Consider the following 922746-nt stretch of genomic DNA (forward strand, 5'->3'; position numbering starts at 1 on the left):
ATCCTGTTCGAGGTGCCGTTGCTGGCGATCATCAACGAGGTGTGGTTCCGCAACACCTCCGAGCCGGATTACGAAGAAGGCCGTCGCCGCCTGCGCGAGAAGGTGAGCAGCCTGCGCAGCATGCCGGCCGGCTGCAAGATCGCCGATTACGGCACCCGGCGGCGCTATTCGCGGCACTGGCACGGCGAGTTGCTGCCGTTGCTGCGCGATGGCCTGGGCGAGCAGTTCGTCGGCACCAGCAATGTGTATTTCGCCAAGCATTACGGCCTGACCCCGCTGGGCACGATGGCGCACGAGTACCTGCAGGCGTTCCAGGCGTTGGGGCCGCGGCTGCGCGACTCGCAGGTGGCCGCGCTGGAATCGTGGGCGCGCGAGTACCGTGGCGATCTGGGCATCGCCCTGTCCGATGTGGTGGGGCTGGACGCCTTCCTGCGCGATTTCGATCTGTACTTCTGCAAGCTGTTCGACGGCATGCGCCATGATTCGGGCGACCCGTTCGAATGGGGCGAGCGGGTCATCGCCCACCTGCAGGCACACCGCATCGATCCCGCGACCAAGGTGCTGGTGTTCAGCGACGGCCTCAATATCGACAAGGTGATGCGGCTGTACGCGCACTTCCACACGCGCTGCCGGCTGGCATTTGGCGTAGGCACGAGCCTCACCAACGACCTGGGGCCAATGCCGCTGCAGATCGTGATCAAGATGGTCCGCTGCAATGGGCAGCCGGTGGCGAAACTGAGCGACTCGCCCGGCAAGAGCATGTGCGAGGACGCCGGTTACCTGCGCTATCTGCGCGATGTGTTCGGCTTGCTGCCGATGCCGGAAGCGGGCGAATCCGCGCGGCAATGACTGGGACGACTGCGCGCCGGGCCCGGTAAGGCGTTGTGCGTCATCGCTGCTGGTGCGGCCCCGCTTGAGCGGCATGAGGGGGTGAGCGAACGGCGCCTTTGGGGCGCCGTTCGCATTCCACCAACTGCCTGCAGGCCGCGCCCGTCGCTTACGGGCGCACCTTGGTGGCGCAGACAAACACCGCTGCCTGTTGAATGCGGCTGATTGCACCCTGGTTCTGCAATTCGCGTGCGTGCTCGTCCATGCAGGTCAGGTACCCCAGACGGTTACCGGCGTTCTGCGTCTTGCACAGGCTGTTTTCGGCCGAGATGTTCGCGCCGGGAATCAGCCCGCCGGTTTCCAGCGTCGGCACCAGCGTATTGCAGTTGCCCAGCTTGGCCAGCCCGCGATTGAGCGTCCAGCCGATATCGGCAAACAGCGCCGGGGTCAGGTCGATGTTCAGATGCGCCTGCACTTCCGGCGTATCGAACGGTTCCATCAACGCGTTCGGCTGCAGGTCGGTATCGAAGTGCGAGAACGTCGAACCGCCGGCCACCACGCTGGGCGCGTACAAGCGCGTGCGGCCCGCGGTGTCGGTGCCCTGCAACAGCTCGGGGTCTTCGTACAGCGCCGCCACCACCCCGGTGCTGCCCTTCAGCCGCGCGCCATCGGCCTGCGACACCATGATCGCCGGGATGGCGATGTCGGTGATCGGCGGGGCGGCATTGCCCATCGTCTGCACGCCGGCCGCGTTGTTGGCCACGATCACGCCCACCGCACCGTTGAGCTGTGCGTTTTTGACCTTGACCGCGAACGCGCAGGTGCCGCGGTCGATCAGCGCCACCCTGCCGGCCACCTCGGCCGCATTGACGAACGGCGTTTCGCAGCCATCGCTGGCCGATGCGGCAGCCACCCCGTCATTGACCGTCACCACCGCGCGCGCCGGGAAATTGGCCGCCGTGGCCAGTGGCCCGAAGCTGGCAAAGCCCACCTCGAACTTGCCCGCCGCGCTGGCCGGTGCGCTCACCTGCAACAGGGTGCGCGGATCCAGGATCAGCGCGGCTTCGCGGTTGACCCGCGTGCCGGCCCACACCGTACGGCCGGGCGTGCGCATCGCTTCTGCACGCAGCGCATTGGTCATGGCCGGGTCGTCGAAGCGCTTGTTCTGCACATTGTCGAAGGCCTGCGCGGTGTAGACATCGGTCAGGCCGCTGCCCGAGCCGAGCACACCGGTGGTCTTGTTGAGGAAGCCGGCCGCACCCAGGCCGTGGCCGATCTCGTGCATCACCACGTTGAGGAAGTTGATCTTGCCCTCGGGCGTCTTGCCGTCCAGGCCCAGGTACCAGCCCGAGCCGGCCAGGCAGTCGGGCTTGCCCAGATCGCCGTTGAATTGCGAGAACACGTCGGCCGGATCGCTGGGGTCGGGGACCAGATCCTGCCCGGCGATTGCATCGCCCAGCGCAGACGGATACAGCGTATTGGGCTTGGAACCGGGGAAGTCGTTGACGATCCAGTTCGGGCCGGCCTGGCCCAGCGTGCCGCCGGTGGCGGTACAGGTCAGCCGCGCGAACGAGGCATACACCTTGATCTCGACATTGCTCTGCAGCACCGCGCCCCACAGGTCCATCGCGTACTGGTAGGCGATGCGGCGCTGCTCGCCGACCGAGCGCCCCGGGTTGCCGCCCAAGGGCGCTGCGGTGGTGGGGTCGTTCAAGCCGACGCTGGTGCCGGCGTCGCCGTTGATCAACGTGACGTTGGCGGCGCTTGCATGCAGCGGCGCGATGGCCGCAGCCACGGCCAGAGACAACAGCAACGAGGGCTTATTCATGCGGCAGCGCTCCGTGCTCGGCGTGGGCGGGTTGGGTGTCGGCGTCTTCGCTGTGCTCGATGACGATGCGGCCATCGGCCTGACGCGTCGCCATCAACGAGCTCATCTGCGTGGCCGGCAACTTGCGCACCACGGTGCCGTTGGGCAGGCGTCGCTCGGTCGCGCGTGCGGCAGATTCGGTCTGCGGAACCGCAGCGCGGGCAGCGCTGCTGCGGGCAGCCGACGCAGCCTGCTGATCCAGCGCGGCGCTCTCGGCGTCGGTCAGCGGGCGTAGCTTGCCGGTGACGGGATCGATACCGACCTTGGAACTGGTGGTTGCAGTCTCCTGCGCCAAGGCCATGGCCGGCAGGCAGACGACACACAACACTCCGGACAGCATCCATCCGGGCTTACGGAAGCTCATCATCGTTGGGGTTTCCTTGAGTCCAACAGGGGAAAGGAACGCCATGCAGGCACCGGCGTCGGGGGAATCCTTCCGTTTCAGTCTGTTCATGACTGAAGCATGAATCCGTGATGCGTGTCAATCTTTTGACATATAAGGCGCTGAATGCGAAGCGCTCGCCTGAGACAGTTACCGGTGCACTTGCGTCGAAGGAATTGCAGGGTGCTGCATCGGCGGCACGCATCCGGGGTCGGCCGGATTTTTGACGCGACCAACCGGGGCCGGCGATTTTCTCCTTCCCGGAGAAGCTGCCCCGAATGGGCGGACGCGGGGACGTGCGAAGCCTGGCGGAGATGCGAACCGCCAAGCAGCGCCAACCAATGCCCAGCTACCAATCCCGAATCCCCGTACCCCAATCCCGAAGCTCACCTACGCCTACCGCACAGGTCTTAAAATCACCGCAACGTTTCCCGGGAGCAGCCAGATGATTCGCGAGATTATCCGCATGGGCGACAAGCGCCTGCTGCGCGTGGCGCCACCGGTGACCAACCTGGGCAGCGCCGAGCTGCGCGCGCTGGTGGCCGACATGTTCGAGACCATGGACGATGCGCGCGGCGTTGGCCTGGCCGCACCGCAGATCGCGGTGGATCTGCAGCTGATGGTGTTCGGCTTCGACGCCAGCGAACGCTATCCCGACGCGCCGGCGGTGCCGCGCACCGCGTTGGCGAATGCGCAGATCGAACCGTTGTCGGAGGAAATGGAAAACGGCTGGGAAGGATGCCTGTCCATTCCCGGCCTGCGTGCCGTCATCCCGCGCTATCGCCACATTCGCTACCGCGGCTTCGCACCCGACGGCAGCCCGATCGAACGCGAGGCCGAAGGCTTCCACGCACGCGTGGTGCAGCACGAATACGACCATCTGGTCGGCCGCCTGTATCCCTCGCGGATCGAGAACTTCGCCACCTTCGGCTTCGAAGACGTGCTGTCCTACGACCTTTAATTTCGTCGGATGCCGCAGCTGCACCCGCATATGACAAGGGCGCCTTGCGGCGCCCTCGTCGTGCTTACTTCAGCGCCTTGAAGCGCAAACGCTTGGGGCCTGCGTCATCGCCCATGCGGCGGCGCTTGTCTTCTTCGTACTCGCGGTAGTTGCCCTGGAAGAACTCCACGTGCGAGTCGCCTTCGAACGCCAGGATATGCGTGGCGATGCGATCCAGGAACCAGCGGTCATGCGAGATCACGAAGGTGTTGCCCGGGAACTCCAGCAGCGCATCTTCCAGCGCACGCAGGGTCTCGATGTCCAGGTCGTTGGAGGGTTCGTCGAGCAGCAGCACGTTGCCGCCCTGCAGCAGGGTCTTGGCCATATGCAGACGGCCGCGCTCACCACCGGACAGCGAGCCGACCATCTTCTGCTGGTCCTGCCCCTTGAAGTTGAAGCGGCCGATGTAGGCGCGCGACTGGATCTCCACACCGTTGATGTTGAGGATGTCCAGGCCGCCTGCGATCTCCTGGAACACGTTGTGGTTGCCTTCCAGCTTGTCGCGGCTCTGGTCTACGTACGACAGCTGCACGGTCGGGCCGACCACGATCTCGCCGGAATCGGGCTTCTCCGCGCCGGTGATCATCTTGAACAGGGTGGACTTACCGGCACCGTTGGGGCCGATGATGCCGACGATGGCGCCGGGCGGCACGATCATCGACAGATTGTCGATCAGCAGGCGGTCGCCGAACTTCTTGGAGACGTTCTTGAACTCCATCACCGCATTGCCCAGGCGCTCGCCCGGCGGGATGAAGATCTCGTTGGTCTCGTTGCGCTTCTGGTAATCCACCGACTGCAGTTCTTCCAGGCGGGCCAGACGCGCCTTGCCCTTGGTACGGCCGCCCTTGGCATTCTGGCGCGACCATTCCAGTTCCTTCTGGATCGCCTTCTGGCGCGACTTTTCCTGGTTGTCTTCCTGCTTGAGGCGCTCGTCCTTCTGGGTCAGCCAGTCGGTGTAGTTGCCCTTCCACGGAATGCCGCGGCCGCGGTCCAGTTCCAGGATCCACTCGGCGGCGTTGTCGAGGAAGTAGCGATCATGCGTGACCGCCACCACGGTGCCGGTGTAGCGCGCCAGGAACTGCTCCAGCCACTCCACCGATTCGGCGTCCAGGTGGTTGGTCGGCTCGTCGAGCAGCAGCATGTCCGGCTTCTGCAGCAGCAGGCGGCACAGCGCCACGCGGCGCTTCTCGCCACCGGACAGCTTGCCGACCACCGCATCCCACGGCGGCAGGCGCAGCGCATCGGCGGCCACGTCCAGCTGGTTTTCCAGGGTGTGCGCATCGCCGGCGGCCAGGATCGCTTCCAGGCGTTCCTGTTCCTTGGCCAGGGCGTCGAAATCGGCGCCTTCCTCGGCATAGGCCAGGTACACCGCATCCAGCGCGGCCTGGGCCTGCAGCACGTCGCCCACGCCTTCCTCGACCGCTTCGCGCACGGTGTGCTCGGGGTTGAGCTGCGGTTCCTGGGCCAGGTAGCCGACCTTGATGCCGGCCTGCGGACGGGCTTCGCCCTCGAAGTCGGTATCCACGCCGGCCATGATCTTCAGCACCGTGGACTTGCCGGCGCCGTTCAGGCCCAGCAGGCCGATCTTGGCGCCCGGGAAAAAGCTAAGCGAGATGTCCTTGATGATCTGCCGCTTGGGCGGGACCACCTTGCTGACGCGGTTCATGGTGTAGATGTATTGCGACATGGGTGCTCCGTGGACGCAGGCAGCCCGCCGGCCGGGGCCGGAGGCAGCGGAAAAGGGATTGCGGCGATTATACGGGCAACCGGACTGACTCGCGGCGGCGATGCGGCAGCTAAACGGCAGCTTACCTCGCACCTGAATGGGCGGTTTCGTAATCGATTCCAGCAGGAATGCGTTAAGGCGGTTAGCGCCTTAATGAAATTGCGACATCGCAGACAGGAGCAATCCCATGAACCGCAAACGCATCGTGACTGTTGTGCTTTCCTCCATCCTGGCGCTGGGTTCCGTGGCCCCGGCAGCGTTTGCCGACGACTGGGGCCACGGCCACGATCGTCGTGGGCATGACCGCGACGATCGCCGCGACCGCGACCGCGATCAGCATGGCAATTGGCGCAACGATCGCCGCGACTGGCAGGACGAGCGCCGGGCCGACCGTCGCGATGACCGCCGCTACTACAGCAACGGCTACCGCGAGGGCTATCGCGATGCCCGTTATCAGGACCGTCGCTACGACCGCAACCGGGTCTATGTCTACGATCGCCCCAGCTATTACCGCGCCGGCCCGCCGCCGCGCCCGTACTGGGCCCGCGGCCAGCGCTACCACGGCCCGGTCTACGTGATCAACGACTACGACCGCTACAACCTGCGCCGCCCGCCGTATGGCTACCGTTGGCAGCGCGACAACACCGGCAATCTGCTGCTGGTGGCCATCGCCACCGGTGTGATCGCCGATCTGGTGCTCAACAACTAGGCCACGGCACTGGCCCGGCCCGGCAAGCGGCCAGGGCATCCTGCAAAGGCGCACTCCGGTGCGCCTTTGTCGTTCAAGGGCGGAACGGGCCATTGCGTGCGCGGCCCGCGCCAGCGTCGCAATTGGTCACCTGTCCGCGCGGGGGCTTACAATCTGCGCCCCTACTGGCAACAGCTGCCCCGGAGCTCTGCATGTTCTCGCGCGACGTCCGACTGGAAACCTACGACCCCGAACTGGCCAAGGCCATCGCTGCTGAAGCCGGCCGCCAGGAGGATCACGTCGAGCTGATCGCCAGCGAGAACTACTGCAGCCCGCTGGTGATGGAAGCCCAGGGCAGCCAGCTGACCAACAAGTACGCCGAAGGCTATCCGGGCAAGCGCTACTACGGTGGTTGCGAATTCGTCGACATTGCCGAGCAGCTGGCGATCGAGCGCATCAAGCAGGTGTTCGGCGCCGACTATGCGAACGTGCAGCCGCATAGCGGCTCGCAGGCCAACCAGGCGGTGTATCTGGCGCTGCTGCAGCCCGGCGACACCATCCTGGGCATGAGTCTGGCCCATGGCGGCCACCTGACCCACGGCGCCAAGGTCAACGTTTCCGGCAAGCTGTTCAATGCCGTGCAGTACGGCGTCAACGCGCAGGGCCTGATCGACTATGACGAAGTCCAGCGTCTGGCCACCGAGCACAAGCCGAAGATGGTCGTGGCCGGCTTCTCTGCGTATTCGCAGAAGATCGACTGGGCGCGCTTCCGCGCCATCGCCGACAGCGTCGGTGCGTATCTGTTCGTGGACATGGCGCACGTGGCCGGGCTGGTCGCCGCCGGCGTGTATCCGAGCCCGCTGGAGCATGCGCACGTGGTCACCTCGACTACCCACAAGACCCTGCGCGGCCCGCGCGGCGGCATCATCGTGGCCAAGGGCGCGAGCGAAGAGCTGCAGAAGAAGCTGCAGTCGATCGTGTTCCCCGGCATCCAGGGCGGCCCGCTGATGCACGTGATCGCGGCCAAGGCGGTGGCATTCAAGGAAGCGCTGGAGCCGGAATTCAAGACCTACCAGCAGCAGGTGGTCAAGAACGCGCAGGCGATGGCCAACACGCTGATCGCGCGCGGCTACAAGATCGTGTCCGGCGGCACCGAGAATCACCTGATGCTGGTGGACATGATCGGCCGCGACGTCTCGGGCAAGGACGCCGAAGCCGCGCTCGGCAAGGCCCACATCACCGTCAACAAGAACGCGGTGCCCAACGACCCACGCTCGCCGTTCGTCACCTCCGGCCTGCGTCTGGGCACCCCGGCGATCACCACCCGCGGTTACCTGGAGCAGGACAGTGTCGACCTGGCCAACTGGATCGCCGACGTGCTCGACGCCCCCGGCGACGAAGCCGTGCTGGCCAAGGTCCGCGACGCAGTGACTGCGCAGTGCAAGAAGTATCCGGTGTATGGCTGAGGTAGGAATGGGGAATAGGGAGACGAGAATGGTAGAAGCAACGCTGCGATAGCTGTGCCGTTCCGATTCCCTATTCCCCTCTCCCTATTCCTGGACGCCTGATGCACTGCCCTTTCTGCCAGCACAACGACACCCGCGTGATCGATTCGCGGGTGTCCGAAGACGGGACGACGATTCGTCGTCGCCGCGAGTGCGAGGCGTGCGGCGAGCGTTTCAGTACCCTGGAAACGATCGAACTCAAGCTGCCGACCGTGGTCAAGAGCGATGGCGGGCGCGAGGCGTTCGACGCGCGCAAGCTGCGCACCAGTTTCGACCGCGCGCTGCAAAAGCGCCCGGTGTCCGAAGAGCAGATCGAAGCGGCGGTGCGCGCGGTGGTGCATCAGTTGCGCATGTCCGGCGAGCGCGAGGTTGGCTCGCTGCGTGTCGGCGAATACGTCATGGTCGAGCTGCGCAAGCTCGATCACGTGGGCTATGTGCGCTTCGCCTCGGTGTACCGCAGCTTTCAGGACGTGGCCGATTTCCGCGAGGAAATCGAAAAGCTCGAGCGCGAGCTACCGGTCGGCATCGAGCAATTGCCGTTGCTGGAAGCGGCCCTGGAGCGTGCCGGCAAGCCCGGCAAGCGGTGAGCGCGATGCGCATCGCCTGCGTGGCCGACACGCCGCAGCTGCTGCCCGCGATCGCGCAGGCGCATCTGCAGGCCTTCGGCAGTCTGTTGCCGGACTGGAACTTCGACGCGGCCTTGAGCGAGTTGCGCAGCCACACCCGCGACGGGGTGATCCCGATCACGTGGGTGGCGCTCGATCAGGCGCAGTGGCTCGGGTCGGTCAGCCTGCTGGACAACGACGATGCGCGTATTCGCCAATGGTCGCCATGGCTGGCGTCGCTGTACGTGCAGCCGCAGGCGCGCGGGCAGGGCATCGGCGAGGCGCTGGTGACGCACTGCGTGCAGGCCGCCGCGCGCATGGGCGTGCCGGCGTTGTATCTGTATTGCCAACCAGTGCTGTTGCCGTTTTATCAGCGGCTGGGCTGGCATACGCATGCAGAATTACTGCTGGGGCCGATGCAGATCGTGGTGATGTGTATCGAACCGCAAGCGGCGCCGCAATGAGCGCAACGGCCGACGATCACCGCTGGATGGCGCAGGCATTGCGCCTGGCCGAGCGCGGCGCCTGCACCACCCGCCCCAATCCGATGGTTGGCTGCGTGATCGTGCGCGATGGCGTGTGCGTGGGCGAAGGCTTTCATCAACGTGCCGGTGGCCCGCATGCGGAAGTGTTCGCGCTGCGCGCGGCCGGCGCGCAGGCGCGCGGCGCCACCGCTTACGTGACGCTGGAGCCGTGTGCGCACTACGGACGCACGCCGCCCTGTGCGCTGGCCCTGATCGATGCAGGCGTGGCGCGTGTGGTCGCGGCGATGGCCGACCCGTTTCCGCAGGTCAACGGCGGCGGGTTTGCGCTGCTGCGCGCGGCCGGGATCGAGGTGCTCAGCGGCGTCCTGCAAACACAGGCGCGCGCGCTCAACCAGGGATTTCTGTCGCGGGTGGAGCGGGGCAGGCCATGGCTGCGGGTCAAGCTCGGCGCCAGCATGGATGGACGTACTGCGCTGGCCAGCGGTGAGTCCAAATGGATCACCGGAAGTGACGCGCGCGCGGATGTGCAGCGCTGGCGTGCGCGTGCGGGCGCGATCCTCACGGGTGCGGGCACGGTGCTGGCCGACGACCCCTCCATGACGGTGCGGTTGGGCGAGGACACGCCGTTCGTGCCGCCGCTGCGCGTGGTGCTCGATGCCGGGCTGCGAACGTTGGCGTGCAGGAACATGCGTCAGGGCGATGCGCCAACGCTGTATCTGCATGGCGAGGATGTGGCCGCGCCGGCACTGGACGATGCGCAGTTCCTTGCGATGCCGTTACATGCCGGCCGCTTCGACCTGGCGGCGGTGTTGGCCCTGCTTGGCGAGCGCGGCATCAACGAGGTGCATGTGGAAGCCGGCGCAACGCTGGGCGGTGCGCTGCTGCAGGCCAGGCTGGTCGACGAACTGTTGGTCTACATGGCACCGGTACTGCTGGGCGACACCGCCAGGCCGCTGCTGGCGGGGCTTGGCATCGAGACGATGGCGCAGCGCGCTGCGTTGCAGCTGCTGGATGTGCGCCAGCTGGGTCAGGATCTGCGTCTGCGCTATGCGCCGGTCGCTGCCGGGTGAGCGCTGCATGGCGTGCGCGATGCCGCGCGGCTGTGCTGTTGCGCGCATGAAAAAGGCCCCGCATGCGGGGCCTTGGTATCTCTGCGCGACGCGTCGATCAGAAGCTTGCGCGCACGCCGACCTTGTACTGGTTGGCGTTGTCGACGAACTGCGCTTCGGCAACCAGGCCCCAGGTGCGGGTGAAGTTGACCTGACCACCCAGGGTGCCGACAAACTCGCCTTCGTCCACGTCGCTGCCGTCGATGTAGCCGGCCTTGATCCAGGCTTCGGTCCGTGGCGAGGGCTTGCCGCGCAGGCCCAGGTTGGCGAAGCCCAGGTTGGTCGAGTCGGACGCGTTGTCGATCGAACGGCCGCGCAGGCGCAGATCGGATTCGACCTTGGTGCGCAGCACGCTGATGTCGGCGGTGAACTCCACGCGCTCGGTCATTTCCTGGCGGTAACCGATACCCACGGTCGCCTGCTGCAGGGTGCCGTCGATCACGAAGCCGCTGCCGAGGTTGTAGTCCTTGGTGGCACGCTCGTAGCTGGCCAGCAGGTACACCGGCTGGGCAATCTGCCATGAGCCGCGGATGTAGCCGCCGTCGATGTCGTCCGATTCGTCGTTGACGTTGATTTCGGTCCGGTTCCAGCCGCCTTCGACATAGGAATAGCTCAGGCCTTCGGCCGAGGCGGCAAACGGTGCGGCGGCCAGCAGGGCAGCCAGAATCAGGGTGTTACGCATTGGATGTCTCTCTCCGAATTGATGTCCGTGTCTCCGTCCCGTTGCGGGATGGAAAAAGCGACGTCTCCCGTCGCGGCGCGTAAATTAACAGATCCTTCACAATCCTGGCTATGGGGGATTTCCCGACATGACGCAGTGTCCTGCCAGCCTGCGCTCACCCTTGGCCATCGCGCCGATGTGCCCTGTTAGACTTTGCACGCCGGTTCGCCGGTACTCACAAACGTCTTCAGGGCGGGGTGCGATTCCCCACCGGCGGTAGGCATGCGCAAGCATGCGAGCCCGCGAGCGCTTGCACTCCAGGGTTGAGCGGACCAACGCGACACCCCCGCTGGGCAAGGTCAGCAGATCCGGTGCGATGCCGGGGCCGACGGTATAGTCCGGATGAAAGAAGACGGCCAACGCGTAGCCTTGCGGCTGCGCGCGCGCCTGTTTGCCTTGTGGCGTTTTTCGCTCAACTCCTGCGAGAAACGACTATGTCCATGCGTCACCCGTCGCGCTGCGTCGCGATCTTCCACCGCACTCCGTCCGCGCTGTCGTCATCAACGACGGAGGTGCGCTGATGTTTACAGGAATCATCGAAGGCGTCGGCCGTCTGGCGGCGCGCCAGCCGCAAGGCGGCGATGTGCTTTTCACCTTCGCCACCGGCAGCCTGCCGTTCGAAGCGGTGCAACTGGGCGAGAGCATCGCGGTCAACGGCGTGTGCCTGACCGTGGTCGCCTTCGATGCCGGCAGCTTCCAGGCCGATGCCTCCACCGAAACCCTGTCGCTGACCACGTTGGGCGCCTTGCCGGAAGGCGCGGTGCTCAATCTGGAGCGCGCGATGCGCCCGACCGACCGCCTCGGCGGGCATCTGGTCAGCGGGCATGTCGACGGTCTGGGCCAGGTGCAGTCGGTGCATGGCGATGCGCGTGCGCAGCGTTGGCGGTTTGCCGCCCCGCCGGCGGTGTTGCGCTATGTCGCCAAGAAGGGCTCGATCTGCGTGGACGGGGTCAGCCTGACCGTCAACGACGTGGACGAGGACGGCTTCGAAGTCGCATTGATTCCGCACACGGTGGCCAACACCGCGTTTGCGCAGACCGCGGTTGGCGCGGCGGTGAATCTGGAGATCGATCTGGTGGCGCGTTATGTCGAACGCCTGCTCGGCACGCGGGGTGCGGCATGAATTTCGCACCCGTTCCGGAATTGATCGAGGAACTGCGCGCCGGCCGCATGGTGGTGATCGTCGATGACGAGGACCGCGAGAACGAAGGCGATCTGATCATGGCCGCCGAGCTGGTCAAGCCGTCGGACATCAATTTCATGGTGACCCACGCGCGCGGGCTGGTGTGTCTGTCGCTGACCCGCGAGCGCTGCGCGCAGCTCGGCCTGGCGCCGATGGTGCGCAACAACACTGCGCAGTTCCAGACCAACTTCACCGTCAGCATCGAGGCGGCCGAAGGCGTGACCACCGGCATCTCCGCCTACGACCGCGCGCACACCGTGCGCACCGCGGTGCGGCCGGATGCCAAGCCGCAGGATCTGAGCCAGCCGGGGCATATCTTCCCGCTGATCTCGCAGCCCGGCGGCGTGCTCACCCGCGCCGGCCACACCGAGGCGGCCAGCGACCTGCCGATGCTGGCCGGGCTGGAACCGGCCGGCGTGCTGGTGGAAGTGCTCAACCCGGATGGCAGCATGGCGCGGCGTCCGCAGCTGGAAGTGTTCGCGCGCGAGCACGGGCTGAAGATGGGGTCGATCGCCGACCTGATCGCCTATCGCCTGGCCAACGAGCACACCGTCGAGCGCGTTGACGAACGTGAGATCAGTACCGAGTTCGGCCCGTTCACGCTGGTGACCTACCGCGACCGCATCGCGCACGATCTGCATTTTGCGCTGGTGCGCGGCACTGCCGATCCGCACACACCGACGCTAGTGCGCGTGCAGGTGGAAAACCCGCTGGCCGACCTGCTGCATTGGCAGCGCGATGACTTCGGTGTGCCGGCCACCGATGCCTTGCGTGCGATCGCCGCCGAAGGGCAGGGCGTGATGGTGGTGCTGTCGGCACCGCGCGACAGCGAATCCTTGCTGGCGCGGCTGCGCCAGCAACCGGAAGCGGCCACCAACGCCAAGGACGTCAGCCAGTGGCGGCGCAACGGGGCCGGCGCGCAGATCCTGGCCGAACTGGGCCTGGGCAAGCTGCGCGTGCTGGGCACGCCGCGGCGTCAGGTGGGCCTGGCCGGGTTCGGGCTGGAGGTGGTGGAGTACCTGGAATGCCACCCCGGCGCAGGCGTGCGCTCGGTGCTGGCGGCCGCGCTGCCCTGAGACACGCTGGCGGCCTGGAGTCGCCGCTGTCCGGTGATTGGCGGACGCGCCGCAAGAACCGCGCTGGTCGAGCGGTTCTTATGGTTGTCGCGCATCGACCACGCCAGCTGCCCGCCGCACCAGCCTGTACTGCGCGCTCCCGAATCGTTTCCTGACGACATGGCCGGGGCTGCTTCGGCAGCCCGGCCGGCACGCACCGGCCGGGCCAGGCCCCGGCAGCTGTTAAACTTGCCGCCCCCTCGAGTTGCCGACCCGCATGACCCACTACGAAGGCGATCTCCGCCCCACTACCGCGCGCTTTGCGATCGTCGCCAGCCGCTGGAATGCCCGCATCACCGACGCGCTGGTCACCGGTGCGCGTCAGAGCCTGGCCGGCAACGGCATCGGCGAGGACGCCATCGACGTGGTCCGCGTGCCGGGCGCCTGGGAAATTCCGATCGCCGCCAACCGCCTGGGGCAATCCGGCCAGCATGCGGCGATCATCGCGCTGGGCTGCGTGATCCGCGGCGACACCCGCCACTACGAACACGTTGCCGACCTGTGCGCCGAAGGCCTGATGAGCGTGCAGTTGCAGACCGGCGTCCCGGTGCTCAACGGCGTGCTGGCGGTCGAGCGTGTGGAAGATGCCGAGGCGCGTGCCGGCGGCAGCCATGGCAACAAGGGCGAAGAATGCGCGCTTGCGGCATTGGAACTGGTCAATTTGATGGAGTTGTTGCCATGAGCAAGTCCGGTGGACACGCCCGCCACGTCCGTCGCGACGGCATCGACCCGGTGCTGCGTTCGCGCGCGCGCCGGCGTGCCTTGCAGGCGGTATATGCCTGGCAGATTTCCGGCGGGTTCGCCAAGCAGGTGATCTCCCAGTTTGCGCACGAGCAGGCGCACGAAGTGGCCGATCTGGCCTATTTCGAAAACCTGGTCGAAGGCGTGCTGAGCAACCGTGCCGAGCTCGACACCGCGCTGACGCCGTATCTGGATCGCGGCGTGGAAGAGGTCGACGCGATCGAACGCGCGGTGCTGCGCCTGGCCGCCTACGAACTGCTGTATCGCCAGGACGTGCCGTACCGCGTGGTGATCAACGAAGCGATCGAAACCGCCAAGCGCTTCGGCTCCGAGCATGGCCACACCTACGTCAATGGCGTGCTGGATCGCGCCTCTGTCGAGTGGCGCAAGCTGGAGTCGGGCGCCAGCGGCGCCTGAGGCGCCTGAGGCGCCGCGGGAATGGAGAGTCGGGAATGGGGAATTGTAAGAGCACCATCTCCGATATCTCCTGATGTGCTTTTGCGATTCCCGATTCCCGATTCCCTTCTCCCGATTCCCGTCCCCATGCCCGAATTCGATCTGATTGCCCGCTTGCGCGCGCGCATTGCGGCGCGTGCGGATGTGCCGTTGGGGATTGGCGACGATGCGGCATTGCTGCAGCCGCCGCCAGGCGAGCAGCTGGCGATCACTGCCGATACGCTCAATGCGGGCGTGCATTTCCCGCACGAGACGCGTGCCGAGGATCTGGGCTGGAAGACGCTGGCGGTCAATCTGTCCGATCTGGCCGCGATGGGTGCGCAACCGCGCTGGTGCACCTTGTCGCTGTCGTTGCCGCACGACGATGTCGAGTGGGTCGATGCGTTCGCCGATGGATTCCTTGCACTGGCCGATGCGCATGCCATTGCGCTGGTCGGTGGCGACACCACGCGCGGGCCGTTGGCGTGTGCGGTGACTGCGATCGGTAGCCTGCCGCCGGGTGCGGCGCTGCGTCGCGATGGTGCACGTGTGGGCGACGATGTGTGGGTGACCGGCGCGCCGGGCGAGGCGGCGGCGGCGTTGTCGCTGTGGCAAGCCGGCCAGCTGGACGTGACCTGTGCGGCGGCCGACCCCTTGCACGAACTTTGGCGCGGTCGCCTGTTGCGCCCGCAGCCGCGTGTGCAGGCCGGGCTGCACTTGCGTGGGCTTGCGCATGCCTGTGTGGACGTCTCCGACGGCTTGCTGGCCGATCTGGGCCATCTGTGCGAACGCAGCGGCGTGGGCGCGCAGCTGGCGCTGGCGGCACTGCCGGCGATGCCGTGCAGCACCGGGATCAGCGCGCTGCAATGCATAGGCTGGCAACTCGGCGGCGGCGACGACTACGAGCTGTGCTTCACCGCTGCCGTGCACCACCGCGACGCGGTGGTGCAGGCGATGGACTTCGCCGGCGTCGCGGCGACGCGCATCGGCCAGATCGTCGCCACGCCGGGGGTGGTGGTCCACGACGCCAACGGCAACCCGTGGCAGCCGCCGCGGCGCGGGTATCAGCACTTCGTCGGCTGAGCTGAGCGCGCGGGAGGCGTTGCACAAGCGTGCTGCATCGCAGCCAACGTGTGCGGGTCTGGAGCGGCCAGGCGATAAGCGCACGCTGTTTCCAGTTGCGAGCCGGCGATTGCGGTGCGCACGCACCCGATTCCCGCCTCCCGCCTCCCGATTCCCGATTCCCGATTCCCGATTCCCGATTCCCGATTCCCGATTCCCGCCCCTTGAGCCATACCGTACCGTCTGGTACGTTCGCGACGTTCTCCCCCGAACCACGGATGCATGGCAGTTGCCGCTGGGCCATCCCGGCCTGGCCTTGCGTGGGAGAGATCCGCATGAACAAGCATTGGATCGGAGGCATCGCCGCCTTGGCGTTGCTGGTGGCATCGGCGTCGGCGGTGGCGGGCGCCTTCAGCAAGACCTACGAACGGATTCCCGGCTGGGATGGTGCACCGATGGGCGCGCTGGTGCTGGTGCCGCAGGGGCAGGGCAGCGGGCCGTTTCCGTTGATCGTGATGCCGGCCAGCTGGTCGTTGCCGAATCTGGAATACCTTGGACGCGCGACCCAGCTGGCCAGCGATGGCTACGTGGTCGTCAGCTACACCTCGCGCGGGTTCTGGGATTCGGCCGGGCAGATCGATATTGCCGGCGCCGACACGGTGGAAGACGTCAGCGCGGTGATCGACTGGGCGCTGGCACATACGCCGGCCAATGCGAATGCGATCGGTGCATCGGGCATCTCCTACGGGGCGGGCATCAGCCTGTTGGCGGCCGAGCGCGATCCGCGCATCAAGGCCGTGGCTGCGCTCAGCGGCTGGGCCGATCTGGAAGCGTCGCTGTATTCCAATCGCACCGTCAGCCAGCAAGGCGTCGGGCTGTTGGTCGGTGCAGGCGCGTTGACCGGACGTCCCGGCCCGGATCTGGCGCAGATCAGCACCCGGGTTGCAGTTGGCGACTACGACGGTGCAGTGCAGGGCTTTCTGCCGCAGGCCGCGTCGCGCAGCCCGTCAAGCGATGTGGCCGCGCTCAATGCGCGTGGTACCGCGGTGCTGCTGGGCAATGCCTTCAACGACGGCCTGTTTCCGCCGAACCAGACGATCGCGTTCTTCGACCAGCTGCGCGGACCCAAGCAGTTGCTGCTCAGCCAGGGCGACCACGCCACCGCAGAACTGCCGGGCGCGCTAGGCCTGCCCAACGAGGTCTATACGGCGGCCACGCGCTGGTTCGATCGTCATCTCAAGCAGCTGCGTAACGGCGTCGACAGCGAAGCGCCGGTGCGGTTGTCGCCGCGTGCCGGGCAATGGCTGGAGTACGCGGACTGGGCGTCGGTGCAACAGGGAAGCACGCGGCTGGGGTTATCCGCACCGGCCGGGTTGCTCAGCCCCACCGGCGGCTTGATCGGTGGCACCGCCAGCGGATGGCAGTCGCGCATTGCCACCGATGTGCCGACGTTGGCCGATTCGGGCGTGGTACTGGTCAGTGGTCTGTTGCAGGGCATCGGTGTGCCGGTCACCACGTCGATTCCGTTGGTCAATCGCATCGGCGCGGCAGTGTGGGTGGGTGCGCCGTCGAGCACGCCACGGCGGCTGGCCGGCAGTCCATCGTTGCGCGTGACCGTGGTACCCAGCCAATCGGAAGTGAGCCTGTTCGCGTATCTCTATCGCATGGATGCGCTAGGCGTGGCGCAACTGATCACGCATGCACCGTACACGCTACGCGGCACCACGGCAGGCCGCGCAGTGACGCTGGATTGGCCACTGCAAGCGGCTGCTGCGGAGATTCCGGCAGGGCAGCGTCTGGTGCTGGTGATCGACACGCGCGATGTGCGCTACACCGATGCCAGCGATGGCGGCGGCACGGTGACGTTTACGTCGCCGACGGCAACGCCGTCGGTATTGAACGTGCCGCTGCGATAACGCTGCACTGAGCTGACGATGCGGTGAGGTGTGGGCCGCATGCATCAGGGCTGCGGCTTGGCTGCGGGGTCCTTGCCTGCCCACCATCGCGGGAGACGCCGCAAGTCCGTCCTTGTCGGCGCTTGCGCGGCATCCATGCCGCGTCAGGTCCCGCGACGGCGGGCGGGCAAGGACCGGTCGAGATGATCGGCGTGCGTGGTTGCAAGCAGTGCATGATGTGTCCCGCGAGCGGTAAGGACACCGCGCCCTCGATCGACCGGGCGTTTGACCGCCTTGCGTAAACGACGCCACGACTAGGAGGCCCGGTTGTCTTTATGTCTCGGTGTCTGCGCTTGGTGTCCGCTTTCGGCCACATGCGCCTGCAGGCAGCGTCGCTTCCTCATCGCGGTGATCGGCCAGCCCCCTTTCGCCGATGCGCACGCCGATCGGCAATACGCTGACGTTGTTGCGTTGAATGAACATCGCGCGATGGGAGCCTGGCGCACTGCCACCAGGCAAGCTCGACGCATCCGAATAGGGCCTGGAGCAAGCAGCCGCAGGTGCGGCAGAGACACAGACCGCAGCCATGTGGCTCTGCACCATTTGCGTCCACCGTACCGTCATGCAGATGACCGATACATCCTGTCACGCTGCCGGTTGGGTCGCGAACTGAGGATCTGCGCACGCTTCGGTTGGCGGATGGCGCCCGCTATCGCAGATGACGAGCGAGGCCTGTCGCAATTGCTATAGCTCCCGATACAAGGCCGCTGCTAGGGTCCAACGCGACCGCTGCAAAGCGGCTCTCGACGCTGCCGCACCGGCATCGCCGCGCTGAACCCATATGGAGAGAGTCACCATGCAAAACAGCCAATCCCGCACCCTCACCCAGACCGGCACACCGGCGCCGCCGACACGGCGGCGCGCATCGCGCTGGTGGAAGGCTGCACTGGCCGTGGGTCTGGTCGCCCTGGCGCCAGCGGCGCTGGCCGGTCCCTACAAGGTCTTCGGCAACCACTATGCGTGGGTCAATAATTTCAACGATCCCAACAACATCATCCAGGGCACGTTCGGCACCGGCAGCACCCCCGAGCTGACCGTCACCTTCAACTTCGCCGACTACAACCTCTACGGCTATCCGGCGATCGTGCGCGGCTGGCACTACGACTGGAACCCGACCAGCGATACGCTGTTTCCGCGGCAGATTTCCTCCTTGAGCAAAATCCCGCTCAAGTTCACCTACAGCGCGGGCGGAACCAATCTCGCGGGCGATTTTGCCTATGACATCTTCTTCCGCTGGGATACCGCCAAGGGCAACCCGCAGCTGGAAGTCATGATCTGGGGCGACCACAACTCCTGGCCGATCGGCACGCTGACTGCCAGCAAGGTGATCACCGCAGGCGGGCGCACCTTCGACCTGTGGGAAGGCTTCAACTCCGGTGCCGGCTACTACGTCTACACCTTCATCCCGACCGGCACTGCCGGGCAGGCCACGCTGAAGACCAGCGGCAGCCTCAACGTGGACGCCAAGCCCTTCCTCAACTGGTTGCAGACCAACCGGTCCAAGGATGGGCGCTACAACAACAGCATGTATCTGCATGCAGCCGAAGCCGGTTTCGAAGTGGTACGCGGCAGCGGCTGGGCCAAGGTGAGCGCGACGTTGGACGCGCAGTAAGCGCAGCGCCAATCGGCCGCATGGCTGAGCGTGCGCGGTTGGCATCGGAGACCGGCGTGCAGCACGCCACACGCCGGTACCGCTTCGCCTGCGATGGCCGAAAATCGTCGAAGATCGCACGACGACTCTGGCCACCGACGGCTACGTTTCGCATCAGGTGTCCAAGATCGCCTGCTTGAGCATTCACCACTGCCATGACTTCTGCCATGCGCGTGAGGCGATTCTGAAACACAGCGCAGGGCACGCTTCGTCTGCGCTGCGATGTATCCGGAAAACAGCCAGGGCATTGCGACAGGTCAGTCGGGCACTGCGGTCTTATCGATCAGCGCGACTGCGGGTGTCGGGGCAGCGTCAGCGCAGGGCATCGCGCGCCGAGGCGATGGCGGCCATCCACTGGTCGCGTTTGCCGATCACGAACCGGTGTTCGCCGCCCTCGTGCAGCTGCACCGCCAGCGATGTCGGCGCCACCGGCAGCAGGCCGAACAGGCGCGTCCAGCGTGGTTGCACCGTCGCGACCTGGGTCAGGTGCACGGTCAGCGACCGGGTCTGCAGGTTGTAGGGATGCGGCTGGAAGTGCAGCGCATCGGCGGTCAGGATCAGCCGCCCGCCGACCGCCTCGAGGCCGCGCAGCAGATTGGCCGGCGCCTGGCGCAACACGACCCGATCGATCGAGCGCAAGCCGCTTCCTTGAAACAGCGAAGTCACTGCGATGCAGGGTGGGCGCGGGCACGCCATTGCTGCCATTGCCCAGACAGGGCGCCAACGCTGTCGATCAGTGCCGATGAGCAGACGGAAAACATGCGGTAGGCCCGAAGGAGTGCATCAATGCGGCGTTTGCCGCCGGGAAGACGCAGCGACACGGCATGACGCCACATCACCGATGTACGCCACGCCGCCGCCGACCAGATACATCAGCAGATCGTGCAGGGTAGCGGTGTTGCCGAGCGCGATGTAGGCCGCGCTGCCCGGGCGCAGCCCGAGCCGGTCGGCCAGATGCAGCGCCTGCAGGCCTTCGATCAGGCACCCGGTCGCGACCGCCAGTACGCACGCCCAGCGTGGCGATAACGCAAACACCCCGCGCAACCCGCAATACACCAGGATCACCGCTAGCATATCGCCCAGGCTGCCGCGCACCCAGGGCCCGCCGAGTGTGCCAGCACCGATCGCCACTTCGATGACAAACACGGCGAGTGCGGTCAGCAGGTAGACGCTACGTACGCCCAACGCCATGCGTGTCATTGCGCTGGCACGCGCGCGCCCGCCGCCCCGATCACTTCAGATAGGCCCGCGGCAACGCGCCGGCCGGTTGCATGTAACGCTCGCGCAGCTCGGTCTGGCGCGAGCGCATCGGCATGTCGCGGCCGCCCAGCCACACCTGCTCGGCGTAGTGGGCGACATCCAGCGGGTCGCCTTCCCACAGCACCAGGTCGGCCTGCTTGCCGACTGCAATGCTGCCGATGCGATCGCCCACGCCGAAGATCTCTGCCGGCACCCGGGTCAGGCCGGCCAGGCCGGCTTCCCACGGCAATCCATTGGCGACCGCGTTGCCGGCCAGCTGGCGCTGCTTGCGCGCGTTATGCGAGGCATCCCCGCTCTGGGCAAAGCTGACTTCCACGCCGGCCGCACGCAGACGTGCGGCATTTTCCAGCGTCGCACCGATCTGGTCGAAGGTGGACGGCAGATCCGCCAGCGCGTCCACCAGCACCGGCACCCTGGCCTGCGCCAGTTGCGGCGCGAGCTTCCAGGCCTCCGCGCCACCGGCAATGGCGATGCGCACCTTTTCGCGCTGCGCCCAACGCAACAACTGGCGGATGTCTGCGGCGCGCTCCACCTGCACCACGATGCGGCCCTGCCCGGCCAGATATTTGGCCAGCACGTTGCGGCCGACCGGGGTCAGCAGCGCGTGCGGCGAGTCGGCCGGCACGCGTCCGCGCGCCTCGGCCACCAGTTGGTCGAGCAGCATCCATTGCGCGGCGCGCGAGCTGCCGGTGAGATCGGACGCCGCCGCGCCGATGCGGATGAACAGGGCATGCGGGCCAACCGGGTCCGGGCTGCCGTCCAGCCGCACCACGCCACCTTGTCCGGCGATGAAGGCACCGCTGGTGGTCGCGCCCAACGCGGTGAAGCCGATGCCTTCCACGCGCGCCACCGGCACCAGCACCGAATCGGGGTTGTAAGCCAGGGTGACATCGAATTCCGGACGCATCGGCTGGTCGCTGAGTTTGACGCCGCTGTCCACGGTGCTGTCTTCGCCGGAGACTTCTTCGATGCCGATCTCGGTGATGCCGCCGAACAGGGCCGGCGTCAGCGGGCGGCCCCCGGCCTCGACCACGCGGCCATCGGCCGGCACGGCCAGGTTGCTGCCGATCGCGCGGATCACGCCACCCTGCACCAGTACATCGGTATTGCGCAGCGTGCCTTGCGCGGTGGCGGTATGCACGGTCGCGCCACGGATCAGCACCTGCTGGCCGACTGCGGGCAATGCAAGCACTGCCAGGACCACAGCAGCGACCGCGCGTAGACGCGGGCCAACGAAGGTTGCGCGGCTCATCGCGCCACCTCCTGGCCGAGCATGAAGTCCGACACCGGCTGCAGGTGGCGATCGTGGCGGTCGTAGACCTGCGCGCCGTCGATATAGACCTGTTCCGCCAGCGCGTAGGAGCTGAAGGGATTGCCGTTCCACACCACCATATCGCCCATCTTGCCCGGCTCCAGTGCGCCGGTCTGCTGCTCGATGCCGAGCGCCTTGGCGGCATTGCTGGTGAGCCAGCGGATCGCACGCTCGGGCGGAATCTCCATTCCGCTGCGGCGCGCGTTGGCGAGCACCTTGGCCGCTTCCTGATTCAGGCGCTGGATGCCTTCTTCCGAATCCGAATGCACGATGGCGCAGCTGTTGGCCGGTCTGTCGACCAGCGCGATGTTTTCCTGGATGCCATCGAAGGCCTCCATCTTGAAGCCCCACCAGTCGGCCCACAGCGCGCCGCAGACGTTGTCCTGCGCCAGCCGGTCGGCCAGCTTGTAGGCCTCCACGCCATGATGGAAGGCGGCGATGTGGAAGCCGAATTCCTTGGACAGGTCCAGCATGGTCGCCATCTCGTCGGCGCGGTAGCAGTGGATATGTACGCGGATGTCGCCGTTGATCGCCCCGGCCAGCGTGTCGAGCTTGAGATCGCGCTTGCCGCCGGCATCGCCGCTGCTGTCGTTGTCGCCGCCGCGGCTCCACCAATGGCGCTTTTTCGCGGTCTTTTTCTTCGGCGCAGTCTTCTGCAGATACTCGGCCGCATCGATGAAGGCGGCGCGGTAACCGGCCACGTTGCCCATGCGCGTGCCGGGGCCGCCCTTCTGGCCGTACACGCGCTTGGGGTTCTCGCCGCAGGCCATCTTCAGGCCCCAGGGGGCACCGGGGAACTTCATGCCCTGGTAGGTGGTGGAGGCGACATTCTTGAGGGTGACGCCGCGCCCGCCGATCAGATTGGCCGAGCCCGGCAGTACCTGCAGCGAGGTCACGCCGCCGGCCAGGGCGGTGCCGAAGCCGGGGTCCTGCGGCCAGATCGAATGCTCGGCCCACACGTTCGGCGTCACCGGGGCGGTCATCTCGTTGCCATCGCTGTGTGCGCTGACGCCGGGGCTGGGATACACGCCCAGATGCGAGTGCACGTCGATGATGCCGGGGGTGACCCATTTGCCGGTGCCGTCGATGCGGCGCACATCGGCCGGCGCCTGCAGCGCGCGCCCGACCGCGGCCACCTTGCCGTCGCGCAGCAGCACGTCGGCGTCGTCCAGCCGCTGGCCGGTGCCGGTGAGCACGGTGGCGTGCTGGATCAATACCGGAGCGGACGCGAGCGCGCGATAGGTGCTGGGGTAGGGGTCTTGCACGAAACGCGATGCCGCAGACGCAGGACCGCACAGCACGGCCGCGCCGAGCGCGGCGAACAGGATGGAACGCATGGATTTCCCCGGTGCAACGAAAACGTCAGCCGCAAACCTAGCGGCCGGCGGCGCGCTTGCCAAGTGCTGCAGCGCCGGCGGCGGCGGGCTCATCACATGGGCCGGTGCATGCTGTGCCGCATTCGTCAGGGGACACGTCGATGATCGTCAAATCAGAACGCAACAAACAGGCCGATGTGGTGCTGGCTTTCTGGGAACTGGCCGGCTCGGCACGCTGGTTCACGCACAACGATGCCTTCGATGCCAACTTCCGCCAGCATTTCAGCGAGCAGCACTTCGCAGCGGCGCGCGGCGAGTATGCGCACTGGATGGAACGTGCCGAAGATGCACTGGCCTTGCTGATCTTGCTCGACCAGTTCCCGCGCAACGCGTTCCGCGGCAGCGCGCATGCCTACGCCACCGATGGCCTGGCGCTGGCCTACGCCAAGCAGGCGCTTGCCAGCGGTTTCGACCAACAGGTCTCCGCGCAGTTGCGGCTGTTTTTCTATCTGCCGTTGGAGCATGCCGAAGATCTGCAGGAGCAGGGACGTTCGGTGCAGCTGATCACCGCGTTGGACGATGCAGAAACCACGCGCTGGGCAGTGGAGCATCAGCAGATCATCCAGCGCTTCGGTCGCTTCCCGCATCGCAATGCGGTACTGGGGCGCGAGACCACCGTGGAAGAACGGCAGTTTCTCGATGACGGTGGATTTACCGGCTGAGGGATGGCAGCGGTTGTGGCCTGCCGCGGTTGCGTGCCGCGACGGCTTTCCCGCACCGCCTACTTGCGTTGGGCATGCGCATCGCGTGGGACGATCGATGCGATCGGTAGATGATGCACATGCGCATGACGTCGAGCGTTGATCGACATCATGCAGGTGCGCAACTGCATCAATGGCCCCGCACCGGCGATGTGTGGATCGCTTGCGCGGCGACGAGCCGCGCTGTTCTGGATCCCGCCCGTGGTGCAACGCAACGCCGATACCGATGCGCGCATCGGCCATCGCGCTGCGACCGATCAACAGCCGCCCATCAAGCCTTCCGAGCGCCAGTTCGCGCCCTCGCCGAGCAGCAGATAGAAGCCGTAGCTCTCGTAGCCGCTTTCCGACAGCACGAAGTCGAGTGTGCCGTTGCCGTCGATATCACCGAACTGCAGCAGATGCGTGCGCAAAGGCAGGTCTTCGCAATCGTCACAGCCGCTGGCCGCGCTGCCCTTGCGGAACTGCCAGCGGCTGCCGTCGTGTTCGAGGATGGCAAGCACGACGAGGACGCCGGTCGGGTTGTCCGGGTTGCCGGTGCTGGTCGGGTGATTGGAGGTCAGCACGGCCACACGGCGCTGCGGCTGCCGGGTATCGGTAAAGATCTGCAGCGCCGCCAGATCCCGCGCACGATCGGCCGTGAATGCCGTCAATGCCTGGGCCAGCGCCGCAGGCTTGACGCGCTTGCGCAGCTGCGCGGTTTCGCCGACCTGTCGCAACAGCTCGGCCTGTTCGGCAGCTGTGGCGTCACGGCTTGCAAAGCGCTTGCCGGGATTGAGATCCACCGTCGATAGCAGCGGCGAACTGGACAGCGTGCTCGTGCCCTTCAAACGCAGTTTTGCCGTGCCGCCGCACATGCTGTTGTCGTCGACGCTCAGCGACGCAAGCCGCACGGTGCCGGTGGGCACGCCCGCATTGAAGACCTGCAGCGGTTGGCTCAGCAGCGACCTGGGCATGCTGGACTCCTTCGCTACGCCGCTGCCCAGCCACACCGGAATGTATTCCAGCGGGTCTTCGGTCGGCTGGCTGTCGTAGGTCTGTACCAGCATGACCGCACGTGCAGGTTCGGCAGCCTGTGCGGCCAGCGGCAACAGCGCGGCCAGTGCAAGACAGAGCAGGTGAGTGTGCATTGCAGCGAAGTCCTTGTGCGTGTCGATCCATGAAGAAACGGACGCTCCGTGGAGCGCCCGTTTCGGGTGTGCAATGTAGCAAACGCGGCTTGAAACCTGGCGGGTGGTTCCAGCGGACCGTTATCCGTGCCGATGGCGCAGGAACCGCAGTGCCTGCGCGCCGGAGATAGATCCCGATACCGGCCGCACCGCCTGTCTTGCTCAGTACTTGGCTACGCCGTTGTCCACCTCGTCCGACCATGCGTCGATGCCGCCGGTGACGTTGTGGACGTTGCTGAAACCCAGGCTGCGGAAGTGCTCGGCCGCCTGCAGGCTGCGCCCGCCACGGTGGCACAGGAACGCCAGCGGGGTGTCCTTGGGCAACTGCTCGATGGCGGCGCGCTCATGCGCATCCAGCGTACGGAACGGCGCGGCAACGCTGGCCAGGGCACGTTCGTCGGCCGGGCGCACGTCCACCAGGGTCAGCGTACCGGCCTTGAGGCGGTCGTCGGCATCGCGCACCGACAACTCCTGTACCGGCTTGGGCGCGTTGGGGTTGTCGATGGCCAGGCCCCGGCCGCGGATGTCGTCCACCCAGTCGATGGTGATGCCGTCGGCGCGGCGGGCGCTGGCCAGGTCGAACTGCACGCGCAGGCCGTTGGACTCGGCCGCGATGGCGTTCGGGTTGGTCGGTGCCAGCTGGAAGTTCGGCTGGAAGTCGGCATCGATGGCCAGCGTCAGCGAGGCATCCGGCGCATCGGCCAGCGCGCCCTTGAGCATCTCGACCGCGGCCGGGGTGATGGTGATCCTGGGCGGAGTCCGGTCTGGCGCCTGCAGGCCGAGCATGCTGCTCAATTCGCCGCTGTCTGCCATCTGCACGATGATGTCGCTGCCGCCGATCAACTCGCCGTCCACATACAGCTGGGGAATGGTCGGCCAGTCGCCGTAGGCCTTGATGCCCTCGCGGATCTCCTGGTCGGCGAGCACGTTGACGTGGGCATAGTCGATGCCAAGACCGTCCAGCACGCCGACCGCCTTGGCCGAAAAGCCGCACTGCGGCATGCCGGGCTGGCCTTTCATGAAGAGCACCACGCGGCTGGATTGCAGCAGCGTATCGATGCGGGAACGCAGGGCGGGATCGAGGGACATGGCAGCGCTTCGGTCAGATCGTGGAGTCCGGGCATTCTACGCTGCATGGCATCATGCGGCATGACCACGCTTCAAACGCTGTATCGCATCCCCTCGCACCCGTACCGCTGGATAGGCCTGCTGGCCCTGTCGCAGGCAGCGGTGGCGCTGCTGTGGTGGCATCTGGGCTGGGTATGGGGTGTGCCTGCGTTGCTGATGTCGCATGCCTTGTTCGTGGTGCCGGTGTTCCTGCCGCGCGCGCGCCTGTATGGCCCGGTGCTGGCGCGTCTGCCGGGCCGCGCCCCGCAGGTGTGGCTGACCATCGACGATGGCCCCTCCGACGACACCCCGGCGATGCTGGATCTGCTGGACGCCTTCGATGCCAAGGCCACCTTCTTCGTGGTCGGCGCACGCGCCGAGCAGCGGCCTGAACTGGTGCGCGAGATGGTGCGGCGCGGGCATAGCATCGGCAATCACAGCCATACCCATCCGCAGGCCTGGTTCTGGGCGCTGGGACCGCATCGCATGGCGCAGGAAATCGGCCAGGCACAGCGCGTGCTGGCCACCATCACCGGGCAGGCGCCGCGGCTGTACCGCTCGGTGGTGGGCATGACCAACCCCTTCGTCGCTTCGCCGCTGCGTGCGCACGGGCTGACCCGCGTGGCCTGGAGCGCGCGCGGTTTCGACGGGGTGCGTTGCGAGCCGGAGGCCACCGTGGCCCGCATCGTGCGCGACCTGAATCCCGGCGCCATTGTGCTGCTGCACGAAGGCGCCGCGCACGGCCACAACCTCACCATCCTGCGTGGCGTGCTGGAGGCAATGCATGCGCGCGGCCTGGCGGGGCGGCGTCCGCTCTGAGGTCCTGCGCACAGCGCGGCCGACGGCGTGGAACCAGGTCGTGCGTTGCCGGATCCATCGTCCTTGTCGGTGGGAATGCTTCGCTGCGACGCGTCGTTTTCCGTTGATCGGACTGCACGCAGCGATCAGCGCTTGGCGCAACGTCGATCCGCGCATGTATTGACAGCGATTTAACGCGGATCGAACATGCGCCCCCAGCCAGCAAACGGTGCGCGCCTTCCGACGGCGCTGCCGGCGCCAGCCTCAATCGCCGTCATCGACGGCCATACTCGCTCTTGAGGCTGACCCCATGTCCCATCGCACCGTCCCTGCGCGCGCGCTCACGCGTGCGGATCTCCGTTCGCCGCAGCGGCCGCTGGCGTACTCCCTGCTGGCGCTGGCCTGCGCGTGGCCGTTGGCGGCTGCGGCGCAATCGAACACACGCGATCCGGTCGATCTGGACCGCCTGCAGATCGAGGCGCACCGCGGCGCCGCAACCGAAGGCAGCGACTCCTACACCGCCGATGTCGCGCGCAGTTCGACCAAGCTGGAGCTGTCGCTGCGCGAGACGCCGCAGTCGGTGGTGGTGGTGACCCGACAGCAGATCGTCGACCGCAACCTGCAATCGCTGCAGGACGTCACCGACACCGTGGCCGGCTTCAACTCGCCCACCTGGGACACCGAGCGCACTTACATCAACGCGCGCGGCTTCGAAGTGGACTACTACCGCATCGACGGCATTCCCACCGACTACACCGGCGATGTGCAGCAGAACATGGCGATCTACGACCGGGTGGAAATCATCCGCGGCGCCAACGGCCTGACCACCGGGGCGGGCAGCCCGGCCGCGTCGATCGACCTGGTGCGCAAACATGCCGACAGCGATGTGTTCACCGGTCGGGTCGATCTGTCGGCAGGGCGTTGGGATCGCTACCGCGGCACCGTCGACCTGCAATCGCCCTTGAACGCGGCCGGCAACGTGCGTGGACGGGTGGTTGCCAGTTACGAGGACAAGCAGTCGTTCCGCGATTACTACAGCAAGCAATCGTCGCTGTTCTACGGCATCGTCGATGCGGATTTCAGCGATGCCACGCGCGGCTACATCGGCGTCAACAAGCAGCGCAACGACGGCCGCGGCACTACCTGGGGCGGGGTGCCGGCGTACTTCAGCGACGGCAGCCGCACCGATTTTGCACGCTCGGATTCGTTCACGCCGCGCTGGGCGCGCGGTGTGGCAGACACCACCAATGCGTTCGCCGGCCTGACCCATCGCTTCGACAACGGTGCGCAGCTGCACGTGGAGTACTCGCATCAGCGGTTCGAAGCCGATTGGAAGTCGGTGCTGTTCGGCTATCTCGATTACCCGGACCGCGAGACCGGCCTGGGCCTTGCCAGCAATTTTGGCGGGCGCTATCCCGCACTCACTGCGCAAAACAGCCTGGATGCCTACCTCAGCGTGCCGCTGACCTGGTGGGGCCGCAACCACGAACTGGTTGCCGGGGCCACCTGGATGAACCGCAACGTGCGCAGTTGGTCCAACGGGCCGCAGCCGCCGCAGATACTGGCGGCCGAAAGCGTCTACGCCTGGACCGGCAGCATGGCGCAGCCGCAATGGACGCCGCTGGTAAAGGGCGAAGAACGCGACGTGCGCCAGGTGGCCGCCTACGCTGCCGGTCGTTTCAGCCTGACCGACGCGCTCACGGCCATCGTCGGCGCACGCGTCACCGACTGGAAAAACACCGATCAGCTGGTGCCGGCCAACACCTACGAGCGCCGTGGCCGCACCACGCCGTACGCCGGCCTGATCCTGGACGTGGACGACCACCATTCGCTCTACGCCAGCTACACCGGCATCTTCAAGCCGCAAAACAATCGCGACCGCAGCGGGCGCTATCTCGCCCCGCTGGAGGGCAACAGCTACGAGGTCGGCGCCAAGGGCGAATACCTCGGTGGCCAGCTCAACGCGGCGCTGGCGTTGTTCCGTATCGAGCAGGACAACCTGGCGGTCAACGACCCCGGACAATTGGTGCCCGGCACCACCAATCAGGCCTTCCTGGCGGCGAAGGGCACGGTCAGCCAGGGCGTGGAGTTCCAGCTCGACGGGCAGCTGTCCGAGCAGTGGCGGATCGCGTTCGGCTTCGCCCAATTCGATGCCAACGATGCCAGCGGCGTCGACGTCAATCCGACCAGCCCGCGTCGCGAGGCCACCCTGTTCACCAGTTGGCAGACCGGCCCATGGCGCGTGGGCGGTGGCCTGAGCTGGCAGTCGGCCATCCACGAATTGATGTCCGGGCCACAGGGCAGCACGCAGCGGCTGACCCAGGGCAGCGTTGTGCTGGCCAACGCGATGGCGCGCTACGACATCAACCAGGCATGGTCGGCACAGCTCAACGTGCGCAATCTGTTCGACCGCAAGTACTACGCCAACATCGTCTATCAAAGCCAGTTGATCTACGGCGATCCGCGCGATGTGGAGCTGACGCTGTCCTGGAAGTTCTGACCTTGCTCAAGACGACAGGCTTTGGCGGTATCGATGCCGCCAAAGGTCATGCGACGGTGGGCTAACCAAGTCTTTGCCTGCATTCAAACGGCGCGGCGACTCAATGACTTGGTTGTCCCGAAGTGATTGGTAAGCGCGGATGGATCAGTTGTAGAGCGGCTGCTCTGCGACTTCGCTGCAGGGCCCTTGCCCGCCCACCATCGCAGGACACGCCGCAAGTACGTCCGTGTAGGCGCTTACGCGGCATCCATGCCGCGTAAGGTCCCGCGACGGTGGGCAGCCAAGGACCCGTCGAGATGGTCGGTGTGCATGGCTCAGTAAAACAATCAGCACACTGTCTGGTGCGGTGTCCTCGCCGATTGCGGGACCGTGTGGCGGCATGGATGCCGCCACCGAGCCCCCAGGGACGGGTTCACGGCGTGTCCCGCGAGCGGTGAGGGCACCGCGCACTCGGCGAACCAGGCCTTTGCCTGCATCTGGACAAAGCGGCGGCTCGATGAGTTGGTTGTCCCGAAGTGATTGGTCAGCGCGGATGGATCAGTTGTAGAGCGGCTGCTCTGCGACTTCGCTGCAGTGCCCTTGCCCGCTCACCCTCGCGGGACACGCCGCAAGTACCTCCGTGTAGGCTCTTACGCGGCATCCATGCCGCGTAAGGTCCCGCGACGGTGAGCGGGCAAGGACCCGTCGAGATGGTCGGTGTGCATGGCTTTCAACAAAGCAACCTACAAACTCTCTGGCGCGGTGCCCTTACCGATTGCGGGACCGTGTGGCGGCAAGGATGCCGCCACCGAGCCTCCACGGACGGATTCACGGCGTGTCCCGCGAGCGGTAAGGGCACCGCGCACTCGGCGAACCAGGCCTTTGCCTGCATCTAGACAAAGCGGCGGCTCGATGAGTTGGTCGCCCCGAAGTGATTGGTCAGCGCGGATGGATCAGTTGTAGAGCGGCTGCTCTGCGACTTCGCTGCAGGGCCCTTGCCCGCTCACCCTCGCAGGACACGCCGCAAGTACGTCCGCGAGCCAGGCACGTTGTGCACGGCCTCAGCGCGGCTCGGCCACGATCAACCAGTTGTTGAAGGGCGTGTTGCCATACAACGGGGCAAATGTCGCGCGCAGACCGGCAGCGTCCAGCTGCGCTTGCAGGCTGTCGCGGGTGGGATAGCTGCGCGGCATGCGCTGCATCCAGCCGCTCAGATGCGCCAGCACGTCGGTCACGCGGCTGGTGCGGCCACGGCTGCTGGCATCGCCCAATGCGCTGCGGATCACCAGCTTCGCGCCCGGCGTCAGCATCTGCGCCACGCTGCGCAGCAGGCTGGCCTGCATGTCGGCCTGCAGATACTGCAGCACGTCCAGAATGGTCACGCTGCCGCGGTGTTGCGGCCAGGCCACGCTCAGATCGACCACGGCGAACTGCGTATTGCCCAACGCCGAGCGTTGCGCGATGTGTTGCGCGCGGCGGATTTTGGACGCGTCCACATCCACCCCGTGATACGTCAATGCCTGGCCATCGGCACGCAATGCATGCGCGAGCAGGCCCAGCCCGCAGCCCAGATCCAGCACGGGCGCGGTGGTGCTGCGCAACTCGGCCAGCACGCCCGGATACAGCGGGTCGGTGCGCAGCTTGGCCTGGGTGTAGTAGTAGTCGTAGCGATTGCCCAGCGGATGCGGCGGCAAAAACGCGCGCGCGATCGCCAGCGCCTGCGCGCGGCTCATGGGTTGGGTGGCGGTGCTGTGCAATGTCGTTCCTTGGCAATGAGGCTTGGTGCGCGGCTGGCTTGGGGCCTGCTAACGCGATTGGGGCTGCCCACGCGTGGCGTGGTCTATCCCGATCGCGTTGGCAGCCGCTATCGCATCGCGCGCCGCTGGCAGTGCCAATGCGGTCCAGCGCGCATACATGGCACCGGAGGGATGCAGGCCATCGTCGACCAGCATGTCGGCAGCGTCGCCGCCATCGCGGCTGGTGGCGGCGATGTCGACAAAGCGCACCGAGCGCGCGGCGCAGCGTTCGGCGGCTACGCTGTTGAAGGCATCGATCTGTGCGCCAATCAGTGCCGCATCGCCGCCTTGCGCATGCGCAAACGGGGTCAGCCCCCAATCGGGAATCGACAGCACGAACACGCGTGCCGCAAGCCCGCCGGCGAACCCGATCGCACGCTGCAGCAACGCATCGAACTGGCTGCGGTACGCGTCCAGCGAACGCCCGCGGTATTGGTTGTTGACACCGATCAGCAGGCTCACCAGCTCGAACGGCCCCTGCGGCGCGGCGGCATCCAGACCGGCCTGCAGCTCGTCGGTGGTCCAGCCGGTGGTGGCGATGATCTGCGGCGGCGCCACGTTCCAGCCGTAGCCACGCAAACCGTCGACCAGTTGCACCGGCCAGCGCTGCTCGGGGGCAACGCCTTCGCCGATGGTGTAGGAATCGCCGAGCGCTAGATAGCGCAGCGGCGTGCCGGCCGCCGCCATCACGCCACGCTGCGCGACTTGAGCGGCACGACCTTGGTGACCGCCTCGGCGCGGCGCGCCAGGGCACGGTCGATGCGTGCGAACACATCGCGCATCACCGGCGCTTCCGGCATCAGGGTCACGCGGAAGTGGTGGCGGTAGGGCACGTTGAAGCTGGAACCCGGCACCACTAGCACGCCTTCGGCGTTCATCAGGTCGAGCGCGAATTCGTGATCGTCGAAGTTGCGCGCGGCCGGGCCGACCACCGCCGGGAACGCATACAGCGCACCGGCCGGCGCCACCAGCGACAGGTGCTCGCTGGCCGCGCAGGCCTCGATCACCGCACGGCGGGTTTCGTACAGGCGGCCACCCGGCGCGCACAGCGCCGAGATGGTGTCCGGCCCGTTGACTGCCGCGTCGATGGCGTACTGGCCCGGCACGTTGGCGCACAGGCGCAAGGCGCCGAGCAGGTCCATCGCGTTGCGCAGGTCGTTGATGCGCGACTGCTCGCCCGACAGCAGCGCCCAGCCGACGCGCCAGCCGCAGGCGCGGTGCACCTTGCTCAGGCCGCCGAAGGTGATGCACGGATGCGCACCGGCTAGCGGCGCCACCGGCACGAAGGCGGCGGCGTCGTAGAGCACCTGGTCGTAGATCTCATCGACCATCAGCAGCAGGTTGTGCTTGCTGGCGATGGCCACGATGCGCTCCAGCAGTTCGCGCGAATAACTGGCGCCGCTGGGATTGTTCGGATTGATCAGCACGATGGCGCGGGTGCGCGAGGACACCAGCGTCTCGATTTCCACCGGGTCCGGCTGGAAGCCGTTTTCCGGCGCGCAGCGGTAATACACCGGGCGGCCATCGTTGAGGATGGTGGCGGCCGACCACAGCGGATAGTCGGGCGAGGGCACCAGCACTTCGTCGCCGGGATTGAGCAGCGCACGCAGCGACAGGTCGATCAGCTCGCTGACGCCGTTGCCGACGAAGATGCGGTCCGGATGCGCATCCGGATGCTGGCGCCGCGCATACGCGGTGGCAATCGCCTCGCGCGCTTCCGGCAGGCCTTGCTGATGGGTGTACGGATCGGTGCGGCCCATGTCGTCGGCGATCGCGCGCTGCAGATGCTCCGGCGCACGAAACCCGAATGCGCCCGGGTTACCGATATTGAGCTTGATCAGCTTGCGGCCCTGCGCCTCCAGTTCCCGCGCTCGTCGCGCCAGCTCGCCCCGGATTTCGTAGCGGACTTCGGACAGACGCTCGCGGATGGCGAGCGGCTTTTGCGGGGCAGTGGACATGCGACGGGCCGGTTGTAGGCGTGAGGCTTGGCATGGTAGCGGAAATAGGACAGGCGGACATGCTTGCATCGGCAACGATGTCAAGGGGCGCTTCAGTCCAGGCGCAGGGCCCGATTGCACAAGCCGCTGCGGCCAGCCAGCTAGAATCGCCCCATGAGCAACGCGCCCCCCGATTACCCCACCCTCCAATCCATTGGCTGGCCATGGCCTGGCCCTGCCGAGGATCCGGCCTGGCAGGCGCTCTTCGCTGCGCATCCGCAGGCGCTGCCGGCGCGGGTGGTGCAGCAGCACCGCACCGGCTATGTAGTGGCCGATACGCCGGAGGCCGGTCTCAAGGCCGAGTCGTTGCCGGAGTGGCAGCGGCCGCGGTTTCCCAGCCACGAGCGGGCGTCGGTGGGCGATTGGGTGCTGATGGAGGGCAAGCGCATCGTGGCCTTGCTGCCGCGGCGCACCTCGATCAAGCGCGGCGCGGCCGGCGAGCATTACCACCAGCAGGTGATCGCGGCCAACATCGATACGGTGTTCATCGTGTGCGGGCTGGATGCGGACTTCAATCCGCGCCGCATCGAGCGCTATCTGCTGCTGGTCGGCGGCGGCGGTGCCGAGCCGGTGGTGGTGCTGACCAAGGCCGATCAGACCGAATACGCCGAGGACGCATTGGCGGTGCTGGAGGAACTGGAAGCGCAGAACATCCCGCTGCGCGCAGTCAATGCCAAGGATCCGCACAGCGTGGCAGCGTTGCGGCCGTGGCTGGGCGATGGCCGCACCGCAGTGCTGGTGGGCTCGTCGGGCGCGGGCAAGTCGACGCTGACCAATACCTTGCTCGGGTCGCAGAAGATGAAGACCAATGCGGTGCGCGAGAACGATTCGCGTGGCCGGCATACCACCACCCACCGTGCGCTGATTCCGTTGCCGTCCGGTGCCTGCCTGATCGATACGCCCGGCATGCGCGAGCTCAAGCCCACCGGCGAAGAGGATCTGGCCGAGGGCGGCTTCTCGGATGTGGAAGCGCTGGCGGCGCAGTGCCGCTTCAACGATTGCGCGCATATCGCCGAGCCAGGCTGCGCGGTGCGTGCGGCGATCGAGGCCGATACGCTGGATCCGGAGCGGGTAGCCAATTACATGAAGCTGCGCGTGGAAGTGGCCGCAGCGGCCGAAAAGCTCGCCACACGCCTGGCTCAGAACAACCGGGGCAAGGGATCGGGCCGGCGGCCTGCCAGCGTCGACCGCAACGGACGCCGCTGATGCCATCGCGCAAGGGGCCGCCGGACATCGTCCATCATGCGGCGCTGGATGCGCGCCTGGTCAAGGCCGTGCGCGGCGTGCGCCTGCTCGCGCTGGCCAGCTGGCCGCGCTCGCTGCAGGAGCCGTTCCTGCAGAGCGTGGCGCGTGGCCAGCCGGAGCTGCCGCAGGTGGAGTATCCGGCACTGGATTTCGGCGATACCCGCCGCGAGCTGGCGGCCATTGCAAAAGCTGCCGATCCGCATCATCCGCTGGGCGCCTACCTGATCGACTCGACCCATAGCTGGGGCCTGGCCGCCGGCCTGCTGGAATCATTGGGCACCCCCGCAGTCAGCGATTACTCGGCGCAGCTGTTCGGCGTGCCCGACGACCCGATGCCGGGCAACGGCCCGAGCACGCGCGAGGCAGCGCGGCACTTCATCCAGATCGCGCAGGAACTGGACCGCGAACTGCTGGCGCCGGAAGAGCAGGTGCCGGTGTCGGCAACCGCCTTGCGCATGCAGTTGCAGAACGATCTGGACGCGTTCTTCGAAGGGCGCGTCATCACCGTCACCCTGGATCCGGATCTGCTCGCCAAGGCGGCGGCCGGCGCGCATCGCATCCGCCTGCGCAGCGGTGCCACCTTCAGCGATTACGACCGCGCGCAGTTGTTCCATCACGAGGCGCTGGTGCATTCGCTGACCGCACTCAACGGGCGCGCGCAGGTGCATCTGCCCAGCCTGGGCATTTCCTCGCCGCGGACCACCGCAACCCAGGAAGGCCTGGCGACGTTTGCCGAGCAGATCACCGGCAGCATCGATATCGAACGCATGAAGCGCATCAGCCTGCGTATCGAGGCGATCGCGATGGCGCGCTCGGGCGCGGACTTCATCGAGGTGTTCCGCTATTTCACCGCAGGCGGGCAGAGCGCGGCGGAGAGTTTTTCCTCGGCGCAGCGCGTATTCCGCGGCGTGCCGACCTCCGGCGGCGGCGCCTTCACCAAGGACACGGTGTACCTGCGCGGACTGGTGGCAGTGCACACCTTCTTCCGGCATGCGCTGCAGCGCGATCAGCTGCAGCTATGCCGTTACCTGTTCGCCGGCAAGATGGCACTGGGCGATGTGACGCGGCTTGCGCCCTTGTTCGACAGCGGCGTGCTGGTCGCCCCGCGCTGGCTACCACCGTGGGTGAGCCGGGTCAGCGGCCTGGCCGGCATGCTGGCGTTTTCATTGTTCGCCAATCGCATCCGCATGGATCAGCTGCAGCCACCGGCGATGAACGTCTGACCCTTGCCGGGCAACTTGCGCGCAGTTGCCGCGTAAACGCGGTGGCGCGGCGAAGCTGCCGCGGGCGTGGGTCGGGCAACACCGCGCAGCGCCTGACACGTGCCTAGCAGTGCATTGCTACCACTGCAAGGCGCTGAACCGTAAGCATCGTGCCGACGCGTTCTACACGATGCTGCAACGGGCTGCACCGGACACTGCTCGCCTTGCCCGAGATGGGCCATGACACGAGGCAATGCGATGAAGATCCTGATGGTACTCACTTCCCACGACCAACTCGGCGATACCGGCAAGAAGACCGGCTTCTGGCTGGAGGAATTCGCAGCGCCGTATTACGTGTTCAAGGATGCTGGTGTAGACATCACCCTGGTCTCGCCCAAGGGTGGCCAGCCGCCGCTGGACCCGAAGAGCGACGAGCCCGACGCACAGACCGAGGCCACCAAGCGCTTCAAGCAGGACACCGACGCGAAGCAGGCGCTGGCCAGCACGCAGCGCCTGGCGGACGTCAAGGCCGATGACTTCGATGCGGTATTCTACCCGGGTGGCCATGGTCCGTTGTGGGATCTGGCCGAAGACGCAGATTCGATCGCGCTGATCGAAGCATTCGCCGCGGCCAACAAGCCGCATGGCCTGGTGTGCCACGCACCGGGCGCGCTGCGCCGGGTCAAGGGCAGCGATGGCAAGCCGTTGGTCGACGGCCGCCGCGTCACCGGCTTCACTAATAGCGAAGAAGAGGGCGTAGGTCTGGCCAAGATCGTGCCGTTCCTGGTCGAGGACGTGCTGACCGAACTTGGCGGCCGCTACGAGAAGGGCGCCGACTGGGGCGTGCATGTGGTCACCGATGGCTTGCTGGTCACCGGCCAGAACCCGGCTTCCTCGGAGAAGGCTGCCGAGGCCTTGCTCGAGTTGTCGAAGCGCTGATTCTGCGGCCTTCGTGTGGGGCGGATGGACGGCCACCGGAAGACATCGTGACGTTTGATTCGGGGCGGCTAGCAAAACGGAGCGAGTAGTCGTCAGGTGCGGTGCGGACGTTGCGGAGCAACCGGCGTGTGCGAGTGGTACATGCCGGTGCCGAGCGGTGGCCGCACCTGTCTGACGGTGAGTGTAGTTTCTAGCGTCCTTCGTCGTACGCCTTCGGAATGTCGCAGCATCCGACAGCCCGACCCAGTCTCACGCTTGCAACCAGGCGCACCGACCATCCCGACTGGCACTTGTCCGTCTATCGTCGCGGGACCTTACGCGGCATGGATGCCGCGTAAGAGCCTACACGGACGTACTTGCGGCGTGTCCCGCGACGGTGGACGGGCAAAGGCCCTGCTGCCAGGCCGCAGATCGTCCGCATTAGCGCAGATCGTCTGCCCTGCAAGAGCGCTACAAAGCTGCACAAAATCGTTCAGGCAATACGCTCAAGCCAGCGCACTGCATACGCCGGCAGTACCAGCCGCATGTCATCGCCCAGCGATTCGGCAGCCGTCTCGCCGCCATCTGCCAACACCTTCCATCGGCCATCTCCGATCGCGGCAAGCGCCACCGTCAGCGGTTGGTCGCCGAAGTTGTGCACAGCCAAGAAACCATCGCCACGCGTCAATGCAAACAGGCGCGCATCGCCCAGCGCAACGCTACCAAGCGCCTGATCGGCAGCCAGTGCGGGCAGCGCAGCACGTTGCCGGATCAGTCCACGTAGCCGGCGATACACCGTGCCGCTCGGGCTGCTCGCATCCTCGCGCTGCGCCGCAAGCGGCCAATCCATCGCCGGGCGATGCAACCAGCGACCTTCGTGCCGACGCTGCGGATCGTCGCAGTAGCTGCCGTCGTTGGGCAGGGCGAGCTCGTCGCCCATGTAGATCAATGGCACGCCCGGCATCGCCAGCGCGATGGCATAGAGCAACACCAGCCGATCCACCGCCATGCTCAACGCCGCCGCATCGCCCGACGCCTGTGCGGCCTGAATCCCGGCCAGTGCCGCGGCCATGCCGTTGGTGCCGTGCACGCCGTCGCCACTGCTCTGGAAGCTCTCGCCACGCGCGTAACTGCCCGGCACCTCATTTGCAAAGAAGCGCGCGACATTGCGCAGCGCGAACGGCGGCTGCGCGGCATTGCCGGCGGCCTCGTGTTGCAGCACGTTCCAGCCGATGTCGTCGTGGCAGCGCACATAGCTCAGCCACGCGCAATTGGCCGGCAATGGCGGGCTATGTGCGATGACGTTGTGCAGGATGTCGCCGCGTTGCAGCGCCAGCGCCGACCAGCCGGCCGCCATCAGCGTGCTGTGATAGGCCAGGTGGCATTCGTGGCCCTGGTCCGCAGCGCTGCCGAAGTAGGGCGGCAATTGCGTCATCGGCACGATGGCTTCGGCCTTCATCACCACCGACGGCGCAACGATATCGGTGACCGCGCGCAGCGCCACCAGCAAGGTATGCGCCTCGGGTTGATTCATGCAGTCGGTGCCGGTGCGCTTCCACAGATACGCGGTGGAATCCAGGCGGAACGCTTCCACGCCCAGATTGGCCAGCTGCAGCATCGCCAGCGCCATCTCGCCGAACACCGCCGGGTTGCTCCAGTTCAGATCCCACTGATAGGGATAGAACGTGGTCCACATCCACTGGCCGGTGTCGTCCACCCAGGTGAAGTTGCCGGGTGCAGTGTGCGGAAAGACCTGTCCCAATGTGGCTTCGTACTGGTCGGGCAGGGTGCGATCGGCGAAGTGGTGGTAGTAATCGAGATAGCGCGCATCGCCGGCCCGCGCCGCCTGCGCCCAGGCGTGATCGTCGGCGGTATGGTTGAGCACGAAATCCGCGCACAGGCTGATGCCGGCTTCGCGCAGGCGCGTGGTCAGCGCGACGAGATCGTCGTTGCTGCCCAGGCCCGGTTCGACCTGGCCGTAATCGCTGACCGCAAAGCCGCCATCGTTATCGCCGGCGCGTGCCCGCAGAAACGGCAGCAGGTGCAGATAGCGCACGCCCAGTTCCTGCAGATACGGCACGCGTTCGGCCACGCCTTGCAGGGTGCCGGCAAAGCGGTCTACGTACGCGCTGTAGCCCAGCATGTGCTGCTCGCCGAACCAGCCGGGCTGGCGCGTGAGGTCCAGCTGTTGCAGCGCCTGCGGGCGCTGCTGGGCGTGGTTGCCCAACGCAGCCAGCCACTGCGTCAACCAGGACGCAGCGTCGGGGCGTGCGCCGTACAAGGCGTGCAACGCATCCAGCAGACGCGGTGCATGCCGGTCGAAGCGCGGCAGCAGCGCGCTCGCACGCTGGGCATCCAGGGGCGCGGCAAAGGCTGCGCGCAAAGCAGTGAAATCGGTGGGGGAGGTGCTCATTGGCAAGCGCCGGGACGAACCCGGCGAGGGGTCCTTAGAAGTCGTAACGCAGGCTGATGCTGGTGGTGCGGCCGGCAATCGAGCGTGCACGGATGATGCCGTTGGCCGGGATGCTGGCTTCCTCGGCCTCGGTCAGGCCGAAGGTGTTGAACAGGTTGTTGACGTTGAGCGCGACGGTGAGTGCGTCGGTCACGCGGTAGTCGCCGAACAGGTTCACCTGCGTGTAGCCCGGCATCTTCAGCTGATTGGAATCCTGGGTGTAGGCATCGGTGGTGCCGATCAAGTTGATGCCGAACTGGTAGCCGTCGCCGCGATAGCTGGGCGTTAACTGCCACACCACATCGGCCTGGCGACGCGGCACGTTGCCGGTGTTTTGCGGCGTGATCTGGTCCTTGGAAATCTCCGCATCGGTCCAGGTCAAGCCGCCGTTGACGGTGAAGCCTTCGTAGCGATAGCTGGCTTCCAGCTCCACGCCGTGCGCCTCGTAGCTGCGGTTGAAGAAGCGCTGGCTGGTGACTTCGAAATTCTGTTCCTCGGTGCGCGCCGAGAACGCGGTGGCGAACAGGCTCAGGCCGTCGCGGCGCCACTTCAGGCCGGCTTCGGCCTGGCGGACCACGTTGACGCCTTCATCGGAGGAGACCGAGCCGTCGTCGCGGATCACGCCGAACAGCAGGCGGTCGGCATTGGCGCGTGCGCCGCGGCTGATGCGCGCAAACGCGCCCAGGTCGTCGTTGATCAGGTAATTGCTGCCCAACGAATACGACAGGTAGTTCCAGTCGTAATCCACCGGCCGCGCGTTGGCGGTATCGACCGTGGCCACGCGCTGTTCCACCGGCTGGATCACGCCATCGCCGTTGACGTCCAGGTTCTGTGCGATCGCGGTGCCGGCATAGCTGCCGCGTGCATCGCCCATGTCGTAACGCAGGCTGCCGTCGATGCTGAACTTGCCGCTGTCGAAGGTCATTGCGACATAGGGCGCATTGACGTCGTAGCGCACGTCGTAGCTACGGGTGATGCAGCAATCACCCCAGAACGGGGTGCCGTACGCATACAAACCGTTTTGCGAACGCGACACGCCGCCGGCGTCGACCACGTTGAGCAGGCGCGAATCGCGGCCCAGGCTCTGCACGTAGGAGTTCCAGGTCCAGTCCATGTCGATGGTCTGGCGCGAGCTGTAATAGCCCATGCGCAGGTTGAGCGTGCGGCCGTCACCGCCGAACCCGCGCGAGACGCTGAGGTCGTTGGTGACGTTGCCCAGGTCGTTGATCGCCACGTTGAACAGATGCGTGCGGATCGCGTTGCCGGTGTAGGCCTGACCGGCGTCCGGGCCACTGGCCTGCACCAGTTGCGCACCGGCGCCACCGATGGATGCGGCGAGCGTGGCGGCATCGGTGACCTCGGCCGGGAATGGGCTGACGAAGCGGCCGCTGTTGTCGGCGATGCGGAACTTCTCGCTCAGATTCCAGCCGTTGCCCAGGTCGAACCAGGCCTCGGCGCCGATGGTGCGCGAGATCGGGTGCATGCCGTCGCCCAGGTCGGTGCGGCGCGGCTGGTTGTTGCCGTCCAGGCCGACATCGGTGCGGAAATTGCGGCTGTACAAGGTGTCGTTGCCCGGATCGAAACCGGCAAAGCCGCCCAGGTCCGGCGAGCCGTCGCGGCCACGCACGGAGGTCGGCACCGGCAGATAACCGGCGGCGCGATCGTTGAGGTATTTGCCGTAGACGCGCACATAACCATTCTCGAACAGCCGGGTCAGGTTGGCCTTGAGCTGGCCGCCCTTGTCGGTGGTGTAACCGGCATCGCGCACGCCATCGCCCTGGCGGAAGAAGCCGCCGATGTTGAACTGCCAGTTTTCCGCGAACGGCGCGCCGTAGTCGAAGTCCACGCGGGTGTTGTCGTAATCCAGGCCGCGGCTCACGCCGACGCTGCCGCCTGCGGTGTCGCCGGTCTTGCTGATGAAGTTGATGATGCCGCCGGGCGCATTGCTGGTGAACGTCGATGCCGAGCCGCCGCGGATGGCTTCGATGCGGTCCAGGGTGAAATCCGAGCGCAGGAAGATGTCCGAGTTGCCGAAGGCGATATCGCCGAACTCCATCACCGGCAGGCCGTCTTCCTGCAGCTGCAGGAACTTGGCGCCGCCGGAAGCGACCGGCAGGCCGCGCACGGCGATGTTGGCGTTGCCTTCGCCACCGCTGGATTCGGAGCGGATGCCGGGGATGTTGCGGAAGATTTCCGCAGTGCTGCGCGGCGCCGATTGTTCGATCGCCTCGGCGCCGACGGTGCTCACCGACACGCTGGACTTCAGCTTGGTGGTGGCGGTGGAGGTGCCGGTGACGAACACCGAATCCAGATTGACCGCGGCGCTGTCGGCGGCCGGCGGCGTGACGGGTGCGGCCGTGGTCGCGTCCTGCGCCAGCGCGGCAGGCGCACACAGGCAGGAGGCGACCGCGCAGGCCAGGGCATGCAGGCGCAGGGTGTGCAAGGTGGACATCGCGGTTCTCTCTCTCACGGATGGTGGTATGCCGACGCCTGCATCGTCCCCTCCCAGGGAGCGGCCGTGTGGCCTGCAGTGCGAGCGCAGTAATACGCCGCAATACAATCGATTGCAATCTTGCGATGCAGCATAATTTTCGGGTTCAAGAGCTGATGTAATTGCGCGCGAAAGCGTGCTGCAGCGCAGCGTTACAATCGATTGCAGAGGCGGCAGGGTACAGTGCGCTGCGGCCACTGGGAGCCGCACCGATGCCCAGGGCTTTGCATGTCGTCGACCGCCGCTCCGTTCTCCTTCGCGCGCATCCTGGCGCTCAACGCCGGCTTCTTCGGCGTGCAATACAGTTTCGGCCTGCAGCAGAGCAACATGAGCCCGATCTACAACTATCTGGGCGCCGATCACGCGAGCCTGCCGTACCTGTGGCTGGCCGGGCCGATCACCGGGCTGGTGCTGCAGCCGTTCGTCGGCGCGTGGAGCGACCGCTCGGTGACCCGTTGGGGCCGGCGCATGCCCTACATGGTGCTGGGCGCGCTGGTGTGCAGCCTGTGCCTGCTGGCGATGCCGTTCAGCACTGCGCTATGGATGGCGGTGTGCCTGCTGTGGATCCTGGATGCGGCCAACAACGTCGCGATGGAGCCTTACCGTGCGCTGGTCAGCGATGTGCTGGCGCCACCGCAGCGGCCGCTGGGCTACCTCACCCAAAGTGCGTTCACCGGGCTTGCGCAGACGCTGGCCTATCTCACCCCGCCGTTGCTGGTGTGGATGGGCATGAACCAGGACGCCGCCAATGCGCACCACATTCCCTACGTCACCATCGCCGCCTTCGTGATCGGTGCGGGGTTTTCTGCGGCCTCGATCCTGCTCACCGCGCGCAGCGTGCGCGAGCCGGCGCTTGCGCCGGCAGAGATCGCGCGGATGCGCCAGACCGGTGCCGGCCTGGGCGCCACAGTGCGCGAAATCCATGGTGCCCTGCGCGCGATGCCGCCGACCATGCGCCAGCTTGCGCCGGTCATGCTGTTCCAGTGGTACGCGATCTTCTGCTACTGGCAGTACATCGTGCTGTCGCTATCGACCAGCTTGTTCGGCACCACCGAAGCCGACTCGCATGGCTTCCGCCAGGCCGGCCTGGTCAATGGGCAGATCGGCGGGTTCTATAATTTCGTCGCGTTTATGGCCGCGTTTGCAATGGTGCCGGTGGTGCGCCGCTTCGGCCCGAAATACACGCATGCGGCCTGCCTGGTCGCGGCCGGGATCGGCATGTGGGTGTTGCCGGGCATCCAGGACCGCTGGCTGATGCTGCTGCCGATGATCGGCATCGGGCTGGCCTGGGCCAGCATGATGGGCAACCCGTATCTGATGCTGGCCGACAGCATTCCGCCCGAGCGCACCGGCGTGTACATGGGCCTGTTCAATCTGTTCATCGTGTTGCCGATGCTGATCCAGATCGTCACCTTGCCGCTGTACTACGAGTGGCTGTTGCACGGCGACCCGCGTAACGTGATCCGCCTGGCCGGCGCACTGATGTTGGCCGCCGCAGTGGCGATGCTATGCGTACGCGTCCGCAAGCCCAAGACAGCAGTGGTGTAGCCGCGACGCGTTACATCTGTGTCGCTGCGTACCGAAGCAACCGACCGCGACCACGCCGGCGCCAGTGCGCAGTTGCGCAACGCACGCCATCGCGCACGCTCTTACGATTCCCGATTCCCGATTCCCGATTCCCGATTCCCCAATCCCGGCCTCACGCCGACTCACGCACCACCAGCTTCACCGGCATCTCCACCGACTCCACCGCTTCGCCGCCGATCAACGCCAGCAGACGATCCACCAGCAGGCGCGCCGCCAGCCCCAGGTCCTGCCGCACCGTGGTCAACGGCGGTTGGCTGTAGGCGGCCATCGGAATATCGTCGAAGCCCACCAGCGAGATGTCCTGCGGCACGCGATGCCCGGCCTCGACCAGGGCGCGGATCGCACCGACCGCGATCACATCGGAGGCGGCGAACAGCCCGTCCGGCGGATCGGTCTTCTTGAGCATGGCGCGGGTCAGGCGGTAGGCGTCTTCGCTGAGGAAGTGGCTGCGCGCATGCAGGCGCGTATCGAACTCCAGCCCGTGCCGCTGCAGCGCATGGCGATAGCCGGCAAAGCGCGGTGCGACCTCGGGCAACTGGTCGTCGCCGAGGAAGGCGATGCGGCGACGGCCGCTGGCGATCAGATGTTCGGTGGCCAGCGCACCGCCCTGGAAATTGTCGCTGCCCACGCTGATGTACGACTGCCCGTCGATGCGGCTGCCCCATACCGCCATCGGCAGACCATCGCGCGCGGCCTCGTCCAGCGCGGCATGTTCGGAACTTTGCCCCAGCACGATCACGCCATCGGAGCGGCTGCCGCGCGCAAGTTGTTCCACCCATCCGTCCTGATGCCGGTCGAGCTTGGACAGCAGCATACTGTAGCCACGCCCGGTCAGTTCTTCGGCCAGCAGCGCCAGCATCGTCATCATGAAAGGATCCGACAGCGGCTGGTCCAGCGCATGCATCATCGGCACCGCCACGCTCACGGTGTTGGAGCGTTTGGCGCGCAGGCTGCGCGCGATCGGATCGACCTGGTAGCCGGCATCGGCGGCAATCTGCTTGATGTAGGCACGCGTCCGCTCGGCCACCACCGGGCTGCCGGCCAGGGCGCGCGACACGGTGGATTCGGACACGCCCGCCATGCGGGCGATGTCGGCCATCTGCGGGCGGGCACCCGGCGTGGCGCGTTCTGGAGGTTTGGCCATGTCAACGCAGTGCGGAAAAACCCGAGTGTAATCAGTTCACGCTGGAGGCGGGTTGATCGACGCAGTGGCGGCCGCTTGTGCGCGCCGGTCAGACGCAGTCGCGCACATGCATGCAAGTGCCGGGTGCGCGTGGCGTGCATGACAGCGGCCACGACTAGCGTGGCGCTTTAGCGCGGTGAGGCTGCACGGCAGTGGGGCTTCAGAGCAGTCAAGCATCAGAGCAGTGAGGCATCAGAGCGGTGAAGCTTCACCGCGGCTATCGAGGACTGCGCTCACGCCAGGCTGGCGCGCTCGCAGTGCGGAGCCAGCAAGTATCGTTCGCGCAGCAAGACACCGGCGTGCCGTCCGCACCGATATGACGCCCGCGTGCCACATGCTGTCAGCGGCTCTCAGCCCATGTACAGACCGCCGTTGACCGCATAGTCGGCGCCGGTCACATAGGCGGCCTCGTCGGAGGCGAGCCAGGCGCACAGCCCGGCGACTTCGGCCGGTTTGCCGAGCCGACGAATCGGCACCGAGGTGGCCAGGCGGTCGAGCACGTCGGGCGGAAAACTGCTGATCGAGGCGCTGGCGATGTAGCCCGGGGAGATGGTGTTGACGGTGACCCCGCGCGAGGCGACTTCCTGCGCCAGGGCGCGGCTGAAGCCATGCATCGCCGCCTTGGCGGTGGCGAAATTGATCTGCCCGATCTGGCCCTTGTGCGCACTGACCGAGCCGATGTTGACGATGCGCCCCCAACCGCGCGCCGTCATGCCGTCGACCACCTGCTTGGTGATGTTGAACAGGGAATGCAGGTTGCTGGCGATCACCACGTTCCAGTCGTCGCGGCTCATCTGCCGGAACAAGGTATCGCGGCTGCCGCCGGCGTTGTTGACCAGCACATCGATCTCGCCGACCTCGGCCTTGACCTTGGCGAACGCGGCCACGGTGGAATCCCAATCGGCGGCATTGCCTTCGGAGGCGACGAACTCGAAGCCCTGCTCGCGCTGCTCGCGCAGCCAGGAGGTCTTGCGCGGCGAATTTGGCCCGCAACCGGCGACCACGGTATGCCCGCTGCGCGCCAGTTTCTGGCAGATCGCGGTACCCACGCTGCCCATGCCACTGGTGACGTATGCGATGCGAAGTGTCATTGCTTGAACTCCTTCGGAGTTTGGGAATGGGGAATCGGGAGTGGGGAATCGGTAGAGCAGGAGCCGCTTTTGCGGTTTCTGTTCGCCATGTGGAACTCAGGAATCGACATGACAGCACAGCGCCGCCCTTACGATTCCCCACTCCCGATTCCCCATTCCCGGCGCGCGATCAGCGCGCCAACGGAAACAGGCCAAACAACAACCCGCCCGCCAACATCAACAGGGAAATCAGTACCGCCCACTTCAGCGTGAAGCGTTGATGGTCGGCGAAGTCGACCTTGGCCAGGCCGACCAGCAGATAGGTCGATGGCACCAGCGGGCTGAGCAGATGCACCGGTTGCCCGGCCAGCGAGGCGCGCGCCATTTCCACCGGGGTGATGCCGTAGTGGCCGGCGGCTTCGGACAGGATGGGCAGCACGCCGAAGTAGAACGCGTCGTTGGACATGAAAAACGTAAACGGCATGCTGACGATCGCGGTGATCACCGCCAGATACGGGCCCCAGCTGTCCGGGATCACCGCCAGAAAGCTGCGCGACATCGCTTCGACCATGCCGGTATTGGACAGGATGCCGGTGAAGATGCCGGCGGCGAAGATCAGCGACACCACCGACAGCACGTTGCCGGCGTGATTGACCAGGCGACGGCGCTGCTCGGCCAGGTTGGGATAGTTGATCATCAGCGCCAGCGCAAAGCCGATCATGAACAGCACCGGCATCGGCAGCACGCCGACCACCAGCGCGGCCATCAGCGCCAGGGTCAGCAGCAGGTTCACCCACAGCAGCTTGGGCCGCTTCATGTCTTCGGTGTCTTCCACGCGTGGCAGCGCATCGCTTTCCTCAGGGATGCTGGTGTCCAGCCAGTTGCCGTCGGCGGGCAGGCGCACCACGCCCAGGCGGCGCCGTTCGCGCATGCCCAGATACCAGGCCAGCGCGAGGATGCCGGCGATCGCCATCGCCATCGCCGGCACCAGCGGCACGAACACGTCGGCCGGATCCACATGCAGGGCGGTGGCGGCGCGTGCAGTGGGGCCGCCCCACGGGGTCAGGTTCATCACGCCGCTGGCCAGGATGGTCACGCAGGTGAGGTTGAGCGCGTTCATGCCCAGGCGCTGATACAGCGGCAGCATCGCCGACACGGTGATCATGTAGGTGGTGGAGCCATCGCCGTCGAGCGAGATCAGCATTGCCAGGATCGCCGTGCCCATGACGATCTTCAGCGGATCGCCCTTGACCAGGCGCAGGATGCGGCCGACCAGCGGATCGAACAGGCCGGCATCGATCATCACCCCGAAGTAGAGGATGGCGAACATCAGCATCACACCGGTGGGCGCGATCTTCTTGATGCCGTCGAGCATCATCTCGTTGATGCCGGTGCCGAAGCCGCCCAGCAACGCGAACACGATCGGCACCGTGATCAGAGCCACCAGCGGCGACAGCCGCTTGCTCATGATCAGGTACATGAAGGTGATCACCATTCCGAAACCGAGCGCGGTCAGCATGCGGGCAAATCCTTTGAGGCGTACAGCAGGGGAAGAGTGGAGCGCGCGGCGGCGGGTGCACTGCAGCAGCGGTGACGCGTCATGCGAAGGTCAGGCAAACCGGTCAGAAGTCGTACTGGAACCGGCCGGTCACCGCCAGCGTGTGATCGACCACCGCATCGACCATGCGGTCGCGGTTGCGGCTGTCGATCACGTTGAGCATCACGCGCAGGTTCGGCTTGAAGTACCAGTTGCCGCCCAGCGTCCACGACTGCGTGCTGGCATCGATGAAATCGGGTTGGCCATCCAGATGCTGATCGCCGCGCATGTAGTCGTAGCGCAGGGCCAACTCGAACGCGCCGGAGGGACGGTTGGGGGTCTTGATCCGGCTGAAACGCCCGGTCTTGCGGTCGTAGCCGCGCGATTCGCCGGTGACGAACCAGCTGACCAGGCCGTAGCCGGCCAACACCTTGGCATGCTGGGAACCGTCGTCGAGCAGGCCGCCGCTGAATTCGCTCTGCCACGACCATGGGCCCAGCACTTCGGCGTATTCCAGCGACCATTTGTCGAAATCGGTATCGCGGCCATCGGCAAAGCGCGCCAGGGTGATGCGGCTGTTGTTGGCCAGATCGTTTTCCGGGCGTGGCCGGATCAGCAGGGACGCCGCGCCGCCGCTGCCCGGATGCGAATAGCGCTCGTGCGCCAGCGACACGCCCAGGTGGCGCAGCCGCGCCTGGCCCATCTCCGGCGCGAAGGTCAGCCGCGTGCCGAGCGCGCCGCCCTTGGTCGAGGAATTGTCGATGCTTTCCAGGCTGTAGGCCGCGGTGGACCAGGTCGCATCGGGGCGATTGGCCTGCCAGGAGATCGCCTTGCGATAGATCGGCGCCAGCGTGGTGGAGGCATAGCCGCGTTCCAGGAACGGGCCGTAGTTGGAGCCGGTGCGATCGTCCAGCGAGAAGTACTGCTTGAACTGGCCCACGGTCAGCGTACCGGCGGAAAACTTCTTGGCGATGTACACATCGCGCGCCAGGATGCCGCGGCTGCCGGATTCGTATTGCAGGCCGGCAAATTCGGCCTCGGCCTTGTAGGTGAAGCCGTAGAACTTGCCCGCCACATCCAGCCACACGCGGCGGAACTGGGTGTCGTTGCGCTCGGGCGTGCCGCGTTCGTCGTTGTCGAACACGGTGAAGTCCCAGTGCACGCGCCCACCCACCTCGGCGGTGACCGGGCCGTCGCCCTCGGCCGCATGCGCCGCCGGTGCCAGGCACAGCGCAGCGCAGGTGGTGAAGACGCGCAGACGCAAGGTGTCGTTGCTCACAGACCCTCCCAGGTACATGTGTGAATCACGTTCAGCGATGCACCGCACAAGCACGCTGCGGCGCGTTGGCAGCAGCCTAGTCCGGTGAAGCTGTCATGGACCTGTCAGGGCGGGCGAATCGGGAATCGGGAATGGGGAATCGCAAAAGCCCAAGAGCTTTTGTCCGCGTTGCCTGTTACCTTCCGGCCGCGGCCAACTGCTGTTCCGATTCCCCATTCCCCATTCTCGATTCTCGATTCCCCGCCTCATGCGCCTGCTGCTAGTCGAAGACAACGCCGACCTCGCCGATGCCATCGTGCGGCGCATGCGCCGTAGCGGGCATGCGGTGGATTGGCAGTCCGATGGCCTGGCGGCGGCGAGTGTGCTGCGCTATCAGAGCTTCGACCTGGTGGTGCTGGATATCGGCCTGCCCAAGCTGGATGGGTTGCGCGTGCTGGCCGGGATGCGCGAGCGTGGCGATACCACGCCGGTGCTGATGCTGACCGCGCGCGACGGCATCGAAGACCGCGTGCAGGCACTGGATGTCGGCGCCGACGACTACCTTGGCAAGCCGTTCGATTTCCGCGAGTTCGAGGCGCGTTGCCGGGTGTTGCTGCGGCGCAACCGCGGGCAGGCCAGCGAGGTGGTGCAGATCTGCGGGTTCGTGTTCGACAACGCCGCGCATACGCTGGTGCTGGACGGCGTGCCGATCGAGTTGCCCAATCGCGAATACCGCCTGTTCGAGATCCTGATCGGACGTCTGGGCCATGTGGTGGGCAAGGACGAGATCGGCAATGGCTTGTTCGGTTTCGACGACGATGCCGGGCCGAATGCGATCGAGCTGTATGTCGGCCGCCTGCGTCGCAAGCTGGCGGGCGCGCCGTTGCGCATCGTCACCGTGCGTGGGGCTGGCTACAAGCTCGAAGAAGCCGATCCGCATGCGCCGGTGGAGCCGGGCGTCGATGGCTGAGCCGCGGATGGTGGCACCGTCGATCCGGCGCACCTTGCTGCTGTACCTGGGCAGCCTGTCGGTGCTGGGCGCAGTGGTGCTGTTCTTTGCCGCACGCGACTACGGCGAGCGGGCCGCCAACCGCTCCTACGACCACCTGCTGGTGTCCTCGGCCCTGTCCATCGTCGACAGCGTGGCGCTGGTCGGCGGCGACTGGCAGGTGGATCTGCCGTATGCCTCGCTGGACCTGCTCGGCATGGCACCGGAAGACCGCGTGTTCTACCGCGTGTTCGATGCGCAAGGCCGCACCATCACCGGCGAAGAGAGCTTGCCGTTGCCGGCGCGCGCGCCCGGCGACGAGCGCCCGGTGCTGTTCGATGCCGACTACAGCGGCGAGCCGGTGCGCTTTGCGGTGGTGATGCATCGGGTGGCATCAGCCTCCGGGCAGGGCGAGGTGCGCGTGCAGGTCGGTCAGACCCGGCGCGCGCGCGATGCGGTGGCACGCGATGTGGTGCTCAACGCGCTGGTGGCGATCGGCGTGCTGTCGCTGCTCGCCCTGGGCCTGGTGTGGCTGGGCGTGTATCGCGCGCTGCGCCCGTTGCAGCGTATCGAGCGCGACCTGTCGCGGCGCGAGCCCTCCGACCTGAAACCGCTGAGCGCGCCGGCGCCGCAGGAGATGCAGTTGATGGTGACCGCGCTCAACCGCTTCATGGCGCGGCTGTCGTCCAGCAACGAAACCCTGCGCGCCTTCATGGCCGAAGCCGCGCACCAGATGCGTACGCCGTTGGCCGCCTTGCGCGCGCAGGCGCAGCTGGCGATGGACGACGACGACCCGCGCGAGATGCAACGCAGCCTGGTGGCGATCGAGCGCAATGCCAGCCATATGAGCCGGCTGCTCAATCAATTGCTCAGCGACGCCAGCGTGATCCACCGTGCCAACCTTCAGCGCTTTGCCACGGTGGATCTGGCCGAGGTGCTGCACCAGGCCCTGCACGAGGCCTTGCCGCGCAGCGACGGCGCCCCGCGTGTGCACCTGGCGATCGACCCGCAACCGGCACTGTTGCGCGGCGATGCATTGCTGCTGCGCGAGGCGCTGAAGAACCTGATCGACAACGCCTGCAAATACGGTGCCGGGGCGCCATTGCAGGTGGCGCTCACCAGCGACGGCAGCCATCACGTGCTGACCATCGCCGATCATGGCCCCGGCATTCCCGCTGCCGAAGCCGAGCGTGTGTTCGAGCGTTTCGTCCGCGGGCCAGATGCACCGGTTGGTGGCGCGGGGCTGGGGCTGGCCATCGTCAAGCGGGTGGTCGAAGCGCACGGCGGGCGCATCGATCTGAGCAACCGCGTCGGCGGCGGGCTGATCGCCTCGTTGCATTTTCCTGGAGGAGCGCGGTGATGCGCGTGCTGTTGCTGATGGTGGCGTTGCTGGCGCCGGTTATTGCGCGTGCCGCGCCCGGCGATGTGCGGGTGTTTCCCGCGCATGGCCCGATGCAGGCGCAGTTACGTGTGCAAGGCTCCACCGACCTGGAAGTGTTCGGCGCGGTCATCCAGGACTACCAGCGCCTGCATCCGGGCACCGAGGTGATCTACGAGGACGTGATCGCCTGGGACATCTACGAGCGCTATCTGCATCCGGGCAAGGCCACGGCTGCCGCCGACATGCTGATCAGCGCCAGCATGGACCTGCAGACCAAGCTGGTGAACGACGGCCACGCGCTCGCGCATCGCTCCGCGCAGACCGAAGCGTTGCCGGCGTGGGCGCAGTGGCGGCACGAAGTGTTCGGCATCAGCTACGAGCCGGTGGCGATCGTCTACAACACGCGCAAGCTGGCGGCCGCGCGGGTGCCGCGCACGCGCCGGCAACTGCTGGCCCTGCTGCGCGCGCCCGACGCGCCGCTGCGCGGCCGGGTCGGCACCTACGATGTCGCGCGCAGCGGCGTGGGCTATCTGTTCGCCACCCAGGACGGGCAGGTCGGCAGCATCGCCGGCGCATTGCTGGCCGCGTTGGGGGCCAACCAGGTCAGGCTGGAAGAACGCACCGGCACCTTGCTCGACCGCGTCAGCCGTGGCGAGCTGCTGCTGGCCTACAACGTGCTGGGTTCCTATGCGCAGACGCGCATCGATGCCGGCGCGCCGCTGGGCATCGTGCAGCCGCAGGACTACACGCTGGTGGCCTTGCGCACTGCGGTAATCCCCAAGACCGCACCGCATGCGCCGGAGGCGCGCAGGTTCCTGGATTACCTGCTCTCGCCACGCGGTCAGCAGGTGCTCTCGCGCGAGGCGCGGCTGATGCCGATCCTGCCGGCCGCCGGAGGCCGCGGCGGCTCGGCGCAACCGCCATTTCGCCCGATCCCGCTTGGCCCCGGCCTGCTGGTGTACCTGGACAGACTCAAGCGCCGGCAGTTTCTGGACGCCTGGCGGGCCAGCACGCAGCCACCGCGCTAGGGCGAGCGCTGACGGCCTGCGCGAACGGCTACGCATCGGCGCGGCGTGGGCTGCAGGCCTTGCGTGTACGAGGCGTTGGGCGCGGCGATTTTCCACGCACATGCTGGCTGCCCGACAGACCCGATACCTGCGCAACGGGGTGGAGGCGGACGCCCGGGCGCGGGAAACCGACACGGCCATGTGCCAGACTTGGCGCATGGCCGATCTCACCATCCTCGTCGCCGACGACCACCCGCTGTTCCGCGCCGCCGTGATCCATGTGCTGCAGCAGACCCTGCCGCAGGCCGAGGTGGTGGAGGCCTCCAGCGCCGCCACGCTGAGCGCGATGCTGCGCTCGCACCCCCAGGCCGAGCTGGTACTGCTGGACCTGGCGATGCCGGGCGCACGCGGCTTCTCGGCGCTGTTGCACGTGCGTGGCGAGCATCCGGACATCCCGGTGGTGGTGATCTCCTCCAACGATCACCCACGCGTGATCCGGCGCGCGCAGCAGTTCGGCGCGGCCGGTTTCATTCCCAAATCCACCCCAGCCGAATCGATCGGCACCGCGGTGGCCAGCGTGCTGGAGGGCGGCACCTGGTTCCCGCCGATGACCGCCGAGCGCTCGGAGGCCGACGCGCAACTGGCCTCCAAGCTCGCCCAGCTCACCCCGCAACAGTTCCGCGTGCTGCTGAGCCTGGCCGACGGCCTGCTCAACAAGCAGATCGCACACGAGCTGGGGCTGGCCGAGAACACCGTCAAGGTGCACGTCACCGCCATCCTGAAGAAGCTGGACTGCTACAGCCGCACGCAGGCGGCAGTGCTGGTCAAGGCGCTGGAGCCGGAAGGCGAGGGCTGATCGCTCCTGGTGATCGTCTGCTGCATCGTGTTTTGCGATGACGATGACGTGCTGGGACGCAGCGCCGTGCAGAACGGCGATGCAAACGCGCGATGACGCGACGGATTGATCGGTCGTGCCGTTGTCGGTGAAAGATCATTGCACGTGAGGCAGTGCATCGCTGCCGACAGATCGTCCGTCGGCGATGCATCCATCAACTGCGTAACTGCACCTTGTAGGTGCCGTAGATGAGTTGCTGCGCCATCGGCCGGCCGATAAAGCGTTCCGGAAAGATCGGCGCCAGCGCGCTGATCCGATCCAGCCGAGCCAGGTGTTCATCGCTCAAGACGATTTCCAGCGCACCGAAGTTATCCTCGGCCTGCTGCAGCGTGCGCGCGCCCATCACCGGCGAGACCACGGCCGGATTGCGCAAGGTCCAGGCCAGTGCCACCTGCGAGCGCGAGGCACCCAGTTCCTCGGCGACCGCACCGACCGCATCGGCGATCTCCAGCGAGCGTGCATTGAGATGCCCGGTCGAGGCGATCACGCCCTTGCGGCTGGTCGAGACCTCGGCCGCGTTGTCGGCGGAGAGATCGGCGCGGCTGTACTTGCCGGTCAGGATGCCACCGCCCAGCGGCGACCAGGGCAACACGCCCAGGCCCAGCTCGCGTGCCATCGGCAGCAACTCGTGTTCGACGCTGCGCTCGACCAGGCTGTATTCGATCTGCAGCGCCACCAGCGGCGACCAGCCCCGCAGGTCGGCCAGTGTCTGCAACTGCGCCACCCGCCAGGCCGGCGTGTTGCAGATGCCGAGATAGAGCACCTTGCCCGATTGCACCAGATGCTCCAGCCCGCGCATCACTTCCTCCGGCGAGGTGGTGAAATCCCAGGCATGCAGGTACAGCAGGTCGATGCGGTCTGTGTCCAGCTGGCGCAGGCTGGTCTCGACCGAGCGGATCAGGTTGAGGCGATGGTTGCCGCCGGCATTGATGTTGTCCGGATCGCGCGCCATGGTGAACTTGGTGGCCAGCACGAAGCGCTCGCGGCGGTCCTTGAGCAGCGTGCCGAGGATGCGCTCGGAGCCGCCGTTGGTGTAGTTGACCGAGGTGTCGATGAAATTGCCGCCGCGGTCGGCATACGCATCGAAGATGCGCCTGGCTTCGTCCGCGTCCGCACCCCAGCCCCAGTCTTCGCCGAAGGTCATGGTGCCCAGCGACAGCGGCGAGACGCGCAGGCCGGAGCGGCCAAGCAGGCGATAGTGGTCCAGCGACAGTGTCTGACTCATGCGGTGTGTCTCCCGGTAGTGGCGGTGTGCGTCTTGCGATGCACTGTGCCGCGGGCCGCAGGGTCGGCGTGAGCCTGGTGATCCGGCATCCTTGCCCGATCGTCCGGATCGTCCGGATCGTCCGGATCGTCAAATCGGCATCGTCACGCAGCCGCAGTGGATTGCATGCATTGCAGCGTTCGGTTCGATGTGCGTGGTGCGTTGCAGCGCCGATTGCAGGACGCCAACGAATACGCACGCAGCGGGCGCATGGGTGCGAGTATCAGAGACACGCAGGCATGCGCCCTTCTGGGGCACGATTGAGCGACCAAGACGCTGATGTCTGCGACTTCGTTGCAGGGCCCTTGCCCGCCCACCATCGCGGGACACGCCGCAAGTACGTCCATGTAGGCTCTCACGCGGCATCCATGCCGCGTAAGGTCCCGCGACGGTGGGCGGGCAAGGACCTGTCGGGATAGTCGGTGTGCATGTTGCAAACAATGCACGATGCATGTTGTTCGGGTGATCTGTGGGTGGCTGCAGGGTGGGCGAGCAAGGACCCATCGAGCTGGTCGGCGTGTATGGTTTTCAGCGAAGCAACCGACAAGCTCTCTGCTGCGGTGTCTTGCCGCTTGCGGGACCGTGTGGCGGCATGGATGCCACCACCGAGCCTTATCTGTTCGGATTCTGTCAGTGTGGGTGTCGAGAGCCGACATGGCCACCGTGAGAGCCTCCACGGACGGATTCACGGCGTGTCCCGCGGGCGGCGAGGGCACCGTGCCTTCGATCGACTAGGCTGTTGATTGCATCTAAACGACGCTGCGACTCCACACCCATGCGCAGCGGCATGCTTGCGCAGGCGTATCGTGCGCAAGCTGCTGGCAACCACGCTACGCCATCAGAAATCCAGCGAATAACCCAGCGTGATGGTGCGGCCGCGCCCGGCGAAGTAGCGCAGCGGTTCGACCAGGGCCGATTGCGAGTAGTAGGTGATGTACTGCTTGTCGAACAGGTTGGACACACCCAGGCGCACTGCGCCACGCGGCAACGCGTAGTTGAACGTCGCATCCACCAGCGTGTAGCCGCTGAAGCGCTTGTCGGCCTCGTCGAAGGATTGGCTGAAGGCATGCTGGGCCTGCACGAACGAGGAGAGTTTCGGCGTCCACTGCGCCGACCACGAGGCGATCACCCGGTTGGGCGCCACGTTGAGCCCATCCAGGCGCGCGTCCAGTTGCCCATCGTTATCGCTGTCGTAGCGGCCATGGGTGTAGGCGTAGGACAGGCGCAGGCGATGCGCGGAATCCAGGCGATAGCCCAGGCTGGCGTCCACGCCCTGCACGCGGGTCTTTTCGCGACTCATCATGAAGGCGCCGTTGATCGGCACCACGCGCGTGCCCAGGTCCGAGTTGGACTGGAAGTAGCTCAGGTCCGCGTCGAAGGCGCCGCGCGTAAGGCGGGTGCCCGCTTCCACGCTCTTGGTCAGGATCGGTTCCAGCGTGCTCAGGCTGGCCACGCGCGTGCCTGGCGTGTTGATCGCGCGCAGCACGCGGCCCACGTCCGGCATGCCGAAGCCTTCGGAATAGCTGGTGAAAAAGCTCACCCCTTCGACCGGCGTGTAGACCAGGCCGGTGTTGTAGAGGGTCTGGTTGAAATCGAGCGTGCCGCCTTCGACAGCGACCCGGTTGTAGCGCCACAGCGTCTGGTAGCTGTCGATCTTCAGCTCGGCTTCTTCGCGACGCACGCCGGCATGCAGGGTCAGCTCGGGCAGCAGCTTGTATTCGCCCTGCACGAACAGCGACAGATTGCGGTAGTCCGATTCGGGCACATAGGTGCGCCCGGTGCCGTAGAGATCCTGCTTGCCGGTGTCGGCCAGCAGGTCGACGCCGCCGGTGAGCTTGAGCCGGCCGTCGAGCAGGTCGTCCTTGGTCAGGCTGATCTTGCTGCCCCACTTGGAAGCGACCGACCGCGATTGGTCGTACAGGCTGCCGACCGGGGCGATGCGTGGATCCTGAAACGTGGACGAGTTGTCGGCGCCGAACAGCCCTTCGAATTCCTGGTTGAACACCATCGCGCTCAGCTGCATGCCGGCCAGATCGTCGTGGGTATACGACAGGCTGGACGTCAGCACATCGTTCCAGGGCGCGGTGCCTTGCGGGGTGCCGCGCACCGAGCTGGTGGGGAGGCCCTGCGCACGGTTGCCGGCGACGCCGATGTAGTCGTTGTCGTTCTTGATGCGGTAGCGGTTGACGCTGACGCTCAGACGCTGCGCGTCGGTGAGCGCGTAGCCGAGCTTGGCAAGCACGTCGTAGCTCTTGGACGTCATCAGGTCGCCCTGGGTGTTGTCGGCGCCGATCGGACGGCCTTGTCCGTCCACATACAGGCCCTGGTCGCTGTAGCTGGCCGAGAACAGGTAGTCGAGCCTGTCCGAGCGGCCGTCCACGCGGTAACGGGTTTCAACGCTGGTGGTTTCCGCGCGCGTTTCGGAGCTGGGCGCGGTGGCCTGCACGTCGATGTGCTGGTTCAGCGAGCCGTCCTGCGGCCGTCGGGTGATGATGTTGATGGTGCCGCCGGTGGCGCCCAGCCCGTTGATGGCATTGGCGCCCTGGATGACTTCGATGCGCTCGACCATCGCATAGTCGATGGTGTGCGCTTCGCGCCCGGTGGGGCGGATCGGATTGGACTGCGGCACGCCGTCGATCAGGATCAGCGGCGTGCGCCCGCGCAGCGTTTCGCCGCTGCCATTCATCTTGCCGCGGCTGGGCGTGTACGAAGGAATCAGGTTGGCGAGCACGTCGGAGGAGTTGCTGGAGATCGTCAACTGCTGCTGGATCTGCGCCTTGTCGATGATCAACACCGTCTGCGGCGATTCGGCCACGGTCATGTTGGAGCGCGAGGCGGCCACCACCACGGTGTCCAGCGTATCGGTGACGTCCGATTGTGCGGAAGCGGTGGCGGAGGCGAGCAGGCAGAAGCTGACAACGAACGGCATGCTGGCCGATCCGGAGACGGGAGATTTCATCGGGCAAGGAACTCCAAGGCGTGGCCGGCACAGGGGCAAGGCCTGCACGGCACCACGAAAGCGACGGTCAAATGCGAATCATTCGCGCTATTGTAGCAGGCGCGAGCGTCTTGGCGTCGGGGCAGACAGGCGCGGGCATGCGTCAGCTGCGGCCAGCGATCTTGTCAGGTATGGGCGCTTGTCGATCGACGCTGTAGCGGCAAGCGTTGCATCGATCCACCGATGCGCCAGTCGGTCCCGACCGGCGCGCGCTGCCGGTTCGATCAACTGCGATGCAGCAGTGCTGGCAGCCGGGCAACTACTGGCGCCGCAACAACATCTGGGTGACCAACGCGCGCAGCGCGGGCGGGCGCACCGGCTTGGTCAAGAATCCCCAGCCCAGGTCGAGCGCATGCTCGCGCAGCGCCGGGTCGGGTTCGGCAGTGACTAGGATGACGCGCGGTTCGCGTTGCCAGCGTTCCACCAGCTGCGGCAACACCCTGGGGCCATAGTGCTCGCCCATGCGCACGTCCAGCAACAGCAGTTCCGGCACCTCGTCGGCGTTGGCAGCGGCCAATGCCTCATTGGGGCCGCCGGCAAAGTCCACACGGCATTCCCAGCGCTCCAGCAGGGCGCGGCTGGCCTCGCACACGCGCGGGTCATCGTCCACGCACCACACGCGGCACCCGTGCAGGATCGGGTCGTTGGCATGTTCTGCGGTTGTGGTGGGCGGCGGCAATCGCCTGACAATCGCGGCACGTTCGCCCAGCGGCACGGTCACCGAAAACACGCTGCCGCTGCCCAGTGCGGAACGCAGGCCGATCCGGTGACCGAGCAGACGTCCGATGCGCTCGACGATGGCCAGGCCCAGACCGGCGCCGCGATCATTGGCCACGCCGTCGTCCAGGCGCCTGAATTCTTCGAAGATCTCTTCCTGCAGGGCTTCGGGAATGCCAGGTCCCTGGTCGTGCACTTCGATGCGCAGCCAGCCGCCGCGACGACGGCAGCCGATCAGTACGCGCCCACGCGGGGTGTAGCGGATGGCGTTGGACAGGAAGTTCTGCAGGATGCGCCGCAGCAGGTTCTCGTCGCTCAACACCACGGCGGACGTTGGCACCCAATCAAGCACCAAGCCGCGGTCTTCGGCAAGGATGCCGAACTCGCGGGCCAGGGTTTCCAGCAGCGGGGCGATGGCGAAATCGCGCACCTGGGTCTTCAGGCTGCCTGCCTCCAGGCGCGAGATGTCCAGCAGGCTGTTGAGGATGGCGTCCTGCGCGGCGAGTGCGCCTTCGATGTTGTCGACCACGCGCGCGCCGCCGGCCTGGCGCACCTGCCCGCGCAGGACCGAGACGAACATGCGCGCGGCATTGAGCGGTTGCAGCAGGTCGTGCACGGCCGAAGCGACGAAACGGGTCTTGTAGCGGTTGGCGCTCTCGGCCTCGCGTTTGGCCGCAGCCAGATCGCGGGTCCGTTCGGCCACGCGGTGTTCCAATGCGTCGGCCAGCGAACGCAGTTCGCGCGCGGCGTTCTTGTAACTGGTGATGTCGGCATAGCTGGTGACGAATCCGCCATCGGGCAGCGGATTGCCGCGGATTTCCAGCACGGTGCCATCTTCCTTCTCGCTCTCGCGCATATGCGGTTTACCACTGCGCAAATGATTGAGGCGGCGTTCGATCGCCGCTTCGATCGGCCCGGGTCCGAGCAGGCCGCGGCGTGCGTTGAAGCGAAACAGGTCTTCGATCGGCCTGCCGATCTTCAGCAGTTCGGGCGGGAAGCGGAACAGTTCCACGTAGCGCGAATTCCACGCCACCAGATCGAGCGCTTCGTCGATCACCACCACGCCCTGCGGCAGGTGTTCCAGGCTGCGGCTCAAACCGGCATTGGCCTGTTGCGCGGCGGTCACCACGCCATCCTGCGCGGTACGCAATTCTTCGGCGTGTTGTTGCAGCAGCGTTTCCAGCTCGTGCCGGCTGCGCTGGCGCAGGGCGGACAGGCGCCGCCGCTGCTGCACGAACAACCACAGCAAGGCCAGCGCCAGCCACGCACCGGCTGCGGCGATCGCAGCGGCGCGGCCGGCCGCCGCGCTGGCGCGGGTGTCGTGCAGCAAATGCAGGCGCCAGCCGCTTTCGGGCACCTGCAGGGTCTGCCACAGCACCGGGCCGGCGAGCGGTGGGTCGTTGACCTCGGCCAGCACGCCACCGTTGCCGGTCTGCTCGATCAACCGGCGGCGCAGCGGCAACAAGTCCTGGTCGGCATACTGGCGGGTGCTGCGCAATTCGCTGCGGTCGCGCAGGCTCAGCGGTGCCAGCATGCGGTAGCGCCACTGCGGGCGGCTGGCCAGAAAGACCACCGCGTGGGCGTCGGAGGCCAGCACGATGTCCGGGGTCTGCAGCCACTCGCGTTCCAGCGCGGCCAGTGCGATCTTGATCACCACCACGCCCTGCACCTGGCCGCCGGCATCGACGATGGCCTGCGACAGGAAATAGCCCGGCTCGCTGGTGGTCATGCCGATGCCATAGAAACTTCCGCTGCCGTTGGACAGTGCCTGCTGGTAATACGGGCGGAATGCGTAATCCACGCCCACGTTGCTGCGCGCCGCGCGCCAGTTGCTGGCAGCCAGTGCAATGCCGTCGCGGTTGATGAGCGTCAGCGTGGAGGACCGGGTGACGTTGTTGGCGCGCTCCAGTTTGTGGTTGAGCTGATCCACCTGCGCGGGGGACAACGGGCCGGAAACGGCGGCGCGCAGTTCCGGGTCCAGCGCCAGAATCTGCGGCAGGGTGCGATAGCGATCGATACGTTGCTGCAACGCCTGCGCGTACAGGCGCAGCTGACGCCGCACGGTGGCGCTTTCCTCGTGCAGGGCGTTCTGCTCGACGAAGTGCCCGGCGGCGAACATGGCAACCAACATGCCGCCCAGCACGATGGACAGCGTGGACAGCAGGCGGCGGCGTTGTGAGGCGTACATGGCGACAAGTATGGCGGTGTGCCGATGCATCGTGCAGTCATCGGTGCGGTGGCCTGCCCCCATCGCCGCCACGGTGCCCCCAAAAACGACTGCGGCCGCATCCCTCGAAGGATGCGGCCGCAGCGACCCGCACACTGGCGTGCGTTGCCGGGTTACGCGTCGAAGCGGTCAACCGACGCCAACTCGCGGCCGACGAGTCCCGCGTCACCGCTGCGCGATAACGCCTAGAACTGTACCTGCGCGCGCAGTTCCATCACGTGCGGGGTTTCATGCACGCCGTTGCGCGTGGCATCCACCCAGCTGTAGTTGGCCTGCATCTTGAAGTGGCTGGTGAGGTACCAGTTGGCGCCGATGGTGGTGTCGTGCTGGCGGCCGCCGCTGACGCGGTTGTCTTCCAGATCCAGGCGGCTGTAGCGGGCGGTCAGCTCGACCGCGCCGTAGTCGTGCGCCGGCTTGATGTTGCCCGGTACGCCGCCGGCATAGCTGCGCGACTCGCCGGTCAGCGTCCAGGTGCCGTAGAGGTACTGGCCCTGCGCGATGTAATGCGGCAGGTTGTCGTTACGCGCCACTTCGGCGCGCAGCGCTTCGCTCTGCAGCGAGAACGGGCCGTGGATCCAGACCGCTTCCACGCCGGCGCGGATCACGTGGTCCACATCGAGAATGGTACCGGTGTCGATCAGGCGCACGTCGGTCAGGCCGGCTTCCGGGCGGGCACGCAGGCGCACGCGCGGGCTGAACGACACGCCACGGCCGTCGCTGAAGCCGCGCGGGTTTTCCACCGAACCGGCCAGGCCCAGATGCAGCACATTGCCTTCGGCCTTGAACGGGGTCCAGGCAGCATGCACGGCCTGGGTGGTGCCCGGGTTGTCGCCCTGCAGATCCTTGCCGCCATAGGCGCCGGCCTGGAGCAGATACTGCTGGCGTTCCAGCGTCCATTCCACGCCGGTGCGGCGGCCCTGGAACACCGCCTGGATCGGCAGGCCCAGTTCCATGAAACTGCCCGCACGCGAGCTCTGTACCGCTTCCAGACCCACCGGCACCTTCATGTAGCCCAGCCGCACGCGACCGTAGTCCTGACCGAACAGGGCCTTGGTCTCGACGCGGAAGAACACGTCCAGCCACAGCTTGGCTTCGAAGTCGAAATACACCATGGCGTCGTAGACGCCCTTCTTCTTGAGGGTGGCGCCGAATTCCTTGCGGCGGAAGTCGGTGCGGTCTTCCAGGCGGTCGTCGCCGGAGAAGTTGTTGTCGTCGTAGGCGTAGTTGCCGGTCAGGCCGAGCTCGGTGCCATCACCGAAGGTGTACTTGGTGGGCCAGTTTTCCAGCGAGGTGGCCGCATTGGCGGCAGCGGGCGCGGCGGCGATGGCCAACGCGAGAACGAGCGGATTGAGGCGCATAGGTGTGGTCTTCGGCAATGAGAAGGGGCCGGGCGTCCTGCCATGGCGGTCGCACTGAACAGCTTCAGCAAGCGCGCAGGTTCCGGACGGCCAACAACACGGGAATCGGTGTCTGCGTTAAACGGATTTAACGGCCGGGGGGGGCGCGGCTGAAGTGTAAGGCGACGTTCAGCCCGGGGACAGTGGGTAGTACCAATGGGCTATCGGCTCGAGCTGTGACGTACGGCCAGAATGCCGCACCGGGTACCGCTCAGGCACCCTCTATGTTCCCTCGGAGTGGCGTCATGCACATCAGCAAGCCTGCCGGCCCTTTGCCGGCGCCCGTTCCCTTTTACCGTCAGCTGTATTTCCAGGTGGTGGTGGCGATCGTCCTGGGCGCCCTGCTGGGCCACTTCGAGCCGGCGTTTGCCGAAAGCCTCAAGCCGCTGGGCGATGCCTTCATCAAGCTGGTGAAGATGATCATCGCCCCGGTGATCTTCCTGACCATCGTCACCGGCATCGCCGGCATGACCCACCTCAAGACGGTGGGCCGGGTCTTCGCCAAGTCGATGACCTACTTCCTATTCTTCTCCACGCTGGCATTGATCGTGGGCATGATCGTGGCGCACGTGGTGCAGCCCGGCGCCGGCATGAACATCAACCCGGCCGAGCTGGATCAGAGCGCGGTCAACACCTACGTACAGAAATCGCACGAGCTGAGCCTGGTCGGCTTCCTGATGGACATCATCCCGGCCACGCTGATCAGCGCGTTCGTCGATGGCAACATTCTGCAGGTGCTGTTCGTGGCGGTGCTGTTCGGGATCGCGCTGGCCCTGGTCGGCGAACGCGGCCGCCCGGTGCTGAGCTTTCTGGAGGCGCTGACGGCGCCGGTGTTCCGCCTGGTGCACATGCTGATGAAGGCCGCGCCGATCGGCGCGTTCGGTGCGATCGCCTTCACCATCGGCAAGTACGGGGTGGACTCGCTGGTCAATCTGGCCTGGCTGGTGGGTTCGTTTTACCTGACCTCGCTGTTCTTCGTGCTGGTGATCCTGGGCATCGTCTGCCGTCTGTGCGGCTTTTCGGTACTCAAGCTGATCCGCTATCTCAAGGCCGAGTTGCTGCTGGTACTGGGCACTTCGTCGTCGGAGTCGGCGCTGCCGTCGCTGATGGAGAAGATGGAAAAGGCCGGCTGCGAGAAGTCGGTGGTGGGCCTGGTGGTGCCGACCGGCTACTCGTTCAATCTGGATGGCACCAACATCTACATGACCCTGGCCGCATTGTTCATCGCCCAGGCCACCAACGTGGACCTGAGCCTGGGCCAGCAGATCACCCTGCTGGCGGTGGCGATGCTCAGCTCCAAGGGCGCGGCCGGCGTGACCGGCGCCGGCTTCATCACCCTGGCGGCCACGCTGTCGGTGGTGCCGGACGTGCCGGTGGCCGGCATGGCGCTGATCCTGGGCGTGGACCGCTTCATGAGCGAGTGCCGCTCGCTGACCAACTTCATCGGCAACGCGGTGGCCACCGTGGTGGTGTCGCGCTGGGAAAATGCGCTGGACCGCGATCAGCTCAAGCTGGTGCTGGATGGCGGCTCGCCGCCGCTGCAGGCGCCGGTGGCCTCGACCGACGTCGTCGCCCCGATCAGCGCACGCTGATGCTTCCTACGGCCCTGTATTCCGTCGGCGTTGCCGGCGGGGTACAGGGCCGTTTTCGCTTCTAGCCAAAACTGGCCGCGACGCACGACGCGTTGCAGCATGCGATCTTCCTGCCGCGCCGACAGCTGCGCGACAGGCCCTTGTTCAGGCAGGAGGGTAGAATTCAGACCTCCTGCGCCTTCGAGACCCACACAGCCGATGTCTAACGACGACTTCAAACAGGCCGCCCTCGACTACCACCGCCAGCAGCCGGCCGGCAAGATCAAGGTCACCGCGACCAAGCCGATGCTGACCCAGCGCGATCTGTCGCTGGCGTATTCGCCCGGCGTGGCCTTCGCGTGCGAGGCGATCGTCGAGGAACCCACCCAGGCCAGCGAGCTCACCGCGCGCGGCAATCTGGTGGCGGTGATCACCAACGGCACCGCGGTGCTGGGCCTGGGCAACATCGGCCCGCTGGCCTCCAAGCCGGTGATGGAAGGCAAGGGCGTGCTGTTCCAGAAGTTCGCCGGCATCGACGTGTTCGACATCGAGATCAACGAGAACGACCCGGACAAGCTGGTCGACATCATTGCCAGCCTGGAGCCGACCTTCGGCGGCATCAATCTGGAAGACATCAAGGCGCCGGAGTGCTTCATCGTCGAGCGCAAGCTGCGCGAGCGCATGAACATCCCGGTGTTCCATGACGACCAGCACGGCACCGCGATCATCGTCGGCGCCGCGGTGCTCAACGCGCTGGTGGTCACCGGCAAGAAGATCGAAGAGGTCAAGCTGGCCACCACCGGCATGGGCGCGGCCGGCATCTCCTGCGTCAACATGCTGGTCTCGCTGGGCCTGAAGCCGGAGAACATCCTGGCGCTGGACCGCGATGGGGTGATTCACACCGGCCGTACCGACCTGGACCCAGACAAGCAGCGCTACGCGCGCGACACCGACAAGCGCACCCTGGCCGAAATCGTCGAGGGGGCGGACATCTTCCTGGGCCTGTCGGCGGCCGGCATCCTCAAGCCGGAGATGGTTGCCAGCATGGCGCGCCAGCCGGTGATCTTCGCGCTGGCCAATCCCAACCCGGAAATCACCCCGGAAGCGGCCAAGGCGGTGCGTCCGGATTGCATCATCGGCACCGGCCGTTCGGACTACCCGAACCAGATCAACAACGTGCTGTGCTTCCCGTATCTGTTCCGCGGCGCGCTGGACGTGGGCGCCACCGGAATCAACGAAGACATGAAGATCGCCTGCGTCAAGGCGATCGCGGCGATGGCGCGGCGCGAGGCCTCCGACCTGGGCGCGGCCTACGGCGGCGAAACCCCGAGTTTCGGCCCGGAATACCTGATTCCGCGTCCGCTGGACCCGCGCCTGCTGGTGGAGCTGTCGTCCGCCGTCGCGCAGGCGGCGATGGATTCGGGCGTGGCCACGCGCCCGATCACCGACATGGAGGCCTATCGCGACAAGCTCGGCCAGTTCGTCTACCGCACCAGCCTGATGATGAAGCCGGTCTATGACCGCGCGCGCGCCGACAAGCAGCGCGTGGTCTATGCCGAGGGCGAAGAGGAAGTGGTGCTGCGCGCGGTGCAGAACGTGGTCGACGAAGGCCTGGCGTTTCCGATCCTGATCGGCCGCCCGGATGTCATCGAGGCGCGCATCGAGCGCATGGGTCTGCGCCTGACCGCCGGTGTGGACTTCGAGATCACCAATATCCTCGACGATCCCCGCTTCAACGAATACTGGCAGTACTACCACGCGCTCACCGAGCGTCGCGGCGTGACCGACACCGCCGCCAAGGAACTGATGCGCTCGCGTCCGACCCTGATCGCGGCGGTGATGGTGGCGCGTGGCGAAGCCGATGCGATGCTGTCCGGTGTGGTCGGCCGCTTCCACAAGAAGCTGGGCTACGCACGCAGCGTGATTCCGCTGGAACCGCGGGTGAGCTCCACCTCGGCGATGACCGGCGTGATCAACCAGCTGGGCGTGTTCTTCTTCCTGGACACGCATGTGCAGGAAGACCCGACCGTGGAGCAGGTGGTCGAAGCGACGCTGCAGGCCGCGTATCGCCTCAAGCTGTTCGGCATCGAGCCCAACATCGCGCTGCTGTCGCACTCCAACTTCGGCAGCCACGACTCGCGCGATGCGCTGAAGATGCGCCAGGTGCGCGAGGCCCTGCTCAAGCGCAAGCCCGAGCTCAACATCGACGGCGAGATGCAGGGCGACACCGCCTGGGACGAGGCGCTGCGCAAGCAGATCATGCCCAACAGCACGCTCAAGGGCCGCGCCAACCTGTTCGTGCTGCCGAACCTGGAGGCCGCCAACATCGCCTACAACCTGGTGCGCGTGTTCACCGACGGCGTGGCGATCGGCCCGATCCTGATGGGCATCTCCAAGCCGGTGCATATCCTCACCACCAGCGCCACCTCGCGCAGGGTGATGAACATGACCGCGATCGCCGCGGTGGATGCGCAGATCCGCCGGCAGCGCGATGCCGAGAAGGGCGCCAGCGAAAAATAATAGCGGTTGAGATTCTGCCACCGGCAAAACCCCGAAACCCTGCCCGCCAGCGGCACCAGACACACCGCTGCAACGCCCCTCTCCCCCCGGGGCGACAAGGCACTGCTTGCGCGCGACTGGCGCGCGTGCCTTGAAGCGCCCGCGCCGCAAGCGCGGGCCGGGGCGCGGAGCGGGGGGGGGGGTGAGGGTACGGCTTACCAGCGCTGCTGACGTTGCAGTGAAACCCTACTCCGGCAGCAGTCGCGAATCCGCCGATTGCGTGAGCCAGTGCCTGCATCCTGCAGTCACCTGCCTCCAGACAAGCAGCGCCATCAGCGATGCGAGACCTCCGCTTCAACGCACCGCAGGCTCCGCCGCCAACAATTCGATCTCCGCCAGCTGCAGTTTGGCAGGCGCGCTGAATCGCAACCGATACTCCGCATACGCACCAGGGGAGGCAATGCGAAACGGCCGCGTCTGCAACGGCCAGTCAAACGTTTCCTCATGGCGCTGATCGACGACCTCCCACGCACCACCGGCCGCACGCGCTTCCAAGGTCCATCCACTCGCCGCAATCGCCGCATTGCCGCTAGTCAGGGTGTAGAGGATCGGCGTGCCGCGCGCCATGCCGCTGAACGTCAGCGCCGATGCCGGTGCGACTGAAGCGACCGTCCCCGCATCGTCGTCATGCAGTGCGGCGACATCGCCACCATCGGCCGGCGTGATGCGCGCCGTGTCTCCGAGTACATCGTGCAACGGGGCAGGGCGTTCCCCTGCAGGCGTCAGCGACGGCGGCGCATCGTCCGGCCCGGTGCCCCAGCGCGAGGGTGCCGGCCCCATCACGAAGTCCAGCGTCGCACCCTTGGCGATGTCTGCATGCGGCAACCAGGTCTTGCGCCAGGGCTTGCCGTTGAGCCTGAGCGATTGCACGTACACGTTCTGCGGCGAATTCTGTGGCGCGTTGACCGTCAGCGTCCGGCCACCGGGTAGACGCACGCTGGCATGCTTGAACAGCGGAGAGCCGATCACATAGTCCGGCGTGCCCATGCGCAACGGATACAACCCCATTGCTGCGAACAGATACCACGCCGACATTTCGCCGTTGTCCTCATCGCCGGGATAGCCCTGGCCGATCTCGCTGCCCAGGTACAGGCGCGCCAGGATCTCGCGGGTCAGGCGTTGCGTCTTCCATGGCTGCCCGGCGTACAGATACATCCACGGAATGTGGTGCGCGGTCTGGTTGCTGTGCGCATACATGCCCATGCGCACATCGCGCGCTTCGGTCATCTCGTGAATGGTGGTGCCGTAAGAGCCGGCGAAGCTGGCCTCGGCGGTCTCGGGGGTAGCGAAGAACGTATCCAGTTTGGCTGCCAGACCCGCGCGCCCTCCATACAGCGCGGCCAGGCCTTGCCCATCGTGCGGTGCGGTGAACGCAAACGTCCAGCCGCTGGATTCGGTGTAATCGTGGCCCCAGACGCGCGGATCGTACCGTGCCGCGTCCACGCGCCAGGTGCCGTCCGGTGTACGGCCCTGGAAGAACCCGATCGCCGGATCGAACAGTGCCGAATAGCCCGCCGCGCGGTGACGAAAATACAAAGCCTCGGTCGCGTAACGCTCGCGCGCCGCGGCTGTTTTCGCCTGCGTGGCCAGCGCATCGGCCATGTTGGCGATACCGAAGTCGTTGAGCGCGCCTTCCATCGACCACGACATGCCTTCGTGCGTGTCGGTATCGGCGTAACCGCGAAAGGTCGAACGCGCCATGCCCTTGCGGCCGACATGCCTGTCGGGCGCCACCACGGTGGCGTTCTTGCGTGCGGCAATATACGCCTCGACCGGATCGAAGCCCTGCACGCCCTTGAGCCAGGCATCGGCGAAGGCCACGTCGGAACTGGTGCCGACCATCAGATCGGCATAGCCGGGCGACGACCAGCGCGCCACCCAGCCGCCCGCGCGCGACTGCTCCAGAAAGCCCTGCACCAGCGCACCGGTATCGTCGGGCGCGAACAAGGCGTACGCCGGCCACGCAGTGCGAAAGGTGTCCCACAATCCGTTATTGACGTAGACCCGGCCATCGCGGATGGGCGCAAAGCTGCGCACCGCGCTGCCATCGATGTTGTCGTCCGACCAGCTGCTCTGGCTGGCGTAACGCCAGTCCGGTGCGCCGGCGCTGCCGACATTCTCATGGCCGGAGTTGGGATACAGGTGCAGTCGGTATAGGTTGGAATACAGCGTGGTCTTCTGATCGGCCGTGGCGTCGGGCACGTCCAGGCGCCCCAGCAACGCATCCCAGGCCTGCTGCACCCACGCGGCGACCTGCTCGAATGTTGCCTGGGGCGCGATTTCCAGTGCCAGGTTGTGCCTGGCCTGATCGAGCGAGATCAGCGAGGTGGCAATACGCATCTGCACCTGCCGGGTGCTGCCTGCATCGAACTTGATCCAGCCGGTGGGCCGGCCGGTGTCGCTCAGGCCGCTGGTTTTCCACGGCGTGTCGAAGCTGGCATAGACATACATGCGCGTGGCCCCGGTCGATAGCCCGCTACGCACGTCGGTGTAGCCGCAGAGCGTCTGCGTTGCCGCATCCAGGCGCAGCCCGCCGCGCGCGTCCACGTTGTCGAACACCAGATTGGCATCGCCCTGCGCCGGGAAGCGAAAGCGGAACAGCGCGGCATGGTCGGTCGGTGCGATCTCGGCGTGGATCCCGTTGTCCAACTGCACCGCGTAGCGATAGGGGCGTGCAGTTTCGTTGGCATGCGAAAACGCCAGCGCACGCTGTTTGCGATCGGCTGGCGGCACGCCGGCGGCCAGCGACGGCATCACCTGAAAGGTCTGGCGGTCGCCCATCCACGGGCTGGGCTGATGGCTGAGCGACAACGCCTGCAGGCGCGGGTGATTGTCCGTGTCGTTATGTTCGTTCCAGCGATACAGCCAGGTCAGCGTGCCCGCATCGGTCACCGGCGTCCAGAAGTTGAAGCCATGCGGCACGGCCGTTGCAGGAAAATTATTGCCGCGCGAGAACGTGCCATTGGACTGCGTGCCGCGCGTGGTCAGCACCCAATCCGACGGATGCGTTGCCGGCGTCAGCGGTACATCGGCAAGCGCGATATCGTCGATCCAACCGGTACTGGCCGCGCCTGCGGGCGGCGCAACGTCCAGCTCGATCGCACGCACATGGCGCCCACGCAGACCGGGCACCTCGCCCAGCCGCACCGCCTTGCGCGCCCATTGCTGCGGATACAGCGTCTTCGACTCGCCCTGCGCGCGTGCGCCGAGCGTGACGCCGTGTTGATCCCGCGCGGGGCTGGCAGACACGCGCGTGCCGTCGTCCAGCAGCAGATCCAGGGACACATAGGTCGAGGCCACATGCTCGCTGCCCACGCTCTCCGGCAATACCAGCCATGACAGCGTCGTATCGGCACCGATCCGGACATCGGCGGTAAACAGGGTGCGCCGCCCCCCCGCAGCACGACTGTCATACCGCAGCGCATGTGCACCGCTGTAGCCGGTGTGCGGCTTGGCCGCATAGGGCGCGGCCGGACCGGTGCCGATGGCAATCTGCACATCGCCTGCAGCGGCGCCTACCGGTAACGGCTGACCAGCTTCGAACGAACTCGAAAACCCGGTCGCCGCGCTCACCGACAGCGGCGCAGCGCAGCCCAGGGCAACCGCCAGCCGAAGCCACAGGTCACGCGGATGCAGCAAGACGACAGACGAGATCACGTGGCGATGTCTCCTTAGGGTGCGATGCCGCAGGGCAGGTCCGGCCGAGTGCTGCGGGCGATCCGGACACGGGGAGCAGGCGCGGGGCGGTGCGCCATGGTGAGGCGATGATAAGCGCGATGTCCGGGTGTGGTGGCCCGGCGCGCTCGCGCCAGCAGGGGCAAGGCGATGCCGGACCTGCCGTAGCGTCCCGGGGTTGGCGCCGAGACCATCCCACCCGAACCGGTGTCGCCCGGTCGATGGGCCGATCCCCACGCAGGCTGCTAGAATCCGCGCTCTGCCTTTGCCTCTACGATCGTGCCGCCATGAGCCAGACCGCCACCGCGCCCGCCAATGCCGAATCGCGCTACACCGTGCATCGCGGCGATCTGCCGCTGAGCTGCCCGACGCCGCAGATGGCATTGTGGAACTCGCATCCGCGCGTGTATCTGCCGATCGAAGACGAACCCAACTGCGAAGCCAAGTGCCCGTACTGCGGCGCGCTGTTCGTGCTTGCAGACTGATCCTGGCCGGATGCACCGCCTGACCGTGGTGCAACTGCTGCCGGCGCTGCAGTCCGGCGGCGTCGAGCGCTCCACCCTGGAAATCGCCGCTGCGCTGGTGCGCGCCGGCCACCGCGCGGTGGTGGTGTCGGCCGGCGGCCGCCTGGTCCAGCCGCTGCTGGAGGCGGGTGGCGAACATCTCGCCCTGGACATCGGGCGCAAGTCGCTGCTGACCTTGCGCCATGTGGTCGGCCTGCGCCGGCTGTTCGCCGAACTGGGCGCCGACATCGTGCATGCACGTTCGCGCCTGCCGGCTTGGCTGGGGTGGTACGCGCTGCGCGGCATGCCGCAGGCCACACGGCCGCGCTTTGTCACCACCGTGCATGGGCTCAACTCGCCCAGCCGCTACAGCGCGGTGATGACCTACGGCGAGCGGGTGATCTGCGTTTCGCAGACGGTGCGCGAGTACGTCTGCACGCACTATCCGCAGACCGACAGCGCGCGCTTGCGGACGATCCCGCGCGGTGTCGATGTTGCCCAGTTTCCGCGACGCCCGCATCCGGATCGCCGCGCGCGCACCTGGGCACAGACCGTGCTGCCCGGCTTGCCGGCCGATGCGCCACTGCTGCTGCTGCCCGGGCGCGGCACCCGCCTGAAGGGGCACACCGACGGTCTGCAACTGCTCGCCGATGTGCGCGCTGCCGGCGTGCCGGCCTGGCTGTGGCTGCCGGGCGCGCGCGCGCCCGGCCGCGAAGCCTACCTGCGCGAGCTGGAGGCCGAGGCCGCCAGACTGGGCGTGGCCGAGGCGGTCGTCTTCACCGGACCCACCGCACGCATTGCCGAGGCTTATGCCGCCAGCGATCTGGTGCTGCAGCTGTCGCGCAAACCCGAGGCCTTCGGCCGCACCGTGGTGGAGGCCTTGTCGGTGGGCCGGCCAGTGCTGGGTTGGGCACATGGTGGCGTGGGCGAGTTGCTGGCCGAGTTGCAACCCGGCGGCGCGGTGCCGGCCTTCGATGCCGACGTCTTGCGCACCCAGGCGCTCCATGTGCTGCAGCAGGCGCCGACACCGCCCGCCGTGCTTCCCTACACGTTGCAGGCCATGCAAGCGGCCACCCTGAAGGTCTATGACGAACTCCGCCGCTGAGGCCATCCCGCCCGCGTCCGTACTGACGCCCGATGCCGGTCGCTGGGCGCCGCTGTGGGTGATCCTGTTCGTGGCGCTGTGGCCCACGCCCGGGCTGGCCGAAACGGTGTTGTCGCTGGGCGCCCTGTTTGCGGCGTATCGCCTGCTGCATGCGCGGTTCCGTGGCGGCACCCGGCTGCTCAGCGGTGCCGCCTGGGCGCTGACCAGTGTGTTGTTCTTTGCGTACTGGTTGCCGCAGATGCTGTCGGCGTTCGATGCGGTGGACGTGGGCCGCGCGCTGCGCAAGTCGGCCACCGATCTGCGCTATCTGCCTTTCATGTGGTTGTGTGCGATCGCGGTGGCCAACGCGCAGCGGCGTCGGCGCACCTTCACCGGCCTGGCGGTGATCGGCGCGGTATGGACGCTGGATGCGCTGCTGCAGGCCGCGTTCGGCAACAGCCCGTTGTTCTTCGGCCTGGATCAGATCAAGCAGCTGATCAGCGGGCATGGCCTGTGCACACCGCAGGAGCTGGCCCTGGTCGACCGCCTCAGTGGCGTGCTGGGGCCGTGCAACCTCAAGTTCGGTCAGACCCTGGCCAGCCTGTCGCCCTTCCTGTTGCTGGCGCTGGGGCGGCGCCATGCCTGGGCCTGGGCAGGCGCTGCGGCGGCGGTCGGGGTGGTGTTGGTGCTGGCCGGTTCGCGGGCGTCGTGGATCACCTACGGCGTGATCGTGCTGCTGTCCGGCTGGCAGTTGCTGGGTGGCCGCCGCCTGCTGGGAGTGGCGCTGGTCGGCGCGCTGCTGGCGGCCGGTGTGGTCACCGTGGCGCCGCAGGCGCGCGAGCGGATCCAGCGCACCGCCCTGGCCTTTAGCGATGGCGAGCAGGGTATGGATCAGGCATTGTCCGGGCGTGCGCAGATCTGGGGCGCGGCGCTGTGCATGATCCGCGCGCATCCGCTCAATGGCGTGGGCGCACGCGGATTTCGTCAGGCCTACCCGGCCTGCAATCCAGCACCTGCGCAGGCGCCGGCCTGGGGCGACGGGCCGGCCTTCCATGCGCACCAGATCGTGCTGGAAATCCTGGCCGAAACCGGGGTGGTCGGTTTGCTGCTGTGGCTGGCCGGTGCGGCGCAGGCCTGGCGCGCGTGGCGCTATTCCAGCCTGGCCGCGCGCGCGCAGGCACGCCCGGCGATGATCGCGCTGGTGGCAACCGTGTTCCCGCTCAACACGCATCTGGCGTTCTACTCCAGCTTCTGGGGCGGGCTGAGCCTGATGCTGGCCGGCCTGTATGCCGGTGCCTTGCTCAACGACGACGCAGATCAGCCGCCGCCGCGCTGACTCGCCGCACATCCTTGCGCTGCTGCGGCTGCACGCAGCGCAGGCGTGAGACCCGCCGACATCAGCGATAGAACGCGCTGCGCCCACCCGGCTGGCGTTTGAAGCGCCGATGGATCCACAGGTACTGGTCCGGCGCCTCGCGCACCATGTCCTCGATCGCCGCATTGACCTGCGCGGTATCGGCGATCACATCGTCGGAGGGGATGTCTGCCAGCGGCGGTGCGATCTTGAGGATATAGCGGCCACCTTCGCGCCGATGGAAATACGGCACCACCGCGCAACCGGTCAGCCGCGCCAGCTGATGGGTGGCGGTGATGGTGGAGGCCGGATGCCCGAAAAACGGCACGAACACAGTGTCCTTGCCGCGCATGTCCTGATCCGGCGCGTACCACAGGAAACCGCCGCGCTTGAGATGCTTGATGGTGGCGCGCAGATCCTCGTTGGCGAACATGTGGGTGGCATAGCGCAGCCGCCCGCGTTTGACCGCCCACTCGAACACCGGGTTGCGATGCCTGCGGTACATGCCGGCCAGCGGCACGTAATCGCATAGCAGCCGCCCGCACATTTCCAGCGTCATGAAGTGGCCGGACACCAGCAATACGCCGCGTTTTTGCTCCTGCAGACGCTGCAGATGTTCCAGGCCTTCGACCTGCACGCCCGGCCGGATGGTATCGATGCTGCCCCACCAGGCGCGCGCGAATTCGAACAGGCCCACGCCCAGCGCATCGAAACTGTCGCGCAACAGCCGCGCCCGCCAGGCATCGTCCTGTTCGGGAAAACACAGCTTGAGGTTGACCTGGGCAGCGCGCCGACGCGTGCCGGCCAGGCGCATTGCGATCCAGCCCACGCCACGCCCGAGCGCACGCTGCAGCGTCCAGGGCAGGCGGCCGGCCATTACCATGACGGCAAGGCCCAGATACATCGGCCAGTGCCTGGGGTTACGCAGGGAAGGGCGGACAGCGACGTTGGCGGGCTCGGACATGCGCCAATTCTAAGGGATCATGCGCGCGCGGCAGCGTGCACATGCGCACGCCGCAACGCTCCCGTATCCTGCACCGATGCGGAAAGACCCGATTGAATGGCTGTTGCGCGGACTTTACTCGGCGCTGTTGTACCTGTTGCTGCCGGTGACGGTGTACCACCTGGTGTGGCGCGGTTTTCGCGTGCGCGAATACTTCAACCGCTGGAACGAGCGCTATGCCTCCTATACGCATGCCTGCGGTCGTCCGCGGGTGTGGGTGCATGCGGTGTCGGTGGGCGAGGTGAATGCCGCCGCGCCGCTGGTCAACGCCCTGCGCGCGCAGCGTCCGGACATCCGTTGGGTCATCACCACCATCACCCCCACCGGGTCCGAGCGCGTGCGCGCGGTCTGGGGCGATGCGGTGGACCACGTGTACCTACCCTACGACGTACCCGGCAGCGTCGGCCGGTTCCTGGAGCATTTCCGCCCGCGCTTGGCGTTGATCCTGGAAACCGAGCTGTGGCCGAACATGTTGTTCGGTTGCCGCGACCGCAAGATTCCGGTGTACATCCTCAATGCGCGCCTGTCGGCGCGCTCGCTGCGTGGCTATCGCCTGCTGGCACCGTTGATCAGCCGCGCGCTGCGCAGCGTCACCTGCGTGGCGGCGCAGTCGCACGACGATGCCGAACGCTTCATCACGCTGGGTGCGCGCTCCGACCAGGTGATCGCACTGGGCAATCTCAAATTCGATATCGCCGCGCCTGCGCAGTTGCAGGCCCTGGTCGCGCAGTTCCATACGCACGTGCCGGCAACGCGGCCGGTGTGGATTGCCGCCAGCACGCACGAAGGCGAGGAGGCGGCCGTGGCCGACATCCATGCGCGCCTGCTGCTGCAGTTTCCTGATCTGCTGATGTTATGGGCGCCGCGCCACCCGGAGCGCTTTCCCAAGGCCGAGGCAATGGCGCGCGAGCGTGGCTGGGCCGTGTCCACGCGCAAGACCCGGCAATGGCCACAGGCGCGCGACAAGGTGTTCGTCATCGATACCCTGGGCGAACTGATGAGTTTCTACGCCTGCGCGCAGGTCGCCTTCGTCGGCGGCAGCCTGCAGCCGATCGGCGGGCACAATCTGCTCGAACCGGCAGCGGTCGGCACGCCGGCAGTCACCGGCCCGCATCTGCATAATTTCGCGGAGATTTCGCGGCGCATGCGCGAGGCCGCTGCGGTGACCATCTGCGAAGATGCCGACGGCGTGTATCACGAGCTCGCGCGCCTGCTCGGCGACCCTGCCCAGCGCGAGACGATAGCCGCAGCAGGGCTGGCATTGGTCGCCAATGGCAAGGGCGCGGTAGCGCGGACGCTGGTGCAGATCGCGCCGGACCTGCCGCCGGTGGTGAGTGAGGGCGTGGCGTCCTGAGGACGTCGCTGCGCCGACCGCGCTGCAGCGTGCAGTGCAGCCAACCACAGATATTCGGCTGCAACCGACGCACTCATGGCGTCCGGGCCTCTACGCAGCCGTTATGTCACTGGCTTGAAATGGGTGACGCAACGTTGCAAACAATCGACAGGTGCGCGTGGCCGGCGCTCCGGAAACACGTACAAAAAAGGCGGGCATGCGCCCGCCTTTTCAGCCACAGCTAAGATCGCCTTACTGCAGCGAGCCGCTACCCTGCAGCTTGGACTCGGCATCCTGCGACAGCAGGCGGTTCACATCCTGCAGGTCGGTGATGTCGAGCTTGCCGATCGCCTGGCCCAGCAGCAGACGGTTCTGCAGGAAGTTGTAGCGCGACTGCGCATAGTTCAGCTGCGCCTGGAACAGGGTGCGCTGGTTCTGCACCACGTCCAGCACGGTGCGCGTACCGACTTCCAGCCCCACCTGCGAGGCGTCGTACGCGGCCTGCGCGGAGACCACGGCCAGGCGGCGTGCTTCCACTTCGCTGATGCCGGCGACCACGGTCTGGTAGGCATTGCGCGTATTGCGATCCAGCGCGCGCTTCTGCTGCTCGTAGGTGTCCTGCTGGATGTCGCGCTGCGACAGTGCCTGGCGGACTGCCGACTGCGTTGCGCCACCGGCGAAGATCGGAATCGACAGCGTGATGCCGATCGAATCGGTATCGATATCGCGGCCGCTGGTGGTGAAGTTGCCGGCCGCCTGATCGACGGTGCCTGCGCCTCCCCAGCTGTTGGTGCGGCCGATGTTGGCGCCCAGGTTCAAGGTCGGGTAATGGCCAGCACGCGCGGCATTGACCTGTGCCTCGGCAGCACTGACCTGCAACTGCTGCGCCTTCAACGCCGGGTTGTCGGCGATGGCGGTGGACACCAGTTGATCGACGTTGGCATAGGCGGCCGGCACTTCCGGACGGAACTCTTCGGGCAGTGCACGCAGGCCGACCACCGGTTGGCCGGTCAGTTCGGTCAACGCCTGGTAGTAATCCTTCAACGTGTTGCGCGCATTGATCGTGTCGGCACGCGCCTGGTCGTACTGGGCGCGGGCTTCGTGCACGTCGGTGATCGGCGCCAGGCCCACTTCCAGCCGCTTGTCGGCGTAGTCGAACTGCTTCTTGGCCGCCGCTTCGTTGGTTTCTGCCGCTGCCAGCGACTCGATGCCCACCAGGACCTGGAAATACGCCGCCGAGGTGCGGGTGATCAGGTCGTTGTTGGCCGATTCCAGTGTGAAGTCTGCCGCTTTGGCCACTTCGCGCTGTGCACGCAGGTTGGCGAACTGGGCCCAGTTGAAGATGGTCTGGTTGCCCTGGATCGCATACTGGCGCTGTTTGGTGGTCGAGCGGCCGTCCACGCCTTCCAACTCGCGGTGCGACTGCGTGTACCCGGCGGTGCCGTCCAGCTGCGGCAACAACGCCGCACGCGCCTGCACCTGACCTTCCCGGTTGACCAGGCGGGTGGACTCGGCCACTGCCAGCTGCGGATCGCCGTTGCGGGCCATTTCGTAGACCTGCAGCAGATCGGTGGCATTCGCAGCCATCGGAGACAGGGCGGCGGCCAGCGCCAGGACGAGGGATCGGCGGATCATCGGGGAAGCTTCCTTGGGAATCAGAATTGGAATCGGGGCGTCGGTGCGGCGCCCTGGAGATAGGCGAGGTCGGTTTCGAACAACGATTCGATGCGCGGAGCGTTGACGTCGCCACGGACCAGGACTGCTTCCATCACCGGATCGTGACCGCGGACCACGAACAGACGCCCGTTCGGACGCAGCCACTGCAGCCACTGCGTCGGCAGCGACTCGACCGCGCCGGTCACGCAGATCGCATCGAAGCGGCGCTCGCTCTGCCAGCCGAATACATCGGCGGTTTCGATACGCACGTTGCTGCCCAGGCCGCTGCTGTCCAGACTGGCGCGCGCGGCGGCGGCCAGTGCCGGGTCGATCTCCAGGCTCAGCACCTCGCGGGCAAGCGCAGCCAGGCAGGCGGTGGAAAATCCGCTGCCGGTGCCGATTTCCAGCACGTCCTCGCCCGGCTGCAGATCCAGCGCCTGCAACATGCGGCCTTCCACCACCGGCTTCATCATCTTGTGGCCTGCCGACAGCGGGATTTCCACATCGACATAGGCCAGGGTCTTGTAGGCCTCGGGCACGAAGGCTTCGCGCGGCAGGCGCGCCAGCACCGCGAGCACGCGCAGGTCCAGCACGTCCCACGGCCGGATCTGCTGTTCGACCATCTTTTCGCGGGCCTGGGAGAAATCGATCGTCATGGTGCGGTTATCCAACGCGGTGGGGCAGGCATTTTACCGGTGCACGGGGCCACTGGCGCATCTAGCATCGCTGCGCGCCGCCAAACGGCGCAGTGCCGGAAGTCATCGCCACCAAAGGCCGGGGGCGTTCAACGCGGTGCATACGCCCTCAAAAAGAAATCCACGCTGGCTTGCAGGTGTTCGTCCACCTGCGCGCGGGTGGGGTGGCCATGCAGGCCGCACATCATCAGCGCATACAGCTCGCCCTTGAGCAGGCAGAAGAACTGCGAGGCCGCACGTGCCACATCGTCGATCTTCAGCTGACCATCGGCCACGCGCGCAGACAGGAAATCCGCCAGCGCCTGCTGGGTTCGCTTGGGGCCGGCAGTCCAGAACATCTCGCGCACATGCACATCGCCGGTGCCGGGCGCCATCATCATGCGGTGGGTGGCAATGGCCGAGTCGGTACTGACCATGGCGAAGAAGGCACTGGCGATTTCGATCAGCTGATCGCGCAACGCGCCCTTGGGGGCATGATCGAACAGGTCGTCCGGCATCATCTGCTGGCATTGCGCACGGATCGCTTCGGAGAACAGGCTCTCCTTGTCGCCAAAATGGCTGTAGACGGTGAGCTTGGATACACCCGCCTGCGCGGCGATGCCATCCATGCTGACACCGGCATACCCCTGCTCCATGAACATGGCGCGGGCAGCGCCGAGGATGGCGGCGCGTTTCCCAAGATCCTTGGGCCGTCCGGGGCCGTTGCTTTTGGCCTTGGACTTGAGGGGGGGCGGGCTGGACATGCCGTCAATACTAGACCATCGGGTTCTATATTTATACTCGCCGCCCGTGGAGCGCCTTGAAGCGCTCAGGAACGGTCGTGCCTACACGCCAGCTGCGTGCCAACTTCGTTATGGGCGTTAATTGTTTCAACTGAATGCCTCCCGGTGTCATGGTGCGTCCCATCCTTGTGGGGAATCCACCTAGGGCGTTGCAAAACCCCCGGTGATAGATTGGCTAACGGTCTGCCGACGCACGTCGGCAGCACTCTTGGCCAGCACAACGAGGGGGGCGAAGCGTGGACAGGGTCGGGGCGCATGCGCATGCAGGCTGCGTCCGCAGCACATGCGTGCGGCGGATCGGACCGCTGTGGCGATGGGCGTTGCTGGCCTGCGTGCTGCTCGGCGTCTGGCCGGCCCACGCCCAGCCGCCGACCCATACGACGTATCACACCGTCACGCGCTGGAGCATGGACGACGGCCTGCCGCACAATCTGGTCCATGCGGTGGCGCAGGGCGCCGATGGCCTGATCTGGCTGGGCACCTGGGAAGGCGTGGCGCGCTTCAACGGCCGCGGCTTCACCGTGTATGACCGCCAGAACACACCGGGTGTCGAGCTGGGGGGCGTGTTCGTTGTGGCACGCGACAGCAGCGGCGGAATGTTGTTCGGCACCGCCTTCGATGGGGTGTACCACTACCAGGACGGTCACTGGCAGCAACTGGGCGACGCTTCGGCGCGCCACCTGGCGGTCAGTGCATTGCTGCGACGCGCCGATGGTGCATTGTGGGTCGGCACGCCGCAGACGCTGTACCGCATCGAGCCGGACGGGCGGGTGGTGGACGTCGGTCGCCAGGCCGGCCTGCCGCGCGCACGCATCACTGCGCTGGCGGCCGAGGGCGACGGTGAGGGCGACTTGTGGGTGGGTACCGAAGTCGGGCTCTATCGTCTGCCGCGCGACGGCAGCGCGGCCGAGGCTTGGGGCAAGGCCCATGGCATGCGCGCCGCTCCGGTACGACGGCTGGCCAGCGATCGTCAGGGCGGCCTGCTGGTCGCCGGTGACGACGGAGTGTGGTGGTGGAGCCGCGGTGGCGGGCTACAGCGTTTCCGCCAAGGCCAGCGTGTGGATGCATTGCTGCTGGATCGGCGCGGCCATCTATGGATGAGCATGCCGTCGGGCACGCTGGTGGTGCACAGTGGCGCGGATGCACCGGACGAACAGATCGCCATTTCAGGAGTCGCCAGCCCGGCGCTGCTGGAAGATGCCGAGGGCCTGATCTGGGTCGGCAGCACACATGGCCTGTTCCGCATTGCCGAAGGCGCCGCGCACGGCGTCACCCACGAAGACGGGCTGGCCTCGGACTACGTACGCACGGTATTGCAGACCGGCGACGGCACCGTATGGGTGGGCAGCGCGGTGGGCCTGGACCGCTGGCGCGCCAATCAGATCAGCCGCGTATCGGTGGTGCCCAACCAGGGCGGACGCGTGCTGGAGCAATCTGTACTGGCCCTGGCCGATGCCGGCGATGGCGGCGTCTGGGCGGGCACGTACAGCCAGGGGGTGGTGCGTCTGGACGCGCAAGGTCATGTGCTGGCGCGCATTGGCGCGGCCGACGGCCTGCCGTCACTGTCGGTGCGCGCGGTGTTGCCCGATGGCGAGGCGCTATGGATCGGTACCACGGCCGGATTGGTGCGCTGGCGTGATGGCAAGGCACGTCGCTACACCGCCGCCGACGGCGTACCCGATGGCTCGGTGCAGGTGCTGTATCGCGATACGCAGGGCAATGTGTGGATTGGCACCGATCGCGGTATGACCGCGCTGTCGGCAAACGGCAGCACGCGCGCATGGCTGGGCGAGCAGGATTTTCCCGGGCAGAACGCATTCGACTTCCTGCGCGATCCCAACGGCGATCTGTGGATCGCCAGCGATCGCGGCTTGCTGCGCCTGCGGGGAGAGACCTTCCGCGTCTACGACCATCGGGTGGGGCTGCCGCGCGACAAGGTGTTCCGGGTAATCGACGATGGGCGCGGTTATTTCTGGTTGTCGAGCAACCATGGCGTGTTCCGCATCGCGCGCAGTGATTTCGATCAGCTCGACGCCGGTACTCGCGAGCAGTTGAGTGTGGAGGTGGTGGATCGCAGCGACGGCATGCCCGGCAATCAGGGCAACGGCAGCAGTGCGCCAGCCGGCTGGATGACGCAGTCCGGGCAGCTGCTGTTTCCCACCGCTGCGGGCCTGGGCGTGATCGACCCGTCGCGCGTGGGCACCCTGCAAGGCCATCGCGTCCCGATCGTATTCGAGCGCCTGCTGGTCGACGGCATGGTGCAACCGCTCAATGGTCTGCATCGCTTCGGTGCGGAGACCCGGCGCATCGCCATTGGCTATGCGGGGCTGAACTTTCGTGGTCCGGACAAGGTGCGCTACCGCTACCGGCTGGAAGGCTTCGACCCGGACTGGGTGGACGCCGACAGCGCCAGCGAGGCGGTCTACACCAATCTGCCGCCGGGCCGTTTCCGTTTCCGCGTCCAGGCGATGTCGCTGCCGGTGGACTGGCGGCGGACCGCGCTGTTGGGCGAATCCAGCCTGGTGATCGCACTGGCGCCGCCGTGGTGGCGGCGTGGCGAAGTGATCGCCTTGGGCATCCTCGGGCTGGGCAGCCTGATCTACGTGTTTTATCTGTGGCGCACCGCCAGTTATCGCCGTCGTCAGCGCCAGCTCAATACGGTGATCGACGCACGCACGCGCGAGCTGAGCGACAAGAACCTCGCGCTGCAGCAGGCCAGCCAGGAGCGCGAAGCCCTGATGCGCCAGCTCGAATACCGCGCCAGCCACGACGTGCTGACCGCCTTGCCGAATCGGCGTGAGGCCGAGCGTGTCCTGCAGCAATGGTTCGACGACGCGCGCGCCGGTGGTGCCCCCTTGGCGCTGGTGCTGATGGACATCGATCACTTCAAGCGCATCAATGACGAGTACGGCCATGAGGTCGGCGATGCGGTGCTGCGCGCAATCGGCGAAGCACTCAGCGAGCAGGATCACGCGCAGTGCTTTGCTGCACGTCACGGTGGGGAAGAGTTTCTGCTCGCGGCAGTCGGCGTGGATGCGGCACAGGCGCGCGCGCTGTTCGAGCGCATGCGCCAACGGCTCGCCGCGATCGGTGTCCAGACGCAGGGCACCACGGTGCGCTGCACTGCCAGCATGGGCATGGCGATGAGCGATGAAGCACCGAGCCGGCGCGAATTGCTGGCACTGGCAGACCGCCGTCTGTACCAGGCCAAGCGGCTGGGGCGTGATCGATTGGTGGATCAATAAGGCTGACGCGTTGCCGGGTGCGTGGAGCTGCCGGGCTCACTTCTGCAACTGGTCCGCCTGCGCATGCAACAACGCGACAAACGCCTGCGCGGCGCGCGACAGGGTGCGCCCGCCATGGGTCACGCAGCCCAGCTCGCGTGACAGCGTCACATCGCGCAGCGGCAGCGCCACGATCTGATGATCGATCATGCGCTCCGGCAACACGCTCCACGCAAGGCCCACCGACACCAGCATCTTGATCGTTTCCAGATAGTTGGTGGTCATGCGCAGGCGCGGCACCAGTGCGCGCCCGGCGAACAGGCCGGCGACGATGCGATGGGTGAACGTGCCCGGATCAGGCAGCACCGCCGGATGCGCCACCACATCTTCCAGCGCCACCGCGCGCAATGCGGCCAACGGATGGTCCGGCGCCACCACGAACTGCAGGCGGTCGTGCCAGATCGGTTGCGCGCGCAGCGGCGCACGCGTGTCCGGCGCCAGCGTGGTGACCGCCAGCTCCACCTCGCCGCGCAGCACGGCGGCATAGGCCAGCTCCGAATCCAGAAACCGGATGTCCAGCGCGGCCTGCGGGTGCTGTGCAGCGAAGCCGCGCAGCAGGGCCGGCAGGCGGTGCAGGCCGACATGATGGCTGGTGGCCAGGCTCAGGCGCCCGCCGACCGCCGCGCCAAGATGCTCCAGCACGCGGCGGGTGTCCTGCAGCTCGGCCAGGATGCGTTGCGCGCGCGGCAGCAAGGCCTGGCCGGCCTCGGTCAGCACCACCTGGCGGCCGAGTCGGTCAAACAGCCGCGCCGACAGTTGCCCTTCCAGCAAGGCGATCCGTTTGCTGACCGCCGGCTGGGTGAGGTGCAAGGCCTCGCCGGCTGCCGAAAAGCTGCCGCTCTCGGCGATCGCCACGAAGGCGCTGAGGCTTGCCAGATCCATTGCCATTCCCGAATTTCATTTGTTGAATAAACAATATGAATTTGTGTTATCCAAGGCAAGCTCCTAGCATCGACTTCAGCCAGGTGGATTCTCCCACCACCCGCCAACCGGATCGCCGCAATGACTGCCAAGACGCTGTACGACAAGCTGTGGGACCTGCACGAGGTCACGCGCCGCGACGATGGCTCGTCGCTGATCTACATCGACCGCCACATCCTGCATGAAGTGACCTCGCCGCAGGCGTTCGAAGGCCTGCGCCTGGCCGGGCGCAAGCCGTGGCGCATCGACGCCAATATCGCCACGCCCGACCACAACGTGCCGACCACGCGCGCCGAGCGCCAGGGCGGGCTGGAGTCGATTTCCGACGAAGTCTCGCGCCTGCAGGTGCAGACCCTGGACGAGAACTGCGACGATTTCGGCATCCTCGAGTTCAAGATGAACGACGCGCGCCAGGGCATCGTGCATGTGGTCGGCCCCGAGCAAGGCGCCACCTTGCCGGGCATGACCGTGGTCTGCGGCGATTCGCATACCTCCACGCATGGCGCGTTCGGCGCGCTGGCGCACGGCATCGGCACCTCCGAAGTCGAGCACGTGCTGGCCACGCAATGCCTGATCGCCAAGAAGATGAAGAACATGCAGGTGCGCGTGGAAGGCACGCTGCCGTTCGGCGTGACCGCCAAGGACATCGTGCTGGCGGTGATCGGCAGGATGGGCACCGCCGGCGGCAACGGCCACGCGCTGGAATTTGCCGGCAGCGCGATCCGCGCGCTGTCGATGGAAGGCCGCATGACCATCTGCAACATGTCCATCGAAGCCGGCGCGCGCGTAGGCATGGTGGCGGTGGACGAACAAACCATTGCCTACGTCGAAGGTCGCCCGTTCGCGCCCAAGGGCGCCGACTGGGAGGCAGCCGTCGCGCTGTGGCGCACGCTGGTCTCCGATGCGGATGCGCACTTCGACACCGTGGTGGAGCTGCGCGCCGAAGACATCAAGCCGCAGGTCAGCTGGGGCACCTCGCCGGAAATGGTCCTGGCGGTGGACCGGCAGGTGCCGGACCCGGCAACCGAACAGGATCCGACCAAGCGCGATTCGATCGAGCGCGCGCTGAAGTACATGGGCCTGCGCGCAAATCAGCCGATTACCGAGATCCGCTTGGACCGCGTGTTCATCGGCTCGTGCACCAACTCGCGCATCGAAGATCTGCGCGCGGCCGCTGCGGTGGCCAAGGGTCGCAAGGTCGCTTCCACCATCAAGCAGGCGCTGGTGGTGCCGGGCTCGGGTCTGGTCAAGGCGCAGGCCGAAGCCGAAGGCCTGGACAAGGTGTTTCTGGATGCCGGTTTCGAATGGCGCGAGCCGGGCTGCTCGATGTGTCTGGCGATGAACCCGGACAAGCTGGGCAGCGGCGAACACTGCGCCTCCACCTCCAACCGCAACTTCGAAGGCCGCCAGGGCGCCGGTGGGCGCACCCATCTGGTCAGCCCAGCAATGGCGGCAGCGGCGGCGGTCAGCGGGCATTTTGTCGATGTGCGTGCGTTGCAGGGAATCGAGAATCGGGAATAGAGAATCGCAACGTTCGTCCCGTCTCCGCTCTGCCAATTCCCCATTCTCCACTCCCAATTCCCGGCATCCCGATGACCCCTTTCACCCAACACACCGGACTGGTGGCGCCGCTGGATCGCGCCAATGTCGATACCGACCAGATCATTCCCAAGCAATTCCTCAAGTCGATCAAGCGCACCGGCTTCGGGCCGAACCTGTTCGACGAATGGCGGTATCTGGATATCGGCGAGCCCGGCCGTGACAATAGCCAGCGCCCGCTCAATCCGGAGTTCGTGCTCAATTTCCCGCGCTATCAGGGCGCCAGCGTGTTGTTGGCACGCGAGAACTTCGGCTGCGGCTCCTCGCGCGAGCACGCGCCGTGGGCGCTGGACGAATACGGCTTCCGCACGGTAGTCGCGCCCAGTTTCGCCGACATCTTCTTCAACAACAGTTTCAAGAACGGCCTGCTACCGATCGTGCTGGCCGAAGCAGAAGTCGATGCCTTGTTCGAGCAGTGCATTGCCACCGAAGGCTACCAACTCACCGTGGATCTGGCCGCGCAGCGCGTGCGCCGCCCCGATGGCGTGGAATACGGCTTCGACGTCGATGCATTCCGCAAGCACTGCCTGCTCAATGGGCTGGACGACATCGGCCTGACCCTGCAGGACGCCGATGCGATCGGTCGCTTCGAGCAAGGCCATCGCGCGCGTCAACCGTGGCTGTTCGGCGCGCTGCAGTGAGGTCGGTTACCACCGCTGATGCGGGTGCGTTGAGCGAGCATGTCGCTGCGCAGTTCGGGCCGCAGGCGCAGGCCTATCTGCATAGCGACGTGCATGCGCAAGGCGCCGAGTTCGCCGAGCTCCGCGCTGGTCTGCAGGATCGTCGCAACGGGCGACTGCTCGACCTGGGCTGCGGTGCCGGGCATGTGAGTTTCCAGCTGGCGCCGCTGATGGCCGAGGTGGTGGCCTATGATCTGTCTGCCGACATGCTCGAGGTCCTGGCGGCCACCGCCGCAGACCGCGGGCTGACCCAAGTGTGCACGGTGCAAGGTGCCGCCGAACGCTTGCCGTTCGAGACCGGCAGCATGGATGCAGTGGTCAGCCGCTACTCGGCGCACCATTGGAGCGACCTGGGGCAGGCACTGCGCGAAGTGCGGCGCGTGCTGCGTCCGGGCGGGATTGCGGCCTTCATCGACGTAGTGGCGCCTGGCCTGCCGCTGCTGGATACGCACCTGCAGGCGATCGAGTTGCTGCGCGATACCAGCCATGTGCGTGACTACAGTGTTGCGCAGTGGTTGCAGACGCTCGGTGATGCCGGCTTGCAGGTGCAGCGGCATCATTGCCAACGGCTGCAGCTGGACTATCTGAGCTGGGTAGACCGCATGCGCACGCCGGAGGTGTTGCGCGCGGCCATTCGCGCATTGCAGGGCGCAGCGGTAGACGAGGTGCGCGACTACTTTCAGATTGCGGCCGATGGCTCCTTCAGCACAGATGTGCTGGTGGTATGGGCGACACGTTGATTTTCAGGGCGCTACGGCGCCAACTCACGAGGATTGCATGAGCAAGCAGATTCTGATTCTTCCTGGCGACGGCATTGGCCCGGAGATCATGGCCGAAGCGGTCAAGGTGCTGACGCGCATCGATGCGCAGCATGGCCTGGGTTTCACCCTGGTGTACGATGAACTCGGTGGCGCAGCCTACGACAAGTACGGCAGCCCGCTGGCCGACGAAACGCTGGAGCGCGCACGCGCTGCCGACGCGGTGCTGCTGGGCGCGGTCGGTGGGCCGCAATGGGACACCATCGACCCATCGTTGCGCCCGGAGCGGGGCCTGCTCAAGATCCGCTCGCAGCTTGGGTTGTTCGCCAACCTGCGTCCGGCACTGCTGTATCCGCAGTTGGCCGACGCTTCCACGCTCAAGCCGGAGGTGGTGTCCGGGTTGGATCTGTTGATCCTGCGCGAGCTCACCGGCGGCATTTACTTCGGTCAGCCGCGTGGCACGCGCACGCTGGAAAATGGCGAGCGTCAGGCCTACGACACGCTGCCATACAGTGAGGGCGAGATCCGCCGCATCGCCAAGGCCAGCTTCGAGATGGCACGTTTGCGCGGCAAAAAGCTGTGCTCGGTGGACAAGGCCAATGTGTTGGCGTCGAGCCAGTTGTGGCGTGCCGTCGTCGAAGAAGTGGCCAAGGATTATCCGGACATCGCGCTGTCGCACATGTACGTGGACAACGCGGCGATGCAGCTGGTGCGCGCGCCCAAGCAGTTCGACGTGATCGTGACCGACAACATGTTCGGCGACATCCTGTCCGACCAGGCGTCGATGCTCACCGGTTCGATCGGCATGCTGCCTTCGGCTTCGCTGGATGCCAATAGCAAGGGCATGTACGAGCCATGTCATGGCTCGGCGCCGGACATCGCAGGCAAAGGGATCGCCAATCCGTTGGCCACCATCCTGTCGGTGGCAATGATGTTGCGCTATACGTTTGCGCAATCTGCTGCAGCAGATGCGATCGAACAAGCGGTCGGCAAGGTACTCGACCAAGGCCTGCGCACTGCCGACATCTGGTCGGAAGGCACGACCAAGGTTGGCACCATGGCAATGGGTGATGCAGTGGTGGCCGCGCTGTAACAGCGCTCGCATCTCCTCTGCTGTCATGTCACCAGCGACGGTGACACTCCGAAAGACCTAGCAGGCCCCAGCATTTCTTTCCGCAACCGACAACAACCGGTGGTGCTTGCGCGGGTGCCGGTGTGGGACCTTGAGCGGCATGGATGCCGCGCCAGAGCCTACACGGACGTACTTGCGGCGTGTCCCACGCCGGCACGCGTGCAAGCGCCCGCAGCAGACCGAAGCATTCACATGAAAACGCCAGATGTCGTGCGCAAGATCGATCGGTGTGCGGAGTCGGTGGGCGGCGCGGCGCAGCATCCGGTGTCGGGACACGCCGTGAATCCGTCCGTGGAGGCTCGGTGGCGGCATCCATGCCGCCACACGGTCCCGCCCCCGGACGCGGCACCACGCTCCCAAGATTGCTACCGCTGATCGGCAAGCAATGCTTTCAAGCACGTGTGGATGCCTGCGGATGCCATGGCTAACGTAATCGGTAAGCCATCTATCTGCTCTCACGGCGCCAGGATGGACGCTACGAAGGACCTACAGGTCCGCAAACCCTCGGCATTTCCGCAACCGACAACAACCGGTGGTGCTTGCGCGGGTGCCGGCGTGGGACCTTGAGCGGCATGGATGCCGCGCCAGAGCCTACACGGACGTACTTGCGGCGTGTCCCACGCCGGCACGCGTGCAAGCGCCCGCAGCAGACCGGAGCATTCGCACAAAGCCGGCAGACCTCGTGTGCGAGGCTGTTCTGTGTCGGTACGAGTGCAAGCGCCTGCAGCAACCCGACGCATTCGTACAGAACCCGCAGATGTCGCCCGCAAGGTCGGTCACCGGCGCAGCACCGTTTTCAGTGCCGGTATCCCACAGGCGCGGTGAGCAAACCGACGCACTTGCAAAGAAGTTGAAACACCAAGCACCAAAACGGCCGGCAGATCACTCTGCCGGCCGTCAGGTTTGCTTCGTCCAGCGAATGACCGGCGTTACGCCACCGCAGCGGTCTTGCCGGCGACCACGCCGCGCTCGCGCTGACGCAGCAGGCGGTTGGCTACATCCAGCCATGCCAGGGCGCTGGCTTCGATGATGTCCTTGCTGGTGCCGGTGCCTTCGTATTCCACGCCATCGTGGCGCACGCTCAGGCTGGCTTCGCCGCGCGCGTCCGCGCCGATGCCCACGCTGTGCACCTGGTAGCTGTCCAGCTCCAGCTTCACGCCGGTGGCCGAGGCCAGCGCGCCAAAGAGCGCATCCACCGGGCCATTGCCCTGCGCGGTTTCGGCCACGCGATTGCCGTCCGGATCGGACAATTCCACCAGCGCATTGGCACGGCTGCCGACATCGCTGATGGTCATCGACGCCAGGCGATAGCCTTCCTGCACGGTGGCGTCCTGCATCAAGGCCTGCAGGTCCGCGTCGGTGACCACGCGCTGTTTTTCGCACAATGCCTTGAACTGCTCGAAGACCAATTTGACCTCTTCCTCCTCCAGCAGGTACCCCAAGGCGCGCAGACGCTGTTCCACTGCCGCACGGCCGCTATGGCGGCCCAGCACCATCTGCGAGGACTCCCAGCCCACGTCTTCCGGGCGCATGATTTCGTAGGTGCCGCGATGGCGCAGCATGCCATGCTGGTGGATGCCCGACTCGTGCGCGAACGCGTTGCCGCCGACCACCGCCTTGTTGCGCTGCACCGGCATACCGACCAGGCGCTGCAGCAACTGCGAGGTGGAGACGATGCGTGGGGTGTTGATGTCGGTATCGATGTTGTAGAACGCACCGCGCACCTTCAGTGCCATGGTGATTTCCTCCAACGCGCAGTTGCCGGCGCGCTCACCGATGCCGTTGATGGTGCATTCGACCTGCCGTGCGCCGCCTTCGATGGCCGCCAGCGAATTGGCCACCGCCAGGCCCAGATCGTTGTGGCAGTGCGCACTGAAGATCACGGTGTCGGCACCTTCCACGCTGGCGATCAGGCGCGAGAACATGCCGCGGATTTCTTCCGGCGTGGTGAAGCCCACCGTGTCCGGCAGATTGATCGTGGTGGCACCGGCGGCGATCGCCACGCGCGCCACCTCGGCCAGGAAATCCTCTTCGGTGCGGGTGGCGTCCTCTGCGGAGAACTCGACATCGTCGATGTAGCCGCGCGCCAGCGTCACATGCTTGTGCACCGACTCCAGCACCTGCTCGCGGCTCATGCGCAGCTTGTGCTCGCGGTGCAGCGGGCTGGTGGACAGGAAGACATGCAGGCGCGGATTGGCGGCCGCCTCCAGTGCACGTGCGGAGGTCTCGATGTCGGCCTGCAGGCAGCGCGACAGCACCGCCAGCGTGGGGCGGCGCAGCTCGCGGCCGATCATCGCGACGGCCTCGCGGTCGGAATGCGAACTGGCCGGGAAACCGGTTTCGATGATGTCCACGCCGAGTTCGTCCAGCGCGCGCGCCATCACCAGCTTTTGCTGGGGCGTCATGCTGCAGCCGGGGGATTGCTCGCCGTCGCGCAGGGTGGTGTCGAAAATTCGGATACGCGGGGTCTGGTTGGATACGGTCGTGTTCACCAGGAAGACTCCTCTACGGCGATGGCGGTGACAGGCGTTGAAGCGACTGCGGATGGGCGGGAAAGAACGGGTATTTCGGGAAGTGACTTGGCGCTGCGTTCGTTGCGAAGTCGCTCGGTATTGCGACGACGCGGCTTGCGTGGCGGCCGCGGCCGCACCTCGGACAAGAGTGTGGCCAGAACAGTTGCGTCGATATTACCGCCAGAGACCACCGCACACTTGCGTTTCCCTGAAACGCGGCGACCGGCGGCCAGTGCCAGCGCACCGGCGCCCTCGGCGATGACGTGTTCTTCCAGCGCCAGGCGCACCAGCGTCTCGCGCAGTTCAGCCTCGCGCACGATCACCACATCGTCGAGCAGGCTCGAGCACAGGCGGCGGGTCAGAAAGCCGGGAATCTTGACCTTCACGCCATCGGCCAGCGTGGGGACGGGAGTGATTTCGCGCAGATCGCCGCGCACGGCGCGGGCCATCGAATCCACCCCTTCCACCTGCGCGCCGACGATGCGCACGCCTTGCGATTTCAGCGCCAGCGCCACCCCGGAGGCCAGCCCGCCGCCGCCGATCGGCACGATCACCACGTCCGGCGCATGCGCGGCCAGTTCGATGCCAACCGTGCCTTGCCCGGCGATCACATCCGGGTCGTCGAAGGCGGACAGAAAGCGATAGCCGTTCTGGTCGGCCAGCTCGCGCGCGAACGCGAACGCCTCGTCGTAGCTGTTGCCATGCTGGCGGACGGTGGCGCCCCAGTGTGCGACGCCGGCGATCTTGGTCTGCGGAGCACCGTGGGGCATCACCGTGATGGCCTGCACGCCCAGCCGGTATGCCGACCACGCCACACCTTGCGCATGATTGCCGGCCGAGGCGCAGATCACCGGGCGCTCATCGCCGCGTTCCAGCCCCGCCAGCAATGCGTTCAATGCACCGCGCACCTTGTAGGAGCCGGTGCGCTGCAGATTTTCCAGCTTTAGCCACACACCGAAGCGCTCGGCGTAATGCAGCGGCGTGGGCGACAGGTACTTGCGCAGGCGGGCCTGTGCGGCCAGCACGTCGGCCACGCTGACTGCCACGTCGCCTACGTCTGGCTCCTGCGGGGAGGGGCGGCCGGAATCAGGCATTGCGGCACGCGCACGGCCGATCCGGGAGAAGACACCTCCGGACAGCGGTTTCATGGTCGCGTGAGGTCTGGGCGTTCATGCCGCGACCTCGACCGAGTCCAGCGCGGTGATCACCACCGACTCGCAGTCGTACACCTTCTCCAACTGCAGGCGCAGCGTTTCCGGCGGGCGGGCGCTGTCCACCTCCAGTTGCATATGCCAGCGGCCGGCATCGTCCGGGGCGCTGGCGCCCTGGATGGCGCAGGGGCGGAAGCCGCGTCGCTCGGTCATGCCGAGCACGCGCACCAATGCGCCTTCGGCCGGCTTCAGCACCAGATCAAGCCGGTAACGCATGCGATGTCTCCTTGGCCGCATGTGCGGGATTGCTGTCCAGCATGGTGCTGTTGGCGTTGTTGGGCGGCACCAGCGGCCACACGTTGGCACGCGCGTCGATGGCCACATGCAGCAGGCCGGGGCCGGGCTGTGCCAGCAGTTCGGCCAGCGCGGCATCGACATCGCCGCGCGCGATGATGCGCTTGGCCGGGATGCCGAAGACCTGCGCCAGGGCCGCAAAATCCGGGTTGTCGGACAGATCGATTTCGCTGTAACGCTCGGCGAAGAACAGCTCCTGCCACTGCCGCACCATGCCCAGCGAGCTGTTGTCCAGCAGCACGATCTTCACCGGCAGCTTGCAGCGCGCGATCGTCACCAGCTCCTGCACGTTCATCATGAAACTGCCGTCGCCGGAAACCAGCACCACGGTGCGGTCGGGACAGGCGAACTGCGCGCCCATCGCCGCCGGCAGGCCGAAGCCCATCGTGCCGAGCGCGCCGCTGGTGAGGTGGTTGCGCGGATCGTTGAAGCGGCAATGCTGGGCGACCCACATCTGATGCTGACCCACATCGCAGGCGATGATGGTGTCGGCCGGGGCCACTTCGCTCAGGCGCTTGAGCAGCGCCGGTGCGTAGATATCGGTACCGGGCGCATCGTAACGCGCGCCGAACTTCTCGCGGTTGGCAAAGCAACGCGTGCGCCACGCCTGGCAATTGCCGCGTGCCGCACTCAATGCCTTCAGACTGACCGCCACATCGCCGGGCACTGCGATGTCGGCCGTGCGCAGCTTGGAGATTTCATACGCATCGGCATCCAGATGGATGACGCGCGCGAATGGCGCAAATTCGCTCAACTTGCCGGTGGCACGGTCGTCGAAGCGTGCACCGACAACCACCAACAGATCGCATTCCTGGATCGCCATATTGGCCGCACGGGTGCCGTGCATGCCCAGCATGCCCAGATAGTCCGGATGCGCATGCGGCAACGCGCCCAGGCCGCGCAAGGTCAGCGCGGTGGGAATGCCGGTGACTTCGACAAAGCGCCGGAATGCCTCCACCGCCCCGGCCAAGGCGATGCCGCCACCGCCGTACACGACCGGGCGTTCGGCACTGGCGATGGCCGCCAGGGCCTGCGCCAATTTCGCATCGTCCGGGGCCGGAGGCGGCAGCACTGCCGCCGGCACATGATCGGGCAGGTGCGAGGCGTCGGCGATCTGCACGTCCTTGGGCAGGTCGATCAACACCGGCCCGGGACGTCCCTCGCGCGCGATGCGGAACGCCTCGCGCACCATCTCCGGAAGCTCCTCCACGCACCGCACCAAAAAGCTGTGCTTGACGATCGGCATGGTCATGCCGAACACGTCCAGTTCCTGGAACGCGTCGGTGCCCAGCAGGGGCGTGGCGACCTGGCCGGTCAGGCACACCATCGGCACCGAATCGAGCATCGCATCGGCGATGCCGGTGACCAGATTGGACGCGCCCGGGCCGGAAGTGGCCACGCATACGCCGACCCGGCCGCTGGCACGGGCGTAGCCGTTGGCGGCGAGCGCGGCGCCCTGTTCGTGACGGACCAGGATGTGCTTGAGCCTGGAATCCACCAGGGCGTCGTAGAACGGCATGATGGTGCCGCCCGGATAACCGAACAGCGTTTCCACGCCTTCGGCTTCCAGGGCCTGCGTCAGCCAGCGCGCGCCGTTGCGGGGCGTGCTGTGTGCGGAGGTGTTCATGCGTTGCGGACCTTCGGTGTTAGCGGTGGGGGTGCGGCGGCATTACGCCGCTTGTTGATTCGCAGGTGCGGCGGCGGCTTGCTGCTGACCGTTGAGCCACACCATCTTGGCGCGCAGCTTCTTGCCCACTTCCTCGATCGGGTGCTCCAGATCGGCCTGCTTGAACTTGTTGTAGTTCGGCAGGCCGGCTTCGTATTCGGCCACCCAGTTCTTGGTGAAGGTGCCGTTCTGGATATCGGTCAGCACGTCCTTCATGCGCGCCTTGGTGCTGGCGTCGATCACGCGCGGGCCGCTGACATAATCGCCGTACTGCGCGGTTTCGGACACGAATTCCAGCATGCGGGTGATGCCGCCTTCGTAAAACAGGTCCACGATCAACTTCAGTTCGTGCAGCACTTCGTAGTACGCGATTTCCGGCTGATAGCCGGCTTCCACCAGCACTTCGAACCCGGCCTGCACCAGCGACGAGGCGCCGCCGCACAGCACGGCCTGCTCGCCGAACAGATCGGTCTCGGTCTCTTCCTTGAAGGTGGTCTTGATGATGTTGGCGCGCGCGCCGCCCAGGCCACCGGCATAGGTCAGCGCGAACTGCTCGGCCTTGCCGCTGGTGTCCTGGTGGACCGCATAGATGCATGGCACGCCACGCCCGATCTCGTATTCGCGACGCACCAGCGCGCCCGGGCCCTTCGGCGCGACCAGCACCACATCCAGATCGGCACGCGGGGTGATCATGTCGAAATGCACGTTCAGGCCATGCGCGAACAGCAGGCCGGCGCCTTGCTTCATGTTCGGGGCGATGACCTCTTCGTAGAGCTTCTTCTGCACCATGTCCGGGGTCAGGATCGCGACCAGGTCGGCACTCTTGACCGCCTCGGCCGGCGCCACCACGGTGAAGCCGTCGGCCTGGGCCTTGGACTCGGTCGGGCCACCGGCACGCAGGCCGACGGTGACGTCGAAGCCGGAATCGCGCAGGTTCAGCGCATGTGCGCGGCCCTGGCTGCCGTAGCCGATGATCGCGATTTTCGGTTGGGTGTCATTGCTCATGGAGTAGTCCTTGCGGGGTTGGCAGTGGGAAATGAATCAGCAGGCAGCGTCGAAGGCTGGCCGGCCGAGCAAAGCGGGGATGGACGACGGCACCGGCCATGCAGGCATTGCACCAGCGCAGTGGTCGGCGCGGGTGGGATAGATGGTGGCGATGTCGGTGATGTCGTTCATGTCATTCGAAACTTTTGGTGGTCCCTGAAACGCGAAACCCCGCGCCGTTGCCGGTGCGGGGTCTGATCGAAGCCTTGTGTGTCTGTTGCCTACACGAAGTCCCGTCCCGCACCGGTTGGCGAGGTAATAAGTACGAGCACGAGAAGCGACGCTGCCGACGCGCCGAAGGGCGCGGACACTGGGGCGTTCGAGGTGGTGTGGCGGTGCGACATGTGACTGAGATAACCATCGCAGCAGGTGGGGTGTCAACCCTTGCGCCTGAAACGGCCGCATCAATGGGTGTTATGTCGCGCGAAACCGCGTGGCAGCAGCATGGTTGCTGTTGAAACCGGATCGACGCGGGCCAGTGTTGGAGGATATGGGCACCTAAATGCGCGGCATTTGTGCTGACACGCAGTGCTCACCGAGCGACACCGCCCGACCCGCTGGTATGGTTGGCAACTCACATGTGCTGTCCGGGGATCTCCTGTCATGCGTCGCGTACCTGTGTTGTTGGTGTCTGCCTTGGCGCTGCTCGCGCCGCCCCTCAGTGCTGCCGACCGGATCACCGGGCAGCCGTTCGCCACCCGCTCGGAAGTCATCGCCCCGCATGCGATGGCGGCGACCTCGCAGCCGTTGGCCACCCAGATCGCGCTAGATGTCATGAAGGACGGCGGCTCGGCAGTGGATGCGGCGATTGCCGCCAATGCCGCACTGGGCCTGATGGAGCCGACCGGCAATGGCGTCGGCGGGGATCTGTTCGCCATCGTCTGGGACCCCAAGACCAGCAAGCTCTACGGCTACAACGGCTCGGGCCGCTCGCCCAGGTCGCTGACCCTGGCCGAGTTCCAGCGCCGTGGGTTGAAGGACATTCCGCCGACCGGCCCGTTGCCGGTATCGGTGCCGGGCGCGGTGGATGGCTGGTTCGCGCTGCACGGGCGCTTCGGGCGCAAGCCGATGGCGCAGAACCTGGCCCCGGCGATCCGCTACGCCCGCGAAGGCCATCCGGTGGCCGAGACCATCGCCTATTACTGGGACCGCTCGGTGCCGCGCCTGTCGCAGTACCCCGGCTTCAAGGAGCAGTTCACCATCGACGGCCATGCCCCGCGCAAGGGCGAGCTGTGGAAGAACCCGAACCTTGCCAACACCCTGCAGCAGATTGCCGACGGCGGCCGCGATGCGTTCTACAAGGGCGACATCGCCCGCACCATCGGCGCCTATTTCAAGGCCAATGGCGGCTACCTGAGTTACGAGGATCTGGCCAGCCACACCGGCGAATGGGTGGAGCCGGTGTCCACCAACTACCGTGGCTTTGATGTCTGGGAGTTGCCGCCCAACAGTCAGGGCATCGCCGCGCTGCAGATGCTCAATATCCTGGAGGGCTACGATTTCTCCAAGATCCCGTATGGCTCGGCCGAGCACGTGCACCTGTTCACCGAAGCCAAGAAGCTGGCCTTCGCCGACCGCGCGCGCTTCTATGCCGACCCGGCGTTCCAGCCGGCGCCGCTGGCCAAACTGATTTCCAAGGACTACGCCGCCAAGCGTCGCGCGCTGATCTCCATGGACAAGGCGCTCAAGGAAGTGCAGCCGGGCACGCCAAAGCAGCTGGAAGAAGGCGACACCATCTACATGACCGTGGCCGATGCCGACGGCATGATGGTGTCGTTGATCCAGTCCAACTACCGCGGCATGGGCAGCGGCATGGCCCCGCCGGGGCTGGGCTTCATCCTGCAGGACCGCGGCGAGATGTTCGTGCTGAAAAAGGATCACCCCAACGGCTACGCGCCGGGCAAGCGGCCGTTCCAGACCATCATTCCCGCCTTCGTCACCAAAGACGGCAAGCCGTGGCTGAGCTTCGGGGTGATGGGCGGGGCGATGCAGCCGCAGGGGCACGTGCAGATCCTGATGAACCTGGTGGACTTCCATATGAATCTGCAGGAGGCTGGCGACGCGCCACGCATCCAGCATGAAGGATCCACCGAACCGACCGGCCAGGCCACCGCGATGAGTGATGGTGGCGAGGTCAACCTGGAAACCGGCTTCTCCTACGACACCATCCGCGCGCTGATGCGCAAAGGCCACCGGGTGATCTTTGCCGATGGCCCGTATGGCGGGTACCAGGCGATCGCGCGCGACCCGGCCAGCGGGGTGTATTACGGCGCTTCGGAAAGCCGCAAGGACGGTCAGGCCGCCGGTTACTGATGACTGAGCAATCGCTTGTGGATGCGTGGTGCGGCTCAATTGCAGTCGCAGCGCGCCGCTAATGATGGTGATGGATTAGGAATTGCCATGAACTCGATGCAACAGCCCGATCGGCCGTCGCAAACGCATGCGGCGCTGCTCCCCGATGCACCAGTCGCCCTGCTGCGGCTATCGGCCGAGGCCTGCGTGGTGGCCTGCAACCGCGCAGGCCTGGACGTCCTGGGCAAGACCGCTGGCGAGCTGCAAGGCGCGTCGGCATCGGTGTTGTGGGGATTGAGTGCAGCCGATCTGGTCGGCGAAGATGGCGTATGGGCCGCCGCAGGGGACGACCCGGCCCGGCGCGTGCGCTATGTGCGCGACCGCGAGCACGGTGGCTGGATGCTGTCGCTGCCGCATGTGGAAACCGCGATCCTGCTGCGTGAGGCCACCCGTCTGGCCGAAGACAGCCGGCCGGTGCCGATCTCGCCGCTGCTGCAGCCGCTGGTGGCGCGCCTGCAGGCCGAACACGAGGACCGCACCGTGCTGGAGCGCACTGCCCAGGCGCTGGCCGGTTGCGAGCTGGAACTGTTGCTGCCGCCCGGTCTGGCGGAGACCGGCATGGGGCGCCGGCTGCAGTCGGGCTTCGGCAACCTGGCCGAGGCGATCCGGCAGGCAGTGGCGTTGTCGGTGCAGATCGCCGCCGAAGTGCCGCCGCTTGTGGCCGAGAACGACGAGATGGTGCGCCAGTCGCAGGCGCAGACCGACGCGCTGGATGGCGCCCGCACGGCGGTGGAGCGGCTCTCTTCGAGCTTGCAGGACGTCAATGCCGACCTGGCTCAGGTGATTGCGCTGGCCGCCAGTGCCGACGAAAGCGCACGTCAGGGCGTCGCCGCCGCACATGCGCTGGGCCAGGCCATGCACGAAGTGGAGCGCCGCGCCGCGCGCGCCGGCGAGGTCATCGAAGTCATCGACTCGGTGGCGTTCCAGACCAACATCCTGTCGATCAACGCCAGCATCGAAGCTGCGCATGCCGGCGATGCCGGGCGCGGATTTGCGGTGGTCGCCACCGAGATCCGCCGCCTGGCCGAACGGGCGGCCGCGGCAGCGCGCGACGTGCGCACGATCCTGGCCGAAACCAGCGCCGCGGTGGGCGAGGGCGCGGCCTCCGCGCGCGGCACCGAGGTGGTGCTCGATGGCATCACCCGCGTGCTCGGCCAGGCCAGCAGCGCCATGACCACGGTGGCCGGACGTATCCAGGCGCAGGACGGCGAGATTCGCGGCATCGAAAGTGCCGTCGATGGCGTGGTGGCGCTGGGCCGCAGCAACCTGCAGCATGCTGCGCATGTGGCCGAACGTAGCGAAGCGCTGGAGCGCGGCACCGAGACGCTGCGCGATTGCGTGGGCCTGTTCCGTCTGCCGGCCGACCCGCTGAAAGTGCCCAGGCACGCGCGCGTCAAGGAACTCGCCGTGGCGACCGCCGCTCGCATCGGCACTGCCCTGGCGCAGGCCATCGCACGCGGCCAGATCGACGAAGCGGCGCTGTTCGCGCGCAGCTACACGCCGATTGCCGGCGTGGAGCCTGCCAAGTTCAGCACCGACTTCGATGCGCTTTGCGACGAGGTGTTGCCGGCCTTGCAGGAGCCGCTGCTGGATGCGCATCCGTGGATCGTGTTCGCCATCTGCGCCAATCCCGACGGCTATGTGCCCACGCATAACCTGCGTTTCAGCCAGCCGCTGACCGGCGATCCCAAGCGCGATCTGGTCGGCAACCGCACCAAGCGCAAGTTTACCGACCGCGTCGGCCGTAGCGTGGGCGCGCATACCGACCCGTATCGCCTGCAGGTCTACCGCCGCGATACCGGGCAGATCATGTTCGACCTGTCGGCCCCGATCTACGTCGGTGGCAAGCACTGGGGCGGTTTGCGAGTGGGCTATACGCTGGAGTAGCTTGCGTCGTTAATGCGGCGTCGCTGCGGAGACGGCACTGGGCGCCGCCGCCGCAGTGGTGCCCCCCAACTGCTCGGCAAGAAAGCGTTCGAGGGTGCGATAGAACGTCACTTGATTGGCTTCCTTGTAGAAGCCGTGTCCTTCCTTGGGAACGGCCATCCACTGCGGCGCGTTGCCGCTGCGCGTCAATGCCGCACGCAGACTCTTGGCCTGGGCAAACGGGGCTCGTTCGTCCTCTTCGCCGTGCACGAGCAGCACCGGCACCTTGATGCGGTCGGCCAACATCACCGGGGAATGCGCGGCCAGTTCGGCGGTATCGCGGCCGATGGCGCGCTCCAGATAATTCAGGCCGTAGTCGCTGCGATTGATGTCGCCCTTGCTGTACATCATCTGCAGATCGTAGATGCCGGCTACGCCGACCGTGCAGCGGAACAATTCCGGCGCCTTGACCTGCACCATCATGGCGGCATACGCGCCGAAGCTGGCGCCATAGCTGCAGATGCGCGTCTGATCGGCGAGTCCCTGGTCCACCGCCCAGCGAACGCCGTCGATCAGATCCTCCTGGATACGCTCGCCCCACTGGCGATACCCGGCGCGTTCGAACCGGTTGCCACGACCCAGTCCGCCGCGATAGTTGACCTGCAGTACCAGATACCCGCGGCTGGCCAGGAACTGGGCGTCGGTATCGAAGGCCCAGCCATCCCCATCTGCATGCGGGCCGCCGTGCGGCAGCAGAATCATCGGCAACCGCATCCCGTTTGCAGCGGTGCCGGGGACGGTGAGCACACCGTCCAGGATCAACCCGTCGCTGGCCTGAAAGGTCACCATGCGACGCTCGCTCATCTGCGCCGCCTGCAATGCACTGCGTGCCTTGATGACAAGTTTCAGCGTATTGCTCGGCCGGTCGAAGATGTACCAGGCCCCGGCATCGCGGTCGCTGTAGGCCCTGAGCAGCAGGCTGTTGCCGTCCTCGGTGAAATTGATGAAGTCCACGTACTGGCCGGCCAGGGTCTGGCTCAAGCTCCGGTGCAGTTGCGCTTCGGCAGTGTCCTGCTCGACATAGCGCAGTGTCGGCCGCCCCGGTCCAAGTCGCGCAGCAAATGGCGTTTGCTGCGCCGTGCCCCACTGCAGATCGTCCACGCTGTAGAACGGGTCGGACGCGAGCACGCTGCGCTGCTGGCCGTCGGGATCGGTGGCCACCAGGACTGCAGGGCCGCCCGCCTCGCTGTACCAGCCATACAGGCGACCTGGCTGGCGTGCAAATGCGATCGGTCGCCAGCTGGCCTGGACCTGGGTCATCGACGACCAGCCGTTGCCCGATCGGCGGAACAGCAACGGGTTATCGTTGTCGTCGCTGCCGTATGCGTATTGCGCCACGCCATCGTGGTCCAGTACGAACCGCAGATCGGGGACGTCGATGTCGGCCATCAGGCGATGGGTGGTGGTGTTGGCGTCGACGTCGTAGAGCATCGAGTGGCGCGAATCCAGCGACAGACGCCGCATGTAGAAATGGCCGTTGCGGCGACTCGGCAGGCCCTCGATATAGCCGAATCCGCGCTCCAGCCCCGCATTGCGGGTGCTTTGCAGGTAGCCATACACATAGCGCTGATTGCTGCCATCCAGGTCGGTGGCGATGATCTCGCCCATCGGCATGGGCTCTTCCAGCGAGCCGAGTTTGCGCCCCTTGCCGATCACCAGCCGGCGGTCGCTGACCCAGGCGATGCGCACCGGCAACTCATAGCGCGGCAAGCGCAGCATCGTGGTGGATTGCATGCCGGCGATGCGGTAAACCACCAGCGCGTAGTTGCCATCGCCCAGATCCGCACTGACCGCCAGATGCTTTCCATCGGGTGACATCGCCGGCGAGGAGATCGGACCGGACTCGACGAAGGCCTCTGCAGGCGGCGTGGAGGCGGCCTGTGCGGTCCCTGAAAACAACCCCATCATCAGCAGCACTGCTGTCCAACCAAACCGGTGCATCCCCTGCATCTGCATCGTCCATCCCCTGTTTCACAGAAAGATAACGAAGTGGCAATGGATGTGGCAAGTGGGTTTACCAAAAAAAAAGCCGCCGAAGATCGGCGGCAGGGAGAGAGAGCAGGTTTCTTGTTGTAGTGACTGCAGGCTAGCGCTGCGATGTGCCGTGGAAATGTCCCCGCATGGCGCCGCTGGCGTGCTGCGTGCCAGCCGACCGGTTGCGTGTCAGCCCTGGCACATGCACAACGACCTCCCGAAGGAGGTCGTTGTGACAACCGGCGTGTCCAGGCAGCGGACCGGCGATTCAGGGGCCGCGATCAGAAGCGCTGGGTGTACTGCAGGTAGCTGTAGCGTCCCGGGATGGCATAGGCCGAATCGAACGAGTTGGCAGAGGCGCTGAGGGCCACCGGCGGGTCGCGGTCGAAGACGTTGTTCAGACCCACGCGCACGGTCGCCTTCCACGGCAGCTGGTAAGACACCTGCATATCGTTGAACGCAGTCGCCGCGACGTGGCGATAGTTGCCGGTGTCGTCCAGCTCCGAGTCGTAGTCCTTCATGCCCGAGTAGTAGCGCACGGCCCAGTTGGCGGCCAGGTTGCCGTAGCTCCAGTCCAGGGTGAACGTGCCGCGCGTGCGCCAGTTCGGGTTATTGGTGTGGTAGATGCCGTTGTAGCTTTCCCACGCCGAATTGTCGTCCTGCTTCTGTTCGTTGACGGCCACGTAGGTCGAATCCAGCGTCAGCATGAACTGGCCGATCGCGGTCTGCGGCAGCTTGTAACGCGCGGTGAAATCGTAGCCCTGCATGCGTTGCTCGCCGACGTTCACTGGCTGGATCACCAGGCCGGTGATGGTGCCGGTGGCATCGCGCGTGACCAGGTCGCAGAACGCCGAGACATTGAACTGGTAACACTGCGACAGGATCTGGTTGGCGCTGAATTCAGTGATCGCGTCGGTGATCTTGATCTTCCACCAGTCCAGCGACACGTCCAGGCCTTGCACCGAGGCGGGGCTATAAACGAAACCGAGCGTGGCGTTCTTGGATTTTTCCGGTTGCAGATTGGCGTTGCTGGTGTAGGTGAACGGATAGATGGTCTGGCCGGAGTTGCCGCTGGCGCTGTTGTACTCGGCCACGTAATTGGCCGGCACGCCGCCGGCTGCGCATGCCGCGGCAATCGCGCTGGTGTAGGAGGTGCTGTTGGTCGAGCAGGGGTCGGAGTAGGTATCGAAGCTGTCCGATGCGCCCAGGTACAGGTCTTCGATCGATGGCGCGCGGAAGCCGGTGGCGTAGTTGCCACGGATCAACAGATCGGCGACCGGCTTCCACTTGAAGCCGAACTTGCTGTTGGTGGTGCTGCCGAAGGTGTTGTAGTCCGAGTAACGCACTGCTGCGCTCAATTCCAGCAACTGCGCACCGGCCACATCCTTCAGCAGCGGAATCGCCACCTCGGTGTAGTAGTCGTTGAGCGTGTACGAGCCGGAGGTCGGGGTGAACGAATTGCCCGAGGTGTAACCGGCCGAAATCAAGGCATCCGGCGAAGAGAAGCCGCTTTCTTCGCGATGTTCGACACCGGCGGCAAAGCTCATCCAGCCGGCGGGAAGCTCGAACAGATCGCCGGTGAGGTTGGCGGTGAAACTGCTGTTCTTGTACTGGTAGGTGTTGTGCGCGGTGAACAGGATGTAGTCCAGCATTTCCTGGGTCACGCCACCGGCCGGCGACAGAGGATTGAACGGCACGCAGCCGGCAATGACGGCGCCGCCGCTGTCCAGGCACGACAGGGTGCCATTGACGATGGCGGATGCACCGAGCGCATTGCCCAGGTTGAGCAAGTTGACATCGCCGTACTGGGTTTCGGTCTGGTCGGTCTGATTGTGCGCAAAGCCCACATCCCAACTGAACTGCCTGTCCGCAAACTGGAAGTCGCCTTCCAGCCCGGTGTACACGTGCGAGGTCTTGACGTCCTGCTGGTAGGTGCGCGCGAATTCGGTCAACCGATGCGACCAACCCACATCGCGCCCGTCGCCGCCGTAGGCGCTGTTGTACGGGTTGTAGTAGCTGTCCCCGCTCATCAGGATGCCGGTGTTGACCGAGGCCAGTGGAAAGCCGGCCAGTTGCTGCGACGATTGGCGGCGGTTGTACAGCCCGTCGAACTTGAAGCGCACGTTGTCGGTGAGTGCGTAGTTGCCTTGCACGTACAAGGCATCGCGCTTTTGCGGCGTGACCAGGTAATTGTCCTTGGCGTAGTTGTAGCCGTATTCGGAGGTATTGAAGGCGGTGTACTGGTCCAGGCCGTAGCGCGGATAATTGCTGTCGCCGCTGGCCGTTGCGCTCCCGGGCAACACGGTCCAGGCACCGCTGTTGCCATTTGCACGCAGACGGCCGCTCGCCGAGTAGCTGCTGTAGGCCGACGACCCTGCGCCATATACCGGCTCGGCCGAGATCTCGCGGTCGCCTGCCATCACCGCATCTTCCTTGACGCTGGACAGCCCGATCACCAGGTTGCCGCGTTCGCTGGTGGCGCCCACGGTGGCATCGAACGAGGTGCGTTGACCGTCGCCCTGGCCGTACTGGCCGACGTAGGCGTTGACCTCGGCACCATCGAAATCGGAACGGGTGATGATGTTGACCACACCGGCAATGGCATCGGAGCCATAGATCGACGAGGCGCCGTCCTTGAGCACTTCCACGCGCTCCACGATGGCCGACGGAATGGTGTTGAGATCCACCGAGCCGGACAGGCCCGACACCCAGCGCCGCCCATTGACCAGCACCAGGGTGCGTGAGGCGCCCAGGTTGCGCAGGCTCACCGTGGCCGAGCCGTCGCCGCCGTTGTTGACGGTGGAGTTCATCGTTGCGCCGTTGGAGGGGATGCGCTTGAGCACATCGGCCACCGAGGTCAGGCCCTGCTTTTCGATGTCCTGGCGCGTGAGCACCAGCACCGGTTGCGAATTTTCCACATCGACCGAGCGGATGCGTGAGCCGGTGACTTCGATCTTGTCCAGATTGGTCGGACTCTTGTCGGTCTGTTCCTGAGCGACAGCACTGGTGGTGATGCACAGGCCGATGGCGATCGCGAGCGAGCCCCGACGCAGGGTCGGGTGGAGCGGGGGCATAGTCATGTGTACGGCGATTCCCGGTAGAGGAGGAGCGACAGCGCGATCCCCGTTGGATGGCACCTGCATGCATGCAATTTCATCGGCACGACACGTAGGCTTAGCGGGAATTTAACGAGCGGATTTCGCCGCGGTTTTTCGCCAGACGGCGTCCTGTCGCGGTGTGACGCGCGCAGTGCGTGGACGCGCCATGCAATGCCGGCGCGACGTTGCGCGTGTGCGGTCCTGACCTGCGATGCCATGCACGGACATATGTCGCCGTCGGGCGCCACAACACCGCTGTGCCTGCAGCCAGGCAGGCGCGGCGAATGTCCGGCACGGAATGGGCCACTGACGCAGCTCGGCGCCGAGCGCGTTGCCGACGCCCCGCAACATTTTTTAGCCGCGCAAGGGCGATGTGGTTTAATCGCCGCCGAAGTGGGGGTACCGCAGTGCGCTGCGGTTGAGATAGTCCCTTCGAACCTGATCCGGCTGATACCGGCGTAGGGAAGCTTCGTTAGATGCGATGGTCCGTGCCTGCGCGGGCGCATCGCCATTGAGCGCCGCCGCTTCGTCCGCCTGCGAATCCTTCGCAGAGCCAGCGCCGTGGGTGCTGGTCTTCCAGCACACAGGACGAACGCCATGCATGCCGCGCCTACCGTTTTGCAGCAACAAGCCCAGTCGCTGTCCGGGGCTGTGACCCAGCCGATTCCAGGCTCCCGCAAGATTTTCGTGCAGGGCTCGCGCGCCGATCTGCAGGTGCCGATGCGCGAGATCGCATTGACCCGCACACCGACCCTGTTCGGTGGCGAAGACAATGCCCCGCTCAGCGTCTACGACACCTCCGGGCCGTATACGGACCCGCATGCCCAGATCGATCTCGTCGCGGGTCTGGCGCCGCTGCGCGCGCGCTGGATCGACGAGCGTGGCGATACCGTGGCCCTGGAAGGCCTGAGTTCCAGCTTCGGCCGCGGCCGCGAGCGCGATGCGCGCCTGGATGCGGTGCGTTTTCCTGCACGGCGTCTTCCACGCGCGGCGCGCGCCGGTGCCAACGTCACCCAGATGCATTACGCACGGCGCGGCATCATCACTCCGGAAATGGAATTCGTGGCGATTCGCGAAAACCAGCGCCTGGAAGCGGTGACCGATGCGATCCTGCGCAAGCAGCATCCGGGCGAAGCCTTCGGCGCCGCGATCCAGCAACGCATCACGCCGGAATTCGTGCGTGATGAAATCGCACGCGGTCGCGCGATCCTGCCCAACAACATCAATCACCCTGAAAGCGAACCGATGATCATCGGTCGCAATTTCCTGACCAAGATCAATGCCAACATCGGCAACAGCGCCGTGTCGTCCGGTATTGCAGAAGAGGTCGAAAAGCTGGTGTGGGCGATCCGCTGGGGCGGCGACACGGTCATGGACCTGTCCACCGGCAGGCATATCCACGAAACGCGCGAATGGATCATCCGCAATTCGCCGGTGCCGATCGGCACGGTGCCGATCTATCAGGCGCTGGAAAAGGTCGACGGGCGTGCGGAAGAGCTCACCTGGGACATCTTCCGCGATACCTTGATCGAACAGGCAGAGCAGGGCGTGGATTACGTCACCATCCACGCCGGTGTGCTGCTGCGCTACGTGCCGCTCACGGCCAAGCGGGTCACCGGCATCGTCTCGCGCGGCGGCTCGATCCTGGCCAAATGGTGCCTGGCCCATCACAAGGAAAATTTCCTCTACACGCACTTTGAGGATATCTGCGACATCATGAAGGCTTATGACGTCGCGTTTTCGCTGGGAGATGGCTTGCGCCCGGGCTGCATTGCCGATGCCAATGACGCAGCCCAGTTCGGCGAGCTGGAAACGCTGGGCGAATTGACCAGGATCGCCTGGAAGCACGATGTGCAGACCATGATCGAAGGTCCGGGGCACGTGCCGATGCAGCTGATCAAGGAAAACATGGACAAGCAGCTGCGCGAATGCGGCGAGGCGCCGTTCTACACCTTGGGGCCGCTAACCACCGATATTGCGCCCGGTTACGACCACATCACCAGCGCGATCGGTGCGGCCATGATCGGCTGGTTCGGCACCGCGATGCTTTGCTATGTCACGCCCAAGGAACATCTGGGCCTGCCCAACCGGCAGGACGTACGCGACGGCATCATGGCCTACAAGATCGCCGCGCATGCGGCGGACCTGGCCAAGGGGCATCCCGGTGCGCAGGTGCGCGATAACGCCTTGAGCAAGGCGCGCTTCGAATTCCGTTGGGACGACCAGTTCCATCTCGGACTGGATCCGGAAAAGGCCAAGGAGTTCCACGACGAAACCCTGCCAAAGGACGCGCACAAGCTGGCGCACTTCTGCTCGATGTGCGGGCCGCATTTCTGTTCGATGAAGATCACCCAGGACGTGCGCGATTACGCGGCCGAGCACGGCATGGGCGAGGCGCATGCCTTGTCGGCGGGAATGGAAGAAAAATCGGCGCAGTTTCGGGCGCAAGGCGCGCAGGTGTATCGCGCCACCTGACATGCAGCATCGTCGTTGCGTGCAGCAGACTGATTGGCTGCTTAGGAAAAATTCAGCTTCGGCTTAGGCAGATCGCGGCGCGGCACGCAAGTGCCGTGCTGCGACTGCAATGCAAGCGGTTACAGCCCGCAAGCATTTCGCGGCATTTTTATGAATCGCAGATAAAAAAATCGCGCCAGAGGCGCGAAGGGGACATCGTAATTATTTGAATTCGTCGGCGAGAGAGAGAGAGCCTGACGTCGCCACCTGTCGTAGGGAAGCAACGAGGCATAGAGTAAAATTTGCACCAAATGGATGCATGACACAGTTGGTCGTGGTCCTTTGCTGAATTTGGCGTTTCGTGCGAACTGCGTGATGCGTTCTTTGTGGTCCTTGCATGCCGATGCGTGTCTTTGCCGATGAGTGTTCCTCCCGCTAATGCGATGCCATCTGGCCGGTTATGTGTCGGCCAGTGTGTGGTCGACGTCGCCTCACGCGAAGTGCATGCGCCGGGCGCCAGGCGCGCCGCACGGCTGGCACCGAAATCCCTGGCAGTACTGCTGACGCTGGCGCGGCAGCCGGGCCAGGTGGTGACGCGCGATCAGCTACTGGCCGAGGTCTGGCCCGACACCCTGCCGACCAACGACGTGGTGACCCAGGCGGTCACGCAACTGCGCAAGGCATTGGCCAGCAACGACAGCCAGCGCTTCGCACATATCGAGACCATCGCCAAGACCGGCTATCGTCTGCTGGCCCCGGTTGCGTGGGAACAGCAGGCCGACAGTTCGGCCGATGCTGCCGTGCGTGCAACGGCTGCAACCGCGTCGAATAGCGTGCCTGGCGAGCGCGATCGCACAGTCGGCGTCACGGCCACTGCCGCATTGGAGCGCAGCCCGGCAACCCCGCAGATTCCACCATCGGCTCGGCCCGCGCCGGCTGCAGTGCAGCAGCGCCGTTGGATGGCCCTGGCGGTGGCCGGCGTGGCCCTGCTGGTGGTGCTGGGGCTGGCGGCGCGGACGCTGTGGATGCGCGCGCCAGCCCGCGACGCGGCGACCTCGGCAGTGCTCGGCAGCCCCAAGCGCCCCTATCAGATCATCACCGCAGGTGGCAGTTTCGACCTTACGCCCAGCCTGTCGCCGGACGGAGCGATGGTGGCGTACGCCTCGCTGACCAGCGATCGTGCGGGCACCTCGATCCTGGTCAAGACCACCAACAACGCCTATCCGCGCGTGCTGGAGACGCCGGCGGCCGGCGTTTCCGATCGGCTGCCGGCCTGGTCGCCGGACGGACGCGAGATCGCCTTCTCGCGGCAAATGCCCGATGGCACCTGCCGCATCATGATTGCCGCCGCCGCCGGCCCGGCGTCCGCACGCGAGGTGGCGCGCTGCGACGGCGCGGACATGCTCAGTTTCAGTTGGTCGCCGAACGGCCGCGGCTTGCTGTTCGGCAGCATGACGGGTGCATACGGAGCGTCGCGCATGCGTCGGCTGGATCTGGAAACCGGCCAGTGGCAGCCGCTGAGCTATAGCGCGCAGCCGACCGACTTCGACTACACGCCGCGCTATTCGCCCGACGGGCGCTGGATCGTGTTCGTGCGCAATCCGCAGCTTGGCGATCTGTGGCGCGTTCCGGCAAGCGGCGGAACCGCCGAACGACTGACCCACGACAACGCCGATATCCGCGGCTGGAGCTGGCTGCCCGACGGCAGCGGCCTGATCTTCGGGCGCCGTGTGGACAGCGAAGCGCGGCTCTACCGGCTCGATCTGGTCGACCGCAGCCTGCATGACTTCGGGGTGGACGATGCGCAGGCACCGGATGTGGCGCATGGGCATCTGGTGTTCGTGCAGCGCAAACCGCAATTCGGCGTGTATCAGGTCATTCACGACCCCATGAACGGCGGCTACATCCGCCGCCGGCTGTTTCCCTCCAGCGGGCGCGACGACCAACCGATGATCGCGCCGGACGGGCGCCAGCTGATCTTCGCCTCCAACCGCTCCGGTGCGTACGGCCTGTGGTGGGGCGATGTCGGCAAACCTGGCTCGGTGCGGCTGATCGAAGGCCTGCGGCCGGATGCGCGCCAGGCCGCCGATTGGTCGGCCGACTCGCAACGCGTGCTGGTCAGCGGCAGCGACGCGCAGGGGCATGCGGCACTGTTCGAAGTGACCCCGAGCACCGGCAAGGCGCTGCGGCTACCGGTGCCGCAGCCGCGACCGTTGCAGGCGATCCATGTTCCCGATCCCGATCGGTTGTTGGTGGTGGCTGCCGCCGATGACGGGCACACCTTCGCCACGCTCTACGACAGACGAAGCGCTCCATGGCGCGCGCTGGCGTCGCTGCAGGACGTCTCGCAGCTGCGGCTGGACCGCGTCAGCGGCCAGGTATTGCTGACGCGTCTGACCGGCGGCGGGCTATGGCAGATCGCCCCGTCGCTGGCGGCCGACACCTTGCAGCCGGTCGATCCGCAGCAACCCTCGCGCTGGCGCTATCGCAGCTGGGCGCCCGGCGCGCGTGGTCAGGTGCATTACCTGTCGTCCACCGACACCTGCGCCACCCATGACAGTGAGCTGCGCGGTGGTGACGGGCGCTGCCTGGACGTGGCCAAGTACACCACCATCAACGGCTTCAGCGTGGATCAGCGCAGCGGTGCGCTGTATGTGGCACTGGCAGAGGAAGATGGCAGCGCGATCGCCTTCATGCCATTGCCGGAACGCCTGGCAACGCCCCTGGGCGTGATGCCCAACCTGTTGATCTTTCTAAGGAACATCGCCTCGTAAGTTCTTCGGAAAGACTTCGTGGCAATTTCGGCAGACTTTCGTCGGAACTTCCTGACTGACGCCAGATTCGGCAAAACACTACGCCTTCTTTTGTACAGGGGGCTGCCACCATGCAACAGGTCATCACCGCAGATCGCGGGCTCGCACTTTCATTGGACGGTGCCAGCGAGCCGACGTCGACGACCTGTCTGGCGGTCTCGCGCCTGGGCAGCATCCGGACCGCCGCCGCCACCTTTACGCTATGGGTGCAGTTGCGCGGCCGCGCCTGGGTAGAGTCCAAGGAAGGGCGCTTCCGTCTGCGCGCCGGCGACTGGATCGCCTTCGACAAGGAATCGCATCCCACCGTGCAGGCCGACCGCAGCGCGCTCTGTGTCGGCGTCAGTCTCGATGGCGACAGCCTGCAATCCCTGGCCGAGTTGACCGACGCCACGCTATATCCGGGACGCAGCCAGCTGTCGCGTGGCGATCTGCGCATTGCACTGCGCTTGTGGCGCAACGCGGCTGCGCAGAGCGGGGGGGCATCGGCACGCCCCCTGCTGTTGCACCTGGCTGCGATGCAACGCGACTTCATCGCGCAGGAGCAGCGCTGCCCGGGTCGTTCGCGCAGCCGTCGCCGTCAGGTCTTCGGCCGCATGCAACGCGCCCGGCTGTATCTGGAAGGCAACAGCGACCGGGTGGTGCGCATCGCCGAACTGGCGCAGCTGACCAACTTCTCCAGCTGGTATGTCTCCAAGACGTTCCAGAGCCTGTACGAAGAAAGCCCGCAGGCCCTGTCGGCACGCCTGCGGCTGGAGCGCGCCTCCGATCTGCTGCGCGACACCTCAATGATGATCGGTGAGGTTGCCGCCGCAAGCGGCTTCGACAATTGCTGCAGCTTTGCGCGTGCGTTTCGTGCGCGCTTCGGTGTCTCCGCGTCGCATTACCGCGACCAAACGACAAATCCGCCAGATTCGGCAAAGCCACGGAACGTGACGCGCAAAGCGACGATGTTCACGCAATCGTAATTTGCACAGGGGCGCTTAACGCGCCACTAACGAACCTTGGAGAGATTGATGAACCTTCGCACTTCCGCAGTGCGGCTGGGCCTGTTGCCCGCCGGTATTGCGATCGCGTTGACGCCGGCATTTGCCGCCAATGCACAAGAGCAGTCCGCACCGTCGACCACGACGCTGGACCGCATCGAAATTACCGGCTCGCGCATCCGCTCGGTCGATGTCGAAACTGCACAGCCGGTGTTCACCGTCTCCCAGCAGGACATTCAGAAGTCGGGTCTGGTCAGCGTCGGTGACATCCTCCAGAACCTGTCGATTGCCGGTACGCAGACCTACAGCAAGGCTGCAGTGCTGACCTCCGATCCGGAACAGGGCGGCCAGTACGTCAACCTCTACAACCTGGGCGAGAACCGTACCCTGGTGTTGGTGAACGGCAAGCGTTGGACCAGCAGCCTGAACGGCCTGACCGACATGTCCACCATCCCCAGCTCGCTGATCGAGCGCATCGAGGTGCTGAAAGACGGCGCTTCGGCGATCTACGGTTCCGATGCGGTGGCAGGTGTGGTCAACATCATCCTGCGTCAGAACTACGACGGTGCGGAAGCCTCGGCGTACTTCGGTCAGAACGGTCGTGGCGATGGTTCCAAGGAGCAGTACTCCTTCACCGCCGGCACCACCACCGACCGCGCTTCGCTGGTATTCGGCGCCAACTACACCAACGAAGATCCGGTGTGGGCCAAGGACCGCGCGTTGACCCGTTACTCGGCGGGTCCGAACCACATCGAAGATGGCCTGAGTGCGACCGGCCCGTGGGGTCGTTTCACCTCCAACGGCGAGACCTACATTCTCAACCACACAGGTTCGTTCGACGGCCGTGGCGTGGGTGCGGATTCACGCAATCTCGCGAACTACCACAACGACATCACCACGGACGACTATTTCAATTCTGTCGACCAGATGATGTTGCAGCAGTCCAGCCGCAACAAGTCGATCTTTACGACCGGCAGCTATAACCTGACCGACAGCCTGACCTTCAAGTCGACCGCGATGTACTCGGAGCGCGACTCGAACCGTCAGATCGCCGGCTATCCGCTGCAGGCTTCTTCGCAGCCGCAGTTTCCGGTGGCGATCAGCGGCAGCAGCTATTACAACCCGGTCGGCCAGGACATCACCAGCTGGTTTCGCCGTACGGTCGAACTGCCGCGCACTACCGAAAGCAACGTCAAGACCCTGCATTTCGATGCGGCGTTGGAAGGCGTGTTCGACGTCGGCAGCCATGGCTGGAACTGGGATGTGGGCTTCAACTACAACAAGTACGATGTGACGCAGGTTTCGCGCGGTAACATCAACTTGCTGGCACTGCAAAAGGCATTGGGCCCATCGTTCCTCAATGCACAGGGTCAGGTGCAGTGCGGTACCGCGACCAGCCCGCTGCCGCTGGGTACCAGCAACGCGCTGGGCCAGTGCACCCCGTTCAACATCCTGGGCGGCCCGTCGGCCTCCACGCCGAACGCGCTGCAGTACATCAATGCATTGGGTCAGGCCACGCAGCAGAGCCTGAGCAAGCAGTGGACCGCCAACGTCACCGGTGGCCTGTTCGATCTGCCGGCCGGTGAGCTGGGCTTCGCTGCAGGCGTCGAGCATCGCGAAATTAGCGGTTACGACTATCCGGATCAGCTGTCCAGCGCCGGTTACACCACCGACCTGGCCGCACAGGCAACCGAAGGTCGCTACCAGACCAACGAAGCCTACCTGGAGCTGTTGATTCCGGTGCTGAAAGATCTGCCGGGCGCAAAGGAACTGTCGTTCGACGTGGCTGCGCGTTACAGCAACTACAGCCGCTTCGGCGACACCACCAACAGCAAGTTCAGCTTCACCTGGAAGCCGATCGACGACTTGCTCGTGCGCGGCACCTACGGCACCGGTTTCCGTGCGCCGACGCTGTCCGACACCTTCGGTGGCGGCTCGCAGACGTTCGATACCTTCACCGACCCGTGCGATGCCACCTTTGGTTCGCTGGGTAATGCCGGCGTGGCAGCACGTTGCGCTGGCGAAGGTCTGCCGGCCGGTTACCGTCAGACCGATACCGCGGGCAACCCCGTGACCCGCCGCGACGTGCAGGGCAACGCGCCCTTCAATTCGGGCGTGGGCAACGCAGAGCTCGAGCCGGAATACAGCATCACCCGGACCGTGGGCATGGTGTACAGCCCGCATTGGGTGCAGGGCCTGGACTTCTCGCTGGATTGGTACCGCATTTCGATCTCCAACATCATTACGTCGCTGACGGCCAATGATGTGCTGAACAACTGCTACCTCAACAATCTGGCCAGCTACTGCGCCGACTACGGTCGCGATGCAGTGACCGGTCAGGTTACGACGCTGAGCCGCGGCAACGTCAACCTGGGTCGTCTGGAAACCGAAGGCTATAACTTCGGCGTGCGTTACCGCATGCCGGAAACCGCCTACGGCAAGTTCGCAGTCAACCTGGATACCAACTACCTGGCAACCTACAAGTCGCAGGCCGAAGCTGGCGCCGAATGGGCAAACTCGGCTGGCTACTGGAACTTCCCGCGCGTGCGTGCCACCTTGGGTCTGGACTGGTCGCTGGGTGCGTTGTCGGCCAACTGGAACCTGCGTTACTACGGCGGCTTCCGCGACTATTGCTGGGATGCGCAAGCTGGAATCGAGTGCAATGACCCGACCTACCAGACGCCGAATCCGGCGTGGGGTGGCGGTACCGGCTCCAACAAGAAGGGTTCGATCTCCTACCAGGACGTTTCGGTCACCTGGCAGGCGCCGTGGGATGGTAGCGTGACCGTTGGTGCCCGCAATATCTGGAACAAGCAGCCGCCGATCACCTACTCGATCACCAACAGCAGCACCGCTGCGATCGATCCGATGCTCGACTACGACCGCTTCCTGTTTGTGCAGTACAACCAGCGCTTCTGATCATCGAAGTGTCGTAAAGATAAGAAAAACGGGCCGAAAGGCCCGTTTTTTTGTCTCTGGATGTGCAGTCGGCAGGCAAGTCCTGCCAATGCCATCGCTGCCATGTGCGTTGTGTCTGTGCTCGCCGACCTTGCGTTATGTCGTTGGTCTGACAAGCGTTGCGTTGCATGTTGAGGTTCCCGGCACGTCACCAAGCGAGGGATATCGCGATATCTGTGCAAATCGCGAGCGTAACGATGCATGCGCAGATAAGTAGCATTGCGCAATTTCTGCATTCGCGCAGGCGCAGACAGCCAAACAAAAAGGCGCGACCGAGTCGCGCCTTTTTGTTTGCATCAACCTGGTGCCGCGCTCAAGCCTCAGCAAGCCCCAGCAAGGTATCGGCCTGTTCGCGCCAGGTCGGCAAGCGTGTGAGCACGCCGACCTTGGACAGGTACTCCTCGTCCACGGTTTCGCCGCTGGCCAATGCAGTCGCCACATGCACCGCGCCGGTCACCCAGAAACTGCGCAGGCTGGAGCGCTGCGGGTGGCGATGGAAGGCCACCGCTTCGATGATCGGCATCGGCAGGCCCCACAAGCCGAGCAGGTACGCGCCGGCTTCGGTATGGCCCAGACGATCGTCGCCGCCTTCCAATGGCGGTTCGCGCTCGTCGCGCACGCCAGGGAGCAACAGGCCGATATCGGCCAGCAGTGCGGCGGTGGAGCCGAGTTCTGCGCTGGTGGGCGGCAACACCTTGGCTGCCAGCCGCGAGGAGAGCAGGGCGCGGCGCTGCATCGCATTGCGCTCGGCCGGGGTCAGGGTCTGCACCGAGAACACTTCGCTGGCCAGCACCAGATCGCGCAGCGTGGCCACGCCCAGGCGGGTCACTGCCGTGCGCAGATCGGTGATGCTGCGTCCGCCGGAGAAGAACGCGGAATTGCACAGCTGCAGCACCTTGGCTGCAATTGCCGGATCGCCGGCAATCAGCTTGGCGATATCGGCCGCGTCGGCGCCCTCGTCTTCTTCCAGCGCATGCATCAGGCTCAGATACAGATGCGGCGGCGACGGCAGTTTTTCGATCCGGCCGATCGCAGCGCGCAAGCGCGGATCGCTGAGCAGATCACGCAGTTCTTCCAGGCTGGTGATGGCTTCGAGCAGGACTTCCGGGGCCAGCGGCATCGGCAGGAAGCGGTGCGCCACGCCAATGATGCGCGCCGGCGGCGTGCGCTGACCATCCTGGGCATCGATCAAGGCGATGCGGATGGTGTCCGGGCGCAGCGTACGGATCTGTCCCAGCAACGTGGCGGACGTGAGATCGGGCAGGACGGGGGCGACGATGACCGCATCGAACGGCGACAACGCGGCCGCCTCGATCGCCGAGTTGCCGTCGGCCACCTGCTGCACTTGCCACTGATCACCCAGATCGGCGACATAGTCGCCCAGTTCGGACGGAAGACTGGCTTCGTCCCCAACAAACAGAATACGCAAGACACTTCCCCAAGAGTCACCAGTGACAGACACCGGCCAAACGCTGTCGGCAATGTACCCAATCCGCCGCCGACAGTCATCGGGATCACGCCGAAAGCGTGATCCCGATCGCCCCGCGATCACGGGGCTGCATCATGGTCGTTGGATCAGGGTGCGTCGGAATTATAGCGTTCCACCGACTCCACCAGGATGCGCTTGGCCTCGGCCGCGCCGCCCCAGCCATCCAGCTTGACCCACTTGCCCTTCTCCAAGTCCTTGTAATGCTCGAAGAAATGGCCGATGCGCTCCATCCAGTGGCTGGACACCTGGTTGATATCCTCGATATGCGCGTAGCCGGAGAAGATCTTCTCGATCGGCACCGCCAGGATCTTCTCGTCGCTGCCGGCCTCGTCGCTCATGCGCAGCACGCCGACCGGACGGCAACGCACCACCGAGCCGGGTACCAACGGCAGCGGCAGCACCACCAGCACGTCGGCCGGGTCGCCGTCGCCGCACAGGGTGTTGGGCACATAGCCATAGTTGCAGGGGTAACGCATCGGCGTGGACAGGATGCGGTCGACGAAGATCGCGCCGCTGGCCTTGTCCACTTCGTACTTGACCGGCTCCGAATCCTTCGGAATTTCGATGACGACATTGATTTCTTCCGGCAGATTCTTGCCGGAGGTGACCAGTTCAAGACCCATGCGCGTAACTCCCGAGGCGTCATCCAGTGTGGAGCGCGATTCTACGCGTTCGGCTGTTGCGGTGCAGCGACACTGAATGGGCAATGTTCTGACCGCCGTGTGCGGCATAGCCCGCATTCATCCAAGGGAGTTGCCCGATCGTCGCAGCCCAGGGCACGGAGCACGCTGCAGACTCATCCACTGCTCGGGAACTGCCATGTTCAAGCCTGTGCGTTTGCTCGTTGTGCTGCTGCTCTCCGGTGTCGCCCAGCTCGCCACTGCGGCGACACCGGCATCCTTGCCGACTTTCGTCGATGCGGTGGACTGGCCCTCCAACGGCGAAGGCTGGGAAGCCTTTGTTGATCTGGAGCAGCGGCTGGAGCACGACTTCGACCAGATCTGCGGCGACACCTTCTGCGGCGGCGAGTTCAGCGACTACCAGCCGCTGCGCTTCCGCTGCTCGGTGCACCGGGTGAGCGGCGTAGTGCGCAGCTGCATCTGGACCTTCGGTGCCAGCGAAGTCAGCGTCGATCCCGGCAGCGGGTACCTGCGCTCGGACAGTCGGGTCTGGCGCTGCACGGCACCCCTGAAGGCTGGGACGCATCTGGACGAGATGTACCGCACCCTGGCGGTGACCAACCCGCTGTTCGAGCCGCTGCCCGGTGGCGCGCCTCCGATCTATGACGGCTTGATCGGCTGCCTCTGAGCGGCCCGATAAGCGCTGCAAGCAATCGCAGGACCTGGCACGGCGCCTGTGACCCGGAGCGCGGGTTGGCACGTGCCGGGTCCCGGCTTCCATCACCTTCGATCGGCCCGCAGCTTGCGGCACGTGGTCCTCAAAGCAGCGGCACCAGTAGCAGGGCCACGATATTGATGATCTTGATCAATGGGTTGATCGCCGGCCCGGCGGTGTCTTTGTACGGATCGCCTACCGTATCGCCGGTGATGGCGGCCTTGTGCGCCTCGCTGCCCTTGCCGCCGAAGTGGCCGTCTTCGATGTACTTCTTGGCGTTGTCCCAGGCCCCGCCGCCGGTGGTCATCGAAATCGCCAGGAACAGGCCGGTCACGATCGTGCCGATCAACAATCCGCCCAGTGCACGCGGGCCGAGCAGCAGCCCGACCACCACCGGCACCACCACCGGCAGCAGCGAGGGCAGGATCATTTCGCGAATTGCCGAGCGGGTCAGCATGTCGACTGCGCGGTCGTATTGCGGTTTGGCAGTGCCGGCCATGATCCCCGGGATCTCACGGAACTGGCGACGCACTTCTTCGACCACCGCGCCTGCCGCTCGCCCAACCGCCTCCATCGCCAACGCGCCGAACAGATACGGGATCAAGCCGCCGATCAACAAGCCGATGATCACGCTGTGGTCGGACAGGTCGAAGGCGAAGACCTGGCCGGGATTGGCCGCCTGCAGGTTGTGCGTGTAGTCGGCAAACAGCACCAGCGCGGCCAGCGCGGCCGAGCCGATCGCATAGCCCTTGGTAACTGCCTTGGTGGTGTTGCCTACCGCATCCAGTGGATCGGTGATGTTGCGCACCTCCGGCGGCAGTTCGGCCATTTCGGCGATGCCGCCGGCGTTGTCGGTGATCGGCCCGTACGCATCCAGCGCCACGATCATACCGGCCATCGACAGCATTGCAGTGGCTGCGGTCGCAATGCCGTACAAACCACCGAAATGAAACGCGCCCCAGATTGCCGCGCACACCGCGATGACCGGCAGCGCGGTGGATTTCATCGAGACGCCCAGCCCGGCAATGATGTTGGTGCCGTGGCCGGTGGTGCTTGCGGCGGCCACGTGCTGTACCGGCTTGTACTGGGTGCCGGTGTAGTACTCGGTGATCCAGACGATCAGGCCGGTGAGCACCAGGCCGATCAATGCGCAGGCGTACAAGGCCATGGCGCCATGCGTGTTGTCGCGCATCAGCGACTGGGTGATCGGCCAGTAGGCGAGTGCGGCCAAGAGGCCGGAGACGATCACGCCTCGATAGAGCGCGCCCATGATCGAGCCGCCCGCGTTGACCTTGACGAACGAGGCGCCCACGATCGAAGCGATGATGGAGACACCGCCCAGCACCAACGGATAAAGCACCGCATGCGGCCCGGTTTCGGTCAGCGTCAGACTGCCGAGCAGCATCGTGGCGATCACGGTGACCGCATAGGTTTCGAACAGATCCGCTGCCATGCCTGCGCAGTCGCCGACGTTGTCGCCGACATTGTCTGCGATCACCGCCGGATTGCGCGGGTCGTCCTCGGGGATGCCGGCTTCCACCTTGCCGACCAGATCCGCGCCCACATCCGCACCCTTGGTGAAAATGCCGCCACCCAGGCGCGCGAAAATCGAAATCAGCGACGAGCCGAATGCCAGCCCCACCAGCGCATGCAGGTTGCGCTCCAGCGGCAGGCCCATCGCCTGCAGCACCGCGTAGTAACCGGCTACCCCGAGCAATCCCAGCCCCACCACCAGCATGCCGGTGATGGCGCCGCCACGGAACGCCACGTCCATCGCACGGCCGATGCCATGGCGTGCGGCCTCGGCCGTGCGCACGTTGGCGCGTACCGATACGTTCATGCCGATGTAGCCGGCCAACCCGGACAGCACCGCACCGATCGCAAACCCGATGGCGGTGTACCAACTCAGAAACAGCCCGACCAGGACGAACAGCACGCCGCCGGCAATCGAAACGGTGAGGTATTGCCGGTTGAGATACGCGCGTGCGCCTTCCTGGATCGCGGCGGCGATCTCCTGCATGGGTGCGTTGCCGCTCGGCTGCGCGACCACCCAGCGTGCCGACACACCGCCATAGACGATTGCCAGGACCGCACAGCCCAGCGCAAGTGGTAACCCGTAGTGTTCCAGCATGACCCCTCCCAGAGAATGGATGTCGTCCGGTCGGGACGAACCAAGGGCGATGCACGCAGCGAGTGGAGTGGCGAATACGGACTCGACGGCCATGGCAGCCGTAATGCGCGTCGCGATGTTCGGGTGGCCGGATTGCGGGCGAGTATGCGCCGGCGCTGGCGCCGCTGCCAGCACCGCGGCTTTGGCGCGTCGTTCAGTCGCGGCATGACAGCCTGCGGCCAACGTGATCGAGCCGATCCAGGAGTGACTATGTCGAACCATGCCGCGTCAAAATATGCCGTGACGATCGCTGCAGTACTGCTCAGCGCCCATGCGCTCGCTGCCGAACCGACACCGGAACTGAAACAACGCCCAGCCGGCACCGCCCAAGCGGTCGGCGCCGTGCACACCCTGCGCCAGATCCCCGAAGCCTGTGCGCGCCTGGAAGGCGTGTTCACCGGCAATGCTGCGCAGCCGTATACGTTGTCGATTGTACGCAGCAGTCCCACCTGTCAACCGCGCGCGCGCTTCGTGGATTTCGCCAAGGCCACCCCCAGTGTCGCGTCGGGCTGGATCTTCAACGACGTGATCCGCGTCCCCAGCGCTGCCTGCCCTGCGCAGCAAGCAGTGGTGCGCGTCTGGCGCAAGCCGGTGGATGCCAAGCCGCAGCTCGATGGCCAAGGCCAATCGCGCATCTACCTGGAAGATGCAAAGCAACAGGCTGCCGCCGGAAAGATCCCGCAGGTGCCGATGTTCGCTGCGCAGATGACGGTGGAAGGCAAGGCCTGTCGGTAACCCGGGCGTTCGCGTCAGTCACTCTATTGACAACAAACCCCGGCCAGGCCGGGGTTGTTTGCATGACGCTTCATAAAACGCATGCATCGTCGCAGCGGCGTATCCGTCAATCAGCGTCGTCAAACACCTGGACCACGACGGTAAGCGCTGTATCGATGGCCCGCATCCCGTGTCGCGGTGCATGAGCACTGAGACAGATGTGCGAGCGGGTGTATGGTTTTGCAGTGTCCACCACCCCTTCCGATCGCCCACGCCGACGTTTATCCCTCCCACTTCGGCAATTTCTTCGCCACTGCCGCATTCTTCAACGTCACATATTTCGGCAGGCCATCGCTGCCGTAGGCCAGTGGGGCCTGGCCCTTGATCAACGGGGCGAAATAGCGACGGGCGCGTTCGGTGATGCCGAAGCCGTCCTTGCGCAGGAAGCTGGGCGGCATCTTCTTTTCGTGATTGGCCACCTTGTGCAGCGGGGCCGGCACGATCTTCCAACGGTACGGCACGTCGCTGACGCGTTCGATCACCGGGATCACCGCGTTCATGCCCTTGAGTGCGTACTGCACCGCGGCCTTGCCGACGGCCTGCGCCTGTTCCCAATCGGTCCCGGATGCGAGGTGGCGTGCGGAACGCTGCAGGTAATCGGGCAGCGTCCAGTGCACCTTGTAGCCGAGTTCCTGCTTGACCTGCGCAGCGAGAAACGATGCAACGCCGCCCAGTTGCGCATGGCCGAACGAATCGGTCGCGCCGCCGGCATCGGCGACGAAGCTGCCGTCTGCGTCCTGGATGCCTTCGCTGGCCACGACCACGCACCAGCCGACCTTTTCCACCACCTGCTTGACCTTGGCCAGAAACCGGGCCTGGTCGTAGGCACGCTCGGGCAGCAGGATGATCTGCGGCGCATCGTCCGGGCCCTGGCCGGCCAGGCCTGCGGCGGCGGCGAGCCAGCCGGCGTGGCGGCCCATCGCCTCGTAAATGAAGACCTTGGTCGAGGTGTCGGCCATGGCGGCGACATCCAGAGCGGCCTCGCGCACCGACACCGCGGTGTATTTGGCCGCAGAGCCGAAGCCGGGGCAGGTATCGGTCACCGCCAGATCATTGTCGATGGTCTTGGGCACGCCGATGCAGTGCAGCGGGTAGCCATAGGCCTTGGCCAGCTGCGAGACCTTCCAGGCGGTGTCGGCCGAGTCGTTGCCGCCGTTGTAGAGGAACCAGCGCACGTCGTGCGCACGCAGCACATCGAGCAGGCGCTCGTATTTGGCGTTGTCTTCCTCCAGCGATTTGAGCTTGTAGCGGCACGAGCCGAACGCGCCACCGGGGGTCTGCGCCAGTGCGGCGATCGCGGCGGCAGACTCCTTCGAGGTATCGATCAGCTCCTCGCGCAATGCGCCCAGGATGCCGTTGCGTGCGGCCAGTACCTTGATCCTGCGCGCGCGCGCCTCGGTGATCACCCCGGCGGCGGTGGCGTTGATGACGGCAGTGACGCCGCCGGATTGGGCATACAACAAGTTGCCAGTAGACATAGGGGGCGGACTCCTCACACGGGACATGGCGCAGGGGACAGTGCCGGGACATTCCCCGGATGCGGTAAGCTGCAGGACCATACGGTCAGCGCTGGCGAAGACCTGAGTCTAACGCCGCCTACCGCAACGCGTTTTTATTCGAAAGTGGAGTCCACTGATGCGATTGGTTCTGTTGGGACCGCCCGGTTCGGGCAAGGGCACCCAGGCGACACGTCTCAAAGACAAGTTTGAGATCCCGCATATTTCCACCGGCGATCTGCTGCGCGCCGAAGTGGCCGCCGGCTCACCGCTTGGCCTGAAGGCCAAGGAAGTGATGGCGCGCGGTGATCTGGTCTCCGACGAGATTCTGCTTGGCATGCTGGAGGCGCGGCTCGGTCAGGCCGATGTCGCCAACGGTTTCATCCTCGACGGCTATCCGCGCAACGTGGCGCAGGCCAATGCGCTGGATGACCTGCTCGGCAAGATCGGCCAGCCGCTGGATGCAGTGGTGCAGCTGGACGTGGCCAGCGAGTTGCTGGTCGAGCGCATCGCCGGCCGCGCCAAGGCCGAGGGCCGCGAGGACGACAATCCCGAGTCGGTGCGCAAGCGCCTGCAGGTCTATACCGACTCCACGGCGCCGGTAATCGGTTTCTACGAACAGCGCGGCAAGCTGGCACGCGTGGACGGCGTGGGCTCGCTGGATGACGTGCTGGAGCGTATCGGCACCGCGCTCGGTCGCTGAGTCGGTTCGGGCCGGGCAGTGTGCCCGGTCCGCCGAGCCGCGCGCTGGCAGCTGGTGCGGCTCGCGCGACGTTGCAAAACAAACGCCCCTGGCGTATGGGACGACCGGGGCAGAACAACGCCGGTAACGAGCTTGCTCAGCGCTCCACAGCATGAGTTGCCTTGGAAATTTGGCCTGTCGGGGAGAGTAGGACTAAAGGGGTCGCGACTGGCGTTCAGCATGGTGATGAAGGTGACGCAGTTCGCACATCGGGACATTTATGACGATGTGGCATGGGCTTGCCGATACCGCGCTCGGCAGTGAGCGGAATGGCCCGCACCTCCGGCGATCGGCGACAATGCGCTCCATGACCAAACTCCACATCCTCGGCATCGCCGGGACCTTCATGGGCGGTGTCGCCGCCCTTGCGCGCGAGCTGGGCTGGCAGGTAGAGGGCAGCGACCAGGCCATCTATCCGCCGATGTCCACCCAACTGGAAACCCTCGGCATCGCGCTGGCACAAGGCTACGCGCCGTCCAGTATCTCGGCAGATGCCAGCGATGTCGTCATCGGCAATGCCTTGTCGCGCGGCAACCCGGCGGTGGAAGCGGTGCTCGATGCCGGCCGTCGCTACACCTCCGGTGCGCAGTGGCTGGCCGAGCAGGTGCTGCCGGGCCGCGACACTCTGGCTGTCGCCGGCACGCATGGCAAGACCACCACCACCACCATCCTGAGCTACCTGCTGGAAGCCGCCGGGCGCGCGCCGGGTTTTCTGATCGGTGGCGTGGCCGAAGACTTCGGCGTGTCTGCGCGGCTGGGCCAGGGACGCGAATTCGTGGTGGAAGCAGACGAATACGACACCGCGTTCTTCGACAAGCGCAGCAAGTTCGTGCACTACCGGCCGCTGGTGGCGATCCTCAACAACCTCGAGTACGACCACGCCGACATCTTTCCGGACGTGGCCGCGATCCAGCGCCAGTTCCATCATCTGGTGCGCACGGTGCCGGCGCGCGGGCGGCTGATCGTCAACGGCGAGGATGCGCGCCTGGCCGAGGTGCTTGCGATGGGCTGCTGGACGCCGGTGGAGCGCTTCGGTTTCGATGCCTCCCTCGACTGGAGCGCGCGCTTGATCGCCGCCGACGGCAGCGCGTTCGCGGTGTTGCGGCATGGGGTGGAGATCGGCCAGGTGCAGTGGCCGCTGGTCGGTCGGCACAACGTGCTCAATGGATTGGCGGCACTGGCGGCCGTGCATGCGGTGGGCGTGGATCCGGCGACGGTAATGCCGGCGCTGGCGCGCTTTCAAAGCGTCAAACGGCGGTTGGAGCTGTTGGGGCAGGCACGCGACATCACCGTGTACGACGACTTTGCCCATCACCCCACCGCGATTGCGACCACCTTGCAAGGCTTGCGTGCGAAGGTCGGCGCGGCGCGCGTACTGGTGGCGATGGAGCCGCGCAGCAATTCGATGCGGCTGGGCGCGCATGCGCAGGCATTGGCGCCGTCGTTGCGCGATGCCGATGCGGTGGTGTTTCTGCATCGGCCCGAGTTGGCCTGGGATGCCGCACCGATCATCGCGCAGGTGCGCGGTGAAGCGCATGTGGCGCATGACGTGGAGGCATTGCTGCAGACGCTGGGCGAGATCGCGCAGCCGGGCGACCATGTGGTGTTCATGTCCAATGGCGGTTTCGATGGCGCGCCGCGGCGCTTCCTGGCGCAATTGCCCCCATGACCGACCTCACAAGCACCACCGACACCAGCGCCTTGCCGCTGTTTCCGCTGCACAGCGTGTTGTTGCCGGGCGCGGCAATCGGTTTGCGCGTGTTCGAGCGCCGCTATCTGGATCTGGTGCGCGAGAGCGGCCGCACCGGCAGCAGCTTCGGCGTGTGCCTGATCCTGGATGGCACTGAAGTCGGCGTGCCGGCGACACCGGCTGCGTTCGGCACCGAAGTGCGTATCGAGGATTTCGATGTCGGTGCCGACGGTGTGCTGGTGTTGCGCCTGCGCGGCACGCGTCGCTTTCATGTGCAGCGCTCGCGCGTCCGCGACAACGGGTTGGTGGTCGGCGAGGTGAGTTGGTGCGAACCCGACAGCGATGACGAACTGCGGCCCGAGCACAGCTTGCTGGCAACCGTGCTCGAGCGGATGCTCGAACAGGTCGGCGGTGAATTCGCCTCTGCCGGGCCGCAGCTGCTGGACCAGGCGGCATGGGTAGGCTGGCGGCTGGCCGAGCTGCTGCCGTTGACCGAACAGCAGCGTCTGTCGCTGTTGCAGCAGGACGATCCGCATCGGCGTCTGGACCAGTTGCTCGCCTGGATGCCGTGACGCGGTAAGACAAGCGCGACCCATCACCGCGCTTGCACCCTCGCAACGGCACACTCGCCACGCTTGAGTGCGCTCACGATGGCATCCATGCAGTGGATGTGTGCATCGGCGTCATTCGTTATCGCTCCATGGGGTGTGCCTTGATCGTCGATGTCAAACCGCGTGTGGCGGATGTGTTCAGTCAGGTCTGGCGGACCCTGGCGGTGTTGTTCGTCTGGGACGTGCTGATCACGATCATCTACTACGTGCTGCCGTTCCGCGCGCCTGCGTTACCGTTGACCATCTTCGGTTCGGCTTTGGCGTTGTTCCTGGGCTTTCGTGCCAACTCGACCTATCAGCGCTGGTGGGAAGGGCGTGTGCTATGGGGCCAGATGATCAATGCCTCGCGCAATCTGGTGCGCCTGAGCATCAGCATCCTGTCCGCGCCGGACGCAGCAGCGCTGGGGCGCACCATTGCGCTGCGCCAGATCGCCTACGTCAATGCGTTGCGGTGCCAGCTACGTCGGCTTCCGGTGGCGATGGCACTGGAACCGCGTCTGCATGCCGACGAAGTGGCTGCGGTGATCGCGCGCACCAATGTCGCCAATGGCCTGCTCGACACCACCGGGCGCAGTATCGAACAGGCGCGTCGCGATGGCTGGATCGACAGCATCCAGCAGGCCAGTATCGAACGCATCCTGGTGGATATCGCCAACGCACAGGGCGGCATGGAACGGCTGAAAAATACGCCGTTGCCCTATCAGTACCGCTTCTACCCGAACCTGTTCACGCGGCTGTTCTGCGTCCTGTTGCCGATCGGCCTGGTGGAGACGCTGCAATACGCAACGCCCGTGGGCTCGACCGTGGCCGGTCTGATGTTCCTGGCGGTGCTCAAGATCGGCGACGAGTTGGTCGACCCGTTTGCCAACACCATCCACGACCTGCCGCTGGACAGCATGTGCCGCACGGTGGAAATCGATGTGCTGCAGGCGATCGGCGAACAGGCGCCCGAGCCGATGCAGCCAGTGGATGGCGTGTTGTGGTGAGTGCATCGTGCCTCGACCAATGCGGCTTGTGCGTAGCCACACGGCCCTGAAGCGCAAGCTTCCGGTCACCTTGAGAGGTAAACGAACGGTGCGGATGCGTCGGTTGTAGAGCAGCTGATCTGCGGCTTGGCTGCAGGGCCCTTTGCCCGCCTACCATCGCGGGACACGCTGCAAGTACGTCCCTGTAAGCGCTTACGCGACATCACTGCCGCGTAAGGTCCCGCGACGGTAGGCGGGCAAGGATCCGTCGAGATGGTCGGCGTGCATGGTGCAAGCGATGCTTCTACTTCGCTAGCTCACATGTAATTCTGCTACCCGCATCAGCAGGCCAATGCAACTCGCGAGACGGCCAGCTTTTTACGCAGCGGCCGACCAACGTCCTGGGGCGGTGTCCTTGCCGCTTGCGGGACCGTGTGGCGGCATGGATGCCGCCACCGAGCCTCCAGGGACGGATTCACGGCGTGTCCCGCAAGCGGTGAGGGCGCCGCGCCCTCGACTCACCAGGGCTTTTGGCCTAATCATTCGGCCGCATCCAAGCGACGCGAACGCGTTGCCGTCATCGCTACAGCGTTCAAGGGTTTTGCTAGCAGCTCTTATTTACAGTACTGCGCGCGGTCGCCGGCCGACCGGCGCTGTAGCCCGATCGATCAACGGCGCTGTTGTGACGGACCCGATGCAGCCGGATCGGATCCGGCGGGTTCCGTCTGCGGTGCAGCGCTGTCCTTGTCCTCTCGCCGCATCGCATTTCCCGCCGTGCTGTCGATCAGGATCACCGGTACCTGCGAGCGTCGACGCTGTTCCAGGCGATACGGCAACGGGTCCAGTGCCTGGCGCAATGCACTCAGTGCCGGGTCGACCCCACGCAGCGGATACCACAGGCCGATCAGGCTGAAGTGCCGGCTGTAGCGCAGCGTCTGCGTGCTGCCCACCCACAACGGCTGCGCGCCGGGCTGCAGGCGTGCGGCCGCTGGCCACAGGCGCAACACATGCACATGGCCGGGCGCAGCGTGACGCACCATCAGCAGGGCTTCCACCTGCGTGTCTAGCGTGGCCGGCAGGATTGGTACCTCGTCCGGGCGGCCGCTGACATCGAGCAGATGCAGCGCCTGTTCCCAGCCAGCCTGCGGTTGCACCCGCCAACCGCGTGCTTCTAGCTGACGCTGCAGCGGTGCCAGCGGGCCGGCCAGTTGCACGTCCAGCGGCCAGCGCTGGTCGTCGTCGAATTCGTTGCGGCGTGCGGGCAGCAGGCGCCACTGGCCATTCCACCAGTCGTTGGCAGGCAATTCCATCAGTGACGGCGGCGGCGGTTCGAACTTGGCCAGCTTGGCATGCAGATCGCGCGGCGCGAACACGACCGCGCAGGTCAGGAACACGCCGTAGAAGATCCACGAGACCGGCTTGACCCAGAACGCGCGGGTGGCACGACGGCGGTAGGCGATGCCCAGCACCAGCAGCCAGAAGATGCCGAACAGCATGCCGCCGACCACGTCGCTGAGCCAGTGCGCGCCCAGATACAGGCGCGCAAAGCCGATCAGCGACACGATCGCACCACTGACCAGATACGGCCACACCCGGCGCCGGCCCGGCAGCTCGCGCGCGATCAGCAGCGCGAAGAAACCAAAGCCGATCGTGGCCATGGTGACCGCCACCGACGGAAACCCGAAGCCGCTGCTGGCTGCCGGCGGGCGTACCACCTGCACGGTGGCACCCAGCAACTGTGTCAACGCAAGGCCGAAGGCCAGCGCGATCACCCAGTGCGTCACTGCCATCCAGCGGCGCCGCCAGGCCAGGTAGCCCATCGCCGCCGCGATCGCCGGCAGCAGCACCTGCCAGTCGCCCAGCGACGCCAGCGCCACCATCGGGTAGTCGGCCAGCGGATTGCGCAGCGCCAGCATCAGATCGTGCACGGCCAGGTCCACGCGCAGCGGCTCGCCATGCGCCAGCACCACCATCAGCAACACGAACCAGCCCCAGCCCAGCAGCAACAGCATCAGCGCCATCATCGCCAGCGGTACCGACTCGCGACGGCGCGGGTCGAACACGCTCACCGACCAGTTGCCCAGCACCGGATGTCGATGCGACCACTCCAGCAGCCGCGCCAGCAAGGCATCCAGATGGCCGGCCGACCAGCGGTACGAGTACAGCACCATCGCCCAGGCCAGGCCGATCACTGCGGCCAGCAAGGTGACCACCACGAACAGACGGCCGGCGACCGCGGCCACCGCGTCGTAGGCAGTGCCCAGCACCCAGCCGGGCACCAGGAACAGCAGCGCCCACGAGATGCAGGCCAGGCCGCTGGCGACCAGATAGCGCTTGAACGGCATGTGCGCCATGCCGGCGATGGCCGGCACGAACGGCCGCACCGCGCCCACGTAGCGCGCGATCAGGATGCTCTTGAACGCATTGCGCCGAAACAGCAGCTCGCCACGCTCCAGTAGCTGCGGGTAGCGGCGAAACGGCCAATAGGTGTGCAACTGGTGGCCCCAACGATGGCCGACCCAAAAACTCAGCGCATCGCCGACGAAGGCGCCCAGGGTGGCGCAGGCCACCGCGTACGGCCCGTTGATCTGACCCAACCCGATCAGCACACCGATGGCGAACAGCAACGGCAGCGCCGGCACGATGGCACCGAGTACGATCACCGCATCGCAAAATGCGATGGCAAAGATCGCCACGCCAGCCAGGGTGGGGTGGTGTCCGATCCACTCCAGCGTGGCGTCGATCCATGAATTCATCCCGCGATTATAGGTGGGCATGGCGACGGGTGACTTGCGCCGTCCTCACATCGGCCTGTCCGCTTCACCTGAGGTTGCGAGCGGACGACGCAGCACCGGTGCGTGGCGTGCTGGCAGCGCGTGCTGTAGCGATGCAGGCGCCCCGCCTACAATGGGGGATGAGTGACGATCCTGCCGGCAATCTGCCGCTGAAGTCCGATACCTTCGGGCGCATCCTGTTGATTCGCGACGCCGACCGCCTGTTTGTGCGGCGCGACCTGAGCGTGGCGCCGTGGCTGCTGCGCGGCGTGGCCTGGTGGCTGGCGCGGCGCGAGGCATTGGCCCTGCGCCAGCTGGACGGCCTGGCGCGGACGCCGCGTCTGTTGCGCTGGGACGGACGCCATCTGGATCGCAGCTACCTGGCCGGCGATGCGATGTATCAGCGCCCGCCGCGCGGCGATCTGGCCTACTTCCGCAGCGCGCGCAAGTTGTTGCAGCAGCTGCACCGCCGCGGGGTGGCGCACAACGATCTGGCCAAGGAAGCCAACTGGCTGGTGCAGGACGACGGCTGCCCGGCGGTCATCGATTTCCAGCTGGCGGTACGCGGCCATCCCCGAGCGCCCTGGATGCGTCTGCTTGCACGCGAAGACCTGCGTCACCTGCTCAAGCACAAGCGCATGTATTGCCCGGCCGCGATCACCCCGGTGGAACGCCGCGTGCTCAAGCGCACCTCCTGGGTCCGCAAGCTGTGGTTCGCCACCGGCAAGCCGGTCTACCGCTTCGTGACCCGCCGCGTGCTGCATTGGGAAGACAACGAGGGGCAGGGGCCGAAGCCTTGAGGGGCGGGGAATCAGGAATCGGGAGTAGGGAATCGGTAGTGCGCATCGCGGCGGCTGATCGTTCATAGGCTGCTGAACATTCAAGGCGCTAAGCTTTTGCGATTCCCCATTCTCGATTCCCCAATCCCATGACCTTGAAAGGCAAAACCCTCTTCATCACCGGTGCCTCGCGCGGGATCGGGCTGGCGATTGCGTTGCGGGCGGCGCGGGATGGGGCCAATGTGGCGATCGCGGCCAAATCGGCAGTGGCCAATCCCAAGTTGCCCGGCACCATCCATAGCGCGGCCGCGGCGGTGACCGCGGCCGGTGGGCAGGCGCTGGCGCTCAGGTGCGATATCCGCGACGAAGACCAGGTGCGTGCGGCCGTTGCCGCGACGATCGATGCATTTGGCGGCATCGATATCCTGGTCAACAACGCCAGTGCGATCTGGTTGCGTGGTGCGTTGGACACCCCGATGAAGCGCTTCGACCTGATGCAGCAAGTCAACGCGCGGGGCAGTTTTCTGTGCGCACAAGCGTGCCTGCCGCATCTGCTGCAGGCGCCCAATCCACACATCCTCACGCTGGCTCCGCCACCGTCCTTGAACCCGGCGTGGTGGGGCGCGCATACCGGCTACACGCTGGCGAAGATGGGCATGAGCCTGGTGACCCTGGGGCTGGCAGCCGAGTTCGGCCCGCAGGGCGTGGCGATCAATGCGCTGTGGCCGCGCACCGTCATCGCCACCGATGCGATCAACATGATCGATGGCGTGGATGCGGCCGCGTGTCGCAGGCCGGAGATCATGGCCGACGCGGCACATGCGGTGCTGACGCGCCAGGCGGCCGGATTTCATGGCCAGTTCCTGATCGACGACCAGGTGCTGGTCCGGGCCGGCATCACCGACCTGAGTGGCTATGCAGTCGACCCGTCGCGTGCGTTGTCGCCGGATCTGTTTCTCGACTGAGCGCGGAGAGCATCACGGCCCGCGCTCGTGGGCGGGAGACGCAGCGCGAGCGCCATCGGCGCGCGCAGCTGCCGCGATTCAGAGCGTGAGTGCGGCCGAGCGACGGCCGCGCCGCGGAAGCCCCGCTGTCGTCGGACCTGGAGCGGGCACGCGCAGTTCACAGTCGGGTTTGCTATCGTGCGCGGCTGAAAACGTTTCCAACAAGGATGTACCGCGCGTGTTTCCGAAGTTCCATGTACTTGTTCTGGCGGCTTGTGTGTCCGTCCTGGTGGCCGCCTGTGGCGGCAAGTCGCAGCAGCCTGCAACCGGTGCCGACGGTGCCGATACCAAGACAACCGCAAGACAGCTGGATTCCCTGCAAGGCGTGACCGCCAAGCTCGGCGCCTATATCGACTGCTTCAACCGCGTCAACGCGAAGGTGCACGCTGGCGCCAGGTACTACACCGGCTGGATGCAGGACCCGTTCGCCGGCCCGACCGGTAACGAGTCCGGCATGACCGGCCCGTACGATATCGACAATAACGATATGCAGCCGTGCGACGCGCCGGTCAGCGCGGCCGCTGCGGCGAAGCCAGCGCTGCCGGCGCTGGACAAGGCAGCAGGCGACTATCGCGCGGCATTGAAGGCACTGCAGCCGATCAGTCACGCAGTGGCCGATTACTACACCCGTCAGGATTACGAGGACGACCAGTTCGCCAAGGGCAAGCAGTTGCACCCGCAGCTGATGGAGGCACTGTCCACCTACGCCGATGCCAGTACCGCCTTCAGCGCCGAACTGGACCTGCAAAACGACGCGGCGCAACGTCAGAAACTCAGGACGCTGGAGCAGGGCGAAGGCCGCACGCGCGAGTATTACCGGCTGGCGATGATGCTCGACGCCAAGGAGATCGCCGATGCGCTGGAAGAGGAGCAGTTCGACGTGCCGCGTGCCAACGCGCTGGTGGACGGCTTCAACCGCCTCTCCGATGAAGCGCACGCCAAGGTGGCCGACCAGGAGCCGGGCAAGCTGGACTGGAACAGCTTCGAAACCGCTGCAGAAACCTTCCGCAGACAAGCCAAGGCGCGGGTGAAGCGCGTGGCCGAAAAAACGCCTTACAGCAAGATGGAGCAGGGCTGGCTGGATAGCCCCTCGCTGGCGCCCGAAGGCTCGCCGCGCAAGTTACTCAACACCTACAACGCGCTGGTGTTCCAAAGCAATCGTCAGTAATCACTGCTGTTTCCAGCCACTGCGCGCGTGCCGGGCGTCCGGCTGCGCCGGATGCCTTTCGGCCGCACGCTGCGGCGCCAGCTTCTTCAACCTATCAATGGAACGCAAGATGACCCATCAACTCCGTTATGCGCCGCTCGCCGCGGCGATCGCGTTCGCCGCACTGCTTGCCGGCTGCCAGAAAAACGCGCCCGCCGCCGCGGTGGACGGCGCCGACAAGATCAATGCCTACATCACGTGCTTCAACGGTGTCGAGCAGCCGATCCATGAGAGCTACCAGCAATACATCGGCTGGATGCAGGACCCCGAGGCCGGCCCGACCGGCAAGGAAAGCGGTATCCATGCACCGGGCACGGTGCTGTCGCATCACGTGGACGAATGCGGGGCGCCGATGACCGCGGCACTGGCGCAAACGCCCGCCAACCCCCAGCTCGATCCGGTGGCCAAGACCTATCAGGAACGCTTCACCACGCTCAACGAGCGTATCGGCGAAGCGGTGCGCTACTACGATCGCGAGGATTATCTGCGCGACGACGGCAAGGGCATGAAGGCGCTGCACGCGCCGTTGATGCAGGCCTATCACGCATTCTTCGAAGCCGGCGAAGCCATGAATAGCGCACTCGAACACAATGAAGACACGCGTCGTCAGGCGCAGATCGATGCGATCGAAAAGGAAGAAGGCCGCAGCGCCTCCTGGTATCACCTGAAGATCATCGGCGAGGGCAAGCAGCTGGTGCAGGTGCTCGACAGCGACACGCCGGATCTTGCCGCAGCGCAGTCCCAGCTCGCGCGCTACCAAGGCATTCTGGAAGAGGCGCAAAAGGCCAAGGTCGGCCAGGGCGATGCGATGTGGGGCCACATGGAACGTTCCGCCGACAAGCTCGCGCGCGAGTCCGGACGACTGGTCGAGCGTATCCGTACCAAGACACCATTGAACAAGAGCGAGCAGATGCTGCTGGAAAGCGGCTCGCTCCCACCGGGCGGCACGCGCCAGGCTGTGCTGGCCAGCTACAACGATCTGATCGACATGAGCAATCGCATGTCGCATTGATGCTGTGCATGCATCTGTATCGCATTGAGTAAGCGCATCGAGCAGGTGATTGTGCAATCCTCCAAGACGCTGATCTTGACCTTCAGCGTCGTTAGATGGTCTCAAGCAGAACTGGTCGAGGGCGCGGTGCCCTCACCGCTCGCGGGACACGCCGCGAATCCGTCCCCGGAGGCTCGGTGGCGCCATCCAGGCCGCCAAGGGCTCCACAAGCGGCGAGGGCACTGCACCTGCCGGCTTGGTCGTGTGCTGATGGGAACCGCAAAGCCGACTGCGGGCAATGATCGGTGGCCGCAGTCGTCGCTTCAGCCCGTAGCACCGGGTCAGCCGTTGGAGATCTCCGGCAGCGGCTCGGCACACTGCCGGCAATAGCGTGCATCGGGCGCATGGCCTTCCAGCCCGCAACGCGGACAATTGCGGGTGTCGCGCTTGCCGGCGTGGCCGCCTTCGCGCAACGTGCTGGCCAGTTCGGCGGTGTAGATGCCGGTGGGCACGGCGATGATGCTGTAGCCGATCAGGATCAAGGCCGAGGTGAGGAAACGGCCCAGCGTGGTCTGCGGCACCAGGTCGCCGAAGCCCACCGTGGCCATCGTCACGATGGCCCAGTACATGCTGGTCGGGATGCTGGTGAACCCGTGTTGCGGGCCTTCGATCACATACATCGTTGCGCCAGCGATCACGGTGATGGTGAGCACGCTGAACAGGAACACCAGCACCTTGCGCCGGCTGCGCCAGAGCGCGTCCACCAGTTGTCCGCTTTCTTCGACGTAGCGGGTGAGCTTGAGGATGCGGAACAGGCGCAGGATGCGCAGTACGCGCACCACCAGCAGCGTCTGCGCGCCCGGCACGAAGAACGACAGATAGCTGGGCAGAATCGAGAACAGGTCGATCACGCCCCATACGCTGAGTGCGTAATGCAGCGGGCGCCGCACCACCGCCAGGCGCAACGCGTATTCGATGGTGAACAGTGCCGTGAACGCCCATTCCAGCGGCACCAGCCAGTGCGCCGAATGCGAATGGATGCGCGGCACGCTGTCGATCATGATCACCACCACGCTGGTGAGGATCGCCACCACCAGCATCAGGTCGAAATTGCGCGACGGACGGGTGTCGTGCCGGTAGATGATGTCGAACCATTGCCGGCGCCAGCCGTGGTCGGTGGCAGGAGTGAGCTGAGGATCGGAGAAGGGGCGCATCCGTGCATTGTGCCGCAGGCCGGCGAATGCGCGAGAATGCGCGTTCTCCCTCCGCTTCTGCGACCCACCATCATGAGCACCGCTGCCGATTCGCCCCTGTCCCTCGCGCATTACTACCTGCCGGTGTACCGCCCGCGCCAGGTGGTGCTGGAGCGTGGTCAGGGCAGTCGCGTGTGGGACGACCAGGGCCGCGAGTATGTGGATCTGTCCGCCGGCATTGCGGTCAACGGGCTGGGCCACAACGATCCGGATTTGATGGCCGCGCTGACCGAACAGGCCGGCAAGCTGTGGCACACCAGCAATGTGTTCTTCAGCGCACCACCGCTGAAACTGGCCCAAGAGCTGGTGGCCGCTTCGCGCTTCGCGCACAAGGTGTTCCTGTGCAATTCGGGTACCGAGGCCAACGAAGCGGCGATCAAGCTGGTGCGCAAGTGGGCCAGCAGTCAGGGCCGCCCGGCCGACCAGCGCGTCATCGTGACCTTCCGCGGCAGCTTCCACGGGCGCACCCTGGCTGCGGTCACCGCGACCGCGCAGCCCAAGTACCAGGAAGGCTACGAGCCGCTGCCTGGCGGGTTTCGCTATGTGGACTTCAACGATGTGGCGGCGCTGGAGGCGGCCATGGCCTCGGGCGATGTGGCTGCGGTGATGGTCGAGCCGATCCAGGGCGAGGGTGGGGTGATGCCGGCCGCGCCGGGTTTCCTGAGCCGCGTGCGTGCGCTGTGCGACCGGCACGATGCGCTGCTGGTGCTGGACGAGATCCAGTGCGGCATGGGCCGCACCGGCACGCTGTTCGCGCATTGGCAGGAGCAGGTGACGCCGGACATCGTGACGCTGGCCAAGGCGCTGGGGGGCGGTTTCCCGATCGGCGCGATGCTGGCCGGCCCGAAGGTGGCCGAGATCATGCAGTTCGGCGCGCACGGCACCACCTTCGGCGGTAATCCGCTGGCCGCGGCGGTGGCGCGCGTGGCGCTGCGCAAGCTGGCTTCGCCGCAGATCGCCGAGAATGTAGAGCGTCAGTCGGCGGCGCTGCGCACCGGTCTGGAGGCGCTCAATGCCGAGTTCGGCCTGTTCGCACAGCTCCGCGGGCGCGGCCTGATGCTGGGCGCGGTGCTGGCGCCGGCGCATGCCGGGCAGGCCGGTGCGATCCTGGATTTCGCCGCCAGCCATGGCGTGTTGCTGTTGCAGGCGGGGCCGGATGTGCTGCGCTTCGTGCCGGCACTCAATCTGACCGATGCCGAGTTGGCCGATGGCCTGGCGCGTCTGCGGCTGGCCGTTGCCGAGTACGCCGCGCAGCGGTGATCGCCGGCTGCGCTTTCGTGCGCCATCGCGGCCAGCGCTGTGCCGGTGAGCGCGGTGGGGGCAGGAGGCGCGGATCGTTGTTTTTCGCGATCCGCGCCAGGCCTGTCAGGGCACGTGGCATTGCTGCCGCACGTACTTGCGCGGCAGCTGCAGGATCTGCATGAAGACAGCGCTGCGTAGCTGATGCGGATTGCGTATCGCGCGATGCAGCCCTCTTGCAGCAGCGATTGGATCACGGCGGGGTCATGGAGGTTTGAGTTTTATCGCTCTACCGTACCCTCACCCCAACCCCTCTCCCGACGGGAGAGGGGCTCGCTTCTGCGTTCGTCATTAACCCGACACCGACTCAAGGCGCCAACGCTGTCCATGATCGTGGACGCCGACGCGTTCAATGCTGCGAGCAGCGTCTTGCGTGATCCGTGCGGGTAATCGGTGTTCCGCGATGCTCAACGATTCCCGATTCCCGATTCCCGATTCCCCAATCCCGGCCCTTCACCCCAGCCCATACCGCTTCAACACCCGCCGCAAGCCGCGCGCATCGCGTACCGTGTCCGCATGCAGGCCGGCCGCACGCGCGCCGCGCACGTTGACGAACAGGTCGTCGACAAACAAGGTGCGCGACGCGGTCGCACCGAGCTGGGCGAGCGCGCGTTGATATACCGGCAGCTCCGGCTTGCGGCCGCCGAGCGCGCCGCTGCATAGCACGCGGTCCCGCAGTAGCGGAAACAGCGGCGATACGATCCGCTCGATCGCTTCGGCCATCAACGGCCCGTTGTTGGTGAGCACCGCCACTGGGGTCGTTGCCGACACCGCCAGTACCTGCGCCACTATCGCTGGCTCGGCGCGGCATGCCGCCACGCGCGCGTCGATCCACGCGGCGCGATCGATCACGCCGCCAAGCCCCTCGCTGAGCTGGGCCAGATAGGCCGACGTCTCGATCATGCCGGCATCGTAGGCGCGCTCCAGACCTTGCTCGAACAATATTTGTTGCACGCGTTCGGGCGTGCACCCCGCCGCGTCGGCAAGCGCGGCCAAACGACGCGGCCGCGAGTAGCTGGCCAGCACACCGTCGAAATCGAGCAGTAGCAGGGACGGTGCTGCAGACGGCATGGGCGGACTCGGGATGCGGCTGCGTAGCGTTGTCGATTCGCCGCGGCATTGGCAAGCGTGCAAGACCGGGTATGTCCGCAGGCAAACAGGTGGGTGGGCATGGCGCCCATTCAGATCGTTGAATTCGGCCGCAACCTACCCGCCCGCGCCGCCCCTACCCTCCGCGCGGCGCTCGCGGCGGAACTGCGCTGGGTATGGTCGATGCATGCCGCATCCGCGGCGTCAGCCGGTCTTGGGGAGCGGGCCCGGTCACTCAGCACGTCACACCATCCAGGGGTCGATTGCATGCGCAAGCGCTTGAACACCGATCAGTTGGCGGCGTCGGTCGCCACCATTCTCACCACCGCCACGCGTGGTCGCACGCTGGCTTCGATGACCTTGGTGCTGGCTGGCGCACACAGCCTGCCCGTTCTGGCACAGGAAGCGCGCACGCTGGACGCGGTCAGCGTGGTCGGCACCGGTTCCACGCGCACCACTGCCTCCATCTCCGTCGACGAAATCCAGGCGCAGGTGCCCGGCGTGGCACCGCAGCAGCTACTGGCGAGCCTGCCGGGCGTGAACGTGCAGACCACCGATCCGTTCGGGCTGTACGAGTTCGGCGACTCGATGACCATCCGCGGCTTTTCCGCCAACCAGATCGGCGTGACCCTGGACGGCATTCCGATCGAAACCTTCGACACCCGCGAAGGCGGCCCGATCACCCGTTACGTGTCCAGCGAGAACCTGCTCGACGTCACCGTGTCGGCCGGCTCCGGCGATGTAACCCAGCCCTCGTATCACGCACTCGGCGGTGCGATCCGTTACACCAGCCTGCCGCCGAAGGGCGGCGACAGCTGGAGCGGCAAGCTCACCCAGACCGTCGGCTCGGACGATCTGGTGCGCAGCTTCGTGCGCCTGGATACGCCGGATTGGTGGGACGGCGGTCCCAGTGCGTATCTGTCTGCCTCGCGCACGCAGGGCGGGGTGTGGGACATGGAGCCGGCCACGCAGAAGAGCGATCACTTCGAAGCCAAGATCCGCCAGGCCTGGGACGTGGGCAACCTGACCCTGGGCTGGATCTACAACAACCGCAAGGACTACGACGTGCAGTCGTACAACTCCGACGGTTCGGTGGCGTGGGATCTGCACGAACGCATCACCGGCAATCCGGAAGTGGATGCCGAGCATTACAGCGAATGGCAGAACGGCCGTCGCGATTCGCTGCTCAGCCTGCACGGCGATTTCCTGTTCAACGATGCGATCGGTTTCACCTTCACCGGCTACTACGAAAACAAGCATGGATACGGCGTCGGCGGCACGCCGCCGAGCACGGCCACCGGCCTGTACAACGACGCCATCGCCGGCACGCCGGGGCGCACCGATATCGCCATCAACGACCCGCAAATCGTCGATGCCAACGGAAATGTCACCAATGTCGGCGCGATGACCCGGCGCGAAGAGATCATGGGTGGCGATCGTTATGGTGTGACCACCGCAGTATCGTGGGAGACCGAGCACAACAAGCTCGAAGTCGGTGCGTGGTACGAGAACTACGACTTCGACCAGGTGCGCCCGCTGTACAACCTGGACCCCGCCACCGGCGCGCTGCTGAAGGGCGCGCTGCCGATCGTCATCTACTACGACAATCACTTCTCCACCGAGGTGAAGCAGCTCTACATCAAGGACACGCTGCGCCTGCTCGACGACCGGCTCACCATGGAGTTCGGCGCCAAGGGGCTGGATGTCAAACGCGATTACAACGGCATCGCCAACCTCGACGACTTCAATGTCGGTGTGCGCCGCGATGTCACCATCAAGAACAGCGACTGGTTCCAGCCCCAGGTCGGCGCCAGCTTCCAGCTTGCCGAGGGCGTGCAGGTGTTCGCCAACTACGCGGAAAACTTCAGCTCGGCGCCACGGCTGGCGCTGACCTCGGGCGCCTTCAATCCGGATATCGCGCCGGAGGAGTCCACCAATATCGATATCGGCATCCGCGCCGAATCCAGCCAGTGGAGCGGCTACATCGCCGCCTACAAGATCGATTACGAGAACCGCATCATCGCGCTGACCGACCCGGACCCGCTGGTGGTCGCACCCACCATCTACGCCAACGTCGGCGATGTGCAGACCTATGGTGCGGAGGTGTCCGGCATGTGGAAGCCGGCACCGGGCTGGCGGTTGAGTGCGTCGTTGACCTGGAACAAATCCGAATTCCAGGACAACTACTTCGGTCCGGTCAGCGGCAACCTGGTGCAGGTGGAAGGCAACGAAGTGCCGGATTCGCCCAAGGTGATGTTCAGCGTCAACGGCAGTTGGGAAGGCGAGCATTTCTTCGCCAACCTCGACACCAAGTACACCGGCAAGCGCTACGGCGACACGCTCAATACCGACCGGGTGGATTCCACCTTCATCGTCAACGGCAGCGTCGGCTATCAGGGCGAGGATGCGGGATTTCTGTCCGGTGGGCGACTGCAGTTGTCGGTCTACAACCTGTTCGACAAGGACGATGCGATCGGTGCGGTGTTCCCGAACGAAAGTTCCGGCTCCTACCAGCTGATCGCACCGCGCCAGCTGTTTGCCAGTCTGTCCTACACATTCTGAGGTGATGGCGGGGGCGGCATCGCTGCCGCCCCCGCCATCGGTGGTGTCAGTCCTACTCGATCCATGACATGCAAGGACTACGCGTTGATGCAAGGCAATCACTCCGGGGCGATGACGCGGCGGCAACTGCTGGCGCGCATCGGCATGACCGCTGGCGGCGCGATGATGTATCAGGCGATGAGCAGCCTGGGCATGGCGGCCGAATCCGATTACACAGGACCGTTGCAGCTGGATGGCGACCCGAAGGGCGCCTCGGTGCTGATTCTGGGGGCGGGGCTGGCCGGCATGGCGGCGGCGTTCGAACTGCGCAAGGCGGGGTACCGCGTGCAGTTGCTGGAATACAACGACCGCCCGGGCGGACGTAACTGGACGCTGCGCGGCGGCGACCGTTACACCGAACTGGGTGGCGCGACCCAGCACTGTCAGTTCGACGACGGGCTGTACCTCAACCCAGGACCGTGGCGCATTCCGCATCATCACAAGGCGGTGCTGGGTTACTGCAAGCAATTCGGTGTGGCGTTGGAGGCGTTCAACCAGGTCAACTACAACGCGCTGTTGCACAGCCAACAAGGCTTTGGCGGCAAGCCGCAGCGTTTTCGCGCCATCGATGCCGATTACAAGGGCCACGTTTCCGAGTTGCTGGCCAAGTGCACGCAGCAGCAGGGCCTGGACAAGAGCGTCAGCCGCGAAGATCAGGAAATATTGTTGGAGTCCTTACGGACATGGGGCGCGCTCGACCAGAAGTTCGGCTACGTCAAAGGCAAGGAGAGCAGCGAGCGGCGCGGTTTTGCGCGTTATCCCGGGGGCGGCCTGTCGGGCAAGCCGGAGTTCTCCGATCCTTTCAGCGTGCAGGACGTGTTGCGTTCGCGCCTGTGGACCACGCTGGCGGCCGGCAACAACTACGAAATGCAGACCACCATGTTCCAGCCGGTGGGCGGCATGGACCAGATCGGCAAGGCGTTCGCGTCCCGGCTCGGCGATGCCATCACCTACAACGCCAAGGTCACCAAGATCGATCAGGATGGCAACGGTGTGCGGGTGTCCTGGCAGGATGCCGCGCGCGGCGGCGAAGAACGCATCGCCAGTGCCGATTGGTGCATCTGCACGATTCCGTTATCGGTGCTCAGCCGTCTTCCGGTCACCGCCAGCGACGCGATGACCACCGCGATCGGCCAGGTGCCATATGCGGCATCGGTGAAAGTGGGGCTGCAATTCAAGCGCCGCTTCTGGGAAGAGGACGAAGCCATCTACGGCGGCATCAGCTACACCGATCTGCCGATCAGCATGATCAGCTATCCCAGCACCAACTATCACAGCCCCGGCAAGGGCGTGCTGCTCGGTGCGTATGTATGGGGATTGGACGCCTATCAGTTCACCTCGATGCCCCCCGAACAGCGCGTGCGCAAGGTGGTCGAATACGGCACGCAGCTGCATCCGCAGTATCCGCGCGAGTTCGAGAACGGCATTTCGGTCGGCTGGCACCGCGTGCCGTTCACGCATGGCTGTTTCGGCATGTGGAGCGAGCAGGCGCGTGCGCAACACTACACGCCGCTGTGCCAGATCGATGGGCGCCTGGCGCTGGCCGGTGAACACGTCTCCTATATCCCGGCCTGGCAGGAAGGCGCGATCCTGTCCGCGCACGATGTCGTGGGCCGTCTGCATCGCAAAGTGCTGGCCGGAGGAGGTCGCGCATGAGCCTGTTACCACGATTGGCTGCTGCCACGTTCGTCATTGCGATGGCTGCGTTGTTGTTGCCACCGGGCGCGTACGACGCCCGGGCGCAGAGTTCCGATGCCACCCAGCTCTTCCCGCAACAGGGCTTTGCCAAGGCCTCCGGTCAGGATGTCTACCAGGCAATCTGTCAGGGCTGCCACATGCCGGCCGGGCGTGGCGCGCAAGGTGCGGGCGAGTATCCCGCGCTTGCCGGCAATCCCAAGCTGGCCGCCGGCCCCTACGTCACCATGATGGTGCTCGACGGCCACGCCGGCATGCCCGGCTTCGGCGAGATGCTCAACGACCGCCAGGTGGCCGAGGTGGTGAGTTATGTGCGCACGCACTTCGGCAATGATCATGCCGAGCGCGTCACCATCGACGACGTCAAGTTGCTGCGCCACTGATTCTCCCTCTTTCTCTCATGCAAGGAATTGCCATGTCCCGTCCAGTGACTGCCGTTCTCACCGCCGCCATGTTGTGGTCTGCGGGTTTGGCCGCGGCGCATGCCGCCGAAGTGATCCGCCACAAGATCCCCAACAGCGATTTCCCCATCGCCGCCGCCGTGGAAATTCCCGCCGGCAAGGCCACCGTCTATGTCAGCGGCAAGGTGCCGGCGGTGGTGGATGCCAGTGCGCCCAAGGACTCGGCTACCGCATATGGCGACACCAAGGCGCAGACGGTGAGCGTGTTGAATCAGATCAAGCAGCAACTTGCAGCGCTCGGCTTGGGGATGGGCGATGTGGTGAAGATGCAGGTGTTTCTGGTCGGCGATCCGGCAATGGGCGGCAAGATGGATTTCAACGGTTTCATGGAGGGTTACCGCCAGTTCTTCGGCACCAAGGAGCAGCCTAATCTGCCGGCGCGATCGGCCTTCCAGATCGCCGCGCTCGGCAATCCGTTGTATCGGGTGGAAATCGAAGTGGTCGCCGTTCGTCCTTGAATCCGTGCTGTCGTCCTGCTGGAGGTTGTCATGAAAACTGCTCTATCGCGCCGCACGTTCCTGCGTGACTCCGCGCTGTTTGCCGGCGCTGCCGGTGCGAGTGCGCTGCCGCTGCTGGCCGGCGCCGCCGAACGCTCCGCCGCCATCGTGCCGACACCGGCGAGTGCGCTGTCGCCGGTGATGATCGGCTCCAACGAGTTTCCCGACGGCCCGTCGGCTGCTGCGGTCAAGGCCATCGCGCAGATCGCGCCGCAAGGCGGACGCTACCTGCGCGATGTGCAGATGGAACTGATGGAGACCCTGGCCGCCGAGCTGAAACTGCCGGTCACTCACCTGATGGCCTACGCCGGGTCCACCGAGCCGCTGGACTACACGATGCTGGCGTTCACCTCGCCCAGCGCAGCGCTCGTCACTGCCGATCCCACCTACGAATCCGGTTGGCGCGCCGCCACCCGCAATGGCGCAAAGCTGATCAAGGTGCCGCTGCGCAGGGACTTCTCGCATGATGTGCAGGCGATGTGCGCCGCCGACGCCAGCCCCGGCGTGATCTACATCTGCAATCCCAACAATCCCACCGGCTCGGTCACCGCGCGCAAGGATCTGGATTACGCACTGGCGCACAAGCCCAAGGGCAGCGTGCTGGTGGTCGACGAGGCCTACATCCACTTTGCGCAGAGCACCAGTAGCGTGGTCGACATGGTCGCCGCGGGCGAGGACGTGGTGGTGTTGCGTACCTTCTCCAAACTCTACGGCATGGCCGGCATTCGCCTGGGCTATGCGGCCGCGCGCCCGGACCTGCTGGCCAAGCTGATGTTCTACAGCGTCAACAGCCTGCCGGTGACCGCCGCCGCCGCAGGCCTGGCCAGCCTACGCGATCCCGCACTGGTGCCGCAGCGGCGCGCACGCACCGCGGCCACACGCAAGGACGTGATGGAATTTCTCGCCAGGCAGGGTTACGCCTGCACCGCTTCGGAGAGTAACTGCTTCATGGTCGACGTGAAGCGCCCTGCCGCCGGCTTCAAGGACGACATGGCCACCCATGGCGTGTTCATCGGGCGCAGCTGGCCGGTGTGGCCGACCTGGTCGCGCATCACCGTCGGCACCGACGCGGAAATGGCGCGCTTCAAGCAGGCCTTCGTGCAGGTGATCGCCGGCAAGCGCGGCCCATTGCCACTGCCGGACGCCACGGCCGCTGTGCATGACCCGATGGATACTTTTTTCCGGTATGCATGAGGCGTTACTCTGGCACTACCGGCGCATGCGAATGCGCTGGCGTGGACAGACGCAGCGTGCGTCGCGCATCCTTCAACGCAGGAGTGTTCCCTTGAAAGTGTTTTCGACAATTGCCGTGCTCGGCCTGGTGCTGCTGGCGCCTTCGGCATGGGCGCGCACCTGCGCCGTCACCATCACCGGCAACGATCAGATGAAGTTCGACCAGAGCGCGATCACGCTGGCGCCCGACTGCACGCAGGTGGACCTCACGCTCAAGCACTCCGGCAAGATGGCCGCCACGGTGATGGGGCACAACTGGGTGCTGACCAAGTCCGCCGACTTCCAGGCAGTGGCCAATGCCGGCATACGCTCCACCATTGCCGACAGCTATCTGCCCAAGGCCGACGCGCGCGTGATCGCACACACCAAGGTGATCGGCGGCGGCGACAGCACCACGGTGAGCTTTCCCACCAGCAAGTTGAGCAAGGGCGGCGACTACACCTTCTTCTGCTCGTTCCCCGGCCACTGGGCGATGATGAAGGGTACGCTGCATTTCGGATGAGGTGTCACGTGCCGCAGGTGCGTGCTATCGGCTACGCGAGTGACGTGGTGGAATGGAGGCGCGCTGTCGCGCCACGCTCACCTGTTCTCGTAGCCGGGCAGCTTCTGGATCACGAGCTAGACTCCCAGCTTGCTGTCGCATGCAGGGTTTACCACTGCTCCCGGCCGCCAAGCCCGTTGTATCGACGCGCGAAGGCGCGGTCGCTGGCGATCTGCGGGATGCTGAAGGCGGCAATCGTCAGCTCCATCCAGCACCGCCGATTCTCTGCGTGGAAGGCCAGCTCCCTGGTGTGCGAGCCAACGCCTTCGGCCATCACCACAGGCGCATAGCGCCGGCACCGGCGGTCAACCCGGCGCCGTCTCCGACCCGCCTGGCGGTGCCATTGCGCGCAGCAGTCCGCGTTGCGAGGCCTGCGCCAACGCGCCTTCGCGGCTGCGTGCATCGAGCTTGCGATAGAGGTTCTTCAAATGGAACTTGACCGTGTTTTCCGACAGGTGCAGACAGCGGGCGATCTGTTTGTTGGAGTACCCACGCGCCAGTTGCGCGAGCACTTCCAGCTCGCGCTCGCTGAAGATGTCGCCAGCCGGGTCCTCGTCACCGCTGAGGCGTTCGAGCAGGGCCTGGATGGTGAGTGCGCGGGTGGTGCCGCCGACGGTATGCGGGTCGTGTTGACGCAGCGAGCGCAGCATCGCCTTGGCCGGCAGGCCGAGTTCGACGATCGCCTGCCAGCTCTGCGTCAGGGCAACATGATCGAGCGCGCTGTACAGATGCGGTAGCGCTGCAGCCAGTTCGCCGCGCTGCTGCAGCACCAGGGCGATGCGTGCGCGGGTGCGCGCAAGATGGCACAGGTTGTCGTTGGACAGGCAGGCCTGTTCGATCTGGCCCAGGATGGTCAGCGCGGCGCTGCTGCGTCCGGCCAGCCGATGCCAGCGTGCCAGCGCAAAGCCCATCGCCGCGCGATCGCGCCAGCGGTGGGGCGAGCGCAGCGTATGCGCCAGTCCGGATTCGCCGCCGGTACGTGCGATCAGCACATCGATTGCGGCATTGCCCGGATGTTCCAGCAACAGCATCAAGCGCCACGCTGCGGCCAGCTCCGACAGCCGCGTAAGCTTGCGCCCGTGGGCAATCTGCTCGATGTGTTCGAGCAGCGGCAATGCGCTGCGCCCGCTGTGGTCGCGTACGCGCTCCAGTCCCAGCGCGGTGTCGTAGGCGGCGGCCAGCACATCCATGCTGCCGTCGTGCTGTTCCAGCAATTCCAGCGCCGGATGCAGCAGGTCGGCCGCTTCGTCGTGGTGGCCGCGTTCGTAATGCAGTTGTGCGAGCAGGCATTGGCCGGCCGCCTCCAGGACGCGATCCAGCTGCGGGGCGTGGGCGCAGCAGTTCAGGGCCTGTCGGTAACAGGCTTCGGCGTCGCTGAGCTGTCCGCGATAGAAAAAACTCTGGCCCAGCGCCAATAGCGCCTGGTTCGCGCCCGGTCCGCTGCCACCGCGCTGCATCGCATCGCGTGCGTTGAGAGCGTAGCGTTCGGCCACTGCAAAGGCGCCCTGCGCAATGGCAATGGTGGCACAGATGCACAGCAACATGCCACGGCCCAGATGGTCGTCCTCGTCCAGCGCGGCGGCTTGCGCGGCGATCTGGGTCAGGCCATGCGGATTGCCGCAGATCTCGTCGAGGCGGTCGCGCAACAGTGCCACCACCACCGTGTAGTCGCGCTGCAAGGGCTCGCGCAGCGCAGCCGGGAAGTCGCGGAAACGTTCCAGCAGCAGGCGCGCATGGCTGAACTCGCCAAGCTTTGCGTGCAGATGCGCCTGGGTGAGATTCAGCGCCGGGGTGTCGCGGATGGTGCGGTGTTCGAAATGCCGCAGCAGCGCGCGCACCGCGTGCGTGCCGTGAGTCAGCAACAATTGCCAGGTGCCGGCGCGCGCGATGTAGCTGGCTGCCAGATCGCCGCACTCGGCACGCGATGCGTGCCGCACCGCTTCGGCCAGGTGCTGACGATCGCCAAACCAGCGTGCGGCCCGTTGATGCAGTTGCGTGGCCTGACCGGGATGTTCGCGATCGAGCAGCTGCTGCAGGAAGTCGGCAAACAAGGGGTGATAGCGGAACCATTCGCGCTCGCCATCCATGGGTACCAGCAGGCCGTGGAAGTGTTCCAGCCGCGCCAGCAGGCGGCCGCTGTCGTCGCGCTGGCGCACCGCATCGGCCAGCGCTGCGTTGACGCGCTCCAATGGACTGGTCCGCAACAGCAGATCGCGCGTGTCTGCATCCAGATCGTTGATCACCTGTTCGGTCAGATATGCGGCAATCTGCGCACTGCGGCCGGAGAAACGCGCGGCCACTTCCTGTTGACGTTGCGCGCCGCCTTCCAGCCACAAGCGCGCCAGATGCAGCGCCACCGGCCAGCCTTCGGTGTAGCGCAGCAATTCGTCCACGACCGGTGCCGGTACCTGAGGACCCAGCAATGCCTGCGCTTCGGACTCATCCAGTGCCAGCTGCGCACTGCCGAGACGGCTGAGCTGCGCCTGCAGGTCCAGCCGCGCCAGCGGCAGTGCCGGCACGCGCCGGGTGGCCAGCAACAGGTGCAGACGTCCGCCGCCGTGTTCGACCAGGCGCAGCACCAGCTCGTCGACGATGCCGCTGCCGAGCCGGTCGTAATCGTCGAGAATCACGCTGATGCGCCGGGGCGCAGCGCTTAACGCGCGGATCAGCAAGGTCACCGCTTCGCGCGGATCCTGGTCGCGGTTGTGCAGCACCGCCGCACACAGTGCCGGATCCGCACCGGCGTACTGGATCGCCAACGCCAGATGGCCAAGGAAGCGCGCGGCATCGGCGTCCTCTTCGTCCAGCGACAGCCAGGACACCGCAATGTGGTCGTGCGCGCGCAGCTGCGCATGCCACTGCGCCAGCAGCGTGGTCTTGCCGAATCCGGGCGGTGCCAGCAGCAGGGTGAGTGGCCGGGCCTGGGCGTGATCCAGCGCAGCCAGCAAGGCGCCGCGCACCACAGCCCCGGCACGCGGCAGCGGTGGCTCCAGCTTGCTGGCAAGCAGCCAATCGGGAAGGGCGGAATCGCGCGACGGTGAGGGGCGCGGTGTGAGCAACGCAACAGGCTTGAGCATGAGGCGAGGGCGGCCCTGGCAAGCGTCGGCAGCGCGCCGGCTCGACACGCTGCAGATCGTGATGAAACAGCGGCGATGCAGATGGCGTCACCGTGACCGGCGACGACGGCAGATCGGCTGCTTCGAGGGTCCCCACCCATGCCCATCCGTGGACACCTTTCAGAAAGGTATGACAGCCACAAGACAAAAGCAAAGCGTGTCGCCGCGCCGCCGCCTGAATGCAGCAAGCGATGGCGCAGGGTGTGCGCAAGCGCCGGGCAGCAACCTAGTCCGTCCAGACGCATGAAGCCGGACGCGATGCCGGCGCCGTGCCTGTTCAGCGTCGGCGCGGACCTGGAAAATCACGTCAGGCATCGCCGATGGCGCGTGCCTCGCGGACCACCGCGAAGCACGCCTCGCTTTCACGCAACACCAGGTCTGCGTGCCCGAGCCACTTTGCAGGCAGCGCGACGTCTGAAGACGCCTCAGTGCGCCACTTCCGTAAATGCCTCGCGCGCGGCGGCCAGCGTGGCGTCGATCACCGCCGCATCGTGCGCGCTGGACATGAAGCCGGCCTCGTACGCCGACGGCGCCAGATACACGCCCCGCTGCAGCATCGCGTGGAAGAAACGGTTGAAGGTGGTGATGTCGCAGGCGGTGGCTTGCGCGTAGCTCTCCACGATGTCGTCGGTGAAGAACAAGCCGAACATGCCGCCGACCTGGTTGGTGGTGACGGCAACGCCGGCGGCGCGCGCGGCATCTTCCAGCCCCTCGCACAGCACGCTGGTGGCTTCGCTCAGGCGGTCGTGGAAGCCCGGCTCCTGCACCAGCTCCAGCATCGCCAGGCCAGCCGCCATCGCCACCGGGTTACCGGACAAGGTGCCGGCCTGATAGATCGGGCCGGCGGGAGCGATCTGCTCCATCAAGTCGCGCCGGCCGCCGTACGCGCCCACCGGCATGCCACCGCCGATGATCTTGCCGAAGGTGCTCAGGTCCGGGGTCACTCCGTAATGCGCCTGCGCGCCACCGAGCGCGACGCGGAAACCGGTCATCACCTCGTCGAAGATCAGCAGCGCGCCATGCCGGGTGCACAGCGTGCGCAGGTGCTGCAGATAACCGGCCTGCGGCGGAATGCAGTTGGCGTTGCCGACCACCGGTTCGATGATCACCGCTGCCACGTCGGCGCCGATCTCGTCGAACATGGCGGTGGCGCCTTCGAAGTCGTTGAAGGAGAGGGTGGCGGTCAGCTCGCTCAGGCCGGACGGCACGCCCGGCGAGGTCGGCACGCCCAGGGTCAGCATGCCGCTGCCGGCCTTGACCAGGAACGAGTCGCCGTGGCCGTGGTAACAGCCTTCGAACTTGATGATGCGGTTGCGACCGGTGGCGCCGCGCGCCAGGCGCACCGCCGACAGCGTGGCTTCGGTACCGGAATTGACCATGCGCACCATCTCGCAGGACGGCACCAGCCGACGGATTGTCTCGGCCATGGTGACTTCGGCCGCGCATGGCGCACCGAACGACAGGCCGTCGCGGATCGCGCGCTCCACCGCTTCGCGTACCGCGGGGTGATTGTGGCCGGCAATCATCGGCCCCCACGAACCCACGTAGTCGATATAGCGGTTGTCGTCCACGTCGTACAGATACGGGCCGTCGGCGCGCGCCACGAAGAACGGCTCGCCGCCGACCGACTTGAATGCACGCACCGGTGAGTTGACGCCGCCGGGCAGCAGCGTCTGTGCCTGGGCGAACAGGGCGTGGGAGCGGGTGTGGTTCATGCGCGCAGATCCTTGAATGGTACCGATTGGGGGCGGCGCTGCCCGACTGCAGGCGGCGCACCCGCCATTGTCAGGCTTGCGGCCCCCGTCCGCCTACCCACCAGGTGCCTGCCTACCCGTCGGAGCTGACGGGTAGGGCGATACGGCTGCCTATGATCGAACGGGAGGGTATCGACGGTTTGGCATGAGCAAATGACCCGCAGTCATTGGTCTCCTGCGGCAGATGTTCAGAGAGTGTGATTCCGGTAGCCATTGGCGCCGTTCATTTTTGTCGCGTTGCCGACAGTTCCAGACTTGGGGAGACAGCATGAACCGTAGTATCCAGAAGCGTGCGTTGGCGTTGGCGCTGGTCGTGGCCATGGGGAGCGTCCACGCGCAGTCCACCAGCGGCAGCATCGTCGGCAGCGTGGGGCAGAGCAGCGGCACCAGCGTGCTGGTGGAAAACAACAGCGGGTTCAGCCGCGAAGTGCCGGTGGATGCGCGCGGCCGGTACACCGCCGGCAATCTGCCACTGGGCACCTACAAGGTCACGGTCAAGCGCGATGGCGCGGTGGTGGAAACCCGCGAGAACGTCGCGATCACCGTCGGCGCCAACACCGACGTCTCGTTCGCGGCCGCCTCGGGGAGCAGCATGCAGACCCTGGACAGCGTCACCGTCACCGCCGCAGGCCTGACCACCATCGATGTCAGTAGCGTGGACACCCGCACCGTGGTCACCGCCGAGCAGCTGCAGCAACTGCCGCTGGGCCGCACTGCCGAAGCGATCGCGCTGCTGGCACCGGGCGTGGTGGTCAACAGCGGCGGCTTCGACAATGGCCCGCTCGGCGGCTCGCTGCCCAGCTTCGGTGGCTCGGCCGCCAGCGAAAACGCCTATTACCTCAACGGTTTCAACACCACCACCATCAGCAACAACCTGGGCGGTCTGACCTTGCCGTATGGCGCCATCGACCAGCAGGAAATCTTCACCGGGGGCTACGGCGCGCAGTACGGCCGCGCCAATGGCGGTGTGATCAACCAGATCGGCAAGCGCGGTACCAACGAGTGGAAGTTCGGCGCGGCGGTGATCTGGGAGCCGAACGGCCTCAAGGCCAACCAGCGCGACATCTACTGGCGCCCGGACAGCCAGGGCAGCACGACCAACAACGCTGCCTACCGCTACGCGCGCTCGGCCAACGGCCTGTATCAGCCGGCCAGCGAGGCCGAAGCCAACCAGACCACCTACAGCGCCTACGTGGGCGGGCCGATCATCCAGGACAAGCTGTTCTTCTTCCTGGCCGCCGAACAGGTGGATTCGGACGGCGTACGCGTCGGCACCAATCGCGACACCGACAACGGCCGCACCGGCGGCCTCACCGATTACGACTACAAGCAGAAACGCTGGTACGCCAAGGTGGACTGGAACATCACCGACAACCACCTGATCGAGCTGACCGGCGCCAGCGACGAGGCGGAGACCAACGGGTCGATCTACCGCTACGACTACGTCAATCGCCAGCGCGGCAGCTATTTCACTGACGAATCCACCTGGAAGACCGGCCCGACCCTGTTTACCGGCAAGTACACCGGCTACCTCAGCGACAACCTCACCGTGACCGCGCTGTACGGCAAGATGAAAACGCCCGACGAGTTGACCCCCTTCAACTACGACGCGGCCGGCGGCCCCGTCATCAACAGCGCCGCGCTGCAGAATCCGGCCTACACCGGCGGCACACCGCGCATCGGCAATCAACTGGTCACCTCGGTCAGTTCACCGGATCGCGCATACAAGAAAGACAATCAGCGCCTGAATCTGGAATGGCGCCTCGGCCACCACACCCTCAACTTCGGTATCGACAACCAGAAGTCCGAAGGCATCGACGTGGGCTCGGTGCTGTCCGGCCCCGGCTTTGCGTGGACCTACGGCCAGACCAACGATCCCTACGGGCTGGAAAACAATGGCCTGATCAGTCAATCTGCCAACGAAGCCGGCGGCATTGGCGCGCCGAGCCCCGGTTTGGTCGATCCCGTCAACGGGGCGAGCGGCTATTACGTGGTACGCAATATCAATACCAGCCTGTACTCCTACGAGGCCAAGCAACGCGCGTACTACATCGAAGACAAGTGGCAGGTCACCGACAACCTGCTGTTGAGCATCGGCCTGCGCAAGGACGAGTTCACCAACTACACCCCGTTCGGCGACCCCTATATCGAAGTGGATAACGCCTGGGCGCCGCGTCTGGGCTTCAGTTGGGACGTCAACGGCGATTCCAGTCTGAAGGTGTTCGGCAACGTCGGCCGTTACTATCTCGGCCTGCCGCTGTCGGCAGTGAGTCTGTTCACTCCGGCCACCACCACCGATACCTACTTCACCTACAGCGGCATCAACGCCGATGGCACGCCGATTCTCGCGCAGCAGCTGGGGTCGGCCGTGTCGGCCAACTCGCGCTTCGGCCGCATCGCCGATGTGCGCACTGCAGTGGTCAAGGACATCGAGGGCGAGAACCAGGACGAAGTCATCCTCGGTTTCACCAAGCAGCTGGAGACCGGCTGGGTGCTGGGCGTGCGCGGCACGCATCGCCGCCTCAATGCGGGTATCGACGATCAGAACTACGACGTCTCCAATACCGCATTGATCGCCGCGGCGGCCGCGCAGGGCGTGACCATCGACTTCTCGCAGGTCGCCGGTGCATCGTTGATCAATCCGGGCCAGACGAACACCTGGGGCGTGATCGGCACCGATGGCCAGTTCCATGAAGTGTCGGTGAGCCGCGAGGCTGCGGGTTTTCCGAAGTTCAAGCGCAATTACTCGGCAGTCGAGTTCAACCTGGAACGCCCGTTCGACGGCAAGTGGTATGCCAAGGTCAACTACGTCTGGTCGCATAGCTACGGCACCACCGAAGGTCAGGTGCGTTCGGACCTGTGGCGCAGCGGCGGCGCATTGGGCAGCTATCAGGGCCAGGCCTCGGTCTCCACCACGCAGAGCTGGGATCACGCGGCGCTGATGGAACACTTCAACGGCGATCAATCCAACGATCACCGCCATCAGCTCAAGTTGTTCGGTTTCTACCAGTTCACTCCGCAATGGGGTGCGTCGGCCAACTTCAGCCTGATCTCGGGCGCGCCGCACAATTGCCTGGGCAACTACTACGGCGACAACTACACCGGCACCGACCCGGCTGGCTACGGTGGCAGCGCGATCACCGGCGGTCCCTACCACTACTGCTACAACCCGGAGACCGGCACCGGCGTGGCGTCGCCTCCCGGCTCGCAGGGGCGGCTGGGCTGGATCGCGCAGCTCGACATGGGCGTGACCTACAAGCCGGCATTCGCCGCAGGCAAGCTGGCACTGCGCTTTGACGTGTTCAACATCACCAACGAGCAGACCGCAACCAACATCTACCCGTTCTCGCAGCTGCCCGACAACACCACCAACCCGCTCTGGGATCAGGTGGTGGCCTACCAGGCGCCGCGCTCGGGCCGGGTGACATTGAGCTACGACTTCTGATCGCGCCAGATAACAAGGGCGGTCCCGGCAGCGACGCGTGATGGCACGCGTCGCTGCCGGGTTGTCTGTATGTCACGCCGCCCTTCGTGCGCGCTATTTGAGGGTTGGTTGCGCGAATGGATTGGTTTTAGAGCGGTTGATCTGCAGCTTGGCTGCGGGGCCCTTGCCCGCCCTCCATCGCGGGACACGCCGCAAGTACGTCCCTGTAGGCTCTTACGCGGCATCCATGCCGCGTAAGGTCCCGCGACGGTGGGCGGGCAAGGACCAGTCGAGATAGTGGGTGTGCATGGTTTTGGATAAAGCAACCGACTGACTTTCTGGTGGGGGTCCTCGCCGCGCCCTCTACGCTGTGAGTTTGCTGCGGGGTCCTTGCCCGCCCACCATCGCGGGACACGCCGCAAGTACGTCCTTGTAGGCTCTTACGCGGCATCCATGCCGCGTAAGGTCCCGCGACGGTCGCCGGGCAAGGACCAGTCGAGATGGTCGGTGTGCGTGGTTGCAAGCAGGGCATGGCGTGCGCTGGTCGAATCACTATGCGTCAACCAGCTTCCCGTCACCTTCCTATCGCAAGCCGGGCAGTGGACAGGCTTTCAACACGCGACCTGCAAACGTCTCATCTGCCACCGTAAGCCGAGCAACAAGCTCTCAAGAAAACAGCCGGCAAATTTCCTGGTGCGGTGTCCTTGCCGATTGCGAGCCTCTTGGCGGCATGGATGCCGCCAAGGGCCCTCCACGGACGGATTCACGGCGTGTCCTGCGAGCGGTGAGGGCACTGCGCCCTCGACCCACCTAGCTTTTGACTGCATCCAATAAACAACGCTTCGACTCGAGTCACGGTGTCTTGTGTCTTCGCTTGCGCGTGTCGCCGGTAACTTCTGTCGTCGGTCGTCGGTCGTCTGCCAGCTACGCTATCGTGCAAACCCGGCCCGATATGCCTGTACTGCTGCGAGCGGGTCCGGCGCGGCGTACACGCCGCTGACCACCGCAATCAACTCGGCACCTGCACTCACCAACTCGGGCACCTTTGCAGCCGCGATGCCACCGATCGCCACGCGCGGCACTCCCAGCGCTGCAGCTTGTTGCAGCAACGCAGGCGTTGCGCGACGTGTCGTTACCTTGGTGGTGGTCGGGAAGAACGCACCGAAGGCCACATAGCTGGCACCGGCCGCGACCGCTGCGCGCGCGCGAGCGATCTCGTCGTAGCACGACACCCCGATGATGGCCTGCTCGCCCAACAGTGCGCGCGCGGCGGCCGCCTCGCCATCGTCTTCGCCCAGGTGCACGCCCTGCGCGTCGACCTGTCGTGCCAGCTGCGCATCGTCGTTGATGATCAACGGCACGGCGTGCGCAGCGCAGGCCTGGCGCAGCGCGCTGGCCTGCTCCAGGCGCAGCGCCGCGGTGGCCTGCTTGTTGCGGTACTGCAGCCAGGTGACAGCGGGCAGCAGCGGCAAGGTGCGCGCGAGCAGACGCGCGGTGTCGGGTTCGTCGGGCGTGATGAGGTAGACGCCGCGGGCGTTGTGCAGGTCGGGCATGGCAGCGCTTCCGGAAGCGGTGGGTGGGATGGGACAATGCAGCCCCACCGTTGCGTAACCGCGATTATCCGATGAGCGACACATCCACGACCACCTACCGCACCTGGATGTGCGTCGTCTGCGGGTTTCTCTACCACGAGGCCGACGGCATCCCCGAAGAAGGCATCGCCCCGGGCACCGCCTGGCAAGACGTTCCCGACACCTGGACCTGCCCGGATTGCGGCGTGACCAAGGACGACTTCGAGATGGTCGAGATCGACTAAGAGCGGCTAACAAAACTACTGCGCCGCCGTCAGGGGCGGGCGCTGCAGTGCTCGGGATCGGCATGTACCACTCGTACACTCCGGTTCTGAGCGCGCTGTCCGCACTAACCTGACGACCGCTCGCTACGTTTTATTAGCCGCTCTAGTGCCTTGGCTGCTCAGTTGGGTCGCTGCGTTTTTCGCACCACAACATCGCCGGCACACGTTCGCATGGCGCCGGCGAGGGCCTCGAACGCTGTGTTTTCAGTGCGCGCGCGCGCGCTGACTGTTCAGCTCGACCAGATGCTCGTGCAGATTGGCCGCGTCCTGCGAACCGGGATTGAGCTGCAGATAGCGCGACAGATCGTGGCGTGCGCCGTTGCGGTGGCCCAGGTGCAGATAGGCCATGCCGCGGTCGCGTAGCGCCTCGGGCTGGTCCGGTACCAGCTTCAGGATGCGGTCGGCACTGCGCGCGGCGCGGTCCCAGTGTTCGGCATCGGCATAGACGCCGTGCAGATTGCGCAGGATGCGGATCAGGATCGCGCGGTGCGGCGCGGGGTCGAGGATCTGTGCCAGGGCGCGGTCGTCGGGAATCTCGCCACCCAGGTGCGGGCGCGCACGCTCGCGCAGCTCGTCCACGCCCAGCGGGCGGCCGCCGTTGAACGGGTCCATGACCAGCACGCCGTCGTCCACCGGCAAACGCACGAGGAAATGCCCGGGAAACGACACGCCCGCCAGCGGAATGCCCAGCCGGCGCGCGACTTCGATCTGCACCATCGCCAGCGAGATCGGGTTGCCCAGGCGGCGCTCGAAGACCTGGTTGAGGTAGCTGTTGCGCGGGTCGTAGTACTCGTCGTGATTGCCCGAGTAGCCCAGCTCGTCGAACAGATACCGATTGACCGCGGCCATCTTCAGCGGCCACAGGTCGATCGCCTCCACCTCGCGGCGCAGATGCTCGACGTGGCTTTGCACCAGCGTGTCGTACAGCTCGGCGTCCAGCTGCGGATACTCGTCACGCGCGATCAGCAGCGCGGTGGACATCAACGGCACTGCGTCGTCGTCCAGGCTGGCGAGCGCGGTCCAATGGGGAAGTGGGAGCATGTCGACCATGCTGCCAAGAGTGTCGGCAAGCGGCGCGTGGTTCAAGTCCGGTACTTCCTGACAGGAAAGGCCTGTCGCGTGAGATTCACTTGAGCTTTGGGATGTCCGGGCTCAGGGTCAGGCTGGCGCCGTCCTGCAGGCTGAGTTTGGCGGCCTGGCCGGCGTTGAGTTCCAGCACGTAACGGGCCGGGCGCTTGCTGGGGTAGGGCGGGCAGGCGTCGCCGGCCGAACACGGCGGCACGTCGCGCTGCTGCGACACCAGCCGGCGCTCATTGTCGAAGTACAGGATATCCAGCGCGATCTTGGTGTTCTTCATCCAGTACGCCAGCGGTTCCTGGCGGTCGTGGACGAACAGCATGCCGTGATCGTCCGCCATGGCATCGCGAAACATCAGGCCTTTGGCGCGGTCGGCATCGTTCTGCGCCAGCTCCACCTGGTAGCGCGTGCCGGCCAGTTCCACCCAGGTGCCGCCGCTGCTGGCGCAACCGCTGAGCAGGATCAACAACGCAAGGGTGAGGAGACAAAGACGGCGCATGCGGCATACCAGTGGACGGGGATGCCGCACCATCTGCCAAGCGGCTGCGTGCGTCAAGCTGCTGTGGTGCGTCGTCCCGGTCATCGCAGGTGACAGGCGTTCGGCCCGCTGTCGCTTCGCAACGCGGGCCGCAACGGCGCATGCGCGTGCACGCGCGCGGTCGCTCAGATCACCTGCGGCGGCTCGCCACCGACGATCACCACATCGGCCGGGCGACGCGCGAACAGGCCCACGCAGACCACGCCGGGAATCTGGTTCAGGCTGCGCTCCAGCGCCACCGGGTCGGTGATCTGCAGGTTGTGTACGTCCAGCACCACGTTGCCGTTGTCGGTGACCACACCATCGCGCCATACCGGCTGACCGCCGGTGAGCGCCAGGATCTGGCGGGCCACCAGGCTGCGCGCCATCGGAATCACTTCCACCGGCAGCGGAAATTTGCCCAGCACCGGCACCTGCTTGCTCGGGTCGACGATGCAGATGAAACGCTCGCTGGCCTCGGCGATGATCTTCTCGCGCGTCAACGCCGCGCCGCCACCCTTGATCAGGCAACGGTTCGGGTCGCACTCGTCGGCGCCATCCACGTACAGCGACAGATTGCCGGTGTGGTTGAGATCCAGCACCTCGATGCCATGGCGCCTGAGCTGCGCGCTGCTCTGCTCGGAGCTGGACACCGCCCCCTTGATGCGATGGCTGATGCGGCCCAAGGCATCGATGAAGTAGGCCACCGTCGAACCGGTACCGACCCCGACGATCATGCCGTCTTCCACGTAATCGATCGCTTTTTCGGCAGCCAGGCGTTTTGCTTCGGACATTTGGGGGCTCGGGATTGGGGAATCGGGATTGGGGAATCGCAAGAGCGGCTGGGCTGAGCCGGGATTTGCAAATCGCAAATCCCGAATCTCTACTCCCGGCTACTCCATCGCCAGCAACAGTTTCCATTGCGCGGCGGTGACCGGCAGGATCGACAGGCGGTTGCCGCGGGCGATCAGCGAGAAGCCTTCGCCCAGTGCGTCGGCCTGCTGCTTGATTTCGTCCAGTGCGATCGTGCGCTTGAGTTTGCGCTCGAAGGCCACGTCCACCAGTATCCAGCGCGGATCTTCGCGGGTGGCCTTGGGGTCGTGGTAGTCGGATCTGGGATCGAACTGGGTGTCGTCCGGGTACGCTGCGCTGGCGACCTTGGCGATGCCGACAATGCCCGGCACCTTGCAGTTGGAGTGGTAGAACAACACCCCGTCGCCGACATGCATGCCGTCGCGCATGAAGTTGCGCGCCTGGTAGTTGCGCACGCCGTTCCACGGCTCGGTGCCGACGCGCTCCAGATCATCGATGGAAAACGTGTCCGGCTCGGACTTCATCAACCAGTAGCGCTTGCGGGCAGTCATACGGGAACGGCGTCGTCTTTCAGGAAGGTGGCGTGTTCGGTGCAGATCGCATCCACTGCCACGTCCCACGACTTGGCGGGCAAGGCGGGCAGTTGCTGCGCGGCAAAGCCGACGCCGACCAGCCAGGGCGGCGGCGTGTGGCGGTGCCGGAACGCGAAGCTGCGATCATACCAGCCGCCCCCCATGCCCAGCCGCCGGCACTGCGCGTCGAAGCCGGTCAACGGCGTCACCACCAGCGCCATCTCCTCTGGTGCGAGCAGCTCGGTGCGTGCCACGTCCGGCTCGGGGATGCCGTAGCGGTTGCTGACCAGCCCCTGGCCCGGCCGCCACGGCGCAAAGCGCAAGACGCGCCCGTCCAGCACCGGCAGGCAATACCGTACGCCGGCCGGCAGGCTCAGTTGCCAACGGTGCAGCGCGATTTCGCCATCCATCGCCCAGTACCCGGCCACCGCACCGGTCTGCGGCGCGAACGGCAGCGCCAGCAGGCGCTCGGCCAGCGCATCGGCGGCGGCCAGTCGCTGCGCTGCCGGCAGGCTACGGCGCAGTGCGCGCAACTGCTGGCGCAAGGCGTCTCTGTCGTCGGTCATGGTGTCTCGCAGCGATAGGCAGAGGGATATTGTCGATGGCGTGGACGCCCCTGCCTAGCGGCGCGTGTGCCGACGGATCGCCCGCTCCGGCAAATCTCCCGCCGGTCGCTGAGCGCATGCGCATGCAGCGCTGGCGACGCTGTGCTTTGCGCACGCATGCATGAGGTCTTGTTGGCGCAGTCGTTGCAGCAATGGCGCGACCGGGCTGTGCGTGCGCGTGCCGTGCGCTGCAGACACACAAAAAGAAACGGCGCCCGAAGGCGCCGTTTCAGATTTGCATTCTCCGCCGTGAACGATGCGGGCGAAACGACCTTGAACCCGGGGTTCAAGTGGGGACGTTGTGAGGCCATCGGGCTTCCCGCTACAAGGCGGACTTGCACTCCCGGCTTCGTCGCGCCCCCGTGGTCGTAATTAAGGGACAAGGCGAATGTTTTGCACGCTGTCGTTTACAGCAGAGAACGCAGGTGAAGTATAGACCTCTGCTGCGCGATGGCTAGCCCATTCGTCGGCCGGCGCAATTGAAAGTTCATATTTGCGACGACAGTGCGAACTGCACCTCAACGCGGTGTGTCGGACACGCTGTCCAGGCGACGATTCAAGCTATCCAGCGTGTTGGCCAATTCACGGTCGTACAGCGCTTGCTGATCGCGCAACTGCTGCAATTCGTGCGCCAGATTGAGTGCGGCCAGCACCGCGACGCGATCCACCGCTGCCATGCGATTGCTGCCGCGGATCTCGCGCATGCGCAGGTCCAGCAGGCGCGCCGCAGCGGTGAGGCTCTCGCGTTCGTCGGCGGTGACGCCAACCGTATATTCACGATCCAGAATACGCACGCTGACCGGCTCGTTGTTGCTCACGTGTGCTGCTCCAGGGATTTCAACCGCACGATCATCGCCTCCACGCGCGAGCGCGCCTGTTCGTTCTTGGTCAACAGTTGCGCGCGCTCGCCGATCAACTGCTCCTGCTGGTGACGCAGGCTGCGGTTCTCGTCGGTCAGCCGCTGGCTGCGTTCGACCAGGGCCTCCACACGGGCGGCAAGTGCGCGGATCTGGGCGAGGGCAGCAGCATTGTCCATCCCCCCACGATAGGGGCGCGTGCGCGCGGCGGTCAAGCGCCCCAACGCAGCCTGCGTACCCGCCGTCGGGCCAATTCCGACAAGGCCTTGCGCGATGCCTTATCCCGCAGGCGTCATGCGCGTGGAACGCTGCATGGAACGCGCCGCTAGCGGCCGACGCCGGGTGCCTTGATACACTGGGAAGTCGAATCGCCGGCCCATGCGCCGGCATCTCCTGTTCCCAGCCTGGAAGACCCGATGGACCTGCCCGATGTAACCGCTGTGCAAAACGAAAGTCGCCAGCTGGAGTTGGCTTCCTCCGCAGCGGAGTTGCACGGCGGCCTGTGCGGGTGGCTCTCCGGTGGGGGTGCCGACAGCGGCGACTGGCTGGCGCGCATTCTGGCCGACACCGCGCAGGTGGCACCCAGGCAGGGCGGGGCGCTGGACCGGATGCGTCAGGCCACGGTGGCGCAACTGGAAGACCGCGATTTCGCCTTCGAACTGCTGCTGATCGACGACGGCGCACCGCTGGCGGCGCGTACCGATGCCTTGTTCGACTGGTGTCGCGCCTTTCTGGGCGGCTTCGGCCTGGCGGCGCAGCAGCGCCCGGCGCTGACCGAAGAAGGCGAAGAGGCGCTGCAGGACCTGGCGCGGCTGGCGCAGGCGTCCAGCGACGATTTCGATGCGGCCGACGAAGACGACACCGCCCTGGCGGAGATCGAGGAGTTCGTGCGCGTGGCGGTGCTGTTGCTGCATGGCGACTGCGTGATGGGGCCGCGCTTCCGCCAACGTCTGAACTGACCGCACGACCGCCATGAAAAAGCTCACCGGGATCGGCGCGGCCGAGTACGCGCGGCGGCGCAGGCAGCTGATGCAGATGGCCGGCGATCAGGCCATCCTGATCCTGCCGGCCGCGCCCGAGCGGGTGCGCAGCCACGACACCCACTACCCGTACCGGCAGGATTCGGATGTCTGGTATCTGAGCGGCTTCCCCGAGCCGGAAGCGGTGCTGGTGCTGGTACCCGGACGCAAGCATGGCGAGGCGATCCTGTTCTGCCGCGAACGCGACGCCGAGCGCGAAGCCTGGGATGGCCCGCGCGAGGGCCAGGATGGCGCGGTGGAGCGCTACGGCATGGACGATGCGTATCCCATCGACGATGTCGACGAGATCCTGCCGGGCCTGCTGGAAGGGCGCAGCCGCGTCTATTACCACTTCGGGCGCGATGTCGACTTCGACCTCAAGCTGATCGGCTGGCTCAAGCGCGTGCGCGAGCAGGTGCGCCACGGCGCGCAGCCGCCGCACGAATTCCTCGAGCTCGGGCATCTGCTGCACGAGCAGCGGCTGTTCAAGTCGCGCGACGAGGTCGCGTTGATGCAGCACGCCGCCGACATCAGCGTCCGCGCGCATCGCGCCGCCATGCGGCTGGCGCGGCCGGGGGTGCACGAGTACGAACTGCAGGCTGAGGTGGAGTGCGCGTTCCGCGCCGCCGATGCGTGGCCGGCGTACGGCAGCATCGTCGGCACCGGCAGCAATGCCTGCGTGCTGCACTACCGCGCCAACAACGCGCGCAGCCGCGATGGCGAGCTGGTGCTGATCGATGCCGGCGCCGAGTACCGCGGGTATGCGGCCGATATCACCCGCACCTTTCCGGTCAACGGCCGTTTCACCCAGGCGCAGCGCGCGCTGCACGATCTGGTCGGCGCTGCGCAGGCCGCCGCGCTGGCGCAGGCGCGCCCCGGCGCGGCCTACGAAGCCGGCCATCTGGCCGCGGTGCAGACCCTGACCGAAGGGCTGCTGCAGCTGGGTCTGCTCAAGGGCAAGCTGGAGCGCAATATCGCCGACGGCCATTACAAGCGCTTCTACCGGCACAAGACCGGCCATTGGCTGGGGCTGGATGTGCACGATGTGGGCGACTATCGATTGGCGGGCGACTCGCGTCTGCTCGAGCCCGGCATGGTGTTCACCATCGAGCCGGGGCTCTACATCTCCGCCGACGACACCACGGTGGAGGCCAGATGGCGCGGCATCGGCATCCGCACCGAAGACAATGTGCTGATCACTGCCGAAGGCCATCGGGTGCTGACCGATGCCTTGGCGCGCAGCGCCGACGAGATCGAAGCGGAGATGGCCAACCGCGACGCAGTGCACACATAACGCGGTAATGCCGTTGTGAGCGGTCGTGAGGTAGGTCGGAGCACTGCCCTGCAAGCAACCCGCGCGCTGCGGGTGTGGTTCCGGATGCCCGGCGCATCTGGCTGAGGCCGGTGGCATCGTTCGGGCTGCGCTCTGCTGGGCGCCTCGCGGGCAAGAGGCGCCCGGCCGTTTTTGCTGCGAGCCGTTCTACTGACCGAGTTGTGGCGCCTGGGTGCGCTCGGGCTGCTGGATCTGTTCGCCTGGCGCAGCCAGTTGCTGCGCACGCGCGAACGATTGCGCTTCCGGCGTGCTCAATGCCTGTTCGGTCTTCATGTGCGCGCGCAGATGCGCCGGATTGGCCGGGTCGCCCTGCACCACGAACACGTGTTCGCCGCCGTGCACGCCGCGATTATTAGCCTCGCTCATCAGCACATGATCTACGCGCGACAGGCCGCCTTCCTTGGCCAGCGGCAACAGGGCCGCGCTGAGCCGGTCGCTGGTCTGGTCGGGTGTGCGTCCATGTGCCGCATCGATTGCATGCACGCCGCGCTGGATCTGTTGGTACATCGGATGGTCGGGGTGCGAGGACTGGCGTGGATCGTTCATGGCAGTGCTCCGTGCTGTGCGGAATGATTCAAGGGGCGGCAAACACCGGGCGGGTCAGGTTTTCGGGGGCGCCATCGGTGCACACCACCTCGTCTTCGATGCGGATGCCGCCGTAAGGTTTGAACTGCGCAACGCGCGCCCAGTCGACGCTGGCGGCGTAGCCGTTCTTCTTCACGTCGTCCAGCAACATGTCGATGAAGTACACCCCCGGTTCGATGGTGACAACCATGCCCGCTTCCAGCACGCGGGTCAGGCGCAGATACGGGTGGCCGGCGGGGCGTTCGATGCGGCCGCCGCGGTCGCTGGCCGCAAAGCCCGCCACGTCGTGTACCTGCAGGCCGATCAGATGGCCCAGCCCGTGCGGGAAGAATGCGGCGCTGACGCCGGTGGCGAGCGCAGCTTCCGGCGATACGGTGAGGATGCCGAAGTCCTTGAGGATGCCCATCAAGGCCAGATGCGCATCCACGTGCAACTGCTTGTAATCCACACCGCTGCGCACGCCCTGGCCCATGCGGATCTGTGCGGCATCCACCGCATCGATCAGGGCCTGGAATTCGCTGCCTGGGTCGGCGGCGTAGGTGCGGGTTATGTCGCTGGCATAGCCGTAGGCCGAAGCGCCGGCATCGATCAGGAAGCTGCGCAGCGGTTGTGGCGGCCGCTGGCCGAGTTCGGTGTAGTGCAGCACCGCGCCGTGCTCGTTGAGCGCGATGATGTTGCCGTAGGGCAGTTCGTTGGCGTCCTGACCGACAGCGGCGCAATAGGCCATATGGATGCCGAACTCGCTCTGGCCGGCGCGAAAGGCCGCTTCGGCGGCGCGATGGCCGCGCACTGCCAACTGCTGGGCGATGCGCAGCAATGCCAGTTCGTATGGCGTCTTGAAGGCGCGCTGGTAGTCCAGGTAATCGAGCACCGGCTGCGGATTGTTGGGCACATACGCACCGAGCGCGCTCTGCGCCTCGCCCAGGATGGCGCAACGGTCGATCTGCCTGGGCAGCAACGCCAAGGCCTGGTCCGGGGTGCGGATGATGTGGATGTCGCAGTGCTCCACCCACCAGCCGCTCGGTGCGTCGGGCACGACATGCCAATAGTCGAACGGCTGGCAGAAGATCACCGTCGGGCGCTTGCCGGGGGTGTAGACCAGCCAGCTGTTGGGCACCCGCGTCAGTGGCACCCAGGCCTTGAAGTGCGGATTGACCGCATAGGGATAGTCGCGGTCGTCGAATACCTGGTAATGCAAGCTGCCGCTTGGCACCACCAGGTGGTCGAAGCCGCCGCGCTGCAGCGCCTCGTCTGCGCGCGCGATCAGCGTGCGCAGGTGATCGGAATACAAAGGGCTCAAGGACGGCTGGGGCATGCGGGGGCTCGATCGGCAATGCTAAAGGCAGGACGTGATTTTGCCGCAATCGTGGTGATGCTGTCCTTCAGCCCAGCATGTGTTCTTCGGCAATCCAGGCGCGCAGGCGCTGGCGATGCGGCCCGGACATGGTCAGGAAGCGGAAGCCGGCCCAGGCCTGCCCGGGTGCGTGCGCGGCTTCGGTCCACAACAGATGCACGCCGACATCGATCTCGGTGGCACGGCCGCTGCGCTCGGGCAGGTTGAAGCGCAATTGATACAAGGCATCCTCATGCAGCGGAACCGAGGCCAGCAGCAGCATGCCGGTTTCCGAGATGTTGCCGACCCGGCCGATCTGCGCCTCGCTGAGCATGTCGGTGACCGGCACCAGGTCCGAAGGCTGGCGGCGCGGTGCGCGGCGGGTGTCCTGGATCATGGGTTGACCTCTGCAGCGGGCGCCTGGCCGGCCAGGCTGCGCAGCGTGCGCACGGTGGCATGCCAGGCACGGTCGATCAGGCGCGATTTCTCTTCGACCAGCAGGCGCGCCTGGCCGCCGGCCATCAGCCGCGACAGTCCATCCAGCGAGTGCTCGGCAACCTTTTGCCCACGCTGATTGACGAACAGCGCGTTGCCGGTCATCGGGCTGTACCAGGACAGCCGTTGCCGACGCAGGTCGCCCTGTTGGTTGATCACGAACTCGAACCAGCTGCCGAACGGCAGGCTGCGCAGCTGCGTGTACCACGCCTCTTCGGCCGGCGAACGCGGGGTGTTTGTTTCTTGGTGCGATGCGCTGTCGCCCTGGTCTCCCAGCCGTGTGCGCGCCCTGAGCCTGGCGGTGAGCTCGGTGCGCGAGGTCGTCTCGTCCTCGCCGCCCGGCGTGGACAGGCGCCGCGCGATCGCTGCGGCTTCATCCTGGTGATAGCCGACCTGCAGCAGCGCGGTTTCGATATCGGCGCCGAGCGCGATGTCGGTAGGTTGCTCCTTGCTGCGGCAGGTGACTTCGGCGATGCGCGCGGTCAGTGCCTGGCGCTCGTCCCATTCGGGCGATTGCTCGCCCTGGCGCAGCAGCGTCAGCGTCAGTACGTCCGACCACGCCTGACGCAGCAGCGACTGCACGAAACGCGGCGGGGCGCTCTGCTCGCACAGCTGCTCGATGCGCGCCTCGGACTGCTGCTTGGCCGACTCCAGCCGCTCCTTGCCACGCGCCGCATCCACATGGCGCCGCTCGGCGAGGTCGGCCTTGCGCGCCAATGCGCGCAGATGCGCCTGGATATCGTCGTTGGCCGCGGCGAACACGGCCTCGTCGCCCTGGTAGTCGTTGAGGATCCTGTCGACTGCGCTTCCCAGCTTGTGCAGCAGCTGCGGGTCGACGTCGTCGTCGCCCAGCCATACCGCGCCGGACTCGGCCACGGTGTTGAGCAATTCGCGCACCGGGTGCTGGTCGCGCACGAAGAAATGCGTATCGGCCAAGGCCGCCCGCACCACCGGGACCTGCAATTTGGCGAGCAGGGCCTGCGCCGGGGTCTGCTCGCGCACTTCGCGCTGCATCTGCGCGTAGAGCAGGCCGAGCAGATCGAAGGTGTCGGTGTCCTGCGGCGACAGCGTGGCGTCGGAGCCGTGTTGCGTCCGCAGCAACGCCAGTACCTGGCGCTGCACCGCATCGATGCCGGTGGGCCGCGCCGCCGCTACCTGTTCCGCCAGCGTGCCCTGCAGGCTGGCCAGCGCGTCGCTGAGCGCGGCTTTGGGCACGGCCGTGGAGGCAAGCTGGGGAGGTGATCTTTCAGGTGTTGCCTGCGCGCCTGTCGCAGGCGCTGCGCCGTGATTTGCAGAACGGTGATGCGCAGCTGTGCTTCCCTCGCCGGCCGCCTGCGACTGACGCGCCGACGACATCAGGCCGCCGAGCGCCTGCACTGCATCGCTCAGGGCAGGTGCTGCCTGCTCACCGTATGTCGCCCCTGCCAGTGTCATCGGCATAGCGGGCGGATCCAGCAGGGCGCTCTGCCATGGTGTCGGCGCCGATTGCCCGCTCCAGCCGGTTGCAGGTCGCCCGTTGCGCGGCGGCAGCGCGCGCGCGCGGCCGGCCGCAGCATCCTTCGGTGCGGTGGCTGGTGCAGACGGTGCGCGTCGCGTCTGCTCCTGTGTGGGTTTGACCAGGTACGGGTGATAGATCAGCCCCGGCAGGATGCCTTCCTGCGCGAGCGTGCCGTTGGCGCGCTCGTACAGATCGTTCAAACGCTCGATCACCTGACGCTCGAACACGCGGTAGAGCGTCAGCTGCCCATCCAGGCTCAGTCCCAGCGTCTGGCCGCACTGGCGCAGCACGCGGCACAGGGCGTAAGGCCCCAGCGGCAATGCTTCCAGTTCGAATTCGGCCACCGCGCCGATCACCGCCACTCGCTGCGCCAGCAATTGCAGCGCAGCGGCCCTGCGGGAAGTCTCGCGACGCGCAATCTCGCTGAGCACGATATCGCGATCGATATCGGTGTCTTCCACCAGGGTGAGCATCTGCGGATGCGCTGAAGCATCGGCTGCTGGCATCAGCGACGGGCGATCGCGCAGCGTGGCCAGGTCCTGCGCCAGCTGCTGCAGAAATGCCTGCGGAAACCGATCGATATGATCGCGCAGGCCGCGCATCTGTGCGTAGGTTTCGGCCTGGATCTGGCTGTTGCGTGCATGCTCGGCCTGATGCAGCAGCTCGCGTTCCAGTTCGACGATGGTCAGCCGCAGCGGCCCGTCGAGCGCCTGCACGCAGTGCGCGTGCAGCGCGGCGAGCAGGCGCCGCCCGCGCACGGAAACCGGCGCATCGGCGATCGGGCCGCTGATCGGGTGCTGCAGGGAAGAGGCGGGAGTGGACATCCGGGGAGGCGGGCTTGGTGCGAGGCGTGAGCTATGTAGCATGTTTTTCCATTGGTCAGCGACCGCGAGGGCGCACGACGCGCCCTGCCAGATACGGTCGCCGCCCTGGTGCGGAAGGCGCACGTGGCGCGAAGTCGGTGGATCTGTGCGCCGGTGCCGTCGCGTGCGCTACCGACCACGGTGCGGTGTGATGGCTGTGTAGTGCCGCCACGCAATCGCCGCGGTCAGGCAAGAAACAGCTCGACCACGTCATTGGTGAAGCGGCGGCCCAGCTCGGTCGGCACCACGCGTCCGTGCTGCGCGGTCATCCAGCCTTGCGCAATCGCACGGGCCACAGGCAACTCGATGACCGAGGCGGCCAGGCCGGTGGAGACTTCGAAATCGCGCAGGGCGAAGCCCTCGTGCAGGCGCAGCAGGTTGAGCATGTATTCGAACGGCAGCCGCTCACGCGGCACGATCTCGTCGCCGCCGATCGACGCCGCGCTACCGGCGCTGGCCAGGTAACTCTGCGGGTGCTTGTGCTTCCAGCGTCGCAGCACATGCTGTTCGGCGCCGGAACTGATCTTGCCGTGCGCCCCGGCGCCAATGCCGAGGTAATCGCCGAAGCGCCAGTAATTGAGGTTGTGCGCGCATTGCCGCCCGGGCCTGGCGTAGGCGCTCACTTCGTACTGCGCGTAGCCGGCCTCGGCCAGCATACGCTGGCAATGTTCCTGCATGTCCCAGGCCGCATCGTCGTCGGGAATGCCCTTGGGCGGCCGCGCGAAGAACACCGTGTTTGGCTCCAGCGTGAGCTGGTAATGCGACAGGTGGGTGGGCTGCAACGCAAAGGCGCGTTCGAGATCGCGCTCGGCCTGCGCCAGGGTCTGCTCGGGCAGCGCGTACATCAGGTCGATGTTGAAATTGTCGTAGCCGGCATCCTGCGCCAGCTTGATCGCACGCTCGGCCTCGGCACTGTCGTGGATGCGACCCAGCCGCTGCAGCGCCACATCGTCGAAGGTCTGCACACCGAAGCTCAGCCGGTTCACGCCGGCGGCGCGATAGCCGTCGAAGCGGCCATGCTCGGCGGTGCCTGGATTGGTTTCCAGGGTGATCTCCAGATTCGGTGCAAAGCGCAGCCGGGCGGCCGCCGCCTGCAGAAACCGGTCGATCGCCTGTGGCGGAAACAGGCTCGGCGTGCCGCCGCCGAAGAACACCGAATGCACCACGCGTCCCCACACCAGCGGCAGGTCCGCATCTAGGTCGCGGATCAACGCATCCACGTAGTCCTCGAACGGCAGCACGCCCTTGGCCGCATGCGAGTTGAAATCGCAGTACGGGCATTTGCGCACGCACCAGGGCAGGTGCACGTAAAGCGACAGCGGCGGTGGAATCAGGTCGGGCACTGCGTCAGGCCATGGTTCACAGCGACAGGGCGTGCAGCTTGTGCTGCAGCGTGGCCAGCGCCACCGCACGGTGACTCAGCCGGTTCTTCAGCGCGCTATCCATCTGCGCAGCGGTCAGGCCATGCACCGGGTCCAGAAACACCGGGTTGTAGCCGAAGCCGCCATCGCCACGCGGTTCGGTGGTGATCACCCCTTCCCAGCTGCCTTCGGCGATCAGCGGCTGCGGATCTTCCGGGTGACGCAGCAGCACGATCACCGCGTAGAACCGCGCGCTTCGGCGCTCGGCCGGCACGGCGCGCATGGCATCGAGCAGTTTGGCGTTGTTGGCGTTCGCATCGGTTGGGCTGCCGGCGTAGCGGGCGCTGTACAGGCCAGGTGCGCCGCCGAGGGCATCGACGATCAGGCCGGAGTCGTCGGCCAGTGCCGGCAGGCCGGTGACCGCGCTGGCATGGCGCGCCTTGATCAAGGCGTTCTCGACGAAGGTCAGGCCGGTTTCCGGCACATCGTCCACGCCGAGCTCGCCTTGCGCCACGATGCGCAGCGGCAGGCCGGCGAGCATGGCGCGCAGTTCTTCCAGCTTGCCGGCGTTGCCGCTGGCCAGGACCAGTTGTTTCATTGCTTGGGCTCCAGCAGGTCCCACTTGGTGCCGTACAGATCGCGGAACACCACGACCGTGCCGTACGGCTCCTCGCGCGGGGTTTCCAGAAATTCCACGCCGAACGCCTGCATCGCCGCATGGTCGCGCCAGAAGTCGTCGGTGTAGAGAAAATGATCCACCCGCCCACCGGTCTGGTCGCCGATGCGCGCGCGCTGGGCGTCGTCGGCCGGCTGCGCGAGCAGCAAGGCGGCCTCCTGCGCGCCGCCTGGGCCGATCACGACCCAACGCTTGCCGTCGCCAAGTGCGCGATCCTCCAGCACCTGGAAACCCAGCGCGCCGGTATACCAGGCGACTGCCGCGTCGTAATCGGCGACCAGCAGGGTGGTCAGTGCGATGCGCCGGCTCATCCGGCCAGCGCAGCGCGTTGCAGGGCGAACAATTCGCTCATGCCTTGTTCGGCAAGTGCGAGCAGCGCGTTGAGTTCGTCGCGACGGAAGGCGTGGCCTTCGGCGGTGCCCTGCAGTTCGATGAAGCCACCGCCATCATTCATCACCACATTCATGTCGGTGTCGCAGTCGCTGTCTTCGGGGTAGTCCAGATCCAGCACCGGCTCGCCGCGATAGATGCCCACCGACACCGCGGCCACGGCGCCGATCAGCGGGTGCTTCTTGATGTCGCCGCGCTTGAGCAGCAGGTTCACTGCATCGGCCAGCGCCACGTAGGCACCGGTGATCGCGGCGGTGCGGGTGCCGCCATCGGCCTGCAGCACGTCGCAGTCCAGGGTGATGGTGCGCTCGCCCAGGGCATTGCGATCCACACAGGCGCGCAGTGCGCGGCCGATCAGGCGCTGGATTTCCAGCGTGCGCCCGCCTTGCTTGCCACGCGCGGCTTCGCGATCGGAACGGGTGTGGGTGGAGCGCGGCAGCATGCCGTATTCGGCGGTCACCCAGCCTTCGCCCTTGCCGCGCAGGAACCCCGGCACGCGGTTTTCCACGCTGGCGGTGCACAGCACGCGGGTGTCGCCGAAGCTGACCAGCACCGAGCCTTCGGCGTGACGGGTGAAGGCGCGTTCGATGCGCACCGGGCGCAGCTGGTCGGCCGTGCGGCCGCTGGGACGGGAAAAGGTCATGCGATGAGTCCGGAAGTCGGGAGGTGGGTCTGAGTCGGCGCGTGGCGGGGCGGTCAGCCAGCGCGGGCCGCTAGGGTACCATTCGCGCTTTGAAGGCACGGGACTGACGATGATTCGAAGCATGACCGCGTTTGCTGGTGGCGAACGCATCACGCCCTGGGGCACGCTCGGTTGCGAGCTGCGCTCGGTCAACCATCGGTTTCTGGAAGTGGGCGTGCGCCTGCCCGAAGAACTGCGTGCGCTGGAGCCGCTGCTGCGCGAGCGCGTGGCGGCGAAAAACAGCCGCGGCAAGCTGGATCTGGCGCTGCGCCTGCGCGCGCCGGACAACGCGCAGACCCTGGCGGTGAACGAATCGCTGCTGCAGGAACTGGGTGCATTGGCCACGCGCCTGGACGGCATGTTCCCCAGGCTGCAGGTCGGCTTCACCGATCTGCTGCAACTGCCCGGCGTGCTGCAGGTGCAGGACGTGGACGCACCGGCCTTGCAGGCGCAGGCTCTGGCATTGCTCGACGAGGTGGTGGACAGTTTCGTTGCCGCGCGCGAGCGCGAAGGCGGCAAGCTGGCCGATGCGATCAGCGAACGGGTCGATGCGATCGAACGCATCGCCGCCGAGGTGCGCACGCTGATTCCCGTCATCCGCGAAGGTCAGCGCGCCAAGCTGGCCGCCCGCCTGGCCGATCTGCCGCATCCAGTGGACCCGGGGCGCGCCGAGCAGGAACTGGTGCTGTGGCTGCAGAAGCTGGACGTGGACGAAGAGCTCGACCGCCTGTCCAGCCACATCGCCGAGATCCGCCGCGTGCTCAGGCAGCGCGAGCCGGTCGGCCGCCGCCTGGACTTCCTGCTGCAGGAGTTCAACCGTGAAGCCAACACGCTCGGCTCCAAGTCGGTGGACAGCCGCACCTCCAATGCTGCGGTGGATCTGAAGGTGCTGATCGACCAGATCCGCGAGCAGGTGCAGAACATCGAATAGCCGGGAATAGGCAATCGGGAATGGGGAATCGTCAAAGCAGGTACGATTCACCCTTGGCCTGCTTGCTTTGCGCGGTGCCCCATTCCCCATTCCCGACTCTCTATTCCCTAAAATGCGCGGCACCCTCTATATCGTTGCGGCCCCTTCCGGTGCCGGCAAGAGCAGCATCGTCAACGCCACCCTGGCGCGTGATCCCAAGATCGCCTTGTCGATCTCGTTCACCTCGCGCGCGCCACGGCCGGGCGAACGGCATGCCGAGCACTACCATTTCGTCTCCGCCGACGAGTTCCAGGGCATGATCGAAGCGGGCGACTTCTTCGAATATGCGCTGGTGCACGGCGACTGGAAGGGCACTGCGCGGCAGTCGGTGGAGCCGCAGCTGGCGGCCGGTCACGACGTGCTGCTGGAGATCGACTGGCAGGGCGCGCGCCAGGTGCGCCAGAAGGTGCCCGATGCGGTCAGCGTGTTCATCCTGCCGCCGTCGCGCCAGGCGCTGGACGAGCGCATGCGCAAGCGCGGCCAGGACAGCGAGGACGTGATGGCGCAGCGTCTGGCTGCCGCCCGCGAAGAGATGCTGCATTTCGAGGAGTTCGATTACGTGATCATCAACGAGACCTTCGACACCGCTGTCTCGGAGATGTGTGCGATCTTCACCGCCAGCCGGCTGCGCCGGCAGGCGCAACAGCAGCGGCATGCCGGCTTGATCCAGGCACTGCTGGACTGATCGACTCAAATCCCTGATTCCAAAGGAAACTGAATAGGCCAGGTTGCCGTGACGGCGGCTCGGGCGTACACTCCGCCCCCTTTCCCTCATTCGATGCGCGGCCATTGCCGGTCGCCGGGAGCCCGCATGGCCCGCATTACCGTAGAAGATTGCCTGGAAGTCGTGAACAACCGTTTCGAGCTGGTCATGATGGCGTCCAAGCGCGCCCGTCAGCTCGCCAACGGCGTGCAGCCGTTGATCGAAAATGCCGACGCCAGCGACAAGCCCACCGTGATGGCGCTGCGCGAAATCGCCGCACGCCGGATCGACAATGCGCTGATCGACGAAGTCGAGAAGGCCGAGCGCGAGCGCGCCGAGCGCGAAGCGCTGGAATGGGCCGCTGCCGAAGTCGTCGCCGACGAAGACATGTCCAAGAACGACGATTGATCGTTCGCATCGCTGCGATCGATCTGAACAGCCCGCCATGTGCGGGCTGTTTTCGTTTCAGGCCCGCTTCGGCGTGTGCAGTGTGCAAACGTTTGCCGTGACTGCGTTGCTGGCATAGTCTTCCGGCATGAACCCAGGCCCCACTGCCCAGGCGACCGTCGTGACGTCTCCGTCTTCCGACCAGGCCATCCCCGACTACGTCCTGCACCTCGAACGCGCGGCCAGCTACCTTCCCAAGGAGCAGCTGCCGATCCTGCGGCGTGCCTGGGAAGTGGGCGCCACCGCGCATGCCGGCCAGACCCGCAAGTCGGGCGAGCCTTACATCACCCATCCGGTCGCGGTGGCCGGCGTGCTCGCCGAGCTCGGCCTGGACATGGAATCGCTGATCGCCGCGATCCTGCACGACACCATCGAAGACACCCCGCTGACCCGCGAAGAGCTGGCGTCGGAATTCGGCGAAGCGGTGGCCGAGCTGGTCGATGGCGTCACCAAGCTGGACAAGCTCAAGTTCCGAGACCGCCAGGAAGCGGCGGCGGAGAGCTTCCGCAAGATGCTGCTGGCGATGTCGCGCGACCTGCGCGTGATCATGATCAAGCTGGCTGACCGCCTGCACAACATGCGCACCCTGGGCGCGCAGAGCAGCGAGGCGCGCAGCCGCATTGCGCGCGAAACGCTGGAAATCTACGCGCCGATCGCCCAGCGCCTGGGCATGAGCCTGATCAAGTCCGAGCTGCAGAACCTGGGGTTCCGCGCGCTGTATCCCTGGCGTCACGCCATCATCGAAAAACATATCCGCAGCCAGCCGGTCGTGCGGCGCGAATCGATGGCGCAGGTGGAGGTGCAGCTGTCGCAGCGGCTGGCCAAGGAAGGGCTGGAGCATCGTCTGGTCAGCCGCATCAAGACGCCCTGGAGCATCTATTCCAAGATGCACGAAGAGAACAAGACCTTCGACCAGGTGATGGACGTGTTCGGCTTCCGCCTGGTGGTGCGCTCGGTCGCCGATTGCTATCACGCGCTGGGCGCGGTGCATGCCACCTTCAAGCCGCTGGACGGGCGCTTCCGCGATTTCATCGCGATCCCCAAGGCCAACGGCTACCAATCGCTGCACACCGTGCTGTTCGGCCCGTACGGCTCGCCGATCGAGGTGCAGATCCGCACCGAAGAGATGGACCTGATCGCCGAACGTGGCGTGGCCGCGCACTGGACCTACAAGGTCGGCTCGGCCTCGCCCAACAGCGCGCAGAGCCGTGCGCACGACTGGATCGTGGAGCTGATCGATTCGCAGCGCGCGGCAGGCTCGTCGCTGGAGTTCCTGGACAACGTCAAGGTCGACCTGTTCCCGGACGAGGTTTATCTGTTCACGCCCAAGGGCAAGATCCTGGCGCTGCCGCGCAACTCCACCGCGCTGGATTTCGCCTATGCGGTGCATACCGACGTGGGCAACCGCGCGGTCGCCTCGCGGGTGGACAAGAAGCTGGTGCCGCTGCGCACCAAGCTGGCCAGCGGCCAGGCGGTGGAAATCATCACCGCGCGCTCGGCCACGCCCAAGCCGCAGTGGCTGGAGTTCGTGGTCAGCAGCAAGGCGCGTACCGCGATCCGTCACCAGCTCAAGCAGCTCGAACACGAGGATGCCGTGCAGCTCGGCCACCGCATGCTCGATCGCGCGCTGGAAGCGATGGACAGCTCGCTGGAGCGGCTGCCCAAGGGGCGCCTGGACGCCTTCCTCACCGAGCATCGCTATCCACGCCTGGAAGCCTTGCTGGCCGATGTGGCGCTGGGTAACTGGATGCCGACCCAGGCTGCGCAGGCGCTGATGGCCTACGCCGAACTGCGCGGTGGCGGCCATTCCAAGCATTCGCACGAAAAGATCCTGATCGACGGCAGCGAACGCGGCGTGATCAGCTTCGCCAACTGTTGCCAGCCGATTCCCGGCGACGAAATCATGGGTTACCACACCGCCGGCAAGGGCATCGTGGTGCACCGTCTGGACTGCCCAAACCTGGCCGAGCTGCGCAAATCGCCCGAACGCTGGGTGCCGATCGACTGGGACTCGGGCGTGACCGGCGATTACGACACCGCACTGGTGGTCGAGGTGGAAAACCGCACCGGCGTGCTGGCCCAGCTGGCCGCGGCGATCGCGCAGAGCCAGTCCAATATCGAACGCGTGGATTACCTGGACCGCGATTTCAATGCGGCGGTGCTGCGCTTCAACATCCAGGTCCGCGACCGCCGCCATCTGGCCGAGGTGATGCGCCGGCTGCGGCGGCTGCATGTGGTGCAGAGCGTGGGGCGGCAGTAGCGGCCAGGTCCTGTCGAGAGGCGGCGCTGAGGCCGCCTGCGCAATAGCGTGCATTGATGCGGCGACGCCGGGTTTCAGGTCTGCCGCGGCGACAGGTAGCGAGCGCCGCGCGCGTGCTCGGTCAGGCTCCACGCCGCCCGTGCAGCGCGATCTGTCCGGTACGCCAGCACGGTGCCTGGCGATCTTCGCAAGATGCGTGGCAACAAGATCGTGCGCAACAGTCGAGCAAATCCGCACAAACGCCTAAACTGCAGCACACATCTTTGCAGTGGAGCTTCCATGTCCCAGATCATCCATACCGACCAGGCGCCTGCCGCCATTGGCCCGTATTCGCAGGCCGTGCGTGCCGGCAACACGGTGTATTTCTCCGGGCAGATCCCGCTGGATCCGGCCACCGGTGAGATCGTGCCGGGCGATGTCGGCGTGCAGGCACGCCGCGCGTTCGACAACCTCAAGGCGGTGGCCGAAGCCGCCGGTGGCTCGCTCGACAAGATCGTGCGGCTGGGCCTGTACCTCACCGATCTCGGCCAGTTCGCTGCCGTCAACGCGGTAATGCAGGAGTATTTTCAGGCGCCGTTCCCGGCGCGTTCGACCATCGAGGTTTCCGGCCTGCCCAAGGGTGCCGGCTTCGAGGTCGATGCGGTGATGGTGCTCGACTGATCCAGCTCGGCTGACCCGAGCGCCCTGCCGTGCCGCGTGCCGTGACCGTCACCCCGCGCCTGGCCGTCGCAGGCCAGGCCTCGCTTGCCAGCCTGCCCGGCGTCGGCCCCAAGGTGGCCGAGAAATTCGCTGCGCGCGGCATCTTGACGCTGCAGGATCTGTGGCTGCATCTGCCGTTGCGCTACGAAGACCGCACCCGGCTGACCACGATCGCGCAGTTGCAGAGCGGCGTGCCGGCGCAGATCGAAGGGCGTGTGGATGCGGTGGAGCGCGGCTTCCGTTACCGGCCGGTGTTGCGGGTGGCGGTCTCGGACGAGTCGCATGGCAGCGTGGTGCTGCGCTTCTTCCATTTCCGCGCGGCGCAGGTCGCGCAGTTCGCACCGGGCACGCGGCTGCGGGTGTTCGGCACGCCCAAGCCGGGACAGAACGGCTGGGAAATCGTACACCCCAGTTACCGCGTGCTGGCACCGGGCGAGGATGCCGGGCTGGGCGACAGCCTGGATCCGGTCTATCCGGTGCTGGAAGGCGTGGGCCCGGCCACGTTGCGCAAACTCATCGGCCAGGCGCTGGAGCGCTTGCCGGCCGAGGCCGCGCTGGAACTGCTGCCGCCGCATTGGCTGCAGGACGCACAACTGCCGTCGCTGCGCAGCGCGCTGCTGACCATGCATCGCCCGCCGGTGAACACCGACCCGCAGCAACTGCTCGCAGGCGGTCATCCGGCCCAGCAACGCCTGGCGATCGAAGAACTGCTGGCACATCAGCTCAGCCTGCGTCGCCAGCGTATCGCCCTGCAGCGCTTCCGCGCACCGCTGCTGCCTGGCAACGGCACCCTGGTGCAGCAGCTGCGTGCGGCATTGCCATTCCAGCTTACCGGTGCGCAGCAGCGCGTGTTCGCGCAGATTGCCCGCGACCTGGCAAAACCGTCGCCGATGCTGCGGCTGGTGCAGGGCGATGTCGGCAGCGGCAAGACCGTGGTCGCCGCATTGGCCGCGATGCTGGCGGTGGAGCAGGGCAAGCAGGTCGCACTGGCCGCGCCGACCGAGCTGCTGGCCGAGCAGCACCTGACGAATCTGCGTGGCTGGCTGGAGCCGCTGGGCGTGCGCATCGTCTGGCTGGCCGGCAAGGTCACCGGCAAGGCGCGCGCCGCGGCAATGGCCGAGGTGGCCTCCGGCCAGGCGCAGGTGGTGGTCGGCACGCACGCCCTGATGCAGGACGCGGTGGTCTTCCACGATCTGGCACTGGCCATCATCGACGAGCAGCACCGCTTCGGCGTGCATCAGCGCCTGGCCTTGCGCGACAAGGGTGCGGCCGCCGGCAGCGTGCCGCATCAGTTGGTGATGACCGCCACGCCGATCCCGCGCACCCTGGCGATGTCCACCTATGCGGATCTGGATGTCTCGGCCATCGACGAGCTGCCGCCCGGGCGCACGCCGGTGCAGACCATCGTGCTCAGTGCCGAGCGTCGGCCGGACCTGGTCGAGCGCATCCGCGCCGCCTGCGCCGAGGGGCGCCAGGCGTATTGGGTCTGCACCTTGATCGAAGAAAGCGAAGAGCCCGGCAAGGGCGCGCCCAGTGGCCCGCCAAGGATTGAAGCCCAGGCGGCGGAGGCTACCTTCGAAGCCCTGTCCGCACAATTGCCCGGCGTGCGCGTGGCGCTGGTGCACGGGCGCATGAAAGCGGCGGAAAAACAGAAGGCCATGCTGGATTTCAAGCAGGGCCATACCGATCTGCTGGTCGCCACCACGGTGATCGAGGTGGGTGTGGACGTGCCCAATGCCTCGCTGATGATCATCGAGAATGCCGAGCGCCTGGGTCTGGCGCAGTTGCACCAGTTGCGCGGCCGGGTCGGGCGCGGCGCGGCCGCGTCCAGCTGCGTGTTGCTGTATCAGGCCCCGTTGTCGATGATGGCGCGGCAACGCCTGGAAACCATGCGCCAGACCAGCGACGGCTTCGTGATTGCGGAAAAGGATCTGGAGCTGCGCGGCCCCGGCGAATTGCTGGGTACGCGGCAGACCGGCCTGGCCAGTTTCCGCATCGCCGATCTCACCCGCGATGCCGGACTGTTGCCGCGCGTGCAGGTGCTCGCCGAGCGGCTGTTGGCCGAAGCGCCGGAGATTGCCGACCGCGTGGTCGCGCGCTGGATCGGCAGCGCGGTGCGTTACGCCGCCGCGTGAGCGGCGGGGATTGGGATTCGGGATTGGTCAGAGCTAGCTGCTGCGGCCTATAGGTTCGCGTGACCGGCCGATCCTTGCGAAGATGCGGCAACGAATCCCGAATGACCAATCTCCAATCCCATGACAAACAAGATACCGCTGCTGATCGACACCGACCCGGGCGTGGACGACGCGCTGGCCTTGCTGATGGCCTTCAACGATACCCGGCATGACGTCGTTGGCCTGACCATCGCCGCCGGCAACGTGGGCCTGGAGCACACCGTGCGCAATGCCTTGAAGGTCTGTGAGATTGCCGGGCGTGAGGATGTGCCGGTCTATGCGGGCTGCCCGCAGCCGTTGTTGCACCCCTCGGTGGACGCGGCGCATGTGCATGGCATCGACGGCTTCGGCGATGTCGGCCTGGCGCCGGCCAAACGCACTGCCGAGACCGAGCACGCCGCGCTGGCCATCCTGCGCCTGTCGCACGAATACGCCGGCGAGCTGTTGCTGGTCGCGCTCGGCCCGCTGACCAATCTGGCCCTGGCCCTGACGCTGGATCCGACCCTGCCGCAGCGCGTGGCGCGGCTGGTGGTAATGGGCGGTGCGCTGACCGGGCACGGCAACATCACCGCCGCGGCCGAATTCAATATCGGCTTCGACCCGGAAGCGGCGCATATCGTGTTCCGCGGCTTTCCGCAGTTCGACGTCGCCGACTGGGAAGCCACCGTCGCGCACGGTCTGCTGCATCGCGATGTCGAGCAATGGCTGACGGCCGACTCCGCGCAGGCGCGTTTCTATGAGGAGATCTCGCGCAAGACCCGCCTGTGGTCCGAAGACAGCCGCGGCGAGTACTGGTACGCCGCCGACGCGCTGGCGATGGCGTTCGCGCTGCACCCGGAGGGCGCGCAGCGGCTGGAGCAGCGGCCGGTGCATATCGAGCTGACCGGCACCCACACCCGCGGCATGACCCTGGTGGACTGGGATCGCCGGGATGGCACCCCCGACAACGCCAACCTGTTGCTGGACTACGATCGCCAGCGATTCTTCGGCCTGGTCGCAGGGGCCCTGGCGGCAAGCTAGGGCGATCTTGCGCCGGGCGCCTGGTGGCCGCTATAATGCCCGGCTTATCCAGGCAGCCCGGCGCCAAGTCCATGAAAGATAACGTTCATCCCAGCTACAACGACGTCGTCTTCCACGACGTGACGTCCGATTTCAAGATTCTGACCCGTTCCACCATGAGCTCGAAAGAGACCGTGAAGTGGGAAGACGGCCAGGAATACCCGCTGATCAAGGTGGATATCTCCTCGGCCTCGCACCCGTTCTATACCGGCAAGCACAAGGTGATCGACACCGGCGGCCGGATCGACAAGTTCCAGAAGCGCTACGCGCGCTGAGCTTGCAGGACGGGCTGTACCGGCAGCGGCCGCGCATTGCGCGGCCGTTGTTTTTTGGGGCGTTGGCAACTTCGCTTTCACGCCTTCGACGGGGGCGTCTACGACTTCTGTCCAAGCGACGGCCAAAATGTTGCTGTGCGATAATGACGTGATCCGGGGCGATGCCCTGGACTTCCATCACGTGCCTGCCCGCTTGGTGACAGGTGCCTTCCACTGAAGGAGCGTACACAGTGTCCGATCTTGATCAGGTCACGCTCAACGCCGGCGACAAGTCGGTCGTTCTGCCGGTTCTCAAGCCCACGCTTGGCAATGATTGCGTCGATATTTCAAAGCTGACCAAAGAAACCGGTCTGTTTACCTACGACTCGGGCTTTACCGCCACCGCCAGCTGCAAGTCGGCCATCACCTATATCGATGGCGACAACGGCGTGTTGCTGTATCGCGGCTACCCGATCGAACAGTTGGCCGAGAAGTCCAGCTTCCTCGAAGTCTCGTACCTGCTGATGAACGGCGAGCTGCCGACCGCGGACGAATTCAAGAAGTTCGACCACGAAGTCACGCATCACACGATGATGCACGAGTCGCTGAAGAACTTCCTCGGTGGCTTCCGTCATGACGCCCACCCGATGGCCATGCTGGCCGGTTCGGTTGCCTCCCTGTCGGCGTTCTACCACGACACGCTGGACCTCAACGATCCGGAGCAGCGCCGCCAGGCCGCCATCCGTCTGATCGCCAAGGTGCCGACCCTGGCTGCTGCCGCGTACCGTTATTCGATCGGCTGGCCGATCCGCTACCCGCGCAACAACCTCAACTACGTCGACCGCTTCCTGCACATGATGTTCGAAGTGCCGAGCGAGCCGCTGGAGATCAATCCGGTGGTGGCCAAGGCGCTGGATCTGCTGTTCATCCTGCACGCCGATCACGAGCAGAATGCCTCGACCTCGACCGTGCGTCTGGTCGGTTCGACCGGTGCCAATCCGTACGCTTCGGTCGCAGCGGGCATCACCGCGCTGTGGGGCCCGGCACACGGTGGCGCCAACGAAGCGGTGCTGAAGATGCTGGAAGAGATCGGCACCGCCGACAACGTCGAGTCCGCCGTGGCCAAGGCCAAGGACAAGAACTCCTCGTTCCGCCTGATGGGCTTCGGTCACCGCGTCTACAAGAACTTCGACCCGCGCGCCAAGATCATCCGCGAGATGACCCACAAGGTGCTGGGCGAGTTGGGTGTCAACGATCCGCTGCTGGAAGTGGCGCTGAAGCTGGAAGAAGCGGCGCTGAAGGACGACTACTTCGTGCAGCGCAAGCTGTACCCGAACGTCGACTTCTACTCGGGCCTGATCTACAAGGCGCTGAACATTCCGGTGGAAATGTTCACCGTGATGTTCGCCATCGCACGCACCGCCGGCTGGGTGTCGCATTGGCTGGAGCAGCAGGTCGATCCGGAAATGAAGATCGGCCGTCCGCGCCAGATCTACACCGGCTACGACAAGCGCGACTACACCGACGCCGGTCAGCGCTAAGCGCTTGCGGTTGTCTGCTTGAACGAACGCCCCGCATCGCGGGGCGTTTTTGCTTTTACGGGGTAGCGATGTGGTCGGTGCGCGCGCGTGATGACGCGCTGCGATCAGCGCGCGCGCGGCAGGGCGTCGCCGCTGTCGTCTTCTGCCAAGAGCTGACGCAGCTGGGCGGCGGAGGCGCGCTGCATCGGTTTTTCGTCCAGCGGCGACAACGGCGCCTGGCGCAGGGCGTCATACGGCAGCACGGTCAGGTCGAAGGTCAGCTCTTCGGCGCTGAACAACCACACCGGAAACTCGGCAGTGCGCTCGCGGTCCAGCCGTAGCCGGCGCGTACGCAGTTCGGCCGGAATGCGATGTTCTTCCAAAAATCGCTGCACGGCGTCGGCATCGTCGCTGTGCAGCTGCAGCTGTACCGGCGCATTGGCGTCGGCCGTGCCATCGAGCACCGGGCCGGCCAGGCGCGGCTGGAACGGGCTGAGGAACTCCAGCGCGCGCAATGCGGCCTCGCGGCGTTGGCGCAGCCGCACCCCGTGCCCAGGCCCGGCGAACAGGCGTTGGTGCTCGCGCAATGCATCTTCGATCTCGCGATTGCGGGGCAGCGATGCGTCGTCGTGGATGCCCAACCGGCTGGCCGCCTTGAGCTTGGCCTGATGAAAATCGCGGATGCCGCCTTCGGCCATCAACCGGGCCGCTTCGTGCGCCAGACGGTGGCGCCGTTCTCGGGTTCGCGTATCGGCGTGTTCGCGCGCGTGATGCATGACCGGGCTCCCCTAATGAACCTGGTTCGACTCTACAACAGCGGCATGAAGAGGTGGCGAACGCGTCGCGCTTACCCCGAAAGGGCAATCACGCAACGGTGATTGCCCAGTGCCTTCTACTGAACCTGAAGACCGTCAATGCCGCAAAACCGATCAGGGAATCGAGCGGACGAAGCCGTTCCGATTCCCCAATCCCGATTCCCGATTCCCGATTCCCCAATCCCAGCCCTCAAAAGATATCGAACGCCTTCTCGTCCTGCTGTTCCCGCAGGCCGTAGTCATAGTCCTGCAGACGATCCAGATCCTCGTTCTTCACCCATTCCACCGCGCCATTGATGGTGGCCTGGGTCATGCCGTCTGGCGGATCGTTGGCGGCGATCGGCTTGTCCTTCAGCGCCACGCGCATGTAGTCGATCCAGATCGGCAGTGCCGCCTTGCCGCCGTACTCGCGATAACCGAGCGAACGGAAATCGTCGCGACCCACCCACACCGTGGTGGCATAGGGACCGCCGAAACCGGAGAACCAGGCGTCGCGGTGATCGTTGGTCGAGCCGGTCTTGCCGCCGACGTCCTCGCGCCCGAGCACCTTGGCCGCAGTGCCGGTGCCGCGCTGGACCACGTCGCGCATCATCGACACCAGCTGGTAGGCGGTACGCTCGTCGATGGCACGCGGCGCGATCTTGGTTTCGGTGGTGGCAGCCGGGGCGGTCTCCGCCGGCGTGGCCGGCGTCGCCGTGGTCGGCTCGATCGACTTGGGCAGCGCGGGGGCCCCGAAGTTGAAGCCGTCCACCACCTGGCTCACCGGCGCGACATTGCCGCCCTGCAATGCGCAGGTACGGCAGGCCACCGCCGGCACTTCCTTGAAGACGACATTGCCGTCGCGGTCCTTGACCTCGTCCACGATCCAGGTCTCCACCCGCGAGCCGCCATTGGCGAACACCGCATAGCCACGCGCCACCGACAACGGCGTCAGCGACGCGGTGCCCAGCGACATCGACAGGTTGGGCGGCAGCTCGGCTTCCTGGAAGCCGAATTGGCTAATGTATTTACGTGCAAAATCGACGCTGATCGCGTCCAGCAAGCGGACCGACACCAGATTGCGCGATTGCACCAACGCCTCGCGCAAGCGCATCGGGCCGCGGAAGCCGCCGCCGTCGTTCTGCGGCGACCAGGTCTTGCCGCGGCGGTCGCGGAACACCACCGGTGCATCGAGCACGATCGAGGCCGGGTTAAAGCCCTTCTCGAACGCTGCCGCATACACGAATGGCTTGAAGCTGGAGCCGGGCTGGCGGCGCGCCTGGGTGGCGCGATTGAACTTGTTGCCGGCGAAGCTGAAACCGCCGACCAGCGCACGCAGCGCACCGCTGTTGGCATCCAGCGACACCAGCGCGGCCTGGCCGCGCGGCAGCTGGTCGATGATCCATTCACCGTCTTTTTCACCCGCACGGATGCGGGTCAGGTCGCCACGCGTCAGCAGCTTGGCCGGCGTCTTGCTGGTCCAGCGGCTGGCGCTGGCCGGCAGGGTCAGCTCGGTCTTGTCGCTCTGCACGACGGTCACGCCGCCATCGGCATTAGTGCGTGCCACGATCACCGCGCGCAGGCCGCCCTGGGTAAACACGCCCGACAGATGCTTGGCCAATGCCGGCGCATCCGCATCGGCGGCGACATCGAAATGCTGCTCCACCCCATGCCAGCCATGCCGGTGGTCGTACAGGCGCAGGCCTTCGGCAACCGCCGCATCGGCGCCGGTCTGCAGCGTGGCATCGATGGTGGTGGTGACGTGGTAACCCTTGTTGAGCACATCGCCGCCGTACTTGGCGATCATTTCCTGACGCACCAGTTCGGCCACGTAGGGGGCGTAGACCTCGACCGGCGGCTCGTGCGGCTTGGCATGCATCGGCACCGCCTTGGCGGCGTCGGCTTCGGCCTGGCTGACAAAGCCCAGGTCGGCCATGCGTTGCAACACGTAGTAATCGCGACGTTCCTGCGCGCGCTCCGGGTTGCTGATCGGGTTGCCGCTGGACGGGAACTTGGGGATGCCGGCCAGCGAGGCCATCTCGTCCAGGCTCAACTCGCTCATCTTCTTGCCGTAGTAGTACTCGGCCGCAGCACCCACGCCGTAGGCGCGATTGCCGAAGAAGCTCTTGTTGAGATACAGCTCGAAGATCTCGTCCTTGCTCAGCTCACTCTCGATCTTGCGCGCCAGCAGGATCTCGGCGAGCTTGCGGGTATAGCTGTATTCGGAACTGAGGAAGAACTGCCGTGCCACCTGCTGGGTGATGGTCGAGCCACCCGGCACGCGCTTGGCGTCGGTGCTGGCCAGCAGCCATACCGCGCGGGCGATGCCCTTGTAATCCACGCCGCCGTGCTCGTAGAAGCGCGCATCCTCGGTCGCCAGGAAGGCCTGCTTCAGGCGCAGCGGCACGTCCTTCATCTGGATGGGGTAGCGCCGGGTCTCGCCATAGACGGCCATCAGGCGGCCATCGTTGGAATAGACGTACATCGGCTCCTGCAACTGGACCTGCTTGAGTGACTGCACATCCGGCAACTTGGAGGAAATGGCGTAATACAGGCCGCCGGCAGCAATAGCGCCAAGCAAAGCGAGCACCACGAACGCGGCCAGGATCCAGCCCAGCCAACGGCGAATACGGGGCATGTTGAGAGAGATTCCGATTGCAGATTTCTTGGTCACAGAGTATAGATGACGCCGGGTTTGGCTGGGGCCGAACTCTGGGGATCGCAGAAGACAGCACTGGGGGTCACGGCGCGTGGGCCATCGCCTTGCTCGTGAAGGGCTTGTCAACTGTTAAAATTTGATTATTAATACGAGGGCGCAGACAAGCGTCCAAGTGCCCATCGGCAGGGGAGTTTCCGTGGGGCTTCTACCCAAGAGTCAATCGCCACTGATTGGTGTCGATATCAGTTCCACCGCGGTCAAGCTCTTGCAGCTGTCGCGCAGCGGGAACCGCTTTCGCGTGGAACATTACGCGGTAGAACCGTTGCCGCCCAATGCGGTCGTGGAAAAGAACATCGTCGAGGTCGAGGCGGTGGGCGAAGCCATTCGCCGCGCCATCAACCGTTCCGGCAGCAAGGCCAAAAGCGCGGCGGCTGCGGTGGCCGGGTCGGCAGTGATCACCAAGCTGATTCCGATGCCGGCCGATCTGGACGAGAGCGATCTGGAAGCGCAGGTCGAGCTGGAAGCCACCAACTACATTCCGTACCCGATCGAGGAAGTGAATCTCGACTTCGAGGTGCTCGGCCCGATGCCCAACAGCCCGGACATGGTCCAGGTGCTGCTGGCCGCCTCGCGTTCGGAGAATGTGGAACTGCGCCAGTCCGCGCTGGAACTCGGCGGTCTGACTGCCAAGGTGATGGACGTGGAGGCCTTCGCGGTCGAGAACGCCTTTGCCCTGGTCGCCAGCGAGTTGCCGGTGGCTGCCGATGCGGTGGTTGCGCTGGTGGACATCGGCGCGACCATGACCACGCTGAGCGTGCTGCGCTCCGGTCGCAGCCTGTATAGCCGCGAGCAGGTCTTCGGCGGCAAGCAGCTCACCGACGAGGTGATGCGCCGTTACGGGCTGACCTACGAAGAGGCTGGCCTGGCCAAGCGTCAGGGCGGTTTGCCGGAGAGCTACGAGGTCGAGGTGCTGGAGCCGTTCAAGGAGGCGACGGTGCAGCAGATCAGCCGCTTGCTGCAGTTCTTCTACGCGGGCAGCGAATTCAATCGCGTCGACTGCATCGTGCTGGCCGGCGGCTGCGCTGCGCTGTCGCGCCTGCCGGAGATGGTGGAAGAGCAGCTCGGCGTGACCACCGTGGTCGCCAACCCGCTCGCGCAGATGACGCTGGGCCCGAAGGTCCAGGCGCATGCGCTGGCGCTGGATGCACCTGCATTGATGATCGCCACCGGCCTGGCCCTGAGGAGCTTTGACTGATGGCAAGAATCAATCTTTTGCCCTGGCGCGCCGAGCGCCGGAAGGCGCGCGAGCGTGAGTTCTATTCGATGCTGGGCTTCGCCGCGTTGGGCGGCGTGCTGCTGTCGGTCCTGATCTGGTTCTACTACGACGCGCAGATCAGCGGCCAGGCCGAGCGCAATGCGTTCCTGACCGCCGAAATCGACAAGGTCAAGGCGCAGAACGAAGAGATCAAGGAGCTCGACAAGAAGAAGGACCGCCTGCTTGCCCGCAAGAAGGTGATCGAGGAGCTGCAGGCCAATCGCTCGCAGATGGTGCATCTGTTCGATTCGCTGGTGCGGACCATTCCCGATGGCGTGGCCCTGACCAACATCAAGCAGGACGGCGACATCCTGACCCTGGAAGGGCGTTCGCAGTCCAACGCGCGCGTCAGTACCTATATGCGCAACCTGGAAGGATCGGGCTGGATGACCAACCCGGACCTGTCGATCATCGAGGCCAAGAGCCAGGACAAGGCCGGGCAGCCTGCGGGATCGTCGATGGACACCAAGACGCTGCCGTACGTGTTCACACTCAAGGTCAAGCTGGCCAATCCGAACGAGGCCGACAAGGACGGCACCGCACCGGCCGATGCGCAAGCGCCGGGTGCAGCGCCGGCCGGTACGCCAGCGGCGACACCTGCAGTACCTGCGCCTGCCGCGTCGCCGGCCGCTGCTCCTGCACCCGTGCAGCCAGCGCCGGCGTCAGCCACTCGGCCGCAGGAGGGGGCGGCGTCATGAGTAAGAAATCATTCAAACTCAGCGATCTGGATTTCAACAACATCGGCGGTTGGCCGCAGCAGGCACGCATCGTGTTCTGCGTGGTGGTCGGTCTGTTCATCCTGGTGCTGGCCTGGTTCCTGTTGATCAGCGGCAAGCGCGATGAACTCGAAGGCCTGGAAGGCGCCGAAACGCAGCTGCGTACCGAGTTCGAGACCCAGCAGGGCCGCGCGGTGAATCTGGAGCCGCTCAAGCAGCAGCTCGCGCAGATGGAGCAGGTGCTGCAGCAGATGCTGCGCCAGCTGCCCAGCAAGACCGAAATGCCGGATCTGATCATCGACATCTCGCAGACTGCGCTGTCCAGCGGCTTGTCCAACGAGTTGTTCCAGCCGGGCCCTGAGTCGCCGAAGGAGTTCTACGCCGAGAAGCCGATCGCCTTGCGCATGGTGGGCAGCTACCACCAGTTCGGTGCCTTCGTCAGCGGTGTCGCGTCGCTGCCGCGCGTGGTGATCCTGACCATGCACGACATCAACCTCAAGCCGAAGGATCCCAAGGCCGGTATCACCCCGCGCGGGGCGCTGGAACTGTCCGGCACGGTCAAGACCTATCGTTATCTGGACGATGAGGAAATGGCCGAGCAGGAGAAGGCTGCGGCCGACGCTGCGAAGAAGGGCGGCCAATGACCATGAAACTGCTCAAGATCCTGTCCTGCGTGGCGCTAATTGCTGTATTGCCGGCGTGTACACGCGGTGTCACCAGCACACCGGGCGATGCGCCGAATCTGGAAGCCTGGGTCGCCGAAGTGCGTGCACGTCCGGCACCGCCGTTGGAGCCATTGCCGGTGATGCAGCAGTTCGAGACGTTCGAATATGCGGCGCAGTCGATGCGCGACCCGTTCAGCGATGCCTGGGTCAGTGCGGAAGGCGGCAACGGCACGCGTCCGGATCCGAACCGGCGCAAGGAGCCGTTGGAGGCCTACCCGCTCGACGCCCTCGACATGGTGGGGACCATTGGCGGCGGCTCGGGCCTGATCGCCCTGGTCATGGCACCTGACAAGGTGACTTACCGGGTGCGGCCGGGCGTGTATCTGGGACAGAGCGATGGCCGGGTTACCGGGGTCTACGAAGACCGCATCGAGCTGATTGAACTTGTGCCGGACGGTGCGGGTGGATGGCTTGAACGGCCGGCCGCGCTCGCATTGGATGATCAATAAAGTGATAGGGGATAGCACGATGACGTTTTCCAATGCCCAGCGGCTGCGTCCGGTTCGGCGCCACGCGGTACTCCAGGCCTGCGCGTTGGGGTTCGCGCTGGCGTTGGCGAGTGGCGGCGCGTTCGCGGCGGCGGCACTGAAGCAACCTGTGCAGGATCCGGCCAAGACCGCTCCGGCGAGCCTGGCGGTGTCCAAGATCGATTTCAAACGTGGCGAGGATGGCGCTGGCCGTCTGATCCTGCAGTTCGATGGCCAGGGTGCCAGTCCGGATCTGCGCACGCAGGGCGATAACGTGCTGGTCGACATCAGCAACGCACGGTTGCCTGCCGAACTGCAGCGTCCGCTCAACGTCACCGACTTCGCAACGCCGGTGCAGCGTGTCGAGGTCAAGCCGTCCGGCTCGGGTTCGCAGCTGGTGCTGTCGACCAAGGGCGCGTTCGATTCGCTGGCCTACCAAACCGGCAACGAGTACGTGGTCGAAATCACGCCGCGCAAGGGACAGCCTGCGGTCGGCGGCGTCAGCGCCGCGGCAGTCACCCAGGCCGCCGCGCAGATCGCTGCGCGCGGGTACAGCGGCCGTCCGGTGACGTTCAACTTTCAGGACGTGCCGGTACGCACCGTGCTGCAGCTGATCGCCGAGGAATCCAACCTCAATATCGTCGCCTCCGACACCGTGCAGGGCAATGTCACGCTGCGACTGATGAATGTGCCGTGGGACCAGGCGCTGGACATCGTGCTGCGCGCCAAGGGCCTGGACAAGCGCCGCGACGGCGGTGTGGTGTGGGTCGCCCCGCAGCCGGAGCTGGCCAAGTTCGAGCAGGACAAGGAAGACGCCCGCATCGCGATCGAGAACCGCGAGGATCTGATCACCGATTACGTGCAGATCAATTACCATAACGCGGCCGTGATCTTTAAAGCGCTGACGGAGGCCAAGGGCATTGGTGGCGGTGGTCAGGGCGGCGGTCAAGGTGGACAAGGCGGCGCAGGGCAGCAGGACAACGGGTTTTTGTCGCCGCGTGGCCGTCTGGTTGCCGACGAACGCACCAACACCCTGATGATCAGCGATATTCCGAAGAAGGTCGCGCAGATGCGCGAGCTGATTTCGCATATCGATCGGCCGGTTGATCAGGTGTTGATCGAAAGCCGTATCGTGATCGCAACCGATACGTTTGCGCGTGACCTCGGTGCGCGGTTTGGCATTACTGGTTCAACCGGTCGCGGTATTTTGAGTGGCTCATTGGATAGTAATGTCAATTTCCAGAATACCTCCGCTCAGCGTGCCAATGAACTTGCTAACACAGGCACAAGCACAACGTTACCTTCGCACCTATTCCCATCTGGGTTGAACGTGGACCTTGGTGCAAGCGGGTTTACCAACAGCAGGGCGGCAGGTCTTGCATATACGCTGCTTGGTTCCAATTTCAATCTCGACATCGAGCTCTCGGCGATGCAGGAGGAAGGGCGTGGCGAGGTCGTTTCAAATCCCAGAATTGTCACTGCCAATCAGCGTGAGGGTGTCATCAAGCAGGGACGGGAAATTGGTTATGTAACCATCAGCGGTGGCGGTGCTGCAGGTTCGGCCGCGCAAGCCAACGTGCAATTCAAGGAAGTGCTGCTTGAGCTGAAAGTCACTCCGACCATTACGAATGACAATCGCGTTTTTCTGAACATGAATGTTAAGAAAGACGAAGTCGCGCGGTTTATCATTCTGCAAGGCTATGGCACTGTGCCGGAAATCAATCGTCGTGAAGTCAATACCGCTGTGTTGGTGGGTGATGGCGAGACGGTGGTAATCGGTGGCGTTTATGAATTTACGGACCGTGAGAGCGTCTCCAAGGTTCCCTTCCTAGGCGACATCCCCTTTCTCGGAAATTTGTTCAAGAAACGTGGACGCAGCAAGGAAAAAGCCGAGTTGCTTGTCTTCGTTACCCCAAAGGTGTTACGCGTTGCAAGTGCCACTCCGTAAGGAGAAGGCATATCAAAGAGAGGCCGCGAAAGCGGCCTTTCTTTCATGGTGAAGCGTGTGATTAACGCAGACCGGCTGTTGGCCCTACGGCGCGACCGCAAGCAGTTGTCTGTGTCTTGTTGTCAGCGACTGCTAGAACTTCCGGAGCCGTTGCCCGTCTTGGCTTTGATCGGATTAGCCTGATCGGGTTGCCAAAACGCGATGGATACAAAGGTTCCTGCTTGTGTGACGCGCTTCATGCCGGGAGTCACTGACTGAATGCTCTAGAGCCATCGAGTGAACCAATCGTGCTCGAATCGGTCACACTGGGCCTATGAACGCACCGCCGCTGTTGCCCCCAGAAGCCGCTGCCGCGCCCGCCGAGGACCGGTTGCACCGTCAATTCACCTTGCTGCGCGAGTCACTGGCGCAGCGCATCGTGGGCCAGTCTGCGCTGGTCGAGCGGTTGCTGATCGCCCTGCTGGCCGATGGTCATCTGTTGGTCGAAGGCGCGCCCGGGCTGGCCAAGACCACCGCGATCCGCGCACTGGCCTCGCGCCTGGAAGCGGATTTCGCGCGGGTGCAGTTCACCCCTGACCTGTTGCCCTCCGATCTGACCGGCACCGAGATCTGGCGGCCGCAGGACAGCCGGTTCGAGTTCATGCCCGGGCCGATCTTCCATCCGATCCTGCTGGCCGACGAGATCAACCGCGCGCCGGCCAAGGTGCAGTCGGCGCTGCTGGAAGCCATGGGCGAGCGCCAGGTCACCGTCGGGCGGCACACCTATGCGCTGCCGCAGCTGTTCCTGGTGATGGCCACGCAGAACCCGATCGAGCAGGAAGGTACGTTCCCGTTGCCCGAGGCGCAGCTGGACCGCTTCCTGATGCACGTGCGCATCGGTTATCCGCAGGCCGACGCCGAGGCGGAGATCCTGCGTCTGGCACGTGACGCCGCACGCGATACCCTGGAAAAGCACGAGACGGTGCCCGACAAGATTCCGCTGGAAGATGTCTTTGCCGCGCGTCGGTTGGTCCTGGACGTGCATCTGGCGCCGCAACTGGAACGCTATCTGATCGAGATCGTGCTCGCGTCGCGCGATGCCCAGCGCTACGACCCGGCATTGGCGCGGCGGATTGCCTGGGGCGCGAGCCCGCGTGGGTCGATCGCGCTGGAGCGCTGCGCACGTGCGCGTGCATGGCTGGCCGGGCGCGACTACGTGACCCCGGACGATATTCGCACGATTGCCCCGGACGTGCTGCGCCATCGCGTGCTGCCCAGCTACGAAGCCACTGCCGAAGGCTGGGATGGCGAACGTCTGGTCGCCGCCTTGCTGGAAAAGATTCCGCTGCCCTGATCGGGTAGCGTGTTGCTGAGGTATGCCGTCCTCTGACCAGAATCCGATGTCTTCGATGCCGTCTTCTTCTCCTGTCACCGCTCCTGCGTCGATCGCCGGCGATGGACTGCGGCCGACGCTGACGGAGCTGATCGCGCTGCGCGGCACCACGGCCCACCGCGGGCAGTCGGGTCGTGGTCGCCATGGGCTGGTCGGGCCGGTGCCGGCGGCGACGCGCGGGCGCGGAATGGAATACGCCGAGTCGCGCGAGTACGTGGCCGGCGACGATGCGCGGCATATCGACTGGCGCGTCACCGCGCGTACCGGACGTGCGCACACCAAATTGTTTCAGGCCGAGCGCGAACGCTTGAGTCTGATTGTGGCCGATACCTCGCCGGCGCTCTTCTTCGGCACGCGGATGCGCTACAAATCGGTGCAGGCCGCACGTGCCGGCGCCGTTGCGGCGTGGCTGGCGCAGCGGCAGGGCGACCGGATCGCTGCGCTGCGTGGCACTGCCAGCGAAGCGCCGATTGCGCCGCGCTCGGGTCAACGCGGGGTATTGCCGGTGTTGGATGCGTTGGCGCGCTGGTATGCGCAGCCGCCGTCCGGCGATGCGGGCCTGGAGGTGGCACTGGACCATGCCGCACGGCTGTTGCGCCCGGGTGCGCGGCTGACCGTGCTGGCCGATGCGCGCAGCGCCAGCAGGATTTCTGCCACACGCTGGTCGGGTCTGGCCTTGCATCACGAGGTGGTGGTGATCGTGCTGGTCGACCCCCTGGAGCTGGCGCCACCGGCCCGCGCACTCAGCTTCGATGTACGGGGTGAGCGCATTGCGATCGACCTGTCCACGCAGGCCGGACGTGCGCGTTGGCAGGCCGAGTTCGTGGCGCCGCTGGAACAATTGACCGCGGTCCTGCAGGCACGCGGTGTGCGCCTGCATCGCCTGTCCACCGACGATGCCAGCGATGCCTGGTTGGGCGGCAGCGCCGCGGTGCGGAGCCGATGACGGTGTCGCCGCAAACGCTGCCGTTGCGCGATGTCCATCTGCCGCCGTCGCCGTCGTGGTGGCCGCTGGCGCTGGGCTGGTGGCTGGTGATCGCGGCAGTGGTCCTGGTGCTGGGCACCGCAGGATGGGTGTGGTGGCGTCGCCGTCGTCAGCAGCGGCGCTGGCTGGCGGCATTCGATGCCGAGTTGCAGCGCGCAACGACCCCCGCGCAGCGCCTGGCTGCGTTGTCGGTGTTGTTGCGGCGCGCAGCGCGCAGCGTCGATGTGCAGGCCGACCGACTGCAGGGCGAGGCATGGCTGCAGTTTCTGGACGGGCGCAAGAGCAAGACGCAGGCCTTTTCGCAGGGACCGGGGCGCCCGCTGCTGGACGGCGGCTTTCAACGCGCGCCGGCGGTGTCCGACCTGGATGCGGTGCAGGCATTGGCGCGGCAGCGGTTTCTGAGTTTGATGCGAGGCTGGCGATGAACTGGCTGCAGTGGTCGCAATGGCAGGATGCGCTGGCGCACTGCGCATGGCCGTGGGCATGGTGGTTGATGCCGCTGCCGTTGCTGATGTGGTTCTGGCCGCAGCGCCGCGCCGATACGGCCGCGCTGCGCGTGCCCTACGCCGACCAACTGCATGCGGTTGCGCAGGCGAAGAGCGCGCCGGTACTGCGGGTGCCGCGCTGGCTTGCCTGGTTGGGCTGGTTCTTCCTGTGCGCGGCGCTTGCGCGCCCGCAGCAATTGGGCGATGTGATCCAGCCGCCGCGTGAGGCGCGACAGATGATGCTGGCGGTGGATCTGTCCGGCAGCATGAGCGAGCCGGACATGGTGCTCGGCGGCAATGTGGTGGATCGCCTGACCGCCGCCAAGGCGGTGTTGTCGGACTTTCTGGATCGTCGCGACGGTGATCGGGTCGGCCTGCTGGTATTCGGTCAGCGCGCCTACGCATTGACGCCGTTGACCGCCGACCTGACCTCCGTGCGCGACCAGCTGGCCGACAGTGTGGTGGGACTGGCCGGGCGAGAAACGGCGATCGGCGATGCGATCGCGTTGTCGGTCAAACGGCTGCGCGAGCAGAAGCAGGGCCAGCGCGTGGTGGTGTTGCTCACCGATGGCGTCAATACCGCAGGCGTGCTCAATCCGCTCAAGGCCGCCGAACTTGCCAAGTCCGAAGGCGTGCGCGTGCATACGATCGCCTTCGGCGGCAATGGCGGTTATTCGTTGTTCGGCGTGCCGATTCCTGCCGCGGGCAATGACGATATCGACGAAGACGGCTTGCGCAAGATCGCCGCGCAAACCGGTGGGCGCTTTTTCCGCGCCCGCGATACGGAAGAACTGGCCGGCATCTATGCCGAGCTGGATCGACTGGAGCCGGTCAAGGCGCCCGGCCCGTCGATGCAGCCGCGCGTGGAACGCTACTACTGGCCGTTGGGCGCTGCCATCGTGATTGCGCTGCTGACCTGTGTGTTGCCGCGGAGATGGCGATGAACGCGCTGACCGAACTGGCAGGCTGGCTGCAGTCGCTGCATCTGCTGCGTCCGGGTTTGCTCTGGGCCCTGCTGGCGATCGTGCCGGCGGCAGTGCTGTGGCAGTTGCGTCGACGCGATGCGGAGGTGTGGCGGCAAAGCGTGGATGCGCATCTGTTGCCGACCTTGCTGGTGTCCGGCAGTCGGCGTGGATGGCTGGGATTCGTGCTGGCTGCGCTGGCCTATGCGCTGGCGGTGGTGGCGATGACCGGTCCGAGCTGGCGGCAGACCGAGCGGCCGGTGTATCACTCCAGCATGCCGCTGGTGGTGGCGCTGGACCTGTCCTCCAGCATCATGGCCAACGATCTGCCGCCATCGCGTCTGCTGCAGGCGCGGGCCAAGTTGGTCACGTTGTTGCGCAAGCGCGCCGGTGGCGAAGTTGCACTGCTGGTCTATGCGGGCGAGAGTTTCACGGTTGCCCCATTGACCGAAGACACCGCCAATGTGGCGTTGTTCCTGGATGCGCTGTCGCCATCGGTGATGCCGGTGGAGGGTAAGCGCGCCGATGCAGCGATCGACGCGGCTACGCAGTTGCTGCTGCAGGCAGGTTTCAAGCAAGGCGACATCCTGCTGGTCAGCGACAGCGCCGATCGTGCGGCCGGGAGTTCCGCACGGCTGGCGCGCTCGCGTGGATTCAGCGTGTCCGCGCTCGGCGTGGGGAGCGCGCGCGGCGCGGCGTATCGCACCACGACCGGTGAGATCGCGCAGACACGGCTGGATGAAGGCAGCCTGCGCGATCTTGCCGGGCAGGGTGGTGGTCGCTATGCGCGCATCACCGCCGACGATGCGGACCTGCGTGCGCTGGGCATGCTCGATCCGGCGCAACAGCCGCTGGCCGATGAAACCGCCGAGTCCAGCGGTGGCAAGACCTGGCTAGACGAGGGCTACTGGCTGCTGCTGCCGGTGATGCTGTTGGCGCTGCTGGCGTTCCGGCGGCGTGCGGTTGTGGCGGTATTGGCCCTGGTGTGCGTGTTGCCGTTGGCCCAGCCTGCGCATGCTGCCGAGGACACCTTGTGGCAACGCGCCGACCAGGTGCAGCAGCAACGCCTGGATGCCGGCGTGCAGGCGTATCGCAAGGGCGATTTTGCCGCGGCACAAAAAGCCTTCGAAAATGTGCCCACCGATGAGGGGTTGTACAACCTCGGCAACGCGCTGGCCAGACAGGGCCAGTACGATCAAGCGATTGCGGCCTACGACCGGGCGCTCAAGCACCATCCGGATCAGCCCGACGCCATCGCCAATCGTGCGGCAGTGGATGCGGCGCGCAAGCGTCAGCAGCAGAACAACAAAGACGGTAAGGGCCAGGACGGCAAAGGCCAGTCCGACGAGCAGAAGCGATCCGGGCAGAACAGCCCCGGCCAGAATCAGTCCGGGCAGAACAAGCAGAGCGCTCCAAACGCTGGCCAGGACGGGCAAGGCAAGCAGGATTCGCGAGGCAAACAGGACGGCAAGGATCAGTCGTCTGCGCAGACGCCGCAGGACGCAGCCTCGCAGGACCAGCAGTCCAAAACCGGCCAGGGCGAGCAGAGCAAGCAGGACGCAGCGCCGCAGTCGGCCGACGCCAAGGCGCAGCGGCAGGCCGATGCCGCGCAGCGGCAAAAGATGCAGCAGGCGATGGCGCAGGCTGGCGACAGGAGCGCCGATGCAAACGGCAAGCAGGCCGCCGCGGCGACGGCGAACGAAACGCCGGAGCAACGCGAGCAGCGTCAGGCGGTGGATGCCTGGCTGCGGCGGGTGCCGGACGATCCGGGCAGCCTGCTGCGCACCAAATTCAGGCTGGAACACGAACGCAGGCAACGGGACGGACGATGATCGGCACACACCATTTGCGCCGCGCGGCGATCGGCATGTTGACCGGCGTGATGCTGCTCACCTGTGCACCGGCGGGCGCCGTCACGCGCGCGTGGCTGGACCGCGACAGCGCCGATGCCGGCGACGTGGTGATGCTGAATATCGAAACCGATCAACGTGGTGTCGATCCGGATTACACGCCGTTGCGCAACGACTTCGCGCTGGGGGCCAAGAGTGCCAACCAGCAGATGCAGGTGAGCAATGGGTCGGTGGCGATGCGCGCGTTGTTCGGTGTGGTGCTGACGCCGCGCAGGAGCGGCGAGCTGATCGTGCCGGCGATCCGCGTGGGTAACGAGCGCACCGAGCCGTTGCGGCTGCAGGTGGGGGCTTCGGCAAACGATGCCGGCAGCAGCGCGCCCAGCGCAACAGCGGCGGCGCAAGGCAACGAGGATGCCTTTGTCCAGACGCAGGTGGACGATCCGCAGCCCTATGTGCAGCAAAGTGTGGGCGTGGTGGTGCGGTTGTATTTCGCCACGCAACTGGCGTCCGGCGAGTTGGACCTGGAAGCGCCCGACGGTGCATCGCTGCAGCGCATCGGCGACGACATCAGCTCGGTCAAGGTACTCAATAACCGTCAATACAATGTGGTCGAACGGCGCTATCTGCTGGTGCCCGAGCGCAGCGGCCGCCTGGTGTTGCCGTCGGCGCGTTTCAATGGTCGGTCGGTCGGCGGCTTCTTCGACGACTACTTCGGTCGCGGCAATGGCGAACTGAGCGCACGCAGCGCCAGCATCCCGCTGCAGGTGCGCGCGCAACCGGCCAACGCGCCGCAGCCGTGGCTGCCGTTGCGCAGCCTGCAGTTGCGGTATACGACCACGCCGCAGCGTGCCACCGCCGGTGAAGCGGCGCAACTGGTGGTGGAAGCCAGCGCACGCGGCGCCACCCAGGCGCAATTCCCGGAATTGCCGACCCCGAGCGTGCCCGACGCGCAAGTGTTCGCCGAGCCGGCGCAGTACGAAGAGCGCTTTGTGGATGGTTCGCCGCAGTTGCGGCTGACCCGCCGCTATTCGATCGTGCCCAACCGCGCCGGTCCGTTGGTGGTGCCCGGCTTGCAGGTGGCGTGGTGGGATGTGGGCGCGGCGGCGGCCAAGACCGCGGCATTGCCGGACCTGACGCTGGATGTGGCGGCAGGCAGCGGCGCGTTTGCGGCGCCTGCGCCGGCGCCAGCATCCAATCCGACACCGGATAACGCTGCGACAACTGCTGCGGGCGGCACGCTGAGCCTGCAGCAACCCGCGGCCACGCAACGGCCATGGGGCTGGATCGCCGCGGCGATCGGGTTTGCGCTGCTGTGGATTGCCACCCTGGTGTGGGCCTTGTTACGGCGTCGCGGCGGTTCGCACGGCGCGTCGGTGATCGACGCCAGCGATGCAGCTGCGCCCGGTCGGCGTGTGACGCATGGTGTAGCCGAGCTGCGACGCGCGCTCGATACCGGCGGCATGGACGACGTGGCTGCAGTGCTGTGCGGCATGGCCGGCGTTGCCGATATCGACAGCGTGCTGGCAGCGTTGAGCGACCCGGCGCAGCGGGCAGCGGTGGCACAGATGCAGCGTGCCCGCTGGGGCGGCGATGGCGACGTGACCAGTGCACGCTCGGCCTTGCGCGAGGCCTTTGCCAAGGGCCCGCGTTGGCGGCATGCCACGGCGGCGGAGCCGGAAGTATTGGCGCCGCTGTATCCGCCGGCGCCTTGATCGGTTTCGCTGCATCGGAAGTTGCTGACTGGGTCTAGATGGTCACCATGTCCAGTCCCGCTCTGACGCATTGATTCCGGTTGCACCTGGTTCTTCACCTGTGCTGCTTAAAACAAGGCGTTGGGTCTGCGACCTGGCTGCAGGGCCCTTGCCCGCCCACCATCGCGGGACACGCCGCAAGTACGTCCATGTAGGCGCTTACGCGGCATCCATGCCGCGTAAGCGCCCGCGACGGTGAGCGGGCAAGGACCCGTCGGGATGGTCGGCGTGCATGTTTGCAAGCAAGAGCTCATGGCCGGATCCCACCGCGTCCCAAAAGCGATTGGGCATCGCGGCCCGGTACACGCAGTTCCAAGTAGCGGCTGTGCATGCCCCACGGTGGGCGCGCCAGGTTTGTCGAACGCTCCAGCGCCCGTATCGGCTGACGTGGGGAGCTGCACCTACCCTCGGGCAGGCGCACCGCGGGAGGCCGGGTAGGTGGCCGCGTCGATGGCGTTTGTTAAGCTCCGGGGCTTGTGTCCAGATCAAGGCCCGACCAGATGACTGCATCCCCCGCCGCACGCCGCCCGGGCCTGCCCCTGCATTGGAAGATGGGCATTGGCTTCGCCGTCGGTCTGCTGCTGGGTCTGGCTGTCTACTATCTGGCCGGCAGCGATGCCGACTGGGTGCGCGTGGTCACCAGGTACGTCACCACCCCGTTCTCGCAGATCTTCCTCAACCTGATCTTCATGCTGATCGTGCCGTTGCTGTTTTCGGCATTGGTGATGGGCATTTCCGAGATGGGCGACATCCGTGCGCTCGGGCGCGTGGGGTGGCGCACCCTGGGCTACACCGTCGTGCTGTCCGGCGTGGCGGTGTTGCTGGGGCTGGTGCTGGTGAATGTGCTCAAGCCCGGTGCCGGCGTGGACCCGCAACTGGCCAACCAGTTGATCCAGCAGAACGCCGAGCGCACCCGCGAGATCATCTCCAGCTCCGGCACCCAGCCGCAGGGCATGGACATGCTGCTGTCGATCGTGCCCAGCAACGTCATCGCGGCAGCGTCCAGCAACGGCGCGATCCTGTCGCTGATGTTCTTTGCGGTGATGTTCGGCGTGGGCATGGTGCTCACCGCCGACGAAAAAGTGGCCACGCTCAAGCGCGGCATCGAAGGCATCTTCGAAATCTCGATGACCCTGATCGGCTTGGTGATCCGCCTGGCGCCGTACGCGGTGGCCTGTTTCATGTTCAATCTGGCCGCGCTGTTCGGCTTCGATCTGTTGATCCGCCTGGGCGCTTACGTGGGCGTGGTGGTGCTGGCGCTGGGCCTGCACATGGTGGTGAGTTACGGGCTGGCGGTGAAGTTCGCCGGGCGCTCGCCGGTCGGCTTCTTCCGGCAGACCCAGGAGGCCACGATGATGGCGTTCTCCACCGCGTCCAGTAACGCCACCCTGCCGACCGCCCTGCGCGTGGCCGACGAGATGGGCCTGCCGCCGCGGGTGTCGCGCTTCGTGCTGACCGTGGGCGCTACCGCCAATCAGAACGGCACCGCCTTGTTCGAAGGGGTGACGGTGATCTTCCTGGCGCAGTTCTTCAACGTCGACCTGAGCATCGGCCAGCAGTTCATGGTGATGCTGGTCTGCATCCTGGGCGGTATCGGCACCGCCGGCGTGCCGTCCGGCTCGCTGCCGGTGGTGGCGCTGATCTGCGCGATGGTTGGGGTCAACCCGGTCGGCATCGGCATGATCCTGGGCGTCAATCACTTCCTGGACATGTGCCGGACAGCGCTGAATGTGACCGGCGATCTGGCGCTGACGACCTTGGTTGCCAAGGGCGAGGAATAGGGAGTCGGGAATCGGGAATGGGTAAGAGCGGGCTGTAGCGATCGGTACGGGTGATGTGAGGTCCGCTGTACCGCAGCGGTAGCCTTGGCGAGAGCTGCGTCAGCGACCAACCTGCAGCATTGCACCCGATTCCCAATTCCCGATTCTCCATTCCCGATTCTCCATTCCCGACTCCCCAATCCCGACTCCCCAATCCCAGCCCCCTAACGCGCTCTGTGGGAGAATAAGCGGCTCCGCTTCCAGCGGTGTTCCCTCCGCTTCCATAGACGCTCATGACCCAGCCCACCCGCCGCCAGCTGGCCAACGCCATCCGTTTTCTCGCCGCCGATGCGGTCGAAGCCGCCAAATCCGGCCATCCCGGCATGCCGATGGGCATGGCCGATATCGCCGAAGTGCTGTGGAACGATTTCTTCCGGCACAACCCGAACAACCCGCAGTGGTTCAACCGCGACCGTTTCGTGCTGTCCAACGGCCACGGCTCGATGCTGCAGTACGCGCTGCTGCACCTGTCCGGCTACGACCTGCCGATCGAGCAGCTCAAGCAGTTCCGTCAGCTGCACAGCAAGACCGCCGGTCACCCCGAGCGCAGCGAAACCCCCGGCGTGGAGACCACCACCGGCCCGCTCGGGCAGGGTTTCGCCAATGCGGTCGGGTTCGCGCTGGCCGAGAAGCTGCTGGCGCAGCGCTACAATCGCCCGGAGCTGGAAATCGTCGACCACCGTACCTGGGTGTTCATGGGCGATGGCTGCATGATGGAAGGCATTTCCCATGAAGCCGCCTCGTTGGCCGGCACCTGGGGCCTGGGCAAGCTGGTCGCGTTCTGGGACAACAACCAGATTTCCATCGACGGCAACACCGCCGGCTGGTTCAGCGACAACACCCCGGAGCGCTTCGAGGCCTATGGCTGGCATGTGATCCGCGATGTGGACGGACACGACGCCGAAAAGATCAAGGCCGCCATCGAGACCGCGCTGGACAACACCGACAAGCCCACGCTGATCTGCTGCCGCACCAAGATCGGCTTCGGCGCGCCCAGCAAGGCCGGCAAGGAATCCTCGCACGGCGCCCCGCTGGGCAAGGAAGAACTCGAAGGCGCCCGCAAGGCGCTGGAGTGGCCGTACGGCCCGTTCGAAATCCCCGAAGAGATCTACGCCGGCTGGCGCGCAGGTGGCACCGGCACCTTGCGTCAGGCCGAGTGGGAGCAGCTGTTCGACAAGTACGGCAAGCAGTATTCGGCCGAAGCCGCCGAGCTGACCCGCCGCTCGCACGCCGAGCTGCCGGCCGACTTCATCGCCCAGGCCGATGCCTACATCGCCAAGGCGCAGCAGGACGGCCAGACCATCGCCTCGCGCAAGGCCTCGCAGCTGGCGATCGAAGCGTTCGCGCCGCTGCTGCCGGAACTGATCGGCGGTTCGGCCGACCTGGCGCATTCCAACCTGACCTTGTGGAAGGCCAGCAAGTCGGTCGCCACCGATGACCCGAACGCCAACTACGTCTATTACGGCGTGCGCGAGTTCGGCATGACCGCCATCGCCAACGGCCTGGCGCTGCATGGCGGCTTCATTCCGTTCGACGCCACCTTCCTGGTGTTCAGCGATTACGCGCGCAACGGCGTGCGCATGAGCGCGTTGAATCCGGCCCACGCCATCCACGTGTACACGCACGACTCTATCGGCCTGGGCGAAGACGGCCCGACCCATCAGCCGGTGGAACACCTGGCCTCGCTGCGCTACATCCCCAACAACGATGTGTGGCGCCCGGGCGATGCGGTGGAATCGGCGGTGAGCTGGAAGGCCGCCATCACCCGCAAGGATGGCCCCAGCTGCCTGGTGTTCAGTCGCCAAAACCTGCAACACCAGCCGCGCAGCGACGAGCAGCTCAAGCTGATCGAACGCGGCGGCTATGTGCTGGCCGATGCCGAAGGCGGCGTGCCCGACGTGATCCTGATCGCCACCGGTTCGGAAGTCGGGCTGGCGGTGGAAGCCAAGCAGACCCTGGACGCGGCCGGCCTGAAGACACGCGTGGTGTCGATGCCGTCGACCGACGTGTTCGATCGCCAGGATGCGGCCTATCGCGAGTCGGTGCTGCCGAATGCGGTGCGCAAGCGCGTGGCGGTGGAAGCGGGCGTGACCGGCTTCTGGCGCAAATACGTGGGCCTGGATGGCGATGTGGTCGGCATCGATACCTTCGGCGCCTCGGCACCGGCCGACCAGCTGTATGCGTACTTCAAGATCACCGCCGAGCATGTGGTTGCTGCGGCCAAGGCGTTGTAACGCCTGACGCGTTACCTGGAAGAAAAAGCCGGCGAAAGCCGGCTTTTTTTGTGGGACCTCGTGCGCGCTGCGCGATGCGGCGCCGTGCAACGGGGGCATTGCACGTGTCAGTGCGCGTCGTTGAGCAGCGCCGATGCACGGATCCTGGTCAGCAACTGGCGCGGCCGTGTGGTGCGCCAAGCCCTGCGGCGGTTAGGTTAAACCGGGCTGATCCTCTCGATACGCCGGCTACCCAATGCGCCCGCCGGCAGCATGCGGCGGCATGTCTGTAGCGTTCGCCTGGATTGAACGGATGCTAAAAATTTGTCAATCCACTATTTAAAATGTGAATCATTCCCATTAAAATGGTGCGCTGCCGGTGGTAAGGCACACGCTTCCTCCCCTTGTTGCCGGCGCGGCGTCTTCGCAGCGCGTGGTCTGATCCGTCTGCGTTGGAGTCTCCGATGATCCGTAGTACCGAATTGCGTCTTGCTTCCGTGGGCGCGCGTCGCCATGTCCTGCCGCGTGCGCTGTGTGCCGCGCTGTGCACCATGGCCGCCGGCCAGGTGCTGGCCGAGACGCCCGTGGCCGCCGCCGATGCCCAGGTCACCACCCTGGACCGGTTGATCGTGCAGGGCGAACAGGCCAAGGGCTATACGGTGGAGAAGACCACCGCCGGCACGCGCATGGACCTGTCGTTGCGGGAGATTCCGCAATCGGTCACCGTGATCACCCGCGACCGCATGGACGACCAGAACCTGCAGAGCATCACCGACGTGCTCAACAACGTCACCGGCATCTCGGTGGCGCAGAGCGACAGCGAGCGGCTGGAATTCTTCGCACGCGGTTTCTACATCGACAACTACCAGTTCGACGGCATCCCGGCTTACATGGAGCAGGCCTGGAGCTATGGCGATTCGGCGCTGGACGTGGCGCTGTACGACCGTGTCGAAGTGGTGCGTGGCGCCACCGGTCTGCTGACCGGCTCGGGCAATCCGTCGGCCTCGATCAACCTGGTGCGCAAGCATGCGCTCAGCCGCGACTTCACCGGCACCGTGTCGGTGGGCGGTGGCGATTTCAACAAAACCCGCAGCGTGGCCGATGTCACCGTGCCGCTGAGCCCCGAAGGTACCGTCCGTGCGCGCGTGATCGGCGTCTACCAGGATGGCGAATCGGACATGGACCGCTACGGCCTGCGCAAGAAGATCGGCTCGGCGATCATCGATGCCGACCTCACCGACAGCACCTTGCTGAGCGTGGGTTACGAGTACCAGAAGAAGGAATCGAACGACGTCACCTGGGGCGGCTTCCCTCTGTTCTTCAGCGATGGTACCCGTACGAACTATGACCGTTCGTTCAATCCGGCGGCCGACTGGACCTTCTGGGACACGCGCCTGCAGCGCACCTTCGCCAGCCTGCAGCAGAGTTTCGACAACGGTTGGAATCTCAAGGCCAATCTGAGCCACGAGAAGACCGAAGCGGCCAATCACCTGTTCTATCCGTACTACACGATCTTCGGACTCGATCGCACCACCGGTGGTGGCGTGGTGCCGTATTCGGGCAACTACCAGACCGAGCGCAAGGCCGATGGCGCCGACGTCTATGCGGAAGGCCCGTTCCAGCTGTTTGGCCGCGAGCATCATTTGGTCGCCGGCGCCAGCTACAACCGCCGCGAGTACGTCAATAACGGCACCTTCGATTTCCCGGCGCCGCTGGATAGCTACCTCGGCTGGAACGGCGCGTATCCGGAGCCCAACTGGAGTCCGCTGCTGGTGCAGAGCGACGGCACGATCAAGCAGAAGGCCGCTTATGTGGCTGCGCGTTTCTCGCTGGCCGAGCCGCTGACGCTGCTGGTGGGCGCACGCTATACCGACTGGCAGATCGACGGCCGCAACCTAGACTTCACCACGCAGCAATTGCTGCCGTTTTCTGACACCCAGAACGAAGTCACGCCGTACGCCGGTCTGGTCTACGACATCAACGACGTGTGGTCGGCATACGCCAGCTACACCGAAATCTTCAACCCGCAGACCCTGCGCGATGCCAATGGCGGCTACCTGGATCCGTTGAGCGGCAAGGGCTACGAAGCCGGCGTCAAGGCAGCTTGGTTCGACGACAGGCTCAACGCCTCGCTTGCGGTGTTCCGCATCGAGCAGGACAACCTGGGCGTGGCCACCGGCGGCTTCGTCCCCGGTAGCACCGAGTCGGCGTATGAGGCCGCCAGCGGCGTGGTCAGCGAAGGCTTCGATTTCGAGGTGTCCGGGCGGGTGACCGAGAGCTGGAGCACCACCTTCGGCGCTTCGCATTACACTGCCCGCGATGACAACGGCTCCTCGATCAATACGCATCTGCCGCGCACCACCCTCAAACTGTTCAACAGCTACACCCCGCAAGGCGCGTGGAGCGATCTGACCGTGGGTGGTGGCGTCAACTGGCAGAACCGCTCGTACTATGTGGACCCGGTCTACGGCGCCTTTCAGCAGAGCGCTTACGCACTGGTCAGCGCGTTTGCGCGCTATCGGTTGTCGCCGCAGTTCTCGGTGCAGCTCAATGTCGACAACCTGCTCGACAAGCGCTACTACTCGCAGTTCAATGGTGGCTATGGCGCGTGGGGCGCATCGCGCAACGGCATGCTGACCTTCAACTACACGTTCTGATCGCAGACCGGGCTGGGCGCGATTTCAGCGCCCGGTCTGTTGCCGCTACATGCACAGGCACCTTGCAACAGGTGCCTGTTTTTTTGTGTCTGCATCCGCGGGGCAGAGCGTAGATCTGCTGCGCTTACCGCAATGCCGTAGCTGCGTGCTGGTATCGCTTTGCTTGAGTGGTGTCGACGTGGCGCGCAAGCAGATGCCTCCCGCCAATGGCGCCAAGCGATAGAGACACTTCCTGCGTACGCATGCGTGCTGACGTGCCATCAGTCGCATCGAGGCGGCCCCGGGCTACAGTGGTTCCAGATGCGGCGCCATCACCTCTGCAACCCAGTCCATGAACGCTCGCACGCGTTGCGGCAGATGGCGACGCTGCGCGTAGAGCAGCGTAACCGGCATCGGTTCCGGCGCGATGGCGGGCAGCAGCTCGATCAAGGCACCGCTGTCCAGGTGCTGGCGTAGCGGGCTGGCCGGCGCCTGGATGATGCCCAGGCCTGCCAATGCCGCAGCAAGATAGGCATCGCCGTTGTTGACCGTCACCGGGCCGTGCATGGGCAGTAGCTGGTACGCGTGTCCGTCGCGGTACTCGAAGCCGGGCGATCGCTGGCCCAGCGTCGGCACGTAATGCACCAGGTCGTGGTGTGCCAGATCGTCCAGGCGCTGCGGCCTGCCCCGTCGTGCGAGGTAGTCGGCACTGGCGCAATTGATGATGCGAAACGCGCCGAGCGGTCGCGCGACCAGGTTGGTGTCTTCGAGCGTGCCCACGCGCAACACGCAGTCGAAGCCTTCGCGCACCACATCGACGCGGCGGTCGGTGCCGCTGATCTCCACTTCCAGCTGAGGGTGCTGTGCCAGGAACCCGGGCAGTGCGGGAATCACGAAGTTGCGCGCGATGCCGGAGGACATGTCCACCCGCAAGCGCCCGCGTAACTGGCTGCGTTCGCGTTGAAACATGCTCTGCAACTCGTCCATGTCGTCGAGCAGATCGCGGCTGCGCTGATAGAACGCGGCGCCGTCGCCGGTGAGTTGTACGCGACGCGTCGTGCGATGCAAAAGCTGCGTACCCAGCGAAGCCTCGAGTCGCTGCACGGCGGTAGAGACGCTGGCTTTGGGCAGCCCCAGCGTCTCGGCGGCGCGGGTGAAGCTGCCGAGCTCGGCGACGCGCAGGAAGGCGCGCAGCGATTGCAGGGTGTCCATCGATTGGTCGACGTTCTTGAACGGTGCTATCAGGTTGGACCGATTTATGCGGCGCGGCAAGCGCAATAGTCTTGGCACCGGCAGGCACTGTTAGGCCCGCCCAGCGGTCACGCGCCAGCGGTGTTGATCGCTTCAAATCGCATCCCACCACACAACGGAGTCCATCCATGTCGACCACCACACCGATCACCCTGATTACTGGCGGCAGCCGTGGCCTGGGCCGCAACGCCGCGCTTGCGCTCGCTGCCGACGGCAGCGACATCGTGCTGACGTATCGCAGCCAGGCAGAGCAGGCGGCCTCGGTGGTCGCTGAGATCCACGCGCTCGGCCGCCGCGCGCACTCCCTGCCGCTGGATGTCGCCGACGCCGAGTCGTTCGCGGCATTCGCCGCGCAGTTGAAGCAGGTGCTGGCCGGTTGGGACCGCACGCATGTCGATGCGCTGGTCAACAACGCCGGTAGCGGGCTGCATGCGGCCATCGCCGACACCACGCCGGCGCAGTTCGACGCCCTGGTCAACATTCATCTCAAGGGGCCGTATTTCCTGACCCAGGCGTTGCTGCCGCTGATCGCAGACGGCGGACGCATCCTCAACGTGTCCAGTGGCCTGGCACGCTTCGCGCTGCCCGGTGCATCGGCTTACGCGATGATGAAAGGCGGGGTGGAGGTGTTCACCCGCTATCTGGCCAAGGAACTTGGCGCGCGCGGCATTCGTGCCAACACGCTGGCACCGGGTGCGATCGAAACGGATTTCAACGGCGGCAGCGTGCGCGATAACGCACAGGTCAATGCGATGGTGTCGTCGGTCACGGCGCTGGGACGCCCAGGACTGCCGGACGATATCGGGCCGGTAGTTGCCGCGTTACTCGCGCCGGGGACGGGGTGGATCAATGCGCAGCGCATCGAAGTATCGGGCGGGATGTTGATCTGAATGCACAGGCCTGCGCATCACGCGCAGGCCTGTGCGTGCATCGCTGCTCGGTGCATCACTGCAGGGTTTGATCGCCATGCAATACCGGGTAAGGATTCAAGACCTCGCCCTTCCACCATTGTTTTTCCGGCCCCAGGCGATGGATCTCGAAGTGCAGATGCGGTGCGGCAGGATCGGCATTGCCGGTACTGCCGACGTAGCCGATGATCTGGCCGCGCTTGATTGACTGCTTTTCTACCAGGCCGTCGGCATAGCGCTCCAGGTGGGCGTAGTAGTAGCAGTACGTCCCGTTCGGGTCGAACTGGTACACGGTCAGGCCACCGCGCTCGCTGTTGAACAGTTTCTCGACCGTGCCATCTGCAACTGCAAGCACCGGTGTGCCGGTCGGTGCAAGGATGTCGATGGCATCGTGTACGCGGCCTTCGCTGCGTGCGTCGGTAAAGGTGTCCTGCAGCTGGCCGCTGCCGATGCCTTGTACCGGAATCAGCAGGCCGCTGCCTGAAATTGCAGCCCCAGGAGAGGGTGCGGATACCGGTGCGGTTGGCGTGTCTGCAGCAGGCGTCATCTGGCTGGATGGCGCCGACGCGGCAATGGGCGGCGCAGCGGCGGAAGAGGCTGCCATTCCAGCCCCTGCCGCGTCGGGTTGCGCTGTTACAGCGGGTGCAGCGTTGGACGCTGCGGCCACCGTTGCCTGCGGCGCCTGGCGTTCCAGCCACCAATAGCCGGCCGCACCCAGCAACACACCGACCACCAGCATCATCAGCAGTTTCATGCTTACTCCTGCATCACCACCGGCATGGATGGGCCGACCACGCCTGCCAGATTGACCACGTCCCAGTTGGTCAGACGCACGCAACCATGCGATTCGGTCTTGCCGACATGACCCGGCTCCGGCGTGCCGTGCAGGCCGTAATGCGGCTTGGACAGATCGATCCACACGCGTCCGACCGGATTGTTCGGGCCGGAGGGCAGGGTGGCCTTCTGATCGCCCTTCTTGGCGTCCCAGAACAGCTTGGGGTTGTACTTGAACACCGGGTCGCGCGCCACGCCCAGCACCTTCCAGCGGCCGATCGGCAGCGGATCGTGCTTGCTGCCGGAAGAGACCGGGAACTGCGCATACACCTTGCCGTCGGCATCGAACAGGCGCAGCGTCGACTCGGACTTGTCGACCACCAGCTTGGCCGGCTTGGCCAAGGGGGAGGCGCCGTCGATGTTCGGTACCTGGATCACGCCGCCGGCATTGCTCAAATCCACGCCGGGGTTGAGTTGGCGCAGCAGTTCCGGATCGGCATGGAAACGCTCGCCCAGCGCCTCGTCCACCGAGGTATAGCCCAGCGACGTCAGCTTGGCTTGTTCGGCCGGTCCTTTCGGAATCGGCTGGAACGGCCCGGCCACATCGGCATCGGTGAGCGTGTACTGCACCAACGCCGGCGTGGCGTCGGCCTGCAAGGCCTGCCAGGTGGCGTCATCCAGCTCACCGGTCACCTTGATCTTGTGCGCTGCCTGAAACCCCGACACCGCACGCTTCTGATTGGAACCACGCTCGCCGTCGATCTGCCCCGGCGAGAAATGCGCGCGATCCAGCAGCACCTGTGCATGCAGGTCCGAACGCGGGCCGGTCGGCACGACCGTCGCAGCGGGAGCTGCTGCAGGTGCCGGCGCAGGTGCGGCGGCGGGCAGCGGCGCTTGCGCCAGTGCGGACAGGGAGGTGCCCAGGGCAAGGGAGAGCAAGCAAACGCGAGCGTAAATACGTGATGGCATGAGCAGGTCCGGAGGAGACATGCGCGCACCTTGCCCGAGCCGCCTGCGTGGTCTGCGTGAAATGGCTGCACCGAGACTGACTGAGGATGCTGTAGCGATACGAGTCGGGAGTGGGTATCTGCGATCTCGTCGCCGCCCAGTTGCCGATCGCCTGCTGCTGATGCTTCTACCCGGGCGGCGGCGCAGGGTGTAGATGCGCTGCAGCAAGTTCTTTCTCAGTCGATCGCGCTGCGTGTGCTGTCCACTGCGCTGTGTTGAGCGTGAGGTTGGCGGTAACGTCTAACGCTAAAGGCGCTTCACGGCCCCGGCAATCCTTGCAAGCGCTTGCTCGCTGCCGGCTCCGATCCGCGCTGGGCCATCCTGCACATGCATGCCTTTGCAGTGCAGATCGGTGAGGCGAGGAGCGGCATGCGCGGTCATGCCGGTCATCACAACGGGCCAAAGACTGCGGCACCCCGTGGGTTGTTCGCTTCGCGCACCCCGGCATCGCTTCTTGCGGTACGGATGTTTCAATGCACTCCGGTTTTCCGCAAGGCGTACGCCAGCAGCCGGGCCTGCACGTGTTCGGCGATGCTGCGCGGCGCATCCAATGCCATCCGTTGCAGACAGGCGCCGTGGCTTGCATCGCCGGTATCGCGTGACAGCAGTGCGCGCCAGACGGTCGTCAGCTTCGCGCTGTTGCCGGCAGTCGCGCGTTTGAGCCAGGTCAGGGCACGCAGCACACGTTGCTCGACCTCGGTGAAGTCGCTACCGAGTGGGTAGTCGGGCAGGCTGCCATCGCGACGGAACGGCGCCAGCGCCTGTTCCAGCGCCTGCGGCGTGTTGCGTTGTGCACGCGCGGGCAGTGCAGGGTCGCCACGCAACTTGCGCGATGCCTTGGCGGCCGCCAGCAATGCGTTCTGGAAGCGTGCATCGCAGATGCCGGCCATCGCCAGTACGCAGTCCTGATCGGTCTGGTGGCGCAGGTCGGCGATGCCGTACTCGGTGATGTACAGATCGCGCAGATGGCGCGGGATGGTGGTGTGCCCGTAGTTCCAGCGCACATTGCTCGCTGCGTGTGCACCGGCGTCACGCGTGGCCCGCAGCATCAACGCGCTGCGGGCCTGCGGCAAGGCATGTGCCATCGCCACGAAGTTGTATTGGCCGCCGACACCAGAAACCACACGGCCGTCTTCCAGCCCATCGGACACCGCCGCGCCGAGTGCAGTGGCCATCATGCAGGAGTTGAAGAAGCGCGCATCGCGGCGTTGCAGGCGCTCCAGTGCTTCGTTGCCGCCGTACAGCTGGTTGATCTCGCTGATGCGGCGCATGCCGATGGCATCGCGCGTGCCCGCATCCAGATCGCGTAGCCATCGGTAGAAGTCCGGCGAGCCGAGATAGAACGCGCCATGCAGAAACTCGCCTTCGCGTGCCAGGCGCGCATGATCGGCCGCGTCGGCACTGCTGTCGGCGATGCGCTGCATCAGCGGCAGATCGTCGTGCACCTTGCGGCGGATCACACCGCTGTCCACCAACTGCTTGAACCCTTCGTTGAGCATTTCGCTGCAGCCGTACAGGCCAATCTGGAACGGCGCCAGGCCACCGCTGGCGCGCACGGCAGGATGCTGTTCCAGTTCCGGGTCCAGCGCCTGCAGCACGCGTCGATAAGTCGTGTTGTCGGTATGTCGCAACACCAGCGCATGGCTCAGCGCATCGGCCAGGGTGCCAATGCCGATCTGCAAGGTGCCGCCATCGCGGACCAGCGCGCTGGCATACAGACCGATAGCGTAGTCGACGGTGTTCACCGGTTGCCTGGGCAACCCGAACAGGCGCGGCGACTGGCCTGGCAGGTCGATCACCAGGTCGAAGAAGGTTTCCTCCACTGCCGCGGTTCCGCCGATCCACGGCAGTTGCGTGTCGACTTCCGCCACCAGCATGGGGCGCGGCAGGCCCAGTGCCTGCACCGCATCCAGCGTGTCCTGGGTGATGTCGTTGTTGCACGACAACGACAAGCGGGTGCCGCCGGGCTCGCGTGCCACCTTCTGCACGATCAGGTTCGGCGCGCGTTGCGCCACGGCTGCGGCAGCGTGGGTGTAGTTGAGACTGGTGTAGTCGGCCTGCGCCTGGGTGGAGTGCAGCAGCCCGCCGGACTGCATGTAGAACTCTTCCACCTGCACATGCGCCGGTAGCGCATCGCGCAACATGTCATCGACGTAGGCAAGACGCGGGAAATCCGCACCGAAATGGCGCGCAAGGAAGGGTGCGGCAAAGCGCGCTTGCAGTCCCGCGCCGGGCTTGGGCGGATTGAGCGACAACGCGGTGTACAAGGCCAGCGGCCGCGACGGCGTGGGCTTGAGCTGCGCATACAAGGCGTTCAACAACCGGTGCGGCTTGCCGATACCCAACGGCGCGCCGACGCGCAGCGGGCCATCGAGACGTTGCAGGATGTGCGCAACTGCGCTGGGCAGGTCGGTGAGGTGTTCAGTCATCGGTGCAGGGTAGCCGAGGCGATGGTGGGGCAGGTATCTGGATCGCCGGACAAGGCCGGGTCGATGCATGTATTTCCTGCAAGGCAAGCGGGAACGGCTTGACAGACGTAAGTTTTACATGCGTAATCGATAAAAATTACGGATGTAATCGCATGCCGATCAGTGACGCCGAAGCGGTGGTGATGCAGGTGCTCTGGGATGCGGCGCCGCGCAGCGCAGACGACGTGGTCGCCGCGCTGGCAGGGCACAGCGACTGGGCCGAGCCCACCGTCAAGACCTTGCTCAACCGCCTGCTCGGCAAGGGCGCAATCCGCGCGGTCAAACAAGGGCGACGTTATCTCTATTCGCCGGTGCTGGCGCGCGAGCAGTGGGTGCAGCAACAGAGCGAGGGGTTGCTGCAGCGCCTGTTCGGTGGGCGGGTGGCGCCACTGGTGGCGCATTTCAGCGAGCGCGGAAAACTCAGCGCGTCCGATATCGCGGAACTGAAACAACTGATCAAGGAGTTGGACGATGAACCCTGAGGCCTGGGTCCTGTTGTCGCGCGCAACGCTGTACATCACCGCTGCGTTGCTGGTCTGCCTGCTCCTGCGTCGCCCATTGCGCCAGTTGTCGGGTGCCGCCGCGGCGTATGCGATCTGGCCCTGCGTCCCGCTGGCCCTGGTGGCGGCCTTGTTGCCCGGCCCGTCTTTCGGCATCACAGTGCCGGGACTGCCGGCGCCGATTGCCATGCCAGCGCCCTCCGGCGTGCATGGCGAAGGTCAGGCGTGGGCAACATGGCTGGTAGCAGCGTGGCTGGGCGGCGCGGTAGTGATGGCGATCGGTTTGTGGATGCGGCAACGGGGTTTCATGCGCAGCCTGGGGCCGTTGCAGCGGCTCGACGACCGGCTCTGGTCGGCCACGCGCGATGTCGGTCTTCCTGCATCGTTGGGACTCTGGCGTCTGCGCATCGTGGTGCCGGCGGATTTCGGCGAGCGCTACAACGTCGATGAGCGCGCCCTGATCTTGGCGCACGAGCGCCTGCATCTGCGCCGTGGCGACCTGCATGCCAATCTGCTGGCGGCATTGATGCTCTGCATCGGCTGGTTCAACCCGCTGATGCATCTGGCCTGGCGTGCGTTCCGGCTGGATCAGGAACTGGCCTGCGATGCGGCCGTGCTGGCGCAACATCCGGGCAAGCGCCGCAGTTACGCCACCGCCATGCTCAAGACCCAGCTTGGTGCCGGCTTTACGCCGCTCGCCTGTCATTGGGCTGCATCGCATCCGTTGACGCAACGGATCGCGGCGCTGCGTGCTTCGCCAGTAGCTGCCGGACAGGCGCGCTGGCGCGTGGCGATGGTACTGCTGCTCGCGGCGACGATCAGTACCACGGCCTGGGCCCTGCAGCCGGCGCGCATTGTGTTAGCGGCACAACCGACGCTGGCGGCCGGCAATGCGGTGGATTTCGCCACGATGCAACCGCCGAGGTATCCGGCAGCCGCGTTCGACGGCGGTATCGAGGGCTTTGTCGAACTGCAGATTGAGGTCGACCCTGGCGGCGTACCGCAGCACATCGCTGTCGTGCGGAGCGCGCCGGCCGGCGTGTTCGATCAAGCCGTGCTGGAGGCAGCGCGCCAGTGGCGGCTGAAGCCTGCCTATGCACATGGCAGGGCGATTGCTTCAACGGTACGCGTGCCGGTGAAGTTCGCACTGGATGCGCCGGAGCAAACGTCAACCGTTGCGGATGCAGGCGCTGCGCTATCGGATCCGGCAGCGTCCAGCCGCCTTGCCGGTTGTGCTTCAGTGGGCTGCGCGATACAGGAGGGGCCGTGATGCGATTCAGAGCGACCGGCCAGACGGCAGCACAACTGTCAGGTAGGCGCGGCCGGTGCCTGGAATCGGCAGATATCACTCTTACAGTCCGGTTCCTGCGCGCCGGCCACGCCTACCTGACGACTGCTCGCCACATGTTGTCAGTCGTTCCTAATTCGATCTGCGCCGCAATCATGGCGCTGTCGCTTGGCGCATGTGCAACGCAAGGCGTGCAGGAACAGCAGCGCAGCCAGCGCGAAGATTCGGTGGACCAGCGCATGCTGAGCGCGCAGTCGGGCGGCGACGGCGGCGGCTCCATCCAGCCTTACACACTGGCGCCGGCGCAGCGCTTCCGGATGCCGCGCGCGCTGCGCAGCGACGCGCCGGTGCTGCCGGCCGATTCGCCACGGCAGAGTTTGTCGCCGACCACTGTGTGCGCGCATGTGATCCTGACCGCTGAAGGTGCGGTACAGCGCGTCGACCCCATGTCCAATCGCGACGAATGCGCGGCCGGTCTGCTGCCGGACAACGCCGATCTGGTGCAGTCGGTGCGTACCACGGTGCAGCAATGGCAGTTCGTTCCGGCCGCGCTGTGCACGTTTGCCGCAGGTGTGGCGCAGCCGGCCGCGCTGGACGATTGCAGCGGCGCCATCAGCCAGGTACCGGTACCGGTGACGCTGTCGTTCGCGTTCACCTTCGAAGTGTGGCAGGGCAAGGTCAGCGTGCGCACCGGCAAGGCGGCGCATTGAACGCGCACATCGCTGCGATCAGAGCATGTCGGGTGCGAACAGGCGCCGCCGCGAGACTTCGTCGCCGGACAGCATGAAGCGGCCATCGCCGCGGTAATGCACCGTCCTGGGAAGCGCAGGCCGCCTGGCCACCTGCGCGTTCACCACTTCCCAGACAAAGAGGGCATGGCGGTTGATCTGCCGGCCGTCGTGCAGGCGGCATTCGAAACTGGCGTAGCACTCGGCGATGGCTGGCGCTGCGACCCGTTGGCCGGGGACGGCAGTCAGTCCGAAGTGGTCGAACTTGTCGATCTGTGCACCGCTGCTGTTGCCGATGCCGATCACGGTGTCGAGCAGCTCGGCTGTCGGCAGGTTGATCACGCATTGCTTGCTGCGCCGGACCAGTTCGAAGCTGTGGTTGCCGCGAGCGATGCAGCATGCGATCAGCGAGGGCGAAAACTCCAGCACCATATGCCAGCCCATGGTCATGATGTCGCGCTGGCCCTTGTGGGCCGAGCTCACCAGTACCACCGGCCCGGGTTCGAGGAAGCGGCGCGCCTGCTCCACCGGGAATGCATGCTTTCGGTACTGTTTCATGGACACACCAGTAGATTGGATGCGGTGGTGGACTGTGCCGATGCGCTCATTCCAGCACATGCACGCTATCTGCGATGCGCTGTACTTCATCGGGATTGTGGCTGACATACAACATCGGCAGGCGGATCTCGTCGCGCACGCGTTGCAGGTAGGGAATCAGTTCTTCGCGGCGCGCCTGATCCAGTGCCGACAAGGGCTCGTCGAACAGCAGGATCGCCGGTTGCGACAACAAGGCGCGGCCGATCGCCACCCGCTGCGCCTCTCCCCCGGACAGATTGCGCGGCCGGCGTTGCAGCAACGGCGCGATACCCAGCAGCGTCACCACGTCGTCGAAGCCGAATGGCGCCGTGCCCCCGGCGTGCCGGCCGTAACGCAGATTGCGACGCACATCCAGATGCGGAAACAGCCGCGCATCCTGAAACACGTAGCCGATCCTGCGTTTGTGCGTGGGCAGGTTGACGCCTTGCCGGGCGTCGTACAGGCAGCGCCCGTCGATGCGGATATGCCCGGCCTGCGGCCGCACCAGCCCGGCGATCGCATTGAGCACCGTGGTCTTGCCCGCGCCGGAAGGCCCGACCAGGGCCACCACGCGCGCCTGGTCCTGGATATGGAGATGCCGTTGAAAATTGCCGCGCTGCAGCTGCAGATCGATATCGAGCATCAGCTGTCCTCGCGCGGATGCGGTCTGCGCACCAGCCACTCGGACAGCAGCAGCGCCGCCAGCGAGATCGCCAGCGCAACGCCGGCCAGTCGCCACACGCCCGATTCCATGCCCGGCACCTGCATCAGCCCGTAGATGGCCGACGACAGGGTCTGGGTTTCGCCAGGGATATTGGATACGAAGGTAATGGTCGCACCGAATTCGCCCAGGGCCTTGGCAAACGCCAGCACCATGCCGGCCACCAGGCCCGGCCAGGCCAGCGGCAAGGTGATGCTGAAGAACACCCGCAGCGGACCCGCACCAAGCGTGGCGGCAGCCGCTTCCAGGCGACGGTCGGTCGCTTCGATGGACAAGCGGATCGCGCGCACCATCAACGGAAATCCCATCACCGCGCACGCCAGCGCTGCCCCGGTCCAGCGGAACGCGAACTGGATGCCGAGATGTTCCAGCAACCAGCGACCGACCGGCCCCTGCGTGCCCAGCACCACCAGCAGCGCGTAGCCGGTCACCACCGGCGGCATCACCAGCGGCAGATGCAGCAAGGCATCCAGCAGCGCCTTGCCCGGAAAGCGCCGACGCGCCAGCAGCCAGCCGCAGGCGATGCCCGGTGGCAGGCTGGCGATGGCCGCAACGATGGCGACCTTGAGACTCAGGCCGATCGCGGTCAGCTCCTGCGGGGTGAACATCGACAACGGTGCGCCTCAATCCTTCAGCGAAAAACCACGGCGGACGAAGATCGCCTTGGCCGGTTTGCTGCCCAGCCATTGCACGAACGCGGTCGTGCCGGCATTGCTGCTGTTCTTCAATGCAGCAACCGGATACACGATGGCATCGTGGCTATCGTCGGGGAAGGTCGCGACCACGCGCACCTTGGGTTCGGCGCGTGCATCCGAGCCGTACACGATGCCCAGCGGCGCCTCGCCGCGCGAGACCAGCATCAATGCGGCACGCACGCTTTCCGACTCGGCCAGGCGATTGCTCACGCCATCCCACTGGCCGAGCTTGCGCAGCGCTGCGGCGGCATACTTTCCGGCCGGCACGCTGTTGGTCTGGCCGACCGCCAGCCGGCCGCTGTCGCCGAGCGCCTTGACGATCGCGCCCGGCTGGCGCGGATCCACGCGCAGCTTGCTGGTGGCCGGAGCGACCAGTACCAGGGTATTGCCGAGCAGGTTGTGACGCTGCGCCGGCACGACCAGGCCACGCTGCTGCAGATAGTCCATCCATTCCAGGTCGGCCGAAAAGAATACGTCAGCCGGTGCGCCTTGCTCGATCTGGCGTGCCAGTGCAGAGCTGGCAGCGTAGGAGACGCGCACGGGCGTGCCGGTCGCCTTCTCGTAAGCGGCCGCGGCCTCGTCCATGGATTCCTTCAGGCTGGCTGCAGCAAACACCGTCACCGGCGCGGTCTGCGCAATGGCCAGGGCGGGCAGGGCAAGCATCAGCACGCAGAACGCGCGCTGCCAGAAACCGATCGTGCGCATAGGGAAGCTCCAACGGGATAAGGCGCCGATCATAGCGGCTGTGCCATGCATCCCGCGTAGCGAGCACAACCAACGCTACGCAGATACTCCGCCACAGCGGCCGGCCTGCAGATTGGCCTGCAATGCGGGCCGGATCAGCTTGGGCTCGGGCAGCGTGGCATCGCGTGCCTGACGCTGCGCCACGAATGCATCGATCTCCACCCCATCGCGCACGTGGATATTGCTGCGCCGCTGCTCGCCGATACTGGTCTGGTACGCCACCTCACGGCCGCCCGGGCCGTAGTCGTGGCAGACGAACACGCGCGTGTCCTCGGGGAGCGCGTACATGCGCTGTATCGAGGCGAACAGTTGCCGTGCATCGCCACCGGGGAAATCGCAGCGCGCAGTGCCGGCGTCCGGCATGAACAACGAATCACCGGGGAACAGCGCATCGCCGATCAGGTACGCGATGCTGTCACTGGTATGTCCAGGCACCGCGATGACACGCACCTGCAGCTTGCCGAGTTCCAAGCGCTCGTCATCGGCAAACAGGTGATCGAACTGCGAGCCGTCGGCACAGAAGTCATCCGGCAACGCATAGCGTGGCGCGAGCGTCTGCTGCACATCCCGGATGCCGTCGCCGATGCCGATGCGCGCCTGTGGCCAGTGCCGTTTCAGCCATTGCGCGGCAGACAGGTGATCGGCATGCGCATGGGTTTCCAGCAGCCACTGCACCTGCCAGCCATGCTGGGCGATGGCATCGACGATGGCTTGCGCGGCGTGCGTGCCGACCTCGCCGGTGTCTGCCGCATAGTCCAGCGCCGGGTCGATCACCGCTGCCGCCCCGGTTGCCGCGTCGGCGACCACATAGGTGAAGGTGTTGCTGTCGGCGTGAAAGAACGCAAGCACCTCGGGCTGCATCGGCGTCTCCATCTCAGGGCGCGGCCAGCGCCGCGTTGAGCACGGCGGCCAGTCGGTCGCCGGCCTCGCGCAATTGGGTCTCGGCGAGCGGACGATAGGTCGCGATATAGTCGTCCGGCAACACATGTTTGTCTGGATAGACGCCAGGCGTGATTGCGATCTTGCAGGAAGCCTGCGCCCATGCCGCGGCCGGCGGTGGCAGCACCGACGATGTCGCAGCGGTCGCCGGCAACGCCAGCAGGCGTTGCAGATACGCATCGTCACCAAGATGACGGTCGTTGAGCATGCCGCTGTCCCACAGCGCATGCAGGTTGCTGCCCTTGCCAGCGACCTGCAGCTGGAATTCATTGCCGCCCTTGTCGTGCGCGTAGCCGGCATGCATCGGCTGATGGATGTCGCCGACAAAATGCACCACGAACTTCAGGGCCTGCCGGCGCACCTCCAGGGGCTGGCTGCGGTCGGCAAGCAGCGCGGTCTGTCGGTCGAGGGCGGCGATCACGCAGTTGCCGTCCGGGCAGTCGCGCGGCGGCGCATACGTACAGTCGTGTTCGCCAAGATTGACGTAATGCCAGGGCCCGGAGCGCTTGCCCAGCTCGGGGTCGTGTTCGCGCAGCTCGTCGGCCCAGCTGGCGACACCGGCCAAGGTCGGATTGGCTTCGCCCTTGAGCAATTGCGCCACCTGCGCTTGCGCCTGCGGGCTCAGTTCGGTCTCGGCAATGCGCGCCACCAGACGGTGGCCTTGCGGCCCCCAGGCGAAGGCGCTGATGGGTTGCAGTGCCGCGACAACGGTCGCGGCAAGAACGATGATGCGAGGGGAGAAGGTCTTCATCCGGCAATTGTACGCATCGGCCCGGGACGGTTTGATGGCCGTTTCCTGTCGAAGCACAGCCTCGGCTCAGCGTGGCGTCTGCGGCATGCTCAGAAGTACACCAGGTACGACACGCCGTAGGTCAATGGATCGATCCGCGCCTTGCCCAGCCGGCTGCCATTGAAGTCGACGTTGCTGCGCGAATCGGTCCAGCGCGCATCCACACGCAGGCCGCTGCGATCGTTGAAGATGAAGTCCACACCGACATGCGCGGTGGCACCCACCGAATCGTCGAAGCGCAGATCGCCATTGCCGAAGGCGTCATCGACGTCTTCACCGACAAACGTGGTGTAGTTGATGCCGACGCCTACGAACGGCGACACCGTGCCGTAGCCGTTGATGTGGTACTGCAACAGCACGCTCGGCGGCACCGACCAGTAGCTGCCCACCTTGCCGACGCCTTCAAGCTGCAGATCGTGCTTGCCCGACACCGCGGCATGCACCTCGATGCCGAGATTGTTGCGCAGGAAGTATTCGTAGGTGAACGAGAGCGTCGGTGCGCCCTTGATCTCCGCACGCGTGCCGCCGAAGCTGCCGCTGTCGGACTTGGGCGCGACATAGCCGGCGCCGTAGCCCGTGGTCCAGTGGCCGGCCGATTGTGCAAGGGCGGGCGCGGCCGAGGCGGCCAGTGCGATGGCGAGGGCGGTACGGATCAGCATGCTCATGGAATCCCCGGATAGGTCGGACAGGCGGTCGACGTGACCAACCTGTCCGCAGCTCCGGCGGTGGATTCACGTCCCTGGACGCCAAGTGTGCCAGAGATGCATCGCGCACGCTGGCTGGGTCAGAACCGGTGCACGTAGGCCACGCCGTAGACCAGCGGGTCGATGTTGACCGTGCCGATGCGGTTGCCGTCGAGGCGCGCTTCGGTGTCGATGTCGATCCAGCGCAGGTTCACCCGCAGCGCGCCGCGGTCACTGAGCTTGTAGTCCAGGCCCGCGTGCAGCGCCAGGCCCCAGGAATCGTCCAGTTCCAGCTCGCTGCCGGCCAGCGCGCCGCGCGTGTCGGTACTGAAGAAACGGGTGTAGTTGATGCCCGCGCCAACGAACGGCGAGAGCCTGCCCTGGCTGTTGAAGTGGTACTGCAGCGAAATCACCGGCGGCAGATGCTTGGTGCTGCCGACACGCCCCACGCCGCGCAGCGCGATGTCGTGCTCGAACGGCAGCGCAGCCAGTACTTCGATGCCCAGGTTGTCGGCGATGAAGTATTCCGCGGTGAAGGTCGGCTTGATGTCCTTGCCGACGTCCGCCTCCAGCGTGCCGCCGACCAGACGGCCGTTATCGGACTTGGGGGCGACCTGGTGGGCACCGACGGCAACGGTCCAGTCGCCTTTGGATTGAGCCAGTGCGGGAACGCTGGCGAAGGTGGCGGCCAGGCCGGCGAGCAGAAGGGTAGAGCGCATGCGCATGGAAACTCTCGTTGTGTGCAGAGGATGGAGGAAGTCTTGGGGCTTTGCCCGATGGATGCCTTGATCCTGATCAATCCGTCGGCGCAACGACGCTGCAGGTCATGCGTGGATGCGAGCAAGGGGCCGGCACCGACACCAGCAATCCGCGCCGTGCCGGTGATCGCACCGGTGCATTGCGTCGGATCTGTCATGCCATGCGCCTGGCGCGAGGGGCACCCGAGGAGTAACGCGATGCCTGCATGCGCGGTGGAACAGTGAGGGTGCGCCGCGTGGAGAATCTCGGTTGTGATCGATGGGTGCCTCGGCAGGCAGGGCCAGCAGCGACATTCGCGGCACGCCGACATGCCGCGGTTCGGCAGATGCATGAATACGCCTTTCAGCGTATCGGCGTAAATATCAAGTTGTTGAAATAACTGGATATATCGAAAATCAGTCGCTGTGCCGATCGTCGCTTCCATGCGGTGGGCCAGATCGTCATGGGTCGCCGAATCAGAAAACATATCGGCGCGCAGTGCCGCGCCTGCGCTGCCGCGCGCATTGCATCGCCGGTTGACGGCACAGCCACGCAGGTTTGTGCAGTTTCCGATTTCCCACCACGCATGCACCGTGGCACAACGTCCTCGCGCCACATGCTGCAACGCCGGCTGCAGCACGGCCGTGCGAGTGCGACGCTGCTAGAATGGGCGTCCCTTTCCATCCGCCGCGCCATCGCGGCCGCAGGAGCTAGTGAACATGGCAATCAAGGTTGGCATCAACGGGTTCGGTCGCATCGGCCGCAACGTGCTGCGCTCTGCGGTGCAGAACTTCGCCAATGACATCGAGATCGTGGCCATCAATGACCTGCTCGAGCCCGATTACCTCGCCTACATGCTGCAGTACGACTCGGTGCATGGCCGCTTCAAGGCCGATGTGTCGGTCGAAGGCAACACGTTGATCGTCAACGGCAACAAGATCCGCCTCACGCAGGAACGCGACCCGGCCAACCTCAAGTGGGACGCGGTCGGCGCCGACGTGGTGATCGAGTCCACCGGCCTGTTCCTGACCAAGGAAACCGCGCAGAAGCACCTCGACGCGGGTGCCAGGAAGGTGATCCTGTCGGCACCGTCCAAGGACGACACGCCGATGTTCGTGTTCGGCGTCAACGACAACACCTACAAGGGCGAAGCGATCGTCTCCAACGCCTCGTGCACCACCAACTGCCTGGCGCCGTTGGCCAAGGTGATCAACGACAAGTGGGGCATCAAGCGCGGCCTGATGACCACCGTGCACGCGGCCACTGCGACGCAGAAGACCGTGGACGGCCCGTCGAACAAGGATTGGCGCGGTGGGCGCGGCATCCTGGAGAACATCATTCCCTCCTCCACCGGTGCCGCCAAGGCCGTGGGCGTGGTGATCCCCGAGCTCAACAAGAAGCTGACCGGCATGAGCTTCCGCGTGCCGACCTCGGACGTGTCGGTGGTCGACCTCACCGTCGAACTGGAAAAGCCGGCCACCTACGCCGAGATCTGCGCCGAAGTGAAGGCGCAGAGCGAAGGCGCCTTGAAGGGCGTGCTGGGTTACACCGAAGACAAGGTCGTGGCCACCGACTTCCGCGGCGAAACCTGCACTTCGGTGTTCGACGCCGACGCCGGCATCGCGCTGGACTCGACCTTCGTCAAGCTGGTGTCCTGGTACGACAACGAGTGGGGCTATTCCAACAAGTGCCTGGAAATGGTGCGGGTTGTCGCGAAGTAAACCTCGCGCTCAGGCGATGCGTAGAGGCCCCGGCATGCCGGGGCCTTTTGTTTTGTGTCTGCCGGAATGTGATGTGTGCATCTACCGTCGCCGCGTCGTCGTCAGTACGGGAAGTGGACTTTGGGAGGCCTACGTGCGCTAATTTGCGGGCACGGCGGTCGTTCCCGTGTCGTGTACGAAGGATCGGGGAACTCCATGGATCGAGAGAACAAAACTCATGAGTAAATTTCTGGCGGGCGTACTGGCGCTCGGTGTGGTGTTTGCGGTGTCGGCTCCGTCGACCAGTTGGGCGGCGAAGAAGCAAGCCGGTACGCCGGCCTGGATGAACGCCGATGGCGAGGTGATCAAGTCGTCCGACGTCGAGGCGGGCTACGGCGAAACGGTCAAGGGCGTCAACGATTACGAAGGCGAGATCACCGGCAAGCCGGCGCCTGACAGCAAGTTCACCCAGCTGAAGATCGGCATGCCGATGAAGCAGGTCACCGACCTGATTGGTCAACCGAACGACCAGGGTTCTTACGTGACCGGCAAGGCGTTCATCCCGTTCTTCTTCGGTGGCGACCGCTACCGTTATGAGATGGCCTACAAGGGCCAGGGGCGCCTGGTGTTTGCCGGCAAGTCGATGGACACCGGCGGCAACCTGATCTGGATCATCCATAACAAGAACGACAGCGGCTACCGCGAATAAGTGTCAGACGCCCGGTTGTTCCGGGCGTTTTTTTTGGGTGGATGTGCGTGCATGTGGCCAGCATGTGCGGGTGCCGCTAACGGCATCGCGTCGCTGCGCTTCAGGCAGTGATTGGCTGCCAGATGCGTCCTGAGCCTGTATGGTTCGCGCATTCGGCCGGATGCCGACCCAGGGGTTGTGCGTTGGAAACGATGATTGTGTTGGTGGTGCTGTTGCTGCTTGCGGTGCCGGTAGGGTTGGTGATCGCCCTGGTGTGGATCGCCGGGCTGCGGCGGCGCGTGGATGCGCTGGAACAGCGGCTTGCGCAATGGCAGGCCAGCGACACCGGAGGCGCGGACGCGGCGGCGGTGCACAGGTCAGCGCCCACGCCACCGCCTGCCGGGGCGTGGGAGCCGCACGCGACGTCCGACGTCGGCATGTCTGCGTCTGGCGAGCCTGAGCTGCCTCGCGCAGCAGATCTGCAAGCCGCGCCGACGCCGGCCTCGGTCGCACCACTGCCAGTGCCGCCATCATTGCCGGCAGAAGCTCCCGTATCGTCGCCGGCGCGCAGCGCAGCCCAAGCACCGCCGCTGACCGCTGCGCCTGCCGAGTTCGCACAGCCAGCGCATGCCGTCCCATCCGGGCCAGGCCCGCTGACGCGCGTGGCCAGCGCAGTGAAGCGCTGGTTCACCGAAGGCAATGTGCCGGTCAAGGTCGGCATGCTGGTGTTGCTGGCCGGTGTGGCATCGTTGTTGAAATACGCCAGCGACCAGGGCTGGATGCGCATGCCGATCGAGCTGCGGCTGGCCGGCATCAGTGTGATGGCGCTCGCCGGCCTGGTCTTCGGCTGGAAGCAACGGCTGCAGCGGCCGGGCTTCGCGTTGGCGTTGCAGGGCGGGGCCATCGGCGGCTTGCTGCTGACGGTGTTTGCCGCGTTCAAGTTGTACGGGCTGCTCGGCGCGGGTCTGGCGATGGGCATCAGCGTGGTGCTGATTGCCGGCATGTGCGTGCTGGCGGTGATGCAGGATTCGCGCACGCTGGCGGTACTGGGTGTGCTGGCCGGCTTCCTTGCGCCGATCTGGCTGTCCACCGGCAGCGGCAATCATGTTGCGCTGTTTTCGTACTACGCAGTGCTCAATGCCGGCATCGTGGCGATCGCCTGGACACGTCCGTGGCGGGTGCTGAACCTGCTCGGATTCGCCTTCACTTTCGGCATCGGCACGCTATGGGGCGCGCTGCAGTACACCCCGGCGAAATTCGCCACGACCGAACCTTTCCTGCTGTTGTTCTTCGTCATGTATGTGGCGATTCCGGTACTGCACGCGCGTCGCGGCGATGGCAGTGCGGGCAAGCTCATCGACGGTAGCCTGGTGTTCGGCACCCCGCTGGTGGCCTTCGCATTGCAGGCGCGCCTGCTGGATGGCGAGCGCTTGCCGTTGGCGCTGTGTGCGCTGGCGGTGGCTGCGCTGTACGCAGGCCTGGCCAGCTGGTTGCTGCGGCGTGCCTCCACGCGCCTGCTGGGTCAGGCGCACGCGATGCTGGCGGTCGGTTTTGCGACCCTGGCGGTGCCGCTGGCATTGTCGGCGCGCGCCACTGCCAGCGTCTTCGCGCTCGAAGGCGCCGGCTTGTTGTGGCTGGGGCTGCGGCAGCAGCGTCGGATCTCGCAGTTCAGCGGGGTGGCGTTGCAGTTGCTGGCGGCCGTCGGCGTCGCATTCGGCGTGGATGCATGGCGCTACGACGCGGTGGCCGTTGCCAACGCCACCTGCATGAGCACCTTGCTGCTTGCGCTGGCCGGCTGGGCCAGTGCCTGGTTCCTGCGCACTGCGGGGCAGCCGCGCCGCGCGCTGGTGGCGTATCTGTGGGGGCTGGGCTGGTGGGCGCTGTGCGGTGTGCACGAGATCCTGCGCTTTGCCGGCGATCTGCGCAGCGAGCCGGATCTGCTGCTGGGCTTTGTCGCGCTCAGCGTGTGGCTGGCAGCGGAGGTGCATCGGCGTCGCCCGGCAACGGCGCTGGTGTGGACGGCGATGTCCGGGCTGGCGCTGGCCGCGCCGTTGGCGCTGTGGCAGAGCCATGCGCATACGCAACCGTTCGCGCATTGGGGGGCGCTGGCCTGGCTGGCGTTCGCCGTGGCAGGCACGCGCGCGCTGTGGTGCCTGCGCAGGCAGCACGGTGCCGGCGCGGTGGCCGCACAGTTCGTCTGGTGGCTGCTGTGGCCGCTGGTGGCCTCGTTGGGCGTGGCCTGGCTGGCCGATACGTTCATGCTGGCAAATGGCTGGCGGTGCGCCTTGCTGGCCGCGCCCTGGCTGATCGTGGCGGCAGTGGGTCTGTTGCGCTGGCCGTGGCTGGCGTGGCCGCAGGGTGCGGGTTTCGATCGGGCACGCAATGCCTTGCTGGGCTGTGTGTTCGCGGTGCTGGGCATCGGCTGGTTGATCGTGCTGCTGGACCCGGTGAGTGCGGCGCCATTGCCATGGCTGCCCGTGCTCAACCCGGCCGAGCTGGCGCAGCTGGCGGTGCTGGCCTTGCTGGCGCGTTGGGCCTGGTCTGCGCAGGCGCCGTTGGCCGTGCAACGGTGGCGGGTGACTGCGCTGGGCGTGTCGGGCTGGGCCTTGATCACCGGCAGCACCTTGCACAGCGTGCATCACTGGGGTGGCGTGGCGTGGGATGCCGGGTTGATCGGCGCGACCCTGTCGCAGACCAGCCTGACCATCGTCTGGAGCGTGCTGGGCGTGCTGGGCTGGGTGATCGGCTCGCGGCGCGGTCAGCGTGGACTGTGGCTGGGTGGTGCGTTGTTGATGGGCCTGGTGCTGGCCAAGCTGGTGCTGGTCGACCGCCAGCATCTGGGCGATCTGCTCGGCATCGGCTCGTTCGTGGCCTATGGCCTGTTGTGCACCGTGGTGGGCTATCTGGCACCGGCGCCGCCGCGCCAGCCGGTGGCCGAAGAGCAGGCTGGCGGAGACGATGGCGTGGACAAGGATCAGGCATGAAATCGAGGCAATGGGGATGGCTGCTGCTGGTGCCGCTGCTGGCGCAGGCGGCCGATGTGCGCCAGGACTATCGTCAACAGTGGCCGCTGCAGGTAACCGGCGCGGACGCCGGCATGTATCAGCTGCGCTTGAACGCGGCGATCTATCGCAGCGCCCATGACGCGGGGCTGGGCGATGTCACCGTGATCGATGCGCGTGGCGAGGAGATGCCGGCCGCGCTCTTGCCGGTGGATGCCGCGCCGGCTGCCGCGCCGCGTCGGCAACGCCTGCCCTTGTTCGCGCTGCCGGCCGGTGCGGCCCCTGCCAACGGCGATCTGCAACTGATCGCCGAACGCGATGCCAGTGGCGCGGTGCGTCGGCTGGAAGGCCGCTTCGCCACCGGCACCGCTGCCGTTGCGGGCGCCGGTGGCAGCTGGCTGATCGATGCCAGTGCATTGCGCGATCGTCCGCGTGCGCTGTGGCTGGACTGGGACGGCAACATGCCGGTACAGGCCCGGCTGCGCGTGGAAGGCAGCGACGATCTGCGCGACTGGCACCTGCTCGCCGCAGATGCCACCGTGATGGCGCTGGACAACCAGGCGCAGCGTCTGCAGCAGCGCCGCATCGCGTTGGACGCGGGCGCGCGCTATCTGCGCATCGTGCCGGTGTCCGGCGAACTGCCGGCCTTGCGCGTGGTCGATGCGGAACTGGATGGCGTCTCGGCGCCACTGCAATCGCAGTGGCTGGAATTGCCGGGCACTGCGCAGGACAAGGCAGTGGTGTATGCCTTGCCTGGGCGCTTTCCGATCACCCAGGTCGATGTCAGCGGCGGCCAGGCCGAGGCCGTCGAATGGATCGTGGCAAGCCGCGATGCCGATGACGCGCCGTGGCTGCAACGTGCCGGGCCGTGGCTGGCGTATCGCCTGGGGACTGGCGCCGCCGCCGCGTCGTCGCCGCAGCAGCTGTCGGCCCCGGTGCGTGATCGCCAGTGGCGATTGCTCGCCGCACAGGGGCGCAGCACTGCGCTGCCGACGCTGCGTCTGGGCTACCAGCCGGAGCGGATGATGTTCCTCGCACAGGGGCAGCCGCCGTATGCCGTGGTCGCCGGCAGCGCGCGGCTGTACCGTGGCGCCGCGCCGCTGGCCTCGATGCTGCAGGCACTGCGCCGCGAACGCGGAGCGCAATGGCAACCGGCGCAGGCCAGCGTCGCCGCGCAGGCACAGCCGCTGGCCGGCGACGCCGCACTGCAGCCGGCCGCTTCGCCGCGCGACTGGAAGCGCTGGTTGCTATGGGCGCTGCTGATCGGTGGCGCCCTGCTGGTCGGTGGTTTCGCAGCGAGCCTGCTGCGCAGCTCGGCGACCGATCGCAGCCCCTGACGCGCGCGCGCCGCACCGCGGTTTGCCGCTGCGGCGCGAAGGTCCGACAATGGGCATCCCCCGTCGCCAAGGCAGCCGCATTGCCCGTCGTCTTCGACCGACCATCTCCCGCATCGCCAGCCGCGCAGCCAGCGACATGCGCGACAGGCAAGCTGCAATCTCCGCGACCTGCATGCGGGCGCAACGCCAGCGTGCCACGGCTGCTCCCAAGCCATCCATCCGCGCAGCGCCCAGACACTGGCGCCACGTGTACCGGCTGCTTTTTTCGATTCCCCAATCCCCAATCCCCAGACCTAGCGAGCTGACCCCATGTCCATCATCCGCATGACCGACCTCGATCTCTCCGGCAAGCGCGTGCTGATCCGCCAGGATCTCAACGTGCCGATCGACAACGGCCAGATCACCTCCGAGCAGCGCATCACCGCCTCGGTGCCCACCATCAAGCTGGCGCTGGAAAAGGGCGCTGCGGTCATGGTCACCTCGCACCTGGGCCGCCCCAAGGAAGGCAGCTGGACCGAAGCAGATTCGCTGGCGCCGGTGGCCGCGCGCCTGACTGCGCTGCTGGGCGTGGACGTGCCGCTGGTGCGCGACTGGGTCGACGGCGTGGAGGTGGCGCCGGGCCAGGTGGTGCTGCTGGAGAACTGCCGCATGAATGTCGGCGAGGGCAAGGACGACGAGGCACTGGCGCGCAAGTACGCTGCGCTGTGCGATGTGTTCGTCATGGATGCCTTCGGCACCGCGCATCGCGCGCAGGCCTCCACGCATGGCGTGATCCGCTTCGCCCCGGTGGCGGCCGGTGGTCCGTTATTGATGGCCGAACTCGATGCGCTGGCCAAGGCGCTGGACAACCCGGCCAAGCCGCTGCTGGCGATCGTGGCCGGCAGCAAGGTGTCCACCAAGCTGGAGCTGCTGTCCAACCTGGTCAACAAGGTCGACCAGCTGATCGTCGGCGGTGGTATCGCCAACACCTTCATTGCCGCGGCCGGGCATGACGTCGGCAAGTCCCTGAGCGAGCCGGATCTGATTCCCACCGCCAACCAGATCGTCGCCGATGCGAAGGTGCGCGGTGCGGAGATTCCGTTGCCGACCGATGTCGTCGTCGCCAAGCAGTTCCTGCCCGATGCCGAGGCGACGGTGAAGTCGCTCGAGGCCGTGGAGGCCGACGACCTGATTCTGGACATCGGCCCGCAGACCGCCGCGCGCTACGCCGAGCTGATCGCCAGCGCCGGCACCGTGGTGTGGAACGGGCCGGTCGGCGTGTTCGAGTTCGAGCCCTTCAGTCACGGCACCGAGACGCTGGCGCGTGCGATCGCCGGCTCCAAGGCGTTCTCGATCGCCGGTGGCGGCGACACCCTGGCGGCCGTGGACAAGTACCACATCGCCAAGGACGTCACCTACATCTCCACCGGCGGCGGCGCCTTCCTGGAATTCCTGGAAGGCAAGACCTTGCCGGCGGTGGCAGCGCTGCAGGCGCGCGGCAAGTGAGTGCAGCCACGCTGTTCTTCGATCTGGACGGCACCCTGGTCGATTCGGAGCCGGGCATCGTCGCCAGCATCGTGCATGCCTTCGACGCGGTCGGCCAGCCGCGTCCGTCGCCGCAGACCCTGCGCGCGTGGATCGGCCCGCCGCTGCGCGACAGCTTCACCGACTGTTTTCCCGAAGATCCGGAGCTGGTGCAGCGCGCACTGGCGGCGTACCGCGGGCGGTACGACGCGGTGGGCTGGACCGAACTGAGCGTGTTCGACGGTATCGGCGAGGTCGTCACCAACCTGCACCGCGCCGGCCATCGCCTGGCGGTGGTGACCTCGAAGAACGAGCGCTACGCGCGCCGTATCGTCGAGCATCTGCCGTTCGGTGCGTGCTTCGAGGACGTGATCGGGGCCAGCGAAGACGGCGAGCGCCGCTTCAAGCCGGACCTGATCGCCGAAGCGCTGCGGCGCCTGGACATCGCCAAGACCGGCTGCGTGATGATCGGCGACCGTCGGATGGATATCGATGGTGCCAACCACCACGGCATTCATAGCATCGGCGTGTTGTGGGGCTTCGGGGACGAAGCCGAGCTGCGTGCCGCAGGTGCCGGTGCGATCGCACGGACGCCTGCCGGGTTGCGCGCCTTGATCGATGCATAGGACTGACGGACAACGCAGTTGCGCCCATCGCCAGGCGAGCGCGGCCGGCGCTCGTCGGTGAATAGCGCTACACGCACATTGCGAAAGTGGTGCAGCATCCGCGCCACGCTGGCCGCTTGCCGCCGTCCAATCGGCGCTGCGCCCCGTGCGACCTTCACCGCTGCCGCGTTAGGGTGGCAGCCCACCCATCACATCCCGCCGCGTGCCCAAGCGCTGCGGAAGGCGTACGTACTGTCCCGCACTGTCTACAGGACATGCCGGAATACGAGGATGGCTATGCCGCAATGCCATCATTGGTAGGTGACGCATGTGTTAAGTTTCGCGGCTTTTACAGGGAGGCCCTCATGAAAGAACGTCAACGCCGCACCAAGATCCTCGCCACGCTCGGACCGGCGACGGATCCGCCTGGTGTGCTGGAAGCCTTGTTCAAGGCGGGCGTCAACGTGGTGCGCCTCAACTTCAGCCATGGCGACCCGTCCGGCCAGGCCAAGCGCGCTGCCGAAGTGCGCGCCGCGGCCGTGCGCGTCGGTGCCGAAGTCGGCATCCTGGCCGACCTGCCGGGTCCGAAGATCCGCGTCGAGCGCTTTGCCGAAGGCAAGATCAAGCTGACCACCGGCGAGCGTTTCGACCTGGTGGCCGACCCCAACGCGCCTGCGGGCGACCAGCACCAGGTCGGCGTTAGCTACCTCGGCCTGCCGCAGGACGTAGCCCCCGGCGACGTGTTGCTGCTGGACGATGGTCTGGTGCAGTTGCAGGTAACCGAAGTGCAGGGTCAACGCATCGTCACCACCGTGCTCAACGATGGCGTGCTGTCCGATCGCAAGGGCCTGAACAAGCAGGGCGGCGGCCTGTCGCTGGGCGCGCTGACCGAGCGCGACAAGGAACTGATCGGCATCGTCGCAAAGATCGGTGTGGACTTCATCGCGGTGTCGTTCTGCCGTAACGCCGAAGACATGAACGACGCGCGCCGTATCGCCCGTCAGCACGGCTGCGATGCCGCGCTGGTATCCAAGATCGAGCGCACCGAAGCGATCGAGAACCTGGTCGAGATCGTCGAAGCGTCCGACGTGGTGATGGTGGCGCGTGGCGATCTGGGCGTGGAAATCGGCGATGCCGAATTGCCGGGCCTGCAGAAGAAGATCATCCGCGAATCGCTGGCGCAGAACAAAGTGGTGATCACCGCCACGCAGATGCTGCAGTCGATGGTGGAAAGTCCGATCCCGACCCGCGCCGAAGTGCTCGACGTGGCCAATGCGGTCATCGATGGCACCGATGCAGTGATGCTCTCGGCCGAAACCGCTGCTGGCGCCTATCCGGTGCGTGCGGTGGAAGCGATGGCACGCATCTGTCTGGGGGCCGAGCGCCAGTTCGAGTTCGACACCGATTTCGAAGCGGCGCAACGCAACCTGCAGCGCGCCGACCAGGCGATCGCGATGGCGACCATGTTCCTGTCCGAGCACATCGGTCTGGCTGGTGTCGTTGCACTGACCGAGTCCGGCGGCACGCCGCGGTATCTGTCGCGCTTCCGTTCCAACATGCCGATCTACGCCTTCACCCGTCACGATGGCGCACGCCGCCACATGGCGATGATGCGTGGCGTGTTCCCGATCAGCTTCGACAGCCGCGGCCTGACCCCGCGCGAAGCCGCACGTGCGGCGATCCGTCTGCTGGTGGAGAACGAGCGCATGGGACCGGGCGACCGCGTGGTGTTCACCAGCGGCGAGCATATGGAAACCCATGGCGCCACCAACACGCTGCGTCTGCTGGAAGTGGGCGAAGACGGCCGCGCCAGCGGCCTGGGCGAGCTGTAACGCCTGGCCTGAGCAGCCCGTGCGTCGCAGGTCGACGCACGCGGTGAATCAAATCGTTGAGTGCAAGCACAGCGGCGGCCTGCGGGTCGCCGTTGTGCTGTGCGGCGGATGGTCTGTCGTGCGAATGCGCCTGCAGGAGCACGCAGCGCGCAGCGTGTACGTCACGCTGCGCGCCGCGCCACGCATCCTGTCATGCAGGACAGGTGTAATCGGTTGCAGACATTCCGTGAAGGAATGTCTGCGACTTTCGTCGCTATACTTTCGTTCTCCCCCGCAGCTGCCACAGGAACCACATGAGCATCGAACAGCTTGCCGAAACCGCCCAGGCCATGGTCGCCCCGGGCAAGGGCATCATCGCCATCGACGAATCGACCAGCACGATCGCCAAGCGTTTTGCCAGCGTCGGCATCGAGAACATCGAAGAAAACCGACGCGCCTACCGCGAACTGCTGCTGACCACGCCCAAGCTGAGCGACTACATCTCCGGCGCGATCCTGTTCGACGAGACCATCCGTCAGAAGACCAAGGACGGCGTGCCGTTCGCCGAGTACATGACTGCCCACGGCATCATCCCGGGCATCAAGGTCGACAAGGGCGCGCAGCCGCTGGCTGGCATGCCGGGCGAGCTGGTGACCGAAGGTCTGGACGGTCTTCGCGCGCGGTTGGAGGAGTACTACACGCTGGGCGCCCGCTTCGCCAAGTGGCGTGCGGTCATCAACATCGGCGAAGACATCCCGTCCGGCACCTGCATCGAGGCCAACTCGCATGCGCTGGCGCGTTATGCCGCGCTGTGTCAGGAGCAGGGCCTGGTGCCGATGGTCGAGCCGGAAGTGATCATGGACGGCAACCACGACATCGAGACCTGCTACGAGGTCACCGAAGCCACGCTGCGTTCGCTGTTCGGTGCGCTGTACGAGCAGAATGTCGTGCTCGAAGGCACCATCCTGAAGGCCTCGATGGTCATTTCCGGCAAGGGCTGCGATGAACAGGCCGGCGTCGAGGAAGTGGCCGAGTCGACCGTGATGTGCCTGAAGTCGACCGTACCGGCGATTCTGCCGGGCATCGTGTTCCTGTCCGGTGGCCAGACCGACGAGCAGTCCACCGCGCATCTCAACGAGATGCACCAGCTCGGCAATCTGCCGTGGCCGCTGAGCTTCTCGTATGGCCGCGCGATGCAGCAGGCGGCATTGAAGCTGTGGGCCAAGGACATGACCGGCAACTTCGCCAAGGCGCAGCAGATCATCTATGAGCGCGCCAAGGAAAACGGCCTGGCCGCGCTGGGCAAGTGGAAGGGTTGATCGGCGTGCCGGCCGTTCTAGGGCCGCATCACACCTAGCAAAAAAACGCCGGCAGCGATGCCGGCGTTTTTGTCTGTGTGGATTGCCCTGCACCCGAACGACTTCCCAAACGCAACGAGCGCCTTGCGGCGCTCGTCATCTCAACCTCCACCTCGCACAGGTGTCAGGCGGCAGCGGTTTCCTGCGCCGCCAGCGCTTGTTGGTAGGCCTTGTACGTTGCCTCGTTGTAGGCCACCAGCACGATGTGCTTGGGCACCTTGTGCGAGCGCTGCCAATCGCGGGTTTCGGTTACGGCGATGCGCGCGGCCTGATACAGCGGATAGCCGTAGATGCCACAGCTGATCGCCGGGAAGGCGATCGAATGCAGCATCATCCGCTCGGCCAGTTTCAACGACTGCCAGTAGCAGTTGGCCAGTTGTTCCGGCTCGTTGTGCTTGCCGTCGCGCCAGACCGGGCCGACGGTATGAAAGACATGGCGTGCCTTGAGATCGAAACCGTCGGTGATGCGGATTTCGCCGGTGGGGCAGCGCACACCCGGACGCACTTGCGGCAACGCCTCGCAGGCCTGCAGCAGGCGCGGGCCGGCAGCGCGGTGGATGGCGCCATCGACACCGCCACCGCCCAGCAACGATTCGTTGGCGGCATTGACAATGACGTCAACGTCGAGTTCGGTGATGTCGCCTTGCCAGACTTCGATCTTCATGGCGCGATAATTAGGGGATTTGCATGAGGAACGCGTGATGGGGCGCGCGTTGCGGAATGGGCACGCTATCGCCCATTCATCTCATCGGCTGAGATTGCCAAAAATGGCTACAGCGGTGGCGATACGGCAAGCGCCTAACCCGCAGATGCGATTGATCGGCTCAATCGCCGCTCCGCGATCTTCCGAGGTCGGGCGCTTACAACCAGCGTCGCACGCGCGCGCAGTAGGCGCTGTATTGGCGGCCGAATTCGTTGCGCAGACGCGCTTCTTCGAACGGAATCACGTACAGCTGCAGGGCCAGCCATGGCAGCGGCAACAAGGCGACTGCCCACAGCAGGCCGAGCTGCAGGCACAGGCCGACATAGCTGAGCACCAGCGCCACGTACATCGGGTTGCGGGTGAAGCGATACGGGCCATCCAGCACCAGCAGCGAGGGATGGCCGCTGGGCATGATGGTGGTGCGCCGACGCGCGAACAGGATGAAGCAGCGCACCGCCAGCGCCAGCCCGAGACAGGCGATCACGCCGCCGACAAGTTCGATCCACGCCAACGGCGTTGGCGCAGGCAATGGCAGCTCCAGTGCGCTCTGCAGCCAGGCGCCCAGGCCCATGGCCAACGCGAAGTGCGCAGGCGAGGTGATCTTGACCAGCCATGGCGCCCGCCAAACGCGGGTGTCGCTGTGTCCATACGGCTGGTTGCTCACGACGGTTCTCCTTGCATCCGCCGTTATCTTAACGTTTCCTTGACATGGGCGGGAGTGCACACTGCACTGCATACGCAGATCTGAAAATACGAACTGCCATCGGGCGTGTGTGCGGCAATAGGCGGTTACGCGTCGAGGAGGCCGGGGCAATGGCTGGATCGACCATAGGCACACAGGCTGCGCCGTGGGCGCGGTCTGTGTGTGCAAGCAAACGATGCACGAGCGTCAGGGCAGACCGGCCAACCAATCGTCGTCGGAGCCTTCGTTGATGTCGGCAAACAGCGGCGTGGAGAAATAGCGCTCGCCGGTATCGGGCAGCATCGCCAGCACCACCGCGCCGGGCACCGCGCTTTCGGCCACGCGCAATGCGGTGGCGACGGTGGCGCCGCCGGAGATGCCGGTGAAGATGCCTTCTTCGGCGGCCAGACGGCGCGCCACGCTGATCGCGTCGGTGTCTTCCACGCTCAGCACTTCGTGGGCGACCTCGCGGTTGAGCACCTCCGGCACGAAGTCCGGGGTCCAGCCCTGGATCTTGTGCGGCTTCCAGTCCTGGCCTTGCAACAGGGCAGCGCCGGCCGGCTCGGTGGCGGTGATGCGTACGTCCGGGCGGGCCACGCGCAGCACTTCGCCCACGCCGGTGAGCGTGCCGCCGGTGCCCCAGCCGGTGACGAAATGGTCCAGCCGGTGGCCGGCGAAGTCGCGCAGGATTTCGGCTGCAGTGGTGTTGCGGTGGTAGGCCGGATTGGCCGGGTTGGCGAACTGGCTGGCCAGGAACCAGCCATGCTGCTCGGCCAGCTCCTTGGCCTTGCGCACCATGCCGCTGCCGCGTTCGGCCGCCGGGGTCAGGATGACCTTGGCGCCATAGGCGCGCATCAGCTTGCGGCGCTCGATGGAGAAGGTTTCCACCATGGTGGCGACGAACTTGTAGCCGCGCGCGGCGGCCACCATCGCCAGCGCCACGCCGGTATTGCCGGAGGTGGCTTCGACAATGGTGTCGCCGGGCTTGAGCAGGCCGCGCTGTTCGGCATCGAGGATGATGGCCAGCGCCAGACGGTCCTTGACCGAGCCGCCGGGATTGAACGACTCGACCTTGACATACAAGGTCACGTGATCCGGCGCAAGCCGGTGGAGTTTGACCACCGGAGTGCGGCCGATGGTGTCGAGGATGTTGTCGTACAGGGCCATGGGGTCTCCGTCGGAATCAGGCTGCGTGGGCGAGTGTGGGCGTGTCGGGCGTTGCGATGGGTGAGCGCGCAGGCGACTGCCCGGTCAACGGCGCCGCCCCGAACCAGTGCAGGCTGGCGGCCAGCCCGGCGACCTCGCCCAGGAGCAGCAGGGCCGGGGCGCGCACGGCATGCCGCTGCGCGGTGGCGGCCAGGCTGGCGAGGGAGCCGGTGATCACGCGTTGCTGCGGGCGCGAGCCGTTTTCCACCAGCGCGAACGGGGTGGCGGGCGCGCGGCCGGCCTGCAGCAGGCGTTGCTGGATGCCGTCCAGGCCGGCCACGCCCATGTAGAACGCCAGGGTCTGGCGTTCCTGGCCGAGCGCCTGCCAGTCCAGCGTGTCCAATGAATCCTTGCAGTGCGCGGTGATCAGCCGCAGCGATTGCGCATGGTCGCGATGGGTCAGCGGTATGCCGGCATAGGCGGCGCAGGCGATCGCGGCGGTGATGCCGGGAATGACCTGGAAGCCGATGCCGTGCGCGCGCAGGAATTCCAGCTCTTCGCCGCCGCGGCCGAACACGAACGGGTCGCCGCCCTTGAGCCGCACCACGCGGCGACCGGCGCGCGCGTGCTCGCGCATCAGTGCGTGGATCTGCTCCTGGCGCGTGCTGTGGCCCTGGGCGGCCTTGCCGACTTCCACGCGCAGCGCGTCGCGACGTGCCAGTTGCAGGATCTGCGGGCTGACCAGGCGATCGTAGAGCAGCACATCGGCCTGACGCAGCGCGCGCAAGGCATGCCGGGTGAGCAGACCGGGATCGCCGGGACCGGCACCGACCAGGGCCACGCTGCCGGGAGAGAGCCGGCCGACCGTGGTGCGGGGCGCCGCGGGCGGTGCAGGTGTCGCCGCCGAAATGGCGGGCGTGGCGTCGTGGGTGAGCAGGCGGCGCGCGCTGGCCGCGGCACGCAGGGCGTCGTTGAGGTCAGGCGCAGTGCTGGCGGCGATGGTGAGCCAGACCGGTTGATCGGGTAGTTCCAGCCATGCCGGCTCGAACTGCCCCACCAGCCAACGCAGCTGCCCGGTCTGCGCCCAGTCGCGCAGTTGCGGGCTGAGTTCCGGCGCACCCACCAATGGCAGTGCGCCGGCTTGCAGCAGGGCGGCAGTGGCGCGCTCGGCCGCGGCGTCGCCGCCGATCACCAGGACGGCACGGCCACGCAGGTCGGCAAGAAGCGGGAACACAGAGGGCACGGCCAGCGCATCGAGAGGGGAGGGCAGACCGTAACGCCGGCATATAGCCGTCGGAAATGACTTCATACACCCTGAAAATAGCGTTCGGTTATAAGCTCGCACGCAGAACTCCTCTACAGTCGAGTCCTTCGTGGCGCCTCGCGCTTTTTTGGATATAAGCCCATGACGCTGACCCAACTTCGCTATCTGGTCGCCATCGCCGATGCCGAGCTCAACATCACGCTCGCCGCCGCGCGTGTGCATGCGACCCAGCCCGGTCTGTCCAAACAGCTCAAGCAGCTGGAGGACGAACTGGGCTTTCTGCTGTTCGTGCGCAAGGGGCGCAGCCTGGATGCGGTGACGCCGGCCGGGGTGGAAGTGATCGAGCGCGCGCGCTCGGTGCTGTCGGAAGCCAACAACATCCGCACCTACGCGGCCAACCAGCGCCGCGAGAGCCAGGGCCAGCTGACCCTGACCACCACCCACACTCAGGCGCGCTTCGTGCTGCCGCCAGCGGTGGCGCAGATCAAGCACGCCTATCCGCAGGTCAGCGTGCATCTGCAGCAGGCGGCCGAAAGTGCGGCGCTGGATCTGCTCAGCCAGGGCGATGCGGACATTGCGGTGGTCAGCACTGCCGGTGGCGAACCGAGCGCCGGCATCGCAGTGCCGCTGTATCGCTGGCGCCGGCTGGTGATCGTGCCGCGCGACCATCCGCTGGATCAGGCACGCACCGCGCCGGACATGCAGGCCTTGTCGCAGCACCCGTTGATCAGCTACGAATCCTCCACGCGGCCGGGCTCGTCGCTGCAGCGCGCGTTCGCCCAGGTCGGGCTGGAGCCGAGCATTGCGCTGACCGCGCTGGATGCGGACCTGATCAAGACCTATGTGCGTGCCGGGCTGGGCGTCGGGCTGGTGGCGGAGATGGCGGTCAGCGCCAGCGACGAGGACCTGCGCGCCTGGCCGGCACCGGCGCCGATCGCCGAGTGCATCGCCTGGGCGGTGCTGCCGCGCGACCGCGTGCTGCGCGACTACGCCCTGGATCTGGTGCACGTGCTGGCGCCGCAGATCGACAAGCGCGACCTGCGCCGCGTGCTGGACGGCAACCAGGCCCCGGCCTGGCCACTGCCGCCGACCTGGGAATCGCTGACCCAGACCATTACCAGCTGAGCTGCCTGTCGAAGCCTGCCGCGCGCCTGGCCCCACACCTGCTAACGACGTCTGCGGTGCCTGTGAGAGCGCTCCGGTCTGCTGAGGGCTGCTTGCCCGCGTACCGATGGCGACTGTGATTACACTGCGGTCTGCGCGGTGTACCGATTCGGTTGACTGCACGCGCGCCCCCGTTCGCCACTGCGAGGTGCTGCAAGCGATGACCGAGCCACTGCGTCCGCCCTCAGCCGGCTGTGGTCGCCCGACCAGGACGGCGGCATGTCGTTGCAATTGTCGGCCAGTGTCGAGGGACATGAGCACGCAGTGCTGACGGTGTTGGCCGATCCCCAGGACGAATCGTTGTGGGTAGAACTGCTGGCCGACGGTACCCAGGTGCAGATTCCGCTGGCGGTGCTGCACCAGCTGCTGGAGGTTGCGGCGGAAGAGGTGCATTCGGCGGACTGGTTCGCACGCCAGGATGCGGGCGATCCACAGGTCTGAGACGGTCGATGATGGTCTGCGACGGCCTATCAAATGCTGTGCTGCATTGTCCGCTTTACCGAAAATCGTCGGGTACCAATGGCCTGCGCGGCCGCCCGCGCTGGCCCGAGCGCGCGCTGTCAGTGATTCTCCCTGCTGCTGCCGGGGCGGCGGGGGGGTGGTCCGCCCGCATCCAGTGGCACGCTGCGCTGTCGTAAATCCTTGGCGCAACCGCACCTTGACGCGGCGCCGTAGAGCCATCGTCAGGCCAGCGGGATGCGTACCGAAAAGCAGGTGCCGCCGCCCGGGCGTGGGCGCACATTCACTTCGCAGCCCAGGGTCTCGGCGGTGCGGCGCACGATCCACAGACCGATGCCCAACCCGTCGCTGCGCGGGTCGGCCTGGCGGAAGGCCTGGAATACCTGTTCGGGGTGATCCAGGTTCAGGCCGATGCCGCTGTCGATGATTTCCACCACCGCATGGCCGGGGCGACGCCGGACGCCGACCAGCACGCGCCCGCGTTCGGTGTACTTGACCGCATTGCCGATCAGATTGCCGAGCAAGGTGGTCAGCAGCGTGGGATGGCTGCGCACGCGTAACGAGGTGGCCACATGGCGCAAGGCCAGACACTTGTCGATCGCCGGTTGCCGCCACACGCCCAGCACCGCATGCAGCACGTCTTCCAGCGCCAGCGGCTGCAGGTCCGGCGTGGCGGTCTCGCTGGCGGCGGCCAGGGTGGCCAGCTCGTCGAGGTTGCGCGCCACCAGATTGATCGCATCGCGCGCGGTGACTAGGGTCGGGATGGAATCGACATTGGCATGCCGGCGCATCTTGTCGATGGCGTAGGCGGCGGTGCGCAGCGGCGTCTTCAGGTCGTGCCCGGCGATGGCCATCAGGCGACTGCGGTAGCGGTCGGATTCCTCGGCCACCTGCAGTGCGCGGCGCAGTTCCAGCTGCGTCATGGTCTGGCGCGCAAGTGCGCGCAGGGCATCGACCTGTTCGGCGCTGAGCTGGCGCGGCTGGCGGTCGAGCACACAGACCGTGCCCAGCGGCAGGCCTTCGCTGGTCTTGAGTACGGCACCGGCATAGAAATGCAGCGGCGTCTCGCCGGTCACCAGCGGATTGCGTGCGAAGCGGACGTCCTTGCGTGTGTCCGGAACCACCAGCACGTCGCTGTCGAGCAGCGCGTGCGCGCACATCGACTTGAACAGCGGCGTTTCGCGCTCGCCCATGCCGAGTTCGCTCTTGAACCACTGACGATCGGCATCCACCAGGCTGATCAGCGCGATCGGGGTCTGGCAGATGATCGAGGCCAACCTGGTGATGTCTTCAAAAGCGGCCTCGCGCGGCGTATCGAGAATGCCGTAACTGCGCAACGCCTGAAGGCGCAATGCCTCGCTTGGCGGCTTGGCAGCGCAGGGAAGGGGCTCGGCCGCTGGATCGGACAGGACGGTGCTCATGCGCGCGCAGTGAATGGGATGACGTATAAGCATAGGGCATGCCAGGGGCCGCCATGTGCGCGCCGTCACGCCCACTGCCGGAACCGTGACTACCGGAACCGTGACTACCGACCTCGGCAGTGAGGTGCATTGACCGCGCAGGGCGGCACCTGTGCGTCGGCGGGGTTCGGATCGTGTCGGCAAATTCCGCCGCCCGCTGTCGCGGCTGGCGAGGGCCGCTGTTGACGGGTGCGACATGCGGTCGCGCACCGGCCGCCATCGTCGCTCCTGCGGCATGTGGCGGCTTACACTCGCGCGATGCGTTCGCTCCGCTGCCACCCTTGCCTGCACCTGCTTGCCTGCCTGGCGGTGCTGTTGATGCTGGTGGCGCCACTGATCAGTCGTTGGAGCCAGGCACAGGCGGTCGAGCCGATGTGCACGAGCGTGCCGGCGCCGGACGCGGGCGGTTCGCTGCATGCGGGCCACCCGGGCCTTATGACGCAGACCGCCGCCTACCAGCACGACGTCGCTGTATCGCCGCTCAAGCCGCACACCGGCGACCACGCAGGCGCGCATGGCGAGGCCTGCGACTACTGCGTGCTGGCCGCACGCCTGCTGCCATGGCTGGCGCTGCTGGTGCTGTGCCTGCTGCAATGGCAGCCGGCGCTGGCGCTGCTGCACAGGCAGGTGCGCGCAGCATCGATGGTGCGCTGGGCCGCACTCGGGGCGCGTGGGCCGCCGCTGCACGCGTGAGTCTGGCCCCATCGCGGGCGTCCGCTGCGTCGTAGCGATTGCGTGCCGATCTTCCGGCGCGCCTGCACGCAGCTGCATGGACGACCCGTTTTTCTGAAGTGATGCCTGTGCCCGCTGTGTTGCCGCGGCGCACGGCGGTGCTGCCGTGCCGGCACGGCGAAGGGTTGGTCATGCGGTTGCGATTATTGAAAACGCTGTGGTACGCGCCATCGTTGGCGCTGGTGTGGGGACCTGCCTGCAATGTACAGGCGCAGGATGCGGCATTGACCCTGGGCAAGGTGCAGGTGAACGCGCAGCCCCGGCGCAGCCCGAGCACCGCACGCGTGCTGAGTTCGGTGGATGTGATCGGTGGCGAGCTGCTGCACGATCAACACGTGGACTACAGCTGGGAGCTGCTGATGCGCGCGCCGGGGGTGCAGGTCACCCAGTTCCGCATGGGCACCGACGCGGGGCGGTTTTCGTTCCGTGGTTTCAATGGCGAGGGGCGCATCAATGCGGTGAAGCTGCTGATCGACGGCGTCCCCAGCAACGACAACGCCGGCGGCATGCCGTATCTGGATGCGGTGTTTGCGCAGGACATCAGCGCGATTGAGATCGTGCGCGGCACCAACGATGCGCGCTACGGTCTGCATGCGATCGCCGGCAGCGTGGATGTGCTGACCCGCACCGGCGGCAACGATGGCCGCCTGAGCGTGACGGCTGGCAGCTTCGGTGCGCGCGAGGTGCAGTTGGGCAAGGGGTTCGAACATGGCGCATGGAGCCAGAACTATGTGCTGGCCTGGCGCGATTCCGATGGTTATCGCGAGCACGCCGACGCGCGCAAACGCAGCGTGGCCGGCAAGTGGTTCTATACCGACCCCGATGGCGGCTTGCGTGCCGGGCTCACCACGCGTTACTACGACAATCACGCACTGGAAGCCGGTTATCTGGATGCGGCGAGCGCACGCGCGGCGCCACGCAGTTCGCCGGCTTATGCGCAGGACGATCGCAGCGAACGCCAGTTGCGGCAGACCGCATTGCATGCGGACGGCACGCTGGGCGCCGCCGCGCAGTGGAGCGCCAAGGCCTACCAGAACGACTACCGCAATCGGCGCTGGGTGCGCTTTTCCGCAGCCGGCCTGCAGCAGGAACGCGATACCGACGAGACCCATCGCGGCATGCTGTTGCGCGGCAACTGGCAGCTGGATTGGGGCGCGCTGGCGGCCAATCTGGAAGCCGGCGTGGATGCGCAGTGGCAGGACAATCAGTCGCAGCGTTACCGCACGGTGGTACGGGTGCGCGGCGCGCAATTGCGCGATTGGGATTACGACCTGCGCACGCGCGGGGCCTACGTGCAGGCGGTGCTGACTCCGATCGAGCGGCTGCAGCTGGTGCCGGGCTATCGCATCGACCGTGTCGATGGGCAGCTGCACGATGTGCGTGCCGGCATCCACGCACCCGCTTACGAGTATGGCACCATCAAGCAGCCCAAGTTCAGTGGCAGCTATCGGCTGGCCGGGCAAAGCAGCGTGTACGCGAACTGGGGGCGCAGCTTCCAGATCGGCAGCGGCGACGGTACGTACCGTCGCCAGCCGGCAAATCTCGGCCCGTCGATCAATGACGGCTGGGAGGCCGGTTTCAAGTTTGCGCCATCGGCGGTGATGGACGGCCGCCTGGCGTATTGGGAGCAACGCGCTTCCGGGGAAGTTGCCACCATCCTGGGCGTCAATGGCGTGGCCGGTGTCGGCGATGTGGCCAATGTCGGGCGCACGCTGCGGCGCGGCTGGGATGCGCAACTGAATCTGCAGCCGGCCGAACACTGGCGGGCCTGGATGGCGTATTCGCGGCAAAAGGCCAGCATCGCCACGCCCGACCCGAGTGCGCCGGCCACGCGCGGCAAGGAGATCGAGAACGTGCCGCACTGGCTTGCCACGTCCGGGCTGGAATGGCAGCTCACTGCGGCCGTGCAGCTGAGCGCCTGGGGCAATGCGCAAGGTGATTACTATCTGGAGCGCAGCAATACGCTGGGCCGCACCGGTGGTTACGCCCTGCTCAATCTGGGCGCGCGCTGGAACATGGATGCACGCAATGCGCTCAGCCTGCAGCTGCGCAATGTCACCGATCGCGCGTATGTGTATGCGTGGTACGACACCGGCAGTTCCGGCTATTCGCCGGGCGATGGACGTGCGTTGTCGCTGTCGTGGGACTGGAGTTTCTGATGCGCACAATCATGGGCGATGGCCGCGTCACCGATCCGCACCGCGACGGCCGCTGGCACTTCTATCGCGCGGTGTGGCGCTGGCATTTCTATGCCGGGTTGCTGGTGCTGCCCTTCGTCGCCTGGCTGGCGCTGACCGGTGCGGCGTTCCTGTATCAGGACGCGATCGACCGCAGCGTGCACCATGGGTTGAAGGTCGTGCCGGTGGGCGAGGTGCGGGTGTCTGCGCAACGCCTGGTCGATGCGGCGCAGCGCAGGTACGGCGGCAGCTTGTTTCGTTACACCACGCCGGCACGCGCCGATGCCAGTGCCGAGATCGGGCTGGTCGACACGCACGCTGTGCGGCAGGTGGTGTATGTCGACCCGTATCGCGCACGCGTGCTCGGCGCGCTTGCCGAGCACGGCACCCTGGCCTGGACGATTCGCCGGCTGCACAGTCTCGCGTTGATCGGGCCGTTTGCGCGCGGCTTGATCGAAATGGCGGCGGGCTGGGCGATCGTGCTGGTGTTGACCGGCGTGTATCTGTGGTGGCCGCGCGGGCGCCGCGGCGGGGTGGTCAGCGTGCGCGGCAAGCCGGGGCAGCGGCTGTTCTGGCGCGACCTGCATGCGCTCACCGGTGCCAGCGTCGGTGCGGTGTTGCTGTTCCTGGCGCTGACCGGGATGCCGTGGTCGTGGCTGTGGGGCGCGCAGGTCAACCGCTGGGTCAATGGGCAGGATTTCGGGTATCCGGCCGGGCTGCGGGTACAGCAGCCGATGTCGCAACAGCGCTTGTCCGAGACGACCGATCCGGCGTGGTCGTTGCGGCAGGCGCGTGTGCCGGCGTCTGTGGTGCCTGGGCGTGGAGCCGCGGGGGTGGATGAGGGTCTGCATGACGGGCGGGTGGGGGTGACGCTGGCGGATGCGGAACATGCGGAACATGCGGAACATGCGGAACACGCGGAACACGCGGAACATGCGGAACACGCGGAACACGCGGAACATGCAGTCCATTCGGAACATGCCGCCCACGGCGACACCGGCAGTGGCGCTGCGCCCGGGCACGGTGCGATCGGGCTGGATGCGGCGATGGCGCGGTTCGAGGCGCTCGGCATCGTGCCGGGCTACAGCGTCTCGCCACCGCGTGGCGCTACCGGGGTGTACACCGCCTCGGTCTATCCGGCCGACCTGCAGCGCCAGCGCGTGATCCATCTGGACCAGTACAGCGGCGCGGTGCTGCTGGACATGCGTTATCGGGATTACGGGCCAGTGGGACGCGCGCTGGAATGGGGCATCAACGTCCATCTGGGCCAGCAATACGGTACTGCCAACCAGGTGATCCTGTTGCTGGCGTGTGTGGCGATCGTGCTGCTGTGCGTGAGCGCGGCGGTGATGTGGTGGAAGCGTCGCCCGGTCGGCGGCCTGGGGGTGCCGCCGTTGCCGGCCGATCCGCGCACGCTGCGCGGTCTGCTGGCGCTGCTGGTGATCTGCGGGCTGATCTTCCCGCTGGTCGGGGTGTCGTTGTTGCTGATGTGGCTGTTTGACCGCTACTGGATGCAGCGCAGTCAGGCACGCGTTCTCGCGCCATGAATACGTGCGCGTCACCTCAATGCGCTGCAGACCCGCCGAGTCAGGGACGCGCTCGGCGGTGTGCCTACCGGCAAACTCGACGCGTCGTGGTGCATGCCAGCTTCGTAACGAGCGCGCACTGCGCCGCGCTCAGATGTCCTCGTGGATGCCGCACTCGCGCTTCAACCCGAAGAAGCGGGTGTCCTCTTCGCGCATGCCAGGTTCCCAGCGCCGCGTGGTGTGAAAGTCGCCGATGGACACGTAGCCTTGCTCCCACAGCGGGTGATAGGGCAGGTCGTGCGCCTGCAGGTATTGCCACACGTCGCGATCGGTCCAGTCGGCGATCGGGCTGACCTTGTAGCGCTCGCCGCGCTTTTGCACGATCGGCGTCTGCGCGCGGCCGCCAGACTGGCTGCGGCGCAGGCCGGTGAACCAGGTGCCCACGTTGAGCTCGTTCAATGCGCGCCGCATCGGCTCGACCTTGCGCAGGTTGTTGTACTGGTCGATGCCCACCATGCCCTGTTCCCACAGGCGGCCGTGGCGCGCCTCCATCCAGGCACGGCTGACCAGCGGGCGGTAGACCCTGAGGTTGAGCTTGAGCCGGTCGGCCAGCGCGTCGGCGAACCGGTAGGTTTCCGGAAACAGGTAGCCGGTATCGATCAGGATCACCGGAATGTCCGGGCGCTGCTGGGTGAGCAGGTGCAACGTGACCGCCGACTGCGCGCCGAAACTGGACGACAGCGCCGCCTCCTGCGGGCCGTGTTGCAGTGCCCAGGCCACGCGCTCGTCGGCGCGCAGTCCCTCCAGTTGCGCGTTGAGCGCCTCCAGATCGTCCGGCGCCGAAGCGGTGATCGGTGTTGCGGGCAGCGCGGTCATGCGAGCAATTCCAGGTCGAGGCGACGGTGTGTGGGGTAGGGCGGCAGGGCGATCAGGCCGCTGCGATGCAGGAAATCGCCAAAGCCTTCGTCGCCGGCCTGATCGCGTTCGGCCGCATAGCGCGCCAGCAGCGGTTCCAATGCGGCGAGGATGTCCGCTTCGGTGATGTTTTCGCGGTACAGCGTGTTCAGACGCTGGCCGCGGCGGTCGCCGCCCAGCATCAAGTTGTAGCGGCCGGGCGCCTTGCCGACCAGCGCAATCTCGGCCAGATACGGGCGCGAGCAGCCATTCGGGCAGCCGGACAGACGCAGCACGATCGGGGTGTCGGCCAGCCCGTGTTGCTCCAGCACCGGCTGCAGGGCCGTGCTGAAATCGGGTAGGTAGCGTTCGGCCTCGGCCATCGCCAGCCCGCAGGTCGGCAACGACACGCAGGCCATTGCGCCACGTGCCAACGCGGTGGGCGCGTGGTTGCCGGCATCCAGGCCGTACTGCGCGACCAGGGCATCGACGCGCGCGCGCTCGCTGGCCGGCACGCCGGCGATGACCAGGTTCTGATTGGGCGTCATGCGGAACTGGCCGACGTTCAATTGCGCGATCGCCCGCAGGCCGCTCAGGTGCGCAGCGGTGTCGGTATCGGCGATGCGTCCGGCAGGCAGGGCCAGGGTCAGATGCGACAGCCCGTCGTCGCCCTCGACCCAGCCGTAGCGGTCGCCGTTGTGCTCGAACGCAAACTGCCTGGCAGGTTGCAGCGCAAAGCCGGCACGCCGCTCGATCTCGGCCACGATGGTGTCCAGGCCGTGATCGTCGATGGTGTACTTGAAGCGCGCGCGCTTGCGCACCGTACGGTTGCCGAAGTCGCGCTGCGTGGTGACCACGGCGGTGGCCACCTCCAGTAACTGATCGCGGGTGACAAATCCGACCACATTGGCCACGCGCGGCCAGGTTTCCGCATCGCCATGGCTGGCGCCCATGCCGCCGCCGATGCTGACGTTGTAGCCGCGCAATTCGCCCTCGTGCAGGATCGCGATGAAGCCCAGATCGTTGGCGAACACGTCCACATCGTTGAGCGGCGGCGCGGCAAAGCCGATCTTGAACTTGCGCGGCAGGTAACGGTCGCCGTAGATCGGCTCCTCTTCGTTGCCGGAGCCGGACACGCGCTCTTCGTCCAGCCAGATCTCGTAATACGCACGGGTGTTGGGCAACAGATGCTCGGACACCCGCGCGGCATCGGCATACAGCGTGGCATGCGCCTGCGACAGCAGCGGATTGGCGGCGACCTGCACGTTGCGATTCACATCGCCGCAGGCGGCGAGCGTATCGATCAGGGTGGCATTGATCGCCTGCATGGTCGCCTTGAGTTCGCGCTTGATCACGCCATGAAACTGGAACGCCTGGCGCGTGGTGATGCGCAGCGAATGATTGGCGTACCGCGTGGCGATGCCATCCAGCGCCAGCCACTGCGTGGGCGAGATCACTCCGCCCGGCGTACGGGTGCGGATCATGAACTGATACGCCGGTTCGAGCTTCTGCCGACGCCGCTCATCGCGGATATCGCGATCGTCCTGCTGGTAGCTGCCGTGGTACTTGATCAGGGTCTGATCGTCCTCGCGCAGCGCACCGGTCACCGCATCGGCCAGGCTCTGTTGCAGCGACCCGCGCAGACGGCGACTTTCGGATTTGATGTCTTCGACGGAGTGGCTCATGGGAATCGGGAATGGGGAATAGGGAAACGTAAAAAGCTGCTTGGTCTGCCAGGTGAGGTCAGTTGCGGGCTGTACCGATTCCCGATTCCCCAATCCCGATTCCCAGCACTAATAGACATCGCGCGCATACCGCCCCTCCACCTGCAGCTGGGTGAGATACGCCGCGGCGGCTTCCGCATCCAGGGCGCCGTGGGTGGCGACGATGTCGAGCAGGGCGGCATGCACGTCCTTGCCCATGCCGATGGCGCCGCACACGTACAGATGCGCACCGCCCTGCAGCCAGGCGTAGACCTCGGCGCCGCGCGCGCGCAGGCGATGCTGCACGTAGATCTTTTCGGCCTGGTCGCGCGAGAACGCCAGCTCCAGCGCGTGCAGTTCGCCGCGCTGCAAGGCCTGTTGCCATTCGGCCTGGTACAGGAAATCGGTGTTGAAATGCTGGGCGCCGAAGAACAGCCAGTTGCGGCCTTTGGCGCCGGTTTCGGCACGTTCCTGCACGAAGCCGCGGAATGGCGCCACGCCGGTGCCCGGGCCGATCATCAGGATGTCGCGGTCGGTATCGGCCGGCACCCGGAAGCGTTCGTTCGGCTCGATGTAGACCGGTGCGGTATCACCCTCGTGCAGGGCGGCAAGAAACCCGCTGGCCGAGCCCAGGTGCGCATGCCCGTGCGCCTGGTAGGTGAGTTCGTCCACCACCAGATGCACTTCCTCGCCCACGCGCTTGCGGCTGGAGGCGATCGAGTACAGGCGCGGGGTGAGCGGACGCAGCGCGGCCAGCAGGCCGGCATGGTCCCAATCCGCCGGCCAGCGCCGCAGCACGTCGATCAGCTGGTGATCGGTGAGCAACGACGCCAGGCCGGCGGTCTGGGTGGGGGTGAGCAGCGCTTGCAGCTCGTCGGCGCGCGCACGCTCTGCATGGGCGGCCAGCAGCGGCCGCGACAGCTTGGTCAGTTCGCGCCGGGTGGCCAACCACTCGTGCAGGGCCAGCGTCTCGGCGCCGACGGTGACCGCGGCACGACCATCCAGGCGCAGCGTCTCCAGCACCGCATCCACCAGCGCGGGCGGATTGCGATGGCGGATGCCCAGCGCATCGCCGGGCTCGTAGCTCAGCCCGCTGCCTTCCAGCGAAAGTTCCAGATGGCGCACGCGCTTGCTCGGCAATGCGTACACGCGGAACCGCGGGCCCTTAAAGTCGCGCCCGCTGACGATCTGGTTGGCCAGCAGTTCGGCAGGGAAGGGCTGCTGATGCGACCACGCCGGTGCGGCTGCACTGCTGCGCAACGGCGTGATGGTGGCCGATGGCGGGCCGCTGCTGAGCTGCTCGCGTGCGTGCTTGAGCGCCTGCGCGCGCCAGGGCGCAGCGACGCTGTCGATCTCCAGGTCGGCTTCGCCGCGCGGCTGCACGCGGCTGCCGCCAAGTTCGGCCAGGCGGTCGTCGATGCGGCGTGCGATGCCGCAGAAATCCGCGTAACTGGAATCGCCCAGGCCGAGCACCGCGTACTTGAGCTCGGGCAGCTTGGGCGCGCGGCGGCCGGCCAGAAATTCCACCAGACCGATCGCATCGTCCGGCGGGTCGCCCTCGCCCTGGGTGCTGATGACCACGTAGAGCAACCGCTCGCTGGCCAGTTCGCGGGTGGCGTACTGGTCGGCGCGCAGCAGACGCACGCTCAGGCCGGCGGCCCCGGCCTCGGCTGCCAGCTGCTCGGCTTCCCGACGTGCGTTGCCGGTCTGGCTGCCGTACAGCACGGTCAGGCGCCGGCTTTCCTGCGACTGCACATGCGGCTGGCCGCCCGGCAACACCGCCAGCGGCCGCGGCGGTTGGCCTTGTGCCAGGCCGGCGGTGTAACCGGACAGCCACCACAGTGACGCGGCATCCAGGCCGTCGACCAACCGTTCCAGCAGCGCCTTGCGCTCGTCGGGCAAGGGGCTGGGCGGTAGCGCGGAACTGGCGGCGGTCATTCGGATCCAGGGCGGTTGATGAGACCAGTGAGGTTATGGAAGCGCCGCCGCGTCCAGAAAGGATGAGCCGTTATCGCGTTATGCCGGCCGCTTATTTGGGTGCGGGCTGCCCGCGCCACACACTGCGGCGCCTTGCCCTACCATCGGCTGGTCTGCCCGCCGACGCCCACGAACCCCGATGACCCTGCTGCCCCTGTCACACCTGGATCGGCTCGAGGCCGAAAGCATCCACATCCTGCGCGAGGTCGCCGCCGAATTCCGGGTCCCGGTGATGCTGTATTCGGTGGGCAAGGACAGCTCGGTGCTGCTGCATCTGCTGCTCAAGGCATTCGCGCCGTCGCCGCCACCGATCCCGCTGCTGCACGTGGACACGCGCTGGAAGTTCGGCGAGATGATCGCCTTCCGCGACCGCCGCGCGGCCGAAACCGGCGTGGACCTGCGCGTGCACATCAACCCCGATGGCATCGCCCAGGACGTCGGCCCGATCAGCCATGGCGCGGCGGTGCATACCGACATCATGAAGACCCAGGGCCTGAAGCAGGCGCTGGAGCAGGGCGGCTTCGATGCGGCGATCGGCGGGGCGCGCCGCGACGAGGAGAAGTCGCGCGCCAAGGAGCGCGTGTTCTCGTTCCGCAACGCGCGTCATCGCTGGGACCCCAAGAACCAGCGCCCGGAACTGTGGAATCTCTACAACGCGCGCACCAAACCCGGCGAAAGCGTGCGCGTGTTTCCGCTGTCCAACTGGACCGAGCTGGATATCTGGCTGTACATCTACCGCGAGCGGATACCGGTGGTGCCGCTGTATTTCGCCGCGCCGCGCCCGGTGGTGCAGCGCGACGGCGCCTGGATCATGGTCGACGACGACCGCCTGCCATTGCACGACGGCGAGACGCCGCAACTGCGCTCGGTGCGCTTCCGCACGCTGGGCTGCTATCCGCTGACCGGCGCGATCGAATCGACCGCAGACACGCTGGAAGCGGTGATCGCCGAAATGCTGGTCAGCACCAGCTCCGAACGCCAGGGCCGCATGATCGATCATGCGCCAGGTGCGTCGATGGAGCAGAAGAAGCTTGAGGGGTATTTCTGATGGGCAGGGAATCGGGATTCGGGATTGGGGATTCGCAACGGCGGTTCGCCGTGGACGGAACGGAGGAAGCAGCTGCCTTTGCCAATTCCCAATCCCCACTCCCCAATCCCGGCGCCATCAGCGCTTACCTGCATCAACACGAAGCCAAACCGCTGCTGCGCTTCATCACCTGCGGCAGCGTGGACGATGGCAAGAGCACCTTGATCGGGCGCCTGCTGTACGACAGCAAGCGCCTGTTCGACGATCAGCTTGCCGCGCTGGAGGGCGATAGCCGTCGGCATGGCACGCAGGGCGAGGGTATCGACTATGCGTTGTTGATGGATGGGCTGGCCGCCGAGCGCGAGCAGGGCATCACCATCGATGTGGCGTACCGCTATTTCGATACCGAGCGGCGCAAGTTCATCGTCGCCGACTGCCCCGGGCATGAGCAGTACACGCGCAACATGGCCACCGGTGCATCCACTGCCGATGTCGCGGTGGTGCTGGTGGATGCGCGCAAGGGGTTGCTGGCGCAGACGCGCCGGCACAGTTACATCGTGTCGTTGCTGGGCATCGGCCACGTGGTGCTGGCGGTCAACAAGATGGACCTGGTGGACTACGACGCGCAGGTCTTCGCCGACATCGCCGAGGGCTATCGCGCGTTGGCCGCGCAGCTGGGCATTGCCGATGTGCAGTGCATTCCGCTGTCGGCACTGGCTGGCGAAAATCTGTCCAGCCCATCGACGCGGATGCCGTGGTACCGCGGCCCGCATCTGCTGCAGCATCTCGACACCGTGCACGTGGAGACGCCGGAAGCCGGCAGCGGCTTCCGGTTGCCGGTGCAGTGGGTCAATCGCCCCCATCAGCACTTCCGTGGCTACGCCGGCACCATCGCGGCCGGGCAGGTGCGCGTGGGCGATGCCGTGGTGGTGGTGCCGTCCGGGCGGCGCACACAGGTGGCATCGGTGCTGAATGCCGACGGCGAGGTGGACAGCGCACGTGTCGGCCAGGCGGTCACGCTGACCTTGCGCGACGAGATCGATATCAGCCGCGGCGACATCATCGCCGCCGTCGACGACCCGCCGGAAGTGGCCGACCAGTTCGCCGCGCATCTGCTGTGGATGGACGATGCCGCCTTGCTGCCGGGCCGCCCGTACTGGCTCAAGATCGGCACGCGTACGGTCACCGCGAGCATCAGCGAGATCAAGCACAAGGTCGATGTGAACACGCAGGAGCGGCTGGCCGCCAAGCGGCTGGAGCTCAACGAGGTGGGCTACTGCAATCTGGCGCTGGACGAGCCGATCGCGTTCTCGCCGTATGCGCGCAACCGCGTGTTGGGCGGCTTTATCCTGATCGACCGGCAAAGCAATGCCACGGTGGCCGCAGGCACGCTGGAGTTTGCGTTGAGGCGCGCCGGCAACGTGCACTGGCAGCATCTGGACGTGGATCGCGCCGCGCGCGCGCGCATCAAGGGCCAGGCCCCGCGCGTGCTGTGGTTCACCGGCTTGTCGGGTGCGGGCAAGTCCACTGTCGCCAATCTGGTCGACAAGCGGTTGCATGCGCTGGGCTATCACACCTTCATCCTGGACGGCGACAACGTGCGCCATGGGCTCAACCGCGATCTGGGCTTCACCGACGAAGACCGCGTGGAAAACATCCGCCGCGTGGCCGAGGTGGCGCGGCTGATGGCCGATGCCGGCCTGATCGTGCTGGTGAGCTTCATTTCGCCGTTCCGCGCCGAGCGGCAGCTGGCGCGCGAGCGCTTCGACGCCGGAGACTTCGTCGAGGTGTTCGTGGATGTGCCGCTGGCGGTCGCCGAGGCGCGCGATGTGAAGGGGCTGTACCGCAAGGCGCGGGCCGGGCAGATTCCCAACTTCACCGGCATCGATTCGCCCTACGAGGCCCCGGAGGCGCCGGAGGTCCATCTTCACGCCGATGGTGAGAACGTAGAGGCGCTGGCGCGTCATGTGCTCGCGTTTCTCGGCCTGGAACGCTGAGCGTGGCTGACAGGACATAGCGGCAGGGGTCAGGTGGGTGTGGGCAACGCAAAGCTCACGCATGAATGCGTGCATGCAGCGCCGAAGCGGCGGCCACACCCCGTCCGGCACCACGCCGCCATGTTTGTGGCTGCGCTGGCCAGCGCATCGCGCCGACGACAGCAAGGGTCTTTGGTCATGGTGCAAAGCACGCCCTTTCTGTCAACTCCATGGCGGCTAGGTCGTTAAACTTTCGACGTACCCCGCCAGGATGTTCCGATGCTTGTTCGACCCAGCGCGCGTTTCGGCGCAGCGCTCTTGTTGGCCGTCGCGCTGGCCGGTTGCAGCCGTCAGGCCGCCGCGCCGGCCGCCGCAAAACCCATCCCGGTCTCTGTGCAGGCGGTGACCACCCAGCCCTGGAACTCGACCGTGCAGTCGATCGCCACCGTGCGTGCGCGCGAATCGGTGGCGCTGACCGCGGCGGTGAGCGATGTGGTGGAGCAGGTCAATTTCGACAGCGGCGACGAGGTCAAGGCCGGGCAGTTGCTGCTGCGGCTGCGCGGCAATTCGCAGCAGGCGGCGCTGACGGCCGCCCAGGCCACCTTCGAAGAAACCGATCAGCTGTACCGGCGCCAGTTGAGTCTGGTTGGCCAGCAGCTGGTGGCCAAATCCACCGTGGATACGCAACGCGCGCTGCGCGATGCGGCGCAGGCACGCGTGCAGCAGATGCGCGCGGAGATCACCGACCGCGAGGTGCGTGCGCCGTTCTCCGGCGTGCTCGGCATCCGTCAGATCAGCCCGGGCTCGTTGATCACCTCCAGCACGGTGATCGCCACGCTGGACGATGTGGCGCGCATGTACGTGGACTTCCAGGTGCCGGAGTCGCAGTTCGGCCTGGTGCAGCTCGGCAACCCCGTCAATGGCACCGCGGCGGCGTATCCGGGCCAGCAGTTCGAAGGCGTGGTGGCGGCGATCGATTCGCGCATCGACGAGACCACCCGCTCGGTGACGGTGCGCGCGGATTTCCCCAACGGCGATCGCCGCCTGCGCCCGGGCATGCTGCTGGATGTGCGCCTGTTCCAGCCGGCGCGGCAGGCGGTGGTGATCCCGGAAATTGCGGTGGTGCAGGTAGGGCGCGAGTCCTACGTGTTCCGGGTCAAGCCCGACAGCAGCGTGGAGCGCGCCGACGTGCGCCTGGGCGAGCGCCGCGACGGCAAGGTGGAGATTCTCGACGGGGTCAAGGCCGGTGAGCGCATCGTGGTGGACGGCACCGGCAAGCTGCGTCCGGGCCTGAAGGTGGTCGATCAGGCCGCCCCCGCATCTGCAGCGGCGCACCCGCAGGCAGCACGATGAAGCTCTCCGACCTGTCCATTACCCGCCCGGTGATGGCGGTGGTGATGAGCCTGCTGCTGATCGTGCTGGGGGTGATGTCGTTCACCCGGCTGACCTTGCGCGAGTTGCCGGCGATCGACCCGCCGATCGTGTCGGTGGATGTGGAATACACCGGCGCCTCGGCGGCGGTGGTGGAAAGCCGCATCACCCAGGTGCTGGAAGACGCACTGGCCGGCATCGAAGGCATCGAGACCATCGAGGCGCGCAGCCGCAATGGCGCTTCCGATATCAGTATCGAATTCGTGCAGTCGCGCGATGTGGAAGCCGCCGCCAACGATGTGCGCGATGCGGTCAGCCGCGTCTCCGACCGCATGCCCGACCAGGCGCGTCCGCCGGAGATTTCCAAGGTCGAGGCCGACGCCGACCCCATCCTGTGGCTCAACATGAGCTCCAGCACGATGGATACGCTGCAGCTGTCCGACTACGCCGAGCGCTACGTGGTGGACCGCTTCTCCAGCCTGGACGGCGTGGCGCAGGTGCGTATCGGCGGGCGCCAGCGTTATGCGATGCGGATCTGGCTGGACCGCGATCAACTGGCCGCGCGCGAACTCACCGTGGCCGACGTGGAAGCGGCGCTGCAGAACGAGAACGTGGAGCTGCCGGCCGGCAGCATCGAATCGGCACAGCGCGATTTCACCTTGCGCGTGGAGCGCAGTTATCTCAAGCCCGAGGATTTTGCCAAGCTGCCGCTCAGCAAGGGCGAGGGCGGCTATGTGGTGCGTCTGGGCGACGTGGCCAGGGTCGAGCTGACCTCGGCCGAGCGACGCGCCTACTTCCAGAGCAACGGCGTGCCCAATGTGGGCCTGGGCATCGTGCGCAACTCCACTGCCAACGCGCTGGACGTTGCACGCGAGGCGCGCACGCAGGCCGAGGAGGTGCAGAAATCGCTGCCGCAGGGCACCAACATCTTCGTCGCCTTCGACACCACGACCTTCATCGATGCGGCGGTGGAGCGCGTCTATCACACGCTGATCGAAGCGGTGGTGCTGGTGCTGGTGGTGATCTGGGTGTTTCTGGGCAGCGCACGTGCGGCGCTGATTCCTGCAGTGACGGTGCCGGTGTGTCTGATCGCCGCGTTCATCGCGCTGTACGCGTTCGATTTTTCGATCAACCTGCTGACCTTGCTTGCGCTGGTGCTGTGTATCGGTCTGGTGGTGGACGATGCCATCGTGGTGGTAGAAAACATCCAGCGCCGCATCGACCTGGGCGAGCCGCCCCTGGTGGCGGCCAAGCGCGGTACCGGCCAGGTCGCCTTCGCGGTGATCGCCACCACCGCGGTGCTGGTGGCGGTGTTCCTGCCGGTGGGCTTTCTGGAAGGCAACACCGGGCGCCTGTTCCGCGAGCTGGCGGTGGCACTGGCGGCAGCGGTGGCGATCTCCGCCTTCGTGGCGCTGACGCTGACGCCGATGATGTCGTCCAAGCTGTTGCGCTCGCATAGGCAGGCCAGGCCCAATCGCTTCCATCGCTGGTTCGATGGCCGCATGCAGGCGGTGTCCGGTGCGTACGGTCGCTCGCTGGAGCGGCACGTGCATCGCACCTGGATCTTCGCGCTGTTGATGCTGTTGGCACTGGGTGCCAGCGCATGGTTGATGAGCCGGATTCCCTCCGAGCTGGCACCGGCCGAAGACCGCGGTAATTTCCAGATCATGATCGACGGGCCCGAAGGCGCCGGTTTCGATTACACCGTGGGGCAGATGCATCAGGTCGAGGCGATCCTCGGCCCCTATGTGGGCCCGGACAAGCCCATCGTGCGCGCCAACCCGCGCGTGCCGGGCGGCTTCGGCAGCAGCGAGGAAATGCACACCGGCCGGGTCAGCGTGTTCCTGCAGGACTGGGAGAAACGCACCCGCCCGACCACCGAGGTGGCCGACGAACTGCAGCAAAAGCTCAACGTGCTCAGCGGCGTGCGCGCACGCACGCAGGTGAGCGGCGGGCTGGTGCGCAGCCGCGGGCAGCCGTTCCAGCTGGTACTGGGCGGGCCGGATTATGCGGAGATCGCACATTGGCGTGACCGCATCCTGCAGCGCATGGAAGCCAATCCCGGCCTGGTCGGCCCGGACTCGGACTACAAGGAAACCCGCCCGCAGATGCGCGTCAACATCGACCGCCTGCGTGCGGCCGATCTGGGCGTGCCGGTGACCGCGATCGGTGGCGCGCTGGAGGCGATGATGGGCTCGCGCCGCGTGACCACGTTCGTGGACAACGGCGAGGAGTACGACGTGATGCTGCAGGCCGGCCGCGAAGGCCGCATGGCGCCGGAAGACCTCACCGCCATCCGCGTGCGTTCCACGCGTGGCGAGCTGATTCCGCTGTCCAACCTGGTCACGCTCAGCGAAGTGGCCGAGGCCGGCACCCTGAATCGCTTCAACCGCCTGCGTGCGATCACCATCAGTGCCGGCCTGGCGCCTGGCTACCCGCTCGGCGAGGCGATCGACTGGGCGCAGCAGACCGCACGCGAGGAATTGCCCGAGTATGCGCAGGTGGACTGGAAGGGCGAATCACGCGAATACCAGCAATCCGGCAGCGCGGTGCTGCTGACCTTCGGCATGGCGCTGCTGGTGGTGTATCTGGTGCTGGCCGCGCAGTTCGAAAGCTTCGCCCATCCGTTGGTGATCATGCTCACGGTGCCGTTGGCAGTGCTGGGTGCACTGGTCGGGTTATGGGTCACCGGCGGTACGCTCAACCTGTTCAGTCAGATCGGCATCGTGATGCTGGTGGGGCTGGCGGCCAAGAACGGCATCCTGATCGTGGAGTTCGCCAATCAGTTGCGCGACGAAGGGCGCAGCGTGCATGAGGCGATCGTGGAATCGGCATCGGTGCGCCTGCGTCCGATCCTGATGACCTCGATCGCCACCGTGGTCGGCGCGATTCCGCTGGTGGTGGCCGGCGGGCCCGGCTCGGCCAGTCGCGCCACGATCGGCGTGGTGGTGATCTTCGGCGTGTCGCTGTCCACGTTGCTGTCGCTGTACGTGGTGCCTGCGTTCTACAGCCTGATCGCGCCATTCACCAAGTCGCCCGAAGCGGTGGCGCGCGAACTGGAGAGCCTGGAGGCGCAGACGCCGTCGGTAGGTGGGCACGCCTGAGTGATACCGGCAGCGGTGCGCTGCTGCCGGTTGTCGCCGACGCGGGATGCTGCGGCCGGCCTTGATCGCGGCGTTTGCATGCGGCTGCATCGCGAACAAAACCCAACAGCGGGGCGCAGGCTGTGCCCAGCGGGCGCGGCAGCGCCAGGCCAGCGCGATTGATGCGACGCCGCAGCGCGGCCGGTTGCCTTTGCGGGCGGCGCGCCCACCGCGTCTGCAGCGCAATGACTAAGGTCACATGACAGTCATGCCCGGCTGTGGTCGACTTCCGCGGTTACCCTGCCCGGAATCGCCAATGCGTCGTCTCGCCTGCCTGCTTGCACCCTCTCTCCTTGCGCTGTGCTGCGGCACCGCGCTGGCGCAGTCCTCCGGCGAGCCGGTGCCCAATGGCCGCCTGCCGACCTGGGCGGTGCCCGAGCGCTACAGCCTGTCGTTCAAGATCGATCCGGACCAGAGCGAGTTCAGCGGGCGCACCAGCATCCGCGTGCAGCTCAAGCAGGCCTCCGATCACCTCTGGCTGCACGGCAAGGAGCTGAAGGTCAGCAAGGTCACGGTCAAGCCGGTCAAGGGCAAGGCGCTGATCGCCCGCTATGTGGAAGCCGATGCGCAGGCCGGTGTGGTGCGCCTGGATTTCGGCCGTACGCTGCAGCCGCAGACGCTCACCGTGGACATCGTCTACAGCGCGCCGCTCAACCAGCAGCTGCAGGGTCTGTATCAGGTGAAGTACCAGGGCCAGGCCTATGCGATGACGCAGATGGAGCCGATCAGCGCGCGCTATGCGTTCCCCGGTTTCGACGAGCCCGCATTCAAGACCCCGTTCGACCTCAGCCTGACCGTGCCCACCGACGACCAGGCGCTGGCCAACACCATCGCCACCTCGAGCAAGCCGGCCGGCAAGGGCTGGAAGACGGTGACCTTCGCCCCGACCGTGCCGCTGCCGACCTATCTGGTCGCCTACGCCGCCGGACCCTGGGATGTGGTGGACGTGCCGGCCATGCCGGCCACCCCGCAGCGCCCCAACCCGACCCCGTTGCGCGGCATTGCCGCCAAGGGCCAGGGCCCGCGCATCACCCCGGCGCTGGACCAGACCCCGGCGATCATCGCCGCGCTGGAGGACTATTACGCTTTCGGTTATCCGTTCGACAAGCTCGATCTGGTCGCCGCCCCGGACTTCAGCGCCGGTGCGATGGAAAACCCGGGGTTTGTCACCTTCCGCGACTGGCTGCTGTTGCTGGACAAGGACTCGCCGGCCGAGAACGTGCAGCGCTCCTTCAACACCAACGCACATGAGCTGGCCCACCAGTGGACCGGCGACGCCGTCACCATGGAGTGGTGGGACGACCTGTGGTTGAACGAGGCGTTCGCCACCTGGATGCAGCAGAAGATCACCATGCAGCTGCACCCGGAATACCGCGCCAATCTGGACCGCATCGGCGGCGCGCAGCATGCGATGGACAACGACAGCCTGGTCAGCGCGCGCAAGATCCGCCAGCCGATCACCGGCAACGGCGATATCGAGACCGCCTTCGACGGCATCACCTACCAGAAGGGTGCGGCGGTGCTGGCGATGTTCGAAGCCTTCGTCGGCGAAGACGTGTTCCGCCAAGGCATGCGCGCCTATATCGCCAAGCACACCTTCGGCAGCGCCACTGCCGACGATCTGGTCGATGCGATCGCCGATGCCGCCGGTAAGGGCGAGGAATTCAAGGCCGCATTCCGCAGCTTCCTCAATCAGCCGGGCGTACCGTATCTGCAGACCCAGCTCGCCCGCGAAGGCGGCAAGACCGTGGTCAAGCTGCAGCAGCAACGCTACCTGCCGCTGGGCTCCACCGGTTCCACTGCGCAGCAATGGGGTGTGCCGGTGTGCGTCAAGTACGGCAAGGGCAAGAACCAGGTCGGCACCGCCTGCCAGATGCTTGCCGACGGCAGCGGCAGCATCGTGCTGGACGGCGCCGGCAAGAACACCTGGGTGTTCCCGAACGCGCGTGGCGCCGGCTACTACCGTTTCAGCCTGCCCAAGAAGCAGCTGGCTGAACTGGGCAAGCAGGTCGGCCAGCTCGACGACAACGAACGGCTGGCCTACGCCGATGCGATCGATGCGGCCTACCGCCACGGCGATACCGACGGCGACGCCGTGCTGGCAGCGCTCCAGCAGTTGGCGCCGTCCGAATCTTCAGATGTGTCCACGGCGCTGCTGGGCCGCTTCGTGTGGATCTGGCGCTACCAGGCCACCAGCGAGGCCCAGCGCGGCGCGCTGCGCAAGGCCGCCGAACAGGCGTATCTGCCGCGTCTGCGTCAGCTGGGTTACACGCGGCGTAGCGGCGAGTCGATCGACGACACCAGCTTGCGCTCGGCGCTGGCCGGGCTGTTCGCGCTGCGTCTGCAGAATGCGGAAGTGCGCAAGGCCCTGCTGGCCCAGGGCGATGCGGTGCTGGCCGGCGGCAACGGCGCACTGGACTTCTCCAAAGCCAATCCGGATCTGCTCGGCACCGCACTGGCAGTGACCGCGCAAGAGCGCGGCGCACCGGCGGTGCAGAGCCTGATCGGTGCACTGCGCACGCATGCCGACCCGGCGCAGCGCAACGCCATGATCGCCGCCTTGGGCACACTGCAGGACCCGGCGCTGCTCAAGCAGGTGCGTGATTTCGCGCTGACCGATGCGATCAAGGTGGGCGAGATGAAGAGCCTGCTGATGCGCGGTCATAGTGACGAGGCCTCGCATGCGTCGATGTGGCCGTGGTTCACCGCCAACTTCGACCGTATCGTGCAGCGCAGCGGCTCGTTCGACGGCGGCGGATTGCCGGCGCTGGGTGCGTCCGGCGGCTGCAGCGTGGAAGAAGCCGACCGCCTGGATGCGTTCTTCAAGCCGCGCCTGGCCACGCTCAGCGGCGCCGACCGCGGCATGGCGCAGACCGGCGAGACCATCCGCCTGTGCGCCGCGCTCAAGCAGGCGCAAACCGCCAGGCGCTGAGCTGCGGCCTGCGGCCCGGGTGCGCGGTAACGGCAGTGTCGATACCGCGCACATCACATCAAGAACGGCGACAAGCACCTGCATGTTCCGCCAGCGGGCGCGGCGGGACCATCCGGCATCGGCCAAGGTGCTGCTGCGCAACGGCTTCGTCGAGGAAGGCTGCAGCCGCTGCGCGATCATGCGGCCGGATGGGCTGCACGATTTGCGCGTGTTCGCGCGGGTGGGGGTGCCGGACGATCTGGACTGATCCCGGCCATGTGCGCTGGCGAACGCGTCGACCAGGCGCGTTTGCGCGCTGCAGGCTGTCGCAGATCCGTCACCGGCATCGGCGTCGATCCCGCGTGTCCTGCATGGCGTCAACGTCAAACCGAGTCACCCGTGCTGCAGGGCCTCGAAAGCAGCGCCTCGGCTACCCCGTATACGGCGCGTTGCGCCAGTGGCTTACCATCGTCGCCAATGCGTCTGCACCGCCGGCTGCGCCGGCCCGCAGGATGACGAACACCGCTGGTGGCAGAAGGGGCGATACCGTCCCCGCAGAGCCGGCAAGCAACACGAACCTTGGATACGACGATGACACAGCATGATGGACGGGGCGGACGACCGCCGCGCGATGGCGGCAGCTCCGGCGCCTCGCACAATCCCTGGGGTCGCGCCGCGCCGCGCACACCGGCAGCGCGGCCGCCGGCACAGCAGGCGCCAACGGCTTACACGCCTGCTGCTGCGCAGGCCGCGGCGTCATCGTCCGGCGGCAACGCGCGCGAACTGCGGCTGTACGGCATCAACGCCGTGCAGGCCGTGTTCAAGGCGCGCCCGGAGGCAGTGCGCAAGCTGTACTTGAGCCAGGCGCGCATTCCGCAGTTCAAGGCCTTGCTGGCCTGGTGCGTGGCCCAGCGCATCGGTTACCGCGTGGTCGAGGAAGCCGATCTCAGCAAGCTCGCCGCCAGCACGCACCATGAGGGTGTGGTGGCCGATGTGCTGCGCGTCGCCCCACAGCCGTTGCAGGACTGGCTGGCCGCGTTGCCGCAGGGGCCGGTGCTGGCGCTGTGGCTGGATGGCGTGGGCAACCCGCACAACTTCGGCGCGATCCTGCGCTCGTCCGCGCACTTCGGGGTGGCCGGCCTGCTGCTGCCTGCCGGCGCCACGCTGGGTCTGTCCGGCGCAGCCGCGCGCGTGGCCGAAGGTGGCGCCGAAGCGGTGCCGCTGGTGCAACTGCCCGAGACCGCAACGGCGATGGCGCAGCTGCGTCAGGCCGGTTTCGCGGTGGCGGCCACTCTGGTGGAGGGCGGTCAGGACGTGTTCGCCGCCGCGCTGCCGCAACGGCTGGTGTATGTGATGGGCGCGGAGAGCGAGGGCATGGACCGCCAGTTCGCGCGCGATTGCGACCTGCAGTTGTCGATCCGCGGCAGCGGCAAGGTCGAAAGCCTCAATGTGGCCTCGGCCACCGCCGTGTTCCAGGCCGCCTGGGGTGCCCGCGCGCTGAGTGGAGAAGCCTGATGCGCCTGTATGCCGGTCTGCTTGCCGCCGCTTGCGCGTTGAGCGCCAGCGCGCATGCTGCAGCGGCATCCACGCCCGCGGCACCGCCACAGGTGCGCACCGATCACGGTCTCGTGCGCGGGCAGTGGCAGGACGACGGCAGTGCGGTGTTCCGCGCGATTCCGTTTGCCGCACCACCGCTGGGCGCGTTGCGTTGGCAGCCGCCGCAACCGGCTGCCGCCTGGTCGGACGTGCGCGATGCCACCCAGGCCGCCACCCCGTGCGTGCAACCGGCGCTGGGCTGGAACAACGCCATGGCCAGGCGCGGCAGCGAAGACTGTCTTTACGTCGAAGTGCAGACGCCAACGCTGCAGCCGGCCAAGCCGCTGCCGGTGTTCGTCTGGATCCACGGCGGCGCCAATGTGGCCGGCGGCGCCGATGGTCATCTGCCGACCAACCTGGTCGCACAGGGCGTGCTGGTGGTGACGCTGCAGTACCGGCTCGGCGCGCTCGGCTTCCTGTCGCTGCCGGAACTGCGCGATGGCGACCATCAGGCCGCCGGCAACTACGCCTTGCTCGATCAGATCGCTGCGCTGCGGTGGGTGCGCGACAACATCGCGCAGTTCGGTGGCGACCCTGCGCGGGTCACCATCGCCGGGCAGTCGGCCGGTGGCCAGGATGTGGGCTTGCTGATGCTCAGCCCGCTGGCACGCGGCCTGTTTTCGGCGGCGATCGAGCAGAGCGGCACCGCCGGGTTCGGATTGCCGGCGCGTTCGCTGGAGGACAATCGCGCGCTGGGTGTGGAGATCGCCAAGCGTGCAGGTATCGACGACCCCGCCACGCGTCTGGCGCAGCTGCGCGCGCTGCCGGTGGAGCAGCTGATCGAGGCCGGGCAGGATGTCGACGTGCCGGCACTGGATGACGATGGCTACATCTGGCTACAGGCCATCGTCGATGGGCGCGTGCTGCCGCGTGCGCCGGCCGCGTTGCTGGCCGACGGTGCACAGGCCAAGGTGCCGCTGTTGATCGGCTATGTGGTACAGGAGCTGGAATACGGCGGCAAACAGGGCGCGCAGGTGCGGCTGCGTCGCGACTATCCCGCGCAGGCCGACGCCGTGCTGCAGACGCTACGTACGCATGCGACGCAGCGTGCCGCACGGCAGGGCGACGCGCCGATGCAGCTATCCACCGATCTGACCTTCCGTTGCCCGGCAGTGACCGTTGCCCAGCACCAGGCCGCGCTCGGCGTGCCGGTGTGGCAGTACGTGTTCGATACCGCCGCACCGGGCGGGCAGGTGACGCATAGCGCCGAGCTGCCGTTCCTGTTCAAGGGCTTGCCGATCGGCCAGCCGCCGGTGAGTCTGCAGCGCTACTGGGCCGCCTTCGTACAGCGTGGCAATCCCAACACCAGCGGCTTGCCGGACTGGCCGGCATTTGCGCCCAAGCATGCGGCATTGCAGTTCGACGCCAGCGGCGTGCGCCAACTCAAGGATGCGCGCCCGGCCGTGTGCGCAGGCATGGACTTGCCCTGACGGATCGCACTGCGCGCGCGGTCAACGCACTTCAACGTGCGCAGCCCCGCCCGCCGACGCAGAAGCCGCCGTTGCGCATTTCCGGCGGCACGCTGATGCGGGCGACAACCGCACCCGGGGCAGACGGATAGCTGTAACCGGCTATTGCCAGCGTGCAGCAGGGCGGCTGCTCCACTCTCAGTGACGGCCGGCGTTGCATGGGAGGGGTGGCCACCGCTGCATCGCACTCCACCATACACATGGCTGGTGTTACCTTTTTTGCAGCCGCACGGCGGCACCGCCGTTTGCAGCCAATGGCAGCTGCAAGCTGTCGTTGGAGGTGAGCTTGCGCGTGTCGATGTGCACGTCCGTCGGGGCTGCGCCATCGGCGTAGATGGTAGCGGTCCAGCTGCCCTTGCCCAGGAATGCCAACGGCAAGGTCAGCGTGCGTGCCTGCTCGTTGGTCATCGCGCCTACGTACCAATCCTGGCCGCTGCGCCGCGCCAGCGCGATGTGCTCGCCGATGGCGCCATCCAGTGCGCGCGTCTCATCCCAGCTCGCCGGCACATCGCGCAGGAACTGCGCTGCCGGCACGTTTTCGTACTGCTCCGGGCTGTCGGCGACCACCGCGAACGGGCTTTCGTAGACCACATACATCGCCAGTTGCTGCGCACGCGTGGTCATCACCTGCGGCGCGATGTGCTGCATCTTGAACTCGGCCGGACGCACGTTGCGGAAGCCGCCCGGTGTGTAATCCATCGGCCCGAGCAACATGCGCGTAAACGGCAGCGTGAGGTTGTGGGTGGCGGTGATGCGCGTGGTCCACTTGTTGTACTCGGCGCCGAGGACGCCTTCCTGGGTGAGGTAGTTGGGATAGGTGCGGGTCAGGCCGGTCGGGTGATAGGCGCCATGCAGGTCCACCAGCAGTCTGTGCTCGGCGGCCTTGGCTAGCAGACGGTGATAGAAATCCACCATCTGCTGATCATCGCGGTCCATGAAGTCGACCTTGATGCCCTTGATGCCGAGTTGCTGATACCAGGCGAGTGCTTGGTCCATGTGCGCATCCAGCGCGCGCCAATGCGCCCACAGCCACAGCCCGACATCGCGCTGCCGTGCGTAGGTCACCAGGCCGGGCAGGTCGAGCTGCTCCACCGGCCGGCGGATGTCGGCATCGACGTTGTACTGGCCATCGCCGGTGCTGCCGAAATACCAGCCGTCGTCGATCAGCATGTATTGCAGTTTCAATTGCTGCGCGTGATCGATGTAGCGCTCAATCGTGGCGGTGTTCATGCCCGGCTGCGCCACGCCGCTGGCCAGTGCGCCGGACCACCAATCCCATGCCGATTTGCCGGCGCGCACCCAGCTGGCATCGAAGGCCGGCGGCGGGTTGAGCGCAGAAATCAGATTGGATTCGATCAGGCTGGCCGGGCTGTCACCCAGCATGATCACCCGCCACGGCGTGGCGAAATCGCGGCCTTTGGCATCGAAGCGCACGGCCAGCTTGGGGTTGTCCAGACGTGGCGACAATTTCGCCGACACGCCCAGGCCGCCATCCTCGCGGCCGGTGAGATACAGGCCGGCATAATCGCGCAGGTTCGCCTCGGCAATCGCCAGCGTGGTGCCGCCGGCATCGGTCTGGCACACCAGCGGCAACTCGAGCAGGTTGTGCGGGCGCAATCTGGATGCGGCGATCGCATCGTATTCGCCCTCGTGGCTGGTGCCGAAGCGTCCCAGGTTCAAGCTCCAGCATGCGTAGTCGCTGGGGAATGCAAAGCCGGTGAGTTCATTGCGAATCCGCACCTCGCCGGCGTCGGGCAGCACGTAACGCAGCGCAACACCGTCGTCGTAGGCACGCAGTTCCACGGTCAGGCGGCGTTGCTTCGGGTCTGCCAACTGCACGCGCAGTGCGCGGTAGTGATCGCGCGCCTGGCGCGTCTTGCCCACGGGCAGGGCGAACCGGCTGTCATGCGTTTCGGTCGTGCTGCCCTGCAGCGTCATCGCCTTGCCGAGCGTATTTGCGCGGCCCAGATCCAGTCCGAGCGGGGCATCGTCGAGCACGACTTTGTTGCGATACAGCACGCGATAGGTCGGCACGCCGCCCTCGCGCAGCGAGAATTCCACCTGCGTACGTGCGTCGGGCGACTGCACCTGCAAACGCTGCGCAGCTGCAGGCAGCGCGATCGAACACAGCAGCGCGCACGCCGCCGGTAATGCCGAATGGATCAGGTTTGGCATGAGTCCCTCCTCCTGGAAGCGCCAACCCTAGCGCAGAACGGTTGTCGTCGATATCCACCTGGGGTAACGTTACCTCGCACCATGGCCGCTGAAACAGGGGCGGCAGCCACGGGCGGCATCACGACAGATGCAATGACAGGGCGACGACGCGTCGCTCTGGCGGCTGTGTCGACGCGATGTACACCGTTGCTTGGCAGTAGAGCTTGGGAGAGGCCTCTAATGCTGATGGTTCGCAAGGCGTTCCGCCGTGGAGCGCTATGGCTGTTGTGTGCCTGCATCGCGTGGAGTGCAGTGCAGGCTGCACCCGCAGATGCCGATCCGCCCGGTCCTTACGACGTGCGCGTGCTCGCCGGCGGTGGCGGGCTGAGCAAGAAGCTCGCCGCCGGGACACCGCTGCTGGCCGCCGATGCGGATTGGAGCGTGTCCGGTTGGGTGCGGCCGTCCAGCGGGACCACCGGCCCGGCGTTGATTGCCGGCCTTGGCGATCCGCAGGCGGCCGGCCGTTTCTTCGTCATCGACAACGGCCTGCTGGGCTTTGCCCAGGGCGCCGAGCATGTGCTGCGCAGCAAGCAGCCACTGCGCGCCGGGGTCTGGACGCAGGTCGCCGCGATTGCGCAGGGCACGCGCTTGAGCCTGTATGCCAATGGCCGCCAGGTCGCCAGCGGCAGCGTGCAGCAAAGCGCGGTCGCGCCCACGCTGGTGTTCGGTCCGCGCCAGCAACCGGCGGCGTACACGCAGCATTTCGGCGGCCAGATCGCAGGCTTCACCGCGCAGGCCGGTGCACTGGATGCGGCGGCCATCGCACGGCTTGCCAGACAGACGCCGGATCCTGCGCTGCAGCGCTTCGAAGACGCATCGCCCGGCTGGCCTGTGCAGATCAAACAGATGGCGGGTCAACTCGCACCGCAAGCGGCGGCGACCCTGCCGCGCAGTGCGGCGCCATTCTCGGCGCCGGTCGCCAGGCCGGTGTCGGATGCGCCTGCGTTGCAGGCGCTGGATGCCGCGTCATGGCGGGTCGGCGCATGGCAACTCGCTGCGGCGCCAGAGCTCGGCCAAGCCAGCGGTGCGACGCTGTCGCGCAGCGATGACGCGTCCGGCAAGACCCGCTGGCATGCCGCGACCGTGCCGGGCACGGTGCTCACCACGCTGGTCGATCGTGGCGTGTATCCGGATCCGGATATCGGCCTCAACAACATGGCGATTCCCGAATCGCTGAGCCGGCAGGACTGGTGGTACCGCAGCAGTTTCGATCTGCCTGCAGCGTTGCAAGGCAAGCGACTGGAGCTGCTGTTCAACGGCATCAACTACGCCGGCGAGATCTGGGTCAATGGCACTCAGGTCGGCCGCACCCGCGGCGCATTCGCACGCGGCCGCTTCGATGTCAGCAAGCAGCTCAAGCCGGGCAGGAATGTCATTGCGGTGCGGGTGTCGCCGCCACCGCATCCCGGCATCGCGCACGAACAGTCGATGACGGCAGGCGTCGGCGAAAATGGCGGCATGCAGGCGCTGGACGGGCCGGCCTTCATCGCCAGCGAGGGCTGGGACTGGATTCCGGCGGTGCGCGATCGCAATGCCGGTCTGTGGCAGGACGTGCAACTGCATGCGACGGGTCCGGTGGCACTCGGCGACACGCAGGTCGTCACCGCACGGCTGGCACCCGATCACCGCCGCGCGGAACTCGAAATCAACGTGCCGCTGCGTAACGACACCGTCGCAGCGGTGCGGGGCACATTGCAGCTGGCCTTCGGTGATGTGCGCATCCGGCGCGAGGTCAACGTGCCGGCCGGTGGCAGCACGCTCAAGCTCACCGCCGCCGATACGCCGCAGCTGGTCATTACCAATCCGCGCCTGTGGTGGCCCAACGGCTATGGCGAGCCGGCGCTGTACACCTTGCAGGCCAGCGTCGAGGTGGCCGGTGCGCCATCGGATGCGCAGCAGCTGCGCTTTGGCATTCGTCAGGTGACCTACGAACTGTCGTTGTTCGACGACGATGGCGCGTTGCGCCGCGTCTTGGTCGATCTCAATCAGGCCCGGCAACGCGGCGAGCGCATCGTCGACGTGCGGCATGCGGCGATCCGGCCGGTAGCGGGCGGCAATGCACAATCGTTGTATCCCGGCGCGTTGTCTTCGCCGGCCGTGCAGCAGCTCGACGACACCAGTCTGGCCCCGCATCTGGCGCTGCGCATCAACGGTGTGCGCATTGCGGTGAAGGGCGGCAACTGGGGCATGGACGACTGGCGCAAGCGGGTCTCGCGCGAGCGGCTGGAGCCCTACTTCCGCCTGCAGCGCGATGCGCATTTCAATGTGGTGCGCAACTGGGTGGGACAGAACACCGAAGCCAGCTTCTTCGAGCTGGCCGACGAGTACGGCATGCTGGTGTTCAACGACTTCTGGCAGTCCACCCAGAACTACAACATGGAGCCGGCCGACGCGGCGCTGTTCCTGGACAATGCCGCCGAGGTGATCAAGCGCTTCCGCAATCATCCTTCCATCGTGCTGTGGTTCGGGCGCAACGAAGGCGTGCCGGCGCCGATCCTCAACGAGGGCCTGGACACCCTGGTTGCCGAACTCGATGGCACGCGCTGGTACACCGGCAGTTCCAACGAGATCAATCTGCAGGTCAGCGGCCCGTACAACTACCGCGAGCCGGTGGCGTACTTCAATAAACTGGCGCAGGGCTTTTCGGTGGAAGTGGGCACGCCTTCGTTCTCCACCCTGGAGTCGTTCAAGGCTTCGGTACCGGCGGTGCAGGACCAGTGGCCGATCGGCGATGCCTGGGCGTACCACGACTGGCACCAGTCCGGTAATGGCGACACTGCCAGTTTCATGCGCTCGCTGACCGACAAGCTCGGTGCGCCGACCAGCCTGGCCGACTTCGAACGCAAGGCGCAGCTGCTCAACTACGAAACGCATCGCGCCATCTTCGAAGGTTTCAACGCGCAGCTGTGGAGCAAAAACAGCGGGCGGCTGCTATGGATGAGCCACCCGGCCTGGCCCAGCAACATGTGGCAGATCTACAGCCACGACTACGATACCCATGCGGCCTACTACGGTGTACGCAACGCGGCAGAGATGCTGCATGTGCAGATGAACCTGCCCGGGCACGAGGTGGTGGTGGTCAACAACGCGGCCGAGCCGGTGAGCGGCCTGCGTGTACGCGCGGACGTCTATGCTGCGGACGGGAGGCTGCTGCAGCAGCGCGAGCAGGCGCTGGAGGCTGCGGCGGTTTCGGTCTCGGCACCGGTGCTGCAACTGGCGCCGTTGCTCAAGGAGACCAATGGCCTGGGCTTTGTGCGGCTGCAATTGCTCGATCGTAATGCGGCCGTGCGTTCGCGCAATTTCTACTGGGTGGCGCGCGATGCGGCCGCGATGCGCGGCCTGGATGCGCTGGCGGCAGTGCCGGTGCAGCTCAGCACGCAGCTGCAGGAGGGTGCGGAACCGGTGCTGCGCGCCAGCGTGCGCAATGCCTCGCAACAGGTTGTGCTCAACACCAAGCTGACCCTGGTGGACGCGCAAGGCCAACGCATCCTGCCGGCGTACTACAGCGACAACTACCTCAGCCTGGTGCCGGGCGAGCAGCGCGAGGTCGAGATCCGCGGCCCGTCCGCGGCGAGCTTGCGCAATGCCACGCTGCAGGTGCGCGGCTGGAATGTCGAACCATCAACAGGCGTTGCCAACGGGCTTCCGTAGCGGCGCCAGCGAGCTGCCACGCCGTGCCTGCACACGGCGTCCGCACTGACGCGCCGATTGCGCGTCAGCCAATACCGCATTGCCGTTGCTGCAATGCCATTCGAAACGGTCGTGGATTGTCGTCATCCCTGGGAGGGGACCATGAACAAGCTGCATTCGAACACCCGCCACACCCCACTGGCCGCCGCGCTCGCGGCTGCACTCACCCTGCTTGCCGGCAGCGCAGGCGCACAGGACGCCGGCACCGCCGCCGAAGTCACCGACCTGGACAAGGTCATGGTCAAGGGCGTGCGCGGCGCGCAGGCCGAGGCCATCGAGAACAAGCGCACCGCCGCGCAAATCATCGACTCGATCTCTGCCGAAGACATCGGCAAGTTGCCCGATGTCACCATCACCGATTCGCTGCAACGCGTGCCCGGCGTGCAGATCCGACGTTCGGCCGGCGAGGGCTCGCAACTTAATATCCGCGGCATGCCGCAGGTGCAGACCACCATGAACGGCGAGTTGTACCTGAGCGCCGGTGGCGGCGACCAATACGGCCAGCCGAACATCGGCCGCGCGCAGCCGGATTTCGTCGACATCCCACCGACGCTGTTCAGCGGCGTGGACGTGATCAAATCGCCGACCGCCGCCGATCTGGATGGCGGCATCAGCGGTACCGTCTCGCTGAAGACGCGGCGCCCGTTCGATTTGCCTGAAGGCTGGACCTTCAGCGGCCAGGCCGAAGGCTCCTACGGCGACCGCGTGCAGGAACTCAACGAGCTGTACTCGGGCCTGGCCAGCTTCCGCACCGAGCGCTGGGGCGCGTTGCTGGCCGTGTCATACTCCGATGCCACGCTGGAGAACAAGCATCCCAGCGTATATTCCAATGGCGCGCAGAAATCCACCGAGCAGAATGTGGGCTTCGATTTCAACGGCGACGGGCGCATCGGCAGCAACACCGACCCCAGCAATCTGCCGCGCGATTATTTCTACAACTGGGTCGCCACCGAACTGGATAACCGCAGCACTGATCGCCAGCGCACCGGCATCAACGGCTCGTTCCAGTTCAACATCAACGATTCGTGGACGGTGTTGGCCGATGCGGCCTACACCAAGCTCGAAGACCAGGACACCTCGGTCGCCGCGCAGCTGCACACCGGTTGGGCCACCAACCAGTTGCAGCCCGGGTCGGTGGTTGATTCCAACGGCGTGCTGGAATACGGCCAATTCCGCTACAACCGCTTTCAGGCCCACTCGATGGCCGGCGTTGCCGACTCGGACGCGCTCAACACCAATCTGGAGCTGCGCTTCGATGATGGCGGCCCCTTGCGTGCCTCGCTGCGCTGGGTGCATGGCGATGCACAGCGCACCTACGACGAAGCGCGTGCCGATGCGGTGGTGACGCGTGGCGATCAGATTACGCGCGCCGGCGGCGTCACGCAGTGGGCGAACGCCAACGGCTTGCCGACAGTGGATGCCGCGGTGGATTTCCGCGGCACCTATCCGGCAATCGACCTCGGTACCGACGTGTCCAACCCGGACAACTGGCAGCTGATGTCGACCTGGGCGCAGGGCAACAAGATCGAGGCGACGATGGACGCGTTCCGCGCCGATGGCACCTTCGAGTTCGACGAGGGCGTGGTACGCGGCTTCCAGTTCGGCATCCGTTACGGCGAGCGCGAGGTCAAGCTGGACACCTATCGCTATCTGTCGCCGGTGTCGACCAGCTGCGCCGACCCGAACCGCTCGCTGTATTACTTCAAGGATCCGCTGATCGTGGACACCTGCAGCGGCGTCTCCGAAGCGCGCCTGCTGCCGTTCAATTCGATTCCCGGTTACTGGGCGTATTTCAACGACTTCGATCCGCTCAAGGTCACCGGCCTGGGCAGCCAGGGCCTGCCGGCGATCAACCCGCAGGTCATGAAGAACCCGGTGGGCTATCTCAACAGCCTGTACCCCGGCAACGTGGCCTACCAGCAGGCCGCCGATTCGTACAAGGTCACCGAGAAGAGCACCGCAGCGTACTTTTTGGCCAACCTGGAAGGCGGTACCGGCAGCGCGGTCCCGTGGACGGCCAACATCGGCGCGCGCATCGTGCAGACCAAGCTGGCGATCGACCAGTACCTGAGCAGCGGCAACGTGTTCATCGGCAACGTCGAATGGAATGGCGTCAGCCCGGCGATCGGTACCAATCGCCTGAACCGCCAATACACCGACGTGCTGCCCACCGCCAACCTGTCGCTGGACATCACCGACGCGCAGAAGCTGCGCTTTGCCTACAACAAGGCCGTGGCGCGCCAGGACCTGCCCGATCTCGGGCGTGGGCTGGTGAGCTTCTATGCGGTCAACGGCACGCCGCCGCGTAACCCTTCCTTGCCCTCGGATGCGGTGTTGTTCCTCAATGGCCGCTCCGGCAATCCGGATCTCGATCCGTATCGCGCCACCAACTACAACGCTTCGTGGGAATGGTATTTCTCCGATGCGTCGTTGGTCAGCGTGGGTGCGTTCCTGATCGATGTGAAGTCGTTCCCCACCACGGTGACCAATATCGAGCTGTTGCCCGACGCCGATGGCGTGGCGCGGCTGGGCGGCCCGGTGGAGCGCATCGTCAACGGCGGTGGCGGCAAGATCAAGGGCTTTGAAGTCGGCTACCAGCAAGCCTTCGACTTCCTGCCCGGCTGGTTGAGCGGCCTCGGTACCAACATCAACTACACCTTCTCCGACGCCGATACCGACAACACCGATATCGAAGGCAACACCTTGCCGATCGGCGACAACTCCAAGCACCAGGCCAACGCAGTGCTGTGGTACCAGAAGGACAAGCTGCAGGCGCGCGTGGCCTACAACTGGCGCAGCAAGCGCTTCAGCCAGGTCAACAGCGGTGCGTGGGGCGACGAGCTGGCGATCTGGAACGACGACGTGGGCTATCTCGATGCGTCCTTCAGCTACGACGTCAACGATCACCTGACCCTGTACGCCCAGGCGACCAATCTGACCGGCGAGAGCGAGCGGCGCTACGCGCAGTGGACCAACCACTACTACGACCAGAACATCTTCGAGCGTCGTTATTACGCCGGCTTGCGTCTGCGTTTCTGATCCGGCCGCACCGTCGTGCGACACGGCGCACCCCCGCGCCGTGTCGCGCATGTTCCGCTGTCGTCACTCTCCAAGCGGTCATTGCGTGTTCTTCCCGTCGCCGTTGATTGCGGCGCTGCAGTACGCCTGACGGCAGCGTCAGGCACCCTCCCATTCGGCCGCATCGTCGGGAAGCGATGCGGCCGTTTTTTTGTGTGTCAGGGCGCAGGCGTCACACGATGCGGATCGACGCACCGCTTACCGCGCCGGCGGAGCCGCCGTCGAGCCGCGCTTGACCACGGTGTACTTCATCACCTGGTGCACGCCCTGCGCGGGATCGCCCCTACGTCGCTGGCGGATCGCATCGGCTAGCAGCGACACCGCCGCGCGGCCCATCGCGGTGACCGGTTGATGCACGGTGGTGAGCTCGGGCCAGATGGTGGTGGCAACCGGGGTGTCGTCGAAGCCGGCGACCGACACGTCCTCGGGCACGCGCAAGCCCAGGCCGTGTGCGACCGCAACGGCCGCAGCCGCCATATCGTCGTTGCTGCAGAACAGGGCGGTAGGCGGTTGGGCCTGTGCGAGCAGGCTGCGCGCGGCGAGCAGGCCGGAGCGATAGGTGAACAGACCGTCTGCCATCAACTCTTCGGCCACAGGCAGGCCGGCAGCCTGCAGGCTGTCGAGATAGCCATTGGCACGCAACGCGCTTGGCGTGTGCTTGGGGTCGCCCTTGATCAAGGCGATGCGGCGATGGCCCAGTTCGATCAGGTGGTCGACGATGGCGCGCGCGGCCTGGTAATCGTCGATGCGCACCGAGCTGATTTGCGCCATCGGTGCGCCGCTCGCCACCGCCACGACCGGGATGCCGCGTGCATCGAGCTCGGCGATGGTCTGGCGCGAATCGCATAACGGTGGCGGCAGGATCACGCCGTCCACGCCGGCCGCCAGCAAACGTTCGGTGGCGGCGCGCTGGCTGCGGATGGCGCCGCATTTTTCCACCAGCACCTGGCTGCCATTGAGGCTGCTCTGCTCGAGCAGGCCGAGCATGAACTGATTGAGATACGCCGCGCTGGGATTGCTGTACAACACCCCGATGCGCAACAGGCCGCTGGTGCGCAACGAACGGCCCGCCAGGTTGGGGCGGTACCCCAATGCCTGGACCGACGCCTCCACGCGCCCACGCATCTCCTTGCCGACATGCGGGTGGCGGTTGATGACGCGCGACGCCGTCATCGGCGAGACGCCGGCGTGCTTGGCGACATCCAGCAAGGTCGCTGCGGTGTTCGCACTGCGTTGGCGCTTGGCCGCCATTGTGTGTGCTCGTCCTGGAGGGGAAGCGAAGGGCGGGGGTGTGCTTGGGCCCGCGGCGTACCAGACATGCCCTGCCGCTGGCAATCGTCACTGCCGATGTCGGGTCTCGGCACAGACAACGCGCACCCTGCGCCCCCTGTGCCGCGCGCACTCAACCGAGGTGCGCCCGCGGCGTCGTCAAATGCAGTTACTCGCTCGGCGGCTGCACGCCCTTCGCGCGGCTGCCGAAATCGCCATCGGCTTCGGCCGCCAGGTACGCAAACACCGTGTAGGCCGCGACATTTTGCGCGAGCGCCTTGGGGTCGATCTTGTCCAACGTGTCGTCGGCGGTATGGTGCAGATCGAAGTAGTCGGTGCCGTCCTGCGCCAGCCATGCCCAGGCGCCACCCTTGGCGGAAATCGGCCCGACGTCCGGGCCAGGGCCGCCCTTGCTCGGCTCATACGCGATGCCCAACGGCGCGAGGACCTCGGCAATCTGTCTGGTCGCTGCGCGCGACTCGTCCGGTGCCGCCGAGCCGGTGTTGAACGCATAGATGCGCCCGGCACCGAAGTCGCTCTCTGCACCGATCTGATGCAGCGCCATGTCCTTGGCGTCCTTGCCGTGCGCGGCCGCATACGCCTTGCCGCCGTACAGGCCCTGCTCCTCGTTGGCGAAGGCCACTACGCGGATGCTGCGCTTGGGCGCCTGCTTGAGTTGGCCGATCAGGTGGCCTGCGGCCATGGTGATCGCCACGCCGGCGCCGTCGTCGATCGCGCCGGTGCCCAGATCCCACGAATCCAGATGCCCGCCGATCACCACCACTTCCTTCGGCTTGCTGCGCCCGGTGATTTCGCCGATGACGTTGTACGAGGTCGCCGTGCCATCCCAGCCGCAATCCAGTGCCAGCCGCACACGCGTGCTGCCCAGCGCGGTCAGGCGCGCAAGCTGGTTGGCATCGGGTACCGACAACGCCGCTGCCGGCACCGGCGTCACGCCTTCATCGAAACGGGTGATGCCGGTATGCGGCACACGGTGCGAGTCGGTGCCGGCCGAGCGCATCACGAAGCCGATCGCACCCTTGCGGATCGCTTCCGACGGGCCTTTGCTGCGCACTGCGCCGCCATTGCCGTAATCCTTGCCGTCGCGCGCCTTGGTCATCTGGTAATCGACGAATGCGATCTTGCCGGCCAGCGAGCCGGCCGGTGCGGCCTGCAGTGCGGCCAGGCTTTCGAAGCGCACCACCTCGCCTTCGACGGTGCCGCCCGGGCTGCCACCCAGTGCGGTGATGTGCAGGGGCTGCGCATGCGCGCCGATCACCGCGGCCTGTTCGCTGCGCCGCTGCCACTTCGGAAAGCTCACCGGCTCGGTCCACACCTTGTCAAAGCCCAGCGACTGGAACTTGGCCTTGGCCCAGGCCACCGCGCGCGGGTCGGCCTCGCCACCGGCAATGCGTGGGCCCACTTCGGTGGTCAACGATTCCACCACCGCAAAGCCGGTGGTGTCGGCCAGGGCCTGCTCGCGCAGCTGCGCGGCGGTGCGCAATGCGCCATCGGCGATGGAGGTCTGTGCGGCAAGTGCGGGCGCGCAGGCGAGGAGGGCAGAGATGGCAACAGCGAGGCGACGCATGCAGGGCGGCTCCAACGACAAGGGGACCCCGAGCTTATCAGCGCGAGGTCCCCCGTCTGCGTGCGAAAGGTCATCCTCCTGCACGAAGTCGCGCAGCGGACGTGTCCGCTTACGGCACGCCAGGTGTCTTGAGCGTGTCGTTCTTCAACGCATCGCGGATCTCGCGCAACAGCAGCACTTCTTCGCTCGGGCCCTTGGGGGCATCAGGCTTGCGGTGGGTCAGGCGGTTGATCAGCTTGACCACCATGAAGATCGCGAAGGCGATGATCACGAACTGCACGACGGTGTTGATGAAATCGCCGTAGCCGATCGCCACCGCCGGAATTTCCTTGCCGGTGGCATCGACGCCGGCTGGCTTGAGCACCCATGCCAGGCGCGAAAAATCCACATTGCCGACGGCCCAGCCGATCGGCGGCATGATGATCTTTTCCACCAGCGCAGTGACGATCTTGCCGAACGCTGCACCGATGACGACACCGACCGCCAGGTCGATGACATTGCCACGCATCGCGAATTGCTTGAATTCGCTGACCATTCCCATAGCGCACTCCAGATGCGGTCGCGGACCAACTGCCGCGGCGTGATCGTAGCGGGCTGGGTGTCAGCCCGCGATGATGCCGTGGCGCTCGGCGACGTTTTCCAGGCGTGCGCTGAACTGATCGCCCGGCAGCAGCGGGCCGACACCGGCCGGCGTGCCCATGAAGATCAGGTCGCCCGCGCGCAATGCGTAGAGCTTGGAGAGCTCATGCAGGATCTCGGGCACGTTCCAGATCATCTGATCCAGCAACGACTGCTGACGTACCTGGCCGTTGACCTCCAGCGACAGGTTCAAGGCTTCCAGCGCGCCTACTTCGCCGGCATGCACCAACTCGCTGATCGGCGCGGAGTGGTCGAATCCCTTGGCGATGTCCCACGGCAGGCCCTTGGCCTTGGCGGCCGCCTGCAGATCGCGTCGGGTCAGGTCCAGGCCCACGCCATAGCCGTAGATCAGCGCTTCTGCCTGCTCCACCGGCAATTCACCGGCCGGCGCATCGCTGCCCAGTGCCACCACCAGCTCCACTTCGTGGTGCAGTTCCCTGGTGCCGGGCGGATAAGGAATGTGGTCGCCATGACCGACCACGATCGCATCGGCAGGCTTCATGAAAAACGTCGGCTGGCCACGCTCTGCCTTGGAGGCTGGCGCAGTGGCGCCCATTTCGCGCGCGTGATCGGCAAAGTTGCGGCCGACGCAGTAGATGCGGTGCACCGGAAAGTTGCCGCCACCAACCACCGGAATGCGCGGAACATCGGCGGCGGGAATCACATCGTGGGTCATGCACGCATCCTTGGGGAACAGGGCACGTGAGTCTAGCCGTTTGGCTGTGCATGACGGAACCGCCGCGCTGCAGCGTGCAGTGCGGCACAACGTCTGGCTGGCAGGTCTGCTATCACGGCTTGCATCGGCGCACGCAAACTCGCGCAGACCGGTCAATACCTGCGCGACTGATTCGGGATTGGATGTTCACCGCGCTGGAGGCGGTGGAATGACGCCTCAGTGCGACAACGGCAGCGCGGGCTTGCGCACCACACGGTACTCGGCCTCGACCACACGTGCCTGCTGCGGCGTGCGACGGTTCGACTTGCTCAACAGCTTCCAGGCGATGCCGCCCAGGATCATCGCCGCGCCCACGAACACGCTGAAGAAGATCAGTACCGCAAGGATGACCAGACCCGCCAGGCCGGCGGCAACCCGCACCAGCGGGTGACGCGGCTTGCGCGGGGCAAACAGATGGTGGAGGTTGCCGAATTGGAAGAGACGTGCAGGCATGGCGGTGGGCTGCCGGGCAGGAAACAGGCAGGCAGTATCGTTGCGGTTGCATGTCATTGAGTGAAAACTTCGTTAAGTTCAGGGTCGTTTTGTTAAATCCATCACATCCGATGTGGTGGGGCACGCCGCCTTACAGGCCCGTAGCAGCGCCCGTGGGCCAGCAACAGCGCGGGCGGTAGCCACCACGTCAGAGCGATGCAGACGCGTGCCACAATCGCAGTCCGTTTTCGCACAGCTGACCGCATGTCCTCGTCATCGTCTACCACGCTTGCCGAACTGGCGCAGATTCCCGATGCCGGATTTCTGGAAGTCGAGGCGGTCTGGGACGGCGGCCCGGAGTCGCTGGTGCTGTATCGCGATGGCGCCCAGGTACGGGCCTGGTTGAACGTCTGCCCGCATGCGGGCCGCCGCCTGGATTGGGCGCCTGGCCAGTTCCTCAAGACCAAGGATGGCCATCTGGTGTGCGCAGCGCACGGCGCAGCGTTCGAGCTAAGTGGCGGCGAATGCATCAGCGGCCCGTGCCGTGGTCAGTCGCTGCTGGCGGTGCCGGTGCGCATCGAGGGCGAGCGGGTGGTGCTTGGGTGACTGCTGAAGGTGGTGCGGCTCAGCGCGCTGCCCACCAGAACATCAGGTTGATCATCGACACCATCACCACGATGTAGATCAGCGACAGCGGTGCGCCCACGCGCCACAGCTCGCGCGGTTGATAGTTGGCCGGGCCGGCTACCATCGAGATCACGGGGTTGGATGCGGTCATCAGATTGTTGGATGCCGACAACGCCACGATCAGTGCGAACGCGGTGGGGTTGCCGTTGGCTGCCAATGCCAGATTGACCGCGATCGGCACCATCACGATGGTGGCGCCGACATGGCTGATCACCAGCGAGAACGCGGTGGTCAGCAGCGCCAGACTGATTTCCAGTGCCCACACCGGAATGCCCTCGGGCAGGCGGTCGATGGTGTGGCCTGCAACCCAGGCCGCAGTGCCGCTGCTGTCCATCGCCCAGCCCAGTGGAATCAGGCCGGCCATCATGAAGATGGTCTTCCAGTTGATCGAGGCGTATGCCTCGTCCATGCGCAGCACGCCGCTGACCAGCATGCAGGCCACGCCAGTCATCAACGTCAGCGCCACCGGCAGCCGCGAGGTCAGCGCGATCAGGATGGTGAAGGCGAAGATCGCCATGGCGATCTTGAACTTGTGCGGGCGCTGCTCGCCCTTGGGGAAGTCGGTCACCGGCACGAAATCGCGGCTTTCCGCTGCCTGCGCCAGATCCTGCCAGATGCTGTGGAACACCAGCATGTCGCCGCCGCGCAGCGCCACATTCCGCACGTCCTCGCGGATCACCTGCTTGTCGCGGTTGATCGCCAGCAGGCTGATGCCGCTCTGCTTGCGCAGACGCAACTCGGCGGCGGTCTTGCCGATCAGCCGCGAGTTGGGCGGAATCAACGCTTCGGAAATGCCGGCCAGGCTGGGATTGAACAGGTCGCCCAGGTTGCGCAGGCGCGAGGACATGCGCAGGAACTGGTTCTGCGCAAAGTCGGCCACTTCCTGGCGCGGGCCCATCGCGCCGAGCACGCTGCCGACCCAGATGCGCATGTCGGCAGGCGGCGCCAGGCGGGTGTCGTTGCCGGTCTTCAGGGCCAGCAACAACGGCGCGTCGTGCAGCGCTTCGGCTTCGCCCAGGGTCATGCCAACCAGCGGGCTTTCGGCGCTGACGGTGAGCTCGAATACATCGCCGTCGATGCCATAAGTCTTGGCGAAATAGCTCTCGGTGCGTGAGGGCGTGACGCCTTCGTTGATCAGGCGCTCTTCTTCGATCAGCTTGCGGTCGCCGTAGAAACGGAAATACAGCAGTGCGGCGATCAGCAGGGCCACGCCGATCGGCAGCGGCGCGAACATCGTCAACGGCTCGATGCTGGCCATGCCCGAAGGTAGGTTGTTGTTGGCGGAAACCAATAGATCGTTGAGCAGGATCAACGGCGAATTGCCCACCATGGTCAGCGCGCCACCCATCACGATGGCCGCGGCGATCGGCAGCAGCATGCGTTGCAAGGTCAGCCCGGTGCGCGCAGCCAGACGCGAGGCGACCGGCAGGTACAAGGCCATCACCGACGGGTTCTGCATGAAGGACGAATTCAGGCCGGAGATGGCCAGCGTCATCATCATCAAGCGTTGTTCGCTGCCGTGCGAGCGCCGCAGCAACCAGGTCGCCAGCCGATTCAACGCACCGGTGCGCTCCAGCCCCGCACCGAGGATGGTGGTGGCGATGATGCTCATCACCGCGTTACCGGAAAAGCCACCGAACAGTTCTTCCGGCGCCACCAGCCCGGTGACGCCCAGCACCACCAGCACGATCAACGCCACCACGTCGGCGCGGATGCGCTCGAACAAAAACATCGCCATCGTGAAACCGACCAGCCCGAGGACGAGCTTCATATCGTTGGTCAGTGTCAGCGCGGTGTCCATCGGGTGCCGGGAATGGGGAGTCGGGAATGGAGAATGGTGAAAGCGGGATAGGCCGACGCAAGGCGACGCTATCCGGATGCCGCAGGCAGTTGCCTTTGCGATTCCCGATTCCCGATTCCCGAATCCCGGTCGTACAGCAGATCCCACACGCCGTGACCGAGCTTCTGGCCGCGGGTCTCGAAGTGGGTCTGCGGACGCCAGGCCGGGCGTTCGACGTGGCCGCGCGGGCCGGCGCGATTGACCAGGCCCGGTGTGGCGTCGAGCACGTCCCACATCTGTTCGGCGTAATCGGCCCAGTCGGTGGCCGCGTGCAGGCGGCCGCCATCGCGCAGCTTGCGCACCACCAGCTGTGCGAACGCCGGCTGGATCAGGCGACGCTTGTTGTGGCGCTTCTTGTGCCATGGATCGGGGAAGTAGATGCGCACCTCGTCAAGCGCGCCATCGGCGATCTCGTGTTCGAGCACTTCCACCGCATCGTGGTGGTACAGGCGCACATGCGTGCTGCCGTCATCGTCCAGCGCATTGAGCAGGCGACCGACGCCGGGCGCGTGCACCTCGATGCCGATGTAGTCGCGGCTGGGGTCCTGCTGTGCGGCGAAACGCAATGCCGCCCCATTGCCAAACCCGATCTCCAGCACCTTGGGTGCAGGACGGCCGAAGGCCGCATCGAGATCGCGCAGCGCACCGCTGTAGTCCAGGCCGAAGCGCGGCCACAACTCGTCGAACGCCCGCTGCTGCGCCGGGGTAAAGCGGCCCTGGCGCAGCACAAAGCTGCGCACCTGCCGGCGGCCCTCTTCGATGGTGAAGGGCTTGGGCGGCATCTTGGCGCCGTCGCTGGTGAAAGGATCAGTCATGAGGAAGTCACATCAAAAAACAAAAGCCCCTCTACCTTGGGGAGAGGGGGTGGGGTGAGGCTACGGCGTGAGGGAGCACTTGCAGCAACGCGCGATCCAGCAACGGCCACATCCGCCACGTCACACGGCCAAGCATTGCGCATCGACTGCAATGTCAACGCAGCACACCCGCTCATCCAATCACGCCATCCACCGGACTCGATGCCGAGGCATACCGCTTGCGCGGAATCCGCCCGGCCAGAAATGCCTCGCGTCCGGCCTCGATCGCCTTGCGCATCGCGCTTGCCATCAGGATCGGATCGCGCGCACCGGCGATGGCGGTATTCATCAGCACGCCGTCGCAACCCAGCTCCATCGCGATCGCCGCATCCGACGCCGTGCCCACGCCGGCATCGACGATGATCGGCACCTTGGCGTTCTCGATGATTTCCAGCAGGTTGTACTTGTTCTGGATGCCCAGCCCGGAGCCGATCGGCGCGGCCAGCGGCATCACCGCCACGCAGCCGATCTCTTCCAGGCGCTTGGCCAGGATCGGATCGTCGGAGGTATAGACCATGACGTCGAAGCCGTCGGCGACCAGCTGCTCGGCGGCCTTGAGCGTCTGCACCACGTCCGGATACAGCGTGCGCTCGTCGCCGAGCACCTCCAGCTTGGTCAGGTTGTGGCCGTCCAGCAGCTCGCGTGCCAGCCGGCAGGTGCGGACCGCATCGTCGGCGGTATAGCAGCCGGCGGTGTTGGGCAGAAGCGTATAGCGATCCGGCGGCAGCACATCGAGCAGGCTGGGCGCGTTCGGGTCCTGGCCGATGTTCACCCGGCGGATCGCCACGGTGACGATCTGCGCGGCGGCCGCTTCGGTGGCCAGGCGGGTTTCGTCCAGGTCCTTGAACTTGCCGGTGCCGGTCAGCAGGCGCGAACGGTAGGGCTTGCCGGCGATGATCAGCGCATCGGAGGGGGCGGTATTGGTCATCAGGCAATTATCACCGATCGCGCGCAGCTGCGCCGGCCTGCGCGCCACATCAACCGCCGCCCAGCGCGTGCACGATCTCCACCACATCGCCGGCACGCAACCGGTGCGTGGCATGCTGCCCGCGCGACACGATTTCGCCATTGACCTCCACCGCCACGCGCCGCTGTGCAAGGCCTTCCTGCTCCAGCAGGGTTGCCAGTGGCACGTCGTCGGATACCTCGCGCGGGGTGCCGTTGAGTTGAATGTTCATGTCATCATTGTGGCACCGCGTGCCGCCAGGGCGCGCGTTTTTGCGTTATGCGGCAATGCAGCGTGAGCGCGGGCGGCGAGGGTGAAACCATGTGCCATTCGCCGGCGTACGTCAGCAGGTCCGGTCCAGTTCCACCCTACTTTGAGCAGGCACTCCCATGGCTTCAACCTTTCGCCCGATCCGTTCCCTGATGGCCGTGGCCATCGCCATTGCAGCCACCCCGGCCATGGCCGCGTCTGCGTTCGACCAGACCGTGTTCTTCGGTGACAGCCTCACCGACAGCGGCTACTACAACCCGTTGCTGCCGGCCGCCTCGCGTGCAGTCACCGGCAAGTTCACCACCAACCCGGGCTGGGTCTGGGCCGAGTACGTCGCCGACCATTACGGCACCAACGCCGCCCCCAACGGCAACGGCCAGACCGGCGACAACTACGCTGCAGGCGGCGCCCGCATCCAGGCTAGCTCGACCAGCGTGCTCGGTGCCGCGCCCTCGGTGACCAGCCAGATCAACACCTACCTGAGCGCCAACGGCGGCCAGGCCAACCCGAATGCGCTCTATACCGTGTGGGGCGGCGCCAACGATCTGCTCGCCGCTGCAGCCGCGCCGGCCCAGGCGCAGGCCATCATCGGCAACGCGGTCACCGCGCAGGTCGGTGCGGTCGGTGCCTTGCAGGCCGCCGGCGCGCGCTATGTGATGGTGCCGACCATTCCGGACGTGGGCATCACCCCGCGCTTCCGTGCCGGCGGTGCCGCCGCGATGGCGCAGGGCACTGCTGCGGCAACCGCCTACAACACCGCATTGTTCAATGGCCTGCGGTCGGCCGGCCTGCGCGTGATCCCGGTCGACACCTTCCACATCCTGCAGGAAGTGGTCGCCGATCCAGGCACCTACGGCTTCAGCAACGTCACCAGCACCGCCTGCAACCCGGCCGTGCCGCTGCCGGCCTGCAACCCGACCAGCCTGGTCGCCGCCAATGCGCCGAACACCTATGTGTTCGCCGACGGCATCCACCCCACCACTGCCACCCACCAGATCCTGGGCCAGTACGCCATCTCGCTGCTGGAAGCGCCACGTCTGCAGCAGGTGCTGACGCATTCGGCGCAGGCGATCGGCCGTGCGCGCGCCGACCAGGTGGCCTGGCATCTGGACGGCAAGCCGGACGCCGATGGCCTGCGTTGGTGGGGCAGCGTGCGTGGCGACATGCAGCGTTACGACCACGCCGATCTGTACGACGGCATGGCTCCGGCCGGCCTGTTCGGTGTGGACTGGACTGCGGGCGACCTGGTGTTCGGCGGCTTCGCCGGATTCGGCAGCATGGACGCCGACTTCGGCAACCGTAACGGCAGCTTCAAGCAGGACGACACCACGCTGGGCGGCTTCTTTGGCTGGTACACCGGCCCGGTCTGGGTCAATGCGCAGGTCAGCTACAGCTGGCTGAGCTACGACGTCGACCGTGAAGTGCAGCTCGGGCCGGCCACCCGCGTGCACAGCGGCTCGCCGGACGGCAGCAACCTTACCGCCGCGATCAACGCCGGCTATTCGCTGGGCGAAGGCAACGTCAAGTACGGCCCGGTGGTCGGCCTGACCTGGCAGAAGCTCAAGCTCGACGGCTATACCGAGAGCAACGAAAGTTCCACCGCATTGGGCTACGCCGATCAGGACATCGACTCGATGGTCGGCCGCATCGGCTTCCAGGTGCGCCTGGACGGTGCTGCGGTCAAGCCGTATCTGCAGGCGACCTACGACCACGAGTTCAAGGACGGCACCGAAGCCAGCGCCTGGCTGCAGTCGATGCCGGAAGTGGGCATGTACACCGTCCCGGGCCAGAACTTCGATCGCAACTACGCGACCGTCGTGCTGGGTGCCCGCACCGGCCTGTGGGGCCTGCAGAGCAATGTCGGCCTGAGCACCACCACCGCCCAACGCAGCGCCCGCGATGCAACGCTGTTCGTGAATTTCAGCGGCAACTTCTGATCCACCCACCACGCGCGTTGCAAACGAGGGCCGGGCAACCGGCCCTCGTTACGTCTGCGCATTGCGCCTGACACCGCACCCGCCTAAACTCTCGCAACGCCGCGCGGGCGTAGCTCAATGGTAGAGCTGTAGCTTCCCAAGCTACTGACGTGGGTTCGATTCCCATCGCCCGCTCCAGAGCTTCTACTCAGTCCGTAACTGCTTGATTGAATTGGATATTCAGGCCGATTGATGATTCCGAGCGATGCCCTCCGAGGTATCAATCGAGGTATCAATCTTGCCCAAGCCTCTGATGATGTCGCGCCCGGCCGGCCTGCTGGTGAAACTTCCGAAACAAGTGCCCGAGTATCCGCATCGCTGGTTTGGCCCGATCCTGGGCCTCTATCCGGGCGCTCGCATCAATCCAATCGCCCAGCTCCGACTGGAGGACATCGAGACCATCGGTGCCTGGCTTCTTCGTACGCCAGGGTGCAAAGGGTCAAAACGTCAATCACCAAAACGGCCGGCGCTTCACTGCGTCGGCCCCGGCGGGGTGATCTTCCCTCTGGTTCTTGGACTGCGTAGAAGAGGCAAGCTCGGTAGAACCGCTCTCGCCAAACTTGTCGGTCTCGCTTTCCACTTATAGTCGCGGAAAATTGAAGGGCTCTCGGCAGTAACCAGGTGGCGGACAAATGATGGTCGGATTAATGACCAAGGCCCTGATTCTCCTGCAGGACACAAACCAGTGATGTGTCCTGCTGTTTGGCCACTTGACAACTCTGACAGTTAGTTCAACGCCGTTGACGCGCAGAGGTTTCGCCGCAAGGACAACGTTCTGGCCCTAAGCCAATGGCGGAACGACATCGATATACGTGCTTTGTTGGATTCCCGGAAAATGTTGAGTGGCCTGTCTGGCCGCATCTCGTGCGGAATGCCAAGGTGTTACTCCACCATGGCAAATACTCCGTTGTGAGGCGCAGCGCCACGCGCCGTGTCCGTGGGCCTATTTACCAGAAGCCAAGGATTTTCCACCACATGCTTCCGACGAGCCCGAAGATGAGGAGCTCAAGCAGGCACATGACGAGTCCGATCTTCCACCAAGTGCCCAAGCTGACGTAGCCGCTGCCGAAGACGATGGGCGAGGTGCCGGTGGCGTAGTGAGTCAGTGTCATCATGATCGCCGAAGACGCAGTCATCATGAGCATGAAGGGAATGACGTAGTCCGGGGGGATGAGCAGTGCCCCCACGCCTAAGAACGCAAGCAGCATCGCACTGATGTGGGCGGTCGTGCTTGCGAACAGGTAGTGGGAAAAGACAAAGGCTAAGACGAGCACGCCGGCAATCGCTTTCCATCCCATTCCACTCGCGATGATGGCGCCCTTCATTGCCTCGGTAAACCAGCCAACCACGCCCAGCTTGTTGAGCTGCTCGGCCATCATCACCAGTGCGCCAAACCACACCAGCGTATCCCAGGCACTTTTTTCGGAAAGCACATCGTCCCAGTCCAATGTGCCGGTGATGATCAGCGCAAACAAGCCGACGAATGCGACAACGGTGGGATCCAAGGTCCACCAGGCACCGAAAATCATCGCGGGCACGTTGGCCCAAAGGACCAACAGCAAGCCAAAGGTCCCGATCATCACTTTTTCTTTCGCCGTCAGCGCGCCCATCTGCCTTAATTGGCCCTTGGCGAAATCGACTGCGTTGGGAGTGACTTTCAGTTCCGGAGGAGAGAGCAGATAAATGGCCAGAGGCATGATGATCAAACAGGCCAACCCGGGTAGAAACATGCAGAGTGCCCAAGTCGTCCAGGACAGGTGCAGCTGTTGGTTGGTCGCTTTGGCGACATAGTCGACCACCAGCGGGTTGGGTGCTGTGGCGGTGAGGAACATTGCCGATGTGATGGGATTGGCATGGTAATTCACCAACGCCAAGTAGGTTCCGACCTTGCCCTGCGTGCCTTTCGCCGGGTCAGAATCGAACGAGTTGGCAATCGACCTCATGATCGGGTGAACAATGCCCCCGCCACGCGCGGTATTGCTGGGTGTAAAGGGGGCGAGCAAGAGTTCGCAGATCGTCAGGCCGTATCCGATGCCCAGGGTCCGCTTGCCCAGCAACGCAATGAACAACATTCCGATGCGGTTTCCCAAGCCCGTCTTCTTCAGACCACGCGAAATCAAGATCGCAACCACGATCAGCCAGATGAGCGGGCTCGAGAAACTAGAAAGCGCGTCAGTGATCGCACCCTTCGAGTTGGTTGAGGTGACTTGGGACAGTGCGACGATGACAAGGGCCATCATCGCCATAACCCCAATGGGCATTACCTTGAGGATGATTGCGATGATCGTGGTCAGGAAAATGGCGACCAACCCCCAAGCCTTGGGCGTCAGTCCTTCAGGACATGGAAGCAATAGCAATGCGATAAGCACCGCCGTTGTCACCAAGGCCTGAGGCAGCTTGAACGGAACCGCTTGATTGAAATACGTAAATGCTGCTTTGAAGCGACTTGGCATGACCGGCCCTCTTTTGACTGTCCAACAAGCGGAGAACGCTTGAAGCGATATGCGCAGTGGTTCCAGTCATCAAGGCTTGGCGCGTGGGCTTGCCCCGAAGCGATGCATAAGCTCGGTATGCGTTTGAGCATAAGCGTCATCCGTGAAAGATGTCGCCATGGGAGAGTTCGCAGCATTTCTGGCGACTTCGGCCCTCGCCTTGTCCTGGTCTTCGCTTCTCAGCGCCAAGTCAGCCAGAACGGTGACGTGAGTCGGTTGGACCTCGACGAAGCCCCCTGATACATACAGCTGGAAAGGCGGCTCGCTCGTTTCCGGATAGATGAGGATCATGCCCTCGCGCAGCGTGCTCAGCATTGGCGTATGTTTTGCCATCACGCCAAATCGACCCTGTTCCCCAGGAAGACTGACCTCCCGAACGTTCCCCTCCCACTGGGCTCCCGTCAGACTCACTACGGTCAGCGCGAACGTCTGCTGTGCGTTGGTGATGAAGTCGGGTCTGGGGTGAGCTGAGGTGCGCGAGTGCATGTCGTACTCGTCAGAGGCCTTAACCGAAGAGGCTTCGCCGCTCTGGGCAGCACCTGCAACGAGTGATAGGTTTCCACCAAGCTTCATTTCAAAACTCCTTGAACGGTCTGGCACTGTTGTTTCACAACAGCCTTTCTTTCTTGCTGCGGCACGACTGGGCACTGCAGGGAACGCCCAACGATGTCCATCTCATGTTCTATGGTGCAGTGCACCATACACTTCTGCCTTGATCTCGATCAACTCAGCTTGGAAGATGGAATGTGCGGGAAACCAGGTGAGCTTGCTTGCAAGAGAGAACGTGAGCGATGCGGGTCTAGTTATATGAGTTACGTAATACTTGCCATTCGAAGAACTGACATCCAACCGCAGCGCGTTTTGGAGATCGGGTCCTGGGCATAAGAAGATCGGCTTAGCTCTGGCTGGAACGCGCTCGCGACACAACAAAAAATTGATTGAACTCAAAGCAGCTTTGAGTCTGAGTCGTTAGGCTGCACTCCACGCCTTTGCTGCTGAGGAGGATCTGCTCCAATACGACTACGGCAGCCATTTCTCGGCGCACGGCGGCAGATCTGTCGCCACGCGCGTCGCAAGCACAGACCCATAGCCATTGCAGACGACGTGTTTTCTATCAAGACACCGGCTGCGCGGTTCGCGGTAATGGCAGGTCGCGCTACTGCAGATCACCCAACCAATCAGAAAACGCGGCACAACACGCGTGTGGAAAGCACCTCTCCCAGCAACAGGGAGTAACCAAGCATGGTGTATGCAGCGACGAATGTTTATGCCGATGCAATGGTCATGTCATTTGCTGCCCCGGTGACCGTGCGGGGATCGCTCGTCGGCAGTCGTTTGGATCTGCAAGAGTCGCTCAGCTTCGCAGAGCAGGGCAAGGTGGCCGCGACGGTCCAAACCGACCGGCTTGAGAACATCAACGATGTGTTTACCCGCATGCACCAAGGCACCATCGAAGGTCGCGTGGTTTTGAGCTTCGCGGATTGAGCAGGCCTGTGGTAATTGGCGGCGCGCACGCCGGGGACGTGGGGGGATGCAACGTGTTGCGAAGATCAACAGGCTTCGTTTCAGTTGCATCCTGCCCCTTCTGCGCCAGGTCTTGATGCTCATGACCGTCCCGGCACGTTCGTACCGCAGCCGATCAGGGCACTACTCAGACAGCGGGAGCATCGTGGCCAAGGTCCGGCGCGGTGCGGGTCTGTCGACCTCAGAGGGCATCGACATCGGGCTGACCCGCACGCTGTCGGCCGAACGGGGAGCGCTCGATCTCATCAAGGACCATCTGACTCGGTAGGACCACGGAATCCCTTGCGCAGGACGTTGCACATCCAACGCCAACCGTGGCCATTGTGACCTGCACTGGGTGGGCTCGCGTCGATTGGGGCGAGTGTCTAATTTCACATGGGCGGACATAGCCGTGGCCAAAGGGAACTGGGGGTTTCCTTGCTGTTCCCGTCACGCAGCTCGTGCAAGAAGGGCCTATCGGCTGCCAATCCATTAGGCAGTCATCGAACGCTTCATTCACGCATCGGGAGAGCCACATGCGCCGTATCTTGTCCGTAACACTGCTCGGCTTGTTGGTAGGTCATGCACACGCGCAGCAGGGCGATGGCACTGACGTGCAGGCGCAAGTCCACACGTTCAAGCCCGACAAGGTCGACGCTACGTCCAAGCAGATCGCTGGCCTGAAGATCCCTGCCGGCTTCCAAATTAAGGCGTTTGCAACCGGACTCAAGAATGCGCGCATCATCGCGGTCGCTCCGGGCGGCAACATCTACGTTTCCCGTCGCGATCAGGGCGATATCTTGCTTCTGAAAGATGCCAACGACGACGGCAGGCTGGACGCACCTCCCAAAGTAGTCGCCAGTAGATCGGGCGCGCATGGACTGGCTATTCGCGATGGCCAGCTTTACCTGGTCACGGTCAAGGAGTTGTTCGTTGCTCCGATTCTGAAAGACGGAACCTTGGGGCCGCTGACGCTGCTGGTGGGCGATCTGCCGGATGGCGGGCAGCACCCGAACCGGACGATGGCATTCGGCCCTGACGGCATGCTGTATTTGAGCATCGGCTCGACCTGCAATGCTTGCAACGAAACCAATCCCGAGCACGCGACGATGCTGCGGGTGTCGCCCGACGGGAAGTCCCGCACCATTTTTGCGAGCGGCCTGCGCAACACCATCGGCTTCGATTGGGACCCAGCGACCGGCGAGTTGTGGGGCATGGACCAAGGCATTGACTTCCTGGGAGACGAGGTCCAGCCTGAGGAGCTCAACCACCTCAGCAAAGGCAAGCAATACGGCTGGCCCCATACCTGGGGCAGGGACGGGGTCAACCCGCAGAGCACGCCGCAGGGCGAGATGACGAAACAGCAGTGGGCGGCCATCAGCGAACCGATGGTGATGGGCTATACGGCTCACGCTGCGGCCATGCAGTTCCACTTCTACCATGGCAGTTCCTTCCCGTCCGATTACAGGGGCGACGCGTTTATCACCTTCCGTGGATCGTGGAACCGGAAGCCGGCATCCGGGTACGAGGTGGTCCGAGTGAAGTTCGAGAACGGCAAGCCCGTTGCTTTCGAACCATTCGTTACCGGCTTCCTGACCGAGGGCGGCACGAAACATTTTGCTCGGCCGGTGGGTCTTGCTGAAACGGCCGGTGGTGCTCTGTTGGTCTCTGACGACGCCAATGGCGTCATCTACCGTATCTCCGCGACGGGCGCACCAGCTCGCGCTGGTGCAGCAGCGGGGCAGTCCATCGAGGCGCCGTCGGCATCGATGCAGGCGCAGGTCAACCAGGGCAATGGAGTGCCACTTGCCCTTACTCGTGCTGAAACCGACAGCAATGGGACACTGGCCGTTACGGTACCCGCATTCGCCAATGGCGCTAGGATGGACAAGCGTTTTAGCGACTATGCGGATGGCGTCTCGCCCGCACTGTCTTGGAAAGCGGTCGCCAACGCCAAGTCTTACGTCGTCATCGTGGAAGACCCTGACGCCAAGCCCATCACGCCGTTCGTCCATTGGGTTGCTTGGAACATTCCCGCCAACGTCACCAGGTTGCCGGAAGGCCTGCAGGAGCAAATGCGCCTGACCGAGCCCGAGGGTGTGCTTCAGGGAACAACGAGCCGCGGTTCGGTTGGCTACTACGGACCCCACCCGCCGGTGGGCGATCCACCGCACCACTATCACTTCCAGGTCTTCGCGCTCGACACGATGCTGGACGTCAAGCCCGGCGCGACACGAGACCAGATACTTGCCGCTGCGTCGGGCCATGTGCTGGCAAAAGGCGAAACGGTAGGCACTTATGCGCAAGCCGTTGCTCCGCTGAAATAATCGTTGGCCAGAAGCCTGTTGCGTTACGGGCAGAATTTGCTCGGATCGAGCAGGCACCGAGCGAACTGTACTCGTTGGTAGCGCGACAGTTCCACGCGGGGCTGGTGTATCGGCAGGGTTTTGATCTGCCTGTTTCCGGTCGCGCGCATGCTCGTGCAGTTAGTACTTGCGCAACACCGGACATGCTCTCTACCGGACATGCTCTCTGGGATCTGTGCGAGGCCTGGGGCGCGACGGCGGCAGGCAATACGGCGAGTCAGTCGTTGATACGACAGCGCCGTTCAAGCAGTACATGGCGTGTATCGGCACAACGCAGCCTTGGCCGGGTTGGTAAGCATGACTGCCGTGGCCAGTCGAACGACGACCACACGACGACTACAGGGGACAACACGCAGGCCGAGTTGCTGCGTCGCCCCCAGCCGACGACCACGTGCGCGAAGGGCGGAAAGCTTGAGCTGGGCATCCGATTGGATGGACGCGCCCGTCGACGGACCGCGTACGGCATCTGCAGCCCTGAGGCGAGAGCGGTGGCCGTTTGTCACCCCGGCACCTGGCCCCGCCATTAAATATTAACGATTTATGCGGCTTCTGGCTCTTGAGCTCGTTGCCTGCTAAATACCTGCAGGGGGATCTGTCTACTCAAGAACATCATCCATCTTTCGGACGATGCAGCGGAGGATTCTTGATCAAAGTCCTGCAAATCCTAGAGAAAACACAGCAGCCCACCCTGGTGGAGCGACATCGCCATGTGGATGTGGTTACGGGAGATGGGCTGCTGACACGCGCGTTTCGAGCAAAGTTCGGACGCAAGAAAATTCGACGGACACCTTTCATCTATGACCAAGCGTTTGAGGATTTGAATCCGGATGACCGTGCGCTATGGGATGACAAGAGATACTTCATTAAAGTGTTCGGATTTGCCTCTCTGTTTCCCTCGTCAGGTAAATCCTCCATGGGGCAATGGCATACCTCGATCGACAAGCCAAGATTCTGTCCGGTCATTGTCTCCAGTAGGATGATAGGCGGAGTGTCGACATTCGAGTTTTCGTTATTGACGGCGCTGTCAAAGTCGGAGCCTCTCGTTCGGCCGCTTTGCATTTACGGGGATCCGCGGGATTGGCTGACTGTGTCGGCAGACGAGGCCTTTGCGCGGTTATTCAAATGGCAAGTAGGTGATCCGGATCTGGTCCTCCCTGCATAAGCCAGTCGGTACGAATGATAAAAGCGACCGTCGGCGGCTCAGCAATGACAAAGTGCGCATTCGGATCCGTGTCAGGACGGTAACGCTGCACTTTCGTTTCCGATCATTTCTCGGATGCGCATCTCCAACTCAGCGATATTGAAGGGCTTGGTCAGCACTTGCATCCCCTCGTCCAAGTGCCCGGCGCCCACGGCTGCGTTGGCGGCATAGCCAGTGACGAATAGAACCTTCAACGCCGGCCTAACCACACGTCCAGCATCGGCAACCTGCCGGCCGTTGAGCCCACCCGGAAGTCCCACATCGGTGATGAGCAGATCGATCCGCTCCTCTGATTGCAGTAGTTTGACTCCAGCCGGGCCGTTCGGGGCCTCCAATACGCGATAACCGGCATCGCTAAGAACGTCGGCGACGAGTTGCCGGATTGCGATTTCATCCTCGACGATCAATATCGTCTCGCCTGGTAGCGCCTTGCCGGCGTCAGCATTACCCGCCTCCTGCTCGGTAGCTGCTACGTCTCCCAGGTATCGCGGCAGGTAGAGGCACATCGTCGTGCCCTTGCCCACTTCGGAGTAGATGCGCACCTGTCCGCCGGATTGCCTCACGAAACCGTAGATCATCGACAGTCCAAGCCCTGTGCCCTGACCGATGGGCTTGGTGGTAAAGAACGGATCGAAGACACGCGCAATCACTTCTGGCGGCATGCCGATGCCGGTATCGGTTACGCAAATTGAGACGTATTCGCCCTCCGGTAGATCCTGGTCGGCTGCGGCGCGTGCATCAAGCCGCTCGTTGCTGGTCTCGATCGTTAGCAGCCCACCATCGGGCATGGCGTCGCGTGCGTTGATGCCCAGATTAAGAAGCGCATTCTCCAACTGCGGAGCATCTACGAGCACTGGCCACAAGCCTGGGATCGAGACGACCTTGACCTCGAACTCAGGTCCGAGCGTATGGTCGATCATCTCCTCCATGCTCGCGATCAGTCTGTCGACATCGGTCGGGATTGGGGCCAGGGTCTGCCGACGCGAGAAAGCGAGAAGCCGCTGGGTCAACGCCGCGGCCCGGTTGGCGCCAGTTTGCGCCATTGCGATATAGCGGTCGAGTTTGCCGTATTCGCCCTTGGCAACCTTCGCCGCGAGCATCTCCAGACCGCCGGTGACGGCGGTCAGAAGATTGTTGAAATCATGCGCCAGGCCTCCGGTCAACTGGCCCACCGCCTCCATCTTCTGCGATTGCCGCAGCGACTCCTCGGCTTGCATCAGTTCGGCAGTACGTGTGGCTATTCGGGTTTCAAGCGTGTTGCTGAGGGTGCGCAGCTCAGCCGTGGCCCGGTCACGCTCCGCTTCAAGGCTCACGCGTTCATCGACATCGATGATGAAGCCGGGAAAGTTGGTGGATTTGCCGGCGGCATCGAATTCGACACGGCCGTTGGCTTCGATCCAGTAGTAGTTGCCGTCCGCACGCCTGACCCGATACTGCCGCGCGTAAGCGCCGCCGCGCTCTATCGTCTGGGCGATCGCTGCGTTCAGCCCAGGTCTGTCTTCGGGGTGCACGTGAACGAGCACCGCGTCGATCGGCAACCCCGTCTGCGCTGAACTGAGGTCGTGACCGAACGCAAACGCGAACCCCTCGTCAAACGTGAAAAAGTCATCCTCAAAGTTCCAGTTCCAGGTGCCAATGATGGCACCAGCAGCGAGTGCGGCCTGCACGTGCTTGTTGGTCTGCTGACTTTCCTTGAGAATGATCGCTTGTTCGACCTCTAGCGTGACGTCACGCGCCGAACCATAGACTTTTCCTTCATCCGGGACGGCGACCCAGGCGAGCCACCGCCAACCGCCGTCTTTGTGACGATAGCGATTTCGAAAGTGCAGCACAGGCAATCGACGTTCGCTGGCATCCGCCCAGGCCTTTTGCGTGTTGACCAGATCCTGCGGGTGCACGAACCTGAGAAAGTCCGATTGGGTCAGTTCCTTCTCAGACCAGCCAAGCGTGGCTGTCCAGGCCGGGTTTACCGATTCGAAGCATCCATTGCCGCCGATGACGACCAGAAGGTCAGGGCTGACCTGCCAGGTCCGCCCGCGTGCAAATGAGCGCTCCAGCACCTTGCGTTCCAGGTCTGCATTGAGCTCGCGCAGCGCAGCGATGGCGTGTTCTCGCTCTGCTTCGACAGCACGCCGCTCCTCGACGTCAATCAAAACGCCAGGAAAGCGCAGCGGGGTGCCGTCCGGACCATGCTCGACGTGGCCGTTGGCCTCCAGCCAATGATATCGGCCATTGCGGCGACGGACACGGTACTGGTGAGCGTAACGCCCCCCTTTGCTGATTGCATGGTTGATGGCCACTGCCAGGCCGGCCTGATCGTCCGGGTGAACCGTGGCGACGATCTGGGCGAGCGGAATGCCCTCCCGGCCGAGGGCCGGATCAAGCCCGAAAGCAGTGGCAAAAGCCTCGTCCACGGTGAATTGGTCAGTGGACAAGTTCCAGAACCACGTGCCGATGATCGCTCCGGCCGCAAGTGTCAGTTGCACACGCTCAGCGTCGGTTTTTGCGACAGCAACCTGCGAACGCAGCCGATCCTCACTCAAGGCCAACGCGGCCTGTTCCTGGTCGAGGCGACGCTGAAGCAGGACCCGGCTACTTGTTTCGGGGGTAATGTTGAGGACCGCAGCGATGCTGCCATCCTCGTCGCGCAAAGGAGACAATGAGTAGTTGAACCAGGCGGTTTCCGTTCCGCCGCCTTCCAACCGTGCCATGACGAAGGGTGCATCCTCGTGGTAGACCGGTTCCCCTCTCGCCCGCACGCCATCGAACTGAGGTTGAAGCTCCTCCCAGATTTCTGCCAAAACCACGGCCCCCGGAAGACCAAGCGCTGCAGGGTGCTTGGCCGCCAGAATCCTGCGATAGGCATCGTTGTAGATCAGCGCGTAATGTGGGCCCGACCACAAGCAGATTGGAAATGGTGAGTCGAACATCGTCCGCACCATCGTGCGGATCGCCGGCGACCAGTCGGTCGTCGGTCCCAAAGGACCCTGCGACCAGTCCAGTTCACGTGCGACTGCGCGCACCTCGCCAGGACCTGCGAACAGGGCCGCAGCATCCAGAGAAGCGTGGCTACCAGTTGGATTATCTTCGCTCGCCACGCTTACCTGCACCCCGGACTTGATGGCTGTTGTCTGCGTCTGAAAGACGACAGTTCCCCGCCCAAATTGTCTCAGACGCCGGGCGGCGGCGGGCAGATAATTTCTTGCCAGCTAGTTGATCAGGCGTCGACTTGCGGACACCTTTGCCAGGACCCTTGCCAGCTCCTCGAGCGAGTAGGGTTTTTGCAGAAGCTCGAACTCGTGGCGGTCCTGTTCGGCAAGGACGTTGCTATACCCGCTGGTCAGCACAACAGGGAGGTGCGGCATCCGGCGGTGGATCTCCTGGCCGAGTTCGATACCGGACATACCCGGCATCACTACGTCTGAAAACACCAGGTCGAAGCCGGCTCCATCGCTCCCGAGCTCGACAAGCGCGCTTGCGGCATCGACTGCCAACTGCGTCCTGTAGCCAAGCTCTGCGAGGGCCCGGGTCGCGAAGGATCCCACTTCGCTATTGTCCTCAACAACGAGGATAAAGGCCCCCTTGGGCAGCGGCGAAACCGCTTCCGGCACTAGCGTGGATCGCAGCTCGTCCTCACGGGCCTTGGGGAGATAGAGGGTGAAGGTGGTGCCCCGTCCTACCGTGCTGCGCACGAGGATGTCGCCGCTGGACTGCTTGGCGAAGCCGAACACTTGGCTCAGACCCAGGCCGGTGCCATGCCCCACGCCCTTGGTGGTGTAGAACGGTTCGAAGATGCGCTCAATCTGGTCGTCCGCAATGCCAATGCCCGTATCGGTGATCGAAACGGCAATGAATTGTCCGGGGACGACCGGATGCGTGCGGTGCGGCGGTATCGCGTTTGCTGCGCGAACGTCGATGGTCAGCGTGCCCGTGCCCGACATGGCATCGCGCGCGTTGACCGCCATGTTGACGATGGCAGTGTCGAACTGGCTTCGATCAACTCTGACGAGAGAGGGGCCGGAGTCCATCTCGATCTCGACCGCCACACGCGAGCCGGTCAATGTCCCGAGCATCTCTCGCAGGGTTTCGATGCTGGCCCCGGCATCGAATGTCTCGGGTTTCAACGCCTGGCGGCGGGCGAAGGAGAGCAACTGGCTGGTCAGCCGGGCGGCCCGATCGGCGGTATCGGAGATGGCGTCGAGGTAGCGGGTGCGCTTCTCTGGCGCCAGGCCGGGCCGACGCAGAAGATCGATTGACCCTCTGATCACCGTCAGCAGGTTGTTGAAGTCGTGCGCCACGCCGCCGGTGAGCTGGCCTACCGCTTCGACTTTCTGGCTCTGACGCAGTCGGTCTTCGGCTTCAAGGAGCGCGGCATCACGCTGCTTCTGCTCGGTCACGTCCCGCGCAACGCAGTAGAGGCGATCGGCGACCGCGACGGCAGACCAGGACAGCGACCGGTAGTCGCCGTCGATTGTCCGAAAGCGGTTCTCGAAGAACATCGTCCAATTGCCATCCGCAATATTGCCGATCTCTTCCCGTGTTTTCGAACGATCATCGGGATGCTCCAGCCATTCCGAGGTCTTGCCGACGAACGCCTTTTCGGGCCAGCCAAGGATGTCGCACCAGGCAGGATTGACGCTAAGCCAGACCCCGTCCGTATCGGCAACGCCCAGCATGTCCCGGCTGACCTGCCACACCCGGTCGCGCTCATGAGTGCGCTCCTCGACCTGTTGCTGCAACGTCTCTGCCAACACATGGAGCGCCTGTTCGGCCCGGCGACGTTCCACTGCGACCCGAGTACGCTCGGCGACATCGCGGACGATCGCGATCTCGTGCGGCGTCCAGGTGTGAGGCGTTGGGCAGTTCAGAAACAGCATGGCGACGAACTGGCCGCGCTCCATGACCGGCAGGTTGAGAAGCGATCCCACCCCTACTGCCTTCAAGGCGTCTGCGCTTGCGGCGGTGGCCCTATCGGTGGCCGTATCATTGATCGCGACGAGGTTGCCCTTCTTCAGTTCGTCGACAAAGCTGCCGAAGTCACGGTAGCGGTGCGTGCCGACGAGGGAGATGACATTCTTTGCGTTCCAGTCACGCTCGATCTTGATGGTTTCAGCTTGCTCATCGACGTCGCCGTAGCCGGCGCGGCTCGCGCCAAGCATCTCTCCCAACACCTGCGCGGCAGCAAACGCGATTTCGCCGGGATCGCTCAGGTCGCGGATGCGCTCGTCCAGCGCCAACAAGGTGTCGCGTCTCGCATTGTCCTTGCGACGGTCGGTCACCTCGAAGCATAGGCAACCGAACCGATCGTGGCCAAGCGGAAAGCTGCGACCCTCGAACCAACGCGACCAGACACCGACCTCGCGTACGAAAGCTGCCGGTTCGCCCGTATCGACAACGTTGGCAAACTCGTCTATCCACGCATTTTCGACACCCGGGATGACGTCACGGACGGTTCGACCGAAGACCTGCTCACGCGTCGCGCCAACCATGCGTTCCCACGCCGGATTGACCTCGAGATAGCGCCAGTCAATTACCTGGCCTTGGACGTCACGCACTACCTCGCCGATCATCAGTGCTTCCACGAGACGATCGAAGGTGCTACGCCACTTGGCTTCGCTGGCGTGGACCTGTTCGGTGACCAGCCGGGCGCTTGTTTGATCGCGCAGAATCTTCAAGAAGCCGATGTGGCGCGCATCCGCGTAGAGGGGCGTCAATCTGCCGCTCGCCCAAAAGCGCGACCCATCGGCACGCATGTGCCAGCGCTCATCCTCGGCACTGCTGTGAGCGATCGCCGTAGCCATTTCAACCTCGGGACGATTCTGGGCTCTGTCCTCGGGAGTGAAAATGCGGTCGATCGTCTGACCCACCATATCAGTCTCGTTCCAGCCCAGGACGTTTTCGGCTCCGCTATTCCAGTCGGTGATGCGGGCATCCAGATCGGTCGCGATGATCGCAAAGTCAGTGGCACTGTCGAGAATGGCCGCATGGCGAACAGCAGGGGGCAATGGCATGGAGGTTGGTGTCGTCTTGAAATGTGTGGTCATGCCATGAACGGCGTGCTGAGCGAAACGCCGCCGTCACGGCGTCGTACGATCCTGAGCATATCGCGACGCTGGTGGTCAGCACGTCATCGAGACGATCTCCCCGGGCCGACGCCTAGGGCGCCTCGCTAGCCATCCCCGGGGGAAGCACAGTGTCCAGAACCTCCGCCAGTTAGAAGACGCCTCAGACAGGCTGTCCGAGGTCGGTCGTCTGAACCAGGGCATCGCCCGAGGCGGGTGTCCGCCTCAATAGCGAGATGTCGCCTTGCTCGGTACTACGACGATGATGCGTGGTTGCCATAGGGTGTCACGGAAGGTTGCTTGGTTCTGGGCGCCATTCACCCCTCTGCATCGTGCAAGCCAGACGACCTGAGCAAAAACAACGGGTCTTCAGCAGGGTCGGCTCGGCGAGACGCTCAGGCAGTTCGCTCGGTGTCTGCCCGTCCCGAGAAAGGGGCTGGGTCCTGGGCCGAAATGGCTTCTGCTGAACCGCTCATCTGCAAGATTGCACGCTTGAGTGCATGGTCTGCCTTGTCGAATTGGTCCAGATCGTTGAACCAACTCGCGCCCCATTTGGAGTTGATCCCACATGCAGCGAGAGACACACGGATACGACGCGCGACGGAAAGCAATCCCGCTTCACTGATACCAGGCAAATAGATGGCGAAACTTCCGGGTGCTACATGCGCGAGCCCATCTTGTGGGCGCGTTGCGGCCTGAAGGATGCCTGCAGCCGTCTCGATTTCGCTTTTTGCGGCAACGTGATTCCCTGCGCTGCCTGCATTCATGCTGAAAAGTAGGATGCCACCTGGCTCGTTTCGATTTTTCCTTGCTGCGCTATGCACCAATTCCCTAAACGCGCTGAAATCATGCAGGCCAGTCAGCTGGTCTGCCGTTTTCGCAGAAGGTGTGTCAGTAGTTGGCTGTTCCTCCGAGAGGTGCTGCGCCCATGCGCCGACAAGCACTCTGCCAAAGGTTTCCGCCAGCGGCAGGAACTTGCTCAGTTCGTTGTCTGCTATGTGCTTGTCGATACCGCAGAGCATTCCTTCCATCTGGCCGGGGATTCTGACCGGCACTCCGAGGTAGCTTGCAATGCCAAGGCCAAGCGCGGCTGGAGCCTGAGCAAGATGGTCGACCTTTTTTAGATCTTCGGCGCATTGCGGCCCGCCCATTACGATCATTTGCCGACACACCGACTCCGACCATGTAAGGAACTGATCTACTTTCAACCCAAACGCAGAATCCGTGCAGGCACGAATGATCCAGTGATCGTTCTTGATCTCTGCAAAGATCCAGGTCTTGAGCGGGGTGAGTTCCGCTAGGCGCACGAGCAACTCGTCCAACGTCTCGCTTACCGAAATGAACGGAAGTTGGGTTTTGAGGGAACCGGGCATCGGATTGCTCCTTGGGTTCTCCTTTTAGCGGCAGGTAGAGACTGGTCTGAAGACATAGTGCGCATGTGCAGTTCGCGACGCGCGCCATGTGTTCCACGTGCGCGTCGTTGGCATTGGCGCTGAACTTCAGGTCACACGCTCTGAAGAAATGGCCGTAATAGCGCAGGCCCTATGCACGCCGACAAACGATCGGCTCAATCCCTATTATCTAAGCTTAGCCTGAGGCAGCGCACGGCGCTGCCTCAGGCATGTTCTCGCTGTAGCGAGCTCAAGAGGATGTCAGTCGCTCGCGACTATAACTGGGCAGTGCTTGTTGTCATGATTGCAGGACGCATGTGGCCCTTCGGCGCGTGGCAACAGTCAAGGTGTCTTGGCACATAGTGGCCGCCCTTCGGCATCGTGCAGCGCTTCGCTGCGAATCTGTCCATCTGCAGCGACGCCTTGATAAACGGCGCATTGCTTTGCATCCCATTCAATACGCGCATCTCTGTAACGTAGTCTCGCGTCCGTCTTCTCAAACGCTACGCTCTCGGCGCTCGGCAGTGCATCGTTACCATAAGCGCGTTGTTTGGGCTGCTCTGTATGGGCACAGCTTGCGCACAGGGCTGCCAGGGAAAAGAAAAGGACACGTCGCATGGTGATCCTCAGAAGTGAAAGTCGTTTGACCATCGCACAATTCGGGTTGATGACCAATGAAGAAGGGGGACCATGCGCACTGCAGTGCAGAGCGCCAGTCGACTCGCCCGCTGTTTATACGCGGCGGCTGATCGGCTGGACTGATGTTGCCGTGTCGCCCCAGGCACTTCACTGTGGTGCGCTAGCAACGAGGAACAGGGATGCCCGCTCTGTGGCACGCGGGCTCCGCGGTAGAGGAATTGGCAGTCCATAGGCCTGACGAGACAGGTCTATGGACCGGCTCCTGACGCAGCCGGACAACCGCGGCTTCTCCAGCAGCTTGCGCGCGCAGGCCTTGCAAAGGCAACGCCTGCGAACGGCGCAGCTTGGCTTTATGGCCTGCCGGAAAGTGCAGCTAGGCTCGATCTTGGAAGTCAGCGCGCAGCGTTGGAGCCGGACGCGACTCGCACTGGGTGCTCTCGGCGAAAAGCCCGAGGTCATTCAGCAGTTGCTGGCGTTTTGGGAAGGGGCCGAATCGAGCATTGGGTGCGATCGTTTCACAACGTAACGCGTTGCCGGTGTTCGAGCAGATCGCAGCATGCGCAGAGCGAATCGAACGCTGCCTTCTCGCGCGAGAGGCATGTCCTGGTTCGGGCCTCTAGGTAGTGCCTAGGTGGCCTTGTCCCACATATGTGGTCATTCGGTGGCCTGGTGGATCCATATGACGCTCTTTGATCGGCAGTAGCTGGATGGCGCATGCCTGGGCCCCAGGTCGCTGCCTAGCGGAGAAAAAAGTGCACGGGCACATTCAGTTCTGCCGGTACGGTCGCTCTAGGGGGAGGAGGAAGCGGCTCGGCCCTGGTAAACGTCGCCAAGGCTTCGCGGTCCAGTAGAGCCGAGCCACTGGTTTCCTTTACTTGGGCGGACAGCACATGTCCGCTGCCATCGATCAAGGCTCGAATGAGCACTGTCCCTTCCTCACGGCGAACCCGGGCGGGCCGGGGATAGCGCTTGAATTTCTCAAGTCGCGTGAGCACTTCGCCCTCCCAATCGGGATCGACCTCTCCTCCCGTCTGCGCGCTCGGAGGCAACGATAGAGACGGCGGTGCCGACGCCGGAGACGGTATCGGAACGCTTTCCGAAGTCGAGCTGTCCTCGTCGAGGGCAAGCGTCTCAACAACGTCTTTCACCGATTGCGACTGAGTAACAGGCGCTGCCTGCCTACTCTTTTTGACTTCTGGCGATGATGATGTGTCTGGTTTCGGCCTCGCCTCGGTCCCCTTCAGCGGCTCGGCTGCAATTTCCTCGACCACGGGGACAGGTGGAGCGGCGGGGGGCAAGACCGTGAGCCGAACCCGGATCTGCTCCGTTGCCGCTGGCCGTGCAGGTTCGGGCCAGTGACACAAGAGCACGTAAAGCACCAGGGCGTGGCCGCCCCAGGACAGACCGTGGGCGAAAAGCTTGGCTGTAAGCTCAGCCTTGTCCTGCGAGGGCTGCTCTATGCGCGGCAGCGGCCTGGTTTGGATCCAGAGCGTGCAAAGCCCTAGTCCGAGCGCAACGCCGATGCCCAACGGCCAGGACGGTCTGGCGGCAAGCCAAAAGCAGACCGCTCCGAACGCGATGCCGAGCGTGGCGTAGCGCTTTGCCCTGCTGGAAATGGCTCTCTCCTCAGACCACGCCCGGAGCGCCGAGCCATAGCGTGGATGGCTCAGAAGTGTGGCCTCAAGCGCCGGCGACGAGCGGGCAAAGCACCCGGCCGCCAGGATCAAGAAAATGGTCGTTGGCATGACAGGCAGCAAGGCGCCGATGATGCCTAGGCCCACCAGCACAAAGCCCAAAAAGAGCCAGGCCAGGCGTTTCAATCACCAGACTCCGTTTCGGAGCGGCACCCGAACAGATGCATCTCTTGTTCAACCAACGCCTGCATGGTTGAAAACGCCTGCCGTGCGCCCTCGACCATGTGGCGGAGCTCGGGTTCCGTCCAGGGGAGTTGATCCACCGCATTGACGAACGAGCGCCAGTGCCGGGCTCTGCCATCGGCGTGGGCGGCCAAGTGGCGTGCGCCAGCGGTTTCGCTCAGGCCGAGCCCTCGGGCGTGTTTGAGCAAGATGGCGGCGCCGAGCTTGGAGCCCTCTGCGACATAGAGCCAACCCCAGGCTGTGGCCGGAGAGGAGAAATCGACGGCCACGGCACCCCGATGCGTTTGGATGCCGAGCGACAGGTCGCCAATATCCTGTTCGATCTCATGCAAGCGACGACGCCCGGTAAGTTCCGGGACTAGATGTTGAAGGATTGGATCCTTGAAAAGGGGATCGATGGTGGCGTGAAAGCGGCGCTGCGCGTGTAGAAACTGGACGTAGCGCGTGATGGATGAAAACGGGGCGCTCGCCATGATGCGCTGGTCAAGCGCCTCATGGGCGTCGTGCGTCCGGGATTTGAGATGTCTGGCGACGCTTTGGCTTGGGTCGGGAGCCGTCATGAGGATGCTCGAAGGAATAGGTTTACAGCGCATGTTCGAATTTCAGGCTCACTGCATCGCGGTCGTAGCTATAAAGCCAGTCGATGTTGCTTTTGACCTGGTTTCGCCGGAACGTCAGCACCGGGCTGAAACCCGCCCACGATAGATGTTGGGCACGAAGGATGAGGGTGTAGCCTTGTTCGTGATCCCTGCGACGTGCTTCCAGCACGGCGCTATACGCTCCGTAGCTGCGCCAGCGCGACGAAGCAAAGAGGGTCATTTGGACACCCTTCGGCCATTGCAACGAACCGCCAAGGCGAACGCCGCGCTGAAAAAATCCATCTGCCTCTTCCTCCGTTTGGCTTTTGACCGCGTCAATGCCGGCAAAGCCCATCCATCTCTCGCCGAAGCTCTTGAAGACGTTGGCAAAGACCGAGGTGGTCTCGCCATCGAGGTAAGTGCCGTAGTCTTGTCTTCGGTAGCCCAAGCGCTTCCAGTCCCCCTCGAGTTTTATCAAGGACGTAGGAGACATGGTCCATGACCACTCTGCATGGAGTCCTGGCGCGCCATACAAGGTGTGGTTGCCTAAGCCGTAGTACTCGAAAGAAGGCGCAAGCACGAACGCGTTTCGGCCGGACTTGAAGCTGTATCCGGACTGCATCACGGCGGTGACTTCGTTGAACTGGCTATTGTCTCGGTAGCCTTGGCCAAACAGGGTCGTGCGGGCATAGACGCCGTGATGACCCTTCATGCTCCAACGCTTCTCGATGGCCGCGTCGTATTCGAAGCCAGATGACTTCGCCGCATCGGGGGTGCTGCGATTGAAGTAGCACTGTCCATCAAGCGAAATCAGGCAGTTGGAACTGGCCGAAGTGCGATTGACATTGTCACTCCACGCCGGGCCGAGCGCCGCAGTGCCTTGCCAGCGGTCGCGCTCGACTAGGGCCTGCTGGAAGTTGTCGATGCTGCCGAGCACGCCCACGGTTTTGGGGTCACTGCGGTCGATCGACTGCTCGATGGCGTCAAACAGCGCCCTCGCTTCAGCGTTCTGTTGATCCTCGAAGAACACGCGGGCCAGTTCAAGTCGCCCCGGCAGGAAATCGGCTTTCAGGTCCAGAAGGGCGGCGTATTCCGCTTGGGCTCGGGCGTAGTCGCCATGGAGTCTTGCGATCGCGCCCTGGGCATAGTGGACCAGCAGCGGATCGCGGTTGGCAAGTGTGAGATATTCATCCAGCAAGGATTGAGCTGCCGACCATTGTTTGTTCTGGAGCGCGATGTAAAGCGCGCGCCCCACGTCGTTGGCATTGTGCGCAACGGTGTATTCGTGCCCCTCCACGACCATCGTTGGTCTGGCCTTGTCTGTCTCCTCCTTCATGATTTCTCGCTCGCGTGCGTCGGACTGCGCCTGGTTGCGCTGTTCCAGGAGGCGGCGCATGTCGTCTTGTTGCTGCTGCGCAAGCGCCCGCCCGGGGAATGTCATGATGACAAGCGTGAGTAGGACACCCCAGGTGGGGGATGTCTTGATTGCATGCATAGGGAATCGGCCAAAAAAAGAGGAACAGGACTGGCTTGGCCTGGCTTGTCCTGTGGTTGCAATATCAAGTGATCAGCCGATCAACTCACTTCTTCGAGCCGCCAAAGGCGGTGTCGTATTGCACACCGGTGAAGTTGGCAGTGCCTGCCAGTGCGGTTTGCCCGGCGTAGAACTGGCCCGACACCACACCATTGGAACTGACTAGCGTTCCGGACTGGCGTGCTGTGGCATTGGTGCCTGAGATACTGGCGTTGGTGTTGATGGTGGCGGTGCCCACATTGACGGCAAAGCCGGCGCCATTCTGGATCGAGCCGGTCAGGCGACGTGTGCCGAAGTTTGCATCAAAGGTGCCGGTCAGTTGATTGCCGGAGCTGTAGTTATTGATGCCAACGACGTTGTAGCTGGCCGTACCAGAGGCTGGAATGGCGGTATCGGCGTTGTCGCCCATGAAGTAAACGGTATGGGTGTTCAGCCCTTCTGCGTTGTCCTTGCGCGAATACCACTCCCCGAACCAGACGTCCTGCGTCCCGACCTGCGCGAAGGCAAAAACGCCCAGGCTGTCGTGACTGCTCGGGGCACCGCTGTACGGGAAATTCAACACCTTGACCGACCCGGTGCCGCCATAGGACGCCAGGCCCTTGAAATCGACCGGCTTGTCCAGGCCCGTGGAGTTGACCGCAACGCCCGCAAAGCCCGCTTGATGCGGACCGCCACTGACCGTGGAAACGCCTACCTTGACATAGCCTTCGTTGGTCGAGCTGCCGACAAAATTCGCCGCTTGCGCAACACCGCCCAGCAGCAAGACGGTGACGCCTACGGCAACGGTTAGCATTGGTTTCTGAATTTTCATTTATTCGGTCTCTTGTTGGAAGGAAGTGGACATCCTTGCCCCGGTTACTGTCCATGATCGTGAGCTCAGAAGCGGCCCGTTAGGCTCAGCTTGATAGTCCGGCCAGGTGCTGCCATGAGTGATCGCGTCGCCGGATCGACGTAGTAGCGATCTGTGAGATTGGTGCCCGTAAGTTCCATCGTCAGCCTGGGGCTGAGCTTGTAGGTGGCATAGGCATCGACGAGCATCGTGCTGGCCCAGGAGAAGGGGACATTGAAGGTATAGACCAGTCGGCCGTCCCCGCTTTGAATCGAATTTCGTCTAAACCAGTCGAGATCGGCATTTTCGTACTGCTTGTAGTAGCTCAGACGTGTGCCGAGCTCCAGGCGCTTGTCCATGAAGCGTCCGCCCAATGAAGCGCTGGACGAGAACTGTGGAGCGCTCTGCGTCAGCAAGTAGCCGCCCACAAATCCATAGTCGACACAACTGGGCACGATGACGCCGCTGCCGACGACATAGCCATTCGTGCTCGATAGCAATGCTGCCGTCTGTTCGTCGCAGACTTCGTTTTTGAAGTTGTAGTTGATTGCAAGATCCGCAAACACGCGCCCTGAGTCATATCGGCCCTGGAACTCCACGCCTTCGATGATTTGCTTGTCGATGTTGCGGAACTTGAAACTGGGGTCGCGTTCGATCACATCACGCGTCTTGTTCTTGTAGTAGGCAAATTTGATGTCTGCCACTGATTCTGGCGACAGCAGCTGTGCCAGGTCGTAGACATAGCTCACCTCCACGTTATGCGCATGCTCCGGTTTGACACCTTCGGCGTCCAATGAGGCCGAGAAAGCGATCGTACTTTCGAACATGCTCGGATAGCGAAGCGTCTCACCGTAACGAACATAGATGCGGCTGTAATCATCCAAGTAGAGCGTGGCAGCGTAAAACGGCGTCCAGCCGTGGTCTTTGCGCTTTGTCGCCGATGCCGGCCTGATTTCAGAAACGGCGGAGGTCTGGCAAAGCTGACCCACCGCCGCCGGATCTGTCTCGAGCGAGCCATTCAGGCAGACATTGCCGGCTTTGGTGAACCGGCCGTCTGCATCGGCTTGCCACACGCCTTGGTGATCCACACTGTAAGTGGTCGGCACATCGGTCAGAAGCAGTGCGGCAATCTCGTCGAACTCTTCTTGCGTAATGATCTCCAGTTCGAGCAGTTCGCGATTGGACGCAAGTTGGTCTTCGATCAGCGCTTCGCGCTCAGCCTGGGTGTAGGTACCCACGGTGGTATAGCGGGTGGTGTAGCCCGTGGTGACTGCTTGGCGAATGTCATCCTGGTGGCTGTCGAGGAAATCGTCAAAGGCCCAGTAAGACGAGTAGCGTGCGCCGGCACTGAGCGCGAGTGCTTCAAATGGACGCCACTCGAATTGGAAGTTGCCTTGTCGCTCTTCGCGTCGGCCCGCACGCGGATACATACGCCAGCCATCGCTTACGCCAAAATACGCGTCCGTGGAGGTGAGGCTTTCGTGCTGAAAGCTTCCTCCCACAGTCAAGTCCAGCTGATCAGTCAAATGCAGCGTGTTGCTCAGTGTCACACCATTGCGGGCATTTTGAGCGTTGGCAAGCGCCGTGTTCCTCAGCAGGGGAAATCCCGGACCTTGCGCATAGTTGGGGAAGCCACCTGCGGTGTAGGTGTCGCTCTGGGTGTCGGTTCGCCAGAAATTGGCATAGAAGTCGATGACGCGGCTGTCTTGAGGTTGCCATTTGTATTCGGCGTTCCAGGCCTGGGTATCCACCCGACTCAGTGGCCATTGAACGGCGCTGCGATCTTCTGATTCGATGATGCGTGACGGCATCACCTCGCCGTAATGCGACGAGCTGCTTCGGTAGCCTAACTGCAGCACTTGATCGGGCGTGATGCGCCAAGTGGACTTAAAGAGCCAAGATTCCATTTGGCTCGACGTATTGGCTACCTCATTGCCCGGCAGCCAGTAGTTGGCCATGGACAAGATGTAGTCGTCGGCGTTGCTGCTGCGCGGGTGTGAGTAGTAGCCTACGCCATGCTTGCCTGCAAAATAGTTGCCACGCTCGCGATAGCTGTACGCTGCCAGCAGATCGAGATCCTCCGTGGCCCTCCATCCCAATGCCAAACGATAGGCGTAATCCTCGCCACCGAGGACATTGGCGCCACCTCCGCCACTTCGCGGTTGGAACATCAAGGTGCGGTCGGTGTAAGGGATGTTGGGCGTTTGCTGTGGGAAGCCGTCCACCGTTCGATAGTCTTCGCCCGTGTGGAGCGTCGGCAGGCGTGGCCTCACCGCATTGCTGCTGCCTTCCAGGCGAAATTCCGCCCCAATGGTTTGACCTTCGTCCAGGATGTCTTCGACATCTAGCGTGTTCACCACCATCGCGCCACCGATGCCTGTGGTGACATGACGGGTCAGCGACGGACCTTTGAGGATTTGGATGCCGCCAATCAGAAACGGGTCGATGTAGTTGCGGTTGCTCGCGCCGTTATAGCCACGCCAGACAGTAAGGGCCTGCTCGGTGCCATCAATGGTGACAGGCACGCGTCCTGGCCCTTGGATGCCGCGAATGTTGAGGTCCAACGCGCCGCTGTTGCGCGCATCACCGCTGAAAACCCCCGGGATTCCGTTGACAAGATCTGACGGTGTCTTGCCCTTGAAGCGTTCAATCGTGGCACGATCGATATAAGCGGTGGAAATGTCGAGGTCGTAGACGTCGTCGGCGCCCCGGCGGTCCCGTTCCTTGCCCTGGCTCGCCCCCAAGTTTCCGCCGACCCGCAGCATATCGGTGGTGCGGGCTGACGAGCGGACTGCGCGCACGATCAGGCTTTGGCCCTGCTGACTGGCCTCCAGGCCCGTTCCGCTCAGAATCCGCGCCGCGCCGTCATGGGCGGTGAAGTTGCCCTTGAGGCCATTGCTCCTCAGGCCTTTGGTCAGCGATGCATTTACGACGACCCCAAGTCCTGCCTGGCGGCCGAAGCTCAGCAGGGCTTGATCGAGCGGTCCTTCCGAGACATCAAAGGCAATGGTGGCCTGCTGGGCGTGCGCGGGCGGCGCAAGGGCAGTCAGGGCCGTCGTGCCAGTGGCAAGTTGAGCCAGCAGAACGGCAAGGGCAAGTGGGTGGCGTCGAGCGCGCCGGGTGGTGGTGGCGGGAAAGGGGCGTTGTGCCGCCATGGCGAAGGCAATCCTCAGAAGTGAAGTCTTGCCCGCTTTGCTGATCAAAGCGGGTGTTCATGAGGTTTGCCAATCGAGATCGCCAAATCTGCCACCATGCAGCGAAAATTATTCGCTATCTCACGAAAATGGCTCAGTGCTTTGCCGGGCCAACCAGGATCAGCCAAGGCGACACACGTCGGATGGAGACCTGAAGGACTTGAGGCAGGGTGTCCAGGATGGCATTGACCGGGTCGGCCCCGACCAAGGTGTAGAGCGCAGTGAGACGAAGCTGCGCGACCGATGCCTCGCAGCGGATCCAGCCGCGTCGGTAGCGCGACAACTCGGCTAAGAAGTCGTGAAGAGTCATGCGATTGGCTCGGATCAGGCCAGCCGTCCAAGCCACCGCGCTTTCATCGAGGGGCGTCAGGCGTCCCGAGTGCTGATGATCGAAAAACACCTGGTATCCGGCGGGAACCCGCAGGGAGGATGTTGTCTCTCTCGTTAGGTCGACAGCGCCTTCTTGTACCGTCAAAAGCACGCCGCCGTCGCTCAGGCGGACCCCGAATCGCGTGCCAATGGGCACTAGCGTTGCCGACGGCATTTCTACGACGAAGCGCCGGCCCAACGCGTCTGGTGCGGTGACGATGTCCACTTCGCCTTCGTGAAGGATGATGCGTCTGGTCGCTTGGTCAAAGCGCACATCCACCGCGCTTGCGGTATTCAGGCGAAGCACGGTGCCGTCGGGTAGCGTGAGACGCTTCTGTTCGCCGACCTGGGTTCGAAGATCAGCGGTGGCGATATGCCACTGTCGCGAAAGGCCGAGAGGTCCTGACAATAGACAGCTGCCCGCCAGCCCTGTGCCACCCCAGAGCAGGACTTTCAACGCGTGGCGTCGCTGCGGCGAGGCATTCGCGCTGCCGAGCACCTCACGTGAGACGTTGCTTGGAATGGACGCGAGGCGGTCCGTCATGCTTCCACGGAGCGCCTCGATCCGTCGCCAGGCCTCGGCATGATCGGGATCGGCCCGTTGCCACTGTGCAAAAGCGTCCTGCTGTTGATGGTCAGGCTGGCCGGAGGCCAAGCGCACATACCAATGGATCGCTTTGTCGATGACCTCTGGTGGCAGGACGCGTGCGCGAGCGTTACCCATAGCTGGCGCGGTAACAGCCTTGAAGCGCGCGGATCATGGCTTTCTGGACCATGTTGACGGTGATCCCGAGATGCCTGGCAATCTTGGCGTAGGGCCAGCCATCGAGTTGAGAGAGCAAAAACGCCTGCCGGGATCGTGCAGGAAGCCCATCGAGTAAGACATCGATCTCCTCCAACGCCTCTAAAGCAAGCTTTGCCTCTTCAGGAGAAGGGGATGCCATCTCGCCCCGGGCAGCCAGCGCATCTAGGTAAGCCCTCTCGATGGACTGGCGACGCCAATGATTGACGACCAAGCCATGTGCAACGGTGGTGAGGTAAGCGCGAGGCATGCGAATGGCGTCGGTCGGTATGCGCGAGCAGATCAAGCGCATGAAGGCGTCTTGGGCCAGATCCAGTGCCAAGGCGTCGTTGCCGAGCTTCCTGATCAACCAGGATTTAAGCCAGCTGTGATGATCAACATAGATGTTCTGGAGCTGAAGGCGAGCCTCACCTGTCAACACAAGGGCGGAATCACGCATCATCCTGTCGCCATAAATGAGAATCATTCACATCTTAGGCCAAGGGCCCTGCTAGTGCAAACAGATGCAGACCGCACAAGGCGGAGTGAAGAACCGCGCATCCTGGTCGAAGTCGCGCCGTCTCCAAATAGCATCGATCGGCTGGGCCTGGGGGCTTCCCTGTAGATGGTGGATGCAGCGAAGGGCTCTGCAGAAAACAGGTGTGAGCAGCGGTAACGCAAGCCGTCCTAAGAGGCGGAGCGGCGAAATCAGGGCGTTCTTCTCGTCGATTGCGACTGTGGCCACCAGTGACCTGGCTCAACGCGCTGGGCGTCCAGCGGACCTCGGCGCGTTTCAGGATCTGACGTCTCCCGGCGCGTGCGATAGCCGTGCTGCCGGCTAAATCCACCAGTCCGAGGGCACCAACGGTGGTGTGCGAGCTGCCTTACAGCGGCGCCCACGGCGACAGGACCGATCCTCCCCAAAGAGGCGCTCGGCAGTCCCACTACCAAGGCGGAGCAGGGCAGGCGAGAATGAGTGGCCGGCACTTTGCCCCGGACACTTATCGGCTCCGAGCATTACTGTCCATGCGGGCGCGCACCTCTTCCATTTCCAACCCTTCATCGGTTTCGGCGCGCTTCCGCTACGCGGGCGTAGCGGTGCCTTGGCTCATGCTTGCGCTCGCTTATACCCCTGCAGTAGCCATGACATCGCTGGCCGAGGACCCGCAAGGCGCTCCCGGCTTGTTGAAGGCTTTCCTGTTTCTAGTCGGCAGCTACGTGCCCTGGGCAGTGGCCACCCCAACGCTTCTTGGACTCGCCAGGCGATGGATCGTTGGAACAGGGGACAGCATTCGCCATCTGGCATTGATCGCCTTGACTGGACTATTTGCCATACCGGTGCTGACGGCGCTGGGCTGGGTGCTTGGGCATGGTCTCCTGCAACTAGCAGGGTTCGTGGGCGCGGGAGGGCTTGATCTTCGCAGCGGTCAGCGCGCACTCGCTGCCACGACGCTGTTCGCCATTCCGCTCTATCTGGTCGTCATGGGGGTAGGGCAGCTTTGGACACACCTGATTTTGAGAAGTGAGCGAGAGGTCGTGCTGGCCCGACTGGACGAAGAAGCGCTGCGGTCCAGACTGCACCAGCACTTCATCTTCAATGCGCTCAATGCGATCGGGGAGCTTGGGCATCGTGACGCCACTCGGGCAGACCGTGCGCTTGGCCATGTAGCGAATATCCTTCGCGCGATGCTGGAGAGCGCACCTGTGGTGTCGCTAAGGGAGGAAATAGGCGCGAGCGCCGAGTTCATCGAGCTGCACCAGGTGCTGTCCGGCGCCATCACATTCGACATCGACATAGAGCCTCGAGCTTGGAACGCCGCCGTTACGTCCATGGCACTGCAACCATTGCTAGAAAACGCCATCCAGCATGGAGCGCGTATTGGTGGGCTGGTCCGGATCAAAGTGAAGGCTATTGTCGAAAACGCGGAACTCATCATCACGGTTGTGAACCCCGTCTGCGGCAAGCAACCCGGTGGGCTAGGCATAGGGTTGGATCACCTGGGGCGGCGATTGGCTCTCACCCACGGTGCCACGGCATCGTTGTCGATCGAACGTCAGGAGACATGCTTTGTCGCAACGATCTGTCTCCCCCTGAGGGGGGCAGAGGCGTCGTGATTCGCACTCTAGTTGTGGACGATGTAGCGCTTGCGCGAGACCGGCTTGTTCGTTTCCTCGCGTCTGAGTCTGATGTGGTCGTGGTGGGTGAAGCGGCCACCCTCGAACTGGCGCTTGAGCGCGCACAGCTCGGAGATGTCGACCTACTGCTGTTGGACATCGGTCTGCCCGATGGGAGTGGCCTGGACCTCGTGAAGCATCTCGAATCAGTTGTGCCGCATATCATCTTTATCACTGCCTACAGTACGCACGCGGTGTGCGCTTTCGACGCTGGTGCATTGGATTACCTTCTCAAGCCAGTAGATCCCAAGCGTCTACAGCTTGCGATGCGGCGCGTGCGTCAGCGCATAGACGGTAGGGGTGCGGAGATTGCCCGCCTGGCTGTTGAGGTGGGTGATCGAACTGTCTACTTGTCACCGGCGGAGATCGACTATGTCGAGGTGGCGGGCCATTACGTCTGTATCCACGCCGGAAAGGACACGTACTTGCGCCGCGATAGCCTGGCAAGCCTGGCAGACAGTCTTGAGTCGCATGGGTTCGTTCGTATCCATAGATCGTCATTGGTGAATGTGAAGCGTGTCGTGGCGATCCGTTCGGCGCGAAACCAGGATGCCCAACTCGAACTTCTAGATGGCACAACACTTCGGGTCAGCCGGCAATTCCGACCACAGCTGGAAGCGCGTCTACCTCGCCTGTTCTAGCGGCTGTTGCACGATTGAGGCCCCTGGGCACACGACTCGTGCCAAATAGCCGTTGCAAGAAGCGCCTGGCAGACATGCTCGTTGGCCCTTTCTCAGGCCGTCCTGACATGCGCCGACTCGCCCTTCTCTTACTTCTATTCGCCTGCGTCCACGCCAATGCCGCAACGCTTCACGTTTCTTCGTTGGATAGCCAGGCGGATGCGCCCTTGGGTGTGCACGTGTCAGGAATGCGCCCTACGGAGCTCGTGGAGCTCAGGCTTGCGATGAAGGATGCCAAAGGCATCATCTGGCGCTCTAGCGCGGTGTATCGCGCGGATCTAGACGGCATGGTCGACCCGGCAATCACCGCCGCTGAGGCGGGGAGCTACATGGGAATTGATCAAACCGGTCTGTTTTGGTCGATGCAGCCTGAGGGTCCCGCACGACCTTCGCCTTTTCCCATTCAGAGAAGACCCGGGGATCTGCGGTTTTCACCAGCCGAGTTCACTCTTGACGTGGTGTCGGGCGGAAGAGTGGTCGACACAGTGAAGCTGCGACGATGGATCGATGGCAAGGACGTCTGCGCGTTTCCGGTAACATCCGATGGACTTGTGGCCAACGTCTACGCGCCCCAAGGCGCGCTGGTAGATGGACGTCGCCATCCGACCGTCATCACTCTCGGGGGCTCCGAGGGCGGGATCGAGAGTGCCAACATGTATGCGGCCTGGCTTGCCTCTCATGGGTTTGTGGCGATGTCTGTGGCTTATTACCGCATGCCTGGATTGCCCAAGGATCTCGTGCGGGTGCCGATTGATCCTGTCTCGATGGGCGTGACTTGGCTACAAGACCAGAGCTATGTGGATCCCTCCGGGATTGGTGTATTGGGTGGCTCATGGGGCGGAACCATCGCGATGGCCGCTGCCTCACACGACCCACGGCTCCGCGCGGTGGTTTCGTTCGTGGGAAGTCCGGCACCATTCCGCGGAATACAGCGGGATGTAGCGCCGGCCGATTTCCGCGCAGTCAACAAGCCTGGTCTGACATTCAAGGGAAAGGATCTGCCTTTCCTGCCCTATCGTGAAGACGCTTCTTGGCTGGATGAAAAGGATGCCGAGATCCAGTCGACGCTGAAAGCCGCGTTGTTGCCGATTGAAAAGATCAACGGCCCGCTCATGCTCGTCGCTGCAGGAGACGATCGGCTGGGTCTGTCTGGTGAAATGGCGGCGGTGGCGCAACGCTATTTGGCTCGGCATGCGCATGGCACGCACGATCAGATCATGTATTTCAGCGATGCCGGGCATTTGATCTCGCCGCTGTGGCAGCCGACAACTCACCGCCATGACCTAGGACCTCATCTTCAAGTCGGTGGCACCCCCGAGGGCTATGCGCGAGCTGACCGAGAGAGCGGTGCGGCTGTCATCGAGTTCTTGCGATCTGCCCTGGGAAACACGCGTTAGGCGCGCTCGCCCACATGGTTGAGTTCCCGCATCTCTTTGAACCAGGTGGCTCCCCATTTGGCGTTCAACCCGCGAGCACTCAAGGAGGATCGGATGCGACGCGCGACGGACAAAAGCCCTGCCTCGCTGAGCTCCCGTAGCGGCTTCACATAAGCAATGCCCTCAATTCGATGGCCGGTGTTACCGCGCTTGGCAGCTCAGGAGTGAAGTGGAACTGAGGCTAGAAGAACAGGGCCCGCCAGTGGGGCCCCGAGGGCAAATTTGGGAACTAGAACTCCTGCCAACTGCTAGCCGCTAAGCTGCTCGAAGGGGCTGGCGTTACCTGCCTTGAGGTGACTGTATGATTTCCCTTTATTTTGTGCAGCGCTGGTGGACTCGCCATGGAATTCTTAGTGAATCCAGTGGCCGCCGTAGCGATGTTGTGTCCTGCCGAAATTTTGAACGCTGAGACCGCTTCACTTAGCTGCGTTGCCTGCTCCTCCATCGAGCGTGCTGCTGCAGTCGCTTCCTCAACCAGTGCCGCGTTTTGTTGAGTGGCTTCATCCATTTGAGTGACAGTCATATTGACCTGTTCGATGCCAGCCGACTGCTCCTGCGAGGCTGCCGAGATGTTGCCCATGATGTCGGTGACGCGCTTCACGCTAGCAACGATCTCAGCCATTGTAGAGCCGGCGCTATGCACTAAAGAGGAGCCTTCGGCAACTCGTTGGACGGAGTCATCAATGAGTTCTTTTATTTCCTTCGCTGCACTGGAGGACCGCTGGGCCAGGGTGCGGACCTCAGAGGCAACCACCGCAAACCCGCGTCCTTGCTCGCCGGCTCTGGCAGCTTCCACTGCAGCATTCAGCGCGAGGATATTGGTTTGGAAGGAAATTCCATCAATCACGCTGATGATGTCAGCAATCTTCTTGGATGAGGTTTCGATACCGGACATGGTGTCCACGACCTTGTTCACCACGTCGCCGCCCTGGGACGCCACATGCGCGGCGCCAATCGCCAACTGATTGGCCTGGCGCGCATGCTCGGCGTTTTGCTTCACCGTAGACGTCAGTTCCTCCATAGAGGCAGCTGTCTCTTCCAGGTTGGCGGCCTGTTGCTCGGTCCGGTGTGATAAGTCCTGATTGCCGGCAGCAATTTCGGTTGCTGCCGTGGTAATCGATAGTGCAGAGTGCTGGATCCGTCCCACGATTTCCGCAAGTTGCGCTGCGGTGGCATTGGCATCGTCCCGCATCTGGGAAAACACGCCGTTGAATTCACCGGTCATCCGCGCCGTCAGGTCTCCTTGTGCGATGGATTGCAGCAAGGAAGATAGCGATTGCAGATTGGTGTCGGAGGTGGACATCAGTTGATTGAGACTTGCGACCATTGCACGGAAGTCATGCTGGAAGCGCTCGGTGTCTCCTCGCACAGCGAAGTCGCCTGCTGCGGCAGCTGAGGCTAAGCGACTTATTTCCCTGTTGATTGCTGTCAAATTGTGCTTGACCTGATCCATCGTCTCGGTGAGCACGGCTTTTTCGCCGGGTAGACGATCCATATCCTCGGAAAGATCGCCTACGGCATAGCGTCCGGTAATCTGTGCAAGGCGCATCATGACGGCAATGTGCGAACTGGCCAATGCATTGGCATCTCGCACCATATGGCCATACTCTCCTGGAAATGCATCTTCATCCATGCGATAGCTGATCGCACCAACTTCGTGTTGGCGCGCCATTTCTAGCTGCGCCGCGATGACGCCCTGCAAACGGTCACGTATACGATAGACCGCCTTGGCCAGTTGTACGGTCTCGTCTTTACCCGTGACCTTGACGTCGACATCGAGCACTCCGTTTGACAGGTGTTCAACAGCCGTCACCGCCCCTCGGATCGAACGAGAAATCGCATTGCCAAGTATCAGGGCAATGCTGATGCCGGCTAAGGTGATCAGTGCTAGCGCAATTGCCGAGAGCGTCATTGCACGCGTGTTGGCAGCCTGCTGCTGCCGATAACGCAGTTGGCCGAATTGCCTAGCTCTTCGCGCAGCGTGGCAAGCCCGGCGAAGGTGGCGTCGGCATTGTCCTTGACCTGGGTGCGGTTGACTTCCGCGCCGCCGGCAATATCGCCGGCTTCGATCAACTCAACTTGGCGCCGCATGCCTTCATGCATCAGTGCATAACTCGTGGTGATCTTCTGCAACTGGGCGAAATGTTCGCTCTCGTTGTTCAACAGCCGTTTGAGCTCAGCGATGTTGGCTTCGACCTGAGTGAAGCGGTTCTCGTTTTCCTGCTTCCACTGCGCAATCAAATCAGGGGATCCGATCGCGATCATACGCAGGATGTTGATGTCGACTCGGGTCAACTGACCATCGATAGTGCTGGCAAGCACGGAGCCGTTGAAATCACGGTTATAGAGCGTGCCGACGCTGTCCTTGGAATTGTGCAGGCTGTGGAGGAGGAACAGGCAGAGCAGGATGCTGGGAACCAGTGTTCCTAGCAATGCCAACAGGAATTTGCTCTTGATCGTGGCTAGCATGGTAGGCCTTGGTGAAGAAGAATCTGTGCGTCGGGAGAATCGATCGCCGTATCGGCCAGCTGAGGCGATCTGGGCATTCGTTGGCCAATGTCGGCTGGATCAGAACTCCTGCCAGCCTGCGCCATCTGTGGAGCTGGCGACGGGCTGGGGTTTGTGTGGTGCCCGTCGTCGTGCGAGGACTTCTGCAGGCGTCTTCAGTGGCGTTGCCGTCTTCCTGCTGCTTGAGCCAGCAGTGGCGGTTGCAGCAGGAGCTGCTTGGACCGGAAGAGCGTTCTCTTGATCAATCTTGAACACCGCCACCGCCCCGGTGAGCTGCGTGGCTTGCTCTTCCATGGCACGGGCCGCAGCGGTCGCTTCCTCAACCAGTGCTGCGTTCTGCTGTGTCGCTTCATCCATCTGAGTGACCGTGGTGTTGACCTGCTCAATGCCAGCGGACTGTTCCTGAGAGGCCGCTGAGATTTCCCCCATGATGTCGGTGACGCGTTGCACGCTGGCGACGATTTCCGCCATGGTCGAGCCAGCTGTGTGGACCAGGGTTGATCCTTCGGCCACGCGTTCGACCGAGTCGTCGATCAGCGTCTTGATTTCTTTGGCTGCGGCGCTGGAGCGCTGGGCGAGGGTCCGCACCTCCGAGGCGACCACGGCAAACCCGCGCCCCTGTTCGCCAGCGCGCGCTGCTTCGACGGCAGCATTCAGGGCCAGGATGTTGGTCTGGAATGAGATGCCGTCGATCACGCTGATGATGTCCGCAATCTTCTTGGACGAAGCTTCAATCCCCGCCATGGTTCCCACGACGTTGCTAACGATTTTCCCGCCCTGCGATGCCACATCTGCCGCGCCGATCGCCAACTGGTTGGCTTGCCGTGCGTGCTCTGCATTCTGGCGAACGGTGGAGGTCAGCTCCTCCATCGACGCAGCCGTTTCCTCGAGATTGGCGGCCTGCTGCTCGGTGCGCTGCGACAGATCCTGGTTGCCGGCAGCGATTTCACTTGCGGCCGAGTTGATCGAAACGGCCGATTGCTGGATGCGTCCGACAATCTCTGCCAGCTGCAAGGCGGTGGTGTTTGCATCGTCGCGCATCTGAGCAAAGACTCCCTTGAACTCACCCGTCATGCGGGCAGTGAGGTCGCCTGCGGCAATGGACTGGAGCAGCGAGGACAGGGAATGCAGGTTGCCGTCGGCAGTGGCCATGAGAAGGTTCAAGCTCTCGACCATGATCCGGAAGTCGTACTGGAACCGCTCGGCGTCGCCGCGTGCGCTAAAGTCGCCGTTGGCAGCGGCTTGCGCCAACTGTCTGATCTCATGGTTCATACCGGACAGGTTTGTCTTGACCTCATCCATGGTCTGCGTCAGCACGGCTTTTTCGCCTGGCAGTTGCTCCATGCGTTCACTCAGGTCGCCGATGGCGTAGCGTCCCATGATCCGTGCCAGATCGGACTGCACGCTTAGGTGGGAAGCGACCAGGTCATTGGTGTCTTTCGCCATACGGCCGTAGTCGCCCGGGAACGCAGTGGCGTCCATACGGAAGCTGGTCTGGCCTTCGTCGTGGCGCTTGGCCATGTCGCCCTGAGCGCCCAGCAAGGCCTGAAGCTGGTGTTGCATTCCCTGCATGGCGCGCAGTAATTGCCCGGTTTCGTCCTTGGCGTGCGTGCGCACGTCGTTGCCCAGCTGACCACGGGCGATAGCCTCGGCAACTTTGGTGGCGCGGGCTAGCGGCTGGGTCAGGCTGCGGGTGATGAGCCACGCCAGGAGACTGCTGACCAACACGACAATCGCGCCACCCAGGATGAGCAGGAGCTTACCCCGATCCATCGACTCGACGGCGTCCGCATACGCTTGGCGGCTCTGGCCTTCCTGGCGGGTGACGAGTTCACGGATCTTGCCCTGCCAAGCCAGAATGGCGGGGCGCGCCTTCTCGCTCAGGATGACCTGGGCCTGAGTCTTGTCATTCTTGCCAGCCAGCGCCATGACGTCGTCGTTGAACTTCACCGAAGTCGCCCGGCGCTCGTCCATTTCAGCTCGAATTTTTCGACCTTCCTCCGAGCTTGAGAGCGTGTCCAACTTGGTGCGTAAATCGGTGTAGCGCTCACGCTGCGTGGTGATGGTGTCGAGTGCTTCCTTACTGAGCTCTTCACTGGTTGCCATCGAATAAGTGCCCAGTGCGATCAGCAGCGAGGAATTTGCGTCGAGCATCCCGTTGCCAATCTGGATCTTGGCGGTGCGGTCGAGAACGATGAAATCCAGCTGTGCCCGTGCCTCAGCCATCGTGCCTAGCCCCGTGGCCACGAGCAGGCCCGAAAGAAGGATCAGAATTCCGAAAGCGACAGCCAAGCGGTGTCCGACGTTGTAACGTTGAAGGAAGGCAATCATGGACGTCCTAAAGAAGATCACAGGGTAAGCAGCGACGGCCGTGGCTGGTGGCCGGCTGTCATTGGTCCCAATAGCGGCAATCTTCTTCAAAACTGGAATTTCGATCACCAAACCGTAGTTCTGCCCTTCAGAAAAGTCGCCTGCTGTCGGGTGCGAGGGCCTGATGTCCATCGGGCACGCTGGCTGGGCACTGCAGTCCCTCGCCTGAGCGCGTGTGTTTGCACAGACCGACAGGCGCACCAATAGCGTCCTGGTCGAGCCAAGTGACCTCAAATAAGTGCTTCGAAAGATACGTCGGGATGCTGCTGGACAGTGTCCACGATGCCGACGGTCGCCATACTCGCCCAGTGACGCGTCATCATTGGGGCGCGAGGCCGTAGCAGCTATCGCCGACGCTAAGGCAGGTGCGTGAAAATCCAGCCCGCGTAGGAAAGCAGGGCAACGTAGCTGACGAACAGTGCCGTATGGACAGCACGTTGGTGAACCCGGATGAGATGCATGCTTCCCTCGCATACAAGCGCCATTGGCCATGCCGGCAGTGGGTGTGCTCCACACCCCGTGAGATGGAGCGGCCTCATGGCCTCACGTCCGGCCAGGTGATGGTGATGTGAAAGTGGGTTGCTAGCAAATAGGAATTTTCTATTGAAACGTTTGGCCGCAGCTGCGCAGGCATTGGAGTCTCCTGTCGCTGGGCAAGGCCCGCTCCGCGATGCAGCAATGCAGCGTGTGGCCGGCTCATCACACAGGTAACCGGGCTCGGGAGTTCGTCTATCCGTCAAGCGCCGGACAGCAGATGGTTGCCGGTCGCCCTCCCTTGAGCGATGCGGTCGGATACAACGCCTGGCGTCTGGACCGGACAGCGATTGCAAGGTGCCCCGGGAAGAATGACGCAAGTTGCTTGCTTCGCTGTTTCCTTCCAAATGGTCAGGAACCTTCTGATTGAGCAGGCTCGCGGCGATGGGCATAGTGGCAGCCCTCATCGAGCCAGTACCATGACGACCACGCATCCCCAACTCATCGGCGCACTTCTCAAGGGCATACGGCGTGCCGAATCCGCGCGTGCAGCCTCAAGTGGTTGCTGTGCAGAGCAGATGCGTTTTGGGTACGGCACGCCGGACGATGCAGGCAAGGTGCTGGAGATGTTCGCGCTGGATTCCGAGCAGATCCGCGAGCTTGGGCTGGTGGGCGTGGAAGAGCTGGGCGAGGCGGTCTGCCACGCCTGCTCCATCAACGCCGGCGAGCTGGATCGGGTGATTCAGTGGTTTTCGGCGCCGAGGGTCGAGTTCGTCGGCAAGCACTGCCGCGAACTGGTCCGGGACGGGCGCATCGGGCCGGTGCTGACCATGGCGCGCGAGCATGCCTTGCTGCGCCATCGCTGAGCGCAGCCAGGCCCGGGCGTGCCCTGCCGCTTTACGCTAGCCGGCGCAACGGCAATACTCGCTGACCCTTTCAACCTCAGTTTTGCCAAATGCGCCAGGTTCCGCCCGCTTCACCCTCTGCCGCCGCCAAAGCCCAATTGCTGGAAGAGCTGCGCAAGCTCGAGCAGGAAGAAGCCCAGCTGAAGTATGCCCAGACGCTGGAAGCGTTCGACCAGGTGGTCGAGGTGCTGACCCAGTTCGGCAGCCGCTTCAATGCCAAGCAGAAGTCCCAGATCGCCTCACTGGCGATGACCGGCAAATCCAAGGGGCCGCTGTCGTCCACGGGTGACGTGGTAGCCAAATACTGGATTCCGCATTCCGGCGAAACCTGGTCCGGGCGTGGTCGCACCCCGCGCGCGTTCAAGGCATGGGAAGGCACCAGCTCCTACAAGGAATGGAAGGCCAACCATCCGGATAAGCGATTCCCGCTCTATCCAGGCTGAGTTTTTGCGTATTCAAGGTCGGGTTGAATGACAACCCGATGCGTAGTTCGCTGCCCCGCATCGCCTGACGCATCACTGATACCAGCTGCAGCTCCGGGCTGTTTCGCCGGCAAGGCGTGAAGCCCCATCTGCGATTGCGTCAGCACCAGCGGCGATTCTGCTCGCCCCGCGCGCGATGTCGCGTCTGGATATCACCGGCAAGGCTGTCACCGCACACGACCTGCAGCGTCGGCATCCATGGATCGGTGGCGTGGATCCTGTGCACGCCGAAGCATCCGGCGCACATGTTGAAACAATAAAAAAAACTCGCGGCTTGCCGGAGATCCGGCAGGCCGCGAGTTCGTGTCACCGCGTCAGGATGACTGGTCGTTCTTGCACTCGAACACCGACATGCTGCGCGGCGGGGCCAGGAATTCGCTGGCGCCGGCCGGCATCATGTCCACTTCCAGGGCGTCGTCGGTCGAGAGCGCCAACTTCCAGTGCACCGGTTCGTCGGCCGAGGGCAGGGTGAAGGTCACGCCTTCGTGGTAAGCGTTGATGACGATCAACAAGGTGGCGTCGTTGGCCAGTTCCTTGACGCCGGAGGTCTGTGCCTTGCCTTCCAGCAGCAGCCCCACCGAGCGCGCGCCGGCATCGGTCCAGTGCGCATCGTCCATTTCGATGCCGCCCGGATTGAGCCAGGTGAGATCGCGCAGGCCCGCTTCTTCGTTGTACTGGCCGTTGAGGAAGCGGCCGCGCGACAGGATCGGGTAGCGCTTGCGCAACTGCGTCAGCGCCTTGACGAAGTCGGTCAGGCGGCCATCGGTGGGGTCGTTTTCCCAGTCCAGCCAGGTGATTTCGTTGTCCTGGCAATAGGTGTTGTTGTTGCCGCCTTGCGACTGTGCACGCTCGTCACCGGCAAGCATCATCGGCGTACCCTGCGAGAGCAGCAGCGTGGCGAGCAGGTTTTTCATCTGCCGCTCGCGGATCTGCAGCACGTCCGCGTTATCGGTGTCGCCTTCTTCGCCGTAATTGCAGGAACCATCGTTGGACGAACCGTCGCGATTGTCCTCGCCATTGGCGATGTTGTGCTTTTCGTTGTAGCTCACCAGGTCGCGCAGGGTGAATCCATCGTGCGCGGTGATGAAGTTGACAGATGCCCACGGGCGGCGGCCGCGACGATCGAACAGATCGGCCGAGCCGGTGAAGCGGGTGGCGAACTCGGCCAGCTTGCCGTCCTCGCCCTTCCAGAATTCGCGCGCATTGTCGCGGAACTTGTCGTTCCATTCCGACCAACCTGGCGGAAAGTGACCGACCTGATAGCCGCCGGGGCCGCAGTCCCAGGGTTCGGCAATCAACTTGACCTCCGACAGCAACGGATCCTGGTTGCAGGCATCCAGGAAACCGCCACGCTGGTCGAAACCGCTCGGCTCGCGTCCCAGGATCGTTGCCAGATCGAAGCGGAACCCATCCACATGCATCTCGCCGGCCCAGTAGCGCAGCGAATCGTTGACGAACTGGATCACCCGCGAGTTGCTCAGGTTGAGCGTATTGCCGGTGCCGGTATCGTTGATGTAGTAACGCTTGTCTTCGGCAAGGCGATAGTAGCTGGCGTTGTCGATGCCCTTGAACGATAGCGTCGGGCCCAGCTCACTGCCTTCGGCGGTATGGTTGTAGACCACGTCCAGGATCACTTCCAGGCCCTGCTTGTGCAGGGCCTTGACCATGTCGCGGAATTCGTCGCGATGTCCGCTGGACAGGTAGCGCGACTTCAGTGCGAAGAAGCCGATGGTGTTGTAGCCCCAGTAATTGCGCAGATCCTTGTCCAGCAGGTGCTGATCGTCCAGGTACGCATGCACCGGCAACAGCTCCACCGCAGTGATGCCCAGGTCCTTGATGTATTGCAGCACCTGCGGCTGTGCCAGGCCGGCAAAGGTGCCGCGCACGGCTTCGGGTACCTGCGGGTTGCGCATGGTGTAACCACGCACATGGGTCTCGTAGATCACCGTCTCGTTCCACGGCGTGAGCAGGCGCGCGTCGTCTTCCCAGTCGTAGGTGTCTTCGACCACCACACACTTGGGCATGAACGGCGCGCTGTCGCGCTCGTCGAAGCTCAGATCACCATCGGGGTGACCCACGGTATAACCGTAAAGTTCGTCTGCCCAGATCAGGTCGCCATCCATCTCGCGCGCGTACGGGTCCATCAACAGCTTGTTGTGATTGAAGCGGTGGCCTTCGGTCGGCTCATACGGGCCATGCACGCGGTAGCCGTAACGCTGGCCCGGTTTGACGTCCGGCAGGTAGCCGTGCCAGATCTCGTTGGTGTATTCCGGAAGATCCACCCGCACTTCGGTGCCCTGTTCGTCGAACAGGCACAGTTCCACGCGCGTGGCGTGCGCGGAAAACAACGCAAAATTGGTGCCCTGGCCATCGAAGACGGCGCCGCGCGGAAACGGGCGTCCTTGGCGGATGCGGGAGGGGTTGGCGTAAGCCGCGCTTGCTGGACGTCGCATTGAGAGTCTCGGGTGCGCCGGCATGCCGGCATTGAGGGAGCTCAAGCATTGCGGGTTCAGCTGTGCAAACTGCGTCATGACGACAAGGGGGCGGCGTGAGGGCGGTCGACGCGGCGCGCGGCCGTCAGTCATTTTTTCTGGCGCAGACACCGACAACGAGCGCCGACGCGGACCTGACGCGTTGAATCGAGCACGTCTGCTGCGTTGTCTGCGCGACCGCCGCCAGACACCCTGCGTCGTACATCACCTGCGCCGACGTACGCACGCGCTTGAGTGCTGCGCAGCCGCCCTGCTAGCATCCAGGCCGTCGAAGCCGCGCAGCGCATGCAGTGTGACAGCTGCCTTGCTGCGTCGCTCCCGCTCCCATTCTCGGGGCCGTCGCACACCCGTCGAACGCAACGTGCAGGGCCGTGACGCTGCCCGCGTGTGCAATCGACCGGCAGACCTACGGACTTGGGTCACTCCGTCATCAGACTCCGACCATGTCCAGGCCGCGCCGTACACCTGCCGCGATGAAGATCGCCATTCTTTCCCGCAACAGCAAGTTGTATTCGACCCGGCGGCTCATCGAGGCCGGGCGCAAGCGTGGCCACACCGTGCGCATCCTCGACCCGCTGCGCTGCTACATGCGTATCGCCGCCGACGGTTTTAGCCTGCACTACAAGGGCAAGCCGATCACCGGATTCGACGCGGTGATCCCGCGCATCGGCGCCTCGGTCACGCGCTATGCCACCGCCGTGTTGCGCCAGCTCGAATTCATGGGCACCTACACGCCCAACCCGTCCGGCGCCATCCTGCGCTCGCGCGACAAGTTGCGCGCGCATCAGTTGCTGGCCGCGCAAGGCATCGACATGCCGGTGACCGTGTTCGGCGACAACCCGGACGACACCCAGGACCTGCTGTCGATGCTCGGCCCGCCGCCGCATGTGGTGAAGTTGAACGAAGGCGCGCAGGGCGCGGGAGTGATCTTGACCGAGAAAGCAAGCGCCTCGCGCGGCGTGGTCGAGGCGCTGCGCGGGCTATACGCCAACTTCATCGTGCAGGAGTTCATCGGCGAGGCGGAGGGGGCGGACCTGCGCTGCTTCGTGGTCGGCGACCGGGTCGTTGCCGCCATGCGCCGGCAGGCGGCCGAGGGCGACTTTCGTTCCAACCTGCATCTGGGCGGCAGTGCCGCGGTAGCCCAGGCCAGCGAGCAGGAGCAGGAGGTCGCGGTACGTTCGGCACGCGCGCTGGGCCTGGCGGTGGCCGGTGTGGATCTGATCCGTTCACGGCGCGGGCCGTTGGTGCTCGAGGTCAATTCGACCCCCGGACTGGAAGGCGTGGAAGGCGTCTGCGAAGTGGATGTGGCGGCGGCGATCATCCAGCACCTGGAGCAGTCGATCCGCTGATCGGGCCACCAACTTTGTTATCGAAAATTTAACAAAAATCTAATCCTTTCCTCGCTAGCCTCACCCGACCGTGGCTCCGCTCTCGGCAGTGACGGTGATCGGGATGAACTTTTGGCCCAGGTGCGTTGTCGCACTTGGGCCTTTTTATGTGGCGGCTTGCTGCCCCCAGGCTTCGCGTCTACATTCGCTGATGTTAAATCGCTCAGGCACACAAGGAGGCGTCGGCATGGCCAGGCAAGTCAGCATCGCAATGCTGTTCGGCGTGATCGGTTTGCTGATCACCTCCGCCTGCGCAGCGGCGGTCGGTGGCGACATGCCACCCAAGCCACCGGCGGAGCAGGTGCGTAGCGATCTGCACAAAAGCGAGAAGCACTCCGAGATCAGTCAGGATGAGCGCGCTAAGGTGGCGGCGGTACCCGATCGCAACCAAGCCGCATTGGAGGCGCAGCCGGACGTCGTCGCGCTGCAGCCGCACCAGGGCGCAGCGTTGCATGGCGATCAGGAGCCCATCACCCAGATTTTGATCAAGGCAGGCGAAGATGGTCGGCCAATTGCCGGCGCGCGCGTGCATCTGGTTCGCAGACGAGTAGCAGACAGGGTATGACCGCCGCCGAGTGTTGCCGTCAGACGACGGTGAGTCAGGACGACACTTCTCGGCGCCAGCGCTAAAAAAACAGATTAACCAATGAGGTTCCAGTGCGAATTCTAGTAATTGAAGACAACAGCGATATCGCCGCCAATCTGGGCGACTATCTCGAAGACCGCGGCCACACGGTGGACTTTGCCGCCGACGGCGTGACCGGTCTGCATCTGGCCGTGGTGCACGAGTTCGACGCCATCGTGCTCGACCTCAACCTGCCCGGCATGGATGGCATCGAGGTGTGTCGCAAGCTGCGCAACGAAGCGCGCAAGCAGACACCGGTGCTGATGCTCACCGCACGCGATTCGCTGGACAACAAGTTGGCCGGTTTCGACTCCGGCGCGGACGACTACCTGATCAAGCCGTTCGCGCTGCAGGAAGTGGAGGTCCGGCTCAACGCGCTGTCGCGCCGTGGCAAGGGCGTGCACACCCGCGTGCTGGAAACCGGCGATCTGGAATACAACCTGGACACGCTGGAAGTGCGTCGCCGCGGCAAGCTGCTGCAGCTCAACCCCACTGCGTTGAAGATCCTGCAGTCGCTGATGGAAGCCTCGCCGGCCGTGGTCACCCGCCAGGAGCTAGAAACCCGCGTCTGGGGCGAGGAGCTGCCCGATTCGGATTCGTTGCGCGTGCATATCCATGGCCTGCGTGCGGTGGTCGACAAGCCTTTCGACGTACCGATGATCCAGACCCGTCACGGCATCGGCTATCGCATCGCCTCGCCCGATGCCTGAAAGCAATAACAGCGCGCGGCCCGCCCGTAGGCGCGGCCGCTACCGGCGGCGCCTGCGTAGCCGCATCATTCTGTCGTTCGTGTTGTTGGGCTTCTGCCTGACCACGCTGTTCGCTTTCGCCACCAACTGGGCGCGCTCGCGCGTGGAAAACCAGTTGGTGGAAGACGTGATGAACCGCAATATCGACGCCTTTGCGCAGCGCTTCTATTCCGACCCGCTGCGTAACCCCGACCTGCCGGTGCAGCAGATGCGTGGGCGGGTGGTCAAAAGCGACAAGTTCGAAGCGCTGCGGCTGGAACAGCCGGAGTGGTACCAGTTCCCGGACGGCATCCACACCATCTCCGGCGTGGACGAAAACGGCAACGCGTATTCGTACAAGCTGGCGGTGCGCAAGACGCCGAGCGAGTGGTTCTTCCTCGCCTATGACATGACCCAGACCATCAAGGGCGAGATTCAGCTCAAGCGCACCTTGATGCTTTCGGTGCTGGTGTTCAGCGGCTTCTCGCTGCTGATTGGCTGGTGGTCGGCGTCCAAGGTCATGCGCCCGGTGTCGGACCTGGCCGCCCGCCTGCGCGCCTATCGCGGCGGCACCAGCGAGCCCAAGCCGCTGGCCGCGCACTTCCCCGACGATGAAGTGGGCCAGCTGGCCGAAGCGCTGGACGATTACTCGGCCCGCCTCACCGAGGTGGTGCAGCGCGACCGCGAATTCAACGCCGACGTCAGCCACGAATTGCGCACGCCGCTGGCGGTGATCCGCGGCGCCACCGAACTGCTGCTCACCAAGCCCAATCTCGACGAAAAAATGCTGCAACGCCTGCAGCGCATCCAGCGCGCCGAACTGCAGTGCAGCGACCTGATCGGCTCGCTGCTGCTGCTCTCGCGCAACGAGCGCGGGCAGGGCAGCAGCAATGTCGCCAAGGTGGCCGAGCAACTGATCGACGCGCACCGCGCCCAGCTTGGCGGCAAGCAGCTGGAGCTGCTGCTGGAGGGCGAGCGCGACCTGGTCATCGACGCGCCCGAATCTGCCCTGTCGGTGGCGCTGGGTAACCTGATCGGCAATGCGGTCAAGTACACCCAGGACGGCCAGGTGCGCGTGCGCGTGCTCGGCGATGCGGTGGAAGTGATCGACTCCGGCCCCGGCCTGAGCGAGGAAGACGCCGCCAAACTGTTCCAGCGCGGCTACCGCGGCACCCACGCCGGCCACTCGCAAGGCGGCGGTATCGGCCTGTCGATCGTCAGCCGGCTCTGTGATCTCTACGGCTGGCGCGTCAGCGTGCGCCCAGGCCAGCAGCGCGGCGTCATCGCAACACTCGCCTTCCACCGCTAACCACCACCCGCATCTCCGTAGGAGCGCACCCGGGCGCGACAGCCTTACCCATGACGCCCCCACGCGGGGCTTGCAGACAACAACCGCACCCAAAACACCTTTCAGCGCTCCACCACCGTCACCACCAACTCGCCCGCACGCGCAGTGATCTGCAGCTTGCACCCAACCGCAAACCCCAACTGCTCCAGCCACAGCCCGCGTAGGCGTACGCTCGGGATGCGCTGGCTATGTGGCCGGCCCGGCTCCGCATCGTAGAACGCATAGCCCACCGTGCAGCGCGTGGGCGTACGTGCCTTGCGCGGTGGCCGCGGCGGCAGATCGTCCACGCGGGGCCTGTGGCAACGGTCGAAGGCGAGGTTGTCCACATCGAACGTGGGTGACGGCACCAGCCGCATGGGTTGTGCGTCCTTTGCCGGCGTGGCCGCCTGCTTGGCGTTAGCGGGGCGCTTGGCGGTTGGTTTGGACCGCTTGGAGCTTGAAGGCTTCGTTCGGCTCATTGCCTCACCTCCGCGCGCACCACGGAGCGATGACGCCCACCCATCTGCACGATCGATACATTTGCCATGACAACGCCTCCTTCGAAGAACAGGCACCGTCGCCGGCCGGCGACGGGATGTCGGGAGGTTAGAAACCGTGCATAGTCGGCGGGCGTATTCCTCCCGAAGGAGTGTTGTATTAGCCGCCCTCCCGACGCAGGATCGCGTCGGCTTGTACCTGCAGGCAGGCACAAAAAACCCACCGGTTTGACGGAGGTGGGTACCGCTATGCACGGAGTTTCTACGCTCCTTGAGGTGGAGAGTGCTACTGGTTGCTTGGGATGTCAACTATAGGATGATCGTCGAAATCAAATCCACGTCGTAAGCCTATTGCTCACCTCTGCGAATGAGGCCTAAATTTAGATTGGATTTTTCATGAATTAACCCAGCATCCTTTGTAAGTACCAATACTCCTTTTGCGAGGTATGACCAATCGACTTCAGGATATTCCTCCGTATATTTCCCTTCATCGAATATTGCCACTATGGTTCCATAAAGATCGGAGCCTAGAGAGACAGTGTCCCCTAGTAAGATAATTTCGCCGCTCTCGTAAGTCATGACATCACCTAATTTACAAAATCAGCTATAGGTATAGATCCGGCAGGCGGTGGCAGGCCGCCAGAGGCGTCGCTAGCACCAATGTTGACCCAGAAGCATTGGCAATTATTGGGGTTTTGGTTCGCGCGGTAAAGATTATAGTGATCGCCTGGGTAAGGATGGTGGGGTTTCGAAGGCGGAACTAGATCATGTCGGTATCCGATTGTTCCCACTGCCACAACTTGGCCCGTGGCCAACTTGCATGGCGGACAGCCACCCTTTTCATTTCCGCAAAGGGCATTTGCGGCATCCACTAAATTGCGAACCGCAGAACCCACGGGAGAGTACGGCGAATTCATCAATGGTGAACCCAAAATGCCCCCCAATATTTGTTCGGAGGAAGGGCTTGATGGGTAAACTGGCTGGCCATTTACTCCGTAATTGTAGGGGTCATCCGGATTGCCGTACCCACCTGGGAAGCCGCCCAGACCTGGTTGCGGCAGTGGTCTGATCCTTTGAAGTCCATGAGGATCAAGTGATGTCATCGGGGCGGATCCGACATAGCCAAAGGTGGATAAACCACCGGCAAGCCCAATCGGATCACTCTGCTCATACCGCCCTGTAGCCGCCTCATAGTCCCGGAAGTAGTTCTGACTTAATCCACTCGCCGCATCGTACCGCTGCCCCGGGAAGCGCATATCCAACACCAGTGCCACACCATCCCCATCAGGATCCTGATGCGGTGCGGTGTTGCCGAAGGCTTCGCCCTTCAAGCTCCACGCCCACACCGCCACATCGCGGGTGGGGTCGATCACCACGCGCGGACTGCCCAGGTGGTCGGGTTCGATGTAGTGCAGGGTGTTTGTATTGGCCAGCAGGCCGACCGGTAGATCGTCCAGCCAGATCGCCTGTTGTTTGGGCGCGCCGTTGCTGTCGTAGTCGCCCAGCCAGTGGCCGGCTTCATCGTAGAGCGTGTAGGTGTTGGTGGTGCCGAGGAAGCGGCGCACCTGTTCGCCACGGCCGTTGTAGCGGTAGTTCATGGTCACCGCGCCGGCACGACGAGCCTGGGTCATGCGGCCGGTGGTGTCGTAGGTGTACTGGCGCGCGGTGCCGCCGATGGCGGTGGTGTTGCCGGCGGCATCGTAACTGCGGGCCACGCCGGCCACCGCGCTGAGGCGATGGCTGTCGGCTGGGTAGGTGTAGGCCTGCGTGGCCGTGCCGACCTTGGCGCTGAGGCGGTTGCCGGTGGCGTCGTAGCTGTAGCCGTCGATCAGCGTGCCGGTAAGGCCGTCCTTGAGGCCGGTCAGGCGGCCCAGCGCGTCGTAGCCCAGGCCAATCTCCGGCGTGGCATTGCCGGCAGGCGTCAATGCGGTGAGGTTGCCGGCCGGGTCGAAGCCGAAGCCCACTTCCAGCCCGCCCGGGCGGGTGTCCTGGATCGCTTGCGGGCGGTAGTCCAGGTCGTACTGGCGGGCGAGGGTGCGGCCGTTGCCGTAGGTCCAGCCGGCGGCTGGACCGAACGGGTAGTAGCTGGCGTTGCTCAGCAGTATCTGCCGGCTGCCGCCGGCCGGCGTCACGCCGACCTCGGTGGTCTGGCCTTGCGCGTTACGCACGTAATCGACCACCGCCCCGTCGGGATAGGTCATGCGCCGCAATTGGCCACCGACGGTGTAGTCGTAGCGCAGCACCAGCGCCTTGCCATTGCTGGTCTGCACCTTGCGCACCAGATCGCCGAAGCGGTTGTAGCAGTACTGGGTGATGGCGCCGCCGTCCTGCATCTTGGTCAGGCGGCCGATGGAGAAGGTCTCCCCGCTCGCGCAGGCCGTCTGGGTCACGTCGTAGGTGTAAGTGACGTTGAGGCTGGTGGTGGGGTAGGTGACCTTGGTCAGGCGATTGAGCGCGTCGTAGCCGTAGGCGGTGGTGTTGCCGCGCGCGTCGGTCTGGGTGGCGCGGTTGCCGGCGCTGTCGTAGGTGTAGCTGGTGATGCCGGTGTCCGGGCTGGTGAGCTTCACCAGATCGCCAAAGCCGTTGTACTCGTATTTGGTGTCCAGACCCTTGGGGTCGGTGACCTTGGTGAGGTTGTCCAGCGCGTCGTAGTCGAAGATGGTGCCCGCCTTGATGCCGGCCACATCCTGCAACGTGCGCGAGAGGCGATTGAGCGGGTCGTATTCGCTCTGCGTTGCGGTTGCCAGCGCATCGGTCACCTTGCTGGCGTTGCCGTTGGCGTCGTACTCGAAGTCGGTGGGGTCGCTGGCCGCGGTGGCCTGCGTCTTCAGTTGCCCCAGCTGGTTGTAAACGCGCGAGAGCGTGCGCTTCAACGTACCGGCCGCGTCCTGGGTGTCTTCCTTGACGCGATTGCCGGCGTTGTCCAGCGTGTAGTGGACGGTATTACCCGCGTTATCGGTGATATCGGTCAGCCGATGCGCCGCATCGTAGGTAAAGACGGTAAACGCGCCATCGGGCTGGGTGACCTGCTTGACCAGGCCGGTGGGCCAGTAGTCGATGCGGGTGATGCGGTCATCGGCCTCGCTGGACGCATCGCTTCCGCGCACCTTGCTGGCGGTCAGCCAACCGCGCGGGTGATAGGTGTAGTCGGTGACGATGCCGTTGGTGTCCTTGATGGACAACGGGCGGCCGGCGCCGTCGTAGGCGAGGTATTCGGTGGTTTGGCCTAGGGCATCTGTGATCTTTTGCAGGTCGCCGCGACGATACCTACAAGTAGCGGATTGCGCATTACATCCCGCACTGTCAGCAGTAAAATATGAAAAAATAATTGTATCTTGGTCTCCTGAGAGTGGACCGTTCGTACTCATCACTAGTCCTAGGCGTGGGCATGTCATTGCCTCAACATCTGCCTGCTCGCAATAGATAGAGTTCGAACTCCTGGCCGTCCCAGAAAATCGATCTTCTGTCGTAGTACTCAATACTTGGCCGCGTGGATTGAATAAGTAATTGATCGAGACATTCCCCGAAATTTTCTTAACTATTCTGTTAGTGTCTCTATTTCGCCAAATTTCTGTTGTGCGTTGCTGGGAAGTCCCACTGGCTTGCGTGTGCTGGCTCATCACTACACTTCCAAAGGCAACGTCGTTGCGCTCTTGGTAAGAGAAGGATTCGATATTTCCTGATTTGTCTGTTCGCGACGAAATTCTCCTTCGGAAGTCGGCGGAATATTCGTTATACTTGGTTGAGATCAGGCCTTGTGCCGAAGAAATGGTTAATATTTTTCTATAAGGCTCGGACGCGGATAGCTTGATTTCTTCAATTGCACCGTTGGCATCCGTGTGCCTGATTAGATCATCAGTCAAATACTCGAATTTTCCACTGCTAACGCCGCCTGCGTGTTCTGAAAGAGTCGCCAGGCCATCGGTGTTGTAATCATAATTTGCGTAAATTAAACCTGATTCATCTCGAATCCCTGTCAGTCCATCAGGGAAGTGGGCTGTCTCATAGTGGTAACTTTTAGACGTGCCATCAGAGTAAGTGGTGTTAATTAGCCGTCCTGGTGTATCGTAAGAATAGGTGGCTATATTTCCGCCCGAATCTCCAACTGCAGCGATCTCTGAGTTGTCATCGCCGGTGGGTGCGTTATAGGTAAAGTATATATAGCGGCCTGATGAGTGGGTAGCGCGAAGTATTCTTCGTTGGCTGTCAAAAGAGATTGATATGCTGTCGCCAGTCGAGCGCTCAATTAAATAGGCTTGCCCATAACTATTAAATTGATACCGCGCATCCCCTGTCTCAAGTTTATATTCGCCATTGGCGTAAGTAAGTTTGTCGCCGGAGCCGTCAATTGCCTCTCCACTCTGAAATACAACCAGGGAGCCATTCGGATAGGTGATAGTATTGGCGCCGTTGCCTTGAGCAAAGCGAACGTTGAAGTTGTGCGTCCAGTGCTGCCCTCCAAATCCCCCCAAGGATTTGAAGGAAGAATTATAAGTTCTATAGAAATCAGTCCATGAGACATTAAGGTCGACTTCTTTCTGAAATTTGTTGCCCGTGGTCAAGCTAATCGGATTGTCTCGCAGATCACAGGGGGAGCAGGAAAGAGGTCTTGAATACAAGGTTGCGATATTGTCTCGTATGCATTTTGACCCGTCCCAAGCAAGGTGCTTAGGGCACTGCACAGGCCTGCGTCTCCACTGTTGCACCGTCCATAGTTCAGAGCAACTGCTCGTGTCACTAGCAATCATGTGGAATATTCGCGACTGAGTTGAGGGAACCCCGCCTAAGCCACCTTGGTCCTGCCAGCCTTCGGTAGGAATAAAATTTTTGAAATGACAGCTTGGATATTGCGAGTTGTAAGTCGCCAGAGTGGTGGAGTTGGCCAAATCCTCAGAAGCTACTCCAGGTTCTGCAACGCCATTTCCGGTATATAGCCAAGTCCCCGTTTCTAGCTGTCGAGGTCTGGCCCGATAAACATACCGTGTGGTTTCAAATTCTTGTTGGAGGTACTGTAGCTCTTCTGCATAGGAATACTCATCACCTTTGGAGCGCACTGCAGCTAGCGCTGAATTTTCACTGGGAAAAACGCCAGGGACTACATTAGTGGTCCAAGATTGCGGTGAGGCTGCGTTTGCATTGGTTGCAATCGCTAAAAATGCAAAAAGCGAGATGCGCTTAAACTTTCGATTCGAATTCCCTATAGGGGGGGTGAAAATCAATTGGAGTAGTATAATTGGTGTGTGAAAAAATTTTAGCAGCAAGGTGATCCTCATTAACGAACTCCATGTTATGCCAGCAGGAGCTGTCGCTAATTTCTGAGATTGATCCTTCATCTTATTGATCTCCATTGCATTGTTTCATGAGCGATTCGGAGCGCACTTATGCCAGAAGCAAGAATTTCGAGTGAAATCCAATCATTCGTCTTCTATGCGTTGATTAGGAATCTTTGGCAGGATAATTGGATATTTAATGCGCAGTTTTATGCCGGTAAAGCTAAAGCTATGGACGATCTTATACGCCAGCGGTCTTGCCTTCCGTCCTCTTTGTAACTGCCTGTTCGCGGTAGGCCCAATCCAGGGCAACCGCCTCTTGTCTTAGTTGCTCTAGCTTGCCGTCGTTTTTCACAATGTCGTCGGCAATTGCAAGTCGTTCTTCGCGTGATACTTGCGAGGTAATCATCCGTTCTGCTAGTTCAAATGTAGCTCTGTCGCGCTTCACCAGGCGAGTATGCTGCAGCGCGACCGGTGCATCGATGACAAGGATACGATCCAGCCAAGGGTATGTAGCACGGCCGCCTGCTTCGGTAAGCAAGGGGATGGCGACGATGGCATAAGCACCTTCAGCGGTCTTGGCCGCGCGCTTCAATTCTGCGCGAATAGCGGGATGGGTGATGTCTTCTAGCGCTCTCCGTTGGATTGGATCGGCGAAGACAATTCGGCGCAAGGCCTGGCGATCTAGCGTTCCCTCCGGAAGCAGGATGCCCCGACCGAAGCGATTTGAGATAGCGTCGAGTATCGATCCGGGCGCCACCACTTGCCGCGCTACGACATCGGCATCAATGACCGGCACACCGAGCTTCTCGAACTCGGCGGCAAGGGCACTCTTGCCGGAGGCGATGCCGCCAGTGAGGCCGACGATGAAGTCGCTCATCGTCGTGCCCCGGTCAACGCAGGCCTGCGAAGTGCAGGTAGCCGTCCACCAGGTCGTTGCCCCAGAAGAACACCACCCAGCCGGCGATGGCCAAGTAGGGGCCGAACGGGATCGGGGTGGCGCGGTCGCGGCCCTTGGCCACCAGCCAGATTGAGCCGAGGATGGCGCCGACCAGCGAGGAGATCAGGATGATCGGCAGGATGCCCTTCAGTCCGCACCAGGCACCGAGCGCGGCCAACAGCTTGAAGTCGCCGTGGCCCATGCCTTCCTTGCCGGTGAGCTGCTTGAACAGCCACCACACCGTCCACAGCGAGACATAGCCCACCGCCGCGCCCAGCAGGGCAGGCTTGGCCGGCATGTAGAGGTTGTCCATCGAGCCGACCAGGCCCAGCCACATCAGTGGCAGGGTCAGCTGGTCCGGCAGCAGCTTGTGGCGCAGGTCGATGCCCGACATCGCCACCAGGAAGCAGCTCAGCACGATCGCGCCGAAGCCCTGCCAGCCGAAGCCGAAGCGCCAGACGCTGGCCACGCACAGGATCGAGGTCAACAGCTCAACCAGTGGGTATTGGATGGAGATCGGCTTGCCGCTGTAGCGTGACTTGCCGCGCAGCATCAGCCAGCTAAAGAGCGGGATGTTCTCCCACCACTTGAGCTTGTCGCCGGTGACTGGGTCGTGCGAAGGCTCCACCATAATCCCCGGCGGCGGCGGCTCGTAGATGTCCGGCAGCTCCAGGATCTCGCGCGCATCGCGGCGCCACTGCCACTCCATGCGCTTGGGCAAGCGCAGGATCACCACGTTCAGGAAGCTGCCGATCAGCAGTCCCAGTCCGGCCGCGGCGGGAAAGCCGAGACCGGGATGCTGGTCGAGAAATGCCATTACGTCTTATCCAACTACCGCGCCGAGTTTGAAGATCGGAAGATACATGCCGATGACCATGCCGCCTACGATAGTGCCGATGAACACCATGATCAGCGGTTCCAGTAGGCTGCTGAGCGCATCCACGGCGTTGTTGACTTCCTGCTCGAAGTACTCGGCAACCTTGAACAGCATAGTGTCAAGCGCACCTGCTTCCTCACCAATGGCAGTCATTTGGATCACCATGTGCGGGAATAAATTGACCTGTTTCATGGCCATGTTGACCGGGTAGCCCACCGACACATCGTCTCGCATGCGAAGCACGGCTTCTTCGTAGACTTTATTGCCTGTGGCGCCAGCCACAATCCCTAGCGCCGCCACTAATGGAACACCGGCTTTAAAGGTAACGGCAGTTGTGCGGGCGAAGCGAGCGATCGCGCTGTTGTGCATGATTTGGCCTATGACAGGTACCTTCAAGATAATCCGATCCATGCCGTGCTGCATGCGTGGCGAGCGCTTGTAGGCATAAATGAAGCCGATGACTGCCCCCGCTACGATGACCAATAGAGCCCACCAGTAGCTAACCATAAAGCGCGATGCGGCTACGATCATTTGTGTGAATGCAGGTAATTCCGCACCAAAGCCCTTGAAAACCTCTTCGAACTGTGGGACTACGAAAACTAGCAGGATTGCGCTAACCACGAGAGCAACTACGACGACCATCGCAGGGTAGAAAAGAGCTTTCTTGATCTTGCCCTTCAATGCCTCAATATTCTCTTTGTAAGTTGCAACTGTGTCTAGCACGGTTTCTAGCACGCCCGCGCCTTCACCTGCGCGGACTAAGTTTCGGTAGAGCTCGTCAAATTGAACTGGGTGTCTGCTGATGGATTCATGTAGGGACGAGCCTCCCTCGATATCGGTTCTTATCTGACCAACCATTTGCTTCATTCGTGGGTTTTTGTGACCCTCCCCAATAATTTCCAGTGAACCAACAATAGGTACGCCGGATTTCATCATGGTAGCCATTTGGCGGCTAAAGAACGAGATGTCCTTAGGAGTCACTTTTTTGCCTGCAGCGCCAAACAGTGGCTTTGGCTTGGGCTTAACGACGTTTGGTGTAATACCTTGGCGCCGAAGTTCGGCGCGCAACATGTTTATGTTGCGCGCCGCTTGCTCTCCCTTCATCTTGACGCCGCGCTTGTCCGTTCCTTCCCAGATAAACGGCTGCAGCTGGCTTGTGCTTCGATCGACTGGTTTTTTGATGACGTTGCGAGCGACGGACATGCGAGTCTCCTCATCGGCCATCCCCAGGCCGGATAGGCACACATAGTAACTTGTTTGAGAGACCGAGGCACTGACTCAATGGTGTGTGGTGATGTCGGGTGGGCGCCTTGGCGGGTCCTAAAGTGACCGCCTGCGTCACATTGCAGGCCACGTCGCAATTGTGTTTCGAGGGCCTGAAAATCTGTCCGAGGTCTGTCACTATCTGGTTCGGGGAAGACTCACAAGATGAAGATGCGAAGTTGGCACGAAAAGTGCTTATCACCTATTGCTACACCCGCTGCGGCTGCGATATTGCTAATTAGCCCAGCAAAAATTCCACATGCCACCTCTAAGGGGACGTACCTATGAAGAAGCAACAAGGCTTTACTTTGATCGAACTGATGATCGTAATCGCGATCATCGCAATCTTGGCTGCTATTGCACTGCCTGCTTACCAGGACTACGTTGTCAAGTCGCGCGTCTCGGAGGCTATGGTGTTGGCTGACGGCCTAAAAGTGGTAGTGGCTGACAATGCTGCCCAGGGTGATAACAACCTCGGCAAGGGGGCTACTTTGACCACTGCAGCCGATGCATCGCCGAATGTAACTTCCACTGCAGTTGCAGCGACAACTGGTGTTATTACGGTTGTTACTACAAGTAAGGCTGGCAACGGCAATGTGATCTTCACGCCGCGTGCGGGTGGTAATAATCTTGCCGCCGGAACCCCGCCGGAAGGTACGATCGTGTGGACATGCACCGCTACGATTAAGCAGAAGTATTTGCCGAGCAGCTGCACCGGCACCTAATAACATGTAATAATTTTAAATTAAAAGCCCCTTGCTGACAGTGAGGGGCTTTTTAGTTGTAAGATTAAAGAAGATGCAGAATTGCAATCAAAAGCGAGGGGGGGTAGTATGAGGAGGATAAACGGATTCACCCTTATCGAGTTGATGATAGTTGTTGCAATAATTGCAGTGCTTGCCGCAATTGCTATGCCGGCTTATCAAGACTATGTTGTGCGTACGCGGGTATCTGAAGCTTTAGTGTTGGCAAGCGGATTAAAAGCTACTGTGATTGTCAATGCTTCGGAAAATTCAGCGGATTTGTCTCGAGGCGCGTCTCTTGTCTCAAGTTTTGATGCTTCCGCGAATGTTGCGTCTACTTCAATTAATTCAGTGAATGGCGCTATTACGGTGGTGACTACGGCAAAAGCTGGGAATGGATTAATTACTTTGACGCCTCGCGGAGCTAGTGGTTCGGCTTTATCCGCAGGGACATCGCCCTCAGGTAATGTCGTGTGGACTTGTTCGTCGACAATTAAACAGAAGTATTTGCCATCGACGTGCTCGGGTATTTGAAACGGTTTCTGTCAGAAAATGGAGGGCGTAATGAATGCTGGGCCTGCCACTAACAACATTAATCTCGTAGGTATAACCGGCATTGCCCGGCGATTGGTCCAGGACGGTGCTCTAGACGAAGTTAGTGCTCGCTCCGCCATGCATCAGGCAGCCAACGCAAAAGTTCCTTTGCCGCAATGGTTTGCTGAAAAAAAGTTGGTGTCGGCAGCGCAACTCGCTGCTGCCAATGCGGTTGAGTTTGGTATGCCCCTGATGGACGTTTCTGTCTTTGATGCCAGCCAGAACGCAGTCAAGTTAGTCAGCGAAGAGTTGCTCCAGAAGTATCAGGTGCTGCCGCTGTTCAAGCGCGGCAACCGATTGTTCGTGGGGGTGAGCAACCCGACTCAGACCAGGGCGCTGGACGATATCAAGTTCCATACGAACTTGGTGGTCGAGCCTATCCTGGTCGACGAGGACCAGATCCGTCGCACCTTGGAGCAGTGGCAGGCCAGCAATGCTGCGCTTGGATCTTCGCTCGGGGACGATGACGAGGGGATGGGCGACCTGGACGTGTCGGCCGGGGACGAGGACATGGGCGCCGGCGGGGATGCCGGGGTCGATGCCAAGGGCGACGACACGCCGGTGGTGAAATTCGTCAACAAGGTGCTGGTGGATGCGATCCGTCGGGGAGCCTCCGACATCCATTTCGAGCCCTATGAAGACGACTACCGGGTGCGGCTGCGGATCGACGGTTTGCTGAAGAACGTGGCCAAGGCACCGGTAAAGCTGAACCAGCGCATCGCGGCACGCCTGAAGGTAATGTCGCAGCTGGATATCGCCGAGAAGCGGGTGCCGCAGGACGGACGCATCAAGCTCAACCTGTCCAAGACCAAGCAGATCGACTTCCGCGTGAGCACCTTGCCGACCCTGTTCGGCGAAAAGGTCGTGTTGCGTATCCTGGACGGCAGCGCGGCCAAGCTGGGCATCGAGAAGCTGGGCTACGAGGCGGAACAGCAGAAGCTGTTCCTGGAGGCGATCCACAAGCCCTACGGGATGGTGCTGGTGACCGGGCCGACCGGTTCGGGCAAGACAGTGTCGCTGTATACGGCGCTGGGCATCCTCAATGATGAGACGCGCAACATCTCCACCGCCGAAGACCCGGTGGAAATCCGCCTGCCTGGCGTCAATCAGGTGCAGCAGAACAACAAACGCGGCATGACGTTTGCCGCGGCGCTGCGCTCGTTCCTGCGCCAGGATCCGGACATCATCATGGTCGGCGAAATCCGCGACCTGGAAACGGCCGAGATTGCGATCAAGGCCGCGCAGACCGGTCACATGGTGCTGTCCACGCTGCACACCAACGATGCGCCGCAGACCATCGCACGCTTGATGAACATGGGCATTGCGCCTTACAACATCACCTCGTCGGTGACCCTGGTGATTGCGCAGCGTTTGGCGCGGCGCCTTTGCAACAACTGCAAGCGCAAATCGACCTTGCCCGAGCATGCGTTGCTGGCGGAAGGGTTCACTGCAGAGCAGCTCGCTGCTGGTATCGAGCTGTATGAGGCAGTCGGTTGTGACGAGTGCACCGAAGGCTACAAGGGCCGTACCGGTATTTACCAGGTGATGCCGATGACCGACGAGATCGGCGCGATCGTGCTGGAAGGCGGCAACGCGATGCAGATTGCCGAGGCGGCGCAGAGTATCGGCATCCGCGACCTGCGCCAGTCGGCTTTGGTCAAGGCCGCGCACGGGGTAACCAGCCTGGCCGAGATCAATCGGGTGACGAAGGACTGAGTGCTGGGATTTGGGGATTCGGGATTGGGGAATCGCAAAAGCCTGGGGCCTGTACGTCCCAGGCTTTTTTATTTGGACCACAGCGTCAAGAATTGCGGCGGGCCACCGCGAGGTAATGCATTAGCCAATCCACGGCGGTGTGTCCCGCAAGAACCATCGAAGCGGCGCCTGTGCTTTTACGATTCCCGATTCCCCAATCCCGACTCCCGGCCTTTTACTCCATCCCCAACTTCTTCAATTTATAACGCAATGCCCGAAACGTGATGCCCAGCTGCGCGGCGGTCTTGGTCTTGTTCCAGCGATTCTCTTCCAGCGCTTTCTGGATCGCGGCGCGTTCCAGTTGCTCGATGTAGGAGGGCAGGGCGGCCGAGGCGGGGTCGATGTCGACCACCGCTTCGCGGGGTTCGACAGCGGCGCTGCCGGGGCTGGCGGCCAGGCGATGGCCGCCGTGGGCTGGCAGGCGCAGGTCGCTGGCGCTGATCTGGTCGTCTTCGGCCAGGGCCAGGGCGCGTTCGAGGATGTTTTCCAGCTCGCGGACGTTACCTGGGAATCCGTACTGGTCCAGCGCGTCGAGTGAGGATTGGGTCAGCAGCGGAATCGGGCGGCCGTGGCTGTGCGCCAGGCGGGCGATGATCGCGGCGGCCAGCTGCGGCAGGTCGCCGCTGCGTTCGCGCAGCGGCGGCACGCGCAGTTCGATGACGTTGATGCGGTAGTACAGGTCGTGGCGGAAGCGGCCGTCGGAGACCAGGTCGCCCAGGTTCTTGTGGGTGGCCGAGAGGATGCGCACGTCCACCAGCGACTCGCCGGAGGCACCGACCGGGCGTATCGATTTCTCCTGGATTGCGCGCAGCAGCTTGACCTGCATCTGCAGCGGCAATTCGGCCACTTCGTCCAGAAACAGCGTGCCGCCATGCGCGGCCTGGAACAGGCCGGGCTTGTCGGCATGCGCGCCGGTGAAGCTGCCCTTCCTGTGGCCGAAAAACTCGCTTTCCATCAGTTCGGCGGGGATGGCGCCGCAGTTGACCGGCACGAACGGGCCGGCCGCGCGTGCGCCCTGTTCGTGGATGGTGCGGGCGACCAGCTCCTTGCCCACGCCCGATTCGCCGACGATGTAGACCGGCGCCTGGCTGCGCGCGACCTTGCCGATGGTGGCGCGCAGGCTTTCCATCGCACTGGAGTCGCCGAGCAGGCGGCTGGCCTGTTCCGGCGGCGGCGCGGGCGGGGCGGGGCGGTCGCGGTTGTTCAGTTCCAGCGCGTGCTTGACCAGGCCGCGCAGCACGCCGATGTCCACCGGCTTGCTGACGAAGTCGAAGGCGCCGGCCTTCAACGCTTCCACCGCCAGGTCCATGCTGCCGAACGCGGTGATCATCGCCACCGGGGTCTGCGGATAGTGCTTGGCGATTTCGGTGACCAGTTCGATGCCGTTGCCGTCGGGCAACCGCATGTCGGTCAGGCACAGGTCGTAGGGATTGTTGGCCAGCAGCTCGCGGGCTTCGGCCAGGTTGGCCGCGGTGCTGATGCGCAGGCCCATCCGGCCCAGGGTGAGAACAAGCAGTTCGCGAATGTCACGCTCGTCATCGACAACCAGTGCACTTTTCGGTTCGTTCATGTGGCGCAAGATAGCCCACGGCGATGACAGTCGACAATTGCCGGGCGGGTCCGGCGTAACGATTCACGTGATCACACGATGGTGCGCGGGCGTAGCACGATGCGCAGCAGCTGGCCGCACGGACACCATTGCAGTGCTAACGCAGGCCGCGGCGCCATTGGCTTGCGGCTGGCATGACGCAACGCTCCCGCTCATTTTCCGAGCAGGCTATTGGGCCCCTGCAACAGGATCCGGAAACACGCGCCGCCGCCCGGCACCGACACGTAGTCCAGTTGCGCCTGGTTGGCGCGGCACAGTTCCTGGGCGATATACAGGCCCAGCCCGGTGCCGTGTTCGGAGGTGGTGTAGAACGGGCGGAACAGTTGTGCGGCCACCGTCTCCGGAATGCCGGGGCCACGGTCGACCACGTCGATCACCGCCATGCGCTCCATGCGTTCCACACGCAGCTTCACCCGCGCCGGCTCGTCCATGACCCGGCCGTATTTGAGTGCGTTGTGCACCAATGCGGTCAGGATCTGGTGCAGATGCTTGGGGTCGACCAAGGCATGCACGGCATTGCCCTGGATGCTGGCCTCCAGGATGTCGGTTTCCATCGACAGGGTCTGCCGGTACTCGACAACGAAGCGGCGCACGAAGGCGGCCAGATCCAGGTTGTCCGGGCTTGCGCGCTCGCGGCGGGCCAGCGCGAGCACGCTCTCGACGATGCCGTTGGTGCGCTGGCATTGCTGGTGGATGATCTGCAGCAGGCGGCGGTCGGCATCGCCGATGTCGGGGGATTCTTCCAGCAGCTGCGAGGCGTAGCTGATCGCCGCCAGCGGGTTGCGGATCTCGTGCGCCAGGCTGGCCGAAAAGCGCCCCATCGCCGACAGGGTGAGCGATTCGGCGCGCCGCGACACCACGCTGGCATCGTCCAGAAATACCAGTACCAGGTCGCTGTCGGCGAGCAGCCGCACGAAGCGCGGCTGCACTTCCGGGCGGTCGGCGCCCAGTTGAAGCGGGGCTTCTTCCTGGCGCCAGCCGCTGCGCCAGCGCTGCAGGCGGCGCGACAGTTCGGGAGTGAGCGCGGCCAGCGACAGGTCGACCGGGGCGTTGCGCTGGTCGCCATCGCCGAGCAGCGCCAGCGCCGCCTCGTTGGCCAGCGTGATGCGGTTGTGCGTGTCCACCACCAGCACGCCGGTGCGCATGCGGCGGATGATCAGTTCGTTGATCTCGTAGAGGTTGGCCACCTGCGCGCCGCGCTCCTCGGCCAGCATCTGATTGCGGCGCGCACGCGCGGCGATCTGCTCGCAGATGAAGGCCACCGCGACATAGCTGGTGGCGAACATCGCCAGTTCGGCCACCGGGCGGGTGGCGCCGCCGCCTTCCAGCACCGTCCACAGGTACTCGAGCACGGTGGCGGAACTGGCCAGTACCGCGATGCCCATGCCGTAGCGCAGGCGCAGCAGAATCGAGGCGGCGGCGACATTGAACAGCAGCATCATCGCGATGCCGGCGCTGGCACCGGGCAGCGCGTGCGTGGCCAGGGTCGCGGCGAGGATGTCGGCGATCACCGCGCACAGCACGGTGGCGGTCAGGCGGCGCTCGTTGCGACCCCAGAACAGCAGCGGGATGGCCAGCGACAGGTAGCCGATCGCCACGCCGGCCGCCAGCCGCGGGTAACGCGGCTCCGGGATCGCGTCGGACAGGGGGCTGAACACCAGTGCGGCGATCAGCCCGGCCACCAGCACCCGGTACAGCGAAAAGAAGTACAGCTCGCGCTGCGGCGCGGACTGGATCCGGTCGATAAGCGATGGGCTGGATGGCAAACCGATTCCCCGCTGGAGCAAGCCGCGAGTATAGGCAGGTGCGCGGACCGCGCAGCGCTCGCGCATAGTGCCGGGCTGGGCGCAAGCCCCGCAAACGGCGGGCACTCCCGCCGGCTTTTGCGCCGCACGGCGTGGTCGGCCACAATAGGCGGCCCGTTCGCGTCTCTTGACGTGCCGCCCTGGCGGTCTGCGTTGCACGCAGCGGTCGTTTCCTTTTCCCACGGTGACGCATGAATTTCCACGAATACCAGTCAAAACAGCTGCTTGCCGAGTACGGCATCCCCGTTCCGGCCGGCAAGGTCGCGGCGACCCCGGACGAAGCGGTTGAAGTCGCCAATTCCCTGGGCAAGGGCCCCTGGATGGTGAAAGCGCAGATCCACGCGGGCGGTCGCGGTAAGGCTGGCGGCGTCAAGTTCTGCAAGACCACCGACGACGTGAAGGCCGCAGCGGCCAAGATGCTCGGCACCAAGATGTCCACCTACCAGACCGCCGGCGTCGAGCTGCCGATCAACCTGGTGCTGGTGACCACCGCCGGCGAGATCGTCAAGGAGCTGTACCTGTCGATCCTGGTCGACCGCGGCACCAAGACCATCACCTACATCGCTTCCAGCGAGGGTGGCGTGGAGATCGAACAGGTCGCCGCGCAGACGCCGGAGCTGATCCACTCGCTCAACGTCGATTTCGTCGAAGGCGTGCAGGGGTACCACGGCCGCGACTTCGGCTTCAAGCTCGGCCTGACCGCCAAGCAGGCCGGCCAGTTCGCCAGCATCATGGTGAACCTGTATCGCCTGTTCAACGAAAAGGATCTGGCGCTGGTTGAAATCAACCCGCTGGCGATCCTGGACGACGGCAACCTGTACGCGCTGGACGGCAAGTTCGACAGCGACGACAACGCCGCGTTCCGTCAGAAGCAGCTGATCGCCATGCGCGACAAGACGCAGGAAGACGAGACCGAAGTCACCGCGTCGGAGCTGGACATCAACTACGTCACCATGGACGGCAACATCGGTTGCATGGTCAACGGTGCAGGCTTGGCCATGGCCACCATGGACGTCATCAAGCTCAACGGCGGCGAGCCGGCGAACTTCCTGGACGTGGGCGGAGGTGCCAACAAGCAGCGCGTCATCGAGGCGTTCAAGCTGATCCTGTCCTCGGACAAGGTCGAAGGCATCTTCGTCAACATCTTCGGCGGCATCGTCCGCTGCGACATGATTGCCGAGGGCATCATCGCTGCGGTCAAGGAAGTGGGCGTCAAGGTTCCGGTCGTGGTGCGCCTGGAAGGCACCAATGTGGAGGAAGGCAAGCAGCTGCTGCGCGACAGCGGCATGGCCATCATCCCGGCCGACAACATCAACGACGGTGCCAAGAAGGTCGTCGAAGCTGTCAAGAACGCCGCCTGATTCACGACACCGAAGGAACTATCCATGTCCGTTTTGATTAACAAGAACACCAAGGTGATCGTGCAGGGCTTCACCGGCCAGCAGGGCACCTTCCACGCCACTCAGATGATCGAGTACGGCACCCAGGTCGTCGGCGGCGTGACGCCGGGCAAGGGCGGCACCACGCATATCGACCTGCCGGTGTTCAACACCGTGGCCGATGCCGTGCAGAGCACCGGCGCCGATGCGTCGGTGATCTACGTGCCGCCGCCGTACGCGGCCGATGCCATCCTGGAAGCGGCTGCGGCCGGCATCAAGGTCATCGTCTGCATCACCGAAGGCATTCCGGTACTGGACATGCTGCGCGTCAAGAACGTGCTGACCCGCTCGCATCCGGACACCGTGCTGATCGGGCCGAACTGCCCCGGCGTGATCACCCCGGGCGAGTGCAAGATCGGCATCATGCCGGGCCACATCCACAAGCCGGGCAAGATCGGCATCGTGTCGCGCTCGGGCACCCTGACCTATGAAGCGGTCAAGCAGACCACCGAAGTGGGCCTGGGCCAGAGCACCTGCATCGGTATCGGTGGCGACCCGATCAACGGCCTGAACTTCGTCGACTGCCTCAAGCTGTTCAACGAAGACCCGCAGACCGAAGGCATCATCATGGTCGGCGAGATCGGTGGCGACGCCGAGGAAGCCGGTGCCGAGTACATCAAGCAGTTCGTGAAGAAGCCGGTGGTCGGCTTCATCGCCGGTGCGTCGGCGCCGGCCGGCAAGCGCATGGGCCACGCCGGTGCGATCGCATCGGGCGGCAAGGGCACTGCAGAAGGCAAGTTCGCGGCGATGGAAGCTGCCGGCGTCAAGACTGTCCGTTCGCCGGGCGATCTGGGTGCGGCGATCGCTGCGCTGGTGAAGTAAGCACGCTGCGCGCGCAAGCGTGTGAGCGTCAGAAAGGCCGCCTTCGGGCGGCCTTTTTTGTGGCGGCGATATCTGATTGCCGGAGCCGGTGGCCAAGCGATGCGTCGTGTCAGCGGTTTGGTCGATCGTCGTTGTCTGTAGTGGCTTGTCGGCTAGGTCGATCGGCTTGCACGGTTCGATTTAGAGCCCTTGGCTGTTGTGCATGCTCGGCAACGGATCCACGAGCGATGACGACGCAGCCGGCCATCATCCACGCAGGCGACGCGCACGCAGTGGACCAGTAACACTGGGGCAGCAGCAGATCCCTGCATGCCGGCGTGCATCTGGAATAATGCAGGCTTGGCGGCGACGCCGGTCTGCATCCCGGTCTCTTGCCGGATGCGGCCCCGCCATGCCTCTCCAGCTGCATTCGCATAGGCCTTCCAATGTCCCAGACGCTTCGCATCGCCATGGCGCAGTTCGACTTCCCGGTCGGCGCCGTGGCGCGCAACACCGACCGCATCATCGATTTCATCGCGGCAGCGCGCGACGAGTTCGATGCGGACATCGTGCTGTTTCCCGAGCTGGCGATCAGCGGCTATCCGCCGGAGGATCTGCTGCTGCGGCCCGGCTTTCTCGCCCATTGCGAGGAAGCGCTGGCGCGCATCGCCGCCAGCACGCACGGGATCGTGGCGGTGGTCGGCTGGCCGCAGAGCGCCGGCAGCGTGGTCTACAACGCCGCCAGCGTGTTGCGCGACGGGCGTACCGAGGCCACGTACCGCAAGCGCGAATTGCCCAATTACGCGGTGTTCGACGAGCGCCGCTATTTCGACGTGGACCCGGATGGCGACAACTGCGTGGTGACGGTCAAGGGCGTGCAGGTGGGCGTGGTGATCTGCGAGGACCTGTGGTTTGCCGAGCCGCTGGCCAGGACCGTGCAGGCCGGCGCCGAGCTGGTGCTGGTGCCCAACGCCTCGCCCTACGAGCGCGGCAAGCATGCCCAGCGCGATGCCCTGCTGGCCGAGCGCACCCGCGAGAGCGGGGCGGCAATTGCCTATCTCAACGTGGTCGGCGGCCAGGACGCACTGGTGTTCGACGGCGCATCGGTGGTGGCCGATGGCGACGGCACCGTGCATCCGGCCGCTGCCGCCTTCGTCGATCAGTGGCTGGTGGTGGACTACATCGCCGGCGAGCGCAGCTTCACCCCGGTGGTGTGGGTGGACGATGGCGACGAGAGCATGGACGCGCTGGCCTGGCGCGCCGTGGTGCGTGGGTTGCAGGACTATTGCCGCAAGAACGGCTTCAGCAAGGTCTGGCTGGGTCTGTCCGGTGGCATCGATTCGGCGCTGGTGCTGGCAATGGCGGTGGATGCGCTGGGCGGCGACAACGTCACCGCGGTGCGGTTGCCGTCGCGCTACACCGCCAATCTGTCCAACGATCTGGCCGACGAGCAATGCCGCGCGCTGGGCGTCAGGCTGGAAACCATCGCGATCGAGCCGGCGTTCGAAGGGTTGCTCGCCGCGCTGGGACCGATGTTCGAAGGCACCCAGCCGGACATCACCGAAGAAAACCTGCAGTCGCGCAGCCGCGGCGTGATCCTGATGGCGTTGTCCAACAAGTTCGGCGGGCTGCTGCTGACCACCGGCAACAAGAGCGAATACGCAGTGGGTTACGCCACCATCTACGGCGACATGTGCGGTGGTTATGCGCCGCTCAAGGACCTGTACAAGACCGAGGTGTTCGGCCTGGCCAAATGGCGCAATACCGTGGGCGGAGCGCCGGTGATTCCGCCGGCAGTGATTTCGCGCCCGCCTTCGGCCGAGTTGCGCGACAACCAAACCGATCAGGATTTGCTGCCGCCGTACGATGTGCTGGACGGGATCCTGTATCGCTACGTCGACCAGGAGCAGTCGCGCGACGACATCGTCGCGGCCGGCTATGCCGCCGATACGGTGGAACACGTGCTGCGGCTGGTACGGCTCAACGAGTGGAAGCGCCACCAGGCCGCGCCTGGGCCGAAGGTGTCGCGGCGTGCGTTCGGCCGCGAGCGGCGTTACCCGATCACCAATGGCTATTCCGGCCAATAGCCCGGCGCACCGGCCACCGCTGCGGCGGCCGGTGCTTGAGCGAAGCGGGTGACCAGGTCCAGGGTGGGCTTGGGCCGCGCCAGGTCGTACATCAGGCCGAAATGGCCTTCGGCGCCCTGGACGGTGGTCTGGTCCAGCAATTCGTAGACGTTCACTTCGGACACCACGTCGGCATAGTTGGCGCGCACGTTGCGCAGCAGCTGCGCCAGACTGTCGTAGCAGCCGCGGTCGCCTTCGGCACCGCCGCTGGTGTTGCCGGTGTAGATCTCCGCACAGTTGAGCTCGTTGAAGAATACCGGCGTGTGGTAGGTCTGCGCGGCGGTGCGCAGCTGGCCCAGATACAACTCGGCCCAGTAGCCGGCATCCTGGTGGAAGGCGTAGTAGTGGAAGCTGATGTGGTCGAAGTCGAAGCCGGCCGCCTTGGCCTTGGCCAGGAACCACAGCGAGCCATTGCGATCGCCGGGGCAGCGTGCGTCGGCGCTGCGTTCGTCGCTGTTGCAGGCGGTGATGTTGATGGTGAAGCGCAGGCCGGCGCCCAGTTCGTTGGAGGCCTGGCGCATGCCCAGGTACATCGTGGTCATTGCCGCGATGCGCGCATCGGCCTCGGCGCGTACCAGATCCTGCTCGTTGCCGATCTCCCAGACCTTGATGTCGGCGGCATAGCGGCGTGCCAGCTGGTAGCCGATCCCGCGCGACATCGGGTAGACCATCGGGCGCAGCGTGATGCCGTACTTGCGCGCCAGCGGGACCAGGACATCCAGCGTTGCGTAGTCGCGCGGGTCCACATCGAAACGGTAGCTGCGCAGATTGCGCGCGGCCAGCAGCTTGAAGCGGGCCTCGGCCTGGGCCATGGGGTAGGCGGGGCGGTTGTCGTGGGCGTTGACGCCGTAGACGATGGGTGCTGCGGTGGCGGTCGTGGCCATGGCCGCCAGCAACAGGACGAGCACGAACGGGACGATGCAGCGGGACATGCGGCCTCCTGGGTTGGCGCCAGCGGAGCGTCGGATCCTCTTCCAGGCCGAGTATAGGCAGCGCGCAGGTGCGGTTCGGTGACCTGGTGCCGGGTCTGGCGACATGCCCGCAGCTGCCGCAGACAGGGGCGACCCGCTGCGGGAGGATGGCACGTGCGCGTAATGCAGGACGGCCGATCTCTCGGTCGATCAGGCGTCACTGTCGTCGAGCACCGCAGGCGTGTTGCTGCATCCGCATTGCCGCACTAACAAAAAGGGGCCTTGCGGCCCCTTTTCATCACACCAGCGCCTGATGATCTCAGTCGCGGCTCATCTGTGCGTTGCGCTGACCGGTGGCGGCGGACTTTTCGCCGGCGAACGGGTTGAGCTTGCGGATGGCCCAGGGATACTTCGGCCAGTTGCCGGTCAACCACGGATGCTGCGGGCTGTTGAGCTCCAGCACGCGGCGCGCGTCGGCGGCCAGGGTCTTGTTGCCCAGGTGGGTATAGGCCTCGGCCAGCACCGCCACCGCGTCATATTGGTAGGCGCTCTGCGGATAGGTTTCCAGCAGGTAGTTGGCACGACCGGCCGCCGAGACCCAGGCGTTGCGTCGCAGGTAGTACAACGCGTTGTCCAGCTCGTGCTGGGCGAACACGTCGCGCAGCTCGATCATGCGCTTGCGCGCATCCGGCGCGTAGCGGCTGTTCGGGTAGCGGTCGGTGACGGTGTTGAAGTCGTTGTAGGCCTGCTGCGGCGAGGACAGATCGCGACGGCTCGGATCCAGCGACCACACACGGCGCAGGAACACCGTGTCGCGGTTGCTGTTGGCCAGCCCGCGCAGGTAGTACAGATACGAGATGTTGCGATGGGTCGGGTAGGTCCGGATGAAGCGGTCGACGCTGGACACGGTGTCGTCGTGCTTGCCGGCCTTGTACTGGGCGTAGGCCGTTTCGATCATCGCCTGCTCGGTGTACGGGCCGTACGGATACTGGGCGATCAGGCGCTTGTAACTGGCTTCGGCGCCGGCCCAGTTGCCTTTCTCCATCAAGCCGTGGCCCTTGCCGTAGAGCTGCTCGACCGGCATGCCTTCATCGGGATTCTTGTCCTTGGTGCCGCGGTGGCAGCCGGTGACGACGAACGCCATGGCCAGCATGAGGGCAATAAGGCGCACAGGCGCGGAAAACGTGGACCGTCGGATCATGGGTCTGGGCAGGACGCATCAGGAAAACGAGAGCGCGATGATAGCCTAGTGGCCTGTCCGGCGACTGACTCCCGTCGCCCGGACCCCCAAATTCCCGCTTTTGCCTGAGTGCCCGTGTCCATGTCCGACCCATCTGCCGAACCCCTCGACCCGTCCATCCGCCAGGCCATCGTGCCCGACAACGCCGCAGGACGGCGTTTCGATGCGGTGCTGGCCGAGCTGTTCCCCGAATTCTCGCGCTCCCGGTTGTCGGAGTGGATCAAGTCCGGCGATGCGCTGCTGAACGGGGAAATGGCGCGCCCGCGCGACACCTTGCGCGGCGGCGAGAGCGTGCAGGTGCAGGTGGTGCTGGAAACCCAGACCCACGCCGCGCCGCAGGACATCCCGCTGAGCGTATTGTACGAAGACGACCAGGTGCTGGTGATCGACAAGCCGGCCGGGCTGGTGGTGCACCCGGGCGCGGGCAATCCGGACGGTACCCTGGTCAACGCCTTGCTGTTCCGCGACCCGGCGCTGGCGGCGGTGCCGCGCGCCGGCGTGGTGCATCGGCTGGACAAGGACACCAGCGGCGTGATGGTGGTGGCGCGTACCGTGCAGGCGCAGACGGCGCTGGTGGAACAACTGTCCGCACGCGATGTGCATCGCCAGTACCTGGCGGTGGTGGTGGGCGCGCTGGTCTCCGGCGGCACCGCCAACGCGCCGATCGACCGCCATCCGCGCGATCGCCTGAAGATGGCGGTGCGCGACGATGGCCGCGATGCGGTCACCCATTACCGCCTGCGCGAGCGCTTCCGCGCGCACACCGCGCTGGAATGCCGGCTGGAAACCGGGCGCACCCACCAGATCCGCGTGCACATGGCGCATCTGAAGTCGCCGATCGTCGGCGACCCGCTGTACGGCGGCGCGCTCAAGCTGCCCAAGGGCGCCAGCGACGAACTGGTGCACGAGCTGCGCACCTTCAAACGCCAGGCGCTGCATGCCGAAACCCTGGAATTCCTGCACCCGGTCAGCGGCGAGCCGGTGCGCGCCAGCGCGCCGGTGCCGGCCGATCTGCAGCGGCTGATGACCGCGCTGCGCGAAGACAGCGCACGCGCCGCCGAGCTGGCACGCCGCTGACGTGGCCACCGCCGCCCCCTTCGTGCTGCCCGCCGCCTGGCCGGCGCCGCCGCGCGTCCACGCGCTGACCACGTTGCGTTATGGGCTGGGTGGCTCGCTGGCGCCGTTCGATACGCTCAACCTCGGCAACCGCAACAGTGCCGAGGGCGACGCGCCGGAGCAGGTGGAACGCAACCGGGCGCTGCTGGTCGAGGCGCTGGCACTGCCCGGCACCCCGCAGTGGCTGCGTCAGGTGCATGGGGTGGAGGTGTTGCGTGTCGACGCGCCCGTGCTCGCGCCCGGCGAACAGCAGCACGCAGCAGGCACTGGCGCGCCAGGTGCGCAGGAACCGGTCGCCGATGCAGCGGTGACCGCCGTGCCCGGCGTGGTGCTGGCGATCCTCACCGCCGATTGCTTGCCGGTCGTGCTCGCCGCTGGCGATGGCAGCGAAGTGGCCGCCGCGCATGCAGGGTGGCGCGGCCTGGCCGACGGCATGCTGGAGCGCAGCGTGGCGGCGATGCGCACGCCGCCGCAGCAAGTGATGGCATGGATGGGGCCGGCAGCGGGACCACAGGCTTATGAAATCGGTGAAGACGTGTTCGACGCCTTTGTCGCGCACGATGCGCAGGCGCAACGCGCATTCGTTGCGACCCGCCCGGGGCATTGGCGGGTGGACCTGTATGCCTTGGCGCGTCAGCGCCTGCAGCATGCGGGTGTACCGGCCAGCGCCATCCACGGCGGCGGGCTGTGCACCATTTCCGAGCCGGAACGCTTCTTCTCGCATCGTCGCGACCGCCGCAGCGGACGCATGGCCACGCTGGCCTGGATCGCGCCCTGAGCATGCCGTTGTTCGCGCAGGTGCTGGGGCAGGACGCGTTTGCGCGGCTGCCTGCGCCGGTGCGCGCGCTGCATTCGGTGCAGCAGCGTCAGATCTTCGTGGGACGGGCAAAGATTCAACGCGGCATGCATGCGCTGGTCCCGTTGCTGGCGTTGCTGAGCCGGTTGCCGCGCAGTGGCGAGGTGGAGGTCGAAGTGGAGTTTCTTGCCGACGCGACCGGCGAGCGCTGGCATCGGCGGTTTGGCGGCCTGCCGATGCATTCGCGCCTATGGCGCGATGGCACTGGCTTGCGCGAACAGTTGGGCGCGGTGCGGTTCGAATTCGCGTTACGCGCCGATGCGCAATCGCTGTACTGGCAGGCCACACGCGTGTGGGCATTGGGCTGGATCCCGTTGCCCGCGTGCTGGTTCGAGCAGGTGCGGTGCCGCGAGCATGCCGACGCCGGGCGTTACGGATTCCTGGTCGACGTGCACTTGCCGCTGGTCGGCCCGTTCATTCGCTACGAGGGCTGGCTTGAACCGCGCTGATCCAGCGCTCGCTGACGTGTCTGGGCTGGAGCCGTCCCAGTTGGAGCCTGCTCACTCGAAGCCGTCTCGCGTGGAGCCGCCTGCTCGTCAGCCACGCGCGGTGCCCGCGAGCATCGTGTTCGATGGCGTGTGCCTGCTGTGCAATGGCTGGGTCGGGTTCCTACTGCGCCACGATCGACGCGGGCGTTATCGCTTTGCCGCAATGCAGGGCCAGGCCGGGCGCGCGCTGTTGCAGCAGCATGGCCTGGATCCGGACGACCCGTTGTCGTTTCTGCTGGTGGATGACCGCGGTGCGTGGACCGACAGCGATGCGATCGTGCGGGTGCTGGTCGGCCTGGGCGGCTTCTGGCGGCTGGTCACGGTGCTGCGCGTTGTGCCGCGCAGCGTGCGCGACATCGGCTATCGCCTGATCGCACGCAATCGTTACCGCTGGTTCGGTCGCACTGACCATTGCATGCTGCCGAACCCAGAGCAGCGCGAGCGGTTTCTGGACTAGCGCCCACCGCCCGACGCAGGAGCGCACCTGGGCGCGATGCGGCGTTACCGGGAAGGCTTCGTCGCGCCCGGGTGCGCTCCTACGGTAATTTCGTGATTCGGGGTGCCGGCGGCTTACGCGGCCGCGTTTTTGAAGCTTGCGCGCGCTAGCTTCTGTTCGCCCCTGTGCGCAGGCTGCAGGCGGAAGATCGACACTGCATCGGCCAGCTCCACGGCCTGCTCTTCCAGGCTGCGCGCAGCGGCAGTGGCTTCTTGCACCAGCGCGGCGTTGCGTTGGGTGACTTCGTCCAGTTGCGCGACGGTGCGGTTGACCTGTTCGATGCCGCTGGATTGTTCGGCGCTGGCGGCGGTGATTTCGCTCATGATGTCGGTGACGCGTTTGACCGAGCCGACGATCTCGCGCATGGTCGCGCCGGCGCGATGCACCAGGCCCGAGCCCCGCTCGACCTTGCCGGTGGAGTCGGCGATCAGCGTCTTGATCTCCCTGGCCGCATCGGCCGAGCGCTGCGCCAGGGCGCGCACTTCCGAGGCGACCACCGCAAAGCCGCGGCCCTGTTCGCCGGCGCGGGCGGCTTCCACCGCAGCATTGAGCGCCAGGATACTGGTCTGGAAGGCAATGCCGTCGATGACGCCGATGATCTCGCCGATCTTGTGCGAGGCGGTGCTGATCTGCCCCATGGTGGACACCACATCGTCCATCACCTGGCCGCCGTTGTGCGCGACTTCGCCGGTGCCCACCACCAGCCGATTGGCCTGCAGCGCGCTGTCGGCGTTCTGCTTCACGGTGGAGGTGAGTTCTTCCATGGAGCTGGCGGTTTCTTCCAGATTGGCCGCCTGTTGCTCGGTGCGCTCGGACAGGTCGGTGTTGCCGGCGGCGATGTCCACCGCCGCGCGGCGGATCGTGTCCGACGCGACCTGGATGCCGCCGATAATCTCGGTCAGCCGGGTCACGGTCTGGTTGGTGTCGTCGCGCAGACGCGCAAAGATGCCGTGCGCATCGCCGTCCACCCGCTGGGTGAGGTCGCCTTCTGCCATGGCGCCGATCACGCGTGCCAGCGCCGCCAGGTGGATTTCCACCGAGTCGTAGATGCGGTTGATGCCCTGGGCCAGCGCCCGCAACACGCCGTCCATGCCGTCGATCTGCATGCGTCGGCTGAAATCGCCGGCCGCGGCGGCATCGATGATCTGGATCAGCGCTTGCTCGGCGTTGACCTGTGCGGTGACGTCCATCCATTGCGCGATGGTGCCCAGCTTGGTGCCGTCGGCGGCGATGATCGGGCTGTAGACGAAGTCGATCTGGCGGCCAAAGAAGGGCGCGCGCACCGCCCCGGAGGTGGTCAATGCGCGCATGCGGTCGATCGCGGCCTGGCTGTCAGGATAGATGTCGCCGATGCTGCCGCCGACGAAGCCATCGGCATGGAAGCCGGGGCGAAAGCTCTGCACATCCGGCTCGATCAGCTTGAGCATCGCGAGCAGTTTGCGGTTGGCAAATAGCACTTGGCCGTCGTCGTCGGCGATGCGGATCATGGTGTCCAGATCGTCCAGCGCCTTGATCACGAACTGCCCATGGCGCAGGCCCTGTTCCATCACATCGATGTGGATGCCCAGCTTGTCCTGGGTTGCCTGCAGGGCGTGCAGCACCGGCGCGAGCTCGCCGGAGGCATGGCGCAGATCCAGACGCTGGAAGCGCCCGTCACCGATGGCCGTCACCGTGCCGAGGATCTGTTGCAGTTGCGCGACGTTGCGACGGCGCGGCCACCACCACAGCCCGGCGCTTGCCGCGCCCAGCACCAGCGGCGCCGGTAGCAAGCGACCCAACCCGCCCCAGAGACCGCCGGGCAGCAACGTTGCGGCGTACAGGGTCAGCAGGACCAGCAGCCCGATCTGTGCGACGGCAGGCAGCCATGCGGTCGTGGCACGCGCAAGGTTCCGGCCGGGGCGCGGGCGGCAGACGGCGGTGGCATCGTGTGAGGGCGACATAGGCTGAGTCCAACTGCGTGATTCGAAGTGGGGAGCGCTGTCCTGCACTGCGTGGGGTTCCATGGGTATCGGCGCTCCAGCCCGAATCATGACGGCGTGAAATCGCCGTTCGTCGGAATCTGTCGGGCCGGATCCCTGAAATGCCGATGTGTTTGATTTGGAAGCGGCTTCAGAGCAGCTAAGCGCACCGCGACACCGTCTTTTGCACCTGCACGCCGGCCTCGCAATTGTAAATTCTGAGTGAAGTATGGATAGATCCCGCAGGCACTTCGCGGGCCGCCACCCCACGCGATCCGATCGCGTGCACCCGGCCAAGACGCGCCGGCAGCGCCATCCGTGCGACGCCACGAAGAGCGCGGAATAGGGAATCGGGAATGGGGAATCGGGAATGGGCAATCGGGAATCCGGCGCACCACCGATCCAGCCCAACCCGGACGGCAACAGAAAAGCGCTTTTCCATTCCTGATTCCCGATTCCCGATTCCCCATTCCCCATTCCCCATTCCCCATTCCCGAATCCCGAATCCCGAATCCCAAAAAAAAAACCGGCCATCTCGCGATGACCGGTCTATCGATGCAGAACTTGCTGACGCCGCGTCGGCTTACTTCGCCGGCTTGGCGCCTGCGTCGTCGGGCAGCGCCCAGGCGATGACGCTGTCACCCGACTTGGTTTCCATGCGGTCGTGGCCACCCACTGCGGCCACGATGTACTGCTTGCCGTCGATGGTGTAGCTCAGCGGGGCGGCCTGCGGGCCGGCCGGCACGCGGGTCTCCCAGACCTGCTTGCCGGTGCGGGTATCGAAGCCGCGCATGAAGTCGTCCAGGGTCGCGCCGATGAAGGTCACGCCGCCGGCGGTGGCCAGCGAGCCGCTGTTGTTGGGCGTGCCGATCTCGAACTTGGTCTTGGACGGGATACCCATCGGGCCCTGGTCGTAACCGGTGCCCAGCGGACGCCGCCAGATCACCTGCTGCGTGCGCAGGTCCACGCCGGAGATGTAGCCCCACGGCGGTGCCACGCACGGCGTGTTGAGCGGCGACATCCACGGCTCCTTGCGGGCGCCGTAGGCCAGACCCTTCTGCGCCATGTAGCCGGGCGTCTTGCTCTTGCCGTCGAACACCGACACCACGCCCAGTTCGTCCATCTTTTCGCGGGTGTAGACCTGCAGGGTGTAGGGCAGGCGATTGCTGTTCATCACCATGATGCCGCGCTGCAGATCGACCGACACGCCGCCCCAGTTGATGCCGCCGTGGTTGCCGGTGAAGGCCAGCGAGCCCTGCAGGGTCGGCGGGGTGAACATGCCCTCATAGCGCAGCTGCTTGAACTGGATACGGCAGGCCAGCTGATCGAACGGGGTCATGCCCCAGGCGTCGGACTCGACGATGGTCTCGTACTCGCGGCTCGGTGCGCCCACGGTATTGGGCATGCCCGGCGAGATCGGCTGCGTGGCCGCGGTCCAGTCGCCGTGATCGGTGCCCTGCGGCACGGCGATCTGCTTGACCGGCATGATCGGTGCACCGGTCGCGCGGTCCAGCACGAACACCTGGCCGGACTTGGTGGCCTGGATTACCGCAGGACGGGTACCGCCGCCAGCCACCGGCCAGTCGACCAGGTTCGGCTGCGGGCCGATGTCGTAATCCCACAGGTCGTGGTTGACGGTACGGAAGTGCCAACGCTCCTTGCCGGTGGCCGCATCCACGGCCACCAGCGCGGCAGTGTATTCCTCATCCTGCGGAGTGCGGCCCTTGCCGAAGAAATCGCCGGACGCGTTGCCGGTCGGCAGATAGACCAGGCCCAGCTCGTCGTCGGCGGCCATCAGCGACCACACGTTCGGGGTCGAACGGGTATAGGTCTGCCCGGCCGGCGGCTCGGCGGTGATCGCCGGGTTGCCCAGGTCCCAGGCCCACCGCAGCTGGCCGGTGAGCGCATCGAAGCCGCGCACCACGCCGGACGGTGCATCGCCTTCCTGGCCGTCGCGCACCTGGCCGGTGGGCTGGATCACCACACCGCGCATCACCACCGGCGGCGAAGTCGGGCCGACGAAGCCCGGCTTGGTGTTGCCGGTGCCGGCATTGAGATCGACAAAGCCGTTGGTGCCGAAGCTGGTGCACAGCTTGCCGGTCTGCGCGTCCAGCGCGCCGAGGCGGCCGTCGACCATCGGCCAGAAGATCCGCGTCGGGCACTCGGCGGTGCCTTGCGGCGCCTGGTAGTACGACACGCCGCGGCAGGTGGTGGCGGCAACGCCGGCCATCGCCTTCGGATTGGTCTGCGGGTCGAAGCGCCAGCGCTCCTTGCCGTTGGCCGCTTCCACCGCAATCACCTTCTGGGTCGGGGTGCAGATGTAGAGCAGGTCGCCGACCTTGAGCGGGGTGTTCTGGAAGGCGTAGCCCAGCTTGGAGCCGGCCGGCTTCAGATCGCCGGTATGGAATTCCCAGGCCACCTTCAGGTTCTTGACGTTCTCCGGAGTGATCTGCGCACCGGGGGTGTAATGGTTGGACAGGTTGGAGCCGGCGTACGAGGTCCAGTTGCTGGCATCGTGGTTGGCCGCGACGTTGCCGTCCGGGCTGGGCACGTTGGTGCGGCTGAACGGAGCAGCGTCCCCGGCCGGCAGCGTGGAGGCATCGGCCAGCTCGACATTGCGCGGTAGCAGCAACGGCCACAGGATCAGCGTCGCGCCCAGGATCGGCAGTACGCCGGTCACCAGCACATAGCCCAGCCCCGACAACGGCTGCATGCGTCGACGGGCCACGCCCCAGAACGGCAGCAGCAGCAGACCCAGCACCGACATCCAGGCCAGACGCGGCACCAGACCCCAGCCATCCAGGCCCACTTCCCACAGCGCCCAGGCGATGGTGGCAGCCAGCGTGGCGCCAAACAGCCACAGGCCGGCACGCTTGCCCAGCGCCAACAATACGCCGGCCAGCAACAGGCCGATGCCCGCCAGCAGGTAATACCAGGAACCACCGACGGCGACCAGGCGGCCGCCCTCGTAGGCAAGCACCGCACCGAGCACGGCGATCACCACGGCATAGACCACCAGCAGCCAGGTGCCTAGTCCACGTTTTGAGGATTGATCAGTCATTTTGAGATGTCAGGAAGGACCCAGGCACCGGCAGGCGGTGGCGAGTCGTGGAGGGAGAAAGATCACGGGCTGGCAAAGGGCGGCCTTCGATCTAACAAAAACGTCCTAAACCAGAACGTCCGGATATGAACGCGCAGCCCCTCCCAGGGTCCTCAGCGCTACTCATGTGAATATTTTAGACCGCAACGACGTTCGTGTCCGTGACGGAACGAGAACCGGCGTGCCAGAGGGGAGCGGGGCGCTGCCGGTACGCAGCGCGTCTGCGTGCCGGTAGCTCGCGAAAGCCGGATTCAGATATCTGCAAGCGCCTGCAGGTAGCGCTGGCGCCAATGATTGATGTTGTTCTTGCACAGATGATCCATCATCGCCCGCCAGCGTTCGATGCGGGTTGCCAGCGGCATGCTTGCCGCGGTGGCGATCGCATCGGCCACGCCGTCGAGATCGTGTGGATTGACCAGCAGCGCCTCCTTCATCTCGTCGGCTGCACCGGCCAGCAACGACAGTACCAGTACGCCTGGATTCTGCGGATCCTGCGCCGCGACGAATTCCTTGGCGACCAGATTCATGCCGTCGCGCAGCGGCGTGACCAGCCCGACCGAGGCCGCGCGATAGAAACCGGTCAACGTTGCGTGGCTGAAGTTCTGGTTGACGTAGCGCAGTGGCGTCCAATCCGGTTCGGCATGACCACCGTTGATATGGCCGGCGATCTGCTCCAGCTGCCCGCGCAGCTGGCGGTATTCGTTGACGTCGCCGCGCGAGACCGGCGCGATCTGCAGATAGGTCAGGCTGCCGGATTGGTCCGGATAGCGCTCCAGATAGCGCTCAAATCCCTGGAAGCGTTCCGGCAGGCCTTTGGAGTAATCCAGCCGGTCCACGCCGATCGCCAGCTGACGGCCGCGCAGGCTTTCGCGCAGATCGCGCACTGCCTGCTTGCCGACCGAGGCCTTGGCCTGGTGGGCGATTAGGTCGGTATCGATCCCGATCGGGAAGGCCGCGGCACTGAAGCGACGCCCGCCGGGACCTTCGACAATGTCGCCGTCGAGAATGCGGCCACCACCGAACAGGCGCACATAGGCCTTGAAGCGCTCGGCATCGCGCTGGGTCTGGAAACCGACCAGATCGTAGGCATAAAACGTGCTGAACAAACGTGCATGGTCGGGCATCGCCTGCATCAGATCGGCCGAGGGCATCGGCACGTGCAGGAAGAAGCCCATCTTGCAACCCACCCCCAGCTCGCGCAGCATCGCGCCCAGCGGAATCATGTGGTAATCGTGGATCCACAACGTGTCGCTGTCTTTCAACAACGGCGCCAGCTTCTCGGCGAACAGCCGATTGACACGCATATAGCCTTCGCGGGTGGCGCGGTCGTAATCGACCAGGTCCAGGCGGAAGTGCAGCAGCGGCCACAGCGTGCGATTGGCGAACCCGTTGTAGTACGAATCGATGTCGCGCTTGTTGAGGTCCATGGTGACGAACTTGATGTCGCCCTCGGTCTGCTCGTGCATGCCGCCGCTGTCGCCGCGTACGGTCTTGCCGCTCCAGCCGAACCACACACCGCCGCGCTCCTTGAGCGCAGCCAACAGGCCAACCGCCAGCCCGCCGGCGCGGTTTTCGCCGGGCACTGCAACGCGGTTGGATACCACCACCAAACGACTCATGACGCCTCCTGCCAGCTCCGCGACAAGCGCATCGCTGCAATGATCAAACCCACATGCGAATAGGTCTGGGGGAAATTCCCCCAGGCTTCGCCGTCTTCGAACGATAGATCTTCGGACAGCAAGCCGAGGTGATTGCGGCGCGAGAGAATGCGCTCGAACAGTTCACGCGCCTCCTCCTTGCGACCGATCGCGGCCAGCGCGTCGATGTACCAGAACGTGCAGATGGTGAAGCTGGTTTCCGGCTCACCGAAGTCATCCGGTGCGATATAGCGATACAGCGCATCGCCATGCTTGAGCACGCGGCCGACCGCTTCGACCGTGCGCACGAAGCGGCTGTCGTCGTTGGCGACGATGCCGATATCGGCCAGCAGCAACAGCGATGCATCCAGGCGGTGACCGCCGAGGGTATCGGTGAAATGACCGCGTTCTTCGCTCCATGCCTCGCTCAGCACGCGCTCGCGGATGGTATCGGCGCGCTCGCGCCAGTACACGCTGCGTTCGGGCAGCACCAGCCGGTCGGCGATCTTGGACAGCCGGTCGCAGGCAGCCCAGCACATCGCAGCGGTGTAGGTATGCACTTCGGCGCGGCCGCGGAACTCCCACAGGCCGGCATCGGGGACGTTGTGCAGCGCGAAGGCGCGCTCGCCCAGCGGCTCCAGGCGGCGGAAGGTGTCCGCATCGCCCTGATCCTTCAGGCGCAGATCGAAGAACAGCTGGGTGGACGCCAGCACCACGCTGCCATAGACATCGTGCTGCTGCTGGATCCAGGCCAGGTTGCCCCGGCGCACCGGACCCATGCCGCGGTAGCCGTCCATCGTTTCGACTTCGTGCTCTTCCAGCTGCGATTCGAAACCGATGCCGTACAGCGGCTGCATGGTGCCGTCGGCGGTGGCGATGTTGAAGATGTAGCCGATGAACTGCTCCATCGTGCGCGTGGCGCCCAATCGATTCAGTGCACGCACCACGAATGCGGCGTCGCGCAGCCAGCAATAGCGGTAATCCCAGTTGCGCGGGGTATTGGGCGCCTCCGGGATCGAGGTGGTCATCGCCGCGATGATGGCGCCGCTGTCTTCGTACTGGCACAGCTTGAGCGTGATCGCGCTGCGGATCACCGCTTCCTGCCAGTCGAGCGGAATCGACAGGTAGCGCACCCATTCGCGCCAGTATTCTTCGGTGCGTTCCTGCGCTTCCTGCACGTAGCCGGTGAGCGAGCGGGTCAGCGATTCGTCCACGCCCAGCACCAGGTTGACCGGGTGGCTGAGCACGAACGGCAGGCCGTCGCGCACGAAGCGTACCGGCACATCGGTGGTCAGGCGCAGGGTGAATTCGGGCAGCACCCAGCGGATGTGATTGCTGCCCCAGGTGGTTTCCGGGGTGCGGCCGCCCCAGTCGGCCAGCGGGCGGGCGCGCACGATGATGCGCGGGTTGCCGGCGAGCGGGCGGATCTGCCGGATGATGCTGACGGGCCGATAGAAACGCCCGTTGTTGCGCCAGCGCGGCGCGAAATCGATGACTTCCACCTCGCCACCGTGGTGGTCGCGCAACACGGTGCGCAGCACTGCGGTATTGGGCAGGTAGTGTTGCTCGCTGCTGGCGAAGTCTTCCAGCTCCACGGCGAAGTCGCCGCCCTTGCGCTTGGGCGAGAGCAGCGAACAGAACGCCGGGTCGCCGTCGAACGCCGGCAGGCAACTCCACACCACACGCGCCTGCCGATCGACCAATGCGCCAAAGCTGCAGTTGCCGATGACGCCCAGATCCAGGTTTGGCTCGGTCATGGAGTGCGAACGATCCTTTTGAAGAATGAAGAGGGGACGGCGCGCCGCGTTCAGGCCTGGCGCACGTTGCGTTGCAGCCACGCATGCACGTCGGCAGTGCCATCGACGCGGAAGCGCGCGCTGGTCCGGGCGCGAGCGCCGACCAGCACGCTCCAGCCGCTGAGGCGATTGGCAGCTGCGAAGCCGAATTCGTCGGTGAGATCGTCGCCGACGAATACCGGCGTGCGGCCGGCGAATGCGCCGTGCTGCATCATCTGTTCGACCGCAAGACCCTTGTTGCTGCCTTCGGGCACGAATTCGACAACGTGGTCGCCCGGTTGCAGGCGATACCCGGAAAGCTGGGCGATTTCCTGCTGCGCAAAGGCGAGAACCTCGGGGCCGGCAAGCGGTTGCGCGCGCCAATGCAGCGCGACGCTGACGCCTTTGTCTTCGACCAGCACGCCAGGATGCCGATGCGCGAGTGTGGCGGCGCGTTCGTGCAGGCCATGCAGCCACCCGGAGGTGTCCTGCGGCATTGCGACGCGTGCGGCGATATCGCCACGGAGCTCGTGCCCGTGCAGGCCGGCGGCCGGAAGCAGCAACGGCGCGAACAAGGCGTCCAGCTGGGACAATGGTCGTCCGCTGACCAGTGCCACTGCGCCATGCAGGCGGTCGCTAAGCTGGCCGATGGCCGCACGGACCTCGGGCAGGAGCCGCACAGCCTCTGGGCTGTCGGCAAAGTCGATCAGGGTACCGTCCACGTCCAGAAACAATGCGCAGGCATCGTCCAGCAATGGCGGCGACGGAAGGGGGGAGTGCACGTCTGCCATCGCGCTAGTGTGCGCAAGGCGATGTGATATTCAGGTTATGCAACAGCGGGGAGTGGGGATTCGGAATGGGGATTGGCGACTAGCCGCCCTTGCCAATCCCGAATCCCCAATCCACCAATCCCGGCGTCAGAACGAGTAGCGCACCCGCCCATACCAATACGCGCCATTGCTGCCGATCGGCGAGAGCACGTCGTAGGGCAGGTTGCCGAAGTAGGCGATGTCGTCGATGGAGCGGTCCGAGTAGTTGTCGAGAATGTTCTGGCCGCCGATCGCCAGCGTCCACTGCGTGCCCAGGTGGTACTCGGCTTCCAGGTCCAGCTGCCATTCCGCGCCATAGGTCTGGCGTGGCACGAAGCCGCCGCCGAAGTCGAACACACGCGTGGCGCTGCCGTAGCGGTTGACGCGGGTCTGCAGGTTCCAGTGATCGTTGTTCCAGTTGGCGGCCAGGGAAGCGCGGGTGCGTGGCGCCGCATCGGTGAGCGTGTTGCTCTCCTCGACACCGAACAGCACATAGGCCGGGTCCAGCGCCAGCAGCTGCGCCGGGGTGCCGATGACGTTCTTCAACTCGGTCTTGGCGTAGCTGTAGGTGCCGGTCAGCAACAGGTCGCCGCCGAAGGCGTACTGGCGCCAGTTGCCGACCAGCTCGGCGCCGCGGGTGCGGGTGTCGGCGGCGTTGAGGAAATAACTGGCGCTCTGCACGCCGGCGACGGCGAAGTTCTGCTGCACGAAGTCGGTCAGCGCGGTGCCGGTGATGTCTTCGGACAGCGCGATGCGGTCGTCGATATCGATCTGGAAGAAGTCCAGCGACAGGTCGAAGTGATCGCCCAGCTGGCTGGTGAAGCCCAGGCTGTAATTGAGCGATTTTTCCGGCTTCAGGTCGGTGGCACCGAGCGCGCGTGCGATCGGGTTGTTGACCGACAGCAGGCGGCCCTGGGTCAGGCGACCGGCCGCGTCGTAACCGGTGGAGGTGGCTTCGTAGCCGATCTGGCTGAGCGAGGGCGCACGCACGTTGTTGGAGACCGCGCCGCGCAGCGCGAACGCCGGGGCGAAGGCATAGCGCGCGGCCAGCTTGCCGGTCCACTGGCTGCCGAAATCCTGGTAATGCTCGTAACGGCCGGCCAGGTCGGTAGAGAACTTGTCGCCGAACTGGCTGGACACGTTGGCGTAGGCGCTGGCCACGTTACGCGACAGGTCGGCCTCGTCCTGCGGGGTCAGCCCGCCGCCGGCCTGCGAACCGGTGGGGCGGTCGGTGAACGGGCCGGCCGCATAGCTGGCCGGGTCGCCGGCATGGGTGCGGTACTGCTCGCGGCGGAATTCGGCACCGGTGCCGAAGGTATGGGTGGCGCCGGCCGCATCGAACACGCGGGTCAGATCCAGATTGGCCACGGTCTGCGCAAAGCCGAAATCGCCGGTCTTGAAGCGCGTGGTGCTGCCCGGGCCGAGCGAGGCGTTGAGCGAGTTGCGCAGCCGGTAGGTGAAGTCGTTGCGGCCATGGTTGACGCTGGCGTCGTAGTCCCAGTTGCCGAGCTGCCCGCGTGCGCCGGCGACGATCTGCAGATCGCGGTTTTCGCCCTCGGAAATCGGGCGGTAGCCGTTGGGATAGAGCTCACGCCAGTTGGCGCTGCCGTCCGGGTAGCGGAAGTAATTGGCGCCTTCGGTGTCGCGCTGGTTGTAGGTGGCGAAGGCGTAGAACTCGCCGTTGGCGCTGAAGGGTACCTTGGTGTTGAGCCAGGCGTTCAGGCCCTTGGTGGCGCCATCGCCGAGCACGTAATTGCGCTTGCCGGCCAGCGCCAGATTGGCCGGGGTCTGTTCCTCGAACGACGGGATCTGGTCGAAGCCGGCGCGATTGGTCGCCTCGCGATTCTTCAGCTCCAGGCCGACCTTGAAGAAGCCGCCATCATCGCCGAGCAGGCTGCCGACCTTGGCGCTGGCGTAGCTGGTCTGGCCGTCGGTGACGCGGCGATCGATCGGCTCCACCTCGGTGTTGTAGGCGCCGAAGCTGGCTTCCAGCTCGCCGCGCTCGGGGTTGTCGTCCAGGATCACGTTGATGACGCCGGCGATCGCGTCCGAGCCGTACTGCGCGCCGGCGCCGTCGCGCAGCACTTCGATGCGCTTGATCGCATTGATCGGGATGGAGTTGAAATCCACCGGCGTGGTGCCCTTGCCGATCTTGCTGTCGGTATTGACCAGCGCCGAGGTGTGGCGGCGCTTGCCGTTGACCAGCACCAGCACCTGATCGGGCGAGAGCCCACGCAGCTGCGCGGCGCGGATGTGGTCGGCACCGCCGGAGTTGGACTGGCGCGGGAAGTTGAACGAGGGCAGCAGCGCCTGCAGTGCGCTGCCCAGCTCGCCGTTGACCACGCCGGCCTTGCGGATGTCCTCGGCGGTGAGTACGTCCACCGGCACGGTCGATTCCAGCACGGTGCGGTCGCTGGCGCGGGTGCCGGTGACGATCACGGTGTCCAGCGTGGTGGCGCCGGGGGCGGCCTGCTGGGCCTGCGCGTTGGCGCTCAACACGGCGGCCACGGCCAGGCCGATAGCCGAAAGGGTGGGGCGGGTCATTTCTCTCTCCTGCAACAGCAACTGCGAACGCGCCGCGCGGTCGGCATCCGGCCGGGCGGGGGCGCAACGGGGTTCGGATCGTCCACATTCATCCGGATAGAGAGATATTATCGCGTTGTTCAGGCGTGTGCGAGATGGCACAGTGCGCGCACGCCGGCATCAACTGATGCCGGCCCTGCATGAGCCCGCCCCCGATCCGTCTTAAACGTACCCGTTGTGGAGAAGTCGATGAAATTGCTGCCGTCCTGCCTGCTTGCCGCCATGCTAGCGCTGTCCGCCTGCGCCACCACCCCCGGCGGCGCGCCGGGATCGACCACTGCCAGCCTGCAGGGCGATGCGGCGCGGCCGGCGACCGCGCGCGGCTGGGTGCGCAGCGAGCTGTACTTCGGCGTGGGCGAGGAAACCGGCCCGGCCGACCGCCCACAGACCCGCACCATCGACCAAACCCAGTGGCGGGCGTTTCTGGACAAGGAAGTGACCCCGCGCTTTCCCGACGGCCTGACCGTGTTCGACGCCTACGGCCAGTGGCTGTTCCGCGGCGCCAAGGAGCCGAACCGGCTGGGCACCAAGGTGCTGGTGATCCTGCACGAGGACACCCCGCAGCGGCGCAACGACATCGAGGCGATCCGCCTGGCCTGGAAGCAGGCCACCGGCCACCAGTCGGTGTTGTGGTCGCGGCAGGCGGTGGAGGTGTCGTTCTGAGCCTGGCGACCATGCGCCGTGAACATCTGCACCGAACGCGCGTGAGCGCTGCGCGCAAGCTGCTGTTCGTCGCACTGGGCGGGCTGTCGCTTGCGTCCTTTGCACGCGAAACCAGTGTGCAGGTGACGCTCGACGCAAACACGCAGGCGACCGCCACACTGGTCGGCACACGCCTGCATGTGGTGTTGGGCCCGGGCGGCAAGGAGCAATGGTTCGACGCGAACGTGGACGTGGACGAGGGCGAAGGCGGCGCCGGCGTGGACAGCGACGACTACAACTTCGACGGGCATCCGGATCTTGCGGTGTCGGCGATGCTCGGCCAGGTCAACGAAGCGGTGCTGGTATTCGTGTTCGATCCGGCGCAGCGCCGCTTTCGTGCGCTGACCGCGCCCACGCGCCCGGCGGTGCAGTGCGAAGGCTTCTTCAATCTGACGCCCGACAAGCAGCAGCGCAGCTTGACCAGCTCCTGCCGCGGCGGGCCGATGTGGTACGCCGATGTGTATCGCTACGCGGCCGACGGGCGCTTGTATGTGGCCAGGACGCAGCAGCCGATCGCCTCGCCCGACATCCAGACCTTGCTGGATCCAGGCACCGGCGATGACATGCCCCTCTCGGTGTGGCCGCGTTACGACGTGCACGGGGCGAAGGTGTCAAGCGAGATCGGCACCACGCTGGACGCGCCGATGCCGGTGCAACTGCGCGTGCAGGTGGCGCGTCTGCCGCTATATGCCACCCCGACGGCGACCAGCACCAAGCGCTATCTGGTGCAAGGCGATCGGGCCGACGCGCTGGATGTCAGCGCCGATGCCACGCGCGTGCAGGTACGCTATCGCAGTGCCGGCCGTGGCGACATCGTCGGCTGGATCGAGGTCGCTGCGGCGATGAAGTAGCGCCATTGCTGCCACGCAGCCGCCTGGCACGGAGCAGACCGATGCAATCGCGGCGACACGCTCTGATCCACCGCGCCGCTGTCGCACGTGCGGGGCAGCGGCTACCATCGGCCGATCCCCACGCTTCCTGGTTCCCATGTCGGCCCCTTCCTCGCGTACCGCGGCCTCGCCGCGCTGGTTCGTCGCCGGCGACCTCAATGGCTTCTTCGGCCTGGTCGTCGACAATCTCTCCATCCTCGGCTTCATCGCGATGGCGTTGGTCGGGATGTTCCAGTTCCCGGCCGAGGTGGTGTTTGGGCGCATGTTTCCCGGCACCGCGTTCGGCGTGCTGGTGGGCAATCTGCTCTACACCTTGATGGCGCGACGGCTGGCCACACGCACCGGCCGCGACGACGTCACAGCGATGCCGCTGGGCCTGGATGCGCCGACCAGCATCGGCATGGCGCTGTTGGTGCTGGGCCCGGCGTTCGTCGGTTTCAAGGCACAGGGGCTGGACCCGCAGGCGGCCGCCATCGCCACCTGGAAACTCGGCATGGCCGCGCTGGTGGTGATGGGCCTGCTCAAGCTGGTGCTGTCGTTCGTCGGCGAGGCGGTGACGCGCGCGCTGCCGCGCGCCGCCCTGCTCGGTTCCATCGCCGGCATCGCGCTGGTGCTGATGGGCCTATTGCCGCTGCTGGAAACCCTGCGTTCGCCGGTGGCCGGCTTCGTCACCTTGGGCCTGCTGCTGTACGTGCTGCTGGCCAAGGGCCGCTTGCCGACCAAGTTGCCCGGCGTGCTGGTGGCGTTCGTGATCGGCACTGCGCTGTATTACGGGCTGGGACTGGCGGGCCTGGGCGCGCCGGGCTTTGCGGTGCCGGAATGGACGCCGCCGAAGATCGTGTTGCCGCTGCCGAACCTGGGCTTCATCGACGGCCTGCCGGCCACGGTGGCGTACCTGCCGCTGCTGCTGCCGTTCGGCCTGCTGATGGTGGTGGGCGGCATCAATGTCAGCGAGAGCGCACGTGCGGCGGGCGACGACTACCGCACCCGCGACATCCTGCTGGTGGAAGCCTTGGCGACGCTGGTTGCAGGCGTCTGCGGCGGGGTGGCACAGACCACGCCCTACATCGGCCAGCCGGCCTACAAGCACATGGGCGCGCGCTCCGGTTACACGCTGCTGACCGGCCTGTTCGTCGGCATCGGCGGCATGCTGGGCGTGATCTCCGGGCTGGTGCAGTGGCTGCCGCTGGCGGTGCTGGCGCCGATCATCGTGTACGTGTCGATCGACATCACCACGCAGGCGTTCCAGACCACGCCCAGGCAGCACGCCGGTGCGATGGTGCTGGGCTTTCTGCCGTCGGTGGCGTACCTGCTGACCATCAAGGCGCCGGGCTGGATCCCGCCGGATCAACTGGTCGCACTGACCACCAAGCTCGATGGGCATGGCTTGCCGGAGCTGGCGGTGATCTTCGCGCTGGGCAACGGCTTCATCATCACCGCGATGCTGTGGATCGCCGCAGTGGCGGCAATGATCGATGGCCGGCTGCGCCGCGGTGCGGTCTTCCTGCTGGTGGCCGCCGGGCTGACGCTGTTCGGCCTGATCCATTCGGTGGACCCGCGCGGCGGCATCTATCTTCCGTGGTCGCTGCACGGCCTGGCGCGCGTGATCAGCTGGCAGTTCGTCGGTGCCTATGTTGCGTTGGCGGTGACCCTGCTGCTGCTCTCGCTGCTGCCCGCACGCAAGGACGCAGTGCAATGACAGCCTGCTCCAGCATGTTGCGGGTGCTCATCGGTGGCGCACTGTTGCTTGGCACCGGCAGTGCGTGGGCGGCGTCGTTCGATTGCAAGCAGGCCGGCACGGCGGTTGAAAAACGGCTGTGTGCGGTGCCGACGCTCGGCAATCTGGACGACCAGCTGGACACCTCCTACCGGGCGCTGGTGGACACCACGCCGCGCAACGCGGTCACAGGCGTGCGTGATCAGCAACGCGCCTGGCTGCGGCAGCGCAATGCCTGCGCGCAGGACGCCAAGCCGGACGAGTGCCTGCAACACACATTGAAGGCCAGGGCCGATGTGCTGGCCAAGGCGCTCGTTGCGCAGCAACAGGCGCTGGACCGCATCATCGCCGCGATTCCCGCCGCGCCTGCCGAGGCGGCGCGCCAGTTGCAGGGTTACGACACGCCGCTGGCCTCGGCGTGGCTGGCGTATCTGCATCAGTTCGTCCCCGCCGCGGGCGTGGATGCAAAGCTGGCGAGTGCGCGGTTTGAAAGTGCGCGCAAGGCGCTGCGCAAGGTCGACGACTTCGCCGCATCCTTGCTCGACGATGTGGATGGCATGCCCGCCATGCAGGCGCAGGAACGCGTGCCGACATTGCTGCGGATGTGGATCGAACGCGACAACAGCGATCATCGTCCTTACGTGCATTGCTTCATCTTTGCTGCAGTGGGCGAGCCGGCGTATGAGGCGTTTGGGTCGCTGTATGGCTCCACCCGCGACGGGTTTGCGCCGATCTGCGAGCCGCCGGGCGGTCTGTTTGCATTGGCCAGCTGGAAGCAGCTGGATGCCGGCTTTGACGGGTTGATCGAGGCCCTGAGCAAGGACGCCGGCACCATTCGCTATGCCAGTTACGCCGAGTGGAAAATCATCGCGCTACGCGCATCGGTATCGCCATTGCTGTACCTGACACCGGCGTTGCGCAAGCGGTACGGCGAGGATCCGGACAAGGCGATTGCCGCCTGGACCGGGGAAGACAGCGACTGGCCGGCGGCACAGCGCAAGGCCGTGCGCGCGTTGCTGCCGAAGGTGCGCGCCGACACGGCCGCATGGCTGGTGCGCGAGAAGCGCCTGCCTGCGAAACAGGCCGAGCAGGTCGCCGCCGCCATCGTGGCGGCCTGGGTGGATGCGCGGCTGGATTTCGCAAGCTGAAAGCGGCGGACATTGCCACTCGCGGCCATCGGGCGGGCGGCGTTGTTGCTTGATGCAGCGACGCTGGTCGTTCTGGTTCGAGAGTTGGCGATGTGGGTGAGCGAGAGTCAAAGCCAAAGCCAAACCAAAACCAAAACCAGAGCTAGAGCTAGAGCTAGAGCTAGAGCTAGAGCATGCGATCTGCGGCATGGCTGCAGGGCCCTTGCCCGCCCACCATCGCAGGACACGCCGCAAGTACGTCCGTGTAGGCTCTTACGCGGCATCCATGCCGCGTAAGGTCCCGCGACGGTGGGCGGGCAAGGGCCAGTCGGGATAGTTGGTGTGCATGGTTGCAAGCGGTGCATGGCATGCGCTGGTCGGAGTGGTGTGCGTCGACCAGCGTCTCAGTACGCCATCGCAAGCGGAGCGACAGGCAGGCTTTCAACAAAGCAGCCGACCAACTTTCTGGTGCGGTGTCCTTGCCGGTTGCGGGACCCTTGGCGGCATGGATGCCGCCAAGGAGCCTCCACGGACGGATTCACGGCGTGTCCCGCAAGCGGTGAGGGCACCGTGCAGGCGACCAACTCGGCTTTGGAACGTCCAGACGCTGCGGAAGCTCAAGCGCTCGGTCGCCTTGGAAGGTATTGAGCGGTGCGAATGCGTCGACTGTAGAGCAGACGATGTGCGGCTTGGCTGCAGGGCCCTCGCCCCCATCGCAGGACACGCCGCAAGTACGTCCTTGTAGGCTCTTACGCGGCATCCATGCCGCGTAAGGTCCCGCGACGGTGGGCGGGCAAGGGCCAGTCGAGATGGTCGGTGTGCATGGTTGCAAGCAGAGCATGAGGTGCGCTTGACCAACTCGGCTGTGAGTTCTAGCGCTGCAGCCAGCGTTTGCTGCCAGAGACAGTCATCCTCGCGTGCCAATCGCTTACGCGCGATGCACATGCCTGCTTGATCGCGTCATCGCCGCACATCGATGGAACCACCGCGATATCTCATGGTCACACCCTGGATGTTGTCGATGTAAGGAGTTCCACGATGCAATCCAAGTCTTCGCGTTGGCCGTGGCTGCTGGTGGTCCCGGTGGTGGCTGGCGCCGCCTGGTGGCTATTCAGCGGGTCACCCACTGCGCCGGGCGCATTGCCTGCGCCGATCAGCCAGACCGCCAGCGCGGTGGCAGCGGCGGTGACCCCCGCGCCGCCGGCACCGGCGGGGCCGCGGCATCCGGTGCAGCAGCCATCGGCCGATGCCGCCGACGCAGCGATTCCCGCGCTGGCACAGAGCGATGGGGCTGCGTGGCAGGCCTTGCTGGAGTTGGTGCAGGACGATGGCGCGTTGTCGATCGTGCTGCGCAAGCACCTGATCGAACGCGTGGTGGTGATGATCGACAATCTCACCCAGCCCAGCATCAGCCGTCGCGCCTCGGTGCTGCAGCCGGTGGTGGGCGAGTTTGCGGTGTCCGATGCCGGCGGGAATGTGGTGGTCGATCAGGCCAATGCGGCGCGGTATGCGCCTTACGTGGCAGCGTTCACCCAGGTGGATGCACAGGCACTGGTGCGGAGTTATGTGCGTTTCTATCCGCTGTTCCAGCAGGCCTATGCCGATCTGGGCGCGCCGGACCGCTACTTCAACGACCGCGTGATCGATGTGATCGATCATCTGCTGCGCACGCCCGAGCCGACACAGCCGATCAAGGTGCAGCGCGACGAGCGTGGCCGGTACCGTTTTGTCGATCCCGCGCTGGAGTCGCTGTCGGTCGGTCAAAAGGCGTTGCTGCGGCTGGGACCGGTGCAAGCGGCTGCAGTGAAGGCGCAGTTGCAGCGCATCCGGACAGCGTTGCTGCAGGGACGTTGAGGCGGCGTGTGGTGAGGTGAGGAGAAGGCCGCCCGAATGCGGCCTTGCATGCATGGATGCAGCCTCGTGCACCATTCCAGCATGGGAGCAACGCAGGTTGGGCAGCACGCGATGCAACGCGCCCGGCCATCGCTTATGCCGCGTCCAGCTCCGGATAGTGGCGGAAGATGCCCTTGGTATTGAATGCCACGCGCCGTTCGGAGGCCAGATAGGCCGCAATGCGTGGGCGGGCGGCCACCCGCTGTTGCAGGGCTTTCAGGCCTGGCAACTCGGCTGACAGCGTCTTCATGCGCTTGGGAAACATGTATTCCAGCCCGCTGATCAGCTGGAACAACGACAGATCCACGTAGGAATGCGTGCCCAGCACGTGCGTTCCGCCGGCCTGTTGCAGCACCTGCTCGAAGTAGCCCAGGAACTTGGGCAGGCGGTTGTTGCGCAGATCCTTGGCGCGCTTGGCGGCTTCGGCTTTCTGGTCTTCGTAATACAGGCCGGTGGCGATCGGATGATGGCTGTCGTGCACCTCGGCCACCAGATCGGCGATGGTCAGCTGCAACTGCAATGCGTGGATGCGCTTTGCGTCCGAATCCGGCACCAGCTGCAGTTGCGGTCCGATGACATGCAGGATGGCCGCGACTTGCGCAACCACTGCGTCACCTATCTTGAGGAAGGGCGGCGCGAATGGCTGCGCGCCGGCTTTGGTGCCTTCCAGAAAGGCATTCATCACTTCATCGCCTTGGACACGCGCCACATCGGTGTAGTCGGCGCCGGCATCTTCCAGTGCGAGCCGGACGAATTCGCCACGGCCCTGCAGGCCGGTCCAGTAATAGAGCTGATAGTGCATGCGCTGCTCCGCGATTGACGACGCTGCAGCGTAGAAACCGCGCGGCTAGGCGGGCGTGATCGAAGCGTCAGCGGGCTGTGACCCGGTGCCGTCGTGCGGTTGCGCCAGTAACCAGGCCAGCTTGCGCGCGCGCGGTTGCTGCTTGAGCTGCCACTCTGCGCGCGAGGCTGCGGCACGGTCCGCATACGGATGGCTGGCGAGCACTTCAAGCGGCGGATTTGCACGCGTGTAGCGCGCACCGGTCCCACGCTGATGCGCCTGGAAACGCCGCTCCAGATCGTTGGTGATGCCGGTGTAATAGCTGCCGTTGCGACACAGCAGCAGATAGAGGTGCCAGGGCTTGGGTGCATCCATATACCCATTATCGCCATTGGCCTGGCGTCGTGCAGCGATGTTCTTGGCGAGCGCTGGGCACGGGTGGCCGGCACGCGGCGACGTGTGAGTGAATAACCACCTAAACATTGGTTATTTGACGCTTGCGGCCGCTGCAAACAGCATGCGCTACCGCATTGCAGCGCCGCTTCGGCCTGCGCTGCGCCCGGGTCGGCGTGCATGCACAGCGCTCGCCGATTCGCACATCTCCCCCGCGCTGCTGCAAGACAGCCGACGCCACGAAAGGACGTACATGCCTGCGCGACACCGGACCCCTGCAAGGATCCTCGCTGCTTCGAGATGGTTGGCCAGGCCGCAGGTGCTGGCGTGGAGTCTGGCATGGGCATGTGCGCCGGTGCTGGCCGATGAAGTGGGCGAGGCTGCCGCGCCTCCGGAGCGCGGTGCGCAGACCCTGGGCGCGGTCACCGTGACCGCCACGCGCCGGGAAACCACCTTGCAGCAGGTGCCGGTGGCGGTATCGGTGGTGCAGGGCGAGACGCTGGAGCGCGAAAATCGCAACAGCGTGGCCGACCTGCCGGCGCTGGTGCCCAGCCTGACCTTTCGCAGCGGTGCCTCCAACAAGGACACCTCGTTGTTCCTGCGTGGCGTGGGCACCATCTCCACCTCGCCCGGGGTCGAGCCCAGCGTGGCCACGGTGATCGACGGCGTGGTGCTGGGGCGTCCGGGCCAGGCCACGCTGGACCTGCTCGACGTCGAACGCATCGAAGTCCTGCGCGGGCCGCAGGGCACCTTGTTCGGCAAGAACGCCTCGGCCGGCGTGCTCAATATCGTCAGCAAGCCGGCGCCGGAGCTGTTCGGCGGCTCTGTGGACTACTCGCACTTCGCTGGCGGCGACGAAGACCGCGTGCGTGCCAGCGTCGGCGGCACGCTGGTGCCGGAGCTGCTGAAGGCCAGCGTGTCGGCGTTGTGGGCCGCCTACGGCGGCAACGTGCGCAATGTGGCCGACGGCCAGACCGTCAACGGCTACCGCCGCGCCGGCGCGCGGTTGCGGCTGGACCTGAGCCCGAACCCTGACTTGAACGCGACGCTGCTCGCCGACTACCTGCAATCGCACAGCGACGCGCCCAGCGGTGTGGTGGTGGCCAGCACGCGTGCCGATTTCGCCGCGGCGCTGGCACCGGTCGTCGCCAGTGCCGACAACCGGCAGATCAACAGCGATTACCGCACGTATCTGGACGACATCAACAAGGGTGCCTCGCTGCAGCTGGACCAGCAACTCGGCGATGCGCTGCTGACCTCGATCAGCGCGTGGCGGCAATGGGACAACACCCAGTTCCAGGATGGCGACCGCACCGCGCAGCGCAGCGCGGCGTTTCCGTCCTCGCACGACCGTGGCGACCTGGGCTACACCCAGTATTCGCAGGAGTTGCGCATCCAGACCCCGCGCGACCGTGCGCTGGAAGCGGTCGCCGGGCTGTATTACCTGCATGCGCGCAGCGACGAAACCTATCGGCGCACGGTGACGACGCCGACCGCCAGCACTGTGGGTGTGGCCGATTACGCCACCCGCGCGGAAACCTATGCCGTTTTCGGCGAGGCCACCTGGCACTGGCGGCCGGATCTGCGTGCGCTATTGGGTGCGCGCTTTACCCGCGATACGCTCGACTACCGGCACCAGCGCGTGTCCAGTTCCGCAACCGCAGTCACCGGCATCCAGCCGTCCACCGCGAGCCGTGGCAGCACCGCAGAAAACGGCGTGTCCGGCCGCGCCGGCCTGCAATACGACGTCGATGCGCAGACCACCGGCTACCTGACCTATTCGCGCGGCTACAAGGGCCCGGCCTACAACGTGTTCTTCAACATGCAGCCGCGCGATACGCCGCCGCTGAAGCCGGAGACCTCCAATGCCTGGGAGCTGGGCCTGAAGGCGCGTGCCCTGGACGATCGCCTCAGTGCGAACATAGCGTTGTTCCATACCGAATACGCCAACTACCAGGCCAACTTCTTCGACACCGTGGCCGGGCAGGTGGTGACGCGCCTGATCAACGCCGGGCAGGTGCGCACGCAGGGCCTGGAACTGGATCTGGACTACCGGCCCACCGAGCGGCTCAGCCTGGCCGCCTCGCTGGCCTACACGCAGGCGCGCATCCAGCGGTTTGCCTGCCCCACCGCAGCGGCAGCCAACTGCAATGTCGATGGCCGGCCGTTGCCGTTTTCGCCGGACTGGAAGGGCAATCTGCGCGCCGGTTACCGGGTGCCGTTGCGCGGCAGCCTGGCGCTGGAATTCAACGGCGACGTGAGCTGGCAGGACAGCGTGCAGTACGACCTCAGCCAGACCCCGCAGACCATCCAGGGCCCGTATGCGATCTGGAACGCCAGCATCGCGCTGGCCGACGATGTGCATGGCTGGCGGGTGGCGGTGCTCGGCCGCAATCTGGGCGACCGTTCGTACGCCCCATTGCTGGCCAATGCCACCGGCAACGTGTACCGGCTGGTGCCGCGCGACGACCAGCGCTATGTCGGGCTGCAACTGCACAAGGATTTTTGACCATGTCCGTGATGGTTTTTGACGCTGATTCGCGCAGTGCAGGCACCACGCACGGTGGCCTGCGATGAGCGCTGCACGACAGCTCTCGCTCGGGGCGTTCCTGATGGCCACCGGCCATCACGTGGCCGCATGGCGGCACCCGCAAGCCAGTGCCGACCCGCTGGTGTTCGACCATTATCGCCAAATGGTGCGCATCGCCGAAGCCGCCAAGTTCGATGCGGTGTTTCTCGCCGACAGCCTGGCTGCGGCCGGTGGACCGGTGGCGTCGCGGATGGCGCGTTCCAGCCTGTTCGAACCGCTCACGCTGCTGAGCGCGTTGGCGGTGGTGAGCGAGCGCATCGGCCTGATCGCCACCATGACCACCAGCTACAACGAGCCGTACCACGTGGCGCGCAAGTTCGCCTCGCTGGATCATCTGTCCGGTGGGCGTGCCGGCTGGAATCTGGTGACCTCCGATGCCGCCGACGAAGCGTTGAACTTCAACCGCGACGCGCATTACGTGCATGCCGAGCGCTATGCGCGGGCGCGCGAATTCCAGCAGGTGGTCGCGGGGCTGTGGGACAGCTGGGACGACGATGCCTTCATCGCCGACACCGCTGCGGGCGTGCACTACGATCCGGTGCGGCTGCATGTGCTGGATCATCGCGGCGCGCACTTCCAGGTCCGCGGCCCGCTCAACATCGCGCGTGCGCCGCAGGGGCACCCGGTGCTGGTGCAGGCCGGCTCGTCCGAGCCCGGGCGCGCGCTGGCTGCGGAAACCGCCGAGGTGGTGTTCACCGCGCAATCGTCGCTGGCCAAGGCGCAGGCGTTCTATGCCGACATCAAGGGCCGGCTGGAACGGTTCGGACGCGCGCGCGATGCGTTGAAGGTGATGCCGGGTGTGTTCATCGTGGTGGGGCAGAGCCAGGCCGAGGCGCAGGACAAGTTCGCGCAGTTCCAGGAGCTGGTGGAGCCGGAGGTCGGCATCGCGCTGCTGTCGCGCATGCTGGGCAACTTCGATCTGTCCGGCTATCCGCCCGATGGCCCGTTGCCGGAATTGCCGCTCACCGAAACCGGCCAGCGCAGCCGCCAGCAGTTGTTCACCGAGCTGGCCGGACAGGAGCAACTGAGCATTGCCCAGCTCGGTCGGCGCATCGCAGGCGGGCGCGGGCACTACAGCCTGATCGGCACACCGAAACAGATTGCCGACGAGCTGCAGACCTGGTTCGAAGGCGAGGCTGCGGACGGTTTCAACGTGCTGGTGCCGCACCTGCCCGGCGGCCTGGCCGATGTGGCCACGCATGTGGTGCCCGAGCTGCAGCGGCGTGGACTGTTCCGGCGTGAATATGCAGGGCGCACCCTGCGCGATCATCTGGGGCTGGCACGCCCCGTCAATCGCTTCAGCGCACGCTGACTCACCGGATACCCTGATGACCTATCTCGCACATCCCGATCGTTACGACCGTATCGCCTACCGCCGTGTCGGCCGCAGCGGGCTTGTCCTGCCTGCGCTGTCGCTGGGCCTGTGGCACAACTTCGGCGACAGCACGCCGATCGATACGCAGCGCGCATTGCTGCGGACCGCCTTCGACCTGGGCATCACCCATTTCGATCTGGCCAACAACTACGGCCCGCCGTATGGCAGTGCGGAAATCAACTTTGGCCGCCTGCTGCGTGAAGACTTCAAGCCGTATCGCGATGAATTGATCCTCTCCACCAAGGCCGGCTGGGACATGTGGCCGGGTCCGTACGGGCAGGGCGGCAGTTCGCGCAAATACCTGCTGTCCAGCCTGGATCAGAGCCTGCAGCGGCTGGGCGTGGACTACGTGGATATTTTCTACTCGCACCGCTTCGATGCGGACACGCCGCTGGAAGAGACCGCCGGCGCATTGGCCAGCGCGGTGCAGCAGGGCAAGGCGCTGTATGTGGGCGTGTCGTCGTATTCGGCGGCGCGCACGCGCGAGATCGCCGCGTTGCTGCGCGAGTGGAAGGTGCCGCTGCTGATCCACCAGCCGGCCTACAACCTGTTCAATCGCTGGGCCGAGCACGAACTGTTCGAGGCGACCGACGAGGTCGGCGCGGGGGTGATCGCATTCACGCCGCTGGCGCAGGGGCTGTTGACCGGCAAGTACCTCAATGGCGTACCCGGCGACGCGCGCGTGAATCGTCCCGGCGGCGAGTCGCTGCGGCCGGAACATCTGTCCGAGGCCAACCTGCAGCGCGCACGCGGGCTGGATGCGATCGCGCAGCGGCGTGGGCAGAGTCTGGCGCAACTGGCGCTGGCCTGGGTGCTGCGCGATGCGCGGGTGAGCTCGGCACTGCTGGGCGCCAGCCGCCCGGAGCAGTTGGTCGAAAACGTCGCGGCCTTGCAGTCGCCCGAGTTCAGTGCGGACGAGTTGGCCGAGATCGATCGCTTTGCGGTCGAGGGTGGCGTCAACCTCTGGGAAAAACCCTCCACCGACTGGCAATGAGGAACGCTCCGATGCGCTACCGCTTTTTGATTGCTGCGTTGCTGTTGTCCGGCATCGCGTGGCTGCAACCCGCATTGGCGGCCGAGCCGGCGCAGCTGCGTATCGGCTATCAGAAAGCGGTATCCAGCCTGGTGCTGACCAAGCAGCATCGGTTGCTGGAGCAGCGCTTTCCGCGCACCAAAATCAGCTGGGTCGAGTTTCCGGCCGGCCCGCAGCTGCTGGAAGCCTTGAACGTGGGCAGCATCGACCTGGGCGGTGCGGGCGATATTCCGCCGCTGTTCGCGCAGGCCGCCGGTGCCGATCTGCTGTACGTGGGCTGGGTGCCGCCCACGCCCAAGGCCGAGACCATCCTGGTGCCGGCCAGCAGCACGCTGCGGCGCGTGGCCGACCTCAAGGGCAAGCGGGTGGCCTTCCAGAAGGGCTCCAGCGCGCACAACCTGCTGCTGCGGCTGTTGGCCAAGTCCGGCCTGAGCATGCGCGACATCACGCCGTTGTATCTGTCGCCGGCCAACGCACGTGCGGCGTTCGCGGCCGGGCAGGTGGATGCCTGGGCGATCTGGGACCCGTGGTATTCGGCATTGACGCTGGATGGCAGCGCACGCCTGCTCGCCAACGGCGAAGGGCTGGGATTGACCGGTGGGTTCTTTCTGTCCTCGCGGCGTTACGCCACCGCGTGGGGTCCGTTCGTGCAGCAGGTGATGGTGCAGCTCAACCAGGCCGATGGATTGCTGGAGCGCGACCGCGCCGGCAGCATCCAGGTGCTGGCGCAGGTCAGCGGATTGTCGCCTGCGGTGGTCGAGCGCACGCTGGCGCATCGCCCGCCGGCCAGCGTGCAACCGCTCAGCGCCGAGGTCATCAAGGCGCAACAGGGCACTGCCGATCTGTTCTACGCGCAGCGCCTGTTGCCCAGGCGCGTGCTGGTGGCGCAGGCGGTATGGCGTGCGCCCGCGGTTGCCGCGGTGCAAGCGGCAGGCAAGCAGGCGGTAGGCAGGTGATGCGTGGAAGCAGGAATACACGCGCAAGCAGGAGTGCATGCGCAGGCCAGAACGCGTGCCGAGCATCTGTGAGCGGCCATGCGCACGCCGTTGTCTTGCTGCAGCGCCCCACCAGCAAGGCCGCGCGATGAGTCGCCGCTCGCAGCGTTTAGGCAGCGTGCTGGTGCCCTGGCTAGTGCCGCTGGCCTTGCTGGTGGCCTGGCAGATTGCGGCCTCCGGCGGCTGGTTGCCGCAGCGCATCCTGCCCGCGCCGGATGCGGTATTGCGTGCCGCAGTGACGTTGGTACAAACCGGCGAGTTGTGGCAACACCTGGCGATCAGCAGCTGGCGCGCGGCGGTGGGCCTGGCCATCGGCGGCAGCATCGGATTTGCGCTGGGCCTGCTCACCGGCGTGTCGCGCGTGGCCGAACGCCTGCTCGACAGCACCTTGCAGATGCTGCGCAACGTGCCGCATCTGGCGCTGATCCCGCTGGTGATCCTGTGGTTCGGGATCGACGAGGGCGCCAAGCTGTTCCTGGTGGCGCTGGGCACCTTCTTCCCGATCTATCTCAATACCTATCACGGCATCCGTAGCGTAGATCCGGCCTTGATCGAGATGGCGCGCAATTACGGCTTGCGCGGCCCGCAGCTGTTTGTCGATGTGTTGTTGCCCGGCGCGTTGCCGTCGATTCTGGTCGGGCTGCGCTTTGCGTTGGGCCTGATGTGGCTGACCCTGATCGTGGCCGAAACCATTTCCGCCAGTTCCGGCATCGGCTATTTGGCGACCAACGCACGCGAGTTTCTGCAGACCAACATCGTGGTGGTGGCCATCGTGCTGTACGCGCTGCTCGGCAAGCTGGCCGATCTGGCCGCACGCGGCCTGGAAGCCTGGTGGCTGGGCTGGCATCCGGCGCAGCAACAGCGTGCGGCGTTGCGCCGATGAGCGCGACCGACACCGGCCTGCCGCTGAGCCTGCGCGGTGTCGGCAAGCGCTACGGCGACAGCGAGGTCTTGCGCGGCATCGACCTGGAGATTGCGCCCGGCGCCAGCGTGGCGGTGGTCGGGCGCAGCGGCTGCGGCAAGAGCACCTTGCTGCGCGTGATCGCCGGACTGGAGGCGGCCGATACCGGCGCGGTCGTCAGCGGTCATGCAGCGCTGGCAGCGCAGCGCGATGCGGTGCGGCTGATGTTTCAGGACGCGCGGCTGCTGCCGTGGAAGCGCGTGATCGACAACGTGGCGCTGGGTCTGGGCCGTGCCGGGCGCGCGCAGGCACAGGCCGCACTGGATGCGGTGGGGCTGGGCACACGCGGCGGCGACTGGCCGGCGACGTTGTCGGGTGGTCAACGCCAGCGCGTGGCGCTGGCGCGCGCACTGGTGCACCGGCCGCGGCTGCTGTTGCTGGACGAACCGCTGGGCGCACTGGATGCGTTGACGCGCATCGAGATGCAGCAGCTGATCGTGCAGTTGTGGCGGCAGCACGGTTTCACCCTGGTGCTGGTCACCCACGATGTGGCCGAGGCGAGTGCGCTGGCCGATCGCATCGTGCTGATCGAGCACGGCCAGGTCGGCCTGGACCTGCCGGTGCCGGTGCCGCATCCGCGTGCACCCGGCGCGCCGGCCCTGGCGGCAATCCAGGCGCAGGTGCTGTCGCGTCTGCTGGGGGCGCCGCAAGTGGCGACGCCAGAGGCGGCGGAGAATCTTGCTGCGGAGTAGGGCGTTGGGGGCGCCTGCGTCGCTGCCGCTGCGGCGGATCGTCTAACGATTTGTCCGCCGGCCTGGGTCGGCCAAGCCCAACGGGCGAGCCCATATCGCGTAGCCCATATGCCACCGTGTGAGCCGGTCCTGCTGCCCCGCATCGGCGCTGCCGTACTCGCCAAACCTTGAAACCCCGCACAGCAACCGCATCTGCACGGTATTGCCGGCGTCGCCGGCCACCAGTTCAGAGGATTCTTCCCATGCGGATGGACAAGCTCACCTCGCGGTTCCAGCAGGCGCTGGCCGACGCGCAGTCGCTGGCCGTGGGCCGCGACCACAACATCATCGAGCCGGTGCACGTGCTCGCCGCATTGCTGGACCAGAGTGGCGGCAGCACGCGCCCGCTGCTGTCGCAGGCCGGCGTCAACGTGCCGTTGCTGCGCGAGCGGCTGGGCGAGGCGCTGGACACGCTGCCCAAGGTCTCCGGGCAGGAAGGCAACCTGTCGATCGGCAACGATCTCAACCGCCTGCTCAACCAGACCGACAAACTGGCCCAGCAACATGGCGATACCTTCATCGCCAGCGAGTGGTTCGTGCTGGCCGCGGCCGACGATGCCAGCCCGTTGGGCGTGGCGCTGCGCGCGGCCGGCGGCGACAAGAAAAAGATCGAGGTCGCCATCGACAAACTGCGCGGCGGCGAAACCGTGCAATCGGAAAACGCCGAGGAACAACGCCAGGCGCTGGAAAAATACACCATCGACCTGACCGCGCGCGCCGAGAGCGGCAAGCTCGATCCGGTGATCGGCCGCGACGAAGAGATCCGCCGCACCATCCAGGTGTTGCAGCGGCGCACCAAGAACAACCCGGTGCTGATCGGCGAACCCGGCGTGGGCAAGACCGCCATTGTCGAAGGCCTGGCGCAACGCATCATCAATGGCGAAGTGCCCGAAGGCCTGCGCGGCAAGCGCGTGCTGTCGCTGGACATGGGCGCGCTGATCGCCGGTGCCAAGTTCCGCGGCGAGTTCGAAGAACGGCTAAAGGCGGTGCTCAGCGACCTGTCCAAGAACGAAGGCCAGATCATCCTGTTCATCGACGAGCTGCACACCATGGTCGGCGCCGGCAAGGCCGATGGCGCGATGGACGCCGGCAACATGCTCAAGCCGGCGCTGGCACGCGGCGAGCTGCATTGCATCGGCGCCACGACCCTGGACGAATACCGCAAGTACATCGAAAAGGACGCGGCGCTGGAGCGGCGTTTCCAGAAGGTGTTCGTGGGCGAACCGACGGTGGAAGACACCATCGCCATCCTGCGTGGCTTGAAGGAACGCTACGCGGTGCATCACGGCGTGGAGATCACCGACCCGGCGATCGTTGCCGCCGCCACCTTGTCCAACCGCTACATCACCGACCGCCAGTTGCCGGACAAGGCGATCGACCTGATGGACGAGGCGGCATCGCGCATCCGCATGGAGATCGACTCCAAGCCGGAGGAACTCGATCGCCTGGAGCGCCGCCTGATCCAGCTCAAGATCCAGCGCGAGATGCTGAAGAAGGAAAAGGACGACGCCTCGCGTCAGCGCCTGGCCGATCTGGAAAACGACATCGACAAGCTCGAACGCGAGTTCTACGACCTCAACGAGTTGTGGACGTCGGAAAAGGCCGCGCTGCAGGGCACCACCAAGGTCAAGGAGCAGATCGAGCACGCCAAGCTGGAACTGGAAGCCGCGCAACGGCGCCAGGACTACGCCAAGATGAGCGAGATCCAGTACGGCGTGCTGCCGCAGCTGGAAAAGCAGATGGCGCTGGCCAACGAGGTCGAACATCACGACTTCAAGCTGGTGCAGGACCGCGTGACCGCCGAGGAAATCGCCGAAGTGGTGTCGCGCTGGACCGGTATCCCGGTCAACAAGATGCTCGAGGGCGAACGCGACAAGCTGCTGCGCATGGAAGACGAACTGCACCAGCGCGTGGTCGGCCAGAACGAGGCGATCAAGGTCGTCTCCGACGCGGTGCGGCGTTCGCGCGCCGGCCTGTCCGATCCCAATCGCCCGAGCGGCTCGTTCCTGTTCCTGGGCCCGACCGGCGTGGGCAAGACCGAGTTGTGCAAGGCGCTGGCGGACTTCCTGTTCGACAGTACCGAGGCGATGATCCGCATCGACATGAGCGAGTTCATGGAGAAGCACTCGGTCTCGCGGTTGATCGGTGCGCCTCCGGGCTATGTGGGCTATGAGGAGGGCGGCTATCTCACCGAGGCGGTGCGTCGGCGCCCGTATTCGCTGATCCTGCTGGACGAGGTGGAAAAGGCGCATGCCGATGTCTTCAATATCCTGCTGCAGGTGCTCGACGACGGCCGCCTGACCGATGGCCAGGGCCGCACCGTGGACTTCCGCAACACCGTCATCGTGATGACCTCCAACCTGGGCTCGCACCAGATCCAGGAGCTGTCTGGCGACGGCAGCGCCGAGGCCTATACGCAGATGAAGGCGGCGGTGATGGGCGTGGTGCAGGCGCATTTCCGTCCGGAGTTCATCAACCGGCTCGACGACATCGTGGTGTTCCATCCGCTGGACAAGGCGCAGATCAAGTCGATCGCGCGCATCCAGTTGCACGGGCTGGAAAAACGCCTGTCCGAGCGCGGCCTCAAGCTGGACCTGGACGATGCCGCGCTGGAATTGCTCGGCAATGTCGGTTTCGATCCAGTGTATGGCGCGCGCCCGCTCAAGCGGGCGATCCAGTCGCAGGTGGAAAACCCGCTGGCCCAGCAGATCCTGTCCGGGCATTACATCAGCGGCGATACGGTGCGTGTGCGTGCGCAGGGCGGGCATCTGGAATTCGGAAAGGCTTGATCGGAGGGCGGGTCGTCCCGCAGGATGCGTGGGCGGCTCGTCTGCGTCATTCGGGTTGTTTTGGAGCGTGGCGAACCATCGCGCGCTTCTCCAGTCGAGCGTCTCATCTGACAAGGAACTTCAGATGCGTATTGCATATGTTCCAATCTACCTGGGCGTCGCCTTCGGATTGGCGGGTGCCCTGCACGCAGAGGAAGTGCCGGATATTTTCGCCGCGCTCAAGGCCTACGAGGCAAGCGACTATGCGCGTTGCGCGGAGGTGATGGGCGCATTGCAGCGCTCATCCGGCGAACTGCCACAGAATGGCGAACTCCTGCGCGCAGAATGTCTGGCGGCAGCGGAACGGACCGACGAGGCGATGCGCTATCTCGAGGCGGAAATTCCACGGGGGCGCATTTCCATCGATGATTTGCGCAGCAAGGATCGACCTGGCCTGAATCGGCTAAGAAAGATGCGCGGGTGGCCTTCGCTGTTGGCGAAGGCCGAACGCATCAGTGCGCAGCAGGCGGCACTGAATCCGCAATTGCGGCAGGAATTGCTTGCGCGCGTGGAGAAGGATCAGCACGCGCAAAATGCAGCAATCGCCGCTGGGGGTAAGCCAGCCGACTGGGCATCTATTGTGCCGGTGACGCGCGAAAACACCGAATGGCTCAAGCAGGTCGTCGCAACGCAGGGGTGGCCGGGACGGCGCCTGGTGGGCGAAGACGGCGCCAATGCAGCATGGACAATTGTGCAGCACTCCGACGCCGATCCCGCGTTTCAGGCGCAGGTGCTGGCACTGATGGAAGCGGCGCTTGCGAGGCAGGATGTAGCGCCTGACGATGTTGCGCTGCTCACCGATCGCGTCTTGCGCGCGCAAGGGAAGCCGCAACGCTACGGCACCCAGTTTCAGACTGGTGCGGATGGCTACATGTCGTTGCAGCCCACTGAGGACGAAGCTGGCCTGGATGCGCGTCGCCTCCGCATGGGCCTCCCTCCCATGGATCAGTACAAAAAGATGTTGCACGACGTCTACCACAAGCCGGTGCGATGATCGGGTGGAGGGGCTCAGTGTTGCCGGCAGCCACTGCCGGCACGCGGGTGCGCCGTTGCAGGACCTGACAGTTGGCGATGTCGTCATGGCGTGCTGTCATGAGGGTTAGAGCAGCAGCCGCGTATCGTCCTCGTCTTCTAACGAGCGAGCCGTGCCATGACCGATCCGCAGTGGAAGCCCGAAACCATCGCCGTGCACGGCGGTTACACGCCCGATCCGACCACGCGTGCGGTGGCGGTGCCGATCTACCAGACCGTGGCCTTCGCGTTCGACGATACCCAGCATGGTGCGGACCTGTTCGACCTCAAGGTGCAGGGCAATATCTACAGCCGCATCATGAACCCGACCAACGCCGTGCTGGAGCAGCGCGTGGCTGCACTGGAAGGCGGCATCGCTGCATTGGCGCTGGCCTCCGGGCAGGCTGCGGTGACCTATGCGATCCAGACCATCGCCGAGGCCGGCGACAATATCGTCTCCTCCAGTGCGTTGTATGGCGGCACCTACAATCTGTTCGCGCATACCTTGCCGCAGTTCGGCATCGGCACGCGCTTTGCCGATTATCGCGATCCGCAGGCGTTTGCCGGCTTGATCGATGAACGTACCAAGGCGGTGTTCGTCGAATCGATCGGCAATCCGCGCGGCAACATCACCGATATCGAGGCCGTGGCCGCGGTGGCGCATGCGCACGGCGTGCCGCTGATCGTGGACAACACCGTGGCCACGCCGTCGCTGCTGCGGCCGATCGACTTCGGCGCCGACATCGTGGTGCATTCGCTGACCAAGTACCTGGGCGGCCATGGCAACAGCATCGGCGGGGCGATCGTGGACAGCGGGCGCTTTCCGTGGGCCGCACACAGGCAGCGGTTTCCACGCCTCAACGAGCCGGACGTGAGCTATCACGGCGTGGTGTACACTGAAGCGCTGGGCGAAGCGGCCTACATCGGCCGTGCGCGCGTGGTGCCGCTGCGCAATACCGGCGCGGCGCTGTCGCCGTTCAATGCGTTCCTGATCCTGCAAGGCATCGAAACGCTGCCGCTGCGGATGGAGCGCATCAATGCCAACACGCTGGCGATTGCGACGTATCTGCAACAGCACGCGCGGGTTGCCTGGGTCAATTACGCCGCGCTGCCGGAGCATCCGGAGCATGCGTTGGCGCAGAAGTATCTGGGCGGGCATGGTTCGGGCGTGCTGACCTTCGGCCTGCACGGCGGGCGCGCGGCCGGTGCGCGTTTTCTGGATGCGCTGCAGTTGTTCACCCGGCTGGTGAACATCGGCGATGCGAAGTCGCTGGCAACGCATCCGGCATCGACCACGCACCGTCAGCTGGGACCGGCCGAACTGGAACATGCCGGGGTCAGCGAAGACACGGTGCGGCTGTCGATCGGCATCGAGCATATCGACGACCTGCTGGCGGATCTGGAGCAGGCGCTGCAGGGGGCGTGAGGTTTTAGAGCCCCTTTCTGGTTGGAATAGGCGAAGGGCGAGCTGGCCTCTCTCCAACGTGGCGCCAAGGCGCAGCTTGCGTGCCACCGGCGCGTGACGTGGTGCCCCCGCGCTGGCAGGGCGGGCCGGGGCGCGCAGTGGGGCTTGGGGTGAGGGTACGGCGAAGCACACTGCCTGTCGGTACTAGCTTCGGTCAGGGCGTCAGCGCGGCCGGGGATCGGCTTTTCGGCTCGGCAGATATCCTGTCTGACTCGCCGTCGCGGCACATCCGTGTGCCGCTCTCCGCCGATCCCCGGCCACGCTGCCGTCTCGGCACGTCACTTCCATGACCCGGAAATCTTGAACACGCCAATGAAGTTCGGCTCGAAGTCCCTCTCCCTTCGGGGCGAGGAGGCAAAGCTGGCGCGCCATGGGCGCGCGTGCCTTGGAGCGCCCGCGCCGCAAGCGCGGGCCGGGACGCAGAGCGGGAGTTGGGGTGAGGGTGCGGGGGCGAAGCCCACTCGCATGTGCGAGGTGACGCTCGGTGGCAGGCATGCGGACATGCCGGCATCCCCAGCATGCTGCTTCCATCCATGGCATGAGGCTTCGCTCCGTACCCTCATCCGCCCCTTCGGGGCACCTTCTCCCGGTGGGAGAAGGAATCGGCCCCCCGGTGCGCGGCGACGCGCTGCGCTTGGCCGGTTGCCGGAGACCGCCGAGGCGACGCCGGACAATCCTGCTACCATGCGCGCCCCTGAGGTGACTGCCGGAGTTGCGGTGGTTTAAACGGGAATCCGGTGCGCGGATCGCCTTGGCGAGCTGCAATGCCGGAGCTGCCCCCGCAACGGTGGGCGAGGTCAGATGCCGCAACACGCCACTGTGCAGTCGCATGGGAAGGCGCGGCATCGGAGGCGCAGGCTTCCACTCGCGAGCCCGGAGACCGGCCTGAGGGATTGAACCGGCACGCGGTGGGCGTGGCCTTGATCGTCTGGCGCTGCGGCGTTGGACGCCTGGCCCGTTGCTGTTTGCCGCCCCCCATTGCCCCCGCGCGGGTAGGCGCGGTTCCAGGAGCAGCAGTCGATGTGCCTTTCTTCCGTTTTGCCGCGTCGTGCGGTGCTGGCCGTGGGGCTGTCGCTGTGCGTGGCCACCCTGGCGCACGCCGAGGCCGCCATCGATCTCGACCAGGTCGTGGTCACCGCCTCGCGCACTGCGCAGACCCAGGACCAGACGCTGGCGCCGGTCACCGTGATCGACCGCGCGCAGATCGAGCGTCGCCAGGTCAATTCGCTGCAGGACCTGCTGCGTGGCGAAGCCGGGGTGGCGCTGGCCAACAACGGCGGCCCGGGCAAGCCGACCTCGCTGTTCCTGCGCGGCACCGAATCCGACCAGGTGGTGGTGCTGATCGATGGCGTGCGCATCGGCTCGGCCACCTCGGGCGGCGCGGCGTTGCAGGACCTGCCGATCGAGCAGATCGAGCGCATCGAAATCGTGCGTGGCCCGTTCTCCAGCCTGTACGGTTCCGAGGCGCTGGGCGGGGTGATCCAGATCTTTACCCGGCGCCCGCAAGGCCGCCTCGTGCCCACCTTCAGCGCGGCGGCCGGCAGCGACAATGCGCGCCGCTATAGCGCGGGCCTGGCCGGGCGCAGTGAAGGCGATCTGAGCGAAAGCGGCGGCTGGTATTCGGCCAATGCGGTGCATGACGAAACCGATGGCATCAACGCGTATCTGGACACCAGCTCCAGCGACTACGACCCGGATCGCGATGGCTACCGCAACGATTCGCTGAGCATGCAGGGCGGCTGGCGCTTCAATCGCCAGTGGGACGCCGACGTGCATGCCTTGCGCGCGCAAAGCCGTAACGAATACGACGGCTCGGCCTTCGGCGGCAACCTGTCCAAAGGCGTGCAGCAGGCGGTCGGTGGCCGTGTGCGTTACGCCCCTACCGATGCGGTCAAGCTCACCGCCAGCGTCGGCAGCAGTTCCGACTTCAGCGATGCGTATTACGACGGTGCGTATCTGTCCACCTACGACACCCGCCGCAAGCAGGGCGCGTTGCAGGCCGATATCGCTGCCGGCGCGGGCCTGTTCACGGTCGGCTTCGACTGGCAGCGCGACGCCATCGCCAGCAGCGACAATTACGATGCCGACAGCCGCATCGACCGCGCCGCATTCGCGCAGTGGCAGCAGAGCTTCGGTGCGCAGTCGTTGCAGGCCAGCCTGCGTCGCAACGACAACAGCCAGTTCGGCGGCAAGACCACCGGCAGCCTGCTGTGGGGCTGGGATGTTGCCGAGCATCTGCGCCTGACCGCCAGCTACGGCACCGCGTTCAAGGCGCCGACCTTCAACGAGTTGTATTACCCCGACTTCGGCAACCCGTTGCTGGGGCCGGAAACCTCCAGCAGCGCCGAGCTCGGCCTGCGCGGCAGCTACGGCTGGGGCACCTGGACGCTGAGCGCGTTCCAGACCCGCATCGACGATCTGATCGCCTACGACGCGTCGTTGGTGGATGCGGCGCATCCGTTCGGGCAGCCGAACAATATCGATCAGGCGCGCATCCGCGGCGTGGAAGCCGGCTACGCCACCGAGCTGGCCGGCTGGACCGTGCGCGGCGCCTTGACCTGGCTGCAGCCGCAGGCCGATGGCGAGGTCAACAACGGCAACTGGTTGCCGCGGCGTGCGCGGCAGAGCGGGCGCATTGATGCGGACCGCAACTTCGGTGCATTCGGCGTCGGCGCGAGCCTGTTCGGGTCCGGCAAGCGCTTCGACGATCTGGCCAACACCGAGCGCCTGGCCGGTTACGGGTTGCTGGATCTGCGCGTGAGCTATGCAGTGAGCGCGGATTGGAAGGTGTCTCTCACCGCCAACAACGTGTTCGATCGCCAGTACGAAACCGCACGCTGGTATGCGCAGCCGGGGCGCAATTATCTGCTGACATTGCGTTATCAGGCCGCGCAGTAAGCAAAGCCGTTGCGCCGTGCATGCGCACTGTGAGGTGAGCGCGCAACGAGGTGGGGCAGGGCGTCGTGCCGCTGGGCGAACTCACGCCTCGATTTGTCGACAGGCCGGCCGGCTGCACCAGGCATTGGCGCTACAGTGCGAGCGTGTGGTGCTGGTGGTGGCAGGTTTGCCGATGGTTCTGACGGGAGAGGCGGTGTGACAAGCGATTGGATCCATGGTGCCTGTGCGGTGCCGGACGCGCGCGTGCGCGCGGCTGCGCTGGCGCGGCAGGAGCAACTGACCAAGCCGCACGGCGCGCTGGGCCGGCTGGAACAGCTGGCGGTGCAGCTGGCGGCCTGGCAGCGCAATGAGCACCCCACCGTGCAGCGGGTCTGGATCGCGGTGTATGCCGCCGACCACGGCGTCGCCGCCGAGGGCGTGTCTGCGTTTCCGCAAGCGGTCACCGGCGAGATGGTGCGCAATTTCGCCCGCGGTGGCGCCGCCATTGCGGTGCTGGCGCGCGAGCTCGGTGCGCGCCTGGAAGTGGTCAATCTGGGCGTGGTCAACGACCCGGGTGAGTTGCCGCGGGTGCGGCGTGCCTGGATCGCGCCGGCCAGTGCCAACATCTGCTAGCAGCCGGCGATGAGCTCCACCCAGTTGCGCGACGCGCTTGCCGCGGGCGCCGAAAGCGTCGCGCAGGCAAAGAGTTGCGACACGCAGCTGTTTGTCGGCGGCGAAATGGGCATCGGCAACACACCTCGGCCGCGGCGTTGGGCTGCGCGCTGCTGTCGCAGTTTCCGCAGGCGATGGCCGGCGCGGGAACCGGGCTGGATGCCGAGGGCATCGCCCACAAGGCCACCGTGATCACCCGTACGCTGGCCCTGCATGCCGATGCTGCGACGCCGTTGGAGCGGTTGCGCCGGCTGGGCGGTTTCGAGATCGCCGCCCTGGTCGGTGCCTACATCGCCGCTGCGCAGGCCGGGATTCCGGTACTGGTGGATGGCTTCATCAGCACTGCTGCAGCGCTGGTCGCCACCCATCTCAATGGTGGCGTGCGCGAATGGCTGTTGTTCGGGCATCGCTCGCAGGAGCGCGGCCACGCCGCCTTGCTGCGCGCACTGGATGCCGAACCCTTGCTGCAACTGGACCTGCGCCTGGGCGAGGCCAGCGGCGCAGCGGTGGCAATTCCGCTGCTGCGTCACGCCTGCGCCTTGCACAACGGCATGGCCACGTTTGCCGAAGCCGGCGTGTCCGATGCATGAGTGTGCAGATCAGCTTGCTGCGGCACGGCGACACTGGCCAGCACAGCGACCGCGGTCAGCTCGACGACCCGCTCGCTTAACTGGCTGGCAGCAACTACGCGCGGCCACCGCCGATGGCGCATGGGACGCGGTGGTGGCCTCGACGCTGTAACACCTGCGCCTGGTTCGCCACCGGGTTGTATGCAGCCGGACGCGCCAGCGACATTGCGCAAGATCGGGACCGCAGGCCCAGCCGATCTGCGCGATGCTGGGCTGTCCAACAGGAGTCGCCCCATGCCAGCAGCCGCTTTGGTCGTCTTCAATCGCCAGCGCAGCGTCGAGCGCGTCGTCGCCCATCTGCAGGCCAGCATCCGCGCCGGCGAACCGCTGCCGGACCTGGCAGCATTGGCAGCAGTGGCGCAGCAGTCGCCGCATCATTTCCATCGGGTCTATCGCGCGTTGGCCGGCGAAACCCTGGGGCAGACCATCGCGCGGCTGCGTCTGAGTTATGCGCTGCATCTGCTGGGCGAGCCGGCCAGCACGGTGACCGAGGTGGCGCTGGCGGTGGGTTATCAGACCCCGCAGGCGCTGGCACGCGCGTTCCGCAGCCTGTTGAAGGCCAGCCCGAGCAGCTTGCGCAACGCGCCCGCGGTGCGCGCACAGAAACTGCAGCAGCTGGCCATGCCCTCGCTGCCGCCGCAGATGTCCGGCGCACCCTTGCAGGTGCTGGTGCAAATGCTCGATCCGCTGGAAGTGGTGGTGCTGCGCCAGCGCGGCGCCTTCGACGATCTGGACCGTGGCTTCGGCCGCATCGCTGCCTGGGCCGAGCGCGCCGGTGCGATCGAACAACTGCAGGCCTTGATCGGCCTGCCGCTCAGCGACCACCGCGATGTGCCGGCACATCGGCATCTGTTCGAATGCGGCATGGTCTTCGACGCCGCACTGTCTCCGCCGGCGCCGTTGCAACTGCGCCAGCTCGACAGTGGCGCGCACGCAGTGCTGCGTCATGTGGGCTCTTATGCAGGTATCGAAGACGCGCTCGACCGCGTGCTCGCGCAATGGCTACCCGACAGCGGCTACGTCCTGCGCGATGCGCCGCTGCACTATCTCTACTTGGACGACCCCGAAGCGGTGGCAGAGGCAGAGCTGCGTGCCGACATCCGCGTGCCGGTCCAACGGTCAGGTGAGCACGGTTGATTGCCTCTGACCCGCAAAGCCCAAGTTACGTATTGATTGGGCGGAGCTTGCTACCGCATGGCAGCAATCGCGGATCAGAGACGGGAAGACGTGGGTCAGGTTCCACTCACCTGGGCCTTTGATCAAGGAGCGAATTGATGTGTTCTACATCTCTTTCAAGAAATTTCAACTGTGCGGGAGGGATGAAATTTTTTTTTATCAAGCTTTCGTAGTTCGATGCGTTGCAGATGCCACTCATGCAGCCAGAGTCAATGCGAAACGATCCAGGGCCACACTCCGCCCCTGCACGGCAAGCTGCCAGCTCCCACGCATGCTCCGAGTAATCTCCGCCCGCCGGATGCGCGTAATCGCCCAGGTCAACCGAGGTCTTTGCCAAGGTCAACATATCTCCGAGCGCAAAAATCGCATCCGGATCTTTGCTTTCAAAAGCCTTCGCCACGAGCGCGCTATAGGCGGCTTCGTTAAGCTGGCTGTCCGGCCTCGAAGCGACTTTGATCTGCGCGATCAGGTCTCCTCGTTTGGCAGCTTCCGCGTACCACAATTGAATAGCTTCAAGCGGAATCTGTTTGCCATTGTCGATCGAGTCGCAATAGTGCGAGTAGCGCTTGGATGATGCGGAATAGCGCCATGCGTTCTCCGGATCTGCCTTTGCGAATAAGGCCACCATGGCAGCAAAGTTTTTAGAAGATTGGCTGTAGATAAAGCAGTGCTCATACATTTCGGCAAGCTCCCGCTGTGCGACGGGGTCTTCGGACTCTGCCTTGTTCCTTGTGTCATGAAAATGCTGATCAATCTGCCCGCTGGACTCTGATGCCCATGTCTTGGATGGGTCTGCACGCGAGCCTCTGTCTAACAAATCCGTTTCACGGCTGCTGTCGTCATTTGTCATGGTGTTCGCTACCTGAGATGGGGTCTCCACGGCGCCGTGATTTGTGCGTAAGTAAAAGAACGCAAGCGTTGCCAGTATTAGCACTGCCAGTGAGATTGAAAGAATCTTCTTCAACGGAACTCCATGCATCGGTTCTATGGGTTTGCTCACGCAGCAGTAGCCGTATGGTTGAGACTCCGCTGCAAGCTCCTTCGTCTACGCAAGGCTGACACACCCGTTGCCGCGCATGCGGCCTTGTTCAGCACCAGCAGGCAATGAACGAGCACTGTGCTTTGGATACTGCAGACAACTCTTGCGTACCGGCATGATAGTAGACGGCCGCGTGTCTCGATTGCCAATCCCATTAAACCGCAATGCGGACATAACCTTTTTTCTGCAATCAGTTTGTCAACGCCGCAACCGGCAGGAACACCATCTGCGGCGGCGGATGCATCAGGAACTGCTGGTGCGAGATATTCCACGCATACGCCCCGGCCAGCGGGAAGGCCAGGCAGTCGCCCGGTGCCAGCGCCGCGATAGGTTGGTTGCGCGCCAGCACGTCCTTGGGCGTGCACAGCTGCCCGACCAGGGTGACCGGGGTGTCGCGCAGCACGGGAGCTCGCGTGCCACGCAACACACGGAACGGGTGATCGTGGCCCTGCGCGGCCGGGGTGCGGAAGTGGTGGGTGCCGCCGCGGGCGATCGCAAACCACGCGCCGTGGCTGCGCTTGAGGTCCAGCACGTCCATCAGATACCAGCCGCAACTGGCGCTGACATAGCGCCCGGGTTCCAGCCGCAGCCGCAGCGCCTGGCCGTGGTCGCGTAGCAAGGCAGGCAAGCCGGCGCAGAAGCCGGCCCAGTCGAACGACGATTCCGGCGCCAGATAATCCACACCGAAGCCGCCGCCTGCATTCACCCGCAACGGGCCAAGCGCGTAGGCCTGCCGCCACTGCTGCACGGTGCGCAGGTAGGCGGCGATCAGATGCAGTTGCGCGTTGGCATCGCGCTGGTGCGACATCAGGTGGAAATGGAAGCCTTCCAGCCGCAGCGAGGGGCTGGCCCGCAGCCGTTGCATCGCCGCGTCCAGGTCGTCCGGGTCCAGCCCGAACGGCGAGGGCTGCCCGCCCATCATCAGGCGCGTGCTCTGCGCGCCGGGCACGGCGATGTTCATGCGCAGGAATACCGGCACGCAGTGGCCGGCCTGCGCGGCGATCGCAGCCAGGCGTTCCAGTTCGCCCAGGCTTTCCACATGCACGGTGCAGTCGGGCAGCGCGGCGGCCTGGGCCAGTTCGTTATCGAGCTTGCCCGGGCCGCCGAACAACAACGCGGCCCGGGGTTGTTGCCGATGCAGCCAGGCCAGTTCGCCGCCGGAGGCCGCCTCGAAACCATCCACGTGCGGGGCGAGCGTATGCAGGATCGGCGGCTCCGCATTGGCTTTTGCCGCGTAGAACAGCTCGCAGGCGGGCGGCAGTTGCGCGCGCATCCAGGCCGCATGCGCATCCAGCGCGGCCAGGTCGTAGACGTAGGCGCACAGCGGGCCATCGCTTTGGTCGCGGATGCCCGGCAACGCCTGCATCACTGCGTCAGTGTCGATGCGCAGGCTCATGCAGCCACCCGCCGCGCCGCTGCGATGCGTGGGATCGGGTTGGGCAGCGGTGTGTAGTCGGAGTGTCGATCGGCGCGTTGCCACAGCCGCGTGCCCAGGTTGTTCTTGCCGGGCAGCGGCGCGCCGTCGAGCAGGCCCTGCAGCGCGGCTTGCGTGCCATGGCGCTGTTGCCAGCGCGCGGCGAGCTCGCCCACGCATTGCCACAGGCGCGCGTCCAGCGCGGCATCGCCTTCGGTCAGATGGAAGATCGCCTCGGCCAGATTGTTGACCAGCGCGCAATACGCCACGCGATTCCAGCCCTGTTCCGGCGTGTAATACAGCGATTGCCGCGCGCGTTCGCCCACGCCCTGCAAGCGCGTGGCGGGCCAGTGATGTGCAAGCAGCTTGGTGCCTTCCAGGTCGCGGATCCATACCCGCGTCGGCCAGCCATCGGCACACCCGATCACGGTGTTCTGCAGATGCGGTTCCAGCGCGATGCCGTGCTGGAACAGGGCGCTCCACACCCCATCCAGCAGCAAGCCGGCATAGGCGCGGAACCACAGCAGCGTGGCGGTGTGGCGATCCATCTGCGCGCCGCCCAATGCCTGCAGCCTGGACGCGCACACGCTGTTGCCCTGCGCATCGCAGGTGAACAACGCGGCGGCCACCTGCGGCTGCCAGCGCGCGCGTTGCGCGGCGGGCACGGTCTGCCGGTACAAAATGCCGAAGCTCTCCGACAGGCCACGCGCCGCCAGCGGGTCGGCGTCGTGCAAGGCGGGATCGACCTGGGCGACCTCCAGCGAGGTGGCCGCAGGCTCCAGCATCACATCGAAGCCCGGCACCTGCACCGCCAGCGCACGCCAGCTCGGTGCCAGCAGCTCGGTGAGCGCGACCGCACTTTCCAGCTCGTACCAGGCGTTCTTGCGCACGCAGTTGGTCAACCGCACGTGCACCGAGCACTTGAGGAAATAGTCCAGTTCCGGGTGATACAGCGTGCGCACCGACGAGGTGGGGCGCAGTGCCTCGCCCAGCATGCCGACAGGCTCGATCAGCCCGCGCGCCTGCAGGGTGCGCAGCAGCGGGTCGTCGAGCAGGCGCTGCGCTTCCCACGGATGACAGGGATACAACGCGTCGCTGCCGGACAGCTGCCGCAGGCTGGCACGCACATCGCGGCCCTGCATGCGCAGCAGCCGTGGGTCGATGCGGAACCAGAACAGCTGGAACGCGGCGCGCGCTTCCGGCGCGCAGGCCAGCACCTGCGCCAGGTCGACGCCTTCGCGGCTCTTGGGCGTGGGATGCAAGGCATGCCCCCACAGCATCGATTGTTCGGCGTCGATCATCGCCTCGCCGGTCGCGGCGGTGCCATGTGCCTGGCGCAGCAGTGCGGCAGTGATCGCCACGCTGTTGGCGCTTTGCGCGAGCAGTTCCGGGTTGACCGCCTGCGTGCTGCCCAGCGCCTGCAGCAGGCAACGCGCCAGGGCATGCGCATCCAGGCTCTGCCACGGTTGGCCGGCGCCCTTGAGAAATGGCGTGGAGGCAAAGCGGCAGCGGCCCAGGCGATCGGCATAGGCAATGCGCACGCACAGCGCGCCGGTATCGCCCAGCGCGATCCGCAGCCAGCGCTGCTCGGCCACGCGCGGGCCGGGGCGGTCCAGCCCGCGGTAATCGAAGTCCACTGCGCACTGCGGAATCGCGAACTCGCGCAGGTAGCAGTTCAACCAGCAACTGCAGGCCTGCGCGTCTGCCATGCTGTCGTACCAGGGGTCATGCATCGTGTGCGGCGACATCGGCGGATCTCCTCGAGGGGAAGCGCACCAGAACGGTGAGCACAGCGGCCGCCGCAGCCAGCGCGGCAGCCAGGAAGGGGGTGGCAGGGCCGGCCGCCTGGGCCAGCGCGCCGGCAGCGGCACCGGCGAACACGCCGGCCCATTTGCCGCAGGCATCGAAGCGGCCGAACAAACGCCCGGCGCCATGCCCGCTGGCGACCAGCGCCAGGCTGCGGTTGAGCCCACGCAGGCCAAACAACATGCCGAACCCGAACAGCAGCCGTGCCGCTGCCAATGCGATGGCGTCGTGCAGCAGCGCCTGCCACAGGCAGGCCAGCGCGAATAGCACCAGGCCGGGTACCAGCCAGGCCTCGCCGTCGCCGCGCCGCCACCACGGCAGCACCACCAGATAGACCAGGTGCGGCAGGCTGTAGAGCAGGCCGGCCAGCGCGTCGTGGCCGGCGCCGCGCGCCAGCGCGTACGGGATGAAGTAGGGGAAGGTCACCACCATCGCGAAGCAGAACAGGAACTGCGCGATCAGCAACGCAGGCCACAGTGCGCTGGCCGCTGTGGTGGTGGGTGCTGACGCCAACCGCGCCGACGCAGCTGCAAGCCCGGGGGGTGTCGGCTGCGCAGCGGACGCTGTCGGCCGCTGTGCAGGCCGGTCGGCTGGCAGACGCCAGGTCAGCGCGAACGCCAGCAGCGGCAGCAGCGCAAGCGCGCGATACAGCGACTGCGCCGGGCCAAGCGCCACGGCCAGGCCCAGCAACGCAGGCGCGCTGACCATCGCCAGGCGCGCCGAGTACTGCGTCCAGTCGAGCGCGCGCGCCAGCGGGCCGGCCTGCGGCTGGCTGGCCAGGTACGCATTGGCCGCCGCCAGCGAGCCGCCGCAGGTGCCCTGCACGATCAGGCCGATCACCAGCCAGGTCAGCGACGGCGCGAAGCCGGCGATCGCAAAGCCCAGCGCCAGCCCCAGTTGCGCACGCAGCAACGAGGGCTTGCGTCCATAGCGGTCGGCCAGGCGCCCCCAGGTGCCGGCCGTCAACGCGGTGCACAGCGTCGGCAACACGTACAGCACGCCGCTCCAGCCAACCGCCGCAGACGGTGCCAGTTCGGCCAGCACCTGCGGCAGAAACAACGGCATGCCCAATGCGGTGAAGGCGGCCAGGTAATGCGCGGCCAGCACCGGGCCCAGGACGCGCTTCATCGCTGGGCACCGGCCTGCCGGGTCGGCCTCCGCTGCACGCCAGCGAAGGCGTCGCCGAAGGGATTGGGTGCGCTATCGCCGTAGAACTTGTTGATGTCGCTCGCACCGGTGAGTTGTTTGCTGAGCAGGCTGCCGGCGCTGAGCAGGTACTTCACCGGCAGCCGCGGTGCGGCCAGCAGGCGGCGTGCGGGGCCGGTGTCGATGCCCTCGACGTCCAGTTGCGCCAGCGTCAATGCGAACTGCGTCTGCAACTGCGTGTACAGCGGCGCGCGCAACGCCGGCTGCCATTCGGCCAGGCCTTCCAGCACTGCCTGCAGATCCAGCTGCAGCACGATGGTGCAGAACATCTGCGCCAGGGCTTGCGGCGCGTCCACCGCGATGCGCGCATCGTGCAGCGGGCCCAACGCGTCCAGATCCGGCAGCTGTGCGCGCAACTGCGGCATTGCGATGCGCGCGGCGTCGTTGTCCTTCATCAGCAGCCGCGTCGCCTGGCCATCGGCGTAGACCAGCACGCTGTTCTGCTGATTGGCTTCCAGCGCGATGCCGTAGCGCAGCCACAGGCGCAGATGCACCGCCAGCATCAGCTCGGTGTACGCGCGCCACCAGCCGAGCACATCGCCCTGCGCAAAGCGCTCGGCCAGATGGAGCGCCATCGGCCGGCCATCGGGCAAGCGCGCGCACAGCGCGGCCACCGGTACCAGCGTGGCGTCGCCCAGCGGTGGGTAACGCCGCAGCAGATAGGCCAGATGACGGGTCTGTCCCACATGCCCGCCGTGCGATTCGTCCACGAACACGCAACGGCCGCGCAAGGCCGGATCCAGCGCATCGATGCGCCGCAGTGCGCGCTCCAGCCAGTGGCCGTCGTACAGCGTGGAGGGCTTGATCAGGCGCAGATTGAGCGCGCCCAGCGTGCGCATCGGAATCGGCAGCTTGAGATGCAGCTGCGGATGCTGCAGCGGCACCAGCGTGCGGACCGACAGGGTGGGGCGCACCTCCAGCCAGGCCTGCGGCGCCCGCAGTGTGCCTGGCGGCAGTGCAAACCCGTCCTGCTCCAGCCGCGCCCACACCAGCGGATGCACCGGCCAGGCGACATGCGTGTCGGTCAGCGCAGGCGGCAGGCCCAGCGTGGCGAAGTCCGGCCACAACTCGGCCGGCGTGGCGGTGGTGCAGCTGACCTGCGCACGCGGAACCGCCAGCCAGCGCAGCGCGAAGGTGGGCGCAAATTCCGGTGCGTAATCGCGCAGTTCCGAGGCATCCAGCCCGGCCTTGGCACGTGCGGTGGGATAGAACGGATGATCGCGATAGCTGGCCAGTTGATCGCAGCGGTATGCACGCTCGGCCGCATCTGCGTGCTGCAATGCGTTGAGCAGCGCAGGCGCCTGCGCGTCGTAGGCCTGGCGCGCCAGGCCCAGGTGGGCGGCAGCGCATTCGGCTTCTTCGGCGTAGGCGCGATGCAGCTGCTGGGTCTGCGTGTCCAGTTGCGCGCTCATGCGTTGCAGCCACGCCTGCGCACCGCGTTCGACATGCGCGCCATCGGCGCCCTGCACGATCCAGCTGTCGCCGCAGGCACTGATGTCCTGCAGATAGCCCTGCCGATGGATCGGCAACCACAGCGTGCCATCGGGCAGATGCGCGATGCGCCACCAGCCCTCCACCGGGCTGGGGTCGGTCCATGCCGCCAGCACGCCTGCCTCGGGCACTGCGGCGCTGCCGCGGGTGGCGATGCCGCGCAGGTCCTCGCGCAGGCAGGCATCGATGATGCGGGTGGCGATATAGCGTTGGTCGGCGGCACTGCTCATGCGCGCAGCTCCGCGCCATCGATCCGCCACTGCAGCCCCGCTTCGGCATGCACCACCGCCTGTTGCAGCGCCTGTGCATCGCTGGCCACCGCGCTCAGCACACCCAGGTAATCCTTGTTGGAATGGCTCAGGCGGATACGCTCGCCGGGTGCGCGCATGCGCCGGTAGTGCACATCGCTATGCGCATCGTGGTGGCGGCGATCTTCGCTGGCGGTCACCAGCTCGCCGTCCTGCGCGGCGACGTAGTAACGCAGCAAGGCATGGGCGCGATCGCAGCGCAGCTGCGGCAGCGGCAGGCCCAGATGCGGCGCCAGCGCGGCGGTAAACCACTGCCTGCCGAACATGTCGTCGAGCAGGAACTCGCGGCGGTCGCCGATGCTGCGGTAGTTGATCTCCACCAGCACCGGGCCGTCGCTGGTGAGGATGAATTCGCTATGGCACAGCCCGAAGCCGACCCCGAAGCTGCGCAGCTGTTGCAGCGCCTGCGCAATCACCGGCGTGTCCACGCGGGCATCCCACTGCGCCTCGCATTCCACGAAGTGCGGCGGCGGTGACAAGCGCACCTTGAAGCCGCCCAGCGCCTGCAACGTATGGCCGTCGCCCAGCGTTTCCAGCGTAAACAGCGCGCCTTCCAGCATGCCTTCCAGCAGCACGGTGCGCTGCGGATGGCGCTGCCACACATCGTCCAGATAGGCCTGCAGCTGCGCGGCATCTGCACAGTGGCGCACGTCCAGGCTGGCCACGCCCTCGCGCGGTTTGGCCACCACCGGCCACGGCGTGTCGGCCGGCAGTGCGGCGCCCGGCGCCAGCGTGCAGAACCACGGCGACGGCAGCCCACGTGCACGCAGGCGCTGACGCATCGCCGCCTTGTTCTTGGCCGCGTAGCAGACCTGCCAGTCCTTGCCGGGCAGGCCAAGACCCGCCGCGACCAGCGCAGTGCTGGTCTGCAGATGATCGCTGTTGCTGAACACCGCGCGCGGCGACACACCGGCGTCGTGCAGCACATCCAGCACGCCGAGCGGATTGAACACATCGCATTCGATCACCCGTTGCGGTGCATGCGCCGGATGCTCGCGGAAATGGCCGAGGTGATCGAGTCGGTGGTCGGTCAGCAGCCACACCGGCAGGCCGAGCGCATGCGCGGCCGGAAGAAACCCTTCGGTGATGGCCGGATGGCAGACATGGGTGAGGATCACCAACGGTGCAGCGGATGTCGCAGTCATGGCAGCTCTCGTTCAACAGGACGGTGGAAAAACCGGTACTGAAACGGGCTGCCTGGCGCCGCGGGGCGTTGGGTGGCCTGCGATACGGTGATCGCATGCCGCATGCTGCGGCAGGGAGACGTGCGTCATGCACGCCGTGTCGTCTGCGGGACTCGCCAGTGCGAGCGCCGTTGCCGTTAGCCGACCGACGCCCCTGTACGTCGGTCGCTACGGCATGTGCCGGGCCGAAGCCCTAAAACGTGTACTCCAGCCCGGCGGTGACGGTGCGCGACGGCGCGGCCTGGCGGCCCCACGGGCTGGTATCCACACCGCGGAACCAGTACTGCCGATCGAACAGGTTGTTGATCGCCAGCGACGCGCTGAATTTTTGTCCATCGCGTTCGAACAGGGTATGGCTTACCTGCGTGTTCCACACCCAGTACGACGGCAACTCGCCGACCGAGGCGACCGCGTTCTCCTGCACGGTGTTTGCCGCATCGCTGTAGGCCTTGCTGAAGTAGTAGCTCGACAGTGCGACAGTGGTGTGACCGAGCGTGTAGTTGCCGCCCAGGGTGATCTGGTTGCGCGAGGTATATGGCACGCGCAGCCCGCGGAATGCGCCCGATTCCTGGCTGGCATCCAGATACGCATAACCGGCGTTGAGGGTGAGCGCGCGCAGGTTCTCCGGGCTCCATTGCAGTTCCAGCTCGCCGCCCTGATGGCGGGTCTTGCCGAGGTTGCGGAACACGCGCGTGGTGTTGTCCAGCTGGATCTGCTGATCGAAATCGATCAGATACGCACCGAGCTGGATGCGGGTACGGTCGTTGGGCTGGTAGCGCGTGCCGGCTTCGTAATTCCATGCAAGTTCGGCATCCAGGTTGTTGCCGAAGATGATCTGGGTGACCTGCGGCGCGCGCAGCGAGCGCTGCCCGTCCGCATAGAAAAACCAGTGTGCGTTGGCCTGGAAGCCGACCGTCAACCCCGGCAAGACATCGCGGGTCTGGTTGCGCGTGCGCAGGCCGGTGGCGCGATTGAAATAGCGCGAATCCAGCCGCTCGTAGCGCAGGCCCGGGGTGATGGTCAGGCGTTCGTCGGGCAGGGTGATCGCATTGCTGACGTAGGCAGCCAGGGCGCGGTCTTCGAACTGCCAGTCGCGCACGCTGGTGAACAGGCCATCGCGCAGACGCAGATTGCCGACCGAAAAATCGATGTCCTCGTGCACCGCACGCAGGCCGGCGGTCCACTGCTGACGCACGCCACCGGCATCGCCCATGCTCCAGCTCAGGCGCGGCTCGCTGCCGACCACGCGGAAGTCGCGCGGTGCGGTCTGGCGCAGTTGCGGCGGCAGGTCCGAACGCCAGGTTTCGGTGGCGGCCTGGCGCATGCCGACGATGAAGTTGCGGCTGCTGCGCGCGCTGAAGCTGGTCCAGGACAAGCGGACATCCTGCAGCGGGCCCCAGTCTCCGAACAGCTGCTCGTAGCCCAACGACGCACGCGTGGTACGGCCATTGAAGCTGTCCAGCGGGCGGGTGGACTGGCGCGGGTCGCGCCGGTAATCGTCCGGGCTGAGCGCGCCGGCCAGATCCATGTCGACCAGGTAGCGTTGCACGCTGGCCTTGAGCAACTTGGTGTCGTCCAGCCACCACTCCGCACGCACGCGCAGATTGCTGATGTCGGTATCGCTGTGCGCGCGCCAGTACTCTCCGTAGGTGCGATTGGCATCGACCTGCAGGCCGAGGTTGTCGGTAAGGTAGCCGCCGCTGCTGAGCGCGCTGTCCTGCAGAAACTGGCCCTGGCCGCCGGCGGTGACCTTGTGCGCCAGCGTGGTACTCCACTCGCTGGGGATTTCCTTGCTGACCAGATTGATCACCCCGCCGACGTTGTTCGGCCCGTACTGCACGGCCGCGCCACCGCGCACGATATCGATGCGGTCGATCTGGTTCAGCCCCACCGGAAACAACGACAGGCTGGTCTGCCCGTACGGCGCCAGTGCCAGCGGAATGCCGTCTTCGAGCACCTGCACGCGGCCGCTGCGGCTTTCGTACAGGCCGCGCAGCATCAGCTGCGGCAACGCGCCGGTACCGGTCTCGTCGAAGATCTTGATGCCCGGCACGCGCTGCAAGGCATCGTCCAGCGAGCGGTTGCCGCCATTGCGCAGTTGCTCGCGGTCGATCACCTGGCGGCTGCCGGCATAGCGCTGCACGTCGTCGGGTTTGGAACGCCCGAGCAGACTGCCCTGCACCTGGATCGCGTCCAGTACGCGGATCGGTGTTTGCGTATCGGTGGCCGCCGCGTCCGGCGACTCGACGGCGGACGCCAGCGGCGGCAGGGTCAGGGCGGCCGCAGCGATGGCGATGGTCAGGGTGTGGAAACGGAACGTCGACATCTACGGCGTGCTCCTGCAGACGGGTGGCGGCGTGGGCGCAGCGAAGGTGGCCAGGTGACCGCGCAGTGCGCGTTGAATCAGCGCGCGGTCTTCGCCGGCAAGCAGCCAGCGCAAATCCGGCTGTTGCAGCCAGTGCACGCGTTGCGCATCGGTGCGGGGATTGGGGCAGAACGGCACGTTGGCCGCAGCGCACTGCGCATGCAGTTGCAGCAGCAGCTCCCACACCTGTGGACGGGTCGGTTGCGGGCCCAGGCCCAGATCCAGCGCCAGATCCAGTGCGCCTTCCATCACCAAGGCCACGCCGGGCAGCGCAAGCAGCTCGGGCAATGCGGCGATGCCGGCCGCGCTTTCGATCATCGGCACGATGCGGATAGTGCGATTGGCCTGCGCGATGTAGGTAGGCAGGTCGACGTTGCCGAAGCCGGTGACGCGCCCGCCGGTGATGCCGCGCCGGCCCAGTGGCGGGAACCGTGCGGCAGAGATGGCAGCGGCCAGTTGCGCGGCCGATTCGGCGCGTGGAATCACGATGCCGCGCGCGCCGGCATCCAGCACGCGACCGATCAGTTTTTCGTCCACTTCCGGCACGCGCACCCAGGCCTCGCAGCCGGACAGCTCGCAGGCACGGATGGCGTGCTCCAGTTCGTCGGGAGCGCGCAACACGTGTTCCAGATCGAGCACCACGAAGCCGTAGCCGATGCGGCCCAGCAGCTCGCACAGCTGCACGCTTGGCACTGCATTGAGAACGCCAACCGCAAGCGTCATGGCTGAGGCCGTAGGGGAACGGGCGCTCATCCTGCTCCGGATGGGAATGATTATCAAGTGTATTCGGTGGGCAGTTTTCGGTGCCCTGGTCGCAGTTTGATCAATGTCTGATGGCGAGCCATTCCGCACTGAACCATCTGCAGGCAGCAAACAACCCGCAGGCGCTGCCTGCGGGTTGTCGTTTCGTGCGGCGCTGCCTCATCCCGCCTCGCAGTTACGACGCCGGTACGCGCAACGCCCGATATGGCGGCGTGGACATCACCATCTCGGCCAGCGAGTAGGCCAGCTCGCGTTCGGCCAGCACCGCACCGTCGGCGCCGTGTTCGAGCAGGTGCTTGACCTCGGTATCGCTGTGCGCGCGTGCCAGCAGCGTCAACGACGGGTTGATCGCGCGCAACTTGGCCAACGCCTCGCCGGCTTCCAGCGGCTGCGGGATCGCCAGAATCGCGATCTTGGCGTGCTCCGGGCGGGCTTCGGCCAGTACGCGGTCGGCCGCCGCGCTGCCGCGGATGCCGGGAATGCCGGCCGCATGTGCCTTGGCCACGTGATCGCCGTTGTCGTCGATCACCAGTACCGGCACGCCGCGACTGCGCAGCAACTGCGCCAGCGCGCTGCCGACGCGGCCATAACCGATCACGATGGCATGGCCGTCCAGTTGCAGCGGCGGGCCGGGCGGCAGTTCCGGTTCCACCGTGGCGGGCGCATCCTGCGCCTGCCTGGCCTGCCAGCGATCCAGCCACGAGAACAGGAACGGGTTGGCAATGATCGACAGCAGCGCGCCGGCCAGGATCAGGTCGCGCCCGGTTTCTGGCAGGATCGCCAGCTGTACGCCCAGCCCGGCCAGGATGAAGGAGAACTCGCCGATCTGCGCCAGGCTGGTGGAAATGGTCAGCGCGGTGCCGGTGGGGTGGCCGAACGCACGCACGATCACGAACGCGGCCAGCGACTTGCCCAGGGTCACGGTCAGGAACGTGGCCAGCACCTGCCACGGATGCTCGACCAGGATCATCGGGTCGAACAGCATGCCCACCGAGACGAAGAACAGCACCGCGAACGCATCGCGCAACGGCAGCGAATCGCTGGCGGCCTTGTGGCTGAGCTCCGATTCCTTCAGCAACATGCCGGCGAAGAACGCGCCCAGCGCGAACGACACCCCGAACAGCGTGGCCGACAGGAACGCCACGCCCAGCGCGATGCCGAGCACGGCCAGGGTGAACAGCTCGCGCGAGCCGGTGGCGGCGACCTTTTCCAGCGACCACGGGATCACCCGCCGCCCGACCACCAGCATCACCGCCACGAACGCCACCATCTTGAACAGCGTCAGGCCCAGCGCAGCCAGCAGCGAGGTGGACTCGCCCGCGTGCGCCACGGCCGGCGCGGCGGTGCCAAGCACCTCGGCCAGGGCCGGCAACATCACCAGCGCGATCACCATCACCAGGTCTTCGACGATCAGCCAGCCCACCGCGATGCGGCCGCGCTGGGTTTCCAGCAGGCGGCGCTCTTCCAGTGCGCGCAGCAGCACCACGGTACTGGCCACCGACAGCGCCAGGCCGAACACCAGCCCATGCATCAACGGCCAGCCCATGCTCCAGGCCAGCGCCCAGCCGAGTAGCGTGGCGACCACGATCTGCGCCAACGCGCCCGGAATGGCGATCCATTTCACTTCCATCAGATCGTCGAGCGAGAAGTGCAGGCCCACGCCGAACATCAGCAGCATCACGCCCAGCTCGGACAGCTGGTTGGCCATGGTCTGGTCGGCCACGAAGCCGGGCGTGAACGGCCCGACGCAGACGCCGGCCAGCAGATAGCCGACCAGCGGCGAGAGTTTCACTTTCTGTGCGAGCGTGCCCAGCACGAAAGCGACCGCGAGGCCGACGGCGATGATGTCGATGAGGCTGGTGTCGTGATGCATTCCAATCCGTTGTGAGAGTGTCCGAGAGAGCGTCGCGGGCGCGACCAGCCGACGGCACTGCGCCGGGCGTCGCCTGCGGGCATTGCGTGGTCATGGCTGGAGTCCGGCGCGGGGGAAGCCAGGACCGCGGTACTGGTCCGGTTGGCCGGGTGTCCATACTACACAGCGCTCGATTAACGCGATGCGACACGCAGCGCACGACGGTTGAAGAACTGCAGGCGACCAGCATTGCGTACGACCGGTTGGCAGCATCTTTCCACGGCGTGAGCGCGCAACCTCGCTGCGATGGCGACGACGATCTGATCGCGCGCCTCATCCAGGCCAAGGGCACGGTGTTGCGGGATTTCGAGATCGAGATCGAGAGCGTGGCGGTTCCCCGGGCGGCATGCTGCATCCGATGCACGCGAACCGAGATGCCCACAACGAAAAACACCGCCGAGTGATCGGCGGTGTTGGCGTGTACGCGGGAGCGGCTCAGCACGTCCGCTCGGAACCGCTGATCAGAACCGGTAGGTGACCCGCCCGTACCAGTAGCGGCCGTTGAAGCCGAACGGCGACAGCGACGAATACTGCAGGCCGCCGGCGCGATCATCGTAGGCGGTGGTCAGCTGCGCCTTGGTCGGATACTGATTGGTGAGGTTGTCCGCGCCCACGGTGACGGTGAACGCGTTCCAGGTTTGGCTCGCAGCCAGGTTCAACAGCCAGCGCGCGTCGTAGGTTTGGTCCTGGCTGCCATCGGCCGGGTCGCTGATGCGCTTGATCGATCCATAGCGGGTGGCATTGAAGTTGAGCGCAAAGCCGCCCAGCGTCCAGTCCGCCGCCGCCATGTACTTGGTGCGCGGGGTGGCGTCGGTGAGCAGGCCCTGGCTGGCGCGCCCGAAGTTGGGGTTGGACAGTTCCAGGATCGTGGTCTTGTTGTAGTTGGCGCTGGCACTGAGATTGAGCTTGCCGTAGCTGCCCAGGTCGGCGAGATAGCTGTTGATCCAGTCCACGCCACGGGTGCGGCTGGTGGCGCCGTTGACGAAGAACTGCACCGCGGCCACCTGGCCGATCGGCTGCGCCAGCTGCAACTGGTCCGAATACAGGATCTGGTCCCAGATGCGGATCTGGTAGACGTCCAGGCTGGAGGTGAAACTGGCGGTCGGCTGCCACACGCCGCCCAGGCCGTAGTTGGTGGATTTCTCCGGGCTCAGCGGGCCGGCGCCCAGCGCCACCGCGACCGGGTCGGAGGTGCGGTAGGTACCGACCTGCACCAGCTCGCCGTTCTGGATCAGCGTCACCACCGAGGCGTAGTTCTGCTGGGCCAGCGACGGTGCGCGGAAGCCGTTGGAGATGGTGCCGCGCAGCGAGAAGGTGTCGCTGAAGGCGTAGCGCGCCGACAGCTTGCCCGAACGCGTGGAGCCGGCATCGCTGTAGTTTTCGTAGCGCCCGGCGATGCCGCCGGACAGCTTGTCGGTGATGTCCGCTTCAAGGTTGGCGTAGACCGCATTGCTGTGGCGTCCGAACTTGCCGGCTACCGACGGCTCCAGGCCGGAGAACACCTGTGCACCGCCCGGATACGGCGCGCCGTCGTCGGGATTGATGGTATTGGGATCGAAGAAGTACGACTCCGGCGAGCCGGCGGTGATCTGGTAGCGGTCCTGGCGATGCTCGGCGCCGAAGGCCACGTTGACCGGATACGCCAGGCCCCAGTCGAAGGACTTGTTGACGTCCAGGTTGATCGTGCCCTGTTCGGTTTCGAAGCCGCCGGAATTGAAGTTGGTCGGCGAGCTGCCGGTGGTGTAGTACAGGTTGGTGTTGATGCTGTTGAGGATGTTGAAGGTCATGTCGTTCTTGCCGTAGGTGGCCGACACGTCCCAGTTCCATTCGCTCTCGGTGCTGCCCTTCAGGCCCAGCACGGCCGAGCGGTCGTTGGTGGGGTTGTAGATTTGCGGCAGGAAGCCGTTCGGGTAGATCGCCTGCACATTGCGTGCGGTGTTGTCGGCGGCGCGGTAATAGCCGTTGGAGGTGACCTCGCGACGGCTCATGCTGAGGTGGCCGTACAGCTCCAGGTTGGGCGAGAACGCGTAGCCGAATGCGGCCAGCCCCTGGTAGAACGTGGAGGCCGGGTCGCCGTGGCGCTGGTAGGGCACACCGCCCGGATTGGGCGTGCCCGGCACGGTGGTGGCGCGGTTGGTGTTCTCGCCGCGGTTGGTGCTCATGGTGTTCTGGTAATTCCAGGACAGCCGTACCCAGCCCGGTGCGGCATCGCCGCCGCTGCCGCCGAACGGCAGGCCGACCGAGCCGTCGATGCCGTTCTGCTCGCCATCGCCCTTGTCCATGATGCCGCCATTGATCGACACGCTGTTGCTGCCGGTATCGGCGCCATGCTTGAGCACGATATTGACCACGCCGGCGATCGCATCGGAGCCGTACTGGGCCGAGGCGCCATCGCGCAGCACTTCGATGCGCGCGATCGCCGACATCGGCAGCGAGTTCAGGTCGGCCGGTGCCGAGCCGCGGCCGACATACGGGTTGTAGTTGATCAGGGAGGAGGTGTGATAGCGCTTGCCGTCGACCAGCACCAGCACCGCATCCGGCGACAGGCCGCGCAGCGTGGCCGGGCGTGCGGCATCGTTGCCGTCGGAGATCGCCGGGCGCGGGAAGTTCAGCGACGGCAGCAGCTTGCCCAGCGCGGTGGCGATGTCGGTGGCGCCGGTGGCCTGCAGCGACTGCTCGGTGATGATGTCGATCGGCGATTCGGATTCGGCCACCGTGCGGTCGCTGACGCGCGTGCCGGTGACGATCAGGGTGTCCAGGGTTTTCTGCGGCTGGGCAGGCTGCGATTGCGCACTGGCAGCGAACGTACAGACGGTGAGTGCGACCGAGATCGCAAGCGAGAGTGCGTTGGAGGTGTGCATGGGAATGGAGACTCAAAGGGGATGTGGACGCAGCGATGCGCTGCGCGTGTTGCCGGGGGAAGATGACTGCGGACTGCGTGATCCGGGTTGCCTGCGCGCAGCGTGTATGCGCTGGCGAGGCGGCGTGCACAGCAAGACATCAGACTGCGACGCAGCGTCTGCTGCGTGGCGCATCCTTGCGAAAGAGGGGGGAACTCGCCCTTTGGCCACAATCGGAAAGGGCGAGCGATGCTGCGGGGTGTTGCCTGGTCTCAGCGACGTGGGACGAGACGATCGACGTGCCGGCCGCTGCCGACCGGCACGCGGCGATTTACCACTTGTAGCTCACGTTGGCATACACCAGCGCGCCGTTGAAACCGAACGGCGAGGCGCTGCTGTAGGGCAGGTAGGTGCGCGTGCCCAGGCCGGCTTCCTGGCGGTCGGGATATTCGTTGAGCACGTTGTCGCCGCCGATGGTGAAGTTCCAGTCGTTCAACTTGTAGGACGCGGCCAGATCCAGTGTCCACTTCGCCGCATAGGTCTGGTCGCTGCCGGCGTTGGTGCCGAAGGTGCTGAACTCGCCCCAGCGCGTGGCGGTGCCGGTGAACGACCAGTTGCCCGGCGACCAGGTGCCGCCCAGGAAGAACTTGTCGCGCGGCGTGCCTTCGGTGATGCGACCGAGTTCGGCGCGGCCGATGCGCACCGCACCCGGATCGATCGCTTCCAGCGCTGCCGGGTTGTCGGCGATTCGTTCCACTTCGGTCTTGTTGTAGTTGTAGCCGGAGGTCAGCTCTGCGCTGCCGCCGTCCAGGTTCCAGCGATAGGTGCCGACCGCATCCACGCCCTGGGTCTTGGTGTCCACCGCGTTGGTGAAGTAGCGCCCGCCACCGATACCCGGGAAGCCATTGGCCTGCAGATAATTGCGCGCCGCGATGGACGTGAGGTTTTCCGACAGCACGATGCGGTCGTCGATCTCGATGCGATACGCATCGACGGTGATGTACAGGTTCTCGACCGGTTGCAGCACCATGCCCAGACCATAGTTCTTGGACTCCTCGGCCTTCAACGGTTCGGCGCCGAGTGCGATGGCGGCCGGATTGTCGGTGCGGAAGGTGCCGATCTCGAACGGGATCGCGGTGACCGTGCCGTTGGGCTGCGCCACGTTGAGGAACTGCGTGGCGATCGACTGGAAGTTCTGCTGCTGCAACGACGGCGCACGGAAACCGGTCGAGGCGGTGGCACGCAGCGCGATCTTGTCGGTGAACGCATAGCGCAGCGACAGCTTGCCGGTGGCGGTATCGCCGAAGTCGCTGTACTTCTCGTAGCGTCCGGCCAGCCCGGCGGAGAACTTGTCGGTCAGATCGGCTTCCAGATCCACATAGGCCGAGTGGCTATTGCGGTTGTAGTAACCGGCGTCGGAGAGCTTGAAGCCCGGAAACACCTGCGCGCCGGGGATCAACGCGCCGTTGGCCGACGGAATACCGCCATTGGCCGAGGACGCCGCATCGCCGGGCGACTGGTTGAACTTCTCGCCGCGCCATTCCGCACCGAAGGCCAGCGTGACCGGATACGCCAGGCCCCAGTCGAGCGTTTTGGTGAAGTCGGCATTGAGCACATTCTGGGTCACTTCCAGCGTGCCGGCATGGAAGTCGGTGGGGCTGGTCAGGCCCAGGCTGTTGTTCAAGCTGTTGCGTACATCGAAGGTGAGGTTGTTCTGGCCGTAGTTGTAGCTCAGATCGATGTTCAAGCCGCCTTCGGTGGAGGTCTTCAAGCCGCCCACCCACGACACGTCCTTGCTGACGTTGTAGATCTGCGGCAGGAAGCCGTCCGGATAGATTTCCGGGCGGTTGCGGTTGTCGCCGGCAAAGCGGAAGTAGCCGTTGGAGAGCACTTCGCGGCGGCTAACCATGCCGAACGAGTAGAAGGTCAGGTAATCGGTGGGGCTGTATTCGCCGTTGAACGAGATCGCGCCCTGGTCGATGTCCGGATCGCCGTAGCGCTGCTCCACGCGGCCGCCGAACGGCAATGCGCGGTTGGTCTGGTCCGAGTGACCGGCCTGCGCGGCCAGATGCACCTTGCCGGTGCCGGCAAAGCTGAAACCGGCATCGCCGGACAGCTGATACTGCTCGCCGTCGCCGGCGCTGTACTTGCCGTAGCGGCCATTGACGCTACCGCCTTCGCCGCTGCCCTTGAGCACGATGTTGATCACGCCGGCAATCGCATCCGAGCCGTACTGCGCCGATGCACCGTCGCGCAGCACTTCGATGCGCTCCACTGCGGCGATCGGAATGGTGTTGAGATCGGCCGGCGACGAACCACGCCCCTGGGTGTCGTTGAGATTGATCAACGCGGTGGTGTGATAGCGCTTGCCGTTGACCAGCACCAGTACCTGGTCGGGCGACAGGCCGCGCAGCTGCGCCGGGCGCACCGCGTCCGAGCCGTCGGAGATGGCCGGGCGGGGGAAATTCAACGAGGGGATCGCGCGTGACAGCGCGGTAGCCAGCTCGGTGGTGCCGGTCGATTCCAGTGCCTGCGGCGAGATGATGTCGATCGGCGATGCCGATTCGGCCACGGTGCGATCGGCCACGCGCGTGCCGGTCACGATCAAGGTGTCGAGGGTTTTCTGGGTGGGAGCCTGTGACTGCGCGGATGCGTCTGACGCGGAAAACGACAGTGCAAGAACGACGGCAACTGCGAGTGGACTGGTCTTGCAATTCATGCGGTGACAACTCCGAGTGGGGAACGGATGCATCGCAGGGGGGCCCCCTCCCGGGCCGCGTCCGTTGCGGCAGCTGCGGTGCGTTCGGAACCATTAACCACGTCTAACCACATGTCAAATTTTGGTTACGTTGTGCAAGTAACTGTCATGCATGACGTGTTACTGCCATCGTTGTCATCGTGCACCAAAGTGATGCGTCGTTTGCACCAGACCTGCGGGATCAGTCGCTTGCCTGCACCATCATGGACATCGCTGCCAGATATGAAACTTCTGCATCGGAACGTGATCTGCACCGCATCGGCACTGCGTTGCGCAGGACCATGGAACACCGCCTCGATGTTGTTGCCATCGGGGTCGAGCACAAACGCAGCGTAATAGCTCGGGTGATACGGGCGCACGCCCGGCGCGCCGTTGTCGCGGCCGCCATGGGCGAGGGCGGCCTGATGGAACGCATGCACCATGGCCACGTCATGCGCCTGGAAGGCCAGATGGTGGCGGCCGGTGAGTTCGCCTTGCGCCATCGTGTCGCGATCGGACACGAACAGCTCGTCGGCCCAGAAGAATCCCTGACCTTCGCCACCGATGGGAACGCCCAGGGCATCGAGCACCGCCTGGTAGAAACGTCGGCTCGCCGCCAGGTCGCGGACGACCAGATGCAGGTGATCGATCAGGCGGCCGCGTGAGAGCTGCGCTGCGTCCATGGTGGGTGCTCCGGCAGGGTGGAAGCGGTGTTGATACCACCGCGGCTGCCGGCAGCTCTTCACGGCGCGCCGATGCCTGCGGTTAGATGGCTGCATCAAGACGCTGCACGTACAACGGGCAAAAACGCACACGCCCCGGGCAGGCCGGGGCGTGTGGTCAAGCGTCAGGATGCGATGGTGCCGCGTGCGTCAGCAACAAGCGCCGAGCAACACCGCAGCAAGATGGATTGCCGTGTTACCAGCGATAGTTGATGCGGCCGTACACGTAGGCACCGTTGAAGCCGAACGGCGACAGATTGCTGTACGGGAACTGCCCGCTGGTAGAGTTGGCGAAGTTGTTCTCGTCCGGGTACTCGTCCAGCAGGTTGTCCGCACCCAGGGTCAGCGTCCAGCGATCGATCTTGTAGCTGGCCGAGGCATCCACCACCCACTTGGCGCCGAAGGTCTGGTCGTTGATCGCCGCAGCCGGACGCGTGCTGTACTTGCCATAGCGCGTGGCACCCAATGCCAGCGTCCAGTGCTCCAGGTTCCAGCTGCCGTTGACCAGGAACTTGTCGCGCGGGAAACCTTCTTCGATGCGGCCGCGTTCGGTGCGATCGATGCGCTCCAGGCTCAGCCCGTTGGCCGACAACGCGGCCGGGTTGGCGGCGACGCTGCGCACCTCGGTTTCCGAGTAGTTGTACCCGGCGGTCAGGTCCACGCTGCTGGCGGCGAGCTGCCAGCGGTAGCTGCCGACCACGTCCACGCCGCGCGTGCGCGTGTCCACCGCATTGGTGAAGTAGCGCCCACCGTTGATGCCGAAGATGCCCTGTGCTTCGAGCAGGTTACGCACGCCGGTGCCGGTGAGGTTGGACGACAGCACGATGCGGTCGTCCACATCGATCTGGTACGCATCCACGGTGAGGTAGAGCGCATCGGTCGGCTGCAGCACCAGGCCCAGGCTGGACGACAGCGAAGTCTCGGCATCAAGCGGCTCTGCACCCAGCGCGCGCGCCACGTTGCTGTCGGCCGGGAAGGTGCGGATCTCGAACGGGTTCGGATTGCCGGCCAGGAAGGTGGTGCTGGTGGACTGGAAATACTGCTGCGCCAGCGACGGCGCGCGGAAGCCCGACGCCACCGTGCCGCGCAGCGCGACCTTGTCGGTGAACGCATAGCGCCCGGACAACTTGCCCGATGCCTGGCTGCCGAAGTCGTTGAAGTCTTCGTAGCGCCCGGCCAGACCGGCGGAGAACTTGTCGGTGAAATCGGCTTCCAGGTCGGCATACAACGCGTAGCTGTCACGCGAGTACCGCCCCGAGACGCTGGGCGCGAATCCGCCAAAGCCCTGCGCGCCACCGGCCAGCGTGCCGGCCTGGAAATACGAGCCCACTTCGCCCGGCGACTGGTTCCACTTCTCGTTGCGGTACTCGGCACCGAAGGCCACCGTCACCGGATACGCCAGGCCCCAGTCGAAGCCGCGCTTGACGTCCAGGTTGACGATGTTCTGCGTGGTCTCCAGCGCGCCATCGTAGAAGGAGGTCGGCGAGCTCGGCCCCAGGCTGACGTTGAGCGTGTTGCGGGTGTGGAAATCGATCCGGTTGTAGCCGTAGTTGTAGCTGGCATCCCAGTCCCAGCCACTGGCCGTGGACCCGCGCACGCCGGCCACCAGCGAGCGGTCCTTGGCGTAGGTCTGGATTTCCGGCAGGAAGCCCTGCGGATAGACCGACAGGATGTTCTGGGTGGTGCTGCCCGGTGCGCGGAAGAACGCGAACGAGGTGATGTCGCGGTTGCTGGCGGTGGCGAAGGCGTAGCCGGTGATGCTGTCGCTGAAGGCGAACTCGGTATTGGCCGACACCGCCTGCGCGTTGACGTCCGGGTCGCCGATCTTGAACGCCTTCTGGCCGACGGCCGGCTGCGAGGCGCTGGGTGCGCCGGCATAGCCGCGCGCGCGGTCGGTCGGGTCCTGCTGATTGAGCTGGGCGGCCACGTGCAGCCAGCCGCGCTCGTTGCCGTACGCCACGCCGGTGTCGCCGGACAACTCGTAGTTGCTGCCGTCGCCGGCCGAGTACTGGCCGAAGCCGGCCTGCAGGCTGCCGCCCTTCTCCGCACCCTTGAGCACGATGTTGACCACACCGGCGATGGCATCGGAGCCGTACTGCGCCGAGGCGCCGTCGCGCAGCACTTCCACGCGCGCGATCGCCGCCACCGGAATGGTGTTCAGGTCCACCGCTGCGGCGCCACGGCCGATGGTGCCGTTGAGGTTGAGCAGCGAGGAGGTGTGGCGGCGCTTGCCGTTGACCAGCACCAGCACCTGGTCCGGCGACAAGCCGCGCAGCTGCGCAGGGCGGATCGCGCTGGTGCCGTCGCTCAGGGCCGGGCGCGGGAAGTTCAGCGACGGCAGCGCGCGGGCCAGCGCGGTGGCCAGCTCCGAGGTGCCGGTGGCCTGCAGCGACTCGGCGCTGATGATGTCGATCGGCGACTGCGACTCGGCCACGGTACGGTCGGAGACCCGGGTGCCGGTGACGATGACGGTATCGAGCGTATTGGCGGGCGCGCTGGCCGGGGTGGCGGTCTGGGCGAAGGCAGGGGAGGCGAGCAGCGCCGCAACGACGGCGGCTGCGAGCGTGGACAGCGGGTAATTCATGACAACTCCGAACGGGGGTCCAGGCAGGACCAGCAAGGCTGGGCGGGGTCTGGTCGCGGTAACGCGAAGGGAACGACGGCCAGCCCGAAGGCGCTAATTATTCGTTAACGCTAGAATGGCGTCGCAGGAGTGCTGCTCATCTGCTCATTCCTTTTCGTTCTATCGGACTGTCCATCAATGATTTCCCTGCGCAACTTCTCCATGCGACGCGGCGAGCGTCTGCTGTTGTCCAACGTCGACCTGACCATGCATGCCGGCTACCGCGTCGGTGTTGTAGGCCGCAATGGCACCGGCAAGTCGAGCCTGTTCGCCGCGGTCAAGGGCGAACTGGAAGCGGACAAGGGCGATGTCGACCTGCCCGGCAAGGTGCGCACCGCCAGCGTCTCGCAGGAAACCCCGTCGCTGCCCGATCCGGCGCTGTCGTTCGTGCTCGGCGGCGACATCGAGGTCTCCGCGATCCTGCAGGAAGAGGCCGCGGCCACCGCGCGCGAGGACTGGGAAGCGGTCGCCAACGCGCACCAGAAGATGGCCGAGCTCGGCGCCTACGACGCCGAGGCGCGTGCCGGCAAGTTGCTGCACGGCCTGGGCTTCCCGGCCGACACCCATCACCGCGCGGTGTCCTCGTTCTCCGGCGGCTGGCGCGTGCGCCTGAATCTGGCGCGCGCGCTGATGATGCCCAGCGACCTGCTGCTGCTGGACGAACCGACCAACCACCTGGACATGGACGCGGTGCTGTGGCTGGAGCAATGGCTGCTCAAGTACCCGGGCACCTTGCTGCTGATTTCGCATGACCGCGAGTTCCTCGACAACGTGGCCACGCATACGCTGCATCTGCACGGCGGCACCGCCAAGCTGTACGTCGGCGGCTATACCGATTTCGAGCGCCAGCGCATCGAGCACCTGCGTCAGCAGCAGATCGCCCACGACAAGGAACAGGCCGAGCGCGCACACCTGCAGAGCTTCATCGACCGCTTCAAGGCGCAGGCCAGCAAGGCCACCCAGGCGCAGAGCCGCATGAAGCGCCTGGCCAAGATGGCCGGCACCGAAGCGGTACGCGCCGAGCGCGAGTTCCGCATCCAGTTCGCCCAGCCCAATCGGTTGCCGTTTTCGTTGATCCGGCTGAATCACGCCGCTTGCGGGTATGCGGCTGCGCCGCGGGATTCGGGAATCGGGAATGGGGAATCGCAAAAGCGTGGGGCCAGCGATGCGATCACCGTGTTGCACGATGTCGGGTTTGGGTTGGAGGCGGGCGACCGGATCGGATTGCTGGGGCCCAATGGTGCGGGTAAGTCCACGTTGGTCAAGACCCTGGTCGGTGAGTTGGCGCCGCTGTCGGGCGAGCGCAGTGCGCATCCGGATCTGCGGATCGGCTACTTCGCCCAGCACACGGTGGAGTCGCTGCACGAGGGCCAGTCGCCGATGGATCACTTTCGCGACCTGTCGCCGGATGGCGCCAACCAGGCGTTCCGCGATTTCCTGGGTAAATGGAATTTTGCCGGCGACCGCGCATTCGAAGTGGTGGATGGGTTCTCCGGCGGCGAGCGCGCCCGCCTGGCGCTGGCGCTGATCGCCTGGCAGCAGCCGAACGTGCTGCTGCTCGACGAACCGACCAACCATCTGGACCTGGAGATGCGCGAGGCCCTGGCCGAAGCGCTGAGCGACTTCGAAGGGGCGATCGTGATGGTCTCGCATGACCGCCATCTGATCGGCCTGGTCTGCGACAGTTTCTGGCGCGTGGCCGATGGCGTGGTCGAGCCGTTCGACGGCGATCTGGACGAATACGCCGCGTGGCTGCGCAGTCGCCCGGCCGCGCAAGGCACCAAGCAGAAAATGGCCGAAGTGGCGCCGACGCCGCCACCGCCGACCAAGCCGCTGCCGCCGAAGAAGGCCGTCAACCCGCACAAGCTGGCCAGCGCGGAAAAGCGCGTCGGCGAACTGGAAGCGGCGCTGGCGGCGCTGGACCGCGAACTGGCCAACCCCGGCAACTATGCCGACAGCGACAGGATGGCGGTGCTGGGCCGCGACCGCGAGGCCACGGCGCAGCAGCTGGCCGCCGCCGAGGCAGCGTGGATGGAGTTGATCGAAGGCGCGTAACGCGCAGGCGTTAAGATGCGCGTGGGGCCGGGCACAGGGAGGTAGGCAACATGATCAGCGCCACCATCAGTCTGGAAGATCATCTGGCTGCGCAGCGCCTGCATGCCAGACAGACGGCCAAGCTGTTGATCGTGATCCTGGTGGTCCTGCTGTTGATCGGGGCGGGGTTGCTGCAACTGATCGGGGCCGGCGAAATCATCGGCCCGATGCTGATCGGTGCCGGAGGCGGCGGCTTGATCGGCCTGGTGGTGTTGCACGTCTGGGGCTTGCCGCGGAAGATCAAACGCCTGCACGCGCAGCAGGCCGCGCTGCGGCATACCTACACCTTTGCGTGGGACGAGACCGGGCTGGAGATCACCTGGGCAGACGGGCGACTGCGCCGGCCCTGGTCCGATTACATCCGCTACCGCGAGAACGAGCGGGTGCTGCTGCTGTATCACAACGACCGCTTGTTCGAGCTGTTCGCCCCGCACTGGTTCGCCGACAGGGCGCACTATGAGGCGTTTCGCCGCGTGGCAGTGCAGGGGATCGCGGCATCCGCGCGCCGCTGAGCGCAGCGTCGGGCTCGCTCAACCGGAGCGCTGTTGCTCCGTTGTCAGCCAGTCGCGCAATCGCGCATCGGCATCGCCTTCCGGGCGCGAGCGCAGCCGGGTGAGCCAATAGCGTCCGGCGTCGATCTGGATCGGGAACGGGCAGACCAGGCGCCCGGCATCCAGATCCTGGCGAAACATCGGCAACGGCAACAACGCCACGCCGGCACCGGCGGCCGCCGCGCTGGCCAGCGTCAACGACGAATCGAACATCGCCCCGCGTGCGGCGACTTCGGCCACGCCCGCCGCGCGAAACCACTGCGGCCATTCGTCCAGACGGTACGAGCGCAATAACGGCAGCTGGGCCAGATCGGCCGGTGTGCGCAGGCCCCGCGCCATGCTGGGCGCGCACACCGGCGCAAACGGCGCCTCCATCAGCGCATGGGCGATCTGGCCCTGCCAGTCGCCGTCGCCGAAACGGATCGCCAGATCCAGCCCTTCGCCAGCCAGATCGACCCGGTTGTTGTGGGTGGAAAGGCGCAATTCGATATCCGGATGCGCGGCATGAAACGCTGGCAATCGCGGCAGCAGCCAGCCGGTGGCGAAGGTGCCGACCACGCCGACGCTGAGCACCTCGCGATAACGCCCATCGGCAAAGCGCTCCAGGGTCGCCGCGATGCGGTCGAAGGCCTCGCCCAGCACCGGCGCCAGTGCCGCGCCTTCGTCGGTGAGCGCCACGCCGCGCGGCAGGCGGTGGAACAGGCTGGTTTTCAGTTGCTGCTCCAGCGCCTTGATCTGGTGGCTGAGCGCGGCCTGGCTGACACACAGCTCGCTGGCCGCGCGGGTCAGGTTCTGGTGGCGCGCGGCGGCCTCGAAGGCGCGCAAGGCGTTGAGCGGGAGGCGGGGGCGGGGCATGCGCAGAGATTAGTTCAATTCATGCCAGGGATCGAAACATCGCAATAGTCCGGTGGCCAGCAGGCGCCGATACTGCGGGCTCTCCCCGGGAAGCTGCTCCATGTTGAACCGTCGACAATTCTTGTACGCAACCGGCGCGGGCGTGCTGCTTGCGGCCTCCAGACCTGCATGGGCACTCACGCCGGCGATGACGGTGGACGATGTGCTGCGAGCACAGTGGGCGGAGATCGAACGCCGCACTGGCGGCCGCCTGGGCATCAGCCTGCTCGACAGCGCCACCGGCAAGCGCCTCGGCCAGCGCGAAGACGAGCGCTTTCCGATGTGCAGCACCTTCAAATTTGTATTGGCTGCGGCAGTATTGCAGCGGGTAGACCAGGGCGAGCTGACGCTGGCGCAACGGGTCAAGATCCGCGCCTCCGACATGGTCGAGCATGCCCCGGTCACCGAGCGCCATGTCGGCGGGTCGCTGAGCGTGGCCGAGCTCTGCCGGGCCACGATGATCTACAGCGACAATCCGGCCGCCAACCTGCTGTTTCCGCTGGTCGGCGAGCCGGCCGGCCTGACCGCGTTCCTGCGCGGCATCGGCGATGCGCACACGCGCAGCGACCGCCACGAGCCGGAGATGAACCGGTTCGCCCCGGACGACCCGCGCGACACCACCACGCCGGCGGCGATGGCCGCCACATTGCGCACCTTGCTGCTCGGCAACACCTTGCAGCCGGCCTCGCGCAAGCAGCTGACCGACTGGATGATCGACAACCGCACCGGCGATAGCTGCCTGCGCGCCGGCCTGTCGCGCGGCTGGAAGATCGGCGACAAGACCGGCAACAACGGCACCGACACCCGCAACGACATCGCCATCGTGTGGCCGCCGGCAGGCAAGGCGCCGTTGCTGCTCACCGCGTACTTGAATGGCGCCAGCGTCGACAGCGACGCGCGCGACGCGGCATTGAAGGCAGTGGCGGCCGCGGTGCGCGACAGCATCGTGGGTTGAGTGCAACGACCCGCTGCCTCCCGCGTTATGTCGCGTGCGAGTCCACAAGGTGCTTGCTATTTTCCTTCAGCTTTTCGAGGTCCGACAGTGCGAATCAGGATAGGTCATTGGTCTGTGGCCGTTGCGCTGCTGCTGGTTCATGGGCTCGCAACGGCTGCTGCCTGGCAACCAGCGCCTGGCCAGGTAGAGATACCGCTCTGGCCGCGCGCGGTGCGGATGCGTGCGGCGGTGCTGGTGCTCCCCGGCGGGGGCTATCAAGTCCTGGCCATGGATCTGGAAGGGACGGAAATCTGCGACTGGCTGACCGCGCGCGGCATCACCTGGTAGCACTCAAACAAGCCGGCGGACCCATAGAAATGCATCTCTATGCCGAAGGCGGGCATGCGTTCGGTCTGCGCGCGGACGCATTGCCGATCGCGCAATGGCCGCATCTGGTGGAAACCTGGTTGGGGACCATCGGCATGCTGGAAGCGGCCGACGCGCACTGAGCGCGACCGTGCGCAAGCATGCTGATCCCGCAGCCGCCTGCGTTCTCACCGCATGCCTGGCTGCAAGGCTCAGCCGGGTGCGCCGATCGGCAAAGGCAGGTCTTGCTGCAGCCGCGCCGGCCCACCCATAGCCGGATCGCTGACGCTGTCTGTGCCGGTTTCGATGCGTCCGGCCAGGCGCTGGGCTGCGCCGTCGTGGTGCACCCACAGGTCGTACCAGCCGCCAGTTGCCGCCGCTTTCCAGCCACGCCGCTCGGTGGTGCCGGGTGCAACGCGCAGGCGTTCGTGCGGCTGCGCGGCTGAATATGCGGCCGGTTGCAGCTCCACCCGCACGGCAGTGCTGCCGGCATTGCGCAGCGATAACGACACGGCCGCAGGATCGTTTGCATCCTGGGTGATCTCGGTCACCAGCACCGGTGCGCTCAGGTCGCCACGGTAGTGGCGATGGAATCCGTTGGGGCCGAGCAACCACAGATCGTAACGGCCATCGTCGGTGGTCCATGTGGCGTCCACTGCCGCGCCGTTCCCTACGGTGTAACGGCGCGGAACCGCCGCAAGATCGAAGCGGTCGTAGATATGCAGCACCACCGCAGCGCCCGCGTTGGACATGCGCAGCTTCACCTCTCCACACTCTGGCAGATGGGCCGGCTCCACCCTTGGGCGATACGGCAGCGCCCGCGAACGGCGTGCACCGAACGGCTGCTGCGGCGGCTGCAACGCGGCAGGTAAGGGCGGCAGTGCGTGTTCGCGCAGGGCTGCCGCGCGCGCTGCGGTTGCGCTGACATCGGGTAGCGCCGCGACGAACGGGCGCGCATCGGCATGAAGGAAGTCGAATGCGCTGGTGAGGTCGCCACAGACCGCACGCCGCCACGACGTGATCTCCGGTGCGGGCACGCCGAAGCGGCGTTCCAGCAGCCGCAATACCGATGTGTGGTCGTACACCTGCGAATCCACCCAGCCGCCGCGGCTCCACGGCGAGATCACGTACAGCGGCACGCGCGGACCCAGGCCGTAGGGGCGGCCACGCAGCTCGGGCAGATCCACCTTCTGTTCGCCCGGTGCCGGGTGGCGATGGTAGTCGTCGTCGGTGGCGATGCTGGATGCGCCCGCAAAGCCGCCGGCCACGCGTGGGTCCGGCGACGGCGGCGCCGGTGGCGGCATGTGATCGAAAAAGCCGTCGTTCTCGTCGAACATCAACAGTAGTGCGGTGCGGCTCCACACCTGCGGATCGGCGGTCAGCGCATCCAGCACGCCCGCTGTGTAGGCCGCGCCCTGTGCAGGGCTGGACGGGTCCGGATGCTCGCTGCCGGCCGCATCGGCGATGATGAAACTCACCGATGGCAGGCGTCCGCCCAACACATCGGCGCGCAGCTGCTCGACACCGCGCGTGCTGACACCACGCGCGCGCAGTTGCGCATCGTGTCCGGGCGCAGCAGTGAAGGCCTGCCGGAACGGCGCAAATCCTGCCAGCGGGTTGTCGGTGAAGTTGTCGGCCATGTCCTGATAGATCTGCCAGGACACGCCGGCGTTCTGTAGCTGCTCGACGTAGGTCGCCCAGCGGTAGGGTTCAGCAAAACCGCCCAGCTCCGCAAAGTTGTCGTGCGAGTTGCCGATCACCGGGCCACCGGCACGCGCCTGCGGGTCGTTGCCGCCGCTCCACAGGAACACGCGATTGGAATTGGTGCCGGTCTGGATCGAGGCGTGGTACGCATCGCAGATGGTGAAGGCGTCGGCGAGCGCGTACTGGAACGGAATATCCGCGCGCCGGTAATAGCCCAGCGCATGGTTGTGCTTGGCGGCGGCCCAATGCCCGAGCCGGCCGTGATCCCAGGCGCGTTGCGCATCCACCCAACTATGCGGCGTGCCTTGCACGCGCATGAAGCCGAATTGCGCTGCCGTATCCAGCGCAAACGGCGTCAGCCATTGGCGGCCGTCTTCGCTGGGCTGCAGCCACACCGTGCGCGCGGGCGCGCCCGGTAGCGGCGGTGCGGGAATCGGGAAGCGATCGCCGAACCCGCGCACGCCGGGCAGGCTGCCGAAGTAATGATCGAAGGCGCGGTTTTCCTGCATCAGGATCACCACATGCTGCAGATCCTCCAGCGTGCCGGTGCGGCGGTCGGGCGCGATGGCGGCGGCCCGCGCGATGCTGGGGGGCAGCAGCGCGGCGGCGGCACCGGCAAGCCCGGTCTGCAGGACGCGGCGGCGGGGAAGGTCGATCATCGTGTCACCTGGTTGGCGCTCCCATCCTGTCTGCGCTGGAGCGGGTCGAGCGTACCCGACGCGTCAGCGCGTGTGTTCTCTTGCGTGCTTGCAACACCGCCGACCCTTTCCGTTTGCACCTGCGGGCAGCCGATGCAGGGAGCGGATCGGGTGGCGTGTCTTCCGCCCGATCCGCTCGCGCACGTCGCAATGGCCATCTAATGCAGCTCGGCAACGCGCCGCCGACGCTAGAGATCCAGCGTCAACGTCAGCCCGACCGTGCGCGGCGCGGCGATAAAGGCGCTGTCGCTGCCGTCCACGCCTTCCAGATAGCGTTTGTCGGTGAGGTTGCTGACGTTGAGCGCCAGCTGCAGGCCCTTGAGCTGCGACGACAGCTGCGACAGCTCCACCCCCAGGTTGGCATCGAAGGTGGTCACGCCATCGAGTGCGGCGCGGTTGGAGGCATCCAGGTAGCGCTTGCCCAGATAGCGCCCGGACACACCGAAGCGCCACGCCTGGCCGCGCCAGTCCGCAGACATCACCAAGGTGTTGCGCGGTTGGCCGATCACCTGCGCGCCGGGGGTAATCTCCAGCGCGGTGTCGCGTGCGGCATCGCCGCTGCCCAGGTAATCGGCCTTGTTGTAGGTATAGGCGCCGTTGATGCGCCAGCCGTTGTCCCAGCCATAGCCCAGTGCCGCTTCCACGCCGCGCGCATGCACGCCGCCGAAGTTCTCGTACACACCGTCGGTTTCGCCCAGGTAGTCGATGCCGGTGACGAAGTTGGCCGGCACATAGACGATGCGGTTGTCGAAGCGGATGTCGTACAGGGTCACGCTGCCGGTCAGCGGCCAGCGGCTGAGGCGCAGGCCGAGTTCGACGTTGTCGGCGGTTTCCGGTTGCACGCGGCTCAGTGCGACCGGATCGGTTTCGCCGAGCACGCCGGATGGAATCGCGGCGAAGTTCTGCGAGTAACCGGCAAAGGCTTCCAGACCCTGCACCGGGGTAGTCCAGGTCAGGCCGGCCGACAGCAGCGGGTCCGAATGCGCATCCGATTCCACATGCTGCGCATCGCCGATGCGGCGGTCGCGGGTCTGGTCGACGAAGAACTGCTTGACGCCCACGCGCCAGGCGAAGGCGCCGTAGCGCATCACGTCCTCGACGTAATACATCTGCTCGTCGGTCTGGTAGTCGTCCTTGAACTGCACCCAGTACGGCTGGTGATCGAAGCTGATGTTGGTGCCGACGTTGAGCAGGCGATGCCAGTCGCGGGTGACACTGCGGTCGTAGCGCTCCAGCCAGGCGCCGGCGCGCACGGTGTTGTCGATGGCGCCGAGATCGGCGCGCCATTCCACATCGGCCATCGCGCCGGCGCGGTGGTTGTCGTAGTGGCTGTGCCGATACGACTGCACCGGCACCGAACCGGCCGGATAGCAGGCCGGGTTGGATTCGGCCGGCACCGCATCGCTGCCGGCGCAACCGGCCAGCAGGGTCGCGGCCGCGCCGCCGGGCGTGAGGTAATACAGCTTGCCCAGGTCGCTGCCGGCGTACACGGTGTTGCCGCCACGCGCTTCGGATTCCGGTGCGCCGGCGCCATCGTTGATGACATCCACCAGATACGGCGGAATCCAGTCGCCGCGGCCCTGCATACGATGCGCATAGCCGGTCAGCGTGGTCTTGAAACCGTTGCCGCCATCGAAGGCGCCGCGCAGATAGCCGAAGGTATTCTCGCGCAACGCGCGCGAGCCGGAGCGGTAGTTCTGGTCCAGGTAAGGAATGCCTGTGAGCGTGCCGGTCAACAGATCGTGCTCGGGGTCGCGCGCGAACTGCTCGGGCGTCACGCTGGTGTATTCGGATTCGTCGGCATCGTCGTAGGACACATAGCCGCTGAGTGTCCATTTGTCCAACACGCTGACGAACTTGCCGGCCAGATGATCGCGGCTGGTATGGCCGCTGCCGTCGATCCAGTCGTCGTTGCGCGCCGACGAGCCGCTGACCCAGGCGCGCGTGTTGCCGCCGAGCAGGCCGGTGTCGTAGCGCGCGTAATACTTGCGCGCCTGGTTGTCGCCGATGCCGCCGATCACGCGCACGCGCTGCTCTTCCAGCGGCTCGCCGGTGAGATAGTTCAAGGTGCCGCCCAGCGCTTCGTTGGAGCGCGAGGCGATGTCGGCGGTGCCCTGGCTGACCTCCACCGTTTCCAGATCCGGCATGTCGATGAAGCGATTGGCCTTGGAACCGCCGCCATACGCCGAGCCGCCGTTGGGCACGCCATCGATGGTGGTGCCGATCTGCTGGGTATCGCGGTTGCTGACGAAGCCGCGCATGCTGATCTGGGTGCCCCAATCCGACGAACCGAAGGCGTCGGCCTCGGTGACCACCACGCCTGGCAGTTCATTGAGCGCATCGTTGACGCTGCCGAGCACGAACTGGCGGTCCAGCATTTCCTTGCTGACATTGGTCTTGGAGTACGTCATTGCCTGGCCAACCACCTGGACCTGATCCAGCGTGGACACCTGCTCGCCAGCGGCACTCGCTTCGGCCGCAGCCGCGCCAGACGCCGCACCATCCGGGACGTCTCGTGCGTAAGCGGGCAAAGTGAGCGGGACCAGCAACAACACGAGCGTGGCAGGACGGCGCACGCGCGAGGAAGACGTCGAATCCATTGCAATCCAACAAGCGGGGAGGGTCTGCAGAGACTGACGCGCTTGCATTGCGTGATCATGACCGCGCTAAAGGTGTGGCCGGAATCACCGGATGTATCCATGAATTCCTGGCGCCGCGATGATTGCGATTCAGCGCTGTTTGGATGTTTCCGGGCCTCGCTGTTGCAAGACACCCGGAGTTTCGTGTCGCAGCGTTGTCTCCACTTCAAGACAAGCGATTCCGAGTCGTCGCGTTGTTGTAGATGCACTCAAGTGCTCAGGTCAAAAGCCTGGTGAGTCGAGTGCGCGGTGCCCTCACCACTTGCGGGACACGCCGTGAATCCGTCCGTGGAGGCTCCTTGGCGGCATCCATGCCGCCAAGGGTCCCGCAACCGGTAAGGACACCGCACCAGGAAGTTGGTCGGTGGCCGCGTGAAAAGCCGCTTGTCGCACATGTGTCGGGTTTCGAGCGGCACGCCAGTATCGAGCAACGCGCATCACGCACTGCTCTTAACCATGCACACCGACCACCTTGACTGGTCCTTGTCCGCTCACCGTCGCGGGACCTTACGCGGCATGGATGCCGCGTAAGAGCCGACATGGACGTACTTGCGGCGTGTCCTGCGATGGTGGGCGGGCAAGGGCCTTGCAACCAAGCAGCAGATCGACCGCTCCATAGCTGATCCATCCACAAAGTCGTCCACCATCTGCTCCGCCTTTCAGCGCCCCCCCGCGATGGTGGGCAGGCAAGGGGCCCCTACAGCAACGCCGCAGATCACATGATCAGCAGCTCAGCGACTGACGACAGCGACATAGGTGTGTCAGCCGCTCTTGGCGTGCGGCGGTGCTTCGGCCTGCTGCGTTTCCGGCATCAACTCCAGCGCCGATGGCGTGGTGCGCAGCATCGGGCGGAACGAGATCGGATGGGTGCGGCGGCGCGTGAAGCGCAGCAAGCGTGTCAGCGTAAATCCGGACAGCGCCAGCAGCATCACCGCGAAATACACCGGCAGTGCCGCAGGTCCGAATTTCTGCATCGCGCCACCGGCCAGGGCGGGTCCGATCGCCGCGCCCACGCCATGCACCAGCAGCAGGCTGCTGCAGCCGGAGAGCAGATCCTCGCGCGGCAGGTAATCGAGCATGTGCGCCACTGCAAACGGATACAGCGAGAACGCCAACCCGCCGTACACGAAGAACAACACAAACAACAGGGTAGTCTGCGCCTGCACCATCGGCACCGCGGCGGCGATCGCAATGCCGGCCGCCAACACGCTGATCGTGACCAGGCCAATGCGCCGGTCATGGCCATCGCTGATGCGCCCGATCGGCCACTGCAACACCGCGCCGCCGATGATGGCGGTGAGCATGAACATGGCCACGCCATCGGCATCCAGTCCGATGCGGTTGGCGTACACCGGCAACAAGCCCCAGAACGCCCCCATCGCCAGACCCGACAGCCCCGCGCCGATGGTCGCCACCGGCGCCAACGCGTACAGCGTTTTCAGGCGCAGACGCGAGACGTGCGGTACTTCGGGCGGAATCAGGCGCGTGGTCATCACCGGCATCACCGCCGCGCAGATCAGGATCGCCGTCAGCGTGAACATCGCCGATGCGCCCGCATCGCCTGCGGTGAGCAATATCTGGCCCAGCGCCAACGCCGACAGATTGATCGCCATGTACACCGAGAACACCCGGCTGCGCCGACGCGCATCCGGCTCGGCGTTGAGCCAGCTTTCGATCACCGTATACAGGCCGACCAGTGCCGCACCGGTGACCAGGCGCAGCAGGCCCCAGCCCCAGGCGTTCAACCAGATCGGATGCAGCAACACCGCGATCGCCGCCAGCGCGGCGTAGAAGGCGAATGCGCGGATATGCCCGATGCGCCGGATCAGCGGCGGTGCGAAGAAGGTGCCGAGGAAGAAGCCGGCGAAATAGCCGGACATGATCAGGCCCAGCGCACGCGCATCGAAGCCGGCCTGGCCACCGCGCACGGCCAGCAAGGTGCCGAGCAGCCCGCTGCCGGTCAGCAACAGGGCAACGCCCAGCAATAAGGCAGTCAGCCGCAACATGGATGTGGTCCTCGTGGGGGAAGAGGCACGTCGATCACGTGTTCGAGTGTAGCAGCCCGGGTCGTGCGGCTTGATTGCAGCGACCTGGCCTGCGGCTCCCGATGCCGGCTGATGTGGTGTCAGGTCGATGCGAAACGTGGGTATCTGGCGTGCAAATGGCTGCCCCGGCTGTCTGCGCAATTCGCGCGGTCATGCCGACCTGATGACCACTCGATACGTAGATCGGCGTTCTTCGGCATGCGCGCGGACGCTTCAACCTCGTGTATCTGCCGATGAGAACTGCGGTACTGAACGTGCGCACCTGGCGTGCAGTCGTAACGCAGCGACCATCGATCGATGTCTCTCGCCCGCAACACGCCCACGCGTGGTCAACCGCACGGACAGACCACTGCACCTGCCTGCCCGCATCCGTCTAGAATCTGCGCCCCTGCATCGTCTTCAGCTGATCCTGCCATGCCCATCTACGGTTTCCAGTGCACCACCTGCGGTCACGCCTTCGACCGCCTGCAGAAGATGGCCGACCCCGATCCGCAGACCTGTCCGGCCTGCGCGGCGGCCACGATCAAGCGTCAGATCACCGCGCCCGCGTTCCGTCTGTCCGGCAGCGGCTGGTACGAGACCGACTTCAAGTCGGCGGGCGAGAAGAAGAAAAACCTCACCGAGAGCAGCAGCGCCGGTGGCGATGCCAAGCCGGCGGCCGCCGCCGAGAGCAAGCCCGCTGCCAAGCCTGCGTCCGACCCTTCCTGAGCCGGACCGGCGCGCCACAACGCTGGCAGTGCCAACGCCGTGATCCCCGTCCTCAGCCGCGTGCGGCGCGCCCGTTCGCCGCCTCAACGCGCCTCGAAGCGTGCCCGGCAACCATCGTTGACCCACACCGTCGCGCGGCGCTCGTCGTACCCCCAGCTGCGGCCTTCCTCGCAACGGGTGTCGGACAGCTGGCGGGTCAGCACCGGGCGGCCGTAGCGGCCATCCCAGCCGCAGGTACGCAGGCGGCGGTCGTCGCTGGCGCAGGTGATGGCGTAATCGTTGCGCGGGCGGTCGTCGCGGCCACCGTAGCCGCCGTCACCCCGGTCCCAGCCGCCGCCGCGTGCCTGCGCAAACTCGCCCCGGCAGCCGTCGTCCACCCAGATCCGGCCGCCGTCCTGGCGCCAGGTGCGGCCTTCCACGCAGGGCGTGTTGGACAGCTGGCGTACCAGCATGGCGCGGCGCCAGCCGGTGTCGCAGATCTTCTGGCGCTGGTCGTTGCTCTCGCAGCGCACCGTGCCAGCGACCCCGCCAGCGCCGGGGCCACTGTCGCCGCCCCAACCGCCGCCGCCGTTGCGGCCATCGACAAAGCGCGCGCGGCAGCCGTTGTCGACCCAGACGCGGCCACGTTCGCTGCCCCAGTTGCGGCCTTCGATGCAGCGCGTGCCGGAGATGTTCTCGACCAGCACCGCGCGGCCGCGGAACGGCGTATCGCACTCGCGGCGACGGTTGTCGTTGCTGGAGCAGGTGATGCTGGGGCCGTTCCAGCCGCGGTCCTGCGCGGCGGCGGCAGCGCTGGTCAGCAGGCCGGTCAGGGTGATCAGGCCGAAGCCGGAGAGCAGCAGGGCGGTGCGCAGCATCGTGGCGTCCTTGGTGCGGAAGGGTCTGGCGCCTATTCAGCCGGGCACTGACTTAAGCGACCATGAGCGCCCGCGCATTTGCTCCTGCCGCCCGCCGGCCCCAGAATATCCGGCTCTCCGGCGCTGTCCTGTGTCGGGTTTTTCAGCGGAGCTTTCGATGCGTACCCACTTCTGCGGCCTGGTCGACGAGACCTTGATCGGCCAAACCGTCACTCTCGCCGGCTGGACCGACGTGGCCCGCAACCTGGGCGGGGTGTGCTTCATCGACCTGCGCGACCACGAAGGCATCGTGCAGGTGACGGTGGAACCGGTGGCCGGCGACGACGCCAGCGCCGAGCTGTTCAAGGTGGCCGCCAGCCTCGGCTACGAGGACGTGCTGCAGGTCGAAGGCGTGGTGCGTGCGCGGCACGCGGTCAACGACAAGCTGCGCACCGGCAAGGTGGAAGTGATCGCCACCCGCATCAGCATCCTCAACAAGGCCGCGCCGCTGCCGTTCCACGCGCACGAGAACCCGGGCGAGGAGACGCGCCTGAAGTACCGCTATCTGGACCTGCGCCGTCCGGAAATGCAGCGCATGCAGCGCACCCGCATCAAGCTGGTGCAGGCGCTGCGCCGGCACCTGGACGCACGCGATTTCCAGGACATCGAAACCCCGATCCTGACCAAGGCCACCCCAGAAGGCGCGCGCGACTTCCTGGTGCCGGCGCGCATGCATCCGGGCGAGTTCTATGCCTTGCCGCAAAGCCCGCAGCTGTTCAAGCAGATCCTGATGGTGGCCGGCTTCGATCGCTACTACCAGATCGCGCGCTGCTTCCGCGACGAGGCGCTGCGTGCCGACCGCCAGCTCGAATTCACCCAGCTCGACATGGAATTCGCCTTCGTGCGCGAGCGCGACGTGCAGGATTTCGTCGAAGACATGATCCGCGCCATCTTCGCCGAAGTGGTGGACGTCGAACTGGCCGCGCAATTCCCGCGCATGACCTGGGCCGAGGCGATGCGCCGCTATGGCTCGGACAAGCCGGACCTGCGCATCGCGCTGGAACTGGTCGACGTGGCCGAACTGGTCAAGAGCAGCGAGTTCCCGGTGTTCACCGCCGCCGCCAACGATGCCGACGGCCGCGTGGCCGCGCTGCGCATCCCCGGTGGCGCCACGCTGTCGCGCAAGCAGATCGACGAATACGCCGCCCACGCCGCCAAGTACGGCGCCAAGGGCCTGGCCTACGTCAAGCTGTCGGAGACCGGCGAAGTCAGCTCGCCGATCACCAAGTTCTTCGGCGAGCAGGCCTTCGCTGCGCTGCTCAGGCACGTCGGGGCCGGCAACGGCGACATCGTGTTCTTCGGTGCCGGCGGCTACAACAAGGTGTCCGACTTCATGGGCGCGCTGCGCCTGAAGGCCGGCAAGGATTTCAACCTGGTGGCCGATGGCTGGGCGCCGCTGTGGGTCACCGATTTCCCGATGTTCGAGTGGGACGAGGAGGCGCAGCGCTACGTGGCCCTGCATCACCCCTTCACCGCGCCGGCGGTGGACGATATCGCCGACCTGCGCACCAACGCCCGCACCGCGGTGTCGCGCGGTTATGACATGGTGCTCAACGGCAACGAAATCGGCGGCGGCTCGATCCGTATCCACCGCCCGGACATGCAGAGTGCGGTGTTCGAGCTGCTCGGCATCGGTGCCGAGGAAGCGCGTGCCAAGTTCGGCTTCCTGCTGGATGCGCTCAACTACGGCGCACCGCCGCACGGCGGTATCGCCTTCGGCATCGACCGCATCGCCGCGCTGATGGCCGGTACCGACTCCATCCGCGACGTCATCCCGTTCCCCAAGACCACCGGCGCGCAGGACCTGATGACCGACGCCCCGTCGCCGATCGCCGCCGACCAGTTGGCCGAGGTGCACGTGCAGGTACGCCCCAAGCAGGTCTGACCTGCCACCCACACGGCCACGCCAGCGTGGCCGTGCAGCCGACACGCTGCGCAGCGTGTCGGCTGCAGGGATGCCGCGGCGCGTCGCGCCCGGCCCAACGATCGATGCCCACACCGGCGGCGGTGCCTGCCGCAGCCGCGACGCAGGGCCGCGCCCCGCGCTCGCCCTCAACAACGCACTGCGCGCAGTCCAAACCTGCGCCCACCCGCAAACGCGGATCGGATCGCAGATGCTTTCCCGATTCCCGATTCCCCGCTTGCGACCCCACCACCGCATGCGCGAAGCTGCCACGTCACCCCCGGCACGAGACGCCCGCATGACCCGCATCCGCCGCGCCACACCGGACGATGCCCAAGCCTTGTCGTTGCTGGCTGCGCAGACCTTCACCGAAACCTTCGGGCACCTGTATCCGCAGGAGGAACTGCACGGCTTTCTGCAGGAGACCTATGCGGTCGAGCGCGCACGCATCGTGCTGGCGCATCCGGACTATGCGATCTGGCTGCTGGAGATGGACAACCTGCTGGTCGGCCACGCCGCCGCCGGCCCCTGCGGGCTGCCGCACCAGGACGTGCGTCCCGGCGACGGTGAGCTCAAGCGGCTGTATCTGTTGAAGGACTACCAGAACAGCGGCTGGGGCAGTCGCCTATTCGAGACCGCGCTGGAGTGGCTGGAACGAGACGGCCCGCGCACGCTGTGGATCGGCGTGTGGTCGGAAAATTTCGGTGCGCAGCGCTTCTACGCCCGCTACGGGTTCGAGAAGGTCGGCGAGTACGACTTCCCGGTCGGCAAGATCCTCGACCGCGAATTCATCCTGCGCCGCACCCCGCGCATTGCGGCCGATTGAACGGCGCGCCGATGCCCGGCTTATGCGGCGTGCGACCACGACCGCCGGCGCCCATCGTTTGCCGGCCTGCCGGCCCGGCGCGGGTGGCGTTGACTGGCGCGCGAGCGCCCCACGTCAGCTCCGGCACGTCGTCGCGCTCACCTGAAGCCGGCGCCCTGTCGCGGTCATGACGTCCGCGTCCGGCGCATCCTCGATCCTTCCGGGTCGCCGCCAACGCATCCTGCGCGAGCGGGACACGGCCGCGACCGCCGACGTGCTGCTGGTGCACGGCATCTGGAACACCGCGCACTGGCTGTTGCCGCTCGCGCGCCGGCTGCGTGCCGAGGGCCTGGCGCCGGCGCTGTTCGGCTACGCCAGTGTGCTCGGCGGACCCGCGCAGGCGGTGCCACGGCTGATCGAACGCCTGCAGGCGACCGGCGCGCAGTTGCTGGTCTGTCACAGCCTGGGCGGGCTGGTCGCGCTGCAGGCGCTGCGCGCCGCGCCCGAATTGCCGGTGCGTCGCGTGGTCTGTCTGGGCTCGCCGTTGTGCGGCAGCGCCGCCGCACGCGGCCTGGCCCGCCGCGGCGGGCGCTGGGCGCTGGGGCGTAGCGCGGCCTTGCTGCAGCACGGTGTCGTGCAATGGGAGGGCGAGGCGGAGATCGGCCAGATCGCCGGCACTGTCGCGCGCGGGGTGGGGCACTGGCTGGCGCCGCTGGACGGCGGCTCGGACGGCACCGTGGCGCTGGCCGAAACCCGCCTGCCCGGGCTGCGCGACCATTGTGTGGTGCAGGCCAGCCACAGCGGTCTGTTGCGCTCGCCCGAGGCCGCGCAGCAGGCGCTGCGCTTCCTGCGTCAGGGCCGGTTCCGCCACTGAACGTCGCCGCCCCGGTGCGGGCGAGCAATCAGGTAAAATCCGCGCCCTGTCATCCAAGCCAGTCTGGAACCACCCATGGGTAGAGGCCCCTCCATCGAAGGCCGCAAGAACGCCTCCGACGCCAAGCGCGGCAAGATGTTCACCAAGATCATTCGTGAGATCAGCGTCGCCGCGCGCGGCGGCGGTGGCGATCCGTCCAACAACCCGCGCCTGCGCGTGGCAGTGGACAAGGGCCTGTCGGCGAACATGTCCAAGGACGTGATCGAGCGCGCCATCAAGAAAGCCACCGGCGAGCTGGAAGGCGTGGAATACGAAGAAGTGCGCTACGAGGGCTACGCCCCCGGCGGTGTGGCGGTGATCGTGGACTGCCTGACCGACAACCGTGTGCGCGCGGTGGCCGACGTGCGCCATGCCTTCAGCAAGTGCGGCGGCAACATGGGCACCGACGGCTCGGTGGCCTTCATGTTCAAGCGCCTGGGCGTGCTGAGCTTTGCCGCCGGCACCGACGAAGACACCCTCACCGACGCGGCGATCGAAGCCGGCGCAGACGATGTGGTGGTCTACCCGGAAGACGGCGCCATCGACGTGCTGACCGCCCCGGACGCCTTCGCCCAGGTCAAGCAGGCGCTGACCGCCGCCGGCCTGGAACCGGCGCACGCCGAAATCACCTTCCGCGCCGAAAACGACATCGCCGTGGACGGCGACACCGCCGTGCAGGTCCGCAAGCTGCTCGACATGCTCGAAGACCTGGACGACGTCCAGGACGTCTATTCGAACGTCGATCAAGCGGCGCTCGGCGCGTAAGCGCCGGGAATTGGGAATGGAGAATCGGGAATCGAAACAGCCGCATCCTGCATTGCTCGGCAGCGTCGAGCACGCCAGGAGGCTGCGTTACCCATTCCCGATTCCCGACTCCCAATTCCCGGCCGCTCGATGACCCGCATCCTGGGCATCGATCCCGGCTCCCAACGCACCGGGCTCGGCATCATCGACGTCGACGAGAGCGGTCGCAGCCGGCATGTCTATCACGCGCCGCTGGTGCTGCTGGGCGAGGGCGACTTTGCGCAGCGGCTCAAGCGCCTGCTGCACGGGCTGGGCGAGGTGATCGAGACCTACCGGCCGCAGGAAGTGGCGATCGAGAAGGTGTTCATGGGCAAGAGCGCCGATTCCGCGCTCAAGCTGGGCCACGCGCGCGGTGCGGCGATCTGCGCGGTGGTGCTGCGCGATCTGCCGGTGCACGAGTACGCTGCCACCGAGATCAAGCTGGCACTGGTCGGCAAGGGCGGGGCGGACAAGGTGCAGGTCCAGCACATGGTCGGCATCATGCTCAACCTGAAAGGCAAGCTGCAGGCCGACGCCGCCGACGCGCTGGCGGTCGCCATCACCCACGCCCACGTACGCGCCACCGCGCAACGCCTGGGCGTCAATACCCAACAGGCCTGGAGCCGCAAGAAATGAGAATCGGGAATCGGGAGTCGGGAATCGGGAATTGCAAACGCAGAGTCCACAGCAGCGCGCGCTGTTGCGATTCCCCATTCCCGATTCCCCATTCCCGGCACCGCCAAGGCGGTGCCCAATGATCGGCCGCCTGCGTGGGCTGCTGGCCTACAAGCAGCCGCCGTGGCTGGTGATCGATGTCGGTGGGGTGGGGTATGAGCTGGAGGCGCCGATGAGCACCTTCTACGACCTGCCCGATGTCGGCCGCGACGTGATCCTGTTCACCCACTACGCACAGAAGGAAGACAGCGTGTCGCTGTACGGATTCCTGCGCGAAGGCGAGCGCAGGCTGTTCCGCGACGTGCAGAAGGTCACCGGCATCGGCGCCAAGATTGCGCTGGCGGTGCTGTCCGGGGTCAGCGTGGACGAGTTCGCCCGCCTGATCACTAGCGGCGACATCACCGCGCTGACGCGCATCCCCGGCATCGGCAAGAAGACCGCCGAGCGTATGGTGGTGGAGCTGCGCGACCGCGCCGCCGACTTCAGCAGTGGCGCGCCGATCACCGGCCAGCTCGGCCCGGATGCGGTGTCCGAGGCCACGGTGGCCTTGCAGCAACTGGGTTACAAGCCGGCCGAGGCCGCACGCATGGCACGCGAGGCCGGGGCAGAAGGCGACGAAGTCGCCACGGTCATTCGCAAGGCCCTCCAGGCCGCGCTGCGTTAAGGGCGACTGGCAAAACGACTGTGCGCCCGCCAGGCGGGCGCGGCCGGTGCTCGGAATCCGCAGGGACCACTCGTACACTGCGGCTCCCTGCGCGCCGCCCGCACCCAGCTGACCACCGCTCGCTACGTTTTTAGTCACTCAACGCCGCGCCGTCTTCCCCTCCTTCACGCCACTTGGCGATACCCTGCCCACTTCATGTCCCAGACCCCCACTTCCGCAGCTGGCCACGGCCATGCGCCTGCCAATAGCCATATGGCCTTGGTCATCGGCGCCATTGGCGTCGTCTTCGGCGATATCGGTACCAGTCCGCTGTACACCCTCAAGGAGGCGTTCTCGCCGCACTACGGGCTGACCAGCGACCACGACACCGTGCTGGGCGTGCTGTCGCTGGCGTTCTGGGCGCTGATGGTCACGGTGACGCTCAAGTACGTCACCATCATCATGCGTGCCGACAACGAGGGCGAGGGCGGCATCATGGCCTTGATGGCGTTGACCCAGCGCACCCTGCGCAGCGGGTCGCGCTCGGCGTACGTGGTCGGCATCCTCGGCATCTTCGGCGCCTCGCTGTTCTTCGGTGATGGCGTGATCACCCCGGCCATCTCGGTGATGGGCGCGGTCGAAGGCCTGGAAATCGCCGCGCCCAGCCTGCATCCCTTCATCGTGCCGATCACCGTGATCGTGCTGCTGGTGGTATTCATGGTGCAGCGCTTCGGCACCGAAAAGGTCGGCAAGGTGTTCGGCCCGATCACCTGCCTGTGGTTCCTGTCGCTGGGGGCAATCGGCGCCTGGAACATCGTTGACGCGCCGGAAGTGATGAAGGCCTTCAACCCCTGGTGGGCGATCCGCTTCTTCATGGAGCATGGCTGGCACGGGGTGTTCATCCTCGGCGCGGTGGTGCTGGCGGTGACCGGCGGCGAGGCGCTGTATGCGGACATGGGCCACTTCGGCGCCAAGCCGATCCGCCATGGCTGGTATTTCTTCGTGTTGCCGATGCTGCTGCTCAACTACCTGGGGCAGGGCGCGCTGGTGCTCAATCACCCCTCCGCACTGAAGAACCCGTTCTTCGAAGCGGTGCCGGGCTGGGCGCTGTATCCGATGATCATCCTGGCCACGCTGGCGGCCGTGATCGCGTCGCAGGCGGTCATCACCGGCGCCTATTCGGTGGCCCGCCAGGCGATGCAGCTGGGCTACATCCCGCGAATGCTCATCAAGCACACCTCGCGCACCACCATCGGCCAGATCTACGTGCCCGGCATCAACTGGCTGTTGATGGTGATGGTGATTGCGCTGGTGCTGATCTTCCGCAGTTCCACCAATCTGGCGGTGGCCTACGGCATCTCGGTGTCGATGACCATGCTGATCGATACCCTGCTGCTGGCGCTGGTGGCGCGCTCGTTGTGGCCGCGCTGGCGCAACTGGGTGCTGCCGCTGTGCGTGGTGTTCTTCTTCATCGAGCTGGCCTTCGTCATCGCCAACGGCGCCAAGCTGTTGCAGGGCGCCTGGTTCCCGCTGGCGCTGGGCATCGTGGTGTTCACCCTGATGCGCACCTGGCGCCGCGGCCGTGCGCTGCTGCGCGAGGAAATCCGCAAGGACGGTATCCGCATCGACAGCTTCCTGCCGGGCCTGATGCTGGCCCCGCCGGCGCGCGTGCCGGGCATGGCGGTGTTTCTCACCGCCGACCCGATGGTCGTGCCGCATGCGCTGATGCACAACCTCAAGCACAACAAGGTGCTGCACGAGCGCAACATCTTCCTCAACGTCGACACCTTGCCGATCCCGTATGCGCCGGCGGACAAGCGGCTGCAGATCGAATCGATCGGCGACGAGTTCTACCGCGTCTATGTGCGCTTCGGCTTCATGGAAACGCCGGACGTGCCGCTGGCGCTGATGCGTTCCTGCGACCAGGGCGGCATCCATTTCGACCCGATGGACACCACCTTCTTCGCCAGCCGCGAGACCATCGTGGCCAGCGCCAACCGCGGCATGCCGATCTGGCGCGACAAGCTGTTCGCGCTGATGCATCGCAACGCCGCCCCGGCCACAGGCTTCTTCCGCATCCCCGGCAACCGCCTGGTCGAGCTGGGCGCCCAGGTGGAGATCTGAGGCCGCGACAGCGTCGCGGCCTTGGGATTCGGGAGACGGGAATGGGGAATAGGAAGAGCAACGGCCTGCGCCAGCCCGAGACACTCGGCGGCGGCTGAAAAGGGCACCAGCCGTGCCGGTAACCGCTACTATTGTCCGCTCGATTCCCCATTCTCGATTCCCCATTCCCGGCTTTTCAATGGACCGCATCATCGCCAGCAGTGCTACCCGCGAAGACGATGCCGCCGATGCGAGCATCCGGCCCAAGCGCCTGGCCGATTACCTGGGCCAGCAGCCGGTGCGCGAGCAGATGGAGATCTACATCGAAGCGGCCAAGGCGCGCGGCGAGGCGATGGATCACGTGCTCATCTTCGGCCCGCCGGGTCTGGGCAAGACCACGCTCAGCCACGTCATCGCCAACGAGCTGGGCGTGAACCTGCGCTCGACCTCCGGCCCGGTGATCGAGAAGGCCGGTGATCTGGCTGCGCTGCTGACCAATCTGCAGCCGCACGATGTGCTGTTCATCGACGAGATCCATCGCCTCTCGCCGGTGGTGGAAGAAGTGCTGTATCCGGCGATGGAAGATTTCCAGATCGACATCATGATCGGCGACGGCCCGGCCGCGCGTTCGATCAAGATCGACCTGCCGCCGTTCACCCTGATCGGCGCCACCACCCGTGCCGGCCTGCTGACCGCACCCCTGCGCGACCGCTTCGGCATCGTACAGCGGTTGGAGTTCTACTCGCCGCAGGAACTGACCCGCATCGTGATCCGCTCGGCGGCGATCCTGGGCATCGACTGCACGCCCGAGGGCGCGGCCGAGATCGCCCGTCGCGCGCGCGGCACCCCGCGTATCGCCAACCGGCTGCTGCGGCGGGTGCGCGACTTCGCCCAGGTCAAGGCGGCAGGGCATATCGACCTGCCGGTGGCGCAGGCGGCGATGCAGATGCTCAAGGTCGACCCGGAAGGCTTCGACGAGCTTGACCGCCGCATGCTGCGCACCATCGTCGACCACTTCGACGGCGGCCCGGTCGGGGTGGAGTCGCTGGCCGCCTCGCTGTCGGAAGAGCGCGGCACGCTGGAAGACGTGATCGAGCCCTACCTGATCCAGCAGGGCTTTTTGATCCGCACCGCGCGCGGGCGCATGGTCACCACCAAGGCCTATCTGCACCTGGGCCTGAAACCGCCGCGGGACCGCGCCCCTGCAATCGGCGAACCGGGAGACCTGTTCTGATGACGCTCCGTTCGTCGCGCGCCCGGGCCGTTTCGACCAACACTCCGTGCCCATGACCGCCGATTCCCGACTCCCGATTCCCCAATCCCCGGCTGTATTCAGTTGGCCGACACGCGTGTACTGGGAAGATACCGACGCCGGGGGCGTGGTCTACCACGCGCGTTACGTTGCTTTCATGGAGCGGGCGCGCACGGAGTGGATGCGCGCACTCGGCTACGGGCAGGAACGCATGCGCCAGCAGCACGACCTGGTGTTCGCGGTCCGCTCGATGCAACTGGATTTCCTCAAGCCGGCCCGGCTCGACGACGCGCTGTCAGTGTCGGCGGTACTGCTGCGATGCAAACGGGCCAGCCTGCTGTTTGCGCAGTCGGTACGTCGCGAGGGCGAAGTGCTGCTGACCGCCGAGGTGCGCATTGCCGCACTCGGTACCAGCGACTTCCGCCCGCGCGGGATGGACGATGCGCTGTATGACGTATTGAAAGCTCTAGAAACCCCAGAATCCGATTACTGAGGAACAAACGGATGTCGATTGCATTGCTCCTGGCCCTGCAGGACACGGTAGTGGAAGCACTACCGCAGGACGTTGCCGCCGCTGCGGCACAGACCGCCAGCGTGGCGCACAACAGCAGCATCAACTATGTCGATCTGATCCTGCGAGCGAGTATCCCGGTCAAGATCATCGTATTGCTGCTGCTGATCGGCTCGTTCATCAGCTGGGTGATCATTTTCCGCAAGGCGCGCGCCTTCAAGCAGGCCAACCGCGAGGCGGACGAGTTCGAAAACCGCTTCTGGTCCGGCGCCGATCTGGCCAAGCTCTACGCGTCGGCCACCGACCGTAACCGCACCGTCGGCGGCCTGGAGTCGATGTTCGAGAGCGGCTTCCGCGAGTTCTCTCGCCTGCGCGACCGCCGCCGGCTGGACGGGCGGGTGCAACTGGAAGGCGCACAGCGCGCCATGCGCACTGCCTTCACCCGCGAAGTCGACCAGCTCGAGCGCAATCTCGAATTGCTGGCCAACATCGGTTCCACCGCGCCGTACGTCGGCCTGGTCGGTACCGTGTTCGGCATCATGGTGACCATGCACGACATGGTCAGCAGCGGCGAGCAGGCCGGTATCGCCGCGGTCGCACCGGGTATTTCCGAAGCGCTGTTCGCCACCGCCATCGGCCTGTTCGTGGCGATTCCCGCGGTGTGGGCCTACAACCGATTCACCACCCGCGTGGAACGGCTGTCGGTGCGCTACGAGACCTTCGCCGACGAGTTCAGCTCGATCCTGCAGCGCCAGGCTGGCGCGGACGAGTAATGCGCATGCCCTGCGCCAGCCGGCAGCCGGGCGAATGCCCCGTCACGGCACGCACATTCCGGTGCGTGGACGTGGCAGGCGGGGCGTTCGCACACGCGCGTCTGGCGCGGCGCAGGGATTGGACAGGCAAGCCTCTCGCGACAGCTCGCACACACGTATGCGAGGGATTGGATGGGCGAGTCCCTCGCACGAGCCCGCACATCCATGTGCGGGGGATCAATAGGAACGTTCCGCGATGATTTCCGGTATTTCCCGCCGTAAGAAGCGCAAGCTCAAATCCGACATCAACGTCGTGCCGTATATCGACGTGATGCTGGTGCTGCTGATCATCTTCATGGTGACCGCGCCGCTGCTGACCCTGAGCACCGATGTCAACCTGCCCAGCTCACGCGCCAAGGCGCTGGAGAGCAAGCAGGATCCGGTCGTGGTGGTGGTCGCCGCCGACGGCCAGCTCGCATTGCAGCTGCCCAAGGGCAAGCCGCAGGCGATGGACGTGGCGGCGCTGCAGGCGCAACTGGCCGCCATCGTGGCGCAGGACAAGGACGCGCGCGTGGTCGTGGCCGGCGACCGTGCCGCGCCGTATCAAAAGATCATGGACGCCATCGACGTGCTCAAGCAGGCCAAGGTCGAGAAGGTCGGCCTGATTTCCGACTCCGGCGGCACTGCAGGCAGCGATGCACGCTGACGCATTCCCCACTCAGACGGCGCGCGAGGATGGCTGGTTGCGGCCGGTCGTGCTGGCCCTGGTCGTGCACGTGCTGGTCGCACTGGTGTTCATCGCCGGCTGGTTGTGGTCGCCCGAACGCTCGGTCGAGCCGGCAGCGGGCGACCCCAGCATGGAAGCCTCGCTGGACGTGTCCGCGGCCGAAGCGCGGGTTGCGCGCCAGGCGCTGAAGGCCACGCCGGTGGAGGCGCCGCCACCGCCGGCGCCGCTGCCCGAACCGGCACCCGAAGATACCGTGCCGCCGCCGCAGCCGATTCCTGAGCCGCGTCCGCAGGATGCGCCCACCCCGCAACAGGCGCAGGCACAGGAGCGCGTCGCGCAGCCGGACAAGGTCGACCAGGACCGCGTCGACGCACTGGCGCTGTCGGCGGAAAAGGCCAAGCAGGAACAGGAGGCCAAGCGCCGTCAGGAGCAGATCGACCTGACCGAGCGCAAACGCCAGGAAGAGGCCGAGCAGAAACTGCGCCTGGCCAAGCAGCAGGAAGAAGCCGACGCCAAGAAGAAGCAGGCCGCAGCGCAGCAGGCCGCTGCCGATGCCGAGCGCGAGAAGAAGATCGCAGACATCCGCCGCCAGCGCGAACAGGCCACCAAGGAAGCCGCACTGGCCGAGCAGAAGTTGCGGCAGGTCGCCGCCGCGCGTGCGCAGCAGGCTTCGTCGGCTGCCGCCGCCACTGCGCAACCGACGGCAGGGCAGGGCGGAACCAATACCGATCTGTCGGCCAAGTACGCCGCGGCGATCCAGCAGAAGGTGCTGGCGCAGTGGGTGCGCCCGCCGTCGGTGCCGCCGGGCCAGAAGTGCAGCATCAACATCCGTCAGTTGCCGGGTGGCACGGTGATGGAGGCCAAGGTGGCGCCGGGTTGCCCTTACGACGAGGCCGGCCAGCGCTCGATCGAAGCCGCGGTGCTGAGTGCCCAGCCATTGCCGTATCGTGGGTTCGAATCGGTGTTCCAGCGCAACCTGACGTTTGTGTTCACCCCGCAGGATTAGTAGCCCCAGGTCAGGGGCGCGGCCGCATGACCTGCGCTGCGCCCCGGCTGGGATATAGATTCGCGGGGTGTGGTCGACTGAGTGGCGCTCTGCCGGGTGGATATTGCTGCGCCACCGCACGCATGCCCACGCATCTGGCCGACGGAATGCCCGGTGCTTGACCACTCGCTCCACTTTCACGCTGTTTCGTTCACGATTGCGAGTATGTTCACTCGCTGATTGGTATCCCTTGCACACTTTTCCTGCCCGATCCGAGCCGTCCATGAAAAAACCGCTGCGTTGGCTAGCTGCCTTGACCGCCCTGTTGTTGCCGCTGAGCGCATTCGCGCAGCAGCAAGGGCTCACCATCGATATCGTCGGCGGTAGCGCTTCGGCGACGCCGATCACCGTCGTGCCCATGCCGTACCAGGGCTCCGGCACGGCGCCGCAGACCGATGTATCTGCCGTCGTCGGCGCCGACCTGGACCGTTCCGGCCAGTTCCGCACGCTGCCGGTCGCGCAGATCGTCGAAAAGCCGACCCGCGGCACCGAGGTGCAGTTCCAGACCTGGCGCACCCTCAAGCAGAACTACATCGTGGTCGGTCGCGTCATGGATGCCGGCGAAGGCGCCTACCGCGTCGAGTACGAACTGTTCGACGTGGCCAAGGGCGAGCGCCTGCTCGGTCTGGCGATGACCGCACGTGCCAATGCGATGCGCGATGTCTCGCACCAGATGGCCGACGCGATCTACGAAAAGATCACCGGCGTGCGTGGCGCGTTCTGGACCCGGATCGCCTATGTGACCGCCAGCGGCAAGGGCGGCGCGATGCGCTATGCGCTGATGGTGGCCGACTCGGACGGCTACAACCCGCAGACCATCGTGCGTTCGGCCGAGCCGCTGCTGTCGCCGAACTGGAGCCCGGACGGCAAGAAGCTGGCCTACGTGAGCTTCGAGCGCGGCAATTCGTCGATCTACCTGCAGGACATCGCCACCGGTGCGCGTGAGCTGGTGTCCAGCTTCCGCGGCATCAACGGTGCACCGTCGTTCTCGCCGGACGGCCGCCGCCTGGCGCTGGCACTGTCGCGCAGCGGCAACCCGGAAATCTACGTCATGGATCTGGGCAGCAAGCAGTTGACCCAGCTGACCAATCACTTCGGCATCGACACCGAGCCGACCTGGGCGCCGGACGGCGGCAGCATCTACTTCACCTCCGATCGCGGCGGTCGCCCGCAGATCTACCAAGTGGCCGCGAGTGGCGGCAGCGCCAACCGCGTGACCTTCCAGGGCAACTACAACGCCACCGCCAGCGTCTCGTTCGACGGCAAGAAGATTGCCGTGGCACAGGGCAGCGGCAATAGCTACCGCATCGCCATGATGGATCGCAGCCTGGGTTCGCCGAGCTGGAGCACGCTCTCGCCGGGGTCGCTGGACGAGTCGCCGAGCTTCGCACCGAACGCCAGCATGGTGCTGTACGCCGCACGTGAGGGTGGTCGCGGGGTGCTCTATGCGGTATCCGCCGACGCTCGCGTCCGCCAGCGTCTGGTACTGGCCGATGGAGATGTGAGAGAACCTGCATGGGGGCCTTACCGAACCGCGCATTAATGTTAATATTTCGCTGCGTTAAACCACTCATTGGCCCAGAGCCTCCATAGGTATCCCATGAACAAGTCCACCCGCGTCTTGCTTGTCTCCCTGTTGTCCGTTGCCGTGCTGGCCGGTTGTTCGAAGAAGGTGAAGGAAACTCCGCCTCCCGCGACTGACACCACCGCTGGTTCCTCCGTTCCCACCGGCCCGTCCACCTCTGGCCTGTACGGCCCGGGCGACCTGGATACCGATGCCTGCCTGCGCCAGCGCGTTGTCTACTTCGATCTGGATCAGGACTCCCTGAAGCCGGAATTCCAGGCCATCATGGCGTGCCACGCCAAGTACCTGCGTGACCGTCCTTCCTCGCGCATCACCCTGCAGGGCAATGCCGACGAGCGCGGTTCGCGTGAGTACAACATGGGTCTGGGCGAGCGTCGCGGCAATGCCGTGTCGTCCTCGTTGCAGGCTGCCGGCGGTTCCGCCAGCCAGCTGACCGTCGTCAGCTACGGCGAAGAGCGTCCGGTCTGCACCGAAACCAGCGAAAGCTGCTGGTCGCAGAACCGTCGCGTCGAAATCGTGTACACGGCTCAGTAAGAAGCGATGCGCTTTCGAGTGACATCCCTGTTCGTCGCGGCGGCCCTTGTGGTCGCCGCGCCGGCGCACGCGCAGCGAGCCAGTCTCGCTGATCGTGTTGCCGTTCTCGAGCAGCAGCAGGCCAACAGCCAGGCCAACAACGATCTCCTCAATCAGCTGCAGCAGGCGCGTTCTGACCTGCAGGGCTTGCGAGCGACCGTGGAGCAACTGCAGCACGACAACGAACAACTCAAGCAGCAGTCCAAGGATCAGTATCTCGATCTGGACGGACGCCTGAATCGGCTGGAAGGTGCAGGTGGCGCAACCCCGCCATTGCCATCGCCCACCGGCAGCGTCACACCCGCCCCGGCTCCGGCCGCGCGGCCTGCAGCGGCGGCAACTTCCGAGAAGCCGCCCAGCGTGCATGGCGATCCAGGCACCCTGGCCGTTAGCAACGAGGAGCGCACTGCCTACAATGTCGCCTTCGATGCTTTGAAGAACGGCAAGTACGACGATGCCTCGCAGTTGTTCCTGAGTTTTCTGGAGCTGTATCCAAATGGCGTCTACACCCCCAATGCCTTGTACTGGCTGGGCGAGAGTTATTACGCCACCCGAAATTTCCAGCTTGCCGAGGCGCAGTTCCGCGATCTCGTCAGCCGCTATCCCACGCATGACAAGGCCGCTGGCGGCCTGTTGAAGCTTGGCCTGTCGCAGTATGGCGAAGGCAAGAACGACCAGGCCCAGCAGACCTTGCAGCAGGTCGCATCGCAGTATCCCGGCTCCGACGCAGCGCGCGTGGCCCAGGAGCGTCTGCAGTCCATCCGTCTGGGCCAGCAACTGCGCTGAGCCCGCGCGTGCGCGCCTTCGGGCGTGACGCATACTTTGCCCATGAACGCCGCCGCCGTCCCCAGCGAGATCGTCCAGTCGCAGTTGCCGCGATTGAAGATCACCGAAATCTTTCTGTCCCTGCAGGGCGAAGCCGAGGCCGCCGGTTGGCCGACCGTGTTCGTGCGGCTGACCGGTTGCCCGCTGCGCTGCCACTACTGCGACACCGCCTACGCCTTCCACGGCGGTGAATGGCACGACATCGATGCGATCGTCGCCGAGGTGGCCAGCCACCGCGTGCGCCATGTCTGCGTGACCGGCGGCGAACCGCTGGCGCAGAAGCGCTGTCTGGTGCTGCTGCAGAAACTCTGCGATGCCGGTTTCGATGTCTCGCTGGAGACGTCCGGTGCATTGGATGTGTCGGCTGTCGATCCGCGCGTGGCGCGCGTGGTCGACATCAAGACGCCCGCATCCGGCGAGGAACTGCGCAACCGCTGGGAGAATCTGCCGCTGCTGACCGCACGCGACCAGATCAAGTTTGTGATCTGCAGCCGCGCCGATTACGACTGGTCGCGCGAGATTGTCGCCGCGCATGCGCTGGACCGCCGCTGCACGGTGTGGTTTTCGCCCAGCAAGAGCGAAGTGACGCCGCGGCAGCTGGCCGACTGGATCGTGGCCGATCGTCTGCCGGTACGCTTCCAGATGCAGCTGCACAAGCTGCTGTGGAACGACGAGCCGGGGCGCTAAACCCGACCGATAGAACGCCTGCGCTCCCCGCAGGCGGGCGCAGCCGGTCGCCCGCAATCGGCATGTGCCACATATCCGCTGCGGTTGCTGGCATGCCGTCCGTACCCGCCTGACGATCACCGCGTTGGTTGGTCGCACTAGTCCCGAGCGCAGAAGGCGCAGGCTGCCAGGAGGCAGTCGCCCGCGTTCACGCCGCGATCCTGTTCGATGCGTCGATGGCACCGGATTGCGGGTTGCGCGGATTGTCGTACGCCGCCTCGACCAGCTGCTGTGGAGAGCAGGTCGATAGCCAGGATCCATCCTTGGCGCGGGGCGCCGCTCTTGGCGACGATGGCCAGATCCTGTGGGCAGGGATGCAATGCCTCACGATCAGCTGATTGGTGATGGCGTCGCGCTGGCGCGTCGTCGCGCTATCAACGATAGGAAACATGGCGCGGTATGAGAGTTCGCATTTGACGAGGCGCCAGTTCATTCCCGCCAAGGCCTGTGACATAGGGCGCAGACGCATCGGCCCCGCCGATCGCCCAGCGCGACATGCGGGAGTTTCAGGTTTTGCTGGCTCCGCGTGCAGTGCTTTCATCCGTGTTTCTTCGCAATCCTCGTTGCAGCGTTGCGTCTTTTGCGTTGACAGGCTCCAAGGAGCGGAGCGAATATTCGGACGTCGCCGCACAATCGGCGACCGGGATTGGCGTCCCGAACCAAAAGGCGCACCAGCGCCCATCGACCGATGCACGGCGCTTTTTTATCGCCCGCATCGTCGCGGGCGCATGCCGGCCAGTTTTATGGCGGGCGGTGCGCGGGGGCCGCAAGGCTCACCGGTTCCTTTTGGCCGGCACGCCAACCGCGTACCGTCCGCCACCCCGATTGGCGTCTGGGTGGCGGATTCCAAAACACAAAAGGAATCCAGCATGTCTCACGACACCTATGAAGCACCCACGTCTGTGGCGTACCAGGCCGTCCATGATGTGGTTCCGATCCCCAACGCCCTCGAAGGGACGCGTGCCGCCGTGCGAAGCCCGAAGGCCCACCCCGACGTCACAGGCAAGGCTGTCCATGCGCTCACGCCTGCCGACGCAGATGTAATCGCTACCGTCGCTAGCGCGGTGACGGGGCCGCAGCGATGAGCATGGGCAAACAGTTTCGCGTTTGCACGGGCGTCACCCTCAGCTTCGAGATGATGCAGGGCTATGTGCTGGCCATGCTGCATTCCGACGCGCAGCCCGATGCGTCGCCTGTCCTGATCGCCTGCGAAGTCACCGGTCTTGATGAGATCTTGCCGGGCAGCGATGCGCAGAGCGTCGTGCTGGGCCGCCTGCATGTCTGCATGCGCGTGGACGCTGCGGTGGACGTCCTCACGTGGCTGCGCAAGCAGGCACGCGCCGCTGGAACTGCACGACCAACGCGGCGCGTGCAATCGCTTATCCAGAAGACGGGAGCCATGTGATCAGCGAAAACGCCACGGCCGCCTGCGCCGGGCTCACGACCCGCAAGATGACGCACATGATCAGCAAGGAAGTGCCGGCTTTGACGGCAGCGCGCCAGCTGCGGCAGATGGTGCATGCCATCCGACTTCACGGCTGTGAAGCATGGTCCCCGGCTACGCATTTGCCGGCACACTTTCCGGGGCACAAAAAAAGCGCCTTCGGCGCTCTTCAAGTTGCTGATGTGATTGGTGGGCCGTGATGGATTCGAACCATCGACCAAAAGATTAAAAGTCTTCTGCTCTACCGACTGAGCTAACGGCCCACTGTCCCGGCAGTGCGCCGGGGTGCGCATTCTACCCTACACCGGCGTCAAGGCGAAATGGCGTAGTGGGTGGGGTCCGGGACGCCGGCGTCGGCGAAACCGGCGGCACGCAGGCGGCAGGCGTCGCAGTGGCCGCAGGCGCGCCCGTCGGCGTCGGCGCGGTAGCAGGACACGGTCAGGCCGAAGTCCACGCCCAGGCGCACGCCTTCACGCACGATGTCGGCCTTGCTGAGGAACTGCAGCGGTGCATGCACGCGCAGGCCGGCGCCTTCCACGCCGGCCTTGGTGGCCAGGTTGGCCAGCACTTCGAAGGCGCGCACGAATTCGGGCCGGCAGTCGGGGTAACCCGAATAATCGACCGCATTGACGCCGCAGAACAGGTCGTTGGCGCCGATCACCTCGGCCCAGCCCAGTGCCAGCGACAGCATGATGGTGTTGCGCGCTGGCACGTAGGTGACCGGGATGCCGTCGCCACCGGCATCGGGCACGTCGATGTCGTCGGTGAGCGCCGAGCCGCCGATGCTGCGCAGGTCCACGTCCACCACCTTGTGCGCGATGACGCCTTGCGCCGTCGCCACGCGCGCGGCGGCGTCTAGCTCGGAGGTATGGCGCTGGCCATAGCGCACGCTCAAGGCATGCACGGCAAAGCCCTGCTCCTGCGCAAGCGCGATGACGGCAGCGGAATCCATGCCCCCGGACAACAGAACAACGGCTTTTTTCATGACGGATCGGCAATCACAACGGAATAGGCGGAAAGGCTAGCAGGCTCGGCGTGGCACGGCGACCCGGCTGTCGCCGCGGCGGTAGCAGGATGCCAGGCGAAGCGGCTGTGCCAAGCGCGCACGGGCAGGGCAGCGACCGCATCTGCACGCCAATCGGGTGCGACGTCCTGCCGGCAGTTGGTTGTCTCAGGCTCCGGTGTTGCCTGCCCGCTTCGCGTGCGCACGGCTGATCTCAGCGCAGGCTCGCAGCCGCTGTTTTGCGCAGGGCCTGGCCAAGCTGCTGCAAGGCGTTCGAGCGCACCGCAGCGCATTGCCAATACAGCGGCACATCGCGCCAGCGTGTCGGGTCGATGATGGCCACCTGCCTGTCGCGCACGGCAGGCACGACCATCGATTCCGGCGCCAGGCACCATCCGAGTCCGCGTGCGGCCGCTTCGACAAAGCCGGTCGAGATCGGCAGGTAGTGGATCGGCGGCGCTACCTGCGTGCGGGTGATGCGGCGGACAACGCGGGTTTGCAGCGTGTCCTTTCGGTTGAACACCAGCATCGGCGCGTGGTCCAGGGCCGTTGCGCTGAAGCCCTGCTTGAAATGCGTCGCAACGAATGCGGCCGATGCGATGGCGTGGTAACGCATCACTTCCAGCGCTTGCACGTTGCAGCCCTGTAACGGTTTGCGCTCGGCGGTGACGGCACCGAGCACCGCCCCGGAGCGCAACAGCTCCAGGGTGTGGTCCTGGTCGTCCATCTGCGCGTTCGGCGATATCGCGCTGATCGTGCTGGGCGCGTGGCTGGCATCGGCGTACTGGTGACGCGATGGCCGCAGCTGCTGCAGGGACTTCGCTATGCGGGAGCTGCATTTCTCGCGGCGTATGGCGCGCTGGCTGCGCGCAGGGCCTGGCGTGGCACCAGCGGGTGCGCCGTCGCAGGCCGGTGCGCAACGCTGGCAGCGCGCCATGCTGGCGTGCCTGGCATTTACCTTTCTCAACCCGCATGTCTATCTGGACACAATGCTGTTGCTGGGCAGTCTGGCCGCGCGCTACCCGGGCCAGCTGCGCTGGGCATTCGCATCGGGTGCGTGCCTGGCCAGCATCCCCTGGTTTCCCGGTCTGGGCTATGGCGCGTGTTTGCTGCAGCCGGCCTCCCGCGATCCGCGCGCATGGCGTGTGCTGGATGCGGCCATCGCAGGATTCATGCTGGTGCTGTGCGCACTGTTGCTGCTGCCTTCGCAGGCGCTAACCTGAGGCCCACTGTTGCCGGAGTTGTTGTCATGTCGCCGCTGCGCGTTTCCACCGATCAATCCGAGCTCGATGTTGCGCTGATCCATCGCTACCTGGCGCAGCACAGCAATTGGGCCAGGGACATCCCGCTTGCTCTGGTACAGCGCTCCATCGCCAACTCGCTGTGCTTCGGCGGGTTTCTGGAGGGGGGCAGGTGGCGTTTGCGCGGGTGGTTTCCGACTACGCAACCGTCGCCTATCTGGGCGATGTGTTCGTGTTGCCCGAGCACCAGGGCAAGGGCTATAGCAAGGTAATGATGGATGCGGTCATGGCGCACCCCGATCTGCAGGGGCTGCGCCGTTTCAGCCTGGCCACCAGCGATGCGCATGGTCTCTATGCGCGCTACGGCTTCACGCCGCCGCTGGCTCCGCAGTCGCTGATGGAACGCTATCGTCCCGGCCTCTACACGCGCTAGCCGCGATGGGAAGGCTGTTGCGCGGCCGCACCGGCATGGGGCTGCGTCGGGGCAGAAAGACGGTTCAACGCGCTGTCGGGCTGCGTGGTGTTAGGCAAGCACTGCGACCTCGTCACGGCACAGCGCCGGTCAGGCATCGGCAGCGCGCATTGCCGCCAGCGACCAATCGCAGTTGCCGCCGGACAGCTGCCGATCCTGCGGCAGGTCGACGGCCTCCCACTCCCAGCGCAGCGAATGCGGCATCTGCCAGGCTTCCACCAGCACCGGCATGCCGTCCTGGAGCGTGAGCTGCCGCCGCCAGATCACGCGTGCGTTGAGATGGGCTCGTCGCCAGTGCGATAAGGCATCGTCGTGCCGGTCACCGCCTGCGTCCCTTGCGAAAGCGAGAGCATGCAGGCTGGCGTGCTCGTCGTTGATTGGGTGATGCAGAACGTGACTGTCGATGCTGGTGTTCAGGGGCGATCCTTCTGCGATTGAGAAGGCGTGCCGAGCGGTGATGAGGGCATGCGCGGACACACCTGCAGTGCCGGCATCACCGGCTGCGCATGTCGTGGGTACCGATGGCTAAGATGCCACCTGCGCTGCAGACGGTGGCCGGGCTACCCTCCGGCGTGCTCTCTTTCGACCGGCGCAGCGTAGCCAGGCATGGCGCTGGAAACCAGCGCTTTTGAGTGGCTCGAGTGTTTGGTTTCCAGGTTGCTTTGTGTGCACTGAGCGCGCTACGGGTGTCTGAGATGTCTGCGTCGGATGCCGGTGGAGCTTGCGGGATAAAACGAAGAAAGCGCCCTGACGGGCGCTTCTTCTTGTGCGATAGCGTCAATGGCTGCGGGCACATCCGCACCGTCGCATCAGCGTGTCTGCACCGACGATCCAATCGATGGCGCAGTGCCGGCCGCTCGCTCAGGCATTGCGGACCTTGCTCAGCAGCTGTGCGACCGGCTCCGCTGCGCGCGTGGCGGACTGCCGTGCCTGGCGTGCGTCGATCTTGAAGATCGCCACCGCATCGGTGAGCTGCACCGCCTGCTCTTCCATTGCGCGTGCGGCGGCAGTGGCTTCTTCCACCAGCGCGGCGTTCTGCTGGGTGGTTTCGTCCATATGCGTGATGGTCTGGTTGACCTGCTCGATGCCGGCCGACTGCTCCTGCGAGGCAGCGGAAATCTCGCCCATGATGTCGGTGACGCGTTGCACGCTCGCCACCACCTCGCCCATGGTCTTGCCGGCGCTGTGCACCAGTACCGAGCCCTCGGCCACGCGTTGCACCGAGTCGTCGATGAGGTCCTTGATCTCCTTGGCGGCGCCGGAGGAGCGCTGCGCGAGCGTGCGCACCTCGGAGGCCACTACGGCAAAGCCGCGACCCTGCTCGCCGGCACGCGCCGCTTCCACTGCCGCGTTCAGGGCCAGGATATTGGTCTGGAAGGCGATGCCGTCGATGACGCTGATGATGTCGGCGATCTTCCTGGACGAGGCCTCGATACCGGTCATCGTGTCCACGACCTTGCCGACCACCTCGCCACCTTGCGAGGCAACGCGTGCGGCGCCGATCGCCAGCTGATTGGCCTCGCGTGCGCTTTCGGCATTCTGCTTGACGGTGGAGGTCAGCTCTTCCATCGATGCTGCGGTTTCTTCGAGGTTGGCCGCCTGCTGCTCTGTGCGTTGCGACAGATCCTGGTTGCCGGCGGCGATTTCGCTGGCCGCAGAGTTGATCGACACGGCCGATTCCTGGATGTTGCCGACGATCTGCGCCAGCTGACTGGCCGTGGTATTGGCGTCATCGCGCATCTGTGCGAATACACCGCGGAATTCGCCGCTCATGCGTGCGGTCAAGTCGCCAGCGGCGATGGACTGCAGCAACGACGACAGCGACTGCAGATTGCCGTCGGCCGTGGACATCAGGTGGTTGAGGCTTTCGACCATGATGCGGAAATCGAACTGGAAGCGCTCGGCATCGCCGCGCGCGCTGAAGTCGCCGTTGGCGGCCGCCTGGGCGAGATGCTTGATCTCGTGATTCATCGCCGACAGGTTGAGCTTGACCTGCGACATGGTGTCGCTGAAGACGGCCTTTTCGCCGGGTAGCGGCTGCATGTCTTCCGACAGTTCGCCAACGGCATACCGGCCCATGATGCGTGCCAGATCGGTCTGCACTGCCACGTGCGAGGCGACCAGCAGATTGGTGTCGTTGGCCATGCGGCCGTAGTCGCCGGGGAATGCCGCCGCATCGATGCGGAAGCTGATCTGGCCGTTGTCGTGATGCCTGGCCATGTCGGTTTGCGCGGCGATCAGATTGCGCAGCTGCAGCTGCATGTTGTCCATGGCCTTGAGCAGACGGCCGGTTTCGTCGGTGGCGCTGGTGTGCACATCGTTGTGCAGGTTGCCGGCTGCGATGGCTTCCGCAGTGCGTGTGGCCTGGCTGAGCGGTTGGGTCAGGCTGCGTGTAATCAACCATGCGAGCAGGCCGCTGATGACCAGTGCCGCAATACCGCCAGTGATCAGGGTGACTTTAGCTTTATGCATCGATGCAACCGCGGCCGCATAGGCATCTTTGCTGAGGCGGCGTTCCAGTGCAGCGTTATCGCGGATCGCGGTCTGCTGCGCGTCCATGGCTGTTGCGGCGTCGCCTTGCAGCAACGCCTGTGCTTCCTGATTCTGATCGCGAAGGCCGTACTCGAGAACCTGGTTATTGAGCTTGACCGAGATGTCGCGCTTGTCCTTTAACAGCTTGAGCGCCTGCTTTTCAGGCTCACTGCTGGGCATTGCGGCCAAAGCGTCGTGTGCCTGCTTGTAGCGTGCGCGGTTCTTTTCGATCGTGTCCATCGCGCGGCGATTGGCGGCTTCGCCAGCGACCATGACGATATCGCGCAGACCGATCGCCACATTGGTATTGGCGTCGAGCATTTCCGAGGATAGCTGGATCCTCTCCATGTTGCTGTTGACGATGGTATCCAGCTCGAGACGAGCGTTGGACATGGTGACCATGCCGATCGCAACAAGCAGGCCCGACAATAGGATCAGGATGCCGAAGGCCATGCCCAGGCGACGACCGACATTGAGGCGTTGCAGATATGTGTTCATTACCGCATCCAGGTAGGGCAACTGAGGGGCTCGGTGGATGAGGTCATCCACCCAAACGTCTTGCTCAGCTAGCGGCCGGGTCGCGACGAGCTAAAGGCGCGTATTTAAAAATACTTACATTGAATTCATCGTGTGGAAGAAATTTCCCGACAGCTGTCAGTAGCGACCTGACGCGCGCGCAGAAACTGTGTCTTCATTGCGTTACTGCTGGATCGACGCATGCCAGCAGCGGAACCCTTTTCCGACGTTCTGCCGAAACGCACCTGGAGCAAGTCAGATCTCGGGACAGGAGCGAATGCGTCATGTGTCGAGGTACCGTTAATACGCTGTCTTCAGGCAGCGCCGATGCCGGTGCTGCGGAGTGGTCACGCGATTCGATCGGCTGTGATGCGGTGCGACAAGGCCGACTGCCCCGAGCGATTTGCGGGGGGGGGGTATGCACTGACTGCTCTGCCGGCAACGCGCACGGCGCTTGAGGCATCACGCGTGTGGCGGCACTGTGGGTGTTGCGCTCAACTTTCCAGCGCAGCAAGCACCTCTGCATGTAACTGCTCGGCGCCGCTTTCGGTATTGAAGCGTGCAAAGATTTCCTCGCCGGAGAGCAGGCCGACCCGGACCGAATGGCAATACGACCCGAAGTTTTCGCCTGCATTGAAGGGATCGCTGATGACGGAGATATGGTTGAGGCGGACCCGGGTGGTGCCGAACTTGATGAACATCTGCGATCTCCTGTGTGAGCGCCCAGTTTCCCACGTCGTCGGACAGTGCAGAAGCCGCCTCACGCATCCGTCGACCCAGCACGTACACTGCCGTCCCCTGAAGCCGAGCTCGCCCGATGTCCGATCCGATCCGTCTCGATAAATGCGTGGCCGCGCTGTTGGGCTGCTCGCGTGGAGAGGCGCAGCAATACATCGAAGGCGGCTGGGTCAGCGTGGACGGGGACGTGGTCGAAGAGCCGCAAGCCTTGGCGACTGCAGCGCAGGTGACGCTGGCGGAAAACGCCGTGCTCGAACCTGCCGAGCCCGCCACGCTGCTGCTGCACAAGCCGGCAGGGATGAGCGCTGCAGCGGCGCTGGCATTGGCTACTCCGGCAACGCGCAGCGGACTCGACCAGCTCGAGATGCGTGTGCTGAAGCGGCACTTCCTGCGCCTGCACGCGCCGTTGCCGTTGGAGGACGAGGCGAGCGGTTTGCTGGTGCTGAGCCAGGACGGCCGCGTCCTGCGCAGGCTCAACGGCGACGCGACGTCCATTGAACAGGAATTCCTGGTGGAGGTACGCGGCGAGCTGCGTCCCTATGGCATGGCGCGTCTTGCGCATGGTCTGGTGTATCACCAGCGCAGTCTGTCGCCGTGCAAGGTCAGCTGGCAAAACGAGGAACGCTTGCGGTTTGCGATCAAGCACGTGCAACCCGGCCAGCTGCGCTACATGTGCGGTGAGGTGGGGCTGGAGGTGGTCAGCATCCGGCGCCTGCGCGCGGGCCGCGTGTCGCTGGGCAAGCTGGCCATCGGCCAATGGCGCTACCTGCCGACAGGCGAGCGTTTTTGATTGGCATCCGGCTGTCCAACACGCGTGATTGCAGTGCGGTCGCACACCGATGCTGCTGATGCGTTATCTGCATCAAGCGCCATGCGGCCTCAACATGGCGATATGGCTACGGTGCATCGCTGTTCAGGCCGCTACAGCACTGGTGCGCTTTTGCGGAAAGCAGGCGTAAGCCGCACCAGGCGAAGGCCGTCCTGGTTTAAACCGGCGCCCGGCATCAGCACTTCAGGGCAACCGCGTATCGAGCGCGAACTGCGTTGCGTATGCCGGTGCCAGACCCGCTTGCTTCATCGCTTATTTCTTGTTGCGTTTCTTCTTGGCGCGCGTCACCAACCAGAACACTACGGCAATCACACCGACGACCAGAATGATGAAGGCCGGTGACAGAAACGAATTGTCGCCCATGAGAATTTCCTGAAGTCTTCGCAGCCAAGTGCTGCACCGACATCAGCCTAGCGAGCGGCTTGCTTGATGGCGTGAAATACACTGTATTCGTGACTCGCAGCGGCGATACATCGCCAATCCCGCAAGAACACCCTATGGCTGCGAGCGCGGTTGTTCGGCATCTGCCTGACCACGCTGTCGTTGCCATACAGGCACGACTGACGCTGTGCTTGCGTGTGTTGCAACGGCAAGCCGGTAAGTCTCCAGTCGCAGGGGCAGAAGCAGCAGCGTCAGGACATCGGCTATGGAGGCTATCGATTCGATGCCCACGCAATGACGGCGCGTGAGCTAAGCCGCTGCGAGCATCGGCACGGATCGCGCTGCAGGTTGGAGAGCCACGTCACGTCCGCTGGAGCGCAGGCACCGTGGTCGTGCAGGTACCAAGCGGTTCGACTGCAAACTCAAGTCGCCTGCGCTTGCGCGCGAATGACTTCATCTTCTGAGATAGCGCGCGCAACCAGGCTGGTGGACGAACAACCAACTACGACGTGGTGCGTCTCACCCGATGCCGACAATGTCCCGACATGGGCGTGCTCAGCGCCTCGCGAGTTGAGCGGCCCAACAGGCCTCGCGTCCGGTGGCTGCAGTCTAAACGAGCAAGGCATCGGGTAAATCGGGGCTGCGCCGACAGCGTGTCGGGCCAGTCCCCACATTCGTTGTGCCATGAGAGCTGCGCGGTCCCCGGCCGTGGCCTCCCCGTTGCCGACGCGTCGCGCGACCAGTGCCACTTCATGCCGAGAGCGTGGGCGGCCATCCGGCTGCGGCTGCCCGTGTCATGCGACCGGCGTAGAGGGCACCCGGTGCTTGGCCATCACACTACGGATCGCGCCCAGCAACTGCTCGGGGGTATAGGGCTTTTCGAGGAAGGCCACGCCGTCCGGCAGGATCTCTTCCACATATTCAACCGCCAGGCCGGAGGTCAGCAGCACCGGCAGGTTGTAGGGCGCGTGCGCCGTCTTGAGCGCCAGGTCCACGCCGGTCAGGCCGCCCGGGAAATGGATGTCGGAAAACAGCACATCCACGCGTGGGTCGCTTTCGATTAGGGTCAGCGCCTCTTCGACCGAGCCTGCACTACGGCAGGTAAAACCATAGCTTTCCAGCACAAGGCAGCTGAGTTGTCGGGTGCCATCGCCATCTTCGACGACAAATACAACTGGCCGTTCCTTGTTCTGTGACATGAGCACGTCTCGTAAGGCAGGCCACATTCTCAGCGATGCGGCAGTGAACCCTCTGTCAACGCAGACGGAGCCGTACGGTTACCAGCCGAACGGGCCGGGGCCGTAGCCGCCGGGGCCGTAGCGCGGGCCGAACAGCGCGCCTTCGCCGCGTCCGACGCTGATGCTGACGCCGATCTGGTGCGCCTTGCCGTCGTCGTCGTAATAGGTCTTGCAGGAATTCAGGTTGACGGCCTGCCAGTTGCTGTTGCCGCCGCGGTTGGAATAGCCCATGCCGGTTTCGACCGCGCCATGCAGCTTGCCCTGGCATTGCTCGGCGCGTTCGGCGGCAAGCGAGGCGGCGCTGGGGCGGGTCAGCGCAGGCTTGGGGCCGCTCTTGTCGCCGTAGAAGGTGCCCGGCGGGTCGGTGCTGTACTCGGGGTCGGAGCGGTACTGCACCGGGGCTTGGGGGACGCTCAGGTCCAGCGATCGCGCCGACGCCGGCTCGGCGCTGCTCTCGCCGGCCTGGGCGAGGGCGCTGCCGGCGGCAAACAGGGTGGCCAGGAGAAGCAGGCTGCGTTTCATCGGGTGGACTCTATTGAGAGTGACTGACAGCGCGTGCCAGATCGCCTGGTGAAACTAGCAACGGCTGATTGAATGCGCGCTGTCGATTCTGCGGATTTTTGTGCCGGCGCCGCCACCGCGATGACACATGTTGCTGCATCAGCCCTGCTCGCGCACGATCTCGATCAGCTGCGCTCCATACCGGGCCAGTTTGCCGCCACCGATACCGCCGACACGCGACAGTGCGTCGATGCTGGTCGGCCGCTGTTCGGCGATATTGCGCAGCGTGCTGTCGTGGAAGATCACGAAGGCCGGCACGTTCTGCTCCTTGGCCAGCTCCGCGCGCAGGCCGCGCAAGGCATTGAACAGCACCAGATCCTGCGGCTGCACCGACAGGCCGGTCCGTTGCGCGCTGCGCTCGCGTCCGGCAGCCGGGTTCTCGCGCCGCATCATCACCTGGCGCTCGCCCTTGAGCACCTGGCGGCTGGCATCGGTCAGGCGCAACCCGCCATGGCCTTCGCTATCCACCTCCAGCAGGCTGGCGGCCACCAGCTGGCGGAACACCCCGCGCCAGGTGCGCTCGTCCAGGTCGCGGCCGATGCCATAGGTGCTCAGCTGGTCGTGGCCGAGCTGTTTGATGCGTTCGTTCTCGCTGCCGCGCAGGATGTCGATCAGATGGCCGACCCCGAAGCGCTGCCCGCTGCGGTACACGCAACTGAGCGCCTTCTGCGAGGCCACGGTGGCGTCCCACGCGGCGGCGGGCGTCAGGCAGTTGTCGCAGTTGCCGCAGGGCTTGGGATAGGTCTCGCCGAAGCCGGCCAGCAACACCTGACGGCGGCATTGCATCGATTCGCAGTAGCCGAGCAGGTGATCGAGCTTGGCGCGCTCCAGCCGCTTGCGCTCCTCGGCCGCTTCGCCCTGTTCGATCATCTGCTTGAGCAGCACCACATCGCCCAGGCCATAGCAGAGCCAGGCCTCGGCCGGGTCGCCATCGCGGCCGGCACGGCCGGTTTCCTGGTAGTAGCCTTCCAGCGATTTGGGCAGATCCACATGCGCCACGAAGCGCACGTCCGGCTTGTCGATGCCCATGCCGAAGGCGATCGTGGCGGCCATGATGATGCCGTCCTCGCGCAGGAAGCGGCGCTGGTTTTCCGCGCGCACCTCCGCTGGCAGGCCGGCGTGGTAGGGCAGGGCATTGAAGCCCTGCGAGCACAGATGCTGCGCGGTCTCTTCGACCTTGCGCCGCGACATCGCATAGACGATCCCGGCCGAGCCGCGGTGGCGGCCCAGGAACTCCTGCAGCTGCTTGCGCGCGTTGTCCTTCTGCACCACGGTGTAGCGGATGTTGGGGCGGTCGAAGGAGCTGACGAAGTGGCGCGCCTCGACCAGATCCAGGCGTTCGGCGATCTCGCGCTGGGTCGGCGGATCGGCGGTGGCGGTCAGCGCCATGCGCGGGATCTGCGGCCAGCGTTCGTGCAACACGGTGAGCTGGCGGTACTCGGGGCGGAAATCGTGGCCCCATTGCGACACGCAATGCGCCTCGTCGATGGCGAACAGCGCGATGCGGCTACGTTCCAGCAACGACAGGAAGCGCTGGGTCAGCAGGCGTTCCGGCGCGACGTAGAGCAGGTCCAGATCGCCCGACAGCAGGGCGCGTTCGACCCGCTGGGCGTTCTCCGCGTCCAGCGTGGAGTTGAGGAATTCGGCGCGCACGCCAAGCTGGCGCAGGGCCTCGACCTGATCCTGCATCAGCGCGATCAGCGGCGAGACCACAATGCCGATGCCGTCGCGCAACAGCGCCGGCACTTGATAGCACAGCGACTTGCCGCCACCGGTGGGCATCAGCACCAGGGCATCGTTACCGGCAGCGACGTGTTCGACAATGGCTTGCTGTGGGCCGCGGAAGTCGTCGTAACCGAAGACGCGGCTGAGCAGTTCGTGTGCGGGGGAAGACATCCGCTAAGGATACCGCGCGGGTCAAGCCCTGGCCGGTGTCATGCCGGCGGTGCTGCGCGATGGCGGGTCGGGGATTGCCGTGATTTGTTGGGCGTGGCGGGAAAATGCATACGTAAGCATGTGCCGGGGCAGGACCGACGGCGCAGCAAACGGGCAGTGGCCGCGCGTTGGGTGGGGCACGTGAGCTTCGTTCCGTACCCTCACTCCAACCCCCGCTCCGCGCCCCGGCCCGCGCTTGCGGCGCGGGCGCTCCAAGGCACGCGCGCCGCAAGCGCCAGCTGTGCCTCCTCGCCCCGAGGGGAGAGGGCTCAGTGTCTAACTTATGGAGCAGGGGCCCAAGGTTTCGGCGCAGCGAAACCTTGGGCAACCCGCAGGGCGAAGCCCAGGGGGTTACTGCAGCAGCGAACGCAGCATCCAGGCGTACTTTTCGTGGGTCTGCAGGCGCTGGGTCAGCAGGTCCACGGTCGGGTCGTCGCCGGCGTCGTCGGCGGTACCCAGCACCTTGCGCGCGGTACGGCAGACCGCTTCGTTGCCGCTGACCAGCTGGCGCACCATTTCACGCCAGTCGGCGCTGTCGCTCAGCCCCTGTTCTTCCGGGATCGAGGTCAGGGCGACGAACTCGCTGTAGGAGCCCGGTGCGTTGTAGCCCAGGGCACGGATGCGCTCGGCGACTTCGTCCAGCGCGGCCCACTGTTCGGTGTACTGGGTCTCGAACATGGTGTGCAGCGAGTTGAACATCGACCCGGTGACATTCCAGTGGAAGTTGTGGGTCTTCAGATACAAGGTGAAGGCGTCAGCCATGTAGCGGGCCAGACCGTCGGAGATCTGCTTGCGATCGCTGTCCTTGATCCCGATATCGATGTGTGGTGCCGATGCTGCGGCGACCGGAAGTGCACCCAGTGCTTCATTGATGACGACGGGCTTGTTGGCGTTCTTTTTCTTGGACATGGGAATGGTCCTCCTGAGGGAACTGATATCGGGTCACAATAGACAGGCTAAAGGATCTTCTGTCATTCAATCTTTCACATTTTTCCATCAATGAGCGCTATCGACACCGACCTTGCCACCACCTTGCGTGAGCGCCGCCGCGCCGTCGATGGCGCGATGAGCCGCGACCGTGGCCGGCTGCTCGGTCTATGGTCGCGCTGGCAAGGCAAGCCCGGCAACGCGCAGGTGCGGGAGGCGTTCGAGCAGGCGCTGGCGGCATCGCAGGCGCAACGCCAGGCGCGCGCCGAGCAGCAGCCGGCCATCACGCTGGACGAGCAACTGCCGATCGCGCGCGAGGCCGAGCGCATCGTCGCGCTGATCCGTGACCATCAGGTTGTCGTCATCGCCGGCGAAACCGGCTCTGGCAAGACCACCCAGCTGCCCAAGCTGTGTCTGGCGGCCGGGCGCGGTGCGGCCGGCATGATCGGCTGCACCCAGCCACGCCGGATCGCCGCGCGCGCGGTGGCGGCGCGCGTAGCCGAGGAGCTGAAGACGCCGTTGGGCACCACGGTGGGCTTCCAGGTGCGCTTCACCGACCGGGTCGGCGAGCAATCGCGGATCAAGTTCATGACCGACGGCATCCTGCTGGCCGAGATCGCCAGCGACCGCTGGTTGTCGGCCTACGACACCATCATCGTGGACGAGGCGCACGAACGCAGCCTCAACATCGATTTCTTGCTCGGCTATCTCAAGCAGTTGCTGCACAAGCGCTCCGATCTCAAGTTGATCGTCACCTCGGCCACCATCGATACTGGGCGCTTCGCCCAGCATTTCGACAATGCGCCGGTGATCGATGTGGAAGGCCGTACCTTTCCGGTCGAGGTGCGCTACCGGCCGCTCGAAGGCGAGGCCGGCGACAGCGGCGACAGCGAGCGTGGCAATGGCCGCGATGGCGAACGCACCGTCAACGATGCGATCGTGGCGGCGATCGACGAGATCACCCGCCTCGATCCGCGTGGCGACGTGCTGATGTTCCTGCCGGGCGAGCGCGAGATCCGCGATGCGCACCAGTCGCTGGAACGGCGCAAGTACCGCGAAACCGAAGTGGTGCCGCTGTATGCGCGGCTGTCGGCGGCCGACCAGGACCGGGTGTTCAACCCGGGGCCGCGTCGGCGCCTGGTGCTGGCCACCAATGTGGCCGAAACTTCGCTGACGGTGCCGCGCATCCGTTACGTGGTGGACCCGGGTTTTGCGCGGATCAAGCGCTACAGCCCGCGCCAGAAGCTGGACCGGCTGCATATCGAACCGATCTCGCAGGCCAGCGCCAATCAGCGCATGGGCCGCTGCGGGCGCATCGCCGAAGGCATCTGCTACCGCCTGTATGCCGAAGCGGATTTTGCCGCGCGGCCTGCATTCACCGATCCGGAAATCCGCCGCTCGTCGTTGTCGGGCGTGATCCTGCGCATGCTGCAACTGGGCCTGGGGCGGATCGAGGATTTCCCGTTCCTGGAAGCGCCGGACGAGCGTGCGGTCGCCGACGGCTGGCAGCAGTTGCTGGAGCTGGGCGCGATCGATGCCGAACGGCGCTTGACCGCGACCGGCCGCCAGATGGCGCGCCTGCCGGTGGACGTCAAGCTGGCGCGCATGCTGGTGGCTGCGCAACAGCACGGCTGCCTGCGCGAGATGATCATCATCGCCGCCTTCCTGGGCATCCAGGATCCGCGCGAGCGCCCGCCCGAAGCACGCGAAGCGGCCGACAACGCGCATGCGCTGTTTGCCGATGCACGCTCGGAATTCGTTGGCATCCTGCGGCTGTGGGAGGCGTACCGACAGGTGCACGAAGATCTCACCCAGTCCAAGCTGCGCGACTGGTGCAACCGGCATTTTCTCGGCTTCCTGCGCATGCGCGAGTGGCGCGAGCTGCATCGGCAGCTGCGCCTGTTGTGCGAAGAGCTGGGTTGGAGCGAAGCGCCGGCCACCGCGATGCTGGCGCCATTGCTGGCCGGTGCCAGCGCACCTGCGCGCGAGGATGGGCACAACGCCAACCGGCCCACACGCGGGCAGCTGCATCGCGCTGCGCGGCTGGCGCGCGAAGGCAAGCCGGATCCGAACGCGCCACCTGCACACCACACCGCTGCCGCTGCCTGCAAGCAGGCCGACGCTGCCGAAGCGGCGGCACGCACCAGCGAGCGCGAACGTGCGGCGGCGTATCAGGCCTTGCATCGCGCGCTGTTGGCGGGCCTGCCGACGCAGATCGGCCATCGCACCGAAAAAGGCGACTTTCTCGCCGCGCGGCAACGCCGGTTCGTGCCGTTTCCCGGCTCGGCATTGGCACGCAAGCCGCCGCCGTGGATTCTGGCGGCCACGCTGCTGGATACGCAAAAGATCTGGGGCATGACTAATGCCGCGATCGAGCCGGACTGGGCGATCGCCGAGCTGGGACATCTGCTGGCGCGCAAGCATTTCGACCCGCATTGGTCGCGTGCGCAGGGGCAGGTGGTAGCGTCCGAACAGATCAGCCTGTTCGGCCTGGTGCTGGCGCCGAAGAAGCCGGTCCATTTCGGCAAGATCGACCCCGCCGGCGCGCATGACCTGTTCGTGCGCCAGGGCCTGGTCACGGGCGAAATCAATACGCGTGCGGCGTTTATCGCCGACAACCTCAAGGTGCTCGAGCAGGCGCGCGAAGAAGAAGCCAAGCTGCGTCGCGCCGGCATCGTTGCCGACGAAGACTGGCAGGCGCGCTGGTATCTGGACCGCATTCCGGCCGAACTGCATTCGGCCAGCGGGCTGGATGCATGGTGGAAAGGCCTGCCGCCGGACAAGCGCCGCAGCCTGCACTGGACATTGAACGACCTGCTGCCGGGCGAAGGCAGCGAGGCCGATCGTTTTCCGAAGTATTTCCCGCTGGGCGATGCGCGGCTGCCGCTGCATTACCGCTTCGAGCCGGGCGCCATCGATGACGGCGTGACGCTGGATGTGCCGTTGCACCTGCTCAACGCGCTGGATCCGGCGCGGCTGTCGTGGCTGGCGCCGGGCTTCGTTGCCGACAAGGCATCGGCCCTGATTCGCAGCCTGCCCAAGGTGCAGCGGCGCAATTATGTGCCGGCGCCGGATTTCGGACGCGCGTTCTACGAGGCCTACAGCATCGCCTCGGCCGACGACATCCGCGGCGAGCTGGCGCGCTTCCTGACCAAGGCCACCGGCACCCAGGTGGCGGCGCTGGATTTCGACGAAGAGTCGCTGGACACGCATCTGCTGATGAACCTGCGCCTGCGCGATGACGGCGGCAAGGTGCTGGCCGAGTCGCGCGATCTGGATGGATTGCGCGCACGCTTTGGCGAGCGTGCCGGCCAGGCCTTTGCCGCGCGTGCAGGGCGCGCGCTGGCTGCCGAGGGCTTGCGCGATTTTCCGTCCACGCCGATTCCCGAACAGGTTGCCGGCGAAGCCGGCGTGCCGGCCTATCCGGCGCTGGTGGATCGGGGCGACGACGCGGCGCTACGCATCTTTGCCGACCGCAACGAGGCGGCGCAGGCGCATCCGCGCGGCGTGCGCCGGCTGCTGGAAATCGCGCTGGCCGACAAGATCAAGCAGGCGCGCAAGCAGTTGCCGGTGTCGCCCAAGACCGGCCTGCTGTACGCGGCGATCGAATCGCAGGAACGCCTGCGCGGCGATCTGGTCGATGCCGCGCTCAACGCGGTGCTGGCCGATGGTCTGGGCGCGATCCGCGATCCCGGTGCCTTTGCGCAGCGCCGCGACGAGGCGATCAAGCGCCTGTTCGGCGAGGCGATGGAACGGCTGAAGCTGGCCGAAAGCATTCTCGCCGCGGTGGCCGAGCTCAAGCCCCTGCTGGAAGCGCCGTTGATGGGCTGGGCGCGCGGCAACCTGGACGATATGGAGCAGCAGCTGCGTGCGCTGGTGCACGCCGGCTTCCTGCGCGAAACACCGGCCGAGGCGCTGGCCAATTACCCGCGCTATCTCAAGGCGATGATCCTGCGGACCGAGCGCGCCAAACGCGATCCGGCCCGCGACCAGGCACGCATGCTCGAACTCAAGCCGTTCGTGGATGCATTGGAGCAGGCGGCTGCGCGTGGTCTGCAGCAACGTGATGAATGGCAATCGCTACGCTGGGACCTGGAGGAATTGCGCGTGTCGGTGTTCGCGCAGGAGCTGGGTGCCAGGTCGGGCGTGTCGGCGAAGAAGCTGTCGCAGCGGGTGGCTGCGTTGCGCAACTGAATGGTGATCGATGCGCTGGCGATGACGGCTTGCCGTCATCGCCAGCGCGCTGTGTCCGCGCAGGTTCTGTCATCGACTGGCGGCCCAGGCCGAGCGCTGCGCTTGGAACGGCCAACGAAACTCAGCGAGCAGTCGTCAGCAGGGCGTGGAAGGCGCGCTCTGAACCGGCATCTGCGGGTGGTGCATGCCGATTCCGAGTGCCGGCCGCGCCCGCCTGGCGGTGAGCGCCGTGCTTTTGCCAGCCGCGCTTAGAACTTCATGTGCAGGCTCGCCATGTAGCGGCGCCCGCTCCTGTAGCGACCGGCCAGATGGTCGGTGTCGCCGAGGTACTGCAGGTATTGCTCGTCCAGCAGGTTCTGCGCGTCGATCTGCAGCGACCAGTTCGGGCTGAACGCATAGCCGATGCTTGCGCCGAGTTCGGCGTAGTCATCCACGCTTGCCGGCGCGGCACCGGCCACGTAACCGCCGGCCAGATAGCTGTCGCGCCAGTTGTAGGTCAGCCGTGCATTGAGCGGGCCTTTTTCGTAGTACGGGCTGACTGCCACGCTGTTGCGCGACTGGTAGGGCAGGGCATCGCCGGTGTTGTTTTCGCCATTGGCGTAGGTGTAATTGGCGGTCAGGCCGAAACCGCTGTCGCCGAATGGCTGCTGGAACGCGATGTTGAAGCCCTTGACCTTGCCATCGCCGGCATTGCGTGGCCGCTGGATGCTGTAATCGCAATAGCCATCGGCGGTGCAGCCGTTGCTGCCGAGCAACTGCGCCCAGCTCTGCGGCGCGGTATCGCGCAGCGCGTTGTACTGGCGCTCCACGCTGGCGCTGGTGTCGATGTAGTTGTCGATCTTCTTGTAGAACAGCGACCACGCCACCACCGACTGCTGCGCAAAGTAATACTCGGCCGACAGGTTGAAGTTCCAGGATTCGTACGGCGACAGCTCGGCATTGCCGCCGCTGCCGGTCAGCGTGGTGTCGTTGAGGAAGGTGTTGTTGACCATCTGGTTGTACGGCGCCCAGGCGATCACCTTGGCTGCGGCAAGACGGAACACCCAATCGTCGGCGGCCTCGTAGGACAACGTGAGCGAGGGCAGCAGGAAATCCTCCTTGCGCGTGCGGGTCTGCCACAGGTCCCCGGCGTTCTGCAGTGTGGGCGTGCCGCTGTAGACGAAGCCGCTGCCCTCGGTTTTCGAATCGACATACCGCAGCCCGAGATTGCCGCGCAAACCGCCGCCGGAGAAGTTCAACTGGGCGTAGGCGGCGTTATTGCTCTGCTGCAGCGCCCAGGTGTTGTTGAGATAGCTGGCCGGATCCGGCGCGGCGTAATCGACCGGGCTGTTGCGGATCCAGTTCAGCACGTTGTTGCGGCCTGCCTGCACATGCCGGCCGTGATCCGGATAGAAATCCTGCAGATCGGTCAGCCCGATCGTGCCCACGTCGGCCAGCGTGCCCGGCGTCACGCCGCCATAGACGTTGAGCTCGAAGCGTTCCTCATGCTTGCCATGACGTACGCCCAGCAGCAGTTGGTTGAACACGCTGTCGAACTGCAGATTCAGATCGAGTTGTCCGTAGGTGTCCTTGCTTTCGGTGGAAAAGATGCCGTTATTGCCGAACCAGCCGCCGGCAGACCCCCAGCTGGCCGGATCGCGCGCACGCGCCGGATCGTCGAAACGGATGCCGCGCCGCGTATCCCAGCTGAAGCCGCCGTTGTAGAACGGCTCGATGAAATACTGCGATAGATCCTTGTTCTCGGATCTGCTTTGGCCCACCTGCCCATTCAATCCCCAGCCGTCGCCGCGAAATGCACCGCGCAGGTCCAGGCCCTTGGTGGTCACTTCCGATTCACGCACGTTGTTGTCGTAGATCACGGTGCCGCCGAGCGGGTCGGCATTGGCAGCGGAATGCCCGCTGGTCACCACGCCATTGCGCAGGCCGCCGAGTTGATCCACTGCCGCGACCGTGCCGGCATTCCAGGTCAGGAAGCTGTACATCGACTGGTTGTAGTTGTCGAAGTTTTCGTTGATGTACAGGCCGCTGAGGTTGAATTCCAGCGCCTGGCTGGGCTTGAGTTGCAGGTTGACCACGGCGCTGTTGCGCTCGCGATCCTGCTGGAACCAGGCTGCGTTGATCGAATTGGGCACGTCCGCATCGGCGGGCACGCCGCCTGCGGCATTGGCGAACGTGCCGGCCGGCGCGTAGCCGAACACTTCCATGCCGCGGCGATCGACGCGTTCTTCGTAATGCTGCGCCGACACGGCGACGCCGAAGGTGTCGGCCGCGTTCTTCCAGCTATACAGCAGCGCCGCGTTCGGTTTGCCTTCGCTGGCCTGCGCGCTGTAGCTGTAGCCGATGGAGGCGGCCACCTCGTTGACGTCCAGGTCCAGCGGCTGCCGGGTGTGCATCAACACGGTGCCGCCCAGGCTGCCTTCGGTCAGGCGCGCTTCGGAGGATTTGAGGATTTCCGCACGGCCCAGGATCTGCGGCGCCAGCAAGGTGTAATCGAATCCGCGGCTGGGTTGCTCGCCATAGAGCCAGATTGCCTGGGCCACCGGGTGGCCGTCCAGGAACGACAGGTTGAGGCTGGGGTCGGTGCCGTCGATGCTGACGCGCTCGCCCTGGCCGAAGCGCCGGTCCAGGGTGACGCCGGGAATCTGCGACAGCGCCTCGGCTACGTTGGTGCTTGGAAACTTGCCGATATCTTCGGCGGTGATCGCTTCGGAAATGCCGGCGTTGTTGCGTTTGGTGTCGAGCGATCTTTCCAGGCTGGCACGGATGCCGACCACCTGCACGGCATCCAGATCGGTGGCCTGTCGGTCGACCGCGTCCTGGGCTTGCGCAGCGAATGCCAGCGACAACGCGATCGCGCTGGACAGCAGGGTGGTGCTGTATTTCATGATGTCTCTCCTCATCACGCACAGGGATGGACGGCGGGCTGCTGCACGCCGGATGCGGGTCTTGCAGACGCGCGCTCGGGGCCGAGCGCGTGGTGGATCGCTTACGACAGGTCAGCGGGGTGTTGCAGATACCAGTTGGCCGCGCCGAGCACGCCCAGTTGCCCGTGCTCGACCAACTTGACCGGAATGCGTTCGAGCACCGCGCGCATGCGTCCCTTGTCCAGAAAACGCTCGCGAAAGCGGCTGCTCTGCAGAAACGGCCCGATCGCCGGCAAAAAGCCGCCGGCCAGATAGATGCCGCCGGCCGCGCCGTAGGCCAGCGCCATGTCGCCGACCGCGCTGCCCAGCACCGCGCAGAAGATCTGCAGGCAGTCGCGTGCCAGCGCATCGTCGTCGCGCAGCGCGGCATGCGTGATCGCGGCCGGCAGCCGGTGGCGTGGCGTGGCGCCGTGCAATTCGCACAGGGCGTTGTAGAGATGCAGCAGGCCGGGTCCGGACAGCACATGTTCGAGCGGTAGATAGCGCTCGCCACGCAGCAGGATCCGCAGCAGCTGCAGCTCCACCCCGTCGTTGCTGGCCAGGGCGACCTGGCCGGCTTCGGTGGCGAGTACGATCGGCCGCGGCTTGGCATCGATCCAGACCGCCGCACCCAGCCCGGTGCCGGGGCCGACCACCAGGATCGGGCCGGTGGTGCGCGCATGCCGGGGTGTCGGTCCGCTCAGTTGCAGCACGGCGCGTTGTTCCATCAGCGGTGCGGCGTAGGCCACCGCTTCGAAATCGTTGACCAGGCGCACGCTGGGCACGGCGAGCGCTGCGCGAATGCGGCCCGGCGAAATCGTCCATGGCAGGTTGTTGCTGATGAAGCTGCCATCGTCCAGCGCGACCCCGGCACTGGCGATCACCACGGCCTCGACGTCGCACCGTTTCTGCAGGACGTCGGCAAGAATGGCCTCCAGACTGGCGTGTTCGGCGCAGCGGTAGGTGCGGTAATGCGACAGCTCGCTCGCAGCAGTGCCTGCCCGCGCGATGTGGCCGACCCGCACATGCGTGCCACCCACGTCGGCCGCGATGAAGCCGGTGGCGACCGGTGCGGTGGGCAGGTCAGAAGCGAGAGCAGAACGCGAAGTCGCAGCCACGTGCAGTCCTTTGGATTCGTCCGACCGGCCAATGCGATCGGCGAGTAGCAGCCTGTGTAGAAGTTGGTGACAACGATGTCAATGGTTCAGTCGGGTTGGATCGATCTTGTCGGCGGACTCAAGTGCAAAATAGCCGCGTTCGACATCGTTTATGCGGACTTGATTGCGCAAGGCGGGCAAAAGTGTCCACTCAAGTCCTGGCTTATTTTGACCGCTGGCACCGTTGTCGGTCCCAGGACGCTGGCGCAGCGTCGACATCGACCCTCGATATCGAGACGGCCGGCCTGGTTGGGTAGCGATCTGCGGAGCCGCCGACTCAGCGTGCAGGCGCCGCAGCGGCAGTGCCCGGCAAGGTGCTGCAGGCCGCGCCGTCGGTGGGTGGCGCCTGCGTCGGGTACTGCTGCTTGCCGAGCACGTAGGTCTGACTGGTGGCGACGAAGCCGTCCGCGTAGGTGGCCTCGACGAAGTACGCGCTCCAGCCGGCATCGGGAGTCTGCACCGGTACCGACACCGTGTTGCCGCGCGTAGGCGCGATCGGCGTGGCGCTGTAACGAATGCCGCAGGCATAGCGAAAATCGCGTGCCGCCGGGTTGTTCGCCTGCCACAGACGCAATTGCGCAGGGCGCTCTGAGGAGCGGAAGCGGATCTGCGAATGTTCGCCTGCGTGTAGGGAATCGCGCACCGTCGGCAATGCACGCTGCTGCTGCAGCCGGTTCACGAAAGGCACCAGGCTGTCGACGATCGAGGCGCGGATGCCGCTGTGCGCGCTGTTGGGCACCATGCGCAGCGCCTTGCTGCCGGGCAGCGCGTTGTAGAAGAACTGCGTGTTGTCCGGCAGGAAGAAATCGTCGCCGCTGGCATTGACGATGTACTTGGGCACGGCCAGGCGTTTGCGCTGCGGCGTGTGCAGATAACTCAGCGGGTCCTGCAGTTGCACCAGTTGCGCAAATGCCGGCGTGTGCAGCTGCGCGGTGATTCCCTGCCTGGCATAGGCGCCGAATGCGATCGGCCAGTTGCCGCCATAGGCCCGAGACATGTGCTCGAGCACGGCCGGCATATTGAGGATGTCGATCACGAACGGCACCACGGCCTCCACGCGCGCATCGGCAATGGTGGCGTGCCAGCTGGCCCAGCCGCGCTTGGAGGCGCCGGCGAGGATGAAGCGATGAATCTGCAACGGCGCCAATTCGCGTTCGGCCAGGCTCATGGTGCGCGCGATCGCCGCGGCCATCGGCACATGCAGCGGCATGGTCTTGCGTCGTTGCGGCGATGCCAGAAACAGCGACCAGCTGTAGGCGACGCTGTCGTCTTCGCGGCGCGGCCTGCCATCGTTGCGGTAGGTCAGTGCCTGGCTGGGCAGATCGCCGAGCGCGATCACCACGGTGCGGCTGCGTTGCGCCAGTGCGGCCAGGGCCTCGGGCGGCAATTCGCTGGACGGTTGCGGCGCGCCGCCATCGGCCGGTTGGCGGGTGCCATTGGTGGAGATCAGCAGCGCACGCGTCGGCAACGCATCCGCCGGCACGTAGATGGCCAAATCGTGCTGCCAGCTGGCCGGCTGCACCAGGTCCTCCGGCGACCACTGCTGCGAGGTCAGCAGGTAATCGCGCCGCTCGACACCGTCCACCGTGCTGGTGGCCACACGCCGGTAGACCAGCGGTTGGCGCTCGATGGCGTCGCGATAGCACACCAGCGCCTGGTCGATGCCGACCTCGGGCGCTGCGGCGCACTGCTGCGCTGACAGCGGGGGCGCCGTGGCCGCATCTGCAGGCGCAATGCCTGCGAACCAGGCCAGTGACGCCAGCAACGCCAGGCTGCAACGTGTCATCCAACGCATGCGTGTTCTCCGGGTGGCCTGCCGCAGTCTGCGGTGACGGGCCGGCAGTGTTCCGGCGCGCTTACTTGACCCGGCGCACCTTGGCCTGCGTGTTGTAACCCTCGATCTGCAGATACCACACGCCGACCAGACCCGGCTTGATCTTGACCTTGGGCGCCTCATTGCGCACGCCCGACAACGTCGCAGCGTCGGTCTGCTCCCAGTCCTGGCCATTGGCGAGCGTGTACACGCGCCCCTTCGAAAAACCCTTGAACTCGCCGACGATGTTGCTCTGGATCGGCTCGTTGCTGCCGAAATCGAAGAAGCCGCGGTTCTTGACGATCACTTCCTGGCGGCCGGCCTCCTTGGCTTGTTCGACCACGACCGCAGCTTCCTTGGCGACCTTGCCCTGCAGCCAGTCGTTGAGCGCGGCCAGTTCGCCGGCATCGAGCTTGTCCAGACCGGCGGCCTTGAACTGCTCGGCGCTCATCTGCGACTGCAGGTCGCCCTGCACCGCGCGCTGCGCGAGGGCCGGGCTGGCGTTCAGGGCGAGGGTCAGGCAGACCAGCAGGGGAATGCGGCGCGCGAGCGACATGGAGACCATCCGATCAGAGGAGGCGGCTAGTGTAGACGCTAGCCCGCGCCTGCCGCAGCCGGCTACGGCGCGTCGGCGGTGCGTGCGTCTGCGCTGGCCGATGCCGCGCGTTCGGGGCGGCCGGGGCGGCGGTAGACGAATTCCGGCGGCGGTGTGGCGGCCTCGCGTTCGGCGGTGGCGCGCACCTGGGCATGCCGCGGCGAGCGTTCGCAGACCGGGTCCAACGTGGCGGCATCGCCACTGAGCGCCAGCGCCTGGCAGCGGCAACCGCCCCAGTCGATCTCGCGCTTGGGGCAACCCTGGCAGACCTCCGGCATCCATGCGGTGCCGCGGAAGCGCACGAAGGCCTCGCCGTTGTTCCAGATGTCGGCCAGCGACCGCTCGCGCAGGTTGTCAAAGCGCATGCCGTCGATAGTCTCTGCCGCGTGGCAGGGCAACACATCGCCGCGCGGGGAGATGTTGACGAAGCGCTGGCCCCAGCCGCCCATGCACGGCTTGGGCTGGCGGGCGTAGTAATCGGGGGTGACGAAGTCGATCGCCAGGCGGTCGCCGAGCTCGCGGCGGGCGGTTTCCACCGCATCAATCGTGGCCATCAGCTGCTCGCGGCTGGGCATCAGCGCGGCGCGATTGCGCAGGCCCCAGCCGTAGTACTGGGTATGCGCCACTTCAATGCGTTCGGCCTGCCATTCCAGCGCCAGCGCGATCATGCCGGGCACGCGCCCGGCGTTATGGCGATGCAGCACCGCATTGAGCGTCAGCGGCAGGCCGCGCGCACGCGCGGCCGCGGCGAACTCGCGCTTCTTCGCCAGGCTGTTGCGATAGCCGGCAATACGGTCGGCACCGGCCGGGTCGACGTCCTGCACGCTCAGCTGCACATGCTCCAGTCCGGCTGCCTGCAACTGGTCCAGCATCGGCTCGCCCCCGGCCACGCCGGAGGTGATCAGGTTGCTGTACAGCCCGAGCGCGCGTGCATGCGCCACCAACTCGGGCAGGTCCTTGCGCAGCATCGGTTCGCCGCCGGAAAAATGTGCCTGCAGCACGCCCATGTCGGCGGCCTGCTGCAGCAGCGAGCGCCAGCCGGCGGTGTCCATTTCCTCGCGCAGCGCCGCCAACGCGATCGGGTTGGAGCAATACGGGCAGGCCAACGGGCAGCGATGGGTCAGTTCCAGCAACACCGACAGTGGCGGCGGGGCGATGGTCATAGCCGCAGCAGGCGCTTCTGATGCAGCGTATTGGTGAGTTCGATCACATCAATCTCGATATCGGCCGCGTCGGCAGCGAATTCGCCCGCCAGTTCCTGCGCGATCTGCGCCAGCGAGCGCGTGCCGTCGTAGCGCTGCGCCACCACCAGTGCGATCTCGTCCAGCTCCACCACCCGTTCCGGCGCCAGCAGCACCCATTGGTCGCGCGCGCGGTCGTGCTGCAGGCGCACGCCTGCGCGCAGGGCCGGCTGGCTGTCGCGGGTGATGTTGCTCACGCCGCGGCCCGGCTGGCGTCGCGGTCGGGCACGAACGCATCCGGCCACATGATGCCTGGGGCGACATAGGCCAGGTGCAATGCATCCAGCTGCGCCCACAGCACCGAACACTTGAAGTGCAGTGCGGCCTTGACCAGATCCTGTTTCTCGACGGTATCGGCGTGCTGCTTGACGTAGTCCAGCGCAAAATCCGAATCGCGTGGCGCTTCGGTCAGGCGATGCTCGAAGTAGGCCAGCGCTTCGGGCGAGACGAAGTCGTAATGCTGGAGCATGCCGGCCACACGCCGGCCGATGATGTTGGGGGCGAACAACTCGGTCAGCGAGGACGCGATCGCTTCGAGCAGGCTTTTTTCGCGCACGAAGTGCAGATAGGCCTGCACGGCAAACCGGGTGCCGGGCAGCAGCGCACGGCCGGATTCCACCAGCGTGCGATCCAGGCCGAGCGCGTCGGTCAGGTGCAGCCAGCGCGCGATACCGCCATCGCCGGGGCTGTTGCCGTCGTGATCGAGGATGCGTTGCCGCCAGATCCGCCGCAACGCCGGGTCTTCCATGCGCGCCAGGATCGCGGCGTCCTTCAATGGAATGCAGCGCTGGTACTCGAAGCGGTTCAGGGCCCAGGCCTGGACCTGGCCGCGATCGAGCTTGCCCTCGTGCAGCAGCGCGTGGAAGGGATGCTGGTCGTGATACAGGCGCGCGCCGATGGCGCGCAGATCCGCTTCCAGCTGGTCCGGGGTGAGCAGGGTGGTCACAGAGTGATCTCCAGGCCGTCGTGGGCGACGTCCCAGCCGCTGGCACGCGCGCTGGCGTACTCCGGCGAGTGGATGTCGAGCACGGGGTTGGTGGTGTTGAGATGGATGAAGATCTTGCGCGCCACATCCAGCGGGGCGAACGCGGCAATCGTGCCGTCGGGGCCGTCGATGCTCATGTGGCCCATGCGCTGGCCGGTCTTCTGGCTGATGCCCAGTTGCACCATTTCGTCGTCGCGCCACAGCGTGCCGTCGAAGAACACCAGTTCGGCGCCTTGCAGGCGCGCGCGCAAGGCGTCGGTCATCGCCGCGCAGCCGGGAATGTAATGCACGCGGTGCCGGCCATCGTCGATGGTCAGCCCGAGGGTTTCTTCGTTGGAGCCGGCCAGGTCGCCGCCGCTGCGCGATTCCATGAACAGCGGCACCTTGCCGGGCACCGAGAACGGCGTGAGTTGCAGGCCCAACAGCGACACCGGCGTGTCCAGCGCAAACGGCTGGCGCTCCACGTAGGCGGGATTGACCGCGTCGAAGATGGGGTTTTGCGACAGCAGATCCAGCACGCGGCTGCTGGCATGCAGCGAGAATGCCTGGCTTTCGCGCATCGACAGCAATCCGGCGATATGGTCGATCTCGCCGCTGGTCAGCAGCACCGCTTCGATCGGCGAATGCCGCAAGTCGCGCTGCGGCCAGAGTGCGGGCGTTGCAAGAATTTGTTGACGGAAATCGGGTGAGGCGTTGATCAGGACCCAGCGCTGGCCATCGGCACTGACGGCGATGCTGGCCTGGGTACGACGTTGGGCACCGTCGGCTTGTTGCCACGCTCGCCGACTGGCGGGTGTGTGGCAATTCCACTGCGGGTGCCCACCGCCGGCCGCCGATCCCAGAACGATGATGCGCATGGAGAACTGTTACCTGTCTGCCGGCGATTGCCGGTCATGCATCGGGAGGAAGGGCGGCAGGTGAGCTCAGAATTCGCCGGAGACGTAGCAGTTGATCTCGGCGCCACAGTTGACTTCACGAACGACAGGCTTCTTCCAGGTCTTCATCGGCTACCTCGCAGTTGGTTGGAATAACGTCGCCGCGGCAGGACGCAGCGACGACGCCACTGGAGGATAGGCAGGCGGTTTGGGCGAGTTGTAAAAAGCACGTAAAAAGCCGATTGCGCGTGCCGCTTGGTTTCTAACACTGCACCGATTGCGGCGCACAGCGGTTGCGAATCAAGACGTTGGCGGGTGAACCGACCATAAGCGCAAGCGTGCGGCATTGCGCCAGCGACAGCGTAATTGCGCGTTGTGGAGAAGGTGACGCGCACGTTACCGTAGCTGTCATCCCCGTGTCGTTGCCGATCGCCGTGTCCACCGCTGTGACCAGTTCCTCCTTCGAGCGTCTGCATGCCTTGCTGCAGCGTCCCGCCATCGCGTCGATCGCGCCAGATCTGCGTGACGCCCTGGCGCAGGCCTGGCAGCAGCTGCCGGCGCAGAGCGAGGACGTGGCCTGGGCGCTGATCGCCGACACGCTGGACGCGTTGGCGCTGCTGGCGGCCGACGAGGCCACCTTGATTGCGGCCTTGCTGTTCGACCTGCCGGCGCTGCGCGCCAAGATCGCCGGCCTGCCGTGGCAGCCGGCCGAGCGGCGAGTGGCGGTGGAAGGCCTGCTGGACGGACTGGATGCGGCCGACCAGGTCTGGGCCCTGCATGCCGGGCGCGAGGCCGGGCGCAACAGCGAAGGCCTGCGGCGGCTGTTGCTGTCCATCATCCACGACCTGCGGGTGGTGCCGATCCTGCTGGCGCGGCAGTTGGCGCGCATGCGCGTGGCCGACCGCCTGAGCGAAGAGCAGCGCCGCGCACTGGCCCAGCTCACCCGCGACATCCATGCGCCGCTGGCCAACCGGCTGGGCATCTGGCAGGTGAAGTGGGAGCTGGAGGACCTGGCGTTCCGGCATCTGGAGCCGGAGACCTACCGCCGCATCGCCCGCGAGGTGGACGAAACCCGCGTGGCGCGCGAGCGCTATCTGGATGCGGTCAAGCGCACCCTGTCGACGACGCTGGCCCAGCAGGGCCTGCGCGCGGAGGTGAGCGGGCGGCCGAAGCACATCTACAGTATCTGGCGGAAGATGCAGAAAAAGCGCCTGTCCTTCGACCAGCTGTACGACATCCGCGCGGTGCGAGTGATGGTCGACGACGTGGCCGCCTGCTACGCCGCCCTGGGGGCGGTGCACTCGCTGTGGGCGCCGGTGCCGAGCGAGTTCGACGACTATATCGCCCGGCCCAAGGCCAACGACTACCGATCGCTGCATACCGCGGTGGTCGGCCCGGAAGGGCGCACGATCGAAATCCAGATCCGCACCCACGAGATGCACGCGCAGGCCGAGCTCGGCGTGGCCGCGCACTGGAAGTACAAGGAAGGCGGCAAGGGCGGCGAGAAGGCCTTCGACCGCAAGATCCTGTGGATGCGCCAGTTGCTGGAGCAGGTGCAGGAAGGCGACCACGGCGAACTGGCCGGCGCGCTGGATGCCGAGCTGATCGAGGACCGCGTGTATGCGCTGACCCCCAAGGGCGAGGTCATCGATCTGCCGCAAGGCGCCACGCCGCTGGATTTCGCCTATCACGTGCACACCATGGTCGGGCATCGCTGCCGTGGCGCGCGCGTCAACGACCGCATCGTGCCGCTGACCTACCGGCTGCGCAGCGGCGACCGGGTCGAGATCATGACCGCCAAGGAGGCCGACCCGCGCCGCGACTGGCTGCTGGCGTCCAACGGGTTCTTGGCCAGCGGGCGATCGCGCGACAAGGTGCGCGCGTGGTTCCACAAGCTCGACCGCGCGCGCAATGTGCAGGCCGGCAAGGACCTGCTCGATCGCGAGCTCAAGCGGCTGGGCCTGCAGCATGCCGACCTGAGCGTGGCCACGCGCAAGTTCCACGCCGAGAATGTCGACGATCTGTACATCCAGGTGGCGCTGGGCGATACCGGGCCCAACCAGGTCAGCCGTGCCCTGCTGGAGGCCGAGCGGGCGGCCTCGCAGCCGGCGGTGCCGGCGCCGCCACGGCCCACCGCGCGCCGCGACGGCCTGGGCAAGTCCAAGTTCACCGTGCAGGGCGTGGGCAACCTGCTGGTGCAGCTGGCGCGCTGCTGCCAACCGGTGGCGGGCGAGCCGATCGCCGGCTATCTGACCCGCGGCCGCGGCATCACCGTGCATCGTACCGATTGCGCGGCACTGGCGCGTCTGGCCGCGACGCATCCGCAGCGGGTATTGCCGGTGGAGTGGGGCCAGGCCGGCAGCGGCTACGAGGTGGATGTGCAGGTGCGCGCGGTCGACCGCCGCTGGCTGCTCAAGGACATCACCAACCTGATCGCGCAGGAGGACGCGCATGTGCTGGAGATCAACAGCGACAACGTGCGCGACACCGGCAGGGCGCAACTGCGCCTGCGCCTGAAGGTCAGCGACTACGACCAGCTGTCCAGCCTGCTGGGCAAGCTGGATGCCTTGCCCGGCGTGAACGAGGTGCGGCGACTCGGTTGAGTGCGCCGCAGCCCGCCAGCGCCAATCGCCTGGAAATAGGCAGCACCCACAGCAAACAAGGTGTGCTCGCTTCCCGAATCCCGAATCCCGAATCCCGATTCCCGATTCCCGATTCCCCCAAGCCCACATCGTCTTCGCAGCAGACCGCTACCATGACGGGGTGAACGCGTCTCCCTCAGGTCGCGCCAAGGACGGACGCCACCGCATGCTCCCGCTTCCGCGCTGGGCCCGGTCGCCTCGTCTCTGGGCGCCATTGCGCAGCCGCGCGCTATGGCGCGTGGTGCTGGCGTCGTGCGCCTGTCTTTTGCTGGCCGCGGTCGTGCTGCGCAAGCCGCTGGCTGATTGGCTATGGCCGGACACGCGCATCCAGCAATTGCTGCAACGGGGCGATGCGGCGCTGTCGCGCGACCACCTCAGTGCAGCCGACGGCAACGGCGCGCGCGAACTGTTCGCTGCTGCGCTTGCCCTGGACAGCGATCGTGATGAGGCCCGTGCCGGCCTGGCGCGCACCGGCGCCGCCGCCGTGGTGCAGGCGCGCGCGGCGATTGCGGCCGGGGATGCCGCTGCTGCACAGCGCGCGCTGACGCTGGCGAGCGCGCTGGAGGTGCCGCAGGCGCAGATCGCACCGGTGGCACTGCGCCTGCGCCAGTTGCAGGCGCGTCGGGCCGGCCTGGACGCCTTGTTCGCACAGGCGGTGTCCGCGCAACAGCAAGGGCGCCTGGATGGCAGCCCGGACAGCGCGCTGCCGTTGTATCAGCGCATCCTGACCCTGGCACCTGAGCGCACCGATGCGCTGGAAGGGCGCGAGGACGCCCTGACCGATCTGCTGGCGCAGGCGCGCCAGGCCCTGGCGCGCGATGCGCTGGCCGATGCGGCGATGCTGCTGGCCGCTGCCAGGCACTACGACGCCGGGCATGCCGATGTGCCGCTGACCGAAGGCCACTATCACCGTGCGCTGGAGCAGCGCCGTCAGCGCGCGCAGGGCCTGTTGCGGCGTGGCCGGCTGGCACCGGCCGCACGCGATTTCACCGCCGTGCTGGCAGCCGAGCCGGCGGATGTGGCCGCCCAGCGTGGGCTGGAGCAGGTGGCAGGCGAATATGCCGCGCAAGCCGGCAGGCAGGCGGCAGATTTCCAGTTCGACGCCGCGCTGCAGTCGCTGCAGGAAGCCAAGACCTTGCTGCCCGGCGCCGCCGCGATTGCGCAGGCCGAGCAGGCGATTGCGCGTGCCCGCGATGCCCAACGCAGCCCCGAGACCGGGCTGTCGCGCAGTGCGCGCGAGCGTCGCCTGCGTGCGCTGCTGCAACGGGTGGCAGCTGCCGAAGCGCAGCAGCAGTGGATGACGCCGCCCGGCGCCAGTGCCTACGACGCGGTGCGTGCCGCGCAGGCGCTGGCGCCGGGCGATCCACGCGTGCTGCAGGCCGCCGCACGTGTGGTGCCGGCCAGTCAGCGCTGCTTCGAGGACGAGCTGCGCAACAACCGCCTGCGTGCCGCGCGCGGCTGTCTGGATGCCTGGCAGGCGCTGACGCCCAACGGCGATGCACTGGCCGGCGCGCGTCGACGGCTGGCGCAACGCTGGGTTGCGGTGGGCAGCGAACGCCTGGGACAGGAAGACGCCGCCTTTGCACGACGCGCGCAGGACGAGGCGCACCAGCTGGATCCGGGGCTGCCGGAATTGGCCGAGTTCACGCGCCGGGTCAAGGCCGTGACCGAGCAGCGTTGACGCAGCGGCTGTCTTCGACGGCGCTACCCGCAGCGCCATCCCCGAGCGCCCGGCGCGCACTCACTCCGCGATAAATAGCGCGCGCACCGTGCCACGCGCCGCATCCAGCGAAAAATGCCGGGCCACGTTCTGCAACCCGTTGTCGGCCAGACGCTGCCACAGCGCCGCATCGCGATACAGGCGCACGATCGCCTCGGCGAAGTCAGCGGCATCATCGGCCACGCAGACGTCCTCGCCGTCGCGCAGATGCATGCCTTCCACCGCGCAGGTGGTGCCGACCACCGGCTGCCCATGCGCCATGCTCAGGTTGATCTTGCCTTTGACGCCGGCGCCGAAGCGCAGCGGCGCCACCGCGATGCGTGCGTTTTCCATGAATGGCAGCAGATCCGGCACATGCCCGTGCAATCGCACGCCGGGGCATTCGTCGGCCAGCAGTGTCAGCGCCTCCGGCATGTCCGCGCCGATGCAGTGGAAGATCACCTCCGGCAATTGCGCGCGCACCTGCGGAAAGATCGCGCTGATGAACCACTGCACCGCATCCACATTGGGTGGATGCCGAAAGCCGCCGACGAACACCAGGTCGTGGCGTTGCTCGAAGCCGCAGCCGCTGCCGGCCACCTCATGCAGATTGGAGAGCAGGGCGGTGCGGATCTGCGGTGCGTCCGCCTGCAGCTGCGCCTGTTCGGCTGCCGAGACCAGCAGCGTGACATCGGTGGCGGCCATGATCTCCAGCTCGCGCAGGCGGGTGCGTTCGGCCGCGCGCAACAGGTTGGCATCGCCGGCCAGCTCGGCGCCGCGGCGCTCGCGCAGGTAATGCAGATCGACGGTGTCGAACAGGGTGCGGGCCTGCGGGGCGTATCGTCTGAGCAGCGGCAGGCAGGCATGCGCAACGTGGTGACGCACCAGCAGCACCACGGCAAACCGCGGGCCGTGCGTGCGCAGCCAGCTGCCGATGCCGTCCAGGAACGGCGCGTACCAGACTTCCACGCCCAGTTGCTGCAGCGCCTGCGTGTGCCGTCCGGCGTGTTCGCGACGGGTCGGCACGAACACCACGTGCGCGCCTTCTTCGCATAGCAGGCGGATCAGATTGAACTGCCGCAACGAACCCGAGTCGCGATCCGGTTGCGGCACGCATTCGTCCAGGATCAGCACCTGGCGTTGGCCGCGATGCAGCAGCGCAGGTCCGGGGACCGTGCCGGCCGGTAGCTGCGTTGCCAGGGCCTGCTGCCACTTGTCGGCGAACACGCCTTGGTTGCGCACCTGATACGCCTTCACCGCGGTGCGGGTGTCGGTGCCATTGCTGGTGCCCTCGTCGTGCACCACCACGCTGGTCGGCTGCACCAGCACCCGGTAGCCGGCCGCACGTACCGCAAACGCCAGATCGGTGTCTTCGTAGTACGCCGGCATGTAGCGGCGATCCAGCCCGCCCAGCGTCTGCAACAACGCGCGTGGCAGCGCGATGGCCGCGCCGGAGCAATAGTCCATCGCGCGCACATAGGCATGGCGCGGGTCGTCGGCCGATTCGAAGCGACCGTAACTCCAGGCGCTGCCATCGGCGAACACCACGCCGCCGGATTCCTGCAGGCGTCCGTCCGGGTACACCAGTTGCGCGCCGACCAGCCCGGCACTGGGGTGCTGGGCAAACGTGTCGATCAGCCGATCCAGCCAGCCGGGCTGCGGGATGGTGTCGTTGTTGAGCAGCACCACGTAGTCGCCGCGCGCCAGTGCGATGCCGTCGTTGCAGGCGGCGATGAAGCCGCCATTGCTGGCGCGCCGGTGGTAGTGCAGCCCCTGCACCTGCGGCAGCTGCGCCTGCGTGGCGTCGCTGCTGCCGTCGTCCACGACGATGATCTTCACCTCCAGCAGCGGCGGATGTGCGGCCAGTGAGCGCAGGCACGCCAACGTGTGCGCGATGTGGTTGTAGACCGGAATCACCACCGTCACGCGCGGGGTGTCGCTGTACGGAACCGCGAACGCGGCAAACGGCGCCGCCTCCGGCAACCACAGCGGCGTGCCGAGCGCCACCGGCGGTGCCTGCGTATGTACGCGAATGCGCTGCCAGGTGGCGCGCCAGCCGCGTGTGCGCATGCTTGCCACGCTGCGGTGAATCAGCCCAAGCACGCGATTGAACAGATAGCGTGCATCGGCCAGGGACATCGACATTCCGTTGGACCTCCAGATGTGGCGTGGCGAAGAACACCCGGCGAGCAGTCGACAGGCGGCGAGGACGGCACAAGGCAACCGCAGGGTACGCAGGGTACCCGCAGATGCCGAAGACGGTCCGTGCCCGCTGACGGCGAGCGTTGCCGCTTTGTTAGCCGCTCTTAAGTCAGCGGGGCCGGCCGACCACAACCACGACAGCGCTGCGCTAGACTCGCCGGACTCTACATTCTCGCATCCCTGTGCCCCGACGCCACGACAACGACGCTCCCGACGATTTCGAGGACGACTCCACCGAGCAAGGCTCCCGCTGGCAACGCAGGCTGATTGTCTGGGCCTTTGCGGCATTCGCGCTGGCGCTCGGTTTTCTGATTCCCTACACGGTGTATCTGAACAAGCAGGTCACCCAGCGGTTTGGCGAGCTGCGTTGGCAGATCCCGACCCGCGTGTACGGGCGGCCGTTGGTGCTGGCGCCGGGCAATGCGCTGGATGCGGCGACGTTGAAGACCGAGCTGGACGCCGCCTCGTACCGTGACGACGGACAAGCCAAGCTGGCCGGCACCTACCAGCAGGACGGCAGCCGCTTCACCATCGCCAGCCGCGGCTATATCGATGTGGATGGGCGCGTGCCCGCGCGGCGGGTGGAGGTCGGCCTCTCCGACGGGCGGATTGCCAGCCTGCGCGACGCCGGCGACCGCAAGGCGCTGAAGGGTGCGCGGCTGGACCCGGCGCGCATCGCCACGCTGTATGGGCAGAAGCAGGAAGAACGGCGTCTGGTGCGCATGGAGGAAGTGCCCGAGCTGCTGGTCACCGGCCTGCAGGCGGTCGAGGACCGCGACTTCAACAGCCACCACGGCATCGATCTCAGCGGCATGGTGCGCGCGGCCTGGATCATGGCGCGCTCCGGCGGCCAGGTCCGCCAGGGCGCCAGCACACTGACCCAGCAGCTGGCGCGCAGCGGCTTGCTCGGCATCGGCAAGGAACAGACCCTCACCCGCAAGTTCAACGAAATTCTCTACGCGGTGATCATGGAGGCGCGTTACGACAAGCGCACCATCCTGGAGGCCTATCTCAACCAGGTCTACCTGGGCCAGCGCGGCGGGCAGGCGATCCACGGCGTGTCCTCGGGTGCGGAGCTGTGGTTCGGCCGCGAGCTCAATTCGATGACCACCGAGCAGATCGCCTTGCTGATCGGCCTGGTCAAGGGGCCGTCCTACTACGACCCGCGACGCAACCCGGAGCGCGCGCTGGATCGGCGCAATTTCGTGCTGGGCAAGCTGCACGAAAACGACCTGATCGACGCGGCCGAATACAAGCGCGCGCTGGCCGCATCGCTGGGCGTGCCCGCCGAGCCGGGCCTGGTGGCGGCCAACCGCTTCCCGGCCTATGTGGATCTGGTGCGGCGCCAGCTGGCGCACGACTACCCGGAAGGCGTGCTGCAGGGCGCCGGCATGAGCGTGCTCACCGGCATGTCGCCGTCCGCGCAGGCCTATGCCGAAGGCGCGGTCACCGGCACCATCAAGCGGCTGGATAACAAGAAGCGCCCCCCGCTGCAGGCCGGCCTGGTGCTGACCGACGTGCATAACGGCGACGTGCTGGCGGTGGTCGGCAGCCGCGACGTGGCCAAGCCGGGCTTCAACCGCGCGGTCGAAGCGCAGCGGCAGGTCGGCTCGTTGCTCAAGCCGTTCGTGTACCTGCTGGCGCTGGCCTCGCCGGACCGCTGGGCGCTGTCCAGCTGGGTCGACGATGCACCGGTGACGGTGCAGCTCAGCCGCGGCAAGACCTGGTCGCCGGGCAATTCCGACAACCGCAGTCACGGCACGGTGCGGCTGATCGATGCGCTGGCGCATTCCTACAACCAGGCCACGGTGCGCGTGGGCATGCAGGTTGGCGCGGAGCGCATCGCGCAGCTGATCCAGGTACTGGCCGGCATCAAGGCCGACACCAATCCCTCGCTGATCCTCGGTGCCACCGATCAGAGCCCGTACGGCATGGCGCAGCTGTACCAGTTCCTGGCCGCCGGTGGCGAGATCCAGCCGCTGCATGCGGTGCGCGGCGTGCTCGATCCGCAGGGCAAGCTGCTCAAGCGCTACGACAAGACCCCGGCACCGGCGCAGGAGGGCGATTCGGTGGCGGCCAACCTGATCAGCATCGCCCTGCAGCAGGTGGTCAGCGGCGGTACCGCGCGGCAGTTGCTGGGCGATGGCCTGGGCCGGCTGTCGCCGGCCGGCAAGACCGGCACCTCCAACGACGGCCGCGACAGCTGGTACGCCGGCTACACGGGCGACCATCTGGCGGTGATCTGGATGGGCAACGACCAGAACGCGCAGACCGGCCTGTACGGCGCCACCGGCGCGATGCGGGTGTGGTCGAGCATCTTCGCGCGGCTGCCGAGTGCGCCGTTGAAGGTCAGCGGCAAGGGCCTGGACTGGCAGTGGGTGGACGCGGCCGGTACCGGCGTGACCGATGCCGGTTGCCCTGGCGCGCGTCAGTTCCCGTTCGTGGTCGGTTTCACGCCGGCCTACGCCCCCTGTGCCGGCAATGCACCGTCGATCGAAGGCGTGCCCGGCGATGCATCCGCGCCGGCCGAGCAATCCAGCGGTGGTGGCTGGCGTCGCTTCTTCGGTCTGGAAAAGAAGCCGGAAGACCCTGCGCCGGCACCCGCCGCGGCTGCACCTGCACGTTGACTGGAGTGACCTGATGAACCGACTGCACCGTTTGCTTGCCCTGGCTGGCGTGTCTGCCGCACTCACCGCCTGCGTCAGCGCGCCACCTGTGCCGCCGCCGACCCCGGTGGACCCGACGACGCCGACACAGCGGCTGCTGCTGATCGAACGCGAGGCCGGTGTCGACGACACCGAGCTGTCGGTGCAGCCATTGCGCGACCCGCAGGTGGACGACCTGCGCGAGGCCGCCAAGAGCAAGCGCCAGGCCGGCGATCTGGCCGGCGCGGCGGCGGCGCTGGATCAGGCCGTGGGTCTGGTCTCCGGCGATCCCGCCATCCTGCAGGAACGTGCCGAAGTGGCGGTGCTGCAGGCCGACTGGCCTGCCGCCGAGCGTTTCGCCAGGCAGGCCATCGAGCTGGGCTCCAAGACTGGGCCGCTGTGCCGTCGGCATTGGGCCACCATCGAACAATCGCGTCTGGCGCGCGGCGAGAAGGAAAACGCCGCCTCGGCCAAGTCGCAGATTGCCGGGTGCACGGTGCCCGGCGTGAAGCGCTACTGAGCACGGCGACGCCGCCGGCTGCGCCTGCAACAAGGCAGGAGCAGCCGGCGTGCGGTGCGGTCTGTATCGCCCGCAAGCACTTGCTCGACGCGCGCCGTTGCTGCCCGCGCACGACTGCCAGCGTTGCCTCGCGGTCCTCCGTGAGGCGTAAGGGCCGGCCGCGCGGCCATTGCCACCTCCGCCGCGCACCCCACACAGCATCACCGCGCACGCGCTAGGCTGTCGCGCTTCCTGCCCCAGCATCCGGTCCCATGTCCCAACTTGCCACTGCCAGCATCGAGGCGCTCAGCGAGGGCGGGGCGCTTGCGCGTCAGCTCGATGCATTCGCGCCGCGTGCCGCGCAGTTGCGCCTGACCGGCGCCATCGCCGAGGCGTTCGAGGCACGCGAGGTGCTGCTGGCCGAAGCCGGCACCGGCACCGGCAAGACCTACGCCTATCTGGTGCCGGCACTGCTGTCGGGGCTGAAGACCATCGTCTCGACCGGCACGCGCGCGCTGCAGGACCAGTTGTTCCATCGCGACCTGCCGCGCGTGCGCGCCGCGCTCGGCATCGGCCTGCGCAGCGCACTGCTGAAGGGCCGCGCGAACTATCTGTGCAAGTACCGCACCCAGCAGGCGCGCGGCGAGCCGCGCCTTGCCACGCCCGAGCAGGTCTCGCAGTTCCAGCGCATCGTGGCCTGGAGCGGGCGTACCCAGTTCGGCGACATGGCCGAGCTGGAGGCCCTGCCGGACGATTCGCCGCTGCTGCCGCTGGTGACCTCCACCGTCGACAACTGCCTGGGCACCGAATGCCCGTTCTACAGCGAATGCTTCGTGGTGCAGGCGCGCCAGCGCGCGCAGGCGGCCGATCTGGTGGTGGTCAACCACCATCTGCTGCTGGCCGATCTGGCGCTCAAGCAGGAAGGCTTCGGCGAGATCCTGCCCGGCGCGCAGGCCTTCGTCATCGACGAGGCGCATCAGCTGCCGGAACTGGCGGCGAACTTCTTCGGCGAGAGTTTCGGCATGCGGCCGTGGCAGGAACTGGCGCGCGACTGCATGGTCGAAGCGCGCCTGGTCGCCGGTGCGCAGGCCAGCCTGCAGGAACCGATCCTGGCCCTGGACCAGGCCCTGCGCGGCCTGCGTGCCGGCATGGAAGGCCTGCCGTCACGCGGCACCCAATGGCGCGCGCTGGCCAGGCCGCAGGTGCGCGAAGGATTCGATGCGGTGCTGTCGTCGCTGGCGCGGCTGGGCGAGGCCTTGCTGCCGTTGCGCGAGGCCTCGCCCGGGTTCGACGGCTGTTGTGCACGTGCGCAGGAAGCGCTGGCGCGGCTGTCGCGGTGGCTGGGCGAGGACGCGCCGGTGCCGGATTTCGACCAGGAGCTGCCGAAGACCGTCGACAACGATGTGCTGTGGTACGAGCTCAGCCCGCGCGGATTCCGCTGCCAGCGCACGCCGCTGGATGTGTCCGGCCCGCTGCGCGAGCATCGCGAAAAATCGCATGCGGCCTGGGTGTTCACCTCGGCCACGCTGGCGGTGGGCGGCGAGTTCGACCATATCGCGCAGCGCCTGGGCCTGAGCGATCCGGTGACCTTGCTGCAGCCCAGTCCCTTCGACTGGGCGCGCCAGGCGCTGTGCTATCTACCGCCGCATCTGCCCGATCCCGCAGCGCGCGGGTTCGGCACGGCGCTGATCGCGGCGCTGACACCGGTGCTGGACGCCTCCAACGGCCGCGCATTCCTGTTGTTCGCTTCGCACCGCGCGCTGCGCGAGGCGGCCGACGCATTGCGCGGCGCACCGTGGCCCTTGTTCGTGCAGGGCGAGGCGCCGCGTGCCACCTTGCTGCAGCGGTTCCGCACTTCCGGCAACGGCGTGCTGCTGGGGTCGGCCAGCTTCCGCGAGGGCGTGGATGTGGTGGGCGATGCCTTGAGCGTGGTGGTGATCGACAAGCTGCCGTTCGCCGCGCCCGACGACCCGGTGTTCGAAGCGCGCCTGGATGCGATCCGCCGCGACGGCGGCAACCCATTCCGCGACGAGCAGTTGCCGCAGGCGGTGATCGCGCTCAAGCAGGGCGTGGGCCGGCTGATCCGCAGCGAAACCGATCGCGGCGTGCTGGTGCTGTGCGACCCGCGGCTGGTGAACAAGGGCTACGGCCGCACCTTCATGAATTCGCTGCCGCCGTTTGCGCGCACCCGCGAGATCGGCGACGTGCGCGCGTTCTTTGGCGTCGCCGCGCCGGTGGGCGACAATGGCGTGCTCGCGTTGCCGTTCGGCGACGCGTGAGCGTCCCCTTCCTGCCTGCGGTCCTGCCATGAAAGTGCTTGCGTTCGAGACCTCCACCGAAGCCTGTTCCGTCGCGCTGCACGTGGATGGCCGCGTGCTGGAGCGCTTCGAACTGGCGCCGCGTCGCCATGCCGAACTGGCGCTGCCATGGGCCGAGCAACTGCTGGCCGACGCCGGCATCGCGCGCCGCCAGCTCGATGCGATTGCAGTCGGTCGTGGCCCGGGCGCCTTCACCGGCGTGCGTCTGGCGATCGGCATCGCGCAGGGCATCGCGCTGGGTCTGGACGTGCCGGTGCTGGCGGTGTCCACACTGCAGGTGCTGGCGCTGCGCGCGCCCGCCGAGGCGGCGCAGGTGCTGGCCTGCATCGATGCGCGCATGGGCGAGGTGTATGCCGGCGTCTTCGCGCGCGACGGCGACACGCTGCGGGAGCTGATGTCGGAAGTGGTCTGCGCACCGCAGCAATGCGTCGTGCCGGACACGCTGCACCGCTTTGCCGGTGTCGGCAGCGGATTCGCCGCTGCCGAGGCGTTGCTGCAACAGCGCTTTGCGACCCGGCTGAGCAGCATCGATGCCGCCGCACTGCCGCATGCCGCCGATCTGCTCACGCTGGCCGTGCCGGCGCTGCTGCGCGGCGAAGGCGTGGCGCCGGAGCGGGTGGAGCCGGCGTATCTGCGCGACAACGTGGCGCTGACCCTGCTCGAGCAACAGGCCGCACGCGCAGCCAAGGCCGCTGGCGCCGCGCCATGACCGACGACCTGCAGCGCGCGCGTTTTCGCGGCTGCCTGCTGGGCCTGGCGGTGGGCGATGCGCTGGGCACCACGCTGGAATTCTGCGCGCCGGGCAGCTTCACGCCGATCGACGACATGCGCGGCGGCGGCCCGTTCGCGCTGCGCGCCGGGCAGTGGACCGACGACACCTCGATGGCCTTGTGCCTGGCGCACAGCCTGCTGCATCGGCAGGGCTTCGACGCCGCCGACCAGATGAACCGCTATTGCAACTGGTACCAGCACGGCTACCTCAGCAGCACCGGCACCTGCTTCGACATCGGCGCGACCGTGCGGCAGGCACTGGAGCGCTATCTGGATGGCGGCCCGGCCTTCAGCGGCAGCACCGATCCACGCTCGGCCGGCAATGGCTCGCTGATGCGGCTGGCGCCGGTGGCGATGTATTACGCGCACCGCCCCGACCAGCTGGGCGAGCGCGCCGCCGACAGCTCGCGCACCACGCATGCCGCCGACGAAGCGCTGGATGCCTGCCGGCTGTTCGCCTTCCAGTTGCGTGCCGCGTTGCTCGGCGGCCAGCGCCAGCAGGTGTTGCAGACCCGCTGCGAAGGGCTGTCGACACCGGCGCTGCGTGCGTTGTCGGCGCGCGACCATCGTGCGGTTCCCGCCGCACGGATCCGCGGCACCGGCTACGTGGTGGATGCGTTGTCGGCGGCGCTCTGGTGCTTCGCCACCACCGACACGTTCGCCGATGCGGTGCTGCGTGCGGCCAACCTGGGCGACGATGCCGACACCACCGCGGCCATCTGCGGTCAGCTGGCCGGTGCGTTCCATGGCATCGACGGGATTCCTGCCGCCTGGCGCGCGCGCGTGCAGGATGCGGATGCGATCGTCGAGCTGGCCGATCGGCTATACGCAGCTGCGCAGCTCGCATAACGCCGCGTCGCGCATCGGCCAATACAGTCTGCCGGAAAGGCATGCCGCAGAAAGACGCGTCCTTGTCGGCACGCGCGACGGCTCAACGGTCGTCGTGCAGTTCGCCGCCGGGCAGGAACAGCCAGGTGCGTGTGACCTGCAGGATATCCACGTCGTCCTTGGTCCTGGGCAGCGGCGGGAACGGCTGCGCCAGCTGCACCACCCGTAGCGCTGCCGCATCCAGGGTCGGGGTGCCGCTGGAGACCAGCACGCGGCTGCTTTCGACGCTGCCGTCGCGGCGCACGCCCACGCTGATCACCACTTTGCCGCCGAGTCGGCGCCGGCGCGCTTCGTCCGGGTAATTGAGATTGCCGACGCGCTCGGCGCGGTCCACCCAGGCACGCAGGTAGTTGGCGTAGGCGTACTCGCGGGTGCTGGCCGAGACGAACTTGCGATTGGGACGCTTGGCATATTGTTCCGAGCGCAGATGCACCTCGGCAGCGAGTCGCGCCATTTCCGCGTCGCGCTGCACGCGTTGCGCATCGGTGGGCGAGAGCGGGTCGGTCTGCGGGTTCGGCTGCGGTGTGGGCACGGTCTGCTCGCCGCGGCGACTGGCCACCACTCGGGTCTGGGTCGGTTCCGGCACCTGCACCATGGTTGCCCGCTGCGCCTGCGGTGCCAGCCCGCTGCGGTCCTGCGGCACCACCCCGGGTTGGCTGTCGCGCGGACGTTGCGCGGTGGCGTGATCGCCGCCGCCCTGCTGGTTGGCCTGGGCCAGGAAATCGGCCTGCCTGGGCGTCAGCGGGGTGCTGGTCTGGCTGAAGATCACATCCAGCGTCGGCACCAGCGGAGCGTCCTCGCTGACCGCAAACCCCACGCCCAGGATCAGCGCGCCGTGCAGCAGCAGCGAGATCACCAGCGTCGCGGTCAACCGTCGCCGCTCGTCCATGGGAGCCGGTGCCGCGGCCACGCTCATTGCGCCGCGCCGGCCTCGATCGCGTCGAACAGCAGCCCGGCGATGTTGAGGCCGAACTGCGCATCCAGCTCGCGCACGCAAGTGGGGCTGGTGACGTTGACCTCGGTCAGGTAATCGCCGATCACATCCAGGCCGACGAAGCGCATGCCGCGGCGGCGCATTTCCGGGCCTACCTGCGCGGCGATCCAGCGGTCGCGCTCTGACAGCGGCCGACCTTCGCCACGCCCGCCGGCGGCCAGGTTGCCGCGGAATTCGTCGCCCTGCGGAATCCGTGCCAGGCAGTAGTCCACCGGCTGGCCATCGACCAGCAGGATGCGCTTGTCGCCGGTGGTGATGTCGGGGATGAAGCGCTGCGCCAGGGTCAGCTTGCGATTGCCGTCGGTCAGCGTTTCCAGGATCACGTTGAGGTTGGGGTCGCCGGTGCCGCTGCGGAAGATCGAACGCCCGCCCATGCCGTCCAGCGGCTTGAGCACGGCCTGGCCATGTTCGAGCACGAAGGCCTTCAGCGCCGCCGCATCGCGGCTGACCAGGGTCGGCGGGCAGCATTGCGGAAACAGCAGCGCGGCCAGTTTTTCGTTGTAGTCGCGCAGGCCCTGCGGGTCGTTGACCACCTGCGCGCCGGCGCGCTGGGCCACGCTCAGCACCTGGGTGTCGTAGACGAACTCCGCATCCACCGGTGGGTCCTTGCGCATCAGCACCACCTGGCCGGGGCCGAATGCCAGTTCGGCGAACTCGCCCAGGGTGAACCAGCCGGTCTTGTCCTCGCGCACGCTCAAGGGCGCAACCTGTGCCACCGCGCGCCCCTCGCGCAGGCTGAGTCCGCCCGGACGCACATACTGCAGGCGGTGACCGCGCCGCTGCGCTTCCAGCAACATGGCGAAGGTGGTGTCTTTGGCGATCTTGATGGAGGCGATGGGATCCATCACCACAACGACGTCGAGCGACATGGGGAGCTAAACCTCTAGAACAGGCTGCCGATGGTAACTTCAAGCGGTGGGCGATGGCGCGCCCGGCCGGTCGTGAGTGCGCGACTTGCCGGTCGCCCCCGCAGCTGCACACGGTCGGAACGTCCGCCTGGCGGGCCCCCGGCAACGTACCCTTGACAGTCGATGCGGGTCTTGGGATATACATGTAGTTTCGTAGCGACGCCGGAAGGGAAGAAGCGTCGCGCGTCCGGGGATATTTGCATGACTGAAAACATTGCTGCGGGTGGGGAACTCGCAGGACTGAAGGTGATGGTGATCGATGATTCGAAGACCATTCGCCGCACCGCCGAAACGCTGCTGAAGCGGGAAGGCTGTGAAGTAGTGACAGCGACCGATGGTTTCGAGGCACTGGCCAAGATTGCCGACCAGCAACCTCAGATCATTTTCGTCGACATCATGATGCCGCGTCTGGATGGGTACCAGACGTGCGCGTTGATCAAGGGCAACCAGCTCTTCAAGTCGACGCCGGTGATCATGCTGTCGTCCAAGGACGGCCTGTTCGACAAGGCACGCGGCCGCATCGTCGGCTCCGAGCAATATCTGACCAAGCCGTTCACACGTGAAGAACTACTGAGCGCGATTCGCACGTACGTCCACGCCTGACCAGGGGGAAAGGCAACATGGCTCGAATTATATTGATCGAGGACTCGCCCACCGATAGGGCAGTCTTCAGTCAATGGCTGGAAAAAGCAGGCCATACGGTCGTCGCCACCGACAATGCCGAGGAGGGACTTGCGCTGATTCGCAGCCAGGCGCCCGATCTGGTGCTGATGGACGTGGTGCTGCCCGGCATGAGCGGCTTCCAGGCAACGCGCGCATTGGCGCGCGACCAGGCCACCAAGGACATCCCCGTGCTGCTGGTCAGCACCAAGGGCATGGAGACCGACAAGGCCTGGGGTCTGCGACAGGGTGCCAGCGACTACATCGTCAAGCCGCCGCGCGAAGACGATCTGATCGCCCGCATCGAACAACTGGTGCGTTGATGCGTTCTCCATTCGACATTCTCGAAGACTACGAGCGTCGTAGTCTTGCGCACGCCACGCCGCTGCCGGAACGCCAGTTCTCGGCCGACATCTGGCGCGGCGTCGGTTATCGCGTCGGTACCCGGCGCCTGGTCTCGGATTTCCGCGAAGTCGCGGAAATCGTGCCGATGCCGCCGGTCACGCCGGTGCCGGGCGCACAGCCCTGGCTGTTGGGCGTGGGCAACCTGCGCGGCAACCTGTTCCCGGTGATCGATCTGAAGCAGTTCCTGGAGGGCCGACGGACGGTGCTGCAGGAAGGCCAGCGCGTGCTGATCATGCGCCAGAGCGGCGGCGACGTCGCGCTGACCATCGATGAGCTGTACGGCCAGCGCAGCTTCGAGCAGGTCCAGGCGGTCGAACCCGGCGAGTTGGCGCAAGGCCGCTACGCCCACTTCATCGACCGTGCCTTCCGCAACGAGACGCAGGACTGGGGTGTGTTCTCCCTGGCGTTGCTGTCGCGCACTCCTGAATTCCGGCAGGCCGCGGCCTAAGCCGCGACCCCGCCACGTCATACAGATCGAGGTCGAACCATGAGTACCGCCCCGGACGCCCGCAAGACCAACAAGCTCGGCAGCGTCAGCACCAGCTTCTGGCTTGGTTTGCTGGTGTTGTCGATGATCGTGTTCGGCGCCAATACCGGCGTCGCCACCTGGCAGGGCAGTCGCTTGGCCGGTGCCGGCACCGGCGCGGCCGATCTGCAGGTGCTGTCGCAGCAGCTGGCCAACCAGGGCCGCGAAGCGGTCTCCGGTGACCCCAAGGCGTTCGCCGCGTTCAAGGAGACCAAGGGCCGCATCGACAGCACGGTCAGCGAACTGGATGGCCGCTACGGCCAGGAAGGTTCGGTCGCCGGTGCGATGGCCCAGCTCAAGGCGACCTGGGTGCCGCTGAGCAAGAACGCCGATCAGGTCATTGCCAGCGAACCGGCGGTGCTCGGGCTGGCCGGCAACGCCGAACGCTTCTCCGGCAGCGTGCCGCAGTTGCAGGCGCAGTTGAACGAAGTGGTGCGCGCGATGACGGTCAGCGGCGCGCCCGCGTCGCAGATCTACAACACGCTGCAGCAGGTCGTGGTTGCCGGCACCATGGCGCGCCGGGTGACCGAAATGCGCGCCGGTGGCGCCAATGCCGCCGCCTCCGGCGATGCGCTGGCGCGCGACTCGGTGGTGTTCACGCAGATGCTCGAGGGCCTGCGCGCAGGCAACGACGAACTCGGGATCGCCGCGGTGCGCAATCCGGCCGCGTTGTCGGCGCTGGAGCAGTCGCAGGCCCAGTGGGTGACGATGAAAAAGGACGTCGACGCCATCCTGGCCAGCTCGCGCAACCTGTTCGCCGCGCAATCCTCGGCCGCCGCACTGACCGCCGGTTCGAACAAGATGCTGGACGACAGCAAGAAGCTGTTCGATGCGTTCTCGGCGTTCGGCTCGGTGCGCGACACGCGCCTGTTTCCGAACTTCTGGCTGGGCGTGGTGTCCGGCCTGCTGGCGCTGCTGGCGATCATTGGTTTCGTCTGGAGCTCGGTGCGGATGCGCTCGCGCGAGCAGGACGTGCGTTATCAGGCGCAGGTGGAATTCAACAGCCGCAACCAGCAGGCGATCATGCGCTTGCTGGACGAAATCAGCTCGCTCGGCGAGGGCGACCTGACCGTCAAGGCCTCGGTGACCGAGGACATGACCGGCGCGATTGCAGACGCCATCAACTACGCGGTGGACGAGTTGCGCCACCTGGTGACCACGATCAACGACACCTCGGCCAAGGTCGCCGTGTCGACCCAGGAAACCCAGGCCACCGCGATGCAGCTGGCCGACGCAGCCGGGCAGCAGGCCAACCAGATCACCACCGCTTCCGAGCGCATCAGCGAAATCGCTGCCAGCATCGAACAGGTGTCGCGCAATTCCACCGAATCGGCCGAGGTGGCACAGCGCTCGGTGGTGATCGCCGCCGAAGGTGCCGGCGTGGTGCGCGAGACGATCCAGGGCATGGACCAGATCCGCGACCAGATCCAGGAAACCTCCAAGCGCATCAAACGCCTGGGCGAGTCCTCGCAGGAGATCGGCTCGATCGTGGAACTGATCAACGACATTTCCGAGCAGACCAACATCCTGGCGCTCAACGCTGCGGTGCAGGCCGCCTCGGCGGGCGAGGCCGGTCGCGGTTTCGCGGTGGTGGCCGACGAAGTGCAGCGCCTGGCCGAACGCACCTCCAGTGCGACCCGGCGTATCGAAGGCCTGGTGCAGACCATTCAGGCCGATACCAACGAAGCGGTCAGCTCGATGGAGCAGACCACCTCCGAAGTGGTGTCCGGTGCACGCCTGGCCGAAGACGCCGGTACCGCGCTGACCGAAATCGAGCGCGTGTCCAACGCCTTGAACAACCTGATCAAGAACATCTCCATCGCCGCGCACCAGCAGTCGGCCGCAGCGACGGACATCACACAGACCATGGGCGTGATCCGTCAGATCACCAGCCAGACATCGCAGGGTGCGGAGCAGACGGCCGAGTCGATCGGCAACCTGGCTCAGCTCGCGGCCGATCTGCGCCGTTCGGTCGCCGACTTCAAGCTGCCGGCGTGAGCACGACGCGGAACGGGAAAGGATCAGCAGATGGCGCGTAGTAGCGTTACGTCGATGCAGGAACAGACCGGTGGCCGCCCTGGCGGTACGCCGGCCGTAGGCAGGGGGCTGCAATGAGTGCGCTTCGCGATGCGATGAGTCACGCCGCGCTGGGCTGGGTCAAGCCGGAGCTGGACGAGACGTTGCGCCAGGCGCGCAACGAGATCGAGTATTTTGCCGAAGAACCGTCCGACACCAGTCGGATGCGTTTCTGCGCCGGCTATCTGCACCAGGTGCAGGGCACCTTGCGCATGGTCGAGCTATACGCCCCGGCGATGGTGGCCGAAGAACTCGAACTGCTGGCCCAGGCGGTGCAGGCCGGCGACGTGGCCGACCGCAACGAAGCCTGCGCCATGCTGATGCGTGGCACCGTGCTGTTGCCCGATTACCTGGAGCGCCTGCAGAACGGTCACCGCGACATTCCGATCGTGCTGCTGCCGCTGCTCAATGAAATCCGTGCCACGCGTGGTCAGCCGGGTCTGAACGAAAGCGTGCTGTTCGCGTTCGATCCGCAGGCCGGTGCCGCCACCGAGGCCGAGCTGGATCATGCCCGCGGCAGTCTGAGCGGGCGCAATCGCGAGTTGCTCGACACCGTCGGCAACGCGGTCAAGGAAGAATTGCTGCGCGTCAAGGATGCGCTGGACCTGCACCTGCGCACCGGCGGCGAGATCGCCGACCTGCAGAGCCAGGTCAATGATCTCGGCAGCGTTGCCGACACCCTGGGCATGATGGGCCTGGGCGTGGCGCGCAACGTGGTCGTGCAGCAGCGCGATGCGCTGGCGCGCGTGGTCGACGGCCAGGTGCAGATGGACGAAGGCGTGCTGCTGGATATCGCCGGCGCGCTGCTCTATGTCGATGCCTCGCTGGATGATCAGGTCGCCAGCCTGGGCGCCGATGTCGGCGACGGCAACGAAGCCAGCAACAGCGCCACCTCCTCGGAAGTGCGGCGCACGGTGGACGTGCTGGCGCAGGAAGCGATCGCCAATTTCGGTGCGGCGCGCGAGCATTTCGTCGCCTTCATCGAGACCAACTGGGACCACGCCCGTCTGACCGATGTTCCGCATCTGCTCGGCGAAGTGGGCGGTGCCTTGCGTATCCTCGAGCTGCCGCAGGCAGCCGATTATCTGGAAGGCGTGCGCCGCTACGTCGATCTGGAACTGATCGGCAAGCAGCGCGTGCCCAGCGGTCGCCAGCTGGACACCCTGGCCGACGCGATGGCCAGCCTGGAGTACTACCTGGAAGCCCTGCGCGAGCGCCGCCCCGGCCGCGAGGAGATCCTGGACATCACCCGCAACAGCCTGGAGACCCTGCGCTACTGGCCGCTGCCCTCGGGCCAGCCGTCCGACCTGCCGGTCGGTGCCGACCAGCCGGGCAGCGTGGCCGAGCCGCAGCCGTCCGCCGCATCGCTCGCTCGGCAAACCGGTGCCCCGGCGCTGGCGGCCAACGACGCTGCGCCGACGCCGTCGCTGGAATGGGCCAACGAAACCGTGGTCGAGGCGCCGTTCGCCGCCAGCGTGGTGCACGACACCGGCGCCGCCGCCACCGATACGGCGTTCTCCTTCGACCCGGTCGCCGCCGAAGAAACCGTCTCCGGCCAGGCGCACGTGCCGTTCACGGTCGCGCCGCTGGACCTGTCCGACGATGGCGCGCAGGCGCCAGGCGACTGGCAGCTGGAAACCAGCGAGCACGCCGCACCGATCGCCACCTCCGTGTTCGACCCGGTGTCGGCCGAGCAGGACGGCAGCGTGTCTGCCGATGCCGCGCAGGTCAGCTACACCGTGGATCTGAGTGCGCTGGAGCAGGACGACAGCGCCACGCCCGCGGTTGCCGAACCGGCGCCGCTGCAGATTGAGCAGATCGAGTTGCCGGGCGATGCCGACCAGACCGAGGCACCGCTGGACTTCATCGCGCAGGCCGAAACCAACCGCGCGCAGACCAGCATCGACGATGCGTTCTCGCCGCCGCCGTTGCCGCCTGTCGCGCCGCAGGAGCTGGACGACCCGTTCGTCGAATCCGTGCCCGAACCGCAGCCAGCCCCGGCCGATGAAGCCTCCGGGCAGAGCGCGCCGCGCGTGCAGCAGGCGGTGGTCAGCGAATTCGAACTGGACGCCGCATCGACGGCGTTCCTGGCCCAGCTCGACGCGGCCGCCGCGCAGTTCGATGTGCAGCATCCGCAGACGACCGATGCCCATGCCCAGGCAGCGAAGGCAGCGCCCGAGCCAGCAGTGAGCGAGCCGGTCCAGGCGAGTGCGGATGTTGGCATCTTCGGCGGCTTTGGCGACAGCGATATCGACGACGATATCCGCGACGTGTTCCTGGAGGAATTCGACGAGGAACTGGTCAATCTGGGCCAGCTGCTGCCGGTATGGCGTGCCGCGCCGCATAGCCAGGACAACCTGCGCCCGATCCGCCGCGTCTTCCACACCTTGAAGGGCAGCGGTCGTCTGGTCGGCGCGCAGGTGCTCGGCGAGTTCAGCTGGAAGATCGAGAGCATGCTCAATCGCGTGCTCGACAATTCACGGCCGGCCAGCCCGGCGGTGGTGGCGATGGTCGAGCTGGCCTACCAGGTGCTGCCGCAGTTCAACGCCGCACTGCGCGACCAGGGCCGCATCAGTGCCGACCTGCCGGACATCCAGGCAGTTGCCGAGCGTGTGGCCGCAGGCGAAGAAGTCTATTACGTGGCCGCGCCGGCGACGCCGGCGGCTGCGGATGTCGGTTTCATTCCGGCAGCTGCAGGTGTGTTCGCGGCGACCGGTGGCACACCGGCGTCGGTGGACAGCGTGCTGCGCGAGATCCTGGAAGCCGAAGTCGCCACCCATCTGGAAACCGTCAACGCATGGCTGCACGCCAGCCAGGCCGAGCCGCAGTTGGCGAGCGAGGAATTGCTGCGCGCCGTGCACACCATGAGCGGCGCATTCGCGATGACCGATGTGCCGGAAATCACGTTGGTGACCACGCCGGCCGAAAGCTACGTCAAGCGGCTGCTCGCCGCGTCGCTGGTCCCATCGCAGGAGGGCATCGACGCCATCGCCGCAACGGCCGCCGCAATCGCCGTCACCGTGACCGCCTTGCGCGCCGATGCGCCGTTGATCCCCTCGTTTGCGCCATTGACCGAGCGCCTGCGCGCGCTGGTGGAGACCCTGCCGGAAGTGCAATGGCCACCGCATGCGTTCCTGGACGAACTGGACGACCTGGATGCGCCGAGCGAGTCGGGGGTCGACAGCGAGTCGGCGGTCGAGCTGACCGGCGCGCAGGATCTGTCACAGTATCTGGACGCCAACGTGCTGCCGCCGGATGCGGCCGATCACCGCGCGCCCGCGCATGTCGCCGATGACGCCGCGCCGGATGCCGATGCGCACGCCGACGCCCCGATCGCGGTGGACGAGCTGGCCGAGGCCGAGGCCGACGACACGTCGGCGCTTGCGCTGGAAGCGCCGGCACCGCACGAACAGGCACAGGCAGCTGACATTGCTGCACAGGAGCTAGAGCCGGGTGTCGAATCGGTCGAGACCGCGCAGGCAGCACCTGGGGATGCACTCGCATCCGAGGCCGGTACGGAGCAGGTCGCCGACGCGGTGCATGGCGATGCTGTCCAGCACCAGCACCAGCACCAGCACCAGCACGAAGCCGAAGCCGAAGCCGAAGCCGAATCGCTTGGCGTCGGTGCGCACGACACGCCGGCCGATGAGCCGGTGGTCGACGCCGCTGCCTGGGACGCGACCGGATTGCAGCAGGCCGGCAGTGGCGATGCGGCCTCGCATGAGCAATCAAGCCAGGTGCCGGACGCTGGCGAGCACGTGGCGGTGGACGAGTTGTCCGACGCGGAAGCTACGTTGGGCGACGCGCAGACGCTCGCCGCGCCGGAAGCCGGGGATGTCGATGCCGACCGTGCAGACCCCGAGCAGCAGTCGCTGGGCGAGCACGCGGCCGTGCACGACCAACACGATGGCGCCGCGATCGCGCAGGATGCCGACGCGGCGTCGAGCGATGGCGCCGCGTCCACGGACGATGCGCCTGTCGAGACCATCGAGGCATTGGAAGCGGTGCACGCGCAGGCCCTGCTTGCCGACCAGACCTACGCGGCGACCAGCGAAGACTGGACGCCGGGCACCGCGGCGCTGGACAGTGGTGCGACTGAGCAGGGCGACCACGTCCCCACGCCGCACGAAGGGACGACCGCCGGGCAGGCACAGCACGCGCAGCTGCCTGCCGACGAAGCAGCCCAGCACGGCGATGCCGCGTTGCCGCACGATGCCGACGCGCAGGTTGGCGACCGGTTGCACATGGAAGACACGGCGCAGTTTGGCGAGCAGCCGGCTTCCGAAGAGCATGCTCTGTCGGGCGAGCAGGTGCACCCGCAGCAACCTGCGCATGCGGACGAGCCTGCGCAATCGGACGCGCACGTCGAGTCGAGCGAGCAGGAACGCGCGGACGCGCACGCGCATGCCGACCAAGTCGAGCACATTGCAGAGGCAGAGCACGCTGCACAAGCGCAGCAGACTGACGAAGCACAGCAGGCTGCCGAAGCGCTACCCGAACGCACCATCGAGTCGGTGCAAGCCTTCGAGATGGCGCAGGTGGCCGATCGGGTCGAAGAAACCGGCGATCCGCAGTCGGAAATTGCGCCGGAGCTGCATTCGGACGTCGTTGCCGACGCCGAGGCGGATTCTCGTGCCGATGCCGGGGTCCACGCGCAGCATCCAGACGCAGACGAGACGCTCGAGGCTACCAACGCAACGGATCCTGTCGAGCATCCCGAACAAGTCGGACACGCCGAACCCGCAAGCGAACACGAAGACGCTGCAGCCGTGCCCTTCAGTGCGCCGGTGGAAGACGCCGCAGCGGCCGATGGCACCGCCAACGATGTGGGCGCAGACTTCGATGCCGGCCCGCTCAACTTCGACCAGCTCGATGGCGAGTTGGTCGACATCTTCGTCGAGGAAGGCCGCGACCTGCTGGATCATTGCGATGGTCTGATCGCCCGCATGCGCGAGGTGCCGGAAGACCGCGAGGTCCTCAACGGACTGCAGCGCGACCTGCACACGCTCAAGGGCGGCGCGCGCATGGCCGGCATCAACGCCATTGGCGATCTCGGCCATGCGATCGAATCGCTGCTCGAGGCGGTGGCGGCCAACCGTACCGACATCGACCGCGACGACGTGCGCCTGTTCGAGCGCGGCTTCGACCGCCTGCATCAGCTGCTGACCCGCACCGGCATGCACCGCGCCGTGGCGATGCCGACCGACCTGGTGGAAGCCTTCGAAACCCGTACCCGTGGCCGCAATGCCGCAGAGCCGAGCGACGCCGATGTGCGTGCGATCGCCAAGGCGTCGGTGGAACCGGCACCGCTGTCGGCGCCGGTGCCGGTCGAAGGCCAAGTCGAGGAAGAACTGATGCCGCGCGCGCAGCAGGAACAGGTGCGCGTGCGTGCCGACCTGCTCGATCGCCTGGTCAATCACGCCGGCGAAGTGGCGATCTACCGCTCGCGCCTGGAACAGCAGATGGGCGCCTTCCGCGGTGCCATGGGCGAACTGGATCGCACCAACGCCCGTCTTCGCGACCAGTTGCGGCGTCTGGATCTGGAAACCGAAGCGCAGATCGTGGCGCGGTATCAGCGCGAGCAGGACCAGGGCGATCGCACCTTCGATCCGCTGGAACTGGACCGCTTCTCCACCCTGCAGCAGCTCAGCCGCGCGCTGAACGAATCGGCCGCCGACTTGGGCGGTCTGCAAGGGGTATTGGAGGACCTGTCGCGTCAATACGATGGTCTGCTGCAACAGCAGTCGCGCGTCAGCTCCGAGTTGCAGGACGGCCTGATGCGCGCGCGCATGGTGCCGTTCGACGGCCTGGTGCCGCGTCTGCGTCGGGTGGTCCGCCAGGCGGCCAGCGACACCGGCAAGCAGGTGCATCTGCTGTTGGAGGGCACCCAGGGCGAACTCGACCGCAACGTGCTCGATCGCATGGTCGCGCCGCTGGAACACATGCTGCGCAACTCGGTGGCGCACGGCCTGGAGACGCCGGAGCAACGGCGCGACGCGGGCAAGCCGGAAGAGGGCAGCATCGCGATCCGTCTGCGCCGCGAAGGTTCGGAAATCGTGCTGGAAGTGGCCGACGATGGCGCCGGGCTGGACCGCGAGGCGATCCGTCGCCGTGGCGAGCAGCGCGGCCTGATCGAACCTGGCCAGGAGCTCAGCGAGGCCGAGCTGGATGGGCTGATCTTCGCCTCCGGTTTCAGTACCTCCGAGCAGGTCAGCCAGCTGGCCGGCCGTGGCGTGGGCATGGACGTGGTCCGCAACGAAGTGCGCCAGCTGGGCGGCTCGGTGGACATCCACTCGGTGCGCGGCCAGGGCGTCACCTTCACCCTGCGCCTGCCGCAGACGCTGGCGGTCACCCAGGCGGTGTTCGTGCGCATCGGCGACACCACCTTCGCGGTGCCGGTGGCGTCGGTCAGCGGTATCGGCCGCATCTCGCGCAGCCGCTACGCGTCTGGCGAGGGCGGCTACCACTACGCTGGCGAAGAGTACGTCCTGCACGATCTCGGCTCGCTGGTCGGCCAGGCCGCCGCGCGTGCCGATGGTCAGGCGCAGGTGCCGTTGCTGCTGGTGCGTGCGGGCGACCTGCGCGCGGCGGTGGCGATCGACCAGGTGCTGGGCAACCGCGAAATCGTGGTCAAGCCGGTGGGCCTGCAGATCGCCTCGGTGCCGGGCATCTACGGCGCCACCATCACCGGCGATGGCCGTGTGGTGGTGATCCTGGACGTGGCCCCGCTGGTGCGTCGCTATCTGAGCCAGCCGGCGCGGCCGGCGCTGGAAACCCCGGCCGAATCGCAGCGCCAGGTGCCGTTGGTGATGGTGGTGGACGATTCGCTGACCATGCGCAAGGTCACCAGCCGCGTACTGGAACGCCACAACCTGGACGTCACCACCGCACGCGATGGTGTCGAGGCATTGGAACTGCTGCAGGAGCGCGTGCCCGACCTGATGCTGCTGGACATCGAAATGCCGCGCATGGACGGCTACGAGCTGGCGACCGCGATGCGTGCCGACCCACGCTTCAAGGCGGTGCCGATCGTGATGATCACCTCGCGCAGCGGCGAGAAGCATCGCCAGCGCGCCTTCGAGATCGGCGTGCAGCGTTACCTGGGCAAGCCCTACCAAGAGTTGGATCTGATGCGAAACGTGTATGACCTGCTGGGGATCGCCCGTGTCCGAGAATAATGGCGCAATGGGAACTCCGGTCGCCCTGCTGGGCCGGCCCGGGCAGGCGCGCGAGCGCCTGCGTGAAGCGCTCGGCCTGGCCGGCGCGCACGTGGTGCTGGAAGACGAACCGGCGGCGGTGGACGTGCAGATGCTGCGCGATGCCGAACCGGTGGCAGTGCTGGTTGCGCTGGAGCCGTCGATCGAAGACGCGCTCGAAGCGCTGGAGCCGGCCTTCAACATGCCCGGTGTCACGGTGATCTTCGACGAAGCCGAGCTGACCGTGCGCCGCGAGGGCTGGGAAGCGCAGCGCTGGGTGCGCCATCTGGCGGCCAAGCTGCATGGCCACGCCGACGTGTTGCCGCCAGGCACCGAGAGCGAGCCGTCGCTGCAGCCCGAGCCGGGCCTGGAGTTGGCACCGCGGCAGCATTCGGATCTGCAGCTGGACCAGCATCTGCAGGCAGCTGCGCATGCGTTCGACAGCGTGCCCAGCGACACCTTGTTCGCACGTGGCGCCGACGCGTCCGAGACCGCAGCGGCGGCAGAGGCGCCAGTCCTGACGCTGGGCGATTCCAGTACCTGGGGCCTGGTCGACGAGGTGGCCGTGGTGGTGCGCCCGCGTGCCGAAGTGAACATGGATACGTTGTCGACCGGCGGGCTGTCGCTGGTCGAGCTGGATCAGGCCGGTGCGACCACCGGTGCAGTGCTGGTGCTGGCCGGCATCGGCGGCCCGGATGCGATCCGTCGCCTGCTGTCCGCGCTACCGCCGGCGTTTCCGCGCGCCGTGCTGGTGCGCATGACCCTGGATGGCGGCCAGTACGGCAACCTGGTGCGGCAGATGGGACGCGTGTCGGCGTTGCCGGTCGAACTGGGCGAGGCCGGCCAGGTGATTACGTCGGGCAAGGTTTACGTGCTGTCCGACGACATCGGCGTGCAGCAACATGCCGGCGCGCTGGCGTTTGTCGCGCAGGCCGATCCTGCCGGGCTGGTGGCCGCGTTGCCGCCGACCGACAGCGCGGTGCTGATGCTCAGCGGCGCCAATGAGGCGCTGGTCGAGTCAGCGCTGGCGCTGGCCGAGCAGGGCGGCTGGCTGGCGGGTCAATCCGCCGATGGCTGCTACGACCCGGCCGCGGCGGCGCGTCTGGCACGCCAAGGCATCCTGACCGGCGACCCCGTGCAGTTGGCGCAGGCATTGGCACAGCGCTGGCCGGCATAAGCCGGGCGCTTCCTCTCAAGATCGGAATAGGTGCGATGAGCTACGCCAACAATGACGAAATCCGCGGCGTTTTGATCCAGGCCGGCCACGAGCGCGTGCTGCTGCCGAACGCCACGGTGGCCGAGGTGATGTCGCGGGTGGCGGTCGAGCCGATGGCCGAGATGCCGCGCTGGGTGGTCGGGCGCATCGACTGGTACGGCTGGAAGGTGCCGCTGCTGTCGTTCGCGCGCTTGAGCGGGATGGGCGAGGAGCCGACGGCGGTCAACAACAAGGTGATCGTGCTCAAGGCGCTGGGTGGCAATCCGGCGCTGCCGTATTTCGCCTTGCTCACCGCTTCGTTCCCGCAGCTGATCTCGGTGCCGCGCGATGGCCTGCTGGCCGACGCCTCCGAAGATGCGCTGCCCGACGGCGTGCACATGCGCGTGCTGTTGGGCGAGCAGAGCGCATTGCTGCCGAACCTGGATGCGATCGAAGCGCAGGTTGCGCAGGCGCTCGCGGCGGTCGCCGCCTAAGGCGCCGCTGCTGGACGCCGCCGCTGCCGGCGTGCGGGTAGTGTCGGGATGGGGATCGGGACAGAGCTGCACCGGCCAGTCGGGCGTGCCCCTGCTGCGTGCAGTCCATGATGACACGGCAGATGCCCGAGCCTTCTTGCTGCCGTTGGGCAACCGTTTGCGGGGGCGTGATCTGTATGCATCAGCCTGATCCACGCAACACGCACGACGCGCGCAAGGCGCGGTCGTGGTTGTCATGAGTCTGCCCGTCTTTGCCCGCGTCGAGCACGCCGAGGGTGTGGTGCTGTGTGATCTGGCCATCGTCGATCCGGCGGCGATGGCCGACTACCACAGCCGTAATCGCGCGCATCTGGCCGCTGCGATGCCGCTGCGGCCGCCGGCGTTCTACAGCACCGACGGCTGGCGCCGCCTGAGCATCGCCTACCGCACCGCAGTGCCCGGCGAACGCGAGTTGCAACTGGTATTGCTGCGCGATGCGCAGGTGATCGGCACGGTCGGCTTCACCCAGATCCAGCGCGGTGCCTTCCAGGGCTGTCATCTGGGTTACGGCCTGGATGCGCAGCAGCAGGGACGCGGTTTGATGCAGTGGGCCGCCATGCAGGGCATCGCGTTTGCGTTCGGCCCGCTTGGCCTGCATCGGGTGATGGCGCAATACGTCCCCGACAACCTGCGCAGTGCGCGTGTCCTGCAGCGGCTGGGCTTTCAGATCGAAGGCTATGCGCGCCGGTATCTGCAATTGAACGGCGTCTGGCGCGACCATGTGTTGACCAGCAAATTGCGCGACGACGCTGACACCTGTGGCGGGTGAGTCTGTCTGCCCTCGTCGTGGGGCGGGCAGGCTACCGCGCGCGCAACGGGCCGGATGCAGCGGTAGTTGTGCGCGGATCCGCAGCCGACAGCGCCGCAAGGCGGTTTATCCGCGCGCGGCGCTGCCGCATGATGGAAGACTGTCGCCGCGCAGTGCGGCTGGCTGTCTTCTTCCCGCATGGAGTTCGCCCGGATGATCCAACGTCGTCACTTCCTCAAGAGCGCCACGCTTGGTGCGATCGCTTCCGGCCTGGCCGGGTGGGGCGCACGCGCGCAGGCGGCGGTCGGTGCCGGCACGGCCGGACGCGTTACCGCGCTGCCGCACGGCGCGGCGCGGGTGATTTCCACCTGGGATTTCGGCATTGCCGCCAATCAGGCGGCCTGGAAAATCCTCGGCAGTGGCGGTAGCGCACTGGATGCGGTGGAAGCCGGCGTGCGGGTGCCCGAAGCGGACCCGAGCAATCCCACCGTGGGGCTGGGCGGCTACCCGGATCGCGACGGCCGGGTGACGCTGGACGCCTGCATCATGGATCACCGGGGCAATTGCGGCTCGGTGGCGGCGCTGGAAGATGTGGTGCATGCGATTTCGGTGGCGCGCGCGGTGATGGAAAAAACCCCGCATGTGATGCTGGTCGGCGACGGCGCGCGACAGTTCGCGCTGGCGCAGGGATTTGCGCAGACCAGGCTGCTCACGCCCAGCTCGGAAGCGGCGTGGAAAGAGTGGCTGAAGACCTCGAAGTACTCGCCGGAAGCCAATATCGAAAACCGTGCCTGGCGCGATGCGAAGCTGCCGGGCGGCAAGGACAATCACGACACCATCGGCATGCTGGCGCTGGATGCGCACGGCAACCTGTCCGGCGCGTGCACCACCAGCGGCATGGCGTGGAAGATGCACGGGCGGGTCGGCGACAGCCCGATCATCGGGGCGGGCCTGTATGTGGACAACGAGGTCGGCGGTGCGACCTCGACCGGCGTCGGCGAAGAGGTGATCCGCAATGTCGGCAGTTTTGCGGTGGTGGAAATGATGCGCCAGGGCAAGTCGCCTGCCGATGCCTGCCGCGAGGTGGTGATGCGGCTGATTCGCCGCAAGCCCGAACTCACCCGCACCTTGCAGGTGGGGTTTCTGGCAATGAACAAGCGCGGCGAGGTGGGGGCGTTCGCGATCCAGAAGGGTTTCAGTTACGCGGTCTGCGATGCGCAGCGGCAGGATCTGCTGGTGCCCGGCGAAAGCCACTACACCGCTGCGCCTGCAGCATGAGTGCGTTGGGGCTGGAAGTGGCCGCCGATTCGGTGGGGTCGGCATTGGCGGCGCAGGAAGGCGGTGCGATGCGTGTCGAGCTCTGCGGGGGCCTGGATGGCGGCGGGCTGACGCCATCATTCGGCACGCTGGCGGTGGTGCGTGAGCGATTGCAGATTCCGCTGTACGTACTGATCCGTCCGCGCGCGGGCGATTTCGTCTTCGATGCGGCGGAGGTCGAGGTGATGCGGCGCGATGTGGAGCAATGCGTGCAGTTGGGCTGCGATGGCGTGGTGCTGGGCGCGCTGGATCCGCATGGGCAGGTCGACATGGACACGATGCGGGTGTTGATCGCCGCAGCCGGTTCGCTGGGTGTGACCTTTCATCGTGCGATCGATGTCAGTGCCGATCCGTCGCGCGCGCTGGAAGATGCGGTGACGCTGGGGTGCGAGCGCGTGCTGACCTCCGGTGCACGTGCGAGCGCGCTTGACGGTATCGACACCATTGCCGCATTGGTGCGGCAGGCGGGTGATCGCATCAGCATCATGCCCGGTGCAGGCGTGTCCGAAAGCAATGTACGTGCGCTGCGTGCCAACACCGGTGCGCGCGAGTTCCATGCCTCCTCACGTGGGCCGGTTGCGGCGCAGGTGCATGCGCCGCATGCGCACATCTCCGACCTGGGCGGCGATTACCAGCGTACCGATGTGGGGCGGGTGCGGCGGATCGTGGGGTTGTTGCAGGAGCTGTGAGGCGCTGCGTGCCGATTGTGGAGCAGGTGAGCTGGGACCTTTTTGCATGCTGGGCTGGGCAATCCAGGTGAAGCGAGCGCAAAGCATCTGATCTTGTGCTTCGTTGCAGGGCCCTTGCCCGCCCACCATCTTGGGATACGCCGCAAGTACGTCCTTGTAGGCTCTGGCGCGGCATCCATGCCGCGCAAGGTCCCGCGACGGTGGACGGACAAGGACCTGTCGAGATGGTTGGTATGCGTGGACAAAAGCAGGAGCGACGGTCGACGAGTCGCTTGTGCAGTTCCATCAGTGCACAACCAACTTAGCAGCGTGGTGCCCTTACCGGTTGCGGGACCCTTGGCGGCATGGATGCCGCCAGGGAGCCTCCAAAGACGGATTTACGGCATGTCCCGCAAGAGGTGAGGGCACCGCGCCCTCAATCTCTCGATCTATTGCGCACTTCCGGGCAGTGATTGGGGCGATCTCGTGTCCTCTGCCTCGCTGCCGAGACGTGTCGGATCCAGGACGACATGCCTGATACGTTGGCGCTTCCAGGTGTAGCTGATATGGACCAGGCCATCGCGGGTCTGGATCACCGCCGGATAGGAGAACTCGTCTTTTGCGCTGTTTTCCAGCGTGATGGCGCGTTGCCAATGCACGCCCTCGCTCGAGAGCGCCACCGCAAGCGTGCCGCGACCGTCCCACCAGTCCTTGCCGGCGATACCGGGGTTGTAGACCAGCAGGGCGCGGCCGTCGCGCAGCATCACCGCGTCGGTGCCGGAGTTAGGGTTCTCCACGTCCAGCAACTGCATGGGGTGCCAATGCAGGCCGCCATCCTGCGAGAACGTACTGAACACCCTGTTCTGCTGGCTGCGCCCGAGTAGCTGCACGCGCCCGTCCGCATGCAGCAGGACGCTGGGCTGGATCGCGCCGATCACCGCCGGGTCGTTGAGCGGCATGCCGCGTTGCCAGTGCGCGCCATCGTCGTCGCTCCATTCCAGATGCGCGCGCCAGCCGCGGTCTTCGCTGCTGCTGGGCGCGAGGATGCGCCCATTCGGCAATTGCACCGGCTTGTTCTTGATCGGGCCGAGAATGCCGTCGGGCAGGCGCTGCGGTGGCGACCAATGCGCACCGTCATCATCCGAGGTGATACGCAGGCCCCACCACTGCCGCGGATTGGGGCCGAGCTTGTAGTACAGCTGCGCCGGGCCGGCGCCGGACTGGAGCAGCACCGGATTCCAGGCCGGCAGCGCCGCGCCATCCGTGCCGGCATGCGCGCCGTCGGCGATGCGTCGCGGCGGCTGCCATTGCTGCGCGCTGCGCTGCGCGAGCCAGATACCGACATCGGCCGCTCCCTCGTGCGCGCCGCCGAACCAGGCCGCCAGCAGCGTGCCGTCGCGGGTTTCCAGCAGCGTGGAGGCGTGCGCCTGCGGCGTCGGTGCCGGGTCGGCGATGAACTCGCTGAGCACGATGGGCGAGCACGGCGGCGTGCGCGATTCGGCCTGGACTGCGAAGACGGCAAGGCTTGCGGCAAGGCAGCTCAGCAGGCGTGACGGATGCATCGTGGTCCAGTCCTGTGCAGATTTTAAAGATACCTATTTATCATCTATTAAATACCATATGCTCTGGCCATCCAGGCGGCCGTGGTCGCCCACCACTGCGAGGACCCGCGATGTCATCACACCCGCTCTCCCCGTTGCGCTGGCTGGCCGCGCTCGGCCTGACCGCGCTGACCCTGCCCACCGCCATCGCGCAGAACTTTGCCGAGGTGAAGCCCTCGCCGCAGCAGGTGGCGTGGCAGGACCTGGAATTCGGCGTGATCGTGCACTTCAATCCCAATACCTGGCTGGACCAGGAGTGGGGCGACGGGACCGCCAGCGCCAAGACCTTCAACCCGACCAATGTGGACCCGGGCCAGTGGGCGCGCGCGGCCAAGTCGGCCGGTGCGAAGTACGTGATCCTGGTGGCCAAGCATCACGACGGATTTGCGCTGTGGCCGACCGCCGAGAGCAATTATTCGGTCAAGAGCAGCCCGTGGATGGGCGGCAAGGGCGACCTGGTCAGGCTCACCAGCGATGCGGTGCGCGAGGAGGGCATGGGCTTTGGCGTGTACCTGTCGCCGTGGGATCGCCACGAGCCCAAATATGCCGATTCCAAGGCATACGACAAGTTCTACGCTGCGCAGTTGGTGGAGCTGGCCTCGCATTACGGCCCGATCACCGAGTGGTGGCTGGACGGCGCCGGCAGCGCCGGTCACGTGTACAACTTCGACAAGTACATGGAAGAGCTGCGCACCTACCAGGCCAACGCGATGGTGTTCGCCGACACCGCCTTGTTCGAGTACGGCGACGTGCGTTGGGTGGGCAACGAGGCCGGCTTCATCGAGGGCGAAAACTGGAACGTGATCGATCGCCACGGCTACCTGCGCTGGCGCCCGGTGGAAGTGGATACGCCGTTGCACAAGCTGCAGTGGTTCTGGCATCCCAACAGCGATCAGACGCTCAAGAGCGTCGATGAGCTGGTGGAAATCTGGGAAAAGAGCGTCGGTCTGGGCGGTCAGCTGGTGCTGGGGCTCGCGCCGGACAGGCGCGGCCTGCTGCCGGAGGCCGACGTTGCACGCTTGCAGGAACTCGGCCAGGCGATCCAGGCGCGCTACGGTGCGGACAAGAATCTGGTGGCCGGCAACATCAAGAAGACCGACGGCATCGACGCGGCAGTGGACGGCGATCGCGAAACATTCTGGAGTGCGCCGGCCGGTTCGCATAGCGCGGTGCTGGAGCTGCAGTTCAAGCAGCCGGTGACCTTCGACAGCGCGCTGAGCATGGAGTGGATCAACGACGGCCAGCTGGTGCAGAAGTATGCGGTGGAAGCCTGGCAGGACGGAAAGTGGGTGCCGCTGGCCAAGGCGCAGGCGATCGGCCGGATGAAGATCGATCACTTCGCGCCGGTGACCGCGTCGCGGGTGCGCCTGAACATCCAGTCCAGTGCGGATGCGGTGCATCTCCGCGAGTTCCAGTTGTTCAACACCGGCCAGGGTGCGGCGACGCGCTGAGCGCTCCGCAAATCGGTCGCGGGTGGTCGCAGCGGTGCCGCAACGCGCATTGCGCGGTGCCACTGCGAGCATTCAGCGGCACGCGGACATAGCGCTATCAGGATGACACGGTGTGCAGTGGGCCTGACGCGTGACCTGCGATCAGGCGGCGCTGTCGTCGCGTTCCTGCGGTGGCAGCAGGATCTGCGGCTGCTTGGCCGAGTGGGTCTGGCACAGGAAGGTCATCAGGTGCGCCGCTTCGGTGCTGCCGATGGGCTGGCTGGGCGCGGGCTTGCTGTGGACGTGTTCGGCGAAGGCGTGCTGGGTCTGCTCCGGAACCGCGGAGACAGGGTCTTGCGTAACGGTGGACGAGGACATGAAACGCTCCTGGAACTCACGATCTGACCGTCGCCCGAGGGGGCGACGGGAATGCGCCACTGCCTTTGCACAACGGCGTGAGCCGGTGATCTTGCCTGGAATGCGATCGGTCCGATACCGCACAGGTAGCAGACGCTGCGCGGGCAGCGGACCTCCAGATAGCGGCACGCACGCGGCAGTCTGAAGGGGCGCCAGTCCGGGAGCGCCCGGCGGGTTGCCGGGCGGTTGGTTTGGGCGTCGGCGGGCATGGGCATGCGGCTTGCGATCGCCATCCCGGACCGGTGCGCGATCGTCACCGGCCCGCCATCCGCGTGCCCGTTACTCCTTCGGCGTGATCCATACCTGCTGCTGCAGGCCGCGCACGCCGGGCTTGGCGGTGCTGTCCAGGTCGAACACCACCACGGCGTTGTCGCCCTTGCGCTGGAACGGCGCCGGGAAATACAACGCCCGCTGCGGGCCGATGGCCCAGTGGCGGCCCAGGTTGACGCCATTGGCCCAGGTCACGCCCTTGCCGAAGGCGCGCATGTCCAGATAGGTGTCGGTCGGTGTGCCGATGCGCAGCGTGCCGCGGTGGAAGGCCGGGCCTGCGACGGGAGTGCGGGTCCAGCCGCGGATGCTGTCGGGCGAGCGCATCGGCAGCGGGAAGGCCTGCCAGCCGGTGAGCTGCTGGTTGTCCAGCAGCACCGGGTCGACCAGCCCGGCGCGGCCGTCGGCCATGCGTGGGCCGTAGTTGATGCGGCCGCTGTTTTCGACCAAGACATCCAGCGTGTGTTGGCCTGCCGGAATATCCACATCGGTGGAAACCTGCTGCAGCCGGCGCTCGACACTGCCGACCGGCTTCTGGTCGACATACACCCGCGCCACATCGCGCACCTCGCCTAGATACAGCGGCCCCTTGCGCGGGCCGGTGACGGTGGTGCGGTAGAGGATGTAGCCGTAGTCCTGGCCGAAGTGTTCCATCGGCTGCGGCGTGTCGATGGCGATCGGGGCGGGCAGGTTGTCCCACAGCGAGGCGGATTCGCGCAGTTGGGTGTCTGGCAGCGCCGTGATCGCGATCGGCTTCGGCAGCGCGGGCGGTTGCACGCCGGTGACGCGGGCGATGGCGTCGCGCATCAGCGCGAACTTGGGGGTGGGGCGGCCGGCTTCGTCCAGGATGGCGTCGTAGTCGTAGCTGGTGGTCTGCGGGGCGTAATGGTCGCTGGGATTGCCCTGGAAGTTGGCACCATTCATGAAGCCGAAACTGGTGCCGCCGATGAACATGTAGAGGTTGGCCGAATGCCCCTGGCGCAGGATCCACTCCAGCTCTTCGGCCTGTTGTTTGGCGTCGGTGCTGGCGTGCGGCTTGCCCCAGTGGTCGAACCAGCCGGCCCAGTATTCGCCGACCATGCGCGGTTGCCCGGGGCGGAACTTGATCAGTTTGTCGAACGCGCTCTTGGCCTCGCCGGGGGCGAAGTTCACCACCGCCAGGGTGTCCGGCAAGGTGCCGTTGGCGAGCATGTCGGCGCCGTCGGAGGTGAACAGCAAGGCGTCGTCGAAGCCGGCCTTGACGTACATGGCGCGGTTGTCGGCCATGTAGGCGTGGTCGTCGTCGTAGGAGCCGTATTCGTTCTCGACCTGCACGGCGATGATCGGCCCGCCGTTGTGGTTGAGCAGCGGACGCACCTGTCGGGACACGGCATCCAGATAGGCCTGGCTGGCGGCGAGAAAGCGCGGGTCGCGGCTGCGCACGCGGATGTTGTCCTTGCCGAACAACCAGGCGGGGTAGCCGCCGGCTTCCCACTCGGCGCAGGTGTAGGGGCCCGGCCGCAGGATCACGTTGAGGCCTTGCGCGGCGGCTTCGCGTACGAATGCGGCCACATCGTTGTTGCCGGTGAAGTCGAACCGGCCCTGCTGCGGTTCGACCAGGTTCCAGAACACGTAGGTCTCCACCGTGTTCAGGCCCAGTGCGCGCGCCTTCTGCAGGCGGTCTTTCCAGTAGTCACGCGGAATGCGCTGGAAATGGATGGCGCCGGAGAGCAGTTGATACGGCTTGCCGTCGCGCACGAACTGCGTGCCCTGGGTGCCGAAGCTGGGCCAGGTGTCGGTGTCGGCGGCACGGGCGGCGACGGGAAGCGCCAGCGCGAGGGCCAGGACGAGGGGGCTGAGGGTGCTGCGCAACATGGGCGATTCCCGGCGGTAACGAGTGACGAGTGACGAGCAAGAACAAACATCAAGCAAACGAAGGCGGCAGATCCTCCTTGTTCGCGCCGAAGGCCGGATTCGGTTTGGCGCCCATGGTGAATTCCAGCGTGCCGCCAGCGGCCAGGTCGGCATGCCGCATCCAGCTGCGGTTGGTCGGTTTGCCGTTCCAGCTCAGCGACTGCACATACACGTTCTGCGCGCTGCTGTTATTGGCGACGATGCGCAGCGTACGGCCGTTGCCGACATCGAGTTCTGCGCGCTTGAACAGCGGGCTGCCAAGGACGTAGTTGCCGCTGACCGGGTCCACCGCATACAGCCCGAGCGCGCTGAGCACGAACCAGGCACTCATCTGCCCGCAATCCTCGTTGCCGGACAGGCCATTGCGCGCGTCGTGGTACTGCTCGCGCAGCAGCCGGCGCACCATCGCCTGGGTCTTGTATGGTTGGCCGGCGTAGGCAAACAGATAGGCCACGTGATGGCTGGGCTCGTTACCGTGCGCGTACTGGCCGACCAGGCCGTCGATATCCGGTGGCGCATCGGCGGGCAGTTCGGAGCTGGTGGAAAACAGCTCGTCGAGCTTGGCGACGAAGCCGTCGCGGCCGCCGTACAGGTCCATGTAGCCGTACAGGTCGTGCTGGTTGAGGAAGGTGGCCTGCCAGGCGTTGGATTCGGTGAAGTCGCGCCACTTGCCGATGTGGCCCATGCCGCGCGGATCGAACGGTTTAGCCCAGCTGCCGTCTTCCAGGCGCGCCTGCACGAAGCCGCTGTCGCGATTGAACACGTTGCGGTAGTTGCGCGAGCGTTCGCGCAGTGCGCGTGCATCGTCGGTGGCACCGGCGGCCTGCGCCAGATGCGCGCAGGCCCAGTCGTCGTAGGCGTATTCCAGCGTGCGGCTGACCGCTTCGTCCACCTTGTCGGCGGGGATGTAGCCGAGCGTGCGGTAGTCCGCCAGGCCGTGGGTGGTGTCGTCCATGGCGCGCTTGCGGTAGGCCGGCCAGGCGGCTTTGTAGTCGATGCCGGTGAAGCCCTTGGCATGCGCTTCGGCCAGCACCACGGCCGAGTGGTAGCCGATCATGCAGCCGGTCTCCACGCCTTGCAGCGGCCAGATGCCCACGCCATCCGGGCATTCGTTGGCGCCGCGCACCAGGCATTGCACCAGGTCCGGCACGCGCTCGGGCTGCACCAGGGTGAGCAGCGGATGCGCGGCGCGGTAGGTGTCCCACAGCGAGTAGGTGCTGTAGTTGTGATAGCCCTTGGGGGCGGTGTGGATCTGCAGGTCCATGCCGCGGTAACGGCCATCCACGTCGCTGAACAGGGTGGGCGCGAGCAGGCTGTGATACAGGCCGGTGTAGAAGATGCGGCGTTGCGCGTCGTCGTCGCTGTCGATGCGTACGCGTGCCAGTTCCTTTTCCCAGGCGGCCACGGCTTGCGCATGCACGCGGGCGAAGTCGAAGTCGGGCAGTTCCGCATCCAGGTTGGCCAGCGCATTGTCGGCGCTGACCGCCGAGATGCCGACCTTGATCAGCAGCGGCGCGTCGGCTGCGTCGGCGTAGTGCAGTGCGGCCTTGAGGTGCACGCCGTCCACGCTGCGCGTGCCTGCGGCCAGCGGTTGGTCTTCGTTGTACAGCTGCACCTGTTTGAACGGTCGCGACAGCCGCATGGCGAAATAGATGTAGCGCCCCTGCGCCCATTGATGGACGCGCCGGCCGCCGGTGAGGGTGCGGTCGTCGACCACGCGCAGTTGCGCGTCGGTGATGCGGGTGGGGATGCCGGGTTTGTCCTGCATGCCGTGGCACAGGTCCAGCAGCACATGCGCCGGCCTGCCCTTGGGGAAGTGGTAGCGGTGCAGGCCGGCGCGCGCGGTGGCGGTGAGTTCGGCATGCACGCCGCTGTCCTTGAGCCGCACGCGGTAGTAACCGGGCGAGGCGGCTTCGTCGGCATGGTCGTAGCGCGAGCGGTAACCGCTGTCCGGTGCGTCGAGTGCGCCAGGCACCAGCTTCACTTCGCCGGTGGCGGGCACCAGCAGGAAGTCCAGCATGTCGCCGATGCCGGTCCCGGACAGGTGCGTGTGCGAGAAGCCCATGATCGAGCCGTTGGACGCGTGATAGCCGGAGCACGCATCCCACACCGCGTTGTAGGTGTCCGGGCTCAGCTGCACCATGCCGAACGGCAGGGTCGCACCGGGGAAGGTGTGGCCATGGCCGCCGGTGCCGATGAACACATCGACATGGCGGGTGAGCTCGGCGCGGGTGCGCGCATCGGCCGGCAGTGCGTAGTTGCCGGCGCGCGCGCGCACACGCCCGGAGAGGCCTGCGCCGCCGAACAGTGCCGCTGCGATGGCGCCTTGGAGAAAACCGCGTCGTGTTGCCATGGTGATGTGCTCTTGGATGTCACGAAATGGGGCGGGCCGTACCCTCATCCGCCCTTCGGGCACCTTCTCCCGGCGGGAGAAGGGAAGATCAAGCGCTCTGCAGTTCCGCGTTGGAAGGGCGGGGCCCTTCGCAAAATCAGGCGTTGCGCAGCAGCTGGGGTTTGCGTTGGTGCAGGTCGATGATCAGTTCGCCGAACAAGGTGTTGGCCCAGGCGAACCAGTCGCGGGTGAAGGTGCTCGGGTTGTCCTTGTCGAAGGCCTCGTGCATGAAGCCGGTGCCGGCATGGGTGGTCTTGAGCCACTGCAGGCATTGGCGCAGGTGTGCGTCGTCGTCGCTGACCAGGGCGTACTGGATGATCGACATCGGCCAGATCGTGCCCATGCCGCTGTGCGGGCTGCCGACGCCTTCGGCCGCACTGCCGCGCGAGAAATACGGGTTGCGTTCGCTCCAGGCCAGCTGGCGCGTGCGCAGGAACACCGGGTCGGCGCGGTCGCAGCAGCCCAGGTAGGCCAGGCTGAGCAGGCCGGGGGCGTTGGCGTCGTCGATGAACAACTGGTTGCCGTAACCGTCCACTTCGAATGCCCAGTACGCCTGCCCATCGGCGTCGCGTTGCTGGCCAAACTTGCGCGTGGCGGCTTCCACTTCGTCGGCCAGCGCGGTGCAGTCGGCGGCGAACGCGGCATCGCGATGCAGGGCCGTGCTCATCGTTGCCAGCTGGCGCAGCGAAGCCACCGCGAACAGGTTGGCCGGCACGAACAACGGATACACGCAGGCATCGTCGGAGGGGCGGAACATCGAGTGGATCATGCCGTTGGGCCGGGTCGGCTGGCCGTAGCCTTCCAGCACCAGGGTCTCGGTCGCCAGCGGCGAGGGCCGCTGGAACACGTAGGGGCCGCGGTCGTCCTTGCGCTGCTGTTCGCGAAAGGTCTTGACCACCACGTGCATCGCCGCGCGCCAGTCGTCGTCGAACGGGGCGCTGTCGCCGGTGGCGCGCCAGTATGCGTGCGCGATGCGGATCGGGTAGCACAGCGAATCGATCTCCCACTTGCGCTCGCCCACGCCGGGCTTCATCTCGGTGATGTCGTTGAGCGACCACTTCAGGCGCTGGGTCTGGCCATCGGGCAGGAAGGCGTTGGCATAGGGATCCAGCCGGATACAGGCGGCCTGGCGCTGGATCAGGCCATGGAACATGCGCCGCAAGGCGGGGTCGCGCCTGGCCAGCGGCACGTACGGGTGCACCTGGGCGGAGGAGTCGCGCAGCCACATCGCATGGATGTCGCCGGTGATGACGAAGGTGTCCGGCTTGCCGTTGCGGGTGCCGGTTTGCACCGTGGTGTCCAGCGTGTTGGGGTAGCAGTTCTCGAACAGCCAGGCCAGCTCGGGGTCGGCGATGCGCGACTTGATCTGCACGATCTGCTGCTCGACCGCCTTGCTGACGAAGCGGCGCTGCGCCTTGGGCGGGCGCTTGCTGACGAAGTTGCCGGCAGCCGTGGAGGTGCCGGCAACGGGGGCGGCGAAGGCGGGCAGTGCGCCGGCGAGCAGGCCGGCGCCCGCGCTGGCGCCCAGCAACTGGAGGATGTCGCGGCGGGTGTGCATGACCTGGAGCTCCCTGGGACTTCAGCAAGCGGTCGACGCAGCGGACATCCTTGCAGCGGCGGCATCACGTGCCGGGCCGAGGATCAGACCTATGCATGACCAATTCCCGATGACCATACAACGTGTGCGCCGAATGTGCATAGTGCACCCGCACAATTCGGCGCCGTACGCGTGGCCGGCGTACGCGGATGCGACGGAGCGGCTGCAATGCCGCCGCCGGGCCGGTGGTTTGCCGGCTGAAATGGCCGTCGCCGTTCGGCGGTCATCATTGACGAGGTCCGCTGATGGCTGACGGCCGGGTTGGTTACTTCGGCAATGGCGAATGCCCCTGGATTGTCAGCGCTGCCGCTGCGCCGGGCGCGCTGGTGCCTGGCTGCCCGCCACCGACAAACAGCTGGTAATCGCCAGCTTCCACCGCACGCTGCCCGGTGCGATCTACATCGCTCAGGGCGCGCGCATCCAGGGTGAAGCGCAGCGTGCGCTGCTCACCCGGTTGCAGATGCACGCGCTGAAAGCCGACCAGGCTGCGCAACGGAGACTGCGGGCGCTGCGGATACTGCAGATACACCTGCGCCACTTCGTCGCCGGCACGCGTGCCGGTATTGCGCACGGTGGCGGTCACCTGCAGGGTGCTGCCGGCTTGCAGGGTTGCAGTGGACAGCTGCGGCGCGCCGTAGGCAAAGCGGGTGTAGCTCAAGCCGTAGCCGAACGGAAACAGCGGCTCGCCCTTGAAGTAGCGATAGGTGCGGCCCTTCATGTCGTAGCTGACGTAGGGCGGCAGGTCCTTGGTGGAGCGATAGAACGTCACCGGCAGGCGCCCGCCGGGGTTGTCGTCGCCGGCCAGCATGCGCGCGATCGCGGTGCCGCCGGACTGGCCCGGATACCACGCCGCCACGATCGCATCGGCGTGCGTGCTGGCCCAGTTCAAGGCCACCGCGCTGCCGCTCATCAGCACCACCACCAGCGGCTTGCCGGAGGCCTTGGCGCGTTCGAGCAGCGCTTGCTGCGGGGCGGGCAGGGCGATGTCGGTGCGGTCGCCGCCGTCGAAGCCGGGCACGTCGATGCGCAGCTCCTCGCCTTCCACATCCGGCGACAGGCCGACGAAGGCCACCACCGCATCGGCCTGCGCCACCGCCTGCTCGGCCTCGGCCAGTTGCGCGGCTGCCGGTGGCAGCCACTCCAGGCGCACGCCCTGGTCCTGGCCGCGGTGTTCCATCTCCAGGCGGATCCTGCGCGGGCGGGTGTCGTCGAAGTGCAGCACGGTCTCCACGCTGCGGCCGTCGGCGTTGTGCATGCCGGCCGGCACGTGCTTGTCTTCGGCATTGCCGGCGACCACCAGCTTGTCGTCGACGTACAGCCGCACCGGGTCATGGCCGGCGCAATCGAAGCAGCGCGCCACCCGCACCGCCAGCGTGTAGTCGCCCGCGCTCGGCGGCAGCAGCTCGCCGCTCCAGCGCACCGCGTAGCGATCGGCCGGCACGCCCTTTGCGGGGGCGACCTGGTCCCAGTTGAAACTCACCGTGCGATCCTGCCGCACCACGCGCGGCGCGCCGTCCAGATCGACAGTGTCGAAATATTCGCCATGCAAGCCCGGCTTGCCGTCGCTGCGCAGCGCGGTTTCCGGAATCATGCCGGGCACGCCTGCGGCCAGCGGCGCGCCTTGCGCATAGCTGACCTGCTGCGCGCCGAAGCGCTGGCGCAGGCCGAGCAGGGGCGTCACCGGGTCGGACGAGGTGCCTTGATAATTGGCTTCCAGCGCCGCCAGGGCATCGGCATTGGGGCCGATCACCGCCAGCCGCGTGCCGGCCTTCAGCGGCAAGGTATTGGCCTGGTTCTTGAGCAACACGATCGACTCGGCGGCCGCGGTCAGTGCCAAGGCACGATTGGCGGCGTTGTCGATGTCCTTGGCGCCGAGCCTGGCATACGGATCCTTGCGCGGCGCTTCCAGTTCGCCCAGGCGATAACGCGCGGCGAACAGGCGCACCAGCGACTGGTCGAGCAGGGCTTCGTCCACTTCGCCGCGTTCGATGGCAGTGCCCAGGGCGCGGTACGCGTAACCGCAGTTGAGATCGTGCCCGGCTTTGAGCGCGGCGGCCGAGGAGCCGGCGTTGTCTGGGCGGAAATAATGGAACTGGGTCATGTCGTCCACCGCATCGCAGTCGGACACCACAAAACCCTTGAAGCCCCAGTCGCCACGCACGCGGCCGTTGAGCAACCAGTCGGCCGCGCAGGCCGGGGTGCCGTGCAGCGCGTTGTACGCACACATCACCGAGCCGGCCTGGCCGTCGATCAGGGCGGCGCGGAAGGCGGGCGTATAGGTCGCCTCCACGTCGCGCGGCGACACGTCCACATCGAAGCCGTGCCGGCCCGGCTCCGGTCCGCTATGGACGGCGATGTGCTTGGGCGTGGCGATGGTGCGCGGGTGATCCAGATCGTCGCCCTGCAAGCCGCGAATGAAGCCCACCGCCAATTGCCCGGTGAGGAAGGGATCCTCGCCGTAGGTTTCCATGCCACGGCCCCAGCGCGGGTCACGGAAGATATTGATGTTGGGCGACCAGATGGTCAGGCCCGCGTAGCGCTTGTGATCCTTGCCCGGGCCGCCGGCCTGATTGAACTTGGCGCGCGCCTCGGTCGACACCACCGTGCCCACCTGCTGCATCAACGCAGTATTCCAGCTGGCCGCCAGTCCGATCGATTGCGGAAACACCGTGGCGTAGCCATTGCGTGCGATGCCGTGCAGGCCTTCGCTCCACCATTCGTAGGCGGGGACGCCCAGGCGCGGAATCGCCGGCGCATCGTTCATCGCCTGCGCGACTTTTTCCTCCCGGCTCATCTGCGCGACCAGGGCGGCGGCGCGTTGCTCCGGCGTCGCATCGGGTCTTGTTGCGGCCAATGCCGGCGCGCAGATCAGCGGCAGGCCCACGCCCAGACTCAGCGCGACCGCCAGGCGGCATGGAAACACGGACAACGACATCTGCTCACTCCTGCGGGGCGGCGACGGGCCGTCACGCGTTGTTCTTGGATTGCCCGCAGCGACACCGCGGGCGGCGGTTGATGACACGCGGGGCGGTGGTGGTTGCCGATCAGGCGCCGGATCGGGCGCGACCTGCGCCTGCCACTGCAGCCGCTGCGCCACGCGCCGTCTTGGCTGACGGCGCAGCGCCCTGATGCGAGCGCTGCGCCATCGTCCGACGCGTGTTCCCGGCGCGGCTTACTTCGGCTCCGCCGGCTCCGGCGGCGCGCCGGCCAGCGTGCCGGCCAGATTGCGGACCTGCAGCGTGGACTGCAACTGCGCCAGCGCGGCCTTGCTGCTCACGTGCACGGTCAACGGCTCGCCCGGCAGCAGATCGAACGCGTTGTCCGACAGCGTGGCATCCACATCGCCGAACGATAGCCAGACCTCGCGTGCCAGCGTGTTGCTGGACAGCGTCAGCGCGTAGCCATCGCCATCGGCGCGCCACTGGCTGTCGATCTTCACGGCCGGCAACGCCAGCTGCTTGGCCGGCGCAAAGAACACCACCTCGCGCGACAGCAGCTTCTCGCCGTCGAACAACTCGAACACCGCATAGCTGCGCTTGGGATCGGCGCTGCCCAGCAATTGCTTGTCGCTGAAGTTGCCCACCTGCAGGCTGCCAAGCGGTTTGACGGTGACCTTTTCCTCGCGCTTGCTCAGCAGCTTGCCGTCCATGTTCATCACCCGCATGCGCCAGCGGGCCGCCAGCGGGGTAGTGCGGTCAGAGACCAGCGACACCTCGGTCTGGCCCTTGTCGTTACGCAGCGCGGCGATCAGCTCCGGCGCGTAGAACCGGCGGGCGTGGTAATGCAGCGCCTTCCAGCGGCCGTAGTAGTCCACGCTGGACCACGACGCACCCGGCCACACATCGTTGAGCTGCCAGTACAACGAGCCCATCGATTGCGGGCGCGAGGCGCGCAGATGCGAGGCGGCCAGGTTGATGCCCTCGGCCTGCATCAGCTGGCTCAGGTAGACGAAGCTCTCGAAATCCTTGGGCTCGCCGAACTCGCGCCGGATGTACAGCATCAGCCGCTTGTTGCCGTTGCCCTTGTCGAACTTCTGATGCACACGCATCACCGGCGATTCCGGGTCCATGTCGCCGGGTTCGGCGAAGGCACGCACGGTACGCATGTCCGGGAACGACTGCAGGCCGTACTCGGACATGAAGCGCGGAGTGACGTTGAGGTATTCGGTCACCGGCAGCGCAGGGCCGCCCCAGATCTTCCAGTAGTGCAAGTCGCCATCGTTGGCCTGGTCGGCGGCGCCGTCGAAGTTGGTGCCCGGCGAGGTGGACCAGTACGGCACGTCGCTGTCGTAGGTGGCCACCACTTCGCGGAACACGGTGCCGAACAAGGTGGTCATGCCGCGCTCGATGCGGCTGCGTTCTTCCGGGTCCACCGACTGCTTGAACTTGACCCGGTCGCCCCAGTTTTCCCAGCCGGTCTGCACTTCGTTGTTGCCGCACCACAGCACGATGCTGGGATGGTCGCGCAGGCGCTTGACCTGGTCGATCGCTTCCTGTCGGGTGTTCTCGCGGAATTCCACGTCGTACGGCGGCACCGCGCCGCCGAACATGAAGTCCTGCCAGATCATGATGCCCAGCTCGTCGGCCACCTCGTAGAAGCGATCGTCCTGATAATGTCCGCCGCCCCACATGCGCAGCATGTTCATGTTGGCATCGCGCGCATCCTGCAAGGTGCTGCGCATGCGCTCGGGACTCACGCGCGCGGGAAACGCATCCAGCGGAATCAGGTTGGCCCCCTTGGCGAAGATCGGGATGCCGTTGATCACGATCTCCATGCTCTTGCCGTACTTATCCTTCTCGCGCCGCAGCTCCACCGAGCGCAGGCCGGTCACCCGCTTGATCTGCTGGTTGTCGCCATCGGCGTCGCGCACGCTGGCCACGAAGGTGTAGCGGTCCTGCGCGCCGTAGCCGGCCGGGAACCAGCGCTTGGGCTTGGCGATGCGCACCGGCACATCGATACGGTTCTGCCCCGGGTCGACCACCGCCTGCTGGGTGAATTGCCCAACCGACTGCCCATCCGGGCCGAGCACGTCCAGCGTCACCTGCACCGGCCCGCTGCGGCCGGCCTGCAGTTCCAGCTGCGCCTGCAACTGCGCGCTGTCGGCATCCACGCGTTGCTGGGCGATATGCAGCCCGTCCACGCGCACCGCATCCCAGGCTTCCACGCGCACGTCTTTCCAGATGCCGGCATTGACCATGCGCGGGCCCCAGTCCCAACCGAAGTTGTACGGCGCCTTGCGCACATAGGTGGAGCTGTGGCGCGACTCGGGCTCGTCGCCGAAGGCGGAATCGTAGGCGCCCGGCAGCGCGTACGGCTGCTTGGCCAGCCAGGGCTGGATCTTCTTGATCGGCGAGAACAGCTTGACCTCGAGTACGTTGTCGCCGCGCTTGAGCAGGGGTTTGGCATCCACGCGCCACTGCCGGAACATGTTGTCGGCGCTGAGCAGCGGCTTGCCATTGAGGGTGACCTCGGCAAACGTATCCAGGCCGTCGAACACCAGCTCGACATGCTCGCGCTTGAGCGTGGCTGCGTCCACGTTGAAGCGGGTCTGGTACTGCCAGTCGCTCAGGCCCGCCCACTGGATCTTGCCTTCGTTGTCGCGATAGAACGGGTCCGGCACGATCTTGGCGGCGATCAGATCGGTCTGCACCGCGCCCGGTACCTGCGTCGGCAACCAGGCCGCCGCCTTCGGATAGGTCCTGGCCTGTTCCTGGCCCGGCACCAGCCGCACCTGCCAGCCGCTGTCCAGGGGTGTTGCCGTGGGCGGCGCGGCCCAGGCCTGCGAGATGGCAACGGCCAGGGCAAGCCCGAGGCGGGCGGGGGCGGGAACGCAACGATGACGGGGCAGGGGCATGGATGACTCTCCTTGGATGGATCAGCGCGTGGCGGCGGGGGGCGCCTGCGCGGTGGTTTCAATCAACTGGACGGCGCCGATGGCATACAACGGGCCGCGAATCGGCGCGGTGAAGCGCAGGCACAGATCGTGGATGCCGGTGCGTGCAGGCAGTACGGTTTCCAGCGTGAATTGTTCGCCCACGATGGCGCTGTCGGGCAGCTGCACGCTGGCGATCAGTTCGCCCTCGCAGCCCAGGCGCACTTCCAGCTCGCCGAGACGCGTCCTGGCGGAGTACTGCACCACCTTGGATTGTTCGTGGGCCAGGCCGAAGTTGTTCGGCAGGCGTGCGGCCTCGATCCGGATCGCGCCGACGCCGTCCAGGCGCGCCTGCGGATAGAGGCGGCAGGCATGGAACAGGTCGACGTTGTAGACCGGCGTGTCGGCGCCGGTCAGCTCCGGCAACAACGGCAGACGCAGGCCGAGCGCACCGGTGTCCACGCAATCGCGCAGGCCCTGGGTGTCCACGCGCAGCAGACCGGCACGATCGAAGGTGCGGCTGCGCGGGGCCGCCAACGCGGTGCCACCGGCATCGAAGGCGGTGGCCTTGACCGTGGTCGGCAGCTGGATCGTGAACGGCACCGCATAGCGTGGCGATGCCGGCGTGGGATCGCTGCCGTCGGTGGTGTAGTGCAGGGTGCCTGTACCGGCCTGGGTGCCGAGTGCCACCTTGGCCGGGCCACCGGCCAGCACCGGGTTGGGGCCGCTTTCCAGTGCGATATCGGCAGCGAAGGCGCCGTCGCTGTAGTCGATGCCCAGCGCCTTGTAGCGCTGCAGCTGCGCCGGCAGGCGCGCCAGGAAATCCTTCCAGCTGCGTGCAGCCACCGGCGACCAGGTCACTTCGGCGATGGCGGACAGACGCGGGAACAGCGCGTGATCCACATGCCAGCGCGAGGGAATGTATTCGGACCACAACGCGCCTTGCGCGCCGAGTACATGCGTGGACTGCTCGGCGCTGAGTCCACCAGGTACCGGGTCGAAGGCATAGACCTTGGACAACGGCAGTACGGTCAGGCGGCCGTTGGGTTCGTCGCTGCGCGTGGTCTGCAGGTTGTCCAGGTACAGCCAGTCGCCTGGCGCAAGCACCACATCGTGGCCTTGCCGGGCTGCGGTCACCGCACCGTCGATGCCGCGCCACGACATCACCGAGGCACTGGCAGGCACGCCGCCTTCGAGGATTTCGTCCCAGCCGATCATGCGCCGGCCGTGATTGCTGAGATAGGCCGCCAGCTGCGCGTTGAACCAGCCCTGCATCGCATGCGCGTCCTTGACCCCGAGCTTGCGCATCTGCGCGCGCACCGCGGGCGAGGCTTCCCATTGATCCTTGACCGCCTCATCGCCACCGATATGGATATACGCCGACGGGAACAAGGTCAGCACCTCGTCCAGCACGTTGGTGATGAAGCTCAGGCTGCGTTCGCTAGTGTTGAACAGGTACGGGTTGACGCCCCAGTCCACACCCACCTGCGTGCGCTGGCCGGGCACGCCGACTTCTTCCGGATATGCCGCCACCGCGGCCTGCGCATGCCCGGGCATGTCCAGCTCGGGCAGCACCGTGATATGCAGGCGCGCCGCATAGGCGACGATCTCGCTGATCTGCTGCTGCGTGTAGAAACCGCCATAGCGCTCGGGCGTGCCGTGCTGGCCGGCGCCGGGCGGGGTGCGCCAGGCACCGACCTCGGTGAGCTTGGGGTAGCGCTTGATCTCGATGCGCCAGCCCTGGTCGTCGGTGAGATGCCAATGCAGCACATTGAGCTTGTGCGCGGCCATCGCATCGAGCACATGCTTGACGGTGGCCACGTCGTGGAAGTGGCGGGCCACATCCAGATGCTGGCCGCGCCAGCCAAAGCGCGGCCAGTCGCGGATCGCCACCGCTGGTACGGCGACATCGCCCTTGCGCGCGTCCGGCGTCATCAATTGCCAGGCGCTGATCGCGCCATAGAACAGGCCGGCGCCATCGCGCGCGGTGATGCGGATGCCATTGCCGTCCACATCCAGGCTATAGCCTTCCTTGTGTGCCACCGGCGCCTGCGGTGTGCGCTCCAGGCGGATGCTGCGCGGCGAGGCGCTGGCTTCGGTGCGCACTTCCAGGGCCAGGCCGCGGGTGCGTTGCAACAGGCTGGCCAGCGACTCGGCGCTGCGGCGCACCTCGGCGTTGCCGGTGGGGATGGAGATCACCGTGCCGGTGCCGACGCGAAAGCTGCCGGTGCCGCGCCTGGCTTCGGCCGGGGCGGGAATCAGGGGCAGCGGTGCGGTGGTCGCAGGCAGTGTTGCGGTGTTGCCGGGATTGGCCGCAGGTGCGGTCGCTGCATCGCGTTGGCCGCAGCCAGCCAGCATCATCGTCGCAAACGCCATCCCAAGCAGGCACGAGGAACGTCCGTGCGATGACAGCAGGCGCGACGACAGGCTGCGCGGCAACGGCTGCCTGGATAACGGTGAGCGCAGGCTCGGTGCGGAGTTGGACATCATGCAATCACATCCCGGTGTGGCGGGGGAAACACGGCAGCCACGCACAGTAGCAAAGCCGTGCCGCATGGCGCAGGGACTGGCGCACGCTTCGTCGGGGTGCGCGGCGTGTGGGGTCGCGCAGCAACCGCGCTCCGCATCGTTGTTGCAGAGCGGGCGCGGGCAATGCGCGCATCGGCTTGCAGTGGATGCATTCCGATGCGAACACCGACCGCGCCCGTCATGTTGTGCAGCAGTGCGATGACGCGTTCAGCGCTGCGCGGTCGGCAACTCGTCCCACACCTTCGGGTCTTCGGCGCCCAGCACCCAGCAGCTGAAACCTTCCAGGCCGTACTGCTTCACCAGGTCGTAGCGTGCCTTGAAGCTGCGCGCATCCGGGCGGAACACCCACTCGCGCATGTCGTCGCGGTAGAAGTAGAACCACGATTCCTGCTCGACCGGATCCCATTGCACGGTGGCGTTCTGCTCGATCGCCAGCGGGAACGATTCGTCGGCATCGATGTACGTGGCGGAGATGTTCGACGCTTCGGTGCCGTCTTCCTTGACCGGATTGCCGGTGTACCAGCGGTAGCCGTAGGTGGCGATGCCGAGCGAGAGTTTTTCCTTCGGCACCTGGGTGATCGCGTAGTCCAGGTGCTTTTTCATCCACACCATGCCGTCGACCGGGCCTGGCGTGGTCCAGCGGGTGTGCTGGTCGTAGGTCATGATGCTGACCAGATCCGCGGCCTGGCCCAGCGCCTTGAGGTCGTATGCACCGCGCCAGTACTCCCACATCCACTTGGAGAACTGGCCGCCTTCGGCATGGCCCGGCGCATTGGGCACCACCGCCACCGACAGCTTGAAGCCGGCCTTGTGCAGCGCATCGGCGGTCTGCTTGACCATCAGCGTGTAGGCATCGCGGTCGGTCCAGGCGATGTTCTCGAAATCGAACTGGAAGCCATAGTACTTGTGCTGCTTGCCGTGGATCAGCAGCGATTCGATCATGCGCTTCTTGGCGGCTTCGTCGTGCATCAGCTTGTGGAAGCCGTCGCGCCCGGTGGTCATCGACAGGATCGGCATCACCCGCAGGTTCTTCTGCTTGGCGATGTCGTACAGGTAGGTGTTGGGTGTGCCGTTGACCAGGCCGTTCTGGTCGACGCCGTACCAGGTCGGCACCACCACGTCGATCTTGTCGACATTGGCCAGGAACGCGTTGGTCGATTTCTGCGTGTTCATCAGATAGAACAACGCGGTGGGGTTCTTGGCCAGGGCCGGGGCGCAGGCAAACGCCAGCGCAAGCAACATCCAGGTCAATCGCTTGCTCATGAAAACAGCATCCGTCAGGGAGTGGAAGAAGAAAGATCGATGCGCAGCACGTAGGCGTGCTCGCCCACTGGCTTGGCAGGCAGGCTCAGATGCAGGCCGTCGGCCTGCTGCTCGAACGGCACTTTCCTGCCGTTGGCCAGCAGCGTCACGCCGCGCACGCCGTCGGCCGGCGTGAGCGAACGGATCACCGCCTTGCCACCGGCCGGCCAGCCGAGTTCGATCGCATACAGCGCGCCATCGCGCGTGGTGAAGCGAAAATCCTCGGCGGTGTACGGCTTGGTCTTGACGTCCTGGAAGGTGCCGCCGACCACCTCGGTCGGGCCTTCGCCATACACGCGCCACGGCTTGCTGTCGTAGATCGCGCCGCCGTTGGTCTTGAGCCACTTGCCGATCGCCAGCAGGATGCCGCGCTCGGTATCCGGGATCGAGCCATCGGCACGCGGGCCGATGTTGAGCATCAGGTTGCCGTTCTTGGCCACCACGTCGGCCAGCATGTGGATGATGAAGGTCGGCGACTTGTAGGTGTCGTTTTCGATGTAGCCCCACGAGGCATTGCTGACCGAGGTATCGGTCTGCCAATGGGTGGGATGGATGCCGGTGAGCTGGCCGCGCTCGATGTCCAATGTGCCGGCACCTTCCGGAAACGCGCCCAGCTTGTAGTTCACCACCACGCCGCGATCGGCTTCGGTGCGCGCCGCGCCCTGGTTGTAGTAGTAGGCCAGCATGGTCGGCAGACTGCTGCGGAAGGTGGGGTGGGCAATCCACCAGTCGAAATAGATCAGGTCCGGCTGATAGGTGTCGATCAGCTCGGTGGTACGCGCCAGCCAGTCGTCCAGCCACGCCTGCGACACCGGCGTCCAGTCGTTGGCCACATCGGCATCGTCCTTGCCCGGCAGACGCACCTGCGCCGGGCCGTACAGCGCGGCATAGCGCGGGTCGTTGACGTCCGAATCGAAGGTGCGTCCACCATCGAAGAACCAGTTGTGCTCGGCGCGGTGCGAAGACAGCCCGAAGTGCAATCCCTGCGCGCGGATCGACTTGGACAATTCGCCCAGCAGATCGCGTTTGGGACCCATCTTGACCGCGGTCCAGTCCGACAACCTGGAGTCGTACAGCGCAAAGCCGTCATGGTGCTCGGCCACCGGCACCACATAGCGTGCGCCGGATTGCCGGAACAGCTTGGCCCAGCCATTGGGATCGAACTTGGGTGCGGTGAATTTGGGGATCAGATCCTTGTAGCCGGAGCGCGCCTGCGGCCCGTAGGTCGCCACGTGATGGGCGAATTCCTTGGAGCCTTCCAGGTACATGTTGCGCGAGTACCACTCGCTGCCGAACGCCGGCACCGAGAACACGCCCCAGTGGATGAAGATGCCGAACTTGGCGTTGTCGTACCACGCCGGCGATTGATAGGCCTTGAGCGCAGCCCAATCGGGGCGGAACGGCCCCTTGCGCGCGCCTTGTTCGGCTTCGCGCACCAGCCGCTCGCGCTCGGGTGCGTACTTGGCGGTGGCGCTGAGCCACTGCTGGTCGATCTGTGCCGGGCTGAGCGTGGTGGCGGTGGGCGCGGTGGGCGATTGCGCGCTGAGCGTGGCAGCAGGCAACGCGAGCAGCAGACCGAGCGCGGGCATTCGCGTTCTGGGTGCAGCTCCGGCGTGGCGGCGGGATGGAGCCGCAGGGCGGCTATCGGTCGTCATGGGAACTGCACTCCTTCAAGCGAGACATGGCGGTTGCAGCGCAGCCGGCACGTGGATGGCAAAAGCGGGCCTGGCCATGCGCCCTCAACCGCGAAGGGGCGTGGCCAGTACCACTCCTTGGTACAACATCGAGCTGTGCGCTGCATGCAACGCACAGCTCAAAAAAAAGCGCGCCACCGTGGAGGGTCGGTGGCGCGCCGGTGCTACATCAGAACTTGAAGTTCAACTGGGCCTGATAACCGCGGCCGTTCTTGTAGAACGCCGTGGGGGTATCACGGGTGTTGCTGAAGACCCGATAGGTGGAATCGAGCAGGTTGGTCGCGCCGAAGGTGATGCCCATGTAATCGGTGATCTGGTACGAGGCGGTCAGGTCGAGCTGCTTGTAGCTGTCTGCAAAATCTTCCGACGACAACCGGCCGATCTGGGTGAAGTACTTCGAGCGGTAGCTGTAGTTCACACGCACCGTCCAGTCGCCGTGCTCCCAGTACGGGATCACGTTGTAGGTATCACGCGACAGGTACGGCAGGTTCAGACCGGAACTGGAATCGGATTCGGCAAACGTGTAGTTGGCCTGCAAGCCAAAGCCCAGACCGAAGGTCTGCTGGTAGTTGACCGCTACACCCTTGACCTTGGCATCGGAAACGTTGATCGGCGAGGTTACCGTGTAGATACCGGAATTGCCGCTGATCGGATCGGTCAGCTGTTGCTGACTGGTGGTGTTGACGATGTAGGAGCTGATGTCGCGATAGAACACTTCACCGGACAGCATGCTGGACGGCGCGAAATACCATTCCGCAGCAAGGTCGTAGTTGGTGGACTCGTACGGCTTCAAATCCGGGTTACCGCCACCGGCGGTCAGGTTGCCGTTGGCGCTACTGATGCTGAATGTGCCGGCCAGATCGCCATAGCGTGGACGTGCGATCACCTTGGCAGCCGAGAAGCGCAGCACGGCATCGTCGGTGATGTCGTAGGCGATGTTGAAGCTCGGCAGCGCCTTGCGATAGTCGTTGTTCTCGGCCACGCGCGAGTAGTTGGTGCCGCCATCGGCGGTCTGCCAGTACAGCGACTTGTCTGTGGTGTCGACCAGACGCACGCCGACGTTGCCGCGCCACTTGCCGGTCTCGTAGTTCAACTGGGTGTAGAAGTTCTGCGTGATCTCCTTCACCTCGAACGAGGAGCCGTAATCGGGACGGTACGGACCCTGCGGCTGCGACAGCAGATAGTTGCGGATCGAGTTCAGGCTGGCGGTCGGCCAGGTGGTCAGGTCGCCACTTGCGCCCAGACCGTCGTACAGACCGCTCGGGGTGGTACCGGGATTGAACTGGGTCAGCGAGATCGCATCGGTGGTATTGATACGGTTGCCGCGCGCGTCCACGCCGTTGTTGTGGTTGATGTACTTGTAGCCGAACATCAGTTTGGTGAACGGGCCCAGCTCCAGATCGCGTGCCGCATCCCACTGGAAGTATTTCTCTTCGTCGGTGCTCTTCTGATAGAAGATGCCGCCGGCCTGCATCGCGCTGGAGTCCTGCGAACCCGCAGGCAGGCCGGCCGGCGAACCGGGCAGCGTCCAGTTCGAGGCGCCGCCGTTGTCGTAGTTCACCGCGGTGTTCTGGCCGTCGAAGGCGTAGTTGTAGCCGCCGTCGGTCATCAGGAACTTCATCAGGTACTCGGGGTTCTTGCCGCCGGTGGCCTTGGTGTCGCCGACCTGGGTGGTGAACACCCACTTCTCGCCCGACCAGTCGTGACGCAGGTTCAGGCTCTTGGTGGTGACGGTGCTCTCGCGATAGTTCGCGTCCAGCTGTGCGTACGGCTGCCCCGCGGCGCCATCGCCGAAGGTCGCCGAAGTGACCACGCCGTTCTGCACATTGGCGCTGGTGACCTTCTGCAGGTCGTTGTTGCACGCCGGGCAGACGTAACGCGATTCGCTGAAGTTGTTGTACTTGCCCTTGATGTACAGGCCGGTCAGGTTGAACTCGTTCTGCTCGTTCGGCTTCCACTGCAACGCGCCCTGCACGCCACTGCGTTCGCGGGTCTGCTGGAAGAACGCGCTGTTGATACCGGCCGGCACACGGGCGGTGGCTACATCGCTGCCGTCGCCGGTGATGGTGGCGCTGGCGGGAATGTTGGCGCCGGTGGTGTAGCCGAAGTATTCGATACCGGCGCGTGCCAGATCCTGCTTGTCATGCGTGGCGGAGATCAACGCGCCGAAGGTCTCGTCGTCGTTCTTCCAGCTCCACAGCGCCGAGCCGCGCGGATTGCCTTCTTCCGAACGGTCGTTGTAGTTGTAACCGACCGAGCCGCGGATGGTGTTCTTGGGCAGGTCCAATGGCTTGCGGGTGTGCACGATCACCGTGCCGCCGATCGAGCCTTCGTCGATGCGCGCTTCCGGGGTCTTGTAGACCTCCATCAGGCCGATGATTTCCGGCGACAGCAGGGTGTAGTTGAAGGTACGGCCGCTGGTGTCGGTCGGGTTGCCGCCCCAGTCGCCCGAGGCGATGGTCTGGCCGTTGAGCAGCACGCGGTTCAAGGCCGGGTCGGTGCCGTTGATGCTGACCTTTTCGCCTTCGCCGAACTGGCGATCGACGCTGATGCCCGGCAGGTGCGACAGCGATTCGGCGGCGTTGACGTCCGGGAACTTGCCGATGTCTTCGGCGCTGATCGCATCGACGATCGAGTTGGCCGAGCGCTTGACCGCCTGGCTCTTCTCCAGCGACGCGCGATAACCGGTGACGGTGACGGTATCCAGCTCGGTGGTCGTCGACGGTGTGGCAGCAGCAGCCTGTTGTTCTTGTCCGGCAGCCATTGCAGAGCCGGAGCAGTACAGAGCGGCGGTGATACAGAGTGCTAACGTCGTGGTGCGGCTGTGCATGGCTAAACCTCGTTGGTTAGTGCTGTGAGCGCGCCGCCTCGGAAAGGCGTCACGCGCTCGGCGTGGCCGGCAAAACAACACGCCCTGACCGATCGCGGTGATCGCACTGGCACGCGTCGCAAGCGGCGGGTCCAGGTGATTCGCGTGGTAGAGGAGGTGTCCCCCGTGTGGTGAAGCGATAGAGCGACTGCGACTTCAGCGAGTCGGACATCAGGCGATGTCCCGCTCACGAACCTGGAATGCGCCGGCGAGGGAGGGCCCGTTCCTGAGTGGCGAACAGTCCATGGCCCCGCCTGCCATAACTCCGATTTAGATCGAGTCTCGCGTAGCGTTGACAGCGTTGTCAACACATCGTCACAGATCTCTGAAGCGACTGCGATTGCGCTGCATTGCAGCATTTCCGGTTGACGCCATGCACCTCGTCATGACTGTCGTGCAGCGTGCCAATAGCGCGTCTGTGTTGTGATCGGCCGCTTCTATGGGGAATCGCGTATGTGCGGATGAGAGGCCATGGTCTGTGCTGAAATCGTTGCCGCAGGTGCGGATTTTCAGTGGATGATGAAATTTGCGGCATCCTGTTTAAATCGTAACCGTCACGGTTGCGTTGCAAGGCAATTGCTGACAACGTTGTCTGCCGTCACCGTTCGTCTGACGACGGGCGTGACGTCGGCCCGCGGCCACTTATCAGGAGAATGCGTGAGCGCAAGCAGTCCAATGGAAGCGGTGGCCTTTCCGCGCCCCGACACCTTCGTTGCCGCAGACGTAGGAGGGACGCATGTGCGTCTGGCGCTGGTGTGCGAAAGCGTCGATCCACGCCAACCGGTCGTAGTGCTGGACTATCGCAAGTACCGGTGCGCCGATTACCCGGGCCTGGCCGAGATCATGGCCGCGTTCTTTGCGGAGCTGGGCTGCGCACCGGTGCAGCGCGGCGTCATCGCCAGCGCCGGGTATGCGCTGGAGGACGGCAGCGTGATCACCGCCAACCTGCCGTGGGTACTGGCGCCCGAGCAGATCCGCCGCCAGCTCGGCATGCAGGCGCTGCATCTGGTCAACGATTTCGAAGCGGTGGCGCATGCGGCCAATTACATGGCCGGCAATCAGGTCATGCAGTTGTCCGGCCCGCCGCAGGGCGCACCGGGTCCGGCGCTGATACTGGGTCCCGGCACCGGCCTGGGCGCGGCGTTGTGGATTCCCAACGGTGCCAGCCCGGTGGTGTTGCCGACCGAGGCCGGCCACGCCGCGCTTGCCGCAGCCAGCGATCTGGAGGTGGCCTTGCTGCAGGAGCTACGCCGCACGCGCACGCACGTGGCCACCGAGCACCTGCTCTCCGGCCCGGGTCTGTTGAATCTCTACACCGCGCTGGCCGCGCTGCGTGGCGCGCCGGTGCTGCATGCCAGCCCGGCCGATGTCACTACTGCCGCACTGGCTGGGGATGACGGACTGGCGCGCGATGCGCTACAGGCGTTCTGCGGTTTCATGGGCAGCGTGGTCGGCGACATGATGCTGCTCTACGGCGTGCGCAGCGGCGTCTATCTGGCGGGTGGGTTCCTGCCGCAGATTGCCGCATTCGTGGCCGCAAGTGATTTCGTCGCACGTCTGCTCGACAAGGGCGCATTGCGTCCGGCGCTGGAACAGGTGCCGGTCAGTATCGTCGAGCACGGCCAGCTCGGTGTGATCGGCGCGGCCAGCTGGTTCCTGCAGCACGGCCGCTGAGCGCGTGCGCATCGCCCGGTGCAGCTGTCTGCACCCACCGATCAACTCCGCATCCCCGTAGGAGCGCACCAGGGCGCGACGAGGCATTACCGATAATGCCCAATCGCGCCCAGGTGCGCTCCTACGAGCCAGCGTGGGTGTCAGGCCGGGATGCAGTGGACGGTGCAGTCAATGCAACACGCAACGGCCGCATTTCCCCGTAGGAGCGCACCCGGGCGCGACGAAGCGTTACCGATAAACGCCCGGTCGCGCCCAGGTGCGCTCCTACGACGACATGGCGCTATAGATCCCCGAGCCGCGACTGCAGCGCCGCAATCGCGGCCAGCCCCGCGGTTTCGGTGCGCAAAATGCGCGGCCCCAGTTGCAGGCCGCTGAAGCCTGCCTCGGCGAGGGTGGCGCGATCGCGTGGCGACCAGCCGCCTTCCGGGCCGATCGCCACGACCACATGCGGTTGTGCGCCCAGCGCAAGGGTGCCCAGGCGATGCTCGCCGTACGGGTCCAGCGTCAGCCGTAGCGCCTGCCGGTCGCTGGCCTGCGCTGCGTCCTGCAGGCCGTGCGGCGCAGCGACCGTGGGAATGCGCGCACGCCCGGACTGCTCGCAGGCCGACACCACCACGCTGCGCCAATGCGCCAGGCGTCTTTCCAGGCGCGCCGGATCCAGCTTGACCTCGGTGCGCTCGGCGTTGACCGGCACGACCGCCGTCACCCCCAGCTCGGTGGCCTTCTGCAGGATCAGATCCATCTTCTCGCCGCGCGCGATGCCCTGGATCAGGGTGATCGACAACGGTGATTCGTTGCCCAGCGGCTCGGCACGTTCCACCAGTGCGCGTGCCTCGCGCTTGCCGGCCAGGGTGATGCGCGCGTGGTAGTCGCTGCCGTCGCCATTGAACAGCACGCAGGCATCGCCCTCGCGCAGTCGTAGCACACGCAGCAGGTGATTGGCCGACTCTTCCGGCAGCGTCACCTCCTGGTCGCAGTGCAGCGGCAGTGCGACATGGGAGCGGGTCAGGCGCATGCGACGGCCTCCCCGATAGCGTGGCGGGTGGTCGCAGCCAGCAGCGCAAGTTGCGCGTCGTCCACGCAATACGGCGGCATCCAGTACAGCACGTCGCCGAGCGGGCGCAGCACCACGCCCTTGTCCAGTGCGGCGCGATAGGCCTTCAGGCCCACCCGCGCCGCAGCCGGGAATGGCGTGCGTTTGTCGCCGCCCTGCGTGAGTTCGAACGCCACGATCATGCCGGCCTGGCGCACGTCCGCCACCGCGGGGTGTTCGCCGATCTGCGCAGCCAGCGTGGTCATGTGCGCGGCGGTGCGCTGGTTGCGCGCAATGACATCGTCATCCGCAAAGATCTGCAGGGTTGCCAGCGCGGCGGCGCATGCCAGCGGATTGCCGGTATAGCTATGCGAATGCAGAAACGCACGTTCGCGCGCGTCGTCCAGGAACGCGTCGTACAACTGCTGCGTGGCCAGCACTGCCGACAACGGCAGGAATCCGCCGGTCAGCCCCTTGGACAGGCACAACAGGTCGGGCATGATCCCGGCCTGCTCGCAGGCGAACAGGCTACCGGTGCGACCGAAGCCGGTGGCGATCTCGTCGGCGATCAGGAACACGCCATGCGCGTCGCACAATTCGCGTGCGCGGCGCAGATAGGCCGGGTGATACATGCGCATGCCGCCTGCGCACTGTACGCGCGGCTCAAGGATCAGTGCGCAGATTTCGCCAGGGGATTGTTCGAACACCGCCTGTAGCGCATCGGCCGCCTGCAGTGCGTAGTCTTCCGCGCTCTGTCCAGGCTCGGCCAGGTAGGCATCGGGCGAGGGCGCAAAGATCGACTCCAGCAGCAACGGCGCATATACGCGCCGATACAACGGAATGTCGCCGACCGACAGTGCGCCGATGGTCTCGCCGTGGTAGCCGTTCTCCAGCGCCACGAAACGCGTGCGGCGGTGCTCGCCGCGGTTGTGGAAATAATGGAAGGCCATCTTCAAGGCCACTTCCACGCCGGCCGAGCCATTGTCGGCATAGAACACCTTGGACAACGGCGCGCGGCCGGCCTGGCGCGGCGCGATCGCCAGCAGACGCTCGGCCAGCTGCACGGCGGGCGCATGGGTGAAGCCGGCCAGCATCACCTGCTCCAGTTCGCCAGCCTGGCGCGCGATGGCCGCGCCGATGCGCGGTTCGCTATGGCCGAACAGGTTGGTCCACCAACTGCTGACCGCGTCCAGATAGTGGCGGCCGTCGTGGCCGATCAGCCACGCGCCATCGCCACGGGCGATCGGCACCAGCGGAAGTGTGTGCGGGTGCTCGCGCATCTGCGTGCAGGGGTGCCACAGCACCTCAAGATCGCGTTGCCGCCAATGTTCGTCAGCTTGAGAGGCTGCCGGGTCTGCTAGGATTTCGGGCTCATGAACATGTCGATGCATACGCCTATTCTATCGGTCGGCTTCGCCGCTGCGTGCTGCGCATGAGCCCGCGCCTGCCGACCATCCACAAGATCACCGATCTGGGCGACGGGCCGTTCCGTCGCCAGCAGCTGGATCTGGAGTTTTCCAATGGCGAGCGTCGCCTTTACGAACGCCAGCTCAGCCAGGGTCATGGCGCGGTGGTGGTGGTGCCGATGCTCGACGCGCAGACGGTGTTGCTGGTGCGCGAATACGCCGCCGGCGTGCATCGCTACGAGCTGGGTCTGGTCAAGGGCCGCATCGATGCCGGCGAGACACCGGAGCAGGCCGCCGACCGCGAGCTCAAGGAAGAAGCCGGTTACGGCGCGCGCCAGGTGCAGGTGCTGCGTGCGATGACGCTCGCTCCTACTTATATGAGTCACCAATCCTGGTTGGTGCTGGCACGCGACCTCTATCCCGAGCGCCTGGTGGGCGACGAGCCGGAAGAGATGGAGGTGGTGCCCTGGCCGATCGCCCGTCTGGACGAATTGATGCTGCGCGAAGATTTTTCCGAAGGCCGTTCGCTGGCCGCCTTGTTCATCGCGCGCGAGTGGCTGGAGCGCAACCCATGATCCGCATCCCGATGGAACTGCGCGAAACCGTGATCGCCATCGCCCGCGAGGCGGGGGCGGCGATCATGGATGTCTATGCGCAGGATTTCGCGGTGCAGATCAAGGACGACGCCAGCCCGCTGACCCAGGCCGACCTTGCCGCCAATCGTGTCATCGTCGAAGGCTTGCGCCGGGTCACCCCGGACGTGCCGGTGCTGTCGGAAGAATCCGCGCACGTGGCCTGGGAAGACCGTCAGTTCTGGACCAGCTACTGGCTGGTCGACCCGCTCGACGGCACCCGCGAGTTCGTCAAGCGCAACGGCGAGTTCAGCGTCAACATCGCACTGATCCATATGGGTGCACCGGTGCTCGGCGTGGTGCAGGCGCCGGTCGATGGCCGGGTCTGGTATGCCGCGCGCGGCGAGAACGCCTACCGCCGCGATGGCGACCGCGACGAGATGTTGCACACGCGTACGCCGGCGGCCACGCCGCTGCGGGTTGCCGCCAGTCGCTCGCACCGCGACGCCCGCACCGCTGCCGCGCTGGAGCGCATGGGCGAGATCGATGTGGTCGCGCAAGGGTCGTCGTTGAAGTTCTGCCGCATCGCCGAAGGCGACCTGGACGTGTATCCGCGCTTCGGCCCTACCTCCGAGTGGGACACCGCGGCCGGCCAGTGCGTGCTGCACGCCGCCGGCGGTGTGCTGCTGGCCGGCGGCACCGGCAAACCGTTCCGTTACAACCGCCGCGACACCTTGCTCAATGGCGATTTCATCGCGCTGGGCGATCCCAATCTGCCATGGCGCAGCTGGCTGGTGTGAGCATCGCCGACAGCTGCCTGCGCGCCCGCCGGAAGGCTCCGACGGCTGCGTGCAATCCCGATGCAGTCATGTCCAACGCGGTCCTTACGCATCGCCTGCCGCCAGGTGACGCGGTACTTGCTAACGGCATCGCTTGGCCACGCCGCTCAACTGCACCACATCTGCCAGGAACCCACCATGTCTCAGTCCCCGCCGACCGGCGACCTCCAGCGCCTGCTGCAGCTGATGGCGCGCCTGCGCGACCGTGAGCACGGTTGTCCGTGGGATGTGGAGCAGACCTTCGCCAGCATCGCGCCGTACACCATCGAAGAAGCCTACGAAGTCGCCGACGCCATCGATCGCAACGACCTGCCGGCTCTACGCGACGAGCTGGGCGACCTTCTCTTGCAAGTGGTCTTCCATGCGCAGATGGCCGCCGAGCAGGGCGCGTTCGGATTCGCCGACGTGGTCGCCACGCTCAGCGACAAGCTGGTGCGCCGCCACCCGCATGTCTTCGCCGAGCAACGCGCCGACGATGCGCAGGCGGTGAGCGCCAACTGGGAGCAGATCAAGCGCGACGAACGTCGCGCGGCGGGCCATCAGGACGACTCCGCGCTCGCCGGCATCGCACGCGGCCTGCCGGAATGGCAGCGCTCCACCAAACTGCAGGCGCGTGCGGCGCGGGTCGGTTTCGATTGGCCCGGCCCGGCCCCGGTGCTGGAAAAGCTGCAGGAAGAAATCGAGGAGCTGCGCGTGGAGTTCGGCCGTGGCCCGGTCGCCGACAACCAGGCCCGGCTGGAGGACGAGCTCGGCGATGTGTTGTTTGTCTGCGCCAACCTGGCGCGCCATGCCAGGGTCGACGTGGGTGCGGCGCTGCGCCACGCCAACCTCAAGTTCGAGCGTCGCTTTCGCGCAATGGAAGCGCAGGCGCAGGCGAATGGCACCTCCTTGGTCGCACTCTCGCTGCAGCAACAGGAGGCGCTGTGGCAACAGGTCAAGCGCGGCGAACGCGGCGGTGATCCGTCTGCTTTCGGTCACCTGGCTGCCGCAACGCCTGTCACTGACGCGCCGGCGGTCGGCGATCAGGCGCGCGACACCTCCGAGCTGCAGCAAGCTGATGCCGGCAAGCAGGGCGTCGGCAAGCCAGGCCGTGCATGAATGTCGCACCGACCACGCTGTTGTTGTTCGCGGCCACCGCCATCGCCGAGCTGGTCGGTTGCTACCTGCCTTATCTCTGGCTACGTAAAGGCGGCAGCATCTGGTTGCTGCTGCCGACGGCGTTGAGCCTGGCCATCTTCGTATGGTTGTTGAGCCTGCATCCCGATGCCAGCGGGCGCGTGTATGCCGCCTATGGCGGGGTCTACATCGCCAGTGCACTGGTGTGGCTGTGGTGGGTGGACGGGGTGACGCCGACGCGTTGGGATCTGCTTGGCGCAGCGTGCTGCCTGCTCGGCATGGCGATCATCATGTTCTCGCCGCGCGGCGTCTGAGCGCGCCTTCGCAGCAACGTCGGCGTTTCGCAACGCGCGGCTGCCTGCTCCGTTGCGGCGAGATGCGCAACGCCGACACCTTGCAGGTGCAGGCGTCCGGTTGATCGGGCCAGGCACGCGCGTCGCGCCGAGGCAGCGATGCTGCAGTGCGGCGCGATATGGCGCGGCCAGGTCCGGCTGGCGCAGCGCGCTGCTGCGTGGCCTGCGCCGTTCCCCCAAGCGCGGCCGGGCGGCGATAATGGTCCTCTTTCCCTTGGACCGGCGCGCATGACCCAGAAGACCATCCTCAACGACACCCATCGTGCGCTTGGCGCCAAGATGGTCGACTTCGGCGGTTGGGACATGCCGATCCATTACGGCTCGCAGCTGGACGAGCACCATCAGGTGCGTCGCGACGCCGGCATGTTCGATGTCAGCCACATGACCGTGGTCGACCTGCACGGTCCACGCGTGCGCGAGTTCCTGCGCTACCTGCTCGCCAACTCGGTGGACAAGCTCAAGGTCTCCGGCAAGGCGTTGTACACCTGCATGCTCAATCCGCAGGGCGGGGTGATCGACGATTTGATCGTCTACTTCCTGCGCGAGGACTTCTTCCGCCTGGTGGTCAACGCCGCCACCCGCAAAAAGGACCTGCAGTGGATCGGCGAACAGGCCGCAGCTTTCCAGGTGCGCGTGGAAGAGCGCGGCGACTTTGCGATGATCGCCGTGCAAGGCCCCAACGCGCGCGCCAAGGTCATTGAACTGGTGGATCCGGCCGATACCGCAGCGGCGAGCAAGCTCGGCCGTTTCGCTGCGCTGCAGACGCGCTCGCGCGATGGGGTGGAGCTGTTCCTTGCGCGTACCGGTTACACCGGCGAAGACGGTTTTGAAATCGTGTTGCCGCAGGAGGCAGCGGTGGCGTTCTGGAACGCACTTCTCGCGCAAGGCGTCAAGCCGGCCGGTCTGGGCGCCCGCGACACCTTGCGTCTGGAGGCCGGCATGAATCTCTACGGCCAGGACATGGACGACACGGTCAGTCCGTACGAGGCTGCGCTGGCCTGGACGATCGCCCTGGACGACGGCCGCGACTTCATCGGTCGCGCCGTACTCGAGTCGCAGAAAGCGCAGGGCGCACCGCGTCAGCTGATCGGTGTGGTGATGGATGAGAAGGGCGTGCTGCGGCATGGCCAGACCGTGCTCAGCGCCAGCGGCGAAGGTGAGATCCTGTCCGGCACCTTTTCGCCCACGCTCGGCAAGGCGATCGCGTTCGCGCGTGTGCCGGCCGGCAGCATCGATGCGCTGCGCGTGGACATCCGTGGCAAGCAGGTGCCGTTGCGCGCGGTGAAGTTTCCGTTCGTGCGCGACGGCCAGGCGCAGCCCGGCGTCCTTGGCGAATGAGTCAAATGCTGCCGGACATGCAAACATCCGGCGGCGTGCAACATCCGTCGCCACCCGCCATCTGCCGACACGCGTGCACCTGTCTTGTCGTGCGGTCTAAACTAGCCACCTGTCCCCAACCCCTCAGTTTCCCCGGAGCACACCCATGAGCGAGATCCCTGGCGACCTCAAGTTCCTAAAGTCCCACGAGTGGGCCCGCGTCGAAAGCAGCGGCCGCGTGACTGTCGGCATCTCCGACCATGCGCAGGGCTTGCTGGGCGACTTGGTCTATGTCGAACTGCCCGGCGTCGGTGACACCGTGCAGGTTGGCAACGGCGCGGCGGTGGTGGAGTCAGTCAAGGCCGCCTCCGACGTCTACAGCCCGGTCAGCGGCACCGTCGTTGAGGTCAACAGCGCACTCAGCGACAAGCCGGAAACCATCAACGAAGACGCCTACGGCGAAGGCTGGATCTTCGTGGTCGAACTCGACGACAAGGAAGAGCTCAACGACCTGCTGACGCCGGACGACTACGCCGAGCTGCTGGAAGACGACGCGCACTGACTTCGCCTGGCCCGTCGCAGACCCGGATGGCCGCTCGTTGGAGCGGCCATTTTTTTTGCCTGCGCGGCGGTGGCCGCGTGCCGATCCTGCCCGACGACGGCGTGCATCTTGCCGATCTGCACGCGACCGATCAGTGCCGGCTGTCGATCGCGGCCCATGCCGTTGCCGATGTTCGACAAATCGCACTTGCCCGTGGTCTTCGCGCGCCACATCGTCCAACACGATGCCAGCATCGCGGTGCCGGATTTCTGACGTGAGCTAATCGTGAGGAGATGGCGTGCAGCCGGTGAAGAATGTCTGCAGCATCGCGTGCGTCCAACATCGGACACGGTGTGCAGTGCATGCCGTTGGCAGCGCATGCGGATGCACGCATGGGTCGAGAACCGCGCAATAAGTTTGCGCATTTTTGCTTGTGCGACGCCTCAGGCAAGCTTGGCGGATAAAAAATTTTCAGCTGGCGGACAGGCGGTGCGCACTGCGGCGAGAAGGTGTGCGCCGCTCCATCGGTGCAGCGGACAACGGCGCGCTTGTCTGCATCGCAAAAAAAAAACAGCACAAAAGAAGTGCTTTTTTGAAAACGCCGTTGCACGACCGCATGCGAAGGGCAGCTGTGCGCGGCATCGCGCAGCGTCTTTGGGGCATCTCGACGGGGCGCATGGCGACGAGGTGTTGAAAAAAAAATGCAAAAGACTGTTGACAGTAAAAAAAAGCGTGATTAGGTTTCGCCCAGCAGACGTTGCTGCGAAAGAGAGTGAGCAGGATCAACATCAAGCCGACACGCTTGTTTCAGATGTCCACCGAAGCGCTATCCACGGTGGAGCTGGGTCCGCTTCTCTCCAAAAAAGCAGTAGTCGCTCCGATCACGCACCCGCGTCGCAGTTCGATGCGGGTGTTTCTGTATCCGTCCCGTCGCGCATTACCTGCGGATGGTTCCCGACGACGGCGTGCCGTTGCGGGGTTTGCTTCAACTGGGCGTTTCACCTCCATAGTTCACTGACGAGGAGCCAATTACATGGCCACTGCAAAAGCTGCGAAAAAGAAACCCACCGCCAAAAAGGCAGTGAAGAAGACTGCCGCCAAGAAGGCCGTCAAGAAGGTCGCCAAGAAGGCGACCGCCAAGAAGGCAGTGAAGAAGACTGCTGCCAAGAAGGCCGTCAAGAAGACTGCAAAGAAGGCAACCGCCAAGAAGGCAGTGAAGAAGACTGCAAAGAAGGCAACCAAGAAGACTGCCGCCAAGAAGGCAGTGAAGAAGACTGCGAAGAAGGCGACCAAGAAGACCGCCGCCAAGAAGGCAGTCAAGAAGACCGCAAAGAAGGCAGTCAAGAAGACCGCCAAGAAGGCAGTCGCCAAGAAGGCGACCAAGAAGTCCGCCACCAAGAAGACTGCCGCCAAGAAGCCTGCTGTGAAGAAGGTCGCCAAGAAGAAACCGGCCGTTCGCAAGAAGAAGGCCGCTCCGGTCGCGCTGCCCGCAACCCCGGCGCCGCTGATCTGATCCGCACTACCCGATCGCCGTAAACATCGAGCTCTCTCCCCGACGCCCAGCGGGGAGGGAGCTTTTTTATTGGTCCAGAACGTCCATGATCGAGGACGTGGCGGTCGCACGCAGGCAGCCGAAGCTATGGCTACCGGATGCGCCGCGCTCTGCGTGACGGGATGTCAGGCCGAAGCGTTGTGGCTATCGCCGCCCTATTCGCCACTTGCGATTCGCCACCGCTTGCGCCGGTCCATCCCTTCTGGTGGGCTGGACCGCTGCGCCGCCCGCCCAGCTGACCATCGTCTGTCCCGATCGGTAGTGCCGCCATCGGTTGGCGTAGCGGTGCGATGGGTTGGTCGCGCCAAGCGAGGGAGATGCATTGGGCAGCATCATGTGGCGACGAACCACCGCCCGCTTTTCAGTCAGGCCTGACGCGCTTAGTCGAAAAGGTGAATCAGACGTGCGCCTGCCATGACCGTCATCGCATGGCCATGGAGCGATGCCCGGCTTCCGGCCACCGATGTCGACAGGCCCGATTCGATCCTGCTGGCCAGAAACGACACAGGCGGCCGAAGCCGCCTGTGTGCGAGGTCGCAGCAACGCCGACTCAGCGCGGCGATGCCACCGACTTGCCGGACGAAGCGCCTTTGCCGGCAGGGTCGGGACGCTCGGCCAGCATGTTCTCGCTGCCGAAGTCGCCATCCACATCGATATCCAGCCAACGCTTGGCGGGCAGGCCCAGCGCACGATCCAGAATGGTCGGCAGCATGCCGGAGGGCAAACCGCTCTCGCCGTTCCACATGATTGCGATGCCGAGATCGCGCTCGGGCAGCAGTGCGACCAAGCCGCGGTAGCCTTGCACTGCGCCGGCATGGAAGACGACTTGATGGCCGGCGTAGTCGAACACGCGCCAGCCCAGCGCGTAGCTGGCAGCGTCCACGCGCTCGTGGCGCCAACCCGAACGCATTTCCCCTGGTGTGGAGATCAGCGGCGCGTGCAACGTCGCCAGCAGCGGCGCAGGCAGCACGTCGGTACGGTGGCCGGTGTGCGCGAGCAACCACTGCGCCATGTCGCTGGCGCTGGCATTGACGCCGGCAGCGGGGGCGAGGCGGTAGTAGGTCGGCTTGGGCGTCAGCGACACCCAGCCATTGCGGCTGCGCACGTGTGGGCGCGCCCAGCGTGGACTGGCCTGGATACCGGCCAGACCCATGCTCGCATCGTTCATGCCCAGCGGCTTGAAGATGCGGCGTTCCACCGACTGCTCGTAGAAGCTGCCTGACGCAGCGAACACCACATCGCCAACCAGGCTGAAAGCAACGTTCTGGTACGCATAGCAATCGCCGGGCGCGCAGCGCAGCGGCGCGGCCGCAAGCTTGTGGCTGAGCGAGTAGTAGTCGACGTTGGACTCGATATCGTTGTCGTAGGCATTGCGGGTCAGCCCGACGCGGTGGCTGAGCACCTCGGCAACGGTGAGTTGCCGGGTGGCGACGTTATTGCTGAGCTGGAAGCCGGGCACGTAGTCCACCACCTTGCTGTCCCAACGCAGCACGCCGTCGTTGACCAGCAACCCGGCCATGGTGCCGGCAAAAGCCTTGGACAGCGATGCAAGACGGAACACGGTGTGGGCATCGACCGGCTGCGGGTGATTGACGTCGGTGACGCCGTAGCCGCGCGCGCTCAGGACCTTGCCGCCCTGCACGATCGCCATCGCCATGCCGGGCAGGCGATTGCCGTAGGTCAACTGATTGGCCATCGATTCGAACGCGGCCACATCGAACCCGGCAGCCGGGGCCAGCACCTGGCTGGCCGGGAGCGACGCACGATATTGCAGCGGAGCGGTAGGCGACTGCACGACGGTGGCCGGCTGCAGCGCAGAAGCAGCCGGCGCGGGTGTCTGCGCGGTGGAAGAGAGGGCCAAAGGCAATAACGCCCCGAGCAGCCCGATGGCCAACGGTCGGAACCGTCGGCGCCTGCGCATTTGAGTCATGATCATCCCGCCTGTTCCACTGCCTCCGGCGATTCTAGCGCCGCGCTTCGCAATAGCACAAACTGCCAGAAGATGAATGGGCATCATATTGATCCTATTGATGATTTTAGGTTCATAAATCGACTTGCTCGGCGCCTTTGCAGCGCAGCGCGGGGCCCGTACGGAGGCAGCTGCAAGCTGCGTGCCGTACTCGCACGCGATCGATATGGTCCGTGCCGCCCGCTGCCGCTGGTGATGCAGCGCGGCATCGGCTAACTTGCGCGCTTGTTTCGCGGGTGTTGCCGCTGCCATGTCCCTGCTGTCGCGCCCGTTGATGCGAGCGAGCCTTACCCGATGACCAGCCCATCTCCGCCGCGCTCGGCGGCTGGCCGTCTGAATGCGGCATTGCGCAGCTCGCCGCCGCTGGCGTGGTCGTTCCTGTACTTCTTCTGCCTGCTCAGCGGCTACTACGTGCTGCGTCCGGTGCGCGAGGCGATGAGCGCGTCGGCGGATGTTGAAGCGATCTTTCCCACCGGCATGATCGCCTTCTTCGCTGCGCGCGGCATGCCGCTCAAGGACTTCACCCTGCAGGTGCTGTTCACCTGCACCTTCCTGATCATGGTGTTGCTGCAGCCGGTCTACGGCGCGCTGGTCAGCCGCCATCCGCGCCGGGTGTTCCTGCCGGTGGTATATGGCTTCTTCATCGCGACCCTGTTGCTGTTCTACGTGTTGTTCGACAGCGGCGTGCCCGGGCGCGGCATGGCGTTCTTCTTGTGGGTGACGGTCTTCAACCTGTTTGCGGTGGCGGTGTTCTGGAGCTTCATGGCCGACGTCTTCAGCAATGCCGAAGCGCGCAATTACTACGGTTACATCGGCGCGGCCGGTACGCTGGGCGCGTTTCTCGGGCCGATCCTCACCCGCACGCTGGTCGAGCGCATCGGCATCGCACATCTGATGCTGGTGTCGGCCGGGTTCCTGACGGTGTGCGTGGTCTGCGTGCTGCGTCTGCGCTTGTGGGCGGTTGCGCGCGAGCAGGAGCGACAGCTGAGCTCCGGCGAGGTGCCGATGGGCGGCGATGTGCTGGGCGGGCTCAAGCTGATCGTGCGCGAGCCGTTGCTGCGCTGGCTGGCCTTTGTGGTGTTGTTCGGTGTGGGCGTCGGCACCTTGCTCTATAACGAGCAGGCAGCGCTGGTACGGCGGCTCTACACGGACGCAGCGGCCGCCACTGCCTATTACGCGAGCATCGACCTGGCGATCAACGCGCTTACCCTGGTCTTGCAGCTGCTGGTGACACGCGCGCTGTTGTCCCGCTTCGGCATCGCACCGGCGCTGCTGATCCCGGGCGTGGCGATCACGCTGGGCTACGCCGTGCTGACGGCCTCGCCGTTGCCGATGATGCTTGCGATCGTGCAGGTGATCACCCGCTCCAGCGAGTTCGCGCTGGCCAAGCCGGCGCGCGAGACCTTGTACACGCGGGTGGAGCGGGAATGGCGCTACAAGGCCGGCGCGGCGATCGACACCGTGATCTACCGCGGTGGCGATCTCACCTTTGTGTGGGTGCACAAACTGGTGTCCGCATTCGGCTCCAGCGCAGTGTTCGGCGTCGGTCTGCTGGTGGCATCGGGCATGACCCTGGGCGCGTTCGGCCTGCTGCGCGAGGCGCGCAAACTGCCCGCAGAACGCGATGCGGAAACGAGCAAGCACACCTCCGACTAGAAGCGGCCAACAAGACGACTTCGTGGGTATCAGGCGGGCGCGACCATTGCTTGGAGCAACATACTGTGGGGGTACCAGCCCGTGTGGATGGTTTTCGTAAAAGCCATCTGCAACTTCCTGGTGTTGAGGGCGTCGCGCATTCGATCGACCAAGGCGTCACCGGATGCGCTAAAAGACGCTGAGCCTTGGAGTTTTGGTTGTCTTGTTCGGGGTAGCTGGGCCAGTGCGGATAGATCGGTTTTACAGCGGATGATCTGCGGCCAGGTTGCAGGGTCCTTGCCCGCCCACCATCGCAGGACACGCCGCAAGTACGTCCGTGTAGGCTCTTACGCGGCATCCATGCCGCGTAAGAGCCCGCGACGGTGAGCGGGCAAGGACCAGTCGAGATGGTCGGTGTGCACAGGCAAGCAGGGCATGACAGGCATTGTTTGCAGCATGCCCAATCAGTTGCCAAGACAAGCCGAGCAGTAAGCAGCAGGATTTCAATGAAGCAACTTAGGGCACCGCGCGCTCGACTCACTGAGCTTTTGACCTTGGCATTGGGCTGCACCTAAGCGATGCCGCTGTTTGAGAACTAGCCGCGTTTGCCTTCGGGCGAGCGTGGCGAGCAAATAGATCAGTTGTAGAGCGCTTGATCTGCAACTCGGCTGCAGCATCTGTGCCCGCCCACCAACCACCGCGGGACACGTCCGCGGGAGACGCCGCCGATTCCGGCAATCGCGACGCTCCGATCGTGCAGGTCCCGTACATCGCCATGCACCGCTGGCGCGATGGGTTCCATCGCCTGCTCTGAACAACAGGACCGCAATCGCAGCTATGCTGACCGTTACATCCACCACGCCGATCCGCCATGTCCCTGTTTGCCATCGCCGCCGGTCTGTGCGTCGCTCTGCTGCACGTCTACATCCTGGTGTTGGAGATGGTGCTGTGGACGCGGCCGCTGGGCTTGAAGACCTTCCGCAATACCCTCGAGAAGGCGCAGGCCACACGCGTGCTGGCGGCCAACCAGGGCCTGTACAACGGTTTCCTGGCCGCGGGCCTGTTCTGGGGCGCGCTCCAGGCCCGCACCGATGTGCTCAGCTTCTTTCTGGGCTGTGTCGTCGTGGCAGGCGGCTACGGCGCCTACAGCGTCAACCGCCGCATCTTTTTCGTACAGGCCTTGCCCGCGCTGATTGCCCTGGCGTTGCTGTGGTTGCCGCGCTGAGGCGGCTTGCTCGCTGTCTGTAGGAGCGGGCCTGCCCGCGATGAGGCGTTACCGGTGGAGCTTCATCGCGGGCAAGCCCGCTCTTACCAGACAGCCCACCGGGATTGCAGTTGCTGGGAACTGGTCGAAGACGCTGACGGCAGGCAGTGCAGTTGCGAAATGCTCGGCCTCCACCACAGCCAGTCTCCACAAACGACAACGGCGGGCCGAAGCCCGCCGTTATCTGCTGTTACCTCGCCCTGAGCCTTACGCCGCTTCGCGCGGTTGCTGGGCCTGCGGCTTGTCGTAGTAGCTGGCCGCGCGCAGCTCGTGCGGATCGAAGTCGTCAACGGTGATGGTGTCCATCATCATCTCGCGCAACTCCTCCAGCTGCCTGCGCTCGTCGCCGGTGATCACGCCTTCGGCCACGGCCTCGTCCAACTGCGCGGTGAAGCCCAGCGCTTCGATGCCCTTGGTCTTGAGCGCCTTGAGGAACTTGCGCTCCACCGGCTCGGCCAGCACGGCCTTGGCCAGATAGCTGGCGATACGTCCGCCCGGATTGTTGGCGCACGGGGTCAGGAACACACCCTGGCCCAGACGGTCGCGCGCTTCGTTCGGCGTCATCAGGATCGATGCCACACGATGTCCCAGGCGGTCACCCGGTGCTTCGGCACGACGGCCCAGCGGGAAGATCAACACCCACATCAACCAACCCACCGGACGGATCGGGAAGTTGCGCAACGCCGCGGACAGCGCGGTTTCGATCTTATGCACGCTGTCATGAAAAGCCCAGGCCAGCAGCGGCTGGTCGGTCGCCGGCGCGCCCTCGTCGTGATAGCGCTTGAGCATCGCGCTGGTCAGGTAGATATGGCTCAGCACGTCGCCCAGACGGCCGGACAGCGATTCCTTGAACTTGAGCTTGCCGCCGAGCATCAGCATCGATACGTCGGCCATCAGCGCCAGGTTGGCGGAATAACGGTCCAGCTTGCGGAAGAAACGCCGCGTGTACGCGTCGCCCGGCGCTGCACCGATGCGCGCACCGGTCAGCCCGAACCAGAACGAACGCACTGCGTTGGAGATACCGAAACGGATATGCCCGAACAGGCTCTGGTCGAACTCTTCCAGGCCACGCCGCGTATCCGGATCCTGCGCCGCCTGCATCTCCTTCATCACCCACGGATGGCACAGGATCGCGCCCTGGCCGAAGATCAGCAGGCTGCGGGTCATGATGTTGGCGCCTTCCACGGTCACGCCGATCGGCGCCGCCTGCCAGGCGCGGCCGGCGAAGTTGCGCGGCCCCAGGATGATGCCCTTGCCGCCGATCACATCCATCATGTCGCTGACCACTTCGCGGCCCATGGTGGTGCAGTGATACTTGGCGATCGCCGATGGCACCGACGGCACGTCGCCACGGTCCACCGCCGCAGCGGTGGCCTGCGACAACGCGCTGATCGCATATGCCTTGCCGCCGATCCGCGCGAGCGCTTCTTCCACGCCCTCGAAGCGGCCGATCGACAGGCCGAATTGCTTGCGGATGCGCGCATACGCGCCGGTCACCACTGCGGCGTACTTGCCGCCGCCGCTGGCCGTGGAGGGCAGGGTGATCGAGCGGCCCACCGCCAGACACTCGTTGAGCATGTTCCAGCCCTTGCCGACCATCTCCACGCCGCCGATCAGCTGGCTCAGCGGGATGAACACTTCCTCGCCATGGATCGGGCCGTTCTGGAACGGCGAATTGAGCGGGAAATGGCGACGACCGATTTCCACGCCGGGGGTCTCGCGCGGCAGCAGTGCCAGGGTGATGCCGATGTCCTTCTTGTCGCCGATCAGGCCATCCGGGTCGTAGGCGCGGAACGCCAGGCCGATCAACGAGGCCACCGGCGCCAGGGTGATGTAGCGTTTGTCGAAGGTGAGTTTGACGCCGAGGACGTTGGCGCCATTCCACTCGCCCTTGCAGACGATGCCGTAGTCGGGGATCGAGGTCGCATCGGAGCCGGCGAACGGGCCGGTCAGACCGAAACACGGCACCTCGGCGCCGACCGCCAGACGCGGCAGGTAATAGTCTTTCTGTTCCGGCGTGCCGTAATGCAGCAGCAGCTCACCCGGCCCGAGCGAGTTGGGCACGCCGACGGTGGAGCTGACCACGCTGGAGATCGAGGACAGCTTCTGGATCACCTTGTGATGCGCCAGCGCACTGAAGCCCAGGCCGCCGTACTGCTTGGGAATGATCATGCCGAAGAACTTGTTCTTCTTGATGTACTCCCACAGCCCCGGTGGCAGGTCGGCGTGGACGTGGGTGATCTCCCAATCGTTGACCATCTTGCACAGCTCTTCGACCGGGCCGTCGAGAAAGGCCTGCTCTTCGGCGCTCAGTTGGGGCTTGGGGTAGTTGAGCAACTTCTGCCAATCCGGGTCGCCGGTGAACAGCTCGCCTTCAAAGCCCACCGAACCGGTTTCCAGCGCGATGCGTTCGGTCTGCGACAGCGGCGGCAGCACCTTGCGGAAGAAGCCCATCAGCGGCGTGGTCAGCAGTGGCTTGCGCAGGAACGGCAACAGTACCGGCGCCGAGATCAGTACCACCAGCACGGCAGCGACGATGGTTGCGGTGAGATTGGCACCCAGCAACCAGCAGGCCACCAGCACACAGGCGCTCAGCGCAACCCAGGTGGCAAGACGCATGCGGTGATAGGCAGCGATGCCCGCCGCCAGGATGACGAGGAGGAACGGTGCAACGATGCTCATGGTCTTGCTCCAGTGACATGCTCGGTAATGTTGGACGCTGCGATGGTGCCAACCGGGGGCAGTGCGTCCAGATAATGCAACACGGTTGCGGTAAACGTGGTGTTGTCGTCGCCGGCCAGCATGTGCGTGGCATCGGGCAAATGCACGTGCTGCGCATGCGGCGCGATCGACAGGAATTCGTTGATATTGTCCGGCGTGACCAGGTCGCTGCGCCCGCCGCTGATCAGCAGCATCGGGCAACGCACCTGCGCGGCGGCGTGCAGCAAGGTCTGCTGCTGTGCGTGCGGATCCTGTCCCGCCAGTTCGTCGACCAGCCGCGGATCCCAATGCCAGTGCCAGCGACCGTCTGCGCGCCGCCTCAACAAGGCCTGCAACTGCTCGGCCGTCTTGCGCGGGCGCTGCGGCATATACGCGGCAATTGCGTCGGCAGCGGCATCCAGCGATGCAAAGCCATCCGGATGCGCGGTCATGAAACGCAGGATGCGCTCCACGCCGGCAGTATCCCAGCGGGGCGTGATGTCGACCAGCACGATCGCGCGAAACAGACCTGGCCAGCGCGCCTCCGCAAGCAGGCCGAACAAGCCACCCATCGATGCGGCGACCAACACCGGCGGCTCGGCCTGCTCGCCTGCCAGCACAATCAAGTCATCAGTGAATTGGGTGGACGAGTAGGGCAGGCCTGGGTCGTTGAAACCGGAATCGCCATGACCGCGCGCATCGTAGGCCAACGCTCGGTAGCCGGCATCGGCCAATCGAGCCGCGGTGCTTCCCCACGCATGCCGGTTCTGTCCGAACCCGTGTGCCAGCAGCACCGTCGCCGCTTGGTCAGCACCTCGCACCGACACGGCAAGCGATGTCTCGCCAGCGTCGATGCGACTGGCAGACGCACTGTGGGCGAGGCTAGGAGAGGATGTGACCATACCTCATGGTATGGACCTGCCCTGGCTGCTGTCAATACTGCCTGGTATGGACGGTTAAGCCATTGAATCGTGGCATTTGTATGTCCTTTTTGTGATGCATACTGCAACTGACTCAAGCGTATGGTTAAATCGCGTCAATGAATGACATTACCGACCCAAGCCTCACCACACCCCGCGCCACGTCCGGTCGCGGCAATCGCCTCAGCGCGGACGATTGGGCACAGGCCGCACTGGACCTGATCGCAGAACAAGGGGTGGGCGCCGTCGCGGTCGAGCCACTGGCACGCCGTCTCGGCGTGACCAAGGGCAGCTTCTACTGGCATTTCCCCTCGCGCGATGCGTTGTTGCAGGCAGCCCTCGAACGTTGGGAGATCTTCGAACAGAAGGAAGTGTTCGGCAGCCTGGAAGACGTCCCGGACCCTAGCGCACGCTTGCGCGCGCTGTTCCAACTGGTCGCGCACGAAGTCAAACCGCATGTGATCTACAGCGAATTGCTCAAGGCACTGGACCACCCGGCCGTGCGCCCGGTCATCGACCGTGTCTCGCAGCGCCGTCTCGACTACCTGATCGCTTCGTTCCGCCAGGCCGGCCTGAGCCGCACCGACGCCCAGCACCGCGCGCGCCTGGCCTATGCCGCCTACGTCGGCTTCCTGCAGCTCTCGCTGCAACTGCAGCAACCCAAGCAAGCCCGCGAAGATTTCGAAGCCTACGTCGAGCATGTGATCCAGACCTTGATTCCGGGGTAGGGTCTCAGGCGCCCGGCATGGATTGATTCCTGATCGTCAGGTAAAGAAAAACCGCGACTCCTTCGAGTCGCGGTTTTTTGGTTACGTATTACATGAGCAGCCGATATCAGAACTTCTGGGTGTAACGCATGTAGTAGAAGCGACCCGGAATTTCGTACTGCGAGTCAAAGCTGTTCGCAAAGGCAGTCGCTGCCTGCGGCGGATCACGGTCAAACGCATTGTTCACGCCAACGGTAACCCGTGCGTTCCACGGCGCCTTCCAGTACGCCGCCAGATCGGTGTAGGTCACGCTGGGAACGTGGTTGCGCGGCGCTGCACCAGCAGCAGTCACACGATCCGGATCCGAGCACAGCAGTGCCACGTTTGCCGGAGTCGCCACATTGGCGCCCGTGCAGTTTTCGACCTGCGAGCTGTAGTAGCGCATGGATGCCGAGCCACCGACGTCGCCCAATTCCCAATTGAGCATCAGGTTGGAGCGGATGCGCCAGTTGTTGTCACGGGCCGAGCCGCCACGGTACAAGCCAACGCGGGTTTCCGGGTCCTGCAGCGGCTTCTCGACCACGAACTTGCTCATGTAGGTCGAGTCCCACACCACGCTGAAGCTGCCCCATGCGGTGTCCGGCAGGCGATAGCCCACGGTCAGGTCGTAACCTTCAGCCTCGATTTTCGCAATGTTGTTCGGCACTGCCAGCAGATTCGACACTTCGCCAGTAGGTTCGCGCTGAATCAGCGAGCAAGCATTGGCGATACCTGCCAAATAGCAGCTGTCTAGAGTCTCCTGCACGGTCTGCGTGTCGATTGCATCTTCGATCTCGATGTTCCACCAGTCCAGCGAGATATCCAGGCCAGTGACCCAGCTCGGGCTGAACACAAAGCCCAAAGTCTTGGACGTCGACGTTTCCGGCTGCAGGTTCGGGTTGCCGCCAGTGGCGGTACGCACCTGCGGGTTGGCCTGAGCGTAGGCCGGCACCGCGCCGCACGAACCCGGACGCGTTCCGTTGACAGAGCCATCGCTGAAGGAGCCAGCGCACGGATCACGCACGTCTTCGAAGGTATCGCTTACGCCCTGGAACAGCTCGTTGATCGACGGTGCGCGAAAACCCTGCGACCAGTTACCACGGATCATCAAGTCGGTGATCGGCTTCCAGCGGAAACCAAACTTGCTGTTGGTGGTGTCGCCGAAGTTGCTGTAGTCCGAATACCGCGTGGCCAGACTGAAGTCCAGCAACTGTGCGCCCGGCAGGTCAGCCAGCAGAGGTACGGCAAGTTCGAGGTAGGCTTCGTCCAGCTTGTAGCCGCCGTTTGTCGCAGTACGTGCGTTGCCAGTGGTGTCACCGGAGTTGATCAGCGCGTCCGGATCGTCAAAGCCCGACTCTTCGCGGTGTTCAGCACCAAAGGAGAATGCAAATGCACCTCCCTGCAGGTCAAACAGCTCGCCGCCGATGTTGCCGAAATAGGTCTTCTGCTCGTACCCATAGAGGTCATGTGCATTGAAGCCAGCGTAACCGAGCATTTCCGGGGTCAACGAGCCCGGGCCGCTCAACATATTCATCGGCACGCAGCCGTCGATCGTGCTGGCTGCGGTACCGCAGCGTGCCACGCCGCCAGCGTCGACGAACGACGGGCCAAGCGCGTTACGCAGGGCAGAAATATTGAACAGGCCGGTAGTGCGATCTGTCTGGTCATTCTTGCCGTAGAACATACCGGCTTCCCAGTTGAAGAAGCGCTGGCCGACTTCGAAATCACCCTCGAATGCACCGCTGAACCCGAACGTCTTGACGTTCTGGGTGAAGATGCGACCGCCGGTCTCTTCGGCACGGTACTGGATGTAGTCGATATCGCGGCCGGTATTGTTGTAGATGTTATTTGCCGAAATAACGATATCTGCGCCGTTGGTGCCGGGCGCGGAGCGACCAAGAACGACCGGCATCGGTGCCAGGATCTGGCTCGACTCGCGCTCGTTGTAGGTCACCGTGGTCTTGAAGCGCACATTGTCCGTGATCGACAGGCCAGCGTCGGCGAATACCGACTTGCGCTCCTGCGGGGTCACCAGATAGTTGGCCGGCGCAAAGTTGTAGCTGTCGGCTGCAGTGTAGTTGCGCGAGGTCGTACCGCCGTCGTTGGTGATGGAGAACCCAGGCGTTCCATTGAAGCGCGTTGCGCCAAAGGTGGGTGTGCCGGTGGCGCTGGTGCCGGTCGGTCCGAAGATGCCGAAGCGACCGCCAGGAATCGTTGTGCTGTTGCCGGTACCGGCGACGGCGCCGAACACCGGGACCGACGAGATTTCGCGATCGCCTGCCCAGACTGGCTCTTCCTTGACATAGCCGACGCCCAACGTGGCGTGCCAACGATCGCCAGTGGAGCCGATCGTGAAGTCGTAGGACTCACGGCTGCCGTCGCCCTTGTCGTACTGGCCGAAATACGCATTCGCTTCGGCGCCATCGAAGTTCTGACGCAAAATGATGTTGACCACGCCGGAAATGGCGTCGGAGCCGTAGATCGTGGAGGCGCCATCCTTCAGGACTTCGATGCGCTCGACGGCAGCAGTCGGAATCGTGTTGAGGTCGACTGCGCCGCCCAGGCCGGTGCCGCCGACCCATCGGCGGCCATTGACCAGCACCAGGGTGCGGTTGGAGCCGAGGTTACGCAGGTTGACGCGGGTTTCGCCGTTGCCGCCGTTGTTGACATTGCTATTGAGCGCCGAACCGCCGGAGCTGATGTTCTGGATCACGTCGCCAATCGAGGTCAGGCCCTGCGATTCGATCTGCTGACGGCTCATGCTGAAAACCGGCTGCGACGTTTCAACGTCCGCGCGCTTGATGCGCGAACCGGTCACTTCGATCTTGTCGAGGTTGGTGGTGCCGGCTTCCTGAGCGATGGCGGTACCGGTACCGCCGACGCCCACGACAAGCGCGAGGACGACTGCATCGCGCAGCTTGTTGGACTTGCAATTCATTAGCTCTCTCTCCAAGTGATCTTGGGTACTGCCAAGGGTTGTTTGCCTGTCGGGGGGTCCGAAAAAAGCGGATCCAAAACGTCAGGGTGAACCGATGGTATATGCGTTATGCGAGAAATTAAAGTCCCGTTAACAAAAAAGAAGAAAGCCGTGAAAGGCGGCCACAGGCATAGGCTCAAAACGCGAAACGCCACCGGCTACGAACCGATGGCGTCAGATAAAATCATTTAAAACCAATGATTTAGAGGTCTTGCTCGTATCGGACGTACGGGATCGTACCGTCGCTGTTGCTCTCGTTGCTCGGCGCAAACGGGTTCTTGCCACGGGAAATGACGTTCTCTGCCCCGACCGTCAACTGGCCGCTCCAGGGGGTGCGCCAGGTCAGACCCAGGCCCAGGCCTTCCCACTTTTCCGGTTGACCTGGGACGTCGACGACGCGGCCGATGACGTTGGCGCTGAAGGCGCCGTAGCCGCCGCCGACGCTCAAGGTCTTGCTGTCCCACTGGTCGGCGATCGCCGGCGAAACGTCGGCCAGCGGCACCAAGCGCGCGCGCGCATAGGTGCCGCCGATCGAGACGAAGCCTTCGCGACCGATGTTCTTCTGCCCGAACACGGTCAGGTCGTTCTGTTCGACGCGGGTCAGCGGCGCCTTGCCGGCGCCGATCAACCAGGCCGGCAGGGTGTCGCGGCCGGTGCCAGCGGTGACGCCGGCGCGGGCGCCAGCGCGGTTGAAGCCCAGGGTCGCCGAGACACGGCGCGATGCAGTGGCGCTGTCTTCTTCGTCATCGCCGATGCCTGCGAGCAGACAGTGGCTGGCGAGCCCGTTGATGTTGGTCCCGCGGCTGCTGTTGCAGATCAGCCCCAGCGAATCGCCGGAGGTCAGGCCGAAGGCTGCATCCAGCGAGTTGCGGCCGAAGTGCCAGCGTGCGCCCGCCTTCTGCTCGCCGGTGGGTTCCAGGTAGAGGAAGGCTTCCACCTTGCCGCTGCCCTTGTTCCAAACCGGCAGGATGGTGCTCTCACGCGACTGCTGGGATGCCGACTGCGCGTGCACGCCCGTGGTTGCCGCGAGAGCAACCAGCAAAGCAAGCGGGAGGCGAAGAAGGTGGCGCATACCAGAGTTCAGACCCAGGGGCAGTTGTTAAGTTCCCGAGAGCGGGCAACGAGAATGCTAGGGCGTTTATGATTATTTAACAAGTAGCCGCGTTCCCCGGAATGCGGCGCGGACGCTATCTATTGCAACCTTTCCGGCGCGTCCAGCGACGGCGGCGCCTCGTTGAAAAGTACGTCCAGCGCGGTCAACGGAAAGTGATACTCACGCCCGCAGAACTCGCAGCGAACCTCGACCTCGCCGGTCGCCTCGGCAGCGGCGCGCGCCTCGTCTTCGCCCAGGGAGTGCAGCATCGAGGCGACCCGCTCGCGCGAGCAGGAACAACCGAAGCTGAGCGGCTTGCTGCCCAGCAATTGGGTGTCTTCATCGTGGAACAACCGGTGCAGCAGGTCCTCGCTGGCGACCGAGAGCAATTCCGGGGCGCCCAGGGTGTCGAACAGCGCGCCGATGCGGGTCCAGCCATCGTTGTCGCCTTCGTCGCCGGGCAGCTTTTGCAACAGCAGGCCGGCGGCCTGGTCCGGACCCGCGGCCAGCAGCAGCCGGGTTGGCAACTGCTCGGACTGCTGGAAATAGGTTTCGAAGGCTTCGGCCAGATCCGGCGCCTGCATGCCGACCAGGCTCTGGTAGCGCTGCGGTTCGCGTGGGTCCAGGCCGGGGTTTTCGATGGTGATCGCCAGCAGCGCGGCCTCGCCCAGTTCGCGCAGGTCGGTGGGGGCATCGGCGCCGTCGGCCAGCTGCACGATGCCGCGCAAGGTGCCGGCCGCGGTGCATTCGGCAAACAGGGTGCGTAGCGTCTGATTGCCGCGCAGTTGCACCGACAAACGCCCATCGACCTTGGTGTGTCCGGTGAACAAGGCGGCGGCCACGGCGGCCTCGCCAAGCAACTGGCGGGCGGCGGGCGGGTAGTCGGCGGCGCCCTGGATGTCATGCCAGGCCTGGGTCAGGCGGACATGGACGCCGCGCACGCCGGCAGCAGGCAGCAGGAAACGGGAAAGCTGATCGTGATCGGTCATGGGTACATCGAACGTAAGGGACGCCGGTTGCCGGATAATGCAACGAGCATCGGGATGAAAGGTCGTAGCGAACAATGGGGACGGATGCATTGGATGGCAAGCAGGGGGCGCCACCGCGGCGCGCGCGGCGCTGGCTACGTTGGCTGTTGGCAGCACCGCTGCTGTTTGCCGCCGCGAGCGTGCTGCAGGTGCTGGTGCTGCGGGTGATCGATCCGCCGATCAGCAGCATGATGGTCGGGCGCTATCTGGAAGCCTGGGGCGAGCGCGATTGGGATTTTTCGCTGCACCAGCAATGGCGCGACTACGACAGGATCGCCGCCAGCCTGCCGATTTCGGTGGTGGCTGCGGAGGATCAGCAGTTTCCGGTGCATCACGGCTTCGACCTGCGGGCGATTGAAAAGGCGCGCGATCACAATGCGCGCGGTGGGCGCGTGCGCGGGGCCAGCACGATCAGTCAGCAGGTCGCCAAGAACGTGTTCCTGTGGCAAGGCCGCAGTTGGGTGCGCAAGGGCCTGGAGGCCTGGTACACGGTGCTGATCGAGCTGCTGTGGCCGAAGCAGCGCATTCTGGAGATGTATCTCAACGTGGCCGAGTTCGGCGACGGGGTGTACGGCGCGCAGGCGGCTGCCCGGCAGTTCTGGGGCAAGGACGCGGCCGGGTTGTCGCCGACCGAGGCGGCGCGTCTGGCGGCGGTGCTGCCCTCGCCACGCCGTTATGACGCCCGTCGCCCCGGCGCCTTTGTGCAACGGCGGACGGCATGGATCCAGCGGCAGGCGCGCCAGCTAGGCGGCCCCGCGTATCTGCAGGCGCCGTGAGCATGCGCACGTCCGGCCCCGCGCAGCTGCCGGTGGTCGCAGACCGCCTGACGGTGGTGATTGCAGCCTATAACGAGGAGACCAGCATTCCGCTGCTGCATCCGCGCCTGTGCGCAGTGCTGGCGGGCCTGAGTGGAGTGCAGACGCATGTGCTGTATGTCGACGATGGCAGCAGCGATGGCACCTGGAGCGTGTTGCAGGCACTTGCCGATGCCGATGTGCAGGTGAGTGCGGTGCGGCTGTCGCGTAACTTCGGCAAGGAAGTGGCCATTTCTGCCGGCCTGGACCATGTGCTGTCCGGTGCGGTGGTGCTGCTCGATGCCGATGGACAGGACCCGCCGGAGTTGATCCCCGAGTTCGTCGCGCTGTGGCGTGCCGGTTACGACAACGTCTTCGGCACGCGGATCTTTCGCGAGGGCGAGAGCTGGTTGAAGCGCAGTGCGGCGCATGCGTTCTATCGGGTCATCCGGCAGTTGTCGCGTACGCCGATTCCGGCCGATACCGGGGATTTCAGGCTGTTGTCGCCGCGGGTGGTGGAAGCCTTGCAGCAGCTGCGCGAGCGCCACCGTTTCATGAAGGGGCTGTTCGGCTGGGTCGGGTTTCGTCAGGTAGCGCTGCCGTACCGGCGTGCGCCGCGGTTGTCGGGGCGCAGCAAATTCACGGTGTGGCGGCTGTGGAACTTCGCGCTGGATGGCATCACCAGTTTTTCCACCGTGCCGCTGCGCGTGGCGACCTATCTGGGCTTGCTCACCGCGCTGGTGGCATTCCTGTTCGGTGGCTGGGTGGTGGTCAAGGCGGCGCTGATGGGCGACCCGGTGGCCGGCTGGCCGACCATGATGTCGGTGATCCTGTTCCTGGGCGGCATCCAGCTGATCGCCCTGGGCCTGATTGGCGAGTACCTGGGCCGCTTGTATGACGAAGCCAAGCAGCGTCCGCTGTACCTGGTCGATACCCACCGTGGCGCGGTGGGAGTAGTCTGCGACCACCAGACCAAGCGCGGAGCGGGCCATGCAGACCGTACGACAGCTGTTGGGGACCAAACAGGTTGAGGTATTCGCGGTCGCGGCAGATGCCGCAGTGATCGAGGCGATCCGCCTGATGGCCGAGAAAGGCATCGGCGCGGTGCTGGTGATGGACGGGCCACGCCTGGTCGGCATCGTGTCCGAGCGCGATTACGCGCGCAAGGTGGTGCTGCGCGATCGCGCCTCATCGACCACCAGCGTTGCCGAAATCATGAGTGCCCAGGTGGTGACCGTGTCGCCGTCGGACACGCTGGAGCGCTGCATGCAGTTGATGACCGACGGACGCTTCCGGCATCTGCCGGTGGTCGACAGCGGCCGCGTGCAGGGCGTGGTGTCCATCGGCGATCTGGTCAAGGCGGTGATCGAGAACCAGCAGCGCGATATCGATCAACTGCAGCGGTACATCGCCAGCTAGAGCAGCGCTGGCTAATTTCCGTGCATCTTGTTTTGAACCGCGCTCCTGGTCGGAATAACTTGAGGAGTCTGGCGGGCAGATAGATCATTTTTGAAGCGTTTGATCTGCGGCCTGGTCGCACGGCCCTTGGCCGCCCACCATCGCGGGACATGCCGCAAGTACATCCTTGTAGGCGCTTACGCGGCATCCATGCCGCGTAAGGGCCCGCGACGGTGGGCGGCCAAGGACCAGTCGAGAGGGTCTGTTTGCATGGTGCAAGCAGTGCATGCCGTGCGGTCTTCGGAGGACTGCGGTCTGATCAGCTGCTTTTGATCCCGGCCATCACTGCAGGTTTCGGGATCACTGCACCAGTCAGAGAAAGTGCATGCGGTTACCGCCTTGCCATTATCGCTACAGCGTTCGACAGGTTTACCGGCCGCCCAAAGTGATGTAGTGCACTTACTTCGCGAACTTGCCGCCGCAGTCGCTGTCCTTGCCGGGACCCGGTTCGAAGGTTGCGAGCAAGGCGGCAGGTGGGGCGATCATGCCCAGGCCAACCGCAAGCGCGCCGCGCAGGCCCAATGCCTTGAAGTCGGGACGGAAGGTCGGGTCCTTGAAGCTGCCGCCAATCCGCAACGGCGAGCGCAGGCTCAGGATGCTGCGGTCTTTCGGACGTGGGCGCAGCAGCAGGTCCAGCGTCTCGTCCTTCAGGCTGATGCTGCCTTCGCCAATGATGATGGTGTCGGTGCTGTCGAAGGCCAACGCGCGCGATTGCATCAGCCCGTCCTGCACACCGAAGTCGCCGAAGATGCAGCGCACCGGAATTTGACGGTCCTTGGTGAACAGATATTTCAGCGACTCGGCGATGTCCAGTCCGGCCAGTTCCATGATCAGATTGCCGACATGACCGCGACCCATGCCGACGCCGATCGTGCCGTCGGCGGTGCCGAGCATCGCGCCGATCGAGTTGCCGCGGCCACGCAGGTCGAATTCGCCACCAATGGCGCCCGAGGCCTGCTTTGCGAGTGCGGTATCGGGGAAGAGCTGATCCAGCCGAATGCCGCGAAGGCCTGCCTTGAGCTGCGTGGTGATCACCTCCTTGCGCGCGTCCATGCGGATGGTGGAGCGAATATCGCCACCGGCAACGCCGAAGTTCAGCGGGTCCAGCTGCAGCAGGCCGTCCTTCAATGTCAGCGAGGCATCCATGTCATCCAGCGGCCACGATGGCGCATTGATGCGTTGCGCACGCCAGCGTACCTGCGCATCCATCGCGCGCAGCTTTGACAAGTCGTAAGGGGTGTGTGGCAGTACGCGCGCACTGGCTGCGAGCTGCGCCGCCTGTTTTTTCTGTTCGGCGTTTGCCGACTCGTTCGCGCCGGTTTTCGGTGGCGCGCCGACGAATCCTGCCAGATCGTCGAAATCCAGGCGTTTGGATGCCAGATCGGCACGCAGGAACGGACGCTTGTTGCGCAGGTCCACTTCTGCAGTGCCAGACAGATCGCTGTCGCCGGCGGTACCGGTGAACTTCTCGTAGCGCCAGAGCTGGCCGTTGCGGCGCAGGTGACCATCGAGCTTGTAGGGCGGTGTCGACGGCATGGCCACACCGGTCAGCGGGTACAGGTCCTGCATATCCTGGCCACTGAGCGCCATTTGCAGCTCGAACACCTGAAACTGGAACGGGTTGGTCAAGGTGCCGCGCACGTGCGTGCGGGTAGCGCCGGCGCTGCCGCGCAGATCGATACGGAACGGGTGCTCGCTCTGGCTCAGCTCCAGCGGCGAGGCGGTGTTGCCCTTGAGCGTAAAGGGATAGCCCTTCCAGCGGCCCTTGCCGTCGATGCCGATCGGCGCTGCACGTTGGTCGCTGCTCGGTGGTGCAAGGCTGTTGATCGCCACATCCACGTTAGAGCGATTGGCTGCATCGATGTATTGCAGGCGCCCGTCGTTCACCAGCAGGCGGCCGAGGCGGGGCATCTTGCCATCGCCATCGTCCTGATCGAATACCCAGTTGCCCGGATGGGTATCGTCGCCGGCTTCCAGCAGGACGGTCGGCTGATCCAGGCGGATTTCCGGCAGACGCACCTTGCCGCGCAGCAGCGGCCACAACTCGACATCGATCTCCGCCGAGTTGAGCTCGGCCATCGGCCCGCGCTTGGACCATGCTGCATTCGCCAGGCTCAGCCGATTGCCGCGCACGGTGGTCGTGCGGCCCAGCTTCACATCCAGATAACCGAGATGGAATTCGCGGCCGGTCTTGGCGCTGACCACGCGCTCGACCGGGCCGCGTAGCCAGTTCCACTGGAATAGCAGCACGAAGATCACCACGATAGCGGCGACGATGGCAAGCCCGACCAGCCAGCGTCGGCGACGTGGCGTGGGGGAAGGTGGTGCAGCTGAGGTGTCGGTCACGATGTTCACGCCGGCCATGGTTGGCGATGGCTCGTGCACGGCGCGCGAACGCGCTGCAGATCGCGCTTCACATCACTTGCGCAATCACCGCAACGAAGTGGCAAGCGCTGCCGGCCAGCACGAACAAATGCCAGATCGCGTGGAAATAGCGCTGGGTGTCGCGCTGGTAGAAGTACGTGCCCAGCGTATAGAAGAGTCCGCCGGCCAACAGCCAGCACAGAGACCAGGTATCGACCGAGCGCAGCAACGGCTGGATCGCTACGACGATCAGCCAGCCCATCGCCAGATACAGCACTGTCGACAGCAGCCGGAAACGACCGGTGAAGAACAACTTGAAGACCACGCCGGCAGCGGCGATCGTCCAGATGGCGGCAAACAGGCCCCAGCCCCAGGAGTCGCGCAGATTGATCAGCGTAAACGGGGTATAGGTACCGGCGATCAACAGATAGATCGCGCAGTGATCGAGTATCTGCAGGCGCGCCTTGGCGCCGGGATGCGGGATGGCATGAAACAGCGTGGAGGCGACGTACAGCAAGACCAGGGTGGCGCTGAAGACGATGGAGGTGGCCAGTTGCCAGCCGTCGCCATAGACGGCGGCCAGCGTGATCAGCACCGAGCCACCGGCCAATGCAGCAATGGCACCCAGGCCGTGGGTGACGGCGCTGGCTATCTCGTCGCACAGGTCGGTCGAGGGAGAGGCGTCTGCGTTCATGCCAAAAAGGTACCGCAATTGCGAGCAATTCGCATTGCCGGCGGGTGCGGTTGCATGCATCGGTTCAAGCCGCGGTCAATCGATCGCCTTGGCATGCGCGTGTTCGCGCGTTGCCGAGAAGCGCACGTCCGGCGCGCGTTCCTGCGCCAGCTGCAGATTCACGCGTGTCGGAGCGAGATAGACCAGCTGGCCGGCCGCGTCGATGCCCAGATTGCCGGCGTTCTTCTCGCGGAACTCCTCCAGCTTCTTGGCGTTGTCGCAATGCACCCAGCGTGCGGTGGTGACGCTGACCGGCTCGAAGATCGCGTCCACGCCGTATTCGTCCTTGAGCCGGTAAGCCACCACGTCGAACTGCAGCACGCCCACCGCACCCAAAATGAGATCGTTGCTCATCAACGGGCGGAAGAACTGCGTGGCGCCTTCTTCGGAGAGCTGTGCCAGGCCCTTTTGCAGCTGCTTGAGCTTGAGCGGGTCGCGCAGGCGCGCACGACGGAACAACTCCGGCGCGAAGTTGGGAATGCCGGTGAACGACAGCGCTTCGCCTTCGGTGAAGGTGTCGCCGATGGAGATGGTGCCGTGGTTGTGGATACCGATCACGTCACCCGGCCAGGCTTCGGCGGCGATCTCGCGGTCGGAGGCCATGAAGGTCAGCGCGTTGGCCAGCTTGACGTCCTTGCCGCTGCGCACGTGCAGTGCCTTCATGCCGGCAGTGAACTTGCCCGAGCACACGCGCATGAAGGCCACGCGGTCACGATGCTGCGGGTCCATGTTGGCTTGGATCTTGAAGACGAAGCCGCTGAGCTTGGCTTCGGTCGCCTCGACCCGGCGGCCGGTGGTGTCGCGTGCCTGCGGCGGCGGTGCGTGCTCGATGAAGAAATCCAGCAGCGGTTGCACGCCGAAGTTGTTGACGCCAGAGCCAAAGAACACCGGGGTCTGCTGGCCGGCGCGGTAGGCCTGCAGGTCGAACGGATTGCTGGCGCCTTGCACCAGTTCCAGCTCGTCGCGCAGCTCGGCCAGCATCTGCGCGCCGATCTTTTCGGCCAGTCCAGGCGCATCCAGCGACGGGAAGATGGTCGAATCCTGACGGGTGAAGTTACGCCCCTGTTCGTACAGATGCACCTCGCCGGTGATCAGGTGCACCACGCCCTTCAGGCGCTGGCCCATGCCGATGGGCCAGGTCACCGGCGCGCACTGGATGCCCAGCACGGTTTCGACTTCATCCAGCAGATCGATCGGGTTCTTGCCCTCGCGATCGAGCTTGTTGATGAAGGTCATGATGGGGGTGTCGCGCAGGCGGCAGACTTCCATCAGCTTGATGGTGCGTTCTTCCACGCCCTTGGCGACGTCGATGACCATCAGCGCCGAGTCCACCGCGGTCAGCACCCGATAGGTGTCCTCGCCGAAGTCGGCGTGGCCGGGGGTGTCGAGCAGATTGACGATCTTGCCCTCGTACGGGAACTGCATCACCGAGGAGGTGACCGAGATGCCGCGTTCCTTTTCCAGCGCCATCCAGTCCGAGGTGGCGTGACGGGCGGCCTTGCGGCCCTTCACCGAGCCGGCCATCTGGATCGCACCGCCGAACAGCAGCAGCTTTTCGGTCAGCGTGGTCTTGCCCGCATCGGGGTGGGAAATGATGGCGAAGGTGCGGCGGCGCGCGGCTTCGTTGGAGACGTCGGACATGGGTTGAGCGCGCCCGGTCGGGCGCCCGCGGAAACTGAGGAAGCCGGCGATTATAGCGGCTTCGCCGCGGCGGGCCTTTGTGGCGCTGGCCGGGTGGCCCGATGTCGGCAGCTGGGCGCTTCCGGGCGCCGTCACTTACGGTGCCGGCGAGGGGAACTGCAACTCGCCCTGCGGGCCCAGCATCCGGAACGGCAATGAGATCAGGCGCATGTCCGCATTGCGCTGGAGCGAAAAATGCAGGTGCGGGGCGGTGCTGAAGCCGGTGCTGCCCGAAGCACCCAGGCGCTCGCCGATGCGCATCACCTGGCCGGGGCGTACCGCCACGCCATCGGGCGCCAGGTGGGCATAAATGGCCATGCTCCCGTCGGCGTGCAGCACCCGCACCAGGTTGCCGCCGCCGGCCGCCTGGTCGTGCGGGCCGCCTTCGATGACGTCGCGCCGTACCTCCATCACCACGCCCTCGCGCGCCGCCAGCACCGGGGTGCCTTGCGGCAGCGCGAAGTCCACCGCGTACCAGTTGGGCGCATCGGTATGGCTGAAGGCCCCGCCAAAACCCTGGTCCACTTGTATCGGCGCATCGCGAAACGGGAGCTGGTAGCGCACTTGCTGCTGCGGGCGGGCCTGCGGATCGCCGGGCACCACGTCGAGCTTGAGTCCAAGCCCGCCCAGGCTGCGCTGGTTGCTGGCCGGATACAGCCGGGCGAGCAGGCGGCGCTGGTGCGCAGCCAGTTGCACCGTCAGCGGCAACTGCGGCACGGCGCGGTAATCCTCGCTGGGCGGTGCGCTCAGCTGCACCTGTGCGGGTCCGGCTAGCGGGTTGTTCACCCATGCCAGATAGGCCGGGGCCTGCCACTCCAGCTGCAGCGCCGGGCCGGTGCCGGGCGATGCGGGCGCCGTCTGCGCAACTGCGCCTGCTGGCGAGCGCGCAGGCGTGTCTGCGGCACCTGGCCAATGCCAGCGTTGCTGCGCGTTGGCGGGTGCGATGCACGCCAGGAACGCAATGAAAAAATGCCAGGCGAGGGCGGGCAGGGCGCCGCGAGACACGTGGTGGGGCACGCGATCGGCTCGAACGGAGGGACATCAAGTATGCGGTCCATCGCAGGCAGGGGTGGTATCGGATGAAAATATATCTTTCCATCCGCATGAAGAGATTGACATCGCAGAAAAGCGGTGGCATCTTAGCCTCACCATCGAGACCGGCGGAGGGACAGGCCCTTTGATGCCGGGGCAGCCAGCGGAGCGCGCAAGCGCCCGCGTTTGGTGCCAAATCCTGCGGGGACGTCGTGTCCGCCGAAAGATGGTTCGAATCGTGCCTTGTGCACGTCGAACGCGAGCTCCCGCGAAGCTCGATGGCCGATCCACCCCGGATATCGCCATGAGCCTCGTGAATACAGCATCGCCATCACCGACCGAATACGCCGATACGCCCGCCGCCACCGACGACGGCTTGATCGCCGTGCGCGGTGAGCTTGTCATTGCCCTGCCGATGCGCCATGCCGGCATGCGCGAGCTGCGGCTGCGCTATGAACTGATCGGCGCCGCCAATGCGCCGGTGGTGTTCGTGGCCGGCGGGATTTCCGCACATCGCCATCTGGCCGCCAGCGACCTGTTCCCCGAGAAGGGCTGGGTGGATGGTCTGGTCGGTGCCGGCCGCGCGCTGGATCCGGCATCGCGTCGTCTGTTGGCATTCGATTTCCTCGGCGCCGACGGCACGCTGGATGCGCCGATCGATACCGCCGACCAGGCCGATGCGATTGCCGCATTGCTGGATGCGCTGGGGATCGCGCGTCTGCACGGCTTTGTCGGCTACTCGTACGGTGCGCTGGTCGGCTTGCAGTTCGCGACCCGCCATGCCACCCGCGTCGGCACCTTGATTGCGGTCAGCGGCGCGCATCGCGCGCATCCGTATGCCGCCGCCTGGCGTGCACTGCAGCGCCGCGCGGTGGCGCTGGGTCAGCTGCAATGCGCCGAAAACCATGGGCTGGCGCTGGCACGACAGTTCGCCATGCTCAGCTACCGCACCCCGGAAGAATTCAGCGAGCGCTTCGACGCGCCGCCGGAAGTGATCAATGGCCGCGTGCGCGTGGCCGCCGAAGACTATCTGGATGCCGCGGGCGCGCAGTATGTCGCGCGCACCCCGGTGACCGCCTACTTGCGGCTGTCCGAATCCATCGACCTGCACCGCATCGACCCGGCGCAGGTACGCGTGCCCACCGTCGTCGTTGCGGTGGAGGGCGACCGCCTGGTGCCGCTGGCCGACCTGGTCAGCCTGGTCGAAGGCCTGGGGCCGCGCGGCAGTCTGCGCGTGCTGCGCTCGCCCTATGGCCACGACGCCTTCCTGAAAGAAATCGATCGCATCGACGCGATCCTCGCCACTGCCCTTCGCATCACCGGAGAAACCGCATGAGCTTTCGTGACCCTGCCGACGCCCCCTGTACTGCCGCCACCGCCGCCGTCCGCGCCGGCATCGATCGCGACACTGCCTATGGCGCGGTGACGCCGCCGATCGTGCTGTCGTCGAACTTCTCCTTCGATGGTTTCGGCAACAAGCGCCAGTACGACTACACCCGCAGCGGCAACCCGACCCGCGATCTGCTTGGTGAAGCGCTGGCCGAGCTGGAAGGCGGCGCCGGCGGGGTGATCACCTCCACCGGCATGGGCGCGATCAACCTGGTGCTCAATGCGCTGCTGCAGCCGGGCGACACCCTGGTGGTGCCACACGATGCCTACGGCGGCAGCTGGCGCCTGTTCAACGCGCTGGCCAAGAAAGGCCACTTCGCGCTGATCACCGCCGACCTCACCGACCCGCGTTCGCTGGCCGATGCGTTGTCACAGTCGCCCAAGCTGGTGCTGATCGAAACCCCGTCCAATCCGTTGCTGCGCATCACCGATCTGCGCTTCGTCATCGAGGCGGCGAAGAAGGTCGGCGCGTTGACCGTGGTGGACAACACCTTCCTGTCGCCGGCGCTGCAGAAGCCGCTGGAGTTCGGTGCGGATCTTGTGCTGCATTCCACCACCAAGTACATCAACGGCCACAGCGATGTGGTGGGCGGTGCGGTGGTCGCGCGCGATGCCGAACTGCATCAACAGCTGGTGTGGTGGGCCAACGCACTGGGCCTGACCGGTTCGCCGTTCGATGCCTTCCTCACTTTGCGTGGTCTGCGCACGCTGGATGCGCGCCTGCGCGTGCATCAGGAAAACGCCGATACGATCGCCGAATTGCTGGACGGGCATGCGGTGGTCAATCAAGTGTATTTCCCGGGCCTGGCCGCGCATCCGGGTCATGCGCTGGCGGCGCGCCAGCAGAAGGGTTTCGGCGCGATGATGAGTTTCGAGCTCGATGGTGGCGAAGCCGCAGTGCGCGCCTTTGTCGATGGTCTGCGTTACTTCACCCTGGCCGAGTCGCTGGGTGGTGTGGAAAGCCTGATCGCGCATCCGGCCTCGATGACGCATGCGGCGATGACTGCCGAAGCACGCGCTGCCGCCGGCATTTCCGATGGCTTGCTGCGGCTGTCGATCGGTATCGAATCGGCAGAGGATCTGTTGATCGATCTGCGCGCCGGTCTGGCGCGTGCGGAGGCGACACTGACCAGCGCAAGCCGCAAACAGGTCGACGCGTGAGCACTGTGCTGCCTGTTTCGCGCCGCGCTTCGGCGGTAGCGGTGGCGCCGACACCGCGGCTGGCCTTGCTGGGCACCGGAACGGTGGGACGCGCGTTCGTGGCGCGCTACACCGCGCTGCAGGAGCGCCAGCTGCAGTTGCCGCGCTTCGACTGGTTGGCCAATTCGCGCATTGCCCACGATTGCGGCACCAGCGCCGCCCAGGCCCTGCAACAGGCCAATGCTGCGCCGCGCGGCCAGACCGTGCTGCAACCCTGGGCGGAGACCACCGCCTTGCGTGTCGGGGATGTGCTGGTGGATGCGACCGCCAGCGATGTCGTCGCCGATTGGCATGTGGAATGGCTACTGCGCGGCGTGCATGTGGTGACTGCCAACAAGCTGGGCCAGGGCACCGCGTTGTCGCGGGCGCAGGCCTTGCACGCGGCGCGTCACGCCAGCGGTGCGCATTACGGCGATAGCGCCACCGTCGGGGCGGGGCTGCCGGTACTGAGCAGCGTGCGCGCGCTGGTGGCAGGCGGCGACCATATCCATTCGATCGAAGGCGTGTTGTCCGGATCGCTGGCATGGCTGTTTCATCGCTACGACGGCAATGGCGCGTTTTCAGATTGCGTGCGTGAGGCGATGGCGGCCGGCTATACCGAGCCGGATCCGCGTATCGATCTGTCGGGCGAGGACGTGCGGCGCAAACTGCTGATCCTGGCGCGTACGGCTGGGTGGCAACTGGAAGCCGAACAGGTGCATGTGGAATCGCTGGTGCCCGCGAGCATTGCGCGGGTGCCGCTCGATACCCTGGATGCGCAGCTGGGCGTGCTGGATGCGGTGGTCGGCGCGCGCTGGCAGCAGGCACGTGCCGCAGGGCGTTGCCTGCGCTTTGTCGGCCGCGTGGATGCGCATGGTGCCAGCGTCGGCTTGCGCGAGTTGGCGCTGGATCACCCGCTGGCCGGCGGCGCCGGCACCGATAACCGTGTCGCCATCAGCAGCGATCGCTATCGCCAGCAGCCATTGCTGATACAGGGACCGGGCGCGGGTGCCGAGGTGACGGCGGCGGCGTTGCTGGATGACGTGTTGCGGATTGTGGCTGGGTAGCGGGTTGGGGAAGTGGAGAGGACCGGCTCTGCTTACTGCGCAAGCGCCTTCAATAACGCGGCATTGAAACGTGTCGGGTCCTGCACCTGCGGCGAATGTCCGAGGTCGGCGAATTCGACGAGCTTGGCGTTCGGAATCGCCTCGGCCGCACGCTTGCCTAGCGTGGTGTAATCGCCGACACGTGCCTTGACCTCGGGCGGTGCGGTGTCCTTGCCGATCGCGGTGCGGTCCTTGAGGCCGATGAACAATGTGGTCGGCACGGCAAGTTTGGGCAGTTCGTAGACCACTGGCTGGTTGAACACCATGTCGTAGGTCAGCGCCTGGTTCCAGGCAACTGCCTGCCTACCTCTGCCCAGCGACATGCCGGCCTGCATGCGCGCCCAGCGTTCGAACTCGGGCTTCCATTGGCCGGCGTAGTAGACCTCCATCTGATACTTCTTGATGCGCTCGAAACTGATCTTCAGTTCATTGTCGTACCAGGCGTCGACGCTGCGCCAAGGGATGCCTTCGGCCTTCCAGTCTTCCAGGCCGATTGGGTCCACCAAGGCCAGGTGATCGGTGGACTGCGGATACATCAGCGCGTAACGGATGGCGAGCATGCCCCCCATCGAATGGCCGACCACCACCGCACGTTCGATGCCCAATTTTTTCAGCAGTGCCTGCGTGTTGTTGGCCAGCTGCGCGAAGGAAAACTGATAGGCGGCCGGCTTGCTGGACTTGCAGAAGCCCACCTGGTCAGGCGCGATGACGCGATAGCCGGCGGTGCTCAAGGCCGCGATGGTCTGCTCCCAGGTAGCAGCGCAGAAGTTCTTGCCATGCAACAGCACGGCAGTGCGCCCGTTGGGTTTGCCGGTGGGCGCGACATCCAGGTAGGCCATTTCCAGCGTCTGCCGTTGCGAGGTGAACGCAAAGGTCTTGACCGGATACGGGTAGTCGAAGCCTTCCAGGCGCGGGCCGTAGCTGGTTTCCTGCGCCAACAGGGGGCCGCAGGCCAGGGCCAGGGCGAGAGTGCAGGCAAGCTGTCGCATCGCGATCTCCGTCGGAACCAGCGTCAAACGGTACATGGCGGCATGTGGTGGGGACGTACAGCGCTGTCATGCGACTGCATCGGCGGGCGCGGCCGTTGGACGTATCGCCCTGTTTGGCGATCTGCAGACAGTGACTGCAATCACACCATGGCAGGGCATCTTGCATGGCTGCGCCGCGCGCCGGCTTCCGGCGAGCGATAACGATCGCAATGGCCCCATCCGCACTTCGGAGCCCGTGCCCCGCAGGCGGCAGAAGGGTGTCTGCGGGGGCACTTGTTGCAGGGCAAGACGTTCGCGGCCTGCTCGATCTGCGCCGCTTTCTGCTCTTGCCAGAGGGGAGGGGCGGGGCGTCTTCTTCCGCGTGCGCGACGGGTGCGCAGCGCGCTGCCGCGCTCGGTGGCGATACAGGGCGCGGCCCGGGGCCGCGCCCGGCTCAGCATTCGATGACGTTGACCGCCAGGCCACCGCGGCTGGTTTCCTTGTACTTGTCCTGCATGTCGCGGCCGGTGTCGCGCATGGTCTTGATGACCTTGTCCAGCGACACCTTGTGCTTGCCGTCGCCGCGCATGGCCATGCGGCTGGCGTTGATCGCCTTCACCGCGCCCATTGCATTGCGTTCGATGCACGGGATCTGCACCAGGCCGCCGATCGGGTCGCAGGTCAGGCCCAGGTTGTGCTCCATGCCGATTTCCGCGGCGTTTTCGATCTGCCCCGGGTTGCCGCCCAGCGCGGCGACCAGGCCGCCGGCGGCCATCGAGCAGGCCACGCCCACTTCGCCCTGGCAGCCGACCTCGGCGCCGGAAATGGAGGCATTTTCCTTGTAGAGGATGCCGATGGCTGCAGCGGTGAGCAGGAAGTCGAAGATGCGCTGCTCGGATGCACCGGGGCAGAAGCGGTCGAAGTAATGCAGCACCGCCGGGATGATGCCGGCTGCGCCATTGGTGGGTGCAGTGACCACGCGGCCACCGGCCGCGTTTTCCTCGTTGACGGCCAGTGCGTAGAGATTGACCCAGTCCAGTGTGGTCAGCGGATCGCGCATTGCCGCTTCCGGTTTGGACGACAGCTCGCGGTACAACGCCGGTGCGCGCCGCGAGACGTTCAGGCCGCCCGGCAGCGTCCCTTCCTGGCGGATGCCGCGCTCCACGCAGGACTGCATTGCCGCCCACAGCTCGCGCAGACCAGCGCGAATCTCCTCCTCGCTGCGCCAGCTCTTTTCGTTCTCGAACATCAGCGCGGCGATGCTCAGGCCGCTGCGTGCGCATTGCGCGAGCAATTCGTCGCCGCTGAGGAAGGGGTAGGGCAGCGGCGTTTCGTCGGCCACGATGCGGTCGTCGGCGGCATCGTCCTGGTTGACCACGAAACCGCCGCCGACCGAGTAGTAATCGCGCGTGGCGATCACCGCTTCATCGGCATCGTAGGCGGTGAAGCGCATGCCATTGGTGTGGTAGGGCAGCTTCTGCCGCTTGTTCATCGGCAGGTCGCGCTTTTCGTCGAAGGCGATGACGTGCTGGCCCATCAGGCTGATGCGCTTGCTGGCGCGGATGCGCTCCAGCGTGGCCGGGATGATGTCCGGGTCGATCAGGTTGGGGCGGTGGCCTTCCAGGCCGAGCAGCACGGCCTTGTCGGTGCCATGGCCACGGCCGGTCAGGGCCAGCGAGCCGAAGACTTCGGCGCGGATGCGCACCACATCCTGCAGGCGGCCGGCGTCGAGCAGCCAGCGATGCACGAAGCGCTCGGCCGCGCGCATCGGCCCCACGGTGTGGGAGGAACTCGGACCGATGCCGATCTTGAACAGGTCGAACGTGCTGACAGCCATGCTTGCCGGAGAGGTGAGCGTAAAGGCGGCTATTCTAGTCGCTCGGCGCTTGCGGCACGGCTGCAGCGCAGCATGAGAGTTCCGGATGGCCTTGGTCCTGTACCAGCGCGACGATTGCCACCTGTGCGACCAGGCCGTGGAAGTACTGGCGCAGGCACGCGCAGGCGAGTTCAGTAGCGTCTTCATCGACGGCGATGCGGCGCTCGAGTCCGCTTATGGTGAGCGCGTGCCGGTGGTGTGCGATGCGGATGGGCGTGAGTTGGGTTGGCCGTTCGATCGCCGGCGTTTGCGCGAGTGGCTGGATGCCGGCGTGCGCTGATGCAACAGGCGACAACTGTGCGGCGGCGATGCGTTTGGCACAGGCGTAAAGGACGGCGGCCCGACGAGGTCGGCCGCCGTTCAATGGCCGCGTCCGGTTGCGGCCGGTGGCGTTACTTCGCCTTGAATACCACCTTGGTGCTGATCGCGGTCTCGTTGGGAATGGTCTTGGTATCGGCCCAGTCGCCGCCGCCGACGCCGAAGTCCAGGCGCTTGACCAGCGCCTTGCCGGCCAGCACCGGCTGCGCGCCGGGTGTCCAGGTGAAGGTCAGCGTGACCGGCTTGCTGACGCCGCGCAATTCCAGCGTGCCATCGGCCGCGTACTGATTGCCGCCGAGTGCGCGGACCTTGTCGGCGCGGTAGCGCGCGGTGGCGAACTTGGCCACGTTGAAGAAGTCCGGCCCTTGCAGGGTCGAATCACGATCGTTGTTTCCGCTGATGGCACTGGCCAGGGGAATGCGCACATCGAGCTTGGCGCCGACAAGATTGGCCGGGTCGAAACTCAGTGTGGTGTCGAAACCGGGAAACTTGCCGGTAAACACTTCGCCGTCGTACTTGCTGGCAAATACCAGCGACGAGCCGGGCGCCTGCACGTAATCGGCAGCGAGAAGCGGGGCGGCAGCGAATGTGGCCACCAGGGCGGCGGCGACCAGCAGGGGAGAGGCGAGCAATCTGGACGACATGGGGAAATCCTTCAGGGTTTGGAAGAGAGCCAACCGCGCGGCAACATCCGCACCAAGGTGGCGTCACGCTGGAACAGGTGGTGGTAGAGCGCAGCGCCGGCATGCGCCAGCACCACGGCTATCAACAACCAGAAGCCCCACTCGTGGACGAAGTGCGCAACCGCACGCAATTGTTCGTCCGGCGGGCTGAGCTTGGGCACGGCAAACAGGCCAAACCAGCGGAACGGGCGCAGGCCGCTGGTGGAGTCGTACAACCAGCCCGACAGCGGCATCGCAAAGATCATCGCGTACAGCAGCCAGTGGGTCAGCCCGGCGATGCGTTCCTGCCAGCGTGGGGTGCCGGCCACCGGCGGCGGCGCGCCCGCATACAGGCGCCAGCCCAGCCGCACGATCACCAGTGCCAACACGCTCAGGCCCACCGACTTGTGCGCGGTGTAGACCCAGAAGTATTTCGGTGTCTTGGGCAATTCGCCCATGGTCAGGCCGACGATGCCCAGCACCAGGATCAGCAGTGCGATCAGCCAGTGCAGGGTCTGGCTGACACCGCCCCAGCGTTCGATGTTCTTCAGGGTCATGCTCAGGATTCCGGGCTGGGCGCAGCGTCAGGGGCGGCGGGTGCGTTTTGAGGTTGCGGTTGCGGCGTGTCGTCGTCGGCGCGGCCTTCGCGCACGGCTTCGGCTTCGATACGCAGTTCCACCGTATCGCCGATCATCGATTTCCACGCGTCGATGCCGAACTCCGCACGGCTCAGCGTGGCCGTGGCGGAAAATCCGGCAGTGCGGCGGAACGGCGGCAGTGGATGGCGTTTGAGCGCATTGAGGGTGACGTCCAGGGTGACCGGGCGGGTGACCCCGTGCAGGGTCAGATTGCCGGTGACCTTGGCGTGGTTCTCGCCGCTGGCTTCCACCTGCGTGGAGACGAAATGCGCGTCGGGAAACCGCTCGGCGTTCAGTAGGTTGCGTGCCAGGGTGGCCTGGTTCCACTTGGCATCGCCCAGGTCGGCGCGGTGCAGCGGCACGGTCACTTCCAGCCGTGCCGAGGCCCAGTCGTCCGGGTCGAACACCAGCGTGCCGCTGGTTCCGGAAACGGTGCCCAACGCCTTGGAAAAGCCGGCATGTTCGACTGCGAACAGGACCCGCGTGTGCACCGGATCCAGCGCGTACCGCGCCGGCGCAGCGGTTGCGGCGAGGCTGGTCACGACCAGGGCGGGAAGCAGCAACAGGCGGGCAAGGGTTGTCATGGGCGGATTCTAGACATATCCCGCTGCACCGCGCTTGGCTTGCGCTCGCAACGATCCGTTGCGAGCATGCGGGCTGGACGTGGAAAGGATGCCCACATGCGTGCGTTTGCCGTTTTGCTCGTCTTGCTGCTGGGCGCATTGCCCTGTGCGGCGAAGATTCCGGAGATCCCGCGTTTCCGGATCGTGGGTCCCAGCGACGGACTCCCATCGACCATGGTGGTTGCGATCCACCAGGATCGTGCCGGCTATCTGTGGCTTGGCACCCTGGATGGTTTGGTGCGATACGACGGCGCAGGATTCAGGACCTGGCGACACGATCCTTCCGACCCGGCATCGTTGCCCTGCAACGCGATCCAGGCGCTGCACATCGACGCGCTGGACAGGATATGGATCGGCTGCGGCAAGACGCTGAGCGTCATGGATGCAGGACGAAGCCACTTTCGGCACTACCGCGCGGTTGACTATCCGTCGATGAAGGACGGCGAGATTTACAGCATCGCTGCGTTCGACGGCGATATCTGGGCCGGAACCACGACCGGCGCGCTGGTTCGCATTGATGCTTCCGGCGCGATGTCGTCGGTGGATCTGGGGATGGTCGATGGCAACCTTGACCAGGCCATGGTCATGAATCTTGCGGCGGACAACCGGCGGCGGCTGTGGATCGGAACCAGTAGCGGCCTGGCCTATTACGACGGAAAACGTCTGCATCGCGTACATGTCCCGGACGAACCGAACCGGCAGTCCGCCATCTTCGGTCTGCAATGGGCGGGGGACCGTCTGTGGCTGGGCAGCGAGTCGGGATTGCATGTCATGGGATCCGACGATCAATGGCTGCCGCTTCCCTGGGGGACGATGTTCGGCACCGGCAACGAATTCTGGGGTGCAGTGGCTGCCCCGGACGGCGAATTCTGGCTGGGAAGCGGACGCGGTCTGTGGCGGACCCGTGGCGAGCGTCCACCGGTCCCTGCCTTCAGCGGTGAAGGGCCGTTGTCACGCCGTAATGTCATTGGCCTGCTGGGAGCAGCCGATGGAGGGCTTTGGGTTCCGATGCATGGTACCGGCCTTGGGTATTTGCCGGCAGACTGGAAGCGCACCGCCGTGCTCAAACCACCGGTGCCGACGGGCGATGCCATCTATTGCAACCTGGCCCCTGCCACCCGTTCTGGTGGCCTGTGGCAAGTCGATGCAGAAGGGCGCTTGTTGCGTGTCGATCCAGGCACCGGCGACACGTTTCAGACAGGTCTGCAGTCGCCGCATCTCAAGGACATGGAGTTGGTATCGGCGCTGGAGGATCGCCTGCAACGTGTGTGGCTGGGCAACTTGAGCTTTGGTCTTTCTCGCATGGATCTGCGTACGGGTGAATTCATCCACTGGCCGTCCCATGGCCCTGAACCGGCGTCGGCGCTATCGGCGCCTGACTGGATCATCGAGCATGGTGACACGGTATGGATGGCCTTCATCGACATGCTGCAGCAGCGCGATTTGCGTAGCGGTCGTGTCCTGCAGCGCATTACGCAGCAAGACTTGCACGGCCTGCGCGATATCGCCGTACAGCAGCTGGAACAGGGCCCGGACGGGCGTGTCTGGGTTGCAGGCGAGGGCGGCATGTTTGCCTGGGACGACGCGTCACGCCGGTTCGTGCCGGTCGCAGGCCTGGAAGGAACGCAGGTCCAGGCATTTGCCAGCCAATCGCCGGACATGGTCTGGGTGTATCGGGCCATCGGTGCAGAACAATGGAAAAAAACCGCGACACGTTGGGTGCGCGTGCGCCAAGTGGGCCAGGCTGATGGCCTGACCGGGTTCGACGCGTCCGCAATGCGGATCGACGCGCGTGGCAGGGTCTGGATTTCCAGCTTGCGCGGGCTATGGCGGATCGACCCTTCGGTAACGCCGGCACGGCTGCGCAATATCGGCACGCGCGATGGATTGACCAGCCAGGAGTTCACCCAGCATTGCCTGCTGATGGCAGGCGATATCCTGATCGGTGCGACCAGCGATGGCTCTACCGTGCTGCTGGATACAGCAATGCCCGATATCGCACCGTTCGTACCTGCATTGCAGCTGGAGCATGTCAGCGTGCTACGCAATGGCGCACGCATCGCGTTACCCATGGATCGCCCGTTTCAGCTGGGTCCTGGAGATCGCCAGTTGCAGATCGTCAGCCGTCTGCTGTCGTACAGTGATCCGCTTTCCAATCGTTATCGCAGTTTCCTGAAAGGCTTCGACACCGACTGGCAGACGTCGGGCAATGCGGGAATCCGAGAATTTGCCAGTTTGCCTGCCGGTAGCTACGAACTCGCGCTGCAAGGCGTGGATCCGCTGGGCAATCGCTCACAGATGCGCTCGCTGCGGTTCTCGGTCAATCCACCATGGTGGCGCAGTGACGCAGGCATCGCGCTCATCTGCCTGCTTGGGTTGCTGCTGAGCGCATTTCTTGCGGCCGCCTATCGTCGCCGTGTGCGCATGCGCGCGCAGTGGCAGCTGGCCCAGCACAAACGCGAGCTGGCCGAACAGGCATCGTTGGCCAAGACGCGCTTTCTTGCGACGCTCGGGCATGAAGTGCGCACGCCGATGACCGGTGTGCTGGGCATGAGCGAGTTGCTGCTGCAGACGCCGCTGGATGGACGTCAGCAGGGTTATGCCAGTGCGATCCAGCTGGCAGGCAAGCATCTGCTGCGGCTGGTCAATGATGCGTTGGATCTGGCGCGGATCGAGGCCGGCAAGCTGCCGTTGGATTACCGCGACTTCGATCTGCGTCAGCTGATCGGGCAGGTGGCCGAGCTGGTGCGCCCGAGCGCCGAGCACAAGCAGTTGGCCTTTGCGTGCGAGCTGGACGACGCGCTGCCGCCGGCATTGCATGGCGATGCCAGCCGGGTGCAACAGATCCTGCTCAACCTGTTGTTCAATGCGGTCAAATTCACCGAGCACGGCAGCGTCAGCCTGCGTGTTGCGGTGGTGCCGCAAAGCCACAGGCACGGCATCCGGATCGACGTGTGCGATACCGGCCCGGGCATGAGCGCAGAACAGCGCGGGCGCCTGTTCCAGCGCTTCGAGCAGGCCGAAGGCGCCGTGACGCTTGCCCGGCATGGCGGCAGTGGCCTGGGCCTGGCGATCTGCCGCGAACTGGCGGCGGCGATGGGCGGTACGGTGACGGTCAGCAGCGAACTGGGGCAAGGGGCATGTTTTGCGGTCGAGCTGCCGCTGCGCTGGGTGAGTGTGCTCCCCGCGGTGCCTGCGCCTGCACGCGCAACCTCGCCGCAGGCACAGGCACCCTTGCAGCTGCTGCTGGTCGAAGACGACCCGACCGTGGCGCAGGTGATCGTTGGCCTGTTGCAGACGCGTGGCCATCAGGTCACCCATGTCCTGCATGGCCTGGCGGCGTTGGCCGAGATAAGTACGCGCAGCTTCGACGCGGGTCTGTGCGATCTGGATCTGCCGGGCATCGACGGTGCGTCGTTGGTGGCGCAGTTGCGCGCGCGCGGCGTGCGCTTTCCGATCGTCGCGGTTACCGCACGTGCCGATGCCGACGCAGAACCGCAGGCGATGGCCGCCGGCTGCAATGGCTTCCTGCGCAAGCCGGTCACCGGCGAGCTGCTGGCGCAGGCACTGGCACGTGTGCTGGCCGACGCCGTCGATGCGCACGACGTGCCGGCCGCCGACTAGGAGCGGCCGACAAAAACGTAGTGCCGCCTGACGGCTGCGCCGTAGTTTTGTTGGCCGCTCTGAGCCCGGCTGCCATGAAGCGGGTCACGTGCAGTCCCGTCAGGGCGCGCGCGACCGCGCAGGTGCCGATGGGACAGGGATGCGTGCGCAAGCCGGTCACGGCCGAGATGCCGGCCGAAGCGATCGTGGCTGCACGGCAGGCGCGCGCGGCTCGGGCAGTGACGGTGGAGAAGCCACGTGACGCGGGAACGGATGCGCCGCGCGGCAAGCTCGCTCGGGCTTGCTCGCACCGCGTGCGGCCCGCACTATGCGGCGACTCGTCGTGAAACCTGTCCAGTGCGCCTTTTTTTGTGTTTTTCCTATTGGTTGATCGCAGCAGTGTCGCTGTGTCTGTGCGTCGCGGTGCCACCTACAGGGGCGACCACGCGCGCGCTGCTCACGCCGGTGCCCAGTCAGGTCACGGTCGCCGACGGGTTGCCCTCGGACACCGTCAGTGAGCTGGCCGAAGACCAGCAGGGCTATCTCTGGATCGCCAGCGATGACGGCTTGGCCAGATTCGATGGCCGCAATTACCGCGTCTGGCGGATGGAAGACGGGTTGACCAGCAACGCGATCTGGACCCTGTGCGTCGATCGCGACAATCGGGTGTGGATGGGGTTCGAAAACGGCGGGGCCGGTTTTCTGGAGCCCAAGACACGCACGTTCAGGCGGCTGGAGAACCCGCAGTTTCCGGAGTTGCGCGAAATCACGGTGTGGGCGCTGGCAAACACCCCGAACGGCGATGTCTGGCTTGGTACCGCGGCCCACGGGCTGTACCGGCGACGTCCCGACGGCAGCATGCAGCGATTTTCCAACGTGCCCGACGACCCCACCAGCCTGCCGTCCGACAGCGTGATCGGGTTCGAGGTCGCGCCCGACGGAACATTGTGGATCGGGACCCATGGCGGGCTTGCTCGCTGGGACGGTGCGCATTTTCAACGGGTTGCGCTGCCAGGAACTACGCAGGCGATCAATCGGCTGCACATGGAGCACAGTGGCGACACCTTATGGGTGTCGGATGTGGCCGGCGACGCGTTTCGTGTGGGCGCCGACGGCCAGGCGCGGCCCCAGCCATGGCAGAAAGCCGTGAGCAAACGGCGGGTCATGGGGGTGTTGCTGCACGATCGCAGCGGGCGCTATTGGCTGGACACCGACAGCGGCCTGGGCCTGTCCACTGCAGGAACCGAGATCGGCAGCGTGCCGGTCTACAGCCTGTCGGCGCACGGCCTGGTCAGACGCAACTGGATTACAGCCTACGAAGATCGGGAGGGCGGGCTGTGGTTTGCGGCGCTCGAAGGCGGCCTGTGGCACCTGCCCCCGCATTGGGACACCTTTGCGGTACTGGCCCACCACGGCGGTGATCCACAGTCGCTGACCAATCCGTCCGTGCTGGCAACGGCGTCTTCGGCTGCCGGCGGTGTCTGGCTGGCTGGCTCGCGGCATGTACTGGAGTATCTCGATGCGGCAACCGGCCAACTGCAGACGCATCTGGCTCAGATCGACGCGCGTCCGCCCGATTCCATGCTCGAAAGCCGGCGCGGCTTGGTCTGGATCGGCGTCGAAGGAAAATTGATGCGGTATGACCCGCAGACCCGGCAAGTCAAGCGTTGGCCGTTGCGTGAGGATATCGAACCCGATCCAGACGGCGCTGCGGACCGACCGGGCTGGATGGCAGAGGACGCGCAGGGCCGACTGTGGGTGACGGTACTGGAATACGGTCTGCAAATCCGCAACCAGGAGGGGCGATTGCTGCGGACCATCGTCAATGGCAGTCATGGACTGGAGGTGTTGACCATCCTGGACATACGCCTTGGCCCGGATGGCCAGATATGGCTGAGCAACAACGCCGGTCTGCGGCGCTGGGACCCCGTGGCCGACCGATTTGTCCCCGTCGACGGTGCGCCGGCCCTGCCGACGTATCTGTTCCGGCTGGGAGAGGAGGGCGTGGTCTGGATCGGGTTGGCCGGCGAGATCCGGCGGTATCTGTGGGACGGAACGCGGCTCAAGCACCTGGATACCGTCGGAAAGGAGCAGGAGTTTCCGCTGGTGGCGCCCAACGGGCTGGTGGTCGACGCCCGGGGAGTCGCCTGGGTGTCCAGTCAACGCGGCCTGATCCGGATCGATCCGGGCAGCAGACTGGTGCGTGTATATGGGGTGCACGATGGGCTCCCCAACCAGCAGTTGCAGATCAATACATTGGTGCAGGCCGGCAGCGGGCGGATCGTCGCCGCATCGCCCGACGGCGTGGTGGTATTCGATCCGGCCACGATGCGCCCCAGCACGCGCAGGCCGCCGTTGATCATCGAACGCGTGGGCTTGCGGCGCGGGGAGCGTGGTCTGGATATCACCGGACAGGAGCCGCTCACGATGCAGGACGGCGACCGCGATCTGCATATCGTCGCGCGCCTGCTCAGCCTGGCCGATTCCGAATCCAACAGTTACCGATTTCGTTTGAGTGGCTACGATCCGGACTGGATCGATGTCGGTCCCAGCGGCGAGCGGCAGTTTTCGCGGCTGCCCGCGGGGCATTACACGTTGGAAGTGCAGGGGCGCACCGCCGACGGGATCTGGTCGGCCAGCCAGACGTTACGTTTCCAGGTGCTGCCGCCCTGGTGGTTGTCGCCGTGGGGACTGGTTTTTTTGGGCCTGCTCGCGCTATGCGTCATCGCCGCGGCGGTGCTGTTGTACCGCCGCCGCCTGCGGCGTTTGAATGCCTGGCAACTGGCGGTGCACAAGCAGGAGCTGGCCGAGCAGGCGTCGTTGGCCAAGACGCGCTTTCTGGCCACGCTTGGCCACGAGGTGCGTACCCCGATGACCGGTGTGCTGGGCATGAGCGAGCTGTTGCTCAAGACCTCGCTGGACAACAAACAACGCAGCTATACCGAATCGATCCGTCGTGCCGGCGCACATCTGCTGCGGCTGGTCAACGATGCGCTGGACCTGGCGCGGATCGAATCCGGGCGCCTGGAACTGGATCTGGAGCCGTTCTCGGTACGCCAGCTCGTGGCCGAGGTGGAGGGCTTGATGGCGCCCCTGGCGCAGGAGCGCGGCCTGCGTTTCAGCCTGGAAGTAGGGCTGCTTGGCGACATCACCGCCAGCGGCGATGTCACCCGCATTCGCCAGATTCTGCTCAACCTGCTCAGCAATGCGATCAAGTTCACCGAGCGCGGCGTGGTCGGGCTCAAGCTGACCACGCTGGGCTCGTATCAGGGGCTGCGTTTCGAGGTGGCCGATACCGGCCCGGGCATCAACGCCGACCAGAAAGCGCGCCTGTTCCAGCGCTTCGAACAGGGCGATGGCGCCAAGACCACCTCGCGTTACGGCGGCAGCGGCCTGGGTCTGGCCATCTGTCAGGAATTGGCGATGGCGATGGGCGGGCATATCGAGGTGATCAGCCGGTTGGGCGCCGGCACGCGCTTCGTGGTCGATCTGCCGCTGCGCTGGGTCGCCTCCAACGCCACGCTAGGCAGCGAGGTGGCGCGCGCGGGACGCGCGGTCGCCCCGCAGCGCATCCTGCTGGTGGAAGACGACCCCACTATCGCCGAGGTCATCGTTGGCCTGCTGCGTTCGCAAGGGCACTCGGTGGTGCATGCGCCGCACGGGCTGGCCGCGCTGACCGAAGCGGCCGACAACGCCTTCGATCTGGCCTTGCTGGATCTGGATCTTCCGGGGTTGGATGGTTTCGCCCTGGCGCGGCAGCTGCGCGTATTCGGTTACGACATGCCGCTGATTGCAGTGACCGCACGCTCGGACGAAGAGGCCGAACCCACCGCGCAGGAAGCCGGGTTCGACAGCTTCCTGCGCAAGCCGCTTACCGGAGACATGCTGGCCGACACCATCGCAGAAGCACTGCAACGCGAACGCCCGCGCGACGAGATCTAGAACCGTATGCTGCGTTGAAATCGCGCACGGCCCTGCGTTTGCGTACGGCGCCGGTCGATGCCGCAAAGGTCGCGTCATTCGGCGACTTCTTCCACCTGCCTGGGATGCGGCCGCGTCTCGGCCAGCTGCCAGAAGATCAGCGTCGACGACAAGGTGATGCCACCGACGCACAAAAAGGTTGCATGCAATGCGGCTGTGGCGCCGTGGCTGTCGCCCAGATGCGTGTTGAAGGCAGCCAATAGACTGCCCGCCGCCGCCGCGCCGAAGCCGGTGGCCAGCATCATCACCATCGACAACAAGCTGTTGCCGGGGCTGGCCTGCTCGCGATCCAGGTCGCGCAAGGTCACGGTGTTCATGACGGTGAACTGCAGCGAGTTCACCGCGCCAAAGCAGCCCAGCTGCACCAGCCGCAGCCATAGCGGCTGGCCGACATCGATCAAGGCAAAGCTGGCCATCGCCAGGCCTACCAGCACGGTGTTGAGCATCAACACGCGGCGATAGCCGAAGCGACCGACCAGCTTCACCGCGGCACGTTTGGCCGCCATGCCGGCCAACGCCACCGGCACCATCATCAGTCCGGCGTTCATCGGGCTCATGCCCAGGCCGACCTGCAACAACAGCGGAATCAGGAACGGCATCGAGCCGCTGCCCACCCGCGCGAACAGGTTGCCCAGGATGCCGATGCGATAGCTGGCCACCTTGAACAAGGCCAGCGGAAACAACGCCGCCGGCGTGCTGGCCGCATGCAGCCAGTAACCGGCCAATGCGGCGAGCCCGCCGATGGCCAGTAGCATGACAAAAGCATGGCGCAAGCCGAGCTCGGAGATGCCGTCCAGCGCCAGCGACAGCGCCACCATGCCGAACGCCAGCATCAGATAGCCGATCAGATCGAAGCGCTGGCGCGCATCGCCATAGTGGTCGGGCATGATCTTCAACGCAGCGATGAAACCGATCACGCCGATCGGCAGATTGATCAGGAACACCCAGTGCCACGAGGCGACTTCCACCAGGTAGCCGCCCAGCGTGGGACCGATGAGCGGGCCGATCAGTGCGGGAATCGCGATGAAACTCATCGCGCGCAGGAAATCGGCGCGTGCCACGGTCTTGAGCACTGCCAGCCTGCCCACCGGCAGCAGCATCGCCCCGCCAATGCCCTGCACCACGCGCGCGGCCACCAGCTGCGGCAGCTGCTGCGCGGCTGCGCACAGCAGCGAGCCCAGCGTGAACACGATGATCGCCGCAAGGAAGGTGCGCCGGGTGCCGAAGCGGTCCGCAATCCAGCCCGACGCAGGGATGAACATCGCCACCGCCAAGGCATAACTGAAGACCACCGACTGCATCTGCAGCGGACTTTCGTGCAGGCTGCGCGCCATCGACGGCAGCGCCGTATTGACGATGGTCGCATCCAGCATCTGCATGAAGATCGCCAGCGACACCAGCCATAGCAAGGGCTTGATGGTGTCGTAGGCACGCAAGGCGGAAACAAGCTGAGGCATGAGCATCGCCATAGGGAAGACAGCGCATTATCCCCGCGCCGCTGTGCAGGACGTCGCAACGGCATGCGGCACGTCGTTGCTTGAGTCCGTCGCAGTAACGCACCGATGTGCCGGTAACGAATGAGACGCGCTTCAACCAATCGCATTCAAGGTCGGCCACCTGCCACGAATCGTCGGGAAAGGGGAATGGTGGCGTGCTAATGCCCGCCATGGCTTGCAACAAGCGTTTGATTCGCTGGCGAATCCTTCGCTCCTCCGACGGGTCCAGACAAGGCAGGCGAGGGTCACTCCACGTTGCGATGGATCGATCGAGCGGGAGGTGGGGGAGCGTTGAACCTAAAAGCGGAATTCATTTCTTGGAGCTTTGCCGACGGTCTGGTCAGGGATGGCGCGACTTGGGTATGGCCGCCTTCTGAGCGCGCCGTTGATCAGGTCGGACTAATAATGGAAAAGCAGGTCTTAGACGTATTGCAGCGCGCCTATCTCCCGGGCGATCCCTTGGCGGCAATGCTCGGCAAGATCGCTGCGGAACTATCGCAGAGCGAGATCTTGAACGGTGCGACATGCGCGTTCGTCGGGGTAGCGCAAAGCGATCCGCTTGCTCCGGATCAGGCGAACGATCAGGCAACGATTGTGCGGTGTCTTCCGGTCCAGCACGCCAGGCAAGTGCTCGGTACGCTGCACGTGACCCCGGCCCACGGCGGCATGGCCGCGCAGGCGATGACGCTGTGTCGGCAGATCGCAAAATGTTGTGCGTACCTGATCAAGCGCGATGCAGCGCGGACGTTGGCGGAAGACCGGCTCGCTCGATCTTTGATGATGACGGGGGTCTGCGAAGAAGTCTGGATGATCGATGCGTTCGTCGAGCAGGCCGCAGACAGTCGTTTGCCAGTCATCGTGCGCGGCGAGTTCGGCACCGAGAAAGAGGAGGTGGCCGTTTTGCTGCATGCAGCTGCACCCTGGCGAGAGGGTCCGTTCGTTGCGGTCGATTGCGCTGCTCCCGACGACATGCCGGCAACATGGTTCGAGCGCGCAATGGGAGGAACGCTGTTCCTGCAGGGCGTGGATGAGCTCGACGACGCGACACAGCATCAACTTGCAGTGCATCTTCGGGGCAGGTCCACACCGTGGGCTATCTCGGGCGGCGGGGCCTTGCCGCGGGTGATCGCCTCCACGACCGCTGATCTGTCGCGCCGCGTACGTGCGGGGCGCTTCTCACGCGCGCTGCTGTCGCAACTGGATGTCCTGGCAATCGGGATCGCGCCGTTGCGCACCCGGCGGGCAGACATCGGTTTTCACGTCGAGCGCGTGCTGGATCGGCATGGACTGGATCACGGTCAGGTGGTCACCGAGGTGCTGATGGACGCCCTGACGCACTACCCATGGCCGGAAAACCTCCAGGAGCTGGAGCGGGTGGTGCTGCGCCTGGCGGTCATGACTGCAGGCAGGCCGGTCGGCAGCGCCGACATCCAGCGCCACGCACCGCGTCTGCTGGAAGGCCGGGCGCAAGGAGCGCAGCACGATGCGCGCGCCACGGTGTCGCGACAGGCCGATCCTCCGGCAGAGCCCACGCCGCCGGAAACGCCGGTCGACTGGATCGACGGCCTTCCGCATCGCCCCGGGCAACGTCTCGCCACCCTGCACGACGCACTGCGGCGCGCATTGGTGCATCTGGGCGAGCACTATGCCGAGCCGCTGACCCTGGGCGATCTGGCCCGGCAGGCGCACGTTAGCCAGTCGCATCTGGGCTTTCTGTTCCGCGACGAACTCGGCACCCCGTTCAAACCGATGCTGCAGCAGCTACGCATCGAAAAGGCCAAGGAGCTTTTGCACCGGCAACCGAAGCTGCGCATCACCGAAGTAGCGCTGAAGGTCGGCTTCGGCGACCTGAGCCATTTCGAAAAGAGCTTCCGGCGGCTGGTTGGGGTAAGCCCGCGTGAGTTCCGTAGGGTCTATGGCCAGGATTGACCGTCAGATATGAGGCCCCAACTTCGTGCTGGGTTCATCGGCTGGGCCCAGCATGCGGTTGCTTACAAATGCGCCGCCTCTCAGAAAAAATTCTATTCAAGCACCGATTGGTTGGGGTGGCCGACTTGCGGCGCCCGAAAAGATCGCCCGCGCCGGGTCGTGCCCATCGGCTGTCTCTACCTCTACTACATGCGCGGCATCGATCGCGTGCGTCAGCAATCCGTCCAATCCCGCTTCACTCCTGCGCTGCCGACAACGAGCTGGCATCATTCGGCCACGGGTACGGCAGTGCAAGGATGGTCCCGGATTGCTAGCGATCAGGTCCAGCGTAGCGAAAAAGCGCAGTTGTGGCACGGTTGGGCTGCCTGTAACGCATTGGGGCGGTCGGGCGAGTGACGTCTTTCAGGGACGACTAATGAACCGCCCTGTGGTTACCGGGAACCACTGAGCCAGCAAGTCCCTTTCAATGGCCTCCGGCCTTCCTGTCAGATCGGCATAGTGCTTGATGTAAACACTGCGATGGTGCCAATTTACAAAGATCGGATCGGGGTGCAGCATCGGTAGCGATGTCAGGCCCGCAACAACCGCACCGGAACCCACGGCTGCCCATCGGTCTCCGCTTTCCGTTTCCACACATCCCATGCCGTAGCCCAGTTGCCGCATTGCGATGTAGCTTCTATCGTCCTTGAGAATTTGTTCGTAGAGTTCCAATAAGCCGGTATCCTTCAGATTCAGGCATGAGCCGAGCTGCGTCCCATTATCCCGCAGGAATGTCTCCGCAAGATGCCGCACCATTTGTCCTGGTTCCGGAAAGATCTGGTTGCCGCCGCCCTTGCCATTCTTGGATGCGTTTCCGACAAGGGTCGCATGGGCACCAGGCATGAGGATTAGTTCCTTCTTTACTTTTACGTCCGGGATGATCGGAGTAAAGCCGCGCGCCCTCTCATCGCGTGCGTATACGGCGCGGTATTCCAGCACGTTGGTATTCAGTGTTGTCCTGTTTAACTGGAAATTCAAAGGACCGGGTACCGGGTCTATCGCAAAAATGTTGACGCAGATGTGGCGGAGCTGCGGGTCGGCATACATTGCATTGGCCATCATGTGGCAGGTAACTGCGCCACGGCTCCAGCCAATGAGGTTGACGCGGTCAGGCAGTGGTGTTCGCAGGACTTTTGCTCGCGCCTTTTGTAAAGCTTGGGGAACGATTTTTCGGTGCCTATTGGCAGGGGTCCAGCCACCAAAAGTGTTCTGCGGCTCAAGTCCAGCTGCTTCGGCAACTGCCTTTTCCCTTTGTAGGATGCGTATTTCCGCATCTGTCATTAAGGTCCTCATATGGCTGGGGTCCTTCTTGATCACCGCAATCGCGTGCTTGACGTTCTCCTCCCAGCCCGAGCCAAAAGTGGTGCCCCGAGCATCAGTGTAGTTCCCCGGGAGTGTCCATTTATCGTTTTCTTGTTGATTCCCGCTGCCCGGTCCATCCGCTATGAGCCAATCATCGAACTCCACCCCGAGATGGTTGCGTGCCAATGTGGAGATAAGCTGTCCTTCGCTGTAGTTTGCACTGTCGTAATCCAGGCTGTTCGATCCTGTCCCGCAAAAAAATACTGTGAATGTTGACATTCTTGATGTCTCCATAATCTCGGGTGGTTGGGTCGTTGTATTAATCTATGTGTGGATTACGGGGCTCGTGCACTACGGTGGTATGAGGGTGAACTCTTGATGCATTCATGGGGTGAAACGTGGCTTTTTCTGCTAAACTTTCGCTGTAGTCGAGTTGCGTGATTATTCAATGCACTGCTGTTGACCGGGGTTGTGATTGCGGCGGGCGTGTCATGTGGTGGATTTATATAAATCCACCCATGATGTTTTGCATCAAATGGCCTTGAAGCGAGTCGCGTACTTTTGTCAGTTGGATGACATAGGAGGAATAGTCGTTCTCCGACTCGAGAAGGTAGTTGATGAGCAGCGTGAGAGAAGCTAGGACGCAATTGAAGCTATTGAATCCGTCACCATTCTTCAGTGCGAAGACATTTATTTCCGGAGCCACAGCACGGAACCATCGCGGGAAATTTCCGGCATCCTCCTCTGTTACAGGTATCTCGAAACTGACGCAGGTCGGGTCGTCAAGCATGGCGCTATCATCTTGCCAGTGGCCTCCACCGCCTTGGCCAAAGAACGCCCATGGATAACCCGACACATTCGGTACCAGTCCCCTGACGAACTGGACCCGCCCGCGAAGACGAGACAGAACGGCCGTATGACCTGTAAATTGCTGTAACAGGGGGGAGCGCGATAATCTTGAGGATCCGATTCCCATGTTTTGCTCGGTCCAAGCGATCAAGGTCGGGTCGGGGTCGACTTCATAGCGCATGTCTGGCCGGTGCCTCCAACGTCCTTGGTGTCGTGAGATGCCTGCGATGCCGACGGAATTGGTTTGTTCTGACATCAAATCAACTATTACTGTCATTTCACATCTCCTTTCGGGGCGGAAGGTGCAGGCCGGCATATGTCGTACCGAGATCGAGCGACCTGATGGCGGAGTTCTCTTGCCGCTGCGGTAATGCGTACTCGTGGGCTGGCTGCTGCAGGCGCTAGGTTTTATGCGGTTAGATCGGCATGATCCCGGTCTGCGGGGATACGCGTATGCACGCTCGATACAGACGTGGGCTCTTGGACAGGGGTGTCCGAGCGTTTAGTAATACCGCCGATTTCTCTATACTTTATTGGGGAAAGTCACAGTTATTATTCTTTCCGAGGGCGCTAGCCAATCGTTGCAGGGCCCTTTGGGCGAGGGTTGCTATGGAATATTGATGTGATTCCATGGAGGTAGGTCCGCACCAGGCGTTGATCCGGATTCGGCTTTGGCCTGGTTTCGACGAGTGCGTTGGCGGATTGATTGACGCAGGTGATGCGCTTATCCGGTCGTTTAATGCATTGAATCAGTGCGGGGGAAAGTGGGGTGATGCGTGGTGTCGTCTATCGATGCAGGGAGTGTCGGGTTGGTTGCAAGGGATCTTCATGCATTGCTGGAGTTTATGGGTTTCTGCTTTTTCCCGATGCAGGAAATACGCGCAATCACGCCGAGCTCGGATCGGCTAAACTCGAATAACTGAGGTCAACTTCCAGCCCATCGCACGGCGTACCAGGAAGCGACAGCACCGCATCCTGTTCGTATTGCCAGAGCATGGCCTGGGAATAGCCGCAGCCGGCCGGATCGGAGGGCTGGACGTGCCGGATGTCGCCGGCGTAGAGGTGACGCCCTGCCGTGGAGACCCGCCAGGCCCAGACGCGCGGGGAGGGGCGGGGGCCGATCCGCGACAGCAGTTCCACTGCGCGCGCGTGCGAGCAGTACAGGCCGGGCGAAAAACCATTGCCCAACAGCGCGGCGATCCACATACGGATGTAGTCGATGGCTGCCTGTGGCGGGCTGCCGCCATCTTCCCAGTCGAGATAGACCACCGCGCCATCGGGAAAGCCTTCGGCGCGTGCCAGCGCTGCGGCCTGTGCACCATCGAGGCTGCCCTGCCGGGCGGTGACGTCGTGCGAACCGGGGCCGACCGTCTGCTGACCAAGGTAGACGGGCGCCAGGCCCCAGCCTTGTGCGATCAACGCAGCGCGTTGGCCCATCCAGCCGGTGTCGGCATGGCTTGGCGCCGGTGCCAGGTAGTAGCCGCACCACACCAGGTCGGTCTGCGTTTTGAGCCACTGCAGCGCGGGAAGTCCTGGGAATTGATCGGTGTCGAAACCTGCATAGAACGTCATGTCGGAATTCCTTCGGATCGGACGTTGGCTGGGCCGGGGCTAGATGGCCGCGGCAAGTGGAGCTGCGCTGCTGGATCAACGTGGCGGCGGGGAGCCGGCAGACCGGCGCCAATGAGACCGGACGGGTTCATCGCGAGACCGGCTTCATCGCAACGCCGAAACGCATCGCTCCGTCAGCTGGCTATTCCGTCGTCGGCGTTCGGAGTGGCCGGCGACGTCGCCGCCATTGCCTGCTCGGTCTGCTGCTGCGCGGCGGTCACCGCCGCAGCGGCGGCCTGTTCGGCCTGCTGCAGTGCCTGGTTTGCGCTATCGATCGCCTGGTCATTGCCAGCTGCGGCGGTCGCGGCGGTTGCGGCCTGCATGGCCGCCCGTACTGCCCTATCGCTGGCCGCCATCGCCTGATCGATCTGGGCTTGCGCCGCTTTCAGCGCCGCTTCGATCTGCGAGGATCCTGACGATTGCGCAGTGGAGGCTGGTGTCTGGTCCGGGGGCGTGGGCTGAGTATCGTCGGACATGCTGGTATCTCCTGAAGTGGACGCGGAATGGAGCGGGGTGACGGCATCGGCACGCGATGGTCGCATCGGCGCGGCGAGTGGTGCGGTTTCGGTTGGGCGCTGCGCTGCAAGCGCGCGCAGCCTCTCACCCAGTGCGTTTTCGGCCTGCGCCATGCCCTGGCGTGCGGCCGCTAGGGCAGCGGCGCGACCTGCATGCACCGCTTCGCGCGCCGCGTCGGCGGCGCTGGTCGCAAGCGGGGCCTGGTCGCCGGCCGCAGCAGGCGGCGGCGGTGCGCTCACTGCGTGGCCTCCGCATCCGTGTCTTGCGAGGTGGTGGGTGATGCAGGTGCGGCACCGAAATCGCGCAGCGAGATGACGCCGTTGTTGACCTGCAGCAGCGCAGCCAGGGTGTCGTTGTGCATGGAGAACACGCAGCTGCTGCCGTCCTGGCCCAGCACCCCGCGGCTGGGCCGGTTGGCCGCCAGGAATGCCTGCGCCGACTGCAGGTAGAGGCGGATCGCGTCGCTCGCCGCCTGGTCGTCGCCTTCGCCTCGGTAGCGGGTGTGCTGGACGATCTGCTGGGCTGCTAGCGATAGCCGCGCGAAGCCGATCTGGCGACCGCGTGCCAGCCATTCGGCCACGCTGCGCTCGACCTCGTTGGGCGAAGGCAGCCCCTGGACCTGTGGGCAGTCCAGGGTGGTGAACAGCTGCGGCAACAGCGTCTGCAGCGCCGAAGCCGCCGCATGCGCGCGCTCGTCCGCAGCTGCGATGGTGGAGCTGCAGGCCAGGTAGAAGCGGTAGTAATCGCAGAATTCCATCGGCGTGCGCGCCTGCTCGACCGCGAAAGCCGCTGCCTCCTGTTGCAGTGCCGGCGTCACGTTGGCCGGCGGCGCGTCTGCAGCCAGTTGGCGTAGCGCCAGGCTTTCTTCCAGGTCCAGCGACTGGAGCACGCCGGCGCCATCGATCTTCAGCTGTGTCAGCAGGCTGCGGCCTGCGGCCAGGTCGCTTGCGGTGTACAGGGCGTTGTCACGGAAGATGCGCTGCAGCTGCGCCTTGACCACCGAGCCGGTGTCGCCGGCCTCTGCCTGCGCCAGCGTGGCCAGGTCGGTCGGGCTAAAGGTCATCAGCTTGACCGGGCTGACCTTCAGTTCCAGCTGCGGCAACAAGGCCAGGCGCGAGCCGTGCAGGCCTTGCTGCACCTCGTCGAGCAAGCTGCTCTCGTCGGGAAAGTCATAGCGCACACCGGGCGACTGGATCGCCCATGCCAGCCACTGCGTGCCTCCATCGATGAAGGCCAGGCACTGCCTGCCCAGCGTCGAGAGCATCGTCGGCATCGAGATCAGGCGGCCTGCGATCGAAACGGACATTGCATGACTCCTTGTGAGGTCAACCAGCGGGGAAATTCTTCAGCACCAGCCCGGCCGCCGAACCGATCCTGGCGAAGTCGTCGGTGGCGCCCTGCATCAGCGCCTGCGCCTGGGTGAGTGCGGTGACGTACTTGTCATCGCCGGTGGCCAGGTACTGCGCCATCGCCACACCAACGGCCGTGGTTGCGATCGTGGAGACATTGCGCAACGCGTCGGTGGCGTCCTGCACCGCAATGGCGGTGGACTGCGCCACCGATTGGTAGGCTTTGCCGGCTCCGCTGGTCAGCACGACCTGCGGGCTCATGGTCGCCAGCTGCACCTGGTTGATGACATCGATGACCTGCGCATTGACCTTTGTCGGTTCCATCTTGGTTCCCATGGAATGATCGGCCGCCTTTCAATGAGGCCTGGTGGTAGGGGTGGCTGACCTCATCTCTGCAGACGGCCTACGACTGAGCAGGCGGCGCAGGTGCAGGTGCAGAGCTAGATGCAGATGCAGGTGCAGCAGGAGCAGCAGGTGCAGATGCAGCAACAACAGGGGGTGTGCCAGCAGCTGCAGCTGCGGGTGAAGTTGCCGGTGCAGCAGCAGGAGCATCAGGAGTGGCAGCATGATCGGGGCCGGCGCCGGGGGCGGGGGGAGTGGCGGGCAGGGGCGGCGGGACGCTCAGCGCATGCACTTCCATGAGGTCGGCGGTGGCGGTCGCAGCATCTGCCGAGGCGCCTTGTGCTTGCGTCTTCAGCACGTCGACGGCCACCTTGGCTTCCGCCGCGGCGGCGGCGATGAGCGCTGCCGGCGGGGGCGGTACAGGGGGAGGGCCAGGCAACGGCGCAACCGTAGGTGGTGGTCCGGGTGGCGCAGGCGGTGGTAGTGGTGGCGGAACCGGGAACGGTGCCGAGATCATCTTGGCGCAGGCGGCGGTGATCGCTGCTGCATTGATCATGCCGGCGCCTTGCTGCCGGTTGACGGCGTTGTGCATCGCCATGCCCAGCGTCTCCAGCATCACGGCATCGAGCATGCCGAGCGCCTGTGCGGGTGCCTGACCGGTGGTCAGCGTGACGATGCTGCTCACCGCATCGACGATCTGGCTGTTCACGCTACTGTCGTCGATCATGACGAAGTCGCTCCCTTCTGGATGATTAAGGCAAGGATCTGGGTGAGAGCTGCATCGGCAAGCACCTGCCCGCGCTGCTGATTGGCAACCGCGTTTTCCATTGCCAGGGCGATGGAGTCCGACAGCGCCAGATAGGTCGCCGCCATCGCGAAGGCCGGCGCCTGCCCGATGGCCATCGCCGCGCCTGTAGCGGCAGTGCCGACCAGGCTGGCGACGCTTGCGGCCTGCGCGCTTGGCTCCATGACGGGGCACTGGCGTCGGCGTTCTAGGCCAACGACGGCCTGCGCTGTTCAACGCCAGCCGACGCCGAGAACAGCACGGTGTTCTGTGGTTCGTGTCTGCACGCGTACTGCAAGGCCACGCCATCGGGCACGCGTTCCAAGAATGCAAAGTTGCCTTGCGGCAGGTTGATAACGCTATCCAGCTTCTGGCGATAGACCAACGGTTGCGCGCCGGGAATCACCGGCAGGATGCCGTCGAACTCGACGTTGATCACTGCCTTTTGGTGCGGCGCGAACGTCGCCACAATGGTGCGGCCCCGGATCAGTCTGACGACGACGTCCAGGGTGTTGGACGTCGGGATATGACGTAGTTGCAGCATGAGGCGTCCTTTCTCGATTCGATCAACGAAACCGCGTGGGGTTGGCATCACATCGCTTAGTCAACCGGGCGCCGCTCGTGCGGCAGCAGCGGCGCCCGGTGGCCGATCAGGTCAGACCGAGGATTTGCCTGGTGGCGACGCCTTCGGATGCGGTATCGACCGAATACAGGGTGGACACGCCCTGGGTCGTCGATGCCTGCATCGTCACGTAGGACTGCTGCTGGTTGTTGGTGGCGTTGTGCGCGGCGTTGGACAGCGCCTGGCTGGTGGCAACGAACAGGTTGCCCATTGCAATCGCCGGCGCATCGCCGAGGACCTTGGTGTTGACCTGGGAAACGGAATCGGTGATCTGGCTGTTGACGGCGGTCGGAAAGGCCATGGTGATAGCTCCTTGAGGTAGTGAAGAAATGAAGACGCTGCGGCGTTAGCGGTTAGCCGAGAATCTTCTTGGTGGCGGCACCCGTGGCGCCGGTATCGAGCGAATACAGCAGCGAAACGCCCATCGTGGTTGCTGCCTGTGCGGTGACATACATCTGTTGTTGCGCGAGTGTTGCGTTGTGGGCCGCATTTGCCAGCGCCTGCGCGGTGGCCTGGTACAGATTGCCCATGGCTGCGGCTGGAGCGCTTCCCAATACCTGCAGATTGGCCTGGGTAACCGAGTCGGTGATCTGGTCGTTGACGGCGGTGGGAAATGCCATTGGCGCATGTCCTTGGCGTTAGCCGGGCCGTCAGACGCCCAGGATCTGCTTGGTGACGACGCCGCTGGTGGCGGTGTCGATGGAGTACAGGGTGGCCACACCCATGGTGGTGGCCGACTGCGCGGTGACATAGCTCTGCTGCTGCGCGTTGGTCGCGTTATGGGCAGCATTGGCCAACGCTTGTGCGGTTGCCTGATACAGATTGCCCATCGCGATGGCCGGTGCATCGCCCAGGACTTTGGTATTGACCTGGGTGACGGAATCGGTGATCTGATTATTGACTGCAGTCGGAAATGCCATTTTCTTCTCCTAAAGATTCGAGTTAGCGCGAGACGAGCCCAGGCACGCCGGTGCTCAGAACCTGCTTGGTCGCAACCCCGGTGGTGGCGGTGTCGATGGAATAGAGGGTGGCCACGCCCATGGTGGTGGCCGACTGCGCGGTGACATAACTCTGCTGCTGCGCATTGGTCGCGTTATGGGCGGCATTGGCCAGTGCCTGCGCGGTGGCCTGGTACAGATTGCCCATGGCGATGGCGGGGGCATCGCCCAGCACCTTGGTATTGGCTTGTGTGACGGAGTCGGTGATCTGGTCGTTGACGGCGGTTGGAAATGCCATGCGTTTCTCCTTGTTCTCGAATGAGTGGAGCGTTTGAACAAACGTGACGATGTCGAGGTTCGGCAGGCGGCCTGCCTGTCCGGAGATGTGTTGCAGTGGCACCGCATCACCGTGGAGAAACAGTAGATCTCCTTGCTCCGGAAATATTGGTTTAAACGACGGCAATGCCGGGCTTATCGACGTGAAGCCGATCCGCTTTAGAGCGGTATGCGAGGTAATGACGCGTTTTGGAACGGCGTGCGGGGAATGTCGCGGGGAATCGCGAAGGGAGTTACACAAAGACCATGCGGAACAGGCGAGCACAGGCTGCTCTTGACGCAAGGCAGGAAAGCTCGCGTTCGCTTGGCGATTCTTTGCGGCAAGTCAATGGCCAGCCGACACGCTGTCGGAGCCTTGCGAAACCGGAGCCCACGCGCATCGATGATTGACCTCAGTGCGGTTGAGCGCGGCGCGCATCACCTCGCAGTGACGTCGGCAGGGTGCTCACTGCCGCATATCACCGGGGTGGCGAAATAACGTTCAACGGAACGAGGCGGGCAGGCCGTGTTTGGAGCGGATGCAGACGCGATGCGGGTGAAGGCATGGAGGCTGGCCTTGCGATCGCTGAAGACTGCCTTCGTCGCTGTGCCGCGTGCCTGGGATGGCCTGGCAGCAGCAGAGACGTCCCGGCGGTGCTGCCGATCTATTGCTGATGCAGCCACCGCCCGTCATCACGCTCAGCGCGCGCTACTCGGGTGCGCGCGTTGAGCGGCGGTGGACAGCACAACGGTGCGCTGTCCACCCGTGCCTTGGCATTACCGCTTGCTCAGCGTCTGCACCGCTTCCACCAGCACACCCACATGTTCGGGATTCATATCCGGCGACATGCCGTGGCCGAGGTTGAAGACATGGCCTTCGCGCGAGCCGCCGTTGCCTTGTGCGTAGCTGTCCAGGGTCTTGCCGACCTCGGCGCGGATCGCCTCGGGCGAGCCGTACAGGGTGGCCGGGTCCAGGTTGCCTTGCAGGGCGACGCGGCCGCCGGCGCGCTGGGCGGCGTCGGCCAGGGAGATGGTCCAGTCCACGCCTACCGCTTCGGCGCCGCTGGCCGCCAGCTCGCTCACATAGGCGCCGTTGCCCTTGCCGAACAACACCAGCGGGGTGCGCTCGGCGCCGTCGCCGCGTTCCAGCTCGCGCGCGATGCGGGTGAGGTAGGGCAGCGAGAATTCGCGGTACATCGCCGGCGACAACACGCCGCCCCAGGTGTCGAACACCTGCAACGCCTGTGCACCGGCCGCGCGTTGCGCCGACAGATAGGCGATCACCGCATCGGTGACGGTGCCGAGCAGGTGATGCAGCACGTCCGGCGCGTTGAAGGCCATCGCCTTGATGCGCGCGTATTCCTTGCTGCCGCCGCCTTCGATCATGTAGCAGGCCAGCGTCCACGGGCTGCCGGAGAAGCCGATCAACGGCACCGCGCCGTCCAGCTCACGGCGGATCAGGCGCACCGCATCCATCACGTAACGCAGCTCGGTTTCCATGTCCGGCACGCCCAGCCGATGGATCGCGGCGGCATCGCGCACCGGGTGGCGGAACTTGGGGCCTTCGCCTTCGACGAAATACAGCTCCAGGCCCATCGCATCGGGAATGGTCAGGATGTCGGAGAACAGGATCGCCGCGTCCAGCGGGAAGCGTTGCAGCGGCTGCAGCGTCACTTCGCAGGCGATCTCGGGGTTCTTGGCCATGCCCAGGAAGCTGCCGGCGCGCGCGCGGGTTGCGCGGTATTCGGGCAGATAGCGGCCGGCCTGGCGCATCAGCCACACGGGGGTGCGGTCGACGGGCTGACGGTTCAGGGCACGCAACAGGCGATCGTTCTTGAGCATGGTGTTCCTCAGCGCGGCGCGTCGGCGCCGCCGGTGATGAGTTGGAAGCCGCGTTTGAGGTGGGTGTCGCGCGCCTTGTCGAAGGCCCGGTCCGCTTCGTCCTGCAGCAGGTATTGGTCGCGTCGCAACTGCGAGCGTCCACCGATCTCGCCGCTCTCGCGCAGCAGCTCCCAGCCGCCGAACAGATCCGGTTGCAGGGTCAGCTGGACGTAGCGGAGCGGCGCGTTGCCGCCAGGATCGTGTTGCAAGTGGATGCGCATGACGCCGATTGTAGCCGGGCGGTGCTGAAGGCTGGGAGCAGTGGGCGCGCCGGGTTGCTCCGCTTGCGAAGGGGGCGTTGGCAGGCAATGCGTAGGAGCGCACCTGGGCGCGATGGGGATCTACCGGCAAGGCCCTGTCGCGCCCGGAGGCGCTCCTACGAATGGGCCGGAGACTAGTGAGCGATGGCGTTGCTCAGCCTGTCAGGATTTCCAGCACTGCCGCCTCGTCGACATCGGGCACCACCTCGGCCTTGCCGATGCCGCGCCACAACACCAGCCGCAGGCGGCCGGCGATGTTCTTCTTGTCCAGCCGCATGCGCCCCAGCAGTGCCTGTGGCGACAGGCCGGGCGGAATGGCGGTCGGCAGATCGAACTCGTGCAGCAGGGTACGCAGCGCCTCGGTGTCCTGCGCATCGCTCATGCCCAGCGCGGCCGACAGCCGGGCGGCCAGCACCATGCCCACCGCGACCGCTTCGCCATGGTTGAGGTTGTCGTTGCCGGGTGCGCCGTAGCCCTGTTCGGTCTCGATCGCATGGCCGAAGGTGTGGCCCAGGTTGAGCAGGGCACGCTCGCCCTTTTCCAGCGGGTCGCGCGCGACGATGTCGGCCTTGTGCTCGCAGCTGCGCGCGATCGCCTGCGCCAGCGCGTCGGCATCGCCCTCCAGCAACGCGCGGCGTTCGGCATGCAGCCACTGGAAGAACAGCGGGTCGCGGATGGCGCCGTACTTGATCACCTCGGCCAGCCCGGCGCGCAGCTCGCGCGCGGGCAGGGTGTGCAAGGTGTCGGTATCGGCGATCACCGCGCGTGGCGGATGGAACGCGCCGACCAGGTTCTTGCCCTGCGGGATGTCCACCGCGGTCTTGCCGCCGACCGAGGAATCCACCATCGCCAGCAGGCTGGTGGGCAGTTGCACGCAGTCCACCCCGCGCATCCAGCAGGCCGCCGCAAACCCGGCCAGATCGCCGACCACGCCACCGCCGAGCGCGAATACGCAGGCATCGCGGGTGGCGCCCAGCTCGGCCAATGCCGCGATCGCGGCGCCGAAATTGTCCAGCGTCTTGGAAGCCTCGCCGGCGGCGATCACCAGCTCGCCCAGCTGCAGGTCCGGGCGCGCCTGCAGCAGCGCCTTGCGCAGGCCGGCAGCGTAATGCGGGGCCACCTGCGAGTCGCTGAGCAGCAATGCGTGGCGGCCACGCACATGGCTGGCCAGGCGCGCGCCGTCGGCCAGCAGGCCGGGCGCAATGGTAATGGTGTACGGCTGCGCACCGTCGACATCGACGCTGCGCGAGGAACGGGAAGGTGTCATGCGGGGGTACTCGACATACGCCATTGCGCGGCCAGGCGCAGCACCAGCTGCGCGGTGGCCTCGGCGGGGGAGAAGTGATCGGTTTCCAGGCTGAGGTCGGCGACCTCCTGGTACAGCGGGGTGCGCTGCGCGGCCATCGCGTGCAGCACCTGCTCGCGGTCGGCGCGCTGCAACAGCGGCCGGTTGCGGTCGCGCGCCAGCCGGGTGAGCTGTGCCGGCACGCTGACGTGCAGGTACACAACGAAGCCGCGCTCGCGGATGCGCTGGCGGTTGAGCGGATCCAGCACCGCGCCACCGCCGGTGGAAATCAGCTTGTTGTCCTGCTCCAGCAGCGTCTGCAGGGTCTGGCCCTCGTGCTGCCGGAACCGCGCTTCGCCATGCTGCTCGAAAATGGCCGGAATGCTGCTGCCGACCTGCTCGACGATGGCCTGGTCCACATCGACGAACTCCAGCCCGAAGCGCTCGGCCAGGCGGCGGCCGATACAGCTTTTTCCGGCGCCCATCGGGCCGACCATCACGAGATTGGGAGCGGGGTTCATGCGCAGGGATCGTAGCATTCGGGCCCGCGCATCGGGCCGATCGGCATGGACTGAAACCATTCCTGCGCGGCGCCCGTCGGCTGCACGCAGCAGCACCGACACCCGCCGCGGCGTGGAGAACGGCTGCAAGCGAACGTGGCGAGCGCTTGGCAGCCAGGCGTCGGCGACGCAAGGACGCCCAGGAGCACGCGCGCAACGTGGGAGAACACCACGGTGTCGCGCGGCGTGCCGTCGGGGTGGCGGGCGCGATTGCGCAGCACGCTTTCCGGGCGCCAGCCGCAGGTCCTGGCAGCGCGCGCGGACCTGTCAGCCGCCGCGCATAGGCGAAGCAGGCGCGATGCGCCCACAATAGGCGTCAATCTTGCTGCCCTCGCACCGCCATGACCGATCTGTACGCAGAAGCCCTTGCCACCTTTACCGCGCTGTATGCCGAGGCGCATGCCGGCGCCGAGCTCGAAGCCAGCGCAATGACCGTCGCCACCGCCAACGTGGACGGTCGGCCGAGCGCGCGCACCGTGCTGCTCAAGGCTTTCGATGCGCGCGGGTTCGTGTTCTACACCCATCTGGACAGCGCCAAGGGCCGCGACCTGCAGACCCATCCGCAGGCCGCCCTGCTGTTCCTGTGGCGCAGCCTGCGCGAGGCCGGCATCCAGGTGCGCATCGAAGGCGGGGTGCAACTGGTCGGCGCGGAGGAATCGGATGCCTACTTTGCCTCGCGCCCGCGCATGAGCCAGATCGGTGCCTGGGCCTCGCTGCAGTCGCAGACGCTGGGCTCGCGCGAGGAGTTCGACGCGGCCATCGCCAAGGTCGAAGCCACCTTCCAAGGCCGCGAGGTGCCGCGTCCGGATGGCTGGGGCGGGTTCCGGGTGGTGCCGCAGGCATTCGAGTTCTGGTACGGCGCCACGTTCCGCCTGCACGAGCGCTGGCGTTACGAGGCCGATGCGGCCAGCCACTGGAGCAAGCGGATGCTGTATCCGTGAGCGCGCAGGCCGGGTGGCGGGTGCGTGCGGCGGTCGGCGCCGATGCGCAGGCCTTGCTAGCCTTGCGCCTGGCCTTGTGGCCGGATGCCGACGATGGCGTCGCCGACGACAGCCTCGCCGAGCTGCAGGCCGCGCTGGCGCAGGCAGACGCCAGCCACCTGCTGGTGGTGGACGACGCGGATGCGGCGCTGGGGTTTGCCGAGGTCTCGGTGCGCCACGACTACGTCAACGGCACCGACAGCACGCCGGTGGGCTTTCTGGAAGGCTGGTATGTGAGTCCAGCCCGGCGCGGCCGCGGGCTGGGTCGCGCGCTGGTGGCCGCGGCAGTGGAGTGGACGCGGCAGCAGGGCTGCGCGGAGCTGGCCTCCGATGCGCGGCTGGAAGACAGCGGCGCCCAGGCGGCGCATGCGGCATGCGGCTTCGAGCCGACTGAACGGGTGGTCTACTACCGCCTGCCGCTGGCCTGACCGGCCGACGTCCGGCCCTTTCTGCCGGTCGCGGACAGTCTGTAGTATGTCCGCCCATTGCACGACCGTTGCCGCATCACTGCATCTGCATCACCACCGCTGCATGACCAAAGGACAGGACATCGTATGACGCAGTACACCACTGTCGAATTGCACGGCCTGCTGGCCGAGCGCTACCGCGACCAGCCGATCGAGGTCGAGCTGATCGACGGCCTGGAACCGGCCATCAACCTCACCCTGGCCGAGCATGGCGACATGCAGATCCAGGTCGCCGCCTCCGGCTCGCAGGTGTTCGTCTCCACGCTGCTGGCCAATGCCGACCAGGTCAGCGACCGCGCGGCGTTCAACGATGCCTGCCTGCGGCTCAACCCGCTCAACCCGTTGTCCAACCTGGGCCTGGTGCAGGTCGACGGCAAGGACAGCTATGTGGTCTTCGGCGAACTGTCGGCGTCGTCCACGCTCGACCAGATCGACGAGGAAATCCAGACCCTGGCGGCCAATACGCTGGATGCCGCCGAATCTCTCAAGCCGTTCTTTTCCTAAAGGCGTGTTGTCATGAGTATCTTTTCAAAGCTGATCACGCTGCTGCGTGGCACTGCACACGAAACCGGCCAGAAGGCGGTCGACGCCAACGCGCTGCGCATCCTGGACCAGGAAATGCGCGATGCCGGTGCCCAGCTCACGCGCTCGCGTGAAGAGCTGACCAAGCTGATGGCGCAGAGCAAGCTTGCCCAGCAGAAGATCGACGCGCGCGCCGGCAAGATGGCCGAATACACGCGCTACATCGAAGGTGCGCTGGCCAAGGGCGACGAATCGCTGGCCCACGACGTGGCGAGCAAACTCGCTGCGCTGGAAAGCGAGGACACCGGCGACAAGGCCTCCAAGACGGCGTTGGACCAGTCGGTGGTGACGCTCAAGGCCACCATCCAGAAGACCGAGAACCAGCTGCGCGGCATGCGCCAGCAGATCGATACGGTCAAGGCCACCGACGCGGTGCAGAAGGCGCAGGCGGCGATTGCCGCGCGGCATTCCGGCGCCAGCAGCAAGATGGGCTCGGCACTGGAATCGCTGGAGCGGATCAAGGCGCGTCAGGCCGAAACCTCCGCACGCATCGAATCGGCCGAAGAGCTGGAAGCGTCCAGCGGCGACGGCGATCTGAATCGGCGTCTGGCTGCGGCCGGCCTGATGGAAGGCGAGTCCAACGCCGCCGCCGTGCTGGCACGCTTCAAGAAGCCGGTCCAGCTCGGCCACGACACCGCCGGCGGCAGCGCGCCGCTGATCGGCCAGGTGCGCGACGTGCAGCAGGTTCCGCGCAGCGACAGCTGATCCGCCGCACGGCACAGGACGCGCCATGATCATCGTCGGAAAGCTGTTGCGGGTATTGCGGCGCCACGTGCGCCGCGTCAGCTGGGGCATGGTGGCGCTGGCATTGCTGGCGCACATGGCGCTGAGCTGGGTGTTGCTGCTGCTGGCCGGCGAGCACAGGCTCGTTGGCCTGGACGCGTTTCCGTATTACTACATGACCACCGCCACCACCATCGGCTACGGCGACCTGTCGCCGGGTTCGGTGGCCGGGCGCTATATCGCCGCGTTCGTGCTGATGCCGGGCGCAGTGGCGCTGTTCGCCACGGTGCTGGCCAAGACCAGCGGCGTGCTCATTACCTTCTGGAGGCGCCACCACATGGGCAAGATGGCTTACGCCGATCTGCGCGGGCACACCATCCTGATCGGCTGGCAGGGCGCCGCGTCCATGCGCCTGCTGGAGCTGTTGCTGTCCGACACCGCCACCGACGACGAAGGCGTGGTGCTGATCGCCGAGGGCGTGGCCGAGAACCCGATGCCCGACCATATGCGCTTCATTGCCGCCGAGTCGTATACGCATACCGAGGTCTACCTGCGTGCCGGCATCGCCGGCGCGGCGCGGGTGATCGTCAACCCGCCCTCGGACGACCAGACCCTGGCGGCGGTGTTCGCGCTGATGGCGCATGCGCCGCGTGCGCACATCGTGGCGCACTTCGACTTGGGCAGCGCCGCGCGGCTGGTCAATTGCCACTATCCGGCGATCGAATGCACGCGGCCGATGACCGCCGAGATCCTGGCCCGCGCTGCGCAGGATCCGGGCAGCGCGGCGATCACGGCCGAACTGCTGTCGGTGGACGATGGCCCGACCCAGTTCAGCCTGGCGGTTCCTGCCGATGTCGACCCGCTGGACTACCGCCTGCTGGCCGCCGATTTTGGTCAGCGCGGCGCCCTGTTGCTGGGCCTGCGCGCGCCCGATGGCGCGCTGCGCTTGAACCCGCCCGCACACACCGCGGTGCCGGCCGGTGCCATGCTGTACTACCTGGCCGAACAGCGCGTGCCCGCGCATGCCATCGCATGGCAGGCGCTGCGCGCTGCCACCGTGTCCCGTTCCCCATCGCCACAAGGTGCATGACGATGAGTTTTTTCAGCAAGTTGTTCGGTCAACCACAACCGCCGCCGTTGCCCGCATCCGGCACTGGCGCCATCGGTCACGCGCTGCCGCTGGGCTTGCGCGTGGGGGGGCAGCTGGAGATCGATACCACGTTGTACCGCATGGCACCGGAGGCCATGACCGCCGAGCTGCCGGGCGGGCATCAAGGCATTCCGTGCTACGGCCATGTCAATCTGGGCGACGGCTATGCCCTGCACCGTTTCTATCTGGACGACGATGCGTTCCTGCAGGTCACCACGGTCGGCGGCGATCTGGAAGCGATGAAGGCGTTCGTGTATTGCGAGACGGTCAATCCGCCCAGCAAGCAGGCGTTTCAGGAGTTCGTGATGCAGCATCCGCATCTGGGTGCGGCGCAGATCGAGTACGCCGGCAAGCGCTGGCAGCGCGCCACGCAGTCCACCGACGATGCCGCGCGGATTCCGCCGATCGCCTACGACGAGGTGCTGTACCGCTATCAGCCGCCACGCCGCGATGGCGATCTGACCCACTACGCCATGCTCTACAGCCGCGATGTGCCGGAGCTGCAGCGCGAGGAATTCCTGCTGGTCACCGGCGAGGATTCCGGCCCCAACGAATTCTGCGTCACCTATGCAGTCGGCATCGATGTCACCGTCGCCGATCTGGATATCACCTGAGCGTGCGCGCTCGTCTTCCACCTACACTGGTCCTGTCATGAACCCGATCAACCTGCAGAGTTTTCTCGCGTTTCTTTCCTACTTCGGCACCGGCCTGGGCGTGTTGATCGTCGCGGTGGTGCTGGTGACCCTGGTCACCCCGCACAAGGATTTCACCCTGCTGCGGCAAGGCAACGTGGCTGCGGCCACCGCGTTGGCCGGCAACCTGATCGGTGTGGCATTGCCGCTGCATTCGGCCATCACCCATTCGGTGAGCCTGGTCGATGCGCTGATCTGGGGTGCGGTCGCCTGCGGCATCCAGGTCGTGGCGTATCTGCTGGCCAACCTGGTGGCCGGGCGCATCTCGCGGCAGATCACCGACAACGTCACCGCCGCCGGCATCTTCTCGGCCGGCGTGTCGATTGCGGTCGGGCTGATCAATGCCGCAGCGATCACGCCGTAACGGAGCGCAGGCATGAAGCGATCACGCAATCTCAAGCTCACCCTGATGGCCGCATTGCCGGCCGCCTTCGTCACCGGCTGCGGTTCCGAACCGGAAACCGGCGTGGTGCTGCAGTCGGCCTCCGACTGCTACCAGATCAAGCAGGAACAGACCGACATCCAGCAATGCCTCAAGGCCTACGACGAGGCGGTGGCCAAGCACCAGCAGGCCGCGCCGCGCTTCAATACGCGCTACGAGTGCGACGAGCAGTTCGGCAGTTGCACGGCGGTGCAGACGGCGCAGGGCCAGCAGAGCTGGATCCCGCCGATGGGCGGGTTTTTGCTGGGCTACGCGTTGGGCAACATGACCGGTGGTGGCGGCTATCGCTATGGCGGCGCGGTGCCGCTGTACCGCGATTACCGCAGCGGTGGGTACTACAAGCCCAATGGCGATCTGGCCAGCAACCGCGTCGGCACCGTCCGCGGGCGCAGCGGTGCCATCGACATGCCGTCGCGGGCGATCACCGTGTCGCGCTCGGGTTTCGGCTCCAGTGCGGCGGCGCGCAGTTCGTTCGGCAGCGGCGGGCGCAGCTCCGGATACGGCGGCTGACATGCAACGGATCGCAATTGCCGAGCGCCCGGACTGGCGCGAGCAGGCCGAGGCGCTCGGCTTCCATTTCCACACCATCGACGGCGAGCGGTACTGGGACGAAAGCGCGTACTACGCGTTTACGCTGCAGCAGATCGAACACGACATCGAAGCGCCCACGCAAGAACTGCACGACATGGCAATGCAGTTGGTGGACGAGGTGGTGGGCTCGGAACAGCTGATGACGCAGCTGGCGATCCCGCCGTTCTACTGGGACTGGATCGCCACCTCGTGGAAGAACCGCGACCCGCATCTGTACGGCCGCATGGACCTGGCCTATGCCGGAAATGGCCCGGCCAAGCTGTATGAGCTCAACTACGACACGCCGACCTCGCTGTACGAATCGGCATATTTCCAGTGGCTGTGGCTGGAACAGCAGATCGCCGCCGGTGCGCTGCCCAAGGGCACCGATCAGTACAACCTGATCCAGGACCTGCTGTGCGAAACCCTGGGCGCGCTGGCGGTGGATGGCGCGCTCGGTGCGCAGATGCATTTCTCCGCGGTGCGCGAGTCGCTGGAAGACCGCGCCACGGTGCGCTACCTGCGCGACTGCGCGCATCAGGTGGGCATCAGTACCGAGGAAGTGGCCATCGAAGACATCGGCCTGAGCGCCGATGGCTGGTTCACCGACGAGCAGGACCGGGTGATCCACACGCTGTTCAAGCTCTACCCGCTGGAATTCATGATGGAAGAACGCTTCGGCCCGGCGCTGTGCGCCAACCGCGTGCGCCTGATCGAGCCGGCGTGGAAATCGGTGCTGAGCAACAAGGGCATCCTGCCGCTGCTGTGGGAGCGGCATCAGGGCCATCCCAACCTGCTGCCGGCGCACTTTGCGCAAGCGGGCGAAGCGCCCACGGCAGGCTGGGTACGCAAGCCGCTGCTGTCGCGCGAGGGCGCCAATATTTCCCTGGTCAGCGCACAGGGCGACGCTGCGCAGACCGACGGCCCATATGTGGACGGGCCGGCGATCCTGCAGGCGCATCATCCGTTGCCGGTGTTTGATGGCCGGCATGCGCTGGTGGGCAGCTGGGTGGTGGCCGATCGTCCGGCCGGGCTGGGCATGCGCGACGACGACGGCCCGATCACCCGCGACACCTCGCGCTTCGTGCCGCACGTGATTCTGGACTGATGCTGCAGGAGTGCGCATCGCCGCCGTGGCGCGGCGGTGCCATGTGTTGCGATCGCCCTTGCATATGCGCGTGAGTGAAGCGCTTGCTCCGCATGGCCGGGCCGTACGCCATGGCCCGCGCCGCGTGACGCGGCTGCCATGCCGCATCGCCCGACACACGCTGCAGTGGCGCGCAAGCCCTGCGCTGCCTGCCGCGCAGCGCAGGTTTTCCACATCGCCTGTGGATGGAACTTGCACAAGGCTGTGGACAAGTGGGCGCAGGCCCCGGCCTGCAACGCTGTCAAGATGGGTGGCGAAAAAATGGCCAGCTGCTCGCGGATGCGTCTTTCCGGCCTCGATCGCAGCGATCTCGACAGGATCGGCAAAGTCGGTCGCGCCGTGAGCGGTGCGGCGTCCCGGTCTGCCTTGCGCCATGCCATGGCGCCGTGCCGAGCGTCCAGATCATGCAAGTCGTGCAGAGCGCGCGCGCTGCATGCGATGCAGGCGATACACAGCGACCGAGCGCAACGCATCGGCGCTGGCGATCAGTGCTTCCTTTCCTTACTTCGACACTTTGCCCACATCGCATATCGCACACCCATCACCCATCACACCCGCCGCGCCACGAACAAGCCCGCCACCGCCAGCAGCCACGCCAGGGCGAACACGCTCAGGTAGGCGCCCGCAGTCGCGGAGGCCAGCAGCGCGGCGAACAATGCACCGGCCAACGCCAGCATGCCGGCCACCGCAATCGCCTCGCTCAACTGCAGTGCCGAACTGTTGGCGCCTTGCTGCGCCGGCGGCGACAGCGACAACGTCAACACCGACAGGCTCGGATACAGCAGGCCCATGCCCAGGCCGGTCAGCGCCCAGCCGGCAATCGCCACCGGCACCGGGATGACCGGCCACACCGCCCCCGCACTGATCACGATGCCCAGCGACATGAAGGACGCACCGGTCGTGAGCAGGCGTGGGCGCGACCAGCCGGCGCGACTATGGCCCTGGTACCAGGAGCCACTGAACCAGCCCAGCGCGCCGACGCTCAGCGCCACGCCGGCCAGCAGTGGCGACAGGCCGCGCTCGCGCGACAGCAGCAATGGCAGGAACGCTTCGAAGCCGAAGAAGGCCGCCGCGGCGATCCCGCGCAGCGCGATCACGCTGGGCAGCCCGCGCGCAAGCCGCAGTGTGCCGGCCGGCAACAGTTGCCAGGCGCAGCACACGGTGAGCAGCAATGCCGGCAGCATCGCCAGCAACGCGCTCGTGCCGTGCAATTGCCCGCCCAGATACACGCCGAGTACGCCCAATGCCGCTCCCACCGCCCAGCACAACGCGGCATTCGATGCACCGGCCGTGTCGCGCGACCAAGTGCGCCCGCGGATTGCCGGCCACAGCATCAGCCCGGCCGGAATCGCCAGCAGCGGCACAGACAGGAACACCCAGCGCCAGCCAACGTGCTGCACGGTCCATCCACTGATGCCCGGCCCGATCAACGACGGCACCACCCAGCCGGCCGAAAACGCGGCAAACACGCGGGGCCGCAAGGCGTCCGGATACAAGCGCCCGACGATCACGTACAGCGCCACCGAATACGCGCCGGCCCCCAGGCCCTGCAGCAGACGGCCGGCAATCAGCACCGGCATGCTCGGCGCCAGTCCTGCCACCAGCAGGCCGATCACGAAGCACAGCAGGCCGTAAGCCAGCGCCCCGCCGGGGCCACGCCGGTCGCTCCAGCGCCCGGCGGCGGTCATGCCGACCACGCTGGTCGCCAGGGTGCCGCCGAACGCCAGCGCGTACAGCGGCAAGCCATTCAATTCGTGCGCGACGGTCGGCATGGCGGCGGCCACCGCCAGCGATTCGAAGGCATTGAGCGACACCAGCGCCACCATGCCCAGCGTTGCGGCGCGATACGGAGCGGCCAGGATGGAGCTGGGTGAGGTGTCGCCAGGTGAGCTGGCGGGCAGGGCGGTATCGGTGGGCATCGAGCATCCAGGACGGCAGGGTGTAGAGCCATGACGCCGGTGCTTGCACCGGTCATGGCCGCGCAGCATCCTGCCTCAACCAAGGTTGAGGTCAAGGCAATGCAGCGTGAGTTGTCCGTGGGCGAGGTGGCCAAGCGTAGCGGCGTGGCGGTGTCGGCATTGCATTTCTACGAGCGCAAGGGCTTGATCTGCAGCCTGCGTACTGCGGGAAATCAACGCCGCTATGCGCGCGATGTGTTGCGGCGCATCGCCGTGATTCGCGTGGCGCAACGGCTCGGCGTGCCGTTGCAGCAGGTGCTGGATGCGTTCTCGGTGCTGCCGGACCAGCGCACGCCCACGCGTGCGGAATGGGCACGCATGTCGGCTCGCTGGCGCGGGCAACTGGATGCGCGCATCGCCGAACTGCAGGCCTTGCGCGACCAGCTCACCGACTGCATCGGTTGCGGCTGTCTGTCGCTGCGCCGCTGCCGGCTGAGCAATCCGGGCGATACGCTGGCCGAGGGCGGGGATGGCGCATTGCGACTGTCGCGGCCTGCAGCCGGCTGAAGTGACGTGCGCCGGCTGCGCCGCCGTGACGTGATCGACATCTGCAGCGCGCGCGCGGACCGTGGCGGCTGCGCCGCTGCTGCATGCCGGACGGCCCGTCACCCTCGAGGCTGCAATGCCGCCACCGGGACCAATGGCAGTACCGTGACGGGGGAAGACGACCGTAGGATGGGGTTCCCCTCCGCCGCAGGACTTCACGCATGTTCCCCACCTTGCGCCGATCGCTCGCCGTTGCGCTGTCGCTGGCGTGCGTCACCTCGTACGCGCACGCCGCGCCCGCAGCCAGCGCCACCGCGCCGGCGAGTGCTTTCGATCCGCTGGCCCTGTTCGCACCGCTGCAACTGCCCGATGCGCCCAACGCCTACCGCAGCGGCAGCGGCGTCCCCGGCCCGTCGTTCTGGCAGAACCGTGCCGACTACACGCTCAACGCCAGCATCGACCCGGCGACCCACACGCTCACCGGCGAGGCGGCGATCCACTACACCAACCGCAGCCCGGACACGCTGGATGCGCTGTGGCTGCAACTGGACCAGAACATCTACCGCGCCGATGCGCGCGCTGCCGCCAGCCGGCCCTCACGCCGCACCCAGTTCACCGATGGCATGCAGATCGCCAGTGTCGAGATCGACGACGGCGGGCGTCGCCAGCCCGCGCACTTCGTCGTCGACGACACCCGCATGCGGGTGGACCTGCCGCAGCCGTTGGCGGGGCAGGGCAAGGCGCTGACCATGCATATCCGCTACCGCTACACGATTCCGGGCACCTGGGGCGGGCGCACCGCGGTCAGTGCGAGCAAGCAGGGCGAGATCTACGAGATCGCGCAGTGGTATCCGCGCATGGCCGTCTACGACGATCTGCGCGGCTGGGATACCCAGCCGTACCTGGGCTCGGAGTTCTATCTGGAGTACGGCGACTTCGACTACGCGGTGACCGTACCGGAGGGCTTCCTGGTTGCCGGTTCCGGTGCGTTGACCAATCCGGCCGAGGTGCTCGGCCGCACCGAGCAGCAACGCCTGCAACAGGCACGCAGCAGCGATCGCACGGTGCTGATCCGCACGCCCGAGGAAGTGACCGCGCGCGCGGCCAAACCCGCGGGAGCCACCACGCGCACCTGGCGCTTCCATATGGACAACACCCGCGATGTGGCGTTTGCCGCCTCGCCAGCATTTGTGTGGGATGCCGCGCGCATCAAGTTGCCAGGCGGCAAGACCTCGCTGGCGATGTCGGTGTATCCGCTGGAAGGTGTGGGCGCGGACAAGTGGAACCGCTCCACCGAATACGTCAAAGGCGCGATCGAACATTTCTCGCAGTGGTACCCCTATCCGTGGCCGGCCGCGATCAACCTGGGCGGGTACGGTGCGGGCATGGAGTATCCGGGCATCGTCTTCGACGGTTTCGAGGACAGCGGCAAGGAGTTGTTCTGGATCACCGCGCACGAGATCGGCCACACCTGGTTCCCGATGATCGTCGGCTCCAACGAGCGCCGCCACGCGTTCATGGACGAAGGCTTCAACACCTTCATCGACGTCTATGCGTCCGATGCCTTCAACAAGGGCGAGTACGCGCCCAAGCGCGACTCGGAATATGCGCCGAAGGGTGGCAACCCGGTCGACGAAATCCTGCCGCTGCTGGCCGATGCCAGCGCGCCGACATTGATGGACAACGCCGATTCCACCAGCGAGACCTACCGTCATTCGTTGACCTATTTCAAGGGCGCATTGGGGTTGGTGCTGTTGCGCGAGCAGATCCTGGGGCCGGAACGCTTCGATCCGGCCTTCCGCAAATACATCGCGAGCTGGGCCTACAAGCACCCCACGCCATCGGACTTCTTCCGGCTGATGGAAAGCGAGAGTGGCGAGAATCTGGCCTGGTGGTGGCGCGGTTGGTATCTCAACAACTGGCAGCTGGATATGGGCATCAGCGAGGCCCATTACGTCGATCACGATCCTGCCAAGGGCCTGCAACTCACGTTGCGCAGCAGCCAGAAACTGGTGATGCCGGTCACCGTGCGGGTGGACCTGGCCGACGGCAGCCATCTGGACCGCCGCGTGCCGGTGGAAACCTGGCTGCAGAACACCGCGCCCAAGCTGACGTTGCCGACCACGCAGAAAGTGCTGCATGTGACGCTGGATCCGGACCATGTGTTGCCCGATGCCCAGCGTGGCGACAACCAGGTCAATACGATCGGCTAGCGGCTGTCGATGCAGGCATCTGCGCTGCAATGGCGCAGATGCTGCGGGCTTTCAGCGCACGCGGCTTACCGTCGGCAACGGCGCAATCGATTGCAGCGATTGCGCCGTTTTTCGTTGCGCCGTGCAGTCCGATGTCGAAGACAGGCGCGCAACGGTGTGCTCGCATCGACTTCAACTGCCACGTGGATGCGTTGCTCAGCACGTGGGTACTGAAGGCTGCCGCGTTGCAATCCTAGCGACGCTTTGCGCAACTGTTCCATGCGGTGTTCTCGCCGCTACGCGACGACGTGCGACAACGCCGCTGCAGCGCATTTGCCGAGGTCACAGGCTGGTAACGCTTACAGCCACGCTGCGTCTGCATTCGTGCTGCGGGCTCAAGCGCGCGCGGTGTTGTGTGCCTGCGTGTGGCCTGGTGTGTTTGCTGCAACGCACGGTGACAAGCCCCGGCACGCATGACTAGGCTGCGCCGCGTGTTAGCGCTATCAGTTTTCTGCATCGCCTGCTGACACCGGGATGAGTGCAGAGGCGCACGGCAGTGCATGTCTTGCAGGCGTACTGGTTGGGAAGGCAGTCGCAGGTGCTGTACAAGTCCGGCAGCAGGTCGCGTCCGTCAGGGACGTTGCACGCGCACGGCTGGCATCAGGAGGGGGCGCCGGCGGTCGAGGCGGCGCATCAGGGCAAGTGCTGTGCAGGGATGTATGCCGCGTGCCGTCCAAGCGCGTGGCCAGGCAAAGCGCCGCGTCGCATTCCGCGACCACGGCCGTGGGTGTTGGACTCCAGACCCGAGGATAGATCGATGCGTCGTACGTTGAGCAAGTTCAAGTCGAAGGCCATGTTTACCTTCGTCGGTGGCATCCTGGTGATCAACCCCGCCTTTGCGCAGGACGCTGCCGCGCAGCAGGTGTCGCCGCCGCAGTCCGGCGCACAAACCGCCACCACCCTGGATGCGGTCAATGTCACCGGCATCCGCAGCAGCCTGGATCAGTCGATGGGCATCAAGCGCGATGCTGCCGGAGTGGTGGATGCGATCAGTGCCGAAGACATCGGCAAATTTCCCGATACCAATCTGGCCGAGTCGCTGCAACGCATCACCGGGATCTCGATCGAGCGCCGCGATGGCGAAGGCGCGCAGGTCACCGCACGCGGCTTTGGCCCGCAGTTCAATACGGTCACGCTCAACGGCCGCCTGATTCCCGGCGCCGATGCGTTCGGCGCGCCGGGCCAGACCCCGATCGGCGGGGTGGAGGTGGGCACGCGCGCGTTCAATTTCGCCCAGCTGGCCTCCGAAGCCATCACCGGGATCGAGGTATTCAAGACCAGCCGTGCCACCGCGCCCAGCGGCGGCATCGGCGCCACCATCAACATCCAGACCGACAAGCCGTTCAATCACGAGGGCGTGGTGGCCAATGCCGGCGCCAAGATGGTGTCGGATCGTTCGCAGCCGTTCGGCGATTCGCTCACTCCTGAAGTCTCCGGCATCTTCAGCTATACCAATGCCGACAAGACCTTCGGCATCGGCTTGAGCGGCAGCTATCAGAAGCGTCACGGCGGCTCGGTGCAGGCCACCGAAAACACCTGGAACATCCAGCGCTGGACCGGCACCGATCCGGCCTTGCGTCCGGATGCGGTGGTGACCAATGCACCGGCGATCGGCCAGCTGTACGGCATGCCCAACGATCTGCGCTATGCGTTTGCCGACTTCCAGCGCGAGCGCACCAACGGCCAGGCGGTGCTGCAGTTCGCACCCAGCGACAGCCTCACCCTGACCCTGGATTACACCTATTCGTCCAACGAGATCCGTGAAGAGCGCGGCGAACAGGGCATCTGGCTGCAGCGCGCCAACAGCTTCACCGATCTGACCTTCGATACCGGCCAGGCGGTGGCCACGCCGGTGTATCTGCGCGATGTGCCCAACGGTGCCAAGGACTTCGGCATGGAGCAGCAGCGCAACGAGCAGAAGTACACGCTCGGCTCGCTCGGCTTCAATGCCGATTGGCAGGTGAGCGATCGCTTCCAGCTGTCCTTCGATGCGCACAACTCCAAGACCAAGAGCCTGCCCAACGACCCGGTCACCGGCGGCAGCGCCACGTATTTCAGTTTTGCCGGCACCAATAACTGCAGCAACGGACCCTCCTGCGGCGGTCAATGGGGGCAGGAGTTGCGCTTCAACAACGGCCTGCCGATCGGCGCACGCACCTGGTATCCCACCGCGGCCGATTCCCTGGCCGGTACCAACGGCGTGCTCAACCCGGATTTCACCCCCGTCGAGCTCGGCTCGCAGGTCTTGCGCATCTTCTATCAATCGCAGGTCACCGAGATCAAGGAAGGCCGCATGGACGGCACCTTCGACTTCGAGGACGGGCGCTTCCAGTTCGGCGTGAGCACGGCCGACACCACCATGAACCGGCTTACCAGCGACACCTATTCGACCCTGGGCGACTGGGGTGTGGCCAATGCCGGCAACGAGCCGGGCATGCAGGCGCTGCTGCGACCGGTGAGCATCACCGGCATGTTCGAGGACTTCAACGCCAACGGCGCGGCACCCAGTGCATGGCGCGGCGATGCCGATCAGCTGGCGCTGTGGGGTGGCAGCCAGTATGGCGCCACGACCCGCTACAACCCGCAATACAGCGCCGACAACCAGGTGGAAGAGAAGACCCGCGCCGCCTACGTGCAGCTGGAACTGAAGGGCGATATCTCCGGCATGACCACCAATACGCGGCTGGGCTTGCGCTACGAGCGTACCGACGTGGAATCCACCTCGCAGGTGGCTACGCCCACGGCATTGTTGTGGCAGGCCAACAACGACTTCCAGCTGTTGCGCTCCACCGAGCAGCAGCCCTTCAGCGAAAAGACCAGCTACAACTACATCCTGCCCAATCTCGACTTCAGCATCGACATCTCCGATCAGCTGAAAGCACGCGCCTCGTTCGGCCAGACCATCGCACGTGCGCCCTACAACAACCTGATCGCCGGCCCGACGCCGAATACGCCCAACGGCTCGATCCTGATCAATCCCTCCAACCGTGCCGGCGGCAGCTCGCAGAACCCGCAACTGGATCCGCTGGAATCGGACAACCTCGATCTGGCGCTGGAGTGGTACTTCGCCGATGCCAGCTATGTGTCGGCCACGTTCTGGAACAAGCGCGTCAGCAACTTCATCGGCAACACGGTGTCGCGCGAGTCCCTGTTCGGGCTGCGCGATCCCACCTCCGGCCCGGATGCCCAGTCCGCGCTGGCATTCCTGCAGAGCGGCGCCTGCGCGGCGCAGGTGGGTGCTTCGGGCAACGACGTCGCGGCTGCGTGTTCGGCCAACGACACCTCGCTGTTTGCGGCAATGGCGCTGCTGCGCAACGCCGCGGCCACCGGCGGACTGGCCGCCTACAACGGCAGCTCCGCACAGAGCCTGGCACTGGAGAACGCCTACGACATCGTCGGCAATGCTTCTGATCCGCTGTATCAGTTCGACGTGTCGCGCCCGGTCAACCAGAACAAGGCCAACATCCACGGCTGGGAACTGGGCGGGCAGTACTTCTTCGACGGCACCGGCTTCGGCATCTACGCCAACTACACCATCGTCGAAGGCGATGTGGGCTTCGACAACACGGTGATCGACCGCGACCAGTTCGCGCTGCTTGGCCTCAGCGACACCGCCAATGTGATGTTGATGTACGAAAAATACGGCTGGAGTGCGCGGCTGGCCTGGAACTGGCGCGACCAGTACCTGATCGCCGCCAACCAGGACAATGCCAACCGCAATCCGTACTACGTCGAGGCCTATCAGCAGCTGGATCTCAGCGTCAGCTACAGCTTCAGCAAGCAGCTCTCCGTGGGCTTTGAGGCGATCAACCTCACCGGCGAGGACGTGCGTTGGCATGGGCGCTCGGACAAGCAGATCATCCGCCTGATCGACCAGCAGCCGCGCTACACGCTGGGTGTGCGTTACGCGTTCTGACCCACCGGCTGCGCTCACTTCCCTCCCGGTGAGCGCAGCCGGTGCCTGGTGTGGCAGATGCCGACGTGCAGCCTGCTGCGGGCCTGTGGTGCGCTTTTTTTGAGGCAGCCGGGCAATCGTTCGCTGGCTGCGTCGAGTGGCCGGGGTCGAGTTGTCAGCCTGCGTGGCGCTGGTCTGGCGACCGCAACTGCAGGCTCGAGCTCGGTGCCGCGACGCATTCGTCGGTGCAGCCGGCACGCATTGCGGCTGCCTGCAAGCAAACGCCCGCCTGCTGATGGTCGCTATGGCAGCGCAGCGACGCCGAGTGGCGCAGGCTTGTTCCCATGTTGCTGTGCCGCTTGCCGGCCTGTCGCTTTTTGGCAATGCTCGCCAACAGCGGGCGCGCCACCTGGCCGCGCGATCAAGGCATTCCACGCAATGCGGTACTCCGTGGCGGAGCACCGTTGGAGTTTCAGATGACGCGATACGCAGTGCTCAACAATGTGGCGCATCATGATCTGCGCGTCGTGCTGCGCTTCGGTGCCGAGTTCGGCGATGCGCTCGGCCTGGTGCCGGCGTTCGTCACCGAATACGCCGAGTTGCAGCGCGAGTACCCGCTGTTCTTTCGCACGGATCCGGCCACCGGCGGCTACCAGTCGGTGGCGTTGCTGGGCTTTGCACAGGACGAGAATCTGTTTCTGCAGGACGGCCGTTGGACTGCCAGCTATCTGCCCGGCATCGTCGCCAAGGGGCCATTTTTGATCGGTTTCCAGGAGCAGCGTATCGATGGCGCCCTGGTGCAGGAGCCGGTGATCCATGTCGATCTGGAGCACCCACGCATCAGCCGCCACCAAGGCGAGGCGGTGTTTCTGCCGCAGGGCGGCCACAGCCCGTACCTGGAGCACATCGTTGGTGTGCTGCGCGGCATCCGCGACGGTGTGGACGCCGGCCAGGCGATGGCAGCCGCGCTGGATGCGCTGGGGCTGATCCAGCCGGTGCAGCTGGATGTGGCGCTGGATGCCACCCACGCCACCAAGCTGGAAGGCCTGTTCGCCATCGACCGCGAGCGGCTTGCCGCACTCGAAGCGTCCTCGTTGCAGCAACTGCATCGGGCCGGCTATCTGGAGGCTGCGTTCCTGATGCTGGCCTCGCTGCACAACGTGCGTCGGCTGATGGCTGAGAAGCAGCGCCGCCTGCAGCAGGCGCACAGTGCGTCTGCGACTGCTGCGTTTGCCTGAGCGCATGACGACCGGCGCAGCCTTCTCCTCCATCGCGGCCGTCGCCGAGCGCAGCGATTGCCACCCCGACGCGCTGCCGCTTGCTGCGCTGTGCGATGCCGCCGAGCCGGTGGTGCTGCGTGGCATCGCACGCGACTGGTCGCTGGTGCAGGCCGGGCTGCGCAGCCCCGAGGAGGCGATGGCGCTGCTGCGCGCGCACGATAGTGGACGCCCCCTGCAGTATTCCCGCGGCGGCCCGGAGATCGCCGGCCGGCCGTTCTACAGCGACGATTGCCGTGCGCTGAATTTCGATGTGCAGCGCGGCAACCTGAGTAGCCTGCTGCAGGCCATCGTCACGCATCGCGACGATCCGCAGCCGCCTACTTACTACCTGGCCTCGTTGCCGGTCGACGACAACCTGCCGGGTCTGCGTGCAGGCAACGATCTGGATTTCGCCGCCAGCGGCATCGCGGTGCAGCCGAGTATCTGGATCGGCAATCGCGTCATCGCCTCCTGCCATTACGATGCGCCCAACAACCTGGCCTGCTGCGCGGTGGGACAACGTCGCTTTACGCTGTTTCCGCCCGAGCAGGTGGTCAACCTGTATCCCGGCCCGCTGGACCCCACGCCGGGCGGGCAGGTCGTGAGTATGGTGGATATCGCCGACCCGGACCTGCTGCGGTATCCACGCTTCGCCCAGGCGCTGGCGCAGGCGCGCACCGCCGTGCTGGAGCCGGGCGATGCGGTGTTCATTCCTGGTATGTGGTGGCACCACGTGCAATCGCTGCAGCCGTTCAACGTGCTGATCAACTACTGGTGGAGCAGCGTGCCCGTGCACCTGCCGGCGCCGATGCCCGCGCTGTATCACGCGCTGTGGGCCATCCGCGATCGCCCGGCGGCGGAGAAGGAGGCCTGGCGCGCCCTGTTCGACTACTACGTGTTCGGTCCTGCCGAGCGCGCGGGCGAGCACCTGCCCGAGCAGGCACGGCATGCGCTGGGCCCGATCGACCCCACGCTCGCGCGACAGCTGCGCGCGATGTTGATCGGCAAGCTCAACCGCTGATGCGCCAGATTGGTTCCAGGGCCAGCGACCGGACAACTGCGCAGCTGCCGGACGGGCAGGGCCGATGTGCGGTATTCGCATGCGCCACTCACGCGTTCCGCTCCCTGCGGGCCTTCCGCGTTGTCCAGACGATCGATCAAGACCTCACCCCCAATCCATCACACAGGAGCGCGCAGTGAGCCAAGCCCCGATTCGCAGGGTCGTCATCGCCGGTGGCGGTACCGCGGGCTGGATCGCCGCCTGCGCGCTGTCGCATCAGTTCCGCGAGCTGCTGGAGATCACCCTGGTCGAATCCGAGCAGATCGGTACCGTGGGCGTGGGCGAATCCACGGTGCCGCCGATCCGCACCTTCCATCGTTTCCTGCAGATCGACGAGCAGGAGTTCTTGCGCGCGGTGGCCGGCACCTTCAAGTTGTCGATCTCCTTCGAGCATTGGCGCCGCCAGGGCGAGCGCTATCTCCATCCGTTCGGTATCACCGGGCAAAGCACGCTGGTGTGCGCCTTCCATCATCTATGGCTGGAGAGCCAGCGCCGCGGCATGCCGGGCAGCTTTGGCGATTACTGCCTGGAAACCGTTGCCTCGCGCGTGGATCGTTTCGCGTTGCTGCGCGAACCTGCGGTCAATTACGCCTATCACCTGGATGCCGCGTTGTATGCCAGATTCCTGCGCGCACGCAGCGAAGCCTGTGGCGTCAAGCGCATCGAGGGCAGGATCCAGCAGGTGACGCTGCAGCCAGACAGCGGCGATGTTGCCAGCCTGCTGCTGGAAGACGGGCAGCTACTCGAGGGCGATCTGTTCATCGATTGCAGCGGCTTTCGCGGCCTGCTGATCGAACAGGCACTGCACACCGGTTACGAAGACTGGAGCCACTGGTTGCCGTGCGATCGCGCCGTTGCGGTGCAGACCGAGGCGCTTGGCCCGCCGGTGCCGTACACCCGCGCCATCGCGCACGAAGCCGGATGGCGCTGGCATATCCCGCTGCAGCATCGCGTCGGGAATGGTCTGGTGTTTTCCAGCAGGCACCTGTCCGACGACGAGGCGCATGCCAGGTTGCTGCGCGATGTGGCCGCGCCTGCACTGAAGGACCCCTGGCTGGTGCCGTTCCGTACCGGCCGCCGGCGCAAGGCCTGGAACCGGAACGTGGTGTCGCTGGGCCTGGCCAGCGGCTTTATCGAACCGTTGGAGTCCACCAGCATTCATCTCACCATTGCCGCAGTGGTGCGTCTGATCGCCTTGTTCCCGGCAGAGGGCATCGCGCCCTCGCAGGTGGAGCTGTTCAACGACATCAGCCGCGCCGAGATGGAACATGTGCGCGACTTCATCATCCTGCACTACCACGCCACCCAGCGCGACGAACCGCTATGGCGCCAATGCCGCGCGATGGAACTGCCCGACTCGCTTACCCTGCGCCTGCGCGCCTGGCGCGAACGCGCACATGCCTGGCAAGCGGCCGATGAACTGTTCCGCGTCGACTCCTGGACCCATGTGCTGATGGGGCAGGGCATCGTGCCCGAACAGCATCACCCGCTGGCGCGCGCGGTGTCCGATCGCGACCTGCGTCGCCTGCTCGACGGCATCGCCCAGCCGATCCGCCACGCGGTGGATCAGATGCCGGCACAGCAGGCGTTTATCGACGCGTATTGCAAGGCAGGCGCGAGCGTATGGGGCCTGCGCAGTCCGGTGGTGACGTAGGGCCGCTGGCAAAAGGCTGCATAGCCGGCGCGCGGAATCGGCATGGGCTGCTCGCACACTGCGGTTCCGGGCGCGCCGTCCACGCCCCACCTTACGGCTGCGTGCTACGTGTTAGCCGCTCTTGGGCACACGAAACCGGAGATGCAGTGCCGCGTACTGTTTGATGCCCGGTCCGCAGTGCATTTTGATCTTTGGCTGGTTAAGGGCGGTTCGCGACATCGCGGCCGGACGCAGATCGAATGCGCTGACGACCGATCGCTGCAGTGCCCAACTGCTCCACTACAACCGCATCAAATCCTTGCCGACCACAATCGGCCCAGCATAGTGCTTGCGCGCGCCCTCGCTCCACATCGCATCGGTGATCGTCGGGTCGCCGCCAGGGACAAAGTGGTTCAGCACCAGCATCCTTGCGTTGGCCGCTGCAGCGATCCTGCCGACTTCCTCGCTGGTGGAATGGCTCTTGAGCAGATGGTCGAGCAAGGTCGGCGCGTTGTCGTTGGTCTTGAGCATCTTCTCCAGCGCGGGCAGGTACATCACCTCGTGCACCAGGATGTCGGTGTCCTTGGCGAATTCCGCCAGTGCAGGCAGGTAGCGCGTATCGCCGGAGAACACCACCGTGCGGTCGCGCGCGGCGAAGCGGTAGGCGAATGCCGGCTTGAGCGTGTAGTGATCCACCAACGTGGCGGTGACGGTGACCTGGTCGTTTTGCAGCACCGTGCCGGGGTGGTCGAACTCGTGCACATGGATCAGCTGTTTGAATGGCGGGCGGCCTTCTTCGCGGATGCGCGCATCGATGTCGATGGCATTCATCTCGACAAACGCATCCACCATCCTGGCGATGCCGGGCGGGCCATAGAGATGCACCGGCGTCTGCAGCCCGCTGGCCCAGGCCAGCCACACCACGTTGAGCAGGTCGGCATTGTGGTCGGAGTGGTGGTGGGTGAGGAAGATGTCGCGCAGCGCAGGCAGGCGGATGCCGGCTTTGGCCAGTTGATGAGCAACGCCATTGCCGCAGTCGATCAGGTAGGGCTGCCTGTCGATGACCAGCGCATTGGCGGCCGCGGCGCGCAGCGGTGATGGCGTGGGGCCGCCCTTGGTGCCGAGCAGCACCAGCACGCTGCCCTTGGCCGGGAAGGGCGCCGGCGGCGTTGGGTCGGATGACGCGATGTCTTCCTTCGGCTCGCGCCGTAACGCGGCACCGAGCTGGCTCGTCACGCTCAGCGTGGCCGCTGCCAGCGCGATGCGCAGCACCTGGCGACGGGAAGGGCGTGGCGAAGGGGCGGACATGAAGGCTCCTGTCGAAGCGGGGGAGAGAATGTGCCAGGCGGGGCGTGGCACTGCGTCAGACTATCGTGGGGCGGCCGGGTTTGCGACGGCGCCACGCAAACCTCGGCACCGGCATGCCCGCGCCCGATGCAGGAGAGCCGCAACTGCGATGCATGCGGTGCGTGCACCTCTCGGTCCGATGACCCTCTCCGAATCGGCCACGTTCGATCCATCCGTCGCCTTCCAACGGTGGGCTTGCATCGAGTGCCTTCAAAGCTCCCGTGCGATGAACTCGTTCAACGCAGGCGAACGATAAAACGCCATGCATTGCGCGAAGATCCGGTTGAACGGGCCGCGGCGGGCTTCGTCCTTCATCGACACTTCGGCGCGATGGAAGTCTGCCGTCCGCTCGGCCACGAAGCGATGCAGGCGGTCGGTGGCACCGGTCTTGGCATTGTCGAGCGCATAGGTGGTCAGCAGATAGGAGCGATCGCGCAGCTGGTCGGCGGTGTATTTGCCGCTGCGCTGATAGTTATTGTCCAGGCACAGCTGCAGCGCGTAGGCCTTGACGTCGTCGCGATTGGCGGGCTTGCCGGCTGCATGGGCGGTGACCTGTAGCGACAAGGCCAGGAGTGCAGCTGCGGCGATGACATGAGGAGTGCGTTGAACGGGCATGCCGATCCAGCTGAAGGACGAGCTGCCAAGTCTGCATCATCCGGGCACTGCAGATGAAGTGCATGACGACTGACGCGCGTGACCGATGAGGTCCAAAGGTCAGCGCACAAAACATTAACCCGCACAGATCGATCCACACAGCACATCAAACGATCGACACACTCTGTACAGGCCAAGCGCAGTCGCACGTGGCAGGCGATATCCGCCTGCCACGCGCATCATCCGCTTACGGGCCGAAGTAGGTGGAAATGCTGGAATACACGTCCGAGAAGCGCGAGTAGTAGTCCGGGTCGGTCTGCGCGGTGCAGAACGAGTAGCCGCCGTACAGGCCGCCGCGCAGCTGGTAGGCCCCGCCGCTGGCGACGGTGAACAGGCCCGAGCCGGACGAGCCGCCTTCGGTGACGCCATCGTTCCAGACCACACGGTACAGCGGGCTCTTGCCGTCGATGCTGGTGCTCAGCCCGTTGACGGTGCCCAGCGAGTACTTCTTGACGTCGCCGGACGGGTGGTGAATACCGACGATCGACGTGCCGGTCGCGCCGATCGCCGCGCTGTTCCAGGCCGCATAGAACGCGCCGCTTGGCGGTGCGGTCTTCAGCTCCAGCAACGCGGTGTCGCGCGTGGTGTTGGCGTGGCGCAGGAACGCGCCACCGGTCAACGTGGTGGCCTGCGCGCTGGCAGTGTTGCCGTTGCAGCTGGCCGCGTCGTAGAACCAGTAGGTCTGCAGCGTATTGGCCACCGTCTGCGTGCTGATGCAATGCGCCGCAGTCCAGAACAGGTTGCGCTTGGGCGAGTTGGTGTTGTTGAGCAGCGTGCCGGTGCACAGGAACGAGCCCTGACTGGTGGTGAACACCATGCGCGCAACCGCCTTTGCAGCGTTGGTGAAGCCGGCGGTGGGATTGGCGCGGCAGACGATATCGTTCTGGCAGGAATCGCTCTCGCCGATGGCAATGGTCATCATGTCGCGCGTGCTGGCGGTGGGGCTGATGTCCAGATGCGACAGCTGCGGGATGCTCAGGCTGAAGTTCTCCGGATACTGGCCGGCCGGCAGCGACAGCTCCACCAGCAGATTCTCACCGTTTACGGTGGGCGACCAGCCGATGGCGTCGCCGCCGGCGGCGAAGCTGGCACCGGATTGTTCGAACACCCTGCCGTCGTCGCCGGCAAAGCGCAGCGTCACCTTGGACGGATCGCCCGGCGTGGCGCCGGCGCCACGCAGGATCAGCGACGCACGCAGCGAGGCCGCCTGCGCGGAGCCGACGTTCAAGGTCGCCACGCGCGAGCCATCTTTGGCCATCTTCCAATCGAGTGTGGCCAGATTCACCAGGGGCTTGGCAACCGTGCGCGAAAACCCGATCTGCAGGGGCTGCCCATGTTTGACCTGTGCGATGCGGCGCTCACGCACGCGACTGATCTCGGTGCTAGTGGGCGCAGTCAGTTGCACCACACGCGTGGGCAGGATGCCCCCACGCAGACTTGCCGACTGCAACGTCGCCGCGCCGAGTTTGGCTGCTTGCGGCGCGGTACTCACTGGCGCGGCGTCCATTTCGGTCGGCGGCGTTGCCAGTGCAGAGCCGGAAACGGCGGAAAACAGCGCCAGGTACAACGCATTCTTGCGATTCATGGGTAGTCCTTCTCGTCAGGGAACGACAGGTTGCGGCGGGGGCCACATCCTGCGGGCGCCATCGTTGGCGCCGAATGAGACTAGCGAATGTTGACGGCTGAATATGTGCTGAAAATCTCGTTCAGAGGGTAGCGGCCGACAAAAACACAAGCGTATTTTGCGTGCGGCGGTCGACGTGTGCACGCCTTGGCACTCGCTTGCGCAGACGCAAGGCGCCGCAGTGCGGCATGCTGGGAATCGGCTGCGACACGCGTGCCGCTCCACCTGCGGCAACACGATCGCGCACGCCGCCGGCAACGACGCTTCGATCAACCTGTCAGACGCTTCAGGCGGATACGCTGCATGCGGGAGGGCCAGCGCGCATCGCCTTTGCGGGCGTTGCCCTGCGTGCTCGACGTACCTGCAATGTCGATGCGCGCCAGCAGACCGCTGCAGGGCCGCACACTGAGCCGCGACGCACTATTCCAACGCGTCGCTGGCGCGGAAGTCGGTCGAGCGACCGCTGACTTTCAGAAACGCCAGGACGGCAAGCCCGACCATCATCCAGGCTGCGCCGCCCAGTTGCGCATGCTGGTCGGCATTGATCAGCACATACGCCAGGATCACGATGCCGATCAACGGTGTCGCCACATGCAACAGCGTGCTGTGGCCCTGTCCGCGGAAATGCCACAGCACTGCCGCATGCAACAGAATGAAGGCGGTCAGCGCGCCGACATTGCACAACGAGGACAGCAGCGCGATCTGTCCGACGAAGACTTCGCCCAGCACCATGCTCAAGCCTGCCACCAGCAGGATGGCGCGCTGCGGTACACCGGAGCGTGGATGGATGTAGCGCAGAAAGGCAGGCAGCTGGCGATCGCGCGCCATGGCGAACAACAGGCGCGATGTGGCGGCCTGCGCCACCAACGAATTGGCGACGGCCGCACTGATCGCAACCGTGAGCGCAATGACGATCTGCAACCACGGCCCGGCGATCAAGCGCCCGATCTCGAAGAAGGCATCGTTGGAGGCCTGCGCGCTGGGATAGCGTTGCAGGGTGGGCTGCAGCAGCGCCGCCAGCCAGGTCTGCAGCACGAATAAGCCGGCCACCAGCAACAGCGACAGCAAGGTTGCCCGCCCGACCACGCGGTTGCCGCCACGGGCCTCTTCCGACAGCGTGGAGATTGCATCGAAGCCCAGGAACGACACCGCCGCCACCGACAGGGCGCTGAAGATCAACTGCGGCGAAAATGCCTGCGGGTTGTAGAACGGACGCAGGTTCCAGTACGCACCATTGATGCCACGCTGGATCGCCATGCTGGCCAGCACCACGAACACCGCCAGCACCACCAGCTGCGCGTAGAGGAAGAAGCGATTGGCACGCGCGGTGGTTTCGATGCCGCGCAGGTTGACCAGCGTGTTGAGCACCACGAAGAAGGCGATCCACGCCGGCTGCGGCACCGCCGGCAACACGTTGTGCATGGCGTTGGCGCCGACCACGTAGAGCAGGGTCGGCACCAGCAGGTAATCGAGCAGGATCGCCCAACCGGCCAGAAAGCCCACGCCGCTGCTCACGCCCCGCCCCACGTACGCATACACCGAGCCGGCGACCGGAAACGCCTGCGACATCTGCTGGTAGCTCAACGCGGTGAACAGCATTGCCACGAAGCCGACCAGGTAGGTCAGCGGCACCATCCCGGCACTGATGTCGAACACGCCGCCGAAAATGGAGAATGGCGCGGTCGGCACCATGAAGACCAGTCCGTAGATCAGCAGATCCTTGAGCGTGAGCTGCCGCTTCAGCTCCTGGGCGTAGCCAAAGCGCTCCAGCGCGGCCGCGGCGTCGCGGCAGGGTGTGTCGGTCATGCAGGTGTCCGCTGAAAGGAATGCCGGGTCGCGACGCAGGCGCGGTGGGAGCGTCTGTACGTCGATGCTTCTGTGCAGCTGCCTGGCTGGCATTGTGACGATAATGTGGCCGCCAAACCCATCCATTGGTAAAAATGCTAGGTTTTCCCTGCTGGATGTCATCCAGCGGCGCACGTCGGTACCGAAGGACCCCCATGTTCGACACTTTGGCCAGCCTGGGCCGCGATCTGCAGGCGCTGCACACGCTCAATGCCTGCCTGGACCGGGCGTTTGCCGATGTCTGTGGGCTGGGCTTCCAGTCGCTGGTCTACGATTACGCGCCGGTCCCGCTGAGCCTGGAAGGGGCATTGATCACCCCGTCGGTGTTCATGCAGCGCAATGCGCCGGGCGACATGCAGCACATCTGGTGCGAGCACGGCTATTACCAGCACGACCCGGTGCAGCAGCGTGCGACGCGCCGCACCACGCCATTCGTGTGGTCCTACCGCAGCGACGGCGAGATGGAAGGCGTGGAATACGTCGGCAGCCAGCATCGGCAGGTCACGCGCTATCTGTGCGATAGCGGCATGGGAACCGGTGTCACCGTGCCCCTGCACCTGCCGGGTGGCGCGTTCGCGACATTCAGCGCTGCGGTCGACGCGGTCGCGGCCGAGGCGCTGCGGCTGGCCGAAACCCAGCTGTCGCCATTCCTGCTGCTGGCGCATACCTTCCAGGCACGCGCGCAGGAGCTGCTCGATCCGCAGGAGCGCCGCTGCCACCACATCGCGTTGACCCGCCGCGAGCGCGAATGCCTGCAATACTCGGCCAAGGGGCTGACAGCCAAGAGCATTGCCGCTGCGCTCAACCGCTCCACCGCCACGGTGAACCTGCATCTGAACTCGGCGGCACGCAAGCTGGGCGCGCGCAATCGTGTCGAGGCCGTCGTACGCGGCATGCATTATCGATTGCTGGAGCCGTAGGCGCGTCGCGGTCGGCGCCTGCGACTCCAGGCCGCGATAGACGATTTCCCCAGTAGTGAAATTTGGCGATCGGCAAGCGCAATCGCTGCACTGGTCGATGCCCGTCCTGGCGACCAGCTACGCGCTCGGCTGGATCGCACCGCTCGCCTGTCGGGCACTGACCTTCCAGAGCGGCGCGAACCTGGGAGTTTTGCCAGTTATGGCGCGGCGTTTCGCTGGCTAGGCTCGGTGCTTATTCTTGCCGTCAGCAGGCGCAGGTCATGCAGTCCACCGAGGGTTACGTCGAATTCCGTGGGTACCGTACCTGGTACCGCATCACCGGCGATCTGCGCAACGATGCCTGCCCGCTGATCGTGCTGCACGGCGGCCCCGGCTGCACCCATGACTATGTGGACAGCTTCAAGGACCTGGCGGCCAATGGCCGCGCGGTGATCCATTACGACCAGCTCGGCAACGGCAAGTCCACCCATCTTCCCGATGCAGACCCCGGTTTCTGGACGGTGGGACTGTTTCTGGACGAGTTGCAGGCCTTGATCACGCAGTTGGGGCTGTCGCAGTACGCGTTACTGGGGCAGTCCTGGGGCGGGATGCTGGCGGCCGAGCATGCGGTGCGGCGGCCGGCCGGCCTGCGTGCGTTGGTGATTGCCAACTCGCCGGCATCGATGGGCTTGTGGCGCGCTGCTGCGCTGCGGCTGCGCGCGCACCTGCCCGAGCACATCCAGGCGGCGCTGGACGCGCACGAAGCGGCCGGCACCCTGGACGACCCAGCCTATCGCGTCGCAAGTCAGGTGTTCTACGCCCAGCACGTCTGCCGCGTGTTGCCCTGGCCTGGGGAAGTGGCGCGCACCTTCGCCGCCATCGATGCCGACCCGACCGTGTATCACGCCATGAATGGCCCGACCGAATTCCATGTGGTGGGCAGCCTGCGCAACTGGAGCATCATCGAGCGCCTGCATCGCATCAATGCGCCCACGCTGGTGCTGTCGGGCAAATACGACGAGGCCACACCGGAAACGGTGGAGCCGTACGCGCGCCTGATCCCGGACGTGCGGTGGCATGTGTTCGCCAATTCCAGCCATATGCCGCATGTGGAAGAACGCCCGGCGTGCATGCGCCTGGTCGGCAACTTCCTCGACGACCACACGCCGTGGCCCGGCGAGCAGCTGGTGCATGCGTCCATGCAGGCCAGTCGCGCGGTTTGAGCCGATGCAGTGCGGGACACGTGAGTGCGCACGCGAACCTGCGCCTGCCCGGCCTGCGGGCGCTGCTGCGACGGGTCGCAATCGAGCATGAACTGCCTTGCCTGCGCATCGTGGGAGCAAGGTTGCAACAGTGATCGTGAAGAGCAGTCGTATTGATGCAGGCAGCTGTGCCTCATACGTCCGACGGCCCACGGCACGCGGTCGTGCGCAGCTACCAGTGCGCAGTACCTGGTGATGCACGCGGGTACCTACAGGCGCATTTGCCGCTACCAATGGCAGTCGAAAGCGCGCGTGCGCAAACGCAGCATCGGCCGGCGTTTGCATGGATAGAAAACACATGTGCATACAAAATACACATTGCGCGCGGCGCAGCAGTGTCCTGTCCCGGGTGTCTCCCGCTGTCTCTTTCGCATGTCCTGCAAGAAGAACACCGTGGTGCGTCAAAGTTTCAGTGATGGATAATTGTTTTATGTCTTAAATCGCGCAAAAAATGCGGCCCCCACGCATCGCTTTGCTGTTGTCGTCGCTGCGGCGCAGACAGCATGCATCGCTCGTTCACTTCTTTGGGAGAGGCTGCATGATGATCAAGACACTCCAGGGCACACTTGCGCTTGCACTGTCCGCCTGCACTGCGGGCGCCATCGCCGGCCCGGTCGGATACGGTGCCGGCACTACCGGCGGCGGCAACAAGACACCGGTGACTGTGGCTACCTTCGCGGCGATGCAGGCCGCGATCGACAGTTACTCCGGCAGCGGCGGGTTGGTGCTCAACTACACCGGAAAGTTCGATTTCAGCACCATCAAGGACGTCTGCGCACAGTGGAAATTGCCGGCCAAGACCGTGCAGATCAAGAACAAGAGCGACATCACCATCAAGGGTGCCAACGGCTCGTCGGCCAACTTCGGGCTGTGGGTGGTGGGCAACTCCAGCAACGTCATCATCCAGAACATGACCATCGGCTTGCTGCAGGGCGGCGAAGATGCCGATTCGATTTCCCTGGAAGGCACTTCCAGCGGTTCGCCGTCCAGGATCTGGGTCGACCACAACACCGTGTTCGCCTCGTTGACCAAGTGCTCCGGTGCCGGCGATGCGTCCTTCGATGGCGGCATCGACATGAAGAAGGGCACCCATCACGTCACCGTGTCCTACAACCACGTCTACAACTATCAGAAGGTCGCGCTCAACGGATTCAGCGACAGCGACACCAAAAATTCGGCCGCTCGCACCACCTATCACCACAACCGCTTCGAGAACGTCGAATCGCGCGTGCCGTTGCAACGTTTTGGGCTGAGCCACATCTACAACAACTACTTCAACAACGTCACCACCTCGGGCATCAACGTGCGCATGGGCGGGGTGGCCAAGATCGAGTCCAACTACTTCGAGAACATCAAGAACCCGGTGACCTCGCGCGACAGCAGCGAGATCGGCTACTGGGACCTGATCAACAACTACGTCGGCAGCGGCATCACCTGGAGCACCCCGGATGGCAGCAAGCCCTACGCCAACGCCACCAACTGGATCACCAGCAAGGTGTTCCCCGAACCGCTGGGCTACACCTACAGCATCACTCCGGCCGCACAGGTCAAGGCCAAGGTGATCGCCACCGCCGGTGCAGCCACCAACCTGGCCGAGTAAACGGCGACGGGGCGCGGTCACATGGATCCCCGGCCTGTCCGGGGATTCTTGTCGGTGGTGTGCAGCTGGTTCGTGCATCGGTGGTTTGAAGCCGGGCACGTGGTCACCGGTTGCTGCGTACGTGGCGGTGAAGCTGCCGGCGGTGGAGACGGGCAAGAGCCCGCCAGGGCTGATCCACCCTCGCTTCCTGGTCGGCGTCAAGAGGCGCGGCGGGCGACGCGACGCGGTATCGTGTTGCGATTCCATCCATCCAAGCCCGTCCATGCCGCTTCCGACCGATCCCGTTGCTGAGCACGCTCCGTCCGCCGCGCCCGCATTGCGCCATGCGCTGAAACCGCGGCAATTGATGATGATGGGCCTGGGCACGGCGATCGGCGCCGGGCTGTTTCTTGGCTCGGGCGTGGGGATCCACGCGGCGGGGCCGGCCGTGCTGGTGTCGTACCTGATCGCCGGGGCGCTGGTGATCATCGTGATGAACGCGCTGGGCGAAATGGCCGCTTCCAAGCCGGCCAGCGGTGCGTTTTCGGTGTACGCAGCCGACGCGATGGGGCCGACCGCCGGGGCGACGGTGGGCTGGTTGTGGTGGCTGCAGATCGTGGTGGTGATCGCGGCCGAAGCGGTCGGCGCGGCCGGCCTGCTCGCCTCGGTATGGCCGGCGTTGTCGGTGCCGTTGCTGGCGGTGGTGTTCATGGCCACCTTCACCGCGATCAATCTGCTCGGCGTGCGCAATTTCGGCGAGTTCGAATTCTGGTTCGCCATCCTCAAGGTCGTTGCCATCGTGGTGTTCCTGCTCATTGGCGTGGCCCTGCTGGCCGGGTGGCTTCCCGGCGTGGTGTCGCCGGGGCTGTCCAACTTCACCCGCAACGGCGGATTCGCGCCGAAGGGGCTGGCCGGCATCGGATCGGCGTTGCTGGTGGTGGTGTTCGCCTTCGGCGGCACCGAAATCGTGGCAGTGGCCGCTGCGGAAACCGCCGACCCGGGCCGCAGTCTGGCACGCACGATTCGCACCGTGGCCTGGCGCATCCTGGTGTTCTACATCGGCTCGATCAGCGTGATCGTGGCGGTGGTGCCGTGGACCAGCACGGCGCTCAGCTCTCCGTTCGCTGCCGTGCTGGAGGTGGCGCGCATTCCCGGCGCGGCCACCGCCATCACCCTGGTCGCCGTGGTGGCCTTGCTGTCGGCACTCAACGCCAATCTGTATGGCGCCTCGCGGATGATCTTCTCGCTGGCCCAGCGCGGCGAAGCGCCGCGGTTGCTCGGCAGGACCAGCGGCGAGCAGGTGCCGCTGGCGGCGGTGATCGCCAGCGTGCTGTTCGGTTTTGCCGCGGCAGCACTGGAACTGCTGTATCCCAACAAGGTGCTGCCGATGCTGCTCAACATCGTCGGCGCCACCTGTCTGCTGGTGTGGGCGATCTCGCTGCTGTCGCAGCTGATCCTGCGCGCACGCGCCGACCGCGCCGGCATCGCGTTGCCGTTCCGCATGCGGGGTTACCCGTTTCTGACCTTGCTGGCCTTGGCGATCCTGGCGGTGATCTTCGTGCTGTTGGCATCGTCGGTGGACACCCGTGCGCAGTTCCTGTCGATGGTCGGCTTGACCGCCTTCATTGCAATGGTCAGCGGAGTGGCACGACGCGCCCGTGGTCGGACCTAAACGTGCGGGTTCACGTGACTGGGTGCGTGATCATCCGGCAGCGAGGACAAGCCTGCAGTGAGTTCCTGCACACCGCCGGAGCCAGAACACGCAAGCAGTCTTGCGGTGTTTTCCTTGCCATCAGGCGGGCGGGTCGCCGGATCTGCTGATCCATGTGTCTGCAACATTGCCATCTGGCCGATGGCAAGCCGAACATGGTGCCGGCGGGTCGGCGCGAGGCATCGTGGATGCGTAAGCAGCCATTTGCTGCGGGCCTGGGAGAGAGCGCTTCCCGGCGGCCTGGGTCGGTTTGGGGTGGGGCGGTAGACCTTCCATCGCGTGTCGGCGTGCATTCGCTAGAACAGGGTGCATCGCGGTGACCGGTGTGCGCGCAACACATCTGGGTGCAAGGAATGCGCGCTGCATTGCACACCGGGTGTAGCATCGCGCGCTGCAACCAGCAGAACCACTGCGCTGCCGTCAGGCCGGCACGGCCGCTGCTCGGAATGGGCACGAACCGCTCGTGCACTCCGGTTCTGAGCGCGCCGTCCGCACCTGCCTGACGACCGCTCGCTACGTTTCGTTGGCCGCGCCTGGCTGCACAAGCGCGGCCATTTGCCGCAGATGCGACGCCGTGTCGCATCGGGAACGCGCACGACCGTGGTTATGATGATCCTTTCGTGCAGACGTCGCGATCGACTGGCCTGTCGTCTTGGCAATCGACCTGGACTCCGTGCGCTGATGCTGACCTATTTCCTGGAGGATTCTCCATGGATGCCTTGCTGTTATCGCGGATCCAGTTCGGATTCGTCATCGCATTCCACGTGCTGTTTCCCGCATTCACCATCGGGCTGTCCAGCCTGCTGGCATTTCTCGAATGGCGCTGGCTGCGCACCCGGCTGCCGGTGTGGCGCGAGCTGTATTTCTTCTGGCAGAAGATCTTCGCCGTGTCGTTCGGCATGGGCGTGGTCAGCGGCATCGTGATGGCCTTCCAGTTCGGGGCCAACTGGCCGGAGCTGAGCCGGATCGCCGGCAGCGTGATCGGCCCGTTGCTGAGCTACGAAGTGCTGACCGCGTTCTTCCTCGAAGCCGGTTTCCTGGGCGTGATGATGTTCGGCTGGGGGCGCATTTCCGAACGCCTGCATTTCCTGGCGACCTGCATGGTGGCGCTGGGCACGCTTTTTTCCACGTTCTGGATCCTGTCGTCCAACAGCTGGCTGCAGACTCCGGCCGGCTATGAAGTGGTCGACGGCATCGTGCATCCGGTGGCGTGGTTGACGATCATCTTCAACCCCTCGTTCCCGTACCGGCTTGCGCATATGGCGTTGGGCTCGTTCATCACCACCTGTTTTGTGGTCGGTGCGGTGGGGGCGTGGTATCTGCATCGCGGCGTGCACTGCGAGGCCGGGCTGCGCATGCTCAAGCTGGCGGTGGCGTTCGCGGCGATCACCGTGCCGCTGCAGATCTTCGTTGGCGACATGCATGGCTTGAACACGCTCAAGCACCAGCCGATGAAGATCGCGGCGATGGAAGCGCACTGGCATGACGAAGGCCAGGGCCAGGGGTTTCCGCTGGTGCTGTTCGCCCTGCCCAATGCGCAGGCCGAGCGCAACGATTACGAGGTGGCGATCCCGCGCCTGGGCAGCCTGATCCTGACCCACCGTCTGGAAGGCAGCATTGCGCCGCTGACCTCGGTGCCGGCCGCCGATCGCCCGCCGGTGATGCCGGTGTTCTTCGCCTTCCGCATCATGGTCGGGCTGGGCTCGTTGATGCTGCTGGTGGCCTGGGTCTCGGCGTTCGCCTGGTGGCGCGGCAAGCTGCTGCAGTGGCGCTGGCTGCTGGCGACCTGGCGCTGGATGTTGCCGAGCGGCTTCATCGCGCTGGTCTCGGGCTGGTTCGTCACCGAGATGGGGCGGCAGCCGTATGTGGTCTACGGGCTGTTGCGCACCGCCGATGCCGTCGGCCCGCAATCGACGCTGATGACCGCAATCTCGCTGGCGGTGTACGTGGCCGGCTATGCGTTCGTGTTCGGCTGGGGCATCTGGTACCTGGTCAAGATCGGCAAGATCGGCCCGACCCCGCATGACGCGCCGCAGCTGGACCACGGCGAACACACCCCGGCACGGCCGCTGTCGGCGGCCGATGAACCGATCGACGGAGCCGCATGATGGACATGAGCAGCGTATTGCCGGTGGCGTGGTTCGCGGTGATCGGCTTCGGGGTGCTGATGTACGTGGTGCTGGACGGCTTCGTGCTCGGCATCGGCATCCTGGCGCCGTTCCGCAAGGACGAAGCGCAGCTGGATCTGATGATGAACACCGCCGCCCCGATCTGGGACGGTAACGAGACCTGGCTGGTGCTGGGCGGGGCAGGGCTGCTGGCGGCGTTTCCCAAGGCGTATGCGGTGATCCTGTCGGCGCTGTATCTGCCGGTGCTGTTGATGGTGATGGCGCTGGTGTTCCGCGGGGTGGCGTTCGAGTTCCGTTTCAAGGCGCATCGCTCGCGCCGGCTGTGGAGCAATGCCTTCGCTGCCGGCTCGATCCTGGCCACGTTTGCGCAGGGCGTGATCCTGGGCGCGCTGGTGCAGGGCCTGCCGATCGAAAACGACCGCTATGTCGGCGGCATCTGGGGCTGGTTCAGTCCTTTCGCGATGCTGACCGGCGCGGCGCTGGTGTTCGGCTACGCCTTGCTCGGCAGCACCTGGCTGATCCTCAAGACCGAAGGCCATGTGCAACAGCTCGCGCGACAGTTGAGCCGGCCGCTGACCATCAGCGTGTTGATCTTCATCGGCCTGGTCAGCGCGTGGTTGCCGTCGCTGCAATCGCATGTGATGGACCGCTGGTTCAGCGGTGCGCATTACCTGTGGCTGATGCCGGTGCCGGTGCTGGTCGCCATCGTCGGGTTTGCGCTCTGGCGTTGCACCGAAGCGGGGCGGCCGGATACGCCGCCGTTCCTGTTGGCGATGGGCCTGTTCGTGCTCGGTTTTCTCGGCCTGGTGCTGGGCATGTGGCCGTATCTGGTGCCGCCGGTCTACACGATCTGGCAGGCCGCCGCGCCGCCGTCGTCGCAGTTGTTCGCACTGATCGGCCTGGTGGTGCTGCTGCCGCTGATCCTGGGCTACACGGTATGGTCGTATCGCGTGTTCCGCGGCAAGATCACCGCCGATACCGGCTATCACCACTGATCGGGCGCAGACCGCATCCGCGCAATGGGCCCCCCGCTCAGCGCAGGCGCTGCCTGAACATCCACTCCCACATCGCCGGGTCTGCGTAGGTCGCATCCCAGGCGTTGTGGTTGCCGCCCGGATATTCGCTGTAGCGCACATTGGCGCCGACGCCTTTTGCGGCGCGGTACAGCGCACGGTCGTCATGCGGTGGCACCGAGTCGTCCTTGGCCCCATGGAACATCCAGATCGGCACGTGCCTGAGCCGGGTGACCGCAGCGGTATACGGGTCGGCCTCGTTGGCCACCAGGCTGACGTAGAGCGTGCGACGCTCATCGCGCGGGGCCTTGAGTGCACCGCAGATCGGCACGATCGCGGCGAAGCGCTGCGGCTGCATCAGCCCGATTTCCCACGCGCCATAGCCGCCCATCGAGATGCCGGTGAGGTAGGTACGCTGCGGGTCGGCATCGAATTCGGCACTGGCCGCGTCCAATGCGGCGATCGCCATGCGTGCGTTGATGCCCAGCCACTCCTCGTCGTCGGGCACCTGCGGCAGCACCACCAGGGCAGGGAATTCGGCAGTGTGTTCGCTCAGGTAAGGGCCAACGCCCACTTCGGCCTGATCGCGTCCGTTGTCGCCGCGTTCGCCCGAGCCATGCAGGAACAGCACGATGGGGCGCGGTTGCGGCGCCCTGGAGGTCGGCACGAATACCTGATAGCGGTAGAGCCGCCCCTCCAGCTGCAGCGTGCGGGTGACGAAATGGCCGCGGCGTCCGTCGTGGTGGCGCTCAGCCATGCTGGAACAGCCGGCCAGCACCAGTGCAAGAATCGCAAGAACAAGACAACGACGGATCACGCATACCTCCTGACCGATGACAGACCCGCAGTATCACCGCATGCAGGTGTGCTGGCATGTCGCGCTGCGGCGATTTTCTGCGGAATATTCATTTGATTGCCGCCGCGGTGCGCGCGGCACGAAAGTTCGGCGCAATGGCTCCAGACCACGACTACGGCAACAGGATCAGCGTCGCCAGGCCGAGGAAGCTCAGGAAGCCCATCACGTCGGTCAGCGTGGTCAGGATCACGCCACCGGCCAACGCCGGGTCGAAGCCCAGCCGTTTCAGCGTCACCGGGACCAGTACCCCGCCGAATGCGGCGGTGAGCATGTTCAAGGTCAGCGCGGTGCCGATCACCAGCGACAGCATCGGCTGCTGGAACCATGCCAGCACGATCAGCCCCAGGCCCACGCCCAGCACCAGGCCGTTGATCAGCGCAACGGTGAGCTCCTTCTTGAGCAGGGTCATCACGTTGGAAGAGCCGATCTGGCCCAGCGCCAGGCCGCGCACCATCAGGGCCAGCACCTGGGTGCCGGCATTGCCGCCCATGCCGGCGACGATCGGCATCAGCGCCGCGAGCGCCACCAGCTTCTCGATCGTGCCTTCGAACCGGCTGACCACGCTGGAGGCAAGGAACGCGGTGCACAGGTTGATGCCCAGCCAGATCAGGCGGCGGCGGAAGGCGCGCCGCGCCGGGCTGAACATGTCCTCGTCCTCGTCCAGACCGGCCGCGCTCATGGCCTGGTGTTCGGCCTGTTCGCGGATGATGTCGACCACGTCGTCGATGGTGATGCGGCCGAGCAGGATGTTGTTGTCGTCCACCACCGGGGCGGAGATCCAGTCGTGGTCCGAGAAGCGCCGCGCGACCTCGTCGGAGCCATCGCCGACATCGATCGCCGGTTGTTCGTCGTCGATCAGGCGATTGACCGGCGTGCTGTCTTCATGGGTGACCAGCGCGGCCAGCGACACCCGGCCCAGGTACTGATGGCGCCGGCTCACCACGTACAGGTGGTCGGTGTGGTCGGGCAGCTCGCCGCGCAGGCGCAGATAGCGCAGCACCACATCGACATTGACGTCGGCGCGCACCGTCACAACGTCCGGATTCATCAGGCGGCCGGCAGTGTCTTCCGGATACGACAGCACCTGCTCGAGCCGCTCGCGGTTCTCGCGGTCCATCGACTTGAGCACTTCGTCGATGACGGTGTCGGGCAGGTCTTCGACCAGATTGGCCAGATCGTCGATGTCGAGGTCTTCAACCGCTGCGACGATCTCGTCGGTGTCCATGTCGGCCAGCAGGCTTTCGCGCACTTCATCGCCGACATGCAGCAGCACTTCGCCGTCGTCTTCCGGGTCGACCAGCCCCCACACCACCTCGCGCTTGCCGGGCGGCAGCGATTCCAGCAGGTTGCCGATCTCCGCCGGCGCCAGCGTATTGACCAGCCGTCGTACCGGGCCCAGGCGTCCGCTGTCGAGCGCATCGGACAGCAATCGCAGCTGGCGCGCGGTCTTGTCGTGGCGGACGGCTTCGGCCATGCGCGGCTCCCTGGAAGAGTGGACACGTCCCGATGGAAGACGCGGTGCTGAATCAGCACGGCATTATCGCTTGCGCATGGTGACGAAACCTACAGTGCCGCTCGCAACGCGTTAGAACAGCGCCTGCGCGATGCCGCGATCGCTCAGCGCGCCGGGCCCTGCGCGACAGTGGCCAGCCATTTCTCGATGCCCTTGCGGTCGCGCGCGCGCAGCAGCTTGTCGCCCTGCACGCGCAACTCGCCCAGGTGGATGTCGCGCACCGCACGGCGCACCTCCAGCAACGTGGCCGGATGCAGGCTGAACTCGGTGAGCCCCAAGGCCAGCAACATCGGCACGAAGCGCGGGTCGCCCGCGATCTCGCCGCACACCGCCACCGGCTTGGCATACGCGCGCCCGGTGGCGATCACCTGTGCGATCAGGCGCAGCACCGCAGGATGCAACGGCGAATACAACTCGCCCAATGCCTCGTTATTGCGATCCACCGCCAGCAGGTACTGCACCAGATCGTTGGTGCCGATCGACAGGAAATCGATGTCGTCGATAAAGCAGTCCAGCGCCAGGGCCGCAGCCGGCACTTCGATCATCGCGCCGAGCGGAATGTGCTCTGCGATCTCGTGGCCTTGCTCGCGCAATTGCGCGGCCAGTTTCTTGATCTGCCGGCGCAGCAGCTGGACTTCCTCGCGGCCGCTGACCATCGGCACCAAGATGCGCACTGGCCCGTAGCCGGAGGCGCGCAGGATCGCGCGCAACTGCGCCTGCGCCACCGCAGGGCGGGCCAGCGACAACCGCACGCCACGCAGACCCAGCGCCGGATTGTCCTCATCGCTCAGTGTCAGACCGGTGCGGTCGGCCTTGTCGGCGCCCAGGTCCAGCGTGCGGATGGTGACCGGGCGCCCGCTCATGCCCAGCACGGTGTCGCGATAGGTGTGGAACTGTTCCTCTTCGTCCGGCAGCTCGTTGCGCTGCAGGAACAGGAATTCGGTGCGGTACAAGCCAAGGCCGCTGGCACCGAGCGCGTGCGCCTTCGCCACGTCCTCCAGCGATTCGGCATTGGCCAGCAACGTGATATCGACGTTGTCGCGCGTGCGCGTGGGTTTGGAACGCAGCCGGCCGAGTTCGCGCTGTTCCTTGGCCAGTGCGCGCAGACGCTCGCGGTAGTCGCGCAGATGCTCGGGCCTGGGATCGACGATCACCTGGCCGGAACCGGCATCGACGATCAACACATCGCCATCGTCGATCCGCTGTACCGCATCGCTCACACCCACCACCAACGGCAGGTGCAGGCTGCGCGCCAGGATCGCGCTATGCGACAGCGCGCTGCCGGCAGTGGTGACGATGCCGACCACCCCTTGCGCCTGCAGTTGCGCCAGCTCCGAGGGTGCCACGTTGTCGCAGACCAGGATTTCTCCGGCCACGCCCTTGAGGTCGGGCGCGCGCTTGTGCAAGAACGCATGGATGCGACCGATGACGTGATCCAGGTCGTCCATGCGGCTCTTGAGGTAGGCGTCCTCCATGCCGTCGAACACCGCCGCCAGCCGGTCGCGCTGCACGCGCAGGGCGTAGTCGGCGCTGTAACGGTGGGTACGGATCAACTCGTCCAGGCCTTGCAACAGCTCCGGGTCGTCGAGCAGCAGCGCATGCAGTTCGAGGAATTCGCCGACCTCGCGCGCAAGCGCACCATGCAGGCGGTCGCGCAGCTGCTGCATCTCGGTGCGTGCCGCCTCGATCGCCACATGCAGACGCTGCAGCTGCGTTTCCACCTGACTGGCGGGCACGCGCTGTTCGGCCACTTCCAGCGTGTGGCTCTGGCGCACGCGCGCGCGTCCGAGCGCGTTGCCGCGCGAGGCGGCGTGTCCACGCAAACGCAGGCTCATGCGCGGCCCGGGCGCGGCCGCGCCCTGTCGGTCAGCCCCGCACCGACGCAGCACATGCTCAGCTGTCCTCGTCGAAACGACGCTCGAACAGATCCACCAGCGCCTGCAGGGCCTGCGCCTCGTCCTCGCCATCCAGCCGCACCACCACGCTGGTGCCCTGGCCGGCGGCCAGCAGCATCACGCCCATGATGCTCTTGGCATTCACCTCGCGGCCCTTGGCCGCCAGGGTGGCGTTGCTGCGATAGGACGACAGCGTCTGCACCAGCTTGGCGGTTGCCCGTGCATGCAGTCCGAGTCGATTGGAAACTATGAGTTCGCGTTCAAGCATCGTCGATGATCGCTCCGTTGCGGGTGCCTGCCGCCGCGGTGGCGGGTAGCTCCTGCAATCCTTGTTCGGGGTAGTTCATCACCCGCAACAGCATCGGCAGGCTGAGTGCGGACACCCGGCGGACCGGCGTGCCGAGCTTTGCCAACCGGCTGGCGAGATTGCTGGGGCTGGCGCCGTACAGGTCGGTCATGACCAGCACGCCGTCGCCGCTGTCGACCCGTCGCATCGCCGACGAAGCCTGGGGCAGCAATGCGTCCAGGTCTGCATCGAGCGGCACATCGAACGCTTCGGTCTTCAGCGGCAACGGCCGCAACAGCCCCGTCGCCACGTGCAACAACGCCGCGCCGATGCCGGGATGAGTAATGAGGAGAATGCCACAGGCCATGCCGAAACGTTAACAGGTCGGCATGACCGCGCGATAGCGTTTGCCGGCACCGATGTGTTGCGAAATGAATAGCCGTTTAAGACCGCTGCGGTGTGTCGCGTGCAATGCACGCAGCAAGCGCGTTGCTGCCGGCGTGGCGGTGATCGTGACGTGCGCAGTCTCCCGATGCGAACCGCATCACAAGCGAACGCTGCAGCGCGCGACCAGAACGCGCCGACGAAATGCACCGATCAAAAAAGTTTTTTCTCGCAGGCCCAATGCCTGCGCCAGGCCGATCGATCTGCGCCCGCGGCAAGACAAGGAAGCAGCAGCGACAAAAGGTGGCCTGCAGCTTCCAAACGGCCATCAACACCAAAGCATCGACAGCAAACCCTGGGCAGGGACCCGACGCCAGAGCCAGAACTCACGCGACAATGCTCCGACGCACGGATGTGGTAGTCGTTCGCACATTCCAAGCCGCGTTGCACCGCTTTGACGATTCCTGATTCCCGAATCCCGATTCCCCAATCACAGCCCCTCAATCCTGCTCGCGATGAAACGTCGCCACCTCCGGCCAGCCCTGTTCGCGCGCATGCCGCGCCATGCGTTCGGCTAGATACACCGAGCGGTGCTTGCCGCCGGTGCAGCCGAAGGCGATGGTCACGTAGCTGCGGGTATCGTTGCGCAGCCGCGGTAGCCAGGTATCGAGCAGGTCCACGATCTGCGCGCTGTAGCGCACCACATCCGGTTGCTCGTCCAGATAGTCGCGCACGCCGGCATCGCGGCCGGTCAGCGGGCGCAGTTCCGGGTCCCAATGCGGATTGGGCAATACGCGCGCATCGAACACGAAGTCGGCCTCGGCCGGCACGCCCCGTTTGTAGGCGAACGATTCGAACAGCAGCGACAGCCGGTCGCTGGTGCCGAGCGCGAACTCGGTGACCACGCGGCGACGCAGCTGGTGCACGTTGAGCGTGCTGGTGTCGATGATGGCATCGGCCTGCGTACGCAGCGGCTCGGTCAGCTGCCGTTCGCGGGTGATCGCTTCCGGCAACGCCAGACCCAGATGGCTGAGCGGATGGCGGCGGCGGGTATCGGCGTAGCGCTTGATCAGCGCCTCGTCGCTGGCTTCGAAAAACAGCAGTCGCGCCTCGATCCCGTATTCCTGCGCGGCCTGGCGCCACTGCGCCAGCTGGGTCAGGTCGCTGCGGCTGCGCACATCGATGCCCACCGCCAGGCGCTGGTCGCCGATCGGGTTGCCACGCAGGCGGCTCTTGACGAAGTCCGGCAGCAATTCGACCGGCAGGTTGTCCGAGCAGTAGTAATCCAGATCCTCGAAGGTCTTCAACGCGACCGATTTGCCCGAGCCGGACAGCCCGCTCACGATCATCAACGTGGAGGGCGCGGTACTCATGGCGTACGTCGCTCCAGCAGGTTGCTGTGGCGGGCGATGAACATCGCCGCCGGGTCGATGCCCTTGGTGCGCAGGATATGCAGGCGCGTGGCGGCTTCGGTCAGCACCGCCAGGTTGCGGCCGGGCATCACCGGCAGGGTGATCAGCGGCACGTCCAGATCCAGCACGTGCCGGCTGCCGGAATCGCCGGTCAGGCGTTCGTAGCCGGACGGGGTGGGCTCGGTCATCGGGCGGGTCAGGTGCACGATCAGGCGCAGGTATTTGTTCTTCTTCACCGCGGTATCGCCGAACATGTCGCGCACGTTCAATACGCCCAGGCCGCGCACTTCCAGCAGGTCCTGCAGCAGTTCCGGGCAGGTACCGTCGAGTACGTCGGGCGCGATCTGGGTGAACTCCGGTGCATCGTCGGCCACCAGCCGGTGACCGCGGCTGAGCAGTTCCAGCGCCAGTTCGCTCTTGCCCGAGCCGGCCTCGCCGGTGATCAGCACGCCGATCGAATAGATCTCCATGAACACGCCGTGCAGCGTGACCCGCGGCGCCAGCGTGCGCGCCAGGTGGTAGGAGAGGTGATTGAGCAGTTCGTGGCCGCGCTTGGGCGAGATCCACAGCGGCGTGTTGGATTCGTCGGCGGCGGCGCGCAGGTCTTCCGGGCAGGACTGGTTCTTGCTGATCGCCAGCGCCAGCGGCTGCACCTGGATGATCTTCTCGATGGTTTCCCAGCGTTGCCGCGCATCCAGCGAGTCCAGCCAGGCCAGCTCTTCGGTGCCCAGGATCTGCACCTTGTTGGGGTAGATCACGTTGAGATAGCCGGCCAGCGACGGGCGGCGCGCAATGTTGCTGCCGGCCTCGATCTCGCGGTGCTCGCCTTTGTGGCCGGCCACCCAGCGCAATGCCAGCTTGTCGCGCTGCTGGTCGAACAGTTCGCGTGCGGTGATGCTGGTATTCATGCGGCGCTGGCCTGTGCTGGCGGTGCGTCGGTGAGCAGCGCCATCAAGGCGTCCGCATTGGGGGCGGCGCGCAACTGCTGACGGAAGTCCGCATCGGAAAACCGCTCGGCCAGTTCCGACAACAGCATCAGATGCTGGTGGGTGTAGTGCGCAGGCACCGCCATCGCGAAGATCAGGTCCACCGACTCATCGCCACCGAAGGCCACCGGGGTGTCCAGCCGCAGCAATGCGCCACGGGGTTCGGTGAGATTGGGGCAACGCCCATGCGGGATGGCGATGCCGTGGCCGATGGCGGTGCTGCCCAGGGCCTCGCGTTCGCACAGGTTGGCATACAGCTCGTCGGCGCCGGCCTGACGGCAGGACAGCAAGTCGGCGGCGGCATGCAGGACGGTGTCGCGATCGGCGGCCGGCGACACCACGGTGCGCACGGCCGCCATCAGATCGGTTAAAGGCATGAGGGCATCAAGCGAGAAGCGTCATGCGGGATTGTCGCGCACCTCGCGTGCATGGTGGTTACATTTCTTTTCCTTGTGCTTGAGCACCAGGCGGTCGAGCTTGTCGACCAGCAGGTCGATGGCGGCATACATGGTGGCGCCGCTGGCATCTGCGTGCAGGGTGCGACCGGGAAGGTTGACGGTGGCGACCACGTGATGGTCTGGCTTGCGAACGGCCAGCTGGGTCCGGACTTCGCAGTGCTGGTCGAAATGGCGCTGCAGTCGCTGCAGCTTGCTTGCCACGTACTCCCGCAGCGCGGGGGTCACTTCAAGCTGGTGGCCATACGTCTCGATACGCATCGGATACCTCCATTGGTCGGTGGGCCAATGAACCTTTCCGGTGATCCGACTCACCCGGCGCAGGCCGGCGTTGCAGTGGGTGCAACGTCAGGCGATACGGACGCGTTCGTGGGAGGCGGAAATGTTCATGGCCTCACGATACTTCGCAACGGTACGCCGCGCCACTGGTACGCCGGACGTTTTCAACAGATCGGCCAACTTGGCGTCGGACAGCGGTTTACGTGGGTTTTCCGCCTCGATCAGGCGCCGGATCATCGCCTGGATGGCGGTGCTGGAGGCCTCGCCACCGCTGTCGGTGTCGATGCCGGAGGCGAAGAACGAGCGTAGCGCGATGGTGCCGCGCGGGGTACGCACGTATTTGCGGGCGATCGCGCGGGAAATGGTCGATTCGTGCAGGCCGAGCTCGCCGGCGATCTCGCGCAGGGTCAGCGGCCGCAGCGCCTGCGCGCCGAACTCCAGGAATCCGGCCTGGTGCTGCAGCAGGCAGCGCACCACCCGCAGCAGGGTTTCGCCGCGCGCCTCCAGGCTCTTGAGCAGCCAGCGCGCCTCCTGCAGCTGGCCGCGTAGATAGCCGGCGTCGGACTCGCCGCAACTGCGGATCAGATTCTCGTAGCCGCGGTGGATGGTGACCTTGGGCTGGGCGCGGCCGGCCAGCGAAGCCCGCCACACGCCGCGCTGGCGCCAGATCACGCAGTCCGGCACCACGTAGGTGTCCTGGGTGAGGCCGCCGATCTGCTTGCCCGGGCGCGGGTCCAGCGAGCGCACCAGCTGGACCGCCTGGTCGACATCGGCGGTGGAGCGCTTGAGTTCGTGCGCCAGACCGGCCACGCCGCTGCGTGGCAGGCGCTCCAGCGGGCCGGCCACGATCTGCAGCGCCAATTCTCGCCCCGGCGTGGCCGGATCGAGCACGGCCAGCTGCAGTGCCAGGCATTCGCCAAGATTGCGTGCACCCACGCCGACCGGGTCGAAACGCTGGATCTGGTGCAGCACGGTGAACACTTCGGCCTCGTCCACCGCCGCACCGAGCGCCAGCGTTTCCAGAATGGCCGACAGCGGCTCGCGCAGGTAGCCGTCTTCGTCCAGCGCATCGATCAGCAGCGCGCCGATCTGGCGGTCGCGCGGCGACAGCGGCGACAGGTGCAGCTGCCACAACAGATGGTCGGCCAGCGTTTCGGATTCGGCCACGCGTTCGGCGGCATCGCCGGACTCGTCGTCGTCGAAGCTGCCACCACTGCCCGAGCCGGTCCACTGCAACTCGTCCTGCGACCAGTCGTCATCGCGTTCGGCCGGCGCCGATTCCTGAGGTGGAGCGTCATCGGTGGAGGCGGCCGACGATGCTTCCACCGGCACCGCATTGGCCGCATGCGCGGCCTCGTCGGCCCATTCCAGCAGCGGGTTGGTCTCCACCGCTTCGGCGATTTCCAGTTCCAGCTCGGTGGTGGACATCTGCAATAGCTTGATCGCCTGACGCAACTGCGGCGTCATGACCAACTGCTGTCCTAGCGATGTCTGGAGCCGGGCTTTCATGCGGGCACTGACTGGAAGAAACGATGGCGCGGCGATGCGCTCAAAGGCGGAAAGTTTCCCCCAGATACACGCGACGGACGTCGGGATTGGCTAGCAGCGCATCTGGTGCCCCCTGCGCCAGCACGCCCCCCTCGGCGAGAATATACGCGCGGTCGCAGATTCCCAAGGTTTCGCGCACGTTGTGATCGGTGATCAGCACGCCGATGCCGCGTTCCTTGAGGTGAATGATGATGCGCTGGATCTCGCCGACCGAAATCGGATCGACGCCGGCGAAGGGTTCGTCGAGCAGCATCATGCGCGGCTTGGCCGCCAGCGCGCGCGCGATCTCGCAACGCCGCCGCTCGCCGCCGGACAGGCTGGCGCCGAGCTGGTCGGCCACGTGGGTGATCTGCAGTTCTTCCAGCAGCGAGACCAGTTCCTTCTCGCGGCCGTCGCCATCCAGTTCCTCGCGCAGCTCCAGCACCAGGCGGATGTTGTCGGCCACGGTGAGCTTGCGGAAGATCGACGGCTCCTGCGGCAGGTAGCCGACACCGAGCTTGGCGCGTGCGTACATCGGCTCGGCGGTGAGATCGCGGCCATCCAGCTCGATACGCCCAGCATCGGCCTCGACCAGACCGACGATCATGTAGAAGCAGGTGGTCTTGCCGGCACCGTTGGGGCCGAGCAGGCCGACCACTTCGCCGGCCTCGAGCGTAAGGCCGAATTCCTTGACCACTTCGCGCTGCTTGTATTTCTTGCGCAGACCGGTGGCGACCAGCATTACTTCTTCCCCTGCGGCTTGGCAGCGGGTTTGGCGGCCGGCGTTGCCGCAGGCGTTGCTGCTGCCGGCGCCGCAGTCTTGGGCTGGATGATGGTGCGCACGCGGCTGCCGTCGCCGCCGCTCTGCATGTTGCCGGTCTTGGTGTTGTAGACCATGCGCTGACCTGCATTGGTGCCCTTGGGCGAGTCGACCTTGTAGTTGCCGGTCAGCACGATGACTTCGTTGGCGACCTGGTACTCGATGTTGTCGGCCTGGCCGTTCATCATCGCGCCGTCGTCCATCTGCTGCTTCAGCGTGGCCTGCTTGCCGGTCAGTACGACGCGGTCGGTCTGGCCGTTCTTCTGGAAGATGTCGGCGGTGTCGGCGTGGATTTCCAGCGTGCCCTGGGTGATCACCACATTGCCGCTGAAGCGGCACTTGCCGCTGTCGTCGAGCATGTTGCAGTCGTTGGCATTGGAATCGATCGCCATCGGCTGATTGCGATCGCTGGTCTTGGCCAACGCAAGGGCGGGCAGCAGCAGCGCGGCAAACGCCAGTCTAGCGGGCAGCATTCGGTTCATAACGGGTCTTGACCTGGGAAAGGAGCTTGTACTGGCGTGATTTGAGATCGGCCTCGAAGCCGACCCCGCTTTGCATGATACCCGGTCGGCTCATGCTCACCGGAGCAGCGGTCTTGGCGAGATTCTGCTGCGGGAACACGTCCAGGCTCTGGGTGCGGAACGTGGTCGGTGGGGTTGCGCCGCCGGTGGGGCTGTCGCCCTCGACATCGCCGCGCAGGCGCAGCTCATCGCCTTTGGGGCTGATCCAGCCGGTCTTGGAGCGCAGTGTCCAGGGTTGATTGGCGTTGTCGGGCAATAGGAACACCGGGGTGGTGACCTCGGAGGTGCGATCGGCGCGGTTGCGATGCATTTCCGGCGCACGCAGCGTCATCGATTCCTTGCCGGTTTCCTTGTCCAGCGCAATCAGTTCGAAGTCGCGTAGCACATAGTCGGCACGCGAATCGTCCACCGCCTCGGCAACCGGGCGCGCGCGCTGCTGCCAGGCCGACCAGCCGGAAATCACTGCGGCGGCAAACAGCGCCACGCCCAGGGTGCTGCGCCAGTTCCAGCTCATGCGGAAAACCTTTCGATGATGCCCTCGATCTGGCCTTGCGCGGCAAGCACCACGTCGCAGACCTCGCGCGCGGCACCTTCGCCCCCACGTGCCCGGGTATGCCACTGCACGCGCTCGGCGATCAACGGGTGCGCGCCGGCGGGCGCCACCGGCAGGCCGACCGCCAGCAGGGCCGGCAGGTCGGGCAGGTCGTCGCCCATGAACAACACCTGGTCCAGCGACAGGCCGTGCTCCTGGCACAGGGCCAGCACCGCCAGGCGCTTGTTCCTGACCCCGATCTGCACATGCAGACCCAGATCCTGGCCGCGCTTTTCCGCCGACAGGCTGGCGCGCGCGGTGATCAGCGCGACATGGATGCCAGCATGATCAAGCTGCTTGAGTCCCTGGCCGTCGAGCACATTGAACGACTTGCTTTCGTTGCCGGCGTGGTCGTAGTACAGACGGCCGTCGGTCAGGGTGCCGTCGACGTCGAAACAGGCCAGGCGGATGCGCGCGGCGCGGTCGATCAAGTCGGCGGGCAGGTGCTGCAAAGGGGAATAGGGCATCGGCACGAATCGGTGAGAACGGGGTTCCAACGGTAGAAAACTGAACCTGTTAAACCACTTTGGCGCGCAACAGGTCGTGAATGTTCAATGCGCCCACCGCGCGCTGCTGCGCGTCGACCACGATCAAACCGGTGATCTTGTAATCCTCCATCAGCCGCGCGGCTTCGGCGGCCAGCTGGTCGGCACCGATGGTGCGTGGGTTGCGCGTCATCACCTGCGCGATGCTGGCGCTGCGCACGTCGATGTCGCTGTCCAGCGCGCGGCGCAGATCGCCGTCGGTGAACAGGCCGATCAGGCGCCCGTCGTGATCGACCACGGCGGTCATGCCCAGCCGCTTCCGGCTCATTTCCATTAGCGCCTCGCTCAGGCTGGCGTCCTGGCGCACGCGCGGCAGGTCATCGCCGCTGTGCATCACGTCGGTGATATGCAGCAACAGGCGCCGGCCGAGACTGCCGGCCGGATGCGAGCGCGCAAAGTCGTCGGCGGTGAAGCCGCGCGCGTCCAGCAGCGCCACGGCCAGCGCATCGCCCAGCGCCAGCGAGGCGGTGGTGCTGGAGGTGGGCGCCAGATGCAGCGGGCAGGCTTCGGCGGACACGCTCACATCCAGGTGCACGTCGGCGGCCTGGGCCAGCGACGAGCTCGGGCGCCCGGTCATGGCAATGATCGGGTTGCCCTGGCGCTTGAGCACCGGCAGCAGCATGCGCACTTCGTCCGATTCGCCGGAATAGGACAGTGCCAGCACGATGTCGGCCTCGGTGATCATGCCCAGATCGCCGTGCCCGGCTTCGCCCGGGTGCACGAAGAACGCCGGCGTGCCGGTGGAGGCCAGGGTGGCGGCGATCTTGCGCGCGATATGCCCGGATTTGCCCATGCCGGTGGCCACCACGCGCCCGCGCGAAGCCAGCACCAGCCGGCAGGCTGCGGCAAAGTCGCTGCCGATCCGCGCGCCCACACTGGCCAGCGCCTCGCGCTCGATCTCCAGCACGCGCTGGCCGCTGGCGATCAGGCTGGCGTCGCTGACGGTGGCGGAGGGCAGGTGCGAGACGGCCATGCGGGACTCGGGTGAAGAGTAGAATGTGCGCTCATTTTATGAGGAAACGCCCCTTGGACGCCGAAACCATCCGTAAACTCATCGAATCCGGCTTGCCCGAAGCCCGCGTCGACGTGCACGGCGACGACGGCGTGCACTTCGAGGCGACCGTAATCAGCCCCGCATTCGCCGGCAAGGCCCCGTTGGCGCGCCACCGCATGGTCTACGCGACCCTGGGCGAACTGATGGGCGGCGCGATCCACGCACTGCAGCTCAAGACGCTGACGCCCGACGAAGGCTGAGCGTCTGTCGGACCTTGGGCTGGTCGGGCTGTGCATCCGCCCCGACTGCCAAGTGCCCGGCCGGCTCCAGGCGCTCCTTACCTTTCCCCCGACATCCCTTTTCGGATTTCCCAAGCTCCCATGGCAAAAATCGTAGTGACCGGCGGCCAAGCGCTGCACGGTGAGGTCAATATTTCCGGCGCCAAGAACGCGGTGCTGCCCATCCTGTGCGCGACCCTGCTGGCCGATGCGCCGGTGGAGATCAGCAACGTGCCGCACCTGCACGATGTGATCACCACGGTGAAGCTGCTCAGCGAGCTGGGCGCGGAGGTCACCATCGACGAAGGCACGCTGGCCAAGGGCCGCTCGATCCTGGTCGACCCGCGCTCGGTCACCCATCAGGTCGCGCCCTACGAGCTGGTCAAGACCATGCGCGCCTCGATCCTGGTGCTCGGCCCGCTGCTGGCGCGCTACGGCAGCGCCGAGGTGTCGCTGCCAGGCGGCTGCGCGATCGGCTCGCGCCCGGTCGACCAGCACATCAAGGGCCTGCAGGCGCTGGGTGCGGAGATCAGCGTCGAGAACGGCTACATCAAGGCCACCAGCAACGGGCGCCTGAAGGGCGGCCGCTACGTGTTCGACATGGTCAGCGTCACCGGTACCGAGAACGTGCTGATGGCCGCCGTGCTCGCCGAAGGCACCACCGTGCTGGAAAATGCGGCAATGGAGCCGGAAGTCACCGACCTGGCCGACTGCCTGATCGCGCTCGGTGCGCAGATCGAAGGCGCCGGCACGCCGCGTATCGTGGTGCAGGGCGTCGAGCGCCTGGGCGGCGGGCATCATGCGGTGCTGCCGGATCGCATCGAGACCGGCACCTTCCTGGTCGCTGCGGCGATGACCGGCGGCAGCGTCACCGTGCGTCGTGCCCGTCCGGACACCCTGGACGCGGTGCTGGACAAGCTCACCGAAGCAGGCGCCAGCATCACCACCACCGCTGACAGCATCACGCTGGACATGCACGGCAAGCGCCCGCGCGCGGTCAACCTGACCACGGCGCCATACCCGGCGTTCCCCACCGACATGCAGGCGCAATTCATGGCGCTCAACTGCGTGGCCGACGGCGTGGGCGTGATCAACGAGACCATCTTCGAAAACCGTTTCATGCACGTCAACGAACTGCTGCGCCTGGGCGCGGACATCCAGGTCGAGGGCCATGCCGCGATCGTGCGCGGCGCCGAGCGCCTCAGTGGCGCGCCGGTGATGGCGACCGACCTGCGCGCCTCGGCGTCGCTGATCCTGGCCGGCCTGGTGGCCGACGGCGACACCACCATCGATCGCATCTACCACCTGGACCGTGGCTACGAAAACATCGAGGAGAAGCTGGGGGCGCTGGGCGCGACCATCCGGCGCATCGCATGATCCTGCGCGGGCGGTTCACCACCCGGCGCAAGATCCTGCTCGGCGTGATCGTGCTGATCCTGGCGTGGCTTGCGTATGCCTGGTCGGTGGGCATGGCGATCACCCAGGGCGTCGAGTTCAAGGACATGGACTGGAACAACGACGGCACCGCCAGCCGCGACGAGATTGCGCAGTCGTTCTATGCGGTGGCAGTCAAGAAGACCGTCGACGGCAAGCGCCATTGCGATCTGTTCTATTGGCGCAGCAACGGCGAGCAGATCCGCGTGGACTGCCACACGGTGTTCTCCAGCGGCGACGACAAGGCGGCGGCCAAGCCCTGAGGGTCGAGCGTTTCTGCGTGCTGCGCAGCGTCCGCCGTACGCCGGTCGGAATGGAAAAAGCCCGGCTTGCAGCCGGGCTCTTCATCGCTGTCGGAGGCAGGTGCCTGCCGAACAGATCCCATGCCCCGGTAGGAGCGTGCCCGCGCGCGACGGGGCGTCACCGATAAAGCCCCGTCGCGCGCGGGCACGCTCCGCTCCTACCAGGCGCGCCTGGCGCTTAGCGCAGGCCCTTGATGGTCAGATCCAGTGCGTCCTGGCCTTTTTCCTTCTGCAGCAGGCGCGCCGGCACCGGCAGGTCCTTGACCACCCAGGCGATCAATTCCTTGTCCCCGTCCACGCGCGACACCTTGGTCGCCTGTTCCTGCTTGCCGTTGACGGTGATGGTTTCCTTGCCGACCACCTTGTAGCTCATCGGCTTGATGCGGCCTTCGTCGACCATGCGGTAGTTCAGCGGCTTGCCGGCGGCCAGGTCGCGGGTGATCGCCAGGTTGATCAGCAGCGCATCCATGTCGCCGGGCTGCAATTTCACCGGGCCACGGCGGTCCGGCTTGATGTCGCCGCCCCAGGTCGCCTGGCTGGTCTTCCAATCGTAATTGGCGGTGACGTTGCGGCGCTTGACCATCATCGACGAGGTGTCGTTGCTGCTGACCGGGCGCAATTGGCCGCTGCTCTCTTCGAACACCGTGCTCTGGGTCAGGTTGGCCAGCTGGTTCTGGATGGTGAGCGTGTAGCGCCACTGATTGGCACCGGCGGCGGCCAGGGTCATGGTGCCGTTGGCCTGCATGCCCATGTAGTTGGCCGAATAATCGGCCTGGAACGGCTGCAGGGCGAACGCGGGCAGGCTGGCCACCGCCAGTGCGGCGGCGGCGATCAGCGAACAGGTGCGGGAAACGGTGTGCATGGGTCAGGCTCCTTGATACTCGACCAGGCGTAGATCGACCTGATCCTCACCTTTGTCACGTTGCAGGATGCGCACCGGGGTAGGAACTCCGTTGGCGATCCAGAGGATGGTTTCGTTGTCGCCGCTGTTGACGCGGTACACGCGCAACGCGTCGTAGCTCAGGTCGCCGACCTGCACCACTTCGGTGGCATCGGCGGCCTTGTAGTCGTACTTACGCACCCGGCCGACATCGACGTAGCGATAGCTCAGGCTGCGCCCGGGTTGCGCATCGCGCATCAGTGACAGGTTCAGCGACAGCGCGCTCTGATCGCCGCGCTGCAGCGGAATCGCCTGCTGGCGCTCCTTCTTCAGATCGCCGTCCCACTGGGCGCTGGCGGTCTGCCAGTTATAGACGCCGGTGACCTTCTTGCCGAAGAACATTGCCTTGCGCACGGTGCTCTGACTCAACGGCACGTAGGTGTCGCCATCGACGCGGAACACCGTGCTCTGTTCCAGGTTCAAACCCAGGATGCTGGCAAAACCCTTGCGGCCACGCACCGACATGTCGATACGCCACTGGCTGCCTTCACTGTTGCTGACCTGCATGGTGGCATCGCCGGCCTCCTTGCCGCGGTAGAACGCCTGGTAGGTGGCCACGAAGGGTTGCAGTGGCGGCGGCGTCCAGGTGCCGGCAGGTAGGGAAGCTGCAGAGGCCGGCACCGCTGGTGGCGCAGCGCCTGGAGCAGGGGCCGCCGGCGCAGGCACCGCAGGCGCCTGTTGCGCACGGCCGGCGCCGGCCGGGGCGAGCAGGGCGGTGGTCAACAGCGCGGTGGCGATCGGTAGGAATTTCATGCGCTGAGAGCGGGGAACGGGACCGCCAGGATGTCCGAGACAGGATGAGGAGGGCGTATCCGCATTCAGGCGAATGCGGTGTCAGCGGACTCTAGTCGCAGTGGCGTAAACAGGCACTGACCGTCGATATGGACGCCATCGCCACGCACCTGCACGCGCCCGCTGGCGAGCAGGTCCAGCGTGGCCAGCAGCAGGGGGTGTTCGCGCGCCAGCACGCGTGCGGCCAGTTGCTCGGCGCTGTCGTCGGGCAGCACCGGCACGCGCGCCTGCGCGATCACCGTGCCGGCATCCAGTTCCGGCACCACCAGATGCACGCTGGCGCCATGTTCGGCATCGCCGGCCTCCAGTGCGCGGGCATGGGTATGCAGGCCGCGGTACTTGGGCAGCAGGGAGGGATGGATGTTGAGCATGCGCCCGGCGAAGCGACGCACCAGCGGCTCGCCGAGGATGCGCATGTAGCCGGCGCAGATCACCCAGTCCGGCTGCGCGGCGGCGATCGCATCGCCCAGCGCAGCGTCGAAGGCCGCGCGGTCGGCGAAGTCGCGCGGGCTGGCGCTCCAGCGCAATGCCGCATCGACCTTGTGCAGTGCCGGCGCCTGCGGGCGATCGGAAAACACGCCGACGAGCTCGGCCCGCAGCCGGCCGCTGGCGATGGCATCCAGGATGGCCTGCAGGTTGCTGCCACGGCCGGAGGCCAGGACGGCCAGACGCAGGCTCATGGGGTCGGGTTCGCTGAAGTCATGGGGCAGTGCGCGTCACGCTGCGGTGGCGGTCGGAGCGAACAAGGCCTTGACCTGCGGGCGCAGCAGCACCACCAGCGTAAACACGCCGACGACGGTGCCGAACGGCATGAAGGAGCAGGAAATGCCGGCCACGATCAGGCACAGCAGATGCCGTCTGCGCTGGGCGATGCAGCGGCCCGCGTAGGCCATGAACGCCGCCAGCGTCAGGCCGCAGCCAATGAACACGGCCGCGAACACCACGAAGAACCAGCCGAACAATCGCGGATCCATCGATGGTGCGTCCGCATTGGCATTTGTCATGGGCAGGTGCCCGGTGATGATTGCAATGCCCATGAATAGATGGATCAACGGGAAAAGCGAAAACAGCGCAGTGATGGCGGCCAGCACATAGTGAAAGACCGACAGCAGTTTCAGATGCTGGAGATCGTCAGCGCTGGCCGATGCCGGCAGTGCGCGTGGGGAAGCGTCCATGCAGCTCTCCTCGATCAACCGATCCGCACGCGCACGTCGCCCTGTGCCGGGACCACCTGGCCGATGCGCCAATGCGCCAGCGACTGCGCATCCAGTGCCTGTTCCAGCGCGGCAGCCCGCTCGGGTGCGGCGATCAGCACGAAGCCGATGCCGCAGTTGAAGGTGCGCCACATTTCGGCATCGGCCACCGCGCCTTCGCGCTGCAGCCAGGCGAACACCGGCGGCAGCGTCCAGGCCTTGGCGTCGATGTCCAGGCCCAGGCCGTCGGGGATCACCCGGATGATGTTTTCGGTCAGCCCGCCGCCGGTGATGTGCGCCATGGCGTGGATACTGTCGCGATGCGACTTGAGCAGCGCCAGGACCGGCTTGACGTACAGCGCGGTCGGCGCCATCAGCGCATCGATCAGCTTGACGCCGTCGTCCAGCACCAGCTCGGCGGGGGTGCCGGCACGTTCGTAGATCTTGCGGATCAGCGAGTAGCCATTGGAATGAGGGCCGGACGAGGCGATGCCGATCAGCACGTCGCCCGCGCGCACCTGCGCACCGTCCAGCAGCTGCGATTTTTCCACCGCGCCGACCGTGAAGCCGGCCAGGTCGTATTCGCCCGGCGGATACATGTCGGGCATCTCGGCGGTTTCGCCGCCGATCAGGGCGCAGCCGGACAGCTCGCAGCCGCGCGCGATGCCGCCGACCACCGCCGCGGCGGTGTCCACGTCCAGCTTGCCGGTGGCGAAATAATCCAGGAAAAACAACGGCTCGGCACCCTGCACCAGCACGTCGTTGACGCACATGCCGACCAGGTCGATGCCGATGGTGTCATGCCGGCCCAGCTGCTGCGCCAGCTTGAGCTTGGTGCCGACGCCGTCGGTGCCGGACACCAGCACCGGCTCCCGGTACTTGCCGGACAGGTCGAACAAGGCACCAAAACCGCCCAGGCCACCCATCACCTCCGGCCGGAAGCTGCGCTTGACCAGCGGCTTGATGCGTTCAACCAATGCATTGCCGGCATCGATGTCGACACCTGCCTCACGGTAGGTCATGGGCGAGGGATTGGAGGGCGTTGGGCTGGTCACGGGCGGGGAGGGCTCGGCTGTAAAGGCGGCGATTTTAGCAGCCACGTTGGCGCTGGCGTCCCATTCGGGCAACAATTCACCCGGATACGCTTAAGTCATGGAACCGTCGATGCGCCGCAGTCTCGCTTTCTTTCTCGCCCTCGTGGTCGCCATGCCCCTCGCGCCAGCCCTTGCGCAGGCCGATCTACGCACCGAAGGCGACGTCGCCAAGGCGCAAAGTGCCTACGAGGCCGAAGTGCCGGTCAACAGCCAGAGCGAGTCCGATCGCCCCGGTGCGCTGGCGCGCGCGCTCGGCGCGGTGCTGGGCAAGGTGTCCGGCGACCGTGGTGTGATGAGCCGCCCGGGGGTTTCGCAGGCACTGCGCAGCGCGCCGAGCTATGTCGAAAACTACGATTACCGTCAGGACCAGGGCACCTCGCGCACCGGCGCGCCGACCTTCCGCACCGTGCTGGTGGCGCGCTTCCGGCAATCGGACGTGGATGGCCTGATCGCCGCATTGGGCCTGCCGGTGTGGCCGCTGCCGCGGCCCAAGCCGGTGCTGTGGCTGGCCATCGATGACGGCAGCGGCCCGCGTTTGGTCGGTGTGGCGCAGGCCAACGCCGCGCGCAGCGTGCTGGACCGGGCGATCGAGCGCGGCTACCGGCTCGGCCTGCCGGGCGGAGCGGCTGCCGAGCAGGTGCTGGCCGGCGCGATCTGGCGCAAGGACACCGCTGCGGTGGCGCGCGCGTCGGCCAAGTACAGCCCGCCGATGCAGTTGATCGGCAAGCTCTACCGCAATGACGCCGGCTGGACTGCCGACTGGGTCTTCGTCGACAACGGCAACGTGCTGTCCAGCTGGACCAGCAGCGACGGCGACGCGCGTCGCGCGATGGCTGCCGGCGCCGACGGCGCGGCCGATGCCCTGGTCAAGCGCTACGCCAAGCGCGTGGACTCGGGTGTGCCCGGGGTCTACCGGGCGGTGATCACCGGCATCGGCAGCGCCGACGATTACCTGCGCATCTCTGCCGCGCTGCAGGGCGTCTCGGTGGTGCGCAGCATCCGCCCGGTCAGTGCCAACGGCGACCGCATGGAAGTGGATCTTGAATTGCTCACGGGCATTTCCGGTCTCAACCGTATGCTCGGCGACAACAGCCCATTGGTTCCCGTTTCGGTGCCGACCGAGGGCCCGATCATTCTCGAAAACGAGCACGCCGAGTACCGCCTGAAATGACTTTGACTCCGGAAGCCGAAATCGCCCTGTTTTTGCGTCGCCTGCAATGGGTGGCGGTGACTGTCGGCGCGTTGTGGGTGGTATCGCTGCTGTCGCCGATCCTGACGCCGTTCGTGCTGGCGCTGCTGCTGGCCTGGCTGGGCGACCCGCTGGTGGACCGCATCGAGCGCGCCGGCCGCTCGCGCAACATCGCGGTGGTGCTGGTGTTCGTGCTGGCGCTGCTGCTGTTCGTGCTGGCGCTGATGATTCTGGTGCCGATGATCGAGCGCCAGATCATGACGCTGATCGATGCGCTGCCGCAGATGCGTGCCTGGGCGATCAGTACCGCCATCCCGTGGCTGGAAGCCAAGACCGGCGTGGAGCTGATGGGCTGGCTGGACCCGGAGCGTCTGATCGACTGGATCCGCAGCCACTGGGAACAGGCCGGCGGCGCCGCCAAGACCTTCTTCGGCTATGTGCAGCGGTCGGGCTTTGCGATGGTGACCTGGGTGATCAACCTGGCGTTGCTGCCGATCCTGGCGTTCTACTTCCTGCGCGACTGGGACCGTCTGGTCGAGCGTGTGGCTGCGGTCATTCCGCGCGCCTACATCGGCACCGTGAGCCGGCTGGCACAGGAATCCAACGACGTGCTGGGTGGCTTCATCCGCGGCCAGTTCCTGGTGATGCTGGCGCTGGGGGCGATCTACGCCGCCGGGCTGTCCATCATCGGGCTCAATCTGGGCCTGTTGATCGGCATCATCGCCGGCCTGATCAGCTTCATTCCGTATCTGGGCGCCACCACCGGCATCGTGCTCGCCCTGCTGGCGGCGGTGGTGCAGGCGCAGGGTTTCGACCTGAAGCTGCTGATCGGCGTCGGGGTGGTGTTCACCGTCGGCCAGTTGCTCGAAAGCTATGTACTGACGCCGCGCATCGTCGGCGACAAGATCGGCCTGCATCCGGTGGCGGTGATCTTCGCGGTGATGGCGGGCGGCCAGTTGTTCGGCTTCCTGGGCATGCTGCTGGCGTTGCCGGTGGCGGCGGTGGCCAATGTGCTGCTGCGCTATGCGCATGAGCAGTACACGCGCAGCGATCTGTATGCGGGCGAACGCGCCGGTATCGTGCTGCAGTCCACCAACGAGCGCAGCGTGATCATCGACCCAAGCAAGGACACGGATCGGTTGTGAGCGTTCCGCAGTTGCCACTGGCGTTACGCGCGCCGCCCGATCAGCGATTCGATAGTTACATCGCCCCGCCCGACGGCCTGCTGTCGCAACTGCAGGCGTTGGCGATCGGGCAGGTGAACGACTGGCTGTATCTGGCCGGCCCCGCCGGCACCGGTAAGACGCATCTGGCGTTGTCGTTGTGCGCTGCCGCCGAGCAGGCCGGGCGTGCCCCGGCGTACCTGCCTCTGCATGCCGCCACGGGCCGGTTGCGCGATGCGCTCGAGGCGCTGGAAGGGCGCAGCCTGGTCGCATTGGATGGCGTGGAGAGCGTCGCCGGACAGCGCGACGACGAGGTGGCGCTGTTCGATTTCCACAACCGCGCGCGTGCTGCCGGCACCACCTTGCTATACACCGCACGGCACATGCCAGACGGCCTGGCATTGGTGTTGCCGGATCTGCGCTCGCGGCTGTCGCAGTGCATCCGCGTCAGCCTGCCCGTGCTCGACGACGCCGGGCGCGCGGCGGTATTGCGCGATCGTGCGCAACGGCGCGGGCTGGCATTGGACGAAGCGGCAATCGACTGGCTGCTGACCCACAGCGAGCGTGAACTGGCCGGACTGGTGGCATTGCTGGACCGGCTGGATCGCGAGTCGCTCGCTGCCAAGCGCCGCATCACCGTGCCGTTTCTGCGGCGGGTGCTGGAGGACCGCGGCTCGTCGAGCAGCTGACGGAATTATCCCGCTCACCGCTAGACAGGCACGGGCTGCTTTGCGCTTCCCATCTGCATCTATCGCAGTGTCCAGGCACTCGAGGCACAACGCCTAAAGCTTTTAAAGCAGATGGTCTGTGGCTCTGCTGCATGGCCCTTGCCCGCCCACCATCGCGGGACACGCCGCAAGTACGTCCATGTAGGCTCTTACGCGGCATCCATGCCGCGTAAAGTCCCGCGATGGTGGGCGGGCAAGGACCCGTCGGGATGGTCGGTGTGCATGGATCACAGCAGGAGCGGCGGTCGGCGAGTTAGGTCAGCGGTAGTTCCATGGACTTTGTGTGATCTGACTGACGTGATCTGATTGCAGCGACGCTTTCCGCCGAATGCGCGCAGAGAGGCAATCGGGATTGCCCATGTCGTTACATAGCCGTGCATCCATGCATGCAAGCGACTATGCCGCTACGTTAAGTCATCTGGCTTAAGTCATCTCGCTTGTGCAGTTCCAACAGCGCACGACCAACCTGGCAGGCGTGATGTCCTCACCGGTTGCGGGACCCTTGGCGGCATGGATGCCGCCACCGAGCCTCCACGGACGGACTCACGGCGTGTCCCGGAAGCGGTGAGGGCATCGCGCCCTCGACCAACCAGGCCGTTGATTCAAGCATCGGACCGCAACTAAGCACCGCCACGGTCCACGTCTCCACGTTTGTCTCGAGTGGCCCAGACAGTGCGATAGATCGGCTGCAGAGCTGCAGAGCTGCAGAGCTGCAGAGCTGCAGAGCTGCAGAGCTCCAGATCTGTGGGTTGTCTGCAGGCCCTTGCCCGCCCACCATCGCGGGACACGCCGCAAGTACGTCCATGTAGGCTCTTACGCGGCATCCATGCCGCGTAAGGTCCCGCGACGGTGAGCGGGCAAGGACCCGTCGTGATGGTCGGTGCGCATGGACAAGAGCAGGAGCGGCGCCGGTGGGTTGGCTGCAAGGCCCGTCGAGATGGTCGGTGTTCGTGGTTCGCGCAATGCGCGACGCGCGGCCGGGCGTTTGCAGTGGTGTGGCTGCGATCAGCCGTCGTCGCGCAGCAACCGGGCATCCAGCTCCGCCAATCGCTGCGGCGTGCCGACATCGGTCCAGCGCCCGGCATGGTGGATGCCGTCGATCAGGCCTGCGGCCATCTGCGCGCGCAGGATCGGCGCCAGCGCAAAGCGCGGCGCCGTGCCGGCGGGCTCCGGGAGCTGGCCGATGACCGATTGCCAATCGGCCAGCAACGCCGGTCGATACATGCCGATGCCGGCGTAGGTCAGCGTCGCGGGCAGATCTGCGCGCACCTTGCCATCGGCATCCAACGCAAAGTCTGCGCGTGCTGCATAGGCTGGTTGATCGACCAGCACCAGCTGCGCCAGTCCCGCCGGCGCACCCGACAGCCGCGCAAAATCGAAATCGGTCCAGATATCGCCGTTAACCAGCAGGAACGGGGCATCGCCCAGCAACGGCAACGCGTGCAGCATGCCGCCGCCGGTTTCCAGCGGGCTGTCGCCCTCGAAGGAGTACGTCAGCCGCAGCCCGAATGCGCCGCCATCGCCCAGTACATGAGGAAATTGGTCGGCCAACCATGAAGTATTGATCACCACCTCGTCCACGCCCAGCGCGGCCAGCTTACGTAGATGCCAGACAATCAGCGGCGTGCCGCCGACCGACAACAGCGGCTTGGGCGTGCGCTCGGTCAACGGACGCATGCGTTCGCCGAAGCCGGCTGCGAAGATCAGCGCCTTCATGCCCCGGCCTGCGCGGAGCGTGCCGCCAAGGCGGGTTTGACCAGGTCTTCCAGCAGGCCGATCAGCGGCGCAAGCTCGGGATGACGCGGCAACACCTCGTCCAGATAGGCGATGAAACGCGGCACGTTATCCAGATACCAATGCTTGCCGTCGCGATGGTTCAGGCGCGAGAAGATGCCGAGATTCTTCAGGTGCCGCTGCACGCCCATCCAGTCCGCATCGCGCAGGAATTGCGCCAGCGGCGGCACCGGCAAACCGGCTGCTGCGGCACGTGCGTGGTAGCGCTCCAGCCAGCCATCCACGCGCGCAAGCGGCCAACTCACCGAGGTGTCCTTGAACAGACTGATCGGGTCGTAGGCGATCGGCCCGATCACGCAATCCTGGAAATCCAGCACTGCCAGCCCGTCGCTGACCGGCATCAGATTGCGCGGCATGAAATCGCGATGGGCGAACACGCGCGGCTGCGCCAGCGCGTTGTCCATCAAACGGCGCTGCACCAACTGCAACTGCTCGGCATGCCCGCAGTCCAGCTGCAGGCCCAGGTGGCGGCCGAGAAACCATTCTTCGAACAGGCCGGCATCGCGTTGCAGCAGCGCCTCGCCGAACACGCCGCTGTCGGGGGGCGGGGCAATGCGTTGCAGCAATAGCAACTGACTGATCGCAGCATCCAGCAACGCGTCGGCATTGGCGTCGGTTAGCACCTGCGCCAGGGTCGGCACGCCCAGGTCTTCCAGCAGCAGGAAGCCCGTTTCAAGATCCTGCGCAAGCACCTGTGGCACGCGCACGCCGTGGGTGCCGAGCAGGGCGTGCATGCGTAACCAGGGCGCCACGTTTTCCAGTGCAGGTGGCGCATCCATCAGGATGCGATCCGCGCCGCGTCCTTGCGTACGCCAGTAACTGCGAAATCCCGCATCGACAGAGGCACGTTGCAGCGTGACCTCAAGGTCATCTAGCACATGCCGCGCCCACTGCAGACGGAGCGCATCGCGCGCGTTATCGGTAAGCAACGATGACGTCATGGGTGAGTGCTGTCTCGGGGAGTGAGGCGTAGCCAGGTCGAAAGCGACGCCGGTTCGATCAACGCTTGCTGCCGCTAAACAGGCGCAGCAGTGCCAGGATCGCGATCGCACCCAACAATGCGCCGAGGAAACCGGCCGGTTCACCGGCGTGGTACCAGCCCATGTAGCGGCCGAACCAGCTGGCCACCACTGCACCGGCGATGCCCAGCACGATGGTCAGCAGGCAACCCAGCCGCTGGGTGCCGGGCGTGATGAAACGGGCCAGCAGCCCGACCACGAAGCCAACCAGGATGATGTAAAGCCAGCTGTCGCTACCGAAGAGATTGTTCATCGCAGGCACTGAGGGAAGAGGGATCGGCAGACTAGCATTCGCCGCCGCGGCAACCACGTGTGCAGTGCCGACTGCCGCGACGGCGTTGGGACCATATCCATGCGCGCCGCCGCGCATGACAAAGCACCTGACCACCCCATGATGCGCGGGGCGGTCAGGGATCAATCAGCAGCAGCCATGCCCGCCATGACGGGTGCCGCTGTCAGCGGCCACCGGCGAGCCGCTGGTCTCGCCGCGCAGGCAGGCGGCGTGATGCTCGGCGATCACCTTGGACACGCAGGCCGTCACCCGCTTGCCCATCGGGATGTGCAGGAACTCGTTGGGGCCATGCGCATTGGAGTGCGGGCCGAGCACGCCGGTGATCATGAACTGCGCACCCGGGAACTTCTCGCCCAGCATGCCCATGAACGGGATCGAGCCGCCTTCGCCCATGTACATCGCCGGTTTGTCGAAGAACGCCAGGCTGGCCTCGTCGATGGCTTTTTCCAGCCACGGCGCCATCGCCGGCGCATTCCAGCCGGACGATGCCTTCTCCAGCTCCAGCGTTACCTGGGCGCCGTTGGGCGGATCGCGCAGCAGCGCTTCCTTGAGCAGTTCGCCACAGGCCTTGCCGTCGGCGGTCGGCGGCAGGCGCAGCGACAGCTTCACTGCGGTCTGCGGGCGCAGCACGTTGCCGGCCGAAGCCAGCGGCGGCATGCCAGCCACGCCGGTGATCGACAGCGCCGGGCGCCAGGTGCGGTTCAATACCAGCTCGGTGAGATCGTCATGCATCGGCGCCAGGCCATCGACCATCGGGAACTTGTCGAAGATGGCGGTATCCAGCGTCGCCGCCGCGGCCCTGGCCTGCGTCAGACGCTCGGCCGGCACCTCCACATGCAGTCCGCCCAGCAGGATGCGGCCGCTGACTTCGTCCTCGATCCGCGACAGCAACTGGCGCAGCAAGCGGAAGCTGGACGGCACCACGCCGGAGGCGTCGCCAGAATGCACGCCTTCCTCCAGTACCTTCACGCTCAGATTGCCGCCGGTCAGCCCGCGCAGCGAGGTGGTGCACCACAACTGCTCATAGTTGCCGCAGCCCGAATCCAGGCACACCACCAGCGATGGCTTGCCGATGCGTGCGGCCAGATGGTCGACATAGGCCGGCAGGTCGTAGCTGCCGGATTCCTCGCAGGCCTCGATCAGCACCACGCAGCGCGCATGCGGCAGGCCCTGGGTGCGCAGCGCCAGTACCGCCGCCAGCGAACCGAAGATCGCATAGCCATCGTCTGCGCCACCGCGCCCGTACAGCTTGTCGTCGCGCAGCACCGGCTCCCATGGGCCGAGGTCGGCGTCCCAGCCGGTCATTTCCGGCTGCTTGTCCAGGTGGCCGTACAGCAGCACGGTGTCGTCGCCCGATTCGGCGCCGGTTGCCGGGATCTCGATGAAGATCAACGGCGTGCGGCCCTCCAGGCGCACCACCTCGACCTGCATGCCTTCGATCGCCTGCACGCGCGCCCAGGTTTCCATCAGGGTGACCGCCTGTTCCATATAGCCATTCGCGACCCAATCGGCATCGAACATCGGCGATTTGTTGGGAATACGGATGTAATCGACCAACTGCGGGACGATTTCGCGGTCCCAGGTGTCGCTGATGAATTGGTCGATCTTGGCGCTGTCCATGGAGACTCCGAATACGTGACGTAACGGCACATTCTACCTCCGCGCCTTGGGGTAGGTATTTCCCTACAAGGCGGCGCGCAGTTCACCGGCTGTGTGAAAAGTTCGTTGGCGATAGGATTGCTGCATGTGGCGCGGGACACTGGCTCCGCCGGCAGGAATGCTGGCTAGGACCATCACCCAAGCCACAAGGAGCGTTGCAATGAAGTCATTTACCGTAGCCCTGAAGTCCCTGCTACTGGCGTTGCTGTTGTCCTCGAATGCGTATGCGTTCGACAAGGTCGATATCAACACCGCGTCTGCTGAGGAATTGGACAAGGTGCTGACGAACGTCGGGCGATCAAAAGCCGAGGCAATCGTCGAGCACCGTCAGGCGAACGGTCCCTTCAAAAGTGCCGAGGAACTGGCACTGGTCAAGGGCATCGGACTCAAGACGGTCGAACGGAATCGAGACCTGATCGAAGTAGGAGCCACGATGGCTCCCGCCAAGAAGGCTGCCAAGGGGGCGGCGGTGAAACCGGTGGGACGGCGTTGAGGGGAAGGGATCCGAGATACGGTTCGACGCGAGGATGCGTGGCCGCAACCTAACTGGACAGGATGTCCGGGGGATGGCTGGAAGCCGACAAGGACGTGGAATCGCCCGGTGTTGCACTTGGATGTGCAGCCGGGCGTTTTTCGTTTTGGGGCCACTTGGGTTACGCGCACCCAAGCGGCGGTGACCGCAGGAAGGGCGGTCTCAGCAGGAAGCGCCAGTCATATCGCAAGGCACCGGCCGCTTTGTGAGGTGTTGGCCACACCATCAAGTTCGAGGCTCGGCGTCACGCCTGAGGCTCAGCGTCAGGCGCGATGCACAATACGAGACGGCCTGGGCGCCACGCTTGCGGCACAATGCGCCAATGCAGCTGACAGACCTGAGCAGCCGGGTGATTCCGGCCACCGACTACCGGCGCGAGCGATGGCGCAATCGACTGGGCTGGACGCGCGAGATCCTGCGCCTCGGCCATGTCGACGCTTGGGCGCTGCGGCTGTCGATCGCCGAGATCGAGCAGGACGCGGCATTTTCCGCATTCCCGGGCATCGATCGCGAGCTAGTGCTATTGCACGGCAATGGCATGCGGTTGCAGTTTGGCGATGCCGCCAGCGGTACTGGCACCGCGACCGGTATTGGTGGTGGCACTGCTGTTAGCGGTGGCGGTGGCGGTGGCAGCAAAAGCGATAGCGGCAATGAGGGCGGTAGCGCTGACCATGGCGGCAATGACGCCGGCGCCGATGGCGGTACCGATGCTTCCGGCAGCAGTCATCGCAGCTGCGAATTGCTGCCGCCGTATCAGCGAGCCCGATTCGCAGGCGAAGAAACGGTACATGCGACGCTGCTCGACGGGCCGACTCGGGATTTCAACCTGATGTGGCGGCGTGACCTGGTGCAGACCGAACTGCTGCATCGGCCGCTGGTCGGCACCATGCTGTTCTTCGCCGATCCGGGCAGCGCCTGGGCAATCCATCTGCTTGCAGGCCAGGCCAGCTTTGGACGCGATAGCGGCTTGCCGCCGTTGGCTGCGGGCGATACCGCGTGGCTGAGCGCCTCCACGCGTACCCGTTACGTGCTCGATGGCGGCGGCGAGCTACTGGCGATCCGGGTAAGGCCGGTCTAGGACGTTGCATCTTTATCCGCGGCAGGTCGCGCCCCTCAGCACGTGCCCGGATGCATTCGTGTCAATGCAGACAAACGATGGCATCGCTGTGCCACCTGGCTCGGGAACAGTGCGAGCGTCGGGAGTGGTTCCGGCAATTCCAGGGGGAAATCCATGAGTACCATCAGCTCGGTCGGGTCCGGCTATGCCGCCTACACGTCCTATGCAAACCGCAGTGCGGCCACCGGCAACACCGCATCCACGGCGCAGTCGGAAAAAGCCAATCCGCTGACGCAATTGTTCAAGTCCATCGATAGCGATAGCGATGGCAGCCTGACCGCGTCGGAACTGTCGACCGCGTTGTCGTCCAGTAGCAATGAGGACGGCAAGATCGACATCGATGGGCTGCTGAGCATGCTAGATCAAGATGGTGGCGGCACCGTCAGCGAGAGCGAACTGGCACAGGCGTTACCGCCGCCGCCGCCTCCGCCGGGTCAGCAAGGACAGGACGTGCAGTCGTTGTTCGCGGGCCTGGACAGCGATGGCGACGAGAGTGTCAGCAGCGGTGAATTGAGCACGCTTGTCAATGGCGACAGCGCATCGAGCACGCAACTGCTTGACCTGCTTGACAGCGACAAGAGCGGAGCGCTGAGTCTGCAGGAACTGCAAGAGGCGATGCAGCCGCGCGATCCGCCGCCGCGCCCGCCGTCGTCCGCCGATGCATCCAGCAGTGATGGCACGCAGCAGGCGTATGCAGCGTTGGTACAGATGGCTGTAGGGCAGTACCGCAGCATTGGCGGCAGCGCGGCAACCAGCACTCTGGTCGATCTGGCAGCGTAACTGGGGTGGTTGGGCGATAACGGGGACGCTTTCCGATGCACTTCGGGGCAATGTGCTTTCTCCCTCGCCGTCGGCGGCTGACACAACGCCACATGCGGTTGTCGGCAGCTGGCAACGGTTGGGACCATCGGGAAGGGCAGGTGGCTGCGCGCTAACCGTGACGGCTGATCAGCCGTTACGGTTGGCGCGCTGCTACCTGATGCATGGAAGCTGCGGATTTCAGCAACAGGCGCGCTCGGCTGGCGTCTGTGCAATCGCGTTGTGGTCCCTCTGGCAGCCGCACAAGATGGTTCAGTACACGTCGCGACGATAGCGCCCGTTGCGTAGCAGTTCCTGTCTGACACCGGCACCGAGGATGGAATCCAGCGCAAGGTCGAGCTCGGGCGCCATGCCGCGCAGGCTGCCGCAGACGTAGATGCAGGCGCCCTGATCGATCCAACGACGCAAGCGATCGGCGGCAGCCGCCAGTGCGTGTTGAACGTAATGCGGCGGCTGTGGTTGGTCGCGCGAGTAGACAAGATCCAGGCGCTCGATCCATCCGTCCTGCAGCCACTGCTGCAGTTCGTCGGCATACAGTGCGTCGTGCGCGGCATTGCGTTCGCCGAACAGCAGCCAGTTGCGACGTGCACCGGCTGCGATGCGTGCACGCAGATGCGCGCGCAGACCGGCGATGCCGGTGCCGTTGCCGATTAGCAGCATCGGCTGGTCGGGTGCGGGCGGGTGGAAGCCGGGGTTGCTGCGCAGGCGCAGCGCTATGGCCGCGCCGATCGGTGCGTGGACGCAGAGCCAGCCGCTACCCAGCCCCAGGCTGCCGTCGGCGTGCCGATGCTCGCGTACCAGCAGTTCGGCGTGGCCTTCCTCGGGAATGGAGGCAAGCGAGTAGTCGCGATGGGGCAAGGCGGCCAGGCGGCGCACCAGTGCTTCTGCGTCCAGTGCTGAATTTCCACCTGTAGTTGCTGTGGCTGTGTCTGTACTCGTATCCGTACCTTGGCCGATTTTGACTCCGGCATCGGCATCGGAACCAAAAGCGGAAACAGGACTGGCGCCGGCACCCACATCGCTACCCAGAGCGGCATCGGCATCGACGGGAAGTTGTGCACCGCCGAGCCAGTCGCGCAGGGTGCGGCCGTCGATTCGCTGCGCGCCATCGCGTTGGTTGCGCTGCAGCCAGGACTCCACCGCGTCCGGCGCATTATGCGGTGCGATCTCCGCGATATCGCCTGCGCTCCAGTGCGGCAAGGCGCCATCGCATGGCGTCAGGCGCAGTCGGTAGACCGGCGCACCCGCGCTACCGGGATTGACGTGGACACGCTCGCGTAGCTGCCAGGCGATATAGGTCGGCAGGCCCCAGTCGGGTTGCGTCGCGAGCGCGGGCGCCAGTTCCGCCAGCAGACGCTGCCATTGCTGCAGCGCGTTCGGGTCAGCGTTATCGACCTCGATGCGCTCGAACAGGCGAGTGGCGCCGCGCGCCTGCAGGCGATCGTCAAGGCGCCGTCCGAACGCGCAGAAGTGCGCATAACCACGATCGCCGAGTGCCAGCAGGGCATAGCGCACGGCAGCCAGATCATGCGCGTCGTCGGCCAGCCAGGCGCGCTCGGCCGCCTGCGCATGATCGGGTGCATCGCCTTCGCCGGTGGTGCTGGCGATGCACAGCAGCCGCGGTACGCGTGCGAGTTGATCGCTATCGACGGCTTCGATCGGCAGCGCATGTGCGGCGACCCCTGCCGATTGCAGCGCGGCAACGCTGCGTTGCGCCAGCTCACGCGCAAATCCGGTCTGGCTTGCCCAGACGATCAACACACCGCTGGCGTGTGCATGGTGTGCGCCACCGCGTTTGCGTGCCCGCAGCAGCACGGCCGCGCACAGGGCCAGATACAGTGCCAGGCCGAGCGCTGCCAGCTGCCAGCGATGCGGCGTGGGTACGCTCCACCAGGTGCCGTCATGCAGGCCGGCCAGCCAGCCGACGATGGCGGCAAGCGCCAGCAGTACCAGCCCGTTGCCGAGCCACACGCGTGAGTTGGCGGTGATCATGACGCGGACAGGTGGCGTTCGAATGCAGGGCTCATGGATTCGAACAGAATGCCGTCCCTGCGCACCAGAAATCGCACGGCCAGTTCTGCACTGCGGGCATGGGCAAGACCGGCATCAATGCCAAGCACAGTCATCGCGGTGGCCCAGGCATCGGCCTGCATTGCATCGGATGCGAGGACGGTGACCGCCGCGGGGGCATGCGGAACGGGCGCGCCGGTGCGTGGGTCGAAGGTGTGCGTATAGCGTGCGCCATCGGCATCGAAGCGGTGCCAGCGATCGCCGGAGGTGGCGACCGCCAGGCCGTCCAATGCCAGCACACGTGCCGGCAGCGCGGTGCCGGCGTCTTCGTCGGGGGCGGATTCGACCAGCACGCGCCACGCGCTGGCGTCGGGCTTGCGTCCGTAACCGAACAATTCGCCGCCGACCTCGATCAATGCACTGTCGATACCCGAGTGCAGTAACGCCCGATGCACGCAATCCACACCGAAGCCCTTGGCGATGCCGGACAGATCCAGTGCCACCGCGCCCGGCTGCAGCACCCGCATGCCATCCAGGCGCAGGCGTTGCCAGCCGCAACGCAGGCTCGCCAACGCGATCGCGTCCGCTGCCGGCACGCGCTGGCGCGCCCCGGCAGCACCGAAGCCCCACAGCTCGACCATCGGGCCGACCGTGGGGTCGAAGGCCCCCTCGCTGGCCTGCGCAATCTCCAATGCTGCGCTCAGCACTGTGTGGAATTCGTCGGGCAGACGGTGCCAGCTGCCTGCCGGTGCACGGTTGTAACGGCTGATATCCGAATCGGCCTCCCAAGTACTCATCTGCACGACCACGCGATCCAGCGCGGCCTGGATGCACGCATGCAAGGGGTGCAGATCGCGCCGGCGCGGCGCCACCAGTTTCACGCTCCAGGTGGTGCCCATGCTGCGGCCGCCGAGCGTGGCGATGGCGTGGTCGGCGGAAGACGATGCGGACATGGACGGATCTTATGAAGATGGGGCGGCAGGATGCACGCTGCGTGCGCTCCTGCCGCGCACCGGCAGATTACTGCGGTAAGACTTCCAGCGTGACGACATAGCCCAGGCGGCGCTGCTTGGCCTGCGGCAGCGAGGTCTTGGTGTCTTCGGTGGTGGTTTCCAGCCAATACATGCCCGGCTCCGGCCAGGTCACGCTGAAGCCGCCCTTGGCATCGGTTTTGAGCTTGATCTCGTTCTGCGCATCGCGATAGCGGGTGCCGCCGCGCACGATCTCGATCTCCAGCCCGGCCGCCGGTTTGCCATCCAGTTGCAGCGTGAACTGCGCCGCTTCGCCGGCAACCAGATCGTTGGGATGGGTCATCGGAATCAACTCGATGCCCTTGCCGGCGGGCTTGAAGACCGTGGTGGTCGGCGCACCGCGGGTGACGAAGGTTTCCACCCGATTGAAGGACTGCGAGACCTGCAGGTCCTGCGCGTTCTTCGGCACTTCGGTGGCGAAGCGGGCTTCGTCGCCGCGCCAGCGCTTTGGCTTGCCGTCTTCCTTCCAGCTGGCGAACAGGCCGGCGTTGACGATGCTCAGCCTGTAGGTGCCGGGCTGGGTGAGCTGCAGATCGAACACGCTGCGGTACTTGCCGGTGGCCGGATTTTCCGGCTTGAGCGCGCTGCCATCGGGCGCGGTGATGCTGAGGTTGTCCAGGCGCAGCGGCACGTGGTTGAAGTAGAACAGGTCGTTGGACACCGCTGCATCCACGGTGATCCACGGCGCCTCACCGGCGATGACGGTCTGCGACGGCAGCAACCAGGCCTTGTGGGCGAGTGCGCTGACCGGCAATGCGGCGAGCATGGCGATCAGGACGAGCGAACGTTTCATGACAACTCCTTGAAGGACGATGAGGACGGTAGGTCACGTGTCTGATCAGCGCGCAGGTATGGCGCTGGGTGGATGCGTGGGAAGCGATATGTGTCTGGCAACGCGATGCACTGCGCACCTGTGCCGCGGCCGGCCGCGTACGCTGCGCGCGGCCGCCACCAGCAGGCAATGCTCAGGGTTTTGCGACCAGGCTGACGGCGCCGAGCTCGCTGCTGCCGCTGGCCTTAGCGGTCTGCGCAGACGTCGCCGGCCAGCTGAAAGGCACCTTGACCAGTTCGCGGCCGCCGACTTCGCGCGCGGCTTCCACCACCAGCGTGTACTGGCCGGCCGGCAGCGACTTCAGCGCGCCCTTGGTATCGGTGAACGACAACGCGTGCGCGCCGGCAGGCCGGGTGGGGCCGGTGACGCCGTCGACCGGCACGTCCAGCGTGCGGCCGCTCTTGCGCCACCACTGGCGCAGATCCGGCAGCCACTTGGTACCGTGGCCTTCGGCGGTGTCCTTGGATTGATACCAGACCGCCAGATTGGCGGCGACCTTCTGGTCGGCACCTTCCAGCCAGATCGCTACGTACGGGCGGTGATATTCGGCGACGTTGAGCTTGGGGATCTCGACGTTGATGTCGAGCGTGGCGGCGTACGCCGGCATGGCGAGCAGGCCGCTCAGGGCGATGGTCAGGGTGGCGCGCATGATCGTCTCCGGTAGGAAAAAAGTCAGTGGATCAACAGCAGGGCGAGCAGCAAGGGAATCAGCAGACCCAGGCCGACCAGTGGCCAGGTCATGCGGCGCTGGCGCGCATGCAGATGCAGCAGGAACAGCCCGGTGATGCAGAACACCAGGCAGGCGATGGCGAACACGTCGATGAACCAGCCCCAGGCCGGCCCGGCATTGCGTCCCTTGTGCAGATCGTTGAGATAGGCGATGGCACCGCGCCCGGTACGCTCGTACTCGATCGCGCCGGTGCTGCGGTCCAGGCTCAGCCACGCATCGCCGCCAGGACGCGGCAGCGCCAGATACACCTCGTCGGCCGACCATTCGCCGGCACGGTTACCGATGCTGATATCCAGCTCACGCCCCAGCCACTGCGCCACGCGTGGCGGCAGCGGGGCATCGCCGTCGTCGCGGGTGCCCAGGGACTTGAGCAATGCCGGCGGCAGCGTGAGCGTGCGGTGTTCGGTCGAGGGGCTGGCTTCGATGCGCCCGGCATGGTTCAAGGTCAGCCCGGTGATGGTGAACAGCAGCATGCCGATCAGGCACAGCGCCGAACTGATCCAGTGCCATTGATGCAGCATGCGCAGCCAGAAACCGCGGCGTTGCTGGGTGGTGGCAAGAGTGTCGTTGGAGGTCGCCATGGCGCGCTCAGGCCACATCCGCTGCGGGCGACGGCCGCAGGTGCGATTGCCGCGCGGCCACTTCGCTCAGCAACGCGCGCAGACGTGGCTGCGTTGCACCCGCCAGCAACGGGGTGAGCTGTTGCAGGAAGCCGGCATGCCCGCCGGCGATCGCACGGCGCATCCATCGCTCGGCCTGGTCGATGTCGCCGGCGTCTGCGAGCAAGGTGGCGTAACCGGCCTGGCCGCGAAAATCGCCTGCCTCGGCAGAGCGGCGGTACCAGTGGCGCGCGGCGGCCGGATCGGCAGTGCAGGCGAGGCCCTGGTCGAGATAGCGCGCCACGAAGTTCATCGATTTGGCATGCCCGCGCTCGGCGGCGGTGCGATACAGCGCCAACGCCTGCGCGTGGTCCTGCGCCACGCCCCGGCCCGAGCCATACAGATGGGCGAGGTTGTACATGCCCCAATCCAGCCCATGCTCGGCGGCGCGGCGGTACCACAGCGCCGCCAGCACCTCGTTGCACGCGGTGCCGAAGCCCAGTTCGTGGCAGCGCCCCAGCTGGTTCATCGCTTCCGGATGCCCGGCATTGGCGGCGACCTCGTACCACAGCATCGCCATGGCTGGATCGGCGGGGATGCCGCGGCCCTCGGCGTAGAGCTGGGCGAGCAGCAGTTGCGCTGCCAGATCCTGGCGCTCGGCGGCCCTGCACAGCAGCGCGACCGCGCGATCGGGTTGCGTGTGCAGCAGCTCGATCAGCTGCGGCGGGTCCAGTGCGGGCTCAGACATCGGCCCATTGCCGCAACAGGTTGTGATAGACGCCGGTGAGCTGGATCAGCGACGGATGGCCGGAGGTGTCCTGGGTGAGCCGCCGGATCGACACATCCAGTTCGAACAGCAAGCGACGCTGCGCATCGTCGCGCAGCATGCTTTGGGTCCAGAAGAAACAGGCGACACGGGCGCCGCGGGTTACCGGCATCACCCGATGCAGGCTGGTGCCGGGATAGATCACCAGGTGCCCGGCCGGCAGCTTCACCGACTGCGTACCGTAGGTGTCCTCGATCACCAGCTCGCCGCCGTCGTAGCTGTCCGGGTCGCTGAGAAACAAGGTGGCCGAAACATCGGTACGCACGGGATCTGCGCCGCCGCGACTGCGGTCATAGCGGATCGCGTTGTCGACGTGATAGCCGAACGATTGCCCGCCGCTATAGCGATTGAACAGCGGCGGATAGATGCGCCGCGGCAATACCGCCGAAAAGAACGTGCTGCTTCGCGAGAGCGCGTCCAGCACCAGCGCGCCGGCCTCGCGTGCGGTGGCGCTGGCTTCGGACAGCTGTGCGTTGTCCTTGGCCTGCGCCGACTGATGGCCGGCGGTGATGCGGCCGTCCGCCCAGTCGGCCGCGTCCAGCCGCGCGCGCAGCTCGGCGAGCTGGGCGGGACTGAGAACATCGGGAATGGGCAGCAACATGCGGTGGTCTCCACGCCGCCCGCGTTGTGCGGACGGCGTGCCAGTGGGTCAGAAACTGAAGGTGGCGCTCAACACCGCCGAGCGGCCTTCGCCCGGAAGCGCCCAGCCATTGCCGGCAGTGACCGTGCCGGCCGCATTGACGGTGAGGTTGTTGCGCACGCTGGTGTAGTACTCCTCGTCGAACAGGTTGTTGACGTTCAACTGCAGGCTGAGCCAGTCGTTGACGCGCAGGCCGACCATTGCGCGGTGCACCCAGTAGTCGTCGGTCTTGAGATAGGCCGCAGCCGAGGCGTTGTTGGGATAGAAACCGCCCTGGTAGGTGACGCCGTAGCCGAAGGTCCACTGGTTGAGCGTATAGGTGGTCCAGATATTGCCGGCATTGCGCGGGGTCTGCACCAGCGCGCGTCCGGCCACCGGGTCTCCGGTGAGGCTCTCGGTGCGGTTGGACACGCTCTGCAGCACTTCGCTGTCCAGGAAGGTGTAGTTGGCGAAGATCGACCAGCGGTCGGTCAGGTAACCGGCGGCGCCAAGCGCGATGCCGTCCACGCGGGCCTTGCCGTCCAGCACCTGCTCGGGGATCAGCGGATCGCCGCTGTTGACCTTGTAGTTTTCGCGCTCGTTGCGGAACAGCGCAGCGGTCAGTGCCAGACGCTGGTCCAGCACGTCCCACTTGCCGCCCAGTTCGATGTTGACCGCCGTTTCGGGCTCGACATTGCAGTTGGCGCCGGCGGTGGCCGTGGCGATCGGCGTGCACGAGCCGTTGACCGAGGCCTTGGACGGCGTCTTGCTGTTGGCGTAGGACAGATACAGGCTGGCGTTCTCCACCGGCTTGAATACCAGGCCGGCGCGATACGAGAACAGGTCCTCCTCGCTGCCGGCCGGGAAGCCTGCGCTCACGCCGGTGACGTTGCCGGCGGCGTTGACGGTGTAGGTGGTGCTGTCGCCTTCGTTGTGTTCGTAGCGGCCGCCCAGGTTGAGCATCCAGTGTTCGTTGAACTGCAGCGTGTCGAACAGGTACACCGCCTGATTGGTCAGGCTGCCCTTGCTGCGCCCGGTGCGGACGTAATTCTGCGGGCCGGTCCAGATGTTGTACGGATTGTCGAAGGACTGCAGCGGATAGGTGATGCCGGTGGCGGAGCCGTCGGCATTGCGGAAGGTGGTGCCGCTATCGAGTTCGAAGTCTTCCTTGCTGAAGGCTACGCCTGCGACCACGCGATGCTCGATGGCGCCGGTGTGCAGGGTGGCGGTCAGGTCGGTCTGGCTGTGCGCGATGAAGTTCTCCGTCTCGCGGACCAGGCCACGCGGGCCGCTGTTGGGATTCCAGCTCGCCGCTGGCTGGCCGACGCAGGCGCGGCCGGTGTACGGGTCGGTGCCGTTGGGCAGGCACCAGGTGCCCTGCAGTGCGGTGGCGTTGGTGGTCTGGTCGACGCGCTGCACGCGCGCCAGAGTGCGCAGTTTGACGTTGTCGTCGAAATCCATTTCCAGCACGCCGGTCAGCATGTCCACGTCGATTTCCTGACGCGAGGTGTTGCGGTAACCGAAGAAGGTTTCCGGGTCCACGCCCGGCAGCGGGCCGTCGTTGAACGGACTGAGCGCGAACGGCACGCCGTACTGCGGCAGGTTGTTGTCGTGCTGGTGCAGGTAGCTCAGGGTGAAGCGGGTATCCGAGCCCAGGCCGAACGCCACCGACGGCGCAAAGCCCCAGCGGTGACGGAATTCCTCGTTACGCCCCGGCACGTCCTGGGTGTGGCCCATCGCGTTCAGGCGCACGGCGGTGCCGTTCTCGAAGTCGTGATTGCTGTCGGCGGTCAGCCGTCCATAGCGATCGCTGCCGCCGCCGACCACCACATTGGTGAAGTCGCCCTGGCCGGCGGTCTTGGTGACCAGATTGATGTTGCCGCCGACCGAGCCGGCGCCGGACATCGCCGAATTGGCGCCGTTGATCAGTTCCACCGCTTCCAGGTTGAAGATGTCGCTGCGGCTGTATTGCGCGCTGTCACGCACGCCATCGGTGGTGATGTCGCTGCTGGCGGTGAAGCCGCGCAGGTTGATGCTGTCGCCGTAGCCGCCGCCGCCTTCGCCCGCGCCAAAGGTGATGCCGGGCAGGGTGCTGAGCACGTCGCGCAGCGACAGCAGGTTCTGCTGGTCCATGGTCTGCTTGGTGACCACGGTGATCGTCTGCGGCGTGTCGCGCAGCACCTCGGTGTACTTGGGCGAGGATGGCTTCTGCGCGCGTTCCTGTTGCACCCGGATGGCGTCCAGATCGACCGCGCCCGGAGGTGCCGGCGCATCGCCAGGCTGGGCGAAGGCAGGAGCGGACAGCGTCAGCAGCACGGCCGAGGTGAGCGGGGAAATCCTGGGAGTCATGAGGCGTCTCGAAGAGGAAAGCGAGGCTCCTGCCTGGCGATGGCTCGGCGGATGCGGATGGGAAGGCAGATCGGAAAATGCGCGCCCGCTAGCCCGAGGCGGCCAATTGACCCGACCAGTTTCCGGCCACGCACCGGCGCTGCGCAGCGGGGCGCAAACGAGGCAAGGTCAGGAAGGAAGTGCCGAGCAGAATTGGGCGCATGGGATCGCAGGGCAGGCCAGTTGTTAAGAAGGCCTGAAGGGCTGAGATCTTAAATGAAAATCATTCTTCTTTGCAATGATTGTCGTCTGGCGCCACACATCGAGGCAACCACGCTGCCCGGAGCGTCAGGCCTTGCGCCATCGATCTGAGGTCGCAGGGACCTTGGCATGTATGCGCCCTGGCAAGATGCCCACGTGCCGCCATCGGGCTGGTCGAGCTCGTTGATGGCGCAGCGCCTCTTCTCAGGCAGGCTGCAGATCCGCAGATGCCAGGGGGGGCGTGCGGCCGGGGCCGAGACTTCGGATCAGAGCCTCGGGTGGTCTCCGCTCAAGGGTGTCGTGTCACGCACGGATCCGGCGGTTGTCAGCGGTCGTCGCGGGTCCAGATGCCGCCGTGTTCGCGCTTGACCGGGAATTTGGGCACCGCGGTGTAGGCCGGCGCACAGAGCGGGCGGCCGTCGCGGATGTCGAAGCGCGCGCTGTGCAGCAGGCACTCGATGCTGCCTTCTGCGGTGTCGAACGCGCCCGGCGACAATTCATAGTCTTCGTGGCTACAGCGGTCTTCCAGCGCATACAACTCGCCGTCGAGGTTGAAGATCACGATCGGGGTATCGGTCACCTCGTCCCAGACGGTCTGCAGCTCGCCGGGCAGCAGCGCCTCGCTGGCGCAGACGAAGGTCCAGGCCTGGTTCACAGCGCTGCGCCGCCGAGCGGTTTTTCCAGTACCTCGAAGCGCAGGTCCTGGCGCAGCGGCACACCGAACCGCTCGTCGCCATACGGGAACGGTTTGGTGATGCCGGTGCGGCGATAGCCGCGCCGCTGGTAAAACGCAATCAGCTCGTCGCGAATGTCGATCACCGTCATCCGCATCACCGGCAGCTGCCACTCGCTGTAGGCGATACGCTCGGCCTCGGCCAGCAGCGTCTTGCCGAGCCCGCTGCCCTGTAGCGAGGGGTCCACCGCAAACATGCCGAAGTAGCCGGCACCGTGGTCGTCGGCGATATGCGCACAGGCCAGGAGGCGCCCGTCCTGCTCGACCAGCAGCACCAGGCTGCGATCGCGCAACAGGTCCTCGCGCAGCACCGCAGGATCGATCCGCGCGCCGTCCAGAAAGTCGGCCTCGGTGGTCCAGCCAACGCGACTGACATCACCGCGATAGGCCGAGGTCACCAGCGAGACAAGGGCGTCGATGTCGTCGACGGTGGCGGTTCGGAAGGTGGTGGTCTGCATGGGGTGCAGTTTAGCGGGAGTCGGGATTGGGGAATCGGGAATCGGGAATCGGGAATCGGGAATCGGGAATCGGGAATCGGGAATCGGGAATCGGGAATCGGGAATCGGGAATCGGGAATCGGGAAAAGCGTTGCGCCGCTTGATGAGCTACTTCCAACGTGTCGAACTGCATCAGTATGCGCGAGAGCGCTTTTTCGATTCTCCATTCCCGATTCCAATCAACCCAGCAACCGACGCACCTTCACCAACGCAGCAACAAAGCGCTCGATCTCGTCATGCGTGTTGTAGAACGCCAGCGAGGCGCGGCAGGTGGCGGCGACGCCGTAGTACTGCAGCAGCGGATGCGCGCAGTGCTGACCCGAGCGGATCGCGATCCCTTCCAGGTCGAGCAGGGTGGCCAAGTCATGGGCATGCGCGCCTTCGATCAGGAACGACACCACGGCGGCCTTGTCCGGCGTGGTGCCGAAGATGCGCAGGCCGTCGATGCGCTGCAGCTCCTCGGTGAAATGCGCCAGCAGCTCGGCCTCGCGCGCTTCCACATGCGCCAGCCCGATCGATTCCAGGTAGTCGACTGCGGAACCCAGGCCGATGAAACCGGCGATGTTGGGCGTGCCGGCTTCGAACTTGTGCGGGGCATCGTTGAACACGGTGCCCTCGAAACTGACCTCCTTGATCATCTCGCCGCCGCCCAGAAACGGTGGCATCGCCTGCAGGTGCTCGCGCCGCGCCCACAGCGCGCCGGTACCGGTGGGCCCACACATCTTGTGGCCGGTGATGGCGTAGAAATCGCAGCCGATGCCGGCCACGTCGATACGCCGATGCGGCGCGGCCTGCGAACCGTCCACCACGGTGACGATGCCGCGCTTGCGCGCCTCGCGGCAGATCTCGCGCACCGGATTGACCGTACCCAGCACGTTGGACACATGCGTGATCGCCAGCAGCTTGACCTCCGGCGTCATCGCCGTGCGCAAGGCGTCCAGATCCAGCGCGCCGTCCGGCGTGATCTCCGCCACGCGAATGGTGGCGCCGGTGCGTTGCGCCACCAACTGCCACGGCACGATGTTGGCGTGGTGCTCCATGCGCGAGATCAGGATCACATCGCCGCGACCCAGGCGCGGCAGCGCCCAGGAATAGGCGACCAGATTGATCGCAAAGGTCGTACCGCTGCACAGCACCAGCTCGTCGGTGCGTACGTTGAGAAACCGTGCAAGCTTGCTGCGCGCGCCCTCGAATGCGTCGGTGGCTTCGGTGCCCAGCGCATGCACCGCGCGGCTCACATTGGCGTTCTGACGACGATAGAACTCGTCGGTCGCGGCGATGACCTGCAGCGGCTTCTGCCCGGTGTTGGCGTTGTCGAAATAGATCAGCGGCTTGCCGTGCACCTGCCGCATCAACAACGGGAAATCCGAGCGCACGCGTTCCCAATCCGGCGCGGCGAGGTGCGTGACGGCGGGTGCGCTCATGCCACGCCTGCCGAGGCCAGTGCGCGGTCCAGCTGCAGCGCCAGCACCGCACTCAGCGCTGCGGGCAGTACGCGCAGCGGCTCGTGGCAGAACGCGGCGCTCAACAAGCGCTGCGCCTGGGCCTGCGGCAGGCCGCGCGAGCGCAGATAGAACAAGGCGTTGTCGTCGAGCTGACCGACGGTTGCGCCATGCGCGGCCTGTACTTCCTCGGCATCGATCACCAGCACCGGCTGGGTGTCGATCTCGGCATTGGCCGACAGCAGCAGATTCTTGTTCGACAGCCGCGCATCGGTGCCGTCTGCACCGGGACGGATGTTGATGCCGCCGTGGAAGACCACTCGGCTGCGATCGGCGCCCACGCCGCGCCAGACCAGCTCGCAGGTGGTGTCGCGTGCGATGTGCGCGATGCCCAGACGTGTATCGACATGGCGGCGGCCGTTGCCGAGCAGCACGCCATTGGCGATCAGTTGGGCGTTGTTGCCTTCCAGGCGCACGTTGAGCTCGTGGCGCGACAGGTGGGCACCCAGTTCCAGATCCACGCGCTGGTAGCGCGCATTGCGCGCCAGCGCCGCATCGGTCCGCAGCAGCGCCGTTGCGTGCGCACTGCCGGCCTGCACGCGGGCATGCGACAGCACCGCATCCTGGGCCAGATGGACATGCATCAGGCTGTTGTGCAGATGCGCGGCATCGCCGACATGCAGGTGATGCTCTACCACATTCAGCGCAGCGCCGGCGCGCAGTTCGATCAGGTGGCGGTGATGCCAGGACAGATCGTGCTCGGCGGCCGCGCCGATAAAGACCAGGTGCAGCGGCGCCTCGATCTGCGCGCCTTCCTGCACGTGAACCAGCACGCCTTCGTCGGCAAGCGCGGCGTTGAGGCGCGCAAAGATTTCATCGCTGCCTTCGAAACGGCGACCAAGCAATTGCTGGGCACCGTCGCCGTCTCCTGCGGCAAGCGACGCGGACAAGGTGTCCAGCCGCACGCCGTCCGGCAGCGTCGACAGTTCGCTCAATGCGTCGGACGGGCGGCCGTTGACGAACACCAGCCGCGGCGATGGGATCTCGTCCAGCAGCGCCGCATCGATCAATGTGGGCACCAGCGGCGCGGGCTGGAAACTGCGCCGCTCCAGTTGCCGCAGCGAGGTGTACTTCCAGGCTTCGGCGCGCGGACCGGGCAGGCCGGTCTGCAGCGCGGCATCGAGTTCGACCCGACGCGCGTCGTTGCCCTTGAAGCCGCGGGCGAGGGAATCCAGCAGGGCGCTCATCAGGCAGCCGCCTCGGGTACCACGCGGTCCTTGAGGAAGTGGTAGCCGTGCTTTTCCAGCTCCAGCGCCAGTTCCGGGCCGCCGCTCTGCACGATGCGGCCCTCGGCCAGCACATGCACCACGTCCGGGGTGATGTAGTCGAGCAGACGCTGATAGTGGGTGATCACCAGGAACGAACGCTCCGGCGAGCGCAGCGCGTTGATGCCGTCGGCCACGCTCTTGAGCGCATCGATGTCCAGGCCCGAATCGGTCTCGTCCAGGATGGCGAGCTTGGGTTCGAGCACGGCCAGCTGGAAGATCTCGTTGCGCTTCTTTTCGCCGCCGGAGAACCCTTCGTTGACGCCGCGATGCAGCAGCTCGTCCTTCAGATGCAGCACGGCCAGCTTCTGCCGCACCAGCTTGAGGAACTGCATCGAGTCCAGCTCGTCCTCGCCACGCGCCTTGCGCTGCGCATTGAGGGCGGCGCGCAGGAAGTAGGTGTTGTTGACACCGGGGATTTCCACCGGGTACTGGAAGGCCAGGAACAGGCCGGCTGCCGCGCGTTCTTCCGGCGACAGGTCGAGCAGGTCCTTGCCTTCGAACTGCACGGTGCCGGCGCTGACGTCATAACCGTCGCGCCCGGCCAGCACATTGCCCAGCGTGGATTTGCCTGCGCCATTGGGCCCCATGATGGCGTGCACCTGACCCGGCTGGATGTCCAGCGACAAGCCCTTGAGGATATCTTTGCCGGCAATGCTGGCGTGGAGGTTTTCGATGGTCAGCATGTCACTTCACTTCCGCAGAATTTTTAATGGAACCGGCGCACATCTCGCCTTCCTCGACGCCGTCAAGCCAGGCCTGCAGCTGCTTCACGCGCTGCAGGGTCAGCTCGGCCTCGATCTGGCCGACGCACATCGGATAGACCGAGCCGTATTCGGCGGTGGGATCGGCGTGCGCGGTGAGCGGCATCCGGGCCTCCAGCTCGGCGTCGCGGAACGCGAGCCAGCGCTGCTGGGCGAGCTTGAGCTTGGCCAGGAACAACGGGCTGTCGGCGTACTTGGCCTGGATCGCCTTCCAGGTCCGGTTGAGGCGGGCGTCGGCGTCCTTGAACTCGTTCGCGGCGCACTGATTCAGCGCGCCCTGGCTGGGGGCGTCGTAGCAACTGGGGGCGGGCGCCGGCGCGGCCGCCAGGGCCAGCGTCGGCAGCGCCGAGGCCAGCAGCAGAAGCAAAGGCCTGATCATCCGACCGATCCCTCCAGCGAGACTTCCAGCAGCTTCTTGGCTTCCACCGCGAACTCCATCGGCAGTTCGCGGAACACCTGCTTGCAGAAGCCGTCGACGATCAGCGACACCGCGTCTTCCTGGCTGATGCCGCGCGCGCGGCAATAGAACAGCTGGTCGTCGCTGATCTTGGAGGTGGTGGCCTCGTGCTCGACGGTGGCGCCGGGATTCTTCACCTCGATGTAGGGGAAGGTATGCGCGCCGCACTGCTTGCCGATCAGCAGCGAATCGCACTGGGTGTAGTTGCGCGCGCCGTCGGCGTTGCGGTCGACCTTGACCAGGCCGCGATAGGTGTTCTGCCCGCGCCCGGCGCTGATGCCCTTGCTAACGATCTTGCTCTTGGTGCGTTTGCCGATGTGGATCATCTTGGTGCCGGTGTCGGCCTGCTGGCGATGGTGGGTCAGCGCGACCGAGTGGAACTCGCCCACCGAGTCGTCGCCGAGCAGCACGCACGAGGGATACTTCCAGGTGATCGCCGAGCCGGTTTCGACCTGGGTCCAGGTGACCTTGCTGCGCGCGCCACGGCATTCGGCACGCTTGGTGACAAAGTTGTAGATGCCGCCACGGCCTTCTTCGTCGCCCGGGTACCAGTTCTGCACGGTCGAATACTTGATCTCGGCATCTTCCAGCGTCACCAGCTCGACCACCGCCGCGTGCAACTGGTTCTCGTCGCGCATCGGCGCGGTGCAGCCTTCCAGGTACGACACATAGGCCTTGTCTTCGCACACGATCAGGGTGCGCTCGAACTGCCCGGTATGGCCGGCGTTGATGCGGAAATAGGTGCTCAGTTCCATCGGGCAACGCACGCCCGCAGGAATGAACACGAAGCTGCCATCGGAGAACACCGCCGAGTTGAGCGCGGCGAAATAGTTGTCACCGACCGGCACCACACTGCCCAGATACTGTTTGACGATTTCCGGATGTTCCTTGATCGCCTCGGACATCGAGCAGAAGATCACGCCCTTTTCGGCCAGTTCCTTGCGGAAGGTGGTGCCGACAGAGACCGAATCGAACACCGCATCCACCGCCACGCCGGCCAGCCGGGCACGCTCGTGCAGCGGCACGCCGAGTTTGTCGTAGGTGTCGAGCAGTTCCTTGGGCACATCGTCCAGCGAGGCGTACTTCGGGCCCTTGGGCGCAGAGTAATAGCTCAACGCCTGGAAATCGATTGGCGAGACCTTCAACTTCGCCCATTCCGGCATCGGCATCTTCAGCCAGTGCCGGTACGCCTCAAGACGCCAGTCGGTCATCCATTGCGGCTCGTCCTTCTTGGCCGACAACGCACGGATGACGTCCTCGTCCAGGCCGGGCGGAAGCGAGTCCGATTCGATCTCGGTGATGAAGCCGGCGTCATAGCGTCGGCCCAGCCGTTCGATAATTTCGGCATTCTGCGGGGGTGCAAGTTCGGTGGCCATCGGGCTGCCTACAGGGTCAGGTGGTCGCGACGCGTGCGGCGATGGAACGCCGACGGCCGTCGCCAGGGAGAGAGAGGGGCTGCAACATCTGTGCGAGCGTGACGCGACGCAATGCATCGCCGACCACGTCGTTGATCAGGCGCCAGTTGGAGCGCACGCCGCATGTCTGCGCGATGCCGCACTGGCTGTGGTCCTGGCTGCATTCGGTGATCGCCAGCGGGCCTTCCATCGCCTCGACGATTTCCACCAGCGTGATCTCGCTGGCCGCGCGCGCCAGCCGGTAGCCACCGTGCACGCCGCGCAGCCCTTCGACCAGGCCCGCTTGCGACAGCGGCTTGAGGATCTTGCTCACGGTCGGCGCTTCCAGGCCGGCCTGCTCGGCAAGTTCGCTGGCGCTGAGCACCTGACCGCAGCGCGCTGCCAAGACGGTCAACACGACAGTGGCGTAATCGGTGAGTTTGGTGACGCGCAACATGAGGAAGGCGATAAATCCTAAAGCGGACCGAAATTGTACGCTTTCAGCCGGAGCAGGGCCACCTGCCCGGTTCAGCCGCCGGCAAGCAGTAGCCGTTGCGGTTTCTGGTGCGCTTGTGCTTGGCGCATCGTCGCGCTGCAGTCACAATGAGCGGCCCCATCACTGGACCCCTTCATGTCGCGCAAAGTTGCCGCCCGCAAGTCACGTATCCACGGCAATGGCATGTTCGCCCTCGCCGCGCTCCGCAAAGGCGAGCGCATCATCCAGTACAAGGGGCGCCTGCGCACGCACGCGCAAGTGGATGCCGATGACACCGGCGATGTGGAGAGCGGCCACACCTTCCTGTTCACGCTCAGCGACGACTACGTGCTGGATGCCAATTACGAAGGCAACGTCGCGCGCTGGATCAACCACAGCTGCAATCCCAACTGCGAAGCGGTGATCGAAGAGGCCGAAGGCGAGGACCGCAGCAAGGACAAGATCTTCATCGAGGCCAAGCGCGCGATCAAGGCCGGCGAAGAGCTCACCTACAACTACGGCATCACCCTGGCCGAGCGGCATACGCCGCGCTTGAAGAAGATCTGGGCATGCCGCTGCGGGTCGAAGAACTGCACCGGCACGATGCTGCAGCCCAAGCGCTGAGCATCCGCATCCGGCTGCCGCACTGACGCGGCGCACACATCGATTCACTCATGCGCAACAGGTACATGCCTAGCGTGCGGGCTTCTTTTCAATGAGGAATTCCCGCATGTCGTATTCGCTCTCCGGCAAGACCATCGCAGTGCTGGCCACCGATGGCTTCGAACAATCCGAACTCATTGAGCCCAAGCGCCTGCTGGAATCCTGGGGCGCCAAGGTCGATGTGATTGCGCCCGGCGACGCTGCGCAGATTCGCGCCTGGAACAAGACCGACTGGGGCGATTCGGTGCCGGTGGACCAGCGCCTGGATCAGGCCAAGGTCGACACCTACGATGCGCTGGTACTGCCCGGCGGCGTGCTCAACCCCGACACCTTGCGCGGCGATGCCAAGGCGATTGCGTTCATCCAGGCCTTTGCCAGTGCCGACAAGCCGGTTGCCGCGATCTGCCACGGCCCGTGGCTGCTGGTGGAAAGCGATCTGGTTCGCAACCGCGATGTGACCTCGTGGTCGTCGGTCAAGACCGACCTGCGCAATGCCGGCGCACGCTGGCAGGATGCGGAGGTGGTTGTCGACGGGGCGCTGATCACCAGTCGCAAGCCCGACGACATCCCGGCCTTCACCGCTGCAGTGGCCAAGGCCCTGGTGGCCTGATCGGTTCGTTGCAATGTTGGAAGTATCAAGACAAAGGCCCGACGTCATGACGCCGGGCCTTTGTCTTGATCCGATGGCCGTTTGCGCAGATCGGCGCAACGGCATGACGGCGCGCTTCGGTCCTGCGTTGCAACTAGCACTTCAGCCTATTTCCCGGACAATGCAGCTGCCGGCACCAGTTGCTCGATGTTCTGGTTGAAAGTCACCGCGACGCGGCCGTTCTGGATACCCACCGACTCCACCTGCACATTCCCCATCACCGCTGCGATGGCCGGATCGATGCGATAGATCGGCTCCTTGCGCGCGTAATCGGCCAGCCAGGCATTGAGCAACTCGCGGGTGCTGTGGTCGAGTTTTGCGCCAGCGTTGGCCGGGCGGAAATCGTCGATGGTGGGTTGATCGAGATAAAAGCCCTGCTTGGCCGTGTCGTAGCGCAGTGCGCTGGTCAAGGTCACATTGCCGACTGGCGCGGGCGCGCCGCCGGCGGTGGCGAGCGCCAGGTCGAATGCCATCTTGAGCCGGTCGCCCGGCGGCAGCGACAACGCCGGATTGCTGACCGTCATCTCGACCAGACCGCCCAGCGCATCGTGTGTCTGCGGGAAGCGACCGCCCAGGAATTGCTGCAGGTCGCTGCCCTGCACGCTGATCTGGTGTCCCTGGATCTGCGGCGTTGCCCACGCGCCGGTCGTCGGTATCGCCAGAGCGAGGGCAAGCATGGATCCGGCAAGCGAACGCAGTTTCATCGGGTGACTCCGGCAACAGGTGACATCACCTTAGTCAGTGCCGGTGAACCGTGGGTTAGCGCAACACCGGGTGCAGGGTGGCCGAGTAGATCTCCCAGTCGTCGCTGCCGTTGCGCGGCTGCAGCCGATAGGCGCCGACCAGACGTTGGGTGACGGTGTCGGTACGCACGATCAGCTGCACCGGCACTTCGATCCGGCGCGAGGGCCGTTCCCGATCCAGTGCGACCGGCGGGTCGTTGTTGATGCGCATCGACTGGATATTGCCGATGCCGCGCAGCGCTGCATCGTCCGGCACCGGCGCAGGGCGACCGCCGCTCCACAGGGCGTCGGCATCGCCACGCGCCGTACCTGGCAACGCCCCCAGATACCGGCGCACGGTTGCGCTTGCTTTAGCGAAGTTGGCGCGCGCGACGGCATCGTCGGGCCTGGCGTCGCCTGGCGGTGTTGGGCGCGCATTACCCCCCCGTGCCGACGCCCGGCGTTTGCGTCGCCGCGACAACGTGCGAGGACGCTGCCGCGTCGTCGGTTTCTTGGTCTGCGCTGCGATGACAACTGCAACCTGCGATTGCCGCTGCAAGCATGACGATCCCCAACCCTCGCATGGCGCATCTCTCGTCCCCAGATGCACGCAGTGTAGCGATCGCTGCGATGCCGGTCTCAGGTGCCGGCGGCCGGCTGCACACGTTGCAGGCGCTCCAGCAGCAACTGCAGTTTTGGCCGCAAGGCCTCCAGTGCATCGCTTGGCTGCGCGCGCGGGCGGGCGGCCAGGTCTTCCAGCAGCTGCGAGCCGACCGTCAGCGCCGCGCATTCGTCGCTGCTCAGATCGCGTCGCAGGTGCAGCTCCTCGAGCAGCCGCATCCAGTCGGCCCGCGAGCGCTGTTCGAATTCGATGGTGCAGCGATCGCTGCAGGGGCGGCCATCGCTCTCGATGGGCGTGACCGTAATGCGATAGCGTCTTCGGGACATGGAGGGGGGCGTTCCTTGGGCTGCCTCCACCATAGGCGTAGCCGGCAACGGCCTCGATAGCTCAGGCCATGACGCAGTGTTCCAGCATGCTCACTGTGCCGGCTGTGGCACGGGTTTGCGTAGCAACGGCAGCGGATCGTACGCACCGTTGCGCCCGTAGACACCATAGTGCAGATGCGGCGGGGTGCCGCGCGCGTTGCCGGTGGTGCCGACCATGCCAAGCGGTGTGCCAGGCTCGACGATATCGCCAACGGCCAGGCCCGCGGCCCAATCGTCCAGGTGCGCGTAGTAATGGCGTTCCATTGCCGGCCCGAGCACCCAGACCTGTTTGCCGCCCAGGCCTTGATCGCGGATGGCGCTGACCACCCCGCGCGTCGCAGACAGCACCGTTGTGCCACGCAGGGCGAAGATATCCACGCCGGCATGACGTCGGTCGCGGCCGCGCGGTGCGCCGAAGGTGTCGGCGATGCGGCGCGCCTGCACGCCTTCGACCGGGACCAACAACTGCACGGGTGGCGGCATGCGCGACAGCTCCCAGCTGGTACGCAGTTGTTCGGCAACCGGCAACTGCCATGCCCAGCGTGCGGCCACACCCAGGGCGCACAGCAGCGCGATCGACACCAGCAGGCGGCGCACGCGGCGTGCAGGGCTACGGGTTGCCGATGACGGCGGTGTGGATGGGCCAGGAGACGATGGGCCGGTCACATGCACCTGCTGCGTTGCAAATCAGCGTGCAGGGTAGGCAAGCGGCGATGAGCGGCATGTGGGGAGTGCCGCGGGCGGTCCTGCACGCTCAAAAAAAAGACGGCCCGCAGGCCGCCTTCGTGACACCGGAGGCGTGCTCGATTAGAGCGCGGCGTCCTTCAGTTTCTTCAGCAGGCGAGCCTTGACCTTGAAGCTGGCCGGCTTGGCCGCGAAGGTCTGCTCTTCCTTGGTGAACGGGTTGATGCCCTTGCGCTTCGGCTTGGCCGGCACATGGACGCTGGTCAGCTTCAGCATGCCCGGCAGGGTGAACGAACCGGCGCCCTTCTTGCTCAGCGACGAATGTGCGGCCGATTCCAGCGTAGCCAGAACGGCGCGGACGTCCTTCGGAGCCAGCTGGGTGGATTCGGCAATGTGCGCGACCAGGCCGGTCTTGCTCAGCGCTTCCTTGATCGGCTTCGGCGCAGCGGACTTGGCAGCAGCGGCCTTGGCCGGCTTTGCGGTCTTGGTCGCGGCGACCTTTTTCACTGCCTTCTTGGGGGCAGCCTTCTTAGCGGCGGTTTTTGCCATGAGTTATGTGTTCCGTGATCGTTGGTGGTGTTGGGTCTGCCGACCCAGTCGGCAACGCGAAATGTAGGGCAACTGCTGCGCGCCGCCAATAGGGAAACGATGAAACGACGGAAAAAAAGCGTCTTTTGACGGGGATTCGTTCACCGGTGGCAGAAAACCTCGGCGAAAGCGCTGTCGACGCGGCTGCGATGCGCAGGCAGACGCGGTGTCTGACGCATAGCAGCAGATCGTTTGCGCGCAGGCATCTGGGCGTTTTCGCCGCGTGCTGGGCGCCGAGCGTTGGCCAAGGTGTGCTGCCGCCGGTGGCGTTCGCTGCCGCGATCAAGCGTCGCGTGGCCGTGCGGTGCAGGACAGGTTTGCGTCGCCAACTGCTGGCGCACGTTCCTGAGGCCTTGTTCTGATCAGCCAATCCGCTGCGTTCGCGCCGCTGCTGCCGTGGGCGCCGGCAGCGTGCGCCGGATTTTTCCACACCCGACAAGGGCCGGTGCGCTGCGTTGCGTGACGGTTCCACTGCGCAATTGCCGTGGCTGTCCTGCGCGCGACCCGGCCGGCCGCTGCGGAACATTCCTAATCCGGATGATGCCCGGTCACAGGCGGCCTAGTCATTGGCCGCCGAGAGGCTGCGGCCGCGCTCGGTCGCTGCGGCAATCGCCCTGGCGGTGAGCGCTTCGAACTGGCCGGCCTGAAATGTCTCGATTGCCGCCTGCGTGGTGCCGTTGGGCGAAGTCACCCGGCGGCGGAGCAGTGCCGGTGCTTCTCCCGATTCGGTCAGCATGCGCGAGGCGCCGAGCAGGGTCTGCAGCACCAGCGTGCGTGCGGTCTCGGCCGGCAGGCCTTGTGCCTGCGCGGCGGCCTCCATCGCTTCGGCCAGCAGAAAGAGATAGGCCGGCCCACTGCCGGACACCGCGGTCACCGCGTCCATCTGCGCCTCGTCGTCGATCCAGACGGTGACACCGGCGCTCTCCAGCAAGCCGGCCGCCTGCGCGCGTTGCGCCTCGGACACGCGTGGATTGGCGTACAACCCGGTCACGCCGGCGCCGAGCAGGGCGGGCGTATTGGGCATTGCGCGCACCACCGCAAGGTCGCCGCCGGACCAGCGATCCAGCTGCGGAGCGGTGATGCCGGCGGCAATGGACAGCAGCAGCGGCTGCTGCGCCTGCGCAAGATCGGCCAGCTGCGCGCATACCCCTGGCAGCACCTGCGGCTTGACCGCCAGCACCCAGAGGGCTGCGCCGTCCACGGCGCTGCGCGCCTGCTCCACAACATGTACGCCGAAGTCGCGCGACAGCGCATCGCGCAGGTCGGCCACCGGCTCGGCGACGCGGATGCTGGCCGCGGGCACGCCTTGCCGGATCAGCCCGGCAATCAGGCTGCGCGCCATGTTGCCGCCGCCGACGAATGCGGTAAGCGCAGCGGCAGAAGGCGAGGGCGAGGAGGGCAGAGTCATTGCGACACCTTAAGTAAGAGGACACAGCGTGCTGGGCGAGGCTGATCGGGAAAAACGGTCAGGACGCTGCAGTAGCCGACGAGCCGCGTTCGCCGAACAACGCAGTCCCGACCCGCACCATGGTCGCGCCGGCCGCAATCGCTTCGGCAAAATCCGAGCTCATGCCCATCGACAAGGTATCCACCTGCGGGTAGCGGCGCTTGAGCTCTTCGAACAGTGCCTGCATGCGGGTGAACGCCGCCATGCGGCGCGCCTGCTCGGGGAATGGCGCGGGAATCGCCATCAGGCCGCGCAATTGCAGCCGCGGCTGTAGCGCGATGGCCGCGGCCAGCCCGTCGACCGCTTCCGGCGCGCAACCGTGCTTGCTGTCCTCGTCGTCGATATTGACCTGGATCAGCACATTCAACGGGGTGCGATCGGCCGGGCGGTGGTTGACCAGCGGCGCGATCAGCTTGGCGCGGTCCACGGTCTGCACCCAGTCGAACCACTGGCTGGCCAGTTCGGCCTTGTTGGATTGCAGGTGGCCGATCAGATGCCACTCCAGTCCCAGCATCTGCAGTTGGGCGATCTTTGTTTGCGCTTCCTGCACGTAGTTTTCGCCGAATGCGCGCTGGCCCTGCGCCGCCAGCGCGGCAACCGCGTCCGCCGGTCGGGTCTTGGACACCGCCAGCAGGCGCACATCGGTGCGCGCGTGTGGAGTCGCGGCGGCGTGGATGGCATCGAGAATCTGCTGCAGCGACGAAGCCGGCACGTGGCAATCCAGGTGGGAAGGAACGCTATAGTGCCGCCCCCGGCTGCGTCCTTCCAGCCGGGTCGCCGAACCGGGCCGGCCAATGACGCGGCCATGGCCCATGGACGCGCCGGGCCGGCCCACAGCGAGGCGAGCTGGCGGCCGATGCCGGAGCTGCCCAGGCATCGGCCGTGCCCGCGCCGCGGCTCCAGACCAACGCCTTCAGGCCCGCGCGACGATGCCGGCCTGAACCGGCCGCGCGCCGCTTCCCGCCAGCAGCCAGAACGCTATACTGCCGCTTGGGGAGTACCTTCCAATCGCAGCCTAGGGGAAAAGCAGCGCATGGATATCGCTGAACTATTGGCGTTTTCTGTCAAGAACAAGGCATCGGACCTGCATCTGTCGGCCGGCTTGCCGCCGATGATCCGTGTCGATGGCGATGTCCGTCGGATCAATATTCCGGCCCTGGACCACAAGCAGGTACACGCGCTGGTCTACGACATCATGTCGGACAAGCAGCGTCGCGATTACGAGGAATTTCTCGAGGTCGACTTCTCGTTCGAGATTCCGTCGCTGGCGCGCTTCCGCGTCAATGCGTTCAACCAGAACCGCGGCGCCGGTGCGGTGTTCCGTACCATTCCTTCCGAAGTGCTGACGCTGGAAGACCTGGGCTGCCCGCCGATCTTTCGCCAGTTGATCGACCAGCCGCAGGGCTTGATCCTGGTGACCGGCCCGACCGGCTCGGGAAAGTCGACCACGCTCGCCGGCATGATCGACTACATCAACAAGAACGAATACGGCCACATCCTCACTGTCGAGGATCCGATCGAATTCGTGCATACCTCGCAGAAGTGCCTGATCAATCAGCGCGAAGTGCACCGCGATACGCACGGCTTCAACGAGGCACTGCGCTCGGCGCTGCGCGAAGACCCGGACATCATCCTGGTCGGCGAATTGCGCGATCTGGAAACCATCCGCCTGGCGTTGACCGCTGCGGAAACCGGCCACCTGGTGTTCGGCACCCTGCACACCAGCTCGGCCGCCAAGACCATCGACCGCATCATCGACGTGTTTCCGGCCGGCGAAAAGCCGATGGTGCGCTCGATGCTGTCCGAATCTTTGCGTGCGGTGATTTCGCAGGCGCTGCTGAAGAAGGTCGGCGGCGGACGCACCGCGGCCTGGGAAATCATGGTCGGCACCCCGGCCATCCGTAACCTGATCCGCGAGGACAAGGTGGCGCAGATGTATTCCTCGATCCAGACCGGTCAGCAATACGGCATGCAGACGCTCGACCAGCATCTGCAGGACCTGGTCAAGCGCAGCCTGATCACGCGCAACCAGGCCCGCGAGTACGCCAAGGACAAGCGGATATTCGAGTGATTCGGGAATAGGGAATCGGGAATGGGGAATCGCGAAAGCATGCACCCCTGACCGGTCCCGGCTCCCGGCTTTTCCAATTCCCGATTCTCGATTCCCCATTTCCGGCTCCGAAGGAGCACGCCATGAGCACCATCGACTTCACCTCCTTCCTCAAGCTGATGGCGCACCAGAAGGCGTCGGATCTGTTCATCACCTCGGGGATGCCGCCGGCGATCAAGGTACATGGCAAGATCAGTCCGATCACCCAGACGCCGCTGACCGCGCAACAGAGTCGCGACCTGGTGTTGAACGTGATGACGCCGTCGCAGCGCGAAGAGTTCGAAAAGACCCACGAGTGCAATTTCGCCATCGGCGTGTCCGGGGTTGGGCGCTTTCGCGTGAGCTGCTTCTACCAGCGCAACCAGGTCGGCATGGTGCTGCGCCGGATCGAAACGCGCATTCCCACGGTGGAAGAATTGAGCCTGCCGCCGGTGATCAAGACGTTGGCGATGACCAAGCGCGGCATCATCATCTTTGTCGGCGCCACCGGGACCGGCAAGTCCACCTCGCTGGCGGCGATGATCGGTTACCGCAACCAGAATTCCACCGGGCACATCATCACCATCGAAGACCCGATCGAATTCGTGCACAAGCACGAGGGCTGCATCATCACCCAGCGCGAAGTCGGCATCGATACCGATAGCTGGGAAAACGCGCTGAAAAACACCCTGCGCCAGGCGCCGGACGTGATCATGATCGGCGAGGTGCGCACCCGCGAAGGCATGGAACACGCCGTGGCCTTCGCCGAAACCGGCCATCTGGTGCTGTGCACCCTGCACGCCAACAACGCCAACCAGGCGATGGACCGCATCATCAACTTCTTCCCGGAAGACCGGCGCAACCAGCTGTTGATGGATCTGTCGCTCAATCTCAAGGGCGTGGTCGCGCAGCAGTTGATCCCCACCCCGGATGGCCGCGGCCGTCGCGTGGCGATGGAGATCATGCTGGGTACACCGCTGGTGCAGGATTACATCCGCGACGGCGAGATCCACAAGCTCAAGGAGATCATGAAGGAGTCCACCAACCTGGGCATGCGCACCTTCGACCAGAGCCTGTTCGAGCTGTACCAGGCCGGCGAGATCAGCTACGAAGACGCGCTGCGCTACGCCGACTCGCAGAACGAGGTGCGCTTGCGCATCAAGCTCTCGCAGGGCGGCGACGCCAAGACCCTGGCGCAGGGCCTGGATGGCGTGGAGATCGCCGAGGTTCGCTGAGCGCCTGCAGGCGCGTGGCACGCGGTGACGGATGGCCGGGGGTGCATGCGAACGGGACGGCCTGCGCCGGATTCGTTGCAGCGCCCTGCGTGCCGCTGTGTCCTGCGCGATGCAGCGGTGGACGCCGCTGCGCTCGATGAACGCGCGGCGTCGCAACGCGCGAATGGCGTGATGTTTCAGATGTAACCAGGTGCGCCGATAGTGTCTAATATCCGCACCCCACCGCAGTGCCCAGTCCGTGAGCCTTCCCGATTCCGATCTCCGTCCGGAGCAACAGCCGTTGCCCGACGACGGCACAGTGATGACTTCCGGTCCGTTGACGCCGCCACCGGATTCGGCCGGCACCGCGGCCGACGATCATGCGTTTCACCACTCGGTGGCCGAGGACGTGCAGGGCATGGTGCTGGCGACGCTGGTGGCGTCGCTGGGCCTGGCGATCTTCGCCAAGGGCGGCCTGATGATCGGCGGCATGGCCGGCGTGGCGTTCCTGCTGCATTACGCACTGCACTGGAACTTCGGCCTGGTGTTCGTGCTGGTCAACCTGCCGTTCTATTGGCTGAGCGTGCGCCGCATGGGCTGGGAATTCACCTTGAAGACCTTTGCCGCAGTGGGCGCCTGCGGCGCACTCACCGACCTGCTGCCGCGCTGGGCCGATTACGCGCACATCAGCACGCTGTTTTCGGCGATCGTCGGCGGCGCGCTGGCGGGCCTGGGCATCCTGTTCTTCATCCGCCACCGCGGCAGCCTGGGCGGCATCGGCATCCTGGCGGTGTACCTGCAGCGCGAGCGCGGCTGGAGCGCCGGCAAGGTGCAGATGAGTTTCGATGCGATGCTGATGCTGGTCGCCTTCGGCGTCCTCACCCCGGACAAGGTACTGTACTCGGCGCTGGGTGCGTTGATGCTCAGCCTGGTGCTGATGTTCAATCACCGGCCGCATCGTTACATGGGTGTCTGATTGCCGTCTTGCACCCACGGCGGCGACAACGCCTGGATGCGCGCAAATACCGGGCAATCGGCATGGTGCGCACCGGGCAGGTAGCCCAGGCTCATCAGGAATTCGCCGGTGATTTCGCCGCCGGTGAAGCGGAAGGTCTTCTTGAACAGCTTGACCCAGGCCGCTTTGTCGCGCGGATGCTGTGCGTCCAGCCATTGCGCGAAACTGCCGTGCGAGGCGCGCAGCTGCCGGACGACCTGCGCATTGTGGATAGCCGCCAGCACCTTCAGCCGGTTGCGGATGATGCCGGCGTCGCCGAGCAGCCGTGCAATGTCGCTCTCGCCATAGGCCGCCACCGTGTCCACATCGAAGCCGTCATAGGCGCGCTGGAAGTTGCTGCGCTTGCGCAGGATGGTTTCCCAGCTCAGGCCGGCCTGATTGATCTCCAGCACCAGGCGCTCGAACAGCTCGCGCTCCTCACGCTGTGGAAAGCCGTATTCGTGGTCGTGATAGTGCCCGTGGACCGGGTGGCCCGGGGCGATGCTGCAGTAGCCGCTCATGAGATGCCTGTTGTGGGTGGAGCAGGTGTCGGTGGACCCGTGCGCGATGGCAGGGAATCCAATGCCCAACGATAGCGACCGAACAGCGACGCGTGGGTGCACGGATCGACTGCATTCACGGAAACAGATCGAGCGCGGCACAGCGCAGCCTGCATGTTCGCGCTGCGCAGCCGCCGGCAATCTGAATGGGCCGGCCTTGCCTGCCGGGTGCCATCGGTGGCCTCTGGGAGGTCGCTGTCCATCGGCAGCATCGCCGGTCCGGTGCCGCCCGCATGCAGCAAGTATGGCAGCGGCTCTGCGCGCGGCGAAGCGAACGGCTAGAATGCGGCCATGTCTGTTTTGCCCACGCCTCTGGCCAACCAACTGCTGATCGCGCTTCCGGCGCTGTCCGACCCCACCTTTTCGCGCAGTGTCGCGCTGATCTGCCAGCACGACGAGAACGGCGCCATGGGCGTGCTGGTCAACCGGCCCTCCGAATACACACTGGGCGAGGTCCTGTCGCAAATGGGCATCGACACCGTCGACGAGCACCTGCGCGAGCAGGTCGTGCTCAGCGGCGGGCCGGTGCACCCGGAACGCGGTTTCGTCATCCACGACGATGCGCGCGACTGGGATTCCAGCCTGGAAGTGGGGCAGGGCGTCTACCTGACCACCTCGCGCGACATTCTCGAAGCCATGGCGGCTGGCGAAGGCCCGCGCAATGCGCTGGTGGCGCTGGGCTGTGCCGGTTGGGGCGCGGGTCAACTGGAATTCGAACTGGGCGAGAACAGCTGGCTGACCGCGCCGTCGGATGCCAATGTGTTGTTCGCCACCGCGCTGGAAGATCGCTGGCAGACCGCCGCCGGGCGCATCGGTGTGGATCTGTTCCGGCTCACGGACTATTCCGGGCATGCCTGAGGCGGGCGCTTTCCGCCCGGATGGCACGGTGCTGGGCTTCGACGTGGGATCGCGCCGCATCGGCGTGGCCGTCGGCACCGCGCTCGGTGCCGGCGCGCGTGCGGTGGCCGTCATCCATGTACATACCAACGGCCCGGACTGGGTCGCGCTGGATCGTGTGCATAAGCAATGGCGTCCCGACGGTCTGGTGGTCGGCGACCCGCTGACCCTGGACGACAAGGACCAACCCGCACGCAAGCGCGCGCATGCCTTCGCCCGCCAACTGCGCGAGCGCTACGCGCTGCCGGTGGTGCTGATCGACGAGCGCTCCAGTTCGGTCGAAGCCGCGCAGCGTTTCGCGCGCGAGCGCGCCGACGGGCGCAAGCGCCGCCGCGATGCCGAGGCGCTGGACGCGATGGCGGCCGCGGTGATCGTCGAACGCTGGTTGGCCGCGCCCGACCAAGCCACTCTTCTTCCCTGACACTCCCGACCTGCGATGACCACCATGCAACTCGATTCGGACGGACGCCTGCGCCACCTGCTCACCCTGGAAGGACTGCCGCGCGCCACGCTGCTGCAGCTGCTCGATCGTGCCGGCCAGATCCGCGACGCGGCGGTGGGGCGCGTGGGCAAGCGCAGCGTGCTTGCCGGCACGGCGGTGTGCACGCTGTTCTTCGAACCGTCCACGCGCACGCGCAGCTCGTTTCATCTGGCTGCACAGCGACTCGGCGCGGACGTGCTCAATTTCGATGCCTCCACCTCGTCCACCCGCAAGGGCGAAACTGCGCGCGACACGTTGAAAAATCTCGAGGCGATGGGCGTACGCGGCTTTGTGGTGCGCCATCCCGACGATGGTGCGGTGGAAGCGCTGGCCGCGGCTGCAGGCGAGGGCACCGCCTTGATCAACGCCGGTGACGGACGCAGCGCGCATCCCACCCAGGGCCTGCTCGACATGCTCACCCTGCGCCAGGCCAAGGGCACCGATTTTTCCAAGCTCAAGGTGGTGATTGTCGGCGACGTGAAGCATTCGCGCGTTGCGCGCTCGGACCTGCATGCACTGCGCACGCTGGGCGCCGGCGAGATCCGCGTCTGCGGCCCGGCCAGCCTGCTGCCCGACGACGACATGCTGGATGGCTGCGTGGTCGGCCAGGACTTCGACGCCATGCTGGAAGGGGCCGATGCCTTGATGATGCTGCGCCTGCAGCGCGAGCGCATGGAAGAAGGCCTGGTGCCGTCGCTGGAGCAGTACCACAGCGACTACGGACTCACCCGCGAGCGCCTGGCACGTGCCGGCCGCGACGCCGCCGTGCTGCATCCTGGCCCGATCAACCGCGGCGTTGAAATCACCGACGAGGTCGCCGACGGCGCGCAATCATGCGTGCTGCGCCAGGTCGCCAACGGCGTGGCGGTGCGCATGGCCGTACTGGAAACCCTGCTGGGTTGAGCGAACCCAGCAACGCGACCGCGCACCCGCAATGCGGTCGCGGTCGCGCCAGGTGCGCGTCTTCGCGCGCACATCCCAACGTCTTGCTATCAGAACCCGCGGCCTGCTCCTACGATTCCCGATTCCCGATTCCCGATTCCCGATTCCCGAATCCCGAATCCCGAATCCCGAATCCCGAATCCCGAATCCCGATCCAGGCACCACGCCATAACATCCAGTCGCCTATCGTGACACCTCCTTTCATCGCAGGAGATCGCAATGGGTATTTCACGTCACGCCACCGCTCACTGGGAAGGCGACCTCAAGACCGGCAAAGGCCAGCTCAGCACGCCGCAAAGCGGCTTGATGGACAAGACCCGCTATGCCTTCAATAGCCGCTTCGGCGACGAGAAGGGCACCAACCCGGAAGAACTGATCGCCGCCGCGCACGCTGGCTGCTTCACCATGGCGCTGTCGGCCCAGCTGAGCGAAGCCGGTTTTCCGCCGACCTCGCTGGATACCCGTGCAGACGTGGATCTGTCGATGGAAGGCGGCCCGCAGCTTTCGCAGATCCGCCTCAAGCTCAAGGCCGTGGTGCCGGGTATCGACGAAGCCAAGTTCCGCGAACTGGCCGACACCGCGAAGAAGAACTGCCCGGTGTCCAAGGCGCTGAGCGCCGTGCCGATCAGTCTGGAAACCGAGTTTTCCAGCCAGGCGTGATCCCACTTGCGTGCGTTGGCGATAGTTGCCGGCGCACGCAGCTGGCGGCGACCTGAATAGGGCTTTGCAAGGACGGTTCGGTTCAGGGCGGTTTCACTGGCGCAGGTCGAGCATCGGCAGCGTGTCCTCCCCTGTAGAAGCTGCCGCAATGAAAACTCTTGTGCTTGGTGCTCTGGTGATGGGTGTGGCAGTTGCAGGCAATGCAACGGCGCAGCGCTATGACAGCGGCTATGACGGACGTGGCAGCTATGAGGACGGTCGTTATGAATATGCGCGGGTGGTGCGCGTGGACCCGATCATCGTGACCGATTCGTATGGCGAGCGCAGCAGCGAACGCTGCTACAACCGCCCGGCCGACGGCTACTACACCAGTAACGACGGCTATTACCGCGACGGCGGCAGCTATGGTCAGGCCGGCGTGTCCAATCGTGGCGTGGCCAGCGTGATCGGTGGTATCGCCGGTGCGGTGCTCGGTAGCCAGGTCGGTGGCGGCAATGGCCGTCTGGTCGGCACGGCAGTCGGCACCATGGCGGGCGTCGCGGCAGGTCGCTCGATCTACGAAGCCAATAATCGCAACTACCAGGGCAATGTCAGCGTCTGCGAGCCGGTGTCCTACCGCCGCGAACGCGACCGTGTCGACGGCTACGACGTGACGTACGAATACGCGGGCCGCACCTATCACACGCGTAGCGACTACAACCCGGGCGACCGTATCCGGGTACGCGTGGACGTGCGTCCCGACTGACCGGTGCGGTGTCGTGTGCCGCAGTCAGGCGATCGACATCAGCCCATTGAATGACGAAAACGCTGCGGGTGACCGCAGCGTTTTTTTGTCCCGACGCAAGCGCTTTTCAGCCCGCCGGATCAGGCGAGATCACGCCCAATCCAGCGTGCCGCGGATCACCGTCTGCACCTGGCCGCCAGACCACACATCGCCATTGGCGTCGATGCGCAATTCCAGCAACGCGTCAAAGCCGATCTCGCGGCCCTGGCTGACCACGTAGCGACGTTCCTTGCCCGGCAATGCCTGGCGGCTGTCCAGCCAGGCGGCGAGCACCGCATTGGCCGCGCCGGAGGCGGCATCTTCGAAGCGCCGGCCATTGCCGACGAAGGCGCGCACCGCCAGATCGTAGGCGCCGGGCGCTGCGGCGCGCGCATAGGCGAACACGCCCATGCTGCCGGTGGATTCGGCCAGCGCGGCGATCGCGTCCCAGTCCGGCTGCAGGCCGCGCAGCGCCGCTTCGCTGGCCAGCTCCACCACCCACCAGGTGCGGCCGCCGTCCATCAAGGCGGGCGGCAGGCTACCCCTTGGCCAGCCGCGCACCGCATCGCGCAGGCGCGGGTCGTCGGCCTCCACCTGCTCGGCCACGCGCGCGCGCGGGGTGCGGATGGCGATGCTGCGGTGACCTGCGGTCTGCTCCACGCGCAGCGGCAGCTGGCCGGCGATACCGTCCTGGATCAGCACGCCGTCGTCGGGTGCGGCCAGGCCGGCTTCCAGAACCGCGTGGGCGGTGCCGACGCTGGGGTGGCCGGCAAACGGCACTTCCTTTTGCGGCGAAAACATCCGCAGCCGATAGCTGCTGTGCGCATCCGGCGCCGCAAACACGAAGGTGGTTTCCGGCAGCTTGGTCCAGCGTGCGATGGCCTGCATCGCCGCATCGTCCAGGCCTTCGGCATCGAGCACCACCGCCAGCGGGTTGCCGCTGCCGGGGCGGGCGGAAAACACATCCAGTTGCAGGAAACGGCGGGTGGTCATGGTGGCGGCTCCGCGAACAGGGCGCGGCAGCTTACCAATCGATACGGCCTTCGATCACTTGCCTGGTCGTTCCGCCGATCCAGACTTCGCCTTCGTGATCCACCTCCACGTGCACACGGCCGTCGCGGCCGACCTCGCGGCCCTGGCTGGCGACGTAGCGCAACGCCTCGCCCGGCACGCGGCCTTCGCCGTGCAGGCGCGCGGCAATGCAGGCGTTGGCGCTGCCGGTGACCGGATCTTCCGGGATGCCGTCGCCGGGGCAGAAGGCACGCACCACCAGGTCCGCGTCGCTACTGGCCTGCGGCGCGTAGATGGCCAGGCCGGTGGCCGCGCTGGCCTGGGTCAGGCGGCTGATCGCAGCCAGATCGGGCGCCGCCTGGCGTACCGCCTGCGCGTCGGCCAGTTCCAGCAGCCACCAACCGGGGCCGTTGTTCCATAGTGCGGCCGGGCGTGCGGCCAGGCGCAGGCCAGCGCAGGCATCGTGCAACGCCGCAGCATGCGTCTGACCGGTTTCGATCGCGCGCGCACGCGGTGCCCGCAGCCGCACCAGCAAGGCGCCATGTCGGTCGAGCACCTGCACCGGCAATACGCCCGCCGCGCACTGCTGGCGCATCCGGCCGTCCGGCTTGAACGCAACCAGACCGTGCGTCGCCGCCGCCCACGCAGCGCCGACGCTGGGATGGCCTGCAAACGGCAGCTCGGCGCGTGGCGTGAAGATACGGATGTGGTAGTCCGCATCGGGTGCGCTGACCGGCAGGAAAAAGATCGTCTCCGACAGGTTCAGCCAGGCGGCAATCTGCTGCATCTGCTCCGACGACAACGTCTGCGCGTTGAGGACCACGCCCAGCGGATTGCCGCGGCCATGCTGGCCGCCGAACACATCCAGTTGCAGGTAGCGGTGCTTGCTCATGGGGCATGGATCTCGGTCGATGGAAGGCGCGTCGATGGTTGCAGCGCAAACCGTTGCGGTGATGGCAGTGGCCGCCGGCAGGCTGCGACCGCACACGGGGTCATGCAGGCGACATTGGCAGTAGAATCGGAGGTTCCGCCCGGCGTACCGGGCGTCTTCCCCCTCATCCTAAACGCCTATCTCCATGTCAGCTCCCCACTCTACCGATCGTTGGATCGTCCTCAAGTTCGGCGGCACCTCGGTGTCGCGTCGTCATCGCTGGGACACGATTGGAAAACTGGCGAGCAAACGGGCCAACGAGACCGGCGGCCGCGTGCTGGTGGTGGTGTCCGCGCTGTCGGGCGTGACCAACGAACTCACCGCGATCGCCGATGGCGCTGCCGACAGCGCGCAGCGCGTGGCGGCGCTGGAGCAGCGTCATCGCCAGTTCCTGGCCGAGCTGGAACTGGATGCCGATGCGGTGCTGGGCGAGCGCTTGGCCGCCCTGCACGCATTGATCGGCGACGCGCGCGCGGCGACGCGCACGCTGGACTGGCAGGCCGAGGTGCTGGGGCAGGGCGAATTGCTGTCTTCCACCATCGGTGCGGCGTATCTGCATGCCAGCGGCCTGGACATGGGCTGGCTGGATGCGCGCCAGTGGCTGTCGGCGCTGCCGCCGCAGCCCAATCAGAGCGAGTGGTCCAAGCGCTTGTCGGTGTCCTGCCAGTGGCAGTCCGATGCCGACTGGCGCGCGCGTTTCGATACGCAGCCCACGCGCCTGTTGATCACCCAGGGCTTCATTTCGCGGCACGCCGATGGCGGCACCGCGATCCTGGGGCGTGGCGGTTCGGATACCTCGGCGGCGTATTTCGGTGCGCTGCTCGGCGCCAGCCGGGTGGAAATCTGGACCGATGTGCCCGGCATGTTCAGCGCCAATCCCAAGGAGGTGCCGGACGCACGGCTGCTGACCCGCCTGGACTATTACGAGGCGCAGGAAATCGCCACCACCGGTGCCAAGGTCCTGCATCCGCGCTCGATCAAGCCATGCCGCGATTCCGGCGTGCCGATGGCGATCCTGGATACCGAGCGCCCCGATCTGCCGGGCACCAGCATCGACGGCAATGCCGAGCCGGTGCCGGGCGTCAAGGCGATCAGCCGGCGCAACGGCATCGTGCTGGTATCGATGGAAGGCATCGGCATGTGGCAGCAGGTGGGCTTCCTGGCCGATGTGTTTACCCTGTTCAAGAAGCATGGCCTGTCGGTGGACCTGATCGGTTCGGCTGAGACCAATGTCACCGTGTCGCTGGACCCGTCCGAGAACCTGGTCAACACCGATGTGCTGGCGGCGTTGTCGGCCGATCTGTCGCAGATCTGCAAGGTCAAGATCATCGTGCCGTGTGCGGCGATCACCCTGGTGGGGCGCGGCATGCGCTCGCTGCTGCACAAGCTCTCCGACGTGTGGGCCACGTTCGGGCAGGAACGCGTGCACATGATCTCGCAGTCGTCCAACGACCTGAATCTGACCTTCGTCATCGACGAAGCCGATGCCGATGGCCTGCTGCCGATCCTGCATGCAGAACTGATCGACAGCGGTGCGATGCCGGTGAGCGAGGGCGAGGTGTTCGGGCCGCGCTGGCGGCAGATCATCGGCTCGGTGCGCCCGCGGCCCACGCCGTGGTGGCACGCCGAGCGCACCCATCTGCTGACACTGTCCAAGGCCGGTACGCCGCGTTACGCCTATCACCTGCCCACGGTGCGTGCGCGTGCGCAGGCGCTGGCGCAGATCGCGGCGGTGGATCAGCGCTATTACGCGATCAAGGCCAATGCGCATCCGGCGATCCTGATGGCGCTGGAACAGGCCGGTTTTGGCCTGGAATGCGTCTCGCACGGCGAGCTGCGCCGCGTGTTCGATACCTTGCCCGAGCTGTCGCCGCGGCGCGTGCTGTTCACCCCGAGTTTTGCGCCCAGGGCCGAATACGAAGCCGGCTTCGCGCTGGGCGTGACCGTCACCGTGGACAACGTCGAAGCATTGCGGCGCTGGCCGGAGGTGTTCCGCGGCCGCAACGTATGGCTGCGCATCGACCTGGGGCATGGCGACGGGCATCACGAGAAGGTCAACACCGGCGGCAAGGCGTCCAAGTTCGGCTTGTCGTCCACGCGCGTGGACGAGTTCGTGGACGTGGCGCGCACGCTGGAGGTCACCATCACCGGCGTGCATGCGCATCTAGGCAGCGGCGTGGAGACCGGCGAACACTGGCGGATGATGTACGACGAACTGGCAGGCTTTGCGCGCCGCATCGGCACGGTGGAGACCATCGATATCGGTGGCGGCCTGCCGATTCCCTACAGTGCCGAGGACGAGCCGTTCGATCTGGAGCTGTGGGCCAAGGGCCTGGCCGAGGTCAAGGCGGTGCATCCGGGCTATCGACTGGCAATCGAGCCGGGCCGTTACCTGGTGGCCGAAGCCGGCGTGCTGCTGGCGCAGGTGACCCAGGTGATCGAGAAGGACGGCGTGCAGCGCGTAGGCCTGGATGCGGGCATGAACACGCTGATCCGGCCCGCGTTGTACGACGCCTGGCACGACATCGAAAATCTCAGCCAGCTCGGCGCGCCGGCCGATGGCAGCTTCGATATCGTCGGGCCGATCTGCGAATCGTCCGACGTGTTCGGCAAGCGCCGTCGTCTGCCTGCCGCCACCGCGCCGGGCGATGTGATGCTGCTGGCCGATGCCGGTGCCTACGGTTACTCGATGGCCAGCACTTACAACCAGCGCGAATTGCCGCGCGAAGAGGTGATCGATGCGCCCGCAGGCTGAGTTCATTGCACTCAGTATGCTGGCCGGTGGTGCTGCGATCGTGTTCGCCACCGCGCTGCAGCAACTGAGCCTGGGCATGCCGTGGAGCGACACCTTCAAATGGCTGCTGCCCGCACTGGTCGCTGCCGGTATCGGCGCATGGTTGGCCGGGCGTTGGCAACGTGGGCGCGATGCGCGGGGTCCGTCGCGTCGCAGTGGCGGGATGGCGGTGCGCACGGTGCTGTTGAGCGCGCTGAGTTATGTGCCGGTGGTGGCGCTGTATCTCGCCGTCGCCTTTGCGGTGTCCGGCGATACCACGGCTGCACGTCTGGATGTGCTGTTGCTGGCGGTGCTGTTCGGTTGCCTGCCGCTGCTGTGGGCTGCGGTGCCGTTTTCCATGATTGAATATGTCCTGTGCCGGCGTTATCTGCGTCGCGTACGTGTTCCTGCAGGTAGTCCATGAGCGCTTTCGACAAACACCAGATCTCCACCTTCCGTTTCGTGCGTTGCGCACTGGACGCGCACACCGGCGTGGCGACGCTGGTGTATGCCTTCGATCAAGGGCCGGAGCTGGTCGAGACCGTCGCGGTGCCGGGCGCACCGTTCGCGCTGGACGGCGCGCAGGCCGCTGCCGTGCAACAGGCCTTGCAGTTGCTGCATCTCATCGCGGGCGTGAGTTACTACAAGGCCGCAGTGCCGCCGACCATCGCCATCGACAGCTACAGCATCGATGCCGATACCGCTGCGCTGGTGGAAAACGTCTACCTGCACGGCCTGGGCGAGTTCGCCTATCGCAATGGCTTGAACCTGCACGGCAAGGTCCACTTCCCGGTGGCTGCACCGGCTGCTGGTGCTGCTCCCGCGCTGGGCCTGCGCGAGCACGCCTTGGTTGCGATCGGTGGCGGCAAGGATTCGCTGGTCAGTATCGAAGCGCTGCGGCATGCCGGCATCGACCAGACCGTCAGCTGGATCGGCGGCTCGCAGCTGATCCGGGCCTGCGCCGAGCGCACCGGTTTGCCGGTGCTCAATATCGGCCGCGTGCTGGCGCCGGAATTGTTCGAGCTCAATCGCCAGGGCGCCTGGAACGGGCATATCCCGGTCACTGCGGTGAACTCGGCCATCCTGGTGTTGTCCGCCTTGCTCAATGGTGTGGACCAGGTAGTGTTTTCCAACGAGCGTTCGGCCAGTTACGGCAGCCAGATTCCCGGCACCGGCGAGGTCAATCACCAGTGGTCCAAGGGCTGGGCGTTCGAGCAGGCGTTCGGCGATTACGTGCAGCGGCATGTGGCGGCCGACCTGCGGTACTACTCGTTGCTGCGGCCATTGTCGGAGCTGGCGGTGGCGCGCCAGTTCGCCAAGACCGATCACTACGACGCGCATTTTTCCAGCTGCAACCGCAACTTCCACATCATGGGCGAGCGCCCGGTGCATCGCTGGTGTGGCGTGTGCCCGAAGTGCCATTTCGTGTTCCTGGCATTGGCGCCGTTCATGCCCAAGACGCGGCTGGTCAAGATCTTCGGGCGCAATCTGCTCGATGATGCAACCCAGGCCGGCGGCTACGATGCGCTGCTGGAATTCCAGGACCACAAGCCGTTCGAATGCGTCGGCGAAGGCCGCGAATCGCGCGCGGCGATGGCGGTGCTGGCCGGCCGTGCCGAATGGAAGGAAGACGCGCTGGTGCTGCGTTTCATCCGCGAGATCCAGCCGCAGCTGGACCAGCAGGCGTTGCAGCTGGAGCCGTTGCTGGCCATCGACGGCGAGCACCGGATTCCGTCGGCGCTGTGGGAGCGCGTGCGTGCGAATTTCGCAGCTTGAGGGCAAGGCGGTCGCGTTATGGGGCTGGGGGCGCGAAGGGCGCGCGGCGTATCGCGCGTTGCGTGCCCGCTTGCCTACCCAATCGCTGACGGTGTTCTGCAACGCCGAGGAAGCACGCGAGCTCGAGACGCTGGCCGATGCTGCATTGCATGTGGAAACCGATGCCAGCGCGCAGGCGCTGGGCCGGTTCGAAGTGGTGGTGAAATCGCCCGGCATCAGCCCGTATCGTCCCGAGGCGCACACCGCTGCAACCGAGCACGGCACGCAATTCATCGGCGGCACCGCGTTGTGGTTTGCCGAGCAGGCGCAGCCTGACGGCTCTGTGCCCGGCGCCATCTGCGTTACCGGCACCAAGGGCAAAAGCACCACCACCGCGCTGCTGGCGCATCTGTTGCGTGCGGCCGGCCATCGCACCGCCCTGGTCGGCAATATCGGCCAACCCTTGCTGGAAGTGCTGGCGCCGCAACCGCCGCCGAGCTATTGGGCGATCGAGCTGTCCAGCTACCAGACCGGTGAAGTGGGGCGCAGCGGCGCACGTCCGCAATTGGCGCTGGTGCTGAACCTGTTTCCCGAGCATCTGGACTGGCATGGCGACCAGGCGCGCTACGTGCGCGACAAGCTGGCGCTGGTCACCGAAGGCCGCCCGCGCATTGCCTTGCTCAATGCCGCCGATCCGCATCTGACCCAGTTGCAGTTGCCGAACAGCGAGGTGCGCTGGTTCAACCATCCCGATGGCTGGCATCTGCGCGGCGATGTGGTGTATCGCGGCGAGCAGCCGGTGTTCGACACCGCCAACGTGCCGCTGCCCGGCGAACACAATCGGCGCAACCTGTGCGCGGTGCTGGCAGCGCTGGAAGCCCTGGGGCTGGACGCTGCGGCGCTGGCGCCGGCCGCAGCGAGCTTCCGCCCGTTGCCGAACCGCCTGCAGCTGGTCGGCAGCGTGGACGGCATCAGCTACGTCAACGACTCCATCAGCACCACCCCGCACGCCTCACTGGCGGCGCTGGCCTGCTTTGCGCAACGCCGCGTGGCCTTGCTGGTCGGTGGCCACGATCGCGGGCTGGACTGGCAGGATTTTGCCGCGCAGATGGCGCAGCAGGCGCCGCTGGAAATCGTCACCATGGGCGCGAACGGGCCGCGTATCCACGCGTTGCTGGCTCCGCTGGCCGAGCGCGGTCGCTTCGGTCTGCATGCCGCCAACGACCTGGAACGCGCGATGCAGCTGGCGCGCGAGGCGCTGGGCGAGCAGGGCGGCGTGGTGCTGCTGTCGCCGGGCGCGCCCAGCTTCGGCGCGTATAGCGACTATGTCGCGCGCGGCCGCCATTTCGCCCAGCTGGCCGGGTTCGATCCGGCGGCGATCAGCGCGATTCCCGGCTTGGGCGTGCAGTAGCGCTGCATTGCTGTACGCCAGTCGACGGCGGCATTTGCCTGGGTTTTTTCGACGGCCGTGGCAGAACGCTGCCGCGGTCGGTCCGTCGGCGTCCACGCTGACCCGGCCTGCACGGCAGCAGCGTCTACACTCGCCGGACCTTCCCGGGAGCAGGCACATGCACAAGCAATGGAGATGGCGTGGCGTTGGGTTGTTCGGTGTCTTGGCGTCGCTGGCGTTGCCCGCGGCCGCAGCGATGCAGGCCAAACCCCTGGAATGGACGATCGGCAAGGACACCTTCAGCGGCGTGCTGGTCTACGACGATGCCGGTGCCGCCAAGCGCCCAGGCCTGGTGATGGTGCCGAACTGGCGCGGCGTCAACGATTCGGCGGTCACCAAGGCCAAGCAGCTGGCCGGCGACGACTACGTGGTGCTGGTTGCCGACGTCTACGGCAAGGGCAAGCGTCCGGCCAACGACAGCGAGGCCAGGCAGTTTGCCGGTGCCCTGAAGAAGGACCCGCCGACGCTGCGCGCCCGCGCGCTGAAAGCGGTGGATGCGCTCAAGGCGCAGGCCGGCAAGGCACCGCTGGATGCATCACGCATCGGTGCGGTGGGGTTCTGCTTCGGCGGCACCACGGTGCTGGAGCTGGTGCGCGCAGGTGCGCAGCTGGCCGGTGTGGTCAGCCTGCACGGCGGCATCGCGACACCCAGCCCGGCGGCGGCCGGCTCGGCCAGGACGCCGGTGCTGGTACTCAATGGCGCCGACGACAAGAGCGTGAGCAAGGCGGACATCGCGGCCTTCGAAACCGAGATGAATGCGGCGGGCGCGGACTGGCAGTTCGTCAATTTCAGCGGTGCGGTGCATTGCTTTGCCGAAGCCGATGCCAACAGCCCGCCAGGCTGCCTGTACAACCCGCGTGCGGCGAAACGTGCCTACCGCATGCTCGGCGATTTCTTCGACGAACGCTTTGGCGATTGATGAGATGACTGGACGCGGCTCACCGCCGCCTGACAGCCCGTTCAGTGAGCGCGGCAGGCGAAACCTGCCGCCCGGATCAATGCGTGCGTTCCACCGCATAACGTGCCAGACCACGCAACGCTGCAACCGCAGGGCTGGTCGGCAAACCGTCCAGCGCCTGTTCCGCAGCGGCAGCGTATTCGGCGGCACGCTGGCGGCTGTAATCCAGGCCGCCGGTGGCGTGAATCGCCGCCAGCACCTCGGGCATTGCGCTCGCATCGCCCTCTTCGACGATCTGGCGTAGCCGCTCCCGGGTCCTCGCATCCGAGTGCGCCATGGCGTGGATCAGCGGCAGGGTCGCCTTGCCTTCGGCCAGGTCGTCCCCAAGGTTCTTGCCCAGGTCCGCGGCGTCGGCGGCATAGTCGAGCACATCGTCGGCAATCTGGAAGGCAAAGCCCAACTGCATGCCGTAGTCGTACAGGCGCTGCTGCACCTGCGTATCCGCGCCCGAGGCCAGCGCGCCCAGGCGGGTGCCGGCGGCGAACAGTACCGCGGTCTTGCGCTCGATCACGCGCAGGTAGGCGGCTTCGTCGGTGTCGGGGTTGTGCACGTGCAGCAGCTGCAGCACCTCGCCTTCGGCGATGCGGTTGGTGGTGTCGGCCAGGATCTGCATGACTTCCATGCGATCCAGCTCCACCATCAACTGAAAGCTGCGCGAATACAGGAAATCGCCGACCAGCACGCTGGGCGCGTTGCCCCACAGCGCATTGGCAGTGCTGCGCCCGCGGCGCAGGTCCGATTCGTCCACCACGTCGTCGTGCAGCAATGTGGAGGTGTGGATGAACTCGATGATCGCCGCCAGTTGATGGTGCTCCGGGCCGGAGCCGCCAGCGGCGTGGCCGGCCAGCATCACCAGCATCGGACGCAGGCGTTTGCCGCCGGCGGAGATGATGTGATCGGCGATCTGGTTGATCAGCACGACGTCCGAGGCCAGACGGCGGCGGATCAGCGCGTCGACCGCGGCCATGTCGGGCGCGGCGAGGGACTGGATCTGGGGCAGGCCCAGGACGGTGGAGAGGTCTTCGGCGATGGTCATGCGCAGGCGTTCGTGATGTGCGCCGATTATAGATGTCTGGGCCAGATCCGTCCCGCTGGCCGTGTGCGAGGGCCTCCGGCGTGGCTGCAAACCCTTGCGGCGCGGGCGTCGGGCCTGTCCGCGAGCGCCCGGATTCCGACCTGCCTGCGCGGCATTCCCCGGCCCGGTTCAGCGGCGATCCGCCGGTACCGAGGCCGGCAGGTGCGGTAACATTGGCACCAAGACATTCACCGCCGTGCCCACTGGCGCCGGCGCACCATCTCGGAAGCATCTATGGCCCGCGGCATCAACAAAGTCATCCTCGTCGGCAACCTCGGCAACGATCCCGACACCAAGTACACCCAGGCCGGCATGGCGATCACGCGCGTGAGTCTGGCCACCACCAGCATGCGCAAGGACCGCGATGGCAACAACCAGGAGCGCACCGAGTGGCATCGGGTGGTGTTCTTCGGCAAGCTGGGCGAGATCGCCGGCGAGTACCTGCGCAAGGGCTCGCAGGTGTACGTCGAAGGCGAGCTGCGTTACGACAAGTACACCGGCCAGGACGGCGTGGAGAAGTACAGCACCGACATCGTCGCCAACGAGATGCAGATGCTCGGCGGCCGTGGCGAAGGCGGCGGCGGTGGTGGCATGGGCGGCGATCGCCCGCAGCGCAGCCAGGCTCCGCGGCAGCAGCAGGGCGGTGGCGGTCAGGGCGGAGGTCAGGATTACGCCCCGCGTCGTCAGCAGCCGGCCCAGCAGCAGTCGGCACCGCCGATGGACGACTTTGCCGACGACGATATTCCGTTCTGATCGGCAGCCAGCCTGTTTGTCATTCAAAAGGCCCGCATCGCGCGGGCCTTTTGCTTGCTGGCCGCTGTTGCATCGACGTAGGCCGGGTTGTTCCGAAGCGCCCTGGACGCGCAGGTTGACCTGCCCAGTACGACGGCGCCGCTCACCAATCTCGACCAAACGTGGCTAACAGCACCTCGCGTGCAATCGTTAGGTGGCTTAGAACGCCGCGCAACCATGGTGTGTAAGCCTGACACACGCCGATTCCGGACATGTGCCGCGCCCACCTGGCGTTGCGCGCAGTTTTTACTACCAGTTGCGCTACGCCGACGTCCGGTCGCGGCCGTTCTGCTTGGCGCGGTACAACGCCGAGTCGGCGTCGTGCACGAAGGCATCCGGGGTGCGTGGCGCTTGGCCCGGTTCGAACGTCGCTGCGCCGACGCTGACGGTGACGTGCGCGCTGGTCGGGCTGGACAGGTGCATCAGGCCGAGCCCGGCGACGGCGCTGCGGATCGCGTCGGCCAGCCGCAGTGCGCCGGCGGCATCAGTCTGCGGCAGGATCATGCCGAACTCTTCGCCGCCGTAGCGCGCGGCAATGTCTTCGCTGCGCCGCGAGCAGCCGGCAATCGCGCGCGCGATCAGACGCAGGCAGGCGTCGCCATTGACGTGGCCATAGGTGTCATTGTAGAGCTTGAAATGATCGACATCGATCATCAGCACCGAGAGTGGCGCTTGTCGATGGACAGCCTGCTGCAAGGCATGGGAGAGCCGGTGGTCGAACGCACGGCGGTTGGCGATGCCGGTGAGTGCATCTATCCAGGCTTCGGTGCTGAGTTTGTCCTCGTTGCGATGCATGCGGCGCAGTTGCAGATCCAGCCAGATGCCGACGCCCAACAGCAACGCGCACCCCAGGGTGGCGACCACGATGCGCTGGTGCGCCGATTGCCGCCAGTTGGCCAATGCGTCATCGACCGAGACACCGGTCAACACGGTCAATGGATACGCCCGCGCTGGCGTGAAACTGGAAATGCGCTCCACGCCGTCGATCGGCGAACGATAGGTGGCAGTGCCGTGCCTGCGGGCGCGCATGGTGGCGTAGATCGAAGTGCCTGCGATCGAGGTGCCGATCACGCCCGGTTTGTCGGGCAGGCGCACCAGCACGATGCCATCGTCATTGGTCATGCCGATGGTGCCGTTCGGGCCGACCTCGAAAGTGCTGTAGTAATTCTGGAAATACTTCAGTTGCAGCGTGACCAAGACAACGCCTGCAAACTCGCCGCTCGGGGTATTCAGGCGCCGGCTCAACGTAAGCACCCAACTGCCATCGGATCGGCTCTGTACCGGCGGTCCGACCAGCGACAAGGCGTCGCGATGGTTGCGGTGATATTTGAAATAGGCGCGATCGGCGTTGTTGTGCGTTCTGGGCGTGCTATCCAGTGACGAACTCACCCAGCTGCCGTCGGGCGCATAGATGAAGATGCCATGCAGCCGGTCCGAGCGACGCGCTTCATGCACGAGAAAATCATGCATGACCAGTCGCGCACTGGCCGATCTTTGGTCGTGCTCCACCCGCGACACCAACCCGGACAGCACGGCATCGGCGATCGTCATGGTGTCGCTGGCATGCTGCGCCAGCGAATTGGCAAGATTCAACGATTGCGCTTCGGCGGTGCGCAGCGCACTTCCGCGCTCTTCGTGGATGGACCAGTATTCCGAACCCAGCAGCAGCAAGCACGAAATGCTCAGCACAAAGTGCAGCGCGATGCGTTGTGCTCGTTGCCGTCGCCGCTTTGTGGATGATGTCACGGGAGTTACCTGTCTGGACATCAGGACATTGCAACTGCCGTGCCAGCTTAGCCGTTGGCGTCGCGTGGAATCGCTTGCATCGCGTGGCGCAATGCCGATCTGTGATTGATGCCTCATGCGTTGCGCGGCAGTTCGCGTGGCGTGCGACCGCGCTGCTGTCCAGCCTGCTCTCGTCACGCGCTCGACGATGCGATCACGCACGGCTGCCGACAACAGGACCGAAAGCCAGCTCGACTGCATGCGGATAACGCCCGGGGTGTTATCCCGAACGTCGATCACAGCAAGGAGCGCCTCATGCGCGCGATTCGTTTAGCTCATCCTGCAGGCCTGAATGCATTGCACGTCGTTGCGCTGCCCGACCCCGGGCAACCGACACGCGGTCAGATCAGGGTGCGGCTGCATGCAAGCTCGTTGAATTTCCATGACCTTGGCGTGGTGGCCGGGCAGATGCCGACGGCTGACGGCCGCATCCCCATGTCCGACGGTGCCGGTTTGGTCGAAGCCGTCGGGCCTGAAGTGGACGAATTCGCCGTCGGCGACCATGTGGTGTCCACCTTCTTCCCCGGGTGGCTGGATGGCGAGCCGCAGCAGGCCGGCTTTGCCACCACGCCCGGCGATGGCGTCGATGGCTATGCACGCTCTGCGGTCGTGGCCGCCGCGCATGCGTTCACGCACGCTCCGACCGGCTACAGCCATGCCGAAGCGGCGACCTTGACCACGGCCGGCGTCACGGCATGGCGCGCCCTGGTGGTCAATGGCGGACTCAAGGCCGGCGACAGCGTGCTGGTGCTCGGTACCGGCGGCGTGTCGATCTTTGCATTGCAGTTCGCCAAGGCGATGGGCGCCACCGTCATTGCGACATCGTCGTCCGACGAGAAACTGGCCAGGGCGCGCGCGCTGGGCGCAGACCACATCATCAATTATCGTCAGCATGCCGAGTGGTCGGCGCAGGTGCTGGAGATCACCAACGGGCGTGGCGTGGATCATGTGGTCGAGGTCGGTGGGCCGGGCACCCTGGCGCAATCGATCCGCGCTACGCGGGTGGGTGGGCATATCGCCTTGATCGGTGTGTTGACCGGTGCCGCGGGTCCGGTGCCGACCGCCGAAATGATGGGCCGACAGCAGCGCCTGCAGGGGCTGGTGGTCGGTAGCCGCATGCATCAACGGCAACTGGTGCGTGCACTGGATGCCTTGCCGCTGCGTCCGGTGATCGATCGCGCCTTCGCGCTCGACGCTATCGCCGACGCCTTCGCGTTGCAGCAGGCCAGCGGCCATCTGGGCAAGATCGTGCTGGAATTCTAGGAGCGGCTGACAAAACTCCTGCGCTTACCGTCAGGCGGGCGCGGGCGCGGGCGCTGCGTGAATCGGCATGTGGCACTGACCCACACTTTCACGCCATCCATGCCCCGCCTGACGGCTGCCGGTCACGCGTTGGTGGTCGCTCCAAGTCGGTCGTTCGCGTCCGGATGTCCTCGATGCAGTGCATCCGGATGCGGCAGACGAGCACCGCGCAGTGGAGACGGAGGCAAGCGCGCGGACGGGGATGACGTCTTCCCGCTCAGCATGTGTTTCCTGGCAGCATGTAGAAGATCTTGAATCACTTCATACGCCGCGAAGCCCGCAAAACGCGGGCTGCCAGCCCGCATGATCGTTGCGTAGCGAGTGGGCCATGCATTTCAGCAATGATGAGCGCGCTTCATAGGCGCATGCACTCCATGCCGCCAATACCCGCCGAACGCGGCTCTAGAATCGGGCCATACCCCCGCTTCGCGCCCGCACGCATGCGCTGCATGCTCACGTGATTGTGACCGACCGCGCTGCACATTGTTTAAGGAATGTATAAGCCAGCATTGTTGGAGATGCCAGCCATGAGAGAGATCAAGATGACCCGTCGCGAGATACTGATCGCTGGCACGGCATCGGCAGCCAGCGTTGCCGCAAACCAGTCGATGGCCGTGACTGCAGGCAAGGCGATGTCGCACCGGCAGGCGGTCGAGCCTGCCGATGCATCGAGCCAGGTCGCGTTCGAGGTCAACGGAAAGCCAGTGACCCTGACGCTGGACAATCGCACCACGCTGCTCGATGCCCTGCGCGAACACCTGCATCTGACCGGCACCAAGAAAGGCTGCGACCATGGCCAATGCGGTGCCTGTACCGTGATCGTCGATGGGCAGCGGATGAACTCCTGCCTGTCGTTGGCGGTGATGCATCAGGGCGGCAAGATCACCACCATTGAAGGCCTGGGCACGCCGGACAAGCTGCATCCGATGCAGGCGGCCTTCGTCAAGCACGATGGATATCAGTGCGGTTACTGCACGCCTGGGCAGATCTGTTCGGCGGTGGCGGTACTGGACGAAGTCAAGCGCGGCATCCCCAGCCATGTCACCGAGGATCTGACCGGCAAGACCAGGCTCACCACGCCGGAATTGCAGGAGCGGATGAGCGGCAACATCTGCCGTTGCGGCGCGTACTCCAACATCGTCGATGCGATCAACGATGTTGCGGGAGAGCGCGCATGAAGGCGTTTAGCTACGAACGCGCCGCCTCGCCCTCCGACGCCGCGGCCAAGGCTGCGCGCCAGCCGGATGCCAAGTTCATCGCAGGCGGCACAAACCTGCTCGATCTGATGAAACTGCAGATCGAGACGCCTTCGCATCTGATCGATGTCAACGGACTGAGTCTGGATACCATCGAGGAAACGCCGGACGGCGGCCTGCGCATCGGCGCCCTGGTGCGCAATACCGATCTGGCAGCCGATGCCCGTGTGCGTCGCGATTATGCCGTGCTGTCGCGCGCATTGCTGGCAGGTGCGTCGGGGCAGCTGCGCAATCGCGCCACCACCGCAGGCAACTTGCTGCAACGCACACGTTGCCCGTATTTCTACGATACCAATCAGCCGTGCAACAAGCGCCTGCCGGGCAGCGGTTGCGCGGCGATCGGTGGCTTCAACCGGCAGCTGGCGGTGATCGGCGCAAGCGAAGAGTGCATCGCCACCCACCCCAGCGACATGGCCGTTGCCATGCGCGTCCTGGACGCGGTGGTCGAAACGGTGCGTCCGGATGGACAGACACGCGCGGTGCCGTTGTCCGAGTTCTATCGTGCGCCCGGCAAGACGCCGCACCTGGAAACCGTGCTGGAACGCGGCGAACTGATCACGGCGGTGAGCCTGCCCAAGCCGCTCGGCGGCACGCATGTCTATCGCAAGGTGCGCGATCGCGCTTCCTACGCATTCGCCCTGGTGTCGGTTGCAGCGGTCGTGCAGCGCGATGGCAGCCTGCGTGTCGGCGTAGGCGGTGTCGCCCACAAGCCGTGGCGCAGCGAGGCGGCCGAAGCGCAGTCGCGCCAGGGCGCGCGTGCAATTGCCTCCGTGCTGCTCGACGGCGCACGACCTACCGAACACAACGCCTTCAAGCTGCCGCTGGTCGAGCGCGCCTTGACCGCGGTCCTGGCCGAGACGAGGGCCTGATATGAAATTCGACACTCCCGCCAGTACCAATCCCATCGACCGGCTCAAGGTCGTCGGCAAGCCGGTCGATCGTATCGACGGTCCGCTCAAGGCCACCGGGCTGGCGCCGTATGCGTACGAGCATCACGATCTGCCTGGACGTGCCGCCTACGGCCATATCGTGGGCGCCGGCATCTCCAAGGGCAGCATTCGCAGCATCGATCTGAGCGCGGCGCGCAATGCGCCGGGCGTGCTTGGCATTGTCACCGCGCAGAATGCGGGCAAGTTGCAGAAAGGCAAATACAACACGGCCAGGTTGCTCGGCGGTCCGGAGATCCAGCATTACCACCAGGCCATTGCGGTGGTGGTTGCCGAAACCTTCGAGCAGGCACGTGCCGCAGGCCAGCTGATCAAGGTCGACTACGCTCGCCATGTCGGCGCCTACGATCTGGAAAAGGCACGCGATGGCGCCAAGGTCACCAAGGAGGGCGAGGCGCCGAACAGTGCAGTCGGCAATTTCGATAGCGCCTTCGCGGCCGCGCCGGTGCAGCTGGATGCCGAATACACCACGCCCGATCATTCGCACGCGATGATGGAGCCGCACGCGTCGATCGCCATGTGGGAAGGCGACAAGCTGAGCGTGTGGACCTCCAACCAGATGATCGACTGGAGCGCGGGCGATCTGGCCAAGACGCTGGGTATCCCGCGCGAAAACGTGCGTCTGATGTCGCCGTACATCGGCGGCGGCTTCGGCGGCAAATTGTTCCTGCGTGCCGATGCGGTGCTCGCCTCGCTGGCCGCGCGCCAGGTCGGACGCCCGGTCAAGGTGATGCTGCCGCGGCCGCTGATCTTCAACAACACCACGCACCGCCCGGCCACCGTGCAGCGCATCCGTATCGGTGCACAGCGCGATGGCAAGATCACCGCGATCGCGCACGAGAGCTGGTCCGCCGACCTGCCCGAGGGCGGACCGGAAATCGCGGCCGCGCAGACCCAGTTGCTGTACGCCGGTGCCAATCGCCTGATTTCCACACGCCTGGCCGTGCTCGATCTGCCAGAAGGCAATGCGATGCGTGCGCCCGGCGAAGCGCCGGGCCTGATGGCACTGGAAGTGGCCATGGACGAGATGGCCGAGAAGCTGGACATGGACCCGGTCAAGTTCCGTATCGTCAACGACACCCAGGTGGATCCGGAAAAGCCGCAGCGTCCGTTCTCGCAGCGTCAGCTGGTCAAGTGCCTGGAAGATGGCGCAACGCGTTTCGAGTGGTCCAAGCGCAAGGCCAAGCCGGCCAGCAACCGCGATGGGCGCTGGTTGGTGGGCATGGGCGTGGCTGCCGCATTCCGCAATGCGCCGGTGATGACCTCCGGCGCGCGCATGCGGCTGGAGCAGGGCGGCCGGGTGGTGGTGGAAACCGACATGACCGATATCGGCACCGGCTCCTACACCATCATTGCGCAGACCGCCGCAGAGATGATGGGCGTGCCGCTGGATTGGGTGGACGTGCGGCTGGGCGATTCCAGCTTCCCTGCCTCGGCCGGTTCCGGCGGCCAGTGGGGTGCGAACAGTTCCACTGCCGGCGTGTATGCCGCGGCAGTGAAACTGCGCGAAGCCGTCGCCGAGCAGTTGGGGCTGGACCCGGCCAAGGCTGAATTCGCCGACAGCCACGTGCGTGCCGGCGGCAAGCGCATCGCGCTCGGTGATGCCGCGGCCAATGGCGCCTTGGTGGTGGAGGACAAGATCGAGTTCGGCGAACTTTCCAAGACGCATCAGCTGTCGACCTTCGGCGCGCACTTTGTCGAAGTCGGCGTGGATATCGCCACCGCCGAGGTGCGGATCCGCCGCATGCTGGCGGTGTGCGCGGCCGGGCGCATCCTCAACCCCAAGTCTGCGCGCAGCCAGGTCATCGGTGGCATGACCATGGGCGCGGGTGCGGCCCTGATGGAAGAGCTGGCGGTCGACAAGCGGCTGGGCTTTTTCGTCAATCACGACCTGGCCGGTTATGAAGTGCCGGTGCATGCGGACATCCCGCATCAGGACGTGATCTTCCTGGAAGAAAGCGACCCGATGTCCTCGCCGATGAAGGCCAAGGGCGTCGGCGAGCTGGGCATCTGCGGGGTGGCGGCGGCGATCGCCAATGCGGTCTACAACGCCACCGGCGTGCGCGTCCGCGATTACCCGGTCACGCTGGACAAGCTGCTCCCGCATCTGCCCGAGTTGCTGCGCGCGTGAGTGCGGTGGTGGCCCCGGTCACGCATGCGGCGCCGGCCGAGCCGGCGTGGCCGGCATGGCCGAGCTATGCCCTGCACGATGACCTGCTGCCCACGCTGAGCGCCTGGCACCGAGCGGGGCAGCGTGTGGCCATTGCCACGCTGATCGAGGTGCAAGGCTCCTCGCCGCGACCGTTGGGGAGCGAGATGGCCATCAGCGCCGACGGCCGGGTGGCCGGCTACGTTTCGGGCGGGTGCGTGGAGGCCGCAGTGGCGCACGAGGCCATCGCCGCCCTGCGCGACGGTACTCCACGCTGGCTGGACTACGGCGAAGGCAGTCAGGTGCTGGATATCCAGCTCAGCTGTGGCGGCCGTATCGGCGTGCTGGTCTGGCCGGTGCAGGACCTGGGCGAGCATCTGGCACGCTGGCGCAATGCGCGCCAGCATCGTCGCCCGTTTCATGTCGCGCTGGATCGGATCACTGGCGCAGTCCGTTATCCGGTCAATATGCAGGACCTGCGTCCCGACGAATTCCTGCGCACGCATCGACCCCCGTTGCGGCTGGTGCTGGTCGGTGCCGATCCTGCGCTGCTGGTACTGGTGTCGCTTGCCAGCCAGATGGGCATCGAGGTACGTGTGCTGCGTCCGCATGGACCCAGCGAACCACCGCCGGGACTGGCCGCGGACCATTACGATCGCCGTACGTTGGGCGAAGCGCTGCAGGATCTGCATCTGGATGCGGACACTGCGCTGTACAGCCTCGCGCACGACGGCGACAGCGATCTGCAGGTCGCCTGTCGGGGGCTTGCCTCCAGGGCTGCCTGCATCGGCATTCTGGGCAGCCGCCAGAAACGTAAGGCACGCCTGCAGGCACTGCGTGCGCTCGGGCATGACGATGTCGCCCTGGCCAGATTGCGGCTGCCGGCGGGCTGGCGCATGGGGCGCTCCTCACCGCATACGATTGCGCTGGGCATCATTGCCGAAGCCACTCAGGCGGTTGCCGATGGGCAGGCAGCTGCAGTGGCTGGCTGAGTCTGTTGCTGCCCTGCGAGCGGGCAGGGAAGCCTCAGTCGCGTTTGCATTCACTTCAATGTGAATTTCAATATTCAGTCGCCAACACTGTTGGTGCGTGGTTGCCGGATAAGTTTCTGCACTGAAGCGATTGATTTGTAAAAAAGTAATTTTTGATATGTCTTATAAGGCATGCATTTACCTGCTGCGCCTCCCGGATGACGATAACTGCGCCATCCAGCGCCGGCAATCAGCCGCTGAAATCCCTGCTGCAGCGCCAGCGTTACTCGCGTCCGGTAAGTGCATTGTATTTAGTCACTCTGCGCGCACAGTTACATCTTTAGGCTGGCGCATCTCCAATATGCACGCCACGTCGCCATGACCGAATTACTTGATCACTATGCCGACGTCTCCTGCGACGCAGCTCGATTGCCATCGTCAGCCATTATCGTTCGTCCAGACGCAACCGGATGCAATGCACTTTTCGATTCGGGTCCGATGCTGCCGAGCGCGCGCCGGTGTGCGCTTCGCGCGATGGCATCCGACGCATGAGTAGCGATCACGTTGCGCTGTTGCTCGCCGCGGGTGCAGGACGCCGGCTGGGGCGCTCCAAACAATTGCTGCTGCGCGAGGGCGAACCGTTGTTGCGGCGTTTCGCGCGCATCGCGCTGCAGACGGCGCCACGTCGCTGCGTGGTGGTGCTGGGCGCCGATGCCGACGCGTTGACCGATGTCCTGCAAGGTCTGGACGTGGAACTGCTACGTCATTCCGAGTGGGCCGCCGGCATGGGCTCCAGTCTGGCTGCGCTGCGCCAGCATGTGCAGGACGATACGTCGCTGAGGCGCAGCCTGATCCTGGGGTGCGATCAGCCCGCGCTGGACACGCCGCATCTGCGCGCCTTGCTGGAAGAGGCTAACCGTGCCGCATCCGGATGTGCCACCAGCGGGTATGCCGGTGTGCGCGGCATCCCCGCGGTGGTGTCCCACACGGCCTGGGCCGATGTGCCGCTCCAGGGCGACAGCGGCCTGCGTGGCTTGTTCGCCAGCCTGGACGTGCAGACATTGGGCTGCATCAGCGCCCCGGCGCTCGCATTGGACGTGGACACGCCCGCCGACCTGGTCGCAGCGCAACAGCGTGGCTGGGTGGATGCGGATTGAGACACCGTGACGGGTGCCGCTAATCGCTATACGGCAGCCTGGAGACAGAGCGGTATCAGGACCACAGCACGATCGCTTCCCTGATAACCAGGACATAGCCCACCACCATTGCGGTCTTGACCGGAAACTGGAACTTCCTGAGCAGATGCATGCGACGTCTCCCCCAAGGCATCTTCAAGAGCGACGAATTTCCCCGCGCCGTCTGCGCCCGTCGACGGCCATCTGCGACGTGTACGTGCCGCTCGAACGCGAATTTAGCGCCAGCTCTGATCGGTGTCATGTAAGAATTTTCCTACCTTTGTGCCAGTGTCCGCCCGACGGCGTTTGTATGAGCGAAAAGACATTCTGGCTATGCCGGACGCGGGGCCTTTGGCCACTCTCCCGCGGCCCCTTGAGTAAGGGCACGCCGGCATCCCTGACCGGACCATGGCCCTCCCGCCGTCGGTGCGCTGCGCCTTTCCACGCTGCCCGTTTCCGTCGTTCGATCGCTGCATGCGCCGGCCGGAGGCCCTGATGGACAAGTCACGCTATGTTGTCCGTATTCACCCGGAACAGGGCGGTTGGTGGGTGACCCGGCCGCAGTGGTCGCCGCTGCGTTATCTACGCGAGCAGGGCGCGCTGGAAAATGCCGAATTGATGGCCAAGCTGCATTGTCTGACCACCGGTCAGCCCAGCGACGTGGTGTTGAAGACCGCCGCAGGCGACCGCGTGGTACGTCGCTACGGCTGAGCGAGCAAGCCCCTTGCGGGGATCGTGCGGCAAGCGATGACGATCCGCCCGGGCGAGGCGGGTAACTGCGTGTGCCCGGCAACGTGTGCGGATGCGCCAAGCCGGCGGCCTTGCAGTCACGCCGCACTTCCCTGCCCGGGTATCCAGTCGACTGGATGCAGCCGATCGGCCATTCTTGCTGCGATCCGCACCTTGGCGGTCCTTTGTCGAGAATACCGCCCTAGTGAACGTCGCCGGTTCTGCACTGATCCAAAACGATATCGTCGTGTTCGGCCTGATCGCTGCGACATTGGGGGCGGTGTTCTGGACCTCGTCGCGCGAGCAGGGGCTGTGGCGACGCGTCTATGCCGTGGTGCCGTCGCTGCTGCTGTGTTACCTGCTGCCCGGCATCTACAACACCGTTGGCCTGATCGACGGTGCCAATACCCGCCTGTACAACCCCATCGCACGCGACGTGCTGCTACCGGCCGCGTTGATCCTGCTCACGCTGAGCATCGATCTGGGCGCCATCCTGAAACTGGGCCCTAAGCTGGTCGCCATGTATCTGGGCGCGTCGCTGAGCATCATGCTGGGGGCGGTGGTGGCGTTCTGGGTAATGGGCTGGGTGCATCCGGCCACGGTGGCGGGCGATACCTGGGCCGGCATGGCCGCGTTGGCGGGCAGTTGGATCGGCGGTGGGGCCAACATGCTGGCGATGCGCGAGGTGTTCGATGTGGACGCCACCACGTTCGGGCAGTTTGCGGTGGTGGATGTGGGCGTCGGTTATGTATGGATGGCGGTTCTGATCGTCCTGGCCGGTCGCGCGCGCAGCATCGATGCGCGCAGCGGCGCCGATACCCGCGCGCTGGATTCCCTGCAGGAGCGCATGGCGCGTTTCCAGGCCGAGCACGCGCGCATTCCCAGCCTGGCCGATCTGATGGTGATCGTGGCGGTGGCGTTCGGCGGGGTCGGGCTGGCGCACGCATTGGCCAATCCGCTGGCCGCGTGGTGCAAAGCCAAGCTGCGCTGGTCCAGCCAGTTCAGCCTGGACACGCCGTTCGTGTGGGTCGTAGTGCTGGCGACCAGTATCGGCTTGCTGCTGAGCTTCACCCGCGCGCGTTCGCTGGAAGGCGCTGGCGCTTCCAGGATCGGCTCGCTACTGCTGTATTTCCTGATTGCCTGCATCGGCATGCAGATGGATCTGCTGGCGCTGCTGGACCGGCCGTGGCTGTTCCTGCTCGGGTTGATCTGGATCGCGGTGCATATCGGGTTGCTGTGGGGCCTGGGCCGCCTGCTGCGGGTGCCGTTCTTCTATTTCGCGATCGGCTCGCAGTCCAATATCGGTGGACCGGCCTCGGCACCGGTGGTGGCCGCTGCGTTCCATCCGGCCCTGGCCCCGGTCGGTGTGCTGCTGGGCACGATGGGCTACGCCACCGGCACCTATCTGGCCTATCTGGTGGGCATCACGTTGCGCGCGATGGCGGGAGCCGGCTGACCGGACCGTCGCACGGTCGGGGAGCATCGTCGGGAAGGTGTGACAGGACGTGCCGGGGGTTACCTCGCGGTATCACGCCTTGCCGCAGTGCCGGATGCACTGGCTGCATCCCGTCGGCGAGCGCTTGCGAGGTGTTGTCAGCCACCTCGAAGCGGGCACTGGCCAGCGCCAGTGCCCGGTCGCGATCATTGCTGCAGGCCGCGCCGCTGCGCTTCCTGCTGCGTGCCCTGTTGCGACTGTTGCTGGTTGTGCTGCTGCAACTGATCGACATTGCCGTGCGCCGGCTCGTTGGCCGCCGAGGCAGTCTGCACATGGCTGCGCAGATGCGCCGGGTCGTCCATCCGGCCTTGCACCGCAATCAGGCTGTCGCCGTCGCGGTTGGGCACCAGGTGATCGATCCGCTGCAGGCCGTCGCTGCTCGCACGTGCGGCCACGCTGGCGGCGGTGTTGAGAAACGCGGTGTCGTCGCGCAGGCCCAGGCGTTCTCGCTGGCCGTCCAGGCGCACCACCGCGTCGTTGAACAACTGGCTGCCTGCACCTTGCGCCTGCCCAGGCGCTTGCATGTCCTGCGCCTTCATCACCGAGTCCATGCCGTGCAGATCCAGGCGGTGCTTCAACATCATGCCCGGCACCAGACGTTGCCCGAACGACAGCGGGTCCGGTTCCGGCAGCTCGATCTGATGGCCGGCCGCATTGGGCATCGACCACTTCAGCGGGATGCTGTCGTCCTGCAGATGGGTGAGGATCTCGTTCTTGACGTGGTAGCCGCGGATCAACTCGCTGCTGGCGTAGTCCTTGGCCGCCGAGGCATCCAGGCCCTGGCGCTCCAGCGTGCGGTCGTTGACGCCGGCGGCGTTGTAGGTCACGGCTGGAATGTCGTTGACCATCGCCGACGCGGCCGCCAGGCCGCCGCCGAGCGAATGCCCCGAGATCACCACCTGGTCGCCGAACGCCTGCCTGGCCTGACTGCCGAGCTGGATGGCAGACGCGTATTGCGCGTCGTCGAAGCCCAGGCCCTGGCCAAGGTTGTGCTTCCAGTCCTTGCCTTCGTCGGTGCCGCAGAAGCCGAGCACCACCTGGCCCTGCTCGTTGCGGTAGAACGCGGCATCGAAACCGCTCTTGGCATCGTGCAGCAGGCCGGGGTCGATGCCGGCCCGTTGCAGCGTGCTGTCGTCCATGCGCGTCCAGCCGTTGGGCAGTGGCGCAAAGGTTTCGGCGCTGCCTTCGCGTCGCTGCGAGGCAGTGGCGTAGAGGTCTTGCAGCACCGCCGGGAACTGGCGGTCTTCCGGCTGCGGTTGCTGTCCACGCATCGACTCTGCGAATGGGGTGGACGAGGAATTTGACGGGCTCATGCGCGGCTCCTTGCGTTCGTCGTGCGAAAAGCCCGCCTAGCGGCTGCTTTCCACGGGAATGTTGTGGGCGCTCAACCATGCGCGCACGTCCGACCTGGCCTGCTGGCCGGCGGCATTGAGCAGGCGGTCGGGGGTGGTGAAGAAATACGCCTGGAAGGTCTGGTGTTGCGCGTTGCGCAGCGTGGGGTCCACACCGGCTTTGAGCAATTGCAGCACTGCCGGGCTTGCCGCGCCGCTTTGTGCGGCCAGATGCAGCACGCTGTTGCCGGTGTTGTCGACGCGCTGCACGTCGGCGCCCGCTTCGATCAACAACGCGATCTGCGCGTCGCGCTTGCTCTGCACGGCGCGGAACAGCGGCGTCCATCCTGCGCGCGCGCTGACCACATCGATCGGCGCATGGTGCTGCAGCAGGATGTTCAGATATTGCGCATCCTTCGCCATGGCGGCCATATGCACGACCGTTTCCTGGTCCATGCCGGGCAACGACGGATCTGCGCCGGCATCGAGCAATGCGGCCAGGGCGCGGGGTTGTTCGTTCCAGATCGCCCACTCGAGCAGGGTGACGTTCTGATCGCCGTGTGCGGCGAGATCGACCGTCGGTGCAAGTGCACGGATTCGAGCGACATCACCATGGGCAATGGCGTTGGCGATGTCGGTCAGGCCGGGGTCGCGGAAGGCGACGGTGTGGTCCTGCAGCGTAGCTGACATGGTGGTTTGCTCCTTGGCACCGGGCGAGGCGGTGCATGAGACCGCGAAAAACGAGGTCGCAAGAACGAGCAGGGTGGGGAATCGCGTCTGCATCGAAATCTCCTTCTCCTGATCGCATTCCTGGTGGCACTGCGGTGTGTCCTTCCGCAGCCGGGCCGATCCTACCAGCTGCACAAACGATGCGCGGTAAGATTTTGTGACATGCCGGCGCCACGGGTTTCAGTTGTTGAGTCCGCTTGCCGTCGTGGTGTCGGCCTGTCGCCGATGCATCACGATGGGCCTCATACGCGCCTGCACTCCGCCACAGCCGACGGTCACGGGGCGGCCGGCATAATGGCGCTTTGCGAGCAGATGGGTGCAATGGTCTACGAATTACTGATCAGCGATTGCGATGGCGTGCTTGTCGACAGCGAGATACTGGCCGACCGGGTGATGCGCGAGGCGCTGGCGGCCTTCGTGCCGGCCGAGGCGTTGGAGCATCTGCTCGGGACAACGTTCGGGCAGACCACGCGTGAGGTATTGCGGCGCGTGCAGGAACATTTCGCGGTCCGGTTGCCGGAGACCTTGCTGGCACAGATCCAGACGCGTGGCGAAGCCTTGATCAAGGCCGAGGTGCAGCCAATCGCCGGCGCGCGCGATGCATTGGAACAGATTCCGTTGCCGCTGGCGGTCGCCTCCAACAGCCGCCGCCACAATGTGATTGCCTCGGTCGAACGGGTGGGGCTCACCGTGCGCGCGGCGGGGCACATCTTCAGTGCCGATATGGTGGAGCGGCCCAAACCGGCGCCGGATGTCTACCTGTTGGCTGCACGGACCTTGGGCGTTGCGCCGGAGCGCTGCCTGGTGATCGAAGACAGCCCCACCGGTGCGACTGCCGCACTGGCGGCCGGCATGCAGGTACTGGGGTTTATCGGTGCCAGCCATATCCCGCACGGACATGCCGACACCTTGCGTCGCATCGGTGTGCTGGCGGTGTTCGACGATATGCGCGATCTGCCTGCGTTGTTCGGGCAGCTGGCGCAAAAACGCGCTGGCTGAGAGCTGCCGGCAGAACGTGTTGGACGCAGTGTCGAGGGTGGCGGAATCGCAGCCCTCTCGTTCTGCAACTGACTGGGCCAGATGTTCAATCGACCTGCAATGACAGAGCTGTTGCGTCGTAGCGTCGCTTGGAGACAGTCAAGAGCTTGGTCCGTCGAGCGCGCGGTGCCCTCACCACTTGCGGGACACGCCGCAAGGACGTCCGTGTAGGCTCGGTGGCGGCATCCATGCCGCCACACGGTCCCGCAACCGGTGAGGGAACCGCACCAGAAAATTGGTTAGTGGCTTTCTCGAGAGATTGTTGCTCGGCTTTGGGTGGCAGACGAGACGTTTGTGGGTTGCGTGCTGAAAGCCCGTCCACCGCTCGGCTCGCGATGGGATGGTGAGAAGCTGGTCGACACCCAATGATCCGACCAACGCACATCGTGCACCGCTTGCAACCATGCACATCTGCCATCTCGACAGGTCCTTGCCCGCTCACCGTCGCGGGACCTTACGCGGCATGGATGCCGCGTAAGAGCCTACACGGACGTACTTGCGGCGTGTCCTGCGATGGTGGGCGGGCAAGGGCCCTGCAGCGAAGCCGCAGATCAACCGCTCCGCAACTGATCCATCCGCACTAGATCATTCTGTTCGAGACAAAAGCCACAATAGCAACCAAGACTTCGCGCAGCAGCAGCGGCGGTTGAGTGCAGTCAACAGCGCGGCGATTCGAGTGCGCGGTGCCCTCACCACTTGCGGGACACGCCGTGAATCCTTCCGTTGAGGCTCGTTGCCGGCATCCATGCCGCCCAAGGGTCCCGCAACCGGCGAGGACACCGCACCAGAAAGTTGCTCGGTGGTCGGTTGAAAACCCGCTGATTTGCCAGGCCTGCATGGGAGCGCTGACCTACCTTGCGGCGTGTCCCGCGATGGTGAGCAGGCAAAGGGCCCTGCAGCCAATCCCAAGCCATCAACGCAACAGGGCGCGATTCGCATCGCGCCCTGTTGCGTTCCGACTCGCCACCTATCCGGTCATCCGGTCAGCAGCAGCGAAACCCGCTCTTGCCGCCGTAACGCGCATCCTGGCGCTCGCGGAAGAAGGTGGGGTAGTCCATCACCGGCTTGTCGGGGTGTTTTTCCAGCATGTGGCGCACGTAGTTGTCGTAATCGGGAATGCCGCAGCACAGGCGTGCGGTCTGGATCAGGCGCCGCCAGATGCGGCGATGCACCTGGTACTGGCTGGCCAGAACGAGTTGGGTGCCCATTACAGATCCGCCATCTGGTGTGGCTGCAAGGCCACGTACGGGGTTTCACGGTCGCTGCGCTGCGGATTGCGGCGCGCAATCACGATCGTCTTGATCGCGTAGATTAGGATCGAACCCACCACGAACAGGAACAGCACCGTCAGCCCGGTGTTGACGTAGGCGTTGGTGACGATCTGCTGCATCTGCGCCACCGTCTTGGCCGGCGCGGTGATGGTGTTGCTGGCGATGGCGTCCTGGTATTTGTGCGCCTGCGCCAGGAAGCCCTGCGCCGGGTTGCTGTCGAAGATCTTGATCAGCCCCGCATAGGTGGTGCAGATCAGCAGCCACAACGCCGGCACCAGGGTGACCCAGGCGTAGCGGTCACGTTTCAGCTTGAACAGCACCACCGTGCCCAGCATCAGCGCGATTCCGGCTAGCATCTGGTTGGAGATGCCGAACAACGGCCACAAGGTCTGGATGCCGCCGAACGGGTCGATCACGCCGGTGTAGAGCAGGTAACCCCACAACGCCACGCAACCGGCGGTGGCGATGATGTTGGCGGCCCACGATTCGGTCTTCTTCAGCGCCGGGATGAAGTTGCCCAGCAGGTCCTGCAGCATGAAGCGGCCCGCACGCGTACCGGCATCCACTGCGGTCAGGATGAACAGGGCTTCGAACAGGATCGCGAAGTGGTACCAGAATGCCATGGTGTCTTCGCCCGGCAGCAGCTGGTGCAGGATCTGCGCGATGCCCACCGCCAGGGTGGGCGCACCACCGGCGCGTGCCAGGATGCTGTGCTCGCCGATGTCGCGTGCCGTGGCCTCCAGCACCTCGGGAGTGATCGCAAAGCCCCATTCGGACACCTTGGCCGCAACGGCCACGGTGTCGCTGCCGACCAGCGAGGCCGGGCTGTTCATGGCGAAGTAGATGCCCGGCTCGATGATCGATGCGGCCACCAGCGCCATCACCGCCACGAACGACTCCATCAGCATGCCGCCGTAGCCGATGTAGCGCATGTGGCCTTCGTTGGCGAGCAGCTTGGGCGTGGTGCCCGAGGCGATCAACGCATGGAAACCGGAGACCGCGCCGCAGGCGATGGTGATGAACAGGAACGGGAAGATGCCGCCCTTCCAGACCGGGCCATCGCCGGTGGAAGCGAACTGGGTCAGTGCCGGCATCTTCAGATCCGGCATGACCACCAGGATGCCGATCGCCAGCGCCAGGATCGTGCCGATCTTGAGGAAGGTGGACAGGTAGTCGCGCGGCGCCAGCAACAGCCACACCGGCAACACCGAGGCGACGAAGCCGTAGCCGATCAGCATCCAGGTGATCTGCTTGGCGGTGAAGGTGAATGCCGGGCCCCAAGTTGGATCTGCCGCGACCTTGCCGCCCAGCCAGATCGCGCCCAGCAGCAGGATCAGGCCGACCACCGAGATCTCGCCGATCTTGCCGACCCGGATGTAGCGCATGTATACGCCCATCATCAGCGCGATCGGCATCGTGGCGATGACGGTGAACATGCCCCAGGGGCTTTCCGCCAGTGCCTTGACCACCACCATCGCCAGCACCGCAAGGATGATGATCATGATCAGGAAGGCGCCGAACAGGGCGATGGTGCCGGGCACCTGGCCCATTTCCTCGCGCACCAGATCGCCCAGCGAGCGGCCGTTGCGGCGGCTGGACAGGAACAGCACCACGAAGTCCTGCACCGCGCCGGCAAACACCACGCCGACCACCAGCCACAGCAGGCCGGGCAGGTAGCCCATCTGTGCGGCAAGCACCGGGCCAACCAATGGCCCGGCACCGGCGATCGCGGCGAAGTGATGGCCGAACAGTACGTGCTTGTTGGTGGGCACGTAGTCCAGGCCGTCGTTGTTGGCCACCGCCGGGGTAGCGCGGGTGACGTCCAGCTGCATCACCTTGTCGGCGATGAACAGGCTGTAGAAACGGTAGGCGATCAGGTAGATCGACACCGCCGCCACCACGATCCACAGCGCGTTGATGTGTTCGCCGCGCCGTAGTGCCACGGTGCCCAGACAGAACGCGGCCAGCAGCGCCAGCGCGCCCCAGGCCAGCTTCGAGAACCCTTTCATGCATGCCCCTCAGGAACGATTCACCCAAGGGTCACCCTCTGCCCGCCCGGGGTCAATGGCGTCGTTCGGGGCCGGGGTAAAACTTTAGTTGTAGAGCGTCTGGTCGCCGCCTGCCGGATCACGCGGCGGCGCCGGCGGGTTTTTGGAACGATCGGTTGCGCCGGTCGCGGTTGGGCCGCGTGCCGGCTGCATCCATTATTCGGGCCAGTCATTCACGCTAAGGAGAGGTCGATGAGCGTCACCACCACCGCAGCGGCACGCGTGCTGCGCACCATCCGTGGCATGCCCACCTCCGACGGCGCCGGGGTCAAGCTGACCCGCGTGATCGGCACCCAGCAGCTGCCGGACCTGGACCCGTTCCTGATGCTGGACGAGTTCGGCACCGACAAGGCAGAAGACTATCTGGCCGGGTTTCCCAGCCATCCGCACCGCGGCTTCGAGACGGTGACCTACATGCTGGACGGGCGCATGCGCCACAAGGACAACCATGGCAACGAGGGTCTGCTGACCCCGGGCAGCGTGCAGTGGATGACCGCCGGGCGCGGGCTGATCCATTCGGAAATGCCCGAGCAGGAATCCGGGCGCATGCGCGGCTTTCAGCTGTGGGTGAACCTGCCGGCGCGCGACAAGATGACTGACCCCAGGTATCAGGAGTACGCGCCGGAGAGCATTCCGGTCGCCCAGCCTGCGCGCGGCGTCACGGTCAAGGTGATCGCCGGCGCGGTGGGCGAGGTGCGCGGCCCGATCGTGCAACCGGCCACCGCGCCGGTGTACCTGGATATCGCACTGGCGCCGGATGCGGCCTGGGACTATGTGCTGCCCAGCGGCCACAACGCATTTGCCTACGCGTTCGAAGGTACGGTGACGGTGGGCGAGGGCGATGCCGCGCGTGCGCTGCCGGCGCAGGAACTGGCGGTGCTGGGCGGTGGCGAGCGCTTGACGCTACGTGCAGGTGCGGACGGTGCGCAGCTGATCCTGGTGGCGGGTCGCCCCCTCAACGAGCCGGTGATGCGACACGGCCCGTTCGTGATGAACACCAAGCAGGAATTGATGCAGGCCTTCGTCGATTTCCAGGAGGGGCGGTTTTGAGCCGGCGCGCTGCAGCCGCCGTGGGGCAGCGGTGCCGATGATGGCCGCGCGCAAGCAGTGGTCTTTGACGGCGGTGCATTGCGTCTGCATCACACCCAGCGCGGCGCTGCGGGCACGGTGATCACGCGGCAGATCGAACTGGAAGGCGCGTTGGACGGTGCGTAGCGTGGACGTGGACGACGAATGTCCGATTCATCGCCTGCTTACGGCAAGGTGAGGATCGCAACCGCACTGCATGGAGGCGGCGACGCATCAGCGGGTGCAAAGCAGGCGAGCCGGTTGTGCGGCAGCATTTGCTCAGCCGGCCCGCCTCAAGGACCGCGTCAGGTGGGCATGCCCTGGCGCTTCACTGCCGCCTGCGTCAGCGCTGCAGGGCCAGGCTGGCGGGCTGCAGATCCATGTTCTGCACCAGCGACTGCATCGAGGCCAGTTCCTCGGTGTTGGCGCCGTCGATCCATAGCTGTGCGTAGCGCTTCTTGCCCAGCTCGACCACGGTGACGCGGCGCGATTCCATGCCCGGCAGGTCACGGCCGCCCAGGTCGAGCTTGTACCAATAGAAGTCCTCCTGCTGGATCTGGCCTTTCTCCGCGCGTCGGTCGCGCGCCAGCGTCATCGCCGGGTCGCGGGTGGTCAGCATCACACCGACCACCTGGCGACCGTCTGCGGTCATGGCCTTGCAGACCAGATAGTCCGCGCCCGCAAGCTCGTTCCACTGCAGCCCGGAGGCTGGCGGTAGCGGCGGGCAGACCGGTGAGGTTTGGGCGTGAACGGTGGCGGCGGCCCACAGCAGGCTCAGGCCGACAAGGCAGGATGCGGACTTCATTCAAATATTCCCCGGCGTTGGATGTCTGCGCAGAGACAGCGTCGTCGCGCGTGTCGCCGCATCAGCCTGTGCGCTCCCCGCCCGGCTGTGCCTCGCACGCAACCTGTCCCAACCTATGGAGACATCACTACCACAGGTGTGGCTGCAAGCTCAAGCGCAATTCGCAGCCTGGGCTGCAATTGGCCGTGCGCACGGGCACTCCCGTTCCGAGACCTGGGTGGGTACGGCGCCCGCGCGCTGCTGACTGCCACATCGGCGCCATCCAGCTGCGCCTCGCCGTCGAGGATGTAGAGCGCACGGTCGCCAGCTTTGCATGCGTGCAGGCGGGGAAGGCGCTCAACCAAGGCGGATCGCTCCGGCTGTGTCGCGCGCGAAGGCGGGGGTGTCTTTCCATGGCGAACGGCGCATGCCGCGCGATTGCAGTCGCGCGGCGCGTAGCGATGTGCTGCGGTGACCCCATTCATGAACGCTCGCGCGAAGATGACGTAACTCATCGCAGGAAGGATCATCCATCGACCGCGCGACAGCTCGTGTCGGTGTCGGCACCGTTGACATGCGATGCGCCTGGATGCCGCGCTCTGGAAAGGCACTGCGGGGGTACGCTGGCGGCCAGCACGAGCGCGCCGAGATGGTCCAGCGCGGACGACAGCGGCAGGCACGCAGCATGTCGATCGCGATCGACTGCCGCGCGCTAGAACAGTTGTCCGGGCGCCGTGGCGTCCAGGACGATCTCGCCGCGCCGCGAGGCCAGCCGATCGGCCAGGCGCGTGGGCTCGGGCAGGCGATAGGCGCGCAAGGTACGTAGCGTCCAGTCGAGCGCACCCTGCATCGAGACGCGATGGCCAGGCGAGACGATCAGCGGATTGCAGCGCAGCTTGCTGCGCAGCGCCCAGCCGATCTGCGTGCCGCCCAACAGGATCGGGCTATGGTCGCCGCGCCCGGGTCCCGGCTCGACGAAGCTGCCTGCCAGGCGTTGCTTGGCCACACCGATGCTGGGCAAGCCGGTCACCACGCCAAAGTGCGCAGCGATGCCGAGCTTGCGCGGATGCGCAATGCCCTGGCCGTCGATGAAGACCAGATCCGGCGGGCGCGAGAGCAGTGCCAGCGCCTGCAGCAAGGCCGGCAACTCGCGAAAACTGAGCAGCCCCGGTACGTACGGCATCGAGGTGGGCACGCGCGCGACATGGGTTTCCAGCGGCATCAGCGTGTGTGCATCCAGCAGCACCGCGGCCGCGCGCGTGGTCTGGCCGTCGTCTTCGAAGCCGACGTCGAAGCCGGCGAGCAGCTGCGGTGTTGCGCCGGCATGGTCCTGCAGCACCACGCGGTGTGCCAGTTGCTGTTGCAACTGTCGCGCCTGGGTGACGCTGCCATCCCAACCGGCAAAGACGGGATCGATCGTTTGCATGGCCGCAGCATCGCGCGCCGGACGTGGCGGTGTCGTGCACGCCTGCGATGCGCTGGCTGCCGTTACAATCGCAGGCTGATCGGCCCCCAATCGGAGAACCGTAGTGACCCGTAAACTCGTACTGCTGCGCCATGGCCAGAGCCAATGGAACCTGGACAACCGTTTCACCGGCTGGGTGGATGTGGAGCTCACCGAGCAAGGCCGCCAGGAAGCCGCTGCGGCCGGCAAGCTGATGAAGGACGAAGGCCTGCAGTTCGATGTGGCGCACACCTCGGTGCTCAAGCGCGCCATCCACACGCTACAGGGCGCGTTGAAGGAACTCGACCAGGACTGGTTGCCGGTGTCCAAGAGCTGGCGCCTCAACGAGCGCCACTACGGCGGCCTGCAGGGGCTGGACAAGGCCGAGACGGCCGCCAAGCACGGCGAAGAGCAGGTCAAGATCTGGCGCCGTTCCTACGACATTCCGCCGCCGGCGATGGACGTCGACGACCCGGGCCATCCGTGTCATGACCGTCGTTACGCCACGCTGGACCGCAATGCCTTGCCGGGCACCGAGTCGCTGGCGACCACGCTGGTGCGCGTGTTGCCCTACTGGCACGACGCGATCGCGCCGCAGTTGAAGGCCGGGCAGACCGTGCTGGTGACTGCGCACGGCAACTCGCTGCGTGCGCTGTACAAGTACCTCAACGCTGTCTCCAACGAGCAGATCCTGGAGCTCAACATCCCGACCGGCATCCCGTTGCTGTTCGAGCTGGACGACAACCTGCAGGTACAGAGCTACCGCTATCTGGGCGACCAGGAAGCGGCCAAGCGCGCCGCCGAAGCGGTGGCCAATCAGGGCAAGGCAAAATAATCGTCGCATCCGCTGGCTGCGCTGCATGCATGACGCGCGCAGCGTGGCGTGGGGTTCGCAGCGCGCGCTCCGCATCTGACACGCGAGCGTGTGTTCTTGCAGGGGAGACATGATGTCCAGCAAGCGTAACAGGCAAAAGATGAGTGCCACCTACTGCCGCGCGTATCTGGTGACGTTGGGGCTGCTGTTGGCCGGTGGCAGTGCTGCGTTCGCGTTGCTGGCCCGGGGCAGCGTATCCGCTTCGGCGATGGGCCTGACGCTGCTGATCTGTGTCGTGGGTGTCGTGCTGCTGGCGTTTGGTTTTTTCGGGCCGTCGCGACAGATGGAATCCTGGGCGGAAGCGGCGTCCGGGCATGAGATCGCGCTGGTGCTGATGGTGCTGGCGTATCCGGTGTATCTGCTGATGGCACCGGTGTACGCGCGCAAATGACCGCAGTCGATGGCGCGCTGCTGCGCCGGGCTGCTGGGTGGTTTTCCGCGGAAGTAGAGAGCGCCGGCACGCGCGCGCCCAGGCGCCGCGGAGTGCGCGGTTGGGCGTTGCGTGTTCTTCGCCAAGGCGTGGCACCGGACGTCAGGATCTTGCGGTGCCGCTGCGATGATGGTGTGGTTGGTGTGTCTGCGTTGATAGCCCACTTTTTTGACTGCGTCTGATGCGGTCGCATGCCTTGGAGAATGGAACGATGTTGAGCAAATTCGCGACGCTGTCGCTTGCGGTGGCCATCGCGGTGACGCTCGCGGCGTGTGGCGGTTCCGACGACACTGCCAGGCCGGCACCGGCCGCAACGCCGGCCGCACCGACCAGGGTGGATGTGTCCAAGCTCGATGCACCGATCGTGGCCTTCGGCATCAACGACCTGGATCCGGCCATCAACGCGTGCCAGGACCTCAACGGCTTCGTCAACGCCAAGTGGCTCAAGGCCAATCCGGTGCCATCGGACCGCACGAGCTGGGGCAGTTTCGAAGTGCTGGCCGAGCGTTCGCTGACCATCCAGCACGCGCTGGTGGAGCAACTGGCGCGCGGCAACCTGTCGGCCGGCTCGGTGGATGCCAAGATTGCCGACCTGTGGCGCACCGGCTCGGACGAAGCGGCGATCGACAAGGCCGGCATCACGCCGCTGCAGCCGCAGCTGAAGGCGATCGATGCGCTGACCGATGCGCCGGCCATCGCCGCATGGTTGCGCGACAGCTATGCAAAGGGCCAGGGGTTCATGTTCTCGTTCGGCGCCAACGCCGACTACAAGAATTCCGAGCTGATGATCGCCTACGCAGGCCAGGGCGGTCTGGGGCTGCCGGAAAAGGGCTATTACACCGATCCGGCGCAGGCCAGGATCCGTGAGCAGTACGTGGCCTACATCGCGCGCGTGCTGGAACTGTCCGGCATTGCAGCAGCGCAGGCGGCAACCCAGGCCAAGGCGGTGATGGCGTTCGAAACGCGCCTGGCCAATGCCTCGCTGTCGCGCATCGAACTGCGCGACCCGGCCAAGCGCTACAACCCGGTCGATGTGGCCGGCGCCAATGCCATCACACCGCACTTCGATTGGCAGACATTCTTCAGCGCCCTGAAGGTTCCGGCAGGGACTTTCTCGCTGAGCCAGCCGGGTTACTTCGCCGAGTTTGATGCGATGCTGGCCGATACGCCGGTGGAGACCTGGAAGGCGTACCTGCGTTTCCACAGCGTGGATGAGGCGGCACCGTATCTGGCCAAGCCGTTCGAGCAGGCCAACTTCGATTTCTATGCCAAGACACTGCGTGGCCAGCAGGACATGCTGCCGCGCTGGAAGCGCACCTTGAACGCGGTCAACGAGGCGATGGGCGAGGCCCTGGGCCAGCTGTACGTGCAGTCCGCATTCCCGGCCGAGTCCAAGCAGCAGATGCAGCAGCTGGTGCAGAACCTCTCGGCGGCGCTCAAGGCGCGGCTGGAAAAACTCGACTGGATGAGCGCGGACACCAGGCAGCGCGCGCTGGAGAAGTGGGCCAGCTTCACGCCCAAGATCGGTTACCCGGATCAATGGCGCGACTGGTCGGGCCTGGAGACCCGCAGTGACGGATTCCTTGCCAACATGCAGGCGGCGCAGGCATTCAACTATCGCCACATGCTGGACAAGATCGGCAAGCCGGTCGACAAGCGCGAGTGGCATATGACCCCGCAGACGGTCAATGCGTACTACAACGCCACGCGCAACGAGATCGTGTTTCCGGCGGCGATCCTGCAGCCGCCGTTCTTCGATCCCAAGGCCGACCCGGCGTTGAATTACGGCGGCATCGGCGCGGTGATCGGGCACGAAATGATGCACGGCTACGACGACTCGGGCAGCCAGTTCGATGCCAAGGGCAACTTCGATACCTGGTGGACCGATGCGGACCGCAAGCTGTTCACCCAGCGCACCGATCAGCTGGTGGCGCAGTTCGACGGCTATGAGGCGGTTCCCGGCGTCAACGTCAAAGGCAAGCTGACCTTGGGCGAGAACATCGGCGATTTGGGCGGCCTCACCGTGGCCTACGATGCGTTGCAGATGGCGTTGAAGGCGCAGCCGGACGCCGCCAAGGACATCGACGGTCATACCCAGGACCAGCGCTTCTTCATGAACTGGGCCACGGTGTGGCGCCGCAACTTCACCGACGGCGAACTGCGCGTGCGTCTGAACACCGACCCGCATGCGCCGGCCAACTTCCGCGCCAATGGTGCGCCGTCGAACATGCCGGCATTTGCACAGGCGTTCCAGTGCAAGCCTGGCGATGCGATGGTGCGTGGCGACAAGGATCGCGTTGCGATCTGGTGATCGGCGTACCTGCAGCATGCGCGGTCGCGACCGCGCATGCTGCAGAATGTCGCGTCTCAACGGCGTTGTAGAGCCTGCTTCCAGCTGCGTCTGCACACCGGGCCGCCGGTGCAGCGTCTAGACTGCCGCGCTCCGAATGGCAGGGGGGCGGCAGTGACGAGGCGAAAAATCTTCAAGGCGATCGGGATCGGTGTGCTGATCCTGGTGCTTGGCAGCGTGCTGTCGTTGTACGGCTACGGGCGCTTTGCCGATCGTCAGCGTGGTGCGGTGAGCCATGCGCTGCCTGCCACGGCGATCGCAACGCCGATCGATCAGGTCGTCGCGCCGCTGCAGCAGGCACATGCCGATCAGACCGGCATGGTGATCCTGCCCGACAACGTCGATGCGTTTGCGGTGCGTGCGCTCACCGCGCGCGCGGCCGGGCGCAGCCTGGACCTGCAGTACTACATCTGGCATGCGGACTTCACCGGCAACCTGCTGCACAACGAACTGCTGCATGCGGCCGATCGCGGCGTGCGCGTGCGGCTGCTGCTGGACGACATGAACATCCACGGCAGCGATTCGGTGCTGGCGGCGCTGGACAGCCATCCGATGATCGAGATCCGTCTGTTCAATCCCACCCGTGCGCGCGAAGGCACGCTGATGCGCGGCGTGGAGATGGTGCTGCGCATGTTCAGCATCAATCGGCGCATGCACAACAAGGCCTGGATTGCCGATGGCCGGATGGCGGTGGTGGGTGGCCGCAATGTGGGCGACGAATACTTCGATGCGGCGCGCGACACCAATTTCATGGATATGGACGCGGCGTTGATGGGGCCGGCCGTGGGCCAGGCCGAGCAGGTGTTCGATGCGTACTGGAACAGCCCCAACGCGTTGCCGCTGGCCGCGCTGGTGACCGCACGGCCGCAGGCGCTGGATGCGCTGCGCGGCAGCCTGGATGCCGGTCTGGAATCGGCGCGCGCGCATCCGTATGTGGAGCGGCTGCGCCAGTCGCCCAGCGTGCAGGCGTTGACGCAGGGCCAGCGCCAGGTGCACTGGCTGGATCAGGCGCGCATCGTCTCCGACCCGCCGGAGAAGGCCGAGGGCGCACCGCCGCAGGCGGACTGGATGACGCCGGTGTTGATCGGCGAAATGGCGCATGCGCAGCGGGAATTGACGGTGATCTCGCCGTACTTCGTGCCGGGCGATGAAGGCATGCGCTGGATCGGCGCGTTACGCCGGCGCAAGGTGCGCGTCAGCGTGTTGACCAACTCGCTGGCGGCAAACGATGTGGTTGCCGTCCACAGCGGCTATGCCGATTACCGGGTGCCCTTGCTCATGCAGGGCGTGCGCCTGCACGAGCTCAAGCCGATGGGCAAGCCCGATGGCAGCCTGTTCGGCTCCAGCGGGGCCAGCCTGCACACCAAGGCCTTCGTGGTGGACGACAGCAGCGGCTTCATCGGCTCGTTCAATCTGGATCCGCGCTCGATGAACCTCAATACCGAGATGGGCCTGCTGTTCAACGATCGCGCAGTGGCGGCGCAACTGGAGCAGGTCTACAACCGCAAGATCAGTGCGCCGTTGAGTTACCGCGTGACCCTGGATCAGGGCGAGCTGCGCTGGCACGACGATGCGGCACAACCGCCCGAGGTATGGTCGCAGGAGCCGGCAGCGAGCGTGTGGCGACGTGGTGCGGCGACGGTGATGGGCTGGTTGCCGCTGGAGTCGCAGTTGTAGTTCTGCTGTTTCCGCGTGCTGCGCGTCACTGCAACTGTGTCACGATCTCGCGTGCCATCGCGCCGAGCGGCAGGATGCGGTCGGCGCCGCCGCGTTTGATCGCCTCCTTGGGCATGCCGAACACGATGCTGGTGTGTTCGTCCTGCGCCACGGTACGCGCGCCGGCCTGGCGCATTTCCAGCAGGCCAGCGGCACCGTCGTCGCCCATGCCCGTCATGATGATGCCCAACGCATTGCTGCCGGCCGCACGCGCGGCCGAGCGAAACAGCACATCCACCGACGGACGATGCCGGTTGACCGGCGGCCCTTCCATCACTTCGACAAAATATTGCGCGCCACTGCGGCGCAGCAGCAGATGCTTGCCGCCCGGCGCGATCAGTGCGCGGCCCGGCATCACCCGGTCGTTGTTGGCGGCCTCTTTTACCGCGATCTGACACAGGCCGTTGAGGCGCGCGGCGAAGGCGGCGGTGAACTTCTCCGGCATGTGCTGCACGATCACGATGCCGGGGCAGACGCGTGGCAGTGCAGTCAGTACTTCTTCCAGTGCCTGGGTGCCGCCGGTGGAGGTGCCGATGGCAACGATGCGCTCGGTGGTCTGCGCCAGCGCGCGGCCGCTTTGCGCGGGCAAGATCACATCGGCGGTGTGCTTGACCTCGGCTTCCAGTGGCGCTGCGGCAACGCGGGCGGCCAGCCGTTTGACGTTGGCGCGTGCGGCGCTGCGCACCGTATTGACAAGTTCCTCGGCCGAGTCGGTGAGGAACTGCTTGAGTCCCAACCGTGGCTTGGTCACCACTGCCACCGCACCGGCAGCCAGGGCATCCATGGTGACGCGTGCGCCTTTCTCGGTGAGCGTCGAACAGATCACCACCGGTGTGGGGCGCTCGCTCATGATCTTGCGCAGGAAGGTGATGCCATCCATATGCGGCATTTCCACATCCAGCACGATCACGTCCGGCCATTGCTTGCGCATCTTTTCGATGGCCAGCAACGGGTCGGCCGCAGTGGAGATGACCTCGATGTCGGGTGCGTCGTTAAGCACGCTGACCAACACCTGGCGCACCACCGCCGAGTCGTCGACGACCATGGCCTTGATGGGATTGGGGATGGCGGCAGGGCGATTGAAGGCTGTCGACACGTCGGATCCTTGGCTCAGGCCTTGCGGAAGATCGAGGGTGCCACCTGCACCAGGCCGATGTCGAGTTCGCTCAGGCTTTCCGAATGACCGATGCAGAAGTATCCACCTGATTTGAGGTTGGACAGCACACGCAGGATGACCTCGCGCTTGGTCTGACCGTTGAAATAGATCATCACATTGCGCAGGAAGATTGCATCGAAGCTGCCCAGCATCGGCAATGCCGTATTGAGGTTGGCATGCACGAACTTGACCCGGTCGCGCAGGCGGCGTTCCACCAGCAGTGTGCCGTCGTACTCGCCCTGACCACGCAGGCAATAGCGCTTGAGATACGCCTGCGGAATGCCGTCGATGCGTTGCAGCGCGTAATGTCCGGTACGCGCCTTGGCCAGTACGCGGGTGCTGATGTCGGTGCCCACCACGTCGAACGGACGCCCCTGCAAGGTGTCGTCCAGAACCATCGCCATGCTGTAGGCTTCTTCACCGCTGGAACTGGCCGCGCTCCAGCAGCGGAACGGCAGGCCGCCGCGATGTTCGCCGGCCAGCCTGCGCAGCAGCTCGAAGTGCTTGGGCTCGCGGAAGAAGTAGGTTTCGTTGGTGGTCAGCAGATCGATCGCGGTCTGGATCTCGGCGCGGTCCTGCCGGCCTTCCAGCAACTGCAGATATTGCGTGTAGTTGCTGAACTGATGTTCGCGCAGGCGCTTGCCCAGGCGGCCGCATAACATGGCCTTCTTGCCGGGAGAAATGCTGATGCCGGCCGCTTCGAAGATGAAGCGCTGGAAGCGGCCGAATTCCTGTTCGGTGATGGCGGTGGCTGTGCTCATGTCAGGCAACATCCGCATCGCTGGGCAGCACGTCGCCGCACAGGCGTGCGATGCGCACGGCGTGTTCGCGCCACCATTCCGATAGCATCGGCCCGGGCATCGGCGAACCCATCAGATAGCCTTGCGCCAGATCGCAGCCCAGCTCGCGCAGCATGCGCCAGTCGTCCGGCGTTTCCACGCCCTCGGCCACGGCGGTGAGTTCGAGCCGGTGCGCCAGTTCCAGCGTGGATTCGAGCACGGTGCGTTGACTGCGGCTGCGATGGGCGGCATGCACGAAGCTGCGATCCAGCTTGAGTTCGGTGAAGGGAATGCTGGCCAGGCGCTGCAGCGAGGAAAAGCCCGTGCCGTAGTCGTCGATCGACAGGCCGAACCCATGCAGACGCAGACGCGCCAGCATGCTCAAGGCATTGGTCGGCTCCACGATGGCGCTTTCGGTGAGTTCCAGCACCAGATCGGCAGGGCTCAGGCCGTTGTCGCTCAGCTTGCCGCACAGTTGTTCAAGAAAGCCCTGCTCCCCAAGCAAATTGGGCGACAGGTTCAACGCCAGGCTCAGCTCGAAGCCTTCTGCACGCCAGTCCACCAGTTGCGCGACTGCCAGGTCGATTACCTGCTGGGTCAATGCATGGATCAGGCCTTCGCGTTCTGCCAGCGGAATGAAGCGGTCCGGTCCGATCATGTCGCCTTGCGGACGGCGCCAGCGGGCAAGCGCTTCCACACCGCGCAGACGGCCATCCCTGAGATCGAGTTTGGGTTGGTAGGCCACGCGGATTTCACCGCGGCGCATGGCCCGGTCAAGCCGCGATGCCGCCGCGCCACCGCTGGACATCAGCGGCGAAATTGCCGCCTGTGCAAACGTAGGCGCGTTTGTGGCCGGTTCCGGTTCGCATTCCAGCACGTTGGCCAGATCCTGCAGCTGCATCGGCTTTTCGATGCCGCCGAGCACGTGCACGCCGGCGCTGCGGCTGAGCTGCGTCACCGCATCGATCAAGGCGCCACCGCGTTGAGAGACCACGACCACCGGCACGCCGTACTTGCCGCGCGCCAGCGCATCAAGCAGCTGTACGCCGTCCATGCCCGGCATTTCCAGGTCGATCAGCAGCAGCGATGGCGCAATCGCATTGCCCAGCCAAGCCAGCGCGGCGTGGCCGTCGACCGCGCCGTCGACCGCCACGGCGCCGAGCTGGCGGCACAGCGCCATCGCGTGTTCGCGCTGAACCACGCTGTCGTCAACGACCAGTACCGGGCCGTCCAGCGCGCAGCTGCAGGAGAGAAGGGTGGGGCGCATGGGAGTCCTTGCGTGCATGCAGAACATGTCAGGCTGCCAAGTCGGCGACAGGCAGGTGTACGAGTGCGCCGTTGCCCAGCACGGCCTCGGCGTCGAGCAGGATCACGAAGCGTTCGCCGATCCTGGCCATCGCATGGATGCACTCGCGTGCAATGCCGGCGCCAAAACTGGGGGCGCCGGCAATAGCGTCTGGCGCGATCTCCAGCACTTCGCTCACCGCATCCACCAACAGGCCAAGCACCTGATGTGCCTCGCCATGGGCGATCTCCACGATCACGATGCAACTGCGCTTGGTGATCGCGCTGGCATTGCGGCCGAAGCGTTGCTGCAGATCCACCACCGGCACCACCGCGCCGCGCAGGTTGATCACTCCGCGCAGGGCCGGCGGCATCATCGGCACGTCGGTGGGCGCCCGGTATTCGATGATTTCCTTGATGCCGAGGATCCCCAGGCCGAACATTTCCGTGCCCAGCAGAAAGGTCAGGTATTGCTGCGGTGCCGTCGATGACGGCGCTGTCGTGGTGCTGGCTGCGCTGTGCGGTTGCATCGTCGTTTCCTCAGAAGCTGGCGAACTGCGATTCGTCGATCGCATCGGCGGTGGCCGCCACCGCGCTGATCTGGCGCACGTTGGTACGGCGCGGCGGCGCGCTGATCGCGTTGTTGCTGTGCGTAGCGATCCGGCGCGGGCCAGGCTTGTTGGCGTTCGAGGCTACGGCGCGCGAGCCATTGCCCAGCCGGAAGAAGCCCATCAACTGCTGCAGTTGTTCGGCCTGCGCGCTCATTTCCTCCGAGGTGGCGGCCAGTTCTTCGGCATTGGCCGCAGCCGACTGCGTGGTCTGGTTCAACTGGCCGACGGCGGTATTGATCTGGCTGACGCCGGCGGTCTGTTCTTCGGAGGCGGCGGCGATTTCCTGCACCAGGTCGGAGGTGCGGCGGATCGAGGGCACCATCTCGCCGAGCACGCGGCCGGCGCTTTCGGCCAGGTCCACGCTGGAGCCGGCCACCTCGCCGATTTCCTGCGCGGCGATCTGGCTGCGCTCGGCCAGCTTGCGCACTTCCGCCGCGACCACCGCAAAGCCCTTGCCATGCTCGCCGGCGCGCGCCGCTTCGATTGCGGCATTGAGCGCCAGCAGATTGGTCTGGTAGGCGATGTCGTCGATGATGCCGATCTTCTTGGCAATGTCCTTCATCGCCACCACGGTGGCGCGCACGGTGTCGCCGCCGTCGGCGGCCTCGCTCGCGGCCTTGGCGGCCATGCTGTCGGTGATGCGCGCGTTCTCGGTGTTCTGTGCGATGGAGGCAGTCATCTGTTCCAGCGAGGCGCTGGTCTCTTCCACGCCGGCCGCCTGTTCGCTGGCGGCCTGCGCCAGCACCTGCGCGGTGGCGCTGACCTGTTCGGCGGCGCTGGCCAGATTCTCGGCGTTGCGGTTGACCTCATCGACGATCTCGGTCAGCCGGCCCATGGTGGTGTTGACGTAGCGCTGCATGTCGGCGAAGGCGCCTTCGTAGTGGCCTTCCACGGTGTGGGTGAGATCGCCGCTGGCCATCGAGCCCATCACCTGGATCACTTCGGAAATGCTGCGCAGGTTGCCGCGCGCACGCTCCACGGTATCGTTGATGAAGGCCTTCTTGCCAGGCAGCTGCGCCAGCGGTGCATCGAAGTTGCCGCGACCGAATTCGGCCACCACACCCATCGCCAGCTTCTTGACCGCGATATGCGCGCCCACCATCTGGTTGATGCCGGTGGCCATGCTGCGGAAATCGCCGTCAAAGCCGCTGCTGTCGATGACAACGTCGATGTCGCCGGCTTCGTGCTCGGCCGACATGTGGTTGATCGCGCGGATCAGGCCGGTGAGGCTGCCGCGCACCTGTTCCAGGGTCTCGTTGATGAAGCGCTTCTTGCCCGGCAGCAGCGGCAGCTGCGCGGTGAAGTTGCCGCGGCCGAACTCGGCCACGCAGGCGATGGCCTGCTTGTTGACCGCGATGTGGCTGGCCACCATCGTATTGATGCCTTCGGCCATGCGGCGGAAATCGCCGGTGAAACGCTGGGTGTCGATGACCACGTCGATATCGCCGACATCGTGCTCGGTCGCCAGGCGGTTGACCTCGGCGACCATGCCGGTGAGGTTGCCGCGGATCTGGTCGACGATTTCGTTGATGAAGGCTTTCTTGCCCGGCAGGCGTTCCAGCTCGGCGGAAAAGTTGCCGCGGCCGAACTCGGCCACGCAGGCCATGGCCTGCTTGTTGACCGCGATATGGCTGGCCACCATGCGGTTGATGCCTTCGCCCATCGTGCGGAAGTCGCCATCGAAGCGTGCCACGTCGATGCGTACTTCGATTTCGCCAGCGTCGTGTTCCTGCGAGACGCGGTTGATCTCCTCGTTCACGTGGGCGATGTTGCTCTGCACCTTGCGCAACGCGCGCAACACCTCGCAGGCCTCCTCGTCGCGCAGCTGCGGCAGGGCGACGGCGAAGTTGCCGCGCGCGAAGGCATCCAACGTGGTGGTGGCAAGCTCCAGCGAGCCGGTCGCGGCGCGGATCGCGCGGAGCAGCAATGCACCGCTGACGAGTGCGGCGAGTGCGCTGGCGGCGAGCAGGGCGCCGTGCGACGACGTCAGCGCAAAGCCGGCAACCACCACCACCACGGGCAAGGCGAGGGCGAGGGCGGCGGTGAACCACAACTGCGTGGCGGTCGGAAAACGGTGTGACATGGCGGCAGCTTCCTGGGGTCAGGGAACAACGAATGACGCAGTGATAGGGGGAGTGCTGGTGGATGTGCTCAGGCCGCCAGGGCGTCCTGGTTTGGATGCAATTGCTGGAGCAGGCTCGGCACATCGAGAATCAGCGCGACATCGCCGCTGCCCAGGATGCTCGAGCCGCTGATGCCCTTGACCTGGGCGAAGACCTTGGACAACGGCTTGATCACGGTCTGCCATTCGCCCAGCAAGGTGTCCACGACCAGGCCGAAGCGCTGGGTACCCTGGCGGATCACCACGATGCTTTCGCGCGCCGGTGTCCTGCCGCCGAGCGCGAACAGTTCGCGCAGGCGCACATACGGCAGCACGCTGCCACGCAGGTCGATGTAGTCGCTGCTGTAGTCGGGCGTGAACTCTACGCATTCCTCCACCACGTCCAGCGGCACCACGAACACCGACTTGCCGACACCGACCTGGAAGCCGTTGATGATGGCCAGCGTCAGCGGCAGCCGTACCGAGATGGTGGTCCCAGCGCCTGCCGTGCTGTCGATCTCCACGGTGCCGCGCAGCGCGGTGATGTTGCGCTTGACCACGTCCATGCCGACGCCGCGCCCGGACAGGTTGGTGACCTTTTCGGCGGTGGAAAACCCCGGCTCGAAGATCATCGCGAACACCTCGCGGTCGCTGAGCTGGCGGCCCGGCTCGATCAGGCCGCGTTCCAGCGCCTTGGCCAGGATGCGGTCGCGGTTCAGGCCGCCGCCGTCGTCGGTGATCTGGATGACGATGCTGCCGGAGTCGTGATATGCGTTGAGGCCCACCGTGCCGCGTGCGGGCTTGCCGCGCGCCACGCGCACCTCCGCCGGCTCGATGCCGTGGTCCATCGCGTTGCGCACCAGATGGGTGAGCGGGTCGCCGATCTTCTCCACCACCGACTTGTCCAGCTCGGTGTCTTCGCCGGCCACCACCAGCGCGATGTCCTTGCCGAGTTCACGTGCCACATCGTGCACCACGCGCTGGAAGCGGCTGAAGGTGCCACCGATCTTGACCATGCGCAGTTGCAGGGCGCTTTCGCGCACCTCTTCCACCAGGCCGGCCAGGATCGAGGCCGACTCCAGCAACTGCGTGTCGCCGGTGCGTTGTGCGTTGGCATTGGTGCCGGCCACGGCGATGATGAGTTCGCCGACCAGGTCGATCATGCGATCGAGCTTGTCGGCATCGACGCGGATCGAGCGCGCGTCGGTGTTGCGTGCGCCGGTGTCCTGCGCCGCACGCACCGGCGCTGTGGCCGGGGCGGCAGCCAGCAAGCCGACGATCGGCGCTGCGGCAGCCACGGCCGGCTCGCTTGCAAGCACGGCGGTGGCGTTTGACGGCGCCGGCACCGAGATGATTTCCAGATCGCAGTCTTCGCGTACGAACTCGAACACGTCCTCGATGGCGGCACGGTCGGCATCGCTGCGTAGCAGGATCTGGAAACCGAGATAATTGGCTTCCGGATCGAGTGCCTCAAAGCTCGGCAGCTGGCTGACGTCGGTGCTGATCGACTCGACCGAACCCAGCCCACGCAGATTGCGAATCAGCTTGAGCGGCGAGTTGCCGTAGCGCAGCGCGTCGGCGAACAGTTTCAGCGTGATGCGCCAGTAACCGCTCTGTTTTTCCGGAATGCTGTGCTGGAGGGCCGTGGCAGTGACACCGCATGCGCTGACCTGCAGGTAGGTCTGCAATTGTGCCAGCAGGGGCTCGGCCTCTGCAGCCAATGCGGCGGCATCGGCGTGACCGGGGTCGGCCGCAGTTTCCACCAGCGCATGGATGTGGTCGCAGCACACCAGCAGCAGCGCGATCAGTTCCGAGCTCAGCGTCAGCGCGTCATCGCGCACCAGGTCCAGCACGCTTTCCACCACATGGGTGAAGCCGACCAGTTGCGGCAGATCGAACAGTCCGCCCGAGCCCTTAATGGTGTGCGCCGCACGGAAGATCGCATTGACCGCGTCCGGCGAGGATTCGCCACGCTCGGCTTCGAGCAGATGACGTTCCATGTCTTCGAGCAGATCCCGGCTCTCGGCCAGGAAGGTCTGCATCAGCTGATTCATGTCCATGCGCGTTGCCAGTCCGTTAGTGAATGCGTTCGCCGATACCTGCAACCGCATGCGGGTACAGCGCTTCGAGCAGGCCGAGCAGTTCGATCACATCGACCACCGCGCGGCTGGAATCGGTCAGCGAAAACGGCCGTCCGTCGGCCTGGATCGCCTGCTTGGTCGCCAGCAGCAGCTGCAGACCGGTGGTATCGATCTCGCTGACGGCCCCCAGGTCCAGATGCAATCCACCCGGATGCAGCAATGCCGGCTGCAGCAGCGGCTTGAGTTCTGCAGCGCGACGGATGGTCATCTCGCCTTCGAGGGCGAGCGTCAGCGGCGCGGGTAGATCGGACAGGAGCGTGTTCATTGATGCCTCAACGATGCGATGGCGCACGGGTGCGTGCCTGGACGCGGAAGACGGTCGCTCCGGCGTGGGCTCGCGGGCATCTCTGCACACGGGGATCACGCCGGTCCATGCAGGTATCGGCGCGCGGCAGGAATATTGAGGCCAAATTCACTGCGGTGACGGATTTGCGAAACCCATCACTTCCCGGACATTAACTGCTCAGCTTTGTCGCAAGCAGACTCAGGAACCAATGTCCTGGACAGCCCCGCAGGACAGCCAGCCGGATGGTGGCCTGCTTTTCCTGCGTGCGGCCTGGATGGGTGCGCCGCCGCTGCCGGGAATGCACACGAAACAGGCAGCAGCGGTCACGCACCGGCATCGCAAGGTGCTGCGCGTAGTGAAATGCCGCACTGGACCGGGTTCACTCCGCCCCGCAATTGCAAGGCGATCGACCCGTCCTTGCGTCTTCCATGACCGAGAGCGGTGCGCAAAGCAGGCGCCACCGCCCCGGGAGCTTCGTTATCTCGGCGCCAGCATCGTCAGCAGGCCGCGTGCGGCGTTGAAACGGTCGGCGCCTTCCGGCAGCGGCAGCTTGATGCGCAGCTTGTCCGGGCCGTCCATGGTGTAGATCTTGGGCTGCTTCTGGATCAGCTGGATCACCGCGACCGGGTCGATCGCCGGTTTTGCCTCGAAGACCAGCCGGCCGCCATTCTCGCCCAGGTCCAGCTTGCGCACACCCAGCGCATTGGCCTGCAGCTTGAGCTCGGCAATCGCAAACAGGTGCTTGACCGGGTCCGGCAGCAGGCCGAAGCGGTCGATCATCTCCACCTGCAATTCGCGCAGCGCATCGGCATCGCGTGCGCTGGAGATGCGCTTGTACAGCGTCAGGCGCGTATGCACATCGGGCAGATAGTCCTCGGGAATCAGCGAGGCCACGTGCAGCTCGACCTCGGCGCCACGAACCTCCTCGCCGGCATCCAGGTCCGGCAGCTTGCCCTGGCGGATGCTGCGCACCGCGCGTTCCAGCAACTCGGTATAGAGGCTGAAACCGACCTCGGCCATCTGCCCGCTCTGGTCTTCGCCCAGCAGCTCGCCGGCACCACGGATTTCCAGATCGTGCGTGGCCAGGGTGAAGCCGGCGCCGAGCTCGTCCATGGAGGCGATCGCTTCCAGGCGCTTCTCCGCATCGGAGGTCATCGAGCGACGATCCGGCACCACCAGGTACGCATAGGCGCGGTGATGCGAGCGGCCGACGCGGCCGCGCAGCTGGTGCAACTGGGCCAGGCCGAAGCGGTCGGCGCGGTTGATGATGATGGTGTTGGCATTGGGGATGTCGATGCCCGACTCGATGATCGTGGTCGACAGCAACACGTTGAAGCGCTGCTTCTGGAAATCCAGCATCACCCGTTCCAGCTCGCGCTCGGGCATCTGCCCGTGGGCGATGCCGATGCGCGCTTCCGGCACCAGTTCGGACAACTCGCGTTGCATGCGCACGATGCTTTCCACATCGTTGTGCAGGAAGTACAGCTGCCCGCCGCGACTGAGCTCGCGCTGGAAGGCCTCGCGCAGCAGCGTGTTGTCCCAGGCGGTGATGAAGGTCTGCACCGCCAGCCGGTTCGGCGGCGGGGTGGCGATGATCGACAGGTCGCGCAGGCCGGCCATGGCCATGTTGAGCGTGCGCGGGATCGGCGTGGCGGTGAGCGTGAGCAGATGCACGTTGGCGCGCATCGCCTTGAGCGCCTCCTTCTGCCGTACACCGAAGCGCTGCTCTTCGTCGACCACGACCAGGCCCAGGTCCCTGAACTTGACGTCCGGCTGCAGCAGCCGGTGCGTGCCGATGATCACGTCGATCTCGCCGCTGGCGACCTTCTCCAGCTCGGCCTTGATTTCCTTGGTGCTCTTGAAGCGCGACAGCACTTCCACCTTCATCGGGTAATCGGCGAAGCGGTCGCGGAAATTGCGGTAATGCTGCTCGGCCAGCAGCGTGGTCGGCACCAGCACGGCGACCTGCTTACCGGCGCTTGCCGCGGCAAATGCGGCACGCACGGCCACTTCGGTCTTGCCGAAGCCGACGTCGCCGCAGACCACGCGGTCCATCGGCTGGCTGCTGCCTAGATCGCGCAGCGTCGCATCGATGGCCGCCAGCTGGTCGGCGGTTTCCTCGAATGGAAAACCGGCCGCGAACGGCTCGTACATCGCTCGGTCCACCTGCAAGGCCAGACCGGCACGCGCACGTCGGCGGGCCTGGATTTCCAGCAATTCGGCCGCCACGTCGCGGACCTTTTCGGCCGCCTTGCGCTTGGCCTTGGTCCATTGCTCGCCGCCGAGCGAATGCAGCGGCGCGGTCTCGGCCGAGGCGCCGGAATAACGGCTGATCAGATGCAGCTGCGCCACCGGCACATACAACCGGTCGCCCTTGGCGTATTCGATTTCCAGGAACTCGCCGGGCATGCCGCCGGCATCGAGCACGATCAGCCCGCGGTAGCGGCCGACACCGTGATCCTCGTGCACGATCGGCGCGCCTTCGGACAGTTCGCCCAGATCGCGGATGATCGCTTCCGGCTCGCGTCCGACCCGGCGGCTGCGGCGTGGCTGGTTGGCGCGCTCGGGAAACAGCTGGCGCTCGGTCAGTACCGCAATCTGCGGGGCGTCCAGCGCAAAGCCGTCTTCCAGCGGCGCCACGGTGATGCCGAAGCGCAGCCCGGGCGCAGCCAGGAAGGCGGGCAGGTCGGCGACCACCTCCGGCTTCAACTGCGCGGCGGCCAGCACTTCCATCAAGGCTTCGCGACGACCGGCAGTATCTGCGGCCACCAGCACGCGGCCAGGGTAATGGCCCAGGAACGAGGCCAGCGCCTGACCGGCCGGTGCGTCTTTTGCCGCCACCGGCAGCGGCGGTAACGGCTGGTCGCCGAGTGCGGCGGCCTCGTCGATACGCGGATGATCGCTGGCCCAGACTTCGATACGCGCCAGCTTGTTGAGCCGCTCGCGCAATGCGTCCGGCGATTGATACAACTCGTCCGGCGTCAGCAGCGGGCGTTCCACATCGTGGCGGCGCTGCTCGTAGCGGTCCTGTGTCTGCGCCCAGAACGTGTCCGCCGCGTTGGAGACGCCGGTGGCGACCAGCGGCAGCACGCGCTTGTCCAGATAATCGAACAAGGTGGCGGTCTTGCTGAAGAACATCGGCAGGTAGTACTCGACCCCCGACGGCGCCAGGCCCGATTTCAGATCCTGATACAGCGCGCTGCGCCGGGTATCCACGTCGAAACGCTCGCGCAGGCAGGCCAGCACGCGCTCCACGCTCGCATCGTCCATCGGCACTTCGCGGCCGGGCAGCAGCTTGACGGCCTCGACCTTGTCCAGCGAGCGTTGCGATTCCGGGTCGAATGCGCGGATCGAGTCGATATCCTCGTCCAGCAACTCGATCCGTAGCGGCGTGGCTTCGCCCATCGGAAACACGTCGAGCAGGCCGCCGCGCACCGCGAAATCGCCCGGGTCCATCACCTGCGGGACGTTGCGGTAACCGGCGCTTTCCAGACGGCGTTTTTCCGCATCCAGATCCAGCCGCTGCCCGACCTTGAGATCGAAACTGCCACCGACGATGTAGCTCAACGGCGCCAGCTGCTGCATCAACGTCTGCACCGGCACGATGACCACGCCACGGGTCAGTGCAGGCAACCGATGCAGCGCTGCCAGACGCTGGCTGATGATTTCCGGGTGCGGGCTGAACTGGTCGTAGGGCAGGGTTTCCCAATCGGGAAACGGCACCACCGGCAGCGTGGTCTGCTCGCCGAGCAAGGCATGCAGATCCGCCTCGATCTGATGCGCGCTCTGGTTGTCGCGGGCGATCACCAGCAACGGCCCCGCATGCGCCTCGGCGGCGCGTGCGATCGACCAGGCCAGTGCGGTCGGCGAAGACGGAGCGCGCCAATATGCGCGGAGCTGGCCGGACTTGGGCAGCGGCGGGGAGGGGAAGGTGGTTGGCGACGGCATCAGCCGGTAATTTTATCAGAGCACCCACCGCGGCCGGTCCATCCGGCGTGAAAGCCGGCGTCGAGCTACCTGCGCCACGTTGGTCGGATATGCGGCGCTCCCGCCAGATACATACCGACCATCCCGACAGGTCCTTGCCCGCTCACCGTCGCGGGACCTTGAGCGGCATCGATGCCGCGCCAGAGCCTACAGGGACGTCCTTGCGGCGTGTCCTGCGAGGGTGGGCGGGCAAGGGCCCTGCAGCCAATCCGCAGATCCTGCTCTAAACCGATTCCCGAATCCCGAATCCCGAATCCCAGCCCTCAGGCATCCAGCTCGAGCACCATCCGCACCAGCTCCGGCGACTCCGGATGCGGCTGCGGCTTGAAGCCCAGCGATTCGGCCAGCTGCAGCATCGGCATATTGCTTTGCAGCACGTCGCCGAACAGGCAATCCAGGTACTTGCGCCGTGCCCACTTGACCAGCTTGCGCATCAGCTGCCGTCCTAGCCCCTGGCCGGCGACGAAGCTGCTGACCAGGATGGTGTACTCGGCTTGGCGGGTGCCTGGCACCAGCGCCGCGCGCGCCACCGCGCCCACCAGCGCTTCGCCCGGCGGCAGCTGTTCGGCGGCCACCAGCACGATTTCGCTCTTGGGGTTGGGATGGGTCAGGCGCTGCACCATCTCCGGGGTGATTTCGGCGGAGGAACGCACAAAGCGCGCGCGGATTTCCTCCGGTCCCAACAGGCTGAAAGCGCCCTGCAGCGGCGGACCGTCCTCGGGGCGGATCGGGCGGAGCAGAAGGGTGCGGCCATTGGGCAGGCTGAAATTTTCATGCCAAGGAGGCATGCGATTACGAATGGCCATGACCGGTGTTCCTTAAAGATCGGAAGATTCTGGCACCCGCCCAGGGCACGACCGTGAACGAATCCGGTGCGCCGCTGGGGCCGTCAGGGGGTGGCATTGCTTCCCTCGCCACTGTACCGAGCGATACTGTGATCCAGTCGTGAGTGTGGCGCCGCGTTTGTCAGCGCGAGGAAGCGCCGCCACCGATGACTCAGGCGTCCTGGCGCAGCCACTCCAGCCGGGTCGAGGCGCCGGCCTCGCCGAGATGCTGCCTCAGCACCGGCAGCGCGGGCGCCAGCACCTGGTCGAACTGCCACGGTGCATTGACGATCAGCAACCCGCTGCCGGTCAGGCGCAGCGGTGAGTCGTCCGGGCGCACCTGCAGCTCGGCGACCAGCACCGACTTGGCCGGCAGCGTGGCGGCCTTGCGCATGAACGGCTGCAGGCTGCGGCGCAGCTTGATCGGGTACCAGACCATGCAGATCGCCTGCGGCCAGCGCGCCAGGGTCTCGCGCACGCTGTGGATGACCTGCGGGTACTCGGCCTCCTGCGCCTCGTACGGCGGGTCGATCAGCACCAGCCCGCGGCCGATCCTGGTTTCGCCCGCGCGCGGCGGCACGAAGGCGCGAATCGCCTCGTAGCCATCGCCGGCATGCACGCGCACGCGGCTGTCCCTGGCGAACAGGCGCTTGAGCGCCTCGGCCTCTTCCGGCTGCAACTCGCAGAACGCCATGCGGTCCTGTTCGCGCAGCGCCTGCGCTGCCAGCAGCGGCGAGCCGGGGTAATGGTTGATCTGGATGCCGGCGGTGGGGCGTGCCGGCTTCTGGCCGGGCGTGGCCGGACGGGCGACGCCCTGGTTGTCGGCCTGCACCGCGCGCAGATAGCGTTCGACCACCTCGGGCAGGGTCGATTCGGCCATCAGCCGCATCACTCCGGCATCGGCCTCGTTGGTCTTGCGGCTTTCCTCGCCGCCGAGCTGGTAGCGCCCGCGCCCGGCGTGGGTGTCGAGCACGAAGAACGGGGTGTCCTTGCGTTTGAGGGTGTCGATCAGCGCCAGCAAGGCGATGTGCTTGAGCACGTCGGCATGGTTGCCGGCATGGAAGGCGTGGCGATAGTTCATCGCGGCAGTGTACGGGCCGCGCCAGCATGCGGCTATGCTGCGCGCCATGTCCGAGTCCCCCGCCCGCGTGCTTGTCGTCGAAGACGAAGCCGCCATTGCCGATACGGTGCTGTACGCGCTGCGCAGCGAAGGCTATGTGCCCGAGCATTGCCTGCTGGGCCGGGATGCGCTGGCGCGGCTGCGTGCCGACCCGGCCGACGTGGTGGTGCTGGACGTGGGCCTGCCGGACATCAACGGCTTTGAGGTGTGCCGCGCGCTGCGTGGTTTCAGCGATGTGCCGGTGATCTTCCTGACCGCGCGCAACGACGAGATCGACCGCGTGCTCGGCTTCGAACTGGGCGCCGACGACTACATGGCCAAGCCGTTCTCCCCGCGCGAACTGGTGGCGCGGGTGCGCGCGCGGCTGCGGCGTCGCAATGTGGCCGCCGTGGCGGACACTGGCTGGCAGCCGCATGGCGCGTTTGCGATCGATCGCGAGGGCAGCCGCATCCGTTACGGCGATGCGTTGCTGCCGCTGACCCGCTACGAGTACGCGCTGCTGTCGGCGCTGTTGCAGCGCCCCGGCGCGATCCTGAGCCGCGCGCAGCTGATGGACCGTGGCTGGGACGCTGCTGCCGACAGCGCAGACCGCACCGTGGACACCCATATCAAGACGCTGCGCGGCAAGTTGCGCCAGGCCGGCGTGCCGGCCGACCCGATCCGCACCCATCGTGGCCTCGGCTACGCGCTGGAGCTGTAGCCATGGGCGAGCGCAGGCGTCACGTTGTTCTCCCGGCCGGGGCCTGAGATGCGGCTCGGTCTCAAGCTGTTTCTGGGCTTCTTTCTGATCGTCGGATTGGCCGCGTTCTTCGTGATGCGGGTGTTCGTCAACGAGGTCAAGCCGGGCGTGCGCCAGGCGATGGAATCCACGCTGGTGGATGCGGCCAATGTACTGGCGGAAATGGCCGGCGGCGAGCTGGCTGCCGGCACCATCGCCAACGGCAGTTTCGCGCGCAACCTGGCGCAGGCGCAGCGGCGCGATCCCAAGGCCTGGGTGTGGCGGTTCCGCAAGAACAACGTGGCCTACCGCGTCACCGTGACCGACGCACGCGGCGTGGTGGTGTTCGATTCGCTGGGGCGCGATGTGGGCCGCGACAACTCGCGCTGGAACGATGTCTATCGCACCTTGCGCGGCGAATATGGCGCCCGCTCCAGCCCCGAGGTCGATGGCGACCCGACCGCCACGGTGATGCATGTGGCCGCGCCGATCTATGCGCCGAATGACCCGGCCAGGTTGATCGGCGTACTGACGCTGGCGCAGCCCAATCGCAGCATCGACCCGTTCATCGAGGCCAGCCAGCGCAACATCCTGCAGCGCGGTGCCTGGCTGATCGGCATTTCCGCGCTGATCGGCATCTGGATGACCTGGTGGCTGATGCGCGGCATCGGCCGGCTCAATCGCTACGCGCAGGCGGTGAGTGCGGGCGTACCGGTGCCGCCGCCCAAACCGCGCGGCGATGAAATCGGCGACCTGGGCCAGGCGCTGGAAAGCATGCGGCGCAAGCTGGAAGGCAAGGCCTACGTGGAGCAGTACGTGCAGTCGCTGACGCACGAGATGAAGAGCCCGCTGGCGGCAATCCGGGGTGCGTCCGAATTGTTGAGCGAGCCACTGCCGGAAGCCGATCGCCAGCACTTTGTCGCCAGCATCCGCGCGCAGGAGCTGCGCCTGACCGAGACCATCGACAAGCTGCTCGCACTGGCCGAGGTGGAACAGCACGGCTGGCTGCAGACACGCGAGCGTATCGCGGTGGCTGGCTTGCTGCAGGCCGTCCTGGATGCGGTGCTGCCGCGTGCGAGAGCGGCCGGCGTGCTGCTTGAAAGCGATGCCGCATCCGCTACAGCGCGCGAGCAGTCCGTGCTGGGCGATGGATTCCTGCTGCGCCAGGCGCTGATCAACCTGCTGGAAAATGCCATCGCGTTCTCACCGCAGGGCAGCACCGTCCAGCTGCGTGCGCAGGTACTCAAGGGGCAGGTGCAGCTGGTAGTGCAGGACCGCGGCAGCGGCGTGCCGGACTACGCACTGGAACGGGTGTTCGAGCGTTTCTATTCGCTGGCCCGCCCGCAGACCGGACAACGCAGCTCCGGCCTTGGCCTGCCGTTCGTACGCGAAGTCGCGCGCCTGCATGGCGGCGAGGCCACGCTGGGCAACCGCGAGGGCGGCGGCGCGTTGGCGACGCTGCGGCTGCCGGCTGGCTGATGCAAGGCTTCGGCCCGGCACGACCGAGTCGCCGTCCGATGATCCACTTCACATTGGCTTCAAATTCGCCTCAAATCCCCGACACCGGCGCACCGCACCCTGGCGACCTCCCAGACTGAGGAAGGTCGATGAAATCCCTGAAACTGTTGTTGCGCTTCGCCACCATTGGCGGATTGATCCTGTTGCTGCTGATTCCATTGCTGTTGATCCGCGGCACGGTGCAGGACCGTGCGCGTTACCGCGACGAGGCGGTGGAGCGGGTGGCGCAGAGCAAGGCCGGCGAGCAGCAGTTCATCGCGCCGGTGCGGGTGCTGCCGTTTACCGAGGACGTGCAGGTCACCGAGCCCGACGAACAGGGCAACCCGCGCAAGGTCTGGCGCAAGCGCGAGGGCCAGCTGCTGCAGACCCCGCGCACGCTCACCCTGAGCGGCGAGCTCACTCCGTCCGAGCGCAAGATCGGCCTGTTCCGCGTGCAGGTGTATTCGTGGAAGGCCGGGCTCAAGGCCGAGTTCGACCCGTTCGCCTATCCGGCCGTGGCCGGTCGCAGCTATGGTCGGCCGCATCTGGCGGTGGGCATTTCCGATGTGCGCGGCCTGGTCGGCACGCCGAGCCTGCGGGTGGACGGCCGCAGCTTGCCGCTGGAGAGCGGGGCCGGCGGCCTGGCGGAGCGCTCGGCCGGTATCCATGCCGATCTGCAGCCGTTGAGCGATGCGCTGGCCGGCACGCTGGGCGATGGCAACCTGGTGGAGATGTCCTTCGTGCTGGATGGCACCCGCAGCCTGGCGATCGCACCGATTGCCGACAACAACGACATCGCCCTGCGCTCGGCCTGGCCGCATCCGCTGTTTGGCGGGCGCTTCTTGCCGAATGCGCCGACGATCGGCCAGCGCGGTTTCGATGCGAGTTGGTCGTTGTCGTCGCTGGCAACCGGTGCGCAGACGCAGCTGCAGTCCAGCCAGTCGGCGCTGGATACGCTGGAAGTGCGGCTGGTCGATCCGGTGGACGTGTACACCCAGGCCGACCGGGCCAGCAAGTACGGCATCCTGTTCGTGGTGCTGACCTTCGTGGCATTCGTGTTGTTCGAGTTGATCAAGCGTTTGCCGATCCATCCCCTGCAATACCTGCTGGTGGGTCTGGCGCTGGCGATCTTCTTCCTGCTGCTGTTGAGCCTTTCCGAGCACATCGCGTTCTGGCAGGCGTATCTGGTCTCGGCCGCGGCGTGTATCGGCCTGCAGTTCTTCTATCTGTCCGGGGTGTTGCGCAGCTGGGTGCGTGCAGCCGGGTTCTCGGCGATGCTCACCGCGTTGTACGGGGTGCTCTACAGCCTGTTGATCTCCGAAGACAACGCGCTGCTGATGGGATCGCTGCTGCTGTTCGGCATCCTGGCCAGCATCATGTGGGTCACCCGCAAGCTCGATTGGTACGAGCTTGGCAACAGCCTGCGCTGAGGCCGGCATGCGCGCTCACGCACAGTTGCACCGGCGGGCGCAGCGCTTGCTGCCCGCCGGGATCGACACGGTGGCGCTGCTTCCCGCAGCGCTGCCGCAGTCTTGGGAAGCTTCGCCATTGTCGGCCTTGCCCCTGCGCCGCGACGGACGCCGGGGGGTGATCGGCCTGCGCCTGCATGCGGGCACCGCGCAGGCATTGCGCCTGGGCGGCAGCGGGTTCCTGCAGGCGGCGCAGCGGCAAGATGTGGAGACAGACAGCATGCGTCCGCGGCGCTACGGGCCGTGGCAGCGGTTGAGCAACGGCAGCTACTGGGCGCGCAGCACCGATGCACTGCTCGGCGTGCTGCTGGCCAGCGAGGAGGCGGCGGTGTGGTTGCTGTGGCAGCAGCCGGCTGCGGCGGCTCCGGGCAATGGCGGCTGGCTGCGCTGACCCACGGCAGCGCAGCTGCGCCAGGCTGGCTTACCATGGCCGGCATGAGCGGCTCCTCCCCGATCGTCGAAACGGTGCGCGGCGCGCAGGTACTGCCGCATCTGGCTGCGGTGGCGCAACTGCGCATCGCGGTGTTCCGCGCCTGGCCATACCTGTACGAAGGCGACGCCGATTACGAGCGCGGCTATCTGGCCGCCTACGCGGCCTCGCCGGACAGCGTGTTCGTGCTGGCACGCGATGGCGATGCGGTGATCGGCGCCTCCACCGGGCTGCCGCTGCTCGACGACAGCGAGGCCTTTCATGCGCCGTTTCGTGCGGCCGGCATCGAGCCGGCCAGCGTGTTCTATTTAGGCGAATCGGTACTGCTGCCGGAGTATCGCGGGCAGGGAATCGGCCACGCATTTTTCGACCAGCGTGAGGCGCATGCGCGCGCACTGGGCCGCTTCGCGCTCACCGCGTTCTGTTCGGTGGAACGCGCGCAGGACGATCCGCGCAGGCCGGCCGATCACCGACCCAACGATGTGTTCTGGCGCAAGCGTGGCTATGCACCGCAACCGGACATGCGCGTGCAATTGGCGTGGGCGGAGTTGCAACACGGCGAGATCGACCACAGTCTGCGGGTGTGGACGCGGCCACTGCCGCCGTGACCGAGTCACTTCTTCCGCCATCGATCAATCGCAATCAGGCCAGCAGATGAAAATTGCCGTCGCCAAGTACCCGATCGGCAAACCTGCCGACTTCGCCGCGTTCGCCGCACGCCAGTCCGCGCTGGTGGGCGAGGCTGCCGCCGCCGGCGCACGCCTGCTGGTGCTGCCGGAGTATCTGGCGCTGGAACTGGGCGCGACCTTCGATACGCAGATTTCTGCCGGATTGCCGGAGTCGCTGGCGGCGATCCAGGCGCTGCGTGCGCCGTGGCTGGAGCTGTTTGCCGGCCTGGCGCGCCAGCATCGGCTGCATCTGGTTGCCGGCAGCTTTCTGCTGGACCTGGGCCAGGGCCGTTACCGCAACCGCAGCGACTGGTTCACGCCCGATGGCCGGCACGGCTGGCAGGACAAGCTGCAGCTGACCGGCTTCGAAAAGGCCACCGGGCTGATCGAGCCGGGCGATGCGCTGAAGGTGTTCGACCTGGACGGCGTGCGTGCGGCGATCGCGATCTGCTACGACAGCGAGTTTCCGCTGCCGGTGCGCGCGCAATATGAGGCCGGCGCGCGGCTGTTGATCGTGCCCAGTTGCACCGACACCGCTGCCGGGGCGATGCGGGTGCGCGTCGGCTGCCTGGCGCGCGCGCTGGAAAACCGCGTGTTCGTCGCGCAATCGGTCACGGCCGGGCAAGCGCCGTGGAGCCCGGCGCTGGACGTCAATACCGGCGAAGCGGCGGTGTTCGCACCGATGGATGTCGGCTTCCCGGCCGATGGCGTGCTGGTACAGACCCAGGGCACTGCCGTGTGGGCGTATGCGGAGCTGGATTTTGCCGCCTTCGAGGCCAGCCGCGCGCAGGCCCAGGTCGCCAACGATCGCGATTGGGTCGGTCAACTGGGCGCTCAGCTCGTGCGTGCCAGGCTGGCCACGTTCGACTGACCGGGCGCGCGGCCAGCCACTGCGCGCAGCATCAGGCGAGCGCAGTCGGTGCCCGCGACCCATCGCGCCACGCGTACGCCCCGACCGTTCTGCGCCGGCCATCACTCGCATCCCTTGCACCAACCACCAGGTTCCCATGGCCAAGAAAACCCTGATTCCGCACAGCGTCCGTCTCGAGTTCGCGCCCGGTGCGCGGGTGCACAGCAATCTGTCCGGCGCGGCCTTCACCGATGACTGGCTGTGGGTGGCCGGCGACGAGGCCTGCGCCGTGGATCGCCTGCGCAGGCTCGACCCCGTGCAGCACGAGACGTTGCGCTTCGGCCACGGGCAGAGCTTTGCATTGGCCGAGTTGCTGGATCTGCCCGGCGAGGCGGCCGAGGAGGCGGATCTGGAAGGAATGGCGCTGTCGGATGGATTGCTGTGGGTGATCGGCTCGCATGGGCTCAAGCGCAAGAACGCCAAGCGCAGTCGCGACGATGCCGAAAACGCCAAGCGCCTGACCAAGCTCAAGCTCGACGCCAACCGTCGCCTGCTGGCCTGCCTGCCGATCGAGCGCGATGCCGACGGCACCCCGCGCCTGGTACGCGAAGCCGCCGACGGCCGTCGCGCACTGCGGCTCAAGGGCGATGCCAGACACAATCAGCTCACCGACCTGCTGGCCGACGACCCGCACTTCGGCCCGTTCCTGGAGATCCCCGGCAAGGACAACGGCTTCGACATCGAAGGCATCGTGGTGGATGGCGAGCGCCTGCTGCTGGGCCTGCGCGGGCCGGTGCTACGCGGCTGGTCGGCGCTGCTGGAGATCCGGGTCCAGGCGCATGGCGACCATCTGCGGCTGGTGCCGCTGGACGAAGACGGCGCGCTGCTGCGCAAGCACTTCCTGCAGTTGGGCGGGCTGGGCATCCGCGACCTGCATTATTCCGGCGACGACCTGTACCTGCTGGCCGGCCCGACCATGGTGCTGAACGGCGAAATCCGCCTGTTCAAATGGCCTGGCGCGCGTGCGGTGCTGGCCGCCAACCAGGCGCCGGCGCGCTTTCAGCACGAGCTGCTGGAATCGGCGGTGTTGCCGCACGGCACCGACAGCGACCGCGCCGAGGCGATCTGCAATCTTCCCAGGCACCTGGCCGGCGACACGCCCAGCTGGCTGGTGCTGTACGACGCGCCCGGCCCGGCGCGCAGCGGCGGCGGCGATGACGTGGTCTACGGCGACCTGTTGCGCAACCGCTGAGGCGGGCGCGGGCAGCTCTGCGCTGGTCAAGGTAAAATCGGCCGATCCCCGTTCTGCCGAGCGCTCCATGACCTGCCGCACCCGTTTTGCCCCCAGCCCCACCGGTTACCTGCACATCGGCGGCGCCCGCACTGCGCTGTATTGCTGGCTGGAGGCGCGCCGCCGCGGCGGGCAGTTCGTGCTGCGCATCGAGGACACCGACCGTGAGCGCAGCACCCAGGAGGCGATCGACGCCATCCTCGAGGCGATGGAATGGCTGGGCCTGGGTTACGACGAGGGCCCGATCTACCAGACCCAGCGCGTCGCCCGCTACAGGGAGGTCGCCGAGCAGCTGCTGGCGCAGGGCAAGGCCTATTACGCCTACGAGACCCGCGACGAACTCGACGCCATGCGCGAGGCCGCGATGGCCAGGCAGGAGAAGCCGCGCTACAACGGTGCCGCCCGTGAGCAGAACCTGCCGTACCGCGACGACCCCAACCGGGTCATCCGCTTCAAGAATCCGGCCGGCGGCACGGTGGTGTTCGACGACCTGATCAAGGGCGTCATCGAGATCGCCAACAGCGAGCTCGACGACATGGTGATCTTCCGCCCGGACGGCTTCCCCACCTACAACTTCGCGGTGGTGGTGGACGACTGGGACATGGGCATCACCGAGGTGATCCGCGGCGACGACCACATCAACAACACCCCGCGCCAGATCAACATCTACCAGGCGCTGGGCGCGCCGGTGCCGAAGTTCGCGCACATGCCGATGATCCTGGACGAGCAGGGCGCCAAGCTGTCCAAGCGCACCGGCGCGGCCGACGTGATGCAGTACAAGGACGCCGGCTATCTGCCGCATGCGCTGATCAACTACCTGGCCCGTCTGGGCTGGTCGCACGGCGACCAGGAGTTGTTCAGTCGGCAGGAATTGCTCGACCTGTTCGACGTCAAGGACGTCAATTCCAAGGCCGCGCGGCTGGACATGGCCAAGCTGGGCTGGGTCAACCAGCATTACCTGAAGACCGACGACCCGGCCAGCATCGCCCCACAGCTGGAATACCAGCTGGCCAGGCTGGGTATCGACGTCGCCGCCGGCCCGGCCGCCGCCGATGTGGTGGTGGCGCTGCGCGAGCGCGTGCAGACCTTGAAGGAAATGGCCGAAAAAGCCGTGGTCTGGTACCAGCCGCTGGAAACCTACGACGAAGCGGCAGTGATGAAGCACCTCAAGCTGGGCGCAGAGGTGCCGCTGGGCAAGGCGCGCGAACTGCTGGCGGCGCAGGGCGAATGGAGCGTGGAGACCGTCTCGGCCGCGCTGCACGACGCGGCCGCCGCGCTGGAGCTGGGCATGGGCAAGGTGGCCCAGCCGCTGCGCGTGGCCATCACCGGCACCCAGGTCAGCCCGGACATTTCGCAGACGGTGTACCTGGCCGGACGCGAGGGCGCCTTGAAACGCATCGATGCGGCACTCATCAAGATAGGGGCGGGCTGACCGCCGGAGCCTGTGATGAAGACCAACGAACACGCCTGCACTGCACCGCATCACCACGTCGATGACGCCAACGGCTTCGTGCGCGCGGTGGAGCGGGCCTGCAGCGAGCGCGGCCTGCGGCTGACGCCGATCCGCGCCAATGTGCTGCGGCTGATCGCCGACGCCGGCAAGCCGGTCAAGGCCTACGAACTGCTGGACTGGGTGCGCGAAGGCAAGGGCGTCGGTGCCGACGCCCCGCCCACGGTGTACCGCGCGCTGGATTTCCTGATGGCCAACGGCTTCGTGCACAAGCTCGAGTCGGTCAACGCCTTCGTCGCCTGCCACCACCCCAACAGTGCCCAGCACTCGGTGCCGTTCCTGATCTGCGACCGCTGCCACAGCGCGGTGGAGCTGGAAGACCGCGACGTGGTGGCGCAACTGGAAGCGCGCGCCAAGGCGCTGGGTTTCCAGCCGCAGGCGCAGACGCTGGAAGTGCATGGCCTGTGCGCCAAGTGCGCGGTGGCCGAGTAAGGATCGCCAGGCAACGCAGGGCGGTTCACTTGGAGCGGCGAACAAACCGTCGCGGGACCTTACGCGGCATGGATGCTGCGCAAGGGCTTACAAGGACGTACCTGCAGCGTGTCCCGCAACAGTAGGCGGGCAAGGGCCTGCAGCGATGCAGCAGATCAGCTGGCGTGACGTAGTTTTGTTAGCGGCTCTCAAGTTGCCGGCAGTGCGCAGACGCAGCAATCTGCTGCAGACGGATGCGCTGTTGTTGTCACACCGACAAAGCCTCGAACAGTACGCGCGTGCACCAGTGCCATACACGCGCATCACTGGGGTCGCTAGCGACCCAACGCTTACCCCAGGTATCAAGCACCACCGCACATCACGCCGCGGCAGCGCTCTTGCATCCATAGCCCGCCAGGAACAGGGCGACCGCGCGCTGCGTCGCCTCGCGCAGATACTCGGACGAGGGGTCTTTCAGTGCGCCGAACAGGCAGGGCATCAGGGTTTCCGCCTCCAGTAGCCCGCCGAACTGCCTTGACGCGATCAGGACGTCGGCGCAGCGGATCACGCCGCGATCCATCTGCGTCTGCAGATAGCCGGCCATGCGTTGCAGGCCTTCCTCGGGGCCTGCAGTGAAGAACAGCGCCCCTACGTCCGACCGCCCAGACACGCCGATGATGGTCTGCCAGATGGTGATCGAGCTGGGCGCGCACAGGAAGCTGAGGATGTCCTCGCCGAAGCGCTGCAGGGTCTCGGCGACGGGGCCGTTGCTTTGCGAAAGCGCGTCCAGCACCGGGTCGATATAGCGGTCGGACATGTCCTTGGCAAACGCCACGAACAACTCCTCCTTGGACGGGAAGTAGCCGTAGAGCGTGCGCTTGGAGCCGCCGACGCGGGCGGCGATCTGCGACATCGAGGCGCCTTCGAAGCCTAGTTCGAGGAACACCTCGCTGGCCGCCTGCACGATGGCGTGGCGTTTTTCTTCGGTTCTGACCCGCATCAACTGGCTCCCTTGGGTGCTTAAGTATACCGACTGGGCAGGAATGCTTGACGGCTACGGATTCGCTTATTAGGATACCGAACCGTACCGTTTAGATTTAACTATTTTGCGTCCCGTCGGAGACCTCCTCGTGCGTCCTCATGCTTCGTTTCGCCTGCCCCTGCTCGCTGCTGCCGTTGCTGCCACCGTCCTGCTCAGTGCCTGCGGCAGCCCGCCGGGCGGTCCGCCGCCGGAGGAGGGCACACCCGAAATGGGCGTGCTGACCGTCAAGCCGCAGCCGGTGACCCTGACCACCGAGCTGCCCGGACGCACGGTTCCCTACCTGATTGCCGAAGTTCGTCCGCAGGTGGGCGGGATCGTGCAATCGCGCCAGTTCACCGAAGGCGGCGACGTCAAGGCCGGGCAGACGCTGTACCAGATCGATCCGGCGACCTATCGCGCCAGCTACGCCAGCGCCCAGGCCACCCTGGCCAAGGCGCAGGCCAACCTGCGCACCGCCAGACTCAAGGCCGAGCGCTACACCGAACTGGTGCAGATCAGGGCCATCAGCCAACAGGACGGCGACGACACCGCCGCCGCACTGGGCCAGGCCGAGGCCGACGTGGCGGCCGGCAAGGCCAGCGTGGAAACCGCGCGCATCAACCTGGCCTTCGCGCGTCTGGACGCGCCGATCTCCGGTCGTATCGGCCGCTCCAGCGTCACCCCGGGAGCATTGGTGACCGCCAACCAGGCCACCGCACTGACGACCATCCAGCAACTGGACCCGATCTACATCGACGTCACCCAGCCCAGCGCGGCCTTGCTCCGCCTGAAGCAGGCGATGGCGCGCGGCGATCTGGAGAAGGCCGGCGACGATGCGGCCAAGGTGTCGCTGCTGCTGGAAGACGGCAGCACCTATCCGTTGCAGGGTCACCTGGCGTTCTCCGATGTCACCGTCGACCAGAACACCGGCTCGATCACCTTGCGCGCGGTGTTCCCGAACCCGAATGCGGAGTTGTTGCCGGGCATGTACGTGCGCGCGGTACTGCAGGAGGGCATCAAGGAGCAGGGCGTGCTGGTGCCGCAGCAGGCGGTCTCGCGCAATGGCGCCGGCAAGCCGACCGCCTTCGTGGTCGGCGCCGATCACAAGCTGCAACTGCGCGTGCTGGAAACCGACCGCGAAGTCGGCGACCAGTGGCTGGTGCGCAGCGGCCTGAAGGTCGGCGAGCAGCTGGTGGTCGAAGGCGTCTCGCGCGCCCGCGACGGCATCGAGGTCAAGACCGTGCCCTGGCAGCCCAAGGGCAAGCAGGCCGCCGGTGACGGCAATGCAGCCGCCGGCACTCCTCCCGCCCCGACCGCACCGCGTGCGGCCAACTGAGGCGGGATCACACGTCATGGCACGCTTCTTTATCGATCGTCCGATCTTCGCCTGGGTATTGGCCATCATCGTGATGCTGGCCGGCATCCTGTCCATCGCCACCTTGCCGATTGCGCAATACCCCAGCATCGCGCCACCGGCCGTCGCCATCACCGCCAACTATCCGGGCGCTTCGGCGCAGACGCTGGAAGACACCGTCACCCAGGTCATCGAGCAGAAGATGAAGGGGCTGGACCACCTCAGCTACATGGCTTCCACCAGCGAATCCAGCGGTGCGGTGACCATCACGCTGACCTTCGACAACGGCACCGACCCGGACACCGCGCAAGTGCAGGTGCAGAACAAGTTGTCGCTGGCCACGCCGTTGTTGCCGCAGGAAGTGCAGCAGCAGGGCGTGACGGTGACCAAATCGGCCGCCAACTTCCTCAACGTGCTGGCCTTTACTTCCGAAGACGGCAGCATGAGCGACTCGGACCTGTCCGATTACGTGGCTGCCAACGTGCAGGAGACCATCAGCCGCGTCGAAGGCGTGGGCGACACCACCCTGTTCGGCTCGCAGTACGCGATGCGGGTATGGATGGACCCCAACAAGTTGAACAATTTCAGCCTGACCCCGGTGGATGTGCGCACCGCGATCCAGGCGCAGAACGCGCAGGTTTCCGCCGGTCAGTTGGGCGCGTTGCCGGCGGTGCCCAACCAGCAACTCAATGCCACCATCACCGCGCAGACCCGGCTGAAGACCGCCGAGGAGTTCGAGAACATCCTGCTGCGCACGCAGTCCGATGGCTCGCAGGTGCGCCTGCGCGATGTGGCACGCATCGAACTGGGTAGCGAGAGCTACAACACGGTGGGCCGCTACAACGGCAAGCCGGCGGCCGGGCTGGCGATCAAGCTGGCCACCGGTGCCAATGCGCTGGACACCGTGCGCGCGATCGACAAGAGCCTGGAGGAGCAGGAGAAATTCTTCCCGCCCGGCATGAAGGTACAAAAGCCATACGACACCACGCCGTTCGTGCGCATCTCCATCGAGCAGGTGGTGAATACCCTGATCGAAGCGGTGGTGCTGGTGTTTCTGGTGATGTACCTGTTTCTGCAGAATTTCCGCGCGACCTTGATCCCGACCATCGCGGTGCCGGTGGTGTTGCTGGGCACCTTCGGTGTGCTGGCGGCGTTCGGTTTCACCATCAACACGCTGACCATGTTCGCGATGGTGCTGGCGATCGGCCTGCTGGTGGACGATGCCATCGTGGTGGTGGAAAACGTCGAACGCGTGATGGGCGAGGAGCATCTATCGCCCAAGGACGCCACGCGCAAGTCGATGGACCAGATCTCCAGCGCGCTGGTCGGCGTGGCCCTGGTGCTGGCCGCGGTGTTCGTGCCGATGGCGTTCTTCGGCGGTTCCACCGGAGTGATCTACCGGCAGTTCTCGATCACGATTGTTTCCGCCATGACCTTGTCGGTGCTGGTGGCGATGATCCTGACCCCGGCTCTGTGCGCCACCTTGCTCAAGCCGGTGGAAAAAGGCCATGGCTTGGCGACCACCGGGTTCTTCGGCTGGTTCAACCGCGTGTTCGATCGCGGCAACAACGGCTACCAGGGCGTGGTGCGGCACATGCTGGGCAAGGGCTGGCGCTACATGCTGGCCTACGCGGTGTTGCTGGCGCTGGTGGTGGTCGGCTTCATGAAGCTGCCGGTGGGCTTCCTGCCGGACGAAGACCAGGGCACGCTGTTTGTGCTGGTGCAGTTGCCGCCCGGCGCCACCGATGCGCGCACCGGCGAGGTGCTCAAGCAGGTGGAGCATCACTTCCTGGTCGATCAGAAGGACTCGGTCGCCGGCATTTTTGCGGTCTCCGGTTTCAGCTTTGCCGGCACCGGCCAGAACGTGGGCTTTGCCTTCGTCAAGTTGCGGCCGTGGGACGAGCGCACCGGCAAGGGCCAGAGCGTCACCGAGGTGGCCGGCAAGGCCGCCGCGTTCTTCGCCGGCATCCGCGATGCCACGGTGTTCGCGTTCGCACCGCCGGCGGTGTCCGAACTGGGCAATGCGACCGGTTTCGACCTGATGCTGCAGGATCGCGCCAACCTCGGCCACGATGCCCTGATGCAGGCGCGTAACCAGCTGCTGGCCGAGCTGTCGCAGGACAAGCGGCTGGTGGCGGTGCGCCCGAACGGGCAGGAGGACACGCCCGAGTTCAAGCTGGAGATCGACTCGCACAAGGCACAGGCCATGGGCGTGTCGATCGCCGATATCAACAACACCTTCTCCAGCGCGTGGGGCAGTACCTACGTCAACGACTTCATCGACAAGGGCCGCGTCAAGAAGGTGATGCTGCAGGCCGATGCGGTGTACCGCATGAATCCGCAGGACATCGATCGCTGGTTCGTGCGCAACAGCGCCGGCACGATGGTGCCGTTCAACGCCTTCGCCACCGCACGCTGGGGTTCGGGCTCGCCGCGTCTGGAGCGTTACAACAGCGTGCCGTCGGTGGAGATCCTGGGCATGGCGATGCCGGGTGTGGCTTCCAGCGGTGAGGCGATGCAGATCGTCGAAGCGGCGGCAGCCAAGTTGCCGCTGGGCATCGGTTTCGAGTGGACCGGGCTGTCGCGGCAGGAGAAATCCTCGACCGGCCAGACCGGCCTGCTGTACGGCTTGTCGATCCTGATCGTGTTCCTGTGTCTGGCCGCGTTGTATGAAAGCTGGGCGATTCCGTTCTCGGTGATCCTGGTGGTGCCGCTGGGCGTGTTTGGCACATTGCTAGGCGCGATACTGACCTGGAAAATGAACGATGTGTACTTCCAGGTGGGCCTGCTCACCACCATTGGCCTGGCATCGAAGAACGCGATCCTGATCGTGGAATTTGCCAAGGAACTGCATGAGGGCGGCAAGAGCCTGGTCGCATCGGCACTGGAAGCGGCGCGCATGCGCCTGCGGCCGATCCTGATGACATCGCTGGCCTTCATCCTGGGCGTGGTGCCGCTGGTGCTTGGCAGTGGGGCCGGTGCAGGCGCGCAGCACGCCTTGGGCACCGCCGTGATCGGCGGCATGTTGTCCGGCACGATCCTGGCGATCTTCTTCGTGCCGTTGTTCTTCGTGCTGGTCAGCGGCTTGTTCAAGCGCCGCGCACAGCCCACTCCGCCCGCACCGCAACCGGCAGGACACTGAGATGACACCGATCCGCATGACATTGACCGCGATCGCGGTGGCCAGCGTGCTGTCCGGGTGCACGCTGATGCCGCGCTATGCACGGCCCGACGCACCGGTGCCCGAGCGCTTTGCCGGCACCGAGCTCGCGACGGCATCCACTACCACCGATACGGCGAGCCCCGAGCAGGCGATCGATATCGCCAACATCGGCTGGCGGCAGGTGTTCACCGATCCCGCGCTACAGCAGGTGATCGCCCTGGCACTGGAGAACAACCGCGACCTGCGCGTGGCCGCGCTCAATATCGAAGTGGCGCGTGCGCAGTACCGGGTGGAGCGCGCTGCGCTGCTGCCTGCCATCCAGGCCACCGGCACCGCCAACAACGCACGCACGCCGTCGGAGCTGGCCATTCCGGGCCAGCCGCAGGTGTTCCGCACCTACAGCGCCAACATCGGCATCAGCGCCTACGAGCTGGATCTGTTCGGACGTGTGCGCAGCCTCAAGGAACAGGCGCTGCAACAGTTCCTGTCCACCGCCGAGGCACGCCGCAGCGCCCACATCAGCCTGGTGGCCGAGGTGGCCACCGCCTATCTGACGCTGGCGGCCGATCAGCAGTTGCTGCAACTGGCGCAGTCCACCTTGAGCAGCCAGAGCGACAGTTATCGCCTGCAGCAACGCAGCTTCGAGCTGGGTGTGGCTTCGCAGCTCAGCCTGCGCCAGGCGCAGACCACGGTGGAAACCGCGCGCGTGGATGTGGAGCGCTACACCGCGCAGGTGGCGCAGGACCGCAATGCCCTGGTGCTGCTGGTCGGCACGCAGGTGCCGGCGGCGTTGTTGCCGCAGGCCTTGCCCGATGGCGCCAGCGTGGACGGCAACGTGCTGGCCAGCGTGCCGGCCGGGTTGCCGTCGCAGTTGCTGCAGCGCCGCCCGGACATCCTGGAGGCCGAGCGCAACCTGCGTGCGGCCAATGCCAACATCGGCGCGGCGCGTGCGGCGTTCTTCCCGAGCATCAGCCTGACCGCATCGACCGGCTCGTCCAGCAGCAGCCTGTCCAACCTGTTCGATTCGGGCACCCGCGCCTGGAGCTTCGTGCCCACGCTGACGTTGCCGATCTTCAACGCCGGGCGTAACCGCGCCAACCTGGACATGGCCAAGGCCAACCGCGATATCCAGGTGGCGCAATACGAAAAGGCGATCCAGAGCGCGTTCCGCGAGGTTTCCGATGCGCTCGCCCAACGCGAGACCCTGGGCCGGCAGTTGCAGGCGCAACAGGCCCTGGTCGATGCCACTGCCGACAGTTACCGGCTGTCGCAGGCGCGCTTCGAACGCGGCGTGGACAGCTACCTGCAGGCGCTGGATGCGCAGCGCGCGCTGTACGGCGCGCAGCAGACCTTGATCACCACGCAGCTGTCGCGCTTCACCAATCTGGCGACGTTCTACAAGGCGATGGGCGGCGGTTGGCTGCAATCGGCCGACCCGGCGGTGGCCACGACCGCGACGGGGCAGCCACGTGGATGACGCCGCTGCCGAGGCCGCAGCGCCCAGGCACGCACCGCACGACAAGCGTGGCGCAATCCTGCGCGCGGCAGCCGAGCTGTTTCCGCGCCAGGGCTTCGACAAGACCAGCATGGACAGCATCGCCGAGCGCGCAATGGTGTCCAAGGCCACGGTGTATGTGCACTTCGCTTCCAAGGAGGTGCTGTTGCGTACCACTCTGGAGGCGCTGGCGCACCAGTCGCCCAATCCATGGGAGGCATTGTTGAACATGCGCGGGCCGTTGCCTGTGCGTCTGCTCGCCATCGCCGAGGCGGTCGTGCGCATGGCGGCCAGCAATGCACTGGGCGATGCTGCCTATGGCCTGGTGCGGCCGCCGGCGCTGCCCAGCCAGGTGCGCGAGGAGATGTGGACGCTGGGCTTCGAACGCTACGACACCACGATGCGTGCGGTGTTGGCGCGCGAAGTGGAGCAGGGCAGCCTGGTCATCGACAGTCTGCCGGATGCCTCGGTGCATTTCTTCGGATTGATGACCGGGATGCCGGCCAATGCGGCGATGCGTGGCGACAGGTCGCAGCCACCGGCCGCCGCGCAGCACGCGTCTGTCGCCAGTGCGGTGGCGCTGTTCCTGCGCGCGTATCGGCCGCAACCGTCGGCGGTGAAGACAGGCAGGCGCGAAGTACCGCACGGGTTCTAGCGGCGGCGGCAGGGCAGCACGATGGATGGGTGGTCGGTGGCGCGTTGCCGGCGCTCGTGTGGGCGATCCACCGCGCAATGCAGGCACCGCGCGCGTTGATGAGGGGCGCTCATAAGCGTTAGCACCGCCTGCTGTGCAATGTGCCTGCGGCACGCGGCTATCGTGATGCATCGGTGCTGCAGCGGTATTGACGCCTGCGGCCGACTCATTGGATGCGGCCGTTGCCGCGGGAGCACACGATGCAAACACGACAGTTGGGAAACAGCGGGCTGCAGGTGTCCGCGCTGGGCCTGGGCTGCATGGGCCTGAGTTATGGCTACGGGCCGGCGACCGAGCGCAGGGAGGCGGTCGCCTTGCTGCATGCGGCAGTGGAGCGCGGCGTCACCTTCTTCGATACGGCCGAGGCCTACGGGCCTTTCGCCAACGAGGTATTGCTGGGCGAGGCGCTGGCAGCGCACCGCGACCAGCTGGTGATTGCGACCAAGTTCGGCTTCAAGGACGGACATGCCGATGCCGGGCTCGACAGCCGTCCCGAGCGGATCCGTGCGGTGGCCGAGGCCAGCCTGACGCGCCTGAAGACCGACCACATCGACCTGTTCTATCAACATCGCGTGGACCCGGCGGTGCCGATCGAAGAAGTGGCCGGCACGGTCAAGGACTTGATCGCCGAAGGCAAGGTCACGCACTTCGGCCTGTCCGAAGCCGGTGCCGACACCATCCGGCGCGCGCATGCGGTGCAGCCGGTGGCGGCAGTGCAGAGCGAATACTCGCTGTGGTGGCGCGAGCCGGAGACCGGCGTGTTGCCGACGCTGGAAGAACTCGGGATCGGCTTCGTGCCGTTCAGCCCGCTCGGCAAGGGCTTTTTGACCGGCGCCATCCGGGCCGACACGCAATTTTCCGCGGACGATTTCCGCAATCAGGTGCCGCGCTTCGCTGCCCAGGCGCGTCAGGCCAACCAGGCGCTGGTCGAACGCATCCAGGCCATCGCCGCCGACAAGGGCGCCACGCCGGCGCAGGTCGCGCTGGCGTGGTTGCTGTCGCGCAAGCCGTGGATCGTGCCGATTCCCGGCACCACCAAGCTGCAGCGCCTGGAAGAAAACCTGGGCGGCGCTGCATTGACCTTGAGCAACGAGGATCTTGCGCGCATCCAGCAGGCACTGGATGCGGTGGCGATTGTCGGCGAGCGTTATAGCCCGGAGCGACAGAAGCTGGTCGGTAAGTAACTCCAGCGATCAAGCCGCAAACCGACGCTGTTGTAGGAGCGTGCCCGCGCGCGATGGAGCGTTACCGATAAGCCTCGTCGCGCGCAGGCACGCTCATACACGAGCGTGTCAACGCACCGGATCGTGCCGCAACGCATCGATCACCCCTTCAAACCGACCGCAAACCGACGCCGTTGTAGGAGCGTGCCCGCGCGCGATGGAGCGTTACCGATAACGCCTCGTCGCGCGCAGGCACGCTCCTACACGAGCGTGTCAACGCGCCGGATCGTGCCGCAATGCGTCGATTACCACCTTGAGTGCGCGCGAGGATTGGCGGCGGCTCGGGTAATAGGCGTAATAGCCGTCGAACGGGTCGCACCAGTCTTCCAGCACGCGGCGTAGCCGGCCTGCGGCGATGTGCTCTAGCACCATGGTTTCCGGCAAGAATGCGAGTCCGCCGCCGGCCAACGCGGCACGCAGGATGGCGCTGCTGCCGTTGAAGGTCCACTGCCCACCCACGCGCACCTTGACCTCGCGGCCGTCCTTCTCGAAATCCCAGCGCAGCAAGCCGCCATGCGTGGGCAGGCGTAGGCCGATGCAGTTGTGCCGTGCCAGCTCGGCCGGCACGGCGGGTATGGTGTGGTGCACGAAGTAGCCCGGCACCGCCACCACCGCCATGCGCTGCATCGGGCTGATCGGCACTGCGATCATGTCCTTGGCGACCTGGTCGCCCAGCCGGATGCCGATGTCGTAGCGCTCGGCAACGATATCGGCCAGCCCGTAATCGACGGTGACCTCGATCTTGAGGTCGGGATAGTCGGGCAGCATTTTCGACAACGCCGGCCAGATGTAGGCATCGGCGGCGTGGCCGGCGGTGGTGATACGGATGGTGCCGGCCGGCTTGTCGCGGAAGTCGGTGAGCGCGGACAGTTCGTCATCGATCTCTTCCAGCCGCGGTGCCACGGTGTCGAACAGGCGTGTGCCGGCTTCGGTCATCGCCACGCTGCGCGTGGTGCGGGTCAACAGACGGATGCCCAGGCGTGTTTCCAGTGCGCGCACGGTATGGCTCAGCGCCGATTGCGAGACGCCCAGCTGCGCCGCGGCACGGGTGAAGCTGCCCTCGCGCGCCACGGTGACGAACACCTGCAGATCGTTGAGATTTTCCCGCGTCATTGCTTGCGACGGCCGACTCCAGCGCATGCCATTCATGCCGCTGCATCATGCGCGATGGTACGTGACGGCTTCAAATCCGAGGTGTCATTGCCGCATTGATGCGCTGTGTTTCTAGGTGCATGCGCTGCTGCCCGGATAGTGCCTGCGCCCATGCGCGCTACAGTGCAGGCACTTGGATCGAGGAGCACTGCCATGAATCCGTTCGCAACCGCGATGTCGCTGTCGATGATGGCCGCCGTCACGCCCGGTGGTGAAGAGCCCCAAGCGATCAGGGTGAGCAAGGCCGGCGGCGCCGCATCCGCAGCCGGCCCGGCCGACTATTTCACCGGCAAGGTGCGCATTGATGCGCCATTCCAGACCGACGCGCCGGCGCGGGTAGGCGGGGCCACAGTGACCTTCGAGCCAGGTGCGCGCACCGCCTGGCACACCCACCCGTTGGGGCAGACGCTGATCGTCACCGCCGGTGCCGGGCGTGTGCAGGAATGGGGCAAGCCGGCGCAGCAGATCCGCCCGGGCGACATCGTGTGGATCCCGCCGGGCGTCAAGCACTGGCACGGCGCCAACGCCTCCGTGGCGATGGCGCATATCGCCATTGCCGAAGCGCAGGACGGCTCGCCGTTGACCTGGCTGGAGCAGGTCAGCGAGGCGCAGTACGCGGCCGAGTGAAACGGCGCTCAACGATGATGTGGGGGGCTGCCGCGTCACCGTTGGTGATGCATGTTGCTTGGTGCTGGGCGCGTGACTGCGCTCCACTGCGTAACTGCGCTCGGACTGGCTTATGCCGCTTGTGCCGCAGCCTGTGCACCGGCGCGCAACCGTTGTGCGTCACGCGCGGGCGGCGCGCCGAGAATGCGCGCGTAGTCGCGGCTGAATTGCGAGGCGCTCTCGTAGCCGACGCGGAAGCCGGCATCGGCGGCGTTCAGCGCCTCGGCCAGCATCAGCCGGCGCGCTTCGTGTACGCGTAGATGTGAGCGATATTCCAGCGGCGTCATCGAGGTGACCGCCTTGAAATGCGCATGAAAGGTGGAGCGGCTCATCGCCGACAGATCGGCGATCTGCTCGATGCGGAAGCGCTGCGCGTAATGCTCGCGCAGCCACACGATGGCTTTGGAAATCTGGTTGAGCCGGCTGTCGGCGATGGCCATCTGGCGCACCACCGCATTGGCCGGATCGGCCATCAGGCGATAGAGCACTTCGCGCAGGACCAGCGGCGCCAGCGCGGCGATCTCCTGCGGCTGGTCGAGCAGACGCGCCAGCCGCACTGCAGCGTCCTGCAATGGCGCCGTGCTGTGGTTGAGCAACAAGCCGGCCTGCGCCGCATCGCGCTGCGACTCGACCAGCTCCGGGTGGCTGACGGCCAGGTCGCTCAGCACCGCGGTGTCCAGATCCAGGCAGAAACACAGATACGGCTGCGCGGCACTGGCCTCCACCACCGAACCGACGATCGGCAGATCCACCGAGGCCACCAGATACATCTGCGGGTGATAGATGTACGCCGCCGCGCCCAGCATCGCCTGCTTGCGGCCTTGCGCCACCAGGCACAGCATCGGCGTATACACAGTGGGCACCGACACCGTCGGCGAGGCGCTGCGCATGATCTGCAACCCGGCAATCCGGGTGGCATGCATGCCGTCGCCCGGGGCGTGGCGCAGCAGGATGTCGGTCATCTCGGTCAATGCGGACATGCAGGACTCGGCAGTGGCACCAGGCGGCTTGGCCGCGATGCCGTCGATCGTACAAGACCCACTGTCATGGAGCCCGCATGTCCGCAGCAGCGGCGGGCAAAGGTAGTGCCGGTTGGTGCCGGCACAGGCGGTCGGGCCCGCGCGACCGGCGCCTGGCAATGGCAGGCCAGCCACGATCTTGCGATCACATACGCGCCGTATCATGGGTGTCTGTTTCCGTGACCATCCCGTCCCATGCCCGCAAAACGTTCGACCATCCCCGCACCGGCAAACCCGGCCGACTGGAAGGCGCTTGAGGCTGCCGCCACGGCCGAACTTGCGCGCCGCACGGCGCAAGCGCATCAGCAGATTCTGGGATTGTTGAACACGCATGGGCATCTGCTCAGCGAAGCGCAGCGGCGTGGGTTGCATAGGCGCTTGCTGCGTGCAGGGCGCTAAACGGGGGCGGTAGGGCGCCAACCACATCCTTGACGCTGGAGCGACGGTGCCAGCGTGCCGGCGCATGTGCTTTATGGATTGGTGAGTCGAGTGCGCGGTGCCCTCACCACTTGCGGGACACGCCTTGAATCCGTCCGTGGAGGCTCCTTGGCGGCATCCATGCCGCCAAGGGGCCCGCAACCGGCGAGGACACCGCACCAGAAAGGTGGTCGACGCTCGCATAAGAGCTGCCTGTCGCGCGACGTGCATTGGTCGTTGACTGTTGGGCCGCGCAGGTACATCGCTATCCAAAATGCATAGTACGTGCTGCGCTTGCCCATGCGCACCGACCATCTCGCCTGGTTGTCGCTAGAGATGCATCGGGCATTGAGCTGGCGCATCGGCATCAAACAACGCGCAGCAGGCACTGCTCTTAATTTTGCACACCGACCATCCAGACAGGTCCCTGCCCGCTCACCGTCGCGGGACCTTACGCGGCATGGATGCCGCGTAAGAGCCTACAAGGACGTACTTGCGGCGTGTCCTGCGATGGTGGGCGGGCGAGGGCCCTGCAGCCAAGCTGCAGATCGCCTGTCTTACAGCTGATCTATCCGCAAACCCATATCGGGCTCTCCGTCTTGCAACGTGCCATCCAGCCACCAACCAACCAAGATGTTGATTAGCAGCCACGCATCGGGCTGCGTCCAGCAAGGATCGGCCGAAGCGACCAGCGCGCTCGCGTTCAACCGCCAAGCTCCCACGGCGGCACTTCGCCCAGGCGTTCCTGCAGAAAATCCACGAATGCACGCACACGCGGTGGCTGCAGCTGGCGCGCCGGCATCACCGCGTTGATCTGCGAGGTCGGCGGCGGGTAATCGGGGAGCACTTCGACCAACCGGCCGTTGCGCAGTTCCTCGGCGATATGCCAGTACGAATGCAACGCGATGCCTTGGCCGGCGACGGCTGCATCGCGGATCAACTCACCGAAATTGCTCTCGAAGCGGCTTTGCATGCGGACGCGTACCAGGCCGCCCTCCGGCGTTTGCAACGGCCACACATCCTGGCGGCCGTCGCGGCCCATCAGCAGCACCCCGGCATGCCCGGCCAGGTCGTCCGGCGTGCGCGGGGTGCCGTGGCGCTGCAGGTAATCGGGCGAGGCGGCGAGGGTGCGGCGGTTGTCGGCGATGCGCCGCGCCACCAGCCCGGAGTCGTCCAGCGGGCCGATGCGGATCGCCAGGTCGAAGCCTTGCTTGACCAGGTCCACCAGGTCGTCGCTCAGGTGCGCACTGATGTGCACGCGCGGATGGCGGGCCTGGAATTCCGGCAGCAACGGCGACACGTACTGCCGCCCGAACGAGGCCGACATGGTCATGCGCAGGATGCCGCCGACCGCATGTGCGCTCTCGCGCAGATCGTCGGCCAGCGCACCCAGATCCTGCACCAGCACGCGGCCGCGCTCGGCCAGGCGCTGGCCTTCGGGGGTCGGGTGCAACCGGCGCGTGGTCCGGTGCAGCAGGCGCACGCCCAGGTCGCGTTCCAGCCGCTTCAGGCGCTGGCTGGCGACCGCTACCGACAGGTCCAGGCTGCGCGCACCGGCCGTGATCGAGCCGGAATCGAGCACGCGCAGGAACAGGGCGATATCGCCGAGGCGGTCCATTACGATTCTCAACGATTGGTTGATAGTGAATCAGGATAGCAGGGGTTTTTGCTTGGTACGCCGGAGCGCAGGCTGTGCGTTGTCCTCTCTGGTCCATGTCCATGCCCACGTCCGCTTCCGCGCGTTGTTCGCGTTTTCCCCCAGCGCTGCTGGCGCTGACCATCGGTGCCTTCGGCATCGGCACCACCGAGTTCGTGATCATGGGCCTGCTGCAGCAGGTGGCCACCGACCTGGGCGTGTCGCTCAGCGCCGCCGGCCTGCTGATCAGCGGCTATGCACTGGGCGTGTTTGTCGGGGCACCGGTGCTGACGCTGGCCAGTGCACGGCTGCCGCGCAAGGCGGTGCTGGTCGGGCTGATGGCGATCTTCACCCTGGGCAACGTGGCCTGCGCGCTGGCGCCGGATTACACCGGCCTGATGGTTGCGCGCGTGCTGACCTCGCTGGCGCACGGCACCTTCTTCGGCGTGGGCGCGGTGGTGGCGACCTCGCTGGTCCCGGCCGAGCGCCGTGCGTCGGCGATCTCGCTGATGTTTGCCGGGCTGACCGTGGCCACGCTACTGGGCGTGCCGGCCGGCGCCTGGCTGGGCCTGCAGCTGGGCTGGCGGGCGACGTTCTGGGCGGTTGCGATCGTCGGCGTGCTGGCCACGGCCGCAGTGGCGTTGTGGGTGCCGGCGAACGCAGGCGCGGCCGCGCCGGTGTCGTGGCGCCAGGAAGTGGCGGTGCTGGGGCGCGGGCAGGTGCTGCTGGCGCTGGCAATCACGGTGGTGGGCTATGCCGGCGTGTTCGCGGTGTTCACCTATATCCAGCCGTTGCTGGTGGACGTGAGCGGTTTCGCGCAGACGGCGGTGTCGCCGGTGTTGCTGGTCTTCGGCGTCGGCATGATCGCGGGCAATCTGCTGGGCGGGCGTCTGGCCGACCGGCGCCCCACCGCCGCCTTGCTGGGCAGCCTGGCGGCGTTGGTGCTGGTGCTCGCCGCGATAGGCCTGGTGCTGCACACCAAGACCGCGATGGTGGTGTTCGTCGGGCTGCTGGGCGTGGCCGCCTTCGCCACCGTGGCGCCGCTGCAGTTGCGCGTGCTCGAGCATGCACGCGGTGCCGGCCAGAACCTGGCCTCCAGTCTCAATATCGCCGCGTTCAATCTGGGCAATGCGCTGGGCGCCTGGCTGGGCGGTGTGGTGATCGCCACGCACGCCGGCCTGGTCGCCACCCCGTGGGTCGCCACGCTGTTGAGCGCGCTCGGCCTGGGGATTGCGTTGTGGAGCGTGCAGCTGCAACGCCGGCGTGCCGCCGCATCGGGCGTGTGCGCGCAGGCCGGTTGATTCGTTCTTAGGCATGAGCGCAGTGGCCGCGCAGCCGGCTACCTGCGCGATCGCGCAGGTGGTCGGCGAGCGGATCGTCGCGCCCGGTGTCGCGCGTTGCCGGATCGGCCGGCACGGCGCGCGGATTTTCTTTCGGTTTCAAGGAGCATTGCGATGGACACACGTTTTCTCGGCCGTTCCGGTTTCAAGGTGCCGGTGCTGGGTCTGGGGGCCGGCACCTTTGGCGGCAAGGGGCCGCTGTTTTCCGCATGGGGCGATACCGATGTGGCGCAGGCGCGGCGCATGATCGATCTGTGCCTGGAGGCGGGCCTGAACCTGTTCGACACCGCCGATGTGTATTCGGACGGCGCCTCTGAAGAGATTCTCGGCCAGGCGCTGCAGGGCCGCCGCGATCAGGTGATCCTCTCGACCAAGACCGGTCTGCGTCTGGGCGATGGTCCCAACGACGCCGGCGCCTCGCGCTTCCGCCTGTTGCGTGCGGTGGATGCCTCGTTGCGACGCTTGCGTACCGACTATATCGATCTGCTGCAGCTGCATGCCTTCGACGCGATGACCCCGGTGGAAGAAACCCTGACCACGCTCGATGCGCTGGTCCGCGCCGGCAAGGTGCGCTATCTGGGCGCGTCCAACTACGCCGGTTGGCAGCTGATGAAGTCGTTGGCGGTGGCCGACGCGCAGGGCTGGAGCCGCTTTGTCGCCAACCAGACCTACTACTCGCTGGCCGGGCGCGATTACGAATGGGAGCTGATGCCGTTGGGCATCGACCAGGGCGTGAGCGCGGTGGTGTGGAGTCCGCTGGGCTGGGGGCGTCTGACCGGCAAGCTGCGCCGCGGCCAGGCGTTGCCCGAACACAGTCGCCTGCACGCCACCGCTGCCGCCGGGCCGGCGATCAGCGACGAGCGCCTGTTCGACATCGTCGATGTGCTCGACGCGATTGCCGAAGAGACCGGCCGCAGCGTGCCGCAGATCGCCATCAACTGGCTGCTGCAACGGCCCACCGTGAGCACGGTGCTGATCGGCGCACGCGACGAAGCGCAGCTGCGCCAGAACCTGGGCGCGGTGGGGTGGTCGCTGACGGACGAGCAACGTGCGCGCCTGGATGCGGTGAGCGCGGTGGAGCCGCCGTATCCGTATTACCCGTACTGGCGCGGGCACTTTGCCGAACGCAGCCCGCTGCCGGTGTAGTGCGGCATCACGAGAGCGGCATCACAAGGGCCGTGCCGCGCGCGGAATTACCTCGGGATAGGGCACCCTTATGCCTCGAAAGAGCCGAAAGAGCGCACCCGGGTTGAACGGCGGATGCGACAGGTCGTCGATCGGCCCCGCTGTGCGCGGTTGCGCGGCCGATGCTGGCGATGAGAAAGCACAGCAGTCGAATGGCTGCGACGGGGTAACGGCTGACCGGCTGCCAGAGGCAGGCATGCAGTGTGTCTGTGTTTCCACGTTGCGCGTTCGAGGACGTGGCAGTGCGCCCACACGTAGACCGCGCGACGGCCCTGGACTGCCGCGCGGAACGACGCCTTGGCTTGCTTACCAGCGATACGCCACCGACATCTGGTACTGCCGTCCGGCGATCGGCCGGCCCATGAACACGCCGCCGGTCGCAGCACCCGGCACGCGCACATTGCCTTCGGTCAGGCCCAGCGTGTCGGTGACGTTGCTGCCGCTGGCGGTCACTTCCCAGTGTTCGCCCACATGCAGATTGGCGCCAATGTCGAGCATGTCGTAGGACGGCAGCCGCTGGCTGTTGGCCAGGTCCGCAAAGCGATCGCCGATGTAGGAATAGGTGGCAAACACCTTCAGGTCGCCGAACGGCAGCATCCAGTAATAACTGGGCGTGATGCGGAACTGGCGCTTGGGCTGGCGCATCACCTGGTTGCCGGTGAACTCGCGGTAGTTGCGGTACTTCGCATCCAGCCACACCCCGGTGCCGGCCAGCTCGAAGCCGCCGAACGGGCGAATTGCGCCTTCCACTTCCAGCCCGCGCGCACGCGCGTCGCCCACGGTGGTGAAGTTCTCGCCATTGGCCAAAAACGCCTGGAACGGCGAGTTCTTGAAGGTGTTGTAGAACGCGGTCAGGTACAGGTCGTAGCTGCCGGCACCGGACTTGAGCCCGAGTTCGTACTGATCCACTTCCTGCACGCGATTCTGACCATCGCGCAGATTGTCGAAGCCTGGGAACTTCACCCCCGAGTTGACGCGTGCGAACAGGCTGTTGTGCGCATCGAGCGTGAAGTTCAGGCCCGCCGTCCAGGAGAACGCCTCATCGTCCTGGTCGATGCGGCGCGTGCTGGCCAGCGCCAGCGAGGTGGCGTTGTCGTACAGCGTGGCCGGGTTGCCGTCCAGATCGACCGTGGCGGTGTCGTGCACATCGCCGGTGACGCTCTGGCGTTCGTAGCGGGCGCCCAGGTCCAGGCGCAGCCGCGCGTTGAGCTCCCATTCGTCGGCGACGAAGGCGGCGATGTTCTCGCCATCGTAGTTGGCGCGCAGGTTGAAGAACGCGGTGCTGGTGAAGCCCTGGCGCGTGGCCTGCTGCCCGTTGTCCAGCGCCAGATCGATACGGCGCGCGTTGTTCTGCGCGGTGAGCAGCATGGTGTTGCCCAGGTACCAGGTGTCGGCCGAGGAATACCTGGCGTAGTACGCACCCACTGTGAGCGTATTGCCGGCAAACAGTTCGCGGCTCAGGCGCAGGTCGTTGGTGAGCGAATTCAGGCGCTTGTCCACCGACCACCAGCCGGCTTCCAGCACCTGCTGATTCGGATCGACCATGCCGCCGCCATTGGTGTACGTCGCGGTGCCGCTGCTGCCGTAGCTGGCGATGAAATCGCCCAGGCGCTGCGGCGCATCGCCGGTGAACAACGCATAGGTCGGCGCGCTGCCGCTCATCACGTTGAAGCGGTCGGCAATGGTCCAGTCGCCGGTCTCCCAGTTCAGTTCGCCGCCGAACACATCGATGTTGACGCCGCGTCCGTCAGCCAGATCGCGGCGGATGGTCTGTCCATCCGGCCCGACCAGCAGGTCGACATTGCGGAAGTCGCGGCCGAGCAGGGTGCCGGTCTGCGCATTCAAGCCGGGAAAACTGGACAGATCGTTGCCGTTGTTGCGCGACAGCAGCGGAATGGCGGTGTAGAAGGCATTGTTGTCGTCGGTATGCCGCGCGTAGAACGACAGCTCGCCACTGTCCCAGCGCTTGCTCAAGGTGGCGCTGAACTGGCCACCCTTGTCGGCGGAGAACTGCGGGTCGCGGACGCCATCGGTTTGGCGAAAGAAACCGCCCACGCTGTAGTACCAGCCATTGCCCATCGGCCCGCTGTTGAACACATCGATGCGGCGCAGGGCGTTGTTGCCGCCGGTCAGGCGCACGCTGCCTTCGGGCTCGTCCTGGCCTTTTTTCTGGATGAAATTGACCGTCAGGCCCGGCTGGCCGTTGGAGAAGATCGGGCTGGAGCCGCCACGCAACACCTCCATGCGCTCGACCGTGTCGTCGACGCGCAGCAGCGTGGAATTCTCCAGGAACGACAGGGTCGGCGGCGGAAACAGCGGCGAGCCATCCAGTTGCATGGTCACGAACGGCGCATCGCCCTCGGACGGCATGCCGCGCACGAAGATATTGGCACCGGTGCCGCCGCCGCTGGGCTCGGCCCATACGCCGGGCACGATCTTCAGCAGGTCTGCAGTGCTCTGCGGCACGGCCTGCTGGATCTGCTCCGGGCTGGCGGTGGTGATCGAGAAGCTGGCATCGCGCTTGGCCAGGCCCTTGAAGCGCGCGGTGCCGCTGACGATCACTGCATCCAACGTGGTGGCCTCGCTGCGAGGCTCCGCCGTTGAGGATTGCGCATGCGCAACGGACGCAAGCAATGTGCCGATGGCAAGGGACAGTGCATAGCGGGGCATCGATGAGGTCATGAAAGGTCTCCTGAGATGGCGTCGCAGCTGGCGGCAATGCGCGCATCGTGCATGCGTCGTCAAAGGGTGGCCGGCAGCACGTGATAGAGGCCGGTTACGCAACGCGGCGACACACGTCGCGGTGTTGTTCTAACGGAGTTGCCGGCAAAAGCTGTTGTGCGCCGCGGCAAGCTGCAGCCAACGGGCTCGCCATCGTTCACTGCAGCACGGCGCTAGCGGCATGTGCGCATGGCACCTGCATCGACATCGGGCTGCGTGTGGCGCTGTTTCAATGCGCGCCACAGCGCAGGCGATGCGATCCATCGCGGCAGCACGACGGTCTTTACGCATGTCATGCGAGATACCACGCAACGGTGCCTTACCTTATGCCAGGCGGGCATGCGCTTGCGTCCGCTTTACGCTGCTGCGCGTCCTGGCGCCGTTTCGCGGATCGGCAGGTTGATCAGTGCGGCGCAGAACTGCCATCTCCATGCCGGTACGTGCGGCATTGCAGCGCACCGAGACCAGCGGTCCCGATGCCGGACATGACGAGGCCGCCCGAAGGCGGCCTCGCTTATGACGGCGGGAGAGAGCTACCGTCAGAAGAACAGGCGCACGCCGAACGAGGCGCTGCGCCCGGGAAGCATCACATCGTCCTTGAGGAAGGAGGTGTGCACGCGTGCGTCCTGGTTGGTCAGGTTGTTGCCGTCCAGGAACACTTCCCACGCGTTGCTGCCGCGGTCCACGTGGTAGGCCAGATGCGCATCGACGAATGTATAGCCGTCGGTCGGGGTCTCGTTCACCGCCACCTTGTCCTGCTTCATGGTGCGGGTGGCGCCGAGCGAGGCGCGCCATGCATCGGTGTTCCAGCGCATCTGCGCGCCGACCCGGCCCGGTGCGATACGCGGCAGGTTGCCGCCATCCTTCAGGCGCGCACGCACGGTGTCGCCGAACACGCGCAGGTCCCACGCGCCGGTGTCGTTGTCGGCCAGATGGAAGGTGGCCTCGCCCTCGAAGCCGTGGAAGACCGCATCGTTCTGCGTCCACTGGCGGATCGGCAGGAAGTCGTTGTCTTCTTCGTTGAACCATTGGCCGCCGGTATCGACGATGTAGACGAAGTCGTTGTAGCGGTTGTAGTAGGCGGCGATCTTGGCATCCACCCATGCGTTCTGGAAGTTCAACCCCAGCTCGGCCTGGTTGGCCTTTTCGGTCTTCAGATCCGCATCGCCGATCTCGTAGGCGAGGGTGGCGATATGCGGGCCGTCGGCAAACAACTCTTCCTCGGCCGGCGCGCGTTCGGCATGGTCGAGGTTGGCGGTCAGGCGCCACTGCTCGTTGAAGCGGAAACCGCCGCTGGCCGAGAAGCTGGTCGGGGTGAAGTCGCGGTCCACGCCGATGTCGGTGCGGTACTTGACCTTGTCCACGCGCGCGCCGACTTCGGCGGTGACGCGCTCCCAGCTGTTGCGCGCAACGCCGAACACGCCGAGCGAGCGGGTGTCGGTCTTGGGCACGAAGGATTCCTCGCCGATCGCCTGGAAGGTGGTGTCGCTGCCCTGCAGGCCGAACGCGGTCTGCCAGCCGCCGCCAAAGGTGAAGGAGGCTTCCACGCGGCCTTCGTTGGCGCGCTTGGTGAACACGGTGCCGACTTCTTCGCCTTCGAACTCGGTGTGCGCGTAATCGGTGTGGCCGAAGCTGTAGCGCAGCGCGCTGCCTTCGCCCCAGGGATCGGTCAGCCCGCCCTTGAGGTCGTAGCGGTCCTGCTGCAGCTTCAACGACACCCCACGCTCGCCGATCGTCGGATCGCCCGGCTCGCCGGGGTTGCCGTAGTTGTCGCGGAAACGCGAGGCCGACAGGCCGACGAAACCCCAGTCGCCGGACAGCGAGGCGCCGACCGAGCCGACCTTGGAGTCGATCCAGCTGTTGAGCTGGCGCCCCTGCGGGGTGTCGTAATCGTTCTGGTTGCGGTACACGCCGTCGGCGTGGATCGACAGGCCGCTGCCATTGCCGGCATCGACGCGGAACATGTCGGTGTTGCCGTCCTTGTCGCCACCGTCCAAGCGCACTTCGGCGCGGCCGCTGAAGCCATCTACCGGGGTTTCGGCAATGCGCCCGTCGACCACGTTGACCACGCCGCCGATCGCGCCGGAGCCGTACAGCAGCGTGGAGGGGCCCTTGAGCACTTCGATCTGGTTGGCCAGGAACGGCTCGATCGCCGGCGAGTGGTCCTGGCTGACCGTGGACACGTCCTGGCTGGACAGGCCATCGCGCAGCACCGCCACGCGCGGGCCGTCCAGGCCGCGGATGATCGGCCGGCCGACGCCGGGGCCGAAATTGGAACTCTGCACACCGGGCAGGCTGGCCACGGTTTCGCCCAGGCTGGCGCTGCGCACCTCGTCCAGACGCTCGCCGGCCAGCACCTCGACCGGGCGGCTCAATTCCCCGGCCGCATCGCGCAGCGGGCTGGCGGTGACCACGACCTTGTCCAGGTCCTTGATATGGCGGCCACTGGAGGCGGTGGCGTCGTGGCGCGTGTCCGAGCTGGGCGGGGTCTGCGGGTCGGCAGCTGTCGGCGCGTCCTCGGCCATGGCCAGGGCGGGAGTCAGCAGGCTGGTCAACGCCAGCGAGAGCGTGGAGCGACGGAACGAGAAAGCGGGGCGAGGATGCATGGCAGGCCGGACTCTGTGATTGTTACTGTATATCAATGATAAGGCGCAGTTTGGCGACTGTGCCGACGGCAGGACCCGCTCGCATGTGCGATGTAGCGGTGCGGGTCTGGAACAAGGAAGATGTTATATTATTCCACGTCGCCGCGAGCCCTGCTGGAAGTCATGCCTCTACCGTCCCTTCGCCATGTGCTCGACCGCTTCGGTGCGACCGGTTCGCTGCTGTGCGCCGTGCATTGCGCGGTGCTGCCGCTGGTACTGGCCCTGGCCCCCTCGTTGGGCTTGTCGTTCTGGCTGGGCGATGGGGTCGAATTGGCCATCGTGGTGTTCGTGACGCTGCTGGGCTTGTTTAGCCTGGTATTGGGGTATCGCCGCCACAAGGCGCTGCATGCGCTGGCGCTGTTGCTGCCGGGCTTGCTGCTGCTGTGGGCCGGCTTGCTCTACGACCCCTTGCACCACGCGGTGGTGCCGCATGCGGTGGTGATGACGCTCGGTGGTGCGCTGGTCGGCATCGCCCACCTGGTCAATCTGCGTCTGAACCACGGGCACGCCCACGTCCACGACGCCAGCTGCGCACACTAGCCCGGGCTGCGCGGGCCGGGGCCTACGTGGTAGGCTTGCCGGCCTTGCGCGAGGGCGCCGCCGGCGTAAACCTCGCCAGACCCGTGTTCAGCACGGGGATTTTGTATTCAGCATTCACATTCAGGAGTCGACGAACATGGGTAAGGGTGACCGCAAGACCGCCAAGGGCAAGCGCTACAATTCCAGCTACGGCAATTCGCGTTCGCACGCGGTGAGCAAGGTTGTCGTGGGTGCAGCTGCCCCGGTCGCCAAGAAGGGTGTGGTCAAGGCCCCGGCCAAGAAGGCTGTCGCCAAGAAGACCGTTGCCAAGGCCGGCTGATCCTTCGCCCGCTTCGCGACAGCAGAACGCGGCGCTTGCGCCGCGTTTTTTTATGCCTGGCATCGGCGCAGACGCGTAATGCAGTGCTTGCCCCACCAGCCGGGCCGCCACCGGCTGGCGTCTAACCGGCAAGGCGCGCGCCGCTGGCGTTCCGTTGGCGCAGGGCGTCACAGCGCCATCCGGAGTCTGCGGTGGCATGGCCGGCATCTGCACCGTGCGGTCCACCGGCCCTGCGCCGCTTTCCCGCGTGGGGTGGTCAGTGCGTCGCCGCAGCGGTCGGTGGGTGTGTCGGCGTCGGCGCCAGCAACTGTTCGGCCAGGCCACGATAGAGCGGCGTCTTGCACACCAGCGCAGACACGGCGCGCGCGATCAGCACGGTGGCCAGGATCGGCAACAGCATCTGGCGGGTGTCGGTCAGTTCCAGCGAGATCACCGCCGAGGTCAACGGCGCCTGGGTCACGCCGGTCAGGTACGCGCACATGCCCAGCAGCACGAAGGTACGCGGGTCCACGCCCGGCATCAGCACCGACAGGTTGTGGCCGATGCCGGCGCCCACCGCCAGCGCTGGCGAGAACAGCCCGCCCGGAATGCCGGCCAGGTACGAGACCAGATTGGCCACCAGCTTCATCAGTCCGAATTCGTGGCCGACCACCGCCTGGCCCTGCACCAGGCTGCGCGCCTGCTCGTACCCGGTGCCGAACGCGCCTTGCCCGAACAGCAGTGCCAGGCCGACCAGCAGCACCCCGCACAGCGCGGCCAGCAGCACCGGCTGGCGCCGGCGCAGCGTCGCCAGCCAGCGCGGTTTGCCGCCGGCACTGGCCAGCACCAGGCGCGCGAAGATGCCGCCGAGCAGGCCAGCTACGCTACCGCACAGCGCGATCGCCAGCCACGCCTGGCCCAGCGGCAAGGCCACCGCCAGCTTGCCGAAGTAGGTGTAGTTACCCAACAGACCCAGCGACACCACGCCGCCGACGATCACCGCGGTCAGCAAGGTGCCGGAGAAGCGGTGCTCGAAGCGCCCGCTCAATTCCTCGATCGCAAACACCACCCCGGCCAGCGGTGTGTTGAACGCCGCGGCGATACCGGCAGCGCCGCCGGCAAGCAGAAAATGCGAGAGCTCGCGCGGATCGTGAAACCCGAACCAGCGCCCGAACACATGCATCAGGCTGGCGCCGACATGCACGGTCGGGCCTTCGCGTCCCACCGAGGCGCCACCGAGCAGCGACAAGGTGGTCAGGGCGAGCTTGCCGAGCGACACGCGCAGCGACAGATTGGTCTGGCGGAATGCCGCGTCGTCATGTTCCAGTGCCGCGATGACCTGCGGGATGCCGCTGCCACGCGTGGGCCGCATTGCGCCGGAGGTGAGCCAGGCCAGCAGGGCGAAGATGCCCGGCGTCAGCAGCAGCGCCCACCAGATCGAATGCGCGGTGATGCGCTGAAACAACTGGAAGGCGGCGTCGCTGGCCTTGGCGAACACGATCGCCACCAGCGCCACTGCAATCGCGCCACCCCAGAGTGCGGCGCGACGACGCCAGCCTTCGCTGGACAACAACGGCCGCAGCCGGAGCCGGCGCGGCGAGGGGGCAGGAGCAGGCATGGCGCGATTGTCGCATCGACGCAGCGCGGCCGCGACGCGTCACTCAGTGTGTGGCAGCCGGCGGCGCGCGCAAGGCCGGCAGCAACGTGGCGGGATTGCCATCGTTGGGGGCGGCGGGAATGCCCAACAGCCGGGTCATCAGCGCATACACATCGACATTGTCGAAACCCGGCAATGTCTTGCCCTGCGCCAGGTCCGGGCCCTGCGCCAGGAACACTGCACGCATCGAGGGCAGCGCCGGATCGAAGCCGTGCGAACCGCGCATCTGATCGCGCGGGCGCTTGGCCAGTTTGTCCGGGAACAGTGCATCCCAGCCTTCGTGCATCTGGCACACGATCGGCGGAATGCGCGGATGCGTGCCGTAGTGCCAGCGTGCCGGCAGCTCCGGCTTGCGCCAGCAGTCGTACTGCGCATGCGCACCGAGCAGGCCAGCTTCGGCGCGGGCCTGCTGTCCCGGCAATGGCGAAAAGCCGATCACCTGCCCGTCGGTCACGGCAGTGGCGATGTCCGGCCGCGCCATGTCGTCCACGCTGATCGCATGCCCGGGCGCCACCTCGGCCATGCCGTGGTCGGAGACCACAACGATATTGGTGCGCGCGCGCGTGCCGTCGCGCTGCATGCCGGCCAGCAGCCGGCCGATCGCGCCATCCACCGCACGCACGTTGTCGGCATATTCGCGCGACTCCGGGCCGTGGTCGTGGCCGGCTTCGTCCACGTGTTCGAAGTACAGCGTGACCAGGCGGTTGCTGGCGGCGCCGGACGCGGCCAGCCAGCCCCGCACTTCGTCCACGCGCGCGTCCAGACCGCTGCCTTTTTCGTAGTGGCGCCAACGCGTGGGGCGCACGCCACCGATCGCCGCCTCGCTGCCGGGCCAGGACCAGGTCGCGGCATGCAGGCCGTGCGTTTCCGCACCCACCCACAGCGGCTCGCCGCCCCACCAGCGCGCATCGCCGACCGCGTCCTGCTTGCTCAGCCAGAAGCCGCCCAGCGTCGCATCGCGCATGCTGTTATGCACGATGCCATGGTGATCCGGGCGCAGGCCGGTGACCAGGGTGTAGTGATTGGGGAAGGTCAGCGACGGGTACGACGGCGTCATCCAGCGCGCACGTACGCCGTCGTGCGCCAGCTGCGACAGATTCGGTGTAATGCCGCGATCGAGCATGTCCGCGCGCAGCCCGTCGATGGAGATCAGCAGCACGCTGTGCGGCAAATCGCTGTGCGGTGCGTCTGCCGACGCGGGCGCCGCAGGGGCGGGCGCTGGCGTACTGTGCGAAGGGGGGCGAGAAGTACAGGCCGCGAGCAGCGCGAGCGCGGTTGCGGCGAACAGAAAACGTCGATCGATCATCGCCCAAGTTTACGGCCTCACAATGACGCCGCGAAGTCAGCGCCCGCCGGCTGCGGAAGATGCGGCGAACAGATCGTCGGCAGCTGCGCTCTGGCGCGGCGACCAGCCTTCCAGCTGCAACAAGGCCTGCTTGGTCGGCAGGCCGCCGCCGAAGCCGATCAGCGCGCCATTGGCGCCGATCACACGGTGGCAGGGCAGCACGATCGGTAACGGATTGCGTCCATTGGCAGCGCCAACCGCGCGGCTGGCGGCCGGGCGTCCCACCGCATGCGCGAGTTGCGCATAGCTCCAGGTCTGCCCGAACGGAATCTGCGCCAGCGTATGCCAGACCTGCAGCTGAAACGGCGTGCCGGTCGGGGCCAATGGCAGATCGAAGCTGCGCCGCCCGCCGTGCAGATAGTCGAGCAATTGCTCCCGTGCCTCGCGCACCAGCGGCGCATCGGGGTCGTGCTGCCAACGCGCGCGGCCGATCGCGTCGTAGCGGTTCTGCGCAAACAGGATGTGGTGCACGCCGGCAGCATCGGCGGCCACGCTGAGCGCGCCGATCGGCGAAGGGAAGGTGTCGTAATACAACGTGCTCATGAGCGGGTGTCCTTGCGATCGACAGCGAGATGCCACAGGTGCAATACGGCGTAGGCGCGCCACGGCCGCCAGGCCTGCGAGCGCGCCTCGGTGGCACGCGCGCTCAGGCGCCCGGGCGTGCCGAGCACCTGCTGCAGGATCAGGTCGCCGGCCGGAAACGCGTCCGGATGCGACAGCGCACGCATGGCGACGTAGTGTGCGGTCCACGGCCCGATGCCGGGCAACGCGGTGCAGGCGGCGACGAACTCGGGCAGGCGCTGGCCGGCGCCGAAATGCAGCCGCCCTTGCGCGCACGCCGAGGCCAGCGCACGCAGCGTGGCGGCGCGCGCCCGCGGTAGCCCCAGTTGTTCCAGCGGCGCCTCGGCCAGCTGTACCGGGGTCGGAAAGATGCGGTCCAGGCCGGGCGGCATCTCCCCATGATGGCCGCCATGCCGATCGACCAGCCGCGCCGCCAGCGTCGCCGCGCCGGCCACGCTGATCTGCTGGCCCAGCACGGCGCGCACGGCCACTTCGAAGCCGTCCCAGCCGCCCGGCACGCGCAGGCCGGGACGGCGCGCGATCGCCTCGGCCAGCAGCGGCTCGGCCGCCAGCGTGGCGTGCACCGCCTGCAGATCCGCATCCAGGTCGAACAGCCGGCGTACCCGCCGCACGATCTGCGGAATCTGCCGCGGGTCGGTCGCACCGATGCGCAGCAACAACTCCGCACGCTGCGGTGCCGCGCCGACCTCGATCAGCGTCGCGTTGCCCGGTGTGCCGATCACGCGCCGGTAGCCGCTGGCGTCGACCTGCTCGATGCCGGGAATCGCGCGGCGCTGCAGAAATGCCAGCATCGCCGGCAGATCCAGCGGCGGGCGATAGCCCAGGCGCAGGGTCAACTCGCCACCGGGCACCTCGGCACGCTGCTTGCGCAGCGCCGACGGCGGCATCCCGCAGCCTTCCAGGAACGCGGCATTGAAGCGGCGCAGGCTGTTGAAGCCGGCCGCCAGCGCGACCTCGGTGACCGGCAATGCGGTCTCGGTCAGCAACTGCTTGGCCAGCAGCAGCCGGCGCGTGCCGTGCACCTGGATCGGGGTGGCACCGAGCTGCTGTACGAACTGCCGCTGCAACTGGCGCGCGCTCAGGCCCACCGCGTCGGCCAGGGTCTGCACCGGCTGCTCCAGCAGGGCGCCGTCGGCAATCATCGCCAGTGCGCGCTGCACGCTCTCCTCGCCCAGGTGCTGCTGCGCCTGCGGCGACAGCTCGGGGCGGCAGCGCAGGCAGGGGCGGTAGCCGGCGGCACTGGCTGCCGCCGCGCTGGGGTAATAGCTGATGTTGCCCGGCTTGGGCGGGGGCGCCGGACAGACCGGGCGGCAGTAGATGCCGGTGCTGCGCACCGCGGTGAAGAACAGCCCGTCGAAGCGTGCGTCGCGCGCCAGACGGGCGCGGTCGCATTGGAGTCGGTCGGGCGTGGCGGTCTGCATGGCGCCAGTCTATGCGCTCGCCCCGGCGTCGGCTGGCCGTTTTCGGACAGGGCTGCGCCGGGCCTGTGCGTTCATGGCAGGGTCAAACGCTTCGCCCATTCAGCCATAGACTGAGGGTGATCTCCGTCGCGGTCTGTTGCCTGACATCATGCTGAAACTGCTCTGCCTGTCCCTTTCATGCGTGCTGGCGCTGGCGGCCTGCGACCGCACCGGTACCTCGGCCGATGCCGCCGCGACGCAGCAGAGCGGCGCGGGGCAGGGCGATGGCGACCATATGGTGTCGGTGGATACGCCCGAGCCGGCGCCGCCGCCGCGGCCGCGTGCACAGGCTGGCGAGGCCGGCTGGCCGCAGGCGGAGCTGGACGCGGGCAAGGCCTGGATCAGTTGCGCCACCGATTACAGCAGCGAAGCCGGCGACGGCACGTTGCTGCCGGCGCTGGACCGGGCCAGCGTGGAGGCGGCGCTGGCGCCGTGCCGGGACACCGGCCTGCTGCGGGTGCGCTATGCCGGCAAGATCAACGCCGGCTTCGCCGCATTGGTGTGGCGGCTGGCCGCAGTGGCCGAGCAGCTGCAGTTGCCGCATCGCATCCTGGATCTGGATTCCAGCGGCGGGCAGGTGGAAGCGGCGATTCGCGCCGGCGATGTCATCGGCGAATCCAACTGGACCATCTGGGTGCGCGAAGGCTCGATCTGCCACAGCGCCTGCGTGTTCGTGCTGGCCGCAGGCGACAACCGGCTGGTGGCCGGCAAGGTCGGCATCCACCGCATGATGCGGATCAGTTCCAAGGCCACCTCGCGCGCGGAACTCAATCGCGAGTTGCGCGAGGTCTATGGCAACGTCAAGGATTATCTGGAGCGCAACGGCGTGGCCGTGGCGGTGGCCGACCTGATGATGACCGTGCCAAACCGCAGCCTGCGCCTGCTGACGATGGACGAGCTGCGCGAGTACGGGCTGGATGGCACCAACGCGGTGCAGGACGACCTGGAGCGCATCCGCCAGATGCGCAAGTGCGGCGATGCCTTTGTGCGCCGCAAGGACGCGTTTCTGGTCGCCTTCGATCAGCGCTGCAAGGGCGAGGGCGCCGATCTGGAGGCGGTCAACGCCTGCGGCCTGGCCTTGAAGCAGCGCTTCGGCTTCCCGGATGCGGCCTGCCCGGAAGAAAGCCCGCTGGCCGAAACCGATGCCGCCGCGCTGCCGGCCAGCGCCGCGCCGCAGGCCGCGGCGGCGACCGAGGCAGAGCCGGGAATGTCCGCCGCAGCGCCAACCGCGGCACCGGCGGCAGAGTCGGCTGCCGAGCCCGCGTCGGAGCCCGCCCAGGGCGAGGGCTGAGCTTCACACGCACCGCACTGCCGGCTGCCTATGGTCGCGGCATATCACGGAGCCGGGGGGCGGCATGCTTGGAAAGACGAAAGGCGTAGCGCTGGCATATCTGCCATCGGCGCTGCTGGTGCTGGCCGGATTTGGCGTGGCCGAACTGCTGCAGATGATCGCTGCGGCCAGGCAGGTGCAGTGGCCGGCGACGCTGGCGGTATGGCTAAGCCTGGTGGCTTTGATCGTGGCCGTCGTCCGCGCGCTGTGGATCAGCTGGCGACTATGGCGACCGCGCGGTGTCGCGGCGGTTCCGCCGGGCGGCGACATCTGATTTTCGAGTGACAGGCGTGCGTTTCCGGCACCCGGCTCACGCGTCGCTGCACACTCACCTCAATATGCAGCGCAGGTCTTAAACTGCCGCACCCGCCGCGAACCCTGCGGTGGTTCCCATCCGTTTGCTACGCACAAGGTCATCTGCCCCATGTTCCGTCCTCGTCTGTTTGCCGCGCTGCTGTTGGCTCCCTCGTTGGTCCTGGCACAACAGCCGCAGACCGTTGCACGTCCGGCCGCAGCTCCCCAGGCGGCACCCGCGCCCAGCCCGGCGCAGCAGGCGCAACTGGTCAAACAGAATACCGAGATGACCCAGGCGGCATTGCGGGTGGCGCAGATGGTCGATGCCAACCAGGTGGCCTCGCTGTGGGATGGCGCATCCAGCGTGGCCAAGACTGCGGTCAAACGCGATGTCTTCGTGACCCAGATCGGCGCAGAGCGCGCGCGCCTGGGGCCGGTGGTCGGGCGCGGGCAGGGCTCGGTGACGCGGGTCAAATACGCCGCCGGCGCGCAGGTGCCCGAAGGCCTGTACATCAACGTCAGCTTCCCGACCCGTTTCGCCAAGGCGCAGCAGCCGGTGCGCGAGCTGGTGTCGTTCCGTCTGGACGAAGACAAGACCTGGCGGCTCGCCGGTTACAGCCTGCGCGCGTCGGTCAAGTGATGCTGCGGCTCATCGGGAGACCAACGTGGAACTGACGATCGAACTGCAGATGCTGGGCTGGGCCATGGTGCTCGGTCTGGTGCAACTGCTGGCCGCCTCGGCCAGCATGACCGCCCAGCGCGGGACCAAGTGGAACGCCAGCGCGCGCGATGGCGAGCCCAAGCCGTTGACCGGCGTCGCCGCGCGGCTGGATCGTGCCTTCCGCAATTATCAGGAGACGTTCCCCATCTTCGCCGCTGCGGTACTGGCGGTGAGCATCGCCGGCCGTACCGGTGCAGACACTGCCCTGGGCGTGCAGCTGTATCTATGGGCGCGCGTGGCTTACGTGCCGGCGTATGCGGCAGGCATTCCCTATCTGCGTAGCGCAATCTGGGTGGTGTCGTTGTGGGGCATCGTCAAACTGGTGCGGGCGTTGCTGGGCTGGTGACGTGCGCCAGACTGCGTGCGCGCAGCCGGTGGTGTCATGACTGAGAAAACGCAGCGATAAGTTGCGCGCCCGCGACTGCGGTGGGCCACTGTTCCGGTCGCTGCTTGATCTTGATCAAGTCCGGCCGACACCACTGCCGCTAGACTCACGACCACTATCAAGACTGCCGCGCTCAGCGCCAGGCGGGCGTGCTTGGTGCGGCACGGGCCAGGCGTATAGTCCGGTTTCTCCGCGCCGATCCTATCCACCTGACCGCTGCACGCCGCGTTTTGTTAGCTTCTCTAGGTATCGGCGGTGAAGGAGAGCGGCATGCAATCGGTGGATATCGCAGTCATTGGTGCCGGGCCGGTCGGCCTGTGTTTTGCGCGGTCGTTGGCCGGCAGTGGCCTGTCGGTGCTGGTGGTCGACCAGCAGCCGCGCACGCAGCTGGCCGAGCCGGCCTTCGACGGACGCGAAATCGCGCTGACCCATGCCTCGCGTGCATTGCTGGAGCAACTGCGCATCTGGCAGCAGTTTCCCGCCGATGCGATCTCGCCGCTGCGCGACGCACGCGTCATGGACGGGCATTCGCACTTCGCACTGACCTTTGCCGCCTCGGCGCGTGGTGCCGGCGATCTGGGCTGGCTGGTGCCCAATCATCTGATCCGTCGCGCGGCCTGGCAGGCGGTGCAGGCGCAAGCTGCGTTGGAGATCCGCTGCGCCTGCACGCTGCAGGCCGTGCAGCAGGAGCGCGGCCGCGTGGTGCTGCAGTTATCCGATGGGGAAACCGTGTCGGCGCGCCTGCTGGTGGCGGCCGACAGCCGCTTTTCCAGCACCCGGCGCCTGCTCGGCATCGGCGCGCAGCTGCGGGATTTCGGCAAGACCATGCTGGTGTGCCGGATGCGGCATGCGCTGCCGCACCGGCATGCCGCCTGGGAGTGGTTTGGCTACGGCAAGACGCTGGCGTTGTTGCCGCTGCAGGGCAATCGGGCCGGCGCAGTGCTGACCCTGCCGCCGCGACAGGTGGAGGCGTTGCTGGCGATGGAGGCGGCGGACTTCAGTGCTGCGGTGACCGAGGCGTTCGAGCATCGGCTCGGGCCGATGCAGCAGGACGGCAGCCGGCATGCCTATCCGCTGGTGGCGGCCTATGCGCAACGCTTTATCGCCGGGCGTGCCGCGCTGATCGGCGATGCCGCGGTGGGTATGCACCCGGTCACTGCGCATGGCTTCAATTTCGGATTGCAGAGCCAGGCGCGCCTGGCCGAGCGTGTGTGCGCCGCTGCCGCCGCCGGGCGCGACATCGGTGCTGCGGCGTTGCTGCAGGGGTACGAGCGGGCGCACCGGCTGGCGACGCGACCGCTCTACGAAGCGACCAATGCACTGGCCGCGCTGTACACCGACGACCGTGCGCCGGCCCGCCTGCTGCGACGTGGTGCCTTGCGCGCGGCGCATGCGGTGGCGCCGTTCAAGCAGGCGATCGCGGCGCATCTGACCCAGCGCAGCGTTTGACCTATCGACGTGGGAGCGGGGAGGCGCAGTGCGTGCAGCGCTGCGCTGTGTTCCTCATGCGCACTGGCCTGCAACGCTGTTCGACGCGTGGGCGGGCAAGGCGGTCGGCGGCCCGTTCGCAGGTGCTCGTGCGGCAATCGGGTGGGCTCGGTCGGCTCGGCTGTCATCAGGCGCGCCGCAGTCGGGCACGCGGCCATCAGGCCGGCGCGTTTATCCGCGCAAGAATCGCATCGATCGCGGTGCGCGCATCGCCGCTGCGCAGGGCCTGTTCCAGCAGTGGAATCACCCAGGCGCAGCCGGCCTTGGTCACGTCTGCGCGCCAATCGCCGCGCCAGCCTTCCAGTTCGTGCAAGGCCAGCATGCTGCAACCGCCACGCTCGGCGTGACCGCCACGGATCGACTGCTCGAACCAGAATGGCGTGGGTGAATCGGCGTCGATCGAGAAAATATAGACATCGTGGTCCGGGTCTTCAGCCGAGGGCGCGTTGTTGCGCCAGCTGACTTCCACCACGCTCATTCTTCTGGCTCCGCATCAGGGTCCAGCGCCAGCACGCGGATCTCCACATCGTCCAGTTGCACGCGCTGGCCGGGGCGGATCTTGGCGGTCTTGCGCAGTTCCTGCACGCCATCGACGCTGACCGCGCCGCTGGCGACGATCGCCTTGCCCTGCCCACCGCTGTCGGCAATACCGGCCAGCTTGAGCAACTGGTTGAGTTCGATGTACTCGCCGTCCAGGTCGAATTCCAGAAATTGCATGGTGCGCTCGGTGACAGGAAGACCGGGATTATCCGCCCGTCGCAGCCGACAACACCACCGTGCCAAATGCAGCGCCGGCGATTGGAGTCGTTACAGCACCGCTATGCCGGCGCACTGCCGGCATCCATCACGCGGGAGTCGCGGCGCGGCGTCGGCCCGGTCATTCGCGTCGAAAACGTGCAATCTCCTCCAGCATGCTTTCGGCACGCACGACGCCGGGCCCGGCATGCGCGTTGTCGATGCGCTCCAGCCACGGATGGCGCCTGCGCTGCAGCCGTCGATAGCCGAGCCAGGTGCCGATGCCGCCGAGCACGCCCACCAGCAGATTGAGCAGCAGCCAGTCGTGCGGCAGGGTCAGGCCGGTCAGCCTGCGCCAGCCGGCGTCCGCCACGGCCACCCACAGCACCCAGAACGCCACGCCCAGCCACGGGGCCACCCGTGTGCGCCAGTGCCGCAACTGGGCGAGTGCGCGCTGCGTCGGCAGCAGCGGTCCGGCAAAGTCCAGTTGCGCCAGCAGCTGCAGCTGCCGTAGTGCGGAGATCGCCAGTGCAATGCTCCACAGCTGCAGCAGCACGCCGCCGATGATGGCCGCAACCTGATCGGTGTGGGCAAGCCAGCTGCGCGCGATCACGACGTGCAGCGCCACGGCGCACAACAATTGCGCGGATTGGCTCAGCCACAGCGGGCGTAGGCTGGTGCGCGCCGCATGGCCACGTACCTCGCCGATGATGTGGGCGATCTGCGTGCTGTGCTGATCCAGGCGGTGTTCCATCGCGTGCCAGGCGCGTTGCATGTCGTCGAGTTCCATCGAATGTTCCTTGGGCGAGTGGGTGGTCAGAGTTCGGCGCGGATGCGCGCCTTGAGGCGGCTGAGTTTCGTAGCGACATTGGTCTCGCTGATGCCGAGCACCTCGCCGATCTCGCGGTAGCTGTGCGCGTCCAGGTACAGCAGCATCAAGGCGCGTTCCAGCGGTGGCAGGTGGGCGATGAAGCCTTGGAGCGCGGCGACCTGCTGCGCGTGTGCCGGGTCGCGCGCCAGCGGGTCGGCGATGCTGTCGGCCACCGCCTCCAGCGGGAGCGGGTCCTGCGGCGCGCGGCTGCGGCCGCGCAGATCGCTGATCGCCACGTTCAAGGCAATGCGATACATCCAGGTGGAAAAGCGCCGGCCGGCGTCGTAGCCGGGGAACGCGCGCCATAACTGCACGGTGATGTCTTGCGCCAGCTCGGCGCGGTCGTCCGGATTCCAGCAATAGCTGGCCGCGACCTTCAGGACGATGCCGCGGTGCCGCTGCAGCAAGGCGTTGAAGCGGGTGTGCAGGTCTGTTTCCAGGGACATGGCTCCGGCCGGGTGGGTGGATGACAAGGGTCAGGAGATGGTTCGCCGCAGCGGGCGGATCCTCACAACCTGAATGGACTGTCACGGAAATTTCGACAGCAGGGGGCCTCAGGGCGCACACTATGCTGCTTTGCGCCTGCCGGCTCCGTGCGGCGCCTCCGGAGTTACCCAATGACCCAAGAATCTCCCGCGCCGCTGCTGTTTGCAGACCTCGGCCTCTCAGACGCTGTGATGAAGGCGGTTGCCGCCGTCGGTTACGAGTCGCCGTCGCCGATCCAGGCCGCCACCATTCCTGCGCTGCTGTCCGGTCGCGACGTGCTCGGCCAGGCGCAGACCGGCACCGGCAAGACCGCCGCGTTCGCGCTGCCGGTGCTGTCCAATGCCGACCTCAACCAGCTCAAGCCGCAGGCGCTGGTGCTGGCCCCGACCCGCGAGCTGGCCATCCAGGTCGCCGAGGCGTTCCAGAAATATGCCGAGGCCATTCCCGGCTTCCGCGTGCTGCCGGTCTACGGCGGCCAGCCCTACGCACAGCAGCTGAGCGCGCTCAAGCGCGGCGTGCATGTGGTGGTCGGCACTCCAGGCCGCGTGATCGATCACCTGGATCGCGGCACGCTCGACCTGTCCCAGCTCAAGACGCTGGTGCTGGACGAAGCCGACGAAATGCTGCGCATGGGCTTCATCGACGACGTCGAAGCGGTGCTGAAGAAGTTGCCGGAGAAGCGCCAGGTGGCGCTGTTCTCGGCGACCATGCCGCCGGCGATCCGTCGCATCGCACAGACCTATTTGAAGGACCCGGCCGAAGTCACCATCGCGGCCAAGACCACCACCTCGGCCAATATCCGCCAGCGCTACTGGTGGGTGAGCGGCCTGCACAAGCTGGACGCGCTGACCCGCATCCTGGAGGTCGAGCCGTTCGACGGCATGATCATCTTCGCGCGCACCAAGGCCGCCACCGAAGAGCTGGCGCAGAAGCTGCAGGCACGCGGCATGGCCGCGGCGGCCATCAATGGCGACATGCAGCAGGCCGCCCGCGAGAAGACCATCGCCCAGCTCAAGGACGGCAAGCTCGACATCCTGGTCGCCACCGACGTGGCAGCGCGCGGCCTGGACGTGGAGCGGGTCAGCCATGTGCTGAACTACGACATCCCGTACGACACCGAAAGCTACGTGCACCGCATCGGCCGTACCGGCCGTGCCGGCCGCAACGGCGACGCGATCCTGTTCGTCACCCCGCGCGAAAAGGGCATGCTGCGCTCGATCGAGCGCGCCACCCGTCAGCCGATCGAAGAAATGCAGCTGCCGAGCGTGGATGCGGTCAACGATACCCGCGTGGCACGTTTCATGACCCGCATCACCGAGACCCTGGCCGGTGGCCAGATCGACATGTATCGCGATCTGCTGCAGCGCTACGAGGGCGAGAACAACGTGCCGGCAATCGATATCGCCGCGGCGATGGCCAAGTTGCTGCAGGGCGATGCGCCGTTTTTGCTGACCCCGCCGGTGCGTGGCGCGCGCGAGGAATTCGCACCGCGCGAGCGCAACGAGCGCGGCGACCGCAGCGATCGTGGAGAGCGTCCGCGCTTCGAGCCGAAGTTCGAACGTGGCCCGCGTGCCGATGGCGAGCGCGCTGCACGCCCGCCGCGTGCGGAACGTCCGGCGTTTGGCGATGACGGCGCGGGCGCCGAGCGTCCGCGTCGCGATCCGGTTGCCCCGCGTGGCGAGCCGGAGTTCGGCATGGAGAGCTACCGCATCGAAGTGGGCCACACCCACGGCGTGAAACCGGCCAACATCGTCGGCGCGATCGCCAACGAAGCCGGCCTGGAAAGCCGCTACATCGGCCGTATCGACATCCAGGACGACTATTCGATCCTGGACCTGCCGGCCGACATGCCGCGCGAGCTGCTGACGCACCTGAAGAAGGTCTGGGTGTCCGGCCAGCAGCTCAACATGCGCAAGCTGGAAGAAGGCGAGGCGGCCGCATCGCCGTCCAAGCCGCGCTTCCCGCGGGGGGGCAGGCCGTCCGGCCGCCCGAATGGCCCGAACCGTCCGATGGACCGCGCCGGCGCGCCGCATCGCAAGGGCCCGCCCAAGCCCCGCGGCGAGTAAGCGCCGCTGACAATCCGGTTGCGTGCGGTCGTCCGGCCCACGCGGCCGGTCGCTGCAGTCGTTATGCCAGTTGGTGCATATCGGCAGGCAGGCGTCACGTGCCGACATGGCGGAGATTGCCGGTGGCATCGCGTTAGCCGGGCTAAGTTCCTGCCTCGATCGCGGCCAAGCGGGCGCTGCCATACAGCCTGCGCCGTTGCGGCCGTTACTGCCTTCAGGCGCCCACCGGGCGCATCAATCGCATTGGGCGGCGGCAGGGGTCGAGGAAGACAATGGCGCAGAAGGCGGGCGGCAAGAGCAATAGGCGGACCATGCACCTGATGCGCGGCTGGCTGACGCTTCCCTTGGCCTTGTTGATCGGCATGGCCGTCAGCATGGCGGCGCTCTCGGCGCTGGTGATCGAGATCCAGTCCGGGGCAATGGCCTGGATCGTCGGCCAGAGCCACTGGTCCAATGCCCAGCAGGAGTCGGCATACTGGCTGGAGCGCTATCTGGGTAGCGGCGATCCGGCCGACCTGCAGGCCGCCTGCCGCGCACTGGACGTGCCGCTCGGCGACCGCGCGGCACGCGAGGCGGTCGAGCAGCCGGTGATCGACCGGACTGCGGTATATACCGGGCTGGCCGCCGGCCGCAATGCCCGTGAGGACATGCCGCAAATGGTGCGGCTGTATCGCTACGGCCATGTCCTTCCGTATCTGGGCGATGCCATCGCGATATGGAAACACACCGATGCCGACCTGTCGCAGCTGAGCGCCCTGGCCGACCGGGCCGCATCCGTGCAGGCCACCAGCCGGCCGGATCCGCGCGCGTTGCAGGCCTTGCGCGACGAGCTGCATCTGCTCGACGGCCGCATGCGCAACGATGCGGCGCAGTTCCAGGCGCTGCTGGTCCATTGCGCACGGCTGCTGCACGATGTGATGGTGACCTGCAGCCTGGCGACCTTGTTGCTGGTGCTGACCACCTGCGTGCTGGCGATGCGCCGCATCCGCAATTATCTGCTCTCGCACGAGGGACGCTTTCGCACCGCGTTCCAGCAGGCGGCGCTGGGCATGGTCAAGTTCGACCTGCGCGGCCGCGTGCTCGACGCCAATGCCGCGATGGCCAACATCCTGCGCTACCGGCCGGAGGAACTGCAGACCTGCACGCTGGCCGAGGTGATGCATCCGGACGACATCGCGCTGGACAGCCGCGGCCTGGTCGACTGGCCGACGCTGCTGCAGACCGGCGAGCGACGCTTTCTGCGCGCCGATGGGGGGGTGATGTGGGGGCGCTGGAGCGCGTCGCTGGTGGAGCCCGGTCCGGAGGAGCCGACCCTGGTACTGGCGGTGATCGAAGACGTCTCGCATGCGCACGAGCTGGCCGACGAAGTCGCCTTCCACGCGCGTCACGATGCCTTGACCGGCCTGATCAACCGCCGCGAGATCGAACGCCGGCTATTTCGCCTGATCGAGCCGCCGCAATCGCCGCAGCTGTGCCATGCGCTGTGTTTCGTCGACCTGGATCACTTCAAGCTGGTCAACGACACCTTCGGGCATGCGGTGGGCGATAAATTCCTGTGCCACTTCGCCGACGTGATCACCATGCAGTTGCGCTCCGGCGACTGGCTGGGGCGGCTGGGTGGCGACGAATTTGCGATCCTGCTGGCCAATACCGATCTGGTGCAGGCGCGGACCCTGCTCGAGCGCATGCATGCGGTGCTGGGCCAGCCGTGGAGCCATCGGGGTGGACGGCCGCTGACGCCGAGTTGCAGCTTCGGCGTGGTGGAAATCCGCCAGGGCGCCAGCGACGTCAATGCCTTGATGACCGCCGCCGATCTGGCCTGCTATGCGGCCAAGGAAGAGGGGCGCAACCGGATCCGCTGTTTCGGCGAAAGCGATCTGGCCCTGGCACGGCGCCGACACGACGGCGGCTGGATCAGCGCGGTGCAGCAAGCGCTCGCCGAAGACCGCCTGCTGTTGTATGCGCAGAAGATTCAGGTGTTGAGCGATCCGCAACGCCTGCAGTACGAAGTGCTGGTGCGCATGCGCGCGCGCGACGGGCGGGTGCTGAGTCCGGGCGAATTTCTGCCTGCGGTGGAGCGCTACGGCCTGGGACGCATGGTCGATGTGCATGTGCTGGAAACGCTGTGCGCGCAGCTGGCGGCCAATCCGATGCATGTGGCCATGCTGGACCTGTGCCACGTCAATCTGTCTGCACAGTCGATCGCGCAGCCGGACTTTCTCGATTTCGTGTGGTCCGTGTTCGAACGCTACCCAGGACTGGTGCCCAAGCTGTGCATGGAAATCACCGAGACCGCCGTCATCGGCGATCTGGAGCATGCGCAGCGCTTCGTGCAGAGCGTGCGCGCGCGCGGCTGCCATGTGGCGCTGGACGATTTCGGCAGCGGCCTGGCCTCGTTCGGCTATCTCAAGCAATTCACCGTGGATGTTCTCAAGATCGATTGCGGCTTCGTGCGCAATTACGCGCATGACGCGGTGGACCGTGCGGCAGTGCATTCGATCGCGCAGGTAGGCCTGGCGCTGGGGATCGAAGTGGTGGCCGAGGGCGTGGAGTCGGAGGCGGACATTCCCGGTCTGCGCGAGGCCGGTGTCGGCCAGGTGCAGGGTTTCAGCCTGCATCGTCCATGCCCGCTGGACGAACTGCTGCATGCCGGCCAGCCGCTGTTGGCGCTGTCCTGATCGCAGATTGGTGCACGCGCGCCGCTCCAAATCGCCGATAATCGGCCGATGACGACCCGACTCAACAAATACATCGCCGAAACCGGCTTCTGCTCCCGCCGCGAGGCCGATCGCCTGATCGGCGAACGCCGGGTCACCGTCAATGGTGTGGCTGCCGGCACCGGTGCGGTGGTGGGCGAGGACGACACCGTGCTGGTGGACGGCCAGCCGCTGCGCACGCGCGCCGCCGGCAAGCCCGGTGGCCGCAAGCATGTCTACATCGCGCTCAACAAGCCGGTGGGCATCACCTGTACCACCGAGAGTTCGGTCAAGGGCAATATCGTCGATTTCGTCGGCCACGAGCAGCGCATCTTCCCGGTCGGCCGGCTCGACAAGGAGTCCGAGGGGCTGATCCTGATGACCAGCAACGGCAACATCGTCAACGAGATCCTGCGCGCGGAAAATCGCCACCAGAAGGAATATCTGGTGGCGGTCAACAAGCCGGTCACCGACGAATTCCTGCGTGGCATGGCGCGCGGCGTGCGCATCCACAACGAGACCACGTTGCCGTGCCGCACCGCGCGCATCGCCAAGTTCGGCTTCCGCATCGTGTTGGAGCAGGGTTTGAATCGGCAGATCCGCCTGATGTCCGCCGAATTCGGCTACCGCGTGACCCAGCTGCGCCGGGTGCGCATCGACAACATCAAGCTGGCCGCGCTCAAGCCCGGGCAGTGGCGCAATCTCAGCGATGCGGAATTGCGCGGATTGCTGCCGCAGCGCACCGACTGGTGAGCTGTACGGGCGCACCGGGCTGAACCAGCGGCACGGTGCGTCGGCTGCGCATGTGCAAGCCGATGGCCGCGCATGGCCGGCTCGGTCATACTTTCCGACGCTGACAGCCAGCTGGGGAGCGGGCAGAGTGATCAAACCGACATTGCCGGACAACGAAGCCGAGCGGCTCGCAGCGCTGCGTCAGTACGAGGTGCTGGATTCGCCGCCCGAACGTGCCTTCGACGACCTCACCATGATTGCGTCCACGCTGTGCGAGACGCAGATGGCGGCGGTGGTGCTGGTGGACGAACAGCGGCAATGGTTCAAGTCCGCACATGGCGCACCGCGCGGCGAAGCATCGCGCGACATCTCGTTCTGCGCGCATGCGATCCTGCGCCCGGACGAAGTGATGATGGTCGACGACACCTTGCTCGCCCCGCGCTTCCACGACAACCCGATGGTGACCGGCAGCTCTGCGGTGCGCTTCTACGCCGGCGCGCCGTTGGTGACCAGCGCGGGCATGGCGCTGGGCTCGTTATGTGTCTTCGACCAGACGCCGGCGCATCTGCGCGACGAGCAGCGCGCCGCCTTGCAGGCATTGTCGCGCCAGGCCGCGCATCTGCTGGAACTGCGTCTGGCCGGCAAGCGCCTGCGCCAGCAACTGCATGAGCGCGAATGGTACGAGCAGCAACTGGCCGGTTACTACGCGCAAATGGATGCGTTGAATGCCGATCTGGTCGAGCAGACCCGTACCGATCCGCTGACCGGCTTGCCCAATCGACGCGCGTTTGCAGTGGCCTTGGCTGCGGCCATGGAACAGACACGTGCGGCAGGCCAGCCGTTGTCGGTGGCGTTGCTGGACGTGGACCACTTCAAGACCGTCAACGACGTGCATGGGCACGACCAGGGCGATGTGGTGCTGCGCGAACTGTCGGCATTGTTGCGCGCGCATGTGGCCGGTGCCGGCACCATTGCGCGTTACGGCGGCGAGGAATTCGTGCTGCTGCTGCCCAATGTGGATTTGCTGCAGGCACGGGTGCAGTGCGAATACCTGCGCCAGAGCGTGGCGGTGATGACGATCGCGCTGCCGGTGACGGTGAGCATCGGCGTGGCCACGCTGCATCCGCAGGAAAGCGTGGAGGCGGTGATCAAGCGTGCCGATCAGGCCCTGTATGCGGCCAAGCGTGGCGGGCGCGACCAGGTGGTGGCGTTGGGGTAGGGGCGTGCGCACGCGGGTGCGTCATCGATAGGGCCGGTCGCGGCCTGGGCCGCTGCGACGGTGGCGTTTGTTGGTTGCGCCGTGCGGTCAGTCGACGATGTTCTTCGCCTCGGCAGTGCCGAGCAGTTCCGGATGCACGATCTTGCGTCGGCGTTCCAGCACCGGATGCAGGAACACCGCGCCGAGAATGATCGCCACGCCGAGATAGAACTGCAGGGTCAGCTCACGTTGCTCGCCGAGCAGGGCGATTGCCAGCAAGATGGCGTAGACCGGTTCGAGATTGGTCACCAGTTGCACCGAGTAGGCGCTGAGATGGCGCAGTGCCACCAGCGCCAGCGCAAATGGCAGCAAGGTGCAAACCAGCGAAAGCACCAGCAGCAGGACGCCGTCGTGCAGGCTGGGAACGATCAGCAGCGCGCCATGCAGCGACGGCAACACCAATGGCATGGCCGGCGCCAGCACGGTCAGGGTCAGCGTGCCGGCGCCCAGTTCCAGCGCGGTGACGGTGAGCGGGTCGGCATGCGCCACCATGCGCTTGTTGAGCGAGCCGAACAGGCCGACGAACACCGCCGAAATCGCGCCGACCACCACCCCGGCACGCATGCCATCGGGCACCCCGCCGACCACCAGGGCCACGCCGGGCAGCACCGCCAGGCCGAACAGCAATTCGCGCGGGCGGAAAGGGCGCTGCGTCACCCATGGCTCGATCACTGCGGTGAACACCGGGGCCAGCGCAATGCAGGTCGCGGCCACCGAGGCATTGGCCAGCTTGATCGCGCCGTAGAAGGTCAGCCAGTGCAGGGCCACCAACGCGCCGATGCCGCAATAGCCCAGCATCACGCGCCCGGACAAGCCGCGCAGTCCACGCCACACGCGCGGCAACAGCGCCAGCGCCACCACCACGATCAACATGCGCCACCACACCAGTGGCAGCGCAGGCAGGGTGATCAGCTTGCCCAGGATCGCGGTGATGCCCCAGAGCAGGACGCAGAAATGGATTTGCAGTTGCGCCTTGCGCAGGTCGGTCGTGGGCATGCGCCATTGTCGCCGAAGACGCGACGCAACGCCTGTGCTAGCGCGAACCCAATTGCTGCAACAACGCCATTGCCGCAGCCGGATTGCGCTCCTTGGCGGCACTGATGAAAAACACGAACACCTCGCGCGGCATGGCCGCGACGTGCGTCGACGCGTCGATATGCGGCAGATCCGCCGGATCCTCGCCGCGCTGCCAGGCCCGGATGCGCTCGGCCCACTGCCCCAGTGCCGGCGCCGGGTAACCGGCAGCCAGGCGTGCCTGGCTGCGCATCAGGCGTGCATAGACGAAGTCGGTGGACAGATCGGCAAAGGACGGATGCTCGTCCGAATCGGTGAATACCGTGGCCACTCCATGCCGGCGCACCAGTGCCAGCAGCGACGCATCCACCGCGTCGTGGTCGCGGATTTCCAGCACATGGCGCAGCACGCGCTTGCCGGCGCGTTTGGGCAGCAACGACAAAAAGGCGTCCAGGTCGTCGGCCTGCAGCCGATGCCCTTGTTCGAACTGCCACACCAGCGGCCCCAGCGTGTCGCCGAGCTCGACAATACCGCCGATGAAGTCGTCCACCTGCGGCTGCGTGCCGGCCAGTTTGCGCGACTGGGTGATGCGGCGCGGTGCCTTGGCCGAGAAGACGAACCCGGGCGGTACCTGGTCGCGCCACTTCGCGTAGGTCGCCGGTTTCTGCGTTCCGTAATACGTGCCGTTGATCTCGATGGCGGTGACGTGGCGGCTTGCGTATTCCAGCTCGCGGCGCTGCACCAGCCCTTGCGGATAGAACATCCCCGCCCGCCAAGGCGCATACACCCAGCCGCCGATACCGACGTGGATGCCATCGAGCGCGGGCGGGGTGGCAGCGAACAGATCGGTCATGAGCGATTCCACGTTGGCGTGAGCGTCCCCCTGCATGTCGGATACGCGCACATATAGCAGGCCGCCCAGATGATAGCCTCGCAGCTGCGCAGCGAAGTGGGGCAGCTGCCAAGACGCTCGCGCACACTGCCAGGCAGGCGCGGCTGTTGGCGCGGGGCGGCATGTAGGTATTGTGCACACCGATGCAGGCGCAGCCCGGCCAGCCGGCGATCGGCGGCTTACACGGACGCGGCCATGCCGCTACCATCGCAGATCGCCTCTTCCGGACCGCAGCGATGACCTGGACCACGCCCGATCTGTGTGACCGTTTCCCCGAGGTGAGCATCGCCGAGCCGTTGTTCCGCTCCTATGGCGGACGTGCGGCGTTCTCAGGGCCGATCGTCACCGTGCGCTGTTTCGAGGACAACTCGCGGGTGCGCCAGCTGGCCTCCACGCCTGGCGGCGGCCGCGTGCTGGTGGTGGACGGGCAGGGCTCGTTGAAGCACGCGCTGCTGGGCGACCAGATCGCGATGCAGGCGGTCGCCAACGGCTGGGCCGGCGTGTTGATCCACGGCTGCGTGCGCGATGTGGAGATCCTCGCCACGCTGCCGCTGGGCGTGCTGGCGTTGGGCGCCTGCCCACGCCGCACCGAGCGCCGCGATCTGGGCGATGTGGATGTGCCGGTGAATTTTGCCGGCGTGGCCTTCGTGCCGGGCCATTGGCTGTATGCCGATGGCAACGGCGTATTGGTGGCACCGCTGCCGCTGTCGCTGGACAATGCCGGCGGATCGACCTGAGCGAATCAGAGGACTTGGGACAGTGACCGTGAACCGATGGCTGAGTGGGGGCGTGCTGATGCTGGCAAGCTTGGTGACGACGACGCAGGCGGCCGAGCTTCCGGCCGGCATGCAGCAGTTCGACGCGCAGATGGAACGCGTGCGCAAGCAGTTCGACGTACCCGGCATTGCGGTGGCCATCGTCAAGGATGGGCAGGTGGTGCTGGAGCGCGGCTACGGCGTGCGCGAGATCGGCAAGCCTGCGCCGGTGCAGGCCGACACGCTGTTCGCGATCGCCTCCAACACCAAGGCCTTCACTGCCGCATCGCTGTCGATCCTGGCCGACGAGGGCAAGCTCTCGCTCGACGACAAGGTCATCGACCACCTGCCGTGGTTCCGCATGGCCGACCCGTACGTCAGCGGCGAGATGCGTCTGCGCGATCTGCTCGCGCACCGCAGCGGCTTGAGCCTGGGTGCGGGCGATCTGTTGTTCTGGCCGACCACCAGCTACAGCACCGACGAGGTGGTGCAGCGCCTGTCCAAGGTACCGTTGAAGGGCGGTTTCCGCGATCGCTATGCCTACGACAACATCCTGTACGCAGTGGCGCAGAAGGTGATCGAGCAGGTCTCCGGGCAGACCTATGCGGCGTTTCTGCAGCAACGCATCTTCGCCCCGGTGGGCATGCGCGGCACGCGCTTCAATGCCGATCATCTGCAGCCGGGCGACAACGCGGCCGTGGGCCATGCCAAGTACGACTTCGCCGAGCTGCGCACGGTCGCGCCGCTGACCTGGTCCAACAACTCCGGTGCCGGCGGCATCTATTCCAGCGCGCACGACATGGCGTTGTGGATGACCGTGCAACTGGCCGGCGGCGTCCTGCCCGATGGCACGCCGCTGTTCAGTGCCAAACGGCAGCGGGAGATGTGGTCGATGATCACGCCGATCGCGATTGCCGACCCGGCCGTGCCGGAGCTGGCGGCAGCCCGCCCCCAGTTTTCCGGCTACGGAGAGGGCTGGAGCCTGAGCGATTACCGCGGCCATCGGCTGGTGTGGCACACCGGCGGCTGGCCGGGCATGGTGTCGCGGCTGACGCTGGTGCCCGAGCAACAGTTGGGTGTGGTGGTATTGACAAATCAGGAGATCGGCGCGGCCTTCAATGCGGTGACCCTGCAGGTGCTGGATGCGTTCTTGCAGGTGCCGGCCACCGATTGGACCGCTGCCTATTCCAAGGCCGTGAGCAAGGCCGAGGGCGATGCGGACACCAGCTGGAAGAAGCATCTGGACGCACGCGTAGCGCGCTCCACGCCGTCGCTGCCGCTGCGCGGTTATGCGGCGACCTATCGCGACCCGTGGTACGGCAATGTGGTGATCCGTCAGGACGGCAAGCGCCTGCGCATGCAGTTCGCCAAGACCCCGCAGTTGGTCGGCACGCTGGAGCATTGGCAGCACGACAGCTTCATCGTGCGCTGGGACGACCGCTCCCTGAATGCCGATGCCTTCGTCAATTTTGCGCTGACCCCGGATGGCACGGTACGTGAGATGCGGATGGAGGCAATCTCGCCGTTGACCGATTTCAGCTTCGATTTCCAGGATCTGGTGTTGACGCCGGTGGCGGCAGCGCAGCCGACGCAGAAGTGATGCGTCGGCTGCGCTGCCGCAGGCCATCGCCACGGCACCGAGCATGCAGTGGCTGATGGCCCGCGGCGCATCGCCGGCACCGTGCGCACGGAGGCTGGTATTGAGGTGTCGGTCCAACCCGCCGCCAACCCGCGAGGGCCCGCGTGCAAGATGCACGATGGCTATCGCCCATCGGCGCGGCTCGTTATGATCCGCGCACTTCTCAGGGATGTTGCCGAACGCATGACCACTCCGCAGATGTCGGTGTACTTTTTTCTGCAGGCCGCAGCGATTCTGCTGGTATGTCGTCTGGTGGGGTTGCTGGCCAAACGGATCGGTCAGCCACAGGTGGTTGGCGAGATGATCGCCGGGGTGATGCTGGGCCCGTCCTTGTTCGGCGCGGTGTTGCCCGGCTTGCAGGCCGCGCTGTTCCCCAAGCAGACTATGGATGTGCTGTACGTGTTCGCGCAGTTCGGCGTGGGGCTGTACATGTTCCTGGTCGGTACCGATTTCCGTGGAGATCACTTCCGCGCGCGCTATCGCAGTGCGATGAGCGTGTCGATGGCCGGTATCGCGGTGCCGTTTGCATTGGCCTTTGCCATGTGTCCGTGGTTGATCCACGTGGACGGCCTGTTTTCGGAAAAGGCCAAGTTGATGGAGGCCTCGCTGTTTCTGGGTGCGGCCATCGCGATCACCGCGTTCCCGATGCTGGCGCGCATCATCCATGAGCGTGGTCTGACCAATAGCCCGCTGGGCACGTTGGCACTCACCGCAGGTGCGTTCGACGATGCGGCGGCCTGGTGCATTCTTGCCGTGGTGCTGGCGAGCTTTGGCGGGAGTTGGGGCAGTGCCTATCTGGCCATCGGCGGCGGCGTGGCCTATGCAGTGTTCATGATCCTTGTCGGCCGTCATCTGCTGCGCCGTCTGGACGCCTACGTGGTGCCGAACCAGCCGCTGGGGAATGGTGTGCTGGCGGTAGTGTTGATGCTGTTCTGCCTCAGCGCATGGGCGATGGACGCGATCGGCATCCATGCCGTGTTTGGCGGTTTCCTGCTGGGCGTCTGCCTGCCCAGGGGAACGTTGACCGAAAAACTGCGCGAGATGCTGCAGCCGTTCGTGGTGGTGTTGCTGCTGCCTCTGTTCTTCACCTATTCCGGCCTCAAGACCCAGCTCAGCGTGCTGCTGCAGCCGCAGATCATGCTTGCGGGCGTGGCGATTCTGGCTGCATCGTTCATCGGCAAGGGCGTTGCCTGCTGGGCCGCGGCGCGTGCCACCGGCGAGAACAACCGCGATGCGCTGGCGATCGGCTCGCTGATGAATGCACGTGGATTGATGGAGCTGATCATCATCAATATCGGCCTGCAGGCCGGGGTGATCCAACAGGGCCTGTTCTCGGTGCTGGTGCTGATGGCGATCCTCTCCACCTTGATGGCTACCCCACTGTTCAACTGGATCATGCGTCGCCATTCCAACGTGACCGATGCGGTGCCGAGTCTGCAGCAGCGCTGAGGCGTTTTCATCGATTCCAGAAAACCGCGGGCACGCGCAGCGGTCGCGTCATGACTATTCGGCGAAGTCGGTCGCATCGAGACCTGGACGCTTCCTGCGACGAGGCACCGACGGCACGTTGGCGTGCGCGGCGTCGCGCTGCTTGCGGGCACCGGTGCATCGTGCCGCCGATGTGCCACGGGCCATCCCCGCAGATGTTGCCGATCTGTTGCACTTGCGTGTGTGTGTGCGTGCGTGCGTGCGCTCGCATGCAGGATCGATATCGACAGAGCGCAATTTTGCGGCGTCGGGTGAGCAGCGATGCAGCCGGTGCCGCGTCGCTGCATACTGGCAGCGCAAACAGGTAGCCAGACACGATGAGCAAGGCCAAGAAGAAAGCTGCACAGCACGGAATACCCGCGCCTGCGTCGGTGTATCAGCTGCACGTTTCGCTGGTGGATAGCGCGCCGTTGATCTGGCGTCGCGCGCTGGTGGCGGGCTCGCTGCGCCTGGCCACGCTGCATCGCGTGTTGCAACCGGTGATGGGCTGGAACGGCGGGCATCCGTACGAGTTCGACCTGGGCGGCGGTCGCTACGGCGAGTCCGGGCTGGATGTGCCGGACCGGCCACGGCTCAAGCATGCCGCCCGGGTCACCGTGGACAGCGGCGTGGGCGAGCTGGAGCGGTTCGACTATTTCTACGGCGCCGGCGCCGGCTGGCAGCACCGTATCGAGGTCGAGGCGATCCTGCCGCCGGATGCGAGCCTGCGCGCGGCTCGTTGCGTGGCGGGCGCCAACGCTTGCCCGCCGGAAAACAGCGCAGGAATCGACGCCTACCAGGCATTGCTGCAGATCATCGCCGACCCGGAGCATGCGCAACACGTGCAGGAGCTGGCCACCTTGGGTGGGCGCTTGGATCCGGGCCATTTCGATCTTGCCGAGGTCAATCGCCTGCTCGCACGTATCCGCGAATGAGCGCGGCCGACGCTTTATGATCCGCAGCGATGCACCGGCCATGCGCGGCGCACGCGACCGGAATCGATGCGACGGATCCGGTGGCCTGTCGCGTGCGTCGCAGCCTGCCACGTCTGTGATGGCGTTGGAACCCGACGCCGGCGCCACTGCAGCTTGACGCGCGATCGGCTAGCCTGATCTCCCGGTTTTTCCCGAAAGTGTCTGCGATGTTCCGCTGGTTCGAATCCCTGATCGATGTCTTTCCGCCAATCGAGCGGGACATGCCGCCGCGTAGCGTGTGGCGGTTCTATCTGCATTATCTGCGGCCGTTGTTGCCGATCCTGCTGGCCACGCTGGTCGCCGGACTGCTGCTGGCCTTGGTGGAAGTGGCGATGTTCGACTTCCTCGGGCGCATCGTCGACATACTGGCCGAGCGACCGGGCGCGGACTTCTTCCGTCGTCATGCCGGCGAATTGATCTGGATGGCGGCGATCACGCTGGTGGCGCGGCCGCTGTTCACCGGGCTGCACAATCTGTTGGTCAACCAGGCGATCGTGCCGGGCCTGAGCAACCGCTCGCGCTGGTTGATGCACAACTACGTGGTGCGGCAAAGCCTGGGCTTCTTCAACAACGATTTCGCCGGCCGTATCGCCAACCGGGTGATGCAGACCGGAACCTCGCTGCGCGAATCGGCGGTGCAGATGGTCGATGCGCTCTGGTACATCGTGGTCTATACCGGCAGCGCGCTGTGGTTGTTTGCGCAGGCCGACCCCTGGTTGATGCTGCCGTTGCTGATCTGGCTGGTGGTGTATGTCGCGCTGATGGCGTTCTTCGTGCCGCGCATGAAGGCGCGCGCATGGATCGCATCGGATGCGCGCTCCAAGGCCACCGGGCGCATCGTCGACGGTTACACCAATATCTCCACGCTCAAGCTGTTCGCCCACGCCGGCCGCGAGCAGGCCTATGTGCGCGATGCGATCGACGAACTGGCGGTGAAACATCGCGGGCAGACGCGCGTGACCACCACGATGGATACCGCCATCGCGGTGGCCAATGGCTTTTTGATCGTCGGCACCTGCGGGCTGGCGTTGTGGCTGTGGAGCCGCGGCCAGATCAGCGTGGGCGCGATCACGCTGGCCACCGGTCTGGTGATCCGCATCCACAACATGTCCGGCTGGATCATGTGGACGGTCAACGGCATCTTCGAAGACATCGGCAGCGTGCAGGACGGCATGCAGACCATCTCGCAGCCGGTGCTGGTGCAGGACGCGCCCGACGCCGTGCCGCTGCAGGTGACGCACGGCCAGGTGCAGTTCGAGCACATCCATTTCCACTACGGCAAGCGCGGCGGGGTGATTGCCGGGCTGGATCTGCAGGTGCGCGCGGGCGAGAAGATCGGCCTGGTCGGGCCATCGGGTGCGGGCAAGTCGACCCTGGTCAACGTGCTGCTGCGGCTGTACGACCTGGAGCAGGGGCGCATCCTCATCGACGGGCAGGACATCGCCCAGGTCACCCAGGAAAGCCTGCGCGGGCAGATCGGCCTGGTCACCCAGGACACCTCGCTCTTGCATCGTTCGATCCGCGACAACCTGCTGTATGGCAGGCCGCAGGCCACTGACGCGCAGATGCTGGAAGCGGTGCGCAAGGCGCGCGCGGAAGGCTTCATCGACACGCTGGTCGATGGCGAAGGCCGTCGCGGATTCGATGCCTATGTGGGCGAACGCGGGGTCAAGCTGTCGGGCGGTCAACGGCAGCGCATCGCCATTGCGCGCGTGCTGCTGAAGGACGCGCCGATCCTGATCCTGGACGAGGCCACCTCGGCGCTGGACTCGGAAGTGGAAGCGGCGATCCAGGACAGCCTGGATGCGCTGATGGGCAACAAGACCGTCATCGCGATCGCGCACCGTCTTTCGACCATCGCGCGCATGGACCGGCTGGTGGTGATGGATGCCGGACGCATTGTCGAGACCGGCACGCATGCGCAACTGATTGCGCAGGGTGGCCTGTACGCGCGTCTGTGGGCGCGGCAGACTGGAGGGTTCGTTGCGGCGGATCGGTGAGAGGGCTTTAGTGGGTTGCGCAGACGTGCAACCACCGCAGCAACAAGCCCCGCTCCTGCCGGGGCGCCAAGGCACGGCTTGCGCGCCACTGGCGCGCGTGCCTTGGAGCGCCCGCGCCGCAAGCGCGGGCCGGGGCGCGGAGCGGGGGTTGGGGCGCGGAGCGGGGGTTGGGGTGAGGGTACGGGGCGAAGCCACTCGCTAGTCCCGGCTACGCCAGGCTTCGCCCGTACCCCCATCCACCCCTGCAGGGCACCTTCTCCCGAGGAAGAAGGGTCACTCGTTCTCCCGGTGGGAGAAGGATCAGTCACTCGATCGGCTGGTCCAGCATCAACTCGCGTGCAAAGCGTACCGGTGGGGCGCCGTAGGACAGCATCTTGTCGTGGTACGCCTTCAGGTTGAAGTCCTTGCCCAGCTTGTCCTGCACCGCCTTGCGCGTGTCCAGATGTTCCTGCACGCCAACGAAGTAAGTCGGTAGCTGCGCGGACGACAGCTGCGCACGCACCCACTTGCCCGCCGCTTCGCTTTCCTGCTGGAAGGTGTCGTGGGTCATCAGGTGCATTGCCTTGCCGCGCTCCCAGCCGTCCACATGTACGCCCTGGTCGAGGATGGCGTTGGCGATGGTGCGCAGGTAGAACTTGAGCTGCACCAGGTGGAACAGCGGGTCGTTATCCAGATAACCCTGTTCCTGCATCATGCGTTCGGTGTACACCGCCCAACCTTCGGCGAACATGCCCGAGCGCAGCACCGCGCGCAGCGTGGAGGGGAACTTGGCCGAATGCCAGCCTTCCAGGTAATGGCCCGGGGTGCCTTCGTGGATGCTGAGCAGGTGGATCATGCGGCTGTTGTATTCGCGCAGGAACGAATCGACCTGCTGGTCGTTCCAGTCGTCGGGAATCGGCGAGACCGCATAGAAGGTCTTGAGATTCTTGTCGAGCGGGCCGGGCGAATCGCAGTACGCCACTGCCACACCGCGCTGGAATTCCGGCATCAGGATGATGTCCACCGGCGAATCGGGCAGCGTCATCAGATCCTTCTGGCGCACGAACTCGGTGGACTGCGCCAGTGCGGCCTTGGCGTCGTCCACCACCTTGTCGCGGGCCGGCTTGTCGGCATAGGCCAGTTCCAGCGCCGCCTCGATCGCGGCCTGCTGCTGGTCGTCGTTGGGCGTCTCGGGCAGTTTGGGTGCGCCGGGCTTGTCCTTGAGCACCGTGCGGGCAATGCCGTACATCTGGCTACGGACGCGCTTGAGCTCGGACTCGGCGCGCTGCTTGATCTCGGCGCGCGACAGCGACGACAGCAGCGCGAATTTCAGCTTCTGGTCGTAGAGTTGCGCACCGACGCGGAAATCGCCCTTGGCATTGGGTACCAGCACGGTATCCAGCCAGGTCTGCTGCTCGGCCACGGCCTTGCGCAGACGGTCGATGGCGGCCTGCGCGCGGGCCGCCTCGATCGGGCCGAGTTGGCCGATGTTGGGCGCGATGAAGGTATCGACGATGCTGAGGATGCCCTTGTTCTGCTTGGCCACCGTCTCTGCGTGGATCTTCGGCACGCGGGCCGGGTCCAGGTTTTGGCGCGCCTGCGCAAAGATGCCGGGAATCTTCTCCATGCGCTGCGTGGCGGAGGTCAGGCGCTCGGACAGCGGCGCGAATTCGCGCGCCATCAGGCCATATAGCGCGCTGCCGGCCAGGCCGTTGTAGACCTGCGGGTCCCAGGCCCAGCTCTGCAGCACCTCGGTGTTCCAGATTTCCGATTGCAGCTGGTTGCGCAGAATGGCCGCATCGACCTGGTTTTCGCGCGACAGCTTGGCCACCTCGATGGCATCCAGCTCGGCCAGCAATGCCTTGCCGGCATCCAGGCTGCGCTGGCGGCCGGCGCTGCTCAGATCGTCGATCTGCGTGTCGAAGCGGTGATCGCCGGTCTGGGTGGCGGTAACCGGCGACAGCTGCATCCAGGTGTCGAGCGCGCGCTTGGACAGCGCCGCAAAGCGCGCATCCGGCGTCTGCGCATCCTGCGTCGTGGCATCAGGGACGCCGGCGCGCGGCGATTCGGGCTGTTGCTGGCAGGCGCCGAGGCCGGCGAGCAGGGCGAGGACAAGCAAACGTTGACGCATGGTGGATCCCGATGGAAACAGTCCGCCAGCATAGGCATGTGCGCGCTTGTCCGCATCCGCCATTGGTTTAGAGTGGCCCCTTCCAAGGAGGATCACCATGCATTACGCCGGTAGCTGTCATTGCGGACGCATCGCGTTCGACCTGGAGACCGATGCGCCGATCACCGAGGCATACGACTGCAACTGCTCGCTGTGCCGTCGCCGCGGCGGCCTGTTGTGGTTCGGCACGCGCGCGCAGTTGCGTCTGCAGGGTGAGCCCGAGGCGCTGGGAACCTATCGCTTCAACCAGCAGCATATCGATCACCACCATTGTCCGCAGTGCGGCATCGCGCCCTTCAGCGAGGGCGTGAATCCCAAGACCGGCGAGGCCGGTGTGGCGGTCAACCTGCATTGCCTGCCGGAACTGGATCTGGCCGCGCTGAGCGTGCACGCGGTCGATGGAGCAAGCCGATGAGGCGCGGCGTGCAGCGGTACGCGGTCGGGTTGCTGCTGGGCTGGGCGCTGAGCGGATGTGCCAGGCAGTCTGGGGAGATGGCGGCAGACGGCGGCGCGCCGGCGCCGGCACCGCCTACCGCGCAAGGCAACGCCCTGGCGTATGAGCACGATGTACGGATCGAGCTGCCGGCCGATCAGATCGGCCAACGCATCGCGGCGGTACGCACCGCCTGCCAGTCCGCGCAGTTCGGCGACTGCACGCTGCTGGCGGTGGAGCAAACCGGTGGGCGCGACCCCAGCGGCGGCGTCAGCGTGCGGGTGGTGCCGGACGCCATCGAGCCGCTGGTGCAACTGGCTGGCCAGCATGGCGATGTCGCCGCGCGCAGCACGCGTGCCGAAGATCTGGCGCAGCAGATCGCCGACACCGGGCTGGCGCAGGCACGCCTGCAGAAAGAACATGCCCGCCTGCTCGAACTGCAGCAACGCCGCGATCTGGCCGTGACCGATCTGCTGGCGCTGTCCAAGCGGTTGGCCGAGATCGAGGCCGAAGCGCAGCAGACCCAGCAGGACGCCGCCCAGCAGCAACGGCGCGTGCGCACGCAGTTGCTGACGCTCAATTTTCGCGGGACCGGTGGCGAGCAGGGCAGGAGCGAAATTGCCGGGGCGGCAGCCGAGTTCGGCCAGGTCTTCGCGTCCAGCCTGGCCTGGGTGATCCGCGCGGTGGCGGCGTTGCTGCCGGTTGCGGTGGTAGGGCTGATTGCCGGCTGGCTGCTGCTGCAGGCATGGCGCTGGCGTGCGCGGCGGCGCCGGATGTCCTGACCACCACGCAGCCGGCCGGCGATGCCGCGCCGGCTGCGCGTGTTCCTGACGGGCGCTTACTTCAGAGAGTTACTCGAAGCGCTGAGGGTCGCACCGTGCTCTCAGTTGCGCTGTTTGCACGCGATAGCGGCGCAGCGCGTCGTGTGCGCCATCTTCCGGGTACCTGCTGCGCCTGCATGGGCAGCGCAGTCGTCTCTGGCTCGCTCAGCCTTCGTCGAGTTCGTACTCGACAAACACGTCCAGCTGCAGGGCCAGTTCCTGCACGGCGTCGCGCACCTTCTGCGCAGTGGCGTCGTTGCCGGCTTCCACCTCGAACTCGTGGCTGCCCGGACCTTCGTCGTCGGACAGGCCGGCCGAACTGGAGTCGTCGTCGTCCAGGTGCGGCATCAGATCGTCGACTTCTTCCACGTGCTCGATGCCTTCGATGCTCTGCAGCAGGTTGGCGATGGCACGCGCGTCGTCGTCGGTGCCGGTGATACGCATGCGAAGAGTAGGCATGGGAGTGTCCTGGGGATTGGGGAGCCAAAGCCTAGGCACCGGCAGGACAAAACGAGGTGATGGTGGGCGTCGGCTGCTCCATCGAGCATGTCACCCATCGAGCGCTTTTGCCGCTCGCGATAAAGCCCCTTTCCTGTGGGGTGACTTAAGGCAACGCTTGCGCGCCACTGACGCGCGCGTCTTCAAAGCCCCCCGGCGCAACAAAAAGCCTCTCTCCTGGGAGAGCGGGTGGGGTGAGGGTACGAGGCGAAGCCACACGTGCACGCAAACTCTGCCCGGTTTCGCTCGTACCCTCATCAGCGGCATCGGGGGCACGTCTCCCGGAGGAAGAAGCAACAGCCGCTCAAGGCCTCGCTGCTACCTCTTCGGACACCTTCCCTCCGTGAAGTGGGCGATGTCCCGGAGGCAGAAACGCAGAGGTAACGCTCGCGCAGAGGGGGGCAAGGGAAGACTCCTGCGCAACCTCATTCCGTAACCGATGCTTTGCGCGATCGCCGCTGCGCGCGCGGTGCACCCGACGCCTCGCTCGCCGGCAACGCCACCAGCTCTGCCGGCAGTGCCGGCATCGGGGTGCGTTCGTCCAGGGCCTCGCGCTTGAGCCAGTCGATAAATGCCATTGCCGCAGGGCCGGGGACACGGTGGCTGGGGTGCACGATGTAGTAGGCGTAGCGTGCCTTGAGGGTGGGCCCGGGCAGGCGCACCAGCTCGTAACGCTGTAGATACGGTTGGGCGATGTGCTTGCGCGCCAGGACCGCGCCCAGGCCATAGACTGCCGCGCGCATCGCGTCGGTACTGTCGTTGAAGGTGTGCATCGGCGGCAGCGTGGTGCCGCGCACCTGGGCGGCACGGAACCAGTCGCGCCAGCCCTGCGGCGACATGTCGGTCAGCAGCGGCAATTGCGCGATCTGCGCCGGCGTGCGTAGCGCAGCGACCTCCGGCAGTGACGGCGAGGCCACCGGAAACAGTTCGTCGTCCATCAGATGATGCGAGGTCAACCCGGGCCAGGCGCCCTGGCCATAGCGGATGCCGAGATCCGGGCCGCCTTCTTCGAAGCGCGAAAACGCCGCGTCCGATTGCAGATCCATGCGGATATGCGGATGCGCGCGACAGAAGCGCGGCAGCCGCGGCAACAGCCAGCAGTACGACAGCGAGCGCAAGGTGGTCACGCGCAGCGGGATGGCATCTTCGCGCGGATGCAGGTTGCCGGCCACCGAAGCGATCTCGGCCAACGCAGCGGTGGCGGCGTCGGCCAGCTGGCGCCCTTCCGCGGTGAGTTTGACCCCACGCGGCAAGCGCTGGAACAGGGTCACGCCCAGCAGCGCCTCGAGCTTGCGCACGTGGTGGCTGACCGCACTGGCGGTCAGATGCAGTTCTTCGGCGGCATGCGCGAAGTTCTGGTGGCGCGCGGCGGCGGCGAACACGCCCAGCGCGGGTAACAGGGTAGGGCGCAGGTTCATCGAGGCATGAATGAGATTTGTGGCTCGCCTCGATACTACGCGCTTGTCGCGCCTTCGGTGGCAGCCGATGCTGCATTACCCCATCGCGATGATCGTGCCATGTCCATCTGCCGGCCTGACGTTGTCCTTTGCGGTTTCAGCACTTCACCGCAGCTTGCGCAGGCGGGTCGATGAGCGCGCAACCGGCAACGCGGCCGGCGGCCGCGCCACGCGAATGGCGCACCCCGCTGGAGCTGGGGTTTCTTGGCATCGTCTGGGGCTGCTCGTTCCTGTTCATGCGCGTGGCCGCACCCAGGTTCGGCACCGTTGTGCTGGTGGAAATCCGCCTGGCGCTCGGGGCGTTGGTGCTGTTGCCGTTCCTGTGGCTGGCGCGCGAGCGGTTCCCCCTGCATCGCTGGCCGATGCTGGCGGCGATCGGCGTGCTCAACTCCGCGTTGCCGTTCCTGCTGTTCGCCTGGGGCGCGCAACACGCGCCGGCTGCGATCGGTGCGATCTGCAATGCGATGACGGTGTTGTTTACCGCACTGATCGCCTTCCTGTTCTTCGGCGAGAAGATCGGCACGCGTCGCGCGCTGGCCTTGCTGATCGGCTTCATCGGTGTGCTGGTGCTGGCCACCGGCAAGTCGGCCGGATTGAGCGTGGGGCCGGCGGCACTGGCGGGCGCCAGCGCGTCGCTGCTGTACGGCATCGGCTACAACCTGGTGAAGCGCCACATGGGCGATTTGCCACCGGCCGCGTCGGCGGCATCCACGCTGGGTTGCAGCGCGCTGCTGCTGGCACCGCTGGCCTGGTGGCAGTGGCCGACCACGCCGGTGCCGGCAGTGGCCTGGGCCTGCGCCACCGCGCTGGGCGTGGTCTGCACCGGGCTGGCGTTCCTGATGTATTACCGCCTGATCCAGCGCATCGGCCCGGCACGCGCCTCCACGGTGACCTACCTGGTGCCGGTGTTCGGCGCACTGCTGGCATGGTCGCTGCTGGGCGAGCCGTTGACCTGGACCATGCTGGTCGCCGCGGTGCTGATCCTGGGCAGCGTCGCCTTCAGCCAACGCGCCCGCTAGGCAAGCGCCCCACTTTTACGATTCCCGATTCCCGATTCCCGACTCAGCCAGCCGGCGGCGTCCGCACCGGCAACGGCACATTGCACAGATCGATATGCCCGGCCGGGCGCTTGTAGAAATCGTCTTTGCGGTTGCGGCGCGCTTCGGCCACATCGCGGAAGGTCTGGCTGTCGGTGCGCAGCAATTGCAGTGGCGTGCGTTCGGGCAAGGGCACCTCGCTGGCCAGGCGAATGGCGCGGATCGGCGAGCGCTGCGTTGCGTCTTCGTAAAACCCCATCGGGTCCGGGCCGCGCGGGATCACGCTGAGCAACTCCATGCCCTTGACCACGCGACCGACCACGGTGATGTTACGGTCCAGCTGGCGCGGCGATTGCCCGGTGACCACATACAGCTCGGCGCCGATGCTGCTGTCTTCGTCGTTGTTGCGGCCGGCGCCCAGGGCGCCGTAGCAATGTGCCAGCCAGGTCTTGCCGCTGGCGCTGTCGCGCCCGACCGGGAAGCCGTCGACAAAGCCTACCTGCGCTGCCCAGCCATCGCTGTCGGGCAGGCGCTGGAAATCCAGACCCTGCGATGGACGTTCGAATTCGGCCGGCAGGTGCGTCTTCGCCGAGCCCAGCGACCTGGCCTTGGCCGGCGTCTCGCCATCCGGGTCGCCGAACTGCACCACGAAGTTGTCCTGCGAACGGTAGATGCTGAGCCCGTCCCAGAAGCGTTCGTGCGCCAGGGTGCGGATGTTGCCCACGTGCGCGGGCGCAAACTGCGGCGCCAGCTCGATGATCACCCGTCCGCCATCCAGTTCCAGGTACAGCGTGCGCTCGGGGTCGAGCACGCGCCATGCGCTGGCCGGCGAGGCATCCAGGATCTGTTGCGGGCTGCGATAGGCGGCGTTGGCGGCAGTCGGTAACACCAGGGCAAGCAGGCAGGCGGAAGCAGCAGTGCGCAGAAGCATGAAGGCAGCCAGCGGGAGGGATGCCCGATTCTTGCCGACCACGCGCCCGGACGCAAAGCGCCTGGACGCAAAGTGCATGCACGCACAGCAGGACGCCGGCGGAATGCGCCGGTGTCGTGTTGTCATGCGCATGCCTGCTGCTGCCGTGCGCTTACGGGTTGTTGCGCACGTGCGGGCTGGTGTGGTGAACGTTGGCGCCGTGGTCGTTGCCGAACAGCAGGACCAGCTGCCACAACGCGCAGAGGCCGACCAGCGTGTAGACCACACGCGACAGCAGGGCGTCCTGGCCGACGAACAGCGTGGCGACCAGATCGAACTGGAACAGGCCGACCAAGCCCCAGTTCAAGCCGCCGACGATAAGAAGCACCAGGGTGATGACGTTGAGCGTTTTCATGAAGAACAGACCATGCGGGTTGGGAGATCCCAGCGACCGCATGTCGCACGCAACGCCTCGTGAGCGTGCACGGGGCCGTGACGGGCTGGCGCACGCCACGATCACCTCCGCACGACGCGCGCGAAACCGATGCAATGTGTTGGCCATCCGGCAATGCACCGGCGGCGCAATGTCAGCGTGCCGGTTTGCGCTTGACGTACAACTGCTTGCGCACCCGCGCCACCACCTCGCCCTGGCGGTTGTGCACTGTGTTTTCGAACCAGCGCAGGTGTTTTTCGCCACTGGCGGTGGCCGCGCGCAACTCGGCCAGCACGCTGTCGTCGATGACGAACTCCGCACTGACCGTGCCGCGCCCGGGTTTGACGAATTCGATGCTGCCGGCCTTGTCCCACACGTAGTAGTCGCGCCCCAGGTTCTGCATGGTCAGCAGCATCCAGAACGGGTCGGTCATCGCGAACAGGCTGCCGCCGAAGTGGGTGCCGACGTAATTGCGATTCCACGGCCGCTGGCGCAGTTCCACGCTTGCGTGGCGGTAATCGGCCGACAACTCGGTGACATGGATACCGGCGAACAGGTACGGCGGCCACAGGTTGATACCGAGCTTGAACAGTGAAGCACGCATGCGGCCAGGGTCCATGGCGGGGGCGGGTCCGCAGCATACCATTCGCATGCGTATGGAGGTTGTGGCGGTGACGGCAACGCCCGGCCGGCCTGCACCGGGCGCCATGGTGCCGGTTGCGCTTAGAACACCAGCGACGACATCTTGCGGCGGTAGCGGCCGACCAGGTCTTCGTCTTCGATCACCCGGAACGCATCGATCAGGCTACGCCGCGGCAGGTTGTCGTCGAAGGCGCGGTCCTGCCGCAGCATTTCCAGGAACTGCTCCAGCGCGACTTCGTCGTGGCCGTCGAGCAGGTGGCGCACGCCGAGCAGATGGCGCGCACGCAGGTCGGTGCCGTTGGCCGCAACGGCGGCCTGCAGGGCGTCGGTATCCGGCGCGTCCTTGAGCACATTGGCAAAGCTCAGCCGCGCCTTGGCGCGCACCGCGCGGTCGTCGGTGGCCAGGTTAGCGGGCAGGGCGTCGATCAATTGCTCGGCCTCGGCGGTGTCGCCGGTCTTGAGCAGCGCCAGCGCCAGGTCCAGCTTGAGCTCGTCCTTGTCCGGCTCGGCGGCGATCGCCTCGCGCAGCGCGGCCACCTGGTCCTGCGGCTCGAGCGGGGCCGGCGGCAGTTCTTCGGCGACCTGCGGCTCGGCCGGCAGCACGCCGTGCTGGGTTAGGAATTCGCGCACCTGGCCTTCCGGCATCGCACCCGGGAAACCGTCGACCAGTTCGCCGCCCTTGACCAGGAACACCGTCGGCACCGAGCGGATCTGGAACGCGGCGGCGATCTGCTGCTCCTTGTCCACATCGACCTTGGCCAGCTCGAAGGCGCCGTTGTAGTCGGCGGCGAGCTTTTCCAGGATCGGCGTCAACGACTTGCAGGGGCCGCACCAGGTGGCCCAGAAGTCCACCAGCACCGGTGTCGTCAACGATTTCTGCAGGACCTCGGTCTCGAAGGTGTCGGTGGTGGCATCGAATACGTGCGGCTTGTCGGACATGGGCTTCCAGAAGTGATTGCGGCAACAGTGGGAGGTAATGGTGGCAAACCGGGCCGACACAAGGCTGGCCGGCCCGGGCGCATGGCGCGTGGCCGGCCGTCACGCCGGCAGGGGTTCACGCCACGCGCGCCCGGCACGACAATGCTGCGTCCTGGTGGCGCAGCCTGCGCCCGGCGTTGGAGCAAGGCAATGACACGCATCGATGGCACCCAGCGCTACCTGGGCCTGGTCGCCGCAACCGTCTTCGTGCTGGCGGTGGCCGGGTTCGGCGTGGCACTGCCCGGTTACCTGCAGGCCAGCCATCCGGTTGCGCTGCTCGGTGCCAACGGGATGCCGCATGCGCTGGGCTTCAACCTGCTGGCGTTCGTGCTGGTCGGTGCGCTCGGCATGGCCACCGGAGTCAGCCTGCTGGCGCGCATGCCGGCCAGGTCCAGCTGGAGCCTGCGCGTGGGCGGGCAGCTGGTCGTGCTGGCGGGGTTGGCCTTCCTCGGCATGGGCGCCTTGCCCCTGGATCCCAGCGATCTGGACGGGCGCGCCAGCCAGGCCCATGCCACCGCCTGGCTGTTGTGGGCGGTGGCCTTCGTGCCGGGCATGGTGTTGCTGGCCGCCGCGCTGATCAACCGGCCCGGCACCCGCGCACTGGCGTGGCTGAGCCTGGGCGCGGGGCTGCTGGTAGCGGTGCTGGCGTTCGGCCCGCCGGGCCTGCTGCGGCAGGCGATCGCCCAGCGCCTGGCGTTCCTGGCCTGGGTCGGCTGGCTCGCCGTGGCGGCCTGGCGCTGGCCGGCCAGACCCGCCACCTGAGGCGAGCGTTTGGAGCACCTGCTGCACTGCGGTACCCTGTGCCGCTTTGCACCGCCCGAGCATCCGCTCCCAATGTCCACCGTCGAACCGAACGCCTACGACCCGCAGCAGGTCGAAACCTCCGCCCAGCAGTTCTGGGATGCCACCCGCGCCTTCCAGGTCGACGAAACTTCGGACAAGCCGAAGTTCTATTGCCTGTCGATGCTGCCGTACCCGTCCGGTGCGCTGCACATGGGCCATGTGCGCAACTACACCATCTCCGATGTGGTCAGCCGCTACAAGCGCATGACTGGCCACAACGTGATGCAGCCGATGGGCTGGGACGCGTTCGGATTGCCGGCGGAAAACGCGGCGATCAAGAACAAAACCGCGCCGGCCAAGTGGACCTACGCCAACATCGAGCACATGCGCGGCCAGCTCAAATCGCTGGGCTATGCGATCGACTGGTCGCGCGAGTTCGCCACCTGCACGCCCGAGTACTATGTGCACGAGCAGCGCATGTTCACCCGGCTGATGCGCAAGGGCCTGGCCTATCGCCGCAATGCAGTGGTGAACTGGGACCCGATCGATCAGACCGTGCTGGCCAACGAGCAGGTCATCGACGGCCGTGGCTGGCGCTCCGGCGCGCTGGTGGAAAAACGCGAGATCCCGCAGTGGTTCCTGCGCATCACCGACTACGCGCAGGAACTGCTCGACGGCCTGGACCAGCTGGACGGCTGGCCGGACTCGGTCAAGACCATGCAGCGCAACTGGATCGGCCGCTCGGAAGGGCTGGAGATCCAGTTCGACGTGCGCGACACCGACGGCGCTGCACTGGACCCGCTGCGGGTGTTCACCACCCGCCCGGATACGCTGATGGGCGTGACCTTCGTGTCGATCGCCGCCGAGCATCCGCTGGCGTTGCATGCGGCCAAAACCAACCCGGAGCTGGCCGCGCTGCTGGAAACGCTCAAGCACGGCGGCGTCTCCGAAGCCGAGCTGGAAACCCAGGAAAAACGCGGCATGGCCACCGGCCTGACCGCGGTGCATCCGATCAGCGGCGAGCAGGTGCCGGTGTGGGTGGCCAACTTCGTGCTGATGGGCTACGGCACCGGCGCGGTGATGGCGGTGCCCGGCCACGACCAGCGCGATTTCGAGTTCGCCAACAAGTACGAGCTGCCGATCGTGCAGGTGGTCAAGCTGCGCGAGCCGCGCAACGACGACGAGCAAAGCTGGGACGCCAGCCAGTGGCGCGACTGGTACACCGACAAGAGCCGCCCGCTGGAGTTGATCAATTCGGCCGAGTTCGATGGCCTGGATTTCGGCGGCGCCTTCGAGGCGTTGGCCGAGCGCTTCGAGCGCAAGGGCCAGGGCCAGCGCCGGGTCAATTACCGCCTGCGCGACTGGGGCGTCAGCCGCCAGCGCTACTGGGGCTGCCCGATCCCGGTGATCTATTGCGCCAAGTGCGGCGCGGTGCCGGTGCCGGAAGACCAGTTGCCGGTGGTGCTGCCGGAAAACGTGGAATTTGCCGGTACCGGTTCGCCGATCAAGACCGACCCGACCTGGCGCCAGACCACCTGCCCGGACTGCGGCGGCCCGGCCGAGCGCGAGACCGACACCTTCGATACCTTCATGGAGTCGAGCTGGTACGTGGCGCGCTACACCAGCCCCAACGCACGCGACATGGTCGATCGCCGCGCCAATTACTGGATGCCGGCCGACCTGTACGTGGGCGGCATCGAGCACGCGATCCTGCACCTGATGTACTTCCGCTTCTATCACAAGCTCATGCGCGACGCGCGGCTGGTGGACAGCGACGAGCCGGTGACCAACCTGCTCACCCAGGGCATGGTCATCGCCGACACCTTCTATCGCGATGCCGACAACGGCGGCAAGGACTGGATCAATCCGGCCGACGTGGAGATCCAGCGCGACGAGCGCGGCCGCGTCACCGGCGCGGTGCTGATCGCCGACGGCCAGCCGGTGCACATCGGCGGCACCGAGAAGATGTCCAAGTCCAAGAACAACGGCGTGGACCCGCAGTCGATGGTGGCCAAGTACGGCGCCGACACGGTGCGGCTGTTCTCGATGTTCGCCGCCCCGCCGGAGCAGTCGCTGGAGTGGAACGAGGCCGGTGTCGATGGCATGGCGCGCTTCATGCGCCGGTTGTGGGTGCAGGTGCACAAGCACGTGGGCGAGGGCGCTGCCGCCGCACTGGATGCCGCCGCGCTGAGCGCCGAGCACAAGGCGATCCGCCGCAAGACCCACGAGACCATCGGCAAGGTCAGCGACGACTACGGCCGCCGCCACAGCTTCAATACCGCGATCGCCGCAGTGATGGAGCTGTCCAACGCGCTGGCCAAGTTCGACGATGCCGGCGCGCAGGGCCGTGCGGTGCGCCAGGAAGCCCTGGAAGCGATGGTGCTGCTGCTCAACCCGATCACCCCGCACGCCAGCCACGCCCTGTGGCAGGTGCTGGGCCGCGGCGAAACGCTGCTGGAAGATGTCGCGTTTCCGCAGGTCGATGCCGCCGCGCTGGTGCGCGACGCGCTGACCCTGGCAGTCCAGATCAACGGCAAGTTGCGTGGCACCATCGAGGTCGCCGCCGATGTCGGGCGCGAGCAGATCGAAGCGCTGGCCCAGGCCGAGCCGAACGCGGCCAAGTTCCTGGAAGGGCTGAGCGTGCGCAAGATCATCATCGTGCCCGGCAAGATCGTGAATATCGTGGCGGGCTGATCGTTGCCGAGTGGTCGGGTTGCCATTGCCGAACCGGGTCGTTCGCCGGGTCGTCTTGGCGACGCGGTTGCAAGGCTGCTGCGGCGATTTTGGCAATGTGTTGCATTGGCGCGTGGCGCTGCGGGTAGGGTTGCCGCAGTGGTGTTTGGCAAATCACCACATCGGCGCAGCGCGACGCGCGGGTGAGGTTTCCGCGATGGTTCCTGGCAGTTCATTGCAATGGCGCATGGCGATGCGCAGGTGAGATTGCCGGGGTGGCTTTTGGTCATTCACTTCACTGGCGCGTGGCGACGCGTTTGTCATCACCTGGGCGCCGCTTTTTTCGCGGCGCCCTCTCAAGCCCCGTTCACGCGGTGTCGGGCAGGCTAGCCGCCTGTTGCCGCCGCCGGGGCGCTCATCCAGACTGTGCCCATGATTCGATTTCCTACTGCCTTCGCTGCGTCCCTCGTGCTTGTCTCGAGCCTCACCGCCTGCGGCTTCCATCTGCGCAACTCGCTGGCGCTGCCGCCGGATACGCCTGCGGTGAAGGTGCAGTCCGCGGTGCAGTACAGCGAACTGGCCAAGTTGCTGCGGCGTGGCCTCAAGGCCGCCGGCGCCACGCTGGCCGACGAAGATGCCAAGACCGGCTTTGCTCAGGTGCAGGTGTTGTCCGAACGTTGGGGCGATCTGCCGATCGCCATCGACAGCCAGGGCCGCGCGCAGGAGTACAGCCTGCGCTATGCGGCCATCTTCACCGTCACCACTGCCAGCGGTTCGGTGCTGGTGCCGCAGCAGGTGATCGAGCTGTCGCGCGACTACGTGTCGCCACCGGTGGACGCCACCGGTACCGCCACCGAGCGCGAGATCCTGGCCAACGAATTGCGCAAGGACATGTCGGCCTCGATCCTGCGGCGCATCGACAGCGTTGTGCGCGCGCGCGTGGAGCGGGGCGAGACGCTGGAAAGCACGCCCAGCGCACCGCTGCAGCCGGCCACCACACCGCCGGTGCAACAGCCATCGACGACGCCCTCATCGACGACGCTGCCGGCGACAACTCCGGCGTCGACGACACCTGGCTCGACGCAACCGTCGACGACGCCACAACCGTCATCGAACAACCGCTGAGCCAGCGCGCGCTTCTCGCCCCATGGAACTTCGTCCCGAGCAGCTCGCCGGCCAGTCCAATCAGCCGCTGCAGCCGGTCTACCTGATCGCCGGTCCGGAGACCTTGCGCGTGCTGGAGGCGGCCGATGCGGTGCGCGCACGCGCACGCGCCGAAGGCATCAGCGAGCGCGAGGTCTTCGATGCCGATGGCCGGGAGTTCGACTGGAACCAGCTGGATGCGACCTTCAACGCGCCCAGCCTGTTCAGTCCGCGCCGGCTGGTGGAAGTGCGCCTGCCCAGCGGCAAGCCGGGCAAGGACGGCGCCGAGGTCATCACCCGCTTCTGCGCCAACCCGCCACCGGATGTGGTCCTGTTGATCACCGCCAACGACTGGAGCAAGGCGCACCAGGGCAAATGGGCCGATGCGATCGGCCGCATCGGCACCATCTCGGTGGCCTGGGCGATCAAGCCCCACGAGTTGTCGGACTGGATCGAGCGCCGCCTGCGCAGCCACGGCCTGCGTGCCGACGCCGCTGCCGTGCAGCGCCTGAGCGAGCGGGTGGAAGGCAACCTGCTGGCCGCCGCGCAGGAAATCGACAAGCTGGTGCTGCTGGCCGATGGCAAGGTGCTGGACCTGGAGGCGATGGAGTCGCTGGTTGCCGATGCGGCGCGCTACGACGTGTTCCGCCTGGCCGAAACCACCTTTTCCGGGCAGCCGGCCGCAGTGATCCGCATGCTCGCCGGCCTGCGCGCCGAAGGCGAGGCGGTGGCCGCGCTGATGCCGATCCTGATCAAGGAACTGCTGCGCACCGCGTCCCTGGCCAAAGTGCAGGCCAACGGCGGCAACCTCGCCGCCGAAATGAAGGCGCAGGGCCTGTGGGAATCGCGCCAGGCGCCGTTCAAGCGCGCGCTGCAACGGCATCCCGAACCGCGCCGCTGGGAGCGCTTCGTCGCCGAAGCCTCGCGGGTCGACCGCATGGCCAAGGGCCGCGCCGATGGCGACCCCTGGGTCGGCCTGGAACGCCTGCTGGTGGCCGTGGCCGAAGCCCGCGCGGTGAGATTGCTGGCGTGAAAGCCGGCGATGCCGCCACCGGCGACCACGCCTCCGCCAACAGCGATGCGCGCTCCACCTCCCGACACAGCGCAACCCCAGGCCAGGCCGCAAATAAGGCCACCCCGAGCAGCGCGGCCCAAACCTCTCCGCCCACCGAGTCCCACCCGGCAGCACCGGCTCCGCGCTCTTCCGATTCTCCAATCCCGATTCCCGAATCCCAGCTCCACCTCTACTACGGCGGCACCTTCGATCCGGTCCACCTGGGCCACCTCGCCATCGCCTGCGCCGCGCGCGACGAGCTGGGCGCGTTGGTGCACCTAGTCCCGGCCGCCGATCCGCCGCACCGTCCCGCACCCGGCGCCACCGCAGCGCAGCGCGCGCGCATGCTGGAGCTGGCGCTGGCCGACGCCCCCGGGCTGGCGCTGGACACCCGCGAGCTGCAACGCGCCAGCCGCGACCGTGCGCCGTCCTACACCGTCGAGACCTTGCGCGCGCTGCGCGCCGAGCTCGGCCCCACGCTGCCGATCGCTTGGCTGCTCGGTGCCGATGCCTTCGTCGGGCTGAGCAGCTGGCATCAGTGGGAGGATTTGTTCGAGCTGGCGCATTTCGTCATCGCCGCGCGTCCGGGCACGACGCTGGACCTGGCCGCTACGCCGCAGCTCGCCGCTGCAGTGCAGGGCCGCTGGGCCGCCAGGGCGGGCGAGCTGGGCATGTCGCCGGCTGGCTGCCTGTGGTCGCTGCAGCAGCCGTTGCGCGGCGAATCGGCCAGCGCGGTGCGCTCGCGCATCGCCGGCGGCGGCGACTGGCAGGCGCTGGTGCCGGCGTCGGTGGCGGCATTTATCGCGCACGCAGGCCTCTACGGCTGCACCCTGCCGACGAGCTGAACACGCAACTGGCCGGACCGGCCTATAATTCACGCCAATTCCATCGAGTTGCCCGCTTTGACCACCCAAGCCCAAGTCATCAAGACCTCCATCCCGAATCCGCCGCCGTCCGTGCCGGCCCTGCTGGCCACCGTGCGCGAGGCCGTGGAGGAGCTGAAAGCCAAGGACGTGGTCGAGATCGATGTGCGCGGCAAGTCCAGCGTATGCGATTACATGGTGGTCGCCTCGGGGACCTCGACCCGCCACGTGAAGTCGATCGCCGAGGAAGTGGTCAAGTTCGCCAAGCGGCTGGACGTGATGCCGCTGGGCGTGGAAGGCGAGCGCGAGGCCGAGTGGGTGCTGGTGGACCTGGGCGATGTGGTGGTGCATGTGATGCTGCCGCGCGTGCGCGAGTTCTATGCACTGGAACGTCTGTGGACGGTGGGCGACCAGCGTCCGGACGACGCGGATGCCGACTCCGAAGAGTGAGTGAGCCGGGCATGCCGCGCAATGCCCGACCCCCGACCGATGCGCCTGCCTCGCAGGCGCTGCAACACCTGCGCAGCCAGAGCGCGCACGCCTCCGGCGCGCCGCTGTCGCCGGCACGCAAGCGCTTCGACCGATTGCTGCAGGACCTGGAACGGCTTCGTGCCGACCTGCAGGCCTGGCACCTCGCGCTCTCGCTGTGGCGTGCGCGTTACCACGCCGAATTGCAGCCCTTGCTCGACCGCCGCCGCGCGGCCGACGTCGCGCTGGTCGAAGAGCTCGATCGTGCGCATGCCACGGTCAAACTGGGCAAGGCCGACCGCGCCTTCCTGTCCGAGTTGCTGTGCGATATCGCCGCCCCGCTGATCGAGGCCGGCCACGAGGCACTGCGCCCGATCTACGATCGCCACAGCGCAGCCGGTTACGACCAGGAAGTCGCCGCGTCCGATGCACTGATGAAGCAGATCCTCGGCCAAGCCTACGGACTGGATGCCGACGAGCTGGATGGCATCGATTCGCCCGAGCAACTGTACGCGCGCGTCAGCGAGCGCCTGCAGCAGGAGCGTGTCCAGCAACAGCAACGCCACACGCAACGGCGCAAGCGCGCCGAGCACAAGGCGGTGGGGGAGAATGCCGCGCCGCCGCCGCTGCGCGAGCTGTATCGCAAGCTGGCCGGCAATCTGCATCCGGACCGCGCCAAGGGTGCCGACGACCACGCCGCGCGCACCGTCCTGATGCAGCGGCTCAACGCGGCCTACAAGGCCGGCGATCTGCTGGGTCTGCTCGAACTGCAGGCCGAGATCGGCCTGATGGACGCGCAAGGCGTGGATGCGATGAGCGCCGCGCGCCTGCAGGACTACAACCGCGAGCTGGATCGGCAGTGCAGGCAGTTGCAACAGCAGGTGCGGCAGCAGTCGGACGACTTTTGCGCCGAATACGGGCTGGAGCTGCCGTCGCGCCCCAAGCCGGAGCGACTGGGCCGGTTGATGGCCCAACTCAAGCGCGAGGTCGAAGACGACTTGCTGGACGCGCGCCGGGGCCTGCGCGAGCTGGAAGACCCGCAATCGTTCAAGCGCTGGTTGAAGCTGCAGCGCGCCATGGCGGGCGCCCCCGACGCGCCCTGGTTCTGATCCCGGTGTTGAATGTCGTTGTCAGCGTGCACACCCGCCACCGCGGGTGCGCGCGCCTGCTGCGCGCAACCGCGGTTGGGCACGCGCTGCCAGCCATGCGATCCACACGCCTGCCTGCGCGGCGTTGCACCGGCGGCCGGGTCGACGCGGCCGAACGGATGCCGGTCCGTTCGGCCGCAGTGGCCGTTGTCATCTACCTACGAAAGCCAACTTACGGCCGCGCTCACAACGGCCCGCGCTCCCACGGCCCGGTGATCGCCAGGGTGATGCCCGGGGTCTGGATGTTGACGAACAGGGTGCGCGCCAGCGGATCCCAGCAGGCGCCGCAGAACTCGGTATCGCGGTAATCGCCCTCGGCAACGGTCTTGCCGGCATCGGCGATCTGCTGCGAGGTGAGCTGCACATTGTTCTTGGCCAGGTAGAACGACGCACCGCCGCGGGTCAGCCCGAGCAACCGCGCGCCGGGGCCGTATGCGTCCGGGCTCTCGCCGCCGTCTTCGCACAGCACCACGCCGCCGCGCGCGCTGACGGTGACGTTGTCCGGGTTATGTGCGGCCAGCTGATTGCCGCTGACGAACAGGGCGCTCAGGCGCTGCGTGAACAGGTCCAGCACCCACACCGCGCCATTGCCGTAACCGCGCCGGCCCTGCGCATCCACGCCGGTGCTGGTGTCGACGATGAAGAGCTTGCCGTAGCTGTACCAGATGCCTTCGCCACGGCTCATGCGCAGCGCACCGTCTGCCCAGGCCTGCGCGAACGGCCCGCTCAGGGTGTCGTTGGCGCCGATGTCGGCAAAGCCGGCCGGCGCGGCGATGCTGTCCAGATCCGGCTCTTCGATATCCACCCATTCCAGCTGGAACTGCTGGCCGATGCTGGCCACGGTGAGATCGGCATTGCGCCGCCCGCGCACGCGTGCGGCCTGCAGGCGGCCACCATTTTCCAGCGAGCCATTGCGCCCACGGCGGTCGTTGGGAATGAAGCGGTACAGCCCAGCCTTGTTGCGATCGTCCTCGGTGAGATAGACGATGCCGGTGCGCGGATCGATTGCCACCGCCTCGTGGCTGAAGCGGCCCAGCCCGACCAGCGGCCGGCCGGTGGTGCGCTGGCTGTCCGGATCCACTTCGAACACGTAGCCGTGCTTGCGGCCGGTGCTGGATACCGCGTTGGTCTTGATCTCCTCGCAGCTCAACCAGGTGCCCCATGGCGTCGGGCCGCCGGCGCAGTTGACCAGCGTGCCGCCCAGGCTCGGCTCCAGGCTGCCCCAGCCGCGGCGGCCGTAACTCAGCGTGGTGGTGCCGCCGCCGGCCAGTTGGGTGCCGCTGACGATGCCGGTGTCGTACATCGCCGGTGCGCGGAACGGCGTGGTCGCCCCGCGTTCGTGGTTGCGGATCAGCACATATTCCAGGCCGCGCAACGGGTCGCTGCCCGGACGCCAGTCGGGCCGACGCAGCCCGACCACGGCCATGCCGTCATGGCGGTCGGGGCAGGGCTGGCCATCGTCCATGCGATCGCCGCTCCAGCCGAACGAGCGGTAGCTGAAACCGCGCGGCAGCTGCAGCAACGGCAGCCCGGTGCTCTGGTCGGCGACCGGCGCGAGCGGGCCATACCGGCTGGGCACCGGGGCAAGTTGCAGCGGCGGCGAGGTGCTGGTGGCGGCCTGGGCCTGGCGCGCTTGCAGCGCGCTCAAACTGCCAAGCGCACCGGCGGCCATCGCGGCAGCGCTGCCCTTGAGCACCTGGCGGCGGGCGGGATCGAAAATCGGCATCGAACGACTCCTGCGGGCTGGGTAGTGCGCCGACCCTAGAAGCCCGCTGTAACCGCACCATGACACCGGTGTGATCGACCCGGTTCCGATGCCCAAGCTGTGACGCGGATATCATGCCGTCATGAAATGCCGACTTATCGCTACCGGCGAGCGCGCACCGGCCTGGGTGGCGCAGGGCTTTGCCGAATACCAGAAACGTCTCTCGCACTGGATGCCGCTGGAGCTGGTCGAGATCGAACCCGGCCTGCGCGGCAAGGGCCGCGATGCACAACGGGCGATCGACGACGAGGGGCGCCGCGTGCTCGCCGCGCTGCCCAAGAACGCCTACGTGGTTGCGCTGGATATCCCGGGCCGCCCGCTCAGTTCGGAACAGCTGGCCCAGCGCATGGAGCACTGGCGCGGGCAGGGCCGCGATCTGGCGTTCCTGATCGGCGGCCCCGAAGGTCACGCCGCCGAGGTACTGAAAACCGCCAGCGAAAGCTGGTCGATCGGCCCGCTGACCCTGCCGCACATGCTGGTGCGCCTGATCGTCGCCGAACAGCTGTACCGCGCTGCGGCGATGCTGGCCAATCATCCGTATCACCGCGCGTAAGCGGCATCGCGACGGCAGTACTCCGCGCATAGCCGTTCGCTTTCGAGATGGGTATGTGCGCCAGTAGCCGGGCGCATCCTCAAGCCGATTCGCGAGACCGCACGTCGTCAGTGTGCACGCAAGGTGCGATGCAACGATGCGCCTGCAACAGCTGAAACCGTGGCCTCGCAGCAGCTGGCGGCGCGGCCCCAGACCATGCGGCGACCGGGCATCCGGGTCGCCGCAGGTGATGGCGCATCAGTTCAACGAAAAACTCACCGGCACCAGGCCGTAGGCCTGCACGGCCTGGCCGTTCTGCATCGCCGGCTGGAAGCGCCAGTTGCGCAGCACCTGGCTGCGTGCCGCCAGATCGAGCGCGCGATGACCGCTGCTGGTCTGCACGCTCACCTCGGCCGGGCGGCCATCGGTGCCGACCAACACGCGCAGCAGCACCGTGCCCTGCTGCCCGGCACGCAGGGCCGCCACCGGGTAACTCGGCGCCGGTGAACTCAGATACTGCAGCTGGCCTGCCTCGACCGGGCCGCTGGGTGCGGCAATTGCCGGCGCGCTGTCAGGCACCGCATCGGAGACCGCAGGTAAGGCAAGTGGTGCGCTGTCGACCACGGCCGGCTGACTGATCTCCGGGGTCCGCACCTGCACCGGCACCGTGGTCGGCGGTGTGTGCGTTGTCTGCGGCGTGAACTCCACCTTGATCGGAAATACCGGTGGCGGCGGCGTCGCGATGGTGATGGGCATGAGCCAGCGTTCTTTCGGGGCGGGCTGTTGCGGAATTGCCCGGTACGAGAGCGGTATCAACAACAACCCGCCGGCGAGTAGATGCAAGGCCACCGCCGTGCTCATCGCCAGAACGCGCGAGGTGTCGATGCCTGTGGATCGGGAAGAAACCTGCGATTGCGTGCGAACCATCATCCACCTCCTCAACGGAACTGCGGAAAGGACCAGCGCGACCCGGACGCACTACACCATCCGGTAGCGTAGGTTTACCGCGCGCTTTGCGCGGGCACAAGCGATTTCGAAGCGCTGGCGGTCGGCGGGTTGATGCGCCCCCGGCCGTATCGACCCGCACACATTCGGCGCGTCAGACTCCTGTAGGGAAGCGGGCAGGTGTCGTCGCAAGGCGCGGGAACAGAACTTTTGGCTTGCCCCATAAAAAAACTGCCCTCGAGGAGGGCAGTCTGGAAAGCAAACCGAACGCGATTGCGGTCAGGTCAGCGCCCCAATTCGAACGTCACCTCCAGGTTGATCGACAAGGTGCTTTCGCCCGGCGCGACCTGGGTGTCCATCTCGGCCTTGGCCGAGCGCATCGAGGCGGCCATCATCATCGGACGCACGCCGCCGCCGCTGCGGCCCTCGGAGATGCTGACGATGCGGCGCACCTTCAGGCCCAGCGACTTGGCGTAGGTGTCGGCGCGGGCCTGGGCCTTCTTCAGGGCGGCCACGCGGGCCTCGTCGTAGGCCGGTTCGGGCTGGTCGACCGAGAAGCTGGGGCCGTTGATATCGTTGGCGCCCTGCGCGACCAGCGCGTCCAGTACCTTGCCCAGGCGCGAGATGTCGCGGACCTTGAGGCTGACCGTGTTGCTGGCCTGGTAGCCGTTGATCCTGGGCGCTTCGTTTTCTTTGTAGGTGTACTGCGGGCTGAGGTTGATGCCGGTGGTCTGCACGTCCTTGTCGGCGATGCCGGCGGCCTTGATCGCGGCCATGACCTTGCTCATCTGTTCGGCATTCTGGCGCATGGCGGCGTTGCCGTCGGCGGCCTGGGTGACCACGCCGGCCGACAGCGTGGCGATGTCCGGTATGCGCTTGGCCTCCGCTTCGGCCGACACGTTGAGCAGGGTGCCGTCGTTAGGAATGGTGTAGCTCGGAGCGGTCTGGGCGTGGGCGGTCATGGCGGTTCCGGCAGCGATGGACAGGGCCAGCAACAACGGTGTGAGGGTGGTACGCATGAGATCTCCTTGTCTGTAGGGGAAGCGTGTTGCCGGTTCGATGAACATGTTGTGAGTCGAACGCGACCACTGTCGCCCGGATCGGCAAGCGGGCGGGGAGGAGCAACAGGTATGCTGGACGGATGCTCTATCTCGCCTCCCGGTCGCCGCGCCGACAAGAACTGCTGCAACGCTTGGATGTGCCTTTCCAGACCCTGCAACTGGACGTGCCCGAACTGCGCGCGGCCGACGAATCGCCTGCGCAGTACGTGCAGCGCGTCGCGCTGGACAAGGCGCGTGCCGGCCTGGCGCAGGTGCAGACCAGCGACCCCGATGCGATCGTGCTCGGCTCCGATACCGAAGTGGTGCTGGGCGAGCGGGTGTTCGGCAAGCCGGTCGATACGGACGATGCGATCGCCATGCTGAGCCTGCTGTCAGGACGTACCCACCAGGTGCTCACGGCAGTGGTTCTAGTCTGCGCGCAACGCGCTCCAGTGCAGACGCTGGTGGTGTCGGAGGTGACCTTCGCGACGCTCGATGCTGCGCAGATTGCCGCGTACGTGGCGTGCGGCGAGCCGATGGGCAAGGCCGGCGCGTATGCGATTCAAGGCCGCGCCGAACGTTTTATCAGCCATCTGTCCGGCAGCTATTCCGGCGTGATGGGATTGCCGCTGTTTCACACCTCGCAGTTGCTCACAGCCTTCGGAGCGCATTGATGTCGGAAGAGATCTTGGTCAACGTCACCCCGCGCGAAACCCGCGTCGCGGTGATCGAGAACGGCATGCTGCAGGAGCTGCATATCGAGCGCGGCTGGCGCCGGGGCGTGGTCGGCAATATCTACAAGGGCAAGGTGCAGCGGGTGATGCCGGGCATGCAGGCGGCATTTGTCGAGCTGGGTCTGGAGCGCGCGGCGTTCCTGCACGCCAACGACGTGGTGCGCCCGGTGCCGGCACCGGCCAGCGTGGTCGATACCGAGGAGACCCCGATCCCGCCGCCGCCGGCGGCGGCGGTGCCGATCGTGGAGCTGCTGCGCGACGGCCAGGAGATCGTGGTGCAGGTGGTCAAGGACCCGATCGGCACCAAGGGCGCGCGGCTGACCACGCAGATCAGCATTCCTTCGCGCTACCTGGTGCTGCTGCCGCAATCCAAGATCGTCGGGGTGTCAGCGCGGATCGAGGACGAGGCCGAGCGGCTGCGCCTGAAGACCATCGTCAGCGAGGTCTCGGCCCAGCACGGCGGCTTCGGCTACATCATCCGCACCAACGCCGAAGGCCAGCCGGCCGAGGCGCTGGCCGAGGACATCGCCTACCTGTCGCGGGTCTGGAACGTGGTCGAGCGGCGCGGCCGCGAGGCGCCGCCGTGCAGCATCATCTACGAGGACCTGAGCCTGCCGTTGCGTGCGGTGCGCGATCTGATCCGCCGCGACGTGGAAAAGGTCAAGGTCGACTCCAACGAGACCTTCGTGCAGCTGCAGGCGTTCGTGGCCAAGTACATGCCGGTGCTGGCCGAGCGGCTGGAGCTGTATACCGGCGACCGGCCGATCTTCGACCTGTATGGGGTCGAGGACGAGATCGGGCGCGCGTTGAACAAGCAGGTGCCGCTCAAGTCCGGCGGCTACCTGGTGATCGACCAGACCGAGGCGATGACCACCATCGACGTCAACACCGGTTCGTTCGTCGGCCAGCGCAACCTCGAGGAAACCGTGTTCCGCACCAACCTGGAGGCCGCGCAGGCGGTGGCGCGGCAGCTGCGGCTGCGCAACCTGGGCGGCATCATCATCATCGACTTCATCGACATGGACGACGCCGAGCATCGCCGCCAGGTGCTGCGCACGCTGGAAAAGGCGCTGGCGCGCGACCATGCCAAGACCACCGTCTACGAATTCTCGCCGCTGGGCCTGGTCGAGATGACCCGCAAGCGCACCGTCGAAAGCCTGGAGCGGCAGCTGTCGGAGACCTGCGGCCAGTGCAGCGGGCGCGGCACCATCAAGACCGCCGAGACGGTGACCTACGAGATCTTCCGCGAGATCACCCGCGCGGTGCGCCAGTTCGATGCCGCGCGGCTGCTGGTGATTGCCTCGTCGAAGGTCGTCGCCCGCATCACCGACGAGGAGTCGGCCGCGGTGGCCGAGCTGGAGGAATTCCTCGGCAAGAGCATCCGCTTCCAGTCCGACGACCAGTATCTGCAGGAGCAGTTCGATGTGGTGCTGCTGTGAGGCGGGGAATGGAGAGTCGGGAATCGGGAATTGGGGTGGAGCAGAAAGCGCTCTGCGGGGTGCCGGTGACATCTTTAGAATGGCGGCGCGCGCGGATGGATGATCGTGCGCGCGGCGCGGTTCGTGCTCCTGCGATTCCCTATTCCCCATTCACCATTCCCCGCCGTTAATGCCCACCCCGCTGCGCCGCCGTCTCCGTCTGTTTCGCCGCTATGCGATCACCGCCACTGCGCTTGCGCTGGTGGCGATCGCGTTGCTGGTGGGTGCGGCCAGCCAGGCGTTGCCGTTGGCCGAGCAGCGGCCGCAGCAGATCGCCGCGTGGCTGAGCCAGCGCGCCGGCCAGCCGATCGCCTTCGATCGCCTGCAGACCGAATGGACCCGGCGCGGCCCGTTGCTGCGGCTGGATGGCCTGCGGATCGGCCCGCATGGCGAGGTGCGCGTGGGCCAGGCCGAAATCCTGCTGGCGATGTATGCCGGCCTGTTGCCCGGCCACTCGCTGACCGAGGTGCGTCTGCGTGGCCTGGCGCTGACGCTGCAACGTAGCGACGATGGCGCGTGGTCGGTGCAGGGCCTGCCGGCCGGGCGGCGTTCGGACCCGTTGGAAGCGCTGCGCCGGCTCGGCGAGATCCAGGTGGCCGAGGCGCGCCTGCGGGTGGCCGCGCCGTCGCTCGGCGTGGACACCACACTGCCGCGCATCGACCTGCGCCTGCGCGTCAACGGCTCGACCGTGAAGGTCGGCAGCCGCGCGTGGATCGACCTGCAGCGCGCGCCGTTGACCACGGTGATCGCGTTCGATCGCGACAGCGGCGACGGCAGCGCCTATGCGCAAGCCGACCCGGCCGATCTGGCCGCCTGGGCGCCGTTGCTGCAGTTCGGCGGCATACGCGTGGACGGCGGTGGCGGACGCCTGCAGGCCTGGGCGCAACTGCGCGCGCGCCGGATCACTGCAGTCGTCGTGGATGCCGATCTGCGGCAACTGCGATTGTCCGGCGCGGCATTGCCCCAGCAGACCGCACGCCGCACGCTGGCGTGGGAGCGGCTGCAGGCGCGCGCGCGCTGGCAGGCCATCGACGGCGGCTGGCGGATGGATGCGCCGCTGTTGCGGTTGGGCCAGGCGGCCAGGCTGCAGCGGCTGGACGGGCTGAGCGTTGCCGGCGGGCGCCGTTATGCGGTGGTGGGCAAACACCTCGATGTCTCGGGCCTGATCGCGGCGGCCGCCTTGAGCGAGCAACTATCGCCCGGCCTGCGGCGCTGGCTGAGCCTGTCCCGGCCGCAGGTGCGCCTGGCCGATCTGCAGATCGCCGGCGAGCAGGGTGGGGCGGTGCGGGCGCAGGGCCGGATCGAGGAGCTGGGCTTCCTGCCGGTGGGCAACGCGCCTGGCATCAGCGGTCTGCGTGGCCGGATCGATGGCGATGCGCAGGCGATTCAGCTCTACCCCGCACCGGATGCCACGCTGCGCTTCGATTGGCCGACCGGCTTTGGGGTGGTACACGAGTTGCAGCTGGCCGGCAGCATCGTGGGCTGGCGCGACGGTGCCGGCTGGCAGGTCGCCACGCCGGCGTTGCGCGTGCAGGCCAGGGACTACGGCGCCAGCGTGCGCGGCGGGCTGTGGTTCCAGAACGATGGCAGCCGCCCGCGCATCCAGCTGGCCACGCAACTGGACGATGTCGCCCTGCCGGTGGCGCGCAAGTTCTGGATCCGCTCCAAGATGAGCAAGGCGGCCATCGACTGGCTGGACACGGCAGTTGCCGGTGGCGTGATCACCGGCGGCACCGGCCTGGTCAGCGGCGATCTGGACGACTGGCCGTTCGACAACAACGACGGCCGGTTCGAGGCCTTCGGCCAGATCCGCGACGGCGTGATCCCGTTCAATCCGGACTGGCCGGCAATGGAGCAGGTGCGGGCCGATCTGCGCTTCATCGGCAACGGATTTTCCCTGCAGGGCAAGGGCGAACTGGCCGGCGCGCCGATCGCGTCCCTGGAGGCCGGCATTCCCAGTTTCGCCGCCTCCGAGCTCTACGTGCGCGCCTCCACCCGGGCCGACGCCGCGCAGCTGCTGGGCATGCTGCGCAAGAGCCCGCTGGAGCAGCGCTACGGCGACACCTTGCGCAATCTCACCGTGTCCGGCCCGGCAGCGGTGAGCTTCGATCTGCTGCGCCCGTTACGCAGCAAGGGCGTGGGCGGCCATCTGCAAGGCACGGTCGCATTGCAGGGCGCCAGGCTGGCCGATACGCGCTGGAACCTGGCCTTCGATCAGGTCAACGGGCAGGCCCAGTACCGCGAGACCGGCTTTGCCGCCGAACGCCTGAGCGTGCAGCACCAGGGCCGCAGCGGCGAGTTGTCGTTGCGCGCCGGTGGCTTCGTGCAGGACCCCGAACAGGCCTTCGAGGCGCGCTTCGGCGCCACCCTGGATGCCAAGGAATTGTTCGATCGCGCGCCGCAGATGGAATGGTTGCGCCCCTACGTGCATGGCAGCGCACCGTGGCAGGTGGGCGTGGACGTGCCGCTGCCGTCGCCGGGGCGGGCGGACGCGCAGGCATTGCTGACGCTGCGCTCGCAGCTGGTCGGCACCACCCTGGATCTGCCCGCACCGTTGGACAAGGCGGCCACGCAGCCGCTGGACACGCAGGTCAAGGTGGCCTTGCCGGTGGGCGATGGCGACATCGACGTGGCCTTCGGCAAGCTGGTCGCGCTCAAGGCCAGCAGCCACGGCAACCAGACCGGCGTGCGCGTGGTGATGGGCACCGACACGGTCACCGAGCGTCCGCCCGCCAACGGCCTGGTGGTCACCGGCCGCACCGCCTCGCTAGATGCGATCGACTGGATCAGCCTGGCGCGCGGCAGCAGCGAGCCGGACATGCCGCCGCTGCCGGGCCAGCCAGCAGCACCCAAGCAGGACGCCGTGCCATTGCAGCAGGTGGATGTGCAGGCCGACCGGTTGCTGATGATCGGCGGCGTGTTCCCGCAGACGCGCCTGCGCCTGCGGCCGACCCGCGACGCGGTCGCGGTGACCCTGGACGGCCCGTCGCTGGCCGGCCAGCTCAGCGTGCCCAATGCCGATGGCGCCGCCGTGCAGGGCAAGCTGAGCACGGTGCACTGGCAGCCGGTGGCCGCAGCGGCCGAGCCGGCCACACCCGAGCCGGGCGATCCGCTGGCTGGTGCCTTGCCGGAACCGGCGCGCCGCGCGGTGGCCGAGTTCGACCCGGTCTCGATCCCGCCCCTGTCGCTGGATATCGACGACCTGCAGGTCGGCAAGATGACCCTGGGCGCGGCCACCCTGCGCAGCAGCCGGCTGACCGACGGCATGCAGGTGGACCAGCTGCAGCTGCGCTCCAACGACCAGAACATCGGCCTGACCGGCGCCTGGCGCGGCAAGGGCGATTCCGCCAGCACCCGGCTGTCGGCACGGGTGGACAGCCGCAATCTCGGCAACCTGCTGCAGAACCTCACCCTGGGCGGCCAGCTGCGCGGCGGCGAAGGCCAGCTGGAACTCAACGCCGGCTGGCAGGGCTCGCCGACCGGGTTTGCGCTCGGTTCGCTGGACGGCGATCTGAAGATCGACGTGCGCAACGGCCAGCTGCTGGAAGTGGACCCTGGCGCCGGTCGCGTGCTCGGCCTGCTCAGCGTGGCGCAGTTGCCGCGCCGGTTGATGTTCGACTTCCGCGATTTCTTCTCCAAGGGGCTGGCCTTCAACAAGCTGGACGGCCAGGTGCGCTTCGGCGACGGCTTCGCGCGCACCGATGCGATCCGCATCGAAGGCCCGGCAGCCGACATCGCCATCCGGGGGCAGACCGACCTGCGTGCGCAGACCTTCGACCAGACCGTGGACGTCAACCCCAAGGCCGGCAATCTGCTCACGGTGGTCGGCGCCGTGGCCGGCGGCCCGGTCGGTGCGGCGGTGGGCGCGGCCGCCAATGCGGTGCTCGGCAAACCGCTGGGGGCGATCGGCGCCAAGACCTATCACGTCACCGGGCCGTGGAAGGATCCGCAGGTGGACGTGGTGGAGCGCGAGGTGCGCGAGCGCGCGCCGGGCAAGCCGCCTGCAGCAGGCACGCCAACGGCAACTCCAGGCACGCCCGGTCGGTCGCCACGCTGACGCGCCCGATTGCGGGCGCGCTGGCGAGCGTCGGTGCTGGTCGTCGCGGGCGCTCAGGTCTTACCGCAAGTCGATCGAACGCGGCACGCGCGCCAGCCGGCAAGCTGCGCGCACTGATGCACTCAGTCGACTGAACTGTCGCCGTCGCTGTCGGCGCGTACGAACATCGGCAGACGCAGGCGCGAACGGTGGCCCTGCACCGGCGCCTGATCGGCACCGGCAACGCCACGGAAATAGCCGCGTTGCCATTTCTCGCGCGCGGCGGCCGATTGCGCATCCGGCAGTTCCTGCAGAAACTGCGTGCGGCTGCGCGTCCAGTCGGCATGCTGTTGCGCCAGTTGCGGCGCCTCGGACAAGGGCTTCCACTGCGGCTGCACCTGTTCGATCAGGTGTCGCGGCAGCGGGAACAGATGGCAGAACGGCTCGCCGGCCGCGAATCGCACCTTCCCGGGCCGGGTGAACTTCCAGTTCATGGTGAAGGTGTACGGGCTCCAGTCGGTTTCGACCATGCCGCTCAGCGCGCCGATGCCGTCCTTGGGCCGGTTCAAGGGCGCGGTGACGAACAGATCCATGCCGGTATCGGTGCGAAACAGGCAGGGCACATGGAAGGTCAGCACGCCGTAGCCGAAGTGACTGATTGCCGGTGACGCGGCGCCGGCATCGGCATCGATCCGGATCGCATCCAGGCCGTCGCGCCCGTCCCAGCTGGCTTCGAAACCGGCCTGGCACAACAGCTCCCAGCCATGCGCATTGGCGATCGCCAGCGGCAGGCAGCGGTACGCATAACGCTGGTCGGTGGCGTCCATCCAGTCGCGCTCGTGCGGGGCGGGGCGGATGTCCAGCGTATGGCCATCCAGGACGTGGGCAGTGAGCTTCATGCGCGGGCGTCGGCGTGGCGATGGGCCTGCGATGATAGCCGTGCCGCATGTTCAGCCGAACGACTTGTCTCCCCGGCGCGCGGGCCCCATCCTGACCGCATGACCGATAACGCTCTCACTCTGGCCGAAACCCGGCTGCTGCTTCCTTCCGGCCTGGACACCGGCCATCTCGACCGCACCTTCGGCGCCCTGCTGGGCCCGGGCATCGACTTCGGCGACCTGTATTTCCAGCATTCGCGGCGCGAGAGCTGGAGCGTGGAAGACGGCATCGTCAAGGACGGTGCGCATTCCATCGAACAAGGCGTGGGCGTGCGCGCGATTGCCGGCGAGAAGACCGGCTTCGCCTATTCCGACGACATCCAGCGCGACGCCTTGCTGGAGGCGGCGCAGTCCGCGCGCGCGATCTCGCGCGAGGGCGGCGCGCAATCCACCCGTTCGCTGGTGCGCGGTAACGGCCGCGCGCTGTACCCGGCGACCGACCCGATCGACGACATGGACAGCGCGACCAAGGTCGAGTTGTTGCGCCGTATCGATCAGTACGTGCGCGCTGCCGACCCGCGCGTCAAGCAGGTGATGGTGAGCCTGTCCGGCGGTGTGGACACGGTACTGATCGCGCGCAGCGACGGCGTGCTCGCCGCCGACGTGCGCCCGCTGGTGCGCCTGAACGTGCAGGTGATCGTCGAGCAGGACGGGCGGCGCGAGTCCGGTTACTCCGGCGGCGGCGGCCGTTACGGCTATGCCGAACTGTTCGCCGATGGTCGCCCGGAAGGCTTCGCCCGCGAAGCGCTGCGTCAGGCGCTGGTTAACCTGGATGCGATTCCGGCACCGGCCGGCGTGATGCCGGTGGTGCTCGGCCCGGGCTGGCCCGGGGTGCTGCTCCACGAGGCGGTGGGGCATGGCCTGGAAGGCGACTTCAACCGCAAGGGCACCAGCGTCTACGCCGGCCGCATCGGCGAGCGCGTGGCATCAAAGGGCGTGACCATCGTCGATGACGGCACCCTGGATGGCCGTCGCGGCTCGCTCAATATCGACGACGAGGGCACACCCACCCAGTGCACCACGCTGATCGAAGACGGCGTCCTGGTCGGCTACATGCAGGACACCCACAACGCGCGCCTGATGGGCGTGGCGCCGACCGGCAACGGCCGGCGCGAATCGTTCGCGCACCTGACCATGCCGCGCATGACCAACACCTACATGCGCGCCGGCCAGCACGATCCGCAGGAAATGATCCGCTCGGTGAAAAAGGGCATCTACGCGGTCAACTTCGGCGGCGGCCAGGTCGACATCACCAGCGGCAAGTACGTGTTCTCGGCCACCGAGGCCTACCTGATCGAAGACGGCAAGGTCACCGCGCCGGTCAAGGGTGCCACATTGATCGGCAACGGCCCGGAGACCATGCAGAAGGTGCGCATGATCGGCAATGACCTGGCGCTGGATGAAGGCGTGGGCGTGTGCGGCAAGGACGGGCAGAGCGTGCCGGTCGGCGTCGGCCAGCCGTCGCTGCTGATCGACGGCATCACCGTTGGCGGAACGCAGGCCTGAGATGCGGGGATTTGGGAATTGGGATTCGGGAATCGCAACAGCGGGGACTGCGGGGTGTGGTGGGTTCCGCTTGGGTGGATCCGGGAGCCGGGATTCGGGGTTGGCAACGGCCGGGATGGCCGTTGCGGGGCTGGATGGATCGGGCGGAGCCTTATTCGTCGCCTTCCGACGCAGTTTCGTCGTCTTCCGATGCCGATTCCCCACTCTCCAATCCCTGCTCCTGAGACAACTCCCTCAATACCTGGAACAGCTCGCGGTAGGCGCGCGGCGGCTTGTTCTTGGCCCGCTCGTGGATGGCGTTGCGCACCAGTTGACGCAGTTGCTGGCGGTCGGCCGCCGGGTAGGCTTCCAGCAGCTCGGCCAGCGCCACGTCGCCTTCGGCGAGCAGGCGTTCGCGCCAGCGCTCGACGCGGTGGATCGCGGCCACTTCGCGGCGCGCGGTGTCGCTGTTGGCATCCAGCGCATCGCGGATCGCGGCCAGCGTCTGATCGTCCTCGCGGCGCATGTGCTTGGCCAGAAACGCCAGCTGGCGCTTGTGCGCGATATGCGAGGTGATGCGCTTGCTCTCTTCGATATGCGGGATCAGCGATTCTGGCACCGGCAACTTGGCCAGCTGCGCGGGGGTGAGCGCCACCAGCTTTTCGCCCAGGTCGAAAATTTCCAGCGCCTCGCGCCGCTGCTGGCTGCGGCTGGCGCCGCGAAATTCACCGGTATCTTCGTCGCGTCCGCGCATTGCCAATACATCCCAAAACAGACTGATTAAAAATTCTGGCCATGCCGGCCAGCTCTTGCGCAGGGACCCGCTATCAGGTCACTCGCACCATGAGACTAGGATAAAGCATTGAACGCACTCTCCTCCGAAACACGTGTCCACGACGACAGCCTGCAGCGCCTGGACGCGCTTACCGACATCGCGCAGCGCCTGCTCGAGCGCGCCCGTGCGGCCGGCGCCACCCAGGCCGAAGTGAGCTGCAGCGAGGAGCGCGGCCTGGACGTCAACGTGCGCCTGGGCGATGTGGAGACGGTGGAATCCACCCGCGACCGCGGCATTGCGGTCACCGTGTACTTCGGCAAGCGCAAGGGCAGCGCCAGCACCGCCGATCTGCAGGATTCCAGTCTGGAATCGACCGTCGCCCAGGCCTGCGCGATCGCCCGTTACACCGAGGACGACGTCGCTGCCGGCCTGGCCGACCCGGAGCTGATGGCGCGCGACTTCCCCGAGCTGGACAGCTGGCACCCGTGGGCGTTGGACGCCGACACCGCGGTGGATCTGGCGCTGGCCTGCGAGAGCGCCGGGCGCGATGCCGATGCGCGCATCAGCAACTCCGACGGCGCCTCGGCCAGCACCGGGCTCAGCCTGTCGGTGTATGCCAACTCGCATGGTTTCATCGGTCGCGAGCGCGGCACCCATCATTCGATCAGCTGCGCGCTGATCGCCGGCCAGGGCGACGGCATGCAGCGCGATGGCTGGTACAGCAGTGCCCTCGCACGCGAAGACCTGGAGGCCCCGGAAGCGATCGGCCGCCACGCCGCCGAACGCACCCTGGCGCGGCTGCAGCCACGCTCGCTGCCGACCGGCCAGCTGCCGGTGCTGTTCGCACCGGAGGTGGCGCGCTCGCTGGTCGGGCATCTGCTCGGCGCGGTCTCCGGCGGTGCGCTGTATCGCCGCGCCAGTTTTCTGCTCGACAGTGTCGGCAGCAAACTGTTCCCGGACTGGTTCAATATCGAAGAACTGCCGCATCTGCGGCGCGGACTGCGTTCGGCCGCGTTCGACGGCGAAGGCGTGGCGACGCGGCGTTCGGCACTGATCAGCGACGGCGTGCTGCAGCGTTACGTGTTGGGCAGCTACTCGGCGCGCAAGCTGGGCCTGCAGACCACCGCCAACGTCGGCGGCGTGCACAACCTGCAGGTCAGCGCAAATGCCGGCGACCTGGCTTCGCTGGTTGCCGGCATGTCGCGCGGCCTGCTGGTCACCGAGCTGATGGGCAATGGCGTCAATCCGGTGACCGGCGATTATTCGCGTGGCGCCGGTGGCTTCTGGATCGAGAACGGCATGATCGCCTATCCGGTCGACGGGCTGACCATCGCCGGCAATCTGCGCGAGATGTTCGCCGGCATCGAGGCGGTCGGTAACGATGTCGATCCGCGCTCGCACGTCAAGATCGGCTCGGTGCTGCTCAACCGCATGACGGTGGCAGGCGACAGCTGAGCGCAGCTGGCCGGGCTGCCGCGCCCGCCACCCGGCGCGCGCGCATCTTGCCGCTCTGCCTGGCGGCAGTGGCCGTGCGCCGCCGAGACCATGTCTTCCCGCACTGGTGGCTGGCTGAATCGTTGCTATAGTCCGCCGCACCACAACCATGCATGGGGAGAGATGATGAGCGAATTCGAGTCACACGCCGTACCGCCACCGCCGCCGATCGGGACCAGTACGCCGTCGGAGGAGCGCACCCTGGCGCTGGCCGCGCACCTGCTCGGCATCCTCACGTCGTTCATCGGCGCGCTGGTGATCTGGCTGATCAGCAAGGACGCCAGCCCGTCCAAGCCGTTCGCCACCGATCAGGCCAAGGAAGCGTTGAATTTCCAGATCACCGTGATCATTGCCTATGTGGCTGCGGTGATCCTGACCATCGTGTCGTTCGGCATCCTGTTCTTCGTGCCGACGCTGGTGTGGATCGCCAATCTGGTGCTGTGCATCGTGGCCGCGGTCAAGGCCAACAACGGCGAACACTACCGTTATCCGTTCACGCTGCGCCTGATCAAGTAATCCGGCGCGATGCGAACGACGAAGGCCCGGCAACGATGCCGGGCCTTTGTCGTTTCAGGCGATGGCGCGATCAGTTCTGCGCCGGGGTGTTCTCGGCGAAGTACTCGTGGCTGTCGGCGTTGGTGATCGCCTGGGCCGGGTTGCTGATCGCCAGGCTGCGCGCGCCGGACTGGCCGTAGACACGGTCCTGAGTGCCGGCGACGACCGTGAAGTGGCTGGTCTCGTGCACCAGCGTTCCGGCCTTGGAGTCGGTGCCGGTTGTCGACGCACTCCAGAACGCATTGCAGACATGGATCTCGTACGGCTGGTTTGGATAGACGTAGGCGAAGGAGTCCGCCAGATCCGCTTCGCAGCTGCAGTTGATCGTCAGCTGGCCGTTGTTCTGGTCCAGTGCGTTGTCGATGTTGACGAAGTTCGAGCTGACCCGGCTGTAGCGCGAGGCGTTGTAGGCGCCGAACCAGGTGGTGTAGCGCGCGCCGGTGCTGCCGGCATTGAGGTAGTTGCGCGCGTTCTGCGAGTAATTACGCGCGGCGGTGACGGCGCTGGCGGCCTGATTGGTGCGGGTGGTGCTGCAGTTGAGGTAGTTGATGCCATTAACCACGGCGGTCGGACCGATTGCGAGCTGGCGCTGCACGCCGCGACGCGCGCCGTCCAGCCAGACGGTGAGCGGCGTGCTGGTGGCCACGGCCGGCTGGCCGTTGGCCGCCTTCATCAGACTGCCGTCGGACAGCGAGGCGTATTGCAGCGACGAACGGACCTGGATGGTGTAGTTGCCACTGGTCGACAGATCGTAGGCGCCGGCCAGATCGACCTCTCCCTTGACGCTCTGGCCGGGCTTTAGGATGGTGAAGTCTGCCGCCTTGGGCAGGCCGCGCTTGACCAGGCGTCCGGTGTAGGTCACCGGCACGCCATCGCGGCTCACTTCCAGGATGCCGTTATCCAGCGTCTGCAGCGGCAGCTGATAGGTCGGCACGCGGGCGATCTGGCTGCCGTTGTTGGTGACGGTCACCGCGATCTTGCCCTGGTGTCGCCCGGCCTGATCGGCGACCGGCGCCAGTTCGATGGTCAACGGGACCGGGCCGCGCACGGACTGTGCCTGCGCCGAACCGAGCACGCCGACAACGGCCAGCGTGCCTGCTGCAAACGATGCGAGAAAAACGTTCTTCACCAGTGACTCTCCATGTGGTCGGGGGATGTCCGCGGACGCGGGCAGGTCAACCTAGGCAGAGCGAGCAGACGCAACAAGAGAATCGATTGATGCTGTTTTTGGCCTGCCGGTGGTCGCTCAATGACAAATGCGGACACCGATGGCGACAACTCGGCAGAAAAATGTGAATTCTTCCACGCTTTTTGATTAATCCATGTAAATCTTCCTGTGAAAAATGTATGGGAAGAAAATTTACGTTCTGTGACACAGCGCAGTGCTTGCAGGGCGGTGCGCCATCACCGCACCGTGCGCTGGCGCACGGTGTGCGCAAGAAGCGGCGCGATCGTCTGATCGATGCAGGTGTCGAAGTGCGCGACAGAATGCAGTGCGAGTCCGCCGCGAGCGCGGGAGATGCGGTGGCCAAGCCATCGATTGCCTGAAAACCCTGGTCGTCGTCGTGGCCGCAGGCCGCTGGCGAATCGTCGGCCGGTCTGTGGTGCTTGCGCGGGCAGGGCGCTGCCTTCGCGTCGGTCACCTGTTGGTCGGCTGGCCGTCGCGCTGATCGACCACGCGCGGACGGCGCTGCTCATGCCGGCCGGTGACTGCCCGTGCGGCGATGTCTTCACCTAATCTGGCACCAGGCATCGGCACGAGGGGCACGGCGCGGCGGCACGGTAGCTCGAACGAACGCGGCGCCCTAGTGCGCGCGGTCCACCGCAAACCGGCCCAGTGTCGCCAGCGTGTCGCCGGGCGGGCCGTAGGGCTGCAGGATGTCGTGCATGCGTGTGGCCAGTTCGGCCAGTTTGGCTTTGGCGCCGTCCATTCCGAGCAGGGCGGGATAGGTGGATTTGGCTTGTGCGGCGTCCTTGCCGACGGTCTTGCCCAGCTGCGCCGAGCTCGACTCCACATCCAGGATGTCGTCGCGGACCTGGAACGCCAGGCCCAGGGCATCGGCAAACGCATCCAGGCGCTGCTGATCGTCGGCTGCGGCTGCGCCGGCGAGCGCGCCCATGCGCACTGCGGCACGGATCAGCGCGCCGGTCTTGAGGGCGTGCATGCGCTCGAGATCGGGCAGCGATTGCAACCGGCCGGTGGCGTCGATATCCAGCGCCTGGCCGCCGCACATGCCGGCAGCGCCTGCGGCGGTGGCCAGACTCTGCAGCCAGCCGACCCGCAGCTCCGCACTGGCGGGGGCCGCAGCCAGCAGCTCGAAGGCGCGCGTCTGCAGCGCGTCGCCGGCCAGGATCGCGGTGGCTTCGTCGAAGGCGATATGCACGGTGGGCTGGCCGCGACGCAAGGCATCGTCGTCCATTGCCGGCAAGTCGTCGTGCACCAGCGAATAGGCGTGGATCAGCTCCACCGCCACCGCTGGCGTGTCCAGGCTGTCCTCGTCGGCGCCGAACAGCGCGCCAGCCGCATACACCAGCAGCGGACGCATGCGCTTGCCGCCGCCCAGCACTGCGTGCCGCATCGCGGCGTGCAGTCGCTGCGGTGCAAGCAAGGGGCTTGGCAGACAGGCCTCCAGGCTGCGTTCGGTGCGGCCGATCCAGTGTTCGAACAACGCCGAACTCACCTCAGCCGCCGTCCTGCGACGGCGCCTGGAAGTCTTCGGCCAGATCGGGGCGCGCGGGGTCGGTCAGCATGCGCACGCGCAGTTCGGCCTGTTCCAGTGCCTGCTGGCAGTCGCGGTACAGGCCGATGCCGCGCTCGTAGGCGGTGAGCGATTGCTCCAGGCTCTGGTCGCCGACTTCCATCTTCTGCACCAGTTGCTCGAGTTCTTCCAGCGACTGTTCGAAGCGGGCGACCGGGGAGGTTTCATTCAAGGATTTTTTGACCATCGTCAAAGTGTGCGGCGCGCAGGCAGGCGGGTCAATTCGCATTGGCGTGGTCGCGCCACTGCAAGGACGCGCCATGTGCGCGCAGCCAGTCGCTCAATGCCGCCGAGACGATGTGGTCGCCGGCTGCCAGCACCTGGTCGCCGGCCCACAGGACCGGCAGGCGCGCACGTTGCCAGGGCGGTAGATCCAGCGCCTGCAGCAGGTGCTTGAGCCGATGCGCATGCGCGCGTTGCGGCAACACGATGCGTTCGCCACCCCGGCGTGCGCGCACCATCAGCGGTTGCGCGAAGCGCAGGCCGGGTGCGCCTTGCAACTGCAGGCATGCGCCGTCCGGCAGCGGCAGCGGGGTGGCGCCATCCCAGCTGGTCTGCCATGACGCCGGCCACGCGGTATGCGAACGCAGCAGGTACAGGCACTGGCGCCAGCGCCGCACCTGCACCTGTTGCCAGGCAAAGCAGGCCTGCCGATCCGGCGCGTCGTCGTCGATTTCCCGCTCCAAGGCGGCAATGCCGTGCGCAGGCAGCGGCGGCGCCTGCGCTGCAGCCACCCAGGCGCGCAGCAGCCGCGGCCGACGTGTTGCCGGCTGCGCACGCAACACTTGCAGATCCAGTGCGCCGGCGGCGGTCAGCAGGCCGGGCAGTAGTGCGGAGTCTTCCTGCAGCAGCAGGTCGCTGGCATCGGCGCTCAGCTGCGCGCTGCGCGCCAGTGCCTCGGCGGCCTGCGGCCAACGCTGCTGCAGTACGGGCATCAGCCGGGTACGCAGGAAGTTGCGGTCGTGGCGGGCGTCGGCATTGCTGGGGTCTTCAATCCACTGCAGGCGATGTGCCTGCGCATACGCCTGCACCTCGGCGCGCGCATGCGCCAGCAAGGGACGCCACAGCATGCCGGCGGCGAAAGGACGCTGCGCGCGCATCGCGGCCAAGCCGTCCGGGCCGGAAGCGCGCAGTGCGCGCAGCAGGAAGGTTTCGGCCTGATCGTCGCGGTGGTGCGCCAGCGCCAGCCATTCGCCCGGCGCCAGTGCGGCGGCAAACGCGGCGTGGCGTGCGTGGCGTGCCGCCGCTTCCAGCCCCAGGCCGCTGTCGCGCGCGACCTGCACGTGCGCGACCTGCAATGGAACTCGCAGGGCATCGCACTGGTGCTGGCAATGTGCGGCCCAGGCGTCGGCATCGGCATGCAGGCCATGATGCACATGCACCGCACGCAGCCCCGTTTCGCGGTAACGCGGTGTCGCTGCCAGCAGATGCAGCAAGACGCTCGAATCCACGCCGCCGCTGTAGGCGACCAGCACCGGGGCGGGCGGCGGTGCGGGTTGCGGCAATCCGGTCATCGCCGCAGCGAGCTTGCTGCGACGCTGCATCCGGACGCGGGCGGCGAGGTATGACTCGCCGTCGCCGCCACTCGCGCTCCGCGCAGCCGGCCCATCAGCGCTTGGCCGCAGTCTCGAACGTTGCCGACTGCGGCAACTCCACCGGGACGCCGGCGCTGTCGCAGGTGCCGGCCTTGCACAGGCGCTCGCGCAGGCGCGGGGTGGCCTGGACGATGACGTGGTAGATCACGTTCTCTTCCAGCGTGCCGCGGAAGGCCGCGCTGCCCGGGCCGGTGGCCCAGATGCCGACGTCTTCGCCGCCATGGCTTTCGGACTTGGTCGGCACCAGCGATTCCTGCATGTAGCTGGGCGCCTCGGTGTCGACATGGGTCAGGTCCGGGCGCCCGGCGGCCGGCTCGTTGCTGCTGGGCTCGTGCGGGTACTTCTTGGGGCCGGCCGGCTGCGCGTTGCTGGCGCCGGTGTAGCCGGGGCCGTTGGCGTAGCTCAGCGTGGTGTAGGGCTGGCCGGCCAGGTCGGTGGCCAGTTGGCTGCGGTCGCCTTCCTCGCCGCCGGTACCGCGCACCTTGCCCAGGATCGGGTTGCCGCGCACCGGGTAGCCGACGAAGTTGAGCGTATGCGAATGGTCGGCGGTAACGATGATCAGCGTGTCCGGCGGCGCGGTCTGCACCGCGGTGCGCACCGCGTTGGACAGCGACACGGTTTCGTCGAGCGCACGGTAGGCATTGCCGGCGTGGTTGGCGTGATCGATACGGCCGCCTTCGACCATCAGCACGAAGCCGTTCGGGTCGCGCGACAGCGACTGGATCGCGGTGCGGGTCATCTCGGTCAGGCTGGGCTCGCCTTGCGGGGTGCGATTGCGGTCGTGATCGAACTGCATGTGATCCGGCTCGAACAGGCCCAGCAGCGCGGGCGCGCCGGCGGCCGCTTTCAGCTGTTGTTCGTTCCAGACATAGGCGCCCTGCGGGTGCGCCTGCTTCCACTCGGCGACCAGATCGCGGCCGTCCAGGCGCAGGCCGACCTTGTCGTCGTATTCCGGATCGCGCTCCTGCACGGTCTGGAACTGGCTGCGTCCGCCGCCCAGCACCACCTGCGGGCCACGCCCGAAGCGCGCGCTGGACAGCAGTTGCTGGGCGATGTCCTGGCAGCCGGCAGTGCGGGCGGACTCGGGCAGGTCGGTATCGTTTTCCCAGTTGCGGTCCGGCGAATGCGCATAGGTCGCCGCCGGGGTGGCGTGGGTCAGGCGGGTGGTGGTGACGATGCCGGTGGCCATGCCGGCACTGTCGGCCAGCTGCAGCCAGCTCAGCAGGCCCTTGCCCAGGCTGTCGGCGCAGTCGCTGCGGTTGCCGCTGCTGACGCCGATCGCGCCCATATGCGACTTCACCCCGGTGGTGATCGCGGTCATGGTGCCGGCCGAATCCGGCGTCTGCGAATCGGTGTTGTAGGTCTTGCTGAAAGCGGTGGCGGGGAACTGCTCCCACGACAGCAGGTTCTCTTCGCCCGGCCCGCCCTTGCGCTGGCCATCCAGGATGCGCGCTGCCGCGACCGTGGTCAGGCTCATGCCGTCGCCCAGGAACAGGATCACGTTGCGCGCGCGCCCGGCCATTGCGCCGTTGCCGGCTGCGCGCGCTGCACCAGAGCGGTACCACCATTGCGGCGTCTCGCCGGCGGGATGCGTCACCTGCGGCACCTCCACGCGCACGGCGGCGGGCGCGGATGCGCCGGTGCCGGCGCTGGACGCGCAGGCGGCGATACACAGGGTGGTCAGGGCGGCGAGGGCAGGCAGGCGGTAACGCATCGGCATCGAACTCGTGACTGAATCAGTGCGCATTATGCCGGGATGCCTGGTGTCACACGGATGACACGCCGCTGTTCCAGTCGTGACCTCGCCGGCGGCGCGGGCCTGGGCTATGGTGCATGCACTCTCCCCCCCCCGGATGATTCGACGCATGACATTGGTCTCGGCCTGGTTGCGCATTCCGTTCTGGCAACGCGTGGTGGCCGGCTTCGTGCTCGGCGCGCTGGCCGGCTGGGCCATGGGCCCGGCGGCCGATGTGTGGTTCGGCCCACTCGGCGATCTGTACGTCACCCTGATCAAGATGATCGCGATCCCGCTGGTGTTCTTTGCGGTGATCAATGCGATCTCCTCGCTGCACGGGCAAAAATCCGTCGCCGCGCTCGGTGGGCGCACCTTCCTGTGGTTCGTCATCACTGCCGCGCTGGCGGTGGGCGTAGGCCTGGCGGTGGGCACGTTGATGCAACCCGGCGCCGGGCATTTCAGCCTGAGCGTGGATTCGGCCTGGAAACCGCGCGATGTGCCCAGCCCGATCAAGGTGCTGCTGGACGTGGTGCCCTCCAACCCGTTCTACGCACTGACCGGTATCGGCACCAAGACCAATGCGGCCGGCGAAACGGTGCTGGCGGCCGGGCGCGGGTCGATCCTGCCGGTGATCTTCTTCGCCGCGCTGCTGGGCTTTGCGATGGTCAAGCTCGGCGAGCGCGTGGCCGAAGCACGCAAGCTCACCGCACAGTTGAGCGACATCATGATCCAGGTCACCCGCTTCGTGCTGGAGATGACCCCGCTCGGCACCTTCGGGCTGATCGCCAGCCTGGTCGGCAGCTATGGTTTCGAGAAACTGCTGCCGTTCGGCAACTTCGTGCTGGCGCTGTATGTGGCCTGCACGATCCATATCGTGGTGGTCTACAGCAGCCTGTTGTTGCTGCATGGATTGAATCCGTGGAAGTTCTTCCGCGGCGCGGCGCCGGGCATGCAGGTGGCATTCGTCAGTTCATCGAGCTTTGCCGCGATGCCGGTGGCGATGCGTTCGATCACGCATAACCTGGGCGTCAGCAAGGACTACGCCGCGTTTGCGGTGCCGCTGGGTGCCAGCATCAAGATGGATGGCTGCGGTGCGATCTTCCCGGCCCTGTGCGCGGTGTTCATCGCGCAGTACACCGGCGTACCGCTGACCGCCAACCAGTACTTCGTGGTGCTGATCGCCTCGGTGCTCGGCAGCTTCGGCACGGCCGGCGTGCCCGGCACTGCGGTGATCATGGCCACGGTAGTGCTGAGTGCGGCCAATCTGCCGCTTGAAGTGATCGGTTATCTATATGCGATCGACCGCATCCTCGACATGATGCGCACCATGACCAACGTGACCGGGCAGATGCTGGTGCCGGTGCTGGTGGCCAAGGAAACCGGCCTGCTCGACAAGGCGGTCTACGAGTCGGCATCGACCAATGTGGGGCTGGAAGATCCGTTGACCGATCGCGCGCCGACGCAGCGCTGACCGCCACCGATGCGCGTTGGATTTCCAACGCTGTGCAATCGCCTGCAGTAGCTGTCTGAGTTGCACAGCGTCGAGGGCATGTTGGTGCGGCGGTCGTTGGCCGACGACCCGTTCGAGCAGACCGCTTTGCGGTGCAGCGACTGGTCGACCAGCAACGCCGGGAGCGCGCCTGCGGCGGATGCTGAAGTGCGGCAACCGCACTTTCCCATGTTGTGTCTACGCAGGCGGGAAACACTGGAGGCGCCAGGTCCCCGCTTGACGCATCGGCGCTGATGGACGATGCGCCAAGGCATTGCCGTTGTGCGCACTGGTAGTCCACCCGCATGGCACACTGCCCGCCCATCTATTGACGAGGGCGGGCGGTGATTGGCAAACAGCGTGATCTGACGTTTCGTTTTCTGGCCGAGCCCAGCGACGTCAACTTCGGCGGCAAGGTGCACGGCGGGGTGGTGATGAAGTGGATCGATCAGGTCGGCTTTGCCGCGGCAAGCGGCTGGAGCGGGCATTACTGCGTTACCGTGGCGGTGGGCGGCATTCGCTTCGTGGCGCCGGTACGGATCGGCGATCTGGTCGCAGTGTCCGCCAAGCTGGTCTACACCGGCCGCACCAGCATGCACTTTGCCATCGATGTGCGGGCGCGTAGCCCGATGGGCGGCGACTCGCGGTTATGCACGCATTGCATCATCGTGTTCGTGGCGATGGACCCGGACGGCATCACCCCGGTGGCAGTGCCCTCCTGGCAGCCGGACACGCCGGAAGACCAGCGCCTGGCCGAATACGCGCTCAAGGTGATGGAGCTGAGCAAGGGCATCGAGGACACCATGGAGCATTACCAGGCCGCTGCTGCACGCTGACCGTGGGGCAACGCGCGCGGCATGCGTACGCGATCCAGAGGCGTGCGCGGTGGCGGCAGGGAGCTTCGGCGCAAAGACTGCCCACAACGCAAAAGGCCGCGGAATCTCCGCGGCCTTTCTGTCATGCAGTGGGTCAGATGCTCAGGTCAAAGCACCCGACGCGCCTGGATGAACTTCTCGCTCCAGTAGCCGCTGGCCAGCGAATCCACCCGCACGTCCTTGCCGCGGCTGGGAGCGTGCAGGAACTTGCCATCGCCGACTACCAGACCCACATGGTCGATGCGGCCACGCCTGCCGAAGAACACCAGGTCGCCTGCCTTGAGCGCGTTGGGGTCCTTGATCAGTTCTGCAGACTCGTCGCGTGCGATGTCGCGCGACACACGCGGCAGGTCGATGCCCAGGGCGGTCTTGAACACATAGCCGACCAGGCCGCTGCAGTCGAAACCTTCGGTGGACTCGCCGCCCCAGACGTACGGGGTGCCGAGCAGGGCCATGGCGCGTTGCAGGATCACCTGGACACGGCTGTCGGCGACGGCGTTCTGGGCAGCGTTGGCCGCGCTCTGGGAAACGTCGTAATTGGCCAGCAGGCGGCTGAGGTCACCGGCGAACATTGCCGAGCGGTCCATCAGCGGAATGGCGTCGTTGGCGGCCAGGTGCGGAAGCAGGGCGGCCAGTGTTGCGGTGGCAGCGGCGTCGGCGCGGCTGCGGGTTGCGGCTTTCTCGGCGGCGACGGCGCTGTCTGGCGTGGTCGTCTGCGGAGCGGATGGGGTGCCGTTGGCGGTCTGGGCCAGGGCGGGTAGGGCTGCGAGCCAAAGGGCAGTGGCGCATAGCAGGCGGAGCGGTTTCCGGGGCGGAAGCGGTGCGGCGCCAGTGTTGATCTGTTCGTCGTTCGTCACGCGGGAATCACAATTCTGCTGTCGATGCGGGATGATGCCCTGGTGAAAGAATCGTTACGTTCAAAAAAGGTTAAATTTCCGTTTTATGAAACGTGACGTGGATCGCATATCAGGGCAAAACCCGCTTTGAGCCTGAATAATGGTCACGCCAGTAGGCGCCATCCAGGAAATCCAACCGGACGGTACCGCCGGTGTTGGGCGCATGCACGAAGCGGCCCTCACCGACATAAATGCCGACATGGGTCACGTTGCCGCTGGAGCCGAAAAACACCAGATCGCCAGTGGTCAACGTCTCCGGCGGGATGCGCGGGCCCTGCACCGCAGCTAGTTCACGCGAGGTGCGTGGCAGCGACAGCGCCAGCACATCTTTGTAGACATAGGTGACCAGCCCGCTGCAGTCGAAGCCGGTTTCCGGTGTGTTGCCGCCGAAGCGGTACGGCGTGCCGACCAGGCCCAGCGCTCGCATCAGGATGTTGTTGGCGGCGGCCGGGTTGGACGGCGGCACCTGCGGCCAGACGCGCGGTGCCGGTGGCGGGGCAGCTGCGGGTCGACGGACCGGCGCCTGTGCGCAACCGCCCAGCAGCACGACCAGTCCCAACAACGAACTGGCCGCGGCGCGGCGGGCGCGGACGGCGAAAACTGGCGTGATATGCATGGAGCCGGGATAATGGGCGGTCGAAAGGTCGCCATGATGGCGGCGCACCCGGCGGCCGACAAGCCGTCCTCCACCGTCTGCCACCGGGCAGCCTATTCAGAGCCAGGCATGAAGATCGAAAAAGACAGCGTCGTCCGCTTCCACTACACCGTTTCCGAGCTCGGCCAGGAACCGATCGAGAGCTCCAAGGAGCGTGACCCGTTGGCGATCATGATCGGCCACGGCAACATCATTCCGGGCCTGGAAGCGGCCATGATGGACAAGCAGGCCGGCGACAGCTTCGGTGTGGACGTCAAGGCCACTGAAGCGTACGGCGAATATCGCGAAGGCCTGAGCCAGCGCGTGCCCAAGAAGCACTTTGGTGCCACCAAGCTGGTACCGGGCACCCAGGTAGTACTGCAGACCAACTTCGGCCCGCGCGCAGTGACGGTGCAGAAGGTCGGCATGAGCGTGGTCGACGTCGATCTCAACCACCCGATGGCCGGCAAGGACCTGCACTTCGATGTGGAGATCATCGAGGTGCGTGAAGCCACCCAGGAAGAGCGCGACCACGGACATGTACATGGCGAAGGCGGCCATCACCACTGAGCGCAGCCGTCGCGCTGTCTGCGTGGTGTGCAGACCGATGCAGGTAATCCGCAAGATGGGCATGCACCGCGCGGTGATGCCGGGTTGCAGGTGCCGATCGTGCCGGTCTGACCAGCGTTCGCCGGATGCGTTTCTGCGGCCCGCCATCCCGGCGGGCCGTTTGCATGTTGCGCGCCGCGATTGCCGCGCCGCGCTGTCCGGGCCGAGATGACCCCGCGCAATCCTTTGCTGCCCATTGCAATGAGCGAGCGCATCGCGGTGCTGGATGTGCTGCGCGGTTTTGCGCTGCTGGGCATCCTGCTGATGAACATCGAAGCCTTCGTCGGTCCGCTCGATCTGGCGATCACCGGCGTCGAGCCGCATTGGCACGGTGCCGACCGGGTCGCCGATGCGCTGGTGTACCTGTTGGTGCAGGGCAAGTTCTACACGCTGTTCTCGTTGCTGTTCGGCATGGGGTTTGCGGTGATGGCGCAGCGTGCCGCGCAGGCCGGGCGCGGGTTTTTCGGCATCTATCTGCGTCGCACCGTCGGGCTGCTGGCGATCGGGCTGGCACATGCGCTGCTGCTGTGGTCTGGCGATATTCTGGTGACCTACGCGTTGCTGGCCTTGTTGTTGCTGGCCACACGCTCGGTGCCGACGGTGACGCTGCCGTGGCTTGCCGCGCTGATCTACTGTTGCGCGCCCGCGTTGATGCTGCTGTATGGCGTCGCAGGCACCTTGATGCAGCTCGATCCGGCGGCTGCCGTGGAATGGAAGGCTGCGGTGGCCGATGCAGCACAACAGGCGGGGGCGAACGTGCAGGCGCAGCGCGCTGCCTTCGGCAGCGGCAGCTATGTGCAGGCCACGCTGCAGCGCTGGCACGACCTGCGGCAGGCGATGACCGGGCTGAGCATCAATGGCCCGGCGATGCTCGGCATGTTCCTGCTGGGCAGCTGGTTTGTGCGCAGTGGCGCGATCGCCGCGCCGGAGCGCTTTCCGCGCCTGTTTCGGGCCCTGCGCTACGGCGTGCTGCCGCTCGGGCTGGGCGTGATGGGGGTGAGTTACGCGCTGGAGCCGTGGATCGATCCGGCGCGCCTGGATCTGCGTTTGTCGGGTGCATTCGCGTTGTCACTGATTGCCGGCCCGCTGATGAGCCTGGGCTATGCGGCGTGGGTGGTGCGCCTGGCACCGCGCCTGGCATGGCTTGCGCCTGCCGGACGCATGGCGCTGACCAACTACCTGATGCAGTCGTTGCTGTGCACGTGGATCTTCTATGGTTACGGGCTGGGCTACTTCGAGCAACTGCCGCGCGTATGGCAGCTGCCGTTCGCGCTGGCGCTGTTTGCGCTGCAGGTGGTGCTGAGCCGGTTGTGGCTGCGCTTGTTCCGCTTCGGGCCGATGGAATGGCTATGGCGCAGCGTGACCTATCTGCGCGTGCCGCCGATGCGTCGCAGCAGCGGGCAAGTGGGGTAGTGCGCGCACGAGTGCCCGGTGGCGGTCATCGCACCGGTCCGTGGTCGCCACTACAGGCGCCGCCGCCGGGGGGTGTTTGCCGGTGCAAGCCGGCAAGGGCTGTTCGCTCACACTGGAGCGCGCGGCCGACCATCTGCATGCGCCGGCTGCTCCTGCCGTGATCGAGCGCTGGGATGGATGGCGGCCGACGAACTGGGACAAGGTGCCGGTGCTGGCCGCGGGCAGGGCCGTCCTCACGTCTGGCTCGCAGCCGGACATGGCATGCTCGCCATCAGCATGAGCACCACAAGCGAACAACTGATGGCCGACCTGATCACGGGCCGCGCACCTGCGCTGGACCTGCATCCTTACCGGGCGGAGCAATTCGCATGAGTGTCCGTTACGACTACGACGTGGTGATACTGGGAGGCGGCTCCGGTGGATTGGCAGCGGCCTTTCGCGCGGCCAAGCACGGCGCACGCGTGGCGATGATGGAACCGAATGCGTTGGGCGGCACCTGCGTCAATCTCGGCTGTGTACCCAAGAAGGCGATGTGGCTGGCGGCCGATCTGGCCGGCAAGATCGCGCTTGCCGGGGCGCTGGGTTTCGATGTGCCGCGACCGACATTGGCATGGCAGGAACTGGTCACGCACCGGCAGGGCTACATCGGCAACATCCACGCAAGTTATCGGCGTCGCCTCAACGAAGATGGCGTGGTGATGATCCCGCAGCGCGGTGTGCTGCAGGATCGCCATACCATCATGGGCGGCGATGGCGTGCCGGTCACCGCCGAGCACATCGTGATCGCAACCGGTGCGCACCCGTTGCGCCCCGACGTGCAGGGTGCCGAACACGGTGAAGTGTCCGACGATTTCTTCAATCTCTGTCATGCGCCCGAGCAGGTGGCCATCGTCGGCGGCGGCTATATCGCGGTGGAAATCGCCGGCTTGCTGCAGGCGCTGGGCAGTCGCGTGCATTTGTTCGTCCAGGGCGAGCGGCTGCTGGAGCGCTTCGACGCCGAGCTGACCCTGCAACTGGCCGACAACCTGCGGCATCTGGGCGTGCGCCTGCATTTCGGTTTCTCGACCACCGCTCTGGAACGCGATGCGGACGCCAAGTTGCATGTGCATGGCCATCCCGCACACACCAGCGAGCAGGGCAACGACGTGTTCGACAAGGTGTTTTTCGCCACCGGCCGACGCGCCAATACGGCGGGGCTGGGTCTGGAAGAGGCCGGGGTGCGCCTGGGCGAAAAAGGCGAGGTGGTGGTGGACGATGGCCAGACCACCAGCGTGCCCAACATCCATGCCATCGGCGATGTCGGCGGCAAGGTCGGACTGACGCCGGTGGCGATCACGGCAGGACGCAAGCTGATGGATCGCCTGTTCGGCAAGCAACCGGATGCGCGCGTGGACTACGAGGGCGTGCCGAGCGTGGTGTTCTCGCATCCGCCGCTCGGGCAGGTCGGCCTGACCGAGGAGCAGGCGCGCGCGCGGCATGGCAGCGCGGTACGCATCTATCGCAGCAACTTCCGCCCGATGTTGCACGCGCTGGCCGACGCGCCGCAGCGCAGCCTGTTCAAGCTGGTGTGCGTGGGCGAAGAGGAGCGCGTGGTCGGCGTGCATCTGCTGGGCGAGAGCGCCGACGAAATGCTGCAGGGCTTTGCGGTGGCAGTGAAGATGGGCGCGACCAAGCGCGACTTCGACGAGACCGTGGCGATCCATCCGACCTCCTCGGAAGAGATCGTGTTGATGCATTGAGGTGCCAGTTGTGGCCGGGCGGGCGAGGCATCAGTCCCTGGCTTGATGCAGGGACCGACATCGGTCGGGAGTTCGACAACCTGCAGTCGGCGCGGGTGCTTCGGGGCGAACGCGTCGACGGTGCGCAGGCAGTGCCCCTTTCGCCCGAGCGAAGAGGGGTTTTTTGATCCGGTAGCTGGCATCCTTGCGTGATGTCCAAGCCCCGCAACCCGATGACGCGTCGACCTGCCGACCTGCCTGCGCATGCCGCCTCCAGCGCTGAGGCGCTCTCCGGCGAACAGGCACGACTGCGCATTCTCGCCGCGATTCGCGCAATCCCTTCCGGGCAGGTTGCCGGTTATGGCGACGTCGCGCTGCGCGCTGGCCTGCCCGGGCGGGCGCGGCTGGTGGCCCGCGTGCTCAGCGGCAATGACGATCCGCAGCTGCCCTGGCACCGGGTGCTGCGCAGCGACGGCCGGATCGCGTTGCCGGAAGGCTCGTCCGGCTACCGTGAGCAATGTCGGCGACTGCGCGCCGAAGGCGTGGCGGTCGAGCAGGGCCGGGTGCGCCGTGCCAGCGCCGCACAGCGTCTGGACGCGGCCGTGTGGGGACCTTCATAAGCCTGCCGTTATGATGGTTGGCATTCCGAAGGATGCCGTCATGCCCCAACTGCCGCCCGTCACCAAAGCGTTGTTGATCGCCAATATTGGCTTGTTCCTGCTGCAGTGGGCGTTGGGCGATCTGGGCGCTGGCGTGCTGCCCTCCGATGCGGCGCTGTCGTCGTTGATGTTGTGGCCGATTTCCAACGGCTTCGATGCCTTCTCGCCCGGTGCCAGCTTCATGCCGTGGCAGCTACTGACCTACGCGTTCCTGCATGGCGGCTTCAATCATCTGTTCTTCAACATGCTGGCGCTTTTCATGTTCGGCGCGGCGCTGGAACAGACCTGGGGCCAGAAGCGCTTTCTGACCTATTACCTGGTGTGCGTGGCCGGCGCCGGCGTGTGCCAGCTGCTGCTGGCCTGGTTCACCCAGGGCGGGGCGCCGGTGGTGGGGGCGTCGGGCGGGGTGTTCGGCTTGTTGCTGGCCTACGGCATGCTGTTCCCCAATCAGCGGGTGATGCTGCTGTTTCCGCCGATCCCGATGAAGGCGCGTACCTTCGTGATCGTGTTCGGTGCAATCGAACTATTCCTGGGTGCAACCGGCTGGCAGCCGGGCGTGGCCCACTTCGCGCATCTGGGCGGCATGCTGTTCGGCTGGCTGATGATCCGTTACTGGCGCGGGCAGTCGCCGTTTGGCGGCAGTGGCGGCAAGAAGGGCGGTGGCAAGGGGCGCAAGCCGCCGCTGCGCGTGGTGCGTTGAGATAGTCGTGGCGTGGCAGATCCACGCTGATCCGTAGGAGCGGCCCTGGCCGCGATGGGCGTTACCGGTAGGTCTTCATCGCGGCCGGTGCCGATCCTGCCAAGCGTGCGTTGTCATGGATGGAATGCCAGGCACAAAAAAAGAGCGCGGAGTCCGCGCTCTTTTTTCATTTCCAGCCACTGCATGTCGATTGCCAGTGACTTCCTGGCGCTTGAATCAGCGCCAGATCTTCAACTGCTCGGCATCCACGCGCTGCATCGGCTGGCCGGCCTTGCAGCTGAACGCCGCACCGAATTCCGGCAGGTTGGACAGCGGGCCGTTGGTGCGCCACTGGCCCGGCGCCCGGATGTCGGCGCTGGCGCGCTGCACCGCTTCGTTCGGCGACAGCTGCTGGGCCCACAAGCCGGCCCAGGCAGTGAAGAATGCCTGCTTGTCGGCCTCGGTGGCCGCTGGCTGTGCCTTGCTGAAGGCCTGCCAGGCCAGTTCGATGCCGGCCAGGTCGGCCAGGTTTTCTTCGGCGGTCTGTGCACCGTTGACCTTGACGTTGGGCACGCCCGGGTAGGCGTAGGCACCAAACTGGCTGGCCACCTTGCCGGCCAGCAGGGTCCAGCTGGTCTTCTCGGCCGGCGTCCACCAGCTGCGCAACTCGCCCTTGGCATCCACCAGCGAGCCCTTGGCGTCGATGGCACGGGTGATTTCGTGGGCAACCAGCGCGCCGTAAGCGCCGTACTGCGCGGCCGGCGTGCTGCCCGCAGTGAGCACCGGCGGCTGCAGCACGGCAGCGGTGATGATCAGGCGGTTCTGTGCGATGTCGTAGGCCACTGCCGGCTGCTGCGGCAGCACGTCCCAGCGGCGGTCGGCGTTGCCCTTGCCAATGCGCTTCATCTCCTCGCGGTGACGCCAGGTCGAAGCGATCAGCATGTTGCCACCGAAGCTGCCGCGGCCCATCGGCTGCACGGTGTAATCCAGATCGCGACGCGGCGCGCCGACCTCGATCTTCATCGCCGACAGCTTGGACTTGGCTTCGGCGATCACTTCACCGTTGCCCCAGCCGGTACGCTCCAGCGCGGCCAGCTGCGCGTCGCGTACCTGGTCGGCGATGGCCTCGGCCTGGCGGCGCGTGTCACTGCTCAGGTAGCGCGCCACGTATTCGCGGCCGAGCATCGGGCCGGCAGCGATATTGATCGCGTCCAGCACCTGCTGCCAGCGCTGCGGCGGCAGGGCATCGCCACGCAGCAGACGGCCGCGGAACTGGTATTCGGCATCGTGGAAGCTCTTGGACAGGTACGGCGCCATCGCATCGCCCACGCGCCAGCGCAGATAGGCCTTCCACTGTTCCGGCTTGATGCTGACGATCATGCTGTCGAGCTGCTTGAACATGGCCGGGTCTGCCATCGACACCAGGTCGTCCTTGACGCCCTGCGCTTCCAGGAAGTCGGCCAGACGCAGATTCTTGTACTGCCTTGTCAGGTCCTTGGTGGCGATCGGTACGTAGTTGTTGAACGGGTTGTTGATGCCCTGCACCGACTGCGCGCTGCGCGCCAGCGCGGTCTCGATCTGCAGCACCGAGGCGGCATCGGCGTCGAGCTTGTCGGCCGGGGTGCCGGTCAGCGCCAGGATCTGCTTGACGTAGGCGCGGTAGCGGCCCATCAGCGCCTGGGTGTCGGCGTCGGTGCGGGTGTAGAACGCCGGGTCCGGCAGGCCCATGCCGCCCTGCATGAAATAGCCGATATGGCGATCGAGCGCCTTCAGGTCCACATCCGGGCCGAAATTGAAACCGACCGGAATGCCGACCTGATGCAATGCTGCGATGGAAGCGGGCACATCCTTGGCCTTCTTGATCGCGTCGATGCGCGACAGCAAGGGGGCGATGGGGTTGGAGCCATCCTTTTCGACCGACGCTTCGTCCAGGCCGCTGGCCCAGAAGTCGCCAAGCAGTTTCTGCACATTGCCCTGCGGCGCTTTCATCGATGCATCCAGCAACTCGCGTTGCTGCTGCAGCGCGCGCTCGGACAGCTGGCCCAGCGCGGTGACGGCACCGGCCTGCGGCACCGGGTTGGCCTTGAGCCAGCCGGCATTTGCGTAATCGTAGAAGTCGGTGCAGGCCGCCGATACGGCCGGGGCCTTGGGGGCGGCCTTCTTCTTGCGAGCGGCGTCGGCGTCGGGGGCGGACAGCAGCGTGATCAGGCTGAAGCCAAGAGCGAGGGCAAGCGGACGAATGGTGGGCATCGAGAAGAAAGGTGGCCAGATTGAAGTCGGCGGAGTTTAGCAAGGCTGCGCCTCGTGCAGGCGGGCGCGAGCCGCCGTTGGTTCCCGGTGCCGGCCGCTTGCATGAACGCATCAGGCCCGCGCGTGCGCGCCAGCGTGTGGTGCCATCGAGCTGGAAGGGCTTGCAGCCGGTGACCTGCGCAGTGTGGATGCAGGCCAAGGCGCGTGCGGTGTGCCGCGATGGCAGCGTTTGAATGCTTGAAGCGATTGGCTGCAAGAAGCGACTGTCGCCGGCCAGCGTAATTCACCTGCCACGCAGCAGAAATCGAAAACAAAAAAACGGGCGACGATCTTTCGATCGCCGCCCGCATGATGGACCGCGATTACGCGGTTACCAGATCACGACCTGCTGATCGCCCTGACGCACCATCGCATCGCCGGCCTTGCACGAGAACGCGGCGGCAAACGCCGGCATGTTCGACGGCGCACCGCTGGCGCGGAAGTTGGCCGGGGCGTGCGGATCGGTCTTCAGGCGCACCACCAGTTCTTCCGGAGTGAAGTTGCGGCGCCACACCGTGGCCCAGTTGAGGAAGAAGCGCTGGTCACGGGTGATGTTGTCGGTCTTGGGGTCGTCCTTGCCGGCGGTGGCGGTCTTCATCGCGTCATAGGCGGTGTTGAGGCCGCCCAGGTCGGCGATGTTCTCGCCCAGCGTGAGGTCGCCCTTGACCTTGTCTCCGGCCGGGGTGCGATAGCCATCGAACTGCGCAACCAGCTTGCCGGTGCGCGCCTTGAACGCGTCCAGATCCTTCTGCGTCCACCAACCCGGATCGGCGATGAAGTTGCCATCGGCGCCGAAGCGGCTGCCCTGGTCGTCGTAGCCGTGGGTCATCTCATGCCCGATCACCGCACCGATGCCGCCGTAGTTCATTTCCTCCGGCGCATTCGGGTCGAAGAACGGCGGCTGCAGGATGGCGGCCGGGAACACGATCTCGTTCTGCAGCGGGTTGTAGTAGGCGTTGACCGTCTGCGGGCTCATGCCCCATTCGGTCTTGTCCACCGGCTTGCCGATCTTGGACAGGTTCCACTTGTAGTTGTACTCGGACGCGGCCATCACGTTACCCAGGTAGCTGTCGCGGCTGGTGCTCAAGCCGTTCCACTCGCGCCACTTTTCCGGGTAGCCGATCTTGGGCGTGAAGCTTTCCCACTTGGCGATCGCCTTGGTCTTGGTCTCCGGGCTCATCCAGTCCAGCTTTTCGATGCGGGCCTTCAGCGCGGTGCGCAGATTGGTCACCAGGGTTTCCATCTTGGCCTTGGAATCGGCCGGGAAGGCGACCTTGACGTACATCTGGCCCAGCGCTTCACCGGTCTGGCCATTGATGGTCGCCAGCACACGCTTCCAGCGCGGCTTGATCTGCTTCTGCCCACGCAAGGTCTGGTTGTAGAACGCGAAGTTCTCATCGACAAACGGCTGGCTGAGGAACGGCGAGGCGCCATCGACGGTATGGAAGCGCAGGTAGGCGCGCCAGACCGCCGGATCGGTGTCGGCGATCATCTTGCTCACTTCCTGGTGGAAGGCCGGGATCGCCAGCGAGAACATCTCCGGCGTGGTCACGCCCTGCGACTTGAAGAACTCGGTCCACGACCAGTTGGGCGTCAGCTTGTCGGCATCGGCCGGCGAGATCGGGTTGTAGGCCAGCGAGGCATCGCGCGACATCTGGGTGCTGGTCTTGGAGACCTTGGCCAGACGGGTTTCGAACGTGACCACCTGCTTGGCCTGCGCGGCGGCATCGGCCGCGGTCACGCCCGACAGTTCCAGCACCTTGGCCACGTGCGCCTGGTAGGCCTCCAGCTTGGCCTTGTTGGCGGCGCTGGTGTAGTACTCCGGATCCGGCAGGCCCAGACCGCCCTGCATGGCATAGGCGATGTTCTGGCTGGACTTCTTGAAGTCCGCCTCGGCGCCGAAGCTGAAGAGCTCGTTGTTGCCTTTGGCCGCGCTGCTGCGCAGATAGTCGACCAGCTTGGTCTGGTCGCTGATGGCGTCGATCGCGGCCAGTTCCGGCTTCAGCGGCTCGATGCCCTGGGCATTGATCTTGGCCTCGTCCATGCCGGTGGACCAGAGGTCGCCGACGATCTTTTCCACGCCGGTGGCGCCGGTGTCGGCCGCCGCCTGTTCGACCAGTTGCTGCTGGATCGCATTGGAACGCTCATCGAGCATCTCGAACGCGCCCCAGCTGGTGCGATCGCTCGGCACCGGGTTGGCGGCCAGGAACTTGGCGTTGGCGTACGCATTCAAATCCGTGCAGGCGTTGCCGTTGGTGTCCAGGTCGGCGGCGGTGAACTGGTTCACGGCCGGCAGCTTGCTCTGGTCCAGGGTCAGCGCCTTGGGAGCCGCCGCAGTGGTTGCGGCGGTATTGGCCGCGGGCGCGGCCGGCGTGGCGTCTTCGGATTTCTTGCAGCCGCTCAGCGCGGCGGCCACGGCCAGGGACAGGGTCAACAAATGAGGTGTACGAATCACAAAGGGCTCCGGGAGCAGATGTGGGAAGCCCCGTCGCCGGGGCTGTGGCCGGCACTCTACGCCTCGCCAGCCGGATGGCATGGTGTCGAAGGTCATGGGTGCGGCGTGTGTAGGTGGGACGGCCCACGGTGTCCGGGTGCGTGGCAGTCCTGCGCAGGGCGCCAAGCGCAGTGCGGTCCGGTGTTTTCGCCGCCTGCGCGCCGCGCTTCAAGCCGTGCTCGCCTGGGCTGACAGTCTGTGCCGGCGATCGGACAGCGATCCAGACGGCCGCTGCAATTCGAATGGTCCGACGGCGCAGGCGGTGCTGTATGCAAACCCATGCCTACTGCCTCCGAACTGTTGGACGTACCGAACGCGAACGCATTGCGCATTACCGCTGCGGATCGGGCACGTTTCGCATGAATGTCGCGCTCTCGCGGCTGCTGGATTTCACCGCCTTGTCGGGCGCGGGCGATCATCTCTGATGATTGCAATGGTCGAGCGCTACGCACCCGGATTCGCGGATTCGGTACTGGGCCGGCAGATCTTCAGCCCGCTTGATCTGGAACGCATCTTTGAGCTGATCGGCGGCGACATCTTCCACGGCGCCCTCAGCCTCAATCAACTTTTCAACGCCCGCCCGATGCTGAGGCAGGGCGCCTATCGCGGCGCGATTGCCGGGCTGTATCTGTGCGGGTCCGGCACGCATCCCGGTGGCGGGATGACCGGAGCGCCCGGGCATAATGCGGCGCAGGTGATTCCTCGCCGCTGAGGCAGGCCGCATAAAAAAAGCCCCGGACGAACCGGGGCCTGGAGCAAGTACTGATGACGCGCCGAAGACGTCGTGACGTCTCCGGTCGTCTTTCCGCATCAGAAATCGTAAGAGGCGGTCAGGCGGACGTAGCGTGGCGGATTGTAGTTATAAGGTTGCAGACCCAGTCTGTAGGTGTTGGAGACGTTGAAGGGAACATCGCCCTCGTAGACGCCATCGACGCGATTGACCGCGCGGTCGTTGAGGACATTGAAGATCTGCATGCCGAAGGCCAGCTTGTGATCGGCGAACGCCGGGCGATACGTCAAGCCCAAATCGAGGTTCTTGATCCACGGCGTCCGGCCTGCATCGCCAGGAGACGAGGGTTGGAGGCCGCAGTAGTGGTACGAAGAGCCGTAGCCGATCGGATCATAGTCAACCTCGTCCGCATTCGGGCCGCCATAGAAGCCCAGGCAACTGATCGGCGTGCCCGACATCACACGCAGGGTGGCCGAGGCCATCCATTCCGGGTTGATCTGATAGGCACCGAACGCCTTGATCTGGTGGCGCCGATCGTTAGCCAGGCTGCCACCGGCGTAGTACATCAGTTCGGCTGAGTCCCAATCCTGCGTCTTGGACACGTCGGCCTGGCCGAGGTCGGACTTCACCTGACCTTCGGTATTGCCGTAGCTGTGCGACCAGGTGTAGTCGACGCGGCCATACCACTTCTCGTCGAATGGGTGTTCCAGGAACAGGTCGACCGACACGTAGCTGCGCTTGGCCTTGTCGGTAAAGCCCCAGTCGGACTGCGACATGGAGACTTGTGTATAGCCGGATCCATCAGCATTGGGAAGGTTGTAGGTGTTGGTCTTGCCCGGGTTGAACATCACGCAACCGGGGATGTCTACCGCATCCGGGTTGCCGCCGCTGGCTTCCAGCTTGTCGGCGATACGTCCGGTGTCGCAAACATCGTCAATGGCGGCTTGCAATTTGCGGTATGTGACCTTTGCACCCGAGTTCCAGCTTTCGCCAAGCGTCTTCTCGAAGCCCAGGATGAACTCATCCTGATACTGCGACTTCAGATCGGTTGGCGCAAAGGCGTTCGGATCCGGAGCCTGACCGTATTCGCCATTGCTTGACACCGGGCCGGGGCCGATCGGCCGCAGGCCAGTCGGCTCGCCATTGGCATCGATGCCGGTATAGGCGAAATACTCATCGGTGTAGGTCGAGGCAGATGCGCCGCGGATTGCCACCTGGTTAGGCAACGCCAGATAGTAGCGTCCTAAATTGGCGAAAACTTTCAGCGAGGAGTCGCCGAACACGTCCCAGCTGGCGCCCAAACGTGGTGCCCACTGGTCGCCGCTATCGACATAGGGCACATGATCGCTGTTGAAATTGGTGAACTTGTCGTTGCGGATACCCAGTGTCAGCAACCAATGATCATTGACCTGCCAGCGGTCTTCCAGGTAGTAGGCCTTCTGCTCCACCGCCATGCTTGTGGTGGTGGTGAAGATACGTTTTTGAGCATAGTAGCCGTCGGTGCCCGGGCCGGTTGCGCCAACGCCCAGCGTGCCGCGGACTGGCGAAACTTCGTCACCCGCGCTGCCATAGATCCACTGATAACCAGGGCCGGTCGTGCGCACGCCTTCGTCGTAAGCGTTGAAGTACATGTTGTCCACGCCGGCGGTCAGATCGTGGTCGCCCAGCCGGTAGTTCAATTCCAGACGCAGATTGCGCGTCTTGTTGATCGGGTCATCCGCTTTGGAGCGATTGGTCGCCTGATTGTTGGAGATAGGCGTGCCACCTGTGATGGCCGGATTTTGCAGATTCAGGCCGGCGATGAAGGGCAGCGAGGACACCAACGGGTTGAACTGCTGGTTGTGCTGTGTGCTGCGGCCCCAGGTGGCGTTGACCGTCAGGTCGTCAGTGATGTAGCCGGTGTACTTAAAGATGTCGTAGGTGTCTTTGATCTTGTAAGTATCGGCGTAGAGGCCGGACGGACCACCATCGGATCGTGTGTCGTAATCATAGTTGCTGTAAGCGCCGGCACGACGATCGGTATTTTCTATGCGGGTGTATTCGAGAATGTTGTTGTCGTTGATGTTCCAGTCGATCTTCCCGTAGAACTTCGGTGAGCTGTAATCGTAATGGTTGCGGCCTTGCGTAGTAGCGGCGGTCGCTGTGTTGGTCACTGCACCGTCGGTCTTGTCGGTTTCGCCTGCCACGAAGATAAAGAGTTTGTCTTCAATCAGGGGGCCGCCAGCATAAGCACTGTAGACCGTGCGGCTTTGCACGTCACCCTTGCCGCTACGATAGATCGTGCCCGGCAGATCTGGATCTTCGTACTTGTAGCGCGGATTGGAGTTAAGTGTGTTGCTTGGGTACCAGACATCGCCGACCGAACTCGATAGGTTCTTCGGCTCCCACACTGCTTGCGCGCCGAAATGCCATTCGTTAGTGCCGCGCTTGCCGACCTGACTGATCACGCCGCCGGTCGAACGGCCATAGCGTGAGCTATAGCCGCCGGTATAGGTTTCCTGCTGGTCGATGGCGCCGTAGGGCAGGCTGACGCCACCCAGGTTGCTCAGCGGATTGCTGACGTTGAAGCCGTTGATGTAATACGCGTTTTCGGTAACGCCCGAGCCGCCGAAAGACACCACGGAGCGCGAGCCGTTGTTGAATGCGCCGGCACCTGAAACAGCGCCGGGAGCAAGCAACGCAATCGCTTCCGCACTGCGTCCCAGCGGCAAGGTTGCCAGCTGTTCGGACGTGATCACCGAACGCGAGCTGGTGGAGCTGACGTCGATCTTCGGTGCATTGGCGGCAGTGACCGTGATCGCGCCGAGCGTCGTTGCATCGGTGCTGCCGCTGGCAGCTGCGCCAGCAAACGACACCTCGGTGCCGGATCCGACGCGCAACTGCACGTTCTTGCGGGTGTCGACGACCTGATCGCCACGCTTCAAGGTGACGGTGTAGGCGCCGACCGGCAACGAGCCAAGGTTGTAACGGCCATTGGCGTCGATGGTGATGGTGCGGCTGAGGCCGGTGTCGCTCTGAACGACGATGGTGCTGCCGGCCTCCGAGGGAGCGCTACCGTAGATGCTGCCGGTCGTGCTTTGTGCATAGACCGCGCCATTGACGAGACAGGCGCCGAGCACAACAGCCAGAGCGGTGCGCTTGAGAGCATGACGACGAATTTGATTGCTCATTCCTAACCTTTCAGCTGGGTATCGAGAGAAGTTGCGGTCACCGGAGAGTCAGATGGCCTTAACCCGAACGTAATGAATGTGTGGTCGGAGTCGCAAGCGTTTTGAATGATTCGTTAATGAAAAGGGTGAGATCCGCATCGAATATGCGGATCTGCGCACAAATTGCCGGGCATGCGGACAAGTGCGTACTCAGGTGGCACAGGTATTCATTTTTGTCAGTGCGCGTGATGCGTGGTGACAGCTCGCCGATTAAACGAACGCTGCATGGCGCCGCGTGCATCTTTCGATCGTCGATTTTGCTTGGCTGGTTTCATCTGAAACATCGATTCAAAAAAAGACCCCGGTGGACGGGGTCTTTCCATGCATCGTCGACGGCCTCAGAACCGGACTGTCGTACCCAGGTAGAAAAACCGCCCGATGTTGTCGTACAACGCAGAGTTGAAGTCCGAGCCGAAGTAATTGCGCGGCGGATCCTTGTCGAAGGCGTTGTCGATGCCGAGGTAGACGTCGATCTTCGAGCCGGGGAACTGATAGCCGAACTGGACGTTGTGGTAGGTGTACGCGCCGTTCCTGATCGGGCTGGCCGAGCCCGGATTGCTGTTGTAGCTTTCCGGCGTCACGCGCAGGTTGCCGTCCACATAGTTCATGTCCCACGAGGCGCGCCATGCGTTCCAGTTGTACTTGGTCTGGAACTGCGCGCGCCAGCGCGGGTCGGTCACGTAGGTCACGTACTCGTCGTATTCGGCCGGGAAGTCCTGGAACACCCATTCGCGCGACTGGATCAGGCGCGTACCGACAAGGCGCAGCACGGTATTGCCTTCGCCGAGCTGGAAGCGGTAATCCATTTCCAGATCCACGCCCACACGCCGCGAGCGTGACAGGTTTTCGTTGAGTGCCTGCCAGCCGATGATGCTGTGCTCGGGATAGATGCGGCCCTGCGGGTCGGTGAATCCGCCCAGCGGGGCGCGCTGCACGAAGCCGCAGAAGCTGTTGTTGATGCCGCCTGGATTGTCCACGCAGCGCGTGGCATTGGTCTCTGCGGTCACGGTGCCGATCGCGTCCTGCAGGTCGATGCGCCAGTAGTCGATCGACATGCCGAAGCCGTCGAAGAACTCCGGCTGCCACACCAGGCCGTAGGACAGGCTGCGCGCGCGCTCCGGCTTCAGCTCCGGATTGCCGCCGCTCACGCCGGGACGGGTGGAGGTGAAGGTATCGATCCAGCCCACCGGCACGCCCAGCGCACTGCAGTTGGCCTGGCGCAATGCGACGTCGCCCGCGGTGCCTGGGCGATTGGTATTGGTCGGCAGATAGTTGCAGGGATCGTTGATGGTTGCGAAGTTTTCGCTCTGCGAGTCGTACAGCTCACCGATGCTGGGCGCACGCACTGCCTGTGCCACGGTGCCGCGCAGACGCAGCGACGGGATGATGGTCCAGTCCAGGCCCACGTTCCAGGTCTTGGTCGAGCCGATGCTGTCGTAGTCCGAATAACGCCCCGCCACATCCAGCGCCAACCGGTCCACGCCCGGCAGGCCGGCGAGCAACGGAATGGTGCTCTCGACGAAGACTTCCTTGACGGTGTACTCGCCACCGCTATTGGGAATAGCGTTGAGGAAGGTCGCGCCCGAGGCTGCCAGCGGATCGGTGATTTCCTCGCTCTGCTCCTTGCGGTATTCCACGCCACCGGCAAACCCGATGTCGCCGGCCGGTAGCGACAGCAGGTTGCTGTTGGCCACCGATGCGCTGAACACGGTCTGCTGGATCTTGGCCTGCGAGCGTGCGGTGGTGTTGAACCACGCCGCTGCCTGCGGTGTCACCGCGCCGTTGCCGAACACGCTGAATGGCACGCAGCCTTCGCGCGCCAGTGCCGAATAGACGCGATTGGTGTGGGGGTTGATCGCGTTCGGATCCAGCGTGGTGCGGCAGACGATGTTGCCGCTGGCATCACGTGCGGCATCGATACCGGCCTGCCAGCGCTCGTTGATGCGGTTGTTGAGATTCAGGCGGTCGACCGTGGTCTTGCCGTAGTTGGCGGATACGTCATAGCTCCAGTTGTCGGTGAAGTTGCCTTCGGCACCGAGCACCGCGCGATAGGTCTTGCGCTCGATGTTCTCGCCGCGACGGCCGGCATCGACATTGAAGCGGTTCATCAGGATCTGCGTGGCACCACGCGAGTCCATCAGCGCACCGAGTTCGGGGCTGACATACGGATTCTGGCGACGCACGCGCAGCGAACTGTCGAAGGCCGGCTGGCCGAAGAATTCCGAGTCGGTCTCGCTGTACTTGCCTTCGAAGAACAGGCGATGGTTCTCGCTGACCTCGAAGTTGATCATGGTGTTGACGCTCTTGCGATCGAAGCCGGGCTGCAGGTCGGCGACCGCATTCAGATCAACGAAATCGCAATCCACGCACGAGGTGTTGCTGACCACCGTGCCGTTGTAGCGGTTGCGGCGGAAGCTGCCGTCTTCGTTGAACAGATAGCGGTTGCCATAGCTGGCCGGGTTGCGGAAATCGAAGGTGCCCAGGTTGAAGGTGCCGCCGTAGGACGTGGAATGATTGCCGCCCGGGCCGCTGAGCACGTTCTGCGGATTGCGCTCGCTCGGCGGTTGGCTGGGATCGAACGCGGGGTTAGGAACCGACACCAGATACTCGCGGCCGATGGCGCGGTTGCCGCGGCCGAAGCGGTCCTGCTTGCTGTATTCGCCCGACACCGCGATGTTGCCGTGGCCGTCCGCAAAGTCGGTGCCTGCCGAGAAGCTGGCGAAGGAGCGGTTGTAGTTGCCCTCATCGGCCAGGCCGGTCTGCGCGCGCGTCTCCAATCCGGTGAAGTTCTTCTTTAGGATGAAGTTGACCACGCCGGCCACTGCGTCGGCGCCGTAGACGGCCGAGGCACCACCGGTGATGACTTCGACGCGTTCCACCCATTCCACCGGAATCGTGTTGACGTCCACGGCAGTCGAACCCGGGCTGGAACCCACGTGGCGACGGCCGTTGACCAGCACCAGTGTGCGGTCGGTGCCCATGCCGCGCAGGTCGAGCAGGCCCAGCCCGGCGGTACCGATGAAGCGGGTGGAATTGCCCAGAGTGTAGCTCGGTGCCAGCGCCGGCATGCGCGCCATCAGGTCGCTGATGGTGGTCGCGCCGGTGGCGCGGATTTCCTCGGCACTGATCGCGGTGACCGGCGAGGGCGTGACGAAGCCGGTACGCGCAATGCGCGAGCCGGTGACAGTGACCTTGCCCAGATCGGTGGTGCCGGGTGCGACCTCGTTTTCTGACTGCGCCGCGGCGTGGCCGGCAGAAGCAGCCAGCACGGCAAACAATGCGGTGCTCAAACGATGACGCTGGGTGTGTTGCTGAAGACGACTCGACATGATGGTGCGGATTCCTCGCCGGATGTTGCGAAACAGCAGTGCTCGCTGAGCGCTGGCTGAACTGGTCCCCGAACGTAACAATTCCTTAACCATGTGTCCATATTTGTTAAATTTGTCGCCGCCTGACACATGTCTTGGCGTGCCGTGCCGGCGTCTGGCCGCGCTGGGAAACGCGTCTGCCCGTGGCCGAGTCGGTAAACTGGCGATCTTTCCAGCGCTGCGGCTGGCGATGCGGCGATCGCCCCGTTGGCAGCGCACGACGAATCAGGCAGGCAATGACGACGATGGTGCAACGTGCTTCAAGCATGGCGATCGACCTCCTTCAGAGCGCACGCGCATGACGGGCGAGCGCAGAATCCCCGCGCATGCGGTGCAGGGCGCGCTGGCGCCGCACCCGCGGATCCGCAATGTGATTGCGGTCGGTTCCGGCAAGGGGGGGGTGGGCAAGTCCACCACCGCGGTGAATCTGGCGCTGGCCTTGTGCCAGCAGGGTGCGCGCGTCGGGGTACTGGACGCGGACATCTACGGGCCGAGCGTGCCGGCGATGCTGGGCCTGAGCGGGCGGCCGGACAGCCCGGACAACAAGTCGATCGAGCCCCTGCGCGCGTTCGGGATCGAGGCGATGTCGATCGGCTTGCTGGTCGACCAGGACACGCCGATGATCTGGCGCGGGCCGATGGCGACCTCGGCACTGACCCAGCTGTTCAACGACACCCTGTGGGACGACCTCGATTACCTGCTGATCGACCTGCCGCCGGGCACCGGCGACATCCAGCTGACCTTGTCGCAGAAGATCCCGGTGGCCGGCGCGGTCATCGTCACCACGCCGCAGGACATCGCCACGCTGGATGCGCGCAAGGCCTTGAAGATGTTTGAGAAGGTCGAGGTGCCGGTGCTTGGCATCGTCGAGAACATGGCCGTACATACCTGCAGCCAGTGCGGCCACCACGAGCACCTGTTCGGCGAAGGCGGCGGCGAGCGCATGGCCGCCCAGTACGGCGTGCCCTTGCTGGGGTCGTTGCCGCTGGCGATCGCGATCCGCGAGCAGGGCGATGCCGGCCAGCCGATCGTGGTGGCCGCGCCGGAGTCGGCGGCAGCGCTGGCCTATCTGGCCGCTGCCGCGCGCCTGTCCGAGGAGCTGGGCAAGCGGCCGCGCGCCAGCATCCCGATTTCGGCTTCGCTGCTGTAGCGCGCAGGCCGGCCGCTGGTGCCGGCTGCTTGCTAGACTTCGCTGCCTTTCGCGCAGGCCGCTCGGCCTGCCGCCTTCCGTCTTCAAGGAACACCGCATGAGCATCAAGAGCGACCGCTGGATCAAGCGCATGGCCGAACAGCACGCGATGATCGAGCCGTTCGAACCCGGCCAGATCAAGCATGACGCCGCCGGCCAGCGCATCGTCAGCTTCGGCACCTCCAGCTACGGATACGACGTGCGCTGCTCGCGCGAGTTCAAGATCTTCACCAACATCAACTCGACCATCGTCGACCCGAAGCACTTCGATCCGGGCAGCTTTGTCGATATCGAATCGGACGTCTGCATCATCCCGCCCAACAGCTTTGCGCTGGCACGCACGGTGGAGTACTTCCGCATCCCGCGCGACACCTTGGTGGTATGCCTGGGCAAGAGCACCTATGCGCGCTGCGGCATCATCGTCAACGTGACCCCGCTGGAGCCGGAGTGGGAAGGCCACGTCACGCTGGAATTCAGCAATACCACGCCGCTGCCGGCGCGCATCTACGCCAACGAAGGCGTGGCGCAGATGCTGTTCTTCCAGTCCGACGAAGTCTGCGAGACCTCGTACAAGGACCGTGGCGGCAAGTACCAGGGCCAGACCGGCGTAACCCTGCCGCGCACCTGATGCAGTGGGCAGCCCTGACCTTCAGCAGGTCGCGGTGGCCCGCTCGCGGTAGCGCAGCAGTTGGCGCACGCCGGCGGCGATCAGCAACGCGGGCCACCAGGTCGACACCAGGTTGCCCAGCTCGATACGGGCCAGCCCGAGGTTGTCCAACAGAAACAGCGTGCCCAGCGTGATCAGGAACAGGGCAGGAATCAGGCGATAGTGCATGGCGGTGTTCTCGGTAGGTGTGCGCTCATGCTGCGCGCAGCACGTCTGCCGATCAGGTGCCGGAAGTCAACTGTTGCAGGTGACAGTCGTCATTGCTGCAAGCCCGCCCGGGCAGCGGCTGGCCGATCAGCGAGACGGCGCAGCGCTACGTCTCCTGGAAGACATCAAAACACCCCAGGGAACTGTAGAGCGCCGATAGCCCGCTCTTACGATTCCCCAATCCCGATTCCCGATTCCCGGCTATTTGCCGCGCCCAAACAACATCCCCACACCGCAAGCGACCAACGCCGCCGGCCACCATGTGGCGATCAGCCGGCCAAGACTGACATTGGTCCAGCCCAGGTTATTGGCCAGAAACAGCAGGCCGACGAGGATCAGGATCAGCGCGGCGACGACATTGGATTTCATGCGGAAAGGTGGTTGCAAGACGGGCGCCTATCGTAGCCGCTGCGCCCACGCAGCGACATGCTGGCGCAGCGCATCGGCCTCGAAGCGCTGCGCGCTGCCGCTGCCCCAGACCGGGCCTGGCCAGGCCGCATCGCCCGGATGCCGGCCGACCAGATGCACGTGCAGCTGCCGCACGATGTTGCCCAGTGCGCCGATATTGAGCTTGGCGACCCCGGGCTCGACCCGCAGCAACTGCGAGAGCTGATTGATCTCGGCCAGCAACAGGCGCTGCTGGCCGCCATCCAGATCGATCCATTCGCTGACATCGGCGACCCGCGGCACCAGCACCAGCCACGGGAAACGGCTGTCGTCCATCAGCCGCACCTGCGACAGCGGTCCGTCAGCGACGAACACGCTGTCCGCGGCCAGCCGCGCATCGAGCTGGAAGCCGCTCGCCTCGGACATGCCCGCTGCCGTCCCACTCATCCCAGATGCGCTTCGAAAAAACCAAGGGTACGCTCCAGGGCACGCTCGGCGCTGTCGGCGTCGTAGTGGGTGGGGTCGATGCTGCGGTTGAAGGCGTGGCCGGTCGGATACACGAAGGTTTCCATTTGCGGCAGCTTCTCGCGGTGGGCCTGGATCGCCTCGGGCGGAATGCTGGTGTCCCGCTCGCCGAAGTGGAACATCACCGGCGCTTTCGGGGTTTCGTCCAGCAATTGGGTGTTGCGCCCGCCGTAGTAGCTCACCGAGGGCAGGCCCAGGCGGATCGCCGACAGCAGCGCCACCGAGCCGCCCCAGCAATAGCCCACGGTGCCGACCTTGCCGGAGCGGCTGAGCAGGGTGGCGGCGGATTTGACCACCTCCACCGCGCGCTCCAGGCCGACCGCATTGGCCAGTGCCAGGCCGCGCTGCAAGCTTTCCTGGTCGTAGGGCAGCTGCACGTCCTTCTCCTGCAGGTCGAAGAAGGCCGGCGCCAGCACTTCGTAGCCGCGCGCGGCGTAATCGTCGGCCACCGCGCGGATATGTTCGTTGACGCCGAAGATCTCCTGGATCACCACCAGGCCGCCGCGCGGGCTGGTGGTCGGGGTGGCGTGCCAGGCGGCAACCTGGCCGTCGGGGGTGTCGAGCGTGGTCCAGTGACCCATGGGAACTCCTGATGCAGGACGGGGGAAGGCGCGCATTATCGACCGGATCGACGGCGCTGCAGGTGAGGGTCTCGCTGAGATGACCTTGCATGCGGCGCGCGCGGTTCAGAGCGCCGCCTGGCACTGTGACATCGGTCCCGCGAGCACTCCCCAGATGTTCCGCTCGCAGGCTTCTGATTTACGGTCGAAACTTCTGATTTGCGGTCCAGGCTGAACCCCGGACTCGGCAACAATGGCCCTGGTTCTCAGGTCAGTGTACGCATTGATAGCCGCATCAAGAGGAAGAACGCTGGTTTATACGCTACCGCCTTAACGGTCAGTTGTATTCCTCTCCTGGGGTCAATGGATCTTGCTTGCGTTACACCATGTGCCGCGCCTCTCCGAGGCTGCAGTGCGCGCGCTGGTGATGCATTGACTAGCTACACTGTGGTTAGCCTACTCAGATGGATATCTGGGTCATTGCGCCCGCTATGGTCCCATCGCGATGTTTGGCGCGCCGTCGTTGGAGCAGTGTGCGGTATGCTAATGTGAAGTCATGGCTTGCCGCAGTGTCACCTGGTGCGGAGCAGACGGCAGGCGTCCGAAGCGCTCCTCAGGTAGCAAGTTTGATGCACAGGAGGGGCACGAAACATCAGCGTTGGCATTAGTGGTCAATAATGTTCAGGACAATGACTCGTTTGGGGGAAGTGGAGACATATCCCTTCATCAGTTCGATTGGGCTAATGTCGTTGGACTGGGCAGGCAGTTGCGGCCGGGTTCATTTCGGATTGGAAAGCCATGAAAGCAATTACCTACATCAATGCGCACAAGATACTCGTCATTCCGGTGGTCCTTGGCTTGATGTGGGGTTACCACAATTGGACAGTGGAGGCATTCATATATCTAAGCATTCATGGGGTATATTCCTTGCTCTGGTTGTTGAAGGGTGCGATCTACCCTGATCGACGCTTTCAGGGACGTCTGCCCGGTAGGATAGGTTTCTTCTTTATTTTTCTGCCTCTTGCGGGCTATTATTTGGCGCCTTATCTGCTTATCAGCAGGCATGTTCATCTGCCTCCCCCTGTCGTAGGCCTGATTTTATTCTTGTTTACGTCCGGGATTTTTCTGCATTATGTTGCGGATGCTCAAAAATACTATACTCTCAAGATAAAGAAAGGTTTGATCGAGGAGGGGATTTTTAGCCGTACGAGAAATCCTAATTATCTTGGCGAGATCATGATTTACTCGTCATTTTCACTGGCTTCGTATCACTGGCTTCCCTGGTTGATCCTCAGTACGTGGATTTTTATTTTCTTCATCAAGAGCATGCATAGGAAGGACGAGTCTCTGTCCAGATATCCAGGCTTCGAGGAATACCGAAAGCGAACAGGTCTTCTGCTCCCGAAATTGTTTTGAGTCGCCAATAAATTGAGCCGGAATCCGGGGTGCATTGTTTCCGGAACCACAGGCCTTGGACGGATTTTGGGCCAGGAGCGCCGTATGGTCGCGAGTGTGCCATTCGAGCTTGTCAGGCTGTCATGGTCGGTGAGCTGCTCGATAGTTGGAGATTTCTGTTAAGCCTCACGGGATCGGTGCCGTGTGAACGCGTATTGGGCTGCCAAAGGCCATGTGGCACGTTTCAGAGCATTGCCAGGCGCCGTTATACTCGTTGCCGACCCGGCCCCAGGCCGCTCCGTTCCCAGGCTCCTGCTTCCATGTCCCAGCTGAACCCCAAAGTCGGCTTCGTCAGCCTTGGCTGTCCGAAGGCGCTCGTCGACTCCGAACGCATCCTCACCCAGCTGCGCGTGGAGGGCTACGACATCGTGCCCAGTTACGACGCTGCCGACGTGGTGGTGGTCAACACCTGCGGCTTCATCGATTCGGCGGTGACCGAGTCGCTGGACGCGATCGGCGAGGCGATGAACGCCAATGGCAAGGTGATCGTCACCGGCTGCCTGGGCAAGCGCCCGGAACAGATCCGCGAGGCCTACCCGCAGGTGCTGGCGGTGTCCGGTCCGCAGGACTACCAGAGCGTGATGGAGGCGGTGCACGCCGCGTTGCCGCCGCGCCACGACCCGTTCGTGGATCTGGTGCCCGACTACGGCATCAAGCTGACCCCGCGCCATTACGCGTACCTGAAGATCTCCGAAGGCTGCAACCACCGTTGCAGCTTCTGCATCATTCCGTCGATGCGCGGCGATCTGGCCTCGCGCCCGGTCGATGAGGTGCTGCGCGAAGCCGAGCGGCTGGTCCGCGGCGGGGTCAAGGAATTGCTGGTGGTCTCGCAGGACACCTCGGCCTACGGTGTGGACCTGAAATATGCCGAGCGCCCGTGGCGCGACCGCATGTACCAGACGCGCATGAAGGCGCTATGCGAAGGCTTGTCGGAACTGGGCGTGTGGACGCGCCTGCACTACGTCTATCCGTACCCGCACGTGGACGATGTGATTCCGCTGATGGCCGAAGGCAAGCTGCTGCCGTACCTGGACATTCCGTTCCAGCACGCCAGCCCGCGCATCCTCAAGCTGATGAAGCGGCCGGGCGCAGTCGACAAGACGCTGGAGCGCGTGCAGCGCTGGAAGGCGATGTGCCCGGAGATCACGGTGCGCTCCACCTTCATCGTCGGCTTCCCCGGCGAGACCGATGCCGAATTCGAATCCATGCTCGACTTCCTGGGTCAGGCCCAGCTCGATCGCGTCGGCGCGTTCGCGTATTCGCCGGTGGAAGGCGCCAGCGCCAACGCGCTGCCCGATCCGGTGCCGGAAGAGCTCAAGCAGGAACGTCTGGCCCGCTTCATGGCCAGGCAGGCGGAGATTTCCGCCGCGCGTTTGGAATCCAAGATCGGCAGCGTGCAGCAATGCCTGGTCGACCTGATCGAAGACGACATCTCAGTGGCGCGCTCACGCGCGGACGCACCGGAAATCGATGGGCTGGTGCATATTCAGAACGGCGGCGAACGTGGGTTGAAGGTCGGCGACCTGGTCGATGTGGAGATCACCGACAGCGACGAGCACGATCTGTTCGGCGATGCGCTGCCGGCCAATGTCGCACCCCAGCAGGGGCGCGCGTTGAATCTGCAGATGGTGTAACTGGGTCCTGGTTTTTACACATCGGTCCGTAGGAGCGCACAAGTGCGCTCCTACATGTCAGCAGATTGCGAATGGATGCCTATGGGCTCGCGTAATCCACCGACACCACCACGAAGGTGTGCTTGCCCGACGGCAACTGCGCTTCGAACTCGTCGTCCACGCGTTTTTTCAACAAGGCGCGCGCCAACGGCGAGTCGATGCTGATCCAGCCGCGTCCGGCGTCGGTTTCGTCCGGGCCGACGATGCGGTAGTGCAGCAGCTCACCGCTGTCGGCGTCCTCCAGCTCGACCTGTGCGCCGAAGAACACCGCGCGCGGGTCGGTGGGCACGGTGTCCACCACGCGTAGCGCTTCCAGGCGTTTGCTCAGATAACGCACGCGGCGGTCGATCTCGCCCAGCTGCTTCTTGCGATAGGTGTACTCGGCGTTCTCCGAGCGGTCACCCTCTGCCGCGGCGGCGGCCAGCGCACGCACCACCTCCGGCCGACGCACGCGCCAGAGCTCTTCCAGCTCGGCCTTGAGCCGCGCGTGGCCGCCGGGCGTGATCAGTGCGGTGCTTTTTTCGGCAGGCGGGCGCCAGCGGCTCATGGGCGGTGCGTCGGACAGCGGGGGCGCGATGCTAGCGCGCATGGCCGGCTTGCGCATCTGTCGTCGCACGGCGAAGCTTTGCGCCTTCCGGGACACGGACGTTGTCATGTTGCTGATGCCGCTGCACAAACCCTGGTCGCGCCAGAACATTCCCTGGGTGACCCTGCTGCTGGTAATGATCAATGCGGTGGTCTACCTGGGCTATCAGCGCAAGGACGGCGCGCTGGTCGAAAACGCGGTGCGCTACTACGTCGAATCCGGTCTCGGTGCGGTGGAGGCGCAGGCCCATGTGCGCTATCTGCAGCAGACCGGCGACACCAGGCTGCGCGCTGCGCGCCAGGCCAGGCTGGACAGCGTGCCGGCGCGGCAACGTCTGGCGTATCTGGCGCACCTGACGATGCACGACCTGGCCTTTACAGAGGCATTGCGCAGCGGCGCATTGTTCAAGGACGAGCAGCGTCTGCGCGAATGGCACTCATTGCGCGCGCCCTACGATGCGCACCTGTCCAGGGTGTTCACGCTGCGGCATCTGCAGCGTAGCTCCGAGTGGTCACCTGCGAGGATGCTGACGGCCACTTTCCTGCATGGAAGCTTTGATCACTTGCTGGGCAACATGCTGTTTCTGCTGGCGCTGGGCACCTTGCTGGAAGGTGCGATCGGCAGCGGCTGGTTCCTGCTGCTGTACCTGCTGGGCGGGTTCGGCGCCAGCGCAGCCAGCCTGTGGTGGCGCTGGGGCGCGCCGGGTGGCGGCTTGGGCGCCTCCGGTGCGATCGCCGCCTTGATGGGCGCGTTCTGCGCGGTCTGGGGCAGGCGCAGGGTGCGCTTCTTCTACTGGTTCTTTGTGGTGTTCGACTACGTGCGCGGGCCGGCGATCCTGCTCCTGCCGCTGTGGTTGGGCTGGGAGCTGTACAGCCTGCTATGGAGCGACAACGGCAGCGTCGCCTTCGAGGCGCACGCCGGTGGGCTGATCAGTGGCGCGCTGCTCGGTGTCGTACTGGTGCTGTTGCGACGCACGCGTCCGTCATTTATGGAAGAGGGCGAGGCAGTGCGGGTGGACGATCGCTGGGAGCGCGCGCAGCGGCATCTGGGACGCATGGAGAACGTGGAAGCCGAACGCCTGTTGGCGGAGCTGGCCATCGAGCAGCCGCATAACCTGGACGTGGCGCTCGCGCGCTACCGCACCGCACGCAATGCCGGCCGCAACCAGGACAGAGTGCAGCATGCGCAAACGCTGTTGCAGCTGCATACGCACCACGCCGAGCAGACGCGCATCCAGCTGACAGTCGCTGCCGAACTGAGCAAGGCCGGGATCGGGTACGCGCCATCGGCACGCACGGCACTGATCGGCGCATGTCTGCGCACTGGATTGTTGGCCGATGCCGAACGTCTGTTGAAGGAAGGCGAGTCAGGGATGCCGCGCGCCGAGCTGGCGCACCACTGGTTCGTGCTGGCCCTGCGACACGGCGAGCTGCAGGACGGCGCGCAGCGTGCGCGCTTGCTGCGTCAGCTGCTGGAGCAGTTCCCCGAGCAGGCGCAGGCCAGCAAGGCGCGCTTTTTGCTCGAGAACGCGTGAGTGATTTCTGCTTGATCCGTGTTGCCAAAGCAAGCGGTGAGGGCTCCGTACACTCGACTCACCGGAGCTTTTGACCTGGCATTTGACTGCACTTGAAAGACACTGCTACGCGAGGTCCGGGTTGCTGTTGTGTCTTCTGCCTCGAGCAGAATTATCTAGCACGGATGGATGAGTTGCAGAGCGGTGGATCTGCAGCCTGGCTGCAGGGCCCTTGTCCGCCCACCCTCGCGGGACACGCCGCAAGTACGTCCTTGTAGGCTCTTACGCGGCATCCATGCCGCGTAAGGTCCCGCGACGGTGAGCGGACAAGGACCAGCCGAGATGGTCGGTGTGCAGGGCTGCGAGCAGTGCATGTCGCAAGATGCGCCAATTTTGTGGATTTACCTGTCGACTTTAAAATTTTGTTGGCCGCTCAAGCTGGTTGAATTGCCACCGCTTTCAGCGCGGCTTCCAGCTTCGCGCGTAGTGCATCGTCATCGCATTGAGTCAGTGCGTTTTGCAGCACCGCGCGCGCCTGCTCATCGCGGCCGAACCGTTCGCCCAGCAGCAGGCCCGCATCCAGCGACCATGCCGGCATCATCCGATCGCGCGGCCATGCGGCAATAGCCGCAAGCAGGCCGTCGGTCGCCAGCTGGAATTGCCCGGCCATCTTTGCGCGCTCGGCCAGCACGGTGGCCTGCTCAGGCGTCAGCGGGGTAAACGTGGAGTCGCCGTCCAGCGCTTCGCGCTGCAGTGCGAGCGCGCGACGCTCCTGTTTTTCCTGCAGCAGACGGTTGATGTACTGGCGGGTGTGCTCGCGCAGTTCGTCGTTGCGATGGTGTTGACGCAGCAGGCGCTGATACAGCTCGTGCACCGCCAGGCTCACCGCACGCGAACGCACTGCCCCGCGCAGGGCCTGAAATGCCTCGTCGGAATGTCCGTCGCGCAGATATTGTTCGGCTTCGTCGAGCAGGCGTTGATCCGGGTCTTCGCGCTCGAACGCCGCGCCACCGCTGGGCATGTAGCCCAGTTCTTCGTGGTACTGGTACACCAGATAACCCATCAGGTGGAAGCTGGCGAACAGGCTCCAGATCGAGGCGACCACCATCGTCGCCTCGCGCACGATCGGCGGCAGATACTTCACCGCAATGAAGATCGCCGCAGTGGCGCTGCCCTGGATCACGTACAGCAAACCGTATGCAGCCAGGTACGGCCAGCCGATGCGCACTGCCATGTCGATCGACACGGCCGGATTGAGCGCGCGGCCCAGGCTGCCGTCGATGGCCAGCGCAATCATCATGCCCGGCAGCAGCAACTGGACTGCCAGATAGGCGATGGTCAGGCCGGGCTTGCCCGCCAGCACGCCAGCCGCGCCAATGACGATGCCCAGCGCAAGCGCCAACAGGATCAGCCGCAGCACCGCGCTGTCGAAACTGTTGTAGCCCAGCCGTGGCGCGTCGGCTTGCCCGTCGGCGGTATGGCGCAGGATGTCGAAGGCATAGGTGTAGGTCGCCATCCCCAGCACGCCGGCAACCACCAGTTTCAGGATGCCCGGCAGCACCAGCAGCGCGCTGCACAGCGTCAGCGCAATCAACGCATATAGCGCCGAGCCGCGGAGCGGATAGGTGGCGATGGCGGGAATGCGGGTCCAGAACGGTACCGGCGCGGCCTGCGCGGCAACCTTGCGTGCGCGAAAACGGTCTTCCATGACGCTCCCCAGGCGTGTGATGTGACCGGATTGTGCGGTGGCCCGCGTCGTCACGCAATTGGGGAAGGCGAGCCGACTAAGCTGGATGGCCAGCGGCTGGCGACATGTCGCCGGCACGGTCCGGATATTGCCGGCCAGGCCAGGCGTCAGTGCCGGCATTACATCCAAGCTTGCTGTGTCCGATAGCATCGTGCGCGCATCGATAGGCCACCGATTTAGTGCATGCGTCATCTGTCTGACGCTCCAACTCAGCGACAGGTAAAATGGTGGCCCGCCGCAATCCTTGCGGCCCGTACGAGCGATCGGGCGCGCCGCGTCCCTGGCGCTGCCATCGCTCGCATCACAAGGAGTGTCGCTTGAATCCCTCTGCCACCGGCAACCCGCAGGTCCGCATTCGCAGCATCGATGTGCTCTCGGACAATTGGTATGTGCTGCGCAAGGTCACGTTCGATTTTCAGCGCAAGGACGGCCGCTGGCAGACCCTGTCGCGCGAGGCCTACGATCGTGGCAATGGCGCCACCATCCTGCTGTATAGCCGCGCCAAGCAGACGGTGATGCTCACCCGCCAGTTCCGCTTGCCGACGCTGCTCAATGGCAATCCCGACGGCATGCTGATCGAAGCCTGCGCCGGCCTGCTCGACCAGGACGATGCGCTGACCTGCATCCGCAAGGAAACCGAAGAAGAAACCGGCTACCGCATCGACAACGTGCGCAAGGTGTTCGAGGCGTTCATGAGCCCTGGCTCGGTCACCGAACGCCTGTACTTCTTCGTCGGCGAATACTTCGACGGCGACAAGGTCAGCGAGGGCGGCGGACTCGAAGAGGACGGCGAAGAGATCGAGGTGCTCGAGCTGTCCCTTGATACAGCGCTGGCGATGATCGGCTCGGGCGAGATCGCCGACGCCAAGACCATCATGCTGTTGCAGTACGCCAAGTTGCACGGCGTATTGGAGTAAGTTCACGCCAACACGCGGCAGCCCTTCAAGGCGACGGTGTCATCGAGACGTGTCGGCGGCGATCAGGGCTGATCAACGCTTCCCAACAAAAATGCTGCCGAAGATGCCGCGCACGATCTGCTGGCCGATCTTGCTGCCGATGGTGCGCGAGGTCTGCTTTGCCATCGTTTCCAGCATGCCCTGACGGCGGCTGGTGCCGAACACCGCGTCCTTGACCGCCTTGCCGAAGCCGCTGTCGTGCGCATCGTCGTCTTCGCGCGTGCGTGCTGGCGGTGCGGCGTTGTGTTCGGCGACCTGTTCGACGCGGCGCGCCAGCAGTTCGGCGGCCGATGCGCGGTTGATTGCGGTGTCGTAGCGGGTGCCGACCGGGCTGGCCGCGCGCACCTGCGCGCGTTCGGTCTCGCTGATGGCGCCCATGCGGCAGCGTGGCGGGGCGATGAGCGTTTGCTGCACCGGTGCCGGCACCCCCTTGCCTTGCAGCGGCGACACCAGCGCCTCGCCGGTGCCCAGCCTGGCGATCGTCGTGGCCACATCGAGCTTGGGATTGGCCACGAAGGTCTGCGCTGCGGTCCTGACCGCCTTCTGGTCGCGCGGGGTATAGGCGCGCAGGGCATGCTGCACGCGATTGCCGAGCTGGCCGAGGATGGTGTCGGGAATGTCGTCGGGAAACTGCGAGCAGAAATACACGCCCACGCCCTTGGAGCGGATCAGCCGGACCACCTGCTCGATCCGCTGCACCAGCGCGGCCGGCGCATCGTCGAACAGCAGATGCGCTTCGTCGAACACGAACACCAGCTTGGGGTGTTCCAGGTCGCCCACCTCGGGCAGACGCTCGAACAGTTCCGACAACAGCCATAGCAGGAAGGTGGAATACAGCTTCGGTTTGAGCACCAGTTGATTGGCCGCCAGGAGGCCGATCACGCCGCGGCCGTCCGCAGACACGCGCATCAGGTCGGCCAGTTCCAGCGCCGGCTCGCCGAACAAGTGCTCGCCACCGTCCTGCGCCAGCCGCAGCAGGGCGCGCTGGATCGCGGCCACCGACTGGCCGGAGACCAGGCCGTAACGGGTGGACAGCTCCTTGCGTTCTTCCACCACCAATCCAAGCAGCGCGCGCAGGTCGTCCAGGTCCAGCAACAGCAGGCCGCGGTCATCGGCCAGTTTGAACACGATGTCGAGCACGCCGGACTGGGTGTCGTTGAGTTCCAGAATGCGCGCCAGCAGGGTAGGGCCCATCTCGCTGACGGTGGTGCGCACCGGGTGGCCGAGCTGGCCGTACAGATCCCAGAACACCACCGGGCTGGCGGCCGGCGTGTAGTCGGCGATGCCGATCTCCGTGGCGCGCTGCAGCACGCCGGCGGCGCCGTCGCCCGCCACAGCCAGGCCGGCGACATCGCCTTTCACGTCGGCCAGGAACACCGGCACGCCCATGCGCGAGAAGCCTTCGGCCAGGGTCATCAAGGTCACGGTCTTGCCGGTGCCGGTGGCGCCGGCCACCAGTCCGTGGCGATTGCCGAAGCGCCCTTCCAGCACAACCGGGATGTCGTCGGTGACGCCTTTGCCGAGCAGGAACGAGGCCATTGCGCAGATCCGGTGGGAAAATCCGGATTCTAGCGGGCAATCTGGCCGGGCAAACCGGGCGGGGACCGACCCCGGATTTCGACCGCGCTGTCCGGCTGCCGGCCGCCGGCCGCTGGCAGGTGGTGTAACGACGCAGCCGGTTTGCCAGCCGCCTGCCGCCCTTGGCCCAGGCATTCCAGGCCCGGTGCGCCACTGCCAAGCTAACGGCCCACTGACCCTGGGGCGCCGCCGCCTTGCCGCGGTGTCGTCCCGGCGGCTACCCTGCCTGCCTTTCCGCTGTACTGCCTACGATGCCGCTCGCTCATTTTGGTTTGCGCCCATGGCCGGTTCTGGTCGTGGTGGCGCTGATGTCTGTCGTCCCCGCTGCCCACGCCATTTCCAAACGCGACACGGAGAAGGCCGCCGTGCTCGATGCCCGCATGGCCGCCGCCGAAAAGCGTTACCGCGACGCGCTGGTGCTGGTGAACAACTCCGACCCCAAGGGCACCGCCGAAGGCGATGCCGCGCTGGAGGACATGGAGGACGTCATCGACGCCTGCATCAAGCAGCGCGGCTGCCTGGTCGCCAATCAGCTGGCCACCTACAAGCGCCTGCTGAAGGCGCGCGCCGATGCCGAAGCGCCAGCTGCCGAAGATCCGCAGGACGACGACACCCTGCTGCAGGCCGACCCGGACCATCTCGGCCCGGCGGCGAACGGCGTGCCCGAGGCAGCACGTGCCGCCACGCTGCTCAACGACCAGCGCCACGCTTTCGACAAGATGGTGCAGTACAACCCTGCCGTGCAGGCCGGCATCCGCCGCTGGCTGACCGACATGCGCCCGGCGCTGCTGACCAGCTACGAGAACTACAGCAACCTGCGCGGGGTGATGTGGCCGGAATGGCAGAAGCGCGGCCTGCCCGAGGCGCTGCTGTTCGGCATCATGGCCAAGGAATCCAACGGCAAGGTGCACGCCAGCTCGCGTGCCGGCGCGGCTGGATTGATGCAGTTCATGCCGGCCACCGGGCGTCGCTTCGGGCTGGGCCCGGACAGCACCGGCTTCGATACGCGCTTCGATGCACGCAGCGCCGCCGAAGCCAGCGCCGCCTACCTCAACGAGCGCATGGCCGGGCTCAATCGCAACATCGAGCTGGCGCTGGCCGCCTACAACGGTGGCGAGGGCCGTGCCGCGCGCGTGTTCTCGCAGAGCGGCGGACGCGGATTCTGGGACCAGGACGTCTACAACCAGTTTCCGGCCGAAACCAAGGACTACGTGCCGATGGTGATCGCCGCGGCGTGGATCTTCCTGCACCCGCGCCAGTACGGCGTGGACTTCGCCAAGCTCGACGCGCAGCCGGCCACGCTGAAGCTGGCCAAGTCGACCACCATCTACGAACTCACCATCTGCCTGGGCAGCATGGGCGCGCGCGACGGCTACATGCGCGCGTTGCGCAACCTCAACCCGCGCTATGAATCCGATGGCTGGATTCCGGCCGGCACCGTCATCAACGCCACCAACCGCATCGTCAGCCTGTACACGCGCTACTGCGTGAACGGCCCGCGCGCGGACCTGGCGCGCACGCTGATCACCGCCGATCTCAACAGCGCGATCGTGCGCAGCAGCAGCACCCCCGAGTACGTGCCCAGCGTGGCGGTGGGCGATGTCAGCCCGATGGCCGGCGTGCCGACCACCGTGGCCACCGGCCAGCCCGCGATCGCCAAGCCCAAGGCCAAGCAGGCGCGCAGCTACACCATCGCCAGGGGCGACACGCTCGGTCGCGTGGCGCAGAAGTATCAGTGCGAGATCAAGGAGCTGGCCAGGGCCAACGGCCTGAAGGCGCCATCGTATGCGCTCAAGCCCGGGCAGAGCATCAAGCTGGCCGGCTGCGATCGCTGAGCAGCGCTTGCAGTACCGCGTGGGTTAGAGCATCGGCCAGCTGCTTCGGAGAGCTGCGTTGGGCCGCTTCTGTGTGAGCTGTCGGACGCCCCGTAGGAGCGGACCTGGCCGCGACGAAGCTGCTCCGGTAACTCCAGGCTCCGAATCGGAGGCTGGAGTGCCGAGCGGCGCAAGCACCTCCAGCCTCACTGCGAATGCCACGTCGCGGTCGGGCCCGCTCCTACACCCGCATCGTTCTTGTTGGGAGCCGGACTGGGCATCGGTCTTGTAGCGAGCGAGCCTGAGTGCGATGCCGCTGTCATGGTGGCGTTTCGCCGCGGACAGGTGTTCCTGCTCGGCGTAGGTCATCGAGCTGACCAGCGGAGATCGTTGGTCAGTGCGGGCGTGTCGCATCGGGGCACTGCGCCGGGCTGCGCCATTGTAGGAGCGGACCTGGCCGCGACGAAGCAGTCCCGGTCGTTCCAGCGCAGGCGATGACGCTCTACATCGAAAGCTGGGCGTGCGACATGCGCCTGCGCATTGAACTTCGTCGGGAACGCCCTGTCGCGGTCAGGCCCGCTCCTACGAGGACGTCGCTGCGTTGCATCACTTGCGTACCGAAGCGGGCAATCGCAGGCGCGCCGCCGTGATCAGCTCGGCTGGCGACGTGCGAGCGCCTGCCCCAGGCGCACCGATGTCTCCGCGGCAAGTCCGCCGTCGAGCTTTGCGACACCTGGCGGCAGCAGCACGATCACGGTCGAGCCGTAATTGAAGCGCGCCATCTCCGCAAACCGCTCCAGCACGATGCCCTTGCCGCGATAATCCTTGCGCGTGATGCGGTCGCCGTAGCGCGGGATCTCCACGCCGCTCCATACCGTTTCCACGCCCGACACCAGCAGCGCGCCCACCATCACCGAGACCATCGGGCCGAAGTCGGTGTCGAAGTGGCAGACCAGGCGCTCGTTGCGCGCGAACAGCCGCGGCACATTGCGCACCGCATCCGGGCCGACGCTGAACAGGCGGCCGGGCACGTGCACGGTCTCGCGCAGGGTGCCGGTCCACGGCATATGCACGCGATGGTAGTCCTTGGGCGAGAGGTAGACGGTGGCGAACAGGCCGTCGTTGAACGGCAGTGCCGCTTCGGCGTCGCCGAGCAGTTCCGCGGCAGTGAACGACTGCCCCTTGGCCTGGAAAATGCGGCCGTTCTCGATCGGGCCGAGCTGGCTGATGCGGCCGTCGGCGGGCATCAGCAGCGCCGCAGGATCGGCGTCGGGCACGCGTGCGCCCGGCTTCAAGGCGCGGGTGAAGAATGCATTGAAGGTGGGATAGGCGCGCGGGTCCGGTTCCAGTGCCTCGCCCAGGTTCACGCCGAACTTGCGCGTGACCGTGTCGATCAACCATTGCTTGGTGGACGGCGTATCGGAATAGGCCAGCGCACGCGCCAGCGAGGACAGCAACCGGTGCGGCAGCACGTAGGTCAGGGAAGTGACGAGACTCACGGAGCGGTTACCTTGGTCAGTTGCTGGAGGTCGGCGGCGATCGCCTTGGGGTCGAGCGGGGGACGGATCAGTCCGGTCAGGCGGCCCTGCGGGTCGAGCACGGCGATGCCGGCCGAGTGATCCATGCTGTAGTCGTTGGGATTGTCCGCAAAGCCCTTGCCGGGCACTTTCTGGAACACGAAGCCCAGCGCGGTGGCGAAGCGCTGCAGCGCCGGCACCTCGGCGGTGGCGGCCAGGGTGTCCTTGTGGAAGGCATGCGCGTATTCGCCCAGGCGCGCCGGCGGGTCGCGCTGCGGGTCCACCGACACGAACAGCACGCGCGGGCGCAGGCCATCGGGGATGCTTTCCCACTGCTGCTGCGCCACCGCCAGATCGGTCAGCGTGGTCGGGCAGACGTCCGGGCAGAAGGTGAAGCCCAGGAACACCAGCGTCCAATGTCCCTTCAGCTCACCGGGTACCAGCTGGGTGCCGTCGGACTGGCGCAGGCTGAACTGCGGCAGCGTGCGTGGTTGCGGATAGAAGGTGATGGTCCGGGTGGGCGGCCAGGGCGAGCTGGGCGCGGCGCCGAGGAACTTCTGGCCCAGCAACAGCCCCAGGCCGGCGGCCAGCGCCACCAGCAGCACGATGCCGGTATTGCGATTGAACATGGCGGTTTCCAGTGCAACGGACGCTCATGATACCGATCCGACCTCTATAATCGGGGGCCGATTCCTCTTTAGTTGTTGCCATGACTGCCGCCGCGGCCGACGAACTGCACACCATCATCGACCTGATCCGCTACGGCACCAGCCGTTTCAATGCAGCCGGTCTGACCTTCGGCCATAGCTACGACAATGCGCTGGACGAGGCCACCCAACTGGTCCTGCACAGCCTGCATCTGCCGCACGATCTGGGGCCGGCCTATGGCCAGGCGCGCCTGCTGCGCTCGGAAAAGGAGCAGGTGCTGGGCTTGTTCGAGCGCCGCATCCACGAGCGCGTGCCGGCGGCGTACCTGACCGGCGAGGCATGGTTCGCCGGGCTGAGTTTCAAGAGCGATGCGCGCGCGCTGGTGCCGCGTTCGCCGATCGCCGAGCTGATCGAGGCCGGCTTCGAGCCCTGGCTGGGCGGCCGCGAAGTCACCCGCGCGCTGGACCTGTGCACCGGTTCGGGCTGCATCGCGATCGCCATGGGCCACTACAACCCGCAGTGGGACGTGGACGGCGTGGACATCAGCGACGACGCGCTGGCACTGGCCGCCGAAAACAAGGCGCGCCTGCATGCCGACAATGTCACCCTGCTCAAGTCGGACCTGTTCGCCGGGCTGGGTGGCCGCCAGTACGACCTGATCGTCACCAATCCGCCGTACGTCACCAACGACGAAACCGACGCACTGCCGCAGGAGTATTCCTACGAGCCGGAGCTGGGTCTGCGTGCCGGCGACGACGGCCTGGATCTGGTGCTGAAGATCCTGCGCGATGCGCCGCAGCACCTCAGCGAAGATGGCCTGCTGATCTGCGAAGTGGGCGAGTCCGAGCAGCACCTGATCAAGCTGCTGCCGGAAGTGGATCTGGCCTGGGTCGAGTTCAAGGTCGGGCAGATGGGCATCTTCGCGGTCGAATGCCGCGAGCTGGTCGCGCACGGCGCGCGCATCGCCGAGCTGGCCAGTGCGCGCTGAGTCGTCCATCGCGCGGCCGCAGCTGAGCGATCTGCTGTTGCTGGTGCCGGTGTCCATCTTCGGCGTCGGCATTCCGCTCAGTTTGATCGACGTGGTGTACCGCCTGTTCGACCCGATGTACGGCGGTCCCTTGCCACAGCGCTTGTTGAGGGCGGGGGCGGAGATCGGCTTCGGCCTGATGGCGTTTTTCGGCCTGGTGTCGGCGTGGATCGTGGTGGTCAGTTCGGATGCGGCCTTGCGTGCGCATCGGCGCCGCACGCTCATTGTGGCACTCGGCCTGCTGGTCGGAACTGGCGTTGCGCTGCACCTGCTCGCCGATTGGCTGCTGAGTGGGCGCATTAAGCTGGATGTCTTTGCGCTGGTGTTCAGCGGCCTGTTCGCGGTGGCACCGATGCTGGTGGCGGCACGTCACCTGCCGCGCATCCTGCGCGCCACGCCACCTGCTGCAATGTTGAGAGGATGCCGTCATGGGCAGTAACAGTTTCGGCCGCCTGTTGACGGTCACCACCTTCGGCGAGTCGCACGGGCCGGCGATCGGCTGCGTGGTCGACGGTTGCCCGCCGGGCCTGGAGATCGCACCGGAAGAATTCACCCGCGATCTGCAGCGGCGTGCATCCGGCAAGAGCCGGCACACCTCGGCACGCCGCGAAGCCGACGAGATCGAGATCCTGTCCGGCGTCTATGAAGGCCGCACCACCGGCACGCCGATCGGCCTGCTGATCCGCAACACCGATCAGCGCAGCAAGGACTACAGCAACATTGCCCAGCAGTTCCGTCCCGGGCACGCCGACTACACCTATTGGCAGAAGTACGGCATCCGCGATCCGCGCGGCGGCGGGCGTTCGTCCGCGCGCGAGACCACCATGCGTGTGGCCGCGGGGGTGATCGCCAAGAAGTGGCTCAAGCAGCGCTACGGCGTGCTGGTGCGCGGATTTCTATCGCAGCTGGGCGAGATCCGCCCGACCGGTTTCGACTGGAATGCGGTCGAGGACAATCCGTTTTTCTGGCCGCATGCCGAGCAGGTACCGGAGCTGGAGACCTACATGGACGCGCTGCGCAAGTCCGGCGACTCGGTCGGCGCGCGCGTGGACGTGGTGGCCGGTGGCGTGCCGGCGGGCTGGGGCGAGCCGATCTACGGCAAGCTCGATGCCGAACTGGCCGCCGCCTTGATGAGTATCAATGCGGTCAAGGGCGTGGAAATCGGCGACGGCTTCGCCAGCGCCGCGCAGAAGGGCACCGAACACCGCGACCTGATCACCCCGGAAGGCTTTCTCAGCAATCATGCCGGCGGCATCCTGGGCGGCATTTCCACCGGCCAGGCGATCACCGCCTCGATGGTGCTCAAGCCGACTTCCAGCCTGCGCCTGCCCGGCGCGACCGTGGATGCGGACGGCGCGGTGGTCGATGTGATCACCACCGGCCGCCACGACCCCTGCGTCGGCATCCGCGCCACCCCGATCGCCGAGGCGATGATGGCGCTGGTGTTGATGGACCAGGCCTTGCGTCATCGCGCCCAGTGCGGCGATGTCGGCGAGGTGGCGCCACGCATTCCCGGTCAGGCCGATGTCTGAGTCGCCACGCGCCAAGGTGTGGGTCAGCCAGCCGCTGTTCGACGATGTCGTCGCGCAGCTGGGCGAGCATTTCGAGCTGACCACCACTGCGCGCGTCACCGCGTATTCGCCGGCCGAGCTGGCTGCGCGGCTGGCGTCGCTGGACGGTGCGCTGATCACCCTCAACGAGCGTATCGGCGCGGCGGAAATCGCCTCTGCGCCGCAACTGCGCGCGATCGCCAACGTCGGCGTGGGTTACAACAACCTGGATCTGGATGCGCTCAGCGCAGCCGGCATCCTGGCCAGCAACACCCCGGATGTCCTGACCGAGACCACGGCCGATCTCGGCTTTGCCTTGCTGATGGCCACCGCGCGCCGCATCACCGAGGCCGAGCGCTGGCTGCGCGACGGGCAGTGGGGGCAGTGGTCGTTCAAGACCATGCTTGGTGCCGATCTCCACGGCAGCACGCTGGGCATCCTGGGCATGGGCCGGATCGGGCAGGGCATCGCCCGCCGCGGCGCGCACGGCTTCGGCATGCGCGTGCTGTACCACAATCGCAGCCAGCTGCCGGCCGCCACCGAACAGGCGCTCGGCGCGCAGTACGTGGACCGCGATACGTTGCTGGCGCAGGCCGATCACCTGGTGCTGGTGCTGCCTTACAGCAAGGACTCGCACCACATCATCGATGCCGCGGCGCTGGGCAAGATGCGCCCCACCGCCACGCTGGTGAATATCGGGCGCGGCGGCCTGGTCGATGAAATCGCGCTGGCCGATGCGCTCGCCAACGGGCGTCTGGCCGGTGCCGGCCTGGATGTCTACGAAGGCGAGCCGGCCGTCCGTCCCGAACTGCTTGCCCTGCGCAACGTCGTGCTCACCCCGCATATCGGCAGCGCCAGCCTGGCCACGCGCCGCGCGATGGTGCAGCTGGCGGTGGACAACCTGATTGCCGCGCTGGGCAAGGGCCCCAATGCCGGCCATCCGCCGAGCGCGCTGAATGCCGATGCAGTGGCTGCTGCCAAACAGGGCGGCGCGCGCGCTGGCGAAGCGACCAGCACCGGCGCCGGCAAAACCATCACGACCAAACGATAGGGAACCTCCGCGGCCAGCTTTGGAGGTTCCCCGAACCCACTGCGCAAGCGCGTTCCCTTCTTTCCTTATTCGATAAAGACAATCTCATGAGCAACGAAAACCGTCGTTTCAACGTCGCGGTCGTGGGCGCCACCGGCGCTGTCGGCGAAACCATGCTGAGCATCCTGGCCGAGCGCAACTTCCCGGTCGCCACCCTGTACGCGCTGGCCTCTTCGCGTTCGGCAGGCGGGCAGGTGGAGTTCAATGGCGGCAAGGTCGATGTGCTGGATCTGGCCGACTTCGATCCCACCGGGGTGGACATCGCGCTGTTCTCCGCAGGCGGCAGCGTGTCCAAGGAGTACGGCCCCAAGTTCGCCGCCGCCGGCGCGGTGGTGATCGATAATTCCTCCGCGTTCCGCTACGACGACGACGTGCCGCTGGTGGTGTCGGAGGTCAATCCCGAAGCGCTGAAGCAGCGCCCGCGCGGCATCGTCGCCAACCCCAACTGCTCGACCATGCAGATGCTGGTCGCGCTCGGCCCGATCCACCGCAAGTACGGTATCGAGCGCATCAATGTGGCCACCTACCAGTCGGTCTCCGGCGGCGGGCGCTCGGCGATGGAAGAGCTGGGCAAGCAGACCAGCGAGCTGCTGAGCTTCCAGCAGATCGACCCGCAACGCTTCCCGGTGCAGATCGCCTTCAACCTGATTCCGCACATCGACGACTTCCAGGACAACGGCTACACCAAGGAAGAGATGAAGCTGGTCTGGGAGACGCGCAAGATCCTGGGCGACGACTCCATCCAGGTGAATCCCACCGCGGTGCGCGTGCCGGTGTTCTACGGTCACTCCGAAGCGGTGGCGATCGAAACCCGCGACAAGATCGGCGTCGAAGACGCGCGCGCGCTGCTGGCTGCATCGCCCGGCGTGGAAGTGGTGGACGAACGCAAGCCCGGCGGCTATCCGACGCCGGTCACGCATGCCTCCGGCAAGGACGCGGTGTTCGTCGGCCGTATCCGTGAGGACCTGTCGCATCCGCGCGGCCTGAATCTGTGGATCGTCTCGGACAACATCCGCAAGGGCGCCGCGCTCAACGCCGTGCAGCTGGCCGAGCTGGTCGCACAGGAAGGCTGAGCGCGGTAGTTCCGTAGGAGCGCGCTGGGGCGCGACGGAGTTTCCCTGTGATGCCTCCTCGCGCGCAAGCGCGCTCCTGCCAATGCGTTGTCGATGGCCTGCTGCATGGATATCGCACCGCGGCATCGCGGCGGCATGTGCGCTCTGCGTCCGGTCGCCGACTTTTTCGCTCATGCAGCGGCTATATTGATGCCCATGAAACATAGGGGCGGGGGCGCGATGCGTCCGATACAAGGGATAGGTGCGCTGCTGCTGATGGCCTGCAGCGGCGCTGCCATGGCATTGGGCTTGGGCGATATCCGGGTGCTATCCAGGCCCGGGCAGCCATTGGTGGCCGAAATTCCGGTCATCTCCAACGAGCCGGGCGAACTCGACAACGCACGCGTGGCGCTGGCATCGGCCACCACGTTCGCACGGGTCGGCCTAGAGCGCCCGCAGGGCCTGGTCAGCAACCTGCAATTCCAGTTCGCGCAGGACGCGCGCGGGCGTGCGGTGATCCGCGTGACCAGCAGCCAGGCCGTGGAGCAGCCGGCAATCAACTTCCTGATCGAGGTGGAGTGGGGCCAGGGCCGGCTGGTGCGCGAATACTCCGCACTGGTCGATGCGCCCAACACCGCCGCGGCGATTGCCGAGCCAGGCATCGAGGCGCCGCGCGCCGGGGCCAGCAACGCCATCGCACGCGCGCCGGCCGCCGCGCCCGCAACCGCCGCGGAACGCGCTGGGCAGGCTGCCGACACGGTGGCGCCCGGCGCACGTTCCAGCACACGCGCTGCCGCGCAGGTGCCGGCCGGCGATGCGTTGCCGGCAGTACGCTCGGGCCAGACCTTGTCGGAGATCGCTGCCGCCGTGGCCCGTTCCAGCGGACATTCGCTCGACCAGACCATGCTGGCGCTGCTGCGCACCAACCCGGACGCCTTCATCGGCGGCAACATCAATCGGTTGAAGCAGGGCGCAGTGCTGCGCACCCCGCAGGAAGATGCGTTGGCGCAGGTCGGCGCCGCCGAAGCGGCGGTGATGGTGCGCGAGCAGGCCGCGCAGTGGCGACAGGCGCGCTCGGCGATTCCGCAGCCGGCCGAGGCCGGCGCTGCCGCTGCAACGCCTGCGCCTGCCGCAGCTGCGACGTCGGCAGGTGCCGGCGCGCGGCTCGAGATCGCCCCTGCAGTGGCGAGTCAGACCAATACCGCCGGCGCTACGTCCGGCACCAGCGCCGAAGGCGAGGGCGACATGGCGGCCAACCAACAGTTGCAACAGGCCAGGGAAGACATCGCCACCCGCGATGCGGAACTGCAGGATCTGCGCACCCGCGTGGCCGATCTGGAAAAACTCAAGCAGCAACAACAAGCCCTGATCGCCATGAAGGACACCGACCTGGCGGCCGCGCAGAAGCGGCTGTCGCAGACGCCGGCCGCGGCTCAGCATGGCAGCGGGTTTCCGCTATGGCTGATCGGTGGCCTGGTGTTGATCGTCGCGGCGGTCGTCGCCTGGCTGGCGGCGCGCCGGCGCAAACCCTCGCCGCTGCCGCCGTTGCCGCGGCGTCAGTTCGATTTCGTGCCTGTCGGGGCTGCGGCAGACGCCGCCGAGCCGCAGGACGATGCGCAGGCCACTGTGCCCAGCGAGCACGATGTACTGCACGAACCCGAATTCGAGCAGTCCGATCTGCGCGAAGAAGAACGCGCCTATCAGACGCAGCAACCGCTGTCCGATGTGCTGCGTCGCGAGCCGCTGCTGTCCGAGTCTGTCGCAGCGCCGCCGGTGGTCGCCAGCGAGGATTGGCGCTCGTTGCGTGCAACGCCGCCAGCTCCTCCAGTCGTGCAGCCGGAGTTCGTTGCGCCGCAGGATTCGGTGCCGGAGCAGACGACGTCCGCGCACGCAGAACCGGAAGGCGGCGAGCGGCAGCTTGCAGGCGCTGCATATGCCAGCAACGATCTCCCGCCGGGCGTGCCCTCCGCAGCTGTCGCCGCGCAGGACAGCCTGGATGTCGATCCGGCAGCCATTGCTCCCGTCGCTGCGCCCAGTGCGGTGACCAGCAGAGAGTTCATCTCGGCTGGGCGCGATCGTCTGGAACTGGCGGTTGCCTACATGGATCTCGGCGACAGGGACACCGCGCGTGGTCTGCTGCTGGAAGTCGCCGCAACCGGCGACGAGGCCACCCGCGCCGAGGCCGCCGAACTGCTGGAACGCCTGGCATGAGCTTGGCGCTGGACAGCATGGCCGCCGCACGCGAGCGCCGCATCGACTACGTGGAATTCGCCTCGCTCGATCTGGAGGCCAGCCGCGCCTTTTTCGAAGCCGTGTTCGGCTGGCAGTTTCAGGCCTATGGCCCGGATTATCTGGCCTTCAACGACGGCCGTCTGGACGGTGGCTTCTATCGCGCCATTGGCGCAGCGCCAGCAGACGCTGGCCCATTGGTCGTGCTGTATGCCGACGCGCTGGAGCCCATGGCCGAGCGCGTTCGCGCGGCCGGTGGCGAGGTCGTCAAGCCGGTGTTCGGCTTTCCCGGCGGCAGCCGGTTTCATTTCCGCGAGCCGGGCGGTAATACGCTGGCGGTGTGGTCCGAGCGCGCGGTCAGCTAGTCCGCGCACGCTCCATCGATTCGACAATAGGCAGGGTTCCGATGCGTTACGCGCTGGGCGTGGAGTACGACGGCAGCGAGTTCCAGGGCTGGCAGCAGTTGGGTGAACATGGCGGGCCGAGCGTACAGGCCAGCCTGCAGGCGGCGCTGTCCTCGGTGGCCGATGCCCCGGTGCAGGTGGTGTGCGCAGGCCGCACCGATGCCGGCGTGCACGGCGAATGCCAGGTGGTGCATTTCGACAGCGACGCGCACCGCGCGCCGCGTGGCTGGATGCTGGGCACCACCGCGCGCCTGCCGCCTTCGATCGCGGTGCGCTGGTGCGTGCCGGCCGCGGCCGACTTCCATGCGCGGTTTTCCGCACGCGCACGCCGCTACCGGTATCGCCTGCTCAATCGGCAGATACGCCCGGCGCTGTATCGTCACACCTTGAGCTGGGAACGGCGCCCGCTGGATGCCGATGCCATGCACGCTGCCGCGCAGGCCTTGCTGGGCGAGAACGACTTCAGCGCATTCCGCAGCGTGCAATGCCAGGCCCTGCACGCACGCCGCAACCTGCAGGCCATCAGCGTGCACCGCATCGGCGAGGTGGTGGAAGTGCAGGTCCAGGCCAATGCATTCCTTCATCACATGGTGCGGAATATTGTTGGTTCGCTGATCCTGATCGGAACCGGGGAACAACCGGGCGACTGGATCGCGACGTTGCTGGCCGGCCGCGACCGCACGGTGGCGGGGCCGACAGCGCCGCCACAAGGCCTGGTCTTCATCGGGCCGCTGTATCCCGCAGAGTGGCATCTGCCCGCTGAGGTAACCCAATGAATCGATCGCTGTACCGCACCCGCATCAAGTTCTGTGGCATGACCCGCGCCGGTGATATCCGACTGGCCGGCGAGCTGGGTGTGGACGCGGTAGGTTTCATCTTTGCGCATGGCAGCCCGCGCCGCGTGGCGCCGGCCGAGGCGCGTGCGATGCGTCAGGCCACCGCGCCGATGGTCGATGTGGTAGCGCTGTTCCGCAACAATTCCAAGGAAGAAGTGCGCGAGGTGGTGCGCACGGTGCGCCCGACCTTGCTGCAGTTCCATGGCGAGGAAGACGACGCGTTCTGCCGCAGCTTCAACCTGCCGTATCTCAAGGCGGTGCCGATGGGCAGCGGCGGGACCAACGGCGAGGACGCCAACGCGCGGACCTTGCAGCTCGCCTATCCCAACACCGCCGGTTTCCTGTTCGACAGCCATGCGCCTGGCGCGGGCGGCGGTACTGGCAAGACCTTCGATTGGTCGCGCCTGCCCACCGGCCTGCATCGCCCGTTTCTGCTGGCCGGCGGCATCACCGCCGATAACGTGTTCGATGCGATCGTGGCAACGCTGCCGTGGGGCGTGGACGTGTCCAGCGGCGTGGAACTGGCGCCCGGCATCAAGGACGGCCACATGATGCGCAAGTTCGTCGAAGAGGTGCGCCGGGCCGATTGTCATGAGATGGGGTGAGTTGGGGAATCGGGAATCGGGATTGGGGAATCGGAGGGGGCAGTCTGCCTGGTTGTGTTGATTACTCTTGGGTTATCCAATTCCCGGTGATTGATTGCTTGGTCGTAGTTTCTCCGACCACTGAGCGTTCCAATCACGCGCTTGCGGCATCCTTGGTGCGCTGCTGATCTTCTGAAAGTGCGCTACGCAACCAGCCGGCAAGCTGTTCGATGCGCGGGTCGGGGTTGCGCCTTGCGGCGCACAGCACCCAGCGGCCGCGGGTTGGCGTGAAGCCCCACGGCGCCAGCAGGCGTCCGGCGGCCAGGTCCGCGGCAACCAGCGGTTGCGGTGCGATCGCCACGCCCAGGCCGGCGGCGGCGGCTTCCAGCAAGTAGACCAGATGTTCGAATTCGGTGCCGAAGCGCAGCGCCTCGGGTGCCAGGCCGTGGCTTTGCGCCCATTCCGGCCAGGCCTGCGGGCGCGAGCGGGTGTGCAGCAAGGCGTGATCGAGCAGGGCGGCAGGCGCTTTGCCGGCCAGCTGTGTCGCCGATGCCAGCTGCGGGCTCAGCACCGGACCGATCCACTCCACCCCCAGCTCGTGCACCTGCCAGTCGCCTGGCCATGGCGGGGTGTCCAGCAGCAGTGCCGCATCCAGGCCATCCAGGTCCGGGCCGGGCGCCTGCTCGTTGGCCGACAGGTGCAGGCGCACCTGCGGCAGATCCCGCTGCAGCCGGCCCAGCCGCGGGATGACCCAACGCGCGAGCAGGCTGCCCGAGCAGCCCAGCACCAGCGGCGCCTCGCTGGTGGGGCGGCGCAACGCGGCCCAGGTGTCGCCGATCAGCGCAAAGCCTTCGCCGGTCGCATCGCGCAGCCGGACGCCGGCAGGCGTCAGCGCCAGGCCGCGGCCCTGACGGGTAAACAGCGCCGCGCCCAGCGCCTGTTCCAGCGAACGTATGTGCCGGCTGATGGCGCCATGGGTCACGTGCAACTCCTGCGCGGCCCGGCTGACACTCTGCAAACGCGCGGCGGATTCGAACGCGCGCAGCGCTGCCAGTGGCGGAAGCAGTGTGCTCATATGTGAGTCCAGATCACAGGTTGCAGCAATCTTATCGATTTATCGCGCGCCGTGGCTGCGCTACAGTAATGCCTCTTGTATGACCGCATCGCTGCAGAGGATTCCCATGTCGGCCCAGCCCATCAGTGACTTTCACGCCTATCCGGACGCTGCCGGCCACTTCGGCAAGTTCGGGGGCCGGTTCGTCGCCGAGACATTGATCGGCCCATTGCAGGAGCTGGCTGCCGCATACGACCAGGCGCGCCAGGACCCGGCCTTCATTGCCGAGTACGACAAGGATCTCAAGCATTACGTCGGCCGGCCCAGCCCGATCTATCACGCCGAGCGCCTGAGCCGCGAAGTGGGTGGGGCGCAGATCCTGCTCAAGCGCGAGGACCTCAACCACACCGGCGCGCACAAGATCAACAACACCATCGGCCAGGCCCTGCTGGCCAGCCGCATGGGCAAGACCCGCATCATCGCCGAGACCGGCGCCGGCCAGCATGGCGTGGCCAGTGCCACGGTGGCCGCGCGGCTGGGCCTGGAGTGCGTGGTCTATATGGGCACCACCGACATCGAGCGGCAGAAGATCAACGTCTACCGCATGAAGTTGTTGGGTGCCACGGTGATCCCGGTGACCTCCGGCTCGGCCACGCTCAAGGATGCGCTCAACGAGGCGATGCGCGACTGGGTCACCAACGTGCAGGACACCTTCTACATCATCGGCACCGTGGCCGGCCCGGATCCGTATCCGCGCATGGTGCGCGACTTCAACGCGATTGTCGGCCGCGAAGCGCGCGCGCAGATGCTGGAAGACTTCGGCCGCCTGCCGGATGCGATCAGCGCCTGCGTCGGCGGCGGCAGTAACGCGATCGGCCTGTTCCATGCCTTCCTCAACGACCCAGGCGTCAGGATCTACGGCGCCGAAGCGGCCGGCGACGGCATCGCCTCCGGCCGCCATGCGGCGTCGATCGCGGCCGGGCGCCCCGGTGTGCTGCATGGCAACCGCACCTATGTGATCTGCGACGACGACGGCCAGATCACCGAAACCCATTCGATCTCCGCCGGTCTGGATTACCCGGGCGTGGGCCCTGAGCATTCGTTTCTGTCCGACAGCGGCCGCGCGGTCTATCAGGGCATCACCGACGACGAAGCGATGGCCGCCTTCCACCTGCTGGCGCATACCGAAGGCATCCTGGCCGCACTCGAATCCAGCCATGCAGTGGCGCAGTCGATCAAGCTCGCGCGCGAGATGCCCAAGGACGCATTGATCCTGTGCAACCTGTCCGGCCGTGGCGACAAGGACGTGCACACCATCGCTGCGCGCGAAGGCGTGCAGGTCTGATGCCACTGCGGCGCGTCACCGTGACCGCGCTGGCCGACCAGCCAGGCGAACAGGAGCTGCTGCTCGCCTGGCTCGACCGCTGGGCGCCGCAGATCCGTACCTGCTCGGAGAACAGCGGCTGCGGCTGCTGCCTGGACAGTTTCGACCTCGAGGTCGAGGCCCAGGCATTGGCCGAACTGCCGCCTGCCATGTACCAGGACATCCATTGAAGCGGTCGTACCGCCTCTAAACTTTTGCAAGGTCTTTCAATGCGTCGTATCGACGAAACCTTCCAGCGCCTGCGCGCTGATGGCCGCAAGGCGCTCATCCCCTTCATCACTGCCGGCGACCCGTCGCTGGAAGCCACCGTACCGGTCATGCATGCGCTGGTGCGTGCCGGTGCCGATGTCATCGAGCTCGGCGTGCCGTTTTCCGACCCCATGGCCGACGGCCCCACCATCCAGCGCAGTTCCGAGCGCGCGCTGGGCCGTGGTGCCGGCCTGGCCTACGTGCTGGAGGCGGTGCACGAATTTCGTCGTGAAGACGCCACCACGCCGGTGGTGTTGATGGGCTACCTCAACCCGATCGAGATCCACGGCACCCGGCGCTTCGCGCAAGCCGCCGTCGCTGCCGGAGTGGATGGCCTGCTCCTGGTCGACCTGCCGCCCGAAGAAGCGGCCGAGACCCGCGCCATCTTCACCGAGGTCGGCCTAGCCCTGATCGCACTGGCGTCGCCGACCACCGGCGAGGAGCGCCTGGACATGCTGTGCAGCAGCGCCCAGGGCTATCTGTACTACGTCAGCTTCGCCGGCGTCACCGGCGCCTCGAATCTGCTCGACACCCATGCCGCCAGCGACCGCCTGCGCCAGCTGCGCCGGCGTGCCGGGGCCCCGGTGGTGGCCGGTTTCGGCATCAAGGACGCTGCCAGCGCCGCCGCAATGGCCGTCGACGCCGAAGGTGTGGTGGTCGGCAGCGCCCTGGTCGCCGCGCTGGCCGAAGCTGCCGACGTCCGCAGCGCCCGCGAACGCGCCGAAGCCTTCCTAGCCCCGTTGCGCCAGGCACTGGATCGCTGATGCGCGCTACGATCAATACGTCATGCTGCAGGTTGCGCACGCGGCTGCATTGCATACCTTGACCCCGAAATTGGACTCAAGCTTGCAACTTCCGCCGCTAGCGCAACTACATTTCACTGCGGCAGAAGGGACCTGAATGGATTGGCTTGCCAGCAAGCCTAGTGCCATATTCTCAGTTGCAGAGCCAGTCATGGGGATCTGATAGCCATCGGGGACATCCATCGGTGCAACATAACCATACAGACGGATCCACACCGCATCGCGCCCGCTGGCGTCCACCGGAATGTCCAGGGTCTTTTTGAATGCAAGTAGATCCTTTCTGACGTCGGGGACCGACAGCAGGCGTGCATCGATCCGCGGCAAGCTTCTGACTTCGTCAGCACTGGCAAAGGTCGCACCTATTTGATCCTGCCGAACCGGGTACATCGCTGTGCTTCCACCACGGTTGCATTGTGTGCAGTCTGAGCTCATTGCACAGAAAGTCTGACCATTGGGAAGTAACGTGGGGCTGCATCCAGATCCTCCAGGACATGCGCAGGTCAGGACGGCGGTCGGACTGATTGCCCAGACACCTTTTTCCTGGGTAAACATGAACCAGTCAGTAGGTACCCTTATTGTCATCGAGCCATCTGGATTGATGCGCGACGTCGTCTTGCTTGGAAGCTGTGCGCTGGTCTCAGTTCCGCACATCTTTACTTGGGCTTGGCTGCTACCGATAACGGAGACCAGGAGTAAGAGAGCTGCAATGCATGCCGGTGTTTTCATGATCGATCCCTGTTCACTGAGGCTTCTAGGGGGCTTGTTTCGTTTGGGCGATACGCATTTAAGCAGGCGTATGGCTGCTGGAGCACTCCAGCCCCGATCCCTGGGCGCCAGGTCGCTAATATCATAATCGTGTTGCTTGTAAAAGCCTGTGCCGATCGGCGGCTGTCCGCTCGACTATCTTGCTGGTGTTTCGCCGCGTAGGTCTGCGAAAGCGTCGGGCGCCGGGCTGGTTTACACTCCGCATTCTGATGCCCCATAGGGGTGCTTTTACGGAATCGAATGAGCTGGCTCAGCAAATTGATGCCCTCCGGCATCCGCACCGAGAACACCCCGGCCAAGAAGCGCAGCGTCCCCGAGGGCCTGTGGGAGAAGTGCAGCAACTGCGGCAGCGCGCTGTACGGCCCCGAGCTCGAGGAAAACCTCGAGGTGTGTCCCAAGTGCGACCACCATATGGCCATCCGCGCGCGCGCGCGCCTGAATTCGCTGTTCGATCCCGACACCGCAACCACCGAGATCGCCGCCCAGCTGGGTCCGGTCGACGTGCTCAAGTTCAAGGACCAGAAGCGCTACGGCGAGCGCATCAAGGCCAGCCAGAAGAGCAGCGGCGAGTACGACGCGCTGATCGCCATGCGCGGCACGCTCAAGGGCAATCCGCTGGTGGCCGCCGCCTTCGACTTCGCCTTCATGGGCGGCTCGATGGGCTCGGTGGTCGGCGAGCGCTTCGCACGCGCGGCCGAAGTGGCGCTGGAAGTCGGCTGTCCGTTCGTGTGCTTCTCCGCCAGCGGTGGCGCACGCATGCAGGAAGGCCTGTTCTCGCTGATGCAGATGGCCAAGACATCCGCTGCGCTCGGTCGCCTGCGCGAGGCCGGCCTGCCGTACATCTCGGTGCTGACCCATCCCACCACCGGTGGCGTGTCGGCCTCGTTCGCGATGCTGGGGGATATCAATATCGCCGAGCCGCATGCGTTGATCGGCTTCGCCGGCCCGCGCGTGATCGAGCAAACCGTGCGCGAGACCTTGCCGGAAGGCTTCCAGCGTTCGGAGTTCCTGCTCGACCACGGTGCCATCGACCAGATCTGCGATCGTCGCGCAATGCGCGACCGCATCGCCGATCTGACCGCGATGATGATGCGTCAGCCGCATCCGCAGGACGCGGCTGCATGAGGCCGGTGGTTGCGCGCGCGCGCGACAACTTCGCACGCGCTGCTGCGTGTGCGCCCACCCGTAGGCAGGAACACCGCAACGCATGAGCAGTCGCAAGTATTTTGGAACCGACGGCATCCGCGGTCGGGTCGGGCAGGGCGTGATCTCGGCCGATTTCGTGCTGAGGCTGGGCAATGCGCTCGGTCGCGTGCTGACCCGTGGCCGTAGCAAGCGTCCGCTGGTGCTGATCGGCAAGGACACCCGGATTTCCGGCTACATGTTCGAAGCCGCACTGGAGGCCGGCCTGGTCGCCGCCGGCGCCGACGTGCAGCTGATCGGCCCGATGCCGACTCCGGCCATCGCCTTCCTGACCAACACCCTGCGCGCCGATGCCGGCGTGGTGATCAGCGCCTCGCACAATCCGCACTACGACAACGGCATCAAGTTCTTTTCCGCCGAAGGCGAGAAGCTCGATGACGCCACCGAAGCGTCGATCGAGGCCGCGCTGGACGAGCCGTTCCACACCGTGGAATCGGAGCGTCTGGGCAAGGCGATCCGCACCCGCGATGCGATCGGCCGTTACATCGAGTTCTGCAAGGCCAGCGTGGCGCGCGGGTTCACCCTGCATGGCCTGAAGATGGTGCTGGACTGCGCACACGGCGCGACGTATCACATCGCGCCGATGCTGTTCCGCGAGCTGGGTGCGGACGTGGTCGTCATCGGTGCCGCACCCGACGGGCTCAATATCAATGCCGGTGTCGGCTCCACCCATATCGACAATCTCGCCGCCAAGGTGCGCGAGAGCGGTGCACAGCTCGGCATCGCCTTCGATGGCGATGGTGATCGCGTGCTGATGGCCGACGACCAGGGCAACCCGGTCGATGGCGACGATCTGCTGTACGTGCTCGCGCGTTCCTGGCAGGCCAGCGGCCGGCTTACCGGCACCGTGGTCGGCACGTTGATGACCAACTACGGCCTGGAGCAGGCGCTGGCTGCATCGGACATCCCGTTCCAGCGTGCCAAGGTCGGCGACCGCTATGTGCACCAGGCCCTGGTCGAAGGTGGCGGCACGCTGGGCGGCGAAACCTCCGGCCATCTGCTGTGTCTGGATCGCGCCACAACAGGCGATGGGATCGTCAGTGCGTTGCAGGTGCTCGAGGCGCTGGGGCGCGATGGACAGAGCCTGCGCCAGGCACTGGGCAGTCTGAGCAAGGTGCCGCAGAAGACCGTCAATGTGCGGCTGGACGGCGGTGCCGCCAAGGCGATTGTCGAGGCCGCCGGCGTGCAGCAGGCGCTACAGCAGGCGCAGACCGCCGTGCAGGGCCGTGGGCGTGCGTTCCTGCGTCCTTCCGGCACCGAGCCGGTGGTGCGCGTGACCGTGGAGGCCGACGACGCCGGTCTGATGCAGGACACGCTCGACCGTCTCTCCGGAGCCGTGCGTGACGCGGCGTGAGTCGCTGATCGTTGGTGTCTGCGTGGTCTTTGCCAAGGCCGCGACGTTCTACCTGCTGTATCGCCTGCTGTCCTGAGCGGCAGGCTTTCCTTTCGACTTCCCGACTTCAACTGCAGATATCCGTATGAGCGCCCGCATCCCGACCCTGGACATCACCCGTTTCGACAGCGACCGCGACGCTTTCGTCGCCGAGCTCGGTGCGGCCTATCGGCAGTGGGGCTTTGCCGGCATCCGCAACCACGGCATCGCGCAAGCCGACATCGACGCGGCGTATGACGTGTTCAAGGCGTTCTTCGCGCTGCCTGAGCAGGTCAAGCGTCGCTATCACGTCGAAGGCAGCGGCGGTGCGCGCGGCTATACCGCGTTCGGCGTGGAGACCGCCAAGGATTCCAAGCATTTCGACCTGAAGGAGTTCTGGCACATCGGCCGCGAGATCACGGACGATTCGCCGTACCGCGCGGTGATGTCGCCGAACCTGTGGCCCGAAGAGGTGCCCGGTTTCCGTGAGCGCGGCTATCGCCTGTACCAGCAGCTGGACCAGCTGGGCTCGCGCGTGCTGTCGGCGCTGGCGCTGCATATCGGCCTGCCGCAGGACTACTTTGTCGACAAGACCAACAACGGCAATTCGATCCTGCGGCCGATCCACTACCCGCCGATCACCAGCGACGACATTCCCAACGTGCGCGCCGGGGCGCACGGCGACATCAATTTCATCACCTTGCTGGTCGGTGCCAGCGCGGCCGGGCTGGAAGTACGCTCCAACGACGGCGAGTGGGTGCCGTTCACTGCCGATGCCGACACCATCGTGGTCAACATCGGCGACATGCTGCAGCGCCTGACCAACCACGTGTATCCGTCCACCATCCACCGGGTGGTCAATCCGCCGGGCGAACAGGCGCGCAAGCCGCGCTATTCGGTGCCGTTCTTCCTGCACCCCAATCCGGATTTCCTGATCGACGTGCTGCCTTCGTGCATCACCGCCGACAATCCGAGCCGCTATCCCGAGCCGATCACCGCGCACGGTTTTCTGGAAGAACGTCTGCGCGAAATCAAGCTGAAATGATACGTTCGCAGCGACCAGCCCGTGCAGCAGCTGCGCTTACAGCAGAAGCAATGACCGCTGGCACAGTTTGATTCATGAAGCTCTGTTCGCGTCTGGTTAAAGCTTGCATTCACCTCAGCCGATAACCCAGTCTGATCGCTAGCGCGACGTCGGATTCGCCTGGCGCCGCTGCCGATTGCATTAGAGCTCGGGGGGGCGCATGAGGACGCAGTGGTTCAAACGGATCGGCCCGGTTGCGGGGTTGCTGGCGTCCTGCGCCGCAAGCTGCGCATCGGCAACGCCGATCAGCGTGACCGTGGTCGATGGCAACGGCATGTTGGTCGATGCGGTGGTGAGTCTGGAGCCGGCTCGTGCGGTTGCCGCCGGGGCGCCCAGAACCGTGGAGATGGACCAGGTCAATTCGCAGTTCGTGCCTGCCGTGCTGGCGGTGCGCACCGGCACCCTGGTGCGGTTTCCCAACAGCGACCAGATTCGCCATCAGGTCTATTCGTTCTCAGCCGCAAAGCGGTTCGAGTTGCCGCTGTTCCAGGGCAGCACTGCGGCCCCGGTGCGCTTCGACCAGGCTGGTCTGGTAACGGTGGGCTGCAATATCCATGACTGGATGCTGGGCTATATCGTGGTGATGGACACGCCGTATTTCGGCAAGACCGGCAGCGACGGTCGGGTACAGCTGGATGCGCCGGCAGGCAGCTACACACTGCGGGTCTGGCATCCGCGCATCAAGGGCGCCATGCTTGCCGAGCCGGTGGCGCTTGCGCGCGAGGCTGTGCAACGGCGCGTGACCTTGCAGACCACCGGCGTCGCGCCAGCGGTGCCACCGGATGCGCGCGTGCGTGCGCTGCAGGACAAGTTCCGTCGCGCCGACCCGAAGACGCCGAAGCCATGAAGGCCATGCGCCTGCATACCCGGATCGCGGCCTTTCTGGTGCTGGTCGTGCTCGCCACGCAGGCGTTGACCTTCATCGCCGTGCAGGTCGCCACCGAGCGCAGCGTCAAGGCGCAGCTCGACGAAGAACTGCGGATCGGCGAGCGCGTCTGGCAACGCATCAATCTGCGCCGCGACGAACAGCTGATGCAGTCGGCCTCGGTGCTGGCCGACGATTTCGGTTTTCGCGCCGCCGTGGCCAGCGGCGATGTGCCAACCATGCAATCGGCATTGCGCAATCACGCGGCGCGCATGTCGGCCCAGACCGCGCTGCTGCTGGCGCCGGATGGCGAATTCTTGACCGGGCTCGCCGATCTGCCGCAAGCCGAGCAACTGCGCGCGGTGCAGACCCTGCTGCAGCAGGCGCAGCGCGATGGGCACGCGGTCGGCGTGGTCGCATTGGACCGACGCATCGTGCGGCTGGCGGTGGTGCAGGTGCTGGCACCGAGCCGGGTAGGCTGGATCGCGATCGGCAACGAATCCGGCGACGGTCTCGCGCAGGATTTCCGTTCCACCACCGGGCTGGATGCGACCTTCTTCACCGATGGTCCGCCGGTGCGCGTGCTGGCCTCCACCCTGGAGCCGGCGGCGCGCGCCGAATTTGCGCAGCAGTTGCCGGCCGCTCAACGCGCGCAGGGTGCGGCGGTTGCGTTGACCCTGGCCGAGTCGCGTTACCTGGTCAAACTGCGGTCGATCCAGGGCGACAGCCATGTGCGGGTCGCGCTGCAGGCCTCACTGGATCGCGCGGTGGAGCCCTACCGCGTCCTCAGATTGCGCATCCTGCTGTTGGCCGGTCTGGCGACGGCTGCGGCGCTGGGTGTGGCGATCTTCGTGGCGCGCAGCGTCAGCCAGCCGGTCGCACAACTGGTACAGGCAGCACGGCGCATCCAACGCGGCGATTATCACACTGTGGTCCAGGTGCCACCCGGGCGCGAACTGGCCGAGTTGGCCGACAGCTTCGGGCGCATGCAGCAGCAGATCGCCAGTCGCGAGCAGCGCATCCTGCATCAGGCGCGCCACGATGCCTTGACCGGTCTGCCCAATCGCATCTGGTTGCTGGAGCGGCTGAAGGAGGTGGTGGACCAGACCGTGGCTTCCGGCGGCACGGCGGCGGTGTTGATCCTGGATCTGGAACGCTTCAAGGAGCTCAACGACAGCCTGGGCCACGATTTCGCCGATCAGATCCTGATCGAGGCGGGCCGCCGCCTTGCCGACGTGGTGCAGGAGCCCAATCTCGTCGGGCGGCTGGGCAGCGACGAATTCATGGTGGTGGTGGCGCAGACCGACGTCACCACCGTGCAACAGGATGCGCAGCGCTTGCTGCTGCAGTTGCGCCGCCCGCTGGCGCTGCCGCAGGCGCGCATCCAGCTGGAAGCCAGCATCGGCATCGCCCTGATTCCCGAACACGGCGCCGATCCGGACACCTTGTTGCGCCGCGCCGACATCGCACGTCGCCAGGGCGGCAACGCCACCATCATCGGGGCCAGCGTGTATCGCCTGGGTCAGGACGAGCAGCATCTGCGCCGGTTGCGCCTGACCGGCGACCTGCGCCAGGCCATCGGCGGCAATGAGCTGACCTTGCGCTTTCAGCCCAAGATCTGCCTGCGCAACGATCGCGTCGAACAGGTGGAGGTGCTGGTGCGCTGGCACCATCCGGCGCTCGGGGCGATCGGCCCGGACGAATTCATTCCCTTGGCCGAGCACTCCGGCGTGATCCATCCCTTAACCCGCTTCGTGCTGGACGAGGCGCTACGCTGCCAGGCGCAATGGCGCAGGCAGGGGCTGGAGCTGGGCATGGCGATCAATCTCTCCGCACTGGATCTGTCCGACCCCGGCTTGCCGGATTACGTGCGTGGCCGTCTGGAGCATCACGCGGTGCCGGCGCAGTCGGTCACGCTGGAACTGACCGAAAGCGCCTTGATGCGCGATGTCGAATCCGCCCTGCACATGCTGCATCAGCTGCGCAGCGTCGGCGTACGTCTGTCCATCGACGACTTCGGCACCGGCTACTCCTCGTTGGCGCAGCTCAAGCGCATGCCGGTGAACGAATTGAAGATCGACAAGAGCTTTGTCATGCAGCTGGCCGAAGGCACCGACGATGCGTTCATCGTGCGCAGCACGATCGATCTTGGCCATAACCTCGGCTTGAGCGTCATCGCCGAAGGCGTAGAGAGCGCCACCGCGCTGAGCCTGCTGTGCGGTTACGGCTGCGACATGGTGCAGGGCTATCTCTATTCGCCCGCATTGGAGGAAGTGCCGCTGATCGCCTGGTGCATGCGTCAACTCGATCTGGTGCCGACGGCGCAAGCAGGGATGCATTGATGCACAGGTGGCGAGGCACGCTGCTGTCTGCGGCATTGGCCGGGCTGGGCGTCGCACCCGCGGCGGCGATCGCAGGCGAGGGGCGCCTGCTCGCCACCGGTGGCGTGTCCATGATCGAAGGCAGCAGCGGTGGCGGCATCGTGCCGTGGGCCACGCTGTCGGGATACGGCACCCGCGACGAACTGGGCAGCGTGCTGTTCGCCACGCATGTGGACAGCGGCGATTACCGGCTCGACGTGCAGGGTGCCGCGCTGACGGTCGGTAACCGGCTGGAACTTTCGCTGGCGCGGCAACGGCTGGATCTGGGTACCCTGCAAGATCGGCTGGGCCTGCCGTGGAATGCGCTCGGCCAGGATGTGTTCGGCGCCAAGCTGCGGGTCTACGGCGATCTGGTCTACGGACATGCGCCCCAGGTCAGTGTGGGCGTGCAGTACAAGCGCCTGCGCGATGGCGCGCTGCCGCTGGCGATCGGCGCGCGCGACGATCACGGCACCGACGTCTATGTCAGCGCCAGCCGTTTGTTCCTGCAGGCAGCGGGCGGCTATCAACTGCTGCTCAACGGCACGTTGCGCACGACCCGCGCCAATCAGACCGGCTTGCTCGGTTTCGGCGGCGATCGTCGCAACGCCCGTCGGCTGGTCGGCGAAGCGAGCGCCGCCGTCGTGCTGTCGCCGGCGTGGGTGGTCGGCGTGGAGTATCGCGACAAACCCGACAACCTCGGCTTCGCCCGCGAGCAGGCCTGGGGCGATGCATTCGTGGCCTGGTTTCCCAGCAAGCATGTGTCCCTGACCGCGGCATGGGCCGAGCTTGGCGACATCGCCACGCTCACCGACCAACGCGGCCCCTATCTTTCCCTGCAGGTGGCGTTCTGATGAATCGACGGCTGCGCTGGCCCTTGCTGTGCATGCTGGCGCTGATGAGTGCCTGCGCCACCACGCAGCCGCGCCCCACGCTCTACGACGAACTCGGCGGGCAGGCCGGTATCGAAGCGCTGGTGGAAACCATGCTGTCGCGCATCGCCGACGACCAGCGCATCGTCGACAAGTTCGCGCGCGTCAACATCGTGATGCTCAACGAGCGCCTGGTGCAGAAGTTCTGCCATGTCGCCGACGGCCCGTGCCCGGATACCGCCAAGTCGATGCAGCAGGCGCACGCGCACCTGGCCATTCGCGAAGGCGACTTCAACGCGCTGGTCGAGGATCTCAACTGGGCGATGGATCAGCGCAAGATTCCGCGCCGCACGCAGAACCGTCTGCTGGCGCGGCTGGCGGCCATGCACGGTGACATCGTCAATCACTGAGGGTGTCGCACCACTGCCGCGCGCAGTGATGGACGCGCGTGGTCGATCCTCATGACGGCAGCTTTCCACCCACGGACGACGACCTTGAGCGGGTCGTCCATGGCACCGGAAGTCCGCCCGCGACGTGTTGCCAGTCGCCCTGCGCTGCAGACAGGACCGAGGCCGCGGCCGGTATCGGCCGCGACCATCGCAATGGACGAGCTGGCTGCTGCAGACGGCGCGCAGTCACGGGCGTGTGGCTGCGCACGCAAAACGCTGCAGGCAGCCGAAGCGCAGCCGCCTCACTGCAACGGACGTACCCGATGCGATCCGCGCGCCATCAGGCGCAACGCGAGCGCATGCGGCAACACGCGCAACGCCGCGTTGACCAGGCGATAGCGCCAGCCCGGCACAGCCAGTACCTGGCCACGCTCCAGCGCGGCAATGCCGTACTCGGCCACGTCGTCGGCCTGCAGCCATGCCCAGCGGGGCAGGGTGGACATCGCCGCGCGGGTGCCGGTGACATCGTGAAATTCCGACCAGGCAAAGCCGGGACACAGCGCGCAGACCTTGACCGCGCAGTCGGCGTTTTCCAGCGCCAGTGATTCGCTGAAGCGCAGCAGGAAGCTCTTGCTGGCTGCGTACAGCGTCTGCCCGTCGGCACTCGGCGCCAGTGCGGCGAACGAGGCCACGTTGAGGATGCGGCCCCGGCCGCTGGCGCGGATCATCGGCAAGAGCCGCCAGGTCAACTCGCATACCGCGCCTACCATTACCTGCAGGAAGCGTGCATGCGTGGGCCAGTCGTTGTGCAGGTAGCGGCCCGGCACGCCGTAGCCGGCGTTGTTGACCAGGGTGCCCACCGTCCAGCCATTGCGCTGGATCTGCGCGACCAGTGTTGCGGCCGCGCCGGGATCGCTCAGATCGGCCGGCACTACTTCCACCCGCACCGACGGCCGCAACTCCACGGCCAGCGCCTGCAGCCGGTCGACCCGGCGCGCGGTCAGGATCAGCGGCACGCCACGCCTTGCGTAGGCGCGCGCAATCTCGCGGCCGATGCCGCTGGAGGCGCCGGTGACCAGCGCGAAGACAGGCGAAACGGACATGGCAGGTTCCCGTTGAAGGAGAGACAGGACAGGCGGGGGACAGAAGTGTGCCGGCTACCGACAGGGCATGGGCTATTCTGTCGCCTGTCTTCCACTCAGGAGCCTGCACCTGATGCGTCGAAAACTTGTTGCCGGAAATTGGAAGCTGCATGGCAGCCGCGCCTTCGCCACCGAACTGGTGGCCCGGATCGCTGCCCACATGCCCCTGGAGGGTGTCGATGTCGTCATCCTGCCGCCATTGCCTTACCTGGGCGACCTGATCGAGGATTTCGAGGAGCACCACCTGTGTTTCGGTGCCCAGGATGTCAGCAGCAACGAGAAGGGCGCCTATACCGGTGAAGTCTCGGCCACCATGCTGGTCGATGTGGGCGCCGAATACGGCTTGGTCGGCCACTCCGAACGCCGCCAGTACCATCGTGAGAGCAGTGAGCTGGTGGCGCGCAAATTCGCCGCCGCCATGCATGCCGGGCTGATCCCGGTGCTGTGCGTGGGCGAGTCGCTGGAACAGCGCGAGGCCGACCAGACCGAGGCGGTGCTGCGCGCCCAGCTCGAACCGGTGCTGGCGCTGGTAGGGAGCGCGGGCTTCGCCCGCGCCGTGCTCGCTTACGAGCCGATCTGGGCCATCGGCACCGGCCGTACTGCCAGCCCGGAGCAGGCGCAGGCGGTCCATGCGTTCCTGCGTGGCGAAGTCGCGAGGGCGGATGCTAGAATTGCCGATTCTCTGCCCATCCTGTACGGGGGCAGTGTCAAGCCCGATAACGCCAGCGAGCTGTTTGCGCAGCCCGATGTCGATGGCGGGCTGGTCGGAGGCGCCTCGCTGGTCGCCGAGGACTTCCTGGCCATCGCGCGTGCGGCGGCCGCTTGTTAACCCATTAAGTTTTGTCCGGGGACGGATTTCGAAATGCTGATGTTGATCCTCAATGTGGTCTACGTGCTGGTCGCGCTGGCGATGATTGCGCTGATCCTGATGCAGCGTGGTGCGGGTGCGGCAGCCGGTTCCGGCTTCGGCGCCGGCGCGTCGGGCACCGTGTTCGGCTCGCAGGGCGCGTCGAACTTCCTGTCCAAGTCCACCAAGTGGCTGGCGGTGGTGTTCTTCAGCATCAGTCTGTTCATGGCGTGGTACGCCACCCACGGCGCGCGTCCCACCGACCAGAACCTGGGCGTGATGTCGCAGTCGGCTGCCCCGGCGCCTGCCGCTGCGGGCGAGCTGACTCAGCCATTGCCGCAGGCGCCGGCTGCCGGCGCCGTGCCGACTGCTCCTTCGCAGCCAGTGCCTGCCGCAACGCCGGCGCAGTCCGCACCGGTCCAGCAGGCCCCCGCGGCACGCGAAGAAAACGCTTCAGAACCAGCACAAAAACGCTGAAGCCGGTTACAATGCGCTGCGCACTGGGATGCCCAGCGGCGCAACGTATGCCCAGGTGGCGGAATTGGTAGACGCACTACCTTGAGGTGGTAGCGACTTAGGTCGTAGGGGTTCGAGTCCCCTCTTGGGCACCATTGTTTGGCTGCAGTTCCTGCGCATCGCTTGTCGCGCGCGGGGTCTGCCTATACCCCATGCCGGCACGCGGCGCGTGCGGGCAGAGGCAAGAGAGAATCGCTGTGCTGGCCGAATATTTGCCGAGTCTGCTGTTTCTGATCGTCGCCACCGGTATCGGCATCGTGCTGATGCTGGTCGGTCGATTCCTCGGTCCGCGTAGTCCGGACCCGCGCAAGCTCTCGCCTTACGAGTGTGGCTTCGAAGCCTTCGAAGACGCGCGCATGAAGTTCGACGTGCGCTACTACCTGATCGCGATCCAGTTCATCGTGTTCGATCTGGAAATCATCTTCATCGTGCCGTGGACGCAGGTGTTCATGGAGATCGGCGCACGTTCGCTGGTCACCATGGGGCTGTTCGTCGGGATGTTGTTCCTCGGCTTTATCTATGTGTGGAAGAAGGGAGCGCTGGAATGGGAGTGATTCAGACCCTGGATCGTCTGATGACCAACCCGATGCCGGAAGGCCGGGTGGAAGACATCCTGCGCCCGGAAGGCGAAAACCCGCTGCTCGAGAAGGGCTACGTGACCACCAGCGTCGATGCGCTGCTGAACTGGGCGCGCACCGGCTCGATGTGGCCGATGACCTTCGGTCTGGCCTGCTGCGCGGTCGAGATGATGCATGCCGGCGCAGCGCGCCTGGATCTGGACCGCTACGGCGTGGTGTTTCGTCCGTCGCCGCGCCAGTCCGACGTGATGATCGTGGCCGGTACGCTGGTCAACAAGATGGCCCCGGCACTGCGCAAGGTCTACGACCAGATGCCGGACCCGAAGTGGGTCATCTCGATGGGCAGCTGTGCCAATGGCGGCGGCTACTATCATTATTCGTATTCGGTGGTGCGCGGTTGCGATCGCATCGTGCCGGTGGACATCTACGTCCCCGGTTGCCCGCCGACCGCCGAGGCGCTGGTTTACGGCATCCTGCAGCTGCAGAAGAAGATCTGGCGTACCCAGACCATCGCGCGCTGACACCCGTCTTCTTCTACTGAGAGCAGCCAAGCCCCCATGGCAGAGCAAGCATCTTCCTTCACTGACCGACTTGCGGCACGTTTCGCCGGTGCGCAGATCGCCGTGGCATTGCCGCGCGGCGAAGTGACGCTGGAAGTCGCTGCGGCCGATTGGCACGCCACCTGTCTGGCCCTGCGCGACGAGCTCGGTTTCGAGCAGCTCAGCGATCTGTGCGGCGTCGATTACCTGGGCTACGGCAGCGACGAGTGGGATACCGCCGACGTGTCGTCGCAGGGCTTCAGCCGCGGCGTCGAGGGCAAGGCCGTCGGTCGTTTCGCCTGGGGCGAATTTCCCAGCCAGGAAAGCTCCGACGGCGCTCATCCGCAGCACATGCCCAAGCAGCGTTTTGCGGTGGTCGCACAGCTGATCTCCTACCAGCACAACCAGCGTCTGCGCGTGCGTTGCTACGCACCGGACGAACAGGTGCCGGTGGTGGCCTCGTTGACCGACATCTGGCCCGGCGTGAACTGGTTCGAGCGCGAAGCCTTCGACCTGTTCGGCATCGTCTTCGATGGTCACCCGGACCTGCGCCGCATCCTGACCGACTATGGATTTGTCGGCCATCCGTTCCGCAAGGATTTCCCGCTGATCGGCAACGTCGAAGTGCGTTATGACGATGAGCGCAAGCGTGTCGTGTACGAGCCGGTGACCTCGGTCGAGCCGCGCGTCGGTGTGCCGCGCGTGATCCGCGACGATGCCCGTTATGAGACTGCCGCTGGTGAAGTGGGCAAGTCGGAGACCGCCAAGTGAGTGAGTTCCGCCAGGCAACCGATGCCTTCGCGAGCAATCCTGTCGAAAGCAAGCAGGAAATCCGCAATTACACGATGAACTTCGGCCCGCAGCATCCTGCGGCGCACGGCGTGCTGCGCCTGATCCTGGAAATGGACGGCGAAACCGTGGTGCGTGCCGATCCGCATATCGGCCTGCTGCACCGCGGTACCGAGAAGCTGGCCGAATCCAAGCCGTTCAACCAGTCGGTTCCGTACATGGACCGCCTGGATTACGTGTCGATGATGTGCAACGAGCACGCCTACGTGCGCGCGATCGAGTCCCTGATGGGCATCGACGTGCCCGAGCGTGCGCACTACATCCGCACCATGTTCGACGAGATCACCCGCATCAAGAACCACCTGATGTGGGTCGGGTCCAACGCGCTCGACCTGGGCGCGATGGCGGTGATGCTGTACGCGTTCCGCGAACGCGAAGAATTGATGGACGTCTACGAGGCGGTCAGTGGCGCGCGCATGCACGCTGCCTACTACCGTCCCGGCGGTGTGTATCGCGATCTGCCCGATCGCATGCCCAAGTACAAGGAATCCCGCTGGCACAAGGGTGGGGCACTGAAGAAGCTCAACGCAGCGCGCGAAGGCTCGATGCTGGACTTCCTCGAGGATTTCACCAATACCTTCCCGTCGCGCGTGGACGAGTACGAGACGCTGCTGACCGACAACCGTATCTGGAAGCAGCGTACTGTCGACGTCGGCATCATCAGCCCGGATCTGGCGCGTGCCTGGGGCATGACCGGTCCGATGCTGCGTGGCTCGGGCATCGAGTGGGACCTGCGCAAGAAACAGCCTTACGCCAAGTACGACGCGGTGGAGTTCGATGTGCCGGTCGGCACCAATGGCGATTGCTACGACCGCTATCTGGTGCGCGTGGCCGAGATGCGCGAGTCCAACCGCATCATCAAGCAGTGCGTGAAGTGGCTGAAGGCCAATCCTGGCCCGGTCATGGTCACCAATTTCAAGGTCGCTCCGCCAAGCCGCGAAGGCATGAAGGACGACATGGAAGCGCTGATCCATCACTTCAAGCTGTTCAGCGAAGGCTACTGCGTGCCGGCCGGCGAAACCTACTGCGCGGTCGAGGCGCCCAAGGGCGAGTTCGGCTGCTACCTGATGTCCGATGGCGCCAACAAGCCGTTCCGCGTGCATCTGCGCGCGCCGGGCTTTGCGCATCTGTCGTCGATGGACGCGGTGGTGCGTGGCTATCTGCTGGCCGACGTCGTGGCGATGATCGGTACTTACGATTTGGTTTTCGGTGAGGTTGACCGATGAAGGCGACGGGTAATTTCGAAGCGGCGCGCGACGTCGATCCGCAGGTGGTGCTGAGCGACAAGACGCGTGCGCACATCGATCATTGGCTGAGCAAGTTTCCGCCCGATCGCAAGCGTTCGGCCGTGCTGCAGGGCCTGCACGCCGCGCAGGAGCAGAACCAGGGCTGGCTGACCGACGAGCTGATCGTCGGCGTGGCCAAGTATCTGGATCTGCCGCCGGTGTGGGCCTACGAAGTCGCCAGCTTCTACTCGATGTTCGAGACCGAAAAGGTCGGCCGCCACAACGTGGCGTTCTGCACCAACATCAGCTGCTGGCTCAACGGCGCCGAAGATCTGCTGGCGCACGCGGAAAACAAACTGGGGTGCAAGCTGGGGCAGTCGACGGCCGATGGCCGCGTCTACCTCAAGCGCGAAGAAGAGTGCCTGGCGGCCTGCTCTGCAGCGCCGATGATGGTCATCAACGGCCATTACCACGAGCACCTGACGAAAGAGAAGGTCGACGCGCTGCTGGACGGGCTGGAGTAAGACATGGCACATCATCACGCACCCTCAGGCCCGGTCGGTCCGGCGCCGTTGCCGCATCAGGTCGTCTACACGACGCTGCACTACGACACCCCGTGGTCGTACGAGAGCTATCTGAAGACCGGTGGCTACGCCGCGCTGCGCAAGATCCTCGAAGAGAAGATCGCGCCGGCCGACGTCATCGAGATGGTCAAGGCGTCCAACCTGCGCGGCCGTGGCGGCGCGGGCTTCCCGACCGGTCTGAAGTGGTCGTTCATGCCCAAGGGCACGATGCAGAAGTACATCCTGTGCAACTCGGACGAATCCGAGCCGGGAACCTGCAAGGACCGCGACATCCTGCGCTACAACCCGCATTCGGTGGTGGAGGGCATGGCGATCGCCTGCTATGCCACCGGCTCGACCGTTGGCTACAACTACCTGCGTGGCGAGTTCCACCACGAGCCGTTCGAGAACTTCGAGCTGGCGCTGGCCGATGCCTATGCCAACGGCTGGCTGGGCAAGAACATTCTCGGCAGCGGCGTGGATATCGATATCTACGGTGCGCTGGGTGCCGGTGCCTACATCTGCGGCGAAGAAACCGCGCTGATGGAATCGCTGGAAGGCAAGAAGGGCCAGCCGCGCTACAAGCCGCCGTTCCCGGCCAACTTCGGCCTGTACGGCAAGCCGACCACCATCAACAACACCGAGACCTACGCGTCGGTGCCGGCGATCATTCGCAACGGCCCGGAGTGGTTCTTGGGGCTGAGCAAGACCAAGAACGGCGGCCCGAAGATCTTCTCGGTGTCCGGCTGCGTGCAAAAGGGCGGTAATTTCGAAGTGCCGCTCGGCACCACCTTCGACGAGCTGCTGGAAATGGCCGGTGGCCTGCGTCCGGGCCGCAAGCTCAAGGGCGTGGTGCCTGGCGGCGTGTCGATGCCGGTGCTGAAGGCCGACCAGGTTGCCGGGCTGCAGATGGACTACGACACCTTGCGTGCGCTCGGGACCGGCCTGGGGTCGGGCGCGATCGTGGTGCTGGACGACAGCGTCTGCTGCGTGCGCTTCGCCTGCCGCATCTCGCAGTTCTTCCACAAGGAATCCTGCGGCCAGTGCACCCCGTGCCGCGAGGGCACCGGCTGGATGCACCGCGTGCTGGAGCGCATCGTCGCCGGCAAGGCCACGATGGAAGACCTGCATCAGCTGCGCACCGTTGCCGGCCAGATCGAAGGGCACACCATCTGTGCCTTCGGCGAAGCGGCGGCGTGGCCGATTCAAGGCTTCCTGCGCCAGTTCTGGGACGAGTTCGAGTACTACATCGTCAACGGTCGTTCGATCGTCGACACGCATGTCGGAGTGGCTGCATGAGCGCCCAACCAGTGAACCCGAACGTGCCACCGGACCATGTCACCGTCGAGATCGACGGGCAGTCCCTGGTGGTGCCGAAGGGTTCGATGATCATCCAGGCGGCCGACAAGGCCGGCATCCCGATCCCGCGCTTCTGCTACCACGAGAAGCTGCCGATCGCGGCCAACTGCCGCATGTGCCTGGTGGATGTCGAAAAATCCCCGAAGCCGTCGCCCGCCTGTGCCACGCCGGTGATGGATGGCATGAAGGTCACCACGCGTAGCGAAAAGGCGCTGAAGTACCAGCGCAGCGTGATGGAATTCCTGCTGATCAACCATCCGTTGGACTGCCCGATCTGCGATCAGGGCGGCGAGTGCGAGCTGCAGGACGTGTCGCTCGGTTACGGCCGTTCGGTCAGCCGCTTCAACGAGCGCAAGCGCGTGGTGCCGGACGAGGACATCGGGCCGCTGGTCGCCACCGAAATGACCCGCTGCATCCAGTGCACCCGCTGCGTGCGTTTCACCGCAGACATTGCCGGCACCTATGAGCTGGGCGGCATGTATCGCGGCGAGAACCTGCAGATCGGCACCTACGACGGCAAGCCGCTGACCACTGAAATCTCCGGCAACGTCATCGACGTCTGCCCGGTCGGCGCGCTGACCAACAAGGTGTTCCAGTTCCGCGCGCGTCCGTGGGAATTGATGGCACGCGAATCGCTCGGCTATCACGATGCGATGGGCTCGAACCTGTTCCTGCATGTGCGTCGCGGCGAAGTGCTGCGCACCGTGCCGCGCGAGAACGAGGCAGTCAACGAGTGCTGGCTGTCCGACCGCGACCGTTATTCGCATCAGGGCCTGTATGCGGAAGACCGTGCGGTCAAGCCGTTGAAAAAGGTCAACGGGCAGTGGACCGAGGTGAGCTGGGCCGAAGGTCTGGCCGCCGCGACGCAGATCCTGCGTGACAACGCCGGCGACCCGCTCGGTGTGCTCGTGCATCCGTCCACCTCCAACGAAGAGGGCGCATTGCTTGCACGTCTGGCCGAAGGCCTGAACAGCGGCAATCTGGATCACCGCCTGCTCAACCGCGATTTCTCCGATGCCGCGGTGGCCGAAGTGTTCGCCACGCCGCTGGCCGAGATCGAGCGCGCCGATGTGGTGGTGCTGTTCGGCACCAATGTGCGTCACGAGCTGCCGTTGCTGCATGCACGCCTGCGCAAGGCCAGCATCCAGAACGGGACGCAGATCCATTCGGTCAATCCGGTCGATTTCGATTTCGCCTTCACCCAGGCAAGCCGCACGGTCGTTGCGCCGTCGCAGCTGGCCAGTGCCCTGGACGATGCGGCATTGCGCGATGCGGTCAAGGGCGCCACGCGCGCCGTGATCGTGGTCGGCGCACTGGCTGAAAACCACCCGCAGGCTGCCGCGTTGCGTGCCGCTGCACGCGACTTTGCCGCTGCAACCGGCGCCTCGCTGTGCCGGATCCCGCAGGGTGCGAACGCAGTCGGTCTGGTGGCGCAAGGTGTGCTGCCGATCGCTCGCGATGTCGCCGGCATGCTGGCGCAGCCGCGCCAGGCCTACCTGCTGTATGGCATCGAGCCGGGCCTGGATTTCGCCGATGCCGCCGCTGCACGCAGCGCGTTGGCCGGTGCCAAGGTGGTCGCATTCAGTCAGTTCGCCTGCGCTTCGACGCGCGATGTGGCCGATGTGATCCTGCCGATCGGCGCACTGCCGGAAATCGACGCATCGCTGACCAATCTGGATGGTCGCGTGCAGACCGCACGTGCCGCCGGTCGCCTGCCGGTCGAAGCGCGCGAAGGTTGGCGCGTATTGCGTGCCCTCGGTGGCGAGCTCGGCCTGGCCGGTTTCGAATTCACCGATCTGGTCGGCCTGCGCGCCGGCATGCAGAACCGTATCGTCAGCCCCGTCGCCTCGGCGCGGCCGGCTTCGAGCAATGACGGGTTGGAAGTTGCCGCCACCGCTGCGATCTATCGCACCGATGCGGTGGTGCGTCGCGCCGCCGCGCTGCAGTCGCATCCGCTCAACATCGCGCCGTGTGTGGCGATGCATCCGGAGCAGGCTGCGCAGCTGCAGGTCGGCGCCGGTCAGATGGTCAAGGTCGGTACCGACGCCGGTAAGGCGACGTTGCCGGTGGTGCTGGACAAGCGCGTCGCACCGGGCACGGTGTGGATCGAATCCGGCCATGGCGCAACCGCGCCGCTCGGTGCCGGTCGTGTAACGGTGGTGGCTGCATGAACGAATTGCTGTTGAACCTGGTCGATCCCCTGCACCAGTGGTTTGTCGGTCTGGGCGATGGCGGCGTGGTGCTGTGGACCGTGCTGAAGATCCTGTTGATCACCGTGCCGGTGATCGTGTCGGTGGCCTTCTACGTGGTCTGGGAGCGTAAGCTGATTGGCTGGATGCACGTGCGTCACGGGCCGATGTACGTGGGCATGGGCATCTTCCAGGCCTTCGCCGACGTGTTCAAACTCCTGTTCAAGGAGATCGTGCAACCGAGCAGCTCGCACAAGGCGATGTTCATCATCGCGCCGTTGCTGACGCTGGCACCGGCCTTCGCGGCCTGGTCGGTGGTGCCGTTCGACGCGCAGCTGGTGCTGTCCAACGCCAACGTGGGTTTGCTGTACCTGCTGGCAATGACCTCGCTGGGCGTGTACGGCATCATCCTGGCCGGCTGGGCATCCAACTCCAAGTACGCGTTCCTGGGCGCGATGCGCTCGGCCGCGCAGGTGGTCAGCTACGAAATCGCGATGGGCTTTGCGCTGGTCGGCGTGATGATCGCCTCGGGCAGCGTCAACCTGAGCCAGATCGTGTTCGCACAGGCGGGCAGCTCCGGCTTCTTCGACTGGTTCCTGATTCCGCTGTTCCCGTTGTTCATCGTGTACTGGGTGTCCGGCGTCGCCGAAACCAACCGCGCGCCGTTCGACGTGGTGGAAGGCGAATCGGAAATCGTCGCCGGCCACATGGTGGAGTACTCGGGCGGTGCGTTCGCGCTGTTCTTCCTGGCCGAATACGCCAACATGATCCTGGTCAGTTTCCTGATCTCGATCTTCTTCCTCGGCGGCTGGTTGAGCCCGATCCAGGGGTGGGTCAATGCGGATATTTCGCCGTGGATCGACTGGGTGTGGAAGGGTGGTTGGCCGTGGCTGCTGATGAAGGTGTTCTTCTTCGCCAGCGCCTACATCTGGTTCCGTGCCAGCTTCCCGCGTTACCGCTATGACCAGATCATGCGTCTGGGCTGGAAGGTGTTCATTCCGCTCACGATCGTATGGATCGCAGTGACGGCGTTGATGGTGTTTTACGGCGTGATCCAGAAGGGCGTGTAACCGATGAACAAGATCACCCATTACTTCAAGAGCCTGCTCCTGCTCGAACTGCTAGGCGGCCTGTGGCTGACGTTGAAATACACGTTCAAGCCCAAGTACACCGTGCTGTATCCGATGGAGAAGTTCCCGCAGTCGCCGCGTTTCCGTGGCCTGCACGCATTGCGTCGCTATCCCAACGGCGAAGAGCGCTGCATCGCCTGCAAGCTGTGCGAAGCGGTGTGCCCAGCGCTGGCGATCACCATCGACTCGGCCAAACGCGAGGACGGCTCGCGCCGCACCACGCGCTACGACATCGATCTGTTCAAGTGCATCTTCTGCGGCTTCTGCGAAGAAAGCTGCCCGGTGGACTCGATCGTCGAGACGCACATCCTCGAGTACCACTTCGAGAAGCGTGGCGAGAACATTGTCAACAAGCCGCAGCTGCTGGCGATCGGAGACCGGTTCGAAACCGAGATCGCCGAGCGTCGCGCTGCCGATGCCGCCTTCCGTTGAGGTCATGATGGACTGGGTCACTATTGCTTTTTACGCCTTCTCCGCCGTCGCGGTCGTGTCCGCCGGTGCGGTGATCAGCGTGCGCAACCCGGTGTACGCCGTGTTGTGCCTGATCCTCACCTTCTTCTCGATGGCATGCATCTGGTTGCTGGTCGGCGCCGAGTTCCTCGGCGTAACGCTGGTGCTGGTCTACGTCGGCGCGGTGATGGTGCTGTTCCTGTTCGTGGTGATGATGCTGGACATCGACACCAGCCGTCTGCGCGAAGGGTGGGTCAAGTACATGCCGGTCGGCGTCATCGTGGCGGTTGCCATGCTGGCGCAGATGGTCACCCTGATCGGGGTCAAGTCGCGCAGTGCCGTACCGTTCCCGGCCGACAACGCCGCCGCGCAGGCGGCCGACGTGTCGAACCTGACCTGGCTGGCCAAGACCCTCTACACCGAGTTCCTGCTGCCGTTCGAGTTCGCTGCGGTGATCCTGACCGTGGCCGTGGTAGCTGCCGTGATGCTGACCCTGCGCAAGCGCACCGGCATCAAGCACCAGAACGCGGGCGAACAGTCGCGGGTGAAGGCGGGCGATCGTCTGCGCATGGTCAAAATGGCGGTTGAAAAGCCGGTACAGGTTGCGCCGAAGCTCGACGCAGCCGACGGACAGGAGGCGAAGTCTTGATTACCTTGGGCCACCTGCTTGGACTGGGCGCGGTGCTGTTCTGCATCTCCCTGGCCGGCATCTTCCTCAACCGCAAGAACGTCATCGTGTTGCTGATGTCGATCGAGCTAATGCTGCTGTCGGTCAACGTCAACTTCATTGCGTTCTCGCGCGAGCTTGGCGACCCTGCCGGTCAGCTGTTCGTGTTCTTCATCCTGACCGTTGCCGCTGCGGAGGCTGCGATCGGCCTTGCGATCCTGGTGACTCTGTTCCGCACGCGCCGCACGATCAATGTGGCCGAAGTCGATACGTTGAAGGGCTGACCTGTAGATGGAAATCACTCTCTCCAAGAGTCTGTTGATTGCGGTGGTGCTTGCACCGCTGGTCGGCAGCATCATCGCCGGCCTGTTCGGTCGCCAGGTAGGGCGCAAGGGCGCGCAATACGTCACCATCCTGGGCGTGGCGGTCAGCTGCGTGCTGTCGTGCCTGACGCTGTATCAACTGGTGGAGCAGGGCGCCAGCCCGTTCAACCAGAACCTGTACACCTTCTTCGATGTCGGTAACTACTCGGCGCACGTCGGCTTCATGGTCGATCGCCTGACCGCGATGATGATGGTGGTGGTGACCTTCGTGTCGCTGCTGGTGCACATCTACACCATCGGCTACATGGAAGAAGACCCGGGTTACCAGCGCTTCTTCAGCTACATCTCGTTGTTCACCTTCTCCATGCTCACGCTGGTGATGAGCAACAACTTCCTGCAGCTGTTCTTCGGCTGGGAAGCAGTGGGTCTGGTGTCGTATCTGCTGATCGGTTTCTGGTTCAAGCGCCCGACTGCCGTGTTCGCCAACATGAAGGCGTTCCTGGTCAATCGCGTCGGCGACTTCGGCTTCATTCTCGGTATCGCCGGCGTGCTGCTGTGGTTTGGCTCGCTGGATTACTCCACCGTATTCGCCAACGCGACCACCATGGCCGGCGCCAAGGTGCAGCTGTTCGCAGGCCACGAATGGAGCGTGATGACGCTGATCTGCATCTGCCTGTTCATCGGTGCGATGGGCAAGTCGGCGCAGGTGCCGCTGCACGTGTGGCTGCCGGACTCGATGGAAGGCCCGACGCCGATTTCGGCACTGATCCATGCCGCCACGATGGTCACCGCCGGCATCTTCATGGTCGCGCGCATGTCGCCGCTGTTCGAACTGTCGGAAACCGCGTTGAACTTCATCCTGTTCATCGGTGCGACCACGGCCTTCTTCACCGGCCTGATCGGCATCGTGCAGAACGACATCAAGCGCGTGGTTGCGTATTCCACGCTGTCGCAGCTGGGCTACATGACGGTGGCGCTGGGCGTATCGGCCTATTCGGCCGCCGTGTTCCACCTGATGACGCATGCCTTCTTCAAGGCGCTGCTGTTCCTGGCGGCCGGCTCGGTCATCATCGGCATGCACCACGAGCAGGACATGCGCAAGATGGGCGGCCTGCGCAAGTACATGAAGGTGACCTACTGGACCAGCGTGATCGGTACGCTGGCGCTGGTCGGTACGCCGTTCTTCTCCGGCTTCTACTCCAAGGACACCATCATCGAGGCAGCCGCGCACCATGCCCACGAGTCGCATAGCTGGATCGCGACCTACGGGTATTGGGCAGTGCTCGGTGGCGTACTGGTGACCAGTTTCTACAGCTTCCGCCTGCTGTTCCTGACCTTCCATGGCAAGGAGCGCTTCCGCGATGCGCATGCGCACGATGTCCATGGCCACCACGACAGCGCGCATACCGATGCCGAGGCGCAGGTCCACGCGCACGACAGTCATGCGCACGACGCACATGCACACGACGCACATGCACACGATACGCACGGTCACGATGATCACGGTCACGATGATCACGGTCATGGCCACCATGGTGCCCACGAGCCGCACGAATCCAAGTGGGTGGTGACGTTGCCGTTGATCCTGCTGGCGATCCCGTCGGTGGCGATCGGTTTCTTCACCATCGGCCCGATGCTGTTCGGCACCGATTGGCAGGGCCACCACGCCGCACATGCGATCAAGGGGCAGGCAGTGTCGTTCTTCACCGGCATCGTCGATTTCTACGATCCGGCACGCGACACCGTCGGCGCACTGGCCGAAGAGTTCCACGGCCCGGTCGCCTTCGCGCTGCATGGCATGATGGCGGCACCGTTCTTCCTGACGGTCGCCGGTCTGCTGCTGGCTGCGCTGTTCTATCTGTGGAAGCCGGAACTGGCTACCAAGTCGCGCAAGGCGTTCGCGCCGGTGGTGTGGCTGCTGGAAAACAAGTACGGCTTCGACAAGCTCTGGATCAATGGCTTCGCCGGTGGCGGCGTGGTCCTTGGCAAGGCGTCACGTGCCATCGATACCCATGTGGTCGACGGTGTCGTCGTCAATGGTTCTGCCCGACTGATCGACCTGGCTGCAAATCTGCTGCGTCGCACGCAATCCGGTTTCCTCTATCACTACGCCTTCGCAATGATCATCGGTTTGATCGCCTTGTTGGCGGTACTGATGCATTTCTGGCGTTGACCTGTACGGAATAAGAAAACGTGTCGAACTGGCCTTTACTGTCTATCTTGATCTGGCTGCCGATTATCGGTGGCGCCTTGATCCTTGCGTTGCGCAATGCCGAGACCGCCCGCTGGGCATCGTTGGCGGTGGCGGTGGCGACCTTTGTGCTGAGTCTGCCGCTGCTGGGCTACGACACGGCCAATGACGCCATGCAGTTCATCGAACTGCATGCCTGGATTCCGGCCTACAACATCGGCTACAACCTGGGCGTGGACGGTATCGCGGTCGCGTTGATCGTACTGACCACGCTGGTGACGGTGCTGGCCCTGATCGGCGCTTGGCGCTCGATCGACAAGCGCGTCAATCAGTACGTCGCCGCCTTCCTGATCCTGGAAGGCGTCACGGTCGGCATCTTCGCTGCGACCGATGCGATGCTGTTCTATGTCTTCTTCGAAGCCATGCTGATCCCGATGTTCCTGATCATCGGCGTCTGGGGCGGTCCGCGGCGGATCTACGCGGCGATGAAGTTCTTCCTCTACACCTTCCTCGGCTCGGTGCTGATGCTGGTGGGCCTGGTTTACCTGTATCTGAAGGGTGGCAGCTTCCAGCTGGCCGACCTGTACGCGCTGCAGCTGACCGCCAAGGAGCAGACCTGGATCTTCTTCGCCTTCCTGATCGCGTTTGCGGTCAAGGTGCCGATGTTCCCGGTGCACACCTGGCTGCCGGATGCGCACGTCGAAGCGCCGACCGCCGGTTCGGTGATCCTGGCTGCGATCGCGCTGAAGATCGGCGGCTACGGCTTCCTGCGCTTCAACCTGCCGATCGTGCCGGATGCAAGCCATGAGTTCGCCTGGCTGGTGATCACGCTGTCGCTGATCGCGGTGGTCTACGTCGGCTTGGTGGCCCTGGTGCAGGAGGACATGAAGAAGCTGGTGGCGTATTCGTCCATCGCGCACATGGGCTTTGTCACCCTCGGCACCTTTATCGCCTTCACCCTGGTCCGTGAGTACGGCAGCACCGACGCCGCCCGCCTGGGCCTGCAGGGTGCGATGGTGCAGATGATTTCGCACGGCTTCGTGTCCGGTGCGATGTTCTCCTGCATCGGCGTGCTGTACGACCGCATGCATACCCGCCGCATCGCCGATTACGGCGGCGTGGTCAATGTGATGCCGTGGTTTGCGACGTTCTCAATGCTGTTCTTCATGGCTAATGCCGGCCTGCCGGGCACCAGTGGCTTCGTCGGCGAGTTCATGGTGATCCTGGCCAGCTTCCAGAAGCATCCGCTGGTTGCCTTCGCTGCCGCCACCACGCTGGTGATCACCGCCGCTTACACGCTGTGGCTCTACAAGCGCGTGTTCTTCGGCGAAGTGGCCAATGCCCATGTGGCCGAGCTGAAGGACATCAATGGCCGTGAGGCGTTCGTGCTGGGGGTGTTCGCCGTTGGCGTGCTGGCCCTGGGCCTGTATCCGAAGCCGCTGACCGATCTGATGGAACCATCGATCGCCAAGCTGGCTACCCAGATTGCCGCGTCCAAGCTGTAACAGCTTGCCGTACGTTTTGATTTCCAGGATTTGATGATGACCACGCCAACGCTCGCGCCGTTGACCACCGCTGACCTGGCTCCGCTTGTTCCGGAGCTGGTGCTGATCGGCGGCGCCTTTGCACTGCTGATGCTCGACCTGTTCGTGAGCCAGCGGAACAAGGTCTGGACCCACCTGTTCTCCGTCGCCGTGCTTGCGGTGGTGTTCGCGCTGTTGGCGACCGGCACGGGCGGGCAGGGCGAGATCTTCCACGGCATGTTCGTGCGCGACACCGCGGCTGACGTGATGAAGACGGTGATCGTGCTGGTCAGCGGCCTGAGTCTGGTCTACGGCTGGACGTACTTGCGCGAACGCAATCTCTATCAGGGCGAGATCCCGGTGCTGGTGTTGTTCGCCACCGCCGGCATGATGCTGCTGACCTCGGCTGGCAGCCTGCTGATGGTGTACCTGGGCCTGGAGCTGCTCGCGCTGTGCTCGTACGCATTGGTCGCCTCCAACCGCGACAACGGCCTGGCCACCGAAGCGGCGATGAAGTATTTCGTGCTCGGTTCGCTGGCCTCGGGTCTGCTGCTGTACGGTATGTCGCTGGTCTACGGCGCCACCGGCACGCTGAGCCTGAGCGGCATCCACGACGCGATCGACGGCTCCAGCGAGCGCACGCTGCTGCTGACCGGCACCATCTTCATGATCGCCGGCGTGGCCTTTAAGTTGGGTGCTGCGCCGTTCCACATGTGGTTGCCCGACGTGTACCAGGGCGCGCCTGCGCCGATCGCCTTGTTCATCAGCTCCGCGCCCAAGCTCGCCGCCTTCGGTATGGCGTATCGCCTGCTCGAAGTGGGAATGGGTCCGCTGTCGCCGCAGTGGCATCTGTTGATCGGTGGCCTGTCGGCAGTGTCGCTGGTGATCGGCAATCTGATGGCGATTGCGCAGAGCAATCTCAAGCGCATGCTGGCGTACTCGACCGTGTCGCACATCGGCTTCCTGTTGATGGGCGTGGCCGGCGGCGGAGAGCAGGGCTATGCCGCGGCGATGTTCTACGCGGTGAGCTACACCATCATGTCGACTGCCGCGTTCGGCGCCATCATCGCGCTGTCGCGCAATGGCTTCGAAGCCGAGAACATCGACGACTTCAAGGGACTCAACGCGCGCAATCCGTGGATGGCCGGCCTGGTGCTGTGCATCATGGCCTCGCTTGCGGGTGTTCCGCCGTTCCTGGGTTTCTGGACCAAGCTGGCAGTTCTGGGTGCCGCGGTGAACGGCGACATGTTGTGGCTGGCCCTGGTCGGCGTGCTTTGCGCGGTGATCGGCGCCTTCTACTATCTGCGCGTCATCAAGGTCATGTACTTTGATGAGCCGGTGGGCGAGCCGTTGCCGGCCAACAACGATCGTGTGCTCGGCACCGTGCTGGGTGTCAATGCGCTGGCCTTGCTTGCGCTAGGCCTGGCCTGGAGCCCGATCATGGTGTGGTGCCAGCGGGCATTTGCGGGCCTTGCCTAAGGCACGCATCCTCGCATGACCTCGCGGCGCGTGTGCTGTGCGCGCCGTCGATGGGGGACTGAAATAAAGTCGTGATTGCTGTTTCGTTTTTGTTGCAATGCGGTTATCATTTGCCGCGACGTTGAAGACCCCAGGGTTTTCAATCGATGAAAAACTAGGGCTTGCAATTGCCGCTCAAGTTCTTCATAATTCCGCTTCTGCTGCGGGGTGGAGCAGTCTGGCAGCTCGTCGGGCTCATAACCCGAAGGTCGCAGGTTCAAATCCTGCCCCCGCTACCAAGTTTTGAAGTACTGCTTTAATGCAATGCCTTAGGGCAGTACTTCAGCTTCTTGGATCGCAAAGACGCATGTTCCCGTCTTTGCGCCGACCCTGAGAGGTCGGGCTTTTTTTACGCAAGGGGCCCATCGGGCCCCTTGTTTTTTCCGGAACCGGAAAGTTTGCTGCCGGTTGCCGGGGTTCTACTGGCAATCATCTGATCAGGGCAGTCTGTGAGCGAAAAAGCGACCGAAATCGCGAATCTGCTGAGTCCAACGGTTGAGTCCTTGGGCTTGGAACTGCTGGGTGTGGAATATCTTCCCGCTCCAGGTGGCGCCACATTGCGCCTGTACATCGATGTGCCGCTGGCCGAACAGCCCGAGCGCGTGATCAATGTCGACGACTGCGAGCGCGTGAGCCGCGAAGTCTCGGCCCAGCTCGACGTCGAGGATCCCATCACCGGCAACTACACGCTCGAGGTGTCCTCGCCGGGTGTGGACCGCCCGTTGTTCACGCTGGAGCAGTTCGGCCGTCACGTTGGCGAGTCCGCCAAGATCGTGTTGAAGCTGGCGCAGGATGGCCGGCGCCGCTTCCAGGGCCAGATCGCGCGGATCGACTCCGAGGCCGATACGGTGGTGTTCGTCATCGATGGCAAGGATGTGCAGGTGGGCTTCGACAACATTGACAAGGCGCGCATCCTGCCGGATTGGGTCGCCCTGGGCCTGGCCCCGCAAAAACCGAACAAGCCCGGCCCGAAAAAACCCGGGCACGAGAAGAAGAAACCATCCAACGAGTCGGCGGCTGGCAAGCCGCGCGCGGAGTGACGAAATGAGCAAGGAACTTTTGCTGGTAGTGGATGCGGTGGCCAACGAAAAGGGCGTGCCGCGCGAAGTGATCTTCGATGCGATCGAGGCCGCGCTGGCTTCCGCAGCGAAGAAGCGCTATCCCGACCAGGACGTGCTGACGCGCGTGACCATCGACCACAAGGACGGTAACTACGAAACCTATCGTCGTTGGGAAGTGGTTGCCGACGATGTCGTGATGGAATCCCCGGATCGCCAGGTGCGTCTGATGGATGCCGTCGACGAAGCCGACGGCGTGGATGTGGGCGACTACATCGAAGAACAGATCGAAAACCCGGACTTCGGCCGTATCGCGGCGCAGGCTGCCAAGCAGGTGATCGTGCAGCGGGTGCGCGAAGCCGAGCGTCAGCAGGTGGTCGATGCCTGGAAGGATCGCGTCGGCGAGTTGATCACCGGTGTGGTCAAGCGCGCCGAGCGCGGCAACATCTTTGTCGACCTGGGCGGCAATGCCGAAGCCTTCATTCCCAAGGACAAGGGCATCCCGCGCGACGTGCTGCGCCCGGGCGACCGCGTGCGCGGTTATCTGGCCGAAGTGCGTTCCGAACCCCGTGGCCCGCAGCTGTTCATCAGCCGCGCCGCGCCGGAATTCATGATCGAGCTGTTCAAGCTCGAAGTGCCGGAAGTGGGCCAGGGCCTGGTCGAGATCAAGGCCTGCGCACGCGATCCGGGCGACCGCGCCAAGATCGCGGTGATCGCGCACGACACCCGTACCGATCCGATCGGCGCGTGCATCGGCATGCGTGGGTCGCGCGTGCAGGCGGTGTCCAACGAGCTCAATGGCGAGCGCGTGGACATCGTGCTGTGGAACGAGAACCCGGCCAACTTCGTCATCAATGCGATGGCGCCGGCCGAAGTGCAGTCGATCATCGTCGATGAAGACAAGCACTCGATGGATCTGGCCGTGGCGGAAGACCGCCTGGCCCAGGCGATCGGCAAGGGCGGCCAGAACGTGCGTCTGGCCAGCCGCCTGACCGGTTGGCAGCTCAACGTGATGACCGCCGACCAGGTGGCCGCCAAGTCCGAAGCCGAGCAGACCTCCGCGCGCCAGTTGTTCATGGATCGCCTGGAAGTGGACGAGGAAATCGCAGCGATCCTGGTGACCGAAGGCTTCAATACGGTCGAGGAAATCGCCTACGTGCCGGTCGGCGAGTTGCTGGCGGTGGAAGGCTTCGACGAAGACATCGTCGAAGAGCTGCGCGCCCGTGCCCGCGATGCGTTGCTCAACGCCGCGCTGGCAGAAGAAGAAGGCCTGGAAGGAACTCAGCCCACCGAGGACCTGCTGGCGCTGGAGGGGATGGACGAGGAAACGGCCTTTGCTCTGGCCGAGCATGGCGTGCGCACCAGCGAGGACTTGTCCGACCTGGCAGCGGACGAGATCGTCGACTTCGGCATCGAGGGTCTGACCCAGGAGCGCGCCGCGGCGCTGATCCTGGCGGCCCGCGCCGAGGAGATCGCCCGTTTGGAGCGCGGCGAATGAGCCGGCAATGAACCGCGCCCTGACCCCATCAGGGCTTAGAATCAGCGTTTCCCTTGCTCTGGGCGAGGGGGCGCCAACCAGATCATAGGATCCGAATGTCGCAGCAAACCACCATCCGCAAGCTTGCCGAACTGGTCAATACGCCGGTCGATAAACTGCTGGTTCAACTGGCCGAGGCCGGAATGAAGTTCAGCGGTCCCGACCAGGTCGTGACCAGCACCGAGAAGATGAAACTGCTTGGCTTCCTGCGTCGCACGCATGGCAAGGCCGAGACGCCTGCCGAAGCGGCGAGCGAAGCAGCCAAGAAGATCACGCTCAACCGGCGCAAGCTGCAGGAAGTCACGGTCAGCGCCGGCCGCACCAAGACCACGGTCAACGTGGAAGTGCGGCAGAAGCGCACCTACGTGAAGTCCGAAAACGAAGGCAGCGGCCGTCCTGCGCCGATGACGCCGGACGAGGAGCGCGCCGACATTCTGGCCAAGCTCGCCGCCTCGCGTCAGCGCAATCTCGACGAGCAGCAGGCGCTGGCCGAAAGCGACCGCGTGCGCGACGAAGCGATCCAGCGCAAGCGCGAAGAGGAACAGGCTGCGCGCGACCGCGCCGAAGCCGAGCGCAAGGCTGCCGAGGAAGCCGCTGCGGCTGCCAGTGCGCCGGCGCCGGTGGCTGCCGCAGCCGCACCGCCTGCAGCCTCTGCCGCACGCACGCCGTCGTCGCCGTCTGCGCCGCGTCCGGCCCGTCCGGCTGGCGCACCGCCGGCATCGCGTCCTGCCACGCCGGCGCGTCCGGACGACCGTTCCAATGCGGCCAAGCACAAGACGCGCGGTTCGCACGTCATGGTGGCGGGTGTCGAAGACGACGATGCGACCAAGCGTTTTGCCGGGCAGTTGCATCTGTCCGCGGCCGATCGTGCGCGCCGTTCCAACGTGCGCGGCAAGCCGACCGGTCGTCCGGGTTCGTCGTCCTCGCGTCGTGGCAACGACAACGGCCGTGGCGGCAACCAGGGCAATAGCGGTCCGCACGGGTTCGAGCGTCCGACCGCGCCGGTGGTACGCGAAGTGGCGATCGGCGAAACCATCACCGTGGCCGACCTGGCGCAGAAGCTTGCGCTCAAGGGCGGCGATGTAGTCAAGGCGCTGTTCAAGATGGGCGTCATGGCGACCATCACCCAAAGCATCGACCATGACACCGCCGCGCTGGTGACCGAGGAACTCGGCCACAAGGCCGTGCGTGCCGACAATGCCGACTTCGAGGATGCGCTGCTGGCGCATGCCGAGGATGCGCAGGGCGATGCTACGTCGCGTCCGCCGGTGGTGACCATCATGGGTCACGTCGATCACGGCAAGACCTCGCTGCTGGATTACATCCGTCGCACCAAGATCGCCTCGGGCGAAGCCGGTGGCATCACCCAGCATATCGGTGCGTACCACGTCGAAACCGGCCGTGGCGTCATCAGTTTCCTGGATACGCCCGGCCATGCCGCGTTTACCTCGATGCGTGCCCGTGGCGCCAAGATCACCGACATCGTCGTGCTGGTCGTGGCGGCCGATGACGGTGTGATGCCGCAGACCAAGGAAGCGGTGGCGCACGCCAAGGCGGCAGGCGTGCCGTTGATCGTGGCGGTGAACAAGATCGACAAGGCCGGCGCGGATCCGCTGCGGGTCAAGAACGAATTGCTGGCTGAAAACGTGGTGGCCGAAGAGTTCGGTGGCGATACCCAGTTCATCGAAGTGTCGGCCAAGGTCGGTACCGGTGTGGACACGCTGCTGGACGCGATCTCGCTGCAGGCCGAGGTGCTGGAGCTGAAGGCAGTGGCCGAGGGCCGCGCCAGCGGTACCGTGATCGAATCCTCGCTGGACAAGGGCCGCGGCCCGGTGGCCACGGTGCTGGTGCAGCAGGGCGCGCTGAAGCGTGGCGACTACCTGGTGTGCGGCATCCAGTACGGCCGCGTGCGTGCGCTGTTCGACGAGACCGGCCACCAGCCGGCCTCGGCCGGCCCGTCGATTCCGGTACAGGTGCTCGGGCTGTCCGGCGTGCCGGAAGCCGGCGACGACTTCGTGGTCGTCGACGACGAGCGTCTGGCCAAGGACGTGGCGCAGCAGCGCGAAACCAAGCGTCGCGAGTCGCGTCTGGTGGCCTCGGCCAGCAACCGCATGGAAGACATCCTGGCCCAGATGGGCAAGGGCGAAGGCCAGCAGGTGCTGAACCTGGTGATCAAGGCCGACGTGCAGGGCTCGGTGGAAGCGCTCAAGCAGTCGCTGGTGGCGTTGTCCAACGACGACATCCGCATCAACGTGATCCACTCCGGTGTGGGCGGCATCACCGAATCCGATGCCAATTCGGCAGCGGCCTCCAAGGCCACGGTGATCGGCTTCAACGTGCGTGCCGATGCCTCGGCCCGCAAGATCGTCGAGTCCAACGGCATCGATCTGCGTTACTTCTCGATCATCTATGACGTGATCGACCAGGTGAAGCAGGTGGCGTCGGGTCTGCTCGGCGTGGAAATCCGCGAAGAGATCATCGGTATCGCGCAGGTCCGCGACGTGTTCCGCAGCTCCAAGTTCGGCGCGGTTGCAGGCTGCATGATCATCGAAGGCGTGGTGAAGCGCAGCAAGCCGATCCGCGTGCTCCGCGACAGCGTCGTGGTGTTCGAGGGCGAGCTGGAATCGCTGCGTCGCTTCAAGGAAAACGTCGAGGAAGTGCGCAACGGTACCGAGTGCGGTATCGGCGTGAAGGCCTACAACGACGTCAAGGCCGGCGACCAGATCGAGTGCTTCGAGCGTATCGAAGTCGCCCGTACGCTATAACGGCTGCCGGGGCCTGCGGGCCCCGGACTCCGTCAGGCGGAGTTGCAAGGCAAGTTCTGCAAGGCGAGGGCGGCATGGCCGCCCGCGTCCGTTTTTGGCTTCGGTGCCAACTGGCCCTCCGAATCAACCAGGTCCATGACCATGCCAACCAAATCATTCCATCGCACCGACCGCGTTTCGGCGCAGGTGCGTCGCGACCTCGGCACGATCGTGCACGCGGCCGTGCGCGACCACGGCCTGCCGTCGGTCAGCGTTTCCGACGTCGAAATCAGCCGCGACCTGGCACATGCCAAGGTGTTCGTTACCGCGCTGCAGCAGGAACGTTCGGCCGAAGCCGTCAAGGGGCTCAAGGAAATCGCCGGTCAGCTGCGCACGCAGCTGGCGCGCGCGATGAAGCTGCGCCACGTGCCCGAGCTGCATTTCCATTACGACGATTCGGTCGACCGCGGCGAGCGCATCGACAACCTGCTGCGTGACCTGGACGATGTCGGCCCCGAGGCCGCGTCCAGCGACGAGGACGCCGAGCAGCGCTGAGCGCTGCCGGCCGGCCGCCTGTCGATCAGCGGCCCTGATTTCAACGGGCGCGCACAGTGCCCGATTCGAGCACCGATCTGTTGAAACCCCGTATCGTCTATCGCCCGTTGCACGGCATCCTGTTGCTCGACAAGCCGGCTGGAGTCAGCTCCAACACGGCCTTGCAGTCCGCGCGCCGCTTGTTGCGTGCCGAAAAGGGCGGCCACACCGGCAGCCTGGACCCGCTGGCCACCGGCTTGCTGCCGCTGTGTCTGGGCGAGGCCACCAAGATTGCCGGCCTGCTGCTCGGTGCGGCCAAGGCCTACGACGCCGAGATCGTGCTGGGTGTCACCACCGATACCGACGATGCCGATGGCCAGATGTTGCGCGAGTGTGCGGTGCCGGCACTGGACGAAGGCGCGCTGCGTGCGGCGCTGACGCCCTTCATCGGCCGTATCCGCCAACAAGCGCCGATCTATTCCGCGCTCAAGCAGGGCGGCGAGCCGCTGTACGCCAAGGCACGCCGGGGCGAGGTGATCGCCGCGCCGGTGCGCGAGGTCGATGTACATGCGATCGAGGTACTCGGTTACGCCGCGTCGCGGCTGAAGTTGCGCGTGACCTGCGGCTCGGGCACCTACATCCGCAGCCTGGCGCGCGATCTGGGCGAGGTGCTTGGCTGCGGTGCGCATATCGCCTCGCTGCGCCGGCTCTGGGTCGAGCCGTTTCGCGCGCCGCAGATGATCACGCTGGAGGCGTTGTCGGCAGCCCTGGAGGCGGGCACCGACGCGCAGGAGCTGTTGTTGCCGATCGAGGCCGGACTGGCCGATTTTGCGCGGATCGTGCTCGATGCATCGCATGCGGCACGTTTTCGCATGGGCCAGCGCCTGCGCGATGTCGCATTTCCGACCGGCCAGGTGGCCGTGTTCGGACCGGACGGAATCCCCTCGGGGCTAGGCCTGGTGGACGCGGAGGGGCGTTTGTCGCCGCAGCGTCTATTCAATGGACTGAACGACGCCGTAGCTTGTTAAGTTTTGGTCAACTTGTTCCCGGGCCCGCACGACGTTACAATTTTGCGGCCCCAATCGGGGCATCTCCAGCGCCAAGCGCGCTCATCCCTAGCAAACGGCGAGTCCGGCGGTGCGTCATGCACGTTCCTGCCGACCACGCATCTATCGAGTAAACATCATGTCCGTCGACACCCAGAAAGTTATTGAAGACAACAAGCGCAGCGCACAGGACACCGGTTCGCCGGAAGTGCAGGTCGCCCTGCTGACCGCGCGCATCGAGCTGCTGACCGGCCACTTCAAGACCCACAAGAAGGATCACCACAGCCGTCGTGGCCTGCTGCAGATGGTCAACCGCCGCCGCAGCCTGCTCGACTACCTGAAGAAGAAGGACAACGAGCGTTACAAGTCCTTGATCGAGAAGCTCGGCCTGCGCCGCTAATCGAGTCATACCGCCGCGGCGCAGCGATGCGCCGCGGCTTTGTTTTGGTCATTCGCATCACGTTATCTGCAGCATGTGGTTCATGGGCCGGAGCCTCCCGGCCGCCCGTTCTCGGCATGGGTCGACGACGGTCCAACGAAGACAGCAACACCTAAGGGAAAAAACCTCCGTGGCAAAAATCACCAAAACCTTCCAGTACGGCAAGCACACCGTCACCCTGGAGACGGGCGAAATCGCTCGCCAGGCAGGCGGCGCCGTCATCGTCAAGTTCGACGACACCGTACTGCTGGTCACCGCCGTCGCCGCCAAGAGCGCGCGCGAAGGACAGGACTTCTTTCCTCTGACGGTTGATTACCAGGAGAAGTTCTACGCCGGCGGCCGCATCCCGGGCGGCTTCTTCAAGCGCGAAGGACGTGCGACCGAGAAGGAAACGTTGATCTCGCGCCTGATCGATCGCCCGATCCGTCCGCTGTTCCCCGAGGACTACAAGAACGAAGTGCAGATCATCGCCACCGTGATGTCGATGAACCCGGACATCGACGGCGATATCGCCGCGCTGATCGGCGCATCGGCCGCGCTGTCGCTGGCCGGCACTCCGTTCAACGGCCCGATCGCTGCGGCGAAGGTCGGTTACAAGAATGGCGAATACATCCTCAACCCGACCGTGACCGAGCTGAAGGATTCGCAGCTGGAGCTGGTCGTGGCCGGTACCGCCAATGCGGTGCTGATGGTCGAGTCCGAAGCCGAGCTGCTGTCGGAAGAAGTGATGCTGGGCGCGGTGACGTTCGGCCATCGCGAGATGCAGAAGGTCATCAACATCATCAACGAGCTGACCGTCGAAGCCGGCACCAAGCCGTCCGACTGGGTGGCTCCGGCCAAGAACGACGGCATGATCGCCGCGCTGAAGGAAGCAGTGGGCGAGCAGCTCGCTTCGGCCTTCCAGGTGCGCGACAAGCTGCAGCGCCGCGATGCGATTTCGGCGATCAAGAAGGACGTGCTGGGTGCGCTGGCACCGCGCGCCACGATCGAAGGCTGGGCTGCCGGTGATCTGTCCAAGGAATTCGGCGAGCTGGAATACCAGACCATGCGCGGCTCGGTGCTGAGCACCAAGGTGCGCATCGACGGCCGTGCACTGGATACCGTGCGTCCGATCAGCGCCAAGGCCGGCGTGCTGCCGCGTACCCATGGCTCGGCGCTGTTCACCCGCGGCGAGACCCAGGCCATCGTGATCACCACGCTCGGCACCGCACGCGACGGTCAGGTCATCGACGCCGTCTCGGGCGAGTACAAAGAGAACTTCCTGTTCCATTACAACTTCCCTCCGTACTCGGTGGGCGAGTGCGGTCGCTTCGGTGCGCCGAAGCGTCGCGAGATCGGCCATGGCCGTCTGGCCAAGCGCGGCGTACTGGCGGTGATGCCGAGCCTGGAGGAGTTCCCGTACACCATCCGCGTGGTCTCGGAAATCACCGAGTCCAACGGTTCGTCCTCGATGGCATCGGTCTGCGGCAGCTCGCTGGCGCTGATGGACGCCGGTGTGCCGATCAAGGCGCCGGTCGCCGGTATCGCGATGGGTCTGGTCAAGGAAGGCAACGACTTCGTCGTGCTGTCGGACATCCTGGGCGATGAAGATCACCTCGGCGACATGGACTTCAAGGTGGCCGGTACTGCCGAAGGCGTGTCCGCGCTGCAGATGGACATCAAGATCGAAGGCATCACCGAAGAGATCATGAAGCAGGCATTGCAGCAGGCCAAGGCCGGCCGTCTGCACATCCTCGGCGAGATGGCGCATGCCCTGACCACCCCGCGTCTGGAGCTGAGCGATTACGCGCCGCGTCTGCTGACCATCAAGATCCACCCGGACAAGATCCGCGAAGTGATCGGCAAGGGTGGTTCGACCATCCAGGCCATCACCAAGGAAACCGGTACCCAGATCGACATCCAGGACGACGGCACGATCATCATCGCCTCGGTCAACGCCATTGCTGCGCAAGCTGCGAAGTCGCGCATCGAGCAGATCACCTCGGACGTGGAGCCGGGCCGCATCTACGAAGGCAAGGTCGCCAAGATCATGGACTTCGGTGCGTTCGTCACCATCCTGCCGGGCAAGGACGGCCTGGTGCACGTCTCGCAGATCTCCAGCGAGCGCGTGGAAAAGGTCGGCGACAAGCTGAAGGAAGGCGATCTGGTCCGCGTCAAGGTGCTGGAAGTGGACAAGCAGGGCCGTATCCGTCTGTCGATCAAGGCAGTGGAAGAAGGCGAAGGCCTGCCGGCGTCTGCCGAGTAACTGTCACTGTTTGACGCGTCACGAAAAAGCGGGCTTCGGCCCGCTTTTTCGTTGGCTGTCCGGCAATGGCGCGTGACTTGATCCTTCTCCTGCGGGAGGAGGTGCCCCGTAGGGGCGGATGAGGGTAAAGGCGAAGCGTCCTACGGTTGAACCAAGGCTGGGGCTTCGCCTTCGTACCCTCACCCCAACCCCTCTCCCGACGTGAGAGGGGCTTTGAGCCCTGCTTACCTGGGCTGTTGTTTCGGCTCGGGCTGTGCTTCCGGACGCGGCGGCACCACGCGTGGGAAACCCGGCGGCATCGTCTGGTCCGTGGGCAAGGTGGTTGGCGAAGGCAGCTGCTCGACCGGCGGTGGTGCGGTCAGTACCGCATCCGGACGCAGCTTCAACAGGGCCGCCCAGTCGCGTCGATTGAAATCGCAGAGTTCTTCGTGTGCCGGCGTGCACTCGCTGGCGATGCCCAGGCCGTCCTCGCTCTGGTCCTGGCTGCCGTCGGACTGCGGTGTCGGCAACTCCACGCGGCCGGCGCGGTCCAGCGGCATCTTGCGCATCATCACCGTATTGAACACATTGCCGCCGATCAGATACAGGGTGCGATCGCCACCGACGTTGGCAGCCACCACCACATCGCAATGCGATTGCCACGGCATCGGCGCGCTGCCGCCAAGCCCGGCCTTGAGGCCGGCGTAGCCGAGCGCGGCGCTGCGCCCGCGCAGCAGGCACAGCAGATCGCCGGGGGCGGGCTTCTCTACCGCCGGGTCAGTGAACTGGTACGGGCCGCTGGCGCCATCGTTGTAGGCGCTGCGGATGTAATCCAGATGGCGTGCAGAGCGATGGAAACCGCTCAGGCCGGCCTGCGTCATCACCCAGGAGATGAAGGCGGCCGACCACGGGTTGTCGACCAGGAACGCGCGGCAATCGCTGGCGGTATAGCGCGTGCCATCCAGTGCCGCGCAGCTCGATGCGCCGGGGCGGCCGCCCATCGATGCCAGCGTGCCGCTGTCGCGCCAGTAGCCGGCCACGCGTTGCCAGGCGACCACGCCGTGGTCGGCCAGATAGCCCGATTCGGCCTCGGTCACGCCCAGGCTGGCCAGACGGCCCTTGGCATCGATAAACGGGTGCTGCCACAGGCGGTGCTCGTTGCAGGCGCTGCGCACGATGGCGATTGCCGCAGGGCTGGTGCCGAAGCGTGGGGGCACATCGCAGACTTCCGCGGCGGCCGCGGTGCCGCCCCATGCCGCCAACACCAGATAGAGCCACGGCCAAGGTTTTCCAGTCATCGCAGATCCTGCACAGAACAATCGCAGCAGGCTGACAGAGCCGGCTGCGGGCAAGCGTGAAATCAGCGCGGCGGCGGGCCCAGTTTGAGCGACAGATCGACCGCGTGCACGTGCTTGGTGAGCCCGCCGATGGAGATGCAATCCACGCCATCGGCCGCAATGGCGGCAATGCCGGCCAGATCCACGCTGCCGGAGACTTCCAGCGGAATGCGTTGTTCTCGCGGCAGGGTGGCAACGATGCGCACCGCGTCGCGACGCATTGCCGGGTCGAAATCGTCGATCAGGATGCGCGTGCAGCCGACCTGCAAGGCTTCGCGCAACTGCTCCAGTGTTTCCACCTCGACCACCAGCGGCAACTGTGGTTGCTGCGCACGTGCGGCATGCACGGCGGCGCTCAGCGACCCGGCGGTGCGGATATGGTTTTCCTTGAGCATCACCGTGTCGAACAGGCCGATGCGGTGATTGTCGCCACCGCCGCAGCGCACGGCGTACTTCTGCGCGGCGCGCAGGCCCGGCAGCGTCTTGCGCGTATCCAGGATGCGCGTTCCGGTGCCGGCCACGGCAGCGACGTATGCAGCCGTGGCGGTCGCGGTGGCCGACAGCGTCTGCAGGAAATTGAGCGAGGTGCGCTCGGCGCTGACCAGGCTGCGGCTGCGGCCATGCAGCAGCGCCAGCACCGTGCCGGCGGCGACGTGCTGGCCTTCGTGCACCTGCCAGTCGATCCGCACCTGCGGATCGAGCGCGCGGTGCGTGGCGTCGAACCAGGGACGCCCGGCGATCACGGCGTCCTGCTTGCACAGCAGATACGCGCTGTCGGCCCGATCGGGCAACAGCGCTGCGGTCACATCGCCGGTGCCGATGTCCTCGGCCAGCGCGCGCGCCACATCGGCGTCCACCAGTGCGGCCGGTGGTGCCTCCGGCACGGTGGTGCGCAGGGGAGAATTCACTTTTCGGGGAAGTCGGCGATCTGCGCAGTGCCGATGGCTTCTTCGGCCAGCAGCACCGGAATGCCGTCGTCGACGCGGAAGATCTGCTTGCGGTCGCGCGTGATCAGTGCCTCGCGCAGTGGCTGTGCCTGCGCGGTGCCGTCGGCACGCTGCAGGGTTCCGCCGGCGATGGCGGTGTTGAGTGCCTCCAGGCCCTTGCCGTCGAGCAGCGAAAGCGGCTGGCGGGTGTCGGGCGAGCACAGCAGGTCGAGCAGTTTGCGATCCATCGAAGTCTTGTCTTGCGTGGAAGATGGCTAGAATACGTCTTTACCGCAGGGCAGGGCCATGACCTCCAACCACTCCGCGCCGCTGGTCGGCATCGTGATGGGTTCCCGTTCCGATTGGGAAACCATGCAACACGCAGCTCAGAAGCTCGATGCGCTGGGCGTGCCTTACGAAGTCAAGGTGGTTTCGGCGCACCGCACACCGGATGTGTTGTTCAGCTATGCCGAGCAGGCTGGCGCGCGCGGTCTGCGCGCGATCATCGCCGGTGCCGGTGGTGCGGCGCATCTGCCGGGCATGCTGGCGGCCAAGACGGCGGTGCCGGTGCTCGGTGTGCCGGTACAGTCCAAGGCGCTCAACGGCATGGATTCGCTGCTGTCGATCGTGCAGATGCCGGCCGGCATTCCGGTGGCGACGTTTGCGATCGGCAATGCCGGCGCGGCCAATGCGGCCTTGTTCGCCGCAGCGATGCTGGCACCGGAGCAGGCGCAGATCGGTCAGGCGCTGGCGCAGTTCCGCGCCAGGCAGACCGACGATGTCATGGCCAGCGACGACCCGCGCCAATGACCACGGTCGGCATTCTGGGTGGCGGCCAGCTGGCCCGCATGCTGGTGTTGGCCGGCGCGCCGTTGGGCTTGCGCTTTGCGGTGTTCGACCCGGCCGCCGATGCCTGCGCAGGGCAGGTGGCGCCGCTGCAGGTCGGCGCCTTCGACGACACGTCCGCGCTTGCCGCATTCGCCGCACAGGTGGATGTGATCACCTTCGATTTCGAGAACGTGCCGGCCGCCGGCGCGCAGCAGTTGGCCGCGCAGGTGCCGGTGTTCCCCAGCGCTGCCGCATTGGCGGTGGCGCAGGACCGGCTCAGCGAAAAAACCCTCTTCCGCGAGCTCGGCATTCCGGTGCCCGAGTTCGCTGCCATCGACGACCGTGCAGGACTCGACGCCGCATTGGCCCGTATCGGCACGCCGTGCGTGCTCAAGACGCGTCGCTTCGGCTACGACGGCAAGGGCCAGTTCCGCATCAAGGCGCTTGCCGATGCCGATGCCGCGTGGGACGCGCTCGGCGCGCAGGCGGAGAAGGTCGGGCTGATCGTGGAGGCCTTCGTGCCGTTCGAGCGCGAGGTCAGCGTGGTGGCAGTGCGTGGGCGCGACGGCGAATTGCGCGCCTGGCCGCTGACCGAGAACTGGCATGTGGACGGCGTGCTCTCGGCCAGTCTTGCGCCAGCGCGTGTGGATGCCGGGTTGCAGGCTGCGGCACAGGCGCATGCGCGCGCGATCGCCGAGCGCCTGGACTACGTCGGCGTCTTCGCGCTGGAACTGTTCGTGCGCGATGGCCAGCTGCTCGCCAACGAGATGGCGCCGCGCGTGCACAACTCCGGGCACTGGACCATCGAAGGTGCCGAAACCTCGCAGTTCGAAAATCATGTGCGCGCGGTGCTGGGTTTGCCGCTCGGCAGCACCGCGATGCGCGGGCATGCCTGCATGCTCAACTGGCTGGGCGCGATGCCGGATGCTGCCGCATTTTTGGCGGTGCCCGGTGGGCATTGGCACGACTACGGCAAGCAGGCGCGCGAGGGCCGCAAGGTCGGCCACGCCACGCTGCGCGCCGAGACGCCGCAGGCGCTTGCACAGACATTGAGCGAAGCAGGCACCGCGTTGCAGCGTGATGCGCAGGTGGAACCGGTGCTCGCGCGTTTGAGCGAAGGGTAATTCGCAGAACCATCGGTGGCGCTGCCGTGGCCTGGTTGATGTGCATTCGTGGCGAAGATGGACAGCAGTGCGCGGTGCCTACAAATGCGCCGTTGCAACGGATCACCTGATCGTTGACCCGTTGCAACGGCGCGGGCCACTAGCCCAACCGGCTGGCCACGAACTCCCAGTTGATCAACTTCCAGAACGCCTCCAGATACTGCGCGCGGTCCTGCCGGTAATCCAGGTAATAGGCGTGCTCCCACAGGTCGCAGGCGAGCAGCGGGGTGTCCGGCCCGGTGAGCGGCGTGGACGCATTCGGCGTGGCGACGACCGCCAGTGCGCCATCCGGACGCTGCACCAGCCACACCCAGCCCGAGCCGAAGGTGCCCACGGCGACGCGGTTGAATTCCTGCTTGAAATGCACGAAGTCGCCGAACGATTTGGCGATGCGGTCGGCCAGCCGGCCCAGTGGCTCGCCGCCGCCGCGTGGGCGCAGGCACTGCCAATAGAAATTGTGGTTCCACACCTGCGCGGCCAGATGGAACAGCGTGCCTTGCGCCTGCGCGATGATGTCTTCCAGCGTCAGCTCGGCGAACTCGCTGCCTTCGATGCGCGCATTGAGCCGATCGACCTCGTTGCGGTGACAGATGCCGTGGTGCGCCTCCAATGTGGCGGCGGAAAGATGCGGCTCCAGGGCAGCGCGGGAGTAGGGCAATGCAAGGTGTTCGATCGGCATGATGGCAAGGGCAGCGAAGGGAGTGCGGCGACAGGTCGCGCTGAAGGCTTACAATGCGCGCCTTTGCGGAAGTCTATCCGACCCGGCGGTCGGGCCTGCCGCTCCCAGTCAGGAGAGTCCAATGCCGGTGATGGAACGGATCCAGGCCGAAGTCGAACAACACCCGATCGTGCTGTTCATGAAAGGTACCCCGCAATTTCCGATGTGCGGGTTTTCCAGCCGCGCGGTGCAGGCGTTGGTCGCTGCCGGCGCCGACCAGCTGCGCACGGTCAACGTGCTCGAAGAGCCTGAAGTGCGCGCCAATCTGCCACGCTATTCCAACTGGCCGACCTTCCCGCAATTGTTCATCCACGGCGAGCTGATCGGCGGTTGCGACATCACGCTGGAACTGTTCGAAGCCGGCGAGCTCAAGCGCATCGTCAGTGAGGCCTATCAGCCGTGAGTCTGGCGCAGGCCCGGCCCGATGCGGCGGCGCTTGCCGGCCGCGTGGTGCTGATCACCGGTGCAGCCGGCGGCCTGGGGAGCGCTGCGGCGCAGGCGTGTGCATGCGCCGGTGCGACCGTGGTATTGCTCGGTCGCAAGCTGCGCCCGCTGGAGCGCATCTATGACGCAGTTGCCAAGCTGGGGCCGGAGCCGTCGCTGTATCCGCTGGATCTGGCCGGCGCCACGCCGGACGACTACGCCGCGCTGGCGCAGCGGCTGCAGGCAGAGCTCGCCGGCCTGCACGGCCTGCTGCACTGCGCTGCCGATTTCGCCGGCTTGACCCCGGCCGAACTCGCGGCGCCTGCCGATTTTGCACGCAACCTCCACATCAACCTCACTGCGCGCGCCTGGTTGACCCAGGCCTGCCTGCCGCTGCTGCGGCGGCAAGTCGATGCGGCGGTGGTCTTCGTCGTCGATGACCCCGCACGCGTTGGCCAGGCGTATTGGGGTGCCTATGGCGCTGCCCAGCATGCGCAGCGTGGCCTGCTCGCCAGCCTGCATCACGAAACCGCCGCCGGCCCGGTCCGCATCAGCGGACTGCAGCCCGGTCCGATGCGCACCGCCTTGCGCGCACGCGCCTTCACCCATCAGGAAGACAGCGACGCGATGGACCCCGCGCGCTATGCGTCCGCCTGCGTCACCTTGTTGTCCACAGCCGGTGGCACGCACCGCGGTGCGATCTGGAGTCCTTCTGCATGACCATTCTGTCGGCGGCGCTGCTGCTGTTCCTGATCCTCGACCCGTTGGGCAACATCCCGGTGTTTCTCAGCGTGCTCAAGCCGCTGCCGCCGAAGCGGCAGCGCTTCGTGCTCGCGCGCGAGCTGTTGATCGCCCTGTTCGTGCTGATGGCGTTCCTGTGGGGCGGCAAGTACGCGCTGGAGCTGATGCATCTGCGCCAGGAGTCAGTGGCGATCGCCGGCGGCATCGTGCTGTTTCTCATCGGTATCCGCATGATCTTCCCGCGCCCGGAAGGCCTGATGGGCGAGATCCCCGACGGTGAGCCCTTCATCGTGCCGCTGGCGATCCCGCTGGTGGCCGGCCCGTCCGGCATGGCCGCAGTGATGCTGATGGGCAGCAACGAACCCACCCGGCTATGGGATTGGAGCCTTGCGCTGATGATCGCCTGGATCGGTGCATCCACCATCCTGGCCTCGGCCCCGCTGTTGTACAAACTGCTCGGTCATCGCGCACTGACCGCGATCGAGCGCCTGATGGGCATGTTGCTGGTGGCCATTTCGGTGCAGATGTTCCTGGATGGCCTGGGGACTTACTTCAAGCTGCCAGTGTCGATCTGAATCCAGTCGGTGATAAGCGGGCAGGGCGCGTGGGGACGATCTGCGAATGCGCCGGGGGGCGTGCTGACCCGCAATGGTGCAAGCGGTTGGCGGCGCCAGGTGGCCGTAGCGGGAGATGGCTTCCGACAGCCATCGCTGTGTTTCAAGCCAGACGCTGCCGGTTGCAGACAAGCTAGTTCGAGAGCGCGACACCTGTCGCAAATGCCACGCAACTTTGCGCAAGCTGGCGTTTAGGCCTTCACATGCGAAGTTCATGTTGCACTGCGCGAACTTTGTCACGTCGCCGTCACAATCAGGCCTTAGCGTGTTAATCTGTTGTTAACCGTTGCGGCAGCAACCAGCCGCGCGGCAAGGGACCCCAGATCATCGGCAGCCCACCCCCGGGAACGGTTGGGCTGACTGCGCCTTTTTGTCACTGCCCAACCTGTATCGAGGCTACCGAAATGACCCACCCCCGCTGTCTCCGCATGTCCAAGTTGACGCTTGGCCTTGTTGCCGCACTCGCCGCCGCCCCCGTGTTCGCTCAGAGCACCTCTGCCGGCGTCGCTGGCGTGGTCACCAGCAGTGCCGGTCAACCGGTACCGAATGCCGAAGTGACGATCACCCACGTCGAGTCGGGCACAGTCAGCCGCGCCACCACCGATGCCAGCGGACGCTACAACGCGCGCGGCCTGCGCGTGGGTGGGCCGTACACGATCACCATTACCGCTTCCGGCGCGGGCAACACCACGCGTGAAGGCGTGTACCTGAACCTGGACAAGGTCAATCAGGTCGATGCAGCCTTGGGCGGCGATCTGGCAACGCTGGGGACCGTGCAGGCGATCGCAGGCAACTACGGCTCGGCGATCTTCAGCGCCAACAAGATGGGCACCGGCACCAACGTGACCCGCGAAGAAATCGAGTCGCTGCCGTCGATCAACCGCAACCTGCAGGACTATGTGCGTCTGGATCCGCGTGTCGCGCAGACCGACAAGGCGCGCAACGAAATCTCCATCGCCGGCCAGAACCCGCGCTACAACGCGATCCGCGTTGACGGCATCAGCACCAACGACGCCTTCGGCCTGGAATCCAACAGCCTGCCGACCCCGCGCCAGCCGTTCTCGATGGACGTCATCGACGAAATTTCGGTGGACGTTGCCAACTACGATGTGGCCATCACCGGTGGCACCGGCGGTGTCATCAATGCCGTGACCAAGTCCGGTACAAACGAATTTCATGGTTCAGTTTATGGAACCTATCGCGAAAACGACTGGTCCGGCAAAAACCAGAATGGTATCCGCCCACAGCTGTTTGACAATGAAGCCACCTATGGCCTGACCCTGGGCGGTCCGGTCGTCAAGGACAAGCTGTTCTTCTTCGCTAACTACGAAAAATACAAGGGCAAAGGCGTATTCACCGGAGCATCCGGATACGGTCCGACCGGCTCGGGCGCCAGTAATATCGTCAGCGTGAGCCAGGCACAGGTTGACGAGATCGTCGATATCTCGCGCAATGTCTACGGTTTCGATCCCGGAACGCTGGCGCTGCCGGCACTTGATTCTGAGTCGGAAGAGAAGGGCATCAAGATCGACTGGAACATCAGCGACAAGCACCGCGCCTCGTTTCGTTACGGCAAGTCCGAGCAGGAAACCGCCAACCTCAATGGCTTCAGCGCGACCGCCTTGTCACTGAATTCGTACCATTACACCCGCAATTTCGAGCTCGAAACCTACACAGCTCAATTGTTCAGTGACTGGACTGAGAAGTTCTCTACCGAAGCAAAGGTTTCCTACCGCGATTATTCCGCGGTGCGTGACGCTGCCTCGCAATTGCCGGCTGTCGGTGTCCGGATCGGCAACAACTTCGTCAACTTCGGTACCGAGCAGAGTACACAGGCCAATGCACTGCGTACTGAGACGTGGAATGCGTTCTTTGCTGCCAATCTATATCTGGATGATCACACCCTGAAGTTTGGTGGCGACTACGAAGACAACGACATCTTCAACTTGTTTGCTCAGCGTGTCTTTGGTTCGTACAACTTCAACTCGATTGCCGACTACCGCAACAATCGGCCGGCCAGCTACCGTTATTCTCAATCCACTAGCGGAAACATCGATGATATCGCCGCGCAGTGGGGCATGAAGAATGTCGGCCTGTTCTTGCAGGATACGTGGGCTGTCAACAGCAACCTGACCTTGACCTTCGGTGTGCGTTACGACGAGCCAATGGTGAAGAACAAGCCGCAATACAACGCAGCCGCCTCGACGACGTTCGGCGTGCGTAATGATGAAACCATCGATGGCAATGGCCTGCTGCAGCCGCGTTTCGGTTTCAATTACACCTTCGATGCAGACCGTCCCACGCAGTTGCGTGGTGGTGTGGGCCTGTTCCAAGGTGCGGCGGCGTCGGTGTGGTTGTCCAATCCCTACTCGAATACCGGTCTGGCTTACACCGATTACAATTTCTCAAGCGTAAATCTGGTCAACAGCAACGGTATCGCGTTTACGCCGGACATCAACAACCAGCCGCGTGGCAACGGGACATTGAACGGTGCCACTCAGTCCGTCGACTTCGTCGATAAGGATCTGGGTCAACCTGCTGTGTGGAAAGCGAACCTCGCGTTCGACACCGAGTTGCCTTGGTATGGTGTAGTGGCCTCGGTCGAGGGCGTCGTTACGAAGGTCAAGGAAGCCATTTACTACCAACAGCTGAATCTGAGCCAGACAGGGCCGACTGCGGTTGGTCAGGACGGTCGTCAGATCTATTGGAATCAGGCTGGCTTGAATCCTGCCAATTGGAACATCAACGGTACTCAGCCTACGGGTATTTCGGTCGATCCGCGTGGCAATCGTTATCGCAGCTACAACGATGCGATCATTGCTCGCTCTACTAGCAAGGGTGGCAGCCAGAGCCTGACCGTTGGATTGAATAAGCCGTTCAACGATAGCGATTGGTCCTGGAGCCTGGCCTATACCTTTGCCAATGCCGACGAAGTGAGCGGCCTGACAAGCTCCACCTCCGGTTCGCAGCTGGGCAATACTGCGGTGTTCCAGGCCAACGAAGAGGTCAATGCGACCTCTGCCTATGAGATCCGCAACAGCTTTCTGGGAACGTTGCAATGGAAGCACAACTTCTTCGGCGACTTTGCCACCAAGGTCGGCTTGATCTACCAGGGCCGTAGTGGTCGTCCATACAGCTATACGTTTGATAATGATGCAAACGGCGACAGCCGCTTGAACGACCTGCTGTACATCCCGACAGGTCCAGGTGATGTTCGCTTTGGTTCGGCGGCGGAAGAGGCTGCGTTTTGGAACTTCGTCAACAACGATGAATATCTGTCGTCGCATAAGGGGCAGGTTGCACAGCGCAATGCAGTGCGCAACTCGTGGGTCAACCAGTTCGACCTGCACATCGAGCAGGAGTTGCCTGGCTTCTTAGAAGGCAACAAAGCGCAGATCTGGCTTGACGTGATGAACGTCGGTAACTTGCTGAATAAGAAGTGGGGCCGTGTGGACGAGTACGCGTTCCCGAGTATGCGTGGCGTGGTCGAGTACGGCGGCATCGATGCGGCTACCGGCAAATACGTTTACCGCTTCAATACGCCCGATCCGTCAACCATCTACGACGACAAGGGCATCTCCCGCTGGGCGCTGCAGCTGGGCTTCCGCTACCAGTTCTAAAGCTGGTCGGCGTGTCGGAGCTTGCAAAAACGGCCGGGGTCTCCCGGCCGTTTTCTTTTGAGCGGGTGAGTACGCTAAAGTTCTGAGATACGACAGGAGCAAGCTATGGAACTCAGCAGTACGGCAGCACGGGCGCTGCCGGTGGTGGATGCGCGGATCTACCCGCGCGGTGGCCTGGATGTGTTGTCCAAGGCAGAAGTTGCGCGTCTGCGCGATGCCTCCAGTGGCGGCATGCACGAGTTGTTGCGCCGCTGCGCGCTGGCCGTGCTGACCAGCGGCAGCGCGTCGGACGACCCGCGCGCCGCGCGCGACCTGTATCCGGATTTCGATATCCAGGTGAACCAGCAGGATCGCGGCATCCGCATCGATCTGAGCAACGCACCGGCAATGGCCTTCGTCGATGGCGAGATCATCCGGGGTGTGGCCGAGCTGCTGTTCGCCGTGGTGCGCGACCTGGCCTACATGGCGATCGAGCTCGAAGCCCAGCGCGGGGATCTGGATACCAGCGAAGGCATCACCAATGCAGTGTTCGGGCAGCTGCGCAACGCGCACATCCTGCAGCCGTCGGACCCGAACCTGGTCGTATGCTGGGGCGGCCATTCCATCTCGCGCGACGAATACCTCTATACCAAGCAGGTGGGCTACGAACTGGGCCTGCGCGGCCTGGACATCTGCACCGGCTGCGGCCCGGGCGCCATGAAGGGCCCGATGAAGGGAGCCACCATTGCACACGCCAAGCAGCGCAAGCATCACACGCGCTACATCGGTGTGACAGAGCCGGGCATCATCGCCGCCGAGTCGCCGAACCCGATCGTCAACCACCTGGTAATCATGCCGGATATCGAAAAGCGCCTGGAGGCCTTCGTCCGCATCGGTCACGGCATCCTTGTGTTTCCGGGCGGCGTCGGCACGGCAGAAGAAATCCTCTACCTGCTCGGCATCCTGCTGCGCGAGGAGAACGCCGACCTGCCGTTCCCGCTGATCCTGACCGGCCCGACCATTGCCGCGCCGTATTTCGAGCAGATCGACCGCTTCATCCGGCTCACCCTAGGCGAAGCTGTCGCTTCCCGCTACGAGATCATCGTCGGCGACCCGGTCGCCGTGGCGCGTCGCATGGCCGAAGGCATCCACGCGGTACGTGCGCACCGCAAGGATCACAAGGACTCGTACTACTTCAACTGGTCCGTGCACATCCCGCTCGAGTACCAGCAGCCGTTCGAACCCAGCCACGAGGCCATGGCCGCCCTGGACCTGCACCACGGCCGCCCAGCTCCCGCGCTGGCCGCCGATCTGCGCCGCGCCTTTTCCGGCATCGTCGCCGGCAACGTCAAGGAAGACGGCATGCGCCGCATCGAGGAATTCGGCCCTTTCGAGATCCACGGCGACCCAGATATCATGCAGGCCCTGGACGAGCTGTTGCGCGGCTTTGTCGAGCAGCGCCGGATGAAGATCTCGGGGGATTACCGGCCCTGTTATCGGGTGGTGACTTAGTCGCCTAGGACGGTACCGGCAAGGGGCGGCATGACGCTTGTCGGTCCAGTCAGTCCGCCTGTCGGTCCAGTGCTTGTCCGGTGGTGCGTCAAGGTTCATGCTCTCCAGCAACAACGCTGGGGAGCGTCTTGATGTCCGTCGTCCGTATGCGCGGATTCACATTGATCGAACTCATGGTGACTGTTGCGGTGCTAGCCATCACCGCAGCGATCGCGTATCCGAGTTTCCAAGGCGTATTACGCTCAAATCGGGTGGCCGCGTCGAATAACGAAATGATGGCATTGCTCACGCTTTCCAGAAGCGAAGCCATCCGGAACGGCCAAGGCAGCGGCATCTGTGGCAGTGCGAACGGAACGGCCTGCAACGGGAGCTGGAGTGCAGGGGTGATGGCCTGGAGCGACGCAAACGGAAACGGGAGTTATGACTCAGGCGAAACCGTGCTCCGTTACTCGCTGGGAAATCCAAGGCTGGTCGTTCAGGGGCCAACGACAGGGACGGTCATCGCGTTCGATGCGCGGGGACGACGCCGTGCTGCTGCCGATCAACAGGTCACGTTGCAACCCGATCAGTGTGGCGGGCAACCGTTGAAGCGCTCTTTAACAGTCAATGCGTCCGGGCAGATCCGCAGCAAAAAAGAGACGTGCACATGAACCGAGATCGTTCTTTTCATCGCCGTTCTACAGCAGGCTTCACCCTAATCGAAGTGCTGATTGCCATTCTTGTGCTTGCAGTTGGCTTGCTTGGATTCGCGCTGCTGCAGACCATGAATGTGCGATTCGTCCAAAGCGCTAACTATCGCACACAAGCAACCAATCTGGCCTACGACCTTATCGATCAGATGCGATCCAATCGTTATCAGGTCGGCCAATACACTGCCGCCACATTCGCTGCTGGGGCCGTGACGGCGACTGGCGCGTGTGAATATCCGACAGGCGAAACCGTATCGGTAAGCCAGAACATAACAAGATGGCAATGTCAGGTAGCCAAGGCACTCGGAGATAAGGCTGCTGCTACAGTTACCTATGTTAATGGGGTCGCCACTGTGGCGATCAGTTGGGGCGATCAGCGCTGGGACAAGGAAAACCCTGAGGCAGTGACCAGCTTTGCGTTACGCACGGAGATCTAAGGGAATGAAATTGCGTTCGCGAATGTCTGGCCTTTCATTGATCGAGCTAATGATTGCGTTAGTGATCGGGTTAGTTCTTTTATTAGGGGTAATCCAAGTATTTTCAGCTTCACGCACGGCCGCCCAACTATCCGAAGGTGCTTCGCGAGCGCAAGAGAATGGACGTTTTGCGCTTGACTATCTGGCTCGAGACATTCGAATGGCGGGCCACTTTGGGTGCGTCAACGATCAAGCGCAATTCGTCAAGGGGGAAGGAGATCCCAGGGTCAATCTTTCTGCGACAACAGGAAGCGGGAGTCCTCTGGATTTCTCGGTATCAATTCAAGGCTATGAAGCACCGGGAACAGCTCCGAAAGATCAAATAACGATCGGTGGCAGTGCGAATTCGATAGTTGGCCTGCCAGCGTCCATTCAGAACTTAAACCCGGCGCCGAGGCCGGGCAGCGACATCATTGTATTGCGTTATCTTTCTGCCGAAGGCGTACCTGCGACAGGGATCGCTGCAGCTGGGTCCAACAGCACCTTGACGATGAATGCAACACGTTGGGCACGCCTGACCGACGATGGAGTGGCGGCTCCCACCCTGTTTGGAATTGCGGATTGCGCCCACGCGGATGTATTTGCTGGTACCACAACTGCAGGGTCCGTAACTGCCAGTGGTGTCAATCTTTCCGGGCGTTATGTTGTGCAGCCCACCGGTCAGACGATGGTTTATCGCGCCGAGTCCTTGGTGTATTACGTTGCCAACAGTCCCGATACCGGAGAGCCCGCGCTAAGGCGCGCTCGCGCGGGTAGCAACGGTGTATATGTCAGCGAAGAGTTGGTTGAAGGAATAGAAAGCCTACAATTCCTGTATGGATTGGATACGACGCCGGCGATCGCGACCCAAACTCCGCCTGTCGGTAATATTACCGAGCAACGTGTGGCTAGTGGAGTTGCTACCGGAGCCGATTCGGTGGCCGCCAACCAGTGGCGTCGCGTTGGGCAAGTGCAGGTCGGTATCCTTGCTCGCAGTCCGACGGCAGCAGCTGCAGGTACTCAAGTTGAGGCGAATCGACTGGGCGTGCTAGGTGTCACGATCGTTCCGCCGACAAACAACGATGGACGTTATCGTGCCAGTTACGAGTTGTCCATTGCCCTCCGCAATCGCCTTTTCGGTAACTGATAATGCAGATAAAACGTCTCGCTCGAAATCGTGCGATTAACTATTCGGAAATGACTCGTCAGCGCGGTGCAGTCTTATATGTGGCGCTGATCATGTTGGTGCTGCTTGCGCTGATCGGCATTGCAGGAATCCAGGTTTCTGGAATGCAAGAGAAAATGGCAGCCAATTATCGCGCTGTAAACCTTGCTTTCGAGGAGGCCGAGGGCATCGTCAGAAATGCCGAGAATTCAGTTGAAAATATTTCCAATCGAACAACTGCGCCAGCCGGTACCACGAGTTCAGTTGCTGCCGGAGATATCAATCGTGTCTGCGACGATGGTTTTGACCCGATACAGTGGGCGCAGGCACAGACCTCGGCTCGCGCGGTCAATGTCCGCCAGATCGATCAATGTATTCAGGGAGAGGCAAACATCGGCATGGGGCAGCCTGTAGATCCCGCATCTCCTGTTTTCCAGATTACCGGCGTCGCTGCTGACGACGTGAGCAACGCCAGCTCCGAAGCAGCCGTAGACACTATCTTCAAGCTTTGAAGAGAAGCATATGAAATCTCATAGAACGAAAGTAATTCTTGCTTCTGCAGCCGCCGGTGCCGTTGGCCTGGGGTGCTTTATCTATGCGTTGATCGCCGCGCAGGGCCAGGGCGTTCTGGCCCAGGCGCCAATGAATAATCAAGTGCAGACGCCGCCCGCGTTCATCATGGCTGTTGACGATTCGGGGTCGATGACCTTTCAAACCCAGTTTCCAGGGCAGGATGGCCAAGGCTGCTGGAGTACTGCGCAATATACGTTTTTCTCAAGCCCTGGGGTACTCAATACGGAAGATACAAGAAGCGTTGGATGTGGTTACAACCACGTGCTTCCTGGTGTCCGTATCGACGAGAATCGACTAGGTGTTCCTCCGTTGGATAGCCTGGGCTTCGCGCGCTCGGCTGCCTACAATCCAACATATTATGATCCGACGGTCAAATACGAGCCATGGATCAATAATGACGGCACATCATTTCCTCAAGCCGATCCGATGAATACCCGTATTAATCCGCTGCAATCCGCAACCATCGCGTTGGCATCGAATTACATGGGTGAGGATTTCAATAGTAGTTTTCGAATTCAGAACAGAATGGTGTTACCCCGAGGTACAAGTTACAGGCAGCGTTTCAGGGATAATAACAATAATCTCTATTTCGGAGCTGAGACAACGACGACAACTGATGTCACTTGGAATGGTGGTTCGCAGACACTGCTGATAAGGTTTTGGCCTGCAACCTTTTTCGTTCCTTACACGGGTAATAATGATGCTCGGCCAGTCCTTCCCGGCTCTGCCTCCGCGTATGACTCAGTGCCGCGTGAGCGTGTAAGAGATGTATGCGGAACGGGCTGTGATATGTGGAAGTACACGATCGGCACCACTAATACCGTTGCCTTGCAAAACTTCGCAAATTGGTTTTCTTTCTACGGTAATCGCAATAGGGCAATTATCGCGGGTA

739 protein-coding genes, 4 tRNA genes, 9 other RNA genes, 17 pseudogenes and 4 riboswitches (2 of these 773 only partly in view) are annotated in these 922746 nt (G+C 65.6%); of the genes and pseudogenes, 418 read left to right on the plus strand and 351 right to left on the minus strand.

The annotated features are described in order from the left end of the window. Nucleotides 1-849, plus strand: partial view of a nicotinate phosphoribosyltransferase gene (gene pncB / locus FHT09_RS01770; protein ID WP_104607349.1) — the 3' portion only. Its footprint begins 348 nt before the window's first position; only the last 849 of its 1197 coding nucleotides appear in the window; its start codon lies beyond the left edge, outside the window; its stop codon occupies nucleotides 847-849. Between the two features lie 148 nt (nucleotides 850-997). On the opposite strand, the gene FHT09_RS01775 is transcribed toward pncB, so the two are convergent. Together FHT09_RS01775 and FHT09_RS01780 are read right to left on the minus strand one after the other, a co-directional pair. Beyond that, nucleotides 998-2656, minus strand: coding sequence for a PA domain-containing protein (locus FHT09_RS01775; RefSeq protein WP_104607348.1), 1659 nt, complete (start codon nucleotides 2654-2656; stop codon nucleotides 998-1000). Further along, nucleotides 2649-3062, minus strand: a complete 414-nt coding sequence (locus tag FHT09_RS01780) for a hypothetical protein (protein ID WP_104607347.1) — start codon at nucleotides 3060-3062, stop codon at nucleotides 2649-2651. Before FHT09_RS01780 ends, FHT09_RS01775 begins: the two co-directional genes overlap by 8 nt. A gap of 460 nt (nucleotides 3063-3522) precedes the next feature. On the opposite strand from FHT09_RS01780, the gene def reads away from it, so the two are divergent. After that, nucleotides 3523-4038, plus strand: coding sequence for a peptide deformylase (gene def / locus FHT09_RS01785; protein ID WP_104607346.1), 516 nt, complete (start codon nucleotides 3523-3525; stop codon nucleotides 4036-4038). A gap of 64 nt (nucleotides 4039-4102) precedes the next feature. Here the strand turns inward: def and ettA are convergent, their stop codons facing one another. Beyond that, a complete protein-coding gene (gene ettA / locus FHT09_RS01790; RefSeq protein WP_024940592.1) occupies nucleotides 4103-5764 on the minus strand; it encodes an energy-dependent translational throttle protein EttA in 1662 nt (553 codons plus the stop codon). Nucleotides 5765-5990: 226 nt separating this feature from the next. Between ettA and FHT09_RS01795 the strand changes: the two genes are divergently transcribed. The 5 genes from FHT09_RS01795 (at nucleotide 5991) to ribD (ending at nucleotide 10156) form a co-directional block, all read left to right on the plus strand. After that, nucleotides 5991-6512 (plus strand): RcnB family protein, encoded by a 522-nt coding sequence (locus tag FHT09_RS01795; RefSeq protein WP_104607345.1) that lies wholly within the window; start codon nucleotides 5991-5993, stop codon nucleotides 6510-6512. Nucleotides 6513-6703: 191 nt separating this feature from the next. After that, the gene (gene glyA, locus FHT09_RS01800; RefSeq protein ID WP_104536286.1) at nucleotides 6704-7957 is read left to right on the plus strand and encodes a serine hydroxymethyltransferase; all 1254 of its coding nucleotides are present in this window, start codon (nucleotides 6704-6706) and stop codon (nucleotides 7955-7957) included. A 101-nt stretch (nucleotides 7958-8058) separates the two neighbouring features. Continuing rightward, complete coding sequence (nrdR, locus tag FHT09_RS01805) at nucleotides 8059-8583, plus strand: transcriptional regulator NrdR (RefSeq protein WP_006453216.1); 525 nt, start codon at nucleotides 8059-8061, stop codon at nucleotides 8581-8583. Between the two features lie 5 nt (nucleotides 8584-8588). Further along, entirely contained in the window at nucleotides 8589-9065 is a 477-nt protein-coding gene (locus FHT09_RS01810) for a GNAT family N-acetyltransferase (protein ID WP_104536740.1), read from the plus strand. After that, the gene (gene ribD / locus FHT09_RS01815) at nucleotides 9062-10156 is read left to right on the plus strand and encodes a bifunctional diaminohydroxyphosphoribosylaminopyrimidine deaminase/5-amino-6-(5-phosphoribosylamino)uracil reductase RibD (protein ID WP_104607344.1); all 1095 of its coding nucleotides are present in this window, start codon (nucleotides 9062-9064) and stop codon (nucleotides 10154-10156) included. Before FHT09_RS01810 ends, ribD begins: the two co-directional genes overlap by 4 nt. A gap of 97 nt (nucleotides 10157-10253) precedes the next feature. On the opposite strand, the gene FHT09_RS01820 is transcribed toward ribD, so the two are convergent. Beyond that, entirely contained in the window at nucleotides 10254-10877 is a 624-nt protein-coding gene (locus FHT09_RS01820) for a hypothetical protein (protein ID WP_104536284.1), read from the minus strand. A 218-nt stretch (nucleotides 10878-11095) separates the two neighbouring features. Continuing rightward, nucleotides 11096-11274: riboswitch (FMN riboswitch) on the plus strand. Nucleotides 11275-11436: 162 nt separating this feature from the next. Here FHT09_RS01820 and FHT09_RS01825 point away from each other — a divergent pair. From FHT09_RS01825 to FHT09_RS01850, 6 genes are all read left to right on the plus strand, one after another. Continuing rightward, nucleotides 11437-12039: a riboflavin synthase gene (locus tag FHT09_RS01825; protein ID WP_102596703.1), complete on the plus strand. Its 603-nt coding sequence runs from the start codon at nucleotides 11437-11439 to the stop codon at nucleotides 12037-12039. Continuing rightward, complete coding sequence (ribB, locus tag FHT09_RS01830; RefSeq protein WP_104607343.1) at nucleotides 12036-13175, plus strand: 3,4-dihydroxy-2-butanone-4-phosphate synthase; 1140 nt, start codon at nucleotides 12036-12038, stop codon at nucleotides 13173-13175. Before FHT09_RS01825 ends, ribB begins: the two co-directional genes overlap by 4 nt. Nucleotides 13176-13431: 256 nt before the next feature. Beyond that, nucleotides 13432-13896 (plus strand): 6,7-dimethyl-8-ribityllumazine synthase, encoded by a 465-nt coding sequence (gene ribH, locus FHT09_RS01835; protein ID WP_053045801.1) that lies wholly within the window; start codon nucleotides 13432-13434, stop codon nucleotides 13894-13896. After that, entirely contained in the window at nucleotides 13893-14372 is a 480-nt protein-coding gene (nusB, locus tag FHT09_RS01840; RefSeq protein WP_047130649.1) for a transcription antitermination factor NusB, read from the plus strand. The genes ribH and nusB overlap by 4 nt, the downstream gene beginning before the upstream one ends. A 126-nt stretch (nucleotides 14373-14498) precedes the next feature. Continuing rightward, nucleotides 14499-15473, plus strand: a complete 975-nt coding sequence (gene thiL / locus FHT09_RS01845; protein WP_104607342.1) for a thiamine-phosphate kinase — start codon at nucleotides 14499-14501, stop codon at nucleotides 15471-15473. Nucleotides 15474-15787: 314 nt separating this feature from the next. Continuing rightward, nucleotides 15788-17368 (plus strand): CocE/NonD family hydrolase, encoded by a 1581-nt coding sequence (locus FHT09_RS01850; protein ID WP_047130651.1) that lies wholly within the window; start codon nucleotides 15788-15790, stop codon nucleotides 17366-17368. 323 nt (nucleotides 17369-17691) lie between these two features. Here the strand turns inward: FHT09_RS01850 and FHT09_RS01855 are convergent. After that, nucleotides 17692-17830, minus strand: a pseudogene (locus FHT09_RS01855) (fatty acid-binding protein DegV); the annotation flags it as partial. 373 nt (nucleotides 17831-18203) lie between these two features. On the opposite strand from FHT09_RS01855, the gene FHT09_RS01860 reads away from it, so the two are divergent. Next, entirely contained in the window at nucleotides 18204-19019 is an 816-nt protein-coding gene (locus FHT09_RS01860; RefSeq protein WP_047130652.1) for a cellulase, read from the plus strand. Nucleotides 19020-19370: 351 nt separating this feature from the next. Here FHT09_RS01860 and FHT09_RS01865 read toward each other — a convergent pair whose 3' ends face one another. The 4 genes from FHT09_RS01865 to FHT09_RS01880 all read right to left on the minus strand — a co-directional run bounded on the left by FHT09_RS01865 (nucleotide 19371) and on the right by FHT09_RS01880 (nucleotide 22967). Next, complete coding sequence (locus FHT09_RS01865) at nucleotides 19371-19697, minus strand: hypothetical protein (protein ID WP_181141461.1); 327 nt, start codon at nucleotides 19695-19697, stop codon at nucleotides 19371-19373. Nucleotides 19698-19841: 144 nt separating this feature from the next. Beyond that, nucleotides 19842-20258, minus strand: coding sequence for a DUF2809 domain-containing protein (locus FHT09_RS01870; RefSeq protein ID WP_053045789.1), 417 nt, complete (start codon nucleotides 20256-20258; stop codon nucleotides 19842-19844). 31 nt (nucleotides 20259-20289) lie between these two features. Further along, nucleotides 20290-21570, minus strand: coding sequence for an amidohydrolase family protein (locus FHT09_RS01875; protein ID WP_104607340.1), 1281 nt, complete (start codon nucleotides 21568-21570; stop codon nucleotides 20290-20292). Continuing rightward, nucleotides 21567-22967, minus strand: a complete 1401-nt coding sequence (locus FHT09_RS01880) for an amidohydrolase (protein WP_104607341.1) — start codon at nucleotides 22965-22967, stop codon at nucleotides 21567-21569. Before FHT09_RS01880 ends, FHT09_RS01875 begins: the two co-directional genes overlap by 4 nt. A 140-nt stretch (nucleotides 22968-23107) precedes the next feature. Between FHT09_RS01880 and FHT09_RS01885 the strand changes: the two genes are divergently transcribed. Continuing rightward, nucleotides 23108-23668 carry a DUF924 family protein gene (locus FHT09_RS01885; RefSeq protein ID WP_104536276.1) on the plus strand — a complete coding sequence of 187 codons (561 nt, stop codon included), beginning with the start codon at nucleotides 23108-23110 and terminating at the stop codon, nucleotides 23666-23668. Between the two features lie 296 nt (nucleotides 23669-23964). On the opposite strand, the gene FHT09_RS01890 is transcribed toward FHT09_RS01885, so the two are convergent. Both FHT09_RS01890 and grxD (FHT09_RS01895) read right to left on the minus strand, forming a co-directional pair. Further along, nucleotides 23965-24834, minus strand: a complete 870-nt coding sequence (locus FHT09_RS01890; protein WP_104536274.1) for a hypothetical protein — start codon at nucleotides 24832-24834, stop codon at nucleotides 23965-23967. 201 nt (nucleotides 24835-25035) lie between these two features. Then, complete coding sequence (gene grxD / locus FHT09_RS01895) at nucleotides 25036-25962, minus strand: Grx4 family monothiol glutaredoxin (protein ID WP_104605173.1); 927 nt, start codon at nucleotides 25960-25962, stop codon at nucleotides 25036-25038. Nucleotides 25963-26007: 45 nt separating this feature from the next. On the opposite strand from grxD (FHT09_RS01895), the gene FHT09_RS01900 reads away from it, so the two are divergent. Further along, nucleotides 26008-26799, plus strand: a complete 792-nt coding sequence (locus FHT09_RS01900; protein ID WP_181141240.1) for a polysaccharide deacetylase family protein — start codon at nucleotides 26008-26010, stop codon at nucleotides 26797-26799. Between the two features lie 289 nt (nucleotides 26800-27088). Beyond that, on the plus strand, nucleotides 27089-29278 hold the full coding sequence (locus FHT09_RS01905) for a TonB-dependent siderophore receptor (protein ID WP_104605169.1): 2190 nt from the start codon (nucleotides 27089-27091) through the stop codon (nucleotides 29276-29278). A 1040-nt stretch (nucleotides 29279-30318) separates the two neighbouring features. On the opposite strand, the gene FHT09_RS01910 is transcribed toward FHT09_RS01905, so the two are convergent. From FHT09_RS01910 to FHT09_RS01920, 3 genes are all read right to left on the minus strand, one after another. Beyond that, entirely contained in the window at nucleotides 30319-30990 is a 672-nt protein-coding gene (locus FHT09_RS01910; RefSeq protein ID WP_104605167.1) for a methyltransferase, read from the minus strand. Nucleotides 30991-31062: 72 nt separating this feature from the next. Next, nucleotides 31063-31740, minus strand: coding sequence for an SGNH/GDSL hydrolase family protein (locus tag FHT09_RS01915; protein ID WP_104605165.1), 678 nt, complete (start codon nucleotides 31738-31740; stop codon nucleotides 31063-31065). After that, on the minus strand, nucleotides 31740-33011 hold the full coding sequence (locus FHT09_RS01920) for a pyridoxal phosphate-dependent aminotransferase (protein WP_104605163.1): 1272 nt from the start codon (nucleotides 33009-33011) through the stop codon (nucleotides 31740-31742). The genes FHT09_RS01915 and FHT09_RS01920 overlap by 1 nt, the downstream gene beginning before the upstream one ends. A 153-nt stretch (nucleotides 33012-33164) precedes the next feature. Between FHT09_RS01920 and rsgA the strand changes: the two genes are divergently transcribed. From rsgA to FHT09_RS01935, 3 genes are all read left to right on the plus strand, one after another. After that, on the plus strand, nucleotides 33165-34256 hold the full coding sequence (gene rsgA, locus FHT09_RS01925) for a ribosome small subunit-dependent GTPase A (RefSeq protein WP_104605161.1): 1092 nt from the start codon (nucleotides 33165-33167) through the stop codon (nucleotides 34254-34256). After that, nucleotides 34256-35518, plus strand: coding sequence for a flavohemoglobin expression-modulating QEGLA motif protein (locus FHT09_RS01930; protein ID WP_104536263.1), 1263 nt, complete (start codon nucleotides 34256-34258; stop codon nucleotides 35516-35518). Before rsgA ends, FHT09_RS01930 begins: the two co-directional genes overlap by 1 nt. A gap of 237 nt (nucleotides 35519-35755) precedes the next feature. Further along, nucleotides 35756-36436 carry a type 1 glutamine amidotransferase domain-containing protein gene (locus FHT09_RS01935; protein ID WP_104605159.1) on the plus strand — a complete coding sequence of 227 codons (681 nt, stop codon included), beginning with the start codon at nucleotides 35756-35758 and terminating at the stop codon, nucleotides 36434-36436. Nucleotides 36437-36502: 66 nt separating this feature from the next. Here FHT09_RS01935 and FHT09_RS01940 read toward each other — a convergent pair. From FHT09_RS01940 to FHT09_RS01950, 3 genes are all read right to left on the minus strand, one after another. Further along, nucleotides 36503-36579, minus strand: a non-coding RNA gene (locus tag FHT09_RS01940) — sX9 sRNA. Nucleotides 36580-36908: 329 nt separating this feature from the next. Next, nucleotides 36909-38828 (minus strand): amylosucrase, encoded by a 1920-nt coding sequence (locus FHT09_RS01945; RefSeq protein ID WP_104605157.1) that lies wholly within the window; start codon nucleotides 38826-38828, stop codon nucleotides 36909-36911. A gap of 34 nt (nucleotides 38829-38862) precedes the next feature. After that, the gene (locus FHT09_RS01950) at nucleotides 38863-41319 is read right to left on the minus strand and encodes a TonB-dependent receptor (RefSeq protein WP_181141239.1); all 2457 of its coding nucleotides are present in this window, start codon (nucleotides 41317-41319) and stop codon (nucleotides 38863-38865) included. 267 nt (nucleotides 41320-41586) lie between these two features. Between FHT09_RS01950 and FHT09_RS01955 the strand changes: the two genes are divergently transcribed. Continuing rightward, nucleotides 41587-42906, plus strand: coding sequence for an MFS transporter (locus tag FHT09_RS01955; protein ID WP_104605153.1), 1320 nt, complete (start codon nucleotides 41587-41589; stop codon nucleotides 42904-42906). A 151-nt stretch (nucleotides 42907-43057) separates the two neighbouring features. On the opposite strand, the gene FHT09_RS01960 is transcribed toward FHT09_RS01955, so the two are convergent. The 4 genes from FHT09_RS01960 to FHT09_RS01975 form a co-directional block, all read right to left on the minus strand. Then, entirely contained in the window at nucleotides 43058-44089 is a 1032-nt protein-coding gene (locus FHT09_RS01960; protein ID WP_104605151.1) for a LacI family DNA-binding transcriptional regulator, read from the minus strand. 389 nt (nucleotides 44090-44478) lie between these two features. After that, nucleotides 44479-45219, minus strand: a complete 741-nt coding sequence (phbB, locus tag FHT09_RS01965) for an acetoacetyl-CoA reductase (RefSeq protein WP_016904744.1) — start codon at nucleotides 45217-45219, stop codon at nucleotides 44479-44481. 169 nt (nucleotides 45220-45388) lie between these two features. Continuing rightward, a complete protein-coding gene (locus FHT09_RS01970) occupies nucleotides 45389-46717 on the minus strand; it encodes a CitMHS family transporter (protein WP_047127220.1) in 1329 nt (442 codons plus the stop codon). A 103-nt stretch (nucleotides 46718-46820) separates the two neighbouring features. Beyond that, a complete protein-coding gene (locus FHT09_RS01975) occupies nucleotides 46821-48014 on the minus strand; it encodes an OprO/OprP family phosphate-selective porin (protein ID WP_104605149.1) in 1194 nt (397 codons plus the stop codon). Between the two features lie 247 nt (nucleotides 48015-48261). Here FHT09_RS01975 and FHT09_RS01980 point away from each other — a divergent pair, with 247 nt between their 5' ends. From FHT09_RS01980 to FHT09_RS01995, 4 genes are all read left to right on the plus strand, one after another. After that, entirely contained in the window at nucleotides 48262-48963 is a 702-nt protein-coding gene (locus FHT09_RS01980; protein WP_104605147.1) for a response regulator, read from the plus strand. Beyond that, complete coding sequence (locus tag FHT09_RS01985) at nucleotides 48956-50341, plus strand: sensor histidine kinase (RefSeq protein WP_104605145.1); 1386 nt, start codon at nucleotides 48956-48958, stop codon at nucleotides 50339-50341. Before FHT09_RS01980 ends, FHT09_RS01985 begins: the two co-directional genes overlap by 8 nt. Next, entirely contained in the window at nucleotides 50341-51390 is a 1050-nt protein-coding gene (locus FHT09_RS01990) for an ABC transporter substrate-binding protein (RefSeq protein WP_104605143.1), read from the plus strand. Before FHT09_RS01985 ends, FHT09_RS01990 begins: the two co-directional genes overlap by 1 nt. Before the next feature lie 196 nt (nucleotides 51391-51586). After that, complete coding sequence (locus FHT09_RS01995; protein WP_047127735.1) at nucleotides 51587-52225, plus strand: response regulator transcription factor; 639 nt, start codon at nucleotides 51587-51589, stop codon at nucleotides 52223-52225. Between the two features lie 193 nt (nucleotides 52226-52418). Here the strand turns inward: FHT09_RS01995 and FHT09_RS02000 are convergent, their stop codons facing one another. The 4 genes from FHT09_RS02000 to FHT09_RS02015 form a co-directional block, all read right to left on the minus strand. Next, nucleotides 52419-53489, minus strand: coding sequence for an aldo/keto reductase (locus FHT09_RS02000; protein WP_104605141.1), 1071 nt, complete (start codon nucleotides 53487-53489; stop codon nucleotides 52419-52421). Between the two features lie 877 nt (nucleotides 53490-54366). Next, complete coding sequence (locus tag FHT09_RS02005) at nucleotides 54367-56487, minus strand: TonB-dependent receptor (protein WP_258077178.1); 2121 nt, start codon at nucleotides 56485-56487, stop codon at nucleotides 54367-54369. 298 nt (nucleotides 56488-56785) lie between these two features. Beyond that, nucleotides 56786-59431 carry a PAS-domain containing protein gene (locus tag FHT09_RS02010; RefSeq protein ID WP_104605137.1) on the minus strand — a complete coding sequence of 882 codons (2646 nt, stop codon included), beginning with the start codon at nucleotides 59429-59431 and terminating at the stop codon, nucleotides 56786-56788. A 224-nt stretch (nucleotides 59432-59655) separates the two neighbouring features. Beyond that, the gene (locus FHT09_RS02015; RefSeq protein ID WP_104605135.1) at nucleotides 59656-60828 is read right to left on the minus strand and encodes a porin; all 1173 of its coding nucleotides are present in this window, start codon (nucleotides 60826-60828) and stop codon (nucleotides 59656-59658) included. A gap of 284 nt (nucleotides 60829-61112) precedes the next feature. On the opposite strand from FHT09_RS02015, the gene FHT09_RS02020 reads away from it, so the two are divergent. Continuing rightward, nucleotides 61113-62459: a dicarboxylate/amino acid:cation symporter gene (locus FHT09_RS02020; protein ID WP_047124707.1), complete on the plus strand. Its 1347-nt coding sequence runs from the start codon at nucleotides 61113-61115 to the stop codon at nucleotides 62457-62459. Between the two features lie 198 nt (nucleotides 62460-62657). Next, nucleotides 62658-64958: an NADP-dependent malic enzyme gene (locus FHT09_RS02025; RefSeq protein ID WP_047124708.1), complete on the plus strand. Its 2301-nt coding sequence runs from the start codon at nucleotides 62658-62660 to the stop codon at nucleotides 64956-64958. A gap of 333 nt (nucleotides 64959-65291) precedes the next feature. Here FHT09_RS02025 and FHT09_RS02030 read toward each other — a convergent pair whose 3' ends face one another. Further along, nucleotides 65292-68654 (minus strand): GH92 family glycosyl hydrolase, encoded by a 3363-nt coding sequence (locus tag FHT09_RS02030; RefSeq protein WP_104605133.1) that lies wholly within the window; start codon nucleotides 68652-68654, stop codon nucleotides 65292-65294. 305 nt (nucleotides 68655-68959) lie between these two features. Between FHT09_RS02030 and FHT09_RS02035 the strand changes: the two genes are divergently transcribed. The 3 genes from FHT09_RS02035 to FHT09_RS02045 are packed head-to-tail and all read left to right on the plus strand — an operon-like array spanning nucleotide 68960 to nucleotide 71595. Beyond that, entirely contained in the window at nucleotides 68960-69157 is a 198-nt protein-coding gene (locus tag FHT09_RS02035; protein ID WP_006451050.1) for a zinc-finger domain-containing protein, read from the plus strand. 10 nt (nucleotides 69158-69167) lie between these two features. After that, nucleotides 69168-70280 (plus strand): glycosyltransferase, encoded by a 1113-nt coding sequence (locus FHT09_RS02040; protein ID WP_104605131.1) that lies wholly within the window; start codon nucleotides 69168-69170, stop codon nucleotides 70278-70280. Next, nucleotides 70261-71595 carry an O-antigen ligase gene (locus FHT09_RS02045; RefSeq protein ID WP_047127210.1) on the plus strand — a complete coding sequence of 445 codons (1335 nt, stop codon included), beginning with the start codon at nucleotides 70261-70263 and terminating at the stop codon, nucleotides 71593-71595. The genes FHT09_RS02040 and FHT09_RS02045 overlap by 20 nt, the downstream gene beginning before the upstream one ends. Before the next feature lie 61 nt (nucleotides 71596-71656). On the opposite strand, the gene FHT09_RS02050 is transcribed toward FHT09_RS02045, so the two are convergent. After that, nucleotides 71657-72577 (minus strand): LpxL/LpxP family Kdo(2)-lipid IV(A) lauroyl/palmitoleoyl acyltransferase, encoded by a 921-nt coding sequence (locus tag FHT09_RS02050; protein ID WP_104536251.1) that lies wholly within the window; start codon nucleotides 72575-72577, stop codon nucleotides 71657-71659. A 76-nt stretch (nucleotides 72578-72653) separates the two neighbouring features. On the opposite strand from FHT09_RS02050, the gene waaA reads away from it, so the two are divergent. Then, on the plus strand, nucleotides 72654-73970 hold the full coding sequence (gene waaA / locus FHT09_RS02055; protein ID WP_104605205.1) for a lipid IV(A) 3-deoxy-D-manno-octulosonic acid transferase: 1317 nt from the start codon (nucleotides 72654-72656) through the stop codon (nucleotides 73968-73970). A gap of 231 nt (nucleotides 73971-74201) precedes the next feature. On the opposite strand, the gene FHT09_RS02060 is transcribed toward waaA, so the two are convergent. The 3 genes from FHT09_RS02060 to FHT09_RS02070 all read right to left on the minus strand — a co-directional run bounded on the left by FHT09_RS02060 (nucleotide 74202) and on the right by FHT09_RS02070 (nucleotide 77043). Further along, nucleotides 74202-75584 carry a TolC family outer membrane protein gene (locus tag FHT09_RS02060; protein WP_104605129.1) on the minus strand — a complete coding sequence of 461 codons (1383 nt, stop codon included), beginning with the start codon at nucleotides 75582-75584 and terminating at the stop codon, nucleotides 74202-74204. Between the two features lie 20 nt (nucleotides 75585-75604). Beyond that, nucleotides 75605-76261 (minus strand): protein-L-isoaspartate O-methyltransferase, encoded by a 657-nt coding sequence (locus FHT09_RS02065; protein WP_047127207.1) that lies wholly within the window; start codon nucleotides 76259-76261, stop codon nucleotides 75605-75607. 128 nt (nucleotides 76262-76389) lie between these two features. Next, a complete protein-coding gene (locus tag FHT09_RS02070; protein ID WP_104605127.1) occupies nucleotides 76390-77043 on the minus strand; it encodes a TetR/AcrR family transcriptional regulator in 654 nt (217 codons plus the stop codon). Between the two features lie 275 nt (nucleotides 77044-77318). Between FHT09_RS02070 and FHT09_RS02075 the strand changes: the two genes are divergently transcribed. Further along, entirely contained in the window at nucleotides 77319-80327 is a 3009-nt protein-coding gene (locus FHT09_RS02075; RefSeq protein WP_104605125.1) for a ligand-binding sensor domain-containing diguanylate cyclase, read from the plus strand. A gap of 36 nt (nucleotides 80328-80363) precedes the next feature. On the opposite strand, the gene FHT09_RS02080 is transcribed toward FHT09_RS02075, so the two are convergent. Continuing rightward, nucleotides 80364-81248, minus strand: a complete 885-nt coding sequence (locus FHT09_RS02080; protein ID WP_104605123.1) for a LysR family transcriptional regulator — start codon at nucleotides 81246-81248, stop codon at nucleotides 80364-80366. Nucleotides 81249-81368: 120 nt separating this feature from the next. Between FHT09_RS02080 and leuC the strand changes: the two genes are divergently transcribed. The 4 genes from leuC to leuB all read left to right on the plus strand — a co-directional run bounded on the left by leuC (nucleotide 81369) and on the right by leuB (nucleotide 85417). Beyond that, nucleotides 81369-82808: a 3-isopropylmalate dehydratase large subunit gene (gene leuC, locus FHT09_RS02085; protein ID WP_104605121.1), complete on the plus strand. Its 1440-nt coding sequence runs from the start codon at nucleotides 81369-81371 to the stop codon at nucleotides 82806-82808. Between the two features lie 71 nt (nucleotides 82809-82879). Beyond that, entirely contained in the window at nucleotides 82880-83527 is a 648-nt protein-coding gene (leuD, locus tag FHT09_RS02090; RefSeq protein WP_104605119.1) for a 3-isopropylmalate dehydratase small subunit, read from the plus strand. A gap of 29 nt (nucleotides 83528-83556) precedes the next feature. Further along, nucleotides 83557-84306 (plus strand): class I SAM-dependent methyltransferase, encoded by a 750-nt coding sequence (locus FHT09_RS02095; RefSeq protein WP_104605117.1) that lies wholly within the window; start codon nucleotides 83557-83559, stop codon nucleotides 84304-84306. Between the two features lie 37 nt (nucleotides 84307-84343). Beyond that, nucleotides 84344-85417, plus strand: coding sequence for a 3-isopropylmalate dehydrogenase (leuB, locus tag FHT09_RS02100; RefSeq protein ID WP_104605115.1), 1074 nt, complete (start codon nucleotides 84344-84346; stop codon nucleotides 85415-85417). A 968-nt stretch (nucleotides 85418-86385) separates the two neighbouring features. On the opposite strand, the gene FHT09_RS02105 is transcribed toward leuB, so the two are convergent. The 6 genes from FHT09_RS02105 to FHT09_RS20150 all read right to left on the minus strand — a co-directional run bounded on the left by FHT09_RS02105 (nucleotide 86386) and on the right by FHT09_RS20150 (nucleotide 92316). Continuing rightward, complete coding sequence (locus tag FHT09_RS02105) at nucleotides 86386-87948, minus strand: 2-isopropylmalate synthase (protein ID WP_104536244.1); 1563 nt, start codon at nucleotides 87946-87948, stop codon at nucleotides 86386-86388. Then, nucleotides 87945-89063 (minus strand): threonine dehydratase, encoded by a 1119-nt coding sequence (locus FHT09_RS02110; protein WP_104605113.1) that lies wholly within the window; start codon nucleotides 89061-89063, stop codon nucleotides 87945-87947. Before FHT09_RS02110 ends, FHT09_RS02105 begins: the two co-directional genes overlap by 4 nt. A 75-nt stretch (nucleotides 89064-89138) precedes the next feature. Further along, nucleotides 89139-89396 (minus strand): ACT domain-containing protein, encoded by a 258-nt coding sequence (locus FHT09_RS02115; RefSeq protein WP_104605111.1) that lies wholly within the window; start codon nucleotides 89394-89396, stop codon nucleotides 89139-89141. Continuing rightward, a complete protein-coding gene (ilvG, locus tag FHT09_RS02120) occupies nucleotides 89380-91101 on the minus strand; it encodes an acetolactate synthase 2 catalytic subunit (RefSeq protein WP_104536241.1) in 1722 nt (573 codons plus the stop codon). Before ilvG ends, FHT09_RS02115 begins: the two co-directional genes overlap by 17 nt. 42 nt (nucleotides 91102-91143) lie before the next feature. Further along, nucleotides 91144-92145 (minus strand): ketol-acid reductoisomerase, encoded by a 1002-nt coding sequence (ilvC, locus tag FHT09_RS02125; RefSeq protein ID WP_104605109.1) that lies wholly within the window; start codon nucleotides 92143-92145, stop codon nucleotides 91144-91146. 36 nt (nucleotides 92146-92181) lie between these two features. Then, on the minus strand, nucleotides 92182-92316 hold the full coding sequence (locus tag FHT09_RS20150; protein WP_258077176.1) for a hypothetical protein: 135 nt from the start codon (nucleotides 92314-92316) through the stop codon (nucleotides 92182-92184). A gap of 471 nt (nucleotides 92317-92787) precedes the next feature. Between FHT09_RS20150 and ggt the strand changes: the two genes are divergently transcribed. Both ggt and FHT09_RS02135 read left to right on the plus strand, forming a co-directional pair. Beyond that, complete coding sequence (gene ggt, locus FHT09_RS02130; RefSeq protein ID WP_104605107.1) at nucleotides 92788-94497, plus strand: gamma-glutamyltransferase; 1710 nt, start codon at nucleotides 92788-92790, stop codon at nucleotides 94495-94497. Nucleotides 94498-94584: 87 nt separating this feature from the next. Further along, nucleotides 94585-96423, plus strand: coding sequence for a methyl-accepting chemotaxis protein (locus tag FHT09_RS02135; protein ID WP_181126162.1), 1839 nt, complete (start codon nucleotides 94585-94587; stop codon nucleotides 96421-96423). Nucleotides 96424-96432: 9 nt separating this feature from the next. Here the strand turns inward: FHT09_RS02135 and FHT09_RS02140 are convergent, their stop codons facing one another. Both FHT09_RS02140 and FHT09_RS02145 read right to left on the minus strand, forming a co-directional pair. Further along, nucleotides 96433-98370, minus strand: a complete 1938-nt coding sequence (locus FHT09_RS02140; RefSeq protein ID WP_243848927.1) for a prolyl oligopeptidase family serine peptidase — start codon at nucleotides 98368-98370, stop codon at nucleotides 96433-96435. A 347-nt stretch (nucleotides 98371-98717) separates the two neighbouring features. After that, nucleotides 98718-101489: a TonB-dependent receptor gene (locus FHT09_RS02145; protein ID WP_104605201.1), complete on the minus strand. Its 2772-nt coding sequence runs from the start codon at nucleotides 101487-101489 to the stop codon at nucleotides 98718-98720. 430 nt (nucleotides 101490-101919) lie between these two features. Next, nucleotides 101920-102017: riboswitch (TPP riboswitch) on the plus strand. Between the two features lie 114 nt (nucleotides 102018-102131). Here FHT09_RS02145 and thiC point away from each other — a divergent pair. The 4 genes from thiC to FHT09_RS02165 all read left to right on the plus strand — a co-directional run bounded on the left by thiC (nucleotide 102132) and on the right by FHT09_RS02165 (nucleotide 110703). After that, nucleotides 102132-104009 (plus strand): phosphomethylpyrimidine synthase ThiC, encoded by a 1878-nt coding sequence (gene thiC, locus FHT09_RS02150; RefSeq protein WP_104605103.1) that lies wholly within the window; start codon nucleotides 102132-102134, stop codon nucleotides 104007-104009. Nucleotides 104010-104431: 422 nt separating this feature from the next. Further along, the gene (locus FHT09_RS02155) at nucleotides 104432-106762 is read left to right on the plus strand and encodes a winged helix-turn-helix domain-containing protein (RefSeq protein WP_104605101.1); all 2331 of its coding nucleotides are present in this window, start codon (nucleotides 104432-104434) and stop codon (nucleotides 106760-106762) included. Between the two features lie 110 nt (nucleotides 106763-106872). Beyond that, nucleotides 106873-107766: a helix-turn-helix domain-containing protein gene (locus tag FHT09_RS02160; protein ID WP_024940093.1), complete on the plus strand. Its 894-nt coding sequence runs from the start codon at nucleotides 106873-106875 to the stop codon at nucleotides 107764-107766. Between the two features lie 48 nt (nucleotides 107767-107814). Next, nucleotides 107815-110703 carry a TonB-dependent receptor gene (locus FHT09_RS02165; protein ID WP_181126161.1) on the plus strand — a complete coding sequence of 963 codons (2889 nt, stop codon included), beginning with the start codon at nucleotides 107815-107817 and terminating at the stop codon, nucleotides 110701-110703. A gap of 352 nt (nucleotides 110704-111055) precedes the next feature. On the opposite strand, the gene FHT09_RS02170 is transcribed toward FHT09_RS02165, so the two are convergent. Together FHT09_RS02170 and ppa are read right to left on the minus strand one after the other, a co-directional pair. Beyond that, nucleotides 111056-112204: an HDOD domain-containing protein gene (locus tag FHT09_RS02170; protein WP_166774155.1), complete on the minus strand. Its 1149-nt coding sequence runs from the start codon at nucleotides 112202-112204 to the stop codon at nucleotides 111056-111058. A gap of 113 nt (nucleotides 112205-112317) precedes the next feature. Beyond that, nucleotides 112318-112854 (minus strand): inorganic diphosphatase, encoded by a 537-nt coding sequence (ppa, locus tag FHT09_RS02175; RefSeq protein ID WP_005990841.1) that lies wholly within the window; start codon nucleotides 112852-112854, stop codon nucleotides 112318-112320. 196 nt (nucleotides 112855-113050) lie between these two features. On the opposite strand from ppa, the gene FHT09_RS02180 reads away from it, so the two are divergent. After that, nucleotides 113051-113539, plus strand: coding sequence for a hypothetical protein (locus FHT09_RS02180; protein ID WP_166774156.1), 489 nt, complete (start codon nucleotides 113051-113053; stop codon nucleotides 113537-113539). A gap of 130 nt (nucleotides 113540-113669) precedes the next feature. Here the strand turns inward: FHT09_RS02180 and FHT09_RS02185 are convergent, their stop codons facing one another. After that, nucleotides 113670-115697 (minus strand): sodium-translocating pyrophosphatase, encoded by a 2028-nt coding sequence (locus tag FHT09_RS02185; RefSeq protein WP_104605099.1) that lies wholly within the window; start codon nucleotides 115695-115697, stop codon nucleotides 113670-113672. 249 nt (nucleotides 115698-115946) lie between these two features. On the opposite strand from FHT09_RS02185, the gene FHT09_RS02190 reads away from it, so the two are divergent. After that, nucleotides 115947-116471, plus strand: coding sequence for a hypothetical protein (locus FHT09_RS02190; RefSeq protein ID WP_104605097.1), 525 nt, complete (start codon nucleotides 115947-115949; stop codon nucleotides 116469-116471). A gap of 260 nt (nucleotides 116472-116731) precedes the next feature. Here the strand turns inward: FHT09_RS02190 and FHT09_RS02195 are convergent, their stop codons facing one another. Further along, complete coding sequence (locus tag FHT09_RS02195) at nucleotides 116732-117988, minus strand: 6-phosphofructokinase (RefSeq protein ID WP_104605095.1); 1257 nt, start codon at nucleotides 117986-117988, stop codon at nucleotides 116732-116734. A gap of 157 nt (nucleotides 117989-118145) precedes the next feature. Between FHT09_RS02195 and FHT09_RS02200 the strand changes: the two genes are divergently transcribed. From FHT09_RS02200 to FHT09_RS02215, 4 genes are all read left to right on the plus strand, one after another. Then, entirely contained in the window at nucleotides 118146-118709 is a 564-nt protein-coding gene (locus tag FHT09_RS02200) for an adenylate kinase (protein ID WP_104605093.1), read from the plus strand. A gap of 337 nt (nucleotides 118710-119046) precedes the next feature. Continuing rightward, nucleotides 119047-120417, plus strand: a complete 1371-nt coding sequence (gene mpl / locus FHT09_RS02205) for a UDP-N-acetylmuramate:L-alanyl-gamma-D-glutamyl-meso-diaminopimelate ligase (RefSeq protein ID WP_181141238.1) — start codon at nucleotides 119047-119049, stop codon at nucleotides 120415-120417. Next, the gene (locus FHT09_RS02210; protein ID WP_104605089.1) at nucleotides 120414-121010 is read left to right on the plus strand and encodes an LON peptidase substrate-binding domain-containing protein; all 597 of its coding nucleotides are present in this window, start codon (nucleotides 120414-120416) and stop codon (nucleotides 121008-121010) included. Before mpl ends, FHT09_RS02210 begins: the two co-directional genes overlap by 4 nt. 140 nt (nucleotides 121011-121150) lie before the next feature. Beyond that, on the plus strand, nucleotides 121151-122035 hold the full coding sequence (locus FHT09_RS02215; protein WP_104605087.1) for a bestrophin family ion channel: 885 nt from the start codon (nucleotides 121151-121153) through the stop codon (nucleotides 122033-122035). A 647-nt stretch (nucleotides 122036-122682) separates the two neighbouring features. Here the strand turns inward: FHT09_RS02215 and FHT09_RS02220 are convergent. Further along, entirely contained in the window at nucleotides 122683-124770 is a 2088-nt protein-coding gene (locus FHT09_RS02220) for a bifunctional DedA family/phosphatase PAP2 family protein (RefSeq protein ID WP_104605085.1), read from the minus strand. A 158-nt stretch (nucleotides 124771-124928) separates the two neighbouring features. Here FHT09_RS02220 and FHT09_RS02225 point away from each other — a divergent pair, with 158 nt between their 5' ends. The 4 genes from FHT09_RS02225 to FHT09_RS02240 all read left to right on the plus strand — a co-directional run bounded on the left by FHT09_RS02225 (nucleotide 124929) and on the right by FHT09_RS02240 (nucleotide 128790). Further along, a complete protein-coding gene (locus tag FHT09_RS02225; RefSeq protein ID WP_104536227.1) occupies nucleotides 124929-125588 on the plus strand; it encodes a serine/threonine-protein kinase in 660 nt (219 codons plus the stop codon). 128 nt (nucleotides 125589-125716) lie between these two features. Next, on the plus strand, nucleotides 125717-126532 hold the full coding sequence (locus FHT09_RS02230; protein ID WP_104605083.1) for an NAD(P)-dependent oxidoreductase: 816 nt from the start codon (nucleotides 125717-125719) through the stop codon (nucleotides 126530-126532). Nucleotides 126533-126749: 217 nt separating this feature from the next. Beyond that, a complete protein-coding gene (locus tag FHT09_RS02235; protein ID WP_104605081.1) occupies nucleotides 126750-127739 on the plus strand; it encodes a YiiG family protein in 990 nt (329 codons plus the stop codon). Nucleotides 127740-127848: 109 nt separating this feature from the next. Beyond that, on the plus strand, nucleotides 127849-128790 hold the full coding sequence (locus FHT09_RS02240; RefSeq protein ID WP_258077174.1) for a YiiG family protein: 942 nt from the start codon (nucleotides 127849-127851) through the stop codon (nucleotides 128788-128790). Nucleotides 128791-129110: 320 nt separating this feature from the next. Here FHT09_RS02240 and FHT09_RS02245 read toward each other — a convergent pair whose 3' ends face one another. After that, nucleotides 129111-129983: an ion transporter gene (locus FHT09_RS02245; protein WP_104605077.1), complete on the minus strand. Its 873-nt coding sequence runs from the start codon at nucleotides 129981-129983 to the stop codon at nucleotides 129111-129113. Between the two features lie 72 nt (nucleotides 129984-130055). Here FHT09_RS02245 and FHT09_RS02250 point away from each other — a divergent pair, with 72 nt between their 5' ends. Continuing rightward, nucleotides 130056-131282: an acetylornithine transaminase gene (locus tag FHT09_RS02250; RefSeq protein WP_104605075.1), complete on the plus strand. Its 1227-nt coding sequence runs from the start codon at nucleotides 130056-130058 to the stop codon at nucleotides 131280-131282. 492 nt (nucleotides 131283-131774) lie between these two features. On the opposite strand, the gene FHT09_RS02255 is transcribed toward FHT09_RS02250, so the two are convergent. Next, nucleotides 131775-132392 (minus strand): HAD-IA family hydrolase, encoded by a 618-nt coding sequence (locus tag FHT09_RS02255; protein WP_104605073.1) that lies wholly within the window; start codon nucleotides 132390-132392, stop codon nucleotides 131775-131777. A gap of 297 nt (nucleotides 132393-132689) precedes the next feature. Here FHT09_RS02255 and FHT09_RS02260 point away from each other — a divergent pair, with 297 nt between their 5' ends. From FHT09_RS02260 to azu, 6 genes are all read left to right on the plus strand, one after another. Next, nucleotides 132690-134972, plus strand: a complete 2283-nt coding sequence (locus FHT09_RS02260) for a TonB-dependent receptor (protein WP_181141244.1) — start codon at nucleotides 132690-132692, stop codon at nucleotides 134970-134972. Nucleotides 134973-135059: 87 nt separating this feature from the next. Then, nucleotides 135060-136667, plus strand: a complete 1608-nt coding sequence (locus FHT09_RS02265; protein WP_181141237.1) for a flavin monoamine oxidase family protein — start codon at nucleotides 135060-135062, stop codon at nucleotides 136665-136667. Then, complete coding sequence (locus tag FHT09_RS02270; protein ID WP_104605069.1) at nucleotides 136664-137089, plus strand: cytochrome c; 426 nt, start codon at nucleotides 136664-136666, stop codon at nucleotides 137087-137089. Before FHT09_RS02265 ends, FHT09_RS02270 begins: the two co-directional genes overlap by 4 nt. A gap of 32 nt (nucleotides 137090-137121) precedes the next feature. Beyond that, on the plus strand, nucleotides 137122-137625 hold the full coding sequence (locus tag FHT09_RS02275; RefSeq protein WP_104605067.1) for a RidA family protein: 504 nt from the start codon (nucleotides 137122-137124) through the stop codon (nucleotides 137623-137625). 30 nt (nucleotides 137626-137655) lie between these two features. Next, on the plus strand, nucleotides 137656-138858 hold the full coding sequence (locus tag FHT09_RS02280) for a pyridoxal phosphate-dependent aminotransferase (RefSeq protein WP_104605065.1): 1203 nt from the start codon (nucleotides 137656-137658) through the stop codon (nucleotides 138856-138858). Between the two features lie 91 nt (nucleotides 138859-138949). Further along, complete coding sequence (gene azu / locus FHT09_RS02285) at nucleotides 138950-139399, plus strand: azurin (protein WP_104605063.1); 450 nt, start codon at nucleotides 138950-138952, stop codon at nucleotides 139397-139399. Between the two features lie 344 nt (nucleotides 139400-139743). Here the strand turns inward: azu and FHT09_RS02290 are convergent, their stop codons facing one another. Together FHT09_RS02290 and hemL are read right to left on the minus strand one after the other, a co-directional pair. Further along, nucleotides 139744-142515 carry a LuxR C-terminal-related transcriptional regulator gene (locus FHT09_RS02290; RefSeq protein WP_104605061.1) on the minus strand — a complete coding sequence of 924 codons (2772 nt, stop codon included), beginning with the start codon at nucleotides 142513-142515 and terminating at the stop codon, nucleotides 139744-139746. 464 nt (nucleotides 142516-142979) lie between these two features. After that, on the minus strand, nucleotides 142980-144269 hold the full coding sequence (hemL, locus tag FHT09_RS02295; RefSeq protein ID WP_104605059.1) for a glutamate-1-semialdehyde 2,1-aminomutase: 1290 nt from the start codon (nucleotides 144267-144269) through the stop codon (nucleotides 142980-142982). A 307-nt stretch (nucleotides 144270-144576) separates the two neighbouring features. On the opposite strand from hemL, the gene FHT09_RS02300 reads away from it, so the two are divergent. Continuing rightward, a complete protein-coding gene (locus FHT09_RS02300) occupies nucleotides 144577-147753 on the plus strand; it encodes a TonB-dependent receptor (protein WP_181141236.1) in 3177 nt (1058 codons plus the stop codon). Between the two features lie 908 nt (nucleotides 147754-148661). Here FHT09_RS02300 and thiE read toward each other — a convergent pair. Further along, a complete protein-coding gene (gene thiE / locus FHT09_RS02305; RefSeq protein WP_104605055.1) occupies nucleotides 148662-149285 on the minus strand; it encodes a thiamine phosphate synthase in 624 nt (207 codons plus the stop codon). Nucleotides 149286-149308: 23 nt separating this feature from the next. Between thiE and FHT09_RS02310 the strand changes: the two genes are divergently transcribed. Together FHT09_RS02310 and FHT09_RS02315 are read left to right on the plus strand one after the other, a co-directional pair. Further along, nucleotides 149309-149548 carry a rubredoxin gene (locus tag FHT09_RS02310; RefSeq protein ID WP_104536211.1) on the plus strand — a complete coding sequence of 80 codons (240 nt, stop codon included), beginning with the start codon at nucleotides 149309-149311 and terminating at the stop codon, nucleotides 149546-149548. A 62-nt stretch (nucleotides 149549-149610) separates the two neighbouring features. After that, a non-coding RNA gene (locus FHT09_RS02315) (sX9 sRNA) lies at nucleotides 149611-149687 on the plus strand. A gap of 104 nt (nucleotides 149688-149791) precedes the next feature. Here the strand turns inward: FHT09_RS02315 and FHT09_RS02320 are convergent. The 8 genes from FHT09_RS02320 to FHT09_RS02355 form a co-directional block, all read right to left on the minus strand. Continuing rightward, entirely contained in the window at nucleotides 149792-150673 is an 882-nt protein-coding gene (locus FHT09_RS02320; protein ID WP_104605053.1) for a SirB1 family protein, read from the minus strand. 40 nt (nucleotides 150674-150713) lie between these two features. Continuing rightward, nucleotides 150714-151163 (minus strand): DUF192 domain-containing protein, encoded by a 450-nt coding sequence (locus tag FHT09_RS02325; RefSeq protein ID WP_104605051.1) that lies wholly within the window; start codon nucleotides 151161-151163, stop codon nucleotides 150714-150716. Nucleotides 151164-151327: 164 nt separating this feature from the next. Continuing rightward, the gene (gene rpiA / locus FHT09_RS02330; protein ID WP_104561307.1) at nucleotides 151328-151975 is read right to left on the minus strand and encodes a ribose-5-phosphate isomerase RpiA; all 648 of its coding nucleotides are present in this window, start codon (nucleotides 151973-151975) and stop codon (nucleotides 151328-151330) included. Between the two features lie 99 nt (nucleotides 151976-152074). Continuing rightward, nucleotides 152075-152545 (minus strand): EVE domain-containing protein, encoded by a 471-nt coding sequence (locus tag FHT09_RS02335; RefSeq protein ID WP_104605049.1) that lies wholly within the window; start codon nucleotides 152543-152545, stop codon nucleotides 152075-152077. Continuing rightward, nucleotides 152542-153132, minus strand: coding sequence for a 5-formyltetrahydrofolate cyclo-ligase (locus tag FHT09_RS02340; protein WP_104605047.1), 591 nt, complete (start codon nucleotides 153130-153132; stop codon nucleotides 152542-152544). Before FHT09_RS02340 ends, FHT09_RS02335 begins: the two co-directional genes overlap by 4 nt. 276 nt (nucleotides 153133-153408) lie before the next feature. Further along, nucleotides 153409-153593: non-coding RNA, 6S RNA (ssrS, locus tag FHT09_RS02345), on the minus strand. Nucleotides 153594-153689: 96 nt separating this feature from the next. Further along, on the minus strand, nucleotides 153690-153989 hold the full coding sequence (locus FHT09_RS02350; protein ID WP_016903560.1) for a cell division protein ZapA: 300 nt from the start codon (nucleotides 153987-153989) through the stop codon (nucleotides 153690-153692). Then, nucleotides 153986-154207, minus strand: coding sequence for a TIGR02449 family protein (locus FHT09_RS02355; protein WP_024938110.1), 222 nt, complete (start codon nucleotides 154205-154207; stop codon nucleotides 153986-153988). Before FHT09_RS02355 ends, FHT09_RS02350 begins: the two co-directional genes overlap by 4 nt. Before the next feature lie 237 nt (nucleotides 154208-154444). Between FHT09_RS02355 and FHT09_RS02360 the strand changes: the two genes are divergently transcribed. Then, a complete protein-coding gene (locus FHT09_RS02360) occupies nucleotides 154445-154987 on the plus strand; it encodes a YecA family protein (protein ID WP_104605045.1) in 543 nt (180 codons plus the stop codon). Nucleotides 154988-155000: 13 nt separating this feature from the next. Further along, nucleotides 155001-156341, plus strand: a complete 1341-nt coding sequence (locus FHT09_RS02365) for an aminopeptidase P N-terminal domain-containing protein (RefSeq protein ID WP_104605043.1) — start codon at nucleotides 155001-155003, stop codon at nucleotides 156339-156341. Nucleotides 156342-156527: 186 nt separating this feature from the next. Here FHT09_RS02365 and FHT09_RS02370 read toward each other — a convergent pair whose 3' ends face one another. The 8 genes from FHT09_RS02370 to rph form a co-directional block, all read right to left on the minus strand. Further along, nucleotides 156528-156926, minus strand: a complete 399-nt coding sequence (locus FHT09_RS02370) for an XVIPCD domain-containing protein (protein ID WP_104605041.1) — start codon at nucleotides 156924-156926, stop codon at nucleotides 156528-156530. Nucleotides 156927-156954: 28 nt separating this feature from the next. Beyond that, nucleotides 156955-158280, minus strand: coding sequence for a Xaa-Pro dipeptidase (gene pepQ / locus FHT09_RS02375; RefSeq protein WP_104605039.1), 1326 nt, complete (start codon nucleotides 158278-158280; stop codon nucleotides 156955-156957). Between the two features lie 67 nt (nucleotides 158281-158347). Continuing rightward, the gene (locus FHT09_RS02380; protein ID WP_104536201.1) at nucleotides 158348-158695 is read right to left on the minus strand and encodes a PilZ domain-containing protein; all 348 of its coding nucleotides are present in this window, start codon (nucleotides 158693-158695) and stop codon (nucleotides 158348-158350) included. Continuing rightward, nucleotides 158692-161115 carry a DUF1631 domain-containing protein gene (locus FHT09_RS02385; protein ID WP_104605037.1) on the minus strand — a complete coding sequence of 808 codons (2424 nt, stop codon included), beginning with the start codon at nucleotides 161113-161115 and terminating at the stop codon, nucleotides 158692-158694. The genes FHT09_RS02380 and FHT09_RS02385 overlap by 4 nt, the downstream gene beginning before the upstream one ends. A gap of 224 nt (nucleotides 161116-161339) precedes the next feature. Continuing rightward, the gene (gene hemW, locus FHT09_RS02390) at nucleotides 161340-162497 is read right to left on the minus strand and encodes a radical SAM family heme chaperone HemW (RefSeq protein ID WP_104605035.1); all 1158 of its coding nucleotides are present in this window, start codon (nucleotides 162495-162497) and stop codon (nucleotides 161340-161342) included. A gap of 16 nt (nucleotides 162498-162513) precedes the next feature. Continuing rightward, nucleotides 162514-163113 (minus strand): RdgB/HAM1 family non-canonical purine NTP pyrophosphatase, encoded by a 600-nt coding sequence (gene rdgB / locus FHT09_RS02395; protein ID WP_181141235.1) that lies wholly within the window; start codon nucleotides 163111-163113, stop codon nucleotides 162514-162516. Beyond that, nucleotides 163110-163502, minus strand: coding sequence for a VOC family protein (locus FHT09_RS02400; RefSeq protein ID WP_104536197.1), 393 nt, complete (start codon nucleotides 163500-163502; stop codon nucleotides 163110-163112). The genes rdgB and FHT09_RS02400 overlap by 4 nt, the downstream gene beginning before the upstream one ends. Then, complete coding sequence (rph, locus tag FHT09_RS02405) at nucleotides 163499-164224, minus strand: ribonuclease PH (protein WP_024938119.1); 726 nt, start codon at nucleotides 164222-164224, stop codon at nucleotides 163499-163501. Before rph ends, FHT09_RS02400 begins: the two co-directional genes overlap by 4 nt. Before the next feature lie 109 nt (nucleotides 164225-164333). Between rph and FHT09_RS02410 the strand changes: the two genes are divergently transcribed. From FHT09_RS02410 to FHT09_RS02450, 9 genes are all read left to right on the plus strand, one after another. Beyond that, complete coding sequence (locus tag FHT09_RS02410; protein WP_054592128.1) at nucleotides 164334-165194, plus strand: YicC/YloC family endoribonuclease; 861 nt, start codon at nucleotides 164334-164336, stop codon at nucleotides 165192-165194. 112 nt (nucleotides 165195-165306) lie between these two features. Beyond that, complete coding sequence (gene gmk, locus FHT09_RS02415; protein ID WP_005996765.1) at nucleotides 165307-165918, plus strand: guanylate kinase; 612 nt, start codon at nucleotides 165307-165309, stop codon at nucleotides 165916-165918. A 126-nt stretch (nucleotides 165919-166044) separates the two neighbouring features. Beyond that, entirely contained in the window at nucleotides 166045-166344 is a 300-nt protein-coding gene (gene rpoZ / locus FHT09_RS02420; RefSeq protein WP_002812428.1) for a DNA-directed RNA polymerase subunit omega, read from the plus strand. Nucleotides 166345-166471: 127 nt separating this feature from the next. Further along, nucleotides 166472-168643: a bifunctional (p)ppGpp synthetase/guanosine-3',5'-bis(diphosphate) 3'-pyrophosphohydrolase gene (locus tag FHT09_RS02425; RefSeq protein ID WP_104536195.1), complete on the plus strand. Its 2172-nt coding sequence runs from the start codon at nucleotides 166472-166474 to the stop codon at nucleotides 168641-168643. Nucleotides 168644-168922: 279 nt separating this feature from the next. Beyond that, the gene (locus tag FHT09_RS02430) at nucleotides 168923-169303 is read left to right on the plus strand and encodes a RidA family protein (RefSeq protein WP_024938123.1); all 381 of its coding nucleotides are present in this window, start codon (nucleotides 168923-168925) and stop codon (nucleotides 169301-169303) included. A gap of 29 nt (nucleotides 169304-169332) precedes the next feature. After that, nucleotides 169333-171477, plus strand: coding sequence for an ATP-dependent DNA helicase RecG (recG, locus tag FHT09_RS02435; protein WP_104605031.1), 2145 nt, complete (start codon nucleotides 169333-169335; stop codon nucleotides 171475-171477). A 120-nt stretch (nucleotides 171478-171597) separates the two neighbouring features. After that, nucleotides 171598-172536, plus strand: a complete 939-nt coding sequence (locus tag FHT09_RS02440) for a nucleoside hydrolase (protein ID WP_104605029.1) — start codon at nucleotides 171598-171600, stop codon at nucleotides 172534-172536. A gap of 71 nt (nucleotides 172537-172607) precedes the next feature. Further along, nucleotides 172608-172850: a type B 50S ribosomal protein L31 gene (locus FHT09_RS02445; RefSeq protein WP_024938126.1), complete on the plus strand. Its 243-nt coding sequence runs from the start codon at nucleotides 172608-172610 to the stop codon at nucleotides 172848-172850. Between the two features lie 230 nt (nucleotides 172851-173080). Continuing rightward, the gene (locus FHT09_RS02450) at nucleotides 173081-174370 is read left to right on the plus strand and encodes a citrate synthase (RefSeq protein WP_024938127.1); all 1290 of its coding nucleotides are present in this window, start codon (nucleotides 173081-173083) and stop codon (nucleotides 174368-174370) included. Between the two features lie 104 nt (nucleotides 174371-174474). Here FHT09_RS02450 and FHT09_RS02455 read toward each other — a convergent pair whose 3' ends face one another. Further along, entirely contained in the window at nucleotides 174475-175125 is a 651-nt protein-coding gene (locus FHT09_RS02455; protein ID WP_104536192.1) for a hypothetical protein, read from the minus strand. A gap of 229 nt (nucleotides 175126-175354) precedes the next feature. Further along, nucleotides 175355-177781 (minus strand): penicillin-binding protein 1A, encoded by a 2427-nt coding sequence (locus tag FHT09_RS02460; protein ID WP_104605027.1) that lies wholly within the window; start codon nucleotides 177779-177781, stop codon nucleotides 175355-175357. A gap of 217 nt (nucleotides 177782-177998) precedes the next feature. Here FHT09_RS02460 and FHT09_RS02465 point away from each other — a divergent pair, with 217 nt between their 5' ends. The 14 genes from FHT09_RS02465 (at nucleotide 177999) to fhuE (ending at nucleotide 197068) form a co-directional block, all read left to right on the plus strand. Then, nucleotides 177999-179057, plus strand: coding sequence for a pilus assembly protein PilM (locus FHT09_RS02465; protein WP_104536190.1), 1059 nt, complete (start codon nucleotides 177999-178001; stop codon nucleotides 179055-179057). Beyond that, a complete protein-coding gene (locus FHT09_RS02470; RefSeq protein WP_104536189.1) occupies nucleotides 179057-179815 on the plus strand; it encodes a PilN domain-containing protein in 759 nt (252 codons plus the stop codon). Before FHT09_RS02465 ends, FHT09_RS02470 begins: the two co-directional genes overlap by 1 nt. Further along, entirely contained in the window at nucleotides 179812-180477 is a 666-nt protein-coding gene (locus FHT09_RS02475; protein ID WP_104605025.1) for a type 4a pilus biogenesis protein PilO, read from the plus strand. The genes FHT09_RS02470 and FHT09_RS02475 overlap by 4 nt, the downstream gene beginning before the upstream one ends. After that, entirely contained in the window at nucleotides 180474-181007 is a 534-nt protein-coding gene (locus FHT09_RS02480; protein ID WP_104536187.1) for a pilus assembly protein PilP, read from the plus strand. Before FHT09_RS02475 ends, FHT09_RS02480 begins: the two co-directional genes overlap by 4 nt. A gap of 19 nt (nucleotides 181008-181026) precedes the next feature. Beyond that, nucleotides 181027-182973, plus strand: coding sequence for a type IV pilus secretin PilQ family protein (locus FHT09_RS02485; protein WP_104605023.1), 1947 nt, complete (start codon nucleotides 181027-181029; stop codon nucleotides 182971-182973). Nucleotides 182974-183286: 313 nt separating this feature from the next. Next, nucleotides 183287-184306 (plus strand): MoxR family ATPase, encoded by a 1020-nt coding sequence (locus FHT09_RS02490; RefSeq protein WP_104605021.1) that lies wholly within the window; start codon nucleotides 183287-183289, stop codon nucleotides 184304-184306. Nucleotides 184307-184328: 22 nt separating this feature from the next. Next, the gene (locus FHT09_RS02495; RefSeq protein ID WP_104605019.1) at nucleotides 184329-185291 is read left to right on the plus strand and encodes a DUF58 domain-containing protein; all 963 of its coding nucleotides are present in this window, start codon (nucleotides 184329-184331) and stop codon (nucleotides 185289-185291) included. 2 nt (nucleotides 185292-185293) lie between these two features. Then, the gene (locus FHT09_RS02500) at nucleotides 185294-185755 is read left to right on the plus strand and encodes a DUF4381 domain-containing protein (RefSeq protein ID WP_104605195.1); all 462 of its coding nucleotides are present in this window, start codon (nucleotides 185294-185296) and stop codon (nucleotides 185753-185755) included. Beyond that, nucleotides 185752-186759, plus strand: coding sequence for a VWA domain-containing protein (locus FHT09_RS02505; protein ID WP_104536184.1), 1008 nt, complete (start codon nucleotides 185752-185754; stop codon nucleotides 186757-186759). The genes FHT09_RS02500 and FHT09_RS02505 overlap by 4 nt, the downstream gene beginning before the upstream one ends. Beyond that, nucleotides 186756-188609 (plus strand): tetratricopeptide repeat protein, encoded by a 1854-nt coding sequence (locus FHT09_RS02510; RefSeq protein ID WP_104605193.1) that lies wholly within the window; start codon nucleotides 186756-186758, stop codon nucleotides 188607-188609. The genes FHT09_RS02505 and FHT09_RS02510 overlap by 4 nt, the downstream gene beginning before the upstream one ends. Beyond that, complete coding sequence (locus tag FHT09_RS02515) at nucleotides 188606-190339, plus strand: BatD family protein (protein WP_104605017.1); 1734 nt, start codon at nucleotides 188606-188608, stop codon at nucleotides 190337-190339. Before FHT09_RS02510 ends, FHT09_RS02515 begins: the two co-directional genes overlap by 4 nt. Before the next feature lie 539 nt (nucleotides 190340-190878). Next, nucleotides 190879-192159: a dicarboxylate/amino acid:cation symporter gene (locus tag FHT09_RS02520; RefSeq protein WP_181141234.1), complete on the plus strand. Its 1281-nt coding sequence runs from the start codon at nucleotides 190879-190881 to the stop codon at nucleotides 192157-192159. Nucleotides 192160-192431: 272 nt separating this feature from the next. Beyond that, complete coding sequence (gene tkt / locus FHT09_RS02525) at nucleotides 192432-194432, plus strand: transketolase (RefSeq protein WP_046344101.1); 2001 nt, start codon at nucleotides 192432-192434, stop codon at nucleotides 194430-194432. 443 nt (nucleotides 194433-194875) lie between these two features. Next, nucleotides 194876-197068: a ferric-rhodotorulic acid/ferric-coprogen receptor FhuE gene (gene fhuE, locus FHT09_RS02530; RefSeq protein ID WP_104605011.1), complete on the plus strand. Its 2193-nt coding sequence runs from the start codon at nucleotides 194876-194878 to the stop codon at nucleotides 197066-197068. Between the two features lie 285 nt (nucleotides 197069-197353). Here fhuE and FHT09_RS02535 read toward each other — a convergent pair whose 3' ends face one another. Then, nucleotides 197354-198325, minus strand: coding sequence for a LysR family transcriptional regulator (locus FHT09_RS02535; protein WP_181141243.1), 972 nt, complete (start codon nucleotides 198323-198325; stop codon nucleotides 197354-197356). Between the two features lie 101 nt (nucleotides 198326-198426). Between FHT09_RS02535 and FHT09_RS02540 the strand changes: the two genes are divergently transcribed. Then, on the plus strand, nucleotides 198427-199188 hold the full coding sequence (locus FHT09_RS02540) for an SDR family oxidoreductase (RefSeq protein WP_104605007.1): 762 nt from the start codon (nucleotides 198427-198429) through the stop codon (nucleotides 199186-199188). A 55-nt stretch (nucleotides 199189-199243) separates the two neighbouring features. On the opposite strand, the gene FHT09_RS02545 is transcribed toward FHT09_RS02540, so the two are convergent. From FHT09_RS02545 to FHT09_RS02555, 3 genes are all read right to left on the minus strand, one after another. Further along, nucleotides 199244-199960, minus strand: a complete 717-nt coding sequence (locus FHT09_RS02545) for a M23 family metallopeptidase (RefSeq protein ID WP_104605005.1) — start codon at nucleotides 199958-199960, stop codon at nucleotides 199244-199246. 2 nt (nucleotides 199961-199962) lie between these two features. Then, a complete protein-coding gene (locus FHT09_RS02550) occupies nucleotides 199963-200892 on the minus strand; it encodes a L,D-transpeptidase (protein ID WP_181141242.1) in 930 nt (309 codons plus the stop codon). 566 nt (nucleotides 200893-201458) lie between these two features. Continuing rightward, a complete protein-coding gene (locus tag FHT09_RS02555) occupies nucleotides 201459-203417 on the minus strand; it encodes an acetyl-CoA hydrolase/transferase C-terminal domain-containing protein (RefSeq protein WP_104605001.1) in 1959 nt (652 codons plus the stop codon). Between the two features lie 152 nt (nucleotides 203418-203569). Here FHT09_RS02555 and FHT09_RS02560 point away from each other — a divergent pair, with 152 nt between their 5' ends. The 4 genes from FHT09_RS02560 to FHT09_RS02575 all read left to right on the plus strand — a co-directional run bounded on the left by FHT09_RS02560 (nucleotide 203570) and on the right by FHT09_RS02575 (nucleotide 205954). Next, the gene (locus FHT09_RS02560; protein WP_104536174.1) at nucleotides 203570-203938 is read left to right on the plus strand and encodes a BlaI/MecI/CopY family transcriptional regulator; all 369 of its coding nucleotides are present in this window, start codon (nucleotides 203570-203572) and stop codon (nucleotides 203936-203938) included. Further along, complete coding sequence (locus FHT09_RS02565) at nucleotides 203928-205226, plus strand: TonB family protein (RefSeq protein ID WP_104604999.1); 1299 nt, start codon at nucleotides 203928-203930, stop codon at nucleotides 205224-205226. Before FHT09_RS02560 ends, FHT09_RS02565 begins: the two co-directional genes overlap by 11 nt. Before the next feature lie 70 nt (nucleotides 205227-205296). Then, nucleotides 205297-205372, plus strand: a non-coding RNA gene (locus FHT09_RS02570) — sX9 sRNA. Nucleotides 205373-205399: 27 nt separating this feature from the next. Further along, on the plus strand, nucleotides 205400-205954 hold the full coding sequence (locus FHT09_RS02575; RefSeq protein ID WP_258077173.1) for a hypothetical protein: 555 nt from the start codon (nucleotides 205400-205402) through the stop codon (nucleotides 205952-205954). An 18-nt stretch (nucleotides 205955-205972) separates the two neighbouring features. Here the strand turns inward: FHT09_RS02575 and FHT09_RS02580 are convergent, their stop codons facing one another. From FHT09_RS02580 to FHT09_RS02615, 8 genes are all read right to left on the minus strand, one after another. Then, nucleotides 205973-206530: a flavin reductase family protein gene (locus FHT09_RS02580; protein WP_104536171.1), complete on the minus strand. Its 558-nt coding sequence runs from the start codon at nucleotides 206528-206530 to the stop codon at nucleotides 205973-205975. 46 nt (nucleotides 206531-206576) lie between these two features. Beyond that, the gene (gene modC, locus FHT09_RS02585; protein ID WP_104536170.1) at nucleotides 206577-207191 is read right to left on the minus strand and encodes a molybdenum ABC transporter ATP-binding protein; all 615 of its coding nucleotides are present in this window, start codon (nucleotides 207189-207191) and stop codon (nucleotides 206577-206579) included. Then, nucleotides 207191-207877 carry a molybdate ABC transporter permease subunit gene (gene modB, locus FHT09_RS02590; protein ID WP_181126213.1) on the minus strand — a complete coding sequence of 229 codons (687 nt, stop codon included), beginning with the start codon at nucleotides 207875-207877 and terminating at the stop codon, nucleotides 207191-207193. Before modB ends, modC begins: the two co-directional genes overlap by 1 nt. Before the next feature lie 15 nt (nucleotides 207878-207892). Beyond that, on the minus strand, nucleotides 207893-208669 hold the full coding sequence (modA, locus tag FHT09_RS02595; RefSeq protein WP_104536168.1) for a molybdate ABC transporter substrate-binding protein: 777 nt from the start codon (nucleotides 208667-208669) through the stop codon (nucleotides 207893-207895). A 75-nt stretch (nucleotides 208670-208744) separates the two neighbouring features. Beyond that, nucleotides 208745-209569, minus strand: coding sequence for an MBL fold metallo-hydrolase (locus tag FHT09_RS02600; RefSeq protein WP_104536726.1), 825 nt, complete (start codon nucleotides 209567-209569; stop codon nucleotides 208745-208747). A 13-nt stretch (nucleotides 209570-209582) separates the two neighbouring features. Continuing rightward, a complete protein-coding gene (locus FHT09_RS02605; RefSeq protein WP_104604995.1) occupies nucleotides 209583-210398 on the minus strand; it encodes a S1/P1 nuclease in 816 nt (271 codons plus the stop codon). Between the two features lie 89 nt (nucleotides 210399-210487). Then, nucleotides 210488-211102 (minus strand): OmpW family outer membrane protein, encoded by a 615-nt coding sequence (locus tag FHT09_RS02610; protein WP_104536166.1) that lies wholly within the window; start codon nucleotides 211100-211102, stop codon nucleotides 210488-210490. A gap of 119 nt (nucleotides 211103-211221) precedes the next feature. Then, nucleotides 211222-211845: an OmpW family outer membrane protein gene (locus FHT09_RS02615; protein ID WP_104604993.1), complete on the minus strand. Its 624-nt coding sequence runs from the start codon at nucleotides 211843-211845 to the stop codon at nucleotides 211222-211224. A gap of 732 nt (nucleotides 211846-212577) precedes the next feature. Here FHT09_RS02615 and gap point away from each other — a divergent pair. From gap to FHT09_RS02655, 8 genes are all read left to right on the plus strand, one after another. Next, nucleotides 212578-213579, plus strand: coding sequence for a type I glyceraldehyde-3-phosphate dehydrogenase (gap, locus tag FHT09_RS02620; protein WP_104604991.1), 1002 nt, complete (start codon nucleotides 212578-212580; stop codon nucleotides 213577-213579). Between the two features lie 217 nt (nucleotides 213580-213796). After that, the gene (locus FHT09_RS02625; protein ID WP_104536163.1) at nucleotides 213797-214267 is read left to right on the plus strand and encodes a hypothetical protein; all 471 of its coding nucleotides are present in this window, start codon (nucleotides 213797-213799) and stop codon (nucleotides 214265-214267) included. Between the two features lie 182 nt (nucleotides 214268-214449). Next, on the plus strand, nucleotides 214450-217230 hold the full coding sequence (locus FHT09_RS02630; protein WP_184416833.1) for a DUF2339 domain-containing protein: 2781 nt from the start codon (nucleotides 214450-214452) through the stop codon (nucleotides 217228-217230). After that, nucleotides 217227-218585 (plus strand): DUF3999 domain-containing protein, encoded by a 1359-nt coding sequence (locus FHT09_RS02635; protein ID WP_184416835.1) that lies wholly within the window; start codon nucleotides 217227-217229, stop codon nucleotides 218583-218585. Before FHT09_RS02630 ends, FHT09_RS02635 begins: the two co-directional genes overlap by 4 nt. 309 nt (nucleotides 218586-218894) lie before the next feature. Beyond that, on the plus strand, nucleotides 218895-220070 hold the full coding sequence (locus FHT09_RS02640) for a phosphoglycerate kinase (RefSeq protein WP_104604987.1): 1176 nt from the start codon (nucleotides 218895-218897) through the stop codon (nucleotides 220068-220070). Then, nucleotides 220067-220714 (plus strand): HAD family hydrolase, encoded by a 648-nt coding sequence (locus tag FHT09_RS02645; RefSeq protein ID WP_104604985.1) that lies wholly within the window; start codon nucleotides 220067-220069, stop codon nucleotides 220712-220714. Before FHT09_RS02640 ends, FHT09_RS02645 begins: the two co-directional genes overlap by 4 nt. Nucleotides 220715-221058: 344 nt before the next feature. After that, nucleotides 221059-222525, plus strand: coding sequence for a pyruvate kinase (gene pyk / locus FHT09_RS02650; protein WP_104536158.1), 1467 nt, complete (start codon nucleotides 221059-221061; stop codon nucleotides 222523-222525). A 293-nt stretch (nucleotides 222526-222818) separates the two neighbouring features. Continuing rightward, nucleotides 222819-223823 (plus strand): class I fructose-bisphosphate aldolase, encoded by a 1005-nt coding sequence (locus FHT09_RS02655; protein WP_104604981.1) that lies wholly within the window; start codon nucleotides 222819-222821, stop codon nucleotides 223821-223823. 163 nt (nucleotides 223824-223986) lie between these two features. Here FHT09_RS02655 and FHT09_RS02660 read toward each other — a convergent pair whose 3' ends face one another. The 4 genes from FHT09_RS02660 to cobA all read right to left on the minus strand — a co-directional run bounded on the left by FHT09_RS02660 (nucleotide 223987) and on the right by cobA (nucleotide 227636). Further along, nucleotides 223987-224526, minus strand: a complete 540-nt coding sequence (locus FHT09_RS02660) for an O-acetyl-ADP-ribose deacetylase (protein ID WP_104604979.1) — start codon at nucleotides 224524-224526, stop codon at nucleotides 223987-223989. Between the two features lie 196 nt (nucleotides 224527-224722). Then, the gene (locus tag FHT09_RS02665) at nucleotides 224723-225229 is read right to left on the minus strand and encodes an isoprenylcysteine carboxylmethyltransferase family protein (RefSeq protein ID WP_104536154.1); all 507 of its coding nucleotides are present in this window, start codon (nucleotides 225227-225229) and stop codon (nucleotides 224723-224725) included. 225 nt (nucleotides 225230-225454) lie between these two features. Continuing rightward, nucleotides 225455-226414, minus strand: a complete 960-nt coding sequence (gene cysK, locus FHT09_RS02670) for a cysteine synthase A (protein ID WP_104604977.1) — start codon at nucleotides 226412-226414, stop codon at nucleotides 225455-225457. A gap of 16 nt (nucleotides 226415-226430) precedes the next feature. Further along, on the minus strand, nucleotides 226431-227636 hold the full coding sequence (gene cobA, locus FHT09_RS02675) for a uroporphyrinogen-III C-methyltransferase (RefSeq protein ID WP_104604975.1): 1206 nt from the start codon (nucleotides 227634-227636) through the stop codon (nucleotides 226431-226433). A gap of 162 nt (nucleotides 227637-227798) precedes the next feature. Between cobA and FHT09_RS02680 the strand changes: the two genes are divergently transcribed. Both FHT09_RS02680 and FHT09_RS02685 read left to right on the plus strand, forming a co-directional pair. Next, nucleotides 227799-228782 carry a LysR family transcriptional regulator gene (locus FHT09_RS02680; protein ID WP_104536151.1) on the plus strand — a complete coding sequence of 328 codons (984 nt, stop codon included), beginning with the start codon at nucleotides 227799-227801 and terminating at the stop codon, nucleotides 228780-228782. 199 nt (nucleotides 228783-228981) lie between these two features. After that, nucleotides 228982-229262, plus strand: a pseudogene (locus FHT09_RS02685) (hypothetical protein). 242 nt (nucleotides 229263-229504) lie between these two features. Here the strand turns inward: FHT09_RS02685 and FHT09_RS02690 are convergent. Next, entirely contained in the window at nucleotides 229505-230701 is a 1197-nt protein-coding gene (locus FHT09_RS02690) for a GAF domain-containing sensor histidine kinase (RefSeq protein ID WP_104604973.1), read from the minus strand. A 297-nt stretch (nucleotides 230702-230998) separates the two neighbouring features. Between FHT09_RS02690 and FHT09_RS02695 the strand changes: the two genes are divergently transcribed. The 3 genes from FHT09_RS02695 to FHT09_RS02705 all read left to right on the plus strand — a co-directional run bounded on the left by FHT09_RS02695 (nucleotide 230999) and on the right by FHT09_RS02705 (nucleotide 235196). Beyond that, nucleotides 230999-231433, plus strand: coding sequence for a DUF2946 family protein (locus FHT09_RS02695; protein WP_104604971.1), 435 nt, complete (start codon nucleotides 230999-231001; stop codon nucleotides 231431-231433). A 194-nt stretch (nucleotides 231434-231627) separates the two neighbouring features. Beyond that, complete coding sequence (locus FHT09_RS02700; protein ID WP_181141241.1) at nucleotides 231628-233631, plus strand: TonB-dependent receptor; 2004 nt, start codon at nucleotides 231628-231630, stop codon at nucleotides 233629-233631. Then, nucleotides 233631-235196, plus strand: coding sequence for a PepSY domain-containing protein (locus tag FHT09_RS02705; RefSeq protein ID WP_104605189.1), 1566 nt, complete (start codon nucleotides 233631-233633; stop codon nucleotides 235194-235196). Before FHT09_RS02700 ends, FHT09_RS02705 begins: the two co-directional genes overlap by 1 nt. Before the next feature lie 129 nt (nucleotides 235197-235325). On the opposite strand, the gene FHT09_RS02710 is transcribed toward FHT09_RS02705, so the two are convergent. The 3 genes from FHT09_RS02710 to FHT09_RS02720 all read right to left on the minus strand — a co-directional run bounded on the left by FHT09_RS02710 (nucleotide 235326) and on the right by FHT09_RS02720 (nucleotide 239710). Continuing rightward, a complete protein-coding gene (locus tag FHT09_RS02710) occupies nucleotides 235326-236051 on the minus strand; it encodes a phosphoadenylyl-sulfate reductase (protein ID WP_104604969.1) in 726 nt (241 codons plus the stop codon). Beyond that, complete coding sequence (gene cysI / locus FHT09_RS02715; protein WP_104604967.1) at nucleotides 236048-237754, minus strand: assimilatory sulfite reductase (NADPH) hemoprotein subunit; 1707 nt, start codon at nucleotides 237752-237754, stop codon at nucleotides 236048-236050. Before cysI ends, FHT09_RS02710 begins: the two co-directional genes overlap by 4 nt. A 108-nt stretch (nucleotides 237755-237862) precedes the next feature. Then, nucleotides 237863-239710, minus strand: coding sequence for an assimilatory sulfite reductase (NADPH) flavoprotein subunit (locus tag FHT09_RS02720; protein ID WP_104604965.1), 1848 nt, complete (start codon nucleotides 239708-239710; stop codon nucleotides 237863-237865). 178 nt (nucleotides 239711-239888) lie between these two features. On the opposite strand from FHT09_RS02720, the gene cysD reads away from it, so the two are divergent. The 8 genes and pseudogenes from cysD to FHT09_RS02760 all read left to right on the plus strand — a co-directional run bounded on the left by cysD (nucleotide 239889) and on the right by FHT09_RS02760 (nucleotide 253203). Continuing rightward, nucleotides 239889-240797 (plus strand): sulfate adenylyltransferase subunit CysD, encoded by a 909-nt coding sequence (gene cysD / locus FHT09_RS02725; protein WP_104604962.1) that lies wholly within the window; start codon nucleotides 239889-239891, stop codon nucleotides 240795-240797. Then, nucleotides 240797-242773, plus strand: coding sequence for a sulfate adenylyltransferase subunit CysN (gene cysN / locus FHT09_RS02730; RefSeq protein WP_104604960.1), 1977 nt, complete (start codon nucleotides 240797-240799; stop codon nucleotides 242771-242773). Before cysD ends, cysN begins: the two co-directional genes overlap by 1 nt. A 258-nt stretch (nucleotides 242774-243031) precedes the next feature. After that, nucleotides 243032-244105, plus strand: a complete 1074-nt coding sequence (locus FHT09_RS02735) for an efflux RND transporter periplasmic adaptor subunit (protein ID WP_047130381.1) — start codon at nucleotides 243032-243034, stop codon at nucleotides 244103-244105. Continuing rightward, complete coding sequence (locus FHT09_RS02740; protein WP_104604956.1) at nucleotides 244102-247227, plus strand: efflux RND transporter permease subunit; 3126 nt, start codon at nucleotides 244102-244104, stop codon at nucleotides 247225-247227. Before FHT09_RS02735 ends, FHT09_RS02740 begins: the two co-directional genes overlap by 4 nt. A gap of 295 nt (nucleotides 247228-247522) precedes the next feature. Continuing rightward, the gene (locus FHT09_RS02745; protein ID WP_104604952.1) at nucleotides 247523-250198 is read left to right on the plus strand and encodes a M1 family metallopeptidase; all 2676 of its coding nucleotides are present in this window, start codon (nucleotides 247523-247525) and stop codon (nucleotides 250196-250198) included. A gap of 109 nt (nucleotides 250199-250307) precedes the next feature. Beyond that, nucleotides 250308-250445, plus strand: a pseudogene (locus FHT09_RS02750) (GNAT family N-acetyltransferase); the annotation flags it as partial. 323 nt (nucleotides 250446-250768) lie between these two features. Continuing rightward, the gene (locus FHT09_RS02755) at nucleotides 250769-251692 is read left to right on the plus strand and encodes a TrmH family RNA methyltransferase (RefSeq protein WP_104604950.1); all 924 of its coding nucleotides are present in this window, start codon (nucleotides 250769-250771) and stop codon (nucleotides 251690-251692) included. Continuing rightward, a complete protein-coding gene (locus FHT09_RS02760; RefSeq protein WP_104605187.1) occupies nucleotides 251689-253203 on the plus strand; it encodes a carboxylesterase family protein in 1515 nt (504 codons plus the stop codon). Before FHT09_RS02755 ends, FHT09_RS02760 begins: the two co-directional genes overlap by 4 nt. A 249-nt stretch (nucleotides 253204-253452) precedes the next feature. Here FHT09_RS02760 and FHT09_RS02765 read toward each other — a convergent pair whose 3' ends face one another. Next, complete coding sequence (locus tag FHT09_RS02765) at nucleotides 253453-255417, minus strand: glycoside hydrolase family 97 protein (protein ID WP_104604948.1); 1965 nt, start codon at nucleotides 255415-255417, stop codon at nucleotides 253453-253455. A gap of 219 nt (nucleotides 255418-255636) precedes the next feature. On the opposite strand from FHT09_RS02765, the gene FHT09_RS02770 reads away from it, so the two are divergent. Continuing rightward, the gene (locus FHT09_RS02770; protein ID WP_104604946.1) at nucleotides 255637-259107 is read left to right on the plus strand and encodes a LamG-like jellyroll fold domain-containing protein; all 3471 of its coding nucleotides are present in this window, start codon (nucleotides 255637-255639) and stop codon (nucleotides 259105-259107) included. A gap of 141 nt (nucleotides 259108-259248) precedes the next feature. After that, a complete protein-coding gene (locus FHT09_RS02775) occupies nucleotides 259249-262185 on the plus strand; it encodes a TonB-dependent receptor (RefSeq protein ID WP_104604944.1) in 2937 nt (978 codons plus the stop codon). Between the two features lie 237 nt (nucleotides 262186-262422). Here FHT09_RS02775 and FHT09_RS02780 read toward each other — a convergent pair whose 3' ends face one another. From FHT09_RS02780 to FHT09_RS02800, 5 genes are all read right to left on the minus strand, one after another. Next, the gene (locus FHT09_RS02780; RefSeq protein ID WP_104604942.1) at nucleotides 262423-263475 is read right to left on the minus strand and encodes a LacI family DNA-binding transcriptional regulator; all 1053 of its coding nucleotides are present in this window, start codon (nucleotides 263473-263475) and stop codon (nucleotides 262423-262425) included. 187 nt (nucleotides 263476-263662) lie between these two features. Further along, entirely contained in the window at nucleotides 263663-265081 is a 1419-nt protein-coding gene (locus FHT09_RS02785) for a M28 family peptidase (protein ID WP_104604940.1), read from the minus strand. Between the two features lie 109 nt (nucleotides 265082-265190). Further along, a complete protein-coding gene (mscL, locus tag FHT09_RS02790; protein WP_046344017.1) occupies nucleotides 265191-265622 on the minus strand; it encodes a large-conductance mechanosensitive channel protein MscL in 432 nt (143 codons plus the stop codon). Nucleotides 265623-265682: 60 nt separating this feature from the next. Further along, the gene (locus tag FHT09_RS02795) at nucleotides 265683-266396 is read right to left on the minus strand and encodes a fumarylacetoacetate hydrolase family protein (RefSeq protein ID WP_016903332.1); all 714 of its coding nucleotides are present in this window, start codon (nucleotides 266394-266396) and stop codon (nucleotides 265683-265685) included. A gap of 216 nt (nucleotides 266397-266612) precedes the next feature. After that, nucleotides 266613-266888 carry a hypothetical protein gene (locus FHT09_RS02800; protein ID WP_046346044.1) on the minus strand — a complete coding sequence of 92 codons (276 nt, stop codon included), beginning with the start codon at nucleotides 266886-266888 and terminating at the stop codon, nucleotides 266613-266615. 243 nt (nucleotides 266889-267131) lie between these two features. On the opposite strand from FHT09_RS02800, the gene FHT09_RS02805 reads away from it, so the two are divergent. Beyond that, a complete protein-coding gene (locus tag FHT09_RS02805; protein WP_047127119.1) occupies nucleotides 267132-267473 on the plus strand; it encodes a Rieske (2Fe-2S) protein in 342 nt (113 codons plus the stop codon). 19 nt (nucleotides 267474-267492) lie between these two features. Here FHT09_RS02805 and FHT09_RS02810 read toward each other — a convergent pair whose 3' ends face one another. The 4 genes from FHT09_RS02810 to thiS form a co-directional block, all read right to left on the minus strand. Continuing rightward, the gene (locus tag FHT09_RS02810; RefSeq protein ID WP_046344012.1) at nucleotides 267493-269355 is read right to left on the minus strand and encodes an SLC13 family permease; all 1863 of its coding nucleotides are present in this window, start codon (nucleotides 269353-269355) and stop codon (nucleotides 267493-267495) included. A gap of 68 nt (nucleotides 269356-269423) precedes the next feature. Then, entirely contained in the window at nucleotides 269424-270209 is a 786-nt protein-coding gene (gene trmB / locus FHT09_RS02815) for a tRNA (guanosine(46)-N7)-methyltransferase TrmB (protein ID WP_104604938.1), read from the minus strand. Nucleotides 270210-270381: 172 nt separating this feature from the next. Next, a complete protein-coding gene (locus FHT09_RS02820) occupies nucleotides 270382-271176 on the minus strand; it encodes a thiazole synthase (protein ID WP_104605185.1) in 795 nt (264 codons plus the stop codon). Nucleotides 271177-271225: 49 nt separating this feature from the next. Continuing rightward, the gene (gene thiS / locus FHT09_RS02825; protein ID WP_047127117.1) at nucleotides 271226-271426 is read right to left on the minus strand and encodes a sulfur carrier protein ThiS; all 201 of its coding nucleotides are present in this window, start codon (nucleotides 271424-271426) and stop codon (nucleotides 271226-271228) included. A gap of 190 nt (nucleotides 271427-271616) precedes the next feature. Here thiS and FHT09_RS02830 point away from each other — a divergent pair, with 190 nt between their 5' ends. Continuing rightward, nucleotides 271617-273401, plus strand: coding sequence for an autotransporter domain-containing protein (locus FHT09_RS02830; RefSeq protein ID WP_104604936.1), 1785 nt, complete (start codon nucleotides 271617-271619; stop codon nucleotides 273399-273401). A gap of 103 nt (nucleotides 273402-273504) precedes the next feature. Beyond that, nucleotides 273505-273578, plus strand: a tRNA-Gly gene (locus tag FHT09_RS02835). Nucleotides 273579-274387: 809 nt separating this feature from the next. On the opposite strand, the gene FHT09_RS02840 is transcribed toward FHT09_RS02835, so the two are convergent. Beyond that, nucleotides 274388-275893, minus strand: coding sequence for a DASS family sodium-coupled anion symporter (locus tag FHT09_RS02840; RefSeq protein WP_047127114.1), 1506 nt, complete (start codon nucleotides 275891-275893; stop codon nucleotides 274388-274390). 69 nt (nucleotides 275894-275962) lie between these two features. Beyond that, nucleotides 275963-276505 carry an ATP synthase F1 subunit epsilon gene (gene atpC, locus FHT09_RS02845; RefSeq protein WP_258077172.1) on the minus strand — a complete coding sequence of 181 codons (543 nt, stop codon included), beginning with the start codon at nucleotides 276503-276505 and terminating at the stop codon, nucleotides 275963-275965. Nucleotides 276506-277210: 705 nt separating this feature from the next. Here atpC and FHT09_RS02850 point away from each other — a divergent pair. The 4 genes and pseudogenes from FHT09_RS02850 to FHT09_RS02865 form a co-directional block, all read left to right on the plus strand. Further along, nucleotides 277211-277417, plus strand: a pseudogene (locus FHT09_RS02850) (hypothetical protein); the annotation flags it as partial. Nucleotides 277418-277463: 46 nt separating this feature from the next. After that, nucleotides 277464-277724, plus strand: a complete 261-nt coding sequence (locus FHT09_RS02855) for a hypothetical protein (protein ID WP_104604932.1) — start codon at nucleotides 277464-277466, stop codon at nucleotides 277722-277724. Between the two features lie 247 nt (nucleotides 277725-277971). Further along, a complete protein-coding gene (locus FHT09_RS02860) occupies nucleotides 277972-279762 on the plus strand; it encodes a YbhB/YbcL family Raf kinase inhibitor-like protein (protein WP_104604931.1) in 1791 nt (596 codons plus the stop codon). A gap of 682 nt (nucleotides 279763-280444) precedes the next feature. Continuing rightward, complete coding sequence (locus FHT09_RS02865; protein WP_146096437.1) at nucleotides 280445-280963, plus strand: hypothetical protein; 519 nt, start codon at nucleotides 280445-280447, stop codon at nucleotides 280961-280963. 71 nt (nucleotides 280964-281034) lie between these two features. Here the strand turns inward: FHT09_RS02865 and FHT09_RS02870 are convergent, their stop codons facing one another. From FHT09_RS02870 to FHT09_RS02880, 3 genes are all read right to left on the minus strand, one after another. Next, nucleotides 281035-284100: a PAS domain-containing hybrid sensor histidine kinase/response regulator gene (locus FHT09_RS02870; protein WP_219842981.1), complete on the minus strand. Its 3066-nt coding sequence runs from the start codon at nucleotides 284098-284100 to the stop codon at nucleotides 281035-281037. A 111-nt stretch (nucleotides 284101-284211) separates the two neighbouring features. Beyond that, nucleotides 284212-287046, minus strand: coding sequence for a PAS domain S-box protein (locus tag FHT09_RS02875; protein WP_104604929.1), 2835 nt, complete (start codon nucleotides 287044-287046; stop codon nucleotides 284212-284214). A 413-nt stretch (nucleotides 287047-287459) separates the two neighbouring features. Next, on the minus strand, nucleotides 287460-288437 hold the full coding sequence (locus FHT09_RS02880) for a GGDEF domain-containing protein (protein ID WP_181141232.1): 978 nt from the start codon (nucleotides 288435-288437) through the stop codon (nucleotides 287460-287462). 907 nt (nucleotides 288438-289344) lie between these two features. Between FHT09_RS02880 and FHT09_RS02885 the strand changes: the two genes are divergently transcribed. After that, nucleotides 289345-289620: a hypothetical protein gene (locus FHT09_RS02885; RefSeq protein ID WP_104604928.1), complete on the plus strand. Its 276-nt coding sequence runs from the start codon at nucleotides 289345-289347 to the stop codon at nucleotides 289618-289620. A gap of 211 nt (nucleotides 289621-289831) precedes the next feature. Here the strand turns inward: FHT09_RS02885 and FHT09_RS02890 are convergent, their stop codons facing one another. The 7 genes from FHT09_RS02890 to FHT09_RS02920 form a co-directional block, all read right to left on the minus strand. After that, the gene (locus FHT09_RS02890) at nucleotides 289832-290914 is read right to left on the minus strand and encodes a TonB family protein (protein WP_166774282.1); all 1083 of its coding nucleotides are present in this window, start codon (nucleotides 290912-290914) and stop codon (nucleotides 289832-289834) included. After that, the gene (locus FHT09_RS02895) at nucleotides 290911-291531 is read right to left on the minus strand and encodes a biliverdin-producing heme oxygenase (protein ID WP_047127102.1); all 621 of its coding nucleotides are present in this window, start codon (nucleotides 291529-291531) and stop codon (nucleotides 290911-290913) included. The genes FHT09_RS02890 and FHT09_RS02895 overlap by 4 nt, the downstream gene beginning before the upstream one ends. 22 nt (nucleotides 291532-291553) lie before the next feature. Then, complete coding sequence (locus tag FHT09_RS02900) at nucleotides 291554-293044, minus strand: surface lipoprotein assembly modifier (protein ID WP_258077171.1); 1491 nt, start codon at nucleotides 293042-293044, stop codon at nucleotides 291554-291556. An 85-nt stretch (nucleotides 293045-293129) separates the two neighbouring features. Then, entirely contained in the window at nucleotides 293130-293894 is a 765-nt protein-coding gene (locus FHT09_RS02905) for a Slam-dependent surface lipoprotein (RefSeq protein ID WP_047127101.1), read from the minus strand. Between the two features lie 65 nt (nucleotides 293895-293959). Continuing rightward, nucleotides 293960-297115: a TonB-dependent receptor gene (locus tag FHT09_RS02910; RefSeq protein WP_258077170.1), complete on the minus strand. Its 3156-nt coding sequence runs from the start codon at nucleotides 297113-297115 to the stop codon at nucleotides 293960-293962. Nucleotides 297116-297200: 85 nt separating this feature from the next. After that, nucleotides 297201-298199, minus strand: a complete 999-nt coding sequence (locus FHT09_RS02915) for a FecR domain-containing protein (RefSeq protein ID WP_104604925.1) — start codon at nucleotides 298197-298199, stop codon at nucleotides 297201-297203. After that, on the minus strand, nucleotides 298192-298743 hold the full coding sequence (locus FHT09_RS02920; protein ID WP_243848934.1) for a sigma-70 family RNA polymerase sigma factor: 552 nt from the start codon (nucleotides 298741-298743) through the stop codon (nucleotides 298192-298194). The genes FHT09_RS02915 and FHT09_RS02920 overlap by 8 nt, the downstream gene beginning before the upstream one ends. Before the next feature lie 539 nt (nucleotides 298744-299282). Between FHT09_RS02920 and FHT09_RS02925 the strand changes: the two genes are divergently transcribed. The 3 genes from FHT09_RS02925 (at nucleotide 299283) to FHT09_RS02935 (ending at nucleotide 302508) form a co-directional block, all read left to right on the plus strand. Then, complete coding sequence (locus tag FHT09_RS02925) at nucleotides 299283-300371, plus strand: histidine kinase (protein ID WP_181141231.1); 1089 nt, start codon at nucleotides 299283-299285, stop codon at nucleotides 300369-300371. Next, nucleotides 300368-301072 (plus strand): LytTR family DNA-binding domain-containing protein, encoded by a 705-nt coding sequence (locus FHT09_RS02930; protein WP_230608565.1) that lies wholly within the window; start codon nucleotides 300368-300370, stop codon nucleotides 301070-301072. Before FHT09_RS02925 ends, FHT09_RS02930 begins: the two co-directional genes overlap by 4 nt. Nucleotides 301073-301179: 107 nt before the next feature. Continuing rightward, a complete protein-coding gene (locus FHT09_RS02935) occupies nucleotides 301180-302508 on the plus strand; it encodes an acyl-CoA thioester hydrolase/BAAT C-terminal domain-containing protein (protein ID WP_181141230.1) in 1329 nt (442 codons plus the stop codon). Between the two features lie 268 nt (nucleotides 302509-302776). On the opposite strand, the gene FHT09_RS02940 is transcribed toward FHT09_RS02935, so the two are convergent. The 3 genes from FHT09_RS02940 to FHT09_RS02945 all read right to left on the minus strand — a co-directional run bounded on the left by FHT09_RS02940 (nucleotide 302777) and on the right by FHT09_RS02945 (nucleotide 307386). Continuing rightward, nucleotides 302777-304459, minus strand: coding sequence for a methyl-accepting chemotaxis protein (locus FHT09_RS02940; protein WP_258077169.1), 1683 nt, complete (start codon nucleotides 304457-304459; stop codon nucleotides 302777-302779). Then, nucleotides 304456-305016 carry an MCP four helix bundle domain-containing protein gene (locus tag FHT09_RS20160; protein WP_258077168.1) on the minus strand — a complete coding sequence of 187 codons (561 nt, stop codon included), beginning with the start codon at nucleotides 305014-305016 and terminating at the stop codon, nucleotides 304456-304458. The genes FHT09_RS02940 and FHT09_RS20160 overlap by 4 nt, the downstream gene beginning before the upstream one ends. Before the next feature lie 99 nt (nucleotides 305017-305115). Further along, entirely contained in the window at nucleotides 305116-307386 is a 2271-nt protein-coding gene (locus FHT09_RS02945; RefSeq protein ID WP_104605177.1) for a methyl-accepting chemotaxis protein, read from the minus strand. A gap of 992 nt (nucleotides 307387-308378) precedes the next feature. On the opposite strand from FHT09_RS02945, the gene FHT09_RS02950 reads away from it, so the two are divergent. Then, nucleotides 308379-308765 (plus strand): hypothetical protein, encoded by a 387-nt coding sequence (locus tag FHT09_RS02950; RefSeq protein ID WP_104604920.1) that lies wholly within the window; start codon nucleotides 308379-308381, stop codon nucleotides 308763-308765. An 89-nt stretch (nucleotides 308766-308854) separates the two neighbouring features. Beyond that, on the plus strand, nucleotides 308855-309247 hold the full coding sequence (locus tag FHT09_RS02955) for an H-NS family nucleoid-associated regulatory protein (protein ID WP_047127095.1): 393 nt from the start codon (nucleotides 308855-308857) through the stop codon (nucleotides 309245-309247). Between the two features lie 353 nt (nucleotides 309248-309600). Here the strand turns inward: FHT09_RS02955 and glgX are convergent, their stop codons facing one another. After that, a complete protein-coding gene (glgX, locus tag FHT09_RS02960; RefSeq protein ID WP_184416837.1) occupies nucleotides 309601-311739 on the minus strand; it encodes a glycogen debranching protein GlgX in 2139 nt (712 codons plus the stop codon). A gap of 482 nt (nucleotides 311740-312221) precedes the next feature. Between glgX and rimK the strand changes: the two genes are divergently transcribed. The 4 genes from rimK (at nucleotide 312222) to FHT09_RS02980 (ending at nucleotide 315828) form a co-directional block, all read left to right on the plus strand. After that, on the plus strand, nucleotides 312222-313127 hold the full coding sequence (gene rimK, locus FHT09_RS02965) for a 30S ribosomal protein S6--L-glutamate ligase (RefSeq protein ID WP_181141481.1): 906 nt from the start codon (nucleotides 312222-312224) through the stop codon (nucleotides 313125-313127). Between the two features lie 226 nt (nucleotides 313128-313353). Beyond that, the gene (locus tag FHT09_RS02970; protein ID WP_243848935.1) at nucleotides 313354-313731 is read left to right on the plus strand and encodes a hypothetical protein; all 378 of its coding nucleotides are present in this window, start codon (nucleotides 313354-313356) and stop codon (nucleotides 313729-313731) included. A 92-nt stretch (nucleotides 313732-313823) separates the two neighbouring features. After that, on the plus strand, nucleotides 313824-314501 hold the full coding sequence (locus FHT09_RS02975) for a response regulator transcription factor (protein ID WP_006448355.1): 678 nt from the start codon (nucleotides 313824-313826) through the stop codon (nucleotides 314499-314501). Beyond that, nucleotides 314494-315828, plus strand: a complete 1335-nt coding sequence (locus FHT09_RS02980) for a HAMP domain-containing sensor histidine kinase (protein WP_166774292.1) — start codon at nucleotides 314494-314496, stop codon at nucleotides 315826-315828. The genes FHT09_RS02975 and FHT09_RS02980 overlap by 8 nt, the downstream gene beginning before the upstream one ends. A gap of 101 nt (nucleotides 315829-315929) precedes the next feature. On the opposite strand, the gene FHT09_RS02985 is transcribed toward FHT09_RS02980, so the two are convergent. From FHT09_RS02985 to FHT09_RS03010, 6 genes are all read right to left on the minus strand, one after another. Next, nucleotides 315930-316325 (minus strand): SymE family type I addiction module toxin, encoded by a 396-nt coding sequence (locus FHT09_RS02985; RefSeq protein WP_104607572.1) that lies wholly within the window; start codon nucleotides 316323-316325, stop codon nucleotides 315930-315932. Nucleotides 316326-316691: 366 nt separating this feature from the next. Next, nucleotides 316692-316922, minus strand: coding sequence for a hypothetical protein (locus tag FHT09_RS02990; RefSeq protein ID WP_146096612.1), 231 nt, complete (start codon nucleotides 316920-316922; stop codon nucleotides 316692-316694). A gap of 8 nt (nucleotides 316923-316930) precedes the next feature. Beyond that, entirely contained in the window at nucleotides 316931-320905 is a 3975-nt protein-coding gene (locus tag FHT09_RS20085) for an RHS repeat-associated core domain-containing protein (RefSeq protein ID WP_221230469.1), read from the minus strand. 949 nt (nucleotides 320906-321854) lie between these two features. Beyond that, nucleotides 321855-322493: a dephospho-CoA kinase gene (gene coaE / locus FHT09_RS03000; protein WP_104607542.1), complete on the minus strand. Its 639-nt coding sequence runs from the start codon at nucleotides 322491-322493 to the stop codon at nucleotides 321855-321857. A 13-nt stretch (nucleotides 322494-322506) separates the two neighbouring features. Next, on the minus strand, nucleotides 322507-323370 hold the full coding sequence (locus FHT09_RS03005; protein ID WP_104607541.1) for an A24 family peptidase: 864 nt from the start codon (nucleotides 323368-323370) through the stop codon (nucleotides 322507-322509). A 6-nt stretch (nucleotides 323371-323376) separates the two neighbouring features. Further along, nucleotides 323377-324633 (minus strand): type II secretion system F family protein, encoded by a 1257-nt coding sequence (locus tag FHT09_RS03010; protein ID WP_104607543.1) that lies wholly within the window; start codon nucleotides 324631-324633, stop codon nucleotides 323377-323379. Nucleotides 324634-324977: 344 nt separating this feature from the next. Between FHT09_RS03010 and FHT09_RS03015 the strand changes: the two genes are divergently transcribed. From FHT09_RS03015 to pilB, 3 genes are all read left to right on the plus strand, one after another. Then, nucleotides 324978-325418: a pilin gene (locus tag FHT09_RS03015; RefSeq protein WP_104607540.1), complete on the plus strand. Its 441-nt coding sequence runs from the start codon at nucleotides 324978-324980 to the stop codon at nucleotides 325416-325418. Between the two features lie 108 nt (nucleotides 325419-325526). Further along, the gene (locus tag FHT09_RS03020; protein ID WP_104607539.1) at nucleotides 325527-325970 is read left to right on the plus strand and encodes a pilin; all 444 of its coding nucleotides are present in this window, start codon (nucleotides 325527-325529) and stop codon (nucleotides 325968-325970) included. Nucleotides 325971-326000: 30 nt separating this feature from the next. Next, on the plus strand, nucleotides 326001-327746 hold the full coding sequence (pilB, locus tag FHT09_RS03025) for a type IV-A pilus assembly ATPase PilB (protein WP_104607538.1): 1746 nt from the start codon (nucleotides 326001-326003) through the stop codon (nucleotides 327744-327746). 214 nt (nucleotides 327747-327960) lie between these two features. Here pilB and FHT09_RS03030 read toward each other — a convergent pair whose 3' ends face one another. Further along, the gene (locus tag FHT09_RS03030) at nucleotides 327961-329355 is read right to left on the minus strand and encodes a sigma-54 dependent transcriptional regulator (RefSeq protein ID WP_184416839.1); all 1395 of its coding nucleotides are present in this window, start codon (nucleotides 329353-329355) and stop codon (nucleotides 327961-327963) included. A gap of 191 nt (nucleotides 329356-329546) precedes the next feature. After that, on the minus strand, nucleotides 329547-331160 hold the full coding sequence (locus tag FHT09_RS03035; RefSeq protein ID WP_104607431.1) for a HAMP domain-containing sensor histidine kinase: 1614 nt from the start codon (nucleotides 331158-331160) through the stop codon (nucleotides 329547-329549). Between the two features lie 230 nt (nucleotides 331161-331390). Here FHT09_RS03035 and sucC point away from each other — a divergent pair, with 230 nt between their 5' ends. The 3 genes from sucC (at nucleotide 331391) to FHT09_RS03050 (ending at nucleotide 335526) form a co-directional block, all read left to right on the plus strand. Next, a complete protein-coding gene (sucC, locus tag FHT09_RS03040; RefSeq protein WP_104607430.1) occupies nucleotides 331391-332560 on the plus strand; it encodes an ADP-forming succinate--CoA ligase subunit beta in 1170 nt (389 codons plus the stop codon). 24 nt (nucleotides 332561-332584) lie between these two features. Continuing rightward, the gene (gene sucD / locus FHT09_RS03045; protein ID WP_011038208.1) at nucleotides 332585-333460 is read left to right on the plus strand and encodes a succinate--CoA ligase subunit alpha; all 876 of its coding nucleotides are present in this window, start codon (nucleotides 332585-332587) and stop codon (nucleotides 333458-333460) included. Between the two features lie 425 nt (nucleotides 333461-333885). Then, the gene (locus FHT09_RS03050) at nucleotides 333886-335526 is read left to right on the plus strand and encodes an NAD+ synthase (RefSeq protein WP_104607429.1); all 1641 of its coding nucleotides are present in this window, start codon (nucleotides 333886-333888) and stop codon (nucleotides 335524-335526) included. Here FHT09_RS03050 and FHT09_RS03055 read toward each other — a convergent pair. Together FHT09_RS03055 and FHT09_RS03060 are read right to left on the minus strand one after the other, a co-directional pair. Next, on the minus strand, nucleotides 335511-336497 hold the full coding sequence (locus FHT09_RS03055; protein WP_104607428.1) for a hypothetical protein: 987 nt from the start codon (nucleotides 336495-336497) through the stop codon (nucleotides 335511-335513). The genes FHT09_RS03050 and FHT09_RS03055 overlap by 16 nt on opposite strands. 298 nt (nucleotides 336498-336795) lie before the next feature. Continuing rightward, the gene (locus FHT09_RS03060; protein WP_104607427.1) at nucleotides 336796-337677 is read right to left on the minus strand and encodes an outer membrane protein assembly factor BamD; all 882 of its coding nucleotides are present in this window, start codon (nucleotides 337675-337677) and stop codon (nucleotides 336796-336798) included. A gap of 120 nt (nucleotides 337678-337797) precedes the next feature. Between FHT09_RS03060 and rluD the strand changes: the two genes are divergently transcribed. The 4 genes from rluD to FHT09_RS03080 all read left to right on the plus strand — a co-directional run bounded on the left by rluD (nucleotide 337798) and on the right by FHT09_RS03080 (nucleotide 340633). Beyond that, nucleotides 337798-338793: a 23S rRNA pseudouridine(1911/1915/1917) synthase RluD gene (rluD, locus tag FHT09_RS03065; RefSeq protein ID WP_016901271.1), complete on the plus strand. Its 996-nt coding sequence runs from the start codon at nucleotides 337798-337800 to the stop codon at nucleotides 338791-338793. A gap of 1 nt (nucleotide 338794) precedes the next feature. Next, complete coding sequence (pgeF, locus tag FHT09_RS03070; protein WP_104607426.1) at nucleotides 338795-339610, plus strand: peptidoglycan editing factor PgeF; 816 nt, start codon at nucleotides 338795-338797, stop codon at nucleotides 339608-339610. Between the two features lie 2 nt (nucleotides 339611-339612). Beyond that, nucleotides 339613-340137 carry a DUF4166 domain-containing protein gene (locus FHT09_RS03075; protein ID WP_181141468.1) on the plus strand — a complete coding sequence of 175 codons (525 nt, stop codon included), beginning with the start codon at nucleotides 339613-339615 and terminating at the stop codon, nucleotides 340135-340137. Nucleotides 340138-340237: 100 nt separating this feature from the next. Then, nucleotides 340238-340633 carry a thiol-disulfide oxidoreductase DCC family protein gene (locus FHT09_RS03080; protein WP_308686693.1) on the plus strand — a complete coding sequence of 132 codons (396 nt, stop codon included), beginning with the start codon at nucleotides 340238-340240 and terminating at the stop codon, nucleotides 340631-340633. A gap of 113 nt (nucleotides 340634-340746) precedes the next feature. Here the strand turns inward: FHT09_RS03080 and FHT09_RS03085 are convergent, their stop codons facing one another. From FHT09_RS03085 to FHT09_RS03110, 6 genes are all read right to left on the minus strand, one after another. Beyond that, nucleotides 340747-342612, minus strand: a complete 1866-nt coding sequence (locus FHT09_RS03085) for a methyl-accepting chemotaxis protein (protein WP_104607432.1) — start codon at nucleotides 342610-342612, stop codon at nucleotides 340747-340749. A gap of 601 nt (nucleotides 342613-343213) precedes the next feature. Continuing rightward, on the minus strand, nucleotides 343214-345652 hold the full coding sequence (locus tag FHT09_RS03090) for a membrane-bound PQQ-dependent dehydrogenase, glucose/quinate/shikimate family (RefSeq protein WP_181141469.1): 2439 nt from the start codon (nucleotides 345650-345652) through the stop codon (nucleotides 343214-343216). Between the two features lie 329 nt (nucleotides 345653-345981). After that, nucleotides 345982-347349 carry an alpha,alpha-trehalose-phosphate synthase (UDP-forming) gene (gene otsA, locus FHT09_RS03095; RefSeq protein ID WP_104536101.1) on the minus strand — a complete coding sequence of 456 codons (1368 nt, stop codon included), beginning with the start codon at nucleotides 347347-347349 and terminating at the stop codon, nucleotides 345982-345984. Then, nucleotides 347346-349124 carry a glycoside hydrolase family 15 protein gene (locus FHT09_RS03100; protein WP_104607423.1) on the minus strand — a complete coding sequence of 593 codons (1779 nt, stop codon included), beginning with the start codon at nucleotides 349122-349124 and terminating at the stop codon, nucleotides 347346-347348. Before FHT09_RS03100 ends, otsA begins: the two co-directional genes overlap by 4 nt. Nucleotides 349125-349174: 50 nt before the next feature. Next, nucleotides 349175-349933 (minus strand): trehalose-phosphatase, encoded by a 759-nt coding sequence (gene otsB / locus FHT09_RS03105; protein ID WP_104607422.1) that lies wholly within the window; start codon nucleotides 349931-349933, stop codon nucleotides 349175-349177. 126 nt (nucleotides 349934-350059) lie between these two features. Continuing rightward, a complete protein-coding gene (locus tag FHT09_RS03110) occupies nucleotides 350060-352495 on the minus strand; it encodes a TonB-dependent receptor (RefSeq protein WP_104607421.1) in 2436 nt (811 codons plus the stop codon). A 228-nt stretch (nucleotides 352496-352723) separates the two neighbouring features. Here FHT09_RS03110 and FHT09_RS03115 point away from each other — a divergent pair, with 228 nt between their 5' ends. The 5 genes from FHT09_RS03115 (at nucleotide 352724) to FHT09_RS03135 (ending at nucleotide 358824) form a co-directional block, all read left to right on the plus strand. Further along, nucleotides 352724-353197, plus strand: a complete 474-nt coding sequence (locus FHT09_RS03115; RefSeq protein WP_047127071.1) for a DUF3574 domain-containing protein — start codon at nucleotides 352724-352726, stop codon at nucleotides 353195-353197. Nucleotides 353198-353238: 41 nt separating this feature from the next. Next, complete coding sequence (locus FHT09_RS03120) at nucleotides 353239-354087, plus strand: hypothetical protein (protein ID WP_308686692.1); 849 nt, start codon at nucleotides 353239-353241, stop codon at nucleotides 354085-354087. A 136-nt stretch (nucleotides 354088-354223) separates the two neighbouring features. Beyond that, entirely contained in the window at nucleotides 354224-355825 is a 1602-nt protein-coding gene (locus tag FHT09_RS03125) for a hypothetical protein (RefSeq protein ID WP_104607419.1), read from the plus strand. Continuing rightward, the gene (locus FHT09_RS03130; protein ID WP_104607418.1) at nucleotides 355822-356991 is read left to right on the plus strand and encodes a lysozyme inhibitor LprI family protein; all 1170 of its coding nucleotides are present in this window, start codon (nucleotides 355822-355824) and stop codon (nucleotides 356989-356991) included. Before FHT09_RS03125 ends, FHT09_RS03130 begins: the two co-directional genes overlap by 4 nt. Nucleotides 356992-358008: 1017 nt before the next feature. Then, entirely contained in the window at nucleotides 358009-358824 is an 816-nt protein-coding gene (locus FHT09_RS03135) for a DUF3014 domain-containing protein (RefSeq protein WP_104607479.1), read from the plus strand. Nucleotides 358825-358957: 133 nt separating this feature from the next. Here FHT09_RS03135 and FHT09_RS03140 read toward each other — a convergent pair whose 3' ends face one another. Further along, a complete protein-coding gene (locus FHT09_RS03140; protein ID WP_104607480.1) occupies nucleotides 358958-359665 on the minus strand; it encodes a glutathione S-transferase in 708 nt (235 codons plus the stop codon). 45 nt (nucleotides 359666-359710) lie between these two features. Next, the gene (locus tag FHT09_RS03145; RefSeq protein WP_104536094.1) at nucleotides 359711-360019 is read right to left on the minus strand and encodes a GIY-YIG nuclease family protein; all 309 of its coding nucleotides are present in this window, start codon (nucleotides 360017-360019) and stop codon (nucleotides 359711-359713) included. 271 nt (nucleotides 360020-360290) lie between these two features. Here FHT09_RS03145 and FHT09_RS03150 point away from each other — a divergent pair, with 271 nt between their 5' ends. From FHT09_RS03150 to FHT09_RS03215, 14 genes and pseudogenes are all read left to right on the plus strand, one after another. Further along, complete coding sequence (locus FHT09_RS03150) at nucleotides 360291-362546, plus strand: TonB-dependent receptor (RefSeq protein ID WP_260283633.1); 2256 nt, start codon at nucleotides 360291-360293, stop codon at nucleotides 362544-362546. Between the two features lie 64 nt (nucleotides 362547-362610). Continuing rightward, nucleotides 362611-363939: an LLM class flavin-dependent oxidoreductase gene (locus FHT09_RS03155; RefSeq protein WP_104607481.1), complete on the plus strand. Its 1329-nt coding sequence runs from the start codon at nucleotides 362611-362613 to the stop codon at nucleotides 363937-363939. Nucleotides 363940-363955: 16 nt separating this feature from the next. Continuing rightward, the gene (gene mgrA / locus FHT09_RS03160; RefSeq protein WP_047127064.1) at nucleotides 363956-364996 is read left to right on the plus strand and encodes an L-glyceraldehyde 3-phosphate reductase; all 1041 of its coding nucleotides are present in this window, start codon (nucleotides 363956-363958) and stop codon (nucleotides 364994-364996) included. Next, nucleotides 364993-365991: an aliphatic sulfonate ABC transporter substrate-binding protein gene (locus FHT09_RS03165; protein WP_104607482.1), complete on the plus strand. Its 999-nt coding sequence runs from the start codon at nucleotides 364993-364995 to the stop codon at nucleotides 365989-365991. Before mgrA ends, FHT09_RS03165 begins: the two co-directional genes overlap by 4 nt. A 127-nt stretch (nucleotides 365992-366118) precedes the next feature. Beyond that, nucleotides 366119-366913, plus strand: a complete 795-nt coding sequence (gene ssuC, locus FHT09_RS03170) for an aliphatic sulfonate ABC transporter permease SsuC (RefSeq protein ID WP_104607483.1) — start codon at nucleotides 366119-366121, stop codon at nucleotides 366911-366913. After that, nucleotides 366910-367683, plus strand: a complete 774-nt coding sequence (locus FHT09_RS03175) for an ATP-binding cassette domain-containing protein (RefSeq protein WP_104607484.1) — start codon at nucleotides 366910-366912, stop codon at nucleotides 367681-367683. Before ssuC ends, FHT09_RS03175 begins: the two co-directional genes overlap by 4 nt. 242 nt (nucleotides 367684-367925) lie before the next feature. Then, nucleotides 367926-370511, plus strand: coding sequence for an ATP-dependent chaperone ClpB (gene clpB / locus FHT09_RS03180; RefSeq protein WP_104607485.1), 2586 nt, complete (start codon nucleotides 367926-367928; stop codon nucleotides 370509-370511). Nucleotides 370512-370635: 124 nt separating this feature from the next. Beyond that, a complete protein-coding gene (locus FHT09_RS03185; RefSeq protein ID WP_104607486.1) occupies nucleotides 370636-371544 on the plus strand; it encodes a DUF6624 domain-containing protein in 909 nt (302 codons plus the stop codon). Between the two features lie 156 nt (nucleotides 371545-371700). Then, on the plus strand, nucleotides 371701-372987 hold the full coding sequence (locus FHT09_RS03190) for an aminotransferase class I/II-fold pyridoxal phosphate-dependent enzyme (protein ID WP_104607487.1): 1287 nt from the start codon (nucleotides 371701-371703) through the stop codon (nucleotides 372985-372987). A gap of 719 nt (nucleotides 372988-373706) precedes the next feature. Continuing rightward, nucleotides 373707-373930, plus strand: a riboswitch (cobalamin riboswitch). Between the two features lie 116 nt (nucleotides 373931-374046). Continuing rightward, the gene (btuB, locus tag FHT09_RS03195; protein ID WP_104607489.1) at nucleotides 374047-375924 is read left to right on the plus strand and encodes a TonB-dependent vitamin B12 receptor; all 1878 of its coding nucleotides are present in this window, start codon (nucleotides 374047-374049) and stop codon (nucleotides 375922-375924) included. 44 nt (nucleotides 375925-375968) lie between these two features. Beyond that, nucleotides 375969-376123 (plus strand): annotated as a pseudogene (locus FHT09_RS03200) (bifunctional adenosylcobinamide kinase/adenosylcobinamide-phosphate guanylyltransferase); the annotation flags it as partial. Then, nucleotides 376120-377165: pseudogene (cobT, locus tag FHT09_RS03205) on the plus strand (nicotinate-nucleotide--dimethylbenzimidazole phosphoribosyltransferase). The pseudogenes FHT09_RS03200 and cobT, both read left to right, overlap by 4 nt. Continuing rightward, nucleotides 377162-377362, plus strand: a pseudogene (locus FHT09_RS03210) (histidine phosphatase family protein); the annotation flags it as partial. The pseudogenes cobT and FHT09_RS03210, both read left to right, overlap by 4 nt. 76 nt (nucleotides 377363-377438) lie before the next feature. After that, complete coding sequence (locus FHT09_RS03215; RefSeq protein WP_260283634.1) at nucleotides 377439-378341, plus strand: GyrI-like domain-containing protein; 903 nt, start codon at nucleotides 377439-377441, stop codon at nucleotides 378339-378341. A gap of 106 nt (nucleotides 378342-378447) precedes the next feature. Here FHT09_RS03215 and FHT09_RS03220 read toward each other — a convergent pair whose 3' ends face one another. From FHT09_RS03220 to ybaL, 9 genes are all read right to left on the minus strand, one after another. Continuing rightward, nucleotides 378448-379344 carry a hypothetical protein gene (locus tag FHT09_RS03220; protein ID WP_146096610.1) on the minus strand — a complete coding sequence of 299 codons (897 nt, stop codon included), beginning with the start codon at nucleotides 379342-379344 and terminating at the stop codon, nucleotides 378448-378450. Between the two features lie 265 nt (nucleotides 379345-379609). Continuing rightward, a complete protein-coding gene (locus tag FHT09_RS03225; protein WP_104607596.1) occupies nucleotides 379610-380815 on the minus strand; it encodes a type III PLP-dependent enzyme in 1206 nt (401 codons plus the stop codon). Further along, nucleotides 380812-382581, minus strand: a complete 1770-nt coding sequence (locus FHT09_RS03230; protein WP_184416843.1) for an IucA/IucC family protein — start codon at nucleotides 382579-382581, stop codon at nucleotides 380812-380814. Before FHT09_RS03230 ends, FHT09_RS03225 begins: the two co-directional genes overlap by 4 nt. Beyond that, nucleotides 382559-383767 carry an MFS transporter gene (locus tag FHT09_RS03235; protein ID WP_184416845.1) on the minus strand — a complete coding sequence of 403 codons (1209 nt, stop codon included), beginning with the start codon at nucleotides 383765-383767 and terminating at the stop codon, nucleotides 382559-382561. Before FHT09_RS03235 ends, FHT09_RS03230 begins: the two co-directional genes overlap by 23 nt. Beyond that, nucleotides 383764-385566 (minus strand): IucA/IucC family protein, encoded by a 1803-nt coding sequence (locus FHT09_RS03240; protein WP_104605750.1) that lies wholly within the window; start codon nucleotides 385564-385566, stop codon nucleotides 383764-383766. Before FHT09_RS03240 ends, FHT09_RS03235 begins: the two co-directional genes overlap by 4 nt. Beyond that, nucleotides 385563-386789 carry a carboxylate--amine ligase gene (locus FHT09_RS03245; protein ID WP_047127052.1) on the minus strand — a complete coding sequence of 409 codons (1227 nt, stop codon included), beginning with the start codon at nucleotides 386787-386789 and terminating at the stop codon, nucleotides 385563-385565. The genes FHT09_RS03240 and FHT09_RS03245 overlap by 4 nt, the downstream gene beginning before the upstream one ends. A 232-nt stretch (nucleotides 386790-387021) precedes the next feature. Continuing rightward, a complete protein-coding gene (locus FHT09_RS03250; RefSeq protein ID WP_104605748.1) occupies nucleotides 387022-389154 on the minus strand; it encodes a TonB-dependent siderophore receptor in 2133 nt (710 codons plus the stop codon). Continuing rightward, nucleotides 389155-389916, minus strand: a complete 762-nt coding sequence (locus FHT09_RS03255) for an aldolase/citrate lyase family protein (protein ID WP_104605746.1) — start codon at nucleotides 389914-389916, stop codon at nucleotides 389155-389157. Nucleotides 389917-390130: 214 nt separating this feature from the next. Beyond that, nucleotides 390131-391828 carry a YbaL family putative K(+) efflux transporter gene (gene ybaL / locus FHT09_RS03260; RefSeq protein WP_104536078.1) on the minus strand — a complete coding sequence of 566 codons (1698 nt, stop codon included), beginning with the start codon at nucleotides 391826-391828 and terminating at the stop codon, nucleotides 390131-390133. 149 nt (nucleotides 391829-391977) lie between these two features. On the opposite strand from ybaL, the gene FHT09_RS20165 reads away from it, so the two are divergent. Then, nucleotides 391978-392271, plus strand: coding sequence for a hypothetical protein (locus FHT09_RS20165; RefSeq protein WP_258077194.1), 294 nt, complete (start codon nucleotides 391978-391980; stop codon nucleotides 392269-392271). A 57-nt stretch (nucleotides 392272-392328) separates the two neighbouring features. Here the strand turns inward: FHT09_RS20165 and FHT09_RS03270 are convergent, their stop codons facing one another. The 4 genes and pseudogenes from FHT09_RS03270 to FHT09_RS03285 form a co-directional block, all read right to left on the minus strand. Next, a complete protein-coding gene (locus FHT09_RS03270) occupies nucleotides 392329-394728 on the minus strand; it encodes a TonB-dependent receptor (protein WP_104605744.1) in 2400 nt (799 codons plus the stop codon). Between the two features lie 310 nt (nucleotides 394729-395038). Beyond that, nucleotides 395039-397426 (minus strand): TonB-dependent receptor, encoded by a 2388-nt coding sequence (locus FHT09_RS03275; RefSeq protein WP_104605742.1) that lies wholly within the window; start codon nucleotides 397424-397426, stop codon nucleotides 395039-395041. A 278-nt stretch (nucleotides 397427-397704) separates the two neighbouring features. Then, nucleotides 397705-398127: pseudogene (locus FHT09_RS03280) on the minus strand (VOC family protein); the annotation flags it as partial. 235 nt (nucleotides 398128-398362) lie between these two features. After that, entirely contained in the window at nucleotides 398363-400750 is a 2388-nt protein-coding gene (locus FHT09_RS03285; protein ID WP_184416847.1) for a TonB-dependent receptor, read from the minus strand. 177 nt (nucleotides 400751-400927) lie between these two features. Between FHT09_RS03285 and FHT09_RS03290 the strand changes: the two genes are divergently transcribed. Continuing rightward, on the plus strand, nucleotides 400928-402844 hold the full coding sequence (locus tag FHT09_RS03290; RefSeq protein WP_104605740.1) for an ABC-F family ATP-binding cassette domain-containing protein: 1917 nt from the start codon (nucleotides 400928-400930) through the stop codon (nucleotides 402842-402844). 50 nt (nucleotides 402845-402894) lie between these two features. Beyond that, nucleotides 402895-403395 carry a YcxB family protein gene (locus FHT09_RS03295; protein ID WP_046343867.1) on the plus strand — a complete coding sequence of 167 codons (501 nt, stop codon included), beginning with the start codon at nucleotides 402895-402897 and terminating at the stop codon, nucleotides 403393-403395. An 18-nt stretch (nucleotides 403396-403413) separates the two neighbouring features. On the opposite strand, the gene ampR is transcribed toward FHT09_RS03295, so the two are convergent. Then, nucleotides 403414-404289 carry a LysR family transcriptional regulator AmpR gene (gene ampR / locus FHT09_RS03300; protein ID WP_104605738.1) on the minus strand — a complete coding sequence of 292 codons (876 nt, stop codon included), beginning with the start codon at nucleotides 404287-404289 and terminating at the stop codon, nucleotides 403414-403416. 100 nt (nucleotides 404290-404389) lie between these two features. Here ampR and bla point away from each other — a divergent pair, with 100 nt between their 5' ends. Both bla and FHT09_RS03310 read left to right on the plus strand, forming a co-directional pair. Continuing rightward, the gene (bla, locus tag FHT09_RS03305) at nucleotides 404390-405283 is read left to right on the plus strand and encodes a class A beta-lactamase (RefSeq protein ID WP_104605736.1); all 894 of its coding nucleotides are present in this window, start codon (nucleotides 404390-404392) and stop codon (nucleotides 405281-405283) included. 114 nt (nucleotides 405284-405397) lie between these two features. Next, nucleotides 405398-405771, plus strand: a pseudogene (locus FHT09_RS03310) (hypothetical protein). A gap of 69 nt (nucleotides 405772-405840) precedes the next feature. On the opposite strand, the gene FHT09_RS03315 reads toward FHT09_RS03310, so the two are convergent. The 3 genes from FHT09_RS03315 to FHT09_RS03325 all read right to left on the minus strand — a co-directional run bounded on the left by FHT09_RS03315 (nucleotide 405841) and on the right by FHT09_RS03325 (nucleotide 412675). Continuing rightward, complete coding sequence (locus FHT09_RS03315) at nucleotides 405841-407991, minus strand: phospholipase C, phosphocholine-specific (RefSeq protein WP_104605734.1); 2151 nt, start codon at nucleotides 407989-407991, stop codon at nucleotides 405841-405843. Between the two features lie 227 nt (nucleotides 407992-408218). Further along, nucleotides 408219-410630: a TonB-dependent receptor gene (locus FHT09_RS03320; protein ID WP_104605732.1), complete on the minus strand. Its 2412-nt coding sequence runs from the start codon at nucleotides 410628-410630 to the stop codon at nucleotides 408219-408221. An 800-nt stretch (nucleotides 410631-411430) separates the two neighbouring features. Continuing rightward, the gene (locus FHT09_RS03325; protein ID WP_104605730.1) at nucleotides 411431-412675 is read right to left on the minus strand and encodes an MFS transporter; all 1245 of its coding nucleotides are present in this window, start codon (nucleotides 412673-412675) and stop codon (nucleotides 411431-411433) included. A gap of 453 nt (nucleotides 412676-413128) precedes the next feature. Here FHT09_RS03325 and FHT09_RS03330 point away from each other — a divergent pair, with 453 nt between their 5' ends. Continuing rightward, nucleotides 413129-413422 (plus strand): zinc ribbon domain-containing protein, encoded by a 294-nt coding sequence (locus FHT09_RS03330; RefSeq protein WP_104605728.1) that lies wholly within the window; start codon nucleotides 413129-413131, stop codon nucleotides 413420-413422. 83 nt (nucleotides 413423-413505) lie between these two features. Here FHT09_RS03330 and FHT09_RS03335 read toward each other — a convergent pair whose 3' ends face one another. Then, complete coding sequence (locus FHT09_RS03335; protein WP_104605726.1) at nucleotides 413506-414279, minus strand: DUF3011 domain-containing protein; 774 nt, start codon at nucleotides 414277-414279, stop codon at nucleotides 413506-413508. 157 nt (nucleotides 414280-414436) lie between these two features. On the opposite strand from FHT09_RS03335, the gene aspS reads away from it, so the two are divergent. The 17 genes from aspS to queE all read left to right on the plus strand — a co-directional run bounded on the left by aspS (nucleotide 414437) and on the right by queE (nucleotide 430100). Then, nucleotides 414437-416203, plus strand: a complete 1767-nt coding sequence (gene aspS, locus FHT09_RS03340; RefSeq protein WP_104605724.1) for an aspartate--tRNA ligase — start codon at nucleotides 414437-414439, stop codon at nucleotides 416201-416203. A gap of 316 nt (nucleotides 416204-416519) precedes the next feature. Further along, complete coding sequence (locus FHT09_RS03345) at nucleotides 416520-417047, plus strand: N-acetyltransferase (protein WP_104536064.1); 528 nt, start codon at nucleotides 416520-416522, stop codon at nucleotides 417045-417047. 166 nt (nucleotides 417048-417213) lie between these two features. Beyond that, on the plus strand, nucleotides 417214-417900 hold the full coding sequence (locus FHT09_RS03350; protein WP_258077193.1) for an alpha/beta hydrolase: 687 nt from the start codon (nucleotides 417214-417216) through the stop codon (nucleotides 417898-417900). Between the two features lie 75 nt (nucleotides 417901-417975). Then, nucleotides 417976-418704 (plus strand): YebC/PmpR family DNA-binding transcriptional regulator, encoded by a 729-nt coding sequence (locus FHT09_RS03355; RefSeq protein WP_024940614.1) that lies wholly within the window; start codon nucleotides 417976-417978, stop codon nucleotides 418702-418704. 129 nt (nucleotides 418705-418833) lie between these two features. Beyond that, the gene (gene ruvC, locus FHT09_RS03360) at nucleotides 418834-419358 is read left to right on the plus strand and encodes a crossover junction endodeoxyribonuclease RuvC (RefSeq protein WP_016904120.1); all 525 of its coding nucleotides are present in this window, start codon (nucleotides 418834-418836) and stop codon (nucleotides 419356-419358) included. 118 nt (nucleotides 419359-419476) lie between these two features. After that, complete coding sequence (ruvA, locus tag FHT09_RS03365; RefSeq protein WP_016904121.1) at nucleotides 419477-420061, plus strand: Holliday junction branch migration protein RuvA; 585 nt, start codon at nucleotides 419477-419479, stop codon at nucleotides 420059-420061. A 61-nt stretch (nucleotides 420062-420122) separates the two neighbouring features. Continuing rightward, a non-coding RNA gene (locus FHT09_RS03370) (sX9 sRNA) lies at nucleotides 420123-420197 on the plus strand. 59 nt (nucleotides 420198-420256) lie between these two features. Further along, nucleotides 420257-422164: a potassium transporter Kup gene (locus FHT09_RS03375; RefSeq protein ID WP_026064726.1), complete on the plus strand. Its 1908-nt coding sequence runs from the start codon at nucleotides 420257-420259 to the stop codon at nucleotides 422162-422164. Between the two features lie 178 nt (nucleotides 422165-422342). Next, entirely contained in the window at nucleotides 422343-423377 is a 1035-nt protein-coding gene (ruvB, locus tag FHT09_RS03380) for a Holliday junction branch migration DNA helicase RuvB (RefSeq protein ID WP_104536062.1), read from the plus strand. Between the two features lie 52 nt (nucleotides 423378-423429). Beyond that, on the plus strand, nucleotides 423430-423888 hold the full coding sequence (ybgC, locus tag FHT09_RS03385; protein WP_104605722.1) for a tol-pal system-associated acyl-CoA thioesterase: 459 nt from the start codon (nucleotides 423430-423432) through the stop codon (nucleotides 423886-423888). 11 nt (nucleotides 423889-423899) lie between these two features. Then, entirely contained in the window at nucleotides 423900-424679 is a 780-nt protein-coding gene (gene tolQ, locus FHT09_RS03390; RefSeq protein WP_016904125.1) for a protein TolQ, read from the plus strand. Between the two features lie 235 nt (nucleotides 424680-424914). After that, on the plus strand, nucleotides 424915-425364 hold the full coding sequence (tolR, locus tag FHT09_RS03395) for a protein TolR (protein ID WP_016904126.1): 450 nt from the start codon (nucleotides 424915-424917) through the stop codon (nucleotides 425362-425364). After that, nucleotides 425354-426391, plus strand: coding sequence for a cell envelope integrity protein TolA (tolA, locus tag FHT09_RS03400; RefSeq protein ID WP_104536060.1), 1038 nt, complete (start codon nucleotides 425354-425356; stop codon nucleotides 426389-426391). The genes tolR and tolA overlap by 11 nt, the downstream gene beginning before the upstream one ends. 262 nt (nucleotides 426392-426653) lie before the next feature. Further along, on the plus strand, nucleotides 426654-427973 hold the full coding sequence (gene tolB / locus FHT09_RS03405) for a Tol-Pal system beta propeller repeat protein TolB (RefSeq protein ID WP_104536059.1): 1320 nt from the start codon (nucleotides 426654-426656) through the stop codon (nucleotides 427971-427973). A 57-nt stretch (nucleotides 427974-428030) separates the two neighbouring features. Further along, nucleotides 428031-428549, plus strand: a complete 519-nt coding sequence (gene pal / locus FHT09_RS03410) for a peptidoglycan-associated lipoprotein Pal (protein ID WP_016904129.1) — start codon at nucleotides 428031-428033, stop codon at nucleotides 428547-428549. Nucleotides 428550-428555: 6 nt separating this feature from the next. Beyond that, on the plus strand, nucleotides 428556-429374 hold the full coding sequence (gene ybgF / locus FHT09_RS03415) for a tol-pal system protein YbgF (protein ID WP_047127027.1): 819 nt from the start codon (nucleotides 428556-428558) through the stop codon (nucleotides 429372-429374). Nucleotides 429375-429416: 42 nt separating this feature from the next. After that, the gene (gene queE / locus FHT09_RS03420) at nucleotides 429417-430100 is read left to right on the plus strand and encodes a 7-carboxy-7-deazaguanine synthase QueE (RefSeq protein ID WP_104605720.1); all 684 of its coding nucleotides are present in this window, start codon (nucleotides 429417-429419) and stop codon (nucleotides 430098-430100) included. A 187-nt stretch (nucleotides 430101-430287) separates the two neighbouring features. Here queE and FHT09_RS03425 read toward each other — a convergent pair whose 3' ends face one another. After that, complete coding sequence (locus FHT09_RS03425) at nucleotides 430288-430572, minus strand: hypothetical protein (protein ID WP_146096468.1); 285 nt, start codon at nucleotides 430570-430572, stop codon at nucleotides 430288-430290. Nucleotides 430573-431226: 654 nt separating this feature from the next. Here FHT09_RS03425 and FHT09_RS03430 point away from each other — a divergent pair. Both FHT09_RS03430 and FHT09_RS03435 read left to right on the plus strand, forming a co-directional pair. Further along, on the plus strand, nucleotides 431227-431544 hold the full coding sequence (locus tag FHT09_RS03430) for a hypothetical protein (protein ID WP_258077192.1): 318 nt from the start codon (nucleotides 431227-431229) through the stop codon (nucleotides 431542-431544). Beyond that, the gene (locus tag FHT09_RS03435) at nucleotides 431541-431783 is read left to right on the plus strand and encodes a hypothetical protein (RefSeq protein ID WP_104605714.1); all 243 of its coding nucleotides are present in this window, start codon (nucleotides 431541-431543) and stop codon (nucleotides 431781-431783) included. Before FHT09_RS03430 ends, FHT09_RS03435 begins: the two co-directional genes overlap by 4 nt. Here FHT09_RS03435 and FHT09_RS03440 read toward each other — a convergent pair. From FHT09_RS03440 to FHT09_RS03450, 3 genes and pseudogenes are all read right to left on the minus strand, one after another. Beyond that, nucleotides 431771-431846: transfer RNA gene (locus tag FHT09_RS03440), tRNA-Lys, on the minus strand. The genes FHT09_RS03435 and FHT09_RS03440 overlap by 13 nt on opposite strands. A gap of 47 nt (nucleotides 431847-431893) precedes the next feature. Beyond that, the gene (queC, locus tag FHT09_RS03445; RefSeq protein WP_104605712.1) at nucleotides 431894-432568 is read right to left on the minus strand and encodes a 7-cyano-7-deazaguanine synthase QueC; all 675 of its coding nucleotides are present in this window, start codon (nucleotides 432566-432568) and stop codon (nucleotides 431894-431896) included. A gap of 232 nt (nucleotides 432569-432800) precedes the next feature. Continuing rightward, nucleotides 432801-433316, minus strand: a pseudogene (locus tag FHT09_RS03450) (LysR substrate-binding domain-containing protein); the annotation flags it as partial. On the opposite strand from FHT09_RS03450, the pseudogene FHT09_RS03455 reads away from it, so the two are divergent. Then, nucleotides 433309-433809 (plus strand): annotated as a pseudogene (locus FHT09_RS03455) (LysE family transporter); the annotation flags it as partial. The pseudogenes FHT09_RS03450 and FHT09_RS03455 sit on opposite strands and share 8 nt — an antisense overlap. Nucleotides 433810-433835: 26 nt before the next feature. Further along, a pseudogene (locus tag FHT09_RS03460) lies at nucleotides 433836-434260 on the plus strand (GNAT family N-acetyltransferase). A gap of 129 nt (nucleotides 434261-434389) precedes the next feature. Here the strand turns inward: FHT09_RS03460 and FHT09_RS03465 are convergent. The 3 genes from FHT09_RS03465 to FHT09_RS03475 all read right to left on the minus strand — a co-directional run bounded on the left by FHT09_RS03465 (nucleotide 434390) and on the right by FHT09_RS03475 (nucleotide 438048). Then, the gene (locus tag FHT09_RS03465; protein WP_146096467.1) at nucleotides 434390-434776 is read right to left on the minus strand and encodes a hypothetical protein; all 387 of its coding nucleotides are present in this window, start codon (nucleotides 434774-434776) and stop codon (nucleotides 434390-434392) included. A 384-nt stretch (nucleotides 434777-435160) separates the two neighbouring features. Further along, the gene (locus tag FHT09_RS03470; RefSeq protein ID WP_104605710.1) at nucleotides 435161-437329 is read right to left on the minus strand and encodes a methyl-accepting chemotaxis protein; all 2169 of its coding nucleotides are present in this window, start codon (nucleotides 437327-437329) and stop codon (nucleotides 435161-435163) included. A 512-nt stretch (nucleotides 437330-437841) separates the two neighbouring features. Further along, nucleotides 437842-438048 carry a hypothetical protein gene (locus FHT09_RS03475; RefSeq protein WP_104533910.1) on the minus strand — a complete coding sequence of 69 codons (207 nt, stop codon included), beginning with the start codon at nucleotides 438046-438048 and terminating at the stop codon, nucleotides 437842-437844. A 116-nt stretch (nucleotides 438049-438164) separates the two neighbouring features. Between FHT09_RS03475 and FHT09_RS03480 the strand changes: the two genes are divergently transcribed. Continuing rightward, nucleotides 438165-438875 (plus strand): rRNA pseudouridine synthase, encoded by a 711-nt coding sequence (locus tag FHT09_RS03480; RefSeq protein ID WP_104605708.1) that lies wholly within the window; start codon nucleotides 438165-438167, stop codon nucleotides 438873-438875. Between the two features lie 1214 nt (nucleotides 438876-440089). Here FHT09_RS03480 and FHT09_RS03485 read toward each other — a convergent pair. From FHT09_RS03485 to FHT09_RS03500, 4 genes are all read right to left on the minus strand, one after another. After that, nucleotides 440090-440494 carry a response regulator gene (locus tag FHT09_RS03485; protein WP_104536053.1) on the minus strand — a complete coding sequence of 135 codons (405 nt, stop codon included), beginning with the start codon at nucleotides 440492-440494 and terminating at the stop codon, nucleotides 440090-440092. 78 nt (nucleotides 440495-440572) lie between these two features. Beyond that, nucleotides 440573-441055, minus strand: a complete 483-nt coding sequence (locus FHT09_RS03490; RefSeq protein WP_104605706.1) for a hypothetical protein — start codon at nucleotides 441053-441055, stop codon at nucleotides 440573-440575. Nucleotides 441056-441193: 138 nt separating this feature from the next. Further along, on the minus strand, nucleotides 441194-442990 hold the full coding sequence (gene recQ, locus FHT09_RS03495) for a DNA helicase RecQ (protein ID WP_104605704.1): 1797 nt from the start codon (nucleotides 442988-442990) through the stop codon (nucleotides 441194-441196). A 390-nt stretch (nucleotides 442991-443380) separates the two neighbouring features. Beyond that, nucleotides 443381-443938: a Dps family protein gene (locus tag FHT09_RS03500; protein ID WP_104605700.1), complete on the minus strand. Its 558-nt coding sequence runs from the start codon at nucleotides 443936-443938 to the stop codon at nucleotides 443381-443383. Between the two features lie 90 nt (nucleotides 443939-444028). Between FHT09_RS03500 and hrpA the strand changes: the two genes are divergently transcribed. After that, entirely contained in the window at nucleotides 444029-448150 is a 4122-nt protein-coding gene (gene hrpA / locus FHT09_RS03505; RefSeq protein ID WP_104605698.1) for an ATP-dependent RNA helicase HrpA, read from the plus strand. A gap of 109 nt (nucleotides 448151-448259) precedes the next feature. Here the strand turns inward: hrpA and FHT09_RS03510 are convergent. From FHT09_RS03510 to pqqA, 11 genes are all read right to left on the minus strand, one after another. Then, a non-coding RNA gene (locus FHT09_RS03510) (sX9 sRNA) lies at nucleotides 448260-448336 on the minus strand. Between the two features lie 62 nt (nucleotides 448337-448398). Further along, nucleotides 448399-451035 carry a TonB-dependent receptor gene (locus tag FHT09_RS03515; RefSeq protein ID WP_104605696.1) on the minus strand — a complete coding sequence of 879 codons (2637 nt, stop codon included), beginning with the start codon at nucleotides 451033-451035 and terminating at the stop codon, nucleotides 448399-448401. A 101-nt stretch (nucleotides 451036-451136) separates the two neighbouring features. Next, nucleotides 451137-452171, minus strand: coding sequence for a glucokinase family protein (locus FHT09_RS03520; protein WP_104605694.1), 1035 nt, complete (start codon nucleotides 452169-452171; stop codon nucleotides 451137-451139). 78 nt (nucleotides 452172-452249) lie between these two features. Then, complete coding sequence (locus FHT09_RS03525; protein ID WP_104605692.1) at nucleotides 452250-452429, minus strand: hypothetical protein; 180 nt, start codon at nucleotides 452427-452429, stop codon at nucleotides 452250-452252. 58 nt (nucleotides 452430-452487) lie between these two features. Continuing rightward, entirely contained in the window at nucleotides 452488-454005 is a 1518-nt protein-coding gene (locus tag FHT09_RS03530) for a PhoPQ-activated protein PqaA family protein (protein ID WP_104605690.1), read from the minus strand. A gap of 61 nt (nucleotides 454006-454066) precedes the next feature. Further along, entirely contained in the window at nucleotides 454067-454579 is a 513-nt protein-coding gene (locus FHT09_RS03535) for a hypothetical protein (RefSeq protein ID WP_047127706.1), read from the minus strand. Nucleotides 454580-454641: 62 nt separating this feature from the next. Beyond that, nucleotides 454642-455781 (minus strand): pyrroloquinoline quinone biosynthesis protein PqqE, encoded by a 1140-nt coding sequence (pqqE, locus tag FHT09_RS03540; protein WP_047127019.1) that lies wholly within the window; start codon nucleotides 455779-455781, stop codon nucleotides 454642-454644. After that, nucleotides 455778-456056, minus strand: a complete 279-nt coding sequence (gene pqqD, locus FHT09_RS03545) for a pyrroloquinoline quinone biosynthesis peptide chaperone PqqD (RefSeq protein WP_104605688.1) — start codon at nucleotides 456054-456056, stop codon at nucleotides 455778-455780. Before pqqD ends, pqqE begins: the two co-directional genes overlap by 4 nt. Beyond that, complete coding sequence (gene pqqC, locus FHT09_RS03550) at nucleotides 456053-456805, minus strand: pyrroloquinoline-quinone synthase PqqC (protein ID WP_104605686.1); 753 nt, start codon at nucleotides 456803-456805, stop codon at nucleotides 456053-456055. Before pqqC ends, pqqD begins: the two co-directional genes overlap by 4 nt. Then, a complete protein-coding gene (gene pqqB, locus FHT09_RS03555) occupies nucleotides 456802-457701 on the minus strand; it encodes a pyrroloquinoline quinone biosynthesis protein PqqB (protein WP_184416849.1) in 900 nt (299 codons plus the stop codon). The genes pqqC and pqqB overlap by 4 nt, the downstream gene beginning before the upstream one ends. 66 nt (nucleotides 457702-457767) lie before the next feature. Continuing rightward, the gene (gene pqqA / locus FHT09_RS03560; protein ID WP_002812057.1) at nucleotides 457768-457848 is read right to left on the minus strand and encodes a pyrroloquinoline quinone precursor peptide PqqA; all 81 of its coding nucleotides are present in this window, start codon (nucleotides 457846-457848) and stop codon (nucleotides 457768-457770) included. A 293-nt stretch (nucleotides 457849-458141) separates the two neighbouring features. Here pqqA and FHT09_RS03565 point away from each other — a divergent pair, with 293 nt between their 5' ends. Beyond that, nucleotides 458142-460322, plus strand: coding sequence for a bifunctional (p)ppGpp synthetase/guanosine-3',5'-bis(diphosphate) 3'-pyrophosphohydrolase (locus tag FHT09_RS03565; protein ID WP_104605764.1), 2181 nt, complete (start codon nucleotides 458142-458144; stop codon nucleotides 460320-460322). Between the two features lie 205 nt (nucleotides 460323-460527). Beyond that, nucleotides 460528-462042 carry a hypothetical protein gene (locus FHT09_RS03570; protein ID WP_104605684.1) on the plus strand — a complete coding sequence of 505 codons (1515 nt, stop codon included), beginning with the start codon at nucleotides 460528-460530 and terminating at the stop codon, nucleotides 462040-462042. A 60-nt stretch (nucleotides 462043-462102) separates the two neighbouring features. On the opposite strand, the gene FHT09_RS03575 is transcribed toward FHT09_RS03570, so the two are convergent. Further along, nucleotides 462103-464205: a glycosyltransferase gene (locus FHT09_RS03575; protein WP_104605682.1), complete on the minus strand. Its 2103-nt coding sequence runs from the start codon at nucleotides 464203-464205 to the stop codon at nucleotides 462103-462105. Between the two features lie 239 nt (nucleotides 464206-464444). On the opposite strand from FHT09_RS03575, the gene mrcB reads away from it, so the two are divergent. The 5 genes from mrcB to FHT09_RS03600 all read left to right on the plus strand — a co-directional run bounded on the left by mrcB (nucleotide 464445) and on the right by FHT09_RS03600 (nucleotide 471344). After that, on the plus strand, nucleotides 464445-466889 hold the full coding sequence (gene mrcB, locus FHT09_RS03580) for a penicillin-binding protein 1B (protein ID WP_104605680.1): 2445 nt from the start codon (nucleotides 464445-464447) through the stop codon (nucleotides 466887-466889). A 13-nt stretch (nucleotides 466890-466902) separates the two neighbouring features. Next, a complete protein-coding gene (locus tag FHT09_RS03585) occupies nucleotides 466903-467427 on the plus strand; it encodes a hypothetical protein (RefSeq protein WP_104536043.1) in 525 nt (174 codons plus the stop codon). Nucleotides 467428-467678: 251 nt separating this feature from the next. Next, on the plus strand, nucleotides 467679-469685 hold the full coding sequence (locus FHT09_RS03590; protein WP_184416851.1) for an ATP-dependent DNA helicase: 2007 nt from the start codon (nucleotides 467679-467681) through the stop codon (nucleotides 469683-469685). Nucleotides 469686-469713: 28 nt separating this feature from the next. After that, complete coding sequence (gene tsaB, locus FHT09_RS03595; RefSeq protein WP_104536041.1) at nucleotides 469714-470433, plus strand: tRNA (adenosine(37)-N6)-threonylcarbamoyltransferase complex dimerization subunit type 1 TsaB; 720 nt, start codon at nucleotides 469714-469716, stop codon at nucleotides 470431-470433. Beyond that, nucleotides 470430-471344, plus strand: coding sequence for an ADP-ribosylglycohydrolase family protein (locus FHT09_RS03600; protein WP_104605678.1), 915 nt, complete (start codon nucleotides 470430-470432; stop codon nucleotides 471342-471344). The genes tsaB and FHT09_RS03600 overlap by 4 nt, the downstream gene beginning before the upstream one ends. Before the next feature lie 82 nt (nucleotides 471345-471426). On the opposite strand, the gene FHT09_RS03605 is transcribed toward FHT09_RS03600, so the two are convergent. Together FHT09_RS03605 and gshB are read right to left on the minus strand one after the other, a co-directional pair. Next, nucleotides 471427-472299 (minus strand): energy transducer TonB, encoded by an 873-nt coding sequence (locus FHT09_RS03605; protein ID WP_104605676.1) that lies wholly within the window; start codon nucleotides 472297-472299, stop codon nucleotides 471427-471429. After that, a complete protein-coding gene (gene gshB / locus FHT09_RS03610; protein ID WP_104605674.1) occupies nucleotides 472296-473246 on the minus strand; it encodes a glutathione synthase in 951 nt (316 codons plus the stop codon). Before gshB ends, FHT09_RS03605 begins: the two co-directional genes overlap by 4 nt. Before the next feature lie 240 nt (nucleotides 473247-473486). Here gshB and pilG point away from each other — a divergent pair, with 240 nt between their 5' ends. From pilG to FHT09_RS03660, 10 genes are all read left to right on the plus strand, one after another. Then, a complete protein-coding gene (pilG, locus tag FHT09_RS03615; protein WP_024711139.1) occupies nucleotides 473487-473888 on the plus strand; it encodes a twitching motility response regulator PilG in 402 nt (133 codons plus the stop codon). 17 nt (nucleotides 473889-473905) lie between these two features. Continuing rightward, the gene (locus tag FHT09_RS03620; RefSeq protein ID WP_104536037.1) at nucleotides 473906-474268 is read left to right on the plus strand and encodes a response regulator; all 363 of its coding nucleotides are present in this window, start codon (nucleotides 473906-473908) and stop codon (nucleotides 474266-474268) included. Beyond that, nucleotides 474268-474798 carry a chemotaxis protein CheW gene (locus tag FHT09_RS03625; RefSeq protein ID WP_003482487.1) on the plus strand — a complete coding sequence of 177 codons (531 nt, stop codon included), beginning with the start codon at nucleotides 474268-474270 and terminating at the stop codon, nucleotides 474796-474798. Before FHT09_RS03620 ends, FHT09_RS03625 begins: the two co-directional genes overlap by 1 nt. Before the next feature lie 39 nt (nucleotides 474799-474837). Then, complete coding sequence (locus FHT09_RS03630; RefSeq protein ID WP_104536036.1) at nucleotides 474838-476874, plus strand: methyl-accepting chemotaxis protein; 2037 nt, start codon at nucleotides 474838-474840, stop codon at nucleotides 476872-476874. Between the two features lie 113 nt (nucleotides 476875-476987). Next, nucleotides 476988-484130: an Hpt domain-containing protein gene (locus tag FHT09_RS03635; protein WP_104605672.1), complete on the plus strand. Its 7143-nt coding sequence runs from the start codon at nucleotides 476988-476990 to the stop codon at nucleotides 484128-484130. 7 nt (nucleotides 484131-484137) lie between these two features. Further along, nucleotides 484138-485325, plus strand: a complete 1188-nt coding sequence (locus tag FHT09_RS03640) for a chemotaxis protein CheB (protein WP_104605670.1) — start codon at nucleotides 484138-484140, stop codon at nucleotides 485323-485325. 35 nt (nucleotides 485326-485360) lie between these two features. Continuing rightward, nucleotides 485361-485837 (plus strand): chemotaxis protein CheW, encoded by a 477-nt coding sequence (locus FHT09_RS03645; protein WP_104536033.1) that lies wholly within the window; start codon nucleotides 485361-485363, stop codon nucleotides 485835-485837. Nucleotides 485838-486072: 235 nt separating this feature from the next. Further along, nucleotides 486073-486645: a GNAT family N-acetyltransferase gene (locus FHT09_RS03650; protein WP_104536032.1), complete on the plus strand. Its 573-nt coding sequence runs from the start codon at nucleotides 486073-486075 to the stop codon at nucleotides 486643-486645. Between the two features lie 192 nt (nucleotides 486646-486837). Continuing rightward, the gene (locus FHT09_RS03655) at nucleotides 486838-487902 is read left to right on the plus strand and encodes a N(4)-(beta-N-acetylglucosaminyl)-L-asparaginase (RefSeq protein WP_104605762.1); all 1065 of its coding nucleotides are present in this window, start codon (nucleotides 486838-486840) and stop codon (nucleotides 487900-487902) included. Next, nucleotides 487899-488630 (plus strand): copper homeostasis protein CutC, encoded by a 732-nt coding sequence (locus FHT09_RS03660; RefSeq protein ID WP_184416853.1) that lies wholly within the window; start codon nucleotides 487899-487901, stop codon nucleotides 488628-488630. Before FHT09_RS03655 ends, FHT09_RS03660 begins: the two co-directional genes overlap by 4 nt. Before the next feature lie 428 nt (nucleotides 488631-489058). On the opposite strand, the gene FHT09_RS03665 is transcribed toward FHT09_RS03660, so the two are convergent. After that, entirely contained in the window at nucleotides 489059-490171 is a 1113-nt protein-coding gene (locus FHT09_RS03665; protein WP_104605668.1) for a sialidase family protein, read from the minus strand. A 110-nt stretch (nucleotides 490172-490281) separates the two neighbouring features. On the opposite strand from FHT09_RS03665, the gene FHT09_RS03670 reads away from it, so the two are divergent. Then, nucleotides 490282-491661, plus strand: coding sequence for an alpha-L-fucosidase (locus FHT09_RS03670; protein ID WP_104605666.1), 1380 nt, complete (start codon nucleotides 490282-490284; stop codon nucleotides 491659-491661). 141 nt (nucleotides 491662-491802) lie between these two features. On the opposite strand, the gene FHT09_RS03675 is transcribed toward FHT09_RS03670, so the two are convergent. From FHT09_RS03675 to FHT09_RS03720, 10 genes are all read right to left on the minus strand, one after another. Next, nucleotides 491803-492018, minus strand: a complete 216-nt coding sequence (locus tag FHT09_RS03675) for a hypothetical protein (protein ID WP_104605663.1) — start codon at nucleotides 492016-492018, stop codon at nucleotides 491803-491805. A 318-nt stretch (nucleotides 492019-492336) separates the two neighbouring features. After that, nucleotides 492337-494178, minus strand: a complete 1842-nt coding sequence (locus tag FHT09_RS03680) for a beta-galactosidase family protein (RefSeq protein WP_104605661.1) — start codon at nucleotides 494176-494178, stop codon at nucleotides 492337-492339. 49 nt (nucleotides 494179-494227) lie between these two features. Then, nucleotides 494228-496570, minus strand: a complete 2343-nt coding sequence (locus tag FHT09_RS03685) for a GH92 family glycosyl hydrolase (protein ID WP_184416855.1) — start codon at nucleotides 496568-496570, stop codon at nucleotides 494228-494230. 136 nt (nucleotides 496571-496706) lie between these two features. Further along, nucleotides 496707-498167 (minus strand): glycoside hydrolase family 125 protein, encoded by a 1461-nt coding sequence (locus FHT09_RS03690; protein WP_104605657.1) that lies wholly within the window; start codon nucleotides 498165-498167, stop codon nucleotides 496707-496709. A gap of 304 nt (nucleotides 498168-498471) precedes the next feature. Continuing rightward, nucleotides 498472-501141, minus strand: a complete 2670-nt coding sequence (locus tag FHT09_RS03695; protein ID WP_104605655.1) for a glycoside hydrolase family 3 C-terminal domain-containing protein — start codon at nucleotides 501139-501141, stop codon at nucleotides 498472-498474. Nucleotides 501142-501378: 237 nt separating this feature from the next. Then, on the minus strand, nucleotides 501379-504060 hold the full coding sequence (locus tag FHT09_RS03700) for a glycoside hydrolase family 2 protein (protein ID WP_181141271.1): 2682 nt from the start codon (nucleotides 504058-504060) through the stop codon (nucleotides 501379-501381). 21 nt (nucleotides 504061-504081) lie between these two features. Beyond that, nucleotides 504082-506568, minus strand: coding sequence for a family 20 glycosylhydrolase (locus FHT09_RS03705; protein WP_181141270.1), 2487 nt, complete (start codon nucleotides 506566-506568; stop codon nucleotides 504082-504084). A gap of 246 nt (nucleotides 506569-506814) precedes the next feature. Beyond that, a complete protein-coding gene (locus FHT09_RS03710) occupies nucleotides 506815-507870 on the minus strand; it encodes a glycosyl hydrolase family 18 protein (RefSeq protein WP_104605651.1) in 1056 nt (351 codons plus the stop codon). Nucleotides 507871-507884: 14 nt separating this feature from the next. Beyond that, nucleotides 507885-509564 (minus strand): alpha-L-fucosidase, encoded by a 1680-nt coding sequence (locus FHT09_RS03715; RefSeq protein ID WP_104605649.1) that lies wholly within the window; start codon nucleotides 509562-509564, stop codon nucleotides 507885-507887. Nucleotides 509565-509772: 208 nt separating this feature from the next. Next, the gene (locus tag FHT09_RS03720; protein WP_104605647.1) at nucleotides 509773-512433 is read right to left on the minus strand and encodes a TonB-dependent receptor; all 2661 of its coding nucleotides are present in this window, start codon (nucleotides 512431-512433) and stop codon (nucleotides 509773-509775) included. 696 nt (nucleotides 512434-513129) lie between these two features. On the opposite strand from FHT09_RS03720, the gene FHT09_RS03725 reads away from it, so the two are divergent. Beyond that, nucleotides 513130-514146, plus strand: a complete 1017-nt coding sequence (locus FHT09_RS03725; RefSeq protein WP_104605645.1) for a glucokinase family protein — start codon at nucleotides 513130-513132, stop codon at nucleotides 514144-514146. A gap of 280 nt (nucleotides 514147-514426) precedes the next feature. Here FHT09_RS03725 and FHT09_RS03730 read toward each other — a convergent pair whose 3' ends face one another. Together FHT09_RS03730 and bioA are read right to left on the minus strand one after the other, a co-directional pair. After that, a complete protein-coding gene (locus FHT09_RS03730) occupies nucleotides 514427-515161 on the minus strand; it encodes a 16S rRNA (uracil(1498)-N(3))-methyltransferase (protein WP_104605643.1) in 735 nt (244 codons plus the stop codon). Further along, nucleotides 515152-516570 carry an adenosylmethionine--8-amino-7-oxononanoate transaminase gene (bioA, locus tag FHT09_RS03735; RefSeq protein ID WP_104605641.1) on the minus strand — a complete coding sequence of 473 codons (1419 nt, stop codon included), beginning with the start codon at nucleotides 516568-516570 and terminating at the stop codon, nucleotides 515152-515154. The genes FHT09_RS03730 and bioA overlap by 10 nt, the downstream gene beginning before the upstream one ends. A gap of 41 nt (nucleotides 516571-516611) precedes the next feature. Between bioA and nudE the strand changes: the two genes are divergently transcribed. From nudE to FHT09_RS03770, 7 genes are all read left to right on the plus strand, one after another. Beyond that, on the plus strand, nucleotides 516612-517160 hold the full coding sequence (gene nudE / locus FHT09_RS03740) for an ADP compounds hydrolase NudE (protein ID WP_016905001.1): 549 nt from the start codon (nucleotides 516612-516614) through the stop codon (nucleotides 517158-517160). Then, complete coding sequence (gene cysQ / locus FHT09_RS03745; RefSeq protein WP_024939266.1) at nucleotides 517157-517957, plus strand: 3'(2'),5'-bisphosphate nucleotidase CysQ; 801 nt, start codon at nucleotides 517157-517159, stop codon at nucleotides 517955-517957. Before nudE ends, cysQ begins: the two co-directional genes overlap by 4 nt. 177 nt (nucleotides 517958-518134) lie before the next feature. Further along, nucleotides 518135-519094, plus strand: coding sequence for a nucleoside triphosphate pyrophosphohydrolase (gene mazG / locus FHT09_RS03750; RefSeq protein WP_104605639.1), 960 nt, complete (start codon nucleotides 518135-518137; stop codon nucleotides 519092-519094). Beyond that, a complete protein-coding gene (locus FHT09_RS03755) occupies nucleotides 519091-519426 on the plus strand; it encodes a YnfA family protein (protein WP_104536014.1) in 336 nt (111 codons plus the stop codon). Before mazG ends, FHT09_RS03755 begins: the two co-directional genes overlap by 4 nt. A 267-nt stretch (nucleotides 519427-519693) precedes the next feature. Beyond that, on the plus strand, nucleotides 519694-520803 hold the full coding sequence (gene gcvT, locus FHT09_RS03760) for a glycine cleavage system aminomethyltransferase GcvT (RefSeq protein WP_104536013.1): 1110 nt from the start codon (nucleotides 519694-519696) through the stop codon (nucleotides 520801-520803). A 145-nt stretch (nucleotides 520804-520948) separates the two neighbouring features. Then, nucleotides 520949-521344 carry a glycine cleavage system protein GcvH gene (gene gcvH / locus FHT09_RS03765; RefSeq protein ID WP_104536012.1) on the plus strand — a complete coding sequence of 132 codons (396 nt, stop codon included), beginning with the start codon at nucleotides 520949-520951 and terminating at the stop codon, nucleotides 521342-521344. A gap of 26 nt (nucleotides 521345-521370) precedes the next feature. Beyond that, nucleotides 521371-521601: a hypothetical protein gene (locus FHT09_RS03770; RefSeq protein WP_181141269.1), complete on the plus strand. Its 231-nt coding sequence runs from the start codon at nucleotides 521371-521373 to the stop codon at nucleotides 521599-521601. 193 nt (nucleotides 521602-521794) lie between these two features. Here the strand turns inward: FHT09_RS03770 and FHT09_RS03775 are convergent, their stop codons facing one another. From FHT09_RS03775 to FHT09_RS03785, 3 genes are all read right to left on the minus strand, one after another. Beyond that, nucleotides 521795-522112, minus strand: coding sequence for a hypothetical protein (locus tag FHT09_RS03775; protein WP_181141268.1), 318 nt, complete (start codon nucleotides 522110-522112; stop codon nucleotides 521795-521797). A gap of 240 nt (nucleotides 522113-522352) precedes the next feature. Next, nucleotides 522353-522784: a hypothetical protein gene (locus FHT09_RS20170; protein ID WP_258077190.1), complete on the minus strand. Its 432-nt coding sequence runs from the start codon at nucleotides 522782-522784 to the stop codon at nucleotides 522353-522355. Between the two features lie 641 nt (nucleotides 522785-523425). After that, entirely contained in the window at nucleotides 523426-524769 is a 1344-nt protein-coding gene (locus FHT09_RS03785; protein ID WP_172454262.1) for a serine hydrolase domain-containing protein, read from the minus strand. Nucleotides 524770-525138: 369 nt separating this feature from the next. Here FHT09_RS03785 and FHT09_RS03790 point away from each other — a divergent pair, with 369 nt between their 5' ends. Together FHT09_RS03790 and FHT09_RS03795 are read left to right on the plus strand one after the other, a co-directional pair. Continuing rightward, nucleotides 525139-526500 (plus strand): MFS transporter, encoded by a 1362-nt coding sequence (locus FHT09_RS03790; RefSeq protein WP_104605635.1) that lies wholly within the window; start codon nucleotides 525139-525141, stop codon nucleotides 526498-526500. 850 nt (nucleotides 526501-527350) lie between these two features. Continuing rightward, nucleotides 527351-527704, plus strand: a complete 354-nt coding sequence (locus FHT09_RS03795) for a DUF1304 domain-containing protein (RefSeq protein WP_104605633.1) — start codon at nucleotides 527351-527353, stop codon at nucleotides 527702-527704. Nucleotides 527705-527950: 246 nt separating this feature from the next. Here FHT09_RS03795 and FHT09_RS03800 read toward each other — a convergent pair whose 3' ends face one another. After that, on the minus strand, nucleotides 527951-530425 hold the full coding sequence (locus FHT09_RS03800; protein ID WP_104605631.1) for an acyl-CoA dehydrogenase: 2475 nt from the start codon (nucleotides 530423-530425) through the stop codon (nucleotides 527951-527953). Continuing rightward, a complete protein-coding gene (locus FHT09_RS03805) occupies nucleotides 530422-531345 on the minus strand; it encodes an alpha/beta hydrolase (RefSeq protein ID WP_181141267.1) in 924 nt (307 codons plus the stop codon). Before FHT09_RS03805 ends, FHT09_RS03800 begins: the two co-directional genes overlap by 4 nt. 137 nt (nucleotides 531346-531482) lie before the next feature. Between FHT09_RS03805 and FHT09_RS03810 the strand changes: the two genes are divergently transcribed. Further along, the gene (locus tag FHT09_RS03810; RefSeq protein ID WP_016902764.1) at nucleotides 531483-532091 is read left to right on the plus strand and encodes a TetR/AcrR family transcriptional regulator; all 609 of its coding nucleotides are present in this window, start codon (nucleotides 531483-531485) and stop codon (nucleotides 532089-532091) included. A gap of 106 nt (nucleotides 532092-532197) precedes the next feature. Here the strand turns inward: FHT09_RS03810 and FHT09_RS03815 are convergent, their stop codons facing one another. The 3 genes from FHT09_RS03815 to FHT09_RS03825 all read right to left on the minus strand — a co-directional run bounded on the left by FHT09_RS03815 (nucleotide 532198) and on the right by FHT09_RS03825 (nucleotide 537168). Beyond that, nucleotides 532198-535047: a TonB-dependent receptor gene (locus tag FHT09_RS03815; RefSeq protein WP_104605629.1), complete on the minus strand. Its 2850-nt coding sequence runs from the start codon at nucleotides 535045-535047 to the stop codon at nucleotides 532198-532200. A gap of 241 nt (nucleotides 535048-535288) precedes the next feature. Next, a complete protein-coding gene (locus FHT09_RS03820) occupies nucleotides 535289-536125 on the minus strand; it encodes a hypothetical protein (protein WP_181141274.1) in 837 nt (278 codons plus the stop codon). A 152-nt stretch (nucleotides 536126-536277) separates the two neighbouring features. After that, nucleotides 536278-537168: an Hsp33 family molecular chaperone HslO gene (locus FHT09_RS03825; protein ID WP_104605625.1), complete on the minus strand. Its 891-nt coding sequence runs from the start codon at nucleotides 537166-537168 to the stop codon at nucleotides 536278-536280. Between the two features lie 74 nt (nucleotides 537169-537242). Between FHT09_RS03825 and mtgA the strand changes: the two genes are divergently transcribed. Genes mtgA through FHT09_RS03840 form a run of 3 tightly spaced genes read left to right on the plus strand, consistent with a single transcriptional unit; the run spans nucleotide 537243 to nucleotide 539420 of the window. Beyond that, on the plus strand, nucleotides 537243-537983 hold the full coding sequence (mtgA, locus tag FHT09_RS03830) for a monofunctional biosynthetic peptidoglycan transglycosylase (RefSeq protein ID WP_104605623.1): 741 nt from the start codon (nucleotides 537243-537245) through the stop codon (nucleotides 537981-537983). Between the two features lie 2 nt (nucleotides 537984-537985). After that, on the plus strand, nucleotides 537986-539032 hold the full coding sequence (locus tag FHT09_RS03835; protein WP_104605621.1) for a glycosyltransferase family 2 protein: 1047 nt from the start codon (nucleotides 537986-537988) through the stop codon (nucleotides 539030-539032). Continuing rightward, entirely contained in the window at nucleotides 538992-539420 is a 429-nt protein-coding gene (locus tag FHT09_RS03840) for a CBS domain-containing protein (RefSeq protein WP_104536001.1), read from the plus strand. Before FHT09_RS03835 ends, FHT09_RS03840 begins: the two co-directional genes overlap by 41 nt. 438 nt (nucleotides 539421-539858) lie before the next feature. Here FHT09_RS03840 and FHT09_RS03845 read toward each other — a convergent pair whose 3' ends face one another. The 4 genes from FHT09_RS03845 to FHT09_RS03860 all read right to left on the minus strand — a co-directional run bounded on the left by FHT09_RS03845 (nucleotide 539859) and on the right by FHT09_RS03860 (nucleotide 545253). Next, nucleotides 539859-541823: an AsmA family protein gene (locus tag FHT09_RS03845; RefSeq protein ID WP_181141266.1), complete on the minus strand. Its 1965-nt coding sequence runs from the start codon at nucleotides 541821-541823 to the stop codon at nucleotides 539859-539861. A 49-nt stretch (nucleotides 541824-541872) separates the two neighbouring features. Next, nucleotides 541873-542517, minus strand: a complete 645-nt coding sequence (locus FHT09_RS03850; protein ID WP_104605756.1) for a hemolysin III family protein — start codon at nucleotides 542515-542517, stop codon at nucleotides 541873-541875. A gap of 75 nt (nucleotides 542518-542592) precedes the next feature. After that, nucleotides 542593-544197 carry a peptide chain release factor 3 gene (locus FHT09_RS03855; protein ID WP_039519673.1) on the minus strand — a complete coding sequence of 535 codons (1605 nt, stop codon included), beginning with the start codon at nucleotides 544195-544197 and terminating at the stop codon, nucleotides 542593-542595. Between the two features lie 135 nt (nucleotides 544198-544332). After that, nucleotides 544333-545253 carry a M23 family metallopeptidase gene (locus tag FHT09_RS03860; protein ID WP_080995375.1) on the minus strand — a complete coding sequence of 307 codons (921 nt, stop codon included), beginning with the start codon at nucleotides 545251-545253 and terminating at the stop codon, nucleotides 544333-544335. A gap of 128 nt (nucleotides 545254-545381) precedes the next feature. Beyond that, a riboswitch (SAM riboswitch) is annotated at nucleotides 545382-545501 on the plus strand. Between the two features lie 71 nt (nucleotides 545502-545572). On the opposite strand from FHT09_RS03860, the gene FHT09_RS03865 reads away from it, so the two are divergent. From FHT09_RS03865 to FHT09_RS03875, 3 genes are read left to right on the plus strand one after another with little or no spacing between them, the layout of a single operon-like run. Then, complete coding sequence (locus FHT09_RS03865) at nucleotides 545573-546604, plus strand: homoserine O-succinyltransferase (protein ID WP_053054152.1); 1032 nt, start codon at nucleotides 545573-545575, stop codon at nucleotides 546602-546604. Next, nucleotides 546601-547818, plus strand: a complete 1218-nt coding sequence (locus tag FHT09_RS03870; RefSeq protein WP_104605619.1) for an O-succinylhomoserine (thiol)-lyase — start codon at nucleotides 546601-546603, stop codon at nucleotides 547816-547818. The genes FHT09_RS03865 and FHT09_RS03870 overlap by 4 nt, the downstream gene beginning before the upstream one ends. Next, nucleotides 547815-548903, plus strand: coding sequence for a homoserine dehydrogenase (locus FHT09_RS03875; RefSeq protein WP_181141265.1), 1089 nt, complete (start codon nucleotides 547815-547817; stop codon nucleotides 548901-548903). The genes FHT09_RS03870 and FHT09_RS03875 overlap by 4 nt, the downstream gene beginning before the upstream one ends. Before the next feature lie 32 nt (nucleotides 548904-548935). Here FHT09_RS03875 and FHT09_RS03880 read toward each other — a convergent pair whose 3' ends face one another. Together FHT09_RS03880 and FHT09_RS03885 are read right to left on the minus strand one after the other, a co-directional pair. After that, nucleotides 548936-549931: an alpha/beta hydrolase gene (locus FHT09_RS03880; RefSeq protein ID WP_104605754.1), complete on the minus strand. Its 996-nt coding sequence runs from the start codon at nucleotides 549929-549931 to the stop codon at nucleotides 548936-548938. A gap of 433 nt (nucleotides 549932-550364) precedes the next feature. After that, nucleotides 550365-551747, minus strand: coding sequence for an L-serine ammonia-lyase (locus tag FHT09_RS03885; RefSeq protein ID WP_104605615.1), 1383 nt, complete (start codon nucleotides 551745-551747; stop codon nucleotides 550365-550367). A gap of 85 nt (nucleotides 551748-551832) precedes the next feature. Here FHT09_RS03885 and FHT09_RS03890 point away from each other — a divergent pair, with 85 nt between their 5' ends. Next, nucleotides 551833-552066: a glutaredoxin family protein gene (locus tag FHT09_RS03890; protein ID WP_104605613.1), complete on the plus strand. Its 234-nt coding sequence runs from the start codon at nucleotides 551833-551835 to the stop codon at nucleotides 552064-552066. Nucleotides 552067-552178: 112 nt separating this feature from the next. On the opposite strand, the gene FHT09_RS03895 is transcribed toward FHT09_RS03890, so the two are convergent. From FHT09_RS03895 to FHT09_RS03905, 3 genes are read right to left on the minus strand one after another with little or no spacing between them, the layout of a single operon-like run. Beyond that, nucleotides 552179-552748, minus strand: coding sequence for a YceI family protein (locus tag FHT09_RS03895; protein WP_104605611.1), 570 nt, complete (start codon nucleotides 552746-552748; stop codon nucleotides 552179-552181). 11 nt (nucleotides 552749-552759) lie between these two features. After that, nucleotides 552760-553323, minus strand: a complete 564-nt coding sequence (locus tag FHT09_RS03900) for a cytochrome b (protein WP_104605609.1) — start codon at nucleotides 553321-553323, stop codon at nucleotides 552760-552762. Nucleotides 553324-553325: 2 nt separating this feature from the next. After that, nucleotides 553326-553988, minus strand: a complete 663-nt coding sequence (locus FHT09_RS03905; RefSeq protein WP_104605607.1) for a YceI family protein — start codon at nucleotides 553986-553988, stop codon at nucleotides 553326-553328. A 96-nt stretch (nucleotides 553989-554084) separates the two neighbouring features. On the opposite strand from FHT09_RS03905, the gene FHT09_RS03910 reads away from it, so the two are divergent. Continuing rightward, nucleotides 554085-557651: a hybrid sensor histidine kinase/response regulator gene (locus FHT09_RS03910; protein WP_104605605.1), complete on the plus strand. Its 3567-nt coding sequence runs from the start codon at nucleotides 554085-554087 to the stop codon at nucleotides 557649-557651. Between the two features lie 378 nt (nucleotides 557652-558029). Continuing rightward, on the plus strand, nucleotides 558030-561572 hold the full coding sequence (locus FHT09_RS03915; RefSeq protein ID WP_258077189.1) for an ATP-binding protein: 3543 nt from the start codon (nucleotides 558030-558032) through the stop codon (nucleotides 561570-561572). A 74-nt stretch (nucleotides 561573-561646) separates the two neighbouring features. On the opposite strand, the gene mdtD is transcribed toward FHT09_RS03915, so the two are convergent. Next, complete coding sequence (mdtD, locus tag FHT09_RS03920; protein ID WP_104605752.1) at nucleotides 561647-563068, minus strand: multidrug transporter subunit MdtD; 1422 nt, start codon at nucleotides 563066-563068, stop codon at nucleotides 561647-561649. 444 nt (nucleotides 563069-563512) lie between these two features. On the opposite strand from mdtD, the gene FHT09_RS03925 reads away from it, so the two are divergent. Beyond that, nucleotides 563513-565036, plus strand: coding sequence for an AraC family transcriptional regulator (locus tag FHT09_RS03925; RefSeq protein WP_104605601.1), 1524 nt, complete (start codon nucleotides 563513-563515; stop codon nucleotides 565034-565036). Nucleotides 565037-565438: 402 nt separating this feature from the next. Here the strand turns inward: FHT09_RS03925 and FHT09_RS03930 are convergent, their stop codons facing one another. The 17 genes from FHT09_RS03930 to FHT09_RS04010 all read right to left on the minus strand — a co-directional run bounded on the left by FHT09_RS03930 (nucleotide 565439) and on the right by FHT09_RS04010 (nucleotide 577650). After that, complete coding sequence (locus tag FHT09_RS03930) at nucleotides 565439-566656, minus strand: hypothetical protein (RefSeq protein WP_104605599.1); 1218 nt, start codon at nucleotides 566654-566656, stop codon at nucleotides 565439-565441. Nucleotides 566657-566879: 223 nt separating this feature from the next. Continuing rightward, nucleotides 566880-567503 carry a hypothetical protein gene (locus FHT09_RS20175; RefSeq protein ID WP_223293132.1) on the minus strand — a complete coding sequence of 208 codons (624 nt, stop codon included), beginning with the start codon at nucleotides 567501-567503 and terminating at the stop codon, nucleotides 566880-566882. Nucleotides 567504-568111: 608 nt separating this feature from the next. After that, complete coding sequence (locus FHT09_RS03940) at nucleotides 568112-568798, minus strand: glycoside hydrolase domain-containing protein (protein WP_104605597.1); 687 nt, start codon at nucleotides 568796-568798, stop codon at nucleotides 568112-568114. A 173-nt stretch (nucleotides 568799-568971) separates the two neighbouring features. Continuing rightward, entirely contained in the window at nucleotides 568972-569313 is a 342-nt protein-coding gene (locus tag FHT09_RS20180; RefSeq protein ID WP_243848943.1) for a hypothetical protein, read from the minus strand. 275 nt (nucleotides 569314-569588) lie between these two features. Next, a complete protein-coding gene (locus FHT09_RS03950) occupies nucleotides 569589-570659 on the minus strand; it encodes a hypothetical protein (protein ID WP_104605595.1) in 1071 nt (356 codons plus the stop codon). Nucleotides 570660-570678: 19 nt separating this feature from the next. Beyond that, entirely contained in the window at nucleotides 570679-571026 is a 348-nt protein-coding gene (locus tag FHT09_RS03955; protein WP_024939226.1) for a hypothetical protein, read from the minus strand. Nucleotides 571027-571105: 79 nt separating this feature from the next. Next, entirely contained in the window at nucleotides 571106-571771 is a 666-nt protein-coding gene (locus FHT09_RS03960; protein ID WP_166774384.1) for a RebB family R body protein, read from the minus strand. Further along, nucleotides 571768-571947 carry a RebB family R body protein gene (locus tag FHT09_RS03965; protein ID WP_243848944.1) on the minus strand — a complete coding sequence of 60 codons (180 nt, stop codon included), beginning with the start codon at nucleotides 571945-571947 and terminating at the stop codon, nucleotides 571768-571770. The genes FHT09_RS03960 and FHT09_RS03965 overlap by 4 nt, the downstream gene beginning before the upstream one ends. Before the next feature lie 89 nt (nucleotides 571948-572036). Further along, nucleotides 572037-572372, minus strand: a complete 336-nt coding sequence (locus FHT09_RS03970) for a hypothetical protein (RefSeq protein WP_104535983.1) — start codon at nucleotides 572370-572372, stop codon at nucleotides 572037-572039. Nucleotides 572373-572478: 106 nt separating this feature from the next. Continuing rightward, the gene (locus FHT09_RS03975) at nucleotides 572479-572751 is read right to left on the minus strand and encodes a RebB family R body protein (protein WP_047696493.1); all 273 of its coding nucleotides are present in this window, start codon (nucleotides 572749-572751) and stop codon (nucleotides 572479-572481) included. Nucleotides 572752-572803: 52 nt separating this feature from the next. After that, on the minus strand, nucleotides 572804-573070 hold the full coding sequence (locus FHT09_RS03980) for a RebB family R body protein (RefSeq protein WP_104535982.1): 267 nt from the start codon (nucleotides 573068-573070) through the stop codon (nucleotides 572804-572806). 30 nt (nucleotides 573071-573100) lie between these two features. Further along, nucleotides 573101-573370, minus strand: a complete 270-nt coding sequence (locus FHT09_RS03985; protein WP_104535981.1) for a RebB family R body protein — start codon at nucleotides 573368-573370, stop codon at nucleotides 573101-573103. Between the two features lie 22 nt (nucleotides 573371-573392). Next, the gene (locus FHT09_RS03990; protein ID WP_104535980.1) at nucleotides 573393-573686 is read right to left on the minus strand and encodes a RebB family R body protein; all 294 of its coding nucleotides are present in this window, start codon (nucleotides 573684-573686) and stop codon (nucleotides 573393-573395) included. A gap of 794 nt (nucleotides 573687-574480) precedes the next feature. After that, entirely contained in the window at nucleotides 574481-575545 is a 1065-nt protein-coding gene (gene hemE, locus FHT09_RS03995) for a uroporphyrinogen decarboxylase (protein ID WP_104535979.1), read from the minus strand. 8 nt (nucleotides 575546-575553) lie between these two features. Beyond that, the gene (locus tag FHT09_RS04000) at nucleotides 575554-575805 is read right to left on the minus strand and encodes a WGR domain-containing protein (protein WP_006449079.1); all 252 of its coding nucleotides are present in this window, start codon (nucleotides 575803-575805) and stop codon (nucleotides 575554-575556) included. 193 nt (nucleotides 575806-575998) lie between these two features. Beyond that, nucleotides 575999-577111, minus strand: a complete 1113-nt coding sequence (gene aroB / locus FHT09_RS04005) for a 3-dehydroquinate synthase (RefSeq protein WP_104606994.1) — start codon at nucleotides 577109-577111, stop codon at nucleotides 575999-576001. Then, a complete protein-coding gene (locus tag FHT09_RS04010; protein WP_104535977.1) occupies nucleotides 577108-577650 on the minus strand; it encodes a shikimate kinase in 543 nt (180 codons plus the stop codon). Before FHT09_RS04010 ends, aroB begins: the two co-directional genes overlap by 4 nt. Nucleotides 577651-578030: 380 nt before the next feature. Here FHT09_RS04010 and pdxH point away from each other — a divergent pair, with 380 nt between their 5' ends. The 9 genes from pdxH to FHT09_RS04055 all read left to right on the plus strand — a co-directional run bounded on the left by pdxH (nucleotide 578031) and on the right by FHT09_RS04055 (nucleotide 584403). Next, the gene (gene pdxH, locus FHT09_RS04015; RefSeq protein ID WP_104606995.1) at nucleotides 578031-578630 is read left to right on the plus strand and encodes a pyridoxamine 5'-phosphate oxidase; all 600 of its coding nucleotides are present in this window, start codon (nucleotides 578031-578033) and stop codon (nucleotides 578628-578630) included. After that, nucleotides 578627-579097 carry an aminoglycoside 6'-N-acetyltransferase gene (gene aac(6') / locus FHT09_RS04020; protein WP_104606996.1) on the plus strand — a complete coding sequence of 157 codons (471 nt, stop codon included), beginning with the start codon at nucleotides 578627-578629 and terminating at the stop codon, nucleotides 579095-579097. The genes pdxH and aac(6') overlap by 4 nt, the downstream gene beginning before the upstream one ends. A 126-nt stretch (nucleotides 579098-579223) precedes the next feature. Then, the gene (locus FHT09_RS04025; RefSeq protein ID WP_104533991.1) at nucleotides 579224-579640 is read left to right on the plus strand and encodes a YjfI family protein; all 417 of its coding nucleotides are present in this window, start codon (nucleotides 579224-579226) and stop codon (nucleotides 579638-579640) included. 12 nt (nucleotides 579641-579652) lie between these two features. Further along, complete coding sequence (locus tag FHT09_RS04030; protein ID WP_104606997.1) at nucleotides 579653-580423, plus strand: PspA/IM30 family protein; 771 nt, start codon at nucleotides 579653-579655, stop codon at nucleotides 580421-580423. 25 nt (nucleotides 580424-580448) lie between these two features. Next, complete coding sequence (locus FHT09_RS04035) at nucleotides 580449-581531, plus strand: ion channel (protein WP_104606998.1); 1083 nt, start codon at nucleotides 580449-580451, stop codon at nucleotides 581529-581531. Further along, nucleotides 581528-582205 (plus strand): YjfK family protein, encoded by a 678-nt coding sequence (locus FHT09_RS04040; RefSeq protein ID WP_166774391.1) that lies wholly within the window; start codon nucleotides 581528-581530, stop codon nucleotides 582203-582205. The genes FHT09_RS04035 and FHT09_RS04040 overlap by 4 nt, the downstream gene beginning before the upstream one ends. Nucleotides 582206-582242: 37 nt before the next feature. Then, the gene (locus FHT09_RS04045; RefSeq protein WP_005995053.1) at nucleotides 582243-582647 is read left to right on the plus strand and encodes a DUF350 domain-containing protein; all 405 of its coding nucleotides are present in this window, start codon (nucleotides 582243-582245) and stop codon (nucleotides 582645-582647) included. A gap of 12 nt (nucleotides 582648-582659) precedes the next feature. Continuing rightward, the gene (locus FHT09_RS04050) at nucleotides 582660-583235 is read left to right on the plus strand and encodes a DUF1190 domain-containing protein (protein WP_104606999.1); all 576 of its coding nucleotides are present in this window, start codon (nucleotides 582660-582662) and stop codon (nucleotides 583233-583235) included. A 1-nt stretch (nucleotide 583236) separates the two neighbouring features. Then, nucleotides 583237-584403 carry a glutathionylspermidine synthase family protein gene (locus FHT09_RS04055; RefSeq protein WP_104607000.1) on the plus strand — a complete coding sequence of 389 codons (1167 nt, stop codon included), beginning with the start codon at nucleotides 583237-583239 and terminating at the stop codon, nucleotides 584401-584403. Between the two features lie 587 nt (nucleotides 584404-584990). Here the strand turns inward: FHT09_RS04055 and FHT09_RS04060 are convergent. Next, on the minus strand, nucleotides 584991-586361 hold the full coding sequence (locus tag FHT09_RS04060; protein ID WP_104607002.1) for an MFS transporter: 1371 nt from the start codon (nucleotides 586359-586361) through the stop codon (nucleotides 584991-584993). A 99-nt stretch (nucleotides 586362-586460) separates the two neighbouring features. Here FHT09_RS04060 and soxR point away from each other — a divergent pair, with 99 nt between their 5' ends. The 7 genes from soxR to FHT09_RS04095 all read left to right on the plus strand — a co-directional run bounded on the left by soxR (nucleotide 586461) and on the right by FHT09_RS04095 (nucleotide 597123). Further along, nucleotides 586461-586907: a redox-sensitive transcriptional activator SoxR gene (gene soxR / locus FHT09_RS04065; RefSeq protein ID WP_104607027.1), complete on the plus strand. Its 447-nt coding sequence runs from the start codon at nucleotides 586461-586463 to the stop codon at nucleotides 586905-586907. 200 nt (nucleotides 586908-587107) lie between these two features. Continuing rightward, the gene (locus FHT09_RS04070; protein ID WP_104607003.1) at nucleotides 587108-589099 is read left to right on the plus strand and encodes a M1 family metallopeptidase; all 1992 of its coding nucleotides are present in this window, start codon (nucleotides 587108-587110) and stop codon (nucleotides 589097-589099) included. A 796-nt stretch (nucleotides 589100-589895) separates the two neighbouring features. Then, nucleotides 589896-593054 (plus strand): TonB-dependent receptor, encoded by a 3159-nt coding sequence (locus FHT09_RS04075; protein WP_181141409.1) that lies wholly within the window; start codon nucleotides 589896-589898, stop codon nucleotides 593052-593054. 455 nt (nucleotides 593055-593509) lie between these two features. After that, nucleotides 593510-594271 (plus strand): SapC family protein, encoded by a 762-nt coding sequence (locus FHT09_RS04080; RefSeq protein WP_104607028.1) that lies wholly within the window; start codon nucleotides 593510-593512, stop codon nucleotides 594269-594271. Between the two features lie 4 nt (nucleotides 594272-594275). Then, nucleotides 594276-595313: a cupin-like domain-containing protein gene (locus tag FHT09_RS04085; protein ID WP_104607006.1), complete on the plus strand. Its 1038-nt coding sequence runs from the start codon at nucleotides 594276-594278 to the stop codon at nucleotides 595311-595313. Nucleotides 595314-595488: 175 nt separating this feature from the next. Then, entirely contained in the window at nucleotides 595489-597006 is a 1518-nt protein-coding gene (locus tag FHT09_RS04090) for a tryptophan halogenase family protein (RefSeq protein ID WP_104607007.1), read from the plus strand. Nucleotides 597007-597048: 42 nt separating this feature from the next. Beyond that, nucleotides 597049-597123, plus strand: a non-coding RNA gene (locus FHT09_RS04095) — sX9 sRNA. Nucleotides 597124-597285: 162 nt separating this feature from the next. Here FHT09_RS04095 and FHT09_RS04100 read toward each other — a convergent pair. The 4 genes from FHT09_RS04100 to FHT09_RS04115 form a co-directional block, all read right to left on the minus strand. Continuing rightward, nucleotides 597286-598293 (minus strand): MBL fold metallo-hydrolase, encoded by a 1008-nt coding sequence (locus FHT09_RS04100; protein WP_104607008.1) that lies wholly within the window; start codon nucleotides 598291-598293, stop codon nucleotides 597286-597288. Between the two features lie 249 nt (nucleotides 598294-598542). Next, nucleotides 598543-598947 (minus strand): hypothetical protein, encoded by a 405-nt coding sequence (locus FHT09_RS04105; RefSeq protein ID WP_104607009.1) that lies wholly within the window; start codon nucleotides 598945-598947, stop codon nucleotides 598543-598545. Between the two features lie 226 nt (nucleotides 598948-599173). Beyond that, nucleotides 599174-600571, minus strand: coding sequence for a trypsin-like peptidase domain-containing protein (locus FHT09_RS04110; RefSeq protein ID WP_184416857.1), 1398 nt, complete (start codon nucleotides 600569-600571; stop codon nucleotides 599174-599176). 459 nt (nucleotides 600572-601030) lie between these two features. Next, complete coding sequence (locus FHT09_RS04115) at nucleotides 601031-602416, minus strand: APC family permease (RefSeq protein WP_184416859.1); 1386 nt, start codon at nucleotides 602414-602416, stop codon at nucleotides 601031-601033. Nucleotides 602417-602610: 194 nt separating this feature from the next. Between FHT09_RS04115 and FHT09_RS04120 the strand changes: the two genes are divergently transcribed. From FHT09_RS04120 to cydB, 7 genes are all read left to right on the plus strand, one after another. Beyond that, nucleotides 602611-603375 (plus strand): LuxR family transcriptional regulator, encoded by a 765-nt coding sequence (locus tag FHT09_RS04120; RefSeq protein WP_104535962.1) that lies wholly within the window; start codon nucleotides 602611-602613, stop codon nucleotides 603373-603375. Nucleotides 603376-603635: 260 nt separating this feature from the next. After that, complete coding sequence (locus FHT09_RS04125) at nucleotides 603636-604577, plus strand: proline iminopeptidase-family hydrolase (RefSeq protein ID WP_104607010.1); 942 nt, start codon at nucleotides 603636-603638, stop codon at nucleotides 604575-604577. 577 nt (nucleotides 604578-605154) lie between these two features. After that, nucleotides 605155-606216 carry a polysaccharide lyase family 1 protein gene (locus FHT09_RS04130; RefSeq protein WP_104607011.1) on the plus strand — a complete coding sequence of 354 codons (1062 nt, stop codon included), beginning with the start codon at nucleotides 605155-605157 and terminating at the stop codon, nucleotides 606214-606216. A gap of 262 nt (nucleotides 606217-606478) precedes the next feature. Beyond that, complete coding sequence (locus FHT09_RS04135) at nucleotides 606479-607867, plus strand: amino acid permease (RefSeq protein ID WP_104607012.1); 1389 nt, start codon at nucleotides 606479-606481, stop codon at nucleotides 607865-607867. Nucleotides 607868-608358: 491 nt separating this feature from the next. Beyond that, nucleotides 608359-608435: non-coding RNA, sX9 sRNA (locus FHT09_RS04140), on the plus strand. 181 nt (nucleotides 608436-608616) lie between these two features. After that, nucleotides 608617-610014 carry a cytochrome ubiquinol oxidase subunit I gene (locus FHT09_RS04145; RefSeq protein WP_104607013.1) on the plus strand — a complete coding sequence of 466 codons (1398 nt, stop codon included), beginning with the start codon at nucleotides 608617-608619 and terminating at the stop codon, nucleotides 610012-610014. Then, nucleotides 610014-611030, plus strand: a complete 1017-nt coding sequence (gene cydB / locus FHT09_RS04150) for a cytochrome d ubiquinol oxidase subunit II (protein WP_039515200.1) — start codon at nucleotides 610014-610016, stop codon at nucleotides 611028-611030. The genes FHT09_RS04145 and cydB overlap by 1 nt, the downstream gene beginning before the upstream one ends. A gap of 37 nt (nucleotides 611031-611067) precedes the next feature. Here the strand turns inward: cydB and FHT09_RS04155 are convergent, their stop codons facing one another. The 15 genes from FHT09_RS04155 to FHT09_RS04225 all read right to left on the minus strand — a co-directional run bounded on the left by FHT09_RS04155 (nucleotide 611068) and on the right by FHT09_RS04225 (nucleotide 624092). Beyond that, nucleotides 611068-611805, minus strand: coding sequence for a prolyl oligopeptidase family serine peptidase (locus tag FHT09_RS04155; protein ID WP_221230551.1), 738 nt, complete (start codon nucleotides 611803-611805; stop codon nucleotides 611068-611070). A gap of 211 nt (nucleotides 611806-612016) precedes the next feature. Beyond that, entirely contained in the window at nucleotides 612017-613378 is a 1362-nt protein-coding gene (gene mgtE / locus FHT09_RS04160) for a magnesium transporter (RefSeq protein WP_016904202.1), read from the minus strand. Between the two features lie 143 nt (nucleotides 613379-613521). Further along, nucleotides 613522-615252 carry a phosphoenolpyruvate--protein phosphotransferase gene (gene ptsP, locus FHT09_RS04165; protein WP_104607014.1) on the minus strand — a complete coding sequence of 577 codons (1731 nt, stop codon included), beginning with the start codon at nucleotides 615250-615252 and terminating at the stop codon, nucleotides 613522-613524. A 58-nt stretch (nucleotides 615253-615310) separates the two neighbouring features. Then, on the minus strand, nucleotides 615311-615580 hold the full coding sequence (locus tag FHT09_RS04170) for an HPr family phosphocarrier protein (RefSeq protein ID WP_016904613.1): 270 nt from the start codon (nucleotides 615578-615580) through the stop codon (nucleotides 615311-615313). After that, nucleotides 615573-615965 carry a PTS fructose IIA subunit family protein gene (locus tag FHT09_RS04175; protein ID WP_104607015.1) on the minus strand — a complete coding sequence of 131 codons (393 nt, stop codon included), beginning with the start codon at nucleotides 615963-615965 and terminating at the stop codon, nucleotides 615573-615575. Before FHT09_RS04175 ends, FHT09_RS04170 begins: the two co-directional genes overlap by 8 nt. Nucleotides 615966-616482: 517 nt before the next feature. Continuing rightward, nucleotides 616483-617355: an RNase adapter RapZ gene (rapZ, locus tag FHT09_RS04180; RefSeq protein WP_181141411.1), complete on the minus strand. Its 873-nt coding sequence runs from the start codon at nucleotides 617353-617355 to the stop codon at nucleotides 616483-616485. After that, nucleotides 617352-618302, minus strand: coding sequence for an HPr(Ser) kinase/phosphatase (gene hprK, locus FHT09_RS04185; RefSeq protein WP_104535955.1), 951 nt, complete (start codon nucleotides 618300-618302; stop codon nucleotides 617352-617354). The genes rapZ and hprK overlap by 4 nt, the downstream gene beginning before the upstream one ends. Further along, on the minus strand, nucleotides 618299-618757 hold the full coding sequence (locus FHT09_RS04190; protein WP_104607016.1) for a PTS sugar transporter subunit IIA: 459 nt from the start codon (nucleotides 618755-618757) through the stop codon (nucleotides 618299-618301). The genes hprK and FHT09_RS04190 overlap by 4 nt, the downstream gene beginning before the upstream one ends. A 21-nt stretch (nucleotides 618758-618778) precedes the next feature. Continuing rightward, the gene (gene raiA, locus FHT09_RS04195) at nucleotides 618779-619096 is read right to left on the minus strand and encodes a ribosome-associated translation inhibitor RaiA (protein ID WP_047126942.1); all 318 of its coding nucleotides are present in this window, start codon (nucleotides 619094-619096) and stop codon (nucleotides 618779-618781) included. A gap of 87 nt (nucleotides 619097-619183) precedes the next feature. Beyond that, nucleotides 619184-620623, minus strand: coding sequence for an RNA polymerase factor sigma-54 (locus tag FHT09_RS04200; protein WP_104607017.1), 1440 nt, complete (start codon nucleotides 620621-620623; stop codon nucleotides 619184-619186). A gap of 40 nt (nucleotides 620624-620663) precedes the next feature. After that, nucleotides 620664-621383 carry an LPS export ABC transporter ATP-binding protein gene (gene lptB, locus FHT09_RS04205; RefSeq protein ID WP_047126940.1) on the minus strand — a complete coding sequence of 240 codons (720 nt, stop codon included), beginning with the start codon at nucleotides 621381-621383 and terminating at the stop codon, nucleotides 620664-620666. Further along, nucleotides 621383-621943 carry a lipopolysaccharide transport periplasmic protein LptA gene (lptA, locus tag FHT09_RS04210; RefSeq protein WP_104607018.1) on the minus strand — a complete coding sequence of 187 codons (561 nt, stop codon included), beginning with the start codon at nucleotides 621941-621943 and terminating at the stop codon, nucleotides 621383-621385. The genes lptB and lptA overlap by 1 nt, the downstream gene beginning before the upstream one ends. After that, complete coding sequence (gene lptC / locus FHT09_RS04215) at nucleotides 621921-622496, minus strand: LPS export ABC transporter periplasmic protein LptC (protein ID WP_047126938.1); 576 nt, start codon at nucleotides 622494-622496, stop codon at nucleotides 621921-621923. Before lptC ends, lptA begins: the two co-directional genes overlap by 23 nt. Continuing rightward, entirely contained in the window at nucleotides 622493-623041 is a 549-nt protein-coding gene (locus FHT09_RS04220; protein WP_104607019.1) for an HAD hydrolase family protein, read from the minus strand. Before FHT09_RS04220 ends, lptC begins: the two co-directional genes overlap by 4 nt. Nucleotides 623042-623090: 49 nt before the next feature. Next, nucleotides 623091-624092: a KpsF/GutQ family sugar-phosphate isomerase gene (locus tag FHT09_RS04225; protein ID WP_104607020.1), complete on the minus strand. Its 1002-nt coding sequence runs from the start codon at nucleotides 624090-624092 to the stop codon at nucleotides 623091-623093. Between the two features lie 53 nt (nucleotides 624093-624145). Between FHT09_RS04225 and FHT09_RS04230 the strand changes: the two genes are divergently transcribed. The 3 genes from FHT09_RS04230 to FHT09_RS04240 all read left to right on the plus strand — a co-directional run bounded on the left by FHT09_RS04230 (nucleotide 624146) and on the right by FHT09_RS04240 (nucleotide 626088). Continuing rightward, nucleotides 624146-624373 carry a BolA family protein gene (locus FHT09_RS04230; RefSeq protein ID WP_016905061.1) on the plus strand — a complete coding sequence of 76 codons (228 nt, stop codon included), beginning with the start codon at nucleotides 624146-624148 and terminating at the stop codon, nucleotides 624371-624373. A gap of 120 nt (nucleotides 624374-624493) precedes the next feature. Beyond that, nucleotides 624494-625768, plus strand: a complete 1275-nt coding sequence (gene murA, locus FHT09_RS04235; protein WP_104607021.1) for a UDP-N-acetylglucosamine 1-carboxyvinyltransferase — start codon at nucleotides 624494-624496, stop codon at nucleotides 625766-625768. Next, a complete protein-coding gene (locus FHT09_RS04240; RefSeq protein ID WP_104607022.1) occupies nucleotides 625765-626088 on the plus strand; it encodes a hypothetical protein in 324 nt (107 codons plus the stop codon). Before murA ends, FHT09_RS04240 begins: the two co-directional genes overlap by 4 nt. 217 nt (nucleotides 626089-626305) lie before the next feature. Here the strand turns inward: FHT09_RS04240 and FHT09_RS04245 are convergent, their stop codons facing one another. From FHT09_RS04245 to purM, 5 genes are all read right to left on the minus strand, one after another. Beyond that, entirely contained in the window at nucleotides 626306-626989 is a 684-nt protein-coding gene (locus FHT09_RS04245) for a DUF3108 domain-containing protein (RefSeq protein WP_104535948.1), read from the minus strand. A 3-nt stretch (nucleotides 626990-626992) separates the two neighbouring features. Next, nucleotides 626993-627820 (minus strand): DUF3108 domain-containing protein, encoded by an 828-nt coding sequence (locus tag FHT09_RS04250; protein WP_104607023.1) that lies wholly within the window; start codon nucleotides 627818-627820, stop codon nucleotides 626993-626995. A gap of 65 nt (nucleotides 627821-627885) precedes the next feature. Further along, a complete protein-coding gene (gene purN / locus FHT09_RS04255; RefSeq protein ID WP_104607024.1) occupies nucleotides 627886-628539 on the minus strand; it encodes a phosphoribosylglycinamide formyltransferase in 654 nt (217 codons plus the stop codon). 36 nt (nucleotides 628540-628575) lie between these two features. Continuing rightward, the gene (locus FHT09_RS04260; protein ID WP_102585016.1) at nucleotides 628576-629034 is read right to left on the minus strand and encodes a hypothetical protein; all 459 of its coding nucleotides are present in this window, start codon (nucleotides 629032-629034) and stop codon (nucleotides 628576-628578) included. A gap of 14 nt (nucleotides 629035-629048) precedes the next feature. Then, complete coding sequence (gene purM / locus FHT09_RS04265; RefSeq protein ID WP_184416861.1) at nucleotides 629049-630182, minus strand: phosphoribosylformylglycinamidine cyclo-ligase; 1134 nt, start codon at nucleotides 630180-630182, stop codon at nucleotides 629049-629051. 22 nt (nucleotides 630183-630204) lie between these two features. Between purM and FHT09_RS04270 the strand changes: the two genes are divergently transcribed. The 3 genes from FHT09_RS04270 to hda are packed head-to-tail and all read left to right on the plus strand — an operon-like array spanning nucleotide 630205 to nucleotide 633187. Beyond that, the gene (locus FHT09_RS04270) at nucleotides 630205-631317 is read left to right on the plus strand and encodes a DUF2066 domain-containing protein (RefSeq protein ID WP_104607026.1); all 1113 of its coding nucleotides are present in this window, start codon (nucleotides 630205-630207) and stop codon (nucleotides 631315-631317) included. Then, a complete protein-coding gene (locus FHT09_RS04275; protein ID WP_104607025.1) occupies nucleotides 631314-632480 on the plus strand; it encodes an AI-2E family transporter in 1167 nt (388 codons plus the stop codon). Before FHT09_RS04270 ends, FHT09_RS04275 begins: the two co-directional genes overlap by 4 nt. Then, the gene (gene hda, locus FHT09_RS04280) at nucleotides 632477-633187 is read left to right on the plus strand and encodes a DnaA regulatory inactivator Hda (RefSeq protein ID WP_047129075.1); all 711 of its coding nucleotides are present in this window, start codon (nucleotides 632477-632479) and stop codon (nucleotides 633185-633187) included. The genes FHT09_RS04275 and hda overlap by 4 nt, the downstream gene beginning before the upstream one ends. A gap of 1044 nt (nucleotides 633188-634231) precedes the next feature. Here the strand turns inward: hda and murU are convergent. From murU to FHT09_RS04300, 4 genes are all read right to left on the minus strand, one after another. After that, nucleotides 634232-634942 carry an N-acetylmuramate alpha-1-phosphate uridylyltransferase MurU gene (gene murU / locus FHT09_RS04285; RefSeq protein ID WP_104535940.1) on the minus strand — a complete coding sequence of 237 codons (711 nt, stop codon included), beginning with the start codon at nucleotides 634940-634942 and terminating at the stop codon, nucleotides 634232-634234. Next, complete coding sequence (locus FHT09_RS04290) at nucleotides 634939-635961, minus strand: phosphotransferase (protein WP_104606061.1); 1023 nt, start codon at nucleotides 635959-635961, stop codon at nucleotides 634939-634941. Before FHT09_RS04290 ends, murU begins: the two co-directional genes overlap by 4 nt. Nucleotides 635962-636019: 58 nt before the next feature. Further along, on the minus strand, nucleotides 636020-636292 hold the full coding sequence (locus tag FHT09_RS04295) for a GlsB/YeaQ/YmgE family stress response membrane protein (RefSeq protein WP_006452367.1): 273 nt from the start codon (nucleotides 636290-636292) through the stop codon (nucleotides 636020-636022). A 165-nt stretch (nucleotides 636293-636457) separates the two neighbouring features. Continuing rightward, nucleotides 636458-637951, minus strand: a complete 1494-nt coding sequence (locus FHT09_RS04300; RefSeq protein ID WP_104606062.1) for a M20 family metallopeptidase — start codon at nucleotides 637949-637951, stop codon at nucleotides 636458-636460. Nucleotides 637952-638108: 157 nt separating this feature from the next. Here FHT09_RS04300 and FHT09_RS04305 point away from each other — a divergent pair, with 157 nt between their 5' ends. The 3 genes from FHT09_RS04305 to FHT09_RS04315 all read left to right on the plus strand — a co-directional run bounded on the left by FHT09_RS04305 (nucleotide 638109) and on the right by FHT09_RS04315 (nucleotide 640419). Next, on the plus strand, nucleotides 638109-638483 hold the full coding sequence (locus tag FHT09_RS04305) for a helix-hairpin-helix domain-containing protein (protein ID WP_308685772.1): 375 nt from the start codon (nucleotides 638109-638111) through the stop codon (nucleotides 638481-638483). Nucleotides 638484-638844: 361 nt separating this feature from the next. Next, nucleotides 638845-639600, plus strand: a complete 756-nt coding sequence (locus tag FHT09_RS04310; RefSeq protein WP_104606063.1) for a HutD family protein — start codon at nucleotides 638845-638847, stop codon at nucleotides 639598-639600. Between the two features lie 153 nt (nucleotides 639601-639753). Beyond that, nucleotides 639754-640419: an EF-hand domain-containing protein gene (locus FHT09_RS04315; RefSeq protein WP_104606064.1), complete on the plus strand. Its 666-nt coding sequence runs from the start codon at nucleotides 639754-639756 to the stop codon at nucleotides 640417-640419. A 291-nt stretch (nucleotides 640420-640710) separates the two neighbouring features. On the opposite strand, the gene FHT09_RS04320 is transcribed toward FHT09_RS04315, so the two are convergent. From FHT09_RS04320 to FHT09_RS04395, 16 genes are all read right to left on the minus strand, one after another. Next, on the minus strand, nucleotides 640711-642450 hold the full coding sequence (locus FHT09_RS04320; RefSeq protein WP_104535935.1) for a flavodoxin domain-containing protein: 1740 nt from the start codon (nucleotides 642448-642450) through the stop codon (nucleotides 640711-640713). After that, a complete protein-coding gene (locus FHT09_RS04325; protein ID WP_104606065.1) occupies nucleotides 642447-643421 on the minus strand; it encodes an FAD:protein FMN transferase in 975 nt (324 codons plus the stop codon). Before FHT09_RS04325 ends, FHT09_RS04320 begins: the two co-directional genes overlap by 4 nt. 67 nt (nucleotides 643422-643488) lie before the next feature. Further along, the gene (locus tag FHT09_RS04330; protein WP_104606066.1) at nucleotides 643489-644292 is read right to left on the minus strand and encodes a DUF4198 domain-containing protein; all 804 of its coding nucleotides are present in this window, start codon (nucleotides 644290-644292) and stop codon (nucleotides 643489-643491) included. Between the two features lie 172 nt (nucleotides 644293-644464). Next, nucleotides 644465-644980 carry a DUF2271 domain-containing protein gene (locus FHT09_RS04335; protein ID WP_104606067.1) on the minus strand — a complete coding sequence of 172 codons (516 nt, stop codon included), beginning with the start codon at nucleotides 644978-644980 and terminating at the stop codon, nucleotides 644465-644467. A 23-nt stretch (nucleotides 644981-645003) separates the two neighbouring features. Then, nucleotides 645004-645642 carry a PepSY-associated TM helix domain-containing protein gene (locus FHT09_RS04340; RefSeq protein WP_104535931.1) on the minus strand — a complete coding sequence of 213 codons (639 nt, stop codon included), beginning with the start codon at nucleotides 645640-645642 and terminating at the stop codon, nucleotides 645004-645006. A gap of 7 nt (nucleotides 645643-645649) precedes the next feature. Then, nucleotides 645650-646408, minus strand: coding sequence for a tetratricopeptide repeat protein (locus tag FHT09_RS04345; protein WP_104606068.1), 759 nt, complete (start codon nucleotides 646406-646408; stop codon nucleotides 645650-645652). Continuing rightward, on the minus strand, nucleotides 646401-647087 hold the full coding sequence (locus tag FHT09_RS04350; protein WP_104606069.1) for a Fe2+-dependent dioxygenase: 687 nt from the start codon (nucleotides 647085-647087) through the stop codon (nucleotides 646401-646403). Before FHT09_RS04350 ends, FHT09_RS04345 begins: the two co-directional genes overlap by 8 nt. 48 nt (nucleotides 647088-647135) lie before the next feature. Beyond that, nucleotides 647136-649454 carry a TonB-dependent siderophore receptor gene (locus tag FHT09_RS04355; protein WP_104606070.1) on the minus strand — a complete coding sequence of 773 codons (2319 nt, stop codon included), beginning with the start codon at nucleotides 649452-649454 and terminating at the stop codon, nucleotides 647136-647138. Between the two features lie 565 nt (nucleotides 649455-650019). Continuing rightward, nucleotides 650020-650349 carry a non-heme iron oxygenase ferredoxin subunit gene (locus tag FHT09_RS04360; protein WP_047129065.1) on the minus strand — a complete coding sequence of 110 codons (330 nt, stop codon included), beginning with the start codon at nucleotides 650347-650349 and terminating at the stop codon, nucleotides 650020-650022. Further along, a complete protein-coding gene (locus tag FHT09_RS04365; RefSeq protein WP_104606071.1) occupies nucleotides 650346-650885 on the minus strand; it encodes a GNAT family N-acetyltransferase in 540 nt (179 codons plus the stop codon). The genes FHT09_RS04360 and FHT09_RS04365 overlap by 4 nt, the downstream gene beginning before the upstream one ends. Nucleotides 650886-651103: 218 nt before the next feature. Further along, the gene (locus FHT09_RS04370) at nucleotides 651104-652348 is read right to left on the minus strand and encodes a cysteine desulfurase (protein ID WP_104606072.1); all 1245 of its coding nucleotides are present in this window, start codon (nucleotides 652346-652348) and stop codon (nucleotides 651104-651106) included. After that, nucleotides 652345-653613, minus strand: a complete 1269-nt coding sequence (sufD, locus tag FHT09_RS04375; protein WP_104606073.1) for a Fe-S cluster assembly protein SufD — start codon at nucleotides 653611-653613, stop codon at nucleotides 652345-652347. Before sufD ends, FHT09_RS04370 begins: the two co-directional genes overlap by 4 nt. Continuing rightward, nucleotides 653613-654377 (minus strand): Fe-S cluster assembly ATPase SufC, encoded by a 765-nt coding sequence (gene sufC / locus FHT09_RS04380; RefSeq protein ID WP_104606074.1) that lies wholly within the window; start codon nucleotides 654375-654377, stop codon nucleotides 653613-653615. Before sufC ends, sufD begins: the two co-directional genes overlap by 1 nt. 1 nt (nucleotide 654378) lies before the next feature. After that, a complete protein-coding gene (locus tag FHT09_RS04385) occupies nucleotides 654379-654834 on the minus strand; it encodes a lysozyme inhibitor LprI family protein (protein ID WP_104535923.1) in 456 nt (151 codons plus the stop codon). After that, a complete protein-coding gene (gene sufB, locus FHT09_RS04390) occupies nucleotides 654831-656288 on the minus strand; it encodes a Fe-S cluster assembly protein SufB (protein WP_102584994.1) in 1458 nt (485 codons plus the stop codon). The genes FHT09_RS04385 and sufB overlap by 4 nt, the downstream gene beginning before the upstream one ends. Before the next feature lie 16 nt (nucleotides 656289-656304). Beyond that, nucleotides 656305-656763 carry an SUF system Fe-S cluster assembly regulator gene (locus FHT09_RS04395; protein ID WP_104535922.1) on the minus strand — a complete coding sequence of 153 codons (459 nt, stop codon included), beginning with the start codon at nucleotides 656761-656763 and terminating at the stop codon, nucleotides 656305-656307. Between the two features lie 174 nt (nucleotides 656764-656937). On the opposite strand from FHT09_RS04395, the gene FHT09_RS04400 reads away from it, so the two are divergent. Both FHT09_RS04400 and FHT09_RS04405 read left to right on the plus strand, forming a co-directional pair. Then, a complete protein-coding gene (locus FHT09_RS04400) occupies nucleotides 656938-657405 on the plus strand; it encodes an SET domain-containing protein-lysine N-methyltransferase (protein WP_104606075.1) in 468 nt (155 codons plus the stop codon). A gap of 106 nt (nucleotides 657406-657511) precedes the next feature. After that, nucleotides 657512-658054: a type 1 glutamine amidotransferase domain-containing protein gene (locus FHT09_RS04405; RefSeq protein ID WP_104606076.1), complete on the plus strand. Its 543-nt coding sequence runs from the start codon at nucleotides 657512-657514 to the stop codon at nucleotides 658052-658054. A gap of 146 nt (nucleotides 658055-658200) precedes the next feature. On the opposite strand, the gene FHT09_RS04410 is transcribed toward FHT09_RS04405, so the two are convergent. From FHT09_RS04410 to FHT09_RS04440, 7 genes are all read right to left on the minus strand, one after another. After that, nucleotides 658201-658797 (minus strand): DUF1439 domain-containing protein, encoded by a 597-nt coding sequence (locus FHT09_RS04410; protein WP_104606077.1) that lies wholly within the window; start codon nucleotides 658795-658797, stop codon nucleotides 658201-658203. 55 nt (nucleotides 658798-658852) lie between these two features. Further along, nucleotides 658853-659173, minus strand: a complete 321-nt coding sequence (locus tag FHT09_RS04415; RefSeq protein WP_104606078.1) for a hypothetical protein — start codon at nucleotides 659171-659173, stop codon at nucleotides 658853-658855. Between the two features lie 281 nt (nucleotides 659174-659454). Further along, complete coding sequence (locus FHT09_RS04420; protein WP_166774432.1) at nucleotides 659455-659763, minus strand: DUF3861 family protein; 309 nt, start codon at nucleotides 659761-659763, stop codon at nucleotides 659455-659457. A 90-nt stretch (nucleotides 659764-659853) separates the two neighbouring features. Next, nucleotides 659854-660474 carry a M23 family metallopeptidase gene (locus FHT09_RS04425; protein WP_104606079.1) on the minus strand — a complete coding sequence of 207 codons (621 nt, stop codon included), beginning with the start codon at nucleotides 660472-660474 and terminating at the stop codon, nucleotides 659854-659856. A gap of 135 nt (nucleotides 660475-660609) precedes the next feature. After that, a complete protein-coding gene (locus FHT09_RS04430) occupies nucleotides 660610-661035 on the minus strand; it encodes an HU family DNA-binding protein (RefSeq protein WP_026064288.1) in 426 nt (141 codons plus the stop codon). Between the two features lie 598 nt (nucleotides 661036-661633). Then, a complete protein-coding gene (gene proC / locus FHT09_RS04435; RefSeq protein WP_047126911.1) occupies nucleotides 661634-662482 on the minus strand; it encodes a pyrroline-5-carboxylate reductase in 849 nt (282 codons plus the stop codon). Between the two features lie 58 nt (nucleotides 662483-662540). Continuing rightward, entirely contained in the window at nucleotides 662541-663233 is a 693-nt protein-coding gene (locus tag FHT09_RS04440) for a YggS family pyridoxal phosphate-dependent enzyme (protein ID WP_047126910.1), read from the minus strand. Nucleotides 663234-663554: 321 nt separating this feature from the next. On the opposite strand from FHT09_RS04440, the gene FHT09_RS04445 reads away from it, so the two are divergent. The 3 genes from FHT09_RS04445 to FHT09_RS04455 all read left to right on the plus strand — a co-directional run bounded on the left by FHT09_RS04445 (nucleotide 663555) and on the right by FHT09_RS04455 (nucleotide 666800). Then, entirely contained in the window at nucleotides 663555-664592 is a 1038-nt protein-coding gene (locus FHT09_RS04445) for a type IV pilus twitching motility protein PilT (protein ID WP_003489919.1), read from the plus strand. A gap of 122 nt (nucleotides 664593-664714) precedes the next feature. Next, on the plus strand, nucleotides 664715-665845 hold the full coding sequence (locus FHT09_RS04450) for a PilT/PilU family type 4a pilus ATPase (RefSeq protein ID WP_047126909.1): 1131 nt from the start codon (nucleotides 664715-664717) through the stop codon (nucleotides 665843-665845). A 280-nt stretch (nucleotides 665846-666125) separates the two neighbouring features. After that, the gene (locus FHT09_RS04455) at nucleotides 666126-666800 is read left to right on the plus strand and encodes a YitT family protein (protein ID WP_166774773.1); all 675 of its coding nucleotides are present in this window, start codon (nucleotides 666126-666128) and stop codon (nucleotides 666798-666800) included. On the opposite strand, the gene FHT09_RS04460 is transcribed toward FHT09_RS04455, so the two are convergent. Then, complete coding sequence (locus FHT09_RS04460) at nucleotides 666785-667339, minus strand: DNA-3-methyladenine glycosylase I (RefSeq protein ID WP_104606080.1); 555 nt, start codon at nucleotides 667337-667339, stop codon at nucleotides 666785-666787. The genes FHT09_RS04455 and FHT09_RS04460 overlap by 16 nt on opposite strands. Before the next feature lie 330 nt (nucleotides 667340-667669). Between FHT09_RS04460 and FHT09_RS04465 the strand changes: the two genes are divergently transcribed. The 5 genes from FHT09_RS04465 to FHT09_RS04485 all read left to right on the plus strand — a co-directional run bounded on the left by FHT09_RS04465 (nucleotide 667670) and on the right by FHT09_RS04485 (nucleotide 671103). Further along, nucleotides 667670-668236, plus strand: a complete 567-nt coding sequence (locus FHT09_RS04465) for a YqgE/AlgH family protein (protein WP_047126906.1) — start codon at nucleotides 667670-667672, stop codon at nucleotides 668234-668236. After that, the gene (gene ruvX, locus FHT09_RS04470) at nucleotides 668229-668696 is read left to right on the plus strand and encodes a Holliday junction resolvase RuvX (protein WP_047126905.1); all 468 of its coding nucleotides are present in this window, start codon (nucleotides 668229-668231) and stop codon (nucleotides 668694-668696) included. The genes FHT09_RS04465 and ruvX overlap by 8 nt, the downstream gene beginning before the upstream one ends. Nucleotides 668697-668711: 15 nt before the next feature. After that, nucleotides 668712-669659 carry an aspartate carbamoyltransferase catalytic subunit gene (locus FHT09_RS04475; RefSeq protein WP_005992504.1) on the plus strand — a complete coding sequence of 316 codons (948 nt, stop codon included), beginning with the start codon at nucleotides 668712-668714 and terminating at the stop codon, nucleotides 669657-669659. 258 nt (nucleotides 669660-669917) lie between these two features. Continuing rightward, nucleotides 669918-670358, plus strand: a complete 441-nt coding sequence (locus tag FHT09_RS04480) for an OsmC family protein (protein WP_104606082.1) — start codon at nucleotides 669918-669920, stop codon at nucleotides 670356-670358. A 148-nt stretch (nucleotides 670359-670506) separates the two neighbouring features. Beyond that, nucleotides 670507-671103, plus strand: coding sequence for a glycine zipper 2TM domain-containing protein (locus FHT09_RS04485; protein ID WP_047126902.1), 597 nt, complete (start codon nucleotides 670507-670509; stop codon nucleotides 671101-671103). A gap of 129 nt (nucleotides 671104-671232) precedes the next feature. Here the strand turns inward: FHT09_RS04485 and FHT09_RS04490 are convergent, their stop codons facing one another. Both FHT09_RS04490 and FHT09_RS04495 read right to left on the minus strand, forming a co-directional pair. Continuing rightward, nucleotides 671233-672114: a PhzF family phenazine biosynthesis protein gene (locus tag FHT09_RS04490; protein WP_104606083.1), complete on the minus strand. Its 882-nt coding sequence runs from the start codon at nucleotides 672112-672114 to the stop codon at nucleotides 671233-671235. A 31-nt stretch (nucleotides 672115-672145) separates the two neighbouring features. Continuing rightward, nucleotides 672146-673024 carry a PhzF family phenazine biosynthesis protein gene (locus FHT09_RS04495; protein WP_104606084.1) on the minus strand — a complete coding sequence of 293 codons (879 nt, stop codon included), beginning with the start codon at nucleotides 673022-673024 and terminating at the stop codon, nucleotides 672146-672148. 184 nt (nucleotides 673025-673208) lie between these two features. Between FHT09_RS04495 and FHT09_RS04500 the strand changes: the two genes are divergently transcribed. The 5 genes from FHT09_RS04500 to FHT09_RS04520 all read left to right on the plus strand — a co-directional run bounded on the left by FHT09_RS04500 (nucleotide 673209) and on the right by FHT09_RS04520 (nucleotide 679960). Beyond that, a complete protein-coding gene (locus FHT09_RS04500; protein ID WP_104606085.1) occupies nucleotides 673209-675818 on the plus strand; it encodes a bifunctional aspartate kinase/diaminopimelate decarboxylase in 2610 nt (869 codons plus the stop codon). After that, nucleotides 675802-676260 carry a hypothetical protein gene (locus FHT09_RS04505; RefSeq protein WP_104535913.1) on the plus strand — a complete coding sequence of 153 codons (459 nt, stop codon included), beginning with the start codon at nucleotides 675802-675804 and terminating at the stop codon, nucleotides 676258-676260. The genes FHT09_RS04500 and FHT09_RS04505 overlap by 17 nt, the downstream gene beginning before the upstream one ends. Further along, nucleotides 676257-677612, plus strand: coding sequence for a UDP-N-acetyl-alpha-D-muramoyl-L-alanyl-L-glutamate epimerase (murL, locus tag FHT09_RS04510; protein WP_104606086.1), 1356 nt, complete (start codon nucleotides 676257-676259; stop codon nucleotides 677610-677612). Before FHT09_RS04505 ends, murL begins: the two co-directional genes overlap by 4 nt. Further along, nucleotides 677593-679002 carry a UDP-N-acetylmuramoyl-L-alanine--D-glutamate ligase gene (murD, locus tag FHT09_RS04515; protein ID WP_104606087.1) on the plus strand — a complete coding sequence of 470 codons (1410 nt, stop codon included), beginning with the start codon at nucleotides 677593-677595 and terminating at the stop codon, nucleotides 679000-679002. The genes murL and murD overlap by 20 nt, the downstream gene beginning before the upstream one ends. Before the next feature lie 157 nt (nucleotides 679003-679159). Next, on the plus strand, nucleotides 679160-679960 hold the full coding sequence (locus tag FHT09_RS04520) for a dienelactone hydrolase family protein (protein ID WP_104606088.1): 801 nt from the start codon (nucleotides 679160-679162) through the stop codon (nucleotides 679958-679960). Between the two features lie 76 nt (nucleotides 679961-680036). Here the strand turns inward: FHT09_RS04520 and FHT09_RS04525 are convergent, their stop codons facing one another. Continuing rightward, entirely contained in the window at nucleotides 680037-681035 is a 999-nt protein-coding gene (locus FHT09_RS04525; RefSeq protein WP_104606089.1) for a polyprenyl synthetase family protein, read from the minus strand. 273 nt (nucleotides 681036-681308) lie between these two features. On the opposite strand from FHT09_RS04525, the gene FHT09_RS04530 reads away from it, so the two are divergent. Continuing rightward, nucleotides 681309-681827 (plus strand): single-stranded DNA-binding protein, encoded by a 519-nt coding sequence (locus tag FHT09_RS04530; protein WP_104594466.1) that lies wholly within the window; start codon nucleotides 681309-681311, stop codon nucleotides 681825-681827. A 300-nt stretch (nucleotides 681828-682127) separates the two neighbouring features. Here the strand turns inward: FHT09_RS04530 and FHT09_RS04535 are convergent, their stop codons facing one another. Next, complete coding sequence (locus FHT09_RS04535) at nucleotides 682128-683633, minus strand: sensor domain-containing diguanylate cyclase (RefSeq protein ID WP_181141303.1); 1506 nt, start codon at nucleotides 683631-683633, stop codon at nucleotides 682128-682130. A 273-nt stretch (nucleotides 683634-683906) separates the two neighbouring features. Between FHT09_RS04535 and FHT09_RS04540 the strand changes: the two genes are divergently transcribed. From FHT09_RS04540 to FHT09_RS04575, 8 genes are all read left to right on the plus strand, one after another. Then, entirely contained in the window at nucleotides 683907-684914 is a 1008-nt protein-coding gene (locus FHT09_RS04540) for an NAD(P)-dependent alcohol dehydrogenase (RefSeq protein WP_104606091.1), read from the plus strand. A gap of 557 nt (nucleotides 684915-685471) precedes the next feature. Further along, on the plus strand, nucleotides 685472-686131 hold the full coding sequence (gene paoA / locus FHT09_RS04545) for an aldehyde dehydrogenase iron-sulfur subunit PaoA (protein ID WP_258077209.1): 660 nt from the start codon (nucleotides 685472-685474) through the stop codon (nucleotides 686129-686131). Continuing rightward, the gene (locus FHT09_RS04550; protein WP_104606092.1) at nucleotides 686128-687078 is read left to right on the plus strand and encodes a xanthine dehydrogenase family protein subunit M; all 951 of its coding nucleotides are present in this window, start codon (nucleotides 686128-686130) and stop codon (nucleotides 687076-687078) included. Before paoA ends, FHT09_RS04550 begins: the two co-directional genes overlap by 4 nt. A gap of 1 nt (nucleotide 687079) precedes the next feature. Continuing rightward, nucleotides 687080-689287, plus strand: a complete 2208-nt coding sequence (paoC, locus tag FHT09_RS04555; protein WP_104606093.1) for an aldehyde oxidoreductase molybdenum-binding subunit PaoC — start codon at nucleotides 687080-687082, stop codon at nucleotides 689285-689287. Then, complete coding sequence (locus FHT09_RS04560) at nucleotides 689284-690297, plus strand: XdhC family protein (RefSeq protein WP_104535905.1); 1014 nt, start codon at nucleotides 689284-689286, stop codon at nucleotides 690295-690297. The genes paoC and FHT09_RS04560 overlap by 4 nt, the downstream gene beginning before the upstream one ends. Before the next feature lie 527 nt (nucleotides 690298-690824). Then, nucleotides 690825-691433 (plus strand): nucleotidyltransferase family protein, encoded by a 609-nt coding sequence (locus tag FHT09_RS04565; RefSeq protein ID WP_104606094.1) that lies wholly within the window; start codon nucleotides 690825-690827, stop codon nucleotides 691431-691433. Between the two features lie 513 nt (nucleotides 691434-691946). Continuing rightward, on the plus strand, nucleotides 691947-692162 hold the full coding sequence (locus tag FHT09_RS04570) for a hypothetical protein (RefSeq protein ID WP_104606146.1): 216 nt from the start codon (nucleotides 691947-691949) through the stop codon (nucleotides 692160-692162). Between the two features lie 223 nt (nucleotides 692163-692385). Next, nucleotides 692386-693636: a DUF819 family protein gene (locus tag FHT09_RS04575; protein ID WP_104606095.1), complete on the plus strand. Its 1251-nt coding sequence runs from the start codon at nucleotides 692386-692388 to the stop codon at nucleotides 693634-693636. 185 nt (nucleotides 693637-693821) lie between these two features. Here the strand turns inward: FHT09_RS04575 and FHT09_RS04580 are convergent, their stop codons facing one another. Beyond that, nucleotides 693822-694988, minus strand: coding sequence for an XVIPCD domain-containing protein (locus FHT09_RS04580; protein WP_104606096.1), 1167 nt, complete (start codon nucleotides 694986-694988; stop codon nucleotides 693822-693824). Between the two features lie 36 nt (nucleotides 694989-695024). Further along, on the minus strand, nucleotides 695025-695789 hold the full coding sequence (locus FHT09_RS04585; protein ID WP_181126087.1) for an ankyrin repeat domain-containing protein: 765 nt from the start codon (nucleotides 695787-695789) through the stop codon (nucleotides 695025-695027). 240 nt (nucleotides 695790-696029) lie between these two features. Here FHT09_RS04585 and FHT09_RS04590 point away from each other — a divergent pair, with 240 nt between their 5' ends. Then, complete coding sequence (locus FHT09_RS04590; RefSeq protein WP_166774446.1) at nucleotides 696030-696734, plus strand: HAD family hydrolase; 705 nt, start codon at nucleotides 696030-696032, stop codon at nucleotides 696732-696734. A gap of 1022 nt (nucleotides 696735-697756) precedes the next feature. On the opposite strand, the gene FHT09_RS04595 is transcribed toward FHT09_RS04590, so the two are convergent. Together FHT09_RS04595 and FHT09_RS04600 are read right to left on the minus strand one after the other, a co-directional pair. Then, nucleotides 697757-697981: a CstA-like transporter-associated (seleno)protein gene (locus FHT09_RS04595; RefSeq protein ID WP_016904074.1), complete on the minus strand. Its 225-nt coding sequence runs from the start codon at nucleotides 697979-697981 to the stop codon at nucleotides 697757-697759. Then, nucleotides 697981-700053, minus strand: coding sequence for a carbon starvation CstA family protein (locus tag FHT09_RS04600; RefSeq protein ID WP_104535899.1), 2073 nt, complete (start codon nucleotides 700051-700053; stop codon nucleotides 697981-697983). Before FHT09_RS04600 ends, FHT09_RS04595 begins: the two co-directional genes overlap by 1 nt. 231 nt (nucleotides 700054-700284) lie before the next feature. Here FHT09_RS04600 and FHT09_RS04605 point away from each other — a divergent pair, with 231 nt between their 5' ends. Continuing rightward, nucleotides 700285-701142 (plus strand): pirin family protein, encoded by an 858-nt coding sequence (locus FHT09_RS04605; RefSeq protein ID WP_184416863.1) that lies wholly within the window; start codon nucleotides 700285-700287, stop codon nucleotides 701140-701142. A gap of 31 nt (nucleotides 701143-701173) precedes the next feature. Beyond that, nucleotides 701174-701298, plus strand: a pseudogene (locus FHT09_RS04610) (OsmC family peroxiredoxin); the annotation flags it as partial. A 205-nt stretch (nucleotides 701299-701503) separates the two neighbouring features. Here the strand turns inward: FHT09_RS04610 and FHT09_RS04615 are convergent. Together FHT09_RS04615 and nfi are read right to left on the minus strand one after the other, a co-directional pair. Continuing rightward, nucleotides 701504-701965 carry a hypothetical protein gene (locus FHT09_RS04615; protein WP_104606098.1) on the minus strand — a complete coding sequence of 154 codons (462 nt, stop codon included), beginning with the start codon at nucleotides 701963-701965 and terminating at the stop codon, nucleotides 701504-701506. Nucleotides 701966-702656: 691 nt separating this feature from the next. After that, on the minus strand, nucleotides 702657-703370 hold the full coding sequence (gene nfi, locus FHT09_RS04620) for a deoxyribonuclease V (RefSeq protein WP_184416864.1): 714 nt from the start codon (nucleotides 703368-703370) through the stop codon (nucleotides 702657-702659). 103 nt (nucleotides 703371-703473) lie between these two features. Here nfi and gpmA point away from each other — a divergent pair, with 103 nt between their 5' ends. From gpmA to FHT09_RS04640, 4 genes are all read left to right on the plus strand, one after another. Continuing rightward, nucleotides 703474-704223, plus strand: a complete 750-nt coding sequence (gene gpmA / locus FHT09_RS04625; protein ID WP_104535894.1) for a 2,3-diphosphoglycerate-dependent phosphoglycerate mutase — start codon at nucleotides 703474-703476, stop codon at nucleotides 704221-704223. 112 nt (nucleotides 704224-704335) lie between these two features. Beyond that, a complete protein-coding gene (locus FHT09_RS04630) occupies nucleotides 704336-704653 on the plus strand; it encodes a hypothetical protein (RefSeq protein WP_104606148.1) in 318 nt (105 codons plus the stop codon). Between the two features lie 250 nt (nucleotides 704654-704903). Further along, on the plus strand, nucleotides 704904-707003 hold the full coding sequence (locus FHT09_RS04635; RefSeq protein WP_104606099.1) for a M13-type metalloendopeptidase: 2100 nt from the start codon (nucleotides 704904-704906) through the stop codon (nucleotides 707001-707003). Between the two features lie 153 nt (nucleotides 707004-707156). Beyond that, nucleotides 707157-708719, plus strand: coding sequence for a phospholipase D family protein (locus tag FHT09_RS04640; RefSeq protein ID WP_104606100.1), 1563 nt, complete (start codon nucleotides 707157-707159; stop codon nucleotides 708717-708719). 25 nt (nucleotides 708720-708744) lie between these two features. Here FHT09_RS04640 and FHT09_RS04645 read toward each other — a convergent pair whose 3' ends face one another. From FHT09_RS04645 to rlmJ, 10 genes are all read right to left on the minus strand, one after another. Next, nucleotides 708745-709872 carry a chemotaxis response regulator protein-glutamate methylesterase gene (locus tag FHT09_RS04645; RefSeq protein WP_181141306.1) on the minus strand — a complete coding sequence of 376 codons (1128 nt, stop codon included), beginning with the start codon at nucleotides 709870-709872 and terminating at the stop codon, nucleotides 708745-708747. After that, nucleotides 709869-710675 carry a protein-glutamate O-methyltransferase CheR gene (locus tag FHT09_RS04650; protein ID WP_104606102.1) on the minus strand — a complete coding sequence of 269 codons (807 nt, stop codon included), beginning with the start codon at nucleotides 710673-710675 and terminating at the stop codon, nucleotides 709869-709871. Before FHT09_RS04650 ends, FHT09_RS04645 begins: the two co-directional genes overlap by 4 nt. 1 nt (nucleotide 710676) lies before the next feature. After that, entirely contained in the window at nucleotides 710677-711960 is a 1284-nt protein-coding gene (locus FHT09_RS04655; protein ID WP_104606103.1) for an EAL domain-containing response regulator, read from the minus strand. 28 nt (nucleotides 711961-711988) lie between these two features. Continuing rightward, a complete protein-coding gene (locus tag FHT09_RS04660; RefSeq protein WP_104606104.1) occupies nucleotides 711989-712507 on the minus strand; it encodes a chemotaxis protein CheW in 519 nt (172 codons plus the stop codon). Nucleotides 712508-712517: 10 nt separating this feature from the next. Next, nucleotides 712518-714671 carry a methyl-accepting chemotaxis protein gene (locus FHT09_RS04665; protein WP_104606105.1) on the minus strand — a complete coding sequence of 718 codons (2154 nt, stop codon included), beginning with the start codon at nucleotides 714669-714671 and terminating at the stop codon, nucleotides 712518-712520. A gap of 68 nt (nucleotides 714672-714739) precedes the next feature. Further along, nucleotides 714740-716749 (minus strand): chemotaxis protein CheA, encoded by a 2010-nt coding sequence (locus FHT09_RS04670; RefSeq protein ID WP_104606106.1) that lies wholly within the window; start codon nucleotides 716747-716749, stop codon nucleotides 714740-714742. Between the two features lie 16 nt (nucleotides 716750-716765). Continuing rightward, nucleotides 716766-717095: an STAS domain-containing protein gene (locus FHT09_RS04675; protein WP_047126873.1), complete on the minus strand. Its 330-nt coding sequence runs from the start codon at nucleotides 717093-717095 to the stop codon at nucleotides 716766-716768. 498 nt (nucleotides 717096-717593) lie between these two features. Next, nucleotides 717594-721064, minus strand: coding sequence for a transcription-repair coupling factor (gene mfd / locus FHT09_RS04680; protein ID WP_104606107.1), 3471 nt, complete (start codon nucleotides 721062-721064; stop codon nucleotides 717594-717596). Nucleotides 721065-721366: 302 nt separating this feature from the next. After that, complete coding sequence (locus FHT09_RS04685; RefSeq protein ID WP_104606108.1) at nucleotides 721367-721909, minus strand: GNAT family N-acetyltransferase; 543 nt, start codon at nucleotides 721907-721909, stop codon at nucleotides 721367-721369. 190 nt (nucleotides 721910-722099) lie between these two features. After that, entirely contained in the window at nucleotides 722100-723008 is a 909-nt protein-coding gene (rlmJ, locus tag FHT09_RS04690; RefSeq protein WP_104606150.1) for a 23S rRNA (adenine(2030)-N(6))-methyltransferase RlmJ, read from the minus strand. 34 nt (nucleotides 723009-723042) lie between these two features. Between rlmJ and creB the strand changes: the two genes are divergently transcribed. The 9 genes from creB to FHT09_RS04735 all read left to right on the plus strand — a co-directional run bounded on the left by creB (nucleotide 723043) and on the right by FHT09_RS04735 (nucleotide 731912). Beyond that, nucleotides 723043-723747, plus strand: coding sequence for a two-component system response regulator CreB (gene creB, locus FHT09_RS04695; protein WP_181141304.1), 705 nt, complete (start codon nucleotides 723043-723045; stop codon nucleotides 723745-723747). 48 nt (nucleotides 723748-723795) lie between these two features. Then, nucleotides 723796-725244 carry a two-component system sensor histidine kinase CreC gene (gene creC, locus FHT09_RS04700; protein WP_104535881.1) on the plus strand — a complete coding sequence of 483 codons (1449 nt, stop codon included), beginning with the start codon at nucleotides 723796-723798 and terminating at the stop codon, nucleotides 725242-725244. 128 nt (nucleotides 725245-725372) lie between these two features. After that, nucleotides 725373-726692 (plus strand): cell envelope integrity protein CreD, encoded by a 1320-nt coding sequence (gene creD, locus FHT09_RS04705; RefSeq protein ID WP_047126869.1) that lies wholly within the window; start codon nucleotides 725373-725375, stop codon nucleotides 726690-726692. Between the two features lie 7 nt (nucleotides 726693-726699). Beyond that, the gene (locus FHT09_RS04710; protein ID WP_104606109.1) at nucleotides 726700-727122 is read left to right on the plus strand and encodes a hypothetical protein; all 423 of its coding nucleotides are present in this window, start codon (nucleotides 726700-726702) and stop codon (nucleotides 727120-727122) included. After that, nucleotides 727119-727769, plus strand: coding sequence for a GNAT family N-acetyltransferase (locus tag FHT09_RS04715; RefSeq protein WP_181141307.1), 651 nt, complete (start codon nucleotides 727119-727121; stop codon nucleotides 727767-727769). Before FHT09_RS04710 ends, FHT09_RS04715 begins: the two co-directional genes overlap by 4 nt. Before the next feature lie 46 nt (nucleotides 727770-727815). Continuing rightward, nucleotides 727816-728700 (plus strand): carbon-nitrogen hydrolase family protein, encoded by an 885-nt coding sequence (locus FHT09_RS04720; RefSeq protein WP_104535877.1) that lies wholly within the window; start codon nucleotides 727816-727818, stop codon nucleotides 728698-728700. A 136-nt stretch (nucleotides 728701-728836) separates the two neighbouring features. After that, complete coding sequence (locus tag FHT09_RS04725) at nucleotides 728837-729931, plus strand: DUF3616 domain-containing protein (RefSeq protein WP_104606111.1); 1095 nt, start codon at nucleotides 728837-728839, stop codon at nucleotides 729929-729931. A 67-nt stretch (nucleotides 729932-729998) separates the two neighbouring features. After that, nucleotides 729999-731402 (plus strand): glutamate--tRNA ligase, encoded by a 1404-nt coding sequence (gltX, locus tag FHT09_RS04730; RefSeq protein WP_166774458.1) that lies wholly within the window; start codon nucleotides 729999-730001, stop codon nucleotides 731400-731402. Nucleotides 731403-731417: 15 nt separating this feature from the next. Continuing rightward, the gene (locus FHT09_RS04735; protein ID WP_104535874.1) at nucleotides 731418-731912 is read left to right on the plus strand and encodes a transcriptional repressor; all 495 of its coding nucleotides are present in this window, start codon (nucleotides 731418-731420) and stop codon (nucleotides 731910-731912) included. Between the two features lie 358 nt (nucleotides 731913-732270). Here the strand turns inward: FHT09_RS04735 and FHT09_RS04740 are convergent, their stop codons facing one another. Continuing rightward, the gene (locus tag FHT09_RS04740; RefSeq protein ID WP_104606112.1) at nucleotides 732271-732891 is read right to left on the minus strand and encodes a TetR/AcrR family transcriptional regulator; all 621 of its coding nucleotides are present in this window, start codon (nucleotides 732889-732891) and stop codon (nucleotides 732271-732273) included. A 130-nt stretch (nucleotides 732892-733021) separates the two neighbouring features. Here FHT09_RS04740 and FHT09_RS04745 point away from each other — a divergent pair, with 130 nt between their 5' ends. The 5 genes from FHT09_RS04745 (at nucleotide 733022) to FHT09_RS04765 (ending at nucleotide 740802) form a co-directional block, all read left to right on the plus strand. Then, a complete protein-coding gene (locus FHT09_RS04745; RefSeq protein ID WP_104606113.1) occupies nucleotides 733022-734248 on the plus strand; it encodes an efflux RND transporter periplasmic adaptor subunit in 1227 nt (408 codons plus the stop codon). A 16-nt stretch (nucleotides 734249-734264) separates the two neighbouring features. Continuing rightward, the gene (locus FHT09_RS04750; protein WP_104606114.1) at nucleotides 734265-737408 is read left to right on the plus strand and encodes an efflux RND transporter permease subunit; all 3144 of its coding nucleotides are present in this window, start codon (nucleotides 734265-734267) and stop codon (nucleotides 737406-737408) included. Between the two features lies 1 nt (nucleotide 737409). After that, nucleotides 737410-738906: an efflux transporter outer membrane subunit gene (locus tag FHT09_RS04755; RefSeq protein ID WP_104606115.1), complete on the plus strand. Its 1497-nt coding sequence runs from the start codon at nucleotides 737410-737412 to the stop codon at nucleotides 738904-738906. Beyond that, entirely contained in the window at nucleotides 738899-739579 is a 681-nt protein-coding gene (locus tag FHT09_RS04760; RefSeq protein ID WP_104606116.1) for a TetR/AcrR family transcriptional regulator, read from the plus strand. The genes FHT09_RS04755 and FHT09_RS04760 overlap by 8 nt, the downstream gene beginning before the upstream one ends. A 239-nt stretch (nucleotides 739580-739818) precedes the next feature. Beyond that, on the plus strand, nucleotides 739819-740802 hold the full coding sequence (locus FHT09_RS04765) for an aldo/keto reductase (protein ID WP_104606117.1): 984 nt from the start codon (nucleotides 739819-739821) through the stop codon (nucleotides 740800-740802). Nucleotides 740803-741054: 252 nt separating this feature from the next. Here the strand turns inward: FHT09_RS04765 and FHT09_RS04770 are convergent, their stop codons facing one another. Beyond that, nucleotides 741055-741954 (minus strand): LysR family transcriptional regulator, encoded by a 900-nt coding sequence (locus FHT09_RS04770; protein WP_184416866.1) that lies wholly within the window; start codon nucleotides 741952-741954, stop codon nucleotides 741055-741057. Nucleotides 741955-742146: 192 nt separating this feature from the next. On the opposite strand from FHT09_RS04770, the gene FHT09_RS04775 reads away from it, so the two are divergent. Then, nucleotides 742147-742620, plus strand: coding sequence for a cupin domain-containing protein (locus FHT09_RS04775; protein WP_181141305.1), 474 nt, complete (start codon nucleotides 742147-742149; stop codon nucleotides 742618-742620). Nucleotides 742621-742730: 110 nt separating this feature from the next. On the opposite strand, the gene FHT09_RS04780 is transcribed toward FHT09_RS04775, so the two are convergent. Further along, nucleotides 742731-743639, minus strand: coding sequence for an AraC family transcriptional regulator (locus FHT09_RS04780; RefSeq protein ID WP_104606118.1), 909 nt, complete (start codon nucleotides 743637-743639; stop codon nucleotides 742731-742733). A gap of 234 nt (nucleotides 743640-743873) precedes the next feature. Between FHT09_RS04780 and FHT09_RS04785 the strand changes: the two genes are divergently transcribed. After that, complete coding sequence (locus tag FHT09_RS04785) at nucleotides 743874-744077, plus strand: hypothetical protein (RefSeq protein WP_104606119.1); 204 nt, start codon at nucleotides 743874-743876, stop codon at nucleotides 744075-744077. 721 nt (nucleotides 744078-744798) lie between these two features. On the opposite strand, the gene FHT09_RS04790 is transcribed toward FHT09_RS04785, so the two are convergent. Continuing rightward, nucleotides 744799-745713, minus strand: a complete 915-nt coding sequence (locus FHT09_RS04790; RefSeq protein WP_104606121.1) for a LysR family transcriptional regulator — start codon at nucleotides 745711-745713, stop codon at nucleotides 744799-744801. A gap of 101 nt (nucleotides 745714-745814) precedes the next feature. On the opposite strand from FHT09_RS04790, the gene FHT09_RS04795 reads away from it, so the two are divergent. After that, on the plus strand, nucleotides 745815-747032 hold the full coding sequence (locus FHT09_RS04795) for an MFS transporter (RefSeq protein ID WP_104606122.1): 1218 nt from the start codon (nucleotides 745815-745817) through the stop codon (nucleotides 747030-747032). Between the two features lie 7 nt (nucleotides 747033-747039). On the opposite strand, the gene FHT09_RS20185 is transcribed toward FHT09_RS04795, so the two are convergent. Next, nucleotides 747040-747174, minus strand: a complete 135-nt coding sequence (locus FHT09_RS20185) for a hypothetical protein (RefSeq protein ID WP_258077210.1) — start codon at nucleotides 747172-747174, stop codon at nucleotides 747040-747042. Nucleotides 747175-747185: 11 nt separating this feature from the next. On the opposite strand from FHT09_RS20185, the gene FHT09_RS04800 reads away from it, so the two are divergent. Beyond that, nucleotides 747186-748217 (plus strand): aldo/keto reductase, encoded by a 1032-nt coding sequence (locus tag FHT09_RS04800; RefSeq protein WP_104606123.1) that lies wholly within the window; start codon nucleotides 747186-747188, stop codon nucleotides 748215-748217. 345 nt (nucleotides 748218-748562) lie between these two features. On the opposite strand, the gene FHT09_RS04805 is transcribed toward FHT09_RS04800, so the two are convergent. Beyond that, nucleotides 748563-750938, minus strand: a complete 2376-nt coding sequence (locus tag FHT09_RS04805) for a TonB-dependent receptor (RefSeq protein WP_104606124.1) — start codon at nucleotides 750936-750938, stop codon at nucleotides 748563-748565. A gap of 578 nt (nucleotides 750939-751516) precedes the next feature. Continuing rightward, nucleotides 751517-753583, minus strand: a complete 2067-nt coding sequence (locus tag FHT09_RS04810) for a TonB-dependent receptor (protein ID WP_104606125.1) — start codon at nucleotides 753581-753583, stop codon at nucleotides 751517-751519. 162 nt (nucleotides 753584-753745) lie between these two features. Between FHT09_RS04810 and FHT09_RS04815 the strand changes: the two genes are divergently transcribed. Beyond that, nucleotides 753746-754162 carry a MerC domain-containing protein gene (locus FHT09_RS04815; RefSeq protein WP_024939915.1) on the plus strand — a complete coding sequence of 139 codons (417 nt, stop codon included), beginning with the start codon at nucleotides 753746-753748 and terminating at the stop codon, nucleotides 754160-754162. A gap of 136 nt (nucleotides 754163-754298) precedes the next feature. Next, complete coding sequence (locus FHT09_RS04820; RefSeq protein ID WP_016904806.1) at nucleotides 754299-754481, plus strand: 30S ribosomal protein THX; 183 nt, start codon at nucleotides 754299-754301, stop codon at nucleotides 754479-754481. Between the two features lie 301 nt (nucleotides 754482-754782). Here the strand turns inward: FHT09_RS04820 and FHT09_RS04825 are convergent. The 4 genes and pseudogenes from FHT09_RS04825 to FHT09_RS04840 form a co-directional block, all read right to left on the minus strand. Beyond that, nucleotides 754783-756078 (minus strand): annotated as a pseudogene (locus tag FHT09_RS04825) (chloride channel protein); the annotation flags it as partial. Between the two features lie 43 nt (nucleotides 756079-756121). Beyond that, entirely contained in the window at nucleotides 756122-757423 is a 1302-nt protein-coding gene (locus FHT09_RS04830) for an ectonucleotide pyrophosphatase/phosphodiesterase (protein ID WP_104606127.1), read from the minus strand. Between the two features lie 36 nt (nucleotides 757424-757459). After that, nucleotides 757460-758005 (minus strand): methylated-DNA--[protein]-cysteine S-methyltransferase, encoded by a 546-nt coding sequence (locus FHT09_RS04835; protein ID WP_104606128.1) that lies wholly within the window; start codon nucleotides 758003-758005, stop codon nucleotides 757460-757462. Beyond that, the gene (locus FHT09_RS04840; protein ID WP_104606129.1) at nucleotides 758002-759465 is read right to left on the minus strand and encodes an AlkA N-terminal domain-containing protein; all 1464 of its coding nucleotides are present in this window, start codon (nucleotides 759463-759465) and stop codon (nucleotides 758002-758004) included. The genes FHT09_RS04835 and FHT09_RS04840 overlap by 4 nt, the downstream gene beginning before the upstream one ends. Nucleotides 759466-759613: 148 nt before the next feature. On the opposite strand from FHT09_RS04840, the gene FHT09_RS04845 reads away from it, so the two are divergent. From FHT09_RS04845 to ubiM, 6 genes are all read left to right on the plus strand, one after another. Continuing rightward, nucleotides 759614-760795, plus strand: a complete 1182-nt coding sequence (locus FHT09_RS04845; protein WP_104606153.1) for a hypothetical protein — start codon at nucleotides 759614-759616, stop codon at nucleotides 760793-760795. Between the two features lie 64 nt (nucleotides 760796-760859). After that, a complete protein-coding gene (locus FHT09_RS04850) occupies nucleotides 760860-761108 on the plus strand; it encodes a hypothetical protein (RefSeq protein WP_104535854.1) in 249 nt (82 codons plus the stop codon). A gap of 150 nt (nucleotides 761109-761258) precedes the next feature. Further along, nucleotides 761259-761768, plus strand: a complete 510-nt coding sequence (locus FHT09_RS04855) for a DUF4019 domain-containing protein (RefSeq protein ID WP_104606130.1) — start codon at nucleotides 761259-761261, stop codon at nucleotides 761766-761768. 25 nt (nucleotides 761769-761793) lie between these two features. Next, nucleotides 761794-762195 carry an MAPEG family protein gene (locus FHT09_RS04860; protein WP_184416868.1) on the plus strand — a complete coding sequence of 134 codons (402 nt, stop codon included), beginning with the start codon at nucleotides 761794-761796 and terminating at the stop codon, nucleotides 762193-762195. 202 nt (nucleotides 762196-762397) lie between these two features. After that, a non-coding RNA gene (locus FHT09_RS04865) (sX9 sRNA) lies at nucleotides 762398-762473 on the plus strand. A gap of 31 nt (nucleotides 762474-762504) precedes the next feature. Continuing rightward, complete coding sequence (gene ubiM / locus FHT09_RS04870; RefSeq protein WP_104606154.1) at nucleotides 762505-763683, plus strand: 5-demethoxyubiquinol-8 5-hydroxylase UbiM; 1179 nt, start codon at nucleotides 762505-762507, stop codon at nucleotides 763681-763683. Nucleotides 763684-763879: 196 nt separating this feature from the next. Here the strand turns inward: ubiM and FHT09_RS04875 are convergent, their stop codons facing one another. From FHT09_RS04875 to FHT09_RS04890, 4 genes are all read right to left on the minus strand, one after another. Next, a complete protein-coding gene (locus tag FHT09_RS04875) occupies nucleotides 763880-764200 on the minus strand; it encodes a hypothetical protein (RefSeq protein WP_104606132.1) in 321 nt (106 codons plus the stop codon). Further along, the gene (locus tag FHT09_RS04880; RefSeq protein ID WP_104606133.1) at nucleotides 764197-764439 is read right to left on the minus strand and encodes an RNA-binding S4 domain-containing protein; all 243 of its coding nucleotides are present in this window, start codon (nucleotides 764437-764439) and stop codon (nucleotides 764197-764199) included. Before FHT09_RS04880 ends, FHT09_RS04875 begins: the two co-directional genes overlap by 4 nt. A 160-nt stretch (nucleotides 764440-764599) precedes the next feature. After that, nucleotides 764600-765247, minus strand: a complete 648-nt coding sequence (locus FHT09_RS04885) for a hypothetical protein (RefSeq protein WP_104606134.1) — start codon at nucleotides 765245-765247, stop codon at nucleotides 764600-764602. Nucleotides 765248-765273: 26 nt separating this feature from the next. After that, nucleotides 765274-765774, minus strand: a complete 501-nt coding sequence (locus tag FHT09_RS04890; RefSeq protein WP_104606135.1) for a sigma-70 family RNA polymerase sigma factor — start codon at nucleotides 765772-765774, stop codon at nucleotides 765274-765276. A 171-nt stretch (nucleotides 765775-765945) separates the two neighbouring features. On the opposite strand from FHT09_RS04890, the gene FHT09_RS04895 reads away from it, so the two are divergent. The 4 genes from FHT09_RS04895 (at nucleotide 765946) to FHT09_RS04910 (ending at nucleotide 772527) form a co-directional block, all read left to right on the plus strand. Beyond that, entirely contained in the window at nucleotides 765946-767880 is a 1935-nt protein-coding gene (locus tag FHT09_RS04895; RefSeq protein ID WP_104606136.1) for a DEAD/DEAH box helicase, read from the plus strand. Between the two features lie 272 nt (nucleotides 767881-768152). Next, the gene (locus FHT09_RS04900; RefSeq protein ID WP_104606137.1) at nucleotides 768153-770558 is read left to right on the plus strand and encodes an EAL domain-containing protein; all 2406 of its coding nucleotides are present in this window, start codon (nucleotides 768153-768155) and stop codon (nucleotides 770556-770558) included. A gap of 48 nt (nucleotides 770559-770606) precedes the next feature. Then, nucleotides 770607-771329 (plus strand): pseudouridine synthase, encoded by a 723-nt coding sequence (locus tag FHT09_RS04905; protein ID WP_104606138.1) that lies wholly within the window; start codon nucleotides 770607-770609, stop codon nucleotides 771327-771329. A 127-nt stretch (nucleotides 771330-771456) separates the two neighbouring features. After that, entirely contained in the window at nucleotides 771457-772527 is a 1071-nt protein-coding gene (locus tag FHT09_RS04910; protein ID WP_104606139.1) for a sensor domain-containing diguanylate cyclase, read from the plus strand. Between the two features lie 87 nt (nucleotides 772528-772614). On the opposite strand, the gene FHT09_RS04915 is transcribed toward FHT09_RS04910, so the two are convergent. Together FHT09_RS04915 and FHT09_RS04920 are read right to left on the minus strand one after the other, a co-directional pair. Further along, a complete protein-coding gene (locus tag FHT09_RS04915) occupies nucleotides 772615-773562 on the minus strand; it encodes a DMT family transporter (RefSeq protein WP_104606140.1) in 948 nt (315 codons plus the stop codon). A 37-nt stretch (nucleotides 773563-773599) separates the two neighbouring features. Beyond that, the gene (locus FHT09_RS04920; protein WP_104606141.1) at nucleotides 773600-774433 is read right to left on the minus strand and encodes a DUF72 domain-containing protein; all 834 of its coding nucleotides are present in this window, start codon (nucleotides 774431-774433) and stop codon (nucleotides 773600-773602) included. 275 nt (nucleotides 774434-774708) lie between these two features. Here FHT09_RS04920 and rraA point away from each other — a divergent pair, with 275 nt between their 5' ends. The 5 genes from rraA to FHT09_RS04945 all read left to right on the plus strand — a co-directional run bounded on the left by rraA (nucleotide 774709) and on the right by FHT09_RS04945 (nucleotide 781307). Further along, nucleotides 774709-775209 carry a ribonuclease E activity regulator RraA gene (rraA, locus tag FHT09_RS04925; protein WP_104606155.1) on the plus strand — a complete coding sequence of 167 codons (501 nt, stop codon included), beginning with the start codon at nucleotides 774709-774711 and terminating at the stop codon, nucleotides 775207-775209. Further along, nucleotides 775190-776827: a serine hydrolase gene (locus FHT09_RS04930; RefSeq protein WP_104606142.1), complete on the plus strand. Its 1638-nt coding sequence runs from the start codon at nucleotides 775190-775192 to the stop codon at nucleotides 776825-776827. The genes rraA and FHT09_RS04930 overlap by 20 nt, the downstream gene beginning before the upstream one ends. 222 nt (nucleotides 776828-777049) lie before the next feature. Then, complete coding sequence (locus FHT09_RS04935; protein ID WP_104535843.1) at nucleotides 777050-778315, plus strand: cation:proton antiporter; 1266 nt, start codon at nucleotides 777050-777052, stop codon at nucleotides 778313-778315. Nucleotides 778316-778671: 356 nt separating this feature from the next. Beyond that, nucleotides 778672-779268: a plasmid pRiA4b ORF-3 family protein gene (locus FHT09_RS04940; protein ID WP_104606143.1), complete on the plus strand. Its 597-nt coding sequence runs from the start codon at nucleotides 778672-778674 to the stop codon at nucleotides 779266-779268. A gap of 206 nt (nucleotides 779269-779474) precedes the next feature. Continuing rightward, nucleotides 779475-781307, plus strand: coding sequence for an ABC transporter ATP-binding protein (locus tag FHT09_RS04945; protein WP_104606144.1), 1833 nt, complete (start codon nucleotides 779475-779477; stop codon nucleotides 781305-781307). 304 nt (nucleotides 781308-781611) lie between these two features. Here FHT09_RS04945 and FHT09_RS04950 read toward each other — a convergent pair whose 3' ends face one another. After that, entirely contained in the window at nucleotides 781612-783417 is a 1806-nt protein-coding gene (locus tag FHT09_RS04950; protein WP_104606049.1) for a DUF885 domain-containing protein, read from the minus strand. Between the two features lie 97 nt (nucleotides 783418-783514). Between FHT09_RS04950 and FHT09_RS04955 the strand changes: the two genes are divergently transcribed. Further along, nucleotides 783515-783871 carry a GFA family protein gene (locus FHT09_RS04955; protein ID WP_104605976.1) on the plus strand — a complete coding sequence of 119 codons (357 nt, stop codon included), beginning with the start codon at nucleotides 783515-783517 and terminating at the stop codon, nucleotides 783869-783871. After that, nucleotides 783868-784671: a DUF4349 domain-containing protein gene (locus tag FHT09_RS04960; protein ID WP_104605977.1), complete on the plus strand. Its 804-nt coding sequence runs from the start codon at nucleotides 783868-783870 to the stop codon at nucleotides 784669-784671. The genes FHT09_RS04955 and FHT09_RS04960 overlap by 4 nt, the downstream gene beginning before the upstream one ends. Nucleotides 784672-784875: 204 nt before the next feature. Here FHT09_RS04960 and FHT09_RS04965 read toward each other — a convergent pair whose 3' ends face one another. Together FHT09_RS04965 and FHT09_RS04970 are read right to left on the minus strand one after the other, a co-directional pair. Further along, a complete protein-coding gene (locus FHT09_RS04965) occupies nucleotides 784876-785169 on the minus strand; it encodes a hypothetical protein (protein ID WP_104534137.1) in 294 nt (97 codons plus the stop codon). 464 nt (nucleotides 785170-785633) lie between these two features. Then, complete coding sequence (locus FHT09_RS04970) at nucleotides 785634-786626, minus strand: LysR substrate-binding domain-containing protein (protein ID WP_104605978.1); 993 nt, start codon at nucleotides 786624-786626, stop codon at nucleotides 785634-785636. 170 nt (nucleotides 786627-786796) lie between these two features. On the opposite strand from FHT09_RS04970, the gene FHT09_RS04975 reads away from it, so the two are divergent. After that, nucleotides 786797-787684, plus strand: a complete 888-nt coding sequence (locus FHT09_RS04975; protein ID WP_104535837.1) for a DMT family transporter — start codon at nucleotides 786797-786799, stop codon at nucleotides 787682-787684. Nucleotides 787685-787727: 43 nt separating this feature from the next. Here the strand turns inward: FHT09_RS04975 and FHT09_RS04980 are convergent, their stop codons facing one another. From FHT09_RS04980 to trxA, 4 genes are all read right to left on the minus strand, one after another. Beyond that, nucleotides 787728-788633 carry a peptidylprolyl isomerase gene (locus FHT09_RS04980; protein ID WP_104536689.1) on the minus strand — a complete coding sequence of 302 codons (906 nt, stop codon included), beginning with the start codon at nucleotides 788631-788633 and terminating at the stop codon, nucleotides 787728-787730. Between the two features lie 151 nt (nucleotides 788634-788784). Then, entirely contained in the window at nucleotides 788785-789027 is a 243-nt protein-coding gene (locus FHT09_RS04985; protein ID WP_104606050.1) for a DUF378 domain-containing protein, read from the minus strand. A 172-nt stretch (nucleotides 789028-789199) separates the two neighbouring features. Beyond that, nucleotides 789200-789649: a DUF4442 domain-containing protein gene (locus FHT09_RS04990; RefSeq protein WP_104606051.1), complete on the minus strand. Its 450-nt coding sequence runs from the start codon at nucleotides 789647-789649 to the stop codon at nucleotides 789200-789202. Nucleotides 789650-789768: 119 nt separating this feature from the next. Next, nucleotides 789769-790626 carry a thioredoxin gene (gene trxA, locus FHT09_RS04995; RefSeq protein WP_104605979.1) on the minus strand — a complete coding sequence of 286 codons (858 nt, stop codon included), beginning with the start codon at nucleotides 790624-790626 and terminating at the stop codon, nucleotides 789769-789771. Nucleotides 790627-790815: 189 nt separating this feature from the next. Between trxA and FHT09_RS05000 the strand changes: the two genes are divergently transcribed. The 7 genes from FHT09_RS05000 (at nucleotide 790816) to FHT09_RS05030 (ending at nucleotide 798758) form a co-directional block, all read left to right on the plus strand. Beyond that, complete coding sequence (locus tag FHT09_RS05000) at nucleotides 790816-791427, plus strand: DUF998 domain-containing protein (protein ID WP_104605980.1); 612 nt, start codon at nucleotides 790816-790818, stop codon at nucleotides 791425-791427. Between the two features lie 72 nt (nucleotides 791428-791499). After that, a complete protein-coding gene (gene leuS / locus FHT09_RS05005) occupies nucleotides 791500-794142 on the plus strand; it encodes a leucine--tRNA ligase (RefSeq protein WP_104605981.1) in 2643 nt (880 codons plus the stop codon). A 411-nt stretch (nucleotides 794143-794553) separates the two neighbouring features. After that, on the plus strand, nucleotides 794554-795246 hold the full coding sequence (gene lptE, locus FHT09_RS05010; RefSeq protein ID WP_104605982.1) for an LPS assembly lipoprotein LptE: 693 nt from the start codon (nucleotides 794554-794556) through the stop codon (nucleotides 795244-795246). A 22-nt stretch (nucleotides 795247-795268) separates the two neighbouring features. Continuing rightward, nucleotides 795269-796297: a DNA polymerase III subunit delta gene (holA, locus tag FHT09_RS05015; protein ID WP_104605983.1), complete on the plus strand. Its 1029-nt coding sequence runs from the start codon at nucleotides 795269-795271 to the stop codon at nucleotides 796295-796297. Nucleotides 796298-796479: 182 nt separating this feature from the next. Further along, a complete protein-coding gene (nadD, locus tag FHT09_RS05020; protein ID WP_258077206.1) occupies nucleotides 796480-797163 on the plus strand; it encodes a nicotinate-nucleotide adenylyltransferase in 684 nt (227 codons plus the stop codon). A 57-nt stretch (nucleotides 797164-797220) separates the two neighbouring features. Next, on the plus strand, nucleotides 797221-797631 hold the full coding sequence (rsfS, locus tag FHT09_RS05025; RefSeq protein ID WP_104605985.1) for a ribosome silencing factor: 411 nt from the start codon (nucleotides 797221-797223) through the stop codon (nucleotides 797629-797631). 11 nt (nucleotides 797632-797642) lie between these two features. Next, the gene (locus FHT09_RS05030; RefSeq protein WP_104605986.1) at nucleotides 797643-798758 is read left to right on the plus strand and encodes a J domain-containing protein; all 1116 of its coding nucleotides are present in this window, start codon (nucleotides 797643-797645) and stop codon (nucleotides 798756-798758) included. 223 nt (nucleotides 798759-798981) lie between these two features. Here the strand turns inward: FHT09_RS05030 and FHT09_RS05035 are convergent, their stop codons facing one another. Beyond that, entirely contained in the window at nucleotides 798982-800523 is a 1542-nt protein-coding gene (locus FHT09_RS05035) for an alkaline phosphatase PhoX (protein ID WP_104605987.1), read from the minus strand. Between the two features lie 121 nt (nucleotides 800524-800644). Between FHT09_RS05035 and rlmH the strand changes: the two genes are divergently transcribed. Then, complete coding sequence (gene rlmH / locus FHT09_RS05040; RefSeq protein WP_016903756.1) at nucleotides 800645-801115, plus strand: 23S rRNA (pseudouridine(1915)-N(3))-methyltransferase RlmH; 471 nt, start codon at nucleotides 800645-800647, stop codon at nucleotides 801113-801115. A gap of 237 nt (nucleotides 801116-801352) precedes the next feature. Here rlmH and FHT09_RS05045 read toward each other — a convergent pair whose 3' ends face one another. Next, nucleotides 801353-801955 (minus strand): energy transducer TonB, encoded by a 603-nt coding sequence (locus FHT09_RS05045; RefSeq protein WP_258077207.1) that lies wholly within the window; start codon nucleotides 801953-801955, stop codon nucleotides 801353-801355. On the opposite strand from FHT09_RS05045, the gene FHT09_RS20190 reads away from it, so the two are divergent. After that, nucleotides 801849-802088 carry a hypothetical protein gene (locus FHT09_RS20190; protein ID WP_258077208.1) on the plus strand — a complete coding sequence of 80 codons (240 nt, stop codon included), beginning with the start codon at nucleotides 801849-801851 and terminating at the stop codon, nucleotides 802086-802088. The genes FHT09_RS05045 and FHT09_RS20190 overlap by 107 nt on opposite strands. A 235-nt stretch (nucleotides 802089-802323) precedes the next feature. On the opposite strand, the gene FHT09_RS05050 is transcribed toward FHT09_RS20190, so the two are convergent. Then, nucleotides 802324-803058, minus strand: coding sequence for an SIMPL domain-containing protein (locus FHT09_RS05050; RefSeq protein WP_104605989.1), 735 nt, complete (start codon nucleotides 803056-803058; stop codon nucleotides 802324-802326). Between the two features lie 122 nt (nucleotides 803059-803180). Between FHT09_RS05050 and FHT09_RS05055 the strand changes: the two genes are divergently transcribed. The 3 genes from FHT09_RS05055 (at nucleotide 803181) to FHT09_RS05065 (ending at nucleotide 809348) form a co-directional block, all read left to right on the plus strand. Beyond that, nucleotides 803181-803753, plus strand: a complete 573-nt coding sequence (locus tag FHT09_RS05055; protein ID WP_104605990.1) for a Maf-like protein — start codon at nucleotides 803181-803183, stop codon at nucleotides 803751-803753. Next, nucleotides 803753-805252 (plus strand): ribonuclease G, encoded by a 1500-nt coding sequence (gene rng / locus FHT09_RS05060; protein ID WP_104605991.1) that lies wholly within the window; start codon nucleotides 803753-803755, stop codon nucleotides 805250-805252. The genes FHT09_RS05055 and rng overlap by 1 nt, the downstream gene beginning before the upstream one ends. A 169-nt stretch (nucleotides 805253-805421) precedes the next feature. Beyond that, nucleotides 805422-809348 (plus strand): YhdP family protein, encoded by a 3927-nt coding sequence (locus FHT09_RS05065; RefSeq protein WP_104605992.1) that lies wholly within the window; start codon nucleotides 805422-805424, stop codon nucleotides 809346-809348. A 122-nt stretch (nucleotides 809349-809470) separates the two neighbouring features. Here the strand turns inward: FHT09_RS05065 and FHT09_RS05070 are convergent, their stop codons facing one another. Beyond that, nucleotides 809471-810226: a DUF6065 family protein gene (locus FHT09_RS05070; protein WP_104605993.1), complete on the minus strand. Its 756-nt coding sequence runs from the start codon at nucleotides 810224-810226 to the stop codon at nucleotides 809471-809473. A 99-nt stretch (nucleotides 810227-810325) separates the two neighbouring features. Between FHT09_RS05070 and tldD the strand changes: the two genes are divergently transcribed. Beyond that, nucleotides 810326-811771 carry a metalloprotease TldD gene (gene tldD, locus FHT09_RS05075; protein ID WP_104605994.1) on the plus strand — a complete coding sequence of 482 codons (1446 nt, stop codon included), beginning with the start codon at nucleotides 810326-810328 and terminating at the stop codon, nucleotides 811769-811771. A 151-nt stretch (nucleotides 811772-811922) separates the two neighbouring features. Here tldD and yjgA read toward each other — a convergent pair whose 3' ends face one another. Next, nucleotides 811923-812504, minus strand: a complete 582-nt coding sequence (gene yjgA / locus FHT09_RS05080; protein ID WP_104605995.1) for a ribosome biogenesis factor YjgA — start codon at nucleotides 812502-812504, stop codon at nucleotides 811923-811925. Between the two features lie 108 nt (nucleotides 812505-812612). On the opposite strand from yjgA, the gene pmbA reads away from it, so the two are divergent. Together pmbA and FHT09_RS05090 are read left to right on the plus strand one after the other, a co-directional pair. Continuing rightward, the gene (gene pmbA / locus FHT09_RS05085; protein WP_104605996.1) at nucleotides 812613-813980 is read left to right on the plus strand and encodes a metalloprotease PmbA; all 1368 of its coding nucleotides are present in this window, start codon (nucleotides 812613-812615) and stop codon (nucleotides 813978-813980) included. Nucleotides 813981-814070: 90 nt separating this feature from the next. Next, nucleotides 814071-814535, plus strand: a complete 465-nt coding sequence (locus FHT09_RS05090; RefSeq protein ID WP_181141296.1) for a DUF4870 domain-containing protein — start codon at nucleotides 814071-814073, stop codon at nucleotides 814533-814535. Between the two features lie 70 nt (nucleotides 814536-814605). Here FHT09_RS05090 and FHT09_RS05095 read toward each other — a convergent pair whose 3' ends face one another. The 5 genes from FHT09_RS05095 to FHT09_RS05115 all read right to left on the minus strand — a co-directional run bounded on the left by FHT09_RS05095 (nucleotide 814606) and on the right by FHT09_RS05115 (nucleotide 820648). Next, the gene (locus FHT09_RS05095) at nucleotides 814606-815703 is read right to left on the minus strand and encodes a M35 family metallo-endopeptidase (protein WP_104535816.1); all 1098 of its coding nucleotides are present in this window, start codon (nucleotides 815701-815703) and stop codon (nucleotides 814606-814608) included. Nucleotides 815704-816379: 676 nt separating this feature from the next. Next, nucleotides 816380-817255: a polyprenyl synthetase family protein gene (locus FHT09_RS05100; protein ID WP_104605997.1), complete on the minus strand. Its 876-nt coding sequence runs from the start codon at nucleotides 817253-817255 to the stop codon at nucleotides 816380-816382. A gap of 1 nt (nucleotide 817256) precedes the next feature. After that, nucleotides 817257-817520, minus strand: a complete 264-nt coding sequence (locus FHT09_RS05105) for an exodeoxyribonuclease VII small subunit (protein ID WP_016903977.1) — start codon at nucleotides 817518-817520, stop codon at nucleotides 817257-817259. Between the two features lie 31 nt (nucleotides 817521-817551). Then, on the minus strand, nucleotides 817552-818847 hold the full coding sequence (gene tilS / locus FHT09_RS05110) for a tRNA lysidine(34) synthetase TilS (protein WP_104605998.1): 1296 nt from the start codon (nucleotides 818845-818847) through the stop codon (nucleotides 817552-817554). Between the two features lie 94 nt (nucleotides 818848-818941). Further along, nucleotides 818942-820648 (minus strand): alkaline phosphatase, encoded by a 1707-nt coding sequence (locus FHT09_RS05115; RefSeq protein ID WP_166774497.1) that lies wholly within the window; start codon nucleotides 820646-820648, stop codon nucleotides 818942-818944. 145 nt (nucleotides 820649-820793) lie between these two features. On the opposite strand from FHT09_RS05115, the gene FHT09_RS05120 reads away from it, so the two are divergent. Continuing rightward, nucleotides 820794-822134, plus strand: coding sequence for a dicarboxylate/amino acid:cation symporter (locus tag FHT09_RS05120; RefSeq protein WP_104535812.1), 1341 nt, complete (start codon nucleotides 820794-820796; stop codon nucleotides 822132-822134). A 362-nt stretch (nucleotides 822135-822496) separates the two neighbouring features. After that, the gene (locus FHT09_RS05125; protein WP_184416870.1) at nucleotides 822497-822988 is read left to right on the plus strand and encodes an acyl-CoA thioesterase; all 492 of its coding nucleotides are present in this window, start codon (nucleotides 822497-822499) and stop codon (nucleotides 822986-822988) included. A gap of 146 nt (nucleotides 822989-823134) precedes the next feature. Here the strand turns inward: FHT09_RS05125 and FHT09_RS05130 are convergent, their stop codons facing one another. Both FHT09_RS05130 and FHT09_RS05135 read right to left on the minus strand, forming a co-directional pair. Then, entirely contained in the window at nucleotides 823135-823821 is a 687-nt protein-coding gene (locus FHT09_RS05130; protein WP_308686135.1) for a C40 family peptidase, read from the minus strand. A 172-nt stretch (nucleotides 823822-823993) separates the two neighbouring features. Then, nucleotides 823994-824601: pseudogene (locus FHT09_RS05135) on the minus strand (C40 family peptidase). 46 nt (nucleotides 824602-824647) lie between these two features. Between FHT09_RS05135 and FHT09_RS05140 the strand changes: the two are divergent. The 6 genes and pseudogenes from FHT09_RS05140 (at nucleotide 824648) to FHT09_RS05165 (ending at nucleotide 829656) form a co-directional block, all read left to right on the plus strand. Further along, nucleotides 824648-825127 (plus strand): peptidylprolyl isomerase, encoded by a 480-nt coding sequence (locus tag FHT09_RS05140; RefSeq protein ID WP_104535809.1) that lies wholly within the window; start codon nucleotides 824648-824650, stop codon nucleotides 825125-825127. 207 nt (nucleotides 825128-825334) lie between these two features. Then, nucleotides 825335-826579 (plus strand): DUF418 domain-containing protein, encoded by a 1245-nt coding sequence (locus tag FHT09_RS05145; RefSeq protein WP_104606002.1) that lies wholly within the window; start codon nucleotides 825335-825337, stop codon nucleotides 826577-826579. 121 nt (nucleotides 826580-826700) lie between these two features. Continuing rightward, a pseudogene (locus FHT09_RS05150) lies at nucleotides 826701-826951 on the plus strand (amino acid dehydrogenase); the annotation flags it as partial. Then, a complete protein-coding gene (gene gorA / locus FHT09_RS05155; protein ID WP_104535806.1) occupies nucleotides 826948-828318 on the plus strand; it encodes a glutathione-disulfide reductase in 1371 nt (456 codons plus the stop codon). The pseudogene FHT09_RS05150 and the gene gorA, both read left to right, overlap by 4 nt. Before the next feature lie 191 nt (nucleotides 828319-828509). Beyond that, nucleotides 828510-828917: an MGMT family protein gene (locus FHT09_RS05160; protein ID WP_104606003.1), complete on the plus strand. Its 408-nt coding sequence runs from the start codon at nucleotides 828510-828512 to the stop codon at nucleotides 828915-828917. A gap of 40 nt (nucleotides 828918-828957) precedes the next feature. Next, nucleotides 828958-829656, plus strand: a complete 699-nt coding sequence (locus FHT09_RS05165) for a rhomboid family intramembrane serine protease (protein ID WP_104536683.1) — start codon at nucleotides 828958-828960, stop codon at nucleotides 829654-829656. A gap of 216 nt (nucleotides 829657-829872) precedes the next feature. Here the strand turns inward: FHT09_RS05165 and FHT09_RS05170 are convergent, their stop codons facing one another. After that, nucleotides 829873-831885, minus strand: a complete 2013-nt coding sequence (locus FHT09_RS05170; protein ID WP_104606004.1) for a M13 family metallopeptidase — start codon at nucleotides 831883-831885, stop codon at nucleotides 829873-829875. A gap of 98 nt (nucleotides 831886-831983) precedes the next feature. Here FHT09_RS05170 and FHT09_RS20195 point away from each other — a divergent pair, with 98 nt between their 5' ends. After that, nucleotides 831984-832118, plus strand: coding sequence for a hypothetical protein (locus tag FHT09_RS20195; RefSeq protein ID WP_258077205.1), 135 nt, complete (start codon nucleotides 831984-831986; stop codon nucleotides 832116-832118). 137 nt (nucleotides 832119-832255) lie between these two features. On the opposite strand, the gene FHT09_RS05175 is transcribed toward FHT09_RS20195, so the two are convergent. Then, nucleotides 832256-834358, minus strand: coding sequence for a M13-type metalloendopeptidase (locus tag FHT09_RS05175; protein ID WP_181141301.1), 2103 nt, complete (start codon nucleotides 834356-834358; stop codon nucleotides 832256-832258). A gap of 368 nt (nucleotides 834359-834726) precedes the next feature. Between FHT09_RS05175 and FHT09_RS05180 the strand changes: the two are divergent. After that, nucleotides 834727-835130: pseudogene (locus FHT09_RS05180) on the plus strand (hypothetical protein); the annotation flags it as partial. 98 nt (nucleotides 835131-835228) lie between these two features. Here the strand turns inward: FHT09_RS05180 and FHT09_RS05185 are convergent. After that, nucleotides 835229-838318, minus strand: coding sequence for a TonB-dependent receptor (locus FHT09_RS05185; RefSeq protein WP_104606006.1), 3090 nt, complete (start codon nucleotides 838316-838318; stop codon nucleotides 835229-835231). A gap of 377 nt (nucleotides 838319-838695) precedes the next feature. Continuing rightward, on the minus strand, nucleotides 838696-841686 hold the full coding sequence (locus tag FHT09_RS05190) for a TonB-dependent receptor (protein WP_104606007.1): 2991 nt from the start codon (nucleotides 841684-841686) through the stop codon (nucleotides 838696-838698). A 337-nt stretch (nucleotides 841687-842023) separates the two neighbouring features. Here FHT09_RS05190 and apbC point away from each other — a divergent pair, with 337 nt between their 5' ends. Together apbC and dcd are read left to right on the plus strand one after the other, a co-directional pair. After that, nucleotides 842024-842875 carry an iron-sulfur cluster carrier protein ApbC gene (gene apbC / locus FHT09_RS05195; RefSeq protein WP_184416872.1) on the plus strand — a complete coding sequence of 284 codons (852 nt, stop codon included), beginning with the start codon at nucleotides 842024-842026 and terminating at the stop codon, nucleotides 842873-842875. A gap of 97 nt (nucleotides 842876-842972) precedes the next feature. Beyond that, nucleotides 842973-843542, plus strand: coding sequence for a dCTP deaminase (gene dcd, locus FHT09_RS05200; protein ID WP_010366727.1), 570 nt, complete (start codon nucleotides 842973-842975; stop codon nucleotides 843540-843542). Between the two features lie 21 nt (nucleotides 843543-843563). On the opposite strand, the gene FHT09_RS05205 is transcribed toward dcd, so the two are convergent. From FHT09_RS05205 to FHT09_RS05220, 4 genes are all read right to left on the minus strand, one after another. Beyond that, nucleotides 843564-843749, minus strand: a complete 186-nt coding sequence (locus tag FHT09_RS05205) for a DUF5668 domain-containing protein (RefSeq protein ID WP_166774505.1) — start codon at nucleotides 843747-843749, stop codon at nucleotides 843564-843566. A 240-nt stretch (nucleotides 843750-843989) separates the two neighbouring features. Further along, on the minus strand, nucleotides 843990-844157 hold the full coding sequence (locus FHT09_RS05210) for a DUF5668 domain-containing protein (protein ID WP_006452352.1): 168 nt from the start codon (nucleotides 844155-844157) through the stop codon (nucleotides 843990-843992). A 27-nt stretch (nucleotides 844158-844184) separates the two neighbouring features. Next, on the minus strand, nucleotides 844185-844622 hold the full coding sequence (locus FHT09_RS05215) for an HIT family protein (RefSeq protein WP_104559442.1): 438 nt from the start codon (nucleotides 844620-844622) through the stop codon (nucleotides 844185-844187). Then, entirely contained in the window at nucleotides 844619-845281 is a 663-nt protein-coding gene (locus FHT09_RS05220; protein ID WP_104606008.1) for a dienelactone hydrolase family protein, read from the minus strand. The genes FHT09_RS05215 and FHT09_RS05220 overlap by 4 nt, the downstream gene beginning before the upstream one ends. Before the next feature lie 777 nt (nucleotides 845282-846058). On the opposite strand from FHT09_RS05220, the gene FHT09_RS05225 reads away from it, so the two are divergent. Both FHT09_RS05225 and rimO read left to right on the plus strand, forming a co-directional pair. Then, entirely contained in the window at nucleotides 846059-846676 is a 618-nt protein-coding gene (locus tag FHT09_RS05225) for a DUF1295 domain-containing protein (RefSeq protein WP_104606009.1), read from the plus strand. Between the two features lie 299 nt (nucleotides 846677-846975). Beyond that, nucleotides 846976-848349 carry a 30S ribosomal protein S12 methylthiotransferase RimO gene (rimO, locus tag FHT09_RS05230; RefSeq protein ID WP_104606010.1) on the plus strand — a complete coding sequence of 458 codons (1374 nt, stop codon included), beginning with the start codon at nucleotides 846976-846978 and terminating at the stop codon, nucleotides 848347-848349. A 79-nt stretch (nucleotides 848350-848428) separates the two neighbouring features. Here the strand turns inward: rimO and greB are convergent, their stop codons facing one another. After that, the gene (gene greB, locus FHT09_RS05235) at nucleotides 848429-848935 is read right to left on the minus strand and encodes a transcription elongation factor GreB (protein WP_104606054.1); all 507 of its coding nucleotides are present in this window, start codon (nucleotides 848933-848935) and stop codon (nucleotides 848429-848431) included. Between the two features lie 106 nt (nucleotides 848936-849041). On the opposite strand from greB, the gene FHT09_RS05240 reads away from it, so the two are divergent. Beyond that, the gene (locus tag FHT09_RS05240) at nucleotides 849042-850508 is read left to right on the plus strand and encodes a rhomboid family intramembrane serine protease (protein WP_181141297.1); all 1467 of its coding nucleotides are present in this window, start codon (nucleotides 849042-849044) and stop codon (nucleotides 850506-850508) included. Nucleotides 850509-850920: 412 nt separating this feature from the next. Here the strand turns inward: FHT09_RS05240 and FHT09_RS05245 are convergent, their stop codons facing one another. Further along, entirely contained in the window at nucleotides 850921-852195 is a 1275-nt protein-coding gene (locus FHT09_RS05245) for a hypothetical protein (protein WP_181141298.1), read from the minus strand. Between the two features lie 356 nt (nucleotides 852196-852551). Here FHT09_RS05245 and nudK point away from each other — a divergent pair, with 356 nt between their 5' ends. Continuing rightward, nucleotides 852552-853151, plus strand: coding sequence for a GDP-mannose pyrophosphatase NudK (gene nudK, locus FHT09_RS05250; RefSeq protein WP_104606011.1), 600 nt, complete (start codon nucleotides 852552-852554; stop codon nucleotides 853149-853151). Between the two features lie 72 nt (nucleotides 853152-853223). Here nudK and FHT09_RS05255 read toward each other — a convergent pair whose 3' ends face one another. Beyond that, nucleotides 853224-854729, minus strand: a complete 1506-nt coding sequence (locus tag FHT09_RS05255; protein WP_104606056.1) for a helicase HerA-like domain-containing protein — start codon at nucleotides 854727-854729, stop codon at nucleotides 853224-853226. Nucleotides 854730-855019: 290 nt separating this feature from the next. On the opposite strand from FHT09_RS05255, the gene FHT09_RS05260 reads away from it, so the two are divergent. After that, nucleotides 855020-856603, plus strand: a complete 1584-nt coding sequence (locus FHT09_RS05260) for a transglycosylase SLT domain-containing protein (RefSeq protein ID WP_104606012.1) — start codon at nucleotides 855020-855022, stop codon at nucleotides 856601-856603. 629 nt (nucleotides 856604-857232) lie between these two features. Here FHT09_RS05260 and asd read toward each other — a convergent pair. Together asd and FHT09_RS05270 are read right to left on the minus strand one after the other, a co-directional pair. Next, nucleotides 857233-858081 carry an archaetidylserine decarboxylase gene (gene asd, locus FHT09_RS05265; protein ID WP_104606013.1) on the minus strand — a complete coding sequence of 283 codons (849 nt, stop codon included), beginning with the start codon at nucleotides 858079-858081 and terminating at the stop codon, nucleotides 857233-857235. Next, nucleotides 858078-858728, minus strand: coding sequence for an SCO family protein (locus FHT09_RS05270; RefSeq protein ID WP_104536803.1), 651 nt, complete (start codon nucleotides 858726-858728; stop codon nucleotides 858078-858080). Before FHT09_RS05270 ends, asd begins: the two co-directional genes overlap by 4 nt. An 80-nt stretch (nucleotides 858729-858808) precedes the next feature. Here FHT09_RS05270 and prmB point away from each other — a divergent pair, with 80 nt between their 5' ends. The 9 genes from prmB to FHT09_RS05315 all read left to right on the plus strand — a co-directional run bounded on the left by prmB (nucleotide 858809) and on the right by FHT09_RS05315 (nucleotide 867540). After that, the gene (gene prmB / locus FHT09_RS05275; RefSeq protein ID WP_104536805.1) at nucleotides 858809-859735 is read left to right on the plus strand and encodes a 50S ribosomal protein L3 N(5)-glutamine methyltransferase; all 927 of its coding nucleotides are present in this window, start codon (nucleotides 858809-858811) and stop codon (nucleotides 859733-859735) included. Beyond that, nucleotides 859725-860213 carry a hypothetical protein gene (locus FHT09_RS05280; protein WP_104606014.1) on the plus strand — a complete coding sequence of 163 codons (489 nt, stop codon included), beginning with the start codon at nucleotides 859725-859727 and terminating at the stop codon, nucleotides 860211-860213. The genes prmB and FHT09_RS05280 overlap by 11 nt, the downstream gene beginning before the upstream one ends. Then, entirely contained in the window at nucleotides 860203-861306 is a 1104-nt protein-coding gene (aroC, locus tag FHT09_RS05285; protein WP_104606015.1) for a chorismate synthase, read from the plus strand. The genes FHT09_RS05280 and aroC overlap by 11 nt, the downstream gene beginning before the upstream one ends. Beyond that, nucleotides 861299-862375 carry a D-glycerate dehydrogenase gene (locus FHT09_RS05290; RefSeq protein WP_104606016.1) on the plus strand — a complete coding sequence of 359 codons (1077 nt, stop codon included), beginning with the start codon at nucleotides 861299-861301 and terminating at the stop codon, nucleotides 862373-862375. The genes aroC and FHT09_RS05290 overlap by 8 nt, the downstream gene beginning before the upstream one ends. An 86-nt stretch (nucleotides 862376-862461) precedes the next feature. After that, nucleotides 862462-863487, plus strand: a complete 1026-nt coding sequence (locus FHT09_RS05295; protein ID WP_104536811.1) for an aspartate-semialdehyde dehydrogenase — start codon at nucleotides 862462-862464, stop codon at nucleotides 863485-863487. A 219-nt stretch (nucleotides 863488-863706) separates the two neighbouring features. Beyond that, a complete protein-coding gene (locus tag FHT09_RS05300) occupies nucleotides 863707-865677 on the plus strand; it encodes a FimV/HubP family polar landmark protein (protein ID WP_181141299.1) in 1971 nt (656 codons plus the stop codon). Then, the gene (locus FHT09_RS05305) at nucleotides 865674-866060 is read left to right on the plus strand and encodes a VOC family protein (RefSeq protein ID WP_104606017.1); all 387 of its coding nucleotides are present in this window, start codon (nucleotides 865674-865676) and stop codon (nucleotides 866058-866060) included. The genes FHT09_RS05300 and FHT09_RS05305 overlap by 4 nt, the downstream gene beginning before the upstream one ends. Nucleotides 866061-866101: 41 nt before the next feature. Continuing rightward, nucleotides 866102-866875 (plus strand): tRNA pseudouridine(38-40) synthase TruA, encoded by a 774-nt coding sequence (gene truA / locus FHT09_RS05310; protein ID WP_104606018.1) that lies wholly within the window; start codon nucleotides 866102-866104, stop codon nucleotides 866873-866875. Continuing rightward, complete coding sequence (locus tag FHT09_RS05315; RefSeq protein ID WP_104536816.1) at nucleotides 866872-867540, plus strand: phosphoribosylanthranilate isomerase; 669 nt, start codon at nucleotides 866872-866874, stop codon at nucleotides 867538-867540. The genes truA and FHT09_RS05315 overlap by 4 nt, the downstream gene beginning before the upstream one ends. Nucleotides 867541-867673: 133 nt before the next feature. Here the strand turns inward: FHT09_RS05315 and FHT09_RS05320 are convergent, their stop codons facing one another. Next, nucleotides 867674-868594 carry a LysR family transcriptional regulator gene (locus tag FHT09_RS05320; protein ID WP_104606019.1) on the minus strand — a complete coding sequence of 307 codons (921 nt, stop codon included), beginning with the start codon at nucleotides 868592-868594 and terminating at the stop codon, nucleotides 867674-867676. 106 nt (nucleotides 868595-868700) lie between these two features. On the opposite strand from FHT09_RS05320, the gene trpB reads away from it, so the two are divergent. The 3 genes from trpB to trpA are packed head-to-tail and all read left to right on the plus strand — an operon-like array spanning nucleotide 868701 to nucleotide 870970. Further along, a complete protein-coding gene (gene trpB, locus FHT09_RS05325; protein ID WP_104606020.1) occupies nucleotides 868701-869918 on the plus strand; it encodes a tryptophan synthase subunit beta in 1218 nt (405 codons plus the stop codon). Beyond that, nucleotides 869918-870127, plus strand: a complete 210-nt coding sequence (locus FHT09_RS05330; protein WP_104536822.1) for a hypothetical protein — start codon at nucleotides 869918-869920, stop codon at nucleotides 870125-870127. Before trpB ends, FHT09_RS05330 begins: the two co-directional genes overlap by 1 nt. 39 nt (nucleotides 870128-870166) lie before the next feature. Then, nucleotides 870167-870970, plus strand: a complete 804-nt coding sequence (trpA, locus tag FHT09_RS05335; protein ID WP_104606021.1) for a tryptophan synthase subunit alpha — start codon at nucleotides 870167-870169, stop codon at nucleotides 870968-870970. A 12-nt stretch (nucleotides 870971-870982) separates the two neighbouring features. Here the strand turns inward: trpA and FHT09_RS05340 are convergent, their stop codons facing one another. Then, nucleotides 870983-871735, minus strand: a complete 753-nt coding sequence (locus tag FHT09_RS05340; protein ID WP_146096481.1) for a hypothetical protein — start codon at nucleotides 871733-871735, stop codon at nucleotides 870983-870985. A 279-nt stretch (nucleotides 871736-872014) separates the two neighbouring features. On the opposite strand from FHT09_RS05340, the gene accD reads away from it, so the two are divergent. The 7 genes from accD to FHT09_RS05375 all read left to right on the plus strand — a co-directional run bounded on the left by accD (nucleotide 872015) and on the right by FHT09_RS05375 (nucleotide 879940). Then, nucleotides 872015-872899 carry an acetyl-CoA carboxylase, carboxyltransferase subunit beta gene (accD, locus tag FHT09_RS05345; protein WP_104536826.1) on the plus strand — a complete coding sequence of 295 codons (885 nt, stop codon included), beginning with the start codon at nucleotides 872015-872017 and terminating at the stop codon, nucleotides 872897-872899. An 82-nt stretch (nucleotides 872900-872981) separates the two neighbouring features. Continuing rightward, nucleotides 872982-874331, plus strand: coding sequence for a phosphoglucosamine mutase (gene glmM / locus FHT09_RS05350; protein WP_104536828.1), 1350 nt, complete (start codon nucleotides 872982-872984; stop codon nucleotides 874329-874331). Nucleotides 874332-874455: 124 nt separating this feature from the next. Continuing rightward, a complete protein-coding gene (locus tag FHT09_RS05355) occupies nucleotides 874456-875394 on the plus strand; it encodes a 2-oxoglutarate and iron-dependent oxygenase domain-containing protein (RefSeq protein WP_104536830.1) in 939 nt (312 codons plus the stop codon). A 199-nt stretch (nucleotides 875395-875593) separates the two neighbouring features. Further along, nucleotides 875594-876280: a methylamine utilization protein gene (locus tag FHT09_RS05360; RefSeq protein WP_104536832.1), complete on the plus strand. Its 687-nt coding sequence runs from the start codon at nucleotides 875594-875596 to the stop codon at nucleotides 876278-876280. Next, nucleotides 876277-878640: an EAL domain-containing protein gene (locus tag FHT09_RS05365; protein ID WP_104606022.1), complete on the plus strand. Its 2364-nt coding sequence runs from the start codon at nucleotides 876277-876279 to the stop codon at nucleotides 878638-878640. Before FHT09_RS05360 ends, FHT09_RS05365 begins: the two co-directional genes overlap by 4 nt. Beyond that, nucleotides 878640-879512, plus strand: a complete 873-nt coding sequence (locus tag FHT09_RS05370) for a DUF3034 family protein (RefSeq protein WP_104606023.1) — start codon at nucleotides 878640-878642, stop codon at nucleotides 879510-879512. Before FHT09_RS05365 ends, FHT09_RS05370 begins: the two co-directional genes overlap by 1 nt. Further along, the gene (locus tag FHT09_RS05375) at nucleotides 879512-879940 is read left to right on the plus strand and encodes a group 1 truncated hemoglobin (protein ID WP_104536837.1); all 429 of its coding nucleotides are present in this window, start codon (nucleotides 879512-879514) and stop codon (nucleotides 879938-879940) included. The genes FHT09_RS05370 and FHT09_RS05375 overlap by 1 nt, the downstream gene beginning before the upstream one ends. Nucleotides 879941-880221: 281 nt before the next feature. On the opposite strand, the gene FHT09_RS05380 is transcribed toward FHT09_RS05375, so the two are convergent. Continuing rightward, nucleotides 880222-881022 (minus strand): SDR family oxidoreductase, encoded by an 801-nt coding sequence (locus tag FHT09_RS05380; protein ID WP_104606024.1) that lies wholly within the window; start codon nucleotides 881020-881022, stop codon nucleotides 880222-880224. A 112-nt stretch (nucleotides 881023-881134) separates the two neighbouring features. Here FHT09_RS05380 and tpiA point away from each other — a divergent pair, with 112 nt between their 5' ends. The 25 genes from tpiA to pnp all read left to right on the plus strand — a co-directional run bounded on the left by tpiA (nucleotide 881135) and on the right by pnp (nucleotide 907132). Next, nucleotides 881135-881890, plus strand: a complete 756-nt coding sequence (gene tpiA, locus FHT09_RS05385; protein WP_104606025.1) for a triose-phosphate isomerase — start codon at nucleotides 881135-881137, stop codon at nucleotides 881888-881890. 33 nt (nucleotides 881891-881923) lie between these two features. Next, on the plus strand, nucleotides 881924-882385 hold the full coding sequence (gene secG / locus FHT09_RS05390; protein WP_104606026.1) for a preprotein translocase subunit SecG: 462 nt from the start codon (nucleotides 881924-881926) through the stop codon (nucleotides 882383-882385). Between the two features lie 49 nt (nucleotides 882386-882434). Continuing rightward, nucleotides 882435-882519, plus strand: a tRNA-Leu gene (locus FHT09_RS05395). A gap of 102 nt (nucleotides 882520-882621) precedes the next feature. Next, entirely contained in the window at nucleotides 882622-882978 is a 357-nt protein-coding gene (locus FHT09_RS05400) for an NADH-quinone oxidoreductase subunit A (RefSeq protein ID WP_003485539.1), read from the plus strand. Continuing rightward, on the plus strand, nucleotides 882969-883523 hold the full coding sequence (locus tag FHT09_RS05405) for an NADH-quinone oxidoreductase subunit B (protein WP_016944318.1): 555 nt from the start codon (nucleotides 882969-882971) through the stop codon (nucleotides 883521-883523). Before FHT09_RS05400 ends, FHT09_RS05405 begins: the two co-directional genes overlap by 10 nt. A 36-nt stretch (nucleotides 883524-883559) precedes the next feature. Continuing rightward, complete coding sequence (locus FHT09_RS05410) at nucleotides 883560-884312, plus strand: NADH-quinone oxidoreductase subunit C (protein ID WP_024937980.1); 753 nt, start codon at nucleotides 883560-883562, stop codon at nucleotides 884310-884312. Beyond that, entirely contained in the window at nucleotides 884309-885616 is a 1308-nt protein-coding gene (locus FHT09_RS05415) for an NADH-quinone oxidoreductase subunit D (protein WP_104606027.1), read from the plus strand. Before FHT09_RS05410 ends, FHT09_RS05415 begins: the two co-directional genes overlap by 4 nt. Continuing rightward, nucleotides 885613-886140, plus strand: a complete 528-nt coding sequence (gene nuoE / locus FHT09_RS05420; protein WP_104606028.1) for an NADH-quinone oxidoreductase subunit NuoE — start codon at nucleotides 885613-885615, stop codon at nucleotides 886138-886140. Before FHT09_RS05415 ends, nuoE begins: the two co-directional genes overlap by 4 nt. Before the next feature lie 3 nt (nucleotides 886141-886143). Beyond that, on the plus strand, nucleotides 886144-887478 hold the full coding sequence (nuoF, locus tag FHT09_RS05425; protein WP_024937978.1) for an NADH-quinone oxidoreductase subunit NuoF: 1335 nt from the start codon (nucleotides 886144-886146) through the stop codon (nucleotides 887476-887478). Then, entirely contained in the window at nucleotides 887475-889709 is a 2235-nt protein-coding gene (gene nuoG / locus FHT09_RS05430) for an NADH-quinone oxidoreductase subunit NuoG (RefSeq protein ID WP_104606029.1), read from the plus strand. The genes nuoF and nuoG overlap by 4 nt, the downstream gene beginning before the upstream one ends. Further along, nucleotides 889706-890797 carry an NADH-quinone oxidoreductase subunit NuoH gene (nuoH, locus tag FHT09_RS05435; protein ID WP_024937976.1) on the plus strand — a complete coding sequence of 364 codons (1092 nt, stop codon included), beginning with the start codon at nucleotides 889706-889708 and terminating at the stop codon, nucleotides 890795-890797. Before nuoG ends, nuoH begins: the two co-directional genes overlap by 4 nt. A gap of 3 nt (nucleotides 890798-890800) precedes the next feature. Further along, nucleotides 890801-891289, plus strand: a complete 489-nt coding sequence (gene nuoI, locus FHT09_RS05440) for an NADH-quinone oxidoreductase subunit NuoI (RefSeq protein WP_002810206.1) — start codon at nucleotides 890801-890803, stop codon at nucleotides 891287-891289. Between the two features lie 4 nt (nucleotides 891290-891293). Further along, nucleotides 891294-891956 (plus strand): NADH-quinone oxidoreductase subunit J, encoded by a 663-nt coding sequence (locus FHT09_RS05445; protein ID WP_181141300.1) that lies wholly within the window; start codon nucleotides 891294-891296, stop codon nucleotides 891954-891956. After that, entirely contained in the window at nucleotides 891953-892258 is a 306-nt protein-coding gene (gene nuoK, locus FHT09_RS05450; RefSeq protein ID WP_006450557.1) for an NADH-quinone oxidoreductase subunit NuoK, read from the plus strand. The genes FHT09_RS05445 and nuoK overlap by 4 nt, the downstream gene beginning before the upstream one ends. Nucleotides 892259-892265: 7 nt before the next feature. Continuing rightward, nucleotides 892266-894470 carry an NADH-quinone oxidoreductase subunit L gene (gene nuoL, locus FHT09_RS05455; protein WP_104606030.1) on the plus strand — a complete coding sequence of 735 codons (2205 nt, stop codon included), beginning with the start codon at nucleotides 892266-892268 and terminating at the stop codon, nucleotides 894468-894470. Nucleotides 894471-894490: 20 nt separating this feature from the next. Beyond that, entirely contained in the window at nucleotides 894491-895993 is a 1503-nt protein-coding gene (locus tag FHT09_RS05460; RefSeq protein ID WP_104606031.1) for an NADH-quinone oxidoreductase subunit M, read from the plus strand. Between the two features lie 36 nt (nucleotides 895994-896029). Beyond that, nucleotides 896030-897490: an NADH-quinone oxidoreductase subunit NuoN gene (gene nuoN / locus FHT09_RS05465; RefSeq protein ID WP_104606059.1), complete on the plus strand. Its 1461-nt coding sequence runs from the start codon at nucleotides 896030-896032 to the stop codon at nucleotides 897488-897490. 201 nt (nucleotides 897491-897691) lie between these two features. Beyond that, nucleotides 897692-897768: transfer RNA gene (locus tag FHT09_RS05470), tRNA-Met, on the plus strand. 210 nt (nucleotides 897769-897978) lie between these two features. Then, nucleotides 897979-898569: a ribosome maturation factor RimP gene (gene rimP / locus FHT09_RS05475; RefSeq protein ID WP_104606032.1), complete on the plus strand. Its 591-nt coding sequence runs from the start codon at nucleotides 897979-897981 to the stop codon at nucleotides 898567-898569. Nucleotides 898570-898573: 4 nt separating this feature from the next. Then, nucleotides 898574-900085 carry a transcription termination factor NusA gene (gene nusA / locus FHT09_RS05480; RefSeq protein ID WP_016903006.1) on the plus strand — a complete coding sequence of 504 codons (1512 nt, stop codon included), beginning with the start codon at nucleotides 898574-898576 and terminating at the stop codon, nucleotides 900083-900085. 95 nt (nucleotides 900086-900180) lie between these two features. Next, nucleotides 900181-902889 carry a translation initiation factor IF-2 gene (gene infB / locus FHT09_RS05485; RefSeq protein WP_166774529.1) on the plus strand — a complete coding sequence of 903 codons (2709 nt, stop codon included), beginning with the start codon at nucleotides 900181-900183 and terminating at the stop codon, nucleotides 902887-902889. Nucleotides 902890-903030: 141 nt separating this feature from the next. Further along, a complete protein-coding gene (rbfA, locus tag FHT09_RS05490; RefSeq protein ID WP_024937968.1) occupies nucleotides 903031-903423 on the plus strand; it encodes a 30S ribosome-binding factor RbfA in 393 nt (130 codons plus the stop codon). A gap of 80 nt (nucleotides 903424-903503) precedes the next feature. Next, entirely contained in the window at nucleotides 903504-904430 is a 927-nt protein-coding gene (gene truB / locus FHT09_RS05495) for a tRNA pseudouridine(55) synthase TruB (RefSeq protein ID WP_104606060.1), read from the plus strand. A 157-nt stretch (nucleotides 904431-904587) separates the two neighbouring features. After that, the gene (rpsO, locus tag FHT09_RS05500; protein WP_003485583.1) at nucleotides 904588-904848 is read left to right on the plus strand and encodes a 30S ribosomal protein S15; all 261 of its coding nucleotides are present in this window, start codon (nucleotides 904588-904590) and stop codon (nucleotides 904846-904848) included. A 169-nt stretch (nucleotides 904849-905017) separates the two neighbouring features. Beyond that, the gene (gene pnp, locus FHT09_RS05505) at nucleotides 905018-907132 is read left to right on the plus strand and encodes a polyribonucleotide nucleotidyltransferase (protein WP_104606034.1); all 2115 of its coding nucleotides are present in this window, start codon (nucleotides 905018-905020) and stop codon (nucleotides 907130-907132) included. A 224-nt stretch (nucleotides 907133-907356) separates the two neighbouring features. Here pnp and FHT09_RS05510 read toward each other — a convergent pair whose 3' ends face one another. From FHT09_RS05510 to FHT09_RS05520, 3 genes are all read right to left on the minus strand, one after another. Then, nucleotides 907357-908409: a DUF2272 domain-containing protein gene (locus FHT09_RS05510; RefSeq protein ID WP_104606035.1), complete on the minus strand. Its 1053-nt coding sequence runs from the start codon at nucleotides 908407-908409 to the stop codon at nucleotides 907357-907359. A gap of 62 nt (nucleotides 908410-908471) precedes the next feature. Then, entirely contained in the window at nucleotides 908472-909356 is an 885-nt protein-coding gene (nadC, locus tag FHT09_RS05515) for a carboxylating nicotinate-nucleotide diphosphorylase (protein ID WP_104606036.1), read from the minus strand. Beyond that, nucleotides 909353-909622 (minus strand): Trm112 family protein, encoded by a 270-nt coding sequence (locus FHT09_RS05520; protein WP_016901089.1) that lies wholly within the window; start codon nucleotides 909620-909622, stop codon nucleotides 909353-909355. The genes nadC and FHT09_RS05520 overlap by 4 nt, the downstream gene beginning before the upstream one ends. 58 nt (nucleotides 909623-909680) lie before the next feature. Between FHT09_RS05520 and purE the strand changes: the two genes are divergently transcribed. Together purE and FHT09_RS05530 are read left to right on the plus strand one after the other, a co-directional pair. Further along, complete coding sequence (purE, locus tag FHT09_RS05525; RefSeq protein ID WP_039510673.1) at nucleotides 909681-910184, plus strand: 5-(carboxyamino)imidazole ribonucleotide mutase; 504 nt, start codon at nucleotides 909681-909683, stop codon at nucleotides 910182-910184. Beyond that, a complete protein-coding gene (locus tag FHT09_RS05530) occupies nucleotides 910181-911326 on the plus strand; it encodes a 5-(carboxyamino)imidazole ribonucleotide synthase (protein WP_104606037.1) in 1146 nt (381 codons plus the stop codon). The genes purE and FHT09_RS05530 overlap by 4 nt, the downstream gene beginning before the upstream one ends. A 139-nt stretch (nucleotides 911327-911465) precedes the next feature. Here the strand turns inward: FHT09_RS05530 and FHT09_RS05535 are convergent, their stop codons facing one another. After that, on the minus strand, nucleotides 911466-912044 hold the full coding sequence (locus FHT09_RS05535) for a Fe-Mn family superoxide dismutase (RefSeq protein WP_104536867.1): 579 nt from the start codon (nucleotides 912042-912044) through the stop codon (nucleotides 911466-911468). Between the two features lie 121 nt (nucleotides 912045-912165). On the opposite strand from FHT09_RS05535, the gene grxD (FHT09_RS05540) reads away from it, so the two are divergent. The 10 genes from grxD (FHT09_RS05540) to FHT09_RS05585 all read left to right on the plus strand — a co-directional run. After that, nucleotides 912166-912486 (plus strand): Grx4 family monothiol glutaredoxin, encoded by a 321-nt coding sequence (grxD, locus tag FHT09_RS05540; RefSeq protein WP_006450539.1) that lies wholly within the window; start codon nucleotides 912166-912168, stop codon nucleotides 912484-912486. Next, the gene (locus FHT09_RS05545) at nucleotides 912483-913226 is read left to right on the plus strand and encodes an SDR family NAD(P)-dependent oxidoreductase (RefSeq protein WP_104536869.1); all 744 of its coding nucleotides are present in this window, start codon (nucleotides 912483-912485) and stop codon (nucleotides 913224-913226) included. Before grxD (FHT09_RS05540) ends, FHT09_RS05545 begins: the two co-directional genes overlap by 4 nt. Further along, nucleotides 913223-913822, plus strand: coding sequence for a YhgN family NAAT transporter (locus FHT09_RS05550; protein ID WP_006450537.1), 600 nt, complete (start codon nucleotides 913223-913225; stop codon nucleotides 913820-913822). Before FHT09_RS05545 ends, FHT09_RS05550 begins: the two co-directional genes overlap by 4 nt. Before the next feature lie 443 nt (nucleotides 913823-914265). Further along, complete coding sequence (locus FHT09_RS05555; protein WP_104536871.1) at nucleotides 914266-917481, plus strand: TonB-dependent receptor; 3216 nt, start codon at nucleotides 914266-914268, stop codon at nucleotides 917479-917481. Between the two features lie 105 nt (nucleotides 917482-917586). Then, nucleotides 917587-918972 carry a nucleotide 5'-monophosphate nucleosidase PpnN gene (gene ppnN / locus FHT09_RS05560; protein ID WP_104606038.1) on the plus strand — a complete coding sequence of 462 codons (1386 nt, stop codon included), beginning with the start codon at nucleotides 917587-917589 and terminating at the stop codon, nucleotides 918970-918972. A gap of 131 nt (nucleotides 918973-919103) precedes the next feature. After that, a complete protein-coding gene (locus tag FHT09_RS05565; protein WP_104606039.1) occupies nucleotides 919104-919622 on the plus strand; it encodes a Tfp pilus assembly protein FimT/FimU in 519 nt (172 codons plus the stop codon). Next, nucleotides 919619-920098, plus strand: coding sequence for a type IV pilus modification protein PilV (gene pilV / locus FHT09_RS05570; protein ID WP_046343309.1), 480 nt, complete (start codon nucleotides 919619-919621; stop codon nucleotides 920096-920098). The genes FHT09_RS05565 and pilV overlap by 4 nt, the downstream gene beginning before the upstream one ends. Nucleotides 920099-920102: 4 nt before the next feature. Beyond that, nucleotides 920103-921263 carry a PilW family protein gene (locus FHT09_RS05575; protein ID WP_046343307.1) on the plus strand — a complete coding sequence of 387 codons (1161 nt, stop codon included), beginning with the start codon at nucleotides 920103-920105 and terminating at the stop codon, nucleotides 921261-921263. 2 nt (nucleotides 921264-921265) lie between these two features. Next, nucleotides 921266-921793 carry a PilX N-terminal domain-containing pilus assembly protein gene (locus FHT09_RS05580; protein WP_104606040.1) on the plus strand — a complete coding sequence of 176 codons (528 nt, stop codon included), beginning with the start codon at nucleotides 921266-921268 and terminating at the stop codon, nucleotides 921791-921793. A gap of 10 nt (nucleotides 921794-921803) precedes the next feature. Next, nucleotides 921804-922746: the 5' end (the start) of a PilC/PilY family type IV pilus protein gene (locus FHT09_RS05585; RefSeq protein ID WP_104606041.1), read on the plus strand. 2804 nt of this gene lie beyond the right edge of the window; the window shows 943 of its 3747 coding nt (coding positions 1-943); its start codon is at nucleotides 921804-921806; its stop codon lies beyond the right edge, outside the window.

Origin of the sequence: Xanthomonas sp. CFBP 8152 (genome assembly GCF_014199025.1) — a bacterium.
GTDB lineage: Bacteria > Pseudomonadota > Gammaproteobacteria > Xanthomonadales > Xanthomonadaceae > Xanthomonas > Xanthomonas arboricola_B.

Bases quoted from the DNA above. Each gene is read 5' to 3' on its own strand.
- gap (WP_104604991.1), top strand. From the start codon at position 212,578: ATGGCAATCAAGGTTGGCATCAACGGGTTCGGTCGCATCGGCCGCAAC.
- FHT09_RS05375 (WP_104536837.1), top strand. From the start codon at position 879,512: ATGAATCGACGGCTGCGCTGGCCCTTGCTGTGCATGCTGGCGCTGATG.
- FHT09_RS03720 (WP_104605647.1), bottom strand. From the start codon at position 512,433: ATGCACAGCCGCACCACGACGTTAGCACTCTGTATCACCGCCGCTCTG.
- FHT09_RS04755 (WP_104606115.1), top strand. From the start codon at position 737,410: ATGACACCGATCCGCATGACATTGACCGCGATCGCGGTGGCCAGCGTG.
- FHT09_RS04465 (WP_047126906.1), top strand. From the start codon at position 667,670: ATGTCTGTTTTGCCCACGCCTCTGGCCAACCAACTGCTGATCGCGCTT.
- FHT09_RS02470 (WP_104536189.1), top strand. From the start codon at position 179,057: ATGGCAAGAATCAATCTTTTGCCCTGGCGCGCCGAGCGCCGGAAGGCG.
- FHT09_RS04600 (WP_104535899.1), bottom strand. From the start codon at position 700,053: ATGAAAGGGTTCTCGAAGCTGGCCTGGGGCGCGCTGGCGCTGCTGGCC.
- coaE (WP_104607542.1), bottom strand. From the start codon at position 322,493: ATGAGCGACTTCATCGTCGGCCTCACTGGCGGCATCGCCTCCGGCAAG.
- gltX (WP_166774458.1), top strand. From the start codon at position 729,999: ATGACCTGCCGCACCCGTTTTGCCCCCAGCCCCACCGGTTACCTGCAC.
- FHT09_RS02810 (WP_046344012.1), bottom strand. From the start codon at position 269,355: ATGGACACCGCGCTGACACTGACCAACGATATGAAGCTCGTCCTCGGG.
- FHT09_RS04330 (WP_104606066.1), bottom strand. From the start codon at position 644,292: ATGAAACGTTCGCTCGTCCTGATCGCCATGCTCGCCGCATTGCCGGTC.
- FHT09_RS04585 (WP_181126087.1), bottom strand. From the start codon at position 695,789: ATGCAGACGCGATTCCCCACCCTGCTCGTTCTTGCGACCTCGTTTTTC.
- FHT09_RS04650 (WP_104606102.1), bottom strand. From the start codon at position 710,675: ATGAGCACAGCCACCGCCATCACCGAACAGGAATTCGGCCGCTTCCAG.
- FHT09_RS02505 (WP_104536184.1), top strand. From the start codon at position 185,752: ATGAACTGGCTGCAGTGGTCGCAATGGCAGGATGCGCTGGCGCACTGC.
- FHT09_RS03015 (WP_104607540.1), top strand. From the start codon at position 324,978: ATGAAGAAGCAACAAGGCTTTACTTTGATCGAACTGATGATCGTAATC.
- FHT09_RS03245 (WP_047127052.1), bottom strand. From the start codon at position 386,789: ATGACTGCGACATCCGCTGCACCGTTGGTGATCCTCACCCATGTCTGC.
- FHT09_RS03155 (WP_104607481.1), top strand. From the start codon at position 362,611: ATGAGCGCTGCACGACAGCTCTCGCTCGGGGCGTTCCTGATGGCCACC.
- FHT09_RS02855 (WP_104604932.1), top strand. From the start codon at position 277,464: ATGCAACGTGTTGCGAAGATCAACAGGCTTCGTTTCAGTTGCATCCTG.
- hprK (WP_104535955.1), bottom strand. From the start codon at position 618,302: ATGAATACCAGCATCACCGCACGCGAACTGTTCGACCAGCAGCGCGAC.
- FHT09_RS04590 (WP_166774446.1), top strand. From the start codon at position 696,030: ATGGCGCTTTGCGAGCAGATGGGTGCAATGGTCTACGAATTACTGATC.
- trpA (WP_104606021.1), top strand. From the start codon at position 870,167: ATGCGTCGTATCGACGAAACCTTCCAGCGCCTGCGCGCTGATGGCCGC.
- FHT09_RS02780 (WP_104604942.1), bottom strand. From the start codon at position 263,475: ATGGCGGCCAAGCGCCAACGCAGTGCGAACACCGCAGCGACCTTGCTG.
- FHT09_RS03865 (WP_053054152.1), top strand. From the start codon at position 545,573: ATGAGCCTCGTGAATACAGCATCGCCATCACCGACCGAATACGCCGAT.
- FHT09_RS02160 (WP_024940093.1), top strand. From the start codon at position 106,873: ATGCAACAGGTCATCACCGCAGATCGCGGGCTCGCACTTTCATTGGAC.
- FHT09_RS04400 (WP_104606075.1), top strand. From the start codon at position 656,938: ATGTCGCGCAAAGTTGCCGCCCGCAAGTCACGTATCCACGGCAATGGC.
- FHT09_RS02425 (WP_104536195.1), top strand. From the start codon at position 166,472: ATGAACCCAGGCCCCACTGCCCAGGCGACCGTCGTGACGTCTCCGTCT.
- FHT09_RS04500 (WP_104606085.1), top strand. From the start codon at position 673,209: ATGTCAGCTCCCCACTCTACCGATCGTTGGATCGTCCTCAAGTTCGGC.
- FHT09_RS02370 (WP_104605041.1), bottom strand. From the start codon at position 156,926: ATGAACGATCCACGCCAGTCCTCGCACCCCGACCATCCGATGTACCAA.
- ssuC (WP_104607483.1), top strand. From the start codon at position 366,119: ATGAGTCGCCGCTCGCAGCGTTTAGGCAGCGTGCTGGTGCCCTGGCTA.
- FHT09_RS03635 (WP_104605672.1), top strand. From the start codon at position 476,988: ATGAGTGCGCTTCGCGATGCGATGAGTCACGCCGCGCTGGGCTGGGTC.
- FHT09_RS02635 (WP_184416835.1), top strand. From the start codon at position 217,227: ATGAAATCGAGGCAATGGGGATGGCTGCTGCTGGTGCCGCTGCTGGCG.
- FHT09_RS04395 (WP_104535922.1), bottom strand. From the start codon at position 656,763: ATGTTGCGCGTCACCAAACTCACCGATTACGCCACTGTCGTGTTGACC.
- FHT09_RS02250 (WP_104605075.1), top strand. From the start codon at position 130,056: ATGAGCACCGCTGCCGATTCGCCCCTGTCCCTCGCGCATTACTACCTG.
- FHT09_RS04775 (WP_181141305.1), top strand. From the start codon at position 742,147: ATGAATCCGTTCGCAACCGCGATGTCGCTGTCGATGATGGCCGCCGTC.
- FHT09_RS04530 (WP_104594466.1), top strand. From the start codon at position 681,309: ATGGCCCGCGGCATCAACAAAGTCATCCTCGTCGGCAACCTCGGCAAC.
- FHT09_RS03020 (WP_104607539.1), top strand. From the start codon at position 325,527: ATGAGGAGGATAAACGGATTCACCCTTATCGAGTTGATGATAGTTGTT.
- FHT09_RS03620 (WP_104536037.1), top strand. From the start codon at position 473,906: ATGGCTCGAATTATATTGATCGAGGACTCGCCCACCGATAGGGCAGTC.
- FHT09_RS02540 (WP_104605007.1), top strand. From the start codon at position 198,427: ATGTCGACCACCACACCGATCACCCTGATTACTGGCGGCAGCCGTGGC.
- FHT09_RS02655 (WP_104604981.1), top strand. From the start codon at position 222,819: ATGAGCATCGAACAGCTTGCCGAAACCGCCCAGGCCATGGTCGCCCCG.
- FHT09_RS02820 (WP_104605185.1), bottom strand. From the start codon at position 271,176: ATGACCAATACCGCCCCCTCCGATGCGCTGATCATCGCCGGCAAGCCC.
- FHT09_RS04495 (WP_104606084.1), bottom strand. From the start codon at position 673,024: ATGAGCAAGCACCGCTACCTGCAACTGGATGTGTTCGGCGGCCAGCAT.
- FHT09_RS01995 (WP_047127735.1), top strand. From the start codon at position 51,587: ATGGCCGATCTCACCATCCTCGTCGCCGACGACCACCCGCTGTTCCGC.
- FHT09_RS04445 (WP_003489919.1), top strand. From the start codon at position 663,555: ATGGATATCGCTGAACTATTGGCGTTTTCTGTCAAGAACAAGGCATCG.
- tkt (WP_046344101.1), top strand. From the start codon at position 192,432: ATGACCCAGCCCACCCGCCGCCAGCTGGCCAACGCCATCCGTTTTCTC.
- FHT09_RS02640 (WP_104604987.1), top strand. From the start codon at position 218,895: ATGTCCATCATCCGCATGACCGACCTCGATCTCTCCGGCAAGCGCGTG.
- soxR (WP_104607027.1), top strand. From the start codon at position 586,461: ATGCAGCGTGAGTTGTCCGTGGGCGAGGTGGCCAAGCGTAGCGGCGTG.
- FHT09_RS02185 (WP_104605099.1), bottom strand. From the start codon at position 115,697: ATGCTGGAACACTACGGGTTACCACTTGCGCTGGGCTGTGCGGTCCTG.
- FHT09_RS03645 (WP_104536033.1), top strand. From the start codon at position 485,361: ATGAGCTACGCCAACAATGACGAAATCCGCGGCGTTTTGATCCAGGCC.
- FHT09_RS04520 (WP_104606088.1), top strand. From the start codon at position 679,160: ATGCACAAGCAATGGAGATGGCGTGGCGTTGGGTTGTTCGGTGTCTTG.
- FHT09_RS03500 (WP_104605700.1), bottom strand. From the start codon at position 443,938: ATGTCCAAGAAAAAGAACGCCAACAAGCCCGTCGTCATCAATGAAGCA.
- FHT09_RS03885 (WP_104605615.1), bottom strand. From the start codon at position 551,747: ATGGCTGTCAGCACGTTCGACCTGTTCAAGATCGGCATCGGTCCGAGT.
- FHT09_RS02480 (WP_104536187.1), top strand. From the start codon at position 180,474: ATGACCATGAAACTGCTCAAGATCCTGTCCTGCGTGGCGCTAATTGCT.
- ybgF (WP_047127027.1), top strand. From the start codon at position 428,556: ATGCGCTTTCGAGTGACATCCCTGTTCGTCGCGGCGGCCCTTGTGGTC.
- FHT09_RS04040 (WP_166774391.1), top strand. From the start codon at position 581,528: ATGACGATGAGTTTTTTCAGCAAGTTGTTCGGTCAACCACAACCGCCG.
- proC (WP_047126911.1), bottom strand. From the start codon at position 662,482: ATGACTCTGCCCTCCTCGCCCTCGCCTTCTGCCGCTGCGCTTACCGCA.
- FHT09_RS05215 (WP_104559442.1), bottom strand. From the start codon at position 844,622: ATGAGTGGGACGGCAGCGGGCATGTCCGAGGCGAGCGGCTTCCAGCTC.
- FHT09_RS04225 (WP_104607020.1), bottom strand. From the start codon at position 624,092: ATGGCCGTCTCGCACCTGCCCTCCGCCACCGTCAGCGACGCCAGCCTG.
- FHT09_RS02955 (WP_047127095.1), top strand. From the start codon at position 308,855: ATGCGCCAGGTTCCGCCCGCTTCACCCTCTGCCGCCGCCAAAGCCCAA.
- FHT09_RS02280 (WP_104605065.1), top strand. From the start codon at position 137,656: ATGAAAACTGCTCTATCGCGCCGCACGTTCCTGCGTGACTCCGCGCTG.
- holA (WP_104605983.1), top strand. From the start codon at position 795,269: ATGGAACTTCGTCCCGAGCAGCTCGCCGGCCAGTCCAATCAGCCGCTG.
- FHT09_RS04805 (WP_104606124.1), bottom strand. From the start codon at position 750,938: ATGACCTCATCGATGCCCCGCTATGCACTGTCCCTTGCCATCGGCACA.
- FHT09_RS05065 (WP_104605992.1), top strand. From the start codon at position 805,422: ATGCCCACCCCGCTGCGCCGCCGTCTCCGTCTGTTTCGCCGCTATGCG.
- paoC (WP_104606093.1), top strand. From the start codon at position 687,080: ATGAAATTCGACACTCCCGCCAGTACCAATCCCATCGACCGGCTCAAG.
- FHT09_RS04385 (WP_104535923.1), bottom strand. From the start codon at position 654,834: ATGATCAGGCCTTTGCTTCTGCTGCTGGCCTCGGCGCTGCCGACGCTG.
- FHT09_RS04130 (WP_104607011.1), top strand. From the start codon at position 605,155: ATGATGATCAAGACACTCCAGGGCACACTTGCGCTTGCACTGTCCGCC.
- FHT09_RS04595 (WP_016904074.1), bottom strand. From the start codon at position 697,981: ATGGGCACCCAACTCGTTCTGGCCAGCCAGTACCAGGTGCATCGCCGC.
- aroC (WP_104606015.1), top strand. From the start codon at position 860,203: ATGGGCAGTAACAGTTTCGGCCGCCTGTTGACGGTCACCACCTTCGGC.
- FHT09_RS02560 (WP_104536174.1), top strand. From the start codon at position 203,570: ATGCCGATCAGTGACGCCGAAGCGGTGGTGATGCAGGTGCTCTGGGAT.
- FHT09_RS04145 (WP_104607013.1), top strand. From the start codon at position 608,617: ATGGATGCCTTGCTGTTATCGCGGATCCAGTTCGGATTCGTCATCGCA.
- FHT09_RS02970 (WP_243848935.1), top strand. From the start codon at position 313,354: ATGGCCAGGCAAGTCAGCATCGCAATGCTGTTCGGCGTGATCGGTTTG.
- FHT09_RS04850 (WP_104535854.1), top strand. From the start codon at position 760,860: ATGCTTGGAAAGACGAAAGGCGTAGCGCTGGCATATCTGCCATCGGCG.
- gorA (WP_104535806.1), top strand. From the start codon at position 826,948: ATGAGTGTCCGTTACGACTACGACGTGGTGATACTGGGAGGCGGCTCC.
- FHT09_RS02880 (WP_181141232.1), bottom strand. From the start codon at position 288,437: ATGCCCGGTTCCCTCAAAACCCAACTTCCGTTCATTTCGGTAAGCGAG.
- FHT09_RS02710 (WP_104604969.1), bottom strand. From the start codon at position 236,051: ATGACCGCGCTGCCCGCAACACCGATCACCGCTTCGGCGCCGGACGAT.
- FHT09_RS02230 (WP_104605083.1), top strand. From the start codon at position 125,717: ATGACCTTGAAAGGCAAAACCCTCTTCATCACCGGTGCCTCGCGCGGG.
- ybgC (WP_104605722.1), top strand. From the start codon at position 423,430: ATGACCGCCGATTCCCGACTCCCGATTCCCCAATCCCCGGCTGTATTC.
- FHT09_RS04615 (WP_104606098.1), bottom strand. From the start codon at position 701,965: ATGAAGTCCGCATCCTGCCTTGTCGGCCTGAGCCTGCTGTGGGCCGCC.
- FHT09_RS04105 (WP_104607009.1), bottom strand. From the start codon at position 598,947: ATGCCCGTTCAACGCACTCCTCATGTCATCGCCGCAGCTGCACTCCTG.
- mscL (WP_046344017.1), bottom strand. From the start codon at position 265,622: ATGGGAATGGTCAGCGAATTCAAGCAATTCGCGATGCGTGGCAATGTC.
- thiL (WP_104607342.1), top strand. From the start codon at position 14,499: ATGCCCGAATTCGATCTGATTGCCCGCTTGCGCGCGCGCATTGCGGCG.
- clpB (WP_104607485.1), top strand. From the start codon at position 367,926: ATGCGGATGGACAAGCTCACCTCGCGGTTCCAGCAGGCGCTGGCCGAC.
- FHT09_RS03320 (WP_104605732.1), bottom strand. From the start codon at position 410,630: ATGGATTCGACGTCTTCCTCGCGCGTGCGCCGTCCTGCCACGCTCGTG.
- FHT09_RS05580 (WP_104606040.1), top strand. From the start codon at position 921,266: ATGCAGATAAAACGTCTCGCTCGAAATCGTGCGATTAACTATTCGGAA.
- FHT09_RS04795 (WP_104606122.1), top strand. From the start codon at position 745,815: ATGCCCACGTCCGCTTCCGCGCGTTGTTCGCGTTTTCCCCCAGCGCTG.
- FHT09_RS02755 (WP_104604950.1), top strand. From the start codon at position 250,769: ATGACACAGCATGATGGACGGGGCGGACGACCGCCGCGCGATGGCGGC.
- aspS (WP_104605724.1), top strand. From the start codon at position 414,437: ATGCGTACCCACTTCTGCGGCCTGGTCGACGAGACCTTGATCGGCCAA.
- FHT09_RS04155 (WP_221230551.1), bottom strand. From the start codon at position 611,805: ATGGCTGAGCGCCACCACGACGGACGCCGCGGCCATTTCGTCACCCGC.
- FHT09_RS03295 (WP_046343867.1), top strand. From the start codon at position 402,895: ATGATCAGCGCCACCATCAGTCTGGAAGATCATCTGGCTGCGCAGCGC.
- FHT09_RS05270 (WP_104536803.1), bottom strand. From the start codon at position 858,728: ATGTTCAATCGCAATACCGGCATCGTGCTGCTGGTGGCGCTGGCCGCC.
- truA (WP_104606018.1), top strand. From the start codon at position 866,102: ATGCGTTACGCGCTGGGCGTGGAGTACGACGGCAGCGAGTTCCAGGGC.
- FHT09_RS03085 (WP_104607432.1), bottom strand. From the start codon at position 342,612: ATGTCGCCCTCACACGATGCCACCGCCGTCTGCCGCCCGCGCCCCGGC.
- hemL (WP_104605059.1), bottom strand. From the start codon at position 144,269: ATGAACCACACCCGCTCCCACGCCCTGTTCGCCCAGGCACAGACGCTG.
- FHT09_RS03230 (WP_184416843.1), bottom strand. From the start codon at position 382,581: ATGTCGCCGCACACGATGCATGACCCCTGGTACGACAGCATGGCAGAC.
- FHT09_RS01825 (WP_102596703.1), top strand. From the start codon at position 11,437: ATGTTTACAGGAATCATCGAAGGCGTCGGCCGTCTGGCGGCGCGCCAG.
- FHT09_RS03655 (WP_104605762.1), top strand. From the start codon at position 486,838: ATGATCCAACGTCGTCACTTCCTCAAGAGCGCCACGCTTGGTGCGATC.
- FHT09_RS04000 (WP_006449079.1), bottom strand. From the start codon at position 575,805: ATGCGCATCCACTTGCAACACGATCCTGGCGGCAACGCGCCGCTCCGC.
- FHT09_RS02555 (WP_104605001.1), bottom strand. From the start codon at position 203,417: ATGACTGAACACCTCACCGACCTGCCCAGCGCAGTTGCGCACATCCTG.
- FHT09_RS03690 (WP_104605657.1), bottom strand. From the start codon at position 498,167: ATGCACACCCGCCGCGACATCCTCCAGTTGCTGGGCGCCAGCGCGGGC.
- FHT09_RS03285 (WP_184416847.1), bottom strand. From the start codon at position 400,750: ATGAATTACCCGCTGTCCACGCTCGCAGCCGCCGTCGTTGCGGCGCTG.
- rluD (WP_016901271.1), top strand. From the start codon at position 337,798: ATGTCCGACCCATCTGCCGAACCCCTCGACCCGTCCATCCGCCAGGCC.
- lptB (WP_047126940.1), bottom strand. From the start codon at position 621,383: ATGCTGGTCGCCACCGGTCTGCGCAAGAAATACAAGCAGCGCGAAGTG.
- murU (WP_104535940.1), bottom strand. From the start codon at position 634,942: ATGAAGGCGCTGATCTTCGCAGCCGGCTTCGGCGAACGCATGCGTCCG.
- FHT09_RS02245 (WP_104605077.1), bottom strand. From the start codon at position 129,983: ATGCGCCCCTTCTCCGATCCTCAGCTCACTCCTGCCACCGACCACGGC.
- mtgA (WP_104605623.1), top strand. From the start codon at position 537,243: ATGGGGACGGATGCATTGGATGGCAAGCAGGGGGCGCCACCGCGGCGC.
- FHT09_RS01985 (WP_104605145.1), top strand. From the start codon at position 48,956: ATGGCTGAGCCGCGGATGGTGGCACCGTCGATCCGGCGCACCTTGCTG.
- FHT09_RS03145 (WP_104536094.1), bottom strand. From the start codon at position 360,019: ATGGATGCACCCAAGCCCTGGCACCTCTATCTGCTGCTGTGTCGCAAC.
- FHT09_RS04735 (WP_104535874.1), top strand. From the start codon at position 731,418: ATGAAGACCAACGAACACGCCTGCACTGCACCGCATCACCACGTCGAT.
- FHT09_RS01935 (WP_104605159.1), top strand. From the start codon at position 35,756: ATGAAGATCCTGATGGTACTCACTTCCCACGACCAACTCGGCGATACC.
- FHT09_RS02615 (WP_104604993.1), bottom strand. From the start codon at position 211,845: ATGCGCATGCGCTCTACCCTTCTGCTCGCCGGCCTGGCCGCCACCTTC.
- FHT09_RS01775 (WP_104607348.1), bottom strand. From the start codon at position 2,656: ATGAATAAGCCCTCGTTGCTGTTGTCTCTGGCCGTGGCTGCGGCCATC.
- FHT09_RS05575 (WP_046343307.1), top strand. From the start codon at position 920,103: ATGAAATTGCGTTCGCGAATGTCTGGCCTTTCATTGATCGAGCTAATG.
- FHT09_RS04790 (WP_104606121.1), bottom strand. From the start codon at position 745,713: ATGGACCGCCTCGGCGATATCGCCCTGTTCCTGCGCGTGCTCGATTCC.
- FHT09_RS03870 (WP_104605619.1), top strand. From the start codon at position 546,601: ATGAGCTTTCGTGACCCTGCCGACGCCCCCTGTACTGCCGCCACCGCC.
- pqqE (WP_047127019.1), bottom strand. From the start codon at position 455,781: ATGACCATCGCCCCGCCGCCACTGTCGGTGTTGCTGGAACTGACCCAT.
- FHT09_RS02165 (WP_181126161.1), top strand. From the start codon at position 107,815: ATGAACCTTCGCACTTCCGCAGTGCGGCTGGGCCTGTTGCCCGCCGGT.
- FHT09_RS02915 (WP_104604925.1), bottom strand. From the start codon at position 298,199: ATGGGTAACGCTCGCGCACGCGTCCTGCCACCAGAGGTCATCGACAAA.
- FHT09_RS04885 (WP_104606134.1), bottom strand. From the start codon at position 765,247: ATGGAACTCGACGACATGCAACGCGCCTGGCACGCGATGGAACACCGC.
- FHT09_RS05535 (WP_104536867.1), bottom strand. From the start codon at position 912,044: ATGCCGATCGAACACCTTGCATTGCCCTACTCCCGCGCTGCCCTGGAG.
- FHT09_RS01875 (WP_104607340.1), bottom strand. From the start codon at position 21,570: ATGAGCCGCGCAACCTTCGTTGGCCCGCGTCTACGCGCGGTCGCTGCT.
- FHT09_RS02515 (WP_104605017.1), top strand. From the start codon at position 188,606: ATGATCGGCACACACCATTTGCGCCGCGCGGCGATCGGCATGTTGACC.
- FHT09_RS04895 (WP_104606136.1), top strand. From the start codon at position 765,946: ATGACCCAAGAATCTCCCGCGCCGCTGCTGTTTGCAGACCTCGGCCTC.
- FHT09_RS01910 (WP_104605167.1), bottom strand. From the start codon at position 30,990: ATGAGCCGCGCGCAGGCGCTGGCGATCGCGCGCGCGTTTTTGCCGCCG.
- FHT09_RS05000 (WP_104605980.1), top strand. From the start codon at position 790,816: ATGACACGCATCGATGGCACCCAGCGCTACCTGGGCCTGGTCGCCGCA.
- sufB (WP_102584994.1), bottom strand. From the start codon at position 656,288: ATGGCCACCGAACTTGCACCCCCGCAGAATGCCGAAATTATCGAACGG.
- FHT09_RS04540 (WP_104606091.1), top strand. From the start codon at position 683,907: ATGCGCGCGATTCGTTTAGCTCATCCTGCAGGCCTGAATGCATTGCAC.
- FHT09_RS04665 (WP_104606105.1), bottom strand. From the start codon at position 714,671: ATGTCACACCGTTTTCCGACCGCCACGCAGTTGTGGTTCACCGCCGCC.
- FHT09_RS05030 (WP_104605986.1), top strand. From the start codon at position 797,643: ATGCCGCGCAATGCCCGACCCCCGACCGATGCGCCTGCCTCGCAGGCG.
- FHT09_RS03050 (WP_104607429.1), top strand. From the start codon at position 333,886: ATGTCCCAGACGCTTCGCATCGCCATGGCGCAGTTCGACTTCCCGGTC.
- pyk (WP_104536158.1), top strand. From the start codon at position 221,059: ATGAAAGAACGTCAACGCCGCACCAAGATCCTCGCCACGCTCGGACCG.
- FHT09_RS04475 (WP_005992504.1), top strand. From the start codon at position 668,712: ATGACCACCATGCAACTCGATTCGGACGGACGCCTGCGCCACCTGCTC.
- FHT09_RS02795 (WP_016903332.1), bottom strand. From the start codon at position 266,396: ATGACCCACGATGTGATTCCCGCCGCCGATGTTCCGCGCATTCCGGTG.
- apbC (WP_184416872.1), top strand. From the start codon at position 842,024: ATGACGGGCGAGCGCAGAATCCCCGCGCATGCGGTGCAGGGCGCGCTG.
- FHT09_RS04190 (WP_104607016.1), bottom strand. From the start codon at position 618,757: ATGCCTTTAACCGATCTGATGGCGGCCGTGCGCACCGTGGTGTCGCCG.
- FHT09_RS05405 (WP_016944318.1), top strand. From the start codon at position 882,969: ATGGGAGTGATTCAGACCCTGGATCGTCTGATGACCAACCCGATGCCG.
- dcd (WP_010366727.1), top strand. From the start codon at position 842,973: ATGAGCATCAAGAGCGACCGCTGGATCAAGCGCATGGCCGAACAGCAC.
- FHT09_RS03910 (WP_104605605.1), top strand. From the start codon at position 554,085: ATGCGTGCGTTTGCCGTTTTGCTCGTCTTGCTGCTGGGCGCATTGCCC.
- FHT09_RS03775 (WP_181141268.1), bottom strand. From the start codon at position 522,112: ATGTTGATCCTGCTCACTCTCTTTCGCAGCAACGTCTGCTGGGCGAAA.
- FHT09_RS04900 (WP_104606137.1), top strand. From the start codon at position 768,153: ATGGCGCAGAAGGCGGGCGGCAAGAGCAATAGGCGGACCATGCACCTG.
- FHT09_RS03430 (WP_258077192.1), top strand. From the start codon at position 431,227: ATGGGCAAACAGTTTCGCGTTTGCACGGGCGTCACCCTCAGCTTCGAG.
- cysQ (WP_024939266.1), top strand. From the start codon at position 517,157: ATGATCCGCATCCCGATGGAACTGCGCGAAACCGTGATCGCCATCGCC.
- FHT09_RS02020 (WP_047124707.1), top strand. From the start codon at position 61,113: ATGCACATCAGCAAGCCTGCCGGCCCTTTGCCGGCGCCCGTTCCCTTT.
- FHT09_RS03355 (WP_024940614.1), top strand. From the start codon at position 417,976: ATGGGTAGAGGCCCCTCCATCGAAGGCCGCAAGAACGCCTCCGACGCC.
- FHT09_RS02265 (WP_181141237.1), top strand. From the start codon at position 135,060: ATGCAAGGCAATCACTCCGGGGCGATGACGCGGCGGCAACTGCTGGCG.
- FHT09_RS03330 (WP_104605728.1), top strand. From the start codon at position 413,129: ATGCCCATCTACGGTTTCCAGTGCACCACCTGCGGTCACGCCTTCGAC.
- FHT09_RS02355 (WP_024938110.1), bottom strand. From the start codon at position 154,207: ATGGACAATGCTGCTGCCCTCGCCCAGATCCGCGCACTTGCCGCCCGT.
- FHT09_RS03125 (WP_104607419.1), top strand. From the start codon at position 354,224: ATGTCGGCCCCTTCCTCGCGTACCGCGGCCTCGCCGCGCTGGTTCGTC.
- FHT09_RS01955 (WP_104605153.1), top strand. From the start codon at position 41,587: ATGTCGTCGACCGCCGCTCCGTTCTCCTTCGCGCGCATCCTGGCGCTC.
- FHT09_RS03825 (WP_104605625.1), bottom strand. From the start codon at position 537,168: ATGACCGATCACGATCAGCTTTCCCGTTTCCTGCTGCCTGCTGCCGGC.
- FHT09_RS03325 (WP_104605730.1), bottom strand. From the start codon at position 412,675: ATGTTGCGGCTGACTGCCTTATTGCTGGGCGTTGCCCTGTTGCTGACC.
- gmk (WP_005996765.1), top strand. From the start codon at position 165,307: ATGCGCGGCACCCTCTATATCGTTGCGGCCCCTTCCGGTGCCGGCAAG.
- ampR (WP_104605738.1), bottom strand. From the start codon at position 404,289: ATGCCCCGCCCCCGCCTCCCGCTCAACGCCTTGCGCGCCTTCGAGGCC.
- FHT09_RS05220 (WP_104606008.1), bottom strand. From the start codon at position 845,281: ATGGGTCACTGGACCACGCTCGACACCCCCGACGGCCAGGTTGCCGCC.
- FHT09_RS02015 (WP_104605135.1), bottom strand. From the start codon at position 60,828: ATGCGCCTCAATCCGCTCGTTCTCGCGTTGGCCATCGCCGCCGCGCCC.
- FHT09_RS05120 (WP_104535812.1), top strand. From the start codon at position 820,794: ATGACATTGGTCTCGGCCTGGTTGCGCATTCCGTTCTGGCAACGCGTG.
- FHT09_RS05300 (WP_181141299.1), top strand. From the start codon at position 863,707: ATGCGTCCGATACAAGGGATAGGTGCGCTGCTGCTGATGGCCTGCAGC.
- FHT09_RS04025 (WP_104533991.1), top strand. From the start codon at position 579,224: ATGACGCAGTACACCACTGTCGAATTGCACGGCCTGCTGGCCGAGCGC.
- nuoF (WP_024937978.1), top strand. From the start codon at position 886,144: ATGGCACATCATCACGCACCCTCAGGCCCGGTCGGTCCGGCGCCGTTG.
- FHT09_RS04875 (WP_104606132.1), bottom strand. From the start codon at position 764,200: ATGAGCGTGGTGGAAGTCAGCTGGCGCAACAACGCGCCCTCGGCTGAA.
- nuoL (WP_104606030.1), top strand. From the start codon at position 892,266: ATGGAAATCACTCTCTCCAAGAGTCTGTTGATTGCGGTGGTGCTTGCA.
- FHT09_RS04110 (WP_184416857.1), bottom strand. From the start codon at position 600,571: ATGAATCGCAAGAATGCGTTGTACCTGGCGCTGTTTTCCGCCGTTTCC.
- FHT09_RS02705 (WP_104605189.1), top strand. From the start codon at position 233,631: ATGCGCACAATCATGGGCGATGGCCGCGTCACCGATCCGCACCGCGAC.
- lptC (WP_047126938.1), bottom strand. From the start codon at position 622,496: ATGAGCTGGAACTGGCGCAGCACCCTGGGCGTGGCGCTGTTTGCCGCC.
- FHT09_RS05255 (WP_104606056.1), bottom strand. From the start codon at position 854,729: ATGGCCTCGTTCCTGCTCGGCAAAGGCGTCACCGACGACATCCCGGTT.
- FHT09_RS01950 (WP_181141239.1), bottom strand. From the start codon at position 41,319: ATGTCCACCTTGCACACCCTGCGCCTGCATGCCCTGGCCTGCGCGGTC.
- FHT09_RS05555 (WP_104536871.1), top strand. From the start codon at position 914,266: ATGACCCACCCCCGCTGTCTCCGCATGTCCAAGTTGACGCTTGGCCTT.
- FHT09_RS02925 (WP_181141231.1), top strand. From the start codon at position 299,283: ATGCGGGCGCGCACCTCTTCCATTTCCAACCCTTCATCGGTTTCGGCG.
- pal (WP_016904129.1), top strand. From the start codon at position 428,031: ATGAACAAGTCCACCCGCGTCTTGCTTGTCTCCCTGTTGTCCGTTGCC.
- FHT09_RS02945 (WP_104605177.1), bottom strand. From the start codon at position 307,386: ATGATTGCCTTCCTTCAACGTTACAACGTCGGACACCGCTTGGCTGTC.
- FHT09_RS02380 (WP_104536201.1), bottom strand. From the start codon at position 158,695: ATGATCCAGGACACCCGCCGCGCACCGCGCCGCCAGCCTTCGGACCTG.
- FHT09_RS01885 (WP_104536276.1), top strand. From the start codon at position 23,108: ATGATCGTCAAATCAGAACGCAACAAACAGGCCGATGTGGTGCTGGCT.
- FHT09_RS02600 (WP_104536726.1), bottom strand. From the start codon at position 209,569: ATGCAGCCCGAGGTGCTTGCGTTCTTTCACGCCGACAGCAACACCTTC.
- FHT09_RS02985 (WP_104607572.1), bottom strand. From the start codon at position 316,325: ATGAGCCGAACGAAGCCTTCAAGCTCCAAGCGGTCCAAACCAACCGCC.
- FHT09_RS02490 (WP_104605021.1), top strand. From the start codon at position 183,287: ATGAACGCACCGCCGCTGTTGCCCCCAGAAGCCGCTGCCGCGCCCGCC.
- infB (WP_166774529.1), top strand. From the start codon at position 900,181: ATGTCGCAGCAAACCACCATCCGCAAGCTTGCCGAACTGGTCAATACG.
- FHT09_RS04050 (WP_104606999.1), top strand. From the start codon at position 582,660: ATGAAGCGATCACGCAATCTCAAGCTCACCCTGATGGCCGCATTGCCG.
- purN (WP_104607024.1), bottom strand. From the start codon at position 628,539: ATGAGCCTGCGTCTGGCCGTCCTGGCCTCCGGCCGTGGCAGCAACCTG.
- FHT09_RS04830 (WP_104606127.1), bottom strand. From the start codon at position 757,423: ATGATCGATCGACGTTTTCTGTTCGCCGCAACCGCGCTCGCGCTGCTC.
- FHT09_RS03940 (WP_104605597.1), bottom strand. From the start codon at position 568,798: ATGACGTTCTATGCAGGTTTCGACACCGATCAATTCCCAGGACTTCCC.
- FHT09_RS04635 (WP_104606099.1), top strand. From the start codon at position 704,904: ATGTTGAGCAAATTCGCGACGCTGTCGCTTGCGGTGGCCATCGCGGTG.
- FHT09_RS04320 (WP_104535935.1), bottom strand. From the start codon at position 642,450: ATGATCACCGCCAACTCACGCGTGTGGCTCGGCAACGGGCTGGTACTG.
- aroB (WP_104606994.1), bottom strand. From the start codon at position 577,111: ATGACACCTTCCCGTTCCTCGCGCAGCGTCGATGTCGACGGTGCGCAG.
- FHT09_RS02545 (WP_104605005.1), bottom strand. From the start codon at position 199,960: ATGAAACTGCTGATGATGCTGGTGGTCGGTGTGTTGCTGGGTGCGGCC.
- FHT09_RS05365 (WP_104606022.1), top strand. From the start codon at position 876,277: ATGAAGGCCATGCGCCTGCATACCCGGATCGCGGCCTTTCTGGTGCTG.
- grxD (WP_006450539.1), top strand. From the start codon at position 912,166: ATGCCGGTGATGGAACGGATCCAGGCCGAAGTCGAACAACACCCGATC.
- FHT09_RS03530 (WP_104605690.1), bottom strand. From the start codon at position 454,005: ATGCGTTGGATGACACGTTGCAGCCTGGCGTTGCTGGCGTCACTGGCC.
- FHT09_RS04060 (WP_104607002.1), bottom strand. From the start codon at position 586,361: ATGCCCACCGATACCGCCCTGCCCGCCAGCTCACCTGGCGACACCTCA.
- FHT09_RS02255 (WP_104605073.1), bottom strand. From the start codon at position 132,392: ATGCCGTCTGCAGCACCGTCCCTGCTACTGCTCGATTTCGACGGTGTG.
- gshB (WP_104605674.1), bottom strand. From the start codon at position 473,246: ATGTCGCTCGACGTCGTTGTGGTGATGGATCCCATCGCCTCCATCAAG.
- FHT09_RS03150 (WP_260283633.1), top strand. From the start codon at position 360,291: ATGCCTGCGCGACACCGGACCCCTGCAAGGATCCTCGCTGCTTCGAGA.
- FHT09_RS03375 (WP_026064726.1), top strand. From the start codon at position 420,257: ATGTCCCAGACCCCCACTTCCGCAGCTGGCCACGGCCATGCGCCTGCC.
- FHT09_RS02745 (WP_104604952.1), top strand. From the start codon at position 247,523: ATGCGTCGTCTCGCCTGCCTGCTTGCACCCTCTCTCCTTGCGCTGTGC.
- FHT09_RS02040 (WP_104605131.1), top strand. From the start codon at position 69,168: ATGCACCGCCTGACCGTGGTGCAACTGCTGCCGGCGCTGCAGTCCGGC.
- FHT09_RS03930 (WP_104605599.1), bottom strand. From the start codon at position 566,656: ATGTCAACATTCACAGTATTTTTTTGCGGGACAGGATCGAACAGCCTG.
- FHT09_RS03700 (WP_181141271.1), bottom strand. From the start codon at position 504,060: ATGCCCCTGCCCCGTCATCGTTGCGTTCCCGCCCCCGCCCGCCTCGGG.
- FHT09_RS03790 (WP_104605635.1), top strand. From the start codon at position 525,139: ATGACCAGCCCATCTCCGCCGCGCTCGGCGGCTGGCCGTCTGAATGCG.
- FHT09_RS03480 (WP_104605708.1), top strand. From the start codon at position 438,165: ATGTCCGATCCGATCCGTCTCGATAAATGCGTGGCCGCGCTGTTGGGC.
- FHT09_RS02565 (WP_104604999.1), top strand. From the start codon at position 203,928: ATGAACCCTGAGGCCTGGGTCCTGTTGTCGCGCGCAACGCTGTACATC.
- btuB (WP_104607489.1), top strand. From the start codon at position 374,047: ATGTGCCTTTCTTCCGTTTTGCCGCGTCGTGCGGTGCTGGCCGTGGGG.
- FHT09_RS02840 (WP_047127114.1), bottom strand. From the start codon at position 275,893: ATGCCAAGTCGCTTCAAAGCAGCATTTACGTATTTCAATCAAGCGGTT.
- FHT09_RS05145 (WP_104606002.1), top strand. From the start codon at position 825,335: ATGACCCCGCGCAATCCTTTGCTGCCCATTGCAATGAGCGAGCGCATC.
- FHT09_RS03290 (WP_104605740.1), top strand. From the start codon at position 400,928: ATGATTTCCCTGCGCAACTTCTCCATGCGACGCGGCGAGCGTCTGCTG.
- FHT09_RS03130 (WP_104607418.1), top strand. From the start codon at position 355,822: ATGACAGCCTGCTCCAGCATGTTGCGGGTGCTCATCGGTGGCGCACTG.
- murA (WP_104607021.1), top strand. From the start codon at position 624,494: ATGGCAAAAATCGTAGTGACCGGCGGCCAAGCGCTGCACGGTGAGGTC.
- ribD (WP_104607344.1), top strand. From the start codon at position 9,062: ATGAGCGCAACGGCCGACGATCACCGCTGGATGGCGCAGGCATTGCGC.
- queE (WP_104605720.1), top strand. From the start codon at position 429,417: ATGAACGCCGCCGCCGTCCCCAGCGAGATCGTCCAGTCGCAGTTGCCG.
- FHT09_RS04550 (WP_104606092.1), top strand. From the start codon at position 686,128: ATGAAGGCGTTTAGCTACGAACGCGCCGCCTCGCCCTCCGACGCCGCG.
- sufD (WP_104606073.1), bottom strand. From the start codon at position 653,613: ATGAGCGCCCTGCTGGATTCCCTCGCCCGCGGCTTCAAGGGCAACGAC.
- FHT09_RS02210 (WP_104605089.1), top strand. From the start codon at position 120,414: ATGACCGACCTCACAAGCACCACCGACACCAGCGCCTTGCCGCTGTTT.
- FHT09_RS03605 (WP_104605676.1), bottom strand. From the start codon at position 472,299: ATGAGCGTGGCCGCGGCACCGGCTCCCATGGACGAGCGGCGACGGTTG.
- FHT09_RS04075 (WP_181141409.1), top strand. From the start codon at position 589,896: ATGCGTCGTACGTTGAGCAAGTTCAAGTCGAAGGCCATGTTTACCTTC.
- FHT09_RS04035 (WP_104606998.1), top strand. From the start codon at position 580,449: ATGATCATCGTCGGAAAGCTGTTGCGGGTATTGCGGCGCCACGTGCGC.
- FHT09_RS04710 (WP_104606109.1), top strand. From the start codon at position 726,700: ATGCGCGCTCACGCACAGTTGCACCGGCGGGCGCAGCGCTTGCTGCCC.
- FHT09_RS02225 (WP_104536227.1), top strand. From the start codon at position 124,929: ATGAGTGACGATCCTGCCGGCAATCTGCCGCTGAAGTCCGATACCTTC.
- FHT09_RS04970 (WP_104605978.1), bottom strand. From the start codon at position 786,626: ATGAACCTGCGCCCTACCCTGTTACCCGCGCTGGGCGTGTTCGCCGCC.
- FHT09_RS02065 (WP_047127207.1), bottom strand. From the start codon at position 76,261: ATGACGATCGATTTCTCCCAGGCCCGCGAAAAGATGGTCGAACAGCAG.
- FHT09_RS02400 (WP_104536197.1), bottom strand. From the start codon at position 163,502: ATGAGCCGGCGCATCGCACTGACCACCCTGCTGGTCGCCGATTACGAC.
- FHT09_RS03845 (WP_181141266.1), bottom strand. From the start codon at position 541,823: ATGGCCGGCGTGAACATCGTGACCGACACCTCAGCTGCACCACCTTCC.
- FHT09_RS02830 (WP_104604936.1), top strand. From the start codon at position 271,617: ATGGCCGTGGCCATCGCCATTGCAGCCACCCCGGCCATGGCCGCGTCT.
- FHT09_RS04915 (WP_104606140.1), bottom strand. From the start codon at position 773,562: ATGCCCACGACCGACCTGCGCAAGGCGCAACTGCAAATCCATTTCTGC.
- FHT09_RS20160 (WP_258077168.1), bottom strand. From the start codon at position 305,016: ATGCTAGCCACGATCAAGAGCAAATTCCTGTTGGCATTGCTAGGAACA.
- nuoI (WP_002810206.1), top strand. From the start codon at position 890,801: ATGAACAAGATCACCCATTACTTCAAGAGCCTGCTCCTGCTCGAACTG.
- FHT09_RS02695 (WP_104604971.1), top strand. From the start codon at position 230,999: ATGCGTTCGCTCCGCTGCCACCCTTGCCTGCACCTGCTTGCCTGCCTG.
- FHT09_RS04940 (WP_104606143.1), top strand. From the start codon at position 778,672: ATGAGCAAGGCCAAGAAGAAAGCTGCACAGCACGGAATACCCGCGCCT.
- FHT09_RS05245 (WP_181141298.1), bottom strand. From the start codon at position 852,195: ATGGAAGACCGTTTTCGCGCACGCAAGGTTGCCGCGCAGGCCGCGCCG.
- FHT09_RS05330 (WP_104536822.1), top strand. From the start codon at position 869,918: ATGCCACTGCGGCGCGTCACCGTGACCGCGCTGGCCGACCAGCCAGGC.
- FHT09_RS05260 (WP_104606012.1), top strand. From the start codon at position 855,020: ATGCCGCTCGCTCATTTTGGTTTGCGCCCATGGCCGGTTCTGGTCGTG.
- leuS (WP_104605981.1), top strand. From the start codon at position 791,500: ATGTCCACCGTCGAACCGAACGCCTACGACCCGCAGCAGGTCGAAACC.
- FHT09_RS02180 (WP_166774156.1), top strand. From the start codon at position 113,051: ATGTTCAAGCCTGTGCGTTTGCTCGTTGTGCTGCTGCTCTCCGGTGTC.
- FHT09_RS03425 (WP_146096468.1), bottom strand. From the start codon at position 430,572: ATGAACTGGCGCCTCGTCAAATGCGAACTCTCATACCGCGCCATGTTT.
- FHT09_RS03685 (WP_184416855.1), bottom strand. From the start codon at position 496,570: ATGGCAACACGACGCGGTTTTCTCCAAGGCGCCATCGCAGCGGCACTG.
- FHT09_RS04770 (WP_184416866.1), bottom strand. From the start codon at position 741,954: ATGACGCGGGAAAATCTCAACGATCTGCAGGTGTTCGTCACCGTGGCG.
- FHT09_RS03225 (WP_104607596.1), bottom strand. From the start codon at position 380,815: ATGAGCCTGCGCATCGACACTGACGCAGTGATGCAGGCGTTGCCGGGC.
- creB (WP_181141304.1), top strand. From the start codon at position 723,043: ATGCTGCGCGCCATGTCCGAGTCCCCCGCCCGCGTGCTTGTCGTCGAA.
- FHT09_RS04175 (WP_104607015.1), bottom strand. From the start codon at position 615,965: ATGGCCTGTGGCATTCTCCTCATTACTCATCCCGGCATCGGCGCGGCG.
- FHT09_RS05225 (WP_104606009.1), top strand. From the start codon at position 846,059: ATGAAAGCAATTACCTACATCAATGCGCACAAGATACTCGTCATTCCG.
- FHT09_RS05055 (WP_104605990.1), top strand. From the start codon at position 803,181: ATGCTCTATCTCGCCTCCCGGTCGCCGCGCCGACAAGAACTGCTGCAA.
- FHT09_RS02800 (WP_046346044.1), bottom strand. From the start codon at position 266,888: ATGCCTGCACGTCTCTTCCAATTCGGCAACCTCCACCATCTGTTTGCC.
- FHT09_RS04245 (WP_104535948.1), bottom strand. From the start codon at position 626,989: ATGCACACCGTTTCCCGCACCTGTTCGCTGATCGCCGCCGCCGCACTG.
- FHT09_RS02920 (WP_243848934.1), bottom strand. From the start codon at position 298,743: ATGATTCTCATTTATGGCGACAGGATGATGCGTGATTCCGCCCTTGTG.
- FHT09_RS03990 (WP_104535980.1), bottom strand. From the start codon at position 573,686: ATGGCATTTCCAACCGCCGTCAACGACCAGATCACCGACTCCGTCACA.
- FHT09_RS02155 (WP_104605101.1), top strand. From the start codon at position 104,432: ATGCCATCTGGCCGGTTATGTGTCGGCCAGTGTGTGGTCGACGTCGCC.
- FHT09_RS04525 (WP_104606089.1), bottom strand. From the start codon at position 681,035: ATGACCATCGCCGAAGACCTCTCCACCGTCCTGGGCCTGCCCCAGATC.
- FHT09_RS05190 (WP_104606007.1), bottom strand. From the start codon at position 841,686: ATGTCGAGTCGTCTTCAGCAACACACCCAGCGTCATCGTTTGAGCACC.
- FHT09_RS05050 (WP_104605989.1), bottom strand. From the start codon at position 803,058: ATGCGTACCACCCTCACACCGTTGTTGCTGGCCCTGTCCATCGCTGCC.
- ppnN (WP_104606038.1), top strand. From the start codon at position 917,587: ATGGAACTCAGCAGTACGGCAGCACGGGCGCTGCCGGTGGTGGATGCG.
- FHT09_RS04340 (WP_104535931.1), bottom strand. From the start codon at position 645,642: ATGGCGACCTCCAACGACACTCTTGCCACCACCCAGCAACGCCGCGGT.
- FHT09_RS04350 (WP_104606069.1), bottom strand. From the start codon at position 647,087: ATGTTGCTGCCCATTCCCGATGTTCTCAGTCCCGCCCAGCTCGCCGAG.
- leuC (WP_104605121.1), top strand. From the start codon at position 81,369: ATGACTGCCAAGACGCTGTACGACAAGCTGTGGGACCTGCACGAGGTC.
- FHT09_RS01960 (WP_104605151.1), bottom strand. From the start codon at position 44,089: ATGGCCAAACCTCCAGAACGCGCCACGCCGGGTGCCCGCCCGCAGATG.
- rdgB (WP_181141235.1), bottom strand. From the start codon at position 163,113: ATGAAACAACTGGTCCTGGCCAGCGGCAACGCCGGCAAGCTGGAAGAA.
- trmB (WP_104604938.1), bottom strand. From the start codon at position 270,209: ATGACTGATCCTTTCACCAGCGACGGCGCCAAGATGCCGCCCAAGCCC.
- FHT09_RS03675 (WP_104605663.1), bottom strand. From the start codon at position 492,018: ATGTCCTCGTCCACCGTTACGCAAGACCCTGTCTCCGCGGTTCCGGAG.
- rlmJ (WP_104606150.1), bottom strand. From the start codon at position 723,008: ATGAACTATCGCCACGCCTTCCATGCCGGCAACCATGCCGACGTGCTC.
- FHT09_RS02690 (WP_104604973.1), bottom strand. From the start codon at position 230,701: ATGAGCACCGTCCTGTCCGATCCAGCGGCCGAGCCCCTTCCCTGCGCT.
- bioA (WP_104605641.1), bottom strand. From the start codon at position 516,570: ATGCATCGACATGTTCATGAGCCCGAAATCCTAGCAGACCCGGCAGCC.
- FHT09_RS04655 (WP_104606103.1), bottom strand. From the start codon at position 711,960: ATGCGCCCCACCCTTCTCTCCTGCAGCTGCGCGCTGGACGGCCCGGTA.
- FHT09_RS04370 (WP_104606072.1), bottom strand. From the start codon at position 652,348: ATGAGCGCACCCGCCGTCACGCACCTCGCCGCGCCGGATTGGGAACGC.
- thiS (WP_047127117.1), bottom strand. From the start codon at position 271,426: ATGAACATTCAACTCAACGGCACCCCGCGCGAGGTATCCGACGACGTG.
- gcvH (WP_104536012.1), top strand. From the start codon at position 520,949: ATGAGCGAGATCCCTGGCGACCTCAAGTTCCTAAAGTCCCACGAGTGG.
- FHT09_RS03165 (WP_104607482.1), top strand. From the start codon at position 364,993: ATGAGGAACGCTCCGATGCGCTACCGCTTTTTGATTGCTGCGTTGCTG.
- FHT09_RS03980 (WP_104535982.1), bottom strand. From the start codon at position 573,070: ATGGCATTTCCCACCGCCGTCAACGACCAGATCACCGACTCGGTTACC.
- FHT09_RS04785 (WP_104606119.1), top strand. From the start codon at position 743,874: ATGCCCGCAAAACGTTCGACCATCCCCGCACCGGCAAACCCGGCCGAC.
- mazG (WP_104605639.1), top strand. From the start codon at position 518,135: ATGTCTCAGTCCCCGCCGACCGGCGACCTCCAGCGCCTGCTGCAGCTG.
- ruvX (WP_047126905.1), top strand. From the start codon at position 668,229: ATGCCTGAGGCGGGCGCTTTCCGCCCGGATGGCACGGTGCTGGGCTTC.
- mgrA (WP_047127064.1), top strand. From the start codon at position 363,956: ATGACCTATCTCGCACATCCCGATCGTTACGACCGTATCGCCTACCGC.
- FHT09_RS03695 (WP_104605655.1), bottom strand. From the start codon at position 501,141: ATGTCGTTGTCCGTGTTTCCATGCCGCCTGGCGGTCGCGCTGAGTCTG.
- phbB (WP_016904744.1), bottom strand. From the start codon at position 45,219: ATGACACTTCGCATCGCATACGTCACCAGTGGCATGGGCAGCGTGGGT.
- secG (WP_104606026.1), top strand. From the start codon at position 881,924: ATGCTGATGTTGATCCTCAATGTGGTCTACGTGCTGGTCGCGCTGGCG.
- tolQ (WP_016904125.1), top strand. From the start codon at position 423,900: ATGTCGATTGCATTGCTCCTGGCCCTGCAGGACACGGTAGTGGAAGCA.
- FHT09_RS04125 (WP_104607010.1), top strand. From the start codon at position 603,636: ATGCAGTCCACCGAGGGTTACGTCGAATTCCGTGGGTACCGTACCTGG.
- FHT09_RS02200 (WP_104605093.1), top strand. From the start codon at position 118,146: ATGCGATTGGTTCTGTTGGGACCGCCCGGTTCGGGCAAGGGCACCCAG.
- FHT09_RS03730 (WP_104605643.1), bottom strand. From the start codon at position 515,161: ATGCGCCTGACCCGCTCCCATGTCGCACTGCCGCTGCACTGCGACCAG.
- FHT09_RS05240 (WP_181141297.1), top strand. From the start codon at position 849,042: ATGTTGCTGATGCCGCTGCACAAACCCTGGTCGCGCCAGAACATTCCC.
- FHT09_RS03840 (WP_104536001.1), top strand. From the start codon at position 538,992: ATGCAGACCGTACGACAGCTGTTGGGGACCAAACAGGTTGAGGTATTC.
- FHT09_RS04890 (WP_104606135.1), bottom strand. From the start codon at position 765,774: ATGTCCCTGGAAACAGACCTGCACACCCGCTTCAACGCCTTGCTGCAG.
- rpiA (WP_104561307.1), bottom strand. From the start codon at position 151,975: ATGTCCGAAGCAAAACGCCTGGCTGCCGAAAAAGCGATCGATTACGTG.
- FHT09_RS02900 (WP_258077171.1), bottom strand. From the start codon at position 293,044: ATGCATGCAATCAAGACATCCCCCACCTGGGGTGTCCTACTCACGCTT.
- FHT09_RS04535 (WP_181141303.1), bottom strand. From the start codon at position 683,633: ATGTCCAGACAGGTAACTCCCGTGACATCATCCACAAAGCGGCGACGG.
- FHT09_RS04955 (WP_104605976.1), top strand. From the start codon at position 783,515: ATGCATTACGCCGGTAGCTGTCATTGCGGACGCATCGCGTTCGACCTG.
- FHT09_RS02680 (WP_104536151.1), top strand. From the start codon at position 227,799: ATGACGCTGACCCAACTTCGCTATCTGGTCGCCATCGCCGATGCCGAG.
- FHT09_RS04675 (WP_047126873.1), bottom strand. From the start codon at position 717,095: ATGAACACGCTCCTGTCCGATCTACCCGCGCCGCTGACGCTCGCCCTC.
- FHT09_RS20180 (WP_243848943.1), bottom strand. From the start codon at position 569,313: ATGTCCGACGATACTCAGCCCACGCCCCCGGACCAGACACCAGCCTCC.
- FHT09_RS04085 (WP_104607006.1), top strand. From the start codon at position 594,276: ATGACGACCGGCGCAGCCTTCTCCTCCATCGCGGCCGTCGCCGAGCGC.
- FHT09_RS03650 (WP_104536032.1), top strand. From the start codon at position 486,073: ATGAGTCTGCCCGTCTTTGCCCGCGTCGAGCACGCCGAGGGTGTGGTG.
- modC (WP_104536170.1), bottom strand. From the start codon at position 207,191: ATGCTCGATATCGATCTGCAGCTGCAGCGCGGCAATTTTCAACGGCAT.
- FHT09_RS04250 (WP_104607023.1), bottom strand. From the start codon at position 627,820: ATGAAATTCCTACCGATCGCCACCGCGCTGTTGACCACCGCCCTGCTC.
- FHT09_RS04950 (WP_104606049.1), bottom strand. From the start codon at position 783,417: ATGCGTCAACGTTTGCTTGTCCTCGCCCTGCTCGCCGGCCTCGGCGCC.
- nuoE (WP_104606028.1), top strand. From the start codon at position 885,613: ATGAAGGCGACGGGTAATTTCGAAGCGGCGCGCGACGTCGATCCGCAG.
- FHT09_RS04450 (WP_047126909.1), top strand. From the start codon at position 664,715: ATGAGCACCATCGACTTCACCTCCTTCCTCAAGCTGATGGCGCACCAG.
- FHT09_RS02195 (WP_104605095.1), bottom strand. From the start codon at position 117,988: ATGTCTACTGGCAACTTGTTGTATGCCCAATCCGGCGGCGTCACTGCC.
- tolR (WP_016904126.1), top strand. From the start codon at position 424,915: ATGATTTCCGGTATTTCCCGCCGTAAGAAGCGCAAGCTCAAATCCGAC.
- FHT09_RS02050 (WP_104536251.1), bottom strand. From the start codon at position 72,577: ATGTCCGAGCCCGCCAACGTCGCTGTCCGCCCTTCCCTGCGTAACCCC.
- FHT09_RS04565 (WP_104606094.1), top strand. From the start codon at position 690,825: ATGAGTAGCGATCACGTTGCGCTGTTGCTCGCCGCGGGTGCAGGACGC.
- FHT09_RS04080 (WP_104607028.1), top strand. From the start codon at position 593,510: ATGACGCGATACGCAGTGCTCAACAATGTGGCGCATCATGATCTGCGC.
- FHT09_RS05045 (WP_258077207.1), bottom strand. From the start codon at position 801,955: ATGAGCACGGCGGTGGCCTTGCATCTACTCGCCGGCGGGTTGTTGTTG.
- FHT09_RS02115 (WP_104605111.1), bottom strand. From the start codon at position 89,396: ATGCGTTACCGGCTTGATCTGGTGCTGAAGCCGGCCGAAGGCGCATTG.
- greB (WP_104606054.1), bottom strand. From the start codon at position 848,935: ATGAGCCGCTGGCGCCCGCCTGCCGAAAAAAGCACCGCACTGATCACG.
- FHT09_RS04840 (WP_104606129.1), bottom strand. From the start codon at position 759,465: ATGCAGACCGCCACGCCCGACCGACTCCAATGCGACCGCGCCCGTCTG.
- FHT09_RS02010 (WP_104605137.1), bottom strand. From the start codon at position 59,431: ATGTACGCCTCACAACGCCGCCGCCTGCTGTCCACGCTGTCCATCGTG.
- FHT09_RS02060 (WP_104605129.1), bottom strand. From the start codon at position 75,584: ATGATCCGCCGATCCCTCGTCCTGGCGCTGGCCGCCGCCCTGTCTCCG.
- FHT09_RS02290 (WP_104605061.1), bottom strand. From the start codon at position 142,515: ATGCTCAAGCCTGTTGCGTTGCTCACACCGCGCCCCTCACCGTCGCGC.
- FHT09_RS01915 (WP_104605165.1), bottom strand. From the start codon at position 31,740: ATGGCGGCGGCCGGCACGCCGCTGCGCTATCTAGCGCTCGGCGATTCC.
- FHT09_RS02360 (WP_104605045.1), top strand. From the start codon at position 154,445: ATGGACCTGCCCGATGTAACCGCTGTGCAAAACGAAAGTCGCCAGCTG.
- mfd (WP_104606107.1), bottom strand. From the start codon at position 721,064: ATGCCGTCGCCAACCACCTTCCCCTCCCCGCCGCTGCCCAAGTCCGGC.
- FHT09_RS04480 (WP_104606082.1), top strand. From the start codon at position 669,918: ATGGGTATTTCACGTCACGCCACCGCTCACTGGGAAGGCGACCTCAAG.
- FHT09_RS03570 (WP_104605684.1), top strand. From the start codon at position 460,528: ATGCTCCCGCTTCCGCGCTGGGCCCGGTCGCCTCGTCTCTGGGCGCCA.
- waaA (WP_104605205.1), top strand. From the start codon at position 72,654: ATGCGGAAAGACCCGATTGAATGGCTGTTGCGCGGACTTTACTCGGCG.
- FHT09_RS01890 (WP_104536274.1), bottom strand. From the start codon at position 24,834: ATGCACACTCACCTGCTCTGTCTTGCACTGGCCGCGCTGTTGCCGCTG.
- FHT09_RS01945 (WP_104605157.1), bottom strand. From the start codon at position 38,828: ATGAGCACCTCCCCCACCGATTTCACTGCTTTGCGCGCAGCCTTTGCC.
- FHT09_RS05410 (WP_024937980.1), top strand. From the start codon at position 883,560: ATGGCAGAGCAAGCATCTTCCTTCACTGACCGACTTGCGGCACGTTTC.
- FHT09_RS04965 (WP_104534137.1), bottom strand. From the start codon at position 785,169: ATGCCTACTCTTCGCATGCGTATCACCGGCACCGACGACGACGCGCGT.
- FHT09_RS01795 (WP_104607345.1), top strand. From the start codon at position 5,991: ATGAACCGCAAACGCATCGTGACTGTTGTGCTTTCCTCCATCCTGGCG.
- pilV (WP_046343309.1), top strand. From the start codon at position 919,619: ATGAACCGAGATCGTTCTTTTCATCGCCGTTCTACAGCAGGCTTCACC.
- FHT09_RS05370 (WP_104606023.1), top strand. From the start codon at position 878,640: ATGCACAGGTGGCGAGGCACGCTGCTGTCTGCGGCATTGGCCGGGCTG.
- FHT09_RS04315 (WP_104606064.1), top strand. From the start codon at position 639,754: ATGAGTACCATCAGCTCGGTCGGGTCCGGCTATGCCGCCTACACGTCC.
- FHT09_RS03810 (WP_016902764.1), top strand. From the start codon at position 531,483: ATGAATGACATTACCGACCCAAGCCTCACCACACCCCGCGCCACGTCC.
- FHT09_RS05565 (WP_104606039.1), top strand. From the start codon at position 919,104: ATGTCCGTCGTCCGTATGCGCGGATTCACATTGATCGAACTCATGGTG.
- ribB (WP_104607343.1), top strand. From the start codon at position 12,036: ATGAATTTCGCACCCGTTCCGGAATTGATCGAGGAACTGCGCGCCGGC.
- FHT09_RS03680 (WP_104605661.1), bottom strand. From the start codon at position 494,178: ATGTTGCGCAGCACCCTCAGCCCCCTCGTCCTGGCCCTCGCGCTGGCG.
- FHT09_RS03185 (WP_104607486.1), top strand. From the start codon at position 370,636: ATGCGTATTGCATATGTTCCAATCTACCTGGGCGTCGCCTTCGGATTG.
- FHT09_RS04800 (WP_104606123.1), top strand. From the start codon at position 747,186: ATGGACACACGTTTTCTCGGCCGTTCCGGTTTCAAGGTGCCGGTGCTG.
- nfi (WP_184416864.1), bottom strand. From the start codon at position 703,370: ATGCAAACGATCGATCCCGTCTTTGCCGGTTGGGATGGCAGCGTCACC.
- FHT09_RS02735 (WP_047130381.1), top strand. From the start codon at position 243,032: ATGCTTGTTCGACCCAGCGCGCGTTTCGGCGCAGCGCTCTTGTTGGCC.
- FHT09_RS03060 (WP_104607427.1), bottom strand. From the start codon at position 337,677: ATGATCCGACGGTCCACGTTTTCCGCGCCTGTGCGCCTTATTGCCCTC.
- FHT09_RS01870 (WP_053045789.1), bottom strand. From the start codon at position 20,258: ATGACACGCATGGCGTTGGGCGTACGTAGCGTCTACCTGCTGACCGCA.
- FHT09_RS04010 (WP_104535977.1), bottom strand. From the start codon at position 577,650: ATGAACCCCGCTCCCAATCTCGTGATGGTCGGCCCGATGGGCGCCGGA.
- FHT09_RS02875 (WP_104604929.1), bottom strand. From the start codon at position 287,046: ATGACCACACATTTCAAGACGACACCAACCTCCATGCCATTGCCCCCT.
- FHT09_RS03970 (WP_104535983.1), bottom strand. From the start codon at position 572,372: ATGCTGCAACTACGTCATATCCCGACGTCCAACACCCTGGACGTCGTC.
- FHT09_RS03880 (WP_104605754.1), bottom strand. From the start codon at position 549,931: ATGCGACAGCTTGCCTGCACTCTCGCCCTGGCCCTGGCCTGCGGCCCC.
- FHT09_RS04845 (WP_104606153.1), top strand. From the start codon at position 759,614: ATGCTGAAACTGCTCTGCCTGTCCCTTTCATGCGTGCTGGCGCTGGCG.
- FHT09_RS03815 (WP_104605629.1), bottom strand. From the start codon at position 535,047: ATGAATTGCAAGTCCAACAAGCTGCGCGATGCAGTCGTCCTCGCGCTT.
- FHT09_RS03485 (WP_104536053.1), bottom strand. From the start codon at position 440,494: ATGTCACAGAACAAGGAACGGCCAGTTGTATTTGTCGTCGAAGATGGC.
- FHT09_RS02025 (WP_047124708.1), top strand. From the start codon at position 62,658: ATGTCTAACGACGACTTCAAACAGGCCGCCCTCGACTACCACCGCCAG.
- FHT09_RS01900 (WP_181141240.1), top strand. From the start codon at position 26,008: ATGGCATCATGCGGCATGACCACGCTTCAAACGCTGTATCGCATCCCC.
- FHT09_RS02885 (WP_104604928.1), top strand. From the start codon at position 289,345: ATGGACCGGCTCCTGACGCAGCCGGACAACCGCGGCTTCTCCAGCAGC.
- FHT09_RS03975 (WP_047696493.1), bottom strand. From the start codon at position 572,751: ATGGCCTTTCCGACCGCCGTCAACAGCCAGATCACCGATTCCGTTTCC.
- ribH (WP_053045801.1), top strand. From the start codon at position 13,432: ATGACCCACTACGAAGGCGATCTCCGCCCCACTACCGCGCGCTTTGCG.
- FHT09_RS03955 (WP_024939226.1), bottom strand. From the start codon at position 571,026: ATGGAACCGACAAAGGTCAATGCGCAGGTCATCGATGTCATCAACCAG.
- FHT09_RS03805 (WP_181141267.1), bottom strand. From the start codon at position 531,345: ATGGTCACATCCTCTCCTAGCCTCGCCCACAGTGCGTCTGCCAGTCGC.
- cysD (WP_104604962.1), top strand. From the start codon at position 239,889: ATGACCCTGCTGCCCCTGTCACACCTGGATCGGCTCGAGGCCGAAAGC.
- FHT09_RS04170 (WP_016904613.1), bottom strand. From the start codon at position 615,580: ATGCTTGAACGCGAACTCATAGTTTCCAATCGACTCGGACTGCATGCA.
- FHT09_RS03140 (WP_104607480.1), bottom strand. From the start codon at position 359,665: ATGCACTATCAGCTCTATTACTGGACCGGCCTGCAGGGCCGTGGCGAA.
- FHT09_RS02340 (WP_104605047.1), bottom strand. From the start codon at position 153,132: ATGACCGACGACAGAGACGCCTTGCGCCAGCAGTTGCGCGCACTGCGC.
- FHT09_RS04115 (WP_184416859.1), bottom strand. From the start codon at position 602,416: ATGACCGACACACCCTGCCGCGACGCCGCGGCCGCGCTGGAGCGCTTT.
- FHT09_RS04290 (WP_104606061.1), bottom strand. From the start codon at position 635,961: ATGACGTCATCGTTGCTTACCGATAACGCGCGCGATGCGCTCCGTCTG.
- leuD (WP_104605119.1), top strand. From the start codon at position 82,880: ATGACCCCTTTCACCCAACACACCGGACTGGTGGCGCCGCTGGATCGC.
- mdtD (WP_104605752.1), bottom strand. From the start codon at position 563,068: ATGCCTCAGCTTGTTTCCGCCTTGCGTGCCTACGACACCATCAAGCCC.
- ettA (WP_024940592.1), bottom strand. From the start codon at position 5,764: ATGTCGCAATACATCTACACCATGAACCGCGTCAGCAAGGTGGTCCCG.
- FHT09_RS04345 (WP_104606068.1), bottom strand. From the start codon at position 646,408: ATGTCTGAGCCCGCACTGGACCCGCCGCAGCTGATCGAGCTGCTGCAC.
- FHT09_RS04135 (WP_104607012.1), top strand. From the start codon at position 606,479: ATGCCGCTTCCGACCGATCCCGTTGCTGAGCACGCTCCGTCCGCCGCG.
- FHT09_RS04120 (WP_104535962.1), top strand. From the start codon at position 602,611: ATGTTCGACACTTTGGCCAGCCTGGGCCGCGATCTGCAGGCGCTGCAC.
- nuoN (WP_104606059.1), top strand. From the start codon at position 896,030: ATGACCACGCCAACGCTCGCGCCGTTGACCACCGCTGACCTGGCTCCG.
- FHT09_RS04660 (WP_104606104.1), bottom strand. From the start codon at position 712,507: ATGCAACCGCACAGCGCAGCCAGCACCACGACAGCGCCGTCATCGACG.
- FHT09_RS04580 (WP_104606096.1), bottom strand. From the start codon at position 694,988: ATGAGCCCGTCAAATTCCTCGTCCACCCCATTCGCAGAGTCGATGCGT.
- rimO (WP_104606010.1), top strand. From the start codon at position 846,976: ATGTCCCAGCTGAACCCCAAAGTCGGCTTCGTCAGCCTTGGCTGTCCG.
- FHT09_RS02410 (WP_054592128.1), top strand. From the start codon at position 164,334: ATGATTCGAAGCATGACCGCGTTTGCTGGTGGCGAACGCATCACGCCC.
- ubiM (WP_104606154.1), top strand. From the start codon at position 762,505: ATGCAATCGGTGGATATCGCAGTCATTGGTGCCGGGCCGGTCGGCCTG.
- FHT09_RS01780 (WP_104607347.1), bottom strand. From the start codon at position 3,062: ATGATGAGCTTCCGTAAGCCCGGATGGATGCTGTCCGGAGTGTTGTGT.
- cysI (WP_104604967.1), bottom strand. From the start codon at position 237,754: ATGAGCCACTCCGTCGAAGACATCAAATCCGAAAGTCGCCGTCTGCGC.
- modA (WP_104536168.1), bottom strand. From the start codon at position 208,669: ATGCGCACGATCGGTTTCTGGCAGCGCGCGTTCTGCGTGCTGATGCTT.
- FHT09_RS03250 (WP_104605748.1), bottom strand. From the start codon at position 389,154: ATGTCGACGTTCCGTTTCCACACCCTGACCATCGCCATCGCTGCGGCC.
- FHT09_RS05320 (WP_104606019.1), bottom strand. From the start codon at position 868,594: ATGAGCACACTGCTTCCGCCACTGGCAGCGCTGCGCGCGTTCGAATCC.
- rpsO (WP_003485583.1), top strand. From the start codon at position 904,588: ATGTCCGTCGACACCCAGAAAGTTATTGAAGACAACAAGCGCAGCGCA.
- FHT09_RS02475 (WP_104605025.1), top strand. From the start codon at position 179,812: ATGAGTAAGAAATCATTCAAACTCAGCGATCTGGATTTCAACAACATC.
- FHT09_RS05355 (WP_104536830.1), top strand. From the start codon at position 874,456: ATGAGCGCCCGCATCCCGACCCTGGACATCACCCGTTTCGACAGCGAC.
- FHT09_RS04985 (WP_104606050.1), bottom strand. From the start codon at position 789,027: ATGAAAACGCTCAACGTCATCACCCTGGTGCTTCTTATCGTCGGCGGC.
- FHT09_RS04685 (WP_104606108.1), bottom strand. From the start codon at position 721,909: ATGGCCATTCGTAATCGCATGCCTCCTTGGCATGAAAATTTCAGCCTG.
- FHT09_RS03190 (WP_104607487.1), top strand. From the start codon at position 371,701: ATGACCGATCCGCAGTGGAAGCCCGAAACCATCGCCGTGCACGGCGGT.
- FHT09_RS01810 (WP_104536740.1), top strand. From the start codon at position 8,589: ATGCGCATCGCCTGCGTGGCCGACACGCCGCAGCTGCTGCCCGCGATC.
- FHT09_RS03100 (WP_104607423.1), bottom strand. From the start codon at position 349,124: ATGACCGAGCCAAACCTGGATCTGGGCGTCATCGGCAACTGCAGCTTT.
- FHT09_RS03795 (WP_104605633.1), top strand. From the start codon at position 527,351: ATGTCCCTGTTTGCCATCGCCGCCGGTCTGTGCGTCGCTCTGCTGCAC.
- FHT09_RS05445 (WP_181141300.1), top strand. From the start codon at position 891,294: ATGATGGACTGGGTCACTATTGCTTTTTACGCCTTCTCCGCCGTCGCG.
- tsaB (WP_104536041.1), top strand. From the start codon at position 469,714: ATGAAAGTGCTTGCGTTCGAGACCTCCACCGAAGCCTGTTCCGTCGCG.
- FHT09_RS03850 (WP_104605756.1), bottom strand. From the start codon at position 542,517: ATGAACGCAGACGCCTCTCCCTCGACCGACCTGTGCGACGAGATAGCC.
- FHT09_RS05105 (WP_016903977.1), bottom strand. From the start codon at position 817,520: ATGGTCAAAAAATCCTTGAATGAAACCTCCCCGGTCGCCCGCTTCGAA.
- FHT09_RS03835 (WP_104605621.1), top strand. From the start codon at position 537,986: ATGCGCACGTCCGGCCCCGCGCAGCTGCCGGTGGTCGCAGACCGCCTG.
- tldD (WP_104605994.1), top strand. From the start codon at position 810,326: ATGACCGATAACGCTCTCACTCTGGCCGAAACCCGGCTGCTGCTTCCT.
- FHT09_RS04460 (WP_104606080.1), bottom strand. From the start codon at position 667,339: ATGAGCGGCTACTGCAGCATCGCCCCGGGCCACCCGGTCCACGGGCAC.
- FHT09_RS03890 (WP_104605613.1), top strand. From the start codon at position 551,833: ATGGCCTTGGTCCTGTACCAGCGCGACGATTGCCACCTGTGCGACCAG.
- FHT09_RS02135 (WP_181126162.1), top strand. From the start codon at position 94,585: ATGAACTCGATGCAACAGCCCGATCGGCCGTCGCAAACGCATGCGGCG.
- FHT09_RS05090 (WP_181141296.1), top strand. From the start codon at position 814,071: ATGTCTTCCCGCACTGGTGGCTGGCTGAATCGTTGCTATAGTCCGCCG.
- FHT09_RS03600 (WP_104605678.1), top strand. From the start codon at position 470,430: ATGACCGACGACCTGCAGCGCGCGCGTTTTCGCGGCTGCCTGCTGGGC.
- leuB (WP_104605115.1), top strand. From the start codon at position 84,344: ATGAGCAAGCAGATTCTGATTCTTCCTGGCGACGGCATTGGCCCGGAG.
- FHT09_RS02300 (WP_181141236.1), top strand. From the start codon at position 144,577: ATGAACCGTAGTATCCAGAAGCGTGCGTTGGCGTTGGCGCTGGTCGTG.
- FHT09_RS03585 (WP_104536043.1), top strand. From the start codon at position 466,903: ATGAACCGACTGCACCGTTTGCTTGCCCTGGCTGGCGTGTCTGCCGCA.
- modB (WP_181126213.1), bottom strand. From the start codon at position 207,877: ATGTTCACCCCGCAGGAGCTGACCGCGATCGGCCTGAGTCTCAAGGTC.
- rng (WP_104605991.1), top strand. From the start codon at position 803,753: ATGTCGGAAGAGATCTTGGTCAACGTCACCCCGCGCGAAACCCGCGTC.
- FHT09_RS04905 (WP_104606138.1), top strand. From the start codon at position 770,607: ATGACGACCCGACTCAACAAATACATCGCCGAAACCGGCTTCTGCTCC.
- lptA (WP_104607018.1), bottom strand. From the start codon at position 621,943: ATGAACCGAATGCTGCCCGCTAGACTGGCGTTTGCCGCGCTGCTGCTG.
- FHT09_RS04490 (WP_104606083.1), bottom strand. From the start codon at position 672,114: ATGACCACCCGCCGTTTCCTGCAACTGGATGTGTTTTCCGCCCGCCCC.
- thiE (WP_104605055.1), bottom strand. From the start codon at position 149,285: ATGCCCGACCTGCACAACGCCCGCGGCGTCTACCTCATCACGCCCGAC.
- FHT09_RS04070 (WP_104607003.1), top strand. From the start codon at position 587,108: ATGTTCCCCACCTTGCGCCGATCGCTCGCCGTTGCGCTGTCGCTGGCG.
- FHT09_RS02035 (WP_006451050.1), top strand. From the start codon at position 68,960: ATGAGCCAGACCGCCACCGCGCCCGCCAATGCCGAATCGCGCTACACC.
- FHT09_RS02785 (WP_104604940.1), bottom strand. From the start codon at position 265,081: ATGCGTCGCCTCGCTGTTGCCATCTCTGCCCTCCTCGCCTGCGCGCCC.
- lptE (WP_104605982.1), top strand. From the start codon at position 794,554: ATGATTCGATTTCCTACTGCCTTCGCTGCGTCCCTCGTGCTTGTCTCG.
- pdxH (WP_104606995.1), top strand. From the start codon at position 578,031: ATGACCGATCTGTACGCAGAAGCCCTTGCCACCTTTACCGCGCTGTAT.
- nuoH (WP_024937976.1), top strand. From the start codon at position 889,706: ATGAACGAATTGCTGTTGAACCTGGTCGATCCCCTGCACCAGTGGTTT.
- FHT09_RS02520 (WP_181141234.1), top strand. From the start codon at position 190,879: ATGACTGCATCCCCCGCCGCACGCCGCCCGGGCCTGCCCCTGCATTGG.
- FHT09_RS03055 (WP_104607428.1), bottom strand. From the start codon at position 336,497: ATGTCCCGCTGCATCGTCCCGTTCGTGCTCGTCCTGTTGCTGGCGGCC.
- FHT09_RS03710 (WP_104605651.1), bottom strand. From the start codon at position 507,870: ATGAGCAAGCGATTGACCTGGATGTTGCTTGCGCTGGCGTTTGCCTGC.
- FHT09_RS04305 (WP_308685772.1), top strand. From the start codon at position 638,109: ATGCTGGCTAGGACCATCACCCAAGCCACAAGGAGCGTTGCAATGAAG.
- FHT09_RS03770 (WP_181141269.1), top strand. From the start codon at position 521,371: ATGGCCGCTCGTTGGAGCGGCCATTTTTTTTGCCTGCGCGGCGGTGGC.
- FHT09_RS03010 (WP_104607543.1), bottom strand. From the start codon at position 324,633: ATGTCCGTCGCTCGCAACGTCATCAAAAAACCAGTCGATCGAAGCACA.
- purE (WP_039510673.1), top strand. From the start codon at position 909,681: ATGACCTCCAACCACTCCGCGCCGCTGGTCGGCATCGTGATGGGTTCC.
- FHT09_RS04835 (WP_104606128.1), bottom strand. From the start codon at position 758,005: ATGAGCACGTTGTATTACGACACCTTCCCTTCGCCGATCGGCGCGCTC.
- FHT09_RS04920 (WP_104606141.1), bottom strand. From the start codon at position 774,433: ATGACCGATCTGTTCGCTGCCACCCCGCCCGCGCTCGATGGCATCCAC.
- FHT09_RS02430 (WP_024938123.1), top strand. From the start codon at position 168,923: ATGTCCCAGATCATCCATACCGACCAGGCGCCTGCCGCCATTGGCCCG.
- FHT09_RS02765 (WP_104604948.1), bottom strand. From the start codon at position 255,417: ATGCCAAACCTGATCCATTCGGCATTACCGGCGGCGTGCGCGCTGCTG.
- FHT09_RS03525 (WP_104605692.1), bottom strand. From the start codon at position 452,429: ATGTCGACGCTGCGCCAGCGTCCTGGGACCGACAACGGTGCCAGCGGT.
- FHT09_RS05185 (WP_104606006.1), bottom strand. From the start codon at position 838,318: ATGAGCAATCAAATTCGTCGTCATGCTCTCAAGCGCACCGCTCTGGCT.
- rraA (WP_104606155.1), top strand. From the start codon at position 774,709: ATGACCTGGACCACGCCCGATCTGTGTGACCGTTTCCCCGAGGTGAGC.
- FHT09_RS02770 (WP_104604946.1), top strand. From the start codon at position 255,637: ATGCTGATGGTTCGCAAGGCGTTCCGCCGTGGAGCGCTATGGCTGTTG.
- FHT09_RS03110 (WP_104607421.1), bottom strand. From the start codon at position 352,495: ATGACCCGCCCCACCCTTTCGGCTATCGGCCTGGCCGTGGCCGCCGTG.
- tilS (WP_104605998.1), bottom strand. From the start codon at position 818,847: ATGACCGGATTGCCGCAACCCGCACCGCCGCCCGCCCCGGTGCTGGTC.
- FHT09_RS05115 (WP_166774497.1), bottom strand. From the start codon at position 820,648: ATGCCGATGCGTTACCGCCTGCCTGCCCTCGCCGCCCTGACCACCCTG.
- FHT09_RS03030 (WP_184416839.1), bottom strand. From the start codon at position 329,355: ATGAACGAACCGAAAAGTGCACTGGTTGTCGATGACGAGCGTGACATT.
- FHT09_RS02110 (WP_104605113.1), bottom strand. From the start codon at position 89,063: ATGCCTGATTCCGGCCGCCCCTCCCCGCAGGAGCCAGACGTAGGCGAC.
- FHT09_RS04275 (WP_104607025.1), top strand. From the start codon at position 631,314: ATGACTTTGACTCCGGAAGCCGAAATCGCCCTGTTTTTGCGTCGCCTG.
- paoA (WP_258077209.1), top strand. From the start codon at position 685,472: ATGCCAGCCATGAGAGAGATCAAGATGACCCGTCGCGAGATACTGATC.
- FHT09_RS04300 (WP_104606062.1), bottom strand. From the start codon at position 637,951: ATGGACAGCGCCAAGATCGACCAATTCATCAGCGACACCTGGGACCGC.
- FHT09_RS02805 (WP_047127119.1), top strand. From the start codon at position 267,132: ATGTCCTCGTCATCGTCTACCACGCTTGCCGAACTGGCGCAGATTCCC.
- FHT09_RS04220 (WP_104607019.1), bottom strand. From the start codon at position 623,041: ATGCCCTATTCCCCTTTGCAGCACCTGCCCGCCGACTTGATCGACCGC.
- FHT09_RS05305 (WP_104606017.1), top strand. From the start codon at position 865,674: ATGAGCTTGGCGCTGGACAGCATGGCCGCCGCACGCGAGCGCCGCATC.
- hemE (WP_104535979.1), bottom strand. From the start codon at position 575,545: ATGCTCAAGAACGATCGCCTGTTGCGTGCCCTGAACCGTCAGCCCGTC.
- FHT09_RS02980 (WP_166774292.1), top strand. From the start codon at position 314,494: ATGCCTGAAAGCAATAACAGCGCGCGGCCCGCCCGTAGGCGCGGCCGC.
- FHT09_RS04430 (WP_026064288.1), bottom strand. From the start codon at position 661,035: ATGGCAAAAACCGCCGCTAAGAAGGCTGCCCCCAAGAAGGCAGTGAAA.
- cysN (WP_104604960.1), top strand. From the start codon at position 240,797: ATGGGCAGGGAATCGGGATTCGGGATTGGGGATTCGCAACGGCGGTTC.
- sucC (WP_104607430.1), top strand. From the start codon at position 331,391: ATGAATTTCCACGAATACCAGTCAAAACAGCTGCTTGCCGAGTACGGC.
- ilvG (WP_104536241.1), bottom strand. From the start codon at position 91,101: ATGAACACCTCCGCACACAGCACGCCCCGCAACGGCGCGCGCTGGCTG.
- trxA (WP_104605979.1), bottom strand. From the start codon at position 790,626: ATGTCCGACAAGCCGCACGTATTCGATGCCACCACCGACACCTTCGAG.
- FHT09_RS02335 (WP_104605049.1), bottom strand. From the start codon at position 152,545: ATGACTGCCCGCAAGCGCTACTGGTTGATGAAGTCCGAGCCGGACACG.
- FHT09_RS04365 (WP_104606071.1), bottom strand. From the start codon at position 650,885: ATGCAGACCACCACCTTCCGAACCGCCACCGTCGACGACATCGACGCC.
- FHT09_RS05035 (WP_104605987.1), bottom strand. From the start codon at position 800,523: ATGCCGATTTTCGATCCCGCCCGCCGCCAGGTGCTCAAGGGCAGCGCT.
- trpB (WP_104606020.1), top strand. From the start codon at position 868,701: ATGTCGGCCCAGCCCATCAGTGACTTTCACGCCTATCCGGACGCTGCC.
- FHT09_RS04405 (WP_104606076.1), top strand. From the start codon at position 657,512: ATGTCGTATTCGCTCTCCGGCAAGACCATCGCAGTGCTGGCCACCGAT.
- FHT09_RS02990 (WP_146096612.1), bottom strand. From the start codon at position 316,922: ATGACTTACGAGAGCGGCGAAATTATCTTACTAGGGGACACTGTCTCT.
- FHT09_RS03270 (WP_104605744.1), bottom strand. From the start codon at position 394,728: ATGCACACCTCCAACGCACTCTCGCTTGCGATCTCGGTCGCACTCACC.
- FHT09_RS03925 (WP_104605601.1), top strand. From the start codon at position 563,513: ATGGAAAAGCAGGTCTTAGACGTATTGCAGCGCGCCTATCTCCCGGGC.
- FHT09_RS02365 (WP_104605043.1), top strand. From the start codon at position 155,001: ATGAAAAAGCTCACCGGGATCGGCGCGGCCGAGTACGCGCGGCGGCGC.
- FHT09_RS03900 (WP_104605609.1), bottom strand. From the start codon at position 553,323: ATGACCCTGAAGAACATCGAACGCTGGGGCGGTGTCAGCCAGACCCTG.
- rlmH (WP_016903756.1), top strand. From the start codon at position 800,645: ATGAAATGCCGACTTATCGCTACCGGCGAGCGCGCACCGGCCTGGGTG.
- FHT09_RS02895 (WP_047127102.1), bottom strand. From the start codon at position 291,531: ATGACGGCTCCCGACCCAAGCCAAAGCGTCGCCAGACATCTCAAATCC.
- pqqB (WP_184416849.1), bottom strand. From the start codon at position 457,701: ATGCGCATCATCGTTCTGGGATCGGCGGCCGGCGGTGGGCACCCGCAG.
- cydB (WP_039515200.1), top strand. From the start codon at position 610,014: ATGGACATGAGCAGCGTATTGCCGGTGGCGTGGTTCGCGGTGATCGGC.
- FHT09_RS04960 (WP_104605977.1), top strand. From the start codon at position 783,868: ATGAGGCGCGGCGTGCAGCGGTACGCGGTCGGGTTGCTGCTGGGCTGG.
- FHT09_RS04240 (WP_104607022.1), top strand. From the start codon at position 625,765: ATGATCCTGCGCGGGCGGTTCACCACCCGGCGCAAGATCCTGCTCGGC.
- FHT09_RS01880 (WP_104607341.1), bottom strand. From the start codon at position 22,967: ATGCGTTCCATCCTGTTCGCCGCGCTCGGCGCGGCCGTGCTGTGCGGT.
- FHT09_RS02455 (WP_104536192.1), bottom strand. From the start codon at position 175,125: ATGCATCACGCGCGCGAACACGCCGATACGCGAACCCGAGAACGGCGC.
- FHT09_RS03660 (WP_184416853.1), top strand. From the start codon at position 487,899: ATGAGTGCGTTGGGGCTGGAAGTGGCCGCCGATTCGGTGGGGTCGGCA.
- FHT09_RS04990 (WP_104606051.1), bottom strand. From the start codon at position 789,649: ATGCGTGCTTCACTGTTCAAGCTCGGTATCAACCTGTGGCCGCCGTAC.
- FHT09_RS04100 (WP_104607008.1), bottom strand. From the start codon at position 598,293: ATGTCCGCCCCTTCGCCACGCCCTTCCCGTCGCCAGGTGCTGCGCATC.
- thiC (WP_104605103.1), top strand. From the start codon at position 102,132: ATGCATGCCGCGCCTACCGTTTTGCAGCAACAAGCCCAGTCGCTGTCC.
- FHT09_RS04355 (WP_104606070.1), bottom strand. From the start codon at position 649,454: ATGACTCCCAGGATTTCCCCGCTCACCTCGGCCGTGCTGCTGACGCTG.
- recQ (WP_104605704.1), bottom strand. From the start codon at position 442,990: ATGTCTTCCCCCGCACACGAACTGCTCAGCCGCGTCTTCGGTTACGAC.
- creD (WP_047126869.1), top strand. From the start codon at position 725,373: ATGAAATCCCTGAAACTGTTGTTGCGCTTCGCCACCATTGGCGGATTG.
- FHT09_RS03800 (WP_104605631.1), bottom strand. From the start codon at position 530,425: ATGAGCATCGTTGCACCGTTCCTCCTCGTCATCCTGGCGGCGGGCATC.
- cysK (WP_104604977.1), bottom strand. From the start codon at position 226,414: ATGGCCCTGTACGACAACATCCTCGACACCATCGGCCGCACTCCGGTG.
- FHT09_RS04935 (WP_104535843.1), top strand. From the start codon at position 777,050: ATGACCACTCCGCAGATGTCGGTGTACTTTTTTCTGCAGGCCGCAGCG.
- FHT09_RS20150 (WP_258077176.1), bottom strand. From the start codon at position 92,316: ATGAACGACATCACCGACATCGCCACCATCTATCCCACCCGCGCCGAC.
- tolB (WP_104536059.1), top strand. From the start codon at position 426,654: ATGAAAAAACCGCTGCGTTGGCTAGCTGCCTTGACCGCCCTGTTGTTG.
- FHT09_RS03855 (WP_039519673.1), bottom strand. From the start codon at position 544,197: ATGTCCGACGTCTCCAACGAAGCCGCGCGCCGCCGCACCTTCGCCATC.
- FHT09_RS03535 (WP_047127706.1), bottom strand. From the start codon at position 454,579: ATGTCGCTCGCGCGCCGCATTCCCCTGCTGGTCTGCCTGACCCTCGCC.
- FHT09_RS04820 (WP_016904806.1), top strand. From the start codon at position 754,299: ATGGGTAAGGGTGACCGCAAGACCGCCAAGGGCAAGCGCTACAATTCC.
- FHT09_RS03965 (WP_243848944.1), bottom strand. From the start codon at position 571,947: ATGGCCATCGGGCAGGCGCCGGCCTTCGCGATGGCGGCGACCTATCTG.
- FHT09_RS03905 (WP_104605607.1), bottom strand. From the start codon at position 553,988: ATGACAACCCTTGCCCGCCTGTTGCTGCTTCCCGCCCTGGTCGTGACC.
- FHT09_RS01850 (WP_047130651.1), top strand. From the start codon at position 15,788: ATGAACAAGCATTGGATCGGAGGCATCGCCGCCTTGGCGTTGCTGGTG.
- fhuE (WP_104605011.1), top strand. From the start codon at position 194,876: ATGATCCGTAGTACCGAATTGCGTCTTGCTTCCGTGGGCGCGCGTCGC.
- FHT09_RS03950 (WP_104605595.1), bottom strand. From the start codon at position 570,659: ATGTCCGTTTCGATCGCAGGCCGCCTGATCTCGATGCCGACGATGCTC.
- ruvB (WP_104536062.1), top strand. From the start codon at position 422,343: ATGGACCGCATCATCGCCAGCAGTGCTACCCGCGAAGACGATGCCGCC.
- FHT09_RS03670 (WP_104605666.1), top strand. From the start codon at position 490,282: ATGTCATCACACCCGCTCTCCCCGTTGCGCTGGCTGGCCGCGCTCGGC.
- rbfA (WP_024937968.1), top strand. From the start codon at position 903,031: ATGCCAACCAAATCATTCCATCGCACCGACCGCGTTTCGGCGCAGGTG.
- FHT09_RS02190 (WP_104605097.1), top strand. From the start codon at position 115,947: ATGTCGAACCATGCCGCGTCAAAATATGCCGTGACGATCGCTGCAGTA.
- FHT09_RS01980 (WP_104605147.1), top strand. From the start codon at position 48,262: ATGCGCCTGCTGCTAGTCGAAGACAACGCCGACCTCGCCGATGCCATC.
- FHT09_RS02220 (WP_104605085.1), bottom strand. From the start codon at position 124,770: ATGAATTCATGGATCGACGCCACGCTGGAGTGGATCGGACACCACCCC.
- FHT09_RS20175 (WP_223293132.1), bottom strand. From the start codon at position 567,503: ATGACAGTAATAGTTGATTTGATGTCAGAACAAACCAATTCCGTCGGC.
- FHT09_RS03175 (WP_104607484.1), top strand. From the start codon at position 366,910: ATGAGCGCGACCGACACCGGCCTGCCGCTGAGCCTGCGCGGTGTCGGC.
- FHT09_RS03005 (WP_104607541.1), bottom strand. From the start codon at position 323,370: ATGGCATTTCTCGACCAGCATCCCGGTCTCGGCTTTCCCGCCGCGGCC.
- FHT09_RS04310 (WP_104606063.1), top strand. From the start codon at position 638,845: ATGCAGCTGACAGACCTGAGCAGCCGGGTGATTCCGGCCACCGACTAC.
- FHT09_RS05550 (WP_006450537.1), top strand. From the start codon at position 913,223: ATGACCATTCTGTCGGCGGCGCTGCTGCTGTTCCTGATCCTCGACCCG.
- tolA (WP_104536060.1), top strand. From the start codon at position 425,354: ATGCACGCTGACGCATTCCCCACTCAGACGGCGCGCGAGGATGGCTGG.
- nusB (WP_047130649.1), top strand. From the start codon at position 13,893: ATGAGCAAGTCCGGTGGACACGCCCGCCACGTCCGTCGCGACGGCATC.
- FHT09_RS04945 (WP_104606144.1), top strand. From the start codon at position 779,475: ATGTTCCGCTGGTTCGAATCCCTGATCGATGTCTTTCCGCCAATCGAG.
- grxD (WP_104605173.1), bottom strand. From the start codon at position 25,962: ATGTCCCTCGATCCCGCCCTGCGTTCCCGCATCGATACGCTGCTGCAA.
- FHT09_RS03960 (WP_166774384.1), bottom strand. From the start codon at position 571,771: ATGATCGACGACAGTAGCGTGAACAGCCAGATCGTCGATGCGGTGAGC.
- ptsP (WP_104607014.1), bottom strand. From the start codon at position 615,252: ATGAGCCTGCGTTTGCGTGGACACGCCGCCTCGCGCGGCAACGCGCTC.
- FHT09_RS04485 (WP_047126902.1), top strand. From the start codon at position 670,507: ATGAAAACTCTTGTGCTTGGTGCTCTGGTGATGGGTGTGGCAGTTGCA.
- FHT09_RS04780 (WP_104606118.1), bottom strand. From the start codon at position 743,639: ATGTCCGCATTGACCGAGATGACCGACATCCTGCTGCGCCACGCCCCG.
- FHT09_RS02775 (WP_104604944.1), top strand. From the start codon at position 259,249: ATGAACAAGCTGCATTCGAACACCCGCCACACCCCACTGGCCGCCGCG.
- pqqA (WP_002812057.1), bottom strand. From the start codon at position 457,848: ATGAAGACCTGGAAGAAGCCTGTCGTTCGTGAAGTCAACTGTGGCGCC.
- nrdR (WP_006453216.1), top strand. From the start codon at position 8,059: ATGCACTGCCCTTTCTGCCAGCACAACGACACCCGCGTGATCGATTCG.
- FHT09_RS03240 (WP_104605750.1), bottom strand. From the start codon at position 385,566: ATGAGCAGTGCCGCCGACCAACGCTATATCGCCACCCGCATCATCGAT.
- nuoG (WP_104606029.1), top strand. From the start codon at position 887,475: ATGAGCGCCCAACCAGTGAACCCGAACGTGCCACCGGACCATGTCACC.
- mpl (WP_181141238.1), top strand. From the start codon at position 119,047: ATGCGCTCCATGACCAAACTCCACATCCTCGGCATCGCCGGGACCTTC.
- raiA (WP_047126942.1), bottom strand. From the start codon at position 619,096: ATGCGTATCGAGACGTATGGCCACCAGCTTGAAGTGACCCCCGCGCTG.
- FHT09_RS02610 (WP_104536166.1), bottom strand. From the start codon at position 211,102: ATGAGCATGCTGATCCGTACCGCCCTCGCCATCGCACTGGCCGCCTCG.
- bla (WP_104605736.1), top strand. From the start codon at position 404,390: ATGTTGAACCGTCGACAATTCTTGTACGCAACCGGCGCGGGCGTGCTG.
- FHT09_RS03275 (WP_104605742.1), bottom strand. From the start codon at position 397,426: ATGAATTGCAAGACCAGTCCACTCGCAGTTGCCGTCGTTCTTGCACTG.
- FHT09_RS04740 (WP_104606112.1), bottom strand. From the start codon at position 732,891: ATGCGGGTCAGAACCGAAGAAAAACGCCACGCCATCGTGCAGGCGGCC.
- FHT09_RS04855 (WP_104606130.1), top strand. From the start codon at position 761,259: ATGTTCCGTCCTCGTCTGTTTGCCGCGCTGCTGTTGGCTCCCTCGTTG.
- FHT09_RS04630 (WP_104606148.1), top strand. From the start codon at position 704,336: ATGTCCAGCAAGCGTAACAGGCAAAAGATGAGTGCCACCTACTGCCGC.
- mgtE (WP_016904202.1), bottom strand. From the start codon at position 613,378: ATGGCCGAAGCCGTCCGCCACGACAAGACCGCGCGCCAGCTGCGATTG.
- FHT09_RS03515 (WP_104605696.1), bottom strand. From the start codon at position 451,035: ATGAAATACAGCACCACCCTGCTGTCCAGCGCGATCGCGTTGTCGCTG.
- FHT09_RS04765 (WP_104606117.1), top strand. From the start codon at position 739,819: ATGCAAACACGACAGTTGGGAAACAGCGGGCTGCAGGTGTCCGCGCTG.
- FHT09_RS03985 (WP_104535981.1), bottom strand. From the start codon at position 573,370: ATGGCATTTCCGACTGCAGTCAATAATCAGATCACCGATTCCGTCACC.
- FHT09_RS01820 (WP_104536284.1), bottom strand. From the start codon at position 10,877: ATGCGTAACACCCTGATTCTGGCTGCCCTGCTGGCCGCCGCACCGTTT.
- FHT09_RS05520 (WP_016901089.1), bottom strand. From the start codon at position 909,622: ATGGATCGCAAACTGCTCGACCTGCTGTGCTCGCCCGACACCCGCCAG.
- FHT09_RS03755 (WP_104536014.1), top strand. From the start codon at position 519,091: ATGAATGTCGCACCGACCACGCTGTTGTTGTTCGCGGCCACCGCCATC.
- rapZ (WP_181141411.1), bottom strand. From the start codon at position 617,355: ATGAGTACCGCGCCCTCCACGTTGATGATCGTGAGCGGGCTGTCCGGC.
- ggt (WP_104605107.1), top strand. From the start codon at position 92,788: ATGCGTCGCGTACCTGTGTTGTTGGTGTCTGCCTTGGCGCTGCTCGCG.
- sucD (WP_011038208.1), top strand. From the start codon at position 332,585: ATGTCCGTTTTGATTAACAAGAACACCAAGGTGATCGTGCAGGGCTTC.
- FHT09_RS02140 (WP_243848927.1), bottom strand. From the start codon at position 98,370: ATGATGGGGTTGTTTTCAGGGACCGCACAGGCCGCCTCCACGCCGCCT.
- FHT09_RS02740 (WP_104604956.1), top strand. From the start codon at position 244,102: ATGAAGCTCTCCGACCTGTCCATTACCCGCCCGGTGATGGCGGTGGTG.
- FHT09_RS02510 (WP_104605193.1), top strand. From the start codon at position 186,756: ATGAACGCGCTGACCGAACTGGCAGGCTGGCTGCAGTCGCTGCATCTG.
- glyA (WP_104536286.1), top strand. From the start codon at position 6,704: ATGTTCTCGCGCGACGTCCGACTGGAAACCTACGACCCCGAACTGGCC.
- FHT09_RS05360 (WP_104536832.1), top strand. From the start codon at position 875,594: ATGAGGACGCAGTGGTTCAAACGGATCGGCCCGGTTGCGGGGTTGCTG.
- gcvT (WP_104536013.1), top strand. From the start codon at position 519,694: ATGACCCAGAAGACCATCCTCAACGACACCCATCGTGCGCTTGGCGCC.
- FHT09_RS01905 (WP_104605169.1), top strand. From the start codon at position 27,089: ATGTCCCATCGCACCGTCCCTGCGCGCGCGCTCACGCGTGCGGATCTC.
- prmB (WP_104536805.1), top strand. From the start codon at position 858,809: ATGACTGCCGCCGCGGCCGACGAACTGCACACCATCATCGACCTGATC.
- glgX (WP_184416837.1), bottom strand. From the start codon at position 311,739: ATGCGACGTCCAGCAAGCGCGGCTTACGCCAACCCCTCCCGCATCCGC.
- atpC (WP_258077172.1), bottom strand. From the start codon at position 276,505: ATGAAGCTTGGTGGAAACCTATCACTCGTTGCAGGTGCTGCCCAGAGC.
- FHT09_RS02460 (WP_104605027.1), bottom strand. From the start codon at position 177,781: ATGCCCCGTATTCGCCGTTGGCTGGGCTGGATCCTGGCCGCGTTCGTG.
- murL (WP_104606086.1), top strand. From the start codon at position 676,257: ATGAGCGCTTTCGACAAACACCAGATCTCCACCTTCCGTTTCGTGCGT.
- FHT09_RS05340 (WP_146096481.1), bottom strand. From the start codon at position 871,735: ATGAAAACACCGGCATGCATTGCAGCTCTCTTACTCCTGGTCTCCGTT.
- FHT09_RS02940 (WP_258077169.1), bottom strand. From the start codon at position 304,459: ATGACGCTCTCGGCAATTGCGCTAGCACTGATCACCTTAGCCGGCATC.
- FHT09_RS04670 (WP_104606106.1), bottom strand. From the start codon at position 716,749: ATGGACATGAATCAGCTGATGCAGACCTTCCTGGCCGAGAGCCGGGAT.
- FHT09_RS03345 (WP_104536064.1), top strand. From the start codon at position 416,520: ATGACCCGCATCCGCCGCGCCACACCGGACGATGCCCAAGCCTTGTCG.
- FHT09_RS01920 (WP_104605163.1), bottom strand. From the start codon at position 33,011: ATGTCCACTGCCCCGCAAAAGCCGCTCGCCATCCGCGAGCGTCTGTCC.
- FHT09_RS02000 (WP_104605141.1), bottom strand. From the start codon at position 53,489: ATGAGTCAGACACTGTCGCTGGACCACTATCGCCTGCTTGGCCGCTCC.
- FHT09_RS02385 (WP_104605037.1), bottom strand. From the start codon at position 161,115: ATGTCCACTCCCGCCTCTTCCCTGCAGCACCCGATCAGCGGCCCGATC.
- FHT09_RS01930 (WP_104536263.1), top strand. From the start codon at position 34,256: ATGCCATCGCGCAAGGGGCCGCCGGACATCGTCCATCATGCGGCGCTG.
- FHT09_RS02860 (WP_104604931.1), top strand. From the start codon at position 277,972: ATGCGCCGTATCTTGTCCGTAACACTGCTCGGCTTGTTGGTAGGTCAT.
- FHT09_RS02660 (WP_104604979.1), bottom strand. From the start codon at position 224,526: ATGAAGATCGAAGTCTGGCAAGGCGACATCACCGAACTCGACGTTGAC.
- rimK (WP_181141481.1), top strand. From the start codon at position 312,222: ATGTCCAGGCCGCGCCGTACACCTGCCGCGATGAAGATCGCCATTCTT.
- FHT09_RS04505 (WP_104535913.1), top strand. From the start codon at position 675,802: ATGCGCCCGCAGGCTGAGTTCATTGCACTCAGTATGCTGGCCGGTGGT.
- FHT09_RS03575 (WP_104605682.1), bottom strand. From the start codon at position 464,205: ATGTCGATGTCCCTGGCCGATGCACGCTATCTGTTCAATCGCGTGCTT.
- ilvC (WP_104605109.1), bottom strand. From the start codon at position 92,145: ATGAGCAATGACACCCAACCGAAAATCGCGATCATCGGCTACGGCAGC.
- FHT09_RS02240 (WP_258077174.1), top strand. From the start codon at position 127,849: ATGACCCATCAACTCCGTTATGCGCCGCTCGCCGCGGCGATCGCGTTC.
- FHT09_RS04410 (WP_104606077.1), bottom strand. From the start codon at position 658,797: ATGAAACTGCGTTCGCTTGCCGGATCCATGCTTGCCCTCGCTCTGGCG.
- rsgA (WP_104605161.1), top strand. From the start codon at position 33,165: ATGAGCAACGCGCCCCCCGATTACCCCACCCTCCAATCCATTGGCTGG.
- FHT09_RS04980 (WP_104536689.1), bottom strand. From the start codon at position 788,633: ATGCTTCTGCGCACTGCTGCTTCCGCCTGCCTGCTTGCCCTGGTGTTA.
- FHT09_RS03255 (WP_104605746.1), bottom strand. From the start codon at position 389,916: ATGACGCTTGCGGTTGGCGTTCTCAATGCAGTGCCAAGCGTGCAGCTG.
- FHT09_RS04325 (WP_104606065.1), bottom strand. From the start codon at position 643,421: ATGTCCGCATCGTCTTCCGCCGACCACGCCATCGCCACGCTCGGCGGC.
- FHT09_RS04930 (WP_104606142.1), top strand. From the start codon at position 775,190: ATGCCGGCGGATCGACCTGAGCGAATCAGAGGACTTGGGACAGTGACC.
- otsB (WP_104607422.1), bottom strand. From the start codon at position 349,933: ATGGCAGACGTGCACTCCCCCCTTCCGTCGCCGCCATTGCTGGACGAT.
- glmM (WP_104536828.1), top strand. From the start codon at position 872,982: ATGAGCAGTCGCAAGTATTTTGGAACCGACGGCATCCGCGGTCGGGTC.
- FHT09_RS05530 (WP_104606037.1), top strand. From the start codon at position 910,181: ATGACCACGGTCGGCATTCTGGGTGGCGGCCAGCTGGCCCGCATGCTG.
- FHT09_RS02440 (WP_104605029.1), top strand. From the start codon at position 171,598: ATGACAAACAAGATACCGCTGCTGATCGACACCGACCCGGGCGTGGAC.
- ruvC (WP_016904120.1), top strand. From the start codon at position 418,834: ATGACCCGCATCCTGGGCATCGATCCCGGCTCCCAACGCACCGGGCTC.
- FHT09_RS03115 (WP_047127071.1), top strand. From the start codon at position 352,724: ATGAAATTGCTGCCGTCCTGCCTGCTTGCCGCCATGCTAGCGCTGTCC.
- FHT09_RS01860 (WP_047130652.1), top strand. From the start codon at position 18,204: ATGCAAAACAGCCAATCCCGCACCCTCACCCAGACCGGCACACCGGCG.
- FHT09_RS02605 (WP_104604995.1), bottom strand. From the start codon at position 210,398: ATGAAGACCTTCTCCCCTCGCATCATCGTTCTTGCCGCGACCGTTGTC.
- FHT09_RS04420 (WP_166774432.1), bottom strand. From the start codon at position 659,763: ATGTCCCGAAGACGCTATCGCATTACGGTCACGCCCATCGAGAGCGAT.
- FHT09_RS02005 (WP_258077178.1), bottom strand. From the start codon at position 56,487: ATGAAATCTCCCGTCTCCGGATCGGCCAGCATGCCGTTCGTTGTCAGC.
- FHT09_RS03235 (WP_184416845.1), bottom strand. From the start codon at position 383,767: ATGAAGCGCGTCCTGGGCCCGGTGCTGGCCGCGCATTACCTGGCCGCC.
- FHT09_RS04045 (WP_005995053.1), top strand. From the start codon at position 582,243: ATGAACCCGATCAACCTGCAGAGTTTTCTCGCGTTTCTTTCCTACTTC.
- tpiA (WP_104606025.1), top strand. From the start codon at position 881,135: ATGCGTCGAAAACTTGTTGCCGGAAATTGGAAGCTGCATGGCAGCCGC.
- FHT09_RS02045 (WP_047127210.1), top strand. From the start codon at position 70,261: ATGACGAACTCCGCCGCTGAGGCCATCCCGCCCGCGTCCGTACTGACG.
- FHT09_RS03135 (WP_104607479.1), top strand. From the start codon at position 358,009: ATGCAATCCAAGTCTTCGCGTTGGCCGTGGCTGCTGGTGGTCCCGGTG.
- FHT09_RS04605 (WP_184416863.1), top strand. From the start codon at position 700,285: ATGAGCGTCACCACCACCGCAGCGGCACGCGTGCTGCGCACCATCCGT.
- FHT09_RS01970 (WP_047127220.1), bottom strand. From the start codon at position 46,717: ATGCTGACCGCGCTCGGTTTCGGAATGGTGATCACCTTCATGTACCTG.
- ppa (WP_005990841.1), bottom strand. From the start codon at position 112,854: ATGGGTCTTGAACTGGTCACCTCCGGCAAGAATCTGCCGGAAGAAATC.
- FHT09_RS04725 (WP_104606111.1), top strand. From the start codon at position 728,837: ATGGCCAAGAAAACCCTGATTCCGCACAGCGTCCGTCTCGAGTTCGCG.
- FHT09_RS04335 (WP_104606067.1), bottom strand. From the start codon at position 644,980: ATGCGCGCCACCCTGACCATCGCCCTGAGCGGCCTGCTCGCCATGCCG.
- FHT09_RS02270 (WP_104605069.1), top strand. From the start codon at position 136,664: ATGAGCCTGTTACCACGATTGGCTGCTGCCACGTTCGTCATTGCGATG.
- FHT09_RS04815 (WP_024939915.1), top strand. From the start codon at position 753,746: ATGCCTCTACCGTCCCTTCGCCATGTGCTCGACCGCTTCGGTGCGACC.
- FHT09_RS04750 (WP_104606114.1), top strand. From the start codon at position 734,265: ATGGCACGCTTCTTTATCGATCGTCCGATCTTCGCCTGGGTATTGGCC.
- FHT09_RS03215 (WP_260283634.1), top strand. From the start codon at position 377,439: ATGCCAGCAGCCGCTTTGGTCGTCTTCAATCGCCAGCGCAGCGTCGAG.
- FHT09_RS02275 (WP_104605067.1), top strand. From the start codon at position 137,122: ATGTCCCGTCCAGTGACTGCCGTTCTCACCGCCGCCATGTTGTGGTCT.
- yjgA (WP_104605995.1), bottom strand. From the start codon at position 812,504: ATGCGCGGACGCGACGAAGATACCGGTGAATTTCGCGGCGCCAGCCGC.
- FHT09_RS04975 (WP_104535837.1), top strand. From the start codon at position 786,797: ATGAGCGCGCAACCGGCAACGCGGCCGGCGGCCGCGCCACGCGAATGG.
- FHT09_RS02575 (WP_258077173.1), top strand. From the start codon at position 205,400: ATGGCGCTGTCGCTTGGCGCATGTGCAACGCAAGGCGTGCAGGAACAG.
- FHT09_RS05315 (WP_104536816.1), top strand. From the start codon at position 866,872: ATGAATCGATCGCTGTACCGCACCCGCATCAAGTTCTGTGGCATGACC.
- def (WP_104607346.1), top strand. From the start codon at position 3,523: ATGATTCGCGAGATTATCCGCATGGGCGACAAGCGCCTGCTGCGCGTG.
- FHT09_RS02950 (WP_104604920.1), top strand. From the start codon at position 308,379: ATGACGACCACGCATCCCCAACTCATCGGCGCACTTCTCAAGGGCATA.
- FHT09_RS04260 (WP_102585016.1), bottom strand. From the start codon at position 629,034: ATGGACGCTTCCCCACGCGCACTGCCGGCATCGGCCAGCGCTGACGAT.
- FHT09_RS03625 (WP_003482487.1), top strand. From the start codon at position 474,268: ATGCGTTCTCCATTCGACATTCTCGAAGACTACGAGCGTCGTAGTCTT.
- nudE (WP_016905001.1), top strand. From the start codon at position 516,612: ATGAGCCCGCGCCTGCCGACCATCCACAAGATCACCGATCTGGGCGAC.
- FHT09_RS05070 (WP_104605993.1), bottom strand. From the start codon at position 810,226: ATGAAGCTCACTGCCCACGTCCTGGATGGCCATACGCTGGACATCCGC.
- FHT09_RS04810 (WP_104606125.1), bottom strand. From the start codon at position 753,583: ATGCATCCTCGCCCCGCTTTCTCGTTCCGTCGCTCCACGCTCTCGCTG.
- FHT09_RS05170 (WP_104606004.1), bottom strand. From the start codon at position 831,885: ATGCCCACCATTCGTCCGCTTGCCCTCGCTCTTGGCTTCAGCCTGATC.
- rph (WP_024938119.1), bottom strand. From the start codon at position 164,224: ATGACCTTTTCCCGTCCCAGCGGCCGCACGGCCGACCAGCTGCGCCCG.
- FHT09_RS04295 (WP_006452367.1), bottom strand. From the start codon at position 636,292: ATGAACAATCTCTTCGGTAGCGACAGCTGGCTTTACATCATCCTGGTT.
- FHT09_RS05295 (WP_104536811.1), top strand. From the start codon at position 862,462: ATGAGCAACGAAAACCGTCGTTTCAACGTCGCGGTCGTGGGCGCCACC.
- FHT09_RS02720 (WP_104604965.1), bottom strand. From the start codon at position 239,710: ATGACCGCCGCCAGTTCCGCGCTACCGCCCAGCCCCTTGCCCGACGAG.
- FHT09_RS03640 (WP_104605670.1), top strand. From the start codon at position 484,138: ATGGGAACTCCGGTCGCCCTGCTGGGCCGGCCCGGGCAGGCGCGCGAG.
- FHT09_RS05165 (WP_104536683.1), top strand. From the start codon at position 828,958: ATGCCCCAACTGCCGCCCGTCACCAAAGCGTTGTTGATCGCCAATATT.
- FHT09_RS04270 (WP_104607026.1), top strand. From the start codon at position 630,205: ATGGAACCGTCGATGCGCCGCAGTCTCGCTTTCTTTCTCGCCCTCGTG.
- FHT09_RS03490 (WP_104605706.1), bottom strand. From the start codon at position 441,055: ATGAAACGCAGCCTGCTTCTCCTGGCCACCCTGTTTGCCGCCGGCAGC.
- FHT09_RS04570 (WP_104606146.1), top strand. From the start codon at position 691,947: ATGGACAAGTCACGCTATGTTGTCCGTATTCACCCGGAACAGGGCGGT.
- FHT09_RS02445 (WP_024938126.1), top strand. From the start codon at position 172,608: ATGAAAGATAACGTTCATCCCAGCTACAACGACGTCGTCTTCCACGAC.
- FHT09_RS02580 (WP_104536171.1), bottom strand. From the start codon at position 206,530: ATGAAACAGTACCGAAAGCATGCATTCCCGGTGGAGCAGGCGCGCCGC.
- FHT09_RS05380 (WP_104606024.1), bottom strand. From the start codon at position 881,022: ATGTCCGTTTCGCCTGTCTTCGCGCTGGTCACCGGCGCCTCCAGCGGC.
- FHT09_RS02495 (WP_104605019.1), top strand. From the start codon at position 184,329: ATGCCGTCCTCTGACCAGAATCCGATGTCTTCGATGCCGTCTTCTTCT.
- FHT09_RS02905 (WP_047127101.1), bottom strand. From the start codon at position 293,894: ATGAAAATTCAGAAACCAATGCTAACCGTTGCCGTAGGCGTCACCGTC.
- nusA (WP_016903006.1), top strand. From the start codon at position 898,574: ATGAGCAAGGAACTTTTGCTGGTAGTGGATGCGGTGGCCAACGAAAAG.
- pilB (WP_104607538.1), top strand. From the start codon at position 326,001: ATGAATGCTGGGCCTGCCACTAACAACATTAATCTCGTAGGTATAACC.
- FHT09_RS05290 (WP_104606016.1), top strand. From the start codon at position 861,299: ATGTCTGAGTCGCCACGCGCCAAGGTGTGGGTCAGCCAGCCGCTGTTC.
- FHT09_RS02935 (WP_181141230.1), top strand. From the start codon at position 301,180: ATGCGCCGACTCGCCCTTCTCTTACTTCTATTCGCCTGCGTCCACGCC.
- FHT09_RS02485 (WP_104605023.1), top strand. From the start codon at position 181,027: ATGACGTTTTCCAATGCCCAGCGGCTGCGTCCGGTTCGGCGCCACGCG.
- queC (WP_104605712.1), bottom strand. From the start codon at position 432,568: ATGAAAAAAGCCGTTGTTCTGTTGTCCGGGGGCATGGATTCCGCTGCC.
- FHT09_RS05210 (WP_006452352.1), bottom strand. From the start codon at position 844,157: ATGAAATCCAATGTCGTCGCCGCGCTGATCCTGATCCTCGTCGGCCTG.
- FHT09_RS03475 (WP_104533910.1), bottom strand. From the start codon at position 438,048: ATGTTCATCAAGTTCGGCACCACCCGGGTCCGCCTCAACCATATCTCC.
- rpoZ (WP_002812428.1), top strand. From the start codon at position 166,045: ATGGCCCGCATTACCGTAGAAGATTGCCTGGAAGTCGTGAACAACCGT.
- sufC (WP_104606074.1), bottom strand. From the start codon at position 654,377: ATGCTGACCATCGAAAACCTCCACGCCAGCATTGCCGGCAAAGATATC.
- FHT09_RS05160 (WP_104606003.1), top strand. From the start codon at position 828,510: ATGTCCAAGCCCCGCAACCCGATGACGCGTCGACCTGCCGACCTGCCT.
- FHT09_RS03335 (WP_104605726.1), bottom strand. From the start codon at position 414,279: ATGCTGCGCACCGCCCTGCTGCTCTCCGGCTTCGGCCTGATCACCCTG.
- FHT09_RS05205 (WP_166774505.1), bottom strand. From the start codon at position 843,749: ATGCACTATCGCCTGATTCCTGCCCTGTTCCTGATCACGCTGGGCACG.
- FHT09_RS05140 (WP_104535809.1), top strand. From the start codon at position 824,648: ATGAAGATCGAAAAAGACAGCGTCGTCCGCTTCCACTACACCGTTTCC.
- FHT09_RS04030 (WP_104606997.1), top strand. From the start codon at position 579,653: ATGAGTATCTTTTCAAAGCTGATCACGCTGCTGCGTGGCACTGCACAC.
- ybaL (WP_104536078.1), bottom strand. From the start codon at position 391,828: ATGCATCACGACACCAGCCTCATCGACATCATCGCCGTCGGCCTCGCG.
- FHT09_RS02080 (WP_104605123.1), bottom strand. From the start codon at position 81,248: ATGGATCTGGCAAGCCTCAGCGCCTTCGTGGCGATCGCCGAGAGCGGC.
- FHT09_RS02325 (WP_104605051.1), bottom strand. From the start codon at position 151,163: ATGCGCCGTCTTTGTCTCCTCACCCTTGCGTTGTTGATCCTGCTCAGC.
- FHT09_RS02070 (WP_104605127.1), bottom strand. From the start codon at position 77,043: ATGTCCAGCCCGCCCCCCCTCAAGTCCAAGGCCAAAAGCAACGGCCCC.
- creC (WP_104535881.1), top strand. From the start codon at position 723,796: ATGCGGCTCGGTCTCAAGCTGTTTCTGGGCTTCTTTCTGATCGTCGGA.
- FHT09_RS04055 (WP_104607000.1), top strand. From the start codon at position 583,237: ATGCAACGGATCGCAATTGCCGAGCGCCCGGACTGGCGCGAGCAGGCC.
- FHT09_RS05510 (WP_104606035.1), bottom strand. From the start codon at position 908,409: ATGACTGGAAAACCTTGGCCGTGGCTCTATCTGGTGTTGGCGGCATGG.
- FHT09_RS04880 (WP_104606133.1), bottom strand. From the start codon at position 764,439: ATGCAATTTCTGGAATTCGACCTGGACGGCGAGTACATCGAACTCAAC.
- FHT09_RS03715 (WP_104605649.1), bottom strand. From the start codon at position 509,564: ATGACGACCGATAGCCGCCCTGCGGCTCCATCCCGCCGCCACGCCGGA.
- FHT09_RS03705 (WP_181141270.1), bottom strand. From the start codon at position 506,568: ATGATGTCCAACTCCGCACCGAGCCTGCGCTCACCGTTATCCAGGCAG.
- FHT09_RS04200 (WP_104607017.1), bottom strand. From the start codon at position 620,623: ATGAAAGCCCGGCTCCAGACATCGCTAGGACAGCAGTTGGTCATGACG.
- FHT09_RS03665 (WP_104605668.1), bottom strand. From the start codon at position 490,171: ATGCATCCGTCACGCCTGCTGAGCTGCCTTGCCGCAAGCCTTGCCGTC.
- FHT09_RS03075 (WP_181141468.1), top strand. From the start codon at position 339,613: ATGCCGTTGTTCGCGCAGGTGCTGGGGCAGGACGCGTTTGCGCGGCTG.
- FHT09_RS03630 (WP_104536036.1), top strand. From the start codon at position 474,838: ATGAGTACCGCCCCGGACGCCCGCAAGACCAACAAGCTCGGCAGCGTC.
- FHT09_RS04720 (WP_104535877.1), top strand. From the start codon at position 727,816: ATGAAAATTGCCGTCGCCAAGTACCCGATCGGCAAACCTGCCGACTTC.
- pilG (WP_024711139.1), top strand. From the start codon at position 473,487: ATGACTGAAAACATTGCTGCGGGTGGGGAACTCGCAGGACTGAAGGTG.
- hrpA (WP_104605698.1), top strand. From the start codon at position 444,029: ATGAGCGCTATCGACACCGACCTTGCCACCACCTTGCGTGAGCGCCGC.
- otsA (WP_104536101.1), bottom strand. From the start codon at position 347,349: ATGAGTCGTTTGGTGGTGGTATCCAACCGCGTTGCAGTGCCCGGCGAA.
- ruvA (WP_016904121.1), top strand. From the start codon at position 419,477: ATGATCGGCCGCCTGCGTGGGCTGCTGGCCTACAAGCAGCCGCCGTGG.
- FHT09_RS03590 (WP_184416851.1), top strand. From the start codon at position 467,679: ATGTCCCAACTTGCCACTGCCAGCATCGAGGCGCTCAGCGAGGGCGGG.
- pepQ (WP_104605039.1), bottom strand. From the start codon at position 158,280: ATGCCCCAGCCGTCCTTGAGCCCTTTGTATTCCGATCACCTGCGCACG.
- FHT09_RS03895 (WP_104605611.1), bottom strand. From the start codon at position 552,748: ATGTCGTCCAGATTGCTCGCCTCTCCCCTGCTGGTCGCCGCCGCCCTG.
- FHT09_RS20190 (WP_258077208.1), top strand. From the start codon at position 801,849: ATGAGCCAGCGTTCTTTCGGGGCGGGCTGTTGCGGAATTGCCCGGTAC.
- FHT09_RS03315 (WP_104605734.1), bottom strand. From the start codon at position 407,991: ATGATCGACCTTCCCCGCCGCCGCGTCCTGCAGACCGGGCTTGCCGGT.
- accD (WP_104536826.1), top strand. From the start codon at position 872,015: ATGAGCTGGCTCAGCAAATTGATGCCCTCCGGCATCCGCACCGAGAAC.
- FHT09_RS03470 (WP_104605710.1), bottom strand. From the start codon at position 437,329: ATGAACACATATCTGCAACGCCTCAATGTCGGTCGTCGCCTGGGCATG.
- FHT09_RS02625 (WP_104536163.1), top strand. From the start codon at position 213,797: ATGAGTAAATTTCTGGCGGGCGTACTGGCGCTCGGTGTGGTGTTTGCG.
- FHT09_RS03350 (WP_258077193.1), top strand. From the start codon at position 417,214: ATGACGTCCGCGTCCGGCGCATCCTCGATCCTTCCGGGTCGCCGCCAA.
- FHT09_RS01990 (WP_104605143.1), top strand. From the start codon at position 50,341: ATGCGCGTGCTGTTGCTGATGGTGGCGTTGCTGGCGCCGGTTATTGCG.